741 protein-coding genes, 6 tRNA genes, 15 pseudogenes and 3 riboswitches (2 of these 765 only partly in view) are annotated in these 922,746 nt (G+C 59.8%); of the genes and pseudogenes, 365 read left to right on the top strand and 397 right to left on the bottom strand.

The window, feature by feature from the left end; genetic code table 11:
- Nucleotides 1–900, bottom strand: partial view of an aldehyde dehydrogenase family protein gene (locus tag J2Y90_RS20880; protein WP_253502594.1) — the 5' portion only. 492 nt of this gene lie to the left of the window's left edge; 900 of the gene's 1,392 nt are visible here — the first part of the coding sequence; the start codon lies at nt 898–900; its stop codon lies off the left edge, out of view.
- Between the two features lie 103 nt (nt 901–1,003).
- On the opposite strand from J2Y90_RS20880, the gene ptrR reads away from it, so the two are divergent.
- Nucleotides 1,004–1,882 carry a putrescine utilization regulator PtrR gene (gene ptrR, locus J2Y90_RS20875; RefSeq protein ID WP_253505277.1) on the top strand — a complete coding sequence of 293 codons (879 nt, stop codon included), beginning with the start codon at nt 1,004–1,006 and terminating at the stop codon, nt 1,880–1,882.
- A 12-nt stretch (nt 1,883–1,894) separates the two neighbouring features.
- Here ptrR and J2Y90_RS20870 read toward each other — a convergent pair whose 3' ends face one another.
- On the bottom strand, nt 1,895–2,518 hold the full coding sequence (locus J2Y90_RS20870; RefSeq protein WP_253502591.1) for a glutathione S-transferase family protein: 624 nt from the start codon (nt 2,516–2,518) through the stop codon (nt 1,895–1,897).
- Between the two features lie 116 nt (nt 2,519–2,634).
- Complete coding sequence (locus tag J2Y90_RS20865; RefSeq protein ID WP_253502588.1) at nt 2,635–3,453, bottom strand: alpha/beta fold hydrolase; 819 nt, start codon at nt 3,451–3,453, stop codon at nt 2,635–2,637.
- 223 nt (nt 3,454–3,676) lie between these two features.
- Here J2Y90_RS20865 and J2Y90_RS20860 point away from each other — a divergent pair, with 223 nt between their 5' ends.
- The 6 genes from J2Y90_RS20860 to J2Y90_RS20835 all read left to right on the top strand — a co-directional run bounded on the left by J2Y90_RS20860 (nt 3,677) and on the right by J2Y90_RS20835 (nt 18,894).
- On the top strand, nt 3,677–5,383 hold the full coding sequence (locus tag J2Y90_RS20860) for a ShlB/FhaC/HecB family hemolysin secretion/activation protein (RefSeq protein ID WP_253502585.1): 1,707 nt from the start codon (nt 3,677–3,679) through the stop codon (nt 5,381–5,383).
- 26 nt (nt 5,384–5,409) lie between these two features.
- Nucleotides 5,410–16,479, top strand: coding sequence for a two-partner secretion domain-containing protein (locus J2Y90_RS20855; RefSeq protein WP_253502582.1), 11,070 nt, complete (start codon nt 5,410–5,412; stop codon nt 16,477–16,479).
- A gap of 10 nt (nt 16,480–16,489) precedes the next feature.
- Nucleotides 16,490–16,846, top strand: a complete 357-nt coding sequence (locus J2Y90_RS20850; protein WP_253502579.1) for a hypothetical protein — start codon at nt 16,490–16,492, stop codon at nt 16,844–16,846.
- Between the two features lie 320 nt (nt 16,847–17,166).
- Nucleotides 17,167–17,565 (top strand): hypothetical protein, encoded by a 399-nt coding sequence (locus J2Y90_RS20845; protein WP_253502576.1) that lies wholly within the window; start codon nt 17,167–17,169, stop codon nt 17,563–17,565.
- Between the two features lie 412 nt (nt 17,566–17,977).
- Nucleotides 17,978–18,550, top strand: a complete 573-nt coding sequence (locus tag J2Y90_RS20840; protein ID WP_367399442.1) for a glycosyltransferase family 2 protein — start codon at nt 17,978–17,980, stop codon at nt 18,548–18,550.
- A 29-nt stretch (nt 18,551–18,579) separates the two neighbouring features.
- Nucleotides 18,580–18,894: a hypothetical protein gene (locus J2Y90_RS20835; RefSeq protein WP_253502570.1), complete on the top strand. Its 315-nt coding sequence runs from the start codon at nt 18,580–18,582 to the stop codon at nt 18,892–18,894.
- An 86-nt stretch (nt 18,895–18,980) separates the two neighbouring features.
- On the opposite strand, the gene J2Y90_RS20830 is transcribed toward J2Y90_RS20835, so the two are convergent.
- Nucleotides 18,981–20,024, bottom strand: coding sequence for an LLM class flavin-dependent oxidoreductase (locus J2Y90_RS20830; RefSeq protein WP_073471146.1), 1,044 nt, complete (start codon nt 20,022–20,024; stop codon nt 18,981–18,983).
- A gap of 203 nt (nt 20,025–20,227) precedes the next feature.
- On the opposite strand from J2Y90_RS20830, the pseudogene J2Y90_RS26780 reads away from it, so the two are divergent.
- Nucleotides 20,228–21,268, top strand: a pseudogene (locus tag J2Y90_RS26780) (cache domain-containing protein); the annotation flags it as partial.
- 138 nt (nt 21,269–21,406) lie between these two features.
- The gene (locus tag J2Y90_RS26775) at nt 21,407–22,174 is read left to right on the top strand and encodes a methyl-accepting chemotaxis protein (protein ID WP_420220201.1); all 768 of its coding nucleotides are present in this window, start codon (nt 21,407–21,409) and stop codon (nt 22,172–22,174) included.
- A 138-nt stretch (nt 22,175–22,312) separates the two neighbouring features.
- Here the strand turns inward: J2Y90_RS26775 and J2Y90_RS20820 are convergent, their stop codons facing one another.
- A complete protein-coding gene (locus tag J2Y90_RS20820; RefSeq protein ID WP_016775037.1) occupies nt 22,313–22,798 on the bottom strand; it encodes a flavin reductase family protein in 486 nt (161 codons plus the stop codon).
- Nucleotides 22,799–23,120: 322 nt separating this feature from the next.
- Here J2Y90_RS20820 and J2Y90_RS20815 point away from each other — a divergent pair, with 322 nt between their 5' ends.
- The gene (locus J2Y90_RS20815) at nt 23,121–24,527 is read left to right on the top strand and encodes a purine-cytosine permease family protein (RefSeq protein ID WP_253502562.1); all 1,407 of its coding nucleotides are present in this window, start codon (nt 23,121–23,123) and stop codon (nt 24,525–24,527) included.
- Nucleotides 24,528–24,777: 250 nt separating this feature from the next.
- Nucleotides 24,778–25,878, top strand: coding sequence for a polyamine ABC transporter substrate-binding protein (locus J2Y90_RS20810; RefSeq protein WP_253502558.1), 1,101 nt, complete (start codon nt 24,778–24,780; stop codon nt 25,876–25,878).
- A gap of 124 nt (nt 25,879–26,002) precedes the next feature.
- Here J2Y90_RS20810 and J2Y90_RS20805 read toward each other — a convergent pair whose 3' ends face one another.
- The 3 genes from J2Y90_RS20805 to J2Y90_RS20795 form a co-directional block, all read right to left on the bottom strand.
- Nucleotides 26,003–26,977 carry a TerC family protein gene (locus J2Y90_RS20805; RefSeq protein WP_253502555.1) on the bottom strand — a complete coding sequence of 325 codons (975 nt, stop codon included), beginning with the start codon at nt 26,975–26,977 and terminating at the stop codon, nt 26,003–26,005.
- A 175-nt stretch (nt 26,978–27,152) separates the two neighbouring features.
- Nucleotides 27,153–27,626, bottom strand: coding sequence for a hypothetical protein (locus J2Y90_RS20800; protein ID WP_253502552.1), 474 nt, complete (start codon nt 27,624–27,626; stop codon nt 27,153–27,155).
- 163 nt (nt 27,627–27,789) lie between these two features.
- Complete coding sequence (locus J2Y90_RS20795) at nt 27,790–28,578, bottom strand: AraC family transcriptional regulator (RefSeq protein WP_253505274.1); 789 nt, start codon at nt 28,576–28,578, stop codon at nt 27,790–27,792.
- An 82-nt stretch (nt 28,579–28,660) separates the two neighbouring features.
- On the opposite strand from J2Y90_RS20795, the gene J2Y90_RS20790 reads away from it, so the two are divergent.
- Nucleotides 28,661–29,659, top strand: coding sequence for a bile acid:sodium symporter family protein (locus J2Y90_RS20790; protein ID WP_253502549.1), 999 nt, complete (start codon nt 28,661–28,663; stop codon nt 29,657–29,659).
- A gap of 7 nt (nt 29,660–29,666) precedes the next feature.
- Here the strand turns inward: J2Y90_RS20790 and J2Y90_RS20785 are convergent, their stop codons facing one another.
- Nucleotides 29,667–30,269: a LuxR C-terminal-related transcriptional regulator gene (locus tag J2Y90_RS20785; RefSeq protein WP_253502546.1), complete on the bottom strand. Its 603-nt coding sequence runs from the start codon at nt 30,267–30,269 to the stop codon at nt 29,667–29,669.
- Nucleotides 30,270–30,383: 114 nt separating this feature from the next.
- On the opposite strand from J2Y90_RS20785, the gene J2Y90_RS20780 reads away from it, so the two are divergent.
- Nucleotides 30,384–32,012, top strand: a complete 1,629-nt coding sequence (locus J2Y90_RS20780; RefSeq protein ID WP_253502543.1) for an ATP-binding response regulator — start codon at nt 30,384–30,386, stop codon at nt 32,010–32,012.
- Nucleotides 32,013–32,062: 50 nt separating this feature from the next.
- Here the strand turns inward: J2Y90_RS20780 and J2Y90_RS20775 are convergent, their stop codons facing one another.
- On the bottom strand, nt 32,063–33,235 hold the full coding sequence (locus tag J2Y90_RS20775; RefSeq protein ID WP_253502540.1) for a cystathionine gamma-synthase: 1,173 nt from the start codon (nt 33,233–33,235) through the stop codon (nt 32,063–32,065).
- The gene (locus J2Y90_RS20770) at nt 33,232–34,608 is read right to left on the bottom strand and encodes a pyridoxal-phosphate dependent enzyme (protein WP_252880379.1); all 1,377 of its coding nucleotides are present in this window, start codon (nt 34,606–34,608) and stop codon (nt 33,232–33,234) included. Before J2Y90_RS20770 ends, J2Y90_RS20775 begins: the two co-directional genes overlap by 4 nt.
- A 443-nt stretch (nt 34,609–35,051) precedes the next feature.
- On the opposite strand from J2Y90_RS20770, the gene metE reads away from it, so the two are divergent.
- Nucleotides 35,052–37,340: a 5-methyltetrahydropteroyltriglutamate--homocysteine S-methyltransferase gene (gene metE, locus J2Y90_RS20765; protein WP_253502537.1), complete on the top strand. Its 2,289-nt coding sequence runs from the start codon at nt 35,052–35,054 to the stop codon at nt 37,338–37,340.
- A 187-nt stretch (nt 37,341–37,527) separates the two neighbouring features.
- Nucleotides 37,528–38,079 (top strand): GNAT family N-acetyltransferase, encoded by a 552-nt coding sequence (locus J2Y90_RS20760; RefSeq protein WP_253502534.1) that lies wholly within the window; start codon nt 37,528–37,530, stop codon nt 38,077–38,079.
- Here J2Y90_RS20760 and J2Y90_RS20755 read toward each other — a convergent pair.
- From J2Y90_RS20755 to J2Y90_RS20745, 3 genes are read right to left on the bottom strand one after another with little or no spacing between them, the layout of a single operon-like run.
- Nucleotides 38,018–38,782 carry an ABC transporter ATP-binding protein gene (locus tag J2Y90_RS20755; protein WP_253502531.1) on the bottom strand — a complete coding sequence of 255 codons (765 nt, stop codon included), beginning with the start codon at nt 38,780–38,782 and terminating at the stop codon, nt 38,018–38,020. The two genes, J2Y90_RS20760 and J2Y90_RS20755, sit on opposite strands and share 62 nt — an antisense overlap.
- Nucleotides 38,779–39,795, bottom strand: coding sequence for a FecCD family ABC transporter permease (locus J2Y90_RS20750; RefSeq protein ID WP_253502528.1), 1,017 nt, complete (start codon nt 39,793–39,795; stop codon nt 38,779–38,781). The genes J2Y90_RS20755 and J2Y90_RS20750 overlap by 4 nt, the downstream gene beginning before the upstream one ends.
- The gene (locus J2Y90_RS20745; protein WP_253502526.1) at nt 39,792–40,805 is read right to left on the bottom strand and encodes an ABC transporter substrate-binding protein; all 1,014 of its coding nucleotides are present in this window, start codon (nt 40,803–40,805) and stop codon (nt 39,792–39,794) included. The genes J2Y90_RS20750 and J2Y90_RS20745 overlap by 4 nt, the downstream gene beginning before the upstream one ends.
- Nucleotides 40,806–40,946: 141 nt before the next feature.
- Nucleotides 40,947–41,140: riboswitch (cobalamin riboswitch) on the bottom strand.
- Between the two features lie 115 nt (nt 41,141–41,255).
- Between J2Y90_RS20745 and J2Y90_RS20740 the strand changes: the two genes are divergently transcribed.
- Complete coding sequence (locus J2Y90_RS20740; RefSeq protein WP_003225727.1) at nt 41,256–41,483, top strand: ParD-like family protein; 228 nt, start codon at nt 41,256–41,258, stop codon at nt 41,481–41,483.
- Entirely contained in the window at nt 41,480–42,271 is a 792-nt protein-coding gene (map, locus tag J2Y90_RS20735) for a type I methionyl aminopeptidase (RefSeq protein WP_253502523.1), read from the top strand. Before J2Y90_RS20740 ends, map begins: the two co-directional genes overlap by 4 nt.
- 201 nt (nt 42,272–42,472) lie before the next feature.
- On the opposite strand, the gene J2Y90_RS20730 is transcribed toward map, so the two are convergent.
- From J2Y90_RS20730 to ribBA, 5 genes are all read right to left on the bottom strand, one after another.
- The gene (locus J2Y90_RS20730) at nt 42,473–43,627 is read right to left on the bottom strand and encodes an ABC transporter ATP-binding protein (protein WP_253502520.1); all 1,155 of its coding nucleotides are present in this window, start codon (nt 43,625–43,627) and stop codon (nt 42,473–42,475) included.
- 17 nt (nt 43,628–43,644) lie between these two features.
- The gene (locus J2Y90_RS20725; RefSeq protein ID WP_007918021.1) at nt 43,645–44,454 is read right to left on the bottom strand and encodes an ABC transporter permease; all 810 of its coding nucleotides are present in this window, start codon (nt 44,452–44,454) and stop codon (nt 43,645–43,647) included.
- Between the two features lie 6 nt (nt 44,455–44,460).
- Entirely contained in the window at nt 44,461–45,369 is a 909-nt protein-coding gene (locus J2Y90_RS20720; RefSeq protein WP_253505270.1) for an ABC transporter permease, read from the bottom strand.
- Nucleotides 45,366–46,391, bottom strand: coding sequence for an ABC transporter substrate-binding protein (locus J2Y90_RS20715; RefSeq protein WP_016775018.1), 1,026 nt, complete (start codon nt 46,389–46,391; stop codon nt 45,366–45,368). Before J2Y90_RS20715 ends, J2Y90_RS20720 begins: the two co-directional genes overlap by 4 nt.
- A gap of 323 nt (nt 46,392–46,714) precedes the next feature.
- Complete coding sequence (ribBA, locus tag J2Y90_RS20710) at nt 46,715–47,824, bottom strand: bifunctional 3,4-dihydroxy-2-butanone-4-phosphate synthase/GTP cyclohydrolase II (RefSeq protein WP_253502517.1); 1,110 nt, start codon at nt 47,822–47,824, stop codon at nt 46,715–46,717.
- A gap of 68 nt (nt 47,825–47,892) precedes the next feature.
- On the opposite strand from ribBA, the gene J2Y90_RS20705 reads away from it, so the two are divergent.
- The gene (locus J2Y90_RS20705; protein ID WP_253502514.1) at nt 47,893–48,189 is read left to right on the top strand and encodes a DUF1330 domain-containing protein; all 297 of its coding nucleotides are present in this window, start codon (nt 47,893–47,895) and stop codon (nt 48,187–48,189) included.
- Between the two features lie 122 nt (nt 48,190–48,311).
- On the opposite strand, the gene J2Y90_RS20700 is transcribed toward J2Y90_RS20705, so the two are convergent.
- From J2Y90_RS20700 to J2Y90_RS20670, 7 genes are all read right to left on the bottom strand, one after another.
- Nucleotides 48,312–48,875 (bottom strand): NUDIX hydrolase, encoded by a 564-nt coding sequence (locus tag J2Y90_RS20700; protein ID WP_016775015.1) that lies wholly within the window; start codon nt 48,873–48,875, stop codon nt 48,312–48,314.
- A 1-nt stretch (nt 48,876) separates the two neighbouring features.
- Nucleotides 48,877–49,641 carry a GntR family transcriptional regulator gene (locus J2Y90_RS20695; RefSeq protein ID WP_042606770.1) on the bottom strand — a complete coding sequence of 255 codons (765 nt, stop codon included), beginning with the start codon at nt 49,639–49,641 and terminating at the stop codon, nt 48,877–48,879.
- 57 nt (nt 49,642–49,698) lie between these two features.
- Nucleotides 49,699–50,088 carry a carboxymuconolactone decarboxylase family protein gene (locus J2Y90_RS20690; RefSeq protein ID WP_039763896.1) on the bottom strand — a complete coding sequence of 130 codons (390 nt, stop codon included), beginning with the start codon at nt 50,086–50,088 and terminating at the stop codon, nt 49,699–49,701.
- Nucleotides 50,089–50,223: 135 nt separating this feature from the next.
- Complete coding sequence (locus J2Y90_RS20685) at nt 50,224–50,709, bottom strand: flavin reductase family protein (protein WP_253502512.1); 486 nt, start codon at nt 50,707–50,709, stop codon at nt 50,224–50,226.
- 12 nt (nt 50,710–50,721) lie between these two features.
- A complete protein-coding gene (locus J2Y90_RS20680; RefSeq protein ID WP_253502510.1) occupies nt 50,722–52,203 on the bottom strand; it encodes an aldehyde dehydrogenase in 1,482 nt (493 codons plus the stop codon).
- Nucleotides 52,200–53,033: an alpha/beta fold hydrolase gene (locus J2Y90_RS20675; protein WP_253502507.1), complete on the bottom strand. Its 834-nt coding sequence runs from the start codon at nt 53,031–53,033 to the stop codon at nt 52,200–52,202. Before J2Y90_RS20675 ends, J2Y90_RS20680 begins: the two co-directional genes overlap by 4 nt.
- 32 nt (nt 53,034–53,065) lie before the next feature.
- Nucleotides 53,066–53,656, bottom strand: coding sequence for an amino acid synthesis family protein (locus J2Y90_RS20670; RefSeq protein ID WP_007968626.1), 591 nt, complete (start codon nt 53,654–53,656; stop codon nt 53,066–53,068).
- 435 nt (nt 53,657–54,091) lie between these two features.
- Here J2Y90_RS20670 and J2Y90_RS20665 point away from each other — a divergent pair, with 435 nt between their 5' ends.
- Together J2Y90_RS20665 and J2Y90_RS20660 are read left to right on the top strand one after the other, a co-directional pair.
- On the top strand, nt 54,092–55,135 hold the full coding sequence (locus tag J2Y90_RS20665; protein ID WP_253502505.1) for a WD40/YVTN/BNR-like repeat-containing protein: 1,044 nt from the start codon (nt 54,092–54,094) through the stop codon (nt 55,133–55,135).
- Nucleotides 55,132–57,516: an efflux RND transporter permease subunit gene (locus J2Y90_RS20660; protein WP_137214977.1), complete on the top strand. Its 2,385-nt coding sequence runs from the start codon at nt 55,132–55,134 to the stop codon at nt 57,514–57,516. The genes J2Y90_RS20665 and J2Y90_RS20660 overlap by 4 nt, the downstream gene beginning before the upstream one ends.
- 322 nt (nt 57,517–57,838) lie before the next feature.
- On the opposite strand, the gene J2Y90_RS20655 is transcribed toward J2Y90_RS20660, so the two are convergent.
- Together J2Y90_RS20655 and J2Y90_RS20650 are read right to left on the bottom strand one after the other, a co-directional pair.
- Nucleotides 57,839–58,558 (bottom strand): FadR/GntR family transcriptional regulator, encoded by a 720-nt coding sequence (locus tag J2Y90_RS20655; protein WP_024013185.1) that lies wholly within the window; start codon nt 58,556–58,558, stop codon nt 57,839–57,841.
- Nucleotides 58,559–58,744: 186 nt separating this feature from the next.
- A complete protein-coding gene (locus tag J2Y90_RS20650; RefSeq protein ID WP_150635083.1) occupies nt 58,745–60,481 on the bottom strand; it encodes an IlvD/Edd family dehydratase in 1,737 nt (578 codons plus the stop codon).
- Between the two features lie 192 nt (nt 60,482–60,673).
- Here J2Y90_RS20650 and J2Y90_RS20645 point away from each other — a divergent pair, with 192 nt between their 5' ends.
- From J2Y90_RS20645 to J2Y90_RS20610, 8 genes are all read left to right on the top strand, one after another.
- Entirely contained in the window at nt 60,674–61,996 is a 1,323-nt protein-coding gene (locus J2Y90_RS20645; protein WP_065616194.1) for an MFS transporter, read from the top strand.
- A 144-nt stretch (nt 61,997–62,140) separates the two neighbouring features.
- Nucleotides 62,141–63,133 carry an AraD1 family protein gene (araD1, locus tag J2Y90_RS20640; protein WP_253502502.1) on the top strand — a complete coding sequence of 331 codons (993 nt, stop codon included), beginning with the start codon at nt 62,141–62,143 and terminating at the stop codon, nt 63,131–63,133.
- Nucleotides 63,134–63,142: 9 nt separating this feature from the next.
- Nucleotides 63,143–64,723: an aldehyde dehydrogenase (NADP(+)) gene (locus J2Y90_RS20635; RefSeq protein WP_253502500.1), complete on the top strand. Its 1,581-nt coding sequence runs from the start codon at nt 63,143–63,145 to the stop codon at nt 64,721–64,723.
- A gap of 162 nt (nt 64,724–64,885) precedes the next feature.
- Nucleotides 64,886–65,197, top strand: a complete 312-nt coding sequence (locus J2Y90_RS20630; RefSeq protein ID WP_253502497.1) for a DUF5629 family protein — start codon at nt 64,886–64,888, stop codon at nt 65,195–65,197.
- Entirely contained in the window at nt 65,184–66,359 is a 1,176-nt protein-coding gene (locus J2Y90_RS20625) for a lactonase family protein (RefSeq protein ID WP_253502494.1), read from the top strand. The genes J2Y90_RS20630 and J2Y90_RS20625 overlap by 14 nt, the downstream gene beginning before the upstream one ends.
- A 156-nt stretch (nt 66,360–66,515) precedes the next feature.
- Nucleotides 66,516–66,695 (top strand): hypothetical protein, encoded by a 180-nt coding sequence (locus tag J2Y90_RS20620; protein WP_016775003.1) that lies wholly within the window; start codon nt 66,516–66,518, stop codon nt 66,693–66,695.
- 251 nt (nt 66,696–66,946) lie between these two features.
- Entirely contained in the window at nt 66,947–67,159 is a 213-nt protein-coding gene (locus tag J2Y90_RS20615) for a hypothetical protein (RefSeq protein WP_253502491.1), read from the top strand.
- Nucleotides 67,156–67,413, top strand: coding sequence for a hypothetical protein (locus J2Y90_RS20610; RefSeq protein WP_039763921.1), 258 nt, complete (start codon nt 67,156–67,158; stop codon nt 67,411–67,413). The genes J2Y90_RS20615 and J2Y90_RS20610 overlap by 4 nt, the downstream gene beginning before the upstream one ends.
- 124 nt (nt 67,414–67,537) lie before the next feature.
- On the opposite strand, the gene J2Y90_RS20605 is transcribed toward J2Y90_RS20610, so the two are convergent.
- The 6 genes from J2Y90_RS20605 to J2Y90_RS26560 all read right to left on the bottom strand — a co-directional run bounded on the left by J2Y90_RS20605 (nt 67,538) and on the right by J2Y90_RS26560 (nt 79,148).
- Nucleotides 67,538–68,134, bottom strand: a complete 597-nt coding sequence (locus J2Y90_RS20605) for a glutathione S-transferase (protein ID WP_253502488.1) — start codon at nt 68,132–68,134, stop codon at nt 67,538–67,540.
- Nucleotides 68,131–71,772: an AAA family ATPase gene (locus tag J2Y90_RS20600; protein WP_253502485.1), complete on the bottom strand. Its 3,642-nt coding sequence runs from the start codon at nt 71,770–71,772 to the stop codon at nt 68,131–68,133. Before J2Y90_RS20600 ends, J2Y90_RS20605 begins: the two co-directional genes overlap by 4 nt.
- Entirely contained in the window at nt 71,769–73,013 is a 1,245-nt protein-coding gene (locus tag J2Y90_RS20595) for an exonuclease SbcCD subunit D C-terminal domain-containing protein (protein ID WP_253502482.1), read from the bottom strand. The genes J2Y90_RS20600 and J2Y90_RS20595 overlap by 4 nt, the downstream gene beginning before the upstream one ends.
- Nucleotides 73,014–73,090: 77 nt before the next feature.
- A complete protein-coding gene (locus J2Y90_RS20590) occupies nt 73,091–74,251 on the bottom strand; it encodes a hypothetical protein (protein WP_253502479.1) in 1,161 nt (386 codons plus the stop codon).
- Between the two features lie 195 nt (nt 74,252–74,446).
- On the bottom strand, nt 74,447–75,568 hold the full coding sequence (locus J2Y90_RS20585; RefSeq protein ID WP_253502476.1) for a hypothetical protein: 1,122 nt from the start codon (nt 75,566–75,568) through the stop codon (nt 74,447–74,449).
- A complete protein-coding gene (locus J2Y90_RS26560) occupies nt 75,558–79,148 on the bottom strand; it encodes a toxin VasX (RefSeq protein WP_301291675.1) in 3,591 nt (1,196 codons plus the stop codon). Before J2Y90_RS26560 ends, J2Y90_RS20585 begins: the two co-directional genes overlap by 11 nt.
- A gap of 722 nt (nt 79,149–79,870) precedes the next feature.
- Between J2Y90_RS26560 and J2Y90_RS20575 the strand changes: the two genes are divergently transcribed.
- Nucleotides 79,871–80,347 carry a hypothetical protein gene (locus J2Y90_RS20575; RefSeq protein ID WP_253502473.1) on the top strand — a complete coding sequence of 159 codons (477 nt, stop codon included), beginning with the start codon at nt 79,871–79,873 and terminating at the stop codon, nt 80,345–80,347.
- A 426-nt stretch (nt 80,348–80,773) separates the two neighbouring features.
- Entirely contained in the window at nt 80,774–80,998 is a 225-nt protein-coding gene (locus tag J2Y90_RS20570) for a hypothetical protein (RefSeq protein ID WP_253502470.1), read from the top strand.
- 551 nt (nt 80,999–81,549) lie between these two features.
- On the opposite strand, the gene J2Y90_RS20565 is transcribed toward J2Y90_RS20570, so the two are convergent.
- The 7 genes from J2Y90_RS20565 to J2Y90_RS20535 all read right to left on the bottom strand — a co-directional run bounded on the left by J2Y90_RS20565 (nt 81,550) and on the right by J2Y90_RS20535 (nt 89,064).
- The gene (locus J2Y90_RS20565; RefSeq protein ID WP_253502468.1) at nt 81,550–83,181 is read right to left on the bottom strand and encodes a BatD family protein; all 1,632 of its coding nucleotides are present in this window, start codon (nt 83,179–83,181) and stop codon (nt 81,550–81,552) included.
- Nucleotides 83,178–84,914 carry a tetratricopeptide repeat protein gene (locus J2Y90_RS20560; protein ID WP_253502465.1) on the bottom strand — a complete coding sequence of 579 codons (1,737 nt, stop codon included), beginning with the start codon at nt 84,912–84,914 and terminating at the stop codon, nt 83,178–83,180. The genes J2Y90_RS20565 and J2Y90_RS20560 overlap by 4 nt, the downstream gene beginning before the upstream one ends.
- Nucleotides 84,911–85,990, bottom strand: coding sequence for a vWA domain-containing protein (locus J2Y90_RS20555; protein WP_253502462.1), 1,080 nt, complete (start codon nt 85,988–85,990; stop codon nt 84,911–84,913). Before J2Y90_RS20555 ends, J2Y90_RS20560 begins: the two co-directional genes overlap by 4 nt.
- Nucleotides 85,983–86,480, bottom strand: a complete 498-nt coding sequence (locus J2Y90_RS20550) for a DUF4381 domain-containing protein (protein WP_253502459.1) — start codon at nt 86,478–86,480, stop codon at nt 85,983–85,985. The genes J2Y90_RS20555 and J2Y90_RS20550 overlap by 8 nt, the downstream gene beginning before the upstream one ends.
- Complete coding sequence (locus J2Y90_RS20545; RefSeq protein ID WP_016774988.1) at nt 86,477–87,421, bottom strand: DUF58 domain-containing protein; 945 nt, start codon at nt 87,419–87,421, stop codon at nt 86,477–86,479. The genes J2Y90_RS20550 and J2Y90_RS20545 overlap by 4 nt, the downstream gene beginning before the upstream one ends.
- A gap of 5 nt (nt 87,422–87,426) precedes the next feature.
- Nucleotides 87,427–88,386 (bottom strand): AAA family ATPase, encoded by a 960-nt coding sequence (locus J2Y90_RS20540; RefSeq protein ID WP_007913915.1) that lies wholly within the window; start codon nt 88,384–88,386, stop codon nt 87,427–87,429.
- 324 nt (nt 88,387–88,710) lie between these two features.
- On the bottom strand, nt 88,711–89,064 hold the full coding sequence (locus J2Y90_RS20535) for a hypothetical protein (protein ID WP_253502456.1): 354 nt from the start codon (nt 89,062–89,064) through the stop codon (nt 88,711–88,713).
- A 291-nt stretch (nt 89,065–89,355) separates the two neighbouring features.
- Between J2Y90_RS20535 and J2Y90_RS20530 the strand changes: the two genes are divergently transcribed.
- Both J2Y90_RS20530 and J2Y90_RS20525 read left to right on the top strand, forming a co-directional pair.
- Nucleotides 89,356–90,750, top strand: coding sequence for a hypothetical protein (locus J2Y90_RS20530; RefSeq protein WP_253502453.1), 1,395 nt, complete (start codon nt 89,356–89,358; stop codon nt 90,748–90,750).
- Nucleotides 90,751–91,229: 479 nt separating this feature from the next.
- The gene (locus J2Y90_RS20525; RefSeq protein WP_253502450.1) at nt 91,230–96,122 is read left to right on the top strand and encodes an NAD-glutamate dehydrogenase; all 4,893 of its coding nucleotides are present in this window, start codon (nt 91,230–91,232) and stop codon (nt 96,120–96,122) included.
- Nucleotides 96,123–96,202: 80 nt separating this feature from the next.
- Here J2Y90_RS20525 and J2Y90_RS20520 read toward each other — a convergent pair whose 3' ends face one another.
- Nucleotides 96,203–97,477: a hypothetical protein gene (locus J2Y90_RS20520; RefSeq protein WP_253502447.1), complete on the bottom strand. Its 1,275-nt coding sequence runs from the start codon at nt 97,475–97,477 to the stop codon at nt 96,203–96,205.
- A 261-nt stretch (nt 97,478–97,738) separates the two neighbouring features.
- Nucleotides 97,739–98,209, bottom strand: a complete 471-nt coding sequence (locus J2Y90_RS20515) for a hypothetical protein (protein WP_253502445.1) — start codon at nt 98,207–98,209, stop codon at nt 97,739–97,741.
- A 161-nt stretch (nt 98,210–98,370) separates the two neighbouring features.
- Between J2Y90_RS20515 and J2Y90_RS20510 the strand changes: the two genes are divergently transcribed.
- Together J2Y90_RS20510 and J2Y90_RS20505 are read left to right on the top strand one after the other, a co-directional pair.
- Complete coding sequence (locus tag J2Y90_RS20510; RefSeq protein WP_253502443.1) at nt 98,371–98,919, top strand: hypothetical protein; 549 nt, start codon at nt 98,371–98,373, stop codon at nt 98,917–98,919.
- The gene (locus J2Y90_RS20505) at nt 98,885–99,796 is read left to right on the top strand and encodes a hypothetical protein (protein ID WP_253502440.1); all 912 of its coding nucleotides are present in this window, start codon (nt 98,885–98,887) and stop codon (nt 99,794–99,796) included. The genes J2Y90_RS20510 and J2Y90_RS20505 overlap by 35 nt, the downstream gene beginning before the upstream one ends.
- A 120-nt stretch (nt 99,797–99,916) precedes the next feature.
- Here J2Y90_RS20505 and J2Y90_RS20500 read toward each other — a convergent pair whose 3' ends face one another.
- From J2Y90_RS20500 to J2Y90_RS20490, 3 genes are all read right to left on the bottom strand, one after another.
- On the bottom strand, nt 99,917–100,318 hold the full coding sequence (locus J2Y90_RS20500) for a cupin domain-containing protein (protein ID WP_253502438.1): 402 nt from the start codon (nt 100,316–100,318) through the stop codon (nt 99,917–99,919).
- A gap of 205 nt (nt 100,319–100,523) precedes the next feature.
- Nucleotides 100,524–100,817 (bottom strand): putative quinol monooxygenase, encoded by a 294-nt coding sequence (locus J2Y90_RS20495; RefSeq protein ID WP_042606795.1) that lies wholly within the window; start codon nt 100,815–100,817, stop codon nt 100,524–100,526.
- A 123-nt stretch (nt 100,818–100,940) separates the two neighbouring features.
- On the bottom strand, nt 100,941–102,374 hold the full coding sequence (locus J2Y90_RS20490; protein WP_253502435.1) for a PLP-dependent aminotransferase family protein: 1,434 nt from the start codon (nt 102,372–102,374) through the stop codon (nt 100,941–100,943).
- Between the two features lie 315 nt (nt 102,375–102,689).
- Between J2Y90_RS20490 and J2Y90_RS20485 the strand changes: the two genes are divergently transcribed.
- Nucleotides 102,690–103,130: a carboxymuconolactone decarboxylase family protein gene (locus J2Y90_RS20485; RefSeq protein ID WP_253502432.1), complete on the top strand. Its 441-nt coding sequence runs from the start codon at nt 102,690–102,692 to the stop codon at nt 103,128–103,130.
- 88 nt (nt 103,131–103,218) lie between these two features.
- Here the strand turns inward: J2Y90_RS20485 and J2Y90_RS20480 are convergent, their stop codons facing one another.
- Nucleotides 103,219–103,521, bottom strand: coding sequence for a hypothetical protein (locus J2Y90_RS20480; protein WP_429461857.1), 303 nt, complete (start codon nt 103,519–103,521; stop codon nt 103,219–103,221).
- A 150-nt stretch (nt 103,522–103,671) separates the two neighbouring features.
- On the opposite strand from J2Y90_RS20480, the gene J2Y90_RS20475 reads away from it, so the two are divergent.
- From J2Y90_RS20475 to J2Y90_RS20465, 3 genes are read left to right on the top strand one after another with little or no spacing between them, the layout of a single operon-like run.
- Complete coding sequence (locus tag J2Y90_RS20475; RefSeq protein WP_253505264.1) at nt 103,672–104,394, top strand: secretin and TonB N-terminal domain-containing protein; 723 nt, start codon at nt 103,672–103,674, stop codon at nt 104,392–104,394.
- Nucleotides 104,391–104,942, top strand: coding sequence for an RNA polymerase sigma factor (locus tag J2Y90_RS20470; RefSeq protein WP_095180176.1), 552 nt, complete (start codon nt 104,391–104,393; stop codon nt 104,940–104,942). The genes J2Y90_RS20475 and J2Y90_RS20470 overlap by 4 nt, the downstream gene beginning before the upstream one ends.
- Before the next feature lie 32 nt (nt 104,943–104,974).
- Nucleotides 104,975–105,913: a FecR family protein gene (locus J2Y90_RS20465; RefSeq protein WP_253502429.1), complete on the top strand. Its 939-nt coding sequence runs from the start codon at nt 104,975–104,977 to the stop codon at nt 105,911–105,913.
- A gap of 200 nt (nt 105,914–106,113) precedes the next feature.
- Here J2Y90_RS20465 and J2Y90_RS20460 read toward each other — a convergent pair whose 3' ends face one another.
- Nucleotides 106,114–106,794 carry a hypothetical protein gene (locus tag J2Y90_RS20460; RefSeq protein ID WP_253502426.1) on the bottom strand — a complete coding sequence of 227 codons (681 nt, stop codon included), beginning with the start codon at nt 106,792–106,794 and terminating at the stop codon, nt 106,114–106,116.
- Between the two features lie 93 nt (nt 106,795–106,887).
- Here J2Y90_RS20460 and J2Y90_RS20455 point away from each other — a divergent pair, with 93 nt between their 5' ends.
- Nucleotides 106,888–107,559, top strand: a complete 672-nt coding sequence (locus J2Y90_RS20455) for a Crp/Fnr family transcriptional regulator (protein WP_253502422.1) — start codon at nt 106,888–106,890, stop codon at nt 107,557–107,559.
- A 39-nt stretch (nt 107,560–107,598) separates the two neighbouring features.
- Here J2Y90_RS20455 and J2Y90_RS20450 read toward each other — a convergent pair whose 3' ends face one another.
- Together J2Y90_RS20450 and J2Y90_RS20445 are read right to left on the bottom strand one after the other, a co-directional pair.
- The gene (locus J2Y90_RS20450; RefSeq protein WP_253502420.1) at nt 107,599–108,207 is read right to left on the bottom strand and encodes a prepilin-type N-terminal cleavage/methylation domain-containing protein; all 609 of its coding nucleotides are present in this window, start codon (nt 108,205–108,207) and stop codon (nt 107,599–107,601) included.
- Nucleotides 108,204–108,650, bottom strand: a complete 447-nt coding sequence (locus tag J2Y90_RS20445) for a GspH/FimT family pseudopilin (protein ID WP_253502418.1) — start codon at nt 108,648–108,650, stop codon at nt 108,204–108,206. Before J2Y90_RS20445 ends, J2Y90_RS20450 begins: the two co-directional genes overlap by 4 nt.
- A 120-nt stretch (nt 108,651–108,770) precedes the next feature.
- On the opposite strand from J2Y90_RS20445, the gene J2Y90_RS20440 reads away from it, so the two are divergent.
- Nucleotides 108,771–109,199: a type II secretion system protein N gene (locus tag J2Y90_RS20440; protein WP_253502416.1), complete on the top strand. Its 429-nt coding sequence runs from the start codon at nt 108,771–108,773 to the stop codon at nt 109,197–109,199.
- 427 nt (nt 109,200–109,626) lie between these two features.
- On the top strand, nt 109,627–112,563 hold the full coding sequence (locus J2Y90_RS20435; protein ID WP_253502414.1) for a KAP family NTPase: 2,937 nt from the start codon (nt 109,627–109,629) through the stop codon (nt 112,561–112,563).
- A 240-nt stretch (nt 112,564–112,803) separates the two neighbouring features.
- On the opposite strand, the gene J2Y90_RS20430 is transcribed toward J2Y90_RS20435, so the two are convergent.
- Nucleotides 112,804–114,537 (bottom strand): DUF6119 family protein, encoded by a 1,734-nt coding sequence (locus J2Y90_RS20430; RefSeq protein ID WP_253502412.1) that lies wholly within the window; start codon nt 114,535–114,537, stop codon nt 112,804–112,806.
- A 678-nt stretch (nt 114,538–115,215) separates the two neighbouring features.
- Here J2Y90_RS20430 and J2Y90_RS20425 point away from each other — a divergent pair.
- The 3 genes from J2Y90_RS20425 (at nt 115,216) to J2Y90_RS20415 (ending at nt 122,026) form a co-directional block, all read left to right on the top strand.
- Nucleotides 115,216–115,575 carry a DUF6124 family protein gene (locus J2Y90_RS20425; RefSeq protein WP_253502410.1) on the top strand — a complete coding sequence of 120 codons (360 nt, stop codon included), beginning with the start codon at nt 115,216–115,218 and terminating at the stop codon, nt 115,573–115,575.
- A gap of 802 nt (nt 115,576–116,377) precedes the next feature.
- Nucleotides 116,378–121,159, top strand: a complete 4,782-nt coding sequence (locus tag J2Y90_RS20420) for a DUF3320 domain-containing protein (protein ID WP_253502408.1) — start codon at nt 116,378–116,380, stop codon at nt 121,157–121,159.
- Between the two features lie 507 nt (nt 121,160–121,666).
- Nucleotides 121,667–122,026, top strand: a complete 360-nt coding sequence (locus J2Y90_RS20415) for a DUF6124 family protein (RefSeq protein ID WP_016774969.1) — start codon at nt 121,667–121,669, stop codon at nt 122,024–122,026.
- A gap of 76 nt (nt 122,027–122,102) precedes the next feature.
- On the opposite strand, the gene J2Y90_RS20410 is transcribed toward J2Y90_RS20415, so the two are convergent.
- The 3 genes from J2Y90_RS20410 to gspI all read right to left on the bottom strand — a co-directional run bounded on the left by J2Y90_RS20410 (nt 122,103) and on the right by gspI (nt 123,551).
- A complete protein-coding gene (locus J2Y90_RS20410) occupies nt 122,103–122,342 on the bottom strand; it encodes a hypothetical protein (RefSeq protein WP_083352611.1) in 240 nt (79 codons plus the stop codon).
- Nucleotides 122,343–122,393: 51 nt separating this feature from the next.
- Nucleotides 122,394–122,780, bottom strand: coding sequence for a hypothetical protein (locus J2Y90_RS20405; protein WP_253502405.1), 387 nt, complete (start codon nt 122,778–122,780; stop codon nt 122,394–122,396).
- A 396-nt stretch (nt 122,781–123,176) separates the two neighbouring features.
- Nucleotides 123,177–123,551, bottom strand: coding sequence for a type II secretion system minor pseudopilin GspI (gspI, locus tag J2Y90_RS20400; protein ID WP_253502402.1), 375 nt, complete (start codon nt 123,549–123,551; stop codon nt 123,177–123,179).
- 149 nt (nt 123,552–123,700) lie between these two features.
- On the opposite strand from gspI, the gene gspG reads away from it, so the two are divergent.
- From gspG to J2Y90_RS20355, 9 genes are all read left to right on the top strand, one after another.
- Nucleotides 123,701–124,159: a type II secretion system major pseudopilin GspG gene (gspG, locus tag J2Y90_RS20395; protein WP_056789534.1), complete on the top strand. Its 459-nt coding sequence runs from the start codon at nt 123,701–123,703 to the stop codon at nt 124,157–124,159.
- Between the two features lie 47 nt (nt 124,160–124,206).
- Nucleotides 124,207–125,127 (top strand): type II secretion system minor pseudopilin GspK, encoded by a 921-nt coding sequence (gspK, locus tag J2Y90_RS20390; RefSeq protein ID WP_253502398.1) that lies wholly within the window; start codon nt 124,207–124,209, stop codon nt 125,125–125,127.
- Nucleotides 125,124–126,245, top strand: coding sequence for a type II secretion system protein GspL (gene gspL, locus J2Y90_RS20385; RefSeq protein WP_253502395.1), 1,122 nt, complete (start codon nt 125,124–125,126; stop codon nt 126,243–126,245). Before gspK ends, gspL begins: the two co-directional genes overlap by 4 nt.
- Entirely contained in the window at nt 126,238–126,786 is a 549-nt protein-coding gene (gene gspM / locus J2Y90_RS20380; RefSeq protein ID WP_253502392.1) for a type II secretion system protein GspM, read from the top strand. The genes gspL and gspM overlap by 8 nt, the downstream gene beginning before the upstream one ends.
- The gene (gspD, locus tag J2Y90_RS20375) at nt 126,783–129,149 is read left to right on the top strand and encodes a type II secretion system secretin GspD (protein WP_253502389.1); all 2,367 of its coding nucleotides are present in this window, start codon (nt 126,783–126,785) and stop codon (nt 129,147–129,149) included. Before gspM ends, gspD begins: the two co-directional genes overlap by 4 nt.
- Before the next feature lie 163 nt (nt 129,150–129,312).
- A complete protein-coding gene (gene gspE, locus J2Y90_RS20370; protein WP_253502386.1) occupies nt 129,313–130,719 on the top strand; it encodes a type II secretion system ATPase GspE in 1,407 nt (468 codons plus the stop codon).
- Nucleotides 130,719–131,930, top strand: coding sequence for a type II secretion system inner membrane protein GspF (gene gspF / locus J2Y90_RS20365; RefSeq protein WP_253502382.1), 1,212 nt, complete (start codon nt 130,719–130,721; stop codon nt 131,928–131,930). Before gspE ends, gspF begins: the two co-directional genes overlap by 1 nt.
- A 473-nt stretch (nt 131,931–132,403) precedes the next feature.
- Nucleotides 132,404–133,507: a substrate-binding domain-containing protein gene (locus J2Y90_RS20360; protein ID WP_253502379.1), complete on the top strand. Its 1,104-nt coding sequence runs from the start codon at nt 132,404–132,406 to the stop codon at nt 133,505–133,507.
- Nucleotides 133,508–133,698: 191 nt separating this feature from the next.
- Nucleotides 133,699–146,172, top strand: a complete 12,474-nt coding sequence (locus tag J2Y90_RS20355) for a filamentous haemagglutinin family protein (protein WP_253502376.1) — start codon at nt 133,699–133,701, stop codon at nt 146,170–146,172.
- A gap of 58 nt (nt 146,173–146,230) precedes the next feature.
- Here J2Y90_RS20355 and J2Y90_RS20350 read toward each other — a convergent pair whose 3' ends face one another.
- The 9 genes from J2Y90_RS20350 to J2Y90_RS20310 all read right to left on the bottom strand — a co-directional run bounded on the left by J2Y90_RS20350 (nt 146,231) and on the right by J2Y90_RS20310 (nt 152,897).
- Nucleotides 146,231–146,452, bottom strand: coding sequence for a type II toxin-antitoxin system RelE/ParE family toxin (locus tag J2Y90_RS20350; RefSeq protein WP_253505261.1), 222 nt, complete (start codon nt 146,450–146,452; stop codon nt 146,231–146,233).
- Nucleotides 146,453–146,489: 37 nt separating this feature from the next.
- Entirely contained in the window at nt 146,490–146,684 is a 195-nt protein-coding gene (relB, locus tag J2Y90_RS20345) for a type II toxin-antitoxin system RelB family antitoxin (protein ID WP_253502373.1), read from the bottom strand.
- 230 nt (nt 146,685–146,914) lie between these two features.
- Nucleotides 146,915–147,133, bottom strand: a complete 219-nt coding sequence (locus tag J2Y90_RS20340; RefSeq protein ID WP_042606898.1) for a hypothetical protein — start codon at nt 147,131–147,133, stop codon at nt 146,915–146,917.
- Between the two features lie 107 nt (nt 147,134–147,240).
- Nucleotides 147,241–148,920, bottom strand: coding sequence for an MFS transporter (locus J2Y90_RS20335; RefSeq protein ID WP_042606823.1), 1,680 nt, complete (start codon nt 148,918–148,920; stop codon nt 147,241–147,243).
- A gap of 178 nt (nt 148,921–149,098) precedes the next feature.
- Nucleotides 149,099–149,866, bottom strand: a complete 768-nt coding sequence (gene phnE, locus J2Y90_RS20330) for a phosphonate ABC transporter, permease protein PhnE (RefSeq protein ID WP_065616234.1) — start codon at nt 149,864–149,866, stop codon at nt 149,099–149,101.
- Nucleotides 149,863–150,690, bottom strand: coding sequence for a PhnE/PtxC family ABC transporter permease (locus J2Y90_RS20325; RefSeq protein ID WP_042606825.1), 828 nt, complete (start codon nt 150,688–150,690; stop codon nt 149,863–149,865). The genes phnE and J2Y90_RS20325 overlap by 4 nt, the downstream gene beginning before the upstream one ends.
- Nucleotides 150,684–151,481 carry a phosphonate ABC transporter ATP-binding protein gene (locus tag J2Y90_RS20320; RefSeq protein ID WP_253502370.1) on the bottom strand — a complete coding sequence of 266 codons (798 nt, stop codon included), beginning with the start codon at nt 151,479–151,481 and terminating at the stop codon, nt 150,684–150,686. The genes J2Y90_RS20325 and J2Y90_RS20320 overlap by 7 nt, the downstream gene beginning before the upstream one ends.
- Complete coding sequence (locus J2Y90_RS20315; RefSeq protein ID WP_253502367.1) at nt 151,478–152,341, bottom strand: putative selenate ABC transporter substrate-binding protein; 864 nt, start codon at nt 152,339–152,341, stop codon at nt 151,478–151,480. Before J2Y90_RS20315 ends, J2Y90_RS20320 begins: the two co-directional genes overlap by 4 nt.
- Before the next feature lie 157 nt (nt 152,342–152,498).
- A complete protein-coding gene (locus tag J2Y90_RS20310) occupies nt 152,499–152,897 on the bottom strand; it encodes a RidA family protein (protein ID WP_253502364.1) in 399 nt (132 codons plus the stop codon).
- Between the two features lie 113 nt (nt 152,898–153,010).
- Between J2Y90_RS20310 and J2Y90_RS20305 the strand changes: the two genes are divergently transcribed.
- On the top strand, nt 153,011–153,940 hold the full coding sequence (locus tag J2Y90_RS20305; RefSeq protein WP_253502360.1) for a LysR family transcriptional regulator: 930 nt from the start codon (nt 153,011–153,013) through the stop codon (nt 153,938–153,940).
- A gap of 49 nt (nt 153,941–153,989) precedes the next feature.
- Nucleotides 153,990–155,015, top strand: a complete 1,026-nt coding sequence (locus J2Y90_RS20300) for a GlxA family transcriptional regulator (protein ID WP_253502358.1) — start codon at nt 153,990–153,992, stop codon at nt 155,013–155,015.
- A 251-nt stretch (nt 155,016–155,266) separates the two neighbouring features.
- Here J2Y90_RS20300 and J2Y90_RS20295 read toward each other — a convergent pair whose 3' ends face one another.
- On the bottom strand, nt 155,267–156,301 hold the full coding sequence (locus J2Y90_RS20295) for an alpha/beta fold hydrolase (protein WP_253502355.1): 1,035 nt from the start codon (nt 156,299–156,301) through the stop codon (nt 155,267–155,269).
- A 307-nt stretch (nt 156,302–156,608) separates the two neighbouring features.
- Here J2Y90_RS20295 and J2Y90_RS20290 point away from each other — a divergent pair.
- Nucleotides 156,609–156,683, top strand: a tRNA-Gln gene (locus J2Y90_RS20290).
- Between the two features lie 113 nt (nt 156,684–156,796).
- On the opposite strand, the gene J2Y90_RS20285 is transcribed toward J2Y90_RS20290, so the two are convergent.
- The 3 genes from J2Y90_RS20285 to gstA all read right to left on the bottom strand — a co-directional run bounded on the left by J2Y90_RS20285 (nt 156,797) and on the right by gstA (nt 160,191).
- Nucleotides 156,797–158,785 (bottom strand): peptidase U32 family protein, encoded by a 1,989-nt coding sequence (locus J2Y90_RS20285; protein ID WP_253502352.1) that lies wholly within the window; start codon nt 158,783–158,785, stop codon nt 156,797–156,799.
- Between the two features lie 341 nt (nt 158,786–159,126).
- Entirely contained in the window at nt 159,127–159,507 is a 381-nt protein-coding gene (locus J2Y90_RS20280) for a RidA family protein (RefSeq protein ID WP_253502349.1), read from the bottom strand.
- A gap of 72 nt (nt 159,508–159,579) precedes the next feature.
- Nucleotides 159,580–160,191, bottom strand: coding sequence for a glutathione transferase GstA (gene gstA, locus J2Y90_RS20275; protein ID WP_253502346.1), 612 nt, complete (start codon nt 160,189–160,191; stop codon nt 159,580–159,582).
- Between the two features lie 110 nt (nt 160,192–160,301).
- Between gstA and J2Y90_RS20270 the strand changes: the two genes are divergently transcribed.
- The gene (locus J2Y90_RS20270) at nt 160,302–161,195 is read left to right on the top strand and encodes a transcriptional regulator GcvA (RefSeq protein WP_253502343.1); all 894 of its coding nucleotides are present in this window, start codon (nt 160,302–160,304) and stop codon (nt 161,193–161,195) included.
- A 123-nt stretch (nt 161,196–161,318) separates the two neighbouring features.
- Nucleotides 161,319–161,732, top strand: a complete 414-nt coding sequence (locus J2Y90_RS20265) for a cupin domain-containing protein (RefSeq protein WP_253502341.1) — start codon at nt 161,319–161,321, stop codon at nt 161,730–161,732.
- 12 nt (nt 161,733–161,744) lie between these two features.
- On the opposite strand, the gene J2Y90_RS20260 is transcribed toward J2Y90_RS20265, so the two are convergent.
- From J2Y90_RS20260 to J2Y90_RS20240, 5 genes are all read right to left on the bottom strand, one after another.
- Nucleotides 161,745–161,996, bottom strand: coding sequence for a hypothetical protein (locus tag J2Y90_RS20260; RefSeq protein WP_253502338.1), 252 nt, complete (start codon nt 161,994–161,996; stop codon nt 161,745–161,747).
- Nucleotides 161,993–162,250, bottom strand: a complete 258-nt coding sequence (locus J2Y90_RS20255; RefSeq protein WP_042606839.1) for a DUF6555 family protein — start codon at nt 162,248–162,250, stop codon at nt 161,993–161,995. Before J2Y90_RS20255 ends, J2Y90_RS20260 begins: the two co-directional genes overlap by 4 nt.
- Nucleotides 162,251–162,456: 206 nt before the next feature.
- Nucleotides 162,457–163,008 (bottom strand): ATP-dependent Clp protease proteolytic subunit, encoded by a 552-nt coding sequence (locus J2Y90_RS20250; RefSeq protein ID WP_253502335.1) that lies wholly within the window; start codon nt 163,006–163,008, stop codon nt 162,457–162,459.
- Nucleotides 163,009–163,105: 97 nt separating this feature from the next.
- Nucleotides 163,106–163,390 (bottom strand): general stress protein, encoded by a 285-nt coding sequence (locus tag J2Y90_RS20245; protein ID WP_253502332.1) that lies wholly within the window; start codon nt 163,388–163,390, stop codon nt 163,106–163,108.
- A 468-nt stretch (nt 163,391–163,858) separates the two neighbouring features.
- Complete coding sequence (locus tag J2Y90_RS20240) at nt 163,859–164,035, bottom strand: general stress protein (RefSeq protein ID WP_016774938.1); 177 nt, start codon at nt 164,033–164,035, stop codon at nt 163,859–163,861.
- Nucleotides 164,036–164,349: 314 nt separating this feature from the next.
- Between J2Y90_RS20240 and J2Y90_RS20235 the strand changes: the two genes are divergently transcribed.
- Nucleotides 164,350–164,517, top strand: a complete 168-nt coding sequence (locus J2Y90_RS20235; protein ID WP_253502329.1) for a general stress protein — start codon at nt 164,350–164,352, stop codon at nt 164,515–164,517.
- 64 nt (nt 164,518–164,581) lie between these two features.
- On the opposite strand, the gene J2Y90_RS20230 is transcribed toward J2Y90_RS20235, so the two are convergent.
- From J2Y90_RS20230 to J2Y90_RS20205, 6 genes are all read right to left on the bottom strand, one after another.
- A complete protein-coding gene (locus tag J2Y90_RS20230) occupies nt 164,582–164,812 on the bottom strand; it encodes a hypothetical protein (protein ID WP_253502326.1) in 231 nt (76 codons plus the stop codon).
- A gap of 236 nt (nt 164,813–165,048) precedes the next feature.
- Nucleotides 165,049–166,086, bottom strand: coding sequence for a DNA topoisomerase IB (locus J2Y90_RS20225; RefSeq protein ID WP_253502323.1), 1,038 nt, complete (start codon nt 166,084–166,086; stop codon nt 165,049–165,051).
- A gap of 72 nt (nt 166,087–166,158) precedes the next feature.
- Entirely contained in the window at nt 166,159–167,238 is a 1,080-nt protein-coding gene (gene modC, locus J2Y90_RS20220; protein ID WP_253502321.1) for a molybdenum ABC transporter ATP-binding protein, read from the bottom strand.
- Between the two features lie 3 nt (nt 167,239–167,241).
- On the bottom strand, nt 167,242–167,922 hold the full coding sequence (gene modB, locus J2Y90_RS20215) for a molybdate ABC transporter permease subunit (RefSeq protein ID WP_253502318.1): 681 nt from the start codon (nt 167,920–167,922) through the stop codon (nt 167,242–167,244).
- On the bottom strand, nt 167,923–168,690 hold the full coding sequence (gene modA, locus J2Y90_RS20210) for a molybdate ABC transporter substrate-binding protein (protein ID WP_253502315.1): 768 nt from the start codon (nt 168,688–168,690) through the stop codon (nt 167,923–167,925).
- Nucleotides 168,691–168,824: 134 nt separating this feature from the next.
- Nucleotides 168,825–169,889, bottom strand: coding sequence for an NAD(P)H-dependent flavin oxidoreductase (locus tag J2Y90_RS20205; RefSeq protein WP_253502312.1), 1,065 nt, complete (start codon nt 169,887–169,889; stop codon nt 168,825–168,827).
- 206 nt (nt 169,890–170,095) lie between these two features.
- On the opposite strand from J2Y90_RS20205, the pseudogene acuI reads away from it, so the two are divergent.
- Nucleotides 170,096–171,078 (top strand): annotated as a pseudogene (acuI, locus tag J2Y90_RS20200) (acrylyl-CoA reductase (NADPH)).
- Here acuI and ada read toward each other — a convergent pair.
- The 4 genes from ada to J2Y90_RS20180 form a co-directional block, all read right to left on the bottom strand.
- Nucleotides 171,068–172,129: a bifunctional DNA-binding transcriptional regulator/O6-methylguanine-DNA methyltransferase Ada gene (ada, locus tag J2Y90_RS20195; RefSeq protein WP_253502309.1), complete on the bottom strand. Its 1,062-nt coding sequence runs from the start codon at nt 172,127–172,129 to the stop codon at nt 171,068–171,070. The pseudogene acuI and the gene ada overlap by 11 nt on opposite strands.
- An 80-nt stretch (nt 172,130–172,209) precedes the next feature.
- Nucleotides 172,210–172,881 carry a DNA oxidative demethylase AlkB gene (gene alkB, locus J2Y90_RS20190; protein ID WP_253502306.1) on the bottom strand — a complete coding sequence of 224 codons (672 nt, stop codon included), beginning with the start codon at nt 172,879–172,881 and terminating at the stop codon, nt 172,210–172,212.
- An 8-nt stretch (nt 172,882–172,889) separates the two neighbouring features.
- Nucleotides 172,890–173,054 (bottom strand): hypothetical protein, encoded by a 165-nt coding sequence (locus tag J2Y90_RS20185; protein ID WP_253502301.1) that lies wholly within the window; start codon nt 173,052–173,054, stop codon nt 172,890–172,892.
- A 34-nt stretch (nt 173,055–173,088) separates the two neighbouring features.
- On the bottom strand, nt 173,089–173,391 hold the full coding sequence (locus J2Y90_RS20180) for a DUF1883 domain-containing protein (RefSeq protein WP_007912251.1): 303 nt from the start codon (nt 173,389–173,391) through the stop codon (nt 173,089–173,091).
- A gap of 211 nt (nt 173,392–173,602) precedes the next feature.
- Between J2Y90_RS20180 and J2Y90_RS20175 the strand changes: the two genes are divergently transcribed.
- A complete protein-coding gene (locus tag J2Y90_RS20175) occupies nt 173,603–173,959 on the top strand; it encodes a hypothetical protein (RefSeq protein WP_253502297.1) in 357 nt (118 codons plus the stop codon).
- Nucleotides 173,960–174,031: 72 nt separating this feature from the next.
- Nucleotides 174,032–174,262 carry a hypothetical protein gene (locus J2Y90_RS20170; protein WP_039762740.1) on the top strand — a complete coding sequence of 77 codons (231 nt, stop codon included), beginning with the start codon at nt 174,032–174,034 and terminating at the stop codon, nt 174,260–174,262.
- 3 nt (nt 174,263–174,265) lie between these two features.
- Here the strand turns inward: J2Y90_RS20170 and J2Y90_RS20165 are convergent, their stop codons facing one another.
- Together J2Y90_RS20165 and J2Y90_RS20160 are read right to left on the bottom strand one after the other, a co-directional pair.
- Nucleotides 174,266–174,553 carry a hypothetical protein gene (locus J2Y90_RS20165; RefSeq protein ID WP_042606852.1) on the bottom strand — a complete coding sequence of 96 codons (288 nt, stop codon included), beginning with the start codon at nt 174,551–174,553 and terminating at the stop codon, nt 174,266–174,268.
- A gap of 140 nt (nt 174,554–174,693) precedes the next feature.
- Complete coding sequence (locus J2Y90_RS20160) at nt 174,694–174,879, bottom strand: hypothetical protein (RefSeq protein WP_016774922.1); 186 nt, start codon at nt 174,877–174,879, stop codon at nt 174,694–174,696.
- Between the two features lie 258 nt (nt 174,880–175,137).
- On the opposite strand from J2Y90_RS20160, the gene galU reads away from it, so the two are divergent.
- Nucleotides 175,138–175,977 (top strand): UTP--glucose-1-phosphate uridylyltransferase GalU, encoded by an 840-nt coding sequence (gene galU, locus J2Y90_RS20155; RefSeq protein WP_024013124.1) that lies wholly within the window; start codon nt 175,138–175,140, stop codon nt 175,975–175,977.
- 129 nt (nt 175,978–176,106) lie between these two features.
- Entirely contained in the window at nt 176,107–177,465 is a 1,359-nt protein-coding gene (gene gorA, locus J2Y90_RS20150) for a glutathione-disulfide reductase (protein ID WP_253502294.1), read from the top strand.
- Here gorA and J2Y90_RS20145 read toward each other — a convergent pair.
- Nucleotides 177,462–178,478: a DNA-binding protein gene (locus J2Y90_RS20145; RefSeq protein ID WP_253502291.1), complete on the bottom strand. Its 1,017-nt coding sequence runs from the start codon at nt 178,476–178,478 to the stop codon at nt 177,462–177,464. The two genes, gorA and J2Y90_RS20145, sit on opposite strands and share 4 nt — an antisense overlap.
- Before the next feature lie 177 nt (nt 178,479–178,655).
- On the opposite strand from J2Y90_RS20145, the gene J2Y90_RS20140 reads away from it, so the two are divergent.
- The 3 genes from J2Y90_RS20140 (at nt 178,656) to ahpF (ending at nt 181,982) form a co-directional block, all read left to right on the top strand.
- Nucleotides 178,656–179,594, top strand: a complete 939-nt coding sequence (locus J2Y90_RS20140; protein ID WP_253502288.1) for a site-specific integrase — start codon at nt 178,656–178,658, stop codon at nt 179,592–179,594.
- Between the two features lie 137 nt (nt 179,595–179,731).
- Nucleotides 179,732–180,295 (top strand): alkyl hydroperoxide reductase subunit C, encoded by a 564-nt coding sequence (gene ahpC, locus J2Y90_RS20135; protein WP_016774916.1) that lies wholly within the window; start codon nt 179,732–179,734, stop codon nt 180,293–180,295.
- 124 nt (nt 180,296–180,419) lie between these two features.
- On the top strand, nt 180,420–181,982 hold the full coding sequence (gene ahpF, locus J2Y90_RS20130; protein WP_253502285.1) for an alkyl hydroperoxide reductase subunit F: 1,563 nt from the start codon (nt 180,420–180,422) through the stop codon (nt 181,980–181,982).
- Nucleotides 181,983–182,156: 174 nt separating this feature from the next.
- Here ahpF and gloA read toward each other — a convergent pair whose 3' ends face one another.
- Nucleotides 182,157–182,678 (bottom strand): lactoylglutathione lyase, encoded by a 522-nt coding sequence (gloA, locus tag J2Y90_RS20125; protein ID WP_039762746.1) that lies wholly within the window; start codon nt 182,676–182,678, stop codon nt 182,157–182,159.
- A 137-nt stretch (nt 182,679–182,815) separates the two neighbouring features.
- On the opposite strand from gloA, the gene J2Y90_RS20120 reads away from it, so the two are divergent.
- Nucleotides 182,816–183,334 carry a DUF4946 domain-containing protein gene (locus tag J2Y90_RS20120; RefSeq protein WP_253502282.1) on the top strand — a complete coding sequence of 173 codons (519 nt, stop codon included), beginning with the start codon at nt 182,816–182,818 and terminating at the stop codon, nt 183,332–183,334.
- A 216-nt stretch (nt 183,335–183,550) separates the two neighbouring features.
- Here J2Y90_RS20120 and J2Y90_RS20115 read toward each other — a convergent pair whose 3' ends face one another.
- The gene (locus J2Y90_RS20115; protein ID WP_253502279.1) at nt 183,551–183,916 is read right to left on the bottom strand and encodes a histone-like nucleoid-structuring protein, MvaT/MvaU family; all 366 of its coding nucleotides are present in this window, start codon (nt 183,914–183,916) and stop codon (nt 183,551–183,553) included.
- Between the two features lie 227 nt (nt 183,917–184,143).
- Nucleotides 184,144–185,679 carry an EAL domain-containing protein gene (locus J2Y90_RS20110; RefSeq protein WP_253502277.1) on the bottom strand — a complete coding sequence of 512 codons (1,536 nt, stop codon included), beginning with the start codon at nt 185,677–185,679 and terminating at the stop codon, nt 184,144–184,146.
- A 351-nt stretch (nt 185,680–186,030) separates the two neighbouring features.
- Here J2Y90_RS20110 and hppD point away from each other — a divergent pair, with 351 nt between their 5' ends.
- A complete protein-coding gene (gene hppD, locus J2Y90_RS20105; protein WP_016774910.1) occupies nt 186,031–187,107 on the top strand; it encodes a 4-hydroxyphenylpyruvate dioxygenase in 1,077 nt (358 codons plus the stop codon).
- A gap of 145 nt (nt 187,108–187,252) precedes the next feature.
- On the opposite strand, the gene rarD is transcribed toward hppD, so the two are convergent.
- From rarD to J2Y90_RS20090, 3 genes and pseudogenes are all read right to left on the bottom strand, one after another.
- Complete coding sequence (rarD, locus tag J2Y90_RS20100) at nt 187,253–188,134, bottom strand: EamA family transporter RarD (RefSeq protein ID WP_253502274.1); 882 nt, start codon at nt 188,132–188,134, stop codon at nt 187,253–187,255.
- A 257-nt stretch (nt 188,135–188,391) separates the two neighbouring features.
- Nucleotides 188,392–189,405 (bottom strand): annotated as a pseudogene (locus J2Y90_RS20095) (aldo/keto reductase).
- 179 nt (nt 189,406–189,584) lie between these two features.
- Nucleotides 189,585–190,895 (bottom strand): MFS transporter, encoded by a 1,311-nt coding sequence (locus J2Y90_RS20090; RefSeq protein WP_253502271.1) that lies wholly within the window; start codon nt 190,893–190,895, stop codon nt 189,585–189,587.
- 171 nt (nt 190,896–191,066) lie between these two features.
- Here J2Y90_RS20090 and J2Y90_RS20085 point away from each other — a divergent pair, with 171 nt between their 5' ends.
- The 4 genes from J2Y90_RS20085 to J2Y90_RS20070 all read left to right on the top strand — a co-directional run bounded on the left by J2Y90_RS20085 (nt 191,067) and on the right by J2Y90_RS20070 (nt 196,701).
- Nucleotides 191,067–192,185 (top strand): sugar diacid recognition domain-containing protein, encoded by a 1,119-nt coding sequence (locus J2Y90_RS20085; RefSeq protein WP_253502268.1) that lies wholly within the window; start codon nt 191,067–191,069, stop codon nt 192,183–192,185.
- Between the two features lie 217 nt (nt 192,186–192,402).
- A complete protein-coding gene (locus J2Y90_RS20080; RefSeq protein WP_253502265.1) occupies nt 192,403–193,542 on the top strand; it encodes a glycerate kinase in 1,140 nt (379 codons plus the stop codon).
- 304 nt (nt 193,543–193,846) lie between these two features.
- A complete protein-coding gene (locus J2Y90_RS20075) occupies nt 193,847–195,472 on the top strand; it encodes a methyl-accepting chemotaxis protein (RefSeq protein WP_253502262.1) in 1,626 nt (541 codons plus the stop codon).
- A 41-nt stretch (nt 195,473–195,513) separates the two neighbouring features.
- Nucleotides 195,514–196,701 (top strand): pyridoxal phosphate-dependent aminotransferase, encoded by a 1,188-nt coding sequence (locus tag J2Y90_RS20070; RefSeq protein WP_253502259.1) that lies wholly within the window; start codon nt 195,514–195,516, stop codon nt 196,699–196,701.
- 112 nt (nt 196,702–196,813) lie between these two features.
- Here J2Y90_RS20070 and J2Y90_RS20065 read toward each other — a convergent pair whose 3' ends face one another.
- The 8 genes from J2Y90_RS20065 to J2Y90_RS20030 form a co-directional block, all read right to left on the bottom strand.
- Nucleotides 196,814–197,779 carry a 2-hydroxyacid dehydrogenase gene (locus tag J2Y90_RS20065; protein ID WP_253502256.1) on the bottom strand — a complete coding sequence of 322 codons (966 nt, stop codon included), beginning with the start codon at nt 197,777–197,779 and terminating at the stop codon, nt 196,814–196,816.
- A 14-nt stretch (nt 197,780–197,793) separates the two neighbouring features.
- Entirely contained in the window at nt 197,794–199,092 is a 1,299-nt protein-coding gene (locus tag J2Y90_RS20060) for an MFS transporter (protein WP_253502254.1), read from the bottom strand.
- A gap of 57 nt (nt 199,093–199,149) precedes the next feature.
- Nucleotides 199,150–200,169, bottom strand: a complete 1,020-nt coding sequence (locus J2Y90_RS20055) for a sugar kinase (RefSeq protein ID WP_253502252.1) — start codon at nt 200,167–200,169, stop codon at nt 199,150–199,152.
- The gene (locus J2Y90_RS20050; protein ID WP_253502249.1) at nt 200,162–200,944 is read right to left on the bottom strand and encodes a sugar phosphate isomerase/epimerase family protein; all 783 of its coding nucleotides are present in this window, start codon (nt 200,942–200,944) and stop codon (nt 200,162–200,164) included. Before J2Y90_RS20050 ends, J2Y90_RS20055 begins: the two co-directional genes overlap by 8 nt.
- A gap of 149 nt (nt 200,945–201,093) precedes the next feature.
- Complete coding sequence (locus J2Y90_RS20045) at nt 201,094–202,122, bottom strand: LacI family DNA-binding transcriptional regulator (RefSeq protein WP_367399441.1); 1,029 nt, start codon at nt 202,120–202,122, stop codon at nt 201,094–201,096.
- A gap of 140 nt (nt 202,123–202,262) precedes the next feature.
- Entirely contained in the window at nt 202,263–202,904 is a 642-nt protein-coding gene (locus tag J2Y90_RS20040; RefSeq protein ID WP_253502246.1) for a DUF1345 domain-containing protein, read from the bottom strand.
- 140 nt (nt 202,905–203,044) lie between these two features.
- On the bottom strand, nt 203,045–206,143 hold the full coding sequence (locus J2Y90_RS20035; RefSeq protein ID WP_253502243.1) for an efflux RND transporter permease subunit: 3,099 nt from the start codon (nt 206,141–206,143) through the stop codon (nt 203,045–203,047).
- A 15-nt stretch (nt 206,144–206,158) separates the two neighbouring features.
- Nucleotides 206,159–207,316 carry an efflux RND transporter periplasmic adaptor subunit gene (locus tag J2Y90_RS20030; RefSeq protein WP_253502240.1) on the bottom strand — a complete coding sequence of 386 codons (1,158 nt, stop codon included), beginning with the start codon at nt 207,314–207,316 and terminating at the stop codon, nt 206,159–206,161.
- Nucleotides 207,317–207,581: 265 nt separating this feature from the next.
- Here J2Y90_RS20030 and J2Y90_RS20025 point away from each other — a divergent pair, with 265 nt between their 5' ends.
- Nucleotides 207,582–208,283: a response regulator transcription factor gene (locus J2Y90_RS20025; protein ID WP_253502238.1), complete on the top strand. Its 702-nt coding sequence runs from the start codon at nt 207,582–207,584 to the stop codon at nt 208,281–208,283.
- Between the two features lie 4 nt (nt 208,284–208,287).
- Nucleotides 208,288–209,589, top strand: coding sequence for an ATP-binding protein (locus J2Y90_RS20020; protein ID WP_253502235.1), 1,302 nt, complete (start codon nt 208,288–208,290; stop codon nt 209,587–209,589).
- A gap of 128 nt (nt 209,590–209,717) precedes the next feature.
- Here J2Y90_RS20020 and pncA read toward each other — a convergent pair whose 3' ends face one another.
- From pncA to J2Y90_RS20005, 3 genes and pseudogenes are all read right to left on the bottom strand, one after another.
- A complete protein-coding gene (pncA, locus tag J2Y90_RS20015) occupies nt 209,718–210,344 on the bottom strand; it encodes a bifunctional nicotinamidase/pyrazinamidase (RefSeq protein ID WP_253502231.1) in 627 nt (208 codons plus the stop codon).
- A gap of 40 nt (nt 210,345–210,384) precedes the next feature.
- A pseudogene (locus tag J2Y90_RS20010) lies at nt 210,385–210,600 on the bottom strand (transcriptional regulator); the annotation flags it as partial.
- Nucleotides 210,519–210,997: pseudogene (locus J2Y90_RS20005) on the bottom strand (tetratricopeptide repeat protein). The pseudogenes J2Y90_RS20005 and J2Y90_RS20010, both read right to left, overlap by 82 nt.
- A 158-nt stretch (nt 210,998–211,155) precedes the next feature.
- Here J2Y90_RS20005 and J2Y90_RS20000 point away from each other — a divergent pair.
- The gene (locus J2Y90_RS20000) at nt 211,156–211,929 is read left to right on the top strand and encodes a class I SAM-dependent methyltransferase (RefSeq protein WP_253502229.1); all 774 of its coding nucleotides are present in this window, start codon (nt 211,156–211,158) and stop codon (nt 211,927–211,929) included.
- A gap of 52 nt (nt 211,930–211,981) precedes the next feature.
- On the opposite strand, the gene J2Y90_RS19995 is transcribed toward J2Y90_RS20000, so the two are convergent.
- Nucleotides 211,982–212,383: a hypothetical protein gene (locus tag J2Y90_RS19995; RefSeq protein WP_253502226.1), complete on the bottom strand. Its 402-nt coding sequence runs from the start codon at nt 212,381–212,383 to the stop codon at nt 211,982–211,984.
- A 272-nt stretch (nt 212,384–212,655) separates the two neighbouring features.
- Complete coding sequence (locus J2Y90_RS19990; protein ID WP_253502222.1) at nt 212,656–212,994, bottom strand: DUF2834 domain-containing protein; 339 nt, start codon at nt 212,992–212,994, stop codon at nt 212,656–212,658.
- A 250-nt stretch (nt 212,995–213,244) separates the two neighbouring features.
- Here J2Y90_RS19990 and ilvA point away from each other — a divergent pair.
- Nucleotides 213,245–214,234, top strand: a pseudogene (gene ilvA, locus J2Y90_RS19985) (threonine ammonia-lyase, biosynthetic); the annotation flags it as partial.
- 30 nt (nt 214,235–214,264) lie between these two features.
- Here the strand turns inward: ilvA and J2Y90_RS19980 are convergent.
- Together J2Y90_RS19980 and eco are read right to left on the bottom strand one after the other, a co-directional pair.
- Nucleotides 214,265–214,570 carry an NIPSNAP family protein gene (locus J2Y90_RS19980; RefSeq protein ID WP_253502219.1) on the bottom strand — a complete coding sequence of 102 codons (306 nt, stop codon included), beginning with the start codon at nt 214,568–214,570 and terminating at the stop codon, nt 214,265–214,267.
- A gap of 14 nt (nt 214,571–214,584) precedes the next feature.
- Nucleotides 214,585–215,070, bottom strand: coding sequence for a serine protease inhibitor ecotin (eco, locus tag J2Y90_RS19975; protein WP_253502216.1), 486 nt, complete (start codon nt 215,068–215,070; stop codon nt 214,585–214,587).
- 368 nt (nt 215,071–215,438) lie between these two features.
- Between eco and J2Y90_RS19970 the strand changes: the two genes are divergently transcribed.
- Nucleotides 215,439–215,708, top strand: a complete 270-nt coding sequence (locus tag J2Y90_RS19970) for a DUF1652 domain-containing protein (protein ID WP_253502213.1) — start codon at nt 215,439–215,441, stop codon at nt 215,706–215,708.
- Here J2Y90_RS19970 and J2Y90_RS19965 read toward each other — a convergent pair.
- From J2Y90_RS19965 to J2Y90_RS19850, 25 genes and pseudogenes are all read right to left on the bottom strand, one after another.
- Nucleotides 215,705–216,103, bottom strand: coding sequence for a hypothetical protein (locus J2Y90_RS19965; RefSeq protein ID WP_253502210.1), 399 nt, complete (start codon nt 216,101–216,103; stop codon nt 215,705–215,707). The genes J2Y90_RS19970 and J2Y90_RS19965 overlap by 4 nt on opposite strands.
- A gap of 90 nt (nt 216,104–216,193) precedes the next feature.
- Nucleotides 216,194–216,459 (bottom strand): annotated as a pseudogene (locus J2Y90_RS19960) (DUF2790 domain-containing protein).
- Between the two features lie 271 nt (nt 216,460–216,730).
- A complete protein-coding gene (locus J2Y90_RS19955) occupies nt 216,731–217,867 on the bottom strand; it encodes a tetratricopeptide repeat protein (RefSeq protein WP_253502207.1) in 1,137 nt (378 codons plus the stop codon).
- A gap of 6 nt (nt 217,868–217,873) precedes the next feature.
- On the bottom strand, nt 217,874–218,848 hold the full coding sequence (locus tag J2Y90_RS19950) for a tetratricopeptide repeat protein (RefSeq protein WP_253502204.1): 975 nt from the start codon (nt 218,846–218,848) through the stop codon (nt 217,874–217,876).
- A gap of 4 nt (nt 218,849–218,852) precedes the next feature.
- Nucleotides 218,853–222,161: a hypothetical protein gene (locus J2Y90_RS19945; RefSeq protein ID WP_253502201.1), complete on the bottom strand. Its 3,309-nt coding sequence runs from the start codon at nt 222,159–222,161 to the stop codon at nt 218,853–218,855.
- Nucleotides 222,162–222,194: 33 nt separating this feature from the next.
- Nucleotides 222,195–223,061, bottom strand: coding sequence for a DUF4123 domain-containing protein (locus J2Y90_RS19940; RefSeq protein ID WP_253502198.1), 867 nt, complete (start codon nt 223,059–223,061; stop codon nt 222,195–222,197).
- A pseudogene (locus J2Y90_RS19935) lies at nt 223,052–224,985 on the bottom strand (type VI secretion system tip protein VgrG); the annotation flags it as partial. The pseudogene J2Y90_RS19935 and the gene J2Y90_RS19940, both read right to left, overlap by 10 nt.
- 7 nt (nt 224,986–224,992) lie before the next feature.
- Nucleotides 224,993–225,264 (bottom strand): annotated as a pseudogene (locus tag J2Y90_RS26770) (IS66 family transposase); the annotation flags it as partial.
- Between the two features lie 91 nt (nt 225,265–225,355).
- A complete protein-coding gene (locus J2Y90_RS19930; protein WP_253502196.1) occupies nt 225,356–227,485 on the bottom strand; it encodes a lipase family protein in 2,130 nt (709 codons plus the stop codon).
- A gap of 11 nt (nt 227,486–227,496) precedes the next feature.
- Nucleotides 227,497–228,285 (bottom strand): hypothetical protein, encoded by a 789-nt coding sequence (locus tag J2Y90_RS19925; RefSeq protein WP_253502194.1) that lies wholly within the window; start codon nt 228,283–228,285, stop codon nt 227,497–227,499.
- A gap of 58 nt (nt 228,286–228,343) precedes the next feature.
- Nucleotides 228,344–229,195 (bottom strand): DUF4123 domain-containing protein, encoded by an 852-nt coding sequence (locus J2Y90_RS19920; protein WP_253502193.1) that lies wholly within the window; start codon nt 229,193–229,195, stop codon nt 228,344–228,346.
- A complete protein-coding gene (locus tag J2Y90_RS19915; protein ID WP_253502192.1) occupies nt 229,192–231,264 on the bottom strand; it encodes a type VI secretion system Vgr family protein in 2,073 nt (690 codons plus the stop codon). The genes J2Y90_RS19920 and J2Y90_RS19915 overlap by 4 nt, the downstream gene beginning before the upstream one ends.
- A 288-nt stretch (nt 231,265–231,552) precedes the next feature.
- The gene (locus tag J2Y90_RS19910) at nt 231,553–232,173 is read right to left on the bottom strand and encodes a hypothetical protein (RefSeq protein WP_253502191.1); all 621 of its coding nucleotides are present in this window, start codon (nt 232,171–232,173) and stop codon (nt 231,553–231,555) included.
- A gap of 44 nt (nt 232,174–232,217) precedes the next feature.
- Nucleotides 232,218–233,156, bottom strand: a complete 939-nt coding sequence (locus J2Y90_RS19905; RefSeq protein WP_253502190.1) for a carbohydrate kinase family protein — start codon at nt 233,154–233,156, stop codon at nt 232,218–232,220.
- 13 nt (nt 233,157–233,169) lie between these two features.
- The gene (gene xylB / locus J2Y90_RS19900) at nt 233,170–234,666 is read right to left on the bottom strand and encodes a xylulokinase (RefSeq protein WP_253502189.1); all 1,497 of its coding nucleotides are present in this window, start codon (nt 234,664–234,666) and stop codon (nt 233,170–233,172) included.
- Between the two features lie 123 nt (nt 234,667–234,789).
- Nucleotides 234,790–236,265, bottom strand: coding sequence for a mannitol dehydrogenase family protein (locus J2Y90_RS19895; RefSeq protein WP_253502188.1), 1,476 nt, complete (start codon nt 236,263–236,265; stop codon nt 234,790–234,792).
- Between the two features lie 15 nt (nt 236,266–236,280).
- Nucleotides 236,281–237,384, bottom strand: coding sequence for an ABC transporter ATP-binding protein (locus J2Y90_RS19890; protein WP_253502187.1), 1,104 nt, complete (start codon nt 237,382–237,384; stop codon nt 236,281–236,283).
- A 131-nt stretch (nt 237,385–237,515) separates the two neighbouring features.
- Entirely contained in the window at nt 237,516–238,346 is an 831-nt protein-coding gene (locus J2Y90_RS19885) for a carbohydrate ABC transporter permease (protein WP_016774872.1), read from the bottom strand.
- Between the two features lie 8 nt (nt 238,347–238,354).
- The gene (locus tag J2Y90_RS19880; RefSeq protein WP_253502186.1) at nt 238,355–239,281 is read right to left on the bottom strand and encodes a carbohydrate ABC transporter permease; all 927 of its coding nucleotides are present in this window, start codon (nt 239,279–239,281) and stop codon (nt 238,355–238,357) included.
- Between the two features lie 148 nt (nt 239,282–239,429).
- Nucleotides 239,430–240,740 (bottom strand): ABC transporter substrate-binding protein, encoded by a 1,311-nt coding sequence (locus tag J2Y90_RS19875; protein WP_253502184.1) that lies wholly within the window; start codon nt 240,738–240,740, stop codon nt 239,430–239,432.
- 341 nt (nt 240,741–241,081) lie between these two features.
- Nucleotides 241,082–241,987 carry an AraC family transcriptional regulator gene (locus J2Y90_RS19870; RefSeq protein WP_253502182.1) on the bottom strand — a complete coding sequence of 302 codons (906 nt, stop codon included), beginning with the start codon at nt 241,985–241,987 and terminating at the stop codon, nt 241,082–241,084.
- Nucleotides 241,988–242,069: 82 nt separating this feature from the next.
- Nucleotides 242,070–242,924, bottom strand: a complete 855-nt coding sequence (locus J2Y90_RS19865) for a phospholipase (protein WP_253502180.1) — start codon at nt 242,922–242,924, stop codon at nt 242,070–242,072.
- 135 nt (nt 242,925–243,059) lie between these two features.
- On the bottom strand, nt 243,060–244,355 hold the full coding sequence (locus J2Y90_RS19860; protein ID WP_253502178.1) for a glycosyltransferase: 1,296 nt from the start codon (nt 244,353–244,355) through the stop codon (nt 243,060–243,062).
- 102 nt (nt 244,356–244,457) lie between these two features.
- Nucleotides 244,458–248,294: a hypothetical protein gene (locus J2Y90_RS19855; protein ID WP_253502176.1), complete on the bottom strand. Its 3,837-nt coding sequence runs from the start codon at nt 248,292–248,294 to the stop codon at nt 244,458–244,460.
- 135 nt (nt 248,295–248,429) lie between these two features.
- Nucleotides 248,430–248,813: a response regulator gene (locus tag J2Y90_RS19850; RefSeq protein WP_253502174.1), complete on the bottom strand. Its 384-nt coding sequence runs from the start codon at nt 248,811–248,813 to the stop codon at nt 248,430–248,432.
- Between the two features lie 264 nt (nt 248,814–249,077).
- On the opposite strand from J2Y90_RS19850, the gene J2Y90_RS19845 reads away from it, so the two are divergent.
- The 5 genes from J2Y90_RS19845 to J2Y90_RS19825 are packed head-to-tail and all read left to right on the top strand — an operon-like array spanning nt 249,078 to nt 255,604.
- Nucleotides 249,078–252,551 carry a response regulator gene (locus J2Y90_RS19845; protein ID WP_253502171.1) on the top strand — a complete coding sequence of 1,158 codons (3,474 nt, stop codon included), beginning with the start codon at nt 249,078–249,080 and terminating at the stop codon, nt 252,549–252,551.
- Entirely contained in the window at nt 252,551–253,384 is an 834-nt protein-coding gene (locus tag J2Y90_RS19840) for a CheR family methyltransferase (RefSeq protein WP_253502168.1), read from the top strand. Before J2Y90_RS19845 ends, J2Y90_RS19840 begins: the two co-directional genes overlap by 1 nt.
- Entirely contained in the window at nt 253,381–253,974 is a 594-nt protein-coding gene (locus J2Y90_RS19835) for a chemotaxis protein CheB (protein WP_253502165.1), read from the top strand. The genes J2Y90_RS19840 and J2Y90_RS19835 overlap by 4 nt, the downstream gene beginning before the upstream one ends.
- Entirely contained in the window at nt 253,968–255,182 is a 1,215-nt protein-coding gene (locus J2Y90_RS19830; protein ID WP_253502163.1) for a hybrid sensor histidine kinase/response regulator, read from the top strand. Before J2Y90_RS19835 ends, J2Y90_RS19830 begins: the two co-directional genes overlap by 7 nt.
- Nucleotides 255,183–255,226: 44 nt before the next feature.
- Entirely contained in the window at nt 255,227–255,604 is a 378-nt protein-coding gene (locus J2Y90_RS19825) for a response regulator (RefSeq protein ID WP_253502161.1), read from the top strand.
- 73 nt (nt 255,605–255,677) lie between these two features.
- Here the strand turns inward: J2Y90_RS19825 and J2Y90_RS19820 are convergent, their stop codons facing one another.
- The 3 genes from J2Y90_RS19820 to J2Y90_RS19810 all read right to left on the bottom strand — a co-directional run bounded on the left by J2Y90_RS19820 (nt 255,678) and on the right by J2Y90_RS19810 (nt 260,035).
- Nucleotides 255,678–257,348 carry an ATP-binding protein gene (locus J2Y90_RS19820; RefSeq protein WP_253502159.1) on the bottom strand — a complete coding sequence of 557 codons (1,671 nt, stop codon included), beginning with the start codon at nt 257,346–257,348 and terminating at the stop codon, nt 255,678–255,680.
- Entirely contained in the window at nt 257,345–258,847 is a 1,503-nt protein-coding gene (locus J2Y90_RS19815) for an ATPase domain-containing protein (RefSeq protein WP_253502157.1), read from the bottom strand. Before J2Y90_RS19815 ends, J2Y90_RS19820 begins: the two co-directional genes overlap by 4 nt.
- A 132-nt stretch (nt 258,848–258,979) precedes the next feature.
- Nucleotides 258,980–260,035 carry a tetratricopeptide repeat protein gene (locus J2Y90_RS19810; RefSeq protein ID WP_253502155.1) on the bottom strand — a complete coding sequence of 352 codons (1,056 nt, stop codon included), beginning with the start codon at nt 260,033–260,035 and terminating at the stop codon, nt 258,980–258,982.
- 170 nt (nt 260,036–260,205) lie between these two features.
- On the opposite strand from J2Y90_RS19810, the gene J2Y90_RS19805 reads away from it, so the two are divergent.
- The 3 genes from J2Y90_RS19805 to J2Y90_RS19795 are packed head-to-tail and all read left to right on the top strand — an operon-like array spanning nt 260,206 to nt 263,480.
- Nucleotides 260,206–262,341, top strand: coding sequence for an FUSC family protein (locus tag J2Y90_RS19805; RefSeq protein WP_253502153.1), 2,136 nt, complete (start codon nt 260,206–260,208; stop codon nt 262,339–262,341).
- Nucleotides 262,331–262,531: a DUF1656 domain-containing protein gene (locus J2Y90_RS19800; protein ID WP_016774855.1), complete on the top strand. Its 201-nt coding sequence runs from the start codon at nt 262,331–262,333 to the stop codon at nt 262,529–262,531. Before J2Y90_RS19805 ends, J2Y90_RS19800 begins: the two co-directional genes overlap by 11 nt.
- A gap of 25 nt (nt 262,532–262,556) precedes the next feature.
- Complete coding sequence (locus J2Y90_RS19795) at nt 262,557–263,480, top strand: biotin/lipoyl-binding protein (protein WP_429462329.1); 924 nt, start codon at nt 262,557–262,559, stop codon at nt 263,478–263,480.
- Between the two features lie 224 nt (nt 263,481–263,704).
- Here the strand turns inward: J2Y90_RS19795 and J2Y90_RS19790 are convergent, their stop codons facing one another.
- From J2Y90_RS19790 to J2Y90_RS19770, 5 genes are all read right to left on the bottom strand, one after another.
- Nucleotides 263,705–265,126, bottom strand: a complete 1,422-nt coding sequence (locus J2Y90_RS19790; RefSeq protein ID WP_253502148.1) for an efflux transporter outer membrane subunit — start codon at nt 265,124–265,126, stop codon at nt 263,705–263,707.
- Entirely contained in the window at nt 265,123–268,314 is a 3,192-nt protein-coding gene (locus J2Y90_RS19785) for an efflux RND transporter permease subunit (protein ID WP_253502146.1), read from the bottom strand. The genes J2Y90_RS19790 and J2Y90_RS19785 overlap by 4 nt, the downstream gene beginning before the upstream one ends.
- A gap of 15 nt (nt 268,315–268,329) precedes the next feature.
- A complete protein-coding gene (gene mexE, locus J2Y90_RS19780; protein ID WP_253502143.1) occupies nt 268,330–269,583 on the bottom strand; it encodes a multidrug efflux RND transporter periplasmic adaptor subunit MexE in 1,254 nt (417 codons plus the stop codon).
- A 274-nt stretch (nt 269,584–269,857) separates the two neighbouring features.
- On the bottom strand, nt 269,858–270,310 hold the full coding sequence (locus J2Y90_RS19775; RefSeq protein WP_253502140.1) for a DUF805 domain-containing protein: 453 nt from the start codon (nt 270,308–270,310) through the stop codon (nt 269,858–269,860).
- Between the two features lie 15 nt (nt 270,311–270,325).
- Nucleotides 270,326–270,673, bottom strand: coding sequence for a DUF4190 domain-containing protein (locus J2Y90_RS19770; RefSeq protein ID WP_253502137.1), 348 nt, complete (start codon nt 270,671–270,673; stop codon nt 270,326–270,328).
- A gap of 237 nt (nt 270,674–270,910) precedes the next feature.
- Between J2Y90_RS19770 and gcvA the strand changes: the two genes are divergently transcribed.
- The 3 genes from gcvA to J2Y90_RS19755 all read left to right on the top strand — a co-directional run bounded on the left by gcvA (nt 270,911) and on the right by J2Y90_RS19755 (nt 273,510).
- Entirely contained in the window at nt 270,911–271,816 is a 906-nt protein-coding gene (gene gcvA, locus J2Y90_RS19765) for a transcriptional regulator GcvA (RefSeq protein WP_253502135.1), read from the top strand.
- Nucleotides 271,817–271,891: 75 nt separating this feature from the next.
- Nucleotides 271,892–272,719 (top strand): DMT family transporter, encoded by an 828-nt coding sequence (locus J2Y90_RS19760; RefSeq protein ID WP_253502132.1) that lies wholly within the window; start codon nt 271,892–271,894, stop codon nt 272,717–272,719.
- 29 nt (nt 272,720–272,748) lie between these two features.
- Complete coding sequence (locus tag J2Y90_RS19755; protein ID WP_253502129.1) at nt 272,749–273,510, top strand: SDR family oxidoreductase; 762 nt, start codon at nt 272,749–272,751, stop codon at nt 273,508–273,510.
- Between the two features lie 6 nt (nt 273,511–273,516).
- Here J2Y90_RS19755 and J2Y90_RS19750 read toward each other — a convergent pair whose 3' ends face one another.
- Complete coding sequence (locus J2Y90_RS19750; protein ID WP_225926638.1) at nt 273,517–274,431, bottom strand: LysR family transcriptional regulator; 915 nt, start codon at nt 274,429–274,431, stop codon at nt 273,517–273,519.
- Between the two features lie 270 nt (nt 274,432–274,701).
- Between J2Y90_RS19750 and J2Y90_RS19745 the strand changes: the two genes are divergently transcribed.
- The 4 genes from J2Y90_RS19745 to pgm all read left to right on the top strand — a co-directional run bounded on the left by J2Y90_RS19745 (nt 274,702) and on the right by pgm (nt 280,945).
- Entirely contained in the window at nt 274,702–275,724 is a 1,023-nt protein-coding gene (locus J2Y90_RS19745; protein ID WP_064362651.1) for a zinc-dependent alcohol dehydrogenase family protein, read from the top strand.
- Nucleotides 275,725–276,273: 549 nt separating this feature from the next.
- Nucleotides 276,274–277,740, top strand: a complete 1,467-nt coding sequence (locus tag J2Y90_RS19740) for a hypothetical protein (RefSeq protein WP_253502126.1) — start codon at nt 276,274–276,276, stop codon at nt 277,738–277,740.
- A 49-nt stretch (nt 277,741–277,789) separates the two neighbouring features.
- Nucleotides 277,790–279,190 carry a PLP-dependent aminotransferase family protein gene (locus tag J2Y90_RS19735; protein WP_253502124.1) on the top strand — a complete coding sequence of 467 codons (1,401 nt, stop codon included), beginning with the start codon at nt 277,790–277,792 and terminating at the stop codon, nt 279,188–279,190.
- Nucleotides 279,191–279,298: 108 nt separating this feature from the next.
- Nucleotides 279,299–280,945, top strand: coding sequence for a phosphoglucomutase (alpha-D-glucose-1,6-bisphosphate-dependent) (gene pgm / locus J2Y90_RS19730; protein WP_253502121.1), 1,647 nt, complete (start codon nt 279,299–279,301; stop codon nt 280,943–280,945).
- A 54-nt stretch (nt 280,946–280,999) separates the two neighbouring features.
- Here pgm and J2Y90_RS19725 read toward each other — a convergent pair whose 3' ends face one another.
- Nucleotides 281,000–281,695 (bottom strand): pirin family protein, encoded by a 696-nt coding sequence (locus tag J2Y90_RS19725; RefSeq protein ID WP_042610056.1) that lies wholly within the window; start codon nt 281,693–281,695, stop codon nt 281,000–281,002.
- A gap of 258 nt (nt 281,696–281,953) precedes the next feature.
- Between J2Y90_RS19725 and J2Y90_RS19720 the strand changes: the two genes are divergently transcribed.
- Nucleotides 281,954–284,428: a UvrD-helicase domain-containing protein gene (locus tag J2Y90_RS19720; RefSeq protein WP_253502118.1), complete on the top strand. Its 2,475-nt coding sequence runs from the start codon at nt 281,954–281,956 to the stop codon at nt 284,426–284,428.
- Between the two features lie 49 nt (nt 284,429–284,477).
- On the opposite strand, the gene J2Y90_RS19715 is transcribed toward J2Y90_RS19720, so the two are convergent.
- A complete protein-coding gene (locus tag J2Y90_RS19715; protein WP_041480416.1) occupies nt 284,478–284,750 on the bottom strand; it encodes a DUF1652 domain-containing protein in 273 nt (90 codons plus the stop codon).
- A 265-nt stretch (nt 284,751–285,015) separates the two neighbouring features.
- Here J2Y90_RS19715 and J2Y90_RS19710 point away from each other — a divergent pair, with 265 nt between their 5' ends.
- From J2Y90_RS19710 to J2Y90_RS19650, 13 genes are all read left to right on the top strand, one after another.
- On the top strand, nt 285,016–285,828 hold the full coding sequence (locus tag J2Y90_RS19710) for an AraC family transcriptional regulator (RefSeq protein ID WP_253502115.1): 813 nt from the start codon (nt 285,016–285,018) through the stop codon (nt 285,826–285,828).
- Nucleotides 285,829–285,880: 52 nt separating this feature from the next.
- Nucleotides 285,881–287,287: an NAD(P)/FAD-dependent oxidoreductase gene (locus J2Y90_RS19705; protein WP_253502112.1), complete on the top strand. Its 1,407-nt coding sequence runs from the start codon at nt 285,881–285,883 to the stop codon at nt 287,285–287,287.
- Between the two features lie 31 nt (nt 287,288–287,318).
- On the top strand, nt 287,319–287,663 hold the full coding sequence (locus tag J2Y90_RS19700) for a cupin domain-containing protein (RefSeq protein ID WP_042610052.1): 345 nt from the start codon (nt 287,319–287,321) through the stop codon (nt 287,661–287,663).
- Between the two features lie 55 nt (nt 287,664–287,718).
- The gene (locus J2Y90_RS19695; RefSeq protein WP_253502109.1) at nt 287,719–288,804 is read left to right on the top strand and encodes a polyamine ABC transporter substrate-binding protein; all 1,086 of its coding nucleotides are present in this window, start codon (nt 287,719–287,721) and stop codon (nt 288,802–288,804) included.
- Nucleotides 288,805–289,260: 456 nt separating this feature from the next.
- On the top strand, nt 289,261–290,706 hold the full coding sequence (locus J2Y90_RS19690; protein ID WP_253502106.1) for a serralysin family metalloprotease: 1,446 nt from the start codon (nt 289,261–289,263) through the stop codon (nt 290,704–290,706).
- Nucleotides 290,707–290,797: 91 nt separating this feature from the next.
- Complete coding sequence (locus tag J2Y90_RS19685) at nt 290,798–291,226, top strand: AprI/Inh family metalloprotease inhibitor (RefSeq protein ID WP_253502103.1); 429 nt, start codon at nt 290,798–290,800, stop codon at nt 291,224–291,226.
- Nucleotides 291,227–291,429: 203 nt separating this feature from the next.
- A complete protein-coding gene (locus tag J2Y90_RS19680; protein WP_253502100.1) occupies nt 291,430–293,205 on the top strand; it encodes a type I secretion system permease/ATPase in 1,776 nt (591 codons plus the stop codon).
- Nucleotides 293,202–294,551, top strand: a complete 1,350-nt coding sequence (locus J2Y90_RS19675) for an HlyD family type I secretion periplasmic adaptor subunit (RefSeq protein WP_253502097.1) — start codon at nt 293,202–293,204, stop codon at nt 294,549–294,551. Before J2Y90_RS19680 ends, J2Y90_RS19675 begins: the two co-directional genes overlap by 4 nt.
- 2 nt (nt 294,552–294,553) lie before the next feature.
- Nucleotides 294,554–295,924, top strand: a complete 1,371-nt coding sequence (locus J2Y90_RS19670; RefSeq protein WP_253502094.1) for a TolC family outer membrane protein — start codon at nt 294,554–294,556, stop codon at nt 295,922–295,924.
- A gap of 422 nt (nt 295,925–296,346) precedes the next feature.
- Nucleotides 296,347–299,298 carry an autotransporter serine peptidase EprS gene (eprS, locus tag J2Y90_RS19665; protein WP_253502091.1) on the top strand — a complete coding sequence of 984 codons (2,952 nt, stop codon included), beginning with the start codon at nt 296,347–296,349 and terminating at the stop codon, nt 299,296–299,298.
- A gap of 196 nt (nt 299,299–299,494) precedes the next feature.
- Nucleotides 299,495–302,572 carry an autotransporter serine protease gene (locus J2Y90_RS19660; RefSeq protein ID WP_253502088.1) on the top strand — a complete coding sequence of 1,026 codons (3,078 nt, stop codon included), beginning with the start codon at nt 299,495–299,497 and terminating at the stop codon, nt 302,570–302,572.
- A 58-nt stretch (nt 302,573–302,630) separates the two neighbouring features.
- A complete protein-coding gene (locus tag J2Y90_RS19655; RefSeq protein WP_253502085.1) occupies nt 302,631–304,316 on the top strand; it encodes a polyurethane esterase in 1,686 nt (561 codons plus the stop codon).
- 232 nt (nt 304,317–304,548) lie between these two features.
- Complete coding sequence (locus J2Y90_RS19650) at nt 304,549–306,402, top strand: polyurethane esterase (RefSeq protein ID WP_253505256.1); 1,854 nt, start codon at nt 304,549–304,551, stop codon at nt 306,400–306,402.
- Nucleotides 306,403–306,631: 229 nt separating this feature from the next.
- Here the strand turns inward: J2Y90_RS19650 and J2Y90_RS19645 are convergent, their stop codons facing one another.
- A complete protein-coding gene (locus J2Y90_RS19645) occupies nt 306,632–306,856 on the bottom strand; it encodes a YgdI/YgdR family lipoprotein (protein WP_042610041.1) in 225 nt (74 codons plus the stop codon).
- A 195-nt stretch (nt 306,857–307,051) separates the two neighbouring features.
- On the opposite strand from J2Y90_RS19645, the gene J2Y90_RS19640 reads away from it, so the two are divergent.
- The 4 genes from J2Y90_RS19640 (at nt 307,052) to J2Y90_RS19625 (ending at nt 313,555) form a co-directional block, all read left to right on the top strand.
- Nucleotides 307,052–308,704 (top strand): VRR-NUC domain-containing protein, encoded by a 1,653-nt coding sequence (locus J2Y90_RS19640; protein WP_253502082.1) that lies wholly within the window; start codon nt 307,052–307,054, stop codon nt 308,702–308,704.
- A complete protein-coding gene (locus tag J2Y90_RS19635) occupies nt 308,701–311,031 on the top strand; it encodes an ATP-dependent DNA helicase (RefSeq protein ID WP_253502079.1) in 2,331 nt (776 codons plus the stop codon). The genes J2Y90_RS19640 and J2Y90_RS19635 overlap by 4 nt, the downstream gene beginning before the upstream one ends.
- On the top strand, nt 311,024–312,943 hold the full coding sequence (locus tag J2Y90_RS19630; protein WP_253502076.1) for a hybrid sensor histidine kinase/response regulator: 1,920 nt from the start codon (nt 311,024–311,026) through the stop codon (nt 312,941–312,943). The genes J2Y90_RS19635 and J2Y90_RS19630 overlap by 8 nt, the downstream gene beginning before the upstream one ends.
- 78 nt (nt 312,944–313,021) lie before the next feature.
- A complete protein-coding gene (locus J2Y90_RS19625; RefSeq protein WP_253502073.1) occupies nt 313,022–313,555 on the top strand; it encodes a hypothetical protein in 534 nt (177 codons plus the stop codon).
- Nucleotides 313,556–313,781: 226 nt separating this feature from the next.
- Here the strand turns inward: J2Y90_RS19625 and J2Y90_RS19620 are convergent, their stop codons facing one another.
- The 5 genes from J2Y90_RS19620 to J2Y90_RS19600 form a co-directional block, all read right to left on the bottom strand.
- Entirely contained in the window at nt 313,782–314,075 is a 294-nt protein-coding gene (locus J2Y90_RS19620) for a hypothetical protein (protein WP_253502069.1), read from the bottom strand.
- 184 nt (nt 314,076–314,259) lie between these two features.
- Entirely contained in the window at nt 314,260–315,603 is a 1,344-nt protein-coding gene (locus J2Y90_RS19615; RefSeq protein WP_253502066.1) for a cation:proton antiporter, read from the bottom strand.
- A gap of 42 nt (nt 315,604–315,645) precedes the next feature.
- Complete coding sequence (locus tag J2Y90_RS19610; protein WP_253502064.1) at nt 315,646–316,257, bottom strand: Yip1 family protein; 612 nt, start codon at nt 316,255–316,257, stop codon at nt 315,646–315,648.
- Nucleotides 316,258–316,344: 87 nt separating this feature from the next.
- Nucleotides 316,345–317,202 (bottom strand): glucose 1-dehydrogenase, encoded by an 858-nt coding sequence (locus J2Y90_RS19605; protein ID WP_253502061.1) that lies wholly within the window; start codon nt 317,200–317,202, stop codon nt 316,345–316,347.
- Between the two features lie 208 nt (nt 317,203–317,410).
- On the bottom strand, nt 317,411–318,565 hold the full coding sequence (locus J2Y90_RS19600; protein WP_253502058.1) for a MalY/PatB family protein: 1,155 nt from the start codon (nt 318,563–318,565) through the stop codon (nt 317,411–317,413).
- Nucleotides 318,566–318,853: 288 nt separating this feature from the next.
- Here J2Y90_RS19600 and fdnG point away from each other — a divergent pair, with 288 nt between their 5' ends.
- The 7 genes from fdnG to J2Y90_RS19565 all read left to right on the top strand — a co-directional run bounded on the left by fdnG (nt 318,854) and on the right by J2Y90_RS19565 (nt 328,484).
- On the top strand, nt 318,854–321,919 hold the full coding sequence (fdnG, locus tag J2Y90_RS19595) for a formate dehydrogenase-N subunit alpha (RefSeq protein WP_253502055.1): 3,066 nt from the start codon (nt 318,854–318,856) through the stop codon (nt 321,917–321,919).
- Nucleotides 321,920–322,855 carry a formate dehydrogenase subunit beta gene (gene fdxH, locus J2Y90_RS19590; RefSeq protein WP_253502052.1) on the top strand — a complete coding sequence of 312 codons (936 nt, stop codon included), beginning with the start codon at nt 321,920–321,922 and terminating at the stop codon, nt 322,853–322,855.
- Entirely contained in the window at nt 322,852–323,517 is a 666-nt protein-coding gene (locus J2Y90_RS19585) for a formate dehydrogenase subunit gamma (RefSeq protein ID WP_253502049.1), read from the top strand. Before fdxH ends, J2Y90_RS19585 begins: the two co-directional genes overlap by 4 nt.
- A 3-nt stretch (nt 323,518–323,520) precedes the next feature.
- Nucleotides 323,521–324,447, top strand: a complete 927-nt coding sequence (fdhE, locus tag J2Y90_RS19580) for a formate dehydrogenase accessory protein FdhE (protein ID WP_253502045.1) — start codon at nt 323,521–323,523, stop codon at nt 324,445–324,447.
- Nucleotides 324,448–325,056: 609 nt separating this feature from the next.
- A complete protein-coding gene (selA, locus tag J2Y90_RS19575) occupies nt 325,057–326,469 on the top strand; it encodes an L-seryl-tRNA(Sec) selenium transferase (RefSeq protein ID WP_253502042.1) in 1,413 nt (470 codons plus the stop codon).
- Complete coding sequence (gene selB, locus J2Y90_RS19570) at nt 326,466–328,382, top strand: selenocysteine-specific translation elongation factor (protein ID WP_253505254.1); 1,917 nt, start codon at nt 326,466–326,468, stop codon at nt 328,380–328,382. The genes selA and selB overlap by 4 nt, the downstream gene beginning before the upstream one ends.
- Nucleotides 328,383–328,388: 6 nt before the next feature.
- Nucleotides 328,389–328,484 (top strand) — tRNA-Sec (locus J2Y90_RS19565).
- 130 nt (nt 328,485–328,614) lie between these two features.
- Here the strand turns inward: J2Y90_RS19565 and J2Y90_RS19560 are convergent.
- Nucleotides 328,615–332,520, bottom strand: a complete 3,906-nt coding sequence (locus J2Y90_RS19560; protein ID WP_253502039.1) for a hypothetical protein — start codon at nt 332,518–332,520, stop codon at nt 328,615–328,617.
- Nucleotides 332,521–332,766: 246 nt separating this feature from the next.
- Nucleotides 332,767–333,126 (bottom strand): DUF6124 family protein, encoded by a 360-nt coding sequence (locus J2Y90_RS19555; protein WP_253502036.1) that lies wholly within the window; start codon nt 333,124–333,126, stop codon nt 332,767–332,769.
- A gap of 627 nt (nt 333,127–333,753) precedes the next feature.
- Between J2Y90_RS19555 and J2Y90_RS26555 the strand changes: the two genes are divergently transcribed.
- Nucleotides 333,754–333,879, top strand: coding sequence for a hypothetical protein (locus tag J2Y90_RS26555; RefSeq protein WP_301291672.1), 126 nt, complete (start codon nt 333,754–333,756; stop codon nt 333,877–333,879).
- 219 nt (nt 333,880–334,098) lie between these two features.
- Here the strand turns inward: J2Y90_RS26555 and J2Y90_RS19550 are convergent, their stop codons facing one another.
- From J2Y90_RS19550 to J2Y90_RS19540, 3 genes are all read right to left on the bottom strand, one after another.
- Nucleotides 334,099–334,569 carry a hypothetical protein gene (locus J2Y90_RS19550; protein WP_253502033.1) on the bottom strand — a complete coding sequence of 157 codons (471 nt, stop codon included), beginning with the start codon at nt 334,567–334,569 and terminating at the stop codon, nt 334,099–334,101.
- Between the two features lie 490 nt (nt 334,570–335,059).
- On the bottom strand, nt 335,060–338,260 hold the full coding sequence (locus tag J2Y90_RS19545; RefSeq protein WP_253502030.1) for an RCC1 domain-containing protein: 3,201 nt from the start codon (nt 338,258–338,260) through the stop codon (nt 335,060–335,062).
- A 362-nt stretch (nt 338,261–338,622) separates the two neighbouring features.
- Nucleotides 338,623–338,982, bottom strand: coding sequence for a DUF6124 family protein (locus J2Y90_RS19540; protein ID WP_136492206.1), 360 nt, complete (start codon nt 338,980–338,982; stop codon nt 338,623–338,625).
- 551 nt (nt 338,983–339,533) lie between these two features.
- Here J2Y90_RS19540 and J2Y90_RS19535 point away from each other — a divergent pair.
- Nucleotides 339,534–340,202, top strand: a complete 669-nt coding sequence (locus tag J2Y90_RS19535; protein ID WP_253502027.1) for a hypothetical protein — start codon at nt 339,534–339,536, stop codon at nt 340,200–340,202.
- 104 nt (nt 340,203–340,306) lie between these two features.
- On the opposite strand, the gene J2Y90_RS19530 is transcribed toward J2Y90_RS19535, so the two are convergent.
- The 10 genes from J2Y90_RS19530 to J2Y90_RS19485 form a co-directional block, all read right to left on the bottom strand.
- Nucleotides 340,307–340,816 carry a hypothetical protein gene (locus J2Y90_RS19530; protein ID WP_253502025.1) on the bottom strand — a complete coding sequence of 170 codons (510 nt, stop codon included), beginning with the start codon at nt 340,814–340,816 and terminating at the stop codon, nt 340,307–340,309.
- Nucleotides 340,817–340,824: 8 nt separating this feature from the next.
- Nucleotides 340,825–341,340 carry a hypothetical protein gene (locus J2Y90_RS19525; protein WP_253502022.1) on the bottom strand — a complete coding sequence of 172 codons (516 nt, stop codon included), beginning with the start codon at nt 341,338–341,340 and terminating at the stop codon, nt 340,825–340,827.
- Entirely contained in the window at nt 341,337–341,990 is a 654-nt protein-coding gene (locus tag J2Y90_RS19520) for a hypothetical protein (RefSeq protein ID WP_253502019.1), read from the bottom strand. The genes J2Y90_RS19525 and J2Y90_RS19520 overlap by 4 nt, the downstream gene beginning before the upstream one ends.
- A 297-nt stretch (nt 341,991–342,287) precedes the next feature.
- The gene (locus J2Y90_RS19515; protein ID WP_253502017.1) at nt 342,288–343,583 is read right to left on the bottom strand and encodes an OprD family porin; all 1,296 of its coding nucleotides are present in this window, start codon (nt 343,581–343,583) and stop codon (nt 342,288–342,290) included.
- A gap of 215 nt (nt 343,584–343,798) precedes the next feature.
- Nucleotides 343,799–345,502 (bottom strand): amidase, encoded by a 1,704-nt coding sequence (locus tag J2Y90_RS19510; protein ID WP_253502014.1) that lies wholly within the window; start codon nt 345,500–345,502, stop codon nt 343,799–343,801.
- Nucleotides 345,503–345,667: 165 nt separating this feature from the next.
- Nucleotides 345,668–347,173 carry a glycine betaine/L-proline transporter ProP gene (gene proP / locus J2Y90_RS19505; protein WP_042610020.1) on the bottom strand — a complete coding sequence of 502 codons (1,506 nt, stop codon included), beginning with the start codon at nt 347,171–347,173 and terminating at the stop codon, nt 345,668–345,670.
- A gap of 314 nt (nt 347,174–347,487) precedes the next feature.
- Entirely contained in the window at nt 347,488–348,786 is a 1,299-nt protein-coding gene (locus tag J2Y90_RS19500) for a carbohydrate porin (protein ID WP_253502011.1), read from the bottom strand.
- 96 nt (nt 348,787–348,882) lie between these two features.
- A complete protein-coding gene (locus tag J2Y90_RS19495) occupies nt 348,883–351,288 on the bottom strand; it encodes a glucose/quinate/shikimate family membrane-bound PQQ-dependent dehydrogenase (RefSeq protein WP_141681077.1) in 2,406 nt (801 codons plus the stop codon).
- A gap of 452 nt (nt 351,289–351,740) precedes the next feature.
- Nucleotides 351,741–352,757: an NADP-dependent oxidoreductase gene (locus J2Y90_RS19490; RefSeq protein WP_253502008.1), complete on the bottom strand. Its 1,017-nt coding sequence runs from the start codon at nt 352,755–352,757 to the stop codon at nt 351,741–351,743.
- 55 nt (nt 352,758–352,812) lie between these two features.
- Entirely contained in the window at nt 352,813–353,601 is a 789-nt protein-coding gene (locus tag J2Y90_RS19485) for an SDR family NAD(P)-dependent oxidoreductase (RefSeq protein WP_253502005.1), read from the bottom strand.
- 138 nt (nt 353,602–353,739) lie between these two features.
- Here J2Y90_RS19485 and J2Y90_RS19480 point away from each other — a divergent pair, with 138 nt between their 5' ends.
- Nucleotides 353,740–354,333, top strand: a complete 594-nt coding sequence (locus J2Y90_RS19480; RefSeq protein ID WP_253502002.1) for a TetR/AcrR family transcriptional regulator — start codon at nt 353,740–353,742, stop codon at nt 354,331–354,333.
- Between the two features lie 11 nt (nt 354,334–354,344).
- Here J2Y90_RS19480 and J2Y90_RS19475 read toward each other — a convergent pair whose 3' ends face one another.
- Nucleotides 354,345–354,740, bottom strand: a complete 396-nt coding sequence (locus J2Y90_RS19475) for a response regulator transcription factor (protein ID WP_253501999.1) — start codon at nt 354,738–354,740, stop codon at nt 354,345–354,347.
- Nucleotides 354,737–355,726: a response regulator gene (locus J2Y90_RS19470; protein WP_253501996.1), complete on the bottom strand. Its 990-nt coding sequence runs from the start codon at nt 355,724–355,726 to the stop codon at nt 354,737–354,739. The genes J2Y90_RS19475 and J2Y90_RS19470 overlap by 4 nt, the downstream gene beginning before the upstream one ends.
- Before the next feature lie 352 nt (nt 355,727–356,078).
- On the opposite strand from J2Y90_RS19470, the gene J2Y90_RS19465 reads away from it, so the two are divergent.
- Nucleotides 356,079–361,238: a trifunctional serine/threonine-protein kinase/ATP-binding protein/sensor histidine kinase gene (locus tag J2Y90_RS19465; protein WP_429462334.1), complete on the top strand. Its 5,160-nt coding sequence runs from the start codon at nt 356,079–356,081 to the stop codon at nt 361,236–361,238.
- Nucleotides 361,239–361,522: 284 nt separating this feature from the next.
- Here the strand turns inward: J2Y90_RS19465 and J2Y90_RS19460 are convergent, their stop codons facing one another.
- From J2Y90_RS19460 to J2Y90_RS19440, 5 genes are all read right to left on the bottom strand, one after another.
- Nucleotides 361,523–361,999: a helix-turn-helix domain-containing protein gene (locus J2Y90_RS19460; protein WP_253501990.1), complete on the bottom strand. Its 477-nt coding sequence runs from the start codon at nt 361,997–361,999 to the stop codon at nt 361,523–361,525.
- A gap of 88 nt (nt 362,000–362,087) precedes the next feature.
- Entirely contained in the window at nt 362,088–363,200 is a 1,113-nt protein-coding gene (locus J2Y90_RS19455; protein WP_253501987.1) for an alkene reductase, read from the bottom strand.
- Nucleotides 363,201–363,371: 171 nt separating this feature from the next.
- A complete protein-coding gene (locus J2Y90_RS19450) occupies nt 363,372–365,606 on the bottom strand; it encodes a xanthine dehydrogenase family protein molybdopterin-binding subunit (protein ID WP_253501984.1) in 2,235 nt (744 codons plus the stop codon).
- The gene (locus J2Y90_RS19445; RefSeq protein ID WP_116658886.1) at nt 365,603–366,076 is read right to left on the bottom strand and encodes a (2Fe-2S)-binding protein; all 474 of its coding nucleotides are present in this window, start codon (nt 366,074–366,076) and stop codon (nt 365,603–365,605) included. The genes J2Y90_RS19450 and J2Y90_RS19445 overlap by 4 nt, the downstream gene beginning before the upstream one ends.
- A complete protein-coding gene (locus tag J2Y90_RS19440; protein WP_367399440.1) occupies nt 366,073–367,548 on the bottom strand; it encodes a c-type cytochrome in 1,476 nt (491 codons plus the stop codon). The genes J2Y90_RS19445 and J2Y90_RS19440 overlap by 4 nt, the downstream gene beginning before the upstream one ends.
- Nucleotides 367,549–367,635: 87 nt before the next feature.
- On the opposite strand from J2Y90_RS19440, the gene J2Y90_RS19435 reads away from it, so the two are divergent.
- From J2Y90_RS19435 to J2Y90_RS19425, 3 genes are all read left to right on the top strand, one after another.
- On the top strand, nt 367,636–368,838 hold the full coding sequence (locus J2Y90_RS19435) for an MFS transporter (RefSeq protein ID WP_253501981.1): 1,203 nt from the start codon (nt 367,636–367,638) through the stop codon (nt 368,836–368,838).
- 523 nt (nt 368,839–369,361) lie between these two features.
- Nucleotides 369,362–370,276 (top strand): LysR family transcriptional regulator, encoded by a 915-nt coding sequence (locus J2Y90_RS19430; protein ID WP_253505248.1) that lies wholly within the window; start codon nt 369,362–369,364, stop codon nt 370,274–370,276.
- Between the two features lie 130 nt (nt 370,277–370,406).
- On the top strand, nt 370,407–371,900 hold the full coding sequence (locus tag J2Y90_RS19425; RefSeq protein WP_253501978.1) for a sensor domain-containing diguanylate cyclase: 1,494 nt from the start codon (nt 370,407–370,409) through the stop codon (nt 371,898–371,900).
- A 123-nt stretch (nt 371,901–372,023) separates the two neighbouring features.
- On the opposite strand, the gene J2Y90_RS19420 is transcribed toward J2Y90_RS19425, so the two are convergent.
- Together J2Y90_RS19420 and J2Y90_RS19415 are read right to left on the bottom strand one after the other, a co-directional pair.
- Nucleotides 372,024–373,145, bottom strand: a complete 1,122-nt coding sequence (locus J2Y90_RS19420; protein WP_253501975.1) for an alkene reductase — start codon at nt 373,143–373,145, stop codon at nt 372,024–372,026.
- Between the two features lie 102 nt (nt 373,146–373,247).
- Nucleotides 373,248–373,925: a type 1 glutamine amidotransferase domain-containing protein gene (locus J2Y90_RS19415; RefSeq protein WP_253501972.1), complete on the bottom strand. Its 678-nt coding sequence runs from the start codon at nt 373,923–373,925 to the stop codon at nt 373,248–373,250.
- 212 nt (nt 373,926–374,137) lie between these two features.
- Between J2Y90_RS19415 and J2Y90_RS19410 the strand changes: the two genes are divergently transcribed.
- Nucleotides 374,138–374,722, top strand: a complete 585-nt coding sequence (locus J2Y90_RS19410) for a TetR/AcrR family transcriptional regulator (RefSeq protein WP_253501969.1) — start codon at nt 374,138–374,140, stop codon at nt 374,720–374,722.
- 1,281 nt (nt 374,723–376,003) lie between these two features.
- Here the strand turns inward: J2Y90_RS19410 and J2Y90_RS19405 are convergent.
- Nucleotides 376,004–376,336 (bottom strand): hypothetical protein, encoded by a 333-nt coding sequence (locus tag J2Y90_RS19405; RefSeq protein ID WP_253501966.1) that lies wholly within the window; start codon nt 376,334–376,336, stop codon nt 376,004–376,006.
- A 26-nt stretch (nt 376,337–376,362) separates the two neighbouring features.
- Entirely contained in the window at nt 376,363–378,573 is a 2,211-nt protein-coding gene (paoC, locus tag J2Y90_RS19400) for an aldehyde oxidoreductase molybdenum-binding subunit PaoC (RefSeq protein ID WP_253501963.1), read from the bottom strand.
- 266 nt (nt 378,574–378,839) lie between these two features.
- Between paoC and J2Y90_RS19395 the strand changes: the two genes are divergently transcribed.
- A complete protein-coding gene (locus tag J2Y90_RS19395; RefSeq protein WP_253501960.1) occupies nt 378,840–380,966 on the top strand; it encodes a TonB-dependent siderophore receptor in 2,127 nt (708 codons plus the stop codon).
- A gap of 235 nt (nt 380,967–381,201) precedes the next feature.
- Nucleotides 381,202–382,608, top strand: a complete 1,407-nt coding sequence (gene gabP / locus J2Y90_RS19390) for a GABA permease (RefSeq protein ID WP_065617368.1) — start codon at nt 381,202–381,204, stop codon at nt 382,606–382,608.
- Here gabP and J2Y90_RS19385 read toward each other — a convergent pair.
- Nucleotides 382,605–382,820 (bottom strand): hypothetical protein, encoded by a 216-nt coding sequence (locus tag J2Y90_RS19385; protein ID WP_253501957.1) that lies wholly within the window; start codon nt 382,818–382,820, stop codon nt 382,605–382,607. The two genes, gabP and J2Y90_RS19385, sit on opposite strands and share 4 nt — an antisense overlap.
- Before the next feature lie 18 nt (nt 382,821–382,838).
- Nucleotides 382,839–384,890, bottom strand: a complete 2,052-nt coding sequence (locus J2Y90_RS19380; RefSeq protein ID WP_253501954.1) for a 2Fe-2S iron-sulfur cluster-binding protein — start codon at nt 384,888–384,890, stop codon at nt 382,839–382,841.
- Between the two features lie 285 nt (nt 384,891–385,175).
- Here J2Y90_RS19380 and J2Y90_RS19375 point away from each other — a divergent pair, with 285 nt between their 5' ends.
- Together J2Y90_RS19375 and J2Y90_RS19355 are read left to right on the top strand one after the other, a co-directional pair.
- Nucleotides 385,176–385,805: a glutathione S-transferase family protein gene (locus tag J2Y90_RS19375; protein ID WP_301291671.1), complete on the top strand. Its 630-nt coding sequence runs from the start codon at nt 385,176–385,178 to the stop codon at nt 385,803–385,805.
- A 405-nt stretch (nt 385,806–386,210) separates the two neighbouring features.
- Complete coding sequence (locus J2Y90_RS19355) at nt 386,211–387,131, top strand: LysR family transcriptional regulator (RefSeq protein WP_253501951.1); 921 nt, start codon at nt 386,211–386,213, stop codon at nt 387,129–387,131.
- Nucleotides 387,132–387,146: 15 nt separating this feature from the next.
- Here J2Y90_RS19355 and J2Y90_RS19350 read toward each other — a convergent pair whose 3' ends face one another.
- Nucleotides 387,147–387,923: an alpha/beta fold hydrolase gene (locus J2Y90_RS19350; protein WP_253501948.1), complete on the bottom strand. Its 777-nt coding sequence runs from the start codon at nt 387,921–387,923 to the stop codon at nt 387,147–387,149.
- A gap of 154 nt (nt 387,924–388,077) precedes the next feature.
- A complete protein-coding gene (locus tag J2Y90_RS19345; RefSeq protein ID WP_253501945.1) occupies nt 388,078–389,319 on the bottom strand; it encodes an MFS transporter in 1,242 nt (413 codons plus the stop codon).
- Between the two features lie 353 nt (nt 389,320–389,672).
- On the opposite strand from J2Y90_RS19345, the gene J2Y90_RS19340 reads away from it, so the two are divergent.
- Complete coding sequence (locus J2Y90_RS19340; protein WP_253501942.1) at nt 389,673–390,974, top strand: Nramp family divalent metal transporter; 1,302 nt, start codon at nt 389,673–389,675, stop codon at nt 390,972–390,974.
- 42 nt (nt 390,975–391,016) lie between these two features.
- Here J2Y90_RS19340 and J2Y90_RS19335 read toward each other — a convergent pair whose 3' ends face one another.
- From J2Y90_RS19335 to folE, 3 genes are all read right to left on the bottom strand, one after another.
- Nucleotides 391,017–391,820 (bottom strand): DUF1206 domain-containing protein, encoded by an 804-nt coding sequence (locus J2Y90_RS19335; RefSeq protein WP_253501939.1) that lies wholly within the window; start codon nt 391,818–391,820, stop codon nt 391,017–391,019.
- 121 nt (nt 391,821–391,941) lie between these two features.
- Nucleotides 391,942–392,484 (bottom strand): DUF3833 domain-containing protein, encoded by a 543-nt coding sequence (locus J2Y90_RS19330; RefSeq protein ID WP_253501938.1) that lies wholly within the window; start codon nt 392,482–392,484, stop codon nt 391,942–391,944.
- Nucleotides 392,485–392,529: 45 nt separating this feature from the next.
- The gene (gene folE, locus J2Y90_RS19325; protein WP_253501935.1) at nt 392,530–393,087 is read right to left on the bottom strand and encodes a GTP cyclohydrolase I FolE; all 558 of its coding nucleotides are present in this window, start codon (nt 393,085–393,087) and stop codon (nt 392,530–392,532) included.
- Nucleotides 393,088–393,939: 852 nt separating this feature from the next.
- Between folE and J2Y90_RS19315 the strand changes: the two genes are divergently transcribed.
- From J2Y90_RS19315 to J2Y90_RS19295, 5 genes are all read left to right on the top strand, one after another.
- Nucleotides 393,940–394,245 (top strand): hypothetical protein, encoded by a 306-nt coding sequence (locus J2Y90_RS19315; protein WP_095125361.1) that lies wholly within the window; start codon nt 393,940–393,942, stop codon nt 394,243–394,245.
- A gap of 11 nt (nt 394,246–394,256) precedes the next feature.
- Nucleotides 394,257–394,727 (top strand): DUF6998 domain-containing protein, encoded by a 471-nt coding sequence (locus tag J2Y90_RS19310; RefSeq protein WP_095125360.1) that lies wholly within the window; start codon nt 394,257–394,259, stop codon nt 394,725–394,727.
- 9 nt (nt 394,728–394,736) lie between these two features.
- On the top strand, nt 394,737–394,964 hold the full coding sequence (locus J2Y90_RS19305; protein WP_253501932.1) for a hypothetical protein: 228 nt from the start codon (nt 394,737–394,739) through the stop codon (nt 394,962–394,964).
- A 13-nt stretch (nt 394,965–394,977) separates the two neighbouring features.
- A complete protein-coding gene (locus tag J2Y90_RS19300; RefSeq protein ID WP_095125358.1) occupies nt 394,978–395,577 on the top strand; it encodes a hypothetical protein in 600 nt (199 codons plus the stop codon).
- Between the two features lie 328 nt (nt 395,578–395,905).
- On the top strand, nt 395,906–396,376 hold the full coding sequence (locus J2Y90_RS19295; protein ID WP_242205411.1) for a hypothetical protein: 471 nt from the start codon (nt 395,906–395,908) through the stop codon (nt 396,374–396,376).
- Nucleotides 396,377–397,066: 690 nt separating this feature from the next.
- Here the strand turns inward: J2Y90_RS19295 and J2Y90_RS19290 are convergent.
- From J2Y90_RS19290 to J2Y90_RS19275, 4 genes are all read right to left on the bottom strand, one after another.
- Entirely contained in the window at nt 397,067–397,498 is a 432-nt protein-coding gene (locus J2Y90_RS19290; protein WP_253501929.1) for a bleomycin resistance protein, read from the bottom strand.
- Between the two features lie 183 nt (nt 397,499–397,681).
- A complete protein-coding gene (locus J2Y90_RS19285; RefSeq protein ID WP_253501927.1) occupies nt 397,682–398,608 on the bottom strand; it encodes a DMT family transporter in 927 nt (308 codons plus the stop codon).
- Between the two features lie 178 nt (nt 398,609–398,786).
- Nucleotides 398,787–400,067, bottom strand: a complete 1,281-nt coding sequence (umuC, locus tag J2Y90_RS19280) for a translesion error-prone DNA polymerase V subunit UmuC (RefSeq protein ID WP_253501924.1) — start codon at nt 400,065–400,067, stop codon at nt 398,787–398,789.
- Nucleotides 400,054–400,485 carry a LexA family protein gene (locus J2Y90_RS19275; RefSeq protein ID WP_064362391.1) on the bottom strand — a complete coding sequence of 144 codons (432 nt, stop codon included), beginning with the start codon at nt 400,483–400,485 and terminating at the stop codon, nt 400,054–400,056. Before J2Y90_RS19275 ends, umuC begins: the two co-directional genes overlap by 14 nt.
- 98 nt (nt 400,486–400,583) lie before the next feature.
- Here J2Y90_RS19275 and J2Y90_RS19270 point away from each other — a divergent pair, with 98 nt between their 5' ends.
- The 3 genes from J2Y90_RS19270 to J2Y90_RS19260 all read left to right on the top strand — a co-directional run bounded on the left by J2Y90_RS19270 (nt 400,584) and on the right by J2Y90_RS19260 (nt 402,343).
- Nucleotides 400,584–401,294 (top strand): SOS response-associated peptidase, encoded by a 711-nt coding sequence (locus J2Y90_RS19270; protein WP_253501920.1) that lies wholly within the window; start codon nt 400,584–400,586, stop codon nt 401,292–401,294.
- 220 nt (nt 401,295–401,514) lie between these two features.
- Nucleotides 401,515–401,910: a DUF1330 domain-containing protein gene (locus J2Y90_RS19265; RefSeq protein ID WP_253501917.1), complete on the top strand. Its 396-nt coding sequence runs from the start codon at nt 401,515–401,517 to the stop codon at nt 401,908–401,910.
- 67 nt (nt 401,911–401,977) lie between these two features.
- Complete coding sequence (locus J2Y90_RS19260; RefSeq protein ID WP_253501914.1) at nt 401,978–402,343, top strand: histone-like nucleoid-structuring protein, MvaT/MvaU family; 366 nt, start codon at nt 401,978–401,980, stop codon at nt 402,341–402,343.
- A 13-nt stretch (nt 402,344–402,356) separates the two neighbouring features.
- On the opposite strand, the gene J2Y90_RS19255 is transcribed toward J2Y90_RS19260, so the two are convergent.
- The 9 genes from J2Y90_RS19255 to J2Y90_RS19215 all read right to left on the bottom strand — a co-directional run bounded on the left by J2Y90_RS19255 (nt 402,357) and on the right by J2Y90_RS19215 (nt 409,172).
- Nucleotides 402,357–402,986: an isochorismatase family cysteine hydrolase gene (locus tag J2Y90_RS19255; RefSeq protein WP_253501911.1), complete on the bottom strand. Its 630-nt coding sequence runs from the start codon at nt 402,984–402,986 to the stop codon at nt 402,357–402,359.
- 75 nt (nt 402,987–403,061) lie between these two features.
- Nucleotides 403,062–403,718 (bottom strand): DsbA family oxidoreductase, encoded by a 657-nt coding sequence (locus J2Y90_RS19250; protein ID WP_253501908.1) that lies wholly within the window; start codon nt 403,716–403,718, stop codon nt 403,062–403,064.
- Nucleotides 403,715–403,930: a tautomerase family protein gene (locus J2Y90_RS19245; RefSeq protein WP_016774741.1), complete on the bottom strand. Its 216-nt coding sequence runs from the start codon at nt 403,928–403,930 to the stop codon at nt 403,715–403,717. Before J2Y90_RS19245 ends, J2Y90_RS19250 begins: the two co-directional genes overlap by 4 nt.
- Before the next feature lie 197 nt (nt 403,931–404,127).
- Complete coding sequence (locus J2Y90_RS19240) at nt 404,128–404,595, bottom strand: HvfA family oxazolone/thioamide-modified RiPP metallophore (protein ID WP_253501905.1); 468 nt, start codon at nt 404,593–404,595, stop codon at nt 404,128–404,130.
- A gap of 291 nt (nt 404,596–404,886) precedes the next feature.
- Nucleotides 404,887–405,672, bottom strand: coding sequence for an HvfC family RiPP maturation protein (locus J2Y90_RS19235; protein ID WP_253501901.1), 786 nt, complete (start codon nt 405,670–405,672; stop codon nt 404,887–404,889).
- The gene (locus tag J2Y90_RS19230) at nt 405,665–406,546 is read right to left on the bottom strand and encodes an HvfB family MNIO-type RiPP peptide maturase (RefSeq protein WP_253501897.1); all 882 of its coding nucleotides are present in this window, start codon (nt 406,544–406,546) and stop codon (nt 405,665–405,667) included. Before J2Y90_RS19230 ends, J2Y90_RS19235 begins: the two co-directional genes overlap by 8 nt.
- Before the next feature lie 113 nt (nt 406,547–406,659).
- Nucleotides 406,660–407,079: an organic hydroperoxide resistance protein gene (locus J2Y90_RS19225; protein WP_253501894.1), complete on the bottom strand. Its 420-nt coding sequence runs from the start codon at nt 407,077–407,079 to the stop codon at nt 406,660–406,662.
- 61 nt (nt 407,080–407,140) lie between these two features.
- Entirely contained in the window at nt 407,141–407,656 is a 516-nt protein-coding gene (locus J2Y90_RS19220; RefSeq protein WP_253501890.1) for an HvfX family Cu-binding RiPP maturation protein, read from the bottom strand.
- A gap of 454 nt (nt 407,657–408,110) precedes the next feature.
- A complete protein-coding gene (locus J2Y90_RS19215) occupies nt 408,111–409,172 on the bottom strand; it encodes an SDR family oxidoreductase (RefSeq protein ID WP_253501887.1) in 1,062 nt (353 codons plus the stop codon).
- A 101-nt stretch (nt 409,173–409,273) separates the two neighbouring features.
- Between J2Y90_RS19215 and J2Y90_RS19210 the strand changes: the two genes are divergently transcribed.
- Nucleotides 409,274–409,918 carry a dTMP kinase gene (locus J2Y90_RS19210; RefSeq protein WP_253501884.1) on the top strand — a complete coding sequence of 215 codons (645 nt, stop codon included), beginning with the start codon at nt 409,274–409,276 and terminating at the stop codon, nt 409,916–409,918.
- A gap of 142 nt (nt 409,919–410,060) precedes the next feature.
- On the opposite strand, the gene J2Y90_RS19205 is transcribed toward J2Y90_RS19210, so the two are convergent.
- A complete protein-coding gene (locus tag J2Y90_RS19205; protein ID WP_253501881.1) occupies nt 410,061–410,528 on the bottom strand; it encodes a metallophosphoesterase family protein in 468 nt (155 codons plus the stop codon).
- Between the two features lie 1,033 nt (nt 410,529–411,561).
- On the opposite strand from J2Y90_RS19205, the gene J2Y90_RS19200 reads away from it, so the two are divergent.
- Genes J2Y90_RS19200 through J2Y90_RS19175 form a run of 6 tightly spaced genes read left to right on the top strand, consistent with a single transcriptional unit; the run spans nt 411,562 to nt 435,538 of the window.
- Entirely contained in the window at nt 411,562–420,570 is a 9,009-nt protein-coding gene (locus J2Y90_RS19200) for a non-ribosomal peptide synthetase (protein WP_253501879.1), read from the top strand.
- The gene (locus tag J2Y90_RS19195) at nt 420,567–424,679 is read left to right on the top strand and encodes an amino acid adenylation domain-containing protein (RefSeq protein ID WP_253501875.1); all 4,113 of its coding nucleotides are present in this window, start codon (nt 420,567–420,569) and stop codon (nt 424,677–424,679) included. Before J2Y90_RS19200 ends, J2Y90_RS19195 begins: the two co-directional genes overlap by 4 nt.
- Entirely contained in the window at nt 424,679–433,774 is a 9,096-nt protein-coding gene (locus tag J2Y90_RS19190) for a non-ribosomal peptide synthetase (protein ID WP_253501872.1), read from the top strand. The genes J2Y90_RS19195 and J2Y90_RS19190 overlap by 1 nt, the downstream gene beginning before the upstream one ends.
- Nucleotides 433,771–434,454, top strand: a complete 684-nt coding sequence (locus J2Y90_RS19185; protein ID WP_253501869.1) for a hypothetical protein — start codon at nt 433,771–433,773, stop codon at nt 434,452–434,454. Before J2Y90_RS19190 ends, J2Y90_RS19185 begins: the two co-directional genes overlap by 4 nt.
- Nucleotides 434,447–434,653, top strand: a complete 207-nt coding sequence (locus J2Y90_RS19180; RefSeq protein WP_039762895.1) for an MbtH family protein — start codon at nt 434,447–434,449, stop codon at nt 434,651–434,653. The genes J2Y90_RS19185 and J2Y90_RS19180 overlap by 8 nt, the downstream gene beginning before the upstream one ends.
- Nucleotides 434,654–434,668: 15 nt before the next feature.
- The gene (locus tag J2Y90_RS19175; protein WP_253501865.1) at nt 434,669–435,538 is read left to right on the top strand and encodes a TauD/TfdA dioxygenase family protein; all 870 of its coding nucleotides are present in this window, start codon (nt 434,669–434,671) and stop codon (nt 435,536–435,538) included.
- A 43-nt stretch (nt 435,539–435,581) separates the two neighbouring features.
- On the opposite strand, the gene J2Y90_RS19170 is transcribed toward J2Y90_RS19175, so the two are convergent.
- From J2Y90_RS19170 to J2Y90_RS19155, 4 genes are all read right to left on the bottom strand, one after another.
- Nucleotides 435,582–436,271: a hypothetical protein gene (locus J2Y90_RS19170; protein WP_253501862.1), complete on the bottom strand. Its 690-nt coding sequence runs from the start codon at nt 436,269–436,271 to the stop codon at nt 435,582–435,584.
- Complete coding sequence (locus J2Y90_RS19165) at nt 436,240–437,280, bottom strand: GSCFA domain-containing protein (RefSeq protein ID WP_253501859.1); 1,041 nt, start codon at nt 437,278–437,280, stop codon at nt 436,240–436,242. Before J2Y90_RS19165 ends, J2Y90_RS19170 begins: the two co-directional genes overlap by 32 nt.
- A gap of 36 nt (nt 437,281–437,316) precedes the next feature.
- Nucleotides 437,317–437,832, bottom strand: coding sequence for a GNAT family N-acetyltransferase (locus J2Y90_RS19160; protein ID WP_253501856.1), 516 nt, complete (start codon nt 437,830–437,832; stop codon nt 437,317–437,319).
- A 127-nt stretch (nt 437,833–437,959) separates the two neighbouring features.
- Nucleotides 437,960–438,211, bottom strand: coding sequence for a hypothetical protein (locus J2Y90_RS19155; protein ID WP_253501853.1), 252 nt, complete (start codon nt 438,209–438,211; stop codon nt 437,960–437,962).
- A 543-nt stretch (nt 438,212–438,754) separates the two neighbouring features.
- Here J2Y90_RS19155 and J2Y90_RS19150 point away from each other — a divergent pair.
- Both J2Y90_RS19150 and J2Y90_RS26765 read left to right on the top strand, forming a co-directional pair.
- Nucleotides 438,755–439,048 (top strand): annotated as a pseudogene (locus J2Y90_RS19150) (methylated-DNA--[protein]-cysteine S-methyltransferase); the annotation flags it as partial.
- 135 nt (nt 439,049–439,183) lie between these two features.
- Nucleotides 439,184–439,336, top strand: a pseudogene (locus J2Y90_RS26765) (IS21 family transposase); the annotation flags it as partial.
- Between the two features lie 205 nt (nt 439,337–439,541).
- Here the strand turns inward: J2Y90_RS26765 and J2Y90_RS19145 are convergent.
- Nucleotides 439,542–440,414 (bottom strand): transcriptional regulator, encoded by an 873-nt coding sequence (locus J2Y90_RS19145; protein ID WP_012724236.1) that lies wholly within the window; start codon nt 440,412–440,414, stop codon nt 439,542–439,544.
- Between the two features lie 178 nt (nt 440,415–440,592).
- On the opposite strand from J2Y90_RS19145, the gene J2Y90_RS19140 reads away from it, so the two are divergent.
- From J2Y90_RS19140 to J2Y90_RS19115, 6 genes are all read left to right on the top strand, one after another.
- On the top strand, nt 440,593–444,318 hold the full coding sequence (locus J2Y90_RS19140) for an ATP-binding protein (protein ID WP_253501850.1): 3,726 nt from the start codon (nt 440,593–440,595) through the stop codon (nt 444,316–444,318).
- On the top strand, nt 444,315–444,977 hold the full coding sequence (locus J2Y90_RS19135) for a hypothetical protein (RefSeq protein WP_133079552.1): 663 nt from the start codon (nt 444,315–444,317) through the stop codon (nt 444,975–444,977). Before J2Y90_RS19140 ends, J2Y90_RS19135 begins: the two co-directional genes overlap by 4 nt.
- Nucleotides 444,974–446,215 carry a hypothetical protein gene (locus tag J2Y90_RS19130; protein WP_253501847.1) on the top strand — a complete coding sequence of 414 codons (1,242 nt, stop codon included), beginning with the start codon at nt 444,974–444,976 and terminating at the stop codon, nt 446,213–446,215. Before J2Y90_RS19135 ends, J2Y90_RS19130 begins: the two co-directional genes overlap by 4 nt.
- Entirely contained in the window at nt 446,212–447,081 is an 870-nt protein-coding gene (locus J2Y90_RS19125) for a DUF7281 domain-containing protein (protein ID WP_253501843.1), read from the top strand. Before J2Y90_RS19130 ends, J2Y90_RS19125 begins: the two co-directional genes overlap by 4 nt.
- A gap of 387 nt (nt 447,082–447,468) precedes the next feature.
- Nucleotides 447,469–448,506, top strand: a complete 1,038-nt coding sequence (locus J2Y90_RS19120; protein WP_253501839.1) for an SMEK domain-containing protein — start codon at nt 447,469–447,471, stop codon at nt 448,504–448,506.
- 195 nt (nt 448,507–448,701) lie between these two features.
- A complete protein-coding gene (locus tag J2Y90_RS19115) occupies nt 448,702–449,628 on the top strand; it encodes a hypothetical protein (protein WP_253501836.1) in 927 nt (308 codons plus the stop codon).
- 384 nt (nt 449,629–450,012) lie between these two features.
- Here J2Y90_RS19115 and J2Y90_RS19110 read toward each other — a convergent pair.
- The 5 genes and pseudogenes from J2Y90_RS19110 to J2Y90_RS19090 all read right to left on the bottom strand — a co-directional run bounded on the left by J2Y90_RS19110 (nt 450,013) and on the right by J2Y90_RS19090 (nt 455,522).
- Nucleotides 450,013–450,512, bottom strand: a pseudogene (locus J2Y90_RS19110) (cupin domain-containing protein).
- A 105-nt stretch (nt 450,513–450,617) separates the two neighbouring features.
- Nucleotides 450,618–453,020 carry a TonB-dependent receptor gene (locus J2Y90_RS19105; RefSeq protein WP_253501833.1) on the bottom strand — a complete coding sequence of 801 codons (2,403 nt, stop codon included), beginning with the start codon at nt 453,018–453,020 and terminating at the stop codon, nt 450,618–450,620.
- A 67-nt stretch (nt 453,021–453,087) separates the two neighbouring features.
- Complete coding sequence (locus J2Y90_RS19100; protein ID WP_253501830.1) at nt 453,088–454,038, bottom strand: DUF4880 domain-containing protein; 951 nt, start codon at nt 454,036–454,038, stop codon at nt 453,088–453,090.
- A complete protein-coding gene (locus tag J2Y90_RS19095) occupies nt 454,035–454,544 on the bottom strand; it encodes a sigma-70 family RNA polymerase sigma factor (protein WP_253501827.1) in 510 nt (169 codons plus the stop codon). The genes J2Y90_RS19100 and J2Y90_RS19095 overlap by 4 nt, the downstream gene beginning before the upstream one ends.
- Nucleotides 454,545–454,625: 81 nt before the next feature.
- Nucleotides 454,626–455,522 (bottom strand): helix-turn-helix domain-containing protein, encoded by an 897-nt coding sequence (locus J2Y90_RS19090; protein WP_253501824.1) that lies wholly within the window; start codon nt 455,520–455,522, stop codon nt 454,626–454,628.
- A 162-nt stretch (nt 455,523–455,684) separates the two neighbouring features.
- Between J2Y90_RS19090 and J2Y90_RS19085 the strand changes: the two genes are divergently transcribed.
- From J2Y90_RS19085 to J2Y90_RS19065, 5 genes are all read left to right on the top strand, one after another.
- Complete coding sequence (locus tag J2Y90_RS19085) at nt 455,685–457,043, top strand: glutamine synthetase family protein (RefSeq protein WP_253501821.1); 1,359 nt, start codon at nt 455,685–455,687, stop codon at nt 457,041–457,043.
- Between the two features lie 159 nt (nt 457,044–457,202).
- Nucleotides 457,203–458,291 carry a polyamine ABC transporter substrate-binding protein gene (locus tag J2Y90_RS19080; RefSeq protein WP_253501818.1) on the top strand — a complete coding sequence of 363 codons (1,089 nt, stop codon included), beginning with the start codon at nt 457,203–457,205 and terminating at the stop codon, nt 458,289–458,291.
- Nucleotides 458,288–459,589 carry an NAD(P)/FAD-dependent oxidoreductase gene (locus J2Y90_RS19075; RefSeq protein WP_253501816.1) on the top strand — a complete coding sequence of 434 codons (1,302 nt, stop codon included), beginning with the start codon at nt 458,288–458,290 and terminating at the stop codon, nt 459,587–459,589. Before J2Y90_RS19080 ends, J2Y90_RS19075 begins: the two co-directional genes overlap by 4 nt.
- A gap of 125 nt (nt 459,590–459,714) precedes the next feature.
- Nucleotides 459,715–461,370, top strand: a complete 1,656-nt coding sequence (locus J2Y90_RS19070) for an intermembrane transport protein PqiB (RefSeq protein ID WP_253501814.1) — start codon at nt 459,715–459,717, stop codon at nt 461,368–461,370.
- A gap of 17 nt (nt 461,371–461,387) precedes the next feature.
- Nucleotides 461,388–461,936, top strand: a complete 549-nt coding sequence (locus tag J2Y90_RS19065; protein WP_253501811.1) for a PqiC family protein — start codon at nt 461,388–461,390, stop codon at nt 461,934–461,936.
- 6 nt (nt 461,937–461,942) lie between these two features.
- Here the strand turns inward: J2Y90_RS19065 and J2Y90_RS19060 are convergent, their stop codons facing one another.
- Nucleotides 461,943–462,881 (bottom strand): site-specific integrase, encoded by a 939-nt coding sequence (locus tag J2Y90_RS19060; protein WP_367399439.1) that lies wholly within the window; start codon nt 462,879–462,881, stop codon nt 461,943–461,945.
- A gap of 243 nt (nt 462,882–463,124) precedes the next feature.
- Here J2Y90_RS19060 and J2Y90_RS19055 point away from each other — a divergent pair, with 243 nt between their 5' ends.
- The 5 genes from J2Y90_RS19055 to J2Y90_RS19035 all read left to right on the top strand — a co-directional run bounded on the left by J2Y90_RS19055 (nt 463,125) and on the right by J2Y90_RS19035 (nt 469,125).
- A complete protein-coding gene (locus J2Y90_RS19055) occupies nt 463,125–464,504 on the top strand; it encodes a UDP-glucose dehydrogenase family protein (protein ID WP_253501809.1) in 1,380 nt (459 codons plus the stop codon).
- Between the two features lie 229 nt (nt 464,505–464,733).
- The gene (locus J2Y90_RS19050) at nt 464,734–465,879 is read left to right on the top strand and encodes an MFS transporter (RefSeq protein WP_301291831.1); all 1,146 of its coding nucleotides are present in this window, start codon (nt 464,734–464,736) and stop codon (nt 465,877–465,879) included.
- Between the two features lie 156 nt (nt 465,880–466,035).
- Nucleotides 466,036–466,722, top strand: coding sequence for an HPP family protein (locus J2Y90_RS19045; RefSeq protein WP_253501804.1), 687 nt, complete (start codon nt 466,036–466,038; stop codon nt 466,720–466,722).
- Between the two features lie 141 nt (nt 466,723–466,863).
- Complete coding sequence (locus J2Y90_RS19040) at nt 466,864–467,970, top strand: enoyl-CoA hydratase/isomerase family protein (RefSeq protein ID WP_253501801.1); 1,107 nt, start codon at nt 466,864–466,866, stop codon at nt 467,968–467,970.
- A 3-nt stretch (nt 467,971–467,973) separates the two neighbouring features.
- Nucleotides 467,974–469,125 (top strand): acyl-CoA dehydrogenase family protein, encoded by a 1,152-nt coding sequence (locus tag J2Y90_RS19035; RefSeq protein ID WP_253501797.1) that lies wholly within the window; start codon nt 467,974–467,976, stop codon nt 469,123–469,125.
- A gap of 177 nt (nt 469,126–469,302) precedes the next feature.
- Here J2Y90_RS19035 and J2Y90_RS19030 read toward each other — a convergent pair whose 3' ends face one another.
- The 7 genes from J2Y90_RS19030 to J2Y90_RS19000 all read right to left on the bottom strand — a co-directional run bounded on the left by J2Y90_RS19030 (nt 469,303) and on the right by J2Y90_RS19000 (nt 477,350).
- On the bottom strand, nt 469,303–470,178 hold the full coding sequence (locus tag J2Y90_RS19030) for an NAD(P)-dependent oxidoreductase (RefSeq protein WP_253501794.1): 876 nt from the start codon (nt 470,176–470,178) through the stop codon (nt 469,303–469,305).
- A gap of 154 nt (nt 470,179–470,332) precedes the next feature.
- The gene (locus J2Y90_RS19025; protein ID WP_253501791.1) at nt 470,333–471,106 is read right to left on the bottom strand and encodes an enoyl-CoA hydratase; all 774 of its coding nucleotides are present in this window, start codon (nt 471,104–471,106) and stop codon (nt 470,333–470,335) included.
- 15 nt (nt 471,107–471,121) lie between these two features.
- Nucleotides 471,122–472,249 (bottom strand): acyl-CoA dehydrogenase, encoded by a 1,128-nt coding sequence (locus J2Y90_RS19020; RefSeq protein WP_253501788.1) that lies wholly within the window; start codon nt 472,247–472,249, stop codon nt 471,122–471,124.
- A 142-nt stretch (nt 472,250–472,391) separates the two neighbouring features.
- Nucleotides 472,392–473,585 (bottom strand): acetyl-CoA C-acyltransferase, encoded by a 1,194-nt coding sequence (locus tag J2Y90_RS19015; RefSeq protein ID WP_253501785.1) that lies wholly within the window; start codon nt 473,583–473,585, stop codon nt 472,392–472,394.
- Nucleotides 473,586–473,598: 13 nt separating this feature from the next.
- Nucleotides 473,599–474,360: an SDR family NAD(P)-dependent oxidoreductase gene (locus J2Y90_RS19010; protein ID WP_253501781.1), complete on the bottom strand. Its 762-nt coding sequence runs from the start codon at nt 474,358–474,360 to the stop codon at nt 473,599–473,601.
- Nucleotides 474,361–474,378: 18 nt separating this feature from the next.
- Nucleotides 474,379–476,043, bottom strand: a complete 1,665-nt coding sequence (locus tag J2Y90_RS19005) for an AMP-binding protein (RefSeq protein WP_253501778.1) — start codon at nt 476,041–476,043, stop codon at nt 474,379–474,381.
- Between the two features lie 290 nt (nt 476,044–476,333).
- Nucleotides 476,334–477,350 (bottom strand): AraC family transcriptional regulator, encoded by a 1,017-nt coding sequence (locus tag J2Y90_RS19000; RefSeq protein WP_253505242.1) that lies wholly within the window; start codon nt 477,348–477,350, stop codon nt 476,334–476,336.
- Nucleotides 477,351–477,640: 290 nt separating this feature from the next.
- Between J2Y90_RS19000 and efeU the strand changes: the two genes are divergently transcribed.
- From efeU to efeO (J2Y90_RS18980), 4 genes are read left to right on the top strand one after another with little or no spacing between them, the layout of a single operon-like run.
- A complete protein-coding gene (efeU, locus tag J2Y90_RS18995) occupies nt 477,641–478,480 on the top strand; it encodes an iron uptake transporter permease EfeU (RefSeq protein WP_253501774.1) in 840 nt (279 codons plus the stop codon).
- Between the two features lie 8 nt (nt 478,481–478,488).
- Nucleotides 478,489–479,673, top strand: a complete 1,185-nt coding sequence (gene efeO, locus J2Y90_RS18990; protein ID WP_253501771.1) for an iron uptake system protein EfeO — start codon at nt 478,489–478,491, stop codon at nt 479,671–479,673.
- A 15-nt stretch (nt 479,674–479,688) separates the two neighbouring features.
- Nucleotides 479,689–480,987, top strand: a complete 1,299-nt coding sequence (gene efeB, locus J2Y90_RS18985; protein WP_253501769.1) for an iron uptake transporter deferrochelatase/peroxidase subunit — start codon at nt 479,689–479,691, stop codon at nt 480,985–480,987.
- A 26-nt stretch (nt 480,988–481,013) separates the two neighbouring features.
- Nucleotides 481,014–481,838: an iron uptake system protein EfeO gene (gene efeO / locus J2Y90_RS18980; RefSeq protein ID WP_083352772.1), complete on the top strand. Its 825-nt coding sequence runs from the start codon at nt 481,014–481,016 to the stop codon at nt 481,836–481,838.
- Nucleotides 481,839–481,959: 121 nt separating this feature from the next.
- On the opposite strand, the gene pssA is transcribed toward efeO (J2Y90_RS18980), so the two are convergent.
- Nucleotides 481,960–483,303: a CDP-diacylglycerol--serine O-phosphatidyltransferase gene (gene pssA / locus J2Y90_RS18975; RefSeq protein WP_253501767.1), complete on the bottom strand. Its 1,344-nt coding sequence runs from the start codon at nt 483,301–483,303 to the stop codon at nt 481,960–481,962.
- Between the two features lie 180 nt (nt 483,304–483,483).
- Between pssA and J2Y90_RS18970 the strand changes: the two genes are divergently transcribed.
- The 3 genes from J2Y90_RS18970 (at nt 483,484) to J2Y90_RS18960 (ending at nt 485,626) form a co-directional block, all read left to right on the top strand.
- Complete coding sequence (locus J2Y90_RS18970) at nt 483,484–484,047, top strand: TetR/AcrR family transcriptional regulator (protein WP_253501765.1); 564 nt, start codon at nt 483,484–483,486, stop codon at nt 484,045–484,047.
- Between the two features lie 54 nt (nt 484,048–484,101).
- A complete protein-coding gene (locus J2Y90_RS18965) occupies nt 484,102–484,581 on the top strand; it encodes a DUF1348 family protein (RefSeq protein WP_253501763.1) in 480 nt (159 codons plus the stop codon).
- Between the two features lie 265 nt (nt 484,582–484,846).
- Complete coding sequence (locus J2Y90_RS18960) at nt 484,847–485,626, top strand: TSUP family transporter (protein ID WP_101160301.1); 780 nt, start codon at nt 484,847–484,849, stop codon at nt 485,624–485,626.
- Here the strand turns inward: J2Y90_RS18960 and nudC are convergent.
- From nudC to J2Y90_RS18940, 4 genes are all read right to left on the bottom strand, one after another.
- A complete protein-coding gene (nudC, locus tag J2Y90_RS18955; RefSeq protein ID WP_253501761.1) occupies nt 485,594–486,424 on the bottom strand; it encodes an NAD(+) diphosphatase in 831 nt (276 codons plus the stop codon). The two genes, J2Y90_RS18960 and nudC, sit on opposite strands and share 33 nt — an antisense overlap.
- 7 nt (nt 486,425–486,431) lie before the next feature.
- Entirely contained in the window at nt 486,432–487,244 is an 813-nt protein-coding gene (locus tag J2Y90_RS18950) for a crotonase/enoyl-CoA hydratase family protein (protein ID WP_253501759.1), read from the bottom strand.
- Between the two features lie 185 nt (nt 487,245–487,429).
- Nucleotides 487,430–488,584 (bottom strand): PQQ-dependent sugar dehydrogenase, encoded by a 1,155-nt coding sequence (locus tag J2Y90_RS18945; RefSeq protein WP_253501757.1) that lies wholly within the window; start codon nt 488,582–488,584, stop codon nt 487,430–487,432.
- Between the two features lie 52 nt (nt 488,585–488,636).
- Nucleotides 488,637–488,957 carry a hypothetical protein gene (locus J2Y90_RS18940; protein WP_042609927.1) on the bottom strand — a complete coding sequence of 107 codons (321 nt, stop codon included), beginning with the start codon at nt 488,955–488,957 and terminating at the stop codon, nt 488,637–488,639.
- Nucleotides 488,958–489,147: 190 nt separating this feature from the next.
- Here J2Y90_RS18940 and J2Y90_RS18935 point away from each other — a divergent pair, with 190 nt between their 5' ends.
- Nucleotides 489,148–490,014, top strand: coding sequence for a Ku protein (locus tag J2Y90_RS18935; protein ID WP_253501754.1), 867 nt, complete (start codon nt 489,148–489,150; stop codon nt 490,012–490,014).
- A 153-nt stretch (nt 490,015–490,167) separates the two neighbouring features.
- On the opposite strand, the gene lpxO is transcribed toward J2Y90_RS18935, so the two are convergent.
- Nucleotides 490,168–491,067 (bottom strand): lipid A hydroxylase LpxO, encoded by a 900-nt coding sequence (gene lpxO, locus J2Y90_RS18930; protein ID WP_253501751.1) that lies wholly within the window; start codon nt 491,065–491,067, stop codon nt 490,168–490,170.
- Nucleotides 491,068–491,378: 311 nt separating this feature from the next.
- On the opposite strand from lpxO, the gene J2Y90_RS18925 reads away from it, so the two are divergent.
- On the top strand, nt 491,379–491,813 hold the full coding sequence (locus J2Y90_RS18925) for a short chain dehydrogenase (RefSeq protein WP_253501742.1): 435 nt from the start codon (nt 491,379–491,381) through the stop codon (nt 491,811–491,813).
- Between the two features lie 33 nt (nt 491,814–491,846).
- Here J2Y90_RS18925 and J2Y90_RS18920 read toward each other — a convergent pair whose 3' ends face one another.
- The 4 genes from J2Y90_RS18920 to J2Y90_RS18905 form a co-directional block, all read right to left on the bottom strand.
- Nucleotides 491,847–492,791 carry a methyltransferase gene (locus J2Y90_RS18920; RefSeq protein ID WP_253501738.1) on the bottom strand — a complete coding sequence of 315 codons (945 nt, stop codon included), beginning with the start codon at nt 492,789–492,791 and terminating at the stop codon, nt 491,847–491,849.
- Nucleotides 492,792–492,805: 14 nt separating this feature from the next.
- Nucleotides 492,806–494,173 (bottom strand): iron-containing redox enzyme family protein, encoded by a 1,368-nt coding sequence (locus tag J2Y90_RS18915; RefSeq protein ID WP_253501735.1) that lies wholly within the window; start codon nt 494,171–494,173, stop codon nt 492,806–492,808.
- Between the two features lie 110 nt (nt 494,174–494,283).
- Nucleotides 494,284–495,213, bottom strand: a complete 930-nt coding sequence (locus tag J2Y90_RS18910) for a ZIP family metal transporter (RefSeq protein ID WP_253501732.1) — start codon at nt 495,211–495,213, stop codon at nt 494,284–494,286.
- Between the two features lie 15 nt (nt 495,214–495,228).
- Nucleotides 495,229–496,455, bottom strand: a complete 1,227-nt coding sequence (locus tag J2Y90_RS18905; protein WP_253501730.1) for a zinc-dependent alcohol dehydrogenase — start codon at nt 496,453–496,455, stop codon at nt 495,229–495,231.
- A 375-nt stretch (nt 496,456–496,830) separates the two neighbouring features.
- Here J2Y90_RS18905 and J2Y90_RS18900 point away from each other — a divergent pair, with 375 nt between their 5' ends.
- Together J2Y90_RS18900 and J2Y90_RS18895 are read left to right on the top strand one after the other, a co-directional pair.
- Nucleotides 496,831–498,417 carry an ABC-F family ATPase gene (locus J2Y90_RS18900; protein WP_016774693.1) on the top strand — a complete coding sequence of 529 codons (1,587 nt, stop codon included), beginning with the start codon at nt 496,831–496,833 and terminating at the stop codon, nt 498,415–498,417.
- Between the two features lie 321 nt (nt 498,418–498,738).
- Nucleotides 498,739–499,926, top strand: coding sequence for an MFS transporter (locus J2Y90_RS18895; RefSeq protein ID WP_253501727.1), 1,188 nt, complete (start codon nt 498,739–498,741; stop codon nt 499,924–499,926).
- Between the two features lie 138 nt (nt 499,927–500,064).
- Here J2Y90_RS18895 and J2Y90_RS18890 read toward each other — a convergent pair whose 3' ends face one another.
- Together J2Y90_RS18890 and J2Y90_RS18885 are read right to left on the bottom strand one after the other, a co-directional pair.
- Nucleotides 500,065–501,102 carry an alpha/beta hydrolase family protein gene (locus J2Y90_RS18890; protein ID WP_253501724.1) on the bottom strand — a complete coding sequence of 346 codons (1,038 nt, stop codon included), beginning with the start codon at nt 501,100–501,102 and terminating at the stop codon, nt 500,065–500,067.
- Between the two features lie 167 nt (nt 501,103–501,269).
- Complete coding sequence (locus J2Y90_RS18885) at nt 501,270–501,881, bottom strand: FMN-dependent NADH-azoreductase (RefSeq protein WP_016774691.1); 612 nt, start codon at nt 501,879–501,881, stop codon at nt 501,270–501,272.
- A 126-nt stretch (nt 501,882–502,007) separates the two neighbouring features.
- Here J2Y90_RS18885 and J2Y90_RS18880 point away from each other — a divergent pair, with 126 nt between their 5' ends.
- Entirely contained in the window at nt 502,008–502,916 is a 909-nt protein-coding gene (locus J2Y90_RS18880; protein WP_253501721.1) for a LysR substrate-binding domain-containing protein, read from the top strand.
- Entirely contained in the window at nt 502,913–503,272 is a 360-nt protein-coding gene (locus J2Y90_RS18875; protein ID WP_253501718.1) for an MmcQ/YjbR family DNA-binding protein, read from the top strand. Before J2Y90_RS18880 ends, J2Y90_RS18875 begins: the two co-directional genes overlap by 4 nt.
- Nucleotides 503,273–503,415: 143 nt before the next feature.
- Here the strand turns inward: J2Y90_RS18875 and J2Y90_RS18870 are convergent, their stop codons facing one another.
- The 3 genes from J2Y90_RS18870 to J2Y90_RS18860 all read right to left on the bottom strand — a co-directional run bounded on the left by J2Y90_RS18870 (nt 503,416) and on the right by J2Y90_RS18860 (nt 505,044).
- On the bottom strand, nt 503,416–503,844 hold the full coding sequence (locus tag J2Y90_RS18870) for a DUF1294 domain-containing protein (RefSeq protein WP_253501715.1): 429 nt from the start codon (nt 503,842–503,844) through the stop codon (nt 503,416–503,418).
- Nucleotides 503,841–504,671, bottom strand: coding sequence for an undecaprenyl-diphosphate phosphatase (locus J2Y90_RS18865; protein WP_253501712.1), 831 nt, complete (start codon nt 504,669–504,671; stop codon nt 503,841–503,843). Before J2Y90_RS18865 ends, J2Y90_RS18870 begins: the two co-directional genes overlap by 4 nt.
- 61 nt (nt 504,672–504,732) lie before the next feature.
- A complete protein-coding gene (locus tag J2Y90_RS18860; RefSeq protein ID WP_253505360.1) occupies nt 504,733–505,044 on the bottom strand; it encodes a hypothetical protein in 312 nt (103 codons plus the stop codon).
- Between J2Y90_RS18860 and J2Y90_RS18855 the strand changes: the two genes are divergently transcribed.
- The 9 genes from J2Y90_RS18855 (at nt 504,977) to J2Y90_RS18815 (ending at nt 513,270) form a co-directional block, all read left to right on the top strand.
- Nucleotides 504,977–506,611 carry a methyl-accepting chemotaxis protein gene (locus J2Y90_RS18855; RefSeq protein WP_253501709.1) on the top strand — a complete coding sequence of 545 codons (1,635 nt, stop codon included), beginning with the start codon at nt 504,977–504,979 and terminating at the stop codon, nt 506,609–506,611. The two genes, J2Y90_RS18860 and J2Y90_RS18855, sit on opposite strands and share 68 nt — an antisense overlap.
- A 259-nt stretch (nt 506,612–506,870) precedes the next feature.
- The gene (pnuC, locus tag J2Y90_RS18850) at nt 506,871–507,434 is read left to right on the top strand and encodes a nicotinamide riboside transporter PnuC (protein WP_253501706.1); all 564 of its coding nucleotides are present in this window, start codon (nt 506,871–506,873) and stop codon (nt 507,432–507,434) included.
- Nucleotides 507,431–507,955, top strand: coding sequence for an AAA family ATPase (locus J2Y90_RS18845; RefSeq protein WP_253501703.1), 525 nt, complete (start codon nt 507,431–507,433; stop codon nt 507,953–507,955). The genes pnuC and J2Y90_RS18845 overlap by 4 nt, the downstream gene beginning before the upstream one ends.
- A gap of 334 nt (nt 507,956–508,289) precedes the next feature.
- Nucleotides 508,290–508,739 (top strand): hypothetical protein, encoded by a 450-nt coding sequence (locus tag J2Y90_RS18840; RefSeq protein ID WP_253501700.1) that lies wholly within the window; start codon nt 508,290–508,292, stop codon nt 508,737–508,739.
- 1 nt (nt 508,740) lies between these two features.
- Entirely contained in the window at nt 508,741–509,313 is a 573-nt protein-coding gene (locus J2Y90_RS18835) for an adhesin (protein ID WP_253501697.1), read from the top strand.
- Nucleotides 509,314–509,382: 69 nt separating this feature from the next.
- Nucleotides 509,383–510,372: a heme utilization protein gene (locus tag J2Y90_RS18830; RefSeq protein ID WP_253501694.1), complete on the top strand. Its 990-nt coding sequence runs from the start codon at nt 509,383–509,385 to the stop codon at nt 510,370–510,372.
- A gap of 65 nt (nt 510,373–510,437) precedes the next feature.
- On the top strand, nt 510,438–511,118 hold the full coding sequence (locus tag J2Y90_RS18825) for a C39 family peptidase (RefSeq protein ID WP_253501691.1): 681 nt from the start codon (nt 510,438–510,440) through the stop codon (nt 511,116–511,118).
- A gap of 43 nt (nt 511,119–511,161) precedes the next feature.
- On the top strand, nt 511,162–511,908 hold the full coding sequence (locus J2Y90_RS18820; protein ID WP_065617306.1) for a hypothetical protein: 747 nt from the start codon (nt 511,162–511,164) through the stop codon (nt 511,906–511,908).
- A 45-nt stretch (nt 511,909–511,953) separates the two neighbouring features.
- Nucleotides 511,954–513,270, top strand: a complete 1,317-nt coding sequence (locus J2Y90_RS18815) for a hypothetical protein (RefSeq protein ID WP_253501688.1) — start codon at nt 511,954–511,956, stop codon at nt 513,268–513,270.
- Between the two features lie 99 nt (nt 513,271–513,369).
- On the opposite strand, the gene J2Y90_RS18810 is transcribed toward J2Y90_RS18815, so the two are convergent.
- A complete protein-coding gene (locus tag J2Y90_RS18810) occupies nt 513,370–514,695 on the bottom strand; it encodes a sigma-54 dependent transcriptional regulator (protein ID WP_253501685.1) in 1,326 nt (441 codons plus the stop codon).
- Nucleotides 514,696–515,224: 529 nt separating this feature from the next.
- On the opposite strand from J2Y90_RS18810, the gene J2Y90_RS18805 reads away from it, so the two are divergent.
- From J2Y90_RS18805 to nhaB, 4 genes are all read left to right on the top strand, one after another.
- Nucleotides 515,225–515,491, top strand: a complete 267-nt coding sequence (locus J2Y90_RS18805; protein WP_016774677.1) for a hypothetical protein — start codon at nt 515,225–515,227, stop codon at nt 515,489–515,491.
- A 257-nt stretch (nt 515,492–515,748) separates the two neighbouring features.
- Nucleotides 515,749–517,038 (top strand): hypothetical protein, encoded by a 1,290-nt coding sequence (locus J2Y90_RS18800; protein ID WP_253501682.1) that lies wholly within the window; start codon nt 515,749–515,751, stop codon nt 517,036–517,038.
- A 141-nt stretch (nt 517,039–517,179) separates the two neighbouring features.
- Nucleotides 517,180–518,106, top strand: a complete 927-nt coding sequence (locus J2Y90_RS18795) for a hypothetical protein (RefSeq protein WP_253501678.1) — start codon at nt 517,180–517,182, stop codon at nt 518,104–518,106.
- A gap of 158 nt (nt 518,107–518,264) precedes the next feature.
- Nucleotides 518,265–519,767 (top strand): sodium/proton antiporter NhaB, encoded by a 1,503-nt coding sequence (nhaB, locus tag J2Y90_RS18790; RefSeq protein WP_253501675.1) that lies wholly within the window; start codon nt 518,265–518,267, stop codon nt 519,765–519,767.
- A gap of 130 nt (nt 519,768–519,897) precedes the next feature.
- Here the strand turns inward: nhaB and J2Y90_RS18785 are convergent, their stop codons facing one another.
- Genes J2Y90_RS18785 through gnd form a run of 3 tightly spaced genes read right to left on the bottom strand, consistent with a single transcriptional unit; the run spans nt 519,898 to nt 523,216 of the window.
- The gene (locus J2Y90_RS18785; protein WP_253501672.1) at nt 519,898–520,719 is read right to left on the bottom strand and encodes an HAD family hydrolase; all 822 of its coding nucleotides are present in this window, start codon (nt 520,717–520,719) and stop codon (nt 519,898–519,900) included.
- Nucleotides 520,716–522,239 (bottom strand): glucose-6-phosphate dehydrogenase, encoded by a 1,524-nt coding sequence (gene zwf / locus J2Y90_RS18780; RefSeq protein ID WP_253501669.1) that lies wholly within the window; start codon nt 522,237–522,239, stop codon nt 520,716–520,718. The genes J2Y90_RS18785 and zwf overlap by 4 nt, the downstream gene beginning before the upstream one ends.
- Nucleotides 522,236–523,216, bottom strand: a complete 981-nt coding sequence (gnd, locus tag J2Y90_RS18775) for a phosphogluconate dehydrogenase (NAD(+)-dependent, decarboxylating) (protein ID WP_253501666.1) — start codon at nt 523,214–523,216, stop codon at nt 522,236–522,238. The genes zwf and gnd overlap by 4 nt, the downstream gene beginning before the upstream one ends.
- Before the next feature lie 275 nt (nt 523,217–523,491).
- Between gnd and J2Y90_RS18770 the strand changes: the two genes are divergently transcribed.
- From J2Y90_RS18770 to J2Y90_RS18760, 3 genes are all read left to right on the top strand, one after another.
- Complete coding sequence (locus J2Y90_RS18770) at nt 523,492–523,674, top strand: DUF6026 family protein (RefSeq protein WP_016774671.1); 183 nt, start codon at nt 523,492–523,494, stop codon at nt 523,672–523,674.
- 210 nt (nt 523,675–523,884) lie between these two features.
- Nucleotides 523,885–525,627, top strand: a complete 1,743-nt coding sequence (locus tag J2Y90_RS18765; RefSeq protein ID WP_253501663.1) for a phosphoethanolamine transferase CptA — start codon at nt 523,885–523,887, stop codon at nt 525,625–525,627.
- Between the two features lie 194 nt (nt 525,628–525,821).
- Nucleotides 525,822–526,031: a hypothetical protein gene (locus J2Y90_RS18760; protein ID WP_253501660.1), complete on the top strand. Its 210-nt coding sequence runs from the start codon at nt 525,822–525,824 to the stop codon at nt 526,029–526,031.
- Between the two features lie 387 nt (nt 526,032–526,418).
- Here J2Y90_RS18760 and J2Y90_RS18755 read toward each other — a convergent pair whose 3' ends face one another.
- Both J2Y90_RS18755 and zapE read right to left on the bottom strand, forming a co-directional pair.
- The gene (locus J2Y90_RS18755) at nt 526,419–527,000 is read right to left on the bottom strand and encodes a DinB family protein (protein WP_253501657.1); all 582 of its coding nucleotides are present in this window, start codon (nt 526,998–527,000) and stop codon (nt 526,419–526,421) included.
- Between the two features lie 18 nt (nt 527,001–527,018).
- Nucleotides 527,019–528,137: a cell division protein ZapE gene (gene zapE / locus J2Y90_RS18750; protein WP_253501654.1), complete on the bottom strand. Its 1,119-nt coding sequence runs from the start codon at nt 528,135–528,137 to the stop codon at nt 527,019–527,021.
- A gap of 287 nt (nt 528,138–528,424) precedes the next feature.
- On the opposite strand from zapE, the gene J2Y90_RS18745 reads away from it, so the two are divergent.
- Both J2Y90_RS18745 and J2Y90_RS18740 read left to right on the top strand, forming a co-directional pair.
- Complete coding sequence (locus J2Y90_RS18745; protein WP_253501651.1) at nt 528,425–529,891, top strand: nucleobase:cation symporter-2 family protein; 1,467 nt, start codon at nt 528,425–528,427, stop codon at nt 529,889–529,891.
- A 66-nt stretch (nt 529,892–529,957) separates the two neighbouring features.
- Nucleotides 529,958–530,431: an LEA type 2 family protein gene (locus J2Y90_RS18740; protein WP_253505239.1), complete on the top strand. Its 474-nt coding sequence runs from the start codon at nt 529,958–529,960 to the stop codon at nt 530,429–530,431.
- A gap of 147 nt (nt 530,432–530,578) precedes the next feature.
- On the opposite strand, the gene J2Y90_RS18735 is transcribed toward J2Y90_RS18740, so the two are convergent.
- Nucleotides 530,579–531,502 (bottom strand): carbon-nitrogen hydrolase family protein, encoded by a 924-nt coding sequence (locus J2Y90_RS18735; RefSeq protein ID WP_253501648.1) that lies wholly within the window; start codon nt 531,500–531,502, stop codon nt 530,579–530,581.
- A gap of 84 nt (nt 531,503–531,586) precedes the next feature.
- On the opposite strand from J2Y90_RS18735, the gene J2Y90_RS18730 reads away from it, so the two are divergent.
- Nucleotides 531,587–532,501 (top strand): LysR substrate-binding domain-containing protein, encoded by a 915-nt coding sequence (locus J2Y90_RS18730; RefSeq protein ID WP_253501644.1) that lies wholly within the window; start codon nt 531,587–531,589, stop codon nt 532,499–532,501.
- A gap of 6 nt (nt 532,502–532,507) precedes the next feature.
- Here the strand turns inward: J2Y90_RS18730 and J2Y90_RS18725 are convergent, their stop codons facing one another.
- A complete protein-coding gene (locus J2Y90_RS18725; RefSeq protein WP_003224595.1) occupies nt 532,508–532,762 on the bottom strand; it encodes a hypothetical protein in 255 nt (84 codons plus the stop codon).
- A gap of 154 nt (nt 532,763–532,916) precedes the next feature.
- On the opposite strand from J2Y90_RS18725, the gene J2Y90_RS18720 reads away from it, so the two are divergent.
- Nucleotides 532,917–533,234: a DUF883 family protein gene (locus tag J2Y90_RS18720; RefSeq protein WP_253501641.1), complete on the top strand. Its 318-nt coding sequence runs from the start codon at nt 532,917–532,919 to the stop codon at nt 533,232–533,234.
- A gap of 61 nt (nt 533,235–533,295) precedes the next feature.
- Here the strand turns inward: J2Y90_RS18720 and J2Y90_RS18715 are convergent, their stop codons facing one another.
- Complete coding sequence (locus tag J2Y90_RS18715; RefSeq protein ID WP_253501638.1) at nt 533,296–534,324, bottom strand: Ldh family oxidoreductase; 1,029 nt, start codon at nt 534,322–534,324, stop codon at nt 533,296–533,298.
- A gap of 231 nt (nt 534,325–534,555) precedes the next feature.
- Here J2Y90_RS18715 and J2Y90_RS18710 point away from each other — a divergent pair, with 231 nt between their 5' ends.
- Complete coding sequence (locus tag J2Y90_RS18710) at nt 534,556–539,391, top strand: dermonecrotic toxin domain-containing protein (protein WP_253501635.1); 4,836 nt, start codon at nt 534,556–534,558, stop codon at nt 539,389–539,391.
- A 73-nt stretch (nt 539,392–539,464) separates the two neighbouring features.
- Here the strand turns inward: J2Y90_RS18710 and J2Y90_RS18705 are convergent, their stop codons facing one another.
- The gene (locus tag J2Y90_RS18705; RefSeq protein ID WP_253501633.1) at nt 539,465–539,734 is read right to left on the bottom strand and encodes a PepSY domain-containing protein; all 270 of its coding nucleotides are present in this window, start codon (nt 539,732–539,734) and stop codon (nt 539,465–539,467) included.
- Between the two features lie 152 nt (nt 539,735–539,886).
- Between J2Y90_RS18705 and J2Y90_RS18700 the strand changes: the two genes are divergently transcribed.
- Nucleotides 539,887–540,888 (top strand): FecR family protein, encoded by a 1,002-nt coding sequence (locus tag J2Y90_RS18700; RefSeq protein ID WP_253501631.1) that lies wholly within the window; start codon nt 539,887–539,889, stop codon nt 540,886–540,888.
- Nucleotides 540,889–540,941: 53 nt separating this feature from the next.
- Here the strand turns inward: J2Y90_RS18700 and pvdQ are convergent, their stop codons facing one another.
- Nucleotides 540,942–543,287: a bifunctional acylase PvdQ gene (gene pvdQ, locus J2Y90_RS18695; protein WP_253501629.1), complete on the bottom strand. Its 2,346-nt coding sequence runs from the start codon at nt 543,285–543,287 to the stop codon at nt 540,942–540,944.
- A 243-nt stretch (nt 543,288–543,530) separates the two neighbouring features.
- Here pvdQ and J2Y90_RS18690 point away from each other — a divergent pair, with 243 nt between their 5' ends.
- Entirely contained in the window at nt 543,531–543,908 is a 378-nt protein-coding gene (locus J2Y90_RS18690) for a fe2+ zn2+ uptake regulation protein (RefSeq protein WP_253501627.1), read from the top strand.
- Between the two features lie 18 nt (nt 543,909–543,926).
- Here the strand turns inward: J2Y90_RS18690 and J2Y90_RS18685 are convergent, their stop codons facing one another.
- Nucleotides 543,927–544,115 (bottom strand): hypothetical protein, encoded by a 189-nt coding sequence (locus J2Y90_RS18685; RefSeq protein WP_016770563.1) that lies wholly within the window; start codon nt 544,113–544,115, stop codon nt 543,927–543,929.
- Nucleotides 544,116–544,480: 365 nt separating this feature from the next.
- Between J2Y90_RS18685 and J2Y90_RS18680 the strand changes: the two genes are divergently transcribed.
- The 5 genes from J2Y90_RS18680 to J2Y90_RS18660 are packed head-to-tail and all read left to right on the top strand — an operon-like array spanning nt 544,481 to nt 551,531.
- Complete coding sequence (locus tag J2Y90_RS18680; protein ID WP_253501625.1) at nt 544,481–545,728, top strand: MFS transporter; 1,248 nt, start codon at nt 544,481–544,483, stop codon at nt 545,726–545,728.
- 9 nt (nt 545,729–545,737) lie between these two features.
- On the top strand, nt 545,738–546,868 hold the full coding sequence (locus J2Y90_RS18675) for an acyl-protein synthase (protein ID WP_253501623.1): 1,131 nt from the start codon (nt 545,738–545,740) through the stop codon (nt 546,866–546,868).
- 1 nt (nt 546,869) lies between these two features.
- Nucleotides 546,870–549,272, top strand: coding sequence for an aldehyde dehydrogenase family protein (locus J2Y90_RS18670; RefSeq protein WP_253501621.1), 2,403 nt, complete (start codon nt 546,870–546,872; stop codon nt 549,270–549,272).
- Nucleotides 549,273–549,316: 44 nt separating this feature from the next.
- On the top strand, nt 549,317–550,627 hold the full coding sequence (locus J2Y90_RS18665) for a phenylacetate--CoA ligase family protein (protein WP_429462060.1): 1,311 nt from the start codon (nt 549,317–549,319) through the stop codon (nt 550,625–550,627).
- Nucleotides 550,596–551,531, top strand: a complete 936-nt coding sequence (locus J2Y90_RS18660; protein WP_253501618.1) for a GNAT family N-acetyltransferase — start codon at nt 550,596–550,598, stop codon at nt 551,529–551,531. The genes J2Y90_RS18665 and J2Y90_RS18660 overlap by 32 nt, the downstream gene beginning before the upstream one ends.
- A gap of 46 nt (nt 551,532–551,577) precedes the next feature.
- On the opposite strand, the gene J2Y90_RS18655 is transcribed toward J2Y90_RS18660, so the two are convergent.
- The gene (locus tag J2Y90_RS18655; protein ID WP_253501615.1) at nt 551,578–552,105 is read right to left on the bottom strand and encodes a hypothetical protein; all 528 of its coding nucleotides are present in this window, start codon (nt 552,103–552,105) and stop codon (nt 551,578–551,580) included.
- A gap of 364 nt (nt 552,106–552,469) precedes the next feature.
- On the opposite strand from J2Y90_RS18655, the pseudogene J2Y90_RS26760 reads away from it, so the two are divergent.
- From J2Y90_RS26760 to J2Y90_RS18565, 19 genes and pseudogenes are all read left to right on the top strand, one after another.
- Nucleotides 552,470–553,600: pseudogene (locus tag J2Y90_RS26760) on the top strand (HAMP domain-containing protein); the annotation flags it as partial.
- Nucleotides 553,601–553,933: 333 nt separating this feature from the next.
- Nucleotides 553,934–554,461 (top strand): annotated as a pseudogene (locus J2Y90_RS26755) (methyl-accepting chemotaxis protein); the annotation flags it as partial.
- Between the two features lie 212 nt (nt 554,462–554,673).
- Nucleotides 554,674–555,120: a DUF411 domain-containing protein gene (locus J2Y90_RS18645; protein WP_253501609.1), complete on the top strand. Its 447-nt coding sequence runs from the start codon at nt 554,674–554,676 to the stop codon at nt 555,118–555,120.
- Nucleotides 555,120–555,554 carry a YqaA family protein gene (locus J2Y90_RS18640; protein ID WP_253501605.1) on the top strand — a complete coding sequence of 145 codons (435 nt, stop codon included), beginning with the start codon at nt 555,120–555,122 and terminating at the stop codon, nt 555,552–555,554. The genes J2Y90_RS18645 and J2Y90_RS18640 overlap by 1 nt, the downstream gene beginning before the upstream one ends.
- An 86-nt stretch (nt 555,555–555,640) precedes the next feature.
- Nucleotides 555,641–556,687: an alpha/beta fold hydrolase gene (locus tag J2Y90_RS18635; RefSeq protein ID WP_253501602.1), complete on the top strand. Its 1,047-nt coding sequence runs from the start codon at nt 555,641–555,643 to the stop codon at nt 556,685–556,687.
- A gap of 12 nt (nt 556,688–556,699) precedes the next feature.
- The gene (locus J2Y90_RS18630; protein WP_253501599.1) at nt 556,700–557,653 is read left to right on the top strand and encodes a D-2-hydroxyacid dehydrogenase family protein; all 954 of its coding nucleotides are present in this window, start codon (nt 556,700–556,702) and stop codon (nt 557,651–557,653) included.
- Between the two features lie 590 nt (nt 557,654–558,243).
- Complete coding sequence (gene glgA, locus J2Y90_RS18625; protein WP_253501596.1) at nt 558,244–559,830, top strand: glycogen synthase GlgA; 1,587 nt, start codon at nt 558,244–558,246, stop codon at nt 559,828–559,830.
- A 17-nt stretch (nt 559,831–559,847) separates the two neighbouring features.
- A complete protein-coding gene (gene treZ / locus J2Y90_RS18620; protein WP_253501594.1) occupies nt 559,848–561,653 on the top strand; it encodes a malto-oligosyltrehalose trehalohydrolase in 1,806 nt (601 codons plus the stop codon).
- Complete coding sequence (gene malQ, locus J2Y90_RS18615) at nt 561,650–563,728, top strand: 4-alpha-glucanotransferase (protein WP_253501591.1); 2,079 nt, start codon at nt 561,650–561,652, stop codon at nt 563,726–563,728. The genes treZ and malQ overlap by 4 nt, the downstream gene beginning before the upstream one ends.
- Entirely contained in the window at nt 563,725–566,499 is a 2,775-nt protein-coding gene (locus J2Y90_RS18610) for a malto-oligosyltrehalose synthase (RefSeq protein ID WP_253501588.1), read from the top strand. The genes malQ and J2Y90_RS18610 overlap by 4 nt, the downstream gene beginning before the upstream one ends.
- Nucleotides 566,500–566,520: 21 nt before the next feature.
- Nucleotides 566,521–566,868 (top strand): DUF2934 domain-containing protein, encoded by a 348-nt coding sequence (locus J2Y90_RS18605; protein WP_253501586.1) that lies wholly within the window; start codon nt 566,521–566,523, stop codon nt 566,866–566,868.
- Nucleotides 566,869–567,115: 247 nt separating this feature from the next.
- Nucleotides 567,116–569,275, top strand: coding sequence for a glycogen debranching protein GlgX (gene glgX, locus J2Y90_RS18600; RefSeq protein WP_253501584.1), 2,160 nt, complete (start codon nt 567,116–567,118; stop codon nt 569,273–569,275).
- 1 nt (nt 569,276) lies between these two features.
- Nucleotides 569,277–570,275 (top strand): acyl-CoA dehydrogenase, encoded by a 999-nt coding sequence (locus J2Y90_RS18595; RefSeq protein WP_253501582.1) that lies wholly within the window; start codon nt 569,277–569,279, stop codon nt 570,273–570,275.
- Nucleotides 570,272–571,030: a PIG-L deacetylase family protein gene (locus J2Y90_RS18590; protein ID WP_253501580.1), complete on the top strand. Its 759-nt coding sequence runs from the start codon at nt 570,272–570,274 to the stop codon at nt 571,028–571,030. The genes J2Y90_RS18595 and J2Y90_RS18590 overlap by 4 nt, the downstream gene beginning before the upstream one ends.
- Entirely contained in the window at nt 571,027–571,626 is a 600-nt protein-coding gene (locus J2Y90_RS18585; protein ID WP_253501578.1) for an SAM-dependent methyltransferase, read from the top strand. Before J2Y90_RS18590 ends, J2Y90_RS18585 begins: the two co-directional genes overlap by 4 nt.
- Nucleotides 571,623–572,282 (top strand): glycosyltransferase, encoded by a 660-nt coding sequence (locus J2Y90_RS18580; protein ID WP_253501576.1) that lies wholly within the window; start codon nt 571,623–571,625, stop codon nt 572,280–572,282. Before J2Y90_RS18585 ends, J2Y90_RS18580 begins: the two co-directional genes overlap by 4 nt.
- Nucleotides 572,283–572,460: 178 nt before the next feature.
- Nucleotides 572,461–573,219: a PIG-L deacetylase family protein gene (locus tag J2Y90_RS18575; RefSeq protein ID WP_253501574.1), complete on the top strand. Its 759-nt coding sequence runs from the start codon at nt 572,461–572,463 to the stop codon at nt 573,217–573,219.
- Nucleotides 573,220–573,407: 188 nt separating this feature from the next.
- A complete protein-coding gene (locus tag J2Y90_RS18570; protein ID WP_253501572.1) occupies nt 573,408–574,190 on the top strand; it encodes an endonuclease/exonuclease/phosphatase family protein in 783 nt (260 codons plus the stop codon).
- 379 nt (nt 574,191–574,569) lie between these two features.
- Nucleotides 574,570–575,619 (top strand): autotransporter outer membrane beta-barrel domain-containing protein, encoded by a 1,050-nt coding sequence (locus J2Y90_RS18565; RefSeq protein WP_253501569.1) that lies wholly within the window; start codon nt 574,570–574,572, stop codon nt 575,617–575,619.
- A gap of 116 nt (nt 575,620–575,735) precedes the next feature.
- Here the strand turns inward: J2Y90_RS18565 and glgB are convergent, their stop codons facing one another.
- The 3 genes from glgB to J2Y90_RS18550 form a co-directional block, all read right to left on the bottom strand.
- Entirely contained in the window at nt 575,736–577,967 is a 2,232-nt protein-coding gene (gene glgB / locus J2Y90_RS18560; RefSeq protein WP_253501567.1) for a 1,4-alpha-glucan branching protein GlgB, read from the bottom strand.
- 2 nt (nt 577,968–577,969) lie between these two features.
- A complete protein-coding gene (treS, locus tag J2Y90_RS18555) occupies nt 577,970–581,311 on the bottom strand; it encodes a maltose alpha-D-glucosyltransferase (RefSeq protein ID WP_253501564.1) in 3,342 nt (1,113 codons plus the stop codon).
- Between the two features lie 146 nt (nt 581,312–581,457).
- Nucleotides 581,458–583,455 carry an alpha-1,4-glucan--maltose-1-phosphate maltosyltransferase gene (locus tag J2Y90_RS18550; RefSeq protein WP_253501561.1) on the bottom strand — a complete coding sequence of 666 codons (1,998 nt, stop codon included), beginning with the start codon at nt 583,453–583,455 and terminating at the stop codon, nt 581,458–581,460.
- 217 nt (nt 583,456–583,672) lie between these two features.
- Here J2Y90_RS18550 and J2Y90_RS18545 point away from each other — a divergent pair, with 217 nt between their 5' ends.
- The gene (locus J2Y90_RS18545; RefSeq protein ID WP_253501558.1) at nt 583,673–583,828 is read left to right on the top strand and encodes a hypothetical protein; all 156 of its coding nucleotides are present in this window, start codon (nt 583,673–583,675) and stop codon (nt 583,826–583,828) included.
- Between the two features lie 121 nt (nt 583,829–583,949).
- Here J2Y90_RS18545 and J2Y90_RS18540 read toward each other — a convergent pair whose 3' ends face one another.
- Nucleotides 583,950–584,462: an MgtC/SapB family protein gene (locus tag J2Y90_RS18540; protein WP_253501555.1), complete on the bottom strand. Its 513-nt coding sequence runs from the start codon at nt 584,460–584,462 to the stop codon at nt 583,950–583,952.
- 122 nt (nt 584,463–584,584) lie between these two features.
- Here J2Y90_RS18540 and J2Y90_RS18535 point away from each other — a divergent pair, with 122 nt between their 5' ends.
- The 4 genes from J2Y90_RS18535 to J2Y90_RS18520 all read left to right on the top strand — a co-directional run bounded on the left by J2Y90_RS18535 (nt 584,585) and on the right by J2Y90_RS18520 (nt 588,679).
- Nucleotides 584,585–584,833, top strand: a complete 249-nt coding sequence (locus tag J2Y90_RS18535) for a DUF3203 family protein (RefSeq protein WP_253501552.1) — start codon at nt 584,585–584,587, stop codon at nt 584,831–584,833.
- 195 nt (nt 584,834–585,028) lie between these two features.
- Entirely contained in the window at nt 585,029–586,459 is a 1,431-nt protein-coding gene (gene ccoG / locus J2Y90_RS18530; RefSeq protein WP_253501549.1) for a cytochrome c oxidase accessory protein CcoG, read from the top strand.
- 238 nt (nt 586,460–586,697) lie between these two features.
- On the top strand, nt 586,698–588,107 hold the full coding sequence (mapR, locus tag J2Y90_RS18525) for a GntR family transcriptional regulator MpaR (protein WP_253501546.1): 1,410 nt from the start codon (nt 586,698–586,700) through the stop codon (nt 588,105–588,107).
- Between the two features lie 122 nt (nt 588,108–588,229).
- Nucleotides 588,230–588,679, top strand: a complete 450-nt coding sequence (locus J2Y90_RS18520; RefSeq protein WP_253501543.1) for a hypothetical protein — start codon at nt 588,230–588,232, stop codon at nt 588,677–588,679.
- An 86-nt stretch (nt 588,680–588,765) separates the two neighbouring features.
- Here J2Y90_RS18520 and J2Y90_RS18515 read toward each other — a convergent pair whose 3' ends face one another.
- From J2Y90_RS18515 to J2Y90_RS18470, 10 genes are all read right to left on the bottom strand, one after another.
- Entirely contained in the window at nt 588,766–589,512 is a 747-nt protein-coding gene (locus J2Y90_RS18515; RefSeq protein ID WP_130912948.1) for an SDR family oxidoreductase, read from the bottom strand.
- A gap of 119 nt (nt 589,513–589,631) precedes the next feature.
- A complete protein-coding gene (locus tag J2Y90_RS18510; protein WP_253501540.1) occupies nt 589,632–591,713 on the bottom strand; it encodes a putative bifunctional diguanylate cyclase/phosphodiesterase in 2,082 nt (693 codons plus the stop codon).
- A gap of 424 nt (nt 591,714–592,137) precedes the next feature.
- Nucleotides 592,138–593,607 (bottom strand): efflux transporter outer membrane subunit, encoded by a 1,470-nt coding sequence (locus tag J2Y90_RS18505; protein ID WP_253501536.1) that lies wholly within the window; start codon nt 593,605–593,607, stop codon nt 592,138–592,140.
- Entirely contained in the window at nt 593,604–596,711 is a 3,108-nt protein-coding gene (locus J2Y90_RS18500) for an efflux RND transporter permease subunit (RefSeq protein WP_253501533.1), read from the bottom strand. Before J2Y90_RS18500 ends, J2Y90_RS18505 begins: the two co-directional genes overlap by 4 nt.
- A 139-nt stretch (nt 596,712–596,850) precedes the next feature.
- Complete coding sequence (locus J2Y90_RS18495) at nt 596,851–599,952, bottom strand: MdtB/MuxB family multidrug efflux RND transporter permease subunit (RefSeq protein WP_253501531.1); 3,102 nt, start codon at nt 599,950–599,952, stop codon at nt 596,851–596,853.
- Entirely contained in the window at nt 599,949–601,253 is a 1,305-nt protein-coding gene (locus tag J2Y90_RS18490) for an MdtA/MuxA family multidrug efflux RND transporter periplasmic adaptor subunit (RefSeq protein ID WP_253501528.1), read from the bottom strand. The genes J2Y90_RS18495 and J2Y90_RS18490 overlap by 4 nt, the downstream gene beginning before the upstream one ends.
- A gap of 174 nt (nt 601,254–601,427) precedes the next feature.
- Nucleotides 601,428–601,928 (bottom strand): thiol peroxidase, encoded by a 501-nt coding sequence (gene tpx, locus J2Y90_RS18485; protein ID WP_253501524.1) that lies wholly within the window; start codon nt 601,926–601,928, stop codon nt 601,428–601,430.
- Nucleotides 601,929–602,383: 455 nt separating this feature from the next.
- On the bottom strand, nt 602,384–603,061 hold the full coding sequence (locus tag J2Y90_RS18480; protein WP_253501521.1) for a DUF3313 domain-containing protein: 678 nt from the start codon (nt 603,059–603,061) through the stop codon (nt 602,384–602,386).
- A gap of 129 nt (nt 603,062–603,190) precedes the next feature.
- A complete protein-coding gene (locus J2Y90_RS18475; protein ID WP_253501518.1) occupies nt 603,191–604,165 on the bottom strand; it encodes a hypothetical protein in 975 nt (324 codons plus the stop codon).
- 247 nt (nt 604,166–604,412) lie between these two features.
- The gene (locus J2Y90_RS18470; RefSeq protein ID WP_253501513.1) at nt 604,413–604,904 is read right to left on the bottom strand and encodes a hypothetical protein; all 492 of its coding nucleotides are present in this window, start codon (nt 604,902–604,904) and stop codon (nt 604,413–604,415) included.
- Nucleotides 604,905–605,101: 197 nt separating this feature from the next.
- Between J2Y90_RS18470 and J2Y90_RS18465 the strand changes: the two genes are divergently transcribed.
- Entirely contained in the window at nt 605,102–605,794 is a 693-nt protein-coding gene (locus J2Y90_RS18465; protein WP_253501510.1) for an aspartate/glutamate racemase family protein, read from the top strand.
- A 1-nt stretch (nt 605,795) separates the two neighbouring features.
- Here the strand turns inward: J2Y90_RS18465 and J2Y90_RS18460 are convergent, their stop codons facing one another.
- Nucleotides 605,796–606,314, bottom strand: coding sequence for a GNAT family N-acetyltransferase (locus J2Y90_RS18460; RefSeq protein WP_253501507.1), 519 nt, complete (start codon nt 606,312–606,314; stop codon nt 605,796–605,798).
- A 481-nt stretch (nt 606,315–606,795) separates the two neighbouring features.
- On the opposite strand from J2Y90_RS18460, the gene J2Y90_RS18455 reads away from it, so the two are divergent.
- The 3 genes from J2Y90_RS18455 to J2Y90_RS18445 all read left to right on the top strand — a co-directional run bounded on the left by J2Y90_RS18455 (nt 606,796) and on the right by J2Y90_RS18445 (nt 611,593).
- Complete coding sequence (locus J2Y90_RS18455) at nt 606,796–607,155, top strand: DUF6124 family protein (RefSeq protein ID WP_253501504.1); 360 nt, start codon at nt 606,796–606,798, stop codon at nt 607,153–607,155.
- 247 nt (nt 607,156–607,402) lie between these two features.
- Nucleotides 607,403–610,756: a hypothetical protein gene (locus J2Y90_RS18450; RefSeq protein WP_253501501.1), complete on the top strand. Its 3,354-nt coding sequence runs from the start codon at nt 607,403–607,405 to the stop codon at nt 610,754–610,756.
- Between the two features lie 477 nt (nt 610,757–611,233).
- Nucleotides 611,234–611,593, top strand: a complete 360-nt coding sequence (locus tag J2Y90_RS18445) for a DUF6124 family protein (RefSeq protein WP_253500427.1) — start codon at nt 611,234–611,236, stop codon at nt 611,591–611,593.
- A 215-nt stretch (nt 611,594–611,808) separates the two neighbouring features.
- On the opposite strand, the gene J2Y90_RS18440 is transcribed toward J2Y90_RS18445, so the two are convergent.
- From J2Y90_RS18440 to J2Y90_RS26750, 10 genes are all read right to left on the bottom strand, one after another.
- Entirely contained in the window at nt 611,809–612,789 is a 981-nt protein-coding gene (locus J2Y90_RS18440; protein ID WP_253501498.1) for a LysR family transcriptional regulator, read from the bottom strand.
- Between the two features lie 145 nt (nt 612,790–612,934).
- Nucleotides 612,935–613,876: a peptidylprolyl isomerase gene (locus tag J2Y90_RS18435; protein WP_253501495.1), complete on the bottom strand. Its 942-nt coding sequence runs from the start codon at nt 613,874–613,876 to the stop codon at nt 612,935–612,937.
- Nucleotides 613,873–614,343, bottom strand: coding sequence for a YbjN domain-containing protein (locus J2Y90_RS18430; protein ID WP_253501492.1), 471 nt, complete (start codon nt 614,341–614,343; stop codon nt 613,873–613,875). The genes J2Y90_RS18435 and J2Y90_RS18430 overlap by 4 nt, the downstream gene beginning before the upstream one ends.
- A gap of 17 nt (nt 614,344–614,360) precedes the next feature.
- Entirely contained in the window at nt 614,361–614,990 is a 630-nt protein-coding gene (locus J2Y90_RS18425) for a DNA repair protein (protein WP_253501489.1), read from the bottom strand.
- Nucleotides 614,991–615,007: 17 nt separating this feature from the next.
- A complete protein-coding gene (locus J2Y90_RS18420) occupies nt 615,008–616,705 on the bottom strand; it encodes a putative porin (RefSeq protein WP_253501486.1) in 1,698 nt (565 codons plus the stop codon).
- Nucleotides 616,706–616,742: 37 nt separating this feature from the next.
- Nucleotides 616,743–617,447, bottom strand: a complete 705-nt coding sequence (locus tag J2Y90_RS18415) for an energy transducer TonB family protein (RefSeq protein ID WP_110646559.1) — start codon at nt 617,445–617,447, stop codon at nt 616,743–616,745.
- 3 nt (nt 617,448–617,450) lie between these two features.
- Nucleotides 617,451–617,876, bottom strand: a complete 426-nt coding sequence (locus J2Y90_RS18410; RefSeq protein ID WP_003201710.1) for an ExbD/TolR family protein — start codon at nt 617,874–617,876, stop codon at nt 617,451–617,453.
- Nucleotides 617,877–617,887: 11 nt separating this feature from the next.
- On the bottom strand, nt 617,888–619,687 hold the full coding sequence (locus tag J2Y90_RS18405) for a DUF2341 domain-containing protein (protein ID WP_253501483.1): 1,800 nt from the start codon (nt 619,685–619,687) through the stop codon (nt 617,888–617,890).
- A 12-nt stretch (nt 619,688–619,699) separates the two neighbouring features.
- Nucleotides 619,700–621,298, bottom strand: coding sequence for a ShlB/FhaC/HecB family hemolysin secretion/activation protein (locus tag J2Y90_RS18400; RefSeq protein ID WP_253501480.1), 1,599 nt, complete (start codon nt 621,296–621,298; stop codon nt 619,700–619,702).
- Nucleotides 621,299–621,352: 54 nt separating this feature from the next.
- Entirely contained in the window at nt 621,353–621,964 is a 612-nt protein-coding gene (locus J2Y90_RS26750; RefSeq protein WP_080902524.1) for a transposase, read from the bottom strand.
- 506 nt (nt 621,965–622,470) lie between these two features.
- Between J2Y90_RS26750 and J2Y90_RS18390 the strand changes: the two genes are divergently transcribed.
- Nucleotides 622,471–624,096, top strand: a complete 1,626-nt coding sequence (locus J2Y90_RS18390) for an NADP-dependent glyceraldehyde-3-phosphate dehydrogenase (RefSeq protein ID WP_253501478.1) — start codon at nt 622,471–622,473, stop codon at nt 624,094–624,096.
- 46 nt (nt 624,097–624,142) lie between these two features.
- Complete coding sequence (locus J2Y90_RS18385) at nt 624,143–625,183, top strand: FUSC family protein (RefSeq protein WP_253505233.1); 1,041 nt, start codon at nt 624,143–624,145, stop codon at nt 625,181–625,183.
- Nucleotides 625,184–625,186: 3 nt separating this feature from the next.
- Here J2Y90_RS18385 and J2Y90_RS18380 read toward each other — a convergent pair whose 3' ends face one another.
- Complete coding sequence (locus J2Y90_RS18380) at nt 625,187–626,080, bottom strand: DMT family transporter (RefSeq protein ID WP_253501475.1); 894 nt, start codon at nt 626,078–626,080, stop codon at nt 625,187–625,189.
- Between the two features lie 147 nt (nt 626,081–626,227).
- Between J2Y90_RS18380 and J2Y90_RS18375 the strand changes: the two genes are divergently transcribed.
- A complete protein-coding gene (locus J2Y90_RS18375; protein ID WP_007955121.1) occupies nt 626,228–626,665 on the top strand; it encodes an Lrp/AsnC family transcriptional regulator in 438 nt (145 codons plus the stop codon).
- A gap of 58 nt (nt 626,666–626,723) precedes the next feature.
- Complete coding sequence (locus tag J2Y90_RS18370) at nt 626,724–627,053, top strand: YceK/YidQ family lipoprotein (RefSeq protein WP_253501472.1); 330 nt, start codon at nt 626,724–626,726, stop codon at nt 627,051–627,053.
- Nucleotides 627,054–627,118: 65 nt separating this feature from the next.
- On the opposite strand, the gene J2Y90_RS18365 is transcribed toward J2Y90_RS18370, so the two are convergent.
- Entirely contained in the window at nt 627,119–627,790 is a 672-nt protein-coding gene (locus tag J2Y90_RS18365; RefSeq protein ID WP_042609827.1) for a Bax inhibitor-1/YccA family protein, read from the bottom strand.
- A 123-nt stretch (nt 627,791–627,913) separates the two neighbouring features.
- On the opposite strand from J2Y90_RS18365, the gene J2Y90_RS18360 reads away from it, so the two are divergent.
- Nucleotides 627,914–628,001, top strand: a tRNA-Ser gene (locus J2Y90_RS18360).
- A gap of 150 nt (nt 628,002–628,151) precedes the next feature.
- On the opposite strand, the gene J2Y90_RS18355 is transcribed toward J2Y90_RS18360, so the two are convergent.
- The 6 genes from J2Y90_RS18355 to pstS all read right to left on the bottom strand — a co-directional run bounded on the left by J2Y90_RS18355 (nt 628,152) and on the right by pstS (nt 633,404).
- On the bottom strand, nt 628,152–628,793 hold the full coding sequence (locus J2Y90_RS18355) for a hypothetical protein (RefSeq protein WP_253501469.1): 642 nt from the start codon (nt 628,791–628,793) through the stop codon (nt 628,152–628,154).
- Nucleotides 628,793–629,491 carry a hypothetical protein gene (locus J2Y90_RS18350; protein ID WP_253501466.1) on the bottom strand — a complete coding sequence of 233 codons (699 nt, stop codon included), beginning with the start codon at nt 629,489–629,491 and terminating at the stop codon, nt 628,793–628,795. The genes J2Y90_RS18355 and J2Y90_RS18350 overlap by 1 nt, the downstream gene beginning before the upstream one ends.
- A gap of 93 nt (nt 629,492–629,584) precedes the next feature.
- Nucleotides 629,585–630,346 (bottom strand): phosphate ABC transporter ATP-binding protein PstB, encoded by a 762-nt coding sequence (gene pstB, locus J2Y90_RS18345; RefSeq protein WP_016774591.1) that lies wholly within the window; start codon nt 630,344–630,346, stop codon nt 629,585–629,587.
- Nucleotides 630,347–630,421: 75 nt separating this feature from the next.
- Nucleotides 630,422–631,333 carry a phosphate ABC transporter permease PstA gene (gene pstA / locus J2Y90_RS18340; RefSeq protein ID WP_065617250.1) on the bottom strand — a complete coding sequence of 304 codons (912 nt, stop codon included), beginning with the start codon at nt 631,331–631,333 and terminating at the stop codon, nt 630,422–630,424.
- Nucleotides 631,333–632,298, bottom strand: coding sequence for a phosphate ABC transporter permease subunit PstC (gene pstC, locus J2Y90_RS18335; RefSeq protein WP_253501463.1), 966 nt, complete (start codon nt 632,296–632,298; stop codon nt 631,333–631,335). The genes pstA and pstC overlap by 1 nt, the downstream gene beginning before the upstream one ends.
- Before the next feature lie 74 nt (nt 632,299–632,372).
- Nucleotides 632,373–633,404 carry a phosphate ABC transporter substrate-binding protein PstS gene (pstS, locus tag J2Y90_RS18330; protein WP_064361713.1) on the bottom strand — a complete coding sequence of 344 codons (1,032 nt, stop codon included), beginning with the start codon at nt 633,402–633,404 and terminating at the stop codon, nt 632,373–632,375.
- A 178-nt stretch (nt 633,405–633,582) separates the two neighbouring features.
- Between pstS and ppk2 the strand changes: the two genes are divergently transcribed.
- The 5 genes from ppk2 to J2Y90_RS18305 all read left to right on the top strand — a co-directional run bounded on the left by ppk2 (nt 633,583) and on the right by J2Y90_RS18305 (nt 638,103).
- The gene (gene ppk2 / locus J2Y90_RS18325) at nt 633,583–634,500 is read left to right on the top strand and encodes a polyphosphate kinase 2 (RefSeq protein ID WP_253501461.1); all 918 of its coding nucleotides are present in this window, start codon (nt 633,583–633,585) and stop codon (nt 634,498–634,500) included.
- A gap of 249 nt (nt 634,501–634,749) precedes the next feature.
- Entirely contained in the window at nt 634,750–636,189 is a 1,440-nt protein-coding gene (locus tag J2Y90_RS18320) for an ATPase domain-containing protein (protein WP_253501458.1), read from the top strand.
- Between the two features lie 23 nt (nt 636,190–636,212).
- Entirely contained in the window at nt 636,213–636,575 is a 363-nt protein-coding gene (locus J2Y90_RS18315) for a response regulator (RefSeq protein WP_253501455.1), read from the top strand.
- A 132-nt stretch (nt 636,576–636,707) separates the two neighbouring features.
- Nucleotides 636,708–637,919 carry an MFS transporter gene (locus J2Y90_RS18310; protein WP_253501453.1) on the top strand — a complete coding sequence of 404 codons (1,212 nt, stop codon included), beginning with the start codon at nt 636,708–636,710 and terminating at the stop codon, nt 637,917–637,919.
- Nucleotides 637,894–638,103 (top strand): hypothetical protein, encoded by a 210-nt coding sequence (locus tag J2Y90_RS18305; RefSeq protein WP_227974429.1) that lies wholly within the window; start codon nt 637,894–637,896, stop codon nt 638,101–638,103. The genes J2Y90_RS18310 and J2Y90_RS18305 overlap by 26 nt, the downstream gene beginning before the upstream one ends.
- 1 nt (nt 638,104) lies before the next feature.
- Here J2Y90_RS18305 and J2Y90_RS18300 read toward each other — a convergent pair whose 3' ends face one another.
- Nucleotides 638,105–639,079 carry an NAD-dependent epimerase gene (locus J2Y90_RS18300; protein WP_253501450.1) on the bottom strand — a complete coding sequence of 325 codons (975 nt, stop codon included), beginning with the start codon at nt 639,077–639,079 and terminating at the stop codon, nt 638,105–638,107.
- A gap of 684 nt (nt 639,080–639,763) precedes the next feature.
- Between J2Y90_RS18300 and rfaH the strand changes: the two genes are divergently transcribed.
- The 14 genes from rfaH to J2Y90_RS18230 all read left to right on the top strand — a co-directional run bounded on the left by rfaH (nt 639,764) and on the right by J2Y90_RS18230 (nt 656,376).
- Nucleotides 639,764–640,282: a transcription/translation regulatory transformer protein RfaH gene (rfaH, locus tag J2Y90_RS18295; protein ID WP_056785643.1), complete on the top strand. Its 519-nt coding sequence runs from the start codon at nt 639,764–639,766 to the stop codon at nt 640,280–640,282.
- Between the two features lie 51 nt (nt 640,283–640,333).
- A complete protein-coding gene (locus J2Y90_RS18290; RefSeq protein WP_253501446.1) occupies nt 640,334–641,494 on the top strand; it encodes an outer membrane beta-barrel protein in 1,161 nt (386 codons plus the stop codon).
- A 12-nt stretch (nt 641,495–641,506) separates the two neighbouring features.
- A complete protein-coding gene (locus J2Y90_RS18285) occupies nt 641,507–642,040 on the top strand; it encodes a polysaccharide biosynthesis/export family protein (RefSeq protein WP_253501444.1) in 534 nt (177 codons plus the stop codon).
- A gap of 2 nt (nt 642,041–642,042) precedes the next feature.
- Nucleotides 642,043–644,352 (top strand): GumC family protein, encoded by a 2,310-nt coding sequence (locus J2Y90_RS18280; RefSeq protein ID WP_253501441.1) that lies wholly within the window; start codon nt 642,043–642,045, stop codon nt 644,350–644,352.
- 66 nt (nt 644,353–644,418) lie between these two features.
- A complete protein-coding gene (locus tag J2Y90_RS18275; protein ID WP_253501437.1) occupies nt 644,419–645,810 on the top strand; it encodes an undecaprenyl-phosphate glucose phosphotransferase in 1,392 nt (463 codons plus the stop codon).
- Nucleotides 645,811–645,856: 46 nt separating this feature from the next.
- The gene (locus J2Y90_RS18270; RefSeq protein WP_253501434.1) at nt 645,857–647,215 is read left to right on the top strand and encodes a UDP-glucose dehydrogenase family protein; all 1,359 of its coding nucleotides are present in this window, start codon (nt 645,857–645,859) and stop codon (nt 647,213–647,215) included.
- The gene (locus J2Y90_RS18265; RefSeq protein WP_253501431.1) at nt 647,212–647,919 is read left to right on the top strand and encodes a WecB/TagA/CpsF family glycosyltransferase; all 708 of its coding nucleotides are present in this window, start codon (nt 647,212–647,214) and stop codon (nt 647,917–647,919) included. Before J2Y90_RS18270 ends, J2Y90_RS18265 begins: the two co-directional genes overlap by 4 nt.
- 11 nt (nt 647,920–647,930) lie before the next feature.
- A complete protein-coding gene (locus tag J2Y90_RS18260; RefSeq protein WP_253501428.1) occupies nt 647,931–649,010 on the top strand; it encodes a glycosyltransferase in 1,080 nt (359 codons plus the stop codon).
- Entirely contained in the window at nt 649,007–650,113 is a 1,107-nt protein-coding gene (locus J2Y90_RS18255) for a glycosyltransferase (RefSeq protein WP_253501425.1), read from the top strand. The genes J2Y90_RS18260 and J2Y90_RS18255 overlap by 4 nt, the downstream gene beginning before the upstream one ends.
- A gap of 1 nt (nt 650,114) precedes the next feature.
- Nucleotides 650,115–651,422, top strand: coding sequence for an O-antigen ligase family protein (locus J2Y90_RS18250; protein ID WP_253501422.1), 1,308 nt, complete (start codon nt 650,115–650,117; stop codon nt 651,420–651,422).
- A complete protein-coding gene (locus J2Y90_RS18245) occupies nt 651,416–652,345 on the top strand; it encodes a glycosyltransferase family 2 protein (RefSeq protein WP_253501419.1) in 930 nt (309 codons plus the stop codon). Before J2Y90_RS18250 ends, J2Y90_RS18245 begins: the two co-directional genes overlap by 7 nt.
- Before the next feature lie 16 nt (nt 652,346–652,361).
- On the top strand, nt 652,362–653,780 hold the full coding sequence (locus tag J2Y90_RS18240; protein ID WP_253501416.1) for an oligosaccharide flippase family protein: 1,419 nt from the start codon (nt 652,362–652,364) through the stop codon (nt 653,778–653,780).
- Between the two features lie 31 nt (nt 653,781–653,811).
- A complete protein-coding gene (gene galE / locus J2Y90_RS18235) occupies nt 653,812–654,867 on the top strand; it encodes a UDP-glucose 4-epimerase GalE (protein WP_253501413.1) in 1,056 nt (351 codons plus the stop codon).
- A 30-nt stretch (nt 654,868–654,897) separates the two neighbouring features.
- Nucleotides 654,898–656,376 carry a family 16 glycosylhydrolase gene (locus J2Y90_RS18230; protein ID WP_253501410.1) on the top strand — a complete coding sequence of 493 codons (1,479 nt, stop codon included), beginning with the start codon at nt 654,898–654,900 and terminating at the stop codon, nt 656,374–656,376.
- A gap of 8 nt (nt 656,377–656,384) precedes the next feature.
- Here J2Y90_RS18230 and J2Y90_RS18225 read toward each other — a convergent pair whose 3' ends face one another.
- Genes J2Y90_RS18225 through J2Y90_RS18210 form a run of 4 tightly spaced genes read right to left on the bottom strand, consistent with a single transcriptional unit; the run spans nt 656,385 to nt 661,667 of the window.
- Nucleotides 656,385–658,145, bottom strand: a complete 1,761-nt coding sequence (locus tag J2Y90_RS18225) for an ABC transporter ATP-binding protein (RefSeq protein WP_253501407.1) — start codon at nt 658,143–658,145, stop codon at nt 656,385–656,387.
- Nucleotides 658,142–659,341: a beta-glucosidase gene (locus J2Y90_RS18220; RefSeq protein WP_253501404.1), complete on the bottom strand. Its 1,200-nt coding sequence runs from the start codon at nt 659,339–659,341 to the stop codon at nt 658,142–658,144. The genes J2Y90_RS18225 and J2Y90_RS18220 overlap by 4 nt, the downstream gene beginning before the upstream one ends.
- Nucleotides 659,338–660,510 carry a UDP-galactopyranose mutase gene (glf, locus tag J2Y90_RS18215; protein WP_253501401.1) on the bottom strand — a complete coding sequence of 391 codons (1,173 nt, stop codon included), beginning with the start codon at nt 660,508–660,510 and terminating at the stop codon, nt 659,338–659,340. The genes J2Y90_RS18220 and glf overlap by 4 nt, the downstream gene beginning before the upstream one ends.
- Nucleotides 660,498–661,667: a glycosyltransferase family 1 protein gene (locus tag J2Y90_RS18210; protein WP_253501398.1), complete on the bottom strand. Its 1,170-nt coding sequence runs from the start codon at nt 661,665–661,667 to the stop codon at nt 660,498–660,500. Before J2Y90_RS18210 ends, glf begins: the two co-directional genes overlap by 13 nt.
- 318 nt (nt 661,668–661,985) lie before the next feature.
- Here J2Y90_RS18210 and galE (J2Y90_RS18205) point away from each other — a divergent pair, with 318 nt between their 5' ends.
- Entirely contained in the window at nt 661,986–663,011 is a 1,026-nt protein-coding gene (gene galE, locus J2Y90_RS18205) for a UDP-glucose 4-epimerase GalE (RefSeq protein WP_253501395.1), read from the top strand.
- Between the two features lie 13 nt (nt 663,012–663,024).
- Here galE (J2Y90_RS18205) and J2Y90_RS18200 read toward each other — a convergent pair whose 3' ends face one another.
- Nucleotides 663,025–663,339, bottom strand: coding sequence for a hypothetical protein (locus tag J2Y90_RS18200; protein ID WP_253501391.1), 315 nt, complete (start codon nt 663,337–663,339; stop codon nt 663,025–663,027).
- Between the two features lie 317 nt (nt 663,340–663,656).
- Between J2Y90_RS18200 and cyoA the strand changes: the two genes are divergently transcribed.
- Genes cyoA through J2Y90_RS18160 form a run of 8 tightly spaced genes read left to right on the top strand, consistent with a single transcriptional unit; the run spans nt 663,657 to nt 670,635 of the window.
- Nucleotides 663,657–664,586, top strand: coding sequence for a ubiquinol oxidase subunit II (cyoA, locus tag J2Y90_RS18195; protein ID WP_253501388.1), 930 nt, complete (start codon nt 663,657–663,659; stop codon nt 664,584–664,586).
- 3 nt (nt 664,587–664,589) lie between these two features.
- Nucleotides 664,590–666,563, top strand: a complete 1,974-nt coding sequence (gene cyoB, locus J2Y90_RS18190) for a cytochrome o ubiquinol oxidase subunit I (RefSeq protein ID WP_253501385.1) — start codon at nt 664,590–664,592, stop codon at nt 666,561–666,563.
- A gap of 2 nt (nt 666,564–666,565) precedes the next feature.
- Nucleotides 666,566–667,180 carry a cytochrome o ubiquinol oxidase subunit III gene (locus J2Y90_RS18185; RefSeq protein WP_253501382.1) on the top strand — a complete coding sequence of 205 codons (615 nt, stop codon included), beginning with the start codon at nt 666,566–666,568 and terminating at the stop codon, nt 667,178–667,180.
- Between the two features lies 1 nt (nt 667,181).
- On the top strand, nt 667,182–667,520 hold the full coding sequence (gene cyoD, locus J2Y90_RS18180; protein WP_016774550.1) for a cytochrome o ubiquinol oxidase subunit IV: 339 nt from the start codon (nt 667,182–667,184) through the stop codon (nt 667,518–667,520).
- Complete coding sequence (gene cyoE, locus J2Y90_RS18175; protein WP_253501379.1) at nt 667,478–668,452, top strand: heme o synthase; 975 nt, start codon at nt 667,478–667,480, stop codon at nt 668,450–668,452. Before cyoD ends, cyoE begins: the two co-directional genes overlap by 43 nt.
- Nucleotides 668,453–668,485: 33 nt before the next feature.
- The gene (locus tag J2Y90_RS18170) at nt 668,486–668,746 is read left to right on the top strand and encodes a metallothionein (RefSeq protein WP_253501376.1); all 261 of its coding nucleotides are present in this window, start codon (nt 668,486–668,488) and stop codon (nt 668,744–668,746) included.
- Entirely contained in the window at nt 668,743–669,918 is a 1,176-nt protein-coding gene (locus tag J2Y90_RS18165; RefSeq protein WP_253501373.1) for an MFS transporter, read from the top strand. Before J2Y90_RS18170 ends, J2Y90_RS18165 begins: the two co-directional genes overlap by 4 nt.
- A gap of 42 nt (nt 669,919–669,960) precedes the next feature.
- Entirely contained in the window at nt 669,961–670,635 is a 675-nt protein-coding gene (locus J2Y90_RS18160) for a polysaccharide lyase family 7 protein (RefSeq protein ID WP_253501370.1), read from the top strand.
- Nucleotides 670,636–670,701: 66 nt separating this feature from the next.
- Here the strand turns inward: J2Y90_RS18160 and J2Y90_RS18155 are convergent, their stop codons facing one another.
- The 7 genes from J2Y90_RS18155 to J2Y90_RS18125 form a co-directional block, all read right to left on the bottom strand.
- Nucleotides 670,702–672,192, bottom strand: coding sequence for an aldehyde dehydrogenase (locus J2Y90_RS18155; protein WP_253501367.1), 1,491 nt, complete (start codon nt 672,190–672,192; stop codon nt 670,702–670,704).
- Between the two features lies 1 nt (nt 672,193).
- The gene (locus J2Y90_RS18150; protein WP_253501364.1) at nt 672,194–673,096 is read right to left on the bottom strand and encodes a dihydrodipicolinate synthase family protein; all 903 of its coding nucleotides are present in this window, start codon (nt 673,094–673,096) and stop codon (nt 672,194–672,196) included.
- Nucleotides 673,097–673,144: 48 nt separating this feature from the next.
- Nucleotides 673,145–674,461, bottom strand: a complete 1,317-nt coding sequence (locus J2Y90_RS18145) for an NAD(P)/FAD-dependent oxidoreductase (RefSeq protein WP_042610388.1) — start codon at nt 674,459–674,461, stop codon at nt 673,145–673,147.
- A gap of 125 nt (nt 674,462–674,586) precedes the next feature.
- Entirely contained in the window at nt 674,587–675,648 is a 1,062-nt protein-coding gene (locus J2Y90_RS18140) for a GlxA family transcriptional regulator (protein ID WP_253501361.1), read from the bottom strand.
- Nucleotides 675,649–675,733: 85 nt separating this feature from the next.
- Nucleotides 675,734–676,744 carry a glycine betaine/L-proline ABC transporter substrate-binding protein ProX gene (proX, locus tag J2Y90_RS18135; RefSeq protein WP_253501358.1) on the bottom strand — a complete coding sequence of 337 codons (1,011 nt, stop codon included), beginning with the start codon at nt 676,742–676,744 and terminating at the stop codon, nt 675,734–675,736.
- A gap of 42 nt (nt 676,745–676,786) precedes the next feature.
- Complete coding sequence (proW, locus tag J2Y90_RS18130; protein WP_253501355.1) at nt 676,787–677,740, bottom strand: glycine betaine/L-proline ABC transporter permease ProW; 954 nt, start codon at nt 677,738–677,740, stop codon at nt 676,787–676,789.
- Nucleotides 677,741–677,791: 51 nt separating this feature from the next.
- Nucleotides 677,792–678,826, bottom strand: coding sequence for a quaternary amine ABC transporter ATP-binding protein (locus tag J2Y90_RS18125; RefSeq protein ID WP_253501352.1), 1,035 nt, complete (start codon nt 678,824–678,826; stop codon nt 677,792–677,794).
- A 369-nt stretch (nt 678,827–679,195) separates the two neighbouring features.
- On the opposite strand from J2Y90_RS18125, the gene J2Y90_RS18120 reads away from it, so the two are divergent.
- From J2Y90_RS18120 to J2Y90_RS18110, 3 genes are all read left to right on the top strand, one after another.
- A complete protein-coding gene (locus tag J2Y90_RS18120) occupies nt 679,196–680,155 on the top strand; it encodes a LysR family transcriptional regulator (protein ID WP_042610383.1) in 960 nt (319 codons plus the stop codon).
- Nucleotides 680,156–680,295: 140 nt separating this feature from the next.
- Nucleotides 680,296–681,642 (top strand): MmgE/PrpD family protein, encoded by a 1,347-nt coding sequence (locus tag J2Y90_RS18115; RefSeq protein ID WP_253501349.1) that lies wholly within the window; start codon nt 680,296–680,298, stop codon nt 681,640–681,642.
- Nucleotides 681,643–681,804: 162 nt separating this feature from the next.
- On the top strand, nt 681,805–683,040 hold the full coding sequence (locus tag J2Y90_RS18110) for an aromatic ring-hydroxylating oxygenase subunit alpha (RefSeq protein WP_253501346.1): 1,236 nt from the start codon (nt 681,805–681,807) through the stop codon (nt 683,038–683,040).
- A gap of 53 nt (nt 683,041–683,093) precedes the next feature.
- On the opposite strand, the gene yddG is transcribed toward J2Y90_RS18110, so the two are convergent.
- Complete coding sequence (gene yddG, locus J2Y90_RS18105; RefSeq protein ID WP_253501343.1) at nt 683,094–684,029, bottom strand: aromatic amino acid DMT transporter YddG; 936 nt, start codon at nt 684,027–684,029, stop codon at nt 683,094–683,096.
- A gap of 320 nt (nt 684,030–684,349) precedes the next feature.
- Between yddG and J2Y90_RS18100 the strand changes: the two genes are divergently transcribed.
- Entirely contained in the window at nt 684,350–685,693 is a 1,344-nt protein-coding gene (locus J2Y90_RS18100; protein WP_367399451.1) for an MFS transporter, read from the top strand.
- Here the strand turns inward: J2Y90_RS18100 and J2Y90_RS26545 are convergent, their stop codons facing one another.
- Nucleotides 685,694–685,822, bottom strand: a complete 129-nt coding sequence (locus J2Y90_RS26545; protein WP_301291667.1) for a hypothetical protein — start codon at nt 685,820–685,822, stop codon at nt 685,694–685,696.
- A gap of 160 nt (nt 685,823–685,982) precedes the next feature.
- A tRNA-Leu gene (locus J2Y90_RS18095) sits at nt 685,983–686,069 on the bottom strand.
- A gap of 504 nt (nt 686,070–686,573) precedes the next feature.
- Here J2Y90_RS18095 and J2Y90_RS18090 point away from each other — a divergent pair.
- Nucleotides 686,574–687,107 carry a GAF domain-containing protein gene (locus J2Y90_RS18090; RefSeq protein ID WP_429462341.1) on the top strand — a complete coding sequence of 178 codons (534 nt, stop codon included), beginning with the start codon at nt 686,574–686,576 and terminating at the stop codon, nt 687,105–687,107.
- Between the two features lie 85 nt (nt 687,108–687,192).
- Here J2Y90_RS18090 and J2Y90_RS18085 read toward each other — a convergent pair.
- The 6 genes from J2Y90_RS18085 to J2Y90_RS18060 all read right to left on the bottom strand — a co-directional run bounded on the left by J2Y90_RS18085 (nt 687,193) and on the right by J2Y90_RS18060 (nt 691,080).
- A tRNA-Cys gene (locus J2Y90_RS18085) sits at nt 687,193–687,266 on the bottom strand.
- Between the two features lie 46 nt (nt 687,267–687,312).
- Nucleotides 687,313–687,388, bottom strand: a tRNA-Gly gene (locus J2Y90_RS18080).
- A 60-nt stretch (nt 687,389–687,448) separates the two neighbouring features.
- Entirely contained in the window at nt 687,449–688,009 is a 561-nt protein-coding gene (pgsA, locus tag J2Y90_RS18075) for a CDP-diacylglycerol--glycerol-3-phosphate 3-phosphatidyltransferase (RefSeq protein ID WP_253505230.1), read from the bottom strand.
- Between the two features lie 32 nt (nt 688,010–688,041).
- Entirely contained in the window at nt 688,042–689,865 is a 1,824-nt protein-coding gene (gene uvrC / locus J2Y90_RS18070; RefSeq protein WP_253501335.1) for an excinuclease ABC subunit UvrC, read from the bottom strand.
- A gap of 2 nt (nt 689,866–689,867) precedes the next feature.
- Entirely contained in the window at nt 689,868–690,509 is a 642-nt protein-coding gene (gene gacA / locus J2Y90_RS18065; protein ID WP_024012761.1) for a response regulator transcription factor GacA, read from the bottom strand.
- 127 nt (nt 690,510–690,636) lie between these two features.
- Nucleotides 690,637–691,080 carry a GNAT family N-acetyltransferase gene (locus tag J2Y90_RS18060; RefSeq protein ID WP_253501332.1) on the bottom strand — a complete coding sequence of 148 codons (444 nt, stop codon included), beginning with the start codon at nt 691,078–691,080 and terminating at the stop codon, nt 690,637–690,639.
- Between the two features lie 609 nt (nt 691,081–691,689).
- On the opposite strand from J2Y90_RS18060, the gene J2Y90_RS18055 reads away from it, so the two are divergent.
- The gene (locus J2Y90_RS18055) at nt 691,690–692,763 is read left to right on the top strand and encodes a 3-deoxy-7-phosphoheptulonate synthase (RefSeq protein ID WP_253501329.1); all 1,074 of its coding nucleotides are present in this window, start codon (nt 691,690–691,692) and stop codon (nt 692,761–692,763) included.
- Nucleotides 692,764–692,817: 54 nt separating this feature from the next.
- Here J2Y90_RS18055 and J2Y90_RS18050 read toward each other — a convergent pair whose 3' ends face one another.
- Nucleotides 692,818–693,897 carry a hypothetical protein gene (locus J2Y90_RS18050; protein WP_253501326.1) on the bottom strand — a complete coding sequence of 360 codons (1,080 nt, stop codon included), beginning with the start codon at nt 693,895–693,897 and terminating at the stop codon, nt 692,818–692,820.
- Nucleotides 693,898–694,230: 333 nt separating this feature from the next.
- Between J2Y90_RS18050 and J2Y90_RS18045 the strand changes: the two genes are divergently transcribed.
- The 10 genes from J2Y90_RS18045 (at nt 694,231) to J2Y90_RS18000 (ending at nt 707,230) form a co-directional block, all read left to right on the top strand.
- Nucleotides 694,231–695,100 (top strand): esterase/lipase family protein, encoded by an 870-nt coding sequence (locus tag J2Y90_RS18045; protein ID WP_253505227.1) that lies wholly within the window; start codon nt 694,231–694,233, stop codon nt 695,098–695,100.
- Between the two features lie 93 nt (nt 695,101–695,193).
- Nucleotides 695,194–695,475, top strand: coding sequence for a peptidylprolyl isomerase (locus J2Y90_RS18040; protein ID WP_007912303.1), 282 nt, complete (start codon nt 695,194–695,196; stop codon nt 695,473–695,475).
- Between the two features lie 131 nt (nt 695,476–695,606).
- Nucleotides 695,607–697,475, top strand: coding sequence for an extracellular solute-binding protein (locus J2Y90_RS18035; RefSeq protein WP_253501323.1), 1,869 nt, complete (start codon nt 695,607–695,609; stop codon nt 697,473–697,475).
- Nucleotides 697,475–698,536, top strand: a complete 1,062-nt coding sequence (locus J2Y90_RS18030) for a microcin C ABC transporter permease YejB (RefSeq protein ID WP_056785267.1) — start codon at nt 697,475–697,477, stop codon at nt 698,534–698,536. Before J2Y90_RS18035 ends, J2Y90_RS18030 begins: the two co-directional genes overlap by 1 nt.
- The gene (locus J2Y90_RS18025) at nt 698,536–699,558 is read left to right on the top strand and encodes an ABC transporter permease (RefSeq protein WP_253501320.1); all 1,023 of its coding nucleotides are present in this window, start codon (nt 698,536–698,538) and stop codon (nt 699,556–699,558) included. Before J2Y90_RS18030 ends, J2Y90_RS18025 begins: the two co-directional genes overlap by 1 nt.
- A 9-nt stretch (nt 699,559–699,567) precedes the next feature.
- Nucleotides 699,568–701,142 carry an ABC transporter ATP-binding protein gene (locus J2Y90_RS18020; RefSeq protein ID WP_253501317.1) on the top strand — a complete coding sequence of 525 codons (1,575 nt, stop codon included), beginning with the start codon at nt 699,568–699,570 and terminating at the stop codon, nt 701,140–701,142.
- Between the two features lie 133 nt (nt 701,143–701,275).
- Nucleotides 701,276–702,682 (top strand): sigma-54 interaction domain-containing protein, encoded by a 1,407-nt coding sequence (locus tag J2Y90_RS18015; RefSeq protein WP_253501315.1) that lies wholly within the window; start codon nt 701,276–701,278, stop codon nt 702,680–702,682.
- Nucleotides 702,683–702,965: 283 nt separating this feature from the next.
- Nucleotides 702,966–704,357: a GntP family permease gene (locus J2Y90_RS18010; protein WP_065617212.1), complete on the top strand. Its 1,392-nt coding sequence runs from the start codon at nt 702,966–702,968 to the stop codon at nt 704,355–704,357.
- A 7-nt stretch (nt 704,358–704,364) separates the two neighbouring features.
- Entirely contained in the window at nt 704,365–705,138 is a 774-nt protein-coding gene (gene hbdH / locus J2Y90_RS18005; RefSeq protein ID WP_253501312.1) for a 3-hydroxybutyrate dehydrogenase, read from the top strand.
- Between the two features lie 136 nt (nt 705,139–705,274).
- A complete protein-coding gene (locus J2Y90_RS18000; RefSeq protein WP_253501309.1) occupies nt 705,275–707,230 on the top strand; it encodes an acetoacetate--CoA ligase in 1,956 nt (651 codons plus the stop codon).
- 50 nt (nt 707,231–707,280) lie between these two features.
- Here the strand turns inward: J2Y90_RS18000 and J2Y90_RS17995 are convergent, their stop codons facing one another.
- Nucleotides 707,281–710,964: a hypothetical protein gene (locus tag J2Y90_RS17995; RefSeq protein ID WP_253501306.1), complete on the bottom strand. Its 3,684-nt coding sequence runs from the start codon at nt 710,962–710,964 to the stop codon at nt 707,281–707,283.
- A gap of 146 nt (nt 710,965–711,110) precedes the next feature.
- Nucleotides 711,111–712,217 carry a PilT/PilU family type 4a pilus ATPase gene (locus tag J2Y90_RS17990; RefSeq protein ID WP_253501304.1) on the bottom strand — a complete coding sequence of 369 codons (1,107 nt, stop codon included), beginning with the start codon at nt 712,215–712,217 and terminating at the stop codon, nt 711,111–711,113.
- Between the two features lie 109 nt (nt 712,218–712,326).
- On the opposite strand from J2Y90_RS17990, the gene J2Y90_RS17985 reads away from it, so the two are divergent.
- Both J2Y90_RS17985 and J2Y90_RS17980 read left to right on the top strand, forming a co-directional pair.
- Nucleotides 712,327–714,864: a PAS domain-containing hybrid sensor histidine kinase/response regulator gene (locus J2Y90_RS17985; RefSeq protein WP_253501302.1), complete on the top strand. Its 2,538-nt coding sequence runs from the start codon at nt 712,327–712,329 to the stop codon at nt 714,862–714,864.
- Between the two features lie 52 nt (nt 714,865–714,916).
- Entirely contained in the window at nt 714,917–715,192 is a 276-nt protein-coding gene (locus tag J2Y90_RS17980) for a peptidylprolyl isomerase (protein ID WP_007912322.1), read from the top strand.
- A 114-nt stretch (nt 715,193–715,306) separates the two neighbouring features.
- On the opposite strand, the gene J2Y90_RS17975 is transcribed toward J2Y90_RS17980, so the two are convergent.
- The 10 genes from J2Y90_RS17975 to J2Y90_RS17930 all read right to left on the bottom strand — a co-directional run bounded on the left by J2Y90_RS17975 (nt 715,307) and on the right by J2Y90_RS17930 (nt 722,852).
- Nucleotides 715,307–716,230: a sugar kinase gene (locus J2Y90_RS17975; RefSeq protein ID WP_253501299.1), complete on the bottom strand. Its 924-nt coding sequence runs from the start codon at nt 716,228–716,230 to the stop codon at nt 715,307–715,309.
- 134 nt (nt 716,231–716,364) lie between these two features.
- Complete coding sequence (locus J2Y90_RS17970) at nt 716,365–717,579, bottom strand: amino acid deaminase (RefSeq protein WP_253501297.1); 1,215 nt, start codon at nt 717,577–717,579, stop codon at nt 716,365–716,367.
- 39 nt (nt 717,580–717,618) lie between these two features.
- Nucleotides 717,619–718,383, bottom strand: a complete 765-nt coding sequence (locus J2Y90_RS17965; RefSeq protein ID WP_253505224.1) for an IclR family transcriptional regulator — start codon at nt 718,381–718,383, stop codon at nt 717,619–717,621.
- Between the two features lie 225 nt (nt 718,384–718,608).
- Complete coding sequence (locus J2Y90_RS17960; RefSeq protein WP_016774497.1) at nt 718,609–718,998, bottom strand: RidA family protein; 390 nt, start codon at nt 718,996–718,998, stop codon at nt 718,609–718,611.
- A 31-nt stretch (nt 718,999–719,029) separates the two neighbouring features.
- Nucleotides 719,030–719,821, bottom strand: a complete 792-nt coding sequence (locus J2Y90_RS17955; RefSeq protein ID WP_253501295.1) for an amino acid ABC transporter ATP-binding protein — start codon at nt 719,819–719,821, stop codon at nt 719,030–719,032.
- On the bottom strand, nt 719,818–720,480 hold the full coding sequence (locus J2Y90_RS17950; RefSeq protein WP_253501293.1) for an amino acid ABC transporter permease: 663 nt from the start codon (nt 720,478–720,480) through the stop codon (nt 719,818–719,820). The genes J2Y90_RS17955 and J2Y90_RS17950 overlap by 4 nt, the downstream gene beginning before the upstream one ends.
- A gap of 9 nt (nt 720,481–720,489) precedes the next feature.
- Nucleotides 720,490–721,152, bottom strand: a complete 663-nt coding sequence (locus J2Y90_RS17945; protein WP_253501290.1) for an amino acid ABC transporter permease — start codon at nt 721,150–721,152, stop codon at nt 720,490–720,492.
- A gap of 51 nt (nt 721,153–721,203) precedes the next feature.
- The gene (locus J2Y90_RS17940) at nt 721,204–722,052 is read right to left on the bottom strand and encodes a transporter substrate-binding domain-containing protein (RefSeq protein WP_253501287.1); all 849 of its coding nucleotides are present in this window, start codon (nt 722,050–722,052) and stop codon (nt 721,204–721,206) included.
- A gap of 280 nt (nt 722,053–722,332) precedes the next feature.
- Complete coding sequence (locus J2Y90_RS17935) at nt 722,333–722,614, bottom strand: type II toxin-antitoxin system RelE family toxin (RefSeq protein ID WP_253501283.1); 282 nt, start codon at nt 722,612–722,614, stop codon at nt 722,333–722,335.
- Nucleotides 722,604–722,852, bottom strand: a complete 249-nt coding sequence (locus tag J2Y90_RS17930; RefSeq protein ID WP_039758605.1) for a type II toxin-antitoxin system Phd/YefM family antitoxin — start codon at nt 722,850–722,852, stop codon at nt 722,604–722,606. The genes J2Y90_RS17935 and J2Y90_RS17930 overlap by 11 nt, the downstream gene beginning before the upstream one ends.
- Before the next feature lie 248 nt (nt 722,853–723,100).
- On the opposite strand from J2Y90_RS17930, the gene J2Y90_RS17925 reads away from it, so the two are divergent.
- On the top strand, nt 723,101–723,532 hold the full coding sequence (locus J2Y90_RS17925) for a thioredoxin family protein (RefSeq protein ID WP_253501280.1): 432 nt from the start codon (nt 723,101–723,103) through the stop codon (nt 723,530–723,532).
- Nucleotides 723,533–723,669: 137 nt separating this feature from the next.
- Here J2Y90_RS17925 and J2Y90_RS17920 read toward each other — a convergent pair whose 3' ends face one another.
- The 5 genes from J2Y90_RS17920 to cobW form a co-directional block, all read right to left on the bottom strand.
- Nucleotides 723,670–725,229 (bottom strand): TerC family protein, encoded by a 1,560-nt coding sequence (locus J2Y90_RS17920; RefSeq protein WP_253501277.1) that lies wholly within the window; start codon nt 725,227–725,229, stop codon nt 723,670–723,672.
- Nucleotides 725,230–725,623: 394 nt separating this feature from the next.
- On the bottom strand, nt 725,624–726,373 hold the full coding sequence (locus tag J2Y90_RS17915) for a vWA domain-containing protein (protein WP_253501274.1): 750 nt from the start codon (nt 726,371–726,373) through the stop codon (nt 725,624–725,626).
- On the bottom strand, nt 726,289–727,299 hold the full coding sequence (locus tag J2Y90_RS17910; protein WP_253501271.1) for an ATP-binding protein: 1,011 nt from the start codon (nt 727,297–727,299) through the stop codon (nt 726,289–726,291). Before J2Y90_RS17910 ends, J2Y90_RS17915 begins: the two co-directional genes overlap by 85 nt.
- A 219-nt stretch (nt 727,300–727,518) precedes the next feature.
- Entirely contained in the window at nt 727,519–731,367 is a 3,849-nt protein-coding gene (cobN, locus tag J2Y90_RS17905) for a cobaltochelatase subunit CobN (protein WP_253501268.1), read from the bottom strand.
- A gap of 3 nt (nt 731,368–731,370) precedes the next feature.
- Complete coding sequence (cobW, locus tag J2Y90_RS17900) at nt 731,371–732,435, bottom strand: cobalamin biosynthesis protein CobW (protein WP_253501265.1); 1,065 nt, start codon at nt 732,433–732,435, stop codon at nt 731,371–731,373.
- Between the two features lie 99 nt (nt 732,436–732,534).
- Nucleotides 732,535–732,746: riboswitch (cobalamin riboswitch) on the bottom strand.
- Between the two features lie 805 nt (nt 732,747–733,551).
- A riboswitch (cobalamin riboswitch) is annotated at nt 733,552–733,771 on the top strand.
- Nucleotides 733,772–733,894: 123 nt separating this feature from the next.
- Here cobW and J2Y90_RS17895 point away from each other — a divergent pair.
- The 4 genes from J2Y90_RS17895 (at nt 733,895) to cobM (ending at nt 736,040) form a co-directional block, all read left to right on the top strand.
- Nucleotides 733,895–734,092, top strand: a complete 198-nt coding sequence (locus J2Y90_RS17895) for a CbtB domain-containing protein (RefSeq protein WP_253501262.1) — start codon at nt 733,895–733,897, stop codon at nt 734,090–734,092.
- 11 nt (nt 734,093–734,103) lie between these two features.
- The gene (locus J2Y90_RS17890; protein WP_253501259.1) at nt 734,104–734,805 is read left to right on the top strand and encodes a CbtA family protein; all 702 of its coding nucleotides are present in this window, start codon (nt 734,104–734,106) and stop codon (nt 734,803–734,805) included.
- Entirely contained in the window at nt 734,802–735,215 is a 414-nt protein-coding gene (locus J2Y90_RS17885) for a cobalamin biosynthesis protein (protein ID WP_253501256.1), read from the top strand. The genes J2Y90_RS17890 and J2Y90_RS17885 overlap by 4 nt, the downstream gene beginning before the upstream one ends.
- A 78-nt stretch (nt 735,216–735,293) precedes the next feature.
- A complete protein-coding gene (cobM, locus tag J2Y90_RS17880) occupies nt 735,294–736,040 on the top strand; it encodes a precorrin-4 C(11)-methyltransferase (protein WP_253501253.1) in 747 nt (248 codons plus the stop codon).
- A 117-nt stretch (nt 736,041–736,157) separates the two neighbouring features.
- On the opposite strand, the gene nfuA is transcribed toward cobM, so the two are convergent.
- The gene (gene nfuA / locus J2Y90_RS17875; RefSeq protein ID WP_003225494.1) at nt 736,158–736,742 is read right to left on the bottom strand and encodes a Fe-S biogenesis protein NfuA; all 585 of its coding nucleotides are present in this window, start codon (nt 736,740–736,742) and stop codon (nt 736,158–736,160) included.
- Nucleotides 736,743–736,846: 104 nt separating this feature from the next.
- The gene (locus J2Y90_RS17870; protein WP_253501250.1) at nt 736,847–739,141 is read right to left on the bottom strand and encodes a fatty acid cis/trans isomerase; all 2,295 of its coding nucleotides are present in this window, start codon (nt 739,139–739,141) and stop codon (nt 736,847–736,849) included.
- Nucleotides 739,142–739,296: 155 nt separating this feature from the next.
- On the opposite strand from J2Y90_RS17870, the gene metH reads away from it, so the two are divergent.
- Nucleotides 739,297–743,007, top strand: a complete 3,711-nt coding sequence (gene metH, locus J2Y90_RS17865) for a methionine synthase (protein WP_253501247.1) — start codon at nt 739,297–739,299, stop codon at nt 743,005–743,007.
- A 52-nt stretch (nt 743,008–743,059) separates the two neighbouring features.
- On the opposite strand, the gene J2Y90_RS17860 is transcribed toward metH, so the two are convergent.
- Entirely contained in the window at nt 743,060–750,319 is a 7,260-nt protein-coding gene (locus J2Y90_RS17860; RefSeq protein WP_253501244.1) for an NEL-type E3 ubiquitin ligase domain-containing protein, read from the bottom strand.
- Nucleotides 750,320–750,467: 148 nt separating this feature from the next.
- Here J2Y90_RS17860 and J2Y90_RS17855 point away from each other — a divergent pair, with 148 nt between their 5' ends.
- The 3 genes from J2Y90_RS17855 to J2Y90_RS17845 all read left to right on the top strand — a co-directional run bounded on the left by J2Y90_RS17855 (nt 750,468) and on the right by J2Y90_RS17845 (nt 753,376).
- Nucleotides 750,468–750,686 carry a DUF2970 domain-containing protein gene (locus J2Y90_RS17855; protein ID WP_253501241.1) on the top strand — a complete coding sequence of 73 codons (219 nt, stop codon included), beginning with the start codon at nt 750,468–750,470 and terminating at the stop codon, nt 750,684–750,686.
- Nucleotides 750,687–751,239: 553 nt separating this feature from the next.
- Nucleotides 751,240–752,898 (top strand): nitrite/sulfite reductase, encoded by a 1,659-nt coding sequence (locus J2Y90_RS17850; protein ID WP_253501236.1) that lies wholly within the window; start codon nt 751,240–751,242, stop codon nt 752,896–752,898.
- On the top strand, nt 752,882–753,376 hold the full coding sequence (locus tag J2Y90_RS17845) for a DUF934 domain-containing protein (protein WP_253501233.1): 495 nt from the start codon (nt 752,882–752,884) through the stop codon (nt 753,374–753,376). The genes J2Y90_RS17850 and J2Y90_RS17845 overlap by 17 nt, the downstream gene beginning before the upstream one ends.
- 66 nt (nt 753,377–753,442) lie before the next feature.
- On the opposite strand, the gene sohB is transcribed toward J2Y90_RS17845, so the two are convergent.
- Entirely contained in the window at nt 753,443–754,474 is a 1,032-nt protein-coding gene (gene sohB, locus J2Y90_RS17840; protein WP_253501230.1) for a protease SohB, read from the bottom strand.
- 204 nt (nt 754,475–754,678) lie between these two features.
- On the opposite strand from sohB, the gene J2Y90_RS17835 reads away from it, so the two are divergent.
- Together J2Y90_RS17835 and J2Y90_RS17830 are read left to right on the top strand one after the other, a co-directional pair.
- Nucleotides 754,679–755,389: a histidine phosphatase family protein gene (locus J2Y90_RS17835; protein ID WP_253501227.1), complete on the top strand. Its 711-nt coding sequence runs from the start codon at nt 754,679–754,681 to the stop codon at nt 755,387–755,389.
- A 63-nt stretch (nt 755,390–755,452) separates the two neighbouring features.
- Nucleotides 755,453–755,770, top strand: coding sequence for an SCP2 sterol-binding domain-containing protein (locus J2Y90_RS17830; RefSeq protein WP_253501224.1), 318 nt, complete (start codon nt 755,453–755,455; stop codon nt 755,768–755,770).
- Nucleotides 755,771–755,848: 78 nt separating this feature from the next.
- Here the strand turns inward: J2Y90_RS17830 and J2Y90_RS17825 are convergent, their stop codons facing one another.
- The 5 genes from J2Y90_RS17825 to J2Y90_RS17805 form a co-directional block, all read right to left on the bottom strand.
- The gene (locus J2Y90_RS17825) at nt 755,849–756,436 is read right to left on the bottom strand and encodes a hypothetical protein (RefSeq protein ID WP_253501222.1); all 588 of its coding nucleotides are present in this window, start codon (nt 756,434–756,436) and stop codon (nt 755,849–755,851) included.
- A 14-nt stretch (nt 756,437–756,450) separates the two neighbouring features.
- Entirely contained in the window at nt 756,451–757,488 is a 1,038-nt protein-coding gene (locus J2Y90_RS17820) for a hypothetical protein (protein WP_253501220.1), read from the bottom strand.
- Between the two features lie 12 nt (nt 757,489–757,500).
- Nucleotides 757,501–758,028 carry a PAAR domain-containing protein gene (locus tag J2Y90_RS17815; protein ID WP_253501218.1) on the bottom strand — a complete coding sequence of 176 codons (528 nt, stop codon included), beginning with the start codon at nt 758,026–758,028 and terminating at the stop codon, nt 757,501–757,503.
- A 182-nt stretch (nt 758,029–758,210) separates the two neighbouring features.
- Entirely contained in the window at nt 758,211–758,705 is a 495-nt protein-coding gene (locus J2Y90_RS17810) for an RES family NAD+ phosphorylase (RefSeq protein WP_253501216.1), read from the bottom strand.
- Nucleotides 758,702–759,178: an MbcA/ParS/Xre antitoxin family protein gene (locus J2Y90_RS17805; RefSeq protein ID WP_253501214.1), complete on the bottom strand. Its 477-nt coding sequence runs from the start codon at nt 759,176–759,178 to the stop codon at nt 758,702–758,704. Before J2Y90_RS17805 ends, J2Y90_RS17810 begins: the two co-directional genes overlap by 4 nt.
- Before the next feature lie 408 nt (nt 759,179–759,586).
- On the opposite strand from J2Y90_RS17805, the gene J2Y90_RS17800 reads away from it, so the two are divergent.
- The 4 genes from J2Y90_RS17800 (at nt 759,587) to J2Y90_RS17785 (ending at nt 764,678) form a co-directional block, all read left to right on the top strand.
- Nucleotides 759,587–761,314 carry a hydrogenase maturation protein gene (locus tag J2Y90_RS17800; protein WP_253501212.1) on the top strand — a complete coding sequence of 576 codons (1,728 nt, stop codon included), beginning with the start codon at nt 759,587–759,589 and terminating at the stop codon, nt 761,312–761,314.
- Between the two features lie 169 nt (nt 761,315–761,483).
- On the top strand, nt 761,484–762,347 hold the full coding sequence (locus tag J2Y90_RS17795) for a LysR family transcriptional regulator (RefSeq protein ID WP_253501210.1): 864 nt from the start codon (nt 761,484–761,486) through the stop codon (nt 762,345–762,347).
- A 112-nt stretch (nt 762,348–762,459) separates the two neighbouring features.
- Entirely contained in the window at nt 762,460–763,605 is a 1,146-nt protein-coding gene (locus J2Y90_RS17790; RefSeq protein ID WP_253501209.1) for a sterol desaturase/SRPBCC family protein, read from the top strand.
- On the top strand, nt 763,602–764,678 hold the full coding sequence (locus J2Y90_RS17785) for an SMP-30/gluconolactonase/LRE family protein (protein WP_253501206.1): 1,077 nt from the start codon (nt 763,602–763,604) through the stop codon (nt 764,676–764,678). Before J2Y90_RS17790 ends, J2Y90_RS17785 begins: the two co-directional genes overlap by 4 nt.
- A gap of 109 nt (nt 764,679–764,787) precedes the next feature.
- Here the strand turns inward: J2Y90_RS17785 and J2Y90_RS17780 are convergent, their stop codons facing one another.
- Nucleotides 764,788–764,952, bottom strand: coding sequence for a hypothetical protein (locus tag J2Y90_RS17780; RefSeq protein WP_253501204.1), 165 nt, complete (start codon nt 764,950–764,952; stop codon nt 764,788–764,790).
- A 99-nt stretch (nt 764,953–765,051) separates the two neighbouring features.
- On the bottom strand, nt 765,052–765,306 hold the full coding sequence (locus tag J2Y90_RS17775; RefSeq protein ID WP_041478686.1) for a DUF465 domain-containing protein: 255 nt from the start codon (nt 765,304–765,306) through the stop codon (nt 765,052–765,054).
- A gap of 204 nt (nt 765,307–765,510) precedes the next feature.
- On the opposite strand from J2Y90_RS17775, the gene J2Y90_RS17770 reads away from it, so the two are divergent.
- A complete protein-coding gene (locus J2Y90_RS17770; RefSeq protein WP_253501202.1) occupies nt 765,511–766,032 on the top strand; it encodes a DUF4142 domain-containing protein in 522 nt (173 codons plus the stop codon).
- Nucleotides 766,033–766,090: 58 nt separating this feature from the next.
- Here the strand turns inward: J2Y90_RS17770 and J2Y90_RS17765 are convergent, their stop codons facing one another.
- Nucleotides 766,091–766,354 carry a hypothetical protein gene (locus tag J2Y90_RS17765; protein WP_253505221.1) on the bottom strand — a complete coding sequence of 88 codons (264 nt, stop codon included), beginning with the start codon at nt 766,352–766,354 and terminating at the stop codon, nt 766,091–766,093.
- Between the two features lie 259 nt (nt 766,355–766,613).
- Between J2Y90_RS17765 and J2Y90_RS17760 the strand changes: the two genes are divergently transcribed.
- The 6 genes from J2Y90_RS17760 to J2Y90_RS17735 are packed head-to-tail and all read left to right on the top strand — an operon-like array spanning nt 766,614 to nt 772,044.
- A complete protein-coding gene (locus J2Y90_RS17760) occupies nt 766,614–767,465 on the top strand; it encodes an STAS domain-containing protein (RefSeq protein ID WP_253501200.1) in 852 nt (283 codons plus the stop codon).
- A gap of 4 nt (nt 767,466–767,469) precedes the next feature.
- Nucleotides 767,470–767,832: an STAS domain-containing protein gene (locus tag J2Y90_RS17755; protein WP_090283199.1), complete on the top strand. Its 363-nt coding sequence runs from the start codon at nt 767,470–767,472 to the stop codon at nt 767,830–767,832.
- Entirely contained in the window at nt 767,829–768,233 is a 405-nt protein-coding gene (locus J2Y90_RS17750) for an anti-sigma regulatory factor (protein ID WP_016774465.1), read from the top strand. Before J2Y90_RS17755 ends, J2Y90_RS17750 begins: the two co-directional genes overlap by 4 nt.
- A complete protein-coding gene (locus J2Y90_RS17745; RefSeq protein ID WP_253505218.1) occupies nt 768,230–769,243 on the top strand; it encodes an ATP-binding protein in 1,014 nt (337 codons plus the stop codon). The genes J2Y90_RS17750 and J2Y90_RS17745 overlap by 4 nt, the downstream gene beginning before the upstream one ends.
- A complete protein-coding gene (locus J2Y90_RS17740) occupies nt 769,236–770,111 on the top strand; it encodes a sensor histidine kinase (protein WP_253501198.1) in 876 nt (291 codons plus the stop codon). Before J2Y90_RS17745 ends, J2Y90_RS17740 begins: the two co-directional genes overlap by 8 nt.
- A complete protein-coding gene (locus J2Y90_RS17735) occupies nt 770,101–772,044 on the top strand; it encodes a response regulator (protein WP_253501196.1) in 1,944 nt (647 codons plus the stop codon). Before J2Y90_RS17740 ends, J2Y90_RS17735 begins: the two co-directional genes overlap by 11 nt.
- Nucleotides 772,045–772,609: 565 nt before the next feature.
- Here J2Y90_RS17735 and J2Y90_RS17730 read toward each other — a convergent pair.
- From J2Y90_RS17730 to J2Y90_RS17620, 22 genes are all read right to left on the bottom strand, one after another.
- Nucleotides 772,610–775,243 (bottom strand): excinuclease ABC subunit UvrA, encoded by a 2,634-nt coding sequence (locus tag J2Y90_RS17730; RefSeq protein WP_253501194.1) that lies wholly within the window; start codon nt 775,241–775,243, stop codon nt 772,610–772,612.
- 39 nt (nt 775,244–775,282) lie between these two features.
- Nucleotides 775,283–777,394 carry an ATP-binding protein gene (locus J2Y90_RS17725; protein WP_253501192.1) on the bottom strand — a complete coding sequence of 704 codons (2,112 nt, stop codon included), beginning with the start codon at nt 777,392–777,394 and terminating at the stop codon, nt 775,283–775,285.
- Between the two features lie 132 nt (nt 777,395–777,526).
- Nucleotides 777,527–778,216 (bottom strand): GntR family transcriptional regulator, encoded by a 690-nt coding sequence (locus J2Y90_RS17720; protein WP_253501189.1) that lies wholly within the window; start codon nt 778,214–778,216, stop codon nt 777,527–777,529.
- Nucleotides 778,217–778,588: 372 nt separating this feature from the next.
- Entirely contained in the window at nt 778,589–779,248 is a 660-nt protein-coding gene (locus J2Y90_RS17710) for a DUF799 domain-containing protein (protein ID WP_253501186.1), read from the bottom strand.
- Nucleotides 779,245–779,613, bottom strand: a complete 369-nt coding sequence (locus tag J2Y90_RS17705) for a DUF4810 domain-containing protein (protein ID WP_253501183.1) — start codon at nt 779,611–779,613, stop codon at nt 779,245–779,247. Before J2Y90_RS17705 ends, J2Y90_RS17710 begins: the two co-directional genes overlap by 4 nt.
- A 29-nt stretch (nt 779,614–779,642) precedes the next feature.
- Nucleotides 779,643–780,317 carry a CsgG/HfaB family protein gene (locus J2Y90_RS17700; RefSeq protein WP_253505215.1) on the bottom strand — a complete coding sequence of 225 codons (675 nt, stop codon included), beginning with the start codon at nt 780,315–780,317 and terminating at the stop codon, nt 779,643–779,645.
- A 274-nt stretch (nt 780,318–780,591) separates the two neighbouring features.
- Complete coding sequence (locus tag J2Y90_RS17695; RefSeq protein ID WP_253501180.1) at nt 780,592–783,669, bottom strand: error-prone DNA polymerase; 3,078 nt, start codon at nt 783,667–783,669, stop codon at nt 780,592–780,594.
- Complete coding sequence (locus tag J2Y90_RS17690) at nt 783,666–785,081, bottom strand: Y-family DNA polymerase (protein ID WP_253501177.1); 1,416 nt, start codon at nt 785,079–785,081, stop codon at nt 783,666–783,668. The genes J2Y90_RS17695 and J2Y90_RS17690 overlap by 4 nt, the downstream gene beginning before the upstream one ends.
- Before the next feature lie 5 nt (nt 785,082–785,086).
- Complete coding sequence (gene imuA / locus J2Y90_RS17685; RefSeq protein ID WP_253501174.1) at nt 785,087–785,704, bottom strand: translesion DNA synthesis-associated protein ImuA; 618 nt, start codon at nt 785,702–785,704, stop codon at nt 785,087–785,089.
- Entirely contained in the window at nt 785,704–786,321 is a 618-nt protein-coding gene (gene lexA, locus J2Y90_RS17680) for a transcriptional repressor LexA (RefSeq protein ID WP_253501171.1), read from the bottom strand. Before lexA ends, imuA begins: the two co-directional genes overlap by 1 nt.
- 116 nt (nt 786,322–786,437) lie before the next feature.
- Nucleotides 786,438–786,767 carry a DUF971 domain-containing protein gene (locus J2Y90_RS17675; protein ID WP_253501168.1) on the bottom strand — a complete coding sequence of 110 codons (330 nt, stop codon included), beginning with the start codon at nt 786,765–786,767 and terminating at the stop codon, nt 786,438–786,440.
- Nucleotides 786,764–787,726, bottom strand: coding sequence for a HEAT repeat domain-containing protein (locus J2Y90_RS17670; RefSeq protein WP_253501165.1), 963 nt, complete (start codon nt 787,724–787,726; stop codon nt 786,764–786,766). Before J2Y90_RS17670 ends, J2Y90_RS17675 begins: the two co-directional genes overlap by 4 nt.
- Nucleotides 787,723–788,571, bottom strand: coding sequence for an ABC transporter ATP-binding protein (locus J2Y90_RS17665; RefSeq protein WP_253501162.1), 849 nt, complete (start codon nt 788,569–788,571; stop codon nt 787,723–787,725). Before J2Y90_RS17665 ends, J2Y90_RS17670 begins: the two co-directional genes overlap by 4 nt.
- Nucleotides 788,571–789,380 (bottom strand): ABC transporter permease, encoded by an 810-nt coding sequence (locus J2Y90_RS17660; RefSeq protein WP_253501159.1) that lies wholly within the window; start codon nt 789,378–789,380, stop codon nt 788,571–788,573. Before J2Y90_RS17660 ends, J2Y90_RS17665 begins: the two co-directional genes overlap by 1 nt.
- Before the next feature lie 217 nt (nt 789,381–789,597).
- Nucleotides 789,598–791,022, bottom strand: a complete 1,425-nt coding sequence (locus J2Y90_RS17655) for an ABC transporter substrate-binding protein (RefSeq protein ID WP_253501156.1) — start codon at nt 791,020–791,022, stop codon at nt 789,598–789,600.
- 207 nt (nt 791,023–791,229) lie between these two features.
- On the bottom strand, nt 791,230–791,475 hold the full coding sequence (locus J2Y90_RS17650; protein ID WP_007959413.1) for a 4Fe-4S dicluster domain-containing protein: 246 nt from the start codon (nt 791,473–791,475) through the stop codon (nt 791,230–791,232).
- A gap of 27 nt (nt 791,476–791,502) precedes the next feature.
- Complete coding sequence (locus J2Y90_RS17645; RefSeq protein WP_253501153.1) at nt 791,503–793,233, bottom strand: fumarate reductase/succinate dehydrogenase flavoprotein subunit; 1,731 nt, start codon at nt 793,231–793,233, stop codon at nt 791,503–791,505.
- A complete protein-coding gene (locus J2Y90_RS17640; protein ID WP_253501150.1) occupies nt 793,230–793,982 on the bottom strand; it encodes a GntR family transcriptional regulator in 753 nt (250 codons plus the stop codon). Before J2Y90_RS17640 ends, J2Y90_RS17645 begins: the two co-directional genes overlap by 4 nt.
- 186 nt (nt 793,983–794,168) lie before the next feature.
- Complete coding sequence (locus J2Y90_RS17635) at nt 794,169–795,134, bottom strand: Gfo/Idh/MocA family protein (protein WP_253501147.1); 966 nt, start codon at nt 795,132–795,134, stop codon at nt 794,169–794,171.
- 9 nt (nt 795,135–795,143) lie between these two features.
- The gene (locus tag J2Y90_RS17630; RefSeq protein ID WP_253501144.1) at nt 795,144–796,037 is read right to left on the bottom strand and encodes a Dyp-type peroxidase; all 894 of its coding nucleotides are present in this window, start codon (nt 796,035–796,037) and stop codon (nt 795,144–795,146) included.
- A 75-nt stretch (nt 796,038–796,112) separates the two neighbouring features.
- Nucleotides 796,113–796,850 carry a DUF72 domain-containing protein gene (locus J2Y90_RS17625; RefSeq protein ID WP_253501141.1) on the bottom strand — a complete coding sequence of 246 codons (738 nt, stop codon included), beginning with the start codon at nt 796,848–796,850 and terminating at the stop codon, nt 796,113–796,115.
- A gap of 10 nt (nt 796,851–796,860) precedes the next feature.
- A complete protein-coding gene (locus tag J2Y90_RS17620) occupies nt 796,861–798,648 on the bottom strand; it encodes a thiamine pyrophosphate-requiring protein (protein WP_253501137.1) in 1,788 nt (595 codons plus the stop codon).
- Nucleotides 798,649–798,828: 180 nt separating this feature from the next.
- Between J2Y90_RS17620 and J2Y90_RS17615 the strand changes: the two genes are divergently transcribed.
- From J2Y90_RS17615 to J2Y90_RS17595, 4 genes are all read left to right on the top strand, one after another.
- Nucleotides 798,829–799,329 carry a cupin domain-containing protein gene (locus tag J2Y90_RS17615; protein WP_253501132.1) on the top strand — a complete coding sequence of 167 codons (501 nt, stop codon included), beginning with the start codon at nt 798,829–798,831 and terminating at the stop codon, nt 799,327–799,329.
- 194 nt (nt 799,330–799,523) lie between these two features.
- Entirely contained in the window at nt 799,524–800,363 is an 840-nt protein-coding gene (yghU, locus tag J2Y90_RS17610; RefSeq protein WP_253501129.1) for a glutathione-dependent disulfide-bond oxidoreductase, read from the top strand.
- Between the two features lie 266 nt (nt 800,364–800,629).
- On the top strand, nt 800,630–802,798 hold the full coding sequence (locus tag J2Y90_RS17600) for a TonB-dependent siderophore receptor (protein WP_253501123.1): 2,169 nt from the start codon (nt 800,630–800,632) through the stop codon (nt 802,796–802,798).
- A gap of 125 nt (nt 802,799–802,923) precedes the next feature.
- A complete protein-coding gene (locus J2Y90_RS17595; RefSeq protein ID WP_253501118.1) occupies nt 802,924–804,117 on the top strand; it encodes a GAF domain-containing sensor histidine kinase in 1,194 nt (397 codons plus the stop codon).
- An 8-nt stretch (nt 804,118–804,125) separates the two neighbouring features.
- On the opposite strand, the gene J2Y90_RS17590 is transcribed toward J2Y90_RS17595, so the two are convergent.
- Nucleotides 804,126–805,058, bottom strand: coding sequence for a helix-turn-helix transcriptional regulator (locus J2Y90_RS17590; protein ID WP_253501114.1), 933 nt, complete (start codon nt 805,056–805,058; stop codon nt 804,126–804,128).
- A gap of 540 nt (nt 805,059–805,598) precedes the next feature.
- Between J2Y90_RS17590 and J2Y90_RS17585 the strand changes: the two genes are divergently transcribed.
- The 4 genes from J2Y90_RS17585 to J2Y90_RS17570 all read left to right on the top strand — a co-directional run bounded on the left by J2Y90_RS17585 (nt 805,599) and on the right by J2Y90_RS17570 (nt 809,520).
- The gene (locus J2Y90_RS17585) at nt 805,599–806,948 is read left to right on the top strand and encodes an MFS transporter (protein WP_253501111.1); all 1,350 of its coding nucleotides are present in this window, start codon (nt 805,599–805,601) and stop codon (nt 806,946–806,948) included.
- A 99-nt stretch (nt 806,949–807,047) separates the two neighbouring features.
- Nucleotides 807,048–807,740: a fumarylacetoacetate hydrolase family protein gene (locus tag J2Y90_RS17580; protein ID WP_042610294.1), complete on the top strand. Its 693-nt coding sequence runs from the start codon at nt 807,048–807,050 to the stop codon at nt 807,738–807,740.
- Between the two features lie 33 nt (nt 807,741–807,773).
- The gene (locus J2Y90_RS17575; protein ID WP_253501108.1) at nt 807,774–808,532 is read left to right on the top strand and encodes an SDR family oxidoreductase; all 759 of its coding nucleotides are present in this window, start codon (nt 807,774–807,776) and stop codon (nt 808,530–808,532) included.
- Nucleotides 808,533–808,563: 31 nt separating this feature from the next.
- Entirely contained in the window at nt 808,564–809,520 is a 957-nt protein-coding gene (locus J2Y90_RS17570; RefSeq protein ID WP_253501105.1) for a 2-hydroxyacid dehydrogenase, read from the top strand.
- A gap of 2,100 nt (nt 809,521–811,620) precedes the next feature.
- Here J2Y90_RS17570 and J2Y90_RS17565 read toward each other — a convergent pair.
- Nucleotides 811,621–811,962 carry a hypothetical protein gene (locus tag J2Y90_RS17565; RefSeq protein WP_253501102.1) on the bottom strand — a complete coding sequence of 114 codons (342 nt, stop codon included), beginning with the start codon at nt 811,960–811,962 and terminating at the stop codon, nt 811,621–811,623.
- A gap of 85 nt (nt 811,963–812,047) precedes the next feature.
- Nucleotides 812,048–812,689, bottom strand: coding sequence for a class II glutamine amidotransferase (locus J2Y90_RS17560; protein ID WP_253501099.1), 642 nt, complete (start codon nt 812,687–812,689; stop codon nt 812,048–812,050).
- A gap of 165 nt (nt 812,690–812,854) precedes the next feature.
- Between J2Y90_RS17560 and J2Y90_RS17555 the strand changes: the two genes are divergently transcribed.
- The 3 genes from J2Y90_RS17555 (at nt 812,855) to J2Y90_RS17545 (ending at nt 814,884) form a co-directional block, all read left to right on the top strand.
- Nucleotides 812,855–813,103 carry a hypothetical protein gene (locus J2Y90_RS17555; protein ID WP_253501096.1) on the top strand — a complete coding sequence of 83 codons (249 nt, stop codon included), beginning with the start codon at nt 812,855–812,857 and terminating at the stop codon, nt 813,101–813,103.
- A gap of 105 nt (nt 813,104–813,208) precedes the next feature.
- Nucleotides 813,209–814,366, top strand: a complete 1,158-nt coding sequence (locus J2Y90_RS17550; protein ID WP_253501093.1) for a GGDEF domain-containing protein — start codon at nt 813,209–813,211, stop codon at nt 814,364–814,366.
- A gap of 8 nt (nt 814,367–814,374) precedes the next feature.
- On the top strand, nt 814,375–814,884 hold the full coding sequence (locus J2Y90_RS17545; protein ID WP_253501090.1) for a PaaI family thioesterase: 510 nt from the start codon (nt 814,375–814,377) through the stop codon (nt 814,882–814,884).
- Between the two features lie 293 nt (nt 814,885–815,177).
- Here J2Y90_RS17545 and J2Y90_RS17540 read toward each other — a convergent pair whose 3' ends face one another.
- On the bottom strand, nt 815,178–817,382 hold the full coding sequence (locus J2Y90_RS17540) for an OsmC domain/YcaO domain-containing protein (protein ID WP_253501087.1): 2,205 nt from the start codon (nt 817,380–817,382) through the stop codon (nt 815,178–815,180).
- Between the two features lie 220 nt (nt 817,383–817,602).
- On the opposite strand from J2Y90_RS17540, the gene J2Y90_RS17535 reads away from it, so the two are divergent.
- Nucleotides 817,603–820,212, top strand: coding sequence for a bifunctional diguanylate cyclase/phosphodiesterase (locus tag J2Y90_RS17535; protein WP_253501084.1), 2,610 nt, complete (start codon nt 817,603–817,605; stop codon nt 820,210–820,212).
- Nucleotides 820,213–820,215: 3 nt separating this feature from the next.
- Here the strand turns inward: J2Y90_RS17535 and cydB are convergent, their stop codons facing one another.
- The 12 genes from cydB to J2Y90_RS17475 all read right to left on the bottom strand — a co-directional run bounded on the left by cydB (nt 820,216) and on the right by J2Y90_RS17475 (nt 832,667).
- Nucleotides 820,216–821,217, bottom strand: a complete 1,002-nt coding sequence (gene cydB / locus J2Y90_RS17530) for a cytochrome d ubiquinol oxidase subunit II (RefSeq protein WP_253501081.1) — start codon at nt 821,215–821,217, stop codon at nt 820,216–820,218.
- A 12-nt stretch (nt 821,218–821,229) separates the two neighbouring features.
- A complete protein-coding gene (locus tag J2Y90_RS17525) occupies nt 821,230–822,603 on the bottom strand; it encodes a cytochrome ubiquinol oxidase subunit I (RefSeq protein ID WP_253501078.1) in 1,374 nt (457 codons plus the stop codon).
- 8 nt (nt 822,604–822,611) lie between these two features.
- Nucleotides 822,612–823,001 (bottom strand): VOC family protein, encoded by a 390-nt coding sequence (locus tag J2Y90_RS17520; protein WP_253501075.1) that lies wholly within the window; start codon nt 822,999–823,001, stop codon nt 822,612–822,614.
- Nucleotides 823,002–823,024: 23 nt separating this feature from the next.
- Nucleotides 823,025–823,240: a hypothetical protein gene (locus J2Y90_RS17515; RefSeq protein ID WP_253501072.1), complete on the bottom strand. Its 216-nt coding sequence runs from the start codon at nt 823,238–823,240 to the stop codon at nt 823,025–823,027.
- Nucleotides 823,241–823,365: 125 nt separating this feature from the next.
- Nucleotides 823,366–824,889, bottom strand: a complete 1,524-nt coding sequence (locus J2Y90_RS17510) for an FAD/NAD(P)-binding protein (RefSeq protein WP_253501069.1) — start codon at nt 824,887–824,889, stop codon at nt 823,366–823,368.
- Between the two features lie 51 nt (nt 824,890–824,940).
- A complete protein-coding gene (locus J2Y90_RS17505) occupies nt 824,941–826,128 on the bottom strand; it encodes an aminotransferase class I/II-fold pyridoxal phosphate-dependent enzyme (protein WP_253501066.1) in 1,188 nt (395 codons plus the stop codon).
- Between the two features lie 17 nt (nt 826,129–826,145).
- Nucleotides 826,146–827,024, bottom strand: a complete 879-nt coding sequence (locus J2Y90_RS17500) for an acetaldehyde dehydrogenase (acetylating) (RefSeq protein ID WP_253501063.1) — start codon at nt 827,022–827,024, stop codon at nt 826,146–826,148.
- Nucleotides 827,025–827,038: 14 nt separating this feature from the next.
- On the bottom strand, nt 827,039–828,046 hold the full coding sequence (gene dmpG / locus J2Y90_RS17495) for a 4-hydroxy-2-oxovalerate aldolase (RefSeq protein ID WP_253501060.1): 1,008 nt from the start codon (nt 828,044–828,046) through the stop codon (nt 827,039–827,041).
- Nucleotides 828,047–828,084: 38 nt separating this feature from the next.
- Nucleotides 828,085–829,143 (bottom strand): AbrB family transcriptional regulator, encoded by a 1,059-nt coding sequence (locus tag J2Y90_RS17490; RefSeq protein WP_253501056.1) that lies wholly within the window; start codon nt 829,141–829,143, stop codon nt 828,085–828,087.
- A gap of 86 nt (nt 829,144–829,229) precedes the next feature.
- Nucleotides 829,230–830,465 carry an ATP-grasp domain-containing protein gene (locus J2Y90_RS17485; protein WP_253501053.1) on the bottom strand — a complete coding sequence of 412 codons (1,236 nt, stop codon included), beginning with the start codon at nt 830,463–830,465 and terminating at the stop codon, nt 829,230–829,232.
- Nucleotides 830,466–830,577: 112 nt separating this feature from the next.
- On the bottom strand, nt 830,578–831,441 hold the full coding sequence (locus J2Y90_RS17480) for a hypothetical protein (RefSeq protein ID WP_253505212.1): 864 nt from the start codon (nt 831,439–831,441) through the stop codon (nt 830,578–830,580).
- A gap of 2 nt (nt 831,442–831,443) precedes the next feature.
- Entirely contained in the window at nt 831,444–832,667 is a 1,224-nt protein-coding gene (locus J2Y90_RS17475; RefSeq protein ID WP_253501050.1) for an MFS transporter, read from the bottom strand.
- 95 nt (nt 832,668–832,762) lie between these two features.
- On the opposite strand from J2Y90_RS17475, the gene J2Y90_RS17470 reads away from it, so the two are divergent.
- The gene (locus J2Y90_RS17470; RefSeq protein ID WP_253505209.1) at nt 832,763–833,662 is read left to right on the top strand and encodes a LysR family transcriptional regulator; all 900 of its coding nucleotides are present in this window, start codon (nt 832,763–832,765) and stop codon (nt 833,660–833,662) included.
- A 44-nt stretch (nt 833,663–833,706) separates the two neighbouring features.
- On the opposite strand, the gene J2Y90_RS17465 is transcribed toward J2Y90_RS17470, so the two are convergent.
- Nucleotides 833,707–833,910, bottom strand: coding sequence for a hypothetical protein (locus J2Y90_RS17465; RefSeq protein WP_253501045.1), 204 nt, complete (start codon nt 833,908–833,910; stop codon nt 833,707–833,709).
- Nucleotides 833,911–833,942: 32 nt separating this feature from the next.
- Between J2Y90_RS17465 and J2Y90_RS17460 the strand changes: the two genes are divergently transcribed.
- The 5 genes from J2Y90_RS17460 (at nt 833,943) to msrA (ending at nt 838,553) form a co-directional block, all read left to right on the top strand.
- Nucleotides 833,943–836,069: a TonB-dependent receptor family protein gene (locus tag J2Y90_RS17460; RefSeq protein ID WP_253501043.1), complete on the top strand. Its 2,127-nt coding sequence runs from the start codon at nt 833,943–833,945 to the stop codon at nt 836,067–836,069.
- Between the two features lie 85 nt (nt 836,070–836,154).
- The gene (locus J2Y90_RS17455; RefSeq protein ID WP_253501041.1) at nt 836,155–836,514 is read left to right on the top strand and encodes a hypothetical protein; all 360 of its coding nucleotides are present in this window, start codon (nt 836,155–836,157) and stop codon (nt 836,512–836,514) included.
- Nucleotides 836,515–836,615: 101 nt separating this feature from the next.
- Complete coding sequence (locus J2Y90_RS17450) at nt 836,616–837,077, top strand: NUDIX hydrolase (RefSeq protein ID WP_253501039.1); 462 nt, start codon at nt 836,616–836,618, stop codon at nt 837,075–837,077.
- Nucleotides 837,078–837,111: 34 nt separating this feature from the next.
- Entirely contained in the window at nt 837,112–837,897 is a 786-nt protein-coding gene (gene sseB, locus J2Y90_RS17445) for an enhanced serine sensitivity protein SseB (protein ID WP_253501037.1), read from the top strand.
- Nucleotides 837,898–838,043: 146 nt separating this feature from the next.
- Entirely contained in the window at nt 838,044–838,553 is a 510-nt protein-coding gene (gene msrA / locus J2Y90_RS17440) for a peptide-methionine (S)-S-oxide reductase MsrA (protein ID WP_253501035.1), read from the top strand.
- Nucleotides 838,554–838,605: 52 nt separating this feature from the next.
- Here msrA and J2Y90_RS17435 read toward each other — a convergent pair whose 3' ends face one another.
- Nucleotides 838,606–839,847: an MFS transporter gene (locus tag J2Y90_RS17435; protein ID WP_253501034.1), complete on the bottom strand. Its 1,242-nt coding sequence runs from the start codon at nt 839,845–839,847 to the stop codon at nt 838,606–838,608.
- A 63-nt stretch (nt 839,848–839,910) separates the two neighbouring features.
- Here J2Y90_RS17435 and J2Y90_RS17430 point away from each other — a divergent pair, with 63 nt between their 5' ends.
- Nucleotides 839,911–840,921, top strand: a complete 1,011-nt coding sequence (locus J2Y90_RS17430; protein WP_253501033.1) for an AraC family transcriptional regulator — start codon at nt 839,911–839,913, stop codon at nt 840,919–840,921.
- Nucleotides 840,922–840,948: 27 nt separating this feature from the next.
- Here J2Y90_RS17430 and J2Y90_RS17425 read toward each other — a convergent pair whose 3' ends face one another.
- From J2Y90_RS17425 to J2Y90_RS17415, 3 genes are all read right to left on the bottom strand, one after another.
- Nucleotides 840,949–841,581: a carboxymuconolactone decarboxylase family protein gene (locus J2Y90_RS17425; protein ID WP_253501032.1), complete on the bottom strand. Its 633-nt coding sequence runs from the start codon at nt 841,579–841,581 to the stop codon at nt 840,949–840,951.
- 141 nt (nt 841,582–841,722) lie between these two features.
- A complete protein-coding gene (locus J2Y90_RS17420; RefSeq protein ID WP_253501031.1) occupies nt 841,723–842,121 on the bottom strand; it encodes a cyclophilin-like fold protein in 399 nt (132 codons plus the stop codon).
- Nucleotides 842,122–842,183: 62 nt separating this feature from the next.
- Nucleotides 842,184–843,212, bottom strand: a complete 1,029-nt coding sequence (locus J2Y90_RS17415; RefSeq protein WP_253501030.1) for an alpha/beta hydrolase — start codon at nt 843,210–843,212, stop codon at nt 842,184–842,186.
- 133 nt (nt 843,213–843,345) lie between these two features.
- On the opposite strand from J2Y90_RS17415, the gene J2Y90_RS17410 reads away from it, so the two are divergent.
- Entirely contained in the window at nt 843,346–844,254 is a 909-nt protein-coding gene (locus tag J2Y90_RS17410; protein WP_253501029.1) for a LysR family transcriptional regulator, read from the top strand.
- Nucleotides 844,255–844,590: 336 nt separating this feature from the next.
- On the opposite strand, the gene J2Y90_RS17405 is transcribed toward J2Y90_RS17410, so the two are convergent.
- The 3 genes from J2Y90_RS17405 to J2Y90_RS17395 form a co-directional block, all read right to left on the bottom strand.
- Nucleotides 844,591–844,875, bottom strand: a complete 285-nt coding sequence (locus J2Y90_RS17405) for a hypothetical protein (protein ID WP_253501028.1) — start codon at nt 844,873–844,875, stop codon at nt 844,591–844,593.
- A 60-nt stretch (nt 844,876–844,935) separates the two neighbouring features.
- Nucleotides 844,936–845,160, bottom strand: a complete 225-nt coding sequence (locus J2Y90_RS17400) for a DUF2188 domain-containing protein (protein WP_253501027.1) — start codon at nt 845,158–845,160, stop codon at nt 844,936–844,938.
- Nucleotides 845,161–845,244: 84 nt separating this feature from the next.
- A complete protein-coding gene (locus J2Y90_RS17395; RefSeq protein ID WP_253501026.1) occupies nt 845,245–846,162 on the bottom strand; it encodes a LysR substrate-binding domain-containing protein in 918 nt (305 codons plus the stop codon).
- Between the two features lie 194 nt (nt 846,163–846,356).
- Here J2Y90_RS17395 and J2Y90_RS17390 point away from each other — a divergent pair, with 194 nt between their 5' ends.
- The 9 genes from J2Y90_RS17390 to J2Y90_RS17350 all read left to right on the top strand — a co-directional run bounded on the left by J2Y90_RS17390 (nt 846,357) and on the right by J2Y90_RS17350 (nt 868,373).
- Nucleotides 846,357–847,106: an SDR family NAD(P)-dependent oxidoreductase gene (locus tag J2Y90_RS17390; RefSeq protein WP_123418420.1), complete on the top strand. Its 750-nt coding sequence runs from the start codon at nt 846,357–846,359 to the stop codon at nt 847,104–847,106.
- 100 nt (nt 847,107–847,206) lie between these two features.
- On the top strand, nt 847,207–848,505 hold the full coding sequence (locus J2Y90_RS17385) for an MFS transporter (RefSeq protein ID WP_253501025.1): 1,299 nt from the start codon (nt 847,207–847,209) through the stop codon (nt 848,503–848,505).
- Nucleotides 848,506–848,522: 17 nt separating this feature from the next.
- The gene (locus J2Y90_RS17380; RefSeq protein WP_253501024.1) at nt 848,523–849,371 is read left to right on the top strand and encodes a transketolase; all 849 of its coding nucleotides are present in this window, start codon (nt 848,523–848,525) and stop codon (nt 849,369–849,371) included.
- Nucleotides 849,368–850,390, top strand: coding sequence for a transketolase family protein (locus tag J2Y90_RS17375; RefSeq protein WP_253501023.1), 1,023 nt, complete (start codon nt 849,368–849,370; stop codon nt 850,388–850,390). The genes J2Y90_RS17380 and J2Y90_RS17375 overlap by 4 nt, the downstream gene beginning before the upstream one ends.
- 61 nt (nt 850,391–850,451) lie before the next feature.
- Complete coding sequence (locus J2Y90_RS17370) at nt 850,452–851,396, top strand: alpha/beta hydrolase (RefSeq protein WP_253501022.1); 945 nt, start codon at nt 850,452–850,454, stop codon at nt 851,394–851,396.
- A gap of 422 nt (nt 851,397–851,818) precedes the next feature.
- Complete coding sequence (locus J2Y90_RS17365; RefSeq protein WP_253501021.1) at nt 851,819–863,539, top strand: BapA/Bap/LapF family large adhesin; 11,721 nt, start codon at nt 851,819–851,821, stop codon at nt 863,537–863,539.
- A gap of 45 nt (nt 863,540–863,584) precedes the next feature.
- Entirely contained in the window at nt 863,585–865,021 is a 1,437-nt protein-coding gene (locus tag J2Y90_RS17360) for a TolC family outer membrane protein (RefSeq protein ID WP_253501020.1), read from the top strand.
- On the top strand, nt 865,018–867,180 hold the full coding sequence (locus J2Y90_RS17355; RefSeq protein WP_253501019.1) for a type I secretion system permease/ATPase: 2,163 nt from the start codon (nt 865,018–865,020) through the stop codon (nt 867,178–867,180). The genes J2Y90_RS17360 and J2Y90_RS17355 overlap by 4 nt, the downstream gene beginning before the upstream one ends.
- Nucleotides 867,181–867,185: 5 nt before the next feature.
- Nucleotides 867,186–868,373, top strand: coding sequence for an HlyD family type I secretion periplasmic adaptor subunit (locus J2Y90_RS17350; protein ID WP_376779059.1), 1,188 nt, complete (start codon nt 867,186–867,188; stop codon nt 868,371–868,373).
- Here the strand turns inward: J2Y90_RS17350 and J2Y90_RS17345 are convergent, their stop codons facing one another.
- Nucleotides 868,374–868,970, bottom strand: a complete 597-nt coding sequence (locus J2Y90_RS17345; protein ID WP_253501018.1) for a serine protease — start codon at nt 868,968–868,970, stop codon at nt 868,374–868,376. It abuts the gene before it with no gap.
- 219 nt (nt 868,971–869,189) lie between these two features.
- On the bottom strand, nt 869,190–869,942 hold the full coding sequence (locus tag J2Y90_RS17340; protein ID WP_253501017.1) for an SDR family NAD(P)-dependent oxidoreductase: 753 nt from the start codon (nt 869,940–869,942) through the stop codon (nt 869,190–869,192).
- 120 nt (nt 869,943–870,062) lie between these two features.
- Here J2Y90_RS17340 and J2Y90_RS17335 point away from each other — a divergent pair, with 120 nt between their 5' ends.
- Together J2Y90_RS17335 and J2Y90_RS17330 are read left to right on the top strand one after the other, a co-directional pair.
- Nucleotides 870,063–871,004, top strand: coding sequence for a LysR family transcriptional regulator (locus tag J2Y90_RS17335; protein WP_253501016.1), 942 nt, complete (start codon nt 870,063–870,065; stop codon nt 871,002–871,004).
- Nucleotides 871,005–871,107: 103 nt separating this feature from the next.
- The gene (locus J2Y90_RS17330; RefSeq protein WP_253501015.1) at nt 871,108–872,124 is read left to right on the top strand and encodes an NAD(P)-dependent oxidoreductase; all 1,017 of its coding nucleotides are present in this window, start codon (nt 871,108–871,110) and stop codon (nt 872,122–872,124) included.
- Nucleotides 872,125–872,291: 167 nt separating this feature from the next.
- On the opposite strand, the gene J2Y90_RS17325 is transcribed toward J2Y90_RS17330, so the two are convergent.
- Together J2Y90_RS17325 and J2Y90_RS17320 are read right to left on the bottom strand one after the other, a co-directional pair.
- Nucleotides 872,292–872,561 carry a hypothetical protein gene (locus tag J2Y90_RS17325; RefSeq protein WP_253501014.1) on the bottom strand — a complete coding sequence of 90 codons (270 nt, stop codon included), beginning with the start codon at nt 872,559–872,561 and terminating at the stop codon, nt 872,292–872,294.
- Between the two features lie 82 nt (nt 872,562–872,643).
- Nucleotides 872,644–873,411 (bottom strand): alpha/beta fold hydrolase, encoded by a 768-nt coding sequence (locus J2Y90_RS17320; protein WP_253501013.1) that lies wholly within the window; start codon nt 873,409–873,411, stop codon nt 872,644–872,646.
- A 113-nt stretch (nt 873,412–873,524) separates the two neighbouring features.
- Between J2Y90_RS17320 and J2Y90_RS17315 the strand changes: the two genes are divergently transcribed.
- Entirely contained in the window at nt 873,525–874,430 is a 906-nt protein-coding gene (locus tag J2Y90_RS17315; protein ID WP_253501012.1) for a LysR family transcriptional regulator, read from the top strand.
- Nucleotides 874,431–874,574: 144 nt separating this feature from the next.
- A complete protein-coding gene (locus tag J2Y90_RS17310; protein WP_253501011.1) occupies nt 874,575–875,132 on the top strand; it encodes a flavin reductase family protein in 558 nt (185 codons plus the stop codon).
- Nucleotides 875,133–875,177: 45 nt separating this feature from the next.
- Here J2Y90_RS17310 and J2Y90_RS17305 read toward each other — a convergent pair whose 3' ends face one another.
- Complete coding sequence (locus J2Y90_RS17305; protein ID WP_301291665.1) at nt 875,178–875,480, bottom strand: Atu4866 domain-containing protein; 303 nt, start codon at nt 875,478–875,480, stop codon at nt 875,178–875,180.
- Between the two features lie 217 nt (nt 875,481–875,697).
- Nucleotides 875,698–876,531 (bottom strand): oxidoreductase, encoded by an 834-nt coding sequence (locus J2Y90_RS17300; protein WP_253501010.1) that lies wholly within the window; start codon nt 876,529–876,531, stop codon nt 875,698–875,700.
- 295 nt (nt 876,532–876,826) lie between these two features.
- On the opposite strand from J2Y90_RS17300, the gene J2Y90_RS17295 reads away from it, so the two are divergent.
- Both J2Y90_RS17295 and J2Y90_RS17290 read left to right on the top strand, forming a co-directional pair.
- On the top strand, nt 876,827–877,258 hold the full coding sequence (locus tag J2Y90_RS17295; protein ID WP_253501009.1) for a DoxX family protein: 432 nt from the start codon (nt 876,827–876,829) through the stop codon (nt 877,256–877,258).
- A gap of 60 nt (nt 877,259–877,318) precedes the next feature.
- Nucleotides 877,319–878,254 carry an NADP-dependent oxidoreductase gene (locus J2Y90_RS17290; RefSeq protein ID WP_253501008.1) on the top strand — a complete coding sequence of 312 codons (936 nt, stop codon included), beginning with the start codon at nt 877,319–877,321 and terminating at the stop codon, nt 878,252–878,254.
- Here J2Y90_RS17290 and J2Y90_RS17285 read toward each other — a convergent pair.
- The 8 genes from J2Y90_RS17285 to J2Y90_RS17250 all read right to left on the bottom strand — a co-directional run bounded on the left by J2Y90_RS17285 (nt 878,232) and on the right by J2Y90_RS17250 (nt 887,789).
- Nucleotides 878,232–881,291 (bottom strand): efflux RND transporter permease subunit, encoded by a 3,060-nt coding sequence (locus tag J2Y90_RS17285; protein ID WP_253501007.1) that lies wholly within the window; start codon nt 881,289–881,291, stop codon nt 878,232–878,234. The genes J2Y90_RS17290 and J2Y90_RS17285 overlap by 23 nt on opposite strands.
- Entirely contained in the window at nt 881,288–882,397 is a 1,110-nt protein-coding gene (locus J2Y90_RS17280) for an efflux RND transporter periplasmic adaptor subunit (protein ID WP_253501006.1), read from the bottom strand. Before J2Y90_RS17280 ends, J2Y90_RS17285 begins: the two co-directional genes overlap by 4 nt.
- 98 nt (nt 882,398–882,495) lie before the next feature.
- Entirely contained in the window at nt 882,496–883,767 is a 1,272-nt protein-coding gene (locus tag J2Y90_RS17275; protein WP_253501005.1) for an OmpP1/FadL family transporter, read from the bottom strand.
- Between the two features lie 170 nt (nt 883,768–883,937).
- Nucleotides 883,938–884,564 (bottom strand): TetR/AcrR family transcriptional regulator, encoded by a 627-nt coding sequence (locus tag J2Y90_RS17270; protein WP_253501004.1) that lies wholly within the window; start codon nt 884,562–884,564, stop codon nt 883,938–883,940.
- Nucleotides 884,565–884,694: 130 nt separating this feature from the next.
- Nucleotides 884,695–885,234 carry a DUF488 domain-containing protein gene (locus tag J2Y90_RS17265; protein ID WP_253501003.1) on the bottom strand — a complete coding sequence of 180 codons (540 nt, stop codon included), beginning with the start codon at nt 885,232–885,234 and terminating at the stop codon, nt 884,695–884,697.
- The gene (locus J2Y90_RS17260) at nt 885,231–886,556 is read right to left on the bottom strand and encodes an APC family permease (RefSeq protein ID WP_253501002.1); all 1,326 of its coding nucleotides are present in this window, start codon (nt 886,554–886,556) and stop codon (nt 885,231–885,233) included. The genes J2Y90_RS17265 and J2Y90_RS17260 overlap by 4 nt, the downstream gene beginning before the upstream one ends.
- 70 nt (nt 886,557–886,626) lie before the next feature.
- Nucleotides 886,627–887,157, bottom strand: coding sequence for a G/U mismatch-specific DNA glycosylase (gene mug / locus J2Y90_RS17255; protein ID WP_253501001.1), 531 nt, complete (start codon nt 887,155–887,157; stop codon nt 886,627–886,629).
- Between the two features lie 8 nt (nt 887,158–887,165).
- Complete coding sequence (locus tag J2Y90_RS17250; protein ID WP_073474961.1) at nt 887,166–887,789, bottom strand: TetR/AcrR family transcriptional regulator; 624 nt, start codon at nt 887,787–887,789, stop codon at nt 887,166–887,168.
- Nucleotides 887,790–888,043: 254 nt separating this feature from the next.
- On the opposite strand from J2Y90_RS17250, the gene J2Y90_RS17245 reads away from it, so the two are divergent.
- The 5 genes from J2Y90_RS17245 to J2Y90_RS17225 all read left to right on the top strand — a co-directional run bounded on the left by J2Y90_RS17245 (nt 888,044) and on the right by J2Y90_RS17225 (nt 894,126).
- Nucleotides 888,044–889,180, top strand: a complete 1,137-nt coding sequence (locus tag J2Y90_RS17245) for an HlyD family secretion protein (protein WP_253501000.1) — start codon at nt 888,044–888,046, stop codon at nt 889,178–889,180.
- Complete coding sequence (locus J2Y90_RS17240; protein WP_253500999.1) at nt 889,180–890,658, top strand: DHA2 family efflux MFS transporter permease subunit; 1,479 nt, start codon at nt 889,180–889,182, stop codon at nt 890,656–890,658. The genes J2Y90_RS17245 and J2Y90_RS17240 overlap by 1 nt, the downstream gene beginning before the upstream one ends.
- A 19-nt stretch (nt 890,659–890,677) precedes the next feature.
- The gene (locus tag J2Y90_RS17235) at nt 890,678–892,144 is read left to right on the top strand and encodes an efflux transporter outer membrane subunit (protein ID WP_253500998.1); all 1,467 of its coding nucleotides are present in this window, start codon (nt 890,678–890,680) and stop codon (nt 892,142–892,144) included.
- 22 nt (nt 892,145–892,166) lie between these two features.
- A complete protein-coding gene (locus J2Y90_RS17230) occupies nt 892,167–893,117 on the top strand; it encodes an aldo/keto reductase (protein WP_253500997.1) in 951 nt (316 codons plus the stop codon).
- A gap of 73 nt (nt 893,118–893,190) precedes the next feature.
- On the top strand, nt 893,191–894,126 hold the full coding sequence (locus J2Y90_RS17225) for a LysR family transcriptional regulator (RefSeq protein WP_253500996.1): 936 nt from the start codon (nt 893,191–893,193) through the stop codon (nt 894,124–894,126).
- Between the two features lie 42 nt (nt 894,127–894,168).
- Here the strand turns inward: J2Y90_RS17225 and J2Y90_RS17220 are convergent, their stop codons facing one another.
- Nucleotides 894,169–894,426, bottom strand: coding sequence for a DUF2790 domain-containing protein (locus tag J2Y90_RS17220; RefSeq protein ID WP_073474974.1), 258 nt, complete (start codon nt 894,424–894,426; stop codon nt 894,169–894,171).
- A 552-nt stretch (nt 894,427–894,978) separates the two neighbouring features.
- Between J2Y90_RS17220 and J2Y90_RS17215 the strand changes: the two genes are divergently transcribed.
- On the top strand, nt 894,979–895,341 hold the full coding sequence (locus tag J2Y90_RS17215; protein ID WP_253500995.1) for a DUF6124 family protein: 363 nt from the start codon (nt 894,979–894,981) through the stop codon (nt 895,339–895,341).
- Between the two features lie 78 nt (nt 895,342–895,419).
- Here the strand turns inward: J2Y90_RS17215 and J2Y90_RS17210 are convergent, their stop codons facing one another.
- Nucleotides 895,420–896,319 carry an AraC family transcriptional regulator gene (locus tag J2Y90_RS17210; RefSeq protein WP_253500994.1) on the bottom strand — a complete coding sequence of 300 codons (900 nt, stop codon included), beginning with the start codon at nt 896,317–896,319 and terminating at the stop codon, nt 895,420–895,422.
- 268 nt (nt 896,320–896,587) lie between these two features.
- Between J2Y90_RS17210 and J2Y90_RS17205 the strand changes: the two genes are divergently transcribed.
- A complete protein-coding gene (locus tag J2Y90_RS17205; RefSeq protein ID WP_253500993.1) occupies nt 896,588–897,100 on the top strand; it encodes a nuclear transport factor 2 family protein in 513 nt (170 codons plus the stop codon).
- An 858-nt stretch (nt 897,101–897,958) separates the two neighbouring features.
- Nucleotides 897,959–898,966 (top strand): LysR family transcriptional regulator, encoded by a 1,008-nt coding sequence (locus J2Y90_RS17200; protein ID WP_429462212.1) that lies wholly within the window; start codon nt 897,959–897,961, stop codon nt 898,964–898,966.
- On the opposite strand, the gene J2Y90_RS17195 is transcribed toward J2Y90_RS17200, so the two are convergent.
- Nucleotides 898,963–899,424 (bottom strand): RidA family protein, encoded by a 462-nt coding sequence (locus tag J2Y90_RS17195; RefSeq protein WP_083352987.1) that lies wholly within the window; start codon nt 899,422–899,424, stop codon nt 898,963–898,965. The genes J2Y90_RS17200 and J2Y90_RS17195 overlap by 4 nt on opposite strands.
- A 215-nt stretch (nt 899,425–899,639) precedes the next feature.
- On the opposite strand from J2Y90_RS17195, the gene J2Y90_RS17190 reads away from it, so the two are divergent.
- The 3 genes and pseudogenes from J2Y90_RS17190 (at nt 899,640) to J2Y90_RS17180 (ending at nt 901,141) form a co-directional block, all read left to right on the top strand.
- Nucleotides 899,640–900,032: an AraC family transcriptional regulator gene (locus J2Y90_RS17190; protein WP_253500992.1), complete on the top strand. Its 393-nt coding sequence runs from the start codon at nt 899,640–899,642 to the stop codon at nt 900,030–900,032.
- Nucleotides 900,033–900,083: 51 nt separating this feature from the next.
- A pseudogene (locus tag J2Y90_RS17185) lies at nt 900,084–900,188 on the top strand (DUF4113 domain-containing protein); the annotation flags it as partial.
- A gap of 56 nt (nt 900,189–900,244) precedes the next feature.
- Nucleotides 900,245–901,141: a serine hydrolase domain-containing protein gene (locus J2Y90_RS17180; protein ID WP_253500991.1), complete on the top strand. Its 897-nt coding sequence runs from the start codon at nt 900,245–900,247 to the stop codon at nt 901,139–901,141.
- On the opposite strand, the gene J2Y90_RS17175 is transcribed toward J2Y90_RS17180, so the two are convergent.
- Nucleotides 901,115–902,047, bottom strand: coding sequence for a LysR family transcriptional regulator (locus J2Y90_RS17175; RefSeq protein ID WP_253500990.1), 933 nt, complete (start codon nt 902,045–902,047; stop codon nt 901,115–901,117). The genes J2Y90_RS17180 and J2Y90_RS17175 overlap by 27 nt on opposite strands.
- Nucleotides 902,048–902,193: 146 nt before the next feature.
- On the opposite strand from J2Y90_RS17175, the gene J2Y90_RS17170 reads away from it, so the two are divergent.
- From J2Y90_RS17170 to J2Y90_RS17150, 5 genes are all read left to right on the top strand, one after another.
- Nucleotides 902,194–903,240: an oxidoreductase gene (locus J2Y90_RS17170; protein WP_253500989.1), complete on the top strand. Its 1,047-nt coding sequence runs from the start codon at nt 902,194–902,196 to the stop codon at nt 903,238–903,240.
- 58 nt (nt 903,241–903,298) lie between these two features.
- Nucleotides 903,299–904,609, top strand: coding sequence for an NTP/NDP exchange transporter (locus tag J2Y90_RS17165; protein ID WP_253500988.1), 1,311 nt, complete (start codon nt 903,299–903,301; stop codon nt 904,607–904,609).
- Nucleotides 904,610–904,693: 84 nt separating this feature from the next.
- Nucleotides 904,694–905,233: an AAA family ATPase gene (locus J2Y90_RS17160; protein ID WP_253500987.1), complete on the top strand. Its 540-nt coding sequence runs from the start codon at nt 904,694–904,696 to the stop codon at nt 905,231–905,233.
- Between the two features lie 95 nt (nt 905,234–905,328).
- Nucleotides 905,329–906,450: an SMP-30/gluconolactonase/LRE family protein gene (locus tag J2Y90_RS17155; RefSeq protein WP_253500986.1), complete on the top strand. Its 1,122-nt coding sequence runs from the start codon at nt 905,329–905,331 to the stop codon at nt 906,448–906,450.
- Nucleotides 906,451–906,679: 229 nt separating this feature from the next.
- Nucleotides 906,680–907,582 (top strand): bestrophin family protein, encoded by a 903-nt coding sequence (locus J2Y90_RS17150; RefSeq protein WP_065617128.1) that lies wholly within the window; start codon nt 906,680–906,682, stop codon nt 907,580–907,582.
- 43 nt (nt 907,583–907,625) lie between these two features.
- Here J2Y90_RS17150 and J2Y90_RS17145 read toward each other — a convergent pair whose 3' ends face one another.
- Nucleotides 907,626–907,925 (bottom strand): hypothetical protein, encoded by a 300-nt coding sequence (locus J2Y90_RS17145; protein WP_253500985.1) that lies wholly within the window; start codon nt 907,923–907,925, stop codon nt 907,626–907,628.
- A 112-nt stretch (nt 907,926–908,037) separates the two neighbouring features.
- On the opposite strand from J2Y90_RS17145, the gene J2Y90_RS17140 reads away from it, so the two are divergent.
- Nucleotides 908,038–908,649 (top strand): transferase, encoded by a 612-nt coding sequence (locus J2Y90_RS17140; RefSeq protein WP_253500984.1) that lies wholly within the window; start codon nt 908,038–908,040, stop codon nt 908,647–908,649.
- Between the two features lie 190 nt (nt 908,650–908,839).
- Here J2Y90_RS17140 and J2Y90_RS17135 read toward each other — a convergent pair whose 3' ends face one another.
- The 4 genes from J2Y90_RS17135 to J2Y90_RS17120 form a co-directional block, all read right to left on the bottom strand.
- Complete coding sequence (locus J2Y90_RS17135) at nt 908,840–909,589, bottom strand: methyltransferase domain-containing protein (RefSeq protein WP_253500983.1); 750 nt, start codon at nt 909,587–909,589, stop codon at nt 908,840–908,842.
- Nucleotides 909,590–909,945: 356 nt separating this feature from the next.
- On the bottom strand, nt 909,946–912,336 hold the full coding sequence (locus J2Y90_RS17130; protein ID WP_253500982.1) for a TonB-dependent siderophore receptor: 2,391 nt from the start codon (nt 912,334–912,336) through the stop codon (nt 909,946–909,948).
- Nucleotides 912,337–912,454: 118 nt separating this feature from the next.
- Nucleotides 912,455–913,435: a FecR domain-containing protein gene (locus J2Y90_RS17125; RefSeq protein ID WP_253500981.1), complete on the bottom strand. Its 981-nt coding sequence runs from the start codon at nt 913,433–913,435 to the stop codon at nt 912,455–912,457.
- On the bottom strand, nt 913,422–913,937 hold the full coding sequence (locus J2Y90_RS17120) for a sigma-70 family RNA polymerase sigma factor (RefSeq protein WP_253500980.1): 516 nt from the start codon (nt 913,935–913,937) through the stop codon (nt 913,422–913,424). The genes J2Y90_RS17125 and J2Y90_RS17120 overlap by 14 nt, the downstream gene beginning before the upstream one ends.
- A 179-nt stretch (nt 913,938–914,116) precedes the next feature.
- Between J2Y90_RS17120 and J2Y90_RS17115 the strand changes: the two genes are divergently transcribed.
- Nucleotides 914,117–915,100, top strand: a complete 984-nt coding sequence (locus J2Y90_RS17115; RefSeq protein WP_253500979.1) for a helix-turn-helix transcriptional regulator — start codon at nt 914,117–914,119, stop codon at nt 915,098–915,100.
- A 92-nt stretch (nt 915,101–915,192) separates the two neighbouring features.
- Nucleotides 915,193–916,320, top strand: coding sequence for a mechanosensitive ion channel family protein (locus J2Y90_RS17110; RefSeq protein ID WP_253500978.1), 1,128 nt, complete (start codon nt 915,193–915,195; stop codon nt 916,318–916,320).
- Between the two features lie 36 nt (nt 916,321–916,356).
- Here J2Y90_RS17110 and J2Y90_RS17105 read toward each other — a convergent pair whose 3' ends face one another.
- Nucleotides 916,357–918,276, bottom strand: a complete 1,920-nt coding sequence (locus tag J2Y90_RS17105; RefSeq protein ID WP_253500977.1) for a tyrosine-protein phosphatase — start codon at nt 918,274–918,276, stop codon at nt 916,357–916,359.
- Nucleotides 918,277–918,621: 345 nt separating this feature from the next.
- Here J2Y90_RS17105 and J2Y90_RS17100 point away from each other — a divergent pair, with 345 nt between their 5' ends.
- The 4 genes from J2Y90_RS17100 (at nt 918,622) to J2Y90_RS17085 (ending at nt 921,833) form a co-directional block, all read left to right on the top strand.
- Nucleotides 918,622–920,160 carry a class I SAM-dependent methyltransferase gene (locus J2Y90_RS17100; RefSeq protein ID WP_253500976.1) on the top strand — a complete coding sequence of 513 codons (1,539 nt, stop codon included), beginning with the start codon at nt 918,622–918,624 and terminating at the stop codon, nt 920,158–920,160.
- 282 nt (nt 920,161–920,442) lie between these two features.
- The gene (locus tag J2Y90_RS17095; protein ID WP_253500975.1) at nt 920,443–921,324 is read left to right on the top strand and encodes a manganese catalase family protein; all 882 of its coding nucleotides are present in this window, start codon (nt 920,443–920,445) and stop codon (nt 921,322–921,324) included.
- A 53-nt stretch (nt 921,325–921,377) separates the two neighbouring features.
- On the top strand, nt 921,378–921,680 hold the full coding sequence (locus J2Y90_RS17090) for a hypothetical protein (protein WP_253500974.1): 303 nt from the start codon (nt 921,378–921,380) through the stop codon (nt 921,678–921,680).
- A gap of 12 nt (nt 921,681–921,692) precedes the next feature.
- Nucleotides 921,693–921,833: a hypothetical protein gene (locus tag J2Y90_RS17085; protein WP_253500973.1), complete on the top strand. Its 141-nt coding sequence runs from the start codon at nt 921,693–921,695 to the stop codon at nt 921,831–921,833.
- A gap of 39 nt (nt 921,834–921,872) precedes the next feature.
- On the opposite strand, the gene J2Y90_RS17080 is transcribed toward J2Y90_RS17085, so the two are convergent.
- Complete coding sequence (locus tag J2Y90_RS17080) at nt 921,873–922,304, bottom strand: DNA methylase (protein WP_253505201.1); 432 nt, start codon at nt 922,302–922,304, stop codon at nt 921,873–921,875.
- Nucleotides 922,305–922,464: 160 nt separating this feature from the next.
- On the opposite strand from J2Y90_RS17080, the gene J2Y90_RS17075 reads away from it, so the two are divergent.
- On the top strand, nt 922,465–922,746 hold the 5' portion of the coding sequence (locus J2Y90_RS17075) for a sensor domain-containing diguanylate cyclase (protein WP_253500972.1). It continues 1,290 nt past the right edge of the window; only the first 282 of its 1,572 coding nucleotides appear in the window; its start codon is at nt 922,465–922,467; its stop codon lies beyond the right edge, outside the window.

The raw sequence follows: 922,746 nt of genomic DNA, 5'->3' as shown, positions 1-922,746 counted from the left end.
ATCACCCATTTTCAACTGGCGTGTAGCTTCGACGAACTTACGGGTAAATTCCTCGACCACACCTTGTTCGATGATCAGCCGCTTGGCAGCCGCGCAGACCTGCCCGGAGTTCTGATAGCGACCGACCACCGCCGCATGCACGGCTTCATCCAGATTGGCGTCATCAAGCACAATGAATGGATCGGAGCCGCCCAGCTCCAGCACACATTTCTTCAGCGCCGCACCGGCCTGAGCGCCGATGGCCATGCCGGCGCGGACGCTGCCGGTCAAGGTCACAGCGGCAATGCGCGGGTCGGCGATGGCGGTGGAAACGCCTTCCGGGGTGACATTGATAACTTCAAATACGCCCTCGGGGAAACCGGCGCGCACGAACGCATCGCGCAACAGATAAGCGCTGCCCATCACGTTCGGCGCATGCTTGAGCACGTAAGTGTTGCCGGCAAGCAGCGTTGGCACCGCGCCGCGCAGTACCTGCCAGATCGGGAAGTTCCACGGCATCACCGCCAGAATCGGCCCCAGCGGGCGGTATTCGATGCGTGCCTTGCCGCCTTCAATCAGCGTGGCTTCAGCGTCGAGCATCGCCGGGCCGTGTTCGGCGTACCACTCGCAGAGCTTGGCGCATTTCTCGATTTCGCCACGGGCCTGGGCAATCGGCTTGCCCATTTCCTGGGTGATCATGGTTGCCATCGCTTCTGAGGTTTCACGCAGCGCGCCGGCGAGGGCGGTCAAAAGGCGCGAACGATCCTGCAGCGGCTTGCGCTTCCACTTGCCGGAAGCGAATGCAGCGCGAGTCAGTGCCGCATCGAGGGCAGCGGCGGATTCAAATGCGTAGTGACCGATCCGCTCGCCAGTGGCGGGGTTGATCGAGATGGCGTGGGTCTGGCTGGAGATCTGGCTCATGACGTTGTCCTGTAGGTTCGTCGGATGAGCCTAGAGTAGGGTGGTGTTAGTTTTCTGGAAACTGAATAATAAAGATCGTTTCTTTCACGATTGGAGAATGACCGTGGATCTGGTGCAACTGGAAATCTTCAAGGCCGTGGCCGAACACGGCAGCATCAGCGCCGCCGCCACGCACATTCATCGCGTGCCGTCGAACCTGACCACGCGAATCAAACAGCTGGAGCAGGATCTCGGCGTCGATCTGTTCATCCGCGAGAAAAGCCGTCTGCGCCTGTCACCGGCCGGGTGGAGTTTTCTCGAGTACACGCGGCGCATTCTCGATCTGGTGCAGGAAGCCCGCGCTACGGTGGCAGGTGAGGAACCCCAGGGCGCGTTCCCTTTGGGTTCGCTGGAAAGTACCGCGGCAGTGCGCATTCCGGAACTGCTGGCGGCGTACAACCAGCAGCATCCGAAGGTCGACCTCGACCTCTCGACCGGCCCATCGGGGACGATGATCGACGGCGTGCTGGCCGGGCGTCTCGCCGCTGCATTTGTCGACGGCCCGGTACTGCATCCGGCCCTGGAAGGCGTGCCGGCGTTTGAGGAGGAAATGGTCATCATCGCGCCGCTCAACCATTCACCGGTCGAGCGTGCGGCAGACGTGAATGGCGAAAATATCTATGCTTTTCGTTCCAACTGTTCCTACCGTCACCATTTTGAAAAATGGTTCAGCACTGACGCCGCCGTGCCCGGCAAGATTTTCGAAATGGAGTCCTACCACGGCATGCTCGCCTGCGTCAGCGCCGGTGCCGGCCTGGCGCTGATGCCGCGCAAAATGCTGCAGAGCATGCCCGGCAGCGCGACAGTCAGCGTCTGGCCGCTGACCGCAGATTTTCGCTATCTGACCACATGGCTGGTCTGGCGCCGGGGCACCGTGTCGCGCAGTCTGAGCATGTTCGTGCGTTTGCTTGAAGAGCGTGGCGTGGTGCGTGAGCAAGCCTGATCGAGCGTGTCTTTATGGCGTGCCGTTGCGCCCGTACAAACGATAACCGTCGCGCTGATTCAAGCGATCGTAGTAGGCGCGCACCGCAGCCAGGTCCCCGTGATCGAGCGGCGTCTCGAACCAGCGATTGACCGACAGCCCGATCGGAATGTCCGCTAGGGAAAACTGCTCGCCGCTGACGTAAGCGCCGGTCTTCTGCAGTTGGCGATCGAGGATTTGCATGTTCCGCGTCCAGTCTCGGCAGCCAGCAGCCAAGGCGTCGGGGTCTTGATAATCCGGCGACTTGCGCACCAGCGCCATCAGCGGGTATGACCACGAGCGATTCAACTCCGAAGCCTGCCAGTCGATCCATTGATCAACCCGCGCTCGGGCGATCGGCTCAGCCGGATACAAATGAGCGCCGCCGTAACGTGTCGCCAGATAACGGATGATCGTGTTGGATTCCCACAGCGTGAAATCGCCATCCTGAATCACCGGCACCATGGCGCAGGGGTTGAGCGCGAGAAACTCCGGTGTGTTCGGCGACTTGAAACCCGACCCCCAGTCTTCGCGCTCGAACGGGATGTCCAGTTCGGCACAGGTCCACAGCACTTTGCGCACATTGATCGATGAGGCTTTGCCGAGAATTCGCAGCATGGGATTTCCTTCTCCTGATGTCGGATGCAGAAAAATACCATAGCGCAAAACACAAGGCCCGCATTGCGCGGGCCTTGGTGGATCAGCATTTACCGGCCGCTTGTGCCAAGCGGAAATCAGCGGTTGAGGAACGCCAGCAGATCCTCATTCAACGCCTGCGCATGGGTCACGGCAAACCCGTGCGGCGCACCTGCGTAGACCTTCAACTCAGCGCCCTTGATTTGCGCGGCGGCCTGCTTGCCGGTGGTTTCGAATGGCACGATCTGGTCGCCGTCGCCATGGATCACCAGTGTCGGCACGTCGATCTTGGCCATGTCCGGGCGGAAGTCGGTTTCCGAGAACGCGGTTACGCAGTCGACGGTGCCTTTGAGCGATGCCAGCAGCGCGATGTTCAGGGTTTGCGTGAGCACGCCGTCAGAGACTTTCTGGCCTTGATTGATGCCGTAAAACGGCGTGTTGAAGTCAGCGATGAACTGCGCGCGATCCTTCAGCAGGCCGGCCTTGATGCCATCGAATACCGACTTGTCGACGCCGTCGGCGAAGTCGGCTTTCTTGCCGAACAGCGGCGTAATCGCGCCGAGCAATACCAGGCCGGCAACGCGCTCGCTGCCGTGGCGGGCGATGTAGCGGCTGACGTCGCCGCCACCCATGGAAAAGCCGACCAGGGTCACGTCGCGCAGGTCCAGATGATTGATCAAGCCGGCGATGTCATCGGCGAAGGTGTCGTAGTCGTAGCCAGTCCACGGCTGATCCGAGCGACCGAAACCACGCCGGTCGAACGCGATAGTGCGGTAGCCGCGGCTGCTCAGGTACTCCATCTGGTATTCCCACATGTCGGCATCCAGCGGCCAGCCGTGGCTGAACAGCACGGGCTTGCCGCTGCCCCAGTCCTTGTAATAGATCTCGGTGCCGTCTTGGGTCTTGAAGGTGCTCATGCAAACTCCTTGTGATGGTGTGTGGCAAGAATAGATGCCGAATGGGCAACGTCCACTATCCGCGCAAAGCGCGCCGGCCACTTGTACGCAGGTGCTGGTTTCACACGTATGAAAGCGCGACGAACCCCGATGAACGGTGCAAACATAAGTTTGACGTCAAAATGATGGCCATCTAATATCGCGCCACTATTTTGATGTCACTTTTTCTGTCGAGGGATCGAAGATGTTTCCACCCGCCTTCACGGCGCGGTTGTGTCTGGCTCTGCTCTGCCTTTCTCCGCTTGAATCTGCCTGGGCTGCGCCCACCCCCGGTGAAACCGACCTGATCCGTGAACGTCAGAACCGTTTGCTCGAAGAGCAACAGCGGCGTCTCGAAGAACTCAAGGACCTGCCCGGCAAAGACGCCAGACCAGCGCAACCGACTACCCCCGCCGATAGTCGCTGTTTCACCATCAAGGACATCGAGCTCAAGGGCGCCGACAGCCTGTCGGAGCGCGAAAAGGCGGGTTTGCTCGAACCCTATATCGGCGAATGCCTCGGCGTGCCGCAGCTCAACGAGCTGCTTAAAGTCATTACCGACCTTTACATCGAAAAAGGTCTGGTCACCAGCCGCGCATACTTGCCACAGCAGGATCTGTCCGCCGGGCACCTGAAAGTGCTGGTGGTCGAAGGCAGACTCGAAGGCATGAAAGGCGCGGTAAACAGCCGGCTCTCGGATCGCGAACTGGCCATGGCCTTTCCCGGCAAAAGCGGTGAACTGGTCAACCTGCGCGAGATCGAGCAAATGGTCGATCAGCTCAATCGCCTGCCGTCCAATCAGGCCAAAATGGAGCTGGCGCCGGGGCAGAATGTCGGCGGCAGTGAAGTGCGGGTCACCAACACGCCGCAGAAGCCATGGTGCGCCGGCCTGTCCCGCAGCAACGATGGCCAGCGCAGCACCGGCGAGCAGCAGTGGGGCACGTCATTCGACTGGGACAGCCCGCTGGGTCTGGCTGACCAATTGAGCCTGCGTGGCGGTCACGATGCGATGACCGATCACCAGCACACTTCCAACAACGCCATGCTCAATTACGGCCTGCCGTGGGGCTGGTGGACGTTCAGTTACACCTACAGCCAGAGCGAATACCGTTCGCAGATCGCCGCCAACGGCTACAACTTCAAGCAGACTGGCGACAGCGAAAACCATCAGTTGCGCGCCGAGCGCGTGATCCATCGCGACTCGGTGAGCAAGACTTCCCTCAGTGCCGGGCTGTCGTACCTGCGCAGCAACAACTTCATCGAAGACAGCAAGCTCAAACTGAGCAGCAATCGCATCAGCGAAGCGCAGTTCGGTTTCAACCATGGCCGTCGTGTCGGCAGCGCGTTCGTCAACTTCGATGCTGGCGTGCAGGAGGGCATCGGTGCTTTCGATGCGCAGGGCAGTCACGATCCCGGCCCTGGTGAACCGGACGCACGCTACCGCAAATACAGCGCAACCCTGAGCTATTTGCAGCCGTTCAAATTGCTCGGCGAATCCTTCAGCTTCAGCAGCCTGATGACCGGCCAGCGCAGCGAAGATGTGCTGTTCAGCCCGCAGCGCACCAGCCTCGGCGGCTCGGCATCGATCCGTGGCTACAAGGATCAATCCCTGTCCGGCGACAGCGGTGGCTACTGGCGCAACGACCTGCGCTGGAGTCGTCCGGTAACGGCCGAATGGCTGCAACCGGTGTTCGCTGAATACGGTACCAGCCTCGGTTATGACCAGGGCGTGATTCGTGGCGATCGCTACAACGGCGATCAGCACGGGCGCATGTCGAGCAACTCGCTGGAGCTGTTCGCCCGCGGCCAGCACGTGGCCGCCAGCGTGACTTTCGCGCATTCCCTGGAACGACCGGACGCGCTGACCGAGCGCGAAGCGCCGATCTATTTCCGCCTCGACTTTTTCATCTGATAACGACTTTTTAGAGAACCGCCCACATGGACGTTCGTGACCACACCTCGCTCGCAGATCAGCCCCGCGCGGCCGTAGAAAAACAGGATACTTTTCTGGGCATGCCCAAGCGCGGCCTGGCCTTCCTGCTGGCGAACGTCATGTTCTGGCAACCGATGTGGGCGCAGGCCGATGGCATCGTCGTTGCCAACCCCAATACCTCGCTGGACCGCGCCGGCAACGGTGTGCCGATCATCAACATCGCCACGCCCAATGGCAGTGGTCTGTCGCATAACCAGTTCCATGATTACAACGTCGGTGCGCAGGGCGTCATCCTCAACAACGGCGCGGCGCAAACGTCGAACACACAACTGGGCGGGCACGTCATCGGCAACCCGAACCTGAAAAACAGCGGTCCGGCCCAGGCGATTCTCAACGAAGTCATCAGCGGCAACCCGAGCCAGTTGCGCGGTTACACCGAAGTGGCCGGGCAGTCGGCGCGGGTGATTGTCGCCAACCCGTATGGCATCACTTGCAACGGATGCGGTTTCATCAACTCGCCGCGCGTCACACTGACCACTGGCAAACCGGTGATCGAAAACGGCCGGCTGGATCGCTTTCAGGTCGATCAGGGTTCGGTGGCCATCGAAGGCGCGGGCATCAACGCGACCAACGTCGATCGCTTCGAAATCATCACCCGCAGCGCGAAAATCAATGCGCAGATTCAGGCACAGAACCTGACCATCGTCGCCGGTCGCAACGACGTCAATGCCGACAGCCTGAATGCCACGGCCCGCGCCGATGACGGCAGCGCCAAACCGCAACTGGCAATCGACTCCTCGGCGCTCGGTGGCATGTACGCCGGGGCGATCAGACTCGTCGGCACCGAGGCCGGCGTCGGGGTGAAGCTCGACGGCAAACTGATCGCCAGTGGCGGCGATATTCAGCTCGATGCCAATGGCCAATTGAGTCTGGCCGACACCTCGGCCACCGGCGCGGTCAACGTCAAAGCCGCCAGCCTCGACGCGCAAGGACCGGTCTACGCAGGCACCGCGCTCACCGTGCAGGCCCAAGGCAACCTGACCAACCGCCAGACCCTCGCCGCCCGTAACAGCATCAACCTCAGCGCTGGCGGGCAGTTGACCAACGCCGGCGCCATCGAAGCCGGCGTGAATGCTGACGGCAGCCGTAATGTCAGCGGCGATCTGAGCCTGAGTGTGCAGACCCTCAATAACAGCGGTAAAAGCCTGACTGCCAGCCGCAATCTGACAGTCAACGCTGTGCACACCCTGAACAATCAGAACGGCACGCTCAACGCGCAGAACATCGCCATCATCGGCGGCATGCTCGATAACCGCAGCGGGCAAATTCTCGGTGACCTGGGGCTCAATATCGATCTGAGCGGGGCGCTGGACAACCGTGACGGCGTAATGGGTTCGGCACGCACAGTGTTTCTGAAGGCGGCCAGTCTGGACAACCGCGAGGCTGGCGCGCTGGTCAGCGACGGCAACCTGACGGGGCGCATCAGCAGCACGCTCGACAACCGCAACAAGGGCGACATTTCGGCCAAAGGCGCCATCGATCTGCAGGCCGGCACATTGCTCAACGGCGACGGCAAAGTCATCGGCAAGAGTACGCTGGCCGTGCGCGGCGACGTGGTTGACAACCGGGGCGGGGTGATCCAGGCCGACCAGCAACTGAACTTGAATATCGCGCAACTGAATAACCGCGACAAGGGCGTGGTCAGCGGCAAGGCTGGCCTGACCTACGTCGGCACCCGGCTGGATAACAGCGGCGGCCTGGTCAGTGCAGTCGGCCCGGTGAACCTTACGGCCGCCGAGATTCAAAACGCAGCGGGACGGATTTCCAGCCAGGGCGATCTGTTGGCGACCATCGGCCTGCTGCAACAGCAGGGCGGCGCGCTGGTTGCACAAGGCAATCTCAACCTTAGCGGCAAAACCCTCGATAACCGCAACGGCGGTCTGGTCGGCACTACTAAAGCGCTGACACTGACGGTCGATGACATCGACAACCGCAGCGGCGAAATCTCCAGCAGCCTGTTGATGAACGTCAAAGGCCTGCGTCTGGACAACAGCGACGGCGGCAAGATTCTTTCCGGCAGCGATCTGGGGTTGAGCGTCGCCAGATTGATCAACCAGAACAAAGGTTTGATCTCCGCCGTCAAGGGCGCGGCGACCCTCAACGGTACAACGCTGGACAACAGCGGCGGTACGCTCAATAGCCTCAATGGCCTGGTGATTACGCTGGACGATGCGCTGATCAATGCCGGGGTCATCAGCACGGAAGGCGTGCTGACCGTCAATGCCGCGCGCATCGACAATGGCAAAGGCAGCCTCGGCAGTGCCGGCAATCTTCAACTGACCAGTACCGGCGCGTTGCTCAATCAGGGCGGTTCGATCAGCACTGACTCGGCGCTGACCCTCACCAGCGCCAGCCTGGATAACAGTCACAAGGGCGTGATCTTCGGCCAGGGCGTTAGCCGCGTCGAGACCGGCGCGTTCGACAACAGCGATGGCGGCAAACTCACCAGCGGTGCGGCGCTGACGCTCAAGGCCGGACAGGTCAACAACGCCGCTGGCCGCATCGCCAGCCAGCAGGCGCTGGACGTTTCGCTCAGCGGGCTCGATCAGCAGGGCGGTGAACTGTTCAGCAAGTCCGACCTGACTCTCGATCTGAACCATGGCCAGTTGAACAACCAGAACGGCCTGATCAACGCGCCGGGCACGCTGCTGTTGAAAAACCTCAATGGGGTCAACAACCAAAGTGGCGAGATTTCCAGCCAGCAAGCCTTTGCGCTTGCCGCGCACAGCCTCGATAACAGCAACGGCAAACTGCTCAGCCAGCAGGGCCTGACGCTGCGCATCGCCGCAGCATTGAACAACCTCAAAGGCGTCATCTCCGGCGCCTCGCTCGACAGCCACAGCGCCAGCCTCGACAACCATGAAGGCTTGATCAGCAGTCGCGGCGAGTTGTTGCTGACTGCCGACAAGACCCTGAATAACCAGCTCGGCACGGTCATCGCAGACGGCCAACTGACCGTCACCGCTGATGAACTGGTCAACCGCGCAGGCAATATCGCCGGCAAGGCCGATGCCAGCGTGCAAGCCAAAACCGTTAACAATCAGAAGGGGCAGTTGATCGCCACCGGCGTGCTCAAACTGCAGGCCGATCAACTGGATAATCAGCAGAACGGTTTGCTCGGCTCGAGCAAGGACATGACCCTGACCGTCGCCGATCTGGACAACCGTGGCGGCGAAATCAGCAGCAACGGTGATTTACTGGTCACTGGCAAAAAACTCGACAACAGCGACGGCGGCAAGATCTTCACCGGAAAAGGCCTGACGCTCACCGTCGACGAGGTGCTCAACCGCAGCAAAGGCCTGATCGATGCGGGCGCACAGTTCACTCTGCAGGGGCGCTCGCTGGCCAACAACGGCGGACAGTTGCTCAGCCAGCAAGGCATGTCGCTGAACCTCACTGGCGCCGTTGACAACACCTCGGGCAAGGTCAGCAGCGAAGGCACACTGACGGTCGACACCGCGAAACTCACCAACGTTGGCGGGAGCCTGTCCAGCGCGGCGGATCTCAAGCTGGACAGCGACGGCAGCGTCGATAACCAGGCTGGCCAGATCGTCACCGATGGCGCGCTGCTGCTGGCCAGCGCCAGCCTCGACAACCGCCAACAGGGCACGCTCAGCGGTAAAGGCGCGGTCACCGTGACCACCGGCGCCTTCGATAACAGCAACGGTCGACTCAGCAGCGCCGACACCCTGAACCTCACCGCCGGCCACGTCACCAACGGCGGCGACGGCAGTATTGGCAGTCAAAACGCACTGACGGCTTCGGTCAGTGGCTTCGATCAGCAGGGCGGCAAGCTGTTCAGCAACACGCAACTGAGCCTGGACTTGAATCATGGCCAGTTGAACAACATCGGCGGTTTGATCAACGCTCCGGGCGCGCTGCTGCTCAAGCAGCTCAACGGCGTCAACAACCAGGGCGGGACGATTTCCAGCGCCGAGACGTTCACCTTCACTGCGCAAAATCTGGATAACAGCAACGGCAAGCTGTTGAGCAATCAGGGCCTGACCCTGCGCATCGCGGCAGCACTGGATAACGTCAAAGGCATGATCGGCGCAGCCGCCATCGACGCCCACGCGGCAAGCCTGAACAACGGCGGCGGCAACCTGGTCAGCCGTGGCGACCTCGATCTGACCGTGGACGGTTTGCTGCGCAACGATGCCAAGGGCTTGATCAGCGCGGCGCAGTCTCTGGAGATCAGCAGTGGCGAGTTGAATAACCGCGACAGTGGTTTGATCAACAGCCAGGGCAACCTGACCCTGACCGCCACCGGGCTGGATTCCAGCGACGGCGGCGAAGTCTCCGCCAGCGGTGACATGGATCTGAAACTGACGTCCCTGACCCAGCGTGGCGGTCGCCTGCTGGGCGACAAAGCGATCACTCTCGACCTGGCCAATGGTGATTTCGACAACCAGCGTGGCTTGTTGACTGCCCAGGGACCGTTGACGCTCAAACGCCTGCGTGACGTGAACAACCAGAGCGGTGAGATCTCCAGCAACCTCGGTTTCGATCTCATCGTCCGAGCGCTCAACAACACGTCCGGCAAGATCATCAGTGGCGAAAAACTGCTGTTGCGTGGCACCGGGCTGATCAACCAGAAAGGCCTGATCTCCGGCTGGCAGGGCCTCACGGTCAATGCTGACAGCCTCGACAACCGCAACAGCGGCACGCTCTCCAGCAAGTTCGCCGATGTCTCGGTCGACCTCAAGGACGCGTTGCTCAACAGCGACAGCGGCGCGGTGGTCGCCCAAGGCGAGCTGACCGTCAAGGCAGGCAGCGTCGACAACAGCAACAAGGGCAACCTCAGCAGTGGCGCAGGGCAGACCCTGACGCTGGGCGGTGCGCTCAATAACGATCAAGGCCTGATTTTCAGTGGTGCGGCACTGGATGTCGTCAGCACGGCGTTCACCAATGCCGGCGGCTCAGTCAATGCCGAACAGGCTTTCACCGCAACCGCCTCGCGTCTGGACAACAGTGGCGGACAGATCGCCAGCAACGACGCAATCACTCTCGGCCTGAGCGGCGAGCTGAACAACAACGCCGGCAAGCTGGCGAGCAGCGGCGCGATGTTGCTCAAGGGCGTGACCGACCTGCGCAACCAGAACGGCCAGGTCGCCAGCCAGAAAACCCTCGAGGTGCGAACCGGTTCGCTGGACAACAGCAACAAGGGCACGGTCGCGGCCAACGATCAGTTGCAGATCAGCGCAACGGGCGTCGTCAACAACAGCGCCGACGGTCTGATCTACAGCCAGAAGGCCGGCGTCCAACTGACCGCTGCCAGCCTGGGCAACGGCAAAGGTTCGATCCAGAGCGAAGGCGCGTTGAGCCTTGAAGTCAGCGGCGATTTCGACAACCAGAGCGGCAAGGTCATCGCGCAAAACGGCAATGTCTTGGTCAACGCAGCGAACATCGACAACCGTGGCGGCATTCTTTCCAGCATCAAAGGCGCACTGGAAGCACGCACGGTCGGCGTGCTGCGCAACGGTTTTGACCTGAACAACAATCGTCAGGGCGGCATCATCCAGGCGCAGGCTCTGACCCTGTCCGCACTGGCTGGGCTGAACAACAACGGCGGGCGCATTTCCGCGCAGTCGGGGGATAGCAGCATTACCACCACCGCGCTGGATAACAGCAGTGGTGTGCTGTATTCGAAAGGTGTGCTGGGCGTCACCGGCTCCGACCTGGAAAACGCAGGCGGCCAGATTGCGGCCAACCGCATTGATTTCGGCCTGACCGGTGCGTTGCGCAACGGCACGGGTGTTATCGAAAGCGATACTCAACTGAGCGTAAAAGCCGCCAGCGTCGACAACCAGAATGGTCGTCTGCGGTCGCTGGGCAATACCGGCAAGACCCTGTTCCAGATCGGCGGTTTGCTCGACAACCGCAACGGCGTGCTGGAAACCGCCAACGTCGACATGACCCTCGCGCTCGGCGGCTTTCTCAATGGCGGCGGGCAACTCAACCACGTCGGACGCGGCAAGTTCGACATCTCCACCGCCAATGTCATTGGCGCCGGTGGCAGCATCGTCACCGGTGGATTGCTGGAACTCAATGCTGATACCTGGAGCAACTCCAACGTCATTCAGGCCGGTCGTCTGCACGTCAACGTGCGCGAGTTCAGTCAGACGGCGAGCGGCAAATTGTTGGCTTCGGATTCGTTGCAGATCCGCGGTAACAACTGGACCAACGATGGCTTGATCGCCAGTGACGGTCTGATCGACATGCGCTTGACCGGCAACTATGGCGGCAACGGGCGCCTGACCAGCCTGCGCGACACCTATCTGTCCGCGGCTTCGATGAACCTCGGCGCAGCCGGCAGTTTTGCCGCAGGTGCGACGTCGACCATCAAGATTGACGGGCAGCTCGTCAATGCCGGACGCATCACCTCCGGCGAAGACCTGACCGTCAATGCTGGCAGCCTCGCCAACCACGGCACCCTCGGTGCGGCGCAGAATCTGGTCATCAAGGCGCCAGTCTTGCTGAACGACCGCGGATTGATTTTCACCGGCAAGGACATGACGCTCGGCGTCGGCACGCTGACCAACCAGAGCGGCGATTTCTACGGTCTTGGCAATGTGGTGATCGCCGGTTATAGCGACGGCACACGCGCGGCGGGGGTGTACAACATTTCCGGCTCGATGGAGAGCGGCGGTGGGTTCACGCTGGATGCCGATGTGTTCGAGAACCGTACCGAAGGGCCAACGGCGTCAGCTGAACGCAAGTTGATTTCAGGGCTGATCGCTTCCAGTTGCGGTGACTGCGTGGGCGGTACGTTCAATAACTTCCTTGCGACTCGCGAGACGTACCAGTTCATCGACACCGATAACAGCGCCTCTGCCGTTCTCAACGTCGGCAAGGACTTCGTCTTCCACGGCGGTACATTCCTCAACAGCAAAAGCACGATAGCGGCGGGTGGCGGCATCGACATCACCGCTGTCAGCCTGAAAAACATTGGCACCCAGAGCGGCACCGTCGAGGTTACACGTCAGTACAACTTCGAAATGGGCACCGGCACCACGGCGCAATTCATGGCCAACGTGATCATGCCGTACAACCAGCGCAACAACCCTGACTTCCCGTTCGTGTATTACGTGATCGCGCCGGAAGGTCTGATCCGCAAAGCGATCGCCAAAACCGTGGGCAACGGCATCGTCATCGTCGACGCCGAGACGGGTGAGAACGTCGGTAGCCGCAAATATGGCCGGGCCATGTCGGGTTACAGCGCCGGCTTCGAGACGTCAACGCCATCGTTGTACGACCCGAATAACCTGATGGCCATACCGACCGAACTGACCCAGTTCCAGAAAGGCGACCCGGTTGAAGTGAGCGTCAATGGTGCGGGTGCGCCCGGCACAACCACCGGGCGCAACGCGGTGATTCAGGCCGGCGGCAAGGTCTCGATCAACGCCACCAAGGGAATTGAAAACAGCGTTATTCAGCAGGACTACAGCGCCACCGGCGGCACCAACAAAGTCGCCGATACCAGCGTCGGAAACAGCAACACCACCGTGGTACGCATCAACAGTCAACTGCCACCGGACCTGGCTCAACAGCAAGTCAATCCGTTGAGCCTGCCTGGCTTTTCCCTGCCAACAGGCGAGAACGGTCTGTTCCGTCTGAGCGATCAGGGCAGCAGCGGCGGGGGGGCACCGGGCAACATCGGGCCGGCACCGACCTGGACGGTGGGCAGTGAAAAGGTCGATACCCAAGAGCACGCAGTCGCCGCCACCAGTGGCGGACCGCGAAATCTGTTCATCGATGCGCCGGCTGCCGTCTCCGACAGCACACGCATGGTCGACACTTTCGACCGCAAGCCCAGCGTAATGAAAGCAGCGGGGAGCCGCATCGATGCCAACGTTCCGGTTGATTCTGCCGGTCCGGGTCTGCACGACCGTGGCAACGACATGAAGGAGTCAATCGACACTCGTCCGGTCACCCGCGTCACTGGACTACCGGACACCAAAGCACCGTCCAATCCGCACAAATACCTGATCGAAACCAACCCGGCACTCACCGACATCAAGTCGTTCATGAGCTCCGATTACCTGCTCGACAAACTTGGCTTCGACCCCGACCAGAGCGCCAAGCGTCTCGGCGACGGCCTCTACGAACAACGCCTGATCCAGCAAGCGGTCACCGCTCGCACCGGCCAGGCTTTCCTCGATGGCCAGACCTCCAACGAGGGCATGTTCAAGTACCTGATGAACAACGCCATCGCCAGCAAAGACGCGCTCAACCTGTCGGTCGGCGTCGGCCTTACATCGCAGCAAGTCGCGGCGCTGACCCACGACATCGTCTGGCTCGAAGAGCATGAAGTGAATGGCGAGAAAGTGCTGGTGCCGGTGGTGTATCTGGCGCAAGCCAATGGCCGTCTCGGCCCGACTGGAGCGCTGATTGCCGGTAACGATGTGACGCTGATTGCGGGTGAAAACCTCGATAACGTCGGTACGTTGAAAGCGACGAATAACCTGTCCGCCACTGCCGGCAAAGACTTGGTCAACAGCGGCTCGATCGAGGCGGGCAATCGTCTGGATCTGCTGGCAACCAACAACATCATCAACAAGGCCGGCGGCATCATTGCCGGCAAGGACGTCAGCCTGACCACGCGCACGGGCGATGTGATCAACGAACGAACCATCACCTCGATGGACGACCAGTACGGCACCGTCACCCGGCATCAGGACTTTGCCGATAACGCAGCGCGGATCGAGGCGGCCAACGACCTGACCGTTAAAGCGGCCAACGACATCAACGTCATCGGCGGCGTCCTGAAAAGTCGTCAGGACATGTCGTTGAACGCAGGGCGTGATGTCAACGTGGCCTCCGTGCAGGTTAACGACAGCGCGTCGCTGGGCTGGAGAGGAGCTGTTAGCAGCGTCACGCAACTGGGCGCCGATATCGATGCCGGGCGTGATTTCAAGGCGGATGCCAAGCGTGACATCAGTGTGATTGCCAGTGAGATTGATGCCAAGCGTGATGTGTCGATAAAAGCCACTGACAACGTGGTCATCACCTCGGCGGCGGACGAGGATCATTCGCGCTCCAAAAACAAGAACATGACTCGTCAGGAGGATCATGTCACTCAAGTCATGTCAGGCATTACTGCTGGGGGCGACGTCAAGCTGGATGCGGGCAAAGACCTCAGTGTGATTTCCAGCCGCGTTACAGCGGGTGATGAAGCGTATCTGGTTGCGGGAGACCGCCTCGAACTACTGGCCGCGCAAGATACGGATTACTCGCTGTATGACATGAAGAAAAAAGGCAGCTTCGGCAAGCTGAAGATGCAGCACGACGAGGTGACCGACACCAAGTATGTGGGCTCCGAGATCAAGGCCGGTGGCAACCTGACGCTGTCGAGCAAGGGTGATCAGCTGTATCAAGTTGCCAAGCTGGAAAGTGGCAATAACATCACGCTGGACAGTGGTGGGGCGATTACTTTTCAGGGGGTCAAGGACCTCCATGACGAAAACCATACCAAGACCAACAACAGCGCTGGCTGGGTGTCCTCCAAAGGTCGCGGCAATACCGACGAGACCTTGCGCCAAACCCAGATGATCGCCAAGGGCAATATCGTTATCAAGGCAGTCGATGGCCTGAAAATCGATATCAAGGATGTGAATCAGCAATCCGTCAGCCAGACCATCGACGCCATGGTCAAGGCGGATCCGCAGTTGGCCTGGCTGAAAGATGCCGAAGCCCGAGGGGACGTGGATTGGCAGCGAGTGAAGGAGATTCACGAGTCTTTCAAATACGAAAACTCGGGACTGGGCCCGGCAGCACAAATCGCAATCGCCATCATGATGTCCTTCGTGATGGGACCGGCAGGGCTGGGCCTGGTCGGCGGTGGCTTCGGTGGGGCAGTCGCCACAAGTCTGGCAACCACGGGCGTTACCAGCACCATTAATAACAAGGGTGATCTCGGGGCCGCATTCAAGGAGACGTTCAGTGCCGGAAGCTTGAAAAATGCGGCTATCGCCGGGTTTACGGCGGGCATGCTCGACTATGCAGATACTAACTGGTTTGCGGCTGGTGGCAGTAAAACCGCAAATATCCTGACCAGCAGCAACATTACTGATGTCGCCATCCGCACGACGGGGCGCGCGATTATCTCCAGCGGTATTTCCACCACTATTGGTGGCGGTAGCTTTGGTGACAACTTCGGAGCGGCGTTGCTGGGTGAGGCGAGCAGTGTCGCCATGGCGACCGGGTTCAACTGGGTTGGCGACAAGACGATCAAGTTTCCGGATGGCAGCGTTGAAAAGGTCGTAGCACATGCGTTGATGGGTGGTTTGATCTCCCAAGTCATGGGTGGAGATTTTGCTACAGGCGCGGCCGCCGCAGGGCTGAACGAAGCGGCAATAAATGCGCTTGTTTTCATGGCTGGTGACAATCAAGAGCTTCAAAAATCGCTCTCTCAACTTACCGGGTTGATTGGCGCTGCGGCTGTGAGCGGGGATCTCACCTTAGGTTCGGAAATTGCGAAATACGCGACGGAATACAACACACAGAATCATTCCCATATAGATCAGATGCAGGGTCACAATTCTGTACAGGAGGTGGATGAGGAGTTAAGGCACACACTCAGGGAGCATATTCCACTCCAGGAGCAGGAAGCGCTGGGGGATGTAACTATTCCGATTGATCCGGGTATCAGCCCGGTAATCGCAGGCTCTATACTCGGCCTCAAGGTTCCTCCTGGTGGACCAAAGGTGCCTCCAAAGCTTGAAGCATTCACCAATCCCCCCCAAAGCCCGGTAATTCCTTTAACGTGGACAAGTAAGCCAGGAAAAACGTCAGGGAGTACTATTTATTTTCCGCCGGGTACGGATCCATCAGCACCGGGAAGTACGTATATCCGATTAATGCCTGCTGGCTCCACTCCTGTTCCAGGGTTGGAAAATGGTTATTGGATCTCGGTGAAAAATGGGCAACCGATTAACCCGGCGACAGGCGGAACCGGCACGAGAGGACATACACATGTGCCTTTGGCACCTGATACCTTTCCGCCAAAAAGATGAGGTGGTAATAATGATTGAACAGAAAGATTTGGCTGAGCTTAAATCAGCAATTCTTACAGGCGTGGTTGTCGGAATAGGATCGTTTGTTCTGATTTTTGATAATAGTGTGTCAGTGCTGATTCAGTGCCCCTTCGCCTGCGGTGATGAGGGGGCGTTGAAATATGGGCACGGCGAACATCTTCATAGTGCTGTCGTCCTTTTTGAACTATTGAATCGTCGTGTGAAAGAGGCTGGTTTAGAAAAAGGAGAAAAGTTGGTAGTAACGTTTGATGATCGTAAGTTGCTTGAGATAATTCCTGAGGAAAATGGTCTTGAATCTTATGTTCTCACAACTCGGTATGGAATTTGTCCCGTTTCAATCAGTTAGGAGGGCTTGAGGATAAAATGAGGGTAAATGGGGACAGACCACGTTTAGATAGTATTCCGAAAACGTGGTCTGTCCCCGGATTACCCTGTTGGTAAGCCGAGTACAAATATGGGGGGGGCTCCTCATGAGCAGCTAGGCGCTACCATAGGTGCTAATCCAGCGACTTTGGTGGGCGGGATGTTTAAGCGAGGTCCAATCGGAGAGATTCTAACCAATGAGCATAGTGGGCATTATTGGAAAAACTGGACTCCAGAGGTTCGTTTTAATTTTGAGGAATCAATGAAGCAGTATGGAATCAATGTGAAGCATAATCCGGGGATTTGAAGTATGAGTACCTCGTCAGGAAAAAAATTCTAGGTGGCGATTTCTTCATTTGTCAGGATGAATTTGGAGGTTGGCGACTTGATGGAGCCTCGCCTTCCTTTAATTTGGTGGAAGACTCAGAATTTAAACGCGTGATTTCTTTACTTGAACTTCCTTTTAGTGAAGTAAAGTTGGAATTGGGGTCCGACTTTCCTTATTTTGCACTGATAGGCGTGGGGTTGAAGCACGAGTCTGATTGTTGGATTGATCTCGCCCTGAATTGGGTGAGTCAATTAAACTCTAAAGAGGCTCTTGAGTTTTTCGAAGAGTTGAAGTTCATGTCCGCGGACAAAAAAATTTCTCAAAGAAACAGAGGCTTGGCTAAGAAAGAAATTAAAAGGTTGCGGGGACTCTAGTTCAATGGAAATGGGGACAGACCCTGAGGGATCCCCACAAATCTACTCTAGGCTCTGCGCTTGATGATGCATCTCATCACGCAGAGCTTTTGCCAGACTTTCCCGGTAATGCTGTTCCCCGTAGATGACGATTAAGTCATGGCTGCAATACAGCCGGCCTCATGCTTTGACGCCCCAACCGTTGGCCATTTATCATGCGAAAGCATAACGGCATCACTGTGTCGTGAATCATTCGAGTACGTGCCTTCCTGCGGCCGCGCACGTCAACCCTGCGCCACCAATCCCGTATCGGCATACGCCGTCATCTCAGGTGCTCAACAACGTGTCTGTCCCGAAAATTTCTGTCGTCATCCCCACGTACAACGTTGAGTCCTACATCGCTGAAACCCTCGATTCGCTGCTCAATTAACCTGTGCCGTTGCATGAAATCATCTTGATCAACGACGGCTCGACCGATGGCACGCTGGCGGTGATTGAAGCTGGTTTTGGCCATCGCCGGGAAGTCAAAGTGGTCACCCAGGTCAATCAGGGCGTTGGCGCTGCCCGGCGCAATGGTTTGGCGCTGGCGAGCGGCGAGTATGTGTTTTTTTGCGACCCTGACGATGTGGTCAGCCCGGCGTTGTTTTCGACGCGGGTGGAGCAGGTGCAGTCCAACGCGGCGCTTGAGCTGTTTTATTTTTCCAAGCGTTCCTACACCGAAGTGGACGGCGAGAAGCAACTGTTGCGACGTAACACCGCTGCCAGCCGCAATGGCTGGTTCGAGGCGGGGCGCGACTCGCTGCAGGATCTGATTTTGTCCGGCAAGTATCACGCGGCGACGTGGCAATACATTTTCAAGCGTTCGGTGTGCGAGCGTTTTGTGGTCCGGCTGGACGGTCGGGCGCATGAAGATCATGTGTTCAGCATGAATATTTACCTGCACAGCCAGGCCACTTTTGCCACGGCAGCGGACTATTACTTTCAACGGCCAGGAGTGGTTCGCTGACGCAGAGCCATAAGGATGTCGAGTACGTGATGGGCAGTTATGCCGCGTATCGCGACACTCTGGCAGCGTTGAAAAGGCACATTGCTGCGTTCAGTGCCGGGCGCGAAGTCGCGCTGAATTTCATGGAGCGCAATGTCGACGCACTGATCACCAAGTGCATCAAGTATGGTGTGCCGTTGCCACAGCAGATTACCTCGACGACGCGGCAAGACAGCGGTGATTGCGGGGTGCTGTTGCACACTCGCTGGACGCTGTGGTTTCCGCGCATCGTTCACGGGGTGCGCAAGTTGCGTTTCAATCTCAAGCAGTCGCGCCGGAGTCGAAAAGCCGCCGTTCAGGGGTAACCTTCACTCGCCGACAAGCGCAAAAAAAGGGGCGAATTCATAACGATGAATTCGCCCCTTTTTCTTTCGCTTCCACTACACGTTTTTCAGCGAAACGCCGGCACCACATGCTTGATAAACAACTCCAGCGACTTCTTCTTCTCTTCATGCGGCAGGCTGTTGTCACACCAGAAGCTGAACTCATCCACGCCCAGTTCCTGGTAGTACTTGATCCGCGGAATGATCTCTTCCGGCGTGCCGATCATCGCGGTCTTGTGCAGGCTTTCCAGTTCAAACTCCGGACGCCCGGCGAACTTCTCTTCCGGACTCGGCGCTAGGAAGCCATTGACTGGCGTTTGCTTGTTGCCGAACCAGGCATCGAAGGTGCGGTAGAAACGCGAGATGGCTTTTGCGCCGACTTTCCAGCCGTCCGGGTTATCCGCGGTGTGCACGTGGGTATGGCGCAGCACCATCAATTGCGGACGCGGCACGTCAGGGTTGTTGTCCAGCGCGGTCTGGAATTTGTTTTTCAGGTCGAGGACTTCTTCGTCGCCTTTCATCAGTGGCGTGACCATGACGTTGCAGCCGTTGGCCACGGCGAAGTTGTGCGAGTCGGGGTCGCGGGCGGCGATCCACATGGGTGGGTTCGGCTTCTGGATTGGTTTCGGCACGCTGGTGGAGGTGGGGAATTTCCAGATGTCGCCGTCGTGGGCGTAGTCGCCTTGCCACAGGGCGCGGACCACCGGGACCATTTCGCGTAGGGCCTGACCGCCGCTGGAGGCGGGCATGCCGCCGGCCATTCGGTCAAATTCAACTTGATAGGCGCCGCGCGCTAGACCGACTTCCATGCGGCCGTTGCTGATCACGTCGAGCAGGGCGCATTCACCGGCGACGCGTAGCGGGTGCCAGAACGGCGCGATGATGGTGCCGGCGCCAAGGTGGATGGTCGTGGTTTTCGCTGCGAGGTAGGCCAGCAGCGGCATCGGGCTTGGGGAGATGGTGTATTCCATGGCGTGGTGTTCGCCGATCCACACGGTGCTGAAACCGCCGGCCTCGGCCATGAGGGTCAGTTCGGTCAGGTCTTCGAACAGTTGGCGGTGGCTGACGCTTTCGTCCCAGCGTTCCATGTGTACGAACAGGGAAAATTTCATGACGCTACCTCGAGTCTTTTGTAATTGGCCGGTCGTGTGCGGGCCTGTCGAACTGACGTGAACGCTGTGCGCTCGCGAGTCTTCTCACCATTCAAGCACGCCTGCGAGGACGGCTGTTCGGTTGATTGAATATTGGTATACCATAATACGGAATATCCGCAAAATATTTCTGACCGACACTTCGAACAAGGAAGGCGCAAGCGATGAACATAAAACAAAAACTGACTTTGGCATTTGCGGTAATCGCCAGCCTGCCGGTGTTACTGGTGGCAGCACTGATCATCGTCAACGTGCGCGAGGGCGCGCGCGACACCTTTACCGACAGCACCGGGCGCGAAGTGCGTCAGGTGGAAAACGCCATGCAGCTGTTTTTCGAGGGCATCAGCCAGAACGTCGCTTACCTGGCCGAGCACCCGCAGTTGCAAAGCATCGACACCAGCCTCAAACGCTACCTGAGCAGCGACGCCGCGCAAGTGCCGATGGGGCCGCAGGATCAACAGCTTTTCAAACTGTTCGATGGCCTTGCCAAAGCGCATCCGGCCTATACCTATCTGTCCGTCGGCACCGAGCAGGGCGGTTATCTGTTCTGGCCGGGCGATGCGCAACTGGCGAACTACGATCCGCGCACCCGCCCCTGGTACAAAACGGCGATGGCAAATCCCGGCAAGACCCTGCGCACCGAGGCCTATTACTGGGCGGCGGATGACGTGGTACTGGTGAGCACCGTGCGCAGTTTCAACAACCAGTTGGGCAGCAATGCCGGCGTGGTCAACATCGACGTGTCGCTCAAGCAATTGACCGATCTGGTCAAGCAGATCCGCCTCGGTGAGAGCGGTTATCTGATGTTGATGGAAGCCAACAACACCGTGCTGGTCGACCCGAGCGATCCGGCGCACAACTTCAAGAAACTCAGCGATCTCGGCGACGGCTATCAGCAACTGGCCGACGCGGGCAAAGGCCTGGTCCAGGTGCAATTGGCCGGCGAGGATTACATGGCCCTGGTCTGGCCGTCGCAGGCGTTAGGCTGGCGGTTTGTCGGGCTGGTGAAGGCCAGTGAAGTGATGGCGGGGGCGACTCGTTTGACCTGGCTGATCGGCGCTATCGCAGTGGTCTGCGCGTTGCTGTTTGCGATGGCCGGCGCGTGGTTCGCCGGGTTGATGGTCAAGCCGATTCGCGGTGTCGCCAGTGGTCTCGAAGGCATCGCTCAAGGCGAGGGCGATCTGACTGCGCGACTGGAAGTGCGTGGCCAGGACGAAACCGCGCAACTGGCGGGCTGGTTCAACCAGTTTCTTGAAGCGATTCGTACGCTGATCCAGCGCATCGGCCAAGCGGCCGGGCAGATTCACAGCAGCTCCGGCAGCGCCACCGAAGTCTCGGCGGAAATGGCCGACGTGGCTGCACGTCAGCGTGAGGCGGTGGACATGGTGTCGACCGCATTTCACGAAATGGTCGCCACTTCCAACGAGGTCGCGCGCTCGTGCAGTCAGGCCGCCGATTCGGCAGACAACGGTCAGCGCCAGGCACACACCGGGCAGCAACAGATCGACGCGGCGGTGAGCAACGTCGGGCGTTTGAGTCAGGAGATCGGCCACAGTGCCGAGTCGATGCAGCAACTGGAACAGGACAGCAACGATATCCAGTCGATCCTCGGCACCATCCGCTCGATTGCCGAGCAGACCAACCTGCTCGCGCTCAACGCCGCCATCGAAGCCGCGCGTGCCGGTGAACAGGGCAGGGGCTTTGCCGTGGTCGCCGATGAAGTTCGGGCGCTGGCCAAACGCACGTCGGACTCGACCGGTGAGATTGACGCACTGCTGGGCAATCTGGCGCGGCGCACTCATCAGATGGGCAAGCAGATGCACGCCAGCCTTGAGGTGTCGCAGGAAACCGTGGTGTCGATCAACGAGGCGCGGGCGAGTTTTGAATTGATTCGCGAGTCGGTCGACGTGATTCGCGACATGAACACGCAGATCGCCACAGCGGCGGAGGAACAGCATCAAGTGGCGGAGGACATCAATCGGCACATCAGCCAGATTCATGGCGATGCGCAGTTGGTGGCGAGCCTTGCGGACTCGACTCGCCAGGATGCGCAGAACCTGACGGCGTTATCGCAGACGTTGAATCAGTTGGTGAGCCGGTTTCGGACCTGACACGGTCGCCCAGGCAACACCAAAACCTGTGGGAGCGAGCCTGCTCGCGAAGGCGTCGGGTCAGTCAAAAATGTAACACTGACCCATTCCATTCGCGAGCAGGCTCGCTCCCACATGGCTTTCGGCGGATTTGAAAAATCACGCCACAACCGGCAACGCGCCCATCTTGCCATGGCAATACACCAGTGGCCCCGCCACCTGCTCGGGGACGATCAGGTTCTTCACCGCGCCGACCATGATCGCGTGGTCGCCACCTTCATATTCACGCCACAACTCGCATTCGATCACCGCCGTGGCATTGGCGAGGATCGGGTTGCCCAGTTCGCTCAGTGTCCACTCGATGCCCTGCGCCTTGTCCTTGCCTTTGCGGGCAAAGGCATAGGCTTCGCTTTGCTGCACGCTGGACAGCAGGTGAATCGCAAAGCGTTTGTTCTTGATCAGCACGGGATAGGAATCGGAGCTGTAGTTGGGGCAAAACAGCACCAGCGCCGGGTCCATCGACAGCGAGCTGAACGCGCTGGCGGTCAGGCCGACGATCTGGCCGTCGTCGTCCAGGGTGGTGATGACGGTGACGCCGGACGGGAACGAGCCCATGACTTGTTTGTAAATGGCAGCATCGATCATTGGGTGGTCCTCGGGTGTGTGACGCGGTTTTTATGATTTGTAGGTCTGATGGTATACCGTAATACATATCTTGCAAGGGCTTTTCTGATGAAACGATAAACGTACGGCTTTCGTCGGAAACTCAGTGTTTACGGGGCTTTCAGCTAGCGAGACGGGGGTGGGATCAGCGAGGATAGCGGATCAGAGAGCGACAGATTCAGCAGATCAGGCTTGTGCAAAGCTTGGAATACCATAATATGGTCTGCATCTGAGGGGCGACCCAAGAGTCCTCCCGGTTTGGCTTCATACAAAGATAAAAACAGACAAACTCGAGTTCACGCATATGTCCCAGATGTCCCGGCAAGATCCGTTGATCGAGAATCATACGGTCGATTACGTCCCACTCGCGGAACGCCACGGGAAGGCCCGCGACCTGTTCACTCTGTGGTTCAGCACCAACATCGCGCCACTGCCTATTGTCACCGGCGCCATGGTGGTTCAGGTGTTCCATCTCAATCTGTTGTGGGGGCTGCTGGCGATTGCGTTGGGGCATATGATCGGCGGCGTGGTGATTGCGCTGGCCTCGGCCCAGGGCCCGCGCATGGGCATTCCGCAAATGGTCCAGAGTCGCGGCCAGTTCGGCCGATATGGCGCGCTGCTGATCGTGTTCTTCGCGGCGCTCATCTACATCGGTTTCTTCATTTCCAACATTGTGCTGGCCGGCAAATCCATTGTCGGCATCGCGCCGTCGGTGCCGGCACCGCTGAGCATTCTGATCGGCGCGCTGGCGGCCACCGCGATCGGTGTGATCGGCTACAACTTCATCCACACCCTCAACCGCATCGGCACCTGGGTGATGGGCGGAGCGTTGCTCGCCGGGTTCATCTACATCTTCGCTCATGACTTGCCGGCGGACTTCCTGACGCGCGGCAGTTTCAACCTCTCGGGCTGGCTGGCGACGGTGTCGCTGGGGATCATCTGGCAGATCAGCTTTTCACCCTACGTGTCCGACTACTCGCGTTATCTGCCAGCGGATATCGGCATTGCCAAACCGTTCTGGGCGACTTATCTGGGCGCGACGCTGGGCACGATTCTGTCGTTCAGCTTTGGCGCGGTTGCGGTGCTGGCGACGCCGGAAGGCACTGAGGCGATGGCGGCGGTCAAGCAGTCCACCGGCTGGCTGGGGCCGATTCTGATGGTGCTGTTTCTGCTCAATATCATCAGCCACAACGCGCTGAATCTGTATGGCGCGGTGTTGTCGATCATCACCTCGATCCAGACCTTCGCCAGCCAGTGGACGCCGAGCATCAAGGTGCGCGTGGTGTTGTCGAGCGTGATCCTGGCCGGGTGCTGCGTGGTCGCCCTCGGTGCTTCGGCGGATTTCATTTCCGAATTCATCGGCCTGATTCTGGCGTTGTTGCTGGTGCTGGTGCCGTGGGCGTCGATCAACCTGATCGACTTCTATCTGATCAAGCGCGGCGACTACGACATCACCTCGATCTTCCGCGCCGACGGCGGGATCTATGGGCGTTTCAACCTGCACGCGATCATTGCCTACTTCATCGGCATCATCGTGCAACTGCCCTTTGCCAACACCTCGCTGTACGTCGGGCCGTACGCCAATCTGGTGGAAGGTGCGGATCTGTCATGGCTGGTTGGCCTGGTGGTCACCGTGCCGCTGTATTACTGCCTGGCGACTCGCGGGCAGGCGCAGCAGAACAGGGCGGCCAGACTCGGCTATACCGACTGACTGCAATCGCAATCCAGCAATGCCCGGCCCAGAGCCGGGCATTTTTGTTTGCGCATTTCAGCGGTCACGGACATTGGCCATATCGATCCCCTTTTGGCCCGCCGGCTACTGTCATCCGGCTGCGCTGTCAGCAAGAATCAAAGCCATAACAAACACGCTCTACCCTTTTTGCCCTCGGCTATCGTTACAGCCACTGCCGTGTAAAGAACATAAAAACCATCGATCTCACGTCGCATTCGGGGAAACAACCATGGTCACGATCCAACGCATTCTGGGCGCCACTGTATGTGGGCTGACGCTGCTGGCCAGCGCCGTCCAGGCCGAGCAGCGCCAACTGCGGGTGTACAACTGGGCGGATTACGTCCTGCCGTCAGTGCCCAAGGATTTCGCTGAGCAAAGCAAGATCAAAGTGACCTGGGACACCTTCGACACCAATGAATCGCTGGAAGCCAAACTGCTGACAGGCAACTCCGGTTACGACCTGGTGGTGCCCTCCAACCAGTTCCTCGACACCCAGATCAAGGCCGGCGTGTTCCAGAAACTCGACAAGTCGAAACTGCCGAACTGGCAGCACCAGGATCCGGCGTTGCTCAAGTTGCTCGACGCCAACGACCCCGGCAACCAATACGGCGTGCCGTACATGTACGGCACGGTTTTGATCGGTTTCAACCCGGCCAAGGTCAAGGCTGCCCTGGGCGACAATGCGCCGGTGGACAGCTGGGATCTGGTGTTCAAGCCCGAGAACATGGAAAAACTCAAGGCCTGCGGCGTAGCGATGCTCGATTCGCCGTCGGAGATCCTGCCGCTGGCCCTGCATTATCTCGGCCTGGATCCGAACAGCCAGAACCCGGCGGACTACGAAAAGGCCAAGGCCTTGATGCTGAAAATCCGTCCCTACGTGACCTACTTCCACTCGGCCAAGTACATGACCGACATCGCCAATGGCGACATCTGTGTGGCGATCGGTTACTCCGGCAGTTTTTATCAGTTCGGTAATCGCGCCAAAGAAGCGGGAAATGGCGTGGTGGTCGACTGGCGTTTGCCAAAGGAGGGCGCACCGATCTGGTTCGATACGTTCGCCATTCCGAAGAGCGCGAAGAACGTTGCCGAGGCTCACGAATTCCTCAACCACTTGCTCGATCCGAAAGTGATCGCACCGATCAGCGATTTCCTCGGCTATCCGAACGCCAACAAGGACTCGATGCCGCTGGTCAACAAAGACATTACCGACAACCCCAACCTGACGCCGACCAGCGAAGCGTTGAAAACCCTGTATGTGGTCCAGCCGTTGCCGCAGAAAATGGAGCGGGTGCGCACGCGGGTGTGGACCAGTATCAAATCCGATAAATAACACCACCGCACTTCAAATGTGGGAGCGAGCCTGCTCGCGAAAGCGGTGGGTCATTCAACTCAAATGTTGACTGATCCGGCGTATTCGCGAGCAGGCTCGCTCCCACAGGTGGGGTTGTGTTGTGTCATTCGGTGCGGCGTTCAGCTTCGCGGGAAGTCACCAGGCTCAACAGCACCGACCCGAGAATCACCGACCCGACTATTGCCAGCGACCATTCCACCGGCATGTGGAACCATGGCATCAGCACCATCTTGCCGCCGATGAACACCAGCACGACCGCCAACCCATACTTGAGCAAATGAAAGCGGTCAGCCATGTCCGCCAGCAGGAAGTACAACGCGCGCAGACCCATGATCGCGAAGATGTTCGAGGTGAACACAATGAACGGGTCGGTGGTGACGGCGAAGATCGCCGGGATGCTGTCGACCGCGAACATCAAGTCGCTGGCCTCGATCAGCACCAGCACCAGAAACATCGGTGTTGCCCAGCGCACGCCATTCTGCAGGATGAAAAACTTCTCGCCGTGAAAGCCACTGGTGATGCGCATATGCCCGCGAACCCAGCGCAGCATCGGATTCTTTTCCAGATCCGGTTGATGATCAGCGAACACCAGCATCTTGATCCCGGTGATGATCAGGAACACACCGAACGCGTACAGCAGCCATTCGAACTGCGACACCAGCCACACGCCGGCGAAGATCATCACCGCGCGCATCACGATCGCGCCGAGCACGCCGTACAGCAGCACGCGCCGTTGCAATTCCGGTGGCACCGCGAAGTAGCTGAAGATCATCACGAAGACGAACATGTTGTCGATCGACAGGGACTGCTCGATCAGATAGCCGGTGAGAAATTCCAGGGTTTTCTGCCGAGCGATTTCGCTACCGAATTCGCCATGCAGATACCACCAGAGCAGACCGGCAAAGCTCAGCGCCAACAGGCACCAGGCAACCACCCAGGCCATTGCTTCCCGCACCGACACCCGGTGCGCCTTGCGCCCGCCGAAGACAAACAAGTCCAGGGCCAGCATGGCCAGAACGAAGACGATGAAGGCTCCCCACATCCAGGGTTCGCCGATATTGATGTTCGTGGCAGGCATGGCACGCTCTCCTGTCTTTTATTTGCTCAGGGTCAGACAGGGCCATGCTAGCGATTGATTTGTGGCAAAGAAAAATCGTTTATTTCTGCGTAACAGTTCGTTAAAAGCGAAGCATCCGAACGCCTAGCGGCGGCGTCACGTGCTGGCGCTGAGGTACCTGCACAACATGCCTTGCTCATAGAGGCCCTGTTGCCAGCAGGAACAGTTTTCCGCTTTCCACTCTGTAAATTTGTTTCTTGTATAGAAATTCATAGTCGAATGTCGCCTCGATTGACTGGCGAGTTTTATCTTGTTCAATGGTGACGGTGCCATTCCTGCCAGAGTAACCAATGTCTCCTGCGATTACAGTGCACCTCACTCCGCCATCGCCCGATTCGACAACATCATATATGCCGTTTTTAACGTCGCGAGGCATGACAATGGAAAGCTGATAAAAATCATTGGCAGAATCATGGGTCCCGAGGACGCTGATGCTATTTTCAGTCAGAGAGGCATAAACGTATTTGTTAGGCTTGAATTCTTCGATCAGAGGGAATCTGGGTAAGAAAACGACTTTGTAATACTCTGCTTTCGTGAATTCTTTACTGTGACGGGAAAGAGGCTTTTTAGCTCTGTCAAGTCCAAGTTCAGCGAGTTCGATCTCAGTCATTGATAGCTCCTTAGTCTTCAGTGTGTGGAGCGGAATAACGGCAAGCGCTCCGTTCAAACGCTAGGCTTTATGGATTGCGCTGACAACTGTCAGACTTGTCAGTTGTGGCGTTTCTGGAGTTGTGCTATTCGCTCCCTTGCCGAACTGTCACATCAATTAATTCTCAACGAAAAAACTCCCCCGGCGTCTCACCAAACTGCTGCCGAAACGCCGCGATAAACGCCGAGGTCGAGTCGTATCCACAGGCCAGCGCGACGTCGGTCACACGCTCACCTTTTTCCAAGGGCGTCAGCGCCCCGAGCAGGCGCAGGCGTTGGCGCCAGGCGCGGAAGGTCAGGCCGGTGTCGCGCAGAAACAGCCGCGTCAGAGTCTTTTCGGTGACGCCGAATTTTTTGCTCCAGTGGCTCAGGGTGGTCTGCTGTTCCGGGTGTTGCTCCAGGCTCTGGTAGATCTGCTTCAGGCGCGCGTCTTGCGGCAGCGGCAGCATCAGGTCGATGGTCGGCGCGTCCGCGAGTTGGTCGAGGATGACCTGGGCCAGGCGTCCGTCAGGGCCGCTCTCGTCATATTCCACCGGGACCAGACTGAAAGCGCGGATCAACTCCCTGAGCAGATCGCTGACGCCGAGTACATGGCAATGTTCGGCCGCCCAACCGGTGACGCGGCTCTCGATGTAGAGGCTGCGCATTTCAGTGTGTGGCGCGCTGAACACCCGGTGTGGCACGCCGGCCGGAATCCACACCGCACGCTCCGGCGGCGCGACGAAACGCCCGGCGCTGGTCTGCACTTCGAGCACGCCTTGAATCGCGTAGGACAACTGCACCCACGGATGGCTATGACGGCGGGTGAGGGCGCGATTGGGCAGTGATTCGGTACGTCCATACACAGGACGCGGCAGGCTGGGCAACCCGGGAACACTGCGGCGAACGCTCTTGGCATGTCCTTTAGGCGGCATCTTGTGGCTCTTCGGCGTTAGTCGGTAATGGTCAGTCACGTTAGAGTCGTCGGTACGCACTGGCAACCCCCGGATGAACCTCATGACGCGCCCACGTTTTCTGCCCGATAACTTCACCCTGACTTTGATCGCTGTTGTCGTGCTGGCGAGCTTTCTGCCCGCCAGCGGCCAGGTCGCTGTCGGCTTCGGCTGGCTGACCAACATCGCCATCGCCCTGCTGTTTTTCCTGCACGGCGCCAAGCTGTCGCGCGAATCGATCATCGCCGGCGCCGGCCACTGGCGTCTGCATCTGCTGGTGTTCAGCCTGACGTTTGTGCTGTTCCCGATTCTCGGCCTGGCGCTGAAGCCGTTGCTGTCACCGCTGATCGGCGATCAGCTGTACATGGGCATGCTCTACCTCTGCGCATTGCCAGCCACGGTGCAGTCGGCCATCGCGTTCACTTCGCTGGCGCGGGGCAATATTCCGGCGGCCATCTGCAGCGCGGCGGCGTCCAGCCTCTTCGGGATTTTTCTCACGCCACTGCTGGTGACGTTGCTGCTCAACGTCCACGGCGACGGCGGTTCGACGCTCGATGCGATCGTGAAAATCAGCGTGCAGTTGCTGCTGCCATTTATCGCCGGGCAGATCGCCCGCCGCTGGATCGGCGCGTGGGTCGGGCGCAACAAGAACTGGCTGAAATTCGTTGATCAGGGTTCGATTCTGCTGGTGGTTTACGGCGCATTCAGCGAAGCGGTCAACGAAGGCATCTGGCAGCAGATTCCGCTGTTCGAATTGCTCGGGCTGGTGGCGGTCTGCTGCATTCTGCTGGCGCTGGTGCTGGTGGCCTCGACCCTGTTGGGCAAGGCATTCGGTTTCAACCAGGAAGACCGCATCACCATTCTGTTCTGCGGCTCGAAAAAGAGCCTGGCCACCGGTGTGCCGATGGCGCAGGTACTGTTTGCAGGTAGCACCATCGGCGTGCTGATTTTGCCGCTGATGCTGTTCCACCAGATTCAACTGATGGTCTGCGCGGTGTTGGCGCAACGATATGCGAAGCGGCCGGAGTCGGTGCCTGATCTGATGGCGCAGGTCGACCCGTAAAAACCCTTCACAGCCCCGAGTACTTGACCGCCGCTGCGGCCCGCGTCGGCACGTCCAGCGTGCGCAACAACGAGGACACATGGATGCGCACCGTGAACGGCGAAATGTCCAGTTCACGGGCGATTTCCTTGTTGGTCTTGCCTTGCGCGATCAACCGCAGCACGTCCTGTTGACGCGGTGTCAGCGTCGTCGCGGTTTCCAGCGGCAGCAGGCCGGAAGGCGCCGATTTCACCAGTACCTCACCCTCGCGGATCGCCAGAATCGCCTGACCGATTTCATCCGGTGCAATGTTCTTGCCGATAAAACCGTCAATGCCCGCCGCCATGACTTCACTGATCAGCGCTTGATCGTCGACCATCGACACCACGATCAGCGTGGTGCGCGGCAACTGTCGGCGCAAGTCGGCGAGCTGGCTTATGCAGGTCAGCCCGGGAAAACGCAGATCGAGCATCAAAGTATCGGGTTCGGTGCCCACTGCCAGCAGCGCGAGCACGGCGTCGAAGTCGCCGGCCTCTTCGACAATTGCGTCGGGCAGCAGACGCAGGACCGTGCGCAACATCGCCTCGCGAAACAGTGGGTGATCGTCGGCTATGATGATCCGGCATGTCATGACGTGACCCTCCCTGGGTCAGGCGTGATTCAAGGCCTGCACCTTAGCATCGGACGCGAAGGTTGCCTGTAGGCTGCTTCCGAAACTGACGATCGCTGCACAAGGACGTTTACCATGAAGTTTGAGAAAAACACCGAACTCGACCAGGCCAACCTACGCATCATCATCGCCTCCATCGCGGTGGTTTACATGCTGGTGCTGGGTTTTCTGCCGGGCCATCGCTTCGATACCTACCTGCCGGTCATCACTTACATTGTCCTGTTTCTGCTCGCCTCGATCGTGTTCCGCCAGGCCATCGCGCGCTGGCCGGGGCATTATCCGGCGCGACGGATTTTCGCCATGGTTCACGATTACACCGGCACCTGTTTTGGTCTGGTGATTGGCGGCGAGGCGGCGCTGCCTCTGTACGCGGTGATGGTCTGGGTCAATCTCGGCAACGGCATGCGCTACGGCTCGCGTTATCTGGCGATTGCCACCGGCCTTGCATTGCTGGCGCTGCTGGTGGTCTATCGCCTGACGCCCTATTGGCAGGCGCAACCGTTCATGGTGTTGATGCTGTTGATCACCAGCACGGTGATCCCGTTTTATGCGCACTTGCTGCTGGAGCGCACGCGCAAGGCGTCGGAAGAGGCGGTGGCGGCTAACCTGGAAAAGTCGCGGTTTCTGGCGCAGGCCAGTCACGATCTGCGCCAGCCGATCCATTCCATCGGCTTGTTTACTGCGTGCCTGCGTGAATCGTCCCTGGGCGATGACGAGCGACGGCTGGTGGATAATATCGACCGCTCACTGCTCAACGTCTCGCAGTTGTTTCGTTCGATTCTCGATCTTTACACCCTTGATAACGGCCGGGTCGAGGCGAAATGGCAAACGCTGAACCTCGGTGAGTGGCTCGCGGACATCGTCCGCCAACATCAGGAAGCGGCGCGTTGGGCGGGTGTCGAACTGCGGCTGCGACCTTGCAACTACTGGGTCAGAACCGACCCGGCGCTACTGGCGACCATGGTGCAGAACGTGCTTTCCAATTGCTTCAAATACGGCGCGCAGCGGCCAGTGTTGATCGGCGTGCGTAAACGCGGGGCAGGGCTGGCCATTGTTGTTTATGACTGCGGCAATGGTATTGCCCAAGAGCACCTGCTCAAGGTTTTCGAGGAGTTTTATCGGGTGCGGCAAGTGCGGGACAAAGACGTTGAAGGCGTAGGGCTGGGCCTGTCGATCATCAAGCGTCTCGGTGAACTGATCGATGTGCAAGTTGCTCTGCGTTCACAGTTGGGGCGCGGCACTGCTGTGACCCTTGCGGGTGTGCCGATCGTGGCGGCGCCGCAGTCACTGGTCGTTCGCGGTGAAGCGCGGCAGGTCGGATTGTTGACAGGGCTGAAGGTGTGCCTGGTGGAGGATGACCGCAATGTGCTGCTGGCGACTTCGGCTTTGCTCGAGCGCTGGGGCTGTGTGGTGCAGGCCGAGTGGTCGGCTGAGAACCTGGTAACTGACTGCGACATCATCGTCGCCGACTATGACCTCGGTACTCACGCCACGGGTATCGAATGCATCGACGATGTGCGAAAACAACGCGGCTGGGCCGTGCCGGCGATGATCATCACCGGGCATGACGTCGAAAAAATTCAGGCCGCCTTGCACGATCGGCAGATTGCCATTCTGTCGAAACCTGTTCGCCCGGCCGAGTTGCGCGCGACATTACGCGCCCTGCGTGATCGACAAGGCGAAGCGGTCGAAAACGCCATGTAAATCCCGAGCCACGAGGCCCACTCCGGGTGGGCTTCATGGTTCTCGGCGGTTTATATTTTTGCCAGTGCCTGGGCCAGGTCGGCACGCAGGTCTTCGACGTCTTCAACCCCGACCGACAACCGCACCAGCCCATCGCCAATCCCCAGCTTCGCGCGGGTTTCCGGTGGAATCGTCGCATGCGTCATGATCGCCGGATGTTCGATCAGGCTTTCCACACCGCCCAGACTTTCCGCCAACGCAAAGATCTTCACGTTCTCCAGAAAACGCCGTGCGCCGGCCAGGTCGCTGTTCAGGTCGACGGAAATCATTCCGCCGAAACCGCGCATCTGCCGCTTGGCCAGTTCATGCTGCGGATGCGACGTCAGGCCCGGATAGTAGACGCGCTTGACCTGCGGTTGCTGCTCGAGCCACTGCGCCAGATCCAGGGCGTTGCTGCAATGGCGCTCCATGCGCAGCGCCAGGGTTTTCACCCCGCGCAAGGTCAGGAACGCATCGAACGGCCCGGAAATCGCGCCGACGGCGTTCTGCAGAAAACCGAGTTTTTCCGCCAGTTCGGCGTTCTGCCCGACCACGGCGATGCCACCAATCACGTCGGAGTGGCCGTTGAGGTATTTGGTGGTCGAGTGCAGGACGATGTCGAAACCCAACTCCAGCGGCCGCTGGATGTACGGGCTGGCAAAGGTGTTGTCGGCGACGCAGATGATCCCGCGAGCGCGGCAGATGCGCGCGATTGCGGCCAGGTCCGACAGGCTCAGCAGCGGGTTGGTCGGGGTTTCGACCATGACCATGCGTGTGTCGTCCTGCAGCGAGGCTTCGAACGCCGACAGGTCGGCCAGGTCGACGAAGCTGAAGCGATGCCCGGCGCTGCGCTGGCGAACCTTGTCGAACAGGCGGAACGTACCACCGTAAAGATCATTGCCGGAAACGATGTGCGAGCCGGCATCGAGCAATTCCAGCACCGTGGAAATCGCCGCCAGCCCTGAGGCGAAGGCGAATGCGCGGGTGCCGCCTTCGAGGTCGGCGACACAGCGTTCCAGGGCGAAGCGCGTCGGGTTGTGCGAGCGGCCGTAGTCGAAACCCTTGTGCACGCCGGGGCTGTCTTGCAGGTAGGTGGAGTTAGCGTAGATCGGCGGCATCAGCGCGCCGGTGGTCGGGTCCGGCTCCTGCCCGGCGTGGATCACCCGGGTGGCGAAGCCTTGGGATTTATCGTCGTGCTGACTCATGCAAGGGATCTCCGTAATTGGTTGAGCATGTCGGTGCGGGTGATCAGGCCATGGAAGCCGGACGCGTCAGCGATGATCGCAACGAGGCCACGGCTGAGCACCGCTTCCAGCTCGGCCAGGCTCGCAGCCGGGGCAAGGGTTTGCAGTTTGTCGGTCATCACGCTGGACACCGACTGGCTGAAGCGGGCGGCGTCTTCGTGCACGCCGAGCAGGATGTCGGACTCATCGATCACGCCCACCAGTTGCTTGCCTTCGACCAGCACCGGCAGTTGCGAAACATCCGCCAGACGCATGCGCTGGAACGCAGTGAGCAGGGTGTCGTCAGGGCCGACGCTGATCACCCGTCCGTCCTCGAAACGCCGGGCGATCAAGTCGCGCAAGTCGCCGTACCCCTTGCGTTGCAACAGGCCCTGATCGGTCATCCACTGGTCGTTGTAGACCTTCGACAGGTACCGCGTGCCGGTGTCGCAGACAAAGCTGACCACGCGTTTCGGCTCGGTCTGTTCGCGGCAATAACGCAGCGCGGCAGCGAACAGGGTGCCGGTCGATGAACCCCCGAGAATGCCTTCGGCCTTGAGCAACTGGCGGGCGTGATCGAAGCTTTCTTCGTCGCTGATCGAGTAGGCGTGGCGCACGCTGGACAGGTCGGTGATCGACGGAATGAAATCTTCGCCGATGCCTTCGACCGCCCACGAACCGGGCGTCGGCAGGCTGCCGTCGCGGCTGTATTGGGCCATCACCGAACCGACCGGATCCGCCAAAACCATTTCCAGATTCGGCTGCACACGTTTGAAGAAACGACTCAACCCGGTCAGCGTGCCGGCCGAACCGACGCCGACGACGATGGCGTCCAGATCATGTTCTGTCTGCGCCCAGATCTCCGGCGCGGTGCTGCATTCATGGGCCAGCGGGTTGGCGGGATTATTGAACTGATCGGCGAAAAACGCCCCGGGAATGTCCTTGGCCAAACGCGCGGCGACGTCCTGGTAATACTCGGGATGGCCCTTGCCGACGTCGGAGCGGGTGATGTGCACTTCGGCGCCCATGGCCTTCAAGTGCAGGACTTTCTCGGTGGACATCTTGTCCGGCACCACCAGCACCACGCGATAGCCTTTGGCACGGCCGACCAGCGCCAGACCGAGACCGGTGTTGCCGGCCGTGGCCTCGACAATCGTGCCGCCCGGTTGCAGGCGGCCGTCACGTTCAGCGGCGTCGATCATCGCCAGACCGATACGGTCCTTGATCGAGCCGCCGGGATTCTGCGATTCGAGTTTGAGAAACAGCGTGCACGGTCCGGTATCAAAACGGGTGACCTGAACCAGCGGAGTATTGCCTATCAGCCCAAGCACGGCAGGGCGTGATTCCTTCGACATTTCTTCACCTCTTTATGGTGTTGATCGCGTTCCGATCGCGGGGAAAAGACTCGCGTGCAACTTAGGCGCAGACATCTTCCCTCGCAACCTTTAATCCTTGAGAAATCCAGCCATTTGGATCTAACGATAGAACGAATTTGCCAAGCTGCCGGAACAGTTCAAACGTGTTTACAGCGAGGCGTCATCGAGTATTCAAAGGGCGTCTTCGCCGCGACAAAAGCTTGATCTGGGCGTGGCAGTTATGATCGTTCCCATGCTCTGCGTGGGAATGCCGCCGGGGACGCTCTGCGTCCCGCAGCCCGAATATCGCAGCCTTCGGCGGCGCCTACACGCGGAATTTTGCATGAGTAGAACTTGTGATGATCTAGAATAAATTGAGTTTGTTTCATCAAGCCTCGTTCCCGACAATGGCCGCCATCGAATAAGCACCTGGAGTTGTTCTCATGGCACTGGCCCATTCCCTTGGATTTCCGCGCATTGGTCGCGACCGCGAACTGAAGAAAGCGCAAGAGGCATTCTGGAAAGGAGAACTGAACGAGGCGGGCCTGCGTGAGGTCGGGCGTGAGCTGCGCAAGGCCCATTGGGATCTGCAGAAAAACGCCGGCATAGACTTGCTGCCGGTCGGCGATTTCGCCTGGTACGACCAGGTGCTGACCCACTCGCTGATGTTCGGCGTGATCCCCGAGCGCTTCCGCCCGCACGACGGCAAAGCCACGCTGCAGACCCTGTTCAGCATGGCCCGGGGTGTCAGCACCGCTTGCTGCGGCGGCGCTCACGCTCAGGAGATGACCAAGTGGTTCGACACCAACTATCACTACCTCGTGCCGGAATTCAGCGCTGATCAACAGTTCCAGCTGGGTTGGGAGCAGTTGTTTGAAGAAACCGAAGAAGCCCGCGCGCTGGGGCACAACGTCAAACCGGTGATCATTGGCCCGTTGACCTATCTGTGGCTGGGCAAAACCAAAGGCGCCGATTTCGACAAGCTCGATTTGCTCGATCGCCTGCTGCCGCTGTACGGGCAGATCTTTGCGCGGCTGGCGGCACTGGGCGTGGAGTGGGTGCAGATCGATGAGCCGATCCTGGTGCTCGATCTGCCGCAGGAATGGAAGAATGCCTTCGAGCGCGCCTACAACCAGATACAGCGCGATCCGCTGAAAAAACTGCTCGCCACGTACTTCGGTGGCCTGGAAGAAAACCTCGGCCTGGCAGCGAACCTGCCGGTCGATGGCCTGCACATCGATCTGGTGCGCGCGCCGGATCAGTACCCGACCATTCTGGATCGCCTGCCGGCCTACAAAGTGCTGTCCCTCGGTGTGGTCAACGGTCGTAACGTCTGGCGCTGCGATCTGCAGAACGCGCTGGCGACGCTGCGGCATGCCCATGAGCGTCTGGGTGATCGTCTTTGGATCGCGCCGTCCTGCTCGTTGCTGCACAGCCCGGTGGACCTGAGTCGTGAAGACCAACTCGATGCCGAACTGAAAAGCTGGCTGGCGTTTGCCGTGCAGAAGTGCGAAGAGGTCGCCGTGCTCGCCCAGGCGGTCAGCGAGCCGGAAGCGCCGCAGGTGCTGCGCGCGTTGGCGCAGAGCCGTGGGGTGCAGACAAGTCGCGCCGCCTCGCCGCGCATTCACAAACCGGCGGTGCAAGCACGGGTAGCGGCGATCACGGCCAACGATGCGCAACGTCAATCGCCGTTTGCCCAGCGCATTGCCAAACAGCGGCGCAAGCTCGATCTGCCGCTGTTCCCGACCACCACCATTGGTTCGTTTCCGCAAACGGCGGCGATTCGTCTGGCGCGTCAGGCCTACAAGCAGGGCAAACTCAGCGCGGCGGATTACACCGACGCCATGCACAGCGAAATCCGCCACGCGGTGGAAATTCAGGAGCGCCTCGGGCTGGATGTGCTGGTGCATGGTGAGGCTGAGCGCAACGACATGGTCGAGTACTTCGCCGAACAACTCGATGGCTACGCTTTTACCCGCTTCGGCTGGGTGCAGAGCTACGGTTCGCGTTGCGTGAAGCCGGCGGTGATTTTCGGCGACCTGAGCCGCCCGCAAGCAATGACGGTCGAGTGGATCCGCTACGCCCAAAGCCTGACCGACAAGGTCATGAAAGGCATGCTGACCGGCCCGGTGACCATGCTCATGTGGTCGTTCACTCGCGAAGACGTCAGCCGTGAGGTCCAGGCACGACAACTGGCGCTGGCGATCCGTGATGAAGTCAATGATCTGGAAGCCGCCGGAATCAACATCGTGCAGATCGACGAAGCGGCGTTCCGTGAGGGCTTGCCGTTGCGCCGGGCGCAGTGGCAGGCATATCTGCACTGGGCGAGCGAAGCGTTCCGCCTGTGCGCCTCCGGCGTGCGCGACGAGACGCAGATCCATACGCACATGTGCTACAGCGAGTTCAACGACGTGATCGAGTCGATCGCGGCGATGGACGCCGATGTCATCACCATCGAAACCTCTCGGTCGGACATGGAACTGCTCGAGGCATTTGAAGCATTCGCCTACCCCAACGACATCGGCCCGGGCGTCTACGACATACACTCGCCACGCATTCCCGATGTGGCGGAGATGGTCGGGCTGCTGCGCAAAGCTGCCCGGCGCATTCCGGCTGAGCGTCTATGGGTCAATCCGGACTGCGGCCTGAAAACCCGTGCCTGGCCGGAAACCGAAGCGGCGTTGGTGCACATGGTCACAGCCGCGCGGCAGCTGCGCAAAGAGTGGGCATAGTAGCCACCGCAGTCCCCCTGTAGGAGTGAGCCTGCTCGCGATAGCGGAGTGTCATTCAACACATAAGCGACTGACCCACCGCTATCGCGAGCAGGCTCACTCCTACAGGGGGGGTGTGATTCCGGATGGCACGGCAGGCTTGCAATTGTTACCGTGACCCACCACAACTCAGGTACCTCCCGCACCCATGGACCCGCAGCCAGTCATTCAAGCCGCTTCTGAAGCCGACATCCCGGCCATCCTCGATTTCACTCTCAAGGCTCGCGCCGAGCTGTTTCCCAAACTCAGCGCCTCCGGCACGCCTGACGATCTGGCGCGTTTCGCCGAGGTGTATCTGCGCGGCGCAGGCTGCTTTCTGATCGCTCGTCATGCAGGGCAGATCGTCGCCTCGATCGGTTATTTGACCTACGACCGACGCTTTCCGGAACTCGCCTATCCCACCCTGAAAGTGGTGGAAGTCGTGCGCCTGTTCGTCCTGCCTTCGCAGCGCCGATCAGGACTCGCTGGTGCGCTGTATCGGGCGTTGAAGGAACACGCGCTAGCCAACGGCGTGGAGCTGATCTACCTGCACACCCATCCGTTTCTGCCGGGCGCCATCGAGTTCTGGCAGCGCCAGGGTTTTGCCATTGTTCAGGTCGACAAGGACCCGGTCTGGCAGACCACGCACATGCAATCGTTCATGAGTGAAACCGCAATATCTGCGCACCATCGAACGGATCCGTCAGATAGTGCGCCCTGACTCCGAAAGTCGTTTGTAAGCGCTCCGGCGTCAGCACTTGCAGCGGCTCGCCCAATGCCACCAGCCGCCCGCGTTCCAGCACCGCCAGGCGATCGCACTTGAGTGCCTGATTGAGGTCGTGCAGGGCGATCAGCGTAGTCACCGGCAGTGCGCGCACCACTTGCAGAATGCTCAACTGATGCTGGATGTCGAGGTGGTTGGCCGGCTCGTCGAGCAGCAGAATCTGCGGCCGCTGCGCCAAGGCGCGGGCGATGTGCACGCGCTGGCGTTCACCGCCGGAGAGGCTGCGCCAGAGGCGGTTGCGCAGGTGCACGGCGTCGACGTCGACCAGCGCTTGCTCGACGATGGCGTCATCGGCCGGCGACCACGGTTGCAGCGCCGACAACCACGGCGTGCGCCCCAGCGCCACGGCGTCGAACACGCGGATGCCATCGTCGGTATCGGCCTGCTGTTCAACCACGGCGAGCGTTTGCGCGATGCTGCGCCGGGACAATTTGCAAAGCGCTTGGCCGTCGAGCTGCACTTGGCCTGTGCTCGGTTCACGCAGGCCGGCGAGCAGTTTCAGCAAAGTGGATTTGCCGGAGCCGTTCGGGCCAACGATACCGAGGGTTTCGCCGCGCTGCACATCGAGACTGACATCATTGAGCAACTCGGCACCACGCACCTTGAAGCCCACACCAGCACAACTCAAAACCGGGTTCATCGCGCCGATCTCCGACCCACCAGAATCAGCGCGAACACCGGTGCGCCGACCAGCGCGGTGATCACGCCGACCGGAATCACCTGACCCTTGATCAGAGTGCGCGACAGGACATCGGCGGCAATCAGAAACACCGCACCGCCCAGCGCACTGGCCGGCAGCAGGCGCGCATGAGCTGTGCCGAGCAACAACCGCGCGGCGTGGGGAATCACCAGGCCGACAAAACCGATCGAGCCGACGATCGACACCATCACCGCCGTGACCAGCGCGGCGCAGCCAATCAACAGAATCTGCACACGGCGTACCGGAATGCCGAGAGAGGCCGCCGAATCCGCGCCAAAGGTGAACGCATCCAGCGCCCGGCGATGCCACAGGCACACCACCAGACCCAGCAGCGCTACCGGCACCGCCAGCCACACCGACGGCCAGCGCACACCACCGAGATTGCCCAACAGCCAGAACATGATGCCGCGCGCCTGTTCCGAGCTGGCCGAGCGGGTGATCAGAAAAGCGGTGAGGGCGTTGAACAACTGCGAGCCGGCAATCCCGGCAAGAATGATCTGCCCGGTGCCACTGGCCGAGCCGCTGACCCGCGCCAACAGAATCACCAGTACGAATGCAGTCACCGCACCGGCAAAGGCACCGGCCGACAGCGAGATCGCTCCGGCGCCGACGCCGAGCAGGGCGACCATCACCGCGCCGGTCGAGGCGCCAGCGGAAATCCCCAGCAGATACGGATCGGCCAACGGATTGCGCAGCAGCGACTGCAGGATTACGCCACAGGTCGCCAGACCGGCACCGCAGGCTGCCGCGACCAGCGCGCGGGTCAGGCGATAATTCCAGACGATGCCTTCGTCGATCGGGTCGAGCACATAACCGGCGCCCCACAGCTTGTTCGCCAGTACCTGCAACACTACGCTCGGCTCGATCGAGGTCTCGCCAATGGCCACACCGCCGATCAGCGCGGCCGACAGCGTCAACAGAACCAGCAGGGCACGGATCAGGCGTCTGCTCATTGCGACAGGTCGTAGCCGTTGATGGCGCTGGCCAATTGTGCGAGGCCATCGAAGGTGCGCAGGCTGGCCTGCATGGCCATGGCGTCGAGGATGATGATGCGGTTGTGCTTGACCGCGTCCATGTTGCGCGTCACCGGATCACTGCGCAGGAACGCGAGTTTCTTCTGATAATCGTCCGCCGGGAAACGCCGGCGATCCATGCGCGCGATGACCAGAAACGTCGGGTTGGCCTTGGCGATGGTTTCCCAACCAACGGTCGGCCATTCTTCATCCGACTCGACGACGTTGCGCACCCCGAGGGTACTGAGCATGAAATCGGGAACACCTTTGTGCCCGGCCACGAACGGCTCGATGTCCATCTCGGCGCTGGAGAACCACACCAGGGCGCTGACGTCTTTGCGCTGCTGGTTTTTCGCGGTGGCAATCGATTGCGCGAGGCTGGCCTTGAGCTGCTCATTGAGCTGTTCGCCACGCGCCTGCACGTCGAAAATCGCCGCCAGTTGGCTTACGCCTTTGTAGATGCTGTCGATGCGAAACGGCGCCAGGCGCGTGCCGTCCGCACCGACGAGGTTATCCTTGGCTTCGCAATCGGAGGGCAGCAGGTAGGTCGGAACCTTCAGTTCATGGAACTGCTCGCGGGTGCCGACCGCGCCTTGCGGGCCGACCATCCATTCCAGCTCGACGGCAACCAGCTCCGGGCGTTTGCCGATCACCGCTTCGAAACTCGGTTCGTTATCGGCGAGGCGCTCGATCGTATTGTTTTGCGCTTTGTATGTGCCCAGCACGTCGTTGAACCACAGCGAAGTGCCGACGACCTTATTGCCCAGACCCAAGGCGTAGAGCATCTCGGTGCCGGCCTGGCCGATAGTTACCGTGCGAGTGGGTGCGTGTTGAAAGGTCAGGCTGCTGCCGCAGTTTTCCACGGTGAGCGGATACGCGGTCGGCGCCGCTTGCGCGAGGGCGCAAAGGCTCAGACCGGTGAGCAGGGTGGCAACGCGGGGCAGCAGCATGGGGCAGTCTCCAGAGGGAACCGTACGGGAGCGGGCGGGTACGGTTTGGAAACACACCTCGGGCGCGGTCGTGGAAATTGCGCAAGGCCGGCACGGGGAAAATGCGCACGGCACGATGTCCTTCCCGGACACCCCGCCGGTTAGTCAGTCACTGTGCCGGCAGGTCTCCTGACTGATGCGTCATCGCCATGCTCCGGCCTTCCCGGGGTTCACCCAGTGGCAGTCGAGGAGCAGGCTCGGCACCTACAGTTGCGGGGGCAGTTCCGATTGATGCTGTGCAAGCATTTCGGATTCCCTGTTAATTCCGTGTGGAAACCGGCGCGGGCATGTTAGTCGATCAGGCCGGTGAAGGGGAGCCGAATCTGCCGTGTTTTCATGCCGGAGCGTTTGCAATCTTGGGCAATGTTTGGCTAGTATACGAACCATATACATATCGTATTGGATTCATATATGGGCATCGTAAAGATTTCAGAGGACATGCACGAGAATCTGCGCATCTCCAGCAATGCACTGAGTCGCTCGATCAACGCGCAGGCCGAGCACTGGATGCGCATCGGCATGCTCGCCGAGCTGCACCCCAACCTCGACCACAGCGCCATTTGCCGCCTGCTGATCCGCGCCGAACAGAACGGCGGACTGGATCTGCATCAACTGACCCAGGAAGCCGTCAGCGCATGAGAAACCAGATCAGGATCAACACCCCGGCCGACATCGAAAAATCCCGCACCGCCGGCAAACTGGCTGCCGAAGTGCTGGCAATGCTGGTGCCGCATGTGAAGGCCGGCGTGACCACCGATGAGCTCGACCGGTTGTGCAACGACTACATCGTCAACGTGCAGAAAGCCGTGCCGGCCAACGTCGGTTATCACGGCTTCCCGAAAACCGTCTGTGCATCGGTCAACGATGTGGTGTGTCACGGGATTCCGTCGGGCACGCCGTTGAAGGACGGCGATATCGTCAACCTCGACATCGCCGTGATCAAGGACGGCTGGTTCGGTGATACCAGCCGCATGTACGTGGTGGGTGAGGCGACCGCCGAAGCGCAGCACCTGATCAAGACCACCTACGAGGCCATGTGCGCAGGCATTCGCGCAGTCAAACCGGGCGCGACGCTGGGCGATATCGGCCATGCGATCCAGCGCCTGGCGGAGGCGGAGGGCTTCAGCGTGGTCCGCGAGTATTGCGGTCACGGCATCGGCAAGGTCTATCACGATGAGCCGCAGATCCTGCATTACGGCTTTCCCGGTCAGGGTCTGAAACTCAAGGCCGGGATGATCTTCACCGTGGAACCGATGCTCAATGCCGGCAAGCGCCATGTGAAGAACATGCCGGACGGCTGGACCGTGCTGACCAAGGACGGCTCGTTATCGGCGCAGTGGGAACATATGGTCGCGGTGACGGAGACCGGATTCGAAGTGCTGACGGCGTGGCCGGATGAGATTGACGGCTACGGCGCTATTGTCTGAGACCGCGTCGGCTGGTTCCCTCACCCTAGCCCTCTCCCAGAGGGAGAGGGGACTGACCGAGGTGTTCTTGCGAGATACGCCGAGGTGCGATACCGAGTCGAACTCACATTTTGAACAGCATGAAGATCGGCTCCCTTTCCCCCTCGCCCCCCTGGGGGAGAGGGCTGGGGTGAGGGGGTAGATCCAACTGACTCAGCGCAATCAGTGGGCCCCTGCGGCCTTGTTCAAATCGCTCTCAGCCCACTCGGTATAAACACAGGCATCCGCCGTCGCCCAGCGAACCCGCACCGGGTCGCCAGCCTTGAGCGGCATGCCCGCTGCCGACAGGGCTTTCACCGTCATCGACGTCCCGCCCGCCGTCACCACGCTGCACGTCTGGCTCTCACCGAGAAACAGCACCTCCACAACGTTCGCCGAAACCTCATTCCAACCCGCCGCCAGCGGCTCATCCAGCGCTTGCTGCGTGCTCAGCGCCAAGGCCTTTTCCGGCCGCACCATCAGCAGCACATCCTGATCAGTGTGCAAGCCCGCCGTCAGCCGAATCGACAATGATTGCCCCTCGAAACTCGCTGCCGCATTACCTTGGGCCTTGAGCTTGAGGAAGTTCGAATTGCCCAGAAACGACGCGACAAACGCATTCGGCGGGTTCTGATAGAGGTCATAACCACTGCCCAGACCGACGATCTTGCCGTGGCTGAAAATCGCGATGCGCTGCGACAGACGCATGGCTTCTTCCTGGTCGTGGGTCACGTAAACGATGGTGATGCCCAGGCGCCGGTGCAATTGGCGCAATTCATCCTGCAAGTCCTCGCGCAGCTTCTTGTCCAGCGCGCCCAGCGGTTCATCCATCAGCAGGATGCGCGGCTCGTACACCAGCGCCCGGGCGATGGCGACACGTTGCTGCTGACCACCAGACAGTTGCGAAGGGCGGCGATGGGCGAACTGTTCGAGCTGCACCAGTTTCAACATTGCATCGACGCGTTTTTCGCGCTCGGCCGCAGCGAGTTTGCGAATCGCCAACGGGAAGGCGATGTTGTCGCGCACCGACAGATGCGGGAACAGCGAATAGCGCTGGAAGACCATGCCGATGTCGCGCTTGTGCGGGGGCACGTTGACCAGCGACTGGCCATTGACGAGGATCTCGCCGCTGCTCGGTGTTTCAAAGCCGGCGAGCATCGACAGCGTCGTACTCTTGCCCGAGCCGCTGGAGCCGAGGAAGGTGAGGAATTCACCGTCCTTGATGTCCAGCGAGATATTGTCGACGGCCGCAAAATCGCCGTAGTGCTTGTTCAGGTTGCGCAGGCTGACCAGGGGTTTGTCGTTCTGCTGGGATGCGTCTTTGATCACGGCACTCATGTCGTACTCCTGGGCGCTCAGGCGCTGATTTCGTTGCGCCGGCGCAGGGCGGCGGCGATCACCATGACCAATACCGACAGGCCGATCAGCAGCGTCGAAGCGACGGCAATCACCGGGGTCAGGTCCTGGCGCAGGGTGGTCCACATTTTCACGGGAAGGGTTTGCAGGGTCGGGCTGGCCATCATCACGCTGAGCACCACTTCGTCCCACGAAACCAGAAAGGCGAAGAGGGCGCCGGCGACCATGCCCGGACGGATCGCCGGAAACGTCACCTTGAACACCGCTTGCAAGCGCGAGGCACCGCAGATCACCGCGGCGTCTTCAATCGACTGATCGAACAGCTTCAGCGAGTTGATGATCGAGATGATGGTGAACGGCAGCGCAACGATCACATGGCTGACGACGAAAGCGAACATGGTCCCGGTGTAGCCGAGCTTGAGAAACAGCGCGTACACCGCCACAGCAATGATCACCAGTGGCACGATCATCGGCAGGGTGAACAGGCCGTAGAGCATCTCGCGGCCGGGGAAGCGTCCGCGCACCAGCGCAAACGCCGTCGGCAAACCCAGGGCCACGGCACAAATGGTGGTCAGCACGGCAACCTTGAGGCTGGCGGCAGCGGCGTTCATCCAGTCGGGGTTGGAGAAGAACTGGCCGTACCATTTCAGTGTCCAGCCCGGCGGCGGGAACACCAGCCACTGCGAGGAACCGAACGACAGCAGCACGATGAACACGATCGGCAAAAGCAGGAACAGACCGATCAGCCCGGTGGTGGCGTAGAGGCCGAAGCGCATCCGGCGGCTCATCGCATTGGGAGTCAGGAGCATGTCGGCTTACCTCGCGTTACTGGCGCCAACCGGAGATTCCGGCTGAAGCTTCAGGTAGAAGTAGAACAGCACCAGGGTGATTGCGATCAGCAACGCAGCGCCGGCACTGGCCAGGCCCCAGTTGAGGAAAGACTGCACCTGCTGAATGATGAACTCCGGCAGCATCATGTTCTGCGCCCCGCCTAGCAGCGCCGGGGTGACGTAGTAACCGAGCGACATCACGAACACCATCAAACCGCCGGACGCCAGACCCGGCCGGCACAGCGGCAGGAACACCCGGAAGAAGTTGGTCCACGGACTGGCGCCGCAGATAGAGCCGGCCTGCAGGATCATCGGGTCGATGGCCTGCATGGTCGCCTGCAGCGGCAGCACGATGAACGGGATCATGATGTAGCTCATGCCGATCACCACGCCGGTCAGGTTATGCACCATTTCCAGCGGTTGATCGATGATGCCCATGGCCATCAGCGCCTTGTTGATCACCCCCGAGGCTTGCAACAGCACCAGCCACGAATAGGTACGGGCGAGCAGGCTGGTCCACATCGACAGCAGCACGATGTTGAGGATCCAGCGCCCCCAGCCGCGCGGCACCAGGGTGATCGCCCAGGCCAGCGGAAAACCCAAGAGCAGGCTGAACAGCGTCACCAGTCCGGCCACCGAAAAGGTGTTGAGCAGCACCCGCGCATAGGCCGAGTTGGCGAACAGTTGTTCGTAGTTGCCAAGCCCCGGCACCGGTTCCAGCACGCCGCGCAGCAGCAAACCGATCAGCGGCGCCAAGAAGAACAGGCCGAGGAACAACAGCGCCGGGACGAGGTTGCCGGCGCCGCGCCAGCGTTGCTTGAAGGCCGAGCCGGAAGCGCCAGCAGCGCTCCCGGTGGCAGTGGAGGGACGGGGCGCAGTGGCCGCGATTTTCATTTGACCAGCCATTCGTTCCACCGTGTCGCGATAGCCGGACCGTTCTTGGCCCAGTAAGCGAAATCAAGGGTGATCTGATCCTTGGCGTAAGCCGTCGGCAGGTTGGGCGCCAGCGTCGAATCCAGACGCTCCACACTGTCGAGGTTGACCGGGGCGTAGGCGGTCAGGTTGGAGAAATCGGCCTGGCCCTTGGCGCTGCTGGCGTTGGCGAGGAACTTCATCGCCGCGTCCTTGTTCTTCGAGCCTTTGGGGATGACCAGAATGTCGGCCATGACCAGGTTCTGCTTCCAGCTCACACCGACCGGTGCGCCGTCTTCCTGCAAAGCGTGGACGCGACCGTTCCAGAACTGGCCCATGCTTGCTTCGCCGGACGCCAGCAGCTGCTGCGACTGCGCGCCACCGCCCCACCAGACGATGTCTTTCTTGATGGTGTCGAGTTTCTTGAAGGCGCGATCCAGGTCCAGCGGGTAGAGCTTGTCAGCCGCAACGCCGTCGGCCAGTAGCGCCAGTTCGAGCACGCCGGGGCTTGGCCATTTGTACAGGGCGCGTTTGCCGGGGTAGGTCTTGGTGTCGAACAGCGCGCTCCAGTCCTGCGGCTTGTTGGCGCCGAGCTTGCCTTCGTTGTAGCCGAGGACAAAGGAGAAGAAGAACGAACCGACGCCGTGATCGCTGACGAAGCGCGGGTCGATCCTGTCGCGCTGGATGACTTTGAAATCGAGGGGTTCGAGCAGGCCTTCGGCAGCGGCGCGCAGGGCGAAATCGGCTTCGACATCGACCACGTCCCACTGCACGTTGCCGCTTTCGACCATGGCCTTGAGTTTGCCGTAGTCGGTCGGCCCGTCCTGAACGACGGTGATGCCGCTGGCCTTGCTGAACGGATCGGCCCAGGCCTGTTTCTGCGCATCCTGGGTGCTACCGCCCCAACTGACAAAATTCACGCTTTCGGCAGCCATTGCAGCCTGGCCGGTAACGCTGAGCAGTCCCGCGAAAAAGATCGCGGTTGCAGCTTTGTTCAACACCATGTTCACGCCCTCATTGTTGTGTTTTTGAGCGGGCCTTGCGTTGTTGCCCGCCTGTCGGGAGCAGTAGCCGGACGGTTTTTCAGGTCGTTCGGTCTATGGAATATCATATTATGGTATTCCAAACTTTGTGCAAGCACTTTGCCTTACCGGTTATCTGGCAGCTGTCCTTTTTTGTGGTTCGAAGAAATGGATCTGAAATGCGAACCCCTTGTAGGAGTGAGCCTGCTCGCGAAAGCGGTGTGTCAGTCAACATCATTGCTGAATGTCACACCGCTATCGCGAGCAGGCTCACTCCTACAATTTAGATTCGTGTTCGACGTGGGTTATTCGGTGTACGGAATGCTCTCAACCACCTCAAGATCATACCCGGTCAACCCTGCATACTTCAGCGGTGGGCCAAGGTGCCGCAGCTTGCCAACCCCCAGATTCTGCAGAATCTGCGCCCCGGTCCCGACTTCGGAATAGATCCGCGACTGCGAACGGCTGAACTGCCTCGGCGGCTGTGTCAGTTGCGGTACGCGCTCCAGCAGCGCCTGCGACGATTCATGGTTGGCCAGCACCACCACAACCCCATGACCTTCCGCCGCGACCCGTTGCAGCGCCGCCCACAGCGTCCAGTTCGTCGGTCCGCTGTACTCGGCTCCGACCAGATCGCGCAGCGGATCGATCACGTGCACGCGCACCAGCGTTGGCTCTTCACGGCGCAGATCGCCCATGACCATCGCCATGTGCACGCCGCCTTCGATGCGGTCTTCGAAGGTGATCAAACGGAACGTGCCATGCACCGTCGGCAGTTCACGTTCGCCGATGCGTTCGATGGTGTGCTCGGTGCTCAGGCGGTAGTGGATCAGGTCGGCGATGGTGCCGATCCTGATCCCGTGTTTGCGTGCGAACTGCTCCAGATCCGGGCGGCGCGCCATGGTGCCGTCGTCGTTCATCACTTCGACGATCACCGAGGCCGGGGTGAAACCGGCCAGCCGCGCCAGATCGCAGCCGGCCTCGGTGTGCCCGGCGCGGGTCAGCACGCCACCTTCCTTGGCGCGCAACGGGAAGATGTGACCGGGCTGCACCAGATCTTCGGCGCGGGCATTCGGCGCGACGGCGGCGGCAACGGTGCAGGCACGATCCGCCGCAGAGATGCCGGTGGTCACGCCAACCGCCGCTTCGATCGACACGGTAAACGCAGTGCTGAACACGCTGCCGTTGGCGGGTACCATTTGCTCCAGGTCCAAACGCTGGCAATGTTCGTCGGTGAGGGTCAGGCAGATCAGCCCGCGCGCTTCGCGGGCCATGAAGCTGATCGCCTCCGGCGTGCAGCGATCGGCAGCCAGCAGCAGGTCGCCTTCATTTTCGCGGTCTTCGTCATCGACCAGCAGGACCATTTTGCCAAGGCGATAATCTTCGATGATTTCTTCGATGCTGTTGAAGGCCATGCTGGACTCTCAGGGTTCTTTGGAAATATATTGGTATACCATAATACAAAATCAACAAAGAGGTCACTATGAAGGCGTACTGGATTGCACACGTGGATATAGCCGATGCCGAGCACTACAGCCAATACACCCAGCGCACCCCGCAGGCGATAGCCGCATTCGGCGGCAAGTTTGTCGCCAGAGGCGGGCGCAGCGAAGCGCTGGAAGGGCGGCAGACGCCGCAGCGCACCGTGATTATCGAGTTCGAGAGCTATGAAACAGCCGTGGCGTGCTACCGCTCGGCGGCGTATCAGGAGGCGAAAAGTTACCGCGAGGAATGGGCGAGGGCGGAGATCATCATCGTTGAAGGCATTGCCCCGATCTGAGCCACACCACCAAACCCCTGTAGGAGTGAGCCTGCTCGCGATAGCGGTGTGTCAGTCAGCAGTTCTCTAGCTGATACACCGCTATCGCGAGCAGGCTCACTCCTACAGAAAGCGAAGCGTTGTCAGCGCATGAAGTGGATCTTGCCGCTGTCATCATTACCCATGTAAATCCCGTAAACCCCGGCCTGGCGCTCTTCGATATAGCGCTCGAGAATCTGCCGGATCGCCGGGTAATAAATCTGCTCCCACGGAATCTCTTCGGGGGCGAAGAACTTGTAATCCATGGTCTCCGGCCCGTACTGTCCGGTGATCTCCAAAGCGATGGCGCGGAAGATGATGTACACCTCGCTGATCTTCGGCACGCTGAAGATCGAATACGGCGAGACGATTTCCGCGCGCACGCCGCTTTCTTCCCAGACTTCACGCAGCGCCGCCTGCTCGGTGGTCTCAAAGCTTTCCATGAAACCGGCGGGCAAGGTCCAGGTGCCCGGGCGCGGAGGGATCGCCCGTTGGCACAAGAGGTATTTGCCGTCCTGCTCGATGATGCAGCCGGCAATGATCTTCGGATTGACGTAGTGAATATAGCCGCAGCCGCGGCACATCAGGCGCTCGTGCGTATCGCCCGGCGGCGTCTGCTGACCGAGGTCAGGGCCACCGCATTTCGGGCAAAAGCTCGGGCTGAACATGTCATTGACCTATGCGCGGTTCTTTCAGCGCGATCGGCAGGGTGATCGCCGGGGTGCCCTTGACGGCGACGCCGGTTTCTTCCTGTTTGCGCTTGAGGTAATCGAGGGCCACGGCAGCCGCCGCGCGGACGTGATCGACACAGGCCTGATGCGCCGCCAGCGGGTCGCCGCTCTTGATCGCCTCGACCATTTTTTCCATCTCGTGATTACTCGCGCCGCGGCGGTTTTCCTGGGACACCGAGGTCGCGCGCAGGTAGCTGATGCGCGCCTGCAACTGGCGCAACTGGGTGGCAGCGACATGGTTGCCCGAGCCTTCCAGCAGCACGTCGTAGAAGCCCTGCACCGAGTCGATCACCTGTTGCAACTCGCCGTCCTTCAATGCCTTGCGGTTGTCATCGAGGGCTTTTTCCAGCGCCTTGATGTCCTTGGCTTTGGCACGCAGGGTGAACAACTGCACGATCAGACCTTCGAGCACGCAACGCAATTCGTAGATATCGACGGCATCGGCGAGGGTGATGATGGCCACGCGCGGGCCTTTGGCGTCGGCGAATTCCACCAGGCCTTCGGATTCAAGGTGACGCAGGGCTTCGCGCACCGAAGTGCGGCTGACACCGAGGCGATCACAGAGGTCGCGTTCGACCAGGCGATCACCTGGCATGAGCTGGAAATTCATGATCGCGCTCCGCAGTTTGTCCAGCACGATTTCGCGCAGGGTAACGGGGTTGCGATTGACCTTGAAGCTGTCGTCGAGTGGCTGGCGTTTCATGGGGTCCGCTCTTGAGCTTGGCTGTCCATGCCAGACGGGCATCAAAACAGCCGAGGGTTAACTGGAGGCCTCGGCGTCGGCTTCGGCAAAGGCTTCACGGGCCAGCCGGAAACTGTCCACGGCCGCCGGAACGCCGCAATAAATGCCGACCTGAAGCAGAATTTCGCGTATTTGCTCACGACTCAGGCCGTTACGCAAGGCGCCACGCACATGCAGCTTGAGTTCGTGCGGGCGGTTGAGCGCCGAGATCATCGCCAGGTTGATCATGCTGCGCTCCTTGAGCGACAGACCCTCACGCCCCCAGACATGGCCCCAGCAGTATTCGGTGACCATTTCCTGCAGCGGACGGGTGAAGTCGTCGGCGTTGTCTATCGAACGCTGGACATAGGCTTCGCCGAGCACCTGCGTGCGGATCTGCAGGCCTTTTTCGTACTTTTCGTTACTCATTATTCCTCCAGTCACCACAGATCCCTCGTGTAGGAGCTGCCGAAGGCTGCGATCTTTTGATCTTGCTTTTAAACATCAAAGTCAAAAGATCGCAGCCTGCGGCAGCTCCTACACAGGGGGATTTGTGTGAATCCTTCAGGTCAGGGTGGGCAACGCACCCAACTTGCCCTTGTGGTAAATCATCGGTGTCACCGGTTGCTCGGGCAGGATCAGGTTCTTCACCGCGCCGACGATGATTGCGTGATCACCACCGTCGTATTCCCGCCACAACTCGCACTCGATGATCGCCGTGGCCTTGGCCAGGATCGGGTTGCCCAGTTCGCTCAGGTGCCACTCGATGCCCTTGGCCTTTTCCTTGCCCTTGCCGGCGAACGCGTAGGCTTCGGCGGTCTGCTCGGCGGAGAGCAAGTGGATGGCGAATTTCTTGCTGTCGCGCAGCACCGGGTAGGTGTCGGACGCATAGTTGGGGCAGAACAGCACCAGCGCCGGGTCGATCGACAGCGCGCTGAACGCGCTGGCAGTAATGCCGACGATGCCGCCCTCCGGGTCAAGGGTGGTGACCACCGTGACGCCGGACGGAAACGAGCTCATGACGTCTTTGTAAATGCCGGGTTCGATCATTTCGCAGGACTCCTAGCGCATCACAAACGGATCAGGCATTGGCGCCTGGGAGAGGTTGATCCACACCGTTTTCAGTTCGGTGTAGGCCAGCACCGAGTCGATGCCGCTTTCGCGTCCATAGCCACTGTTCTTGAAGCCGCCGATCGGCGCCATCGCCGACACTGCGCGGTAGGTGTTGACCCAGATGATCCCTGAGCGCACGTCGCGCGCCAGTCGGTGGGCGCGGCCCAGGTCACGGGTCCAGATGCCGGCTGCGAGGCCGAACTGCGAGTCGTTGGCGATCGCCAGTGCTTCGGCTTCGTCTTTGAAACGAATCACCGACGCCACCGGGCCGAACACTTCTTCCTGCATGATCTTCATCGAATTACGGTCGCATTCGAACAGCGTCGGCTCGTAGAACCAGCCTTCGCCGAGATCCGCCGGGCGCTTGCCACCAGTGCGCAAACGCGCGCCTTCGGCGACGGCATCGGCGACCAGACCTTCGACCACCGCCAGTTGCTGCGCGGTGGCCATCGGGCCCATCTCGCTATGGTCTTCCTGGGGGTTGCCGATGCGAATGCGCTGGGCGCGCTCGACCAGACGATTGACGAACTCGTCGTAGATTTCGTCCTGCACCAGCAAGCGCGAACCGGACACGCAACTCTGCCCGGATGCCGCGTAGATCCCGGCAATCGCGCCGTTGATCGCACTCTCCAGATCGGCGTCGGCAAAAATGATATTCGGCGACTTGCCGCCCAGTTCCAGCGACAGCTTGGCGAAGTTCTCGGCGCTGCTGCGCACCACATGCCGTGCCGTGGCCGCGCCGCCAGTGAAGGCAATCTTGCGGATCAGCGGATGGCGGGTGAGGGCGGCGCCGGTGCTCGGGCCGTAACCGGTGACGACGTTGACCACGCCCGGCGGAATCCCGGCTTCGAGGGCAAGACGCGCCAGCTCGAGAATGGTCGCCGAAGCATGCTCGGACGGCTTGATCACGATGGTGTTGCCGGCGGCGAGGGCCGGGGCCAGTTTGATCGCGGTCAGGTACAGCGGGCTGTTCCATGGAATGATCGCGGCGACCACACCCATGGCTTCGTGCACGGTGTAGGCAAACAGGTCAGGCTTGTCCAGCGGCAGGGTGCCGCCCTCGAGCTTGTCGGCCAGGCCTGCGGTGTAGTGGAAAAACTCCGGCAGGTAGCTGACCTGGCCACGGGTTTCGCGGATCAGCTTGCCGTTGTCGCGGCTTTCCAGCTGCGCCAGATGTTCCTTGTTTTCCGCGATCAGGTCACCGAGGCGACGCAGCAACTTGCCCCGCGCAGTGGCGGTGAGGCCGCGCCACGCCGGGCTGTCGAAGGCGGTCTGCGCCGCTTGCACGGCGCGTTCGACATCCGCTTCATCGGCGTCGGGCAGTTCCGCCCAGGCCTGCGCGGAGGCCGGGTTGAGGCTTTCGAAGGTCTTGCCGGAGAGGGCGTCGACCCAGTCTCCGCCGATGCACATCTGGAAGCGTGCGAGTGTCATGCAACGATCCCCTTTATATGGTTTTGTCGGGAGTGTGCGAATTGGAGAAATTCCAGCAGCATCTGGTTGACCAGACGCGGCGACTCTACCGGCATCATATGCCGTTGCTCGGGCAGCACGGCAACCTTCGCGCCGGGGATGCGCCGGGCCAGTTGCTCGGCCATTTCCGGCGTCGAGCCGGGGTCGAGTTCGCCGGTAGCGATCAGCGTCGGCGCCTGAATGCTGCTCAGGTCGTCGGCGCGGTACATGTCCTGGGTGGCGAACAATTCGTAGGTGGTCAGGTAACCCTGCGGATCGTTGTTGGCCAACGTCTGACGCAACGCAGCGATCTGCGCTGGGTTGGCTGCCTGATATTCACGGCTGAACCAGCGTGACAGCGCGGCTTCGGCATTGGCGTCCGGGCCATGCTCGGCGGCCTGCGCCGTGCGGGCGATAACGCCGGCACGCTGTTCTTTGCTGCGGTTGAACACGCTGTTCAACACCACCAGACTTTGCAGACGCTCCGGGTAGTGCAGGGCAAAGGCCCGCGCGACCAGGCCGCCCATGGAGAAACCGATCACCGCGGCCTGGGGCAGATTCAGATGATCGAGCAGCTCAAGCAACTGATCGGCATAACCGAGCAGGTCGGTGCCACTGGCCGGGCGCGGGCTGGCGCCGTGGCCGAGCATGTCGTAGGCGATCACCTGATACTGGCTGGCGAGGCCGACAATCTGCCCGCCCCACATTTCTTTGTTCAGGCCCACGCCGTGGATCAAGACCACGGGCTGGCCTTGGCCGGTCGCCAGGTAACTGGTGCCAGCCGGGGTGAGTTCAGCGGTGAGCCGAATCATGGAGCGCTCCTGCAATGCCTTTCTTGTTGTGATTACTGGGCTTTTTCGGCGGCCAGTTCTTCCAGATCGATGTAGCGGTTGCCGATGCGCGGGTGCAGGCGGCCACCGTCGGCGCAACCCAGCACCACGACGATTTCGTCGGCACGCGGCGCGTCTTCGATCTGCATTTCCAGAGTGATGTAGTGCGAACGCAAACCTTCGTCGTCCTTGTGCATCATCGGGATCTGAATCGAAGTGCCCGGACCGCCGCGCTTGTTGGTGAAGCTCAGGTAGCTCTTGGCTTTCACCGCTTCGCGATAGTGGTTGCCGAAGCGCAGGGTGTGGATCACCGCCGAAGCGTGCTCGATCTCGCCGTCAGCGCCGACCACTGCCGCTTTGCCGTAAGCCTCGATCTTCTCGGCGCCGCCGATGATGCCGACCAGACGCTCGACCATCATGGCGCCGAGGTCGGAGCAGTTGGCGCGGATCTGCGGCTTGAGGTCTTCGACAAAACCGTTGCCCACCCACGGGTTCTTCATAACCACGGCGAGGCCGACCATGGTCACCGGCTTGTCAGTCGCCTTGCCGCCTTCGATGAAGGTTTCTTCGACATAGCTGACGATCTTGCGAATTTCGAAACTCATGAGCTGCTCCGTTGGGGATTGAGAGTGTCTGTGCGTCTGATGGTATACCATAATACCGATCCTGCAAGTCCCCCTGACGGAATTTGCCGCATCACCCCGGCGAATGGTCATGTATTCGCTTTCCGCCACACCTCGACTTCTTTGTAGGAGCTGCGGCACGCTGCGATCTTTTGATCTTTCAATACAAAATCAAAAGATCGCAGCCTCGTTTCACTCGACAGCTCCTACAAGGGGAAATCAGCGGCAATGCGGTTAACAAAAGATAACGTGGCGCCGATTGTCAGACATTTGCAAAGCCCGATAGGATGAGCCAGCTTCCGAAGGGGCTCTGGATTGCGGGTTTCAGGAGGATGCTTCTGAACTGCCAGTAGTCGAGCACCCTTGCGGCGCCCTTGAAGGCCCGATGGCCCAACAATAATAAATAGGGGAAGGTCTATGAGTCGTTGCCGCCCGCCGGCGTTACGCAACACCGCGTTGCTGGCCACAGCACTCTCACTGCTGGGCTTTGCCACGTTATCGGCACCGGTATTTGCCGCCGAAGCCCTGGCTGACGTGGTCTATGCCACCGAATCGGCCAAGGCCGCGAAAAGCCTGATTCTCGATGTCGTCCACGCCGGCGCGCGCCTGGTCGCAGTTGGTGATCGCGGCCACATCGTCTATTCCGACGACCAGGGCAAAACCTGGACCCAGGCCAAGGTGCCGACTCGCCAGTTGCTTACCGCCGTGTATTTCGTCGACGACAAAAACGGTTGGGCGGTCGGCCACGACGCACAGATCCTCGCCAGCACAGACGGCGGTCTGACCTGGACCAAGCAATTCGAAGACCTCGCCCGCGAATCGCCGCTGCTCGACGTCTGGTTCAAGGACGCCAGCAGCGGCTTCGCCGTGGGCGCCTACGGCACGCTGCTGGAAACCATCGACGGCGGCAAACACTGGGAAGACGTCAGCGATCGCCTCGACAACGAAGACCAGTTCCACCTCAACGCCATTGCCGCCGTGAAAGACGCCGGGCTGTTCATCGTCGGCGAGTCCGGCAGCATGTTCCGCTCCGCCGATGACGGCCAGACCTGGGAAAAACTCGAAGGCCCGTACGAAGGCTCGCTGTTCGGCGTGATCGGCACGGCGCAGCCGCAGACCCTGCTGGCTTACGGCTTGCGCGGCAATCTCTACCGTTCCACCGATTTCGGCAGTAACTGGGAACAAGTCGAACTGAAAGCCGCCCGCGGTACGCTGGAGTTCGGACTGTCCGGCGGCACGCTGCTGGAGGACGGCTCGATCGTCATCGTCGGCAACGGCGGTTCGGTGATCAGCAGCAGTGACAATGGCGAAACCTTCAGCGTGTTCAACCGCCCGGATCGCATTTCGCTGTCGTCGGTCACCGCCGCCGGCAACGGCAACCTGATTCTGACCGGGCAGGGTGGTTTGCATGTCACCCTGCCAAACGGTGCCGAGACCAATAACAAGAAGGCGGGGCTATGACTTCCTTGATCACTCCTCAGCAGGAAAAGGCGACGGTTCTCGAGCGCCTGATCTTCAACAACCGCCCGGCCGTGATTCTGATCTGCCTGGTGGTGAGCATTTTTCTGTTCTGGCAGGCCACGCTGATCCGGCCGTCGACCAGTTTCGAAAAAATGATCCCGCTGCAGCATCCCTTCATCGAAAAGATGATGGAACACCGCAACGATCTGGCGAACCTCGGCAACACGGTGCGCATTTCGGTGGAAGCCACCGACGGCGACATCTTCTCCAAGGAATACATGGAGACCCTGCGCCAGATCAACGACGAAGTGTTCTACATTTCCGGCGTCGATCGTTCCGGCCTCAAATCGCTGTGGAGCCCGAGCGTACGCTGGACCGAAGTGACCGAAGAGGGTTTCGCTGGCGGTGAGGTGATTCCGCAGAGCTATAACGGCTCCCAGGACAGCCTCGACCTGCTGCGCAACAACGTGCTCAAGTCCGGTCAGGTCGGGCGTCTGGTGGCCAACGATTTCAAGTCGAGCATCGTCGACATCCCGCTGCTGGAGGCGTACCCGGACCCACAGGATCAGGGCAAGCTGCTGGCGCTGGACTATCGCCAGTTCTCCCATGAGCTCGAAGACAAGATCCGCAACAAGTTCGAAGCGCAAAACCCCAACATCAAGATCCATATCGTCGGTTTCGCCAAGAAGGTCGGCGACCTGATCGACGGTCTGGTGATGGTGGTGCTGTTCTTCGGTGTCGCCTTCGTCATCACCCTGATTCTGCTGCTGTGGTTCACCAACTGCCTGCGCAGCACCATCGCCGTGTTGAGTACGACGCTGGTGGCGGTGGTCTGGCAACTAGGGTTGATGCACTTCTTCGGCTTCGGACTCGATCCGTATTCGATGCTGGTGCCGTTCCTGATTTTCGCCATTGGCATTTCCCACGGCGTGCAGAAAATCAACGGTATCGCCCTGCAATCCAGCGAGGCCGATAACGCCCTGACCGCTGCACGACGCACCTTCCGGCAGCTGTTCCTGCCGGGGATGATCGCGATTCTGGCCGATGCGGTGGGCTTCATCACCCTGCTGATCATCGACATCGGCGTGATCCGTGAACTGGCCATTGGCGCGTCCATCGGCGTTGCGGTGATCGTGTTCACCAACCTGATCCTGCTGCCGGTGGCGATTTCCTATGTCGGCATCAGCAAGCGTGCGATTGCCAAGAGCAAGAAGGACGCCAACCGCGAGCACCCGTTCTGGCGCCTGCTGTCGAACTTCGCCAGCCCGAAAGTTGCGCCGATCTCGGTGGCGCTGGCGCTGATCGCCTTCGGTGGCGGCCTCTGGTACAGCCAGAACCTGAAAATCGGCGACCTCGACCAGGGCGCGCCGGAACTGCGTCCGGACTCGCGCTACAACAAGGACAACAACTTCATCATCAGCAACTATTCGACCAGCTCCGACGTGCTGGTGGTGATGGTCAAGACCAAGGCCGAAGGCTGCTCGCGCTACGAAGCCATGGCGCCGATCGATCAGCTGATGTGGAAGATGCAGAACACCGAGGGCGTGCAGTCGGCGATCTCGCTGGTGACCGTGTCCAAGCAGATGATCAAGGGCATGAACGAGGGCAACCTGAAATGGGAAACCCTGTCGCGCAACCCCGATGTGCTGAACAACTCGATCGCCCGCGCCGACGGCCTGTACAACAACAGTTGCTCGCTGGCACCGGTGCTGGTGTTCCTCAACGACCACAAGGCCGAAACCCTCGACCGTGCGGTGAGTGCGGTGCAGGAATTCGCCAAGGAAAACAACAAGGACGGCCTGGAATTCATCCTCGCCGCCGGTAACGCCGGGATCGAAGCGGCCACCAACGAAGTGATCAAACAGGCTGAGCTGACCATCCTCATTCTGGTGTACATCTGCGTGGCGGTGATGTGCATGATCACCTTCCGTTCATGGGCGGCAACCCTGTGCATCGTCCTGCCGCTGGTGCTCACCTCGGTGCTCGGCAACGCGCTGATGGCGTTCATGGGCATCGGCGTGAAAGTCGCAACCTTGCCGGTGGTGGCGCTGGGTGTGGGGATTGGCGTGGACTACGGCATCTACATCTACAGCCGCCTGGAAAGTTTCCTGCGTGCGGGGCTGCCGTTGCAGGAAGCCTATTACCAGACCCTGAAATCCACCGGTAAGGCGGTGCTGTTCACCGGTTTGTGCCTGGCGATCGGCGTGTGCACGTGGATCTTCTCGGCGATCAAGTTCCAGGCCGACATGGGCCTGATGCTGACCTTCATGCTGCTGTGGAACATGTTCGGCGCGCTGTGGCTGCTGCCGGCGTTGGCCAAGTTCCTGATCAAGCCGGAGAAACTGGCGGGGCAGAAGGGCAATTCGTTGTTTGCCCATTGATCTGAAAGGCTGAAATGACAAAGCCGCAACCTTGAGGGTTGCGGCTTTTTTGTGGACAAAGATCAAGGTCAAGATCAAGAGCCCCTCACCCTAGCCCTCTCCCGGAGGGAGAGGGGACTGACCGTGGTGTCTTTCACCATACACCGACCTGGGAGAAACCAAGTCGATTATGGATTCAAAGCAAAGCGTTCGACCTGGGAGATACCGAGTCGATTATGGATTCAAAGCAAATCGTTCAAGTCGGTGTAGATCTCGAATATCCCCCAATCGGTCCCCTCTACCTCTGGGAGAGGGCTAGGGTGAGGGCAAGCGGTCTCAAGCGTTAAGACAGTTCAGCACCCAGCACCACACTCAATGCACTGCGTGCATCATCCAGCTGCACCAGCGTCGCATGCCGGGCACCCAAGGCATCACGATTCTCGATGGCAGTCAGAATCGCCTTGTGCCTCGGCAACGCCAATTCATGCAGATTCGGCCGCTGATTCGAATGCTTCAACGCCTCGGCAATCGCCACCGCCAACATGTTGCACAGGTTCGCCAACAGGTCATTGTGCGTCGCATCGGCAATCCGGCTATGGAAATCCAGGTCCGGCTGCAACAGCGCTTCCGGGGTCGGTGCGGCTTCCATGCGTTGGTAGGCTTCGTTGATCGCGGCGATGTCGGCATCCGTCGCATGCTGGGCGGCGAGGGCGGCGGCGGCCGGTTCGATGATGCTGCGCACGCTGGTCAGCACGTTGAAGAATTCATTCTGCGGGCTGCTCTGCATCAGCCAGTGCAGCACGTCCGGATCGAGCATGTGCCATTCGCGGCGGGCCTTCACCACCGTGCCGACGCGAGGCTTGGAATACACCAGCCCCTTGGCCACCAGCACCCGCGTGGCTTCGCGCAACACCGGCCGACTGACCGCATACTCCTCGCAAAGCAGGGCTTCGGCGGGCAGTTTGTCGTCGGGCAAAAAGCGTCCGGAGACGATCTGCATGCCCAGTTCCTGGACGATGCGCGAGTGCATGCTTTTACGGTCGGAAGGTTTGCGGTAATCCATGGGGAGTGGCGCGATCCTGAGCGATGGAGATGCCGCGCATCATAGCAGGCACCGGACAATCTTGAGGCAGACACAAAACCAAATGTGGGAGCGAGCCTGCTCGCGAAGGCGGTATATCAGTCAAATAGATGTCGACTGACACTCCCTCTTCGCGAGCAGGCTCGCTCCCACAGGGGAATTGCGCTGTTAGTGAGAGTGGCGCGGGACTTCAGCGCCGCGGCAGCCGACGAGGAAGTCAAAGTCGCAACCCTGATCCGCCTGCAGCACGTGGTCGATGTACAGCTGACGATAACCACCCACCAGCAATTGTTGAGGCGCTTGCAGATCCGCCATGCGCGCCGCCAGTTCAGCGTCGGGAATGTCCAGATGCAGACGGCCGCTGGCGCAATCGAGCTCGATCCAGTCGCCTTCCTGCACCGCCGCCAAAGGCCCGCCAGCTGCGGCTTCCGGGGCGACGTGCAGAACCACCGTGCCATACGCCGTGCCGCTCATGCGTGCATCAGAAATCCGCACCATGTCGGTCACGCCTTGCGCCAACAGTTTGGCCGGCAAGCCCATGTTGCCGACTTCGGCCATGCCCGGATAACCCTTCGGCCCGCAGTTCTTCATCACCAGAATCGAATCCTTATCGACGTCCAGCTCCGGATCGTTGATCCGCGCCTTGTACATGTCGAAGTTCTCGAACACCACGGCGCGGCCGCGATGCTGCATCAGTTCAGCGCTAGCGGCGGACGGCTTGAGCACCGCACCCAACGGTGCCAGATTGCCGCGCAACACACAGATGCCACCGTCAGCGCGAATCGGATTGTCGAGGGTGCGGATCACTTGGTCTTCGCCATAGATCGGCGCGTCCTTGGTGTTCTCGCCGATGGATTTGCCGTTGACCGTCAAGGCATTCGGATTGGGGATCAGATTGGCTTCGCCGAGGCGACGCAGCACCGCTGGCAAGCCACCGGCGTAGTAGAACTCTTCCATCAGGAAACGCCCGGACGGTTGCAGGTCGACGATGGTTGGCATGCCGCGACCGATGCGGGTCCAGTCATCCAGATCCAGCTCGACGCCGATGCGCCCGGCGATGGCTTTCAAGTGAATCACGGCGTTGGTCGAACCACCGATGGCGGCGTTGACGCGAATGGCGTTCTCGAAGGCTTCCTTGGTGAGGATCTTCGACAGTTTCAAATCTTCGCGAACCATCTCTACCGCACGCATGCCGGACATGTGCGCCAGCACGTAACGCCGTGCATCTACTGCGGGGATCGCGGCGTTGTGCGGCAGCGAAGTGCCCAGTGCTTCAGCCATGCAGGCCATGGTCGACGCGGTGCCCATGGTGTTGCAGGTGCCCGCCGAACGCGACATGCCGCCCTCGGCCGCGAGGAAGTCATCGATGGTGATGGTGCCGGCCTTGACCTGTTCGCTGAGCTGCCACACGACAGTGCCGGAACCGATGTCCTTGCCCTTGTGCTTGCCGTTAAGCATCGGCCCGCCGGTGACGACGATGGCCGGCACGTCGCAACTGGCCGCGCCCATCAACAGCGCCGGGGTGGTTTTGTCGCAACCGGTGAGCAGCACGACGCCGTCGATCGGGTTGCCGCGAATCGCTTCTTCAACGTCCATGCTCGCCAGGTTGCGGGTAAGCATGGCGGTGGGGCGCAGGTTCGATTCGCCGTTGGAGAACACCGGGAATTCCACCGGAAAACCACCGGCCTCGATCACCCCGCGTTTGACGTGCTCCGCGATCTGGCGGAAGTGCGCGTTGCACGGAGTCAGTTCCGACCAGGTGTTGCAGATGCCGATGATCGGCTTGCCATGGAACTGATGGTCGGCGATGCCCTGATTCTTCATCCAGCTGCGGTACATGAAGCCGTTCTTGTCGGCCGTGCCAAACCATTGGGCGGAGCGCAGGGTGGGTTTCTTATCAGACATGATCGATTCTCTTATTGTAAGACTATTGTTTGCGAGCTGACGCTTAATCTAAGCGCAAAATCCGCGCTTTGGAAGTGTTGTTGGGTAATTAGTATTACTATATAGTCGTTTTCGACGGAGGGATGGCCCTGGTTGTTTTGGCGAGAGGCGTCCCCCGAGGTTCTATAAAAACAACAATCGGAGACCGATCTCATGAGCCAGGAATTGCGGCTTGTCCGGCGCATCACACTGAAACTGATTCCCTTCCTGATCCTGCTGTACCTGATCGCCTATGTGGATCGCTCCGCCGTCGGCTTCGCCAAGCTGCACATGGGCGCCGACATCGGCATCGGCGACGCCGCCTATGGCCTCGGTGCCGGGCTGTTTTTCATCGGCTACTTTCTTCTCGAAATCCCCAGCAACCTGATGCTCGAACGCTTCGGCGCACGGCGCTGGTTCGCGCGGATCATGATTACCTGGGGCGCGATCACCATCGGCATGGCCTTTGTGCAAGGACCGCACAGCTTCTACGTGATGCGCTTTCTGCTCGGCGCGGCCGAAGCGGGCTTCTTCCCCGGTGTGCTGTACTACATCACCCAATGGTTCCCGGTGCGCCATCGCGGCAAGATCCTCGGCCTGTTCATCCTGTCGCAACCGATCGCGATGATGATCACCGGTCCCGTGTCCGGTGGCTTGCTGGGCATGGATGGCATCCTCGGTCTGCACGGCTGGCAGTGGCTGTTCATCGTCATCGGCACCCCGGCCATCCTGCTGACCTGGCCGGTGCTGCGCTGGCTGCCGGACGGTCCGCAGCAAGTGAAATGGATGGATCAGGCGGAAAAAGACTGGCTGACCGGCGAACTGAAAAAGGATCTGCAGGAGTACGGCCAGACCCGTCACGGCAATCCGCTGCACGCGCTGAAAGACAAACGCGTGTTGCTGCTGGCGCTGTTCTATCTGCCAGTGACCCTGAGCATTTATGGCCTCGGCCTGTGGCTGCCGACGCTGATCAAACAGTTCGGCGGCAGCGACCTGGTCACCGGTTTCGTTTCTTCGGTGCCGTACATTTTCGGGATCATTGGCCTGCTGATCATTCCGCGCAGCTCCGACCGCTTGAATGATCGCTACGGCCACCTGGCGGTGCTCTATGTACTCGGTGCGCTGGGCCTGTTCCTCAGTGCCTGGCTGTCGATGCCGGTGGCGCAACTGGCGGCGCTGTGTCTCGTGGCGTTTGCGCTGTTCTCGTGCACAGCCGTTTTCTGGACTCTGCCCGGGCGCTTCTTCGCCGGTGCCAGCGCAGCGGCGGGGATTGCCTTGATCAACTCGGTCGGCAACCTCGGTGGTTACATCGGGCCGTTCGTGATCGGCGCGTTGAAGGAATACACCGGCAATCTGGCTTCGGGGTTGTACTTCCTCTCGGGCGTGATGGTGTTCGGGCTGATTCTGACCGGCATCGTTTATCGCGTGCTGGAACGCAAGCATGTGCTGCCCGTCGAGCAATTCGCAGCAAGCGCCCGTGGCGCGACCCGAACCTGACTGGCTGGCACCTTCCCCTGTAGGAGTGAGCCTGCTCGCGATGGCGTTGTATCAGCGAAAAAATTTGCCAACTGACACACCGCTATCGCGAGCAGGCTCACTCCTACAAGGGATCGGCAGTGTTTTTGAGAAAAGGAGAAGAACATGCATCTGGTTCAATTCGAATTACCCAACGGCGAGCGCCGGGTCGGCGTGGTCGACAACGGTCAGCTCCGCGAAGTCGAGGACGCCCGCAGTGTCCGTGATCTGGCCCTGGCCGCGATCGAGGCCGGCGGCTCCCTTGAGCAGCAAGTGCAGACCCTCGGCCTCGGCGCCAGTCACGACTACGCGCAGTTGCTCAAAGACCTGCGCATCCTGCCGCCACTGGATCACCCGGACCCGGCGCACATGCTGGTCAGCGGAACCGGGCTGACCCACTTGGGCAGCGCTTCGGCCCGCGACAAGATGCACCAGCAGGCCGGTGATGAAGCGGCGATGACCGACACCATGCGCATCTTCAAATGGGGCGTGGAGGGCGGTAAACCTGCGGCGGGGCAGGCCGGTGTGCAACCGGAGTGGTTCTACAAGGGCGACGGCAGCATTGTCGTGCGTCCGGGGCAGGCGTTCCCGCTGCCGCCGTTCGCCGAAGACGCTGGCGAAGAGCCGGAGATGGCCGGCCTGTACGTCATCGGCAACGACGGCAAGCCGTATCGCCTCGGTTTTGCGGTCGGTAACGAGTTCTCCGACCACGTCATGGAACGCAAGAATTACCTCTACCTCGCGCACTCGAAATTGCGCAGTTGCAGTTATGGCCCGGAACTTCGTACCGGTGAATTGCCTCAACACCTTGCCGGCACCAGCCGAATCCTGCGTGACGGCGAAGTGCTCTGGCAGAACGAGTTCCTCAGCGGCGAGGCCAATATGTGCCACAGCCTGGCGAACCTCGAATACCACCACTTCAAATACAGTCAGTTCCTGCGTCCGGGCGACGTGCACATTCACTTTTTCGGCACTGCGACCCTGTCGTTTGCCGACGGCATCCGCACCCAGCCGGGCGACACGTTCGAGATCAGCCAGGCCGACTTCGGCGCTCCGCTGGTCAACGGTATCGCACCGGTCAAAGCAGCTTTTGAACCGGACAGCATCGGCACCCTTTAAGGAGATCCCATGACTCAGATTCTCGGTCACAACTACATCGGCGGTCAGCGCAGCGCCGCCGGCAGCGTCAAACTGCACTCGGTCGACGCCAGCACTGGCGAGGCCCTGCCGCACGATTTCATTCAGGCCACGGCGGACGAAGTCGACGCCGCCGCCAAAGCCGCCGCTGCGGCTTACCCGACCTATCGCAGCCTCAGCGCCGAACGTCGCGCGCAATTCCTCGACGCGGTCGCCGATGAACTCGATGCGCTTGGCGACGATTTCGTTGCCGTAGTCTGCCGCGAAACCGCGCTGCCAGCCGGGCGCATTCAGGGCGAGCGCGGTCGCACCAGCGGCCAGATGCGCCTGTTCGCCAAAGTCCTGCGTCGCGGTGATTTCTACGGCGCACGGATCGATCTGGCACTGCCGGATCGTCAGCCGCTGCCACGTCCGGATCTGCGTCAGTACCGCATCGGCCTCGGCCCGGTCGCGGTGTTTGGTGCGAGCAACTTCCCGCTGGCGTTCTCCACTGCCGGTGGCGATACCGCAGCAGCGCTGGCCGCCGGTTGCCCGGTAGTGTTCAAGGCCCACAGCGGCCATATGGCCACCGCTGAACTGGTCGCCGATGCGATCGTTCGCGCGGCGGAAAAAACCGGCATGCCCGCCGGCGTGTTCAACATGATCTACGGGGGCGGCGTCGGCGAATGGCTGGTCAAGCATCCGGCGATTCAGGCGGTTGGTTTCACTGGCTCGCTGAAGGGCGGTCGCGCCCTGTGCGACATGGCTGCCGCACGTCCGCAACCGATCCCGGTGTTTGCCGAAATGTCGAGCATCAACCCGGTGATCGTCCTGCCGCAAGCGCTTGCCACGCGTTCGGAAACCGTCGCGCGTGACCTCACCGCTTCGGTGGTGCAGGGCTGTGGTCAGTTCTGTACCAACCCGGGTCTGGTGATCGGTATCCGCTCGCCGCAGTTCAGCGCGTTTGTCCAACAGGTCGCTGCTGCAATCGGTGATCAACCGGCGCAAACCATGCTCAATGCCGGCACCCTCGGCAGCTATGGCAAAGGTCTGGAAAAGCTCCTGGCGCATAGCGGCATTGAGCATCTGGCCGGTAATCCGCAGCAGGGCAATCAGGCGCAGCCGCAGTTGTTCAAGGCTGATGTCAGCCTGTTGATCAACGGTGACGAAGTGCTGCAGGAAGAAGTGTTCGGCCCGACCACGGTGATCGTCGAAGTGGCCGATCAGGCGCAACTGAGCGCGGCGCTGCATGGCCTGCACGGTCAATTGACCGCGACGATCATTGGTGAGCCGTCTGATTTCGAGCAATTCGCCGAGCTGACGCCGCTGCTGGAACAGAAAGTCGGGCGCATCCTGCTCAACGGTTATCCGACCGGTGTCGAAGTGTGCGATTCGATGGTGCATGGCGGCCCGTACCCGGCGACGTCCGATGCGCGCGGCACTTCGGTGGGCACGCTGGCGATCGATCGCTTCCTGCGCCCGGTGTGCTTCCAGAACTACCCGGACAGCTTGCTGCCCGAACCGCTGAAAAACGCCAACCCGCTGCGGATTCAGCGTTTGGTGGATGGCAAGCCATCGCGTGACGCGATCTAGGCAGCACCGCAATCCCCTGTGTAGGAGCTGCCGAAGGCTGCGATCTTTTGATTTTGCTTTTGAAAACAAGATCAAAAGATCGCAGCCTGCGGCAGCTCCTACACAAGGGGCAGGGCGCCATAAGCTATCATTGGCCCTTTCCCCCTAGAAAGACTGTTTGCCATGACTGCCCAAACCCTTCTCAACGCCCTCGAACACTGCGGTATGGTCGAAATCGATGGCCTGCACGCCTTCGAATTCGCCCTCGACGAGGACGATAACCTGCACATCGAATGCATTGATGGCCGTGAAGCCAAGCATTGGGAATTCACCCCGGCGCAGGTCGCGGCCGCGACGTTCGATGAGACGCTGCAGAGCTGGCTGATCATCGGTTACGCCAGCGACACCAAGACCACGGGCGAGCATCGGCTGGTGTGTCTCGGCGACGTAGTCAGCAGCAGCGACGATGAGGAAGACAATAATGAAAATGCGTAACTTCTGGCCTTTGCTGATGGCCGGCAGCGTCGGCGCGATGGGACTCTCCAGCGCCAGCGCCGAGACCTTGCAGTTGCTGGTCGGCTCTTACACCGCCGGCTCCAGTCAGGGCATCTATCGCATGCAGTTCGACAGCGCCACCGGCCAGATCGACGCCAAGCCGCTGCAAGTGGTCAAGACTGAAAACCCATCGTGGCTGACGCTCTCGAAAGACCAGAAACGCCTGTTCGTGGTCAATGAAAACGGCCCGGGCCAGACTGACCCGGTCGGTCGCGTCAGCAGCTACGCCATTGACCCGAAAACCCATGCGCTGAGCCTGATCAATCAGGTGCAGAGCCTGGGCAATGAGCCGACCCATTCCAGCCTCAGCGCTGATGCCAAGCATCTGTTCGTCAGCAATTATTCGGTAATGGAAGATCCGGGCGGCACCCTGGCGGTATTGCCGGTCGATGCCGATGGTCAGCTGAAACCGGTGGTGCAGATGAGCGGGCACCCGGCTAGTCGGGTCAATCCTGAGCGCCAGGCTTCCAACCACGTGCACTCGACGGTGTCCTCACCGGACGGTCGCTACGTGTTCTCCAACGACTTGGGCGCGGACAAGGTTTTCATCTATCAGTACGATCCGAAGGCCAACCCGCACCTGCCGCTGACTCCGGCGAAAACCGCTTCGGTAGCCTTGCCGGCCGGCAGTGGCCCGCGTCATCTGCTGTTCAGCGCCGATGGCAAACACGCCTGGCTGACCATGGAGATGAGCGCGCAGGTTGCGGTGTTCGACTACAACGACGGCGTGCTGACCCAGACGCAATTGGTCGATCTGGCGGCGGGCCAGGCAACCTCGGACAGGGCCGGCGCGGCGCTGCATGCTTCAGCTGATGGCAAGTTTCTCTACGTGAGCAACCGTGGCACGGCCAATCAGCTCGTAGTGTTCGGCATTGATCCGGCGACCGGTCAGCTCAAAGAGCTGCAAAAACGCTCGGTCGAGGGTGATCACCCGCGCGAGTTTGCCCTCGATCCGAGCGGTAAATTCGTCTTGATTGCCAACCAGAAGAGCAACCAGATTGTCGTTGTCGAACGCGATGCCAAGACCGGTCTGCTGGGCAAAACCGTGCAAAAACTGCCGATCGACGCGCCAAGCGATCTGAAATTTCTAGTGCGACAATAAGCCACAGGCCCCGGTCTGCGGGGCCTGCATCGTTGTATTAATTGCACTGATAACGGCTAATGCTACAAAAGATTTCAAGGAGGCAACCCTCGAGCGTTACGTTTGTTTCACAGCCCGACCGGGCAAACCAAGCAAACGAACACGAGGGTTATCGCCATGAACTTCAATCTCTTCTCCGTTATTGCCGCCTCCGCCATTTCTGCCACCGTGGTATTGCCAGCCGGTGCCAACGTCGAAATCGCCAGCAAAAAATCCCACACCCAGAGCTACACCCAGAAATACCTGCAACAAAGCGCCAACTTCTACGCCGCGCTGGATCACAAAACCCAAGCCTGAGCGCATCGACACAACTCCCTTGTAGGAGCTGCCGAAGGCTGCGATCTCTTGATCTTCAACGTCAAAAGATCGCAGCCTTCGGCAGCTCCTACGCGCGTGCGCGTTCTCCACTCATAGGTTTCTTCAAGCGGGCAAATAGAGCGGCTAAATAATCAACGAAGCTGATGTTCACCATTGCAAACCCTGAGTGGTTACCCCGGCTTTTTTGATTGATTCTGTGGCAATCGAAACCTTTGTCCACGGAGAACACCATGGCCAGCGCAATCCTCACTTCCGCCAAACGCGGCGCCTATCTGGCCATCGGTCTTTACCTGGCCGTGGTGCTGTTCGTCAGCATCGGCGCGCAGATGGAACACAGCTTCGAAGCCCCGATCGACGTCGCCCACCCTGGCATCCAGTTCGAACTGCGCTCGCAAAGCGCGATGGTCGACAGGGCCGAACTCGCAGGGGGCGGCGGCGCATGAAAGGCTACAGACTCTGGGTCATCGCCAGCCTCGCGCTGATGACCAACGGCGCCTCACTGTTGGGATTTGGCCAAGGCTCGGTGGGCGGCTTGGCCCGGGCCATAGAGGCCAACCACAACATCGCCCACAACATTGAACGCGCCAACACGCTGGGGCTGATGGCCGGCAATCCACCGGTCAAGGTCGCGGTGGATTTTCTCGGACCGTTTGAAGTGGATTGCATGGCACTGGGCATGTGCAACGCCTTGGCCTGACGAAGATCGTTCCCACGCTCTGCGTGGGAATGCCTCAAGGGACGCTCCGCGTTCCAATGGGACGCAGAGCGTCCCCGGCTGCATTCCCACGCGGAGCGTGGGAACGATCAAGAGGGAGAGAGGGTTACTTCTTCATGATCGAGGTGAACAGCTCGGATTCGAGCAAGCGCTGCAACCAGGCCTGCAAGCGAACATAAGGCGTCTGCGCGAACCACTCGCGATCAACGTGTGCGAACTGGCGAATGAAAGGCAGCAGGGCGATGTCGGCGAGACTGATCCGGTCGCCCAGCAGATAGTCGTGGTCCGCGAGCGTCAGATCCAGATAGTGGGCGATCATCTCGCACTGCATGCGATAGACCTCCATCGGTTGCTCTGGATAACGCTCAGCGTATTTGTAGTGGTTCAACGAAGTCTTGAATCGTTGATCGTTCGTCTCGATCAGCATGTCCATGATGACGTCAGCTCCCGGATCATCCTTGAACAACCAATCATCCGGATCATTCTGCGCCAACGCCCAGCGCATGATCTGCAGACTCTCATCAATAACCACGCCATCGGCGTCCAGCACCGGCACTGTGCCCTTGGGCGAGAGCGCCAGCATTTCGGCCGGTTTGTCCTTGAAGCTGACCTCGACAATCTCCACCGGCACACCCGCATAACGCAGCGCCATTCGCGCACGCATGGCGTAAGGGCAGCGGCGGAACGAATACAGCGTGTTCATTTCACCTCCAGCGTACTCAAACCATTGCCCTGACGCCGCACCTGAATCTGCACGGGGATCCGTTCGTGCATTTCCTGCACATGAGAAATCACTGCAACCTTGCGCCCCTGCGCCTGCAATCCATCCAGTGCATCCATGGCCAGTTGCAAGGATTCCGGATCAAGGCTGCCGAAGCCTTCGTCGATAAACAGCGATTCGATTTTCAGCGTGCTCGACGCCATCGAGGCCAGACCCAGTGCAAGGGCGAGTGACACGAGGAACGTCTCGCCGCCCGACAACGAATGCACCGAGCGCAGTTCGTCGCCCATTTCCGTGTCCATCACCAGCAGGCCAAGCATGCTGCCGCCGCGTTTCAGGCGGTAGCGTTTGACCAGTTGGCGCAGTTGCGCGTTGGCGTGATGCACCAGCAGGTCGAGGTTGTAGGCCTGGGCGATCTTGCGGAAGGTGTCGCCGGTGGCCGAACCGATCAAGGCACTGAGCCGCGCCCAGCGTTGATACTCGGCGTAGGCCTCGGCGATCTGTTGGGCCAGTGCCTGATTGGCGTTTTGTCGGCGCTGGTCTTCAACCTGTTCGGCGCGCAATTCGGCGCATTGCTGCTCACTGACGGCGAACTGGTTTTGCAGCTCGGCGAGAGCACTGTCGAGCTGTTCGGCGTCAAGATTTCCGTCCTGCCGGGCCTGATGATCGAGCAGACGCTGATCACGTTCCTGCAACAAGACCTGGGCCTGTTCGATGGCTTTTTCGTTGTGCTGAAGCGTCTGGCGCAGTTCGGCGACTTGTGCGTCGTCGAAGCGCAGCAAGTCTTCGAGGCCGCCGTCATCCAGCTCCGGATGGCTGGCGCGCCAATCAGCGATCTTCTCGGTCAGCGCTTTGTCTTCAATTTCCAGTGCCTGCAAGCGTTCTTGCTGGGCCTTGAGTTCTGCAGCGATTTGCACCAACTGCGTGCGCACGCTTTGCAACTCTTCAGCGGTGCTGGTCTCGGCGCTGCGCGCCTGTTCCACCGCGTGTTCCAGCTGCTGCTGCCAATGCTCGGCGCTGCTGTGTTTGCCGAGCAGTTGGGCGAGTTTTTCCTGACAGCGTTGCTGCTGCTCGGTCAGCGCCGTGAATTGCTGGTCAGCACTTTGTAGCTGCTGAGCCCGCAGCTGCTGGCGATCCTGTTCTTTCTCCAACGTCTGCTGGCGTTGCTGCTGCTCGCCCAGTTCTTCCTTTTGCTGTTCTAGCTGTGCCAGACGCTCGGCAATCTGCCGGTCCAGCTGCAGGAACGTCGCGGCCGGCTCAACGCGCAGTTTTTCGAGCGTGTCAGCGGGTAGCAGCGGGCCGAACGCGTTGAGTTCTTCTTCAAGGCGCTGACGATCACTGTTGAGTTCATGCTGCTGATGGCTCAGCTGTTGCGCCGCTTGCTGATGCGCGACCTCCGCCTGACGCAATTGCTGCGACAGGCGCGCGGCGTCCTGCTGCAAGGTAAGCAGCGCACTCTGACGTTGTTCGTCCTGAGTGATGCTCTGGTTCAATTGCTCGGTCTGGCGGCTGAGCCAGGCGTCGCGTTTGTCGGCGTCCTGATTGAGCAGTTGCGCGGCCAGCGGATGCGCCTCCAGGCTCGGGGCCAGGGCTTGTTGCTGCGCAGCCAATTGTTCCTGTTGCTGCAGCAATTCTTTCTGTTGCGCGATCACGCCACCGACTTCGCCGCGCAGCTCAATCAGTTTTTCCTTGAGCTGATCGACCACTTGCTGGGCATTGGCCTGTTCGCTTTCATCGTGACGGCCAAGGCTTTGCAACAGCGCTTCGGGCTGATGATACGGATGCTCATTGCTGCCGCAGACCGGGCAGGGCTGATCGTCCTGCAACTGCGCGCGCAACTCTTCGACACTGGCACTGCGCGCCAGCCGCTGACGTTCAAGCAGTTCGCGAGTGACATTGAGAGTCTGCTCGGCGACGGTCAGTTCGGCCTTGGTTTTCACGCCGTCCTGGGTCAGGCGCTCGCGTTGCTGCTGCGCCTCGAGTTGACGTTGTTGCAACTCGGCGCTGCGCTTGTCGAGATCCTGTTGCGAGGCCCACAGGCGCGACAGGTCTTCGATCGCGCGCAGCTGTTTGCGGTTGTCCTGCAGCAAGGTACCGAGCAGGCCGATCTGTTCGGCCACCGCATCCGGCTCAGCACCGGCCTCCTTGAACAGCACTTCCAGTTGCTGTTTGTGCGAGGCCAGTTCCTCAGCACTGCGCGTAGCGTTTTGTTCCAAAGACGCCAGTTCAGTCTGACCCTTGTTCAAGCGGTTACCGATCAGCATCAGCTGTTGCAGACGATCGCGGTAGGCGCTCCAGGCATCGCTCAACGGCGCCAGATGCGCGCTCTGCTCAAGCTCGGTGGCGATGCGTTGCAAACGCTCGGCGACCTCGGCCTGTTTTTCCTGCAAGGCCTGAATCGCGCTCTGGCCATCCTTGAACGCTTGCTCGGCGGTTTGTCGGGCTTCGGCGCTGCTGGCAGTGTCCTTGATCAGACGGGCGAGGGTGCTTTGCTCTTCGAATGCCTGACGCAGCAACGGCGCGTTTTCGCTCTGGCGCTGTTGCGCTTCGCTGAGGGCGACTTTGGCAGCGTCGAGGTGCTGTTCCAGTTGCGTCTGGCGTTCGCCCAACGCGGCGTGTTGTTGGGTGTGCGCGGCAATCTGCGTTGCCAGTGGCGTTAGTAGCGCATCGAGCTCGGCCTTGCGCGCGAACTGATGGCGTTGCGGGCCAAGCTGTTCCAGACGCGTCAGTTTTACCCGCTCGCCGGCCAGTGCCTGCCATTGCTGTTGCGCGGTTTGCAGTTGTTCGCTGGCGGCTTTTTGCGCGTCCTGCAACTGACGCAAATCCTTCAGCCAACCGTGTTGTTGCTCAAGCTGTTTGAGCTGCGCCTGTTGCGCCTTCATCTGTTGCTGCGCGGTGTTGAAACGCTCGTCGAGTTCGGCGCGGGCTTCCGGCGCCAAAGGCGTCACTCCGGTAGCCTGATCCTGCAGCAGCTTGTGCGCTTCGCGGGCCTCTTTGGTCTTGTCGAAGGCGCGGCGGCCGAGGCGGGTGTACAGCGCGGTGTCGGTGAGTTTTTCCAGCAGTTCACTGCGGTCGTTGTCGTCAGCCTTGAGGAAGGCGCTGAACTCGCTCTGCGCCAGCAGCACAGCGCGGGTGAACTGTTCGAAGTTCAGGCCCAGCGCGGCTTCCAGCTGGGTTTTGTATTCACCTTTCTGGCTGGCGAGCAATTGATCCTGGTCGATGTCGCGCAGGCTCTGCCGACTGGCCTGCAACTTGCCGCCAGCCTTCTCGCGAGCGCGGTTGGCTTCCCAACGTGCGCGATAGCGGCGGCCATCGACGCCGACAAAATCCACTTCGGCATAGCCTTCGCCGGTGCCACGACGCAGCAGCGTACGCGGGTCGCCGGTGGCGATTTCACCGTCAGCATCCGGGACTTTGGCATCGCGGCCGGTGTTGTTCAGGCGTGGCACAGCGCCGAACAGTGCCAGGCACAAAGCGTCGAGCAGGGTGCTTTTGCCGGCGCCAGTCGGGCCGGTGATTGCGAACAGACCGGCGCTTGCCAGCGGCTCAGCAGTGAAATCGATCTCGAACGGCCCGGCCAGCGAGGCGAGATTCTTCAAGCGAATGGCGAGAATCTTCATGGCTGCTCGCCCTCCAGTTGCACGTCCTGCAGCAACTCGGCGAAGTCCTTGAGCGTCTGCTCATCGACCTCGCTGCCGTAGTTGTCGAGCCAGGCGCGGCTGAACAATTCCTGCGGGGTGAGTTGGTCGAGTTCGATCAGCGTGCTGCCGTCATCGCTGCCATCGGCGCCACGATTGCCGGCGTATTCAGCGGCGATGCGCACCAGACGCACGGCTTTGCCTTGCAGCGCAGTTTCCACCTGATGGCGCAGATCCGGCTGCGGCTCGTCAAGACGCACGCGCACTTCCAGCCAGGGCTGGCGTTGGGTTTCGGCGAGCAGATCGACGTTCGGCAGGTCAGCCAGTTGCAGCAGAATCTCGGCCAGGGGCGCCGGGCCGATGCGCTGCAGATTGACCGAGCGCGGGATCAGTTTCCGCTCGACGCTGACCAGGGTTTCACCGTCCAGGACCACATCGAGAATCTGATGCTGATAACCGATTTCGGAGAACGACAGCGGAATCGGCGAGCCGCTGTAGCGGATGCGCTCCTCGCCGTTGACCTTCTGCGGCTTGTGCAAATGGCCGAGGGCGACGTAACTGATGCTTTCGCCGAACAGGCTGGCGGGCAGCGCTTCGGCATTGCCGATGATCAGGCTGCGCTCGGAATCCTCCGACACCGAGCCCCCGGCCATGTGCGCGTGGCTGATCGCGATCAACGCCTGCCCGGGCTGACGCTTGGCATTCGCCGCCGCGATCAGCCATTCATGCACCTGACCGATGCCGCGCAAATAGTTGTCGCCCAGATGCGCGCCAGTGACTTCCGCAGGGCGCAAAAACGGCAGCGCCAGACACCATGCGGCGATTTCACCGGTTTTATCCGGCAACGGCAGCAGCAGCCGCTCGGCATCTAGCTGCCCGTCATCCAGCCACAGCACCCGACCCAACGCGTGAGTACGCAAACGCCGCATCAACGGCGCCGGCAACTCGATCCGCGAGCCGGAATCATGGTTACCGGCGATCATCACAATGGTCAGCAACGGCTGCTGTTCGTGAGCGCTGACGATGAAATCGTAGAGGCGTTCCTGAGCTTTGACCGGCGGATTGACCGTATCGAAGATGTCCCCGGCAATCAGCAGCACATCCGGCTGCGCCAGTTGCAACTGACGCAGCAGCCATTCGAGAAAACACGCGTGCTCGAAATCGCGCTCCTGGCCGTGCAGGTTTTGCCCAAGGTGCCAGTCGGAGGTGTGGAACAGACGCAAGGTGGACTCCGCATTTTGATCAAGAGGGTGGCCGCGAGGAACAAAGGGCGGCGAGAGGAGGGGAGTTTACTGGCAAATCACGCCCCTTGCCTTGTCGCGTGTCTGCTTGCACCGGTAGCGGCGAATATTTCGGTAATCGGCCGATGCGGGTAGCGCTTGTGCATCTGCCGCACCAACTCGCTCAACCGCAACAACTCTTCGCTCGGCTTGGCCCATTGCTCTTTCGGCAATGGCTCGGACCATTTGCGCATGATCTCCGGCAGCGCCTGCTTGCCGATTCTTTCGAGTCGACGAATTTCCCATTCGAGCAGACGGTTGGGAATCGTCCATAAGGTCATGACGTGATACAGGTACCAGAAGAATCCTGACAACCGCGAGCGGCGGCCTTCATGGATCTCCTGATGCATCCGCGCGCGGGCATTGCGGAAAGTATGCAGGCCTTCGTGGGGCGGGTCGTCCGGGCCTTGCAGGTCTTGCAGGTCCTGAATCGATTTGAGGTCGTTGACTTCGTACTCCATGTAACCGCGAATCGCCTCCCAGTGACTGATCGCGAGCTCCAGACCGGCGCATTGGAATTCCTGGCTTATGAGGGTTTCACCTTGGTAGAAACCGATGCCCATACCGTATTGTCGATGGATCCCGAACTGGGTGGCGCCCTTGGCTTCGATGATCCACGCGCTGAGCGACTCCCACGGGACAAAAACCGGCTCGGTGGCGCCTTCGGGCATGAAGCAGACTTCGCGGCGTTGGCGGTTGAAGCGGGTTGGGATGAGGGAGAGGCGTTTTTTGTGGACGTGGTGCCAGACGCCCAAGCCGATACCCAAGGCCATAAAACCCGTTAATAACGCCAATTTGTAAAGGGCAAGAAAAACACCCTCAATAATTTCCTTAATAAACTCCCAGCTATCTCCAAACATGAGCCCAATAAAGCCTCCCACCAGTGGATATAGAAACGCGATCATGAATGTGCCACTGAACGGCCCTCCTAAAGTCATCTGCCACATAAATACCTGCGGGTTTCCCAACCCGAAGTCCATGTAAACACTGTTTAGTACCCCTATATGAGGGCCGTAGGGTGGCGTTTGTGTTGGTAATGGCAAGGGCGCGAGATAGGTGATTTTTCCACTCGGAAACGGCTCTACATCGCCCGCTTTTCTTATCACCTCACATTGCGCATCAACAACAGGCTCATTGTGATTATTCAGCATGGTCAGCCCATCCGAGATAGTGAGTTTCAACCAGCAGAACCATCGGGTTTTCCTTGACCGGGCCGGGAGCAACAACTGAGAAATGGCCGCCACCCCGAGGGTCTCCCACCTCGGCCAAGATCAACCGCAACATCCGCATCCAACGCGGTCCCCTGTGGGAGCGAGCCTGCTCGCGAAGGCGCTCAAACAGGCAAAAAACTTCCCGCCCTCTGGCCACAAAACTGCTCAACATCCGCCCTCAGCTCGCCTGCAAACCTCAGCGAAAATCTGCGTAATCGGCCGATGCGGCTGGCGCTTGTGCATCCGCCGCACCTGTTCGCTCAGCCGCAACAACTCTTCGCTGGGCTTGGCCCATTGCTCTTTCGGCAATGGCTCGGACCATTCGCGCATGACTTCCGGCAGCGCCTGTTTGCCGATTCTTTCCAGACGGCGCACTTCCCATTCGACCAGACGGTTGGGAATCGTCCATAAAGTCATGACGTGATACAGGTACCAAAAGAACCCCGAAAGCCGCGAGCGCCGGCCTTCACGGATCTCCTGATGCATCCGCGCGCGGGCGTTACGAAAAGTGTGCAGGCCTTCGTGGGGCGGGTCGTCCGGGCCTTGCAGATCCTGCAAATCCTGAATCGATTTGAGGTCGTTGACTTCGTACTCCATGTAGCCGCGAATCGCTTCCCAGTGGCTGATCGCAAGCTCCAGGCCGGCGCATTGGAATTCGAGGCTGGTGAGAGTTTCGCCGTGATGAAAACCGATGCCCATGCCGTATTGGCGGTGGATGCCAAACTGGGTGGCGCCTTTGGCTTCGATGATCCAGGCGGACAGCGATTCCCATGGGACGAAGACTGGTTCGGTGGCGCCTTCGGGCATGAAGCAGACTTCGCGGCGTTGGCGGTTGAAGCGGGTTGGGATGAGGGAGAGGCGCTTTTTGTGGACGTGGTGCCAGACGCCCAGGCCAATAAGAAGGATCGAGGGGCCACAGATTAATTGGTTCTTGTAAGCCTCTTCGAATACACCAATCATTGATTCCCAAATGGCCCCGTTTCCATAGCCAAAAATAATACCTAGCAAGCCGGTAAATAAAGGAAATAAAACAATGATCATAAAGGCGCCTGCGGTTGGCGCGCCGAGAATTACCTGCCACGAAAATACCTCTGGCAGTCCAAACCCAAAGTCCATGTATGCTTCGTTTAACTCCCCAATGTGAGGCCCATAAGGCGGCATTGCTGTAGGTAATGGCAACGGTGCGAGATAGGTAATCCTTCCGCTTGGGAACGGCTCTACATCGCCCGGTCTTCTAATCACCTCACATTGCGCATCAACAAGAGGCTCATTGTGATTATTCAGCATGGTCAGCCCATTCGAGATATTGAATTTCTACAAGTAGAACCGGAGGGTTCTCCTTGACCGAACCGGGAACTACTACAGCAAAATGGCCGGTATCCCGAGGGTCAATATGAATCACGCGGGTTCTTGACTCCGCCCCACCTTTGCCATTGACGGTCTGGATACATATGGCAAGTTCTAGCGTTTCCTTTGCAGGCGTATAGTCAGAATCGGGACGGATGGGGTACTGAAGACAAAGCACCAAACCATCTGGCGATGACTTCACGATTCGCAGACTGCTCGATATCTCCTCACTGATGACTTCCTTGCGCACTTGCGGCATACCGCGACCATGCAGCGGTGCAACAAGTCGATGGGCACCGATTCCCAAGCGTTGACTCGGCTTACCGTTTAACGGCGGTAGAAGATCATTTAGCGCCAGCCTCGGCAGAACCAAATGAATATCACTGGGTTTGGCGCCAAATAATAATGTCTTCAGCCAAGTGTCACTGGGATCAGGTCCTGATTGGGCGTAGGGAGCGTGTATCAAAAACGCCAGATAATTTTGATAGTCATCCAGGGAGTGGTCACCGCGCATCTCTTCATCACGGCTCCAGGGCGTGATTTTCAACCACTTATCGTGTGCAGAGAGGTTGTAACGATTGAACAGCCACGTTCCGACGAACTCCAGCACGGTGAACAACGCACCGGCCAAATTGAAGCGAAAAAACACTAAAGAAAGACGTGTACCAGCGGCAGCCCAAGCTGCCGTGCGTGCCGAGCCATTCGGCGCAGTGAACACTTTAAAGGAAGCGTAAGCAGTATTACCCGCGCCATAACCGTTTATCGCAACCATTCCGGCGGCGCCCAAAGCCGCCATCGTAGCCGCTGTCTGCTCAGATTGCGTGCCACTACGAATCGCATCCTGCCGCCTTCGATTTTGTTTGCCCAAGCTAGTAACTGAAGTACTGAAACCCAGGACATATGTAAACGCCCCCAACCCCACATGCAATTTCCCCACCTGCACACGAACATGTTGCAACGCTTCAAGCTGCAAACTGGCAATAAGGCTGGATCTTCTAGCCCTTAACGCTGTATCAGCAAGCCCCTGCGCAGCGGTAAAACCCGCTGCGCCTGTCGCGGCAAGAGCCGCAAAAAAATCCGCCCGTTTCTTCCTGTCCCTCGTCTGCTTCATCACCTCCCGATAAGCCCCCACCAAATTCACCACCTGCACCAACACCACCAACAACCCCATCCCCTCTGTCCGCACCAGACTCGCCTTCGAAACTCCCGCCACTCCCGCGCGAATGTTCTCCAACAACCCACGCAATTCCCCCTGCTGCGCCGGCGGAAACACCACCGTCAATCCCGCTTTCGCCGGTGTGGCGCCATACAGCCTTGCCGAACGATCCGGCAGTTCGTCGATCGGGCTTAGCGCTGCCGCGAGGCGGCCTTCGAACAGCGCCAATTGCGTGCGCACGCGGACGATTTCCTGCTGCAATTCCACCGCCCGGGCGGTTTTGTGGCCCTGGCGGTTTTTGTTGTGGGTGAGCTGGTTGCGTTCGCGGTTGAGGGTTTTCAGGTAGTCGCGTTCGCGCAGCACTTCCTTGATCGTGGCTTGCAGCGCCGCTTGTTCCGCCGGGGTGGACACGGTGAAGGTCACGCCGCTGGTTCGCGCGGCGTCAAAGAAGCGCAGGCGCAGGGCTTTGGGCAGGCGCTGGAACAGTTGATCGAGGTCGGGGATTTTTTCGCCAGCGAGGTCAAAGCCTTCCAGCGCCCGGCTAAGGCCCAGGTTCAGCGCCGGGCTGTAGGTGTCTTGCACGGCATCGGCGAGGACGCGGCTGTGTGCGGGCAGATCGTCGAGGGCCGGCAGCTGCGGCTGCTCGATGCTCTGCAATTTGGCCAGCCAGTCCGGCAGGTTGTTGAACATCGCCATGCCGGCGTTGAACAGCGTTGAATATTGCCCGGCGTGCTCGGTCTGCAGGCGCAGCGGCAAGGTGTAAAACAACGGGCGGGTCAGTTGCGGATGTTGCTCGAGGTAACCGAGCATTTGTTCGTTGGCCGTGTCGCTGCGACCGATGTCCTTCAGGCAGGCGTATTCGCTGGCGAAGGCCTGATCGATCTGCGCCGGCAGTTGCCCGTCGAAATACCACGCCGAGCGATGGAAACGCCCGGCGCACAGCAGTTGCGCGCGATCGGCGGTGATGCGTTCGAGCAGGCGATTCCAGCGTCCGAGGTTGTCGCGATGAGTGTTCAGCACTTCGTCCATGGCCGGACGGTCGATCAGATCGTTGATGCCGCGTTTGCCGCTGAGCAACGGGCCGTCGAGCACGTCCTTCATGCGTCGGCTCTGGTCCTTGCCCAGATCGACCAGTGTGCTCAGGTGACGCTCGACGAAGTCGGCCGGGGCGACTTCAACAAAATATTCACGGGTGTAAAAGCGTCGGTCCGCCTCGGCGGTGACGCGAGCGTGCGCGGTGAAGTCCGGGGCGACGCCGTCGAAACGGTTCAGCGCCAGTGACTCGTCCAATGCCTTTTCGCGCTGTTGTTGCAGTTCAGGTCGAGCCTGAGTATCGGTCGGGACAACCTCACCACCCTTGTTCAGATAGTCGAGCAGCGCCTGCCGGGTGTTTTCCCGATCCGGCTCGGGCAATTGCTCCAGTTCAGCGAACAATGCCTGGGCGCGCGGATCGTCGCTGGCCTTGGCCAGGGTGTCGAAATCCTGAGCGCCGAGCTGGCTCAGCGACTCGATGTAACTGGCCAGCAGATAGTCGCGTTCGTTGTTGCCGGTGTTGCTCCACTGCTCGATCCAGCCGACCACCAGGTCCTGATAACCGGCCAGGTCGCGCATTACCCCAAGGTCGTCGTTGATCAACAGAAACAGCGTGTCGTCCTGATAAGGTCCGCGCACCCGACCAAGAAATTCGCCGATATGCGCCTCGCGAAAACGTCGCGGGTTTTCCCACAGATAGGGTTCACGCTCGTGCTCCGGCGCGTCGCTGACCTGCACCGTCGGCATCCGCGTGGCGTCCGCCTCGGCCAGCGGTTTCGCTGTGCAGGCCACTTCCGCCAGCCACTGTTTGGCCTGGGCCACGGTGAGCAGATGCTCGCCGCCGATCAGACAATGCACGGGGCCAAGATCGACCGCCTGCATGAAGTGCTCGCGCTCTTCCGCGCTGTCCAGCACCTGTCGGCATTTCGCCGCGCTCAACTGCACGTCGGCGAAGGTCACGAAGAGGGTGCTTTTGCGCGAAAAGATCAACGCCGGACGTTCTTCGATGGCGCTGCGCTGATCCTCGCTGACGCTTTTGCCACGATGCAGCAATGCGCTGATGACGCCGTCCAGCACGCGATATTCATAGAGCTCGCCGCTGAGGCTGTCGACAATGTACAGCCAGCCATCGCGCAGGCGGCGGATGCCCATGGGTCGCGTGGTCAGGGTGTACGGCAGCGTGAGTTCGGTGCTGGGGTCGAGGGGTTTTTCCACCAGGCCGTAAGCGAGGGGCAGCAGTTGCACGTGGGTGTTGCGCAAGGGGCAGGCGGCTGGCGCACCAATGGGCGCTTTCGAGGCGGCTAACGCATCGAGGTTGGCGGGGTGCATCATTGAGCACATTTCCCTGTGTCTGTTTGTGACAGAGAAATGTGCGTGTATCTGGAAAACGACAGCAGTCAGATCTTTCTGTGTTTTGCGTAGGAATCGAACACTCGGGATGAAACCTACGAGGGATCGTCTGAAATCTTACAGAGGTTACTTCGGATGAATTGTGAGTAGCTCGGAATGCGTATCCGCGGTCGCCAACCGACGCAGGGCAAACAGAGCCTTTAACAGGCGCATTACCCGAGGATACGAGCTGTACCGCTCATCGAAACCGATTGTTCAACCCATCCATTGATTGACGCCAAAATAGTGGCCACCTAATATCATGCCGGCTGATGCGCCATTGTAGAGACGCCAGCGACTCCTTGCGCTCATCCGCGCCGCTGTCCGGCCGAGCATGGCACCTGATCAGATCGATTATTGCCCGTTACAGGATTTTCTACATGGACGTTCGTCGTACGTATTCCTCGCGCACCAGTCTCCTGCCCCTGTGGCCGAACTCATCAGTTCATTGGCATGCCCAAGCGCGGACAGACGTTCCTGCTGGCAAACATCATGGTCTTGCAGCCACGATGAGCGCAGTCCGATGGCATCGTCGTTGCCAATCCCAGTATCTCGCTGGATCGTGCGGGTGATGGAGCAGAACCAGGGACAAACCAAGTTCTGATAAACAGAGGTCTGTCCCCCGAGGTCCCCACCGGCGGAAAATCGTGTCTGGAGCCCATGCAATGCATCTGATCACCTCTTTACCCTTCGTCATCGACACTGAACCCTATGACGCGTGGAAGCAGCAATGGGCAAATCAGGAAGGCCTGGATATTCATTTGTATATCAACGACCAATGCCACCCGGAACAGATATTGATGTTTTCCACGTTGCTCTTCCCGACGTTCATCGTGTCTGAGGGAGGCGTTTTCCTGGAGCGAAATTTTTCACACGAGGCGTTCGCGCGCTGCGTGAACCTGGTCGCTGGCGACATGGCGGAGGTTGAGCGGCTTATGAATTATGTGAAGATTTATGATGTTTTTGGCCAATACGGAAATGGTGTATCGCCCAGAATATTTCTTCAGCTGTGCGAGATGATCGGGTTTGCCTGGCGAATGGTGTTGAAGGAGAAATTCCCGGACACATTATTCACTGTCGAGGTGTCGAACTCGGATGAGAATTACGGCCCGGTGGTTACGTTTTATCAGGTGAAACAATGATTGATCCCATTCCCAACGCTCGCTGATAAAAGATTTTTTTGTCTTGATGTGCCCACCTCAAGACCGTGGGCGAGCTTTTACATTTCTTGAGGCCCACCAATTCAATGCCTAAATTTTCCTGTGTCTGCGGTCAGATAATCAATTTGTCTCATGGTACGTCCGAGTCCGAGTTTTCAATGGTTGCCGAGCGAAAGATAGATGAGCTGGGTGCAGCCTTGGCAAGTCGTTGGTTGTCTGAGGAAGAGTTCTATCAACAGATAGGTGAGGGTGCTACTACAGTTTATCGCTGCAATAAATGCGATCGGCTACATATTGATCAAGGTGGCGGAAACTTTTTTTCCTATACCAAGGAAGTATGATAGAGCGCGCCCATATGCTTTCGGGGAAAGAGTGAAAACTGGGTTTTTCGCCAGCAAGAGGTTTTGAATGGACTTTTTAATTGCGGAGTACGGAGTGGTCGGTCCTTTGAATGGAAAGTTGTCCAGAGGTCAAGTGCGCGACATTCTTGGAGCCGGTTTTGAAGTGTTCTGGAAAACAACTAACTCCTTGAATACGACCGATGCTTATATGCAGCTCGACCTTCATGTCTACTACGACGAGCGAGATATGGTTAAAGGGGTGGAGTTTTTCGAAAGAAGCACGGTGTCCTAGAGCGGGCACAAGCTGGTAGGCGAAACATCCACGGACGTATTGGCTTTGTTTCGTCGCCACGGTATTGACCCCGTCATTGACAATGACGGATTTGAAGTCGGTGAGTTGGGTATGGGGTTTTACGTTGACGATGACGACGACTTGATCACCACTTTATATATCAATCTGCGTCGTGAAAACTCATTCAATGGCGTCGTGCCCTTGCAGGAGGCATAGATGATCATCTGCCCAAGATGTCAGCAGGATTACATTGTCTGTGCCACTGTCAAGGCTACCCGGAAAAAGTTATTCATGTGCCCGGAGTGTGACGCCACCTGGTTTTCGGTTGAGGAGATCGGCGTTGCGCTCTTTTTTTGCTGAAAGATAAAGCCGGTGATTTTGATGGTGACAGGCGAACTATGGAAATCCTTCGTGCTCTCCTATCGCGAAGGCGAACAAGTGAAAACCAAATTCGAGTATTGATTCCGGACTTTCAGATCAAAAGATCGCAGCCTTCGGCAGCTCCTGCACATAATCCGTAGGAGCTGCCGAAGGCTGCGATCTTTTGCTTTCTACTTCGGATAAAGCGGCGGCAACCCACTCTCACTCACCGGATCCTGCACTCGTTCCGCCGCTGGAATAGTACGAATCGCGCGCCACAAATCCTCACCCTGCCAATGCTGCCCGGTCTCGCTGTACAGCGCGCCGTTCAACCCGTCCAACGCATCCGACAAAGGGACGAATCTCGCGGCCATGTCCGCCAGTGTCTCCGGTTGTTGCCGCGCCCAGGCGTCCAGTGCCTGGCGGGTGGCGTGCGGGTCGTTGGCCTGGCTGGCGCGTTTGATGTCGTCGAGCAGGGTGCGCGGGCTCGGGCCGGTCTGGGCGGCGCGGTGGATTGCCGGTTGCCACCGGGCGCGCCACCAGAGGCCGAAGCCGGTGAGGGTGGTGCAGGCGAGGATCAGGGTGCTGAGTTTCCACCACCACAGGGTGTCGTTGTCGGCCGTGCTGGGTTGCAGGGTGCCGGCCGGGGTGTCGATTTGCAGGCTCGGGTTGTTCGCAATTTGCAGAGTGCGTGCGGGCAGGCTGCTGTGTTCGAGGTGGTCTTCGAAGGTGTTCCACCAGACCACGTCGACAGTGGGCAGGTCGATCGCGCCGCTGCGGCTCGGCACCAGGGCTTCGCGTTCTTCGCGGCTGCCGATGATGCCGCGGTCGCTGCTCTGGTTGCTCAGCACCGGTTGATCGGGGTAGCGGCGCAGGCCGTTGACGTCGGTGGCGGGCAGGGCGGGCAGCTGCGAGCTGGCGAGGCCTTCGACTTTCAAAGTCAGGCTGCGGGTCAGGGAATCGCCGACCTGGGTGTGGTCCGGTTCCGGGCTCCAGCTTTCGCTGAGGCTGAGGCTGCGTGCCGGCAGCCACGGTGCGTCGACCGGGTAGGTCAGGGGTTTCGGTTTGACCGTCAACGGAATCGACGCCGAGCTGACGCGCATCAATTTGCCGGGCTTCGGCCCCGAGGCGTCTGGCGATGGGGCGGTATCGACCAGCGTGGCGCTGAAGGTCTGCGGGGCGATCGTCAGCAGGCCGCTGTGTTGCGGGTAGATCGCGTAGCGCATCTCGATCACGCCGTGGCGCAAGCCATTGATGTCTTTTTCGTAGGTGCGGGTGTCGCCAAGTTGTTCGATGCGCGCATCGGCGATTTGCAGCGGGCTCAGGCTGCTGTCGTCGTAGAGCGAAACCGAGTGGTAGATGCGCAAGGTCAGGATGGCCTGGGCCTGGACGTAGACGCTGGTCTGATCGAGGCTGGCTTCGATGAACACCGGATCGAGGCTGTTGTTGTCTTCGCGGTTGTCGCTGGCGATGACCTGCACGGTGATCGGCTGGCTCTGCGCTTCGCCCAGTTGCAGCGACGGAATCACGACGCTGCCGTTCTGTTTCGGCAGCAGGGTGATGATCCAGCGCGTGGTCGCACGGGTGTCGCCGTTGAGCGTGTTGAGCTGGTTGACCTGACGCGTGCCGCGCACTTCGAACAGCGCTTCCAGCCCCGACAGGTCAGGCTTGCCGAACTGGGTGACGTCATCAGTTTCGAGGGTGAGCTCCACCGTCTCGCCGGAGTTCAGGCGACTGCGATCCACGCTGGCGGTCAGCACGGCCGCTTGAGCGGTAGTCGTGCAGATCAGCAGGGGCAGCAAGAGAGCGGTGAAGCGGGTCATCGATTGTTTTCCTGATCCTGATGTTGTTGCTGTTCGTACCAGAATTTGCGCCTGAGCAGCTCGCCCGGGTCGTCCGGGATCTTGCCCAGCCACTGCTCGAGCGCCTGACGCTGCTCGCCTTCGAGATTGTTCTCGCTCGGGCGCAGGGTCGGCACCGTGTCGGTTTCCTCTTCCTCGTTGCTGCCGGGTATTTCGTTGGGGCCTGGCAGCGGCGGGGCGGTCGGCGGCGGTTCGCTGGCCGACTCGGCCGGTTGCGCCTCGCTCTGGGTTTCGCTGCTCACCGCCGGAGGGGGCGCGGTAGTGGGCGAGGGCTCATCGCCGGGCAGACTTTGTTCGTTTGGCTGACTGTCTGGTTCGGTCGGCGGCGGGGCGTTTTTCTGCTTCAGCAGGTTTTCCACCAGCGCCTTGTTGGTCTGCGCCGGACGCAGATCCGGTTGCAATTCCAGCGCCTGTTCATAGGCATCGATCGCCGCTTCCAGCTCACCGCTTTTTGCCAGGGCGTTGCCACGATTGTAGTGGGCGCGGGCGTCGCTGCCCTCGGCGAAGCGCTGAGCGGCGCCACTGTAGTCGCCGGCCTCGTACAACGCCACCCCTTGCCACTGATGATCGTCAAAATGCTGCGCGGCCTCGGCCGGGCGTTTCTGCTTGAGCAGATGCAAACCCTGCTGGTCGGGGCGCAGCCACAAGTCTTCGAAGTCGAAAGCGTAGCTCGGTTGCGGCAGGCACCACAGCAGCGGCAGGCAGAACAGCCAGCCGCGACGCCCGGCACAAGCGGCGAGCAACAGCAGCGGCAACAGCAGCCAATAGCCCTGATCCGCCCAAGTATCCAGACGCACGGTCTGGCCATCGTCACGCAGGCTGCGCGGGCCGCTGAGCAGACCGAGAGTGCCGAGATCAGCCTCGTCGAGACGCGCCGGGTGATATTCGCCGCCGACGCTGTTGAGGAATGTCGCCAGACCAGGACTGTCGAGTTGCGGCACGCGGATCGCGCCTTGCTCGTCCTTGAGGAAACTGCCGTCCTCCTGGGCAATCGGCGCACCTTCGGCGGTGCCGATACCGAGCATGAGTAGCTGCGTCGACTCGCCATTCAGCGCACGGCGAATACCGCGCCGTTCCTCTTCGTTGAGCGACGAACCGATCAACAGAATCCGTCCCTCACCCAGCGCACCTTGCTTGAGCAAGGCGAGTGCCTTGCTCACCGCCAGATCGGCGCGGTGACCGCTTTGCGGCATCAGCGACGGTTTGAGTGCATCGAGCAGATTGCGACTGGTCGCCAGATCATCCGACAGCGGCACCAGCGTGTGCGCGCTGCCGGCATAAACGACGATGGCGGTCTGCGCATCGCTGCGCGCCTGCAACAGGTCGAACAGCTTGCGCCGCGCCTGTTCCAGGCGTGTCGGTGGCGAGTCGGTGGCGAGCATTTCCGGGGTCAGTTCCAGCACCACCACCAATGGATCGGCGGGTTTCTGGCTGGTCTGTTCGACGCGCTCCCAGCTCGGCCCGAGCAGCGCCAGAATGGTTAGCAGCCAGGCCACACCAAGGGCAATCCACGGCAATTTGCTCTGGCGTCCGCTGCCACCACTGAGCAGCGCAGCATGGAATGCTGGCGGCAGAATCATCTGCCAGCGACCGGCGCGTTTCTGCCGGTGCCAGAGTTGCCAGAGCAGCCAGCCGAGCAGCGGCAACAGCAACAGCCACCAAGGGCGGAACCAGTGCGGCCAGAGCGCGATCATCGGCGCCTCCGCAGACGCAAACGTTGCAGGCGCTCACGCCAGTCCGGCAACGGACTTTGCAGATACAGTTGCCTGGTAAACAGGCGTTGCAGCGGATTGTCCGGCCACAGTTCGCGGGCTACCAGCAACAGGCTCAACCACAGCGCCAAGGCCAGAGGCCAGTGATACAAGGCTTGCGCCGGGCGTGCCTGAGTCGGTTGCTGAGTCACCGGCTCGAGCTGATCGAGGGTGTCCTTGATCGCTTGCAGCTCCAAGCCGTCGTGAGCGCGGAAGTACTGGCCGCCGGTGACTTCGGCGATGGCCTTGAGCGCCGGTTCATCCAGGTCAAGGCTCGGATTGACCCCGAGCAACCCGGTCGAACCGCTGTCTTCGGGATTGGCGCCGATGCCGATCGGATAGATTCTGACGCCTTCGCTGGCCGCCAATTTCGCGGCGGTCAGCGGATTGATTTCGCCGCCATTGTTGGCGCCGTCGGTGACCAGGATCAGCACGCGACTTTGCGCCGGCCGCAGGCGCAGGCGTTTCAAGGCCAGGCCTATGGCATCGCCAATCGCGGTGTTCTTGCCGGCGATACCGATCCGCGCCTCGTCGAGCCACACCCGCACGGTGCGTCGATCAAAGGTCAGCGGCGCTTGCAGATACGCCTGACTGCCGAACAGGATCAAGCCGACGCGGTCGCCATCGCGGCTTTCAAGGAAATCGCCAAGCAAGTGCTGCACCAGCGACAGGCGACTGACTTCTTCGTCCTGCCATTGCATGTCGGGGAAATCCATCGAGCCGGAGACGTCGACCGCTACCAAAAGATCGCGACCGCTGGCGGCAATCGGCAGCGGTTCGCCGAGCCATTGCGGGCGCGCGGCGGCGATCAGCAGAATCAGCCACAACAGGATGAACGGCGCCTGCTGCCGCCAGGCCGGCAAGTTGGCGCGGGCGCGGCGGCGGGCGAGGCCTTCGAGGTCGGCGAGGAAACTGACTTTGAGTGCCGGCTCGCCGCTGTCGGCCACTGGCAGGACAAGACGCATCAACCACGGCAGTGGCAACAGCACGAAAATCCACGGCCAGGCGAACTCAAACATGTTTGCGGATCCACGTGTCGACTGCCTGGGTCAGGCCGGCGATGGCTTTGTCGTCGAGTTTGCATTCCGGTTTGTACGCGCCCTCGACCAGCACCATCCAGCGCGTCAGGCCGGCGGCAGGGCAGCGGTTATCGAGGAAGGCCAGCCATTTGCGCCCGTTGAGGGTGTGGCTCTGGCTGTACGGATAGTGGTTGCGGCACAGGCGTTTGAGCAGGCCGTTGAGTTGTTGCAGCCAGGCGCCGGCCGGCGCGCCGTCGTAGGGCTTGGGCATTTGCGCCAATTCGGCGAGGGCGGCGACGCGCACCGGATCCAGCGGTTGCTCGGCGCGCACCACCGGGCGTTTCTTCATCGGAATGAAACGGCGCAGCTTCCATACGGCGAAACCCAGCAGCGGCAACAGCAGAAGCAGCAGCCACCAGCCCGGCGCCGGCGGCCAGAAGGCAATCGGCGGCGGTGAGATCAGCGGTTGCAACTGCTCGAGGCCGTTCATCGACCTTTCCCCGGACGCTGCGGATTCAAGAACTCGCGCATCTGCTCGACCATTTCACTCTGGGTGCTCAACGGCATCAGCAACACTCGCAGCTTTTGCGCGAGCAATTCCCAGCGAGCAATACGCGCTTCGGCCTGGGCGCGGTAGGTCTGGCGCAGGTCGAAGTTCAGCGTGTCGATTTCCAGCTGCGCGCCACGTTCGGCGAACCTCAGCAGGCCGGCGGCGGGCAGGGCGTGATCGAGTGGGTCGGACAGCGGCAACATCAGCAGATCGCAATGCCGCGCCAGCAGGCTCAGTTGCTGCTCGGCGCTGTCGGACAACGCGCGTTCATCGCAAATGACGATGGCCAGACTGCCCGGCCGCAGCACTTCCCGCGCGCGGCGCAGGGCCACGCCGAAGGCATCGCGATCCGGCTCGCGCTCGCTGTGCAGCGACTGATTTACCTTGACCAGACGGTTGAGCAATTGCAGCAGGCTCTGCTTGCTGCGACGCGGCTTGATTTCGTAGTGCTCGTTGTCGCCGAACACCAGCCCGCCGACGCGGTCGTTGTGCCCCAGCGCGGCCCAGCCAATCAACGCCGCGACCTGCGCCGCCAGCACTGACTTGAACATCAGTCCCGAGCCGAAAAACAGCCGCGTGCTTTGCTCGACCATGATGAAAATCGGCCGCTCGCGCTCCTCATGGAACAGCTTGGTGTGCGGCTCCTGCGTGCGCGCGGTGACGCGCCAGTCGATGGTGCGCACATCGTCGCCGGCCTGATACACCCGCACCTGATCGAAGTCGACGCCACGGCCGCGGAATTTCGAGTGATGCAAGCCGATCAGCGGGCTGCGCTGACTCGGCGTGGAAAACAGTTGCACCTCGCGCACGCGGTGACGCATCTCGATCAGCTCGGCGAGGCTGATGCGGATACCGGGTTCGGAGGGCAGGGCGGCGTTCATGGGGGTCAAGCGACGGCGACGACGTCGAGAATCCGCTGCACCACGCGATCCTGATCGATGCCAGCGGCTTCGGCCTCGAACGACAGAATGATGCGGTGGCGCAACACGTCGAACAGCACGGCCTGAATGTCTTCCGGGCTGACGAAATCGCGACCGGCCAGCCAGGCGTGGGCGCGGGCGCAGCGGTCAAGGGCGATCGAACCGCGCGGACTGGCGCCATAGGCGATCCATTCGGCCATTTCCGGGTCAAACTTGGCCGGATTGCGCGTGGCCATGACCAGTTGCACCAGGTATTCCTCCACGGCGTCGGCCATGTACAAACCGAGGATTTCCTTGCGCGCGGCGAAGATCGCCTGCTGGCTGACCCGGCGTTCTGGCTTGGTCTCGCCGTTCAGCGCCTCGCCACGGGCTTGCTGCAGAATGCGGCGCTCGACGGCGGCGTCGGGGAAGCCGATCTTGACGTGCATGAGGAAACGGTCGAGCTGGGCCTCCGGCAACGGATAGGTGCCTTCCTGTTCGATCGGGTTCTGCGTGGCCATCACCAGAAACAGCGGCGACAGTTCATACGTGCTGCGGCCGACACTGACCTGACGCTCGGCCATCGCTTCGAGCAAGGCTGATTGCACCTTGGCCGGCGCACGGTTGATTTCATCGGCCAGCACCAGGTTGTGGAAGATCGGCCCTTGCTGGAACACGAAACTGCCGGTTTCCGGGCGATAGATCTCGGTGCCGGTGATGTCGGCAGGCAGCAGGTCGGGGGTGAACTGAATTCGATGGAACTGGGCTTCGATGCCCTCGGCGAGTTCTTTGATCGCTTTGGTCTTGGCCAGACCGGGTGCGCCCTCGACCAGCATATGGCCGTCGGCGAGCAGGGCGATGAGCAAGCGCTCGATGAGTTTTTCCTGGCCGAGAATCTGCGTTGAAAGAAAGGTTCGCAGCGCCAGCAGCGCTTCACGATGTTCCATCGGTGACTGTTCCTGGAAAGGGAGTGGCCGGGGCGTTCGGATAACGCCGGGGCTGGGGGCGTTACTTTAATCCATCGCAGGGGGCGGCGACTAACGGCATTTTGTAGAAAAGCGCAAAAGATCGCCGCCTTCGGCAGCTCCAGGATTGGAATGCAATCACCTGTAGGAGCTGCCGAAGGCTGCGATCTTTTGATCTTCCGTCAGCAGAAAATTCATCGGGCGGCAGTTCTGGCCCTATCGCGAGCAGGCTCACTCCTACAAGGGATCGTCGTACACCGTACTGTGGGAGCGAGCCTGCTCGCGATAGGGCCAGCCCGGACACCATCAAATCTGACTGATAAAGGTCCCGGTCCCATCGAGAATATTCTTCAACGTCTCGACAACCTCATCCATATCCACCATATCCGGGTTGAACGCGATCTCCAGCACATCATCGCCATTCAACGCATCGGCATCCGCCGCGGCGATCTCGATTTTCAGCAGACTCGAAGTCAGCGTGACTTTTACCCCGTCAAGCGTCGAAGGCTCGCCATCCAGAGTGATCTCCAGCTCATCCTCATCCGGATAACGGCTCATCAGGAACATCTCGCCCTTGTCGCTGTGGCAGCAGAGCATGGCCATGTTGTCTTCTTCGTCGTCGCACGGGTTGACGATCAGTAGGGCGGTGGTCATTTGCATGGGGAAAATCCTGGGCAGTGGCGGCGGTGAATCTGTTCGAAGGCGCGATTTTGCCAGTCTCTGCTCATTCGCGCTGCCTGCATCGGCAAAAGTGGCAAAGCAGGACATTTCCGTCGCCCACTTCGGAGTAGCGAGAAGGGGAAATCCGACGTCAGCGTAAGGCAATTACCGGATGCGCAAAATCCGGCCGTAATTGCGATTTTTCGCTTGTGATAGCCACGTTTTTATCGGTAGTTTCGCCGCTCTTGCGCAATGGAGTGCGTTACCCAAACCCCAAAAAGGACCTTTGCCATGACCCAATACTTCGAGCGCGCCGAAGAAATCCGCCACTTGTCCGATGAACAGGTCGAGCACCTCTACCAGCGCTATCTCGAAGGCGAAAAAACTGCCGCGCTGATGGCGGAATTTCAGATCCCTGGAACAGTGCGCAGCCTGCTCAAGGTTCTGCCACCGTTCGTCAGTGCCGAGCTCAGCTGTCCCTACTGCAAACTGCCGATGTGGGTACGCCGACACGCCAGAGGTACTCCGCTTTCGCTGCGCAGTACCTTCAAATGCGTGCGCTGTGAGCACCAGCAAAGCCTTCCCGGCGCCAGTACCCGCCACACGACTTGCAACTGCACAGAATGTTTCAAGGTGCGCCAGCAGCAGCTTGCCGCCCGGGCCGCGCGTGATCGCCTGGAATTGGAGGCTCGATATGGCGCGCGATGCCCCGCAGTCCCCTACGCCAATCTGGGGTTCGTGCAGAAGTTGACGTTGCTCGCCTTGCTGGATGATGGTTACGGCGCAACCGTTGAATGGATTGCGCCATTGAATGCGCCATCCAGAGAAGAACTGCTCGCCCTGACGTTCGAGGCCCGTGAAGAGTTGCTCAAAAGCCTGCACGAAGCCGGGGTGCTGGCAGTTTCCACTGACTCCGACATCAACGCCTTCGATCGCAGTGAGGGCTGCAATATCCGCGAGTACAGCGCGGTGCGATGGCTGCCCAGCGTCACGCTCGACGGCGTGGCGCGCAGTACCCGCGAGAATTTGTACCGGGTGCTTTATCAGGAGTTGTCGGGCAGCGTAAAAGCTGCCTGGAAGAGCGAAATCTATTCGCTGGTCTTCAGTCTTGCCCGCGAAGCGTCCATTCAATACATCCGTGTGCTGGCCGCTGAAGTGGATTTTGCCTTCACGGCCGAAGCCCGCGCCGAGGAGGTGGTCGGGCAGTTGCTGCAGGACTTTTCGGTCAGCCAGCTCTATTACTTCGCCCGGCTGGCAGTGAGAAACGCCGCGCATTTCTATGCCACCGGCAATTCCAAAGGGCGCAGTCACGCCTCCAACACCATTCCACGCAACATGCTGGGCACGGCGCAGGACGCGCTGGCGCGCAACTGGCGCAAGAATGCCCATCGCGATGCGCGGGTGCCGCAAACGGCCTTGCAGCGGTTGCTTTACGACGTCGTGCTCAAGGACAGTGGCGCCGGATTTTCGAAATCGCCGGGCATGTACTGGCGTGACGAACTGGTCCCGCAATTCTTTTCCGCCGTGGCGTTCGATAGCGACTTGCTCAGCCACCTGCGCCTGTTCTGCCGCGAATGCGATTCAAGCAACATCGACGCCAGCATGGACAAGCAGATCCTGCAAACGGTGTGCTACGACTGCGCCACGGTGAGCAAATTCAGAGCCTTCGAAGAGTTGCCGGACTGATCCGCGTCAACCGCTGGCGCTGAACCGGATGCCACGCTCAGGGTCGATAAAAAGGCTTTGGGCGTTTTCGTTTCCGGATATGTAACGCTCTTGGCGACCGTCCTGGCACGAAAGTCCCGTGAAACCGGGGTGTCGAGCCTGCGTTCCGGCTCACGCCTGCTAGTGTTGAAGCAGGCGAAACCCTGCATTTACGTGCCAATGACCGAATATGTCGCAGCACCGCAAGCAGACACATTGTCGCACCCATTAAGCTTCGCAACGGATGAGCACCCGTAAAGGCATTGCTGGCGGCGCTGGCAGTCGCTTTTGCAGATGCTCATTCATGGAAGGTGAATGTGACCTGAGTGTCCCGTCCAGCTTCACCCACCTGTCTCCCTGTTTCCTCTGCCCGAGAATCAGGAACAGGGCGACACCGGCCCCGAAAGGGGTGTTGCACGCGACGCTTTCCATCAATAACAAGCTTAAGCGGAGTACCACAGATGGCGTTCTTCACCGCAGCCAGCAAAGCCGACTTCCAGCACCAACTGCAAGCGGCACTGGCGCAGCACATCAGTGAACAGGCACTGCCACAAGTGGCGCTGTTCGCTGAACAATTCTTCGGCATCATTTCCCTGGACGAGCTGACTCAACGTCGGCTCTCCGACCTCGCTGGCTGTACTCTCTCTGCGTGGCGCCTGCTTGAGCGCTTCGATCACGCGCAACCGCAAGTGCGTGTCTACAACCCCGATTACGAACGTCACGGCTGGCAGTCGACCCACACCGCGGTCGAAGTGCTGCACCACGACCTGCCATTTCTGGTCGACTCGGTGCGTACCGAGCTGAACCGTCGCGGCTACAGCATTCACACCCTGCAGACCACCGTGCTCAGCGTGCGTCGTGGCAGCAAGGGCGAACTGCTGGAAATCCTGCCAAAAGGCAGCACCGGCGAAGGCGTGCTGCACGAATCGCTGATGTACCTGGAAATCGACCGCTGCGCCAACGCGGCCGAGCTGAATGTGCTGAGCAAAGAGCTTGAGCAAGTGCTCGGTGAAGTGCGCGTCGCGGTCGCCGATTTCGAACCGATGAAAGCCAAGGTGCAGGAAATCCTCACCAAGCTCGACACCAGCGCTTTCGCCGTCGATGCCGACGAAAAGAACGAAATCAAAAGCTTCCTGGAATGGCTGGTGGGCAACCACTTCACCTTCCTCGGCTACGAAGAGTTCGTGGTCACCGATCAGGCCGATGGCGGCCACATCGAGTACGACCGGAGCTCGTTCCTCGGCCTGACCAAACTGCTGCGCACCGGCCTGACCTACGAAGACCTGCGCATCGAAGACTACGCCGTGGCCTACCTGCGCGAACCGACCCTGCTGTCGTTCGCCAAGGCCGCGCACCCGAGCCGTGTGCACCGTCCGGCTTATCCGGACTACGTGTCGATCCGTGAAATCGATGCCGACGGCAAAGTCATCAAGGAACACCGCTTCATGGGCCTCTACACCTCGTCGGTGTATGGCGAGAGCGTGCGGGTCATCCCGTTCATCCGTCGCAAGGTCGAAGAAATCGAGCGCCGCTCCGGCTTCCAGTCCAAGGCTCACCTGGGCAAGGAACTGGCGCAGGTCCTCGAAGTGCTGCCGCGTGACGACCTGTTCCAGACCCCGGTCGACGAACTGTTCACCACCGTCATGTCGATCGTGCAGATCCAGGAACGCAACAAGATCCGCGTATTCCTGCGCAAAGACCCGTACGGTCGCTTCTGCTACTGCCTGGCCTACGTGCCGCGCGACATCTATTCCACCGAAGTCCGCCAGAAGATCCAGCAAGTGCTGATGGAGCGCCTCAAGGCTTCCGACTGCGAGTTCTGGACCTTCTTCTCGGAATCGGTGCTGGCCCGCGTGCAGCTGATTCTGCGTGTCGATCCGAAGAACCGCCTCGACATCGACCCGGTACTGCTGGAAAAAGAAGTGGTTCAGGCCTGCCGCAGCTGGCAGGACGACTACGCCGCACTGACTGTCGAAAGCTTCGGCGAAGCCCACGGCACCAACGTGCTGGCCGACTTCCCGAAAGGCTTCCCGGCCGGCTACCGCGAGCGTTTCGCTGCGCATTCGGCCGTGGTCGACATGCAGCACTTGCTGAGCCTCAACGAAAAAAACCCGTTGGTGATGAGCTTCTATCAGCCGCTCGGTCAGGTCTCCGGCCAGCGCGAGCTGCATTGCAAGCTGTATCACGCCGACACGCCGCTGGCGCTGTCCGACGTCCTGCCGATTCTGGAAAACCTTGGTCTGCGCGTACTGGGTGAGTTCCCGTATCGCCTGCGCCACACCAACGGCCGCGAGTTCTGGATTCACGATTTCGCCTTCACCGCCGCTGAAGGTCTGGACCTCGACATCCAGCAACTCAACGACACCCTGCAGGACGCGTTCGTCCATATCGTGCGTGGCGATGCCGAGAACGATGCGTTCAACCGTCTGGTGCTGACCGCCGGTCTGCCGTGGCGCGACGTGGCGCTGCTGCGTGCCTACGCCCGTTACCTGAAGCAGATTCGTCTGGGCTTCGATCTGGGTTACATCGCCAGCACGTTGAACAACCACACCGACATCGCTCGCGAGCTGACCCGGTTGTTCAAGACCCGTTTCTACCTGGCGCGCAAGCTCAGCGAAGACGATCTGGAAGACAAGCAACAGCGTCTGGAACAAGCGATTCTGACCGCACTGGACGACGTTCAGGTGCTCAACGAAGACCGCATCCTGCGTCGTTATCTGGACCTGATCAAAGCCACGCTGCGTACCAACTTCTACCAGACTGACGCCAACGGCCAGAACAAGTCGTACTTCAGCTTCAAGTTCAACCCGCATGCGATTCCTGAACTGCCGAAGCCAGTGCCGAAGTTTGAAATCTTCGTCTACTCGCCACGCGTCGAAGGCGTGCACCTGCGCTTCGGCAACGTCGCTCGTGGTGGCCTGCGCTGGTCCGACCGTGAAGAAGACTTCCGCACCGAAGTGCTCGGCCTGGTAAAAGCCCAGCAAGTGAAGAACTCGGTCATCGTGCCGGTGGGCGCGAAGGGCGGCTTCCTGCCGCGTCGTCTGCCACTGGGCGGCAGCCGTGACGAGATCGCGGCCGAGGGCATCGCCTGCTACCGCATCTTCATTTCCGGTCTGTTGGACATCACCGACAACCTGAAGGACGGCGCACTGGTGCCGCCGGTCAATGTCGTGCGTCATGACGACGATGACCCGTACCTGGTGGTCGCGGCGGACAAGGGCACTGCGACCTTCTCCGACATCGCCAACGGCATCGCCATCGACTACGGCTTCTGGCTGGGTGACGCGTTTGCGTCCGGTGGTTCGGCCGGTTACGACCACAAGAAAATGGGCATCACCGCCAAGGGCGCGTGGGTCGGCGTACAGCGCCACTTCCGCGAGCGCGGCATCAATGTGCAGGAAGACAGCATCACCGTGGTGGGCGTCGGCGACATGGCCGGCGACGTGTTCGGTAACGGCCTGTTGATGTCCGACAAGCTGCAACTGGTTGCTGCGTTCAACCACATGCACATCTTCATCGACCCGAACCCGAACCCGGCGACCAGCTTCGTCGAGCGTCAGCGTCTGTTCGACCTGCCGCGTTCGGCCTGGACCGACTACGACACCAGCATCATGTCCGAAGGTGGCGGTATCTTCTCGCGCAGCGCGAAGAGCATCGCGATCTCGCCGCAGATGAAAGAACGCTTCGACATCAAGGCCGACAAGCTGACCCCGACCGAACTGCTCAACGCCTTGCTCAAGGCGCCGGTGGATCTGTTGTGGAACGGCGGTATCGGCACGTACGTCAAGGCCAGCACCGAAAGCCACGCCGATGTCGGCGACAAGGCCAACGATGCACTGCGCGTGAACGGCAACGAGCTGCGCTGCAAAGTGGTGGGCGAGGGCGGTAACCTCGGCATGACCCAACTGGGTCGTGTGGAATTCGGTCTCAATGGCGGCGGTTCCAACACCGACTTCATCGACAACGCCGGTGGCGTGGACTGCTCCGACCACGAAGTGAACATCAAGATCCTGCTGAACGAAGTGGTTCAGGCCGGTGACATGACCGACAAGCAACGCAACCAGTTGCTGGCGAGCATGACCGACGAAGTCGGCAATCTGGTGCTGGGCAATAACTACAAGCAGACTCAGGCCCTGTCCCTGGCGGCGCGCCGTGCTTATGCGCGCATCGCTGAGTACAAGCGTCTGATGAGCGATCTCGAGGGCCGTGGCAAGCTAGACCGCGCCATCGAGTTCCTGCCGACCGAAGAGCAACTGACCGAGCGCGTCGCTGAGGGCCACGGCCTGACCCGTCCTGAGCTGTCGGTGCTGATTTCCTACAGCAAGATCGACCTCAAGGAACAGCTGCTCGGTTCGCTGGTGCCGGACGACGATTACCTGACCCGCGACATGGAAACGGCGTTCCCGCCGACCCTGGTCAGCAAGTTCTCCGAAGCCATGCGTCGTCACCGTCTGAAGCGCGAGATCGTCAGCACCCAGATCGCCAACGATCTGGTCAACCACATGGGCATCACCTTCGTGCAACGACTCAAAGAGTCGACCGGCATGAGCCCGGCGAACGTGGCGGGCGCTTACGTGATCGTGCGCGACATCTTCCATCTCCCGCACTGGTTCCGTCAGATCGAAGCGCTGGACTATCAGGTTTCCGCTGACGTGCAGCTGGAGCTGATGGACGAGCTGATGCGTCTGGGTCGCCGCGCCACGCGCTGGTTCCTGCGTGCCCGCCGCAACGAGCAGAACGCTGCCCGTGACGTCGCGCATTTCGGTCCGCACCTGAAAGAACTGGGGCTGAAGCTCGACGAACTGCTCAGCGGCGAAATCCGCGAGAACTGGCAGTCGCGCTATCAGGCTTACGTCGCAGCCGGTGTGCCGGAATTGCTGGCGCGTATGGTTGCGGGCACTTCGCACCTGTACACGCTGCTGCCGATCATCGAAGCGGCCGATGTCACCGGGCAGAACCCGGCCGAGGTGGCCAAGGCCTACTTCGCCGTCGGCTCTGCGCTGGACATCACCTGGTACCTGCAACAGATCAGCGCACTGCCGGTGGAAAACAACTGGCAGGCCCTGGCCCGTGAAGCGTTCCGTGATGACGTCGACTGGCAGCAACGGGCGATCACCATCTCCGTCCTGCAACAGGGCGACGGTTCCCAAGACGTGGAAGCACGTCTGGCACTGTGGATGGCCCAGCACGAAAGCATGATCGAGCGCTGGCGCGCCATGCTGGTGGAAATCCGTGCTGCAAGCGGCACGGACTACGCCATGTATGCAGTGGCCAACCGTGAACTGCTTGATCTGGCGTTGAGTGGGCAGGTTATTGTGCCTGCCGCTGCGACTGCGGAACTTGAGCTTGCTTGAGTAGCGGTTGAATGAAAAAGCCCCTGCATCGTGAGATGCGGGGGCTTTTTTCTGCCTGAAGCAAGCGGCTAATACCTCAATCAATTCAAGATGCGGGCGATGTACGGTCTGAAGCCTTTAGACGTGTGAAAGTCTCCGGCGACAACAATGCGGCCATCACCCTGAAGCGCGATGGCTGCCACTCTATCAATGCTTGTTCCTACTTTGATACGCATGATGCCGTTTTCTTCGCCGAAACGTTCATCCGGTGTTCCATCGGGTCGGTAGCGTCCTACCAAGCCGTCAGCCTCTTCACCGCCCAAACTATTACCCGCTACCAAAATGTTTCCGTTGGAGTCAGTAGTCGTGTCCATCCATTCTGAACCGAAGGGGCTTTCATCAATTACTGTGATTTTCGGTTTACCTTCGTTGAAAGTCGGGTTGTAGCTACCATCAGGACTCAGGTTCTGGATTAAACCTGCCTGCGGACTGGCGGTTGTCGAACCTATTCCCGTGATATTCCCATTCTGTAGGGCTATCGACAAAATTTGAGTCGGCTGGCTGATGTCCGTACTCAGAGAAAATCCTGAATCACCGAACGTCCTGTCAGGGGTTCCGTCAGGTGTAATACGGGCGGTCAATGCGACGGAGCGCCCATCCACGTAAGCCGTTCCCGCAAGAATGATTGCGCCATCTGATTGGATCAGGTGTGCGTTGATAGTCGTCGAATACTCAGGGTGTCGAACCAAGAGGTATCCATGACCTTTGTTAAAACCTGTATCAAGAGCGCCATCTGATTGATGTTTGCTCAAAACGCCCACTGACTCGGCGAAATTGTAATGATGTTTGCTGACCATCCAGAAGCTGCCGTCTTGCATGACAGTAGAGCTGACGCTGCTGGAGAGGTTTCCTTCATTTTTCACGGTATTGGGGATGCCAGGAGGTGGCCCATCCAGAGGCAATCGAATGACTGTCGTGCCTCCGGAGCCAAAAGTCGTGTCCAGTCTTCCGTCCGGGTGAAAGCGAGCGGCCGCAGGCAGGCGTGGGCTGTACTCAGCTTCTTCGAAGAAGCCGGTCAGCAGAATCCGTCCATCCGGCAACACCGAGGTATGGCCCGCTGTCGAGAGAAATCCACGTTCGAACACTCCCGTGACCACGCCATTTTTGCCAAAGCCGGGGTATAGGGAGCCGTCGGTATTCAGGCAGATGATGGCGTAATTCCAGCCAGATCTGCCGGTAACCAGGAACCTGTCATCAGGCGTAATGGTGAGTCCGGAAATGAATCCGTTCGAGTCGTCGGAGTAGGCAGGTTTCGCAATTCCTTGATCGCCAAAAGTCGGATCGAGGCTCCCGGGTTTACGAATGGACGCAGACATGTTGAAACTCCTTTAGTTGGAAGGCTCCCCACCGCCAACTACAGAATCACTGAGTCCTACTACTGAAACGATGGTTGTAGAGTAGTGATCGTACTCAAGGTGCCCGTCAACTGTTATAACTGACAGTTGACGGAGGTAGCAAAATCAGATCGGCTTTTTCAATTTGTCGTGCGATTCCAGTAACTTCGAGTGCTGAGACATCACTCAATGGTCTGGTCAATAAATTGCTGAGCGACTGGTCAAGGTACTACCTCGCTCTTACTAGGGGCGAGGTAGTACATATTCGCGAGCTTTCAAATCGAATTCACCCGTCAGGAGGATACCTGGCTTCGACGGAAGTTTTTCGTTCTGTATTTCGAATTTGTAATCTCCTTGAATGAGATAATGTTGGTCTTTAAGTTCATAATGGAATCCCACTCTGCCGTCTATCGGCACATATCTGGTCTGCACGAATCTGCCGTCCGCATAATTTTCTATAATTATGACGATGGCTACCTTTAGATCTGCAGGTCCATATTCGTTGTACTCCGCCGGGTTGGGTGGCATTAAGAATTGGACATTTGTTTCTATATTATTAACTCTTTTAGATCCGCCAACCGCAAAATAAGTGAAAAGGCTCTCAATAAATTGTTCGGTTAGAGCGAGATCCTCATCGCCTAATTTGGCGGTAAAAATCCCGGTGGCGTTTCTTCTGGATTGTTTATTGTTGTCTTCCTCTAATGCGTTATTCATGTTGTATCGCCCTTATTAAGTTATTTATTAGCTGCATGGCTGCTAAGAATGATAAACAGAGTGACGAGATGTAGCGCATAACAGCAACTGGTTCAACTGCCAGGTATTACAGTTGACTGGTTGGCTCTATTGTGGTTTTCGGAGAGGCAAGACCGTTCGTCGTGACTGTCATTTCTGTCAGTGGTCGAGTCATTTGGAACTCGTCTATGGTCGCGCAGCAGTACCTGGTTATTCATGTATTTGTACATAAACCGCCCTGCGCTATCTATGGAGAGATCCCGATGCATACTCATCAGCTCGCAACTGACCCGCTTGACCCGAACTTTGGCGACCGGGGTTCGACTCTCGTGCCGTTCCACGCAGGCGGAGGACCCATCGGAGTTTCGTCCGTTGCACTGGCTGAAGACGGTAGATCATTCTTCGGTTGTACTTCCTTTCTCTCGTCCAGCAGCGAGTTCGGATGTTTTTGTCTTGATGCTGACGGGCATCTGATAAAAACGTTTGGCAAAGACGGGTATCTCTCAGGGCAATTTAACGATAGCCATGGGCGAGACCATTCAGTCACCTCCAGTATCCTGCTGCAATCTATCGACAACGCACTTCATGTCGTGTTGATGGGAATATATTACGTGCCGGATGTTTCTTCCCCGAAACTGGCCCTGGCACGTTTCAACGATGACGGTATGCCGGACACTTCTTTTCGGCAATAGCGGCACTATTGTTCATAATTTGCCCTCGCGTTCTGATAATGCCGACGCGGGCAATGCTTCAGCGAAATTTTCCAGTCAATCCACTGGTGATAGTTCACCGGCTCAGGCGATTGTATTGCCGGATAATAGAATCCTGCTCGTTTACTCGTACGCGGGTGTTGATCATATTGTGCGTCTGGAGAGTAATGGGGCACTGGACCTGACTTTTAACGGTGTCGGATATGTCGCACTCACGGAACCTGACGCAGGCGTAGAGTTGGTCAGTATCCTGCAAACCACGGACGGTAACTATTTGTGCGCCGGACATGTCAGGGATTCGGCTAATGTGTACAGCGCAATTTTCGTAAAGGTGGATCAGGCAGGGCATTACGAAAGTTCTTTTGGAACTAATGGCAGGGTGGATATCCGTGAACCAAATGGCGCAAGCTTTTTCATATCCCATCTTGCCCGGCAAGGTAATAACCGTATTCTCGCCATTGGGGAAAGTTCTACGCTTACGGCGCGTTATGGCCTGCTGATCAGTCTTGAGCCGGACGGAAAATTCAATATTCAGTTCAATTCCGCACAACCGCTGCAAACCCAGGTGGATGGCCATTCAACCAATTGGAGTTCAGGCACTATCCGAACTGATGGAAAACTCGTGATTGCCGGTACAGCGGACTCTCCAGGCACAACAGACCGCAATGTGGTGTTCGCCCGCTTCCAGGCAAACGGAGCGCTGGATCAAACATTCGGTCGCAACGGTTTTCTGCGAATTGTGGACAGCCAAGCTGCCGACGCACTGGCGGTTTTTGATCTTGACAAGGCATTGTTCAATAGCCGTTCAAGCTATCAAACTGGCAGGGAGAACAAAATCTGGCGGTGTCTTCTCGGTTAACGAAAAAGCCCCGATGCCGTAAGAGGCCGGGGCTTTTTTCTGTCCAAGGGCTTTGTGGTGTCTATACGGCCTCATCGCGAGCAGGCTCACTCCTACAATGGCAGCGCAGTGAATCAGCCATCAGTTCTCCAACGGAATCAACACCTGCTCATCCGGCGCCAGCACCATGAACACCAGCAACTTCGCCGGTTTGCTCTGGCTGGCATTTTTCGACACCAGATGCTCGGATCCGGCCGGTTCGTACCAGAACTGGCCCTTCTTGTATGTGATTGCCTGCTCGCCTTTGACTTGGGAAATCACTTCACCGTCGAGCACGTAGGCCATCGCAGTGCCTTCGTGTTTATGGGCGATCGAGGATTGCCCGGGTTTGTAGTCGACTTCGATCATCATGGCTTTCTTGCCGGGAGCGTTTTTCAGCAGTTGTTCTTGCAGAACGGTGATTTTCTCGGACGGGTCGTGGGCCATCGCCGAAGCGGACAGGGTGAAGGCGAGGGCAGCGGCGAAGAAGGGCAGAGCTTTCATGGCGGGTTACCTGTGAGGGTTGAGGTGTGATCACAGTAGGCCGCAATGAGGCCGGTTCAAACGGCCAATATTCGCGAAGATCAGGTGACCAATCTTTGTCAAAAGCAAAGATCGCAGCCTTCGGCAGCTCCTACAGGGGAACGCATTCCAGAGTAGGAGCTGCCGAAGGCTCGGGCCGCGATCGGACGATCTTTTGATCTTGCTTTTAAACGATAGGAAAGCTGTTGAAATCGACGCTATTGGCCAGGCGGCTATCGATCAGGTCGATAAATCCCTGCGCCTCGGGCCGGTTGAAATGCGCCTGCATCGCCGCTTCCGACTGCCAGCGCGCACTGACCGTCCAGCGGTGGCTGTCCTCGGGGCAGCGGTCGACCAGATAGGAATCGCAGCCCGGGGTTTCGCGCAGGGTGTCGACGATCTTCTGCAGTTGCTTGCCGAGCTCTTCCGAGCGGCCCGCAGCAGCCTTTACCTGAACCGTGTTGATCACTTCGCTGGACATTGCTCACACTCCTGAATCAGGCCGGACGAATCCTGCTCATTGAGGGATAACGCCTGTGCAGAATAGGCCTGCCGCCCTGGATCTCCAATAACCAATCGGCAGTAAAAGCCTTATACCAACGGCTCATGACAGCTGTTCGAGGATGTCGCGCAGGCGATCCAGAGCGATGTCGATGTCGAGGGTTTCGATAGCGCCGAAACCGAAGAACAGGCCCTCCTTCGCCGGCTGCTGATAGTAGAAACCACTGATCGCATACAGGCCGACCTCGACCTTTTTTGCCAGCTCGATGACCAGCGGCAAATCGATCGGCACCTTGCACAACACCGCCATGTGAAACCCGGCACTGGCCGGTACGGCTTGCAGCCATGGCGCGAGATCGGTTGCCATGCGCTCGAGAATCCGTTCGCGCCGTTGCGCATAGATCGTGTGGCAGCGGCGGATGTGCTTGAGCAGGCAACCCTCAGCGATGAACTTGGCCAGCGCCCATTGCGGCAGGGTCGAGGCATGCAGATCGGTCAGCTGTTTGGCGCGGATTACCGCCTCGATGATCGCCGGTGGCAGGATCGCGTAGCCGAGGCGCAACTCCGGCAGCAGGGTCTTCGAGAACGTGCCGACGTAAGCGACGATGCCGCGCTGATCGAGGTTGAACAGCGAGTCCGTTGGCCGGCCCTCATAACGGAATTCGCTGTCGTAATCGTCCTCGATGATGATCGCGCCCAGCTCATGGGCCCGGGCGAGCAGGGCTTCGCGGCGCGCCTGACTCATCGCCATGCCCAGCGGGAACTGGTGCGACGGCGTCACGTAAATCAGCCGCGTGCCATCGGGAATCTGCTCGACCTGAATACCCTCGGCATCCACCGGCACGCCGACCACCTCAGCCCCATGAGTGCCGAACAGCAAGCGCGCGGGCGGGTAACCGGGGTCTTCCATCGCCACCAGACTGCCGGGGCGGATCAGCACGCGGGTGATCAGGTCCAGCGCCTGTTGCGCGCCGTTGCACACGATAATGTCTTCGTCCTGACAGTTGATGCCACGGGAAAAGGCGATGTGCCGGGCGATCGCATTGCGCAGCGCCGGCAAACCTTCGGCGACGCTATAGAAACCTTTCGACTGCGCCATCTGCCGCATCGCATGGGCGACGCAGCGGCGCCAGTCGTCCTGCGGGAACTGGCCCTTGCTGGTGGCGCCGCCGATGAAGTCGTAGCGCAGCGAACCTTCCAGCGTCGGGTGGCGCAGGAACACCGGCAGATTGCGCCAGCTCTCGATCACCTCGGCACTGGCCAGCTCGGTGTGGCTCTGCTTGCGCTGCACCTGCGCCGGGCGGGCGTTGACATAGGTGCCTTTGCCGATGACTCCGGTGAGGAAGGTTTCGTAAGTCAGCTGCGCATAAGTGTCGGAAATGGTCTTGCGCGAAATGCCCAATTGCTCGGCGAGCAAGCGGCTCGGCGGCAACTGCGTACCCGCCGCCAGTCGCCCGGATTCAATCGCCGCGCGCAACTGCTGATACAACTGACCGGCGAGGTCCTTGCGGCCGTTGATCACGACATGAAGTTCCATACCGACGAGGCTCCCGGGTGTTGAGTGAGGTGTCGGTCAGATTAGCGTTGTTGGGCTTTTGGCAGTAGTTGCGTGGAGTAAAAACCGCAAATTGGTGCAAATTCCTTGTAGGAGTGAGCCTGCTCGCGATCGCGGTTGATCAGCCGCCATCAATGTTGAATGACACACCGCTATCGCGAGCAGGCTCACTCCTACAGGGAAATGTGCGCATCAGGTATCCAGTGGTGTACCCACAATTCGTGGAATTGGGGCTGTAACACAGCCCGCGCAGCCCGTACCGTGAACTCATCATTCTGCCTGCCGAGAGCCCGCGCCATGTCCCTGCGTCTGGATTACTACAACGCTTCGCCCAAGGCGATGAAAGCGATGATTGCCATGGAGGCGCTGACCAGCAATCTGAGTATCGAAGCGCCGCTGCTGCAATTGATCCGGATCCGCGCCTCGCAACTCAACGGCTGCGCGTTCTGCACCGACATGCACTCGGTGGACGCGCGGCGAGCAGGGGAGAGCGATCGGCGCCTGTATGCGATCGCCGTATGGCGCGACAGCAACTTCTTCAACCCTCGCGAACGAGCGGCGCTGGCCTGGGCCGAGGCGGTGACGCTGTTGGCCGAAAGCCATGTGCCGGATGACGTCTACCAGCAAGCGCGCGAGCAATTCGAGGAAGGTGAACTGGTGGACCTGACCGTAGCGGTGAGCACCATCAACAGCTGGAACCGCTTGGCTGTCAGCTTCCGTCAGACTCCGAGTGACTGAAGATCAAAAGATCGCAGCCTTCGGCGGCTCCTACATGGAAACGCGCATCTGATCGTTCCCACGCAGAGCGTGGGAACGATCAACCTGCCTAATTGGGCGGCCGCTGCGGTTTCACCGAGGTGCCAAACGTGTTGCCCATCCGCGTACTAGTGGCCGCCGGTGTCGCCAATCCGACCTGATTCGGCGCGCGCTTGTGCACCGGCACATTCAGGGCCTCCATGTTCTTCTGCGCCGCCGCCGCGCCGTCCGGATTGTTGCCCATCTGCTGGCTCAGGCAATCGTAATTCGGCGCCTTGTAACCGCCGACCGTGACCTCGACACAACCCAGCGGCTCCTCCGCCTGCGCTGCACCCACCGTCATCAGCAAGATCCACATCCACCGCGTTCTCATGTCCGCCTCCTGGCCCGCCCGATTGGGCTGCTCTGGGGTTTGAGTCTAGTGCAAGCGCGGGGCAAAACCCGTGATGGTTTTTTTGCACCGCCCGTCATACCAGAGTCATAAATGCCCCGCAGGATAGCGATTTTCAGGGGTGCGCCAGTCGTGCAGCGAGGCAGTTCGCGGATCAGTCTTCAGCGCTCGGCGACGCTTGTGCGCCGCGCGGGTCTGGGGTGGCTGCTCGGTCTGCTGACCTGCGCGGCCAATGCTGACCCGGCAGCGGCGGATATGCAACTGACCTTGCACATCCCGGCGCAGGAACTGGCCCGGGCGCTGGATCAGTACAGCCGCGCCACGGGCGTTGCCGTGTTGGTCGACAGCCAGTTGAGCCGGGGCCGACGCTCCCTCGCCGTGGATGGCGAATACACAGCCGCCGATGCCTTGCGTCATCTGCTCGGCGGCACCGGCCTGATGGCGCGCTACGCCCGGGCCGACGCGTTCACCCTGCAAGCGGCGCAGGTGGAAGATCTGCCAGCGCCGACGGACAAACCCACGCCGGCCACTGTCGCAGTCAACCGCAGTTACGCGACGGCGGTGCAAGCAGCGATCGAGCGCAAGCTGTGTCGTTCTCCGCTGACCCGGCCGGGCAGTTATCGCGCGGTGTTGCAGGTGTGGGTCGGGCGCGACGGCGTGGTGCAGCACAACCGGTTGGTGACTTCGACCGGCGATGTACGGCGCGATAACGCGCTGGTGGAAAGTTTTCGCAACCTCACAATCGATCGGCCGACGCCCAGCGCCTTGCGCCAGCCGGTCACGTTGCTGTTGTTACCGGAGTCGTCAGGGAAACGCATGGAATGCACGAGATGGGAAGGAGTTTCCGGGGGATGAAAGACGCCGGACAAAGCGTGATGGGCCAGCTGTTCCTCAGCTCCTACGAGGATTTTCGCGTGCGCCTGCGCCGCCGCCTCGGCTCCGAGGACCTGGCCAACGACGTGCTGCACGAAACCTGGCTGCGGGTCGATCGCATGGAAACCCCGCCGAACCTGCTCAAGCCCAACGCCTACCTGTATCGCATGGCCCTGAACATCGCCGCCGACCGCCGCCAGGCCGACGCGCGTCTGCTCACCGGCACCGAAGTCGAAGAACTGCTGCAACTGAGCGACGAAGCCCTCGATCCGGCGCGGGTCGTCGGCGGGCAAAAAGAGATGCAGGCCTTGCTCAGCGCCTTGTACGAACTGCCCGCACGGCGTCGGCGCATCTTCATCGCCGCGCGGCTGGAAGAGGCACCGCACCTGGAAATCTCCCAGCGTTTCGGCATTTCCACGCGCATGGTCGAGAAGGAAATCAAAGCCGCGCTGGGCTTCTGCGCAGCGAAACTGGAAAGAAAAGTGTTTCAGCGGTTCGGTCGCGGGGCCGGAAAACCGTCTAGCGAATAGTGACCCGATTAATCCGTTGAGAATTTGCGCGTTTGAACATCTTTCGACTGAAACCCGCCGAACCCTCGGCCACCGAGTCCCTGCACAGCGAAGCCCGCGACTGGCTGATCCTGCTGACCTCGGGCCGCGCCACCGTCGCCGACGCCCGCGCCCTGCGCGAATGGTGCGCGCAGAGCGGCGAACACGCGCGGGCGTTCGAAGAAACCAAACTGCTATGGCATCACCTGCAACCGGCCGCCGAAGCGCTGCAGGGCCGACGCGGCTTCGGTCGACGGGCATTTCTCGGCGGCGCGATTGCCGCATCCGCCGCATTCCTGCTGGTGCGCGGCACCATTCCCGGCGGCTTCGAAGGGCTGGGCGCCGACTACATCACCGAAGTCGGCCAGCAACGGCGGGTCGAACCCGCGCAAGGCGTCAGCCTCGAGCTGAACACCCAGACCCGCATCAACCAGCGCAGCGTCGAAAACGGCGTGCAGGGCTTTGAACTGGTCAGCGGCGAAGTGGAAGTGCAAACGGCACGCCTGCCGCTGGCCATGCAGGCCGGAGCAGGGTGGTTGCGCGCCAGCCAGGCCCGCTTCAACTTGCGCAACACCGACCAGCAAGTCTGCGTGACCTGTCTCGACGGCGCGGTCGACGTCGCCATCGACGGCCGCAACCTGCGCCTCGAAGCGGGCCAGCAAGTCACCTATGACGCGCGGCAAGTCGGCAACGTGCAAACCGTCGACACCGCCGCCGTGATGAACTGGCGCCAACAAGTGCTGGTGTTCAACGGCGCGACCCTCAGCCAGATGATCGACGAAATCAACCGCTACCGCCCCGGCATGCTCCTGCTGCTCAACCGCGAACTCGGCCAACGCCGCGTCCAGGCCCGCTTCAACCTCGACCAACTCGCCGGCGTCGCATTGCTGATCCGCGATGCCTACGGCGTCAAATGCACCGAACTCCCCGGCGGCGTGGTCGTCCTCAGCTAACCAAAGCCCAGCGCAATCCAAATGTAGGAGCCGCCGAAGGCCGCGATCTTTTGATCTTGCTTTTGCTTTCTGTGGGAGCGAGCCCGCTCGCGAAAGCGGTTTTCCGGCCACCAAATCCCCAACTGCCTACACCCAATCCCATTGTAGGAGTGAGCCTGCTCGCGATGACGGCCTCACAGTCCACCAATCCCCAACCGACCTCACCCTCGCTTGATACTCACTCCCTCACTTCTATCCAAAAGCCACGACAACAGCAGCCCCGGGATCAGAAAGCCCAACGAAACCAAAACCCCATGAAGCACGTGCGCCAAAGGTTCATCGAGTGTGGCAACCAACTTCATGGGTGAAGCCACTGGCGATAGCTGCAAGAACAAAACCACCAGTACCACACAAGGCCAGATCAAGTTCACACCGCGGCGCGCGCTGAGCCGCCATGCATAAACCGCCAGCGCGGCTGAGAACACACCTTCGAGCACCCAGGAGACAGTCCCCAGCTTGCCCCAAAGCCCATAACCGTAATGCTCGACCGAGTGCGGATACAGTGCCAAATCGCTGTTGTGCATCGGCCAGTCGGCGATGAAGTGAGAGAAGGCGGCCAACGCTGCCACGATGGCTACCGGTCGATGCTTGATGAACAGCAGTCCCCAAATCGCAGACCAGAACACTGCAGCCAGCAACGAGTGATCCCAGTCGATAAAGGTCAGATCAAAAAACAGGTACGGCCCGCTGTTCAAATTTGCGGTGACGGTGTTGAAGCCAAGAATGATGAAAATCCCATCGAGCAGATCCAGAAAACCGACGCCCATCATGATGGGTAGCGCGGGGATCCTGGGATAGCGGGCCTTGATTGCCAGGCCGATGGCGAAGTGACCGACGTACATTGTGCGTTCCTGCTCCAGACAGGCCTGTCGTCTACAGGCCAGAGGCGTCTGATACTATCCGAGCCTTCGAACCAAGATTGTCGGGTTTTGGCAATGTCCGAATTGTCTGCTGATGCGATACCTCCATCATTTTCCCTCCCCCGAGAAATAGACGCGATTTTGCTCGAGGCCTCGCGGATCAGGACATTGGTAAAGTCAGAGGCACTGTTCCCTCAAGGCTCTAAACCCCTGGGCATGTTTCGTGTGATTCAAGGCACCTTGCGAGTCGATAGCCTGGGCGCCAGTGGACACCAAGTGCTGCTTACTCAATTGGTCGCTGGAGACTGGTTCGGCGAAGTACCACTTCTCGATGGCTTACCAAGAAAGTATGACGTTGCAGCCGTCTCGCAAGCGCGTATTGCAGTGCTACCTGCCAGCGCATTCTGGCAAATCATCGAGCGCCGACCCGATGTCCTGCTAGCCATTACCCGGCTGGTCTGTGGCCGATATCGAATGGCGCTCGATTGGGCCGGGAACACGATCCGCAATCCTCTGCCTGTCAGGTTGGCCCGCCGACTCGTTTCCTTGATCAAAGGCCCAGGTATCGAAGAAGCGCCATGCCTGAAGGTCAACCAGGAACATATCGCCCAACAACTGGGCGTGTCTCGCCAGAGCGTCAACCGTCAGCTGAAAATCTGGGAGGCCGAAGGCCTGTTGGCTGTTCGATACGGCGCCGTCACCCTTCTCGATGTGCAAAAACTCAGAGAGGCAGCACGGGAGAGTTAACCTGCCATAAGCGCCAAACGTGCTGAGGAAGGGGGCTGCTCAGTTGAGTGGACCGATCACTTGTCGGTATTTTTCCGGCCCTTGTGACGTCTGACGGGTCAGGCTGATTTCCAGTCCGGCCGGATCTTCCTGACGATTGCCGCTCAGTTGCCGCCAGCCTTTATCCACCTCCCAAACCCGCACTTGCACATCACTCACCTCATTCAACACCGCCACCCCATTCCCAGGCGCCGGCAACGGATAGCGACTGCGCGCGTCAGCCACCGCCCGATACAACGTATTCCCCTTGACCCACCAGCGCACCCGCTGCAACGCTCCCGGCTGATCCGCCGCGCCACGAATAATGTCCAGCCGAAACCCCTTGCTGTCGCTACTGCGCACCGTCACCGCCGCCGGCGCAGTCGGCGCCTCATCCTCAGCCCCGACCTTGCGCGGCTCGCTCAACTCCACCCCCGCGCGCATGTCCACATCGCGCTGCAACTGATTCAACACCCGCAACAACCCATCGCTCTGCTCACTGCTCGCCTGCAAATGACTGTCCGCCCGCGTCACACTGTCCAATCCGCGCCAGGCAATCAGACTCACCACCGCCATCAGCAGGATCGCGACCATCACCTCAATCAGAGTGAACCCTTGCTGAGTCTTCATTGAATACTGATCCGCCCACTGCCATCGCGCAGCACACTCAGCCGATTGGCCCCGTCAGACAAAATCAGCCGCAACGGCGGATTGATCCACTCGGCATTCAGCACCACCGTCTGTCGGGGCTCCACACGCACCTCGACCTTCGGGCTCTGCCACGCACGCGGGCGCAACTGCGCATCCTCCTTGAACGACTCAAACCCCACGCCATCATCCCCACGCCGACCAAAGCGAAACCCCTTGGCATCCGCCACCCACACAATCGGCCGCCCATCCGCGCGAGCCTCGGCCTGCGCCACCTGCAACAACTGCGCAACCCGCTCGGCATCCTTGCGCAACAACTGCAACGGATCGGGCCTGATACTCAGGCTGATCGCCGCACTGGCAATCCCGATGATCACCAGCACCACCATCAACTCGATCAACGTAAAACCCTGTTGCCTGTTCATCGCGCGCGCGCTCCTTTGCGTCCTGCGCCATCGTGCACGGCCAACATGTAAGGCGTGTGAAATAAAACGGAGAGAATTGCCGCGTAGGCTGGCAACAGGGACAACAAGGAGCGACAACCCATGAAATTCACCGCACGGATTACCCCGGCGCAAACCATCCAGGCCCTGGCACTGCTCGCCGCCCTGGTGGGCGTCGCGACATGGTCGTCGCTGCTGCTGACCTCGGCGGAATCGCACACCCCCGCAGCCACCCCGCAAGTGCTTGCGGCGAGGAGTGATAGCCCGGCGTTGCAGTGGTTTTCCAATGAGACTTCGCCGGTGGATATCAAGGTGAGTGGGGTGATCGCGGGCGGGAGCGGGACGGTGGCGATATTGAGTTTGAATGATGGCGCGCCGAGGAGTTTTTTGGTGGGGGAGAAGGTTGGGGTTGGGGTGAAGTTGGTGGGGGTTGAGGGGGATGGGGTGGTGATTGAGCGGGGTGGGGAGAGGGTTAGGTTGGGGGTTGAGAGGTTGGGGGGGGTGGTTTTGCCGAGGTTGGTGAGGCCGTGATCTGCAGGTTGAAGCTGGTTGTTTTTTCACTTTGATCGGATGTCAGGTCAAAGTGCTTCTGCAAGAGAGAACGAACAAGCAAGGGGTGTTTGTGGTTGTCTTCGGTCAAAACCTGCCCTTCACATACCGCCAGTTTTCGGTATGTGGCAGAGACTCAAATATCAACTAGTCTTTTCGTAAACGAATCGTACTAGCAACCTCCTAGATATCTCTTGCGTAGGGGGTATTTTGTTATATATGTTTAGGGCTGGATTTGTTGTTTGTGGGTGATGTTATTTATCATTTTTTAAGCTTCAGTCTGTTGGTGGGGGAGTGTGCACATGGGTTGTTGATGTTGATGTTGATGAGGGAGAGTATTGAAAATATCAGTTCTGTTAGTTTTTTTGAGTTAAGAAATAGACTGTTAATCGCGCAATAGGGGGGGCAAATGGCAAATGTAAAGCCAAAGATGAAAATGCCTGAGTTTCTTGTCTTCTTCAGAGCGCTCGTTTTAGGGTTTGTTGCTGCAGAAGTATGGAGAGTTGCATCCTGTCTTGGAGAAAACTTTGCTCCGCTGTTGTGGGATGTAGGCCTTGTTGTGCAATTACATATTCTTTTAATCGTGCTGGTGCTTTGTTTTTCATACGCTTTAACACGGGGGGCATTTATCGAGAGTGCAAAAATGGTTCGTAGCTTTCGAGTCGATTTATTAATAGCAGTCGGTGTCGGCATCTGGGTCAACGAGCTCATATCCCCGTTGCTATTAAAGTTTCATATGATATTAAGCGCTGTGGATCCATATTGGACACCAGCGTTGCTTGTTCTACTCTGTACGGTGCTGATTTCGCCCTTGATACAACAGTACTGGCCTAGAACTAAGAAAACGATTCCGCAACTTTATTTTATTGCGGATGAAGAAATATTTGACAAAAGCGAGGACGTGCTTTTAAGCGAAACCCAGGCTAAGTCGTTCGCTGAAACGGTGCTCGCAAGTGGTGCCCACGCCGGACTTGTTTTCGGAGTCGATGGACCATGGGGAGTCGGTAAGACAAGCTTTATAAACCTGGCAGAGCGACATTGGGAAAATGCTGTTGACAAGGCAATTGTTGTTCGTTTTGAACCTCTTCGTTACGCCTCAGAGCCAGATCTTGCAGAACGCTTGATAAGGGATTTATCAGCTGCAATCCAGCGTGAGGTATTCGCCCCCGAATTTCGGCCCGCCGCTTCCCGATACTCGCGACTAATAAAAGGAAAAGCAGATATTTCTTTTCTCGGTTTTAAGTTGTCGCTGGAACCGTCTCAGGAAACCGTAGATGAGCTCCTGGATGATGTTGATGAGGTTCTCAGGCGTATTGATCGTCGGGTGATAATTGTCATTGATGACCTTGATCGTCTAGACACTAAAACGATAAATTCGGTTCTTTTTGCAACGCGACGTACCTTCAAGCTATCGCAGGCGACTTATGTGCTTTGTTACGATACGGAGATACTTGCCGGCAATCATGAAGAGGATTCAAGAGCCCGCGAGTTTCTAGAGAAATTCGTAACGGTGAAGATCAGTTTATTTGTCGATAGTTCCGGAATTCGGGACTTCTTACTAAGGGACTGGCAGCGTGAGACTAAGCAACTGGGTTCGATCCCTTCTGATACGATGGTGAAGTTAGGGGCAATTCTCATTGAGCTGGCAAGCATTCTTAATGGCGATCATGCTGCTAGTTATCTCCCTCTTGTTGGAAATCTTCGGAAAATAAAACGTTTCGTGAATGCCATGTTACTCATGCAGCTCGAACGCAGTGATTTGGCTCGGACAGACTTTAATAAGCGTGACCTTATTAATCTTATATTGCTACATTTGAGTTACCCTGGGTTGTTCAGGCGTATTTACGCTGGGGAAACGGAGGGGCGGGCCGGATTTTTCTCGCTTCGTCGTATCTATGCGCAGCCTGACTACAGTAACTCAGCTGAGTTTTCAAAAGAGCTGGATGGACAACCAGAACCAGCTAAATTTTTATTAAAACAACTTTTTGATGTGGAGACACTTAATCTCCCCGCCCGTGGAGAGGTAGAAGAGTCGGTGTTAGCGACGCGTGCTTGCTTCAATCAGGAATCTTTCAGAAATCTAGAGAACTACCTGAAGCTCATCGTGAGATTCGCCACGCCAGAGCCGCAGAAGACATATGTTCTGTATCATAATGCGGTTGAGCAGGTTCGCAAGGGAACGGCGATAGATTCGGTTCTAATGTCCCAGCACTTTCGGCTAGAACATGGGCAATACTCACATGATCAGTTCTGGCGAATATTTGTAAATAAAGCTTATGACATCGCCCCGGCTGTCGCAGAGGATGCATTTAATACTCTTGTCAGCTACTTGCCTAAATACTCTACAGTGGGATACAAAGATATAGGTTTGCGGCAAAGATCTGTTTACTCTTTAATTAGGCTTTTAGACCGGGCGGGGTGGGGGCAGACAGTTGGAAAGAGGACAGATAATTCCCCGGAAAATATCGTTGAAATTGCATGGAGAATTTTTGGTGAGCAAACTTATGTGTGCAATGGCTTGTTAAAGCAACTTGTTGGCGGCAGTCGTGGGGTTTTAGGATGGAATGACTTGATGTTGTTCAGGCTTCAGTGCTGCGCTGATCGACAGGGACAGGTATATAATCTTCACGCAGCTCTAATAACAAATCAGGATCCAGGTGCGCCTACAAACGGTTCGGTTGAGAAACTTGCACTAATGGGCATGAGAAAGCTCTCTCAAGAAGTTTTTGCTCTATTTAAAACCAACTACATTGATGCAAAAGAAAATTTTTTCGCAGCAGTCGACAATACTCGCTTTGAAGATTTCCTCGGTGAAGCTCAATCAATTAGTGATGCGGCTAGTTCCTCAGGTGAAGATTCACTCAGTAGAAGGGTATTGTCGGCGCGTTGCGATTTGAAGTCGTTTGTAATCTACCAACTTATTAATTCAGCGCTTCCTCACGGTAGGGGGGTAGGGTGCGGTTATTACGATATGGTTGGCAAAAAGGATACCGCGGGCATTGCGAGCTTGATGAATAAATACGTATTTGAATTTTGCTTCAATCCGGATGTTCACGAAGATAACATTTTCCATTTTATCGATCACTGCTTAGCTAATTTGAGTAATTCCTTCTTCACTGGTTCGGATGAAGCGGGATATGTTGCTACGCAAGAAGGACTCTTAGCTGGGTTTGATCCGAAATCAATGCGCCAATACTGGCTTCAGTATCGAGACCTTATCCGTAAAAAAATTGAAGAGGTCGAAAGTCGATTTGTGTTCACATCTACCTACACTGCGTCCTATAGAGAAGACTTGGATGGAGTTTTTTCTGTGTTGGACGAGTTCGCCGAAAAACCTGTCGTCTAAGATGTGGTAGATAGCTCAGCCCAATATTTAATGCACTAGCGTTGACTTGTCTGAAGAGGATCTTTAAGTGCTCGATAATGCATCTGTTTCCTGAGAAGTGAATCAGTTTCGTTGGTTTCACATATTATTCGTCACATCAGTCGGTGGCTGGCATGGATCCACTTAGGTGATCTTCGATTGATGAAATCCTAATAAAATCTGGCATTGATTTATTTTCTTATTCGATCAGTCTGCGATGATTCATAAGTGGGAAATATCTCTGATATAATTCTTCTTAATGGTGGGGATGAATCGTATTATTACATCCTGAAATTTGCATGCGTTTCGCAAATGTTCGTGCATCAATTTTAATTCATACTGAGCCATCAATGGTATGTCAGTTTTAATTGGCGTCGGTACGCGCTGATCGCATAGCAGCCATAGGCACACAATGTAGTCTTTACCATGGATGTCCGCAATATTGGATTTTATGTACTCTAGGTATTCTAGTTTTCGTGTGCTAACAGACAAACTTGTGTGGCGCCTGATTTCGTCGAGAAAAATTTGGTCATTAATGAATGCATGGCAGTAGAATTGAGCTTGTGAGAACAAATAGTTTGTTGATGAGGAGTTTTTGTATGGTTTGCAATGAATGATTCTCATCTTATTATCGTCCGTGAGATCTAAAATGTCACAAAATTCTTTGTCTTTGCGACCGGATCCGATCTGAAGCTTCGCTTGGTCAAACAAAACGCACGAAGGGCGGATCTCACATATTTTTTTATTAAAAATGCTCTCTCTGTTTTGCATTTTTATATCGTCACTGATATCGATATGTCTATATATCTCTTCGCAGGCCTCTTCGTGCAGTGTGGCTTTAGTGAAGTTTGTGATCTCGGTGTAAAAGTCGTTGTCTACTTCCAACCATCTCCCGTCGCTTAATACAAAGTATTTATCTCCCAAAGCTTGTTCAAAAGATATGCAGTTGTAAATCGGCCATTTCTTGTAGCCTAGCACTTGGTTTTCTTCATGGGAATACGCATAAATATGTTTTGATTTCAATGATGTGGATGTTATTTTTTCAGCCTTCATGTGGTCGAATAGTTGGCAGATGTCTAGGTATGCATAAGTCCTATCGCCGGACCGTTTGTTATTTGAATATGAGAATCCGTAATCCGGATCAATTAGTACTTCGGGAATCCCTAGACTAATACTGCTTGTGTTTTTTGATCGAAGGTGAGTGAGCAGGTGCTCATCTAGTGTTGTGCTTTCTGACTCCGTTGCTTCGTCAAAATGCTTGTAGTTTGGGAAAAGCTTGGTGTAATCCTTGCTTGCATAGGCAACTAAAAAATCTTCGCAATAGCCAATCAATAGCTGCCAATTCAGCTTATCTTGTCCAATGATTTTTATTGTTAAGTTATTGCGACCTTGTAGAGTTATATTTCTGTGGTCTTTCATGTGAGCCGATATATACCTAAGGTCCTCCGCTTCGCTAAGGCCGAAAGCGAAAGAGTCAATCGGCTTGTTTACTTGTCTGTCGATGTGTGTAGGGGTAATTGCGTGGCTCTCGCTTTTTGTCTGACGTATTTCTTCGTTGCCGCACATGTTCATAGCTGTTTTTATTCCAAAATCCGGCTCGAAAGCACTTCGATCTAGATAGCTTGCGGCACTGCGGCCAAAGGTCGCAGCAAACACCCTTTCGTTGACGGTTAAAAATAAAATTCCATTTGGGTTTTTGGTTTTCGAGCTGAAGAGAGGTGCTGCTACCGATGGAAGTTTTTCATTGATGAAGTTCAACCAGGGCGGATTTGATTTTGCGCTCGTTGTCTCAAAATAAATGAAGTGACAATCTGTTTCATTGACCGAAAACATGAATTCTCGCGCAGATGAGTTTTTTAAAACATCTTTTTTTTTGTCGAGTATAGAGTCGACTTTTCTTTCTTCTCTTGAGAGAAAAAATGATATTTGGGCGATTTCAACTCCTTGGTCGGCCATGGTTATCCCCTGATTAGACGCGGATTATTCAATAGCTAAGCAGCATTAGTGGTTATGTCAATAAACAACCCTTAGCGTTTTGGGTAGGCAGGAAATTTTCCGGGTGATCGGACTGACTCCTAACCCCAAGGTACGTTTCTGGCGGGCACCAATAGCTGGAAATGACCGAAATCAGGAGGGACGTCACCAATGACTATCGTACGATGGCGACCAGATTTGCTAAATCTGTTGTTTTAAATCAATGGTTAGGAGGAAGGGTGCATATTTTAAGCGCGTGACTAGAGCACGTATTTCGCTAAGGTTCGAGACGGATGACGTTTCGTTAAACATCCTTGTTTAGAAAGACATCTCCGGTCACGCTCCCAGGGTACATGTCCTTGCGCCTTTGCCTACAGCTAAGCCAGAATCCGCCGGCTTGTGGGCTTTGTACCTGGTCTATATCGTCTATGGGTCGCTGGCAATCCAGCGACCGGGTTTAGCGACCCGACCAGGTATAAGTTCAACGACGCTCCAGTTGTCGCAGATGTTTGCGATGACGCTATGGTGGCTGTGCGTGGGAGACCTTCGGGTCTGCCGGGTCTTATACCTCTCGGTTCGCTAACCCGCGCACAGCTGCCACCCTTACTTGTTTAGCGACAGGTTTTGGTGGTTCCACCAGGTATAAAATGGAGCTTCACCATGATCAAACCAACACCCAACCCGCCCGAAACCGATCCCACATCTCCCTACGAATCCCTCGATTCCAACAAACTCCACGAAGCCGCTGACCGCGCGCTCGATCATTACCTGTCGCCCAACAATCTCCTGCCTCCGCCGCGTAAGGCGCGTGGGATGTATGCGGTGACGGCGGATACCAAGAATGAAGAATTGCTGGCTGATGCGAGTGAAACCCTTGCTTCGGCGAAGACGATTGCTCAGGACATTTCCAGTCTGTTGTCGGCGCCGCAACGGCGGGCGTTGTTGGGGGTCGCTCAACTGATCATGCTGGGGGAGCTGGCGGTGAATCGGGTGATGGATAATCTCGAAATGCCGGGCTAATGCGGGTCACGACATCCGAACGGTTTGCGGGGGGAGAGCCCCTTGGCAATTTTGCGGGGACTGATTATTTTGCTCGGAAATAAATCAGTTCCCTTGATCGCGTTTTTTCATCTGCAATAAGCGGTCGTTCTCGGCTTCGATCCGTCCAAAATAACTATTGATTCGAGGCTCTAAATCAGCACTAGTATTCAGCCCTAAGCTGAACCGGTGGGGCTGCGCTTGCCCACTATGTTGGGGGAGCCAGCAGCCCGTTTCGAGTGGGTTAGACTCATTTAGCGTGCTGGCGGCAAGGATTTCTAAATAAATGGAATTGGCCGAACGGCGTAAGATCTCCGCCCCCTTTAACGATCTACTTCGCAAACTCCTCCTTCTCCTTCTAGCCGTTACGCTTGGTCGCTGAATCAAGTCTACTTACCTGCCCCGCAGAACGACTCCCTCATCACTCGTCCCTCTACGAATTAAGTGATCGGGTGATCTCGAAGCATCTGCACCAAGCTAAAGGCGATGACTGGGGATCACTTATTTCTTTACCAATATTCATGCTGCGGATATGTTGCTGGCAAAAGGATATTAAGTATTCGACTTCCAAGGAAAGGCGCTCAAGAGTGATTACTCGACCGGCTCACCCGCCTGCATTCCTTTCCCTGATCCTTGTCAGCTTAGCAAGCTAAGCTCAGCAATCTTTATATCCGATGAGTTGTCCCCGCTTAGGTCATATTTCGGCCGCTTTTCACTGGGTTTCTCCCAAGCGGTGGACACGATCGAAGCCGTCGATTTGTAAATTCAGATAGCAGGGTTCCTTATGAGTGCAGTGATCGGCCAGAAGCTACAGAGCAGTCGCAAAGAGCTTCTGGATATCGGGCTTCGCAACAACATGCTCAATTTCCGCAAGACCGCCAAGACCCTTATGGTGGTCGACGAGCGGTCCGAAGAGGTTTTCAAGATCCTTTATCGCCAGGACAAAGCCATGACTTTTGCGCCGATGGCTCGCAAAGCGCTGGCGGAGTTGGTGAAGACCTCCAAGTCGGTCGAGGAGGGGGAGGATGCTAGCGATAGCCCCGGCGATGAAGAGTTGTTGTATGAGCTCGATAGCCTGGACTGGGATACCGCTGCTGGCGACGCAGGCGAGATTGAAACTGGCAAGCCTCGACGTCACCTCGATACGCGCTTGCAGACCACCATCGAAGATGATCGGCTTTTCCTCCAGTTACTGAAAATCCATACCGAGGCCAAAGGCTTTATCGAAGAGCAGGGCGTCAATACGCTGTTCCTGTCCCTTGGTTTCCTGCATTGGTACGAGGCTGACAGCTCTGAGAACCTGCGGAAGGCGCCTCTGATCTTGCTACCCGTCAGCCTCGAACGCAGTGGGGCCAAAGATGCGTTCAAACTGAGGTACTCCGGTGACGAGCTGATGCCGAACTTATCTCTGGTCGCCAAGCTCAAGACCGACTTTGGGCTAGATCTGAGTTCTTGTGCGGTCGACGAGGAAACCTTCGATACGGACGACGAAAGTCTGGAACGTTTTTTTAGCGATGTTGCTGCTGTAGTCAGTAAACAATCGCGATGGAAGGTTGCCAGCAACGAGATTGCACTGGGCTTTTTCTCGTTCGGCAAGTTCCTGATGTTCAAAGATCTCGATCCGAAAAGCTGGCCAGAAGACAAACAACCCGATGCCAACCCGGTAATGAAGCGCTTGCTGGGCGCGGGATTCGGCGATCTGCGCGCGGCCTATCCCGAGGACTTGAATATCGACTCGGTGATCAGTCCGGGTGAAGTCCGTTTCGTGAAGGACGCCGATAGCAGCCAGACCGAAGCGATCCTGGAAGTACGCGAAGGCTCCAACCTAGTGATCCAGGGGCCACCCGGTACCGGCAAGTCCCAGACAATTACCAACATCATCGCCGAGCTGATTGGTCAGAAGAAAAAGGTACTGTTCGTGGCCGAGAAGATGGCGGCCTTGGAGGTGGTGAAGCGCCGCCTGGATGAGAGCCATCTCGGCGACGCGGTACTTGAGCTGCATTCCCACAAATCCACCAAACAGTCTGTACTCAAGGAGTTGGGGCGAACCCTTAGCCAAGGGCGGCCAATGACCAAAGGCGTAGAAGGAGATCTCGCAAGTCTGAAAGAGCTGCAGGATTCCCTTAATAAATATTGCGAAGCCGTCAGCGCTTCGGCCGGGGCGAGTGGCTTGCCCTTTCTCGATGCGCTTGGTCGTTACCTAAAGTTGAAGCGAGTTTATCCGGGGCTTCCTTTGATCCCGTTTGGGCCAATGTCCGGCTGGACCTTCATCCAACAGCGAAAGCTGCGAGAGTTGGTCGAAGAACTAGTGCTACATCTCAACGTAATGGGGCGACCGGATCGCAGCCCGTTCTGGGGCAGCCAGCGGACTTTTTTCTCTCCGATCGAACAAAGCAATGCCAATGATGCTTTGCAGTTGGCGATCTCTCACCTCCATGCCTTGCAATCCGCGACTAGCGCGCTGTCCGAGCGATTGATGCTAACCGAGCCGGCTACTTTGGCAGACGTTGATGTTATCTGCCGAGCCGCGCGCCGGGCGGCGGAAGCTCCGCGACTTGAGGGCATCAAAATTTCCACGGGGGAGTGGCAGTCGCGTCGCGATTCCATTCATGAATTGCTCGAGTCGGGCGAGAAGATGTCTGCCTGTCGCGATCAGTTCGACAAACAGTTGATCGATGCGGCTTGGGAACAAGATCTTCTGGAGGTCCGCCAGAGCCTGCAAGCTTACGGTGAGAAATGGTGGAGAGTTTTTTCGGGGCGCTTCCGAGCGTCGCGTACCCGATTACAGGGACTTGTCCGCGAGGTATTGCCGAAAAGCAACGCAGGCATGCTGGAGCTGGTTGATGCGGTCTTGACCTATCAACAAAACAAGAAGATTTACGACCAGCACGAAGGCTTGGGTGGTGCGCTTTTTGGCGCCCAGTGGCAACGCCAGAAGACCGATTGGCTTGTGCTTGAGCGCTTAAGTGCTTGGGTGATTCAGCTGCATGACGACTTGGGGCAGGGACAGATTCCTCAGGGCATCATTGCCTTCTTGGCCGGTCACGCCGATGCCACGGGATTGGGCGATGCAGTAGCTGATGTAGAGCAGCATGTCAGCGGGCTGGACAAAGCGATTCGTGATTCGCTGGAAGTTACTGGCCTGCAGGAGGAGAACGCTAAAGCTGATGTGAGAAAACTCTCTCTGGCTACACTGGAGGCGCGTCTGCAGGAATGGCAGAGCAACCTCACCGCGCTCTATCAAATGTCGCGATTCAACGTGCTCGCGGGCCAGATGCTCACTGCCAATCTGGGCGAGCTGCTTAGCATCGCCATCAAGAGCGACCAGCACGAAAACCTCACCGCTATTCTGGATCTCTCTTGGTACGCAGGCCTGGTCCAATCGGTTTACGCCCATAATCCGGCGCTCCAGCAGTTCGACAGAATCAAGCACGAGCACCAGATCGCGCGTTTCAAGTCGCTTGATCTTGCCTCCCTCAATCACGCTCAGACCTCCCTCGCTAAGCAGGCGTGGGAGGAAATGCCCAATATCAACCAGCCCGGCGAGATGGCTGTGCTGCGAGGAGAGCTTAACAAGAAGCGCCGCCATATGCCCATTCGGCAGATGATCGAGAAAGCGGGGCGAGCGATCCAGCAAATTAAACCGGTGTTCATGATGAGCCCCATGTCGATCGCCAACTTCCTCCCACCGGGCAAAGTCGAGTTCGACGTGGTGGTATTCGACGAAGCCTCCCAAGTGAAAGCAGTCGACGCATTTGGTGCAATCATGCGCGGCAAGCAAGTCGTGGTTGTGGGGGACACCCGCCAGATGCCACCTACCGACTTCTTCAGTCGAGAGGTCGAGATGGAAGACGAGGAGGGCGCCACTGCCGACGTTGAAAGTATCCTGAGCATGTTCAAGGCCGCCGGTAGCCAGGAGCGCTATTTACGCTGGCACTATAGGAGCCGACACGAGTCGTTGATCGCGGTCTCTAATGTCGAGTTTTACGACAGCAAATTGGTGGTTTTCCCATCGGCGGGACAACATCCTGACGCAACGGGCATCAGCTTTGACTACCTGCCCGATGCAATCTATGACCGGGGTCGTACCCGCACGAACAAGGGGGAAGCCAAGGCTGTCGCGAACGCGGTTATGGAACACGCGATTCGCACGCCCGATTTATCGCTGGGAGTAGCTGCCTTCAGCGTTGCGCAGCGTGATCTGATTCAGGTGGAAATCGAATTATTGCGTCGTCAAACCCCGGAAGCGGAAGCGTTCTTTACCGCCCAAGGAAGTGAGCCATTTTTCGTCAAAAACCTCGAGAACATACAGGGCGATGAGCGTGACAAGATATTTATCAGCATCGGCTACGGGCGTAACGAGTCCGGCCGCATTGCTAAGGAATTTGGTCCGGTAAACCGCGAAGGCGGCCATCGCCGTCTCAACGTTCTGATCACCCGGGCCAAATTGGCTATGCGCGTATTCAGCAACTTCAAGGCCGAAGAGCTTGAACTCGACTCCAACGCGCCGCAAGGCGTCAGGGCGCTGAAGAATTTCCTGAAATATGCTGAGACGGGCGAACTCGAAGTCGCATGCGAGACCGGTAAAGCAGCGGACTCACCATTCGAGCTGGAAGTGATCGAGGCGCTGCGAGACCGAGACTATGTGGTGGAGCCTCAAGTAGGAACCGCAGGTTACTTCATCGATATTGCCGTTAAGGATCCCGAGTATCCGGGGCGGTATGTCCTGGCGATCGAATGTGATGGAGCCGCTTATCACAGCTCACGATCAGCGCGTGATCGTGATCGCCTGCGCCAAGGTGTGCTGGAGGGGCTGGGCTGGAATTTTCACAGGATTTGGAGCACGGATTGGTTTCGCAATCCTCAGCAGGAAATCATACGTGTCGTCGCAGCGATCGAAGCGGCTCGTGCCAAAATCGCTGAGGGGCGGCAAGCGCTTCCCCAAGTGGTGCCAGAACCGAAGCATGAGATCTTCCGGGACGTCCCGGCCGTTGAAACTATGCCAAGCGCAACTAGGCAATACGTGAAAGCTCGACTCGCACCCGTAGCCTCGTTGAATGAACTACATCAGGAAAAGCCAGAGCACTTGATGCAGATGATTTGTACTGTGGTCGAGGTCGAATCTCCGGTGCACACCACTGAAGTCACCCGCCGACTCATGGATGCATTCGGTGTGACAAGGGCAGGCTCGAGGATCACCAGCGCGGTCGAACAGGCTATTCGACTTGGCGTGCAGCACCGATTATTCCATGGGCGAGGCGGCTTCATATATTCAATTGAAAACACGTCTATTCCTATCCGTAGCCGGGCTCATTTTGAATCTTCGGAACGTAAGGTGGAGTGGGTCGCCCCGGAAGAACTTGATCAGGCACTAGTAGATACGGTCACCCTTGGATTCTCGATGAGTCGGGAAGAAGCAATTTCGGGAGCGCTGGCGCTTCTAGGCTTTGGACGGGCAACCACGAAGATAACTGGGATGATTGACCAAAGGATTATTTTTCTGGTCAGCACCGGGCGTTTGAAGTTGGTAGGTGGGATGGTGACTCTTGATTCGCCCTTGCTTTAGTAGTCGCCATTCAAGCTTCAAATGGACCATCCAGGCGAATCGAAGGCTCGCCGCTTTTAACCGAGAGCGGCCTTCGTCATCACGCATAAATGGCAGCTGAAGAGATCAGGGATGGAATGTCTTTATTCGGAAGACGTGGCGCAACGATGTCTAGATAAACCCGATGTTTAAAAAGACATCTCCAGTCACGCTCTCAGGCTACATATCCTTGCGCCTTTGCCTACAGCTACGCCAGAATCCGCCGGCTTGTGGGCTTTGTACCTGGTCTATATCGTCTATGGGCCGCTGGCAATCCAGCGACCGGGTTTAGCGACTCGACCAGGTATAAGTTCAACGACGCTCCAGTTTGTCGCGTTTGCGATGACGCTATGGTGGCTGTGCGTGGGAGACCTTCGGGTCTGCCGGGTCTTATACCTCTCGGTTCGCTAACCCGCGCACAGCTGCCACCCTTACTTGTTTAGCGACAGGTTTTGGTGGTTCCACCAGGTATAAAAATGGAGCTTCACCATGATCAAACCAACACCCAACCCACCCGAAACCGATCCCACGTCTCCCTACGAATCCCTCGATTCCAACAAGCTCCACGAAGCCGCTGACCGCGCGCTCGATCATTACCTATCACCAAACAATCTCCTGCCTCCGCCGCGCAAGGCGCGTGGGATGTATGCGGTGACGGCGGATACCAAGAATGAAGAACTGCTGGCTGATGCGAGTGAAACGCTGGCTTCGGCGAAGACGATTGCTCAGGACATTTCCAGTCTGTTGCCGGCGCCGCAGCGGCGGGCGTTGTTGGGGGTTGCTCAACTGATCATGTTGGGGGAGCTGGCGGTGAATCGGGTGATGGATAATTTGGAGGTGGCGGGGTGAGGTAAATGACCGGGGGCGCCAGATAGGTGATTTGTCGTCAGAGCTGGCGCCTTCGCGATCCTATCTCGTGGCCCCGTTACTCATCCCATCCGTGCTCTGCGTAGGACATCTGATCATGCTCCGGAAAGTCTGTCCGGTATTCACCCCACTCCATGAAGGAATAGTATTTGGTCATCGCCTCGAAGTAACTGTCAGCTTCGACTGTCCAGATCAGCTGGGAGTTTGGTGAAAGTAGACTGCGCGCGTCATCACCGTGAATTCCGGCCAGGCAGAAAGTCTGGCAACCATCAGGTTCCAACCAAAGTTCATGTTTCATACTCATAGCTCGTTTTCCCCTGCCTTTATGGCGCACGCGCGGGCACCGATCTCAAGGTCGATGCAGCCCTTTCGCATCCCGCCAGTACAAGGTTTGTTCGAATTGAAAGCTAATTAGAAAGAAGGCGGGACATGACTGCGATATTGATTCAGCGATTTTATCCAAATCCTCCATAGGCGAGTGTCCCTCAGCGTCAGCCCCTTTTATTCTGATGGTGCAACGCAAAGCGACAGGAAACTCGATACCCTTTTTATTCTCAGCGTAGATCGTAGAGTCATCTGTTACGTCGCCGCCGCTCACCCTAAGTCCCGAGGCAAATATGGCGAACAAGCCATCACCCGCTACATCTATTTCTAGAGCTCCTGCATTCTCAAGGGCGCTTTTCAGCGCTGAGATTGTGAGCGCGCTATCGGCTTCCAAGTGCAGATCAAGACTCATGAATCCCTTTTCTCCCTGAACAGTTGCATCAGACTTTGAGCAATTTTGCGAGTGTATATGGTCAATGGCTTGAAGGTCTGCTTATGGCTCAGTAACTGTCGGGGAGAAGGGGAGCTGCTATCAGGCAGGGTTGCAGACTTTGGTAGTCGACTGACCTACGCCAGTGCAGCTTCGTCGATCGCAGCCATCGATTCCCTGCGCTTCGCATGATTTTGAAGCCGGATTGGAGACCGTCATGGTCGCTGAGATTTGTAGAACCTGGCTGGTAAGGCTGGCGGAGGCACATGTGACCATTTCGGTGCCTGATACTGCGCCTTCGCGAGCAGGCTCGCTCCCACAGGGGATTTTTGTTGGTTGCGGGAGGGAAGATCAAAAGATCGCAGCCTTCGGCAGCTCCTACTGGGGGTGGGTTAGCAGGGTTTCTAGTTTTGCGAGTGGCGGCGCATCCTGGTTGCGATCAAATACTTGGATTCCAATCCTGAGCAGCCGTCCATTTTCTGCGGTAGCGATCACCTGTTCACAGCGCAACAACAATCTTCCTTGATCACATTCAACAGCCTTCATCCCATTCGGCAACCGGCCTTCCAGGCGTAGTTCAGCCATCCGGCTCTGCGCGGCAATCAGCGCGATCGATCTATCCCGCAACACCCCATTACTCTGCGTCATCAACCCCGCGACGCGCACGGCGGCGGACATGGCGACGGCGATGATCGCCAGTGCCACCAGCACTTCAATCAGGGTGAATCCTTTCTCTCGCGTTCGCGCGCGCATACATGGCCCAAAAACCAAAACCCAGCCCTCGACGCTAACCCCCGTCCTTGACGGCTTGACGACTAAAACACCCGAGGATTTTCAACATCCCTGACATATCTTCTTGCAACACTGCGCGTCGAAATCAGGTCAAGCCAGGGAATGTCGAGATGGATATCGCACCTTTGAAAACGCTCAGTCAGTCGCCGCGCATGCCGCGTGGGCAGCAGGGTTTTACCTTGATCGAGATCATGGTGGTGGTGGTGATTCTGGGGATTCTGGCGGCGATGGTGGTGCCCAAGGTGCTCGACCGGCCGGATCAGGCGCGGGCGACGGCGGCGAAGCAGGATATCGGTGGGTTGATGCAGGCGTTGAAGTTGTATCGACTCGATCACGGCACGTATCCGAGCATGAATCAGGGGCTGAAGGTGCTGGTCGAGCGGCCGGCGGATGCGAAGAACAGCAACTGGCGTTCGTATCTGGAGCGTTTGCCGAATGACCCGTGGGGCCGGCCTTATCAGTACCTCAACCCGGGCGCGAATGGTGAGGTCGATATCTTTTCCCTCGGCGCCGATGGCCAGCCTGACGGCGATGGCGTGAATGCCGATATCGGTTCTTGGCAGTTGTAAGGCCGGCCGTGAACACAGGTTCGCTCAACGGGGCGAAGCAACGGGGCATGGCGATTATCAGCGCGTTGTTGATTGCGGCGGTGGTGGCGGTGATTGCGGCGGGGATGTTGACGCGCCAGAGCGTGGCGACCCGTGCACTGGAGGCCGATCAGCAGCGGGTGCAGGGGCGTTGGGTGACGCAGGGTGGTCTGGAGATCAGCCGGCAGTTGCTCTGGGATGCGCGGCTGCGTGATCCGTTGACCCGGCGTGACCAGCCTTGGGCGCAGCCGTTGCTGGCTGCGGGTTTTGCCGGGCGGCTGGAGGACGAGCAGGGCAAGTTCAACCTGCGCAATCTGGTCGCCAATGAGCGCATCGATGAGGCGCAGGTGCAGGCGTTTGAGCGTTTGTGCGAGCTGATTGGTGTGAGCGCCGTTGTCGGGCAGCGCATTCGTCAGCGGGTGATTGCCGGGTATCCGCATCTGCTGAATGCGCAGATTGGCGCGACGGGCAAAGCCGGTTTCGACAGTGGCCGCGCGACTTCGCCCGATGCCGATCACAAACCGCCACAGCCGAAGGTGCCGATGCTGCGCACGCTGGATGATTTGCGCAGCGTCGAAGGCGTGACGGATGCGCTGATCGGCCAACTGGCGCCGTACGTGACGGTGATTCCGGCGACGACGTGGATCAACGGCAACACCGCCACGGCGCAGGTGCTGGCGGCGTATGTGCCGGGGCTTTCGCTGGAGCGGGCGACGGCGTTGATTGCCGAGCGTGACGCCGGGCGCTGGTTTATCAATCGCGGCGATTTTGTGAACCGCTTGCGCATGCCGCAGTTGGAAGTGAGCAGCGTCAAGGTCGGCATCACCAGTGACTGGTTTCGTTTGCGCGGTGAAGCGCGGCGTGATCAGCGCCGGGTCAGCCTCGACGCGTTGCTGCATCGCAGTGAGGATCGGCTGCCGCAGGTGATCTGGTCGCGGGTGGGCGCATGAGCCAGTTGCGCGTCGCGTTGCCGCCATTGGCGGAGCTGGAGTTGCACAGCGAATTGAGCTGCGCCTGGCTGGATCGTCAGGGGCAGGTCATCCGTGAGGAGCGGCTCACTTTGAGTCAGTTGGGGCAACGGCCGAAACAGCCGCCATTGCTGTGTTTTCTGCATCCGGCCGACAGCCTGCTCGCCAGCATTGATCTGCCGCCGCTGCCCGCGAACAAAACGGCAGCCGCTGTGCAGTGCGCGGCGCAGGCGTTGATGCTCGGCGACAGCAGCCAGATGCATATCGCTCACAGCCCTCGCGATGCGAGCGGGCAGGTGCAGATTGCCTGGGTTTCGCGGCAGCATTTGCAGGGTCTGGTGGCGGTGCTCAAGCAGGCGGGGTTGAGCCTGCGCGGTTTGTATCCGGCGCCGTACAGCTTGCCGGTGCTGCCGGGGGTTGTCGCTTGTGTGGCGGACGGTCATCTGCTCCGGCGCGAGAGTTTGAACAGTGCGCAGGTCGAGCCGTTGCTCGGTGACGAAGTTGACGAGGCGTCGTTCGAAGCCGGATCAGCACAGCGCTGGATCGGTCCCTTGCCCGGTTGGGGTTTGCACGGCGGTCTGCAGCAAAGCGGCGGCGAGCAACGTGGCTGGGGTCGTGCGGTCGGCTGTGTGGCTTTGGCGGTGGCAGTCTGGGTGGTCGGGCTGAATCTGTACGCCGCCCGCGAAGCGCGGCAGGGGCAGCAGTTGAAGGCGCAGATGAGTCAGCGGGTGAAGCAGGCGTTTCCCGAATTACCGGTGATTCTCAACCCGCTGCAACAGGCGCGTCAGCAGCTGGAGCAGCGGCAAAAAGGCGTGGTCGATGATCCGGCGCAGAACTTCAATCGGCTGGTGTTGCAGGCCGGTACAGGCATGCCGTTTATGGCCGGCAGTGTCGAGCGCCTGACCTATCGCGACGGCGTCTTGCAACTGGCGCTGCTCAGCGACGCAAACCGTGGCGGCAACGACAAGGACTGGCAAAGCACGTTGGCCCAGGCCGGCATCAGCGTCACTGCCGATGACCAAGGCTGGACGCTGCGGCCGAGCGATGAATCCAGCGCCAACACCAACGAAGACGATGACAGCGGAGCAGACGATGAGTAGGGCGACGCTGGCGATTTACCGTGCGCGCTGGCAGCGCTTCAGCAGCCAGTTGCAGGCGCGTTGGCAGCCATTGGCGCTGCGCGAAAAACGCATGGTCGGCGGCATGGCGCTGGTGCTTGTCGGTCTGTTGATCTGGCTGACGCTGGTCCAGCCGCCATTGGCCAGGATCACTTTTTGGCAGAGCGAAACGCCCAAGTTGCGCGCACAAACCGAGGCGCTGGAAGTGCTGTTGCGCAGCGTCAACGTGCGGCCGCAGGGGCAAAGCGTTGGCCAGTCGCTGGAGCAAAGTCTGCAAGCGGCGGGGCTGGCCGGGCATTACCAATTACAAGCAGCAGACGGCGGGGCGTGGCAGTTGAATGTCGACGCCGCGCCGGCCGATGCGCTGCTCGACTGGCTGCTCAGCCAGCCGTCACAACTTTCTCTGCAGGTGGTCGAGGCGCAGTTGCAACGCGCAAACGAAACCTCGACCGATGTCACCGCCGGCACATTGTCAGGCACCGTTCGCATGGATCAGGCGCAGGGCGCTAAGGAAGCTTCATGAAGGAGTCACGCTGCAAACCGGCACGTCTGGCGCTGCCGTTGTTGCTGATGGCATTGAGCGCGTGCAACAGCACCACGGCGCCGCAGAATCAGCCGCCGCTGTTGGTCGACAGTGAACTCGGCAGGCCGCTGGCCAACACCCAGCGCAGCGGCGATGCGGTGGCTGATCGCGAGCGCGCGCAGGCCCAGGCGCGGCCGGTGCCGAAGCAATTGCACAACATCAGTCAGCGCGGGCGCAGTAGCGGTGGCGCGCCGAGCAACGCGGTGGCGCGCAATCCGTTGGGCGAGCAACCGGTGACGCTGAATTTTGTCGAGGCGGATATTCAGGCGGTGGTACGGGCGCTGTCGCGTGCTACCGGGCAGCAGTTTCTCGTTGATCCTCGGGTCAAGGGCAATCTGACCCTGGTCTCGGAAGGTCAGGTGCCGGCGCGGCAGGCTTACGACATGCTGCTCGCGGCGTTGCGCATGCAAGGCTTCAGTGTGGTCGATGTCGGCGGCGTTGCGCAGGTGGTTCCCGAGGCCGACGCCAAACTGCTCGGCGGGCCGATCTACAGCGCCGACAAACCGGCCGGCAACGGCATGCTCACGCGCACGTTTCGCCTGCAATACGAAAACGCGGTAAACCTGATCCCGGTGCTGCGCCCGATCGTTTCGCCGAACAATCCGATCAATGCCTATCCGGGCAACAACACCGTGGTAATCACTGATTACGCCGAGAACCTAACCCGCGTTGCGCAGCTGATCGAGAGCATCGACACGCCGAGCGCGATCGACACCGATGTGGTGCAGATCCAGAACGGCATCGCCGCCGACATCGCACCGATGGTGGCCGACTTGCTCGACGCGCCGGGCAATGATCCGACGCAGAAAATCGCCGTGATCGGCGACCCGCGCTCGAACACCATCATCATCCGCGCCGGCAGCCCCGAGCGCACCGAGCTGGCGCGCAACCTGATCTACAAACTCGACAACGCGCAGAGCAATCCGAGCAATCTGCATGTGGTGTATCTGCGCAACGCCCAGGCAGCGAAACTGGCGCAGGCGTTGCGCGGTTTGCTCACCGGCGAGAGTGACAGCGGCAGCAGCGACGCGGCGCGTTCGGTGCTCAGCGCCATGGGCAGCAGCACTGGCGGCAATGCCGGGCAAAACGGCCAGAGCAGTACGCCGAGCACCGGCACTTCAACGACGACTGGCAGCGGCGGAACTGGCGGCAGCTATGCGCAGGGCAGTGGCGGCAGCAGCAGTAGTGGTGGTACGCAGAGCAGCGAACAGAACGTTGCCTTCAGCGCCGGCGGGGTGACGATTCAGGCGGATGCCACCACCAACACGCTACTGATTTCCGCGCCAGAGCCGCTATATCGCAACTTGCGTGAGGTTATCGATCTGCTCGACCAGCGCCGTGCGCAAGTGGTGATCGAAAGCCTGATCGTCGAGGTTGGCGAGGACGATGCCAGTGAATTCGGTGTGCAATGGCAGACCGGTAACCTCGGCGGCAAAGGCGTGATCGGTGGCGCCAATTTGGGAGGCGCGGGGCTCAACACCGGTGCCAAGAACAGCATCGACGTACTGCCGCAGGGTTTGAACCTCGGCTACGTCAACGGCACGGTCGACATCCCGGGCATCGGCAAGATTCTCGACCTGAAAGTGCTGGCGCGGGCGCTGAAGAGCAAGGGCGGTACCAACGTGCTGTCGACGCCGAACCTGCTGACCCTGGACAACGAAGCAGCGAGCATCTTTGTCGGCCAGACCATTCCGTTTGTCAGCGGCAGCTACGTCACTGGCGGCGGGGGCACCAGCAACAACCCGTTCCAGACCGTGACCCGCGAAGAGGTCGGCCTCAAGCTCAACGTGCGCCCGCAGATTTCCGAGGGCGGCACGGTCAAGCTGGATATCTATCAGGAAGTCAGCAGCATCGATGAGCGCGCGTCCAACAGCGTGACCTCGGCGGGCATCGTCACCAACAAACGGGCGATCGACACCAGCATTCTGCTCGACGACGGGCAGATCATGGTCCTCGGTGGTTTGCTCCAGGACGGTTACAGCCAGAGCAATGATGCGGTGCCGTGGCTGTCGACGATCCCGGGACTCGGCGCGCTGTTTCGCAACGAACGCCGGGCGATCACCAAGACCAACCTGATGGTGTTCCTGCGCCCGTACATCATCCGCGACAGCGAAGCGGGGCGCAGCATCACCCTCAACCGCTACGACTTCATGCGCCGCGCCCAGGGCGGCTTGCAACCGGAACGCAGCTGGGCGATGCCGGACATGCAGGCGCCGCAATTGCCAGCGGCGGCGCAAGGTGTGCCGGCGGTTTTACCCACGTCAGGCCCGCGCGCAACGATCAAAGCGGTGCCCATTCAATGACTCTGACGACACCTCTTGATTTGGAAAACGGACCTGTAGGAGCTGCCGAAGGCTGCGATCTTTTGCTTTTGCTTTTTTCGATGCCGCTGCAGATCAAGATCAAGATCAAGATCAAGATCAAAAGATCGCAGCCTTCGGCAGCTCCTACACGGAGGTGCTTGTCGTGAGTCGGTTGCCGTATGCCTGGGCCAAGGCGCAGCGGATTCTGCTGCGCGACGATGTGCTGACGGTGTGCCCATCGACACCGGGCTGGTCGATCAGTGAGGCGCGGCGTCAGTTCGGTGCGACCACGATACAGCGCGTGCGCGACGATGAACTGGATGGATTGCTCGCCAGCGCTTACGCCGACACCGGCAGTGCGGCGGCGGTGGTCGGCGCGGCGGAAAACGAAGTCGATCTCGATCGGCTGATGCAGGACATGCCGGAAATCACCGACCTGCTCGACACCCAGGACGGCGCGCCGGTGATTCGCATGATCAACGCCTTGCTCACCCAAGCCGCGCGCGACGAGGCCAGCGACATTCATATCGAGCCGTTCGAAACCCATTCAGTGGTGCGCTACCGCGTCGACGGCACCCTGCGTGATGTGGTCTCGCCGCGCAAGGCGTTGCACGGTGCGCTGGTGTCGCGGATCAAGATCATGGCCCAGCTCGACATCGCCGAAAAACGCCTGCCCCAGGACGGTCGCATCGCGTTGCGCGTAGCGGGGCGGCCGATCGATATTCGTGTGTCGACGGTGCCGACCGGCCATGGCGAACGCGTGGTGATGCGCCTGCTCGACAAACAGGCCGGGCGCTTGCATCTGGAAACCCTCGGCATGGATGCGCAGGTGCTGGCCAAACTCGACCACCTGATCCGCCAGCCCCACGGCATCGTCCTCGTCACGGGGCCGACCGGCAGCGGCAAAACCACCAGCCTGTACGCGGCGCTGGCGCGGCTGGATGCGAGCACCAGTAACATCCTCACCGTGGAAGATCCGGTCGAATACGACCTGCCGGGGATCAGCCAGATTCAGGTCAACGCCAAGATCGACATGACCTTTGCCCTGGCGCTGCGGGCGATTCTGCGCCAGGACCCGGACATCATCATGATCGGCGAGATCCGCGATCTCGAGACCGCGCAAATCGCGGTGCAGGCTTCGCTCACCGGGCACTTGGTGCTGGCGACGCTGCACACCAACGACGCGGTGTCGGCGGTCAACCGCTTGGTCGACATGGGCGTCGAACCGTTTCTGCTGGCCTCGTCGATGCTCGGCGTGCTTGCGCAACGCTTGGTGCGCCGCCTGTGCAATCAGTGCAAACAGGAAGACCCAGCCACGCCCGGCACCTGGCGCCCGGTCGGTTGCGCGGCGTGCAATCACACCGGTTACAGCGGCCGCACCGGGATCCACGAATTGTTTTGCATCGACGACGACATCCGCACGCTGATTCACCAAGGGGCAGGGGAGCAGGCCTTGCGCGCGGCGGCATCGAAAGCGGGGATGTTTAGCCTGCGCGAGGACGGTGAACGCTGGATTCGCAGCGGTGCCACCGCGCCGGAAGAAATCCTTCGTGTGACACGGGACGCCTGATGAATCGCTATCGCTTTGAAGCGGCGGATGCCAGCGGAAAAATCGAGTCCGGGCACTTGGAGGCGGACAGCCAGAGCGCGGCGTTCAGTGCCTTGCGCGGACGCGGTTTGACGGCATTGTCGGTGCACGAAGAAAGCAACGTTGCCCGACACGGTGGCGGCGGATTGTTCAGCGCCAAACTCTCCGACAACGACCTCGCTTGGGCCACGCGGCAACTGGCGAGCCTGCTCGGCGCCAGTCTGCCGCTCGAAGCAGCGCTGAGCGCGACGGTCGAGCAGGCCGAGAAAAAACACATCGCCCACACCCTCAGCGCCGTGCGCGCCGATGTGCGCAGCGGCATGCGTCTGGCGGAATCGCTGGCGTCGCGGCCACGGGATTTTCCCGAAATTTACCGCGCGCTGATTGCCGCTGGCGAAGAGTCCGGCGATCTGGCCCAGGTGATGGAGCGACTGGCTGACTACATCGAGGAACGCAACAACCTGCGCGGCAAGATTCTTACCGCGTTCATCTATCCGGGTGTGGTCGGGCTGGTGTCGATCGGCATTGTGATTTTCCTGCTCAGCTACGTGGTGCCGCAGGTGGTCAGCGCGTTTTCTCAGGCGCGGCAGGATTTGCCGGGGCTGACGCTGGCGATGCTCACCGCCAGTGATTTCATCCGGGCGTGGGGTTGGTTGTGCGCAGCGGTCATCGCCGGGGCGTTCTGGAGTTGGCGTTTGTATTTGCGCAATCCGGCAGCGCGCCTGAGTTGGCATCACCGGGTGCTGAAGTTGCCGCTGTTCGGGCGTTTCATTCTCGGGCTGAACACCGCGCGATTCGCATCCACTCTGGCGATCCTCGGCGGCGCCGGCGTGCCGTTGTTGCGCGCACTGGAAGCGGCGCGGCAGACGCTGTCCAACGACCGCTTGAGCCTGAGTGTCAGCGAGGCCACGGCTAAAGTGCGCGAAGGCGTCAACCTCGCCGCCGCGTTGCGGGTGGAGAATGTTTTCCCGCCGGTGCTGATTCACCTGATCGCCAGCGGCGAGAAAACCGGCTCGCTGCCGCCGATGCTCGAGCGCGCGGCGCAGACGTTGTCGCGGGATATCGAACGGCGGGCGATGGGCATGACCGCGTTGCTCGAGCCGCTGATGATTGTGGTGATGGGCGGGGTGGTACTGGTGATTGTGATGGCGGTGTTGTTGCCGATTATTGAGATCAATCAGTTGGTCCAGTAGCGGTGTGTCTGAAGTACTGATGCTGTTTGGGCCGGCCCCTTCGCGAGCAAGCTCGCTCCCACAGTGTTCGGTGTTGTGAAGTAAATTGCATTAACAACATCAATCCCTGTGGGAGCGAGCTTGCTCGCGAAGAGGCCAGAGAGGGCAACAAACAATCCAATTTTTTTCCAGGACTTCAGCATCACCCGAGCCTCAAAAGAACCATCCTCGGGTTCTCCATTCTGTCATCTGCAACGACCCGTCACCGGCTCCAGCCCGATTCAGCGAAAACCCCGCTCCAGAGCGCCCGCCGATCACCGCAAACACCCGAGAAACCCGCGCAAAAATCCCCCCGCAGCTCCCGAGGTTTTTTCCTTTATCTGTCACCGGAAACTGCGAATTTCTCCCTGCGGCTCCACTGCGGTGGACCCTCCCGGTGTCATGCAAGCCTTCCGAAACCTGTGTTCCAAACCAAGTTGAAAAGGAGATTCTTCATGTTCAAGCGCACTCTGATCGCCGCCTCACTGACCGTCGCCGCTCTGGCTTCCGCTCAAGCCATGGCCGTTACCGGTGGTGGTGCTTCCCTGCCTGCCGCTCTGTACAAAGGTTCTGCCAACAGCATCCTGCCTGCCAACTTCAGCTACGCCGTGACCGGCAGCGGCATCGGCAAAAGTGCTTTCCTGACCAACAACGCTGCCCAGTTCAGCACCACCGGTACTGTTCATTTCGCCGCTAGCGACTCGATCCTCAGCGCTGCGGAACTCAGCACCTACAACACCAACTTCGGTGCTTCGTACGGTCCGTTGATCCAGCTGCCATCGGTGGCCACTTCGGTAGCCATCCCGTACAAAAAAGCCGGCAACACCACCCTCAACCTCACCAGCGCCCAGTTGTGCGACGCGTTGTCTGGCACCAAGACTACCTGGGGCGCGTTGTTGGGTACCGCCGACACCACCGCCATCCGCGTGGTTTATCGCAGCACTTCGAGCGGCACCACCGAAATCCTCAGCCGTCACCTGAACGCGATCTGCCCGACCAAATTCGCGGTCAACACCACCTTCACCAACGCCCGTCTGCCAGCCGGTTCCGCGCTGCCGTCGAACTGGGTAGGTGTGGCCAACACCGCTGATGTCGCCACCGCAGTCAATGCGGTTGACGGCTCGATCGGTTACGTCGGTCCGGATGGTGTCAACGCTGCGAGCAACGCTGTCGTTGCCCGCATCAACGGCGTTCAGCCAACCAGCGCCAACGTCAACACGGCACTGGCATCGGCCCAGCTGCCAACCAACCCGGCCAATCCTGCGCAGTGGTCGCCAGTGGTCGCCAACCCGTCCAGCGGTTACGCCATGGCGGCTTACACCAACTTCATCTTCGGCCAGTGCTACAAGGACGCAGCCGTGGCCGCTGATGTCAAAGCGTTCCTGACCCAGCACTACAGCACTCCGGGCAACGCCGTGGCCACTGCCGCTCACGGTTTCATTCCGGTTCCGACCAACTGGAAAACCGCTGTAACCGCCAACTTCATCACCAACTCCACCGGCAACAACCTGAACATCAACAACGCCAGCGTCTGCAACGCCGTGGGTCGTCCTTTGTAAGTCCTGCTAAACGCGCAATGAAATGGCAGCAGCCTTCGGGCTGCTGCCATTTTTTTTCGCCGATCTACTCCTCAATCATGAAGTTTGTGTGACATCCGTTCGGTCGCGCCTGCTGCCAACTGCCTATGTCGTGACAGCAGGGTTTTGCCGGCCTGCAGCTTTGTGTGGCAATCAAAAAGGATCTCGTAGTGATGCTCGCTCGCCCGTCCCGTCGCAGTACCCGTGCCCGGATTCTCAAGCGTGAGGCCGCCGACCCGGCCTTGTGGCTGCTCAAGCCGCTGGCGCACGCGGTGGCGTTGTGTCTGGTGGCGGGCAGTGCGCAGGCGCAAACGGCGTTCAGTTCCAGCTGGTTTGCCGCCAAGGGCGCTGCGCAACAAGCGACAGCCGCTCGACCGAGTATGGGAGGGCTGCCGGGTATGACGCCGCCGCTGGCGCAGCAGCAAAAAGCCAATCAGCAATTGCAGCGTTCATTGCAGACGCTCAACAACACCGTGGCGGCGATTGCCGCGCAACAGGCGGCTCAGGCGGCCGGGCGTGCAGTGGCGTTGGGCAGTGTGCAAAACGTGCCGGACGGGCTGGGCGAGGGTGGCTTGAAGGTCGACAACAGCCTCACCCAGGGTTGGCTGAACGCCAAGGGGCCGCAGCAGACTCAGGCTGACGGCAAGACCACGGTGCAAATCGAGCAGACCGCCGACAAGGCAATTCTCAACTGGGAAACCTTTAACGTCGGCCGCAACACCACGGTCGAATTCGCTCAGCAGTCCAACTGGGCGGTCCTCAACCGGGTCAATGATCCGAACGCGCGCGCCAGTCAGATCCAGGGACAGATCAAGGGCGACGGCACGGTGATGCTGATCAACCGCAACGGCATCGTGTTCAGTGGCAGCAGCCAGGTCAACGTGCGCAATCTGGTGGCCGCCGCGGCCAACATCACCGATATCCAGTTCCGCGACCGGGGCCTGTATTTCGACAGCAACGCCACCCAGCCGACCTTCACTGACGCGGCCGGCAAGGTGCTGGTGGAACGTGGCGCGAGGATCCAGACCCATTCACCGAAAGCGTCGACGGACGCGGGTGGTTACGCCTTGCTGTTGGGCAACGAGGTGCAGAACGATGGCAACATCAGCACCCCCAAAGGCCAGACGCTACTCGGTGCAGGCGAGCGCTTTTACATCCGCAAGGGCTCAGGTACCGATGGCAACGCCGCGTCCACGACCTTCGGCAACGAAGTGACACCGGGCTTCAAGGCCGGCGCCGTGGCCGGCAAGGTCAGCAACAATGGCTTGATTCAGGCCGCCACTGGCGACATCACCCTGACCGGCCATGAAGTACTGCAAAACGGTGTATTGCTGGCGAGCACCTCGGTGGCCACGCGCGGCACTGTGCACTTGCTCAACCCGGCGAGCGACAGCGCCGGCAGCGTCACGCTCGCTCAGGGCAGCGTTACCGCGATCATGCTCGACAGCAGCGACCTCACCGCGCTCGACAGTCAGCGTGACGCATCGCTACAGGCGGTCAGTGCCAACAACCGTATCCGTGGTGATCAGTCGCGCATCGACATCGGCAGTGGCGGCAGCGTCGAATTTCAGAACGGTTCGATCACCCTCGCCACCGGTGGCCAGGTCGCGGTAGCGGCGGGGCGTCGCAGCCTGGTGCGCGATGGCGCGTTGATTGATGTGGCCGGCGCTGTCGGGGTGAAAGTGGCGATGGAAGCCAACAACATCAAGATCAACGTGCAGGGCAACGAGCAACGCGATGCACCGGTCAATCGCGAAGGCGGCGCACTCAACAGTAACGATATCTGGGTTGATGTCCGCGAACTGGTGTACGTGCCGGCCGGCACCAACGGCTACGCCACCGACCGTTGGTACACCGCCGGCGGTCTGCTCGAAGTCGGTGGTTATCTGGGCACTCAGGGCCACACCATCGGCGAATGGATGGCCCAGGGCGGCAGCGTGAATTTTTCCGGTAACGACGTGGTTACCGAGAAAGGTTCGCTGATCAATTTGTCGGGTGGCACCCTTGACGTGCAGAGCGGCGAGATTCGTCAGAGCTGGTTGCGAGGGGCCGACGGACGTTTGTACGAAGTCTCGCGGGCGCCGGGGGATCTGCTCTATACCGGGTTGTATAAAGGTTATGAAGACAGCAGCGAGCGTTGGGGCCAGACGCAGTTTTACCATAACCCGCTGATTGCACCGACGTCGCGCCAGGAGTCGGGCTACACCGTCGGCCGCGACGCTGGTCAATTGGTGATAGGCACCCGCAACGCGATGGTCGATGGGCAGATTCTCGGCGACGTGTACCAGGGCGACCGCCAGACCCAGGCCCCTCGCGCGGTGCTTGATGGCTATGAGCAGAGTCAGACCGCGCGGGCTCGCCGGGCCCAGTTGATCGTCGGGCAATACGATCCGGCCTGGTCGGCGACTGCTGGTGGCCTGCAATACCAGCTCGATGCGCTATTGAATCAAGTGCAGATCGGCGCAAACCCTGCGGCGGCGCTCACAACGCCCGGCTTGGCGGATGCCGTGGCCCAGGAACGGGTCGGTAAACTGTTTCTCGACAGCGATCTGCTCAACGGCTTTCACCTCGGCGCGTTGAAGGTCGCCGCCGCGAAATCCATTGTCATCGATCAGGCACTCACCGTTGATTCTGGTGGCGACATCACCTTGTTCGGGCCGCAAGTGCAGGTCAATGCGAACCTGACGGCGCGCGGCGGCAGCCTGAATCTGGGTGATGTCTTGACGGGTAACCCCGGATTGACGACGCCAGCCGGGGCGCCTGTCGGGGTCACGGTGGCCAGGGATGTGCAACTCGATGCGCGCGGTCTGTGGAGCAATCTGGGCACCGACCCGGACGACGTCAACAGTCTGGCCTATCTCAATGGCGGTGTGGTGTCGTTGCGCAGTACCGGCAAGGTCAGCCTGGGCAGCGGCAGTCTGCTTGACGTATCGTCCGGCGCGGCGCTGTTGGCCAATGGCAAGACGCGCGGTGGCAAGGGTGGCGACGTGACCGTTGAGTCGACGCCGCTGACTGGCGCGACGCCGTCACAGGTGATCCTTGATGGTGGCGTGCGTGGCTACGGTGTGACCGGGGGCGGCAGCCTGACGATTCAGTCCGGCAAGGTTGTGATCGGTGGATCCGGCGGGGCACTCGCCGACAACACGCTGCATCTGGCCCCGAGTCTGTTCAGCACAGGTTTTGCCAGTTACAGCGTCACCGGCCTGAACGGTCTGGAAGTCGCTGAAGGCGCTCAGGTCGATGTGGTGATGCCGGTTTATCGGTTCGGCGATGCAGCGCCGCACCAACCCAGCGGCGTCGATCCGCGCACAGCGCTCGAATTGTGGACCCCCGCACTGTTTCAGGAGAACCCCGCCAAAGGCATTCTGACTCAGCGTGGCGGCGCCAGTCTGACGCTCCAGGCCGGTTCCAGTGATCTCGCGCTGCTTGACCCGGCGAACAGTCCGCTGTCGATCGGCCACGGTGCACGTATCAGCGTCGACCCGGGGCAGCGCATCAATCTGCGCGGTGCCGGACAGATTACGGTCAACGGGCAATTGAACGCCTGGGGCGGCACCCTCGATATTCGTCAGCAACAGTTCGGCTCGCTGGACGTGGCGACCCGGCTGCAGAACGCCGACCCGCAGGCCCATAACCGTTCGATCTGGATCGGCGAAGACGCGGTGCTGGATGTTGCCGGTCGCGCTTATACCGCCGTGGATGCGTTGGGTCGGGTGTATGGCCAGGTCGGCAAGGGCGGCAGCATTATTCTCGGTGGCGAAATCGATTCGAAGAAACTCACCGCGACATCAGCCGACGCGTACGTGATCGTGCGCGACGGTGCGCGACTGGACGCCTCCGGCACGCACGCAGTCCTGGACATCGCCGGGCTGGGAATGACCGACGTCGCCAGCGATGGCGGGCGCATTGCCTTGAGTTCATACAACGGCGTGTTTCTCGACGGCCAGTTGAAGGCTGCTGCGGGCGGCATCGGAGCCTCGGGCGGGCGTCTGGAGATTGTCCAGGACGCGCCGCTCTACCAGATGAATCTGGCGAATAACGAAGTGCGTGCGCCGCGTGAAATGATCATCAGCCAAGGCTCGGATGGCTCGCTGCTGCCGGCGAATCTGCAGGCCGGCGAAGGCGCGACGCAGTTGCGTTACGGTCAGACTCGCTTGAGCGCGGAGCGTTTGATGTCGGGTGGTTTCGATCACCTGAGCCTGTTGAGTAACGGCTTGCTCACCTTCGCCGGCGACGTCGATCTGCGCATGAATCAAAGCTTGAATCTGTACACCGGCTCGATCTCGCTGGCACAGGCTGCCAGCGATACGGCGCGGGTCAATCTCGCCGCGCCGAACATGCGCTTGTCGGGGCTGGGTTTTTACTTGTCGTCGGATATCAGCATGCGTCCACGGGTGCTGGCCACCCCGACCACACAGGTATCGAACGCTCGATTTACCGCCACCGCTGATTTGCTCGATCTGAGCAACACCTTGTCGTTCGGCGCCGAAGGCACGATTGCGCAGCTCGGTGCGCCGGCCCTTGCCGTTGTCCGTCGAGGTTTCGATCAGGTCACTCTCGACAGTCGTGGCGACATGCGGTTTCTCGCACCGAACGACAACGAACGCAGCTCGCGCTTGTGGACAGCCGGCGACCTCAACTTGCGCGCGGCGCAGATTTATCCCGCCACCGGGGTGTCGGCCGATGTCCGTGTCGGTTATCAGGGCCCGATCCCGATCGCGGAGGATGCCCGCACATTGCGCATCAGCGGCCATGGCGAAGCGCCGCGGGCCTTGCCGTATTCCGCGTTTGGCAGCCTGTTGCTGGTGGCCGGGAATATCGAGCAGGGCGGCGTCATTCGCGCCCCGTTGGGGTTGATCCAGTTGGGAGAGAGCTCACTGGGTAAAACCCGCGAGCTGCACCTCTTGCCAGGCAGTGTCACCTCGGTCAGCGGCGCGGGTCTGGTCATGCCCTACGGCGGCACCACCGATGGCATCGACTATCGCTACAACGGCAAATCCGTGGCGTTGCACGGGATCGCCGGAGCGCTGGACGGCGTGATCCTCACCGGGCAGTACGTCGATGTACAAAGCGAGGCGGTGATTGATTTGTCGGGCGGCGGTGATCTGCGCGGCGCAGGTTTCGTTTCCGGGCGCGGCGGTTCCACCGACGCCCGCTTCAATCCGCTGGTGCGCAACGCTGCCGATGGCACGTTCAGCTTTCCGGGGCTTGGCAGTAACCCGGTGTACGCCATCGTCCCGGGCAACCAAAGTACTTTTGCTCCGGCGCTTGCCGAGGCGGGTGCGAGCGATCCGCGTCTTGGCCAGCAAATCACCATCGGCGCCGGTGTACCTGGCCTGGCCGCCGGAACCTACACCTTGCTGCCTTCAACTTTTGCCTTGCTGCCCGGCGCGTTCCGGGTCGAGGTCAATGGCCAGGCAACTCCGGGCATGACCACCGGTGCGCTGAAAATGCGCAATGGTTCCTGGTCCAGTGCCGGTGTGATGTCGATTGCCAACAGCGCTTTACGCGACAGTCTGCCGAGCCAGGTGATCCTGACTTCGGCCGATGTTCTGCGCCGCTATTCGCAGTACAACGAAACCAGCTTCACCCAGTTTGTCCAGAGCGATGCAGCCCGGCGGGGTGTGCCACGGGCTTTGGCGCCGATGGATGCGAAGTCGCTGATATTCAAACTGACTGCCGACGATCAATACGACATCGGCATGAATTTCCACGGCAATGCCATGTTTGCTCCCGGTGCAGGCGGCGTTGCCGGCACGGCTGCGGTGTCGGCCACGCAGCTGGAAGTGCTCGGTCCGGGACAGTCGCACACGCCAGGCTTTGGCGGCGTTTCGGTGTACGCCGACAGCCTCAATCGTCTCGGTGCCGGTCGCCTGAGCCTCGGCGCGACGCCGACAGTTGAGTACGGCACGGCGGGTAACTTCATACGGTTTGACGGTAATGCGTCCGACATCGCTTTGCGTAATGGCGCGGTGTTGTCTGCGCCCGAGGTGCTGCTACGCACAACCACCACCAGCGGCGGCATTACCGTCGAAGCGGGGGCGGGGATCAACACTCTCGGTCTTGGCAAAGCACCTTACGATTCGAACGACGGTTTCATTTATCAACCGGGCGCCGCCAGCCTGCTGGTCGTGTCCAACGGCTGGACCAATGTCCTCGCGCCGACGGCCGGGAACAGTATTGAAGGGGCCGGCAGTATCCGCATCGGCACTTGCGCAGTGCAGCCGTGCAGCCAGCCGTCGCTGCTGTATTCCAATGGCAGTATCAGCGCCGCCACCGATAACCGCTTCGAACTCAACGAGGCCGTTCGTTTCGGAACCCGTCACCTCGCGCTGGCGGTCGGTGCGGTCAACGCCGGCAGCTCGGATGCGTTCGCGAAAGCGGGCCGGGTGCCCAGTGGTCTGACCCTGAACCAGAACGTGCTGGATCGTCTGCTGCGCGGCGACACGCAATTCGGTGCGCCTGCTCTGGAAACGCTGAGCCTGACCGCGCGTGACGCGTTCAATTTCTACGGTAACGTCAGCCTCGATACGCTCGATCCACAGACCGGGGTCAGTCGCTTGCAGAATCTGGTCCTTGCCACCCCCGCCATTTACGGCATGGGCCAGGCCAGCGATGTGGCCACCCTTCGCACAGCCAACCTGATCTGGAACGGCGCGACTCAGGCGCCGGGTGCGGTGGCCAGCAACGGTGCGGGAACCGGGAGCGGCACGCTGGATATCCAGGCGCGACGTATCGAACTCGGCTACGGCCCGAACCCGCAGCCCAACGGCCTGGATCAGAACAATCGTCTGGCGCTGGGCTTTGCCAACGTCAATCTGACTGCCAGCGAGCGCATCACGGCCAATCACAAGGGTAGCCTCGCGGTGTACCAGACGCAGGGGGCTTACGATCCGCTGACCGGTTATGCCTACAGCGGCGGCAACCTCAGTCTGGTCACGCCGTTGCTTACGGGGGAGGCGGCCTCGGTCAACCTGCTCAAGGCCGGCGATAACCTGACTGTGCGGGGCGTGGCCAACGCAGCGGTGGCTGACGCTCTGGGAGCCGAGTTGACTCTGCAAGGGCGCAATGTGCTGCTCGACGGTCGCATTGCGCTGGCCAGCGGCAAGCTGGTGGTCAGGTCCGAGAACGATCTGACCCTGACCGGTGCTGCGCAACTGGACATGGCCGGACGCGCGCTGCCGTTCAACGACGTCACAAAGTACAGCTGGGGCGGCGACGTTGCGCTGTACAGCGATCGCGGCAATATCCGCCAGGCCAGCGGGTCGCGTATCGACCTCTCGGCGCAGAACAATCAGGCTGGTCATCTCAGTGCCGTCGCACTGGCAGCGGACGCGGGAACGGTCGATCTGCTGGGTGAGATCCTTGGCGCCAGCAGTGGTTATTACGATGCCGGTGGCACGCTCGTGCCGTACAAGGCCGGCGGCGTGGACATCCGTGCGCAGCATTTGGGCGCCGATCTGAACGAAGCGTTTACCGCGCTGAACCAGCGTCTGAATCGCGGTCAGGTGTTCGGCAGCCGCAGCTTCCAGCTCAAGCAGGGCGATCTGCTGATTGGCGACGGGCTCAAGGCCGGTGAGGTCAGCGTCTCGGTGGACAACGGCAGTCTGCGCGTGAACGGCCTGATCGACGCCAGTGGCGAACGGGTCGGCAGCATTCGTCTTTCCGCCAATAACGGTCTGACCCTGACCGGCAATGCCGTGCTCGACGCCCACGGTCGGGTGCTGCGCGTCGACAGCTACGGCAAGATCATTGATGCCCCCAACCGCGCCATGGTCGAACTCGATTCCGGGGATGGCCTGCTAACGCTGGCCGCTGACGCACGAATCGATTTGCGCCATGGCACCGACGCTCCGTTGGGCAGCGCGGCCGGTCAGAACGATGGTTTGCCGCGCGGAACGCTGGAGCTTAATGCACCGCGTATCGGCGCAGGTGACATTGCCATCGATGCCAGTGGCGTGCTGAATATTCAAGGCGCGCGTTCCATCGGCCTGAATGCCATGCGGCGCTATACCGATGCTGCCGACGGCACCGATGCGGCAGTCAGCGGACGCCCGTATCAGCTGATCGATCAGGCTTATCTGGACCGTATCCATGCCGACAGCACTGCGTTCATCGATGCTGCGCTGGGCAACAGCCAATTGCTTGAGGGCAAACTCGCCGGGCTGAACAATGCCACCTACACCGATGCTTTCCATGTGCGCCCTGGCGTAGAGATCGCCAGCAACACCGCCGATGGCGATCTGGTGGTGCAGGGCGATCTGGATTTGTCCGGTTACCGCTATGCCAGCCTCAATCCACACACGCCAAAAACCTCCGTTTATGGCTCGGGAGAATCCGGCAGTCTGCTCATTCGCGCGGGTGGCAATCTCGATATCTACGGCAGCATCAACGACGGCTTCGCACCGCCACCGGAAACCGCTGACGACGCCGGGTGGAAACTGGTGCCGGGTATCCAGCCCTTCGGTGGCGACTTGATCGTTCCCGGCGCTGGGGTGACGCTGGCAGCAGGCACTTTGTTTCCGGTCGGCACGACTCTCAATTACGACTTGCCGATACAGGGCGCGACGCTGGCCAGCGGCACGCTGCTGCCAACCCAGGGCATCCTCGCCGGACCTTACACCATGACGGCCGGCACGGTGTTGGCGGGGGCGGTGCATGACGCCGCTGGCAACCTGCTATACGCCGCCGGCACCGTGCTCAATGACAACGTGACCCTGCCGGCCGGCAGCCGTCTGGGGGCCGGAACCCGGTTGGACGCCGCCACAGACATGCAGGCGATGCTGTGGCCCAAGGGCGTGCCGTTGCCGGGCACGTTTGCCGATAACCAGATCGTCGGGGTGAAATTAAGCGCCGAATTGGCGTTGTTGCGCGGCTCGCTGATTCCGTCGATGACCAACGTTGTGCTGGCTGACGGCACGGCCTACATCGATTTGCGTCCGTTGAACGGCACGCAACAGGGACGCAACTGGGCCCTGGCGAGCATGCTGCCGTCGGGCAGCACATCGTGGTCAATGCGCGTGGTCGCCGGGGCAGACCTCGACGCTGCCGACACTCGTATCGTCAAACCGCTGACCAGCGAAGGTCATTTGCGTCTGGCGGATACGCATTACGGCATGCTCGTCACCACGAAAGTTCTCGACACCACCTGGGCGGTGGACAACCCGTTGGGGTTCCCGGCCGGGGAGGTGGTCAAGGAAGATGAAATGTTCTGGTGCGATTACATTCCTGGTGTCTGTGTCGCGCCCGCCAAGTTCCTCTGGGCGGATGGCAACATGTTGGGCATGCCGACCGGCACCCCGGTTTCCGAGGGTGATTTGTTCTGGTGCGATATCGACCCCAATTCGTGCCTGCCCAATGTCGGCGGCACCACGGTGTCGACGCATACGCAGATGTTCAGCGTGCTGCGCACCGGCACTGGTGATCTGGACGTATTGGCGGCGGGCAACCTGAGCATGGAATCGCCTTACGGCGTCTACACCGCCGGTACACAGTCCAGTGATATCGACGAGCGTTTCAACCAGAAACGCGGGCGCCTGTCAGACGACGGTTCGGTGCTCGGCAGCGCTGGCAGCGTCAACGAGAAATGGGTCGATGGCGGCAGTGACAGTCTGTACCAGGCGTGGTATCCGCAGTTGGGCGGCAACCTCGTGATCGGCGCCGGTGGCTCGGTTTCCGGGGATGTCCTGGGACGGCGTAGCGTCGGTACGCAGGTGGACACGCGCGAACAGGTTCCGAGTGTCGCTGTGGGCAACTGGCTGTGGCGTCAAGGCACGGGGAACGATGAAATACCGACCTCCTGGTGGATCAATTTCGGCAGCTACGCGAGTCAACCGTTGACGGATCCAGGCCGCAGTACGGCGCCATATCTGGTGGGCTTCACCGGATTCGGCACGCTGGGCGGCGGTAACATCAGCCTGCATGCCGGCGCAGACGGCGGCATGCTCGAGCCGGTCGGTGATGGCCGCATCAATCTGTACCCGCGTGGTCAAGGCCTGATCGTGGCCGTGGGCAGCACCGGCCGGGTGGGCCGCGACGGCAGCCTGCAATTGACCGGGGGCGGTGATATCGATTTACGCCTGGGAGGTTCGCTCAATCCATCGCTGCAAGCTCGTGCGCGGGAATCCGGAACGGAGATGCCGCGCCACGATTTGCAAGGTGCCGTCATCAACCTGCGCGGCGCCGCGCAAATCAGCGCCAGCGCCGTGGGGGGCGTGAATCTGCACTACGGCGCGTTTGCGCAGGATCAGGATTCACGCGAAGTCCGCGCCTTCGACCCCTTCAAGTCGACGTTGAGCAGTGCCAGCGGCGGTCTGGTGCTGATTCCGGGCGATTCGGCGATGCGTTTGAGCACACGTGGCGACCTCGTATTGGGGGGCGCGGCAGACCCGGGACGTGTGCGCTTGCAGAACTCCACGGCTTTTACCGATGCCAGCGGAGTGGCCCATGCGGGAGGCGGCTTGAGCAGTTTCTCGCTGTGGACCGATCACACTGCGATCGACCTGTTTGCGGCGGGGGGTAACCTCACGCCGAGTACACAAGTCGCCGAAGTCGAGAATCTGTTGTCCTCCACTTACAACACATCGCCCACCGATGGTCGCTTTGTTTACCCATCTGTGCTGCGGGCCGTGGCGGCCCAAGGCTCGATTTACGCGGGGGCCTCGGCCGCTTATGGCACCGGCAATCTGCCGCCGGCGGTGGGCTACTCCTTGTTGTTGGCGCCGTCTTCGGCAGGACAGCTGGAACTGCTGGCCGGGGATTCCATTTACGCCGGCGGATATGCGATCACTCAGTCGGGTGCAAGCCCTGCGGCGATTTCCTCAGCGTTTGCGCCGTCCTTCAATGGGTTTGCCAGCGACATCGCCAGCAAGCCGGTCATGACCAATAACAGTGTCGATGGCGTGGCGGCGCAACGCAATTCGCGTTACCCGTTGTTCGCTTTTGGTGCCAATAGCTATTCCGGTTTGAGTAGCGTGCGAGGCCCAGCGCGGTTTTATGCGTTGTCCGGCGATCTGGTCGGAGTCCGCAGTGGCGAAACCCTGACATTCATGCAGGCTGGCGTACCGCAGCGTACCTGGTACGAAGCGGCCGGCCCGGTGTGGATGCTTGCCGGTCGGGACATCGTCGCTTCCGGCACCAATCTGGGCCAGCCCACCGTCGCACCGAATGAGGTGAGCTACAGCAACGAAGAAATTCAGTCCACGGGTAACCTGTTCATGCACAACCGGCCAAACGATGTATCGCGGGTTTCGGCTGGGCGCGACATTCTGTACAGCAGCTTCGACATTGCCGGCCCGGGTGTTCTGGACGTCAGCGCCGGGCGTCACCTGCTGATGGAAGACCGCAGCAGCATCACCAGTATCGGGCCTGTGGTGGCGGGGGATCATCGTCCAGGGGCGAGTATCGTGATGCAGGCGGGCGTGGGCGCGCAGGGGCCGGATTACTCGCGCTTCATTGCCCGTTACCTGAACCCGCAGAACGTGGCCGACTCGACGCTGGCTCTCAGCGCGCAACCGGGCAAAGTGATCAAGACCTACGTCGATGAATTGCAGAACTGGCTGACCCTCGGTTACGGCTTCAGTGGCAACCAGGAACAGGCGCAAGCCTTCTACGCTACGCTGTCGAGCGCCGAGCAAGCGATCTTCGCCCGCCAGGTGTATTTCGCCGAACTGCGCGCCGGCGGCCTGGAATATACAGATGCCGATGGCCCGCGTACCGGCAGTTACCTGCGCGGTCGCAATGCCATTGCAGCGCTGTTCCCGACCACCGATGTCGCCGGCAATCCGATTCGCTACGACGGCGATATAACGATGTACGGCGGCGCCGGGGTCAAGACATTGTTTGGCGGCGACATTCAGATGCTCACGCCTGGTGGCGCTCAGGTGTTCGGCATCGAAGGCGCGGCGCCGCCGTCCACGGCGGGGATCATCACCCAAGGCTCAGGCGACATTCAGTTGTACTCGCAGGGCAGCATTTTGCTCGGCCAGAGCCGGATCATGACCACCTTCGGCGGCTCGATTCTCGGCTGGTCCGCCGAGGGCGATATCAACGCCGGTCGCGGCTCGAAAACCACCGTGGTCTACACACCGCCGAAGCGTGTGTACGACACCTGGGGCAACGTCACGCTGTCGCCGTCGGTACCGAGTACCGGGGCCGGTATCGCCACGCTCAACCCGATCGCCGAAGTGGCACCGGGCAACATCGACCTGATCGCGCCACTGGGCACCATCGATGCCGGCGAGGCGGGGATTCGCGTGTCGGGCAACGTCAACATCGCCGCGCTGACGGTGGTCAACGCCGCAAACATTTCCGTGCAGGGCAAGGCGACCGGCGTGCCCGTGGTGTCGGCGGTCAACACCGGCGCAATCACCTCGGCCAGTTCAGCGGCTTCATCCGCCACCCAAGCGGCGGAAGATGTCGCTCGTCAGCAACAGGCAGCGGCGCGGCAGAACCAGGCCTCGGTGTTCACCGTGCAGGTGCTCAGCTTCGGCAACGAGCAACTGGCACCGTCGCGTGATGGTGCCAATCGCGCCCCGGCGACGGGTTATAACCCGGACAGCCCGGTGCAGGTGCTCGGTGCCGGGGCGCTGGATGAACAGGCGAAACAGCAGCTGACCGAGGAGGAGCGTGGTCAGTTGACGTTGTAAAAGGACTCTCGTGCAGTACGTTTGGGCGGCCGGTTGGCCGCCTTTTTTTTATGAGTGGTTATGGATATTTTTTACGGGCGTGCAACACGGTCAGAATTTTGATGTGGTCTGTCACCCGATAGACCAGTAAATAATTCGAGTTAATGACCATTTCGCGAGTGCCCGGTATTCGGCCGGAGCGGAAACCATGCGGTATCCCGGAAAGCCTTCGCGCTGCCGCGCTGAGTTTTTGGTGCAGTGCAACTGAAGCGACAGTGTTGCGTTGTTCAACGTATTCGATGATGTCAGCCAGATCTCCAAGAGCCGGTTTACTCCAGCTAACCGGCAGCGCGTCGATTCTTGCGTCTCTCTTCCAGCATCTGACCTAGCAGCACCATTGCCTCATCGTGGGGGATAGGCGGGCGTGGATCATCAAGTGCGGCTTGTACCTTGGCGCGATACCAAAGGTCATAGCTCGCAGCCTCTTCTTCAGTTTCGAAGTCTGAAACGATAAGTGAAAGTTCAGCGCTCATAATGACCTCCATGATCAATGTGAAGCAGTCTAAGGGGATGTGGGCTCGTTGTCGTCACTGGCGGGACGAGGGACTCATCATCTCCAAACAGACGATGCAAATCTGTCAGACGCTTCGCTTGTGATGCACGTGAAGTCGATCAGGGGTGTAGTTCGATTCTGTAGGAAATCAGCTTTTGGTCATCGGACTGAGAGCCGCCGCTCAAAGCAGCGGCCACAGCCACGCCGCACTCAGTTGCCGTCCGCGACCTTGCGCTCGATCTCATCGACTTTGCGCTGCAGCTCTTCCGCTTCCTGCTCTTTGACCCGAGTGGAAGAGGGCGTGATGACCTTGTCCACGCCTTCGGTTTTGCCGTCGCGGTCCTGCAGGTCCCGCTCGACCACGTTCACCGGTTTGCCGCTGGCATCGGTGGGCGGGGCGTTGGGGGTTTTGTCGTCGTTGGGGTTCATGGCGCTGGCCTCCTGTTGGTGTACACATTGGAGACAGCGCGGCGACAGACGTTCGAAATTTTTCAGCGCCAAGGCCCTCTCCCGCAGGAGAGGGCCCAGCGGCGATTTCAGTCCTTGAGAATGTCGCGGTCCTTGGTTTCCGGGAGGAAGAAGGTGCCGAGTATCGCCGTCGCCACTGCAATGACGATCGGGTACCACAGCCCGTAGTAGATATCGCCGGTGGCCGCGACCATGGCGAAGGCCACGGTCGGCAGGAAGCCACCGAACCAGCCGTTGCCGATGTGATAGGGCAGAGACATCGAGGTGTAGCGGATGCGCGTCGGGAACAGTTCGACCAGCCACGCGGCGATCGGGCCATACACCATGGTCACGTAGATCACCAGCACGGTCAGCAGGAGCAGCATCATCGGGTAGTTGATTTTCGCCGGGTCGGCTTTTTCCGGGTAACCGGCGTCTTTCAGCGCCGCGGCGAGGTTGGCGGTGAAGGCGTCGTTGCGGGTCTTGAAGTCGGCGGCGGGGAGGGCGCTGCCTTCGAAGCTCTCGACGACGCGGTCACCGATGCGCACCTGCGCGACGGTGTTCGGTTCGGCGGCGACGTTCTCGTACGGGATCGCGCGTTTCGCCAGCAGGGTTTTCGCCAGGTCGCAGGAACTGGTGAATTTGGCCTTGCCGACCGGATCGAACTGGAACGAACACTGATCAGGGTTGGCGATGACTTTGACCGGATTTTTTTCCTGGGCGACGAACACGTCCGGGTTGCCGTACTGGGTCAGCGCATGAAAGATCGGAAAGTACGTCAGTGCCGCCAGTAGGCATCCGGCCATGATGATCGGCTTGCGCCCGATGCGATCGGACAGGCTGCCGAAGATCACGAAGAACGGTGTGCCGATCAACAGCGAACCGGCGATCAGCAGGTTGGCGGTCTGCGCGTCGATCTTCAGGGTTTGCAACAGGAAGAACAGCGCATAGAACTGCCCGGTGTACCAGACCACCGCTTGCCCGGCGGTACCGCCAAGCAGCGACATGATCACCACTTTGAGGTTGTCCCAACGCGCAAAGGATTCGGTCAGCGGCGCCTTCGAGGCCTTGCCTTCGTCCTTCATTTTCTGGAACACCGGTGACTCGCTCAGTTGCAGGCGGATGTACACCGACACGGCCAGCAGAATGATCGACAGCAGAAACGGAATCCGCCAGCCCCACGCCTCGAACGCTTCGGTGCCCAGCGCCGTGCGGCAGGCGAGAATCACCAGCAGCGACATGAACAGACCGAGGGTGGCGGTGGTTTGAATCCACGACGTGAAAAAGCCGCGCCGGTTGCGTGGTGCATGCTCGGCCACGTAGGTCGCGGCCCCGCCGTATTCCCCGCCCAGCGCCAGACCTTGCAGCAGACGCAGGGTGATCAGGATGACCGGTGCGGCAACGCCGATGGTCGCATAGCCGGGCAGCAGACCGACGATTGCCGTCGACACCCCCATGATCACGATGGTGATCAGGAATGTGTGCTTGCGCCCGATCATGTCGCCGAGTCGCCCGAAGACGATGGCGCCGAACGGCCGCACTGCGAACCCGGCGGCGAACGCCAGCAGGGCAAAGATGAATGCAGTGGTTTCGTTGACACCGGCGAAGAAGTGCTTGGCGATGATCGCCGCCAGTGAGCCGTAGAGGTAAAAGTCGTACCACTCGAAAACCGTGCCCAGCGAGGAAGCGAAGATGACCTTGCGCTCCTCCCTGGTGATGCCGCCGCTGCGGGGCGGTGTGCCGGTGGATGCTGTGTCGATTGTGGCCATGGGTGTTCTCCGTCGTGCTTATTGTTGTAGGCCGGAGTCCCCCGTTACTGCCTGTCGCACTCTGGCCCGTTGGCATCTGCCGCCGTTGCTCTAGCGTGAAGCTTGCACAGTCTGACCGCCTCGCAGGGCTGCAAGGTTTCCTGAAGCATAATCAGCTTTTGGCGAATATCCACTGGGCCTACGCTTTGACCCAACGCTGTCGGCTCCAGGCACTCAGCCAGTCGACCAGAAACACCAGCAACAGCATCGCCAGAATCACCGTGCTGGCCTGCGCTTCCTGGAACAGGCTCAGGCTGACATACAGCATCTGGCCCAGGCCGCCAGCGCCGACAAAACCCAGCACGCTGGCCATGCGGATGTTGTTTTCCCAGCGATACAGGCAGTAGGCGAGCAGTTGCGGGGCGAGGTTCGGCAAGGTGCCGTAGCAGAACGCCAGAATCGGATTGCCGCCCTGCAAGCGAATCGCCTCGGCGGGTTGTGGCGGAGTGTTTTCCAAGGCTTCGGCGAACAGCCGACCGAGCACGCCGGTGGTGTGCAAGGCGAGGGCGAGGGTGCCGGCGTTCGGCCCGAGGCCGGCGGCAAGCACCATCAGCGCCGCCCAGACCAGCTCCGGAATCGCCCGCAAGCCGTTGAGCAGCAGACGCGCCGCACTTTGCAGCGGCCAGCCGAAACGCCCTGCAGCGGGCAGCGCGAGGACGATGCCGAACAATGCCGCGAGCAAGGTGCCCAGCGCGGACATGGCCAGGGTTTCCAGTGAGCCGTGGGCGATGGCTTTCAGGTAGCCGGCGCTTAAGTCAGGGCTGAGAAAGCGCTGCACATAACTCCCCATTTGCTTGAGGCTGTTGGCGCTGCCCAGTTCGGCGAGGTCCAATTCCAGATAGGCGAAAGATGCGACTACCGAGAGCGCGATGGCGACGATCAGCAGCAGGTTGATCAGACGCCTCATGTCAGCCTCCAGCGCAGCAAGCGGCTGAGCTGATCGGCGCACAGCACCAGCAGCAGAAACGTCAGCAACATGCTGGCGACTTCACCGCCGGCAAACATGCGAATCGACAGGTCGATCTGCTGTCCCAATCCACCGGCACCGACAAAGCCCATCACCACTGACGCACGGATCGCGCACTCCCAGCGATACACCGTGTACGAGAGCAATTCGGCGGCGACATTCGGCAGCGTGCCGTAGGCAAACGCCGCCAAACGACCGCTGCCGGCCTGCAACAACGCGTGCGCCGGGCGCTGGTCGGTGGATTCGAAAATCTCGGCGTAAACCTTGCCGAGCATACCGCTGTAGGTGATGGCGATGGCCAGCACGCCCGCCGCCGGGCCAAGGCCGACGGCACGGACGAACAACAGCGCCCAGACGATTTCCGGCACGCTGCGCAGAAAAATCAGCAAGCCGCGAACCGGCCAGCGCAACAAACGCCCCGGCAGGCTCGGCACGCCACCTCGTGACGCCGCCGAGAGTGACAGCGCGCGGCTGGCGATCAGGCTCGCCGGCACCGCCAGCAGCAGGGCCAAGGCCATGCCGGCCGTGGCAATCGCCAGGGTTTGCAGGGTCGCTTTGAAAAGTAATTGCAGGAACGCTTGATCGTGCGCCGGTGGCCAGAATGCCGAAACGAAACGGCCCATTTCGTTCTGGCTATCGGCCTGAAACAGCACGCCCAGGTCCAGCTCACTGAGCTGAATGCCCGGCCACAACAGGGCCAGCGCCAGCAGCGTCAGCAACAATCGCGGCCACGCCGCCGGATCCCGTGAGTCAGCTTTCAGCATCGCGGAATCTGCACAATCAAAGGCGCGACCATCGGGGCCGGCGATTGCAATTGTTCATTGGCGTACAGCGCATCGAGCTTGTCGCGGCTGACCTCATCAGAACGGCAATCGAACAGAATCTGCCCGTCGCGCAAACCGATGATCCGCGGAAAGTGCGCCAGCGCCAGATCCACCGCGTGCAGGCTCGCCACCAGCGTGACGTTGTGCTCACGGGCGTGGCGCGAGAGGATCGACAACGTATGACCGGCGAGCACCGGGTCCATCGCCGAGACCGGTTCGTCGGCGAGCAAGATTTCCGGCGCCTGATACAGCACCCGCGCAATGCCGACGCGCTGCAATTGCCCGCCGGACAATTGCTGGCAGTGGGCGAACAGTTTGTCGCCCAGATCCAGCCGTGCCAACGCCGCGCGGGCGCCTGCCACATCCAGCGGATGCAGCAGATTCAACAGACTTTTGCCCAGACTCCACTGGCCAAGTTTGCCGGCCAGCACCGCCGTGATCACCCGCTGACGTGGCGGAATCGGCGGCGCCTGATGCACCAGGCCGATGCGCGCACGCAGGCGCTGACGCTGGCGCGCCGACAAGTGCCAGGCGCGTTCGCCGAGCACTTGGATGTCGCCACTGCTGGGCTTGAGCGCGGTTGCGAGCAGGTTGAGCAGGCTCGATTTGCCTGCGCCGGACGGGCCGATGATCGCGACCTGTTCGCCGGCATCGATCTGCACGTCGATGTTGCGAAGGGCATCGACGCCATTGGCGTGGCGCAGGCTGCCCTGGGTGAGGCGTAGGGTCATTTCAGCAGTTCGGCGGCGCGGGCGGCTTCCTCGATGCCCTTGTAGTTCTCGGGCTTGGTCTCGATGAAACGACTGGCGGCCTGCAGATCAAGAATCTTCTTCTGCTCTGGATTGGCCGGGTCGAGGTCGAGGAAGGCTTTCTTGATCTTCGCGGCCAGCTTCGGATCAAGGGTGCCGCGCACGGTCCAGTTGTAATCGAAGTAGGTCGGCGTGGTGGCGAAGACCTTGACCTTGGTGGTGTCAACCTTGCCGGCGTCGACCAGTTTCTGCCAGACGCTGGCGTTCAACACACCGGCATCGACCTTGCCGGCCTGCACCCAGGCAACGGTGGCGTCATGGGCGCCGGAGTAGGCGACGCGGCTGAAATAGGCCTCAGGTTTGATGCCGTCGTTCTTCAGCATGAAGTAACGCGGCATCAGGCTGCCCGAGGTGGACGACACCGAACCGAAGGCGAAGGTCTTGCCCTTGAGGTCGGCGAGGCTCTTCACGTTCGGGTCGGCGGTGATGAATTTGCTGGTGAACTGCGCATCCTGTTCGCGCTGCACCAGTGGGATCACAGGGGTGGTGGCGTCAGTCTTCAAACGTGCCTGCACAAAAGTGAAACCGCCGAGCCAGGCCATGTCGAGGCGATCGGTGGCCAGGGCTTCAACCACCGCCGGGTAGTCGGCGACGGGAACAAACTGCACCTTCATGCCCAACTGCTGCTCAAGATAGGCGCCCAGCGGTTCGAACTTGCGCAGCAGCTCGGTCGGCGCTTCGTCGGGAATCGCGCTGACGCGCAGGACATCAGCGGCTTGCGTCATCAGGGCAGAAAAGGACAGGGCCAGGCCGGCGGTGAGGGCGAGGGTACGCTTGAACATAGAATTCTCCGTTTCGTAAGCGTCAACATTCGAAGGGCTGCCACTACAGAGCGGCGCGCCACGTCAGGGTAGACGAAACGGCGAGGTTATACGCATTCGCGAGGAGATTGGCCAGCCTCCGTGCCGGCGCGTTGTGTCTGTTTGTGTGCTGTACGGGTCAAGCCGCTTCGGGCAGTCTGGCGATCACCTTGATCTCAAAATCGAAACCCGCCAGCCAGGTCACGCCGACCGCCGTCACCGTCGGAAACGGCGCTTCGCCCCAGAACTCCGGCACCACGCTCCAGATCGTTTCGAACGTCGAGTGCGGGTCGACCATGAACACGGTGACATCCACTGCGTCGTCGAAGCTGCAACCGGCCGCAGCGAGGATTGCGTTGAGGTTGTTGAACGCCGTGCGGACCTGATCGCGCAGATCCGCCTCGGGCGAACCGTCCTCGCGGCTGCCGACCTGGCCGGAGACAAAGAGAAAGCCGTTGGAACGGATCGCCGGCGAATAACGGTGGCGCTCATACAGGGCGTGGCGGGCGGGTGGAAAAACTACATCGCGCTTGGACATGGGGCTGACTCCATCAGTGGTTGATGGAGTGACTTTAGGTATTTGCAGCTGCCGGATAAACGCGCAAGCTTGGCGTTCACTGTTTGTGAATCCCAAACAATCGAGGGGCGTGGATGGACCGGTTCGATGCGATGCAGGCCTTTGCCCGGGTGGTCGAGGCGGGCAGTTTCACCAAGGCTGCCGAAACCTTGCACATGAGCAAGACCACGGTGACGCAACTGGTGCAGCAACTGGAGGCGCGGCTGCGGGTCAAGCTGCTCAACCGCACCACGCGCAAGGTCAACGTTACCGCCGACGGTGCGGCGTATTACGAGCGGGTGGTCAAGCTGCTCGCCGACATGGACGACGCCGAAACCAGCCTGCCCGGCGCCGCTGCACGGCCACGCGGACGTTTGCGCATCGACGTGCCCAGCCCGTTCGCACGGCTGATTCTGGTTCCGGCGCTGCCGGAGTTTCACGCGCGCTACCCGGACATCCAGATCGACATGGGCGTCAGCGACCGCATCGTCGACATCATTGATGAAAACGTCGACTGCGTGGTTCGCGGTGGTGAGTTGCTCGACCAATCATTGATGGCGCGCAAGATCGCCGATCTGCCATTGGGCGTGTTTGCCGCACCGGCTTATCTGGCCCGCGAAGGTACGCCCGACCATCCGCGCGAACTGGAAGACTCCCATCATCGGGTGGTCGCCTTTCTTTGGGCTCGCACTGGTAAACCTCTTCCGTACACGTTGCACAATGGCGCCGAACGCCTGCAGATCAAGGGCCGGCATGCGCTTGCGGTGGATGATGGCAATGCCTATCTGGCGGCGGGCCTGGCCGGCATGGGTGTGCTGTGGCTGCCGACGTATATGTCTGATGCGCATGTGGCGCGTGGCGAGTTGGTGCAGTTGTTTGCAGGCTGGGAGCTTGAGTCGATGCCGCTTTATCTGGCCTATCCGCCGAGTCGGCATGTGAGTCTCAAGTTGCGGGTTTTTATTGATTGGGTGGTGGGGTTGATGGCTACGCCGGCGCCAGTCGTGACGCGCCAGTCACGGCCATGATTGACTCTTGCGCAGAACCAGCCAACTATCGCTCGCATAACAACGACCGATGGACCCGACCTTGATTGAACGACGTCAATTCAGCGGTGGCATGAAGGGCAAGAACCTTCGCTATCTGAATGAGCAGAACACCGATAACACCGGCGTGACCCGCACCGGTTTCCTGTTGCTTGAACACTTTTCGCTGCCGGCCTTTACCCAGGCGCTGGACACGGTAGTCACCACCAACCTGTTGCGCCCGGGACTGTTCTCGTCGCGCACTTTCGGCCTGGGCGATGGCGAGGTGATCAGCGATCTGGGACTGGTCATCCGCCCCGATGCGCGCCTGGGTTCTGCTGCGCTTAACGAGCTTGACCTGCTGGTGATATGCGGTGGCTACCGCACCGAACTGCGCGCTAGCGATGAGTTCATCGGTTTGCTCAAGGCCGCGGCGGAGCGGGGCGTGAGCCTGGCCGGATTGTGGAACGGTTCGTGGTTTCTCGGCCGCGCCGGTTTGCTCGATGGCTACCGCTGCTCAATCCACCCGGAACATCGCCCGGCGCTCACCGAAATCGCCAAGAGCACTCACGTCAGCAGCGAACCCTATGTGATCGACCGCGACCGGCTCACCGCGTCGAGCCCATCAGGCGCGTTTCATATGGCGCTGGACTGGATCAAGGGCTTGCACGGCAAGGCGTTGGTCGAAGGCATTGAGGACATCCTCGCCTTCGAGGAGTCGCGCTATCGGCGGATCAAACCGGATGAGAACATCTGCGTCAGCGCGCCGTTGCGTGAAGTGATCAAGCTGATGGACGCCAATCTCGAAGAACCGCTGGAGCTGGAACAGCTGGCCGTATACGCCGGCCGCTCACGGCGTCAGCTCGAGCGCTTGTTCAAGGAGCAGCTGGGCACCACGCCGCAGCGCTATTACCTGGAACTGCGCATCACCGAAGCACGGCGCCTGCTGCAGCACACCGAGCTTTCGCAGGTGGAAGTGCTGGTGGCTTGTGGTTTTGTCTCACCGAGCCATTTCAGCAAGTGCTACAGCTCGTATTTCGGGTATCGGCCTTCGAAGGAAAAACGGCTGGTCAAATAGATCATTGATCAATCTGAGGTCATTTCGGATTTCAGGCCGGTGTAACCCTCGAAAGCCCTCACCCCAGCCCTCTCCCAGAGGGAGAGGGAGCCGACCGAGGTGTCTTGCGCTGTACATCGACCTGAAAGATGGAGGTCGATTATGGATTCAATACAGCACTTTCAGGTCGGCGTAAATCTTCAGCATCCCCCAATCAGTTCCCTCTCCCTCCGGGAGAGGGCTAGGGTGAGGGGCTTCTGAGGGCGGGTCTGTCAGAGACGGTCAGCATCGATCACAGCCTGCGCAAACGCCGCCGGGCTTTCCTGCGGCAAGTTATGCCCGACCCCGCCCTCGATCAACCGGAACTGATATTTCCCGGTAAAGCGTTTGGCGTAATCCTCCGGCGCCGGGTGCGGAGCGCCATTGGCATCGCCTTCCAGCGTAATGGTCGGCACGCTGATGGACGGCGCGGTGGCAAGCTTCTGCTCCAGCGCTGCGTATTTCGCCTCGCCCTGCACCAGACCCAGACGCCAGCGGTAGTTGAACACGGTGATCTCGACGTGATCCGGGTTCTGCAGCGCCTTGGCGCTGCGGTCGAAGGTGGCGTCGTCGAATTTCCATTGCGGTGAAGCCAGTTGCCAGATCAGTTTCGCGAAATCGTGGGTGTTCTTTTCATAGCCGGCGCGGCCGCGCTCGGTGGCGAAATAGAACTGGTACCACCACTGCAATTCGGCTTTCGGCGGCAGCGGGTTCTGCCCGGCGGCCTGATTGCCGATCAGATAGCCGCTGACCGCCACCAGGGCCTTGACGCGCTCTGGCCACAGCGCTGCGACGATGTCCGCCGAACGCGCGCCCCAGTCATAACCGCCCAGCACCGCTTGCTTGATTTTCAGCGCGTCCATGAAGTCGATCACATCGCTGGCCAGCGCTGCCGGCTGGCCGTTGCGCGGGGTATCCTGGGACAGGAACTGCGTGTCGCCATAACCGCGCGCATAGGGCATCAGCACGCGGTAACCCTGGGCAGCCAGCAGCGGTGCGACCTCGTCATAGCTGTGAATGTCGTAGGGCCAGCCGTGCAGCAGGATCACCACCGGGCCATCGGCAGGGCCGGTTTCGGCGTAGGCCACATCGAGTACGCCAGCCTTGATGTGCTTCAGCGCGCCGAAAGGCGAGGGCGCTGAATAGCTGACGGCGACGGGTTCTGTGGTTTGCGCCTGAGCGCTGCCGACCGCGCCGAGCAGCGATAGCGCCAGAACCGACAAGCCGAGCGCGTGGGTGATTTTAGAAGTGTGCAGAGCCTGTTTCATGCTGACGTCTCCTTTGCGAGCCTGTGGCCAAGGGGCTGGATGAACCCTTGAAACCTTGGGTGCATTGAAGCGTGGCGAGGTATCCACTCTGTGTCGCAAGAGAGCGTTTTTGCATTGGGTTGTGTAGCAGCGGGGCGCGTACACAATGTGATACACGGCGGCCGAACCCAACGTTTTCGCGGGAAAATAATAAGTGGCTGTTTTAAAACAAAAAATATTTCATCCCGGGCTTCCCAAATGAAATGAATGTTGATAAATTGCGCCCCGTTCTCACAGCGATCCTCACGGAGCCGCTGATCAGAGCTACAGGGGCGTCGCCAAGCGGTAAGGCAGCAGGTTTTGATCCTGCCATGCGTTGGTTCGAATCCAGCCGCCCCTGCCATCTACGAAAAAACGCCAACTTCTTGCGAAGTTGGCGTTTTTTTATGCCTGCGATTTGGCCAGGGGTAGCGAAGTCGATGTGCGCGGCGCCGAAGCACCGCGCACATCAATCACTCAGTGCGGCGCGCGCGGAATGGTTTTCATCAGGTCTTCAGGGCTGATGTGACCGACCACGCTGCCCGGCTGCGGCAGGTTGAGGATGTGGCCTTTCATCTTGCCGATGATGTGCATCTCGCACGGCTTGCAATCGAACTTCAGCGTCAGCACTTCATCGCCGTGGATCAACTGCATCGGCGCGACCTTGGTGCGCACGCCGGTCACGCCTTTGGCCTGTTTCGGGCACAGGTTGAAGGAGAAGCGCAGGCAATGCTTGGTGATCATCACCGGCACTTCGCCCGGTTCTTCGTGGGCTTCGTACGCCGCGTCGATCAGCTTGACGCCGTGACGATGGTAGAAGTCGCGCGCCTTCTGGTTGTAGACGTTGGCGAGGAAGGTCAGGTGCGAATCCGGGTACACCGGTGGCGGCGTGGTTTCGGCCTTGCGGCTGCCACGCGGATGCGCGGCGACGCGGGCCGCCGTCAGCGCTTCGATCACTTCACGACGCAGGGATTTGAGCTGCGAGTTGGGAATGAAGAACGCTTGCGGCGCATCCAGCTTGATGTCGGTGGCGTGATACTGCGTGGTGCCGAGCTGGCCGAGCAGGTCGCGCAATTGCTCCAGCGCTTGCTCAGGCTTGTTGGCGACACCAAACGGCCCGTTGAGGGTGACGCTGGCGCTGATGCCTTCTTCGCTGGTCGCGGTCACTTCCAGCTGTTCTTCGCGCAGACGGGCGAACCAGCTCAGGGCCACGCGACGTTCCGAAGAGGTCTTCTGCAGCGCCTGCTGCCAGTTGTGATCGAGGTTGCGATTCAGCGGATGGCTTGGACGCAGCTTGAACAGGCCTTCGGGCATTTCGTTCGGCTCGACGCGATAGCGGTAGCGCTTCTCGCCATCTTCTTCGAACTCGCCTTTGGCCTCGGCGATATTGGCGCGGAAACCGACCACTTCGCGTTTGACCAGCACGTTCAGGCCGTCACCGTTTGAGAGCGGCTCATGGGTGATGACCTGCATGTCACGCTTGCCGACTTTTTCTACCGTACCGACCGGCAGGCCGGTGAAGGTCGGCGAATCGAAGGCGCCGATGTCGATCTTGCGATCAGTGACGAAATAATCGGTGCTGCCACGGTGGAAGGTTTTTTCCGGATCGGGCAGGAAGAAATGCACGGTGCGGCCGCTGGAAGCGCGGGCCAGGTCCGGGCGGTCTTCGAGCACGTCGTCGAGGCGCTGGCGGTAATAGGCAGTGATGTTCTTCACATAGCCCATGTCTTTGTAACGACCTTCGATCTTGAACGAACGCACGCCGGCCTCGACCAGCGCGCGGATGTTGGCGCTCTGGTTGTTGTCTTTCATCGACAGCAAGTGCTTTTCGTAAGCGATCACGCCACCCTTTTCATCTTTCAGGGTGTACGGCAAGCGGCACGCCTGGGAGCAGTCGCCACGGTTGGCGCTGCGGCCGGTCTGCGCGTGGGAAATGTTGCACTGGCCGGAGAAGGCCACGCACAGCGCACCGTGAATGAAGAACTCGATGGCCGCGTCGGTTTCATCGGCGATGGCGCGGATTTCTTTCAGGTTCAGCTCGCGGGCCAGCACCAGTTGCGAGAAACCGGCCTGATCGAGGAACTTCGCCCGCTCCAGCGTGCGGATATCGGTCTGGGTCGAGGCGTGCAGCTCGATCGGCGGCATGTCCAGCTCCATCACACCCAGATCCTGGACGATCAGCGCATCGACACCGGCGTCGTACAACTGATGGATCAGCTTGCGCGCCGGCTCCAGTTCGTTGTCGTGCAGGATGGTGTTGATGGTGGTGAAGATGCGCGCGTGGTAACGACGTGCGAATTCCACCAGTTCGGCGATTTCGCTGACTTCGTTGCAGGCATTGTGGCGCGCGCCGAAGCTCGGGCCGCCGATGTACACGGCGTCGGCGCCATGCAGGATGGCCTCGCGGGCAATGGCGACATCGCGGGCAGGGCTGAGCAATTCCAGGTGATGCTTGGGCAAGGACATAGTTTTTTTAGTCAGGCGGTCACGGGCAAGGCGCGCATTCTACCCGTGAAACGCGCGTCGGGCACGTGTGTGCTGCCCGATGGTGGCTGGCGATCGGGTCAGTTCGGTTGGCTATTGTGTTGAATGTTCCGGCCCCTTCGCGGGTGAGCCCGCTCCCACAGGGTTTCGCGGTGTAATCGGAATCGCGGCTACACACAAAACATTGTAGGAGTGAGCCTGCTCGCGATTGCGCCGGGTCAGTCAAAGCATCTTTGCCTGACACACCGCTATCGCGAGCAGGCTCACTCCTACAGGGGGTTGTGTCATTCCAGAATAATTGAAATGACGCTGTGCAATTTCAATCAGCCCTTGGCCGCCATCGCCGTCACTTCCACACGCATCCCTTCAACCGCCAGCGAGGCCACGCCCACCGCTGCCCGCACTGGCCACGGCTTGGCAAAAAAGCGTTGATAGACTTCGTTGAATGCCGCGCGATCAGCCATGTCCGTCAGGTAAATGGTCAGGTGCAGCACGCGGTCCATCGAACTGCCGGCACGTTCCAGCGCGACTTTCAGCGCTTGCAGGGTGCATTCGCTTTGCTCGGTGATGCCGCCCAGTTCCAGGCTGCCATCGGCGCGGGTAGGAATCTGCGTCGAGACCATGATCCCGCCGAAGGTGGCGACGTCGGAAGAAATCGAGTCGGTGTCGGGATCAGGCGTGAAGGTGATGTCTTGATTGGCCATTGGCATCTCTTGTTCGAGTGAATGAAGGTCGCGCCAGTTTACAGATTCCCTCCGGCGATGGCCCGCGCGCGTTCAGACTGGCTGCGTCGCCGCTTCCGCCGCGATAGCCGCAAGCACACTGGGTCGCGCACCGATGCGTTTCAAGTAGCTGGCCAGCGCTGGCCATTCGGCGATAGCGATGTCGAATGTCGGCAACCAGGTCAGCACCGTGAACAGGTAGGCATCGGCAACGCCAAAGCTACCCATCAGATAGTTCCGATCCGCCAGAATGCGCTCGAGGTAATCCAGCCGCTTGCACAGTTTCTGCCGAAAAATCGCTTTGACCGCTTGCGGGATCTCCGCGCTGAACAATGGGGCGCTGGCGCCGTGAATCTCCGAGCTGATGAAATTCAGATGCTCCTGCAGTCGTATGCGCTCCCACGTACCGACTGCGGGCGCCAAGGTGTTCCCCGGGACTTGGTCGGCGAGAAATTGCAGGATCGCCGGGCCTTCGGTCAGCACTTCGCCGTTATCCAGTTGCAGCGCGGCCACGTAGCCTTTCGGATTGATCTCGAGAAAGTCACGGCCGTCAGCCGTGCGCTTGGTCTGGTTGTTCACGCGGATCAACTCGAACGGCAAGCCGAGTTCGCGCAGGACGATGTGTGGGGAAAGCGAGCAGGTCATCGGTGCAAAGTACAGTTTCATGGCGTGTCCCTTATAAGTGAAGGCGCCACGATCCCCTGCGGGCAAAACTTCCGCAAAGGTCATTTGCAATGCTAGCGTATGACAAATTCTCATGCGCCAATCCATACCTTATGACTTGCAAACTTCCTTCCCTCAACGGCCTGCGCGCGTTCGAAGCGGCCGCGCGGCATATGAGCTTTACCATGGCCGCCACTGAGTTGAACGTCACGCAGACAGCAATCAGTCACCAAATCAGGCGCCTCGAAGCCGAGCTGGGTGTCGCATTGTTTCTGAGACTTAAGGATGGCTTGGCGCTCAGCGAAGAAGGCCACGCCTACCTGCCGGGTGTGCGTTCTGCGTTTCAAGCGTTGCGCCATTCGACGCAACAATTATTCGAGTCGCGCGGGTCCAGCGTATTGACCATCAGCACGCTGGTCTCGGTTGCGTCGAAATGGCTATTGCCGCGCCTTCCGGCATTTCAGCAGGCGTTTCCGGACATCGATGTGCACATCAGCGCCGCTACCGATCTGGTGGATTTTCGCCGAGGAGGCATCGACGCGGCGATTCGCTACGGGCGGGGCGACTGGAAAGGCCTGCGCGCGGACTTTCTCATGGCCGATGAGGTATTTCCCGTGTGCAGTCCAGCAGTGGCGACGACATTGCACACGCCGCAAGATCTGGCCAGTCACACCCTCGTGCAAGTCAGTGGCGTCACCGCTAAAGACTGGCAGGCCTGGCTCAGCGCCGCCGGCCAGCCTGCGCAGTTGGCCGACGGCGCGAAGCTGACCTTCGATCTGGCGATGATGGCGGTGCAGGCGGCAATTGACGGGCAGGGCGTGTGTATCGGGCGTTCGACTTACGTAAACGACGATCTGCGTGCGGGGCGATTGGTCGCACCGTTCGACCTGCGCCTGCAGGATGATCTCGGCTTCTATCTGGTTACACCCCATGAAACCGCTGACTCGACAAAGATCAACGCGTTCAGACGGTGGCTTGTGGATGTGGCTCGCGACACGTTTGTATAAGCGTGTATCAACCGTGAGCGGATACACACGGCAACACCAAACCGGGCTTTCGAGACACATCTGCCTTACATGCCGAGCCCAAAGTAGCCCTCACACCAACACTACGTTTGAGAGGGCACCACCATGTACCGTCCACTGTTTCTGGCTTCTGCCGTTGTCTTTGCTTCCCTGACCGGCTTCGCTCATGCGGCCGATGCGCCGGCGACGAACTGGCAGAAAGGCTTGAGCCGCACCGATCTGGTCCGTCAGGACCTCGGCGCTGACAACCGTGAAGTGATTCAGGCGCGCATCGACTTTGACGCTGGCGTCAGTGCGCCTCGGCATGCGCACCCTGGCGTCGAGGTCGCCTACGTCATCAGTGGCACGTTTGAATATCAGCTCGAAGGGCAGGCGCCGGTGACGCTCAAGGCGGGCGACTCCCTGTTTATCCCGGCGGGTGTAGCGCACGTGGCGAAAAACATCGGCAACGAGAAAGGCGTCGAACTGGCCACCTACGTCGTCCCGAAAGGCGAGCCCCTGCTGATCCTCAAGCCATGATGCACGAGTCCGCTAGTTCGAGCGGGGCTTGCTCATCGCGCGCTTGATGCGCATCCAGTCCTGATAGGCCGCCGTTCGTTTCGCGTCGGCCAGAGCCTTGGCTTCACTGAAACGGGCCCAGGCCTCAGGGCTGTCGGTGTCATGCTCGATGATTCTGTAGGCCGCTTCTTCCAGCAGGTCCGCCTCGCGGAACATCGCGGCGTTTTCCGCCATCTCGTCGTCCCAGGAGCGGCCGAAACCGAATTTCAATGTGTGTTCTGTCATTTCACGTGATCCTCCTCCCAGACCAGAGGCACTGATTCTCGCCATTGCACCTCGGTCACGCCAAAGCGTTCCGCCATCGGTTTGGAAAAACGTTTCAACGGAGGCCGACCGGGGCGGGGAATGGGCGCGATTCCCGCGTCGCAACTTGCCCACTGCCACGCTTCGGCATTGTTCATGTTTTTTGTGCGAATGACGAATGACCTGGGCTTTCCATGTAACAGGTAATCGATCACGTACAAATCCGCTCCGCTCATACATTTCCTCCGGCTGTTAAGAAGAGGGATGTCTGGCGAAATGAATAATTCAGAGAAATTGACGCGGGCGGGATGACCGGCTGATTACGCAGCTCGAAGGCTGTACGCCTCGCTGAGGCTGTACAAGTTCGGCCGGCATTTCGATCGTTTTGCAGGGTATTCAGACAGGAACGCGCCCGCTACGACGCGTTATTCAGTGGGACCTTTCAGGAGTAAATGCACGAGCAGACAAAGTCCGCATGAACCTCGGTTTCTTCTACTGCCGTGATCAAACCCGAATGCAAGGCTTCTTCAGGATTGATGATGCGCGGAGCTGCGGTCAGATATTTCTCCGTCTCCAACGCGTTTTTCCCGTGACTCGTACGTTCGGCGACGATCTGCGCGTAGAGGTGCAAGTCGTAATCCAGGCTCATGGCGTATTCCGACATGCGCGAGTGATCGACTGAACCTTGCAGGTGCCAATGGAATGGGTGAAAGAGAAACTTGCTGTGAGTACAGGCGGTGCGGCGCTGGCCGGCCAGAAAAACTATGTTGCCCATCGATTCGACGGTCCCCAGATTGTGGGTATGCACTGGAATCGGCAGGGCCAGCAGGAAGTTGTACATGGTGAAGCCGTAGCTGCACTCACCGCCCATTGTGGCGATGTTGAGGATGAGTCTCGGTGCATCTTCCTTTACGGCGAGCGAGGCTTTATCGATCAATTGGCCGCAGGTCGAGGCGTTGATCGGCCCGGTAAAGTTAATGACGTGAACAGGCATGGCGATTCCCTCGGCTGGTCAGGACTCCTAAGCAATAGCTGTAATTTCGGTTGAGTGAAAGTGGGCAGGGGAGCCGAGCTCCCCTGCACCCGGCGCATCAACTGTTGCGCCCGCCACCATGGCTGTTTTGACCACCTTTCTGTCCGGCTTCAGAGGCCTTTTCCCGATCATTGGCAAAATTGCCGCCACTGCCCTGGCCGCCCTTGCTGCCGGCTTCGGACGCTCTGTCCCGATCGTTCGCAAAGTTGCCGCCACTGTTCTGGCCGCCTTTACTGCCGATTTCCTGATAGAACTCTTTGTCGTGCGAAGCCGAAGTGGCTTCACCACCTTTTTTACCTGCTTCGTTGACTGACATGCTGCCTTGTTGTTTATCCTGTGCCATTTCAAACTTCCTCATTTCTCTGTACAGGCACTTGCGAATCAAGGATGCACACACTGCGTGCCGTCATTATCCGCCAAGTACTCATATAGTTTATTGATGTCGTTTGCTTTGCTTGGTCTGGCTTGTCTTATAACTACAAGTTTGGCCGTTGTGCTAAGAAGAGCGCTCATAAGTTGGCGTTGCATCAGGTGTCCGGGAGTTTTCAGAGTTTACTGTCAATTCCCGGCGTTCATAACATTCCTGCTGAACGCTTTCCCTGTGCCTCGGACTGATCTGCTGTCGTTCAACACAAGGTGACACCGGTGGGATATCCGACCTCGTCACGTGCGAACTGCGCGCTGCTTCGGGATACACTTCCGCTCCCTTGTTTCGTTGCACTTCGCTTCGTGCGAAATCGCTTGCCATACCCATGATTGCGCTCCATCAGCTGATTTCAAAGGGCAGCGAGGCTGCCCTTGTACCGCTTACTCAGGATTTGCGACCGCCGCCGTGGCTGTTCTGTCCGCCTTTGCGGCCAGCCTCGGATGCCTTTTCACGATCATTGGCGAAGTTGCCGCCGGACGACTGACCGCCTTTCTTGCCGGCTTCAGATGCCTTTTCACGATCGTTTGCGAAGTTACCTGGATTTTTATTTCCTGTGGTCATGATAGCTCTCCGATATCAATTAACGTTTCGCTAGTTATGTCCGTTGTCGCACCGGACATCTACTCCGATTACGAGCCGGCGAAAAATGTTTTGAAAATTTTTACTCAGCCCGATGAACGGTAAGATAGTGATGAAACTTATACAACTTGTTGGTTTCTCGCCGCTTCGTATAACTTTCTAAAGTATTGAAGAGGTCCGGGTTTATTACCGTTTTGCTTCGTTTGTTCAACCGTTTGTCGGCGGGAAGTTGAAGCGTAATTCGCACGATCTAGAGTCTTTGAAGTGTATGTCACATCTATGTCGAGGATATGAACATGACCAATCATCACAAGGATCAACCGTTCGCTGAAGATCCACAAAAAATCAAGGAGGCCGGCAAGAAAGGCGGAGCTTCAGTCAACGTGAAAGTCGATCGGGCGGAGAAAGCGCGCGTCGGTGGGCAACACAGCCATGGCGGTGCGCGCACGGGCAAGGGTGACTGAGGCGCTGGAAACCAACAATCGCCGTCCTCTCTGTGCCAATGCAGAGAGGACTTCTACGCTGACTCTATCTGAACCGTGGCAGCGGCCGATCCAGCGGCTTGAGCGTCGACAGCGTCTGGCGGATCAGCGGCGCATCCTTTTCGATGTCGTGCAGCCGATCGCGGATGCGCAGTGCCGTCGGATGCCCGCCTTGATGATCAACCCAGTCGGCGATCTCTTTGCAGGCGGCTGCGAGGCGCGCCTGGCGGGCGTCGAGCAGGGTGAGGAGAGTGGTGATGGACTCTTTTTCTGACATGGAACACCTCCGTTCGCTGAAACGGCTGAGTTGCAACAAAAAGTGCGCGTGGCGCGAACCTTCAGATCAACTATAGAAGACCTGTGCGATCGTGCAAAAAATACCCAGATCAGCTCGTCGGCGAAATCCTTTTCAGGAGTGAGCCTGCTCGCGATGGCGGTGTGTCAGTCGACATCTTCATCAACTGACAGACCGCTATCGCGAGCAGGCTCACTCCTACAGGGGGTACGTGCGAATCAGGACGCCTCGGTCACTTCGCACATGCTTTCGAGAAACATCGCAAGTGCAACTTCCTCGGCGCGCAGGCCTTTGCGCACTCGCGGGCGCGGCAGTTCAGCGAGGGCGCCGAGCATGAAATGTTCGACCACGGCGGGGTGGATGTAGCACTTGCGGCACACCGCCGGTGTGTTGCCCAGCTGCTTGGCGACGTTCTTCACCGCTTCGACCACATGGCGCTTGGCTTCGGTTTCCGACTCATGCTGCAACTCGCGCAGCACCGACAAGGCCAGGGCGCTGCCCGCCCAGGTGCGGTAATCCTTGGCGGTGAACGCAGCGCCAGTGAGCTTTTGCAGATAGGCGTTGACGTCGGAAGAGGTGACGGTATGCCGTTCGCCGTGTTCATCGAGGTACTGAAAAAGGTTCTGCCCGGGAATTTCCAGACAGCGCTTGATGATTCGCGCCAAGCGGCGATCCTTGACCGTGATCTGATGTTCGATGCCGCTCTTGCCACGGAACTGGAACAGGATCGCGCTGCCGTTGACCTCGACGTGACGGCTGCGCAGTGTGGTCAGGCCATAAGAGCGATTGTCCCGCGCATATTGGGTATTGCCGACGCGGATCAGCGTGGCGTCGAGCAAGGTAATGACCGTGGCCATGACCTTGTCACGGCTGAAGCCCGGCGCATCGAGCAGCGCCTCAAGCTGGCGCCGCAGTTTTGGCAGGGCCTGGCCGAAGTCGCGCAGGCGCGAGTATTTGTCCGCATCACGCACTTCACGCCAGCGCGCGTGATAACGGTACTGTTTGCGGCCGCGCGCATCGCGCCCGGTGGCTTGCAAATGGCCGCACGGGTCGGCGCAGATCCACACATCGGTGTAAGCCGGCGGCACTGCGAGGGCATTGATGCGTTTGATTTCCTCCGGGTCGGTGATGCGCTGCCCGGACGGTTCGAAATAGACGAACTTGCCGCGCAGTTTCTTCCGGGTGATACCAGGCTGAGTGTCATCGACGTAATGCAGATCGGCGGGCAGGGCATCTGTCAGCACGGTATCGGGCATGGCGGCTTCCTTCGGTCATACGGCAGTCTGTAACTGGATTGACCGCAGGCGCCGGCCGTCGTGCCGAATGATTTACGCGAGCACCGCCACCGCCTTGATCTGCGCCCAGAGCCGCTGGCCCGGATGCACGTTCAGTTGATCCTTGGAAAACCGCGTGATCCGCGCCAGCAGCGGCGTGCCACCAGCGTCCAGGCGGATCAGCACGTGCGCACTGTTGTCAGCCGCCTGTTCGCTGACCACCGTAACCGGCAGACGATTGAGAATGCTGCTGGCGGCATCGTTGTTCAGCGCCAGACTGATGTCGCGCGCGTGTACTTTGCAGCGCAAGGCCTGACCCACGGCCATCGGCGCATGGGTGACGCGAATGTTCATTTCAGTGGCCGGCAGTTGCAGACTGAGCAATTGATAGGTGGCGTCGTAGGCGCTGACCTGGCCTTCGATGATGACCCCGGCGTCATCACCCATTGCCAGGGGCAGATCCAGACGCGCGAGGGTCTCGCCGATCGGGCCGCTGGCGAGGGCTTTGCCATCGCGGAGCAAGACCAGATGATCAGCCAGACGCGCGACTTCATCCTGCGCATGGCTGACGTACAGCAGCGGAACATCCAGTTCGTCGTGCAGACGTTGCAGGTACGGCAGGATTTCGCTTTTGCGCCGGCTGTCGAGAGCCGCCAGTGGTTCGTCCATCAGCAGCAGTTTCGGACTGGTCAGCAGAGCACGGGCGATGCCGACGCGCTGCCGCTCGCCACCGGACAGATGTTGCGGATGACGCTCAAGCAAGTGGCCGATGCCGAGCAGTTCGGTGGCCTGGTTCATGTCGACCCGGCGTTGTGACCTGGCGATGCGTTTGAGGCCAAACTGCAGATTGGCCATTACCGACAGGTGCGGAAACAGGCTGGCCTCCTGAAACACGTAGCCGAGCGCGCGTTTATGCGGCGACACGAAGATGCCGTTGGCGCTGTCCTGCCAGACCTCGTCATTGATCTGCACGAAACCTTGTTCCGCGCGCTCCAGCCCGGCGATGCAGCGCAGGCAGGTGGTTTTGCCGGAGCCGGAATCGCCAAACAGCGCGGTGACGCCACGGCCCGGCACCTGCAGATCGACATCCAGTTCGAACCCCGGATAAGCGCGTTTCAGACGTACATCAATCATCGATCAGCTCCAGTCTGCGCGGGTCTTGCGGCTGGAATACAGCGCCAGCAACACCAGAAACGAGAACACCAGCATCGCCCCGGACAGCCAGTGCGCCTGGGCATATTCCAGCGCCTCAACGTGGTCGTAGATCTGCACCGAGACCACGCGGGTCTTGTCGGGAATGTTGCCGCCGATCATCAGTACCACACCGAATTCACCGACGGTGTGAGCGAATCCAAGGATCGCGGCAGTGATGAAGCCGGGGCGCGCCAGCGGCAGGATCACGCTGAAGAAAGTGTCCCAGGGATTGGCGCGCAACGTCGCAGCGACTTCCAGCGGTCGGGTGCCGATCGCCGAAAAGGCATTCTGCAACGGTTGCACCACGAACGGCAGGGAGTAGATCACCGAGCCGATCACTAGTCCGGTGAAGCTGAACGTCAACGTGCCCAAGCCGAGCCACTGGGTGAACTGACCTAGAAACCCGTGCGGCCCCAGTGCCAGCAACAGATAAAAGCCGATCACCGTCGGCGGCAACACCAGCGGCAGGGCGACGATGGCGCCAATCGGGCCGCGCATCCACGACGATGTGCGCGACAGCCATAAGGCGATCGGCGTGCCTATTACCAGCAGGATCACGGTCGTCAGCGACGCCAGTTTCAGGGTCAGCCAGATGGCGGCGAAGTCGGCACTGGTCAGCGACATTTACAGTTGATACCCGAAAGATTTGATCACTGCCGCGGCTTTCGGGCTTTGGAGGTAATCAACCAGAGCCTTGGCGGCGGCGCTGTTCTTGCCTTTGTTCAGGATCACCGCGTCCTGTTTGATCGGATCATGCAGCTCCGCCGGGACAATCCACGCCGAACCACTGCTGACTTTGCCGTCCTTGTAGATTTGCGACAGCGCGACAAAGCCCAGTTCGGCGTTGCCGGTGGAAACGAATTGGTAAGCCTGGGTGATGTTCTGGCCTTCGACGATTTTTGCTTTGGTAGCGTCGGTCAGTTTGAGTTTCTCCAGCACCTGAGTGGCAGCGAGGCCGTACGGCGCGGCTTTCGGATTGGCGATCGAAAGGTGTTGGTATTGGTTGTTTTTCAGTACCTCGCCTTGCGCATCCACATAGCCTTCTTTCGCTGACCACAGCGCCAGCGTCCCGACGGCGTAGGTGAAGCGCGAGCCTTTGACGGTTTCGCCTTCCTGCTCAAGTTTTGCCGGAGTGCTGTCGTCAGCAGCGAGGAACACTTCAAAGGGCGCGCCGTTCTTGATCTGAGTATAAAACTGGCCGGTTGCACCATAGGCGGCGACCAGTTTGTGGCCGGTGTCTTTTTCGAAGTCGGCAGCGATGGCCTGGATGGGCGCGGTGAAATTGGCGGCGACCGCCACTTGCACTTCGTCAGCCTGCGCGGCGCCAATGCTGAAATATGCAAGGAATGAGACGAGGCAGGCAGGGGCGAAGCGTGTGGCAGCCAAGGTCATGCAAGAACTCCGTGATCGGCGGGTTGGTGCTCTGGTGGTGATAACGCCGACACACGGGCGCAATCGCTGTATACGGAAATATATAGCGATACGCCGCCAGGTGGCGAGGGAATAAATCCGCTCGCCGCATTAATTCAGTGACGGCTGAGTTTCGCCAATGCGCCCTCGGCCAGTTGCCGGGTCAGTTCAGCGCTGCCGATATCCTTGCCCAGCGTCAACGCCTGACCAGCCCAGAGATTGGCAAAGTCGGCGTCATCCTTGGCCCGCAGTGGCATCAGTGCACCGCCGGCCAATGGAAAAGCCGGCGCCTGCGCTGATATCGGGCCAAGTTCGCGCATCGCCCGATTGACAATGCCCCGTGCCGGACGGCCGGTGAAAATATTGGTGATGGCGGTCTGGCTTTCCTTGGCGGTGCGCAGGGCCTTGTGGTGCGAGGCGCTGACTTTCGCTTCAGGAGTAAACAGGTACGCCGTGCCGACTTGCACCGCCGAGGCGCCGAGCATCAACGCCGCTGCAACACCCCGGGCATCGCTGATCGCGCCAGCCGCAATCACCGGCACTTTCACCGCGTCAACCACCTGCGGCACCAGCGCGAAAGTGCCGACCTGCGTGCTCAAATCATCGCTGAGAAACATCCCGCGATGCCCGCCTGCCTCATAACCCATAGCGATGATCGCGTCGCAGCCGTGCTGCTCCAGCCAGATCGCTTCTTCGACCGTGGTGGCGGACGAAAGAATTTTCGCCCCGGTGGCCTTGACCCGATCGAGCAGGTTTTTCTCCGGCAGACCGAAATGAAAACTCACCACCTCGGGCCGGAATTCTTCGAGCACTGCACATGCGGCTTCGTCGAATGGAGCGCGGTTGGAGACCGGAGTCGGCGCGTCGAAATCGGCGCCCAGTTCGCGGTAGTAAGGTTCCAGCAGATTTTTCCAGTCACGGGCTCGCTGCTCATCAGGCGCCGGCGGCTGATGGCAGAAGAAATTGACGTTGAACGGCTTGCTGGTCTGCTGGCGAATCGTCTTCAGCTCCTCGCGCAATTGCTCGATGCTCAGCATCGCCGCCGGCATTGAACCGAGGCCGCCGGCATTGCATACGGCAATCACCATCGAAGAGTTGGTCGCGCCGGCCATCGGGCCCTGGATGATCGGCAGTTCGATACCGAGAAGATCAAGGATGCGGGTGTCTGGCCACTGGCTCATATAGCAATTCTCCGAACGATGAAACGGGCAGGGACGGCAATCGGTTTTAGCAGCAAAACCGGCTGCGGGGCCAGTCTGAAATTCTGAACATCACGTGCAGTTTTTCAGCGGCGGTGCGGGTGGCTCAGCGAAAGTCGAGTGTGGCAATGTGTTGCGATGTGCTATTTCAAGGCATGCTTTTTACAAATCATCTTCGAGAGGCCGTCATGTTCAACGCCATTCTGATCGACAAAGACGACAACGGTTATCGCGCCGACCTGCAGCAAATCGATGAGCAACAATTGCCCGAAGGCAACGTCAGCGTGAACGTGTCGTACAGCACCCTGAATTTCAAGGATGGGCTGGCGATCACCGGCAGCAGTCCGGTGGTGCGCAAGTTTCCCATGGTGCCGGGGATCGATCTGGCGGGAACGGTCGAGTCCAGTTCGCACGCGGATTTCAAGGCGGGCGATCGAGTGCTGCTCAACGGTTGGGGCGTCGGTGAAAGCCACTGGGGCGGACTGGCGCAAAAGGCCCGGCTCAACGGTGACTGGCTGATTCCACTGCCCGAAGCTTTCACCCCCTCGCAAGCCATGGCCATCGGCACCGCAGGCTACACGGCGATGCTGTGCATTCTAGCGCTGGAGCGGCATGGCGTGACGCCGGATCACGGCGAAGTGCTGGTCACTGGCGCCAATGGCGGAGTCGGCAGCTTTGCCATCGCCTTGCTCAGCAAGTTGGGATACCGGGTGGTGGCCTCTACGGGGCGGGTGTCCGAGCATGAATATCTGCAGCAACTGGGTGCTGCCGAAATCATCGATCGAGCCACCTTGTCCGAACCGGGCAAGCCGTTGGCTAAAGAGCGGTGGGCGGCGGTGGTCGATTCGGTCGGTAGTCACACGCTGGCGAATGCTTGCGCCAGCACACGCTCGGAAGGTGTGGTCGCGGCGTGCGGACTGGCCCAGGGCATGGATTTTCCGGCCTCGGTAGCGCCTTTCATTTTGCGCGGTGTGACGCTGGCCGGGATCAACAGCGTGACCCAGCCTAAAGCACGGCGTATCGAGGCCTGGGACCGACTGGCCAGGATCTGGATTTCTCCTTGCTAAAGCTGATCAGCAACGAAATCAGTTTGAGCGAAGCCCTCGAGGCTGCGCCCAAACTGCTTGCCGGGCAACTGCGGGGCAGGGTGGTGGTCGACGTCAATCGTTGAGTTCGCGCTCAAGCAACTGGCGCTTGCGCTCGACGCCCCAGCGGTAGCCGGAAAGATTGCCGTCACTGCGCACCACGCGGTGGCAGGGGATGGCCACCGCCAGGCGATTGGCCCCGCAAGCCTGGGCCACGGCGCGCATCGAAGTCGGCGCGCCAATGCGTTGCGCGATCTCTGCGTAACTGGCGGTGCTGCCTGCGGGGATCTCGCGCAGCGCCTGCCAGACGCGCTCCTGAAACGCGGTGCCGCGTATATCCAGCGGCAGGTTCAAGCCTGTCGCCGGTGCTTCGACAAATCCGACGACGCCGGCGATCAACTGTTCAAATTCGTGGTCGGCGCCGATCAGGTTGGCGTTGCGAAACCGGTCCTGAAGGTCGCAGGCCAGTTGATGCGGATCGTCACCGAGCAGAATCGCGCAGATCCCGCGTTCGCTTTGTGCCACCAGAATCGCCCCGAGCGAACATTGGCCGACGGCGAAGCGAATGTCGTTGTTCTGCCCGGCGGCGCGGTAGTCGGTGGGCTTCATCCCCAGCAGGTGATCGGCTGATTCGTAGAAACGGCTGTTGGAATTGAAGCCAGCGTCATACAGCGCATCGGTCACCGAGCCGCCGTCCGCCAACCGCGCACGCACCTTGCGCGAACGATGCGCCATGGCGTAGCCATTGGGCGTCAAGCCTGTCACGGCTTTGAATACCCGGTGGAAATGAAAAGGGCTGAGGCCAGCGCTGGTTGCGAGGCTGTTGAGCGTCGGCAAGGTCTCCGACGCCTCTATCTGACGACAAGCCGCAGCAATGATTGCTGCGCGCTGCACATCATTCTGATCCTTGCTGGCGCGTTTACTTGGCCGATATCCGGCGGCTTCAGCCAGTTCGGCGGTTTCGAAAAACTCGACGTTCTGTCGTTTTGGGAGACGTGCAAGGCTGCTCGGCCGGCAATAGACGCCGGTGGTCTTCACCGCGTAAACAAATTGCCCGTCAGCACTCGGATCGCGCGCGACCACGGCGGCCCAGCGTGGATCGTCTTCAATGCTGATCTTGTTTGAAAGTGTGTCCATGAGAGGGAATCCGTTGACCTGTTTGATTCAGGTTAACCAGCATCGTAACTCGCAACACTCCGCGCCTTGCGGTCAAACTTTTACTGATCCCCGGCGACGCGGAAGGTGATGTTGATGCGTCGTTCGCCCAGGCGTGGGTGATAGCCGGGTTTGATCGGCAGCACGCCGTGATAGCGCAGTCGATCCACGCCGCCCCAGACCACCATGTCGCCATGCAGCAGCGGGATGCGCTGGCTCTTGTCGCTGCGCTCGAAGCCACCGAACAGAAACATCGCCGGCAGACCCAGCGACAACGAAACGATTGGCGCGGCATAACCTTTTTCGTCTTTGTCCTGATGCAGCGACATCTTGGCGCCGGGGACGTATTGGTTGATCAGGCAGGAGTCGGCTTGAAAATCCGTAAACCCGGCGCGTTCCGCCGCCTCGTGCGCCAGATCGGCAAACACCGCTGGCATCGATGGCCACGGCAAACCGCTGAGTGGATCGACGCTGGAATAGCGGTAACCGCTGCGATCGGTGATCCAGCCCAACTGGCCGCAACTGCTGGTGCCGACCGACATGCTGAATCCGCCCGGCGTGACCATGTGGCGTAGAGGGGCGACAGCAAGAATGGCCTCGAGCGCCGTCAGCAGTTGCTCGACCCGCGGCAAGGCGAATCCGCGCAGCACCCACGATTGTTCGCCGATCTGCTCGGTGCGGGGTTGCTGCACGGGTTCGTTGTCGGCGAACAGGTCAAACGTGGTCGGTTGCATGGTGTTGGTTACAGCGCTTTGCTGACCTTGATGTCACTGAGCTCTTCGTCAGCGTGCATTTTTTTCAGCGCCGCTTTTGCTTCCTCGTCAGTGCCGTTTTCCAGCTCGGCGAACTCGAAACGCTGCTCGCCGTCCAGTTTGTACTTAATCACGTATTTGGTTGTTTGCGCCACGGTGGTGGTTTCCTTTCAGAATAGGCTGCGCGTCTCAGCTCAGTTTGGTGCTGGAGCGACGGATGATCTTGATCGAATGGGTCAGGGTCGGCTTGCGCGTCACGCTGATTGCGCGGCGGTTGACGGTGTCGATGGTGATGTTCCAGAAGCCGGTGCTCGGTGCGGTGATACGCGCCGGGAAGGTGTCGAACGCGCCGCCGTGATAGGTATGACGGCCGCCGTTTTTAAAGCTGCGGAAGTTGGCGTCGTTCATCAAACGGATGTTGCACATCTGCGAGCATTGAATGACGACGATGTCGTCTTCGTTGAGGTGCTCGCGCTGGTGAATGAATTTCATGGGCGCCTCCAGAAGGGCTTTTTCTACTAAATCAAAACGATAGCTTGTCGATGGGCGCAGTTTATCAGCCCGCACGGGTTATTATCTGGCCGTCGGGCGTTGCTTTGACAAATTTTGAACAGAACTTCGCCATGGCAGGCGGGTTAAATGCACAAGGCCCCGGAGAAAAGCGGCGTTTGTGCTGTCGGACGGTCTTTAACGGAGGATTCATATGAAGTGGGGTGTGGTGTGTGTGCCGTTGATTCTGGCGATGGCCGGTTGTGCAAATGTTTCCGAAATCAATGAAACGCTGCCAACCATGAGCGTGATCTCCGGCAAAAAGCCCCAGGAGTACGCGCAGTGCCTGACCGACAAGCTCGCTGATAGCCGTGGTGCGTTGCAGGTCCAGGCGCAGAAAGACGGGGTTCGGGTGATCGTCCCGGGCAAACTTTCTTCAGGCCCGGCGGCGGTATTTGATATCGAAGATCGCGCTGGCGGCAGCAGCATCAAACTGCATGAGCGCATGTCCAATGTGCCGGTCCGCCCTCATGATGTGCAGAAAGCCGCGAACGCCTGTATTTCCGGCTGATAGACTACCGAACATCAGCACCCGATGCCGTCACAGTCCTGCTGTGACGGCATCGTCATATTTGGAGTTGCGATGAAGCGAGAGCACGTGCGCGAGCGCCACGCAGAGGGCCTTATCTCTGCTACCCATGTCATCCAGAATCCGGCGAATCCTGGTGAATGGATCGTGTTTTTCAAGAAGAGTGCAGGGCGCAGTTACTTTTTGGTGGACGACAATGATGAAGTCGAGTCCTTCAGTCGGCTCGACGATCTGATCGAGGTCGTCCGTGGCCTCGGGATCAAATTCGCCGAAATCCACATGTAGCGGCTATTTGCACACGACCACGACGTTGCGGGTCTTGTAATTGCCGACGTCGACGCCGAGGGTTTTATCATCTTCCTTTGGCGCCGGTGTGCCGTCTGTGCCGACGATGCGATAGCCGGTGCCTGCGCAAGAAGCGTCGGCCTTCTCGTAGCACATGGCCCAGGAGTTGGCTTCGCCGGAACAATCGATGCTCAGGCCCTGTTCGCCATTGTTCAGATAGGTCGGCTGCGAGGTGGCACAGCCGCTCAGTACCAATGCCGCGAAGAGCGGCTGCAGTTTGTTCAGGTTCATGGTTGCGTGGTCTTCAAGTGGGGGACTGGAGGCTCTGACAGCGCCGCGATGAAAAGGTTATAGCGATTGGCCACTTGTTTGCCAACAAGCCACAAAAAAGCCCTGCGTGCTGGCAGGGCCTGGGACGTGCGGCAACGGGATCAGTCCTGATCTTTGCCACGACGCTTGGATGATGCAGGCGTATCGGTGAACACCGAGGCCACGTCCGTCGCCATCTGCTCACTGTCGAAAGGGCCGGCGATGTGTTCGCCGTTGGTGGTGGTCAGCGTCCACTTGCCGTCTTTCTTGTCGATCACATACCCGTTGATGATTTTTACCGCGGCCATCTAGTCTGTCTCATTCGCTGGTTCAAAGGCGCCATGATAGCGGCAAATGCTCGCATTGGGGGCTGATAAGCGTATGGTGACGACGATGCTCACGATCCTGGGCTACGCTGAATTCGCCGCTGAAAAAACCGCAAGGAACTATCCGCGCGAATATTTCTCTATGTTGGCATCGGTTAGCCAGCGCGGGGCATTGTAAGGCGCACGCCGCCTGATTAGACTGCCTCGAAACTCGTACACACAGCCTTTTCAAGGACTTATATGATCAAGAAATGCTTGTTTCCAGCAGCCGGTTACGGCACTCGCTTCCTCCCAGCGACCAAAGCCATGCCTAAAGAAATGCTGCCGGTGGTAAACAAGCCACTGATCCAGTACGGCGTTGAAGAAGCACTGGACGCGGGCCTGACTGAAATCTCCATCGTTACCGGTCGTGGCAAGCGTGCTCTGGAAGACCACTTCGACATCAGCTACGAGCTGGAGAACCAGATCAAGGGCACCGACAAGGAAAAATACCTGGTCGGGATCCGCAAACTGTTGGACGAGTGCTCGTTCTCCTACACCCGTCAGACCGAAATGAAAGGTCTGGGCCACGCGATCCTCACTGGCCGCCCGCTGATCGGTGACGAACCGTTCGCCGTGGTCCTGGCGGACGACCTGTGCGTCAACATCGATGGCGACGGCGTCCTGACCCAGATGGTCAAGCTGTACAAGCAGTTCCGCTGCTCGATCGTCGCCATCCAGGAAGTCGATCCGCAGGAAACCAACAAGTACGGTGTGATTGCTGGCGAAATGATCCGCGACGACATCTACCGCGTGCACAGCATGGTCGAGAAGCCAAAGCCGGAAGACGCGCCGTCGAACCTGGCGATCATCGGTCGTTACATCCTGACCCCGGATATCTTCGACCTGATCGAACAGACCGAGCCAGGCAAGGGCGGTGAAATCCAGATCACCGACGCCCTGATGAAGCAGGCCCAGAACGGCTGCGTCATGGCCTATAAATTCAAGGGCAAGCGTTTCGACTGCGGTGGTGCTGAAGGCTACATCGACGCGACCAACTTCTGCTTCGAAAACTTCTACAAGACTGGCAAGGCTTACTAATAGCATTTGCCCCGTCTGCAAGATAAAGCCACCTTCGGGTGGCTTTTTCATTTTCCGCCCTTATATGGACAGCAGTGCTTGCCCAATGGATGTCTGCGGGTATGCTGATGGCCTGCCGAGGAGATAGAAATGGCCTACGATTTTGACCTTTATGTGATTGGTGCCGGTTCCGGCGGTGTGCGGGCTGCGCGGTTTGCTGCCGGCTTTGGGGCGAGAGTGGCGGTGGCCGAGAGCCGTTATCTGGGTGGCACGTGCGTCAACGTCGGTTGCGTGCCGAAAAAGCTGTTGGTCTACGGCGCGCACTTTGCGGAGGACTTTGAACAGGCGTCCGGTTTCGGCTGGAGTCTGGGCGAAGCCAACTTCGACTGGGCCACGCTGATCGCCAACAAGGATCGCGAGATCAATCGTCTCAACGGTATTTATCGCAATCTGCTGGTCAACAGCGGCGTGACGCTACACGAGGCGCACGCGAAAATTGTCGGGCCGCACGAGGTTGAGGTGGATGGCAAGCGCTTCACGGCGAAAAACATCCTGATCGCCACTGGCGGCTGGCCGCAGATCCCTCAGATCCCGGGCCATGAACACGCGATCGGTTCGAACGAAGCGTTTTTCCTGAAGGAATTGCCCAAGCGTGTGCTGGTGGTCGGCGGCGGTTATATCGCCGTCGAGTTCGCCGGGATTTTCCATGGTCTTGGCGCCAATACCACGCTGCTGTATCGCGGCGATCTGTTCCTGCGCGGTTTCGACGGCTCGGTGCGCAAGCATCTGCAGGAAGAGCTGACCAAGCGCGGCCTGGATCTGCAATTCAATGCCGACATCGCACGCATCGACAAGCAGGCCGATGGCAGCGTGAAGGCCACACTCAAGGATGGTCGCATACTCGAAGCCGATTGCGTGTTCTACGCCACGGGCCGACGTCCGATGCTGGACAATCTGGGTCTGGAAAACACCGATGTGCAGCTCGACGACAAGGGCTTCATCAAGGTCGACGACGAGTATCAAACCACCGAGCCGTCGATTCTGGCGCTGGGCGATGTCATCGGTCGTGTGCAATTGACCCCGGTCGCACTCGCTGAAGGCATGGCCGTGGCTCGACGCTTGTTCAAGCCAGAGCAATATCGCCCGGTGGATTACAAGATGATCCCGACCGCCGTGTTCAGTCTGCCGAATATCGGCACGGTTGGTTTAAGCGAAGAAGAAGCGCGCGAATGCGGCCATGAGGTGGTGATTTTCGAGAGTCGCTTCCGCCCGATGAAGCTGACCCTGACAGGCTGTCAGGAGAAAACCCTGATGAAACTGGTGGTCGACGCCAGGACTGACAAGGTGCTTGGCTGCCATATGGTCGGCCCGGACGCTGGCGAGATCGTGCAGGGCCTGGCGATTGCCTTGAAGGCTGGCGCCACCAAGCGCGACTTCGACGACACGATCGGGGTGCACCCGACGGCCGCCGAAGAGTTCGTCACCATGCGCACGCCAGTCAGCGCTTAAGCATCCTTCGCTTTGGCCGAGTCTGGCGCTGCCGCAACGGCAGCCGCCAGACGCTGGCTGTCTTCCAGGCTTGCCTGAGCCTTGAGCAATTCCTTTTCCAGGGACTGATTTAGCTGCGTCTGCTCGTCGACGCTCTGCTTGAGCGCCTGGCTTTCCAGTGTCGCCACGCGCAGACGTTCCTGGAGCAGGGTGCGCTCGCTGTCCATTCGTGTGGCCTGTTCGAGCAATTGATCCTGACGCTGATTACTCTGCTTGAGCTGGTCCTGCAGCAGGTTCAGCTCGCGCTGGGTGCCACGGTTCTCGGTGAGCAGGCGTTCGTTGTCGCGGTGCAGCTGAGTAATCTCATCCTGACGCACCAGCGCGCTCTGCTGAGCCTGGCGCAGTTCTGCCTGGATCTGCTGGATTTGCCCTTCATGGCGGGCCTGTTCCTGCTCGCGCTGTTCCTTGGTGGCATTGCGGTAATGCTCCAGCGCATCGCGGGCGTGCAGGTGCTTTTCTTCCAGCGAGCGGATCTGTTCGTCCTTGTCCTGCAAGCGCAATTCAAAGTCGGCCAATGCCTGATTCAGACCAGCGTTGCGCGTCTGTTCGGTTTGCAGCATCGAGCGGGTGTTGCTTAGCGCTTCGGATTCGCGTTGCAGCGCGGCACCCTGAATATCGTGGTCGTGTTCGAGCTTTTCCAGCGCCTGGCGAGCCTGTTTCAGCTCGGCTTCCAGTGCTTCGCGCTGCTCTTCGAACTGCTCGCGGGCTTGCTCGATGGGTTCCTGCGCCTGTTCTTTCAGGCGCTGAGCAAGGCGCGAGACGAGGGCGGTCAGCTCATCATCGATCGGTTCCGCCGACGCTTCGGTCGGCTGCGCGCCGTCATCCAATTCTTTCAGATAGCGATGGATCGTGGTTTTCGAGCCGGTGTTGCCCATTTCGATGCGTACTGCATCGATGCTCGGGTGTTCGCCGCGAGCCAGAATCGCAGTGCGCGCGATTTGCACCAGCGCTTTGGTAATGCCGCCACGGGCCATGTGAACTCCTACGGTTACGTACTGTGGTACATGCCACTAAAGTACGCAGTGTACCATGCTGAACTTTTAGGTAAATCCTTAAAATAAAACAGACGGGATATACTGGTATTACCCAGTGTCAGGCGGCAAAATGCGCATCTGCATGCCTGATCCAGTACGCCAGCGAGAAAACTGCCCATGAGTGACATTGATCGCTATCTGCAAGCCGCCACCCGTGACAACACCCGCCGCAGCTATCGCATGGCCATCGAGCATTTCGAGGTGTCTTGGGGCGGTTTCCTGCCGGCCACCGCCGACAGCGTTGCGCGTTATCTGGTGGAGCACGCCGGGGTGTTGTCGATTAATACGCTGAAACTGCGTCTGTCGGCGCTGGCGCAGTGGCACAGCAGTCAGGGTTTTGCCGACCCGACCAAGGCGCCAGTGGTGCGCAAGGTGTTCAAGGGGATTCGCGCCTTGCATCCGGCGCAGGAAAAACAGGCCGAGCCGTTGCAACTGCAGGATCTGCAGCGAGTGATCGATTGGCTGGAGCACGAGGCGCAGACCGCCCGGCAGGAACAGGACCGCCCGACGTTGCTCAAGGCCTATCGTGATCGCGCGCTGATTCTGTTGGGATTCTGGCGGGGCTTTCGCAGCGATGAGTTGTGCCGCTTGCAGATCGAGCATGTGCAGGCGAGTGCTGGCAAGGGAATCACTTTGTATCTGCCGCGCAGCAAGGGTGATCGGGAAAATCTCGGGCAGACCTATCAGGCGCCAGCGCTGTTGAAACTGTGCCCGGTGCAGGCTTACATCGACTGGATTACGGAAGCCGCGCTGGTACGCGGCGCGGTTTTCCGCAGCATTGATCGCTGGGGCAATCTGAGCGAAGAGGGCTTGCACGCCAACAGCATCATTCCTCTGCTGCGCCAGGCCTTGCAGCGCGCCGGGATTGCCGCCGCCGGTTATACCAGTCACTCGTTGCGGCGCGGCTTTGCAACCTGGGCGCATCAAAGCGGTTGGGATCTGAAATCGCTGATGAGTTACGTCGGCTGGAAGGACATGAAATCCGCCATGCGCTATGTTGAGGTCAGCCCATTCCAGGGAATGGCTCGGATTATGGATAAGCCGGATCAACCGTAGAGATCGTTTTCTTCTATTAATACAGTCAGCTAATAGCGAAAACAAATCAGCAGTATCAGGTTTGCCAATGAGCCTTCCGTCGAGTGAGTGGGTAGGATTCACCCATCAACTTCATAACCCCTGACGGAGAGTCATCGATGCCTATCATCAACAGCCAAGTAAAACCGTTCAAAGCTACCGCGTTCAAAAACGGCGACTTCGTTCAAGTCTCGGATGCTGACTTGAAAGGCAAGTGGTCCGTAGTGTTCTTCTACCCAGCCGACTTCACCTTCGTTTGCCCAACCGAGCTGGAAGACCTGGCCGACAACTACGCTGAATTCAAGAAGCTGGGCGTGGAAATCTACAGCGTTTCGACCGACACCCACTTTGCTCACGCTGCCTGGCACAACACTTCGCCAGCCATCGGCAAAATCGAATACACCATGATCGGCGACCCGACCCACGTTATCTCCCGCAACTTCGACGTGCTGATCGAAGAAGCTGGTCTGGCTGACCGTGGCACCTTCGTGATCAACCCTGAAGGCCAGATCAAAATCGTTGAACTGAACGATGGCGGCGTTGGCCGTGACGCTTCCGAGCTGCTGCGCAAGATCAAGGCTGCTCAGTACGTCGCTGCACACCCAGGCGAAGTTTGCCCGGCCAAGTGGAAAGAAGGCGAGGCCACTCTGGCTCCGTCCCTGGACCTGGTCGGCAAGATCTGAGTCTGTGACATGCAACGCAGGGCGGCACGCCGCACCTTCATAAGTTAGCTGCACCGCCCAATAAAAATGCCCGGGCGAGATTCGCTCGGGCTTTTTTTCGCCTCAAATAAAGGAAATCGCCCGTATGTTGGACGCCAATCTTAAAGCCCAGTTGAAATCGTACCTGGAACGGGTCACCCAACCGATCGAGATCGTTGCATCCCTCGACGACGGTGCGAAATCCCGTGAAATGCTCGACCTGCTCAAAGACGTTGCCAGTCTTTCGAGCCAGATTACCCTGATCGACAGCGGTGACGATGCCCGCAAACCATCGTTTTCGATCAATCGCCCCGGAGCCGACATCAGCCTGCATTTTGCCGGCATCCCGATGGGCCACGAATTCACCTCTCTGGTGCTGGCCCTGCTGCAAGTCGGCGGCCACCCATCGAAGGCGAGCGTTGAAGTGATCGAGCAGATTCGCTCGCTCAAAGGCGAGTTCAGCTTCGAGACTTACTTCTCGCTGTCCTGCCAGAACTGCCCGGACGTCGTCCAGGCGTTGAACCTGATGGCCGTGCTCAACCCGAACATCCGCCACGTCGCCATCGACGGCGCGTTGTTCCAGGACGAAGTCAACGATCGCAAGATCATGGCCGTGCCGAGCATCTACCTGAACGGCGAAAACTTCGGCCAGGGCCGCATGGGCCTGGAAGAAATCCTCGCCAAACTCGACACCGGTGCCATCGTGCGTCAGGCCGAGAAGATCAGCGCCAAAGAAGCTTTTGACGTGCTGGTCGTCGGCGGTGGCCCGGCCGGTGCGTCGGCAGCGATTTATGCTGCACGTAAAGGTATTCGCACCGGTGTCGTCGCTGAGCGCTTCGGCGGTCAGGTGCTGGACACCATGGCCATCGAGAACTTCATTTCCGTACAGGAAACCGAAGGTCCGAAACTGGCCACGGCGCTGGAAGAACACGTCAAGCAATACGACGTCGACATCATGAACCTGCAACGCGCCGACAAGCTGATCCCGGGCAAGAATGGCGAGCTGCACGAAGTCCGCTTCGCCAGCGGTGCAACCCTGAAAGCCAAGAGTGTGATTCTCGCGACCGGCGCACGCTGGCGCGAAATGAACGTCCCGGGTGAGCAGGAATACCGCAACAAAGGCGTGGCGTACTGCCCGCACTGCGACGGCCCGCTATTCAAGGGCAAGCGTGTGGCGGTGATCGGCGGCGGTAACTCCGGCGTTGAAGCAGCCATCGATCTGGCCGGTATCGTCTCGCACGTCACGCTGCTGGAGTTTGATGTACAGCTGCGTGCTGACGCCGTGCTGCAACGCAAACTGCACAGCCTGCCGAACGTCACCGTGATCACCAGTGCGCAAACCACTGAAGTCACCGGTAACGGCGAGAAGGTCAACGGCCTGCGCTACAAGGATCGCACCACTGATGAACTGCGCACGGTCGAGCTGGAAGGCATCTTCGTGCAGATCGGGTTGCTGCCGAACACCGATTGGCTGAAGGGCACCATCGAGCTGTCGCCGCGTGGCGAGATCATTGTCGATAACCGGGGCGAGACTTCGATCCCGGGGATCTTTGCAGCGGGTGATGTGACGACTGTGCCGTACAAGCAGATCGTGATTGCGGTAGGCGAGGGCGCCAAGGCTTCGCTGAGTGCGTTCGATCACTTGATCCGGACTTCGGCACCGGCGTAATTGCCAGGCCGGAAACGAAAAAACCCATGAGCGATCATGGGTTTTTTTAGGCCTGACACAAATCCATCTGTAGGAGTGAGCCTGCTCGCGATGGCAATAGCGCATTCAATATCTCATTGACTGACAAACCGCTATCGCGAGCAGGCTCACTCCTACAGGTTTTTGTGGTGTCTGTTAAAGCGGCGCAGGCTGAATGATTTCGACCCAGTAGCCATCCGGATCCTTGATGAAGGCCAGGCTCTTCATGCGGCCATCGGTCAAGCGCTTCTGGAAATCGCAACCCAGCTCTTCAAAACGTGCACATGCCGCGACGATATCCGGCACTGAAATGCAGATGTGGCCGAAACCGCGCGGATCGGTGTTGCCGTTGTGATAGGCGAAGTCGGCATCGTTTTCGGTGCCATGGTTGTGGGTCAGTTCGAGAATGCCCGGGATCGATTTCATCCACTCGGTGCGCGCAGCCGCGTCGGCCGGGATCTGCGCTTTATCGACCAGCGCGAGAAAGTACAGGCTGAACTCGGCTTCCGGGAAATCACGCTTCTCCACCAGCGAAAAACCCAGCACGCGGGTGTAGAAGTCCAGCGACTTGGTGATGTCCTTGACGCGCAGCATGGTGTGGTTGAACACGAAGTTGCGGGTTGCGCTGTCTGGCGTGGCAGTCACGCCGGGAAAAGTGTTCAGTTCGTTGAGGCTCATGGGCCCTCCAATAACAATGGGCAAGTGTATGGGCGCAATGATACGCATGCCGGCCGGCATCGCCAAATGCAAGGCGGGCTTGCCCTGCTCGAGGGCGGGGCTCAGACTTTGCCTTCTATCTACGAGTGCGTCCGGCAATGATCCGACTGTTGAAATCCGTGTTTGTTTTTTTGGCTTTGTCGTTGGGCATGGTTTTTCCTGCAATTGCCGAACCGAGCATCACCTGGCCGGCTGGCTGGAAGGTTGAAGCATTGCCCGGCAGCGCGCCGCCAGTCTCGCGGCAAAGGGCGGTAAAGCTCGACGCCGATGGCAATCAGGTGATGGTGATGGAGTTGACCATGACTCAAGTGGAAGCGGGGCATCAGGTCAATCTGCAAGGCGTGCTGCTGGAGATGCGCAAATCCATTCAGAAGGATTTTTTCCGCAGTGGCTATCAGAGCGTCTGCAACCGGATTCACCCGGCAGCACTCGGTTCGTTGAGCGGCTTGGAAACGACCTGCACGGTGACTGAAAACGGCCGACACGTATTATCACAAACATTGGTAGCCGCCGTGGAAACAGACAAGGCATATGTACTTTCATATGCCGGTCAGGCCGAGGTTTATAAGGCGAGTGCAGACGACATAGAGGCGGCACGCAACAGCCTGAAATTATAAACGTCCGTACTAACTAGCAGTGCTGTGAATGCCGAAAAGGATTAAGCACAAAGTTTGATCCCGCTTCTCGTAGCAACATTGCGCAGCAAAATGTTTAGCTTGCTGATTCAGTAACGTTACACAAATTTCCAACTTGTTCGATGAAAATCATCTCATTTGTTAGATATTGTCAATAAAAAAGCCCTGCATCGAGCAGGGCTTTTTGTTGGCGTCAGATCAACCGCGCAACCAGGAATCAACGGTGGCTGCACCGTACTGTTCTTTCCAGGCCTTGAGGCCGCGATGATTGCCGCCCTTGGTTTCGATCAGCTCGCCAGTGTGCGGATTCTGGTAAACCTTGACCACGCGAGCGCGGCGGGTCTTCGGCGCTGTGGACAGCTGCAGGCCCGATTTTGCCGGGTTCGGATCGAGGATGGCGATGATGTCTTTCAGGCCTTTGCCATAGGTTTTCATCAGTCCCTGGAGCTTTTCTTCGAATTCGATTTCTTTCTTGAGCCCGGCATCGTTCTTCAGCGATTCCAGCTGTTTGAGCTGTTCCTGAAGGGCCTTTTCAGCTGCGCGAAATTCAGCGAGTCTGGACAATATCTTTACTCCAATAGTGTGTTTGGCTGATACCAACCGCAAACAAAGCTATAAGCCAAGAGCCTGGAAGCGACTCGGTGATAATTGGCTCACCCGCCAGTCTGGCTCAGGTTGAAAAAATTGTAGTAGTTAATGCGACAAGAGTAAATCCTGATGTTGTCGTCATGTAACAACAATGACTTTTTGTATCAATTTGGTGCGGCTGTTCGGCGGACCATGTCGGCGACTTAATGATGAGTTAATGCGTCGAGGAAATCAGTGCCAGGCATTGGTCTACCGTACAAATAGCCCTGCAAAAAATTAACGTTATGCTCGGTCAGGTAATCAGCCTGGGCCTGAGTTTCGACACCTTCGGCAACAATGCCCAAGTCCAGTTTGGCCGACAGCTCGATAATGGTGTCGAGAATATGCCTTGATAACGCGTCTACACCGATCATGGCCACGAAGCTCTGATCGATCTTCAGAAAGTCGACATTGAAGGTGCGCAGATAGCCAAGACTTGAATGTCCGGTACCAAAGTCGTCGATTGCGATTTTTACGCCCAGTGCATGCAGCTGCTCGAAGAGCTGCAGGGTGATGTCATTCGGCTCGACCAGCTGGCGCTCCGTCAGTTCCAGCACCAGTTCGACGCTGCCAGGCGCAAACGCCGCCAGGAGGTCACGACAATCCTCGACCAGCTCCAGATCCTGGCAGTGGCTGGCGGTGATATTGAGGCTGATATGAAAAGGTTTGGCGAAGGCTGCGGAGTGCGGCCCCAGCAGGACCGCAGTCTGTTGCATCAGGGCGCGGGTCATCGGCACGATCAAGCCCGAGTGCTCGGCAAACGGAATAAACAGATCCGGGCGTACCAAGCCCTCTTTCGGATGATTCCAGCGCATCAGCACTTCGGCACCTGACCATTGCTTGCTGTCACCATGAACCACGGGCTGGAAGTAAGGAATGAACTCCCCGGCTTCCAGCGCGCGGAGCATTTCGTGGCTCGGCGAGGTCGATCGCTGTTGGACGAAGTGGCCAATGGCTCCGGAGACTGCACCGAAGAAAATCAACAGACTGAACAGCGGTGGATACTCAGCCGCCATGTAACGCCAGATTTCGCCCTCGGCGAAACCTGCCGACACTTTGAAACCGTAACGCTCGGATTCCAGCATGCTCTGCGCTACCGGCAGGGCGGGCAGGGATCCCTGATGCACTTTGCCGTCTGCGGACAGCCAATTCTCGCCCACTTGCAACATCAGTAGCGTCTGGCGGCCGATCAGACGCAGGATATTGCTCAGGTGATAACCATCAAGGGTGGTCAGCGCGCCGCCGCGACCGTCGCTGAGGCGATAAATCAACAATGCCGTATTGGGCGTGACCGGGTTGCCGTTCATCAGCCACAGTTTGCCTTCATGGTAGTCGCCGGCATTGACGGCTTCGTTGAACTGGCCGAATAGCGAACTACAGTAGAGATTGTTATCCCAGACCAGATTGGTCGAGCGTACGAAAGGCCGGCGGGTCACCTGCTCACGCAGGGCCAGTTTCACCTCTTCGCAATTTTTCCCGGCAAGCGGCAACAGAATCCGGGCGGCTTCTGCCGTGTTATCGAGCATCAAGTCGAACTGTCGCAACGCTTGCTCGGCAGTTTCTCCGGCGCTTTGCTGCAAAGTGCGTTCTGCCTGCATGTAGAGAATCACACTGCCAAGCACGATTGGCAGCAGGCCGCTTAGCAAAGTCAGAACGTTGCGGGTGCTGCGTTTGCGGCGGGGTCTGCGGGTCAGCGGCATAAGCACATCCTGTGGCTTCGAAGTCGGGCCCGGTAAACAATCGAGCCAGAGGGGAGAATAGATGGCAGATGGCTCTTGTACAGTAGGCAAAAAAGCGGATTCTAAAGGGAGGGCAGACAAGCCAGGTTACGCTGTGTAGAATCGGGTTACGCATACAATAATAATCGTCTTCTGGCAGCAGAAGCCTCGCCCGCAAGAGCCTTGGGTCGACAATGAAGATATTCGGGTTCCAACTGATCTACGGAGACTTCCTCGCTCGCAGCGTGCGCGGCATCTCCTGTGCGCCTCCCACTCCATCACTTTCCTGACAAATAACCCTGGTTAATTGATAAGAAATGATGAGGCGTCACCATGGCAGATTTATACGAAAACCCAATGGGCCTGATGGGCTTTGAGTTCATCGAGTTCGCAGCGCCGACTCCCGGCACGCTGGAGCCGATCTTCGAGATCATGGGCTTCACCAAAGTCGCGACCCACCGCTCCAAGAACGTGCACCTGTACCGTCAGGGCGCGATCAACCTGATCCTCAACAACGAACCCAACAGCGTCGCCTCGTACTTCGCCGCCGAACACGGCCCGTCCGTTTGCGGCATGGCGTTCCGCGTCAAGGATTCGCAGAAAGCCTACAGCCGTGCACTGGAACTCGGCGCTCAGCCGATCCACATCGAAACCGGTCCGATGGAGCTCAATCTGCCAGCGATCAAAGGCATCGGCGGCGCGCCGCTGTACCTGATCGACCGTTTCGGCGAAGGCAGCTCGATCTACGACATCGACTTCGTGTTCATCGAAGGCGTTGATCGCAACCCGGTCGGTGCCGGCCTGAAGATCATCGACCACCTGACTCACAACGTTTATCGCGGTCGCATGGCCTACTGGGCGAACTTCTACGAGAAGCTGTTCAACTTCCGTGAAATCCGTTACTTCGACATCAAAGGCGAGTACACCGGTCTGACTTCGAAAGCCATGACCGCACCGGATGGCATGATCCGCATCCCGTTGAACGAAGAGTCGTCCAAAGGCGCGGGCCAGATCGAAGAGTTCCTGATGCAGTTCAACGGCGAGGGCATCCAGCACGTTGCATTCCTCACCGACGACCTGATCAAGACCTGGGATCAGTTGAAGAAAATCGGCATGCGCTTCATGACCGCGCCGCCGGACACTTACTACGAAATGCTTGAAGGTCGCCTGCCGAACCACGGCGAGCCGGTCGATCAGCTGCAATCGCGCGGCATCCTGCTTGATGGCGCGTCGGAGCAGGGCGATAAGCGCCTGCTGCTGCAAATCTTCTCGGAAACCCTGATGGGCCCAGTGTTTTTCGAATTCATCCAGCGCAAGGGCGACGATGGTTTCGGCGAAGGCAACTTCAAGGCGTTGTTCGAATCGATCGAGCGTGACCAGGTGCGTCGTGGTGTGCTGACCACCGAGTAATTTGCACCTGAAATGAAAAATCCCAGCCTGCAGAGATGCAGGGCCGGGATTTTTTTCAGAATCAAAAGATCGCAGCCTTCGGCAGCTCCTACAGGAAAAACGCATTCCAAATGTAGGAGCTGCCGAAGGCTGCGATCTTTTGCTTTCAGGAGCGGCGTTGGCGCGTCAAATGCTTGAAGCCCTCGAAAACCAGCACCACCACCGCCAGCCAGATCGGTATATAGGTCAGCCATTCTCCGGACTTGATGCTTTCCCCGAGCAACAATGCCACTGCAAGCAACAACACCGGTTCCACATAACTCAACAACCCAAACAGACTGAACGGCAGCAAGCGGCTGGCGATGATGTACACCACCAGCGCCGAAGCACTGATCAGGCCGAGCAGCGGAATCAGCCACATCAACGCCGGGTATTGATCGAACACTGCCAGCCCTTGTTCACCGCCCTGCACAAACCAGTAGGCGACCGGCAGCATCAGGGTCATGTCGACCCACAGCCCACCGAGGTTGTCGGTTTTCAGGTATTTGCGCAGCACGAAATACAGCGGATAGCCGACCACGACCACCAGCGTCGCCCAGGAAAATCCGCCAACCTGATACAACTCGTTCAACACGCCAAGGCTGGCGAAAAACACGGCGATTTTCTGCAGGTAAGACAGGCTCTCGCCATAGGCAATCCGCCCGGTCAGCACCATCGCCAGGGGCAACAGGAAATAGCCCAGCGATACATCCAGGCTGTAGCCATTGAGCGGTGCCCACATGAACAGCCACAGCTGCACGCCGAGCAGGGCGGAGGAAATCAGCAGCCCGGCGATCAGCTTCGGTCTGGCCGCCATCAACCGGATCAGCTCCAGTACCCGCCGCCATTCCCCGGACACCAGCATGAACAAGGTCATGCACGGAACGGTCAGGAGCATCCGCCAGCCGAAGATTTCCACACCGCTCAGAGGCGTCAGCAGCGACGTGTAGTAATACATGACGGCAAACAGCACCGAGGCTGAAACCGATAAAGCGATACCTTTAGACAAACTGTCCTCGCGGCGTGATGGTTGAACAGGGCGCGCAGGATACGTGGTTTTTGTGCTGAATATTGAGCGGATGCTCATTATTTCCCACATTCAGGAGCTAAGAGCAAAACCTGTGGGAGCGAGCCTGCTCGCGAAGGGGCCAGCAGCTTCAGTATAAATGTCGCGTCCGTTGCCGCTTCGCAAGCAGGCTCGCTCCCACATTTGATTGTATAAAACCCGCACTCTGCTTACGCCACTCATCCCCCGTTTGTGCCGTTTTAGGCCTGACGCGGTTTACGCCCCGACACAAAATGGCTCACATCGTTGAAACCCGGTGTCGAAGCATGCCCCGGCGTCACCAGCGAATCGATAAACGCCTCGTCCTCGGCCGTGATTTTCACCGCCTGCGCCAGCGTATAGGCGTCCCACTGTTGCTCGGTTCGCGGCCCGACAATCGCTGACGTCACCGCGCTGTTGTTCAACACCCAGGCAATCGCAAACTCGACCATGCCAACGCCACGCTGTTCGGTGTATTGCTGAATCTGCTGGGCAATGCGCAGCGACTCCACACGCCATTCCGTTTCGAGAATGCGCTTGTCCTGCCGTCCGGCGCGGCTGTTGGCGTCTGGCGTCACATCGGGTGCGTACTTGCCGCTGAGCACGCCACGGGCCAGCGGGCTGTAAGGCACCACACCAAGACCATAGGTTTGCGCGGCGGTGATCTGCTCGGTCTCGGCCTAGCGGTTGACGATGTTATATAGCGGCTGGCTGATCACCGGGCGATCAACGCCGAGTTTGTCAGCGATTCGGATCACCTCGGCGATCCGCCAGCCGCGATAGTTCGACAGGCCCCAATAGCGAATCTTGCCCTGGCGAATCAGATCGCCAATCGCCGACACGCTGACTTCCAAGGGCGTGTTGTGGTCTTCGCGGTGCAGGTAATAGATGTCGACGTAATCCGTGTCCAGGCGCGTAAGGCTGGCTTCGAGTCCGTTGAAAATGTGTTTACGGCTCAGACCGCTGCGGTTCGGCACACCGTCCACCGGGCCAAAACCGACCTTGGTAGCGAGCACCCATTCATGCCGATGACGGGCGATCGCTTCACCGACGATTTCTTCGGAACGGCCATTGGTGTAAACGTCGGCCGTGTCGATGAAATTGATGCCCTGATCCCAGGCCTTGTCGATAATCCGCAGCGAGTCCTCTGCGCTGGTCTGCTCGCCGAACATCATCGTGCCGAGAGTGAGCGTGGAGACCTGCAAGCCCGAGTGGCCCAGTGTGCGATAGCTCATGCCGAAATCCTTTTGTCGGTGGGAAGGGTTTAATCAAATACCAGAAGCGTCAGAGCCCGCAAAGTGAATTGTTGCGTTGGTTAAACGCAAAAAGATCGCAGCCTTCGGCAGTTCCTACAGGTAACGCATTCCAGAGTAGGAGCTGCCGAAGGCTGCGATCTTTTGATCTGCGCCTCTGATTAAGCCCGCAACGCCCGCGTCATCCGCAACGCCAACAGACTCCCGCCGACAATCACCGCCGCCAGCACATACAGTGCCGCATCGGTCGAGCCAGTGCTGTCCTTGACCCAACCCACCAGGTACGGGCTCAAGAACCCCGCCATCTGCCCCATCGAGTTGATCAACGCCAGACCGCCAGCCGCCGCGCCCGCGCTCAGCATCGCCGTCGGCACCGGCCAGAACATCGGCAGGCCGGTCAGTGCGCCCATGGTTGCGATCGTCAGACCAAGAATCGCAATCGCCGGATTCGCCGCAAAATTCACTGCGATCACCAGACCGACAGCACCCATCAGCATCGGCACCACCAAGTGCCAGCGGCGCTCTTTGCGCAAGTCCGCCGAGCGGCCGACGACCAGCATGAACACCGCTGCGAGCAGATAGGGAATCGCACTCAGCCAGCCGATCACCAGGTTATCGCTGAAGCCGAGGTTCTTGATGATCGACGGCAGCCAGAAGTTGATCGCGTACACGCCGCTCTGGATGCAGAAATAGATCAGGCCGAAGGCCCAGATCGCCGGGTTCTTGAACACCGCGAGCAGCGAGTCGGTCGCGGTTTTCGGTTTGTTGGCGAGGTCTTCGGCATGGTCGGCTTCGAGCACCGAACGTTCGTGGGCGTTCAGCCATTTGGCATTGGCGAAGCTGTCGCTCAACAGGAAATACGCCAGCGCACCGAGGATCACGGTCGGAATACCTTGCAGCAGGAACATCCACTGCCAGCCGGCAAGACCACCCTGGCCGGCGGCGAAGTGGTTGAGGATCCAGCCGGAAAACGGGCTGCCGAGCAAACCGGACACCGGGATTGCCGACATGAACAACGCCATGATCCGACCACGACGGAAGGTCGGGAACCACTGCGAGAGATACAGCACGACGCCCGGGAAGAAACCGGCTTCAGCCGCACCGGTGAAAAAGCGCAGGGTGTAGAACTCCGTCGGGGTGGTGACGAACAGCAGGCAGGTCGACAGCGTGCCCCAGGTGATCATCATCAAGGCAATCCAGCGCCGGGGGCCGAAGCGGGTCAGTGCCAGGTTGCTCGGCACGCCGCACAGCACGTAGCCGATGAAGAAAATCCCGGCGCCGAGGCCGTATACGGTTTCGCTGAATTTCAGTGCATCGAGCATCTGCAACTTGGCGAAGCCAACGTTGACCCGGTCGAGGTAGTTGAACAGGTAGCAGATGAAAATGAAGGGAATCAAACGCAGGGTGATGCGTTTGTAGACGGCGTTTTTACCGTCATCGATGGTCTGGGTAGCTGCGGCGCTCTGCGACATAGCGGCTCTCTCTTTATTATGATTTTTTGCGATGCAAAGGGTAACGTTGATCGCCCTGAGAGTCTCGGCCACCTTTGGCCGGATTGTCTTTGTGCCTGAGCACAGGGTTTGCCGCCAGACCCTGTGCGGCTGAACAACCGTTCGTGCCCGAACTGAAGGATTGCCGCCACCATGTTCGAACTCGATCACGACCTTGCCCAGGACATCGTCGACCGGGCCATGGCCATTTTGCCGTACAACGTCAATGTCATGGACAGTCAGGGCCTGATCCTCGGCAGCGGCGAACCGGAGCGCATCAACACCCGACATGAAGGCGCGCAACTGGTGCTGGCCAACGGACGTGTGGTTGAAATCGATGCGCAGACGGCGGTACACCTAAAAGGCGTGCAGCCGGGGATCAATCTGCCGCTGCTGCTCGATCAGCGTTTGATTGGCGTGCTTGGCCTCACTGGCGAGCCGGAGCAATTGCGCACCTACGCCGAACTGGTGCGCATGACCGCCGAAATGCTTGTCGGCCAGCGCAATCAGCAGGCCGAACAACAATGGCGGCGGCAGCGCTGCGATGATCTTCTGGCGTTGCTGTTGAGCGAGGCGGGGGACTCCCCGCGTCTGGTCGACGAGGCGCAGCAGCTTGGGCTCAAGCCGCAATTGACGCGGGTGCCGTGCCTGTTTGAACTGGGGCTTGAGCACGGACCGGGGCAAACCGTAGAAGCTTTGAGTGCATGGCTGACCTCGCGTTATCCCGACAGTTGGTGTGTGAGTTCGGCAAAGTCTTCGCTGCTCTGGTGTCGCCCGGCGAGCCACAACGTCGAGCATGATCGGCTGCTGGAAAAACTCGATGGCCTCGGCTGGAAAATTCTGCGCATCGCTATCGGCGGGCAGGCGGAGGGGCTGGCCGGGTTGCGTCGCTGCTATCGACGGGTCGGCGATTTGCTCGCTTATGGTCGTGACGTCCTGCCACACTCACGGCTGCTGACGCTCAATCGCTATCGCTTGCCGGTCATGTTGTGGCGCCATCGCAACGACGATGCGCTGGACGAACTGCTCAAGCCACTGCGCGAGGTCATCGCCAAGGACAGCAACGGCCAGTTGCTGGCGACCCTGCGCAGTTGGTGCGAGCACGACGGTCAGAGTCAGGCCTGCGCCGAGGCGTTGGGCATTCATCGCAACAGCCTGCGTTATCGGATGGAGCGGATTGCCGAGTTGAGCGGGGTTGATCCGTTGAAGCTGGACGGGATGCTGGCGTTGTATCTGGGGGTGCAGCTGTTGCCGCAGACGGATCCGGATTAATTGGGCGTCTTCAAAGACGCCATCGCGAGCAGGCTCACTCCTACATTTGGAATGCATTCCCCTGTAGGAGTGAGCCTGCTCGCGATGGCGGCGGTACATTCACCGCAGAGCCTTTTGTGGAAATGAACAATAAACGCCGACGCCACTTGTGCACCCGACCGGCGTCAACGCCCATGGCGACTGGCAGCATGAACGCCAATGCAACCGGAGAATTCCCATGAAGATCGTCATCGCCCCCGATTCGTTCAAGGACAGCCTGAGTGCCCAGGGCGTTGCCGAAGCCATCGCCCTCGGACTGGCCCAGGTCTGGCCGCAGGCGACGCTGATCAAGTGCCCGATGGCCGATGGCGGCGAAGGCACGGTCGAATCGATTCTCGCGGCCTGTGAAGGCGAGTTGCGCCGCACCCGCGTGCGCGGTCCGTTAGGCGCGCCGGTGGATGCGGCGTGGGGCTGGCTGCCGCACAACCACACCGCGATCATCGAAATGGCCGAGGCTAGCGGTCTGCAACTGGTGCCGCCGGGTCAGCGCGATGCCTGCATCAGTAGCACGTTTGGCACCGGTGAGTTGATTCGTGCAGCGCTGGATGCCGGCGCGCAACGGGTGATTCTGGCGATCGGCGGCAGCGCGACCAACGACGGCGGTGCCGGGGCGATGCAAGCGTTGGGGGTGAAATTGCTGGATGCGCAAAATCAATCGTTGGTGCGCGGCGGCCTGGCCTTGGCGCAACTGTCGCGACTCGATCTGAGTGGGCTTGATCCACGTCTGGCCGATGTGCGTTTCGACATCGCCGCCGATGTCAACAATCCGCTGTGCGGCGCTCATGGCGCCTCAGCGATTTTCGGCCCGCAGAAGGGCGCGTCGCCAGCGCAGGTTGAGCAACTCGATCAGGCGCTGGGGCACTTCGCCGAACTCTGTGCGCGGGCGTTGGGCAAGGACGTGCGCGATGAGCCGGGCAGCGGCGCGGCGGGTGGCCTGGGGTTTGCCGCCAAGGCTTTTCTCGGCGCGCAGTTTCAGGCGGGCGTCGAGGTGGTGGCGGAACTGGTCGGGCTTGCTGAGGCGGTCAACGGTGCGGATCTGGTGATCACCGGCGAAGGCCGTTTCGATGCGCAAACCTTGCGCGGCAAAACGCCGTTCGGTGTCGCGCGGATTGCCAAACAGCATGCCGTGCCGGTGATTGTGATTGCCGGAACCTTGGGCGAGGGCTATCAGGAACTCTATCAACACGGCATCGACGCCGCGTTCGCCGTTACCAGCGGACCGATGACCCTGGAACAGGCTTGCGCCGAAGCCCCACGGCTGCTGCGTGAACGCGCCACCGATATCGCTCGGGTCTGGCAACTGGCCGCCAAACGCTGATCGGCTTGCCTATGTAGGAGCTGTCGAGTGCAACGAGGCTGCGATCCTTTGACTTTTAAAAGCAGGATCAAAAGATCGCAGCCTCGTTGCACTCGACAGCCCCTACCAAAGGCAGCGGAGCTGGGTTGATTGTTGTAACGTTCCGAAAAATATTTACTGCAGACCCAAAACCTTCCTCAAGCCTGGCCGATACAACGGTCAGGCGCGCACAAAACCATAACCCAGTGACGCCGGACTGCCGCCCGCCAAGGGCCAGTACTCACGGCATGGACGCTCGTAGTTTCTTTCTTTCGAGAGTCCGACCATGTCCCTGCGTAATCTGAATATCGCGCCCCGTGCTTTCCTCGGTTTTGCCTTTATCGCCTTGCTGGTGATTGTCCTCGGCGTGTTCGCCGTCAGCCGTATGACGGTCATTCGTCAGGCGTCGATCGACATGGACACCAACCAATTGCCTAGCGTGACTCACCTCAGCGTGGTCACGGAAAACGTCCTGCGTATGCGCATCCTCTCATTCCGTGTGCTGGTCAATCGCGAACCGGCCAGCCTGCAAGAGGCAGAAACCCGCATCGCTGTGCTGGTCGACAAGGTGCGCAAAGCCCAGACCAGTTACGCCGCGCTGCCGGCAGGCCCAGAGGAGCAAGCGGTCTTCCAGACATTTTCGACCACCCTCGATAATTACCTGCAAGCGCAGAATCAGATGATTGAGCTATCGCGCAAAGGCGATCTGGAAGCGATGCGTGCGTTGATCAACACGCGCATCAAGGAAGGCACCGATCAAATGGGCGAGCAGCTCAACAAGCTGATCGGCATGAATACGGCCGGGGCCAGAGCGGCGGCCACCAAGGCTGGTGAAAACTATGACAGCGCCATCACCGGGATCATCATCGTCGCCGTGATCGCAGCGCTGGCCACCGTATTGCTCGCCTGGTTGCTGACCCGCAGCATCGTCACGCCGCTCAACCGTGCGGTCTTCGCTGCGCAAACCATTGCCGGTGGCGATCTGAGCAAAGCCATCGAAGTCGACGGCAAGGATGAACCGGCGCGCTTGCTCGAAGCCTTGGCCGCGATGCAGACCAACCTGCGTAAAACCATCGAGCAGATCGCCGGTTCTGCCACGCAACTGGGCGCCGCTGCCGAAGAACTCAGCGCCGTCACTGAAGAAGCGTCGCGCGGACTGCAACAGCAGAACAACGAAATCGAACAGGCCGCCACCGCCGTCAACGAGATGACTGCAGCAGTGGAAGAAGTGGCGCGCAACGCCGTGTCGACTTCCGAGGCCTCCAACCAGTCGACCCACGCCGCCCGCGAAGGCCGTGATCAAGTGGTGAAAACCGTCGACGCGATCCAGACCATGACCCACGACGTGCTGAACACCGCACAGATGATCGAAGGCCTCGCCGCGCAGGGCCGTGACATCGGCAAGGTGCTGGACGTGATTCGTGCCATCGCCGAGCAGACCAACCTCTTGGCGCTCAACGCTGCCATCGAAGCCGCGCGTGCCGGCGAGGCTGGCCGTGGTTTTGCTGTGGTCGCTGACGAGGTACGCGCGTTGGCCCATCGCACCGCGCAGTCGACTCAGGAAATCGAAAAAATGGTCGCCGGCATCCAGAACGGCACGGGTGAAGCGGTCTCGTCGATGCAGCAAAGCAATCAGCGTACCCAGTCCACCCTGGAAATGGCCCGCGCGGCCGGTGTGGCGCTGGAGCAGATCACCCAGTCGATCCATCAGATCAACGAACGCAATCTGGTGATTGCCAGCGCCTCGGAAGAGCAGGCCCAAGTCTCGCGCGAAGTCGATCGTAACCTGGTGAACATCCGTGATCTGGCCACACAATCGGCCGCCGGGGCCAACCAGACCAGCGCCGCGACCCATGAACTGTCGCGTCTCGCAGTGGATTTGAACGCCATGGTGGCGCGTTTCGTGATTTGAGATACGGTGAAGGCTGGAAACCGCGCTAACAGGAGACGTAGATGCGCTATTCAGCCTTGACCCAACGAATCGCCGGGGAGGGTGCCGCTGCCTGGCAGATTCACGACCGAGCGCTGGAACTGCGCGACGAGGGCGTCGATGTTTTGCTGTTGAGCGTCGGCGATCCGGATTTCGATACGCCGTTGCCGATCGTCCATGGCGCTATCGACAGCCTGCTGGCCGGTGATACGCATTATGCCGATGTGCGTGGTCGGTTCGAATTGCGCAAGCTGATTGCCGAGCGTCATCGCCAGCGCAGTGGTCAGCGGGTTGATCCTGACCAAGTGATTGTCCTGCCCGGCGCGCAATGCGCGGTGTATTCGGTGGCGCAATGTCTGCTCGATCCGGGTGATGAAGTGATCGTCGCTGAGCCGATGTACGTCACCTACGAAGGCGTGTTCGGCGCCTGCGGAGCCACGGTGATCGCGGTGCCGGTTCGCCCGGAAAACGGTTTCCGTGTCGATCCGGCCGATGTCGCCGCGCGCATCACCCCAAAAACCCGCGCGATGCTGCTCAACAGCCCGAACAATCCCAGCGGCGCCAGTTTGCACTTGCTGATCTGGCAGCAGCTCGCAGCGCTGTGCATTCATCACGATTTGTGGCTGATCAGCGATGAGGTGTACAGCGAGCTGTTATATGAAGGCGAGCACATCAGCCCGGCGAGCCTGCCGGGCATGGCCGAGCGCACCGCGACGATCAACAGTCTGTCGAAATCCCATGCGATGACCGGTTGGCGCATCGGCTGGATGATCGGCCCGAAACCCTTGGCCGAACATCTGGTGAACCTGTCACTGAGCATGCTTTTCGGTCTGCCGGATTTCGTGCAGAAAGCCGCGCAAGTGGCGCTGCAAAGCGATCTGCCGGAAGTTACGCAAATGCGCGAGGAATACCGGTTGCGGCGCGATCTGGTGTGCGAGCGGTTGCAGGGTTGCCCCGGTTTGCAGCCGATTCGCCCGGATGGCGGCATGTTCGTGATGGTCGACGTGCGCCAGACTGGGCTCGGCGCTCAGGCGTTTGCCGAGCGATTGCTGGAAGGTTACGGAGTGTCAGTGTTGGCCGGTGAAGCGTTCGGGCCGAGCGCGGCGGGGCACATTCGAATTGGGCTGGTGGTGGATCGGGTCAAACTGGCGGATGCCTGCGCGCGGATTGCGTTGTGTGCGGTGCAGCTTCTGCAGGCGCGCAGTGCCTGATGGATTTGCGTAGTCTGTAAAGGCCTCTTCGCGAGCGGGCTCGCTCCCACAGAGAAATGCATTTCAAATGTGGGAGCGAGCCTGCTCGCGAAAGCGGTATTACCGCCAACGATTAATTCGGATTCACCAGATTCGCCGGCCGCTGCCCACCCAGCGCCGCCAACAGATTCTCCACCGCACACCGCGCCATGGCCTCACGGGTTTCATGCGTCGCCGAGCCCATGTGCGGCGTCGCCACCACATTGCTCAGCTGCAACAACGCCGAGTCATGATTCAACGGCTCGCGCTCGAACACATCCAGCCCTGCCGCGCGAATGCGCTTGTTGCGCAACGCTTCGATCATTGCCGCCTCATCAACCACTTTGCCCCGTGAGATATTGATGAAGATGCTCTCCGGGCGCATCAACGCAAACTGCTCGGCGCCGATCAAGCGTTCGGTCTGCGCCGTCAGCGGCAAGGTCAGGCAAATGAAATCGGCCTGCTTGAGCAACTCTTCGAGGCTTCGATACTGCGCATCAAAACGCGCCTCCACCGCCGGCTTGCGCGACTGGCTGTGATAGATCACCGGCATGCCGAAACCGAAATGCCCGCGCTGGGCCAATGCCTCGCCGATGCGGCCCATACCGATGATGCCCAGCGTCTTGCCATGTACATCGGTGCCGAAATGCGCCGGGCCGATGTTGCGGCTCCACTGCCCGCCACGGACCATGTTCGCCAGTTCGACCACCCGCCGGGCAGCGGCGAGGATCAGGGCGAAACCGGTGTCGGCGGTGGTCTCGGTGAGCACATCCGGCGTGTTGGTCAACAGGATCTTGCGCCGGCTCAGGTAATCGATGTCGTAGTTGTCGACGCCCACCGAAACGCTGGCGATGGCCTCCAATTGCGGCGCCAGATCGAGCAGGGCGGCATCGAGTTTCAGGCTGGCGCCGAGCAAACCGTGGGCACGGGGCAGGGCGTCACGCAGCTGCATGAGGCCATCGGCGTCGAGGCTCTCGATCAGCGTTACGTCGAATTGCTCTTGCAGGCGCGCCATCAGCGCGGGCGAAAGTTTCTTGTACAGCACGACCTGTTTTTTCATGGCAAAAAGTCCTTTCAGGAATGCGCCGGCACACGCGGTGTGGCGGCGGCTTTGGCGACGACGCGATCACTGGCGCCGGGCTTGAGAAAAATCGTCAGCACCACTGACAGCAATAGCGCGCCGCTCATCAATAGATACGAGGCGCCGGGCGAACCGGTAGAGCTGTTCAGATAACCGACCAGATATGAACCGCCGAACGAGCCGAGCGCGCCCATGCTGTTGATCAGCGCCATGGCGCCGCCCGCGACGTTGGCCGGCAGGATTTCCGGAACGATGGCGAAGAACGGACCGTACGGCGCATACATGCAGGCGCCGGCAATCACCAGCAGCGTGTACGACCACCAGAAATGTTCGGCGCCCAAGGCATACGAGCCATAAAACGCGATCGAAGCGATCAGCAGCGGCGGCCAGACGAAGCGTTTGCGCTTCTGCAACTTGTCCGAGCCCCACGACACCGCGAGCATGCCGATCACCGCCGCCAGATATGGCAGCGCCGACAGCCAGCCAGCCTCGATCATGTCCATCTGCGCGCCGGCCTTGAGGATCGACGGCAGCCACAACACGAAACCGTAGACGCCGATGCTCCAGCAAAAAAACTGCAGCGCCAAGATGATCACCTTCGGCGAACGGAATGCCTCGGCATAGTTCTTCACCGCTTTGATCCCGACCTGTTCAGCGGCGAGGGCGCTTTCCAGATCCTGCTTTTCCTGGTCATTGAGCCACTTGGCCTGGGCCGGACGATCGTCGGCCAGACGCCACCAGATAAACGCCCAAAGCACCGCCGGCAGCCCCTCGATAATGAACATCCAGCGCCAGCTGAAATGCTGCACCAGATAACCCGAGACCACCGACATCCACAGCATGGTCACCGGGTTGCCGAGAATCAGAAAGGTGTTGGCCCGCGAGCGTTCGGCACGGGTAAACCAATGGCAGAGGTAGACCAGCATCGCCGGCATCACCGCCGCTTCGACCACGCCGAGCATGAAGCGAATAACGATCAGCCAGTAGGCGTTGGAGACCACGCCGGTCAGCGTGGCGAGGCCGCCCCAGAGAATCAGGCTGACGAAAATCAGCTTCTTCACACTGTGCTTTTGCGCGTAGATCGCGCCCGGTACCTGGAAGAAAAAGTAACCGAGAAAGAACAGCGCACCGAGCAGCGAAGACAGGCCTGGGGTGATCATCAGGTCTTCGGCCATGCCCGATGCAGCGGCAAAGCCGTAGTTGGCTCGATCGAGATAGGCCAGGCTGTAAGTGATGAACACAATCGGCATGATGTACCACCAGCGGCGGGTGGCGAAGGTTGCGGTTTTCATCGGTGTGACTCCTGAGCTTGTTGTTTTTGTCGCAGCAGGTTCAAAAATTTGCGTTGCCTAGGCAGGCCTCTTCGCGAGCAGGCTCGCTCCCACATTTGATACGCGTTCCCCTGTGGGAGCGAGCCTGCTCGCGAAGGCGATCTCGAATTCAGCTCTCAACTCCAGAAGGGTTGGAAGGCCCTCCATATCCCCGCGACTCTGCACCGCGCGACTGCCAATCCAGTTCGCCCGCTGCACCGCTTCGGCAAAGCTCTGATGCTCGAGCAGGGCACTGATCATCCCCACCGCAAAGCCATCTCCGGCGCCAACCGTATCGACGACATTGGCCACCGGCACGCCAGCGACGAAACCCTGATCCAGCTGCGTGCGGTAGTAAGCTCCTTCAGGCCCGAGCTTGATCGCCACCGCTTCCGCACCTTGATCAATATAAAACGCAGCGATGTCCGCCGGGTCGTCAAAGCCGGTGAGCAAACGACCTTCGCTCAAACCCGGCAGCACCCAGTGTGCAAGGGCGGCGAGGCGGTTGATCTCGCGGATCATCTCGCCCTCGCTGGCCCACAGGCTCGGCCGCAGATTGGGGTCGAAGGACACGCTGCGCCCGGCGTTGCGCATGCGGGTCATCAGTTCGAAGGACATTTCCCGTGCCGAGCCGGATAGCGCCGGTGGGATACCGGTGGCATGCAGATGGCGGGCGTTAAGCAGGTTGTCAGTGATGGAGCGCGGCGACAGGTGACTGGCCGCGGAGCCACGGCGGAAGTATTCGACTTGCGGGTCGCTGCCATCGTCATTGCGCGATTTGAACTGAAACCCGGTCGGATGGGTTTTATCGACTTCAACGTGGCTGCAATCCAGACCTTCCTTGATCAACGTCTCGACCACAAAGCGCCCGAGTGAATCATTACCGACCCGGCTCAGCCAGGCGACGTTGAAACCCAGCCGCGACAAGCCGATCGCTACGTTACTGTCGGCCCCGGCAATACGTTTATGAAACTGCTCGACCTTCGCCAGATCACCGGTCTGTTCGGCAACCAGCATCGCCATGGTTTCACCGAAAGAAAGAATATCGATCTCAGACATGAGCTGGCTCCAGGCGCGATTGACCAAGGCGGGCGAGGGCGGCGACGTGTTCGCGGGTCAGTTGCACCAGGTCATCGCCTTGCAACGGGTATTCGGCGGCGCGCATAACGCCTTGGTCCATGTGCCGCAGCAGTTGTTCCCACAGATGCAGGTCGCTGATGGCTGGTGGTACGGCGACCAGTTTGCCGTCGGCGCGGCGAGCCACGGCTTTGCAATGCACATAACCGACATGACGGCCGAGCGCACGTGCAGCGCTGGCGGCAGACTGGTCTTGCCAATGCCAGTTGCCGATATCGAAAGTCATCTTGATCGGCAGGTTGTGCTGCTCGACGGCGGCGAAGAAACGCTGAAACGGCTCGATGCGACCGCCATGCAGGGTCTGGTCGTTTTCCACCAGCAACTGCACCGGGCTGGGCTTGAGTAGCTCGGCCAGTGCCTGCAAGTCAGAGTTGTCAGTGAAATAGCCGAGCGACACTTTCAGCCACTTCGAACCGAACACCTGGGCCTGTTGCAGCGCGGTAATCAATTCGGGATTGGGCTGCGCTTGCCCTGCGAGCCAAAGTTCGGTGGGTGAGGAATAAATGCTTTGCAGGCCCTGCGCCTGGGTAGCCTGAGCCAGTTGCGCCGGGTCTTCACGGGTCAGCAGCTCTTCGCGCCACTCGATGCGATTGGCCCCGGCCGCCGCGAGAATATCGATGAAGGAATCCTGGCCACGCTGGCGCACAAGCTCGGCGCCGTAGCTGGACAGACTGATGGAAACGGCTGGTTTATTCATTGTTTTGACCTCTGAAACCGGTTTCATTTTTATTCAAAAAAATATCAGGTGTTTCTGCGTTGTTCCCTCGGGCGCTATCGCGAGCAGGCTCACTCCTACAGGGGACGCATTCCAAATGTAGGAGTGAGCCTGCTCGCGATAGCGTCAGATCAGACACCGCCAACCTCACGGGTCGACCCACGCTCAATAAGCACCGGCGCAAAATCCACAATTCGCGCCACCTCATCATCACCGTGCAAGCGCTTGAGCAAACAGTCGAACGCCCGCGCGCCTATCTCTTGTGTCGGCTGAGCCAGCGCGGTAATCCCGCTGCCCACCAACAGATACCAATCCAGATCATCCAGCGCAATCAGCCCGACATCCTCGAACAACCGAACATCCAATACTCGCAATGCCGATGTGGCCGCCAACGCCGCCACACCATTGGCGCAAAAGAGCGCTTTCGGGCCCTTGCCGGATGTGTTTAAAAATGTTTGAAGTTGCGCGTTCAGAGCGTCGCCGGTTTCCAGCACCGCACCGGCCAATCCCGAGCGCTGAGCAATCTGCGCCTTGAAACTGCTGACCCGCTCGATCCGCGAACTGGTGCCGTCAAACGGTTCCGTGACCATCACCAGATCCCGATAACCGCGCAGCTCCAGATGCGCGAGCGCCATCTCTATCGCCAGCGGGTTGTTCAAGCCGACCATGTCGCTGTCGAGCCCATCGACCTTGCGATCGACCAGCACCAGTGGCATCTCGCGGCGCAGCTCATGCAATTCGTCACGGTGATGGCCCAGCGTGTTCACGATCAGCCCTTCGATGTTGTACGAGCGCAACAGCGCCAGATGCTGGCGCTCCTGCTCGTCATCGCGGTCGGTGTTGCACACCACCAGGCTGTAGCCGTGCGCACGGCAGGCGGTTTCCACCCCGTGCATCACGGCAATTGAATAAGGGTTACGGATATCGGCGACAAGCATGCCGATCAGGCGCGTACGCCCGCGTTTCAGGCCACGGGCCATTTGGTTGGGGCGGTAGCCCAGTTCGCTGATGGCTTGTTCGATGCGCAAGGCAATGGCGTCAGACAGCAGGGTGCGGTCATCACCGATGAAACGCGACACGCTGGCCTTGGACACGCCTGCGCGTTCGGCAACATCAAGCATGGTGACGCGGCTGCGCTGGGCGGCGGAAAAGTCGTTCACGGTCTGAAACCTTGTTATTGGATTTATAGGCCCAAGGCGGAAATCACCCTGAAACCGGTTTCAGGAAACACCAGAAACAAATCGGCCGTCAAGTGAATGGTTGTGAGGTTGCCCGTCGATACCGACAGGCGGACGATTGCCTACCCGAATAAGCCGGCGGCAATATTGATCGAAAAACCCAGAATCGCAGTGTTGAACACAAAACCAATCAGCGACTGCGCCAAAACGATTTTGCGCACGCCCCGAGTCGCTACGCCCACATCCGAAGTTTGCACAGCGACGCCGACGGTGAACGAGAAGTACAGAAAATCCCAATAATTGGGGGTGGTCAGTCCTTCGGCGAAACGCAGCGCCGGCTCCTTGCCATCCCAGGTGTAAAACAATCTTGCGTAGTGCACGCAGAAAATCACCCCGATCAGCAGCCATGAGCCAATGACCGTGAATGCTGTGAAAGCGTAATGCATCAGTTTGTGGGTGCTATCCAGATCCTTGCTGCCGGCCAGTTCGAAGGTGATGGTGGCCAGGCTCGCCAGCGCGGCAATGCACACCACGAACAGCACCAGGCTGGCATTTTCATCTTCGACTTCAGCGATGCGTTGGACGTCCGTTGCTTTGGCGCGCACGGTCAGCCAGAACATCAGGACCAGATAAGTCCAGACACCGACGTTCCAGCCGATGAGGATTTTGCTGACGATCGAATCGGCGGGGACCAGCACGCCGGTGGCGAGTCCGAGCAGAGCGGCGGCGGAGAGGCGAGGGTGGGTGCGGGCGAGGAAGCGCATGGAGACTCACGTCGGTGAACTGTCCCTGCACCATAGCGCACGCAACCCTGCTTTTGTAGGAGCTGTCGCAGGCTGCGATCTTTTGATCTTCTAAAAGCAAAGTCAAAAGATCGCAGCCTTCGGCAGCTCCTACAATTGCATCAGTGTTGTTTGGAGAATCGTTTTACGAGCTTCATGACGACGACAAAGAAGACGGGCACGAAGATCACCGCCAGCGTTGCCGTAATCATCCCGCCAATCACGCCAGTGCCAATTGCCTGTTGGCTTGCCGAACTGGCACCCGTGGCAATCGCCAACGGCACCACGCCAAGAATGAACGCCAGCGAAGTCATCACGATCGGTCGCAGCCGCAAACGTGCAGCCTGCAACGTCGCATCGATCAGGTCATGACCTTCGTCATACAGGCTCTTGGCGAACTCGATGATCAGGATCGCGTTCTTCGCCGACAGGCCGATGATGGTAATCAGGCCAACCTTGAAGAACACGTCGTTAGGCATCCCGCGCAACGTGACCGCCAGCACCGCGCCCAGCACCCCCAGCGGCACCACCAAGAGCACCGAAGTCGGGATCGACCAGCTTTCGTACAGCGCTGCCAGACACAGGAACACCACCAACAGCGACAAACCAAGCAGAATCGGCGCTTGATTGCCTGACAGGCGTTCTTGCAACGACAAACCGGTCCACTCCTGGCCAAGGCCTTTCGGCCCCAGTGCTACCAGTCGCTCGATTTCCGCCATGGCCTCACCGGTGCTGTGCCCAGCTGACGGTTCGCCGGAAATCGCAATCGCCGGATAGCCGTTGTAGCGGGTGAGCTGCGCCGGGCCCTGAATCCAGTTGGCCTGAACGAATGCCGACAGCGGCACCATGTCCCCGGCGGTATTGCGCACGTGCATCTTCAGCAAGTCATCCACCTGACTGCGCTGATCACCTTCGGCTTGCACCACCACCCGCTGCATGCGCCCCTGATTGGGGAAATCATTGATGTAGCTGGAACCGACCGCAGTGGACAGCACGCTGCCGATGTCGGCAAACGATATGCCCAAGGCATTCGCCTGTTTGCGATCAACGACCAACTGCACTTGCGGCGCTTCGGCCAGTGCGCTTTCACGCACGTTCATCAATATCGGGCTTTTCTCGGCGGCGGCGAGCAATTCGCTGCGCGCCTGCATCAACGTCGCGTGGCCCAGGCCGCCGCGGTCCTGCAAGCGGAACTCGAAGCCGCTGGATGTGCCGAGGCCATCCACCGGCGGCGGCAGCACCGAGAACGCCATGGCGTCCTTGATCTGACTCAGTGCAGCGTTGGCGCGCTCGGCAATGGAGCTGGCGGCATCGTCACCGCCACGTTCCGACCAATCCTTGAGCGTTGAAAACGCCAGCGCCGCGTTCTGCCCGCTACCGGAAAAACTGAAGCCCAGAATGATCACGCTGTCACTGATCCCCGGCTCGCCAGCGTTATGCGCTTCAAGCTGCTCGGCTACTTGCACCGTGCGGGTCTTGGTCGCGCCGGGCGGCAATTGAATATCGGTGATGGTGTAGCCCTGATCTTCGGTGGGTAGAAAAGAGGAGGGCAGTCGCGCGAAGCAGAGGCCCAGTCCGACCAGCAGCACGACGTAGATCAGCAGGTAACGCCCGCTACGTTTCAGCGCATAGCCGACCCAGCCCTGATAACGATCGGTCAGGCGCTCGAAGCGGCGGTTGAACCAGCCAAAAAATCCGGACTTCTCGTGATGCTCACCCTTGGCAATCGGCTTGAGCAGTGTCGCGCACAGTGCCGGGGTTAACGTCAGGGCGAGGAACGCCGAGAACAGAATCGATGTTGCCATCGACAGCGAGAACTGCTTGTAGATCACCCCGACAGAACCTTGCATGAACGCCATCGGAATAAACACCGCGACCAACACCAGAGTGATGCCGATGATCGCCCCGGTGATCTGCGTCATCGCTTTGCGCGTGGCGTCCTTGGGCGATAAGCCCTCGCTGGCCATGATCCGTTCGACGTTTTCCACCACGACGATGGCGTCGTCCACCAGAATGCCGATGGCCAGCACCATGCCAAACATGGTCAGCACGTTGATGGAAAAACCCAGCGCGAGCATGGTCGCGAAAGTGCCCATCAGTGCCACCGGCACGACCAGTGTCGGGATCAGCGTGTAGCGCACGTTCTGCAGGAACAGGAACATCACCGCAAACACCAGCAGCATGGCCTCGCCAAGGGTGTAGATCACTTTGGTGATCGAGACTTTGACGAACGGCGACGTGTCGTACGGAATCTTGTATTCGACGCCTGCCGGGAAGTAGCGCGCCAGTTCGTCCATCTTCGCCCGGACCAGGGTCGCGGTACTCAGCGCGTTGGCGCCCGGCGACAGTTGTACGCCGACAGCGGTGGACGGCTTGCCATTCAGCCGTGTGCCGAACTGGTATTCCTGACTGCCAATCTCAACCCGCGCGACATCACCGATGCGTACGGTGGAGCCGTCGCGATTGGCTTTGAGCACGATGTCGGCAAATTCCTGCGGCGTCGACAACTGGCCTTTGACGAGAATCGTCGCGGTGATTTCCTGGGTCGAAGGTGACGGCAGATCGCCGATGCTGCCGGCCGAAACCTGGGCGTTCTGCGCAACGATGGCGGCGTTGACGTCGGCCGGCGTCAGATTGAAAGCGATGAGTTTCTGCGGATCGATCCAGATGCGCATCGCCCGTTCGGCACCGTACAACTGCGCTTTGCCGACACCCTCCAGACGCTTGATTTCGTTCATCACGTTGCGCGCCAGATAATCGCTGAGCGCGACCTCATCGAGCTTGCCGTCGCTGGAGGTCAGAGTAATCAGCAACAGGAAACCGGAAGAAACCTTCTCCACCTGCAAACCCTGCTGATTGACCGCTTGCGGCAGGCGCGACTCGACCACCTTGAGGCGGTTTTGCACATCGACCTGCGCCAGTTCCGGGTTGGTGCCCGGCTGGAAAGTCGCCTTGATCGTCGCGCTGCCCAGGCTGCTCTGCGATTCGAAATAGAGCAAGTGATCGGCACCGTTGAGCTCTTCCTCGATCAGGCTGACCACGCTTTCATCGACGGTTTGCGCCGAGGCACCAGGGTAGACGGCGTAGATCTCGATCTGCGGCGGTGCAACGTCGGGGTATTGCGCCACCGGCAACTGCGGAATGGCCAGCGCACCGGCCAACAGAATGAACAGGGCGACCACCCAGGCGAACACCGGGCGGTCGATAAAGAACTGCGGCATATAAGAGCGTCCTGCTTACTGACCAGCGGTCTGGGCAAGTGGAAGTGGGGTTTCGTCGATCTGCACCTTTTCCCCGGGACGGGCATGTTGCAGGCCTTCGATGACAACACGGTCGCCGGGCTTCAGGCCGCCGGTGACGATCCAGCGATTGTTCTGCACCGCACCCAGTTGCACCGGTTGCTGTGCCACGCGCATCTGTTCATCGACGGTCAGCACCTGGGCAATGCCGGCACTGTCACGCTGCACCGCGCGTTGCGGCACGGTGATGCCGTTCTGGATGGTCGCCTGTTCAAGGCGTACGCGGATGAAGCTGCCCGGCAGCAGGTCGAGATCGGGGTTGGGGAATTCGCTGCGCAGGATGATCTGACCAGTGCCCGGGTCAACGGTTATATCGCTGAACAGCAGCTTACCGGGTAACGGATACAGGCTGCCGTCATCCTGAATCAGCGTGGCCTTGACCTGATCCTGACCGACTTCCTGCAACTGCCCGGAACGAAATGCGCGACGCAGTTCGTTGAGCTCGCGGGTCGACTGGGTCAGGTCCGCATGAATCGGGTTGAGTTGCTGAATCAACGCCAGCGGCGTGGTCTCGTTCTGCCCGACCAGTGCACCTTCGGTGACCAGCGCGCGGCCGATGCGGCCGGAAATCGGCGCGGTGACGGTAGCATAACCGAGGTTCAGTTTCGCCCGTTCAAGCGCTGCCTTGCTGGCGGCGACATCGGCCGCCGTCTGCCGGGCAGCGGCGCGGGCGTTGTCGTAGTCCTGACCGCTGATGGCCTTGTCTTCGATCAACTGTGCGTAGCGTTGTTCTTGCAGTCTGGCCTGAAAGGCATTGGCCTCGGCTTTGCGCAGCGCGGCTTCGGCACTGTCCAGATCGGCCTTGAACGGTGCCGGGTCGATGCGGAACAGCACATCGCCTTTTTTCACGTCGCTACCTTCGCGATAGGTGCGCTGCAACACCACGCCGGCCACGCGCGCACGCACTTCGGCAATCCGTGGCGCGGCGATGCGGCCGCTCAATTCGCTGCTGATCGATAGTGGCTGGGTTTTGATGGTCTCGATGCGTACCGTGGCTGGTGGCGCTTGCACTTCGGCATTCGAGGACGAATCACAAGCGCTCAGCGTCAGCGCCAATGCGATCAGGCCGAGCGCGGCCAGCAGTTTTCCAGACATGTACAACCCCCAATATTGAAGGCCGCATCCTACGGCCAGACGGGGAGGTTAGCGGTGAAGCTTTGTAGTTGCTGTGTGAAATTGTGTAAGGGTTTTGCTCAGTGGCGGGTGAGGGCGTATATCCTGCAGGCCTTGAAATTTATTGCGACAGTTCGATCGCTTTCGCGAGCAGGCTCGCTCCCACAGAGGATTACATTCCATCTGTAGGAGTGAGCCTGCTCGCGATCAGGCCCGAACTGTCGCCACAGCATTTTCTGGAACACCCATGCCCAACATCCTCCTGGTCGAAGACGACACCGCCCTCGCCGAACTGATCTCCAGCTACCTGGAGCGCAACGGTTATACCGTCAGCGTCATTGGCCGTGGCGACCATGTGCGCGAGCGGGCGCGGATCAGTCCGCCGGATCTGGTGATCCTCGACCTCATGCTCCCGGGCCTCGACGGCCTGCAGGTTTGCCGCCTGCTGCGCGCTGATTCGGCGACACTGCCGATCCTCATGCTCACGGCCCGCGACGACAGTCATGATCAGGTGCTGGGCCTGGAAATGGGCGCTGACGATTACGTCACCAAGCCTTGCGAGCCACGGGTGCTGCTGGCGCGGGTGCGCACGTTGCTGCGACGCAGCAGCCTCGGCGAACCGCTGACGGTCAATGACCGCATTGTCATGGGCAATCTGTGCATTGATCTGTCCGAACGCACCGTGACCTGGCGCGACCAAGCGGTTGAACTGTCAAGCGGCGAATACAATTTGCTGGTGGTGCTGGCGCGGCACGCCGGCGAAGTGCTGAGTCGCGATCAGATTCTGCAGCGACTGCGCGGTATCGAATTCAACGGCACCGACCGCTCGGTGGACGTGGCGATTTCCAAGCTGCGGCGCAAGTTCGATGATCACGCCGGCGAAGCGCGCAAGATCAAGACCGTGTGGGGCAAGGGCTATCTGTTCAGCCGCTCCGAATGGGAATGCTGAGCTGATGTTTCGCATCCTGTTTCGCCTGTATCTGGTGACGATCGTCTCCTATAGTGCGGCGATCTATCTGGTGCCGGACCTGGTAGTCATGGCTTTCCGCGATCGCTTCGTCACCTACAACCTGGACTTTTCCCGAGGTCTGCAATCGCTGATCACCAAGCAGTTTCATGCTGCGCCGCAAGAGCAGTGGCCGGCGATTGCGGCGGCGATGGACAAGGAATTCCAGCCGCTGCACATCGTCCTCACGCCGATCAACGACCCGGTGTTCACGCCCATTGAGCAGGAACGTCTGCACCGTGGCGAAAACGTTGTGCGCATCGGCGACTGGGGCTGGCGAACGCTGGCGGTGACTCCGCTGAATGCGGAAATGGCTGTGCGCATGGTCGTGCCGCCCGATCCGGTCGACGTTGATCTGCTGTACTGGAGCATCAACGTCCTGATCGGTGCCATGTTGCTCGGCTGCCTGCTGCTTTGGCTACGTCCGCACTGGCGCGATCTGGAACGCCTGAAAGGTACCGCCGAACGCTTCGGTAAAGGCCACTTGAGCGAGCGAACCAGAATCGCACCCAGTTCCAACATCGGCAGCCTTGCCAATGTCTTCGACACCATGGCTGGCGATATTGAAAACCTGCTCAACCAGCAACGCGATCTGCTCAACGCCGTGTCCCACGAACTGCGCACGCCGCTGACGCGTCTGGATTTCGGCCTGGCGCTGGCGTTGTCCGAAGACTTGCCAGCCGCCAGTCGCGAGCGCTTGCAGAGCCTGGTCGCACACATCCGTGAACTGGATGAACTGGTACTGGAGCTGCTCTCCTACAGCCGCTTGCAGAATCCGGCGCAATCGCCCGAGTGCATTGAGGTGTCGCTGGACGAGTTCATCGACAGCATTCTCGGCAGTGTCGATGAGGAGCTGGAATCGCCGGACATCGTGATCGATGTTCTGCTGCACGGTCAGCTCGAACGCTTCGCACTGGACCCGCGCTTGACCGCGCGGGCTATTCAGAATCTGTTGCGCAACGCCATGCGCTATTGCGAAAAACGCATTCAGATTGGTGTGCAGGTCAGCGCTGGCGGGTGTGAGATCTGGGTCGACGATGATGGCATTGGCATTCCCGACGACGAGCGTGAGCGGATTTTCGAACCGTTTTACCGACTTGACCGGAGTCGCGATCGTGCGACGGGTGGGTTCGGACTCGGTCTGGCGATCAGCCGCCGCGCCCTCGAGGCGCAGGGCGGCACATTGACGGTTGAGAGTTCGCCGTTGGGTGGGGCGCGATTCAGACTGTGGTTGCCCACTGACACCTGAGGCTCGTGACGTTGAAAATATGCTTGTGGGAGCGAGCTTGCTCGCGAAGGCGGTCTGTCAGCCAAGTTTGCGTTGACTGACCCAACGCTTTCGCGAGCAGGCTCGCTCCCACAGATGGCTGTGGTTGTTCAAACCAGTTTTGTGGATTGAATCAACCCGACCCCGGCACTTTGCATCCGCTCGATCGCTGCCGCCTCTGATCCATTCAGATCGATGGCCCGACAGGCGTCCAGTACCACGTAAGCATTGAACCCCGCTGCCCGAGCATCCAGCGCCGAAAACATCACGCAGAAATCCAGTGCCAGCCCCACCATGTAGACGGTATCGATCCCGCGCTCTTTCAGGTAGCCGGTCAGGCCCGTGGTGCTGCGGCGATCGGCTTCCAGAAAGGCCGAATAGCTGTCGATATCAGGATTGCAGCCCTTGCGAATAATCAGTTGGGCATGAGGCAAGTCGAGTTCTCGGCGCAAATCCGCCCCCGCTGTCGATTGCACACAGTGATCGGGCCAGAGTGTCTGCTCGCCATAAGGCAGATGGATGACATCGTAGGGCTGGTGACCTGGATGACTCGACGCGAATGAAGCATGACCAGCAGGGTGCCAATCCTGTGTAATGACGACCTGCGTGAACTGGCGGGCGAGCTGGTTGATCAGCGGCACAATCAGGTCACCTTCCGGTACCGCTAATTGGCCGCCGGGGGTGAAGTCGTTTTGAACGTCGATTACCAGTAAGGCAGAGCGGGATGTATCAGACATCGTGGAGTCCTTGGAAATTCTCTCACTTGGGATAGTGCAGGGTCACACACCGCGCCGGTGGCACGTGTTTCCCATCCAGATAAACAATCTGCGCAATCGGCACGCCGTCGTACTCAAGCATTTGTGCACGTTTGAATTCCGCGCCCGGCAACTTCAATGTGACTGGAGAAAGATTCAGGCCGAGGAACAAGCGGTCGACCAACACGCCACCGGCCAACCGCGCAGCAGCAGCAGCGCCACCGATAAACCGGCGGCGTCGCCAAAGTATTCGCGCACTTGCGCGTACTGCGGATCGAGCCTCGCCGATTGCAGACAATAACCGACGCCCTCGTCGGTGCGCCCCAGTTTGCGTGTGGCGTAACCGCGCTAGTCAAGGGCTAGGCGGTGGTCGGTTGCCTGGGCGTATCGAGCTGCGCCAGAGCTTCTTCACAGCGACCAACCCTGGCGAGGCGCCAGACGTAGTCGGTACGGTCAGCGTCCGGCAACAGGCTGCTTGTTTGCATTACGCACTTTTGCGTTTTGCTGTCCCAAACCTGGCCTTTCGGGCATTCGGGTTTTTGCACCTCTTGTTCATTATTGGCCAAGGCCAAATGGCTGGCCATCGCCGCGACCAGCAGCAACGGGGCGGCGAACATAACGGAACGAATAGTCATGGACAAGGCTCCACAGGGGTTATGTTTCACTTTGAACACCACAGGGTGAAACTTTATTCATTGCTTTATCAGTGACTGTTCAAGTTCAGCGTAAATTCAAGCGCTATGCTCGGGAGCGTCTGCCGTTGATCCGATGTTTTGCCTAAAGGAGCATTGTCATGAACGATCAGGTCCATCACTCAGCCGCTGCCGGCTACAAAAGCGCTGCCGACACCTACGTCAAAGGGCGGCCGGACTATCCGCCGCAAGTCAGTCAATGGTTGACCGCGACGCTGGGTCTGGATGGGCATAAAACCGTGCTCGATCTGGGCGCCGGCACCGGCAAGTTCACCGGGCGGCTTGTGGCGACCGGCGCCCAGGTGATTGCCGTGGAACCGGTGGCGCAGATGTTGGAGAAGCTCTCTGACGCATGGCCGCAAGTCTTGGCGGTGAGTGGCACGGCGACTGATCTGCCGCTGCCGGATGCTTCTGTGGATGTGGTGATTTGCGCGCAAGCGTTTCACTGGTTCGCCAGCACCGAAGCGCTGACGGAAATCGCCCGGGTAATTAAGCCCGGTGGCCAGTTGGGGTTGATCTGGAACCTGCGCGACACCCGTGTCAGTTGGGTGCGGAAACTGGACGCCATCGTCAACGCGCTCGAAGGTGACACGCCGCGCTATTACACCGGCGCCTGGCGCGCAGCGTTTCCGCACCCGGCATTTGCGCCATTGCAGGTTGAGCGTTTTCACCATGACCATACCGGATCGCCGGAAGACGTGATCTTCAACCGCGTGCGCTCGACCAGTTTCATCGCCGCGCTGCCGGATGCGCAGCGAGCGCAGGTCGATGGGCAGATTCGTGCGTTGATTGCCGCAGAGCCTGAGCTGCTCGGCAGGGATGTGGTGACGGTGCCGTATGAAACGGCGGCGTTTGTTGCGGTGAGGCGGGGCTGAGGCAGCGGGGCCGCGAGAACGCCGGGCTGACCATTCAAAAGCTTACCCCCGCTCATGGTCGCTGCCGAGGTAAGGCCTGGTTTTTCATGTTGAACTTGCCATCTTTGATAGTGACTGTCTTCCCGTTTTTATCATTTAGCGCTGTAAAGAACACTGTGCCCTCAACTTGTCCGCCTTCCGATGACGGCACGATAGTCAGCGTTATTTCTCCTGATGTTGAATAGTACGACTGCGCATCACCGAGAGTGCCGACCGCATAGCTCCCTCGATAGTCGCCGTCCCTGGTCAGCGGATAGGTGCCTGCCGTTACCCCCACAGGGAAATAGACACTCAGATAGGCGTGTCGCCGCGGAAGCGGTTCGTCGAATTCCTGATCACCAATAGCTTGCCAAAAGGGGACAGGCACCGGGCGAGAGCTGATCGCAAGATTCACTAACGTCGTATAAAACAACAAGCGTCACCACCTTCCGTCTCGGCAGAAAACTCTCCTGTAGATGTGGACGCTGAATCACTCATCGCTCATGCTCCTGACGCAGGACGTTAATGGGGGCAAGCTCCCGGTGAAGGCTCAAGTTACCGCATCAGGGTTGGTGGCATAACTGTCAGACTTTACAGTTGACAGCCGCGATATTCAGGTTCTGGAGACCTCGTCTTTTATCCTGACAATTCCCCTGTGGAAGCGGGCTTGCCCGCGAAGGCAATCCGGCCGACGCGGAATAATCCGGATCAAACCACCCGAGCCAGATCCACCGCCTTCTTGTTGCGCTCACGAATCCCGCGTACCACTAGATACAACAATGGCCCAACCGAGACAAAAACCGCCGTCAGCAACAAATAAGGCAGCACAGACCAGACCGACTGCCCGCGAGCCTGGGCGTCCTTGACCATCCATACCCCGGCCAGTGTCGCCAACAGGTACAAATCGATCACTACCTGCGCAGTGTCCGGCCGTGACATCAGGCTGATGCCGAAGTCGATCAGGGATTGTTCAGCCTGGAGCATTACCGAAATGGTGTAACCGCTGAACGCGAGCAAAGCGGTGAGGGGCAGGGCGATGGACATCATGCTTTCCTTCCTTGGTGTGATGAGCAGAATCGCCAGCCTACCGGTGCGGCGCGCAAATGACCATTGACTTGCCATCTGCCGGCAGGCTAATTTCCAGCCCATGACTTTCACCGTATCGCGCTGCCAGCCAAGCATTATTACCGCCATTCCTTATTTGGCGGGCTAGCTCACGACTGCAGCACCCAACCCGCCCTAGAGGCGGGTTTTTACTTTCTGTCTCCGGGGTTCTGATAAATGTCAGGAGACGATCATGCCGCACAGCCCCGACCAACAAGCCCTGCTCGAGCACTACGTGAAAAAGATCCTGGCCGCGCCGGTGTACGACATTGCGGTGCGCACGCCGTTGCAGCTTGCGCCAGCGTTGTCGGAAGTATTGGGCAACCGGATCCTGCTCAAGCGCGAAGATCTGCAACCAACGTTCTCTTTCAAGATCCGTGGTGCTTACAACAAACTTGTGCAACTGAGCGATGAGCAGAGAGCACGGGGGGTGATTACGGCATCGGCGGGTAATCACGCGCAGGGTGTAGCGCTGGCGGCACGGGAATTGGGCATTGCCGCGACGATCGTCATGCCTTCCACCACCCCTGAGCTCAAGGTGCTCGGCGTGCGCAGTCGCGGTGCCGACGCATTGCTGCACGGTGATAGTTTCCCCTTTGCTTTGGCACATGCGCTTCAATTGGCCGAGCAGACCGGATGCACGTTCGTTTCACCCTTCGATGATCCTGACGTGATCGCCGGCCAAGGCACCGTGGCCATGGAAATCCTGCGCCAGCATCAAGGCACGCTGGACGCGATCTTTATCCCGGTCGGTGGCGGAGGTTTGATCGCCGGTATCGCGGCCTACGTCAAATACTTGCGCCCGGAAGTGCGGATCATCGGCGTCGAATCGGAACATTCAGCGTGCCTGCAAGCGGCTATGAGCGCGGACGAGCGGGTGGTTCTACCGAGCGTCGGCACCTTCGCCGATGGCGTGGCGGTGGCGCAGATCGGTGCATATGGCTTCGAGGTTTGCCGCTTCTGCGTAGATGAAGTGATCACGGTCAGCAATGACGAACTCTGCGCCGCGATCAAGAACATTTATGACGATACGCGTTCGATTACTGAACCGTCAGGGGCGCTGGCTGTTGCGGGGATCAAGCAGTACGTAGCGCGCAATGGCGTCAGTGGCCAGACCTTTGTTGCCATTGATTCAGGGGCCAACATCAACTTTGACAGTCTGCGTCATGTCGTCGAGCGCGCCGCTGCTTGCGGCGTGCCGGCGTGATGGCGATCAGGGCAGCAACGGGCGCAGAAACGTGCGCTCGTAACTGACAATGAATTTTTTCTCTACCAGGTCGGCCACCAGTGCGGTGCTTTCCGGGTCGGTCATTGCAATATGTCGATAGCTCTCGTAATCGGCCAGCGACGGGAAACTGAACAGGCAATAAGCAATGTTGCTCGCGCCCTCCGAGGGGAGGAAGTAGCCGTGATGGGTGCCGCCCAAGCGCTCAACGATGTCGAGCCACGCTTTGGCATAGCCTTCGAAAGCGGGTAACTGGTAAGGATCGATCACATATCTGACGTGGCAAGTAATCAAGGGCTGGGCTCCGGTCATTCCTGCAGGGCGGTGCCGACTTTGTCCGACGCCGACCAGATGCGATAGCGCACTTCGACGTCCGAAGGCGCGTACACCACGACTGGCAGCTTGCTGTTGTAGCGCAACATGAAGCCATCACCGACGACCGGAACGAAAGCGCGCTTTTTCTTGCTGCCAGGCGGGCAGGCCATCATCGTGCTCATCGGGCCGATGACCTTTTCCAGGCGATAGAACGGATAGCCCCAGCCTTGCAGATTCTTTTCATCGAGCACACCACCCAGACGCTGGCGGTTGCAATCCACTTCCAGCGTTTTGCCGGCGAGGATTTCAACCTGGAAATTCTCTTCGTGCTCTTGCTTGGGCAGATGAATGACCTGGCGGGTGAACCCGGCTTCGGCTTTGGGATACGGCGCGACATCTTCGAGCTTGGCGGCGTTGGCGAGGGTGGACAGGCTGGCGATACACAGCCCAGTGATCGCGCAAATGCGTAAGGAATTCATGGAGGCCTCCGTGCGGGTTGAACTGGAATGGTAGACATTCTTGCCGTCATGGTCTTCGAAAGCAAACCCACCCGGGATTGCATATTGCAGGGGATGGGTGGTCGATTCATGCATTTTGCAAATAGCAAAATGCTGGCGACGTTTCCAAGTGCTTGATTCTGCGGGAGTCGAAACTAGCCGACCAAAGGCACGTTTTATGCGTTATGTAAGTGCGGCGCACCGGATCTGGGCGCCTACACTCCAATGGGCATTTCGCAGTACCACCACTTGCCGCACCAGGGAAACAGCGGGGGCACACCCGTGAAGGCGCAGCAAAGGGTCAGCGTGAATACTTGATTGGCAATCGCACAGAAAGGAGAGGGTTCGCCATGTTTTTATCTGCCTTGGAATTACGCAATATCATTGAAAGCAGCTTCCTGCCGAAACGCTGCCAGTGCACGCTGTCACCAGACTTGTCGATGTCCGTCAAAGTATTTGGCGATCATCGAACCGATCAGGCCGAGCTCTACGTCAGCGGCATCGATGCCAGCCGCCTGAACAGCTGCCGTGAAATCAACAACCTGGTCGCGGGCCTGCGTTCCGATCTCGCGCTTCAAACCACGACACATCAAACCAGCGCTCGTTCTCGAGCCGTTTAACCCACCGTTTCACCCAGTTCGACCGTCACGCGCCGGGCCTGCACAAAACCAAGGCCCAGCGCGAACTCGACCAGCACCGCGAGCAAAATCCCGGGGCCGGCGTGGCCGTTGAGCCATTCGCCAAAACCCAACGCCGCCAAACCGAAACAGCCGACGATGAAACCATTGCTCAGTGCACTGCGTGCCGCTGACGGCGGAGCATTGCGCAGCAAATAAAACATCACCCCCAACGCCGCAAACAGCACCGCGCTGCGCCTTGCGACTACGCCAGTGCCTTCCGAATAGCCAATGCTCCAGATCGCCAGCAACACCTCCGGAAAAAATCCCCAGACCAGCGCCAGCAGAAAACACAGGATTGAAGTGAAGCTCGACAACGTGCAGAACGACAACTGCATGGCCAATCCTTGCGGCAGTAGGGAAGGCTCCGAGCATACCCGCCGAAACCACCGCACGCCTATGGCCAAGCGGAAAATCAGAATCGTCTGTCAGTTCTGCTGACTGCACGCGTCAGATAATTTCCTGTAACTGATTTGTGCGGGCTTGCCGGTGCTGTCGATGTATTCCATGTCGGCGGTGATGATTTTGCATTTCAGGGTCGGCGGCTCGGTTAGCGAAAGTACCTCTGCTACGTGGAGCGGTATGTCGTATCGGTAGGGCACTGGATCGGATTTGGCTGATGATTGGCCTGGGCCATCCCGACGAATGAGCTGCAGGCGAGGGTGGCGGTGAGCAGGAAGGGACGAATGTTCATGAGGGGACTCCAGCGTTGCTGATAGGCGCCCGGCGTGAAGCCGGGCGAGCCTGTAGCACTGGGTGTCAGCGGGGAGAGCTGAGGGTGTGCGGTGCTGTGAAGTCTATGACTGCGGCGTTAAGGCTGAGTTGCCCGAGGTAAATGTAGGCTGAGTTATTCACTGTTGCTTTTACCTTATCTTGGGCACTTTGTCGTTTGCGATTTGAATTATTAGGGGGCAAGCTTTGGCATACTCAAGAGAAGATCAATAATAAGGTTGTGGTGTAAATTCTCAGTACCCTAACTTATCTGGAAAAAACGAGAGTGGCGGGTGGGTGGTCTTCCACGTTTTTGCAAGTTCTTTTGCTTTTTCTAATTGCTCTTTTGACAGGTTTTTTGCCACTCCCGGCAATACGTCGTTAACATTATTTATTACGTTTCCACCACCATCAAGCTCTAGTAGATTCGACAATAGCGCGTATGACTTCACTGGGTCTGATTCGAATCCGTATTTTGGTTCAGCTTCGCCAATATATGATGCATAACCAAAAACCGCAGATACATAGCCTGAGGCTGCAGCTTTTTCATTCCATTTTCTAAATGATGACAAATCGGCTTTTTCAATTCTAGAAGCGGCGAAACCCATCATAGCTGGAGGATAACCATTTTCTGCAGCGGCTTTCATCCATTTTTCGATTTCATCTGACCTGCTGGAGGGTAGTAAGAATATCCCTCCCCCCTCTTTATACTTCGTCGCTAAACGGAATTGCGCCAACGCAAAACCTTTTTCTGCAGATTTTTCCAGCCATTCATCGTTTCCTGTTATCTCCCATAGTAGGTACATCGACTCAGCATCACCATGAGATGCCTGATCAGTAGCAAGCTTTTTGGCGTTGTTCATCCAATCTTCAGGAGATTGCTCAGAGGGAGAACAATTCTTCATAGTTACGCACAGGTCTTGATCTGCTCCGCCGAGTCGAATCATAGAGTAAATATTGCCTTTTTTTGCTGACTCCTCGTAAGCCCTTTGCGCTTCTTGAGTCATGTATCTGTTGTTTTTTCTTATTGATTCTCCTAGATAGTAAAGTGCTTCATCATCACCGCCTTCGGCTGCTATTTGTAATGGTTCAATTGCGGAGATGGCTTTGTGTTGAGTGTATAGTTCAATGCCCTTGATTTTTGCCTGAGATTGTTCGTTCGTAAGCGCCAATGACTGGGGCGACGCTAACGTTAATAAAATAAGCGTAGTGGTAATCACTTTTGGTAGTGTAAGTGCTAAGTTGTTTCTCGATTGCAGTTGTTTAGCTGGTATATCGGTCTTTGCAAAACTTTTGAAAACGATACGGCAGAGCGCGAACGACAAGGCTGTCGATTGTTCTAATTCGGGAAGATTAGCCTCGTACCGGTTATTTCTTGCATTCTGCTTCATTACTAATTAAAAACCTAATTTCCTTGGAAAGAAAGAAAGGGGCGGGTGGGTGGCCTTCCACTCAATTGCATATTTTTCCGCTTCCTCAATCTGGTTCGATGTCATTTTTGCAGCAATTTTAGGAAGCTTCCCTTCCACATAGACTTGAACGTTTCCACCGCCATCCAATTCTTTAAGCAAAGAGACCAGTGCGTAGCCCTTGATCAAATCGACGGGGTAGCCAACTTTGTCGGGCGTGTGGGAAAGATATGCACCATAGGTTGCGACGGCATTTTGATAACCGGTTTTCGCCGCTTCTTCCCACCAATGCCGAACACCTGCCAGATCATTTCGCTGGGAAAGAATTGAAATATATTCGATCATTGCAGGAGGGTAACCTCCTTCCGAAGCAGCCTTTAGCAACTCCTCCTCGGCACTCTTTCTTTTCCAAGGTAGCAAAAATGTGCCTTCCCCCTCGGCGTAACGATTAGCGAGCAACCACTGTGACGGCGCATATCCAGCCGCTGCTGATTTCTGCAACCAATCCAACTCTGCAGTCGCGTTGTAAAGCACAGCCATCGCTTCGCCGTCGCCACCCAAAGCGCGAGGCGTAGCAGTTTTTATCAATAAATCTCGCCAGTCACTTGGTTTTTTACTACTAGCAGGACATTGGTTGACAACCGAGCACAGGTCTCCCGATACGGTGGCGAGTTTAAACATCGCATAATAATCACCCTGTGATGCTGATGCCTCGTACCATTTTTGCGCTTCGACAGTCATTCCTTGTTTTTTTTGACGAAGCTCGTCAGCTAAATAGAATTGTGCTTCCGCATCGCCCGCTTCGGCTGCTATGCGAAGTTCCAGTTCTGCTGGTTTGTATTGATTAAAAAGCATTATCCCACGAGTTTTTGCGGCCTGCTGAGTTGGTGTAAGCTCGGCAAGTACATTGTTTGATAAAAGGGTTGCAATTGCGGTTGCTATATATATAAGTGTGCGCGACATTTTTTTATCCCTTGATGTATTTAGCTGGAGAGACATATTTTGCTTTTCCGCCAGGAACAAAAGTTTGTCCGTAGTATCGGGTTCTGTGACAAAAGCCATCTAGGTTCGCGCCTAAAAGGTTCACGTGCGCTTTATACCGGGCACGCATTTCGTCGTTCGCATCGTCGTGCAGTCGCAGAATTGCTTCTGACATGAAATTGTCCATATGCAGCCGATTCTCGCAATATAGCTGTTCTGCTTCGTCTGCGGCTTTGGTTCCGAACCGATTCATGCTCATGCATGCTTCTTCAAATTGTGCTTGGGCAAGGGTTATTGTTCCTTGCTTTTCCGCTTGGCGGACAATCAATCCTAGTATGCGCTCAACAGCCTGCTGCTGAAGCAGTTGACACTGGTCCTTTGTATAAGACTTTTCTGTGGCTTTAGAGCTTGCACTAGGCGCTCCATATTCCGAAATCTTGAATTTCTCCGGCGCAGAAATCAATGTCATCAACATTGGGCCAAGCGCACCTGGAGTCGCTGCCAAGATCCATTGGTCTAACTCAACTTGATTATGATAATTCATAATCGTATGAGCGATAATTGCTCCTCTGCCGCCCCCAGTTAACGCCTCATATAACGACATCACCATATCAACGCCTTGCATGTAAGTCATCGCGACTTCCATCCCGGCAGCGCCAAGAAAGTTTAGTTTGTCGATGTAATCAGCGGCTTCGTCCGTCACAAAAATTAGCGATTTATCCTGATTTTTATGCATTTCCCGTCGCAGCAAGTTAATCAAGTCAGTAACACCGTCATAGCCTACTTCAAATTGAAATTCGCCGCCGACGCCAGCGCCGACGATGACGGAAGCCTTGAATCGCATGATGAAGCGGCCTTCATGCAAGGAGATCCCAATGTCTGCCGCAGTACCCAGCCCGTACGCGGCAGTAAAGCCCGCTGTGAGTCTGGCCAGGCTCGACCATTGGCTAGCTTTCGTGCTGTTGACGGTATTCGCCATGCCGGGCGAAGGGGCAGTGCGCAACGCAGCGATGTCTTTCGGCGGAGCCCAGTTCAAGGCGCCTGTAAGCAGAATTCCAGCCTGTACTCCGGCAAAGAGGTTGAACTGGGCTTTAGCCCCATCTTCAATCCGTACTTTCGCGGCGTCGCCCGTCAGAACAGGTTCGCTTCTAGTTGTAGCTGCTACGGCATTGGTGGTCTCCGGACGTTTTGCATCGGTGATTTCCGGAAGATTGAGGCCGCCTTGTACGTTTGCACGCCCCAACTGCACGCTGGAGGAGAGGAGGAGGGTAGCGCCTGTGTAGCCCCACGCTCTAGCGCCCAAATGGATCGAAAACCTGCCGAGATTCAGGTTTTTACGATTTTTCTCGTAATCCAGGTACGGGATCAGGATGTCTTTTGCTTGATCTTTACCCGGCAGATCCATCTTCATCAACTCAACTTCGCCGCGTGCCAAGTCAATCCCAAGGCTGGCTTCGGCTTTGGCGGAGGCCTTGAAGTTATCGGTTACGCTGAAGCTCGGACCAGTGACCTTTGTTCCAGTGTGGATGGAGGACTGTGGTGGCGTGAGGCAACGAACTAATTGTGCTTGAGGACTGTTATCGAACAGACGCAACGAACTTCGAACTTCTTCTTTGAACAGCAGCTGCCGAAGGCGAAGCCCCCAGTCTTTGCGGGCGCCAGTGTCCTCGAGAGTGTCCACCTTGAGCTTTTTCGACTTGAGATAGGAATAAAAGGCTTCTACATCGAACCAGCCTTTTTCATCGAACCAGTTGCTTTCCTGATCCTTGATGGCCATCGCGCCTTCGAGGCGTAGCCATTCATGGAAAGGGTTATCGTCTGTGTCAGATTGCGCTTTTCCATTGCTGTTGCCGGGAAGTTTCTGCAGGTCTTTGCTTGCAGTAGCACCGAGCGCGCTTACGTCTTTTTTCAAGGCTTTTTCAATGCCTTCCAGATTAAGCAGACTCAAATGCTTGACCGGACTGTTGGGGCTATTGAAAAGCGCTACTTCGCGCAACGGAAAGCCGGCCTTGACCAGGCGCTCTTCCGGTTTCGGCTGAAACTGCTCAGGCTCCCACAACAGATGGCGAAGTGGCAGGGCTGCGGCTACAGCGGCTTCTGCATCATCGCGAAGCTTCATGCGATCTTGTTGAATGCGTTGCCACTCGGCTCGTTCCGCCTCCACGATGCCCGCTGGTGCCGCTACGTTTTGGCCGCTGGCGTCAATCCAGGCTTTGTATTTGGTGCGGATTTGTTCAGCCAGTTTGACCTGCCGCTGTTCCATCTCGATATATGACTTGAATTTCTCGATACCTGCGCTGATTTCGCCTGTGTCAGGAATGAGGGCAAACTCAGGAAGTGCCAGGCCATAGTCAGCGACTTTCAAAATCGAATCGATATAGGCAGAAAAGTCTTTTTCGATTTTTTTGCGTTCGTTAGCCACATCGTTCAAATAACCGCACATCCGGGCCTTGCCATCAATCACACAGTTTGTGGCGTCCAGATACGCCTTCTTGTTCTTCTTGAAATCTTCTTCTTTAAGAGTAGTCAGCTTGCCGCTGGTTGTGAGCGCTGCACGGGCTTTCAGATAGGTCTGAACACGAGTTCTAGCCTCAAGAGCACCGGGCGAAAACAGGTTGCCGCTTTCATAGGTGTAGCCAGCTATCCTGGCTTGCTCGATTGCTACAGCCTTCAGCTTCTTCCACTCGTTGTAGAGTCGTTGCAGCTTTTGCCCCTCGGAGTTGGCCTCAAGCAGGCTAGCCTGTTGCTGACCGGCCAGTGCCCGGTTCCGTGCGTACTCACTCTGATCCGGCAACTTGTCCAGCGCAGCTGAATTTCGGGCTTCACGGCTCACTGCTTTCAAGCGCATGGCCATGGTTGGCTGCGCAATATCCGGCTCCTGAGCTTCGATTTCCAGCATTCGACTTTTCTGTTCACCTTGCAGGAAGTTAGACAACTTGGGTTCGAGAAAATACTCAAGCAACCCTGCGGTGTTCATCCCCTTCAAACGTTCCTCAGGAGACTTGCTTGCGCTGATATGTTGCTCAAGTTCATTCATTGCCTCTTTGATCGAGCTCGCAGCGCGTTCAGGCAGCAGATAGAACATTCTTTCCTTGGTGGCGTAGATCACCTCGCCATAACTTGTCGAGCAAGCCGTTTCCACTTTGTCGAACGCGTTGGGGCAACTGGCAGGCATTACAGGCTGAGGATCAAGCTCCAAGGCAGGTTTCGTTTCAACCTGTACCGCCGGGGAGGAGGCACCTGCCGCAGAGCTGTCGCTATCTGTCTTTGTCGCTTCTGAGATTTCAGTATCCATTTCGCTTCCATTCATTCTTAACGGACGGGTTCATCAAGCAACGCTGGTGGTGAGTTGCTGCAGCTGCTGTACTTTGATGAACGACTCTTCCCTGGATTGCAGGATGGCCATTGCCTGTGGCTGTGTTTCCAGCAGCGGGCCGTTGGTGATTGGCCCCAGTTTCAGCAAGTGACGGCCTTCGTAAATATTGTGGGCGACCAGCACATTGAGGTTTGCCACAAGGTTGGGCAGATGCTCATCGCTCGGCTCGCCGTAATCTGCGTGATGTTCATCTGCCCAATAAACCCAACCCAAATGCTCTTGAACCTTTGCCGCTGGTGGCGGCAGGCTGAACACCGAAGTATCGCCCAGCCATTCGACTTCCGAGACGGCGCGCCAACTGAGCCATGGACCTTTATTGCGCCCAAAATGAACCGGCGCTGGGGTGTATACGTGCTGCCAGGGGCCGAATAGCTGATGGGAGTTGTCGCCAGCGGTATAGGCCAGCGCGGCCCACAGGCTTGGCTTGTGGTAGCTCAGCAGGCTCTGTCCGCCTGAACCATCATTGGCGCGCAGGAGCCAGCGCGCGTGGGCCAGCGCTTTGTCAGGATCAGCTGTGGTAAGGGCAATGCCGGAGAAGTTTTCCTCGCACAGTTTTGCTGCCTCGGCCGCGAGGCGACTGCCCCACGGTGCGGTCACCCAGAGCGGCCCATCCGCGGCAATCTCAGCGAAGGCGGTTTTGAGGAACAGGCTCTGTGCATCTACCACGGGTTCACCGACACGATAAAGACGGCTCATCGCGTCAGGCTGTCGAACCGGGTCAATAATGAAACACAGCGTCAATTCAGAACTGTCTTTCGGTAGATCAACGAACCCATGGCGTGGGGCCTCAAGAAGGGCGCTGAGCGCTTTTACATGCATGTGCAATCCTTACGGCTGCAGGCGCCGTTGCTTTGCTTGCCGCACAACGGCGTTATCCCGGACTCGTTCAGACGTTTAGGCAGCGGGGCAGGGACTGTCCCCGCCTTATCCGCATCCACAACCTTCATCGGCCCCGGCAACAACGGCGCCGCCGGCGTGCCCACCCCAGGCGAGCCGCCAGTGTTGACCTTCACCTCAGCACCGCTGATGGTCACTCCACCCGCATCAACCTTCACAAAACTCCCGCCAGCCTTGGCGGTCAGTTCCATGGCGCCTTCGACCACGACTCTCTGGCCGGCGTAGTAATGGATTTCGTTTCCGGCCTCAACAAACTGCCCAGTCCCCACCTTCACATGCTGCGTCACACCGACCGTCAGGTGATCATCCGCGCGCATCTCACTGATGCGATCCAGATGGGTAATCCGGTGTTCTTCAACCTTGAATTCGCTCAACACATTAGCTTCAACGGTGTCATGCCGTTCGTTGCCGACGCGGATTTTCTGGTCGTGTTCGATGTTTTCGTCCCAGTCGCGCTGGGCGTGGATGTAGATCTGTTCGGCGCCTTTTTGTCTTCGATGCGGAATTCGTTGTAGCCCTTGCCGCCCGGGGAGCTGAGGGTTTTGAAGGTGCTGCGGGTCTTGTTGGCCGGCAGGTCGTAGGGGACGACGTTTTCCTTGTGGTACAGGCAGCCGGTGACGAGGGGCTGGTCGGGGTCGCCTTCGAGGAAGGTGACGAGCACTTCCATGCCGATGCGCGGGATGGCGATGCCGCCGTAGGCTGCGCCGGCCCAGCCGCTGGCGACGCGCATCCAGCAGGTGGTTTTGTCGTCGGACTGGCCGTCGCGGTCCCAGTGGAATTGGACTTTGATGCGGCCGTATTGGTCGCAGTGGATTTCTTCACCGGCAGGGCCGGTGACGACGGCGGTCTGGCTGCCGAGGACTTTCGGTTTCGGGTGTTCGAGGGCAGGGCGGTAGTGGGCGTCCCACGGGGTGGCGAGGAAGCTGTTGCGGTAGCCCTGGTGGAAATCGCTTTTGTTGTCGGTGACGTCGCTGGTGACGTTTTCGCCGAGCACCTGCGGTTGTTTGCCTTCGTGGAAGACTTCCAGCAGCAGCCACAGGTCGTTCCACTCGGCGCGCGGGTGTTCGGCGAGGGTGAGGAAATGGCCGCTGGTGAGGGTCGGTTCGTCACCTTTGCCTTCGGCGAGTTTGTAGTCGCTGCGATGGCGTTCGAGGGCGCGGGTCGAGAGGAACTTGCCGCGCTCGCGCGTGGTGAAGCGGCCGGGGTAATCGTAGTCTTCCAGATCCGGGGCGAATTCGGATTTGACCGCGCCTTCCGGCAGCAACTTGGGTTTTTCGAAATCGTAGTCGCGGCGGCTGACGCGGGTGGTGCGGGTTTCCAGGCGCAGGTTGAAGCGCTTGATCACCGGCTTCTCGGCGGCCATGCCGGAGTCCTGCTGGTAGCTGACCGGTTTCAGTTTGCGGAATACGGTCTGGTCGTCGCCGAACACCAGTTTGTGGCCGCTGCTGCTGTGCTGGAAGTGGAAGTGAATGCCTTCCTCTTCGCACAGACGCTGGATGAAATGCAGGTCGGACTCGTCGTATTGCACGCAATACTCACGTTCCGGGTACTCGGCGCCAAGCTGGAAGCTATAGGCGTCGGAGAGAATGCCGCGATCTTCCAGCACCTGGGCGATGATTTTCGGCACCGTCAGTTGTTGAAAGATCTGCTGATCATGGTTGTGCTGCAGATAGGCCAGTTGTGGCATCAGGCTGATGCTGTAGCGGGTCAGGGTCTTGCCGGAGTCCCCCTGCTCGATGCGATAGACCTGGCCGTGAATCTTGCCTTCGCCGGTGGCGCCGAAGGTCAGGCAGGCGCGCTTGTGCAGCAGCTCTTCGAGCTTCAGGTCGGGGCGAGCGCTGACCAGTCGTTGACTATGACATCTCTGGCGAGCAGTTATACGGTAACAACACTTCATAGCCGCTGACCTTGGCAGTCCCGACCAAGCTGTAGATCTGTGCACTGGAGGTGGCGCCTTTGGGAGTATCACTGAACAGCGAAGCCTTGTGCCCGAGTAAAAACGCCTTGATTCCACGCTCCGTCGAACTGTCGTCGATCGGTAAAACCCGCCTCAACTAGCGCTCCATACGACTCTGTTGCTGGCCAGATAATTAACGGCCTTGCCAAGCGCACTTTGCGGTGTCATCACATCAATCACTGACGTGACAACACCGATAGCGAATGCGTGGGCCGTCGTAGCCAGACAGCTTTACTTTAGATTGATGTTCATGCAGAAGTCATGCAGTTCTTAGCTCAGCGCTACCCGCTTGGGGAATCATTGCGAGCTGGACCTCGACATTGTTCTCTTTCTTCGCTAGCCAACGCTCAACGCTGAGGTTATGTTCTGGCCCTTGAGTTGCAGAGCCATAAATATCTTCAGGCGTGAGTTTCTGGAAGCTGAGGGTGTGCAGTCGTTGTCTTGACGTATCGATGCGCCCCATCTCGGCTCGTAGCGAGTTGATTTGTTGCAGAACGGTTCGGCGATCAGGCTGGAAGGAGTGACTAAGTTCGGCCTCCTTGGCCTTCAATCGTTCCTGCATTTCCTGCAGTTGATAGTAAATCTGATCGTATTCAGTCTTGGTCACCACCGTACGACCGGCTTCCTGGGTTTGCTGCCAGCGGCGAAGTGTCGCCCATGCATTGGGAATGTAGGATGGAACCATGTAGTGGTCAGACATCTGGAACAATTGCTGGATAAACATGGCGCGATCGGGTAAATCGCCGAACTTCTTCACCGCCCGTGTACATGCGGCCTCTTCGATGGACTCGCATCCTGGGTTCCAGAGCACCGCGGATTGTTCGCGTCCCTTGAAATGCACCGGCATAAAGTGCCGCAATTCACCTTGGTGCTCATAAGGCGCGCCACCGATTCGCGTCAGACCCAGAGCAAAAATCAGGGCACCCAAAGGCGCAGTGATGAAGCTGATTACTGCACCAGGTATCCAAACACTTTTTCTGGTGTTCATCCAAGGTGCGGGAACGCTTGGGATCGGGTCGTTATCGTTGACCATGCGGTGATGCGCGAGGGCTCCTGCGCCCTGTACGAAGTCGGCATCGCCTGCTCTTGGCGAGCCGTAGGTGTAAAGCAAAACGTCATAACCATTTGCGTGTCGTCTTAGGGACTCGGCAAGCAATGTGGCGATTGCGCCGCCCAAACTGTGTCCGCAAATAATTATCTTTTGCCCAACGTGGAACTGGCCAAGATAAATTTCGACAAATTTGCTCAAGGCATCGTAGGCATCGTAAAAGCCTTGGTGAGATTTACCTACGCCCGCCGCAAAAGCGACTTGCTCAGCATCGGTATCACGCAAAAAATCGACGAGCTCCAATGTGCCCCGAATGGCAATCAGAATGAATTCGTCATGATGAGTTATGAAAGCTTGAGTGTTCGTTCCATTTTTTTCTTTACTGTCGTCAAAAAAATGCAGCTTTGCGGGGTGTTCTTGTTTTTCCTTTAGATCAGGTTTGTTCTGCTCATATAGTGTTGGGTCAAAAGGCAGGATCTCAAATCGCTTCGAATACGGTACGTCTTCGTATAATGGATAGTACGCTTTCGCTTGCTCTGCGTTTACTTTCCAAGGCTCCTTGTAGCAAGCCATCCCCTCAGAAAACATGTTTCCGACACTGGGGTCAAGAGGAAAGCTAACTGTATCTTTCGGATTTTCATCCGGTGACTGGCCGAAGTTGCAATAGCTTAAAGCAGCAAATAGAGAAAGTTGGTAAAGATTTAAAGCGCTAAATTTGTTATCTTTCGAAAGCATTGGTCGGAAGGCACGTAATGGTCTTACTTCCAGCACGGTGTGCTTGTTCGGTAATAATGCAATTCCGCGCAGCTCCGGCTCTTCCGGGCCAAATCCTAAATCCCCCATGATTTTAAGTAAGCTGAAATTTGGTGGGTATTTTCTAGTTGAATAGGGTGGCAAGTGGGCGGACTTTTTTACAAGGTCTTTAACTTCGACATGGAAAAACTGCTGAGCTCTTTCTTTTGCTGGATTCTTTTCGACGCGCTGTCCATCCTTGCGCACAAAACGGGTTTTCTCGGCCCTCACTTGAAGTTCGGTAATTGGAAGAGGGTAGCTTCCTCGCTGTAAAAGAGCGTTGTAGAGGTTTTCTGAGCCCTTGTAAGGGCTGTCAACCATGAGTACAACAGGCCCTTGGTAGTGGTTCATTACCTTGGCCGAGCCGTTTGCATCCAATACGCCAATATATTGCTGATGCGCGCTATCTTGTAAGATGTAGGCAAGGTCTGCATACGGCTTGCCGTCGCCATTTTCATCTACTAGCTGAAAGCTGATCCAGTCGCCACGCAATGGACATGCTTCAGACTTTCCGCTTAACAGTGGATCGCAAGGTTTTTGTGACGCCATAAAAAATATCCCTATTCAGTACAGTTTGGATACACAGTGCACTCGCGACCGTCTGGCATTTTAAAAGACTTAAAATCTTTCGTGTTGCCGCGACAGAAACCGTATTGGTCATCTATGTTTTCTCCCATGCAACGTTTCCAGCCTTTGGGTGATTTCACCCAGGTATCCCCCATGTAGGGACGTTCTTCTTTGGATAGGGAGAATCTAACGGTCAGCGTTTTTCCTGCCAGTTGAGCCCGTTGTAAAGAGCTAGTGGTAGATTGGTTTTTCTGTGGTTCATTTATTGCTTTGCACTTCAATATCTTTGTTATATAACGATTCGAGCCGATAGTTCGAAATAACCATTCACACTCTCTTTCCAATAAAGTAGATGGCGGCAGATTTGGGTCGCTAGCAGCTCCATCCTCGAATGCGATGCTTGTGTGATCTCGGCCCAAGTTAAGTCTCGCAGGACCATACTTTGCATCAATTTCGTAGTCAAACCTTTCTAGAACTAACGGGCAACCGTCTTCGACGCTTGTCAGCGGGATCGTAAATTTCGCTGTCTGAGCGTGTTCATTTAATTTAGTTTTGAATAGTTTTAGGCCAGGATGGTTTTTGCCATCTTTCGGCGGTAATTTGCACTTCTCTCCGGTGCGAGGGGTATAGACGGCCTCACCCTTCACTTCAAACCCCGGCGGGAGCTCTGTTACCAAAGTGAAATTGTCCTGCTGAGCAGCTGAACAACCTGTGATTCCAATCGCACCTAGCCCAACCATCAAACTGCGAACAAATCCATTGAAAACATTGCGGTGACGCATTTGATTTTCCTCAGTCTAGGTGTGGCCATTTCGAGCGTGTGATGCCCAGTGCCTAAATTCAACTCAGTGCGGAGTCTTCGCTTTGCTTAGCGAAAAAACGTTCACATCGCGCAAAATGCTTTTCCGATGTTTCCCCCGGCAATGGCTGCCAAGCCAGATCTTCAGCACATTTAGGCTGAAGGCGCAGAGTCAACATGAACTCCCGCTGTTCGGGCGTATTCCATTGCCAGACTTCGAGCAGGTCGATCTGTTGTTCCAACCATTCCAGAATGCTGCGGGTTTCCGAGAGCTTCGCGGCGGCTTCCGCGTGTTGGACCAGCAACCAGCGTTTTAAGTTGGCACTCAAGATTTCGCGGGTGCGTTCCGGTGGGGCGGGAATTTGCAACCACGGCGCCGGATTCGGTACCGGATACATTCCCGGTTTCCCGTTATCTGCGCTTTTCCACTGATACTCATCCCAATACAGCACGCTGCTGGTTGGGCCAAGCAATAGCGGCCATTCGGTTTCTTTAAGATTGGCCAGGCAACGGGCCATAACGCGGTTATCCTGGAAACGAAACAGCGAGCGCTCGCCGTCTTCATCAATGACCATCCGGGCAATCCAGTGCTGGGTCTGGCTGTCTAGATCAGCCGTGTCCATGCTGCCGATCCAGCCCCAGTTGCGCTGTGGGTCATCGAGCAGTTTGCGAAAGGCATCGTTGCCCGGGTTGTGCAGTTCGGTCAGCCACGGACTGATAGCGGCGAATTTTGAGAACTCGGTGCGTCGGTACAATTGCACTGAGCGCTGCATGACCCCAGCGCTATACAGCGGTGTCACCGGGCTTGGTTCCGCGAGGCTGTCGAGTACGAGGATCAGCACTCGGTTGAGACGGAATTGTTCGCTCATCCAGTTATTAAGCACGTCACTCATGCTGTAGCTCCCAGATCACATGCGCCTTCTCGGCAGGCCTCACAGATCGGGCAACGAATGTCACCTGCTTTACGAGCAGCTTTGGCCAAGGCCATTTGCGCAGCTGCCGGAACGAGCAGGGCACCTGCCTTGTCTTTCGCAGCGGCCCATGGAATGACGGGTTCGAGAATCCCGATCCCGCTCCCCACCCCCGGCGCACCACCGGTATTAACCTTCACCTCAGCCCCACTAATCGTCACACCACCCGCATCAACTTTCACAAAACTCCCGCCAGCTTTAGCCGTGAGCTCCATGCCACCCTCAATCACTACCTTCTCACCAGCGTGATAGTGAATCTCCGTCCCGGCCTCCACAAACTGCCCAGTCCCAACCTTCACATGCTGCGTCACACCCACCGTCAGGTGATCATCCGCGCGCATCTCACTGATGCGGTCCAGATGGGTGATCCGGTGTTCTTCGACCTTGAACTCGCTCAACACATTGGCTTCAACGGTGTCGTGGCGTTCGTTGCCGACGCGGATTTTCTGGTCGTGTTCGATGTTTTCGTCCCAGTCGCGCTGGGCGTGGATGTAGATCTGTTCGGCGCCTTTTTTGTCTTCGATGCGGAATTCGTTGTAGCCCTTGCCGCCCGGGGAGCTGAGGGTTTTGAAGGTGCTGCGGGTCTTGTTGGCGGGCAGGTCGTAGGGGACGACGTTTTCCTTGTGGTACAGGCAGCCGGTGACGAGGGGCTGGTCGGGGTCGCCTTCGAGGAAGGTGACGAGCACTTCCATGCCGATGCGCGGGATGGCGATGCCGCCGTACGCTGCGCCGGCCCAGCCGCTGGCGACGCGCATCCAGCAGGTGGTTTTGTCGTCGGACTGGCCGTCGCGGTCCCAGTGGAATTGCACTTTGATGCGGCCGTACTGATCGCAGTGGATTTCTTCACCGGGCGGACCGGTGACGACGGCGGTCTGGCTGCCGAGGACTTTCGGTTTCGGGTGTTCGAGGGCAGGGCGGTAGTGGGCGTCCCACGGGGTGGCAAGGAAGCTGTTGCGGTAGCCCTGGTGGAAATCGCTTTTGTTGTCGGTGACGTCGCTGGTGACGTTTTCGCCGAGCACCTGCGGCTGTTTGCCTTCGTGGAAGACTTCCAGCAGCAGCCACAGGTCGTTCCACTCGGCGCGCGGGTGTTCGGCGAGGGTGAGGAAATGGCCGCTGGTGAGGGTCGGTTCGTCACCTTTGCCTTCGGCGAGTTTGTAGTCGCTGCGATGGCGCTCCAGGGCGCGGGTCGAGAGGAACTTGCCGCGCTCGCGAGTCGTGAAGCGGCCGGGGTAATCGTAGTCTTCCAGATCCGGGGCGAATTCGGATTTGACCGCGCCTTCCGGGAGCAACTTGGGTTTTTCGAAATCGTAGTCGCGGCGGCTGACGCGGGTGGTGCGGGTTTCCAGGCGCAGGTTGAAGCGCTTGATCACCGGCTTCTCGGCGGCCATGCCCGAGTCCTGCTGGTAGCTGACCGGTTTCAGTTTGCGGAATACAGTCTGGTCGTCGCCGAACACCAGTTTGTGGCCGCTGCTGCTGTGCTGGAAGTGGAAGTGAATGCCTTCCTCTTCGCACAGACGCTGGATGAAATGCAGGTCGGACTCGTCGTATTGCACGCAATACTCACGTTCCGGGTACTCGGCGCCGAGCTGGAAGCTGTAGGCGTCAGAGAGAATGCCGCGATCTTCCAGCACCTGGGCGATGATTTTCGGCACCGTCAGTTGCTGGAAGATCTGCTGATCATGGTTGTGCTGCAGATAGGCCAATTGTGGTATCAGGCTGATGCTGTAGCGGGTCAGGGTCTTGCCGGAGTCGCCCTGCTCGATGCGATAGACCTGGCCGTGAATCTTGCCTTCGCCGGTGGCGCCGAAGGTCAGACAAGCACGCTTGTGCAGCAGCTCTTCGAGCTTCAGATCGGGGCGGGCGCTGACCAGTTCGAGGTCGAAACGGAACGGTTCGTTGAGGGCTTCGCGACCGGTGAAACTGAGGACTTGCAGGTCGGCGTTGGCGTCTTCGATCGAGAGGGTGATGTGGGTTGCATTGGCGTCCAGCATGCCTTGAATTCCGTCCGTTGAATAAGCAGGTGATGGATGTTGCAGGATTAGACGGCCTCATTCAAGGCGCAAATGGCGTAGGTGTCGGGCGTCCGTGCCATAGGGAAAACCCTTAGGAGGGCGGTTTTGGCCAGTAAAACCGGGCAGTGAATGGATTTTTAGTGTCTGATCGGGCGCTATCGCGAGCAGGCTCACTCCTACACTGGATGGGTGGCGGGCATGATTACCGCGTCCACCGAAGATCTTTTGTAGGAGTGAGCCTGCTCGCGATGAGGCCTTCGGATCACCCTACAACCAATGCCAGAACCGGCTCCAGAACCCGCGATTGAGGTCTTCCTTGCAGCCGGCATACTGCTGCGCATACATATCCGACCGGTTTTGCACCTTGCGTGCGGTCGGCAGTAGCCAGGCTTTGCTCGCGTAGGTCTTGTTGCGGAAGCCGCCCCAGCCTTCGTTGTAGTTCAGGTACTGATTATAGGCGTCGTATTTGTACACGCCGTTGATCGAGGTGGTCTTGTCCATGTACCAGCCGACGAAGTCGATCGCGTCGTCGAAGTCTTCGCGATCGGCCCAGTTGCGGCCGGTGCTTTTCTGGTAGTCGGCCCAGACCTCGTCCTTGGCTTGCGCGTAGCCGGAAGCGGTGGAGACGCGGCCCCACGGAATCACCCAGAGCAGGTATTTGCGCGGCGTCTTGGCGTCGTAGCGATAGCCCGATTCCTGATACATGATCGCGAACGGCACCTGGATCGGCACGCCCCAACGTTTCTGGGTCACTTGCGCGGCGTCGTACCAGTCGCTTTTCTCGCGGAAGATTGCGCAGATGTCTTCCGGCGAGCGGGGCGGCGAGGTGCCGCAACCGCTCAGCAGAGTGGCCAGGGTCAGGAGGGCGAAGATGTGCCTGTGATTCAAAAGCTGATTTCCGTCGTGCGCAAAAAGGCCGACAGTCTACGCGCTCAGCTCAATTGATGACGATAGGGCAGATCCGGGCCGGTTTTGCTGCAGGTCAGCGCGGCGGCTTGCACGGCGAATCCGAGCATGGCGTCAATTTGCGCGCGACTGAGCTGCTGCACGCCTGCGACCGAATCCAGCGAGTGCTCGGTCAACCAGGTAATCAGCGCCGCCTGAAAGGTATCGCCAGCGCCGACCGTATCGGCGATTTGCACAGGTTTGGCCGGCACCGACCATGAGCCGTGGGCGCGACTGAACACCGTCGCGCCATCGCCACCGCGAGTCAGAAAGACGATCTGGCAGCGATGTTCGAGCCAGCCTTCAATCACCTGCTGCGGATCCTGCTCGGGATAAAGCAGGCTCAGGTCTTCGTCGCTGACTTTGATCAGATCGGCCAGCCGCACCAGCGTGGCGATGCGCTCGCGCCATAGCTCGATGTTCGGCTCGGGGTTGAGGCGCACGTTGGGATCGAGGCTGATCAGGCGTTTGCCGCTTTCGCGCTGAACCAGCTTAAGCAAGGTGTCGCCAATCGGCTGCACCACCAGCGAAAACGAGCCGATGTGCAGGCCACGAACCTCGTCGCCGAGCGCGGGTAGGTGCGCCTCGCTCAGTTGCCGATCGGCACAGCCTTCGCCGCGAAAGCTGTAATGCGGCGAGCCATTGGCGCCCACGGCAACCATCGCCAGGGTGGTCGGCGCGGCGAAATCCACCAGATAATCCGGGCGCACGCCTTCGTCCTGCAGCACTTGCTGCAAGCGGCGGCCGAGGTAGTCGGTGGACAGGCCGCCGAACAACGCCGAGTCCACGCCCAAACGGCGCAAACCCACGGCGACGTTAAACGGCGAGCCGCCGGCAATCGCTTTGAAATTGACTTTCGAGGCCAGACCGCTGGCATCGTTTTCGCTGAAGAAATCAAACAGGGCTTCGCCACACACCAGGTACATAGTTGTTTGCTCGTTATAGGGTTGCGACATGCTGTTGATAGCGTTCGTAGGCCTGCTGGAACGCCGCGACATTGGCGGCGATCGGCAGGGTTTCACTGTGCGCGTCAAGTTTCACGCAGCGTTCGCACAGAGCGGCCAGGGAGACATCGGCACCGTTCAAACGCAACGCGCACCACGCTGCTTGAATCGCTGCGCCCAGTGCGGCGGCTTCGCTTTGTTCGGTGCAGATCACCGGGGCGTTCATGATGTCGGCGACGATCTGCCGCCACACTGCGCTCTTCGAGCCGCCGCCGATCAGGCAGATGCGCAGGCTTTGTAAACCATTCTGACGGAGCAAATCCAGCCCGTAGCGCAAACCGAAGGTGGTGCCTTCGACGGCGGCGCGGCACAGATTGGCCTGGGTCAGATTGTCCATGGTCAGCCCGTGCAGGCTGCCGGCCGCGTGGGGCAGGGCGGGGACGCGTTCGCCGTTGAGAAACGGCAGCATGCTCACGCCTTCGGCGCCGATCGGCGACTGCGCGACCAGTTCGTTGAAGGTCGGCAGATCAAGCTTGAACAGCTCGCGAATCGCGCCGGTGGCGTTGGTCAGGTTCATGGTGCAGATCAGCGGCAGCCAGCCACCGCTGGACGAGCAGAACGTGGCCACCGAGGCATCGACGCTGACCTTCGGCGCGTCCGAAAAGGCGTAGACCGTGCCGGACGATCCGAGGCTCATGGTGATCGCGCCGGGCTGGATATTGCCTGTACCGATGGCGCCCATCATGTTGTCGCCACCGCCGCTGGAGACCACGGCGTTGGGGTTGATGCCGAGTTGTTCGGCAATCGCCGGCAGGAGGGTGCCGACTGCGGCGTGAGCGTCGATCAGCTCTGGCAGCGCGGTTTGCAAACGTCCGCTGGCGTCGATGTCGCGCAGGATCTGCAAATCCCACTGCCGCGTGCGCACGTTGAAATAACCGGTGCCGGACGCGTCGCCGTATTCGCTGCAGGCGCGGCCGGTGAGCCAGTAGTTGAGGTAGTCGTGGGGCAACAGAATGCGCGCGATACGTGAGAAGACATCCGGATGCTGCTCTTTGGTCCAGAGCAGTTTCGATACCGTGTAGCCCGGCGCAATGACCACGCCGAGGCGTTCCAGCGAACCTTCCTCGCCGCCCAGTTGCGCGAGCAAACGGTCGTTTTCAGGTGTGGTTTCGGTGTCGCACCAGAGTTTGGCCGGACGCAGCACTGCGCCTCGCTCATCGAGCAGCACCAGGCCGTGTTGCTGGCCGGAGACGCCGACGCCGAGAATCGCCTGACCGTCGACATTGGCCGCTTGCAAGGCCTGGCGGGTGGCGCTGACGAACGCGTCGAGCCACTGCTGGACGTCTTGTTCGCGGCGGCCATTGGCGCCGCTGATCATCGTATGCGGCGCCGCGCCCAGACCGAGCACCTGACCGCTGTCGGCATCGAGGATGATCGCTTTGGTGCCTTGGGTGCCGCAGTCGATACCCAGGAAGAGCTTTGTTGTTGTCATGAACACTCCACGGCTGCTCGTTCCCATGCTCTGCGTGGGAACGCCTCAATGGACGCTCTGCGTCCGCTTTTGATGGGACGCGGAGCGTCCCGGGCTGCATTCCCACGCAGAGCGTGGGAACGATCAGGTCGCGAGAACTCGTTCCAGAGTCCGCGAAACCCCAACCTCGCGCAAACTCTGGCAGCACCACTCGAACGCCGCAACAAACTCTGCCGACTTCGGTATCGCCGTGCCGAAAATCTCTTCCACGCCCAGCAGCCGTTCGGTGATCAGCTCATCGTCCGCCACCAGTCCCTGAACGAAAGCCGCCCGCGGATCCGGAATCGAATACGTATCGCCATTCTCGTCCACGCCCTTCAAATACAACGCCCACGCCGCCACGACCAGTGCTGCGCGTTTGGTCTCTTTGCCATCGGCAATCAACCGATTGATCGTCGGCACGGTGAACTTGGGAAACTTCGACGAGCCATCCGAACACACCCGCTCAAGCTGATCGGCGATCGCCTGATTGGAAAACCGCGCCACCAGCGTGTCCTTGTATTCGCTCAGGTCAATGCCCGGCACCGGCGCCAATTGCGGCGTGACATCCAGATCCATATAAGCGCGCATGTAACGCACGAACAGCGGGTCGTTCATGGTTTCGTGGACGAAGCGATAACCCTTGAGAAAGCCCAGATAGGTGAGCGCCAAGTGGCTGCCGTTGAGCAGTTTGATTTTCATTTCTTCGTACGGGGAGACATCGTCGGTGAACTGCACGCCGACCTTTTCCCAAGCCGGGCGGCCGCTGACGAATTTGTCTTCCAGCACCCACTGCACAAACGGCTCGCAGACCACCGGCCAGGCATCGTCGACGCCGTGTTTGTCGGCCAGTTGCAGGCGATGCGCGGTGCTGGTCATCGGCGTGATGCGGTCGACCATGGCGTTGGGGAAACTGACGTTCTGCTCGATCCACTCGCGCAGTTGCGGATCACGCAGCGCAGCGAAGGCCAGCAGCGCCTTGCGAGCGACCGCGCCATTGTGCGGCAGGTTATCGCAGGACATCAGGGTGAATGCCGGAACGCCCGCCGCTCGGCGTTTGGCCAACGCGGCGCAGAGGAAACCGAACACGGTGCCCGGCGCTTCGGGATAGGCCAGGTCGTGTTGAATCTGCGGCAGATGCGCCATGAACTCGCCGTTGCTGTCGTCGATGCAGTAACCGCCCTCGGTGATGGTCAGCGAGACGATGCGGATCTGCGGTTCGGCGAGTTTGTCGATCAGTGCCTGTGCGCCTTCTTCGGCGAGCAGCATGTCGCGGATCGCGCCGATGACGCGCACTTCGGTGTCGTCGCTGTCGCCCAGTTCGAACAGGGTGAACAGGTAATCCTGCTCGCGCAGGTCATCGCGAGCGCGGCGATCTTCCGGGCGCAGGCCGACGCCACAGATCGCCCAGTCCAACGCTTCGCCAGTGTTCATCAAGGCATCGGTGTAATAGGCCTGATGCGCGCGGTGGAAGCCACCGACGCCGATGTGGGCGATGCCCTGGCGTGTGTCGCCGAGGTCGTAGCCCGGCAGTTGCACTTCGGCGGCGAGGCGATTGAGGTTCTGTTGGTTGAGTTTCATCGGATAGTCTCGAAATCAGGCGGCAGCGCGCAGTGGGCGGGTAAGCGCCACACCTTCGGCGTCGAACAGATGGCAGTGAGTCGGGTCCAGGCGCAGGCTCAATTGCTCGCCGTAACGGCTGGCCAGATCGCCGCGCACGCGCATGGTCAGGGCTTCACCGACGCTTGTGGTGACATGGCAGAAGGTGTCGCTGCCAAGGCGTTCGCTGACGTCGGCAGTGACTTGCAACGTGCAGTCGCCGGGTTGCGCCAGCTCCAGGTGTTCGGGGCGAATGCCCAACGTGACTGCGCTGCCGACACTGAGGTTGGCGGCGTTGAACGGCAGGGTGATGCGCGTGCCGGCGTCCAGCGCAACTTCGCAACTGGCGCCGTCGATGCGGGCAATCTTGCCGTTGAGGAAACCCATTTTCGGCGTGCCGAGGAAGCCTGCGACAAACAGGTTGGCCGGGTTGTGATACAGGTCCAGCGGCGAGCCGACCTGCTCGATCCTGCCGCCATTGAGCACCACGACTTTGTCGGCCATGGTCATCGCTTCGACCTGATCGTGGGTCACGTAGATCATCGTCGCTTGCAGGTCTTTGTGCAGGCGTAGCAGTTCCAGACGCATCTGCACGCGCAACGCGGCGTCGAGGTTGGACAGCGGCTCATCGAAGAGAAAAATCTTCGGGTTGCGCACGATGGCGCGGCCGATCGCCACGCGCTGACGCTGGCCGCCGGATAGCTGTTTCGGTTTGCGCTCGAGCATTGGCCCGAGTTCGAGAATGCGCGCCGCTTCGCCAACCTTGCGCTCGACCTCGGCTTTCGGCACGCCGGCCAGATCGAGGGCGAACGACATGTTCTTCTTCACGGTCATGTGCGGATACAGCGCATAGGTCTGGAACACCATCGCCAGATCACGCTTGGCCGGGCTGACTTCGGTGATGTCACGGCCATCCAGTTCGATGGTGCCGTCGCTGACTTCTTCCAGGCCCGCGATCAGGCGCAACAGAGTGGATTTGCCGCAGCCCGACGGGCCGACGAAGACCACGAATTCCTTGTCGTTCACTTCCAGGTCGATGCCCTTGATGATGGAAAAGCCTTCGAAGCCTTTTTGCAGATTCTTGATTTTCAGGTTGGCCATGAGATGGGCCTCCGCATTGTTGTTTTTCAAGATCAAAAGATCGCAGCCTTCGGCAGCTCCTACAGGAGATTCATGCCGATTCGACATTCCCTGTAGGAGCTGCCGAAGGCTGCGATCTTTTGCTTTTCAATTCATTTCACGGCACCGAACGAGAGGCCGCGTACCAGTTGCTTCTGGCTGATCCAGCCAAAGATCAGAATCGGCGCACAGGCCAGGGTCGATACGGCCGACAACTTGGCCCAGAACAGCCCTTCGGGACTTGAATACGAGGCGATCAGCGCGGTCAGCGGTGCGGCATTCGATGAGGTCAGGTTCAGCGACCAGAACGCCTCGTTCCAGCACAGGATCAGCGACAGCAGCACGGTCGAGGCGAGGCCGCCCTTGGCGATCGGCAGCAGCACGCGGACCATTTCCTGCCACAGCGTCGCGCCATCGAGGCGGGCGGCTTCGAGGATGTCTTTGGGGATGTCCTTGAAGTAGGTGTAAACCATCCAGACCACGATCGGCAGGTTGATCAGCGTGTAGATCACGATCAGCGCGATGCGCGTGTCGAGCAGGCCGAAACTCTTGGCCAGCAGGTAGATCGGCATCAGCACGCCCACCGGCGGCAGCATCTTGGTCGAGAGCATCCACAGCAGCGTGCCTTTGGTGCGTTGGGTTTCGTAGAACGCCATCGAGTAGGCCGCCGGCACTGCGATCAACAGGCACAGGGCGGTAGCGCTGAAGGAGATCACCACCGAATTCCAGGCAAAACTGAAATAGTCGCTGCGCTCGTTGATGTGCAGGTAGTTCTCCAGCGTCGGTGTGAAGATGAACTGCGGCGGCGTGGCGAAAGCGTCGATTTCGCTCTTGAAACTGGTCATCACCATCCAGAAGATCGGGAAGAAAATCACGATCGCGATGGCCCAGGCCAGCGTACCGAGCAGCAGGCTTTGCAGGCGGCGGGATTGTTGGAGCGTCATGGCAGGCCTCACGCTTTGTCAGTCAGGTTTTTGCCGATCATCCGCACCAGAATGATCGCGGCGATGTTGGCGATGACCACGGCAATCAAACCGCCCGCCGAAGCCATGCCGACGTCGAACTGCACCAGCGCCTGGTTGTAGATCAGGTAGGCGAGGTTGGTCGAGGCGTAGCCGGGGCCGCCATTGGTGGTGGTGAAGATTTCAGCGAACACCGAGAGCAGGAAGATGGTTTCGATCATCACCACCACGGCCATCGGCCGCGCGAGGTGCGGCAGGGTCAAGTGCCAGAAAATCGCGATCGGGCCGGCACCGTCCAGGCGTGCAGCTTCTTTCTGTTCCTGATCCAGCGATTGCATCGCGGTCATCAGAATCAGGATCGCGAAGGGCAGCCATTGCCACGAGACAATGATGATGATCGACAGCAGCGGGTAGTGCGCCAGCCAGTCCACCGGTTGCGCACCGAACAGCTTCCAGATGTAGGCGAGAATTCCCGAGACCGGGTGGAAGATCAGGTTTTTCCAGATCAGCGCACCGACGGTGGGCATGATGAAGAACGGCGAGATCAGCATGACCCGCACCAGGCCGCGCCCAAGGAATTCGCTGGCCTCCAGCAACGCGCTGATCAATACGCCGAAGACCACGCTGATCAGCAGCACACTGCCAACGAGCAACAAGGTATTGGTCGCACCGGGCATGAAACCCGAATCAGTGAGGAAATAGGTGAAGTTCTCAAGCCCGACGAATTCGTTTTCGCCGGGATAGAGCAGGTTGTAGCGGATCATCGAAAAATAAATGGTCATGCCCAGCGGCACGATCATCCACAGCAGCAACAGCCCCACCGAGGGGCTGACTAGAAACCAGCCGGGATTGCGCACGCGCAGCTTGCGCTGCGGTGGCGACAGGTCGATGTGGGCTTTGGCAGTTGAAGTATTCATGGCAGTAACCGATTCGACAGGCGAATGAAGATCCCCTGTAGGAGTGAGCCTGCTCGCGATGGCGGTTTTCCATCCAGCCAAGCGGTGACGGACACACCGCAATCGCGAGCAGGCTCACTCCTACAAAAGCAAGAGCGAGCGGTGCAAACTACTTGGGATAACCCGCGCGCTTCATCTCACGTTCCGTGGTCTGCTGCGCCGCTGCCAGCGCCTGATCCACCGTGGTCTGGCCGATCAGCGCGGCCGAGAACAGCTTGCCGACCTGGGTGCCCACGGCCTGGAATTCAGGAATGGTCACCAATTGAATGCCAATGTACGGCACCGGTTTGAGCGTCGGTTTACTCGGGTCGGCGGCCTTCAGCGATTCCAGCGTCACCTTGGCAAACGGCGCGGCGCTCATGTACGCGTCGCTGTAGGTCGAAGCGCGGGTGCCCGGTGGCACGTTGGCGATGCCATCGGTCTTGGCAACCAGTTCACCGTACTCTTTGGACGTGGCCCAGGCGCTGAAGGTTTTCGCCGCATCTTTGGCCTTGGAACTGGTTGGAATCGCCAGCGCCCACGAATACAGCCACGCCGAGCCTTTATCAGTGACCTGATGCGGGGCGAAGGTGAAGCCGACGTGATCGGCGACCTTGCTCTGAGTCTTGTCGGTGACGAACGAGCCGGCGACGCTGGCATCGACCCAGATCGCGCATTTGCCACTGTTGAACAGGGCCAGGTTCTCGTTGAAGCCGTTGCTCGACGCGCCCGGCGGCCCGGATTTCTTCATGGTGTTGACATAGAAATTCAGCGCGTTTTTCCATTCCGGTCTGCTGAATTCCGGTTGCCACTGCTCATCGAACCAGCGCGCGCCGTAAGCGTTGGCGACCGTGGTGACCAGCGCCATGTTCTCGCCCCAACCGGCCTTGCCGCGCAGGCAGATGCCGTACTGTTCTTTGTCTTTGTGGGTGAGTTTTTCCGCGAAACCGGCGATCTCTTCCCAGGTCGGCCGCTCCGGCATGGTCAGCCCGGCTTCCTTGAACAGGTCGGTACGGTAATAGGTGATCGAACTCTCTGCATAAAACGGCAGCGCGTACAGCGAACCCCTCACCGACAGACCTTCGCGCACCGATGGGAACACATCGTCGAGGGCATAATTGGCCGGCAGGTCTTTCATTGGCTCCAGCCAACCCTTGCCGCCCCAGAGTGCCGCTTCGTACATGCCGATGGTCAACACGTCGAACTGGCCGCCCTGTGTGGCGATGTCGGTGGTCAGGCGCTGACGCAGGACGTTTTCTTCCAGCACCACCCAATTGAGCTTGATGTCCGGATGCTCGCTCTCGAAGGTTTTCGAGAGTTTCTGCATGCGAATCATGTCGCTGTTGTTGACGGTGGCGATGGTCAGGGTCTGGGCGCCAAGGCTGACGCTGCTGAGGGTCATGCAGGTGAGAGCGAGCAGAGCTTTTGCAGTGGGTTGCATCGTGCACTCCTTTTCTGGCACCCGTCGGGGCAGAAGGACAGTTATTGTTTTTGTGTCTTCCGAATGCAGGAAGAAGCTGCGCTGATTACAGCCTTCCACGGCGGGGCTGACAAATCATCCCTAGCACTTGTGTTGATACTTTTTTGCACTGGGGTTTGGGCGGGGGAACGCAGGGAAGGGGTTCTGGGCGAGGAGCCGTTAGCGAATGCGTACAGATTTCTGATGCCAACACAGCCCTCTGTAGGAGTGAGCCTGCTCGCGATAGCGGTTTTTCATTTTGCAAATCTGGTGGCTGACACACCGCTATCGCGAGCAGGCTCATTCCTACAGGGAATTGCGTATCAGCCGAGATTTTGTTCAGTCAGGCGCTGCACCGCGAGCCGCCGATAGTGCGACGGCGTCATGCCCTTGAGCTGCTGAAAGCGCCGATTGAAATTGGAAATATTGTTGAAGCCGGATTCGAAACACACCTCGGTTACCGGTTTATCGCCATCGGCCAGCAACTCACAGGATTTGCTGATGCGCAGACGATTGACGAACTCGATGAAGTTGCGCCCGGTGGCCTGTTTGAACACCCGACTGAAATAGGTCGGCGTCATTCCCAGATGCTCTGCCACTTCCTCCAGCGAAATGTCGCGAGCGTAGTGGGCGAAGATGTAATCGACAGCGCGGTTGGTGCGATCGATATTGTGCTCGTCGGCCAGCTGTGGAGTGGTGGCGCCGGACAACAATTGGAAATCATCGCTGGCGGCCAGTAACTCCATCAGAATGAAAAAGTGCCCCAGGCGCGTGATGCCCTTGCTGTCGGCGATGCGCTGCATCAGCGTCATCGCCTGACGGATTGTACGTTTGCAGCGGAACTCGATGCCGTACTGCGCGCGCTCAAGCAGTGGCGCCAGGGATTTGAGTTCAGCGAAAACCTGGTGCCCGCTCTCGAACAATTCGTCGGTGAAGTTGACCAGCATGTCGCGTTTTTCGACCACTTCATCTTCGGCCACCTGGCTGATCCAGTTGTGCGGCAGGTTCGGCCCGGTCAGAAACAGGGTTTCCGGATAGAAGTTGCCAATGTAGTCGCCGATGAATACTTTGCCGGAACTGGCCACGATCAGGTGCAGTTCGTATTCCTTATGGAAATGCCAACGTACCAGCGGGCAGGGGAAGCCGTGCTGCCGGTAGATGATGGATAACCCGTTATGGTCATCCATCAATTCGTATGAAGGGTCGGTCACGCGGGCGGCTCGGGTCATGACTGGGCGCTTTTCCTGTTCGCTGCACAAGATCATGCCCCGTTTGCCGTGTTCTGCGCCAGCACACCAGCACACCTTTGGATCAAGCAGAGCGCTGGCGCGCCTTGTTCAAATTGGCCGTGTGGCAAAAATCAACAATTCGCGATTCTTCAATGAAATCCACATTAATGATGTTGCACCGCTGCGCCCAATCACTTGTATTTGGGTCGAACCACTTATCAAGTTCGGTGTGAATATCTTTAGGTCCTATCAATGCGGTGTAACTGGTTGCAGACAATGACCATAGTCCCCACTTGGACGGTGGATTTTCCATTACCTCTCCGATGAATTGGCCCAACTCCGTAGTGTCGATGAAGGTTTGGCCACTCCATTTGTGCACGACCCGGTCAATGAACACGTTGCCGTCAAGAGCTCTGGACTCTGCCGCAACCAGTATCCTCTGTTTCGGGCTGATATTTTTCAATTGCGCCAGAGTCATGTACCGGTTCTGGCGGGGAATAATGCGCTCACCCAGGAAGTGAATGATCATTTGGTTGAAATAGGCAAAATCGAAGTCCGTCCCGTCGAGCGAGTGAAAGTCGAGCACAATGAACTCATCAGGATTTTTACGGAGGAAGTCATTCACGTCCGTCACCAGATGGCCAAGTGTTCGAGAATTACGAGAGCCGCCATGGTGCACTCGGAACTTGCCCAGCCCCTCCGCCTCTGGCTCGTAAATGAAGCGAATGTCCAGCGCTCTGGCGCCATGGTGGAGCTGGTGATAAAACGAATCGTGTTGGCATGCGATCCAATGACGCGGCGCGCCGAATAGAGGATAAGAGGCTTTCCAGTCGCTCCCGGCATTATGCGTGCCCGGCAGGGACAGTTCCATCAGAGACAAAACGTCGATGCCTGGCGTCGCGGTCATCCATTGAGATGTACTAAATTGAGTGTTCATGAAAGTAACCTGCGTTAATTAAGTTGGTGTACGCCAATATATATATTGGCGCTGCAGGTTGTTTATAGAGTGAAGTTTTCGGGTTGCCAATATCAAGAGTAATGCAAGTTGTTAGTGGTCGTTATAGCGGGGTTGTTATTTGGTGCGGTTTTTCTCTTCAATCCACTGTGCCATGTATTGTGTGCTTTTTAGTGTGTGATGGCGCAACATGCTGCCGGTAAAGTTATTTCTTCTAAGTTGTGGCAATTGTTGTCGACAAGCGTTGATTCGCTCGATGAGAGCGGCAGCGTGATCAGCACGCTTATAGCGCTGCCCGAGCAATTCGCAACCCAAGTATTGTGCTTGTTGCCACCGCGCCTGATCGTTGTACAGGTCGACCGCATGCGAGGCGAAATCATGAGCGCTATTGACCACCGCCCCCGGCCACGGATGGTCGCCCTGCATCCCTTCGGCGCCGACAGGCGTTGTCACGCTGGGCGTGCCGGACAGCATGGCGTCGACCAGTTTTCCTTTGATGCCGGCACCGAAACGCAGAGGGGCGAGACAGACGCGAGCCGCTGACATCACCTGCAGCGCGTCTTCAGCCCGGTTCATGATATGAAAGCCTTGCGCTGCGTTATGCAATGCCGTGGCTTTGGGTGGGGTGTAAGCGCCATAGAGGTGTAATTGAGCCGTTGGCAGTTGCGCCCTGATCAACGGCCATATCGTTGTTTTCAGCCATAACACAGCGTCCCAGTTGGGCGCATGACGGAAGTTGCCAATGCTGAGAAAGTGCGCCCGCTCGGCGTAGCCGGGCGGCGCGGCGGTTGGCTGATCAACCATCAGCGGGCACCAGTGCAGTAAAGCATCCGGCAGGCCGAACTGCTCGACCAGCAAATCGATTTCCTCGTCGGAGATGATCAGGTTGAGATCGCAGCGGTAGAGCGCCGCGATTTCCCGTTTGGCCAGGTCGGTGTCTGCCATTCTCTCGAATTCATCGCGCAAGGCCGACGTGGGGAACAGATCACTGAAATCGTTCTGATCTTCATTGACCTTAAGGCGGTCCTTGAGCCGTTGATGACGGGCATGGCGCAGGCTCTGCAGATCGGAGGTTTCCAGCATGCGCAGTGCGTTTGGGCAGTGTTTTTCCACACGCCAGCCAAACTGCTCTTCCATCATGAACTGGTCAAACAGCACGATATCCGGCGCCAGTGCGCGGATGAAGGTGTCAAAACTGCTGTTGTTGAGTTCAATCGGGACCTGGCGAATGCCCAGCGCGCTGAGATCAGCCATGTGTTCGCCCGGGCTCGCCGGGCTGCTGAAGGTGATGTCCCAGCCTTGCGTCAGGAACGCGTCGAGGATCTGCATGACATGCCCGCTCGCCGCCGAGGAGCGCGGCTCGGGCCAGACGTAACCGATGACCAGGACTTTGGTGGCTGGAGACTGAGTCATGAACGGCGATCCTGAGCAGTGAGCGGGCACAAAAAAAGGGCGCAATTAAACCACAGTGATGGTTGTCTGCGCCCCTCTCGTCAACAGTGCAGCCTCAAACCTTCATCCAAAAGCCGGTTTAGCCAGATTGAGCAGAAGCGGGCCTGCAAGAAACTCACCGGCAGCGGTGTTCTTGATCGAGTTGTCGATAACCGAAAGGTTGAATTTAAAAGTGTTGGGACTGGTCTGGTATTGATCTACCAGAGAGACCGCCAGTGCATAGGAGTCGGCGTTTAACAGTGCCGGGTGTTCTTGCACTATTTTTTGATGGCTCGCAAATGTTGACTCAAACTCCTCGAAATATTTCGGGATGGCTTGTTGGTAGTGTGGATTTGCCAGATTCTTGGGATGTGCCTTGCGTGGATTTCTGGCGAACTCCAGCAATCCGACAGCGTTGTATTCCGCCGGAGCGGCTTGTTTGAATGTTTCACCGTAGTAGAAGTCAAGTGTGTCGGGTGCACCATGGGATATTTCATGTACGATAACATCGCCCATCCGCGCATCGTCATACTTTACTACCTCGTAGTATTCATCCAGGTTGTCAGGGTACATAACCAGGAAAGTTCTGTTGTTGACGTCCAGTTTTGTATTTGATCGCACAGCTGTTTGCCAGCGTTTATAGGCTTCAGGCTGTAAAGCGGCGAGGGCATCGGTACCCGGTGGCCGAAAGATCATGTTATCCAGTGTGACCGAGTCGAGATCTTTGCGCATGCTCCGCAAATTTTTGGTGATGTGCTCGATCGCCTCATTCGAATTGCTACCGAATACATGTTTGATGACGGATCTGACGTCGTCGTTCTGAGCCTCCGAGATGAGCTGGATGGTGTTGTCGATTTTTCTTTTGGCGTGCGGAATCGCTTTTTTCAGATATCCCCGGGTATAACTGAACGGCTTTGCTCGCTTGAGAGGATTGCGAAAAAAGTTGACCAGTTTCAGGTTTTTCAACCGGGGTCCCCACGGTTCACCCAACCGATTCACCGCGTACCACTCATCAGTGCGGCGTATGCCCCATACCTGGAACAGGTCGGTGGCGTTTTGCGCATATTGCCGGGAGCCCAAGCGGATGGGGTCTGTATCGATCGCCGCGGAGAGTACGTGGTAGGACGGTTTTGCAGTCCATTTGCGGGCACCGTGAAGGGCGCCTTCAAGTGCAGCCACACCGCTGTGCCAGCCTTTACGCGCAAATTTCGCACCTTTGATCAGCACATCGGTTGCCCCATCCAGGGGGTTGAACAGGCTGCTGACCAGTCCAATGCCTGTCGAAGCGATTTTGCCGGCCTTCGTGGCAGCACTCATGCTCGAGGCAACCAGGCTGGCAACTTTCGCAATCGCACCGACCACTAACAGAACGGTCATTGCCGCTTCCAGGGTGCACGCCGCACCTCCCTGTATTTGTCGTTCTACATCATCGGAAGTCAGATCTTCGATGCAGGATTTGAACGGCACGACAACGTTGAGGAAGGTGTCCAGATCCTGGTCCCGTTTGATCCGCAGGGCTTCAAGCCGGGTCTGGCCCCAGCACTCTTTGACCAACTCATCGTAAGTCGCTACAGGCCGGTGCTTGAGTACGAAGTCCACCAGGCGATCGAACTCCGTCGAGTAGAAACTTTGATAATACCCATTGACCTGCGCCGGCGGGGCAGCGGACAACTCACCGATTTTGTCGATTACACCCGCGCTGACATTGGAGAGGCCGGGCGTTACACCATGGGTGTAGCATTCGATATCGGTAGGTAATTGATGTACTGGAGCAGGCGCAGAGTAGTTCACCCCAGCCGGACGAACCACGGTCTCGGATAGCTTGTTATGCTGGATAAGCGCTGCCAGTTCAGTGTTTTCACGACAGACGCCCTGCAAAGTGAATAACTCGTAACACGAACCCCGGCCTTCAAACTCGCAATAGATCACCACTCCGTAGCGGCCCTTGGCTTGGTCTATTTCTTTGTGACTTTCGGTGGGTTTGCGCCCATTCGTCTTGACGATCGAGTCAATTACCGAGGCGATGGGATTCGCGGGCAAGTTCGTGATCGTCTGGAGTTTCGCGACCGAAGGTCTCACGGTGAACATCGTCACCTTGCCTTTGAGCAAACGAGAGCGGTCAGGCAGTGGCAGGAAAGAGAAGGCCTGTTTCAGATGCGTATGCATGGCCTGCATGTGCACGACATAGGCCTGATTGAATTGACGATGAAATTCAGCGTCTGGAGAAACCAGCTTACGCAGCAGGCCGGGAAAGGCTTGATAAATACTTTCTCCTTTTTTCAGGTCCCAGTCGCCGGTCGCAAGATCGTTGGACATGTGCAGTTCAACGGGTGATAGACGCAGCGAACCATAAGCATCCTCCAGCGGAGTATTGCGTACTTGTCGCAGTACGTCTTTTTCAAGATAAGTGCAACCCTTCGCCACCTGCTTGAGAATCTCCAGTGCAACGCTTTTGCGCGTCGGCAATGGGCGCGTCAACGTTTCAGCGTTGGCGGCAAGGGTTCTGGCATGCTGCACATAGGCTTGCGTGGCGACTTTCAGTGCCTCAGGGACTGACTTCTCGACATCTGCAGGCGAGACGATTTTATTCAGCACTGCCCAATCGATTACAGGATCTACTGCTGCCAGCGCGTCGAGTTTCTTGCGCGATTCAGTTGCCGGTTGCAGTGTCGAAAGTTGTTGCAGTTGCACATAAGTCATCGAGCGGGTCGAACCTGGCGCGATGATTTCATGCACCGTCACAACTCTGCAGTGTTCGACGCACTGCGGCGTGCCCAGTAACAGCGTGGCAGGCAGATCTTTGACCAGAAACTCTGGCGCGGGCTCTGCCAGTAACAGATGAGCGGCCAGTGCGACATTGCGTTGGCTCACACGATGATGTGCGATGAGGTGACTTTCGAACCTGGTTTGAATCTCTGCGAAGGATTTTTCCAGATGCTCGGCCGCATATAAATCGAAGCCGGCCACGTGATTGCGTGGCTCGTGGTCACCGACTTGCGGATGAAGATCGAGCAACAGGGAGGTCAGGATTATCTGTTTGCGTGCCGTTGCCGACAGGGACTGATCCGGCTGCGCACCATACCATCCCAGATCTCGAACGAAAGCGTCCGCCCAATGAGCGGCGATCGGGCTGGAGACCAGTTGGTCAATGACGCTCTCGGCTTCGGAGCGTTTGAACGGTACTGACCCTTCGCCCTTGATACGTTCCGACAAATGTTCCAGTAAGGACTGACCTTTCAGGTAGCTGACAATCAGTTTGCGAAGCTCACCGCGTTGAGCGGCGGACAGCGTGGCTGTGTTGCCTTCGCCGGCCTTGATCATTTCCCGGTAGTTACCAAACACCGGACCCGGATCGGGCGTGGCAGCCATGAATGCCACCAGGCGGGAAGTTTCTGCGGCGTTGCGCGGAATCAAATAGCCATGGAATTTCAGCCATTGCGCTAAATCAATCTGATCGGTGTTGGAAATCTTGCCACCGGTCAACTCGGCCATTTCAATCAGTGTCTGCAGGTCTTCTTTCAAATCCGGCGCAAGAACGAAAGCGTTTGCCAGGCCAATGCTGTTGTTCCAGCTTACTGCATTCATTTCCCCTTCAGCCGTTACCTCGAAGACAGAGCGTTCGGACAATTGTAATGCGCCCAGCATCTTTCTGAAGGAGGCCTGTTCGGACATCTTTTGCAGTAGTTGCATGCCTGGGAGCAGGGCATCTTCCAAGGACGATCCCGGCTCCAGAGAAAGTTTCGCACCGACCAAAGTAATGGTTTGCGAAGGGGCGTAATCCTTTGCGAGCTGTCTGAGTTTATAAATGGCTTCTTCTCGCTCGCGATTATCACTCGGGGTGTGATCGTGCTGGAGGCCGAGGGCATATGGGAGTTTGGATAAGTTGCGTTGGGTCGAAGAGTTTGAGCGTTCGATGTTCATGTGTTCACTTGCTGTTGGTTTGTAAGTTAGGCTTATCCTCTTTTCTAAATGGGCGGTGATCAACAGGGTATGTGTGAGTGAGTTTTTCAATTGCTCGAAAGTTATTATTTTTGTATCGAGGCTGGAAGAGGGTCTTTAACTTTTTATGGGTGATGGATTGTTAGCAATTATGGCTTTTACTTTGTCGCGAAGTTGATCGATAGAAAATGGCTTGCCGATGACATGCATGTCGGCGGGCACGTCAATATTCTCGGCATAACCGCTGGCAAAAAGGATGGGTAAAGAAGGGCGTAGCTCACGGGCCCGATTAGCGAGTTCGCGACCATCCATGCCAGGCAGGCCGTGGTCGGTCATCATCAAATCGATCGGCTGATCAGGGGCTGCGAGAATCTCAAGGGCCTTGTCGCCGTCTTCAGCCTCCAACACAGCGTATTCCAGCTCCTCCAGCACATCCACAATAAGCATGCGCACGATGGCGTCATCTTCTACGACAAGGATAGTGGAGGCATTGGCAGACATGGCGGGACTCTCAAAAAATGAAATCGGGGGGATACCGGACGATAGAAATTACCGGACTCTTGCATGAGTAAGTGGCGCACAGCCACAAGTTCCCGGCCTGACACAAAAAAGAACAGGCCGATGCGGTGCGCAAGGATAACCGTTGGCGTCGTCCGATGCGCAGGCGTGCGTAGGAAAATGCCATCATTTGTGTGAGAAAAATGGATCCATGCCGGGGTTTTGGGGCAAACTCTCGGGTTTTCAACAGTTCGACAAGGCTGCCCCATGTCCTCTCCGTCCTCGGTTGATGAACAACGGTTTCGTAAACTCCTGAGTCGCAACGTCAGTCTGCCGCTGGGCGTCGGCGTGCTCAGCGCCGTGTTCTTCGTCTCGCTGATCACTTATTTGCTGTCGGTCATCCAATGGGTCGAGCACACCGACCGGGTGATCAATAACGCCAATGAGGCGGTGAAACTCACCGTCGACCTGGAAACCGGCATGCGCGGTTATCTGCTCAGCGGTGACGAGCATTTTCTCGACCCGTATGAAACCGCCAAGCCGCGCATCGCTGTGGCATTGAATACATTGCTGGAGCTGACCGCCGACAACCCGGTGCAGACCGATCGCCTGCGTCGTTTGCAGGCGTTGCAGGTGGAGTGGGCCAACTACGCGCAGTCGATGATCGATCTGCAGCGCAGCAGCGGCGATTATCGCGGCGCGGTCAAGGCCGGGCGGGGCAAGCGCCTGACCGATGAAATCCGCAAGCAGTTCGAAGACGTCATCGAGACCGAGCAAGTGCTGCGCGCCACGCGCAACGAAGACGTACGCCGCACCACGATCTGGAGCATCACGCTGTACCTGATCTTCATCGTTGGTATCAGCGGTTTGCTGGCGTATATCGGTCGGCGTGATCTGCTCAATCTGTCAACCAATTACAGCGCCAATCTGGCCGCGCAACAGGCCAGCGCCGAGCGTCTGGAGAAGCAGGCCTGGCTGCGCAACGGTCAGACACAACTGGCCGAGCAGGTTCTGGGGCAACTGACGCTGAACCTGCTGGGGCGCAACATTCTGCAGTTCTGCGCGCAATACCTGGGCACTGCCGTCGCTGCGCTTTATGTGCGCGAGGAACATGGTGGTCTCAAGCGCGTGGCGACTTATGGCTTTTCACGCGAGCAGGAAGAGCTGAATCAGACGATTTACAGCGGCGAAGGCATCGTCGGCCAAGTCGCAGAGCAGGCGCGGCTGATTCGTCTCGATTCGGTTCCGGCCGATTACTTCAAAGTCAGCTCCGGTCTCGGCGCAGGCCTGCCGCACAGTGTGCTGGTGGTACCGACCAGTGATGATGACCGGGTCAATGGCGTGATTGAACTGGGTTTCCTGCGGCCCCTGTCCGAGCGCGACATCGAGTTGTTGGAGTTGATCGCCGGCAACATTGGCACGTCCATCGAAGCGGCGCGTTATCGCCAGCGTTTGCAGGAAGTGCTCGCCGAAACCCAGCAGCTCAACGAAGAACTGCAAGTGCAGCAGGAAGAGCTGAAAACCGCCAACGAAGAGCTGGAGGAGCAGTCGCGGATTCTCAAGGAATCTCAGGCGCATCTGGAAACCCAGCAGGTGGAGCTGGAGCAGACCAATGAGCAGCTGGCCGAACAGCGCGATGCGATGGACAGGAAAAATACCGAGCTGAATCAGGCGCAGATTCAGCTCGAAGAGCGCGCAGAGGAATTGCAGCGCTCGAGCAAGTACAAGTCCGAGTTCCTTGCCAACATGTCACATGAACTGCGCACGCCGCTGAACAGTTCACTGATTCTGGCCAAACTGCTGGCGGAAAACCCGCAGCAGAATCTGTCGACGGAACAGGTCAAATTCGCCGAGTCGATCTACTCGGCGGGTAACGATCTGTTGAATCTCATCAACGATATTCTCGACATTTCCAAGGTCGAAGCCGGCAAGCTCGAAGTGATCGCGGAAAACACCCGCGTCGAGCGGCTGGTCGACGGGTTGCGTTCAATGTTCGAACCGCTGGCGGCGGACAAGCATCTGGCGTTCAGCGTTGAGGTGCAGCCGGACGCCCCCGGCGTGCTCTTCACCGATCGCCAGCGTCTTGAGCAGGTCATCAAAAACCTGCTTTCCAACGCGATCAAGTTTACCGAGCACGGCGCCGTCAGCCTGACCATCACCGCGCAGCCGGACGATCACATCGCCTTCATCGTCAAGGATTCCGGGATCGGCATCGCCGCCGACCAGCAGGAAAGTATTTTCGAGGCGTTTCGCCAGGCGGATGGCACCACCAACCGCAAATACGGCGGCACCGGCCTTGGCCTGTCGATCTCGCGAGATCTGGCGACGCTGTTGGGCGGATCGATCAGTGTCGACAGCGTACCGGGGCAGGGCAGTACGTTCACGTTGGTGTTGCCGCGCCAGTATCACGAGTTCGGTGATACGCCTGCTGCGCCACTGACCTTTCACCCGGCACCTTCCGCGCCTGCGCCAGTCGCCGTTGCGGCACCGGTGGCATCAGCGATTCCGGCGGTCATCCCGCGCTTTGCCGATGACCGCGATAAAGCGCCATTCGCTACTCGCTGCATTCTGGTAGTGGAGGACGAGCCGAACTTCGCCCGCATCCTGTATGACCTGGCCCATGAGTTGGGTTACATGTGTCTGGTTGCCCACGGCGCCGACGAAGGTTATGACCTTGCCCGTGAGTTCCTGCCGGACGCGATCCTGCTCGACATGCGCCTGCCGGATCACTCCGGTCTGACCGTGCTGCAACGCCTCAAAGAGCGTGCCGAAACCCGGCACATCCCGGTGCACGTGATTTCCGTCGAGGACCGTGTCGAAGCGGCCATGCACATGGGCGCCATCGGCTACGCAGTGAAACCGACCACCCGCGAAGAGCTCAAGGACGTGTTCGCCCGTCTGGAAGCCAAGCTGACACAAAAGGTCAAACGCGTGCTGCTGGTCGAGGACGACGATCTGCAACGCGAAAGCATCGCGCGGCTGATCGGCGACGAGGACATCGAAATCACCGCCGTTGGTCTGGCGCAGGACGCACTGGAACTGTTGCGTACAACGATCTACGACTGCATGGTCATCGACCTCAAGCTGCCAGACATGCTCGGCAACGATCTGCTCAAGCGCATGTCCACCGAGGACATCTGCTCGTTCCCGCCGGTCATCGTCTATACCGGCCGCAACCTGACCCGCGACGAAGAGGCCGAGCTGCGCAAGTATTCGCGCTCGATCATCATCAAGGGCGCGCGCTCGCCGGAGCGACTGCTGGACGAGGTCACACTCTTTCTGCACAAAGTCGAATCGCAGCTGTCCCATGAACGGCAGAAGATGCTCAAGACCGCGCGCAGCCGCGACAAGGTCTTCGAGGGTCGCAAAGTGCTGCTGGTGGACGACGATGTACGCAATATCTTCGCCCTGACCAGCGCGCTGGAACACAAAGGCGCAGTCGTGGTGATCGGCCGTAATGGCCGCGAAGCGATTGAGAAACTGCACGAAGTGGAAGACATCGATCTGGTGCTGATGGACGTGATGATGCCGGAAATGGATGGCTTCGAAGCCACCATGGAAATCCGCAAGGATCCGCGCTGGCGCAAGCTGCCGATCATCGCGGTGACGGCCAAGGCCATGAAGGACGATCAGGAGCGCTGCCTGCAGGCCGGCGCCAACGATTACCTGGCCAAGCCCATCGACCTGGATCGTCTGTTCTCGCTGATACGTGTGTGGTTACCGAAAATGGAACGCATCTAGTGGAACGCAGCAGTCCGGCCGAACGTAACAGCGAAATCGAATTACGCTTGTTGATCGAGGCGATTTACCTGAAATACAGCTATGACTTTCGCGACTACTCCGGCGCTTCGATCAAGCGTCGGGTGCAGCACGCGCTGAGTCAGTTCGAATGCGCGACCATCTCGGCCCTGCAGGAAAAGGTCCTGCACGACCCGACGGCGTTCATGCAACTGCTGCAACTGCTGACGATCCCGGTCAGCGAGATGTTCCGCGATCCGTCGCACTTTCTGGCGATCCGCAACGAAGTGGTGCCGCTGCTGCGCACCTATCCGTCGCTGAAAATCTGGATTGCCGGGTGCAGCACGGGCGAGGAGGTCTACTCGATGGCGATTCTGCTGCGTGAAGAAGGCCTGCTCGACCGCACGATCATCTATGCCACCGACATCAATCCGCGCTCGCTGGAGAAGGCCAAGCAAGGGATTTTTTCCATGGAAAACGTCCGTGCCTACACCGCCAACTACCAGCAGGCCGGAGGACAGCGATCGTTTGCCGATTACTACACCGCAGCCTATGGCTACGCTATTTTCGACAAGAGCCTGTGCGAGAACGTGACGTTCGCCGACCACAGCCTGGCCACCGACAGCGTGTTCTCCGAGACCCAGTTGATCTCCTGCCGCAACGTGCTGATCTATTTCAACAAGAAGCTTCAGGACCGGGCGTTCGGGCTGTTCCATGAATCCCTTTCCCATCGCGGCTTTCTGGTGCTGGGCAGCAAGGAAACCCTGGATTTTTCCAACTACTCGAGCCAGTTCGAGCCGTTGGTCAAACAAGAACGGATCTACCGCAAATCATGAACGACACTCCGAGCCTGCCTCGCATCGAGGCTGTCGTGATCGGCGCCTCTGCAGGCGGCGTCGAGGCGTTGCTGACCCTGCTCGGGCCGTTGCGCAAAGGCTATGTGTTGCCGATCATCATCGTCCTGCATTTGCCCGAAGAGCGCCGCAGTCATCTGGCCGAAGTGTTTTCCCGGCGTCTGGCGATGTCGGTAAGAGAGGCCGAAGACAAACAGGATATCGAAGCCGGCACAGTGTATTTCGCTACGCCCGGTTATCACTTGTCGGTAGAAGCGGATCGCAGCCTGTCGCTGAGTCTCGAGGACCGCGTGCATCATTCGCGGCCGTCAATCGATTACCTCTTTGAGTCCGCCGCCGACGTTTACGGCCCGACGCTCGCTGCCGTGCTGCTGACTGGCGCCAATCACGATGGCGCGCGCGGGCTGGCTTACGTCAAGCGTTGCGGCGGCCTGACCATTGTTCAAGATCCCGAGGATGCACAAGTCGCCACCATGCCCCAGGCTGCACTGAACGTTCTGCAGCCGGATCATGTCCTACCCATTCACGGCATCGGCCGTCTGCTAGTCGAGCTGGAACGAATCGCATGCTGAGTAATATCCAAGCCAAACTGTTGATCGTCGACGATCTGCCAGAAAACCTGCTGGCGCTGGAAGCGCTGATCAAGCGCGAGGATCGCACGGTCTACAAGGCTTTGTCGGCGGACGAAGCACTGTCGCTGCTGCTGCAACACGAATTCGCCATGGCCATTCTCGATGTGCAGATGCCCGGCATGAACGGTTTTGAGCTGGCCGAGTTGATGCGCGGCACCGAAAAGACCAAGAACATCCCGATCATCTTCGTCAGCGCCGCCGGCCGTGAGTTGAACTACGCGTTCAAAGGCTACGAAAGCGGTGCGGTGGATTTCCTGCACAAGCCGCTGGATATCCACGCGGTGAAGAGCAAGGTCAACGTTTTCGTCGATCTGTATCGCCAGAGCAAAGCCATGAAGCAGCAGGTCGAGGCGCTGGAGCAGGCCCGCCGCGAGCAGGAAGCGCTGCTGCAGCAACTGCAAAGCACCCAGCTTGAGCTCGAGCAAGCGGTGCGCATGCGCGATGACTTCATGTCCATCGTTGCCCACGAAGTGCGCACACCGCTCAATGGCCTGATTCTTGAAACCCAGTTGCGCAAGATGCACCTGGCCCGGGACAACGCTTCGGCGTTCACCCTCGACAAGATGCAGGCGATGGTCGATCGCGATGAGCGACAGATCAAAAGCCTGATTCGTCTGATCGAGGACATGCTCGACGTGTCGCGGATCCGCACCGGCAAACTCTCGATCCGCCCGAGTCGTTTCGATCTGGTGCAACTGGTGAGCAATCTGCTGCACAACTTTGCCCCGCAAATGGAAGCGGCGGAAACCAGTGTTTCCTTTGAGGCGGCCGCGCCGGTCGAAGGTTGCTGGGACGAGTTCCGCATCGAGCAAGTGGTGTCCAATCTGCTGACCAACGCCTTGCGTTACGGTGGTCGCAGCCCGATCCAGGTGCGCGTCTATCGCGAAGGGGACGAGGCTCGCGTCGAGGTCCAGGACCATGGCATCGGCATCAGCGCCGAGAACCAGAAGCGTATTTTTCAGCAGTTCGAACGGGTGTCCGCCAAGACGGTGGTGGCCGGGCTCGGGCTGGGTCTGTTCATTTCCGAGCAGATCGTCGCCGCCCATGGCGGCTCCATCGTCGTCGAGAGTGAAATCAACGAGGGCGCCCTGTTTCGCGTTTGTCTGCCGATCCAGGAAAACGGCATATCCGACGCAACCTCTGAGTGACCACACGGTCGTATCAGCAGCTATTGACCGAACAAAGGCTTCCCATGAGCGTAGATGCGCAAGATGTAGTACTCGTCGTCGAAGACGAACCGGTTATCTTGATGGTCCTGACGGATTACCTGTCAGGGCAGGGCTATCGCGTGTTGCAAGCGGAAAATGGCGAGCAGGCTTTCGAGATCCTCGCCAGCAAACCTCACCTGGACATGCTGATTACCGACTTCCGCCTGCCGGGCGGGATTTCAGGCGTGCAGATTGCCGAGCCGGCGGTGAAATTGCGACCGGACCTCAAAGTGATTTTCATCAGCGGCTACCCGCAGGAAATCCGTGAGACCGGCAGCCCGATCACCAACAAGGCACCGATCCTCGAAAAACCTTTCGATCTGGATGTGTTGCAGGAACAGATTCAGAAATTGCTGGCCTGATATGTTGGAGCTGCCGAAGGCTGCGATCTTTTGATTTTGCTTTTTATAGATCAAGGTCAAAAGATCTACAGGTTCAACTGTTGATCATCTCCCGCACCTTGGCAGTGAGCAGATCAAAAGTGAACGGCTTGGTGATCATCTGCATCCCCGAGTCGAGGAAGCCACCGCGCACCGCCGCGTGCTCGGCATAACCGGTGATGAACAGCACCTTCAGACCTGGCCGGTATTGCCGACCGACTTCCGCCAGTTGCCGACCGTTCATCCCCGGCAGGCCAACGTCGCTGATCAGCAGATCGATGCGTTGCGTCGAGTTGAGAATCGGCATGGCGCCGTCGGCATCACCGGCCTCGACGAACGCGTAACCCAACTCGCTGAGCACGGCGCTGACCAACACACGCACTGCCGGATCGTCTTCGACGATGAGTACGGTCTCGCCATCCATCGCATACGGAGCCTGCTGCGAGTCCGAGACGGGAATTTCCACTTCCTCACCACGGAAACGCGGCAGGTAGAGTTTTACCGTGGTGCCTTGATCGACTTCACTGTCGATCGACACATGCCCACGTGACTGTTTACTGAAGCCGTAAATCATCGACAGGCCCAGTCCGGTGCCCTGACCGATGGGCTTGGTGGTGAAGAACGGATCGAACGCACGGCTGACCACACTCTGCGGCATGCCGCTGCCGTTGTCGGTGACGCTGAGCATCACGTAATCGCCCGGCTCCAGGTTGCTGTAGGCCTCGGTGAAATCGCGGTGCAGCACTTGATTGCTGGTTTCCACGACCAACTTGCCGCCATCGGGCATGGCATCGCGGGCGTTGATCACCAGGTTGAGCAGGGCGCTCTCCAGTTGATTCGGATCGGCTTCGGCCACCCAGAGGTTGTCGTCCAGGCGCATCTCCAGATGAATGCTTTCATTGAGGCTGCGTTGCAGCAACTCGCCCATCGACAGCACCAGCGTATTCATTTGCACGGCTTTCGGGTCGAGTGACTGACGGCGCGAAAATGCCAGCAAACGATGGGTCAAGCCGGCGGCGCGGTTGGCGGAGGTCACGCCGAGATCGATCAGGCTGTCGAGATCTTCAGTGCGGCCTCTGGCCAAACGTCGGCGCAGCAGTTCGAGGCTGCCGATGATCCCGGTGAGCATATTGTTGAAGTCGTGAGCGATGCCGCCGGTGAGCTGGCCGACGGCTTCCATTTTCTGCGATTGACGCAGGGCTTCTTCGTTGTGGCGAAGTTGCGTTGTCCGCTCTTCGACCTGTTGCTCAAGTGTCTCGAGAGTCGATTGCAAACGCCGTTCGCTGTCACTCAGGTCGATCAGGCGATCGCGGGCTTCGTATTGTCGTCGCCGCCCACGCAGGGCGGCAGAGACCAGACTGACCAATGTCGCGGGATGGAAAGGGCGCTCGAGAAAAGTCACGTTGCCTAACAGTGTACTGAGGCGCGACGGCGGCCCTTGTTCTTCGCCGCCGTGATGAGTCAGCAGGACAATTGGCATGTCCGACCAGGCGGGCTGGTGGTCAAGATAGGCGATAAGCGCTTCCAGTTCCGGTCCGCGCAACGCCTCAGCAGCAATCAGCAGCAGCCCGGCACCGACCTCCAGCTCGGTGCACAGAGCGCCGAGATTTGGCGCCACCATGCCGCCATAACCGGCTTCGTTGAGAATCATCAGCGCGACCTGACTGTCGCGACCCATGGGCGCCAGAATCAGCACCCGTTCAGCCAACGGCGTGTTCACCGTCACAAGCTTTCATCCTCGAGCAATGGATTGCTCGCTCCCATATAAGTCGGCACGCCACGCAACACGCCCTGGAACGATTCCAGCGGTTGGCCGATGGTTATGCCGCGCGAGGAGATCCGATATTCACGAATGGTCGATTCGTGATTGCCGGTGCGTTTCTTGATAATCGAAATTGCCCGACGGACCTTGCCCAGGGCTTCGAAGTAACGCAACAGAATCACCGTGTCGGCCAGGTAAGTGATATCGACCGGCGCCTGCATGTCACCGACCAGACCGTGCTGGGCAACAGTCATGAAGGTCGCCGCGCCTTTACGGTTGAGGTACAGCAGCAGCTCGTGCATGTGCAGCACCAGCGCGTTTTCTTCCGGCATCGCCGCTTGATAGCCGTTGATACTGTCGATGACGACGGTCTTGATGTCGCGCTCATCAACGCAACGGCGCACGCGGTGGGACAACTCGCCGGGAGACAGCTCAGCGGCGTCGACCTGCTCGATCAGCAGATTGCCCGTCGCCTGCAAAGCTTTCAGATCGATACCGATGTGGCGCATACGCTCGAACAGCAAACCCAGCTCTTCATCGAAAATGAACAGCGCGGCTTTCTCGCCCCGGGCCACCGCAGCGGCGGCGAAGATCATCGAAATCAACGATTTGCCGGTACCGGCCGGGCCGAGAATAAGCGTGCTGGAGCCGGTCTCGATACCGCCGCCGAGCAGGGCGTCCATTTGCGCGATACCGCTGGACAACTGCAATCGTGCATAGTCGCCGCGATGTTCGGCCGCTACCAAACGTGGGAACACGTGGACGCCGTCACCCATGATGGTGAAATCGTGGAAACCGCCCCGGTATTTCTGTCCGCGATACTTGACCACCCGAACGCGACGCCGCTCGGCACCGTAGCTCGGTGTCAGCTCTTCAAGGCGGATCACGCCGTGGGCGACACTGTGCACCGTTTTGTCGAGGGACTCGGTGGTCAGGTCATCAAGCAGCAGGACGGTGGCGTCGTAGCGCACGAAATAGTGCTTGATCGCCAGAATCTGCCGACGGTAACGCAGCGAGCTTTGCGCCAGCAGACGGATTTCCGAGAGGCTGTCGAGCACTACGCGGGTCGGTTTGAAGCGTTCGACCACTTCGAAAATCTGCTTGGTCGCCTCACCCAGCTCAAGGTCCGAGGAATACAACAGGCTTTGCTGATGCTCGGCATTAAGCAGGCTTTCCGGCGGCGTCAGTTCGAAGATCTGGATGTTCTCGTTCAGCTCCCAGCCGTGGGAGAGTGCACCTTGACGCAGTTCTTTCTCGGTTTCCGAGAGAGTGATGTACAGGCAGCGTTCCCCGGCCAGCGCACCGGCGCGGAGGAAATGCAGTGCCACCGTGGTTTTGCCGGTTCCGGGTTCACCCTCAAGCAAAAACACATGGCCGCGAGACAGGCCACCGGCGAGGATGTCATCCAGACCTGCGATGCCAACGGCAGCTTTCGCACTGATCAACTCGTTTGATGTAGTCAAAAAATGCCCTCTTATGACTAGGGTAACCGGCGGCTGGCTTAAGTGAGCCGCCTGAATGACTTGACCTCAGGGCGTGTTCACGGTTCCGCTTTATCTTTCGAAAGCCGGCGAGTTTCACCTGCTGTACTTTGATTAAAGACCTTGTTGCAGGGCCGGATCATCCGGATTCAGTTGTTCGAGTTGCGCCAGCAGAATCTGCACATTCTGCAACTGGCCGGTTTCCTTCCAATAGTTGATCAGTAATACCCGCGCCTTGCGGTCGGCCGGGTGGCGCTGGACGATTTCCTGCAGCTGTTTCTGCGCCGCTTCCAGTTCTTCTGCGCTGTGCAGGGTGGTCGCGAGGTCGTAGCGATAATCCTTGTTGTCAGGTTCCAGCTCGACGGCTTTGGACAGGCCGAGCAGGGCATACTCGCGCTGGCCGTGGTGCAACAGCCACAGGCCGAGGGCATGTTGCAGATAGGCCGAATCAGGCTGCGCCTTGAGTTGGCGGGCGAGCAACTGGCGAGCGGCATCGCTCTGGCCCTGGCGGTCGAGCACATCGATTTGCATCACCAGCGCCGGCAAGTTGCCGGGCTCCATACGCAAGGTATTATCCAGCGCTTGCCGCGCCTGTTTGTATTCAGCGTTGTGAATATAGAGGCGCGCCAGTTGAGCGTAGTTGGCGGCGCTTTCCGGCTGGCTTTCGAGGGTCTGCTGCCAGCCATCGATGGCCTGCTGCAGCGGCGCGAAATACAGGCCCAGCTCGTCAGGCGTCAGGCCGAGCAAGGCATTGATCGCGGCGAAACGGACAGCTTGCTCCTCATCTTCCAGCAACGGTCCGAGCAACAGGCTGCGCTGTCCGCCGGGCACCAGACCGACGATGCTTTTGATCGCCGCGACGCGCACTTGCGGCGCATCGTGATGCAGGTCGATGTCAGCCAGTTTAAGCGCTTGGGGGCTTGGGTAATTGGGCAGCTCGCCATGCAGCCAGACGCGGCGCTTGACCGATATGTCCGGACGGCCCAATTGCTGGTACAACTGGCGCGCCGCTCCGGGTTCACCGGTGCGCGCGGCGTTCAGCGCTTCGCTGTAGCCGTGTTTGATAGCATCGGGGATGGTCGGTGTGCTGCTGCGCAAAGACAGCCAGACGACGCCGAGGATCAGTACGAGGCCAAGGCCGATCAGCAGGTTGCGGCGGGACTGAGTCATGCGGGTTTCCGAAAGCTTCGAACTTGAGCAGAGCGGCAAGCTTCGGTCAGCTTGGCGCGTGAGTCAAACCCTTGCCAGCGAATCGTCCTACGACACGTGTCGACTGTGAAATCCGTCAGGCTTTTGTGGCAGTGTCTACGCTTGCAGAAGTCGTTTTAAAGAGTGTGCCCATGTCTGCGCTGTTCACCTATTTCAAGGCTTTGATCCATCCCGGTCAGGCTGTTTTGCTGTTTGCCCTGCGGACCATCGCCGCTGGGCTGTTGACCCTTTATCTGGCGTTCATCTTCGATCTCGAACAGCCTAAATGGTCGATCATGGCCGTGGTGATTGTCAGCCAGCCGTTGGCGGGGATGGCGCTGGCGCGCAGTTTTGGCCAGGTCATCGGTACCACCGTGGGTGCGGCGGTGGCAGTGCTGATCATGGCGATCTTTCCTCAGGCGCCGCTGCCGTTCATTACTACATTGGCTTTGTGGCTGGCGCTGTGCACCGCCGGTGGCACATTGTTGCGTTACACCAGCTCTCAGGCGTTCGTGCTCAGTGGTTACACCGCTGTGGTCGTGGCGTTGCTGGCGATTCCGGATCAGGACGGCACCTTTTTGCTCGCCGTCACCCGAGTCACCGAAACCCTGCTGGCGGTGGCCTGCGTCTGCGTGGTCAGTTTGCTGACGGCCCGGCCTGAAGCCGTCGCCAAGGGTTATTTCGCCAAGGTCGATCAAGTGATCAAACTGGCCGCCAGCCACGCCGCCGAAGTGCTTCGCACGGAAGAAAGCGAAGCGGATTTCCAGCGGCGGCAAATGCAACTGCTCGGCGAGATCAGCGCGCTGGAAGGGTTGCGGCGCCATTTGTATTTCGATGCGCCACGTTTGCGCAGTGCCGACAACCTGGTGTTGCTGCTCGGCAATCAACTGATGCTGCTGACATCGCGCCTGACCGCGCTGCGTCATCAACGTGAATTGCTCATGGAACGCTGGGAGGGCGATCTGCCGCTGGAGGTGCAGCAGCTGCGGGCCGAGGAACTGGTATTGCTGGAGCAGTTGGCGCAACAGGGGCGCGCGCTGTCTGGAGCGGATCGGCAGCGCTTTGTCACTTTGCAGCAACAGTTCGAAGCCTTGGCCTACAAGGCCGAGCAACAGACCGAGAACATGAGCGCGACCCTGCGCTCACTGGCCTGGGCGTTGCGTTGGGAGCAGGCGCGACTGCTGCAGCAACTGGATCAGATTCTCGAGCTGAGCGACGCCATCCAGGAAGGGCGCCCGGCCAGTTGTCTGTATCGCGGGCAGAGCAGTCCGTTGCATCTGGATTTCACTTTGGCCTCGATGAATGCGATTCGCGCCTTTACCGCGCTGCTGGTCTCCGGCTTGATCTGGATCGAGACGGCATGGGATGGCGCCCGCGGCGGGATGATTCTGGTGGGGATTCTCTGCTCGCTGATGGCGACCTTCCCGCGTCCGTTGATGGCCGCGCAAAGCTATGCCCGTGGCTTGGGCCTGGCGCTGGTGGTGTCGGCGTTCTATCAATTCATGCTGGTGCCGGCGATCAGTGATTTCGAGTTATTGGCCTTGCTGCTCGCGCCGTTGCTGTATGCCATTGCGGTGGGAATTTCCAGTCCGGCCACCGCCGGGATCGGCATGGGTCTTGGCCTGTCGAGTTTTCTCATGCTCGGACCGCAAAATACCGGCACTGGGCAGAACACAGCGATTCAATGGTTCGAATTTGCCGGCGCTTATGTCAGTGCAGCGATGCTGGCGTTGATCGTCTATGCGCTGATCTTTCCCTTCCGCCCGGACTTGCGCATTCGCCGTTTGTACGGCGAAGCGCGGGAGCAGGTGTACCAACTGAGCAAAATGCCGGCAAACGATGAACAACAATTCGCCTTCGAGAGTCGGATGACCGATCGCCTGACCAGCATGCTCGGCCTGCTGCCAGCGGCGAACGATCTTGCCATGCAGCGCCTGTATGAAATCAGCCTGGCTTGCGTGGCTTTAGGCGTCGCTATGCACCAGCTGCGGCAGCAGGCGCAGAACAACGCGCTACTCACCGATGCATTCAGCCAGCGCCTGGCGTCGGCGTTACGCAAAACCGGTCGGTTGGTTGCCGGACGCGATGAGGTGCAACTTGCCGCACTGCTTGCCACGCTGCACCAACTCGGAGATGAGCTGGACGAGCTGCACGCCGCCAGTCACGAACATCTATGGTCGGTGTTCCGTATGCGCGTGGCGCTGCTGATTGTCGTTTCGTTTCTCGAGCGCCACGGCGCGCATCTGCAACCTCAAGTTCTGCAAGGAGAACCGCAACTTGCCCATTGATTTCGAGATTGGCGGCGTCTATCTGCCGCCCATTGCTCAGGCGCTATTGCTGGCAATCCCGATTTTCATGTTGCTGGACTGGTGCCTGCGACGCCTGGGTGTGCTCCGCCTGGTCTGGCATGAAGCGCTGTTCGAAGGCGCTCTTTACGCCTGTGTCTGTGCCACGCTGATTCTATTGATGGGAGCCTGATGTCTTGAAAGCACTAGTAGCACGAATGATGACCGTGGCAGTGGTGATCCTGGCGATCGTCCTCGGCTGGTTCGCCTGGGAGTATTACACCCGCGCGCCCTGGACGCGGGACGCCCGGGTAAGGGCGGATGTGGTGACGCTGTCGGCGGATGTTTCGGGGCGTATCGTCAAACTGGCGGTTCAGGACAACCAGCATGTCGACAAGGGCCAATTGCTGTTGGAGATCGATCCGGCGCGCTATCAATTGGCAGTCGAACATGCCCGGCGTTCGGTGGAAGTGTCCAAGGCGTCGCTGGGGCAATCGCAGGCGGCAATTGTTGCCAGTGAAGCGTTGCTCAAACAGCGCCAGAGCGAGGAGCGCCGGCGCCGCACGCTGAAGCAGGGCTTTGCCATCTCCGGTGAGGAATGGGAGAAGGCCAGTACCGACGTGGCGGTTGCCCAGGCGGATCTGTTGCGCAATCAGGCCAACCTCGGGCTGGCCGAAGCCAACGTGCAGTTGGCGATTGCCGCGCTGACCCAGGCTGAGCTGGACTTGCAGCGTACCCGTGTCGAGTCGCCAGTCAGCGGTTACGTGACCAACCTGCTGACCCGTCAAGGCGATTACGCGCAGGCGGGTGGGGCATTGCTGGCATTGGTTGACAGCAATTCGTTCTACGTCAGCGGTTACTTCGAAGAAACCAAACTGCCGCGAATCGAAGAGGGCGACCGGGTGCGCGTTCAGTTGATGAGCGGTGAGAGTTTCGGCGGCACGGTCGAAAGCATCGCCTTCGCGATTGCCGACCGCGAAAACGCGCCGGGCAGCCGACTGCTGGCAAACATCAATCCAAGTTACACCTGGGTCAAACTGGCGCAGCGGGTGCCGGTTCGCATCGGCATTGATGGTGATTTTGCCGGCAAGAATCGCTTGCGCGCGGGCACCACAGCCACCGTCACCGTCCTGGAACCCTGATCCCCCTGTAGGAGCTGTCGAGTGCAACGAGGCTGCGATCTTTTGATCTTGGGACGCAGAGCGTCCCCGGCTACATTCCCATCAAGAATCGCAGCCTCGTTGCACTCGACAGCTCCTACACGGGATTGGTGATTCAGTGGCATAAAAAAACCCCGCGACCGAATGATACGCGGGGCAAAAAAATTGGTTGGTTGCGGCCAACCAAAGGAGCTCTTTAACAACCTTTACTTGCTGGCGACCGTCTCCGGTTGCCAGCCACCGCCGAGGGCCTTGTAAATGGCGACGATGCCGCGATACAGATCGACTTCGGCCTGGGCCTGCGTGTCCTCGGCGTTCAGGCGTTCACGCTGGGCGTCGAGCAGGACGAGGAAGTCGGTGGTGCCTTCGCGGTAGCGGATTTCTGCCAGATCGGCAGCCTTGCGGCTCGATTCACTCTGACGGATCAGCGAGATCAGGCGTTGCTGACGTTTGCCGTAATCACTGAAAGCATTTTCCGATTCTTCCAAAGCCAGCAGCACTTGCTGCTCGTAGTTGGCCAGTGCGCCTTCGGCATCGGCGTCGGCGCCACGCAAACGGGCGCGGACGCTGCCGAGGTCAAACGCAGCCCAGGTGATGCTCGGGCCGAGTGCCCAGGCATTGGCCGCCGAGGAACCGATCTGCGAGCCACGCCCGGCCGTCCAGCCGAGAAAGCCGCTAAGGCTGACACGCGGAAACAGGTCGGCCTTCGCCACGCCGATTCGCGCAGTGGCCGAAGCCAGTTGCCGCTCCGCGCTAAGGATGTCGGGACGACGTTGCAGCAGTTCGCCCGGATCACCGATCGGCAGCGCCTTGGCGATGGCCGGCAGGTCTTTCGGGCTGAGGTCGACGGTCAGTTTGTCCGGGCGCTCACCAAGCAGGGTGGCGATACGGTTCTTCTGCCGCACCTGTTCCGCCTGCAACTGCGGCACGCTGGCTTCGACGTTGGCCAGACGCGCATCGGCGCGCTCGACATCGAGCTGATCACCGACACCGGCGTCACGCAGGCTGATGGTGATCTTGCGCGACTCCTCCTGGTTGTTGAGGTTGGCCACGGCGATTTTTTCCCGCAGTTGGGCGCCGCGCAGTTGACCGTAGGCGTCGACCAGTTCGGCAATCATGGTGACTTGCAGCTGATACAGATCGGCTTCGGCAGCCTGCTGGTCGGCGTCGCTGGCTTCCAGATTGCGCTGGATGCGCCCGAACAGATCGAGCTCCCAGGCCATGTCCAGACCCAGGTCATAGCGTTCGCTATTGACCCGGTCGGTGGTCTGGCCGGGAATCTGGCCTTTGCCCAGGTCACTGCTGGCGCGGCTGGTGATGGTCGGCATCGCATCGTTGCTGGCATCGTCGCGGATCGCCCGGGCGGCTTTCCAACGGGCGAACGCCACGCGCAGTTCACGGTTGCCTTGCAGCGACTGGCTCACCAACTGGTTGAGGGTCGGATCGTCGAATTGCTGCCACCAGATGCCTTCGAATTTCGAACGGTCGAAGTTCTTTTGCCCGGCGGCGCCGTCGGTGGCGGTCGTGATGTTGGCCGCCTCCGTAGCTGGGGTCTTGTAGTCGGGGCCGACGGCGCAGGCGCTGAGGGCCAGCACCAGCAGACTCGGCAGGAAGACTTTCAGACTCATTGTTGCGCCTCCAGTGGCTTTTGAAGAGTGTGTGCCTTGGCCGCTTTGCGCTGCTCACTGCGTTCAACGAAGTTACGGATCAGCACGTAGAACACTGGCGTCAGCAACAGACCGAAGAAGGTCACCCCGAGCATCCCGGAGAACACCGCCACACCCATGGCGTGACGCATCTCGGCACCGGCACCGCTGGAGAACACCAGTGGCACCACGCCCATGATGAACGCGAAGGAGGTCATCAGGATCGGCCGCAAACGCAGGCGGCAGGCTTCCAGTACCGCAGCGAGCGGGTCGAGGCCTTCTTCCTGTTTGTCCTTGGCGAACTCGACGATCAGAATCGCGTTCTTGCAGGCAAGTCCCACCAGTACGATCAAGCCAATCTGGGTGAAGATGTTGTTGTCACCGCCGGAGATGATCACGCCGGTGATGGCCGACAGCAGGGTCATCGGTACGATCAGGATTACCGCCAGTGGCAGGCTCCAGCTTTCGTATTGCGCGGCGAGTACCAGGAACGCCAGCAGTACGCAGAGCGGGAATACGAACAGCGCGGTATTGCCGGACAGAATCTGCTGGTACGTCAGGTCGGTCCATTCGTAGGTCATGCCGTTCGGAAGTTCTTCCTTGAGCAGTTTCTCGATGGCTTTTTCCGCCTGGCCCGAGCTGTAGCCGGGGGCTGCGGCACCGTTGATTTCCGCGGTGATGAAGCCGTTGTAGTGCATCACGCGATCCGGGCCGGAGGTGTCGCTGACCTTGATGAAGGTCGCCAGCGGGATCATTTCGCCTTTGTTGTTGCGTACTTTCAGCTGACCGATCTGATCGGATTCAAGGCGGAACTGTTGTTCGGCCTGAACGTTGACCTGATAGGTACGCCCGAAGCGGTTGAAGTCGTTGGCATACAGCGAACCCAGATAGATTTGCAGGGTATCGAAGATGTCGCTGACAGCCACGCCGTGGGTCTTGGCTTTTTCCCGGTCGATGGCGGCATCGACCTGCGGCACGTTCACCGTGTAGCTGGTGAACAGACCGGCCAGTTCCGGCACGTTGTGGCTCTTGTTGATGATGTTCATGGTTTCTTTGTACAGCTCGTCGTAGCCCAGGTTGCCCCGGTCTTCGATCTGCAGGCGGAAACCACCAATGGTGCCCAGGCCCTGTACCGGCGGTGGCGGGAAGATCGCCATGTACGCTTCCTGAATGTTCGCGTACTGGCCGTTCAAGGCACCGGCAATCGCGCCGGCGGACATGCTCGGGTCTTTACGTTCGTCGAACGGTTTCAGGGTGACGAAGACGATGCCGGCGTTCGGACTGTTGGTGAAGCCGTTGATCGACAGGCCCGGGAACGCTACGGCGCTTTCCACACCTGGCTGTTTCAGCGCGAGGTCGGACATGCGCTTGATCACGTCTTCGGTGCGATCCAGGCTCGCGGCGTCCGGCAATTGCGCGAAAGCCACCAGATATTGCTTGTCCTGGCCCGGTACGAAACCGGTCGGCGTGCTGGAGAAACCGAAGAAAGTCAGCACCATCAGGCCTGCATACAGGAGCAGGGCGATGCCGCTGCCACGGATGACCCGGCGCACAGTGCCGACGTAGCCATGGCTGGCGCGGTCGAAGAAGCGGTTGAACGGACGGAACAGCCAGCCACCGAAGATCTTGTCGAGCACTTTCGAAAAGCGGTCTTTTGGTGCGTCGTGGCTTTTCAGCAACACAGCGGCCAGCGCTGGCGACAGGGTCAGCGAGTTGAACGCCGAGATCACGGTCGAGATGGCGATGGTCAGTGCGAACTGTTTATAGAACTGCCCGGTGAGGCCGGAAATGAACGCCGCAGGAACAAACACCGCACACAGCACCAGCGCCGTGGCAATGATCGGGCCGGTCACTTCACGCATGGCGCGCTTGGTAGCTTCGACGGGCGTAAGTCCGAGTTCGATGTTCCGTTCGACGTTCTCCACCACCACGATGGCGTCGTCGACCACGATACCGATGGCCAGTACCAGGCCAAACAGCGACAGGGCGTTGAGCGAGAAACCGAACAGGTGCATCACCGCAAACGTACCGATCAACGATACCGGCACCGCCACCAACGGAATGATCGAGGCGCGCCAGGTTTGCAGGAACAGAATCACCACCAGCACCACGAGGATCAGCGCTTCGAACAGGGTGTGAACCACTGCTTCGATCGAACCGCGGACGAAGATCGTCGGGTCATAAACGATGCTGTAGTCCATGCCCTGCGGGAAGCCTTTCTTCAGCTCTTCCATCTTGCCGCGCACTTCGTTGGAAATGTCGATGGCGTTGGAACCGGGGCGCTGGAAGATCGGAATCGCTACGGCTGGCTGGTTGTTCAGCAGCGAGCGCAAGGCGTACTGGCTGGAACCAAGTTCAATGCGCGCGATGTCTTTGAGGCGAGTGATTTCACCATCGTCGCCGGAACGAATGACGATGTTCTCGAACTCTTCCTCGGAGACCAGGCGGCCCTGAGTGTTGACCGACAGCTGGAAGCTTTGCGCGGTCGGCGCAGGGGGCGCGCCCAGTTGACCGGCGGCGACCTGACGGTTTTGCTCGCGAATGGCGGTCACCACATCGGTCGCGGTCAGATTGCGCGACGCGGTCTTGTTCGGGTCGAGCCAGACCCGCAGCGAGTAGTCACCCATACCGAACAGCTGCACGTCACCGACGCCACCGAGGCGAGCGAGCTCGTCCTTGATGTTGAGGATCGCGTAGTTGGACAGATAGAGCATGTCGTAGCGCTTGTCCGGTGAGGTTAAGTGCACAACCATGGTCAGGTCGGGCGAAGCCTTGTCGACGGTGATACCGATGCGCGTCACTTCCTCGGGAAGCTTCGGTTCGGTTCGGGTCACCCGGTTCTGCACCTGCACCTGCGCGTTGTCCAGGTCAGTGCCCAGGGCGAAGGTGATGGTCAGGGTGATCTTGCCGTCAGCGGTCGATTGCGAGGACATGTACAGCATGTTCTCGACGCCGGTGATCGCCTGCTCCAGCGGAGCGGCCACGGTTTCACCGATGACCTTGGGGTTGGCGCCCGGGAAGTTGGCGCGCACGACCACGGTCGGCGGCACGACTTCCGGGTATTCGCTGATCGGCAACTGGAACAGCGAGATCGCACCGGCGATCAGGATCAACAGCGACAGCACCGCTGCGAAGATCGGCCGGGAAATGAAGAATTGGGAAAAATTCATCGGAGTTGTCGTCCCTTAACCGCGTGGGGTCGTAGCAGCCAGCTTCGCAGCCGAACCCGATGCGCCCTTGACAGGGGCAACTTTGGGCAGGTTGCTGGCTTCCAGCGCTTGACGTTGTTGAGCAAGGGCGGCGAGGGTCTGCTCGCTGGCCATCGGAATCACTTCAGGGGTAACCGGTGAACCGGGACGAACCCGCTGCAGGCCCTTGACGATGATCGTGTCGTCCTTGTTCAGACCGTTGCGAACGATGCGCAGGCCTTCGATCTTCGGACCGAGTTCGACGGCGCGGTAGGCGGTCTTGTTGTCGCCATCCATCACCAGCACGAACTTCTTGCCCAGGTCAGTGCCCACGGCTTCGTCGTTGATCAACATGGCGTTGTAGGTGCCGCTGCCGACCAGTTTCAGTCGTGCATACAGGCCCGGGGTGTAGGTGCCGTCGGCGTTGTCGAACACAGCGCGACCACGGATGGTGCCGGTTTTCGGATTGACCTGGTTGTCGACGAAATTCATCTGGCCGAGGTGCGGGTTGCCGTCTTCATTAGACAGGCCCATATACACCGGCGTAGTTGCGCCGCGCTGGCCGTTGCGGGCCAGTTGGGTGTATTTGAGGAACACGCGTTCGTCGGCGTCGAAATAGGCGTAGACCTTGTCGGTGGAGACGACGCTGGTCAGCGCGGTGGTGTCGGCGGTCACCAGGTTGCCGGCGGTGATCTCGGCGCGACTGACGCGGCCACTGATCGGAGCGGTAACACGGGTGAAACTCAGGTTCAGCTTGGCCAGGTCCAGTTGTGCCTGCAGAGCACCGACGGCGGCGCGGGCCTCTTGGGCAGCGCTGGTGCGCGAGTCGGCCAGTTCAGCGGAAATGGCATTGCTGGTGCGCAAACGTTCGCCGCGAGCCGCTTCATTTTCACTGCGGGTTGCGGTGGCGCGGGCCTGGGCGACCAGGGCTTCGAGGCGGCGGACCTCGGCCTGGAACGGGCGCGGGTCGATCTGGAACAGCAGGTCACCTTTCTTGACCAGCGCGCCCTCGGTGAAGGCGACCTGATCGATCTGGCCCGAAACCCGTGGCCGGATTTCAACGGTTTCCGGTGCTTCGAGGCGCCCGGTGAATTCGTCCCACTCATTGACCGGTTGTTCCAGCACCTTGGCCACGCTGACTTTGGCCGCTGGCGGGGCGCCGGCAGTCTCCGGAGTTTTGCCGCAGGCGCTCATCACCAGTACGGCCAGCATGGCCAACGGGAAGCGCAAATGTTTGAGTGACTGTTCCATGGATGCAATCCGCCAAAGTATTGAAGATGGGCGGATGATGCTCGGCGGGGGGGTGATGGCACGAATCGAATGAAGCGAAGGTAACTATCATTCGGAATGATATAAGAGCCAAAGCAGCCCTCTAGCATGCACCTTTCGTTAGGTGGCTATCAATTGGTCCATCAGCAAAAGTTTGTTGCGAGAGCCGCAACGATCCAGCGCAGTTGTAATTATTTGAGTCAGAAATGAAGAAACGGCCATGAAGGCCGTTTCGATCAGCGTGTTGCCGTTGTTGTCAGTTGACGCCTTTGCGATTGGCACCGAAACGATTCGGCCCAGGCTGGCTGTCCTGCGCCAGAAAAACGATATTGACGATCGGCAGCAGCAACCACCAGCCGCTGCGATCGGTGTCATGCATACGGCGCACGCCGACGGCAATGCTCGGGATCAGCAACGCGAGATTGTAAAGGCCTTGGAGAACACCGCCGGTGTTGGCGAAGCCGTCAATGAAACCCACGACGAACGCGACGCCCATGTTGATCAGGAAGAACAGCCAGTATTCACGACGCGTGGCGCGACCGTTGAACACAGCGTAATTCTTCAACGCCTCAAGGTAAGGGTTGCCAGTCGTGATGGCAGGACCGCTTGGGTAGGCCTGCGGAGCTGCCTGAGGCGCGCCGCACTGGGGGCACGCCAGCGCCAGTGTACTTATTTCCTTGGCGCAACCGCGGCAGAAAACCATGCTCATATTTTTTCCCTAAAATTATTGGATCGCTAGACAGGAAAGAACCAGCGCGGTTAAGCCTGACAATATGATGCCGGCGATCGCGAGGTTTCTTCCGGGGTGTTTTTCGTTGACGCAGATGATGCCGCAAGCCAGACCTGCGACGCTGAACAGTCCGACGCCGAGGATCGTTTCGAAGTCCCAATCGGAATCATCAAACAGAGTGAGAGCGCAGATAATTCCGAAGATCAGCGAAACGATGGCCAGCCAGGGAATCCTGGCTTGCGAAGATGGCACAAAGGCCTGTTGGCTCGCCCCGCATTGGGGGCAGGTGAGCGCCGTTTCATGGAGCTCCTTGGCGCAAGCACGACAATAGACCATTGCCATCGTTTTCCTTAACTGAGTGCGAATGCCCGACCCTCCATCGGCGGGGCGGCAGTAATCTAATCTCAATCACAGGATTTGTCACGGCTCTTTGCCATCATTGCGTTGAGCTGGATGCCGGAGCAGTACGCGAACAGTGCGGATCCGTTTAAACGGAAGAAGGCAATCCAATGGGTTTCGCACTAACATGACGTCTTACTCATACCTTGATGTTCCTGCCCACCGTCGGACCCTTAATCCATGAGAGATCTGCCGCCGACCGCAACCTTGCGTGCCTTCGAAGTATCCACCCGGCACCCGACTTTCACCGCTGCCGCAGAGGAATTGCATGTGACCCAGAGCGCGGTCAGCCATCAACTCCGGCACCTGGAAGATCTTTGGGGCTTGCAGTTGTTTGAACGCGGCAAGTCGTTACGACTTACGCCGGCGGGCGCTACGCTGGCACCGATTGTGCGTGAATTCTTTATGAGTCTGGAGGCGACGCTGGCTGATCTGCGTGAGCAAAAGGGCAGGGTCAGGCTGAGCGTCAGCACCACCTATTCCTTTGCATTGAAATGGCTGCTGCCACGCTTGCCGAGCCTGTCACGCCAGCACCCGGAGCTGCTGGTGTCGCTGGACACCACGGACAACATTATCCATTTCGCCAGGGACGAAGCCGATGTCGCGATCCGCTTGGGCAAGGGCAATTATCCCGGTCTGTATTCGGAGTTCCTGTTCGGCGAGCAGGTCTTTCCGGTGGCCAGTCCCGAACTGCTGCAGCGCGTCGGGATGCCGAGCAGCCCCGCCGAATTGTTACAGTTGCCATTGCTGGCTCGCGACGGCGCTGAACTGGCGCCGAAATGGGAAGTGTGGTTCCAGGCCGTTGGGCTGGCGTTTACGCCGCTGCGCGAAGGCGTCAGGTTTGGCGATACCAACATGACGGTCGAGGCGGCCTTGCTCGGCCAAGGGGTGGCGCTGGTACGCAGCGGGCATGTCGAGAAGGAAATCGGCGATGGCCGTCTGGTGCGGCTGTTCGATGTACCGTTCCAGTCACCGCTTGCCTACTACTTCGTTTGCCCCAAGGGTATTGAGGCGCAGCCCCACATCGTCAGCTTTCGTGAATGGTTGCTGAGCGAGGCGCTTAAAGTGCGCAGCGGACATGCTTAAGGTATGAGCAATCGCTCATGGTGCGATGAGGATACTTCTCTGTAATCCTATCGCTCGGGCTGCCTAAAATCGCCAATGTCTACTCATCTGGTTCTCCTTGTCCTGTTCGCCGCGCTGCTGCACGCCAGCTGGAACGCGCTGCTGCGTGGCGGCGCCGATCGGTTGTGGTCGATGACAGTGATGTGCGTTGCCATCGCCCTGGTCTGCGCAATCGCCGCCATGTTCATGGCGCCGCCCGCAACGCAGAGCTGGGGTTATGCGCTGCTGTCGGCGCTGCTGCATGTCGGCTATAACCTGTTTCTGGTGCGTAGCTATCGGGTCGGCGATCTTGGGCAGATTTATCCGATTTCGCGCGGCTCATCGCCCGCGCTGATCGCTCTGGGCGCCGCGCTGTTTGCCGGCGAAGCCCTCACCGCCGGCGAGCTGCTCGGGATCGGGCTGGTGTCTGGCGGGATTATTTCCCTGGCTTTCCGGGGGCGCAGCCTGTCCGTGCCAAGCCTTCCTTATGCGCTGGGAACGGGCTGCTTCATCGCAGCCTACAGCGTCGTCGATGGCATTGGCGCCAGGCTTTCCGGCGCGCCGCTCGCTTACACGGTGTGGATGAGTGCGCTTTGGGGTGTGTTGATGCCAGCGGTTTATATCGGCCTGCGCGACGCCCGCAGTCTGTTTTCCGTTCGGCCCGGAATGCTGGCCGCTGTAGTCGGCGGACTGGTTTCTTTGCTCGCTTACGCAATCGTTATCTACGCAATGAATGAAGCGCCACTGGGTGCGGTCTCGGCACTGCGTGAAACCAGCGTGCTGTTCGCGGCGCTGCTCGGCTATCTGTTCCTCGGGGAAAAACTCACCGTTCGCCGGATGCTGGCGTGCGTGGTGATCGCCAGCGGCGCCATCATCATCGGCTGATACAGCTCAACCTCTCAGGAGAACGGCTCATGGACAACGTTTCGTCAGCACCGCTGATTCTGATTACCGGTGGCAGTCGCGGAGTGGGCGCTGCCACCGCCAGGCTCGCCGCAGCACAAGGCTACGATGTCGCCATCAGCTACGTTGCCAATGAATCCGCCGCGCTGGCGGTAGCGGCCGATGTCGAAGCTGTCGGACGCAAGGCGCTGGCGATACGCGCCGACAGCGCCGACCCCGAGCAGATTGCTGAACTGTTCTCAGCCATCGATCGTACGTTCGGGCGTATCGATGTGCTGGTCAACAATGCTGGTGTGCTGGCGAAACAGTCACGTCTGGAAGACCTCGGCTTCGAGCGCATGCAGCGCATCTTCGCAGTCAATTCCCTGGGGCCGATACTGTGTGCCCAGCAGGCAGTGAAGCGCATGTCGCTGCGCCACGGCGGTACGGGCGGTGTGGTGATCAATGTTTCGTCTGCCTCGGCGCGTTTGGGCAGTCCGAATGAATACGTCGACTACGCCGCATCCAAAGGCGCGCTGGAAACGTTCACCATCGGCTTTGCAAAGGAAGTGGCGCGGGAAGGAATTCGGGTCAACTGCATTCGCCCGGGGCACATTTATACCGACATGCACGCCAGCGGCGGCGAGCCGGGACGGGTTGATCGCGTGAAGGACTCGATCCCGATGGGAAGGGGCGGGCAGCCGGAAGAGGTGGCGCGGGCCATCTTGTGGCTGGCCAGCGCGGAGGCCTCGTTTGTCACCGGGACTTTTCTGGATGTGACTGGTGGCAAGTAGGTCCTGCTACAGGCTATCCGGGTCGCCAAAAAACATCTGAATCCGCGACCGTAACCACCGCTCTCCCGGGTCGTTATCCTGCGACCCACGCCAGGCCATATGCAGTTCAAACGTACGCGTCGGCAGCGGTGGATCCTCGGCGCGCAGACCACCGGCCGCTGTCAGTGCGTCCGCCGTGTAATCCGGTACGGTCGCGACGATATCGGTGCCCGCCAGCAGCGTCCCCAATCCGTTGAACTGCGGCACCGCCAGCACCACGTGCCGTTTGCGCCCGAGTTTTTCCAGTTCTTCGTCGACAAAGCCGCTCAAGTCACCAGCAAACGACACCAGCGCGTGCGGTCGCGCGCAGTAGTCGTCCAGGCTCAACGGCCCCGGCACGGTGTCAGCACGCAGCAGCTTCGGTGCGCTGCGGCGCAGGACCTTACGCTTGGCATTGGCCGGCAGATCGGTGGTGTAGCTGACGCCGATCGAAATCTCGCCGGAGGCCAGCAGGCCCGGCATCAATATGTAATTGACCCGCCGCACCACGAGGACGATGCCCGGTGCTTCGGCGCGCAAGCGTTTGAGCAGCATCGGCAGCAGGGCGAATTCGACGTCGTCCGACAAACCAATGCGAAATACCGACGTGCTGGTTGCCGGATCGAAATCGGCGGCACGACTGACGGCGGTCGAGATCGAATCGAGGGCAGGCGAGAGCAGGGCGAAGATTTCCACCGCGCGCGCGGACGGTTCCATGCTGCGGCCGGTGCGGACAAACAGTGGATCGTCAAACAGGCTGCGCAGGCGCGACAACGCCGCACTGATGGCCGGTTGGCCGAGGAAAAGCTTTTCCGCGGCCCGAGTCACACTGCGTTCGTGCATCAATGTTTCGAACACGATCAGCAGGTTCAGGTCGACACGACGCAGGTCATTACGATTCATCTGGAGTCCTGGCAGAGTCATCAAACTTGACGAGGGCGACCATATGAGAACAATGGCCGGCATGAATCTTACGGGGAAAGGCTGGTACTCTGCACCGGAAAATTAAGCTTTACTGCGACGGAGGCAGGCCTTTTTTCATGGATTTTGCCAATGCCGCCGGTGATGCGGAATCAATGACAGGCATGTCGACTATTAATAGCCACTGATGGTCTTGGGTCAAAAGCCCAGATAGAGTTCATGGCATTAGAGGTTACTTTGACGAGGTTTGCGATGTCCCGCACGATCCGTTTTCACAAGTTTGGTCCGGCCGAGGTGCTCAAATGCGAAGAGCATGCGGCTGCTCAGCCAGGTCCTGGCGAAGTGCAGGTGCGTGTCGAGGCGATCGGCATCAGTTGGTACGACACCCTGTGGCGTCAGAATCTGGCGTCGTCGCAGGCACGTCTGCCATCGGGCCTGGGTCATGAAATGGCTGGCGTGGTCACTGCGGTGGGCGCCGATGTCGATGACCTGTCCGTCGGCGACAAAGTGGCCAGTTTCCCGGCGGAAAGCCCGAACGACTATCCGGTGTACGGCGAGTCCATCGTCCTGCCGCGTACGGCGCTGACCCGTTACCCGGATGTGCTCAGCCCGATCGAAGCCAGCGTGCATTACACGCCGCTGCTGATTGCCTACTTTGCCTATGCCGATCTGGCGCGGGTCAAGCCCGGGCAATTTGCCCTGGTAACCGATGCCAGTCACTGCGCCGGTCCGTCGTTTGTTCAATTGGGCAAAGCATTAGGTGTGCGAGTGATCGCGGCGACCAAATCGGCCGAGGAACGTGAGTATCTGTTGTCTCTGGGGGCTGAGAAAGTCATCGTCACCGAAGAGGAAGATCTGTTGATGCGCATCAACAAGATCACCGACAACCGCGGCGTCGATGTGGTTTTCGACGGCCTCGGCGGCCCGCAGATGTCATTGCTCGGCGATGTGCTGGCGCCACGCGGCAGTCTGGTGCTGTATGGTCTGCAGGGTGGCAATCAGACCCCGTTTCCGGCTTGTGCGGCGTTCCAGAAGAACATCCAGTTCTTTGTCCACTGCATCGGCAATTTCACCGGCAAGCCCGAGCTGGGAATCGTCCAGGACCACGTCGCTCTGCAGCGTGCGTTGCGTGATATCAACCAGTTGACCGCTGACCGCGTGCTGCTGCCGCTCAAGACCCGTGTATTTCCGTTCAACGAGTTTGTCGAAGCGCACCGCTACATGGACGAATGCCCATGCCGCGAGCGGGTGGCACTGCAAGTCGAGCCGGCGTAAACCCGGTCATCAGAGTCCGTGGCCCCACGGACTCTTTTTGTTTATATCCTGCGGCGCCAACAAACCTTCCTTGATAGCGCAGCAGTGGCCATTTCAGCAACTGAACTGGTTTTTTCCCTCTATCTGTATCTTCTAATCACACTATAAGCCCTGATAATTGAATGATTATTTTCATCTCAAGGAATGAGCTATGGCTGTGCATTCAATTTGTCCTGGGCTATATCAAACAGCTGGTTCTGCCGGCTTCGTCAATTTCTGTTTAATTGCTGTAGGGCAATTCGGAAGTTGCTTCTCTTTTTCCTGTAATGAATTGTCGTGGGACGCTGTGGGAAGTTTCCTCAGATTATTTTCTACTGAGGAAATCTCAATGAATACGGGCGGTTGAGCGCTCGGCTCGGCCTGTGGAGAGCTTTTTTCAGGTCAAGTGTTTCAAATAACTACAACTTTGTAAGTGTTAGCATTTCAGCGTCTATTACTTATTGATCCAATTGTCACGCGCTCAGTGTCCTGATTGCGTGGCATGAAACTTTTGATACCGGGTAAATACCGATGAGCACGATCCATGATCAGGCAATGAACTATGTCTATCAGCAAGTATTGCAGCGTTTGCTGAGTTTCTTTTCCCGAGCCGAGCGCACGGCTTTGCAGCTGTTGATCCAGCGCTTGGTGGTGGCTGCCGGCGGCATGGAAAACATAGGTCATTTCAAGGTGCTGGTCCCTCAGTCCGGCTTGCGTGACAGCTGCTACACACTGGCCCTGCTCAGGGCCGCGCAGTTGACCATTGCCGGCCGCGCCCCGGCGACGTTCCAGTTGCGGGTAGCCACGCTGCGCTGGAATGGCGACAGCCCTGTCGTCCTGCAGAACCTGCATCGCAGCTACAGCGCACTGTTTCTTTACGACGATCCGCGGGTCGAAGTGCTGATGGTGGATAACCGCGAGGTGATGCCATTCGACCATCGCACGCCTGTCAGCGATGAGGGGCGTGAGGCCAGCCGGGTCAATCTGCTTCTTGTCGGACACTGTCGCACATGGCTCGAGACGCCTGAATTATGGGACGACGCCTATCTGGCCACGGCCGAGTACTACAGCCAGATCGCCCGCTGGAACAATGGTGTCGATGCCATGATCAGCGCGGAAACCAAGGGCAGTCAGCGGCATTTCCTCGAAGGTCTGAACCGTGCGATGCAAAGAGTGGCGATAGCCGGCCCCGGGGTTGTACACGCCGGATTCGAAGCGCTCTTTCCGCTGCTTGACGGGCTCGGTGACGATTTCTATCGCGAGCTGCGCCCCGATGATGAGCGGACGGCCTGGCGCCCGGAGGGCGAATTCGAAGCCTGTCGGCGCACCAGTTTTATCGACATCAACGACATGATGGTCGGCAAACCCGAGGATCGCTGGCCGCTGCTTGGCGAATTTCTCGGTCATGTGAGTGACGATCTGGCGTTGTATCAAGGCGAAGCGGTTTTTGCCGATCCTCTGATCTCGGCGCACATAAGGGGTTTGTACGCACGGTTCATCGAGGGTCGCGCCTATGAGGCGGGTATAGACGATTACGTGCAGCACACACTTGCCGACATGCGCCGAAAACAGGTTGCGGAGCCAATCTGCGCGCATTTGCTGTCCAGCTACGAGAATGTCGGCGGGCCAGAGCAACTGCGGATAATGGCAGAGGATTATCTTCTGGACGGTTTCGGTCTGAACGAAACGCAATTGGCGTGCCTTTTGTTCGCACCGTTCATCGACAGTGGCAAAGGCCTCGAACGCTTCCTGCGCAACTGTCACCCCGGCATGCTGGTCGCGATGCCTGACCTGCACCGCGCCATGCAGGGATTGCACGCGCCGGAGCAGGTGTTGAAATGGATAACGGAAGTCAGCGGTCTGCCAGTCAGGCTGGTGATCCGTCTCTATGCAATGGGACCTGTCCAGATTTGTGCCCCCGCAGAATACGCCTCTGAGCATGCAGGTTCGGGTGAGGCAGATGCGGCCTCGCAGTTCGAGCGATCGACGGAAGGCTGATTGTGAGCGAAAGCCTGGATTGTGAACCAATGTCTACGGAAATGAGGGTGTGAAGGGCGCGCGGGACAATGACTTTGTTTACCAGGCAGTTTATCGGTATCTGACCACGCTGATTGACGATGCGGGCGGCAGCGCAGCAGTACGCATGCCCTCGTTACGACAACTGTCCGAACGACTGAACGTATCCATTTCAACGGTGCAATACGCGTATTCACTGCTGGAAAAAGAAGGTCGGGTCTATTCCAAAGCCAAGTCAGGGTATTACGCGCAAGCGCTTTTCAGCATGGACGCCCCCGGCAGCGGCAGTGATCTGCTCGAAACCGTTTACGTCAACGCGAGACGTCCCGGAATGTGTGTATTGAGCGCCGACGAACCGGCTTCACTACAACCGTTGGACAGTCCGTTGTTGACGTTGGAGCGCGAACTTTTGCGGCAATACCCCCGCCAGCTTCAAACGCTGGTGCAGCCGTGTGGTGAGCTGGAATTACGGGTTGCCCTGGCTGCCCGGTACACCTGTTCGACGGCGAATTACTGGCATGCTGATGACGTCTATATCGGTGCTGATCTGCGCGGGGTGCTGGAAATCCTGATTTCGGTTCTTGAGTTGCGTCAGGCCGCCGTCGTTGTCGAGTCGCCCTGTGACTGGGTGATATTGCGCCTGCTCGAATCGTCCGGTGTGCGTGTGATCGAATGGCCGTTGCTGGCTGAGGGCGCGCTCAACCTTTCAGCACTGCAGTCACTGCTCGAAAACGAGCCGGTACGCTTGATCCTGCTGTCTTCGGTGTTGAGCATGCCTCAGGGGAGCAGTTTGACCCAGGATCAACAGCAGGCAATCGCGAAGATGCTCGATCGATACGGTGTCTGGGTATTGGAAAACGACTGTTACAGTGAGTTTGATGAGCGCGCTGATTCACAACGTCTGCGTAACTGGCTCGACCCTGATCGTCTGCTGGTGTTTTCCACCTTCGAGAAATTCATCGGCGCAGAGGCGCCATATGGCTTTGTTCTGTCGCGACATTGGCGGCAGGAATTGCAGCGCCATTTCCTGTTACGCGCGTTTCGCTTGTCGCCAATCCGCCAGAAAGCGATCGCCAGACTGCTCAGCGGTGGGCGGCTTGACCAGCATCTATCCTTGCTGCGGCGAATGCTCAATGAGCGCCGTACCCAGTTAATCCAGGTATTGCGCGAGCGTTTGGGCGATGCGCTGCAGATTGTCGAGCCGCAGAGCGGGGCGACGGTCTGGGTGCGTTCGATACGGCCGGTCGACATGGCGAATGTGTTCCATCGGCTGCTCAAGCAACAAATTATCGTGGCGCCGGGTGAGTTGTTCAGTCTGCAAGGCCTGCATGCGGACCATCTGCGCTTAAGCGCGCTGAACCATGGTGAGCGAGATTTGACATGTGTTATCGGGCTTCTCGGTGATGCCTTGCGTTTATCCCCGGGCCGATAATGTTAAAAAACATCGGGCGTGGTTCGGATACATCCCGTCGCACAGTGGTCAAACTGCCAGTAAACTGCGCAGCATTTCCTGAACCACTCCGATTTCAGAGGTTTTTGCATGACACTCAGTCCTTTTGCGGGCAAACCGGCACCGGCAGAACTGTTGGTCGACATCCCGCGACTGGTTACGGCCTATTACACCGGCCAGCCTGATGCATCGATTTCTACTCAGCGAGTGGCGTTCGGCACCTCCGGCCACCGCGGCAGTTCGTTTGATTTGAGTTTCAACGAATGGCACGTTCTGGCCATCAGCCAGGCGATCTGCCTGTACCGCGAAGCCCAGGGCATCACCGGCCCGCTGTTTGTCGGCATCGACACCCATGCACTGTCGACCCCGGCCGGCGCCAGCGCACTGGAAGTGCTCGCCGCCAACGGTGTCACGGTGATGATCGCCGAAGGCGACGAGTACACGCCGACGCCGGCAATTTCCCATGCCATTCTCTGCTACAACCGTGGCCGTACCTCCGGTCTGGCTGACGGCGTCGTTATCACCCCGTCGCACAACCCGCCACAAAGCGGTGGCTACAAATACAATCCAACCAACGGTGGTCCGGCCGATACTCACATCACCAAGTGGATCGAAGCCAAGGCCAACGAACTGCTGGCGAACAAACTGGCCGGGGTCAAGCGCATCAGCTACGAGCAAGCGCTCAAGGCCAGCACGACTCATCGTCACGATTACCTCAACACCTATGTCGCCGACCTGATCAACGTCATCGACTTCGATGCCATCCGCGACGCCAAGCTGCGTCTGGGTGTCGATCCGCTGGGCGGAGCAGGGGTGCGCTACTGGTCGGCCATCGCCGAACACTACCGTCTCGACCTGGAAGTGGTGAATAAACAGGTCGATTCGACTTTCCGTTTCATGACCGTCGACTGGGATGGCCAGATCCGCATGGATCCATCGTCCAGCCACGCCATGCAGGGCCTGATCGGGCTGAAAGAACGTTTCGACGTGGCGTTTGCCTGTGACCCTGATCACGACCGCCACGGCATCGTCACGCCATCCGGTGGTTTGCTCGCACCGAACAATTATCTGGCGGTGTCAATCGATTACCTGTTCCAGAACCGTCCGCAATGGCGCGCCGATGCGGCCGTGGGCAAAACCGTGGTCAGCAGTGGCCTCATTGACCGCGTGGCCAAGCGCCTGGGTCGTCGCCTGTACGAAGTGCCAGTGGGCTTCAAGTGGTTTGCAGACGGCCTGTTCGACGGGTCGTTGGGTTTTGGCGGTGAAGAGAGCGCCGGCGCCTCGTTCCTGCGTAAGGATGGCGGCGTTTGGAGCACCGACAAGGACGGTCTGATTCCCGCCTTGCTCGCCGCCGAAATGACCGCGCGCACCGGGCGCGATCCAAGCCAGGCCTACCGCGCGTTGACCGATGAGCTGGGCGAACCGTTCTCGGTGCGCGTCGACGCCAAGGCCAATCCTGAGCAGAAGGCACTGCTGAGCAAGCTGTCGCCGGAGCAGGTCACCTCGACCGAGCTGGCGGGAGAGAAGATTCAGAGCATTCTCAGCCATGCGCCGGGCAACGATCAGGCGATTGGCGGCCTGAAAGTCATGACCGACAACGGCTGGTTCGCAGCACGTCCGTCCGGCACCGAAGACATCTACAAGATCTACGCCGAAAGCTTTATCGGCGACGACCACCTCAAGCAATTGGTGGCCGAAGCGCAAACTTTGGTGGATGGCGCTATTTCCAGCAAATGATGCGCATATGAAAAAGGGCAACCGGATTGGTTGCCCTTTTTTATTGCCTGCAGATCAAGCCAGGTCGACCAGTACAATCTCGCTGTCTTCAATCGCGGTGACCGTCAGCACTTGCTCGTGAGCCACTGCCACACCGTCACGCGCCTGAGCACGCAAACCGTTGACCTCGATCACGCCGGTGGCTGGCACCAGATAGGCGCGACGTCCCTCGTCCAAACGGTATTCAGCGGTTTCACCGGCCTTGATGTTCGCTGCAACCAGACGTGCATTGGCGCGAATGCGCAGACTCTCATCGTCGCCGGCCTTACCGCTGGCCAGTGTGACAAAACCTTCGCGCTCACCTTTGGGAAACGGCTTGGCTCCCCAGGATGGCGGTGCACCGGTCTCGGTCGGCAGAATCCAGATCTGGAAGATTTTGGTTTCCTTGTCTTCCAGGTTGTATTCGCTATGGGCGATGCCGGTACCGGCGCTCATCACTTGTACGTCGCCGGCTTCGGTACGGCCCTTGTTGCCCAGGTTGTCCTGGTGAGTGATCGCGCCTTCACGCACGTAGGTGATGATTTCCATGTCGCGGTGCGGATGCTGCGGGAAACCGGTGCCTGCGGCGATGATGTCATCGTTCCATACACGCAGATTGCCCCAGCTCATCCGCTGCGGGTCATAGTACTCGGCAAAGGAAAAGTGGTGATGCGCGTCCAGCCAGCCATGATGGGCGCCGCCCAGCGAGCTGAAGGGTCTGAGTTCAAGCATGATCGTCTCCTTGATTAGGTTCGTCAGGGGGCGGGCCCCGTGGTTGATGATGACGATCATCTATCAGGCAATCATCGATAAAAAGCGCAAAAACTGCCGCATCATGATCAGGTTATTAGATGGGATTGCGCCTCGAAATCATTTCATCCAACTTTCAATTCGTCGCCTAAACCGATGACCTGTAAGCATTTCGCTAGAACTGCGCGGCAAATCCAGACACCATAGCCGCCACAGCCTCACACCCTGGAGTCCGTCAGCGTGGCGCAACACATCCCCGATCTTCCTCCTGAACTTCGACCACTGGCCGAGATGCCTTGGTTCAAGCGCCTCGCCGCGCGTTTCTTCGGTCACGGCCTGACAAAATTACGTGCCCAGCACCGCGCTTCCTGGCTGCACGGTCAGGCTGACGGCTTTCGCAGCGGGCACACCGCTGGCGTCGAATACGGCTTCAGGGAAGGCAAGCTCGAGGGGTTGGAAGAAGGCCGTCAGGTCCTGTTGATTCGCGACAGTCGCAACACCGAGCATCGCCCGCCCAGCATCGATAACAACCTGTTCGATGACTGGCGCTTGCCGCTTACGGCTGAGCTGAAAAAACGCATCAAGACGGATGTCGCTCGTTTGCTCCCGGCGCACGCCCAGCCCAGCGCCGCGCAATGGAAAATGATCTTCAGCGATACGCCGTCAACTTCGGTGGTGGCCGGGGCCGGTGCAGGTAAATCGACCACCTTGGTGCTGCGCATTCTCTTGCTCAGCCACTATTTGGGTTTCGAGCTGGACTCGATGACGGTGGTGACCTTCACCCGTGAGTCGCGCAAGGACTTCATCAACAAACTCATCGAAATCTTTACGCTGTGGGGCCAGCCGCTGAATCTCAAGCAGGCCCGCGAACTGGTGCGAACGTTCCACTCGCGCATTCTGCCGATGATCCGTAGCCTGCCGGGTTTCGAGCGTTTGCAGGCCTTCGAAAATCTCAGCGATCGCCCGCAAAGCGGCGCAGAGGAGATCGACAGCAACCCGTTTGACCTGCGCATCAATGACGCGCAGCGACAGCAACTCAATGCCTGTTATCACCGCTTGTTCAATGAAGACGAGCGTTTCCGCCAGTTGATCCAGCCGCTGTCCCGCGCCGGACTGCAATTGAAGGAGCTGGAACGCGATCACCCCGATGTGCAGAAGCGCATGGCGGTCACCGAGCTTGCGGCCAAGCGCGATGAAGAACTGTGCGATGTCATTGAGGATCTATGGTTTCGCGCGGGTGCGTGGCCCATCAAGGGGATCGAACCCAGTCGGCAAAAGTTCGAGATCAACGGCTCGACGTTCCACTGTCACGGCTATATCCCGAGCCTCGATGCCTGGGTGGTGCTCGGCTTTGACTCCAGGGAAAACGCCCAGCTATGTCGGCCAAACGCCAAACTGAGTGTCCGTGCGGAATGGGCGGTCAAGCGCACCCTGTTTCAAGCTTTCTGCCGTAAGCCATTGATATGGCTGGATAGTTACGAAGCTTCGAAGCGTGTTCTGGCGACCTTGGCTGGCGATGCCAGCGCCGGTCCCGGCTTCGACTACAAGGTCAAAGGCGAGTTGGCATCGGCGCCATTGCTCGATTGTTTCGTCGGCGCGGCAGGTTTTATCGAAAACCTCGGCCTTGATGTACCGGACGTGGTCAGTCGCATGAGCTTTGCCAAGGACGACCCCGACCGGTTTTTCTTCGAGGCCCTGAGCCTGTTCTGGCGCGCGTTCGAAGATCACCTGCTGGACCAGAAACCGCCCGTGATGACCTACAACCGCATGTTCGCCCTGTTCAGCGAGCACTCACCGGAAAACCTCAAGTTGCTCAGCGATGAGCTGCTGCGACCGATGTCGCACTTGATGATCGACGAGTTTCAGGACGTTTCACCGCAGATCGTTTCGTGGATACGCGCCAGCCTCAACGAAATCCGCAGCCGTGGCCCGGCCATGCACGTCGGGCGCGGTGCGCAGCGTTCGTCGCTGTTGTGCGTCGGCGATGACTGGCAGTCCATTTACGGCTGGCGGGGCAGTTCGCCGAGCTACTTCATGGAGTTCAACAAGGAGTTTCCTTCGCCGAGCACCACGCGGGTGATGCTCAGTGACAACTACCGCAGTCATCAACACATCATCGATGCCGCCGAGCACATTGTCCGCGCAGCGCCGGCCATCCCAGGCAAGAAGGCCAGGGCCAGTGGTGAGCCCAAACCATTGCAGCCGGTCAACGTGCTCGAGCGGAATGACGAGGCGCTGGGTCAAAGACTGGCCGAACATTACCGCCGGGGCGATTCGATCTTGATGCTCTATCGAAAAAGCAGCGATAAGTTATTGATAGAGCAGCATATTCAGCCTGTAGTTAATGTTGATTCGAGCTTGCCTTACGAAGCGCGACGGCTGAAACAACTGACCTATCACAGTGCCAAGGGCTTGCAGGCTGATGCAGTGTTCCTGCTCGGCGATTGCCAGCACTTGACCAGTTCGCCCTACAAGAATCAGGTCTACCGCATGGCCGGACTGGGCAAAACCGGCGACAGCGAGCCGTACGACAGTGCGCAAAAAGATGAAATCCTGCGTCTGGCCTACGTGGGCATAACCAGGGCGGTCAGCCATTGCTACTGGTACGTCGAACCGCAAGAACCCCAAGCTGTGAACATGCCGAGAGCCTCGGATCGCGTCGCCAAGGGCAGGCCATTCTTTGTCGATCATCGAAGCGAAAAGGCCAGCGCCTGATCAATAAAAAGCCCGCATCGCTGCGGGCTTTTTGATTTAAATCAGCTGGTTATGCGTAATTCTTGAGAGATTCCGGAGGAGTGAAAGCTTCCAGCTCATCCTCTATGGCTTCGATGATGCGCTCGACATCCGCCGCGTTCATCACTGTCGCACACGGAATGCCAGCGATGGCGATCATGGTTTCGCCGCTTGCGCGATCGAACAGCCGGGCGATCAGGCTGCCGGGCGCATCCATCGTCGCCTCGAATCCCATGGGATGAAAATGCCAGCGCATCAGCTGGCAGGCGTTGGGAAAGGTGACTTTGCTGAATCCTTTGTTCATGGTGTTGCCCGCCTGCTTCATCGAGCGCTTCCTTTTGCTCATGTTAGGTGGGAAGAGCCGTCATTGGCTCAACCGGTGCTTGAGCTTTAAAAGTAGCATCCGTGTGTGAAAAAACTGTGAGTTTTTTCAGTCCGTTTAGCGATTGATTCGCATTTTTTGATGTAAGTCACTGGCTCGTCGATTATCGCCAAAACGCCACCATGGATTTTTCATTGAAGCGGCAGAGGAACTTAGGCAAGCTCGGTTCTTTTTCGCCGAGCCGCTTATGCACGCCGATGACGACGGCCCAGAACAGACCCAGGCCACGGCTGCCACGGTCATGCGCTATCACCTGAGCTGGAAACACCGGGATCTGGACAGCGTCATGGCGCTTTATCACGCCGATATCCAGTACAACGATTTCTTTCAGAATCGCGTGCTTGCTCTGGACGAGTTGCGCGAATACGTGCGCGTGAGCATGCCGCGAGAATCCGACGAACTGCTCGAACATTGCGACCGCATTCGAGTGGATGGCAACACCGCGTTCATTCAGTACGAGGTGACCTTGCGTGGCGGCGATGGTTTGGTGTCGTTCCGTTCCAGCGAAGCGATCACGGTCAGGGACGGTTTGATCTGGCGCGTCAACGAGTACGCCTCGCTGGTGCGTACCCAAACCGACGGCAGCTCAGCGCCGAGCCGTCCTGCGGTCAGTCGTCTCGGTCTGTCACCGCGGCAACTGAGTTTCATGGCTGAAGACTTGCAGCAGTATTTCGAAAAGCAGCAACCCTACCTGGATCCTGAGCTTGACCTGCAGCGGGTGGCGAAGGAGTGCGGGTACAGCCGCAACCAGATTTCCTATCTGCTCAACCAAGTGCTGGGGCAGAGCTTCTATCGCTACGTCAATCAGGCGCGCCTGCAACATCTGATGCGCGCACTGGACCGCGCCACGCCACCGTTGCGCGTCGACGAGTTGGCCTATGCCGCTGGCTTCAACTCGTTGTCGGCATTCTATAAATGCTTCCGCGAACACACCGGCCAGTCACCCAAGGCCTACGCCAGGCAAATTTCTCTGCGGGCACGCGCGCAAGACAGCCACTGAAGGCAACCACTAGGATCGACGCCATCGAAGGTTTTCAGTGGCGGAGTCTGGCATGTCGGCGTGGCGCACGATCAGTTTGTGGATGGATCAGCTTGAAGAGCCGCTGCTGGCCCGGCCTGCGCTGGAGCGGGATCTGGACGTCGACGTGGCAATCATCGGCGCCGGTTACACCGGACTATGGACGGCGTACTACCTGAAGAAACACGCGCCTGGCCTGGATATCGCCATCATCGAGGCGCAAACCGCCGGATTCGGTGCGTCCGGCCGTAATGGCGGCTGGCTGATGGGCAACCTGCTCGGCGAGGACCGCTTGCTGGCAGGATTGTCGCTAGAACAACGCCGGGCTTCATACGATCTGCTGCACAGCATCCCTGATGAGGTAGAAATCGTCCTCGAACGCGAAGGCATCGACTGCGATTACCGCAAGGGCGGGGTGCTTTACTGTGCTGCGCGCTATCCAGAACAGGAGACGGTTCTGCGCGATTACCTGAGCAAGCTGCACGCTCAAGGCCTGACAGACGACGATTACCGCTGGCTCAGCCCCGAGCAACTGGCCCAGCAGATTCGCGTGGCAAAACCCTATGGCGGCATTTTCGCGCCACACGTTGCGACCATTCACCCGGCGAAACTGGTGCGAGGTCTGGCGCGGACCGTGCAGAACATGGGGGTGAAAATCTACGAAAACAGTCCGGTGACCCACTGGCAGTCCGGCAGTTTGCGCACCGCCAGGGCCAGCGTGCGCGGCCGCTGGATCGTCCCGGCCGTGGAAGGTTATTCGGTGACGTTGCCGCCGCTGGGCCGCTATCAGTTGCCGGTGCAAAGCCTGATCGTCGCCACCGAACCGCTGTCCGCTGCGACCTGGGATGAAATCGGCCTCAATCGCGGGCAGGCCTTCAGTGAATTCAGCCGGCAGGTCACTTACGGCCAGCGCAGTGCCGACAACCGCCTGATTTTCGGCGCCCGTGGCGGTTATCAATTCGCCGGCAAGCTGCGCCACGACTTCAACCTGACCGGCGACGAAGTCGAGTTGCGCCGCTATCTGCTCGGCGAACTGTTTCCGCAACTGAAAAACGTACAGATCACCCATGCCTGGGGCGGCAACCTCGGCATGTCGCGGCATTTCAAGCCGCACATGCTTTGCGACCGTGCCAATGGCATCGCGCTGTCCGGCGGTTACGGCGGTGAGGGCGTCGGCGCCAGCAACCTTGGCGGACGCACCCTGGCCGATCTGATTCTGGAGCGCGACAGCGAACTGACCCGGCAACCGTGGGTACTGCCCGATGGCGGCATGCATGCGCTGCGCGCCTGGGAACCGGAGCCGTGCCGCTGGCTGGGCTACAACGCGATCATCAAAAGTTTCGTGCATGAAGACCAGACCTTGGCCAACCCGGCCACGGCACCCTGGCGGCGCAAGCTGGCCAGCCGGGTCGCCAGTTTCATGGAAGGTTTCATGCACTAAACGCCGTTTCCCTCAATAAACAGGTCACGCCATGAGCATCACCCAATTCAAGAACACCGCCACGCTGGCGCTAGAAGAATCCAGCCCGGTCGCCGTGCCCCTCGGCGAGCCCGTTGCAATCGCCTCGACCACCAGTGTCGAGCGCGACGACGGCGTTGAAACCGGCGTCTGGGAATGCACCCCGGGGCGCTGGCGGCGGCAGATCACCGCGCAGGAGTTCTGCCATTTCATCTCCGGGCGTTGCACCTTCACCCCCGACGGTGGCGGCGAAACCCTGCATATACAAGGCGGCGACGCACTGATGTTGCCAGCCAACACGCTCGGGATCTGGGATATCCAGGAAACCGTGCGCAAGAGCTACGTGCTGATTTTCTGATTGTTTGATCGTTTGATTGCCTGCCAACAAAAAAAGCCCATACAGGAATCGCCCCATGATCCAGAAAACCCTCGCATTGGCGCCGTTGCTGCTGGCCGCTTCCGTCAGTCACGCGGCCGAGACGGTCAAGGTCTACAACTGGTCCGACTACATCGCCCCGGACACCACAAAGAACTTCCAGAAAGACACGGGCATCGGCGTTACCTATGACGTCTACGACAGCAACGAAACCCTCGACGGCAAGTTGATGACCGGCAAATCCGGTTACGACGTGGTTTTTCCGTCAAACCACTTCATGGCGCGGCAAATTCAGGGTGGGGCGCTGAAGAAACTCGACAAGAGTCAGTTGCCGAACTGGAAGAACCTCAATCCAGCGCTGCTCAAGGCTTTGCAGACCAACGACCCGAACAACGAGCACGGCTTTCCATACCTGTGGGGCAGCACCGGCATCGGCTACAACATCGCCAAGGTCAAAGCGGTGCTGGGCGACAATGCGCCGGTGGATTCCTGGGACCTGATTTTCAAGCCCGAGTACATGGAAAAATTGCAGAAGTGCGGTGTGGCGATCCTCGACAACGGCCCGGAATTGCTCCCGGCGGCGCTCAACTACCTCGGGCTGCCGCACCACAGCAAGAACCCCGAGGACTACAAGAAAGCCGAAGCGCTACTGATGAAAGTCCGGCCCTACGTCAGCTACTTCCATTCCTCGAAGTACACCAGTGACCTGGCCAACGGTGATATTTGCGTAGCGGTAGGGTTTTCCGGGGACATCCTGCAAGCCGAGAACCGCGCCAGGGAAGCGAAAAACGGCGTCGAGATCGGTTATGCGATTCCCAAGGAAGGCGCGGCGATCTGGTTCGACATGGTCGCCATGCCCGCCGACGCCCCGGACGAGAAGGCCGGCTACGCCTTCATGAACTACCTCCTGCGCCCCGACGTCATGGCCGGGATTACCAACTACGTGCATTACGCCAATGGCAACGAACAGGCGGACGGCCTGATCGATCCGGCGATCAAGAACGACACCAAGGTGTACCCGAGCCCGGAAATGATGGGCAAGCTGTTCGCGTTGGAGGCGATGCCGTTGAATATCGACCGGATTCGTACGCGGGTATGGAACAAAATCCGCACTGGTAGCTGAGCCGCCGTCCCCTGTAGGAGCTGACGAGTGCAACGAGGCTGCGATCTCTTGATCTTGATCTTCAAAAGGTCAAAGTCAAAAGATCGCAGCCTCGTTGCACTCGTCAGCTCCTACAGTCCGAATAACGTCATAGAGTTGATATCAAAGCACTGGCACCGTTGGCTGAAAGTGTGACTTGCCCAACAAATCAAAACTTACCGATATTTAATATTTAAATAGAAAATCGTCAGACAATTCCCTCCATATCTCCAACTAAAAACAATCTGTCTTCCCCGCACGCTTTGTTTACGGCAGTTTCCTGTTATCGAGAGATTGGATCGCAAAAAAACCCTTTACGACAGATTTCAAATTGTGTCAGGTTCGTTACGCCTTCATTGGGCGAGTGATAGGACGATCTCGCCAAAGATCGTCCTGTCGGACAAAAACTGTTCCATTGCTAAACAAGGAAGTGTGTTTATGTCGAAAGTTAAAACCAATGCTGTTGATTCCGCCGGACAGGCTTTCCAACTGGCTGCCTTCAGCTCGGCGTATAACCAGATCAATAGCTTCAGCCATCAGTACGATCGTGGCGGCAACCTCACGGTCAATGGCAAACCCTCGTACACCGTCGATCAGGCGGCTACACAATTGCTGCGTGATGGCGCTGCTTACCAGGACAAGGACGGCAGCGGCAAGATCGAACTCACCTATACGTTCCTGACATCGGCATCGAACAGCACGATGAACAAGCACGGGATCAGCGGGTTCAGTCAGTTCAGCGCGCAACAGCAGGCTCAGGCCAAGCTCGCCATGCAGTCCTGGGCCGATGTGGCCAATGTCACCTTCACCGAGAGAGCCTCGGGCGGCGACGGCCACATGACCTTCGGTAACTACAGCGGTGGCCAGGACGGCGCGGCGGCGTTCGCCTACCTGCCGGGGACCGGCGCCGGTTATGACGGTACGTCCTGGTACTTGATCAACAGCGGTTACACGCAGAACAAGAACCCGGACCTGAACAACTACGGTCGTCAGACCCTGACCCACGAAATCGGCCACACTCTGGGCCTTGCGCATCCGGGCGACTACAACGCCGGCAATGGCAACCCGACCTACAACGACGCGACCTACGGCCAGGACACCCGTGGCTACAGCGTCATGAGTTACTGGAGCGAGAGCAACACCAACCAGAACTTCAGCAAGGGCGGCGTCGAAGCCTATTCGTCCGGCCCGCTGATGGATGACATCGCTGCGATCCAGAAGCTCTACGGCGCCAATACCAGCACCCGCACCGGTGACACCACCTACGGCTTCAATTCCAACGCCGGCCGCGATTTCCTCAGCGCTTCGTCGTCGAGTGACAAAGTGGTGTTCTCGGTGTGGGACGCCGGCGGCAAGGACACCCTGGATTTCTCTGGCTTCACTCAGAACCAGAAGATCAACCTCAATGACGCTTCGTTCTCCGACGTAGGCGGCCTGGTCGGCAATGTCTCGATTGCCAAGGGCGCGATCATCGAGAACGCCATCGGCGGTTCGGGCAGTGATCTGCTGATCGGTAACAGCGTGGCCAACGAGCTGAAGGGCGGTGCCGGTAACGACATCCTCTACGGCGCTGGCGGTGCCGACAAGCTGTGGGGCGGTTCTGGTTCGGACACTTTCGTGTTCGCTGCCAGCTCGGATTCCAAGCCGGGTGCGATCGATCAGATTCTCGATTTTGTCAGCGGTCTGGACAAAATCGACCTGACCGGCATCACCAACGGCGCGGGCCTGCACTTCGTCAACAGCTTCACCGGCTCCGCTGGCGATGCGGTGTTGACCTCGTCGGGCGGTAACAGTCTGTTGTCGGTGGATTTCTCCGGGCATGGCGTGGCGGACTTCATCGTCAGCACCGTTGGCCAGGCAGCGACCAGCGACATCGTGGCGTGATGTGAAGGGAAAGCGGCGCCCCAAGCGTCGCTTTCTTTACTTGCATCGGTAGGCGCTGTAGGCAACGCTAAGGGCTGGAGCGAATTTTCCCATGATCAACAGAGCTTTTACCTACAAGGCATCGGCGTGGCTTTCAGTGGCGCTCGTTACGATTTCAGGAGCAACAGCGATGGCAAGCAGCCTCAGACTCGAAGAACCCTCCGTGTTTGCCGGAAAGTGGCAGGCAACACTGTCGGCAACGGGTGATGAACGACAAGCGCAAAAGCTGCAGGACAAGCCCTCGAATACTTGTAGCGTCGAATTGCTCGCCAACAAGACCGTTGGCCAGGGAGCAGACTGTCTTGGCGCCTGGCTCGAGCAGGCTCCGATCGGCTGGTTTCCCGATCCTGATGGGTTGTCGATCACCGGCAAGGAAGGCTCAAGAATCCAGTTTTTCAGCCGACAACGTGATGGGCTGTATCTGGCAACTTTGAAGTCCGGACTGATTGTCACGCTGGAACGTACGGCGTCCGATAACTGATCGGCCTTTTACAAACCCATATGGGTATAGCGATTCGTCACACGGTTATAAGCAAGGTCAATAAAAGCAACTGCACCGCATTAATCGGCGTTAGTTGTTATGAAAGTGTAAGTGGTCGCCACTCAAGTGTATTAGTGGATGGCTCGCTTAATTAATTGAAGTGTCGCCTCGCAGGGGCGATGAATACTGTTCAGGAAGAATCAATGAAGATGGCGAAGGCCCCAGCCACCGCTCCGTTAATCAAGGCACTGGGTGACTACAAGAGCATCTTGATCAGCGTCGGTTGTTTCACCGCGCTGATCAACGTGCTGATGCTGGTGCCGTCCATCTATATGCTGCAAGTCTATGACCGAGTGTTGTCATCGCAGAACGAGACCACGCTGGCGATGCTGTCGCTGATGGTCGTTGGTTTCTTCGTCTTTATCGGCCTGCTGGAAGTGATCCGCAGCTTTATTGTTATCCGCATCGGCAGCCAGTTGGAGCGCCGCTTCAACCTGCGCGTCTATCAGGCGGCGTTCGAGCGCAACCTGTTCAAGGGCGAAGGCAATGCCGGGCAGTCACTGGGCGACCTGACCCACATACGCCAATTTGTCACCGGCCCGGCGCTGTTCGCTTTCTTCGATGCGCCGTGGTTCCCGGTCTATCTGTTTGTGATCTACCTGTTCAACGTCTGGCTCGGTGTATTGGCCACGGCGGGTGCGTTGCTGTTGATCGCACTGGCCTGCCTCAACGAATACATGACCAAGAAGCCGCTGGGCGAGGCCGCTGGTTTCTCCCAGCAGTCCAGCCAGTTGGCCACCAGCCACTTGCATAACGCCGAAACCATTCAGGCCATGGGCATGCTCGGTTCGCTGCGCAAACGCTGGTTTGGCGTGCACTCGCGGTTTCTCGGCTTGCAGAATCAGGCCAGCGACACCGGCGCTGTGATCAGTTCGTTGAGCAAGACTCTGCGTCTATGCCTGCAATCCTTGGTGCTCGGCCTGGGCGCGTTGCTGGTGATCAAAGGCGACATGACTGCCGGCATGATGATCGCCGGTTCGATCCTGATGGGCCGGGTATTGAGCCCGATCGATCAGTTGATCGCCGTATGGAAGCAGTGGAGCGGGGCGAAGCTGGCTTACCGGCGTCTGGATGCGCTGTTGCAGGCCTTTCCGCCAAGCGACGAGTCCATGGCACTCCCAGCGCCGAAAGGCCAGATCACCTTCGAGCAAGTCAGCGCCGGCCCACCCGGGCAGCGCACCGCGACATTGCACATGGTCAATTTCAACCTCGGTGCCGGGGAAGTACTCGGTGTGCTCGGCGCGTCCGGTTCCGGCAAATCGACGCTGGCCCGGGTGCTGGTCGGCGTGTGGCCGGTGCTGGGCGGTACGGTGCGTCTGGATGGCGCGGATATTCATCGTTGGAACCGCGATCAGCTCGGCCCTTACATCGGTTATCTGCCGCAAGACATCGAGCTGTTCAGCGGCTCCATCGCCGAAAACATTGCGCGATTCAGCGAAGCCGATCCGCAAAAAGTCGTCACCGCTGCGCAACAAGCCGGCGTGCACGAGATGATCCTGCGCCTGCCGCAGGGCTACGACACGCAACTGGGCGAGGACGGCAGCGGCTTGTCCGGTGGCCAGAAGCAACGCGTGGCACTGGCCCGTGCGCTGTACGGCACGCCAAGTCTGGTGGTGCTCGACGAGCCCAATTCCAACCTCGACACCGTTGGCGAAGCCGCACTGGCCAGCGCTATTGCGCAACTCAAGGCCCAGGGCACCACTGTGATTCTGGTTACGCACCGCTCTTCGGTACTGGCTCAGGCTGACAAGCTGTTAGTGCTCAACGACGGTCGTTTGCAGGCGTTCGGCCCAAGTCAGGATGTGCTCAAGGCACTGTCCGGCCAGCAGGAACAGCAACGAGAAAAAGCTGCACAAGCACCGGGCGGGCTCAGCATGAGCCGGCAGTATCAGCCCACGACAAGGAATTCGGGTGTATGAGCAGCGCCAGCATGAACACTGAAAACGAAGCGAACATGGAACACGCCTACATCACCGAGCGCCCGGAACGCGATGCGAAATTCTTCGCGCGCATGGGCTGGATCCTGGCCATCGTCGGCGCTGGCAGTTTCTTTACCTGGGCGGCACTGGCGCCGCTCGATCAGGGCATTCCGGTGCAGGGCACGGTGGTGGTCTCGGGCAAACGCAAGGCTGTGCAGTCGATGAGCAGCGGCGTGGTCAGCCGGATTCTGGTGCGCGAAGGCGAAATCGTGAAGCAGGGCCAGCCGCTGTTCCGCCTCGACCAGACGCAGGTGGCGGCCGACGTGCAATCGCTGCAGGCGCAGTACCGCATGGCCTGGGCCAGCCTTGCGCGCTGGCAGGCCGAGCGCGACAACCTCAAACAAGTGACCTTTCCGCCTGAGCTGAGCAATGACCCGGACCCGCGTCTGGCGTTGGTGCTGGAAGGCCAGCGGCAACTGTTCAGCAGCCGCCGCGAAGCGTTCTCACGTGAGCAGGCGGCACTGCGCGCCAATATCGAAGGCGCCACTGCGCAACTGGCCGGGATGCGCCGCGCGCGCAGCGACCTCAATGCCCAGGCCAGCTCTTTGCAGCAACAACTGAGCAACCTGCAACCGCTGGCCGACAACGGCTACATTCCGCGCAACCGCTTGATGGACTACCAGCGGCAACTGTCGCAAGTGCAGCAACAGCTGGCGGAAAACACCGGCGAAAGCGGGCGCGTCGAGCAGGGCATTCTTGAGTCGCGCCTGAAATTGCAACAGCACGGTGAGGAATACCAGAAGGAAGTCCGCACGCAACTGGCCGACGCGCAGTTGAAAAGCGTGACCCTGTCCGAGCAATTGACCTCCGCCGGTTTTGACCTGCAACACAGCGAAATCCTGGCGACTGCCGATGGCGTAGCGGTCAATCTCGGCGTGCACACTGAAGGCGCCGTGGTGCGTCAGGGCGAAACCCTGCTGGAGATCGTTCCGCAAGGCACCACACTGGAAGTGGAAGGGCATTTGCCGATCAACCTGATCGACAAGGTCGGCACGCATCTGCCGGTGGACATTCTGTTTACCGCCTTCAATCAGAGCAAAACTCCGCGTGTGCCCGGCGAGGTCAGCCTGATCTCCGCCGACCAGATGGTCGATGAGAAAACCGGCGTGCCGTATTACGTGTTGCGCAGCAGCGTTAGCGATCAGGCGATGGAAAAACTCAACGGCCTGGTGATCAAACCCGGCATGCCAGCGGAAATGTTCGTGCGCACCGGTGAGCGTTCACTCCTCAACTACCTGTTCAAACCGCTGCTCGATCGCGCCGGTTCCGCGTTGACCGAGGAATAAGGATGTTCGGCTGTATGAATAAGCTTTCCATGCTGGGCGCCGCAATGATGCTGCTGGCCAGTCACTCGGCAGTTGCGGCCATGGGGCCGTTCGAGATTTACGAACAGGCGTTGCGCAATGATCCGGTATTCCTCGGTGCGATCAAGGAACGCGACGCCGGCCTGGAAAACCGTGCCATCGGTCGCGCCGGGCTGCTGCCGCGGATCGGCTACACCTATAACAAGGGGCGCAACTCTTCCAAGGCTACGTCCCTTGATGATCGTGCGCGCAACCGCACCGACGAGCGTAATTACAGCAGTTACGGTTCGGCACTGACGGTGCAGCAACCGCTGCTCGATTACGAGGCTTACGCGGCGTATCGCAAGGGTGTTGCGCAGTCGCTGTTCGCCGACGAAGCCTTTCGCGGCAAGAGTCAGGAGCTGCTGGTGCGAGTGCTGGATAACTACACCAAAGCCTTGTTTGCCCAGGATCAGATCGACATCGCCCAGGCGAAGAAGAAGGCCTACGAGCAACAGTTCCAGCAGAACGAGCACATGTTCAAGCAAGGCGAGGGCACGCGCACCGATATTCTCGAAGCCGAGTCGCGTTATGAATTGGCGACTGCCGAGGAGATCGAAGCGCGCAACGAGCAGGATGCTGCCTTGCGCGAACTGGGGGCGCTGGTGGGCGTGCCAGCGGTGGACATCGGCGACCTGGCTCCGCTCGGTCAGCAGTTTCAGACCTTCACGCTGCAACCGGCCAACTTCGACACTTGGCATGAACTGGCGATCAGCAACAACCCGAATCTGGCTTCGCAACGCCAGGCTGTCGAGGTGGCGCGCTATGAAGTCGAGCGCAACCGCGCCGGGCATCTGCCGAAAGTCAGCGCCTACGCCTCGATGCGCGACAACGAATCGGAGAGCGGCAATACCTATAACCAGCGCTACGAAACCAACACCATCGGCCTGGAAGTCAGCGTGCCGCTGTACGCTGGTGGCGGGGTATCGGCTTCAACCCGTCAAGCCAGCCGCACCATGGAACAGGCCGAATACGAACTGGATGGCAAGACCCGCGAGACCTTGATCGAACTGCGCCGACAGTTCAGCGCCTGCCTCTCGGGCGTGAACAAATTGCGTGCGTATCAGAAGGCGCTGAAGTCGGCGGAAGCGCTGGTGGTGTCGACCAGACAAAGCATTCTGGGTGGCGAACGGACCAATCTCGATGCGTTGAACGCCGAGCAGCAACTGTTCACCACCCGCCGGGATCTGGCCCAGGCGCGTTATGACTACCTGATGGCCTGGACCAAATTGCATTACTACGCCGGGACTTTGAACGAGCAGGATCTGGCGCGGGTGGACGAGGCTTTTGTGGTTGCGCAACAGCCCTCACCCTAACCCTCTCCCAGAGGGAGAGGGGACCGACCGAGTCGCCTGCGATAGCTGCATCGACCTGAGCGACCGAGGCGGACTCAGGTTTAGAGATCAACACAAATCGGCTCCCTCTCCTCGAGGAGAAGGCTGGGGTGAGGGGACCGGCCGAGTCGCCTGCGATAGCTGGATCGACCTGAGCGACCGAGGCGGACTCAGGTTTAGAGATCAACACAAATCGGCTCCCTCTCCTCGAGGAGAGGGCTGGGGTGAGGGGACCGGCCGAGTCGCCTGCGATAGCTGCATCGACCTGAGCGACCGAGTCGGACTCAGGTTTAGAGATCAACACAAATCGGCTCCCTCTCCCTGGGGAGAGGGCTGGGGTGAGGGGGAACAGGCGACACCGCAGTCAGCCTTGTACAAAACAACAAAAAACGAGAGTGATGAACATGGACGTACGCATCAAGCCGATCTCGGTCGGCTCCCTGTTGCTTGTGATTTCTGCAAACCAGGTTCAGGCGCAATACCTGGAGCCCGGCCAGCCCGGCGATCCGGCCAGTTGGCGCAGCGCCGAGTTCCTGCGTGACTGGGGCCTTGAACGCATGCAGGCCGATCAAGCCTACGCTGCCGGCATCACCGGCAACGGCGTGAAAATCGGCGCGCTCGATTCCGGTTTCGATGCCGCCCACCCGGAACTCTCCGCCGATCGTTATCACCCGGTACCCGCCAGCGGCAGCTACGTCGACGGCTCAGCGTTCAACGTCGACGGCACCCTCAACCCGAACAACGATTCCCACGGCACCCACGTGGTCGGCACCATGGGCGCCGCCCGTGATGGCAGCGGTATGCACGGGGTTGCTTACAACGCGCAAATCTACGTCGGCAACACCAACAAGAACGACAGCTTCCTCTTCGGCCCCGGCCCTGATCCGCGTTATTTCAAAGCGGTCTACGACAGTCTCGCCGATGCCGGGGTACGGGCGATCAATAACAGTTGGGGCAGTCAGCCGCCGGATGTCAGCTATCGCACCCTGGCGGATCTGCACGCCGCCTACGCGCAACACTGGAACAAGAGCACCTGGCTCGACGCCGCAGCCGATGTCTCCCGGCGCGGCGTGATCAATGTCTTCAGCGCCGGCAACAGCGGTTACCCGAACGCCAGCGTACGTTCAGCGCTGCCGTATTTTCAGCCGGATCTGGAAGGCCACTGGCTGGCGGTGTCCGGGCTCGATCAGAGCAATCAGCAGAAATACAACCAGTGCGGCATCGCCAAATACTGGTGCATCACCACCCCGGGAGCGAAGATCGACAGCACCATTCCCGGTGGCGGTTACGCGATCAAGTCCGGTACATCGATGGCGGCACCGCACGCGACCGGTGCGTTGGCACTGGTGATGGAACGCTATCCGTACATGAGCAACCAGCAGGCGCTCGAAGTGCTGCTGACCACCGCCACTCAGCTCGACGGCTCGGTCACCGATGCACCGACCACGCGGGTCGGCTGGGGCGTCGCCAACCTCAACCGGGCGATGCGCGGGCCGGGCCAATTGCTCGGCGCGTTCGATGCCAATCTGGGGACAGGGCAGCGCGATGTCTGGAGCAATGACATCTCCGACAAGGCGCTGATTCAGCGTCAGGGCGAAGACCTCGCCGAGCACAGCGCCTGGCAGAAAACCCTGCAGGACAAAGGCTGGCAGAACGGGCTCCCCACGGGCGCCAGTCAGCAGGACCAGAGCGATTACGCCGTCGGCATGCTCCGTGATGCAGCAGCGGCGAGCCGGGTGTATCAGGGTAGCCTGATCAAGTCCGGCGCCGGCCAGTTGCTGCTCAGCGGCGCAAACACCTACCGTGGCCCGACCACCGTAAACGGCGGGCTGCTCACCGTTAATGGTTCGCTGACCTCAGCAGTCACCGTCAACGACAGCGGCACCCTCGGCGGCTCCGGACGCATCGCCGCGTTGACCGCCAACAGCGGCGGCCGGGTCGCACCGGGCAACTCCATCGGCACCTTGAACGTCGCTGGTGATGTGACACTCGCCCCGGGCTCGACTTACGCCGTTGAGCTATCGCCCACCAGCAGCGACCGTATCGTCGCCGGCGGCACGGCAATCGTCAGCGGCGCCAGTGTCAGCCTTTCGCTGGAAAACAGCCCGACCTTGCTCAGCAGCGCCGAAGCGCAAAGCCTGCTCGGCCGCCAGTACAACATCCTGCAAGCGGCCGGCGGCGTGCAGGGGCAGTTCGCTGCGGTAGTGCCGAACTACCTGTTCATCGGCGGCGCCCTCGATTACGCCGCAAGCGGCATTCAGTTGAACATCGAACGTAACGCGACCAGCTTCGCCAGCGTCGGGCAAACGCCCAACCAGCGTTCGGTGGCAGCGGCCGTCGAAGCTTTGGGCGCCGGTAGTTCCGTCTACGAAAGTGTGTTGCGTGCACCCACTCAAGCCTCGGCGCAGCAAGCCTTTCAACAGCTGAGCGGCGAGATTTATCCGGCGCTCGGTACGATGCTGATCAACGACAGCCGCCAGTTGCGTGATGCGGTCGGCGAGCGGCTGCACGATGAATCCACGACGCGCAGCAACGGCTGGATCAAAGCGCTCGGGGCCTGGGGCAGCACCGATTCGGGCCACGACACCGCTGGCTACAACACCTCGATCGGCGGCCTGCTGGCCGGTGTCGACGGCGCGCTCGACGAGCAGACCCGAATCGGTGTGGTCACCGGTTACAGCGACAGTTCGCTGAGCATGGGCTCGGGCACACATTCTTCGGCGAAAGTCGACAGCTATCACCTCGGCGCGTATGCCGGCCACGACCTCGGCGCGTGGCGCTTGAGCACCGGCGCGGCGTACAGCTGGCATCGCGGCGATGTGAAGCGCGATCTGCAATACGACGAAGTCAGCGCCAAGCAGAAAGCCAAGCTTGATGCGACCACCACACAGGTCTTCGGCGAGGCGGCGTATCGGTTGCAGTTACAAGCGCTGGCGCTGGAACCGTTCGCCAACCTGACCTACCTGCATCTGGACACCGAAGGTTTCACCGAGAAGGGCGATGCTGCTGCGTTGAAAAGCGCTGGGGATCAGCGCGACGTGGTGTTGAGCACTCTGGGCATGCGGGCGAGCAAAACCTTCAATCTTTCCAGTCAGCAAGCGCTGGACCTCAGCGCTCGTCTCGGCTGGCAGCACAGCCTCAGCGATATCGAATCGGAGCAGCATTTGCGCTTTGCCAATGGCGGCACGCCTTACGCGGTGGAGAGCTCGGCGCTCGTGCGCGATGCGGCGCTGGTCGGTGTGCAGGCCAGTCTGGCGCTGAGCAAGGACGTGCGGGTCAACCTTGACTACAACGGCCAACTGGCCAGCCGCGAGAAGCTGCATGGCGTTGGGCTGAGCCTGAACTGGCAGTTCTGACCGGGCGCAAATCGCCTGTCTGCCGCCACGCTCCCGCTGCCCCACACTGAGCGTTCCCACGCTCTGCGTGGGGACGCCTCTCAGGACGCTCCGCGTTCCAATGGGACGCAGAGCGTCCCGGGCTGCATTCCCACGCAGAGCGTGGGAACGATCAAGGCAACAGGATTTTTCGCAACATCACTAAGGAAGGTCGTGGATGGATAACAACAATACCCCCGCGCAATCGGCTGGCCGCTTTGCCCTGAAAACCCTGACAGTCGCCATGCTCTGTGCCAGCGCGATGGCGCAGGCAGCGCCGTACGTGGAAAACGGCCGCAACGGCGATCCCTCAAGTTGGCGCAGCAGTGAATTCAAGGCTGACTGGGGCCTGAGCGCGATCGGCGCGGATTACGCTTACGCCGCCGGTTACACGGGCAAGGGCGTGAAACTCGGAATTTTTGATCAGCCGGTGTACGCCGCGCATCCAGAGTTTTCCGGCAGCAACAAGGTCATCACCCTGGTCACCAGCGGCATTCGCGAATACACCGACCCGTACATCCCGGTCAAAGCTGGCGATGCGTTCCGCTATGACGGTTCGCCCTCGGTGGGCTCCGACGGCAAACTCGGCGCCCACGGCACCCACGTCGGGGGCATCGCCGCAGGCAGTCGAGATGGTGGGCCGATGCACGGCGTGGCCTTCGGTGCACAGATCATCAGCGCCGATAACGGTGACCCGGGACCGGAAGACGGCATCGTGCGCGGTAACGACGGCGCGGTGTACAAGGCTGGTTGGGATGCACTGATCGCCAGTGGTGCGCGGATCATCAACAACAGCTGGGGCATCGGCATTACCGATCGCTTCGACCTTGGTGGTCGTAATCCGGCGTATCCGCACTTCACCGTCAACGACGCGCAGTTGCAGTTCAACGAGATCCGCACACTGCTTGGCACCAGGCCCGGCGGTGCCTACGACGGCGCGATTGCCGCCGCGCGCAGTGGCATCGTGACGATCTTCGCCGCCGGCAACGACTACAACCTGAACAATCCGGACGCCATTGCCGGGCTCGGCTACTTTGTCCCGGAGATCGCGCCGAACTGGATCACCGTCGCCGCGTTGCAGCAGAACCCGGACCTGGCCAGCGCCAACCCGTACATCATGAGTACGTTCTCTTCGCGCTGCGGCTACACCGCGAGTTTCTGCGTCTCGGCACCGGGCACGAAGATCTTCAGCTCGATCATCGAAGGCACCAACGCCGACAACTTGACCACCGGCTACAAAAATTACAACGGCACCTCGATGGCCGCGCCACATGTGGCCGGTTCCATCGCGGTGCTGATGGAGCGCTTCCCGTACATGACCGGTGACCAGGTCGCGACGGTCTTGCGCACCACTGCCACCGACCTCGGCGCGCCGGGCATCGACGCCTTGTACGGCTGGGGCATGATCAACCTGCGCAAAGCCATCGACGGCCCGGCGATGTTCGTGACCGAGCAGGACATTCCCGAGGAATTCCGCGTGCAGGGCGCTTACGGCTCCGGCCAGTTCGTCGCCGATCTGCCGGGCATCGGCGCGATCATCGATCAGGGCAAACCCACCGAGCGGGTATGCACCGACATCACGTGCGGCCTCGACACTTGGCGCAACGACATCGGCGGTCACGGCGGCCTGACCAAGCAAGGTATCGGCACCCTGGTGCTGACCGGCAACAGCACTTACAGCGGCCCGACCCTGGTCAATCAGGGCCGACTGGCAATCAACGGTTCGCTGCAATCGGCGGTCACCGTCAACAATGGCGGCATCCTCGGCGGCAATGGCCGCATCGGCGCGCTGGCGGTGAACAGCGGCGGTACGGTGGCGCCGGGCAATTCCATCGGCACCCTGAACGTCGCCGGTGACGTGACGTTCGCGCCCGGTTCGACCTACGCCGTAGAGCTGTCGCCAACCAGCAGCGATCAAATCGTTGCCACTGGCAAAGCGGTCGTCGAAGGCGCCACGGTGAGCTTGTCACTGGAAAACAGCCCGACCTTGCTCAGCACCGGCGAAGTGCAAAGCCTGCTCGGCACCCGTTACAACATTCTGCAAGCAGCGGGTGGCATTGAGGGGCGCTTCGGTCAGGTCTTGCCGAATTACGCCTTCCTCGGCGGCACCCTCGATTACTCGGCGGGCGGTATTCAGCTGGCGGTCGGGCGTAATGAGGCATCGTTTGCCAGCGTCGGCCTGACGCCCAACCAGCGCGCCGTCGGTGCCGCTGCCGAGCGTCTGGGCGCGGGCAATGCGCTGTTCGAAACCTTGCTGCTGTCGCCAAACGCGGCGTCGGCGCAGCAGGCTTTTCAACAGTTGTCGGGTGAAATTCACCCGGCCATTGGCACGCTGCTGATCAACGACAGCCGCTACCTGCGCGAAGCGGTGGGCGAACGTCTGCGCGAGCGTGATCTGTTCAATGCCGATGCGCCGACGGACGAGCGCAGCAACGTCTGGGTCAAGGTCCTCGGCTCGTGGGGCGAAAGCGACGGCGGGCATGAAAACGCCGATTCCAACAGCTCCATCGGTGGGCTGCTGGCCGGTGTCGACGGTCTTGTTGCTGAAGATACCCGTCTCGGTTTCGTTACCGGTTACAGCGACAGTTCGTTGAGCATGGGCAGCGGCACGCATTCTTCAGCGTCGGTCGACAGCTACCATTTGGGTGCGTATCTGGGTCATGAAATCGACGCGTTGCGCCTGACCGTCGGCGGCGCCTACAGCTGGCATCGTATCGACGTGAAGCGTGATCTGCAGTTCGGCGACGTCAGCGGCAAACAGAAAACCAAGCGTGACGCGACCACGGCGCAACTGTTCACCGAGGCCGCGTACGACCTGGGCCTGCAACCGATGAACCTTGAGCCATTCGCCAATCTGTCCTACGTGCACCTCAACACCGACAGCTTCACCGAGAATGGTGATGCCGCCGCGCTCAAAGGTGGCGAAGACAACCGCGACGTGGTGCTGTCGACCCTCGGCGTGCGTGCCAAGCGCAGCTTTGTCCTGTCGGACCAGCATCAACTGGAGCTCGGCGCGAGCCTCGGCTGGCAGCACAACCTGAGCAGCGTCGATGCCGACAGCCACTTGGCCTTCGCCAACGGCAACAGCGCGTTCACCGTGCAGAGCGTGTCGATGGATCGTGACGCTGCCGTGGTCGGCGTGCGCGCCGGGCTGGCGCTTAATCGCGACGTGCGGGTCAACCTCGATTACAACGGCCTGATCGGCTCCAACGAGAAGGATCACGGCGTCGGTCTGACCCTCGACTGGCAGTTCTGAGGCGTAACCGGCAGCGCTTGGCGGGCTGCCGGTTTTTCAAGAAAAGGGAGCGCTGCACATGGGACTGTTCGATTACAAAAATGCCGACGGCAAAGCGCTGTACAGCGATGCCATCGCGCTGACGCTGTATGCCTACACGCCGACCGGAGAACCGCTGCCGGCCACGGCGTGGGCGCCGGTCACCGCGACGGCGCTGGGCTATCAGGGCAAAGTCGGCGCGCAGGGTACATTTTTCGGTGAGCAGGACGGCTTCACCAGCGCCGAAGCCGAAGTGCTCGGCAAATACGACGCGGCGGGCAAACTGATCGGCCTCGGCATTGCCTTTCGTGGTACTGGCGGGCTGGGTTACAGCGACACCTTTGGTGATTTGAAAAACAATCTGCTGGCGGCAGTCGGGCCCTCGGATTACGCGAGCCACTACGCAAAAAACGCTTTCGACAATCTGCTCAAGGCTGTTGCCGCTTTCGCGATCGCCAACGGCATTGCCGCGAGGGATGTGCTGATCAGCGGCCACAGCCTCGGTGGGCTTGGGGTCAACAGCGTCGCCGAGTTGAGTGCGGACCACTGGGACGGCTTCTACAAAGACGCCAATTACATTGCGTTCGCCTCGCCGACCCAGAGCACCGGCAACCAAGTGCTCAATATCGGTTTCGAAAACGATCCGGTGTTCCGCGTGCTCGATGGCACCACGTTCAGCACGGCGTCCATGGGCAAGCACGACAAGCCGCACGAATCGACCACCGATAACCTCGTCAACTTCACCGACAACTACGCCTCCACGGCGCAGAATCTGGTGCCGTTCAGCATCGTCAACCCGCTGAACTGGTCGGCCCACAGTTCGTTGGGCTATGCCGATGGCTTGAATCGAGTGATCGATTCGGCGTTCTACAACCTGACCGAGCGAGACTCGACGATCATCGTCGCCAATCTCGAAGAAGCGTCGCGGGGCAAGACCTGGGTCGAGGATCTGGGCCGCAGCGGCGAGCCGCACACCGGCAGCACTTTCATCATTGGCACGCAGAGCGGCGACTGGCTCAAGGGCGGGGCGGGCAACGATTTCCTTGAGGGGCTGGGCGGCGATGACCGTTTCCGCGATGACGGCGGGTACAACGTGATTTTGGGCGGGCAGGGCCACAACACTTTCGAGCTGCAGAAACCGTTGCAGAACTTCAGCTTCGCCAACGATGGTGACGGCACGCTGTACGTGCGCGATGCCTATGGCGGCATCAGCCTGACCCGCGACATCGGCGCGCTGGTCAGCAAGGAGGCCGGTTCGTGGTGGGGCAGCAAGGAGCTCACTTGGGGCGTCACCGCCAAGGGCTTGAGCAACGGCAGCGAACTGACGCGGTACAACCATTCGCTCAGCGGTGATGGCTACGGCAATGCGCTGCATGCCACCGCGGACGGCGACTGGCTGTTCGGCCTCGGTGGCGATGACCAACTGATCAGCGACAAGGCGCAGGTGACATTTGTTGGCGGCGCCGGCAACGACGTGATGACGGCGGTGGGTGGCAACAACACGTTCCTGTTCAGCGGCGCGTTCGGTTTTGATGCGATCAATGGTTATCAGGGCAGCGACAAATTGCTGTTCATGGGCGTCGAGGGCGCGGGGCAGGGCTATGACTACAAGCAGCATGCCGCGCAGTCCGGCGCCGATACTGTGCTGAAGATTGGCGATTTTGCCGTGACGCTGATTGGCGTGGGCGTGGCTAATCTGACGGACTCAAGTTTCGTCTTCGCCTGATTCCGAAGGTGCAGGCGATCTCAGTGTGGGAGCGAGCCTGCTCGCGAAAGCGGTGGTTCAGGCGATTGTGATGTTGAATGTGCTGCCGCTTTCGCGAGCAGGCTCGCTCCCACAGGTCCGGTGTACGCATGACATTTGAGGGACCATTAAACGACACATGAAATGCTCCGGAGCCTTGCGCTCTGGCTGTGAGCTATCTCTGACAATTCCAACAACAAGAGAGGCAATGGCAATGGGTGTATACGACTACAAGAACTTCGGTACGGCCGATTCCAAGGCGCTGTTCAGCGATGCCATGGCGATCACGCTGTATTCCTATCACAACCTCGATAACGGTTTCGCCGCCGGTTACCAGCACAATGGCTTTGGCCTCGGCTTGCCGGCGACGCTGGTCACCGCACTGATTGGCGGCACCGATTCGCAAGGGGTGATCCCCGGCATTCCATGGAATCCCGACTCGGAAAAGCTCGCCCTTGAGGCCGTGCAGAAAGCCGGCTGGACGCCAATCACTGCCGCGCAATTGGGCTACGACGGCAAGACCGATGCACGTGGGACATTCTTCGGCGAAAAGCCCGGCTATACCAGTGCGCAAGTGGAAATCCTCGGCAAGTACGACGCCCAGGGTCACCTGACCGAATTGGGCATCGCCTTTCGCGGCACCAGCGGCCCACGCGAGATCCTCATCGGCGATTCGATTGGCGACGTGATCAGCGATCTGCTCGCAGCGTTCGGCCCGGCCGATTACGCGAAAAACTACGTCGGTGAAGCCTTCGGCAATCTGCTCAACGATGTTGTCGCATTCGCCCAGGCCAATGGCCTTAGCGGCAAGGAAGTGCTGGTCAGCGGCCACAGCCTCGGCGGTCTGGCAGTTAACAGCATGGCTGACTTGAGCGGCGGCAAATGGGGCGGGTTCTTCGCCGATTCCAACTACATCGCCTACGCTTCGCCGACCCAGAGCAGTACCGACAAGGTGCTCAATATCGGCTATGAAAACGACCCGGTGTTTCGCGCCCTCGACGGTTCGACTTTCAGCAGCGCTTCGGTGGGTGTGCACGACACGCCGCACGTCTCGACCACCGACAACATCGTCAGCTTCAATGACCACTACGCCTCGAGCGCGTGGAACGTGCTGCCGTATTCGATTTTGAACATTCCGACGTGGATCTCGCACCTGCCCACGGGTTACGGCGATGGCATGACCCGCATGCTGGAATCGCAGTTCTATGATCTGACCAGTCGTGACTCGACGATCATTGTCGCCAACCTGTCCGACCCGGCCCGGGCCAATACCTGGGTGCAGGATCTGAACCGCAACGCCGAAACCCACAAGGGCAGCACATTCATCATCGGCAGTGACGGCAACGACCTGATTCAGGGCGGCAGCGGCAACGATTATCTGGAAGGCCGCGCCGGCAACGACAGCTTCCGCGACAGCGGCGGCTACAACATCATTCTCGGCGGGCAGGGCAGCAACACGCTCGACTTGCAGCAGACGGTGAAGAACTTTGATTTCGCCAATGACGGCGCCGGCAACCTGTACATCCGCGATGCCAACGGTGGAATCAGCATCACCCGGGACATCGGCAGCATTGTCAGCAAAGAACCGGGTTTTCTCTGGGGCGTGTTCAAGGACGACGTGGAGCACAGTGTCACCGCCACGGGGTTGAAAGTCGGCAGCAACCTCACCGCTTATGAATCGAGCGTAAAAGGCTCGGCCGGCGCTGACACGCTAAAGGCGCACGCTGGCGGCGACTGGCTGTTCGGGCTGGAGGGCAATGATCATTTGCTCGGCGGCGCGGGTAATGACGTGTTTGTCGGTGGCGCTGGCATTGATATGCTGGAATCGGGCGGCGGGGCGGATACGTTTCTGTTCCACGGCGCGTTCGGCCAGGATCGGGTGCTTGGCTATACGGCCAATGACAAACTGGTGTTTCTCGGCGTGCAGGGTGTATTGCCGGGGGATGATTTGCGCGCGCATGCCTCAGCGGTCGGGCAGGACACTGTGCTGACTTTTGGCGGGGATTCGGTGACGTTGGTGGGCGTGGCGCTGGGGAGTTTGAGTGCCGATGGGGTTGTTATCGCCTGATGTTGGTGCGGGGCCTTCGCCGGCCCCTTCGCGAGCAGGCTCGCTCCCACACTGGATCTGCGTCGTTCACAAATCTTTACCAGGAGCTGCCGAAGGCTGCGATGTGATCGTTCCCACGCTCCGCGTGGGAATGCAGCCCGGGACGCTCTGCGTCCCCCTCGAGAGCCGAACGCGGAGCGTCCGTGGAGGCATTCCTTTGCTGCGCATGGGAACGATCATTCAGGCCAAGTCAGTCTTCCTTGCGAACGGTCGCTACTTCATCAGCGCGAACCTTGACCTTGGCGCCGGAAATGTCCTCGAATTCATAGAAGCCATCTTCGGTCTTGGTCTTCGGCATGTCCTCGGTCAGGTATTGGGTGCCATTCTGCAGCGTCACCACGGTCTGGGTCGAACAGCCGCCCAGCGCCAACAGGGCTGCGACCGCTACAGGAATGCCCAGCATCTTGATTTTCATACCCACTTCTGACTCCTTGCTTGAATGTGATTGCGGGCATTGTCGGCCCTCTAACGCGGTTGGTGCCAGCATCGGCGGAAAAGTTCGATCTCGGCGCGAAAAAATGCCATTGATCTTTTTCCGTTTGCGCCGGACAGGGCTGAGCTGTTATCTGTACGCATAACCAGTGTTCGCTTGCCGTGGCTTTGAATTCCCGTGACCTCCAACCCTCTCGACGATCCGTTCTATTACCTCAACAACTTCCGGCAAGTGCTTGATTGGCTTGGGCTTCGTTATGCCGATGTGATGAGCGCACGCGAACACGGCTTCATCCGCGAGTTCAACACGCTGCCGCCAGCCTCGCAGGGATTGCTGGTGCGCATGGTCATGCGCAAGGGCATTCATTTTCGCGCGAGCAAACTCAATTATGTGGAGATCGGCGATATCGCCGAGGCCGCGCAACCGTTGCTCGATCACGGCTGGCTCGACGATTCCGCTGCGCTGACGCTGGCAGAACTGTTCGATGTCTTGCTCAAGGCCGAGATCCTGCAAGCCTTTGGCGCCTTCATCGAGCAACCGAAAGGCCGCAAGGACGAATGGCTGCCGCTGCTGGCTGAACAGTTCGCCGAGGCGCAAACCCTGCGCGCCTGGGCGCCGCAACTGCCTGACCGGCTGTTCAGCCTGACCCTGATGGATTTGTGCGATCGCCTGCGGCTGATGTTTTTCGGCAATCTGTATCAGGACTGGTCGGAATTCGTGCTCGCCGACCTTGGCATCTTCACCTATGAAAAAGTCGAGTTCTGCGCTGATTCCCGAGGCCTGCGCAGTCGCGAAGACGTCGACGCCTGCCTGTTCCTGCATCAGTGCCAACTGCGTTTCGAGGCGGGTGAGCCGCTGGAGGAGATCGTCGAACAGATCAACGCCGTGCAGTTCGACAACCCGTGGCTGCGCCGCCGGCAAGCCAAGGCGTTGTTCCAGATCGGCCAGTATGGCGAGCGCATCGGCGACTTTGCGCTGGCCCTGAGTGTTTACCGCGAGTGCGCTTATCCGGGCGCACGGCTGCGCATGATCCGCGTGCTCGAACGCTGCGGCGAATATGCGCTGGCGCTGGAGCTCGGCACGCTGGCCGAACAGGCGCCGCAAAGTGCCGCCGAGCAGCAGGGCTTGCAACGCATCGTCCCGCGTCTGCGGCGCAAACTTGGTGGTCCGCCGCTCAAGCGAGCCAAGGCCAGAGCTGTCGAGCGCCTGGACTTGCACTTGCCACGCGTCGATCCGACGCGGTCGGTGGAATTCCATGTGCAAGCGCACTTGCACGCCGATGACGGCCCGGTGCATTACGTCGAGAACAGCCTGATCAACTCACTGTTCGGCCTGTTGTGCTGGCCGGCGATTTTCGCGCCGGTGCCGGGCGCGTTCTTTCACCCGTTCCAGCGCGGCCCGGTCGATCTGCTCAGCGAGGATTTCCTCGAGCGTCGCGCCGAACTGTTTCAGGCGTGTCTGGACGAGCTCGACGACGGCCGCTACGCCGAGACGATCCGCCAGCGCTTCGTCGACAAATGGGGGATCCAGTCGCCGTTCGTGTTCTGGGGCGCGCTCAATGAAGCATTGCTTGAACAGGCGCTGGCCTGCCTTCCCGCTGACCACCTCAAGCACTGGTTCAAGCGCCTGCTGCTCGACATCAAGGCCAACCGCGCCGGCATGCCGGACCTGATCCAGTTCTGGCCGCAGCACAAGACCTACCGGATGATCGAAGTCAAAGGCCCCGGCGACCGCTTGCAGGACAATCAACTACGCTGGCTGGAGTTCTGCCACGAGCACCAGATGCCGGTGGCCGTGTGTTACGTGCAATGGGCGGAGCAGAGCGCTTGAGTTACAGCGTCGCCGTCCGCGCACTGTGCGAATTCACCGCCAAGACCGGCGACCTCGACCTGCGTTTCACTCCGTCACCGACTGCGCTGGAAGGCATCGTCGGCCATCGCACCGTGGCTTCGCGGCGCAGCGAGCAGTACCAGAGCGAAGTAGCGCTGCAAGGCGACTTCGGCGAATTGCGGGTCAAGGGCAGGGCGGACGGCTTCGACCCGGCGCAAAATTGCCTGGAAGAGGTCAAGACCTATCGCGGCGACCTCAGCAAGCAGCCGGCCAATCATCGCCAGTTGCACTGGGCGCAAGCAAAGATCTACGGTTGGTTGATGTGCCAGAAACTGCAACTGGAGCAGATCAATCTGGCGCTGGTGTATTTCGACATCGTCAGCGAAAAGGAAACCTGCCTGGTCGAATCCCACAGCGCCGAGTCACTCCAGACGTTTTTCGCGCAGCAGTGCGGCTTGTTCCTGCAATGGGCCGAGCAGGAAATGGCCCACCGCGAAGCGCGCAATCTGGCCGCGCAGCAACTGGCGTTCCCCCACGCGGATTTTCGTCCGGGCCAACGGCATCTGGCCGAGTCGGTGTTCAAAGCCGTCAGCACCGGGCGCTGCCTGATGGCCCAGGCGCCGACGGGCATTGGCAAAACCCTCGGCACGCTGTTTCCGATGCTCAAGGCGCTGGCGCCGCAGCAACTGGACAAGGTGTTCTTTCTCACCGCCAAGACCCCGGGGCGCAAGCTGGCGCTGGATGCCAGTCAGGTGTTGTTCAGGCAAACGCCGGACTTGCCGCTGCGGGTGATGGAAATGGTCGCCCGCGACAAGGCCTGCGAACACCCGGACAAGGCCTGTCATGGCGAATCCTGTCCGTTGGCCCAAGGCTTTTATGATCGCTTGCCCGCTGCCCGCGAAGCCGCCAGCCAGATCAACCTGCTGGATCAGGTGGCAATGCGGGAAGTCGCCGCGCAGCACAGCGTTTGCCCGTATTACCTGAGTCAGGAAATGGCCCGTTGGGCGGATGTGGTGGTTGCCGACTACAACTATTACTTCGACTTCAGTGCGCTGCTGTTCGGTCTGGCCCAGCTCAATCAGTGGAAAGTCGCGGTGCTGGCCGACGAGGCGCATAACCTGGTCGAACGCGGCCGGCAGATGTACAGCGCCAGTCTCGACCAGTTCACCCTCGGCACTGTGCGCAAAACCGCGCCGGCAGCGTTGAAAAATTCCCTGCAACGGGTCAACCGCGAATGGAACGCGCTGCATGCGCCGCAATTGGCGGCTTATCAGGCCTATGACAAAGCCCCGGACAAACTCCTGCAAGCCATTTCCCTGTGCTGCGCGGCCATTGGCGATTACCTCAACGAGCATCCGCAAGGCCTCGACAGCGGTTTGCAGAACTTCTATTTCGATCTGCTGCAATTTGCCCGGGTCGCCGAGCTGTACGACGAGCATTACCTGTTCGATATCAGCAAACGCGACCTCGACCGCAAACGTCCGCTGTCGCAACTGTGCCTGCGCAACGTGGTGCCGGCAGCGTTCATCGGCCCGCGCCTGACCGCAGCGCGCAGCAGCGTGCTGTTCTCGGCCACGCTGAGCCCGCGCAACTATTACGCCGACCTCCTTGGCACGCCCGCTGACACGGTGTGCATCGACGTCGAATCGCCGTTCAGCGCCGAGCAGTTGCAGGTGCACATCGTCAGTCAGATCTCCACCCGCTTCAACCATCGCCAGGCCTCGCTGGAGCCGATAGTCGAGCTGATCGCGCGCCAGTTCAGCGAGCGCCCAGGCAACTACCTGGCGTTTTTCAGCAGTTTCGATTACCTGCAACAAGTCGCGACGTTATTGGCCGAGCGCCATCCGCACATCACCCAGTGGTTGCAATCGCGAGGCATGGCCGAGGGCGCGCGGCAGGCGTTTCTCGACCAGTTCAGCGCCGACAGCCAGGGCGTCGGGTTTGCGGTGCTGGGCGGGGCGTTTGGCGAGGGCATCGATCTGCCCGGTGCGCGGCTGATCGGCGCGTTCATCGCCACGCTGGGGCTGGCGCAGCTCAACCCGGTCAACGAGCAGATGAAGCGGCGCATGGCCGCCATTTTTGGCGCCGGCTACGACTACACCTATTTGTACCCGGGCATGCAAAAAGTCGTACAAGCCGCCGGGCGGGTGATCCGCACCCGCGAGGATCGCGGCACGGTCATGCTCATCGACGACCGCTTTGCCGAAAGCCGCATCAAGCAGCTGCTGCCGCGCTGGTGGGCAATCAAAAGCGAACCGGCACTTTTCAAATCGACGGATTCACGCATACTTCAGCCCATGACAGTGGCTGGTGAGTGTGATGAGTGAGAACAACAGAACCGCAGCGATCGACGACAGCCGCTTCCGGCTGCTGATCGACGCGGTTGTCGACTATGCGATCTACATGATCGACCCCGACGGTACCATCACCAGTTGGAACTCCGGCGCCAAGCGTTTCAAGGGTTACGAAGAAGCGGAAATCATCGGCGAGCACTTTTCACGCTTCTACACCCCTGAAGACCGCGCCAATGGCATGCCGCAACGGGCGCTGGACACAGCGATCCGTGAAGGCCGCTTCGAAGGCGAAGGCTGGCGCGTGCGCAAGGACGGCACGCATTTCTGGTCGCATGTAGTGATCGACCCGATCATCGATCCCAGCGGCAAGCTGCTCGGTTTCGCCAAGATCACCCGCGACCTCACCGACCGCAAAATGGCCGAGGAAACTCTCAAGCAAAGCGAACAGCAGTTTCGCCTGCTGGTACAGGGCGTCACCGACTACGCGATCTACATGCTCAGCCCCGAAGGTTGCGTGAGCAACTGGAACCAGGGCGCGCAGCGGATCAAGGGGTATCTGCCGGAAGAAATCATCGGCCAGCATTTTTCGATTTTCTACACCCCCGAAGACCGTGAACTGGGCGAGCCACAGCGTTCGCTGGAGATTGCCACCCGCGAAGGCCGTTTCGAGAACCGCAGCTGGCGGATGCGCAAGGACGGCACGCGCTTTCTTGCCCACGTAGTGGTCGATGCGATACGCGGCGACACGGGCGCGCTGCTCGGCTTTGCCAAGATCACCCGCGATGTAACCGAGGCACACGAGGCGCAACTGGCGCTGGAGAAAACCCGTGAAGCGTTGTTCCAGGCGCAGAAGATGCAGGCGATCGGACAACTCAGTGGCGGCATCGCCCATGACTTCAACAACCTGCTGACAGTCATTCTCGGCAATCTCGAAATTGTGCAAAAGCGCATTGGCGACGCGCCGAAAATCGCTCGACTGCTGGAGAACGCCACTCAAGGCGCCTTGCGCGGAGTCTCGCTGACGCAACGCATGCTGGCCTTCGCCCGCCGCCAGGAACTGAAAACCGAATCGGTGGATATCGCGCAATTGGTGCAAGGCATTACCGGGCTGCTGCGCAGCTCGCTGGGGCCGGGGATTCGCATCGAAACGCGCTTTCCCGAAGATCTGCAGCCGGTGCTGGCCGACAGCAATCAACTGGAACTGGCTATCCTCAACCTCGCCACCAACGCGCGAGATGCCATGCCTGAGGGCGGCAAGGTGATCATTCAGGCACAGGCCGAAGTGGTGCTGGAACATAGTCATTCGACTTTGGCGGCGGGCCGTTATGTCTGCCTGAGCCTGATCGACACCGGCGAAGGCATGGATGAGGCGACGCTGGCCTGCGCCCGCGACCCGTTTTTCACCACTAAAGGTCTGGGCAAAGGCACCGGGCTGGGCTTGTCGATGGTGCACGGCTTCATCGAGCAGCTGGGCGGGCGCTTTATTCTCAAGAGCGAGAAGGGCCATGGCACGGCGGCCGAGTTGTGGATTCCGGTAGCCCTGGAGCGTGCGGTCAGCCGACCGGCGTATACCAATGCGGCGCCGATGGCAGTGCCGAGACTCAGTGTGTTGGTGGTCGATGATGATTCGCTGGTACTGACCAGCACCAGTCTGTTGCTCGAGGACCTCGGCCACCGCGTGATCGGCGCGACATCCGGGGCCCAGGCGCTGGCATTGTTCGATCAGGGCGAAGTGATCGATCTGCTGATCACCGACATGGCCATGCCGCAGATGAGCGGCGCGCAACTGGCCCATGCCGTGCGCATGCTCAAGCCGGATCTGCCGATCATTCTCGCCACCGGTTACGCCGAGCGGCTGGAAGGCTTCGCCGCGGAACTGCCGCGCTTGCCGAAACCGTTCACCCAGTTGAATCTGGTGCAGATCATTGCCCAGTCGATGAAGTGACGCGCTGGTCGATCCGGCTGAACTACTCCTGACGCTTGCCTTTCAAAAGGTCTTGTTCACTTTTGGAGGGCACGTCTCTTGCCTCGCATATTGACCCAGCCAAGCGCTGCTGAAGAAGCCTTGGCCGAACACGACGCCAAGATGTTTGGCTCACCCAAGGAACGGCTGGATTTCTACCGCCGGGAAATCCAGTACGAAACCAGCATCCTCGCCAACCGCACCGACGCCTATCTGGCGGCGCAGTCGTTTCTGGTGATCGCCTTCGCCTCGTGCATGGCCAACCTCAATCCGGAGTGGGGCAAGATGTTCACCCTCGTCGTGCCGCCGTTCCTGGCGATGCTCGGGGTGCTCAGTTCACTGAACGCCTGGCCCGGAATTCGTGCGGCGTACGACATCATCGATCACTGGCATTTCAAGCAGAGCCAGTTGCTGCACAGCGAGCCGCTGATGGGCGCGGCCTACGACGAATCGCCGCTGTTCAGTGAGATGGAATCGAGCCACAAGGGCTATCGCAAGTCGCTGCTGTTCTCGGTGCGCACGCCTTGGATATTTGCGACGTTCTGGGTGATGTTGGGGGTGTATGCGGTGTTTATTCAGGTGACCAATCCTTGAGGTGGGTTGGTCGGGGGTAGGTGCGGGATTTTGTGGTGTTAGTCAGATTTACCCCCTCACCCCAGCCCTCTCCCCCAAGGGGGCGAGGGGGAAAGGGAGCAGATCTCGGTTGTATTCAAAGCCTGAGTTCGGCGCGGTATTTCAGGTCGGTGTGATACGCAAGAACACCCCGGTCAGTCCCCTCTCCCTCCGGGAGAGGGCTAGGGTGAGGGGCTTTTGACTTTTATTACGCAGTTTCAAGCTCACGCCGCGTACTGACAGCATGCTGCACAGCAGTCGGAATCGGCGGGAAATCCTCATTCAGTACACACAAGTGATCAATCGCATCTTCAAATTTCGCATCGGCTTTCTTGCGCAGTGCCCGGTATTGCTCAAAGCGTTCAAAGTCGGTCGGAGTCTGCTCCAGCAGCGCATTTGCCGCTCGGTTCAGTTCGTGGGCTTCTTCGAACAGTTGACGATTGCGTTCCAGAGCCAGAGCTCTGCAAGCCTTGATTTGCGCAGGAGTCGAGCATTCGTTCATGACTGTAACCTTAATCTTGTCGGGGTTCCGTTGACCAGGCTGTTCACCGCAGGGGAACCGAACCTGCCGGGCCGCGCTGGATGATTGGCGCGGTTAAAGTTGTGACCCTTGGGGCGCGCTCGACGATCCATTTTTTTGCAGAAAAATCTTCGATGATTTCCGGCAAAACGCAGGGCTGGAAGAATCAGCTTTTTCGTTGCTTCAAGCTTTCATACCGCGCCAGCATCGGCTGCGTACTGATGCCATGCAGCAAAATGCTCAGGGCCACCACCGACAGGGTGATGTCGGTGCAGACCTTGGCCACGTCAGAATCCAGGCCATGGTTCAGGGCGAAGAACAGATAAAACAGGCTGCCGATCCCACGTATGCCGAACCAGCCGATCAACAAACGCTGCGGCCCGCTGAGCAGCTTGCCCCACGGCATCAGCGCCACACTCAACGGACGGATCACGCAGAACAGCGCGGCGCCGATCCACAGCGCACGCCAGTCCCAGTGCGCAATCAGCACGACGCCAAGCAAGGTCACCAGGAATACTTCCATCGCCCGCTCGACCAGACCGCCGAAGGCGAGCATGTCGCCCATCATGATCCCCGCCGCGACCTGGCTGTCTTCCAGCTGTTCGGTGTCGCCATGCACGGCGTTCTCCGGTTCGACGTTCTGATGGCCGACCACCGGTTGTACCAGATGCTCGGCAGGCACTTGGGTGATGCCGGTAGATTTCACTTCTTCCTGACGCAGGCCGAGGCCGGCGGCAAACACTGCAAGGAAGCCGTAGCCGCCAATGGCGTCGGCGACCACGTATGACAGCGCGATCAGCGCGAGGGTCAGGTAATCGTTGGGGCCGAGGGTGCTGTCCTCGTTGTGAATACGCAGCGACAGGGCGATGCGGCCGATGCCGCGGCCCATCCAGTAACCGGTGAGCAAACCCGCCGGCACCGCCCACAACAGACTGCGAATCACCCAGTGCTGCCACTCGCCGGCGCTGCCGTCACCGTGCAGCAACAGCAGCCCGAGAATCACGAAAGGGAAGGCCACGCCATCGTTGAGACCCGCCTCACCGGAGAGACCGAAGCGCACGCTGTCGACGTCCTGCGCATCGTTGACCTGCACCAGCGCGGCGAGCACCGGGTCGGTCGGCGCCAGCATCGCGCCGATCAGCAGCGAAGGCCCCCACGCCAATTGCAGGCCCCAGTGCAGCAACAGACATACACCGATGATGGTCAGGATCATCACCGGCCCCGCCAGGCCGAACGCAATGCGCCAGGTTTTGTTGGTCAGTGGCAAACGCAGCTTCAGCCCGCAGACGAACAAGGAAAAGAGCACCGCGACTTCCGTCAGGTGCTCCATCCACAACGACGATTCTTCCAGCGACAGTTTCAGCAGGTCGAGACCGCTGGGGCCGATCGCGATGCCCAGCAGCAGGCACACCGCTGAAGTGGTGACCGGCATCCAGCGCAACCACGACGACGTCAGGGCCAGCATCAGCAGCACGGCGCCGAGCACCGCAACCCATACGCCGAAACTCATGACGGCTCACTGCAATAAACTTTCAAGGACAGGCGCACCGGGTCAGCTCACGGTCGTGCGCAGGTACTCGGGGATGAGCACGTTGAACCACAGCAGAATCATCGACACCAGCATGGTCACCAGCACCAGCAGGCCGACGCCCCACACGCACGCCGAATACAACAGGCCCTGTTCCTTGCGCTCATGCATAAAGGTTGGCAGGCCGACAAACAGCAGGAACGTCGAATAGATCGACGCCGCGCCGAGTACCAGAATCGCCAGCCAGCGGCTCGGATACAGCCCGGCAATCCCGGCGATGAAAAACGGCGTCACCGTGTAGGCGGCAAAACCGATGCATTGATTCAGCGTCGGCCGCGCATCGAATGAACGCGACATCCAGCGAATGAAGCCGCCGATGATCGCCACGCCGGCCACAATCGTCACGTAGAGCAACACGCTCAATTGCAGCGCGCTGGCCGTGCTCAGGCGCACGTTTTCACCGACGGCGAGGCTCCAGCCGACATAGGTGGTGCCGATGAACAGGCACACGGCGGGGATCAACGCGAGTAAAAGCAGATGGGCGAGGTAGTGGCGCGGATTGGTTTCTTCTTCGCGGCGGATATCGGTCCAGGCGAAGTTGGGTTGGGTGAAGAGTCTGACGAGGGGGGCGGACATGACAACCTCCTGTTCCTGATGGCCCGTAGGCGCTTACAGGTATGGAGGGATGTCATGCCGCTCGGGTTCAGTTTTTCTGCTGCACGGTTACAGCATCGGTTTGCCGCCGGTGACGCCGTAGCGCTGACCGGTGATGTAGCTGGCTTCGTCGGAGGCCAGCAGCACGTAAATCGGTGCGACTTCCACCGGTTGGCCCGGACGGCCGAGCGGGGTGCTGCCGCCGAAGTTCTGCACTTCTTCGTCAGGCATGGTCGAGACGATCAGCGGCGTCCAGATCGGGCCAGGCGCAACGCTGTTGACGCGAATTTCCTTCGGCCCGAGCATCTGCGCCAGGCCACCGGTGAAGTTGGCGATCGCGCCTTTGGTGGTGGCGTAGGCCAGCAGGGTCGGCTTGGGCATGTCCGAGTTGACCGAGCTGGTGTTGATGATCGATGAACCGGGGCGCATGTGTTTGAGCGCCGCCTGGCAGATCCTGAACATGGCCGTGATGTTCACATCGAAGGTCATCACCCATTCGTCATCTGGAATTTCTTCGAAGTTCTCGTGGGTCATCTGGAACGCGGCGTTGTTGACCAGTATGTCGATGCGACCGAAGCGCTCGACGGTCTTGTCGACCAGCGCCTGGCACTGGGCTTTCTCGGCAATATCGCCCGGCAGCAAGATGCACTGACGCCCGGCCTGTTCGACCCAGCGTGCGGTTTCTTTGGCGTCTTCGTGTTCATTCAGATAAGCCACGGCGACATCGGCGCCCTCACGGGCGAAGGCGATCGCCACCGCGCGACCAATGCCGCTGTCGGCGCCGGTGATCAGCGCAATTTTGCCGGCGAGTCGGCCGGACCCGACGTAACTTTGCTCACCGCAGTCTGGATACGGTTCCATCTTGCGTTGCGAGCCGGGGACCGGTTGGGCTTGTTTCGGGAAGGGTGGTTTTGGATAGTCAGTCATCGCAGGGTCTCCTGATTTCAAGGCCAGTGTTCCGGGTTGACCCGGCGGGTTTGCCTTGAGTTCGATCGGATTTGCGATGGATTTCTGCTGAACACCGGTCCCACTGTAGGAGTGAGCCTGCTCGCGATAGCGGTCTGGCAGCCAGGAATATGTGACTGACAGACCGCTATCGCGAGCAGGCTCACTCCTACAGGGGATCTGTTTGAAGTCAGAGATTGCGGTTGATCAAAGCCCGCTCCATCCGCGCAATCCCTTCTTCAAGCAACGCTCGCGGGCAGCCGAAGTTCAGGCGCACGAATTGCTGATGCTGATCACCAAAATCCAGCCCGGCACTCAGCCCGACTTTGCCCTGTTCGAGGAAGAACCGCTGCGGGTCGGGCAGGTCCAGCGCCGTGCAATCGAGCCACGCCAGATAGGTGCCCTGTGGCACATTGATGCTCACGCCCGGCAGGCGCGTGCGCACGGCGTCCACCAGCCAGTCGCGGTTGCCCTGCAGATAGGTTTTCAATTCGGCGAGCCACGGCCCGGCTTCGCTGTAGGCGACGCGGGTGGCTTCCATGCCCAGCGGGTTGACGCTGTCGACCATGCCGCAGCGCGCGTGGTTGACGCGTTCGCGCAGGGCGGCGTCCTGAATGATCATGAACGAGGTTTTGAGGCCGGCGATGTTGTAGGCCTTGCTCGCCGACATCAGGGTGATCGTGCGTTTGGAAATCTCCGGGCTCAGCGAGGCGGTGGGAATGTGCACGCGGCCGTCGAAGCACAGCTCGGCGTGGATTTCGTCGGAGATGATCCACGCGTCCTGCGCTGCGCAGATGTCTGCGATGGCCTGCAATTCCTCGCGGTCGAAGACCTTGCCGATCGGGTTGTGCGGGTTGCTCAACAGCAGGGCACCGCCGCCGATCAGCGATTCACGTAGTACGTCCAGCGGCGTGGCGTAAGTGCCATCGGCCTGGGCGTTGAATTCCAGCTCGATTTTGTTCAGACCCCAATGCCCCGGCGCATGGCGCAGCGGCGGGTAGTTCGGCACTTGCACGACGACATTCTGTTGCGCCTGCACCAAGGCCTTGAGCGCCATGTTGAAGCCGGATTCCACGCCCGGCAGGAAGATCAGCTCCTGCGGCTTGACCCGCCATGCGTACTTGTTCCACAGGTCTGTGACGATGGCTTCACGCAGGTTGTCTTGGGCGACGCTGTAACCGAGCAGCGGGTGCAGCAGGCGCTGTTGCAAGGCTTCGATGATGACCGGCGGCGCGGCAAAATCCATGTCAGCAACCCACATCGGCAACACATCGGCCGGGTAGCGGCTCCACTTGGTGCTGCCGGTGTGGTGGCGGTCGAACAGCTGGTCAAAATCGAAAGTCATGCGCGGTCTCGTCAAGGCGGGATTGGTCCTGGTGGACATTCTATGCGCAACTCGGTCCCTGTAGGAGTGAGCCTGCTCGCGATAGCGGTGGGTCAGTCAGCAAATATGTCTCTGACATACCGCTATCGCGAGCAGGCTCACTCCTACAGAAACACCCGACGGTCGGTTTTCACACAATCGGCAAGGTCTTTGTCTACAGTCAAAAGGTCAGCGCCGTCGCGCTGCAACCGTGATTGTCCAGATAAAGCCCGGCGCAAGTACCGGGTTCCACCTGATCAGGAGTGCACGATGGATCTCAGCCGTCGTCAGTTCTTCAAGGTCGCCGGTATCGGCCTTGCAGGCTCAAGCCTGGGCGCGTTGGGCATGGCCCCGACGGCGGCCTTCGCCGAGCAGGTGCGCCACTTCAAGCTCGCCCACACCCGTGAAACCCGCAACACCTGCCCGTATTGCTCGGTCGGTTGCGGCTTGATCATGTACAGCCAGGGCGATGCCGGCAAGAACGTGGCGCAAAACATCATTCACATCGAAGGCGACGCCGACCACCCGGTCAATCGCGGCACCCTGTGCCCGAAAGGCGCGGGCCTGCTCGATTTCATTCACAGCCCCGGCCGCTTGCAGTACCCGCAGGTGCGCAAGCCCGGCAGCAATGAATGGACGCGCATCGACTGGGACGAAGCCCTCGATCGCATCGCCGACCTGATGAAGGCCGACCGCGACGCCAACTTCATCGAGAAAAATGACAACGGGCAAACGGTGAATCGCTGGCTGACCACCGGGTTCCTCGCGGCGTCGGCGGCCTCCAATGAAGCGGGCTACATCACCCAGAAGGTGATTCGCAGCCTCGGCCTGCTGGGGTTCGATAACCAGGCGCGTGTCTGACACGGCCCGACGGTGGCAAGTCTTGCCCCGACGTACGGCCGTGGTGCCATGACCAACACCTGGACCGATATCGCCAACGCGAATCTGATCCTGGTGATGGGCGGCAACGCAGCAGAAGCGCATCCGTGCGGCTTCAAATGGGTGACCGAGGCCAAAGCGCATAACGCCGCGCGGTTGATCGTGGTTGATCCGCGTTTTACCCGGACCGCTTCGGTGGCCGACTATTACGCGCCGATTCGCACCGGTACCGACATCGCCTTCATGGGTGGGCTGATCAATTACCTGCTGACCGAGGACAAGATCCAGCACGAATACGTGCGCAATTACACCGACGTGTCGTTCATCGTCAAAGCCGGCTATGGCTTCGAAGACGGCCTGTTCAGCGGTTATGACGCGGAAAAACGCAGCTATACCGACAAGTCCGGCTGGGGCTACGAGTTCGCCGAGGACGGTTTCGTCCGGGTTGACCCGACCCTGCAAGACCCGCGCTGCGTCTATCAGCTGATGAAGCAGCATTACAGCCGCTACAACATCGACCTGGCCAGCCAGATCTGCGGCATGCCGGTCGACGCCATGCAGAAAATCTGGGAAGAGATCGCCACTTGCTCGACACCGGGCAAGACCATGACGATTCTCTACGCCCTCGGCTGGACCCAGCACTCGATCGGCGCGCAGATCATCCGCAGCGCGGCGATGGTGCAACTGTTGCTGGGCAACGTCGGCATGCCCGGTGGTGGGGTCAACGCCTTGCGCGGGCATTCGAACATCCAGGGTCTGACTGACCTCGGCCTGCTGTCCAACGCCTTGCCCGGCTATCTCACACTGGCCAGCGACAGCGAGCAGGACTACGGCCAGTTCATCTTCAAACGCACGCAGGTGCCGCTGAGACCGGGGCAGCTCTCGTACTGGCAGAACTACAGCAAATTCCACGTCAGCCTGATGAAATCCTGGTACGGCGCCAACGCCACCGCCGAAAACAACTGGCTGTTCGACCATTTGCCAAAGCTCGACATCCCCAATTACGACGTGCTGAAAATGTTCGACCTGATGAGCCAGGGCAAGGTCAACGGCTACTTCTGCCAGGGCTTCAATCCGATCGCTGCCTTACCGGACAAGAACCGCGTAATGGGCGCATTGGCCAAGCTCAAGTGGCTGGTGGTGATGGACCCGCTGGCCACGGAGACTTCGGAGTTCTGGCAAAACGTCGGACCGTACAACGATGTCAAAACCGAGGAAATCCAGACCGAAGTGATTCGCCTGCCAACTACCTGTTTTGCCGAAGAGGACGGCTCGCTGGTCAACAGCAGCCGCTGGCTGCAATGGCACTGGAAAGGCGCGGATGGCCCCGGCGAAGCGCAGACCGACATCCGCATCATGAGCGAACTGTTCCTGCGCCTGCGCCAGCGTTATCAGACCGAGGGCGGCAAGTTTCCCGATCCGCTGCTCAAGCTGTCGTGGCCGTACAAGATCCCCGACGAGCCTTCGCCGGAGGAACTGGCGCGGGAAATCAACGGCACCGCGGTCAGCGATTTCACCGATGCCAGCGGCGTCACTGTCAAGGCCGGGGCGCAACTGGCAGGTTTCGGTTTGCTCAAGGACGACGGCAGCACCGCGTCCGGTTGCTGGATCTTCGCCGGCAGCTGGACCGAGGCCGGTAACCAGATGGCCCGGCGCGACAACGCCGATCCGTTCGGCATGCACCAGCATCAGGGCTGGGCGTGGGCATGGCCGGCCAATCGGCGGATTCTCTACAACCGCGCCTCATCGGACCCGGCGGGCAAACCGTGGGACCCGAAAAAGCGTCTGGTGTGGTGGAACGGCAAGACCTGGACCGGCACCGACGTGCCGGACTACAAGGCCGACGTGCCGCCGGAAGCCGGGATGAATCCGTTCATCATGAACCCCGAAGGCGTGGCGCGGTTCTTCGCCGTCGACAAGATGAACGAAGGGCCATTCCCCGAGCACTACGAGCCGTTCGAAACGCCGATCGGCATCAATCCGCTGCACCCGCAGAACAAGAAGGCCACCAGCAACCCGGCGGCGCGGATCTTCGATTCGGTCTGGGAAACCCTCGGTGAGGCCAAGGACTACCCGTACGCCGGCACCAGCTACCGGCTCACCGAGCATTTCCATTTCTGGAGCAAGCACTGCAAGTTGAACGCGATTGCCCAGCCCGAGCAGTTCGTGGAAATCGGCGAAGTGCTGGCGAACGAGAAGGGCATCGCTGCCGGTGATCGCGTGCGGGTCAGCTGCAAGCGCGGCTTTATCGAAGCGGTCGCGGTGGTGACCAAACGCATCCGGCCGCTGCAGGTCAACGGCCAGGTCGTGCATCAGATCGGCATCCCGCTGCATTGGGGGTTCACCGGGCTGACGCGCCACGGTTACCTGACCAACACACTGGTGCCGTTCCTCGGCGATGGCAACACTCAGACCCCGGAATCCAAGTCATTCCTGGTCAACGTGGAGAAACTGTAAATGGCCAGCCAAGACATCATTGCCCGCTCGGCCACCACTACCGTGCCGCCGTCGGTGAGGACTCAGCAGGGCGTGGCCAAGCTGATCGACACCACCAAATGCATCGGCTGCAAGGCTTGCCAGGTCGCCTGCTCGGAATGGAACGAGCTGCGCGACGAGGTCGGTCACAACCACGGCACCTATGACAATCCGCAGGACCTGACGGCGGACTCATGGACGCTGATGCGCTTCACCGAGCACGAAACCGACGCCGGCAACCTCGAATGGCTGATCCGCAAGGACGGCTGCATGCACTGCGCCGAGCCCGGTTGTCTGGCCGCGTGTCCGAGCCCCGGCGCGATCATTCAGCATGCCAACGGCATCGTCGATTTCGATCAGGACCACTGCATCGGTTGCGGCTATTGCATCACCGGTTGCCCGTTCAACATCCCGCGCATTTCGCAAAAGGATCACAAGGCCTACAAATGCACGCTGTGTTCCGATCGGGTGGCGGTGGGGCTGGAGCCGGCCTGCGTGAAAACCTGCCCGACCGGCGCCATCGTTTTCGGCACCAAGGAAGACATGAAGGAGCACGCCGCCGAACGCATCGTCGACCTGAAAAGCCGTGGTTTTGAAAACGCCGGTCTGTACGACCCCGCCGGCGTCGGCGGCACCCACGTGATGTACGTGCTGCATCACGCCGACACGCCGAAAATCTACGCCGGGCTGCCGGATCACCCGGCGATCAGTCCGCTGGTGGATTTGTGGAAAGGCATCAGCAAACCCCTCGGCCTGCTGGCGATGGGTGCGGCGGTGCTGGCCGGGTTCTCCCATTACGTGCGCATCGGCCCGAATCGTGTCGAGGAGGATGAACTTCCACCAGCGCCCGACACCTCGGTGCACGTGGTCGATCCGGCGGTGCACACCTTCGATCCACGCGGGGAGGAGCGGCCATGAGCAACAAGACGATCCTGCGTTACAGCGCCAACCAGCGCAGCAATCACTGGCTGGTGGCGATCCTGTTCTTCATGGCCGGGCTGTCCGGGCTGGCGCTGTTTCATCCGTCGTTATTCTGGCTGAGCCACCTGTTCGGCGGCGGCACCTGGACGCGCATCCTGCACCCGTACATGGGCATCGCCATGTTCGTGCTGTTTCTCGGCCTGGTGTTCAGCTTCTGGCGCACCAACTTCTTTATCGCCAATGACCGGCAATGGTTGCGGCGGATCAATCGGGTGATGGTCAACGACGAAGAAAGCGTGCCGCCGGTGGGCAAATACAACGCCGGGCAGAAGCTGCTGTTCTGGACTTTACTGCTGTGCATGCTCGCGTTGCTGTTCACCGGGCTGGTGATCTGGCGCGCATGGTTCAGCGCGTATTTCGGCATCACCACGATCCGTTGGGCGATGCTGCTGCATGCGCTGGCCGGGTTCGTGCTGGTGCTGAGCATCATCGTGCACATCTACGCCGGCTTGTGGATCAAGGGTTCGGTCGACGCCATGTTGCATGGCTGGGTCAGCCGGCCGTGGGCGAGAAAACACCATGAACTGTGGTACCGCGAGGTGACCCGCGACGAACAGCCTCGGGACGTGCCCGAGCGACCGCTGACGAAAAAGGGCTGACTTTTGCCAAGCATTCTTGAACCTGGGGAAATCGAGGCGGCGGCCAGTTCGCCGCCATTTCTGTACCTGCCACCGCGTAACCTGTTTGCCCTGCGCGCCGAGCGCCTGGAGCGTCTGGCCGAGGGCAATGGGTTGGCGGATTATCTGCGGCTGATGGCCGGGTTGTGCCGGGCGCAGCAGCAGGTCTTCGACGATCCGCCGCTCACCGCGCCGTTTGATGCGCAGCGTTTCGAAGCCTGTCAGCAACACGGTCTGCCACCATTCGCGGCAGACACCTTGGTGCGCGAAGATGCCTGGCAGCCGTGGCTCGATGCCTTGCTGCAGCGCTATGCGCCAGCGGATCAGCCAGCGGTGATCGACGCGCTGGACACTCTGCGCGCCGCCAGTCCCGGCCAGTTGCGCGCGTGGGCGGTGGCGTTGGTCAGCGGTCAGTATTCGCTGGTGCCGGCGGCGCTGGTGCCGTTTCTCGGCGCGGCGCTGCAAACCGCGTGGAGCCACTGGCTGCTCAGCGTGCCGAATCTGCAACTCAAACCCGGCGACAGCCTCAGCCAATGCCCGGCCTGCGGTTCTCCGGCCATGGCCGGGGTGATTCGTCATCGCGGCAAGCACAACGGTTTGCGTTATCTGGTGTGCTCGCTGTGCGCCTGCGAATGGCATGTGGTGCGGGTCAAGTGCGTGTATTGCGAACAGAGCAAGGGCCTTGAGTACCTGAGCCAGGAAGACGACCGGCACAGCGCCGAGCAGGCGCCACTGCGCGCTGAAGTCTGCCCGAGCTGCAACAGCTACCTGAAATTGCTCTACCTGGAGAACGACGCCGAGGCCGAGGCATTGTCAGCGGATCTCGGCAGTTTGCTGCTGGACATGCGTCTGGCCCAGGACGGCTATCAGCGTCTGGCACCCAATCTCCTGTTGGCGCCGGGAGACGAATGACGAGAGCAAAACTGTGGGATTCCAAGCCAGCTCCCACAGATGTTGTGCCAGACCACAAAGCCCGGTCAGCCCCAAATCCCCTGTAGGAGTGAGCCTGCTCGCGATTGCGGTGGGCAGTCACGAAGGAGTTGGCTGAAAAGACGCCATCGCGAGCAGGCTCACTCCTACACTGTTTTGTGGTGACCACCAATCTTCATTCCACCCCGAATCCCTGTGGGAGCGAGCCTGCTCGCGAAGGCGGCGTTTCAGTCACATCATCTCCCACAGATGTTGTGCCGGACCACAAAGCCCGGTCAGCCCCAAATCCCCTGTAGGAGTGAGCCTGCTCGCGATTGCGGTGGGTCAGTCACAAAGAAGTCGGCTGACAAGACGTCATCGCGAGCAGGCTCACTCCTACACTGTTTTGTGGTGACCACCAAGCTTCATTCCACCCCGAATCCCTGTAGGAGCGAGCCTGCTCGCGAAGACGGCGGGTCAGCCATATCCACATTAGCTGACACACCGCGTTCGCGAACAAGCTCGCTCCCACAGTGCGTCTACACTTCTGAAACCCTTGTGGGAGGGAGCTTGTTCCGCGAGGGGCTGTCTCAGTCGAATCAGGAGTGGCTGATGTCTTCCAGCGTTGCCCTGCGGTTGCCGTCCATTGACGGGTTGTTGCGTCACCCGGCGTGCGCGCCGTTGGCCGAGCGTTACGGCCGGGATTCGTTGCTGACTGGCCTGCGTCAGTTGCTCGATGAGCTAAGGCCTGACGTGTTGAGCGGGCAATTGTCCGCCGTTGAAATCGCCGCCGAAGTGCTCGCCGGCCGCGTCGGCGAACGCTTGGCGCAACAGCAGCGCAGTCAGGTTCGCCGGGTGTTCAATCTCACCGGCACGGTGCTGCACACCAATCTCGGGCGCGCCTTGCTGCCCGACGCAGCCATCGAAGCGGTGCAGATGGCCGCACGCTATCCGCTCAATCTCGAATTCGATCTGGCCAGCGGCAAGCGCGGTGATCGCGATGACCTGGTCGAGGGCCTGATCCGTGAACTGACCGGCGCCGAAGCCGTGACCGTGGTCAACAACAATGCCGCCGCCGTGCTGCTCACCCTCAACAGCCTCGGCGCGCGCAAGGAAGGCATCATCTCGCGCGGTGAACTGATCGAGATCGGCGGCGCCTTCCGCATCCCCGACATCATGGCCCGCGCCGGCGTGCGCCTGCATGAAGTCGGCACCACCAACCGCACCCACGCCCGTGACTACGAAGCGGCCATTTGCCCGCGCAGCGGTTTGATCATGCGCGTGCACGCCAGCAATTACAGCATCGAAGGTTTCACTGCACGGGTGCCAACCGCAGAGCTGGCCGAGCTGGCGCACGCCCATGGCTTGCCGTTGCTGGAGGATCTGGGCAGCGGCAGCCTGCTCGATTTGACCCGCTGGGGCTTGCCGGCGGAACCAACGGTGCGGCAGGCGTTGCTGGATGGTGCTGACATCGTCACCTTCAGCGGCGACAAATTACTCGGCGGGCCACAGGCCGGGTTGATTGTCGGGCGCAAAGAGCTGATCGCGAAGATCAAGAAGAATCCATTGAAGCGCGCGCTGCGGGTCGACAAGCTGACCTTGGCGGCGCTGGAAGCGGTGCTCGGGTTGTATCGCGATCCTGATCGCCTCGCTGAACGTCTGCCGAGTCTGCGGCTGTTGACCCGTCCGCAAGCCGACATCTTCGCTCAGGCTTTACGCTTGCAGCCCTTGCTGGCTGAAATCCTGGGGTCGGTCTGGCAGGTCAATGCGATCGAGGCCTTGGGCATGATCGGCAGCGGCAGCCAACCGGTGGCGCGCTTGCCGAGCGCGGCGCTGTGTTGTCGCCCGCAGGTGTCCAAGCGCTGGCGCGGGCGTTATCTGCTCAATCTCGAAGCGGCGTTGCGCGGTTTGCCGATCCCGGTGCTCGGGCGTATCGACGACGATGCGCTGTGGCTGGATCTGCGTCAGCTTGACGATGAGCCAGCATGGCTGGCGCAGTTACCGCAATTGCAGGTCGACCGGTGATCGTCGGCACGGCGGGGCACATCGACCACGGCAAGACCTCGCTGTTGCAGGCGCTGACAGGGCAAAACGGCGACCGCCGCCCGCAGGAGCGCGAACGCGGGATGACCATCGATCTTGGCTATCTGTATGCCGAACTGGAACCGGGCGCCGGGCTGACCGGGTTTATCGACGTGCCCGGTCACGAGAAATTCACCCACAACATGCTTGCCGGCGCGCAGGGCATCGATCTGGTGTTACTGGTGGTCGCGGCCGACGACGGCGTGATGCCGCAGACCCGCGAACATCTGGCGATCGTCGAGCTGCTCGGCATTCCCCGCGCGCTGGTGGCGATCACCAAATGCGACCGCGCCGGAGCGGGCAGGGTGGAAGAGGTGCAGCGCCAGGTACTCGATCTGCTCGCGCCCGGGCCGTTTGCCGACGCGCCGATGTTCACCGTGTCGAGTGTGAGTGGGCAGGGTGTCGACGAACTGCGGGCGGCGTTGTTGCAAGCGCAAAAAGAAGTGCAGGCGCGCAGTGGCGAGGGCGGCTTTCGCTTGGCGATTGATCGTGCATTCAGCGTGGCTGGGGCGGGGATTGTGGTCACGGGCACCGCGCTGTCGGGCACGGTAGCGGTGGGCGACAAACTGGTTCTGGCGCCTGCGGGCAAATCGGTACGCATCCGTGGACTGCACGCGCAAAACCAGGCCGCTGAACGGGCCTTCGCTGGCCAACGCGTGGCGCTGAACCTCAGCGGCGAGCGTCTGGAACTGGCGCAGATCCACCGTGGCCAATGGCTGCTGGCGGACTGGCTGCACGCCCCGACCCAGCGCATCGACATTGACTTTCAGCTGTTGCCCGGCGAGCGCACCTTCGAACACTTTCACCCGGTGCACCTGCACCTCGGCACCCAAGACGTGATCGCCCGCGTCGCCTTGTTGCAAGGCCCACGCCTGAGCCCCGGCGAGCGCATGTTCGCGCAACTGCTGATCAACGCGCCGGTGCACGGGGTGAAGGGCGATCGGCTGATCCTGCGCGACGCCAGCGCCCAGCGCACCCTCGGGGGCGGCGTCGTCCTCGATCCGTTCGCCCCGACCCGCCAGCGCCGCAGCCCGGAACGCCTCGCGCAACTGCAAACCCTGGCCCTCAGCGTCAGCCTCGAACAGGCCCTGCCAGCACTGCTCAACCACAGCCCCGGCGGCCTCGACCCACAACGCCTCGAACGTCAGTTCAATCGCCCGCGCGCGCAGTGGTCGCTGGCAGAGAACATCCGCCTGATCGACACCCGCCAAGGCCCGCTGCTGTTCAACGTGCAGCGCTGGGGGCAGTTGAAATTCACCTTGCTCGAGCAACTGGCCCGATTCCACGAACAGGAACCCGACCAGATGGGGCCTGACCGCGATCGCCTGCGACGCTTCAGCGCGCTGGCACTGGAACGCTCGACCTTCATCAGCCTGCTCGACGAACTGCTCCACGCCGGCTCGATCCTCGCCAGCGGTCCCTGGCTGCACCTACCCGATCATCAAGTGCGCCTGAATGCCGACGACGAAATCCTCTGGCAGCAATTACAGCCGTTATACGAACAGGCCGGTTTCGACCCACCCTGGGTGCGCGACGCAGCAAAAATGCTCGGCGAAGAAGACGCCAGCGTGCGCCTGCTGCTGCGCAAACTGGCACGGCTGGGCCTGATGCACCAGGTGGTGCGCGACCTGTTCATCAGCGACATCGCCCTGCGGCAAATGGCGGCGCTGCTGCTGAAAATCGCCGAAGAAAATCCAGCGATTGAGGTGACAACCTTCCGTGATGCGCTAGGCTTGGGACGCAAACGCTGTATTCAGTATCTGGAATATTTCGACCGACTCGGCCTGACCCGCCGCCTCGGCGAATCCCGCCAGATCCGCCGCGACAACGCGCTGGCTCACGCCGACGCGCAATGAGTTCAAGGAAGGCAATCGCGCCCGGTGGCGCGGCCGGGCTTCAAACCCGGTTGGGGACGGCATCCGTTCCCGGGCAGGTTCGACTCCGGCTGCCTTCCGCCATCACTCAAAAATCAAAAGATCGCAACCTCTCGGCAGCTCCTGTTCCGATCCCTGTAGGAGCTGCCATAGGCTGCGATCTTTTGATTGTGAATGCCAGAGAAACGTAGTCTGGCCCGGTTTAGTTGCTTCGTTACACGTCGTTTGTGCAGAATATCCAGTTAATCAGGATACTTGAGAAGTGTAGGTTTTTTGCAGGGAAAAGCCTTATTTCCACGCTGTCGAATGATAATCCGCCCAGCAGTTTAATAGTAATCTCTCGCCACAAACCTGCATCGCCATTGATATTGTATTGATGAACAAGCTCTGTGCCATTGAAAAAGTCAATGCGTACCAGTACTCCTGTTATAACTGGCGGGCCTTGATTTAATCTTGGTGACCAGCACAGGCAATGAAATTTGAGAAGTTTGAAGGTTCTTCCTTTAAACCCGATCACCATTTTTACCTCACCAACATTTGGAGAGGAGTTCAATAAGTCTCTCGCCCACATGTTTGATGTTCCGCTAATATTCACTCTTGTAACATTGATTTTTTCAAAATGGCGTGTTTCACCATCTCTATATTCTGTATTGGGGCCGAAGTTATCAACATAAAGATCTTTAGGAACAACTTTCAGGGTGCGTATGTTTGAATGAACTGTGCCGCTGTGATATCGAGATTGAGCATACAAACGCCGTGCGCCCAGCGGCACGATGATCGGGTGCTCCCAGCTACCCGCCGCATCGGCGGTCGCCGTTCCTTTGAATTCCGCACTCGGCTCACTGCCCTCGAAAATATCCACTTGCTGGCCTATGCTGGCGGTGCCTTGAAGTTTGAGCGTGGTACTTTCGGTCGTGTAGTTGTCAGGAATGTCTGCGCCTGTATCGTCCAGCACTTTGTCGAGCGTTGGAACAATGACTGCAGTGACGGTCAACGTCCTGACCGCCGACACCGGCTCCGTGCCGTACAACGCCTTGGCCTTGAAGTTGTGCACTGTCAGGCTCAGGTCTTTCACTTCCAGTTCCCACTTGCCAGTGGAGCCACTCACCTGCGCTCTGCCTTTCGAAGTCGCCTCATCAAAAATCTCGACATACAAGCGTGACGTCGCGGTGCCGGTAAGCTTGATGTTGGGGTCGAGGGTAACGGTGTTATTGGGTATTTCCGCTCCTTTGGAGTCCTGCACCGAGGTAATGACAGGTGTCAGTACACTCGAATACGTGAAGGTTCTGCCGACTGATTCCTGGCCGGTGCCGTAATCCGCTTTGGCCTTGAATGTGCGAGTTCCAATGGCGGCCAGCGTGGCGGTATATTTCCAGGTGCCGGTGCCGTCGACCGGATGTTTGCCCTTTGACGCGGCGCCTTCGAATATCTCGACCTGCTGATTGCGCGCGGCGGAACCGGTCAAGGTCACGACGGGATCGACCGTACCACCGCTGTGCACAATTTCTGCGCCTTTGGAGTCCTTCACCGAGGTGATGGCGGGTTTCACATCCTCGACGGCTTTGACGGTATAGACGCGATCCGGGAACACCACAGCATTTTCTTCATTAATACTGCCGTCAAAGGTGACTTTGAACGCAATGGTCAGTGTCGATTTATCTTTAAGGCCACGCAGCTCGCTGACGGGCGTTGAAGGGTACGGCCCAACGATTACGCCATTACCGTATAGGGTTTGTCCGGCATAGGTCGTTTTTCTGTATTCAGAGTTATCGTCGTTGGTACCAAAGTAGCGCAACCAGAGTTTCTGATTTGCTGCGATCAACAGCCATGTTGGCACGCGAGTAAAAGCATTATTGGCCAGGATGGTCACATCCAGCTCGTTATCGGGAGCGCCATCAATGGTTGCTTTGGGTAGCCGTGAGTCCCCGTTCTGAATGGGCAGCACCGCCAACAGTCGAGGCCTGGAATCCTTCGGCTCGGTCGTGCCACGGGTCACCGTGTAGCTCACCGTCACCGGTTTACCCAAGTTGAAGGCGATCACCTTTTTATCAAGAGCAATCTCCTGCTGGCCCAACGCAGTCACCGGCCATGGATCGGTGGTGTGCGAGCCTTCAGTCGGGGTTCCCGGTGCGCCATTCCAGGTGACGATGATCTTGTCATCCAACAGCATGCCGTCGTAATCGATCACAGCGGTCAGGGTGTTCTGAGCGGCAAACGGGTCGAGGCTGGTGTCGTTCGGTGCTTCCTTGATCTTCGGCTCTTTCAGATCCAGCGCCACCCCAACACTGAACGTCAGCGAATTGGAGTAACTCGTCCCGCCCGCCGCGCGTTTGATCTCGTACCTGGCCTCGACCGTTCCGCCTTCATTGCCCTTGATCACTGCGGCCGGGATCGGGAACGGTACTCGCTGGCCGGCGGTGAATTCGTTCAGCTTGATCGAGTTGGGGTATTCGCCGGTGATCGAGCCGATCCAGAACATGAACACTTCGTCACCGCTGACCGTTTCCGTGTACACCACGGTCAGGGTGGTGCCGGCGGTGTCGGCTGGCAGGACGCCGTTCACCACGCCGGCCACTTCCGGTTCGGGCAGTTCCAGGCGGGGTTCGCCGATTTGCAGGATTTCAGTGTGGATCGACTCGCGAATGGCCCGGGTGGCCTCGTACGGGTTGAGCGTGGCGAGCACCGCTTCGGCGATCAATTGCTGATAGTAGAACTCCGCCGTGCCGCCGTTGACCGGGGCCAGGTGTTTGCCGTCGATGTTGTACAGCAGCGGTTTCGCGTCGACGACGTCGTTACGGGTGATAAGGCGCGTCGGCAGGTCAGGCAGGTAGGGCTTGAGGTCGGACCTGGTGCCGAGCATGAATATCTTGAGGACCTGGCCTTGGGCAAAGGATTTGTCGAAGGGGATCTCGAGGCGAATCTGAGGCAGTGCGGGGTCCAGCGCTCCGGAGTCCTCGTCCAGCATGATCGGTGCGGCCAGTCGCTGGACTTCGCCGATGGCGCGGATGAACTGGCTTTTGGAGTGCAGATGGGGAGGGCTGTCGGCTTTTTTCACGCTGCAGGACAAGGAGAATGTTTTCGTTGCCAGCTGCATCAGCGCTGCGTTGGGCAGTTCGAGTTCGACCACACTCGGCAGGTTGTCCAGCGGTTTGCTTTCCACGTTGAAGTCAATCGGTGCGCCCTCGGTCGGCGTGCCTTTGACCCGCACAATGATGATGTCGCCCAGTTCGAATTCCGACTTCGAGGTGGGGACTTGTGCCGTCCCCGGCTTGCCCGCGAGGGCGTCCAGATCCAGCTCATTGTTTTTGGCTTCCTTGAGCATCGGGGCGTCCAGCCGGGTCGCATCGACGGCCACCACCACACGCTGTTCGGGGCTCCAGTCTTCGGAGCGATTGAGCACCTTGTCATACACCTCGAACGCCACGGCCACACCGGGAAAATCCGCATCACCGGCCTCGCGGATGATCGCTTCGGTAATGGTCACGATGATCGGCGCCTTGCCTTCAGCCTGTTCCTGAGTCAGCGGCTCACTGAGTACAAAGATCCCGCCCCAGCTGATGCGACCGACGTCGCCCGCCGCCGCGTACGGGTAGGGCGCTGTGCCATCGGTCTTGCCCAGGGTGATCGGCACGCCAGCGGCGACGTTGTCCTTGTGGATGCCGCCGTCAACGATGTCCTCGGGAATTGTCATGATCAGCTTGGAATGCCCGATTTCACCATTGTCATCGTGCCCGCCCGGGCGCGTGAGCTTGACCAGCACCTGCATCACTTCGGAGGCTTGATCCGCGCCGCCCAGCGGCTTGACCACATAGGACACCGCGAACGAGCCATCGACCATGTGCCGGGAAGGCACGAACATGCGCAGTTGGCTGCCGACCTCGGTCTTGTCGACGGTTTCCACCCAGACGTTCTGCCCGGTGCCCCAAAAGATCGTCAACTTGTCGCCAACCGCCATGTTCCCCCACGGCCCCGCCTGGCACAGCAAGCCATTAAGCGGAAAGTTGCCCAGCGCGGCCGCGATGTTGATACCCCAGATATCGGGATCCTTCGACACCGGTTCTTTGCTGCGCCCGGGGATGTCAAGTTCCTTGAGCAGCAGGGGGCTGTTGGGGTTGGGCATGGCGCTGACTCTGGGGGAAAGGGACAGCCTGAGTTAACGCGCGTTGAAGGGATTGCGCACCTGTCAGAGTTGACAGGTGCGCAGGGGTATCCGACGAGCGGTCGCCTTCACAAGCGGGCTCGCTTGCGCAGGCCAGCGGTGTCAATAAGCAGCTTTGTGATCGACACCGATTCCTGTGGGAGCGGGCTTGCCCGCGAAGGCTTCAGCCGCTCCAGCACATCAGTCATGACGTGTCACAGAGGCCCGCTACTGCGGCATCTCCAGATTATCCAGCACCCGATTCACCGCCAATTCTCCAAGCATGATCAGTTGCGCGATCCCCATCAGCGTCCGACGCTGCGACGGTTTCACCAGTCCGGCGAATTCCTGGGCGATGGTTTTGGCCGAGGCGAGGGTTTCGCAGGCGTTGGCCAGCAGGTCTTCATTTTTGGTGTCGGCGGTGACGGCGTACATCGCGCGGGGGCTATAGGGCGGTGGCGTGGATCCGGGTGGACAGAGATAGTGGTCGAGGGCGCGGTCGGCGGCTTCGTGGAGTTTTTTTGAGTCGAGGGATTCGTAGGGGGAGGTGGGGTCGGTTTCGGGCGGGTTGGGTGTTGGTTTGATCATGGTGAGACTCCGTGGTTGATTTAGCCGCCACGGCTCATCGCTAAACAAGTAAAGGTGGCGGCTGTACGCAGGTTAGCGATCCGGGTCACAGAAACCCCGGGTAGACCCTAAGGTCTCCCACGCACAGCCACCATGACATCAAGTGCAGATCGAAAACTGCATTGAGGCTCGGCATTGGTGCGTCTGTAAGGTGTCGGATCGCTAAACCCGATCGCTGATTCGTCAGCGACCGCACCACAATAGAACCCGCCCCCAAGGCGCACAAGCCGGCGGATTCTGGCTTGGCTGTAGGTATTGGCGCAAGGATTTGTAGCCTTGATACCGTGTCTGCAGGTGTCTTTTAAACTCGTCGTTTAAAAGCAAAAGATCGCAGCCACCTCGCCATGGTATTACATGGATCAATGGGCGACCGGTCCTGATCTGGGAGTGCGCTTTGGCAAGCCGACGTTTGAAAGGATCGGTCGCACGTTTCGCATCACAGCCTGCAAGGACCTTCGCTCGCTGCAAGATGATCACCTGATTCAGCTCGATGAGTTGCCGGTCATCCAGTTCCATTAGGCACTCAATCTGTTGGAAGGTCATCTGGCAGGTCCCGAAATCCGTGCGCCAGAAAGCAAGGTTGTATTCATGTATATGAATGAGGGTTTCGTCGAGGTCGAGGGAGAGCAATTGCTGCGGGGGACGCAGTACCTCAGCGGCGAACAACTCAAGTTTGGCGAAATTTTGCCCAAGCAGATTCTGGTCGCGAAGTAGCCAGCGTTTACAGCAAAAGATCGCAGCCTTCGGTAGCCCCTAAAGTTGAAATACGAAACTGTAGAAGCTGCGGAAGGCTGTGATCTCTTGATTTTTCTACCCACGAGAGTAAGGAGCGAAGCAATCCCGCAACCACCGAAAGTCTCTGGGATAGCCCCAGTGCCCTGCGTGCGAGCCTGCTCCTGAAGGGGGCAACACTGACCCCCAATCGACTATTTTTCAAACCACCTTCGGTGAATTCTGCATGTCAAATTTTTTCATTTTTGCTGCGAGTTCACTCTCAGGTACAAGCCTGATTCGGATGTTGTCAAGGTCGGCAATATTAGTTGCACTGAAAGACAAAGTGTTTTTGCTGGCGGTGTCTTTCGGTTTGAACAGTCCCTCAAATTCATGCCATTGTTCCCATGTGATCGGGAGCTTCTGGCGCATCAGTTGTTCATCACCTAAGCTTAAAGTCATTTCGGAATCATCAAGGCGGTTGTTGTTGTAACTGAAGTTGAATTCATATAGTTTTCCGGATTCTAACGTAATTGTTTTAGTGATCGTTCCAGTAGCCGTTTTAGGGTAATGAAGATAATACTGGTTGTCTCCAGTTGTAATCAATTCCCCACCGTCGATGGGCGACCAACCGTTCCAGTACGCTTTTGTAAAATCGGTGAAGTCATCCAGGTTGGTAAAGTTGGTAGTCATTTTATTCTCCTCGGTATCGATAGATTAGAACGTTGGTAAGTACTGGCAGCCAAATTTTTAAAGGCTGGTGATGTTGCTCTTGAGTATTGCAATCATTAATTTTCAAATGAAGTCTTCGTCTTGGAAGAAATCAATCAAGTACATCAATCGAATAATTACTAAGTCGACAACACCTTGACGGAGTTATTAGAACAGGTAACGGGAAAGTGCACACCTGTCAGAGTTGACAGGTATCAGGCGAAACCCGATGAGTGGTAGTTTGTCGCTTGGATGAAAAAATTTGCTGTCGAGACGCCAAAACTCGCTGTCCCGATTGAACGGGACAGTGGTTCCGTTTTTCTTGAAGCGATGTGGAGTATGTGAACCCGCCTTCGCGAGCAGACCCGCTCCGGGCGGCGATCCAATCGACTGAACGCCAGCTTTCACTTCAAAGTCCTTGGCAACCAGCGGGGTCCCTGCAAGAACACCACTGGTTGAACTGAGCGGGCGCTTAATGAGGGGGTGTCGTGGTGCCAGCATTCGTTTCCAGCACACGCCTTGCTTTGAGCGCCAACCCTCTTGAGGCGGGCATCGCCAAATAAGTGACCTGCCCCGTTAAGCGATGCTGAACTGCGCTGCTGTCACCGCCAATACGGGGATAACCCCAGGTGACCACTCGACCGTCGGCAGTTAGCGCGGTGAAGCTCTGAGCACTGCTATAAAGGGCATGCACCTCGGTGAGTTGATCAGCGACGAGAGAGATCTTCTCTACCATATCTGGATTCCCCCAAGTGACCACCGTGCCATTTTTACGCAGGGCTGCGAATGCTGTCAGGCAGCCGCACACCTGAACAATGTCGTCCAGTTGTGCGATCTCCCCCGGCAATAGTCCCCCGGATTCAGTATTCCCCCAAGCCACAACCCGACCGTTGCTTCGAAGTCCAGCAAATGCGCCAAATGTCGCGGCGATGTCAATGATATCCGTCATTTTTCCAATCACTGGTCCAATAGTGTCCGCATTGCTGTTTCCCCAGCCCACGATCTGACCGGTCTTGCGTCTTGCGATAAAAGCTCTGTCAAATGACCTCAATTCGATGAGGTCGGTCATTGCTGCGATATCGTCAGGCACGACTCCGGCTAAAGAACCACCCCACGCCACGACCTGGCCGGTGTGTCGAAGTCCGGCAAAGGCGTCATAGTTACCCCACAATTCTTTTATATCGGTGAGTCTGCCTATTTCGTCAGGCATTGCTTGGCGACCCCACGCTACGAACTGCCCATTGGACCGTTGTGCTGCAAAGGCGTAACCAGCGGCCACCACGCGAACAAGATCGGTCAGCGCACTGATGGGCGCAGGTACTGCCGTATCTCCCCAAGAGAAAACCCGTCCGGTATTCTTCAGTCCAGCAAATGCCGAGTGGCTGCCAGCCAATTGTGTAAAACCTGTTGGGTCCACGTGACCCATGTCCCCGCCCAGCGGCCCCTCGCCCCACGCATGCACCTCGCCGTTAGCTCGGCGCACTGCATACGCTTTTTGTGTGCTGCAAACTTGAACAATGTCTTTGAGCAATCGAATGTTCGGCGGAATGTCGGCGCCATTCTCTTCTACTCCCCAACCTACAAGTTCTCCCTCATCGCGATGAGCGACTACAGCTGTGTTATTGCCGAAGATATTCAGTGGATTGAGCGTCAGTCGGTCATCTGCGGTACGTACTTGCAAGGGCTGCAGTGGGAAGTCGTCGCGCCAGGAAGTAGCCGTTGTCCAGTGACTGTCTGACGGATATTTCCACTCGGCAGCCACGGGTTGGCCGGTTTCGGCATTGAATGTGCTCAAGAGCCGGCTAGCACCCCTTGGAATGACTAATGTATGTTGAAAGCGTGCCCCGAAAATGCTCAGTACGCCTCTGCCGATCACGTTGCGAACGTCATAAACGCTCGGGTTCGACGGTCCGTCCATGCCGCCCGCCTGACGGGCGATTTTGTAGCTGAGCGAGATTTCTCCACCGTTTTCATCATTGATACGCGCGTGGGAGATATTGATTGAGGTCAGCTCCTTGCCAACATCGACCGGCGAAACGGTGTATTGATGGCGTGTGGCGGTTTTGCCTTCTACGGTGACGGTAATGTGATCATCTTCCTGCAGCAGCGCGGCAGCCGGGATGACCACAGTTGCACCGTTTGGAATCGTGTTGGGATTGAGCTGATCCTTCTGCGCACCTGTAGCTTCGAGGAACGTGGCGACTGGCAGGGTCACGCTCACCTGCATCATGAACGGCAATGACTCGCGCACGCTCGATAGTGCCGTTTCGCTGTCGGTGACGACGTAGTAAACCTTTACGCTCAGGCCTTTGAACCACAGGATCACTTCGTTGCGCACGCTTCGCCGGATGGGCTGGTTTTCCGCGACATCACCCGCCAGTTGCGGATCATCGTAATAAACGGTGCCACCGCCGGGGGCTTGCGCGACCCAGATCAGATTCACCAGGTCGTTGGCTTTAAGACCCGGATACCACGGGATATTCGCCGTGGCCAACGGTGTGTCGGATGGCAACGTCCCGTCAGGCGCCTCGTCGACGGTTGGTGCGGCCAACTGGCTGATGTCGCCGACCACGGTGATGCTGGCATTTTTCGACGGGCGGTCCTGCTCCCCGCTACGGCGGCGTATGTAGCTGATCGAGGCGCTCCCCTTGGCGATGGCTTTGACGGCCGCGTTGGGGATGGGGAAGTCGAGGTTAAAATCTACGAATTCGACGGTCTGCTCCAGCGGTCCGACGATGATTTGCGGGCCTTGCGCCGGGATGCCGACCCAAGTCATCGCTATCTCGTCACCCACATTGAAATGTTCCTTCGGGGTGTATGCGCGGACGATCACATCGTCATCCCCGAGCTGAGCGAGATCGATGCGCTCGGTCGGCAGACCATTGACCAATACCTTTGGCTCGCTCAACCGGTTACCGCCCAGGTCCACCAACACATAGCGCTGCGCCGACCACGGTGCGCGTTCATCCGGATAGTTGCCGCAGCGGTCGATGACCTGAAAAGCCACCGCCACACGTGGGCCATCGCCCGCGGCTTCGATGATTTTGCGACTAAACACAACAGTGATCGGATGGGCAGCCGGATTCTCTGCCTGTTCCGGCGTAACGACGTGCACCACTTGCTGGCTGCCCCAGCGCGCGAGGATGCGATCGTAGCGGGTGAGGTTGCGGTAGGGCACGACGGACATCGTCACTCCATCGTCCGGCAGTTGTTCATCGACCTCATCATGGGAGAGGGTGAACTTGAGATCAGAGTGGCCGTCATCGCCGGGAATGTCATCGTATTCGCCGGGCCGCGTGAGCTTGACCAGCAAGGTCAGCACGGGTATCGAATCTTCCGGAACCTGGTTTTTTTGCGAAATCCGGTAGAACACCGGCGTGGCATCCCCCTCGAGCACGTGGGCCTTGGGCAGGGTGAAGGAGACGTCCTTGTTGAGCTCGGAATCCAGCTCGATGATTTTGCTCCAGAGTGCCACATCGGGATTGCCCCAGAACACCTCGACCTTATCGCCGACGCCCATCCTCCCCCAGGCGGGGACAATGCCTTGCAGATCGCCTTCCACGGCCCGGATGGGGATGCCGCCGTAGTAATGCTCTGCAGGGTCGAGGGTGACCAGCGCAGGGAAGTAGGGAGGTCGCAGGGCTTGAGGGCTGTTGAGCTTTTCATTAGGCATGAGGCTTACTCCGGTCCGTGGTTGGGCGAAGGAGTCAGTTAAAGCGGAATTAAAAGACTACGCACCTGTCAAGTCTGACAGGTGCGTAGTGGTATCCGACGAGCGGCCACTTGTTGCTCCGTATCAGGAACGGTTTTCCTGACGCAACGTCGATATTCACCGTCCCGATTAACGAGGTGGCGGATTTTCTTTTGTTGAGGCGATGTGCAGGCTTTGAAGATGCCTACGCAAGCAGGCTCTACAGGTTCGGGGGGGGGGGGCAACGCAGTCTTGTGATCGACGCCGATTCCCGTGGGAGCGGGCGTGCCCGCGAAGTCGGCGAGGGCGACATCGCCTCACTCAAAGCCTGTCACAGAGGCCCGCTACTGCGGCATCTCCAGATTATCCAGCACCCGATTCACCGCCAATTCTCCGAGCATGATCAGTTGCGCGATGCCCATCAGCGTCCGACGCTGCGACGGTTTGACCAGTCCGGCAAATTCCTGAGCGATGGTTTTGGCGGAGGCGAGGGTTTCGCAGGCGTTGGCCAGCAGGTCTTCGTTTTTGGTGTCGGCGGTGACGGCGTACATCGCGCGGGGGCTATACGGCGGTGGGGTGGAGCCGGGTGGGCAGAGGTAATGGTCGAGGGCGCGGTCGGCGGCTTGGTGAAGTTTTTTTGAGTCGAGGGATTCGTAGGGGGAGGTGGGGTCGGTTTCGGGTGGGTTGGGTGTTGGTTTGATCATGGTGAAGCTCCTTGAGAGATGGAGCCGTCAGCCTTCGCTGCTAAACGAAGAGGGTGACGGCTTTACGCGGGTTAGCAGACCAGGCTCAAGGATCCCGGCGCACCGAAGTGCCCCACGCAAAGCCGCCATAACGTAATGGCAGTACTCGCGTGCCTTGAAATTTGCCGAGCTGCTAAACCCGATCACTGAACATTCAGCGACCGCACCACAATAGAACCCGACCCCACGGCGCACAAGCCGGCGGATTCTGGCTTGGCTGTAGGCAATGACGCAAGGATTTGTAGCCTGTCAGGCGTGTCTGGAAGTGTCTTTTAAACATGAAAGTTTAAAGCGTAAAGATCGAGCAAGGTCCGGGTACCGGCGTGTGCCGATGCTGAGTGATGCACGCAAAAGGTTTCGATACGGTTGACCGAAAACGCAATACGGGGGCCGGTACCGGTTTGCCGTCTGTCCGAAAATCCGTTCAACCTGTCAACTCTGACAGTAGACGCTGCGCTCGCGCTGAGGTGCCATGGGCATGGGAACAGTCCCTTAGCGCAGAGAGAACGATCATGGCGGAGCCTATCTATAGGAAGCTTGAAGGAATGACACTGGAATTTGTTTCAGGTCGACTGGAGGAGAACCCGAAGGAGCGGAGCATTCGTTACACGGCGAGCTTCGACCTGGGTATGGACTTCACTCACTTTGTGCAAATGGCCAATGTTTATATTCCGGATTATCTCCACAATCCGGTCAACGCCATCAGACCCGAGCTGGACGGCCTGGCTTATCACTACTCCTATAACTACCTGTTTGATACGGCAGGGAATATTCGCGACAACCAAGCCTTGTTCGAGTTGTTCACACCGTCAAGGTATTACGCGGATCAATGGGGGACCGGTCCTGATCTGGAAGTGCGCTTTGGCAAGCCGACGTTTGAAAGGATCGGCCGCGCGTTACGTATCACCGCGCGCAAGGATTTTCGATCGCTGGAAGGTAATCACCTGATTCAGCTTGGCGAGTTGCCGGTCATCCAGTTCCATTGGGCGCTCAATCTGTTGGAAGGTCACATGGCGGGTCCCGGTGTGCGTGCGCCAGTGAGCAAGGTTGTTCTCATGTATATGGATGAAGACTACGTCGAGGTAGAAGGAGAACAGTTGCTGCGGGGTACGCAGTACCTCAACGGCGAACAACTCACGTTTGGCGAAATTTCGCCCAAGCAGATTCTGATCGCGAAGTGACCGGGGTTTGAACAAAGGATCGCAGCCTCAGGCAACTTCTACAGCTGAAATACGAACCTGTAGGCGCTGCCGAAGGCTGCGATCTTTGATCGTGCTCCCAAACCTCACGGCTTATAAGGAATCACCTTGTCCCGGTCCATTTCCACCAGCAACTGATCGAGCATCTGCCGCTTGTTCTCGACTCCGGGAATCGGCACGTACCACGCCATCACGCTCCAGCCTTCGCGCGAGTAGTTGTAGGTCTTGAGCAGTTGACCATCCTTGAACACCGAGCCGCGCAGGTTGTCCTGGTAGTGGTAGGGCATCGGGAAGGTGAACAGGGTGAAGACGTTGACCAGCGCCAGCCAGTTGACCTTGCCGTCGCTGGGTTCGGTGATCAACAGGCTGTAGCCGTTGCGGGTGTAACCGCCGTCGAGCATCGAGAACGCGCCGGTCTTTTTCAGGACGCTGACGGTCTCGCGCTGATGCTGCTCGTCGATGCGCGTGTACGCCGGCCCCATGCCGAGCGTGACCGGCACATAGGCCTGATCGGCATGGTAGTCGAGCGGTTGCAACGTGTTGGCGCAGCCGCCCAGCATCAGCGAAACACAGAGCAGGGCGGCGACTTTCATCATGGCGAGGTTCATTGTGCGACTGCCGGGATCAGCCGGTCTTGCTGCACATCCTGCGCGAAGGCGCGGGCGATGCGGCTGAGGTTCTGTTCGCGCATTTCACCGCCCTGATCCAGCAGCCAGGTGTATTTTTGCGTGATGTTGCGATAGGTGTATTGCTTCAGGCGCTTGTCACCCTGGGACACGGTGAATTCGGTTTGCGTATCGAATTCGTTCGACAGCGGCAGCAGGAACAACGTCGCAGTGCTCAGCAGAATCACCGGAAACGGCGGCAAGTGACGCTCCACATTGAGTTTGACCTGCACGTTGTACTCGTCAGCTTTGCCGCTGCCGGTTTCGATGGTGCGGAACACGCCGGTCTGACGCAGGTGGTTGCGCAGACTGGAGCCGTTTTCCGGGTCATCGACCATAACGTGAATCGGCTGCAGATAAGCCTGACCGTCCGCAATCGTGCGCTCTGGCAAGGTGTTGGTAGCCGCGCAACCGGTCATCAGGGCGGCGGCGGTGAGGGCGATGATTTTTTTCATGGTTTGGCGTCCACGGCAACACCCGGAATGGGGCCGGTGAAGATGTAGGGCTGAGCGCTTTTCAGGTCGAGTTGCAGCGGTTGCAGCGTTGGCAATCCTGGGGCGAGACGTTGCGCAATCAGCGCATCACGGGCGTTCTGATCACTCCAGCGGAACGCGCAGAAACCAGCGGTCAGGCAGAACGAGCGGAACTCACCGATGTAATAGGCCTTGCCGGGTTCGAGGCGCATCGGCAGGTTGAACTTCTCGCGTGCCTCCGCCGAGGTGAAAACGGTGCCAAGCCCTGGTTGGTAGCGTGCGGAAAAGAACTGGAAATCATAGAACTCGTAATCGCCCGGCTTGAGCGGCAGCACGAACACGCTCGCTGCGCCGACACCGTCCTGAATATCCTGCGGCGTGGAATAGGCGCCGGCCATTTTCCAGACACCGGCGGCCCCGTACTCGGAACCGCGCTTGCGGAAAAAGATGCGCTGGTTGTCAGCGGCGGATTGCTTGAGTGATTGTGGCCCGATCGAGCCGACGAGGTAACTGACTGGCTCGCTGGCCTTGGGTTGCAAGGGTTCGCTGACCCAGGAAGCGCTTTCGGTAATGCAGCCGCTGAGCGCCGCGGCGAGCACGACGGCCGCGCCGAGTTTGAATAACTGGAACATGTACATCCCTGAATCCGGGTGTGTTGATTGACTAACGCAGGAAGGTCAATCAATGCCTTCCTGGCTTGGCTTTTTTGCGGGTGCGCAGGATAAGGGAGGTGATGGCATTTGGCTAGCGCTGATGGCCGTGCTGCAAGGATAGATTCGCCTACTGTCTGGATGGGAAACGCACCCCCTGTAGGAGTGAGCCTGCTCGCGATGGCGTCCTTCCGAAAAATTGGTGTTGACTGACACACCGCTATCGCGAGCAGGCTCACTCCTACAGGGGGCCGTATTTCAAAGGGACAAGTGTTTTTTTCAGAAACCAAGTGGGTACTGGATGACCACGTAGATGCGGTCAATATCATCACCGGCCTGCGCTTCGTTGGCGCGGTGGGTCACATGCGAAAGCTGTACCGACAGATCCTTCGCGGCGCCGGACTGGACGATGTATTTCAGGTCGATGTCGCGTTCCCAATGTTTGCCACCATCGCCTTGTTGCGGTTGATAGTCGCCGCTGTCGGCGTCGAACGGGTTGTAAGCTCCGCCTCTGGGGGCGTGGGTGCCGTCGATGTGGCTGCCGCTGACGTAGCGAGTCATGAAGTTCAGGCCGGGGATGCCGAACGCACCGAAGTCGAGGTCATAACGGGCTTGCCAGGAGCGTTCGTTGGCGCCGTTGAAGTCGGCGTATTTGATCGAGTTGGCGAGGTAGATCGAGTCGCCGCCAACGAAATCGAACGGCGTGTTGCCATTGATGCGCTGCCAGCCGAGCATCACCGCGTGCGGGCCGAAACTGTATTTGCCGGAGAGGCTGAACGCGGTGTTATCGATCTCGCCGGCCAATGCGCGGCCGGTGTCGCGGGTGTGGTAGAGGTTGGCGTCGAGCAGCACGCCGGACTGTTTGAAGTGCAGGTTGCCGTAGTACTGGTGCCAGGTGTCGCTTAGCTCGGAGGCGTAAAGTGCGCCGCCGATGGGGCTGCTGCCGAACAGGTCGGCGCCGATAAAACTGATCCCGCCGGCCTCGGTGTTGGCGCCATAGCCGTAGAAATCGCCTTTGCCCGATGAGCTGTCCTGATTCTTGAATGCAGTGAAGTGCCCGGCGACCAGATTGACGTTGTCGAACTCGGCGCTGTTGAGCAAAAAGCCTGTGGCGTATTCCGGTTGCAGGCGTTTGTCGGAGGTGTCGAAGACCGGGTTCTCTACGGTCATTTCACCGAAGGCTAGGGTGGTGCGCGAGACTTTCAATTTGAGCGCACCGCCGGCGCTGGAGTAGTCTTTTTCGCTGCGGCCATCGCTGTCGACCGGAAGCAGACCCGTGCCCGAATGCCCTTTGCCACCGTCAAGTTTCAGCCCGGCGAAGGCGTGGGCATCGATGCCGAAACCGACTGTGCCCTCGGTGAAACCGGATGAGAAGTTACCGATAAAGCCTTGTGCCCATTCCTGTTTGTAGTTTTTCCCGGAGGGTGTAGGAGAGCGGTAATCGTTACTCAGGTAGAAGTTGCGCAGCAGCACGTCGCTTTTGGCGTTGTCGAAAAACCCGCCGGCGTGGGCGGTGCCGGTCAGACCGCAGAGCATGGCAAACAGGGTTAAACGGAAAGGGGCGCGGTTGATCATGGTCAGGGCCGATGGCGATGTGGATGGCGCTGATGATCGGGGGATCGGGTGGGAAAGGATTGGGCCGGTGTGCTGAGTTGGCAGCCATCACACAAAACCCTTGTAGGCCTTCGCCTGCTCGCGATAGCGGTGTGTCAGTTGAACAAATCTTGCCTGACACACCGCTATCGCGAGCAGGCTCACTCCTACAGTTGATAGCGGTGGGTCAGCAAGGGTTACGCCAGCGGCGGTGTCCGCGGTGGAATCTGACGTTTGCTGCCGGTGGATTCAAATGCGGCGGCGAAGCGCAACAGATTCGAATCATCGTACGCGCGGCCAGCGAAAGTCAGGCCGACGGGCATGCCGATGTCGGCCATCACGCCCATGGGCACGGTGACGGTCGGTACGCCGAGGTGGCGGATCGCGAGATTGCCGTTGGCCACCCAGACGCCGTTGCTCCAGGCGATGTCGGCTGAGGTCGGGTTGACGTCGGCGTCCGCCGGGCCCACGTCAGCGACGGTCGGGAACAGCACCGCATCGAGGCCGAGCTTATCCATCCAGTCTTCGAGGTCGATGCGCCGGGTCTGCTCCAGACCGCGCAGGCCATCAGGCACGCTAGGGATTTCATTCCACGGCGTGATACCGCGTTCGGCCATGCGCACGTATTCGTCCATGCCGGCGGCCAGATCGCCTTCACGATTGGGCAGGGTGCCGGGGTCGTGGGGGAAGATTTTCGGACCGTCGACGTCGACCAGACGATTAAGCTTCGGGTCGCCATTGGCTTGCAGGAAGTCGTCGAACGCCCAAGCGGTCAGATCCCACAGTTCATGGTGAAGGAATTCTTTCGACACCAGACCACGGGTGAACACGGTTGGCGCGCCAGGGCGGTCGCCTTCGCAGTTGGAAACCAGCGGGAAATCGGTTTCGATGACTTCGGCGCCAGCGGCTTCGAGGGCTTGGCGTGCCTGCTTCCAGAGGTCGATCACCGAAGTGCGGGTGTTGATGCGCTGGCCGGTCGGGCCGCCAATGCCGGGGGCTTCGCTGGTGCCGGCGTCCGGGTCGGCGTTGATGTACATGCGCGGGATGGCAAAGCGTTTGCCGGTCAGGGCTTTGGCGTCAGCGGCCAGTTCACTGTACGCCGCCGGGCGCACTTCGCTGACGCGGGGGATTGGCACCCACGGTTGCAGGCGCCACAAGTCGCCACGGGTGTCCGGGTCTTCGGCGACGACCACGTCGAGCACTTCGAGCAGGTCGGCCATGGTCCGCGCGAACGGCACGACGACGTCCATGGTCGGGGTCAACGGCCAATTGCCGCGCACCGAAATCACCCCGCGTGACGGGGTATAGGCGCACAGCCCATTGTTCGACGCCGGGCCGCGACCGCTCGACCAGGTTTCCTCCGCCAGACCGAATGCAGCGAAACTCGCAGCGGTGGCGGTGCCGGCACCGTTGGACGAGCCGGAGGCGAAAGGGGCAGTGAGGTAAGCGGCGTTGTACGGACTTTCAGCGCGGCCATAAACGCCACGCTGCATGCCGCCATTGGCCATCGGCGGCATGTTGGTCTTGCCCAGGCAGATCGCCCCGGCGGCGCGCAGGCGCTCGATGGTGAAGGCGTCGCGATGGGCAACCAGATCGGCAAAGGCCGGGCTGCCGGAGGCGGCGGTCAGGCCTTTGACCAGATAGCTGTCTTTGGCGGTGTAGGGAATGCCGTCGAGCGGGCCGAGGGTTGCACCTTTGGCGCGGCGAGCATCGGAGGCGCGTGCTTCGTTCAAGGCTTCCGGATTGCGCACGACTACGGCGTTCAGGGCTGTCGGGGTGTTGGCGCCGTCGTAGGCATCGATGCGCGCCAGATAGGCCTGCACCAGTTCCACAGCAGTGGTCTGGCCGGATTCAAGGGCGGCGCGCAGTTGGGCAATGGAGACTTCGGTGACTTCGATCATCGGGTCACCTGTTGAGCGAGGATGTTCTTGGCAGGGGTATTCATAGCGGTTCTCGTTGCACGGCTTTAAGCGACAAGGTCAAGACTGGCGCCTATTTAACACCAAGCCGCGCTTCGAGTAATCGGCGGGGTGACGGCCCCGCCGATTTTTTCTGCATCCAGCGGATCACTCGTTGATGCGCGGATGCTGCTGAACCAGCACTTTGCGCTTGGCCTCCAGCTCGGCGATCTCGGCATCGATGTCTTCGATTTTCTGTTCGATGTTGTCGTGGTGCTCCTGCAGCAGCTCTTTGGCCTCTTCGAGGTCTGACGCCGCCGGGGCCGCGCCGCGCAGGGGTTTGTTGGCGGTTTCCTTCATGGTCACGCCGGTGATCAGGCCGACCACGGCGATCACCATCAGGTAATACGCGGGCATGTACAGATCGTTGGTGCTTTCCACCAGCCAGGCCACGGCAGTCGGGGTCAGACCGGCGATCAGCACCGAAACGTTGAAGGCACTGGCCAAAGCGCTGTAGCGGATATGGGTGGGGAACATCGCCGGCAAGGTCGAGGCCATGACGCCAATGAAGAAGTTCAGCAACACCGCGAGAATCAGCAAGCCGGAGAAGATCAGGCCGATGCTGCCGCTGTTGATCAGCATGAACGCCGGAATGGCAAAGATGAACAGGCCGATGCTGCCAACGACGATGAAGGGTTTGCGGCCGATCTTGTCGCTGACGAAGCCGATCAGCGGCTGCACGAAGAGCATGCCGACCATGATCGCGATGATGATCAGCACGCCGTGGTTTTCGCTGTAATGCAGGTTGTGCGTCAGGTAACTCGGCATGTAGGTGAGCAGCATGTAATAGGTGACGTTGGTCGCCGCGACCACGCCGATGCAGGTCATCAGGCTGCGCCAGTGCTTAGTCGCAACTTCCTTGAACGACACTTTCGGACCACCGGCGAGGCCTTCGCGGTCACCTTGTTCGAGCTTTTCCACGTGCTGCTGGAACGCCGGGGTTTCTTCCAGGGCGTGGCGCAGATACAGGCCGATCATGCCCAGCGGCAGGGCAAGGAAGAACGGAATCCGCCAGCCCCATTCTTCGAAGCGCTGTTCACCGAGAATCGTCGAAATCAGCACCACCACGCCGGCACCGAAGACGAAACCGGCAATCGAGCCGAAATCCAGCCAACTGCCGAGGAAACCGCGTTTGCGGTCCGGCGCGTATTCAGCGACGAAGATCGAGGCACCGGTGTACTCGCCACCCACGGAGAAGCCCTGGGCCATTTTTGCCAGCAACAGCAGGATCGGCGCCCAGATGCCGATCGAGGCATAGGACGGAATCAGGCCGATGGCAAAGGTGCTCAGGGACATGATGACGATGGTCGCGGCGAGGACTTTCTGCCGGCCATATTTGTCGCCGAGTGCACCGAAGAACAGCCCGCCCAGCGGACGAATCAGGAAAGGCACGGAGAAGGTCGCCAGCGCAGCGATCATCTGCACGCCGGGATCGGCGCCGGGGAAGAAGACCTTGCCGAGCACATAGGCGACAAAGCCGTAGACGCCAAAGTCGAACCATTCCATGGCGTTGCCCAGTGCGGCGGCGGTGATCGCCTTGCGCATCTTGGCGTCGTCGACAATGGTGATGTCTTTCAAACCGATCGGTTTGACGGTGTTCTTGCGTGATTTCATTGCGATGTTCCCGCTCGCTGATCCAGATTACCGCTGCGATGCCATCTCCATGATGGCGCCGGCTCTTCTGCCTCAGATACATGCGGACACGAAATAATTCACCGATGGCCGGAATTAATTTCGACAGGTGGGTGACTGGTCGGTGCTCTGAAGGAACTGGTTGAGCATTCAAAATAGTGGTTGCCTGAACCAATGCCATCGCGAGCAGGCTCACTCCTACAGGGGGTTTGTGTATTGCCGGGATTTGGCGTCCGCCGGGCAACCCTGTAGGAGTGAGCCTGCTCGCGATCGCGGTGGTGCATCCACCACAAGGCTTAAAGCGCAGCCTTCACCTGCAAGCCCACCACCAGCGCATTGTCGATGTCCTGCCCCGAGAACGCGCCCGGTTCGATGATGTATTGCAGGTTCGGGCGCAGGGTCAGCCATGGGGTGGCCTGGTAGCCGTAGCCCAACTCGATCAACTGCTCGGCGCTGTCCAGATTCGGGAACGCAGCACCATTGGCCATGGCGGCATCCTGTTGTACATCACGGCTGCGCGGGTTCGGCACGGCGCGGCCATAGCCCAGCGCCAAAGTGTCACGAGGGCGGCCTTCGAACGGTTTGTACAAAACCACGCCGGTGCCGTACCACTTGCTGAACGGCGAGGCTGCTTCGCTGGCCGCCGAATACTGACCGAACGCATGCAGGCTGCGCCCTTCGGAGGTCGGCGAACGCCATACCGCCTGATCGATCAGCAGATAATGCCCGCCACGGCCGGACACTTCGTCGTCGCTGCCGATGCGTTTGACGTCGGAGCTGTCGTAGTAATAGCCGACCTTGTACTCACCCGGCAGCTCGCCAGCGTGCTTGTACACCAGTTCGATCGGCACGACGGTGCCGGTGGTGTGTTTCGGCCCCAGATGCCAGGCGCGGCTGGAATTGCCGTTGCTCTCGGGATCGACGTTGAACGCCGCCACACGCAGTTGCCAGGACGGTGACAGGTCATATTTGACCCGCACGCCCAAGCGCGCGTTGGGGTAGTTGGTCCAGCCGGTGCCGCCGGACATGTTCAGCGGATGGCCGCAGAAACCGGCGTTCATGAAGTTGCACAGGATGCCGCTGTCGAGGCCGCCGAGGTCGTTGCCCATGGCCATGTAGCCGAGCTTCACGTTCAGCGCCGGGGTGAACAGGCTGCGCTCGTAACTCAGCTCGGTCAGGCGCGTGTACAGACCGCCGTAGTTTTCCTGAATCGGCAAGCGGTTGCCCACCAGATCTTCCGAAGCGCTGTTGCCGCGACGGTCGTTGATGGTCAGTTGCACCTTGCCGGCATTGTCGACTCCATAGAGTTTGCTCAGATCAAACTGCACGCCGAGCTTGATGTTCTGCGAGTAACGCGCCGAGCGGTGCAGGCCTCCGTCGGCGTTGTAAGCGGTTTCGCCGCTGTAATCGCCAGTGAACTTGATGCCGTCTGCATCCAGTTGATGACGCAAGCCGCCCCAGTCACCGGTCAGGGTGCTGCGGGTCAGCAGATCGGAATCGCTGGCAGCCAGCGCGGGTAGGGCAGTGGTGCAGCTCAGACCCAGCAACAGGCCAGTGGAAAGCTTGGTACGAGAAAAGCGAACAGCCGATGACATGTGAATCCTTCCTGCTGAAATCTTCAACGCATTAAAACGGCGACGCGGTGCTTTGGGCACCGCGCGCTGGGGGGAGGGTGGATGTACAGCAGCGAATTACGGCAGGGCGTAAGCCATCACGTAATCGCCACGATCAGTCGACTGGCGTGCGCCGCCAGCGGTGACAACGATGTACTGCTTGCCGGTTTTCGGCGAAACATACGTCATCGGGCCGCCCTGGCTGCCGACCGGCAGACGGGCTTTCCAGACTTCTTCACCGTTGCCGCTGTTGAAGGCGCGCAGGTAGAAGTCCTGGGTGCCGGCAATGAAGATCAGGCCGCCCTGGGTCGACAGGGTGCCGCCAAGAGTTGGCAGACCGATCTTGATCGGCAAGTGCATGCGGATGCCGAGGGGACCGGTGTCTTCAACAGTGCCGACCGGAACCTGCCACGCGACTTTCTGGGTCTTCATGTCGATCGCGGTCAGCGTGCCGAACGGCGGCGCCTGGCACGGAATACCGGCGACCGAAAGGAAGCGGTTCTTGTTCACTGCGTACGGTGTGCCTTTGAGCGGCACAGCGCCCATGCCGGTGTTCAGCGCTTCGCCACCGCCAGCGGCCTGGCCTTTGTTCTGCGACGGAATCATCTGAATCCACAGACCCAGGCGCATGTCGTTGACGAAGATGAAGCCGTGCACCGGGTCGGTGGAGATGCTGCCCCAGTTCATGCCACCCAGCGAACCCGGGAAGCTCAGCGATTTGTCGGTACCCGGCGCGGTGTACAGACCCTCGTAGCGCATGCTCTTGAAGTCGATGCGGCAGAGCAACTGGTCGTACGGCGTGGCGCCCCACATGTCCGACTCGGTCAGGTGCTGCGCACCGATCTGCGGCATGCCCACGGATTTCGGCTGGGTCGGCGAGTACGGCTCGTTAGGGATGTTCGCCGCTTTCACCGGTACTTCTTTGACTTCGGTCAGTGGCTTGCCAGTGGCGCGGTCAAGCACATAGATCTGCCCGGCCTTGGTGCCGATAACCAGCGCCGGAACGCTTTGGCCGTCCTTGTCGAAGTCGATCAGGCTCGGCTGCATCGGCAGGTCGAAGTCCCACAGATCGTTGTGCACGGTCTGGAACACCCAGCGTTCTTCGCCCGTGCTGGCATCCAGCGCGAGGATCGAGGCGCCGTACTTGTGATCCAGTTCGCTGCGCTCGACACCATAGATGTCGGTGGACGAGCTGCCCATCGGCAGGAACACCGTGTTGGTAGCCGCGTCGTAGGACATCGGCGCCCAGCTGTTTGGTGTGCTGCGCACGTAAGTGCTGCCGTCGGCCGGCGCGTTGCGGTCCTGCGGGTTGCCCGGGTCGAACGCCCAGCGCATGGCGCCGGTGATCACGTCAAAGCCGCGAATCACGCCGCCGGGCATGTCGCTTTGCACGTTGTCGGCGACGCGACCGCCAACCACCACGGTGGTGCCGGCCATCAATGGCGCGGACGACAACTGATAGTAGCTGTCTGGAACATCACCCAGACCGGCCTTCAGATCGACCTGGCCGTTGTTGCCGAAACCCTGGCAGAACTCGCCGGTGTCAGCGTCGACCGCGATCAGGCGGGCATCGATGGTGTTGGTCAGCAGACGGCGCTGGCAGTTGGCGGCCGGCGCCGGTTTGGCTTCGATGATCGAAGAATTGCTCGGCTGCGCGAGGGTGGCGGTGGCGTCGAAATAAGCCATGCCACGGCAGCGCTGCCAGACTTTCGATTGCGCGTTGATCGCGTTCTTCCACAGCTCTTTGCCGGTGTCGGCATCGAGGGCGATCAGGTTGTTGTGTGGAGTGCAGATGAACACCTTGTTGCCGACCTGCAGCGGGGTGAGCTGGTCTTCGGCGCCGTTGCCATCGCTCTCGGCGACGTCACCGGTGTGGTAAGTCCACGCGACTTTCAACTGGTCGACGTTGTTGCGGTTGATCTGATCGAGCGCGGCAAAGCGGCTGCCACCTTCGGTGTTGCCGTAGTGCGCCCAGTCTTTCTGCGCCTTGGCCGGCTCCACCGGGGTCAGGCCCGGGCCAGTGCCAGTGGCAGCAACCGTTGGATGGGCGACGAACATGTTGCCTGCAGCAACTGCCACACCGACGGCGAGCACAGCGGCGACGGCATACGCTCCGCGACCGGCAACTCGGCCATTGGCACGCGCCAGCAGCGGGTAGACCAGCGCGACGACCATACCGATCGCGCTGAACATGAACAGCCGCGAGAACACCGGCCAGAACACCAGCCCGGCGTCAGCCACCGCCCAGATCGCGGTCGCCACGAGAAACGCGGCGAACAGCCAGGCGCCAGCAGTTTTCTTCAGTGCGATCAGTACACCGGAAACGGTCATCGCCAGACCGCCGACCAGGAAGTACCAGGAACCGCCCAGGCTGACCAGCTTCACACCGCCGGCTGCGAGTGCCAGACCGAGCAGGGCGATGATCACGCCAAGGCCGACGAGAATGAACGTTGAAACGCCTGAGACGCGTTGACTGTGGTTCACATTGAAAGTCCCGTTTGAATGAAGCGCGGGATTATAGCGGTAACTAACCATTCAGTTAACCGCAGTTTTGCCATGAAAACGTGCACTTCTGGGAATCAAGCGTGGTGCAGGTTGACGAAAACGCAAGTCGAGAGGGGTTTCTCGAAGTTTCAGCAGGAGGGGCGGATTGAGCTTGGTATTGCAATGCACATGCTTGGACACCGCGCTGGATTCACCCCTCACCCCAGCCCTCTCCCCGAGGAGAGGGAGCTGATTTGTGGGCTTTTCAAGATCTGTGTTCGCCTTGATATCTCAGGTCGGTGTAACTCGCACATTCAACTCGTTCAGTTCCATCTCCCTCCGCGAGAGGGAGCTGATTTGTGGGCTTTTCAAGATCTGTGATCGCCTTGGTATCTCAGGTCGGTGTAACTCGCACATGCAACTCGGTCAGTTCCCTCTCCCCTGGGAGAGGGCTAGGGTGAGGGGCTTTCAGGATCGACCGCGATGGCAACCTTGCCCCTGGCCCGACCTTGTTCGACGTAGTGCAAGGCGTCAGCTATCTGATCGAACGCAAAGATACGGTCAATCACCGGTTTGATAACCCCAGCCTCGATCAGTGCGGTGATCTTCTGCAACTGAATGCCATCGGCGCGCATGAACAGAAATGAGTAGCGCACCCCACGCTTGCGCGCCTTGCGCCGAATACCGCTGCTGAGCACACGCATCACCAGTCCAAGCAGCCAGGACAACCCCTGCTCCCGGGCGAACTGCACAGTCGGCGGCCCGGACAGGGAAATCAGCTGCCCACCCGGTTTCAGCACCTTCAGCGATTTCTTCAGGACATCGCCGTTGAGGCTGTTAAGCACCACGTCGTAGTCATGCAGTTCAGTAGCGAAATCCTGCTGCCTGTAGTCGATCACCACATCAGCGCCCAGCGCTTTGACCCATTCGGCATTCGCCGTGCTAGTAGTCGTCGCGACGAAAGCGCCAATGTGTTTGGCCAGTTGAATGGCGACCGTGCCGACGCCACCGGAGCCGGCGTGGATCAACACTTTCTGACCCTTATGCAGCCTGGCGACTTCGACCAGTGCCTGCCACGCGGTCAACGCCACCAGCGGCATGCTCGCCGCCTCGGTCATGTCGAGATTGGCGGGTTTCAGCGCTAGCGCTTGTTCGTCGACGGCAATGCATTCGGCAAACGTGCCAATCCTGTTTTCAGGCGCACGGGCATAAACTTCATCGCCCGGCTTGAACCGCTTGACCGCCGCACCTGTGCTGAGTACCACACCGGCGACATCGTTGCCCAATATCAAAGGCATCTGATAGGGCAGGATCATCTTGAACTCGCCGCTGCGAATCTTCAGATCGAGCGGGTTGATGCTGCTGCCGTGCACCTCGATCAGCACGTCGTTTTCCCCGATCAGCGGTTCGGGGACGTCGCCAATCCGGCCGCTCTGCTTGCCGTAGCGTTCGATAAAGAATGCCTTCATTGCGGATGCTCTTGTCGGTAGGAACCCGCCGCAACGTCGGCGGGTCCGGTTGAAGTCAGGCTTGAGGCAGATAACGTGGCGCCACGGCCGACTGGCGAATCTGCCCCAACAGGCCCTGCCGCGCGGTTTGCAGGGCATCCCAGCGTTCGCCTTCATGCAACGGCGGGATGGTCACGACTTCGCGACGATCAAAACCGACCAGCGCAGCGTCAACCATATCGCCGACTTCCATGATGTCGGTCAGCGTGTTGATGTCGATACCGGCGCGGTCCCAGATTTCCGTACGGGTCGCGGCTGGCAGCACGGCTTGCACATACACACCTTTCGGCGACAGCTCCAGGCTCAGGCCTTGAGAGAGGAACAGCACGAACGCCTTGGTCGCGCCATACACCGACATGCCGAATTCCGGCGCCAGGCCCACCACCGAGCCGATGTTGATGATCGCGCCGTCGCCAGCCTTGGCCAGACGCGGGGCGATGGCACTGGCCAGACGCACCAGTGCGGTGGTGTTGAGCGCGACCAGTTGCGCCACGCTGTCGGTGCTCTGTTCGATGAAGGTGCCAGACTGCGCGGCGCCGGCGTTGTTGACGAGGATGCCGATGCGCGCGTCGTCACGCAGACGCGCTTCGACTGTTTGCAGATCGCTGAGTCGGGTCAGATCGGCTTGCAGCACTTCGACATTGACGTTGTGTTCGGCACGCAGATTGGCGGCGAGGGCGTCCAGGCGCGACTGGTCACGCGCGACCAGCAGCAGATCGTGCCCGCGTTGGGCGAAACGTGCGGCGTAGACCGCGCCGATACCGGTGGAGGCGCCAGTGATCAGAACAGTAGGGCGAGTAGTCATGGTGTTGGCTCTTTTCAGTAGAAGACTGATTTCGGGCTTTTAGGATGATGATCGAAATCTAAGCTGTCAACGGTTTTGATTATGGCCAACATCTATGTATCATCGGGCCATGATTTTTCAGCGCTGGAGGTATCCAACATGCGCGTATCCAAGGCTCAGGCTCAGGCCAATCGCGAGCACATTGTCGAAACGGCTTCAGTGATGTTCCGCGAACGCGGTTATGACGGGGTCGGCGTGGCTGACCTGATGGCGGCCGCCGGTTTCACCCACGGCGGTTTTTACAAGCACTTCGGCTCCAAGGCCGACCTGATGGCCGAAGCCTCGGCCAACAGCCTGGCGCAGTCGCTGGCCAGCGCCGAGGCGATGAGCGTGCAGGATTTCATCGATGTGTACGTTTCACGCGACCATCGCGACGGCCGTTCCACCGGTTGCACCATGGCGGCGCTGTGCGGCGATGCGGCGCGGCAGTCGGGAGATGTGAAGGCAGCTTTCGCCGAGGGCATCGAGCGCTTATTGCAGATCCTGGGCGAGAAATATCCGACCGCACCGCAAGATGAGGGCAGAAGCAAAATGATCGACCTGCTGGCCCGAGCGGTCGGCGCGATCATGCTGTCGCGGGCCTGCCCGGACGACTCGGCGCTGGCCGATGAGATTCTGGCGGTTTGTCACGCTGAAATGACCGCTTCGTTGCCGGGCATCGAAGAGGCGGAAAAAACCACGCAAGACAGCTGAATCGACCAGCGTCAGCGGCGCAGGGCCTTGTCGAGTGCCGCCAGCAACACCTCTTCCTCGAAGGGTTTGCACAGGCACTCAAACGCCTGGTAATGCCCGGTTTCGGCCAGCGCCGCCTCATCCCAATGGGCGGACATGCAGATCACCGGAAACTGTCGCGGCAGCGCGCGCATGACATCGATGCCGGACAGGCCGGGCATGCGCAGATCCAGCAGCAGGCAGGCTATCCCGGCAAAGTCGGCCTCGGCGAGAAACGCTTCACCGCTGGCATACACCTGCGCGCGATAACCGACCGAACGCAGCAGATTCGACAGGCTTTTGCGCACGGATGCGTCGTCATCAACGATGCAGACGATGGTAGGTCGGGTGCTCTCGGTCGCCGTCGGGCGTCCCGCCTGGCCGCTCACGACAGGCTCGATGGGCCAGGCGAAGGCGCAGCGCTGATCAGTCCGTAGAGTTCGACGAGGTTGACCAGCGAGCGGGTCTGCATCTTCGCCATGATGTGTTTGCGATGAACCTTGGCGGTCACTTCACTGGTGCCCAACTGGTTGGCGATCTGCTTGTTCGACAGACCGCCGACGATCAATGGCAGCACCTCACGCTCACGCGGCGTCAGTTGCGCCGCCAATTGCCGCACGTGCTGAACCCGTTGCCATTGATTGAACGCGATCGCCGCGTGTTGACGCGTGCTGCGCAGAATGCCGAGCAGTTCATCGTCATTGAAGGGCTTGGTCAGAAACTCCACCGCGCCGGCCTTCATGGCCTGCACCGACATCGGAATCGTGCCGTGGCCGGTCATGAAGATCACCGGCCACGGCAAGCCGCGCTCGTTCAGTGCCGCTTGCAACTGCAAACCCGTGGCTTCCGGCAGGCTGACGTCGAGCAGCAGGCACGCCGGGCCGCTGGCGATGTCGGCCTCGAGCAGTTCCTCAGCGGACTGGAAGATTCGGTGTTCGATGCCTTCGGCGCGCAACAACCGGCTCAACGCGGTACGCACGCAGGCCTCATCGTCAACAATGAACACCGGTACCGATTGCGCATCGACCGGCGGCGGCTGCGCGACGATCGGCGCCGAGGCAAGTGCATTGAACACTGGCAGTTTGGGTTCGCGGTCTTTCAATAATCGGTAACCTCGACGGGGAACCGTCTGGATGATTTCTTTTTCCCCGAGCAGTTTGCGCAGCGAGGAAATCTGCACCTGCAGATTGTTCTCTTCGACGACGATGTCCGGCCAGACCTGATTGATCAGTTCGTCCTTGCTGACGATGCGCCCGTCGGCCTGCATCAGCACTGAGAGTATTTCGAAGGCCCGCCCGCCCACGCGCAAGGGCCGGCCATCGAGAAAGGCTTCGCGCCGTTCCAGGGAAATCGTGGCTTGGCCGAGTCGGATCATGCAGGCCTCTGCGTTGCGGTAAGAAGGACAGGGCGCGGGCGCCGGGTTATCAGGCTCGTACGCTAGGGGACGGCCTGGCATAAAGCAATTATCCCGAGGGATAAGTCGCGCGCTTTTATAGCGTCAAAAACCACGGCGCAAGGCTCTGGACGGCCATCTTGGGGCCGCAGACGGACATCCGCGCGGCGGCTGGCCCTCTGACAAAAAAACGCTGCGTATACTTCGCCACCAGCCTGAATCCCATTTCCAGCGGTGAATGTGTATGCCCGGCCAGCCATCCTCATCTGCAATTTCCCGCGCGATCGATGCGCCGATGCTCGATGAAGCATGGCTGGAGAACTGCCGGTTCAGCCTGCTGCGTCGCGACCATGAACTGACCTGGTTCACCCTTGAAGACAGCCGCTCGGGCCAGACATGGTTCGCCGTGCGTGCGCCGATTCAGCGCCCGGCGCTGTGCCAGCGGCTGGAGCGCGACTTCCATTTGCAGCTGCCTTCGCAGTGGGCGATCAACCCGCTCGCGCTGCTTCGTTCGGCGGACGGCCCGGTGTTGGTCTATCCGCAATGGGGCTCGCCGCTGGCTGGATTGGTCGACGCCGCCGGCCTGCCGCTCGGGCGCGTGCTGAATATCGCCGTCGCCGCCGCCAATGCGCTGGCCCACTCTCGGCATCCGGAAACACCGCAAAACCCTGTGGGAGCGAGCCTGCTCGCGAAAGCGTCATTCCAGCCGACATCACCATTGACTGACCCACCGCTTTCGCGAGCAGGCTCGCTCCCACAGGGTTCTTTATTGCCTTGGCATCTGATGATCGGCGCAAACGACAGCGTCAGGCTGATGGGCCTTCACACCCAGGCGCAGGAAACCCCGGCGACCGAACTGCCGAGTCTGGAACACTGGCCCTATCTGGCGCCGGAACAGCTGCAGCGCGACGGCGCCGGGTTCGATGAACGCAGCGAGGTGTATGCGCTGTCGGCAATCATCTACGAGGCCCTGACCGGGCGCCCGCCGCTGACCGCCCGCGACGCCTCGCAATGGTTGCATGTGCACGCTGCCGTCGAGCCATTGTCGCCGGCGCAATACATCCCCGACCTGCCGCAAGGCATTTGCCATGTGCTGCTCAAAGGCCTGGCCAAGGAGCCGGAGGCGCGTTACCAGAGCATCGAATCGCTGGCCGCCGATCTGACCTGGTGCCTGCGCCAATGGCAGAAAAAGGGCCAGATCGAAGCGTTCCGCCTGGGTGCGTTCGATGCACGGGCGATGGCGACGCGTGGCGCTGTGCTGTTTGGCCGTGATGACGAACGCAAGCAACTGCTCGAACAGATCCAGCGCGTGCGCAGCGATGGCATCGCCCGCGTGCTGCTGGTCGCCGGCGCGCCGGGGGCGGGCAAGTCGACGCTGATTCAGCAAGTGCTGCGCACACAAGCACCCGGTTACTGGGCCAGCGGCAAGGTTGAACTGCTGCAAAACGACCGGCCCTTCGCGCCACTGGCGCAGATTTTCCGCTCATTGATCAGCCAGGTGTTGGCCAGGCCTGCGCTGGCCTTGCAGGCCCTCGGCGCGCAACTGAGCGAAACCCTCAAGGGTCGTGGCCGCTTGCTGGTGGACCTGGCGCCGGACGCCGAACTGCTGATCGGTGCCACCGCCGAATTACCGGACATGCCGGCCCGCCATGCCCTCGACCGGGTCAATCGGGCGCTGCTCGATGTGCTCGAAGTCTTTGCGCAACCGGGGCATCCGCTGCTGTTGTTCATCGATGACGTGCAGTGGGCGGACGACTCGACCCAAGCGTTTCTCAAAGCTTTCATCGCCCGGCCGCCGCGGCATTTGTTGCTGGTTCTGGCCTATCGCGAGGGCGAGTTGCCGCAGCATCCGGGCGGCTGGCGTGATGACTTGCGCACCGCCCGGACATTGCCAGTCAGCGATCTTGCATTAGGGCCGCTGTCGGCGCAGGCCGTCGCGCAATTGATGGCGGTAGAACTCGATGCTGACGTCGATAAGCTCGAAGCGCTGGCCCGTGTCGTGCATTTCAAGACCGCCGGCAATCCGTTGTTCGTCAGCCAGGTGGCACGGGCGCTAGTGGATGAGCGTCTGCTGCGTTTCGATGCAACGACGCGGCGCTGGGTGTGGAGTGAGGCCGAGGTGAATGGCTATCGCTACGCCGACAACGTTGCCGAATTGATGGTCCACCGCTTGCAGCGTCTGCCGGCCAGTGCCCGCGAGGTGTTGCGCACGGCGGGTTACGTCGGTGGGCGCTGTGACGAAGCGCTGTTGCAGCGACTGCTGGCGGACGATCCGGCGCAGTTGCTGCGTGATGTCGATTATCTGGTCAGTACCGGATTTCTCCTGCGCGAGCCGGGGCAACTGGTGTTTCCCCACGACCGCGTGCTCGAAGCGGCCGCTGGCCTGACGGCGCCGGCCGGGCGCGCCGCCGAACATGCGCGCATTGCCGCCGCCATGCTCGATCACTGTGGCGAGCAGCGGCAGGCGCGGGTCTTCGACATTGCCAGCCAAATTCAGCGCAGCGACATCAACGCGCTGCAACCACCTCGGCGCGCCGATTTCATCCAGCTATTGGTCGAAGCCGCCGAGCGTGCCCGCGCTAGCGCCGCGGTCGAGCAGGCCGTGGATTATCTGCGCAGCGCCGAGGTATTGCTCGGCGACAGCGGCTGGACGCAGCTCTACCCGCAAGCCTTCGCGGCGCGCTGGCTGGCGGCCGATTGCGCGATGTTGCTGGCGGATCTCCCCGGCGCGCAACAGCGCCTCGATGACTGCCTCAACCACGCCGAGTCCACACTGGACCGAGCGAAAACCTATCGCCTGCGCGCCAGTCTGCGCACCTTGCACTCCGATTATCACGGCGCGATCAGCGAAGCGCTGGCCGGTCTTGCCTTGCTCGATATCGACCTGCAGCGGCAACCATCGAAGGCGCAACTGGGCGAAGCCTTCGAGCGGGTTCGGCAATTGGTCGGCACACGACGGATCGCTGACCTGGCGGCGTTGCCCAAGGCCAACGAGCCGCGAATCGAAGTGGCGATGGAGCTGCTGAGCACGCTGATCGCTTCATTCTTCGTGCAGGACGATATCGCCTTTCTGCACCTGGCGAAGATGGTCGAACTGACTTTGCTGCATGGCACTACGCCGAGCAGCGGCTACGGTTTTGCCTGGTACGGCGTGATGATCGCCGACCGCTATGGCGAATATCTCGATGGTGTCGCTTTCGCCGAACTGGCGCTGGAACTCACTGATCTGCACGGCTATGAAGCGGGGCGCACCGGCACGCTGGTGGCGCTCGATCAGGTCAGCCCGTGGACCAAACCGATGGCCTACGCCCGGCAGAAGGCCTTCGCCGCGTTCGAATCCGGTCAGGCGGGCGGCGACCTCGGCATGTCTTGCTACGCCTGCAACCACATCGGCTCGGATTTGCTGTTCATGGGCGAGCCGCTGCAAAACGTGCTGAATGAGCTGGACGTCGGCCTGAGCTGGGTGCGGCAGTTTCACTACATCGACATCGAGCGCATTCTGCTGGCGCAACAGTCGTTTGCCAGCGACTTGCGCAGTGGGCCTGAGCTTCGTTCGATCGCAGAGCTTGATGCGGTGGAGCATGACCGCTTCGGCTCGCTGGATCGCGATCGCGTTTCACAGCCGACACTGTTCTGGAAAGGGTTGTACTCGGGTATGTCGGCGTTCTATTTCGGCGATGTGCGCTACGCGCTGCGGCGTTTCGAAGAGGCCGAGGCGTTGACCTGGTCGCTGCCGGCGCACATCGATCTGGCCCATTACTACCTGTTCTACAGCCTGACGCTGGCCAGCCCCGAGGCGCCGGGTTCCGTGGCGGAAAAACTGCAGAAACTGGAGCAGCAACGTCAGCGGTTCCTGCGATGGACTGAACTCAATCCTTCGACCTTCAGCAATAAACTGCTGCTGATCGAAGGCGCCATGGCCCGTGTGCGCGGGGAAGGCCTGGTCGCCATTCGCTGCTTTGACCAGGCGCAAATCGCCGCGGCCGCTGCCGGGTTTATCCATGAGCAAGCGCTGGCCCACGAGCAACTCGCCGAGGTTTGCCTGGCAAGCGGCTTGGTATCCGGCACGCATCATCACCTGCGCGTCGCCCGTGATTGTTATGTGCAGTGGGGCGCGCAGGCCAAGGCCGGCCAACTCGAAGCGCTACACCCGTTCCTGGCCCGCGAGCATTCGCTGGAAACCGTAGCGCCGGTGACGCGGGTGCGCCTTGATCTGGAGGTCGGCATCGAAGCGGCACGCGCGGTCTCGCAAGAAGTGCTGCTCGATCGGCTGGTGGAAACCTTGATGAATCACTTGATGATTCAGGCCGGCGCCGATCGGGGTGCGCTGTTGTTGGTCGCCGACGGTGAGTTGCAACTGGCCGCTGCCGCGCACGTCGAGGCGGGGAACGTGCGGGTCAGCCAGGACAATGAGCGCTCGCTTGAGCAGATCGCCCCGGTTTCAGTGCTCAATTCGACCATGCGCACGCGCACGCCGATGGTGCTCGACGATGCCCGCGCCGAGTGCCCGCAAGCCTGCAGCGCTGATCTGCAACAACGGCAGACGCGCTCGATGATGTGCCTGCCGTTGCTCAAGCAAGGTGCGCTGATTGGTCTGGTGTATCTGGAAAACAGCCTGGTGCCAAAGCTGTTCAGCGCCGAACGCCTGACCATGCTGGAAATCCTCGCCTCGCAGGCAGCGGTATCGCTGCAGACCGCGCGGTTGTACGCGCAACTGGTCGAAGACAACCGCCTGCGGGCGCAGATGGAGGCTGACTTGCGCAGCTCGCGGGCCGAACTGGCGCGTAACTCGCACCTTAAAATGATGGGCGAATTGTCGGCCTCGATCGCCCACGAAATCAGCCAGCCATTGCTGGGGATTTCATCGAACGCGTCGGCCAGCCTGCGCTGGCTCAAGCGCGACACACCGGATCTCGACGAAGCGATCCAGGGGCTGGAGGACATCCGCGCCGACAGCGCCCGAGCCACCGAGATTGTCCAGGCCTTGCGCGCCTTGGCCAAACAGGCGCCACTGCAACGGCTGCCGCTATCGATTGACGGCTTGATTGACGAGGTTGTGCAACTGACGGCCAGTGATTTGCACAATCGCAGGGTGAGCTTGCACACTCGACTCAGTGCTGCTGAGGCCGTATTGGCGGATCGCGTGCAGATCCAGCAGGTGATTTACAACCTGATCGTCAACGCGTTGGAGGCGATGGCTGGGCAGGGTGTTGTGGATGGGCGCCTGGTTATCGAGTCGACGGTAGCCGATGGGCAGGTCTGTGTGTCTGTTCAGGACAACGGTCCGGGGATTGCCGAGCATCAACGCGAGGAGATTTTCGATGCGTTCTTCACCACCAAGGGCAGCGGCATGGGCATGGGCCTGGCGATTTGCCGAACGGTGATCGGCGCCCATGGCGGGACGCTGCGCGTGGAGGACAGCGAAGAGGGGGCGCGGATCTGTTTCAGACTGCCGCTGGCGCCAGACGCCAGGATCAAAAGCCCCTCACCCTAACCCTCTCCCGGAGGGAGAGGGAACTGACCGAGGTGTTTGGTCGAGATACGCCGACGTGCGATACCGAGTTGATCTCTGGTTTCGAAAAGCCCACAAATCGGCTCCCCAGCCGAACACCAATGGTTAAGCGCGCCAAAATCGGCTCCCTCTCCCAGGGGAGAGGGCTGGGGTGAGGGGTGGAGTCACCGCGGTACCAACGTCGACCGCCAGCGCTCAACCACAAAAAAAAGCCGCGAAAATCGCGGCCAAAAGGGAGGAGTGAACAAAACTCTTTGGAATTCGACTCAAGGCCGCAGTTCCGTCAACCGCGTGCCCATCGTCGAGTTGAGCAGCCCATCGCTGAGCCGCCAGACATCCGCCTCAACCACCGCCACCCGCGCCCCGCACATCGCCTGTCGCCAGACCTTCGGCGGCATTCCCACCAGGCGTCCAAACGTGCGCGTGAAGTGCGAGTGATCGGAAAACCCACATTCGTAAACAATGTCGGTAATCGCCATTGAGGTCAGCAGCAACCCCTTGGCCTTGTCGATCTTCATCTTCAGCATCCATTCCTGCGGCGAGCAGCCAGTCACGATCTTGAACGCCCGGGAGAAATGGCTGCGCGACAGATTGCAATGCTCGGCAATTTCGCTGACGCGCAGGCTGCGGCTCAGGTCGCGCAGCATATAGGCCTTGGCGCGGCGTTCCTGCCAGCCGGACAGCGCGCCCAAGGGGCGCGCGAGGTGGCAGGGATGGTCTGACTTCACCGATTGCGGGTTCATGGCGGCTCTCCTGATCGATGGGCAAAGTCTGGCCGCCGGCGACATTTAAAGTCCTTAAACAAACCTTAAAAGTTATGAAGCGCAGACCTCAGGCGTGGAACGGGTAATCGACGTAACCGCGCTGATCGCCGCCGAAAAAACTGCTCGGATCCGGTGTATTCAGCTCAAGGCCATCGTGCAACCGACGTGGCAGGTCCGGGTTGGCCAGGAATGGCCGGCCAAAGGCAATGATGTCGGCGCGATTGGCGCTAAGCGCCTGTTCGGCGGTGTCGGCGTCGTAACCGCCGGCGAGGATCAGCACGCCGTTCCAGGTCTGGCGTAACTGGGCGATGATCGCGTCCCAGCGCGGGTCGAAGTTTTCGTCCTTGACCGTGCCGACCATGGCCGGCTCGACCAGGTGCAGATACGCCAGATTCCACTGATTGAGCGCTTCGACCAGATAACCGAAGGTCGCTTCGGGCGTGTCATCGCCCATGCCCATGAAGCGACCCATCGGCGTCAGGCGCACGCCGACGCGTTCGGCACCGACTTCGTCAGCGACGGCGGCGACCACTTCCAGCAGAAAGCGCGCACGGTTTTCCACGCTGCCGCCATAGGCGTCGTTGCGCTGATTGCTGTTGCTGTTGAGGAATTGATCGAGCAGATAACCGTTACCGGCATGGATCTCCACGCCGTCCATGCCAGCGTTCAACGCGTTGCGCGCGGCGCGGCGATAGTCTTCGACGATGGCGGCGATTTCCGCTGTTTCGAGGGCGCGCGGCACCGGCACATCACCCCATACGCCGTTGCCTTGTTCATCAACGATAAAGGTCTTGCCCGGCACTGGCAGGGCGCTCGGAGCCACCGGCAAACCGGCGTCAGGCTGGAAGCTCGGATGCGAGACCCGGCCGACATGCCACAGCTGCATGAAGATCAGGCCATGGGCCGCGTGCACCGCCGTGCTGACTTCACGCCAAGCCTGGACTTGAGCATCGGTGTAGATCCCCGGCGTCCACGCATAGCCCTGGCCCTGTTGGGAAATCTGCGTGGCCTCGGTGATGATCAGCGCGGCACTGGCACGTTGGCGGTAGTACTCGGCGTTCATCGCGGTCGGAACATCGCCCGGTTGACCCGCGCGAGAGCGCGTCAGGGGCGCCATCGCTACGCGGTGGGCAAGGGTGTAAGGGCCAAGGGCGATCGGTTGGAACAGGCGACGGGTCATGGGTAGCTCCGGATTTCGATGAGTAGGGTTCAAGCGCGGCAGCCAGGTGCCGCGTGCTGTGCAGCTAACTTAACCGGGGGTGGCGGGGCTGATAATCCGTGGCCGGCGCTAAGCAGTTTTGCGCGCAACGCAACGGCTCCCGCGCTCATCCATGACGAGCGCGGGCAAGGTTCAGGCGGGTGGGGTGGAGCGGGTCAGCGGCAGGTTCAGCCAGCGCCGGCCGGTGGCATTGCTGACCGCGTTGCCGAGGGCAGCAGCCATTGGCCCTTGGACGATTTCGGCAGCACCGAGGAAAGGTTCGCCCGGTTGATCGAGCAGGTGCACATCGACTTTTTTCGGCAATTGCGTAAAGCGCAGGATCGGATAACCGCTCCAGTCGTAGCTGCGAATGCCGCCGGCGTCGTAGGCGACTTTTTCGTAGAGCGTCCAGCTCGCCGACTGGACGATGCCGCCCTCGACCTGATTGCGCAGGCCATCTGGGCTGACGATCTGGCCGACGTCGACCGCCGTCACCACATGATCGATACGGATCTCGCCGGTCTGCGGATGCACCCGCAGTTTCACCGCGAGGGCGCAGTAACCCATGATGTTCTTGTAGCGGGCGAAGGCAAAACCGATACCACCGCCGGGCTCGCTGCTCTTGTGTGGCCAGCCGATTTCGTCACGCACGCGCTCGATCACGGCGCGCGCACGCGGATCGCTCAGATGGGCCAGGCGCAACGCCACTGGATCAAGCCCGCTCTGGATCGCCAATTCATCGATACTCGCCTCGATGGCGAAGATATTGATGTGCGCGCCGAGCGAACGCATGGCCGACGTGCGAAAGGGCATCGTCGTGACGAAGTTCATGTTGATCCGCGTCGCGCCCAGTTCGTAGAGCGGCACTGCGTTGCGATCGCCGTCACCTTCGGGCTGGGCGATCGGCACCGAGGGCGCCGAGGCGAAGGGTTTGGCCAGCAAGCGTGCCGGCAGCAGGCGACCGGCATTGACGATGCGTTCATTGTGCGGCGTGGTCCACAGTTCGTAATTCCAGTCCTGCAAACGGCCGTGACTGAGGCCGGCGTCGACCTCGGTGACCATCGCCGAACTGTACGGCTCCCAGAGATTTTCCTGCTCGCGCATCCATTGCACGCGCACCGGCGTGCCCGGCAGGCGCATGGCGATCAATGCGGCATCGGCGGCGGCATCATCGGCGCCGTTGTGGCCATAGCAGCCCGAGCCTTCGGTATGGATGCAGCGCACACGTTCCGGCGGTAGACGAAGCATTTCAGCGATGCCGGCGCGCAGCGGATAGACGCCCTGGGTGTGAGTCCAGACCGTGAGCAGGCCATCGTTGAACCAGGCCACCGCGCAGGACGGGCCGATCGAGCCGTGCATCAGATATTGCTTGGTCACCCGCGCCTTGAAGCGTGTCTCGCTCGCGCCGCCGGGATTGCCGTTATTGCTGATCGGGTAGCGCTTGGAGGGCAATTGCTTGAGCAAATCGTGAATCCCGGCGGCTTCGGGAATTGCCTCGCCGCCGCTCCACTTGGCACCCTCCATACCGGCGCGCATGGCCTTGATCGCTTGCCATTCATCACGGGCGACCACGGCCAGATAGTTGCCGTCGCGGATCACTTTGATCACGCCGCTGAGCGCTTCAATCGATGCCGTATCGAACGCCTGCAGCGTGCAGCCGGGGCGCGGCGGGCGAATCACTCGCGCGTGCAGCATGCCCGGCAGGCGCATGTCCTGCACGAACGCCGCGCCACCGCTGACCTTGGCCGGAATGTCCAGACGCGGCAGGTTGTGCCCGATCAGCTTGAAGTCGGCCGCCGCCATCGCCGGTGATTGCGCCTTGGCGTATTGGTGCACATCGACATGCCTGACCGCGTCGGCGTACGCCATGCGTTGCCCGCTCGGGCCTTCGATAATGCCGTCGCGAGTGCTCAGTTGCGCAGCGTCGACTTGCCAACTGCGCGCGGCGGCATCGACGAGCATTTCCCGCACCTGCGCGGCGGCGTTGTACAGCGCGGTGCCGCTGTCGAAAATGCTGTGGCTGCCGGCGGTGTAGCCTTCGTTGGGCGTCAGCGCGGTGTCGGCAGTGAGCAAATTGACGGCGCTGGCCGGCACCTGCAAACGCTCGGCAGCGATTTGCAGCAATGCGGTTTTCACCCCGGTGCCCAGTTCGACTTTGCCGGTGTACACGGTGATGCCATCGGCGCCGATGCGAATCCACGCGTCGAGGTAAGGGTTGGTGCGCAGACTGCCGGGCAGATCGGGGGCCAGCACCACGGTGCCGAGGGTGTCGACTTCGGTGTCGGCCAAGGCCCGTCGCGCCACTGGCATCAGGGTGAAAGCCATGAGCAACGCGCCGCCGCGCAGGAACGCCCGGCGGCTGGGGTTCAAGCCGTTTGCTTCGTTCATGTCAGGCTCCCGTCGTGTCCGGCCACCTGTTTGATCGCCTCGATGATGCGCAAGTGCGTGCCGCAGCGGCACAGATTGCCGGCCATGTGCTCGCGGATGGTTTGCTCGTCCGGATGCGGATCGCGTTCAAGCAACGACTGTGCGCGCATCAGCATGCCAGCGATGCAGTAACCGCATTGCGCCGCCTGCTTGTCGATGAACGCTGCTTGCAGCGGGCCGGGTTTTTCGGCGCTGCCGAGGCTTTCGACGGTGCGGATCTTTTTCCCTTCAAGGCCTGCGCAGGGCGTGAGACAGGCGAACACTGGTTTGTCGTCGACGATCACCGTGCACGCGCCGCACTGGCCGAGGCCGCAGCCATACTTGGCGCCGTTGAGGTTCAAGTGATTGCGCAACGCATAGAGCAGCGGCATGTCCGGTTCCAGCTCCAGCGCTTGGGCGGCTCCATTGACGGTAAGAGTGATCTGGCTCATTTCGTCTCCTGACGTAACGCTTCAATAGTGGAAGAAAGGTCGGCCCACGGCTGATCGGGTCTGGCTTGCTCGCGCAGATACGCGGCGAGTGCACCGAGCTGGGCGTTGTCGAGGCTGGCGGCGAACGGCGGCATCACCGGACCGGGGGCGCCGGGAATGGCGGGCACGCCTTCAAGCACGGTCTTGAGAAAATTGCGCGAACTGGCCGCTTGCAGGGCCGAGGTATTTTGCAGACCGGGGCGTCCGTCGATTTCGCGCATCGGCGCGGCGGTGGCGTGGCATCCGGCGCAGGCGCTGCTGAAGAGCAGGGCGCCGCTGCTGTGATCCGTTGGATTGCTTGGCTTTTGCGGCGTGGTTTCCTTGACTGCGGGCGGGTTTTGCAGGCTCAGCAGGTAGTCGGCAATTGCCTCGGCTTCACTGGCCGGCAAGCGCGCCAGACTCAGGCTGACCGGACGCATCGGGCCGGCGGGTGTGCCGTGGCCATCGACGACGTCGGCGCGCAGATAGCCGACCAATTGCTCGCGATTCCATGGATTGGCGCGTTGGCCGAGGCCGACCAGCGACGGGGCCTCCCAGCCATCGACGCTGCCGCCGTGCAGATAATCCGAGGTTTTTTCCGCGCCGATCAGGTTCAGCGGCGAATGGCAGCCGGCGCAGTGGCCCGGGCCGTCGACCAGGTAGCGTCCGCGATTCCATGCCGCGCTGTGTTCGGCCAGTGGAGTCAGTGGCTCGCCATGCAGAAACAGCAAATTCCAGAACGACACCAGCGGGCGGATGTTCATGGGGAAGTTCATCTGATTCTGCTTGGCGGGCGCGTTTACGGCGGGGCCGCTCATCAGGTAGGCGTAGGCGTCGGCGATGTCCGCTGCGCTCATGCGCCGGTAGTGCACATAGGGAAAGGCCGGATAGAGAAAGTGGCCGTCGCGGGCAATGCCTTCGCGCATCGCCCGTTCAAATGCCGGCAAAGACCACTCGCCGATGCCGGTCTGCGCATCCGGGGTGATGTTGGTGCTGTACAGCGTGCCGAACGGCGTCACCAGCGGCAGCCCGCCGGCCAGGTATTCGCCGCCGGGCCGGGTATGGCAGACCGCGCAGTCGCCGGCCTCGACCACCCGTGCGCCGCGTTGCAACTGCGCATTATCGAATGACGTTGGTCGTTTGATCGGTGCGATTGCCGGGCGCCACATCAGCGCGACGGCGACGACCAGGCCGATGACCGCGAGCACAGCCACGCTGATCCACAGGGTTCTGGATTTGAGCAAATGACTGTTCATGGTCGGCAGGAAAACGCGGCGGGCAGTGGCAGGACGAGTGAAGTGCGGGTCATGGAAACGCTCCTTGTAGCAGCCGGGGAAGGGCGCCGATGCGGAGGTCTGCGCCAGGGCCAAAGCGTAGTGAAGACGCTTGCGGCGGAGAATCACCGGCCTGCGCAACAGCGCGTTGCGCCAGAAGCAACGTTGCGCTCGACGCATCAGTGCGTTGTCCCTGGCACGGATTCTCGCCGCCGCCGGGTGACCGTAGCCTTGGCACCACTTTCCCGAACTCAACGAGGTGTCACCATGCTTACGGGCAACCCTGCCGTTGCGGCCCCGGCCGAACAGCCTGCTTCACTCTCCGGCCTGATGGTCGCGTTTCTGGCCTTCTGCTGCGGCGCGGTCGTCGCCAACCTGTATTACGCGCAGCCCATCGTCGAGCTGATCGCGCCGCAGATCGGCCTGTCCAGCGCCAATGCCAGCCTGATCGTCTCGCTGACCCAATTCGGTTACGCGCTGGGCCTGTTGCTGCTGGTGCCGCTGGCGGATTTGATGGAGAACCGCCGTCTGGTGGTCGGCTTCACTCTCGCTGCCAGCGTGACGCTGCTGTGCGCTGGCCTGACCCATTCGCCGTCGCTGTTTCTGCTCTTGTCCTTGCTGATCGGTCTGACCTCAGTCGCCGTGCAGATTCTTGTGCCGCTGGCCGCGCACCTGGCCCCGGAAGCCAGTCGTGGCCGCGTGGTCGGCAATATCATGAGCGGCTTGCTGCTGGGGATTTTGCTGTCGCGGCCACTGTCGAGCCTGTTGGTTGAAGTGTTCGGCTGGCGCGGGGTGTTTTACAGCGCGGCGGCACTGATGGCGGTGATCGCGTTGATTACCGCCGTGGCATTGCCGCGTCGGGTGCCGACGCACAAAGCCACTTACGTCGCGTTGATTGGTTCAGTGTTTGCCCTGGCTCGGCGCTTTCCGGTGTTGCGTCAGCGTTCGCTGTATCAAGGCTTGCTGTTTGCCAGTTTCAGCCTGTTCTGGACCCTTGCGCCGATTGAGCTGATGCGTCATCACGGTTTCAGCCAGGCACAGGTGGCAATCTTCGCGTTGGTTGGTGCAGTGGGTGCGATTGCCGCGCCGATTGCCGGACGCCTGGCCGATGCCGGGCACGGTCGTCGCGGTACCCTGGTGGCGTTGCTGCTGGCGCCGCTGTCGCTGTTGATCGCCGCGCTGCCGGGCAGTGGTTATGTGTGGCTGGTGGTGTGTGCGGTGCTGCTGGACTTTGCCGTACAACTGAACATGGTCCTCGGCCAGCGCGAGGTCTACGCCCTCGACCCGCACAGCCGCGCCCGTCTGAATGCGGTGTACATGACCAGCATTTTTGTCGGCGGCGCCCTCGGCTCACTGGTCGCCAGCCCGCTGTACGAACACTTCGGCTGGAACCTCTCGGCCGTCGCCGTGGCGGTGCTGCCGGCACTGGCGCTGGCGTTGTTCCTGGGGCGCACGGCTGAGCGGACCTGAATCAAAAGAACCCCACAAATCCCCCCTGTAGGAGTGAGCCTGCTCGCGATGGCGGAGTGTCAGTCAACCAATTCCTGGCTGACCCACCGCTTTCGCGAGCAGGCTCACTCCTACAAGGGAATTGTGTCGGTAACGGGATGAGTGATCAGAACGTGGACCCTGTGGGAGTGAGCTTGCTCACGAAAGCGGTGCGTCAGCCTGCCCATCAATAACCTGACCCGACGCCTTCGCGAGCAAGCTCGCTCCCACAGGGTTTTCAGTACACCGCCTGATCGCTGACCCGCCACCAAACCATTGTAGGTGAGCCTGCTCGCGATGGCCGAGTGTCAGTCAATACATATGGCACTGAGAGACCGCCATCGCGAGCAGGCTCACTCCTACAAGGGGCGGGGTGATTTCCGGATTTTTTCAGGAGCCGATGAACATGCGTTCTGCAGAAAGCACCCTCAAGCACGACGATACAAGACGTCCGGCGAGCGCTGATGCACAATCAGCGGCGTTCCCTCACCACCGGATCCCGCTTATGGACAAGTTGCTGGCCTTGAAGATGTTTGTTGAAACCGTGCGCTGCGGGGGCTATTCCTCGGCGGCGCGCAAGCTTGGGATTTCGACGTCTTCGGTGACACGGCAAGTGGCGGGGCTGGAAAACGAGTTGGGCGCCAGCCTGCTCAACCGAACCACACGCAATACCAGTGTGACTGTCGCCGGGCAGACCTATTTCGAGAAGGCCGTGGCCATTCTCGATGCCATCGACGAAGCCGATGCGGTGGTCGCCGATCGTGGCAGCGAGGCTCAGGGCCGGTTGCGCATCAGCGTGCCGGTGGAATTTGGCCGCCGACTGATCGCGCCGCACCTGAGCCGCTTGCTCGAGCGCCATCCGGGGCTTGAGATCAGCCTGTCGCTGAGCGATCAGGTCAGCGATTTGCTCAGCGAGCAGATCGACGTTTCAGTGCGGCTCGGCTCGACGGTGGTCAGCGAAGACATCGTCAGCAAACGCGTCGGGCACTTCCAGCGCTGGGTCGTCGCCAGCCCGGATTACCTGGCGCGCAGCGGCGTGCTGGAGCATCCGCGGGATCTGCTCGAGCACCAATGCCTGCGTTTCGATTACGGCGGCAGCCATCATCACTGGACCTTTCAGGGCGACGAAGAGCCGATCCAGCTCAACGTCCAGGGCCGCCTGCAAAGCAACAACGCCGACATCCTGCGTGAAGCCGCGATTGGCGGTGGCGGGGTGACGCTGCTGGCCGACTGGCTGGTGCGCGACGATGTCGCCGCCGGGCGCCTGACGCGCTTGCTTGAGCACTACGAGGTCAACCCCGGCAGCGCCAGCAGTTGCATCAACGCGCTGTACTTGCCCAATCACCGCGGATCGAGCCGGATCAACGTGTTCATCGATTTTCTCGTGGAAATTCTCAAACCCGCTGCACCCGCCCCCTAGCGCTGCACACTCTGTTGCTGCAGCCTCTGCACACTGCTTGTATGCTTGCGCCCCGGAACACGTGGCCGCCGTGAGTGCCGACGTTCGAATGATGGCTGGAATGGATCCCGGACTTCCTTAAGGTACAGACGTGAAGCGTGATACTCGCCTTGTAATGCTCCTGCTGCTGGTGATTGGCTGTTCCCTGACTTCGCTGACGATCTGGAAAGTATGGTCTTCGCGTGAACGCGCGCTGGCCGAGGTCGACGTGCATGGCCTGAACCTGACCCAGGCGCTCAACACCTACACCGAAGGCATCGTCCGGCAAAGCTCGCTGCTCTTGCTCGGGCTGGTCGAACGCCTCGAAACCGAGGGCAGCGGGCCGACGCAGATCCAGCGCATCAAGACCCTGATCGACCACCAGCAGCCGCTGATGCCACAGCTCAGCGGCATTACCGTCTATGACCGCCACGGTTACTGGCTGATGTCCTCCAACCGGCCGATTCCGGAGGGTGCCAACAGCAGCGACCGCGCCTATTTCATTCATCACCGTGACAGTCCGAGCCGCGAGCCGTTCATTGGCCCGCCGATTCAGAGCCGTTCAAATCACGAATGGGTGGTGACCATCAGCCGTCGCTTCAATGACGACGATGGTCAGTTCGCCGGGGTGGTGGCGGTGACCCTGGGAGTGGAAAACTTCCTGCGTGTATTTGGCAAACTCGACGTTGGCCAGGACGGCGCGATCGGTCTGTCGTACACCGATGGCACGCTGTTGGTGCGCTACCCGTTCCGCGAGCAGGACATGGGCCGCAATTTCTCGTCATCGCCAATCTACGCCAAATACCTCGTCGACCGCTCGGTTGGCACGGCGTCGTACACCTCCAGCCTCGACGGCGTCGAGCGGCTGTACGCGTTCCGCAAAAGCGAAAGTCTGCCGCTGATTACCACCGTTGCCCTGGGCAAGGACGAAGCGCTGGCGGCGTGGCGTATCGAAGCGGCGTTGTCGGCGGTGGTAGTGGTTGGGCTGCTGGGGCTGACCGGGTTGATTGGTTGGTTCCTGATCCTCGACATTCGCCGCCGCACCGAAGCTGAAGAAGCCTTGCGCGATGCCCAGCAGCAGTTGCTCGCATCCAATCGACAGCTGGAATTGCTGGCGCTGAAGGATGCGCTGACCGGCCTCGCCAACCGCCGCTGCTTCGATGAAACACTGGCGGTGGAAGCGCGGCGGGCGCAGCGTGACGGAACCTCGCTGGCCTTGCTGATGATCGATATCGATCACTTCAAATTGTTCAACGATACCTTGGGCCACGTCGCCGGCGATGCCTGCCTGCAAGCGGTCAGCAAGGTGCTCGAGAGCTGCGTGCGACGCCCCTCGGATCTGGTCGCGCGCTACGGTGGCGAGGAAATGGCGGTGATCATGCCGGCCACCGACGGCGCCGGTGCCACGGTGGTGGGGCAGCTGGTGCTCGAGCGGTTGCAGCAGGCGAACATCGCCCATCCGGCCAGCCCGTTCGGTCGGGTCACGGTGAGTATCGGTATGGCAGTGGGTGCGGGCGCGCAGCTGGATTCGCTGCCGGAGTTGATCGAGGCCGCCGATCAGGCGCTTTATCGCGCGAAAGCGGCGGGGCGCAACGGCATGGCCTGACACACCCGAAAACCTGTAGGAGTGAGCCTGCTCGCGATAGCGGTGGGTCAGCTTGCACATGTATTGGCTGACCCACCGCTATCCCGAGCAGGCTCACTCCTACAGGGGATTTGTGTTGGGTGCTTAGGCGGAGTAGGTCGGGTAATCGGTATAACCCGCGGCACCACCGCCATACACCGTGGCAGGATTCAATTGATTCAACGGCCAGCCATGGGCAATCCGCGCCGGCAGATCCGGGTTGGCCATGAATGGCCGGCCAAATGCGACGAGATCAGCCAGCCCTGACTCCAGCAATTGCGCGCCGGTTTCGGCGGTGTAGCGCCCGGCGTAAATGATCGCGCCGCTGAACGTATCGCGCACGGCCTGGCGAAAGGTCTGCGGCATCGCGGGCGCGTTGTCCCAGTCGGCTTCGGCGATCGACAGGTAGGCGATGCCCACGTCTTCGAGAATCTTGATTGCGGCGATGTAGGTGGTGTGCGGATCTTCCTCGACCAGACCCAGATAGGTCCGCGCTTCATCGGTGGTGCTGAACAGCGGCGCAAACCGCACACCGACCTTGTCCTTGCCGATACATTCCGCGACGCCAGCTACCACTTCGCGCAAAAAGCGCAAGCGATTGTCCAGCGAGCCACCGTACTGATCGGTGCGCAGATTGCTGTGGGCGGAGATGAACTGGTTGACCAGATAACCGTTGGCGCAGTGCAGTTCGATGCCGTCGAAACCCGCGTCCATCGCGTTGCGTGCGGCCTGGATATACAGCTGAATCAGTTCCTGCACTTCATCGGTGCTCAGCGCGCGAGGGGCGGACGGCGGCACCAGTTCACCGGCACCGGGCGCGGTTTCGATGAACACGCTGACGCGGTCCGTGGCGACAGCAGAGGCCGACACGGGCGCGTCGCCATTGGGCTGCAACGCCGTGTGGGATACGCGACCTACATGCCAGAGCTGGGCGAAGATCACGCCATCCACCGCATGCACCGCCTCGGTGACTTTGCGCCAACCGGCGATCTGCTCCGGCGTGTGGATGCCCGGCGTCCACGCATAACCCTGGCCGCGCGGTTCGATCTGCGTGCCTTCGGTAACCAGCAAACCGGCACCGGCGCGCTGTTGGTAATACTCGGCCATCAGCTCGTTGGCGACATTGCCCGGCTGCGTGCTGCGCTGGCGGGTGAGGGGTGGCAGGACGATGCGGTTTTTCAGGGTGTGTGCGCCCAATTTAGTGGGCGTGAAGAAAGCATTGTTCATGGGGTAAGCCTTGGAATCTGATTAGACCAGTCGACTAGTAACTGGGCAAAAAAACAACGCCACGCTGTACGCACGCGGCGTTGGTCGGGTTGGAACGAGGGTTCAGCCGAGCAGTTGCAACAGCTTTGCAGCAACCGCGGCGGAACTGGCCGGATTCTGGCCAGTGACCAAGTGCCCGTCAGTTACCACATGTACCTGCCAGTCGGCGACTTTCGAATAGCGCCCGCCAAGACGCTGGAATTCGTCTTCGATGAGGAACGGCACCACTTCAGTCAGGCCGACCGCCGCTTCTTCGGCGTTGGTGAAACCGGTGACGTCGCGATCCTTGACGATCGGCTGGCCATCAGCGCGCACGACATGCAGAAGCACGCCTGGTGCGTGGCAGACAAAACCGTGGGGCTTGTTGGCGCGGTCGAAGGCTTCGATCAGCGCAATCGAAGCTTTGTCTTCGGCCAGATCCCACAGTGGGCCGTGGCCGCCTGGGTAGAACACTGCGTCGAAATCTTCGGCCTTCACATCAGCCAGACGGCCAGTGCTGGCCAATGCTTTTTGCGCGGCCGGATCGGCGCGGAAGCGATCGGTCTCCGCAGTCTGCGCGCCGGGCTCGTCGCTTTTCGGATCGAGCGGCGGCTGCCCGCCGGCCGGGGAAACCAGCGTGACGTCGGCGCCGGCGTCCTTGAAGGCGTAGTAGGGCGCGGCGAACTCTTCCAGCCAGAAGCCGGTTTTCTTGCCGGTGTTGCCGAGTTGATCGTGGGAAGTCAGAACCATCAAGATTTTCATAGAGCACCCTTGGGTTGGTCTGGCATCGGCAGAAGGCGAGGGATTCGCTGATGTCGGTGCCGCATGAATTTGTCGTGTCGGGGCGCAGCATAGTTTCCAATTAGACCAGTCGTCTAGTAATTTTTTCAGAAAATGTTTTTGCCTGGTGGATATGGCAAACTCGCGGTCCTGAAAAGTATACGACTGGTCTATTGTCTGGAATTTTGCGCACCATGAAGCCGACCTTTGACGACACCCGCCAACACTTGCTCGACACCGGCCACCGCATGATGGCCGAGAAGGGCTTCACCAGCGTCGGCCTCAACGAGATCCTGCAGACCGCCGGCGTGCCCAAGGGCTCGTTCTATCACTACTTCAAATCCAAGGAGTTGTACGGCCAGGCGCTGCTCGAGGATTATTTCGTCGACTACCTCGCCGACATGGAACGACGCCTGACGTTGCCCGGGCTGACGGCCTTCGAGCGGCTGATGGATTACTGGCAGGGCTGGCAGAACCGCTGCACCCTGGAAGGCCATGGCGATGAATGCCTGGTGGTGAAACTCAGCGCCGAAGTCGCCGACCTCTCCGAATCGATGCGCCTGACCTTGCGCGACGGCGCCGAACGCATCGTCGCGCGCATCACCGAATGCATCGAACAGGGCCAGACCGACCAAAGCCTGCCCGAGGGCGATGCGAGGAAGTTGGCAGAGACGCTGTATCAGCTCTGGCTCGGCGCGAGCCTGCTGAACAAATTGCAGCGCACCGGGCAATCGCTGGAGACCTCAATGGCGATGACCCGGCAGTTGCTGCGAGTCTGAGCCTCACCGCAAGCTCACTCCTACACTGTTTTGTGCTGAACCATCGATCTGCATTCAATCCCCAATTCCTGTGGGAGCGAGCCTGCTCGCGAAGACGGCAGCACATTCAACATCTTCATTGCCTGACCCAATGCATTCGCGAGCAAGCTCGCTCCCACAGGTTTTCGCGGCGAATACAAAAAAACCGCCAACACACAAAACCCAATGTAGGAGTGAGCCTGCTCGCGATGGCGTCGTATCAGTCAATGAATCATTCAACTGACCCACCGCATTCGCGAGCAGGCTCACTCCTACACTGTTTTGTGCCGAACCATCGATCTTCATTCAATCCCCAATCCCCTGTGGGAGCGAGCTTGCTCGCGAAGAGGGCGGCACATTCAACATCTTCATCGCCTGACCCAATGCATTCGCGAGCAGGCTCGCTCCCACACAGTTGTGTGCCGAACCATCGATCTTCATTCAATCCCCAATCCCCTGTGGGAGCGAGCTTGCTCGCGAAGAGGGCGGCACATTCAACATCTTCATCGCCTGACCCAATGCATTCGCGAGCAGGCTCGCTCCCACACTGTTATGTGCCGAACCATAGATCTTCATTCAATCCCAATCCCTGTGGGAGCGAGCTTGCTCGCGAAGAGGGCGGCACATTCAAAATCTTCATCGCCTGACCCAATGCATTCGCGAGCAAGCTCGCTCCCACACTTTTCGCGGTATGTGCAAAACCCGGCAACACACAAAACCCAATGTAGGAGTGAGCCTGCTCGCGATGGCGTCGTATCAGTCAGCGAATCATTCAACTGACCCACCGCAATCGCGAGCAGGCTCACTCCTACACTGTTATGTGCCGAACCATCGATCTTCATCCAATCCCCAATCCCGGTGGGAGCGAGCTTGCTCGCGAAGAGGGCGGCACATTCAACATCTTCATTGCCTGACCCAATGCATTCGCGAGCAAGCTCGCTCCCACAGTTTTCGCGGTATGTGCAAAACCCGGCAACACACAAAACCCAATGTAGGAGTGAGCCTGCTCGCGATGGCGTCGTATCAGTCAGCGAATCATTCAACTGACCCACCGCAATCGCGAGCAGGCTCACTCCTACACTGTTATGTGCTGAACCATCGATCTGCATTCAATCCCCAATCCCGGTGGGAGCGAGCCTGCTCGCGAAGACGGCGGCACATTCAACATCTTCATTGCCTGACCCAATGCATTCGCGAGCAGGCTCGCTCCCACAGGAGACCTGCGTTGCTTGTTGAGTTGGGGATCCGCAGGCCATTCAAGACTCAGGCTGGACTGCTGCCTTCGTCAGGCAGTTGTTCATACCACTGCGCATACGGTGTATTGGTCACTTTGAAACGGTTGTAATCCGGGCTGCCGTCATCCCACCACACCGGGCCGCGCTCACCCAGGGCGACTTTCGCCTCGTTTACGCGCGCTCTGGCTGACTTCAACGCCTGTGCATCGTCCGCACGCTTCGCTTCTTTGACCGCACGCCGCGCCGCCATGAGATCTGCGACCAGCGCCTCGCGTTCTGTGTCTGGTAGCGATGGATTGCTGCAGCGCCAGAGCTGCTGCTTGACCACAAAATAGCGACCGTCGGGGGTGGTGGGGGGCATAGGCGATGGCCTCGGGTGATCCGCTCTCAGACCGGGTAAGACAACTCGCCGATGAGTTTATCCAGCGTAATCGGATAATCGCGCACCCGTACGCCGCAAGCGTTATAGATCGCGTTGGCGATAGCCGCCGCCGCGCCGCTGATACCCAGTTCGCCGACGCCTTTGGCTTTCAACGGGGTGGCATACGGGTCGACTTCATCGAGAAAAATCACCTCCTGGTGGGGAATGTCGGCGTGCACCGGCACCTCATAGCCGGCCAGATCGTGATTGACGAAAAAGCCCATACGATGATCCACCGCCAGCTCTTCCATCAATGCCGCGCCTGCGCCCATGGTCATGCCGCCGATGATCTGGCTGCGCGCGGTTTTCGGGTTGAGGATGCGCCCGGCGGCACACACGGCCAACTGCCGGCGCAGGCGAATTTCGCCGGTCGCTGCGTTGACCGCGACCTCGGCGAAATGCGCGCCGAAAGTCTGCTGGGCAAAACGCTGGGCCAGATCGCCGTATTCCATGCGGTCCTCGCCAGTCAACTCGCCCTTGGCGGCAGCTTGCGACAGGGCAACGTGCTGCGAGCCTGCGCGGATTTGCCCCTCCACAAACTCCGCTTGCTGAGGATCGATCCCGACGGCGCGAGCGGCGGCTTCGCGCAATTTCAGGCACGCGGCATACACGCCGGCAGTGGAGGAGGCCGCGCCCCACTGGCCGCCGGAGCCTGACGATTCCGGAAACCGCGAATCGCCCAAATGCACCACGACACGCTCCAGCGGTACGCCCATCATTTCCGCGGCGGTCTGGGCAATGATGGTGTAACTGCCGGTGCCGATGTCGGTCATGTCGGTTTCGACGGTGATGATGCCTTGGCGATCAAGGCGCACGCGCGCCGCCGATGCGGTGGTCGGTGCGCCGCGAATTGCCGAGGCCAGCCCGATGCCGATCAGCCAACCGCCCTCGCGTCGCTGACCGGGTTGAGGGCTGCGCTGACTCCAGCCAAAGCGCTCGGCGCCAGTGTTCAGACACTCCACGAGTTGCCGTTTGGAAAACGGCCGCGACGGTTGCTCCGGATCGACCTGCGTGTCGTTGAGGACGCGCAACTGCAGCGGATCCATCTGCAGCTTTTCGGCCAGTTCATCCATGGCGATTTCCAGCGCCATCATCCCCGGTGCCTCACCCGGCGCGCGCATCGCCGAACCCTCGGCGAGATCAAGCACGGCCAGGTTCAAACGAGTCATGCGATTGGCCCCGGCGTAAAGCAATCGGGTTGACGCGGTGGCCGCTTCGGCGCGCCCGCCGCGCAGATTGCCCGACCAGCTCTCGTGGCCGATCGCCGTGATCACGCCGTCACGATTGGCACCGATGCGTATGCGCTGAATCGTCGCTGGGCGGTGGGTCAGGTTGTTGAACATCAGCGGCCGCGGCAATGCGACCTTCACCGCGCGCCCGGCATGTCGGGCGGCCAGAGACGCCAGTACCGCGTCGCAGAGAATCGTGCCTTTACCGCCGAAACCGCCGCCGATATACGGCGAGATCAGGCGCACATCTTCCTTGGCGATGCCGAGGGTTTTCGCCAGATCGCGCACGCCCCAGTTGATCTGTTGAATCGATGTCCACAAGGTCAGCTGCTTGCCGTTCCAGCGGGCGATGGTCGCGTGTGGTTCCATCATCGCGTGTGCTTGATCGGGTGTGCTGTAGTGCTGATCGATCTGCAACGGCGCGGCGTTGAAGGCGCCTTCGAAGTCACCGACGCTGGTCTGCGGCGGCGGGCCGAAACCGGCCGGCGGCGCTGGGGGCGCTGAGTCTTTCGCCGCCGCCAGATTGAACGAACCCGGTTCGGCCACGTAGCGAATATCGAGCAGCCCAGCCGCAGCGCGTGCCTCCTCAAAGGTGTTCGCGACGACAATTGCCACGGCCTGATGATAGTGATCGACCTGCGGCCCGGCCAAGGCCCGGGCCACGTAAAACTCGCCCTTGGCCAACGGTCCGGCGTTCTCATAAGTGACGATGGCGATCACCCCGGACGCCTCGCTCGCTCGGTCCGAATCAATCGAGGCGATGCGGCCCTTGCCGATCCCGGCGCCAACGATATAGCCGTAAGCGGCATCGGGTGCCGCTGCGTGCTGTTCGTAGGCGTAAGTGGCGGTGCCGGTGGTTTTCAGCTTGCCGTCGATACGGTCGGCAGGTTGGCCGATCACCTTCAACTGGTCGATCGGATTGGTGTCGGCCGGGGTGTCGAATTTCATAGGCGGATTCCTTTCAGTCGGGCTGGCGGCGAACAGTTAGCGCCGCGCAGCCATCGGTTGACGTCGGATCTCAACGAGCCTAGGCCATTGACGCGCAACTGATAATGCGCGGTTTCAGGATGAAGTGATGAATCCTGCTCACCAATCCTGACCAGCATGACAAATAAGAATAAGTTTCAATTACCAATGCGCCGGTATACCATGCGCCGCGTTTTCAATGGCGGTTTTGCCCTTCGTTCTGGCCTATTCGTAAAGGTTTTCACCTCATGCGTCGAACTCTGCTTTCCATCTGTGTGCTGCAGGCGTTGTCTTCTTCCTCGTGGGCTGAGTCAGCCGAACCGACTTCATCAACGCTAGAGCTGGAAGCGACCGACGTGGTCGGCACAGCGGACTACGAAAGGGCAGACGGCCCGGTGCAAGGCTACCGCGCGACCCGTTCGGCCAGCGCCACTCGCACCGACACTTCGATTCATGAAACCCCGCAGTCCATCAGCGTGGTGACCAAGGATGCCGTCGAAGACCTCGGCGCGACGCGTTTGCAGGATGCGCTGGATTACGCCGGCGGCGTTGGGCGGGCGAACAATTTCGGTGGCCAGGGCCTGACCACGTTCACCGTGCGCGGCTTCACTACTGGCGAGTTCTACCGCAACGGTTTCCCGATCAACCGTGGCTACCCGAACATGCCCGATGCCAACACCATCGAGCGACTGGAAGTGCTGCGCGGTCCGGCGACCATGCTGTATGGCCGTGGCGATCCCGGCGGTACCTTCAACGTGGTGTCGAAACAGCCGTTGCCCGAGCGCACGGTCACCCTCGGTAGCCAGTTGAATGACCAGGGCATGAAGCGCGGCACCCTCGATGCTTCCGGGCCGCTCGATGAAGAAGGCCGCCTGGCCTATCGTTTGAATGTGGTGGGCGAGGGCGGCGACACCTTCCGCGATCATGTCGAGACCGAGCGCTACGGCATCACGCCAGTGCTGAGCTGGCAGGCGACCGACGCGACCAAGCTGATCTTCGAAGGCGACTTCATGCGTAACAACGCGCCGCTCGATCGTGGCGTGACGCGTTATCCCCGGCAGATCGGCACCGCCTCGCGCGATACCTTCTTCGGCGAGAAAGACGTCGGCAAACTGCACAATGACAACAACATGGCGCAGCTGCGTTTCGAGCACATGCTCAACGACGACTGGACTCTTGGCGGCGGCTTCCAGTGGCTCGACGGCTCGCTCAAGGGCGACGCGATCGAAGCCAACGGCATTGCCGCTGACGGCCGTACGCTGGGACGCAACTTCAACTACCGCAAGCTGGAATGGACCGACAAGGACACCCAGCTCAACCTCACCGGGCATTTCGACACCGGCGGTCTGCAGCACACCTTGCTCACCGGCATCGAGTACGAAGATTACGACTACAAGTCGATCATCCAGCGCTCCAGCGGCGCCGTCAGTGCCTACCCGATCGACATCTTCAATCCGGTCTACGGCCAGCCACGCCCGGCGCTGACCCGCACGCCGACCCACGACAAAGAAAACCTCAAGACCTACGCCGCGTTCGTGCAGGATCAGGTGGCACTGACCGACAAACTGAAAGTGCTGGCCGGCGCGCGTTTCGAGCGCTTCGAGCACGATTACGAAACCTACGTGCCGGGCGGCAAGAGCTGGCAGGCCAGCGACAACGCCGTCACTCCGCGCATCGGCGTCACCTACGACCTGAGCGAAACCCTGGCGGTCTACGCCAACACCGCGCGCTCGTTCAAGCCCAACACGGGTGCCAGTCGTGAGGGTGGCGGCTTCGCCCCGGAGAAGGGCAAGTCCTATGAGATGGGCGTGAAATGGGAAGCGCTGGATCAGCAGTTGAGCGTCGACGCAGCGATCTACCAGATTGAAAAACGCAACGTGTTGACCACCGACCCGGTGGATTCGACCTTCAGCGTTGCCGCCGGCGAAGTGCGCAGCCGTGGTTTCGACGTCAACGTTACCGGCAACCTCACCCCTGAGTGGCGAGTGGTCGGCGGTTACGCTTACGTCGACGCAGAGGTGACCAAGGACAACACGCTGCGCTCCGGCACCCGCCTGCTGAACATCCCGAAGAACAGCTTCAGCCTGCTCAACATGTACGAGTTCCAGGACGGCACGCTCAAAGGCCTTGGCCTCGGTACCGGCCTGAAATACGTCGACGAGCGCGCCGGGCAGACGGCCAACACCGCGTTTTCCATGGGCAGTTACACCGTGGTCGACCTGCTGAGCTTCTACAAGGTCAACGACAAGGTGCGGCTCAATCTCGATGTGAAAAACATCTTCGATCGCGACTACGAAGAAGGCGCCTTCGGCAACGTTTACGCCTACCCGGGCGCGCCGCGAACCGTGCAGGTGGGGATTTCCTACACGCTGTAAATCGTCGCACAGGTTGTCGACGACCCATGGTGGCCTGAGAGTGGCATGTCGAGATCAGGCATCGGCATGCCGCACTCAGGCTAGTTGTGCGGCGGTCGGGCCACGTAAGGTGAAGCATCGTTTCGTCGGCAAAGCGTCTGCGTCGCAGCTTTCGCCTGAGTCGGCTCAAGGAAATGATGATCGCCTGACGCACAGTCAGTGGCCCAAACGTCGATCATGAGAACAATAAGAACCCATGAACAGCCTGAACCCCAAGGACTCCAACGGTCAGTTGGCGCAAGGTTTCAAACCGCGTCACGTCACCATGCTTTCGATTGCCGGCATCATCGGCGCAGGACTTTTCGTTGGCTCAGGCCACGCCATCGCCGCCGCGGGTCCAGCGGTGCTGCTCGCTTATCTGTTCTCCGGTCTGCTGGTCGTGCTGGTGATGCGCATGCTCGGCGAAATGGCCGTGGCGCATCCCGACACCGGCTCGTTTTCCACCTACGCCGATCAGGCCATCGGTCGCTGGGCCGGGTTCACCATCGGCTGGCTCTACTGGTGGTTCTGGGTGCTGGTGATTCCGATCGAAGCGCTGGCCGCCGGGCATGTGCTCAACCAATGGTTTCCCCAGGTCGATGCCTGGCTGTTCGCCTTGCTGTCGATCGTGCTGCTGGTGATCACCAACCTGTTCAGCGTGTCGAAATACGGCGAGTTCGAATTCTGGTTCGCCATGGCCAAGGTCATCGCGATCATCGGTTTCATCGGCCTGGGCTTTGCGGTACTGATGGGCTGGATTCCCGAGCGCGAAGCCAGTGGCCTGAGCACGCTGATGGCCGAGCACGGCGGCTTCGCGCCGAACGGCATGTCGGCAGTGGTCGGCGCGTTCATCACCATCATGTTCAGTTTCATCGGCACCGAAGCGGTGACCATCGCCGCTGCGGAATCGAACAATCCGGCGCAAAACATCGCCAAGGCCACACGCTCGGTGATCTGGCGTATCGGCATTTTCTATCTGCTGTCGATCTTCGTGGTGATTTCCGTGGTGCCGTGGAATGACCCGCAACTGGCGTCGGTCGGTTCCTACCAGCGCGCGCTGGAGCTGATGAACATCCCCAACGCCAAATTCCTCGTCGACGTGGTCGTGCTGATTGCGGTCGCCAGTTGCATGAACTCGTCGATCTACATTTCCTCGCGCATGCTCTATTCCTTGGGTCGACGTGGCGATGCACCGCCAGCGTTGAAAGTGACCTCGGCCGCCGGCGTGCCACGTGCGGCGGTCATTGCCAGCACGGTGATCGGCGCAGGCGTTACCTTGCTCAGCTATTTCATGCCGGCCGGGTTGTTCCAGTTCCTGCTCGCCAGCTCCGGCGCGATTGCCTTGCTGGTGTATCTGGTGATCGCCATTTCGCAGTTGCGCATGCGCCGCCGGCTGGAACGGGAGAAGGTCGAAATGACCTTGCGCATGTGGCTGTTTCCGTGGCTCACCTGGCTGGTCATCGCCTTTATCTGCGCGGCTCTGGCGGTGATGATGATCACCCCTGAACATCGCATGGAAGTGAGCTCGACGATTGGCCTGGCGCTGCTGATCTCGTTCATCGGATTGGCCACCAGCCGCCAGCATCGGCCGGCGGGCAGAGTGGCGGCTGCGAGCAAAGCCTAAGCAAACAGCGCCTTGAGCCCACGGGAAAACCAGCCGTTCGGGCTCGAAGGCAGATGTTCACGTTGATTGAATGAGCCAGTCATCGCGCAGGTTTCACCCGCGAGCGAGCCCATCAATTGCGGCAGCAAGAAGCTGCGTTCGCACTCGCTGGCTGACAGCGCGGCATTGTCCTCAGGCCAAACGACAACGGTGGTTTCGGCAAACGGGTTCATGGCGCACCTCCTCATGATTCAAACGTCCAGCACCAGGGTGTCGCTGCCCTGCGCCGGGGCGGCGCAGCAGATCAGCACTTCGTCGTCCGCCAGGCGCATGGCCGGCGGGGTGAGGTAATGCACCTGGCCACTGCTCAGGCGGGTTTTGCAGGTACCGCATGAACCGCCGCGGCAGCTGAATTCTGGATTCAGACCACGCGCCTCGGCCAGTTCCAGCAGGGTGCCGCTGCCCGGTTCCCAGCGCGCTTCCTTGCCGGACGTGGCGAACAACACCTTGACCGGTTCTTCGGCGACCGGCACTTGCGGCGGCGCCGGGGTGCTGATTTCGACATCGCGGATCAGCGTCGACGGGCCGAAGGTTTCGGCGTGGATCCGATCGTCGGGAATGCGCATTTTGCGCAGGCCGTCGTACAGCGCCTGGGTGAAACTGCCCGGGCCGCACAGGTAGAAATCGTAGTCATCCAGCGGCAGCAGGCTTTTCAGCAAGGCGATGTCGATGCGCCCGGCATGGTCGTAACCCTGCGCTGTTGCTTCCAGCGGCGGCTGGCTGACCACCCGCAGCACTTTGACCTTGTCGCCGGCACGCGCAGCCAAAGCATCGATTTCTTCGCGAAAGGCCAGATCCTCGACGGTGCGACTGCTTTGCACCACCCAGGTCGGGCGCATGCGGCTGATGCGTTTGCCCTGATAGACCACCTCGCGCAGCATCGACAGCAACGGCGTCACCCCGACCCCAGCGGCGAGCAGCACCAGCGGGCGGCGTTCGGTGGCGTCGACGGTAAAGTCGCCTTGCGGCGCGCGGGCTTCGATCAAATCCAGTGCTTGAACCCGGTCGTGCAAGTGTGAAGAAACCGAGCCATCGCGTTTGACGCTAATGCGCAAGAACTCGTCCGACGGCGCGCTGGACACGCTGTAAGTGCGGATCGACGCGGCGTCCTGGCCGTCGAGCAAGACCTTGATCGGCAAGTGCTGGCCTGGTTCGAAGCGCGGCAGGCCGAAGCCGTCGTTGGCTTGCAGGTAAAAGGAGCGAATCTGCGGACTCTCATCGACCACCCGCGTGACGTGCAGCGCACGCCATTGATTGCGCAGCGCCTCGGCCTGCAAACGTTCACGGGTCTGCTCCCAGCTGCCGGTCATCTGCGAATTGGGCGAATCGCCTTCCGGCTGCTCGGCCCAACGCAACGGTAACGCGGCCTGACGGTAAACGATGCGCTGCGGCTTGAAACGCCACAGACGCTCGGCACCCTGAAACGCGGCGATCTGCGGATCGTCGAGCAGCACTTCGGCACTGCCGGTCATCTGCAACAGATCGCCGCTTTCAAAATCGATGAAGGTCAGTCCGGCACGCGGATTGAGCAGGATATTGCCGAGGGTGTTGAAGAACAGATTGCCGGAGAAATCCGGGATGGTCAGGGTGCCGTCCTCGTCCATACGCACGAAACCGGATTTGCCGCCGCGATGGGACACATCGACCTGACGCTCACCGTCGCGCACCACGTAAGTGGCGACGTAGAACGAATCGGCGGCGGTGATCATGTCGCGCACCAAGGGTTCGCTGACCGGCAAGTCGAGCGCGGTGTCGGTGGTTTCGTCGACGAAGGCGTAATGGCGCAGATTGATGTAGCGCGGGCAATTGCCGTAAGCCTGGGTCACGCCGATCTCGAGACTGTTGTCATCGCGGCGACTGATGTTGCCGTTCATGCGATTGCGCCGGCGGGTGTGCAGTTCGATGCCGAGCATGCCGATCGCATCGCCGGGCTGCAGACCCTGATTGGCCGGGTCGTTGGACTGGGCGTCGAGTTTGATTTTCAGGACCTGTGGTGACGGCGAATCCATGAACCCCGGTTGACCGGTGCGCAGCGTTGCCCATGGATCGCCCTGGCTGTCGACGGCGCCGAGCACGACGAAGGGCAGTTGCGCATAGAACTCGCGGTGCTGGTCCGGCATCCAGTCGCGGGCCAGTTGCCGCTGGCCAACGCCGACCATCATTTCCACCGCGCCGACGGCACGTTGCAGGGTCAACTCACCTTCATGCCAGGGCGAGGGCTGCGGTTTCGACGCTGTGTCCATTTCGATTCTCCTCGGGTGCAAACGGGCCGGTGAGCCGCTAGGGGCTGAAGCTCAAGTGGACTCATGTTCGCTCTCGGCCGGTTGCGAGAGAATGGCCAGAAACTGCAATCCACTGTTTCATTCGGTGAAATGATCCCTACGTGCGTCTAAGGACGAGGGGGATTATTTCACTGGCTGAAATGCTCGATTGTATTGAGTGAGGATTCCGCGATTTGCGGCAGGGGAGCAGGATGAGCCCCATCGACACGATCAGCGGGTCGACCTCGAATAATTCAGGAGCACGTCATGTCTCAGTCAGCCGTCAAACTATACCGCCATCCGTTGTCCGGCCATTCGCATCGCGTCGAGTTGATGCTGTCCCTGCTGGACGTTCCGACCGAACTGGTGTTCGTCGACCTGATGAAGGGCGCGCACAAAACGCCCGAATTTCTTGCCCTCAACCGTTTCGGCCAGGTTCCGGTGATTGACGACAACGGCACGGTGCTCGCTGATTCCAACGGCATTCTTGTGTATCTGGCCGGCAAATATGGCAACGGCCAATGGCTGCCGAGTGACCCTGTCGAGCAAGCCAAGGTGCAGCGCTGGTTATCGGTGGCTGCCGGGCAGATCAGCTCCGGCCCGGCCACGGCGCGCTTGATCACTGTGTTCGGTGCCGGTTACGACGCGGCTGATGCGATCAAACGTTCCCATGCTTTGTTGCAAGTGATGGAAGACGAACTGGCCAACAGCGCATTCCTCGCCGGTGACAAGGCAACCGTTGCCGATGTCGCCGCCTACACTTACGTCGCCCACGCACCGGAAGGCAATGTCTCGCTCGAGGATTACCCGAATGTGCAGGCCTGGCTGCAACGGGTTGAGGCACTGCCGAAATTCGTCGGCATGCAGCGCACAGCGGTGGGCCTGCAAACGGCTTAGGTTCAGCACACTCCATCAATCCTGTGGGAGCGAGCTTGCTCGCGAAGGCGGTGTGTCATTCAGCATTGATGTTGACTGGCCGGACGCATTCGCGAGCAAGCTCGCTCCCACAGGTTCAGCGCCGGCCGTGCCATTCCATGCACCGGAAGGCAATCGGATTTCCAAATGTGAGTGCGTGGCTGGCGCGGGTTGAGGCATTGTCGAAATTCGTCGGCATGCCGTGCACAGCGGTGGGCCTGCGGGGCGCTTGATTCATCTGCAAGCAAATTCTCCTGTGGGAGCGAGCTTGCTCGCGAAGGCGGTGTGTCATTCAGCATTGATATTGACTGGCCGGACGCATTCGCGAGCAAGCTCGCTCCCACAGGGGGGCACTGTGTTTTCGAGGTTTTTTACAGGTTCCCGCCTATGGATCGTTTTCAGGAAATGCGCATGTTCCTGGCCGTGGCCGAGGAGGGTGGCTTTGCGGCTGCGTCCCGGCGTTTGAACACCTCACCCCCCAGCGTCACCCGTGCGATTGCCGCGCTGGAACAACGCATCGGCACGCGCCTGTTGTCGCGGACCACGCGCAGCCTGCACCTGACCGAAGCCGGGCATCGTTATCTGGACGATTGCCGACGGATTCTTTGCGATATCGACGAAGCCGAAGAGGCGGCCGCCGGCAGTTATCGAGTGCCGTGCGGGCATTTGAGCGTGACCGCGTCGGTGTTGTTTGGCGAGTTGTTCATCGCGCCGCTGCTGGCGCAATACGTCGATGCGTTTCCTTCGGTGCATCTGAAGGCTTTGCTGGTTGATCGCGTGGTAAACATGGCCGAGGAGGGCATCGATGTCGCCGTGCGCATCGGTCATCTGCACGACAACAATCAACATGCGATCAAGGTCGGCGAGGTCCGCCAGGTCATCTGCGGCACGCCCGATTACTTCGCCCGCTATGGTCGGCCGCAACATCCGAATGAGTTGAGCCGCGCCAATATCGTCATGTCATCCGCCAGTCATTTGCTCAGCGATTGGCAATTCGCTCATGCCGATGGCCCGTTGAGTTTTCGCTTCGAACCGCGTCTGGTGGTCACCGCGAATCAGGCGGCGATCAACATCGCCAGTTCCGGCTGGGGCATTACCCGGGTGCTGTCTTATCAAGTCGCCAGCCAGGTTGCGGCCGGTGAACTGGAATTGGTGTTGCAGGCCTTTGAGCCGCCGGCGTTACCGGTGCAACTGGTCTATCTGAAACATCCGCGCGTACCGGCGAAGGTGCGCACGTTTGTCGATTTTCTCAGCGAACGCCTTCAGCATCACCCGGCGCTGAAAGCCGTGAACAGGGTTCACGGCTGACGCTTCAGGGTTCGATCACTTCGCCGTAGCAGCCGTTTCGATCAGGCTGGCGACGGCTTTCGGGTTGGACACCATCACCACGTGCGAGGCGCCTTTGACTACGACGGTCTGCTTGGAGTGCGCGCGCTCGGCCATGAACGCCAGGGCTTGCGCCGGGATGTTCTTGTCCTGGTCACCGTAGACGAAGTACGAAGGCACGGTTTTCCACGCTGGCTCGGTGGCGGCTTCGTTGAGCGCGGCGACGGTGACCGGGCGCTGGGTCGCGGCCATCAACTTCGCATCGGCCTGGGAAACGTCGGCAGCGAACTGATCGTGGAATTTGTCCTGCTGGATGTACAAATCCTTGCCGCCGTCGGCCAGGGCAACCGGGGCCGACAGGGTCGGGCCAAGGGTGCTGCCGGGGAAACGCCCGGACAACTCGGCAGCGGTTTCACCCTTTTCCGGCGCGAACGCGGCGACGTACACCAGCGCTTTGACATTGGCATTGCCATAAGCGGCTTCGCTGATCACCGGGCCACCGTAGGAGTGGCCGACCAGCACCACCGGGGTTTTCACGCTGGCCAGCACATCCGCTACTGATTGCGCATCACCCTTGACCGAGCGCAGCGGGTTGGCGGCGGCGATCACCGGGTAACCATCCTTCTCGAGAATCTTGACCACGCCGTTCCAGCTGCTCGAATCGGCGAAGGCACCGTGCACCAGCACCACGGTAGGTTTGACCGGCGCGGCGAACGCAGCGGTGGCGCCGAACATGGCGGCGGTGAGGGCGAGGGTTGCGAAGACTTTGTTCATGGTGATGTCCTGTCGATTGATTAGGGAGGAATGGAAGCGACAGGGGTATTTAGCGCGCTAAATGTGTCAGATATGTGTGTGCATGGCTGGACTTCGCATGCCTGTGTATCTGTGTCAGCAAAAGCTACATGCTGATACAAACGTCGCGGATTGCTCAGCTTTGGCCCATGACTGTAGCGGGCTCAAATTCCTCAGTCCGCTGCAGCGTTTCCGGAACGCCGATCAACAGCAGCAGAAACGCTGCACCTGCAATGGCGGCGAGGGTCAGGAATGCCGCGCTGTAACCGGCGGCCTCAACGACAAAACCGGCCAGCCCATTGCTCAGCGCCGCACCCAGACCAAACGCGGTGGTCAGTGCGCCGAGGCTGACATTGAAATGCCCGGAGCCGAGGGTGAGATCCTTGACCATCACCGGGAATAGCGCACCAAAAAGACCGGCGCCAACGCCGTCGAGCAACTGCACGGCGACCAGCCAGTAGGGATCATCCGAGAAGGTGTAGAGCAATCCGCGCAGCGGCAGGATCAGAAAACCCGCCAGCAACAACGGTTTGCGCCCCCAGACATCGGCTTTAGCACCGGCCAGTAGCGCCATCGGCACCATGACCAGTTGCGCAGCGACGATGCATGCCGACGTCAGCGGCGTTGCCATGTGCAAGTTGGCTTGCGCGAGTTTCTGGCTCACCAGCGGCAGCATCGCCGCGTTGGCCAGATGGAACAGCGCGCAGCACAGGGCAAACATCAGCAGCGGTCGATTGCTCAGCAGCACCTTGAACCCGGACGGCTGATGGCTTTGATCGCCAGGCTGCAGACCCCGCGCCACATCATGATCAATCGCCTCGGCCGAGACGAAGAGCACGGCAATCACGCTGGCCAGCGCCATGACCGCCATCAGATAAAACACCGCCACCGGACCGAACAGATAGGCAAACAAACCGGCCAACAACGCCGCACACGCGTTGCCGGCATGGTTGAAGGTCTCGTTGCGGCCAGTACGACGGGTAAATGCCCGGGGGCCGGTAATGCCCAGCGTGATCGCGGAAATCGCCGGGGCGAAAATCGACGCTGCCGCCGCGCTCAAGGCTTGGGTCAACGCCACCAGAGAGAATGAAGAAATGAACGGCAGGACCAGACAACTCGCGGTCACCAGCAGCGCGGCGATGATGATCAACGCACGTTTCGCGCGGCTGCTGTCAACCAGTGCTCCGGCGGGTGTTTGCGTGACCAGCGCGGCAATCCCCGCGAGGGTCATGACCACACCGATGCTGGCCGGGTCCCAGTGGTGTACGGCGAGCAAGTAAATGGCGAGGTACGGCCCGAGGCCGTCGCGAACATCGGCGAGGAAGAAATTCAGACTGTCCAGCGAGCGGTTGTTGCGGCGATCGAGATGATTGATCACGGGGCAGTCTCTTGAGTGTCAGGTCTGCGTGGCTGACTCGACCACGGCAATCCTAATGACCGAAGTGGTGAAAGATAAGTTGCAGAGAGCGAGGCCCGATCTGCGATCTTGTTGTGTGATCCGTCATCGTATGACTATTCAGCCGATATTTGAGATGTGTTGTTAACCGGAAACGTCATGCCCATAAACAACTGGGCCGACCTACTTGGTTGGCCCAAGAACAGACGGGGATAGAGCGACAACCAGTAAGCATTGAAACATTTCTACATACTCTCGCGTTGGCGTTGTTGTACGACATCCTACCTAATGTGCCGACCGCCCAAATTCTCACAAAAACAATAATGGAGACTCCTATGACGAGCATACCTTCACTCGATCATCAGGCCGCTGCGAAACCGCAAAACCTGTTCCTGCGAACGCTGAAACTGCTCGGCCCCGGCATTATCGCCGTGCTGTCGTGGCTTGGCGCGGGCGACCTGATCACGTCCTCGGTGGCCGGCGCGAATTACGGCTACGCCATGATGTGGGTGCTGGCGGTCTCGTTATTGCTGAGATACCTGATCGTCAACATCATTGCCCGTTTCCAGCTGTGCAATAACCAAGGCATGACCATCCTGCAGGGGTACGCCCAGCTCAACCCGGTGTTTGCCTGGTTCATGCTCGTTTATGCCCTGTTGATGGGGCACTTGATGAACGCCTACATGATCAAGGGGGCAGGGGAGTCGCTGGCGATGCTGTTCAAGATCGATCAGCCATTGCTGTGTTCGGTGGCGGTGGTGCTGGCGGTCTGGATGCTCGTCGGGCGCAACATCTACACGATGATCGAAGGCGTTATGAAGCTGCTGCTGGCGATCATGACCCTGGCGTTCATCGCCCTGGCGGTAATGTCCGGCCCGGATGTCACCGGCATCATCAAAGGCACCATCGGCTTCAGCATTCCGCCTGACGAAGGCGTGCATGGCGCGTTGCTGGTGGCGGTATCGGTGATCGGCGCGGTCGCCGGCTCGATCGCCAACTTCGTGCACCCCTATGTCATGCGCCAGAAAGGCTGGACCGGGCCGCAGCACAAGCGCATTCAGCGTAACGATCTGCTGTTTGCGGTATTCGTCGGGATCATCATCAACCTGGCGATCTGGATCGTCGGTGCGGAAATCCTCCGGCCCAACGGTATTGAGGTGAAAACCTTGGGCGATCTGGGCAAGGCACTGGAAATCTTCTTCGGCCCGATCGGCTGGTATGTATTCTTCATCGGTGTGTTCGCGACGCTGTTTGCCAGCATTTCAGGCAAGACCACAGCATTTCCGATGCTGATCACCGATGCCTTCCAGCACGTTCGTCCTGAGCGTCGCGAGAAGTACGGCAAAGAGTTCCATCACGACCCGATGCACAAGTGGTTCATGCTGTTCATTCTGGTCACGCCGCTGATCTGGTCAATGCCGGGCATGCCGGATTTCGTCACCCTGACCATTGGTGTCAGCGCCTTGAACATCATTGGTTTGCCGGTGATTTCCCTGGGCTTGCTGATCATGTCCAACCAGAAATCGCTGCTGGACAAGCAGTACCGCAACAACCTGTTCGAAAACATCGCGCTGCTGTTTGCCACTGGGCTGGCGCTGTGGGTGGCCTTTCAATTGGGCGTTGATCTGTTCACTTGATGAATAGCAGTCGAGGGGGCACGCGCCCCCTCGAATCGCCGCTTACAACGGCACATCCATTTCGATTCTGCGCCAGGCCGCTTCGGAGAAGCTGTACACCGAGAATGCGATCAGCCCCAACGCCATCAGCATCAACAGCACACCGCCTGCCGGCAGATTCTGCAAAGCATCCAGCGCTTCCTTCATGCCGGGCGGATTCGTTGCCTGGTAAACCGAACCGCTGACCGCCATCAACAGCGCAATCTCGATAAACACCACGCCTCGGGCAATCAAGCCAAAGCGCGACACCGGGCGTACGTAGCGCATCACCTCGTCATCCGCTTCGAAGTACTTCTCGAACGTGGCCTTCCAGCCTTTGATGATGTGGGCGATACCGACACCCAGCGGAATCAGCGCGATCAGGTAGATCAACAGGTTCGAGTGTTCGAACGACAGCAGCTGCGCGAGCAGATCCTTGGTCTTGCCATCGCCGGAACCGCCCGAACTCCTGAGGCCACTCACCAGCAGGCCCAAGGCAAAGAAGGCCAGCGCCGCGTTGACCAGACCGCCGGCCAGCAAGCCTGCACGAATGACCAGGCCTTTGAACTCGTTGCCATGGTGGTCGACGTCACGAATCGCTTGCAGCGCACGCCAAGCGGCGAAGGCCAACAGACCGGCGACCACTACACCGATCAGCACATAGCCAAACGGCTGGCTGAGCAATGCTTCGAGGCTTTTGTGGCTGTCTTTGGGTTTGGTTGAGTCGTGCGCGGCGAGCAGGGCGAAAATGCCGATGATCAGGTACAGAACACCGCGCGCGGCGTATCCGCCTCGGGCGAGCAGGACAAGGGTGTGTTGAGTGGACATGAGTTTGCTTCCAGGGAATCGATGTGAAGCAGACCCGTGGACGGGGCAGGGGTTCGATTAAGGTTGTGGGTCACGTCACCCTTGAGTGACGTGCGCCCTTATCGGCCGGCCATTCAACGGATCAAGGATTCGCTCCAGCACTCTGGCGACGGAAGAAAACTGTCACCTGGCCGACCTCAACACCCCACTTGGACATACTGGTGCGGTTGATCAACGTGTCTTCGTCGATCAGGTACATCCAATCGTCCATGCTTACCTCGTAGGTCGAATCGTCGACGGGCAGGTTCAGGCGATACCGCCAGTGGAAAGTATTTCCTGCAATCTGACCCTTCGCTACACCGACCACGTCGCCCGCGCGACCGCTCCAGCCGCCGTTCTCCTCGGGAGTGAGCGTCCAGATTCGGCGTTGATGGGTACCGTCGCTATACACAAAGCGCTCGTCGAGAATCAGGTTGTTGCCTTCGCGACGACTGACGAGGTCGACCTCGAAACGCTTGGTCACTTCGCCGTTGCGCTTCTGAAACATACCCCAGGCTTTGACGGGCTGGCTGAAAAAATGCTCCAGACTCAATGCAGGTTGCTGGTCTGCGTAACGAGCAACATCGACACTGCCGCAGCCTGCAATGCTGAGCGACAGTCCTAGCAGCAGCAGAAATCGGGTCATCTTCCTACTCCTTGAGCTTGTACAGTTAACGAGCGGCGTATAGGCCTAACGCCGTCCGATGAGCTGGAGAAATTCCTGCCGCGTCGTCGAACTATCACGGAAGGCGCCGAGCATGACAGAGGACGTCATGACCGAATTCTGCTTCGCGACACCGCGCATCATCATGCACATGTGCCTGGCCTCAATGACCACCGCCACCCTGGCGGCATCGGTAATCTGCTGGATTGCCTGAGCAATCTGCTGAGTAAGGTTTTCCTGAATCTGCAGACGCCGCGCGAACATGTCGACCACCCGCGCCACCTTTGATAGCCCCAACACCCGGCCAGTGGGGATGTACGCCACATGCGCCTTGCCGATAAACGGCAGCATGTGATGCTCGCACAGCGAATAAAGCTCGATGTCGCTGACGATCACCATCTCATCGCTTTGCGATTCGAACAGAGCACCGTTGGTAACGTCTTCCAGGCTCAACGCGTAGCCGTTGCACAGGTATTGCATGGCCTTGGCGGCCCGCTCGGGCGTGTCCAGCAGACCTTCGCGCTCAGGGTTCTCGCCGACGCCAACGAGGATCTCACGATAATGGCTGGCTAACTCTGGGCTCATTCGGGTTACTCGTGGCGAGTGCTGCGTGAGGGCTGATGTCGGTCGAAAAAGGTTGTACGTATACAAGGTATCTGTATAGGTTTTATTGAAGATAGGCTGAAAAAGATCAACTGACAACGAATCGGTGGTTTTTTTGTGGGGGCTTGAAATTTTCAGACAGGACAAGCTTAAGGCAAGGTTCAGTCAGTGGCTTGATACGGGCTGGCAGATGGCTGTTTTGGATCGATAACTCACGGGGGGGAATGGCAGCTATCGGCCAGAAGCGGCCAGTCGACTCGGTTCTGGTTTCGCCCGATAGTGAATGCTTGCAGCATGCGACTGCATACCCAAAAGCAATTCTGGCTTATTGCCAATACCGTATATCCCCATATGCTCCTCTCTCATTCTCCGCGAACACCACGGCGCTCGGGTCTGTAAGCTATTCAGGAGGCCCGTTGCAAACTCTCTCATGACCGTCGGCGATTCGTCATCAGTCCAGAGAGAGAGAGCCCTATGATTATACTCATCCGCCGCGCCGCATCCCTTCGTTCAGGGGAATTCAAACAATTGATCCGCGTTACATCTGTTGCTGGCCGTCTGCCAAAGCGCGACGTGATGCTCTTATGGCTCACACACTCTGGCGGCAAAGGTGCTGACTGCGACCGGCGACGTGGAGACGGTACAGACCATTCTTAGTCATGCCTGCCTCATCACAGCAAGTCGTATCTAACTGTCGACATCGAGGTGATCCGTCGTGCTTTCGAGTTTGCACTGGCATAGTGATATCGATAATTCTTACCGCTAGTCAGCATTGATAATGAAATGTCCGTATAGGGGTGAGACTTTTTCCCCCGAGAACTTGAGGAATCAACAATGGCTAGGCTCACACTGACCGATTTTGACGAATGGCTCGATGGCGCTGTGCAGACGGACGTAGAGGATGTGTACGCACTCCATGAAGCCGTTGACGGTGAAACAGAGTTCGCTCAATACAAAGCCGAGCGTGCACCAAATGGACAGCTCTTGGTCTCGTATGGCGACGATAGCCCTTGGTTGAGGCTGTCTACGGAGGAAGCTAAGCAAGGTTTTCTTCGTCGTCTTGGTGGCCGTTACGTTGGGGAAGGTTGTATGGACGTCGGTGCGTGGTATGTCATGCACATGGGATTAGCGTCCGATTAAAGGAAATTCGCATGGAGGACGCCGATGAGGTGTACCAGATCCTTCGAGACACCAAGGTTTTGGCTCGCCGTTATTACCAACTCACTCGCAAACCGCTGGGTGTGACTGGGGAAATCGCAGAGTACGAGGCAGCTCGGCACCTCAACGTCGAGTTGGAACTGGCTAGGCAAGCTGGGTACGACGCGACAGAAGTGAGAGATGGGCTGAAAGTCAGAATTCAAATCAAGGGGCGGTATTGCACCAGCCCACGAATGCGAAGCGGTCGAGTGGGATCAATCGATTTAAGGCAACCCTTCGATACAGTTTTACTGGTTCTTCTCGATGCGGATTACAACGCTTTCCAGATTTTTGAAGCGGATCGCTCTGCGGTTGAGGCGTTACTGACAAGGCCTGGATCAAAGGCTCGAAACGAACGAGGCTCAGTCGGTATCAATCAGTTCAAAGCGATCAGCAGACTGCGCTGGGCGCGGTCTGAAATATAGGAAATGGCCATGGACGATTTGCCCGACGATCCGTTGATGCCTATTTTACTGGAGGCCATGAAGCGATTGTGCACTTGGGACGGAAGTGGGCCTATCACGTGGGTGATTGGCGATACCTGGGTTGTGCACCATGCTATCGGCGAATGGACGATTGGACCCGATGAGCCTGCAACAAGCGAACAGGTACGCGAGCTTATGGTTCAGTCTGGCGGGGTATTTGAATTGCAAGACTATTAAGGGAAAGGATCTTATGAGTACAAGGATTGTCGAGGCCAATATCCATTACGATCTGACAAAATCGGTTGTTATTGATTTGCAGCGCACGTTGTGTGAACAAGCAATTGAGAAAGACAGGTACGTCACCACGCGCTCGCGTCAACAGACTGAAATCGCCTTTCTGGAAGGTAGTGATGAGCTTCGCGAGGAAGCGAAGGTCACTTTGATGCGCCAGAGATTGAAGCTGAGTGCAACCGTTCGGGCGATTCAGGTGACCGAGCAGACGATGACCATCGTAGCTGGAACACTTCTTCAGATTGCAAGGCAGGGGCTAGTTACGCGATATGGTCAAAAAATCGAATACTGTCCTATCGAGGGCCGGATAACCTCCGGGGCGAATACCCGAGAAATCATATGGTTTGGTCGTAATCAAGCCATGCACTTTGACGATAGTAAGCCTGGGAGTTGGACGTCTCTCTTCAAGACTTTAGATCAGCACCATCCAGGAAAATTTACCCCCGAACCTGTCTCGCGCTCGATGGCAATAATTGAACTGTTGGGGTGGATGAGTTTCGGACAATATGAGGCTGATATGGAAAATCTTGGTGTTTTTACACCACTAGAAAACGTCTAAATGATCGCGTCTATCGCCGATTGATCAAAATATTTGTCACCGCTCAATGTACTGACTAAGGTCAAAACATAAACGGCCATGCAAGTAGGAAATTCCGACAGCCCCACTGGGCTGCATAGGATAGCGCCCCGGAGTACCGATTGCCTGCGATGGCCATGCCGTGAGATGGAAATCAAACGTCATACTAGGTCGCTCTAACCAATGCACCTACGAGTCAAGGGAAAGGTTACTCAAGTACGCAGAAACCCTGCCGTCATACTTAGTCAGACGCTAATTTTCGCGTTTGCGAAAATCCCTAGTGACTAAATCCATAAATAACGGAAAACTCATGAAAGCAATGCTGTTCGCAATAGTGACCACCTTTGCAGCCAGCGCCTCGGCTGCTGACTCAATCTTCGTAAGCACTGAGCTGACTCGTAACGGTGTGGTTGTCGATAATTTTTCCGGCTCTACCACTGATGGACACACCCAACCACACAGCAATATCAGTCTCATCAAGTATAGAGATTCAGTCACCAAGGGTAAGACCAACATGGCGGACTTGGCATTGGGTACCAAGGCATTCATCACGCCGCACATCACCAGTGATGGTCGTATCAGTCTGAAATTCAATGTGGACTACATTGAGTTGGAGAAAATGGCAACGGTGAAGGCCGGGAACTTCACCATCGATCAGCCTAGGACCGGAGGCTTCAAGCATTCCGCTACGGACATACTCGCTAGCGGAGAGAAGCGCGAATACAAGGCTTTGGAGAACGGTGTCGAGTACATTTATACCGTATCAGCCACGAAGCAGTGATGATGCGCGAGGAAAGAGACGTTATTCGCATCCTAGGATCAAGCATGAAAACTGAATCAATGAATATTGAAAACTGCTACACCGCGGCCCGCGAAAAATTCTTCGCTGAACGAATGGCGCTTGGATCAACACAGCAAAGATCGCAACAGCCCTTGGTATCGATTGGGATGAGAACATGCAGCTAAACCGTATCGCTGGATAGGGAAAGTGGCCTGGTGCACCCCAGACCTCGCATCGCGGGGCTGGGTCGGTAAAAAAGCGCAATTTCGCGCGGATGAAACTGGGGAAGACATCAATGGGTTTTTGGAGTGGAGTTGTAAAATTCGTTGGTGCTGCTGTCGCTCTTAATGGGATAGCGAATCAGCAGCGATCATCGGGGATACAAAGCAATACCCCGTGCTACAAGGACTACTCGATTTCATGCAAGAAGTGCGAGAGTTTAGCAGGCCCCATCAAGGGCACGAAGCGGAACTATCGCTGTTCATGCGGTCACCAGTTTTCAGGCCCCAATCATCCATTTTGAGCCTTGCGTTGGTTAGGCAATCCATTTAAGCAGCTCCTTCCGTGTCATTACCTGATCGTAGTGAGATGCGATCCTACTCGCTAGTATGAATGACTGCTTCTGGCCGGTAGCGGTCGCCTGCCAACGTCCGCTTTTGGTCGGAAGCTGACGGTCGGCTTGGCTCCGTTTCAGATTGAGCAAGCCGGTCTCTCACCCAACCGCTCTACCAACCTTACGAGATAACCGTCGGGATCCTGGACGATGAATTCTCGCTGGCCTACTTCTACATTTTCAGCCCGATACCAAGTGTCTTTGCATTCTTGATAGAGTGGAAATCCAGTCTGAGCAAGTTTTTGGATGATGGGTGCGACAGCCTCAACATCAATTTGTAGGTTGATGCCTCTTCCAAACGGCTTAGTCAACGGCGCAGTCAGCCATTGACCCGCGTCCAAATCAACCTGCTCAAGCATCACTTGAGCACAATTCAAATCAAGGTATGCAAATCCATCTTCCGGGCGTTGATAAGCTATTTTGAACCCCAAGCAAGAAACCCAAAAAGCCAGACTGCTATCTAGGTTGGTGACCATTAACTCCGGAACCAGTTTGTTACGTTCGAACATGAGATGACTTCCATTTCAAAAGGCTAATTATTGCAGGCGAGCAGGTTCTGCACTTTTCGCTTCGATGCCACAACAGGATCGTGGCGAGCCTGATGGTCGGGTGGGAATTATCGAGTCGGGTTGAATGGCCGTTATTGGCCGACAGCTGCCGCTCACGAACGCCGTCTCTGGCCCAAGAAGCTCCTATTGATTACATTTTTGGGCGCGCAGAATCAGGAAGCCGGCAATGACAATCAAAACAATTCCAGCCCATGTAAAGGTGTCCGGCGTTTCTTGGAACAGTACATAACCCCAAAGGCAGGCGAAAACCAGGTACGCATAATCGAAAGTCCCGATAAGTGCTGGAAGCGCAATCTGGTAGGCCTTGGCGGTAGCCGTATTTATGAAAATCAGGGCGCAGGCGTAACAGAAGATAAAAAGCATTTCCTGCCAACCGGGCGTCTGCCAGGGAGAGAGTAGAAATGCAGCACCAGCAACTGTGGACTCACTGACTATCAGCGATGCGCCGCCTCCGATTACGGCGGCGAAAAGAAAAGCGATATTCAAGCCCAGCGCCAATACCAGTGGATGTTCATTGCGACAATGTCGACGTGTCACAACCATCGCGACCGCGTAGAAAACAGCCGCAATCACAGGTAGCAGAGTTGCAAGGACGAAAACATCTGATCCCGGGCGTAACACTGTGGCGACACCCGCGAAACCTATTCCTATCGCAACCCAACCCCACAGTGATAACGGCTCACCTCCGTAAAGGGTGGAGAAAAGCGCTATGAAAAGGGGAGTTGTGTAGATCGCCACGGCAGCCACTGATAACGGGATCAACGGTAACGCCGAGTAGTACGTTACCCACATTAACAACAGCAGAATGCTCCTGATTGCGACCCAAAACATCGACGCGGTTGAGTATCGACCCGATCTGACGTCCCTGGCGAGCCAGGCTACAAGGGTGGGCACCGACAGGCAGGAGACGATGAGGAACAACTGCCAGAGCGGAAGTCTGGCGCTGAAATATTTGACTGCTGCATCGGCCAGGGAAAGGAGAAAGACAGCAGCGCTTATTAGCACTATGCCCTTGGCAACACTATCGCCGCTTGCACTGTACTTGCTCACGAATCGCACTCCTGTTCCTTCAGTGAACTGAGAATTTAACAGACGGTGGCGAATTCTCAGGGCAAACAGCCGACACGCCAGACGGCGATTTTCATTCCTGACCGTTGTCCGCTTCTGGCCATAAACAGCCGTTCAAGGCTGCTCGTTTTTCAGGCGGCAGTGGCCCATCCCGCCGCCGCTACCTGGCGCTCACCGTCCACAACTGATCCAGCTTCGTCGTATAACTCTGGCTCATAAGCTCCCGACGCATCGCCCATCCAGGTGCTGTAGGCACGCTGGCTAAGCGCAGCACTCCCTTTCCCCAGCGGCCGTTGATTTCATCCAGCACACCCATCACCTTGTCTGCCATCGCCGGCTGGGATTGCGCGAACAGGTCATCGGTGAATTCGCCAGGCTGGCGCAGATCCATCAGCAGCACTTCCGCCTTGCTGTATTTGTAGCCGGGACGGAAGAGCCGATTGACCGCTTCGGTCGCAGCCTTCGTCATCAGCCGCACGTCGTTGGTCGGGTACGGTAACTCCACCAAGGCGCCATTGGCATATTTCGCTTCGTCAGGGTTGAACATGCCGGTGCGAATGCTCACGCGGATCTTCTTGCACAGCGAGTTTTGCGCTCGGAGCTTTTCCGCTGCGCGCTGGGTGTAGGTGGCGACGGCCTCTTTGATCGGCTCGATCTGCGTGAGCCGGTTGCCGAACATCCTGCTGCAGCAGATCTCCTGCTTGGGTGGATCAGCTTCACCCAGGTCCAGGCATGAGGTGCCGGCGAGCTCGCGAGCGGTTTTCTCGATCACCACGCTGAATTTCTGCCGAAGCATCCACGGGTCGGCTTTCGCCAGGTCCATCGCCGTCTTGATGCCCATTGTTTCCAGGTGCGCCTTCATGCGCCGGCCGACGCCCCAGACCTCGCCGACATCGGTATTGCGCAACGTCCAGTCCCGTTTGAACGGATCGCACAGATCCACCACGCCACCGGTGATGTCCAGCAGCCGTTTGGCTGTGTGGTTGGCGAGTTTGGCCAGCGTCTTCGTCCGTGCAATACCCACTCCGACTGGAATGCCGGCGCGCTTGAGAAGCGTGGAGCGCATGTGCCTGCCAAGCGCGGACAGATCTCCGGGCATGCCCGTCAAATCGGCGAATGCCTCATCGATGCTGTAGACCTCAAGTGCCGGCACCATCGATTCGATGATGGTCATGACACGCTCGCTCATGTCGCCGTACAGCGCGTAATTGCTGCTGAACGCTACAACACCATGCCGGCGTAGATGGTCTTTGATCTGGAAATACGGCTGGCCCATTTTCACGAAAGGCTTGGCGTCATAGCTACGCGCGATCACACAGCCATCGTTGTTGGACAGCACCACAATAGGTGTCTTTGCCAGGTCGGGCCTGAAGACGCGCTCGCAACTCGCGTAAAACGAGTTGCAGTCGATGAGTGCGAAGACCGGTTCACGCATGGTCATGATCACGGACGCTGTATTTCACGACACCCCAGATCACCAGCTCGTCGCCTTCCATGACATGCCTCGCCGGGTATTTTGGATTCTCCGACAAAAGCATCACGGCGTTCTCGCGCAAAAGCAGGCGCTTGCAAAACGGCTCCGAGTTCAACGCGGCGATGACGATATCGCCACTGACCGCCTCGATGCTCCGATCGACGATCACCATATCCCCGGAATAGATGCCCGCGCCTTGCATGCTGTCCCCATCGATCCTCACCAGATACACGTGCGGCGCCCGGATATCGAACAGCTCATCCAGGGAAATGTGCTTTTCGATGTGGTCAGCCGCAGGGGAGGGAAAGCCCGCCGGTACCCTGGCGGAATAAAGGGGCAGCTTCTTACCGCCAGTAGCGAGGGGGCCGAGAAGGATGATGCTCATGATGCAAGCCTTAGGAGGTTAACTGTACGTACATACAGTTAACGATTTGGTTCGCTTGCGGTCAATGTCATAGGCACCACAATTCGACGGGTGACAGCATGTGCGGACGCTACTCGATCTACGAATCGATGGATCACTACCTCAAGGAGCTTGCGCCAAAGCAGTTGGTGATCAATGGCTATGACCTCTGGCCCGTTGAGCGATACAACGTCGCACCGTCGACGCGGGTGGAAATCATTCGGCCCGTTCGGGAGGGCCTGAGCATTGACAAGGTCAAATGGGGATGGGCGCCATTCTGGGCGAAGGGAAAGCGTCCTGACCCGATCAACGCAAGAGTCGAGACCGTCATCACCGGCAGGTTTTTCAATCAGCTATGGCCAAACGGACGCGTACTCGCGCCGGCGAACGGCTGGTTCGAATGGGTCAAGGACGAAGAAGATCCGAAGAAAAAGCAGCCGTATTTCATCACCCTTAAAGAGCAGATTCCGATGTTCTTCGCGGGATTGGCCGAGGTGCACGAAGCCCTGGAACCGGACGAGCGGGATGGCTTCGTCATCATCACCGCGGCGAGTGATGAAGGCATGGTCGATATCCACGATCGCAAGCCCTTGGTCTTGGCGCCTGAGCATGCGCGTGAATGGATCGACCCCAATACCTCACCTGAACGCGCTCGCGAATTAGCCATGGAGCACTGCAGGCCGGCAACGGATTTCCATTGGTACAAGGTTGGCAAGGATGTGGGCAACGTGCGTAACCAAGGCCCGCAGCTCATTCAGCCGCTATCCTTGGCCTCGGATGTCGACGATTGATGCACCAGCGGTGGGAACAATCAACGTGGCTGGCTCAGCTGCAGCAACACGGGGCGATGAGCAGGGAAGCAGCCGAGCAGAGGCTCAACTCATGACCTTGATGGAATGGTTTGATGAGCGAGATTCAGCAAAAAACTTCCAAGGGGGCCGTAGAATCATCTGTCCTGGCCAATAACCGGCTGCGCGCTGGTCAAGTTGATTTTTCAATGGAGCAAAGTGAGTGAAAAATTTGAAGGTGATGGCGATTGCGCTGGCGGGACTGGCGTATTTTGCGGCGGGCAGTTGTCGAGTGATGGCATCGGACGCTGAGTCTGCCGCACCACCGGCCTACTATGTCGCCGAGTTTGAAGTTACCGATCCCGAGGGGATGAAGCCTTACAGTGCGCAGGTTGAATCAACCTTCAAACCCTATGGCGGACATTTCATCGTGCGAGGCGGAAAAACCATTTCGCTTGAAGGTGAAGCACCAAAGCGTCGCCGTGTGGTCATCGAGTTCGCGAGCGTCGAAAAAGCCCAGGCTTGGTACAACTCTGTGGAATACACCGAATTGCGAAAAATCCGCCAGCGTTCAGCCAAGACGGACGTCTACTTGATCGAGGGAGTACCAGCGCGGTAGTTCCGACTTTGTAAATTTAGGATATTGTTTAGTTGGAAGCCTCGATCAATAACAGAAGAGAAAATTCATGTCCAAACTCGCAGAATTCCGCCAGCTTGAAAAACACCTCGCCGAACAGCTTCAGGCTCTGGAAGCCCTCAAGGGTGACGCAGGTCTCAAAAGAGAAATCGAATTCGAAACCAAGCTGCGTGATTTGCTTGCAAAGTACGGCTACAGCTTGAAGGACGTGATGAATGTGCTCGATCCACAGGCAGGTCGCCGCGCTCCAGCTGTCGAGTCCAAAGCCGTTAGCCGCAAGCCTCGCCAGTTGAAAGTCTATAAGAACCCCCACTCCGGCGAAGTCGTAGAGACGAAGGGCGGCAATCACAAAACGCTCAAGGAGTGGAAGACAAAGCACGGCGCCGCGACCGTTGAGTCCTGGCTGAGCAAGTAAGGTTCATGGGCCATCACTCCTGCGGTGCCAGCGCAGCAATCAATTCGTGGGTGGTCACGATTGAATGAGCGAAAGTCGGCCCGTTCAAGTCGTGGGCGGGGTGCATCATTTCCGCACGGAAAGCGGCGGTCGCGTCACGCACCAGGGTGACGTGGTAGCCCAATTCCGACGCGTAGCGGGCGGTCGCTTCGATGCAGGTATTGGCGAGCAGGCCGACGATGATGACGTGGGTGATGCCTTTCTGCTTCAGGCGAAAATCGAGGTCGGTATTGGCAAAGCCGCTGGCGCCCCAATGTTCCTGCACGACGATGTCGCCGTCCTTCGGCGCGAAATCGGGATGCCATTCGCCGCCCCATTCACCGCGTGCGAAGTGGTGCATGTGCATGATTTTGCATTGGGTCGGCGTTGGATGGTCCCAGCCTTCGTAGTCGCTGTGTTCCCAGCGGTGGTGCGGCACGATGACCACCGGAATGTTCTGCGCTCGTACGGCGCGATCGAGGGCCCGCAGGTTGTCGAGTAGCCCGACCTGGTCGGCAATCGGCTTGATCAAGGGGAAGACCTTGCCGTTTTCCGAGAGGAAATCGTTGTACGGATCGACCAGCAGATAAGCGGTGCGGTTCAGCGGATAGAGGACGTTCGACATGACGATGTGCTCCACACAAGTTGAGTGAGCGGTGCCGTGGATTTGCCCGGGGCATCGTGTTGGTTAGTTGCTTTGTCAGGCTATAGCCGACTCTCGTGCAACCTGCCTGAGGATGTGTTCGTATTCCTTGACCGATAGCGATCCGGACACCAACTGACGACCGTTCAGCACCATGGCCGGGACCGAGTTAATCCCGCGTTCAAGGTAGAAACCTTCAAGTTCACGGACCTCGAGAGCGAACGCCTCGCTGGCCAGAATTTCGCGGGCGCGGGTGGTTGAAAGTCCTGCTTCACCGGCCAGGCGCACCAATGTTTCGTGATCGCTGGGGTTCTGGCCGTTGGTGAAATAAGCCTCGAGCAGGATTTTCTTCAGCGCGATCTGGCGGCCTTCCTGCACGGCCCAGAGCAGAAGGCGATGGGCAGCGAAGGTGTTGTAGAAATGGCTGCGCTTTTCCAGGTCGAACTGAAAGCCGATGGCTTTGCCACGCGCGATGATCATTTCATTGCGGGAGGCGACTTCTGCGGCGCTGCGACCGTATTTGCGCATCATGTGCTGGATGGCGTGCTCGCCCTCGGCCGGCATGTCCGGGTTCAGTTCGAAAGGCTTGAAGGTCAACTCCACAGCAACTTCGCCGGCAACATTTGCGATGGCTTGTTCCAGCGCTGTGGCGCCGAGTGCGCACCACGGGCATACAACATCCGACACAAAATCGATACTGACGGGAAAAGTCATTTTTTCGACTCCGTCAGTTGTTGGCGGTACTCAGTGGTGGTAATTCCGGCATAGCCCCAGTTATCGGTGTCGACTTCTTCAATGACGATATGCGTGAGGTGCGGATCCTTGTTGAGCACTGTTTGCATGGTTTTGGTTATCTCGGCGATAACTTGGGATTTCTGTTCCTTGGTGACGCCATCGCGGGTGATACGAACGCTGATGAAAGGCATGGGGAAAGTCTCCTGTTGGCGCCCCATCGACATGATGAGGTGAGCAGTAGGATGGACTTTAGAGTGTCGCTTTCGGTGGATAAATCAGGGACGGAGAACATCACTTATGACGCTGTGTAATTAATACCTCTTGCAGAAAGTAAATCGCCCTCCCGGGCGGCCACCGCAGGGGAGGGCGAATGTTACGGGAGCTGGAATCAGTTCTGCGCTTTGCTCATGTGGGTGAAAAGCTCGGTGGGTACTTTCTTGCCGTTGGAAAGGTATTGGTTGCTTCTGAACTTGTAGACCTCGCCTTCAGAAAGAAAACCATCGTGGTTGGTGTCCATCGCTTTGAATTCTTCACCGCCCTGAGGTGCCACAGCCAGGAGTTCCTTAAGAGAGACGCGACCATCATGGTCGGTATCTGTGCGAGCGAAAGAGTCGTCACCGCACTTGCCTTCACCACACTTACCTTCGGCAGTGGCGGACTTGTCGCTGGCTTGGCTGGCACCGCATTTGCCTTCACCGCACTTGCCTTCGCCGGCTTTATCGGCCGACGCCAGTTGATAGCCTTGGGGCAATGGCTCCACAGCAAACGCCGCAGACGATGCCAGGCTCATGCCGCCGGCTAAAGCAATAGCGGCCAGGCCAAGACTGCTTTTGTTCGAGAAAGATTTACGGTACATAGTGATTCTCCAGATGCATTGCGCGGCCAGGCCGCGGTTCACGCCACAGGGCGAATAAACCCAAAAGGAAGCTCCAGGTGAAGTGAAAAAAGCCTGGAAATCACAGGGGTTAGGCGCGTAAGCGTCTTCCACTTCCACAGGGCGACCTTATTCGGGTAAGGCTTATTTAGCCGGAGTCATGTATCCACGATGTATCAAGCTAGAGATGCATTTGTAAGCCAATCCCAAGACTTCGCGTGCAGGTACATAGAGATACAAAAGCTGACCTCGGCCTTTGATCACTCGTCAGGACTACAGCCTTGGAACCGGTGTCGCTGCTACGCCGACGACAGCTTGCTCATGAAGCTGGCGCAGAAGAACCAGTGCGTCAGCAACGAAGCTGGTCACATCTGGTGCGCCAGCCTCTGCAGCCAACGCATGCAATTGCGCTCGACCATCCATGTCAGGGAACTGCTCGATCCGCTGCAACAAACGGAACGCCAAAGGGCTGACCTGGGAGAACTGCACTTGGCCACTCGGCACACGGCTGATTAGCAGCAACGTCGGTAGTTCTGGAGGTTCAGAAGGCAGGTGGCCTGGCCCGAGACGATGTACGGCCCAGGTGTAAGCCAACGGCCAGACGAGCGGGGAAAGCCTGAGGGGACGGTCGAGTAACTGCGCCGCATCACTGGCCTCCAGCGGCGCAGCATCCAACTGTTGCAGCGCCATCTCCACCCACTCGTAATGGGCCAATTCAGGTAGAAACGGGTACCAGGGATGCTCAAAACCAGGCGCGTTCTCCAGGCTCGCTACGAAGTCTACAAACTCGCGCGCAATTTCTCCGAAACGTGGCGTTTGCGCGCGGTAGTCACGCAAAAAACGTCGGACCAGCGCACGCCAGCCAGCATCGCCCAACACGGCAACCAGTACCGGAAACGTCCCACCCAGCAAACTCAGCAGATTGTTGAACACAAGGTTTAGATAGACCTGCGCTCTTGCGGGATTCATCTGCGCAGGCGGCGCGTAACTGTCCGGGTCACGCAGGTAACGGGTCAGCGCGAGCTGCTGACTGTGCAAATTTGAAGTGGAGTCAGCCATCGACGGTCACCCGCACCAAAGCATCCGCGTCGCGCTGCAACCGCCTGATGGTATTCAACTCAACCACAAGTTCGTCGTAGGCCGGAAAGTTGAAATCGCGCTCCAGCAGCGTTGGTTTCACACCAAAGAGGTCATAAGCTTGCCCCAGTAATGACCAGACTACCGGTTTGACCGACGCACCATGGGTGTCGATTATCAGGTCATCGGCTTCGTCATGGTGCCCAGCCACGTGCATGGCGACTACGCGCTCTGGTTCCAGGCCGGCCAGGAAAACCGCTGGATCAAACTGATGGTTCACTGAGTTGACGTACACATTGTTAACGTCGAGCAACAGATCACAATCAGCCTCGCGAAGTAGTGCATTGGTGAACGTAAGTTCGTCCATATCCTGATGAGCAGCGGCGTAGTAAGAGACATTCTCTACGGCAAGACGGCGGCCGAGAATGTCCTGTGCCCGACGGATGCGCGCCGCCACGTGATGAACTGCCTCCTCAGTAAATGGCAACGGCAGCAGGTCGTATAGATGGCCATCGTCACTGCAGTAACTCAGGTGTTCGCTATAAAACGGCACGTTGAAGCGATCGAGAAACCCGCGTACCTGCTCAAGAAAAGACTCGTCCAGCGGCGCACTGCCACCTAGCGACAGTGACAGGCCATGGCATGACAGCGGGTAGCGTTCAGCGAGCGACTGCAGAGCCTCTCCATGCGCGCCGCCGATGCCGATCCAGTTCTCTGGAGCAACCTCCAGAAAATCGAAATCCCCGACTGGAGCGTTACGAAGCGTGTTGAGAAGTGCGCGGCGCAATCCGAGGCCAACGGTCGCTTCAAGTGGCTGTGGGGCTGAATGTTCTGGTGGGGAAATGTTCTGTTGCATGAGCTCAATACTCCGATTCGACGCTTGGAATCCCCGATCCACAGCACCTCCACAGTCACCTTTGGTAGCCGGGCGGGCGTGGATCGGGCGCTTGAAAACCGCCACGGTTCTGCTCAAACGAGGTTAATCACCACATTGAGGTTGTTCCGCGTCGCTTTGGAGTACGGGCATGTCTGGTGTGCGGTATCGACTAAGTCTTGAGCAACTTTTCGATCCAGCCCGGGAAGGTAGACGTTGAGGCGAGCCTGGAGGAAATACGCACCATCGGTGGTGCCTAAATCCACTTCGGCGTCGACGGCAAGATCAACCGGGAGAGTGACTTTCATCTTGCTCGCCGCGAGCCCCATTGCACCGATAAAACAAGCCGACCAACCGGCGGCGAACAGCTGCTCTGGGTTGGTACCGGCGCCCGAGGTACCAGGCGACGACAGTTTTATATCCAGTCGGCCGTCGTCACTCAGGGCGGTGCCATTTCGTCCACCCGAGGAGGTATGGACTTTGCCGGTGTACAGCACTTTATCAATATGGGTCATGGTGAAACTCCTGATTAAGTAGCGGGGTTTGAAGGCGATAACCTTAGTGACGCGATAACACTCAGCGTGCATTCAAACGCTGGATAGACCGATGGATAAATGCATCCAGGCTCAGCTTGCCGGCGCCTGTGAACACCAGTGGCAGAAGTGCTACGAGGTAGATCAAAGGAAGTTTGAAGTTGCCGTAGCCTTTGTTGCTGATGGAGTACCCCATAGCCAGTTCGCTCAACGTCGACCAGTCTGCTGGCCAGTGAACCGCGGCAGTTGCCACGACGGTGACCACGATGAGGATGAGTGCCGAGAGGCGTGTTCCCAGACCTACAAGCAAAGCAATGGAACAGAGCAGTTCTGCCCACATTGATAACTGCCAATTGAACGTAGCCGGCAGCTGATTAAAGGGAAAAGGAAAGGCACCTTGAATGCTTGGGAACCAGTTCTCACCGTTCCACTTTTCCCACCCGGCCTCAAAAAACTCCCAGGCCAGGAAAACGCGCAGGCTTAGAGGAGCGATCCAGTCTCCAGCACGATCGAGGTTAAGGTGCAGCCGATTCAAGACCGATGACGCGTTTGTTTGCATTGGTTTAATCCTCCGACTTGTCGTCAAGAAAGTGGAAGCCGTTCAGGTGCTCCCGATGAGGGGTTTCAGGCACATGAGCAACTGCGCTGGCCGTGAGCGCAGTTCATCGTGCTGGTGTATCTCGCTTGTGTCTTGAGGGGCGGGAAGATCAATGTTGTGTAACGTGTTTGCGTCCGTACACACTTGGATACAGAGCGATACCTGTCGAAGGCGCTATTCAGGCATCTGGCCTGTGGCACTGGGTTTTGGAGTTTGGATAAACGATCGGGCTGCGTTCTGCCGGTGATACGCGGGAGGATTTCCGGCAGGGCGCAGTCACTCCCATGCGCCGCGAAGGCTATGAAATACTGCAGAAATTAATGCACGTCGCAGATGAGGGAGGGGCGAGGGCGTGGAAATTACTGTTGAATGAGGGGGGGCACGCTAGGTGCCCACCTTATCTGTCTGGAACCGCCTAAGGTATCAAGCGCATCTCGCGCAGCTTGTCGAACACGTTAAAAAACGCCTGATCGCTCGCCTGGTAGGCAGTGAAGCCCATTAGCCGGCTTTTCGACATATCCGTGACCACTTCGATGGGTCGACCAAGGTCTGCATCGGTATGCCATGGGGAAATCAGGCGACCAATGTCGGATTCTTTCAAATCGTGTTCGGCGACTATTTGCGTCCAAACGGCTTGATCATCTGCCATCTGCTTTTCAAGGGGTGAGACTGAAGCGGGATAATCGGCAGCAGGCAGGTCGAAGTATTCGGCAATGCGGCCCCACATCCATTTCCATCGGAATACATCGCCATTGGTGACGTTGAACGCCTGGTTGGCCGCAGCTGGCGTGGTGGCCGCCCACAGTTGTTGTTTCGCCAATTGCCGCGCATCGGTCATGTCGGTGAGGCTGTCCCACTGCACCCTTGATCCGGGAAACACAAAGGGGCGATTGGTGTGTTTGCACACCGAGGCATAGACGGCGAGGGTGGTTGCCATGTTCATCGCATTGCCCACGGCCACCCCAGTGACGGTGTGCGGGCGATGGACGCTCCAGGTGAAGCCGTCCTGTTCGGCGGCGGCGAAGAGCTCGTCTTCTTGGGCGTAATAGAAATTCTCGACATCCAGACGACCCTGCTCTTCGCGGAACGGTGTCTGCGGAAGGGTGCCTTTACCATAGGCTTCGAACGGGCCGAGGTAGTGTTTAAGGCCGGTTACCAGTGCTACGTGTTTGACGCTTCTGGCTGGGCGAACGGCGGCGAGGACGTTGCGTACCATAGCGGCATTAACCCGAATGTTCTCGGCTTCTGTGGCTTGCCGTGACCATGTGGCAATGAATACGTGAGTGGGTTTCAAATCCCTCAGCGCCTGTTCCAGCGACGCCGGGTCCTGAAGGTCCGCGGCGATAGGGATCACGCCTTGCGCTTGCGAACGGCGCCTCGACAACGCGGCGACCTGCCATTCGTTGTCGATCAGTAATTGAGTGATGGCGCTGCCGACAATGCCGCTGGCGCCCACGACTAAAGCTGTCTGGGTCATAGGTTTCTCCTGGTTTCAGGTTTGGGAGTCCACCTGAGCAGCAGAGGTTCAACCTGAAATCCGTTAGAGTGTTCGCTACTCCCCGTTGAAGTCTGTGAACAATGACTCGTCCGCTGTTTGTTGCTCTGGATGGCCCCAAAGGCGTCGGCAAAACCTCGCTGTTGGAGGCCATTACTGAAGCGCTGAGGGCAGACAACCAGAAAGTCATCCGATTGTGCGAGAAAAAAAGCGACCCGTTCAGGGGCGAAACAATGCGCTTGGTAAATCAACTCGTCCGACATCCTGACCGGGATCTGGAGCTGGAAGTCTGCCGACGCCTGGCTGATAGCCGCAGCTGGATTTCCCGGCACGTGCTGACCAAACAACCTGCCGACAGCATCATCCTGATCGATCGCTGGTACCCGTCCGATGCCGCGTTTCGCCGGATAGTCCCGTTTGCAGAAATCCTGCAGCTCAATATTGAACGTAACGTCCAAGTGCCAGACCTGCATGTCGGGGTGGTGACAGCGGCGGAGATTTCGTGGGCGAGGGCAGGGGCACGACGGCGTGGCTTGAGCAGTACTGTACTTCGGGGGCTTGAGGAGCATGTCGCTTGTACTCAAACTTTTGAGCAAGCGGTTGCTGAGCAGGGTTGGTTTTTGTGCCGGAATGAGGGAACGATCGAGGAAGCGACGGGGCGGGTGGTAGGGGAGATTAATCGGCTGATTAGACGCCTCCATGTCGGAAGTGTCAGTCCGCCATGCTGAGCGGCGCGGGTCGGATCTAAACCCGCTGTCCTGTCACTTGATATCACGCTCGGCGGCGTTGAGGATCGGTTCGCCGCGAGATAGGTCGTGCCTGGTAGGAGGTGGCGCTTCCTGGTTCTGGATCGCGGTAACCGTAGCGATTTCAGGCGGGGGGATCCAGTAGGGAAATCAGGCGCGGCTCGATGCTGTCGGGTTGTATCTCGAGAATCGCCAGCGTGACCGGCAATTTGAAACGCCGAGGGCCGGCGCTACCAGGGTTCACGTATAGACGATCGCCGCGCCATTCGATGCGCGGTTTGTGGGAATGGCCGGTGATGATGAGCTTTATGTCTGGATCCAGATCGGCGGGGACGTCGGCGATGTCGTGGATAAGGAGGGTGTGCCAGCCGTTGAGAGTGCAGGTCAGAAGGTCGGGGAGGTCTTTGGCCCATGGGCTGCTGAGATCATTGTTGCCGCGCACAGCGTGGACGGGCGCAATTTCGGACAATTGGGCGAGGATGTCCGGGTTGCCGATGTCGCCGGCGTGGATGATCAGGTCACAGCCTTGGAGCGCGCCAATGGCTTCGGAGCGGAGGAGATTGTGAGTGTCGGATATCAGGGCGGTTTTCATGGGCCAATTCTCCGTGGACATTTCGGGTAGGAGTGACTGTTTTCCACCCAAAGCTGCCATTCGCAAAGCAGTGATTCAAGCGTTTTAGTTCGTCATTATGGCTATTGATTCGCTGAGCAGGCTTTCAGCCATTTGAGAACGAGCGGAGGCACGTGCCCTTCAAGAGCTAGAGCGGTCAGTGGGCCGTGCACAGGCAATTGTGACGAAATCTTCAGCCATGGGCGAATCCCAAGCAAAACCATCGTTCGACTGAGCGCGGCGACCGAAAAGATTTGCAGGTGGCCTGGCGTTCAATGGTGAGATTCAAGCCTGCCTTCACAACCGAGTGACTGTCAGTTATGGGTTGTTAGCGCTTGTTGGCGCCCGGCTACCGAAGTATGTCGCGTGGTGACTTTTTCGCTGGCCACTCAAGACTCTGCAGCGGTTTTCGATGCCCGTGGCCTGCACGAAACGGCAGTACGATGTACGAACATTTTTGACATCCCTGTCTCTTTGCCATCGTCACAATCATGTGGGAAACGGCTGATATTTATTTCGCAGAATTCCTACATTTTGTTTGCCTCACCAGCAAAAAACGTGGTTATTATCTGCCGGCGCTTCGGGTCACAAACCCGGCGCCAGAAGATTGCCGTGTGTCTACAGACCCGGCAGTCGCAGCCGATCGGGACCACCCTGGCGCTGTCATCCCCGCGCAGGTTGTTCCTCGTCGTTGACCCTCAAAATGGAAGGCGAGGTTTCAATTGGTCACGCGGTTTGCAATCGTCGATGTAGTGAATGGGGCGACGTCTGTCGCCAATGATTCGAGCCACTTTCCAGTTGCCTGCGCCGACCGCGCGGCGGCGTTTTTCTCCAGCCTGTCTCCCCCCGAATTTCTGCGTGTGCCCGCGTTCAACGCGAGTCTGCACGCGCGTGCCGTGCCATCCTCCTGAATTCGAATGACCGTGCCGGCATCTGATGCCGGGGCCTGACTGGCGGGGCATGTTCTGTCCCGGCCTGATCACAACAATAAAGTAGTCATGGACGGTAGTCTCCGATGCTCGATAACACTTCCTTGCGTGGGACGAATCCAACGCAGCCCGACGTTTGCTCCTTGAAACCGTTCGATGCAGACCTGTGCGTGCACGGTCTGTTTGAGGCGCAGGTGCTGCGCAACCCTGATGCCATCGCCGCACGCTGGCAGGAGGAGGCGCTCAGTTATCGTGAACTGAACACCCGCGCCAACCGGTTGGCCCATCACCTTCGCAAGCTCGGGGTCGGGCCGGACGTGCGAGTCGGACTGTGCCTGGAGCGTTCATTGGAAATGCTGGTCGGCGTACTCGCGGTGCTCAAGGCCGGCGGTGCCTATGTGCCGCTGGACCCGTCTTATCCGCAGGCGCGGCTGGCGCACATGCTGGCCGACAGCGCACCGCCGGTGGTGCTGACCCATGGACAGGCGCGCGTTGTTTTGCGGGCGGCGCTCGAACAGTCGGCGACCACCCCCACTCTGCTGGATCTGGCCGACGCCCGCGATTGGGCTGCGCTTGCGGCTGACAACCTTGATCCTCACGCGATCGGCCTGACACCCCGTCACCTGGCTTACGTGATCTACACCTCCGGCTCCACCGGCACCCCGAAAGGCGTGATGGTCGAGCATCGCGGGCTGGTCGCGGTGAGTGCTGACTGGGCGCAACTCTATGAGTTGGGCGAGCCGATCAACCACCTGCAAATGGCCGGTTTTTCCTTCGACGTGTTCAGCGCCGACCTGATCCGTGCGCTGGGTTTTGGCGGCACGCTGGTGCTGTGTCCACGGGACACCCTGATGGACCCGCCGGCCCTGTATCGCTTGATACGTGACGCGCGCATCGGCTTTGCCGACTTCGTGCCGGCGCTGCTCAATCCACTGTTGGCGTGGGTCGAAGAGACCGGCCACGACCTGTCGTTCCTGCGCACCGTGGTCTGCGGCTCCGACATCTGGACCGCCCACAGCGCCCGGCAATTACGCAGGCTGTGCGGTGAGCAGGTGCAGATCGTCCAGGCCTATGGCGTCACCGAGGCGAGCATCGACAGCACCTGTTTTGAATTCACCGAAGACAGCCAGATCGACGCGGTGTTGCCCGTCGGCCGGGCACTGCCCAATACCCGGATTTACCTGCTCGACGCTGACGGTACAGCGGTTGCCGAGGGGGGAGCCGGTGAACTGTACATCGGTGGCGTCGGCGTGGCGCGCGGTTATCTGAACCTGCCGCAACTGACCGCTGAGCGTTTCATCGACAGCCCGTTCGTGGCGGGCGAGCGTCTGTATCGCACCGGCGATCTGGCGCGTTACCGGGCCGATGGCCAATTGGAATTCCTCGGCCGCAACGATTTCCAGGCCAAATTGCGCGGGCTGCGTCTGGAACTGGGGGAAATCGAAACCCGGCTCGCTGACATTCCGGGCGTGCGGGAAAGCGTGGTGTTGCTGCGTCAGGACAGTCCCGGTGAACCGCGTCTGGTGGCCTACTACTGCGAAAAACCAGACTCAACGCTGAGCCCGCGCGCGCTGCGTGAACAGCTGCAAACCAGTCTGCCGGACTACATGGTGCCAACCGCCTTCGTGCGTCTCGATGCGTTGCCGCTGACCGCCAACGGCAAGGTCGATCGACCAAACCTGCCGGCGCCGGACATCGAGGCGTTCGAGCAGCAGGAGTATCAGGCACCACAAGGCCCGCTGGAAACAGCGCTCGCCGCAATCTGGGCCGACGTGCTCGGCGTCGAGCAGGTCGGGCGTCAGGATCAGTTCTTCGCCCTCGGCGGTCACTCGCTGCTGGTGATGCGCGTGCTGGCGCAGGTTCGTCATGCGCTGGGGCTGGAAGTGGCACCCTCGACGCTGTTTGCCGCGCCGGTTCTGGCTGAGTTCGCCGAACGGCTGCACGCCAGTCAGGCGGCGGCTCGTCCAGCCATCACAACCCTTGAACGCTCGGGCGCGCAAACGTTGTCGTCTGCTCAGCAGCGCCTGTGGTTTCTGGCGCAAATGGAGGGTGGCAACGCCGCCTATCACATGCCGTTGAACCTGCGTTTGCGCGGTTCGCTGGACGTGGCAGCACTCGAACGCAGCTTCAATCAACTGGTGGCGCGCCATGCGGCGCTACGCACGACGTTCATTGCCGTTGAAGGGGAAGGGCGGCAATTGGTTTCGCCGCCTGCGCACGGTATCCGGCTGACGGTGATTGACGTGCAGGGGAACGATGCGCAAAAACGCCTGAGCCGCTTGATCGACGAGGAGGGCGCCGTACCGTTCGATCTGAGCCGCGGCCCGCTGATGAGGGTCAGTCTGGTGCGGCTGGCGGCGGATGACCATGTGCTGTTGCTGACCCAGCACCACATCATCTCAGACGGCTGGTCGATGGGCGTGCTCACCCGCGAGCTCGGCCAACTGTACGCAGCGGCGTTGCAGGATCGCGACGATCCGCTGCCGCCATTGCCGGTGCAGTACGTGGATTACGCCGTGTGGCAAAAACAGTGGCTGTCCGGTGACGTTCTGGAGCAGCAAAGCCGCTACTGGCGTGAAACCCTCAGCGGCGCACCGGTGCTGCTGGAGCTGCCGACCGATCACAAGCGCCCGCCCGTGCAGGATTACCTCGGCGGCTTTGTTCCATTGGTCTTCGACGAAGCTTTGACCGCGCGATTGAAAGCCTTGGGCATGCAGCAAGGCACGACGCTGTTCATGACTCTGCTGGCCGGTTTTTCGCTTTTGTTGTCGCGCCTGTCGGGGCAAAGCGACGTGGTGATCGGCGTGCCGTCGGCCAACCGCCCGCAACAGGAACTGGAAGGGCTGATCGGTTTCTTCGTCAATACGTTGGCTCTGCGGATGACTCAATCGGGTACGCCGTCGGTGGCGCAATGGCTGCAACAGGCGCGGCGAGTGGCGCTGGGGGCTCAGGAGCATCAGGACCTGCCGTTCGAGCAAGTGGTGGAATTGCTCAACCCGCCGCGCAGTCTGGCCCACAGTCCGCTGTTCCAGGTGCTGTTTGCCTGGGAACAGGATCAGGATTCCGATCTGCTGCTGACCGGGCTTGAGGTGACCCCGGTCGAGAGCAGCCATCACGTGGCCAAGTTCGACCTGCAACTGGCCCTCAGTGAGCGTGACGGGCGGATCGTCGGCGGTCTGGAATATGCTTCGGGCCTGTTCGAGCGCGGCACCGTCGAGCAGTTCGGCGAGTACCTGCGTCGGGTACTGACGCAGATGCTCGAGAATAGCGAGCAGTCGCTGGCGGGGATCAAGCTGCTGAGCGCCGGGCAACACCAGCAGATCGTTCATGACTGGAACCGCACCGCCCGGGAAACTGCGTCGCTACCCGGTTGCGTGGCGCGTTTCGAAAGCCTCGCCCGGCAAACACCCGACGCCGTGGCGTTGCTCGCCGACCGTGAGCAACTGAGCTACGGCGAACTGAATCGCGCCGCCAACCGCCTCGCGCGTTACCTGATCGAACAAGGCGTCGGCCCCGAGCATCGCGTCGGTCTGTGCCTGGAGCGTTCGCCGCAAATGGTCATCGGCCTGCTGGCGATCCTCAAGGCCGGTGCGGCGTATGTGCCATTCGATCCGGCTTACCCGAGCGAACGTCTGGCGTTCATGTTCAGTGATGCAGCGCCTACCTTGTTGCTGACGCAATCGAGCCTGATGGCCGGGCTACCGGCTAACGAGGCGAAAATCTGCTGCCTGGACACTGACGCATTGCAATGGGCGCAACACCCGACGGATGACCCGCAGGTCACGGTGAGCCCGGAACACCTCGGCTACGTGCTTTACACCTCCGGCTCCACCGGACGACCCAAAGGCGTGGCCCACAGCCGTCGTGCGCTGGACAACCTGATCACCTGGCAACTCGATCAGGCCAGGGCACCGCACCGGGTGCTGCAATTCGCCTCGCTGAATTTCGACGTCTCGTTCCAGGAAATCTGCAGCACGCTGTGCCAGGGCGGCAGCCTGTTGCTGATGACCGAAGACAGTCGCAAGGACCTCGCCGCGCTACGCTCGACCCTGGTGGCCGAAGGTGTACAGCGGGCGTTCCTGCCGTTCGCCGTGTTGCAGCAACTCGCCGGCCTGACCGAGGCCGATGCACCGATGCCGGCCGGCGGCTGCGAGATCATCACCGCCGGTGAAGCCCTGCAAATCAATGACGAGCTGCGTGGCTTTGTCCGCGGGCTCGGCGGCGCGCAGTTGCACAATCAGTACGGGCCAACCGAAACCCATGTGGTCAGCCAGTTCAGCCTCGATTGCAACGAGGCCGAATCCTGGCCGGACGCGCCGCCCATTGGCCGCCCCATCGCCAATGCGCGGCTGTACGTGCTGGACGAATATCTGAATCCCGTGCCGATCGGCGTGGCAGGCGAGTTGTACATCGCTGGCGCTTGCCTGGCCCGTGGCTATCTGAACCGCCCGGACCTGACCGCCGAACGCTTCCTGCCGGACCCGTTCAGTGCCGAGCCGGGCGGGCGGATGTACCGCAGCGGCGACCTCGCGAAGTTCCAGGCCGACGGCAACGTGCAATACCTGGGACGCATCGACCAACAGGTGAAATTGCGCGGTTTCCGCATCGAGCTCGGCGAGATCGACAGCCTGTTGCATCAACAACCCGGCGTACAGGAAGCCGCCGTGTTGCTGCGTGAGGACGTGGCCGGGGACAAACGTCTGGTGGCCTATGTGGTCGGCACCGCGCCCCCTGAATGCCTGCGCGCCGAACTGCAACGCCAGTTGCCCGAACACATGATCCCGAGTGCCTGGGTTCGCCTGTCGCAATTGCCGCTGACCCGCAACGGTAAGCTCGACCGCCAGGCGCTGCCAGTGCCGGAACGCAGTGCCGGGGCGACTTACGAGGCGCCGCGCAATGACATTGAGCGTCAGATGGCCGGGATCTGGGCCGAAGTGCTCAAGTGCGAAAGGGTCGGCATCCACGACAACTTCTTCGACCTCGGCGGCCACTCGCTGCTGGCGACGCGGATGATCTACGCGATCAACCAGCGCATGGGCGCGCAACTGTCCCTGAGCAGCCTGTTCCAGACCCCGGTGTTGCTGGATCTGGCGGCGCAGGTGTCGCGTGAAGAGCAAAGCGTTGAACCGGCATTCATCCAGCTCGAGCCGGATCGCGGCAATCGACATGAACCGTTCCCTCTGACCGATATTCAGCAAGCCTACTGGTTCGGTCGCGAGGCCACGGTCAGTCTGGGCGGCGTCAGTGCCCACGGCTACGAAGAACTGCGCATTCCCGAATTCGACGCCGAGCGTTTCGAGCGTGCGCTGAACCGCATGATCCAGCGCCACGACATGCTGCGCGTGGTGTTCCTCAGCAACGGCACGCAACAGGTACTGGGGCAGGTGCCGACCTACCATATGCCGCGCAGCGACCTGCGCGGCTTGCCCGCTGATGTAGCGCAACGCACCCTTGAGGCGACCCGCGAACGCCAGTCCCACCAGGTGCTGGACGCCAGTCGCTGGCCGCTGTTCGAGTTCAGCCTGTCGTTGCTCGACGACGGCATCACCCATTTGCACATCAGCCTCGACGCGCTGATCGTCGACGCGGCGAGCACGCAGATTCTCGCCCGCGAACTGATGGCGTTCTACGTCGATCCGACGCTGGAACTGGCGGAACCGGGCCTGACTTTCCGCGACTATGTGCTGGCCGAACAACAGCTGCGCGATGGCCGCCGCTACGAGCAGGCGCTGGGCTACTGGCGTGAGCGGGTGACCACTCTGGCCCCGGCGCCGGACCTGCCGTTGGTGCGCCAGCCGGACAGCATCGCCAACCCGCACTTCACCCGCCGCGACCGCGACATGTCGGCGGCGCAGTGGACGCAGCTCAAAGCCGTGGCTAAACAGTTTGCCGTGACGCCGTCGGTGATGCTGCTGACCGCGTTCAGCGAAGTGCTGGCACTGTGGAGCCGCACGCCGCGTTTCACCCTGAGCCTGCCGCTATTCAACCGCATGCCGCTGCATCCCGATGTAGACGAAATCATCGGCGACTTCACCTCGCTGGTGCTACTGGAAGTCGGCATCGACGGTTCGCAGAGTTTCACCGACAAGGCGCGCGCGGTGCAGGCGCAACTGTGGCGCGATATCGACCATTCGGTGGTCAGCGGTGTGCGAGTACTGCGCGAATTGTCCCAGGCCCGGGGCGTGCAGCAGACGGCGATGCCGATCGTGTTCAACAGCACACTGTCGGAAGCGGCGCCGGAACTGGCCGAGTTCAATCTCGCCGACGCGTTGAATGCCAGGCACATGCACAGCATCACCCAGACCCCGCAGGTGTGGCTCGACCACACGTTGCTGGAGCTGGAAGGACGCCTGCTGTTTAACTGGGACAGCATCGACGAACTGTTCCCGCAAGGGATGATCGAGCAGATGTTCGACGCCTATAACACGCTGCTCGACAGCCTGTGCGAGCCGGCAGCCTGGGGCGCAAACACGCCGCAATTGTTGCCGCAGGCACGCTTGCCGGCACCGGTCGCCAACCAGCACACGCTGCCGTTGATGCACGACTTGTTCGAACGTCAGGCCCTCGCGACACCGGATGCACTGGCGGTAATCGGTGCGCGACAGCTGACGTACGCCCAGCTACGCAACGAGGCGCGGCAACTCGGCGCCCGTCTGCAAGCGCAAGGCGTGCTGCCGAACCGCTTGGTCGCGGTGGTGATGGAGCGCGGTTGGGAGCAAGTGGTCGCGACCCTGGCGATTCTGTATGCCGGCGGCGCTTATCTGCCCATCGAGCCGACTCAGCCGGCGGAACGGCTGCGGCATATTCTGGAGCGGGCCGAGGCGAGTCTGGCCCTGACCCAACCAGCGCTGCTCGACAAAATCGAATGGCCGGCGCAAGTCACGGCCATCGCGGTGACCGATGAAGTCTCAAACGATGTACTGCCACTGCAACCGGTGCAGGTGAACGAAAGCGACCTGGCTTACGTGATCTATACCTCGGGTTCCACCGGCCAGCCCAAAGGCGTGGTGATCGATCATCGCGGTGCGGTCAACACCTTGCTCGACATCAACCGACGCTTTGCCGTCGGCTCGAACGACCGCGTATTGGCGATCTCGTCGCTGAGCTTCGACCTGTCGGTCTATGACTTCTTCGGCACCCTCGCCGTGGGCGCAGCGGTGGTCATCCTCGAACCGCAACTGTCACTTGATCCGGCGCACTGGCTGGCGTTGATCGAACGTCACCAAGTCAGCGTGTGGAACTCGGTCCCGGCGCTGCTCGGCATGCTGATCGAGTACGTAGAGGGCGAGGGCGGCGCGTTGCCCGCCAGCCTGCGGGTAGCGATGCTGTCCGGTGACTGGATTCCATTGACTCTGCCCGAGCGGGCCTGGGCCTTGCAGCCGGATTTGCAGTTGATCAGCCTGGGCGGTGCCACCGAAGCGTCGATCTGGTCGATCTGCTACCCGGTGCAGCATGTCGACCCGGCGTGGCGCAGCATTCCCTACGGCAAGGCCCTCGATCATCAGCGCTTCTACGTGCTGGATGAAACGCTGCAGGTGCGCCCGACCTGGGTCGCGGGGCAGCTGTACATCGGCGGTATCGGTCTGGCGAAAGGTTACTGGCGCGATGACAAGCTCAGCGCCGGCAGTTTCTTTGATCATCCACTGACCGGCGAGCGCCTGTATCGCACCGGCGACCTGGGGCGCTTGCTGCCGGACGGCAACATCGAATTCCTCGGCCGCGAAGACAATCAGGTCAAGGTTCAGGGTTATCGCATCGAGCTGGGCGAAATCGAAGCCGCGCTCAATCGCCATCCCGGCGTGCAGAGCGCGGTGGTGCGGATTTTGGGCAGCGCGCTGGGCGAGAAGCGTCTGGCGGGTTATGTGCTCAAGGCCGATCCGGCGTTGCAGGCCAACGATTTCAGCGCGTACCTGAGCGACAAACTGCCGGCCTACATGATTCCGCCGTCGTTCACCTTTGTTGAAGTGTGGCCGTTGTCGTCCAACGGCAAAGTCGACAAGAAACGCCTGCCGGAACCGGAGCAGATCGAGGAGCAAGGGCCGGCGATCGAAGTCGATGGCCCGCAGGAGCAACGGCTGGTGGCTATCGTGCAGGACGTGCTCAAGCGCGATTCCATTGCCGCCAACGCCAATCTGCTGAACCTCGGCGCAACGTCGATCGATATCGTCAGGATCAGCAACGCCTTGTCCGGCGCCTTGCAGTTCCGCCCGCACGTGGCGCAACTGCTGGCCCAACCGACGTTGCTGCATCTGCTTGGCATGTACCGCCAGAACCGGGCGCGGCAGGATGTGCTCGGCAACGTGCAGCAGGCCTCGGATCCCGTACAGGACATCATCGAAGATCCCCAGCAGCGGGCGCAGTTCAAGGCCGAACAGCGCGGACGCCGCGACTTCGCGCAGACCCTGCCGGCGCTGGCGCTGGACCTGCCGCAAGACCCGGCATTCGCCCGACGTTTGAGCAATTACCGCTCGGTGCGTCAATACGATCGGCAACCGATCGCCACCCGGGCCTTCGCGCACGTACTGGCGGCGTTGGCCCAAGGGCAACTCGATGGCGAGGTGAAATACCAGTTCCCGTCGGCGGGCGGGCTGTACCCGATTCAGGCGTACCTCTACGTCAAGCCGGATCGCGTGCTCGGCGTGCCCGGCGGCGCGTATTACTACGATCCCCGCCAGCATCGTCTGCTGGCGCTCCAGAGCGGAGCGCTCGACCCGGACACCTATGACTATTTCGTCAACCGTCCGGTGTACCAGAACGCCGCGTTCTCGCTGTTCTTCATCGCCGACATGACGGCGATTCGTCCGTTGTACGGCGAGCGCAGCCGCGACTTCTGCCACATCGAAAGCGGCGCCATGGCCCAGTTGCTGAGCATGACCGCCGTCGAGCAGGGCCTGGGCCTGTGCGGCATCGGCTCGGTCGAAGAACAGCAACTGACCACGCTGTTCGACCTCGGGCCGAGCCATGAATTGATCTACTCGATGATCGGCGGCCTGCGCACGGCCGATGAACGACACCGCGCGCCAGTCGAGGCGTTTGCCATCGAGCCTGTGACCGCCAGCCTGGACGATGAAGACATGGAGGAATTCGAAGTATGAATGCCGATCAATTGCTGGCGTTGTTCGCTCGCCATGGCGTGGTGCTCGAGGTTGACGGTGACAGGCTGCGCTGCAAGGCGCCGCGCGGGTTTCTCACCGAACAACTGACCCAGGCGCTCAAGCGTCACAAACAGGAACTGATCGCCTTGCTCGGCGGGCAAGATGACGCGGTAATTCCCCGTCGTGCAAGTGCGCAAGGGGCCTGGCCATTGTCGTTTTCGCAACGGCAACTGTGGTTTCTTGATCAACTGGAACCCGGCAACCCGTTCTACAACGTGCCGACGGCGGTAACGCTGAAAGGGCAGTTGGACGTCGCGCAGCTGGAGCGGGCGCTCAACCAACTGGTGGCCCGCCACGAAGTCCTGCGCACGACGTTTTGCAGCGTGGACAGTGAACCGCGTCAGGTGGTGCATTCGTCGATGCCGCTGTCGTTGTCGGTGACGGATCTGCGCCAATTGCCTGCCGACGAGCGTGAGCAGCAAGTGCGAATCGCCGTCGAACAGGATGCCCGGGCGCCGTTCGATCTGGCCGCCGGCCCACTGCTGCGGGCGTCGTTACTGCACGTGGCCGATGATGAATACCTGTGGCTGTACAGCGTGCATCACATCATCGCCGATGGCTGGTCGATGGGTGTGATTCTGCATGAAGTCGCCACGCTGTACGGCGATTATCTGCGTGGCGAAACCTCGACTCTTGCGCCGTTGTCGGTGCAATACGCCGACTACGCGTGCTGGCAGCAACAGCGGGTGGGTGGTGCGGCGCTGGACGCGCAGCTCGATTACTGGCGGCGCACCCTGGACGACGCGCCGCTGTTATCGACCTTGCCCGCCGACCGGCCGCGACCGCTGGTGCAGCGCTTTGTCGGGGCCACGTTCAGTTCGTCCGTCGATGGCGGCACCTTGCGTGAACTCACCGCGCTGGCCCGGCAGACCCAGGGCACGCTGTTCAACGTGTTGCTGGGCGCATTGGCGGTGCTGCTGTGGCGCTACAGCGGTCAGCAGGATCTGTGCATCGGCACGCCGTTCGCCAATCGCAATCGCCCGGAAATCGAGCCGCTGATCGGTCATTTCGTCAATACGCTGGTGCTGCGTCAGCGCCTGAATCCGCAGCAGACCTTCGCTGAACTGCTACGTGAGGTGCGGGGACAGATGTTCGACGTCCACGCCCATCAGGATGTGCCGTTCGACCGCGTGGTCGAGGCCGTCAACCCGCCGCGCGATCCCGGTCACTCACCGTTGTTCCAGGTGATGCTGGTGCTGCAGAACACCCCGGGCAACGCGGTGCAGATGCCCGCTCTGGAACTGGCGCCGTACGGCACCAGCAGTGCCACGGCCAAGTTCGATCTGGCATTCGAATGGGTCGAGCGGGCAGGGCGGCTGGACTTGCTGGTGGAATACAACACCGACCTCTACGACGTTGCGACCATCGAACGCCTGAGCGGGCACTACCGCCACCTGCTCGAGCAGATCGCCGCCGACGCCAAGCAACCGATCAATGCCTTGCCGTTGATGAACGAGGCGCAGCGTCAGCAGATGCTGGTGGAGTTCAACCGCGCCGCGCCACTGACGCAAGCGGCGCCCTGCGTGCATCAACTGGTCGAATCGCAGGCGGCGAGCAACCCTCAGGCCTGCGCAGTTGTGTTCGAGGGTGAGTCGCTTGACTACGCCGGACTCAATGCCCGGGCCAACCGCCTGGCGCGGCACTTGCGCAACTTGGGCGTCGGCCCGGATGTGCGCGTGGCGGTGTGCATCGAGCGCTCGCTGGAGTTGCCGGTCGCGTTGCTGGCAGTGCTCAAGGCCGGCGGCGCCTACGTGCCGCTGGATCCGGATTATCCGCTGGGGCGCCTGAGCCATATGCTCGGTGACAGCACGCCGGCGGTGCTGCTGACCCTCGGCTCGGCGCACGCTATCCTGCGGCAAGCCGTGCAAGGCTCGACCTGGGAAGCGCCGATTCTCGACCTCGAAAAAGATGCCGCGAGCTGGGCGTCATTGCCGGCGGACAATCTTGATCCGCGCCATGTCGGTGTCACCCCTGACCACCTCGCCTACGTGATCTACACCTCGGGCACCACCGGTTTGCCCAAGGGTGCGATGGTCGCCCACCGTGGCCTGAGCAACCTGCTGCTGTGGTGTTTGCAGGTCTGCGGCGAAGCGGGGGCGATGCTGCACAAGATTCCGTTCGGTTTCGATGCCTCGGCGTGGGAGACGTTCTGGCCGCTGGCAACTGGCGGGCGGCTGGTGATCGCGCGGCCCGGCGGGCATTACGAACCAGCGTATCTGGCGCGCGAGGTGCGCGAACGGAAGGTCACGGCGCTGGTGTTCGTGCCGGCGATGCTACAGCTGTTTCTGGAGGTCGACGAGGTCAGCCAGTGTGCGTCACTGACTGACGTGTTCAGCGGCGGCGGTGAACTGCCACCGGCTCTGGCCCGGCGCTTTCAGGAGCGCCTGCCCCATGCGCGGCTGCACAACGTCTACGGCCCGACCGAAACCACAGTGATCAACAGCATCTGGACCCTGGAGCCTGGCGCCGAGGTGCCGGCCCGGCAGTTGCCGATCGGCCGGCCGATTTCCAATAACCGTTTTTACGTGCTTGATGACCGCGACCAGCCGGTGCCGGTGGGCGTGACCGGGCATCTGCACATTGGCGGCGTGGGCGTGGCCCGTGGCTATCTGGGACTGGAGCAGCTCAGTGCCGAGCGTTTTATCGACAATCCGTTTGTGACAGGCGATCGGCTCTATCGCAGCGGCGATCTGGCGCGTTATCGCGCGGACGGTCAACTGGAATTTCTCGGTCGCAACGACTTTCAGGTCAAGTTGCGCGGCGTGCGTCTGGAACTGGGCGAGATCGAGGCCCGGCTCGAAGCGTTTCCCGGCATTCGCAGCGCCGTGGTGCTGATGGTCGGCGAAGCAGCGCAGGATCAGCGGCTGGTGGCCTGTTGCGTGGTGGCCGAGACCGTGGACGAAGCAGCGGTGCACGCCCATCTGGCGACGACACTGCCCAGAGCGGTGATCCCCGGCAGCTACCTGTGGCTCGACGCGCTGCCACTGACCGCCAACGGCAAGGTCGACCGAACCGCGCTGACAGCGTTGGCGGATGAAGAGATGACCAACCGCCAGGTCAACCTGAGCAGCCCGCGCGATCACATCGAACTGGCTTTGTACCAGATCTGGAAAAGCCTGTTGCTGGCGCCGCAGATCGGCATTCGCGACAACTTTTTCAATGTCGGCGGCACCTCCATCGCCGCAATCAAAATGGCCCATGAAATCAGCCAGCAGTTCGCGGTCGAAGTGCCGGTGCGCGTGGTGCTCAGCTACCCGACCATCGAAACGCTGGGCGGCTGGCTGCGGGTCGGGGCCAACCCGGCGCTGGCCCAGAGCAACCTGATCGAATTCCGACGCGGCAGCGGCCAGCACAACGTGGTGTGCATTCACCCCGCAGGCGGCACGGCGTTCTGCTACCTATCGCTGGCCAAGGTGCTGCCGGATACAACCGGCGTCTACGGCGTGCAATCGCCGGGGCTGAATCCGGGGGAGAGCACCGAGCCGACGGTCGAAGCGATGGCCGAGGCCTACTTGCGCCAGATTGAGCCGCTGACACAGCAACCGCTGATCCTCACCGGATTGTCGTTCGGCGGCCTCGTAGCCTATGAAATGGCGCGACGGTTGACGGCGGCGGGGCATCGTCAGGTGACGGTGGTGCTGCTTGACACCCAGGGTAGCGACGACCCCGGTTTCCGCGAGCAGATCGGCACCGTGGACATGGTCGAATTTCGCGACAAACTGGTGCGCTTCAACGGCATGTACCCCGGCATCGAAGACGCCCAGGTCGAGCGCTATTTCAACATCTACAACCACAACCGGCTGGCCATGGCCGCTTATGAGTGCCCGCCGCGCGCCGGTCGTGTGGTGCTGATCCAGGCGCGGGAAGATTTCAGCCGCCATCAGTTGCATGAACTGCGCGGCTTCTGGCGTCGCCGCGCGGGCAGCGGCTATCTGGCGAAACTGGTCAGCGGCGGGCACTGGGACATGCTCGAAAGCGCGGAAATCCACCGGGTCTCGCAAATCATCCGTCGGGAGCTGCAACGCTTCGACGCGCAGGAGGCGAAATAATGAGTGCGTCCAATGACAGGCCGTTGCTCGCGCGTTTTGCCGAGCAAGTGGCGCGCAATCCGCAAGCCCCGGCGGTGATCGATCAGTCGGTCAGGCTGACTTACGCCCAACTGGCCAGCGCCAGCGAACGCATCGCCCGAGGGTTGCTGGCGCGCGGCGTCGAGCCCGGCCAGTCGCTGGCGCTGTGCATGCCGCGATGCTGGCAGTGGTTGGCGGCGATTATCGGCGCGTTGAAAGTTGGCGCGGTAGTGGTGCCGCTGGACCGGGCCAGCCCGCGCCAACGCCGGGAACTGATGCTGGCGGATGCGGCGTGTGTCGGCCTGATTACCCTGAATGAAGAATCGTTGTGGTCGCCTTCACTGTGGCAAACCAGCGTCGAGGCCTTGCTCGATCAGCCGGACGCTGCGCCGCAAACACTGGCCGAAGACTTCGCCGAGGTGATGTTCCTGTTCTACACCTCGGGCACCACCGGCACGCCGAAAGCGGTTGAGGTTGGCGAGCGCGGCTTGCTGCGGCTGGCGTCCACCGACGGCTATATCGAGATTCGCCCGACGGACCGGTTTGCCTGCCTGTCCAACCCGGCATTCGATGCGTGCAGTTTCGAACTGTGGGCGCCGCTGCTCAACGGCGGTTGCTGCGTCCTGATCGCTGACGAGGACGTGCTGGATGCGCGTCGACTGGCCGAGGTGCTGGAGCGCACGCAGGTCGACAACCTGTTCATGACGGTGTCACTGTTCAACACGATGATTGCCGAGTGGCCGTCGTGCTTTTCCAGCATGCGTCAGGTGCTGATCGGCGGTGAGCAGATCAGCGCTGCCGCCGTGCGCGGGTGGTATCGGGCCAATCCTGAGAGCCGCTGCCGGATCTTCAACGTCTACGGCCCCACCGAATGCACCACGTTTGCCCTTTGCTGGCCGATCAGCCGCGATTTTGCCGGTGACTCGGCGCCCATTGGCCGGCCGTTGCCGGATACTGGAGTGCAGGTGTTGGATGAGCAGCAACGCCCGGTGTCGCCAGGCGAGGTCGGCGAGCTGTATTTAAGTGGCAGTGGTGTCGCCCGTGGTTACCGCAACCGGCCCGAAGAAACCGCCCGCCAGTTTGTCCGTTTGCCCGACCTCGACGGTGGCGCGCAGGTGCATTACCGCACCGGCGATCTGGTGCGGCGCAATGCCGAAGGCCTGATCGAGTACCTGGGGCGGGTCGACCGGCAGGTGAAGATCCGGGGTTTCCGGATCGAGCCGGGGGAGGTGGAGCAACGGATCCTGGAGCATCCGGGTGTGGCACAGGTGTATGTCTGCACCCGGCGGCAGGCGGCGGAAGATCATCAGTTGCTGGCGTTCATCGTGCCTCGCCGGGCTCTGGACTATCACGCTTTCGAAAACCATCTGCGGGCACAACTGCCGCCTTACATGCGGCCTAATCAGCTGTTCCTGCTGGAGCGCCTGCCGCTGACGGCCAATGGCAAGATCGATCGTGATAGCTTGCTGGCCCAAGGTTTGAGTCCGTGGCACCCAGTCTTGACGGCTACGAATAACGAAAACGCATCACCGGCGCTGGATTGGTTGCTGAGTCAGGCCCGTTCGCTGCTCAGCCAACCCGCTCTGAGTGCGCAGGACGATTGGCTGGGCTGTGGCGGCGACTCGCTCAAGGCGATGCGCCTGCGTTCGGCGATCCGTGTCCGCTGGCAGCGCGAGATCGCGATCGATACGTTGCTCAACGAGCCTTTCTCGTCATTGGCCGTACAACTGAGCGGTGAAACGAACGGCGCGTCGATCTACCCACCCGCGCCTGCGATCAGTCGCGCAAAACGCCTGCCGGCCACCGCCGAACAGCGCCGCCTGTGGCTGTTGCAACAACGCTCGCCGACCTCGACCGCCTACAGCGTGCCGCTGATTCTGAATCTGGCGGCAGGTGTCGAAGTCGCGGCACTGGCCGAGGCTTTGGGGCGTCTGGTGCAGCGTCATCCGGGGTTGCGCACGGCATTCGTGGCGGGTGCCGATGGACTGGATCAGGTAATCGCCGAGCAGGGCTCGACCTGTCGCATCTTTGCGGTCGGGCATTTCACCGAGGACAACTGGCAGGCCTTCGCCGACCTGGTGTTCGCCGCGCCGTTCGACCTGACCACCCCGAAGCTGTTTCAGGCTTGGCTGTTGCCGTTCGCCGATGGCAGTTGCCGGCTGTTGCTGAACCTGCATCACATCATCGTCGATGGTTGGTCTGTGAACCTGCTGTTCGACGACCTGGCGCAGCTTTACAGCGATGTCCTGCAAGGCCGCGACAGCCTGCAACCCGCGGCCCGCTTGACGACGCTGGAGTTTGGCCATTGGCAGCGCCAGTGGAGCGTCGATCCGCATTATCGTGACCAGCGCCGCGCCCTCGCCGAGTTGCATCGCCGTCAGGAAGAACCGTCGCCTGCATTGATGCCAATGCGCGAAATCAGCCCGGACGCCCGGTTGCACCGGGAACCTTTGGGCACCCTGCGCAGCGCGGCCCTCGAACGCTTTTGCACCCAACAACGGCTGACCCGTTTCGAAGTGCTGTTCAGCGTCTTCGCCTGGAGCCTGTACGCCCTGACCGGGTGCGAACGGCCACGGATCGCCAGTCCGGTGTCCAACCGGCCACTGGCGGAGTTCGAAGACACGGTCGGCATGTTTGCCAACACCGTGCTGATCCCGACCGCCGTCGAGCAGGCATCAACCCTGGACGAACAGTTGCGCAAGCAGACCGCCACGGTGCGCGAGGTGCTGGCGTTGCAGGACGTGGCGCTGGCGGATCTGGTGGAAGACCTGCGGCTGTCGTCGAGCCCGTTACTGTTCGATTTCATGTTCGTGCTGGAGAACACCGATTACGCAGCGCTGGCCGATTCGAACCTGCACGCGACGCTGCAATTTAACGAGCACTTGCACGCCAAGTGCCCGCTGACGCTGTTGATGGTGGGCAGCGGGTCGCAACTGGAATGCTGGTGGGAATATCAGTGCAGCTACTTCGATGGCGAACAGATGCGCGCAGTGAATGCGCTGTTTCGCCGAGGCCTGGACCTGTTGCTGGAAACCCCGGCGGCCAACCTCAACGATTTGCTCGGTCCGTATCGACGTGGTTTACCTCCGGCCAGTGAGGGCACTCGGACTGCGCTGCCGTTCAACACACTGGCGGACGGGTTCGAGCATCAAGTGCATTGCACGCCGGATGCGGTTGCGCTGGTTCAAGCCCAGCGGTGCCTTACCTACAGCGAACTGAATGCGCTGGCCGATGCTCTGACGGCAAACCTGATCGAGTGCCATCCGTGGCCCGTCGGGAACGCGCCATTGCATGTCGTGCTGTTCCTCGATGCCTCGGTGGAACACATCGTCGCCTTGCTGGCCCTGGCCAAACTCAATCTGACGGCCGTGCCGCTGGATCCTGCCTATCCGGTGGCGATCCAGCGCCAGGTGCTGGAACAGGCGCAACCGCATTGCGTGCTGTTCAGCGATATGACGAAGTCAGCGCTGGATGACCTTAACGCCGGACGATTCGCCACCTATCGGGTCGATCCGAGCGCCAATGCCGCAACGTTCGAACGTCGACGCCACGCCGGCGAACGGCCGCTGTACACGCTGTTCACCTCCGGATCGACCGGCACGCCCAAAGGTGTGCAAGTGTCGGAGCGTACCCTGTGCAACCTGCTGCAATGGCAGCGCACCGAAGGGCAGTTGCCGGCGAAAGCGGTAACCCTGCAGTTCTCGATGCTGTCGTTCGATGTGTCGTTTCAGGAGATTTTCAGCACCCTGTGCGGCGGCGGGTGCTATCACCTGATCACGCCGCGCTGGCGTCAGGACGCCGAGGCGTTGCTGGAGTACATGGTCGAGGCGCGGATCGAGCGCCTGTTTCTACCGTACGTGGCCTTGCAGCATCTGGCGCAAACCGCCGTGGCGCGCGGCATTTACCCTTCGGCATTGCGCGAGGTGATCACGGCCGGCGAGCAACTGCTTTGCACCGATGCGCTGCGCAACTGGTTCGGCGGCATGCCGCACGCCTCGCTGTTCAACCATTACGGCCCGACCGAAACCCACGTGGTCAGCGCCTTGCGCCTGCCGTCCGTGGCGCGGAACTGGTCGTTGCGCGCGCCGATCGGCCATGCCGTTGGCAATGCGCGGCTGTTGCTGGTCGATGAGCATGACCGCCCGGTGCCCAACGGCTGCCGTGGCTACCTGCTGGTGGCCGGGCCAATGGTTGCCCGGTGCTACCTGGCTGATCCAGTGTTGAACGCTGCGCGGTTTGTCGAGCTGGCAGACGGCCGTTTGTACTACCGCACCGGCGATCTGGCGTGGGCCGATGCCGAGGGCTGCCTGCATTATCTGGGACGTGACGATCAGCAGATCAAACTCAGCGGCCATCGTTTGGAACTGGGTCAGATCGAGTCGGCGCTGATGCAGGTGCCGGAAGTGGTCAACGCGGTGGTGGCGGTGCAGGCCGATCCGCCACGGCTGATCGCCTGGCTGCAGCTCGAGGGCGAACCTGCGACATCCGGTGAGCTGGATCGTCAGGTCGCGCAACGGCTGCCGGCCCATGTGCGAATCGATGAATACCGGCGGATCGACCTCTGGCCACGTACGCCCAGCGGCAAGATCGACCGCAAGGCCTTGCCGAATGTTGGCGAGGCCCTGGAGCGGCGCAGCACGCCAACACCGGTTGTTCAATTGACCGCGCTGGAACGGCAACTCAGCGAGTTGTTCCAGGCCGTGATCGGACGGGACATCGAACCGGAGCAGACCTTCTTCGAGGCCGGCGCCACCAGCCTCGGCTTGATGCGTTTGCATGGCCGTTACGCCGAAGAGCTGCCGCACAAGGTGACAATGGCCGACCTGTTCGAATACGTCACGGTGCGACGTCTGGCGGCGCATCTGTCGACCGCGCCGGTGGACGTGGCCGAGCGTGTACCTCAGACCGATGCAGGCCATCAGCCGATGGCGATCATCGGCATGTCGGTCAATGTGGCCGGGGCGCAGAACCTGTCCGAGTTCTGGGCGACGGTGCTAGGCAATCGGCTGGGCATTGAGCACTTTGCCGCTGACGAGGGGCTGGTCGGCGCCCGCAGTCAACTGGCGGGCATGCTCGATTTCGATGCTGATTACTTCGGCATCAGCCGCCAGGAAGCGCGCCTGATGGACCCGCAACAGCGGCATCTGCTGATGGCGTGCGTTCAGGCCCTGCAACACGCGGCCATCGTCCCGTCGGCGAATGGCCCGCGCATCGGCCTGATCGCCAGTTGCGGCGAAACCACTTACTTCCAGCAAATGCTGCGTGAAACCGCAGACGACGATTTGCCCGATGGCTTCCAGCTGGCGCTGCATCACGACAAGGATTTTCTGGCGACCAAAGCCGCGTATCACCTGGACCTGAACGGCCCGGCCCTGAGCGTGCAGGCAGCGTGCGGCAGCTCGCTGATCGCCGTGCACCTGGCCAGTTCGATGCTGCGTCAGGGCGACAGCGACGTGATGCTCGCGGCCGGGGTGCTGATCGACCCGACGCTGACCGAGGGCTACCGGCACCGCTCGCAGCACATTTTCTCCGCCGACGGTTTGTGTCGCCCGTTCAGCGACGACGCCAGCGGCACCCTTGGCGCCAGCGGCTACGGCGTAGTGGTGCTCAAACCGCTGGCCAAGGCGCGGGCCGATGGCGACCGGATTTACGCGCTGGTCGAAGGATCGGCGTTGAACAACGATGGCCGGGCCAAGATGAGTTACACCGCGCCGTCGGTGGCCGGGCAGAGCGCGGTCATCCGCGATGCCTTGAGCCGTGCCGGGTTAACCGGCGCCGACATCGGCTACGTAGAGGCCCACGGCACCGGCACCTTGCTCGGCGATCCGATCGAGGTCGCGGCGTTAACCAAGGCGTTCGGCGATGCGCCGGCCGGCCAATGCGCGCTGGCCTCGGTGAAAAGCCAGATCGGTCATCTGGGTGCGGCGGCGGGCGTGGTCGGGCTGATTCGCGCCAGCCTCGCGGTGTTCCATGGCGTACTGCCGCCGAACCTGGGTTTTGGCCGGATCAACCCGCAGATCGATCTGGCGCATTCGCCGTTCTATGTGCCGACCACGTCCCGGCCATGGCCGCAAGGGCGGCGGCGACTGGCCGGTGTCAGCAGTTTCGGGATCGGCGGGACCAACGCGCATGTCATCGTTGGTGCTGCACCTACGGCGCAGGAAACTGTTGAGGAAACGTTGCCGCTGCTGATGATTTCAGCGCATGGCCGGGCGGAGTTGCTGCGCGATATCGCGGCGATTCGCGAATACCTGCAAGCGAACCCGGAACAGCACACTGCGTTGCTACGGCACTTGCAGTCAGGTCGCCGGCAGTTGCGCTGGCGCTTCGCGATAGTGTGCCGGCCGGGTGACGACATTCCATTGCAGCCGACAGCGATCAAGGAAATCACGGCCTCGGGCGCGCCGTTGATCGCCCGTGATCAATCGCCGCAGGAGCTGCTGGACGCCTGGTACGACGGCGCGAATATCCAGTGGCCACAACGCTCGGCACCGCCGCCCTGGGATTTGCCGCCGTCGTCGTTCGATCTTCAGCCGTATCGTTTCCAGCCACCTGTCGCTGTTCAACCTGATGCGCCAACCCTTGAGCGACAACCGCTGGCGGACTGGTTCCACCAGCGACAGTGGGTGCGCACCCGGCGCCTGAGCGCGACAGCGACGGCCGGATCCCGTGAGGTGCTGATTCTGTGCAGCCATGACGCGCCCGAATCGACACTGCTGGCGAGCCTGAACGCCGTGTATCGACGCGTGATTCAAGTGCGCACCGGCAACGGTTTCAAACGCCTGAGCACGGACCGTTTCGAGCTTGATCCGCTTGACGCTGAGGCCCTGAGCCGTTTGCTCGCTGAGGTCGCAGAACCTGCACTCGGCGAGCTCGACTGGCTGCATGCCTTGCCACTGGCGGTGTCTGGTGCAGTCAACGAGCAATCGCTGGATCTGGCGCAGTGGGCCTGTCTGGACACGGTCAGTGCGCTGATGCAGGCCTGGGGGCAAACACCGCGCACGACCCGTCTGCGGTTGTGGTTGATGTCGTGGCAGGCATGCCCGGTGGACGGCGAGGTTCAACGGCCCGAACTGGCAGCGCTGGCCGGCATCACTGAAGTGGTGCCGCAGGAATACCCGGTGCGTTGCCACTGGCTGGACTGGCCGTCGGCGCGCCTCGCAACGCACGCGGGCGAGTTGGCAGCGTTGTTTGTCGATCCGGTCTCATTGCCTCGGCGAATGGCGGTGCGCGATGGTTATCTCTGGCAGCCACGTTTAATGCCTCAGCCATTGACCGGCCCGGCAACGACATCAGGGCTTCTGCCGGAAGATGGTACGTTCCTGGTACTGGGCGGCAGCGGCGGTATCGGCCGGACCTTGTGCGAACACCTGCTGCAGGCACCTGCACGCCGGGTGGTGCTGCTCTCGCGTCAGGGGCAATTGCCGGCGTCTCTGGCGGCTTACGCTTTGCGGATCGACTGCATCAAAGCGGACATCGCCAACCTGCCGCGCTGGCCGCAGGTACTCGATCAACTGGCCGTTCGTTACGGTCGTCTGAGCGGGGTGATTCATGCGGCGGGCGTCGGTGCAGGCAGCCTGATACGTCACCGCGATGCTCGGCAAATGGCCGAGGTCATGGCCGCCAAGACCCGCGGCATGCTGGCCGTCGAGGCCTTGATCGAGCACCTAACGCCGGATTTTGTCTTGTACTGCTCGTCGATGTCAGCACTGTTTGGCGGCGCGGGGCATCTGGACTACGCAGCGGCCAGCGGGGTGCTCGACGGCTTCACCCACTATCGCCCGAACGCAACCGACGCTTGCCTGCGCCTGGAGATCAACTGGGACATCTGGCGCGACATCGGCATGGCCACCACCAGCAACAGCGCAGACACCGCGCACCTGGAGCATCTGACGGTTGGCCTGTCCGCCGAAGAGGGCTGTCGGGTGTTCGATCTGGCGATGGCGACGCAGTTGCCGCAGCTACTGATCTCCACCACCGGCATCGACACGGCGCGGCGGTTCTATCCGGTGCGCCATGGTGCCGTGGCCGCAGTGGTCGAGGCACCGAAGGGCGTGGATCTGTCGACGCGCCTGCGTGAGTGTTTGTGCAAGTGGCTCGGTGTGGCCGAGCTGGAGGACGACGATTCACTGTACGACCTGGGCGCGGATTCACTGACGCTGCTCGACCTGATCGACGAACTGCAAGCGGCCACTGGTGAGGTATTCCAGCTGTCGCAATTCAGCCACAAGGTCAGCCTGAGCGAAGTGCTCGGGCTGGTGTCGACCGCCACGGTTGAAGAGGCGCCCCTGGCTGCACCGCACGACTGGCACGACGCGGTGCGGATTGATCAATGGCATGCCGGTGCCGGCCGCGATTGGTTGTACCTGATCCACCCGGTGGGTGGCGATGTTCAGGCCTATCGGGAACTGGTGTCGGCATTGCCGGCGGAGTTGGGCGTGTGCGTGATCGCCGACCCGGCGCTGCGTCTGCCGCAGTTGCCGAACATCAGCGTGGACGAACGTGCACGCCGGTATCAGGCGGCGATCAAGGCCCACCTTCCGCACGGCAGCACTTGGCGCCTGGCAGGCTGGTCATTTGGTGCATGGGTGGCGCAGGCTCTGTGTCATCAGGCCCAGGCTGACGGATTCAGGCAACCGTTGTTATACCTGATCGACCCGCCCGCGCCGGATGCCGGTGCGGAACTGGCCAGCATCGACGAACAGACGATCGGGCAGGTGTTCCAACGCGAGTTCGCCCAGCGCTGGCCGGAGGTTGAAGGGCAGGGTATGGCCGAGGAACGTCAGGCGTATCTGCAACGGCTGACGGTGTGCTGTCGCAACAACATGACCAGCATGCTCGACTTCCAGCCGCCGGCGCTGGCGACCACAGCGGTGCGGCTGTTCATCGCCGGGCAGGCCAATCCTTACGGGCTGGGCAATGCCTGGAACCCGGACGACCTGCAACGCAATTGGCAGGCCTTGCTGCCGCAGTTGCGCAGCTGGCAAACCCTCGACACCGATCACTACGGCATCGTGGCGGGGCGCTGGGCGCGGTTGCTGGCCGAGGTGATCGGTACGGATGAGCCTGCGCCATGAGTGATCCGATCTCGATGCCGCGATGGTGGCTTGCCTTGACCAAGGTGTTGTGCGAAGCCGATTCGAACGCGGCCTTGCGCTTGAGGCAATTGCGGGGTCAGGTGCCGTTTCAGCTGTTTCATCTCTGGCAGGCCGACGTGGTCATGCCGATGCTCTGCGAAGCCTTGCCGGAACATCAGCAGGCGCTACTCGCGTTGCAAAGCCTGCATCAGCGGGCGGCGCTCGGCGTGATCGGGCGTCAGGGCGAGTGGCGGGCCACGCTCAAACCGGTGTTGCTGGCGCTGTACCGCAAGGCCTACGCCTACGACGCGGCGTACGCCAAGGCCCACGCCAGTGCGATGACCTACGGCCTCGCACCGGCCAACAGCGCCACGATTTCCGAGCACTTCGGCGATGCCGAGGCGTTCGCCGAGTATTACGCACAACTCAATACCGAGGCCGCTGCCACCGCGTTTGCCCAGGCTCATGCCAGCGCCAACGCCGAGGTGTCGGCCCGGGCCTTTGCGGACGACGATGCAGACATCTGCGCTCAGGTCTGCGGGGCGTCCGTGCGGGTTTACGTCGGGGCCTGCGCTTCGAGCGACGAACAGCGACATGCCGTATTCAACCATCTCGCCGCCGGGCTCGACCGGAGTCTGGCCACGCTGCAATCGCGTTCAACAGGAGAACGACATGAATGACGCACACCTGCAATTCGATGTGGTGATCAACGCCCAAGGTCAGTATTCCCTGTGGCCGGCGGGCAAGCCGATGGCCAGCGGCTGGAACGAGGCGGGGATGCGTGGCGAACGCCAGGTCTGCCTGGATTACATCAACGAACACTGGATCGACATGCGCCCGCGTTCGCTGCACGAGCAATCATCGGTGTCGTTCCAATAAAAAAGGTGAGGGAACATGGATCAGTTGGCACTCAAGGCAATCGAGCGCATCGCCGCCGAACGGCGCACGCCGTATCAGCACATCACGGTCGAGCGGATCACGCCGATCATAGGCGCCGAGATCGGCGGCGTCGATCTTTCGCAGCCGCTGAGCGACGAGCAGCTCACGGAAATCCGCCGGGCCTTTCTGGAGAACCACGTGGTGGTGTTCCGCGATCAGCACCTGACGGTGGACGAACACAAGGCGTTTGGCCGGCTGTTCGGTGAGCTGCGGGCCCTGCCGGTGGAAGACATCGACGGCGATGACCCGGAGCTGGTGGTGATCCGCGCCAATGCGCAATCGCGCTACGTGGCCGGCGAAACCTGGCACACCGACGGCACCGCCGATCTGGCGCCGTCCATGGGCTCGATGCTGTACGTCAAGGAAACCCCGGCCATCGGCACCGGCGGCGACACGCTGTTCGCCAACATGCACCTGGCGCTGGAAATGCTGTCGCCGACGATGCAGCAGTTTCTCGGCGGATTGACCGCGATCCATGACGGTGCGATTCCGTGGAAGGGCTATGAGGCGCCGGCCAATCTGCCGAAAACCGAACACCCGGTGGTGGTTCGCCACCCGGAAACCGGGCGCAAGTCGCTGTTCGTCAATTCCGGGTTCACCTCGCACATCGTCCAGTTGTCTGACGGTGAAAGTCAGGTACTGTTGAACATGCTGTTTGACCTGGTCGCCCGCGAACCGGTCGTCAGCTGTCGCGTGCGCTGGGCGCCGAACAGCCTGGTGTTCTGGGACAACCGCTGCACACAGCACCACGCGGTCTGGGATTATTTTCCGCACTCGCGGTATGGCGAGCGGGTGACGATTCTGGGGACCCAGCCCAAGGCTTGAGTCTGAAAAACCGGTGGGAGCGGGCGCCGTTCCCACCGCTCATTCACAGACCTTGTTTGAGCAGTTGCTCGACGATCAATTCGCCGAACGCCAGATTCCCGTGCAACGGGTCATCCACCTCGCAGTACGCCGGAAGCTGAAAGCCCAGCTCATCATTCGCCGCCGCGCGCACGTCAATCAGCTCGATGCCGAGTCCTTGCAGGCGCTCGATCAGCAGCGCCTGCGCGGCCATGAACACGCGTGGGTCGGACAGCTCCGGCACCCGCTGCGGCGGCAGCACGGCGAACACCTTGAGGTTCAGCGCCCGGGCCTGTTCATAGAACGCCAGCGCAGGCCGGGACAAGGTGTCGATGATGGACTCGAACAGCGGCCCGGTGAGAAAACCTTCGTCAAATTCGCCGTCCGGCGTCTGGTAGCAGGTCCAGTTCGGCGCGGTGGCGAGATAGTGCAGGCTCAAGCCGATGGTACTCACCAGCGGCACCCCGACCTTCGCCAGTTGCGGTACTTCGAATGGCTCAAGGGCCTGGCGATACAGGCGCTCCATCTCGACGTCCCGAAACACCACGTCATGACGGGTCAGGCTGAAAAAATCCACCGCGAAATCCCGGCCGGTGCCCAGCGGGCCGCCACTGAAAGGCAGCTCGCGGGCCTGCGCCGCCTTGCCGATGACCCCGGCATGGGAATCGCCCAGCAGCAGAAACCTAGGCGTAGTAATCGAGCACGGCGTCTTCACAGACAAGCTCCTCACTGGACACGCAGGTGGAGGCAACGCTGGTCGGCGCCTGCAGCGGTTGAACCGCATCGAGCCCGGCGAAAAACTGCCGCATGACAAATGCCACGCCTTCAGGCGTGACCTCCCGCTGGTTGGGTTGGTAAAACGCGCCCTTGAAAGGTGTGCCGGTGATGATTTCGTAGGAGGGGAAATAGTCGACGTCGTGCAGGTCTTCGCACAGCTGCCCGGCAACGGCGCGCAGGACTGATTTGGAATAGGTGGTGGCGCTCAACACATGCTCGCCCGTGGCGGTTGCCGTCAGGGGCACCGGTGACACGGTGAGCAGCAGACGCAGTTGCGGGTTGATCGAACGCATCAACTCAAGTGCCCTGACCATGTCGCCATAGGTGTCCATGAAGCCGAAGTTGCAGAAGCAGTGCAGCTGTGGATCGAAGGTGCCGCGCACGGTGCCGGGGCACACGGGATACACCAGACCGGTCTGGCGGTTCTGCCAGGCTTCGGTCAGGCCCAGGGTGAACACGAACACTTTGGCGCGGCGCAGGGCGGTGCGGATGGCATTGAGGGTGGCTTCGCGCGAGGCGAACAGTGCGTCCTCGCTGGCAAAGCCGTCGGGTTCCACGGCGGGCCGGAACGGGTCGAAGAAACGCCCGTCATGGGCCCAGGTTTCGTCGGGTGGCAGGCTCACGCCGAGCGCCCATTCCAGCCATTGGCACAGCATCGCCGGAGTGTACAGATTGCCGGTGCGAAACGAGAAAACCCCATAGTTATGGGCCTTCCAGTCGGTTTCGGGCAGCCCGGGCGGGGCCGGTTCGGCATCCAGCCAGTTCATGCCGCGTTCGCCCAGCGCCCGGCCGATGTGCTGGGCGAAACACGAGCCGGCGGTGACGATGGTGTCCTTGTTGCCGATCTCGAATTGTGGCGTCCACAGTCGATCGATGTTCAGCGCGGGCTTGTCAGCCACGGCGGTGCGCCAGAAAGCGCGGGGTGGCAGGCACTGATAAGGGTTCACGAGGAGGGCCTCCTTGGCGGTCGCTGATAAAACCGGTCAGCTGATTTGATAGCGGTAGATCAGGTCGTCAAACCACCGATCTCCAATCTGATAGGCCTGCGGCACGCGGCGCTCGAATACAAAACCGCATTTCTCCAAAACCTTGCAAGACGCGATATTACCGTCGGTCACGGTCGACTCCAACGAGTCCAGGCCGATGGCCGTGGCATAGTCGATGATCGCCTGCCGCGACTCGGTGCCAAAGCCTTTGCCCTGATGCTCGGGCAACAGCAGGCAACCCACCTCGGCATGCCCCGGCGACAGGATGCGGAATCCGGTCACACCCAGTTCCTGCCCGCTGGCCCTGTCGATCACCACCAGACACAACCAGTGATCCGACTGCGGCCCCCAGGCCGGAAGCCGATGCTCGAAGCCTTTGCGCACCTGGTCCTCGGCGATTTCACCGAACACATACTGCATGGTTTGCGGCTCGGAATGCAGCCTGAGGAACAGCGGCCAGTCGGATTCGACCATCGTGCGCAGGTCCAGGCGTTGCGTGGTGAGCTCAAGCATCCGCAGCTCCTTGCAAGGCGGAAAGGGAAGACAGTTTTTTACTGGGTGTGGCGCGAAAGATCAATGATGCAGCGGATTTGCGCTGATGCGCTGATGCGCTGGTGCGCCGTCAGCCTACAGCGCTAGTCTATTCCATGGACTTTTCACAAATCAGAGTGGTGGTTTCCTCGCTGTGGATGATGCGCAGGACCGAAAGCGATCCGAATTTCGCAGTTTCGACGACATCACCCACGACAGCTTGTGCCAGGGCATGCAGGTGCTCGGGTGTTGCCTCCAAGCGTTGCAGCACCTCCAAATTGATTGGAAGCGCAGGTCGTGCCTGGTCATCGAGCAAGCTTAAAGGTGGGAGCAGAGGATATGGCGGTTGCGGCTCAGCCATGTAAAACCCGTCCTGATCGGATTAGGGGGCGCTTGGTGTTGTTCGGGCGGCGCTAGTCTGGATTCAAGTTGTCAGCGTCCGTATTGGCGCCACCGCGGGTTAACGGGCGGTGACTACGGCGCGTGCGAGGATGAGCCTTGGCGTTTGCGAATCATCCTAGCAGGTTGAGGTGCCAAGCGGTCAGCCGTAGAAAGCTCGAAAGTTGCGAAGGAAGGGTATGCAAGGCCTTGATTTGCCTTGATTGTGATAATTCAAGGCAAATGCACCAATCGCGATATAAGTGGAGAGCCCCAAAGCCCCGTATTTCCTAGGCCAAACCGAGCCCTTTGATAAATTAGTGGAACCATTTATGGTTTTTCCGCTGAAGAAACAAAATAAATCGTGATTTTCCACCAATTATTTTCACCAGATTCGTGATTTTCCACTGATTGATTGAAGCGATTTTTGAACCAATATGTACGTAATTCACGCGAAGTTTTCAGCTGGACGAGATGGGGTAGAGCGGGTCACTGCCACGCCTTTCCATCAAGGCATTAGCGGTCGCCTTGGCTCACTTTTGACAGGCTTGTGTGGGCAGAGCTTCTAAAAATCGACTATGGAACCATTTCAACCTACGGTGCCATCGCTAGGGGCATCGGTAAGCCAGGTGCAAGCCAAGCAGTGGGCAATGCAAATAGACACAATCGCTTATCTATTGTCGTGCCCTGTCACCGTGTCATAGCGACAAATGGTGCACTCGCCGGATATGGCGGAGGACAGCCCAGGAAAGAATTTTTACTGCGTTTGGAGAAGACCGCTTTGCAAATGACTCAACAGAACGAATTCCTGTTGAATTAGTTGCTAAGCAGTGTTGCCGCTGACCGAAAACTGACCCAGTAGAGGCTGTTCTGCCGACTGAAAACTGACCCAGGTGTTCAACTACTTCTGCTCACTTTTTGAGCAGGAGAACACAGGGGGATCAGCATGGAAATGTTGGGGAAAATCCGGCGGATGTACTTCCGCGACAAGCTCTCGCTCCATCAGATAGCCAAGCGTACCGGGCTTTCTACAAACACCATCCGAAAACGGGTCAGAGCGCCCCAAGCCACTCAGCCAGCGTACCAACGGTGCGCAACCTTTCAAGAACGTCGTGATACTCAAATATCTGGAATCCATTCCGTAGGCCTCCGAGCTGATGAGGCCTATTGCCTTTTCCAACGGCAGCGATCCAGCTGATCCTCTGAGTAAGGGGCATCCGCTGTGGTGCAGCTGGTGATTGCTGTTGGATGTGATCAAGCCCTACCTGCGCGATATGCGTGATTTGTTTACACATTCACGGCGCTGCCCAGGTCTAGTAGAGCCACTGGCTGAGCTCGTCCAGGTTAGCCACGATGAGCTGCTGGGCGCTTGGTTTCATATGCATTTTGGCGGTATCGATCTGGTAGCGATTCAAGACGTACTGAACCAACGCGCCGCGGGTTTCTATCATCAACTGTCCGTTCTCCATTCCGTAATCGGCTTCGAGAATGGCCCGCTGCCCAGCCTTCAATCTCGAATCCGCTTCCAGGATCACTGTCGCCGGCGTCGTCCACCCAGGGTCGAGCTGACGTGAATGCTCTGTGAAATCATTCATCAGCTCCGGAGTACCCCGAAACCGGCTCAATACAAAATCACGGTACTCACCATTTTTCTCGCAGTATGCACGCACGTGCCAGCGCATGCCGGTATGGATAAGCGTATGCGGCGCAATGAGTCGGGTTTCCCCATCTGGCGTTTTGAAAGAAGCGTACTCACACTCAAGTCGTTGACCTTCTCGACAAGCCTTCAATAACGGCCTAAGCACTTCGGGGCGGATAGAGCGATCCTGCACGTCAAGGATGTCAATGTGCGCATACGCCAACGTCAGTCCTTCAATGTGCGGAGCCCGCTCGTGATTCTGGTTCAGCAGGTGCAGATATGCACTTGCACTTTCCTTCATGAACAGTGGTTTGAAATGCTTGGTGGGTACGTAACCTTTTAGGTGCTTGTCATACGATAGATTTCGGGGCGCATGCTCATCGATGTAGGTGTTGATGTCCTTCGACGCCTGCTGACGACTGATGCCAAAGCTCTGCATCAAGTGCCCCGTGGTCAGGCGACCTTCCCACCAGGCAACGGTCTCTATCAGTTTGTAACGCAATGCCAAATCCCAGCGTACAGCCTCAATCGCTTTCGCCCGTTTCATACCGTCACCATGTGCTCGAAAAGTTTACCTGTATGCGTAAACACCGTAGATGTGTCAGGTATATCTACATATCGTTGAGTGAGAGCGCAAGCACCGTCGAAGGAGTAGATGGACGCTGCGAAGGGATGCCGAGAAACCGTCGGCGGTATTGATACGAGGTTAGCCAGAGAGGCAGCTGATGTCGCAACTCATCAAAATTGTACTGATCGATTCACTATGTGCGGGCGCCAAAGCAGAGCTTGTCATGGAAGGTAACACCAGCGTCACGGGTGAAAACGGAATCGGAAAGTCGTCCTTCATAAAGCTCATCCCTGTGTTTTATGGCGCGTCTCCAGGGCGCTTGGTGAAGGCTGGAACCAACCGTGAGAGCTTTGCCAACTGGTATCTCCCACGTTCCTCGAGCTTCATCGTATTTGAATACGTGAACTTTGCTGGCGATGCTCGCTGCGCGATCATGCATCGTAGCGGGGAAGGGTATGCATATCGACTGGTATCAAGCGCTTGGAGCCCGGAACTTCTCTACCGCGACTATGATGCAGGCCTGTTGGTACTTCCAGGCGAACTACATGGCCACCTGACCCACCTTGGGATCGCCTGTTCCCCTGAGCTGCAACCGTACCACTACCGGCAGATCATTCAATTCAATAGCGGCACAGCCCATCTGGAGAAAATCACCGACGCTACCAAGCGCAAGCTGATCGTGAGTCTGCGGATGGGCTTCTCACTCGCACCAAAGCGCAAGGACTTCAACGGCATCGATTTTGTGACTCTGGCGCTTATCGAGAGCGGCGGCACCTTCGACACGATGAAGGCAACCATGGCCGAAATCCTTCAGCAGGACAACGCAGATCCAAGCCGCACTCTAATGATGCTCAACGCGCAGCCGTTCAGGAATGTCATTGATAACCGCGCGGGCTATCTCCTGATGGAGTCGCTGAAACCCGTGATATTTGAAATGAATCGCCACTGCCACGAGTTTCGCGCAGTCCTGCGGCAGTTGGGCGTGCACAAGCGCCGAGCACTCATGGTCGAAGAGAAACTCAAGGAACGACAAAACGGTCGAGTGGAAGCGCTGGCCCAGCTCAGTTCAGAAGATGAGCAGCTACAAAACCGTAACCGAGATCATATGAGTGGACTCAGCGGTCTAAAGGGCGAAGCTCAGACCCTGGTGACAGAGGCGGAGTCCTGGCAGCATCGGCTCAACGAAAAGCGGGATCGCTACCTGCAAAATGGTACACAGGCGCTCTCGGAGGAATTCGACCAGCTTGGGGAGATACGAGACCAGTTACACCTCAAGCAAGAACATCAGGTCAAATTGAACCGCCAAGGGGCTGACATCCGAAGCGTGTTTCTGGAACTCGAAGCGGCTGCGAAGCAGGCTGCTGCTGATGGAAAGAGTGCTGCGTTCTCCAAGTACCATGCGTCCTCACACGCGATCCAACAACGGCATCAGGAGTTGTCCGCTACTCAAGATAAATTGCTTGATGAGAGACGGGTCGCTCATGAGGACGAGCTCGCCGTGCACCAGCAAGAACAGCTCCAGGCAACTGGTACTCAGGCTCGCGAGCTTGCACGTGCTGAACAACTCAAGTCCCTCAGCGCGCTTCCTGATGCCCAGATCGCGCTGGATGCGTCCCAAAAGGGTATCAATGAGCAGATGCTGCTCATTGCCGAGTTTCAAAACGCGCTGAGTGTTGTGTCAGCCGAGGTAGAGAGCCTATCGCTGGAACGACAGACCCGCGCTGCGGAGTATAGCGGCTTGCAAGCCAGGCGAGACGCGCTGGTCGAGTCCAGAAATACCATCAAGCTGCAGATCAACGCCGGTGCCGAAACATTGCTTGGTTTCCTGCGACGGCATCACCCTACCTGGACAGATAATATCGCTCGACTTGTCCCGACAGAGACGTTGATGCGTACGGATTTGAATCCCGCGCTGCTAGATGCAGTTCAAGAGAGTCTCTACGGTGTTGAGATCAATCTCGACGTGCTCCCCCAGGCCACTGTTGCCAGTGTTCACGCTCTCGAAGCTGAGGTCGTTTTATTGACCACCCAGATTGGAGCGCTCGGCACTGATATGGAGGTGATAGAGCGACAGCAGCGAGGAGTAGAAGATCGCCTGCGCCAGACAGGTATCCGGGCGTCGGCAGCTCAAAAAGAACTGACCAATGCGAGTCTGGATCTGGAGACGCTAAAAGGGGATCACGCCGGTTTGGTTGATCGGGCTCGCGACGAGGTCGTGCAGGAACTCGAGATACAGGCGGCCCGCGTCTTGGAAGCAGCACATCGGCTTGAATTGATCGCCAGCCACTTAGACAGTTTGAAAAAACGGCACAGGCAGGAAATTAGTGACCTGCAAGGTGAAGCAGACAAGTCTCGACTGCAGTTGACTCAGGATCAGTCTCGGGCCGAGCTGGAACTGCAGACCGCAGAAGAACGGGTCGACGCCACCCTCGCGGCGGAACTGGAACGAGCTCTGGCAGATCTTGAAGCCCAGCTCAAATCAGCTGGAGTTGATGACACGGCGAGCAAGCGGCTTGGCTCCGAGATTGCTGAGCTGGAGAAAACGATCAAACGTTTAAGGGATCATGAATCGGAGATCGATGGCTATCGACTTTGGGTTAGAGAATCAGTACCAGCAGTTCCTGAACGTAAGGCGGCCTTGGCTCGCGCAATCGCAGAGTTTGAGCGGATCAGTCGCGCCATTGAACAATGGCAACTTGAGCTACGGGCTGCGCAAAAAACGATTTCCGAGCGTCGCAAGGCATTGGTCACCGAAGGACACGCCGATGACCAGGAGCTAGGTGCAGTATCACGGGTACTGCGCGATCTTGAACAGATTGACGCAGCCGCTGAGGCCCACTTGGGTTCTACGCTGAAGGCTGCAGACATCGAGGATGAGGTCGGCAAGCTCAAACGTCGCAAATCAGAACACCACCGCAAAGGCGCCGAGCTTTATCGCGACGTTCACCATCGTTTCGTCAGAGAACGGCTGGTGCATACGCCGCAGGGCGCGGCCATCGAACAGATCATCAATCACGCCTCAAACAGTGCAGATGTGCTTGAGCTGGCGTGGTTGGAAGCCGCTGCGAACCTCCAGGAATACATTGAGATATCTCACCCTGACCAGAAAACCAAGCTGATTATTCAGGCTAAAAACCTCTCAGACGAGCTCTGCGATAACCGCTCGAAGCTGCAGTACCTGCACCGAAGCATTTTGAAGTTAGGAAAGGACGCGACAGAGAAGGCGAGCGAGGTACTCGGCTCTTTCGCCCAGATCCGCCAGTTTGAGTTCAAAGTTTCATCACGCATCCATGAGATGTCGTTTTGGGACGACATGACGAACTACGAGCAGCAGTACAAGCGGTGGAGTGGGATGGGAGTTGATTATCTACCAACTGATGGCTTCATGGACGCCTTGCGCACCGTGGAACGCCAGATTGAAGGCGGTGCGTTCACGTCTCAGCTTTCCGATTGTTTCGATGTCTCCGTCACCTGCAACGACCAAGGCAGGGTGAAAGTCGCGACAAATAACGCGGAGCTGATCCACCTCAGCAGCACAGGGCTGACGAAGATCATCGTGGCCATGATCTACGTATCGCTGTTCGAGCTTTTGCGAAATGAGGCGGATTTTCAGATGTCGATCCCCATCGACGAAGCATTGGAGCTGTCACCAGAAAACTACGTTGCGCTGGTCAACTACTTCAATGATCGCGGGCTTTCCATGTTGGCATGCTTTCCTGGAGGCGCGCCGGAGCTGCTCCGGCAGTTTAATAATCGGTACAGCCTGGAGCGCCGGTCTGACACCGATTCGATTGTGGTCAAGGAGTACGGCATGGAGGAAAAGGACGAGCTTGATGACCTTAACGATGCACTGGGAAGCGATGATCGGAAGGATGCACAATGAGCCCACTGAGAGACGTACTGAGTAAGCTTCTTGCCGGGGGCTTCATTTGCCAATATGCCTATCCAGAGCTTCACCGCCAGCTACGAGAGGCTGATTTTGCGGCCAGCGTCGAGAGTGCGCTCGCGCCCCTGGGGCGAAAATTGGCAACACTCGGTGAGCCCGAGGCTCCCGATACGTTCTTTGCACGGTTTATTGACCTTTCTGAACCTGTAGATCGAGAAGCGGCAACGGCGCAACTGATCGAGCTACGCGACCAGATTCGGCCTTGCCTTGAATTCATCCGGCTAATCAATCGTGCGGGACGCAGTGAGACATGCCTGGCCCCGGGCGACGTCATTTCATTCGCCGACATGCTGGACTCAATCGAGAATCATCCCACCTACCGTACGCAGCTCTGGGATCTCAGCGGGTACGACTTTTTCAACAAATCCAAAAGCGGTAAGGACAACAACGACAGGCTCAAACTTGTCCTTCGCGCATTGGCTGACGCCGGGTACATCGTCAAGCGCAACAGCGAGTCGGCAAACTACATCGCCACAGGCAAGATGGGCTACGTTCATACGATCTTGGCGTGGATAGCCGAATACAACTCGCTCAGCCTCGACATCGGTGCCAGCGACCAATCGCATACTGAACATCAGGGAGGGCTCAATTTGTGAAGGAGCCAGACTGGATCGAGCTGGGTGATGCACTCACACGAAATGCACCTTTTCTCGAAGCATTAGCGATGGCAGACGAGGACGGAGTGGCGCTGCCTGAGCGACGGACAAAGGGGATTTCCTATCTGATGTCCAAAGGGCTCATCGAAGAAGATGATGAGCTCTACTACCTCAGTGGCTTGCTGCTGGACGTCGGCGCGCAAATTTCGCTTCAGGGCTTTGGTCGTGCTGCTCCTGACCTGAAAGAATCCCTCATAGCCATTGAGCAGCACTGCGAGGCATACCGTGACGCCAAAGCGGCCAACTCCTCCAATGAGGCCGAACAGCACCTGAAACGATTGACGTACAGCTGCCGTCAAGTCACGAACCACTTACGTAACGAGCAAGCGCAAACCCGAGCGTTCATCGAAGGGGGGTATGGGTTTTCTCCACGGCTGCGAGATCGGCTGCGAGATATCAATAATGCGATCAACAGGCTCAAACGGCTCCACGAAAACCTGGGTTTGTTCACTCATGTAGGCCTTTCAAGTATGGCCGGCAGTGATCGTTCACTACGGCGTGTCCTCCTGGATAACCTTCTCGGTGCTGTTTCACGAAACCGCCTCGCTCTGGACGAGATGATCGGACGCTTAGATCGGTTGAGTTTGGCGGTGCGTAAGCGCAATCACATGCGCCAGATAGCCCATGCCGTTGACCTGTTCCTTCAGGCGGGCAACCCGATTGATCTGGAACCGCTGTTTGACGGCAGAGACGCGGCTGTCTGGGTTCCGGCCGTGGAAATGACCTTGGCGGGTAGCGCGTACTGTGACGTCGAGGCAGGGGAGAGCCTGGAGCAGTTAGAACTGTTGATAGCCTCACTCCCTCCTCCGAAAGAGCGACGAATCGAACAGCCCGCGAAAGCTCGTGAGTCGAAGGCCGTGATTCCAGCCGAAGAGGCCCCCAAGGCTCTTGAGAAACCCTTCGCGCGTGATCATCTCATGCGCATGCTTGAGGCCCTGAACAAGACCAATCAAGCGCAGTCTGCAGTTGCCTATTGGAGTGCCCATGGCGACAGTGACATCTCGATGAGCATCTGGCTTTACGCGCTGGATGGATACGTTCGTCTGCAGTCGGCGGTAGCCAAGGTGCGACACAAACCGCTCAACTACCGGCTCAACCCGACTTATGCCCCATACCCGCGCATATCTGCCAACCGGCGTGTCATTGACCTGATTTTGGAAAGAGCTGAGCGGCGATGAGAATTTTTGACAACATCAGGGCCATCAAACCCGTGGTGATTGCAATCAGGCAGGACGCGTGCAAGGTGAAAATCAACGCTACCTGGTTGTCCCTGCACACAACCTACTGCATTGGCAAAAGGCTTGGGGCTACCTACCTGACGCTGACAAACGCTGAATTGCACACCGTGCGCATGATGCTAGAGAGGGAAACAGGCATAGACGCTCTGGTTGTTAGCATGAAAGAGCTAGAGGGTGACCGCTTGGCTCTGGCCAAAAAGTCACGTAATGAGAAGTTGGCTCAATTGAGGCCCGGGGATTTCGTTGTCATGGCCGCGTCGCTGTCCGGACAAATCCAGTTGGCAACTGGCGTGTACAGCCACCCGGCCGGAGGCACTCTGAACGTACCTGCAGAGGAGCTTCACGGCCTCGATACGGTGATTTTGGTAGAGAACCAAGCTGTGATGTTCGCGGTCAACGAGTACCACTGGCCAAGCAATGTCATGCACCTACCCATGCTCTTTCGTGGGAGTCCTCAAATCACACCGGCCGCAGTGACGAGAGCTCTTGCCGGCGTAAAAAACGTCATCTGTTTTCCCGATTTCGACCCTCAAGGTTGGATGAATACGCTGACTGCAAAAGCACAGGGTATTGTCGTGCCGTCGGCGAACACGATTGCCGAAATCGTCGCCTCCAATTGGGACAAGCCACAGGATTATGAAAACCAGGATGTTGCGCGTGAGTGGCTACAACGCGCGACCATACCTATGGTGCAAGACATGCTGTTGAAGAAACTGGCATTGTCGCAGGAGTCCATGGCAGGTATGGAGTTGGAATATCTACCACTTAACCCAACGGGTGCTAGCGACGACGTTAATTGTAATTAGTGCTCAGTCCTGGAGGGTGCCAGGGCGTGGAGCCCTGGCACCGTAGTCACACGTTCATACTTCCCGGGACGAAATGCTAGACGATGACAGAAGGGGCCCCTCTAGTCCGGCTCAAATCCCCTCAGTGGTAGGTATCTATCTGACATACCTTGCTGATAGCATCACCCGAGGCAGGAGCCGTATGCGGTAGTTCCGCGCGTACGGATCTGTGCGGGGGGCGGCAGGTAACTGCCGTCCCTACCGCGACCTCTTTGCCTATGCTACGACTCCAACACTTGAGATAATTGGATAAAGTGGCGCGCATCGACAAGACTCGCTACACGATAGAAACAGGGGGGCACCCGTCTGTATGTATCGCCGACTTATAAACCATATTCACGGTGAAACATGATCACGCGCGGACATTTAATTGGCGAGATAGTTGACGGGCTCGCAACTATTTCACAGCAGGTATCTACTCGGTGCCAGCTTGGACTTACCGATCTCAATCGCTATCTTGAGGATTTTTTTAAGGACTTCTTAAATGAGACTCTCTCATTGCTCTTGTGTAACCTTAATGACGATAGAAGCAATGAGCCAGGTCTAGACCTTGGCGATGAGGTCGCCTCAATTGCCTTTCAAGTTACATCAACAAAAACCTCTCAAAAGATCAATAAGACTCTCAAGGTGCTTTTTGAGAAAAAAACTGGTTTCACCGAAGTCATCGTACTGATAATCGGAAAGAAACAATCGACATACACTATTAATTCGGCGCATGCAAAAGCATTAAGTTTCACCGAGAAGAATATCTGGGATATAGACGACCTATGTAGGAAGACTATATCCCTTCCACTTGATCGTTTGCAGGCTCTCTATGACCTTGTCCGTCGCAACTTGACAAGGATTCGGATTGAGCTGGAGATCCCCGATGAAGATGGTAATTTTGCAACATCAATAGATTCGTATATTGAGAGAATCCCTAAGCCGCAGTTTTCGGATTTCAAGAAATACTATGCCTATCAACAGGGGGTTGAAGAGAATTTTGAGCACTCGCTGAGCGAAGTCAGGGAACACTTTAAAAGCTTCGCCCATAAGCTGGCCGAACTGCCGAGAATCACTGGAGAGTTCTATGCTTTTCTTCTGGAGCGCAGAGAAATGGACGACAAAAAGACCCCAAGCGGAAGCTTCTATCGTGCGTGCTTATGGTTAAACTACAACAAGCTTGTAAGAACCTGCAAATTCCCCGGCCTGAGGGAAGAGCTTATATTGCTTGACGAGCACGGCTTCGCAGATATTGAGGAGCAAGAGAGCAACCAAAGCCCATTCGTTAGAATTTTCGCTCCGATAAAAATTGACGGTTTTATATATGAGCTCGTCGATTACATTGAGGCCAAAGGCATAGGATACAAAAAGCCAATTGTCTCACTGGATTTCAGCGGATTTTGATAAGTTAATGCAAGTTACGTTTTACCGTCTCGTGCCTCACATTGCCGCAAGAGTATGCGTGTATCAGCTTCCGGCAGGATCCGTGGATCATAGTCAGCTTTCAGTCAGAAGAGAGCTCTCCTTCAACTTTGAAAATTCCTGCGTATTCTCTTGGAATACTGACGGGATATTAAATAAATGGAGCCCTGTATAAATATGAGCAATAATCGTGAGCCGTGGTTTTCCTTGCGAGATCTTCGCTATTATCGGCAGGGTGAGCATGCTATCGATAATGTTCATCTTCTTTTTCCATTGGGAACAGGCGAGTTTGATTACGCGCTGCCAACAGATAGTTCAAATACGGTGCTTAGGCTGGTTCATTATCTTTTCTCATCTCTTGATGAAAATGAAGAATTTGATAACGATAATTTTCAGGCGCTACTTCAAAATCTTAATGATCCTGACGGCTTGACTATGCAGGCGCTGGTTAAGGATGAATTTTTGGCGACAGATTTTTTGGTGTTTAGCTCCTTCAAGGCGCACAAGTCAATTGATGAGAGCATTGGGGGGCTTCCTGAGATTAACCTAGGGCTCCGCGCTTCTATGCTAATTCTCCAAAGGGTATTAAGTAGCTTTCAATCAATCTCAATTCTTATAAAGAACAGTATGTACTTTGATGTTAATTGCTTGCTTCGTTCGGTTCTTGAGCAGATAGGGCATGCCTATCAAATTAGGGGCGCAAAAGATAAAATAGAACTTGATAGATTTGAGCCGACCAAATCCATCACGCCGCTGAAGGAGATTATTCCCGATGCTGGCAGCCTCAATGGCATGCTAAGTGACTATATACACAATAATAAGAAGATATGGGGGGTGTATGTGGAGAGCGAACCTGCGCAAGAGAAGTCAGGCAACAAGACCTACGTAGTTGCCCGCTCGGGCAAAAGAACGAAGGACTGTATTCTAGTATTTACTCGCATCATAGAGGCTTATTTTTCGGTTTTGGCGGATATTTATCTTAATCACTGCCAGCAGATCGAAAGTGACTTTAGGGATGTGGCTGCAGACTGTTTTGATCATATCGCTAAGTTGAAGCGAGATATGGCGGGGCGGTATTATTCAGAACCTGAAGCTTCTGCGTGAAGCAATAAAGTTCTGAGGGGTGAGGGGTGACGGGTGACGGGTGACGGGTGAGGGTTTGTACGTTCCAGGCCGAAGAAATTTTCCACTTATTTCGTTAAAAAATCCGGCCGAATCGGGCGCCTGGTGTGCTTAAGGCCCCGGAATACAAGGAGTTGAGGGTTTTGGAGGGGGACAATCCACTCAAAACGCGATTGGTGCAGCAAATCCCGGTTTTCAGGTACAGGTGACAATTAAGGCCAGAGCCCAATCACATACATGATTTAACATAATATACATTACACGTAACAAGATATTGCGAGGTTAGCGTGGTTGCCCGAGAGATTTGAATTTGCGTTGTCGCTTCAAAACCAGCTTTTCCCACAAGCTGCGTTCTTCGCTAGGCTCTCATTCTTCGCCACGCGTCAGCTTTTGTATCAGCGCTCCATGCGGCGGAACCCGCGCGGTCAGTTCTGTGCGATCTCCGATTTCCATATCCGCGAATTCAACCCCGGTGATACAGCTACGTTGATCAAGCCAAAACCATTCGAGCCTTCCAGCAATCGTGATGCTTTCCAGATCCTGCCCGGTACGTGCATCTGAAATTGCTGGCCAGCTAAAACATCGCTGCCCATCACCAGCGTTTGCAGTGAGCGGTTGTACTCGATGGCGTCGCCCCGGTGGAAGTAATGCAAGATGTCGGACTGGTTGAAATGGAACTGGCCCACCGGCGAATCCTCAGTGAGCAAAAAGTAAATCGAGGTCAACAGATAGCACGGGCAGCCTGGCATTTGGAGCCAGTCTCGGTCGTCAGCCTGAAAGGCTCTGCGGTAATAACCGCCTTCAACATAAGGCTCAAGATTCAGCGCAGCAATCACATCATTTGCGTTCGGCTGACGTTGAATCATGGCCTTCTCCGGATATCTGACTAAATTCTCTGTTAGCTCAACTAAACGGTCATTTAGTGTAGTTAACGTATTATCGACGAAGATCGATGCAATTACCCTGCTCCATCAGAAATCTACGGTCGCCGACAGCAGATACGTTCTCGGCGTGGAGAGCGTCAATCCCGGCTCGCTGTCATCCGAAGCGCCCGCCGAACTCCAGTAGCGTTTATCCAGCACGTTTTCGACATTGGCACGCAACGTAATCGTCTTCTCGTCCAGCTTGAAAGCGTAGCGCGTGCCTATATCGAACCGCTCCCAAGAGTCGATTTCCTTGTCGTTCGACTGGTCCAGATACTGCGAACTCGAGTAAATGCCGCGACTGGTCAGTGTCAGCCCCTGCACGTTTGGCACGTCCCACTCCGCACCAAGGTTGACGTTGTATTTCGGTGTCGCCGGTGCGCGGTTGCCGTCGAATGTGCCGTTGGTGGTATGGGTCAATTCGCTATCGATGTACATCACTCCGCCGAGCAACCTGAAGCCTTTGAGCGGTTCGCCGAACACGCTGAGTTCTACGCCGTTGTTCTCACGCTTGCCGTTCGGGCCGAAGATTCGCGTGGCGGCGTTGGTTTCGTACGCAGGTTGTTTGATGCGGAACACCGCTGCCGTCAGCGCATAGGCGCCGGCGTCGTACTTGGCGCCGACTTCGACCTGACGGCTGATGAATGGTGGGAAGATTTCATCTTCGTTGATCGATGTCGATGGCGCGATCTTGCCTTGGCTGAGACCTTCCATGTAGTTGGCGTACAGCGAGAGTTTGTCTGTCGCCTTGAACAGGATCCCACCCGATGGCGAGACCTTTTCTTCATCGTAGGCTGTGTCGCCCTTGATGCCGTCGCTCCAGTCATCGACTTTGACCCGCTGCCAACGCGCACCCAGGGTCAGCATCAGGCGATCATCGAAGAAACCGAGGGTGTCGGACAACGCCACGCCGCTGAAGCGGTTCTCGGTGTAGACCTTGGCGTCATTGCGGGTCGGCGTGCCGGGTCTGGCGATTTCCACCGGATCGTAGAGGTTGCTGCGCCCGGCTGTATAACGGGCACCGCCGTTTTCGAAGTCCATATAAAAGTAGTTGGCCGCCAGATTCACTTCATGGCTGACCGGCCCGGTCTGGAACCAGTTACGAACGCCAGCGGTAGCCGTGCGGACATTTTCGTCGCGAGTGAAGTCTCGCGGCTGGACGCTGAAATCACCGGCGTCGTTAGTCACCGAAACCGCATGGCGCAAGAAGTCGTGATTGCTTTTGCGCGCGCCGACGCCGCCATACAGCATGACCGAATCACTGACGTCGAACTCCCCATTCACCGTACCGAAAGTGTCTTTGGTGCGCGCCTGGCTCCAGGGTTGCGCATAGTTGTCGCGCACATCCTTGGCGTTCGGCACCTTGGCATTGGCGGCGACTTGCACGCGTTCCTGCGGTGCGTCGGTGTCGCGTTCGGTGTGGCCGATATCGGTAGAAAGCCGCAAGCGTTCGCCACGGAAATCCAGTCCAATGACCGCCATGTCGCGATCGACACTCTGATGATCCCATTCCGTATCACCGGACTGTTTAACGCCGTTGAAGCGCAGCCCGAACTGATTGTCTTCGCCAAAGCGCCGCCCGACATCCACCGCGCCACCGACCTGATTGTTCGAGGCGTAATTGGCCGTCAGCGAGGTGATCGGCTTGTCGGTGGCGCGTTTCGGCACGACGTTGATCCCCCCTCCTACACTGCCCCGTGGCGAAATCCCGTTGATCAATTGGCTCGGGCCCTTGAGGATGTCGACGCGATCGGCCATTTCCATGTCGATGGTGTAAGTCGGCAACACACCGTAGAGGCCGTTGTAGGAAACGTCGCTGTTGAACAGGCTGAAACCACGGATGGTGAATTGCTCATAGCGGCCACCGGCCGGGTTGGTCGCGCGTACCGAAGGGTCGCTGCTGATGAGGTCGCCGAGCGTGCGCGCCTGCTGGTTCTTCACCGTTTCGCTGGTGTAGGTGGTCATGCTGAACGGGGTTTCCATGAAATCCCTGGAGCCCAGCAGCCCTTGCGAGCCACGCCGGGCAACCTGGCCGCCGGCGAACACATCGGCATTTGCCGAATCGCTCGCGCCAAGAATGGATGTCGGTGCGAGTTGCAAGGTGCTGCCTTGCGCCGCCGGCACCAGCGTATAAGCCTGATCACCGACCGGTTGCAGTTGCAGCCCCGAACCCAGCAACAGCCGACTGAACCCCTCCTCCACACCATATTCACCGGACAACCCATTGCTATTGCGGCCGCTGACCAGCGCCGGATCCACCGACAGATTGACCCCGGCCAGACCGGCGAACCGCGTCAGCGCCACACTCAGACTACCGGCCGGGACCTGATAACTGCGGCGGCTGCCGTCGTCGGCCCAGCTCGATTGGATCAACACGGGGCTGGCACTCAGGCTCAGCAAAAGGCTCAACTGCAACAACGGACGCAAGCGACCTGGGAATACTGCGGGCATTGGAAGAAGCTCTCGATTTTGTTCACTTGCCTGGAATGACCAGCGAGGCGAAAAAAAGGGACAGGCTTCAGCCAGTTTTTTCTGCACGCGGCACCAGCGACACCCAAAATCGCGTTCGCGTATGCACTTCGACGGGCAAACTTGCTGCCAGCAGTGACAGCACCTGGTCGGTGTCGTCGAGGCGGAAGCTGCCGGTGATACGCAGCGACTCCAGCGCCGGATCCCAGCGCAAGAGCCCCGAACGATATCGACTCAGCTCGCGGAGGAAATCACCCAAGGGCTGGTTTTGCGCCATCAGCACGCCGTCGCGCCAACCGGGCATCAATCCATCGAAAGCCGTCACCGCCCCGGCGCCTGAGGCTTGCAGGCTGACTTGTTGGCCCTGTTTCAATACAAACGCAGGGCCATGCAGCGGCTGCAACTGCACCGAGCCGCGCAGCACGCAGACCTGGCAGTCGCGTGCATTGAGGCGAACCGAGACGTCGCTGTGTCTGGCGATCATCCGCCCATAAGGCGCGTTGACGATAAAGGCTGAATCGCCCGCGTTGAGGGCCATTTCCCCACGAACCAGTGTCAACTGGCGTGCAGGCAAATCGACGTTCACCGCGCTGTCGGTGTTGAGTTGCAATGAAGAGTCCTGCGCCAACTGCACTGTGCGCCGCTCGCCGGTGCTGGTGTGCATGTCGGCGCGCCAGACCTCCAGCGGCAGTTCGCGGCCGATCAACCATGCCGCCGGCACCAGCGCCGCCACGCCCAAGGCACGCTTGAGAGCCGCGCGTCGCGCCGGATCCGGCCGATCCAGCGTGGCCATGGCCAGCGCCGGCGGCAAACCTGCAAAGCGCTGACGCAATTGTTGAATTTTCTGCCACGCGTTTTCGTGGCGACTGTCGCTGCTGCGCCAATGCTGCAACCGGGCGTGATCTTCATCGCTGGCTCCGCCGGATTCGAGCAATGCCAACCACTGCGCCGCGGCCCGCGCCACTTCCCGCGTTTCATCGCTGGGGGCAACGCGCGTCACAGTTCCACCAGCAAGCAATGCTCGTAAGCCTGGGCCATGTAACGTTTGACGGTGCGTTCAGAAACCTGCAAGCGCTCGGCAATCTCGCGGTAGCCAAGCCCCTCGAGCTGGCTCCACAAAAAAGCCCGACGCACCGCACGCGGCAATCCATCAAGCAGTTCATCCAGCGCCTGCAAGGTTTCCAGCAGCAACCAGCGCTGTTCCGGCGACGGTGCGCACGCTTCCGGTAATTGCGCCAGGGCGTCGAGGTAGGCTTTTTCCAGATGGCGTCGCGTGTAGAAATTGCTCAGCAGCCGTTTGCCGACGGTGAGCAGATACGCGCGCGGCTCGCGCAATTCGGCCAGTGGCGGCGCGTTGCACAAGACGCGCACAAAGGTGTCCTGACTGAGGTCCGCCGCATCCCACGCATTGCCGATGCGCCGACGCAGCCAGGTTTCCAGCCAGCCGCGATGTTCGCGGTACAACTGCTGCAGGCTCTGCTCCGCCGGTGACGTGGCTTCAATCATCTCAAGAGACCCTGCGCGAAGGTAGATTCAAATGAGACTGATTCTATTTAACTTCGCCAAGGACACAAAGCCTTTTTCTGCTCAGCGCTTGAGCGTCTCGCTCGGCAGCTCTTCGAACAGCGCGCGGTAACTGCTGGAAAACCGCCCCAGATGCCAGAACGACCAGCGCATCGCCACTTCGGCAACCGTGGTTTCGCTAGGCCTGCGCTTGAGCAATTCCCGGTGCGCGCTGTTCAGCCGCCTCAGGCGTAACCAGTGACTCGGGGTCATTCCGGTATAGGCCTTGAAAGCCTGTTGCAACTGGCGCAGCGGTACGCCGGCAACGTTGGAGAGTTCGAGCAGATTGACCGTGTCTTCCGGCGAATCAGCCGCCCACTCCCCTACTCGCTGCATGATCTTGCGTTCCTCGTTGCGCCGCTGCAATCCGCCACGATCGAGGCTGGTTTGAGCGTTGTCGAGGAGGAACAGACAGTCCTCGAGCAACTGTTGAGTCAGGCGATCTTTATCAAGAGGATCAATGCCTTGAGACAACTTGGTGAGAATCGAGCTTAACCAGCCGCTGAACAAAGCGTTCTTTCCGCCGTTAAGCGGCGCCATGAACAATCCTTCGAGCTTTGCCACTTGCAAACCGTGCTCGCGAACGAAATCCGGCCCAAAGACCACGGCGATTTCCCGGTAGTTCTCCGGCGTAATCCAGATGTTGCGGCTCTCTTCGTTGAGCAGATACAGCGCGTTATCGCTGCGATCGAAACAGAACGCCAGGGCACCGGATGGCGCACTGAAATTCTGCTCGACCCGAGTGTTCATCTGCTCTTCGTAGACCTCGACACCCTGTAGATCCAGATAGCGAATCTGCCCGGCGAAATGCCCCGGCGACATCTGTTGGTAATGCTGGACCCAGCCCGGTGTGGCGCGGATTTGTTCGGCCACATCGGCGGTATTGAACGCTTGTACCTGAGGCGGATTGCACGTTGTCATGAGGTGACCTTGCGCACTCTTTTGGTGCGCTTTGGTGCTGCTGAAAGTGGATAGATGGAATCGCAAGCCGCGCCCAAGATAGTCGTCAACGCGCCACAGGGGAAGGGGCGGAAGATGAAACCCGCCCTCCCCGGCGTCTACAAAACCAATAACGAGGTCTTTATGAACGCCCCCTTCGATCAGCTGTTCACCTGGCTGAAAGATCACAAGATTACCGAAGTCGAATGCGTGGTCAGCGACCTGACCGGCATCGCCCGCGGCAAGATTGCACCGACCAACAAGTTCCTGCATGAGCGCGGCATGCGCCTGCCGGAGAGCGTGCTGCTGCAAACGGTAACCGGGGATTTTGTCGACGACGATATCTACTACGACCTGCTCGACCCGGCCGACATCGACATGGTCTGCAAGCCGGTTTCTGATGCCGTGTATGTCATTCCGTGGGCCATCGAGCCAACCGCCATCGTCATCCACGACACCTTCGACAAGTTCGGTAACCCGATCGAACTGTCGCCGCGCAACGTGCTGAAGAAAGTCCTGCAGCTTTATACCGACAAGGGCTGGAAGCCGATTGTCGCGCCGGAAATGGAGTTCTACCTGACCCAGCGCTGCGAAGATCCGGACTTGCCGCTCAAGGCCCCGCTGGGCCGCTCGGGCCGCGCTGAAAGTGGCCGGCAATCGTTCTCGATCGATGCTGCCAACGAGTTCGATCCGCTGTTCGAAGACGTCTACGACTGGTGCGAGCTGCAAGGCCTGGACCTCGACACGCTGATCCATGAGGACGGCCCGGCGCAGATGGAAATCAACTTCCGCCATGGCGATGCGCTGGATCTGGCTGACCAGATCACCGTGTTCAAACGCACCCTGCGTGAAGCGGCGCTCAAGCACAACGTCACCGCCACGTTCATGGCCAAGCCGATCGGCGACGAACCCGGCAGCGCCATGCACCTGCACCAGAGCGTGGTCGAGACCGCCACCGGCAAGCCGATCTTTGCTGATGCCAAGGGCAACATGAGCGAGCTGTTCCGTCATCACATCGGTGGCCTGCAGAAGTACATCCCGAAAGTCCTGCCGATGTTCGCGCCGAACGTCAATTCGTTCCGCCGCTTCCTGCCGGACACCTCCGCGCCGGTCAACGTCGAGTGGGGTGAAGAGAATCGCACGGTGGGCCTGCGTGTGCCGACGTCGGGGCCGGAGTCGATGCGCGTGGAGAACCGCTTGCCCGGCGCCGACGCCAATCCTTATCTGGCGATTGCTGCAAGTTTGCTGTGCGGCTACATCGGCATGGTCGAAAAGATCGAGCCGAGCGCAGCGGTAGAAGGCCGGGCCTATGAACGACGCAACCTGCGCCTGCCGATCACCATCGAAGAAGCCCTGACGCAAATGGAAGAGTGCCCGAAAGTCGCCGAGTACCTGGGCAGCAAATTCGTCCGCGGATACGTCGCGGTGAAGCGCGCTGAGCATGAAAATTTCAAGCGCGTGATCAGCTCGTGGGAACGCGAGTTCCTGCTGCTGAGCGTCTGAGCCAAATCTGCACAAATCCTTGTGGGAGCGAGCTTGCTCGCGAAGACTTCAGCCCAGTCACCGTTGATGTCACCTGATGCACCGCATTCGCGAGCAAGCTCGCTCCCACAGAAGAATGTCCAGCGCCTGAGAATCCCAATAAATCCAAGAGGTGTCGATATGCGTCTATTGAAATCCGTACTCCCGGTCGCGCTGAGCGTGCTGTTCAGCGCCACAGCCCACGCCGCCCCCCAGGTCAGCGTCTACAACTGGACCGACTACATCGGCGAAACCACCCTCGCCGATTTCCAGAACAAGACCGGGATCAAGGTGATCTACGACGTCTTTGATTCCAACGAAACCCTCGAAGGCAAACTCCTCGCCGGGCGCACCGGCTATGACGTGGTAGTGCCGTCCAATCATTTTCTCGCTCGGCAGGTAAAGGCCGGCGCGTTCATGAAACTCGACCGCTCGCAGTTACCAAACTGGAACAATTTAGACCCGAAACTGCTTGAACTGCTTGAGAAAAATGATCCAGGCAATGAGCACTCGGTACCGTACCTGTGGGGCACTAACGGCATTGGTTACAACGTCGACAAGATCAAGCAAGTGCTGGGTATCGACCACATTGATTCCTGGGCCGTACTGTTCGAACCTGAGAATTTGAAGAAGCTGAGCCAGTGCGGCGTGTCGATGATGGATTCCGCCGACGAAGTGTTTCCGGCGATTCTCAATTACATGGGCATGGACCCGCGCAGCGAAAATTCCGAGGACTATAAGAAGGCTGAAGCCAAGCTGCTGAGCATCCGCCCGTACATCACCTATTTCCATTCTTCCAAATACGTCTCGGACCTGGCCAATGGCGACATCTGCGTAGCCTTCGGTTATTCCGGCGATGTGTTCCAGGCCGCCAACCGCGCCAAGGAAGCGAAGAACGGCGTCAATATCGCTTACGCCATTCCCAAGGAAGGCGCCAACCTGTGGTTCGATCTGCTGGCGATCCCCGCCGATGCGAGCAACGTCAAAGAGGCCCATGCCTTCATCAATTACCTGCTCGATCCGCAAGTGATCGCCAAGGTCAGCGCCACCGTCGGCTACGCCAACCCGAACCCGGCCGCGAAGCCGTTCATGGATCAGGAACTGGTCAACAACCCTGAGGTTTATCCGCCTCAGGCGGTGCTCGACAAACTCTACATTTCCTCGACGCCGCCCCAGGCGATCATGCGCCTGATGACCCGGTCGTGGAGCAAAGTGAAGTCGAACAAATGAATCAGTACAGCTCACAACACCCCTGTTCGTATTACGCCGCTTCCGCCCGGGCGACTACGCCCTACCCTGTGCTGGACGGCGATTTGCTTGCCGACGTCTGCGTCATCGGCGGTGGCTTCACGGGCGTCAACACGGCGATTGAACTGGCGCAGCGCGGCTTGTCGGTGGTGTTACTCGAAGCGCGGCGGATCGGCTGGGGCGCCAGCGGGCGCAATGGCGGTCAGCTGATTCGCGGCATCGGTCATGAAGTCGAGGGGTTCGCCCGCTACGTAGGCCAGGACGGTGTGCGTTATCTGCAGCGCGCCGGCATCGATTCGGTGGACTTGGTGCGCCAGCGCATCACTGCAAACGCTATCGACTGCGATCTGCGCTGGGGCTTTTGCGAACTGGCCAACACTGCTGCGCAATTCGCTGCGTTCAAGCAGGAACAGGCTAGCCTCGGCGAACTCGGCTACGCCCACGAGACCAGGCTGGTCGGCCCTGAGCAGATCCGTCAGCAAGTGGTCGACGCTGGTGTGTACGCCGGTGGATTGATCGATATGGGCTCGGGCCATTTGCATCCGCTGGATCTGGTGCAAGGCGAAGCACGTCTCGCCGCGTCGCTGGGTGTACGCATTTTCGAGCAGAGTCCGGTGCTGGAAATTCTCCATGGCCCGACCGTAGAGGTGCGCTGCGCCACGGGCTCAGTGCGCGCCGGCAGCCTGGTGCTGGGTTGCAACGCGCATCTGGATGAACTGGAACCGAAACTCAGTGGCAAAGTGTTGCCCGCCGGCAGTTACATCATCGCCACCGAGCCGTTGGACGAAGCGCGCGCCGCGCAGTTGATTCCGCAGAACCTGGCGCTGTGTGACCAGAAGGTCGGGCTGGATTATTACCGACTCTCGGCTGATCGACGTTTGCTGTTCGGCGGCGCTTGTCATTATTCCGGCCGCGACCCGGCGGATATCGCTGCCTATATGCGACCGAAAATGCTCAAGGTCTTTCCGCAACTGGCGGACGTCCGCATCGATTACCAATGGGGCGGCAAGATCGGCATCACCGCCAACCGCTTCCCCCAGGTTGGCCGGCTCAAACAGCATCCGAACGTGTTCTACGCGCAGGGCTACTCGGGTCATGGCCTCAACGTCACGCACTGGTGCGCGAAATTGTTGGGCGAAGCCATTCACGCCGGCCACAGCCAGGGCATGGACGTGTTCAGCGGCGTGCCGCACATGACTTTCCCCGGTGGCCCGGCCTTGCGCTCACCGCTGCTCGCGCTGGGCATGTTCTGGTATCGCTTGCGCGAAATGCTCGGTTAACAGGCGCTTACATATTCCTGAAGTTAAAACGACTGCGGATTTGCTCTATCGCAAGGCACTTCTATATTGATGAGGTGCTTTTGCGTTCCTGACGCTCAGTGCCCGAATAATCGAGGAGGACATGGATGAAGTCGTCAGCCAGCGACGAGCCGCGAGCACCCGGCCAGGCGCCGATCAAGACCCGCCGTTTCGGCATTTCGCTGGTATGGATCGTGCCGATCGTGGCGGTGCTGGTGGGCATTTCGCTGGTCATTCACAACATCCTCCAGGAAGGCCCGACGATCACCGTCACTTTCAAGACCGGCGATGGCCTGACCGCCAACAAGACCGAAGTCAGGTACCGCAACGTGGTCATCGGCCACGTCTCCGAGGTCGAACTGGCCGACGATCATAGAAACGTCAACGCCACGATCAAACTGGCCAAGCAGGCCGAAGCCTTCACCCGCGAGGATTCGCAATTCTGGGTGGTGCGCCCCCGCATCGGCGCCGGCGGTGTTTCGGGCATCGATACGCTGCTGTCGGGCGACTACATCGGCGCCGACATTGGCCAGGCCAACACTCGGGCAAAAACCTTCAAAGGACTGGAGAACCCACCGCCGATCACCTACGGCGAACCGGGCAAGCGCTTTACCCTGCACACCGCTGACCTCGGCTCGCTGGACATCGGCTCCCCGGTCTACTACCGCAAGATTCCGGTTGGCCAAGTGGTGTCCTACGCGCTGGACCCGGACGGCAAAGGCGTCAATATCGAAGTCTTCGTGCATTCACCCAACGATGCCTACGTCACCGAAAACACCCGGTTCTGGAACGCCAGCGGCATCGATATCAATGTCGGCGCCAACGGCTTTGCGGTGAAAACCGAGTCGCTGTCGACTCTGCTGGTCGGCGGCATCGCTTTCCGCGCCCCGGACTACAGCCCCAACGACACGCCGGCCGGCGAAGACAAGAATTTCGAACTGTTCGCCAACCAGACCGCCGCCCTCGCCCCGCCCGACGGCAAGGCGCAGTATCTGGCGCTGCGCTTTGATCAGGCGTTGCGCGGGCTCAAGGTCGATGCGCCAGTGGAGTTCCTTGGCATCGAAATCGGTCGGGTGGTGGCGGTCAACCTCGACTTCGACGAGGTCAAGCGCACCTTTCCGGTGAATGTCGGCATCGTCATCTATCCGCAGCGACTCGGCCGCGCCCACGCGAAAATTCTCAAGACCTACCATGGCGACGAAAACGACGAGGCCACCGGCGCGCGTCTGATCGCCACTTTCGTCGAAAATGGTCTGCGCGCCCAGGCCCGCAACGGCAACCTGCTCACCGGTCAGTTGTATATTTCCCTGGATTTCTACCCCAAAGCGCCGAAAGTCGCATTCGACCCTACCGCGCGGCCAGTCACCATTCCAACAGTCCCGGGCAGCCTCGAACAGTTGCAGGAAAAACTCGAAGCGATGGTCAACAAGATCAACGCGCTGCCGGTCGAGCGCATCGCCAGCAACCTCGACGGCAATCTGGTCGAGCTGCGCAAAAGCCTGAAGCAATTCAACGCCAAGACTCTGCCGGGCGTGCAGAGCACCCTCGCCGATGTCAGCAAGACCTTGCAGTCCGCCAATTCGACTTTGGCCGAGGACTCACCTCAACGCGAGCAGCTGACCGAGACCCTCGACGAGCTCGGGCGCATGTCACGTTCGTTGCGTGAGCTGTCGGATTACCTTGGCCGCCATCCTGAGTCGCTGATTCGCGGACGTCCTGACAACGCCGCGCCGCTGGACCTCAAAGGACCGCCACGCAATTGAGCACAGGAGCTGCATCCATGGCTTTACCGTTGAAGATCACCCTGCTCGCTGCGTTCGTCTTGCTGACCGCGTGCCGCAGCGACCCGATCAGCTTTCACACGCTGACCCCGGCGCAACCGGGCGTCAGTCGCAACGGCGCCGACATTGCCATCGAAAGCATCAGTGTGCCGCCGCAGGTCGATCGCGCGCAGATTGTCATCCGCCAAGGCAACAGCGGCGTCGCTATCCTGGATACCGATTGGTGGAGCGCCACCCTTGCCGATGAGTTACGCGGTGCGCTGGCCGATCAATTGAGCAGTGGCGTCGGCCAGCAACGAGCTTCCGTGCGCGTCGACGTGCAGCGCTTCGATTCGATTCCTGGTCAGTACGCCCTGATCGACGTGAAATGGCGAGTGCGTCCGCTCGGCGCGACGGATGCAGCGCTGCTGACCTGTCGTTCGGTCTTGCAGACGTCTTCAGGGCCGAGCATCGAAGAACTGGTGACCGCGCAACAGAACAACGTCAAACGCCTCGCTGGGCAAATCACTCAGGCGGCTACCGGCTCGCGCTGCCCGCCGCAAAACTGACTCGGCTTACAAATCGAAGCGATCCACCGCCCGCCGCCGCTCGTTGTCATCGCGCACGTCGTAGTTGGCGGTCGTCTGGATATTGCTGTGATGGGCGAGTTTCTGTGCGATCGACAGGTCGTGCTCCTCGATCACCCGGGTAATGAACGAGCGCCGGAAATCGTGGGGCATGATCTTCACCCCGACCTGCGTACCGCGTTGGCGAGCAATGTAGTAAATCGCGTGTTTGGTGATGCGCTCGCGGGTGATGTGGCTGCCCCGGCGAATGCGGTTGAACAGAAACGCATCGTCGCTCTCGCCTTCCTTGAGCTGTGAACGCCGCAGTTCCAGCCAGGCGTCGAGTTTGGCAAACGCCCAGGCCGGTGCGTATTTGATCAGCTGTTTGTTGCCCTTGCCGGTCACGGTCAGGCTGCGTTCGTGGAAGTCGACCTGACTCAGATCCAGATCCACCGATTCCGACTTGCGCATGCCGGTGCCGTACAGCAACGCAATCACCGCCGCATCACGCAGGCCCTGCGGGCGCGGGTCGGCAGCGCAGACTTCCATCAGTTCGTGTATCAACGTGCGCTTGAGATTGCGGCCCTGGGACAACCGTGTGCCGGCAATGCCTTTGACCGAACGCATCTTCAGCAGGTGATCCTGGCTGATCAGACTCATGCGCCAGGCTTCGTTCATCACCCCGCGCACGGCGTTCACGTATAGCGACGAAGTGTTCGGCGCGTAACCGTCGGCACGCAACGCGGCGACCAGCGCCACCACGTCTTCCGGTTGCAAACCGTGCCACGGGATTTCTTCGATATCGACGTCCTCGAAACCGAGGCGGTCGGCGGCGTCTTGCAGCACGTAACGCATGGTCAACTGGCTGGAAGGCGCCAGTCGTGCCAGGTAAACGGTCAGCGGATTGTGGCTGGACGGTGCGGGTTGGTTACTCGACAAATCACTCAAACGAAACGGCCTTGAAATAAAAAACGATTCAACAAAAACAATAAATGCATGAAATGAAACGCAAAAAACGGCATGACTCAATGACAGGGGTTGCCGCGAAAGGCCGACAACCTGCCGTTCGATGCCATAAAAGTCAATCGGGCATTCCCCGAACGGTCCATTTGCTGGCTCATCCACACGGTAGGCGAACTGAAACATCGCGCTCTTATCTTCAAAGCACGGAACTGCAGGCAGGAGTACGGCATGAAGATCACGGTGTTTGGCAGCGGTTATGTCGGCCTGGTGCAAGCGGCGGTGCTGGCCGAGGTGGGTCACGAGGTCGTTTGCATGGATGTCGACGCGCAGAAAATCGAGCAGCTTCGCGAGGGGCACGTCAGTATTTTCGAGCCGGGCCTGGCCAACCTGGTGCGTGAAGGGCTGGATTCCAATCGCCTGCAATTTACCACCGATGAACGACGCGCCGTGTTGCATGGGCGGGTGGCGTTTATCGCGGTGGGCACGCCATCACGCGAGGACGGTTCGGCGGACCTGCGCTATGTGCTGTCGGTCGGCGACGCGATTGCCCGGCATCGTGAGCAGCCGTTGATCGTGGTGGAGAAATCCACGGTGCCGGTGGGCACGGGCGATGCCTTGCGCAGTCACATCGAGAAGGCGCTGATCAAGGTCGGCCGCTTGCTGCAGTTCGATATCGTCTCCAACCCGGAATTTCTCAAGGAAGGCTCTGCCGTCGCCGATTGCCGGCGACCGGATCGCATCGTCATCGGCTGCGAAGGCGCTGAGGTGCGTGACGTGATGCGCGATCTGTACGCGCCGTTCAATCGCAACCATGACCGCATCCTGTTCATGGATCTGCGCAGCGCCGAGCTGACCAAATACGCCGCCAATTGCATGCTGGCGACCAAGATCAGCTTCATCAACCAGATCGCCGAACTCGCCGAGCATTTGGGCGCGGACATTGAAGCGGTGCGCCAGGGCATCGGGGCCGATACGCGGATCGGCTATCACTTCATTTATCCGGGTTGCGGGTACGGCGGATCGTGTTTTCCCAAGGACATGCGCGCGCTGATTCACAGTGCCGAGCAGGCGCACTGCTCCAGTGATCTGCTGCAAGCGGTCGAGGCGATCAACCAGCGCCAGAAGCACAAGCTGTTCGAGCGGATCAACGCGTTCTACCGCGGCGATTTGCGCGGCAGGACCTTTGCTTTGTGGGGCCTGGCGTTCAAGCCCAACACCGACGACATGCGTGACGCGCCGAGTCGGGTGCTGCTCGAAGATTTGTGGGCTGCCGGTGCCAGCGTGCGTGCGTTCGATCCGGAAGCCATGCTGGAAACCCAGAACCTTTATCCCAACGAGTCAAAACTGATGTTGATGGGTACGCCGGAATCAGTACTGGCCGGCGCCGATGCGTTGATCATCTGCACCGAATGGCAACAGTTCAAGGCCCCGGATTTCGAGCTGATCAAACAGCGTCTGCACAGCCCGGTGATTTTCGATGGCCGAAATCTGTACGACGCCGAACGCCTGGCGCGCAATGGCTTTCAGTACTTCCCGATGGGGCGCGGCGAATCGTGCAGGTTGCCGATCACATTGCAACAGTGGCCGGCGGCTTCGGATGTGGCTTGATCTGGCCCTGTGGGAGTCATTACAAATTGTGGGCTACACAGACCCTGTGGGAGCGAGCCTGCTCGCGAATACGGTATGTCAGCAACATCGGAGGTGACTGATCCTCCGCCTTCGCGAGCAGGCTCACTCCTACAAGGGGGCGATGGTGGATCAGCTTTTTCGCCCCAGGCTTTCCGAATAAGGACATTCCCCTTCCGTGAGCATTTACTCGCCCTTTATCCGCCGGTTGATGATCAGCTCGCTGACCGTGGTGATCAGTCGTGCCCTGGTCAGTCCGCTACTCACGCTGTTCCTCAGCAACAAGCTCGGGCTCAATCCGCAGGATGTCGGCCTGCTGCTGGGCATCGCCGTTTTCAGCGCCACATTGCTGTCGCTCTATGGCGGCTACATCATCGACAAGCTGGACAAGCGCCAGTTGTTGATCCTGAGCATGCTTTCCAGCGGTATCGGCCTGATCCTGCTGACCTTCGCGCAGAATCTGTATCTGGTCACCGTGGTGCTGATCATCAGCGAAACCGCGTCGGCGCTGTTTCTGATCGGCTCCAAGGCGATCCTCAGCGAACACTTGCCGGTGGGCCAGCGGGTCAAGGCATTTTCCCTCAACTACACGCTAACCAACATCGGCTACGCCGTCGGCCCGATGCTCGGCGTGGTCATTGCCGGGGTGCAGCCGTCCGCGCCTTTCATCGTTGCCGGGGCGATTGCCATTGGCAGTATCTTTCTGCTGCTCGGCGCGGCCAAAGATGCCCATCCTGTATCGGCCGGCAGCGCGCCGCAGAGTTTTCTCAACACCCTGGTGATCCTGAAAAACGACCGCACCATGGTGCTGTTCACCCTCGGCTGCCTGCTCAGCACATTGGTGCACGGGCGTTTTACCCTGTACCTGTCGCAATACCTGCTGGTCACCCATAACCAGCAACAAATGCTCGACACCATGGCCGCCCTGCTCGCCTGCAATGCAATCACGGTGATCCTGCTGCAATATCAGGTCGGTCGCTGGCTCAGCCGAGAACACCTGCGGCACTGGATTGCCGGGGGCACCGCGCTGTTCATCGTCGGATTGATCGGTTTCAGCCTGGCCGACAGCCTGCTCGGCTGGTGTGTGGCAATGTTCATCTTCACCTTGGGCGAGATGATCATTTACCCGGCCGACTTCCTGTTCGTCGACACCCTCGCGCCGGAGGCGCTGCGCGGCAGCTACTACGGCGCGCAGAACCTCGCCGCCCTTGGTGGCGGCGCGAGCCCGGTGATTTGCGGGTTTCTGCTGATGCACACGCCTGCGCCGAGCATGTTCTATGCTTTGAGCGGATTGGCAGCGCTGGGCGGTTATCTGTGCTTCGTCAGCGCACGCCGTACCGCTTCAATGCAAAAATAGTGCACTAAAACTGCATTTATATGAATTTGTCAGCATCGAGTTTGATCGGCAAACTACGCGCGTTCCTCCCCCAATGTTGGAACGCTTCGAGGGCTTTCCGGATATGCCGGACAAGTCCTTTTTTTTGCCCCGGATTTTGCAAAGGATCAGTTCTACATGCTCGCTCGCTGGTTGCCCGCCGCCATCAATACCCGTCCCACTGAATGGAGCCGTGCCGCGATCGGCATGAGCCTGGGCACGCTGTTCAGCGTGTGGATGTGTGCGCAGGTGTTCGGGCATGACGTCGCGTTTCATCTGATCGGCCCGCTCGGCGCTTCGGCGGTGTTGCTGTTCGCGGTGTCCTCCGGCGCCCTCGCCCAGCCGTGGTCGATTCTCGGCGGCTATTTGTGTGCCGGGGTCGTCGCCCTGCTGGTCGCCCACGTGCTCGGTCGAACACTGGGCAGCGCCTGCCTCGCCGCCGGCATGGCGGTAATCCTGATGTGCTGGCTGCGTTGCCTGCATCCACCGGCCGGCGCCCTGGCGTTGACGCTGGTGCTGGCTGACCCTGCGACCATCGCCATGGACTGGAAAGCCATGGAGCCGGTGATGCTCGGTGCCGTGTGCATGCTCGCCAGCGCCTTGGCCTACAACAACCTGACCCGCATCCGCTATCCGAAACGCCCCGCCGACCCGGCACCGCCAGTGGTCCCGGTCGACAGCCAGGCGATCACCGCCGAAGACCTGAAACGGGCGCTGGCCGACATGGAGGCTTTCATCGACGTCACCCCCGAAGACCTCGAACGCCTGATCCATGCCAGCGAACTGCACGCCAAACGCCGCAGCATCAGCGAAACCTTCAGATAACCGCGCAATTTCGAGGCATGTAAAAACGCAGATTCCCCCTGCACATATCCCCGTTGTACACGACAAATTTGCACTGTTACGATCCGCTAACGCCCGCGCGCGGGCTTTTCGAATAAAGACAATAAAAGCAGGGAGTTACTGATGACAGCTCAGGCTTCATCCCGGCGGACCCCGTCCATGGATGCCATGCAAAACGATGTGCTGGCCGAGGTGCGCAACCACATCGGCCACCTGACCCTCAACCGCCCTGCGGGCCTCAATGCAATCACCCTCGACATGGTGCGTCTGCTGCAACGGCAGCTCGATGCCTGGGCGTCTGACGCCGATGTTCAGGCCGTGGTATTGCGCGGCGCCGGTGAAAAGGCTTTCTGCGCCGGCGGTGATATCCGTTCGCTGTACGACAGCTACAAAAGCGGCGACACGCTGCACGAAGACTTCTTCGTCGAGGAATACGCCCTCGACCTGACGATTCATCACTACCGCAAACCGGTGCTGGCCTTGATGGACGGTTTTGTCCTCGGCGGCGGCATGGGTCTGGTGCAAGGCGCCGATCTGCGCGTGGTCACCGAGAAGAGCCGCCTGGCAATGCCGGAAGTGGCCATCGGTTATTTTCCTGACGTCGGCGGCAGTTACTTCCTGCCGCGCATTCCCGGTGAGCTGGGGATTTATCTGGGCGTCAGTGGCGTGCAGATTCGCGCTGCCGATGCGTTGTATTGCGGCCTCGCCGACTGGTATCTGGATAGCCGCAAACTGGCGCTGCTCGATGAGAAACTCGACCAGATGGAGTGGCAGGACACGCCACTCAAGTCGCTGCAGAACCTGCTGGCCAGGCACGCCGTGCAAACCCTGCCGGATGCGCCGCTCGAGGCTCTGCGCCCGGCCATTGATCACTTCTTTGCCTTGCCTGACGTGCCGAGCATGATCGAACAATTGCGCGCCGTCACCGTCGCCGACAGCCACGAATGGGCAATCACCACAGCGGAGCTGCTGGAAACCCGTTCGCCGCTGGCCATGGCCGTGACTCTGGAGATGCTCCGTCGTGGCAGGCACCTGAGTCTGGAGCACTGCTTTGCTCTGGAACTGCATCTGGATCGTCAGTGGTTTGCCCGTGGCGACCTGATCGAAGGCGTGCGCGCCCTGCTGATCGACAAGGACAAGTCACCGCGCTGGAACCCGCCGAGCGTGGCAGAGCTGGACGCTGCACACGTCGCGAGTTTCTTCCATGGTTTTGATGAGAGCGGGAGCTGAGCCATGCACGATCTCGAACTGACTGAAGAACAAGTGATGATCCGCGACATGGCCCGGGATTTTGCCCGCGGCGAAATCGCCCCCCACGCCCAGGCCTGGGAAAAGGCCGGCTGGATCGACGACGCCCTGGTGGCGAAGATGGGTGAGCTGGGCTTGCTCGGCATGGTCGTACCTGAGGAATGGGGCGGCACCTACGTCGATTACGTCGCCTATGCGCTGGCCGTTGAGGAAATCTCTGCCGGTGATGGCGCGACCGGCGCGTTCATGAGCATTCACAACTCCGTGGGCTGTGGCCCGGTGCTCAATTACGGCAGCGATGAACAGAAGCAAACCTGGCTGGCGGCGCTGGCCAGTGGGCAAACCATCGGTTGTTTCTGCCTGACCGAACCCCAGGCCGGCTCCGAAGCGCACAACCTGCGCACCCGCGCCGAGCTGCGCGACGGCCAATGGGTAATCAACGGCGCCAAGCAATTTGTCAGCAATGGCAAGCGGGCGAAACTGGCGATCGTCTTTGCAGTGACCGACCCGGATCTCGGCAAAAAAGGCCTTTCGGCGTTTCTGGTGCCGACCGATACGCCGGGTTTCATCGTTGATCGTACCGAACACAAAATGGGCATCCGTGCTTCCGATACCTGCGCGGTGACGCTGAACAACTGCAGCATCCCCGAGGCCAACCTGCTCGGCGAGCGCGGCAAAGGCCTGGCGATTGCCCTGTCCAACCTTGAAGGCGGACGCATTGGTATCGCGGCACAGGCATTGGGCATTGCCCGGGCGGCGTTTGAAGCGGCGCTGGCCTATTCGAAGGATCGCGTGCAATTCGACAAGCCGATCATCGAACACCAGAGCATCGCCAATCTGCTGGCCGACATGCACATGCAGATCAACGCCGCGCGGTTGCTGATCCTGCATGCGGCGCGGCTGCGCACGGCGGGTAAACCGTGTTTGTCCGAGGCCTCCCAGGCCAAGCTGTTCGCTTCGGAAATGGCCGAGAAGGTGTGTTCTTCGGCGATTCAGATTCATGGCGGGTACGGCTATCTGGAGGATTACCCGGTCGAGAAGTATTACCGCGATGCGCGGATTACCCAGATTTATGAAGGGTCGAGCGAGATACAGCGGATGGTGATTGCGCGGGATCTGAAGAACTACCAGTTGTAATGGTGTCGTCCCCCTTCCCCTCACCCCAGCCCTCTCCCCAGGGAGAGGGAGCAGACCGAGTCGGTTACGGATTCAGCGACAACCTCTCAGGTCGGCGTAATTCGCCAATATCGCGCGGTCAGTCCCCTCTCCCTCCGGGAGAGGGCTAGGGTGAGGGGCTTTTGAAGGTTTCACACATTATTCATGCCCCGAACGCCGAATCGCCCTCACCCCCAACGCCGCCAGATCACTTTCCCCCTCACCCAACGCCACCGCATCCAGCAAGTTGTCGCGCAACACACTGGCCACCGGCAACGGCACATGATTCGGCTCGCCGGCCTTCAGCGCCAGGCCAACATCCTTCAAACCCAGACGCAAGGTAAACCCAGCCCCCTCAGTCTCCCGCTCGGCAATCTTCGGCCCGTAGACCTTATAGGCCGGTGCCGCGAACAGCGTGTTGGTAATGAATTCGACAAAATCGCGATTGCCCACCCCATAACTCTGAGTCAACGCCATTGCTTCACCGGTGGCTTCAATGGCGCTGATCAGCATCATGTTGGTCGCGATCTTGAGGATGGCGGCGTTTATCGGATCTTCACCCATCGGCCAGGTTTTCTGCCCCATTACATCCAGCAGCGGCTGAACCCGGGCAAGCGCGCTGGCCGGGCCGCCGACGGCGATGTTGAGCTTGCCGGCCTCGGCGAGATCGTTGCGTCCGAAGACCGGGGCGGCAATCAGTTGGGCGCCGACGCTGTCATGCAGCGCTGCCAGTTCCTTGATGAACTCGACCGACAGCGTGGCCATGCTCAGGTGAATCAGCCCCGGTTTGCTTGAGGCCAAGGCACCGCTGTCGATCAGCACGGAGCGCGTCACCGCGTCGTCGGCGAGCATGCTGATCACCACGTCGGCATCGAAGGCTTCAGCAGGATCGCCAGCGACTGTTGCGCCCTGCCTGACCAGTTGTTCAATGGCAGGCTGGCTGCGGTTCCACACCCGCACTTCATGCCCGGCCTTGAGCAGATTGGCGGCCATGCCCTTGCCCATGGAACCCAGCCCGATAAATCCGATACGCATGTTGACCTCCGCTCTTGATGTGCAAGAAGGTCAACAGACTAGCGCTAGTGAGTGGGCCTTTAAAAGCTTCGCGAGCAGGCTCGCTCCCACAGGAGTCTCCATAGTCCAATGTGGGAGCGAGCCTGCTCGCGAATGCGTCAGCCGGAACGCTGCATCATTTACCCTGAAACACCGCCTCGCGCTTACCGACAAACGCCGCCATCCCTTCCTTCTGATCCTGCGTCGCAAACGCCGCATGGAACACCCGGCGCTCAAAACGCACGCCCTCCGTCAGGTTGACCTCGAACGCGCGGTTGACGCTTTCCTTGATCATCATCGCAATCGGCAGCGACTTGCCGGCGATCACTGTTGCGACTTTCAGCGCCTCATCAAGCAACTCGTCGCTCGGCACGATCCGCGCGACGATGCCGCAGCGCTCCGCTTCCACCGCGTCGATCATGCGCCCGCTCAGGCACATTTCCATGGCCTTGGCCTTGCCCACCGCGCGGGTCAGGCGCTGGGTGCCGCCCATGCCCGGCAGCACGCCAAGGTTGATCTCCGGCTGGCCGAATCTGGCATTGTCGCCAGCCAGAATGAAGTCGCACATCAGCGCCAGTTCACAGCCGCCGCCAAGGGCGAAACCGTTGACAGCGGCGATGATCGGCTTGCGGCGGTTGGCCACGCGATCGCTGTCGCTGAACAGATCGTCCATGTAGATCTGCGGATAGGTCAACTCGGCCATTTCCTTGATGTCGGCGCCGGCGGCAAAGGCTTTTTTCGAGCCGGTGAGGACGATGCAACCAATGTGTGCGTCGGCTTCCAGCGCATCGAGGGCGTGGTTCACTTCGCTGACCAGTTGCGCGTTCAGCGCGTTCAGCGCCTGCGGCCGGTTGAGGGTGATCAGGCCGACGCGGTCGCGGGTTTCCAGCAGAATCGTTTCGTAAGTCATGAATAAAATTCCTTGTCAGAGATTGCGCGAAATGACCATGCGCTGAATGTCGCTGGTGCCTTCGTAGATCTGGCAGACGCGCACGTCGCGGTAGATGCGTTCCAGCGGAAAGTCGTTGAGGTAACCGTAACCGCCAAGGGTTTGCAAGGCCATGGAGCAGACCTTTTCAGCCATTTCCGAGGCGAACAGCTTGGCCATCGACGCCTCGACCAGCGCCGGTTGGCCGCTGTCACGCAAGGCCGCGGCGTAATGCACCATTTGCCGGGCGACGGCAATTTGCGTGGCCATGTCCGCCAGGCGAAACGCCACGGCCTGATGCTCGATGATCGGCTTGCCGAAGGTGTCACGCTCGCGGGCATAGTCGCGGGCAGCTTCGAACGCAGCGCGGGCCATGCCGACGGCTTGCGAGGCGATACCGACGCGGCCGCCTTCGAGGTTGGCCAGGGCGATCTTGTAGCCCTCGCCCTCCTCGCCGAGGCGGTTGGCGACCGGCACTTGCACATCTTCGAAAAGGATCTGGCAGGTGTCGGAGGCGTGTTGGCCGAGCTTGTCTTCCACCCGCGCAACCTTGTAGCCCGGCGAGTCGGTCGGCACGATAAACGCGCTGATCCCGCGTTTGCCGGCGCTCGGGTCGGTCACGGCAAACACGATCACGACGCCGGCGTTCTGTCCGGAGGTGATGAACTGTTTGCAGCCGTTGAGTACGTAGTGATCGCCTTCCAGCCGCGCGCGGGTCTTCAGGCTGCTGGCGTCGGAACCGGCCTGCGGTTCGGTCAATGCAAAGGCACCGAGCATGGCGCCGCTGGCCAGCGGTTTGAGGAAACGCTCGCGCTGGTCGTCATTGCCGAACTTGAGAATCGGCACGCAGCCGACCGAGTTGTGCACGCTCATGATCGTCGAGCAGGCACCGTCGCCGGCGGCGATTTCTTCCAGGGCCATGGCGTAGGCCAGATAGCCGGTGTCACAACCGCCCCACTGCTCCGGCACGAGCATGCCGAAAAAGCCCAGTTCGGCCATCTCGGCGATGGCTTCCTTGGGGAAACGGTGCTCGCGATCCCACTCGGCAGCGAACGGCTTGAGCCGCTCCTCGGCAAACTGCCGGGCCATGTCGCGGATCTGATGTTGGTCTTCGTTGGGGATCATGGTGATTCCTTGAGTGTAGGAGCTGTCGAGTGCAACGAGGCTGCGATCTTTTGATCTTGATCTTGATCTTGAAATTGAAAAAACAAGATCAAGAGATCGCAGCCTCGTTGCACTCGTCGGCTCCTACAGGGATGTGGGTGGGTCAGTAAACGCATTCCACAGCCATGGCCGTGGCTTCGCCGCCGCCAATGCAGATCGCTGCAATGCCGCGCTTGAGCTGTTTCTGCCGCAGCGCCGCGAGCAACGTCACCAGAATCCTCGCTCCCGACGCACCGATCGGATGGCCCAGCGCGCAGGCGCCGCCGTGCACATTGAGCTTGTCGTGGGGAATCTCCAAGTGCGTCATTGCCGCCATGCCGACCACGGCAAACGCCTCGTTCACTTCAAACAGATCCACCTGATCCAGCGCCCAACCGGTCTTGTTCACCAGTTTCTTGATTGCGCCAATCGGTGCGGTGGGGAACAGGCCCGGGGTGTCAGCGAATGCAGCGTGGCCGTGAATCACCGCCAGCGGTTTGAGGCCCAGTTGCTGCGCGTGGGATTGGCGCATCAGCACCAGCGCAGCCGCGCCGTCGGAAATCGAGCTGGAGTTGGCTGCGGTGACCGTGCCGCCCTCGCGGAACGCCGGTTTCAGCGAGGCAACCTTGTCGAGTTTGGCTTTTGGCGGCTGCTCATCGTTGCTGATCACCACCTGCTCTTTGCCGACGGTCACCGTCAGCGGAACGATTTCGTCGGTGAAGCTGCCATCCTTGATCGCCTGTTGCGCGCGGGTAGTCGAGGCAATGGCGAAAGCGTCCTGCGCCTCGCGGCTGAAGCCGTTGGCCTCGGCGCAATCCTCGGCGAAGGTGCCCATCAGGCGGCCCTTGTCGTAGGCGTCTTCGAGGCCGTCGAGGAACATCGAATCGAGCACGCGGCCATGGCCCATGCGATAACCGGCGCGGGCACGATCGAGCAGGTATGGCGAGTTGGACATGCTTTCCATGCCGCCGGCAATCACCACGTCGGCACTGCCGGCAAGCAGCATGTCGTGAGCCATGATGGTGGTCTGCATGCCCGAGCCGCACATCTTGTTCACCGTGGTGCAGCGCGTCGATTTATCCAGCCCGGCGCCCAGCGCAGCCTGGCGTGCCGGCGCCTGGCCGAGGCCGGCCGGCAGTACGCAGCCGAACAGCACTTCATCGACCGAGTCGCTGGCGACGCCGGCGCGTTCGACCGCAGCCTTGATCGCCGCCGCGCCGAGCTGCGGTGCGGTGAGGCTTTTCAGTTCGCCCTGAAAACCGCCCATGGGGGTGCGGACGGCGCTGACGATAACAATCGGATCGTTGGACATAGTCATGACGGATTCCTCTTTACTTGGCGGCCATGCGCAAGGCGCCGTCGAGACGGATCACCTCGCCGTTGAGCATGCTGTTTTCAATGATGTGGCGCACCAGCGCGGCGTATTCGGCGGGCTTGCCCAGACGTGGCGGGAACGGCACGCCGGCGGCCAGCGATTCGCGCACCTCCGGGGTCATGCCGGCCATCATCGGCGTTTCGAAGATGCCCGGGGCGATGGTCATCACGCGGATGCCGAAGCGCGCCAGTTCGCGGGCGGCTGGCAGGGTCAGGCTGGCGATCGCGCCTTTCGACGCCGAGTAAGCGGCTTGGCCAATCTGACCGTCGAACGCTGCGACCGAGGCGGTGTTGATGATTACTCCACGCTCGCCGTCCGCATTGGCTTCGCTCTCGGCGATCGCCGCCGCAGCCAGGCGCAGCATGTTGAAACTGCCGATCAGGTTGACGTTGATCACTTGGGCAAAACTGCTGAGGGCGTGCGGGCCGTTCTTGCCGAGAATCTTCTCACCGCGAACGATGCCAGCGCAGTTGATCAGACCGTTGAGGCTGCCAAACGCGGCGACGGTCGCTTGCACAGCGGCTTCAGCGGCGGCTTCATTGCTGATGTCGGCAACCACGCTTTGCGCGCCGAGGCGCTGGGCCTGAGCGGCGACGGCTTCGGCGTTCATGTCGACCAGCATGACTTTCGCACCAGCACTCACCAGCAATTCTGCGCTGGCGGCACCGAGGCCGGAGGCGCCGCCGGTGACGATAAAAACCTTGTTCTCGATCTGCATGACGGTGTTTCCTTGGATTCAAGCTGAAACGTTGTGCGCCGCGGCCTCTTGAGCCTTGGCGATTTCCTGGTTGCGCAAGATAAAGCGCTGCAATTTGCCACTCGGGGTCTTGGGCAATTCGCTGACAAATTCGATTTCACGCGGGTACGAATGCGCGGCCAGACGCTTGCGCACGTGTTGCCGCAGTTCTTCGGCCAGCTCCGGCGCGGCGCGGTACTGCGCACTCAGCACGACAAAGGCTTTGACCAGTTCAGTGCGTTCCGGATCGGGTTTGCCGACGACCGCCGCTTCGACCACGGCCGGGTGTTCGATCAGCGCACTTTCCACATCGAACGGGCCGACGCGGTAGCCCGAGGTGGTGATCACGTCATCGCTGCGGCCGACGAAACTGATGCTGCCGTCGGGGTTCCACTCCACGGTGTCGCCGCTCAGGTAGTAGTTGCCGACGAAGGCCTTGGTCGGCGCGCCTTCGTAGCCGCCGAACCAGCACATCGGCGACTGCGGGCGGTCGATGGCGAGAATGCCCGGCTGACCGACGCCGAGTTCGTTGTACTGCTCATCGAGGACAACGATGCGATGGCCGGGCGAAGCGAAACCGGCAGCGCCGACATGCACCGGATGCTCGAGGCCATGGTGGTTGCACAGCACCATGCCAAGTTCGGTCTGGCCGTAGTGGTCGTGTATGACCACATCGAGGTTGTCGGCGAACCAGCGAATCACTTCCGGATTCAGCGGCTCACCGGCGCTGCTGACGATGCGCAGTCTGCCCTTGATCGATCTGGCGAACTCTTCGCCCCCGGCAATCAACAACCGATATGCGGTGGGCGAACCGGTGAGATTGGTAATGCCATATTTGTTGATCACCCGGCAGGTGCTTTCGAGGGTGAACGGGCCATCGTAGAAAGTGATCGGATGACCCAGCGCCAACGGCCCGGTCACACCGAAATAAATGCCATAGGCCCAGCCCGGATCGGCGACGTTCCAGAAAGCATCTTGGGGGCGCAGATCCACCGCATCGCGGGTGTAGCTTTGAAAGGCAACAACGGCTTTGAGCGGCACCGACAGCGCTTTCGCCGGACCCGTGGTGCCCGAGGTGAACATCAACAGGAACGGGTCTTCGCCGGTCAACAACAGCGGTTCGCAGACATTTGAATAGTTGCTCAGCTCGGCCCAGAAACTGAAATCACCACGAACGATGCCCTGCCCTTTGCCGCCGGCAACGGTGACGATGGTCGGGCATGCGCTGACTTCGCTTAGCTTGGGCCGGTTGACCGCATCGGTCACCACGACTTTTGCCCCCGAGCTGTTCAGGCGATGTTCGAGGGCTTTCGGCCCGAAGGCGGTGAATAGCGGCTGATACACCGCGCCGATGCGCCAGGTGGCGAGAACAGTGACCAATAATTCGACATTACGCGGCAGCAGCCCGGCGACCTTGTCACCCTTCTGCACGCCTTGGGCGAGGAGGAAATTGGCGAAACGCGCGGCTTTGTCTTGCAGATCAGTGAAGGTGTAAGTCGCACTTGAGCCGTCGCGACCTTCCCAGAACAACGCGATGCGACCAGGCAAGGCATGGCGGTCACAGCATTCGACGCAGGCGTTGAGTGCCGCCAGCGTGCCGCTGAGTGACGCGTCGACGGTGTGCTGATAGTTGAACTGTTCGGTGGCAGACAAGTAATCGCGCATTGCCAGAATCCCTCGGTGTTTTTATTAGGCTGGGAACCGTAAACAACACAGGGATAGTCGCGCCGCGAGGGGCTTGGGGCAATGGTCAAAGTTATCAAAGTAGCTGACTGGTTTGGCCAAGAGGTTGGGGCCGCATCCCTTGTAGGAGCTGACGAGTGCAACGAGGCTGCGATCTGTTGATCTTGATTTTCACCACCAGATCAAGATCAAAAGATCGCAGCCTTCGGCAGCTCCTACAGGGGAACGCATTTCCAAACCGTGGGAGCGAGCCTGCTCGCGAAGGCGTCGGATCAGACAACCTCATTCAGGATGAGCGTGCGGTAATGCCCCGGGTTCGACCCCGACCACTTGCGAAACGCCTTATAGAACGAGCTCACATCAGCAAAGCCCAGCCTCGCCGCAATCTCGACAAAACTGATCGAAGGCTCCGCCAGCCAAGTAATCGCCAGCTCCTTGCGCACGCTGTCCTTGAGCCCCTGCCAGGTCTGCCCTTCCTCGGCCAGACGCCGGCGGAATGTCGACGCGGACATGCACAGCTGCTGGGCCAGCGTTTCGGTTTCCGGCCAGTGCTCGGCGGGCAGTTGCCGAAGATCCTGCTTGATCCGGCTGGCGAGGCTGTCGGGATCACGGTACTTGACCAGAATGTTCGCCGGCGCCTGGGCGAGAAAGCGCTTGAGTTCTTCGGCGCTGCGCTTGATTGGCAGGTCGAGGCAGTCGGCGGAAAAAATCATTCGCGTGCGCGGCCGTTCGAAACGCAGGTTCTCCGAGAACATCACCCGATAGTCGTCGGTGAAATCCGGTTCGGCGCAGCGCAGTTCAATCGCCAGAATAGGAATCCGCCGCCCGGCCAGCCAGCACGCCACGCCGTGGACGATCATCCAGTAAGTGAAATAGGTGAAGGCACGGCGCGGTTCGGCGTCGTCTTCGAGCAGGACGATTTCGGCAAGGCTCTGCTGATGCACCAGTTGCGCCGGCAGTTTTTCCAGCATTAGCGAAAGGAAAGCCAGACCAGTGTCCAGCGCTGCCGCCAGCGTCGGTTGCGCCATGGCGCTGCGACACAGGAACGCGAGGCTGCCGGACTTGAGCCTGCGCGGGTCCATGCCGAAGAACTCATCATCGCCGCGCCGGGCCAAAAAACGCCAGAGCCTGGCGTATTGCGAGGCCGGCACCCTGCCCTCGTCGGCCGTTAAAAGCGCCGGATCGATGCCGACCTTGCTCAACGCCTCATCCGTGGCTGCGCCCGCAGCACAACTCTGCAGCAGCGCCTCGCGCACCAGTTGAATGGCAATGGTGTCTTTTTCCGCCATGGAGCGAGGTGAGCCTTGTTGTTTTTCGGTGATGGGCATCTTAACCCAGCCTCTCTGACCCAATACAAATCCCTTGTAGGAGTGAGCCTGCTCGCGATAGTGGTGTATCAGGCACATTTCCTTACTGACAGACCGCTATCGCGAGCAGGCTCACTCCTACAGGGGATCTCTGCGGGACGAAGATGGCGTTCGTTCAGCTAAGGTTCAGCTAAATGTCAATGAATGCCATTTGGGAATGAGTGTCATTATGTTACAACTTAGCCACCTATCTAAATCGTTGTGGCTGCCGAATGCTCGTTCCCTTTTTGATCATGTTGCGCGAAGGCATCGAGGCCGCGCTCATCGTCGGCATCATTGCCAGTTACTTGCGGCAGACCGGCCGCGGTCAATGGATGCCAGCTGTATGGATCGGCGTCTTCCTCGCTGCCGCCCTCGCCCTGCTGGTCGGCGGTGGCCTGGAATTGGTCAGTGCCGAGTTCCCGCAAAAGCAGCAGGAGCTGTTCGAGGGCATCGTCGGTCTGGTCGCGGTGGGCATTCTGAGTTCGATGGTGTTCTGGATGCGCAAGGTCGCGCGGTCGATCAAGCATTCGCTGCAAGCCTCACTGGATGAGGCGCTGGCGGCCTCCAGGCATCAGGTGATTGCGCTGATCGCCATGGTCTTTTTCGCTGTCGCTCGCGAAGGCCTGGAAACCGTGTTTTTCCTGCTTGCCGTGTTCCAGCAGAGCGAAGGTCCGGGCGCGCCGATCGGCGCCCTGCTCGGCCTGATTCTGGCAGTGATGGTCGGCTTCCTCATCTACAGCGGCAGCATGCGCCTGAATCTGTCGGCGTTCTTCAAGTGGACCGGTTTGTTCATCCTCGTGGTCGCCGCCGGCATCCTTGCCAACTCGGTGCAGGCGCTGCATGAAGCCGGGCTGTGGAATCACCTGCAGACCGTGCTCTTCGACTTCAGCGCGACGCTGCCGATGGACGGCCCGCTGGGCTCGGTGCTGGCCGGCATGTTCGGTTATCAGGATGCGCCGACCGTCAGCACCCTCGGCGCCTACCTGATCTATCTGCTGCTGGCGCTGGTGATGTTCTTCATGCCCGCGCCCCGCCAAGCGCCGTCAACGACTTCCGTTTCCAGCCAATAAGGGCATCCATGTCTGATATTCAAACCCCTCCGGCCTTGCGTTGGGCGCTGGCCGGCTCGGTTCTGCTGATGATCGCCGCCGGCGGGCTGTTCTGGTACGCCTCGAACATGGCCGCCACCAAGCGTCAGCACAACCACGACGAAATCGTCGTCAACATCCATCCGCACAGCTGCGAGCCGAATGCGCTGACCGTGCCGGCCGGCCGCGCCAGTTTCCGCATCGTCAACCGCTCCGAGCGCGCGGTCGAGTGGGAAATTCTCGACGGCGTGCTGGTGGTCGAAGAACGGGAAAACATCGCGCCAGGCCTGAGCCAGGTGATCAACGCCAACCTGCAACCGGGCGACTACGCGATCACCTGCGGCTTGCTCAGCAACCCGCGCGGCACTTTGCACGTGACGCCGACGGCCGCTTCCGATGCCGCCGCCAAGGCCAAGCCGTCGATGGTGGCTTTCGTCGGGCCGCTGTCGGAATTTCGCGTGTATCTGGCCGTTCAGGGCAGTGCCTTGATCAAAGCGGTGACGGCGCTGGATCAGGCGATCGCCAGCGGCGACCTGACTCAGGCGCAAGCGCTGTACCTGCCGGCGCGTGCTGCTTTTCAACGTCTGGCGCCGGCGGCGCAGCGTCTGGCCGAGCTGGATAATCACATCAACGCCCGCGCCGATTATTTCGAGAAGCGCGAGCAGGATCCGGCGTTTGTCGGTTTTCATCGCCTCGAATATGCCCTGTTCCAGCAGCGCAATCTTGCTGAGATCGCGCCGATCAGCCAGCGGCTGGTCGCCGACGTCACAATGCTCAAGCAGCAGTTGCTCGCGCAGTCGCTGCCGCCGGAGCAATTGGTGAGCATCGTCGTGCGCAACCTCAACAGCCTCGCCGAGGTGCGCGCTGGCAGCGGCGAAGAAGAACGCTACAGCCACAGCGATCTCAACGGTTTCGCCGCCAACGGGCAGACCGCACGCAAGGTCGTCGACCTGTTGCGACCGATGCTGAGCAAATCCGCTGCCGACCTGTTGCCGAAGATCGACCAGGCGCTGGGCGACTTCGACAGCCAGCTCAACACGTTCAAATCCGCCGACGGCTACGTCAGTTACGACGCCGTGACCGCCGCGCAACGCCAGCAGATCGCCGCCAAAGCCAAGGCCCTGGCCACGGCACTGGATGGCATCGACCCCGCCCTCGGCCTTTCCGGCCTGTAAGCAGAAGACCACCCGATGAACGATTCAGAACCTCTCAACCTGCACCGGCGCCGCGTGCTGATGGGCATGGGCGCCGCCGGTGTCGCCCTCGCCGGATCGGCCCTGAGCTGCCCGGCCATGGCCGCCACACCGGCACAAGTCACCGAAGCGCCGAGCAGCGACAAGACCGAAGACCGCCACGAGTTCCACGGCGTGCACCAGACCGGCATCGTCACCCCGCGCCCGGCCTCGGGCATGCTGGTGGCGTTCGATGTGCTGGCCAGCGATCGCGAAGACCTCGAGCGGCTGTTCCGCACTCTCAACGAACGCATCGCGTTTTTGATGAAGGGCGGCCCGGTGGCGCAGATCGATCCGAAACTGCCGCCGCCGGACTCCGGTATCCTCGGCCCGGTGGTCACCCCGGACAACCTGACCATCACTGTTTCCGTGGGGGACTCGCTGTTCGACGAACGCTTCGGTCTCGCGGCGGCAAAGCCCAAGCGTCTGCAACGCATGGTCGGCTTTCCCAACGATGCGCTGGACGCTGATTGCTGCCATGGCGACCTGAGCCTGCAGTTCTGCGCCAACACTGCTGATACCAACATTCATGCGCTGCGCGACATCGTCAAGAACCTGCCCGACCTGCTGCTGGTGCGCTGGAAGCAGGAAGGCAGCGTACCGCCGCAAGCGCCGGCCAAACCCGGTGCACCGGCACAGTCGGCGCGCAACTTTCTCGGCTTTCGCGACGGTTCGGCCAACCCCGATTCCAACGACGCCAATGCCATGCAGCGGATTGTCTGGGTGCAACCGGGCAGTGACGAGCCGGCCTGGGCTGCCCATGGCAGTTATCAAGCGGTACGCATCATCCGCAACTTCGTCGAGCGCTGGGATCGCACGCCCTTGCAGGAGCAGGAAAGCATTCTCGGCCGGGTCAAGAGCAGCGGCGCGCCCATCGGTGGCCACACTGAAAGTGAAGTACCGGATTACAGCAAAGATCCGGCCGGCAAGCTGACCAAGCTCGATGCGCACATTCGTCTGGCCAACCCGCGCACTGCCGCGACCCAGGCCAACCTGATCCTGCGCCGACCGTTCAACTATTCCAACGGCGTCAACAAGAACGGTCAGCTCGACATGGGCCTGCTGTTCATCTGCTACCAGGCCGATCTGGAACAAGGCTTTATCACCGTGCAGACCCGCCTCAACGGCGAACCGCTCGAGGAATACCTCAAACCGGTCGGCGGCGGTTATTTCTTCACCCTGCCCGGCGTAACCGGCGATGACGATTTCATCGGCCGCTCGTTACTGGCTGCCACCTCCCACAACAAAACCGCATGACACCCAACCGACACTGGAGCCGCCCCATGAAAAAGACGCCACTCGCGTTATTGCTGACCCTTGGTTTGCTCAACACCCCGCTGTCGGCGTTCGCCGCGACCGCGCCGCTGGATCTGGTGGGGCCGGTGTCGGATTACAAGATTTACGTTACCGAAAAGCTCGATGAACTGGCGAGCCACACCCAGCAGTTCACCGACGCGGTGAAGAAAGGCGACCTGGCCACCGCGCAGAAGCTCTACGCGCCGACGCGGGTTTATTACGAATCGATCGAACCGATTGCCGAGCTGTTCAGTGATCTCGATGCGTCCATCGACTCGCGCGTCGATGATCACGAGAAAGGTGTGAAGGCTGAAGATTTCACCGGTTTCCACCGGATCGAATATTCGCTGTTCGCGGAGAAATCCACCCAGGGTCTGGATGCACTGGCCGACGGTTTGAACAAAGACGTGCAGGATCTGCAAACCCGTGTCGCCGGCCTGACTTTCCCGCCGGAGAAAGTCGTCGGTGGCGCCGCCGCGCTGTTGGAAGAAGTCGCGGCGACGAAGATTTCCGGCGAGGAAGATCGCTACAGCCACACTGACCTGTACGACTTCCAGGGCAACATCGACGGCGCGAAGAAAATCGTCGATCTGTTCCGTTCGCAGGTCGAACAGCAGGACAAGGCATTTGTAGCGAAAGTCGACAAGAACTTTGCCACGGTCGACAAGATCCTCGCCAAGTACAAGACAGCGGATGGCGGCTTTGAAACCTATGACAAAGTGAAGGACAACGACCGCAAAGCGCTGGTCGGGCCGGTGAATACATTGGCGGAGGATTTGTCGATGATGCGCGGGAAGCTGGGTCTGAACTGAATCTTCAGCGCCTGTCAGGGCCCTATCGCGAGCAGGCTCACTCCTACAATTGGAATGCGTTCCCCTGTAGGAGTGAGCCTGCTCGCGATAGCGGTTTTCGCCACACTACACATACCAAACCCTAGAGAATCCGGTACAGCAACCGCTCAATCCTCACCCGACTCACCCGCTTGAGAAACTTCGCCACCCCTGCCGGGTAATCCGGCAGTGTCTCCAGGGTCTGGAAGCTGTCGATCCGCGTGGTATGGCGGAAGATGTTTTCCAGCTCTTTCGCCCGAGGCTCCAGCCACTCGCCTTTCGGATCCTCGATCAGCAGCGCATTTTCCAGGTCGAGGCGGAAGGCTCGCGGGTTGAGGTTGTTGCCGGTCAGCAAGGTGTAGCGCTGATCGATCCACATGCCTTTGAGGTGATAGGTGTTATCACCCTCGCGCCACAGATGCAGATTCAACTGGCCGCTGTCGATGCTGTGCTGATGGCGTTTGGCGAAGCGGCGCAGGCTGATCTCGTACAGATACGGCAGCGCGGCGATCACCTTGAACGGCTCGCTCGGTGGAATGTAGAAATCGTTGGCGGTCTTGTCACCGACCACGATATCGATCTTCACGCCACGAGCCAGCGCACGGTTGATCTCGCGGATCACGCCCAGTGGCAGATTGAAGTACGGCGTGCAGATGGTCAGCTGCTTTTGCGCGCTGGCGATCAGTTCGAGAATCGCCCGGTTCAGCGGGTTGTTCTTGCCGACGCCGAGCAATGGCGTGACCGACAGGCCTTCTCTACTGGTGCCGCCGGCGCTGGTGTCGTAGGTCGCGTATTTGAGGCGGCTGCGCAGGTCACCGATGTCGTTGCGCAGGCTGCGCGTGCTCGGCAGGTTCGGCAGGTCGAGGCGATGCACGGCTTTCGATTCGATCAGGCCGTGCTTGACCAAGTGATGCATCGAATCCGCCAACTGGCGACTGTGCAGCACGTGGTAACGGTCGAAGCGATATTTGTCGAGTTTGTGCAGGTAAACGTTGTTCAGGCTGGCGCCGCTGTAGACCACATTGTCGTCGATGACGAAGCCTTTGAGATGCAACACGCCGAACAGCTCGCGGGTCTGCACCGGCACGCCGTAGATCGGCACTTCGCTCTGATGCGCGCGGGTCATGTCCTGATACCAGGCAGCGTTACCCGGCTGCTTGCCCGCGCCGATCAGGCCGCGCTGGGCACGCAACCAGTCAACCACCACGGCGATTTCCAGCTCGGGACGCTTGAGTTTGGCGGCGTGCAGGGCATCGAGGATTTCCTGACCGGCTTCATCCTGCTGCAGATACAGCGCGACGATGTAAATGCGCTGGGTCGCAGCGGCGATTTGCTCGAGCAGGCAGCGTCGGAATTCGGCAGCACTGGACAGAATGCTCACCGCCTCGGCGGTCAGCGCGAAGCTGCGCAGTTTGGGCAGCAGAGAACGTTTGAAAAGCAACGGCATAAGGCTCGCAAGGTTCGATTCCGAAGAGTTTGAGAGCTTACACCATCGTCTGCGCCGGGTCTTCTCAGTGTCGGTTGAAATGCAGTCCCCTGTGGGAGCGAGCCTGCTCGCGAAAGCGATTTCACAGACGCAATACATATCCGCTTGACCAAGGAGAACATCCGTTCTACTGTTCGTCGCATGAACGAATCAATCAGCAATGACACACGCGACATCATTCTGGATGTCACCGAAAAGTTGATCTACAAAAGTGGCATCGCTGCCACCAGCATGGATCTTCTGGTGAAGACCGCCGGCGTCTCCAGAAAAAGCATCTACCGCTACTTTGCCGACAAGGACGCGCTGGTCGTCGCAGCCCTTCAGCGACGCGATGTTCGCTGGATGCACTGGTTCACAAATTCTGTCGATCAGGCCGAAACCCCGGCCGATCGTCTGCTCAACCTGTTTACAGTGCTCAAGGGCTGGTTCGACTCGGAAGGCTTTCGCGGCTGCGCCTTTATCAACACCAGCGGCGAAACCGGCGATCCACAGGATCCAGTGCGGCTGGTGGCCAAAGAACACAAACAGAAGCTGCTCGACTACGTGTGCGAGCTGTGTACCGAATATGGCGCCGAGGATCCGCAAGTGCTGGCCAGACAGTTGCTGATTCTGATTGAAGGCGCCATTACCGTAGCGCTTGTGATGGGTGATCACAGTGCCGCCGATAATGCGCAATGCATGGCGCGTAAGTTATTGGGCCTGTAACTCTAAACACGCCGGACCCGTTGTTATTTCATCAAATGAATCAGGAGATTGAATATGTCTGCTGCAGCCCAGGTACGTCCGCCATTGCCACCGTTCAATCGTGAATCGGCCATCGAAAAAGTGCGTCTCGCTGAAGATGGCTGGAACACCCGCGATCCGGAAAAGGTCTCGCTCGCCTACACCCTCGATACCAAATGGCGCAACCGCGCCGAGTTCGCCAACAGCCGCGAAGAGGCCAAGGCGTTCCTTACGCGCAAATGGGCGAAAGAACTGGATTATCGCTTGATCAAAGAACTGTGGGCCTACTCCGACACCCGTATCGCCGTGCGTTATGCCTATGAATGGCACGACGACTCGGGCAACTGGTTCCGCTCGTACGGCAATGAGAACTGGGAGTTCGATGACAACGGCCTGATGTTCCAGCGCTATGCGTGCATCAATGACATGCCGATCAAGGAAAGCGAACGCCAATTCCACTGGCCGCTGGGCCGCCGGCCGGATGACCATCCGGGGTTGTCTGACCTCGGTCTCTAATGTCAATGGGTTCCCATGTGGGAGCGAGCTTGCTCGCGAAGGCGCTTCTTCAGTCGATACAAATGTCACTGTGATACCGCTTTCGCGAGCAAGCTCGCTCCCACAAGTTGGCCGGCTCACCTCAGAATAATGTTAAGCATGGGACCTTGTGGGAGCGAGCCTGCTCGCGAATAGGCCCTACGGCTCGCCGCATCAGTTCGATACAGGTAACATAACCGCCCTCCCCGCAGCTCACGTTCTGCGCCTTGCCGAATAAGCCGACTCCATGCCTTTCGAACTCAGCGTTGACCTCACCACCCTGGCCATTCTGGCTGCCGTTGCCTTTCTTGCCGGTTTCATCGATGCCATTGCTGGTGGTGGCGGTCTGTTGACCACGCCGGCTTTGCTGACAGCGGGCCTGCCGCCGCACCTGGTGCTGGGCACCAACAAGCTGAGTTCGACCTTCGGTTCGGCGACCGCCAGTTTCACCTTCTACAAGCGCAAGCTGTTTCACCCGCGACAATGGACCCACGCGATCGTCGGCACTCTGGTCGGCGCGCTCACGGGGGCGGTGGTTGCGCATTACCTGCCCGCCGAGTGGCTGAACAAGATGCTGCCGGTGATTGTCTTCGCTTGCGGTGTGTATCTGCTGTTTGGCGGCACGCCGAAGGCGCCGCTGGACAGCGATGCGCCGATCAAAAAGAAATGGCAATCGACCCAAGGCTTCAGCCTCGGCTTCTACGATGGCGTTGCCGGACCCGGCACGGGCGCGTTCTGGACGGTGAGCAGTCTGCTGCTGTACCCGATCGATCTGGTCAAGGCCAGCGGCGTGGCGCGGAGCATGAACTTTGTCAGCAACATTGCGGCGCTGTCGGTGTTCATCTTCTCCGGTCAGGTCGACTGGATCATTGGTCTGTGCATGGGCCTGTCGGTGATGGTCGGGGCTTTCTTCGGCGCGCGTACCGCGATCAGCGGCGGCGCCAAGTTCATTCGTCCGGTGTTCATCACCGTGGTGCTTGGCCTGACCGTGCGCCTAGCCTGGCAGCACTGGTTCAGCGTGGCCTAAGCGCCGCGCTACGTAGACATCGATCAGGTACCGGGCAATCGAACGCGACGCCGGCAACGGCGGCAGTTCATGCACGTTGAACCACTGCGCGTCTTCGATCTCGTCTTCCTGACAGACAATCTCGCCACCGGCGTATTCGGCATGGAAGCCGAGCATCATCGAATGCGGGAACGGCCAGCACTGGCTGCCGACGTACTGGATGTTCTTCACCTCGATCTGCACTTCTTCGCGCACTTCGCGAATCAGGCAATCCTCGGCCGATTCCCCCGGCTCGGCGAAACCGGCCAGGGTGCTGTAAACCCCTGTGACGAAGCGCGGTGAGCGCGCCAGCAGGATCTCGTCGCCACGGGTGATCAACACGATCATGCTCGGTGAGATTCGCGGATAACTGCGCAGATCGCACGGCTGGCAATACATCGCGCGCTCGCGCGGCACCTGCGTCATCGGCTGGCCGCAGTTACCGCAGAAGCGATGCTCGCGTGCCCAGGTGCCGATCTGCGCGGCATAACCGAGCACCTTGTACAGCGTGTGATCACCCTCGAGCATGAACGCGCGCAGGCCTTTCCAGCCGCAACCGGGCACTTCGCTGACGCTGCGCAACTCGAGCAGATAGACCGGTTCGCCATCGAGATGACCAATGCCGTGCTCGGCAAGGACCGCAAGGTCCTGGCGCTTGAGCCATTCGCGCGGGAACAATGCGCCGTTGTCATCGAACAGAAAGCCTTCCGGGCTACGCGCTACGGCCCAGCCGCCGGGTTGATCGGTGTCGAGTACTGCAGTGGTCCAGCGAGAGATCATGGTTAACTCAATCCAGAAATTCGGGTTTCTGTTTGCTCATATGGGCGGCCATGGCCACGCGCAGATCGGTGGATTGCAGCATGGCGGCGTTCCAGGTGGCAACGTATTCGAGACCATCGTCGATGCGATGGTCGCGCATGTAGCTGATCATTTCCTTGGTGCCGGTCACGGCAATCGGCGACTTGGCAGCGATGTCACGGGCAATGTCGAATACGCCTTCGAGCAGCGTGTCCTTGTCGCCGTAGACGCGATTGACCAGGCCCATGGTGCGCGCTTCTTCGGCACCGAAGGTACGACCGGTGTAAGCCAGTTCGCGCAGCATGCCGTCTCCGATGATTCGCGGCAACCGTTGCAACGTGCCGACGTCGGCGGCCATGCCGATATCGATTTCCTTGATCGAGAACTGTGCGTCCTCGGCGGCGTAGCGCATGTCACACGCTGCGATCAGATCGATGGCCCCGCCCAGGCAATAGCCCTGAATGGCGGCAAGCACCGGTTTGCGGCAATTGTCGACGGCGTTGAACGAAGCCTGCAGGTTGAGGATCTTGCGCCGCAACAGGCGTGCATTGCGGCCCACATCCTTGCCCAGTTCATTGGCGACGCCGGCGAGCATCATCAGGTCGATGCCTGAGGAAAAATGTTTGCCATTACCGCTGAGAACCACCACGCGGACTTCGTCGGTGTCGTCGATCCATTGAAAGATCTCGACAATCTCACTCCAGAACGCAGCGTTCATCGCATTTATCTTTTCCGGCCGATTGATCTGCACGTGTGCGATGTTATCGGCCAGTTCGACGCTGAAGGCGGAGTATTGAGTCATGGCAGTGGTCCTTTACCGGGCTGGAAAATAAGGCCCGAACTATAACAAGGCAACGGGGTGGCGGTTCGGCCAAATGCGGGACTGCCTGGCGCACTGATTCTGTAGGAGCTGCCCAAGGCTGCGATCTTTTGGGACGCAGAGCGTCCCGGGCTGCATTCCCACGCAGAGCGTGGGAACGATCGACCTCAGATCGAGGGTTTCAACCCCAGCTTGTACAACGAGCCATTCTCGTCATCCGTCAGCACATACAAATAGCCGTCGGGTCCCTGGCGCACATCACGGATGCGTTGATTCAACTCACCCAGCAGACGCTCCTCATGCACGACCTTGTCGCCATCGAACTGCAGGCGAATCAGTTCCTGGGACACCAGCGCGCCGATGAATGCGTTGTGCTGCCATGGCTTGAAGCGATCGGCATCGTAGAACGCCATGCCAGTGACACCCGGTGACTTCTCCCAGACGTGATGCGGTGCCACAGTACCTTCGGCAGTTTTACCCTGCGCCTCCGGAATCGGCTGCATCGAGTAATTGATACCGTGGGTTGCCAACGGCCAGCCGTAGTTTTTACCGCGCTCGATGATGTTCACTTCATCGCCGCCACGGGGCCCGTGCTCGTTCTCCCATAACGTACCGGTCCACGGATTGAGCGCCGCGCCCTGCGGATTGCGCAGACCGTAGGACCAGATTTCAGGCCGGACACCGGATTGGCCAACGAAAGGGTTATCGTCCGGCACTTTGCCGTCGGGGTAGATGCGCACGACTTTACCTTGCAGCTTGTCGAGATCCTGCGCGGTCGGTCGGTCGTTGTTTTCACCCAGAGTGATAAACAGATAGCCATCACGATCGAAAACCAGCCGCGACCCAAAATGGTTGCTCACCGACAGTTTCGGTTCCTGCCGGAAGATTACATTGAAGTCCTTCAGCGTCTTCAAGTCCTCGGAAAGTCGTCCGCGCCCTACCGCTGTGCCAGCCTTGCCGCCCTCGCCACCGCCCTCTGCATACGACAGGTAGACCATGCGGTCCTGCTTGAAGTCCGGCGACAGCACTACATCGAGCAAACCGCCCTGCCCTTTGGCCCAGACTTGTGGCACGCCGCTGATCGGCTCCGACAATTTGCCGTCCTTGCTCACGACGCGCAGACGGCCCGGCCGTTCGGTCACCAGCATGCCCTTCTGATCGGGCAGAAACGCCAGCGCCCACGGATGTTCCAGGCCTTGGGCAATGGTGCTGACTTCAAGGATGCCCTGTTCGCTTTTCAGCTCTTTGGGCGCGGCGGCGAATGCCGGGGCGCTGATCAGCGCGGCGGCGCAGCAAGTGGCTAGAAGGGTTTTACGCAACATGCACGATTCCTTTTGTTCGATTGAAGGGCTGACAGAACTTTAGTCCTGCCGTTCAACGGTTGCTGCCGGTGCCCCGTGAGGGCGGGTTGGGAATGAAGGTCGGTGGATTGCTCGGCACCGAGCGAATCGGCTGACCGTTACCGATGCCGCGATTTTCCACGGTCGGCTGACGTGGCACGGGAACGGTGTTCGGCCCGCGAAGGGGCGGCGCGCTGGGCTGGGTGCCCTGCATGCTGTTGGGATTGGCCCGGCGGATCGGGCTGTTGTAGGGATTGTTGCTATTGCCGGTGGGGCTTTGCGCCAGCACGACGTCGGCATGAACCAGACCGCCACTGAGGGCCAGGACGGCGATGCCAATCAGAAACCGGTTCATGAGAAATGCCTCTCGATGTGCGTGGACTAGAGCCTTGGAGCCCACGCTACGCCGTGGGTTCGGATTTGTTAACCCTCGCCCCTTAAACAACATGTAACACGGGTTGACCGTGTCGCCGGAAGCCCCCGCAATCATTGGAAACTTTCTCGCCGCGCCACGGGTCACCTGATCATCACTCGGAGGACAGGTCATGGCTCGGGCAATCTGGAAAGGCGCAATCAGTTTTGGACTGGTACACATCCCCGTGGCGCTGGTTTCAGCGACGTCGTCCCAAGGCGTGGACTTCGACTGGCTCGACAGCCGCAGCATGGACCCGGTGGGCTACAAACGCATCAACAAGGTCACCGGCAAGGAAGTCACCAAAGAAAATATCGTCAAAGGCGTGGCTTACGAAAAAGGCCGCTACGTGGTGCTCAGCGAGGAAGAGATCCGTTCCGCGCACCCCGTTTCGACGCAGACCATCGACATCTTCTCGTTCGTCGACGCCGAACAGATTCCGCTGCAGAACATCGACACGCCCTACTACCTGGCGCCGGACAAACGCGGCGGCAAGGTGTACGCGTTGCTGCGCGAAACCTTGAGCAAAACCAACAAGGTCGCCCTCGCCCGCGTCGTCCTGCACACGCGCCAATACCTGGCGGCATTGATGCCGCTGGAGTCGGCGCTGGTTCTGGTGAAGCTGCGCTGGCCGCAGGAAGTACGCAGCCTCGATGAATTGGCGCTGGGCAGTGAAGTGACCAAGCCGCAACTGGCCAAGGGCGAGCTGGACATGGCTAAACGTCTGGTTGAAGACATGACCGCGGAGTGGACGCCGGAGGATTACAAGGACGAATTCGAAGACAAGATCATGGCCCTGGTTGAGAAGAAGGCCCACGAAGGCAAGATCGAGGATGTCGAGACCTCCACTGGCGAGGAAGAGCGCAAGACGGCCGATGTTATCGACCTGACCGAGCTGCTCAAACGCAGCCTCGGCGGCAAGGCACCGGCCAAGCCCAAGGCCAAATCGACCACTAAAGCGGCGCCGGCGAAGAAGACTCGGAAGGCGTCTGGGGAGTAAGTGTTGCATCAGGTAGAGATTTTTTGAATTCAAGGCCGCATTCGCGAGCAAGCTCGCTCCCACAGGGTTTGGAGTCGGATGCAATATTTGCATTCACATCAAATGTGGGAGCGAGCTTGCTCGCGAAGAGGCCGGTACTGACACCGCAAATCTTCAGATCAGAATAAAGATCGCCAACAACGCCGCAAAAATCGCCCACTTCTCCAGGTAATACCGCGTGCGGTTGCGCTTCTTCAGCTCTTTGCCGCGCAAGCGGATCTTGTAGATCCTGGTAAACAAACGGTTGATGCCACCGGTCTTGTCCCCAGCATCATTCGGCGCGCCTGCTGCCGACATCACCGTGCGACTGAACCAGCGATTGAACGCCGCCGCCCAGCGGTATTTCAGCGGCCGCTCGATATCGCAGAACAGGATGATCCGGTTCTGCTCAGTGGTGTTTTCCGCGTAATGAATAAACGTCTCGTCGAACATCACCGCTTCGCCATCGCGCCAGTGATAGTTCTCGCCATCGACGTTGATGTAGCAGCCAGGGTCGTTCGGCGTATCCAGGCCCAGGTGATAGCGATAGGAACCGGCGTAAGGGTCGCGATGGCGCACCAGCTTCGAGCCCGGCGGCAACTCGGCAAACATCGCCGCCTTGATCGAGCCGATGCTCTGCACCAGCTCGGTGGTGCGCGGGCACAGCTTCATAGCCGACGGATGACTGTCGCCGTACCACTTCAGATAAAAGCGCTTCCAGCCAGTCTTGAAGAAGGAGTTGAAGCCGACATCGTCATACTGGTTCGAACGCTTGATTTCGCCGGCACGCAGCAGGTTCTGGCCTTCCTCGCGAATCTCTTCCCAATGGGCCTGCAACGGGCTCAGATCGGGAAAATCCGCCGGGTTCAGATACGGCTTGTTCGGCATTTTCGAAAAGAGGTACAGGAAGCAGTTGATCGGCGCGAGAAACGTCGAGTGGTCACTCAATTGCCGCCCCAGCTTGTGGCGCACGCGTCCACGCAGGTGAACGTAAGCAATGGAGATGACATAAACAGCGGCAATGATGAGTTTCACGGAAAAGGGTCACACGTCAAAAGTGAACAAACTGCGCGCGTGGCGGCCTTGGGCCCAGCGTCTTATGCAGCGGTCTTGATGCACAGGGCGCGTCCTTGGCCCGCGCCGTTTCCGGGCGCTCGGTGAAAGGATGGCATTTTAGCCACACTTTGTAACCGATAGTGAACCCTCAACTGTGAAAAACTGTCTTGCACTACTTTTGTGTAATGCCTGCGCGATTGCCAAAGCAGGCGAAACGCCCGCTGCTCATTTCGATGGAACCACGCTTCACATGCGCTCCTCTATCGCTTACCAATAATGGAGGAACCCCCATGATCGCCCCAGAAACCGGTATGAAACCAGGTCAGCGCTATCGCATTGAAAGCGTCGAGCGCGCGCCGCAATTCTCTGGCTTTTTTCTCGATGGAAAGTATTACCTGGGACCTGAATTGCAGACCGCCGTCGGCTGGCTTGAAGGGCAGACTTTCTATTACGACCAGCTCGACCCGACCGGTGAGCCGGTGTATCCGGACAGGATTGCCGGCACGATTGAGGGGCTGACGTTGGTAATGGCGGACGGCTTACGCCTGGAAATCGAAGAAACGCCCTATCTGGCTGAAGCTGCTGCGCCGGTGCGCGCATCCCTCGCCGGGCGGGTCGAGCGAATTTCGCGGCAGCCAATTCGCCCTTCGCCACTGCTGGTAGCCGGGGCTGCGATGCTGGTTGGGGTTTGCCTGCTGACACTCTCGCGCATCAGAAATCGATAAGGCCACCGGCACGAGCAGTGGCCCAATCGTCGGTCACTGCTCGCGGGTTACCGTCAGCGCGACCACCGCGATTCGCTCGGCGCGCTCATATTCAGGCTTGAGCAATTCCTCGCTGAACACATCCGGATCGAGCTCGCGATAGGTCCAGCCGAAACGCTCGTTCTTGAGCAGCGGCGCAACCGCCTCGCGGAACGGATCCTTGCCGGCAACAATCGCGACGCCGGTATACACCAGCAACGTGCCGCCGACTTCCAGACGCGGCAACGCCTCGCGCACGATACGCACCGACAAGCCCTCGCCCAGTGCCCCGCCGCCGTGACGATAGGCGCGCTGTTGCTGGTCGTTCATGTATGGGGGGTTGGCGATGATCAGATCGAACTGCCCTTCGACGCTGGCGAGCAGATCGCTGTGATACACCGACACATTGCTGGCCCCGGCCAGCTCGGCGTTGACCGCACTCATGCGCAACGCCTGCGGGTTGATGTCCACGGCCCACACCTCGGCATCCGGCCGCGCCTTGGCGATAAGCACCGCCCCGGCGCCACTGCCGCAGCCGATATCCACCGCACGTCTTATCGGCGAGAAGCGTTGCTGCAACTGCGCTTCGATGGCCTGGGAGAAGCGGTAGGTATCCGGACCGAAGAACACTGCGTCGCTCGCCGTCGTCGGAAACGCAGAGTGAGCAAATAACCGGTCATTCAGCGTCGACCAGCGCACCTGGCTGCGCCATACGGCGCCATCGCGTTCGACTATGCCAGCCTGCTCCAGGCTGGCCAGTTCGTCTGCGCTGAATAGCTCGGCAGGAAACGGCATCGACCAACCGAATACGTCGCGCAGATCCTTCGCCAGCGGCGTGGCGAAGCGCTGCAGAAAACGTTCGTGGGTCAACGGCGTTGGTGTGATGAAGTGATAACTGCTGTCGAGCAGGCGCTTGCCCAACTCGAACAGCGCTCTGTCCGATGTTTCTTGTGCCGACATGAAAGCTCCTTGTTTCAACGCAAGCGGGCGCGCAGTTGCATGAAGCGACGCGTCGCGAAAAGTCCTGCCGGACGCCAGTGCCGCTGCGGTTGCAACCATGGCATCAAAATCTCCATTTGCTCGGCGGAAGGCTTGTCAGCCAGCGCGGCTTCGAGGTTGAGCAGATCGGCGTCATCGTCGAAGGTTTCCTCGACGGCGGCTTCGCGGCGCACGTAAGGCCGGGGCCGCGAAGCCGGGCAATCCTCAGTGATCCAGTCGCGCATGAGCTGTTTTTCATAGCCGTTGAACACCCCGAACATGGCCGCATCGCTGCCATCGATCAGGCGCCAGAAGCGACTCTCTTCAACCGCCTCACCGCGCTTGATCCAGCTCTTGCGCTCCAGTGCCGCGAGGAATTCACCCATTTGCCCCGGGGTGGCCAGCCATTGGTTGATGGTGCGGTTTTCGATGCGGCAGTAATCGGAATGCATGTGTCGGCCGAACACCGCTTTGCGCTCGAGCATGGCGATGACTTCATGCTGCAAATCAAATTCCTTGATCACCGCGGTGGTGCCCTTGCCGACATCGTTGAGGCGATAACCGATCGCCATGCGCCGGTAGAACTCGTCGCGCTCTTCGCCCAGCGGCATCAGCTCGAGCATCGATTGCACAGCCTTGCGCGCATGGCCAGTGCTGGCGTTGTCGATGGTCACATGCAGGCGGAAATAGTGCGGATCGATGCCCAGCTCTGCCAGCTCATAAGCACTGATCAACAAGTGCAGCGGCAGTTGTTCATAGCCGAGGTTGAAGCCGATGACTTCAGGGATGAATTGGCTGCCAAAGCGTCCCAACGCCAGCTGCACGGCGCCTTGTAGAAAATACTCGTCGGCCAGGCCGCTCAGATCGGAGCAGTCGTGCTCGGCGAGCAGTTTGCGGTAGATCACCACATGGTTCTGCCGTGGTACGCCCTCGCCCAGCTCTTCCAGATAGGTGTCGAGCAAATCGTCGAAACGCGGATCCTGCCACTGCGCCAGCAGCCCGGCCAGCCAGGCGCCATCGACCTCTTTGGTCGGTGCCACATGCAAGATGAAATACAAGGCGTGGGATTTGTTGCGGAAATAGCGGCGTGGCGCGCCCTGCTGACGTTGTTCGAGGTAATCCGCGTATTCGCCAGCGACTTTGGCGCAACGAGTTTCCGACCATTGCAGCAACTCTTCAGCGCTGCCCGGCAAATCGTCAGGCAGTGCGGCCGCCGTGCTCAATTGTCGACGCAGAAAGTCCAGCGCCGCGCGATCGGCCGTGGAGTCTTCTGCCAACAATCGGTCATAGAGCCGGCGCTCGGTATCCGCCGGCCTGGATGTTTTACCCGAAGACTTCCTGGTCGGGATTTCGATCAGCGACATGACTCATTCCCCTGCGTTATTGGCATTGCCTGTAAACGAAAGAGTGATTGGCGCTGAAAAAAATTCCTTTTTTGTGCGAAGCGATGCGCTCAGTGGCGCGCCTCGATTGACTAACCCAAAGCCGTATCGAGAAACATCATCACGCCGAACCCAAGCATCAAGCCAAGCGTGGCAGGGGTTTCATGGCCGTTGCGGTGAGTTTCCGGGATCACTTCGTGGGAGACCACGAAGATCATCGCGCCCGCCGCCAGGCCCATCGCGACGGGAAAACCCAAGGCGAAACTATTGGTGATGCCCAAACCGATGATCGCGCCCAACGGCTCCATCAATCCCGAAGCGGCGGCAATCAACGCTGCGCGCACTGCGGAAATGCCGGTCACCCGCAGCGCCAAAGCTACGGCCAGTCCTTCGGGAATGTCCTGAATGGCGATGGCGGTGGTCAGTGGCAGGCCGATTTTCATGTCGCCGGTGGCGAAGCTGACGCCGATCGCCATGCCTTCCGGGAGGTTGTGCAAAGTGATCGCGAGAACAAACAACCAGACTCGATTGAAGCGCTTCGCCTCGGGGCCGCGCCGCCCGCTCTTTTCATGTTCGTGTGGGACGAAGCGATCGAGGCCGACCATCAATGCAACGCCCAAAGCCATGCCGGCAACCACGACGGCTGCGGCGAGCATGGGACTGCTCACCGCCTCCTTCGCCGCCGCGATCCCCGGCAGGATCAGTGAAAAGGAACTGGCCGCCAACATCATCCCCGCCGCGAATCCCAGCATGGTGTCTTGGGTTCGCGAGGTAATTGCGCGCAACGCCAAGGCCAGCAATGCACCGACGGCCGTAGCGGCAAAACCCGACAGCCCACCAAGGCTGGCGAGGCGCAAGGTATCGCGGCCTGTGCTGACCAGACCGGTGTATCCGCTGATCAGCAGCAACACGGTGACACCGACCAGCGTCAGCCAGAAAATGCGTCCTCCCCAGCCTGTGCGCGACAGGTTCACGAACCATGCTCGCACGGGAGCTGCGAACGAAGATGACGGTAGCGCCATGTAAACTCCTCAGTTTCAAGTAGCCGGTACGAACGGCGTGGTTTCATCCAGCTGCGCCAAAGGAACATCGCTGCCACCCGGGGTCAGAATCACCTTGCGGCATTCTTCCTGCTTTTTATTGAAGATCTTGTAGCCCTCGGCCGCCTGTTCCAGCGACAGCCTGTGGGTGATGATCGCTTCGGGCTGCAACTTGCCGGTTTCGATGTAGCCGAGCAGCTCGGGCAGAAAGCGCTGTACGTGAGTCTGGCCCATTTTGAAGGTCAGGCCCTTGTCGAAGGCATCGCCGAACATGAAGCCATGAATGAAACCGGCATAAACGCCCGGAACACTGACCACACCGCCACGCCGTACGGCGGCGATGCACTGGCGCAAGGCCTTGCCGCTGCTGCCTTCGAGCTTGAGTGTAGCCATGACGGTTTCGGTGGTGCTGCCCTTGGCTTCAAGGCCCACGGCATCGACCACCGCATCCACGCCGCGATGACCCGCAGTCTGGCTGATGATGGTGTCGGCCGGGTCGTCGTCCTCATCGAAGTTGATCGGAATCACCCCGTAAGTGCGCTGGGCATAATCGAGGCGGTACTGGTGGTGATCGACCATGAAGATTTGCTCGGCACCGAGCATTCTGGCGCAGGCGGCGGTGAGCAGACCGACCGGCCCGGCGCCGTAAATGGCCAGACTCGAACCCTGTTGGACGCCGGCGTTGATCACGGCTTGCCAGGCAGTCGGCAGGATGTCAGACAGAAACAGCACTTTTTCATCGGACAGTGTGCCCGGCACCTTGAACGGGCCGGTATTGGCTTTCGGTACGCGCACCAGTTCCGCCTGGCCGCCGGGAATCCCGCCATACAGACGGCTGTAGCCGAACAGCGCGGCCGGTGGTGGAATCATTTTCTTGTTCAGCGCTGCGCCGGGGCCTTCATTGGTCGTCTCGCAGGCGGCGTAAAGCTCCTGCTGGCAGAAGAAGCAATCGCCACAGGCGATCACGAACGGAATTACTACACGGTCGCCGGGCTGCACCGCTGTGACGGCAGAGCCGGTTTCTTCGACGATACCCATGAACTCGTGGCCGAAGATATCGCCGTGTTCGACGGTGGGTATCTTGCCTCGGTACAGGTGCAGATCCGACCCGCAGATGGCGGTCGCGGTGACGCGCAGGATGATGTCGTCGGCGGCTTCAAGTTTCGGGTCCGGTACGGTTTCGACGCGCACATCATGAGCGCCGTGATAGGTCATTGCTCGCATGGCTTGGTCCTCACTCGATTGAACGAAAATGGCTGCTGCTCCACTTTCCGAAGTGAAAACGGCCGCGTGAGTTCATTCGGGTTTTCGAGATTTTGATCAGCGGATATTCCGCGTCCGCCTGGCGAGCCGACGCAGATGCCGGTTTGCCTGCCATATAACTGCCGTCTGAGTTATGCGACAATGCGCGCCAATGTCCAACAAGAACCCCGTACTCGTCGCTCAGCAGCTTGCCTTCAAAGGCCCCAGTTGCGGACGGCTTATGCGCGTTGGCTCAACTCAAGCACAGACTGGGGGGAGCTGGAAAAGCTCCAGATTGGTATTCAATTCGGTACCAGGCACCACAGACCAGCTCTAACCCATTGATAGGTAAGGTAATTGATCTCCACAGCTAACATCACGATGCAGTTTGGCGCCAAGCCGCTGTTCGAAAACGTTTCGGTCAAATTCGGCGCAGGCAATCGCTACGGCCTGATCGGTGCCAACGGTTGCGGCAAGTCGACCTTCATGAAAATCCTCGGCGGCGATCTCGATCCGTCCGGTGGTCAGGTCATGCTCGAGCCGAACGTGCGTCTGGGTAAGCTGCGCCAGGATCAGTTCGCCTACGAAGAATTCACCGTGATCGACACCGTGATCATGGGTCACGAAGAGCTGTGGAAGGTCAAGGCCGAGCGCGATCGCATCTACTCGCTGGCTGAAATGTCCGAAGAAGACGGCATGGCCGTCGCCGAGCTGGAAACCGAGTTCGCCGAGATGGACGGCTACACCGCCGAATCCCGTGCCGGCGAATTGCTGCTGGGTCTGGGCATTCCACTGGAACAGCATTTCGGCCCGATGAGCGAAGTTTCGCCAGGCTGGAAACTGCGCGTGTTGCTGGCGCAGGCACTGTTCTCCGATCCGGAAGTGCTGTTGCTCGACGAACCGACCAACCACCTGGACATCAACACCATTCGCTGGCTGGAAAACATCCTGACCCAGCGCAACAGCCTGATGATCATCATCTCCCACGACCGTCACTTCCTGAACAGCGTGTGCACGCACATGGCTGACCTGGATTACGGCGAGCTGCGTCTGTTCCCGGGCAACTACGACGAGTACATGACCGTGGCGACCCAGTCCCGCGAGCAACTGCTGTCGGACAACGCCAAGAAGAAAGCGCAGATTTCCGAACTGCAATCGTTCGTCAGCCGCTTCTCGGCCAACGCCTCGAAAGCCAAGCAGGCCACCTCGCGTGCCAAGGCGATCGACAAGATCCAGCTGGCCGAGGTCAAGCCTTCGAGCCGTGTCAGCCCGTTCATTCGTTTCGAGCAGAACAAGAAGCTGCACCGTCAGGCGGTCATGGTCGAGAAAATGGCCAAGGGTTTCGATGGCAAGCCACTGTTCAAGGACTTCAGCTTCCAGGTTGAAGCCGGCGAGCGCGTTGCGATCATCGGTCCGAACGGTATCGGCAAGACCACCCTGCTGCGCACCCTGGTCAACGAACTGACCCCGGACGCCGGTAGCGTGAAATGGACCGACGCCGCCGAGCTGGGCTACTACGCTCAAGATCACGCTCACGATTTCGAAGACGACGTCACCCTGTTCGACTGGATGGGTCAGTGGACCCAGGGCGAGCAGATGATTCGTGGCACCCTGGGCCGCATGCTGTTCTCCAACGACGAGATCCTCAAGTCGGTCAAGGTCATCTCCGGTGGTGAACAAGGTCGCATGCTGTTCGGCAAGCTGATCCTGCAAAAGCCGAACGTGCTGATCATGGACGAACCGACCAACCACCTGGACATGGAGTCGATCGAAGCGCTGAACCTGGCGCTGGAAAACTACCCGGGCACGCTGATCTTCGTCAGCCATGACCGTGAGTTCGTATCGTCCCTGGCCACGCGCATCATCGAGCTGAGCCCGAACGGCGTGACCGACTTCAGCGGCACCTATGACGACTACCTGCGTAGCCAAGGCGTAGTGTTTTAAAAGCAGCTGCGAGTTTCTAGCTACAAGCTGCAAGTAAAAGCCCTGTCCATGTGACAGGGCTTTTTGCATTTCAGGGTCAGGAAGTTGTTGTTGCGCCAATATTCGCGAGCAGGCTCCACATTGATCGTTCCCACGCTCCGCGTGTGAATGCAGCCCGGGACGCTCCGCGTCCCAACAGCGGACGCAGAGCGTCCATGGCGGCGTTACCACGCAGAGCGTGGGAACGATCATTTAGGCGAAGTAGTTAGCCTGCTTTCTTTTATCCCAGCCCCGCGCCATGATGTCGGCAACTCTCCCACCGCCGCCCGCGAACGAGTGCTCATGTCTGCGCAGCCACTGCCACCGCAAAGCTCCCTGGCGATCACCCTGCAGATCGTCTCCATCGTGTTCTATACCTTCATCGCCTTTCTCTGCATCGGGTTGCCGATCGCGGTGTTGCCCGGTTATGTCCACGAGCAACTGGGTTTCAGCGCGATCATCGCCGGCCTGGTGATCGGTTCGCAGTATTTGGCCACGCTGCTCAGCCGGCCAATGGCCGGGCGCATGTCGGACACGCTCGGCACCAAGCGGGCGATCATTTATGGGTTGTGGGGGATTGTCCTCAGTGGCGTGTTGACGCTGCTGTCGACTTTACTGCAGAGCTTTCCACTGACCAGTCTGTTGATTCTGATTGCCGGGCGCTTGCTGCTCGGTATCGCCCAAGGCTTGATCGGTGTCGGCACCATCAGTTGGTGCATGGGCCAGGTCGGTGTCGAGCACACGGCCAAATCCATCGGCTGGAACGGCATCGCTTCCTATGGTGCGATTGCCATTGGCGCTCCGCTGGGCGTGGTGATGGTCGCCGAATATGGTTTTGTCAGCCTGGGTATCGCGCTGTCGGCGTTGGCCGCGGGTGCGTTGTGGTTGATCCGCAACAAGCCTTCGGTGCCGGTGATTCGTGGTGAGCGCCTGTCGTTCTGGGCGGTGTTCGGCAAGATTGCGCCGTACGGCACCAGTCTCACTCTGGCCTCGATCGGCTACGGCACGTTGACCACCTTCATCACCCTTTACTACCTCAACCGCGGATGGACCGGCGCGGCCTATTGCCTGACCGTGTTTGGCGTGTGTTTCATTCTGTCGCGGCTGCTGTTTATCTCGGCGATCGCCCGGTTTGGCGGTTTTGCCTCGGCCATCGCCTGCATGACGGTTGAAACCGTCGGGCTGGTGATGTTATGGCTGGCGCCCTCCACCGCGTACGCGCTGATTGGCGCCGGGCTGGCGGGGTTTGGGCTGTCGCTGGTGTATCCAGCGCTGGGCGTTGAAGCGATCAAGCAAGTGCCAAGCTCCAGTCGCGGCTCAGGACTTGGGGCTTATGCGGTGTTCTTCGATCTGGCCTTGGCGATCGCTGGGCCGTTGATGGGCGCGGTGGCGTTGAATCTGGGGTATTCGTGGATTTTCTTTAGCGCGGCATTGTTGTCGGTGACCGGGTTGGGGCTCACGCTCCTTCTCAAGCGCCGGGCAACCTCCTGAAACCACCCATCCCTTTGTAGGAGCTGACGAGTGCAACGAGGCTGCGATCTGTTGATTGTGCTTCCACGATCAAGATCAAAAGATCGCAGCCTCGTTGCACTCGTCAGCTCCTACAGGGGATATGGGGTGGTCATCAGATTATTGATCCGCCGTCTGCATTCCCGCCCTGCTCGATTTGCCCAGCGCATGGGCGAAAAACCGGCCGGCCTCTGAAATCAGGTTGCGGTGAATATCCTCGCGATCCACCCCATCAGCATCGGTACACAACGCCGGCATGGCGCGGATCTGCTCTTCGGTGCATGGCGCCAGGAACACGAAGTGCCCTGCCCCGGCCAGCAGCTTGAAATCCGGCGCGGTGGGCAGTTTGCGCGCCAGGGCGGCGGCGTTTTTGTCGAAAGCGACCAGTTTGTCGCCGTCGCCGCTGTAGAGCAGCACCGGCACATGCACATCGGCGAGGGTATGGCGGCCGAATTTCAGGCTCAGCGGCGCCATCAGCAATAACGCATGTACCCGTGGATCGGCCACCGGCTGCAAATCATCGCGATCAACAATCAACTCGCCCTGAGTGTTGCAGGCGTCATGATCATCCGGGCGCTCTTGGCAATAGCGGCGCAGGCGATCGAGATCCGGTTGCGCCCCGGATAGAATCAACGCGGTCTCGCCACCCGCCGAATAACCGATGACTCCGACCTGATCAGCGTTGACGAACGGCGCCAGCATGCTGTCGCCGAGGGTCGCGGTGATGGCTTGGGAAATCTGGATCGGTCGCCCGTAAAGATTGCTCAGCGTGCCAAGGCGGCTGTGGTCGCGCCAGTTATCGCCGGGATGAATCACTGCCACCACGACAAAGCCTTTGCGCGCCAACGACGTTGCCAGATCATGCAAGGCCAGCGGCGTGCCGGTATTGCCGTGGGAGAGCATCAACATCGGAAAGCGGCCGATCGCAACTTTGGTGTCTTGCCCGGCCTCCACCGAATAACCCTCAAGCAAACTCATGTGCTCGCGGTCACTGGATGGGTAAAAAGCGATAGCGCGCATCGGTCGCAGATCGAGCGGGTCGAGGAAGGTCATCTCGTGATAACCGACGCTCCAGACAGGGTGGCGCCCCGGTGCAGCCTGCACTGAATTCAGGCCGCCCAGCAGGCAAATCAGCAACATTGCACAAAGAAGCCTCATGGATGCCCCACCCTGTTGGACCACATCATTGGATGTGCTGAAACTGCATAACCCGGGCCAGATTATGTAACAGCCAGAAACAAAAAACTCCGTATTCGGCCCTTGCGGAACCAGAATACAGAGTTTTTTTGGGATCACCTGAACATCAGCTGATCTTTACGCAAGCCTTACGCGGCGGCGAACAGTTGCTCGCTGATCTTCGCTTGCGCGGCGCTCATGGCGTTGTTGCGCACTTCTTCGCCGTAGGCCAGACCTTCAGCGCGGACGATTTCGATATCGGTGATGCCGAGGAAGCCCAATACCAGCTTCAGATATTCTTCGTGAGCGATGCCGCTGGCCTGACCGGCGTGGATGCCGCCGGAAGTCGATACGATCACCACTTTCTTGCCACCGCACAGGCCTTCCGGGCCGGCTTCGGTGTAGCGGAACGTCTGGCCGGCCACGGCAACGCGGTCGATCCAAGCTTTGAGCTGGGTCGGCACGGTGAAGTTGTACATCGGCGCGGCGATGACCACGGCATCGGCAGCGATGAATTCGGCCAGGGTCGAAGCGCTCAATTCGGCTTCGTGCTGTTGCGCTGCATCGCGCAGTTCGGCAGTGGTGCCGGCGGCAACCAGTGTGGTCGACGAGAAGTGGCTGATCGCGTCGGCGGCCAGGTCGCGGTAGGTGACTACGGCGCTCGGCTCGGCGGCTTGCCAGGCGTCGACGACCTGACGGCTCAACTGACGGGAAGCCGAGTTGTCGCCGAGAATGCTCGAATCTATGTGCAACAGTTTCATGTGGGTGCTCCTGGAAAGAATCGCCGGTGGCGACGGAATGGAGACAATCCTACGCAACAAACCAATAGCTGATTAGTCGCCGACAATGCGATAGTTCGTCCCATTGATAGAACAACCGGAAGACGCATGCAGGACCTCAACGATCTCTACTATTTCGCCAAAGTGGTCGAAGCCGGTGGATTTGCCGCCGCCGGGCGCCTGCTCGGCATTCCCAAGTCGCGGTTGTCACGACGCATTGCCGAACTGGAAGAACGTCTTGGCGCGCGTCTGCTGCAACGCACCACCCGTCAACTGAACCTCACTGCCGTCGGCGAACGCTATTTGCGCCACTGTCAGGCAATGTTGCTGGAAGCGGAAATGGCTGATGAAGCCGTGGCGAGCATGTCCAGCGAGCCGCGCGGGCGCTTGCGAGTGTCCTGCCCCACCGGGCTTGCCCATGAAATGCTGCCGACGGTGATCAGCGACTTTCTTGGCAAGTTTCCTCAGGTGCAGTTGGAAGTCGTACTGCTCAACCGCCGTGTCGATCTGGTCACCGAAGGCATCGATGTGGCGTTGCGCGTGCGCGATCACGGCGATGAAGATCCGTTGCTGGTTACCCGGCGCTTGCGTCAGGCGCAAGCAGTGGTGATCGCCAGCCCGGATTTCATGCAGGGCAAGACCATCAATCACCCGCAGGACCTGAAGAATCTGCCGGTGCTCGGCGCGCTGGAAGCCGATCGCATGGTGCATGTGCGTCTGCTTGATCAGCAGGGTAAAAGTGTCGATCTGAGCATGGAAGCGCGGTTGGGCATCGATGACTTTGTCGTGCGCAAAGCCTGCGTGCTGGCCGGTCAGGGCTTTACCGTGTTGCCGATGATGTTCTGCGAGACCGAATTGCGTAACGGCACGCTGGTTCAGGTGCTGCCGGAATGGTCGTTGCCTGGCGGCTGGTTGCAGGCGGTGTATCCGCACCGCCGCGGGGTGATGCCAGCGGTGCGCGCATGGATCGATCACTTGGTCGAATCGTTCAATGCCTGTGGGGATCGATTTCTATGAAACAAGGAAGAATGAGCGAAGCCGATGTAGCCGTATTTTGTCTGGCCCTGCCCGGCGCGCGGGAAGATTACAAATGGGGCGGCGTGCGGGTGTTCTCGATTGCCGGCAACAAGATGTTTGCCTTGCAGGGGTTACGCGGCGACTCGCTGGCGTTCAAGGTCGACAAGGATCTGTTTCTCGGCCATTGCGACCGCCCGGGTATCCATCCAGCGCCGTATCTGGCGCGGGCGCAGTGGATCATCATGCACCCGCCCTACCCGCTGGGCGCCGAGGAGTTGCAGGGGCTGTTGCGGCGTTCGCATCAATTGGTGGTGAGCAAGTTGCCTAAAAATACCCAAATCGGCCTGAAGCTGTAAACCGATCCCGTGTAGGAGCTGCCGGAGGCTGCCATCTTTCGGGACGCAGAGCGTCCCCGGCTGCATTCCCACGCAGAGCGTTGGAACGATCAAGATCAAAAGATCGCAGCCTTCGGCAGCTCCTACAGGGGGATGTGTGTTCTTTAGAACACGGTTAGCAGGTTCGATCCGAGGAAAATCTGGTCAATCCAGAACACCTGATGCAACAGCACAATCACCCAGAACAGGATCTGAAACGACACCTTGCGTGTCTTGTGCCGGAACACCTGCTGCGCAATCAATGCTCCCGGCCAGCCTCCCGCCAGTTCCACCGCATGCAGGATGTTTTCCGGGGTGCGCCAGGCATCGGCGCGGGCCTTGCGCTTGTCGGCCCAGTACAGAAAGAACGCCAGCACACTGACAATCCCGTATGCCGCCAACGGCACCCGCGAAATGCCAGTCAGCCACATCGACATGGAGCCGAACAACGGCAGCGCGCAGACGATCAGCAGCACCACAAGCTTCAATTTCACATGCTGAACGCGGCCGCCCGAAGGTCGTCCATCGGGGCGGCGCGTGCGGGAATCGTTCATGCCTTGGCCGCCGACCAGTCCACCCAGCCGAACTGCCAGGTCGCCAGAATGAACAGACCGAACGCGATCCGGTACCAGGCAAACGCTGCGTAGCTGTGGCTGCCGATGAACTTGAGCAAACCGCGTACGGCGATCATGGCGAAGATAAACGCCGTGACGAAACCAATCGCGAACACCGGGAAGTCTGCCGGCACGAACAGATCGCGGTATTTATAGCCTGAATACACCGCCGCACCGACCATGGTGGGCATGGCGAGGAAGAACGAAAATTCCGTGGCGGTCTTGCGTGACAGGCCGAACAGCAGCCCGCCAATGATCGTCGAGCCGGAGCGCGAGGTTCCGGGAATCATTGCCAGGCACTGTGCGAAGCCGATTTTCAGGGCATCGGTCCAGCGGATCTCGTCAACGGTTTCGGCATGCACTTCGTGCTGGCGCCGTTCGGCCCACAACATGATGATCCCGCCAATTACCAGCGCAGCGGCCACGGTAATCGGGTTGAACAGGTATTCGTGAATCAGGTCGGCAAAGATCACCCCGAGCACCACCGCTGGCAAAAACGCGATCAGCAGGTTGACGGTAAAACGCCGTGCGCTCGGCTGGGTTGGCAGGCCGATCACCACGTCGAGAATCTTGCGGCGAAACTCCCAGACTACCGCGAGGATCGCGCCGAGCTGGATGATAATGTTGAATGCCATGGCCCGTTCGCCGCCGAAGTTCAGCAAGTCGGCAACGATGATCTGGTGTCCGGTACTCGAAATGGGCAAAAACTCCGTCAGCCCTTCTACAACTCCTAGTATCAGTGCCTGCAAGGCAGTCCAAAGATCCATCAATCCCCCAGAGAGCGATGCACGCGGGCATGCCCCGATAGTATTTTTTCGTTCACTGCGTTCAGCGTAGCCGGTAAAAGCTGTAGCGATTGCGCGCGCACAGGATCCACACGAAACGGTAAAAATTCCGTGAAATTTCAAAACCGGATTCAGGTTTTCGCGCGCGGGGCCGAAATCCTAACAGACAAGCCTCAATAGCGCGCAGCGCGTTGGATGGCTTTGCCTGGCGCAGTCCCGAGCACTCAGCTGTGGCTGGATGCTGGCGATCGTTTATTACAAGAACAAGAATCCGGAGTGACAGCGTTATGAACAGCTTGCGCAGTGTGTCGATCAGCCGACGCTTGTGGCTCATCTTGATTGTGGCGGTGGTCATGTTGCTGACCTTGGGCGTGCTGATGCTCAAGCAGATTCACGACGACCTCTACCACGCCAAGGCGCAGAAAACCCAGCATGTGGTACAGACCGCCAGCGGCCTGCTCACGTATTACCAAGGTCTGGAGACCGCCGGCACCCTGACCAGGGACGCGGCGCAAAAGCAGGCGCTGACCGCGATCCGTGGTCTGCGCTATGACCAGAACGATTACTTCTGGATCAACGACCTCACGCCTGTGATGGTCATGCACCCGACCAATCCCAAGCTCGAAGGCCAGAACCTCTCGGCGATCCGTGACCCGGACGGCTTTGCGGTGTTCAACGAGATGGTCGCCATCGCCAAGGCCAAAGGCGCAGGCATGGTCAATTATCGCTGGCCGAAGCCGGGCGCGACTGATCCCGTTGCCAAGACTTCTTATGTGAAACTGTTTGAACCGTGGGGCTGGGTGATTGGTTCCGGCGTCTACGTAGACGATGTGCAGGCCGAATTCCAGGAACAGATGATCAAGGCTTCGGTAATCGGTCTGGCGATTGCGCTGATCATGGCGCTGCTGGTGATTCTGATCGCCCGCAGTATCGTCCGTCCGTTGCAGGAAACCGTGAACGCCATGGCCAACATTGCCAGTGGCGAAAGCGACCTGACCCGCAGCCTCGATACCCATGGCAAGGATGAGGTCACTGAACTGGCGCATCACTTCAATGCCTTCACCGCCAAGTTGCGCCGGGTGATTGGTGAGCTGCAGGTGTCGGCCAGCGCTCTGGGCCAGTCTTCCAGTGAACTGGGCAACGATGCCTCGCAGGCACAGCAGCGCAGTCAGCAGCAATCGCAGCAGATGGAATTGGTGGCTACGGCGATCAATGAAGTCACCTACGGCGTGCAGGACGTCGCGAAAAATGCCGAACACGCCGCCGCAGAAATGCGCGATGCCGAAGCGCAGGCGCAACAGGGGCAGATCAACATTGACGGCAGCCTGCAACAGATCGACAAGCTCTCCGGCACGATCGACCAGGCGGTCGAAGTGATTCGCACCCTGGCGGCGGAGAGCACGCAGATCGGCAGCGTGCTGGAAGTGATTCGCTCGATTGCCGAGCAGACCAACCTGTTGGCGCTCAACGCGGCAATCGAAGCGGCGCGCGCGGGCGAACAGGGTCGCGGGTTCGCCGTGGTGGCCGATGAGGTGCGCTTGCTGGCCCAGCGTACGCAGAAGTCGACGGCGGAGATTCAGTCGATGATCGAGCGCCTGCAGAATCATTCGGAGGCTGCGGTGAAGGTGATCGGTGACAGCAGCAAGGCGTCGCAACTGACCATTGAACAGGCGGGACTGGCCGGGGCGAGCCTCAATGCAATTGGCCAGGCGTTGCGCAATCTGAACGGACTGAATGCCTCGATCGCCAGCGCCACGTTGCAACAGGCGCATGTGGTTGAGGACATCAACCAGAACGTCACCCAGGCGGCCGGGCTTTCACATAGCACCGCGTTGGCCGCTGAACAATCCAGCGCAGCCAGTCTGCGACTTGGGCAGCTGAGCGAACAGCTCAATGGGTTGCTGCGCCAGTTCCGCGTCTGACCGATCACCGAGGTGAGGCCACCCCTCACCCCAGCCCTCTCCCCGAGGAGAGGGAGCCGACCGAGGTGTCTGGGGTCATACATCGACCTGAGCAATCGAGTCGATTATGGATTCAACGAAGATCGTTCAAACCGGCGCAGCTCAAAAGCATCCCCCAATCAGTCCCCTCTCCCTCCGGGAGAGGGCTAGGGTGAGGGGCTTTTGATCTTGCTAATGCAGTACAATCCGCCCCCTTCTTTCATTCCCACAAGGATCCGCCATGTCCGGGCTTGAACTGTTTGCCGCTGCCCTCGGTGTCATCGCCGTGTGGCTGACGGTCAAACAGAATCCCTGGTGCTGGCCGATCGGGCTGGTCATGGTGTTGCTCTACAGCTGGATCTTCTATGAAGTGAAGCTGTATTCGGACATGTTGCTGCAGGTGATCTACGCGGCGCTGCAAATCTATGGCTGGTGGCAATGGACCCGCGCCGGGACGATGCATGACGGTCGCGAAGTCACCCGCCTCGACACGAGGTCGATCGTACTCGGGCTCGCTGTCGGTGCGATTGGCAGCGTGTTGCTGGGCGCGGCGATGGCGCACTGGACCGATGCCGCCCAGCCGTGGCTCGACGCGGCGCTCACCGGCTTCAGTCTGGTCGCGCAACTATGGATGGCGCAAAAACGCCTGCAATGCTGGGCGCTGTGGTTTGTCCTCGATGTGATTTTTGTTGGCCTGTTCATCTATAAGGGCCTGTACCTGACTGCCGGTCTCTATGCGCTGTTTACCCTGCTCGCGGTGCAAGGCTGGCGGGAATGGCGCGCCGATCCGGCGTTGCGCACATGAAAGTGGTTGTTCTCACCGGCCCGGAATCCACCGGTAAGAGCTGGCTGGCGGCGGGGTTGGAGCAGCGTTTCGGTGGCGTGCGCGTTGACGAATATGTGCGCCGGTTCATCGAGGAAAATCCCCGCGACACTTGCTTGGCGGATATTCCTGATATCGCCCGAGGCCAGTTGCAATGGGAAGATCAGGCACGGGCGAAACAGCCCGCGCTGCTGATCCTCGACACCCATCTGCTGAGCAACATCCTCTGGAGTCAGACCCTGTTTGGCGACTGCCCGGTCTGGCTGGAAAAGGCATTGCTCGCGCGCCACTACGATCTGCACCTTTTGCTGTCGCCGCAACAGGTCGACTGGGCCGAAGACGGCCAGCGCTGCCAACCGGCTCTGGAAGATCGCATGACCTTTTTCGAAGCAACCCGCGCCTGGCTGATCCAGCATCAACAGCCGCTGCAAGTTATCGAAGGCAATTGGGCCGAGCGCCAGACGCAAGCCTTTGCGGCGGTCGAGCGTTTGCTGTCCAACTGAGCCCCTTACGCTGGGCATACAGGTCAAATCTGTCCGTTTTTGAAACACTCCTGACCGCGCAAAGCCCCCGTCCAAACGCTGTTCATCACTCCGTCACGTGACCTGTTACGCCGATGAAACACATCGGCGCAAACCCTTGTTCCAGAGCTATGTAACGCCAGTCGGCGTTCCTGCATCCCTTGATGTGTCTCAGCGGTGAAACAGTGCGCGCTGGAACCATTCCTTCAGAACCGCTAAACAATTGAAATAACAAGACAATCCAAATCCGGCACAGCTTTCGCTCTCTCCTTCACAACGCTGAACAACCCAGCCCACTGAAGAAGGAATTGCAGCCGTGGGGAATTTCAATAAAAGCCTGACCTGCCTCCTGCTGATCGGATCAGCCGTCAGCGCATTGATCAGCGTCAGCGTGCAGGCCGAAGGCAATGGCGTGATCGTCCTCAATCGCGACGTTCAACCCATCCCGATCGGCCGCAATGGCGGCAAAGACCCCTACCCGACCACGGTCAACGCCAACCCTTCGGCGCGGATCAACCAGACCCTCAGCAGCACTGAACTCAGCGACGGCGACTTCGCCAATGTCGCCAGCGGCTCGTCGATTCGCGGCAACATGACCGCGCCGAGTTCCAACCTGCCTGGCATGAACACCCTGACCAACCAGAACGGCCTGCCCGGTATGCGCACTGGCAGCGGCGGTGGCTCTGGCGCTTCGATTTCCAACACCGTCAACCGGGCGATGAGCACCGGGCTGGCGCCTCTGACTCGCATGGCCGGAGGCCAATGACATGAATCGCACCCTGCTGCTTCTCGCCCTGCTCGGCTGCACCAGCGCCATGGCCGATCCGGCTTCAGTCAACCAGGCGAATATCCAGAATTCCGGTGCCCAGTATCGCGGCAACTTCAACGTCAACCAGGCCGCCGGTGACCAGATGCAGCAAGCCAACACCAAAGCGATCGCCATCGGCACCGAGTCCCACGCCACCACCAGCGTCAGGCAGAACATCGACACGCCCGCCAGCCGCGCCATCGACGCCAGCGCGAACATCGGCGGCAACTCTTTCAGCAATGGCAACGGCATCCTCGGTGTGAACCAGGGCGCGGGTGCCAACAATCAAATGGCCAACGTCACGCGCGTCAGCATCAGTGCCGGCCCGCAGAGCGTTGACGACAGCGCCCTGTCGCAACAGAACGTGGCGTTTTTACCGAGCTCAGGAGCAACTGGTACCTCACCCGGCAGTCGCCAGGTCACGACAAGTGATCAGGCCTTCACCGGCAGCCGCGGGGTAATCCAGGTGAACCAGAGTGCCGGGGTGGGGAACCGCATGGCTAACACCCTGAGCATCCGGGTCGCTGACTGACCCAAACAAAGTGCAATTGGAAAAGTAACAACACTTAACCCAACTAATAAGCACGACGGAGAAACAACCATGAAACCTACAATGGCTCTCAAACCACTGGTTTTCGCACTCGCAGCAGTGATGGCAATGGCAGCACAGGCTGGCGGCCGTGGTGACAACAACGGTCATGGTAACGGGCACGGCAATGGTCACGGCCAGCCACAAGGTCCGAATCTTGAACAACTGCTGCAGATCACCGCAGGCGCCGGCGCCGCTGTACTCGACGCGCAAAACAGCGACGGCAACGTGGTGAAAAACCAGGGCACCCTGAACAACGCCAATGCCAGCGACTCGCTCAACGGCTCCAACGGCAACATGGGCGCCAACGTTGCGGCCGGCGACGGCAACCAGCAGGACAACGCTGCTGCACTGGCCACCGCTGACGAAAGCTTCATCTTCGGCAACGCTGTTGCAGCGTCGAGCGCGACTCAGGTGAACAACAACAACTACGTGAAAAACTCGTCCACTTTCAACAACGCCACGCTCAACAATGCCGGCAACAACGGTTCTGGCAACATCGGTATCAACGTGAGCTCGGGCAACTTCAACCAACAGAAAAACAACCTCGCCATCGCCGTTTCCGGCGGTCGCGTAGCCACCGCCGCTGCCTCTGCCAACCAGTCCTCGACTGGCCTGGTCGTGGAAAACAAAGGCGTGCAGGCGTACAAAACCGACACCCTTACCGGTACTTATGCAGCTGCTGGCACATTCAAAGCCAAAGGCACCGCGACCATCGAAGACGACAACCATGGCGGTTGGGGTAACCGTGGCGGGGGCCACGGCGGCAACGATGATCAGAAAGCCAAGTTCGAAGCCGTGGGCAGTTTTGGCCTCGCTGGCGTCACCACCCAACAAGTGTTGACCAAAGATGGCTGGAAAACCCCAGTCGTCAACAACGCCAACATGACCAACTCGATGAACAACTTCTCCGGCAACGGTGGAGCCAACGTCTCGGCTGGTGTGGGCAACCAACAAAGCAACTCGCTGTCCATCGCCGCAGGTTGCAAAGCCTGCATGTAATCGCGATCGAAACGAAAGCCCCGGCAACGGGGCTTTTTCCCAGGTTCCACAAGGCGTATTCGATCATGCGGACTCCTGCCCTCTTCGCTCTGCTTTGTCTATGCGGCCTGACTCAGGCAGCGCAGATGCCCGTCGCTGCCCTGCCGGGTGGCGTGCTGGTCTACAAGGACGTGCAAAGCATTCGCGAGCGCAAGTTTGCCGACATCGTCGAACAGAAAACCGATTTCAGCTGCGGCGCTGCTGCACTGGCAACGGTCCTGCGCCAGGCCTATTGGCTCGACGTCGATGAGGAGCACATCATCAAAGGCATGCTGGTCAACGCTGACCAGGACCTGGTGCGAACCCAGGGTTTCTCCATGCTCGACATGAAGCGCTACGTAGAAAGCATCGGCATGCGTGCCCGTGGCTACCGGATCCCGCCCGAGAAACTCGAAGCGGTGACCATTCCGGTGGTAGTCCTGATGGACATTCGCGGCTACAAGCATTTCGTCGTCCTGCAGCGTTCGGACAAGGATTGGGTCTACATCGGTGACCCGGTTCTCGGCCACAAGCGCTACAAGCACGACGACTTTGTCAAAGGTTGGAACGGTATTGTCTTTGCCATCGTCGGCCCCGGTTACGACAAGGCCAACGCCTTGCGCAGCCCTCCGGTGCCGCTGACGGCGAAGAACTCGCTGGACGGTTTCAACCCGGTCAAAGATGCGGAATTGATGGATTTCGGGTTCATTCAGAGCGACTTCTTTTAATCGCCGAGTTAGAGAATGGGACTGGACGTCCCGGGAGCAGCAGATGAAAAGCTCATACTGGCTGGCCGCCGCCTGCCTGGCAGCGAGTGCGTCAGGTTTAGCCCATGCCGGATTCAAACCCATCGAAATCAAGGACCAGGAGCTCGCCGAGCTGCGCGGTCGTTACGTCATGCCGGGGCGGATCATCAGCTTCGGCATTGTCATGAGCAGCACCTGGCGCAACGCCAGCGGCGACCTGATCGGGGCCGCCACCTCGATGCAGATCCAGGCCGCAACGGTCAAACCGGAATTCTACGTCTCGACCATCAAGGAGTCGGGCAACGGCAGCACTCCCACATTGGGCACCGGCACTGTCATCGGTGGCGCCGGCCTCAACAGCAGCCAGGGCGTGACGCAGAGCGTGCGCGCCGCCGGCGATGGCAACACCGCCAACAACAACGTCGCGATCAACGTCAGCGAAGCCAGTCAGGCGCCCGCTCTGGTGCCGTCGCAGGGCCAGGCCCTTGTTGCCGGGCAGACCATCAGCGGCAGCAACGGCGCCGGCAGTGTCGCGGTTTCGGCCAACGGCGGTGGCGTGCAAATGGCGATTCAGGCCAGCGGCAATCAGGGCACCGCGCTGCAACAGGTGGCCCAGGGCGGGCTGCTGCAGAACACCCGTTTGCTGGGTAGCGCCAACGTGGTCAACAACCTCACGCAACTCAACGTCGTACTGAACAATAACGGCAGAAGCGCCGGTGCACTGGATTGCAACCTGACCCAACTCGGGGCCCTACGCAATATCGGATATTGAACTACGCTGAGTCTCGATCATTGGGTTTAAAGGGACGGCTTATTCATGTATCGATCAGTATCACTGCGTGCCGCAGTGTGTTTGAGTACCCTTCTTCCGGCGGCAATGCTGCAAGCAGCACCCGACGCCGATGTAGAAGCCCTGAAACGGGAACTTCTGGAACTGAAACAACGATACGAACAACAACAACAAGCGCTGGCGGTACTTGAACAACGGGTCCGCCAGGTAGAAGAAACCCCCGCCGCCCCACCGCCAAAACGGCTGGCCAAATCGCCGTCCGACATGAAAGGCAATCGCGTCGCCGCCGGAGCCGCCACAGGCACCGGTGCGGCCGCCGCATCGGGAGGCGCCGCCGGGGGCAGCGGCGCTTCTTACGGTCAGTCGCTGGCTGATGATTCGCAACCAGCGCAGAGTGTTTCCAACCTGTATGACGAAGCCAGTGGTTTCTTTGGCGGCGGCAAGTTCAGCGTGGAAACCGGCCTGACCTATTCGCGCTACGACACCCGCCAGTTGATCCTCAACGGCTTCCTTGCGCTGGATTCGATCTTTCTCGGCAACATCAACCTCGACCGGATCAAGGCCGACACCTGGACTCTCGACCTTACGGGCCGCTACAACTTCGACAACCGCTGGCAGTTCGACCTGAACGTGCCGGTGGTGTATCGCGAGTCGACGTATCAGTCCGGCGGCGGCAACCAGGGCGCGGCAGGTGTCACCACCGAAGAAACCGTCACCAAGGATCCAACCATCGGCGACGTCAACTTCGGTATCGCCTACAAGTTCCTCGACGAGTCGGTCAACACCCCGGACGCCGTCGTCACCTTGCGCGTCAAGGCGCCGACCGGCAAAGACCCGTTCGGCATCAAACTGCGCCAGACCGACGCCAACTCCAACCTGTTCGTCCCCGACACCCTGCCCACCGGCAACGGCGTCTGGTCGATCACGCCGGGCATCTCGCTGGTCAAGACGTTTGACCCGGCGGTGCTGTTCGGCAGCCTCTCCTACACCCACAACCTCGAGGAATCGTTCGACGACATCAGCTCCACGGTCAACCAGAAAACCCCAGGCAAAGTGCGCATCGGCGACAGCTTCCAGATCGGTGCCGGTATCGCCTTCGCACTCAACGAGAAGATGAGTATGTCGTTCTCCGTTTCCGACCTGGTACAGCGCAAGAGCAAGCTGAAACAGGACGGCGGCGATTGGGAATCGGTGGTGTCGAGTGACGCCAACGCCGGTTATTTCAACGTCGGCATGACCATCGCGGCCACCGACAACCTGACCATCGTGCCGAACTTGTCGATCGGCATGACTGACGATGCGCCGGACTTCTCGTTCAGTCTGAAATTCCCGTATTACTTCTAAGGCAAAGCAAAAGATCGCGGCCTTCGGCAGCTCCTACATTCGGATTGCGTAATCCCTGTAGGAGCTGCCGAAGGCTGCGATCCTTTGATCTTCAGCCAGTTAACGAATCTGATGCTTATGCAACAACCGATAAAAAGTAGGCCGGGAAACTCCGAGGACTTTCGCGGCCACACTTAAATTATCACTGTGACGATTCAACACATCACACAACGCCTGCCGTTCCGCCCGGGTCTTGTAATCCTCCAGCGTGCCCATCGGCGTGGCAATCGAGTGCTGACTGATCAAGCCCAGATCCCGTGCTTCGATCTGCCGGCCCTCGGCCAGCACCAACCCGCGGCGTACCCGGTTGGCCAGTTCGCGTACGTTGCCGGGCCAGTCATGCTTGCCCATGGCGATCAGCGCATCCTCGCTGAAGCTTCTTGGCCGGCGTCCGGTTTCATGGCTATAGAAATGCGAGAAGTGATTGGCCAGCATCGACAAGTCGCCATGGCGTTCACGCAACGGTGCGGTGACCACTTGCAGAACGTTGAGGCGGTAATAAAGATCTTCACGGAAGCGCTTTTTCTCGATCGCCGCCTCGAGGTCAACGTGAGTCGCTGCCAGCACGCGAACATCCACGGGAATCGGTTGACTGCCACCGACGCGCTCGATGTGTTTTTCCTGGAGAAAGCGCAGCAGATTGGCCTGCAACTCCAGCGGCAGATCGCCGATTTCATCAAGGAATAACGTGCCGCCGTTGGCCGCTTCAATGCGTCCGACCTTGCGTTGGTGCGCGCCAGTGAACGCGCCTTTCTCGTGACCAAACAGTTCGGACTGAATCAGATGCTCGGGAATCGCCCCGCAGTTGATCGCTACAAACGGTTTGTTGTGGCGCTGGGATTGCCGGTGCAGGGTCCGCGCGACCAGTTCCTTACCGGTGCCACTCTCGCCGCGAATCAGCACAGGCGATTCGGTCGGTGCGAGTTTGCTCAGCAGTTTGCGCAGTTCGCGGATGGGCTTGCTGTCTCCAAGCAGTTCGTGTTCCGGCTGGTCGACATGAATTGTGCCCTGCCCGCGCAGTCGGGCCATGCCGAAGGCGCGCCCGAGGGTGACCTGTACGCGCGAGACGTCGAAGGGCAAGGTGTGGAAATCGAAAAACCATTCACAGACGAAATCGCCGACGTTCTGCAAGCGCAGAACTTCCTGATTGAGCACGGCGATCCACTCCGTACCGCTGCGGCTGATCAGCTCTTTGACGGCCTCGGGTCGCTCCAGATGGGAGGGCTGCAAACGCAGGAGGCCGACATCACAGGCGCGGTCGCCCGCATTTTCCAGATTACAACTGTCGACGTCCCAGCCCACGGCGCGCAACCCGGGCAACAGGCGATGGCAATCGTCGCAGGGATCGACCACCAGTAAACGTCTCGATGCAGGCGCTTCGCTCATGACTGTTCCTTGGCGCCAAACTTAATAAATGATTGTAAAAACAGTCATTTGGCAGACCCGGTTGTAACACTAGCAAGATTTTGACGGGTGCTTGTATCGATTGCTTATAGGGGGCTTATTAAAAGAGTTATAAGAAAGCTGGTTGTTAGTTAGCTATCGACTATTCGTAGTGTGTCAAACAGCAGCCCGCACCCTAACCCTCTCCCGGACGTAGAGGGGACTGACCGAGGCGTTTGCTCAAGTTATACCGACCTGAGATGCCGAGCCGAACTCAAGTACCGAAGTCTCCACAGGCCGGCTCCCTCTCCTCGGGGAGAGGGCTGGGGTGAGGGGTGAATTCGGCGCGGTGTTCGGACATGTGCAGGATTACCGAAACTAGCCGGGGTTATGTAAAGAACCTGAAATTTCTTTGTTTCAAGTGTGACCCGTCCCCCGGTTGCGTGCATCAGTACATACAAGTAACCCGCCGCACGGTAAGCCCAACCGACGGCACATCACTTGATTGGGCACTAATTAGAGAGAAGATCCCATGACTGCCCCGCTCCGTATCAACGAAGCTCTTTTGATTGCCAACCACGCGTTCAAGCCTTTCCAGTGCGTGGCCTGGGCGCCACAGGATGGTAATGGCGAGCTGAGCCTGACCGTCGTCGACCGCACCAATTCACACATCGGTCGCAAACAGATTCCGAGCAGCGCCTACTCTGACCCGGCGCAACTCGAACAACTACTGCAACAGGCGCGCGCCGAGCTGAGCGAAGACGGCCATAAGTTGCAATCGTGGTCGATGCCACACTGATAACCGAACAAGGGCGGATGACATAAAGTCATCCGCCCTTTTTTCTTACAGCAAAGCCGTTACTTCCCGAGTCAGGTCTTGCTTGAATGCTTGGCTCGCTTGCAACTGGTTCAACAAGACACTGTTCTGGCACAGTGCGACCGTCCTTCTGTTGATTCTCCCAGTTGTACTTCTCGCGATTCAGGGATTGAATGTTTCGCTCGTGCAGTCAGCCGCCCAACCACTGGGTATCGGTCTACTCGCAAGGAGACGCGTGCATGTCTACCCTGAACACTTTTGCGCTGCCCACTGCATGGAACAACCCCGGTTCGCTCGATTCGACATTCGCCATTGGCGGTATTGCGCAGGTGTATTTTGCCGGCAGTCTGTCCAGCCAGACACAGCATGTCGCGCTCGATGCGCAGGGCCGGATTCTGGTCGCTGCCAAGGTCGGTACGCCAAAAGGAAGTCGTTTTGGCCTGGCGCGGCTGCTGGCCGATGGTTCGGCTGATTTGTCGTTTGGCGCTCAGGGCAGCGTGATCGGAAGCTTCGTTGAGGGTTTCGAAGCCAGGGCGGGCAAGGTTCAGGTACTGTCCGACGGGAGGATTCTGCTGGCGGGCCTGCATTATGAAAATACTCATCGCACGCTGCCCGCCCTCGCCCTGTTCGATACCAACGGCCAGCGGGAGCGATCCTTCGGCGACAACGGCTTCCAGGTCGTGCGCCTGCCCGGCGAGCTGTCCATGGGCACCCGTGACAACTGGCTGCCGCCGGGCGTGCCGGGGGTTGAAGCCTGTGATTTTGCGGTGCAGGAAGACGGCCGCATTCTGCTGATCGCCAACCATCATTTCAGCCTCGCCGACCACGCCGGGATGCTGATTCGCCTGCAGCCCGATGGCCGCCTGGACGAGTCTTTCAACGGGCGCGGGTTCGTGATGGTCCGCCACCTGTTACTCAATACGTGGCTGAGCACCCTTCTGTTGAAGAAGGATGGCCGGATCGTGGTGGCAGGTTCCATCGACTTTCCTCAGGAAGGCCTGCTGGCGATTTATCTGCCCGATGGGCGTTTGGACGAGCGCTTCGCCGTAGACGGTTTCATGGCCTTTAAAACTCACGGGAAAAGCGCTCAGGTCAGTCAGATCATCGATTGCAACGACAGGCTTTATTGTTTTGGCAGCAGTCGCGATCCGATCCGCTGTCTCACGTTTGTTCTGCACGGGAACGGTCGACCGGACTTGCACTGTCACCATGGCCAGCCACAGGTGCTGGACATCGGTCCCAGCGGTTGCCAGTGGAATGCCGCCCGGTTGATGAGCGACGGCCGGATCATCGCTGTCGGGGCAACCATCGGCGGGGTCGAAGCAGACTTCATGGTTGCCCGGTATCGATGCGATGGCAGCCTCGACCCAGCGTTCGGCCAGGGCCACGGTTGGTTGCGCACGCGTCTGGGCCGAAGTCTCGATACGGCCAATTCGCTGGCCGTGCAAGCTGACGGCGACTTTGTGGTCGGTGGCTATTCGCTGGATGGCAACTACCGGGCATTGGTTGCGCGTTATCTGAATCGATAATCGGCATGCAAGCGGACCTTACCGTCCGTCGGTTACATAGCCCTACCTGTAATTTCTGACAGTAGACGCCTCGTTGAATCAGGGATCAGATGGAGGCACACGCAGATAGCTGCGTGCTTCACCTAAAAAAGGAATTTTGAAATGACTGATCAAGAGAAGTTGTCCGGGCGACTGACGCAAGTTGGCGCTTCAAGCAAGCGTGCAAGCGCGGTCGAACCGCGGATCCTCGAACTCAAACACCTGGATGGTAAGTACATTCCACCCGAGAGCGTCATTGAAGTTAGCGAGTTCTTTATCACAGCCGTGGGCACTGAGCGTAGCACGGCGGACCTTCTGGACGGCGGAATAACGATCGCCGCTGTAAAATTTGACGAGACTGGCCATGTTACAACACTCCTTTCCCACCAGTCTGTGGGTACCCGTGTCTACACCGTGCGAGATGAGTTTGGACAAGAGTCATCACCGTGGGTGATTACTATCGCACTGGGTCAGCTATTGATCGAATCTGTCAAAGGACCTGACGGCCAATTGATCGAAAACGGTTCAAGTACCGCACATACCGACCTGAGCTTTGTTGGCAACGGCCCGTCAAACCAAGTGGTGGAACTTGTAGATAACGGCATCGTGAGCCGGCTGGTCAACGTCGATCTAACAGGGCACTTCAGCGCCCGTATCCAAAATCTTAAGCCAGGCCCGCATAAATTCGTCGTTCGTGCGTTAAACGGCGAGGAGTCAGCCGCTTGGGATGTCGAGATCGAAAAACCGGCGTTGCTGAGCATTCAGTTCGGATTTGGTCAGGGCAATCATCAACCCATCGAAGATGGCGAAACCACGACGCAGACTGCAGTAGTTCTGGTGGGTACGGCCACGCCGCACGAGAGTGGACTGATCCTCAGCGATGCCCAGGAAGGGGTCGAGTTCATCGCGAATGAGTATGGAATTTTCAACGCCCTCGTTGAAAACCTTCTCCCTGGCTTGAGCTATACGTTCGTCTGCCGATCCTACTCGGACCGGCAGTCGGCCCCATGGACAATCAAGGTAGCCTCTTCGAAACTGCCGCCATTGTAATTCTGTATCACGGCGCTGGCGCCCGCCGAGTTAAAACTCGGCGGGTCAGTCTTGCCAATCGAATCTTTCAAACACCGTAATCGGGATCAACCACGAACACCTTGATCTTCCTTGAAACATCCGGCAACTTTCGCGCTTCTTAATAAAAGGAGCAGCCGATGTCCGGTTCAATCGCCCAGGCGTTCGCGCACAACTTCCTCGGGCAATCGCCACGCTGGTACAAGGCGACCATCGTCGGTTTTCTCATCCTCAATGCCGTGGTGCTGTTCACTATTGGCCCGGTCGCAGCCGGCTGGTTGCTGGTGATCGAATTCATCTTCACCCTGGCTATGGCACTCAAGTGCTATCCGTTGATGCCCGGCGGCTTGTTGTTGATTGAAGCGCTGCTGCTGAAGATGACCACCCCGCAAGCGCTCTATGACGAGTTGCTGCACAACTTCCCGGTCATCCTGCTGCTGATGTTCATGGTTGCCGGTATCTACTTCATGAAGGATCTGCTGCTGTTTCTGTTTTCGCGGCTGCTGTTGGAGGTGCGTTCGAAAGCCGTTTTGGCGCTGATGTTCTGCTTTTTGTCGGCGTTCCTCTCTGCGTTTCTCGATGCGTTGACAGTGACGGCGGTAATCATCAGTGCGGCAGTGGGTTTTTATTCGGTGTATCACCGGGTTGCATCGGGCAACGATCCGCGCGAGGACAGCGACTTCAGCGACGACCAGCAGTTGCCCGGGTTGCACCATGATGACCTGAATCAGTTTCGCGCTTTCCTGCGCAGCCTATTGATGCACGGCGCTGTCGGCACCGCGCTGGGCGGCGTCTGCACCTTGGTGGGCGAACCGCAGAACCTGCTGATCGGTCATGAGATGGGCTGGCACTTCGGCGAGTTTTTCCAGAAAGTCGCCCCGGTGTCGCTGCCGGTGCTGGTGGCGGGTCTGGTGACCTGCGTGCTGCTGGAGAAACTGCGCTGGTTCGGTTACGGCACACTCCTGCCGGATAACGTGCGTGCGGTGTTGGCCAACTATGCGGCTGAAGACAACGCCGAGCGTACGTCGCGGCAAACCGCTGCGCTGCTGGTGCAAGGCGCGGCGGCGCTGATTCTGATCGGCTGCCTGGCGTTTCACCTCGCCGAAGTCGGCCTGATCGGTTTGATGGTAATTGTGTTGATCACCGCCTTCAGCGGGATCACCGACGAGCACCGCCTGGGCAGTGCGTTCAAGGACGCCATGCCGTTTACCGCGCTGCTGGTGGTGTTTTTTGCCGTGGTGGCGGTGATTCATGATCAACAGCTGTTCGCGCCGTTGATTCAGTGGGTGTTGGCGTTGCCGGTCGATCAACAGCCGGGCATGTTGTTCATCGCCAATGGCCTGCTCTCGGCGATCAGCGACAACGTGTTTGTCGCGACCATTTACATCACCGAAGTGAAACAGGCGTTCCTCGCCGGGCACATGAGTCGGGAGCATTTCGAGACGTTGGCAATTGCGATCAATACCGGCACGAATCTGCCAAGTGTGGCAACGCCCAATGGACAGGCAGCGTTTTTGTTCCTGCTGACCTCGGCAATTGCGCCGCTGGTGCGTTTGTCGTACGGGCGCATGGTGTGGATGGCGCTGCCGTACACCGTGGTGATGGGGCTGCTGGGCTGGTATGCGGTGAGCTACTGGCTCTAACGACTAGCGATGTGTAGGAGCTGCCGGAGGCTGCGATCTTGATCGTTCCCACGCTCTGCGTGGGAATGAAGCCCGGGACGCTCCGCGTCCCAATCAAAAGATCGCAGCCTTCGGCAGCTCCTACTGGGTTTCAATGCGGGAGGATGTATTTCTCGATCGCCTGCGCTACGCCGTCTTCGGTATTGGATGCGGTGACGACATCAGCCTGGCGCTTCACCGCCTCTTCCGCCTGGCCCATGGCGATCGACAAGCCGGCGCATTTGAACATTGCCGGGTCGTTGCCGCCGTCGCCGATGACGGCGGTCTGTTCCAGCGGCACACCGAGGTATTCGGCGATCGTCGTCAGGGCGGTGCCTTTGTTGGCTTCCAGCGCGGTGACGTCGAGGTACACCGGCTGCGAACGCGACACTTGCGCCATGCCGTTAACCTTCGGCAACAGCTGTGCCTCCAGTTCGATCAACAAGTCAGTGTTGTTGCTGGTGGCGACGATCTTGTCGATCCGTTCCAGATAGGGCTCAAAGCTCTCGACCACCACCGGCGGATAGCCGAGGCCGCTCTGCTCTCGCGGGACCATCGGCCCGTGCGGGTCCTTGAGCAGCCAGTCACCGCCGCTGAACACCCAGATTTCCACGTCAGGTTGATCGGCAAACAGTGCCAGTGCGATCAGCGCCGTGGTTGCCGGCAAATAATGCGCGGCCAACAGCGTGCCGTCCGGCTTGACGATGGTGCCGCCATTGAATGCCGCTGTCGGCAGATCAACGCCGAGCGCCTCGATTTGCTGCAACATCGCTTTCGGCGGGCGTCCGCTGGCGAGGCTGAACAGCACGCCGGCCTCGCGCAGCGAACGAACCGCGTCGATGGTGCGTTGGTTCAGCGTGTGATCCGGCAGCAACAGCGTGCCATCCATGTCGCTGAGCAAAAAACGGATGGGTTGTTTCGCCAAGTCACTCATCCGAGGCCATGCCAGACGCGACCATCGCGAGTCAGGAGATCTTCGGCTGCTTGCGGACCATCTTCGCCGGCCGCATACAACTCGACGCTCGCATCCTGCTGCCAGGCATCGAGGAATGGCTGCACTGCTCTCCAGCCGTTCTCGATATTGTCGGCGCGCTGGAACAGAGTCTGGTCGCCCGTCAAACAGTCGTAGATCAAGGTTTCATAGCCGGTCGACGGCTGCATCTCGAAGAAGTCCTTGTAGGCAAAACCCAACTCGATGTTGGCCATGTTCAACGCCGGCCCCGGCCGCTTGGCCAGCAGGTCGAACCACATGCCTTCGTTCGGCTGGATCTGGATACGCAGGTAGGTCGGTTGCAATTCGTCGACTTCGGTGTCGCGGAACTGCGCATAAGGCGCCGGTTTGAAGCAGATGACGATCTCGGTATCGCGCACGCTCATGCGTTTGCCGGTGCGCAGATAGAAAGGCACGCCGACCCAACGCCAGTTGTCGATCATCACCTTCAGTGCCACATAGGTTTCAGTGGTGCTGTCGGGCGCGACGTTGGCTTCTTCCCGATAACCGTTCAACGGCTGGCCTTCGCGCTTTCCGGCGCTGTACTGACCACGCACCGAGTTGGCCCGCGCCTCTTCCGTCGACCAGGGCCGAATCGCCCCGACGACCTTGGCCTTCTCGCCACGCACCGCATCGGCGCCGAACGCCGCCGGCGGTTCCATGGCGACCATGGCCAGCAACTGGAACAGGTGATTGGGCACCATGTCGCGCAGTGCGCCGGTGTGTTCGTAAAAACTGCCACGGGTTTCGACGCCGACGGTTTCCGCCGCGGTGATCTGCACGTGGTCGATGTAATGGTTGTTCCAGAATGCTTCGAACAGGCTGTTGGAGAACCGGCTGACCAGAATGTTCTGCACGGTTTCCTTGCCCAGGTAATGGTCGATCCGGTAGATCTGCTTCTCGCTCATGACCTTGAGCAAGCAAGCGTTCAACGCCTCGGCCGTCTGCAGATCGGAGCCGAACGGCTTCTCGATCACCACCCGTCTGAACGCTTCGGGAGTTTCTTCAAGCAAACCGGCGCTGCCGAGGCGGCGCACCACTTCACTGAAGAAACGCGGCGCGGTGGCCAGGTAGAACACCGCGTTGCCGGTGCCGCTGTCGGCGATTTTCGCCGCCAGGGCTGAATAGGTGCTGTCGTCGAGGAAGTCGCCCTGGACGTAGCTGATACCTTTGGCGAGCTTGGCCCACAAGAGCGGATCAAGCATCTGATCGCCCTTGCCGACCTTCGCCGCCACTTCGGTACGAATGAAATCTTCGAGCTTGTGCGCGAAGGCTTCATCGGTAATGGCGTTGTGATCAACGCCGACGATCCGCAGATTCTCGTCGAGCAGGCCGTCGCGACTGAGGTTGTACAACGCCGGCATGAGCAAGCGCTTGACCAGGTCGCCGTGGGCACCGAACAGGAACAGCGTGGTCGGTGGTGCGGGTTCTGCCTTGGATTTTCTGCGGATCGTACGGGTCATTTTTTCGCGGTCTCCACGTGGCCGCCGAAGCCGAAGCGTTGTGCCGACAGGATCTTGTCACCAAAGGTGCCCTGTCCGCGCGAGCGGTAACGGGAGAACAGCGAGTTGGACAGCACCGGTACCGGCACCGCTTGCTCCATGGCCGCCTCGATGGTCCATTGACCTTCGCCGCTGTCGGCTACCGAGCCGGAGAAACCGTCGAGCTTCGGATCGCTGGCCAGTGCATCGGCAGTCAGGTCGAGCAGCCACGACGACACCACGCTGCCACGACGCCAGACTTCCGCGATGTCGGCCACGTTGAGGTCGAAACGCTGATCTTCCGGCAGACGTTCGCTGGATTTGGTCTTGAGAATGTCGAAGCCCTCGGCGAACGCGGCCATCATGCCGTACTCGATGCCGTTGTGAATCATCTTCACGAAGTGCCCGGCACCGGCTGGGCCGGCATGAATGTAACCGTGCTCGGCGCGATGGTCATCGGACTTGCGATCCTTGGTACGCGGGATGTCCCCCATCCCCGGCGCCAGTGCCGCGAACAGCGGATCCAGACGCTGCACGGTTTCGGCGTCGCCGCCGATCATCATGCAATAGCCGCGTTCCAGGCCCCAGACGCCGCCGGAGGTGCCGACGTCGATGTAGTGCAGACCCTTCTCGTTCAGCGTCTTGGCCCGGCGAATGTCATCCTTATAGTTGGTGTTGCCGCCGTCGATGATGGTATCGCCGGGTTCGAGCAGTTCGCTCAGGGTGTTGATGGTGTCTTCGGTCGGTGCGCCGGCCGGCAGCATGACCCAAACGGCACGTGGCTTGTCGAGGCCAGCGACCAGGCCCGGCAAATCGGCGACGCCCGTGGAGCCCTCGGCGACCAGGTTATCGATGAAAGCGGTATTGCGGTCATAAACAACGGTGGTGTGACCGTTGAGCATCAGACGTCGCGCAATATTGCCGCCCATGCGGCCCAGTCCAATAATCCCGAGTTGCATGTGCTGATGCTCCTTACTACAAATAAATATGTGTCATTGGTTATAGCCCAACGCGACTGTTGGAGGTTAGTCCAGAGCGTTGCGATGAAGTTTCCGGGCATTGTGCCCGATTCAGAGTGATAACGCCCCGAATCCTGCCGAAGACACACCGACCATGAAAAATAAAAAAGTTCCCTTCCAGGGCAAAAGAAATCAAAATTGGCGCCGATAGTAAGTCAAGCGCCTCGGAACGAGGAGTGACTTACAGTTGATGCACGCCATTTGCGAGGTGAGCAATGGGCACAGTACACACAGCAATGCCGCCACAAACCCTCTACGTTACGATCCGTCGCGATGAATTGCGCCAGTTGAAAGACGAGCGCGACCAGTTGAAGCACGAATTGGCGCAATTGCGCGCATTGACTCAAGGCTCGCAGCCGCAACCGCGTCCGGTTGTGCAGCGCGCGCCCCACGCCTGATCCCCCGCTGCTTCGGGAACGACCGTCGTCGTTCCCGACACGTTGCACCTCTGACCGCCTGATGCCACATAAAAGCGGCTTTTAACAAATCTTTCACATACCCTTGGGGATACTCCGCCCCATTCTGGCCGTACCTGCGCGTACGGCCTCTGTTCGTCGGTGTCATGGAAGCGTTCCGGCGTGGGTTTGATGATTGAGCTGGAGCGCTGAATGGCATTGTTCAAACGCAGCAAAACGACTGCGGCTGGTTTCGACTGGGCCGGATTTATCTGGCTGTTCGTTTTCTTCTGGTACTTCTCGGGTATCACCCAACTGCTGATCCAACTGACCGGCACATCCGGCTTTACCGGATTCCGTCAGGCGTTCGTGATGAGCGCATTGTGGCTGGCGCCGATGCTGTTGTTTCCCAGGCAGACCCGCGTACTCGCGGCGATTATCGGCGTAGTGCTGTGGGCCTGCTCGATGGCCAGCCTCGGTTACTTCTTCATTTATCAGCAGGAGTTTTCCCAGAGCGTCATCTTCATCATGTTCGAATCGAACGTGTCTGAGGCTGGCGAGTACATGACCCAGTACTTCGCCTGGTGGATGGTTCCGGCATTCCTTGCGCATACTGCGTTCGCATACTTCCTGTGGACGCGCCTGCGCCCGGTGTACATGCCGCGCGGCCGCGCATTGGTCGCTGCGACGGCAATTGTGGTTGCCGTGGTTGGCTACCCGCTGGTCAAGCAAACCCTGCGCATGGGAACCTTTGCCCAAGGCTTCGAGAAATTCGAAACCCGCATCGAGCCAGCAGTGCCATGGCAGATGGCCGTGGCCTATCACCGCTATCAGGAAACCCTCGCCGACATGCAGGGCATGCTCGACAGCGCGAGCAAGATCCCGCCGCTGAAAAACCTCAAGGACGCCTCGGCCGGCCAACCGGCGACCCTGGTGCTGGTCATCGGTGAATCGACCAACCGTCAGCGCATGAGCCTTTACGGTTATCCGCGCAACACCACACCGGAACTGGACAAGCTCAAGGATCAACTGGCGATCTTCGACAACGTCATCACTCCGCGCCCCTACACCATCGAGGCGTTGCAGCAAGTGCTGACTTTCGCCGATGAGCAGAATCCGGATCTGTACCTGTCCACGCCATCGCTGGTCAGCGTGATGAAACAGGCCGGCTACAAGACGTTCTGGATTACCAACCAACAGACCATGACCAAGCGCAACACCATGCTCACGACCTTCTCCGAACAGGCCGACGAGCAGGTGTACCTGAACAACAACCGCAACCAGAACGCCGCACAGTACGATGGCGACGTCATCGAACCGTTCAACAAGGCTCTGACTGATCCTGCTGAACGCAAACTGATCGTCGTGCACCTGCTCGGCACGCACATGAGTTACCAGTACCGCTATCCTCCGACGTTCGACAAGTTTCAGGATCGCCAGGGCGTACCGGCCGGCGTGCGCGATGACCAGTTGCCGACCTACAACAGCTACGACAATGCCGTGCTGTACAACGACTTCGTGGTTTCGAGCCTGATCAAGGACTACGCCAAATCCGACCCGAACGGCTTTTTGCTGTACCTGTCCGATCACGGCGAAGATGTCTTCGACTCGGCCGGCCACAGCACTTTGGGCCGTAACGAAAACAAACCGACCGCACCGATGTACACCATCCCGTTCATGGCCTGGGCCTCGCCAAAATGGAAGGAAAACCACGACTGGAACTTCGCCGGCGACCTCAGCCGCCCGTACAGCAGCTCGCAGTTTATCCATACCTGGGCGGATCTGGCGGGGTTGAGTTCGGATGAGCTGGACCGCAGCAAGAGTCTGGTCAGCGACAGCTTCGTACCGCGCAAGCTGTTGATTGGTGATCCGTACCAGACGGCGAAACGCGCGTTGATTGATTTCAGCTTGATGAAGCCCAAGCCACCGGCACCCGCAGAAGTGGCGCAGAAGTAAAACGACAAAGGGCCTGCAAGGGCCCTTTTTTGTGCCCGCCGGCCGTGATGCTTCTTCCTATCAACGACCCTGTAATACGCCGCAATATTTGCGATGAACGAGCGTTAACCCATTGTTAATGGCCGCGACGCAGACTCTCCCCCGAGATCTGCTTCACGGACGAACCGACTCCCACTTGTTCAGTAGGAGGCACCATGAAAACCACCACCATCATCCTCACCGCCCTGCTCGCCGTAGGCTCCACCAGCGTGTTCGCTGAGGGCGGCGCCGAGCGCATGCGTTATTACTACGACAACTTCCCGGTCGCGCACGCGCAGAGCGAGCAAAAGGCCGACGCCAATGCGAAAGAAATTCGTGTCCCTGCCGACCAGACGGCGCAGGTGACCGAGACTTATCGCGACTGAGCTTTATCGAGCAACCGATGGACCTTCCGTGGCTCCGCTCTGGCCCGGGAGATGACAGTTGAGGCGCCCTGCCTGGGGCGCCTTTTTTTATGGTCAGGCGGATATGTGTCCGGCTCGTGATCGGCAGTGAATTCGCCCCTCATCGGAACGCCGCCCGCCCAGCCCTCTCCCGAGGGAGAGGGAGCCGATCTTTTTGCTCTTCAAAACCTGAGTTCGGCTCGATATTTCAGATCGGCGTATCTGGATCGGTCACTGCGGTCAGTCCCCTCTCCCTCTGTGAGAGGGTTAGGGTGAGGGGCTTTTCAGGCTTGCAAAGCCTTTATCCAGAACCTGCACAGCGTTATTTGTAGGAGCTGACGAGTGCAACGAGGCTGCGATCTTTTGCAGTCAGTGGCCCCAGATGACTTCTTCAGTCCAGCCCAGTTCAGCGAAGTCTTCGGCGCGCAATGCCCTTTCGCCGACACAGAAGAACTCATCCAGCTGCGGTGGCTTGACCGTCGTGCCGCTGAGCATCGCATGCACCTGGCCGCGATGGTGGATCTGGTGTTCGAACAGATGCGAGAGCATGCGCAAGCGGCTGTCGTGTTGCGGTGTTTCGCGGGCGATGGTGACGATTCTCGGCAGATCGGCATCGCGCAGTTGTTCGCAATAGGCGATCAGACGACGGTCGACATGTGCCTGTTCTTCACGCAGCGCGGCGGCGTCGGTAAACGGCTCGTCCGCATTGAAGAACACATAGCAATCAGGGTGCGGCTCGTCACCGCGCAATTCCCGTTCGAGCGCGTCGACGTAGAACCAGTCGCAGGTGAGGATGTGATTAAGCGTGAGGCGGATGCTCGGGAAGAAGCTCACCCGTGGTGCGGTCAATTCGGCGGCATCGAGCTGGGTCCAGGCCTTGGCCAGGCGATGATTGGCCCAGGCATTCTGATAGGCCATGGTCAGCAGATGATGGGACAGCGGTTGGCTCATGTCGACGCCCTCCTCTTTTCAGGCTTCGGCGAAACGCTGCAATTGCATCTCCTGCAAACGACTGAGGGTGCGGCGGAACGGGAATTGCAGATAACCCTCGGTGTACAGCGCGTCCATTGACACGCTTGCCTCGACGTACAGCGGCACCTTGCGGTCGTAGCATTCGTCGACCAGCGCGATGAAGCGGCGCACGCCGTCGTCATGCACCGACAGCTGCGGCAGTTCGCGGTCGCCGGCGACCACGCGTTGCGCGCCATCTTCAGTGCCGCGCGCGATGCGTCCCTCACGTTTCTGTGCGCTCAGACTCGGCACTTCGCTCAACAGAATAGCCCGGTAGCGATCACACAGCGCGATAAAGTCCATGGCGGCGAAAGGTTGTTCGCACAGATCACGGTAACGGCACCACAGCACGGACTCACTGGCCTGCACCACGTTGAGCATTCGATGGCCCACGGCGACGGGTTCGTCACTTGGGCTCTCAGCCGAAACCTGCGATTTGAACACACCATCCAGCGCACTCGGTTTATCGGCGGTACGGACAAAATAGCGTTGTTCGATCGCCCCCGGATGCAGGCGATGATCCTCGGCGCCATTCACCGCGACCACCTGCATGTGCAACTTGATGGCCTTAATCGCCGGAGTAAAGCGGTCGCGATTGAAGCCGTCCGCGTACAGATCATCGGGCGGCAGGTTGGATGTGCAAACAATCACCACGCCTTCCTCGAACATGACCTGGAAAAGTCGCCCGAGGATGATCGCATCGCCGATGTCATTGACGAACAGCTCATCGAAGCACAACACGCGCACTTCGCCGGCCAGCTCCTTGGCCAGGGCGCGCAGTGGATCGGCGATGCCGCTCAGTTGGAAGGAGCGCTGATGCACCCAGCCCATGAAGTGATGAAAGTGCTGACGCCGCGCCGGCACCCGCAGGCTCTGATAGAACTGATCCATCAGCCACGTCTTGCCGCGCCCGACCGGCCCCCACAGGTACACGCCGCTGATCGAACGGCTACCGGCGTGCAAGGCTTCATGGCATTTTTGCAAGGCCCAGACCGCGTGTTCCTGGGCTTCATCCTGGATGAAGCCCTTGTGTTCAACGGCGTATTGCCAGGCACTGAGGGGAGAGTCGAAAGTCATGCGCGGGAGTATGCCACGGCGGATTTTCCATTGCTGAAGGAGGTACCTGAACGCAGATCATGTAGGAGTGAGCCTGCTCGCGATGGCGTCGTGTCAGTCGATGCAAATATTCACCGATACACCGCTATCGCGAGCAGGCTCACTCCTACAGGGGCAGCGGGCAAGCCTTGAGAGGCAGCAAAACCTGACCTTTCAGGCAGTTTTTGCTCGTTGCCCTCGCCGCCCTCTTGCGGCATCCTGCGCACCCATTTTCTGACCCGGCCTCGCCTCGCGGCGCGCACATCACCATGACCGCCTCTGAAAAAGCCTCGCGCAACAACGACCTGATTTACGGCCTCAACGACCGTCCGCACCTGACTGCCACCGTGTTCGCCGCGCTGCAACATGTGCTGGCAAGTTTCGTCGGCATCATCACCCCGACCCTGATCATGGGCGGCGCGCTGGGCCTGCAAAGTGAAATCCCTTACTTGATCAGCATGGCGCTGTTCGTCTCCGGCCTCGGCACGTTTGTCCAGGCCAAGCGCTTCGGCCCGGTGGGTTCGGGTCTGCTGTGCCTGCAAGGCACCAGTTTTTCCTTTATCAGTGTGATTCTCAGCGCCGGGTTCATGGTCAAGGCGCGCGGCGGTGGCACTGACGAAATCCTCTCGACGATCTTCGGCGTGTGTTTTTTCGCTGCCTTCATCGAAGTGGTGCTCAGCCAGTTCATCGGCAGACTGCGCATGCTGATCACCCCGGTGGTCACCGGCACCATCATTACGCTGATGGGCCTGTCGCTGATCAAAGTGGCGATGACCGACATCGCCGGCGGCTTCGGTGCGCCTGACCTGGGCGCAGCCAGTCACGTGTTTCTCGCGGCGCTGGTGATCGGCACCATTGTCGTGCTGAACCGCGTCGACGTGCCGTTCCTGCGGCTGGGCGCGATCGTCATCGGCCTGACCTTGGGTTATGTGGTGGCCTGGCTGATGGGCACGGTGGATTTTGCTTCGATCCCGGAAGTGCCGCTGATCAGCGTGCCGGTGCCTTTCAAGTACGGCTTCAACTTCGATTGGGTGGCGTTCGTGCCGGTGGCGGTGATCTTTCTGGTGTCGCCGCTGGAAGCGGCCGGTGACCTGACCGCGAACTCGATGATCTCACGGCAACCGGTCAAGGGCCCGCTGTACATCCGCCGGATCAAATCCGGCCTGCTCGCTGATGGTCTCAACTCGGCGATGGCGGCAGTGTTCAACAGCATGCCGATGGTGACCTTCGCGCAGAACAACGGCGTGATCCAGCTCACCGGCGTGGCCAGCCGCTACGTGGCGTTTTTCATCGCCGGCCTGCTGGTGTTGCTCGGTTTGTTCCCGATGATCGGCGCGGTGCTGCAACTGATGCCGAAACCGGTGCTGGGCGGCGCCGAGCTGGTGATGTTCGGTACCGTCGCCGTGGCCGGGATCAAGATCCTCGCCGAAGCCGGGCTGCATCGGCGCAACATGCTGATCGTGGCGATTTCCTTAGGGATGGGCCTGGGCATCGCGGCGGTGCCGGAAGTGTTGCGGGAATTGCCGCAAGCCTTGCGCAACATCTTCGAATCGCCCATCACTGTCGGTGCGTTGTGCGCGATCGTGCTGAATATCTTCTTGCCGGAGGAATTCATCGAGCTGGAGGAAGACGATTTCGACCCGGAAGCTTCGATTCTGCAGGTCATGGAAAACCCGGACGTCACCGCCAAAGGTGAACCTGGCCAAGCGGCGGCTGTCGCACAGTTGAACCGCTGACGTCGAGCCATGGCAAAAAAGGGCTGCACCGGCAACAGTTCAGCCCTTTTTCGTCGAGAGATTTTTATGCGCCGCGTTCACGCCGTCATCCTGTCGCTCCTGCTGCTGTCGCTCAGCGCCTGCGCGCTGTTTCCCCACCGCGACCCGGTGAACATCAACGTGGTCGGCCTCGAACCGCTGCCGAGCCAGGAACTGGAAGTGCGCTTCGCCATCAAGCTGCGCGTGCAAAACCCTAATGAAACGGCGATCGATTACAACGGCATCGCCCTCGATCTCGAGGTCAATGGTCATTCGCTGGCTTCCGGCGTGAGCGATCAAAGCGGCTCGATACCGCGTTTCTCTGAAGCCATTGTCACGGTGCCGGTCAGTGTTTCGGCGTTCTCGTTCCTGCGCCAGACCTTGGGCCTGAGCCAGACGCAAAGCCTCGATAACCTGCCCTACGTGCTTCGCGGCAAACTGGCGGGCGGGTTGTTTGGCACGATGCGCTTTAGCGACAGCGGCAAATTGAGTTTGCCCAAGGCGAGCGCGGCGACGTGGTAGTCAGCGGTTCCAATCGGGAGAACAACACACAACCCCTGTGGGAGCGAGCCTGCTCGCGAAGGCGGTCATTCAGGCGACTACGATGCTCATGTTGCCTACGTCTTCGCGAGCAGGCTCGCTCCCACAGGTTCTCTGCAAGTTTCAAGCTCAGGTGTTGAACCGCACCCCCGGCTTCGCCCGCTCGTCAACGGTCAACTCGAACACATCCGGCCGCGCATAATGGCCGACCACATCATAGTCATACCGTGCGCGGATCAATTGATCGGTATCGATTTCCGCCGTGAGCAGCCCCGTCTCGCCACGCAGCGGCCCGGCGAGTACATCGCCCATCGGCCCGACGATCACGCTGCCGCCAGCGATCAAGGGTCGGTCGCCCGGCCAGTTGGCGATCTCCACGCCCAACTCATTTGGCGAGGCCTGCACCTGACAAGCGCTGACCACAAAGCAGCGGCCTTCATGGGCGATGTGACGCATGCTGACTTGCCACATCTCGCGCTCATCCACGGTCGGCGCGCACCAGACTTCAACGCCTTTGGCGTACATCGCCGTGCGCAGCAGCGGCATCATGTTTTCCCAGCAGACCACGGCGCCAAGCTTGCCGACCTGGGTGTCGAACACCGGCAACGTCGAGCCATCACCCTTGCCCCAGATCAGTCGCTCGGTGCCGGTGGGCATCAGCTTGCGGTGCTTGCCGAGCAGCCCGGCCTGCGGATCGAAATACAGCACCGTGCAATACAACGTGCTGCCAGCGCGCTCGATGACGCCGATCACCAGATTGGCCCCGGTGCGCGCCGACAATCCGCAGAGCGCCTCGGTTTCGGCGCCGGGCACATCGATGGCGTTGGCAAAATAACGCGCGAAGGCCTCACGCCCTTCAGGCAAGCGATAGCCCAGCTGCGTGCCGAAGCCCTCGCCTTTCGGATAGCCGCCAAGCAAGGCTTCGGGCATCACCACAAGCGCTGCGCCGGATTCGATGATCGCGCTTTCCCAGCCGAGGATCTGATCGAGGGTTTCGTCTTTGCCACTGGGCAAGGCGCCGATCTGTAGTGCAGCAACAATGGATTTTGGCATCGTGTTTACTCCATCAGGTTCAGGTGTTGCCGATTCTCCAGCGCCACGCGATCATGAATAAAGCCCCAAACGCTGCTGAATGATATGAGCCAAATGAATATCGCAAACATCGATCTCAACTTGCTGAAAGTTTTCGAAGCACTGCACGAGGAATCCAGCGCCAGCCGCGCCGCCTTGCGCCTGGGCGTGACGCAATCGGCGGTCAGCGCGGCATTGCGGCGCCTGCGCGAGGTTTACGGCGACCAATTGTTTGTGCGCACCGGGCGTGGCCTGGCGCCGACCCTGCAAGCCAACCAGTTGAAACCGGTGATCAGCGATGCGTTGAACAAATGCCGGCAAAGTCTGGCCATGCTCGATCCGGCAGCCAATCAGTACGACGGGCGTTCGGTAGCGATTGGTCTATCAGATGATTTTGAAATTGCCTACGGTCGCCCCTTGATCGAGGAAATCGCTCGTCGCGCGCCGAAACTGCGGCTGATCTTTCGCCAGACCCACAGCCAGATCGTTGCTCGTGCGCTGATGGAGCGCAGCATCGATCTGGCGATCACCGCTGGCGGCTTCGCCGAGCGTTTGCTCAGTCGTCAGGTATTGGGTGAAGGGGGCTATGCGTGTCTGGTCGATCCGGCCAGTCTTGCGCCGGGCCAGCAGCAGATCGAGTTGCAAGAGTTTGTCGCCCGCGAGCACATTCTGGTGTCGTCGGGCGGCTTTATCGGCATCACCGACGAGGGATTGGCGGCCGTGGGATTGAGCCGCCGGGTCTGCGCGTCAACCACACATTTTGCCGCGCTACCCTTTCTGCTCAAGGGCAGTCAGGCGGTGGCGACCATTCCGGCCCACGCCGCCGCAAGTATTGCCGCGCTGGGCGGACTGGCGTTGCTGCCCTGCCCTTTGGCTTTGCCGCGCTATCCGGTCGAACTGGGCTGGCGCACCGGCACGCAGATCGATCCGGTGCTGGTCAAGGTGCGCGAGGCGATTGCCGCAACGTTCGGTCAGGCGTGACGCGGTTTACTTGTTCGCCGCCATCAGGCGGTTGACTTCGCTGCGCACCATGTTGGCGAATTCCGGCGGCGACATGCCGTCCAGCTCGGCGCGGACCCACTCGGCCCATTTGCCCTTGCGCTTGGAGCGCTCGCCAAACAGACGCGCGGCTTCGCCTTTGGCTTTACCCAGATTGTTCTGCCAGAGTTCGAACAGACGGGATTTCTCGTCTTCCAGCGCTGCGCGCTCTGCGAGGGATTTGTCGGCCAGATTGAAACTCATGGGGAATTATCCTGCTGCGTAAAATGGCGACATCTTACACGCTCGAGGGAAACCTTCGTTGCAGGTTTTCCCCTTCTACGCGAATCACGTGCAACTTTTCACCTGTCGCTACACTCCATTGGTCAGTGTCCATTCACCTGCAAGGAGTCACCCAATGGCCCGTAAAACCGCCTCGCAAGCTGCCGAAGAGCAAATCAAGGATCAAGCCTTCAGCGAGCTTCAGGCTCTGATCGAAGAATCGGACAAACTGCTCAAAAGCGGCGCTTCTCTGGTTGGCGAAGAAGCGGAAACGCTGCGCGCACAAATCGCTCTGAAACTGCAGCAGGCGCTGGATTCAGTGTCCAGCGTACGCGAACGCACCAAACCTGCGGTCGAAGCCACTGAAAATTACATCGGTGGTCACCCATGGCAGACCGTGGCGATCTCCTCCGGTTTCGGTCTGGTGGTGGGGCTGCTGCTCGGCCGTCGCTGAGTCCAGGCACCACAAAAAAGGCGAACCTCACGGTTCGCTTTTTTTATGCCTGCGCACAGCCTCAATCCCCTGCCAACTCCCGCAACTGCCTTAACGTCTGCTCATCCAGTTCGATTCCCTCCGCCATCGATCGGCTGCGCTGCAAATGCCGGCGATCCCCTGGCAAGCGCTTGAGCCCGACCCCGTGCATCTGCCGCACCAACTCCTCGCTGCGTTGGGCAAAACTCTGCCCCGCGGCCTTGCTCGGGTCGATCACAATCAACAGCTGCCCGGTCCAGGGCGTTTTTGCTCCGGGATGATTTGACCAGTCAAACTCGAACGAAAAATTGCCGCCGGTCAACGCCGCCGCGAGTAACTCAACCATCATCGACAGTGCCGAACCTTTATGGCCGCCAAATGGCAGCAACGCCCCGCCTTCGAGAATCGCTTTGGGATCCTGCGTCGCCTGGCCGAGGCTGTCGACGCCCATACCGGGCGGCAGCTTTTCGCCTTTGCGCGCCGCAATCTGCACGTCGCCATGGGCAATGGCACTGGTGGCCAGATCAAAAACGATCGGTGCGGCATTGGCCCGTGGCGCGGCGAAGGCAATCGGATTGGTGCCGAACAGCGGTCGATCCGCGCCATGGGGTACAACGCAGGTCATGCTGTTGACCACGCTTAGCGCGACCAGACCCTCGTCGGCAAACGGCTCGACATCCGGCCACAACGCAGCGAAATGGTGCGAATTGCGAATTGCCAATACGGCGATGCCGGCATGACGCGCCTTTTCCACCAGCAATGATCGGGCGGCAGCCAATGCGGGTTGGGCAAAACCATTGCCGGCGTCCACGCGGATAAACCCGGGCGCGACGTCTTCAACCTGGGGTACGGCATGGCCATTGACCCAACCGCTTTTAAGGGTCGAGACGTAGCCGGGCATGCGGAACACACCATGGCTGTGAGCACCGTCGCGTTCGGCGCTGGCACAGTTGGCCGCCAACACCCGCGCCACTTCGCTGGAAGTGCCATGGCGCAGAAAAATCGTTTCAAGCAATTGCGTGAGTGCTTCGAGGGATAACGAGGACAAGTCATGATCGTGTGGCGCAGACATCTGAAGCTCCAGAATGATTATTGGAGGGAACAACAGCGTACGGTCGATTAGCCCACCGATTAACCCCGCCGCAGCTGTCAGCTGTCAACCCTTGGATTGATCGGCGATGACCGGCCTGCGCGACTGCACAACTCAATCCGGCGCGTGCGGTAACCCTGTACCGCAAGTGCGCCGGCCTGCGGATCTATTGTTGGGCCTCTGCCCAATGGCGTCCTGTTCAGAGCTCCGATGATGTCCAGTTCGACTGCACCACTTCTATTTCCCGATTTTCTGAAATCCCCCGGCCCGCACACCCTTCTGGCGGCTGCCCACGGTTTCAACAGCAAAGACTTCGATTGGCTAGCGCATGTGCAACTGGCGACCCACGCCCTGCGTAGCGAGCAAACCCCGCCAATGCTCGCCGAACGCATTCTGCTCAATGCCGACAAACAGCTTGCCGTGCCTCTGGCCGGCTGTTTCGTTCTTGGCTGCGGAACGCAGGACAACGGCGTATTTCTGTACACCCCCTACGATGGGTTGAAGAAATACAGCGATGACGAAGCGCTAAAGGAGGTGTTGCAAACGCGCCTCGACAACGCCGACGAGCAAGACGTTTTGCTGGCCTTCCTCACGGCATCGGTGCGCAAAGAGCTGGTGGAAAAGCGCGGAATCACCATGACCCGTGAAACCATCGAAGGTGATGTGTTCGAGGACCAGCAGTCAGCGATCAGCGATGGTCAGGACGGGGGCGCACGCGACCTCCTGGATGAGCTCAAACGCCTGCCTTCACTCACAAGCCTGCTGGAAAAGATCCTGGACGAGCTGCTCGAACCTCATTTTGGCAATGTCCAACACTCGCTCACCCGGGTCAGTTTCTACGCTGCGACATCCTCCCAGGTCAGGCAACGGGTCGATTCGCTATCGCTGAACGAGGCGTTGCTGCTGCACTTTCGTCGTCAGGGCTGGCCGCACGGACAAAGCGTCGAATTTTCTCATCCAGGCCGTTCCCCGCATGAGAACGACCAGACAGCCTGGGCAGATGCGATCAAGTCTGCGTCGGGCAAACTGACCATGCTGTTGTTTCGTCAGCTTGAGGTGTATTGGAATGCCGCCTCATTCGAGGGCTCGCCAAGACGCACATTCTTCAGTCACGCGCTGCAGGATCAGGCGCGTGCCGATCTGCTGGTCAAGCGCGAAACGCAAATGCTCTCCGCCGCCGAGTTCGACGCTCTGCACACTCTGATCCGCGAGCCCAGCGTGGCTGTGCGGCGTCCCACCTTCGAAACGGTGTGCTTGAGCGAAGAGGCCACCTGTGTCGAGCTGGCGGGTTCGCTGATGATCAATCACGACAAGTCCTATCTCTACACCCCCACCCAGGGCCTGCAGGTACTCACCGACTATGCCGATCTCCAACAGACGCTACAGGCAAAACTCCTGGCTCCCGGATACGAAGACGAACTGTACGGGCTGATGAGTCTTGAGGAGCGTAATCGCTACGTGGGTTTCGCCAACGCACAGGTATCGGGGGAAAACATCAGCGGTGAGATCATGCCCACGCTATTGGAGGCGATCCTCACCAAACAACGACAGAACATCGAGTTCGTTCTGCTGCGCTTCTGCCAGAGCGAGCGCACTACCGACGTTAATGCACTCTTCGATAAGGCCCTGGATATTCGCTCGATGATTCATGAGCGCTTGCTCAAGCTCGACGTCAATGAGCGTTGGAGTACCCGACCGCTGTTTGCCAGCGCTCCGCCGTCTTCACTCGTGCAAGCCGACAAAGCTGCACATCTGGCGACCAGTCTCAAGCGAACCCTGGAAAATCTGATCAGCAACTTCAAACAGCAGCCGATCACGAGCAGCGCCGAACAGCGCAATTTTCTCGAGGGCATTCGCTGGAAACTGACGCAGGCATTCGAGGATGGAATACGCGGTGAGGCGTATGTACGAAGTCTCAGCGGATCATGGCTGGAGGCGGAACGAAAAATTGTCGATACCGTGTTCGATGCCAGGCACGCTTCGCGCAGCGACCGCCAGTCCCTCAATGGTTTTCGCCCGGATGCCTGGTCGCTCTCCCTCACCTGTGCCGGGCACAACGATGTGCTGCCGCTCGCTCACTGTGTGCTCCTGACCGAGCGCGGCGGCATGGACATCGAGCATTCCGGACGCGTCGTTCTGTGGACGCCGGCGCTCGGCCTGGAACGGTTCGACGATATGGCGGTGGCGCAAAAGCAATTGCAGCAGCGGCTCGACGACAACAATCAGAGCCATACCTTGCTGGAAAATCTGACCAATGCCCAACATCGGCTGGACCAGCAGTACACGCTGGGCAGCTTTCAACTGATCGAGGGCAATGCAGCCAGCGATCGCATGCAATCGGCTATCGAACACTTCCTTGCTGAAAGTGACGTGCTGCGCGTCTGTATCAAGGACGAAGGCACGCTCATGGACTTCCTCGAACACAAGAAAAACGCTGTCATCGATACCAACCTGCAACGTGCCGGCGATCTCGCGGGGACCCTTGCGCGTCACCTGGATTTTCCCGTCTGGTTACGCGTCGCGCCGGTGACGGAACAGCGCACGCACCTGGCACTGCTGGATGAACTTCGGCACGCGTTCATCGATGGCAAGGATTTCCTCGATGACGCCCCGGCCCTGGCTACTCATATCGAGCACAGGCTGAAAAAACTGCTCGATGCCAGATACCCAGGCAATGGGCTCAGACCACAGGACATCCAGATCACTCCCAACCTGACCCTGGCCGGCCCCGCCTGCGACCTGCTGGAGTTTGCCCTGCATCACTACAATGTCGTGCAGGGCAGCGGTTTCAAAGTAGCTTCGAAAACAGCCACGGCGTTACCGGAAAATTTCGACCAGATCGCCGTACGGCAACTGCTGCAATCGCTCGACGTCGCCACCACCTACACCGGAAAAGTGACCGAAGCGCTGTCAGCTGACAGCGCACCCGCGCGCACCAGCAAAGAACGGTTTTTTCGCCAGTTGCCCTGGCAATTGATGCAGCACGCCCACTCGATGAAATTGCAGCAACAACTCTCGGATACCGGTTACGACAACATTTGCCAGGTGCTCGATATGCCGGACGGGGTAGCGCGCGCCATGGTCGAGGGTGCCGATGCCATCGCCTGCCTGCTGTCGTTGATCAAGACTGCCGGCGCTAATGCCGTGGATGCGCTTGGACTCTATGTAATCGGGCCGCGTGCGGGGCAAACAGGACCGCGGGTGCTCTACGCGCCCTACTCCAGATACGTATTTCGCGAATTCGAAAATGAAGCGCAATTGATCGATGCAGTGAACATTCCAGGGCATTTTCAGGATTTGATCATCCGGCGTCTGCCTGAAGGGCAGCAGGCCGTATTCAGGAATCTGTGGAAAACCACGATAGGCAAACACAGTGAAATCACACTTCACTGCACAGCCATCAATGGCAATGTGCTCGAGCAGTTTCACAAGGATACTCTGCGCCTTCTGCCGCAAATGCTCCGTAGTCAGCCGCACATCAATGCCCAATCGGATTGGGAAGCGGCGAAGATTCTGTTCAGCCGCGGCGTCCCTCTGGTGCCTCACTTGTTGCCGGGGAAACTCGCCTCGCCGTTGTTCCTTTGGCAGAGCTACCAGGACTTCAAGGCCTCCGCCGAAGGCCTTCAGGACCACCACTGGGCCAACGCCCTGAAAAGCTTTATCTCGGGGGCGATCTCGCTGTGCAGTCTGGGACGTCTGTCCTGGGAAACCGAAGCAGAAAAGGCAACCTCCGAATTCGCCGCTCAGGCGCACTCACCTGCGGAAACCGACACGACGGTGGAAGCAGTACCGCGTTGGGCAAAAGTGTCGCCCCTTAGGCCCGCTCGAGTTGACTTGCAGTCCTTTGAAACCAGTACGGCACTGGAGAACCTCAAGCTTGAAAACAGCAAACTGGTCTATGGAGATACGTCGACAACACAGAAATATGCGGCGATTGCCGGCAAGGTTTACCCGGTAGTCAAGGCAGAAAAGGCCTGGTATCTGCGCAAACCGGATGGCAGCGAGGGACCGGCGCTGGAAGAGAAAAACGCCAGGCTTGTTCTCGCCCGACCCGACCATACCGTCCAGCGCTGCCGATCAGGACGCCGCAGGGATACGCAGGACGAGGTCGAGCTCAGCCGTTCCACATTGATGCACGTCCAGGCACAAGGCATGGCGGAGATCCACCGCCGCTATCCGGCCAGGGCCTTCGTCATTCAGCAGGCAGTCGCCCGGGCGCGAACCTACGCGCTCAATTGCCTGCATAACTTTGTCGTGAATCGCGACAATCCGGGTGGCACTCGCCTTGAGACGGTTCTCAGGGATTTTTTCGAAGTGCCGCAAGTGACCCCCTTCATGCTGCGCAAAATCGAACAGGTGATCATCCCGATCTGTCGCGAGCTGACTGATCCAAAGGACGATCTGCTCTATACCGATCGCTTCTTTGCCGGCCTGAACACGCGCTACCGCGACGACACTGTTGCCTTTGTCTTTAAACAGGACAAGCAAAGGATAGTCCACCTGACCGAACACTTTTTCAATCCTGACCTGGATGCCTACACGGCTCACTTGCCTGCCAGATTCAATGTTGATTCCCATGCGCGTGCTGTCGCCCTGATCCACGAGATCTCGCATTTGGTTTGCGACAGCGAGGATGTAGTCTGCGTGGAAGCGATGGCGCCTTACCCGCATCTGATCGATACAACCACGGCACAAGGGCAACTGCTCAAAGCCAATCTTGACGCCATGCGCAGGCCCCTGTCCCGATTCACAACGGCTTCGCGCCTGTTTACCGAGAAACGACCGAACGGAACATGGTTGGATCTGGATCGGTTGCCACTGCGCGCCATTGAGTACGAAAAAATTCTCAAGCTGACAAAAACCGGAAACATGGCCGACGCACGCAAAGCGTTTCGCAATCCGCTTGCGTCAGAGGCACGTATAGAAGTGCTGCTGCTCAACGCCGACTCCATTGCTTTACTCATCAGCGAGCTCGGCCGGGTTCTGGACCCGCTCCCGCAACCGATTCCCTTGCCGGCACCCGGGTCGACTCTGGCGTCATCCTCTTAAACACGGTTACAAAAAAATGCGCTGGCTCGATGCCAGCGCATTTTTACAGAACACTTCGTTTGTTACGGTGGCGTCAATCCTTCTGATCGCGCAACACGTTGCCCGATGCACCGTCGATACGGAATTCATAGACGCTGCCATCGGCCTTGCGGCCCTCACCTTCCCAGTAACCATCATTGTCGGCACCGATCTCGTAGACCTCGACATAACCGGCCTTGGTCTTCGCGGTCTCGATGGCTTTTTCGATGGTGATCCAGCCTGCGCCCGGCTTGTCCGCCAGGGCGGCGCCGGCACTGAGCAAACCGGCGGTGGCAATCAGGGCTGCGAATGTGTTTTTGATCATTTTTTCACTCCATTAATGGATAGTAGGCAGGAACGTCCTGTTTTTTGGGCGCCACCAGGAAAAATAAGTTCCACGTTGATGGGTAAATGCCATGACACAGGTTCTCGGCGATGTCCCGTCGAGGTTAGAATGGGCGAAATCAGGACGAGTCGATGACCCAAGACACTCTCTCGGAAGCCGAATACGATGCGATCACCGATGCCGCCGCGCATTGGTGCATGCGTCTGCACGCCGCTGACTGCACGGACGAGGAACGTCGCGCATTCCAGGACTGGCACGATGCGCATCCGCTGCATGCCTTTGAATACGAAGCGATGCAGGAAATCTGGGAAGTGGCTGGTGATCTGCCTCGAACCGGGCCAGATGCACTCGCCGCGCAAGGCAAGCCTTCGCGATCGTGGCGCAAGTTCGCGGTCATCGCCGCAGCCTGCGCCCTCGCCTTGCCGCTCGCCGCTTATAGCGGCTGGAGTCTGGGCTGGTTGCCCGACAGTTATCAGCATTACGCCGCCACCGACAGTGTGCGTCAGGTCACCTTGAGTGACGGCAGCCAGCTTGAACTCAACCTCAACACCGACCTGAGCTTCAGCAATTACCGGCATGAACGTCGTGTAACGCTGAACAAGGGCGAGGCGTTCTTCACGGTCAGCCATGACACGTCTCATCCGTTCGTGGTTCGCGCCGGCGAAGGCCGGATCCGGGTCACCGGCACCCGCTTCAACGTGTGGATGTATGCAGATCAGGTGCGCGTCAACCTGGTCGAGGGTTCGGTGCTGGTTACCAGCAATCGCGACTTGCCGGGCGAAGGCCTGCGCCTCGGGCCGTCGATGCAGGCGCGCTACCGGCATGGCGACTACGCACCGCAAATCAGCCAGACCTCCCCCGGCGACACGTCACTGGCCTGGCGCAGCGGCAGGCTGGTGCTGGACAACCTGGCACTTCACGACGCCTTGCCACTGATCAATCGCTACCTCGACAAACCGTTGATGCTGGCCGATACCAGCACCGGCGCGATCCGGGTCGGCGGTATCTACAACATCAAAGAACTGAACAACCTGGCGAACAGCCTGCCCAAAGTGCTGCCGGTCTACCTGACCCGCAACAAGGAAGGCAACCCTGTCATCAACTCGATGCCGCAACGCCCGTCTAAAAGCTAAAGGCCGCGTCCCTTGCAGGAGGCGGCCTTCGTTTGTCTCAGGTAGCTGCGGACTTACTGCGTTGCCACCTTCCCTGCCTGATCCTGCGTCTGCCGAATCGTCTGCACCTGATACTGCGGATCGGCCTGGATCTGCTGCTCGGTGAACGGCAGGACACTCCACTGCTTCTTCGAAAACGCTTCGGTCTGATCGCGCGAGTATTTCGAGGCCGGATCGCTGGAGAGTGAGAATGCCAGCAGCCCTTGGGCATGCGGCCCTTTTTCATCGAAGCTCACTACTTGCAGATAGCTGGTACCGCTGACCACCTCGAGTTTGCCGTCATCGCGGGGCACGCTTTGCATCGCGTTGTAGATGCCCAGCGTCCCTGGCCCACCGTGAATCGGTGTTTGCTGGCCGCCACCGCTGACCACCTGGATATCACCCCAGCGCATATCCGGTTTCAGCCCCTTCTTGCCGGTCGACTCGACCGACTCCAGCATCGCCTCGCGCAGCGCTTGCGCAACGTTCGGCCGCTCGACCGCCAGGCCGCGCGGAGTATGTTGCGCGTCTGCGGGGTTGAACGCGACACGCCAGATATCCGGGGACTCGAGCAGCGCCTGCATGATGTTCTGGAAGTGCACCAGACCAAGGCCGGAGTCCAGATTGGCGCGCCCATCCCAGGCTTTGAGGCTGGCACAGGCAGGTTGCAATACCGCCGTATCGCTGCCCAGGTCGGATCCGCAGAACTTCAGCAGATCAGGCATGACCTGCGTCGCCAGATACACCTGATCGTCCATCACCATTGCCTGCAGATCCTTGACCGCCAGCGGGCCTTTTTGGCTCAGCTCACCCAGACGATCAAGGGCGAACCGCGAGCGCAGGCCCAGTTGTTGTCCGTCCTGACTGATCAAAGGCGAATAGCCGGTGAGCGGTTGCGCCGGGTTGGCCAGCCAAGCGGAATCGTTGGAGTGCTGGACAAAGTCCTTGCGCAGCAGCTGCGGCAATTGGCTGGAAGCAAAAATGCCCTTTTGTACCGCTTGCGGATCGATATCCCAGGCACAGCCGCTGTTGGAGCCGTCCAGCACAATCATGCGCAGGCCGATGCGCGGGTCGCTGCATTTGGCCAGTTTATCGGCGCTGACGTTTGGCACCACTGACACGTTCATGTACAGCGTCTGGCCCTTGTCATCCACCGCCACGGTGTTGACCCAGGGAATGCCCTGAATCTTGTGCACTGCGTCTTGCAGATCCTTGAGATTGCCTGCCTGATTCATCGCATACCACTGCTTGAGTACCCGATCATTGTCGAGATTGGCATCGCGCAAGCTGTAGGCGTATTGCTTGTCCCAGTCGAGCTTGCCCGGCCACTGCACGATCGGCCCGAACTGCGAGCTATAGATATCGCGCGTCACCGCTACGAGCTGACCGTCAGCCTGCTTGATCTGCACGGTGACCGTCTGTTTGTTCAGCGGCACGGATTTGCCGTCGAGCAGGTAGCGGGTCGGATCCTTCGGGTCGAGTTGCAGGCGATACAACGTAAAGTGCTTCGACGAGTCGACGGTGTGAGTCCAGGCAAGATGCTGATTGAAGCCGATGTTGATCATCGGCAGGCCCGGCAACGCGGCCCCCATGACATCGAGCTTGCCGGGAATGGTCAGGTGCATCTGATAGAAACGCATGCCGCCGACCCAAGGGAAATGCGGGTTGGCCAGCAACATCCCACGGCCATTGAACGAGCGCTCGCTGCCCACCGCTACAGCGTTACTGCCGCGGTCCAGGGCGAAACGATGCTGACGTGCGTCGGCCAATTGAAAAGACTGAGCGTTGCGCGCGACCTGCGCCGTGTCTTGCGGCGGCATAGCGCCCGCCAAGGCTTCGGCAAACTGGCCCACGCCACCTTCAACCAGCAGGCGCCGCGTCAGCTTGACCAGATCCTCGGCGCTGATATCGCGCACCCATTCACCCTGACATTGCTGCGGCAATCCTTGCTGACGGCGCTCGGCCAGATAGCGGTTGTAGCCGGCGGCATAGCCTTCGACCAGATCGCGCACCTGGAGCGGTTGCGCCTGCCAGAAGGTGTTGACGGCCTCGGGGGTATTGAGCCAGGTAAAAAACACGTCGCTGACGCGGTTTTCCCGTTGCTCGATCGTGAACTGCTCCGGACCAAAGTAGCGGGAGCGTTGACCGTTGACCGTGACGATCTCGTTGGCCAGCAGACACAGGTTGTCCTGAGCGTAGGCGTAGCCGATGCCGAAACCGAGACCACGTTCGTTTTCGGCGCGAATGTGCGGCACGCCGAAACTGGTACGGCGAATGTCCGCGCTGGTCTGTACCGCCGGACTGAGTGCCTGAGCCGACAGGCTCAGTCCGAATAAGGTGCCGGCAAGTGCTAGCCCGGTGAGTTGCCTGGAAATAATCACGCTCGCTCCTGATCGAAAGATCGATTACCCATGCGTCCACGCGCATTGAGCCTGTCGAAGAAACGAATCCGGAGAAAAAAATTTAGCTCGCCACGCATCGAGACGAAGCCGTCATCACACGGCCAGGACGAATTAGCGACGAAATTTCTACATCTTTTCTTTCATGATTTGTCGTGCTGAAACGTCTTGTTTAGAGAGCGCAACAAAACCATTCCCGATCTGGCTCTGAAAAGGAGTAATCGCATGTACAACTCGCACCTACCAACGGACGGTAGCCAGACGCCACAGGGCGTTTCCAGGAGCTCGCACACGCGCAACTTCACCTCGCGCGGCGAACGTCCGGGTAATGAGCGTATCCGGGTTCTCCTGAAAAGTTTCGGTCTGCGCACCAGCCTTATACGTCTGAAAGTCATCGACGCGCTGCTGGTGGCGGCACAGAGCAATCGTCGTCTGGGCGTGCGTGGCGTCCATAGCCAGCTACTCGACCTGGATGTCCCGCTGTCCTTTCTCAGTGTCCGCGAAGTGCTCAAACGCTTGTGCGCCGAAGGCGTGATCACCTTCAACGCCGACAAGAGTTATAGCCTGCACCCACAGGCGGCAGCGGTCCTCAACAACGAATGAAGACCCTGGCTGTCGCAGTCAGGGTTTGACCTTGCGGCGCATCACGCCGTTGATCACGACTACGACGACTGCCACGCCGATGGCGACGTACTGGAAGGTTTTCTCAGTGATCATCCCGGCGTTTTGCAGCCAGGACAGGCCCAGCATGATCGCCAGTACGGACAGAGCGATCAGAATCGAATAAATCAAGCGTTGCTTCTGGGTCATTGCGGCTTTCCTGAAACGTTGGAATGTATCCGGTGTGTATCCGCCTGCACTCCATGCGCGGTCCGGATTACCGGGAACCGCCGCTGCAAACGGGGCCTCATGTTACAGCCGCCGGAGCATTTTGGCTGCATGGCAGCTCAATCATGAGGCGCGCCCTGCCCGCCTGATCCATTGCCAACAACGCCCGGGCTGTCGGGATAATGTCGTTCCCGCCGCAGTGAAGCCAGGTAAACATGTTTTGCGTTCAGCCAATCCTTTAAACATGTCGTAAGTTTTTGAAATTTGCTGACGCAGCAAACGACTAGGTCCTCCGCACGTCTGCGCCTAGGCTCTGCGAACTTTCCAACTGGTAAACAGGGACGTTCATGCAGAGAACACTTATAAACATCGGCCCCAGACAGGTAGCCGGTTTCTGTCTGGCGCTGACCGCTTTCGAACTGCTCACTTACATGGCCAGCGATGTGATCATGCCAGCGATGCTCGACGTCACAACCGAGCTCGAGGCGCACGTGCGGCATGTTCCCAATGCATTCAATCTTTACCTGTTGGGTGGCGTCTGCCTGCAGTGGTTACTCGGGCCTTTGTCCGACCGGTTCGGGCGCCGACCGCTGTTATTGATCGGCAGCGCGCTGTTCGGTGTGTCGTGCGCGGCGGCATTCCTGACTCAAAGTATTGAAGCCTTCAACCTGTTACGTCTGTTGCAAGGCATGGGCCTGGGTTTCGTCGTCGCGGTCAGCTATCCGGCGCTGCAGGAGGTGTTCTGCGAAGCCGACGCCGTACGGCTCATGGCCCTGCTCGGCAACGTAGCCTTGTTGTCGCCATTGCTCGGGCCGCTACTCGGCATTCTGCTGCTGGAATGGCTGAGCTGGCGACAGATCTTTCTGCTTCTCGGCTGCGCCGCCGCGCTGGTCTGGCTCGGCCTGTTGCTGTGGATGCCGGAAACGGTGGGCGTCGAGCGCCGCGACGGTCATCGCAACGCCAGAGTGGCCTTTTCCTGGCGCCTCGTTTCTCAGCGCTATGGCGCGCTATTGGCCAATCCGCGCTTCCTCTTTGCCAGTCTGGCGCTGGGCTTGATGAGCCTGCCGCTGATCGCGTGGATCGGACTCGCCCCATTGCTGCTGGTACGGGTTCTGGAAATGACGCCGCTGGAATATGGCTTGTGGCAGATACCGGTTTTTTCGGCAGTCATCGCTGGCAATCTGATTCTCGACCGATTGCTGCAGACGCATTCGCTTGAGCAATTGATTCAACTGGCGCTGTGGCCGTTCTGTCTGGGTCTTGTGCTGTTGGCGGCGTGCGCATTGCTCGGTGCGGGACTGGGTCCAGTGGTGGCCAGCCTGGCGTTGTACGCCGTCGGGCTGGGCATGAGCAACGCGGCGGTGTACCGCCTGGCGCTGTTTTCCAGTGATGACAGCAAAGGCCTGGTGTCGGCGCTGACCGGCATGATCTCGATTGCCGTCATGGGCCTCGGCGGGTCGCTGATTGCGACCATCGGTGGCGGTAGCCGCCTTGAATATTTCGCGCTCTGGGCCGCGTTCGGCGGGCTGATGTGCCTGCCCTTGATGTACCGGTTACTGCAAACCACCTCGCCGGATGTGGCCTCGCCTCAATAAGGAACATTGATGACTCACTTACCCTATGCCGACGCCCTTTGCGCGTTGACGCAACCCTATTGCGCAGATTCTGCCCCGGCCGATCTGTTTGATCGGGCGATGGCTGAGATCAGCCGCTTTCACTGCGAGCACTCCCCGGGTTACGCCGATTGGCTCGACGCCAATGGCCTCGCCCCGCAGGATCTCGACAGCCTGGATGACTGGTCGCGCCTGCCGCCAATATTCGCCAACTTCTTCAAACGACACCTGCTGCTCAGCAGCACCGGCACTGATGCTCTGGAACTGATTTCGTCGGGCACCAGCGGGCAGAAAAGTCGCATGCGCTACGACGAGCGCAGCCTGGCGCGCGCGCAATTCATGGTCGCGCAGATATTTCGCCACTACAGCTGGGACGCGCCGGACACGCCATGCAACTACCTGCTGCTCAGCTACGAACCCGAGGGTCGCATCACCCTTGGAACGTCATTCACCGACCAGTTTCTCTGTCAGTTCGCCCCGGTCAATCGCGTGGTGTACGCCTTGCGCAACACCGGTAGCGGCCATCAATTCGATGTATTCGGAGTGATCGCGGCATTGCAGGCCTTCGCTGAAGAGGGTTTGCCGGTGCGGATTTTCGGCTTTCCGGCATTTCTCTGGCAAACCCTGCAACGCATGCAGGACACCGGCGTACAAAATCTGCAGTTGCCGGCCGGTTCACTGGCGTTCTTTGGCGGCGGCTGGAAAACCCAGGCCGCACAGGAAATTCCCAAACAGCAGCTCTACGCCCACATTCACCGGCAACTGGGCATCGACCCCGCCCGCTGCCGCGACGGTTACGGCGCCGTCGAGCATGCAGTGCCTTACATCGAATGCGCTCGCCACCGCTTTCACGTACCGGTCTATTCGCGGGTATTGATCCGCGACCCGGCGGATTTTTCCCTGCTGCCCTATGGCCAGCAAGGCCTGCTCGGCTTCGTTTCACCTTATATCTCCTCCAGCCCCGCCCACGCCGTGGTGATGAGCGATCTGGCCACCCTGCACCCCGGCGCCAGTTGCGGCTGCGGATTGACCAGCGACTGGTTTGAACTGCACGGCCGCGCCGGGACCACGGCGGGTAGAAGCTGCGCAATGGCTGCCGCCGAATTACTGGGAAGTCACTGATATGTATTTGCTCAATGGACAACTGCACCAGACCTACAGCCTTGAGGCTGCGCTGCAGGATCTGCAACCGCAGCTCCCGCAACACCTGCCCACGACGCTCGATAGCGCCACAGTATTCAACGCAGCTGCGCGCTTTGCCGAGCGCCTGCGGGGGGCGCAAACGGATCTGCCACTCGACACTGCACAACGACAGGCCTTGATCGATTTCTGCCAGCCCGAAGCGTTGGCGTACAAGCGTCAGCGCGAACTCGGCAGCGACGCCGATTCGTTGCGGCGCATCGATTATCGCCACGCGCGTTTCGAAGCCTGGCGCCCGCTCGGACTGGTGGTGCACATCACCCCCGCCAATGCGCCCCTGCTGGCCTTCTGCGCGGTGGTCGAAAGCCTGCTTGCCGGCAACATCAACTGGTTGCGCCCCAGCCGTAGCGATCAAGGGCTGACGGCGCAATTGCTGTGCGCATTGGTCGAATGCGACGAGAGCGGACAACTGGGTGGTTACGTGGCGGTAATACCTGCCAGCACCGAACAGATCGGCTCATTGTGCAAACAGGCCAATGGTGTCGCCGCGTGGGGTGGCGAAGCGGCCCTGCAAGCCATTCGGCAGCAGCTCGCGCCGGGTTGTCGCTGGATCGACTGGGGCCATCGCATCAGCTTCGTCTATCTCACGCCCGAGGCCGCCACGCCCCAGGCGCTCGATGCCCTGGCCGATGAGGTCTGCCGGCTCGATCAACAAGCCTGTTCGAGCCCACAATGGCTGCTGGTGGATAGCGATGATCCGCAGGTATTGCGCACGGTGGGCGAGCGTCTGGCACAAGCGTTGGCGCGACGCACCGCGCAATGGCCCGCCCTGGTGCCGACGCTGCAGGAGGCGTCGCAAATCACCACGCAAATGCAGATGGCCCGTCTCGGCCAGAGTTTTGCCGGCCATACCGGGCATGTCTGGGACGGTTCGGGCTGGCGGGTGATCTGGACGCATGCCCGGCAACTCGCGCCATCACCGCTGTTTCGCAGCGTAATGCTGCATCCGGTGCCGCAGGCGCTGCTGACCGCCACGCTGCTGCCGTGGCGCAACGTATTGCAAAGCTGTGCGCTGGTCTGCGCGCAACCGCGCCTCGTCGAACTGACCTCCACGCTGATCAACGCCGGTGTAACGCGTATCGCACCGATCAGCGGCATTCACGACGGCTACGAGGGCGAGCCCCATGACGGCGTCTATGCACTGCAACGCTTGAGTCGTCGGGTATCGGTAAGTCTGGCGCCTGCGCAATTGGCGCATCGGGCCAGTCTGGATGGCGCGCCAGTGCCGGCAAAGCCATGCGGTCCGATCATGGACAAAGAGTCGTTCATCGCTCAACCCATCAATGACCGGACGCAATTGTATTTCCGTTCCGGAGGCAGCAGCGGTACGCCGGCCCTTGCCGGTTACAGCTATCACGACTTCCAGCGTCAGATGCGCGCAACGGCTGACGGGCTGTTCGCCGCCGGCCTTGATCCGGCGCAGGATCGGGTCATGAACCTGTTTTTCTGCGGCGGACTATACGGCGGCTTTCTCAGTTTCACCAAGGCGCTCGAACTGCTGACGGTGACGCATCTGCCCATGGCTGCCCCGGCAGATGACGACTACCGGGAAATCGCCCGGTTGATCATTGATCAACGGGTTAACGTTCTGGTGGGAATGCCCGCCACCCTGCACCGCCTGTTTCTCAACGAGCAGGAGCGTTTGCGCGCTTATGGAGGAGTCGAAAAGGTTTTATTCGGTGGCGAACACCCGAGCGAGCAGAACCGCGAATTGCTGCGCAGTTGCGGCGTGTCGACTATCCGTTCGGCCATTTATGGCAGCGTCGATGCCGGCCCGCTTGGCCATGCCTGCAAGGAGTCGGCGGATGGCGTGTTCCATCTGATGAGCGATATCCAGCAACTGGAAATTGTCGCGCTGGAAGAGGATGCAGCGGTTGTCGACGATCAAATCGGTCGGCTGGTGGTCACCTCGATTGCCCGCGAAGGTGGTCAGTGCGTGCAGCGCTATGAGATTGGCGACACGGGACGCTGGCTTCCCGGCACCTGCACGTGCGGGCTTGCCACCCCACGCTTCGAACTGTTGCAGCGCCACGGCAAATTGCTGCGAATCGGCACTGACTTTATCTCTCTGAGCGAACTGACGACGCGCCTGCAAGTGCCATTTCAGTTGTGCCTGGACCACACCGCCGAGGGTGTCGAGCGTATGCAGCTGCACAGTGAACTTGCAGCGGACGCGGTTAAAAAACGGCTCGCCGGTTATTCGACCCTGATGACCATCATCGAAACCGGATTGTTGGTTCTGCAGATCGAACAACGCTCGCCCGTGAACTTCATTCAAAACAAACACAGCGGCAAGACGCCGCTGGTCATTGATTCGCGCCGCTGACGTCCGGGCGCGAGTCGGATTATTCATATCAAGAAGAATGTACCGTGAAAAAAAACCAGCCCATCAACCAGTTGCTGAGCTTCGCCCGTCAGCATTCGCCTTACTACAAGCAATGCCTCGCCGATGTTCCCGAGGCGATAGACCAACTGCATGAACTGCCGCTGCTCGATCCTGCCAGCTTTTGGACTGGCAGCGAGGACCTCGATCACTGGCCGGTCCTGACTGGCCCGTTGGAGTCAGCCTTGGTCTTCAAGACCGGCGGATCAACCGGCAGCGGCAGACTTTCTGTCTATGACCGAGCTGAATGGCAGCGCACGGTCGAGGATTTCGGCCGCAGCGTCAGTAAGCAATTGAAGCCGGGCGATCGGATAGCCAACCTGTTCTTCGCCGGTGACCTGTATGCCAGCTTCCTGTTCATTCACGATGCACTGGCTCACGTGACAACGGGTATTACCGAGTTTCCGTTTACCGGTGAAGTCGACTCGCCGCTGCTGGCCGATGCCATCACCCAGCACCGGATCAATGTTCTGGCTGGCGTACCTGCGCAGTTATTGACTTTCGCCAGTTGGCTAAAGCAAAGCGACCGCACGTTGGCCGCGGTCGATACGGTGCTGTATGGCGGCGAAAGCCTGTTCGCCTCACAACGCCAGCTCCTTGAACAGGTAATGCCCAACGCTCGGATCGCCTCCATCGGCTACGCCAGCGTTGACGGCGGGTTCATCGGCGCCAGTCATCCTGACTGCGCCGAGGGAGAACATCGCACGCCTGACGGACACGTTCTGCTGGAAATAATCGACGAGCACACTGGAGCAACGATCGAGGCTTTTGATCAACCCGGCCTGTTGGTACTGACCAACCTCCATCGCCGCTTGATGCCGCTGATTCGCTATCCCGTGGGCGACCTGGCGTGCTGGCGGGAACCGGCGGGAGCTGCGCAACGCAAATTCGCCTTGAAGGGGCGCAGCGGTAACAGCCAGCGTGTGCGGGTCGGGATTGTGTCGCTGATGGCGGAAGAAATCAGCAAGAGCGTACGGCTGGTCACTGGCAGCGACGACTGGCAATTGTTGATTGAGCAGGTCGACTGCACGGATGTGTTGACGTTGAAATGCGTTGTGAACGAACGAGCGACTTGTGCCCACCAGACACTTGAGGCCCGATTGGTCGAGCTGTATCCGCAGATACGGCAATTGCAGGCTGCGCAATTACTGGAACTACGCATTCAGAGCTGCAGATTCGAGGATCTTGCGCGTCACCCTCGCGCAGGCAAACGCCTGCGGGTGGTCGATCTGCGTCGCTATGACCAACATGACAGGGAGGTGCCTGATGGAATCGTTGATTCTGCGCAATTACCGTGACACCGACGCCACTGCCGTCAGCGCACTCTTTCGCGACGTTTACGGCGATCATTACGTGCAAACCGACGTCTATCTGCCCTGTCTGATCAGCCAGAACCACGCGGACAAACGCTGGCATTCCCTGGTTGCGGTCGAGGGGGAACGCATTCGGGGCCACGCTACCTTGTACCGGCAAACGGAGAGCTCGCACGATGCCGAACTGGCTCTGAGCGCCGTGCATCCCGATACCCGCGGGCAAAACATCGCCACGCGCCTGGGCGAGCAACTGCTGACTCATGCACAGGCGTTGGGCTGTCGCAGCGTTTCGATCAAACAGGTCACCCATCACCCTTACACCCAACGCATGGCCATCCACCTGGGTTTCCATAACACCGGACTGCTGCCGGACTATGTCCGCTCACCTTTCGGATGCAAAAAGCCCGAGTCGATCGTCTTGGGCGTTCGCGCCATCGATGGTTATCAACGGCCCTTGCCCGAGCAGGTATGGCCAGCCAGTTGCCGGCCCTTCATGGAGCGACTGACGACAGTCTTCGGCAGCGGGGCCAGCGTGCCGCGCTGGCGCGGCGCCTCGGTTCAGGTTGAACAACATGGCCATCGCCATGAAATGTTGCTGGAAAAACTCGACCCTGAACTGCTCAACCAGTTGAGAACGCTACCCGGGCATTGGCTGATTTCGATCCGTCTGCAGTTGTCCCGACACCTCGCCGTGGATCTGCACAGCCTGAACGCCATCGGTTTTGCCTTCACTGGTCTTGCGCCCGCGCAGGACAATCGGGGTGGATGGCTGGCGTTGTTTCATCGCGGCTACAGCGCGCGCAAATTGGCGTTGCATTGCCCGCACATCCGCAGCTTGCATGATCAGATCCAACGGCAAATCGCAGGGCGGGATTTGACGCCAGTGTGATCGGGACAGTGGCAGCCAGCATGGACCCGTTCGATGACGAGCGGGTTCAGGCCTTGGCCTTGATGCCCTTGTCGGATGGAACAGCTGCGTTGCCTTCGCCATAGGTCTTGAGATTCTGCAAGATGTAGATGGCTTTTTTAAACTCGGGAATCAGGCTCTTGCCGTAATAATTGCCATTGAGGCTATTGGTCTGGATGGCATCGAGCTGCGTGGCGAAATACTCCAGCGCGTTGAACTTGGCGTCCGGGTCTTTCTGCACGCCGAAACGGTCGAATTTGTCACCAGCATTGAGCAAGGTGATCGACGTGATCTCGGAAATCAGTCCGCGCCCGCGCAAGAACTCGCTGAGGTTGCCCAGTTGCTTGACGGAGACGTTGGCCGGGTCGAAGCCCTTGATTTGCTTGCGCAGCCCCTGTTTATCCATCTCGGCGACATTCAGCGCGTTCGGATCGTTACCGACCAGCGTCAGCATTTGCTGCACTTTGACGCTTTGCGCGACCTGTTTCTTCGCACCGGTGTCACGGACCATGACGCCAGCCTTGCTTTCCCAGGCGCCGGTATAACCGATAGTCATGCGAGGTTTCCTTGTGCGATGGGCATGAATTGTCCTTGTTCAGCGATTTGAATGGGCGCAAGTATCGGCCTCGTTCCTGCTTGCTCCAAGACTTTTATGAGCTGCTTTACAAATTCCGTACATTCTCGACAAAGGGCCGATGACCCCGCAAACGCTGCGCTAGAGCTGTCATGTCAATGTAACGAATGATGCTCGGGAGAATGGACCTGCCCGAATTTGTCGATCCGCAGACCAACCGGTCATCGCCATGCATCTGTTTCGGCACCCGCGGACCTAAAGCTTCCGCGCGGAACGACGATACGCTTTGATACCCGCCCGACTTATTCCTGCCCTCCGACAAAAACGCCGCTCAAGGATCAGTTCCATGCCCGCACTGCGCACTATCCAGGCTCGCTACACGCTGTTTCTGGTTCTGTTCATCCTGTTGTTGTCCGTGTTGACTGTAGTCGGCATCAGCCAATTGGTTGCGCCGACCCTGCGTGACACCGAAGAAAAGGTCGTGCTCAATCGCATCGCCGAGGTCGCCGTGCAGATTCAGGGCGAACTGAACAAGGTGCAGGCCCAGCAGCGCAGCATCACTCAGACCATCCCGTTGCTCGACAGCGCAGCCATCGACGTGGTGCTACCAGGGCTGGTGGATCAGTACGGCGAACTTAAAGTCTTCGGCGGCGGCATCTGGCCGTTACCGGGCCAGCGTGAAACCGGGCGCAACAAGTTCAGCACCTTCTGGCATCGTGATGCGTCAGGCCAGCTCAAGGTCAACACCTTCTGGAACAGCGACGCTGCACCGAATTATTACGACCAGAGCTGGCACAAGGGCGGCATGGCCACCCCGCGCGGCCAATGCGCGTGGGCCGCTGCCTATAAAGACGACGCCAGTGCGGAGCCGCGCACCAACTGCGCCATGGCCATCTACAAGAACGGCAGCGCCTGGGGCGTCTCGACCATCGACGTGACGCTGGGCTTCTTCAACGATCTGGTGGCGCGCAAGGAAAAAGACCTCAACGCCGAGATGCTCATCGTTGAGGCTGACGGCAAGATCATCAGCAACAGCTCACGCATCAGCGGTCCGATTGTGCTGAAGAACATCAGCGAACTGGCGGCCAGCTCCACTTTCATCAACCAGATCAAGTCCGGCCTGCAGAACCGCGATCAGGCGCAGCGCGTCGAGTTCGACAACAACGGCGAAGCCAGCACGTTCTTCATGCGCCCTATCGAGGGCACGCCGTGGTTCCTCGCCACCGCCCTGCCAACCAAGATGCTCACCGCCCAGCGTGATGACGTGCTCAACAGCCTGAGCCTGATCCAGATTCCGCTGGTGATCCTGCTGGTGCTGTTGCAGGTTTATGCGATTCGTAAGCTGGTGCAGCGCATGAAGGCGCTGAAAGCCAACATCGACTCGCTGTCCAGCGGCGACGCCGACCTGACCCGCCGCATCACCATTCGCGCCGAAGACGAACTGGGCGCCATCGGCCACTCGGTCAACACCTTCATCGCCTATTTGCAGAACATGATCGGCGAAGTCACCCAGGCCACCGGCGCCATGGCTTCGTGCCTCGACAATCTGCAACGCACTTCGGCGCACACCAGCCAGATCCTGCTGCGTCACGCCTCGGAAACCGACCAGACCGTCACCGCCATTACCGAAATGAGCTCGACCGCCGAAAGCGTCGCGCAGAATGCGGCCGAAACTGCCGCGTTCACTCAACGTGCCAACGAAAACGCCGATCGCTCGCGGGTGGTGGTCGGTGAGGCGACCAACAGCGTGGTCGCGCTGATCGACGAAGTGGCCAGCGCTACACACAAAGTTGAAAACATGCAGCAGGACGCCCAGCGCATCACCGAAATCCTCGGCGTGATCGGCGCGATTGCCGGGCAGACCAACCTGCTCGCCCTCAACGCGGCAATCGAGGCTGCACGTGCCGGGGAACAGGGTCGCGGCTTTGCGGTAGTGGCGGATGAAGTCCGTGCCCTCGCCGCCCGTACTCAGGCCAGCACTTCGGAAATCAACGAAATGTTGACCCGCCTGACCCAAGGCGTGAGTTCGTCGGTCAGCGCCATGGAAAACACCCAGGCCAGCTGCCAGTCTGCCGCCGACGCCACGGCTCGAGTCAACTCGGGGCTGGACGAAATGGCCGGTTCGGTCAGCCACATCAACAGCCTCAGCACCCAGATCGCCACCGCCGCCGAACAGCAAAGCGCAGTGACCGAAGAGATCAATCGCAGCATGGTGCAGATCCGCCACATGGTCGATGAACTGGTGCAGAGCGGCCAGGCGAGCGAGTTGAATACCCGGCAATTGCTGGAAGCCAATAGCCGCGTGAGCGCGATCATGGGACGGTTCAAGGTCAGTTAAGCCAACCGCATACCTGTAGGAGTGAGCCTGCTCGCGATGGCGGTTTATCGGTCAAGAATGTTGTCGACTGGAATACCGCTATCGCGAGCAGGCTCACTCCTACACTGGTTCGGGCGTCTTGTAGCAACTGGAAACACTCAGTTGATGCCAGGGCGGAAAAACCGGTCAAAATGCGTTCTTTTGACCGTCACCCGAGTCGAGAGCCCATTCCCATGCGAACCCAACTGCGTCTGCTCGCCCTGAGCACCCTGTTCCTCTCCTCCCTGGCGCAAGCCGCCGAACTGATCCCGATCGAAGTGCACCGCGATGCCAATTGCGGTTGCTGCAAAAAATGGATCAGCCATCTCGAAGCCAATGGCTTCAAAGTTGAAGACCACGTCGAAAGCGACATGAGCAGCTTTAAACAGCAGCACGGCGTACCACCGCGCCTCGCGTCCTGTCACACGGCGATCATCGATGGCAAATTCGTCGAGGGTCATGTGCCGGCGGATCAGGTGCTGGCTCTGAGCAAGCGCGACGATCTGCTTGGCGTGGCCGCACCGGGCATGCCGATGGGGTCGCCGGGCATGGAAATGGATGGCATGAGCGACGCGTATCAGGTCATCGGCCTGAAAAAGGACGGCGCTGACGTGGTGGTGGCGGACTACCCGGCCCGTTGATGGGCGCGGCTTACTTCGGCCTGTTCTTTGCTGCGTTTGGCGCGGCGACATTGTTGCCACTGCAATCCGAGGCGCTGCTGGTCGGGCTGATCGTCAGCGAGCGTTACTGGTTGTGGGGCCTGCTTGCGGTGGCAACACTGGGCAACGTGCTCGGCTCGCTGGTCAACTGGTGGCTGGGCCATGGCATCGAACGGTTTCAGGGTCGACGCTGGTTTCCGGTCAGTCCTGGGCACATGGCCAAGGCGCGCAAGCACTACGAGCGCTATGGGCACTGGTCGCTGCTGCTCAGCTGGCTGCCGGTAATCGGCGATCCGCTGACCCTGATTGCCGGCGTCATGCGTGAGCCCCTCGGGCGGTTCCTGCTGATCGTGACGCTGGCCAAAGGCGCGCGCTATGGCGTGCTGGCCTTGCTGACGCTGGGCTGGCTCGGTTGAACCAACATCCCGCGTGATTGCCTTTGTTTAACGTCGGCGTAATCCCGGCCTTTCAGAGTCAGCCAATTTTCAAGGAGTTTGTGCTTATGTCCGTCACGCTTTCCCGCTGGCTGCCCGGCCTCGTCCTCAGCGCTGCCCTGCCGTTAATGGCGCACGCAGCCACTGAAACCGCTCCCGCCGAAGGGCCGGCCTATGGCCCGGAACTGCAAGGTTTCCAATATCCCTACACGCTTAAACACTTCGCCTTCGAATCCCAGGGCCAGCAACTGCAAATGGGCTACATGGACATCGCCGCCAATGGCAAGGCCAACGGTCGCACCGTGGTACTGATGCACGGCAAGAATTTCTGCGCGGCAACCTGGGACAGTTCGATCAAGGCGCTGAGCGACGCGGGCTACCGAGTGATTGCGCCGGATCAGATCGGTTTCTGCACCTCAAGCAAGCCTGAGCACTATCAGTACAGCTTCCAGCAACTCGCCACCAACACCCAGCAGTTGCTGAAGGCGCTGGGCATTCAGAAAGCCACAGTGCTCGGCCACTCCACCGGCGGCATGCTCGCCACCCGTTATGCGCTGCTGTTCCCCGAGCAGGTCGATCAACTGGCGATGGTCAACCCGATCGGCCTGGAAGACTGGAAAGCCCTCGGCGTACCGTATCGCACCGTCGATCAGTGGTACCAGCGCGAGTTGAAGGTGACGGCCAAGGGCATTCGCGACTATGAGCGCACCACCTATTACGACGGCCGCTGGAAGCCCGAATTCGATCGCTGGGTCGACATGCTTGCCGGCCTGAGCAAAGGCCCGGGCAAGACCCAGGTCGCGTGGAACTCGGCGCTGATCTACGACATGATCTTCACCCAGCCGGTGTACTACGAGTTCAAGGACCTGAAGATGCCGACCCTGTTGCTGATCGGCACGTCCGATACCACCGCAATCGGCAAGGACCTCGCGCCGCCGGAAGTGAAAGCCAGAATCGGTCACTACGAGGTGCTCGGCAAACAGGTCTCCAAGCTGATTCCACAGTCGACGTTGATTGAATTCCCGGGCATGGGCCATGCGCCGCAAATGGAAGAACCGGAAAAATTCCATCAGGCGCTGCTCGGTTGGCTGGGCAAGACTCCTTCCGTTCCTTGATGAGGTAAGGCGATGACGGTGCAGATTGCAGTGATCGATGATTGGCAGGACGTGGCCCGCGACGTGGTCGACTGGTCGGTGCTCGATGGGATCGGTGAAGTAACCTTTGTGCACGATTACCCGGCGAACAACGCCACGCTCGCTGAGCGCCTCGGCAAGTACGAGGTGATCTGCGTGATGCGCGAACGCACGCGTTTCGACGCCGACCTGCTGGGGCGTTTGCCCAATCTGAAATTGCTGGTCACCGGCGGCATGCGCAATGCCGCGCTGGACATGCCTGCAGCAGCGGCGCTGGGCATCAAGGTCTGCGGCACCGACAGTTACAAACACGCCGCGCCGGAGTTGACCTGGGCGCTGATCATGGCGGCCACCCGTGGTCTGGTGAAGGAAGCCAATGCCCTGCGCGCCGGCCAGTGGCAGCAGGGACTGGGCGGTGATCTGCACGGCAAGACCCTGGGTATTCTCGGTTTGGGCAGCATCGGCCAGCGGGTCGCGCAATTCGGTCAGGTGTTCGGCATGCGGGTGATTGCCTGGAGCGAAAACCTCACGGCCGAACGCGCTGAACAGGCTGGCGTGACTTACGTCAGCAAGCAGCAATTATTCGAACAGGCTGACGTGCTGTCGGTGCATCTGGTGCTCAGCGAGCGCAGTCGCAATCTGGTCGATGCCCAGGCGCTGGACTGGATGAAACCGACCGCGCTGCTGGTCAACACCGCCCGCGGGCCGATCGTCGATGAAGCGGCGCTGATCAAGGCGTTGCAGAAACGGCGCATTGCCGGGGTGGCGCTGGATGTTTTCGAGCAGGAGCCTTTGCCGGCTCTGCACCCGTTTCGCACGCTGGACAATGTTCTCGCCACGCCGCATGTGGGTTATGTCAGTCGGCAGAACTATGAACAGTTTTTCCGGCAGATGATCGAGGATATTCAGGCTTGGGCGGCCGGGGAGCCGATGCGTCTATTGAATTGAGTCTTTAACTCGAGAGTTGTAGCGCATCAACCGGCCCCTTCGCGAGCAGGCTCGCTCCCACAGGGTGTCCGCGTTCCAATGTGGGAGCGAGCCTGCTCGCGAAGGGGTCATCTCAGATACCACTCTGAAATACGCTCGCACCACAACGGTGCAACATGCCCAACCCCTAGCACAAAACCGTGACTGCCCAGTCACCGTTTTAGCCCACTCCAGACGAAAAACATGCCCTTCGTCGGAGCATTCCCTCCGCTAAACCTTCACTTACATCCAGACACAACCGATTGTCGAACAATTTACCCATTTGCCCTTACCCGCTCTAGGATCTGGCCTAGACTGATTTTTCAGTGGTTAAACCACTCGGTCATACCGACGAAAAAAACTCGAAACTTTTGCTTCACGCCACAGGTCATCAGAACAACTGGGCGAAAGCGACTGGTGTAATCCTTGCAACGGCCTCACCACCCATTCTGCTTGCGCGTGTTGGGTCAGCATTTGCTCACCGATGCGTGGCGCCTTTGCGCCCGGCCACAGGACTTGGCCACGAAACAGCTTGTTTGAGACAAGAATCAGATCACACACGGGAGATACATATGATCAGTGCGGCATTGGATATTCAGGGAGAGCGTGCTCACCAGTCGCTTGGAGAATCGAGCACCATCAGTATTCCCGGCAGCCGACAGATCAACGTACCCGGCACCAAGACGCTTGCTCCGGTAGCAAGCCAGAATCCCAACAAGAAAAAAGTGTTGTTCGTGACCTCGGAAATCGCCGATCTGGTCAAGACCGGTGGTCTGGGTGACGTCTCCGCTGCCCTGCCCCGGGCCATGGCCCATCTGCATGATGTGCGCGTGCTGATCCCCGGTTATCCGCAAGTGATGCATAGCGAAAACCCGATTCACATCATCGGCGAGCTGGGTGGCCACGCCGCGCTGCCACCTTGCAAGATCGGGCGCATGGACATGCCCGATGGCCTGGTGATCTACGTGTTGATCTGCCCTGAACTCTATGAGCGTGAAGGTGGCCCATACGGCGCCAACAACGGCCGCGACTGGCCGGACAACCATATCCGCTTCGCCCGTCTCGGCCTGGCCGCTGCCGACATCGCCGCCAACCTTGCGCAGATCCACTGGCGCCCGGATCTGGTGCACGCCCACGACTGGCCGGCTGGCCTCGCACCCGCTTACATGCACTGGCGCGGGCAGCGCACACCGACCCTGTTCACCATTCACAACCTTGCCTACCAGGGCGTGACCAGCCTCGGTTCCTGCCCCGAACTGGGGATTCCCACCCACGCGCTGCAACAGGAAGGCATGGAGTTCTACGGCAAGATGTCGTTCCTCAAGGCCGGCATGGCCTATTCGAGCCACATCACTACCGTCAGCGCCACTTATGCGCAGGAAATCACCACCCCGGACTTCGGCTGTGGCCTCGACGGCTTCCTCGCAGCCAAGACTCAGCAAGGTCTGCTCAGCGGCATCCCGAACGGCATCGATGAAAGCTGGGATTCGGCGACTGATCCGCACCTGTTTGCACCGTTCGCCATCGGCGATTGGGAAGGCAAAGCGGTCAATGCCGCGCATGTCCGTGAGCTGTTTGGCTTGCATGATTCCACCGGCCCGCTGTTCGCTGTGGTCTCGCGACTGGTGTATCAGAAAGGTCTCGACCTCACCGAAGCAGTGTCCGAATTCATCGTGCAGAACGGTGGCCAGATCGCAATCATCGGTCGCGGCGAGCCGGAAGAAGAGCAAGCCATGCGTGAACTGGCCCTGCGTTTCCCTGGCCAGGTCGGTGTGCGCATCGGCTTCAACGAAACCGATGCCCGGCGCATGTTTGCCGGTAGCGACTTCCTGCTGATGCCATCGCGTTACGAGCCATGCGGGCTGAGCCAGATGTACGCCCAGCGTTTCGGCTCGTTGCCGGTCGCACGCAATACCGGCGGTCTGGCGGACACCATCGAAAACGGCGTCACCGGTTTCCTCTTCGATGAATCCACCGTTGATAGCTATAAAGAAGCCCTGAGCCGCGCGTTCAAGGTCTTCGCCTTCCCGGAACTGCTCAATGCCATGCGTTGCCGGGCCATGGCCGCACCGTTCAACTGGAGCAAAGCGGTTGAACCGTACGCCGAACTTTACGAACAACTGGTCGCCAAGGCGTTGGGTAAAGCCAGCCACAAATAACCAGGGAGTTGCAAAAAATGCCGTCAAGGACCCAAGAAACCTGGCCCCACGGCGCGATCATGCTGGATGCCGAGCACACGCAATTTGCGTTGTGGGCGCCTGACGCGTTCTACGTCAGTGTGGAACTGGAAGAAGATGGAAAATCGCTGCCGATGCTGCCCCAGGGCGACGGTTGGTTTGTGATCGAGGCCAACTGCCCGGCGGGCAGTCGCTACCGCTACTGCATAGATGGCGAACTGGAGGTGCCGGACCCGGCCTCCAGGGCGCAGGATGGTGACCTCGACCGCCACAGCGTGGTGGTCGACCCGCACGCCTATCAATGGCGGCATACGGCATGGAATGGTCGGCCGTGGAGCGAAGCGGTGATTTACGAGGTGCACGTCGGTGCGCTCGGTGGTTTTGCCGAAGTCGAACAGCATCTGGCGCGGCTGGTGGCGCTGGGCGTTACCGCGATCGAACTGATGCCGCTGGCGCAATTTCCCGGTGATCGCAACTGGGGCTACGACGGGGTGCTGCCCTATGCGCCCCAAGCCTCTTACGGCACACCCGAACAACTCAAACACCTGATCGACACCGCCCACGGTCTTGGCGTGGCGGTGATTCTCGACGTGGTCTACAACCACTTCGGTCCCGATGGCAACTACCTGCATCGTTACGCCAAGGGTTTTTTCCGCGAGGACAAGCACACGCCCTGGGGCGCAGCGATTGACTTCCGCCGTCCGGAAGTACGCGAGTTTTTTATTGAAAACGCACTGATGTGGCTGCTCGAATACCGTTTCGACGGCCTGCGCCTGGATGCGGTGCATGCGATTGAAGACCCGGATTTCCTCAGCGATCTGGCCCGGCGCATTCGCCAGCAGATCGACTCGACCCGCCACGTCTGGCTGACCGTCGAGAACGAACTGAACCAGTCGAGCCTGCTGGAAACCGACTACGACGCGCAATGGAACGATGACGGTCATAACGCCCTGCACGTGCTGCTGACCGGCGAAACCGACGCCTATTACGCCGACTATGCCGCGCAACCCACTGAGCAATTGGTGCGCTGCCTGAGTCAGGGCTTCGTGTTCCAGGGCCACATCACGCGTCATGGCGAACCCCGTGGAGAGCCGAGCGAACATCTGCCCTCCACTGCTTTCGTGCTGTTTTTGCAGAACCATGACCAGATCGGCAACCGCGCGTTTGGCGAGCGCCTGCATCAGCTCGCCGACCCACGCGCGGTGCAAGCGGCGACGGTGTTGCTGCTACTGTCGCCAATGATTCCGCTGATCTTCATGGGTGACGAATTTGCCGCCGAACAACCGTTCCTGTTTTTCACCAGCCACCACGGTGAACTGGCGGAACTGGTGCGTGAAGGCCGGCGCAACGAATTCGCCGCATTCAGTGCCTTTACCGATCCGCACAAGCGCGAGCAGATACCCGATCCGAATGCCGAAGAAACCTTCCGCGCTTCCCAGCCGCGACTGCTCGGCAGTGGCACGTCGTTACAGCAGCAGACTCAAGAGCTCTACCGGCAACTGCTGAAGTTGCGTCACCAGTACATCATTCCCCACCTCTCCGGAACCCAGGCACTGGGCGCGCAGATGCTCGGCTATGGCGCAGTCAGCGCACGCTGGCGACTGGGCGATGGCAGTGAGCTGCGAATTGACCTGAACCTCAGTGATACGCCAGTGGTCAACCCTGCACAGACCGATACCGAGTGGCTGTTTCAACAGCCAGCCGCCATCGAACTGTCGGACCCGAACCAACTGCCGGCGTACACCGCGCTCGTCAGCCTCACGGCCGCACCCCTTTTGCACCCCCTGGATGGAGAGCGCCTATGAGCGATGCGCAACTGGAAATACTCGCCAGCCGAGCCGGCCTCGCCGTCGACTGGATCGACGCCAACGGGCGTCAGCAAAAAGTCGCTCCTGCTGTGCTGCGTAATGTCCTGATCGGACTCGGCCACCCGGCCAGCACCGCGCAAGAAATCGATGCCAGCCTGCTGGAATTGCAAGAGGTCCAGCAGGACCGCCACTTGCCGCGCCTGTTGACCTGCGACGTGGGCGTTGCCCTGAATCTGAGTCGCTATTTCTCACCGGAGACGCCCTGCGAGATTCATCTTGAAGATGGCTCGCAGATGAACCTCAAGCTGGACAACGAAGCGATGCTGCCCGGTCTGATTCCGGTCGGTTACCAGCAAGTGCACATCGGCGATCAGTATTTCACCCTGGCCGTGGCGCCCGAGCGCTGCTTCAGCGTCGGCGATGCCGTCGATAGTCCTATCCCCCGCGCCTGGGGCTTGAGTGCGCAGTTATATGCGTTGCGCCGCCCCGGCGATGGTGGTTTCGGCGACACCCAGGCACTGGAAGAACTGGTGCGTGTGGCCGGCGAACGGGGTGCCGATGCCCTGGCGATCAGCCCGATGCACGCGATGTTCAGCGCCGACACCGGTCGCTACAGCCCTTATTCGCCCTCCAGCCGCCTGTTTCTCAACTCACTGTATGCCGCGCCGGGGAGCATTCTCGGCGAACGCGCCTTGCGGGACGCGATCGACGCCAGCGGGCTGGCCGCGCAGTTCGAGCAGCTGGAAAATCTCAAGCTGATCGACTGGCCCACCGCCGCCGAAGCCAAGCAGAAACTGTTGCAAGCCTTGTATGACGGTTTCGTCGCTGGCGAGCATCCGTTGCACGCCGACTTCGCCAGTTTTCGCCACGCCGGCGGCGAAGCGCTGGAAAACCACTGTCGCTTCGAAGCGATTCAGGAAATGCGCGCCGCCCGTGGCGAAAGTCTCGACTGGCGCGAATGGCCAGAGCACTGGCACGACCCGCGCGGCGCGGCGCTTGGCGCTTTTGCCGAGGAATATGCCGAGCGCATCGGTTATTTCGCCTTCTGCCAATGGCTGATCCATCGCTGCCTCGAGCGCGCACAAACTGCCGCGCGCAGTGCCGGCATGGGCATCGGTCTGATCGCCGACCTCGCCGTCGGTGCTGACGGTGCTGGAAGTCAGGCATGGAGCTTTCAGGATGAACTGCTCGCCTCGCTGACCGTGGGCGCGCCGCCGGATATCCTCAATCGCAGCGGCCAGGGCTGGGGCATTTCCGCGTTTTCGCCCGAAGGCCTGATCCGCAACGGTTTCCGCGCCTTCATCGACATGCTCCGCGCCAACTTCGCTCACGCCGGCGGTCTGCGCATCGACCATGTCATGGGTCTGCAACGTCTGTGGGTGATCCCCAACGGCGCTCATCCGGCCGACGGTGCCTATCTGTATTACCCGTTCGACGACATGCTGCGCCTGCTGACCCTTGAGTCGCATCGGCACCAGGCTATCGTGCTCGGCGAAGACCTCGGCACCGTGCCGGAAGGCTTGCGGGAGAAGCTCGCCGCGCGTTCGATTCTGGGCATGCGCGTGCTGTTGTTCGAACAGGACAACACTCGCTTCAAACCGATTCTCGACTGGCCGGATGACGCACTGGCCACCACCAGCACCCATGACCTGCCGACGCTCAACGGTTGGTGGCATGGCCGCGATATCGACTGGAACGCGCGCCTCGGCCTGGTCGATGCCAATGGCGAAATTGACTGGCGCCGCCATCGCGAGCGTGAACGCGAAGGCCTGCGCGATGCGCTGCGTCAGGATCCGCAGAATTTCCGCGAAGAGTCCCACGAAGCCGATCAAGTGGTCGATGCCAGCGTGCGTTTCCTCGGCCACACCCGCGCGCCGCTGGTACTGCTGCCGCTGGAGGATGCCTTGGGTATCGATGAACAGCCGAATCTGCCTGGCACCACCGATTCACATCCGAACTGGTCGCGACGTTTGCCTGGTCCCAGCGAAGCGTTGCTGGACGGCCCCGATGCCGCCCGCCGCCTGGAACTGCTGGCCTGCGCGCGCCTTCAAGCCTCTGAGCGTGACCAATGAATCAACAGTTTATCCAGCCACTGCGCGCCACCTTGCGCCTGCAATTTCATAAAGGTTTTACCCTCGAACAAGCGGTGCCACTGGTGCCGTACTTTGCCCGACTCGGCATCAGCCATATCTACGCCTCGCCCCTGCTTGCGGCGCGCGCCGGTTCCATGCACGGCTACGACGTGGTCGACCCGACCCAGGTCAACCCCGAACTGGGCGGCGAGCCGGCATTGCGCCGGTTGGTCAGCACCCTGCGCGAGCACAACATGGGGCTGATCCTCGACATTGTTTCCAACCACATGGCCGTGGGTGGCAACGACAACCCGTGGTGGCTCGACTTGCTGGAATGGGGACGCCTGAGCCCGTACGGCGAATTCTTCGACATCCAGTGGCACTCGCCGGATCCGTTGATGGAAGGCCAGTTGCTGTTGCCGTTCCTCGGCAGCGATTATGGCGTGGCGTTGCAGGAGGGTACGCTCAAGCTCAGATTCAACGCGCAGACCGGCAGTTTCCATGTCGAGCATTACGACCATCACTTCCCGATCTGCCCGAACAATTATGGCGAGTTGCTCAAGGCCGACGACACGCTCAAATCCCTGGCCGATCGCTTCAGTACGCTCAGTTACCAGACCGATGCTCACTCGCTGGCGATCCCGCTGAAGCAAGAGTTGCGCGAGCTGGCCAGCGATCCGCGTGTTCTGGCTACGATCGAAAGCAACCTCGTTCAATACGACTCCACCACCGAGGAAGGCTTCCAGAAGCTTCACGAGCTGCTGGAGCACCAAAGCTACCGCCTCGCCAGTTGGCGCACCGCAGCGGACGACATCAACTGGCGACGCTTTTTCGACATCAACGAGCTTGGCGGTCTGCGCGTCGAGCGTCCGGCCGTGTTCGAAGCCACCCATGGCAAAATCTTCCAATTGGTTGAAGAAGGTCTGGTCGACGGGTTGCGCATCGACCATATCGACGGCCTTGCCGACCCGCGTGGCTATTGCCGCAAATTGCGTCGGCGTCTTGATCATCTGGCACCGGGCAGGCATCTGCCCATCTACGTCGAGAAGATCCTCGGCGAGGGCGAAACCCTGCGCCGCGACTGGAGCGTTGACGGCACCACCGGTTACGAGTTCATGAATCAGCTGTCGTTGCTGCAACATGACCCTGACGGCGAACATGTACTCGGCGAACTCTGGCAGCGCCGCACCGAGCGCCCCGCCGCGTTCATTGAAGAAGCGCAACTGGCCCGTCAGCAGATCCTCAACGGTTCGCTGGCCAGCGATTTCGAAAGTGTCGCCCAGGCGCTGCATCAGGTCGCCCGTGATGACTTGATGACTCGCGATCTGACCCTCGGCGCAATTCGCCGCGTGCTGCACGCATTGATCGTGCACTTCCCGGTTTATCGCACCTACATCAGCGCTCTGGGCCGTTCCGAGCAGGACGAAGCGATTTTCCAGCACGCCATGGACGGTGCGCGGCAGACCCTCAGCGAGGCCGACTGGCCGGTGCTCGATTCGGTCGCCAGTTGGCTAGGCGGCACGCCGTGGCGACGCAAGCCACGCGGGCGTTCGCGCAAGATCCTCAAGCATGCCTGCGTGCGCTTCCAGCAGTTGACCTCGCCGGCAGCGGCCAAGGCCGTGGAAGACACCGCGCTGTATCGCTCGGCGGTGCTGCTGTCGCGCAATGATGTCGGTTACAACACCGAGCAATTCAGCGCGCCGGTCAGTGAGTTCCATGAGATCAATCAGCAGCGCATGGCGGAGTTCCCCGACAACCTGCTGGCCACGGCGACCCACGATCACAAACGCGGCGAAGACACCCGTGCCCGGCTCGCCGTGCTAAGCGAGCGCAGCCATTGGTACGCCGATCAGGTCGAACTGTGGCGCGCCCTCGCCCGTCCGGTACGTATCGAAGATGACGCGCCGTCCGCTGGCGACGAGCTGATCCTCTATCAGGCATTGCTTGGCAGTTGGCCGCTGGATTTGCGGGACGATGATAAAGCCGGCTTTGCCGAATACGCCAAACGCATCTGGCAATGGCAGCAGAAAGCGCTGCGCGAAGCCAAGTTGCAAAGCAGCTGGAGCGCGCCGAACGAAGCCTATGAAAACGCCGCGCAAGCCTTCACGGAAAAACTGCTGACCGGCGAAGAAGGCGAGTTGTTGCGTGCGGCGCTGAGCAAGACCGTCAACAGCCTCGCCGCTGCCGGCGCGCTCAACGGGCTGGCGCAAACCTTGCTGCGCATGACCGTGCCGGGGGTGCCGGATCTGTATCAGGGCAACGAATACTGGGATTTCAGTCTGGTTGACCCGGACAACCGCCGGCCGGTGGATTACGCCGCCCGCGAGCAATCCCTGCAGGCATCCGTGCCGAGTGCAGAACTGCTCAAGGACTGGCGTGACGGGCGCATCAAGCAAGCGCTGATCAGTGCGGTACTGAACCTGCGCAAGGAGCACAGCGGGCTGTTCCGCCGTGGCGATTACCAGCCACTGGAAGTGCTGGGCAGCCAAGCGAACAACGTATTGGCATTCGCGCGTGAGCACGAGGGTGTGCGCGCCATTGTGGTGGTGCCGGTGCGCTGCGCGACGTTGCTGGAAAACAGTGCCATCCCCCAGGTCGATGCGCTGCGGTGGGGCGATACGCGGGTGGTTTTACCGTCTGCCGCTCCGGATGCAAACCTGAAGGGACTTTTTGCCAGCAGTGTAGTCACACAAAACAGGGAGCTGAATGTCAGCGAAGCGCTGGGGGATGTCCCGGTCAATCTCTTTATCCAACACTTAACACAAGCATGAGTTCAGTTCAGGAGCATTGCGATGAGCACCGACGATAAACGCATTCGCGAATTCGCCTATCAGATCTGGGAGTCGGAAGGTAAGCCTGAAGGCCAGGAAGAACGTCACTGGGAGATGGCGCGCAAATTGGCCGAGGCAGAAGCCCTGGCACCGAAGAAGCCACCGAAGGCGGCTGGCAGCAAGGTGGCCGGCAAGACGCCTGCGGCGAAGAACACTGAGGCCAAAGCGCTCGACGGCAAAACGCCGGCCGCTGCCAAAGCCAAACCGGCTGCGAAAGCCAAGCCAGCGGCGGCGGCCAAGGTAGTGTCGCCTGGCGAAAAGGCTGCCGAGAAAAAGCCGCGAGTTGCGAAGAAGCCTCCGGCGAACTGACCTAGACCCGATTATTGAACTGAACAACTGAGTGGCGAGCTTGCTCGCCATAAGGGGTCTTTGCGCCCTGAAGAAAGCCCCTCCCCACTGCGGGAGAAAAATCTAATCCCCTGTGGGAGCGAGCTTGCTCGCGAATGCGGTGGGTCAGTTCGCGAAGATGTCGGATGTGCCGACGCTTTCGCGAGCAAGCTCGCTCCCACAAGGAAATCTCATTGCCTGAACTGACCCGTTTTTTGCAGGAGCAATCATGACCCGTCCAAAGAAAGCCGAACCCGTTGCGCACGCCGAGCCGTCGAGAATCCGTGAAGGCCTGCCCTTCCCGCTCGGTGCGACCTGGGATGGTCTGGGGGTGAACTTTGCTCTGTTTTCCGCCAACGCCACCAAGGTCGAGCTGTGCATTTTCGACGATGCCGGCGAAGTCGAACTCGAGCGCATCGAGCTGCCGGAATACACCGATGAGATCTACCACGGCTACCTGCCGGATGCGCATCCGGGGCTGATTTACGGCTACCGCGTTTATGGTCCTTATGACCCGGCCAACGGCCATCGCTTCAATCACAACAAACTGCTGATCGACCCGTACGCCAAACAACTGGTTGGCGAGCTGAAATGGTCGGAAGCGTTGTTCGGCTACACCATCGGCCACCCCGACGCCGACCTCAGTTTCGACGAACGCGACAGTGCGCCATTCGTGCCCAAGTGCAAGGTCATCGACCCGGCGCACACCTGGGGCAATGACCATCGCGTCAGCGTGCCGTGGGACAAGACCATCATTTATGAAACCCACGTGCGCGGCATCAGCATGCGTCACCCGTCGGTGCCGGAAAACCTGCGCGGCACCTTCGGCGGTCTTATGGTCGATGACGTGCTTGAGCACATCCGCAAGCTCGGCGTCTCCTCCGTCGAGCTGCTGCCGATCCATGCTTTCGTCAACGATCAGCACCTGCTGCAAAAAGGCATGACCAACTATTGGGGCTACAACAGCATCGCCTTCTTCGCCCCGGACCCGCGTTATCTGGCCAGTGGCAAGATCGCCGAGTTCAAGGAAATGGTCGCGCACCTGCACGATGCCAACCTCGAAGTGATTCTCGACGTGGTCTACAACCACACCGCCGAAGGCAACGAACAAGGCCCGACTCTGTCGATGCGCGGTATCGACAACGCCTCGTACTACCGCTTGATGCCGGACGACAAGCGCTACTACATCAACGATTCCGGCACCGGTAACACGCTGGACCTGAGCCACCCGTGCGTCCTGCAAATGGTCACTGACTCTCTGCGCTACTGGGCCAGTGAGATGCACGTCGATGGTTTCCGTTTCGACCTGGCAACCATTCTTGGCCGTTACCACGATGGCTTCGACGAGCGCCACAGTTTCCTCGTCGCCTGCCGCCAGGACCCCGTGCTGCGTCAGGTGAAGATGATCGCCGAGCCTTGGGACTGCGGCCCCGGCGGCTATCAGGTGGGCAACTTCCCGCCGGGCTGGGTCGAGTGGAACGACAAGTTCCGCGACACCGTGCGCGCCTTCTGGAAGGGTGACGACGCCCAGCTTGCTGATTTCGCCAGCCGCATGACGGCCTCGGGAGAGATGTTCAACCAGCGCGGGCGCCGGCCGTATTCGTCGGTGAACTTCATCACCGCCCACGACGGCTTCACCCTCAACGATCTGGTCTCGTACAACGACAAGCACAACGAAGCCAACGACGAAAACAATCAGGACGGCAGCAACAACAATCTGTCGTGGAACCACGGCGTCGAAGGCCCGACCGACGACCCGGAAATCAACGCGCTGCGTCATCGGCAGATGCGCAATTTCTTCGCCACTCTGCTGCTGGCCCAAGGCACACCGATGATCGTCGCTGGTGACGAATTCGCGCGCACTCAGGACGGCAACAACAACGCTTATTGCCAGGACAGCGAAATCGGTTGGGTCAACTGGGACCTGAGCGAGGACGGCAAGGCACTGCTGAAGTTCGTCAAGCGCCTGATCAAGCTGCGCCTGACTTATCCGATCCTGCGTCGCGGCCGCTTCCTGGTCGGCGAATACAACGAAGACATCGGTGTAAAAGACGTGACCTGGCTGGCCCCGGACGCCACGGAGATGACCACCGAGCACTGGCACGACGCGCACAACCGTTGCCTGGGCATGTTGCTCGATGGCCGTGCGCAGGAAACCGGGATTCGCCGCAAGGGTGGCGACGCGACCCTGCTGCTGGTGGTCAACGCGCACCACGACATCGTCAACTTCACTTTGCCGGAAGTGCCGGATGGGGGCTTCTGGACCTGCATGATCGACACCAATCAACCGTCGATCCGCGGCCAGGAACGCTTCGACTTCGGCCACGAGTATTCGGTGACCGGGCGCTCGTTGCTGTTGTTCGAACTGCAACGTGACGAAGAAGATTGATATGGACTTTCAACATTATCTGGCCCGCCGTCCGCCAGATTACGCCGACACCAATGCCCTCGGCCGTTGCCTGCGGGCGATGGTCGAGGCTGGCCTCGACCGCTTGCCGTTGCCCGGCAGCGGTCACACGCTGGAGCGTTTTCAGCGCCTCTCGGAAGTGGGCGGACACGATCTGGGGCTGTGCAAACTCTACGAGGGCCACACCGACGCGCTGGCGATTATCGAGCAACTGGGCGGTACGCCAACGCCCGGCAGCACGTGGGGAATGTGGGCTGCCGAACCGCCGCAGGCGCGGGTGAAAGTCACGCCATCCGGACATATGGTGACATTGAACGGGCGCAAGGCCTGGTGTTCCGGCGCCGCAGTGCTCAGTCATGCCCTGCTTACCGCGTGGGACGCTGATGATCAACAGCAACTGGTAGCGGTCGCGCTCGATCAACTTGGTGTGACCATCACCGATCAAGGCTGGCAAGCCGTGGGCATGGCGGCAACCGGCAGCGTTGAAGTGCTGTTCGACAATGCCGAAGCGCAGGCCATCGGCAATCCCGGTGATTACCTGCAACGGCCGGGTTTCTGGCAAGGCGGCATCGGCATCGCCGCTTGCTGGTATGGCGCATCGCGACGGATTGCCGAAGCGCTGCGCCAGCATTGCGCCCAACGTGACGAACCGCATGCCCTCGCCCACCTCGGCGCGACAGACACAGCGCTGCAAGCGGCCGCCGATGTGCTGCGCTTCAGTGCGCTGCAAATCGATGCGCAGCCCGAGGCCGACGCTGAACTGCTGGCCCGTCGCGCCCGCGCGGTGGTCGAACAGTCGGCCGAACAGGTCATGCGTGAGGTCGGTCGTGCGCTGGGTGCCGGGCCGTTTTGTCAGGATCGGCATTTTGCGCGGCTGAGTGCCGACTTGCCGGTGTTTCTGCGCCAGAGTCATGCCGAACGCGACCTTGCTGCGCTGGGCCAGCAAATTGTTGGTCAGTCCTGCGAGGTCTGGGCGTTATGAAGGACAACCCGATCGTCGGCCAAGGTACTTCGCTGCAGCAATGGCAGGGTTCGCGGCGTCTGGCCGAGCTGCCCGCTATCGACATTCTTGACCTGGTACCGTTGGGCTCGCGGGCGGTGATTGTCGCCCCGCACCCGGATGACGAAGTGCTCGGCTGCGGCGGCATCATGCAGTTGCTGGCGGCAGCCGGACGCCCGTTGCAGTTGATCTCGGTCACCGATGGCAGCGCCAGTCATCCCGGCTCGCAGCGCTGGCCAGTCGAGCGTCTCAGCGTGGTGCGTCCGCAGGAATCCGCTGAAGCGCTGCGGCGTCTCGGTTTGCCGATGCACAGTCTGAAATGGCTGCGCGGCGGTTTTACCGATACCCAGGTGGCGGCTCAGGAAACCGGGTTGAGCGATTTCATCGCCAGTTATCTGCATGCCAGTGACGTGGTGTTCACCACTTGGCGGGAAGATGGCCACAGCGATCACGAGGCCGTCGGCCGCGCCAGTGTCGAAGCGGCGCGCCGCGTCGGGGCTGCCTGTCATGAACTTCCGGTCTGGACCTGGCATTGGGCAACCCCGGAAGATGCCTCGGTGCCATGGGAACGGGCGCGCAAGATTCTCCTTTCACCCACGCACATTGCGCGTAAACGCCACGCGGCGCATGCGTTCGCCAGCCAGTTGGAAGGCGATCGCGACGTCGGGCTCGGGCCAGTGCTCGCGCCCTATGTGCTCGATCGTTTGTTGCAACCTTTTGAAGTGGTGTTCCTTTGAGCGTCGATGATCGCTATTTCGACGGGCTGTTTGCTGGCAATGACGACCCATGGGCGTTCCGTCAGCGCTGGTACGAGCAGCGCAAACGCGCGATTACCCTCGCTGCCCTGCCCCGCTCCCGCTACAGATCGGTTTTCGAGCCGGGTTGCGCCAATGGCGAACTGAGTGCGGAACTGGCACCGCGCTGCGACCGTTTGCTGTGTTGCGACACAGCGAGCGCAGCGGTGAAGCTTGCGCGCACTCGGTTGAGTATTTTCGAGCATGCCGAAGTCCGCCAGGGACGCCTTCCGAGTGACTGGCCGGAGGAGAAATTCGACCTGATTGTATTCAGCGAAATCGGCTACTACCTCGACGAGAAAGATCTGACAGAAGTCATCCGCCGAATCAGTGAATCGCTGACAGCCGACGGCCAATTGCTGGCCTGCCACTGGCGCCCGCCGATTAAAGACTGCCCGCTGAACGCGCGCCAGGTACACGATCAGATCCACGATCAATTGGCGTTGCCGCGTCTGGTGCTGCATCAGGAAGCGGACTTCATTCTCGAACTGTGGAGCCGGGAGCCACGCTCGGTGGCGGCCCTGGAGGGCTTGCGTTGATCGGTATTGTCATTCCCGCGCACAACGAAGAGGCGCTGCTCGATGACTGTCTGCGTGCAGCCCTGCGCGCCAGTCAACATGCGCAACTGGCCGCTGAGCCGGTGGAAATCCTGGTGGTTCTCGACAGCTGCAGCGACGCCTCGGCGCAAATCGTCAGCGCTTATCCGGTGCGGAGCCTGCAGATCGACGCGCGCAACGTTGGCGAAGCCCGTGCCGCCGGTGCGCGCCTGCTGCTTGAGCGCGGTGCACGCTGGATTGCCTGCACCGACGCCGACAGCCGCGTTGCCGATGACTGGCTGGCGGCGCAGCTCGGACTGGAAGCTGACGCAGTGTGCGGAACGGTCACCGTCGAGCATTGGCCCGAGTCGATCGATGAAGCAGCGCAGATTCGCTATCACCGCCATTACCAGGCCCACGACGGTCATCGGCATATTCATGGTGCCAATCTTGGCGTCAGTGCCGAGGCCTATCGTCTAGCCGGTGGTTTCAAACCCCTGACGTGCGACGAGGATGTGCATCTGGTGCGCGCTCTGGAGCGCAGCGGCGCCAATATCGTCTGGAGCCATCGCCCACAAGTGCATACCAGCGCACGACTCGACAGTCGGGCCAAGGGTGGTTTTGGCGACTATTTGCGAAACCTGGTACAGATGGAATAAAAAAATACGGTTCAGATTGATCTGTGACGCGACGAATCCCGTGTCTTGAGCAATACTCTGGCTCGCAGTCATCCAAGGGTTGGAAAACTGCAGGTTTGCTATTCATTAGCCTTCACGGGCCGTGATCAGCATTTGCTGTTTACGACTGAGGGCGAGACACAACAAGGACGTCGCACTCATGAAACCGTTAATCCTCAATGAACATGGCCTGCCCGCGCAAATCTGGAACAGCGCGGCGCAACTCGACAATATCCCCGTCATCAACACCCACAGTCTGGTGCCCGCCGGCGCCCGCGCCGTGATCATCGCGCCGCATCCGGGCGACGAAGTGGTCACCTGCGGCGGCTTGTTGCAATTGTTGTCCAGTCTCGGCCATCCACTCCAATTGCTTTCGATTACCGACGGCAGTGCCAGCCATCCAGGCTCGCGGCAATGGTCGGAAAAACGTTTGAGCGTGTTCCGTCCACAGGAAAGCGTCGAAGCCCTGCGCCGTCTCGGCTTGCCGATGCACAGCCTGAAGTGGGTACGCGGTGGTTTCACCGACAACGCGCTGAATGAGCAGCAAAATCAACTGACTGAATTCATCGGCCGGTACCTGCGACCGGGGGACGTGGTATTCAGCACTTGGCGCGAGGATGGCAACAGCGACCATGAAGCGGTCGGACGAGCCAGTTTCGATGCGGCGCTAAAGGCCGGGGCAACCTTCCATGACGTGCCGGTCTGGGCCTGGCACTGGCCCGAGCGCGATCACCAGCACATCCCATGGGAGCGAGCACGCAAGTTGCGTCTCGACACCTGGACCGTGGCGCGCAAAAGCCACGCCACTCACGCCTATGCCAGCCAGCTCAAGGGCGAACCAGCGATCGGCATCGCCCCACTGCTGCCTCCGGTGATCCTGGAAAGAATGCGCTTGCCGTATGAAATCGTGTTCGTCTAGACACCACATCCCTGTGGGAGCGAGCCTGCTCGCGAAAGCGGTGTGTCATGTGTCAGCTGTATTGAATGTGATGAAGTCTTCGCGAGCAGGCTCGCTCCCACATTGGCCAGCAGTGAATCATCGGAAGGAACTGCCACCCCCTCACGCCAGTCGCATGAACAGGCATGGCCCAATTCAGAGGAGTGAACGTGTCCAGCGATCCCAAGCGTCAAGCGGCCGACGCGCCAGTCATTCATCGCCTGCGGGTACTCACGGTCAACACCCACAAGGGCTTCACTGCGCTGAATCGGCGGTTCGTCCTCCCGGAGCTGCGCGAAGCGATGCGCAGTACCTCGGCCGATCTGGTGTTTCTGCAGGAAGTGGTGGGTGAACACGAACGCCATTCGAGTCGCTACAACGACTGGCCGCAGACTTCGCAATACGAATTTCTTGCCGACAGCATGTGGAGCGATTTTGCCTACGGGCGTAACGCCGTTTACCCCGACGGCCACCACGGCAATGCACTGCTGTCGAAATACCCGATCCGCGAATACCGCAACCTCGATGTGTCGATCACCGGCCCGGAACGGCGCGGGCTGTTGCATTGCATCCTCGATGTGCCAGGGCATGCCGAGGTGCATGCGATCTGTGTGCATTTGAGTCTGCTGGAAAGCCACCGGCAGTTGCAGTTGCAGCTGCTCTGCCAGTTGCTGGAGTCGCTACCTGACGACGCGCCGGTGATCATTGCCGGCGATTTCAATGACTGGCAGTTGCAGGGTAATGCCGCCCTCGCCCGGCGCGACTATTTGCACGAAGCTTTCGAGCGTCATCACGGGCGCCCGGCGAAAACCTATCCGGCGCGTTTTCCCTTGCTGCGGCTGGACCGGATTTATCTGCGCAATGCGAGCAGCCATGACCCCAGAATTCTTGGCAACAAACCGTGGACGCACCTTTCCGATCACCTTCCTTTAGCGGTTGAAGTGCACTTGTAGCCGCGTTTTTGACAGCAATTAAATGACAGGTCATCTGTCCGGTCGCGCACCGGCATGACCTTTCGTCGGTGGCGGAAATCTGTCAGCTGTGCAGGTCACAGGCGTTTTTCCATGCAAACAACCACTTAGTTATGTGCAGAAAAACAAACGCTTGCGAAGGCTGATTTAATCACGCCATTCATCGTGCATTTTCTTGACGCGCAGGCATCGCTCTTCTTATCTCTACCTTACTACCCCCGGAATCACTACTGGGACTGACCTTCCGGCACTCGCGAAATCGAGCAGCCGCGGTTCGTCCCGCTCTATTCGGTCGCCCCTCGTTCGGGGTAGGAGAGACGCCAAACTCGAGATGACGCATGCGCTTGCAAGGTAGACCTCCATGAAAACTTCACTGACCTCACACGAATTGAAAATCACCCTTTGCACAGTGTCCGGTTCGCTGTTGCTGTGCTCGTCCATGGAGGCACATGCGGGTTCTGCGGCGGATGAAACCACGTGGTATCGCGCCGATGTGCCGGTAATGACTTTGCCGGTTACCGTGGTAACGCCTGGGCCGTTGCCGTTGAGCCAGCAGAGTTCGCGCCTGATCACCGAGGATCTCGCGCCATCGGCCTGGGATGAGCTCTATGGCCGAAGCGCCCGACGCGCACAAACTGATGCGCTGTCCTCTGCTTATGCGATGCCCGGCGGCGAGTTCAAAGGCCCGGCCGTGGTCACATTGAAGAGCGGCAATGGCGCCACCCAGATCCTTGGCCTGATCGGCGGTGATAATCAGATTCAGATGAGTGCTGACGGTGCACTGACCCGCCGCGCCCTCGCCGCTCCGAACACTGACAGCCTCAATCTGCAAGGTCAGAGCCTTGGTGCCTATTACAGCCTGGTGGGCACGCAGGGCTGGCATGTTGACCTTTCGGCCAGTGGCGGTCGGGTCAGCGGTTTCAGTCGGACACCACAAGGCAATCGTCAGGCCACCGAAGGCAGCGCGATGACCTTTTCCGTCGAGGGCGGCTATCCGATCGGTCTGAGTGAGAACTGGGTGGTTGAACCGCAGGCGCAACTGATCAACCAGCGTATCAGTCTCGACGCGCCTTACGCTGGATCGAACACTTCTTCGACAGACTTGACCGCATGGAGCGGCCGCGTCGGGGCGCGGTTGAAAGGCAGTTACGACCTGAACGGTTTACCCGTCGAGCCTTACCTGCGCACCAACCTTTGGCACACGGTGTACACCGGCAGCACGGTAACGCTGGATCAGGTCGACAAGATCAGCAGCAGTCGCAAATCCTCAACCGTTGAATTGGGCTTGGGACTGGTGGCGCGAGTCACGCCGGCAGTGAGCCTGTACATGAGCGCCGATTACAGCAGCGACGTGGATGACAATGATCTGAACGGGATCATCGGCAGCCTCGGCGTGCGGATGCGTTGGTGATCCACTGAAGGCTGAAGAATCCTGTGGGAGCGAGCTTGCTCGCGAAAGCGGTGCCACCTTCAACATCATCGTTGATTGACATGGCGCCTTCGCGAGCAAGCTCGCTCCCACAGGTGCTAGCCCTGCGGCTTGAGGATCAACACCGCCAACGGTGGCAGATTAAGTTCCAGTGACAACGATTGACCATGGCTTGGCACCTCTTCAGTCAATGCCCCGCCACCATTGCCATAGTTGGAACCGGCATAAATGTCGGCGTCGCTGTTGAACAGCTCAGTCCAGCGTCCGGCAAACGGCACCCCGACGCGATACGACTGGCGCGGTACCGGGGTGAAGTTGGCGACTACCAACACTGGCGAGCCATCCTTGCTCCAGCGCAACCAAGCGTAAACGCTGTTGATCGCATCATCGCCAATCAACCACTGGAAGCCCTGCGGCGCATCGTCCTGGTCGTGCAGCGCCGGCTCTTCGCGATACAGCCGATTGAGATCGCCAACCAGTTTCTGCACGCCTTTGTGCTCGGAGTACTGCAGCAGGTACCAGTCCAGTTGCTGATCATGATTCCACTCGCGCCATTGGCCAAACTCGCATCCCATGAACAACAGTTTCTTGCCCGGATGAGTCCACATGAAGCTCAGATAGGCGCGCAGGTTGGCAAACTTCTGCCAGCGGTCACCGGGCATCTTGTCGATCAGCGAGTGCTTGCCGTGCACCACTTCGTCGTGGGAGATCGGCAAGATAAAGCGTTCAGACCAGGCGTAGACCAGACCGAAGCTCAACTCATTATGGTGATGGGCGCGGTACACCGGATCCTGCTGGATGTAGTGCAGCGAATCGTGCATCCAGCCCATGTTCCATTTGTAGGAGAAACCGAGGCCGCCCTGCTGGGTGCTTTGGCTGACGCCAGGCCATGCGGTGGACTCTTCGGCAATCACCAGCGCACCCGGAGCTTCCAGCTCAACCACATCATTCAAATGACGCAGGAAATCGATGGCTTCGAGGTTCTCGCGCCCGCCGTGGCGGTTCGGCACCCATTCGCCAGCCTTGCGCGAATAGTCGCGATACAGCATCGACGCCACCGCATCGACACGCAGACCATCGATATGGAAGTGCTTCAGCCAGTGCAGCGCCGAAGCGAGCATGTAGCCGTGCACTTCGGTGCGGCCGAGGTTGTAGATCAGCGTGTCCCAATCCTGATGGAAGCCTTCCAGCGGATTGCCGTATTCGTACAGCGCGGTGCCGTCGAACTGCGCCAGACCGTGGGTATCGGTGGGGAAATGCGCCGGCACCCAGTCGAGGATCACGCCGATGTCCGCCTGGTGGCAGGCATTGACGAACGCGGCGAACTGATCCGGCGTGCCATAACGTGCGCTCGGGGCGAATTGCGAGAGCAACTGATAACCCCAGGAACCGCCGAACGGGTGCTCCATGATCGGCATCAATTCGATGTGAGTGAACCCCAGCTCTTTGACGTAAGGAATCAGCCGCTCAGCCAGTTCCGGCCAAGTGTACTGACGCGCCACTTCACCTAGATCATCCAGCTCGCACTGCCAGGAGCCGGCGTGCAGCTCGTAGATGGACAGAGGCTTGGAGCGCTGCTGGCGGTCCTGGCGGGCATTCATCCAGTCGTGATCCTGCCAGTCGATCTGCAACGGCGAGGCGACTTTCGACGCGGTGTCCGGCGGCAGGCTGGTGGCCAGGGCCATCGGGTCGGCCTTGAGCGGCAGAATGCCGTGGGCACCGAGAATTTCGTATTTGTACAACTCCCCCGCTTGCAGTCGCGGGATGAACAACTCCCAAACCCCCGAAGGATGGCGCAGGCGCATCGGGTGACGGCGCCCGTCCCAGACGTTGAAATCGCCGACCACCGACACCCGGCGGGCATTCGGCGCCCACACGGCAAAACGCACACCGTCGACACCATCAACGGTCTTCAACTGCGCACCGAGGCAGGCGCTGAGGTCGCGGTGATTGCCTTCGGCGAACAGATACAAGTCCATCTCGCCGAGCAGCTGGCCAAAGCTGTACGGATCTTCGGCCACCTGCTCGCCACCGGCCCAGCGCGTGCGCAACAGGTACGGCCGCGCCTGATCGAAATGGCCAACGAACAGCCCCGGCGTTTCGGTCATCTGCAGCGGGCCAATTTCTTCACCGCTGTCCTTGTCCAGCACCGCGACACTCAGCGCGCCCGGCAGATAAGCCCGGATGAACTGCCCGCCGGCGCCATCGCCGTGCGGGCCGAGGATCGAAAACGGGTCCTGATGTTCAGCGCGTACCAGGGCGTCGATGTCGCGTGCCGAGGGTAACAATGCTTCCTTTACCACACCCTGTTCCTTGTTCGAGAAACTCATGACTACTCTCCACCAAGATCGGAAAAGGGTTTAAGCCCAGTCAATAATCCATACAAGCCGTGCAACGGCACGGGCAGCCACGTTGGGCGGTTTTCCGCTTCGTAGGCCACTTCATAAGCGGCTTTTTCCAGGCCGAACAACGCCAGCGCGGCGTCGGCGCCTTGAGGATCCTGCCAGGCATGCTCAAGACTAGCTGCCGCCTCGCGATATGCCTGGACAAATGCCTCGCGTGCCTCGCGCAGATAACGCTCGGCGACGCGTTTGCGCGCTGTTTCAGCTTCAGTGCTGTTATCAACGTTGTGCACGTTGATCGTCATCGCCGCTGCGTAATCGAACGAACGCAGTACACCGCTGACGTCCTTGTACGGGCTGTGCTTGCCGCGACGCTCGCTCAACGGCCGCGCCGGTTCGCCCTCGAAGTCGATCAGGTAGGCATCGCCCTTGATCACCAGTACCTGGCCCAGATGCAAGTCGCCGTGCACCCGAATGCGCAAACCGCCAGTGGCTTTCCTCGCCAGATCCTGCACATGGGCAAGAATGGTTTTCTTCTCGTCGAGCAGACGCTTGACCAGTTTCTGGTCCGCTGCGTTCAACTCGCCTTGATGTTGCTTGAGCAATTTCAAGGCATGTTCAACCTGCGCGGTGACGTCCTTGCTTGTCGCGGCCATGTCCTTGCTCGACGACACCTGCGGAGCGAAGTCGGCGTTGTCGGTTGGCGCAGCGAGCACCTGATGCATCTCGCCCAGACGCTGACCGAGCATGCCGGCGAAGTCCTTCAGCTCGCCCAAAGCGTTGTAATGCTGTTCCTGCTCGGACATGGCGTCGGCCAGTTCATCGCGCAGCGCCCGTTCGAGGTTGTTCTGCGTCCATTCCCACGCATCGCCCTGATTGCTCAGATAGCCTTGCGCAATCATCAGCAGATTGTCTTCGCCCTGTGCGTCACGGCGAATCACCGAACCGAGCAGTGGAGAGATATTGGCAAAACCGGCCTCGGTCAGGTAAGCGCTCATCTCCAGTTCCGGGTGTACGCCAGAAGCGACTTTGCGTATCAGCTTAAGCACCAGGCTGTTGCCGATCACCACGGAGCTATTCGATTGCTCGGCCGACAGGTAACGCACATCCGACTCGGCGCCAAGGCCAAGCGTTTCCAGGTGCGGCGTCTGTTCGAAGCGGATTTCGCCTTCGATCGACTCCAATACCGTGTTGTTCTGCATGCCTTGCAGCACGGCGCGGACAAAGGTTTCCAGACTGAACGCATCAGTGATCAAGCCGACCTGACGCACACGGCGTACACGCGACAGCGCCAATTGCTGCGGCAACGGCGGCCCGACGTGGTCTTCGGCAATGAAGCCGAACGGCAGTTGATAACGATTGGTCTGGCCGCCACTGGTGACTTCGATCTCGCTGAGCAGCACTGGATGCTGGGCGTCGCCGAAGCGCACGCCGTAAGCCAGGTTGACCTTCTCGATCGCCGCATCCTTGCCGGCGAACCAGCGACGGTTCTGCAACCAGCTCGGCAGGATGCTTTGCTCCAGCGTCGTGCGCGACGGCGCTTCGAGCAGTTCCTCCATGCGTTTTTTCAGCACCAGCGTGGTGAAGTCCGGCAGGCTTTGCGCCGGTTCGACGTGCCAGCTCGGCATCTGGTTTTCCGTCGCCAGGGCAAACCAATAGAAGCCGTACGGCGCCAGGGTCAGGAGGAAATTCAACTGACCGATCGGCGGGAACGCGTTACCGCCAAGCATTTCCACCGGCACCATGCCGACATAAGCCGACAGGTCCAGTTCGACCGCTTGCGCACTGCGCGAGACGTTGGCCACGCACAGGATGATCTCGTGCTTGCCATCGGCATCGGTGTATTCGCGGGTGTAGGCCAGGACGCGACGGTTGCTCGGCGAGAGCATTTTCAAGGTGCCCCGGCCGAACGCTTTCGATTGCTTGCGCACTGCCAGCAGACGCCGCGTCCAGTTCAACAGCGAATGCGGATCGCCGGACTGGGTTTCGACGTTGACCGACTGATAGCCATACTGCGGATCCATGATCGGCGGCAGCACCAGACTCGCCGGATCAGCGCGGGAGAAACCGCCGTTGCGGTCGATCGACCACTGCATCGGCGTGCGCACGCCGTCGCGGTCGCCGAGGTAGATGTTGTCACCCATACCGATTTCGTCGCCGTAATACAGGGTCGGCGTGCCGGGCATCGACAGCAGCAGGCTGTTGAGCAGCTCGATGCGGCGACGGTCGCGTTCCATCAACGGTGCGAGACGGCGGCGAATACCCAGGTTGATCCGCGCGCGACGGTCAGCCGCATAGTAATTCCACAGATAATCGCGCTCGCGATCGGTGACCATTTCCAGGGTCAGCTCATCGTGGTTGCGCAGGAAGATCGCCCATTGGCAGTTCGCCGGGATTTCCGGGGTCTGCCGTAGGATGTCGGTAATCGGGAAGCGATCTTCCTGAGCCAGCGCCATGTACATGCGCGGCATCAGCGGGAAGTGGAAGGCCATGTGGCATTCGTCGCCGTTAACGCCAGCGGCATCGGTGTCACCAAAGTACAGCTGAGTGTCTTCCGGCCACTGATTGGCCTCGGCCAGCAACATGCGGTCGGGATAATTGGCGTCGATCTCGGCACGGATCTGCTTGAGGACGTCGTGGGTCTCGGGCAGGTTTTCGTTGTTGGTGCCGTCGCGCTCGATCAGGTACGGGATCGCGTCAAGGCGCAGACCGTCGATGCCCATGTCCAGCCAGTAACGCATCACCGACAGCACGGCTTTCATCACTTGCGGGTTATCGAAGTTCAGATCCGGCTGATGCGAATAGAAGCGGTGCCAGAAGTACTGACCGGCGACCGGGTCCCAGGTCCAGTTGGATTTCTCGGTGTCGAGAAAGATGATCCGCGTGCCGTCGTATTTCTGATCGTCATCGGACCACACGTAGAAATCCCGCGCCGCCGAACCCGGCTTGGCCTTGCGCGCACGCTGGAACCACGGGTGCTGGTCGGAAGTGTGGTTGATGACCAGCTCGGTGATCACCCGCAGCCCGCGCTTGTGCGCTTCGGCGATGAAGCGCTTGGCGTCGGCCATGGTCCCGTAGTCGCTGTGCACGCCACGGTATTCGGCGATGTCGTAGCCGTCGTCGCGGCGTGGCGAGGGATAGAACGGCAGCAACCAGATGGTGTTGACGCCGAGATCGGCAATGTAATCGAGTTTGGCGATAAGCCCGGGAAAGTCGCCGATCCCGTCATTGTTGGAGTCGAAAAACGATTTGACGTGAACCTGATAGATCACCGCGTCCTTGTACCAGAGCGGGTCTTTGATGAAGGCGGCTGCCTTGGGTTTCTTCGCCATGTGGAACTCCTGTTGAATACTTTATGGGCGTCCCACGACGATCGTTCCCACGCTCTGCGTGGGAATGCCGCCATGGACGCTCTGCGTCCGCTTTGGGACGCGGAGCGTCCCGGGATGCATTCCCACGCAGAGCGTGGGAACGATCATTACGTAGCGCTGATGCGCCAAATCCCGAACGGCTGATACGCCGGGTCGATGCGCATGAACTGATATTTGCCGTGCCAGTCCCAGCGATGGCCGTTCATCAAATCCTCGCCATGGGTGGTGGCGTCGTCCGGCAGGCCCATTTCCCACAGCGGCAGTTCGAAATTCGCTTCCTGCACGTTATGAGGATCGAGGCTGACCGCGACCAGAATGAAATTGCTGCCATCGGCGCTGCGCTTGCCGAAGTACAGAATGTTGTCGTTCCACGCGTTGTAGATTTTCAGGCCCAGGTGCGTGTGCAGCGCCGGGTTCTGCCGGCGGATACGGTTGAGCTGGGCGATCTCGGCAATGATGTTGCCCGGGGCGGTGAAATCGCGGACGCGGATTTCATATTTCTCCGAATCCAGGTATTCCTCTTTACCCGGCACCGGCGCCGATTCGCACAGTTCAAACCCGGAATACATCCCCCACAGCCCAGAGCCCATGGTCGCCAGCGCGGCGCGGATAAGGAAACCGGGACGCCCTGACTCATGCAGGAACGCCGGGTTGATGTCCGGGGTATTGACGAAGAAATTCGGCCGGTAGCATTCGCGCCAAGGCGACTCGTTCAGTTCAGTGAAATATTCCGCCAGCTCGGCCTTGGTGTTGCGCCAGGTGAAGTAGGTATAGCTCTGCGAATACCCGACCCTGCCCAGCCGCGCCATCATCGCCGGCGTGGTGAAGGCCTCGGCGAGGAAGATCACTTCCGGGTACAAGGTGCGCACATCGGCGATCAACCATTGCCAGAACGGCAGCGGTTTGGTGTGCGGGTTGTCGACGCGGAAGATCTTCACGCCCTCCTTGACCCAGCCAACCACGATGTCGCGCAACTCGACCCACAGGCTCGGAATCGCATCCGGCGCGTAGAAGTCGACGTTGACAATGTCCTGATATTTCTTCGGCGGGTTCTCTGCGTATTTGATCGTGCCGTCTGGGCGCCAGTTGAACCAGCCCGGATGCTCCTTGAGCCACGGGTGATCCTGAGAACACTGGATCGCGAAGTCGAGGGCGATTTCCAGACCATGATCCGCAGCCGCGGCCACCAAGCGGCGGAAGTCGTCACGGGTGCCGAGTTGCGAGTGAATTGCCTCGTGGCCACCCTCCTCGCTGCCGATTGCGTACGGACTGCCGGGATCGTCGGGGCCAGCGGTCAGGGAATTGTTGCGACCCTTGCGGTGGGCGCGGCCGATCGGGTGAATCGGCGTGAAGTACAACACGTCGAAGCCCATGTCCTGGATCATCGGCAGACGGGAGTGCACGTCATTAAAGGTGCCGTGACGCTTGGGGTCGTCGGTGATCGAGCGCGGAAACAGTTCATACCAACTGGCGAACTCGGCGAGCTCGCGCTCGACGTCCATGGGGAACTCGGCGCTGACGCTCAAGTACGCGCGGTGATCGGCCTGGGCCATCAGCTCCGCACTGCGCGAGTGCAGAAACAATGCGACCTGCTCGGTTTCGAGCAGCCCGGACAATTCATGGTGCAGCGCGGCGAGCTGCTCGCTGAGCTGACCTTCGCTGCGTTCTGCAGCCTGTTGCACCATGGTCCGGCCTTCTTGCAACTCCAGGGAAACCGGCACCGCCGCGTTGTGCTTTTTCTCCAGTTCGTACTGGAAGCTGGCGAAGTGATCGATCCAGGCTTCTATGCAATACAGGTAGCGACCCTGCTCCTCAGGACGGAACTGGCCTCGCCAAGTGTTGTTGCCCTGATCGGACAGGACCTCGGTCTGCCAGGTTTCCTGGCCTTCTTCGCGCCAGCGGATGCGTACGGCGAGCTTGTCATGGCCGTCGGCAAATACTTTGCTGGTCACCACCACTTCGCGCCCGGCAATTGACTTGACGGCAAACTGGCCGCCGTCGAGGGTCGGCATGGTGTTTTCGATGACGATGCGTGGAAGCAGCAATGCCTGCGACAGCGGCATGTGCGGGTTGTAACTCAGCTCTGAAGGTCTTTCAGCAGTCATTGAGCATCTCTCCTTAACGCCCCAAGGACGCTCTTGTGCCAGAACAGTATTCGCGACAAAGCGCCGGCCCTGTCATGAACTCACTTAGGTTCCGAGCAACCGGCGCGGGGAAAAGTTCAGATGAAATTAACAAGACAAACACGCGGATCGAATTTGCCGTGGCTGGGTCAACTCACTTAAGCACGTCCCACGCCATGTGCCATATGGAGGTCAAAAGATGAACATCCCGATCCCGGCGGAAACGCCCGATCCGAACATCGACAAACCCACCCTGCCGGAGACCGAACCGCCACCGGTGCCCGAGCAAGAGCCACCCGGCACGCCACCGCCAAAGGAAGAACCGCCGAGCACCATGCCGCCGGTGATCGTCTGACATTTGCATGTCTGTCGGTCATCCCTGTAGGAGCTGCCGAAGGCTGCGATCTTTTTTTTGCCGCGCTGCAAATCAAAAGATCGCAGCCTTCGGCAGCTCCTACACGGGACCGAGTGAATAGCTAGAGGTGGTCGTTCTTGTCGACATCCTTTTCGAACACCCTGACCACGTACGGCATCACACTGAAGATCGCCAGTGCCAGCAGGGTACTCAGCACTGCCGTCGCTTCCTTGCCCAGCCCCACTGCCACGCCGATGGCCGCTGTCATCCATAACCCGGCGGCCGTGGTCAGGCCTTTGACATGGGATTCGTCGCCCTGCTGATTTTTCAGGATTGTGCCCGCTCCCAGAAAGCCGATCCCGGCGATCACACCCTGCAATACCCGGCTCATGGCATCGGATTCCGCGCCCGAGGTCTGCGGCACCAGTACAAACAGCGCAGCACCCAAGGCCACCAGCATGTGTGTGCGCACGCCGGCAGCCTTGCCTTTATGTTCGCGCTCGAAACCAAGAATCCCGCCGAGCATCGCCGCCATCAGCAAACGTACAGTGATTCGCGTCAGTTGCGAGGCGTCGCCGACGTCGGCGAATTCGGCCTGCAGAGTTGCCCACACTTCGTCCCACCAGTCTTCCATCGTGCTTCCCTTGTTGTTGGTTCGATAAGCGATGGACAACGGCGACCATTAATCGGTTGCGCAGAACGATCAGCACGCTGCGCTTCCTAACGTGCAGACCTCACTACAAAAGGACCGCCGCCATGCCCGTTCGAATCGATGAGTCCAACCCCGAGCAGAAAGTGTGTTTTTTCACTGTCGAGCATGGTGAGGAGAAACGCACCTGCGACACTCTGGAAGTCATGACCGATAGCGACAAAGCCATGTCGTACGTGGAAATCGATGGCAAGCGCACCTACATCACCGAAGCAGAAGCCGACGCCTTGACCGTAGCCGGGGCCAAGGACGGACGCAAACATCTGAAGGCCGATGACGGCGATTCGGTGGTTTGATTGATCTGACTCAACACGCGGTGCAAACGCCTGCGCCAGGCGTGTGCACCGCGCCCGGCCTGATGCTTCAAGTTGTCGCAGGCATTGCACCAACCCTCATCTGCTCCGCTTTTTATTGCCAGACCTGAGTCTGTTCTGCAAACAGATCGGAGCTCATAGTGCCTCGGCCTGATGGAGGCTGATGAGCGAACGACCATGAGCGAGCAAATCCCCGTCCGAACCGTAGAAGCATCGCCAACGATAAACAACGTACCCGCGCGCCCGACGAAGGTGACGGCCAGATCAAGCGACAATCAGATCCATACCCGCAGTTTCACCGGTCTGTTTCGCACCTTGCGCATGAGCGGCGCGGGGTTTCTGTTTGTATTGTTCTTCGGCACCGTGTGGCTGAATTGGGGCGGTCGCCAGGCAGTGTTGTGGGACTTGTCGGAAAGCAAATTCCACATTTTCGGTGCGACCTTCTGGCCGCAGGACTTCATTCTGCTCTCGGCCCTGCTGATCATCGCCGCGTTCGGTCTGTTCGCCATCACCGTGTTCGCCGGGCGGGTCTGGTGCGGTTACACCTGTCCGCAAAGTTCGTGGACGTGGATCTTCATGTGGTGCGAGAAGATCACCGAAGGCGAGCGCAACCAGCGGATCAAACTGCAAGCCGCGCCGTGGGGCCTGAACAAACTGGCCCGCCGCGCGGCCAAGCACACGCTGTGGCTGGCAATCAGCATAATGACCGGCCTGACCTTCGTCGGCTACTTCACCCCGATCCGGCCGCTTGCCGAAGAATTGCTCACTCTGCAAATCGGTGGCGTCAGCCTGTTCTGGGTGCTGTTTTTCGCTGCCGCCACCTACATCAACGCCGGTTGGCTGCGCGAGGCGGTGTGCATGCATATGTGCCCGTATGCGCGGTTCCAGAGTGTGATGTTCGACAAGGACACGCTGACCATCGCCTACGACGCCGCGCGGGGTGAAAACCGTGGCCCGCGCAAGCGTGACGTGCGTCCAGTCGAGGCTGGCCTGGGCGATTGTATTGACTGTCAGTTGTGCGTGCAGGTCTGCCCGACCGGCATCGACATCCGCGATGGTTTGCAAATGGAATGCATCGGCTGCGCAGCGTGCATCGATGCCTGCGATTCGATCATGGACAAAATGCATTACCCGCGCGGCCTGATCCGCTACAGTTCCGAGCGCGAACTGCAGGGCGGCAAGACCCATCTGCTGCGTCCGCGTCTGATTGGCTACACGGCGGTGTTCCTGGTGATGGTCGGCGCGTTGGTGCTGGCATTGATCGAGCGGCCGATGGTGTCGCTGGACGTGACCAAGGATCGCGGCTTGTTTCGCGAGAACGCTCAGGGGCAGATCGAGAATATTTATTCGCTGAAAGTGATCAACAAGACTCAGCAGCACCAGGATTACCGGTTGAGTCTGGTTGATGGCCAAGGGTTCGAGTTAAAGGGCAAGACGGCCCTCAGTCTGATGCCGGGAGAGATTGTCGATGTGCCGGTGTCGGTGGCCATGACTACCGAGCGGCCGGCGAGCAGTTCGCAAACGTTGAGTTTCAGGATTGAAGACATTGATGAACCGCAGGTTTACAGCTTGGCGAAGAGCCGGTTTGTCGCGCCGATGAATCGCTGAGGAGCTGGCATTGCTGCCCTCACCCCAGCCCTCTCCCGGAGGGAGAGGGAGCCGACCGAGGTGTCTGTCGCTATGCATCGACCTGAAAGACCGAGTCGATTATGGATTCGGCAAAGCACTGTCAGGTCGGCGTATTTCATCAGCATCCCCCAATCAGTCCCCTCTCCCTCTGGGAGAGGGCTAGGGTGAGGGCCCTTTCCCTGACACCCCACAAAATCAAGTCCATCAAGGCCCACCGATGAAACGCTACGAAAAATTCGCCGACGACATCGCTGAACTGATCCGCTCCGGCGTGCTCGGCCCTGGCCAGCGGGTGCCGTCAGTGCGTTACGCCAGCCAGACTTACGGCGTCAGCCCGTCCACGGTGTTCCAGGCCTATTACCTGCTCGAACGTCGCGGCCTGATCCGCGCTCGGCCGCGTTCCGGTTACTTCGTCAACGCTCATACGCCGAGCCCTTTCTCCGAGCCAGCGATCAGCAGTCAGGTCAACGAGTCCACCGAAGTCGACGTCAGCGAACTGGTGTTCTCGGTGCTTGATTCGATCAAGGATCCGAACACCGTGCCGTTCGGCTCGGCATTCCCCAGCCCGGCCCTCTTCCCCCTGCAACGCCTGTCGCGCTCGTTGGCCAGCGCCGCGCGGGAGATGGATCCGCGCATGGTGGTCACCGACATGTCGCCGGGGAACCCGCAACTGCGCCGACAGATCGCCCTGCGCTACATGGTCGGAGGGCTGATGTTGCCGATGGAAGAATTGCTCATCACCAACGGGGCGCTCGAAGCGCTGAACCTGTGCCTGCAAGCGGTGACCGAACCCGGCGATCTGGTGGCCATCGAAGCCCCGGCGTTCTACGCCAGCCTGCAGGTGCTCGAGCGGCTGAAGCTCAAAGCGGTGGAAATCCCCGTGCATCCGCGCGACGGCATCGACCTCGGCGTGCTCGCGCAAACCCTGGAACGCCATCCGATCAAGGCCTGCTGGTGCATGACCAGTTTCCAGAACCCGATGGGCGCGAGCATGCCCGAGGCAAAAAAACAGGAACTGGTCGAACTGCTGCGTGAGCATCAGGTGCCGTTGATCGAGGACGATGTCTACGCCGAACTCTATTACGGCCAGCAGGCGCCGAAACCGGCCAAGGCTTTCGACACCGAAGGACTGGTCATGCATTGCGGCTCGTTCTCCAAAAGCCTCGCCCCCGGCTATCGCATAGGCTGGGTCGCCGCTGGGCGTTTCGCACAGAAAATCGAACGGCTGAAGCTGATGACCTCGCTGTGCGCGTCGATGCCGGCGCAGGCTGCGATCGCCGACTATCTGCAACACGGCGGCTATGACCGACACCTGCGCAAGCTGCGTTATGCCTTGGAAGAACAGCAGAGCGCGATGCTCGCGGCGATCGCCCGTTACTTCCCGGCGCAGACCCGGGTCAGCCAACCGGCGGGCGGCTACTTTCTGTGGCTGGAATTGCCGGAGCAGATGGATTCGCTGAAGTTGTTTCAAATGGCCCTGGCACAAGGCATCAGCATCGCGCCGGGGCCGATTTTCTCGCCGACCCAGCGCTTCAGGAACTGTATTCGATTGAATTACGGCAGCCCGTGGACCGAGGAATCGGAAAAGGCCATGGAGACGTTGGGGCGGATTGTGCGGTCGTTTTGAACAGGAGTCGGACAAAAGGTAGTAAATAGCAGAAAAACCTGTAATTTCTGACAGTAGACGCCTGATGCCTTGTCTGACTGAATCTATAGCGTTAATTCTCTAAAACAGACAGGCGCAATCACATGAAGAACTCCAAGGCTGTTCACGACTTTACCGATTTCAGCAATGGCAATGCCAACGGCTGGCGTGACATGAATGGCGGGGGAAACATAGTTGGCGATCCCCCCTATTATTCAACGGTGTTTTCTGAGGCGGGTACGGGTGCAGGCCCGGTAGCGATCGCGACGATAGATAAGGTCTACCCAACTGCGTTCAATCAAACCAAGGTGGACGTAGAGTTCCGCATCCGCTTGCCGCTTGACTTTGAAGTCGAACGTTTTCGCCTTTACGCTGACCATCAGCTTGTAATCACGTTCGCGCTCCCTGCTTCTGATAACGAGTGGCATGTGGTGAAAGGTGAGTGGACGCCGCCGAGCAACACAGTAACCAGACTTACACTCTTGGTCGAAGGCCACAAGGAAGGAGTAGGCCTTCACGTTGATTTCGATAGCATTTTGATCCGGCAAGATTGATCGATTTGAGAACGTAGCGATCAACGCGAACATCATGCACGTTGATCGCTGCCATCCAGCCTATCGCTACAAGAAACCCCTCGACATCAGCGCCCACCCCCCAAATCAACAAACGTCCCGGTGGCATAAGAAGCCTTGTCCGACAGCAACCAGACAATCGCTTCCGCTACCTCATCCGGCCGCCCGCCCCGAGCCATGGGAATCGCCGACTCAAGCTTGCTGACCCGATCCGGATCGCCGCTCAGCGCATGAAAATCGGTGTAGATGTAACCCGGACGCACGGCATTGACGCGAATGCCCTCACCCGCGACTTCTTTCGACAGACCGATAGTGAAGGTGTCGAGCGCACCTTTGGAGGCGGCGTAATCCACGTACTCGTTCGGCGAACCGAGGCGTGCCGCAACCGAAGACACGTTGACGATGCTGCCGCCCTGCCCGCCGTGTTTCGGTGACATGCGCAGAATCGCGTGCTTGGCGCAGAGGATCGGCGCCAGCACGTTGGTTTTCATGATTTTGAGGATGCGGAATTCGGACATTTCATCGACTCGCGACTTCTGGCCCACGGTGCCGGCGTTGTTGACCAGCGCGGTGACCCGGCCCAGCTCGCTGTCGACGCGCTGGAACATTGCGATCACTTCGTCTTCGATACTGACATCGGCGCGAACAGCAATGGCCTGGGCGCCCAAGGCTCGAACCTGTTCGAGCACGCTGTGTGCGGCCTGTTCATCCGACTGATAGTTGATGCAGATCCGGTAGCCCTGTTCGGCTGCCAACAAAGCCGTGGCAGCGCCGATTCCGCGCCCGCCACCGGTGATGACAATGACTTTATCCATGCTGGCCTTCCCCTACGTGCACACGTAACAGTCGGGGGAAGAATAACTGCGATTGGCGGGTTTTGCATGTGGCGCCTATCCGGGCGCCTTCGCGAGCAAGCTCGCTCCCACACGGTCTCTCAGACCACCGCCAGCCGCTGCCCGCGCACGATGTCCTGCATGAAGCGCTCCGCCGGCATCGGGTGGCCGAGCAGATAGCCCTGCAGCGAGTCACAGCCCAGTTTGGTCAGGAAATCCTGTTGCGCGCCGGTCTCGACACCTTCGGCGACAATGCGCAGATCCAAGGCCTGCCCCAACGCAACAATCGCCGAGACGATTGCAGCATCATCGCTGTCATGCTCCAGATCGCGGACGAAACCGCGGTCGATCTTCAACTCATTGGCCGGCAGACGCTTGAGGTACATAAGGCTGGAATAACCGGTGCCGAAGTCGTCGATCGACAGGTCGACGCCCATGTCCGACAGCTCTTGCAGTACAGTCATGCTCGCGTCAGCGTCGCTCATGGCGGTGGTTTCAGTGATTTCCAGGGTCAGGCTGTTGGCCGGCAAATGGTGGGTCGCCAGCGCCTTGGCGACGCTTTGCACCAGCCCGGCATGGCAGAACTGCAACGCTGAGAGGTTCACCGCAATGCGCCAGTCGGTGTAGCCGAGCACGTACCACTCGCGCATCTGCCGGCAGGCTTCGTTGAGTACCCATTCGCCCATCGGGATGATCAGCCCGGTTTTCTCCGCCAGATCGATGAACTTGTCCGGCATCAACAGGCCGTGCAGCGGATGCGCCCAACGCAGCAGCGCCTCGGCACCGACCGGGCGACCGTTGGCGGCGTCGAACTTGGGTTGGTAATGCAGGCAGAACTGGTTGTGCTCAATGGCCGCGCGCAGGTCCTGCAACAGTTGCAGTTGTTTGCGCGCGTTGGTGTTCATCGACGCATCGAAGAAGCTGTAGCCGTTCTTGCCGCCGCCCTTGGCGTGATACATCGCCGCGTCGGCATTCATCAGCAGTTCCTGGGCGTTGTCACCGTTGCCTGGATACAGGGCAATGCCGACACTGGCGGAAATCTGCAGGTCGTGTTCGGCGACGCGAAAACTGCGGCCGATCAGGCCGACCTGGCGTGCGGCCAGACCCAGAGCATCATTGCGCTCGCTCAGCCGCACGAGCAGGACGAATTCATCGCCACCGATCCGCGCCAGGGTGTCCTGGCTGCGCAAATCTTCGCGCAGGCGCACGCCGACTTCGCGCAGCAACTGGTCGCCCATGTGATGGCCGAACGCGTCGTTGACCGGTTTGAAGCCGTCGAGGTCGATGAACATCAAGGCGAAGCAGCCGCCCTGTTCCTCGACCTTTCTGATCGCCTGATTGATCCGGTCATCGAGCAGCATGCGGTTCGGCAGTCCGGTGAGCGGATCGTGCAAGGCCAGTTGGGTGAGTTCACGGTTGGCGACGGTCAGCGAGTGCGCCAGATCAGCGGTGCGCGCTTCGAGGCGGGCGTCGAGAATCGAGGTCAGCAAGGCGATCGACAGCACCGCCAGGGTAGTGACTACCACCAGACTGTCGAGACCGTTGCCCTTCAAACCATCGAGCGTCGCGCCGCAGAAACTGCCATCGGGAAATTGTGCCGCGGCCATGCCGGTGTAATGCATGCCGACAATTGCCACACCCATGATCACCGCCGCGCCAGCGCGAATCAGTCGCACATAGGGCGACTGCTGGCGCAAACGAAAGGCAATCCACAACGCCGCTGCCGAAGCGCCGACGGCTATCAGCAAAGAGGCACTGAACAACGTCGGGTCGTAATCGATGCCCGGGGTCATGCGCAGCGCGGCCATGCCGGTGTAATGCATGGCGCTGATGCCCGCCCCCATGATCAAGGCGCCGAAAGCCAGTTGCGCCAGTGGCAGCTTCGGCTGGCTGACCAGCCATAAGGCAAAGCCGCAAGAGAGCACCGCGATCAGCAACGACAACGCGGTCAGGGCGAAGTCATAACCCAGGTCGATCGGCAATTTGAACGCGAGCATGCCGATGAAGTGCATCGACCAGACGCCAACCCCCATCGCCAGCGCCCCGCCCGCCGTCCAGAAATGCACGGCCCGTCCTTTCGCCGTGGCGATGCGCCCGGTCAGGTCAAGCGCCGTGTAGGAAGCCAGAATGGCGACGCACAACGAAATGAAAACCAGGGTGAAGGAGTAGCTGCCGATGAGCATGGACATTCTCGTAACGGGCCGAAACCGTACTGCTTCCATTCTCGGTTGGGCAAATGCGGCGATTGTACTGATTGCCCGGAAGAACGCACTGACAAAATAACCAAAATGCCATCAAGCCGATGAAACGCTTGTTCGATCGTCCTACAAGGCTCTGCGGTGGGCTTTAAACAGCGATCTCACGCCGGCCACAAATCCCTTGTGGGAGCGAGCTTGCTCGCGAAGGCGCCGGCACATTCAACATCTCACTGGACTGACCCACCGCTTTCGCGAGCAAGCTCGCTCCCACAATTTTCAGCGTCCAACCACCCTTCATCATTTGCACGCGTATCCCTGTGGGAGCGAGCCTGCTCGCGAAGGCGCCGGTACAGCCACCATCGTGGTTGCCTGACCCACCGCTTTCGTGAGCAAGCTCACTCCCACAGATTCAGCGGTTGTCGCTGACGTCGAGTTGGCCGTCCCAGCCGCCGCCCAGTGCGGCGATCAGTTGTACGCTGGCGATCAATCGGTTCTGCAGGATATTCAACACACTGCGTTCGTTGCTCAGCGCCGTCGCCTGCACCACCACCACGTCGATATAGGCGATCAGACCAGCCTTGTACTGGTTTTCGGTGAGGCGCAGGGAATCGCGGGCGGCATCCAGCGCTTCCTGGCGCACCGCCGCTTCGTCTTCATACACCTTGAGCTGGACCAGATAGTTTTCCACTTCGCGGAAGCCGTCGAGCACGGTCTGGCGGTAGCGGGCGACCGTTTCGTCATAGGCCGCTTCGCTGCGGTCGACTTCGGCGGAACGAATACCGCCGTCGAACAGCGGCAACGACAGCTGCGGGCCGACCGACCAGAAACGGTTGGGCAGACTGATCAGGTTTTTCGAGGTGCTGCTGCTGTAGCCGCCGCTCAGACTCAGGGTCAGGTCCGGGTAGTACGCAGCTTTGGCCACGCCGATATTGGCATTGGCGGCGATCACCGAACGCTCGGCCGCAGCGATATCCGGACGGCGTTCGAGCAGTTGCGAAGGCAAGCTCAGCGGCACTTGCGGCAGGTTCGGGATGCTCTGGCTTTCGGCGATGCTGAAGTTCGCCGGCGCCTGGCCGGTGAGCACGGCAATCGCATTTTCAAACTGCGCGCGCTGCCAGATCAGATCGACCAGATCGGCCTGGGTGCTTTTCAACTGGGTCTGCGCCTGCGCCACCGCATCGCGGCCGGAAACCCCGGCGCGGTACTGGTTCTGGGTCATTTTCAGCGAACGCTCATAAGCCGCAACGGTGGCTTCAAGCAAGCGCTTCTGCTGATCGATGACGCGCAGTTGCAGGTAGTTCTGCACCAACTCCGATTGCTGGCTCAGACGCATCGCCGCCAGATCGGCAAAACTTGCCTGAGCGTTGGCCTCATCGGCTTCCAGCCCGCGTCGCAGCTTGCCCCAGATATCCGCTTCCCAACTGACACCCAACTGCGCGTTATAGGTGTCGCGGATGCCGCTTGAAGAACTGCTCAGGCTCGAACTGCTGCTGCCGGTGCCCCGGCTGGAGCGGGTCTTGTCCAGACTCAGGTCGACACTCGGGTAAAACGCCCCTCGAGCACTGCGTACCAAGGCCTGCGCCTGACGGAACTGAGCTTCGGACTGGGCGACGGTCTGGTTGGCGCTGTTGAGTTTTTCGATCAGGCCGTTGAGCTGCTGATCGCCGTACAACTCCCACCAGGCGCCACGGGCCAGCGAGTCGCTGGGGTTGGCCTGACGCCAGCCTTCGGCTTCCTTGAACTGAGCGATCTCAGCGGTTTGCGGGCGCTGGTAATCCGGGCCAACGGCGCAGGCGCTGAGCAGCGCCACACACAGCGACAGGCTCAACAGGCGCGAGCCGCGCGCGGTGGCCAATTGGATAAGCGAACGGTCAGTCATAGCGGAGTTTCCAGAGCGGCATCAGTGCGCACGCCACGCCATTTGTTGAAACGATGGCGCAGCTTGTCGAGATAAAGGTAAACCACCGGGGTGGTGTAAAGGGTCAGGACCTGGCTGAACACCAGGCCGCCAATGATGGTCAGGCCCAGCGGCTGGCGCATTTCCGCCCCCTCGGCGCGGCCGAGCAGCAGCGGCAAGGCACCGAGGATCGCCGCCAGCGTGGTCATCAGGATCGGCCGCAGGCGTTGCAGGCAGGCGCTGCGAATCGACTCCAGCGGCGACAGCCCCTCTTGCCGCTCCAATTGCAGCGCAAGGTCGATCATCAGGATGGCGTTTTTCTTCACCACGCCGATCAGCAGGAATATCCCCAGCAGGGAAATCAGGCTGAACTCACCGCCCAGCGCGTAAATCGACAACAGCGCGCCGACGCCGGCCGAGGGCAAGGTCGAGAGAATGGTCAGCGGGTGAATGTAACTTTCATACAGCACACCGAGCACCAGATACACGGCGAGCAACGCACCGAGGATCATGAACGGCTGGCTCTTCTGCGTGGCGGCGAAAGCGTCCGCAGTGCCGGCCATTTTCGCAATGACATCTTCCGGCAGGCCGACCTTGGCGATCGCTCGCTCAATGGCAGCACTGCCCTGCTCCACGGTTACACCTTCGGCCATATCAAAGGAAATGCTCTCGGAAGCAAACTGGCCTTCGTGGCTGACCCGGTCGTTTTCCAGACTGTTTTCGTAATGGGCAAACGTCGACAGCGGCACCCGCGCGCCGTCAGCGGTAATCACCTCGACCTGCTTGAGCGTCACCGGATCCTGGGCGTATTTCGGATTCACCTCCATCACCACTTGGTACTGGTTGAGGCTGTCGTAGATCGTCGAAATCTGCCGCTGGCTGTAGGCGTTGTTGAGCACGGCGGTGACCATGTTCATGTCGACACCGAGGCGTTTGGCCTGGTCACGGTCGACAATCAGCGTCACCTGCTGCGCCCCGGCACCTTCGCGGGCATCGATGGCGGTCAGCTCGGGCAAGGCACGCAACGCGGTGACCACTTTCGGGAACCACTTGCGCAGCTCGGCGAGGTCGCCGCTTTGCAGGATGTAGGTGTATTGCGAACTGGTTTGCTCACGGCCGCCGCCGAATTGCAGGTCCTGGTCGGCCATCAGCATCAACTGCGCACCGGGCACCTTGGGCATTTCCTTACGCAGGCGTTCGATGACTTTCTGTGCCGACAACTGGCGTTCCTTGATCGGTTTCAGGCGCACGATCATGAACGCGTTGTTGGTTCCGTTGTTGCCGCCAATGAAGCCGGCCACGCTTTCGACCGCGTCGTCCTTGAGCAAGGCGCGGCGGAAGGTCTCCATCTTCGGCTGCATGACGTTGAACGACAGACCGTCGTCGCCCCGCACAAAACCGATCAACTGGCCGGTGTCCTGCTGCGGCAGAAAGGTTTTCGGCACCACGACATAGAGCGCAACGTTGACGCCGACGGTGAGCAGCAGGCTGAACAAAGTCAGACGGCGATGACGCAACACCCAGTCGAGGCTGGTGGCGTATTTGCCGACCATCCAGTCGTTGGTCTTCTGGCTCCAGCGTTGCAGGCGGTTTTCCTGACCCGGCGTGTGTGGCTTGAGCCAGCGCGCGCAGAGCATCGGCGTCAGTGTCAGCGAAACCACCAGCGACACCACGATTGCCGCCGCCAGGGTGATGGAAAACTCGCGGAACAGGCTTTCGACCAGCCCGCCCATGAACAGGATCGACAGGAACACCGCCACCAGCGAGACGTTCATCGACAACAAGGTAAACCCGACTTCCTTGGCGCCGAGGTACGCGGCCTGCATCGGCTTGACGCCTTCGTCGATATGCCGGGAAATGTTCTCCAACACCACGATGGCGTCATCCACCACCAGTCCGGTGGCGAGAATCAGCGCCATCAGCGACAGGTTGTTCAGCGAAAACCCGTACAGGTACATCACCGCAAAGGTACCGACCAGCGACACCGGCACCGCCAGGGTGGGGATCAGCGAGGCGCGGAAATTACCGAGAAACAGGTACACCACCAGCACCACCAGGGCGACGGCGATCAGCAAGGTCATCTCGGCTTCGTGCAGCGTGGCCTTGATCACCGGCGAGCGATCCATGGCCAGATTGAGTTTGACGCTGGCCGGCAGCACCGCTTGCAGTGCGGGCAACTGCGCCTTGATCTCGTTGACCGTCTCGATGATGTTGGCGCCGGCCTGACGGTTGATCACCAGCAATACCGCCGCGTCATCGTTGAAGAAACCGCTGTTATATCGGTCTTCGACGCCATCGCTGACCTTCGCCACGTCCTTGAGACGCAACGCGGCGCCGTCGGCGTAATGAATGATCAGCGACTCGTAATCCTTGGCTTTTTCCAGTTGATCGTTGGCCTGGATCTGCCACAAACGCTGGCCGTCTTCGACCGACCCCTTGGGCCGGCGCACGTTGGCGTCGGCGATGGTCTTGCGCACATCGTCGAGGGCCACGCCGTACTGGTTCAGCGCCTGCGGTTCGAGTTCGATGCGCACCGCCGGCAGCGAACTGCCGCCGATCTGCACTTCACCGACGCCCTGCACCTGCGAAAGGCTTTGCGAAAGAATGGTCGAGGCCAGGTCGTAGAGCTGGCCTTTTTCCAGCACATCCGAAGTCAGCGACAGCACCATGATCGGCGCCTGCGACGGATTGACCTTCTTATAGGTCGGCATGCTGCGCATCCCGCTCGGCAGCAGATTGCGCGAGGCGTTGATCGCCGCCTGCACTTCCCGCGCCGCGCCGTTGATGTCGCGGTCGAGGTCAAATTGCAGGATGACCCGCGTCGAACCCTGACTGGAGCGGCTGCTCATGGTGTTGACGCCGGCTATCGCACCGAACGAACGCTCCAGCGGCGTCGCCACCGTCGATGCCATCACCTCGGGACTGGCGCCCGGCAGACTGGCCTGAACGACGATCACCGGGAAATCCATCTGCGGCAACGGCGATACCGGCAACAGACCGAAGCTGACACCGCCCAGCAACATAATGGCCAGGGACAGCAGCATGGTTGCGACTGGGCGCTTGATGAAAGGGCCGGAGAGGTTCATTCGCTCCAGTCCCTACCGCTGAATCCTGTGGGAGCGAGCTTGCTCGCGAATGCGGTATTACATTTAACATTGAAAGTGACTGACCCACCGCTTTCGCGAGCAAGCTCGCTCCCACAAGGGATAAGTGCTGATTGCGAGGTCATACCGCGACCTCTTCACCATCAGCCTTGGTTTTGCCAAAGCGCCTTCCGAGGCGGTCGAAGTACAGGTAAATCACCGGCGTCGTGAACAGCGTCAACACCTGGCTGACCAACAAACCGCCAACCATCACCAGACCCAACGGCTGACGCAACTCAGCTCCGGAACCGGTGGCCAGCATCAATGGCACCGCGCCGAACAACGCCGCCAGCGTGGTCATCAGGATCGGCCGGAAGCGCAGCAGCGCCGCCTGATAGATCGCCTCTGCCGGGGCCATGCCTTGGGTGCGTTCGGCGTCGAGGGCGAAGTCGATCATCATGATCGCGTTCTTCTTGACGATACCGATCAGCAGGATGATGCCGATGATCGCGATCATCCCCAGATCGTTGCCACTGAGCAGCAACGCCAGCAAGGCACCCACCGCTGCCGACGGCAAGGTCGAGAGAATGGTGATCGGGTGGATGTAGCTCTCGTAGAGCACGCCAAGCACGATGTACATGGTCACCACCGCCGCCAGAATCAGCAGCAACGTGCTCGACAGCGAAGCCTGAAACGCCTGCGCCGCGCCCTGAAACTGGGTCTGCACGCCGACCGGCATGCCGATGTCCTGCTGCACTTGCTCGATGATGTCCACGGCATGTCCCAATGCCACGCCGGGCGCGAGGTTAAACGACATCATCACCGCCGGAAACTGGCCGATGTGGGTGATCGCCAATTGCGCCTGACGTTCTTCGACGTGGGCCAGACTTGACAGGCGCACCTGCGCGCCGTCAGTGGTCTTGACGTGAATCTGATCCAGCGCCTGCGGGCCGATCTTCTCCCCGGCCTGGGCTTGCAGCACCACGCGGTACTGGCTGGCCTGGGTGTAAATGGTCGAAATCTGCCGCTGGCCGAACGCGTCGTACAGCGCGTCGGTAATATTCGCTACCGACACGCCAAGGCGCGATGCGGCGTCGCGGTCGATCACCAGATAGACCTGCAAGCCTTTGTCCTGCAAATCACTGGCAACATCGGTCAACTCCGGGCGCTGGGCCAGGGCTTCGACAAGACGGCCACTCCACTGGCTGAGCAATTCGGAGTCCGGCGAGGACATGCTGAACTGGTACTGGGTGCGGCTGACCCGATCCTCGATGGTCAGGTCCTGCACCGGCTGCATGAACAGCCGAATGCCGACCAGTTTGTCCAGTTGTGGTTGCAGGCGTGCGATCACTTCGCTGGCCGTCAGATCGCGCTCGCCATGGGGCTTGAGGTTGATCAGCAAGCGGCCGCTGTTTAGCGTGGCGTTGTCGCCGTCAACACCAATGTAGGACGACAGGCTCTGCACCGCCGGATCTTCGAGAATGATCTTCGCCAGTTGCTGCTGTCGCTCGCCCATCGCCGCGAAGGAGATCGACTGTGGCGCTTCGGAAATGCCCTGAATCACCCCGGTGTCCTGCACCGGAAAGAAACCCTTCGGCACGATGACGTAAAGGAATACGGTCAACGCCAGTGTGCCGATCGCGACCAGCAAGGTCAGCGGCTGATGCTTGAGCACCCAACGCAGCATCCGCCCGTATTCGTTGATCATCCAGTCGATGAACGCACCGCTGGCACGATAGAACCGGCCCTGCTCGTGTTCTTGCGGTTCACGCTTGAGCAGGCGCGCGCACATCATCGGCGTCAGGGTCAGCGACACCACCAAGGAAATCAGGATCGCCACGGCCAGGGTGATAGCGAATTCACGGAACAAACGCCCGACCACGTCGGCCATGAACAGCAGCGGAATCAGTACGGCGATCAGCGACAGGGTCAGGGAAATCAGGGTGAAACCGATCTGCTTGGCGCCCTTGAGCGCGGCCTGCATCGGACTGTCGCCCTCCTCGATGAATCGCGAAATATTCTCGAGCATGACGATGGCGTCGTCGACCACAAAACCGGTGGCAATGGTCAGGGCCATCAGGGTCAGGTTGTTCACCGAGAATCCGGCGAGGTACATCACGCCGAAGGTGCCGATCAGCGACAGCGGCACGGCCACTGACGGAATGATCGTCGCACTGGCGCGGCGCAGAAACAGGAACGTGACCATGACCACCAGCGCGATGGCGATCAGCAGTTCGTGTTGCACATCGGTGACCGAGGCGCGGATGGTTTGCGTGCGATCCGTCAGTACAGTGACATCGAGGCCGGCCGGCAGGTTGTCGGTGATGCTCGGCAGCAAGGCCTTGATGCGGTCGACCACTTCGATGACGTTGGCGCCGGGCTGGCGCTGGATGTTCAGCAGTACCGCCTGATTCTGGTTGGCCCACGCGGCGAGCCGTTCGTTCTCGGCACCATCGACAATTTCGGCAACGTCCTTGAGCCGCAACGGCGCGCCGTTCTTGTAGGTGAGGATCAGGTTGGCGTAATCCTCGGGCGAGGTCAGTTGGTCGTTGGCATCGAGCATCGACACCCGGGTCGGGCCGTCGAAGTTGCCCTTCGGCTGGTTGACGTTGGAGGCGCCGATCAACGTGCGCACATCCGACAGGTTCAGACTGGCGGCGGCCAGTGCCTCGGGGTTGACTTTGATCCGCACCGCTTGGCGCTGGCCGCCGGCAATGCTGACCATGCCGACGCCACTGATCTGGGCGATTTTCTGCGCCATGCGCGTATCGACCAGATCATTAAGCTTGGGCAGCAGCATGGTTTTCGAGGTGATGGCCAGGGTCAGCACCGGAGTGTCCGCCGGGTTGACCTTGTTATACACCGGCGGCGCCGGCAGGTCGGTCGGCAGCAGGTTGGTCGCGGCGTTGATCGCGGCCTGCACCTGCTGTTCGGCGACGTCCATATTGATGTCGAGGCTGAACCGCAGGGTCAGCACCGAAGCGCCGCCGGAGCTGGTCGAAGCCATTTGCGTGAGGCCCGGCATCTGCCCGAATTGTCGTTCAAGCGGTGCGGTGACGGCGCTGGTCATCACGTCCGGACTGGCGCCCGGGTACAGGGTCATGACGCGGATGGTCGGGTAATCGACCTGCGGCAAGGCCGAAACCGGCAGCAAGCGATAAGCAATGAGGCCGGCCAGGACAATGGCCAGCATGCTCAGGGTGGTGGCTACCGGACGGAGGATGAACAGCCGCGAAATGTTCATGCGCCCTTCTTGGCCTTGTCAGCAGTGGTCGCATCCGGATTGGCGGCGGACTTGCCTTGCAAATGTTCGGTCGGCGAGGTCGGCACTTCGCTGCTGTCATTGACCACTTCGACTTCGCTGCCCTCCTTCAGGCGGTCGGTGCCTTCGAGCACCACGCGATCGCCAGCGGCGAGGCCTTCGGTGACCACGGTGTTGTCACCGTCGCTGGCGCCGATTTTCAGTTGGCGAATGGTGACCTTCTTGTCGCCATCCAGCGCGTAGACGAAGGTGCCGTTGGTGCCGAACTGAATCGCTGCCGACGGTGCCAGCACCACACCTTTGAGCGTGTCGGCGAGGAGGTGGACGTTGACGAACTGGTTGGGGAACAGCGACTGGTCGCGGTTATCGTAGCGAGCCTTGAACTTGAGGGTGCCGGTCGCAACGTCGATCTGGTTGTCGAGGCTTTGCAACACGCCTGTGGCCTGCAGCTTGGTGTCGCCACGATCCCAGGCTTCGGCGGGTAGCTTGGCGCCGCTGCGGTAACGGGCCAGCACGGTGTCGAGGCTGTTTTCCGGCAAGGTGAAGGCAACGCTGATCGGTTGCGTCTGGGTGATCACCGCGAGGAAGGTGGTGTCGTTGGCGGCGACGAGGTTGCCGACGTCGACCTGACGCAGACCGACGCGGCCGGCAATCGGCGCGCGGATCTTGGTGAATTCGAGATTGAGCTTGGCGTCGTTGACCGCTGCCTGATTGGTCTTGACCGTGCCCAGGTACTGGCCGACCAGCGCTTCGGCAGTGTCGAGGGTCTGTTTGGCGATGCTGTCTTCTTTATACAGACCGCGATAACGCTCGACATCGACCTGAGCGTTTTTCAACTGGGCCTGATTCTGCAGCAACGTGCCTTCGGCCTGGAGCAAAGCATTCTGGTAAGGACGCGGATCGATCTCGGCCAACAGGTCGCCCGCCTTGACCATCTGGCCTTCTTCGAAATGAATCTTCACCAGTTCGCCGCCCACGCGGCTGCGAACATTGATGGTATTGAGCGCGGTGACCGTGCCCAGCGCCTTGTAATACAGCGGAAAGTCGCCCTTCACCGCCGGCGCTACGCGCACCGGAATCGGCCCGGTACCGCCGCCAAAGCCTGGGCGTGCCATCCCCGAGCGCCCGGTATGCCCGGCAGTCGCCTTGTCGCCCCCCGCCTTGTCAGCAGAGCCGGCGGGCCAGAATTTCCAGCACAGGACGGCGATGACCAACAGGACAAGCAGGCTGATCAGCCAGCGACGGGACTTGCGGGGGGACGATTGCATGGAGTTATTGACCATTGGGCGCGTGGGCTTCTATTACGGGAGGCTGAACGATAAGCACTGGATGGATTTAAGCAAAGCAGCTTTACCGGCAATTTACCTTCCACTTACGTTTCAAGGTGTGAGGCAAAACCCTGATACACAAATGAAAACGGCCTGGACAGGGCCAGGCCGTTAACAATTGTAAAAGCCTTACTTGAGAACGGACAGTGCCGCTTCGTAGTCAGGCTCTTCGGCGATTTCCTTGACCAGTTCGCTGTGCAAGACATTGTCGTTTTCGTCCAGAACCACAACGGCGCGAGCGGTCAGGCCTTTCAGCGGGCCGTCAGCAATGGCCACACCGTAGTTTTCGATGAACTCGCGGCCGCGCAGGGTCGACAGGTTCTGTACATTTTCCAGACCTTCGGCGCCGCAGAAGCGTGCCTGGGCGAACGGCAGGTCAGCGGAAATGCACAGCACCACGGTGTTGCTGATGTCGTTGGCCTGGGCGTTGAACTTGCGCACAGAGGTGGCGCAGGTCGGAGTGTCGACGCTTGGGAAGATGTTCAGGACTTTGCGCTTGCCGGCGAAGTCTTGCAGGGTGACGTCGGACAGATTGCCGGCTACCAGGGAAAAGGCTGGCGCCTTGGAACCGGCTTGTGGCAACTGGCCGTTGACTTGAACCGGATTGCCTTTGAGGGTGACTTGGGCCATGACTTGAGTCCTTCTGTTTTGTGATTGGAAAGCATGCAAGAAGCGGAAGTTAACCACGAAATCGGCTGACGACCTATGCCCTGTTGGAAATTGTTGGGTGCTGGCCTGGCGGATTGTATACAACCCCTGTAGGAGTGAGCCTGCTCGCGATCGCGGTGCTTCAGACACCATGGGTTGACTGACACGACGCTATCGCGAGCAGGCTCACTCCTACAGAAAAGCGGATTTATATTTCGGCTGAGGATTTTGGCGAGCGACTGACGCCGGAGTTGCACGAGCAGGAAGATCGGATTCGCGAGCAAGCGAAAAAAAGCTGAAAGTGTTGGTGCCTGACAAGCCGCCTTCGCGAGCAGGCTCGCTCCCACAGTGCCCGGGGTCGTACCGGTAATGCCGACCCCGGCACCAATCCCTGTGGGAGTGAGCTTGCTCACGAAGAGGCCATCAGCCCTGACGCATCATTTGGCTTCCGATTTCAATTTCAAATACGACTGATGCAGATCGCTCGCCCAGCCATCGATCACCGCTTTCATGTCATCGGCCTTCATCACCTGGGAAGAGTTTTCCAGTGGTTTGCCGGTGCCCTTGCGCACCACCTGCGCGATGACATGATTGGTCGCGCCATCCATGAACACCGCTTCTGTGGCCAACGTGGTTTCCTGATCGCGAATACCGGTGGCAGTGCTCACCGCTGCGGCGACCAGTGCAATCGGGATCACTTCATAGACTTGCAGGCCTTCGGTCTTGCTGCTGACCGCGGTAATCGCCGGACGTACCACAATCACACCCGGCCCGGGCCCTGCGGCCAACGGCAGTGATTTGCCCAGCTCACGTTTGAGCGCCTGATCGTAATAACTGGTGATGCCATTGAGCGTCTGTTGCGGGATTTTTTCAGTCGCTTGCGGTTTCGGATAGAGCTGGCTCGGTTCAACGTAAACGCTGGTGAATTTATTGATGTCGAGTTTCGGGTCCATCCAGCGCATCACCTCGGCACCGGAAGGTGACTTGGCCTCCTTCAGCTGGCTGTAATCCTTGAGAAAGCCGGAATACTGGTCAGGCTCGACGGTTTTGCTGGAACAACCCACCACGCCGAGGGTGGCAATGCACAGCGTGCCCATCATGACGGCTAGCTTCATGCTGTAATTCCTTTGAGAAGGCCAAGACATTTTGCATCGGGGAAATACAGGTATAGCCAAAACCCCGGCAAATGCGATGGGCAATTACAAAGTTCACGTCTGACAGCGCCTGTGCCTCGCCAACCGGTATTACCAGGACGATGTCTCTCCACTACGCAACGCCATCTCCCGCCGGCTGTTGGCGCGCATCGCCTTGATCAGCGATACCGTCCCCACCAGCAGAATCGCCGCACCAAACAAGAAGTCGATGTTGTACAGCTGGAAATCCTCCACCGGCCCGATCAGCAATGTGCGCACCACCGCAATTCCCACCAGCGTCGCCAGAAAGTCGATCCCCGGCTCATCGCGGTAAAACACCAGCATCAGTGGCAGGCACAGCACCAGCAAAAGCAACAACACCACGACCTTGAACGAGCCCTTGCGCTCGACACTGAACGCGCACTCATGCGTCCCGTAAGGCTTGTAGTCCTCGTCGCGGATCATCGAGTTTTTCTCGTTGATGTAGTCGACGCGGTTGTACTTCTGGATCGGCGTGAAAGTGTTGGACATCTCCATCAGCGTGGTGATGTTCTTGAAACGCAGGTCGACGCGCTCGCTACCCTTGAGGTAATACAGCACCGGTTTGTAGCCGTAACGATAGGTGTCGAAGGGGAACGCGGCAGTCTGCGCGTGTACGCCGATCGGCCGTGGTTCGAGTTCAGCGAAGGCGCTTTTGTTGGTCGACGAGAGGTTGCGGCTCAGCGGCTGAACCTTGATTTGTTCGAGGAAGATCGGCGTCACACCGAACGACCATTGCAGCGGCTCCAGACGCAGGCGCAGTTCGTTTCGGCCCAGGTCGTAGCGGTTGAAGGTACGTTCGGAAACCACCAGCGAACCGCCGACCATGAACTCGCCGCGCAGGTTGTTGGTGACGCGCAAGGTCAGTTGGTCCTTGCCCAGCAACGCCGCTTCCGTCGTCGGTGGCGTGCCGCACCACGCGGTGCTTTCGCCGACACCGCCGAGCTGGCCGTTGCGGTTTTCCTTGAATACATAAAAGTAACTGGCCCACAGCGTCAGCAGCAAAAGCGACGCCGTAAGACCGAGGATTTTTTTGCCCGGACTCACTGATCAGACTCCCTTCTTTGGTTCCATCGTCCAGCCGAAAACCCGCTGGCGACGGCGACTCTACCAAAAGGCCATCAGTGACCCAAGGGGAAATGCCGGATTGGCACCGAACCTCAGGGTTTCCCCGGTATTCGCGTCAACCCGTGTAGGAGTGAGCCTGCTCGCGATAGCGGTCTGTCAGGTTCAAATGAGGTGACGGACAAACCGCTATCGCGAGCAGGCTCACTCCTACAAAGGCCGCGTGCAGTCAGGTGCGATCGCGAGGAATCAGGCTTTGCAATTGCTGGGCGAGGAAGTTGGCGTCGAAGGCAAAGGTATCCGGATCCTTCAACCCATTGGTCTTGCGCCACTGCCATGTGCCATCCGCCAGTCCGACCAGCGAAACACTGCCGTACCGCGCCGCCGTCAGCCCCATCACCGCCAGGGAAATCTGCCCACCGCTGCCCATCACATCCGGCACGAATTCCACCGGTTTGCCGGCAATCACGATGCTGAGCTTCTCCGTCTTGAACGTCGACGTCTCCACCGGCACGCTCGGCCCGAACGCGACATAAGCCTCTCGACTCACCTCCAGCAGACCCGGCGTCTTGACCGGGTCAAGCCATTGCGCGATCTCATCGAACAACGCGCCAATCCGTGTGGTCCACGCGGCCGATTGCGTAGTGAACAGTTGCTTCTTGTGCGCTTCGCTTTCGGCATAGTGGCGAAGCATTTCGCCCAGTTGCTCTACATCATTCATTGCTGTGTTCCTCGGAAAGGACCTGCGAAGGGTGATAGTGGCAGATCCCGGGCGCGGCGTACGTTTGGTTCTTGCAGATGCACAGTTGCGTGAAAGATCGGCGGTACAGTCAGCCGGTGCTGGCGTCGAGACTCGAACAGAAGGAAACTCCGGGCACACCCGAACGCTCGACACTGTCATTTGCTTGAGGAAGTCCAATGCGCACCATCGGCCTTATCGGCGGCATGAGCTGGGAATCCAGCGCCGAATACTATCGTCTGATCAACCAGCAGGTCCGCGATCGCCTGGGCCCGCTGCGCTCTGCGCAATTGTTGATGTACAGCGTCGACTTCGGCCCGGTCGAACAGGCCCAGCATGCCGGGCGCTGGGACGATGCCGCAGCGATTCTGGTCGATGCCGCGCGCAGGCTTGAAGCCGGTGGCGCCGAGTGCGTGGTGCTGTGTACCAACACCATGCACAAGGTCGCCGAGCAGATTCAGGCGGCGATCAGCATTCCGTTTCTGCACATTGCCGAACCGGCCGCACAGGCTGCGCTGGAAATCGATGCCCTCACTGTCGGGCTGCTCGGCACCGCGTTCACCATGGAACAGGACTTCCTCAAGCAACGTCTGATCGCCCAAGGCCTGACCGTGCTGGTGCCCGACGAAGCCGAACGCAAGGACGTACACCGGATCATCTACGACGAACTCTGCGTCGGGGTGATCAGCGAAGCGTCGCGGCAAACCTATCAGCGCGTGATCGAATCCCTCACCGCGCGCGGCGCTCAGGCGATCATCCTCGGCTGTACCGAAATCGGTTTGCTGATCAAACCCGAACACAGCGCCCTGCCCCTGCTCGACACCACCGAACTGCATGCACAGTCGGCGGTAGCTTTCGCGCTGGCCGACTGACTCAGGTTTTCGCTGAACTGCGCAGACGGGCCATGCTCAGGGTGTCGACCCACTGCCCGTCGCGCACCGCGTAATCGCGAAACAGGCCTTCGGTTTCGAAACCGAATTTGCGGTAGAGACCGATCGCCGCTTCGTTATCGGCGTACACCGTGAGCTCGACGCGGTGCAGGTTCATCCAGTTGTCGGCAATATCGAGCGCCGCTGCCAACAGTTTCGAACCCACACCCTTGCCCTGCCACGCCACCGCGACGGCCATGCCGAAACTGCCGGCGTGGGCGCGGCGCATCCGTGTATAGGCCTCCAGTCCAAGATGGCCGATCACCACACCCTGATGCAGCGCTACCAGTTTCAGTGCGCGTTCGTTTTCGGCCTGTAAACGCTGACGCCAGACCTCGGTGGACTGGAACGGCATCTGCAACACCTGCCGTGCGACGGCGGGGTCGTTGTAGAGCGCGGTGATGCCTTCCAGATGGGACTCGCTGGAGCGTTCGAGGTGGATGCTGGGAGTTGGGTCTGACATGGATCGGTCCGTGATCAAAGGGGCCCCTAACTCTAAACTGCTGATCTTTAATCTGGCGAGGTGAAAATGTGGGAGCGAGCTTGCTCGCGAAGGGGCCATCAAGTCCGACGCAGTTTTTAGATTTAAACGAAGGTGTTTAAAAGACACCTGCAGACACGGTACCAAGGCTACAAATCCTTGCGCCATTGCCTACAGCTAAGCCAGAATCCGCCGGCTTGTGCGCCTTGGGGGCGGGTTCTATTGTGGTGCGGTCGCTGACGAATCAGCGATCGGGTTTCGCAGCCCGGATCAATCAAGGCGCACAGCGCTCCAGTGCATTGCCATCAAGATTAATGGCAATGATGCTTCATGGCGGCTGTGCGCGGGATACCTTCGGGTATGCCGGGTTCCTTGATTCCCGGTCTGCGAACCTGCGTACAGCTGCCACCTCTTTTCGTTTCGCAGCGAAATGTGGCAGCTCCAGCAATCAAGGAGCTTCACCATGATCAAACCAACACCCAACCCACCCGAAACCGACCCCACCTCCCCCTACGAATCCCTCGACTCAAAAAAACTCCACGAAGCCGCCGACCGCGCCCTCGACCACTACCTCTGCCCACCCGGCTCCACGCCACCGCCCTACAGCCCCCGCGCGATGTACGCCGTCACCGCCGACACCAAAAACGAAGACCTGCTGGCCAACGCCTGCGAAACCCTCGCCTCGGCCAAAACCATCGCTCAGGAGTTCGCCGGACTGGTGAAGCCATCGCAACGGCGGACGCTGATGGGGATCGCGCAGTTGATCATGCTCGGAGAATTGGCCGTGAATCGGGTGCTGGATAATCTGGAGTTGCCGCACTAGCGGGCCTCTGTGACAGGCTTTGAGTGAGGCGCTCTCGCCACCGACGCCTTCGCGGGCAAGCACGCTCCCACAGGAATCGGTGTCGATCACAAAGCTGCATTGACACCGCCGGACCTGTGGGAGCGAGCCCGCTCGTGAAGGCGACCGCTCGTCGGATACCCGTGCGCACCTGTCAACTCTGACAGGTGCGCAATCCCTTCAACGCGCGTTAACTCACGCTGTCCCTTTCCCTCACAGAGTCAGCGCCATGCCCAGCCCCAACAGCCCCCTGCTCCTCAAGGAACTCGACATCCCCGGTCGCAGCAAAGAACCGGTGTCGGCGGTTCCCATTATCTGGGGCATCAACATCGCGACCGCGCTGGGCAGTTTTCCCCTTCACGGTCTGCTGTGCCAGGCGGGGCCGTGGGGGAACATGGCGGTTGGCGACAAGTTGACGATCTTCTGGGGCACCGGGGAGAACGCCTGGGTGGAAACCGTCGACAAGACCGAGGTCGGCAAGCAGCTGCGCATGTTCGTGCCCCCCCAGCACATGGTCAATGGCTCGTTCGCGGTGTCCTATGTGGTCAAGCCGCTGGGCGGCACGGATCAGCCGTCCGAAGTCATGCAAGTGCTGGTCAAGCTCACGCGTCCGGGCGGGCACGATGACAATGGTGAAATCGGGCATTCCAAGCTGATCATGACGATTCCCAAGGAGATCGTTGACGGCGGTATCGACAAGGACAACGTCGCCGCTGGCGTGCCGATCACCCTTGGCAAGACCGCTGGCACAGCGCCCTACCCGTACGCGGCGGCGGGCGATGTCTGTCGCATCAGTTGGGGCGGGATCTTCGTGTTCAGTGAGCCGCTGACTCAGGAACAGGCTGAAGGCAAGGTGCCGGTCATCGTGACCATTACCGAAGCCGTCATCCGCGAGGCCGGTGATGCGGATTCTCCCGGTGTGGCCGTGGCGTTCGAGGTGTATGACAAGGTGCTCAATCGCTCCGAAGACTGGAGCCCCGAACAGCGCATCGTGGTGGCCGTCGATGCGACCCGGCTGGACGCCCCGATACTCAAGGAAGCCAAAAACAATGAGCTGGATCTGGACGCCCTCGCGGGCAAGCCGGGGACGGCACAAGTCCCCACCTCGAAGTCGGAATTCGAGCTGGGCGACATCATCATTGTGCGGGTCAAAGGCACGCCGACCGAGGGCGCACCGATTGACTTCAACGTGGAAAGCAAACCGCTGGACAACCTGCCGAGTGTGGTCGAACTCGAACTGCCCAACGCAGCGCTGATGCAGCTGGCAACAAAAACATTCTCCTTGTCCTGCAGCGTGAAAAAAGCCGACAGCCCTCCCCATCGGCATTCCAAAAGCCAGTTCATCACCGCCATCGGCGAAGTCCAGCGACTGGCCGCGCCGATCATGCTGGACGAGGACTCCGGGGCGCTGGACCCCGCACTGCCTCAGATTCGCCTCGAGATCCCCTTCGACAAATCCTTTGCCCAAGGCCAAGTCCTCAAGATATTCATGCTCGGCACCAGGTCCAACCTCGGTCACTACCTGCCTGACCTGCCCTTACGTCCCATCACCCGTAACGACATCGTCGCGGCCCAACCGCTGCTGTACAACATCGACGGCAAACACCTGGCCCCGGTCAACGGCGGCACGGCGGAGTTCTACTACCAGCAATTGATCGCCGAGACGGTGCTCGCCACGCTCAACCCGTACGAGGCCACCCGGGCCATTCGCGAGTCGATCCACACTGAAATCCTGCAAATCGGCGAACCCCGCCTGGAACTGCCCGAACCGGAAGTGGCCGGCGTGGTGGACGGCGTCCTGCCCGCCGACACCGCCGGCACCACCCTGACCGTGGTGTACACGGAAACGGTCAGCGGTGACGAAGTGTTCATGTTCTGGATCGGCTCGATCACCGGCGAGTATCCCGATTCGATCAAGCTGAACGAATTCACCGCCGGTCAGCGAGTACCGTTCACGATCCCGGCCACGGTGATCAAGGGCAATGAAGGCGGAACGGTCGAGGCCAGGTACGAGATCAAACGCGCGGCAGACGGGACGAGTTATTCCAATTCGCTGACGTTCAGTGTTGGGGTGGCGCTGGAAAATCCTTTGCCACTGCCACAAATGCCGCAAGCCGCAGGCACCGGCGCAAGTGTGACGTTGGCACCACTCGATGCGCAAAACGGTGGCCGGGTCATCGTGGCCTACACCGGCATGAACGACACACACAGCATTCAACTGACCATGACCGGTACGCCCGGTGGCGGCTCTCCGGCCATCTCGCCCAAGCCAGGCGTGGCCAGCGGCAGTGTCGAGTTCCTGATTCCTGCCGAAGCGATTGCCGCCAACATCGGCAATGCGGCGAAGACCTTCACGCTCCAGTACGAAGTGACCCAGGGAACGAGCAAAGTCCCATCGCTACCGCTCACGGTAACGGTCACACCGCTGCCCGCTGCGGAGCTGGACAAGCTCAGCATCGTCCAGGCGGATGGCAATGAACTGGAACTGGCCAAGGTCACGGCGGGCGGCACAGTCCGCGCCGGGGTGTGGGCGTTCATGAAGGCCGGTCAGCCCGTCTGGCTGGTGCTCAAGGGCAAGAATGCTCAAGGGGGTGAGCACAATCATGTGCTATGGAATGTGCCAGGCGCCGCTGTCAACCAGACCTGGATCGACACCGGAAAATATGACCAGCCCATTCCCTACAGTTATCTGAAGGATCTGGGACACGGCACGGTGCTGGAATTGCATTACAAACTGGCCCTGACATTGAGTCAGGTCGAAGCGGATGCGATTGTCGGGCCGGTGAAGGCATATACGATCAAGGCTGTGGAGTATGTGCAACCAACACTTGATAATGTGCTGGACGATAAGGGCATCGAGATTCCAGAAGGGAGAACGACTGTAAGCACCACGTTAGTTCTCAAAGGAACGGCGAGCAAAGGTGAAAAAGTCGAGATTTATGACGGCAGCGGTACAAGTGCAGTGTTAAAGGGCATGGCCGATGTCGACGCCGTGACGGGAGAATGGGAATGCCTGATAACTGTGCCGTTTGGCGATCGCCAGTTGTATGCCAAAGCGCTTTATCCGGTGGAGTTGGTGGAATCGAATGTATGTAATCTGTTCGTAGCTGAGATAGCTGCAGGTTTCGAAAATTGGGAAGATGAGTCGCCCAGGATTTTTACCGTTGATATACCTGTTACGTTTAATAGCGGCTTGACATTTACTTTGTTGGGTGGCGGTATTTCAGAGAAACAGCACCTCTCACTGATACGTAATCCATCGGGTACAGGTGCAGGAATATCGACAATGTTTTTCACTGAGCACTCTAAAGGAAGATTTAGCTGGGCGGGCGCAGCTAAAAACATTGAGTTTAATATTATTTACCTTCACACATCACTCAATGAAATCACAATATATGACATCAATAATCGGCCAATCAAAACAGATAAACTTCCAGAAGAACACACAGGTATTGGCATCAATTACAAATTCACAGCTTCACCAGGCGATTACATCGCTTCTTTTGAGATCCAATCCTTTTTGGAGGAATTTCCAACACCAGACTGGGGCTTCTATATCGACGACATTAAATGGGATCAATAATTTAATGATTTGTGGACGGATTTATTTTAACCAGTATTGAAATGCTAAAGAACCTAAGCCTTCTGTAGCTCTAGGGATTACGTCTTCCCGTAGGAGCTGCCGAAGGCTGCGATCTTTTGCTTTTTAAACGAAGAGTTTAAAAGACACCTGCAGACACGGTATCAAGGCTACAAATCCTTGCGCCAATACCTACAGCCAAGCCAGAATCCGCCGGCTTGTGCGCCTTGGGGACGGGTTCTATTGTGGTGCGGTCGCTGACGAATCAGTGATCGGATTTGACCGTCCGCCCAACATCAAGGCGCATCAGCGCTCTGCACGTGTTCAGGCTTTGTCTGAAATCATGTCGCGGCGGCTGTGCGTGGGACACCTTCGGGTGTGCCGGAGTCCTTGATGTCCGGTCGGTCAACCCGCGTACGGCTGCCACCCTGTTTGTTTGACCGCGAACGGTGGCAGCTCCATTCATCAAGGAGCTTCACCATGATCAAACCCACACCCAACCCGCCCGAAACCGACCCCACCTCCCCCTACGAATCCCTCGACTCAAAAAAACTCCACGAAGCCGCCGACCGCGCCCTCGACCACTACCTCTGCCCACCCGGCTCCACGCCACCGCCCTACAGCCCCCGCGCGATGTACGCCGTCACCGCCGACACCAAAAACGAAGACCTGCTGGCCAACGCCTGCGAAACCCTCGCCTCGGCCAAAACCATCGCTCAGGAATTTGCCGGGCTGGTGAAACCGTCGCAACGGCGGACGCTGATGGGCATTGCGCAGCTGATCATGCTCGGGGAGTTGGCCGTGAATAGGGTGCTGGATAATCTGGAGTTGCCGCAGTAGCGGGCCTCTGTGACAGGCTTTGAGTGAGGCGCTGTCGCCGCCGACGCCTTCGCGGGCAAGCCCGCTCCCACAGGGGATTCGTGTCGCTCACGCAGCAGCGGTTCCACCGCCGAATTTGTGGGAGCGAGCTTGCTCGCGAAGGCGGTGGGTCAGTCACTGAAACGTCGACTGGTGGATTGCATTCGCGAGCAGGCTCACTCCTACAGGGGATCGGGTCAAGGCTGGAACCATTCGTGGCGTTCGTTGAAGGTTTGCTGGATGAGGTCGGTGAGGGCCTGGATTTCGGGGGAATTTTGCGAGTCGGTGTTGACGGCGAGCCAAGCATGGAGCTGCATCGCCTCGGCGAATAATCCGGGCAGTGCGATGAGGCCTCGGTCGAAGCGGCTCATGTATGCCGGCAGCAAGCCAATGCAGGCGCCACAGCGGATCATCTCTAACATCAATTCATAAGATTGCATCTGCACCACACCGGCCAACCGTTGTTCGAGCAATTCATTCCACGGCCGAAAACTCTCAACGCGCCGATCATGCTGCCACTGCACCAGCATGAAATCCGCCAGATCATCCGGCGCTTCCGGTCGCGCAGTCACCCGTGAATAGCGCTTGGCAATGTGCGGCTGATACTCGATCCGCGCGAGGCTTTGCGGTTCGCTGGTGGCGAAGGCTGGGCCAGGGTGTGGCGTTTCGCCTGGGGCGAGCCAGAGAACGATGTCGGCGCTGACCGCGCGCAGCGACAGCTCGCTGTCGAGGGCGATGATTTCCAGGCGCAGGCTGGCGTTGCGCCGCAGCAATGCGATGAGGTCGCGGCCGATGATGTCGTGGAGGATGGACTCGGCGATGGCGAGGCGAATCAGCGGTTGTTCGATGACCGGGAGTTTGCGTTCGTGGGCCAGAGTGATGAGTCGGGCCTGCAACTGTTGGCCTTCGCGGGTCAGGCTGAGGGCGCTGCCCTGAAAACTGAACAGGCTGTGTTGCAGTTGCTGTTCGAGTTGCGCGAGTTGTTTGCGCAGCAGAGTCGAGCGCACGTTGAGGCTGCGCGCGGCTTGCATGAAGCAGCCGCAGCGGGCGCTGACCAGGAAGTATTGGGCGACTTCGTTGTCGATGGTCGCCGCTTGGTTGAGCCAGGATTCGGGGCTGGATTGAGGCGAGTGGTAATCAGCGGCGCCCGGGCGTCCTGCGGGTTCGGTGAATGACATTGATGACTCCCTGTCGATCTATGTTGTTGTCGTGACGCAATTCTTTGTAGGAGCTGCGGCACGCTGCGATCTTTTGATCTTCAGAAGCAAGGTCAAAAGATCGCAGCCTCGTTGCACTCGACAGCTCCTACAGGATCGATGTGTGTCAGTTGCCTATTATCTTATTCAGTTCAGCACCATCGATGCTCAGGGTCGCGGTGTTGAGCATGCCGTCCAGATACGCCTGGGCGATCTGGTCCTGGCGTTGTGCACGCAGGGCCTGGGTCAATTGATCGCGCAGTTCATCTAGGGTCGCGGTGCGGGCCGGTTGTTGTTCGGTGAGTTTGATCACGTGGAAGCCGGCGGCGCTTTGCACAGGATCGGACACGGCGCCAACCTTGAGTCGGGCCACGGCGCCGCGTACTTCCGGCACCAGTTGCTGCAACGGTTGCAGCCCGCTATCACCGCCCCGCTCTGCCGTAACCCGATCCTGCGAATATTGCGTAGCCAATGCCGCAAATTCGCCCGGTGCAGACTGAGCTTTTTTGCTCAATTCCGTAGCCTGTTTGCGCACGGCGTCCAGAGCCTGCGGATCATTCACGCCAAGGAATATCTGGCTGACCCGGTACAGCGCCGGCGTCTGCCAATTGGCCTTTCCGGCGTCATACGCTTGCTGCAGCTCAGTCGCATTCGGATACTCCGCCGGCACCTGACTCACCGAACGCAAATAATCACGAAATACAATCTGCTCAGTGGCTGCACGGGTCTGCCGGGCAACCTCGGGGCGCTGCGCCCAACCCTGTGCATCAGCCTGTTCCAGCACGGCTTTCTCGGCCAGACGCGTTCGAATCCAGCGCTCCAGCGCCTCACGATTGCCACGCAACTGTTCACGGGTTTGCGCAGGGACGGCGGCCAGGAGCGCCTGCAATTCTTCAGGCGAAACCTGCTGATTGCCCAACCGCGCCACGGCTGGCCCGGCTGCAACCGCCGCCACCGGCGACGGCTGCTGGGCGGCGACTGGGTCACTCCCCGGCCGCAGCACCAGCGCTACGGCCACCACCAACAACGCCAGCGCTCCGGCGCCGATCATCATGGCAGGCTTTTTCACAGCGCGACTTCCTCTGCTTCGGCGACAGTGGCTTTTGCGGTTTGCGCACCCGCGGTCTGGCTGAAATCACGGAGGTAAACGATGAACTCCTGCAACAGCCGATCCCACAATTCGAGGTTGCCGCGCAGGTGCTCATTGCTCACACCCGCCGCCACGACCACGTCCATTTCCATGACCAGAAACTCGCCTTGCAACGACAGCCGCGCAAACCGCCGCGTCGCATTCCATTGCTCCGCTATGCCCTCGGGCAGATCACCCTGCACGCGCAGCGCACAGCTGAACGTGAAGTCGACGAAGCTGCCCTGCTCCAGCGCCGGGTTGCCGAAACGCACGGCATAACCGATGCCTTGGCTGGCGCTGAGCAACTGGACGATGCCGTTCTGTTCGCTCGGGTTGACGCGGTAACCGGCGGCTTGCAAAACCTCGGTCAGCGATTGCGGGGAAACGTGGGTGATCAATTGAGTCATGACTTTCTTCCTTGTTATCAGTGAGCGATCGCGGCTTGCGGTGCGTCGAATTGAGTCTTGTAGAGCTCGTCGCCGAAACCCTGCGCCAGTTCATCGAACTTGACCCGGGCACTGCCGGCGAAGGGCTGGCGAATCTTCATCACCTCGGCGACATCGATGTTTTCGTAGGCCGTGAGAATCTGTTTGGCGACGCCGTACATTTGCTGATTCTTGGCTGAACATTGCTGCACTTGTGTGTCACGTTCCGCCAGTTGCGCTTGCAGCTTCGCGCGTTCGGCTTCTTTGCCGCGGGCAAGAACCAGTAAATCGTCATAGGCCTTTTTGAACTTGCCGGTCTGCTCAGCGCTGGCCGCGACTTGCGCTTGGGCCTGGCTGTGCAGGCTTTGTTGCTGCCCGGCCAATTGCTCGGCGAGGCCTTTGGCTTTAGCCAGTTCGGCAGTCAATTGCTTGATTTGCGCCTGCGCAGCCTTGGCTTCGTTCTGCGCCGCCAGTTGCGCGGCACTGGCCTGGGCCTGCTGACTTTGCAGGGCCTGCAATTGCTGGGTGGTACTGCGCAATTGCGTGCGCAAGCGCTCTTCCATACCTTCTGCGCTCGCCCCGGTGGCGATCAGCAACCCGAGGCCCAGCGCCAGAAAACGCGTGTTCATAAAGCTCTCCCGGCGCCTTAGAAGCGCGTGTTGATCTCAAGCTGCAAGACGTCGATGTCGAACGGCGCGCCGTACACCGCTTCGGTGCTCATCCAGCGGCCGGTGGCGGAAACGTTCTTCGCCAGGCCGTAGTTGCCGCCCATGAAATAGCCCTTGGCGTTGGTGCCGCCGAGATGGAATGACGAGTCGTTGAAGCCGTCCGGCAAGGCATCCGGCTGGATGTACTTGTAACCGGCGAACAGGTTCCAGTCGCCCTTGCGCTTGAGGTCCAGCGCGTTGCCGAGGGTGAACTGCACCATCCACGCATTGGCGCCGCTTTCTATTTCGCCGTTGCTGTCGAGGTTGTTGACGATCTGCCCAGCGGAGCGCTTGCGCATGTCGCCTTCGTCGTAGCTGAGGTTGTGGATGTAATTACCCTGGCTGCGCAGTTTGAAGTCCTGCGGCAGATCGGCATCCCAGACCATATTGAGGTCGAGCAGATTGAATTCGGAGGCGAGACCGACGAATTGCGGCTGCGGCGTGGCGCTTGGGTTGAGCGGGTTCGGCGTGATGTCACGCAGCAGGAACACGCTGTTGCCCTTCTGCATGAACGCCGCGCGAGTACCGTCGCTGTCGCAGCCCGGCGCGCCGGCCCACGGTTCGCAAGGGCTGGAGCGCTGGCCCTGAATGTCGTCGAAGCGGTAATAGGCCAGCGCACCTTTGAGGCGGTTGTTGCTGTTGATCGCCCATTTCGCGCCGAATTGCGCGCCGTACAGCCACTTGTTGTCGCTCTCTTCCTTGTCGAAGCCGTTGCTGCTGGTCGTGTCGTTGGTGTAATCCACCGGGAACGCGCCGACGGTGCCGAACACGCCCCAATCACGATTGAGCTTGTGATCGAAAATCGCCGCCACACCGTCGAAATTCAGATCGTTGGAATAGAGCATGTCGGTGGACATGAACGGATTGGCGAAGCGCCCGCCAGTCAGCGTCAGTTCATCCATCGGCTTCCAGGTCAGGTAACCCTGATCGAGCCAGATGTCTTTCTTGGCGAAACCGCCGCCGAGGTTCTGCGTGGTCGATACCGGGTTGTTGTCCGAACCGGTGCCGATGCGAATGCCGGCGGTCCACTCCTCCGAGATCACCGCTTTCATGCCCAGACGTGCGCGCAGGCGAAAGAGGTTTTCGCGGTCTTCGCGGGTGTTGAGCAACGGCGGCAGGCTGGTGCTGCTATTCGGGTTTACGTCGTACGGGCCGTTGTTGTTGAGCTTGGCGAAGTCGACGATTTCGTTGCTGTTGTTGCCCGAGTAGTAACGCGACTCGTCGCGCAGACGAATGTCGCCGTCGAAGCTGATGCGCGAGGCCCAGTCCGGGAAGGTATTCGGCGATGCCCAGTTTTCCTGTTTGGCGGTGGCCATGACCTCGGCTTTGACCTGATCGCGGATCTGGTCACGCACCGCTGCCGGCACGTACTGCACGCGCACATCTCCCGGCGCGGCGACCGGTCCAGCCGCTACGGCAGTGGACGCGGCAGCCTGTTTCGCCTGCGCGGCTTCGTTCTGCGCCTGGGCGATCAGCGCGTCGGCCTTGTCCTGTTTCAGAATGCCCTGCTCGACCAGCAAGCGGATCAGATTGATCGTGGCGTTCTCCGACGGTGCGGGCGCTGCCACGGCCTGACCGACCAGGGTCGCAATGACCATGCCGACCGCCAGGGACAATCGATTCACATTGGAAATCATCTGCACACAACTCCTTTTGCCGAAGCTTGAAAATGGGTTAGCCCGGACGCCGCCCTTGCAGGGACAAGCGCACAGGTAAAGTGATAGAGGCCGGAGGCCGTTCGCTGAGGGCCGGTGCACCGCGTAAAGCGGCCAGCACCTGGGTATCGATTTGCGGGTTGCCGCTGGACTTGATCAGCTCGACACGGGTGATCTCGCCGACGCTGCTCAGCCAGACATCAGCCTGCAGCGAGAACGCGAGGTTGCGCAGGTCGGGGTTCTCGCGCAGCAAACGCTGAAAAGTGAACGCAAGAAACTGGCTGTAAGTGCCCGTGCCCAAGCGCCCGCCACCCGCGCCGGCCATGCCGCCGCCCTTGCCCGCGCCGATATTGAAAGCGTCGCTACCGGCCTGCGCGTCGCCGTCCATTTGCATCGGGTTGGCCAGATCGTCCGCCGGCGATGGCGGCGCCTCTTCCTCGGGCTTGACCTCTTCCGGCTCGGGGGTTGGCTCGGGCTCGACGACTTTTTCTTCCACCGGGGTTTCCGGCTCCGGCGGTTTCTCCGGCGGCGGTGGTGGCGGTGGCGGCAACGGAATGATCGTCGGCACCTTCGGCGCTTCGCGGCGCACGCCGGCCATGTCGTTGGCCCACTGCCAGAGGAACCACGCGGCGAGCGCGGCGACCAGCAATCCGGCGCCCCACTTCACATAGCGCAACGGCGACTTTTTCACGGGCGGCGGTTCGATCGGGAGTTGTGCGGTCATGACTCAGCCCTGACTCGGTTTGCCGGTAACGAGACCGACCTGGGACAGTTCGAGCCGGCGCAGCAGGTCGAGCACTTCGATGACTTTCTGGTACTGCACCGTCGCATCGCCACGCACAATCACCGGAAAATCCGGGCTCTGCGCTTTCTCGATGCGCAGGCGTTCTTCCAGCTCCGCCAACGTCACGGGATAGGCATCGAGAAACACCTGGCCGCCGTCGTTGACCGAGATCGCCTTGGTCTTGGCCTCCGACAGCGACACCGAAGCGCTGGCCTTGGGCAGGTTGATCTGAATGCCGGAGACCTGCGCGGTGGCGGTGAGGATGAACATCACCAGCACCACCATCAGCACGTCGACCAGCGGAGTGATGTTGATGCTGTCCACCGCAGCATCGTCATCATCGTCGTGGGAGGCATTTACGGACGCCATGACAGTGCTCCTCAGGCCGGTACGGAGTGGTTGACGTGATGGCCGCGCTGGTGCGACGCCTCACTGAACTGGCTCTCGCCGTGCATCTCCGCCAGACGGGTGATGAACTCGTCGACGAACACGCGCATGTCGGCGCTGACTTCCTTGTTGCGGGTGATCAGGCGGTTGTAGCCAAACAGCGCCGGGATCGCGACGAACAGACCCATGGCGGTGGCGAGCAACGCGGCGGCCATGCCCGGCGCGATGGCATTGATGTTGACGTCGCCGGCCATCGCCGTGCCGAGGAACACCACCATGATCCCCAATACCGTGCCGAGCAGGCCGATGTACGGGCCGCCGGCGATGGCGTTGGACAGGGTCGAGAGTTTCGAACTCAACTGCTGGTTTTCGCGGGTGCGCACGCCGTCCATCGAGCAGCGGATGGCTTCGATGGTCGCGGCAGAAACCGAAGAGGTATCCGCGCCCTGCTCGCGGCGAGTGCGGATCTCTTTGACCGCCACCAGATACAGGCGCCACAACGACGAGTGCTGCAGGCGCTGGGCCAGTTGCGCGTCGTCGGCGAACATTTCCAGACGCGTGCCGACCTTGGCGAATTGCACGCGGAAGTCTTCGTTGGCAGCAGTGACGCGGCTGAGGCTGCGGTTCTTGCGCAGCATGATGATCCACGACTGGAACATCATCAGCACCAGCACGGCAATGATCACCCAGGCGTCGATTGGCACGGCATTGAGCAGGAAGCCGAGACTGCCGAAACCGAACCCGGACTGTTCTTCATCGACGCCGTAAGCCACCAGTTTCGACTCGGCGCCTTGCGAGGTTGCGTCGGCCAGCAACAGCGCGGCCGGACGGGCGACTTTCGACAGGCGCAGTTCATCGATGGCGCCAGCGAACGGCTGGAACGCGCCTTCGTGCAGATCGGCGCCGATGGCCATGACCGAGTTGAACGCCGGCATCGCTTGAGCCAACACCGCGCTCTCGCGACCGTTGATGTACAGGGTGACTTTCGAACCTTCGGCGGTCAGTGCAACGTGTTGCCATTGCGCCGGTGTCAGCGCTTGGGTGGCAGCGGCGCGCTGGCCGTCGATCTCCACGAATGGCAGGCCTTGGTTGACGCCGACCAGCAGACTTTGCGTGCCCTCGCGACGGGCCAGAATCAGTTGCTCGCCACTGGCCTGATCCAGTCGCAGCCAGGCACTGAAGGTGAACGCGCTGCCAACGTTGTGTTGCAGCGACGGACTGGCCGGCAGCAACAAAGGCTGACCGCTGAACTGCAAGGCGCGCCCCACTACGCCGTCGATCGCTGTGCCGGTCGCGCTTTGCGCGGTGTTGCCGTACGCCGTGGTGTCTTTCGCCGGGGTGCCGGTGGCGCCGTCAAAGTGATACAGCGCGGTGTAACTCGGATCGAAGGTCAGTTGGCCGTTGCCGGTAGCCGGGGCTTTCTGATTGCCGTAGTACATCCAGATGTCCTGCCGCTGGCCACCCTCGACATTCGGCACATCGACCCAGATCAGCGCCATGCCCATCAGCGCGTCGAAACTTTCGATCTGGTGATTGAGCACAGTCTTGTCATCGGCGGCGACGAAGCGCAGATCCGAGCCGTCCTCTTTCACGCCGTCGAAGGTGAAGTTGCCGGTGTGCAGGCGCACCAGCAGCGCGGTGCGGCCAAGGGCCTGATTGATCGCCGCGCCTTGCGGGGTGGTGTCGACGGCGATCTGTTTACGGTAATGCCAGTCGTCCTGCCACCAGGCCTGGGCCGTGGCCGGGAGCACGAAGCCCAGGCAGATCAACAACGAAAGGAAAAGGCGTTGCATGGACGTGCTCCGTTAGAAAGTGGCTTGAAGGTTGAAGTGCAGGCGCGATTCCTGTTTCGAGGTGTTCGGCCCTTCGAGTAGCGGGTAGCCCCAGTCGAGGCTGCCGGACAGCCATTTACTGAGGCTGGCGCGGGTGCCGAGGCCGACGCTGGCCAGAGCGTAATTGGCGTCCTGATCCGGCAGTTCGTCGCGCAGGTACAACTGCGCGCCCTCGGCGAAGGCGTAGAAGCGCCAGTCCTGCATCCACGTGCCGGCGAATTTCGCCAGCGACGGCGTGCGCAATTCCTGGCTGAGCAGGTAGCCGTCATCGGCGGTGCGCTCGGCAGCGAGGTAGCCACGCACCGAGGTGGCGCCACCGGCGGAGAATTGTTCGTTGGAAACCAGTGGACCCGAGGCCAGTTGGAACGCCGCTTTGCTTGCGCTCTGCCAGTCGTTGTCGAAGGTCCAGGTGTAATTGGTGTCGCCCTTGAGCACGGCGAAACTCGGTTTGGCGCGGTAGCGTTTGTAGTCGAAATCATCGTCGTCGCTGCCGTAGCCGAATACGCTGCGGGTAGCGGCAACCAGACTCAGGCCGAGGCCGAGCTGGCTCTTTTCGCTGTAGCGATAGCCGTTGTAGGCGAAGGTGAATGGCGCGTATTTGAGCGGCACCTTGTCGCTTTCGCCGGACAGACTCAGACGCTCGTCGAAGTCCTTGAAGTCGATGCCGGCCGACAGCGAGTTCGACCAGTTGCCGCTCGAGGGCAGCGTATAAATCGCCGCGACACCGTAGGAATGCCCCTTGCCGAGGACGTTGCTGCCGCCGATGGTGGCGACGTTGCTGTCGGACTGGTAACCGGAGAACTGCACGCTCCAGCGCTCGTCCAGCGGCGCGGTGTAGGAGCCCGACCAGACCTTGGCGTTATCGGTTTCCTGGGGTGCGGTGAAGAACGTCAAGTTGACACTGTGGCCGAGCTGCCAGAGGTTGTTGTAGCCAAGGCTGGTGACCGTGCGCAGCTTTTCGGTATCGGCGCTGTAATCGTTATTGAGTCCGACGCTGGCCGTCCACGGGTTCTGGTCTTCGACCTGCAGATCGACGTCCATGGTGCCGGGCCGCTGACCTTCGCGCACCAGTGGCATGACCTGACGGCCCGGGGTCTTGTTGAGCTGCGCCAGTTCGCCCTGAACCTTGGCGAAGTCCGGCACCTCGCCTTCTTTCAGCGCCGGGACGTTGTCGCGAATGTCCAGCGGCGAATAGTGTTTGGCGCCGACCACGCGCACTCGGCCGACCTTGGTTTCGCTGACTTGCAGATAGACGATGCCATCGGCCACGGCCTGCTCGGGCAGCTCGACAAATACCGATTGATAGCCGCGTTCCTGATAGGCCTTCTGCAATGCATCGCGGGCGCCTTCGATGTCACTCAAGGCTTTTTGCGGGCCGAGAAACGGGTAGACCGCTTCTTCGATCGCCCGCGCATCGAGCACGGTGTTGCCGCGCACGAAGTATTCGTTAACGTCGACCAGACGCTGCGCGGCGGGCGTTTCTGTGCCCTCCTCGGCCAGCGCCGGCTGCGCGCCTGCCGTCACCAGCAGCCAGCCCCACAGCGCCAGCCGTGACGTGAAAATCCGTTCCACACTACCCCCTGAAATTCGCGATGACCTGTGGGCGTTAGCGCCCGGTGTGATGCGTCAATTGCTGATCGTTGTGGCGCACGCGTGCTTGCCCAGCCAGGTGTGCAACAGCGCGAAGTTCAGCGAGAACTCGGGCATTTGCAGCAAGGCACCGCAGAACACTTCGCCGATGATTTTCTGAATCAGCAGCACCGCGCGCGGCTCGTTGAGCAACGTGGCGATGTCGCGACTGAGGGCAGTGAAACTCCAGACTTTCTGGTTCAGGCCGAGACCGACGAACCAGCGGAACAGCAGGTTGTAGTTGAGCTGTTCATAGAGTTGCTGTTCGCTGGGCACCGAATACAGCAGTTGCAGGAGCAGGATGTGCATGACCGTTTGCGCGGGAATAAGCATGCCGGGCGCGGCGTTCAGGTCGCGCAGCAGATCCTGGTGAGCGTCGAGCAGATCGTCGATCTGCGGGCGCAACAACACCAGCGAATGGCCCGGCGGAATGTAGCTGGACACTTCTTTCAGAGCACCCTGCCAGTCCTCCTGCGAGACGATCCAGACCCACGGCGCGCCGTAGCGATACACCGAAACCGGCTTCTTGCGCGCGGCTTCGACGATCTTCGACAGGCGTTGATCGAGCTCCTGCATGCCCACTTTCGAATAGCGTTCCATAGTCCCCATTGCCTCACTCCCGGCGTCCCGCCTCGGCTTGCAAAGTGCGCCCCGAAAGGCCCCTCAAGCGCGTTACACAGGCATGACCGGACTGGCAAAGGGCTACCGAACTTTTGTCATAAAAGCTTCATTACCGAAGGCCATATCGGTTGCGCCGCCCCCCTGTAGGAGTGAGCCTGCTCGCGATGGCGTCAGGTCAGCCTCCCTCCTACAGGGAATTTGTGGTTGTCCGGCTCTCCTGGTTGTGTACATGAACCTGTGGGAGCGAGCTTGCTCGCGAAAGCGGTGCGTCAGAAATCAAGATATCGAATGTGCCGCCGTCTTCGCGAGCAAGCTCGCTCCCACAGGGGAAAATCGGCGTTCAAGCACGCGTCTTTGCGCTGCTGCTACCCTTCTGGTCCGAGCCTGCGCGTGACATTCGCGTGACATTCACGGGGTTAAATCAACGGGCATTCAGGCGTATAACCTGTAGAGACTTTTTGATCTGCATGCAGACATCAACACAGGGTAGTGACATGACCACAGCAAACATCCTTGGCAACCTGTTTCCTTCTGTCAGCGACATCCCTGAAAAATACCGCCTGGACGGTCAGGTGGAGCAGCGTGAATATCTGGTCGACGGCCAATTACGCCGCTGGGACGGCCCGCTCGCGCAGGTGCGCAGCCCGGTTTATCTGAAAGGCGAAAACGGTGAAGAACAGGTCATCCTCGGCAGCACGCCGCTGCTCGATGCCGAAACCGCCCTCACCGCTCTCGACGCCGCTGTCCGCGCCTACGACCGTGGCCAGGGCCTGTGGCCGACCATGCGCGTGGCCGAGCGTATTCAGCATGTCGAAGCGTTTCTCGGCCGCATGCGTGAGCAGCGCGAAGCCGTGGTCAAGCTACTGATGTGGGAGATCGGCAAAAACCTCAAGGACTCGGAAAAAGAGTTCGATCGCACCTGCGACTACATCGTCGACACCATCAACGCCCTGAAAGAACTCGACCGCCGCTCCAGCCGCTTCGAGCTGGAGCAGGACACCCTCGGCCAGATCCGCCGCGTACCGCTCGGCGTCGCCTTGTGCATGGGGCCTTACAACTATCCGCTGAACGAAACCTTCACCACGCTGATCCCGGCGCTGATCATGGGCAACACCGTGGTGTTCAAACCGGCCAAGCTCGGCGTGCTGCTGATTCGGCCGTTGCTCGAAGCCTTCCGCGACAGCTTCCCGAGCGGTGTGATCAACGTGATCTACGGCAGCGGCCGCGAGACCGTCAGCGCACTGATGGCCAGCGGCAAGATCGACATTTTCGCGTTCATCGGCACCAACAAGGCCGCCAGCGACCTGAAGAAGCTGCACCCGAAACAACACCGTTTGCGCGCGGCTCTCGGTCTGGATGCGAAGAACCCGGGCATCGTTTTGCCCGAAGTCGATCTCGACAATGCCGTCAGCGAAGCGGTCACCGGCTCGCTGTCGTTCAACGGCCAGCGCTGCACCGCACTGAAAATCCTCTTCGTGCATGAAGACGTGGTCGACAGTTTTATCGAGAAATTCAATGCCAGGCTGGCCACGCTGAAACCGGGCATGCCATGGGACAGCGGTGTTTCGCTGACGCCCCTGCCGGAGTCGGGCAAAGTCGATTATCTGCACGGTCTGGTCGCGGATGCGCAGAGCAAAGGCGCGCAAGTGGTCAACCCGAATGGCGGCGAATCCCATGCCTCGTTCTTCTACCCCGCAGTGCTCTATCCGGTGAACCCGCAGATGCGCGTCTATCAGGAAGAACAGTTCGGCCCGGTGGTGCCAATCGTGCCGTACCGTCATCTCGATACCGTGATCGACTACGTGCTGGAATCCGACTTCGGCCAACAGCTGAGCATCTTCGGCACCAACCCGGTGGCGGTCGGTCGTCTGGTCGACACCTTCGCCAACCAGGTCGGGCGGATCAACCTCAACGCCCAGTGCCAGCGCGGCCCGGACACCTATCCGTTCAACGGCCGCAAGAACTCCGCCGAAGGCACGCTGTCGGTACACGATGCGTTGCGGGTGTTTTCGATCCGTACCCTGGTGGCGACAAAATTCCAGGAAAGCAACAAGGGCCTGATCAGCGAGATCATTCGCGGGCGTGATTCGAGCTTCCTGACCACCGACTACATCTTCTGACGAGGGCCTTGCACTGAGTAGATTCAGCACCCACCGATGGCCACCGCTGTTGCGCCGGATTCTGCGCCCGCTGCTGGACCCGTATCGGCGCTACCGCCACGCTCGATTGATTCACTCCGTGCGGGTGGCGCTGGGGTTGTTGGCGACCATTGTGCTGACCACCGGCATCAACCTGCCCCATGGCGAATGGGCGTCGGTGACGATGCTGGTGGTGATCGGCGGACTGCAGCACCACGGCAATATCGGCAAAAAAGCCGCCGAGCGCGCCATCGGCACCTTGATCGGCGCGGGTGTCGGGCTGGCGTTGGTGGCGCAGCACGCCTGGTTGGGCATGCCGTGGCTGACTTACTTTTCCATGGCCGTGGTCTGTGGTTTTTTCTCTTATCACGCGATCGGCAAGGGCGGTTACACCGCCCTGCTCTCGGCCATCACCGTATTCATCGTCGCCGGACATGGCGATAACCCCATCACCGATGGCTTGTGGCGCGGCGTCGACATTCTGATCGGCATCGCCCTCGCCCTGGCGTTTTCCTTCGCCCTGCCGCTGTACGCGGTCTATTCGTGGCGCTACAACCTCGCCGATGCCTTGCGCGACTGCGCAACGGTGTACGGGCGCATCATCAACGGTGAAGCGATCAGCGCCGACGAACATGTGCGGCTGATGAGCAAGGTGGGTGCGGTGATGGTGCAACTGCGCTCGCTGATGCCGTCGGTGTCCAAGGAAGTGAAGATTTCCATGACCGAGCTCGACGCCATTCAGCGCAACCTGCGCATGTGCATCAGCACGCTGGAAATCCTCGGCAATATCCGTCCCAGCGTCAGCGACCCACAGGCTACGGCACATCTGCAAACGGCACTGAAGGCTGAACACCGGCAGATTCGCGTGCAACTGATCGGCATGGCCCGCGCGTTGAAAACCGGCGCATCGCAGCGGCTGGAGCGTCCGATGGAACTGCCGGCAGCGGACCTGGATGCGCCAGTCGCCAATACGCTGGATGGCTACCGGATGTTGACCCGGCAACTTGCCGCCAATATCAGCGAGATGCGTCAGCGCTTGGCGGCAACCGCGCCGCGCTGGAATATCTGAACGCTATTGCGCTGCCAGCCGCCGGGCTTTCAATCCCCAACCTTGCTGCATGCCGGCGGCGGCCAGCAGGATCGCGACTACACCCAGCCATTGCAGCAGTTCAAGGCGATGGCCAAAGGCGAACCAGTCAACAAAGATTGCCGCAATCGGATAGATGAAGGACAGCGCGCCGGTCAACGCTGTCGGCAATTTTTGAATCGCACCGTACAGCAAGACGTACATCACACCGGTATGCACAATACCCAGCGTCACCAGACTGGCCCAGGCATCGGCGCCTCGCGGCAACGCATCGAAGTGGGCAAATGGCGCGAGCAACAACACACCGGTGCAGACCTGAATCAGCGCGATCAGGTGCGGTGGCGTGCCGGTCAGACGTTTGATGATCAACGCGGCAATCGCATACAGAAACGCCGCGCCCAACGCCAAGGCAATTCCCAGCAGGTAATCGTTGCCGCTCTCGCCTTGGGTGCCGTGGGCGCTGACGATCGCCAGCATGCCCATAAACGAAATCGCTAGCCAGAACAGCTTCTGCAAGGTGATTTTTTCGCCGAGGAACAACGCCGCCAGACCGACCAGCATGAACGGCTGCACGTTATACACCGCCGTACCAATGGCAATCGAGGCGCGGGAATAGGACGCGAACAGCAACACCCAATTACCGACAATCGCCATGCCGCTCAGTATCGCCAGCAGAAACGTTGTGCGGGTCAGAATCCCTGGGCGCAGGAAGCCGAACGCGGCGCAGATCAACAGCAAGGTCCCGGCGCCGAACACGCAGCGCCAGAACACCACGTCCAGCACCGGTTGCCCGGACACCAGGACAAACCAGCCGATCGTCCCGGATATCAGCATGGCAGCGGTCATTTCCAGCGAGCCGCGACGAGTTGTGTTGTCCATATTTATCTCCTGAGACTGTGGCGAAAGCATGGCAAAAGTATGCCAATCGCAAGGCGGGCTGCTCCAGCGCATAAAGCAGGCTAAACTCGATGTTTGCCTTTTTTATCGCGGGCGTTTCGCTCCTTTCGCCTAATCGGGACTTTGCACATGACTGACGATATCGATCAGATTCTCATCGGCGCGCTGATGGAAGATTCGCGACGCTCGCTTAAAGCGCTGGCGCAGATCAGTGGCCTGTCTTCGCCGAGCGTGGCCGAGCGACTGCGGCGCCTGGAAGAACGTGGCGTGCTCAAGGGCTACACGGTAGAAATCGATCCGAAATGCTTCGGCTATCAGTTGCAGGCGATTGTTCGCGTACGGCCGCTGCCAGGGCAATTGCAGGAGGTTGAGCGGCAGATCATGTCGATTCCGGAGTTCACCGAGTGCGACAAGGTCACCGGGGAGGACTGCTTTATCGCCCGCTTGCACGTGCGCTCGATGGAGCAACTCGATACTTTGCTCGATCGGCTCAATACGCTGGCGGAAACCAACACGGCGATTGTCAAGAAAACCCCGGTCAAACGGCGCCTGCCGCCCATGGCCTAGGTGCCTTTTGCCCATGATCAGCGTAGATTGTGGGTTTTCGCAGCTATGGAATGGCAGTATGAAAATTCAGGCAATGACGCTGGCGGCCCTGCTGCTCAGCGGCTGTGGCACGATTCAAACGGTGGCGCGCAATGATCAGGCTGCCGTGGATGGGCTCAAGGAACAAAAGAGTTATTGCGGGGCGGTGCCGAGAATCTACAGCGGCCTCGCCTACGACTTCTGCACACTGAACGCACCGCTGGCCTCAGGCATCGATCCCGACGATCACCGCAACGCGGCAATTCCCGTGGTGCTGGTGGACGCTGTAGTGTCCGGCGCACTCGACACCTTGCTGCTGCCCTACACGATCTACCGTCAACAAGTAGATGGCAGCATCGTCATCAACTGAGCAGGCACTTTTCTCCAGACAATAAAAAACCCGCCGAAGCGGGTTTTTTATTGCAGCCTTGAAGATCAGTCGTCGCGGCTCATGATGCCGAACAGTTGCAGCAGGCTGACGAACAGGTTGTAGATCGATACATACAGGCTGATGGTCGCCATGATGTAGTTGCGCTCGCCGCCGTGGATGATCGCGCTGGTCTGGAACAGAATGCAGACCGACGAGAACAGTACGAAACCGGCGCTGATCGCCAGTTGCAGGCCGCTGATCTGGAAGAAGAAGCTGGCGACTACCGCACCCAGCAACACGAAGAAACCGGCGGTGATGAAACCGCTCAGGAAGCTCATGTCCTTGCGCGAGATCAGCACGTAGGCCGACAGGCCACCGAACACCAGTGCGGTCATGGCGAATGCCGAGCTGACCACTTCAGCGCCGCCCTGCATGCCCAGGTAACGGTTGAGGATCGGGCCGAGCAGGAACCCCATGAAACCGGTCAACGCAAACGCGGACACCAGGCCCCACGCGGAATCACGGAGTTTGTTGGTGAGGAAGAACAGCCCGTAGAAGCCGATCAGCACCACGAAAATGTTCGGGTAGCCGACACGCATCTGCTGGGCTACGAAGGCCATCACACCGCTGAATGCGAGGGTCAGAGCCAAGAGACCATAAGTGTTGCGCAGGACGCGGCTAACCTCTAGCTGCTCAGCCTGCACGCTGTTATTAACTGCGTAATCCTGTTCGCGCATGGCGACACTCCTGTTGGTTTGAAACGTTCAGTCGCAAAGATCATAACAGACGCTCTGTAACAAGCCATGCAGAGAGTTTGACAGTGTGTTTCATTCAGGTATTATGGCGCCCGCAACGCAAACGGAGGTGTGGCCGAGTGGTTTAAGGCAACGGTCTTGAAAACCGTCGACTGTAACAGGTCCATGAGTTCGAATCCCATCGCCTCCGCCATCTTAAGTACAACAAAGCCCTGATTATTCAGGGCTTTGTCGTTTCTGCGATACAGGTTTTGCGCAGCATCGTTTCCGCAGCTTTCGAGTCATTCGCAGCAGTGCCTCGTACCGGAGGCTCTGCTGTCCTGATAGCGGATGCTTTACCCGCTCAACCAAGCGGCTCGAAGAACGCGCCCGCACGGTGTTGCACCGGCTCTTTGGGCCTGCGCATTTGCTGCCAGGCGAGCTGCGCCTGGACCTTGGCCACCGAATCCAGCACTTTCTGCGCCCAGCGATCATCCTCGGGATGCACCACGACCACCCGGAAGCCATGATCCTTGCCTTCAATCTGCACGCCCTCCGAATCATCGACATGCAAGTCGATATCGAACGCTGGCGGATACTTGGAAGGCGCATTCGACATCCCGTGCGCCGTCAGGGCACGGTTGTGCAGCACGCTGTTGACCACGCCGTCGACGCGGATACCGTACAGCGCTAACCAACGTCGGATATAGGACGGCGTGCGCCCGGACGACGTGTAGACCCAGACACTGCAGTCCTGGCGGCGCAGCTCTCGGATCAGCGATCGCGTGCCCATGCGCAACGGCTCACCCAACCAGCGATGGATACAGTCCGGTAGTCGACTGTTCTCGACTGCGCAGTGGTGGAGCTGGCAAGCGAGCGTGTCATCGATATCGAACGAAATTCGTATGCGCTGACGCCTGAACAGCTGCGGCAGAGCGCAGCGGATGACCTGCCCTGCCCGGCTGACGAGGATTTTGCATCTGGCAAACGCCGGGGCCCAGCTCATCAATGGCCACCTTGAGAAAGCGGTAAAGGCTTGTCTTTGAGAAAGAACTTCATTGGATCGGGCGCCTGTTCTTCTAGAAATGCTGCATATTTTTTCTTGATCTTGGGCAATTCGTACAACGCCTTGACGCCATGCTTGGCGGAGTTGCGGATGACCGAGGACGGGTTGAAGTAGCCCTCGGCGTTTTCCAGCGTCAGCACGAACGGCGGCAGTCCTGCGCGCATGAGCAGGTAGCTGACAATGAGCGAGCCACTGCGGTTATTGCCTTCGATAAACAGCTGCGGCTTGCTGAGAATCCGTACGTAGACCCCCGCTGCACGCTTCCAGACCGATTCACTGCGGTACGCGCAATACCAGTTGTACAAGTCCTTGATGCCGCCCTCAACATTGTTGAAGAAGTGCGCCTCGGTGGCTGCCAGATGCTGGGCGTATTCGACCCGGCGCGCCGGATCCCGGCCACACAGCACCGTGGCATTGATCTCCAGCATCAGGTTTAGTTGCTGCAGATCGAACAGGTCGATGCCGCGGGCAACATATTCGTCAACCAACGCATAACCTTCAAGCACATTGTTCAGGACTTCGTCAGTGAACGGGTCTCGGGGCTCGGTGAAGTGCCGGCTGAGCTTGGCGAAACGGCTCTGCACGTCACGCAGTGCGCGTTCAATCGCAGGCAAATCAAGACGGTGCTTGGCAGGCATTGGTGCTCCTTGGAAACGCTTGGTAAATGTCCGCCGGTGCCCGCCAAATCCATTTGGCTTGTGCAGGTAGGCGGCTGTGACCGGTGTTGAGGCTTAGCTGAACTTGCCGCTGATGTAATCGCCGGTCATCTGCTCCCGCGGATTGTCGAAGATCTGCGCGGTCGGGCCCATCTCGACCAGATAGCCAGTGCGCGTGCCCTGGGAAATATCCACCGAGAAAAACGCCGTGGTGTCAGCGACACGGATGGCCTGCTGCATGTTGTGAGTGACCAGTGCGATGGTGTAGTCCTTCTTCAACTCGACCATCAATTCTTCGACCCGTCGGGTGGCGATCGGGTCGAGTGCCGAACAGGGCTCATCCAGCAGCAGGACTTCCGGCTCGGTGGCGATTGCCCGGGCGATACACAGGCGTTGCTGTTGGCCACCGGAGAGCGACAGGCCGCTGACCTTGAGCTTGTCCTTGACTTCATCCCACAGCGCGGCGCCTTGCAGCGCATGCTTGACGCGGTCGCCGATATCGCCCTTGTAGCGATTGAGGCGCAGACCAAACGCAACGTTGTCGAAGATGCTCATCGAAAACGGGTTTGGCTGTTGAAACACCATGCCGATGTAGCGGCGCACGACCACCGGATCGACACCCTTGCCGTACACGTCCTGCCCGAGAAAATGCACATGGCCCTCGAAGCGAAAGCCCTTTACCAGGTCGTTCATCCGGTTGAGGCTGCGCAGCACGGTGCTCTTGCCGCAGCCTGAAGGACCGATGAATCCGGTGATCTTGTTTTTCTCGATCGGCACGTGACTGTCACGTACCGCCATGAAGTTGCCGTAGAAAATCTTGTCCAGTTTGCAGTCCATGACTACAGGCGCCTGGGTGACAAACGGAGCGGCTATTTGCGCAGTGGATACGTTCAAAATCAGTTGCTCCCGTTCTTAATACTTGGGCTTGCCGAAAATACGGCTGATGATGTTCACGAACAGCACGATCATCACCAGCACCAACGAGGCCGCCCATGCGAGCTCGAGCTGGTTATCGAAAGGCATGCCGGAGAAGTTGTAGATCAGCACCGCCAGCGAGGCAGTCGGGTTCATGACATCGAGATTGCCCTGGTGGTAGATCCAGTAGTTGCTGAACAGCGCGGTAAACAACAGCGGTGCCGTCTCGCCTGCGGCACGCGCCACGGCGAGCATCACGCCAGTCAGGATCGCCGGCATGCCGGTCGGCAAGATGATTTTCCAGATGACCTGCGATCGGGTGCAGCCCATGCCATAAGCGGCATCTTTCATGATCTTGGGCACCATCCGCATCGATTCTTCCGCGGTCAGCACAACGATCGGCAGCATCAAAACCGCCAGTGCCACGCCACCCGCCGGTGCCGAATACGTGCCGGTCGTCATCACCACCAGGGCATAGGCAAACACCCCCGCCAGGATCGACGGCAGGCCCGTGAGCATTTTGGCGGCGAAACGTGCGGCGTTCCCCAGTTTGCTGTCCGGGCCCAGCTCAGCCAGGAAGATCGCCGCCATGATCCCGACCGGCACCGCGATCGCTGCCGCGATACCGACCATCACAAAGGTACCTGCCATCGCGTTGCCAAAACCGCCGCCCATCTCGAAGCCGGTCGGTGGCAGTTCGGTAAAGACTTCCAGGTTCAGGCGCGCGCCACCGCGGGTGATCAGCATGTAGAGCACGGAAATCAGCGGCACGCTGGCCAGCAGAGCACCTGCCCAGACCAGGGTGGTCAGGATCAGGCTGCGCAGCGCGCGGCCTTCGAACTTGCGTTGCAAGCTGGGCATCGCGCCCGTTGGCGCCGTCAGGTCTGTTGCTGCGGTCAGATCAGTCATCACTTGTGACCCCGTTGGGCGTACATCATGATCATCGAACCGAAAATGTTCACGATCAGCGTAATCAGCATCAGCACCAGCGCGGCGTACATCAACACCTCGATCTCGTTCGGTCCGGCTTCGGGGAAGTTCAGCGCCAGCAGAGCGGCAAGGGTGTTGGCCGGTGCAAACAGTGAGAGGGAAATGTTGTTGGCATTGCCGACCAGCATGGCCAGCGCCATCGTTTCACCCAGCGCGCGCCCCAGGCCGAGCACCAGAGAGCCGAATATGCCGGTGGCGGCCGAAGGCACCATCACTTTGAGAATCGCTTCCCAATGGGTAGTGCCCATGCCGTACGCGGCCTGCTTGGTTTTCATCGGCACAGCCGTCAGCGCGTCCTGCGAAACGGCGGCAATCGTCGGCAGAATCATGATGGCGAGCACCAGTGCTGCGGGCAGCAGGCCCGGACCGCTCAGGGACGTGCCGAAAAAGGGTATCCAGCCCAGTTCGCTGTTCAACCAGGTGGTCAGCGGCCGAATTGCCGGAATCACCACATAGATCCCCCACAGGCCATAGACCACGCTGGGAATGGCCGCGAGCAGTTCGACGATGGTACGAAACAGCGCAGCGAGCTTGGTCGGCAGGAAATCCTGAGTCAGGAAAATCGCCATGCTCACGCCAAAGAAACCGGCGATCAGCAAAGCGATGAAAGCGCTGTAAAGCGTGCCCCAGATGGCCGGCAGGATGCCGTATTTGCCTTGGTTGACGTCCCACACGCTGCCCAGCAGCACATCGAAGCCGTGCTTCTCCATACCGGGAAGTGCCTTGCGTCCGACTTCGAACACCAGCGCAAATACCAGCGCAAGAATCAGCACCACGCCGATTCGCGCCAGGGCGCGAAAGGTGCGATCCACCAGGAAATCCTTCGTCGAGGGTGGCTGGCAGGCAGAGTCGGGATTAACCGGTACGACAAAAGGTTTGTTCATGGGCTAAGTCCGGAACAAGGGGAAAACTCTCCCGGCGTGGCGCGGACGCGCACGCCGAGAGAGACCTCACGGCGTTACTGAATGTTGGCGGACGCTTTGCGAACCTGTTCGACGACCGATTGCGGCAACGGGATGTACCCCATCGAATCGGCGATCTTCTGCCCCTCGGTCAGGCTGTATTCGACCATTTCACGCATAGCCTTGGCCTTGGCCGGGTTGCCATTGTCCTTGCGGAAAATCATCCAGGTGTAAGACGTGATCGGATAGGACTTTGCACCGTCCGGATCAGGCAGCCAGGCCACCAGGTTTTCCGGCATTTTCACCGCCGCCAGGGCCTCGGCACCGCTTTCGGCGTTTGGCACTACGTAATTGCCAGCCTTGTTCTGCAACTGGGCAAAGTCGACCTTGGCGAGCTTGGCGAAGCCGTATTCGATGTAACCGATCGCGCCAGGGGTCTGGCGCACGGTAGCCGTTACGCCATCGTTTTTCGGCGATTTGATGAACTTGTCACTGGCCGGCCAGTTGACGGTGTTGCCCTCACCCAGCGCCTGCTTGAACTCGGCGTTGACGGTTGCCAGGTGCTTGGTGAATACCGCGGTCGTGCCACTGGAATCTGCACGCACGACAACCGTGATCGGCGTATCGGACAGTTTCAGGTCCGGGTTGGCAGCGACGATCTGCGGATCGTTCCAGCGCGTGATCTTGCCCAGGAAAATGTTGGAATACACCTCGCGTGGCAGCTTCAGCCCCTTGGGATTGCCCGGCAGGTTGTAGGCCAGCACGATTTCCCCGGCAGTCATCGGCAGCAACTGCACGCCTTCTGCGACCTTGGCGATATCTTCGTCTTTCATCGCCGAGTCACTGGCGGCGAAATCTACGGTTTTGTTCAAGAAGTCCTGTACGCCCGCGCCGCTGCCCTTGGATTGGTAATCCACAGTGACGCCATCGGATTTCTTGCTGAAATCCTTGAACCAGGTCAGGTAGATCGGTGCCGGGAAACTTGCTCCTGACCCCGTCAGGCGAACATTTTCTGCTGCAAAGGAGGCCGAGGTGGCACAAAGAGATACCGCAATGGCGAGCGCAGCAGACTTCATCGAACGTTTCATTAAATGACACCTAGTGATTACGGGCTCCCGAACTCTGCAGCAGTTTTGTGACGTTTTCATGAAAGCGACGTGGCAAACGGTACCCTCCTGCCCCCGCCGAAGCGGCGCACAGGGGATGTAATGGGTTCGTAACAAATTGTGCCTAACACTTTGCCATCCTCACCGCGCGAGCCCTGCCATGTTCCCTACAGACGACACGCTGATACAGCGCATCCACCGTGAGTTGCTTGATCACAGTGACGAAGAGCTGGAACTTGAATTATCCGAAGACGGCCATGACCTCAACGCATTGTTCGATGAACATGTGCAGCAGGGTTCCGAGAAGGATGCGCGAAGGACTTACTTCAGCGAACTGTTCCGCCTGCAAGGCGAACTGGTAAAGCTGCAGAGCTGGGTGGTCAAGACGGGCCACAAAGTCGTGATCCTGTTCGAAGGACGGGACGCCGCTGGTAAAGGCGGTGTCATCAAACGCATCACCCAACGCCTGAACCCAAGGGTCTGCAGGGTCGCCGCCCTGCCCGCTCCCAACGACCGCGAACGCACTCAGTGGTATTTCCAGCGCTACGTCTCGCACCTGCCGGCGGCGGGTGAAATCGTGTTGTTCGACCGTAGCTGGTACAACCGCGCGGGTGTGGAACAAGTCATGGGGTTTTGCAATGAATACCAGTACGAGGAATTCTTCCGTACCGTACCGGAATTCGAACGCATGCTCGCCCGCTCCGGCATCCAGTTGATCAAATACTGGTTTTCCATTTCCGACCAGGAACAGCATCTGCGCTTTCTCAGTCGCATCCATGATCCGCTCAAACAATGGAAACTCAGCCCCATGGATCTGGAGTCCCGCAGGCGTTGGGAGGCCTATACCAAGGCCAAGGAAATCATGCTTGAACGCACGCACATCGCCGAAGCACCGTGGTGGGTGGTACAAGCTGACGATAAAAAGAAAGCCCGGCTCAACTGCATCCATCATCTGCTCGGGCAGATGCCGTACGAAGAGGTGGAACTGCCGGCAATCGAACTGCCGCAACGCGTCAGGCAGGAGGACTATTCGCGCGTTCCCACACCACCGGAAATCATTGTGCCTCAGGTCTATTAGGCTCGGCCCGATCGAGCACGCGGAACGACAAAGCCCCGGTTATTCGGGGCTTTGTCGTTTCCGGGATGTGAAAATCGAATCTTCCCGTGCGGCGGGTGTCCCTACTCCCTGATCGCGAGCAATCGCTCGTCAGGCTCACGTTGCAAAAACGCTACTTTCCCTCAACCTTAATGGCCCTCAACTGGAAATGGCGTTAGCATTTAAACCATTCGGCTGAACAAGCCTGTTTATTCAGATCAGGGTCGCATTGTGGAAAAGCTAAAACGCCTTCAAAGCGGGATCGAAGGGCTCGACGCGCTGCTTCAGGGAGGCCTGGTTGCGGGTGCTTCGTACATCATTCAAGGGCGCCCGGGTTCCGGCAAGACCATCCTCGCCAATCAGCTAGGGTTTCATCATGCCCGTAACGGCGGTCGTGTTCTGGTCGCCACGTTGCTGGCCGAATCCCACGACCGGCTGTTTCAGTTTCTGTCGACCATGAGCTTCTTCGACGCCTCGCGTGTTGGCGCCGAAATACAGTTTGTCAGCGCATTCGACACGCTGGAAAACGAAGGCCTCGATGAGGTGGTGAAGCTGCTTCGCCGCGAAATTACCCGCCAGAAGGCGACCGTCATGGTCGTTGACGGCCTGCTCAATGCACGGTCCAAAGCCGATTCGCCGATCGACACGAAAAAATTCATCTCCGAACTGCAAGGCCATGCGGCGTTTGCCGGTTGCACCGTGCTGTTTCTCACCAGCTCGCGCCTGGATGACGGCAGCCCCGAGCACACCATGGTCGACGGCGTCATCGAAATGGGCGAAGAGCTGTTCGGTACCCGCTCGGTGCGCCGCATTCATTTGCGCAAGACCCGCGGCAGCGGCGCGTTGACCGGTGTTCACGAATGTGAAATCACCGATAACGGCCTGGTGATCTATCCGCGCCTCGAAACGCTGTACAAACGCCCGTCCGCCCCGGACAGTGCGGACATGACGCGCATCCCAAGCGGCATTGCCTCGCTGGACGACATCCTCGGCGGCGGCCTGCACAGCTCAAGCGTTACGCTGGTCATGGGTCCTTCCGGGATCGGCAAGACCACCCTGGGTCTGAAGTTCATCGCGCAGTCGACGCCCGAAGCGCCGGGCCTGCATTTCGGTTTCTATGAAAGCCCGCAGCGGCTGCGGCTCAAAGGCCGTTCGCTGGGCATCGATATTGAACAAATGGAACACAGCGGTGCGCTGAGCATTGCCTGGCAGCCCACCACTGAAGGCTTGCTGGACGGCCTCGGCGCACGCCTGTTGAGACTGGTCGATGAAAAAGGCATCAAGCGCCTGTTCATCGATAGCCTCAGCGGCATGACGCGGGTTTCAACCACACCGGAACGCATCACCGATTTTTTCAGTGCACTGATGAACGAGCTGCGATCCAGAGGCGTCACGGTGTTCGCCTCCTGGGAAATGCGCGATTTGTTCGGTTCCGAAATCAGCGCACCGACCTCTGACCTGTCCAGTATTGTCGACAACCTGATGCTCATGCGGTTCTTTGAAAATCACGCTGAACTTCACAGGACGCTTTCCATTCTCAAGATACGTGATAGCTCCTACAACCCGTCGCGGTTCGAGGTGGTTATCCGTGATCAAGATGTGTTCCTGGAAAAGGCTTTGAAAAATGAACCTTCAGTCGCAGCTGAGTCATTGCCTGGTTCAATTTCGTAAGTCTTCAAGCGGGTTGAAATAACATGACCACCATTCTGGTAGTCGACGACGAATATCTGATTGCTGACATTCTTGGCTTTGCGCTCGAGGATGAGGGCTTCATGACCGTGACCGCGAGCAACGGCAAGAAGGCTCTCGAGGTGCTGGAAAGAGAACGTCCAGCCCTGGTCATCACGGACTTCATGATGCCGGTCATGGACGGCCTCGAATTCGCCGAAGCCGTGCGTGCCCAGCCCGCCGTGAAGCACTTGCCGATCATTCTGATGAGTGGCGCACAGGCGCACATCGGCATGCAGCGCTCGGATCTGTTCGATGTGGTGCTGCCCAAGCCGTTCGATATTGCGGTGATTGTGGCTGAGGTGAAGAAGCTGTTGGCGACGGAGTAGTCCGTCGTTAAAGCAAGCCGCCTACAGCCTCCTCGCAGACTTTCCAGGTTATTCACGCCACTCGTTCTGGAAGAATTCGAAGTAGACTCGAATTCGGACTCAAGTGCTTGCGATCCGAACAAGGAGTTCACCGTGCGCAAGGATTACCTGGCTTTCTTCACCTCCCTTTTCCTCTCCCGACTCGCCGACCAGATTCTGTTGTTCATCGTGCCGCTGGTGGTTTTCCAGACCACCAACAGCGCGTCCTGGGCAGGGCTGGCGTTTTTCGTCGAATCGCTCCCACGTTTTCTCGCATTCCCGGTCTGCGGTGCTCTGTGCGACAAATTTTCGCCGATCAGAATCCTTCACCTCAGCCAGGTTTACCGAGCCGTGCTCTGTCTGCTGGCGGTAGCTTTGTATGCCTTGTTCGGCGGCATTGCCTGGGTGGTGGTCCTCTCGGCGGTGTGCGGGGTACTCACCACGCAGGGCATCATGGCCCGTGAGGTGCTGCTGCCATATGTCTTCAAGCACTACAGCTACACCAAGACGTTGTCTTATTCGCAAATCGCCGATCAGACCGGGCTGGTGCTCGGGCCGCTGGTCGCTGCTCTGCTACTGGAAATCTGGGCGTGGCACTGGGTAGTGCTGTGGGTCGCAGGGCTGTTTTTTCTGGCCGACCTGGGCATGCTGGTGTGGCAACGCGTCAGCCGGATCACGCTGGAAACCTTCGAACAGCATCAGGACATCTGGCTCCAACCAATACGCATTGCGTTTGGGCATATACGTGAACTGGCGGCTCTGAGAAAAATCATCATGCTGGCGGTCGGCGTCAATCTGATTGTCGGCGTCACACTGGCGACCTCCGCCGCCATGGTGTTGGGTCAATACAGTGCGGGGAAGGACGCTTACGCCGGGCTGCAAGCCGCCGGCGCGGTGACCACTATCGTCATCCTGTTTTTTCTCTCCCGGGTCGAGTTGCCGCAGAGGGTGCTTGGAGGCATTGCCTATACGATGATCGCCGTCGGCGCCCTGATCAGTGCCCTCAGTCCGCACCTCAGTGGCTATGTACTGGGATTTCTGTTGATCGTCGGCTTCGACAAGATGTTCAACATCTACATGCGCAGCATTCGCCAACGCGTGATTCCGCCCAAGGATTTCGGCAAGACCGTTGGCGTGATTACCTTGCTGAATAATCTGTCGCAGCCTCTGGCGGGTTTGCTGGTGGCGGTGTTTGCCACAGCGTTGGGCACACAAGGCGTTATCGTCATTCTGGCCGTGCTGACTATATTGCTCGGCGCCTTGGCGGTATGGTGGTTTGCCGATCGCCGAGGAACCCTGAATGCCGAAGAAACCACCAGCCAGTAACGACACCGCCAGCGCAGCCGACATCGAGCGGGCGATTCTGGCCTTGAACACAATGGCCGAGCGTCTGTGGGGCGACGGGCGTGAAGCCGAGGCCAAGGCGTTGCTCGATGCACTGGATGCGCTGAACCGCGCCCTCGACCGGATCCGCATCGGGGAAAGTCGCAGGGCCGTCACCCTGCACTGAATCAGAGCTGATAGAACTCGCGATACCACTGCACGAACGCCTGCACGCCCTGCTCGATCGGCACTTGCGGGCTGAAGTCGATGCAGCGTGCCAGCGCCGACACGTCGGCCCAGGTTTTCAGCACATCGCCCTCCTGCATCGGCAAATAGCGACGTTGCGCCTTGATGCCCAATGCCTGCTCCAGACATTCGACGAAGCTCATCAGCGCGACCGGACTACCCCGGCCGATATTGAACAGGCGGTTGGTGCCGCGCTCGTCGCTGAGCGCGGGCGGTTTGTCGAGCAAGCGGAAAATCGCTTCGACGATGTCGTCGATATAGGTGAAATCCCGCGCCATTTCGCCTTGGTTATAGAGGTCAATGGCGCGCCCTTGCAGCATCGCCTCGGTGAATTTGAACAGCGCCATGTCCGGTCGACCCCACGGGCCGTACACGGTGAAAAAGCGCAGGCCGGTAGCCTGTAATCCGTAGAGATGGCAGTAGCTGTGCGCGAGCAGTTCGTTGGCGCGTTTGGTCGCGGCGTACAACGACACCGGCTGATCGACCTGATCGTCTTCGCGAAACGGCATTCGGGCGTTGGCGCCATACACTGAACTGCTTGAGGCGTAGACCAAGTGCTCCGGCGGATGATGCCGGCAGGCTTCGAGGACGTTGAGAAACCCGACCAGATTCGATTGCGCGTAGGCGTCGGGATTGTCCAGCGAGTAGCGGACTCCGGCCTGCGCGGCGAGGTGAATGACCTGTTTGAATCGCCCCTGTTCGAACAGCGCAGTCAATGCCGCCTGGTCGACGATGTCCAACTGCTGGAAAGTGAAATTGGTCAGCGTTTGCAATCTGTGCAGCCGCGCCTGTTTGAGTTTGACGTCGTAGTAAGGATTCAGATTGTCGACGCCAACGACCGAAAACCCCTCGCGACTTGAACGCATGGCCGTGTGATAACCGATAAATCCTGCTGCGCCCGTTACCAGAACACTCATGATCGCCTCGGCACATCGATTTGCATTTAAGGGGTTACGCACCGCAGAACATCTACCTGCAAATACGCCAACTATTCATAGACGACCATAGTTAACGAGGCCAGCGGCATCCGACGCAAGGCAGTTAAACCGCGAACTTCTTACGAATCGAAAGATGTAAGATTGAAACTAATTTGCTATCACGCATGCCATCTAAGCTAGACGACTACAATAACTTCGAAAAGTTTAAAAAATCCGACGAATAGATTTCACCCTTTCAAACCAGTAACTTACAGAACATGGCCATCATCAGCGGATGAAAGGCAGTCTTTTTGACTGTTATTAATTGACAGCTTGCGAAGACTGGCCGATAACTAATCACTGCCCGAAGCGCCGGCGCCCCTGTGCACTTTACGCCTCTCGGGTTAGTTATGTAATTGGATCCTGAAGGTCGCAACTGCGAACCGTGCGGTAGCTTTGCCTAAACAAAAGCCGCCGGTTTGTTATAGCCAAGACGGCCATGGATATAACAACAACTCACCTAACTTGATTCATTTTTGAAACACTTCTTCTGCCAATAAACATTGATGCATCTGGCTCGGCACTTTGCCTTGATCAGCCTACTACCTACTAGCAAGCATGACGGCTCGTCCCACGTTATCGGCCGCCTTGCTTAAACGATCGCTATGTATGGAGTACTCCAGCATGCTAACGGTTTGCCGCAACGGTTCTAACTGGTATTTATTGCAGTGCAAGCCCCGCCAGGATGAACGGGCACAACTCAATCTGCAGCAACAGAACTATTCGACCTTTCGGCCGCAGCTGATGAGCGAGCGCAGTATTCGTGGCAAACGCCAACGAACCCTGGAATCGCTGTTCCCCGGCTACGTGTTCATTCAGTTGAGCCGTGACGATAATTGGGCGCCGATTCGCTCGACCCGCGGTGTCAGCCGCATCGTTGAATTCAACCATGTGCCGGCCCGGGTCGATGAAGACGTGATCGCACAATTGCGTGAACGCAGCCAGGAGTCGATCGGTTTTCCCGCCGAACCGACGCTCAAGCCTGGCGAACCGTTGCAGATCGTCCAAGGCCCACTGTCCCCGCTCGAAGGTGTGTTCCTGTCCATGCAGGGCGATGAGCGGGTGATGATCCTGCTCAATTTCCTCAACCGCCAACAGCACGTCAGCGTCCCGCTGAGCTACCTCGAACGCCAGCGACAATAGTCCGGATCCGCTTCGCCCTGACACCGACCCCCTCTATCAGGAGCGTGATCCATGGCTCTGAAGCCTCGCTGTTCCCTGGTTTTAGTCGTCGCCTGCTGCGCCCCCGAAGCCGCCTGGAGCGTTGAGCCGCAAGCGATCAATGTCTACGGCTTCGATTTCACCCCGACCTTCGCCTTGTCGGAAAGCTACGACGACAACTTCCGCGAAGTCGAACACGACGTCGAGTCAACCATGGTCACCCGCCTGGCGCCGGCCTTCGAGCTCAAGGCCGAGGATCGCAACAGCGCTACGCGGGTGATCTGGGAACCGACCCGCTACATCTATCACAGTGCCTCGGACGCTTCGAACACCGCCCAGCGTCTGCGCGCTGACAGCATCATGGAGTTCACCGACCGGCATCGGCTGAAACTCGAAGCCGAGGCACGCAAATACGAGCGCACCACCTCGACCGCCGTCGACGGCATCAACGACAAGATCGAGAGCAAGCGCGTCGGCGGCGTCTACACCTTCGGTGCGCGCAGTGCGCTGAACCAGATCGACCTCGGCGCCAGCTACGCGCAACTGCGCTATGACAACGCCGACGGCATCAACGATGACAAGGAGCGCAACACCAGCAACCTCACCACCACCTGGTATCACCGCCTCGGCAGCAAGACCCGTGGCCTGCTCGAATACGACCACACCCGCTTCGACTACCTGCAATCGAACAGCCCGCGCAGCAGTCGCTCCGATGCGGTGCTGGCCGGGGCCGAGTGGGATATGACGGCGAAAACCACCGGCAAATTGCGTGTCGGCTACGAGCGCAAGAACTTCGACCAGAGCGGTTCCGACGATCTGAGCAACCCGACCTGGCAAGTGGATCTGGCGTGGAAGCCGCGCACCTACTCGACCTTCACCTTTCTCGCCCGCCAGGCCATGGCCGAGGGCGATGACGGTTCCGACGCGGTGAAGGCCACCTTCACTCAGGTCGGCTGGCGCCACGGCTGGACCGAGCGCATCACCAGCGTTGCCGAAGTCGGCATGGGCCATTACGTCTACGAAGGCCAGGACCGTAGCGACGATCTGCAGGATTACAAACTCGGCGTGATTTACGAAATGCGCCGCTGGCTGGACGTCGAAGTCGCCTATCGCCACCGCGACAACGACTCCAATGCCGACAACGAAAGCTTCACCCGCAATGTTTTCCAGATCACTTTCGACGTCAGTCTGTAGGAGGGTTGGGCCATGCACACGCGCCTGATTTTACTGTTGTTGCTGCTCTGGACAGTGCCCACGGTCGAGGCGGCGGACACCGACACCAATTACCGCCTGGCCGCCGGCGATGTCTTGCGCATCACTGTGTTCGGCGAGCCGGAACTGAGCTTCAAGAAGATCCGCCTCAATGACGCCGGCACCTTCTCCTACCCGTTTCTCGGCGAAATCGTCGCCAAGGGCCTGACGCCCAATCAGGTCGAACAGAAGATCGTCGACGGCCTCAAGCAAGGCTATCTGGTCGATCCGAAAGTCAGCCTCAGCCAGATCGAATACCGCCCGTTCTACATCAATGGCGAAGTGCAGAAGCCCGGCAGCTACCCCTTCCAGCCCGGACTCACCCTGGAAAAAGCCATCGCCCTGGGTGGCGGCCTGACCGAACGCGCCTCCATGAAACGCGTGACGATTCTGCGCGGCAGCGGCGGCCCGCCGGTCACTGAAAACATCTCGCGCACCACCGTCATCGCCCCCGGCGACACCATTTCCATTGCACAAGGCTTTTTCTGATCATGGACAACAGCCCAAGCACTTACCTCGAACGTCCGCTTCAGAGCCACTCGCAAACGCAAGCGGCCGATGAGTCGGACACCCTTGATCTGCTCCACCTATGGCGGGTGGTCTGGTCGGCGAAGTGGAACATCGCCTGGCTGGTGCTGCTCAGTTGCGCGCTGGCCGTGGCGGTGTTGTCGTTCATCACGCCGCAGTACGTCGGCAGTGCGACGTTGCTGATCAAGGACAAGACGCCGCCCGTCATGAGTTTTCAGCAAGCCGCCGAATCAGGTGGCGCCACCACCACCGATTATTTGCAGACCCAGCAAGCCCTGCTGCAATCGCGGGAGCTGGCCGAGCGCGCCGTGCGTAAACTCGGCCTCACCACGAATCCGATCACCGATCCACGCCAGCAGGCGCAGAGCTGGTTTACCCCGCGCCAATGGCTGGCAGAGCTCAATCGTGACCAATGGCTGCCATGGCTGGATCTGCTGCCGCCGCCCAAGCCACCAGCAACTGAAGAGCAGGTGTTCAACGACGTCACGCAAAACCTGATGCTGCACACCAGCGTCAAGTTTGTCGGCAAGAGTCAGTTGCTGGAGATCGACGTCGAACTGCCCGACCCGGCCCTCGCCGCGGCGGTGGCCAATGCCCTCGCCCAAGGCTTCATCGACAGCCAGCAGGACACCAGCCTCAAGTCCTCGCAAAACAACACCAGCTGGATGAACACCCGCCTGGTCGAGTTGCGCGACAACCTGCGCGTGGCCGAAAACAAGCTGCAGGGGTATCGCGAAGAACAGGGTCTGGTCGATGTCGACGGTGTCGCGACGATCAGTGCCAACGAACTGCAAATGACCGGCAATCGCATGATCGATGCACGCCGCGATCGCGCCGAAGCGGAGAGCCAGTTCCGTCAGGCGCAATCCTTGAGCAATGGCGACATCAGTCGCTTGTCGAGTGTGCCGGCGGTGCTGAGCAACCCGCTGATTCAGCAGTTCCAGGCTGACCTGGCCAAGGCCCAGGCCAAAGTCGAGGAGTTGTCGGGCCGCTACGGGCCCAAACACCCGGCGCTGATATCCGCCCGTTCCGAACAACGTACGGCGGCCAACAGCCTGCGGCTGCAGGTACAGCAAGTGGTCGCCGGCATCGAACGCCAGTATCAACTGGCGGTGGCCAGCGAAGACGCGTTGCGCAAATCCTTCAACAGCAACAAGGCGCAGATTCAGGACATTTCGCGCAAGGAATTCCAGTTGCGCGAATTCCAGCGTGAAGTCGACAGCACCCGGGCGCTGTACGAAACCTTCGTCACCCGCCTCAAGGAAACCGCCGCCACCTCGGACATGGATTCGGCCAAGGCGCGCATCGTCGACCCGGCGATCGCCCCGCTGGAAGCGAGCAAACCGCGCAAGAACCTCATCCTCGCTATTGTCGCGCTGGTCGCTGCGGTGGTCGGCGTCGCCCTCGCCTTCCTCTTCGACACGCTGAGCAACACCTTCAAGACCGACGACACCGTCGAAAGCCTGCTCAATGTGCCGCTGCTCAGCGTGGTGCCGCTGGTGATGAAAAAGAGCCGTCGGCAGTTGGCGCGGCTGTTCGAAGACAACGATCACCCGCGCTTCTGCGAAACCATCCGCAACCTGCGCACCTGGCTGATGCTGCAAAACAACGAGCGCCCGGCGCAGGTGGTGCTGGTCACATCCTCGGTGTCTGGCGAAGGCAAGAGCACCATTGCCAACAATCTCGCTTCGTCGCTGGCGCCGCTGGAACGGGTGCTGCTGATCGATGCCGACATGCGGCAGCCGACGCTGTCGCTGAACTTCGATTTCCCGCCAGAGAGCCCCGGCCTCGCCAACCTGATGGCCGGCACCGCGCGGCTGGAAGACTGCATTCGCAGCGTCGGCAATCTCGACATGCTTCCGGCCGGCTGCCTGGCGCCGTCTATGCTGGATCCGTTCGACGCACCACGACTGAAAGCCTCGAGCAGTTCGAGCAACGCCGTGGCCCCCGCGCAGGATCTGCTCAGTTCGCCACGCCTCGGCCGGTTGTTGCAGATTCTCAAGTCGCGCTACCGGCACATCATCATCGATTCGCCGCCGGCGGAAATCGTCAGTGACGCGCTGTTGCTGGCCCAGCATTCCGACGCGGTGATCTACGTGGTCAAGGCGCAGAGCACGCCGGTCGGCCAGGTGCGCAAAAGCATTGCCGTGTTGCAGCAGAGCCAGGCGCCGGTATTCGGCGTGGTGCTCAACCAAGTCGATCTGCGCAAGGCGCGCAAGTACGGCCATGGCCATTCCCGTTCCTTCTACGACTACGACTTCGCCCCGCGCTGATCCTCCGGGCCGTGCCGCCCGGCAGCAGCCATCCCTTCCCTGTTCGATGAATCGGAGATCGTGCCGATGACCTCGCAATATTCCGCGCAAATGGCACAGCGTCGCGGCCTCACTTTCTGGGGGCAATGGTTGTGCGCAATGACCCTGGTCAACCTGTTGCTGATCGTGCTGGTGCAGTTGCGCATCGGCGCATTGCCCAGTGAATACCGGCTGCTGATCATTCTCACCGTGCTCGGCTCGATGCCGGTCTACAGCCTCGTCCAGGTCTATCACAAACGTCATGGCCTGCTGGTCGGGCTCGGACGCTTGCTCGCTGGCTGGCTGATTTTGCTCGCGCTGCTGATGAGCATCGCCTTCGTCACCCAGACCAGCGCGTTGTTTTCCCGGCAGGTGGTGATTGTCTGGGCGGTGGTGGGTTTCCTCGCTCAAGCGGCGACGTTTCTGCCGCTGCATCTGTTCGTGCGCATGTACACCAAGATGATCTGCAACGAACGCCGCGCGGTGATCATCGGTACCTGCCCGACCGCCCATGAGCTGGCGCGCAAACTCCTCGACCCGGATCGCGCGCTGCTGCTCGGGTTTGTCGCGGCAAAAGCCGATAGCGGCCCGGCGCCGAGCATTCTGCCGCTGCTGGGCGAGGTTGAGGACATTCGCGAAATCATCACCCGCTTGCAGGCGCGGCGCGTATACATCGTGCTGCCGATGGCCGAGGCGGCGACCATCGAAGCGTTGTACATCAACCTGCTCGACATGAATGTCGATGTGGTGTGGATTCCGGATCTGGGCAGCATGGTCTTGCTCAATCATTCGATCTCCGAGATCGAGCGGATGCCGGCGATCTATCTCAACGAAAGCCTGCTCACCTCGCACCCCGGCAGCCTGTTCTGCAAGGACCTGTTCGAACGCAGCGTCGCGGCGATGGCACTGATGCTGCTCAGCCCGCTGCTGCTCGGCGTGGCCATTGCGGTCAAGCTGACGTCGCCGGGGCCCGTGCTGTTCAAGCAGAACCGCCATGGCTGCGACGGCGAAGTGATCCGCGTGTGGAAGTTTCGCTCGATGCGCGTGCACGACGATCAGCAAGTGCGTCAGGCCACCCGCGACGATGACCGCGTCACGCCGCTGGGACGCTTTCTGCGGCGCAGCTCCATCGACGAACTGCCGCAACTGTTCAACGTGCTGTTCGGGCACATGGCGCTGGTCGGGCCGCGCCCGCACGCAGTCACCCACAACATCTATTACACCGGCAAGGTGCGCGCCTACATGGCGCGGCATCGGCTCAAGCCTGGCATCACCGGCCTGGCGCAGATCACCGGGCACCGCGGCGAAACCGAGACCGTGGAGAAGATGCAGCGCCGGGTCGCCCAGGACCTCAATTACATCAATCAATGGTCGCTGTGGCTGGACATCAAGATCCTCCTGAAGACGCCCTTCACCCTGTTCTCGAAAAACATCTACTGACTGCGGCCAGCGCTCTGGCCCACCCCACCGCGCATGAGGTTTTCCCATGAATGTGAGTGTATTCGGTATCGGTTATGTCGGACTGGTCCAGGGCGCCGCGCTGGCCGAGGTCGGCCACAACGTGCTGTGTGTGGATGTCGACGCGGCCAAGGTGCAGGCCTTGAACGACGGCAGCCTGCCCATTTACGAACCGGGGCTGAAAAGTCTGGTGCGGGAAAACCATCACAGCGGTCGCCTGCAATTCGGCAATGATCTGGCCGCTGCGGTAAAGCACGGCGACGTGTTGTTGATCGCCGTTGGCACCCCACCGGACGAGGACGGTTCAGCGGATCTCAAACATGTGCTGAGCGTCGCCCGTACCATCGGCGAGCACCTGCGCGGCGAGCAGATCATCGTCGACAAATCCACGGTGCCGGTGGGTACGGCGGATCGGGTGCGCGAGTGCATCAACGCCATCCTCGCCGAAAGCGGCCGCGCTGCGCTGACCTTCGACGTGGTATCCAACCCGGAATTCCTCAAGGAAGGCTGCGCGGTCGACGACTGCATGCGCCCGGACCGAATCATCATCGGCACCGACAGCCCCCGCGCCGAAGCGGTGATGCGCGAGCTGTACGAGCCGTTCAATCGCAACCGCGAAAAAATCATCGTCATGGACGTGCGCAGCGCCGAGCTGACCAAGTACGCCGCCAATTGCATGCTGGCGACCAAGATCAGCTTCATGAACGAAATGGCCGGGCTCGCGGAAAAGCTCGGCGCCGATATCGAAATGGTCCGCCATGGCATCGGCTCGGATCCGCGCATCGGCTACCAGTTCATCTATCCCGGCATCGGTTACGGCGGTTCGTGTTTTCCCAAGGATGTGCGTGCGCTGATCCATGCCGCCCACGGCGTCGACATCGATGCGCGCCTGCTTCGCGCGGTGGAGTCGCGCAACAACGAGCAGAAAAGCACGCTGTTCCACAAGATCGCCGATCATTTCAACGGTGCGCTGGAAGGCAAAACCTTTGCGCTGTGGGGTCTGAGCTTCAAGCCCAACACCGACGACATGCGCGAAGCCCCCAGCCGCGTGTTGATGGAGGCGTTGTGGCGTGCCGGCGCCAGCGTGCAGGCGTTCGACCCGAAAGCCATGGAACAGGCCCAACAGCTTTATGGCCCGCGCGACGACCTGACCCTGGCCGGGACCAAAGAGGCGGCGCTGAAAAATGCCGACGCGCTGGTGATCGTCACCGAGTGGCAATCGTTTCGCGCGCCGGACTTCGAGCTGCTCGCGCGCCAGCTGAAAAACCCGCTGATCTTCGATGGCCGCAACCTGTTCGATCCGCAACGCCTCAGCGCGCGCGGCTTCACCTACATCAGCGTCGGCCGGCCGACCTGCGCCGCCGAAGCACAGGATCTCGCGTCATGATCCGCCTGGAATTGCTGAATCGTTATTCGCCGGCGCTGCTGGAATCGAACCGGGCGTTCTCCTTCCTCAACTTCGCCTCGATCGGCAGTTTCATCCGCCAGCCGCCGCCGTCGCTGGCGTATTTCTGCGACGGCATGCTGATGTCCGGGTTCATGTCGCGCATCACCGGGCGCGCGGTGGAGCGGGTCAGTTTCGATTTCACCTCGATTGCCGATCCGGTGTTGCGCGAGTCCGAGCAGCGCGGCAAACGTGTCTATGTGGTGGGCGCGCGGCAGGCGGAGCTTGATCGTTTCGTCGAAAAACTCGGCACGCAGTACCCGCGCCTGCAGCTGGTTGGCGCGCACAACGGTTACTTCGACGCCGAGCAAGGCGCGGCGCTGCAGGCTGACATCCGCCGGCAGCGGACCAATCTGCTGCTGGTCGGCCTTGGCGCCGGGCTGCAGGAGCGCTTTGTCCTCGATGCGCTGCGCGGTGGCTTCAGCGGCGTGGCGTTCACCTGCGGCGGTTTCATTCGTCAGGAGGCCAATGCCAGCGAGCGTTACTACCCCGACGCCATCAACCGCCTGCACCTGCGCGCTTTCTACCGCATGTACCGCGAGCCGCACACGATCAAGCGTTACCTGCTCGACTACCCGAGCAATGCCCTGCGCCTGACCGAACTGATTCTGCGCCAGCAAGTGGCGATCAATGTCACCGCCCCATGAGGATTGTGCCGATGCATATTCTGTTCACGCTCAAGGATTACCAGACTGGCGGCGGCGTCGAGTGCGTGCAGCAACGCCTCGCCGAGCAGTTCCTGGCGGACGGCCGGCGGGTGAGTTTTTTCGTCATGAACGGCGACTCGCCCAACGTCGACGGCGCGCCAAGCCTTGCCGGTGGCGGCGGCGGCCTCGTTGGCTGGCTGAAATCGATCGTGCTGCTGCGCCGCTTGATTCTTCGCGAAGGCGTGACGCATCTGATCGGCGCCAAGGAGCAGGCCAATCTCTGCACCTGGTTCGCCACCTTGGGCAGTCCGTGCCAAGTCATCTACACCCGCCACGCCGCACTGGATTGCGCAGAGCAGAACACCGGGCGCGCCAGTCTGCGCCTGTTGTACGCGCTGTATCTGTGCGGCAGCGGCAAGGTGGTCGCGGTGTCCCACGGTTTGCGCCAGTCGCTTGCCGGGTTGATGCCCTGGGGCCAGCCGCGCATCCGTTATTGCCCGAACGCGGTGATCAGCGAGCAACTGTTGCATGCGGCACAAGCACCGTTGCCCGGTGGTGTGCCCCATCATTACTGGCTGGGGATCGGCCGACTGGTGGAAACCAAGGGCTTCGATCTGTTGCTCGAAGCCTATGCGCTGGCAGCGCAACAGCGCACGCTGCCCTATCTGGTGATTGCCGGCGACGGCCCGTTGCGCGCGGAGCTCGAAGCGCAGGCGCAACGACTGGGCATCGAACGTCTGGTGCATTTCACCGGGCATCTGCGCAATCCCTATCCGCTGATTCGCCATGCGCAGGTGTTGGTGCTCAGCTCATTGCACGAAGGTTTGCCGACGGTGCTGGTCGAGGCGCTGGCGCTGGGCACGGCGGTGATTTCCAGCGATTGCGGCAGCGGGCCGCGGGAGTTGCTCGACGACGGACGCCTCGGGCGCTTGGTCAAGGTCAACGATGTACCGGCCCTCGCCGAGGCGCTGCTCGACAGTCTGGCCAGCCGCGAACCCGCGACGCCGGCCCGACGCTCGGTCAGGGAAGCGATCCAGCCCTATACCAGCCAGTACGCCGCTCAGGCTTATTACCAGGTGTGGAACCGATGAAAAAACTGCTGATCATCCTCCAGGACCTCGGCGCCGGTGGCGCTGAAAAAATGATGGTGCGCCTCGCCGGTGCGTTGGTTGAAGCCGGCAACGAAGTCACGTTGCTGATGCTCACCGGTGCCGGCATCAATCAACCGGCGCTCGACCCACGGGTCAGGCAAGTGCTGCTCGACAGTCCGCGCAGCGCAGCGGCGGTGCCGGCGCTGACGCGTTTTTTGCGCAGCAATCAATACGACGCGCAACTGGCCGCCCTCACCCACGTCAACGTCGTGGCAATTGCCGCCGCTGCGCTGTCCGGGACTTTGGCGCGGCTGCATGTCAGCGAGCGCAATGCCTTCTCGCGGGACAAGCACGTCAACCCGGCGCTTTCGGTGAAGCTCGCCTACTGGCTGGCGCCGTGGCTGTATCGGCTGATTCCCAACCCGGTGATCTGCGTGTCGCAAGGCGTTGCCGAGGATCTGGTCGACACCACCATCGCCCGTCCGCGCGACGTGACCACTGCCGACAACCCGGTGCTCGACAACGATTTTCGCGACAAACCCGCCGCCGCCCCCAGCCATCCCTGGTTGAAGGACAAAACCACCCCGGTGATCGTCGCCGTGGGTCGGCTGGCGCAGCAGAAAGGTTTTGACACCCTGATCGACGCCTTCGCCCGTCTGCCGCAAGGCGATGCGCGGCTGATCATCTTCGGCGAAGGCGCATTGCGCAGCGAATTGCTGGCGCAAGCGGCAGCGCTCGGCGTCGCAAAGCGTTGCGATCTACCGGGTTACGCCAGTGATCCGATCGCCGAAATCGCCCGGGCTGACTGTTTCGTCTTGTCGTCGCGTTTCGAAGGCAGCCCCAACGCCCTGGTCGAAGCCTTGTCGACCGGTACGCCGGTCGTGGCGACACGCTGCCCGTATGGCCCGCAGGAAATTCTCGCCGATGGCGCCGTCGCGCCCTTGGTCGAGGTTGACGATCCCGCCGCACTCGCCGCCGCGATCAGCGCACAAATGGCCGCGCCACGAACCCTGCATCGCCAGCGGCGCATCGATGCTGCCGCGCGCTTTGTCAGCGCTCGCGCGGTGCAGACCTACCTCAAGGCGTTACTCGGGAGGCGCTGAGATGAACCGCCTGCAAGTGCGTTATTCGACGCTGGCCGACGCCTTCACCTTGTTTGGCGTGCTGTTCTATACGCAAGTGATCGGCTTCTTTCTGCGCCTGGGCAATGTCAGCACGCTGGACGATGCGCAGCAGGACCTGGAAGGCAATCTGGCCAATCAGGTCTGTGGCTTGCTGACCTTGCTGGTGCCGCTGTTCTTTTTCATCCGTCACAAGGTTTTTCTCAGCAAGAGCTTCTACCGGCAGAACCTGTTTTTGCTGTTGTTTCTCGGCTGCGTGGCGGCGTCGATCAGTTGGTCGAGCGAGCCGATGCTCAGCTTCAAGCGTTTCGTCGCGCTGCTCAGCGTAGTGTTCTTCGCCGGTTTCATTGCCTGGCGCTACAGCATCGAGCGGATCGCTTTTCTGTTCGGTTGCGTGATCGGTGCGGCGGCGCTGGTCGGCTTGATCTTCGCCGTGATTCGCCCGGACATCGCCTTCATTTCCGGTGGCATCCGTGACGGTGCCTTTCGCGGCGTGTTCGCGGAAAAGAACGCCGGCGCACGCCTGAACGCCATCGCGATCCTGTTGCTGCTGCCGATGATCCGCCAACGCAACCCGCTGGCAATCCTCTACGGGCTGTTCGCGCTGATCGCCATTGGCCTGGCGCAGTCGGCCACGGCGATTGCGCTGATCGTCGCCGGCACCGCCAGTTACGCCTACTTCATCACCCTGATCCGCTTGCGCATCAACCGCTCACTGCTGGCCTTCACCGCCGCGACGCTGGTGTTCTTCCTCTTGTGTGGGGTGCTTTACGCCAACTACGCCATGCTGCTGGAACTGGTCGGCCGCGACCCGTCACTCACTGACCGCACGTTGATCTGGGAGCTGTTGCAGCCGCTGATCGATGCGCAATTTCTCAAGGGCTACGGCTTCGGCGCGTTCTGGGCCAGCGCCGATGCCGATGCGTTCATTACCCGCTGGGGCTACATCGGCAATGCCCACAGTGGCTACGTCGAAACCCTGCTCAACGGCGGCCTGATTCAGCTGATTGCCCTGCTGCTGATGTTTGCCCAGACGCTGAGCAAGCGTTATCGGGCGATCACGGCGGATCAGTCGGCGCGCTATCAGGCGTGTGCGCTGGTGATCATCGGCCTGTTTGTGGTCACCAATTACGTCGCCTATGTGATCCCCAACTATCGCTCGGGCGAGTTCCTGATTTTCTGCGTGCTCAGCCTGACCTTCCGCCACCACCTCGTCGCCCGTACGCAGCCGCTGCCAGTCCCCAGCGCTCGGCCGATGCGTACCACTTTCAGGGAGCAACGCCCATGCTGAATGATCCCTCGGCCGTCACCGTGTGCGTGGTGATTCCGCTGTACAACGCCGCCGCCAGCATCCAACGCACGCTGGATTCGGTGAGTGCACAAACCCGGCTGCCGGACAAAGTCATCGTCGTCGATGACGGTTCCAGCGATGCCGGGCCAGAGATCGTCAAGCAGTACGCCGCGCCTTTTCCCATCGTGCTGTTGCAGCAGCCCAACCAAGGCCCGGCCAGTGCGCGCAATCGCGGCGTGTTCAGTGCCGAGGAAACCTTCATCGCCTTCCTCGATGCCGATGACCGCTGGCATCCCGAGAAACTGCAAAAACAACTGACCCTGCACGCCGAACTGAGCCACCAGGGGCGCAAGGTCGGTCTGATCGATTGTTTTCAGATGAGCGAATTCAGTGACGGCAAACGCCAGTTGGAGGACCGCTGCAAACACGGCGACCACTTTGCCGATTTCATGCGCGAAAACATCATCAACGGCACCTCCGGCGTACTCGCCCTGCGCGAAATCATCGTCGCCATTGGCGGCTTCGATCAGAGCCTGCGCTTCGCCGAGGATCGTCTGCTGTGGACGCGCATCGCGGAAATCAGCGAGATCCACAGCGTGCCGCAGATCCTGCACTGGCGCGCCGTCAACGCCGCCAACATCACCGCGCAACCGCACAAGTATTACCCGCACAAGCTGCGTTTCATTCAGCTGTACCTGGCGCGCTACGGCACCCGGCTGAACAAGCAGCAGCGGATCTATTTCGTCCTCGCCAATCACGCGGAGTTTCTCAATGCGTTTTCCCGGCGCGGCGATCACCCACGGGTCATCGAGGTGTTCCGGCAGATGCTCGGACATTCGTGGCAGACGCTGTTTTTCTCCCAGGGCAAACCGACCCTGCGCTACCTCTACGCCTGCTTGAAAAGCCTGGGCAACAGCCGCTGAATTCAGGGATCGCGCCATGGCCAACCGTCGCCTGATGACCCTCGTATGGATTTTCACCGAGAAGTTCGGCCTGATTTTCCTGTCGATGATTACCTTTGTCGTCTACGCGCATTTGCTGACGCCGACCGAGCTGGGCATCGGCACGCTGATCATCGCCGTGGTCGAAGTGGTGGGCATTCTGTTCTCGTCGATGCTCGAAGACCCGCTGGTGCGCCTGCAGCGGATGGAAGACAAACACATCAGCAGCGTGTTCTGGTTTGCGGTGCTGGTCAGTCTGTTGTCGATTGCGGTGATCTCGTTGGCGGTCGTGCTGTATACGCCGTCCACCGCGCTGCGCTGGATGACCGCCGTGGCCTCGGTGAAAATCCTCTTCACCCTGATGGCCCGGGTGTATGTGGCACAGATGCGCCGCAGCGGCAATTTCAAGCTGCTGGCCTCGCGCACCTTGCTCGGCAAAGTGGCTGGCGGGGTTGGCGGCGTGGCTGTTGCGCTGCTGGGTTTCGGTCCGTGGGCGGTGGTCGCGCAGGCGCTGATCATGGACGGCATTTCCACGCTGGTGCTGATGCGCAGCGAGCGTCGGCGCATTCCCTTGCTGATCGACCGCCAGGTACTGGGCGAACTGCTGCGCGCCGGCCTCCCGGTCTGCGTCAACGTCATGAGTTCGCAAACCCTGCAACGCGGCGTCAACCTGATTCTCGGCCTGACTGCCGGGGCGCACGCGGTGGGCATGTTCAACCTGGCGATGCGCATCATCGACCTGCCGCGCTCGGCGATCTACAACGGCTTGATGAGCTACGCCCTGCCGGTGTTCGCCCGGCGCAGTGCCGAACCGGCGCGGCTCATCGGCGTCATCGGCGATTCCACGGCAATCAGCGGCTTCGTGCTGACCCCGCTGTTTTTCGGCATCGCCCTGACCGCCGAAGACATCATCCAGCTGATCTTCGGCGCGAAATGGGCCGACGCGATTCCGTTGCTGCAAGTGCTCGCCTGCACGGCGGCGCTGGGCAATCTGGCGCTGTATGCGACCACTGCGCTGGTAGCGGTCAATCGCACACATCTGACACTGAAGGCCGAAGTCGCCACCACCCTGCTCGCGCTGGCGCTGGTGTATCTGCTCGGGGCGAGCTACGGCGGCATGGCGGCGGCGCTGGCATTGCTGCTGCGCATGCTGCTGATCACGCCATTGCAGGTGCGCGGCCTGCACGCCGCCATCGGTTACGACTGGCGCAGCTTCTTCCAGTCCAGTTACCGCAGCCTGCTTGCCTCTGTCGTGATGGTCGTGGTGGTGATGTGGCTGTCGCGGCAGACCGGCCTGTCCGGTTATGCGCACCTGGCGGGCGACATCGCCATCGGCACGCTGACCTACGCCTTGGCCTACAGCCTGCTGCACCCGCGCTGGCCGCAAGAATTCAAGTTGGTGTTCACCGCCCGCTGAGCCGGATTTCCTCGCAATGGAGCACGTCGTCATGCGCAAAACCACGTTGATCACGGGCGGTGCCGGCTACATCGGTTCGCACACGGCATTGCAGTTGATCGAGTCCGGACGCTCGGTTCTGATCCTCGACAACCTGTGCAATAGCAGCCGCGAGGCCATCGCACGGCTCGAGCTGTTGAGTCATTCGCACATCGATTTCATCGAAGGCGATATCCGCGACGCGGCGTTGCTGGAGGAGATTTTCAGCACTTACGCGATCGACGCGGTGCTGCATTTCGCCGGTCTCAAAGCGGTCGCGCAAAGCATGCGTCGACCGATGGATTACTACGCCAACAACGTGGTCGGCACGCTGAACCTGTGTCAGGCGATGGCCCGCGCCCACGTGTTCAATCTGGTGTTCAGTTCATCGGCGACGGTGTACGGCGAGCCGGCCCGCATGCCGATCGTCGAAGATCACGGCACCGGCAAACCGGCCAATCCTTACGGGCGCTCGAAGCTGGTGATCGAAGAGTTGCTCAGCGACCTCGCCCTCGCCGATTCACGCTGGAACATCGCCGTGCTGCGTTACTTCAATCCGATCGGCGCGCACGACAGCGGGCTGATCGGCGAGGCGCCCAACGGTCGGCCGAACAATCTGCTGCCGTGCCTGACCGAGGTTGCCAGCGGCCAGCGCGCGGCGTTGACTGTTTATGGCAACGATTATCCGACCGTCGACGGCACCTGTATTCGCGATTACATCCATGTGCTGGATCTGGCCGCTGGTCATCTCAAAGCGCTGGAGGTTTTGCAGGGCGACGAGCATGGCCTGCACGTTTGGAATCTTGGCACCGGCACCGGCTACAGCGTGTTGCAAATCATCAGCGCCTTCGAAGACGTCACCGGTCTGCGCATCCCCTACCGCTTCGCCCCGCGTCGCGCCGGTGATGTCGCTGAATGCCGCGCCGATGCGAGCAAGGCCGGGCGCGAGCTGGGCTGGCGCGCGCAACGCGAGCTGACGCAAATGCTCATCGACAGTTGGCGCTGGCAGACCAGCAACCCATGGGGCTACCGCCCGCAACCCGCGCCGTTGCTGGCGGTGGGCACTTGAACCGGGGCAAATTCACGTTAGGGACGACTCATGAACAGATCACGATATTTACTGTTTGTCTGGCTGCTGCTAAGCGCTGGCGTCAGCGCCAATATTCCAGGACCAGTGACTGAAGGACTGGTGTTGTGGCTCGACGGCAATGATCCGGCCTCGATGACACTGGAGGGGCAAAACCAGGTCGTGCGCTGGCTGGACAAGTCCGGCAAGGGCAATGAAGTCACCGTCGACAATCGCGCGGCGACGACTTTGCCGACGCGGGTCGACAACGCGCTCAACGGCCATGGCGTGGTGCGTTTCAGCGGCACGGCGGCGTTCATGGGCCAGGCGATTCGCACCACCAAGGGCCCGGTGACAGTGTTCGTCGTCTCGCGGCGCCTGCCCGAGCAGGCCGGCGGCAAAGCCTGGCAGCGACTGTTCAGCTCCCGCCCGCAACTGGCGGACAACGACAACGTCGCGCCGAATTTCGGCATCAGCGTGCAGCAGACCAGCGCCTACGATCCGGCGCTGGCGCTGCTGGAAACCAGTGACGTGCCGATCGGTCCGTTCGCGGTGGCGCGCAACGTGGTGGGTACCTCGGAAATCCTCCGCGGCGACATCGCCGAAGTGCTGGTGTATGACCGTCAATTCAGCAACCAGGACGAACGCCGTAGTGTGTTCGACTACCTGGCGCAAAAATGGGCGGTCGTGGTTCCGCAGCAGGCCGATGCGTGGACCCGGGTTGGCCCGTTAGGCCCGACCCCGGCGCACGTTACGCCAGATCTGCCGTTGTCGGATCAGGCCAACGCCGGCGGCTGGAAGCTCGATACGCGGCTGTCCGACGAATTCAACGGCAGCACCCTCGATGCCCAGCGCTGGCACGTCAACAACGCCACCGGCACCGATTCCCTCGGGCGCAAACCGGCGCTGTTTTTGCCGGAGAACGCCAAGGTCGGCAGCGGCAATCTGAACATCACTTTCCGCAAGCAGACCCTCCCGGAAAAATATGTCGCCATGGGCTACAAGGACTACAGCTCGGCCATGGTGCGCACCAACGAACGCGGAATGTACGGCTATTACGAAGCCCGGGCGAAACCGATGAATTCCGCCGGTTCCAGTGCGTTCTGGCTGGCGTGGACCGGGCTGCCGGACAACGCCACGGAAATCGACATTTTCGAGATCGGCGGCAAAACCCGCAACGAGGCGTTCGACTATCGGTACAACATGAACGCCCATGTCTGGGCCAGACCGCAGAATGATCAACACCTGAGTTCCGGCAGCACATGGATTGCACCGTGGCGGCTGGCCAATACCTTTCATGTCTACGGCTTTGACTGGCAACCCGAGACGTTGCGCTGGTATGTCGACGGCGTGCTGGTGCGAGAGGCGAAGAACACCTATTGGCACTTCCCCATGCAAATCGTCTTCGACAGTGAAGCGATGTGGGACTGGTTCGGCGTGGTCGACGATGCTGACCTGCCGTCGGTATTTCGCATCGATTACGTCAGGGTCTGGACCCGCTCAGCGCAATAGGCCCGCGTTCAACGGTTGTGCACCATCGCCTGCATCTGCCACAGCGTGCGGAACCGTCCCTGACTCTCGCGCAACTCCTGCGGCGTGCCGTCCTGGACGATCTCGCCGTCCTCGAGCACCAGCACCCGGTCGAAGTTGGCGATGGTCGAGAGCCGGTGGGCCACCGCAAGGACTGTCCTGCCACGCATCAGGTTGCTCAATGCACGCTGGATGATCGCTTCGGAATCGGAATCCAGTGCCGAGGTCGCCTCATCCAGAATCAGGATCGGAGCGTCTTTTAAAAACGCCCGCGCCAGACCCAGACGCTGGCGCTGGCCACCGGACAAGGTCACCCCGCGCTCACCGACCGGGGTGTGATAACCCTGCGGCAGCGCTTGGACGAATTCGTCGCAAAACGCCTGGCGCGCGGCTTCGATGATCTGCTGCTCGGTGGCGTACGGCTGGCCATAGCCGATGTTTTCCAGAATGCTGCGATTGAACAGCGTCGGCTCTTGCGGCACCACGGCGATCTGTCGGCGCAAGCTGTCCTGACTGACCGAGCGGATGTCGCGGTCATCGATCAGGATCACCCCGCTGCGCACGTCATCCAGCCGTTGCAGCAAACCGAGCAAGGTCGATTTGCCCGAGCCCGAAGTGCCAGCAATGCCGACGCTTTGCCCGGCGGGAATATCCAGAAAAAAATGCTCGAAGACCTTGCGCCCGTCCGGGTACGCATAGCCGACGTCGAGCATCTTGATGTGCCCGCGCGTCGGTGCCAGTTCCTCCAAGGTGTCGCTGAGTTCGTGGGGCTGGGCGACGATGCCCAGCGTTTCGCTGATGACGCCCATCTGCTGGCTGGTTTCCACCAGGGCCAGCGCCAGTTCGCGCGAACCGTGCAGGATGCGAAAGGTCAACGCGCTGACCATCACCACATCGCCCGCCGTGATCTGCCCCGCTCGCCAGAGCACGATCGCCCAGCCGAGCATGCCCCCCGCCATCACGGTCAGGCAGATGTCGTGCAGCACCCGCGCCTTCTCCATGTACATCCAACTGCTGCGGTGCGAATCGGCCTCGATGCCGATCTCGCGCTCAAGCCGCAGGCGTTCACGTTGGCGGCCGGAGAAGGCCTTAATCGTCCAGACGTTAGAGACCAGATCGACAATCTCGCCACCGACCCGCGCCGACTGCGAAGCAAAAGCAATGTGCCGGCTGCGGCCGCGTACGCCGAACACGGTGATCAGCGCGGCGACCACGATCACGCAGCCGACCAGGGCCAGTGCCATCGCCCCGTGCACCGCCAACAGCAAAGCCACGGCGCCGATGAAATCCACGCACGGCGGCACGATGCGCCAGGTCAGCCCGCCATAGACCTTGTCGGCAGCGGCGCCGATCGCCGAGACGCGATTAGCCAGCGAACCGGAGAAGTGCCGCTTGAAATAGCGCATCGGGTGGCCGGTCAGGTGATGAAACAGGTCCACGCGCAAATCGGCGCAACTGCCGACGATGGTGTGGCAGCCGACCCAGCCGCCGAGGCGCCACAGCAGGTTTTCCATCACGATCAACGCCATGAACAGGCCAAACGCGTGCCACACCTGATCCGCCGCCGACCCGGCGGCCATGGCATCGACCAGCAGTTTCATGCCGTACTGCACCACCACCGCACAGCACGCCGCGCCCATCACCAGTGCGACCATAGCGACGAAGTGCGCCGGGCGAATTCTGATGTAGCGCCATAAGAAGGCAGCGGCTGACGCCGGCAAGGGCTCATCGCGCATCTGCTGGAAGTTCATCTCCCCCGCCCCTCAATATGCCCGCCATTGACCCTGCGCAAACAGGCAGCAACCCGCTCGGGCACCTGCGCCAGCTCGACGTGCAGCGGGTGAAAGGCCGCGCGCTCGCCCTCGCCGTCGGGGTAGCCAAACACGCCGGTGGGGCAATACCGGCCGTTATCCCAGCCCGGATAATCGAGAAACGGATACCAGCAAATCCCCTGCACCGGCACACCACGTTCGAGCGCCAGCAGCGTCTGCTCAAGGATGTAAGCCAGCCACGGCAGGCGTTCTTCATCTTCCGCGCCGGTTTCGGCGATCAGTATTGGCCGCTGATAACGCTGGTGCAGTTCCTTGAGCATGCCTGACAACGGACGAAAATCGCGCTCGCCGCGAAGGATCCGCCGGCCGTGGTAATACCACTGGTTATGCGCATAGAAATTGGCGCCGATGATATCCAGGTAATGCTCCTGCCCGCCCAGGCCGGGCCATTCACGGCCAGTGAGCAGATCCCACGCCTGAAATTGCGACAGCCGATAGGCTTCGGCCGCTTCGATATCGTCGCTGCGCCTGGAGCCGGCGATCACATGGATCAACGGATCGCACTGGACGAACCGAGCATTGGGCGCCTGTTGGCGAATCGCTTCGATCGCAGCGATGCTCGCCCGCACCAGTTGATGCTTGAGTTCCTGCGCGCGCCCGCGGGCGGTCGGGTTGAAGTACGCGACTTCGCCCCCCGCCCAACTCCAGAACGACATCTCGTTGATCGGCGAGTAGAACGGCACGCTGACGCCCTCGTCCATCATCACCTTCGCTGCAGCGGCGGCGAAACGGGCGAAGCGCTCGACGAATGCCGGGCGCCAGAAATCCAGGTCATCCGGATAACCGTAATGGCACAGATCCCAAACCACCTGCACCTGCTGCGCTTGCGCCGCTTTGAGCATCGGCACGAAGCTGCTCCAGTCGTAGCGGCCAGGGCTGCGTTCGATCAGGTGCCAGCGCAGGCCGTCGCGGGCACAACGAATGTTCAACCCGCTCAGTCGCTGGTAATCCTTGTCCACCCAGCGCGCGTGTCCGGTGTCGGCCAGCAGGTCCAGGCGCCGACCATCCTGGCGGCGCTGACTGGAGCATTCGAAACCGGCCATGACGAAGCTGCTGAAGATCGAAGGAGCGCCCGCGCCAGGCTCGGGTTCGTCGCCTTTCGGCTGCGCGGTCATGAAGCATCGATCTCGGTTGCAGCAGTAGTGGGTGCGTTCGCCGCTTGAATATCCCGATACAGAGCCAGCGCCTGCCCCACCACCTGATCCATGTTGTAGTACTTGTAGGTGCCCAGCCGCCCAAGGAACGTGACGTTCGGCGTCTGCTCGGCGAGTGCGCGATAGCGTTTGTACAGTTCGGCATTTTCCGCCCGGGGCACCGGGTAATACGGGTCGCCGTCGTCACATGGATATTCGTAAGTAATGCTGGTGCACGGGTGCGTCTGGCCGGTCAGGTGCTTGTATTCGGTGATGCGCGTGTACGGCACGTCCGGGTGCGGATAATTCACCACCGCTACCGGTTGATAGTGCTCCTGCTCGAGGGTTTGGTGCTCGAAGCGCAAGGACCGGTACGGCAAGCGGCCCAACTGGAAATCGAAGTATTCGTCGATCGGACCGCAGTAGATCAGATGCGCGTACTTCACCTCGTCGCGCACAGCCTTGAAATCCGTACTGAGCAACAGATCGATGTTGGGGTGATCGAGCATGCGTTCGAACATTTGCGTGTAACCGGCCGTGGGCATGATCTGGAAGGTGTCGGCGAAATAGCGGTCGTCTTCGCTGGTCCGCGTCGGAATGCGCGAGGTCACCGATTTATCCAGCTGCGAGGGATCCAGCCCCCATTGCTTGCGCGTGTAGCCGCGGAAGAATTTCTCGTAGAGTTCACGGCCGATCTGATTGACCACCACGTCTTCAGAGGTGCGAATCGACGCCACCGGTTCGGCGCGTTCGGCAAGGAACACCTCGGCGTCCTCGGAGGACATCGACAATCCATATAGCGTGTTCAGGGTGGTCAGATTGATCGGAATCGGCACCAGCTGGCCATCGACCTGGGCGAGGACTCGATGCTCGTAAGGTCGCCATTCAGTGAAGCGCGACAGGTAGTCGACAATGCGCTGGGCGTTGGTGTGAAAGATGTGCGGGCCATAACGATGCACCAGCACCCCGGCGGCGTCGTGGTGATCGTAGGCATTGCCAGCGATGTGCGGGCGCCGGTCGATCAGCAGGACTCGGCGCCCAAGGCCTTCGGCCAGACGCTCGGCGATGACACTGCCGGCAAACCCGGCGCCGACGATCAGGTAGTCGTAGGACTGGCAGGACTTTGCCGCCTCGAGGCTTATCGTAGGCATTCGATCTGCTCCTGCATGAAGCCACTGGTGTTATCCCACGACATGCCGGCGATGGCGGCATCGGCGCACTGCAGAAATTCCGGCGTGCGTTTGAGTGGCAAAGCTTTTTCGATCGCCTCGACAAAAGCCTCGGCAGTGTCGGCAATGAACACCGCACCACTCTGGCCGTAGCCGCTGACCACGTCGTGAATCGGCGTCGAGACCACCGGGCAGCCACCGGCCAGATATTCCGGGGTTTTGGTCGGGCTGATGTAGCGCGTGGACGCATTGAGGGCGAACGGCATCAGCGCCACGTCCCAGCCAGCGAGGTAGTCCGGCAGCTCGGCGTATTGCTTGCCACCCAGATAATGAATGTTCGGCCGTTGCGGCAGCGTCTGCGGATCAATCTTCACCACCGGCCCGATCAGCACGATCTGCCAGTCAGGGCGCATCGTCGCCACGCGCTCGATCAGTTCGATATCGAAGCGTTCGTCGATCACACCGAAGAAGCCCAGACGCGGCCGCGCTATCGCGGCCTGATCCGGCGGTTTCGGCAATGCCTGCCGCGCCGCCGCAAAATGGGCGATGTCGACGCTGCTCGGCACCGGATAGGCATTGCCGTGCTGGCGCTGCTTGACCTCCCACAGGCTGTAGCCACCGGTGAACACCACGTCGGCGCGGGCCAGCAGTTGCCGTTCCATGTCGAGCAATTGCGCGGGCGCGCCCATGAAGGCGGACAGTTCATCCATGCAGTCATAGACGGTGACCCGCGCGTCGAGGTGCTCGGTAAACAGCAAGCTCATCGGCGTGAGGTACCACAGCAGCAGATCGCCCTGAACGTGGCCGGCGAGGTGCTCATCGAGCAATTGCCTCTGCGCCTGTTCAATTGCCTCGCCGCCCATGCCGATCGGCAACTGTGGCACCGCGACTTCTATCCCCGCCGCCGGATTCGAGAGTTCCAGTCTGGGCGTGGCGTCTTCTATAAATACCGGCTCTTCGAAAAACACCACGTCGTAGTGTTTCGCCAGTCTCGACATCACGTGCTGCGGCCGCTGATAGACAAAGCCCCAACGCAAATGCGAGAGGCACACCAGCGTGGGCCGCACCTGGAGGGATGTTTCGAGAGCATTCTGCGCACTCGCCAGTGCGAGCGCCTCGGGTTGTTCTGCAAGGTTCATGGCCAATTCCTCATCAAGGAAAACAAGTCGACACAGTGCCGAGCCACCGGGCCGTCTCACTTGTCGGCACTGCAAGTGCAGGGCATTTCTCGATGAGGCCGTAAGGCTCTTGAAAGTTGGAATAGCGGCGTTCACACGTCGTTCAGCCCAACCTTGAGCGCAGCCGATGAACTGCACATACCGGCCGGCAAACGAAGTTGAACTCGCCGGACAATCCATCCCCTACCGTTCAGGAAAACATGGTTTTGCCGCCGCGCAGGCGCCTCGAAACCATGCACAAAGCCATCGGCCGATGGCAGCACTTGTGAGGGCGGGCGCATGATCTTGATTACCGGTGGTGCGGGATACATTGGTGCGCACGTCGCACTGCAATGGCTGGGCAACGGCGAGGACATATTGATCCTCGACAACTTGTGCAACAGTCAGCGCGCAGCGATCGAGCGCATCAGTGCCCTGGCCGGAAAACGGCCGGAGTTCATTCAGGGCGATGTGCGCAATCGACGACTGCTCGATAACCTTTTCCGCGATTACCCCATCGATGCCGTGGTGCATTGCGCCGGGTTGAAAGCCGTCGGTGAAAGCGTGCGTGAACCCCTGCGCTATTTCGACACCAATGTCGGCGGCAGCCTGACCTTGTGCCAGGCCATGGCTCAGGCCGGGGTGTTCCACCTGTTGTTCAGTTCATCGGCCACTGTTTACGGCGACTGCGCCACCCTGCCGATCAACGAAAACTGCGCCACCGGCCAGCCGACCAATCCCTACGGCATGTCGAAACTGATGTCGGAAAACATCATGAAGAGTGTCGCCAGCTCCGATCCGCGCTGGTCGATCGGCCTGCTGCGCTATTTCAATCCGATCGGTGCGCATCCTTCCGGCCTGCTCGGCGAGGCGCCCACCAGCACGCCAAACAACTTGCTGCCCTACTTGCTGGAAGTCGCCAGTGGGCAGCGGGCGCAGCTGTCAGTGTTCGGCAACGATTACCCGACTCCGGACGGCACCGGCATTCGCGATTATCTGCACGTGGTCGACCTCGCGCTCGGGCATGTGTGCGCACTCGATGCCCTGCGCGATCGCCATGGCATGAGCATCTGGAACCTCGGTACCGGGCGCGGCTATTCGGTGCTTGAGGTGGTCAGCGCTTTCGAACAGGTCACTGGTATCAAGATTCCGTTGCGCATTGAAGCGCGGCGTCCGGGCGACATCGCACGCTGCTGGGCGGACCCGCAAAAAGCCCTCGAAGAATTGGGCTGGCAGGCGAGCCGTTCACTGCCGTGCATGCTCGCCGATGCCTGGCGCTGGCAATGCAATCAGCGCGGGCTGGTTGACGTGCGCCAGGCCAATTGAACGTTGCGCACGGTCATTCATTGTCGTGGCCGTGCGCGTCCGCACACGTCAATCGTCCCGACTCGCCGCCGGCGATTCGTTCTGCCTGATCGATACCGCGCTTGAGCGCGTCTTCGACTTCCCACTCGACGCCGGGCAATTTCCTGATGCGCTCGTATGCACATTCGCCGGTCGCGGTGTAGACACTGATGAACATTTCCACGTCGCCGTCATCAGCCTCGCGCGCCCTGACTTCGATGTGGCAACCGTTTTCGACTTCTTCCGTGTGGCATTTTTCTGGTTTCTGCGTTGCCTTCCATTTGTTGTAGATCTCACCGCGTATGAACATGTCGTACTCCTGGACTCAACTTGCTCTTTTCAAAAACCCACCCTCCCGCGCAAAGATCAGCGGTTTGCCGAGAGGCATTTTCAGCATAGCTCGCTGATCTGCGCGCGCCGTTTCGCTAGTTCAACCGTTCGTCAGCTTGCGAAATATTCTGTAAAACCATCGCCCGAATGCTCATTCAAAAAGTTCGAGGCCCAGGCGAGCACAAGTACAACTCGTTATTCAGCCGAAGGTGATAAGCCGGTACAGAAACAGTGATTTCTGTCCTTGACCAAGTGTTGCCCGAACAAACAGGGATCGATATACGAACAGGGGGATGTATGAAGCGAATCATCAGCCATTGCCTGGTCTGGCTCGCTGGCAGCGTTGTGCTCGCCGGTTGCAATCTGGTGGTGTTCAACCCCAAGGGTGACGTCGCCCGTGATGAGCGCGACCTGATCATCCTCGCCACCGGCCTGATGCTCCTGGTGGTCATCCCGGTCATCGTCATGACCTTCCTCTTCGCTTACCGCTACCGCGCCACCAACAAGAAAGCACGCTATTCGCCGCGCTGGGCCAGTTCGCACAAGATCGAGGCCGTGGTCTGGGGCGTGCCGTTCCTGATCATCTGCGTGCTGGGCTGGGTAACCTGGGAAACCACCCACGCCCTGGACCCGTATCGACCGCTGGATTCGGATGTGCCCCCCCTCAATGTGCAAGTGGTGGCGACGGACTGGAAATGGCTGTTCATCTATCCCGACCTCGGCATCGCCTCGGTCAATGAACTGGCGATCCCGGTGAACACGCCGGTGAGCTTTACCGTCACCTCCGACGCGGCGATGACTTCGTTCTTTATTCCAGCCCTCGGTGGGCAGATATATGCCATGGCCGGCATGCAGACCAAGTTGCATTTGATCGCCAATGAGATCGGCCAGTATCGCGGCATCGCCGCCAACTATAACGGCCACGGTTTTTCCGACATGCACTTCAGCACCCTGGCCCTGAATGGCGCGGACTACGAAGCCTGGGTCAACAAAGTCAAATCTGCACCGCGCCAACTTGATCAGTCCAGTTACGCAGAGTTGGCCAAGCCCTCTGTCGCGCACAAGATCACTTATTACTCGGCAGTGCAGGAGCGACTGTTTCTCGACATCGTCGACAAGTACGAAGGCATGAACAAGGCACCGCGCAAGAAGGAAACGCAGGTGCAACGCAACGACGACGATGCGCGCGTCAATCAACAACCGAGTCTGCTGGCCGAGGAGCGTTGAATCATGTTCGGGAAACTTTCATGGGACGCGGTGCCCTTCGACGAACCCATCGTCATGTACACCCTGGCCGTCGTCGGCCTGATGGGTTTTGCCCTGGTCGGCACCATCACCTGGAAACGCAAATGGGGTTACATCTGGCGCGAGTGGTTCACCTCGGTCGATCACAAGAAAATCGGCTGCATGTACATCATCGTCGCGCTGGTGATGCTGCTGCGCGGCTTCTCCGATGCGATCATGATGCGTACCCAACAGGCGATGGCATCCAGTGGCGGGCCGGGCTATCTGCCGCCGGAACATTACGACCAGATCTTTACCGCTCACGGCGTGATCATGATTTTCTTCATGGCCATGCCGTTCGTGGTCGGCCTGATGAACATCGTCGTGCCGCTGCAGATCGGCGCACGGGATGTGGCTTATCCGTTTCTCAATGCGCTGAGCTTCTGGCTGTTCGTCGTGGGTGCGGCGCTGGTGAATATCTCCCTCGGCGTCGGTGAATTCGCCCGCACCGGTTGGGTCGCCTACCCGCCCCTGTCCGAACTCGGCTACAGCCCCGGCGTCGGGGTGGATTACTACATCTGGTCATTACAGATATCCGGCATAGGGACGTTATTAACGGGGGTCAACTTCTTCGTGACCATCCTTAAGATGCGTACCGAGGGCATGACCCTGTTCAAGATGCCGGTGTTCACCTGGAACGCACTGTGCACCTCGATCCTCATTCTTGCTGCGTTCCCGATTCTGACCGCGACCTTGCTGATGCTGACCCTCGATCGTTATCTGGGCATGCATTTCTTCACCAACGAGGCCGGCGGCAACCCGATGATGTACGTCAACCTGATCTGGGCCTGGGGCCATCCGGAGGTGTACATCCTGATCCTGCCGGCGTTCGGGATCTTCTCGGAAATCGCCGCGACCTTCAGCAGCAAGCGGCTGTTCGGCTACGTCTCGCTGGTGTGGGCGACGATCGCGATCACCATCCTCTCGTTCATCGTCTGGCTGCACCACTTCTTCACCATGGGCGCCGGGGCCAACGTCAATGCGTTCTTCGGCATCATGACGATGATCATTGCGGTGCCGACCGGGGTGAAAATCTTCACCTGGCTTTTCACCATGTATCGCGGCCGCGTGCGCTTTGAAACGCCAATGCTGTGGACGCTGGGCTTTATCGTCACGTTCAGTATCGGCGGCATGACCGGCGTGTTACTGGCGGTGCCCGGGGCCGACTTTCTGCTGCACAACAGTTTGTTCCTGATCGCCCACTTCCATAATGTGATCATCGGTGGCGCGGTGTTCGGCTACATGGCCGGGCTGACCTACTGGTTCCCGAAAGCCTTCGGCTTCCGCCTCAACGACCGCCTCGGGCGCATCTCGTTCTGGTGCTGGCTGGTGGGTTTCTACTTCGCGTTCATGCCGTCCTACGTGCTCGGTTTCATGGGCATGACTCGCCGCCTCAACCATTTCGACAACCCGGCGTGGCAGCCGTGGCTGCTGCTGGAGCTGGTCGGCGTCGGCATCATTCTCTGCGGTGTGGCGACGCAGCTGATGCAGCTCTACGTGAGCATCCGCAACCGCGCCAAATACCGCGACCTTACCGGCGACCCTTGGGATGGCCGCACGCTGGAATGGGCCACGGCCTCGCCGCCGCCGTTCTACAACTTCGCCGAGCAACCGAAAGTCAACGATCTCGACGCCTACTGGGGCATGAAGGAGCGTGGCGTCAGCACCCTCAGCCACACCGACTATCGCGCCATTCACATGCCGCGCAATACGTCCGCTGGCCTGGTGATCAGTGTCTTCGCGCTGATCTGCAGCTTCGCCCTGGTCTGGCATATCTGGTGGCTGGCGATCTTCGGTCTGGTCGCCTCGGTGGTGGCGATGGTGGTGCGCAGCTACGACGAAGACATCGACTATTTCGTCCCGGCGCAGGAAGTTGCGCGGATTGAAAAAGCGCGTCTCAAAGATCTGGCGGAGGCTTGAACATGTCCAACATCGTTCTGGATAAAGACATCGCGCACAGCCATGAACATGGCCACGAAGACGCGGGCTCGATGCGCATTTTCGGTTTCTGGATCTACCTGATGACCGACTGCATCCTGTTCGCCACGCTGTTCGCCGGCTATGCCGTATTGCGCGACAGCGTGGCTGGCGGGCCTTCGACCGTCGACATTTTCGAACTGCCCTACGTCCTCGCCGAAACCGCGTTGCTGCTGCTCAGCAGTATCACTTATGGCTACGCGATGCTGGCGATGAACCGCAATGACAAAGCCCATGTGCTGCGCTGGCTCGGCGTAACCTTCGTCCTGGGTTGCGGCTTCATCGCCATGGAGATCAATGAATTCCATCATCTGATCGAAGAAGGCTACGGGCCGGATCGCAGCGGTTTTCTCACCGCGTTCTTCACCCTGGTCGGCACCCACGGCGCCCACGTGCTCAGCGGTCTGGTGTGGATGGCGGTGTTGATGGCGCAGATCAGCGGCCGAGGCCTGACCAACACCAACACCACGCGACTGAGTTGCCTGAGCCTGTTCTGGCACTTCCTCGACGTGGTGTGGATTTGTGTGTTTACCGTGGTTTATCTGCTGGGGGTGGTGTGACATGTATAACCAGAGCCCGATTCATAGCAGTGCCGGCACCAGCCATGGCACCAGTCGTTCGTACATGGTCGGTTTCATCATTTCGGTGATCCTGACGGTGATTCCCTTTGGCCTGGTCATGTACCCGACCCTGCCACGCAGCGTCACCGCCTGGGTGGTGGTCGCACTCGGTGTGGTGCAGGTGTTTGCCCACCTCAAATACTTCCTGCACCTGGATACCGCCAAGGAGCAGCGCTGGAACCTCAGGGCGCTGATCTTTTCGGTGGTGATCATTCTTCTGCTGGTCGGGCTTTCGTTATGGATCATGGACAGCATCCACCACAACATGCTGGCGCACTGAAGCACTGGCGGCTGTCGCTGAATGTGGGGCTGGAACTGACCAAGCCCGGCATCATCGTCGGCAACCTGGCTTCGGTGTTCGGTGGCTATCTGCTTGCTGCGGGCGGGCGTCCGGTTTCCCTGGCGCACCTGTTGGCCGCCCTGCTCGGCACCGCACTGGTCATCGCTTGCGGTTGCGTGATCAACAACTGCGTCGACCGCGATATCGACCGGCGCATGGTGCGCACCTGTCACCGGGCGCTGGCCGTTCGCGCCGTGTCGTTGCCCAGTGCATTCTGCTACGCGATGGCTCTCGGCGTGCTCGGCTTCGCTTCGTTGTGGGCCGGCACCACGCCATTGGCTTGCGCGATGGCGGCAGTCGGTCTGATCGTTTATGCAGGCATTTATACCTGCCTGATGAAACGCCGTTCGCATTGGGGCACCTTGGTCGGCAGCCTGTCCGGGGCCATGCCGCCGGTGGTCGGGTATTGCGCGGTGACCGCCAGTTTTGACGCCACGGCGCTGATGCTGATCGTGGTGTTCTGCTGCTGGCAGATGCCCCACTCCCACGCCATCACCGTCATGCGCCACGAAGACTTCCGTGCCGCCGGGCTGCCAACCTTGTCGCTCAGCCAGGCCCGGCGCGAGATCAACCTCTACATGGTCGCGTTCCTGCTCAGCGCAGCGATTCTGGGCTGGGTTGCCGACGTCAATGTTTCCTATCCGCTGGTAGTGCTCGGACTGGGTGGGTATTGGTTTTATCTGGCCTTGCGTTCTGTGCCAGAGGCTAACGCGAAGCCGTGGGCGCGGCGCTTGTTCAGCGTATCGATCGTGCTGATTCTGGCGCTGAATCTTTCCTTGTCGCTGAACGCGGTATTGCCAGCGCTCTACCGCTCATCGGGCGTTGCCGAAAACCATCAAACGCAGGCGCATGACGGGTATCAGAATCGGTAACGACTTGGTTAACAGACAACCTGGAGGTCGCTCATGGCTAATGATCCTTCCACCACCGATTGCGCATGCCCGGGCTGTACCTGCAAGTGCAGCGCCGATGCTGCATGCGAGCGCGACGGCAAACACTATTGCAGCCAGGCTTGCGCGGACCTGCACCCGAAGGGCCAACCCTGCCCCTCCTCTGCCTGCCCTTGCGAGCAGAACCTGGGAGTCGATGAGCGCAATGTCAGTGATTCGAAACTGGATCAGGCGGTCGAGGAAACCTTCCCAGCCAGTGATCCGATTTCACCGTGAGTCTCAATCGACGCAGCCTCAATCTGGTCGCGGCAGCGTTCGCCCTGACGGCTTTGTCCTATGGCCTGGCGCGCTTCGCTTACGGACTGCTGTTGCCACAGATCCGTGAGGATCTGGCGCTCAGCGTGTCCGCTGCCGGCTGGATCGGTGGCAGCGCTTTTGCCGCTTACTGTGTGGGCATCGTTGCGACGTTTGTCTGCAACGGCAAGGTCAGTCCGCGCGGGTTGACGGTGATGGCCGGCGCGGCGGCAACGCTGGGGATGGGCCTGGTGGTTATCGCTTCGTCGGGATTGGCGTTGGGCTGCGGCGTGGCGCTGGCGGGATTGAGCACGGGTCTGACCTCGCCACCACTGGCGAGCGCAGTGGCGGCGCGTCTGGATGATGCGGATCGTCCGCGAGCGAATGGCTTTATCAATGCCGGGACGGCGGTCGGTATCGTTTTTTCCGGCCTGGCCGCGATCGGGGCCGCGGGGCAATGGCGCGAGCTGTATGCGCTGTTTGCCTTGATCGGCATCGGCGTCACGCTCTGGCTGTGGTTTGCCGTACCGCGCCGGGTTCAGCATGAGACCACGCAGAGTTTTTCTCTGCTCATGCTGCGTCGGCCCGGGGTGCTGCCGTTGTGCGCCAGCGCGTTCCTGATGGGCCTGGCGAGCACAGCGGTCTGGACATTCAGTGCCGATATCCTGCGCAGCCAGGCCGGTTTCAGCGATCAGTCGATTGCATGGGCCTGGATCGTGTTGGGCGCGGCGGGGATCAGTGGCTGCATGACCGGCGTGCTCACGGGCCGCTTTGGCGTGGCACGCATGCAGCATCTGGCGCTGGCCGGCATTGTCCTCGGCACGTTGGGCCTCGCTGCCGCTTCTGTTTCAGCCGGGTCGGGCCTTGCAGCGATGTGCCTGTTTGGCGCGGCGTATATCGTTTCGTCAGGTGTTTATCTGCTGCAAGGCATCAACCTGTTGCCGGATCGCCCGGACCTGGGACTGGGCGTACCGTTTCTGCTGTTGGCACTCGGTCAGACCGCCGGCACGCCGATTTTCGGCGCGGTGCTGGAGGCTGCTGGCGTGACCGTTGCCTTGTGTGTTTTTGCGGCGGCCGCGTGCGTCGCCATGCTGCTGAGCCCGAGAGGTGGTGAAAGTCCGCGCCAGCAAATGTGCGGATCAGGAATGGCCTGAGGCTTGGAGCGCCAATGATTTTTATCGTCAGGAGTAGAAACCATGGCCGTAAATATCAGCAATCTCACCCTCTCCACCCCGGTTCCCGTCTCGGCAACCAACCCCGTGGCACTGGAGCTCAACGGCGCCGAGGCCATTGCGCAATTCCCCAGTATCGTCACGGTGCTGCCGGACGGCTCGCTGCAACTGTCCGCGCCGACCAAAGGCGCCTCAAGCAAAAGCACCCACCGCACCCGCTGCGAATGGAAGGAATCGTTCTATTGGTCGCTCGCCAGTGCGGCTGACCACCTCAACTATCAGGAAATGCCCGTGACCAAGGTCAACTCTGCGCAGAAAGTCGTTATCTCGCAGATGCATGTGAAAAACGACGACAGCCCGGCCATCAAGGTGTTCTGGCAAAAAGGCAACATCACTATGGGCTTCCGCCAGAGCTTCAACCAGCCGACCCCGGTCAACACCACGGTTCTCAAAGGCGTGCCGCTGGGCGCGAAGTTCAAGCTGACCCTTCGCGCCAACGCTGCCGGCGTGGCCCGAGTTACCGTCGACTACAACGGCGTTGTCGGCACCTCGGGTGATTTGCAGCTCGACTCGACCTGGAACTCGCAGGTGTTCAATTTCCACGGCGGGGTCTACAACCAGATCGACTACACCGACGCCACGTCGCCCGAGGATGGCTCGATCTGCATCATCAGTGATCTGTTGATTTCGCATACCTAGGGGCGCAAACGCACAGGGGCCTGCGCAGCTTTCGCTGGCAGGCCCTCGTGTAACTCCAAACGCCAATTACGACGCGTCGATCCAGATGGTTTTCAGTTCAGTGTATTGATCGTGCGCCCAGATCGACTTGTCGCGGCCGCCGAACCCCGATTCCTTGTAACCGCCGAACGGTGTCGAGGCATCGCCCTCGCCGAAGCAGTTGACCGTGACGATCCCGGCGCGAATGCCGCGTGACAGCTTCAGCGCGTTGCGCAGGTTGCCGGTGTACGCCGAAGCGGCCAGGCCATAGGCAGTGTCGTTGGCCAGGGCGATGGCTTCGTCGACTGTCTGGAAGGTCGTGACGCTCAGCACCGGGCCGAAGATTTCCTCCTGGAACAGGCGACTGTCGCGGCTGACGCCATCGACGATGGTCGGCTCGACGAAGATATCGTTGCGAGTCTGGCCACCCACCAGCACGTTGAGGTTTTCATCTCTGGCAAGATCAAGATACGAGCGCACCTTGTCGAAATGCGCCTTGCTGATCATCGAACCCAAGCGGTTCTCCGGGTCAAGCGGATCGCCCATTTTCCAGTCGCCGAGATGCGCCTGAACGCGCTGCAAGAGTTCGTCCTTGACGTCGGCATGGACGATCAGTCGCGATGAGGCCGAGCAGTTTTCGCCCATGTTCCAGAACGCGCCATTGACCACATGCTGGGCGACGACGTCGATGTCTTCGACATCATTCATCACCACCGCCGGGTTCTTGCCGCCGCACTCCAGCACGATGCGCTTGAGGTTGGATTCGCTGGAGTATTTGAGAAACAGCCGGCCGGTATCGGTCGAACCGGTGAAGCTGACCATTGCCACGTCGGGGTGCCGACCCAATGGCTCGCCCGCCTCTTTACCACCGCCGGGCACGACGTTGAACACGCCGGCGGGAATCCCCGCCTGATGCGCCAGTTCGGCAACGCGCAAGGTGCTCAGGGTGGTTTCCTTGGCCGGTTTGACCACGATCGAACAGCCTGCGGCCAGCGACGGGCCGATTTTCCAGGCGAGCATCAGCAGCGGGAAATTCCACGGCAGCACCAGACCGACCACGCCGATCGGCTCACGCACGACCATGGTCACCGCGCCGGAACCGACCGGCGCCGTGGCGTCGTAGATCTTGTCGATCAGCTCGGCGTGCCAGCGCAAGGTATGGATGGTCTCCGGCACGTCGATGCTCTGGCACTCGCGGATCGGCTTGCCGCTGTCGAGACTCTCCAGCACCGCCAGTTCATGGGCGTTGTCCTCCAGCAACTGGACAAAGCGCAGCAACACCGACTTGCGCGCCGAGGGTGCGAGTGACTGCCAGCGGCCGTCATCAAACGCTGCTTTCGCTGCGGCGACGGCCTGATCGATATCTTCGGCATCACACGCGGCAATCTCGGTCAGTACCTGTTCGGTGGCCGGATTGCTCGTGGTGAAGGTCTTGCCGGATTTTGCCGGGGTAAAGCGACCATCGATAAAAGCCTGATGGCGAAACTCAAGCTGCGCCGCCAGTTCACGGTATTGCTCTTTACTCAGCAGGTCTGCCATTTCAAGCCTCCTCGACGATGCGCGCGACGTTCTTCTGCAGGGTTTCAATCACGCTTTTCAGTTGCTCTTTCTCGGCAGGCTCAAGCGCTTGCAGCGGCGCGCGAACACCGCCGGCACGCAGGCCGCTGAGTTCGCTGCCATGCTTGATCGACTGGACGAACTTGCCACTTTCGAGGACATCCATCAGCGGCAACATCGCCGACATGATGCGCCGGCCCTTGTCGAAGTTCTTCTGCAGTACGCAGGCTTCGTACAGCGCAATGTGTTCACGCGGGATGAAGTTGGAACCGGCGCATACCCAGCTGCGTGCGCCCCAGGCAAAGAACTCCAGCGCCTGATCATCCCAGCCGCAGGACAATTGGATATCGGGATGCGAGTGAGCCAGACGATGCAGGCGGCTGGTTTCGCCCGAGCTTTCCTTGATCGCGGCGATGTTCTTGCAGTCGGCAATGGCGGCGAAGAACTCGTCGCCCATCGCCACGCCCATCCGCGACGGATAGTTGTAAAGCATGATCGGCAGACCGGCGGCCTTGTCCACGGCGAGCACGTGGGCGGCGATCTCCTTCTGGGTCGGCAAGGCATAGGGCGGTGAGCCGACCAGGATCGCGTCTGCTTGCAATGCCTTGGCCTGCTCGGCGAAGTACACCGAATCCTCGGTACGGATGCCGCCGGTACCGACCACCAGTGGCAGGCGCCCGCGAATCACCTCTTTTGCGCGCCGGGCCACAGCGACCCGCTCTTCTGCGGTGTGCGCGTAATACTCGCCGGTCGACCCGCCGATCACGATGCCGTGCACCCCGGACTCGATCAGGTATTCGATCACCTCGGAGAACGCCGCATAGTCGATCTGGCCATCGGCGGACAACGGGGTAATGGCCGGGGTAAAGATTCCATCAAAGTTCATCGCGTTTTCTCCAGGGTTCAATGTTCAGGATTGCGGGTTTGAGGTCATTCAGCTTTCTCTGCCGGCGCGGTACTGCCCCCACTTGAGGTTCATGTTCACCCCGAGCGAGAGGAACGGTTCGGGCGGGTTGCTGTTGGGGCCGGGTGTCTGCAGGAGGAAATCGATCAGCCCGTCGCGCTGTCCGGCCAGCCAGTCGGCCAGCAACTTGCCGGTGACGGTGCCGCGGGTGACGCCGAGGCCGTTGCAGCCCAGCGCGCCATAGACGTTCGGCGCGAGCTCACCGAAGAAGCCGTTGTGATTGCGCGACATCGCCAGCGCGCCGCCCCAGGTGTAGTCGAACGTGACGTCGGGCAGCATCGGGAAACGCTGGTCGAACGAGGCCTTGTGCCGACGCACGAAACGCTCGTTGTATTTTCGGTTGCTGCGGCCATCCGGGTTGAAGGTGAAACTGTTGCGGATCAGCAGGCGGTTGTCCGGCGTGCGCCGCACCGTGGTGCCGAACGGGTCTGCCGGAATGGCGCCCCAGAACGGTTTGCCACCCAGGCGCGCCTGCTCTTCCTCGGTCAGCGGCCGGGTGATGCTGGCGTAGGTGTAGATCGGCAACATGCGGCCCTGCAGGAAACCAAACCGCATGCCGAACGAGTTGTTCGCCAGAATCAGTTTGTCGGCCGTGATGCTGCCATGGGCATGTCTGAGCACGGTCTTCGCGCCGTACTCCACTTCGAGAATCGGCGTGCGCTCATACAGCGTGACATTGGCCGGCAGATTGTCGGCCAGGCCTTTGACCAGCCCGGAGGGCTGCAGCAACACCGCGCCCGGCGTAAACAACGCCTTGCGATAGAAATGCGTACCGAGATGTTCCGGCAACTCATCGGCGTCGATCATCTGAAATGGCTGGTCGAGCTTTTCCAGACCGCGGCGATAAGCATCGAGCACGGCGATACCGCGATTCTCCACGGCTGCCTGATACTTGCCGCACGCCTTCATCTGGCAGTCGATGCGGTATTGATCGACCAGATCGCGGAGGATCGATTGGCCGGCCAGATTGAGTTTCAGACTGGTCCGGGCCAGTGCGATGTCACCGATGTAATCATCGGCGCCAATATCGTGCGGCAGATCAATGGCAAAACCGGCATTGCGTCCCGAGGGACCCAATCCCACTTCCTGGGCTTCGACCAGTACCACTTCGTCGTCAGGAAAATTCAACGCCAGTTGCCGCGCGCAGGCGAGTCCGGTGAAGCCGGCGCCGATGATCACCCACCGCGCCGAACGCTGCCCACGGTGCGCTGGCTCGGGGCTGCGCGGTTTGCTCAGATGAAACCAGCCACAACTGTCATCATCGGCGGGTAATGAACTGACTTTCATAGTGTTGAACCGTTAATCGTTGAAGTTGCAAAACGCACGCGGCACAAAGCGAACGCACGCAGTGGCGTTGATCCGGAACTTTCAAAAAACATTTCTGGCGCAAACAGCAGGTTCGCGCGGCTGATTCAGTAGTTGGCGGCTACGGCATAGCGCCCGTTGCTGGCGGGGTCACTGGCGTAGTAGTAATCCCTGAACGTCATCGGCGGTAAGCCGAACAGATCCTTGAAGCGCTTGTAGAAGTGCGGATAACTGACAAATCCGGTCGCCAGTGCCACATCGGTCATCGAGCGATCACTTTGCACAATCAGTTGCCGCGCCCGGGTCAGGCGCAACTCCAGGTAATAGCGATTGGGCGCGGCATTCAGATAGCGCGCGAACCGCCGCTCCAGTTGCCGGCGCGACACCCCGACGTGGCTGGCGATGGCATCGATTTCCATCGGCTCCTCGATGTTGTTTTCCATCAGGTCGATGGCGATGTTCAGCGGCTTGGGAATCGCTGCTGGCCGAACTCTGTCGGCAGGCACCGCAGGCTTGCTCTGGGCCGGCTGATGAACCCGTCTGATTTCATCCACCAGCGTCGCATCGTTGCGCGAACCCAATTCCTGCATGATCGCCAGGGTCATATCCAGAGCCGAGTGAGCGTTGGCGCAAGTGGCTCGGCGCTGAGCGAAGATGAACTCACGGCTGGACGCTTTCAACTGCGGGAAGTACTCGCCGATCAGACCGCAACTGTCGCTGTGACAGGCGAACTCCTCGGCGCCGAGCAACCCTGCATCAGCCAGATGGAACGCCGCATTCCAGCATCCGGCAACGATGCCCTTGCCGGCGCTTTTCTTCAGCACCCGGCGCAGCAGCGGATGCGCTGCCAGCCTGACGCGCTGACCGCCAATCACAAACAGCGCATCGTGGTTGAAGCCTTCTGCAACCAGTCGCTGCGACGACACCGGCACGCCGACATCGCTTTCGACCGGTCCGCCCTGAAGCGACCAGGTCGAGATCCTGTACTGCGTTTCGCCGCAAATCAGGTTGCCAGTGGCCAGCGCATCCATTGCCGTGGACAGCGTCGTCAGGGAGAAGTGGTCCAGCAATACAAAGGCCACTCGCACCACGCGCACTTGCCCGGACACCTGCGCGGATTGGCGAAAACTGATGTTTTGCTGCTTCAACGGACTCTGAAAGGTTTCCATCTTCGCTCACTCACTCGCCGTTCACAGACACCTGCGACCGCAACGTTGGCGACGGGCACAGCCGCCGCCAGTGCGCTCGAACCGATTACTTCGCCGCCGCGCGTGCGTCGCTCAACCAACCGTCATAAGCCTGCTGATTGGCCTTGATCCATTCCGCGGCGTGGCGCTTGATGTCGGCGAGGGATTTTTCACCCTTCTGCATGCGCAGGTTCTGCTCGCTTTCCGCGCTGGGAGGGATGCTGACCTCGGAGAGGAATTTGCGCGCCACCGGGTTCTTCTCGGCGAACTCCTTGTTCATCACGGCATTGATCGTGTCCACCGGGAAACCGAGGTTCTTGCCGTCGTGGAAGGTGTCTTTGCTTTCCTTGCCATCCGGCAGCGAGGTGAACGGCACTGGCAGCCAGACCACATCGCGCCCTTCCACCAGCACGCCGGCAATCCACTGCGGCACCCAAGTGAAGAACAACACCGGTTTACCCTGCTGATAGCGCGCGATGGTGTCGGCCATCAGAGCAAAGTACGAGCCGCGGTTATCCACCACGGTCGGACCGAGACCGTAGGCTTTCATGTGATGCTCAATCATGATTTCGCAGCCCCAGCCCGGGTTGCAGCCGGTCAGGTCGGCCTTGCCATCGCCGTTGCTGTCGAACAGTTTGGCGATCTCCGGTTTCTTCAGATCGGCGAGGTCCTTGATCTGGTAGGCGTCAGCGGTCTTCTTGTCGATCATGTAGCCCTGCAGCACACCTTTCATGACCTGCCCGACTTTTACCATCACATCGTCGCCGCCGGCCTTTTCATAAAACGCCTGGTGCAGGTTTTCCCATTCGTGCACGGTGAAATCCGCATCGCCGTAGGACAGCGCAAGGAACATCGCCGGATAATCGACTTCTTTCGGCGCTTTGACGTCGTAGCCCAATTCCTTGAGTCCGGCGAGCACCACCTCACCGCGAAAACGCTCTTCGGCGATGCTCGGGAAAATCGGCGTGATCGACACACCGGCGCCTGGTTTGTTGGTGTCTGCCGCGTGAACCGCTGAGCACAGCAATGTAGCGAACAGCGAAGCCATCAGGCTTTTCTTGAGAGTTGTCAATTTCATGTTTCACCACGCTTGAAAGTGTTGATGGGTGAGCAGGCAAACTCAATTGGTCACGGGACGTGCAACGGTCTTCTTTTTCTTCAGTTTCATCAGCAGCCCCAGCGGGCCGCTTTCATACCAGCGCTGACCGGTGGCCAGGTCACTGCTGCGTTCACCCATGGCCTGGGTCAATCGGTCGAGGAACACCGCCAGCAACACCAGCCCGGCGCCGCCGACACTGGCCAGGCCCATGTCGAGGCGACCGATGCCGCTCAACACCATCAAGCCGAGACCGCCCACCGAGATCATCGAGGCGACCACCACCATCGACAGCGACAACATCAGCGTCTGGTTGAGGCCGGCCATCATCGTTGGCGCCGCCAGCGGCAATTGCACCTTCAGCAGCATTTGCGTGGCCGTGCAGCCGAAGGCCCTCGCCGCTTCGACTTTGTCGGCGGGCACCTGGCGGATGCCAAGATTGGTCAGGCGCACCAGTGGCGCGACCGAGAAGATGATGGTGACGATCACCCCGGGGACGTTGCCGATGCCGAAGAGCATCACCACCGGCACCAGATAGACGAACGCCGGCAGCGTCTGCATGGCGTCGAGCACCGGGCGGATGATCATTTCCGTGCGATCACTGCGCGCGCAGAGAATGCCCAGCGGGATGCCGATGACCGCGCAGAACAACAGCGAGGTCAGCACAAGAGCCAGAGTGACCATGGCGTCATTCCACACGCCGATCAGGCCGAGGCCGGTGAGCGTGGCGACGCTGAAAAGAGCGATGCGTTTGCCGCCGATCTGCCAACTGATCAGCCCGGCAATGATGATGAACACCGTGGGCGGCACCGACAGCAGGCTCCACTGCACGCCGTCGAGAACCTGGTCGACCGGCCAGCGAATCGAGCGGAATACTTCGCGAAAGTTACCGACCAGGTATTTGAGCGCGGTTTCGACCCACGAACCGAAGGGAATATTGATGCTCTGGAAAGGATCCAGAATATTGAAATCTGACATGGTGCTACCTCGCCCGCAGAAACTGCTTTATCAATTCTGAGTGTTCGGAGTTCAGCTGTTACTCAGGCAGCTCAGTAAATGCCCTTGGGAAATAGAACCTCTATAAAGTCCAACTTCATCCACCACCGGCATCGGAGTTGCCGACGCGGCAACTATATGAAAGATGTCTCGCAATGAGGCTTCAGCCTTGATGGTTACTTGGCTGCCCGGCAAATAAACAACATTGGAATCCTGCTGGGCGATATCGCCAGCCTTCAATATTCGACTGGTGTCGAAACCATTGAAGAAGTCCCTCACATATTTATTCACCGGATTGCACAGCAGTTCACGCGGCGTGCCGATCTGCACCACGCGCCCGCCCTCCATGATCGCGATGCGATGGCCGATGCGCACCGCTTCTTCAATATCGTGGGAGATGAAAATGATCGTGCGATCCTGCTCGGCCTGCAGCTTGATCAACTCGCCCTGCATTTCGCTGCGGATCATCGGGTCGAGTGCAGAGAAGGCTTCGTCCATTAGCAGAATCGCCGGGTCGTTGGCCAAGGCGCGGGCCAGGCCGACGCGCTGCTGCATGCCGCCGGAGAGTTGATGGGGAAAGCTCAGTTCCTGGCCGGAAAGCCCGACCTGCTCGAGTGCGCCCATGGCCCGGCAGTAACGTTCTTTCTCGCTGACGCCGCTGATTTCCAGACCGAAACTGACGTTATCGATCACGCTCATGTGCGGCATCAGGGCGAACGACTGGAAGACCATGCCCATGTCCTTACGGCGGACTTGCAGCAGGTCCTTGTCGGCCAGACCGGTGATCTCCCTGCCATTGAGGAAGATCTTGCCGGAGGTCGGTTCGATCAAGCGGTTGAACAGGCGGACCATGGTCGATTTGCCGGAGCCGGACAATCCCATGATCACGAAGATTTCGCCTCGGCGAACGGAAAAGTTGGCGTCGAATACACCAATGGCCTGACCGGTCTTTTTGAATACTTCAGCTTTCGAGGCGCCCTCTTCAATCATCTTCATGGCCAGTGCTGGCTGGCTGCCGAAAACTTTGAAAACATTCTTGACGCAGATGATCTCGTCGGAACTTGTCATACCATGCCTCCTTCGTGTCGCACTTCGATCGCTGTAAACGACGAGCAATTGAGTGAAACCATGTTTGAACGGCAGCGGTAATCAATAAATGTCTTCACGACGGGTTTCCTTTTATTATTTTTGGGTGCCCAGGAAAGAGGGGATGTTGCAAATCTATTAGCATCACCGCGCTTAATCCAACTACATTTACAGGGACAATTCGATAACGTCGGGTTATCGGTTGCAGGGTCGGCCATGGCTGATCCTTCGGCTTCGCACCGTGAGCGACCGGGTCTATTCCCATAGCGACGCTGGCGTGGCCGTGAACGCAGCGTTCCGTTACCCTCCTCGCGCTTCGTTGGGGAGCTGTATCGTTAGGAGAGTGTACGAATGACCAAGCATGTCGACCCTGACACCATCCTGTTGAAAATGCCGTCCTTGCGGGCAGTGAAGGCATTTGTTGCGGCAGCCAAATACGAAAGTTTCACCCGAGCCGCCGAGGCGTTGTGCGTTTCGCAAGCAGCGATCAGCCGGCAGATCCGTGAGCTGGAAAGCTACCTGGGCGCGCAGCTGTTTACCCGGGTAGGTCGTGCAGTCGAACTGACCGCCGCCGGCGCGGTGTTCTTCGATGCCGCGCAATTGTCGTTCGTCAACATCGCCCAGGCCGCCGAACGTATCCGCAGCAGCCAGTCGAGCAAGAAGGTGCTTACGGTCTGCTGCTCGCCGGCCTTCTCCGCGCTGTGGCTGTCGAATCATCTGCAGGAATTCTTCGCCCAGTGCCCGGACATCGAACTCAACCTGATCACCACGCAGAACTTCCTGACCATGGAGCCAGGCGTGCAGCCGGACATCTTCATCACCAAGATTTCGCGGATCCGCGAAGGCTATAGAAGCTATCCGCTGTGCCACGACGTGATCTATCCGGTGTGCACGCCGCAGTACCTGGAGCAGCACCCGGAAATTTCCACCATCGAGGGCGTCCGCGATTCAGCGTTGCTGAACCTCAGCCCTTACGGCCGCTCGCAAGTCGCCGAACACGTCGACTGGGGCGTGTGGCTGGCGTTTCAGGCGATCGATATCGACGACCGCCCGACCAACAGTCCGCAGATCTTCAACGCCAACGACTACAACCTGCTGATCAGCATGGTCCTGACTCACCAAGGCATCGCGCTGGGCTGGAATCATCTGGTCACCTCGCTGGTGCAGCAGGGCCTGCTGGTGCGCCCGATCGAGCAACAGGTGCAGTTGCGCAACAGTTGGCACTACTTGAGCTGCCGCGAAAATTCCGACAATGAAGATGAATTGCGGCGCTTTCGCGAATGGATTCTGGCGAAGTTTCCCCGCCGTTGATCTGCGCGGTGCCAGCATCGGGCGTTTTGGTTATCAATAGCCCGACGAAAATGTCGCTGGAGCAGCTCCCTCGCCTGACCCATTGTTGAGCGGCGCCGACCAAGCACGGTCGCGCTCAACACACAGGAAGGGCTTGCTGCATGTCACTCTTCGAATTCTCTCGCGATTTTGATTTTCTCGACGCTCCGCAGAAAACCCGCGCCATCGTGCAAAACAGTCTGCTGGATATCATCGGTGTCATGGCCGGCGCGGCGAGCAATGACACCACTGTCGCCATGCGCCGGTTTGCCGAACGGCACTATCCGGCCGGGCTCTATAGCAGTCGCCTGATCTTTGCCGGGCAGCGCGTCAATGTGCTCGGCGCAGCCTGGGCCGGCGGCTTCAGCGCTGACAGCCTCGATGCCCATGAAGGCCATTTCAGATCCAAGGGCCATGCCGGGGCGACCGTGGTACCCGCCGTGCTTGCGCTCGCCGATGCGCTGTATCACCAGGGCCGATCCATCACTGGACATGAGCTGCTGAGCGCTCTGTGCATTGGTTACGAAACCGCGTTGCGCGCAGGTTCGGCATTGATGGCGACCTCGCCCACCTATCACGCTTCCGGTGGGTTTTCCGCGCTGGGGGTGGTCTGCGCCGGGGCGCGATTGTTGGATCTGGATGAGGCCACCTTTCGCCACGCCTTGGGCATTGCCGAATACTTCAGCGCGCGTTGCCCGATGATGCGCGTGGTGCAGGCGCCGACGATGCTGCGTGATGCCCATGGCGCGGGCGCATTCGCCGGTCTGAACGCGCTGTTCATGGCCATGGAAGGCATCACCGGGGCGCCGGCGGAAACAGTCGAAGACGTCAGCATTTCAGAGCATTGGCACGACCTCGGTGAACGCTGGGAAATCGACAGTCAGTACTTCAAACCTTGGCCGGTCTGCCGCTGGGCGCAGCCGGCGCTGACGGCGATGCTTGAGCTGCAACGACAACATCCGCTGCTCGCGGCCGATTCGATCGAAACCATTCGTGTGGAAACGTTTTATGAATCGATGTGCCTGCAGGGGCATTCGCCGAAGGACGCCGACCAAGCGCAATACGCCCTCGCATTTCCGCTGGCAGCGCTGATTGTCAGGGGCAAGGTCGGCCCTGAGGAAGTCACCGGTTCGGCGATTTCTGCGCCGGATATTCTCGCCCTCAGCGCCCGCATCGAAATCGTTGAAGCCGCCGATATCTCGGCGCGATTCCCAGAGGAAATCCTCTCGCGGCTGAGCATTACCTTGAAAAATGGCCAAGTGCTGGTGAGCCCGATCACCGCTGCGCGCGGCGATCCGCACACGCCTTTGAGCGTCGAAGAACTTGAGCAAAAGTTTGATCTGTTCGCTCAGGGCCTCGGCCATGAGCGCAGTACCGCTGTGAAAACGGCGATCAGGGACATTGCACAAGCGGACTGCGCCATCACCGCCCTGCAGCCTGTTTTTCAAGCGCTGCCGTCGTCACCGTGAGCCATCCATCGATAACCGCAAATCATTAATTGCCCGCAGCAAATGTCGGTTGTGGCGTTTGTCCTGCGCCCGATAGGCTGCGGCTTATCGTTCGCTGATTTAAAAAGTCACGGTTAAAGGTGACCGCTCAAGATTCAAGATCGAAGTCCTGGGAGGATAACAATGAACAACAAGCAAAGCGTTTATGACCTGATCGCACAACGCAAGCCATGGCATTCGCTGCCGGGCGCGCTCTACCGCAATGAGGACGTTTACCGTCAGGATCTTGAGCAGATCTGGCACAAGGACTGGATCTTCGCCGGCCACACCTTCGAAATCACCAAACCGGGGCAGTACTTCACCCTGCAGATTGGTGATTACCCGGTTGCCGTCGTTCGCGGCAAGGACGGTGAGGTTCGCGCTTTCCACAACGCCTGCCGGCACCGTGGCGCGAAAATTTGCGAGGCCGACCATGGCAAAGTGGCGAAGATGGTCTGCCCGTATCACAAGTGGACTTACGAGCTGGATGGCAACCTGTTGTTCGCTGGCAACATGGGTCAGGACTTCGACAAATCGCAATACAACCTGAAAAGCGTGCACTGCGAAATCGTCGACACCTACATTTATGTCTGCGTGGCCGCCAAGGCGCCGGACTTCGACGGTTTTCGCAAAGCCGTCAGCCCTTTCATCGCGCCGCACTACCTTGAGAACTGCAAAGTCGCGTTCGAGTCGAACATCGTCGAGAAAGGCAATTGGAAACTGGTTTTCGAAAACAATCGCGAGTGCTACCACTGCGACGGTTCTCATCCAGAGTTGTTGCATTCGTTTGTCGATAATCTTTCGGTGGGCGGCATCAGCGGTGAAGATGATCCCGAGCTGTCGGCGTATTGGGCCAAGTGCGAAAAGGCCGGATTGCCCAGCCGTCTGGTGATGGACATCAACGGCCAGTTCCGCATGACCCGCATCCCGCTTTCATCCGGCGCCGTCAGCTACACCATGGACGGCAAACCAGCGGTCAATAGTCGACTCGACAAAACCTCCGAAGCCGACATCGGCGCGCTGCTGTACTTCCACTACCCGTCGACCTGGAACCATTTCCTTGGCGACCATGCGCTGAGTTTCCGTGTGCTGCCGATCAGCGCTACCGAAACACTGGTCACCACCAAATGGCTGGTGCCCGACACGGCGGTGGAAGGCGTGGATTACGACATCGAGCGCCTGACCAAAGTGTGGATCGCCACCAACGATCAGGACCGCACGCTGGTCGAAGGGACCCAACGCGGGGTGACCTCGCCGTCCTACGAGCCGGGCCCGTATTCGGAAACCGCCGAGACCGGGGTCTGTCAGTTCGATGACTGGTATTGCGCGACGATGCTGGATCGGCTGAAAGGGCCGATTTCGTTGAAGTCGGTTGGTTGATTGCTGCTGCGGGTCGGCAACCGCGGCGAGTGTTCGTAAGCCTGTTGCCTCGGTCAGTGGTGCGGGTCGCCGCTGACCTGGGCCACTGTCGACCGGGAATCCGCGCGTTGCCGGGTCGCATGCCAACACATCAGCGACCCCGCCGTCACCAGCACGGCGCCCTGCCAGAACTGCAATTGCAGACTGACACCCAGCCACATTGCGGCGAACGCCGAGGACAGCACGGGTGCGCAGTAGGATGCGGTCGCAAGCAAGGTCAGGTTGCCCCGCAGGATGCCGACGTTCCACAGTGCGTAGCCACCGGCCATGGCCATTCCGGTGGCGAGTAGCTCAAGGGAATTTGCCCATGTGAACGCCGAGACCTGCTCATCACTCAAGTACCACTTCGCCCACAGCACAACGGACGTCAGCACGAAGAACAGCACCACCAGATTCTGCCCGCCGGCATAGCGACGCGTGACATTGCAATACAGGGCAAATGTAATCGCGCAAGCCAGTGCCAGGCTGTAGCTCAGTGGATTGGACTGGACATTCAGCACGATTCCCGGCAGGGATAAACCCTCACCGCTTACCACCCACAAAATCCCGAAAATCGCCAACGCCGAGCCTGGGATGATCAGCCACCGGGTCTTTTGTCCGTTCATGACAATCGCCAGCACCACGGTCAGACACGGCCAAAGATAATTCACCACACCCAATTCGATGGCTTGATGACGATCGCTGGCAAACCCCAAGGCCAACGACAGGCACACCTCATAGGCGACGAACAAGGCGCTGCCGAGCACGAGATAGAGCTTCGAAGTCGAGCGAATATGCGGGCGGCCAAGAAACGCCAGCAACAGGATGGCGCCCAATGAATAAATCATCGCAGCCCCTCCCAACGGGCCGAAATGCTCACTGACGCCCCTGATCAATCCGCCGGCGGTACTCCATAAAACAATGGCCACCAGACCACACGCCGTGGCGCCTCGCTCACCTCTGATCTGCATCCTGACTCCTGGCGCTGCATGGCAATTGGACCGCACAGGCTAACGAGCAAAACGCAACGCATAAAGCGACATTTGTACCGGGCTATTGATGAGCTGCGGTTATGCATGAGGTCTTGCCAGACCTGCGTCCTAACGTCGCAGCCTTCAGCTATTGGCAAATCCTGCGCAAGCCTTAGAATCCGCCGCGCTCTTGCAGTCGCGCGTTCCATCACAGACGCGAATCTGAAGGACGGGTCATATCTCATTGATGTATGTCCGACGCCACCGCCCTGCCCGATCGGCAGACATTTGCACAACACCTGTTCCAGCCTGGCAACCGCATGCGCAGAGGCGCACGTTGCGCTGTTCGATTTCTTGAGGTTTTTATGTCTCCGCGTTTGCTGGCCATGGCGCTGGCGCCCCTGCTCGGGCTGTTCATTATTGCTTTGGGCAATGGTTTTCTGTCTTCCCTGACCACCCTTCGCTTGGATGCCGCCGGTGCCTCGGCGACGATGATCGGGATTGTTTCATCGGCCTATTTCATTGGGCTGACGCTAGGCGCGGTGTTCAATGACCGGCTGATCCTGCGCATCGGCCACATTCGCGCCTACGGCAGCTTCGCCTCGCTGATCGCCGTGACGATCCTGATGCAAGGCTTGTTCTATGACACTTGGGGCTGGCTCGTCCTGCGCCTGATCAACGGCTGGGCCACGGTCGGTGTGTTTCTGGTGATCGAAAGCTGGCTGCTGCTGGCGGGTGACGAGAAGATTCGCGGACGCTTGCTCGCGCTGTACATGATCGTCCTCTATGGCGCCGGCGTTCTCGGACAGGCCACGCTGGGAACCATCACCGGCATGAGCGACAGCGCGCCGTTCATGGTCGCCGGCATGCTCGCTGCATTGTCGGTGCTGCCGATCGTGATCCTGCCACGGGTGTCGCCGCTGCTCGATCAGGTCGAGCCGCTCAAGCCCCGGCAACTGCTGGGCGTGACACCGACCGGGCTGGTTGGCTGTTTCGGCTCGGGGGTGACCATCGCCGCGATCTACACCTTGTTGCCGCTGTATCTGCAACGCAGCGGTCTGGATGTCGGTGAAGTCGGCAGCATGATGGCCTGGACGATTCTCGGCGCGATGCTGCTGCAGTACCCGGTCGGCCGCTGGTCCGACCGCACGGATCGCTTGCAAGTGCTGACCCTGCTGGCGGTAGCGTGCACCGCGTTATCGCTGGTGATTGTGCTCATGCCGCTGGCCTCGACCATGCTCGCGGCGATGCTGTTTCTGCTCGGTGGCGGCGTATTCGCGCTGTACCCGGTCGCCGTCAGCCACGCCGCCGACCGCGCCCCCGCCGAAGCACTGGTGCCGATGATTCAGGGTTTGCTGCTGATCAACTCGTTGGGCTCGGCCATCAGCCCGATGATGATCTCGCCGGTGATGAACTCATTCGGCGCCAACGGCCTGTTCTGGGTATTTGCAGTGGTCAACCTGTGCATGGTCAGTTTTTTCTTCTGGCGCCGCGGCAAACGCCCGGTGCCAGCCAATCCTGCGCCTTTTGCCGCGGCGGCGACTTTTTCACCGACGGGCGCGGAGTTGCGGGTTACCGAGGATTTGCGCGTGGCCGCTGAAGAGCATCCGGCCATGATGGATGCGATCAGCGGGGAATTGGTGACGCAGCGCGGCGACAGTTGATCAGCAACTGCCCGGCGGGATGCCGTCCTTATTGAAGTCCTTCAAGCGCTCGCGCTCTTCTTCAGTGGAATGCGCAGGGGTCGGTTGATCGGGTACTTCTTCCGGCACTTCAGGTTTTTCGTCAGTCATGGCTCAGCCCTCGTTGTCGATGCTATTTCGGCATCGGCGGAGGGCTGGTGGTTCCGGATTTCGAGCATCGTCCAGTCATCGACGTGGCAAAAGCAAAATCAGCAATGCGGAAACGAACAAAGGCCTGCGTAGCTTTCGCTAGCAGGCCTTTGTTGAAAGATGGTGCCCGAAGCCGGAATCGAACCGGCACGCCCTTACGAGCGGGGGATTTTAAGTCCCATGCGTCTACCAGTTTCGCCATTCGGGCGGTAGCGCGGTATTGCTTTGCTCAGCTTGGCAGTTGCGATCCTGACAGGATGGCTGCTTGAAAAGCCGAGCGGGGAATATATACATCACGTCCCGGTGAAGCAAGTTCGCAGTGGGCTATTTGAAGACTAAATCTTGCCGACCACCGAGAACCAGAAAACCTTTTAAATCATTGAGCTACGGAGCTTGCTTGAAGTAGAGCCGAAGTCGCAGAAAAAACGAGGTATCTAGCGCGAAAACCAAGCCAGGACTCAATAAGATCAGAAGGTTAGCTCTACGATCGCCGTACGGACCAGAGATTTTTTCTGCGCTGGCGATTATGAAGAAGCAACCCATAACTCGCCGAGGTGTCTACGCTAAACGTTGACGCCGGAATCAGCGATTGGTCGTAACCAGCCTGCCCCTTTTCACCACGACCCCGCCACAAACGCGCTGACTTCCACAACACGTCGCCAGAGCCCAGCTCAGGGATGTACCAGCAACCAGGAGATTTGACCCTATGCAAATGAGTGACACCGTTCTCAAAGCGTCTTTGAGCCACGAGGAGCGCTCGGCGATCGCCGAGATCGAAGCGACGACCAATATTCTTCAGCTCGTCACCCGTTTGACCGGCACACGCTTCGCTGGAATCGCAAAATTTACAGAAACCGAGTGGATCGTCTGCTCGGCGTACGACCCGATCGAACTCGGGATAAACGTTGGCGATACGCTGGATCTGGAAACCACGCTTTGCAGTGAATTCCGCAGAGATCCTCAAGCCCTCTTCCTTCCACAAATCAGCCAGGACGGCAGACTCTCGTCACGTCCTGTCGTGAAGCAATATTCCATCGAAAGTTATGCAGGGGCGCCGGTTTTCCTGCCGGATGGTCGACTGTGGGGCGCGCTATGTGCTCTGGATTCCAGGTCTGTTTTATTTGACAACCCCGATCTTGCCGAAACACTGACGCTTTTCGCTCGACTTATCGGCTGCATCTTTTTCTCGAATCTGACAGTGGAAGGTGCCAGCCATATCAAAACCGGATCGTGCCTGACTGATTAACCCTATCCGAACGCTGCGCAGCACCCCACTTTTTTGCAGGCAACAAAAAACCCCGTAGATCATTGATCTACGGGGTTTTCAATAGTGGAGGCCGAGGTCGGAATCGAACCGGCGTAGGTGGATTTGCAATCCACTGCATAACCATTTTGCTACTCGGCCTCAAAGTATTCGCTGTCAGTAGCACAACAACAAACACTGTACAAATTGGAGCGGGAAACGAGACTCGAACTCGCGACCCCGACCTTGGCAAGGTCGTGCTCTACCAACTGAGCTATTCCCGCTTGGTGTGGCGCATTCTATAGAATTAAGAAGCCCGGTCAACCCCTTGATTCAAAAAAGTTTTATTTCTTTTCCACATCGGTCTTCAGATGTGGCCAGGCGGCGCGAAGGTATTGAACCATCGACCACAGCGTAAGCCCTGCCGACACCATCAACAGTGCATAACCGAGCACGACCCAGAAGCTGAACGCTTTTGGATGGGCCAGCAGAATCACCAGCGCGAGCATTTGCGCAGCGGTTTTCCATTTGCCCAGATTCGAAACGGCCACCTGTGCCCGGGCGCCAAGTTCGGCCATCCATTCGCGCAGCGCCGAAATCACGATCTCACGACCGATGATGACCGCCGCCGGCAGCGTGAGCCAAAGATTGCCGTGTTCCTGCACCAGCAACACCAGGGCAACAGCGACCATCAGTTTATCGGCAACCGGATCGAGGAACGCACCGAACGGTGTGCTTTGCTCCAGTCGGCGCGCCAGGTAACCATCGAGCCAGTCAGTTGCGGCCGCAAAGGCAAAGACCGAGGCGGAGGCCATATAGCTCCATTGGTAAGGCAAATAGAACAGCAAAATGAAGATCGGGATGAGCAGGACGCGTAGAACGGTAATCAGATTAGGGATATTCATCGGCACAACTGGCTACGAGGTGAAGGGGCATTCTACTCACTATGCAGATTCGCATAAATCGACTCAGCGAGCTTTTTACTGATCCCCGGGGCTTTGGCGATCTCTTCGATGCTTGCACGAGACAGCTCCTGCAATCCACCAAAATGTTTCAACAGGTCACGGCGCCGGGTCGGCCCTACCCCTGCTACACCCTCCAGCGTTGAGGTACGGCGCGTCTTGCCGCGACGGGCGCGATGCCCCGTAATTGCGAAGCGGTGTGCCTCATCGCGGATCTGCTGAATCAAGTGCAAGGCGGGCGAATCGCCGCGCAAGGTGAACTCATGCGCCGCATCATTCAGATACAACGTTTCGAAACCGGCCTTGCGAGTGGCGCCCTTGGCCACGCCTAACAGAATCAGATCCGGTACGGCCAGTTCGTTGAGTACATCACGGGCCATCGACAGTTGGCCCTTGCCACCGTCGACCAACAGGATGTCGGGCAACTTGCCCTCGCCGTCCTTGAGCTTGCTGAACCGTCGGGTCAGCGCCTGGTGCATGGCCGCGTAATCGTCGCCGGCGGTGACGCCTTCGATGTTATAGCGACGGTAATCCGACTTGATCGCGCCTTCAGGCCCGAACACCACGCAGGAGGCAACTGTTGCTTCCCCGCTGGAGTGACTGATGTCATAGCATTCCAGGCGTTGCGGCGGCTCATCCAGGTTCAACACCTCAGCCAGCGCGTCGAATCGCGCTGCGGTGTGCTGCCGGTTGGCCAGGCGTGCGCCCAACGCTTGTTCGGCGTTGGTCACGGCCAGTTGCTGCCAGCGCGCCCGCGTCCCGCGCACCCTGTGGCTGATGGCCAACTCGCGGCCGCGCAACGTGTGAATACCCTCGATCAACGCCGGGAAGTCCTCGTGCACCACGTTTACGATCAGTTCGCTCGGCAAATCGCGTTCGGGACTGCTGATGTAATACTGACCGAGGAACGCTGCCATGACCTCGGAAACTTCTTCCTCGATCCCGACCTGCGGGAAAAAATTCTTGCTGCCCAGCACTCGACCGCCGCGCACGCTGATCAAGTGAACGCAGGCGCCGCCGGGGTTGACGAAGGCCGCGATGACATCGATATCACCGGTCCCGCCCTCCATGCTTTGCTGATCCTGCACGCGGCGCAGCAAGGCGATCTGGTCGCGCAATTCGGCCGCGCGCTCGAACTCGAGGTTGATCGCCGCTTCTTCCATCGCGGTGGAAAGTTCGTTGGTCAGCGCGTGGCTGCGGCCCTCAAGGAACATCACTGAGTGACGCACGTCTTCGGCGTAGATGTCCGGCTCGACAAGGCCCACGCAAGGCGCCTTGCAGCGCTTGATCTGATATTGCAGACATGGACGAGTCCGGTTCTTGTAATAACTGTCTTCGCACTGACGGACGAAGAAAGTCTTTTGCAGAATACTCAGGCTTTCGCGGATCGCGCCGGCACTCGGGTAAGGCCCGAAATATTTGCCTTTGGCCTTTTTCGCCCCGCGATGAATGCTCAGACGCGGGAACTGCCCATCCGACAAAAACACATAGGGGTAGGACTTATCGTCACGCAGCAGGATGTTGTAGGGCGGGCGCCACTCCTTGATCAGCGTCTGCTCCAGCAGCAGCGCTTCGGTTTCATTGGCGGTAATAGTGGTTTCGACCTGAGCGATACGCCCAACCAGTGCGGCGGTCTTTGGCGCCAGACCGGTCTTGCGAAAATAGCTCGCCAGGCGTTTCTTCAGGTTTTTTGCTTTGCCCACGTACAGCAAGCGCGCTTCGCTGTCGAACATGCGATAAACGCCCGGCCGACCACTGACGGTGGACAGGAAAGCACTGGAATCGAATGTCTCGGTCATGATCAGGCGCTGGCATCCACCATGCCATGCCTCACCGCGAGCAGTGTCAACTCGACGTCGCTGCTGATGGAAAGCTTCTCGAAAATACGATAGCGATAGGTGTTCACGGTTTTCGGCGACAGGCACAATTTGTCGGAAATGATCTGAACCTTCTGGCAACCGACGATCATCAAGGCGATCTGGATTTCACGCTCGGACAGCGCATCGAAAGGCGAGTCATTGGTCGGCTGGAAGGACTTGATTGCCAACTGCTGGGCGATCTGCGGACTGATATAGCGCTGCCCGGCAAATACCAGGCGAATGGCCTGGACCATTTCCGGCAAGCCTGCACCTTTGGTCAGGTAACCGGCGGCACCAGCCTGCAGCAGACGCGTCGGGAAAGGATCTTCCTCGCACACGGTGACAGCAACCACCTTGATGTCCGGGTGGCTGCGCAGCAATTTTCGTGTCGCTTCGAGGCCGCCGATGCCGGGCATCTTGACGTCCATGAGCACTACGTCAGGCTTCAACTCACGGGCCTTGATCAGTGATTCTTCACCTGACTCGGCCTGACCCACCACTTGCAGGCCATCGATATCGGCCAGCATCCGTGTAATGCCTGTACGAACGAGATCATGATCATCGACCACTAGCACCCTAATCAAGCAGACACCTCGCGATATGGTCTTATTGGGATGCCGGACACCTTAGCAAAAAGTGCCAGACAGACCTAGCGGAAAGCCGCATTTAAAAAGTTTCAATTCATCATTCAGGGCTTGCCGGCTGCGGGTTTCAGAGCACAGCCGTACTCACATCGAGCTGCATCCTCAGGAAACACTCATCCGTGCCCACGATGCGCAGTCCCTTGCGGGCATACAGTTTTTGCGCCGGGTTGTTAGCAAACACTGTCAGCCGCAGTGCCGGTCGTCTTGCCTCACGAGCCATTTCGATAACCTGATCAATGGCCCAGGAACCGGCGCCCTGCCCTTGCCGGGCCTGTTCGATCTGCAGTTCGCGTATGTACAGCGCCCGCGCGTCCTCGCTCAGACTGAAAAAGCCGATCAGCGTTTCATCCTCAAAGATCATCCAGTGCTCACGATACCGCCAGCCTGCCTCAAACGCCTCGTCCTGCCACAACAGGTCGTGGTCAATGTAATAGCGCAGCATGTTGCGACAGGTCAGGTGCCGTGCAAAAGCCAGATCATCATCGGTGGCATGCCGAATTCGGTAATTCATTCAGTTCTATCTCAAACCGCAAAAATGTACTTTAACCGGATCGTTTGCGACTGATAGCCGTTTTGCTCGGTGAGCAATAGCATTTTCTGATTGCTGACGCGTATCAGCGTCGAGTAAGCTCGGCGCATTCATCGGAGACAGCCCATGTTCAACGCCCCTTCTCAGTCTTGCATCGCCAGCGCCTCGCGCTCGATTGCGGCTGCCTGGGTGAATGATGCCTGCGCTCCAGATAACTTTTATTTTGGGTATTGGTTTAGCCACTGGCGCGCCTGATACCCAAACGGCGCCCATGATAACGGGTCGCCTACCAGAGATTTCTCAACCCCCGGTCGGCCTCCCGACCGGGGGTTTTGTTTTTTCCGGGCCTGACATTTTCCAGCACCACACCAGACACTTTGAGGACTACACCATGAACTACGCCACTTATTACCGTTACGACAGCTTTAGCGCCTGGCGATTTACCAGCCTCCGCTCGGGACAGCCTGCCGCCTCCGATCGGTCACCTACAGGTGGCAACCACACGCGCCTGGCCAGTACGGCCATTTGTCGAACACCCCAGTAGGGCCGAGTGCGCGGGAAATACCCGCCATACGCCCAGGAAGACCAAATATGAATTCCTCCGTTTCCGCCTTGCCGCTGTCCGTTCCCGATTCTGCCAATGAAGCGCTGACCCTGCGTCTGCCCAGCTCGTTGCAACTCAAACAGCAATTACCCCTCAGCCATTCCCTGCATCAGCAGGTAAGCGCCCATCGCCAGGCAGTGCGCGCCATCCTCAATGGTGAAGACCCGCGCCTGCTGGTCATCGTTGGCCCCTGCTCTATCCATGATCCGCAATCGGCAATCGAATACGCCAGCAAGCTCGCCCGACTCGCCCGGGACGTCAGCGGTGAAATGCTCCTGGTGATGCGCGCCTATGTTGAAAAACCACGCACGACGGTCGGCTGGAAAGGCCTGGCCTACGATCCGCACCTGGACGGCACCGATGACATGGCGACCGGCCTGACGCTTTCCCGCGAACTCATGCTGGAAATGATCCAGCTCGGACTGCCAGTGGCCACTGAACTGCTACAACCCATGGCTGCCAATTACTTCGATGACCTGCTCAGCTGGGTGGCCATTGGAGCCCGCACCACCGAATCGCAGATCCACCGCGAAATGGCCAGTGGCTTGAGCATGCCGGTGGGCTTCAAGAACGGCACCGACGGCGGCGCCGCCGTTGCTGTCGACGCCATGCGCTCGGCCGCCCATCCACATCGACACTTCGGCGTGGACAGCCAAGGTCATCCGGCGATTGTGCAGAGTGCCGGCAACGCAGACACCCACATCGTGCTGCGCGGTGGCCATCAAGGGCCAAACTGCGACGAAGCCAGCGTCGCCAAAATCAGCGCAGAGCTCAGCAGACTGAAGATCCCAAGCCGGATCATGGTCGATTGCAGCCATGCCAACAGCGGCAAGGATCCATTGCGCCAGCCAGCCGTGTTCAACGATGTGCTCGAGCAACGCTTGCACGGTAACCATTCGCTGATCGGCATGATGCTGGAGTCTCACCTGTTCGAAGGCTGCCAGCCGCTGAGTACTTCTCTGCGCTATGGCGTATCGATCACCGATGGGTGCCTCGGGTTCGGCGCCACCGAGCAATTGCTGACCGACGCTGCGCAGCGCCTCGCACAAGCCAGAGCCTGATATCAGATCGCCCTCCCGCTCCATTACAGAGCGCGGAGGGCTGACCGCCCCGGGCTATGCCACTACGCTGATCCGCCTGACGGCAGATTGCTGACTGACGTCGTCCAGACGTTCGATCGTGTAGGCAATTTCGACTGTCGTGCCGTGATGCTCACGCCAGAATCGGTGAGGAACCTTGAAACTCACCGGTTGCCCGGCCGTCTCCCGGGTGATTTCAAGATCATCCCGGTGACTGAAAAACTCGCCGTCACACTTGAGATAGACCAGCTCATTCTCCTTCACCTGCGCTTCTTCGATGAGAATGGAAACACCGTCAACCGAATCCTTCAGTGACAACACGTTTTCAACCGCCTCGACGACGTCCGGCGCAATCAGTTGCGCACGCACCGCAGGGCCGAGGAAGACCGACGCAGGCTCCGACGTTCGAGTCGTTCCACAAGGCTGTTCGACACGGTAGGCGACAACCACCTCGCCGCCACGGTGCGCCTCGATGTAGCTGCCCGGCACCCAGAACGACAGGCTTTGCGCGACGGCGTAAGCCTCCACCCTCAACGAGTCGGTAAAGATCTCGGGCGAAGTATCTCCGTGCCAGGACAACATCACTCGGTCGCCCGCCGACATTCTTGCGTAAGGCTGCAGAGTCACCAGGGTGCCCTCGGCCACTCGCGACGGCTCCAGCGCTCCGTTTACCGAGCCTTCTATCTGCGGCGCCAACAGTTGCGTACGAACATCGCCCACGGACAGTTGCAGGCGAGCAGATTCCACTGCCTCGGGTGCGGACGCAGTTCGAAGTGTCCAGTAAACCTCCAGCGAACCTCCATCCAGAGCAGCCACATGCATGCCCTTGATGACAAATATTACGTCTTTGCCCACCTGCGCCTGGCTGATGAATCGAACACTCTCGTATTGATAGGCAAAGCCTTCGATATCCAGCCCCTCCCAGTACAGCACCAGCTGATCACCACAGCTCATGTTGGCATAAGCAGAAATGCGAACGATGGCCCTGACCAGCGAAGGCTCGAGCACGCCGCCTTCAAGCCCGTCGATGGTCGGCGCGATCAGAGGTTCGATAGACACATCGGCAACCGCAGACGGACGCATCCGCCAGCAAAACTCGACTTCATGGCTATTCATTTCGTCTCCACTCCCTGGAAAACGTGCCGTCCCGAATGACGACACTGACACCTACATTGAGGACTTCTTTGAAAGTTCTGAATGTCAGCCGAATACACCGCGACGACGGCGTAACCGCTACTCGCAAAGTAGGCAACTGGGGCGTTCGCGCTGTTATGACGACAAACGACCCTATGAACTTCCGATTCGGATTTCACAGCTCTCCGAATTTTCGTACGCCTCTTAGTCCACTTTCAAACGCAACGTGAAGCCTCTTCGTACTTCTTCAACGAGATGAGTGTTTTAGAGTGGCCCGGTGATTTCCCGATGAACTTCTACGAAAAAGGTAAGAACATGCAACGGAATGCTACAACTCGTTATCCCATCCTGTTGGTCCACGGTCTGTTCGGGTTCGAGCGTATCGGTCATTTCGAGCTGTTCCATGACGTCAAATCCGCGCTGAAAGCGGCTGGCTGTCGATTGTTTGTTCCACACCTTTCGGCCACCCATGACAATGAAATGAGGGGTGAGCAATTGCTGTCGCAGATTGCCTGCGTGCTGCGAGGCACGGGCGCGAAGAAAGTCAACCTCATAGGACACAGTCAGGGTGCACTCGCAGCACGCTATGCAGCGGCGCTTGCACCAAACGTCGTCGCTTCAGTCACTTCTGTCAGTGGGCCGAACCATGGCTCGGAGCTCGCCGACTTCCTGCGCAAGGCACTCATCCCGGGCAAGCTGCCTGAAGCCGTTGCACAAAACGTGGCCACGCAATTTGCTGACTTGTTGTCGCTACTCAGCGGTAATGTGGCACTGCCGCAGAATGCATTGGCCGCGCTCAACGCACTGACCACGGTCGGCGTCGGTCAATTCAATGACAGGTTTCCGCAGGGACTGCCGCAAACCTGGGGTGGCCATGGCCCCGAGCAAGTCAATGGCGTGCGTTATTACTCGTGGAGCGGCGTTGTCCCGCAATCGACACTGCCAGCGCTGGATCCGGTCCAGGACATATGCCGGGGCCTGTCGCAATACTTCACCACCGAACCCCAGCAGAATGACGGTTTCGTCGGACGCTTCAGCACCCATCTCGGCCAAGTGATCCGCTCTGATTATCCAATGGATCATCTGGCCAGCTTGCGGCGAAGCGCGGGCGCCAACCCCTCTTCACCGGATCCGATCGAGCTGTACGTCGAGCATGCCCGGCGCTTGCGTGCAGCAGAGCTATGAATAGGGTCGGGACGCAGAATGGAACTTTGCCGAGAATTCGCCCACTGATTCCGGTAGGCTTCACCTTTTATCGAGACAGATTGGAGAATCACCATGGCTAAAGCCACTGCCCGCCACATCCTGGTTTCCAGCGAAGACAAGTGCAACGAACTCAAGGCTCAAATCGAAGGCGGCGCCGATTTTGCTGAAGTCGCCAAAGCCAACTCCACTTGCCCGTCCAGCCGTCAGGGTGGTGATCTGGGTTCGTTCGGTCCAGGCCAGATGGTCAAGGAATTCGACACCGTGGTGTTCAGCGCGCCGATCAATGTCGTGCAAGGCCCGGTAAAAACCCAGTTCGGCTATCACCTGCTGGAAGTCACCAGCCGTCAGGACTGATTCGTCGTCCGATTGCTGACAACGGCCCGCCTTCTGGTGGGCCGTTGTGTTTCAGTTACATATACGGCTGGCGAGTGACGCGCCGCTCGCGTACAACTTGCGCTTATCGATTTTGCGTTCCAAGGCTGACGATGCGACTGGTTTTTCCGACACTGATGCTCACCGCCCTCGCCCTGCTCACGGGTGCCGCCGGTGTGACCGCTGCCCCGCAACACGCACTGACCGTTTATGGCGAACCAGCCAAGTACCCCGCCGGTTTCAGCCATTTCGACTACACCAATCCGCAAGCGCCGAAGGGCGGCACGATGCGTCGATCGGCGATCGAGATCGGTCACTTCGACCATTTGCTGCCATATATAGACAAAGGCATCGGCGTAACGCAGATCGACGGGCTCCTTTATTCTCCACTGGCCCAGCGCTCGCTGGACGAGCCCTATACCGTGTACGGCCTTGTTGCGGAAAAAATGGAACGCTCGGCCGACGGTCTTTCGCTACGTTTCTTCATCAATCCCAAGGCGCGATTTGCCGATGGCAAGCCGATCACCGCCGAGGACGTTCGCTACACCTATAACTTGCTGATGACCCAGGGCAGCTTGCGTTATCGCACACAGTTCGCCGACGTCAAAGGCGTCGAGATCGAGGCGCCGCTGACCGTGCGCTTCGACTTCAAAAACGACGAAAACCGCACCTTGCCGCTGGATATCGCGACCCTCCCGGTGTTTCCCGAACACTGGTGGAAGAGCCGCGATTTCGCCGGCGGCGGTGGTTATGAACCGCCGCTGGGCAGCGGGCCCTACCGGGTTGGCAAGGTCGACTCCGGACGCAGCATCACCTTCGAACGCAATGGTGACTGGTGGGGCAAAGACCTGCCGGTCAGTCGTGGCCTGTATAACTTCGATCATTTCAGCATCGAGTACTTCGGCGACACCGACGTGGCCCGCCAGGTTCTGCGCGGCGGCGCTTATGACTACAACCGCGAGTTTTCCGCGACCGGCTACTCGATCGGCTACGACAGCCCTGCGCTGAGCGATGGTCGTTTGCAGAAAGCCCATCTGGCCACTGAGGCGCCGCAATCGGCCCAAGGCTTCGTGTTCAATCTGCAAAAGCCGATGTTCCAGGACCGTCGCGTGCGTAAGGCATTGGCAATGCTCTGGGATTTCGAATGGAGCAACCGGCAGATGATGCGCAACGTCTATATCCGCCAGCAGAGTTACTTCTCCAATACCGACCTCGCCGCAAGACAGTTGCCCGACGCTCAAGAGCTGAAGATCCTTGAGCCGCTGCGCGATCAAATTCCTGAAGAAGTATTCACCAAGGTCTTCGAAGCCCCGAAAACCGATGGCAGCGGACTCATCCGCGATAAACAGCTGCAGGCCCTTGAACTGCTCGAGCAGGCTGGCTGGAAACCGGATGGCGATCAACTGGTGAACGGTGCGGGCGAGCCGCTGAGCTTCACTTTTCTGGTCAGCCAGAACGGCATGGACCGGCTCTTGTTGCCGTACAAGCGCACTCTCAAACAGATCGGCATCGAGCTCAACATCCGCCGCATCGACTCTTCGCAGTATGTAAATCGCCTGATGAGCCGCGATTACGACATGATCGTCACCGGCTATCCCGTCACCACTTCGCCCGGCGGGGAATTGCTCAACTACTTTGGCTCGGTTGCGGCAAACGATCCGGGGGCGAACAATTACATGGTGCTGAAAAATCCGGCGGTCGATACTTTGATCAACGGCCTGATCCGCGCCTCGACCCAATCGGACATGCTGCATTACGCCCATGCGCTGGACCGGGTGCTGCAATGGAATTACTACTGGATTCCCAACTATTACCCGCCGGGCACCTCGACCGTCTGGTGGAACCGCTTCGGCATTCCCACGGTACAAGCGAGTAACGATGAAGCCATCGAGAGCTGGTGGGAAATCAGCCGAACGCCGCTGACCAATCAACAAATGACCGCTGAGAAAATCAGTCGCAGCAGACCCGGAGGGCCGCACTGATGTGGGGTTACATACTGCGGCGCCTGCTGCTGATCATTCCAACGCTGGTGATCATCCTGCTGGTCAATTTCGTCATCATTCAGGCCGCTCCCGGCGGACCGGTCGAACAAGCCATCGCCCACCTGCAAGGCATTGGCGGGGCCAGTGTCGGCGGCGGTGCCAGCGAGACATCGAGCAGTGCCTCGCGCGCCAGCCGCGGCCTCGATCCGCAGCTGATCAAGGACATCGAAAAACAGTACGGCTTCGACAAGCCTGCCCACGAACGCCTGTGGCTGATGCTGAAAAACTATGCGCAACTGGATTTCGGCAAGAGTTTCTTTCGCGGCGCAACGGTGACCGACCTGATTCTGGAAAAGATGCCGGTCACCATCTCACTGGGCTTGTGGGCGACGCTGATCACCTATCTGGTGTCGATCCCGCTGGGCATCCGCAAGGCTGTGCACCACGGCAGCCACTTCGACATCTGGAGCAGCACGGCGATCATCATCGGTTACGCCATGCCAGCCTTTCTGTTTGCGATGTTTCTGATCGTGGTATTTGCCGGCGGCACTTCGCTGAACTGGTTTCCGGTGCGTGGGCTGGTTTCGGACAACTTCGAATCGTTGTCGACACTCGGCAAGATCGCCGATTATTTCTGGCATCTGGTGTTGCCGGTCACCGCACTGGTAATCGGCGGATTCGCCACCCTGACGATCCTGACGAAAAACTCGTTCCTCAATGAAATCACCCGACAGTATGTGGTTACGGCTCGGGCCAAGGGCTTGAGCGAACGCCGCGTGCTCTATGGCCACGTATTTCGCAACGCCATGCTGTTGGTGGTTTCGGGAATTCCTCAGGCGTTCATCAGCGTGTTCTTCGCTGGCTCCCTGCTGATCGAAGTGATTTTCTCTCTCGATGGTCTCGGACGCATGAGTTACGAAGCGGCGGTATCGCGGGATTATCCAGTGGTGTTCGGCTCGCTGTTCATCTTCACCCTGTTCGGCCTGCTGATAAAACTGATCGGCGACCTCTGCTACACCCTGGTCGACCCACGCATCGACTTCGCCGCGAGGAACGCCTGATGTTCAAGCTCTCGCCTCTGGGTCGGCGCCGTTTCGAACGCTTCAAGAAAAATCGTCGGGGCTGGTGGTCGCTGTGGCTGTTCATTGGCCTGTTCATGCTGACGTTGGGTGGCGAGTTGATCGCCAACGACAAGCCGCTGGTGGTCAGTTATCAGGGCCAGTGGTACTTCCCGGTGCTCAAGCGACACACCGAACAGGAGTTCGGCGGGCAACTGCCCTTCCAGGCTGATTATCGCAGCGAATACGTGCAGAACCTGATTCGCAAGGACGGCGGCTGGTTGCTGTTCCCACCGATTCCGTTCAGCGACGACACACCCAACTATGAATTGAACAAACCCGCGCCGAGTCCGCCGACTTCGGTCAACTGGCTGGGGACCGACGATCAGGCGCGCGACGTGCTGGCGCGGGTCATCTTTGGCGCTCGGGTGTCGATTCTGTTTGCCCTGATGCTGACTTTCGTCAGTGCGCTGATCGGCATCGCTGCCGGCGCGTTGCAGGGTTATTACGGTGGTTGGGTCGATCTGCTCGGGCAGCGTGTACTGGAAGTCTGGTCGGGGCTGCCAGTGCTGTATCTGTTGATCATCCTTTCAGGTTTCGTCGAGCCGAATTTCTGGTGGCTGCTGGGGATCATGGCCCTGTTTTCCTGGTTGGCGCTGGTGGACGTGGTGCGCGCCGAGTTCCTGCGCGGGCGCAATCTGGAATACGTCAAGGCAGCGCGCGCCCTCGGCCTGACTGACCGCAAAGTAATCTTCCGACACATCCTGCCCAACGCGATGAACGCGACGCTGAGCTACCTGCCGTTCATTCTGACCGGGGCCATTTCGACGCTGACCGCGCTGGATTTCCTCGGCTTCGGCATGCCGGCCGGCAGCGCTTCGCTGGGCGAATTGATCGGTCAGGGCAAGCAGAACCTGCAAGCACCATGGCTCGGGTTGACCGCGTTCTTCACCCTGGCGCTGATCCTTTCATTATTGGTATTCATCGGCGAAGCGTTGCGTGACGCCTTCGACCCTCGATCCTGACGCGTGACCATGACTGAAAACCTGATTGAAATCCGCAACCTCAATGTCGCCTTCCATGGCCAGGCGGTAGTGCGTGACTTGTGCCTGGATATCCGCCCCGGTGAATGCCTGGCACTGGTCGGCGAATCCGGCTCGGGTAAATCGGTGACCGCCCATTCGATCCTGCAACTGCTGCCTGAGAGTGAGGCGCAAACCCGTGGCAGCATCCGCTACCGTGGGCAAGAACTGGTCGGCGCTGACCCGAAAGTCTTGCGTGAGCTGCGCGGCAATCGCATCGCGATGATCTTTCAGGAGCCGATGACTTCGCTCAATCCGCTACACACCATCGAAAAACAGATCGGCGAGACTCTGTTGCTGCACCGCGGTCTTGGCGGTAAACAAGCGCAGCAACGCATTCTGGAATTGCTCGGAATGGTCGGCATTCAGAAGCCGAAGGAGCGGCTGAAGGCTTATCCGCATCAGCTCTCTGGGGGGCAACGGCAACGGGTGATGATCGCCATGGCGCTGGCCTGCGAACCGGAGTTGTTGATCGCCGACGAGCCAACGACAGCACTGGACGTCACCGTGCAGCGCAAGATCCTTGTGTTGCTCAAATCCCTGCAACAACGCCTCGGCATGTCGCTGCTGCTGATCAGTCACGACCTCAATCTGGTGCGCAGCATCGCGCAACGCGTGTGTGTGATGAAGGCTGGAGAGATCGTCGAGCAGGCGCCCTGCGAAACCCTGTTCACCGAACCCAGACATCCCTACAGCTGCGTATTGCTAAACGCCGAACCTGAAGGCGAAGCCTTGCCTCGAGACGAGCGTGAGAATGTGCTGGAAGTGGCTGATCTGTGCGTCGACTTTCAGGTGGGCGGCGGACTGTTGCGACGCAAGCAATATGTGCGCGCGGTCGATGGCATCAGCTTGAATATTCAGCGCGGCAAGACCCTGGGCATTGTTGGCGAGTCCGGTTCAGGCAAGTCGACACTGGGCCAGGCTATTCTACGTTTGCTCGATTCCAAAGGCAGTATCCGCTTCCAGGGTGAAGCACTCGACAGCCTCGATCAAAAGCGATTGCGACCGTGGCGCAGGCAGATGCAGGTGGTGTTTCAGGACCCGTTCGGCAGCCTCAGCCCGCGCATGTCGGTGGCACAGATCATCAGCGAAGGTCTGGAAGTGCATTGCGAGTCGACAGCCAATGAGTGCGATGAGCAAGTGATCCGCGTGCTCAAGGAAGTCGGCCTCGACCCGGAAAGCCGCGATCGCTACCCGCATGAATTTTCCGGCGGCCAGCGTCAGCGCATAGCCATTGCCCGGGCGTTGGTGCTCAAGCCCGCGCTGATTCTGCTCGATGAACCGACCTCCGCGCTCGACCGCACAGTGCAGAAACAGGTGGTCGCCCTGCTCCGTGATCTGCAGGAAAAACACGGTTTGACCTACCTGTTCATCAGCCACGATCTGGCGGTGGTGCGCGCATTGGCGCATGACATGATCGTGATCAAGGACGGCAAAGTGGTCGAGCGTGGGGCCAGTCATGAGGTGTTCGACAACCCCCAGCACCCGTACACCAAAGAGCTGTTGGCGGCGGCGCATCCTGGGTAAGTATTTTTTCTGTTTATCCGCGGCGCGGCATTCGCGAGCAAGCTCGCTCCCACATTTGCAACGCCTTCCCTGTGGGAGCGAGCTTGCTCGCGAAATGGCCGTCACTGGCAACAAACAATCAGGACCAGCCTCCATGAACACCACCGAAAGCCTCAAGGACTACCAACGAGTCCGCACCCTGGCGATCCGTTCGCTGTTCGAGATCATCGAGCAATCCAGCGAAGGCACGGTGATTGTTGATCGCGATGCAAACATCGTCTGGATGAACGAACGCTACGCCCGGCGCTTCGGTCTCGAATCAGCCGCTGGCGCTATCGGCAAACCCTGTGAAAGCGTGATTCCCGGCAGTCTCCTGCGCGAAGTGGTACGCACCGGCCGGCCGATTCTGCTGGACATGCAGGACACGCCCAAGGAGCCGCTGGTGGTCATGCGCCTGCCGATCCACGATGATGCCGGCAGCGTAATCGGCGCCATTGGCTTCGCCCTGTTCGACGAATTGCGCACGCTGTCGCCGATGCTCAAGCGTTACCTGAGCATGCAGGAAGAACTGGCCTCGACCCGTTCGCTGCTGCGGGCGCGGCAGACCAAATACAACTTTGCCCATTTCATCGGCACCAGCGCCGCCAGCCTTGAAGTCAAACGCCGCGCGCGGCGCAGTGCCAGCGCTGATTCGCCCGTGTTGCTGCTGGGGGAAACCGGCACCGGCAAAGAATTACTCGCCCAAGCTATTCACAGCGCCTCGCCACGTGCGCACAAAGCCTTCGTCAGCATCAACAGCGCGGCAATTCCCGAGGCCCTGCTGGAAGCCGAGTTCTTCGGCACCGCGCCGGGTGCCTTTACGGGTGCCGATCGCAAGGGGCGCACTGGCAAACTGCAGATTGCGCAAGGCGGCACGCTATTTCTCGACGAAATCGGCGACATGCCGCTGCCGTTGCAAAGCAAGTTGCTGCGCGTATTGCAGGAAAAAGAGTTCGAACCGGTTGGCTCCAACGAGGTGATCCAGAGCGATGTACGGGTCATCGCAGCGACGTCGACGGATCTGCAGGCGGCGATCAAGCGCGGCGAATTCCGTGCAGATTTGTACTATCGCCTCAACGTACTGCCGATCCAGGTGCCGCCGCTGCGTGAACGTCTTGATGACCTCCCCGCGCTGAGCGAGGCGATTCTGGAAGAACTGCGCAGCCAGCATGAATTGCACCGCGATGCGCTGGCGCTGCTCGGCCAGCATGCCTGGCCCGGCAACATTCGCGAATTGCGCAATGTGCTGGAACGGGCGGCGTTGCTCAGTGATGACTTACTGCTGACCGAGCAGGATATTCGCGGGGCGATTGGGGCATTTACGCCGGTTGAGCGGACGGCCGGCCCGAGCATGCAAGCGCCTGTCGGCGAGACCTTTGCGCAGGCGCGGGCGCGGTTTGATCGGCAGTTGATCGAGTCGACCCTGGCGCAATGCTCGGGGAATGTGCCGGAAGCGGCGTTTCGGTTGGGGCTGGGGCGGTCGACGTTGTACAAAAAAATGGTGGCATTGGAAATCGCTTGAGTCTCTCTAAAGAGACAGCGATCTCTTTTTTTAGATAAATTCTTCAAGATCAAAAGATCGCAGCCTTCGGCAGCTCCTACAGGGTAAATACGACCTTCTGTGTAGGAGCTGCCGAAGGCTGCGATCTTTTCGGTCTCACAAACGAGACAACTTTTTCGGTACGATCTCCCTCTTTCATGAAATATCTATAGATATCAACATGTTAGATATTTGGCACAGTAATCGCTACAGCCTCTCCACACCCGTTCCACCCATAAAAACAACAATCCTGGAGAGACACACCATGAGTGTGATCATTGCCTTGGCAGCACTGACACTGCTGATGCTCGCCGCCTACCGCGGCTACAGCGTTATCCTCTTCGCCCCGATCGCCGCGCTCGGCGCGGTCCTGCTTACCGATCCGTCCGCCGTCGCGCCCGCGTTCACTGGGGTGTTCATGGACAAGATGGTCGGGTTCATCAAACTGTACTTTCCGGTGTTCCTGCTCGGCGCGGTATTCGGCAAGCTGATCGAACTGTCGGGTTTCTCGCGCTCGATTGTCGCCGCCGCGATTCGTTTGCTCGGCACTCGCCAGGCGATGCTGGTGATCGTGCTGGTCTGCGCCCTGCTCACTTACGGCGGCGTCTCGCTGTTCGTTGTAGTGTTTGCGGTCTATCCGTTCGCGGCGGAGATGTTCCGCCAGAGCAACATCCCCAAGCGCTTGATCCCGGCGACCATCGCCCTCGGCGCGTTCTCGTTCACCATGGACGCCCTGCCTGGCACGCCGCAGATCCAGAACATCATCCCCAGCACCTTCTTCAACACCACCGCATGGGCGGCGCCGTGGCTCGGTGTGATTGGTACGATTTTCGTGTTCTGTGCCGGCATGCTGTTTTTGCAGCGCCAGCGCAACAAGGCGCAGCGTGCCGGTGAAGGCTATGGCACCGAACTGCGCAATGAACCGGAAACCGCCGAAGATCTCCAGCTGCCTAACCCATGGATCGCGCTGTCACCGTTGCTGGCAGTGGGGATCATGAACCTGCTGTTCACCCAGTGGATTCCGCAGTGGTATGGCAAGACCCACAGCCTCGCGCTGCCGGGCATGGCCGCGCCAGTCACTACCGAGATCGCCAAGCTCACGGCGATCTGGGCGGTGCAGGCGGCGTTGCTGGTCGGCATTCTCATGGTGTTGGCGTTTGGCTTCCAGGCGATTCGCAGCAAACTCGCCGAAGGCAGCAAAAGCGCGGTCAGCGGTGCGTTGCTGGCAGCGATGAACACCGCTTCCGAATACGGCTTTGGTGCAGTGATCGCCTCGCTGCCCGGTTTTCTGGTGCTGGCCGACTGGCTCAAGCAGATCCCCAATCCATTGGTCAACGAAGCGATCACCGTGACGCTGCTCGCCGGCATCACCGGTTCGGCTTCGGGCGGCATGAGCATTGCGCTGGCGGCGATGTCCGAGCAGTTCATCAGCGCGGCGCACGCGGCGAACATTCCGCTGGAAGTGCTGCACCGCGTGGCCGCGATGGCCAGTGGCGGCATGGACACCCTGCCGCACAACGGCGCGGTGATCACGCTGTTGGCGGTGACCGGCCTGACCCACCGCGAAGCCTATAAAGACATTTTCTGTATTACGCTGATCAAGACCCTGGCGGTTTTCGTGGTGATCGGCACTTTCTACGCCACTGGCATTGTGTGAGGTATTCATGACCACTCTTTCCGGCAAGACAGCTCTGGTAACCGGCTCCACCAGCGGCATCGGCCTGGGCATCGCGCTGAGCCTGGCAAAGGCTGGCGCCAATCTGATTCTCAACGGCTTTGGCGACGCCTCCAACGTGATCGCCGAAGTCGCCCGGTTCGGCGGCAACGTCGGCCATCATCCCGCTGATGTCAGCGACCCGGCGCAGATTGCCGACATGGTCGCTTACGCCGAGCGTGAGTTTGGCGGCGTCGATATTCTGGTCAACAACGCCGGCATTCAGCACATAGCCGCAGTGGAAGAGTTCCCGGTGGAGCGCTGGGATTCGATCATCGCGATCAACCTGTCATCGGTGTTTCACAGCACCCGTTTGAGCCTGCCGGGCATGCGCCGGAAAAACTGGGGGCGGATCATCAATATCGCCTCGGTGCATGGCCAGGTTGGTTCCACCGGCAAGGCCGCGTATGTCGCCGCCAAGCATGGCGTGATCGGCCTGACCAAAGTGGTCGGTCTGGAAACCGCCACCAGCAACGTCACGTGCAACGCAATCTGTCCGGGTTGGGTGCTGACGCCACTGGTGCAGAAGCAGATTGATGATCGCGCGGCCAAGGGTGTCGACCCGCAGCAGGCGCAGCATGATCTGCTCGCCGAGAAACAGCCGTCGCTGGAGTTTGTCACGCCAGAACATCTGGGTGAGCTGGTGTTGTTTTTGTGCAGCGAGGCCGGCAGCCAGGTGCGGGGCGCGGCGTGGAATATTGATGGCGGATGGTTGGCCCAATAATCCTGCCCGCTCCTGTAGGAGTGAGCCTGCTCGCGATAGCGGTATATCAGCCGCATATAGGTTGAATGTAAGTACGCTATCGCGAGCAGGCTCACTCCTACAGGGGTATATGTAATCAGATAAGAAGAGGCAACCCATGTCCGACATCCTCTGGCAACCCGACGCCCAGCGCATAGCCCGTTCGCGTATGGACGCTTTCCGGCGCGAGGTCAATCAGCGGCATTCGCTGCAGCTCGATGGCTACCCTGCCCTGCACCAATGGAGCATCGAGCAGCGTCCGGCCTTCTGGCAGGCCATTGTCGATTTTTTCCATATCCGTTTTCACTTCCAGCCCGACGCCGTCTTGCGCGAAGGTACGGAAATGCCCAGTGCCGAATGGTTCCCCGGCGCAACGCTGAACTTCGCCGAACACCTGCTGCGCCGTCGCGACGATGCCGTGGCGGTGGTCGCCGTGGCGGAAAATGGCCAGCGCGAGCAATTGACCTGGGCCGACCTGGCCGAGCACGTCGCCGGATTCCAGGCCAGCCTGCGCGCAGCGGGTGTTGGTCAAGGCGATCGCGTGGCAGCCTGCATGCCCAATACATGGCAGACACTGGTGGCGATGCTGGCCACCACCAGCCTTGGTGCGATCTGGTCGTGCTCTTCACCAGACTTTGGTACCCACGGCGTGATCGATCGCTTCGGCCAGATCGAACCGAAACTGCTGCTCACCTGCGCGGGTTATCAATACGCCGGGAAAACGCTCGATCAGACCGCCAAGCTCAACGAAATCTTTGCGCAACTGCCGTCGCTACAGCAGTTGATCATCGTGCCGTATGCCCATTGGCAAGCCCGCATTGAGGATTATCAAACCCACGCTGAAGTCACGTTGTGGGACGACTTCTATCAACCCGGTGGCGAGCCGGACTTCACCCCGGTGCCGTTCAACCATCCGCTCTACGTGCTCTACTCCAGCGGCACCACCGGCGTGCCGAAGTGCATCGTCCACAGCACCGGCGGCGTGCTGCTGCAACACGTCAAGGAACACGGCTTGCACAGCGATCTCGGTCCCGGTGATCGCTTGTTCTACTACACGACCTGCGGCTGGATGATGTGGAACTGGCTGGTCTCGGCACTGGCCGTCGGCAGCGCGGTGGTGCTGTACGACGGCTCGCCGTTTCATCCGGGCCCAACGCGTTTGCTGGAACTGCTCGAAGACGAACGCATCAGCGTGTTCGGGACCAGCCCCAAATACCTCGCAACGCTGGAGAGCAGCGGCATCAAACCCCGCGAAAGCCATGACCTGAGCAGCCTCAAAACCCTGTTATGCACGGGCTCGGCGCTGTCGCCGCAGAGTTATGACTTCGTCTACCGCGACTTCAAAACCGACGTCTGCCTGGCCTCAATGTCCGGCGGCACCGACATCGTCTCGTGCTTCGTCAATGGCAATCCGCTGTCGGCTGTACGTCGCGGCGAGATCATGGGCAAGAGTCTGGGCATGGCGGTTGAAGTGTGGAATGACGCCGGCCAAGCGGTGATCGGCGAGAAAGGCGAACTGGTTTGCACCCGGCACTTCCCGGCGATGCCGATTGGGCTGTGGAATGACCCCGACGGTACAAAACTGCGCCAGTCCTACTTCAGCCTGTTTCCCGGTGTCTGGGCGCAAGGGGATTACGCCGAGCAATTGCTCGATGGCGCGATGATGATTCACGGGCGCTCGGATGCGGTGCTCAACCCCGGCGGCGTGCGCATCGGCACGGCGGAAATCTATCGTCAGGTCGACAAAATCCCGGAGGTGCGGGACAGCGTCGCCATCGGGCAGCAATGGCAGGATGATGTGCGGGTTGTGCTGTTCGTCAGATTGCGTGAGGGGCTGGACCTGGATGAGACACTGCAACAGCGAATCCGTCAGATGATCCGCGCCAATACCACCCCAAGGCATGTACCGGCGAAGATCATCGCGGTGACGGACATTCCGCGCACCATCAGCGGCAAGGTCGTGGAACTGGCCGTGCGCGATGTGGTGCATGGAAGGCCGGTGGAAAACACCGATGCGCTGGCCAATCCGGAAGCGCTGGAACAGTTTCGCAATCGGCGTGAGCTCAGCGACTGAGCGCCGCGAAGCAACACTGCCCCAGGCCAGTTTAGGGTATCGATAAAAAATCAATCACCGTTCAGTTCAATGAGAACTTCACTCTCTATCGTACGACCGGTGTGACTGGCGACCGCTGCCTTCAGGATGTCGATGTTCTTGAAGTACGCAGCGGCATCTGTTTCGATCTGACTCAGCAGAGCAATCAACAGCGCATAAGAGTCGGCATTCGACCGAGCTTCAGATGCACTGTAAAACCCTCCGCCCGTTTTGGGCAGGCGCCCCGCCGCAAGATTCAGCAAAGGTGCCACATCCAATACGGCAGTTCCGTTTTGCATACTGGCCTTGGCGACAACCAAATCAGTCTTGCCTGACCCTGCGCGGAACATCTCATGAAGGAGATCGTCAGCAACCTCACCATAATTAAACCCTGCTGCGTTGAAACGGCGATTGAGATTCTGATTATTGATGCTCAGATACTGGAAATTTTCCTTCTCGTGCAAGCCGGCTTTTTTCCATTCACTGTATTGGGTCTGGCTGACCTGAATGCTTTGATCATCGACCTTTGCACTGTCCAACACGAAATTGCTGACGGAAGTGTCGTAGACATTCAAGCGGACAGCCGTCAATACAGTTCCCAGCTCATCACGCCCTTTAATGGTGCTACCCAAAAACAAGCCAATGGCAAGATCGGTCTTGGGGTTGAGCTTTGGCAAACTGAGTAGCTTTACAGCCGCGTCGACCTTGTCCCGCACAATCGGCAGACTATTCTGAATGATATGCCGCGTATAACTCTCAGGACGCACACTGGGCACAGTGAAGACGTGCTGGAACTGGAAGTCCGCTAGTTTTTCCCCCCACGGAGTACCGCGAGTACTGATCGCATACCATTGATTGTTTCTGTTCAGCGCACATACGTTAACCACATCGGCGGCACTGGCACGCGGTCTCCATATGCCTTGGCCGGTTTGGGGCAGACTCGCTAACTGAAGAAAGTCCACGGATTGACGCCTGCCGGTCAAGCGATGCAGTTGGGATGTAGCCGTATCAAGCAGCTTGACGCCCTGCCTGCTTAATCCAAGTCCGCTTTTCCAAAGTGACTTGGCCGCGTGGTACCCCGCCGTCGGTAGACCATCTATAGGGTTTAACGTCGATACCGTCAGCTTCAATGAGTATTTCACGACGCTGGCGAGTTTCGCCGTCAGCGAAACTGTTCTTGCTGCAATCTTCAGAATTTTTGCCGGGGCGCCCAATACAGTAAAGAAAATCCCGATAGCATCCATCGTGCAAGCATAAATGCCATCCACCACTTTGTTGCGCTCACCGGAAGCAATATCTTCAATGCATCGTTTGAAAGGCACAACCAGATCAACTACAAATGTCACCCATTCGTCGGTCTTCTTGATAAGAGACTCTCTTGGCGTAAGCTCAGTAAACGCCAACGTGAGTTCACCGACACTACCGACAGGTCGATGGGTAACCACGAATTGCGCGATATTATTTATATGTTCGCTGACAAAAAACTGATAAAGGCTGTGTTTTTCATCTGGCGCAGCTGTCGGGGGCGCAAGCGTACCGAGTTTTTCTATGACCATGGTATCGGAAGCAACCGGGCGGGGACGTTTACCCTGCGTATAGCTTTGGAAGTCAGTGGGAACGTTATGGGTTTCAGGTAGAGGGAAAAAGGCGTCATTGCCGTTACCTTTAAAATCCACCCTGGCTGGCATCTTCATTTTTTGCGTTTTCAGAATCAGGTCACCCAGGGCGTCATTTCTTCGGCACTCGCCCAACAGGCTGAATAATTCATAACACAGCACTTTATTATCACCGTAGGTCGCGATCATTATCACCGCGAAGCGACCCCTTGCCTGATCTTTCTTCGCTTGCACCTCGACACGTTGCGGCCCTTTATTGCCTACGCCAATCAAGTTGTAATTGCTATTTGGATAGACAATTTCAGTGACTGGCGCCCGCACAGTAAAGAAAGTTATCCGGCTTTTGGCAAAAACATCACGATCCTGGCGGGGCATACCCGACAGGGCCAGTTTTATATTGGAAGCTATCGCCTTGTGCAGGCTCTGGTGATACTTTCGAACCTCAGCCTCAAAAACACTTTGATTATTCGCCAGACTCAGCAATTGAGGATATTGACTGAGAATGTGTGGTGTTTTATTCCAATCCCATGCGCCCGAAGTCAGTTCACCCTCGATGTGTAAATCCAGCATGGATACTCTTGTATTGGAAAACGTCTCTGGCCGAAGCAGCGGGTTCTCGAGGAAATCACATTCCGGCAAGGCCCCTTCCAAAGCCGTCAGCGCGAGCTTCTTCCGATTGGGTACAGGTGTGGAAAACGCCTTGACGCCGTTGACCATCGTTTCTACATGTATTTGATAAGCATCCAGCGCACGCTTGGCGGCATTGGCGACGGAAGTATTCAGATCACTCTGGGCGATCACCTCGTTTATCAACGCCCAATCAATGATGACGTCAACGGCAGCCAAGCCCTGCAGTTGGCCCAGTGCATTACTGACCGCCCCCATGTCAGCAAACAGCATCACGTCATCGTAATCCACGAAGCGTGAAGCTCCTCTCACGCACAGTTCAATCATGCCGACCGCTTGAGAAAAGGTTACCCATCCGATTGATCCAGCAGTAAGCCATGTCGGCACATTATTGATCAGCAGCCCCGGAGCCACCGCCGACAACAGCATATGTGAAGCTAAAGGCACCAATGCGCGGGAAACACTTTTTTTGCTGACAAGGTGCTGCTCAAAGCTCTGCCGAATACTGGCCAGGCTCTTATCAGCGGCAACAGCTGGATGATAAAGATCAAAGCCAGCGATCAGGTTGCGCTGTTTTTCGCCGCCAATACCTTGGTCAAGTTGAAGAAGAATCGCCGTGTAGATAATTTGCGCGTAGTCATGCGCGTCACACGTCTCACCAGCAGCAGCGCCCCACCACTGCAGTGCGTCAATGTATTTCTTCGCCAGATCGTAGGAAAACTCATGATGCACAAGTTCCTGCAGGACCTCATCGGCAGTTTCCCAATCAATACCGTCATGTAAAACAGGCTTGACGTTCTCAAACAACAGGCCCAGCAAACTTTTCCCCTCGGGAACCAACTGTCCGGTCACCCTACGAATTCCCCGACATTGAACCTCGGTCAATGCGGCTGAGCCACCATCATGACCGTTGATGTACTCCCAGTAATTGGCAATACGGTCGCTCCTGCGAAATTCCCATTGTAGAAAAGTCAGCAGACAATCCAGTTGCTCGACATCAGTCGGGACGAGCAATCCATGAAAACGCAGCCATTGTGCATAACTGGCTTCATCCGTTACCGAGCGGACAGCTCCACCCGTTTGCTCCGTGCCCTCCATGATTATTTTCAGAACCGCTTGTGCATCTGGATCAGACTGTATTTTCTGTCGAATGCTATCAGCGCCACTTCCGCTATCGATCCAGACGTCAAGTCCGGCGCTGGTGACGATTGCGTCCGCATTACGGTGGTAAGACTTGATCAGATCGGCCAGCATTTTGCTGAAAGTCTTGTGCACATAATAAAAAGACGAATCTTCCTGCAGGGTCAGAGTGATCGACTCCATATCGATCAACACTGCGCTTCGCCGTACTTTATACAAAGCGTAAAGCACCGAAGATATTTTTTTTCGCTCCACCTTATCAGCTTCAATGCATATTTTGTTCTCCTGCACAGCCATAACCGCACTACTGGCAAAACCATTTCTAATCTTCACGTCCTGTCCTTATTTAAATTTATTCACGCCACAATCGGCGCCTCAAACCTTAAACAGAACAAAACATCATTCAACTAGTTAGTTATTAAACAAAATTTCAAAATACATTTCGAACTGAGTAACAATGAGCCCAACATAAAGCACACTCACTCAATCAAGCCCCAATCACCTGAAGGATTATCTTTAACCCTATCGTCTGAATGCAGTTTTATTCGTAGCCTTAGATTATTCACAGAATCCGCATACTTAATTGCCTCATCCACACTGACAGCACCTTCTACAACCAGTCTATAAAGGGCGGAGTCAAATGTTTGCATGCCGGCACCCTCCGACTTCTCCATGACGCTTTTAAGTTCTCCCAGCTCGTTTCGCCGAATCAGGTCTCCCACTGTTGGCGTGCCTAGCAACACCTCGACAGCAGCCCTGCGCTGCCCGTCATTCGTGCGCACCAAGCGCTGTGAGATGAACGCTTTCAGATTATTGCCAAGGGTGTGCAACAACTGCGGTCGCCGCTCTTCCGGGAACATATTGAGGATTCGATCCAGCGCCTGATTGGCATTGGTAGCATGCAATGTCGACAACACCAGATGCCCGGTTTCGGCAAATGCCAACGCATGCTCCATGGTTTCCCGGTCACGGATTTCGCCGATCAACACGACATCCGGGGCCTGGCGCAAAGTATTCTTCAGAGCGGCATGAAAGCTGCGCGTGTCAACACCGACTTCGCGCTGATTAACGATTGAACGTTTGTGCCGGTGGATATATTCGATCGGGTCTTCGATGGTTACGATGTGCCCGGCACTGTGACGATTGCGGTGGTCGATCAGTGCTGCCAGCGAGGTCGATTTGCCGGAACTGGTCGCGCCGACAAAGAGAATCAGGCCACGTTTGAGCATCACGGTTTCCAGCAGCACCGGCGGCAGCTTCAGGTCTTCGAATCGAGGAATGTCGAGTTTGACGTTACGAATGACAATCGACACATCGTTACGCTGCTTGAAAATGTTGACCCGGAACCGGCCGACGCCCGTTCGGGAGATTGCCAGGTTCATTTCCAGATCCCGGTCGAACTCCCGGCGCTGCTCGGCGTCCATCAGGGAGGTGGCGATGGCCGCGGTTTCGCCGGGTTTGAATGGCTGATCGCTCAACGCCCTCAGCACCCCGTCAATGCGCGCGCTCGGCGCTGCGCCGGTGGAGAGGAACAGATCCGAGCCGTTTTTTTGCGACAATATTGACAACAGTGCATCGATTTCCATGGCTGAAAGCACCCGCGAAGCATTGGATGAGCAGATTTGGCCTACGCTTGGCGCGGCTCCTGCAACAATGATAGACCCCGTCTCACCGAACCACGCTCAGGATTGACGTATGAACGCTGTACCCACCCCCGATGACACCCAGGCCCTGATTGCCCGCACCGACTGGAGCCGCAGCCCGCTGGGCGCTGCCGGCACCTGGCCGCAGAGCCTGCGCACCGCAGTGGATATCGTGATTCATTCGCCGATGCCGATGCTGCTGTTATGGGGCCCTGAGCTGACGCAGATCTACAACAATGGTTTCGCCCTGCTCGCTGGCAGCAAGCATCCGGAGGCATTCGGACAGCCGACGCATAAGGTCTGGCCGGAAGTGCGGGGTTTTTCCGAACCGATTTACCAGGCGGTGCTGCAGGGGCAGGTCCGCAGCTTCAGCGAGCAGCGTTTCAGCGTACAACGTGACGGCAAGAAAACCGATTTCTGGCTGGATCTGACCTATAGCCCGATTCGCGATGAAACCGCACAGGTGGCGGGAATTCTGATTACCGCCATCGAAACCAACGAACGCCGACGCATTGCCCTGGAATTGCAACGCCGCTCCGAGGAAAGTCTCAAGGCCCAGCGCCAGTCCGAAGAGCGTCTGCAACTGGCCCTCGCCGCGACCGACGCAGTCGGCACCTGGGACTGGGACATCGGCGAAGACCGTTTTATCGCCGATGCGCATTTCGCCGAATTGCACGGTGTCGATCCCGCCAGGGCCGGCCAGTTACCGATCAGCGACTACCTGCACGGTGTGCACCCCGAAGACCGCGCCATGGTGGCGCGCGGGATCAAGCACTGCATCACCCACGGCACCGAATACGCCGAGGAATACCGTTTGTTGCAAGCCGATGGCCAGGTTCGCTGGGTTTTTGCCCGGGGTCGTTGCTACAAGGATCACCACGGACGCCCCATGCGTTTTCTCGGCGCCGCGCTGGATCTGACCGAGCGTAAACACACGGAACAGGCGTTACGGCAGAGCCAGACCGAATTGCAGTTGATCATCAACGCCATGCCGATTCTGATCAGCTATGTCGACGCCGAAGAACGGTTCCGCTTGAACAACGCGGCTTATCTCGACTGGTACGGCCTTACGCCGCAGGAGTTGTACGGGCGCACGATTCGTGAAGTCATTGGCGAAGAAGCGTACTTCCTGCGCGCACCGTATATCGCCGAGGCACTGGCCGGGCGTTCCTGTTCGTTCAGCCTGTACACGCCGCACCGCGACGGCAGCACCCGTCACGCTTTGATGAATTATCTGCCGCGTCATGGCGCGGATGGCGCAGTGAACGGCTTCTACATCTTCGTAATCGACGAAACCGAGCGCAAGAAAACCGAAGAAGCCCTGCGCAATCTCAACGAAACCCTGGAAGAACGCGTCAGCGCGCGCACCGAGCAACTGGCCCAGGCCAACCAGCGCTTGCAGAACGAGATGTTCGAACGCGAGCGCGCCGAAGACGCCCTGCGCCATGCGCAGAAAATGGAAGCGGTCGGCCAGCTCACCGGTGGCATCGCCCATGACTTCAACAACATGCTCACCGGCATCATCGGCAGTCTCGACCTTATGCAGCGCTACATCGCCAACGGTCGCGCCGAGGAAATCGGTCGTTTTGCCGAAGCGGCGGTGTCATCGGCCAATCGCGCGGCGGCGCTGACCCATCGCTTGCTGGCGTTCTCGCGGCGCCAGTCGCTGGATCGCAAACAACTGAACGTCAACGAACTGGTGCATTCGCTGGAAGATCTGATCCGTCGCACCAAGGGCGATCCGATCGACCTGCAACTGCGCCTGCCGGACGACCTGTGGCCGGTGAGTACCGACGTCAGTCAGCTGGAAAATGCCTTGCTCAATCTGGTGATCAACGCCCGCGATGCGATGCCGGAGGGCGGCGTATTGCTGATCCAGACTGCCAACGTTTACCTCGACAGCAGCGAGGTCACCATTCTCGAGCCGGTGAAGGCCGGGGAATATGTGATGCTCGCGGTCAGCGACAACGGCACCGGCATGACGCCGTCAATCCGCTCCAAGGCTTTCGATCCGTTCTTCACCACCAAACCCATCGGCCAGGGTACCGGGCTGGGGCTGTCGATGATTTACGGTTTCGCCCAGCAGTCCGGCGGCCACGTCAGCCTCGACAGCGTACCGGGACAAGGCACTTGCGTGCGCCTGTACTTGCCGCGCTTGCTTGAACCGACGCCGGAAACTTCATCTGTGGAGAAAGCCGAACCGATTGCTGCTTCATCTTCGGGCGAAACCGCCATCGTGGTCGAGGATGACCCGGCGGTGCGCATGCTGGTCCTCGATCTGCTCAAGGAACTGGGCTACAACACCTTCGAAGCGGAAAACGCCAAGACCGCCCTGCCCGTGCTCGAGTCCGTGCAACGCGTCGATCTGCTGGTCACAGACGTCGGGCTGCCCGGCATGAACGGTCGTCAGTTGGCAGAGATCGCCCGTCAGCACAGGCCTGGTTTGAAAGTGCTGTTCATGACCGGCTACGCGCAAATTGCTGCCGAACGTCAGGGTTTTCTCGAAGAAGGCATGGACATGGTTGCCAAGCCTTTCGTGCTGGAAGTGCTGGCAAGCAAGATCCGCAAGCTGATTAACCCGATCTCGTGACTTGAGGCATAATCGCGCGCCCAGCCGTCACCCCGTTATCAGGTACTGCACAATGAAAGCCCAAGCCCGCCACATTCTGGTGAAAACCGCCGAAGAGGCCGAACAACTCAAACAGCGCATCGCCAAGGGCGAAGCGTTCGATGTGCTGGCGAAGAAGTTCTCGACCTGCCCGTCCGGCAAGCGCGGCGGAGACCTGGGTGAGGTGCGGCCGGGGCAAATGGTCGGTGCAATTGATGCGGTAATTTTCAAGAAACCGCTGCGGACCGTGCACGGGCCGATCAAGAGCAAGTTTGGTTATCACCTGGTGCAGGTGTTTTACCGGGATTGATCGCTGACCCTGTAGGAGCTGACGAGTGCAACGAGGCTGCGATCTGTTGATCTTGCTTTTGCGGATCCAGATCAAAAGATCGCAGCCTTCGGCAGCTCCTACAGGAATTGCATTTCAATTTCGGGGGATCAGTGCTCCAGGCACCTGTATCACGCGACTCGCCAACTCATGCCCCGCCTGCGCCGCCTCTGCCGGACTGCCGCCGAGCAATCGTCTGGCCAGGTACGCCGCGCTGAACGAATCCCCCGCCGCCGTGGTGTCGACTACCTTGTCGACCTTGTGCGCCGGCACTTCAAACGCCTCTCCCTGACACCGAATCAGACACGCCTCGGCGCCGCGTTTGAGCACCACTTCCGGCGTGCCGAACTGCGCGTAAGCGGCAAATACTTCTTGCGCATCGGCAAAGCCGTACAGCGCCTGTTCGTCATCCACCGTCAACAACGCCAGATCGACATACGGCAACACACTGCGATACGCCGCGCGCGCTTCTTCGACCGAAGCCCACAGGCGTGGGCGGTAGTTGTTGTCGAAGACGATGCGCGCATCACGCTGCCGGGCTTCGCTCAACGTCTTGATCAGGCGGGCGCGGCCTTGCATGCCGAGTACGGCGAGGGTGATGCCGCTGAAATACAGCACGTCGTAATCCGGCAGTGCCGCGAGGATTGGCTCGGCCGCAGGGGTCGTAAAGCAATCGCGCACGGCCGCTTCGTTACGCCAGTACAGAAAGCGACGTTCGCCGTTTGCGTCGGTCTGGATGCAGTACAAACCGGGCAGTCGTCCGGGCAAGCGCTGCACAAGATCAAGGCCGATGCCTTCGCTGCGCCAGATCTTGCACATGGCGTCGCTGAAACTGTCATCGCCCAGCGCCGTGACGTAATCGACCTGCGCCTTGTCGGCCATCGCACGGGACAGGTACACCGCGGTATTGAGGGTATCGCCACCGAAGCTTTGCTGCAGACTGCCATCGGCGCGTTGCTGCAGTTCGATCATGCATTCGCCGATGAGGGCGATGCGCGGGGTGTTGCGGAGGATTTTCATCGGATGGGATCTCGGGTGGTTCGGTGGTGGCCGTTCTGGCGTCTTCGCGAGCAGGCTCGCTCCCACAATGGAACTCATTGCCCTTGTGGGAGCGAGCCTGCTCGCGAATCGCTGCCGCGCCTCGGTCTCAAGCCTTAGAAGCAAGTTTCCATGGTCTCGATGACCGCCAACTGCTCATCCACCAGCAGCCCCACCCGCCATTTGTCAAAGGTCAGGCACGGATGCGAAGTACCAAAGGAAATGATGTCGCCGACGCGCAATTCAACGCCCGGCGCCACGGTCATGAATGCATGCTGATCCATCACCGCCGTGACCTCGCATGCACCGACATCATCCCCCACCGCCGGCACCACGCCGGCCTTGTAGCGCAACAGCGGCACCGGCAAACCGGCGTCGAAGGCGACGTCGCGCTTGCCCAGGGCGATCACCGCAAAACCCGGCTCCGGCAACGACTGCACGTGAGCCCAGACTTCCAGCGCCGGGCGCAGGCCCTCGTGCAGATCGCTGCGACGCTCGAGCACGCAGCATTGCGCTTCTTTGTAAATGCCATGGTCATGAGCCACGTAACTGCCCGGGCGCAACACGCTGAGGAAACGGCCAGCGGCGTTCTGCGTTTCGAAGGATTCGGCAATCAGGTCGTACCACGCCGAACCCGACGCAGTGATGATCGGCTTAGCAATGGCGAACGCGCCGCTGTCTTGCAATTGCACCGCCAGACGCACAAGCGACGCGGCAAACTCGCGAATGCCGCTGACCGCGTGATCGCCGTGGATCACGCCCTCATAACCTTCGATACCGGTCAGGGCCAGTGCCGGTTGCGCATCGATGGCCTTGGCCAGCTCGATGACTTCCTGCTCGCTGCGGCACCCGCAGCGCCCGCCGACCACGCCGTATTCGATCATCACGTTGAGCCTGACCCCACGGGACGCGAAGTAAGCCCCGAGGTCGGCGACGTTGTCCGGGTGATCGACCATGCAATAGAAATCGAACGTCGGATCGGCGAGCAGATTGGCAATCAACGCCATGTTCGGCGTGCCGACCAGTTGATTGGCCATCAACACCCGGCGCACGCCGTGAGCGTAAGCGGCGCGGGTCTGGGTGGCGCTGGCGAGAGTGATACCCCAGGCGCCCGCGTCGAGCTGTCGTTTGAACAACGCTGGGGTCATGCTGGTTTTGCCGTGGGGCGCCAGTTCTGCGCCGCTGTCGCTGACAAATTTCTGCATCCAGCGAATGTTGTGTTCCAGCGCCTCGCGGTGCAGCACCAGCGCCGGCAGGCTGACGTCGCGGGTCAGTTGCGCGCCGATGGCGGCATCGCCCTTTTCCACAGCAGGATTGATGGCAGTCGTCATGGTCGAATTCCTCACAGTCGCGGCCGCAGGCAGCCGCGGTTATTCGTTGATACGCCGGGCGAGGCTGTTGGCGCTCTCGATCAACACCCGGCGATAGTCGTTGTAATTGTTCTTTGCATCGGCGCGCGGGGCGACGATGCACAGGGTACAAATCGCCACGCCCTGCGGATCTTTGACCGGCGCGGCGAAGCAATGGGTGAAGGTGTCGGCGACGCTGTCGAAGGAGAAGAAGCCATCGATGCCGGCCTGACGAATCTCTGCCAGAAAGCGTTCCAGTGGCAGGCGCTCGCCGTCGGGCAGGATGTAGTCGTCCTCGTCGATCAGGTCCATGATCTGCTGATCGCTCAAATGCGCGAGCAGCAGGCGCCCGGAGGCGGTCCACGGGATCGGCGCGTTCTCACCGATGTCGGAGGAGATGCGGAAATGCCGCTCACCCTCCTTCATCAACGCCACCGTGTATTTACGCCCGTTGAGCAGGCACATCTGTGCGGTTTCGCGGGTCTGGCTGACGATCTCCTGCAAGGCCTGATCGGCCTCGCGGCTGAGATCGAAATGACGCAGATGGGCCTGACCGAGGAAGTACAACTGGCGGCCCAGATAGACGTAGCCGTCCTTGCCCACCGGCTCCAGAATCCGCCGTTCCAGCAAGGAGGCGACCAGTTCGTAGACCGTGGATTTCGGACTGCCGATGCCGTTGGCGATGTCGTTGGGGCGCAGGGGCTGGCCGATTTCCTTGAGAAAATCGAGGATATCGAACGCCCGGTCCAGACCGCGTGCCCGGCGTTTGATGGTGTCTTCGGTCATTTCAGTGGTTTCCATTCAAAGTCGCCGGATGGTAACTGGCCCTTGGTTCCGTGTCAGTGACATTGCCGCCCTCACCCCCCGCCCTCTCCCAGAGGGAGAGGGAGCCTGACCGTATCGATGTAAATGTAAGCGTCATACGCAAAATCCGCATCGATACAGATCGGTCCCCTCTCCCTTGGGAGAGGGTTAGGGTGAGGGGCTGCGGCCTAAGCAACGCAGCGATTTTCAAGCCTTCTTCTTGTACGCGATGCAGTCAATCTCAACCTTGCAATCCACCATCATGCTCGCCTGCACACACGCCCGGGCCGGGGCGTGTTCGGGTTTGAAATACTCGGCGAAAACTTTGTTGAAGCTGCTGAAATCCCGTGGATCATCCAGCCACACACCGGCACGGACCACGTCCTCAAGGCCATAACCGGCCTCTTCGAGAATCGCGATCAGGTTCTTCATGGTCTGGTGGGTCTGCTCGACGATGCCGCCAACGATAATCTCGCCATCCACCGCCGGTACCTGGCCGGACACATGCAGCCAGCCATCCGCTTCAACAGCGCGGGCAAATGGACGAGGCTGGCCGCCGGCGGCGGTGCTGCCGGTGCCGTAACGCGTAATGCTCATGGGTGTTTCTCCTGATTGCTAAAGTGCAGATTCAAAACCGCGTGCTCTTGAGAAATTCAGCCAGACGCGGCGATTGCGGGCGTTCGAACAGTTCCTTGGGAGGCCCCTGCTCTTCGATCCGCCCCTGATTCATGAAAACGATCTTGTCCGAGACCTCGAAGGCAAAACGCATTTCATGGGTGACCAGCAACATGGTCATGCCGTCTTCGGCCAGGCCCTTGATCACGTTGAGCACTTCGCCGACCAGTTCCGGATCGAGTGCCGAGGTGACTTCGTCGAAGAGCATCAGGCTCGGGTTCATCGCAATCGCCCGGGCAATCGCCACGCGCTGTTGCTGACCACCGGACAACTGACCGGGAAAGTGATTGCGCCGCTCCAGCAGCCCGACGCGCTCCAGCCATTTTTCAGCGAGTACCACGGCTTCGTCCTTGGGCATTTTCTTCACCTTGAGCAGGCCCAACGTGACGTTCTGCAACGCGGTCAGGTGCGGAAACAGGTTGAACTGCTGGAAGGCCATGCCGGTCATCGCGCGATGGCGGGCAATCACTTTTTCAGGGTGCCGCACGCGTTTGCCGTTGACCTCGGCGTAGCCGATGGATTCGCCGTCGAGCAGGATCTGCCCGCCCTGGAATTCTTCGAGCATGTTCACGCACCGCAGCAACGTAGTTTTACCCGAACCGCTGGAACCGATCAGGGTGACGACGTTGCCGCGCTGCATGCTCAGGTCGACACCCTTGAGCACTTCCACCGCGCCGTACTGTTTGTGCAGGCCGCGAATGTCCAGCAGCGCCTGATCCTGTGAAGCAACTTGAGCTTGAGTCATGGCAGGGCCACCCGCTTTTCAATGTGCCGGCCGAGTAATTCGATGCCGTAGTTGATGACGAAGAACAGAAAACCGGCGAACAGGTAGAACTCCAGGGTCATGAAGTTCCGGGCGATGATCTGTTGCGTGCTGAGCAGCAGTTCGGCGACGCCGATCACCGAAAGCAAAGTCGAGGCTTTGACGATTTCGGTGGACGAGTTGACCCAGGTTGGCAGGATCTGCCGCAGCGCCTGAGGCAACAGGACGTAGCCGAGGGATTGGTAGAACGTCAGGCCGATGGCTTTGCCCGCCTCCATCTGCCCACACGGCAGGGCTTGCAGCGCGCCACGGACGATTTCGGCGACGTGCGAGCCGCAGAACAGCGTGAGGCCGAGGGCACCGGCCTGAAACGCGCTGATCTGCCAACCGAGCGCCGGCGCCATGTAAAAGCAGGCCAGCACCAGTACAAACACTGGCGTGCCGCGAATCAGATCGACGTAAACGCGGAACGGCGCGCGCATCCAGAATTTGCCGTAAGTCAGTACCAGACCGGCAACCACACCGAGCATGGTGCCCAGCACAATGGCCAGCGCCGAGACTTGCACACTGATCAGAAAGCCCTGCCACAACGGCTCGCGGGCGAGCCACAATTCATGCAACCAACTGGGAGATTGATACATCGCAGCCTCCTATCGGCGGATCGCCAGACGCTGCTCGAGATAACGCAGCAACATGGCAATGAGGTAACAGGCCGCGACATACAACGCCGTGGTCACCAGCCAGGTTTCGATCACCCGGTAGCTTTCGACGTTGATCTTGCGCGCGTAATAAGTCAGCTCCGGCACTGCAATCGCAGCGGCCAGCGAAGTGTCCTTGAACAGCGAAATGAAGTTGTTCGACAAGGCTGGCAAGACGTTGCGCAGCATCACGGGCACGGTGACGTAGGCCTTGACCTGCCACTCGCCAAGACCGATCGCCAGCCCGGCTTCGCGCTGCCCTTTGGGGATGCTCAGCAAGCCGCCACGGAACACTTCGGTCAGGTACGCACCGGCATACAACGAGAGCGTGATGATGAACGAGGGGATCTTGTCCAGACGAATCCCCAGGCTTGGCAGTGCAAAGTAGATCAACAGAATCAACACCAGGATCGGCGTGTTACGCACTACCGTAACGTACACCGAGGCCAGCACCCGCAAGGCGCGATGCTTCGACAGCAAGGCAAACGCCATCAGCAGGCCGATCACGCAGCCGATGGCGATCGACAACAGCGCCAACTGCAAGCCCAGCCCGAGCCCCGCCAGCAAGGTGTCGAAATCGCGCCACACGGCGGCAAAGTTCAACTGATAATTCATGGTCAGCAGTACCTTGAGCGGGGCGATGTGAGTCGCCCCACTCTCACGGGATCATTTGAATTCGACTGGGAAACCGATGGCTGGAGATGGCAGATCCACGCCGAACCATTGCTTGAAGGAAGCGGCGTAGGTCGGGAATTCAACACCGGTCATGGCTTCATGCAGCGCGGTGTTGACGAAGTTCAGCCAGTCCTGATCGCCACGTTTGACTGCGCAGGCGTAAGTCTGCGGACTCCAGGCATAGCTCGGGCTGCGGTAGCGGCCGGGGTTCTGCACCATCAGGTATTTGACCGACGACTGATCGGTGGCGGCGGCATCGGCGCGGCCGGAATTCACCGCCTGATACATCAGGTCAACACTGTCGTACTGATCGACCTTGGCCTTGGGCAATGCCTGATGCACCAATTCTTCGGCGTACACGTTCTGCAGCACCGCCACGGTGACGTCATCGCCCGCCGCCTGCAGGTCTTCGATTTCCTTGTACTTGCTGTTGTTCGGCAACAGCAGGCCGACGCCTTCGCGGTAGTACGGCAGAGTGAATGCCACTTGCTGGGCTCGGCTGGCGGTGACGGTGATGAACTGGCAGCTCATGTCGACCTTGTCGGTCAGCAGGTTGGGGATCCGCGCATCGGACGACTGCACCACGAACTCAACTTTGTTCGGGTCGTTGAACAAGCCCTTGGCCACCATCCTGGCAATGTCGATATCAAACCCCTGCAACTTGCCGTCCGCACCCTGAAAGTGCCACGGCGCGTTGGTGCTGCCGGTACCCACGATCAACTTGCCACGGGCCAGAACACTGTCGAGCTTGCTGTCGGCAGCCTGGGCCAGGCCGACGAGCGAAGAAGAAGCTGCAAGAACAAAAACACACGCTTTGAATAACGAAGGACGGCGATGCATGGCAAGCACTCCAGAATTGTGTTTATTCCGCTATACCGGAACACGGTTTGTTACTACGGAATAGACAGCAGAAAGTGTGCCACAGGAATCAGGAGAAATCTGTAGTTGCGTAGAATGCTTTGGTTATCAAGCAGATATGGACTTGCAGAGCAATTGCTTGGTCCGATCCAGCACTCAGGAGGTTTCTGGCGATCGTTGAAGAAGGGGTAAACCGTTCCCAAATTGGGTCAGATGGCGTCGTCATGGTGCGAATCAGGGTTACAGTTGAGCAAGACCGGTGTCAGCGTTTCAGAGCCTGCCTGTAAACATCACCACCCTGCCGTTTCCCGACCGCTATCACCGTAACGATCAGCACCTCATCCCTTACCCGATAGACCAACCGATATCCAGCGCTTCGAAGCTTGATTTTATAGGCGTTACTCAACCCTTTCAGGCGAGCCGCTGGAACATGCGGATTTGCCAGCCTCTCCAAAAGTTTGTTTTTGAACTGCTCCCTGAGGTCCGACCCGAGTTTCCCCCACTCTCTCCAGGCCTTAACAGAAAACTCCAGCTCATAGGTCATCAATGGATACCTTGATGGTCGGATCGTTTTCTCGCTCCTTACAGAGGGCGATCAGCTCCAGATCCTCAAGGCGCTCCATCATTGCCTCGTATTCTTTGGCGGGCACGCAATAAAAAGCCGGTTCGTTTCGATTAAGGATCGCCACTGACCGGCCTCCACCAGCAGCCACGGTACCCATAGGATTTTTTTTCAATTCGGAAATACTCGCTACGACATGAGAAAGAACGATGTGCGTCATGAACTGTGCTCCTTGAAGTGCTCTGGTTGGTGCTCAAAATAGCACTCCAAGTGACGCTCGGCTTGATGTATGGAGGCTATCACGCGCTTTCTTGTGAGGTTCCTGTATTGGTTGTCGGCGCTCTCTGGCGTTTTTGTGGGATTAATCCCGTGGTTAAGCAGCTCACCTGTAATTTCTGACAGTAGACCCCGACCCGCATGCTCCTTTAACGTCAGCAAACCTTCCGCTCGTTGAAAAAGGACCATTCGATGAACGCATCAAACACAACTTTTTCGCTGGCACCGGTTTACCGCAAGGCCCTGAAAACCTGGCGCCCGGTCATCCTGTATTTCGCAAATGATCACTGCCCCGCGTGCGAATGGGCGGGGCCGATTTTTCGGCGGATTGCCGAGCCATATAGATTGCGTGCCAACATCTACGTGCTCGACACCAGCCAGTCGCCCAGACACCCAAACGTGACCGCCACGCCGACGGTGCTCTTCTACAAGGGCGGCAGGCTGATAAAAAAACTCAAAGGTATTGGGACTGAAGAAACTCTGGCACGGGATTTCGCCGCGCATATCGGCAAGACCAAGGCGCCCGTTGCCGCGCGCAAACGAACGCATGATCTGGCTTGGTTGCGTCAGACGCTCCGTACTTTGCGCACCGTCCCACGTGCACGCCCAGGGAGGATGTTCTGAACGAGCTTCACCAGGGATGTGAAGTGCCTGCCAGATCGCATTCGCGAGCAAGCTCGCTCCCACATTTGAAACGCGTTCCAATGTGGGAGCGAGCTTGCTCGCGAAGAGGCCGGCACCGCCTGTAGAGAGCTCAAGTATTACGCGGCAGCACGCTCCAGCAGCACCCGCGTCACCCGCCGCTCTTCAACCGCTTTGACGGTCAGTTGCCAGCCTTCGTATTCCAGTTGATCGCCGGTCATCGGCAAGCGATCCAGAAGACTCATGACCAACCCCGCCATGGTCTGATAGTCCTCGGTGGGCTCAGCGCCGAAGCCGGTGCGCTGGCGCACTCGTGCCAAGGGCAACGCGCCGCTGACCAGAAACCCACCACGCTCTTCGATCACGTCCGGGCCTTCGATTTCGCTGGCATCGGGTAACTCGCCGGCGATCGACTCGAGGATGTCGGTCATGGTCAGCACACCAACGAAGTCACCAAACTCGTTGACCACGAAAGCAATGTGCGTCGAGGCCGCGCGCATTTGCTCCAGCGCATTGAGGATCGAATAACTGTCGAGCAGATTGAGGGTCTTGCGGACCAGATGCTCAAGGTTCGGCTCGTTGCCGGCCAGATACCCCTTGAGCAATTCCTTCTTGTGTACAAAGCCCAGCGGCTCGTCCACTGCGCCATCACGAATCAACGGCAAGCGCGAGTAGGACGAATGCATCAACTTCGTGCGAATGGTTTCGGCATCATCGGCCAGGTCGATCAGATCGACATCGGCGCGCACCGTCATGAGGTGGCGAATCGGCCGCTCGGCCAGTTGCAGCACGCCGCTGATCATCACCCGCTCACGGCGGTCGAACAGTTCGGCGATCGGCGCTTCACCGTTGTCGAGCAAATCGGAAATCTCCTCACCGACCTCCTCCACTGCGAGTTTGCGCCCGCCGAGCAAGCGCATTACCGCATGGGCGGTGCGCTCACGCAGCGGACGCAAGCCCTGCATCGAGCGTTTGCGGCGTGCCCGGGCGATCTGGTTGAACACTTCGATGAGGATCGAGAACCCGATCGCGGCGTACAGATAACCTTTCGGGATGTGGAAACCCAGACCTTCTGCAGTCAGGGCAAAACCGATCATCATCAGGAAGCCCAGACACAGCATGATCACGGTCGGGTGCGCGTTGACGAAACGGGTCAACGGCTTGCTGGCGACGATCATCAGGCCGATGGAAATGATCACGGCGATCATCATCACCGCCAGTTCATCGACCATGCCCACGGCGGTAATCACCGCATCGAGCGAGAACACCGCGTCGAGCACCACGATCTGCGCCACGATTGGCCAGAACAGCGCATAGGCGTTGTTGGTCGAACGCTCGCCGACGTGGCCTTCGAGGCGTTCATGCAACTCCATGGTGGCCTTGAACAGCAGGAACACACCACCGAACAGCATGATCAGGTCACGCCCGGAGAAGCTCTTGTCGAACACCTCGAACAACGGCTGCGTCAGCGTGACCAGCCAGGAAATACTCGCCAACAGGCCCAGACGCATGATCAGCGCCAGCGACAGACCGATGATGCGCGCGCGATCACGCTGATGCGGCGGCAGTTTGTCGGCCAGGATTGCGATGAACACCAGGTTGTCGATACCCAGCACCAGTTCCAGCACGATCAGAGTCAACAGGCCTAACCAGGCCGTGGGATCCGCTAACCATTCCATAAAACGTCTCGATCTCTATTCGGTGAATTCAGGCTGCCGGACACGGCAAAGTGCAACGCGCAAGCTCGAGAGCTGCGTTATCAACCATGGTCGGGAGTCGGAAGACGGGATGCTGCGAATGGATCAAGACCGCACGAAGGCGCGCTGGAGAATGCTGACTGGGAGGCTCCGAGAGGGTGTTCATGTAAATCCTGAATTGAAAATGGCCCTGGAGCGTACAGGCTTCGGGAACATTTCCTACAGAGGCAAATCATTTCAAAATCTGTACAGTCTGGACAGATGTGTTGATTGTGCGGGCCTCATCGCGAGCAGGCTCACTCCTCCTACAGGGGAACGCATTCCAAATGTAGGAGTGAGCCTGCTCGCGATGAAGCCCGACCAAACACAGAAAATATCAGAGGGAAATCAACTCATCGATATGCCGATATTGCGCTTGCAGCGCGCTCGCCAGTTCCATCGCCCGGCCCAGTCGAATCGGCCCGCGCTCGATGTCGATGAGCAATCCAGGACACGCGAGCACCGGCAATCCCGACAGTTCTTTCAAGCGACCGTCGGTCACGACCAGGCAGCGCTGCAACTCAGCCGGAAAGCGCTTGCGCCGCATCGTCAGCCATTGTTGCGCCTGCTCCAACGCAGCGAGCAACGGCGTGCCGCCACCGGCGCCCAGGCCGTCGAGCCAGACGCGCAGGCCGGTTGAGGCCTTCAAGCCTTGCACCTGCCACTCCGGCGCGATGCCACTGGCTGTCAGCAAGGCTAGCCGCGCGCGCTGGCGATAGGCGTCGTCGAACATCTGCGCGAGCAAGCCCTTGGCATCGCTCAAGGCCTGATGGCGCCGGGTCGAGGCCGACGCATCGACGATCACCAACCAGACCTCATGTGGTGAGCGGGTGCGCTGCTGAAACAGCAGATCAGCGCGACGTTGCGGACGACCGTTGAGCAACGTGCCGGGCCAGTTCACCGCACCGCCGCTCGCCGCCTGCCGTTGCCCTTGACGGCCATCATCGAGCTGTCCGGCGCGGGGTCTGGCATTCGCCCCCGCATCGGATCGGGGGCGAATGCCTAGGGCTTTTTTGCCAGTGGCGGCCAGCTTGGTACTTCGCGGCGGGCACCGGTAACTTGCGCGGTGGCCGGCATTTCGCCCCATTGGCCCTGCCCTTCCCCGGGTTGGCTCTCTGCACCTGACGGCGGTGGCGCAGGCGACTCAGCGTTGGCCGAAGGTTGTTCGCGACGGCGATGGCGCAAGGCAAATTCAGCCACGGCATCGATGTCCAGCTCGGCAATAGCATCCGCGCCACGCCACGCGGCATGCGCGCGGGCCGCGCGCAACCACACCAGATCGGCGCGCAAGCCATCGACGCCAGCGGCGAAACAACGCTCGGTAATAAGCGCCAGTGCCGTATCGTCCAAGGGGATTTTCACCAACAGGTTCCGGGCGGTTTCACAGCGCGACCGCAAGGCGTGTTGCTCGGTTTCCCACTGCGCGCAGAACGCCTGCGGATCGCTGTCAAAATCCAGCCGTCGGCGAATGATCTGCCCGCGCTCGGTCGGCGCGGTATGGCCGCTGAGGGCGACATTCAAGCCGAATCGATCAAGCAGTTGCGGGCGCAGCTCGCCCTCCTCCGGGTTCATGGTGCCGATCAGCACGAACTTCGCCGAGTGCCGGTGGGAAATGCCGTCGCGCTCGATCACATTGGTGCCGCTTGCGGCAACATCGAGCAGCAGGTCGACCAAATGATCGGGCAACAGATTGACCTCATCGACGTAGAGCACGCCACCGTCAGCCTTGGCCAATACTCCGGGGGAAAACTGCGCGCGACCGCCGCTGAGGGCGGCATCGAGGTCGAGGGTGCCGACCAGCCGCTCTTCAGTGGCGCCCAGTGGCAAGGTGACGAATTGGCCGCTGGCGAGCAGATCCGCCACGCCCCGGGCCAGTGTCGACTTGGCCATGCCGCGTGGCCCTTCGATGAGCACGCCACCGATTTTCGGGTCGATGGCGGTCAGGCACAGAGCGAGTTTCAGGTCATCGGCGCCGACCACGGCGGAGAGCGGGAAATGCGGGGTGTCGGTCATTTGGGTTTTCTCTTTCGTGGTCGTGGGTGCTTTTTAGATTGCGGTGTGTCAATTGTCGCCCTCACCCTAGCCCTCTCCCAGAGGGAGAGGGAACCGACCGTGGTGTTCTCTCGAGTTCTGTCGACCTGATGTATCGGGTCCATGCAAATTTCAACAGCGCTAAAGATCGGCTCCCTCTCCCTCCGGGAGAGGGCTGGGGTGAGGGTAGCTTTTCAGCGCCTACATATCTTCCTCGATATCCAACAGCAAATTCTCCAGCGCCTCTTTATAAGCCCCCGGCTCCTGCCACATCCCGCGCTGCTGCGCCTCGAGCATGCGTTCGGTCATGTCGCGCAGCGCATGGGGATTATGCTCACGAACAAAATCCCGCGTCGCCGGATCGAGCAAATAGGCATCCGCCAGCAACGCGTATTGATGATCATCGATCAACTGCGTCGTCGCATCGAAGGCGAACAGATTATCAACGGTCGCCGCCAGTTCGAACGCGCCTTTATAGCCGTGACGCTTGACCCCGTCGATCCACTTCGGATTCGCCGCCCGCGAGCGCACTACGCGGTTCAGCTCTTCCTTCAAGGTACGGATCTTCGGCAGATCGGGCTGGCTGTGATCGCCGTGATAACTGGCTGCTGCCTCGCCGCGCAGGCTTTCCACCGCCGCGAGCATGCCGCCCTGAAACTGGTAGTAATCGTTGGAGTCGAGCAGGTCATGCTCGCGGTTGTCCTGATTTTGCAGCACTGCCTGCACCTGGCTCAGGCGCTGGCTGAATTGCTCGCGGGCAGCCGTGCCTTCATCAGCGCCACCGTAAGCGTAGGCGCCCCAGTTCAGGTAAACCTCGGCGAGGTCTTCGCGGGTCCGCCACAGACGTCCGTCGATCGCGCCTTGCACACCAGCGCCGTAAGCACCCGGCTTGGCACCGAAGATTCGCCATCCGGCCTGACGCCGCGCGGTGTCCTCATCGACGCCCGCCTGCAACAGCGCTTCGCGCTCGGCACGCACTTTGGCGGCCAGTGGATTCAAGTCATCCGGTTCGTCCAGCGCGGCCACCGCTTGCACGGCGGCGTCGAACAGGCGGATGAGGTTGGCGAACGCATCACGGAAAAAGCCCGAAACCCGCAGCGTCACGTCGACCCTTGGGCGATCGAGCAGACTCAGCGGCAGGATCTCGAAATCATCCACGCGCTGGCTGCCCGTGGCCCAGACCGGACGCACGCCCATCAGCGCCATCGCCTGGGCAATGTCATCGCCGCCGGTGCGCATGGTCGCGGTGCCCCAGACGGACAGGCCGAGCTGGCGCAGGTGGTCGCCATGATCCTGCAGGTGTCGCTCGAGAATCAGCGTGGCCGACTGGAATCCGATGCGCCACGCGGTGGTGGTCGGCAGGTTGCGCACGTCGACCGAGTAGAAGTTGCGCCCGGTGGGCAGCACGTCGAGGCGGCCACGGCTGGGTGCACCGCTGGGGCCGGCCGGGACGAATCGACCGCCGAGGGCGTCGAGCAGACCGCGCATTTCCGCCGGCCCGCAAGCGTCGAGGCGTGGGGCGACGACTTCGCGCAGGGACTGGATGATTGCATTTACATCAGACCACCCCGATCCCTGTGGGAGCGAGCCTGCTCGCGATGGCGCCAGGTCAGGCAATTCGGTTTTGAATGACACACCGCTATCGCGAGCAGGCTCACTCCTACAGGGGGTTTGCAGTGTTTGGGAGATCAGGTGTACGGCAAATAGTTCGAGGCGTTCGCGGGTGTCGCCGGTGGTACGCCACAGTTCATCGCTGATCGTCTGCAACTCGCTCGGTCGCGGGCCGTTCCACGGATCGGCCAATGTGCAATCCAGCGGATCGAAGCCCAATTCAAACGCCATGGCCAGCGCCCGCAACAGGCTCGACTGCGCGCCCTTACCGTCGCCGCGCGGAATCCGCAACAGCGCCAGCAACGTGTCAATCCGCAAGCGCCCGCTGGGTGATTCGCCAAAGATGTGCAACCCATCGCGAATCTGCGACTCCTTCAGATCGCACAGATAAGTATCCAGACGCGGCAGCCAGATCGCCGCATCAGCGTCGCTGTCCAGCGCAGCATCCAACTGCAATTCGCGGTCGATTTGCGTGTCACGCACCAGTTGCAGAATGTCGCGCTGCAACTCGCGAGCACGGCGCGGATCGAGCAGTTGCGCCTCGTAATATTCGTCGGCGAGCAACTCGAGATTGCGCAGCGGACCATAGGTTTCCGCGCGAGTCAGTGGCGGCATCAAGTGGTCGATGATCACCGCTTGCGTGCGGCGTTTGGCCTGGGCGCCCTCGCCCGGATCGTTGACGATAAACGGATAGATATTCGGCAGCGGCCCGAGCAGCGCGTCCGGCCAGCAATTATCGGAAAGGCCGACGCCTTTGCCCGGCAGCCATTCGAGGTTGCCGTGCTTGCCGACATGGATTACGCCGTGAGCGCCGTAGGTTTCGCGCAACCAGAAATAGAACGCCAGATAGCCGTGCGGCGGCACCAGATCCGGGTCGTGATACACCGCGCTCGGATCGACCTGATAACCGCGTGCCGGCTGGATGCCGACGAAAGTCAGACCGAAGCGCAGCCCGGCGATCATCAGGCGACCGTCGCGGCACATCGGATCATTGTGTGGCGATCCCCAACGTTCAAGCACCGCAGCGCGATTCGCTTCCGGCAGCGCGTTGAACATCGCCAGGTAATCGTCCATCGCCAGGCTCTGCTGGCACGGGCGCAGGTCGAGACTGTCGAGGTCGTTGCTGACACCGCCGAGCAGTTGCTGGATCAGCTCGGTGCCGCTGTCGGGTAACTCGGCAGTGATCGGATAACCGTGGTCGCGCAATGCGCGCAGGATGTTCAGCGCCGCTGCCGGCGTATCGAGGCCAACACCGTTGCCGATGCGGCCGTCGCGAGTCGGGTAGTTGGCGAGGATCAGGGCGATGCGTTTTTCGCCATTCGGCACTCGCGCCAGATCGATCCAGCGCCGCGCCAGTTCGGCGACGAAATCCATGCGTCCGGGCTGGGCGCGGTAGCAGACCACATCGGACTGACTGCGCTCGCTGCGCCAGGCCAGATCCTTGAAGCTGATCGGCCGGCTGATGATACGTCCGTCGAGTTCCGGCAGAGCAATGTGCATCGCCAGATCCCGCGGCCCGAGGCCCTGTTCACTGTCGCGCCAACCGGGCTCGTTGTCCTGGGCGCAGATTGCCTGGATCACCGGAATGTTGCGGCGAAACGGGCGCAGATGCGGCGCTTCGGGGCTGGACTGGGCAAAACCAGTGGTGTTGAGAATCACCCCGGCCTCGACCTCATCCAGCCAGTCCTCGACCACCGACAGGCAGCCAGGTTCTTTCAGACTGGCCACGGCGATCGGCAGCGGATTGAGCCCGGCCGCCTGCAAACGCTGGCAGAACACATCGATGAACGCGGTGTTCGCCGCTTGCAAGTGCGAGCGATAAAACAACAGCGCCGCCACCGGTTGATCGGGCAGCCATTCGGCTTGCCAGTCACTCAGGGCGGCGCTGTTTTTCTGTGGGTGATAAATCGCCGTGCGCGGGAGGGTCTGCGGCTCGCTCCATGGGTAATCACGAGCGAACCATTGGTTGCCCAGGCAGCGGAAAAAATCCAGCGCATTGCCCATGCCGCCCTGACGCAGGAACTGCCAGAGTCGATCGCGTGCCTGGGCGCTGACCGTACTCAAGTCGCTGAGCTCGGGATCCGGACGGTCATCGCCGGGCACCAGAATCAGTTGCACGCCGCGTTCGGACAACTCGACCAGCCGCTCGACGCCATAGCGCCAATAGGCGATGCCGCCGTGCAGCGAGATCAGAATGACCTTGGCGTGGCGCAGCACTTCGTCCACGTACAGATCGACCGACGCGTGATTCTGCACCTGCATCGGGTTGGCCAGACGCAGGCTCGGATAATCCTCCGGCAATTGCTGCGCAGCTTCGGCGAGCAGCGCCAGGCTGGAATCGCCGCTGCACAGGATCACCAGCTCGGCGGGGGTTTGGCCAAGGTCGGCAATGTTGTCATCCGAGACGAATCCGCCGGGCTGGGTCCTGAGCAGGTGCATGGCTTAAACGCTGAGCGCAGCGCGCAATTGCGTTTCGAGCTGCACGGCATCGAGCTCCTGACCGATCAACACCAGACGCGTGACACGCGCTTCTTCGGCGCCCCATTGGCGGTCGAAATGCTTGTCGAAACGCGTGCCCACACCCTGGATCAACAGGCGCATCGGCTTGTTCGGAATCGCTGCAAAACCTTTCACACGGAGGATGCCGTGCTGCACCACCAATTGCGTCAGTGCGTCGAGCAGCAGGCTTTCGTCGGCTTGCGGCAGTTCGATGGAGATCGAATCGAAGGCATCGTGATCGTGGTCGTCGTCATCGCCGTCATGGTGGTGATCGTGATGGCTGTGGCGACCATCGATGTGTTCCTCGGAGCCGGCGCCCAGACCGATCAACACATCCAGCGGCAAACGACCGTTGCTGGCTTCGATGATTTTTACCGCTGGCGGCAGTTCTTCGGCGACTTCAGCGCGCACGCGAGCCAGATCTTCCGGGCTGGTCTGGTCGGCCTTGTTGAGGATAACCAGATCGGCGCTGGCCAGTTGATCGGCGAACAGCTCGTGCAGTGGCGATTCGTGATCAAGGTTCGGATCGAGTTTGCGCTGGGCATCGACCTGATCCGGGAACGCGGCGAACGTGCCAGCGGCGACGGCCGGACTGTCGACCACGGTAATCACCGAATCGACGGTGCAGGCACTGCGGATTTCCGGCCACTGGAAGGCTTGCACCAACGGCTTGGGCAGGGCCAGGCCGGAGGTTTCGATAAGGATGTGATCGAGGTCGCCGCGACGGGCGACCAGTTCGCGCATTACCGGAAAGAATTCTTCCTGCACCGTGCAGCACAGGCAGCCATTGGCCAACTCGTAGACGCGGCCGCTGGCTTCTTCTTCGGTGCAACCGATGGTGCATTGCTTGAGAATTTCACCGTCGATACCCAGCTCGCCAAACTCGTTGACGATCACCGCGATGCGCCGGCCCTGCGCGTTGTCGAGCATGTGTCGCAGCAGCGTGGTTTTGCCCGAACCGAGGAAACCGGTGACGATGGTGACGGGGAGTTTGGCCAGTGTTTTCATCGGTATGCCCTTTGGCAAGCGGCGGGCATACGGGACGAGAACCGGCAGCGCAGGTACGCGCCGGAAGCATTCGCCACCGGATCACCCCGCCCGGTTGTAGTGAGAATCTGTGACGAGGCAGGTCTCCTGGCTGACGGTGTTCAGGCGCGGGGCCTGGCATTCGTTGCGCCTTCCCGCTGGCTCATTGGCTGAGCTGGCAGTGGCGTGGCAACGAACCTCACCGTTCACAGTTGCGGGGGCAGCCGCGGCTTTGACCGCGTTCCCTTCTTAGCTTCGGCGCGTGCCGAAGAACCTCGAAAGCGCAAGGCTACGCATGGGTCTGTCGTGGGTCAATGGGTGTTGAGTCTTGGGATTGGAGGCATATCCATTGCTGCGGGTGCTGCCGCTGGCGGTTTCGCTCTTACAGCGAGTCACCTTTTCCAAACGCCGAAAAGGTGACCCAAAAGGCTTTGCCCCGGCGTACGGCCCGCTCGCTGGGGCTCGGGGTACCTTCGTTACGGGACCGATCCGGGCGCAGCGGCTCCGGTTTGCTTCGCTGCACCTCCTTCCGCTGTGTACGACTGCGTCGTACGGTCGCTGCGCTCCCACGCCCGGATCAATCCCGTAACGAAGCCTGCCGAAGGGGCAAAAGATCAAGAGCCAAAGCAAAGCAAAAGCAAAAGCCAGATCAACAGCCCCTCACCCTAGCCCTCTCCCGGAGGGAGAGGGCTGGGGTGAGGGGCGAATCCAATACAAAACTCAAGCCAAGCGCACGCTCTTCACCACTCAACACAATGAGCGCAAGCTCGAGTAGCTTTTGATCTTGATCTCAGAGCCCGTCGGCAGGCTGAGTGGAGGGATTGATCCGGGCGTGGGAGCGCAGCGACCGTACGACGCAGTCGTACACAGCGAGTGTAGGTGCAGCGAAGCAAACCGGAGCCGCTGCGCCAGGATCGATCCCGCAGCGAAGGAACCCCGAGCCCCAGCGAGCGGGCCGAACGTCAGGGCGAAGCCTTTTTGGGTACTTTTTCGGCGTCTGGAAAAAGTGCCTCGCCGTAAGGGCGAAACCGTAATCAGCAACACCCGCAGCAACGGATCTGCCCCCCAAAATTGACTAAAAACCCAAACCCATGTTCTCCTGCCCCCCTTGTTACGGGTGCCCTTCACAGGGTGAAACGGGAAACCGGTGAATCATGTGCTTTACTCAAAAGCCATGTCAGTCCGGTGCTGCCCCCGCAACGGTAAGCGAGCGAAGCGTCAAAGCCACTGTGCCCAGGCATGGGAAGGTGACGCTTGCAGGTCGGCGACAAGCCAACCCCTCGCGAGCCCGGAGACCGGCCCGCAACACCCAGCGCGCATAAGCGTAGCTGACCACAAACAAACCCGCGGTGGGCGGGCGCTGTTCGAAATCCCTGCGTGCGCGGCTCGCAGGGATTTTCATGCGCTCTATTCACCCGCTGACATTTCAGAGGGAAGCGCTATGTCGATCATCAGCAATACCGTCAGTCACACTGACCACATCTCCAGCACCACGACCTTGGGCCAACGCGTGACTGCCGCCCTCTTCGCCTCGATCCTTGGTGCCAGCCTGGTCTGGTTCGCCGGTTTCTCGCACATCGAGGCAGTGCACAATGCCGCCCACGATACCCGCCACAGCGCCGCCTTCCCGTGCCACTGAGGCCTGCCGACATGATCAAGCGTATTGCGCAAACCGCAGGCTTCGCCGGCCTGCTGGCTGCCCTGCTACTCACACTCTTGCAGAGTTTCTGGGTTTCACCGCTGATTCTTCAGGCCGAAACCTTTGAGAATTCCGCACCAGTCGCCGAAGTTCACGAACACACCGCCGGTACCGCCGCCCACAGCCATGACGCTGAAGCGTGGGAGCCGGAAGATGGCTGGCAGCGCGTAGTCTCGACCACCGGTGGCAATCTGGTGGTGGCGGTCGGCTTCGCCTTGATGCTCGCAGGCCTTTACACCCTGCGTGCCCCAACGAAAACCTCGCAAGGGCTGCTCTGGGGGCTGGCCGGTTACGCCACGTTCGTCCTCGCCCCGACGCTGGGCCTGCCGCCTGAATTGCCGGGCACGGCGGCCGCCGATCTGACATCGCGGCAGATCTGGTGGATTGGCACCGCTGCTTCAACCGCTGTCGGTCTGGCATTGATCGCCTTCAGCCGTCACTGGCTGATGAAGATCCTCGGTGCGGCGATTCTCGCCGTGCCCCATGTGATCGGTGCGCCACAACCACAGGTGCATGCCATGCTCGCGCCCGAAGCATTGGAAACTCAATTCAAAATCGCTTCGCAGTTGACCAATGTCGCGTTCTGGCTGGCCTTGGGCCTGATCAGTGCGTGGTTGTTCCGCCGCAAGAGCGCAGGGCACGATCAGGCATGACCGATGACCGCGCAGCGCCGACCTTCGTGGTCGGCTTCGGCTGCCAGCGCGGCTGCCCGGCCAGCACGCTGCGCGCGTTACTCGATCAGGCCCTGCAGGCGCATCGCCTCGAACTTCGAGCGGTCAAGGCATTGGCCACTATCGATCTGAAGCGCGACGAACCGGGCCTGCTGGAACTGGCCACACAGCTGAACCTGCCCTTGCGGTATTTCAGCAGTGCCGAACTGGCCGTCTACCAGTCGCGCCTCAGCCATCATTCGCAGATCGCTTTCGAACGCACCGGTTGTTATGGCGTCGCCGAAAGCGCCGCATTGGCCGTGGCCGAGCAACTGATTCAGGCGCCGGCAAAATTGCTGATCTCCCGGCAAAAATATGCCCAGGCCACTCTGGCGTTGGCCGGCGCTGCATAAAATCCCGATAATCCCCGCCAGCGATCATGAGCACGCTTCATCTGCAGTGCGGCTGCGCTTCTTACCAAGGATTCAACGATGACCGTCTACTTCATCGGCGCCGGCCCCGGCGACCCGGAACTGATCACTGTCAAAGGCCTGCGCCTGATCCGCACCTGCCCGGTGATTATCTACGCCGGTTCGCTGGTGCCGGCAGCAGTGCTGGAAGGCCACCAAGCTGAAACCGTGGTCAATAGCGCTGAACTGCATCTGGAACAGATCATCGATGTGATCAAGACAGCCCATGCCAAAGGCCAGAATGTCGCGCGCGTGCATTCCGGCGATCCGGGTCTGTACGGAGCGATTGGCGAGCAGATCCGCTATTTGCGTGAGCTGAGCATTCCTTTCGAGATAATCCCTGGCGTCACTGCCACAGCCGCATGCGCAGCGCTGCTCGGTGCTGAACTCACCCTGCCAGACATCTCGCAAAGTGTGATTCTGACCCGTTATGCCGACAAGACCCCGATGCCCGCAGGCGAAGAACTCGCCAGCCTCGCGCAGCATCGCGCGACGATGGCGATCCATCTGGGGGTCAATCATCTGGAAAAGATACTGGTTGAACTGCTGCCGCATTACGGCGCGGATTGCCCGATCGCGGTGATTCACCGGGCGACGTGGCCGGACCAGGATTGGGTGGTGGGGACGCTGGCGGACATTGCCGGGAAGGTCGAGGCCAAGGGCTTTCGGCGCACGGCGCTGATTCTGGTCGGGCGGGTGCTGGGCAGCGAGGTGTTCAGCGAGTCATCGCTGTATCGCGCCGGGCATGCGCATCTGTATCGACCGTGAGTGGAACGCGGAGCGTCCCGGGCTGCGTACCCACGCAGAGCGTGGGCACGATCAAAAATGTTGCCCATAAAAAACGGCGCTCACGGGGCGCCGTTTTTCATGTTCGCAGTGAACACCTTAGTAGTAGGCGTTTTCTTTCTGCGTGTGGTCGGTCACGTCGCGGACGCCTTTGAGCTCCGGGATACGCTCGAGCAAGGTGCGCTCGATGCCTTCCTTTAGCGTGACGTCCGCCTGGCCGCAGCCTTGGCAACCGCCGCCGAATTGCAGAACGGCGATGCCGTCTTCAACCACATCGATCAGGCTGACCTGGCCGCCGTGGCTGGCCAGCCCCGGGTTGATCTCGGTTTGCAGGTAGTAATTGATGCGCTCGTTGACCGGGCTGTCGGCATTGACCATCGGCACTTTGGCGTTGGGCGCCTTGATGGTCAACTGACCACCCATGCGATCGGTAGCGTAGTCGACAACGGCATCATCGAGAAACGCTTCGCTGAACGAATCGATGTACGCGGTGAAGCTCTTCAGCCCCAGCGCCGTATCTTCGGGTTTTTCTTCCCCCGGCTTGCAGTAGGCAATGCAGGTTTCGGCGTACTGGGTGCCAGGCTGGGTGATAAAGACGCGGATGCCGATGCCCGGGGTGTTCTGCTTGGAAAGCAGATCGGCCAGGTAATCATGGGCGGCGTCGGTAATAGTAATGGCGGTCATGGAAACTCCTCGCAGGCTTGGGCGCAGTTTACGCCAATCGGCGCGGCTGACAAAGTCCTAGTATTTTTGTCGGGAAAGAATCTCGGGCACACGCCTGCGAATACTCAAAGATTCTCGTACCGATTCATATCCAGCACGCCCTCTTCCTCCGGTTCGGTTTCGTGGATGTACTGACTCAGATCGTGGAAATACAACCAGAACTGCGGATGACTGCGGCGAATGCCCCAGCGTTCGACGATGTTCTCGAAGCGATTGGCGTCTTTGGCGTTTTCCATGGCATCGACAAACGCCGGAACCTGCTCGGCCGGCACATTGAACATGAAGTTCGGATAGCTGGTGAGTACGCCCGGATAGATGGTGAGGGTGTCGAGCCCCGGCTGATAACGATGCGATTCACCGAGCAAAAACGCCACGTTGCTATGGGCGCGGTTGCGCAGCACGCTGTAGACCTCGCGCTTGCCGCTGGCGGTTTCGACGCGCAGCAAGGTCGCTTCGGGCATTTGCTCGATGACTTTCAGCCCGGCTGCCGGACGCGAGGCCAGACGACTCAAGGCCTGCTCGGCGTTCTGCAACGCCGGATCGATGTTCGGCCGCGAGCAATAAGCGCCGTCACAGCGATTGATCGGATCCGGCCGCGCATTCAGATCGCCGTAGCGCGTCAACAACTGGAAGGCGAAATCACGTTTCGGATCTTTTTCCTCGAGTTTCAGCGCAGTCGGTTTATCGTCGTCGATCGCCTCGTAATCGAGCCACATCTTGAACTGGCCGCCGTCCTGGTACCAATCGTTGAGGTAATCCTCGCGTGAGTCGGCGGGCATCAGGCGCAGGAAGTTCTGCTCTGCGCCGTTGCGGATCAGGTCGAAATACAAACGGGTCTGCGCCTGATGGGAGACGTTGCCGAACACGTCGAAGTTGACCGCGAGCTGGTAATAGGTGCGCTCCAGCAGCGGATAGTCGAACAGCCACATCGTCTGTGGCACCTCACCGATCAAACCCTTGGTAACCGAGGCGCTGTCAAAGTGGCGGAAGATGCTCAGCAAGGCGTTGTCGTTGCCGGCCCACAGGGTCGACCAGCTCGGTGCCGGCAGATCGGCGTAGCTGTCGCGGCGCAGGGCTTCGTATTCGTTGCGCTTGTCGCGATAGTCGCGCCACAGGCTCAGCACGCTGCCGACATCGTCGTTCTGCCCGGGCATCGCCAGCAGCGGCGTGGCTTGGCCGCGGTAGTTCGGATCGGTGATATAGAGGTCATGTTCCGGCGCCTGGAACAGCGCCCAGAAGTTGTCGCGGATCACGTCGGTCGCGATCTGCCCGCGGCACACCGGCCCGCGAATGAAAGTACGGACGAAGTATTCGGCGTTATCGAGCATGAACTGATAGCGCGCTTGCGCCGGAATGGCCTCGAAAGTGGCAAATGGATTGGCGCGGCTCTGTGGCCCGTAGCCCGGCAGCGCGTTGACCTGCCAGTTACCGTTGTAGAACAGGCTTTTGATCCGGGCCATTTTCGCCGCGCTCAGCGGATAAGTGATGTGCGTCTTGTGCACGATCACTCCCTGCACCGGCCACAAGCGGTAATACACCTGCGTGCCCGGGTCGTCGTTGGGGCGGCGAGTGGCGATCAGATCGATCGGCTGCCCACTCGGCGTACGCGAACGCACCCACTGGAAATAATGCCCCGGCTCGCCGCCCTTGAAGTAGATGTGGGCCAGATACCAGTGTTCGAACAGCCAGCGCCCGACCAGACTTTGCCGCGCGCCGGGGGCGTTAAGCAGGTTTTCCCACTGCGCGATCTGCAGCGCCTCTTGCGCACTCGGTGCCAGGCTCTGCTCGTCAATCGGCGCGCCAGACGCCAGCCAGCGCTGCAGGGTCTGATATTGCTGATCGGTCAGGCCGGTAACGGCCAGCGGCATGCCCTCTTTCGGGTGCGCTCCGGCGTAAGCGTCAAATTCGCCAGGCATCGGACACAGGTTGCTGCGGTTGAGCCCCAGGACAATGTCTTCGGGAAGCTTGGCGTTCGGCGTCAGCGGTGTCTTGTGGCCCAGTTCGAGCATGCGCGCCATCAGCGCGGCCTGACTGCCCTGGGCGTCGAGCACCGAGTAGAAATCCTTCTGCTGCCACGCACGTTTGCCGAACGCGTCGTAAAACAAACGCGTAGTCGGCGCGGCCCGGGTGCGTTCGCCGTCATACACCGGCATCTTGCTCGCGCCACGGCCGGCGCCTTCGCCACTGCCCAGATTGAGCTGGCACGCCGAGTCGTAGCAGGCATGGCAGGCCACGCATTTCTCGGTGAAGATCGGTTGGATATCCCGGCTGTAGGAGATAGAAGAAGAAACAGCGGGATCTTGCGCCGCGACGCTCCCGCTCAGGACCAGCAACAATAAACTGATGACGCGGTACGGCATGCTGCTGATCCCGATGGTAAAAAAAGGCTGCGATTCTACCGTTATGACGCTCGTACCAACATGAGCGATATTCATGCAAAAGCGGCACATGCTCTAAAAGCGCACAGGTTTGCTATGATCCCGCTCCTTCGTAATGGTCTTTTCGAGTAGTCCACATGTCCGATCGCAGCGTCCGCCTTCAAGCTCTCAAGCAAGCCCTCAAAGAGCGCATCCTGATTCTCGACGGCGGGATGGGCACAATGATCCAGAGCTACAAGCTCGAAGAGCAGGATTATCGCGGCAAGCGCTTCGCGGACTGGCCGAGTGACGTCAAGGGCAACAACGACCTGCTGGTGATCACCCGTCCGGACGTGATCGGCGGTATCGAAAAAGCCTATCTGGACGCCGGCGCCGACATTCTCGAAACCAACACCTTCAACGCCACGCGCATTTCCATGGCCGATTACGGCATGGAAGAGCTGGCCTACGAGTTAAACGTAGAAGGCGCACGTCTGGCGCGCAAGATTGCCGACGCCAAGACCGCCGAAAACCCGGCCAAGCCGCGCTTCGTGGCCGGCGTGCTCGGCCCGACCAGCCGCACCTGCTCGCTGTCGCCCGACGTCAACAACCCCGGCTACCGCAACGTCACCTTCGATGAGTTGGTGGAAAACTACACCGAAGCCACCAAGGGCCTGATCGAGGGCGGCGCCGACCTGATCCTGATCGAAACCATTTTCGACACCCTCAACGCCAAAGCGGCGATCTTCGCCGTACAAGGTGTGTTCGAAGAACTGCACATCGAACTGCCGATCATGATTTCCGGCACGATCACCGACGCCTCCGGCCGTACCTTGTCCGGCCAGACCACCGAAGCGTTCTGGAACTCGGTGGCCCACGCCAAGCCGATTTCCGTGGGCCTCAACTGCGCCCTCGGCGCCAGCGAACTGCGTCCGTACCTGGAAGAGCTGTCGAACAAGGCCAGCACCCACGTGTCCGCGCACCCGAACGCCGGCCTGCCGAATGAATTCGGCGAGTACGACGAACTGCCGTCGCAAACCGCGAAAGTCATCGAAGAGTTCGCCCAGAGCGGCTTCCTCAACATCGTCGGCGGCTGCTGCGGCACCACCCCGGGGCACATCGAAGCCATCGCCAAAGCCGTGGCCGGTTATGCGCCGCGACAGATTCCGGACATCCCCAAGGCCTGCCGCCTTTCTGGTCTGGAGCCGTTCACCATCGATCGCAGCTCGCTGTTCGTCAACGTCGGCGAGCGCACCAACATCACCGGTTCGGCAAAATTCGCCCGCCTGATCCGTGAAGACAACTACACCGAAGCCCTCGAAGTCGCTTTGCAGCAGGTCGAGGCCGGCGCGCAGATCATCGACATCAACATGGACGAGGGCATGCTCGATTCGAAGAAGGCCATGGTCACCTTCCTCAATCTGATCGCCGGCGAACCGGACATCTCCCGCGTGCCGATCATGATCGACTCGTCGAAATGGGAAGTCATCGAAGCCGGCCTCAAGTGCATTCAGGGCAAGGGCATCGTCAACTCGATCAGCATGAAAGAAGGTGTCGAGCAGTTCATTCACCACGCCAAATTGTGCAAGCGCTACGGCGCTGCGGTGGTGGTGATGGCCTTCGACGAAGCCGGCCAGGCCGACACCGAAGCGCGCAAGAAAGAGATCTGCAAACGCTCCTACGACATTCTGGTCAATGAAGTCGGCTTCCCGCCGGAAGACATCATCTTCGACCCGAACATCTTCGCCGTCGCCACCGGTATCGAAGAGCACAACAATTATGCTGTCGACTTCATCAACGCCTGCGCCTACATCCGCGACGAGCTGCCGTATGCGCTGAGCTCCGGCGGTGTGTCCAACGTGTCGTTCTCGTTCCGTGGCAACAACCCGGTGCGTGAGGCAATTCACTCGGTGTTCCTGCTCTACGCAATCCGCGCCGGGCTGACCATGGGCATCGTCAACGCCGGTCAGCTGGAGATCTACGATCAGATCCCGGTCGAGCTGCGCGACGCTGTCGAAGACGTCATTCTCAACCGCACCCCGGACGGCACCGACGCCCTCCTCGCCATCGCCGACAAGTACAAGGGCGACGGCAGCGTCAAGGAAGCCGAGACCGAAGAGTGGCGCAACTGGGACGTCAACAAGCGTCTGGAACACGCGCTGGTCAAGGGCATCACCACGCATATCGTCGAAGACACCGAAGAATCCCGGCAGTCGTTCGCGCGGCCGATCGAAGTGATCGAAGGCCCGCTGATGTCCGGCATGAACATCGTCGGCGACCTGTTCGGCGCCGGCAAAATGTTCCTCCCGCAAGTGGTGAAATCCGCGCGGGTGATGAAGCAGGCCGTGGCGCACTTGATTCCGTTCATCGAACTGGAAAAAGGCGACAAGCCGGAAGCCAAGGGCAAGATCCTCATGGCCACGGTGAAAGGCGATGTGCACGACATCGGCAAGAACATCGTTGGCGTGGTGCTCGGCTGCAACGGCTATGACATCGTCGACCTCGGCGTGATGGTCCCGGCCGAGAAGATCCTGCAGGTGGCCAAAGAACAGAAATGCGACATCATCGGCCTCTCCGGCCTGATCACCCCGTCGCTGGACGAAATGGTTCACGTTGCCCGTGAAATGCAGCGTCAGGATTTTCACCTGCCGCTGATGATCGGTGGCGCGACCACCTCCAAAGCGCACACGGCGGTGAAGATCGAACCGAAGTACAGCAACGACGCGGTGGTCTACGTGACCGACGCCTCGCGCGCCGTGGGTGTTGCGACGCAGTTGCTGTCCAAGGAATTGAAAGCCGGTTTCGTCGAGAAGACCCGTCTGGAATACATCGACGTGCGCGAGCGCACTTCCAATCGCAGCGCCCGCACCGAACGCCTGAGCTACGCCGCCGCCATCGCCAAGAAGCCGCAATTCGACTGGAGTAACTACGAGCCAGTGAAACCGACGTTCACCGGCAGCAAGGTGCTCGACAACATCGATTTGAAGGTGCTGGCCGAATACATCGACTGGACGCCGTTTTTCATCTCCTGGGACCTAGCTGGCAAGTTCCCGCGCATCCTTGAAGACGAAGTGGTCGGTGAAGCCGCCACCGCGTTGTACAAAGATGCGCAGGAAATGCTCGCCAAGCTGATCGACGAAAAACTGATCAGCGCCCGTGCCGTGTTCGGTTTCTGGCCGGCAAATCAGGTCAACGAAGACGACATCGAGCTCTACGACGATGCCGGCAAGCCATTGGCCAAACTGCATCACCTGCGTCAACAGATCATCAAGACCGACGGCAAACCGAACTTCTGCCTCGCCGACTTCGTTGCGCCGAAGGACAGCGAAGTCACCGATTATGTCGGCGGCTTTATCACCACCGCTGGCATCGGCGCCGAAGAAGTGGCCAAGGCCTATCAGGACGCAGGCGACGACTACAACTCGATCATGGTCAAAGCTCTTGCCGACCGTTTGGCCGAGGCCTGCGCCGAATGGCTGCACCAGCAAGTGCGCAAAGAGCACTGGGGTTATGCCAAGGACGAAACCCTCGATAACGATGCGCTGATCAAAGAGCAATACCGTGGCATCCGTCCCGCTCCCGGCTACCCGGCCTGCCCGGATCACACCGAGAAAGCCGCGCTGTTCACCCTGCTCGACCCGGAAGCGGCCGAAATGCGCGCCGGCCGCAGCGGTGTATTCCTCACCGAGCACTACGCGATGTTCCCCGCCGCTGCAGTCAGTGGTTGGTACTTCGCCCATCCGCAGGCGCAGTACTTTGCCGTGGGCAAGATCGACAAGGATCAGGTGCAGAGCTACACCTCGCGCAAAGGCCAGGAGCTGAGCGTGACCGAGCGCTGGCTGGCGCCGAATCTGGGTTACGACAACTGAGATCCGCTGGGGCATGGACGGGTCGTGCGCCCATGCCCCACTCATCACTCGATCACGGTCGACGCGACGGCCCCGGCTGCGGCGAAGCAGGTCGCGGCGCCTGTCCGCCGAGGGTCGACAGCCGGTCCATCTCTGAGCGAGTCAACTCGATCATTTTCTCGTTACGCGCGGTAGCCCGCTCTATCTCCAACAGATTCATGGCGGTTTTGTATTGCTCGGTGAGCTGTGCATCGCTTTGCCAGTCTGGATGCGCGTCCTCGACCTTGCCATGCCGAATCGTCGCCTCTCGCTCGAGTTCCTCGAACACTTCGGGGTAGCGTTCGGCCAGATAGCGAGCCCAGTAGTCGCGCGCGATCAGATCCCGAAGGAAGTCATCGGACGCCTCCGCCGCGAGCACGGTGTTGCGCGCGTTGATCAACGCCTGCCCGCGAATCGGTGCTCCGTACAGCATGTGCTCCGGTTGCCCGGGCAACTCCAGTCCGTCTGGCCAGCCAGTGGTCATGCCGATCCGGTATTGCAGGCGAATCTCCGCTCGATCCTGGTGGCTGCCGGCAGCCTCCGCCAAGCGATCGATTTGTTCGAGGCGGAACATTTGCCGCGACAGGTCCAGCAACGCCCTGCCGCGCTGATCCACAGACTGGCGCGGAATTTCACGCAACGCATTGAATTCGTAAACCCGGGTTTCCATCTCACTGAAAGCGAGGATGCGGCCGTCGCCACAGGTCGTATGTGTTTGTGCGTCGACAAACAGCATCTGGCGCAATTCAGTATTCTGCGCAGCGGCCTCCATGATGCCCCACAGGCGGAAACTGAGGTGTGCACGGGAAAGCTTGAAATCGTTGGTGTCGCGCAACGTCCAGATCAAGTGGAAGTACGCTTCATGATTCTCCTCCCCGGCCAGTTGCCGCCAGAGCACGGCGCGCTCTGCGCGCAAATCGGCACGGGTATCGGCAAGCCACGGATCAAGCGCGTTCTGCGCCACGTACTGGGTGGGGTTTTCAATGTTCTCCAGATCCTCCACATCGGCATGAACGTCAACCTGTCCTGCTCCATCATCACCGTCGGAGTCCCAATCCGAATCCGAATCGGAGCCAGAGCCAGAGCCAGAGCCGGATTCACTCTCCGCTCGACGGCTGAGCGCCGAAATGCGCAGATTCAGTTCACTGTGCGAGATGCCCATGACATCGGCATCGCCGCGGGCAATGCTGTAATCGCGCATTTGCTCAAGACTGTAGAGAGACAGTGCCCTGTTCTCGTCCAGCAGCGTGCCGCGAACCAGGGTTTCACGGCTGGGCTCCAGCAGCCGGTCAGGGAAGGACTGAAGGCTATTGCCTCTGAGATCCAGCGTGTGCAGATGCTCCAGTTCCACAGCCCCGGAAGGAAAGTGGTAGAGACCGTTGTAAGCCAGACTCAGACTCTCGAGGCGGTTGAACCCGCTGACATCAAATTCCTCCAGCTGGTTATTGCTCAGATCCAGCCAGCGCAATCGATCCCCCCGCAACGCGTACAGGGTTTGCGGGTCAGAAAAGCGATTGCCATTGAGCTGCAGCCGCTCAAGCCGCGCCATGCGCGTCACAGCGTCCGGCAGCGCGACCAGCTCGTTGCCGTCGAGCAGCAGCGTGTCGAGGTCAGGAAACGCACTCAGAAAACCATTGGAGCCCTGTGCGGTGATCCGTGCACCGGTCAATGTCAGCCGCTCTACCCCGGGGAGTGTGGTAGGCAGATCCGGCAAGTCGCCCGTCTCCAGCCGCATGAAATCCAGTACTCGCCCGGAATCCGATCCGGAACCCAGCAAGTTGTCCTGCCAGCATCGATAGATGAGCGCTGCCGCGCTGCCGCGACTTTGTGCCGAGATCAGCATTCTGGGTGCCTGGATCTCGCGGATGTAGAGCCAGCCGTTCAGCTGGCGAACCAGCATCGCACCGGTCTGGTGCAGGTCATTGAGCCGCCCTTCTATCTGCACGTCGGTCAGGCCTTCGCTGCGCAAGCGCGAAAAATACTGCCTGGCCTGATACGGACTTATGAGCGAATCGAGGTCGCGTAACCGGCTTTCGAAGCCGGCTGCGCCTTCAGTTGTTGCTGATTGTCGGGGCAGCGGCAGCAAATTCGCGGCGACGTCCCAGCCCGTCTCGGCTGGGGGGAAAATATCCGGCACAGGCTCCTGCGCGAAGCGCCGCAAAACCCCGGCAGGCAAGCCTTTGGCAGTTTCAATCCGTAGCAATGCGGCGTCCAGGTCTGCCTTGCCGGCGGGACTGAAGTCGTTGCCGATCAGGTTGGCTCTCATCAATGCATCTTCGTGAGAGAGCACTGCCACCGGAAGGTCCGGCATCGCATTGTCGCGCAGGTCGATCCAGTTCAGTCCGGCAGTGCTTTCGGCCCCCGCTGGCCATGTCTTGAGCCGGGCAGCTCTCAGGTTCACGGCCTTGAGGTTTGTCAGCGCACTGAGGTCGAGCGTACCCAACCGATTATTGCTGAGATCAAGATATTCGATGCTCGTCAAACCATTGAGCTGACTCTGTACTGCTGGCGTTACGACGATGTCGTTGCCGGACAGATCCAGCCGGGTCAATCCAGGCAGGTCGGCTGACGATACCGGTAACTCAGTCAAACCGGCCTCGGTGATTTCCAGACTTGCGGCTTCGCTGAAGGCGCGTACGAAGCCACGGACCTGCGCGGCAGGCGCTGCCAACTCGCTCAGTCGCAAGGCCTTCACATGGGGAAACGAGCCGGCAGGCAGTTCCGGAAGTGTGGTGTACTTCGGATCGCCGTGCAGAGTCAGGAACGCATCACGCGGTGGCAGTTCAAACACCGTTGTTTCGACCGGCAAGTCGTAACGCAGGTACACGGCGTCGCTCCAGGCCTTGCGCAGGGCTTTCAGCACAATGGCATCAGGCATCGTGGTCCAGCGTTCCAGCAGCCTGACCGTTCGCAATCCAGAGGCCTGCGTGGGTTCATGGAACTGACGGAAAATGCCGGCATACTCGACACTCAGCGCCTGAACGGTATCTAGATCCAGGCTGAGCAGTTTCTCCGGAAGATCATCGAAATAGCTCCGCATACCTATCAGAAAGTCCATTTCGTCCTGAACGTAACTGCGCACGATCTGATTCAGATCCACCAGGTGACCCAGCGTCGCCTCCTGGGCTTTGACGTAGTCGCAGGCACGCTTGAAATCTTCATAAGCGATATTTCGCCAGTTCAGCGACAGCCCCGCCCACTGTTTTGCATGTCCTGTATAAAACGCCTCGGGAATGGACGCAATCGAGGTGCTCCGCAGGTCCAGACGTTCCAGTTGCGGCATTTCAAGCGTTTCCATTGGCCATTGCGTCAGGGAAAGCGCCCTGATGGTCAGTTTTTTCAGGTTCACCAGCGGCGACAGGACGTGCTCAGGAATCATCGTGTCGAAACCGAAGCTTTCTATTTCAAGCGCCTCGAGCCCAGTAAGCGTTCGCAAGCGCTGGGCAAAACCGAGAGGAAAAGACAGGGTATTGGAGGAATAACTCAGGCTTTTGAGCGATGCCATCGAGCTCACTGAGCGGGGCAGGTTTGTCAGCTCCTGTCCACGGTTCCTCAAGGCACTGTAGAGCTGGCTGCGCGAGCCAATCGCGAGTTTCTCCAGTCTCGGAAACCGGGCCAGAAACGTATCGGCATTGGCATCCGACAGGCCGTGTCCGTATATGGACAATTCACGTACGTGGCTGAAATCCGCAGCAAGCGGCGGCAATGGATCATTGCAGTCAATCTCGAGGCGGGCCCGCTCCGGCACTTCCGTGGCCAGCGGTGCGGAACGCCAACTCCTTTTCAACGCGCGCATGGTGTTTTTCCTCAGTTGCTGCGCCGTTTCCGGACCCGGTCGACCAAACACATCCCTGGCTGACGCCTCTTCAGGCCCTACCCAGGCTTTGAGCGTCGCCTTCAAGCGTTCCCATTCCTGTTGGCTGCGCAGTAACTGGCTGAAGATATCCCGCTCCGATTTGCCGGCCCGCAAATGTTGGAGGATGAAGCCGTTGGCGAGGGTATCGTTCAGATCCGGGTAGACATCGCGCACCTTCGCCGTCAGTTGCGGGTTGAACGCCTGGCCGCGTCCGCTGGCGTGGTAGCCGACCTGCGTGGCATTGATCCGCGCCGGTGGCTTGAACAACCCGGCCTGCGGTTCCAGCAGCGCGAGTACGTCGCCGCGATATCGGTTGGCCTGTTCGATGATAGTGTTCTGCAGATCGACGCTTTGACCGACATTCGGCAGGCCCAGGCTGCGGCGGGAACCGTCGGGTAAAGCGTGCATGATCGAGGCGTAGAAATTGTCTCCCTCTCTGGACAGACTGTTGAGCTCCTCGCCCCGGTCATTGAATGCCTGAAATTGCGGCCCCTTTTTGACCAGATACCGCTTATCAGCCGCAGACTCGTCACCGATGCTGTCGAGTAAAGCGCCTGTGGTACTGCCCTCGCGCACCTCCAGACGCAAAGTGTCCGACCAGCCTGGCAAACCTTTCAACACCCGCAATGCCAGCCGGCGACTGTCAGCCGACGCGATGTTGTCACGGCGCAACCCCGCAAAAGCTCGGGTCTGTCGTCCTTCACGCGCATACCAACGCGCCTCCTCCAGCATGCGCAAGGGTACGCGACGGGTCGAAGCAAGCTGATCCAGGTCGTCCGCCCGGGCATGGTCGAGAACCTCTTGCGCTGCCGCTTCGCTGAGTCCCGGACAGGCTCGCTGCAATAGACTGACCCGGGCATCGGCGGGCGACGTCCCTTGATACAGACTGTCGAACAGCGCTGACTGACGACTACGGGCGTACTCCGCGATCTGCTCGCCGAGCTGCTGCGCTCTGTCAGCAGGAGCTGGCGCACCTCTTCCGCGAAATAATTGAGGAAACTCGGACTGATCGAGCCCGGCCACAATGCGAGTGGTCAGTTCACCGTTCAGAATCTGCGAGCGGGTCAACCGGATCGGTGCCTTGGCTACGGTACCGCGCGGCATTCGTCCGGCACCGTACATAACCGATGCGCCGGACAACTGCGGCCCCTCGAACGCTTCCACCATTCGATCCCTGGGCCAGTACGGCATCTCGGTCATCAGCGGCAACGCGTACAGATACGCCTCGTCGATCGGCCGGGTTCCGCGCAGTTGCTCGATGACCTGCCCCACTTCCCTGTCGGCCTTGAACAGACGCATGGCGTCCGTCAGTTCCGGGGGCGGCACTGCAAGATCGACGTGCATTTTGCGCAACGCGTTGTCACTGACGCCGCTGACATCGGCAATCCTGATCAACTCCTCGTCGGTAAAGCCTTCGGTGACATGGCCCATGCGCCGCAACAGGGTCAGACGATCCCACTCCAGCGGGCGTTCCAGTGTATGCCGCCAGGCACCGCGGCCATTGCTTTCGAGAATCGGTTGATAGGCCGTTGCATCACTCGGGTGCCTGATCCGCCATTTGCCCAGCGCCTCATCGAAGAACTGCTCATAAACGCGGCCGTTCTGGCGGATAAAGGTCTTTCCATCGATCACGTGCTGCCCCGATTCGTTGGGGACGGCGCGGGTGTCCAGTGCAATTGTGGATTCGTAGGCGTCGAGTTCGGGTTTCCAAAGACGGGTTTCACCGTTGGGCAACAGCACAGGTTGCAACTTTTGGATCACCGGTTCCGGCCTGGCTGCCGATAATTTGCGCGCACCGGCGCCGACCCCGGCCATCACAGCAATTTGCGCCAGATTTTCGGCCACATCGACCAAATGATCCTTGGCCGCGCGGCGGTCGCCCTCTGCCCACTCGACTGCGCCCTCAAGCGTTTCGTAGAGCAACTGGCCAGCCATCACCACCATCATGACTTCGCCCAGCACTGGCACAAACATCGACACCATGTTCAGGCCAAGCAGGCCGATCTGCATCAGATGCGCGAGCTTGGCCTCACGAGCGCTGGCATCGACCTCGGCGGTCGGTACCGCATGGCTGCGGGCATCCGCCAGCACCTTGGCGTTGTTCTGTTTATAGAGGTATTCCCAAAGATCTTCGTTGGGAGCCCAGATGCCGTGCCCCTTGCGGGTGACTGTCGACGGCGCGATGTACGGATCAGCTGCCGGCTCCAGCTTCGCTGTCGGTGGCGGTGGCAGTTCGCTGATGTGGGTGAGCGCGAAACCGGAGCTCAACGTCTCAGCGATAGTGCGCCATGGCGAGCGCCAGAAATCACTGGGGGAATCCGCTGCCTTTTGGGTGAACTGGCTGAAATAGTAGGCGCGCTCCTTGTACGGGACGAACTGGCTGAAGAAGCGCTGGTATTCGGTCGGCTCGGCGCTCGTGGCCTGCGCGGCGGTGCGTGTGGTGAACAGACGCTTGAACTCGTTCTCCATTTGCGAGCCGCTGTAGCGTTTGAGGGGATGTTCGGGATCATGAGGGATATAGAGAATCACCTCATCGCTGTAGTGGTACTTCTCGCAGATCGAGAACGCCACGCAACCGGTCATTCTTTTTTTCATCAGGCCCATGTCGAGGAACCAGACCTGCTTGTCGCCGATCCACGGATGCATTTCGCCGTCGATGACCTGCAGGATCATCCTGTAGTCCGCAGGCTCGATGTCCTTTTTCAGCAGCGCCTGCTCGGCGGCGGCTCGCATCGCGGTTTTTTGACTGGCGATGAATTGTTCGCGCAGGGCCGCCTCTGTGACAGCATCGGCAGGGTGGAAAAAACCTTGCAGGTAAGTCTGATATTGCTCGCCGATATCAAGATTGCGGCACAGCGTCAGAAACTCGCTGACCGTCAGATTGACCGTCACCGCCTCGTAGGTGCCCGGCGTACTGCCCGCCAGCATGAAACCGGAAGTTTCATGGTAGGCCCCGGGTTGGCATTCGTACGCTTCAAAGTTGTGCAGAGCCGCATCGAGCATCGAGAGTTTGAGCAATTCGAACGAAGCCAACTCAACGCCGAAAATCCCCATTTTCAGAGGCCGCCTGAGGCACAGCAGGGTCTTGTCGACATCCACCTGCACCTGATACTGATCGTTCAGTGCCTTGACCAACAATGGCCGGGCAAAGGCTTCGATGTCCTGGAACGAGGCCATGGTCCTGTCCAGACGATTTTGCGCAATGACGCTGGCCTTGAAGCTGTCATCCAGTGCCTGGCGCTGGCTGGCCGATGCGTTCCGGTACCAGGCTGGCAGGACGGTGTGGCTGTCCTTGAGCGCCTGGCGTCGTTGCGCGGTCGCATCGGTCAGCCAGTGCGGAACGGTTTTTTCGAGAAAGTCGCCGTGCAGGCTGTGAGTGGCCGGCGGTTTTACCGGGACGGCCACTGCCGTTAATGAAGTCGCGGGATTGATAGTCATGTTCACTCCTTGTAATGGAGTGAAAAGCAGACCATCTCAGCGATCGTTACCTGCGGTACATATGTATGGCCCGCGCAGGATGGGTAACCGAGTGTGTGCCGCACACGTTGTCTATGCTGTACAGGTCTACTTGCGCGACGAGGGATTTATGGACGATCCAATCGACAACAAACCGCCGACCTTCTGGCAGATGCTGCACAGTGTCATGGCGGCGGCGTTCGGGGTGCAGAGCGGTAAGAATCGGGCCCGGGATTTCACCCATGGCAAGCCCAGCCATTTCGTTATTCTGGGCGTTTTGTTCACTGCGGTATTCGGATTGACGCTGTTTGCCATCGTCAAACTGGTGCTGCATCTGGCCGGGGTCTGATACCTGGCCCCTGGTGCAGCGCTGATACTGGCGATATGAGTTATCCGGGCCTTGGGAGAAAGGCCGCGCTTACAGCCGGCAAACCGCTGGCTATCGGCGCGTGTCCACGCTATCGGCGGGGTACCGAGAACAGGCCCGGAACAAGGTTCACTGATGACTGACCCAAAATACCGCAGTTCCCACCACAAGGATGATCAGGAACAGGATGGCCCACGCATCGACACTGCTGTCGCTTTTTCTGGCTTTGGTCGGGTTGCTCATTGCATCGCCTCTTGTCGGTTTTATCGGTGATTGCACAAAGACTCGATCACAGTTAAGACGATGATTGTCCGCACGACAAATGTGGATTAGATGACCGGCATTCGCGTTAGGCGATTTGGTTCTTTACATATACTCAAACATCACTTTTGCGCATAACTGCAAACGGGTATATTGCCCCGGCTCCGTGACGGAGTGCGCGGCCGTGCGCGCAGAACTGCAGAGGCAACATCGGACTCCAGCAAGCGAAAACGCAGCGTTTTCCGAGTAGCCCAAGCCTGAGAACAGGACTTATATGTACGTATACGACGAGTACGATCAGCGGATCATCGAGGACCGCGTCAAGCAGTTCCGTGATCAGACCCGACGCTATCTGGCAGGTGAGCTGAGCGAAGAAGAATTCCGCCCCCTGCGCCTGCAAAATGGCCTGTACATCCAGCGCTTTGCGCCGATGCTGCGCGTGGCGGTACCTTACGGCCAACTGACTTCGCGCCAGGTGCGCATGATGGCCAAAATCGCCCGCGACTACGACAAGGGCTACGCCCACATCAGTACGCGACAGAACGTGCAGTTCAACTGGCCGGCGGTGGAAGACATTCCGGATATCCTCGCTGAACTGGCAACCGTACAGATGCACGCGATCCAGACCAGCGGCAACTGCCTGCGCAACGTCACCACCGACCAGTTTGCCGGCGTCGCCGCCGATGAAGTGATCGATCCGCGGCCATGGTGCGAAATCGTCCGTCAGTGGACCACGTTCCACCCGGAATTCGCCTACCTGCCGCGCAAGTTCAAGATTGCCGTCAATGGCTCGACTTCTGACCGCGCTGCTATCGAAGTGCATGACATCGGTCTGGAGCCCGTCTATAACGCCGATGGCGACTTGGGCTTCCGCGTGCTGGTTGGCGGTGGCCTGGGTCGTACCCCGGTGGTCGGCGCGTTCATCAATGAATTCCTGCCGTGGCAAGACCTGTTGAGCTACCTCGACGCCATTCTGCGTGTGTACAACCGCTACGGCCGTCGTGACAACAAATACAAGGCGCGTATCAAGATCCTCGTCAAGGCGCTCACGCCTGAAGTGTTCGCGCAGAAAGTCGATGCGGAAATGGAGCACCTGCGCGGTGGCCAGACCACATTGACCGAAGCCGAATTGCATCGCGTCGCCAAGCACTTCGTCGATCCGGACTACAAGACCCTCGACAACCAGACCGCGCAACTGGCCGATCTGGACAAAGAACACCCGGGTTTCGCCCGCTGGCGCAGCCGCAATACCCTGGCGCACAAGAAGCCGGGCTATGTCGCTGTAACGCTGTCGTTGAAGCCGACCGGTGTTGCTCCGGGCGACATCACCGACAAGCAGCTCGACGCCGTCGCCGATCTGGCCGAGCGCTACAGCTTCGGTCAACTGCGCACCTCCCACGAACAGAACATCATTCTCGCCGATGTCGAGCAGAGCCAGTTGTTCACCCTGTGGGGCGAGTTGCGTGAAGGCGGTTTCGCCACACCGAACATCGGCCTGCTGACCGACATCATCTGCTGCCCCGGTGGTGACTTCTGCTCGCTGGCCAACGCCAAGTCGATCCCGATTGCCGAGTCGATCCAGCGCCGTTTCGACGATCTGGATTACCTGTTCGACATCGGCGAGCTGGACCTGAACATCTCCGGTTGCATGAATGCCTGCGGTCACCACCACGTCGGGCATATCGGCATCCTCGGTGTGGACAAGAAAGGCGAAGAGTTCTATCAGGTGTCCCTCGGCGGCAGTGCCAGCCGTGATGCGAGCCTGGGCAAGATCCTCGGCCCGTCCTTCGCTCAGGAAGCCATGCCGGATGTCATTTCGAAGCTGATTGACGTGTACGTCGAACAACGTACCGAAGACGAGCGCTTCATCGACACCTATCAGCGTATTGGCATCGACCTCTTCAAGGAACGCGTCTATGCAGCGAATCATTAAGAACAACGAAGTCGTCGACGAAACCTGGCACCTGCTGCCGAAGGATTTCAACATCGACGAAATCAGCAACTGCGACGACTTGATCGTGCCGCTGCAGCTGTGGCGCGAACACAGCCGCATGCTCAAGGCCCGCGATGGTGGCCTGGGTGTGTGGCTGGATGCCGACGAAGAAGCCGAAGAAATCGGTGACGACGTAGGTGACTTTCAGGTGATCGCGCTGAATTTCCCGGCGTTCACCGATGGCCGCAGTTACTCCAATGCCCGTCTGCTGCGTGACCGTTATGGTTTCAAAGGCGAGCTGCGCGCGATTGGCGATGTACTGCGGGACCAATTGTTCTACATGCATCGCTGCGGTTTCGACGCCTTCGCCATTCGCGCGGATAAAGATCCGTACGAAGCACTGGAAGGTCTCAAGGACTTCTCGGTGACCTACCAGGCCGCCAGTGACGAACCGCTGCCGCTGTTCCGTCGGCGCTAAGCCTGCGGGATCATTGCGCACACAAAAACGCCGGTCACGAGACCGGCGTTTTTTTATGCCTGGTGTTTACCAGAAGCGTTGTTGGGTCAGACGGCTCCACCAACTCAACAGCACGCGATCCACCGAACCGCTGGCTGCCATGCCGATGCGTTCCTGGAGGCTTTTGCGCTCGGCGTAATGCAGATGATAGACCTCTGCCTGTTTGGCCTTCTGCGCCAGGTATTCATCGCTGGTCTTGAGCTCATCCACCAGTTGGTTTTCCAGCGCAGCGATACCAAGCCACACCTCACCGGTAGCGACCTCGTCGATCGCCAGTTGCGGGCGATAACGGGCGACGAAGTTTTTGAACAATCGATGGGTGATGTCGAGGTCTTCCTGGAACTTCTCGCGGCCCTTTTCGGTGTTTTCGCCAAACACGGTCAGAGTGCGTTTGTATTCACCGGCGGTCAGCACTTCGAAATCGATGTCGTGCTTCTTCAGCAGGCGGTTGACGTTAGGCAACTGCGCAACCACGCCGATCGACCCGAGGATGGCAAACGGCGCGCTGATGATCTTGTCGCCGATGCACGCCATCATGTAACCGCCGCTGGCTGCGACCTTGTCGATGCACACGGTCAATGGCACGCCAGCATCGCGGATGCGCGCCAGCTGTGATGACGCCAGGCCGTAGCTGTGCACCATGCCGCCGCCACTTTCCAGACGCAGAACCACTTCGTCCTCCGGCTTGGCCAGGGTCAGCAGTGCGGTGATCTCATGGCGCAGGCTTTCAGTGGCGGAAGCCTTGATATCGCCGTCGAAGTCGAGCACGAACACCCGGGATTTGGTCTCAGACTTGTTCTTCTGCTTCTTCGCGCTTTTTTCGGTTTTCGCTTCGCCCTTGCGCAATGCCTTGAGCTGATCCTTGTCGAGCAGGGTCTGCTCAAGGCGTTCACGTAGCCCCTTGTAGAAATCGTTGAGCTTGCTGACCTGCAACTGCCCCGCCGATTTGCGTCGGCCTTTGCTGCGCAACGCGGCAAAACTGGCGAGCACCACCAGAATGGCAATCACGAGAGTGACAGTCTTGGCCAGAAAGCTGGCGTATTCGGTGAAAAAATCCACAGAGACTCCTCAAAGCAATGCGTGAACATGTAACACACGCGGAATGGCTCCAGCATACCCATGCGCCGGCTTGTCGGCCAGCCGTGAAACCTCTGGCAACACGCCTGTAACGGGCATTTCAAACAAGCGTATGTTTTTTCATTGACAGCTCTACGTCATCCTCATAACCTCGCCTGACCTTCAACGTACCGGGATGACGCGGACGTGGGCAGCATCTACTTGATACGACATGGCCAGGCCTCCTTTGGTGCAGACGATTATGACGTTCTGTCACCAACCGGCGTTCGTCAGGCAGAAATCCTCGGCCAGCACCTTGCCGATCTGGGCATCAACTTCGATCGTTGCCTTGCCGGTGAGCTGCGTCGTCAACAGCACACCGCCACCAGTGCACTGGAACAATTCAGTGCCAGAGGCCTGCCGGTTCCCGTTCTTGAAACCGATTCCGCCTTTAACGAATTCGATGCCGATGCGGTCATCCGCGCCCTGCTCCCGGCGATGCTGCCGGAAGAGCCTGAAGCTCTCGACATCCTGCGCAATGCCGCGCAGAACCGCGGTGAATTCCAGCGCATCTTTGCCCTGATCGTCGAGCGCTGGCTCGCCGGTACTTATGACACGCCCGGGTTGGAAAGCTGGCTGGGTTTCGTCGAGCGGGTTCAGGCCGGTCTGCACCGCATCCTCGATCTGGCGGAGAAGAACCAGAAAATCGCCGTGTTCACCTCCGGCGGCACCATCACCGCCCTGCTCCACCTGATTACGCAAATGCCTGCCAGACAGGCCTTTGAACTGAATTGGCAAATCGTCAACACCTCGCTCAACCAGCTGAAGTTTCGCGGTCGCGAGGTGGCCCTGGCTTCCTTCAACAGTCACGCACACCTGCAACTGCTGAAGGCCCCGGAACTCATCACTTTTCGCTGAGTCCGGCTTACTGTGACCCTGGCTGTAACCACCCAGCTCCCATGACCAAGAAAGGATCGAACCATGACCTCCGTAGCTGATGCCGTAAAAGCAATGCAAGCCAAGTTCAACCCAGCCGCCGCTGCCGGTCTGGACCTGGTCTTCGGTTTCAACATCACCGACGAAGACAAGCAATACGCACTGATCGTCAAAGACGGCACCTGCGACATCCAGGAAGGCGAAAACCCGAACGCCAACTGCACGCTGGTGCTGGACAGCGAAACCCTGAAAGGTATCGTCAGCGGCGAGACCGACGGCATGCAGGCGTTCATGGGCGGCAAGCTGCGCGTTGAAGGTGACATGATGCTGTCGATGAAACTGTCCGAGCTGTTCCCTTCGTAAGAAGCTGCTGGTTCAGACAAATCCCGCCCTCGTGGCGGGATTTGTCGTTTCAAGCACTGGGGGTCATTGCAATGTGGATTAGCGCTTGGCTGCAGCCGTTCCATCAAGCTCTTTTCTGACCTGCAGGTATGCCGCCTCTTCCTCACTTTTTTCGATCAGATTCGAAGCCATCGAGCGGGGCAAGAGTTTCTTTTCTGTCACGTCCCAATCGATCGTGACGACAACAGTCTTGTTTCCAAAGGTGATGAAAAGCCAATACGAATCGACCGGCCTGTCAGGCTCGGCAAATGAACTGTAGCCATACCGTATCTGGCGATGCAGGTCCGGCGTATTCAGAACAAGGTCCTCAATGTCCAACTTTGGAAACTGTCGCCCTATCGCGAATAACGCTTCGGTCAAGAGAACATCATCATCAATATGTTGCAAACCTTCAGGCTTATTGCGCAGCATGGTCACTGGGCTCTCCTCAGGAGGAGTGCCCATGAGACGCGGGCGGTACATACCTGAACTGAACCACCGGCTGGCGTCGAAACGGTTTTCTTCCGCACTCCACGGGCCGTAATACATCATTATTTTGGCTGGCATCTGGGCTTCCTTGGCGTAAATAAATAGTCCTGCAAAGCTGATGGCAATCAACAAGACACATAAGACGTGACGTTTACCCATAAACTTCAGGACCGTCATAGCGGCTTATAGGCAAGCAGGTGTTTGGGTACGCCGTCCGGCGTATCACCTGATCGAACGTCACGATGTGCGCCTAAGGCATCCAGCGGAAATCCAATCTTCCGTTCATACAGTGCTCGGCTGTCATCGTGCGCCAGCAAATTGCGCTCTTCTTCAGAGACTGTTGGCGTTGGCGCCTGCGGCGCCTGTTCATCAGGTAGTTGCGCTGTTGGGTCTTTGAGTGTCTTGCGATGTTCGATCAGCTTTCGTTCATAAGCGATTTTTCGACTCAAATAATTCCGCATCGCTCGCCCATCAGCGGCGTCTCTTTCACGAATGCCCGGCACAGATCCCCGTTCTGCGGCAGTACCATAAGTTGTGTCGTAGTTGCTGCGCCTTGGAAATGCCCACACGGTGGTCCGGGTCGCATTAGCAAGAATCTGCGCCAGGCTGCGCTCGTAATGAGGATCTTCTGTTTCATTGACCTTGAAGTCGGCATCGATACCCAAACCTGTGCGACAAGCGTAGGAATGAATTTTTGCACCATAGGCAAACGCTTCGGGCTTGAACATATTCGCCTGCGCATCACGCAGGCGGTAGCTATCGTTTTTATCCAGTTCGTAGCCCAGCTCAATACTGCCCACCACTCCATGTGAAAAGAAGTCGAGCTGTTTGATCTCGCGTCCGCGGCGCTGCCGGGCTGCGATGAAATCCACGAGACCGGATATGGAGTCCATCTCTCGGTACTGAGCTCCGTGCTGATTCTCGACAACATCCTTCAAAGCTGCCAGCAGGTTCCCCGGATAGTCATTTTTGAAAATCAGAAACACACGCTGGACCGTGAAGTTCGGGGTACCGGTTGGATATTTTGTGAGTTGGCGAATACCCTGATTGATAAAGCGCATCTTGTTGCCTTTCTGGCCACGAACCTTTTCATAAAGGGACATGTAAGACGCACCCACAACCGTTACGTAATCCTGTGCCAGCGTACCTTTAACTTGTGTCGTTTTATGCTGATCGCTTGTTCGAGCTTGTTTCTTTCTCGGTGCTGCCACCTCGCACCTCCCTTAGTAATCTATGCCGAGCGCGTCGAGATGGGCGGCAGCTTCCTTACCCCACTGCACAACTATCGAAGTCGGGTCGGCCGTAAATACTCGCGCGGCGTTACCGTGACTATCGGTATGGCCTACGAGACGCTGGCCGTCACCGGTTTCGATGCAATAGAGCATGTCGGGGATAGCGTCGCCGGTGGTCTCATCAACCAGTTGGAAGCGCTCGCTGTGTTTAGGAACAGTGATAATTGGGGAGAAAGGTGCGGAGCCGACCTGGGTGCCAACAAAAACGTCGCCTGAGCCTGTGATTATCATGCCACCGTGGGCCGTAGCACTGCCCAAGAAGGCAATTGGCTTGCCATTGATCAAAATATTACTGATGCCTTCGGTGACAATATCACCGCAAGCTGTGGTGTCTCCCACACGCAAAACGGGCATTCCGTTGATGTTTACGTCACCGGAACCACTGTTGGTGGGGTTAGTGCCATGGCCGGTAACCGGGCATACATTAAGATCACTGAGTCGAGCGGCAGGCTTTGCCATCGTGTACTTCCTTGTATAAGCGTGGGCGCGAAATGTACCGGATCTAAACATTGGTTTAAAGCCTCATTCCAAACCTACAGTGCGAGCCGCCGCGAATGTAGCTGGCAGCGGCTCATCTGCTCCGAAGCCCTTCCGGAACCTGACAAGCGTGGTCTTGGATCCGCAGGACCTGGCCGATACGATCAAACCTCCTGCAACAACCGCGTATCCAGCCCAAACCGCTCTTGCGAGACCATTCGGAACTGACCTTCCGCCAGATCGCAGCTCACCAGTAAATTCCACGAGTGTCGGGTCGCCACCGAAGGCACCAGAATAAACGGGTGTTCAGCCAACAGTGCGTCGGCAAACTTTCGCTGGTTGGGCGACGTTTTGATCGGGGTCAGCCAATGCGGATTGGGGACATCTTCCGGCTGCACGATCCTGACGCTGGCGTCGTGGGTGATTTCAAAACAGGTCAACACGTAGGGTTCCTGATCAAGCGCATCGAAACTGCCATGGGCCGCCACCTCCAGAATCGCTGTAGATGGGTCGACCGACGCATAAACGACTCGCCGCCCGGGAGTATTCCAGCGCCCGCCGTCCCGTTTCGACCCCAGCCCGCTATTCCAGGTTTCGCTGTACACCTCGCGATCCAGCCGCCAGGCGTACCAGCGATCATCCCAGGGCAAGGGGTTCATTGATAAACCCCGTATTTGATCTGGTTCAGGTACTCCTCCACCATCCTGAACCCCAACGCATGTCCAACCAGATCGAGCGGCACATAACCGTAGAAGTAAGTAGCGCGTTGCTTCAACCATGATTCGGCCTGGGCCTGGCGCCCGAACACTTCAATGGCCAGCTCCAGCGCCGCGGCATATTGATAAGCGATGATGCTCTGCGGCGTGTCCAGGCGCACCGGCATGTTTTCCTTGAGCAGACGTCGCACGGTTCTCACAGATTTGCCGGTGATACGTTTGACCATCTCTCCCTGCTGATACAGCTCGGAGGATGCAATCATGTTGACCACATCGGGCAGCTCAAACCCTTCGCTCGTGCAACGCAGGATGAGCATCGGGTCGTCGCCGCTATCCTGCCCGCGCAACAGCAACTCCAGAGGCTTGCCCTCGAGCTTCTTCAAACCCGTGAGCCGGGGCGCTTTGGCAGTCGGCATGGCGACGTCCTCCGAGGGGCATCTGGCGCGGTCGTCGCGCCAGTAGTGGCGAGGGGAGTAAGCAGGTGTAGGGCTTTCAATCAGTGGGATTCGCATAGTCCATCCTTTGTCCGGGTCCAGAGCGATCTGTGCGCTCGATGACTTCAATGTCACGACTGATGCTATAGACCCAGCGTCCGACGACCAACCTGAAAAAGTCGTCAGAAATATCCACGCAACTGATCGAACCACGCCTGTTTCCGTAGGACTTAAACGGAATTTCAGCGCCTGAATTGACGCCTTGCCTGACACAACCTTGACCTCGGTCAGCTGTATACGTGCAAGCACTGCGTACTCTCCCCGCTCCATCGACAGCCAAGGAAGGCTCACCGGGAGCCTGCGGCCGATCTCACTCAAGGAAGAATCCCCATGCAATCGCTCAAGATCATTCTGCTGGCGTCAGCGTTCAACGGCCTGACGCAACGGGCCTCACTGGAACTGCGTCAGGCCGGGCACTCGCCCAGCGTGGTGCTGTTTACTGACGCAGCTGCGGTATGTGAACAGATCGAGCACAGCGGCGCCGATCTGGTGATCTGCCCGTTTCTCAAGGACCGAGTGCCACAGGGGCTGTGGAGCGATTCCCGGCGTCCGGTGGTGATCATTCATCCCGGCATCGTTGGCGACCGCGGCGCGAGTGCGCTGGACTGGGCGATCACTAACGAACTCACGGCCTGGGGTGTCACCGCACTGCAAGCGGTCGAAGAAATGGACGCCGGCCCAGTGTGGGCCACCTGCGAATTCAATCTGCCCGCGGGCTTGCGCAAATCCGAGCTGTATAACGGCCGGGTCAGCGATGCGGCGATGGTGTGTATCCGTGAAGTGGTGGAAAAATTCGTCGAAGGGTTCAAGCCGGTCGAGCTGGACTATGCCGCTCCCAGCGTGCGCGGCCGTCTGCAACCAAACATGAAGCAGGCTGATCGCAGCTTCAGCTGGCACGATTGCGCGCGCTTCATCAAGCGCTGCATCGACGCGGCGGACGGCCAGCCGGGCGTGCTGGCGAGCCTGGCTGGCGGTCAGTATTACCTGTATGACGCGCACCTCGATTCGCGCAGCGGCAGGCCCGGCGAGATTCTCGCGGTGCACGACGACGCCGTGCTTGTTGCAACGGGTGATCAAAGCCTGTGGATCGGTTCGTTGCGGCGCAAACCTCACGCCTGCGAAGAAACCTTCAAACAACCGGCACGGCACGTGTTGGCCCGGCACTTGGCCGACGTGCCGGTACTGGACTGGTCGATTGCTACACAGCCGTTCAGCGACGAAGCCTACCAACCGATTCGTTACCGCGAATCGGGGCATGTCGGAGAACTGACGTTCGAGTTCTATAACGGCGCGATGAGCACCGAGCAATGCCAGCGCCTGGTCGAGGCACTGCGCTGGGCCAAGGCCAGGGATACGCAAGTGCTGTCGATCAGAGGCGGCCGGGGCAGTTTTTCCAACGGCGTGCACCTGAATGTGATTCAGGCTGCGCAAGATCCGGGGGCTGAAGCCTGGGCCAATATTCAGGCGATTGACGATGTTTGCGCCGAACTGCTCAGCGCCCGGCAATTGGTGGTCAGTGGCGTAACCGGCAACGCCGGCGCGGGCGGTGTAATGCTGGCGCTGGCGGCGGATATTGTTTTTGCCCGTGCCGATATCGTGCTCAATCCGCACTACAAGAGCATGGGCTTATACGGTTCCGAATACTGGACCTACAGCTTGCCGCGCGCCGTCGGCCCGGCGATGGCCGAGCAACTGACTCAAGCCTGCTTGCCGGTGAGCGCGATTGAGGCCTGGCAGCTGGGCATGATTCAGGAGATTGGGCCGCGTTGCCCGGATGAGTTTTCCCTGTGGCTCTTGCAGCGAGCCAATAGCGTCTTGAGCGATCCGACCTATGCGGCAGTGCGTGAACGCAAGTCGCGGATCGATCAGGCGTTGATCCGTAGATGCCGGAAGGCTGAGCTGGAGCAAATGCAGGAGGACATGCTGCATGACCGCAATCGGTTTGCCGAAAAATGCAGCCATTTCGTTTACAAGCGCAGGGTGTGTGGTACGCCGACGCGCCTTGTAAAGGATTGGGCGCGAGTGGGCTTGCTTGAGCGCACCGAGTTTGCCAGTTGATCTTATGGCGTCGGCTTTCCCCTCACCCTGGCCCTCTCCCCAAGGAGAGGGAACTGACCGTGGTGTCTGACGCCATGCATCGAATAGGGAAATCCAGTCGATCCTGGAGAGGGCGTGATGGGCTTTTGACTTACAATGCGCCCCACCTCCAAATACCGGCCCTGCCCCCATGGACATCGACCTCGCCCGCACCTTCCTCGAAATCGTCCGTCACGGCAGCCTTGCCGCCGCCGCGCAAAAGCTGTTCGTCACGCAGACGGCAATCACCGCGCGGGTGCAGAAACTCGAGAGCCAGTTGGGCAGCACGCTGTTTGTGCGCAATCGCGCCGGGGCGAAACTGACGGCCAATGGCGAAGCGTTCGTGATCTACGCCAATCAACTGGTGCAGACCTGGGAAGCCGCGCGCCGCGACTTGCCGCTGCCCGAGGGTTATCACAACGTTCTGCACATCGGTGGCGAAGTCAGTCTGTGCAATCCCTTGATGCTCAGTTGGGCGGCGCAACTGCGTGAGAAAATTCCCGGACACGCACTGCGCATGGAGATTCGCGATGGCGAAAATCTGCTGCGCCAGCTCGAACTCGGAGTGCTCGATGCGGCGCTGGTTTATCAACCTGAATACTGGCCGGGATTGCAGGTCGAGCAGGTGCTGGAGGAAAAACTGATTCTGGTGCGCGCTCCTGAGCGTCCCGACCCTTACGTCTACATCGATTGGGGCCCGGACTTCCGTCGCCAGCACGACGCCGCCCTGCCGGAAAAAGCCAAAGCCGCGCTGAGCTTCAACCTGGGCCCGCTGGCCCTGCAATACATTCTCGAAAACGGCGGCAGCGGCTATTTCCGCACCCGCGTCGTGCGTACGTATCTGGAAACCGGCGCGCTGGAAGCCGTCACCAAAGCCCCGGAATTCGGCTATCCGACCTATCTGGTGTATTCGCGTGATCGCGACTCGACAGTGCTGCAACAGGCCTTCGATCTGTTGCGCGAAGTGATCCGCACCGATGACGACTGGTCGCAACGCTGGAACCCGTTGAGCTGATACCACTGCTTCAGTCCAGAGCATGGCGCTTGTGGCCTCAAGGTTCGCCCTGCACAAGTCAGCGGATCGGCTAATCTGCCGGGTATAACAACAATACCCGCAGGTAAAAGCGTTGAGGCAAACCACCGAAGCATTTCGCAGCCGCTACCGCGCGGCCATTCATCCTTTGTACAACCCGTGGCTGCATGGCGCGTTTGTGTTGCTGTTCGGCATTCTTGCGGTCGCCGGATTCTGGAGCACGGTGCATGCGGTAAATAGGCTGGAATGGTTGACAGTGCCGCTCACTCTGCTGCTGTTCAACTTCGCCGTGTACATGGTTCATCGCCATCTGGGGCATCACAAAAAATCTTTCGCGAAGATGTTCTACGCCCGGCATGCGGGCGATCATCACAGCTTTTTCACCCCCGGCCACATGACCTATGACAGCGCCCGGGACTGGCGGGTGATTCTGTTTCCAGCCTGGCTGATCGTCATTCATACGCTGCTGATCACCCTGCCCCTGTGGTGGCTGCTCGCGCAGGTCAACGGCAATGTCGCCGGACTGTTTGCCGGGTGCATGGTGCTCGGTTATCTGCTCTACGAAGTGTTCCATGCCTGCGAACATCTGCCGCCGCAAAATCCGTTGACCCGTTTGCCATGGATTCGCCAGATGCGCCGTCTGCATGAATTGCATCATCGCCGCGAGCGCATGCAGGAACGCAACTTCAACATCGTACTGCCCTTGATGGACTACCTGTTCGGTACGCTGTATTGCGAGCCGGAATCCGCCCCTTTGAGTTATTCGAGAATGCCCATGACGCGCATGCAGCACGAGATCGATATCGCCGGCGAACCTGTCGCCGTGCTGGCCTATGCCGCCAGCGTGACTCACTGGCCGGACTGGCATCCCTCCTCATTGAAGATTGACGGTCCGCAAGGTCCACTGCATGCCGGTGCGCACTTCGAAGAGGACATTCATGCCGGCGGACGTGCCGGGCATTTGCGCTGGGAAGTGATGGAATATCTGCCGGGACGGCGCTGGTGCGCAGGCGCGCAAAGTGGTCAGGGCTTGTCGCTGCGACTGACTTACGAATGCTCGGCGGAGGCTGGCGGTACGCGCTTCGTACGCACGCTGGAATATCGCTTTGACGGCTTGCTCATGCGCCTCGCCAATCGCCTGTTGCTCAAGCGGCGCATCGAACGCGAGTCTGCGGCGTCCATGCTCGCCCTGCGCGCCACGGCCGCGCAGTTCATCGGCGCGGCGAGGGCCAGCGCGTGAGATTACGTCATCTGCCGGGCCTGCTGATCGTCCTCGTCATCGCCTTCCTGCTTTTGCTGCCAACCAAAGTCGAACCGCTGGCCTGGACACCGCCACCGGCACCCTCGCTTAAAGAAGGTATCTACGCGGACAACAAGCGCCTCAAAGGTGTGGCGAAGGTCGGGCCGAGCGACATCGAAGGCCCCGAAGCCTTGTTGCTGGAGGACGACTTCCTCATCACCGGATTACATGACGGCAGGCTGATTCGCAGCAGCCTCGACGGCACGCAGCGCAAGGTGCTGGCCGACACCGGTGGCCGCCCCTTGGGCCTGGCCCGTCATCCGAACGGCATGCTGGTGATTGCCGATGCGGTCAAGGGTTTGCTGTCGCTGGATGCACAGGGACAAATGATCCCCTTGACCACCGAGGCCAACGGTGTGCCATTTGGATTCACTGATGATGTGGCGGTCGACAAGTCAGGCCACTACGCCTACTTCAGCGATGCCTCCAGTCGCTGGGGCTACGGCCAGGACGGCGAGGCAATCATCGAACACGGCGCCGACGGGCGTTTGCTGCGCTACGACTTCCAGACGGGCAAGACCAGCGTGCTGCTCGACAAGCTGCAATTTGCCAACGGCGTCACTCTTGGCCCGGACGAGGCCTATGTGCTGGTCAACGAGACCGGCGCTTATCGCATCAGCCGCTACTGGCTTAGCGGGCCGAAGGCCGGCACCAATGATGTGTTCATCGACAACTTGCCGGGGCTGCCGGACAACCTCTCGTTCAATGGCAGCAACCGTTTCTGGGTAGCGCTGTATGCGCCGCGCAATGCCTTGCTCGACGGCACGGCTGAACATCCGTTTTTGCGCAAGATGATCGTCCGGGCGTTAACGGTCTTGCCCAAGCCTGTGGAGAAGCGTGGGTTTGTCCTCGGTCTGGATCTGGACGGCAAGGTGATCGCCAATCTGCAGGATGCGAGCGATGGCAATTACTCGCCGATCACTACCGTGCGCGAGTACGGGCAGTGGTTGTATTTCGGTTCGTTGAAGGCCAGGCATATGGGCAGGATGGGGTTGGATTCGGCGCTGAAATAAGCCTTCCGGATTTGCGGGGAATGGACTGACGCCTTCGCGAGCAGGCTCGCTCCTACAGGGGGGACGCGTTTCAAATTGTAGGAGTGAGCCTGCTCGCGATAGCGGTCTGTCAGTTGCTGGATCTATCGAACTTGTCCGGATCTTCGTCTTCCGGAAGCTCCTCGACCGGTTCTTCAGGATGCGCAGTGGTATGCGCCGGGCTGTTCGGTTCAGGACCGGTGGGAATCGGGTCGAAGCCGCCCTGCTCTTCACTGGGGAATCTGGGGTCGTTCATGTGGCACCTCGCAACGAGTCGATGGTTTGCAGACTCTGCACATTGGAGGTGCCGTTGGCCGTCGCCGTTCCCTTCATAGGGCGACCACGGGTCGGAGGATTACTGTCCCGTCAGCGGCTGCCCTGCCAGTTGGGCGACGATCTGTTCCTTGACGATCACACGCTTCTCTTTGAGCTTTTTCAGCTCGTCGTCAGTGGGGGCGTCTGACTGGGCGTTCTCGGCCTCGACTACCGCTTTATCGACATCGAAATACTTGTTGAGCAGCGAATCCAGCTTCGGATCCTCGGAGCGTTTTTGCTCGATCTCTTCCTTCTTGCAGCCCAGGTCCTGATACAGATCGTGTGAAACCGGCATGAAACACCTCCATCAGTTTGATCGACAACCAGCGCGACCGATGCGCTGACTCATTATCAGCATGGCCTTGCGCAATGGCATCTGTCGACTCCCTGTCAGACCAGCGGTTGCCGTTCGTCGCCCTGTCGTAAATGCGATAAAACCTTTGGCGCCTGCGCTCGCTCCATTGCATAACGCTCACAAAAACCTGCGTGGAGATACCCAATGGACGGATTCAACCTGCGTCATCTCGCTCTGGCTGTTGCACTGTCTGCCGGCATGGGCAGCGCCTTTGCCGCGACTGACAATGATTTTGTCGATAACGCCGCTGCTGGTGGCATCGCAGAAATCGAAACCAGTCGCACGGCTCTGGAAAAAAGCCAGTCCGCCGACATCAAAGCCTTTGCCAACCAGATGATCACCGATCACAGCAAGGCCAACGACGAGCTGGCGGCGATTGCCAAAGCCAACGACATCGAAGTCCCGGACACCACCACTCTGGTCAAGCAGGCCAAGGAAAAGATTCTCGAGATGCGCGATGAATCTTTCGATGCGGCCTACGCCAACAATCAGGTCAAGGCGCACGAAGAAACCATCGAGCTGTTCAAGAAACAGGCGAACACCGTGACCGACGACAAAACCAAAGGCGCTACTGAACTGAAAGCCTTCGCGCAGAAAATGTTGCCAGCGCTGGAAAAACATCTGGCCCACGCCAAAGAGCTGCAAGCCAAACACCCGAGCAAATAAACGCCCAGGCAATAAAAAAGGCCGCATCCATCGATGCGGCCTTTTTGCGTTAGAGCGATCAACCGCCATCGGTGTCGATATCGGCGTCGGTGCTTTCGCCCGGTGCGGGACGGTCCGGGTCAGGCTTGAAGCCGGGGCTGAAGTCGTTGCTGTTGTCATTGTGATGCTGCTTCTGATCGACCTCGGCAGCAGCGCTGTCCGCCTGTCCTGTTTCGGCCGGTGCAGGCCTGGTTTGCCCCGGTGTTTGCGGGTCGATCGCGGGATCGTTGCGGTTAATCGACTCAGAGGACTGATTTTGCTGTTGCGGCGCTTGCTCGTTCATATCCACCTCACTCATAGTCCTGCCTCTTTTTTCCAGCACGACTGGAAAATGTCGGGCATGCAGATTCGAAGCCTGACGCCGTTGATTCGTTCAAAAGATCGTTGCCTGCCGCCACGCCGACTAGAGTTACCGGGGCGTTCGACGCGCAGGCAGAAAAATACACCGCTGGATGAACAACTATTTCAAGCGGCAAATGTCAGTCAATTCGCGCCGGTCATTTCGCCGAGCCGGCCCCCTTATGTAACGGAGCGATACGCACATGGCAGCACTGCAGAACAGCACAGTCGAAGCAATCAAGAACAACCAGACGCAGCTGTTGAGCGAATGGACCAAACGCCTCGAAGCCAGCGGCGCCACGCGCAATCTCAAAGAACACGACCTTGCTCAGCAGACCCGTGATCTGCTGACCCTGCTGCTGGCTGGCCTGGAAAACGGCAACGGCAGCAAGATCACCGCCACAGGCTGGGAAGAAATTCGCCAATTCCTTGAAAAACTCTCCCAGAGCCGTGCCCTGCTCGGCCAGGATTCGCAGCAAACCGCCAATTTCATTTTCGCGCTCAAAGGCCCGATCTTCGCGGTGCTGCAGAATCATTATCAAGACCAACCGGCGTTGCTTGCGGAACAACTGCTGGAAATGTCCGAACTGCTCGACACTGTCGGCATGCACACCATCGGCACCTTCCAGAAATCCCGCGAAGCAGTGATCAAGCGTCAGCAGGAAGAACTGCTGGAGCTGTCGACCCCGGTGGTCAAGCTGTGGGACGGCGTCCTCGCCTTGCCCATGATCGGCACCCTCGATTCGCAGCGCACCCAAGTGGTCATGGAATCGCTGCTGCAGCGTATCGTCGACACCGGTTCGGAAATCGCCATTATCGACATCACTGGCGTGCCGACCGTCGACACGCTGGTCGCCCAGCACCTGCTGAAAACCGTGACCGCGATTCGCCTGATGGGCGCCGATTGCATCATCAGCGGCGTGCGTCCGCAAATTGCCCAGACCATCGTCCACCTCGGTCTGGATCTGCAAGGCGTGGTGACCAAGGCCAACCTGGCCGACGCCTTGAAACTGGCCCTGACACGCCTGGGCATCAGCCTCGGCAAAGCGGTCTGAGCCGATGGAACGTATTCCGATTCTTCAAATGGGCGATTTGCTGCTGGTGACCATTCAGGTCGACATGCATGACCAGCTCGCCCTGACCCTGCAGGACGATCTGTCCGAGCGCATCAGCCGCACCTCCGCGCGGGGTGTTCTGATCGACATCTCCGCGCTGGACATGGTCGATTCGTTTATCGGACGCATGATCGGCACGATTTCCGGGCTATCGAAAATCATGGACGCGGAAACCGTGCTGGTCGGCATGCAACCGGCGGTGGCGATCACGCTGGTTGAATTGGGCATGACCTTGCCCGGCGTCAGCACCGCACTGAACGTCGAACGCGGGATGAAACTGCTGCAGGATCGAGTACGCCTGCAATGACCGTGCGCAGCAGCGGTACTCAACCCATTCTCATTGAACAGGACGTGGTACTGGCCCGCCAGACCACGCGCAAGCTCGCCACCGAATGCGGCATGCGCCTGATCGACCTGACCAAACTGGTGACCGCCGTCAGCGAGCTGGCGCGCAACACCATGGTCTATGGCGGCGGTGGCGACATGGACTGGCAGATCCTCGAGGAGAACGGCCGTGTCGGTTTGCGTATCACTTTCCGCGACGAAGGCCCGGGTATCCCCGACATCAAACTGGCGATGACCGACGGCTGGACCTCCGGCAGCGGTCTTGGCCTGGGCCTCACCGGCGCGAAACGTCTGGTCAATGAATTCGAACTCGACACTGAGCCCGGTAAAGGCACGCGCATTACGATCACACGATGGACATGAATATCACCGGGTCGTTGACCCAAGTCTTGCCGATCGAAGACAGCAGTCAGATCGGTCACGCCCGGCGCACTGCGCAAAAACTCGCCGAGCAGCATGGCTTCGACGAAAACGATGCCGGGCGCGTGGCGCTGGTCGCGACGGAACTGGCCAGCAACGTGATCAAGCATGCCCAGCGCGGTGAATTTCACCTGCGTGTGCTGCCAAGACCGGGTAACACGTTCGGCATCGAGATGCAGACCGTGGATCGCGCGCAGGGCTTCGATCTGGATGCGTGTCTGGCGGATGGCTTTTCCACCGGCGGTACGCAGGGCATCGGGCTCGGCGCGGTGTCGCGTCAGACTGATGCGTTTGATGTTTACGCCGACCACCGTGGCGCCGTGCTGCTGGCGCGGATTTTTCCACGCGGCGATCGGCAGGCCGATATCCATTTTGGGGTCAGCCAGCATTCGTTGCACGCCGATCCGGCCTGTGGCGATGTCTGGCATTTGTCGTATGAAGGGTCGCGGATCAGCGCGCTGATCGTTGATGGCCTCGGTCATGGCGAAGATGCCGAGCGCGCCGGCCTGGCCGGTGCGCAGGCATTTGCCCGGGCACCGTTTGCCGATCCTGTGGTATTGATGGAAGACCTGCATCAGCAAATGCTCGGCACTCGCGGCGGCGCCGTGGCTTTTGCCCAGTTTGACAGCCAGCGCGACTGCCTGACGTTCGCCGGTGTCGGTAATATCGGTGCCAGTCTGCTCGAGCCCGGCAAATCGCGCGGCCTGGCTTCGCATCCCGGTATCGTCGGCGGTCAGTACCGTAAAGCCAAACCCTTTGACTATGCTCACGTGAACGGACATTTATTGATCATGTACAGCGACGGCTTACAGTCCCGTTGGAACCTTAAAGACTACCCCGGTCTGGTGCATCGCCACCCCGCCGTGATAGCCAGCGTCCTGCACCGTGACTTCTGTCGCGGGCGCGATGACGTGACGGTACTGGTTGTTGCCCTGGAGGCCATCCATGGCTGAACCGACCACCTTGAGCCATGCCGAACAGGCCGCACTCATCGCCCAGTTGCAGCGCGAAACCATTGCCCTGCGCGAAGAACTCGATGAAACCAACCAGGGCGTGCTGGCGCTGTACGCCGAGCTCGACAACCAGGCCGAAGAACTGCGACAGGCGTCGGATCTGAAAAGCCGCTTCCTGTCGTACATGAGCCATGAATTCCGTACGCCGCTGGGTTCGATTCTGAGCATCAACAGTTTGCTCGCCGACGAACTCGACGGCCCGCTCAGTCTGGAACAACACAAGCAGGTGGCGTTCGTCAGCACTGCGGCTCGCGAGCTCAGCGACATGGTCGATGACCTGCTCGATCTGGCGAAGATCGAAGCCGGGCGCATCAGCATTTCACCGGCCTGGTTCGACATGTTCGATCTGTTCTCGGCCCTGCGCGGGATGTTCCGCCCGATCGTCGATGCTTCGGCAGTCGACCTGATCTTCGAAGAACCGCGTGGTCTGCCCCGCCTGTACACCGACGACAAGAAACTCGGGCAGATCCTGCGCAACTTCATTTCCAACTCGCTGAAGTTCACCACCCGGGGTGAAGTGCGGGTGTCGGCGCACATGGCCGGCGAAAACAAGGTCCGCTTTGCCGTCAGCGACACCGGCATCGGCATTGCGCCAGAACTGCATGACACACTGTTCGAAGACTTCTCCCAGGTTGATTCGCCACTGCAGAAACGCCTGCGTGGCACTGGTCTGGGTCTGTCGCTGTGCAAGCGTTTCGCCGCGTTGCTGGGCGGTGAAGTCGGGGTTGAGAGTACGCCAGGCGTCGGCTCGACGTTCTTTGTCATCATCCCGCTGGCAATCGCTCTGGAGAACGTCGATGAATCGTGACATCCGCCTGTTGATTGTCGATGACAACGTCGCCACCCGTTACGCCTTGCGCCGGCGCCTGGAGCGCCATGGGTACACGGTGCTCGAAGCCGGCACCGGCAGCGAGGGCCTGGCCCTGATCGAGAGCGAAGCACTCGATGCGTTGATCCTCGACGTCAACCTGCCGGACATGAGCGGTTTCGATATCGTCCGCCTGCTGCGCGCCGATCCGCGCACCGCACTGCTGCCGGTGATCCATGTCTCGGCAGCGTCGATTCAGACCGGCGACATCATTACCGGCCTCAACGCTGGCGCCGATGCCTATCTGATTCATCCGGTCGACCCCGACGTATTGCTGGCAACGTTGCGCACCTTGCTGCGAGTGCGCGACACGGAAAATGCCCTGCGCGAAAGCGAGGCGCGGTTTCGCGAGATATTCGCCAACGTTTCGGCGCCGATCGCGGTGCTCGATGCGAGTCTCAAAGTGCATGAATGCAACCACGCCTTCGCCCAGTTGATTGTCGATAACCGCGACCCGCAGGCCCTGCGTGAATGCTTCGCCGAAGATCAATGCTCGGTCCTCGACGAACTGCGTCTGCGTCTGGTGGACGGCGAACGCTGGAAAGGCACGCTGAACATGAGCGTGCAGGGTGAAGTTCGTGAGACGCAATGGCAGATTTCGCCGTACCGCACGCCAGAGCTGAGCCTGGTGTTCGTCGAAGATGTCACCGAACACCGCCACCGCGAGCGCTCGCATCTGGCCCGGCTGGATGACACCACTACGCAACTGGCCAAGGAAGTTGCCGAACGCGTGCACGCCGAAGCGCAATTGCTGCAAGTACAGAAAATGGATGCACTGGGCAAGCTCACCGGCGGTATTGCCCACGACTTCAACAATCTCCTGACCGGGATCATCACCAGTCTGGAACTGATCCAGAAACGTGTGGCCGATGAGCGTCTGGACAAGGTGCAGTTCTACACCGAAGCGGCGCTGAACTCAGCGATGAGCGCGGCCTCGCTGACCCATCGTCTGCTCGCATTCGCCCGTCAGCAGCCGCTTGATACGCGGCCGGTGGACATCAACGAGCATGTCCGCTCGCTGGAAGAATTGCTGGTGCGCACCATCGGTGAGCGCATCACCCTCAAGCTGGAACTGACCAACAAACCGGCGATTGCGCTGGTGGATCCGGTGCAGCTGGAAAGCGCGGTGCTCAACCTGGTGATCAACGCCCGCGATGCCCTGCCCTCCGGCGGCAATATCTGGGTCAACACCTACGCTGCCTATTCCCATGGCGACCCGAATCTGGCCGATGGCGCTTACGTGGCGCTGTCGGTACGCGACGACGGCACCGGCATTGAACACAACGTGATCGACAAGGTGTTTGAACCGTTTTTCACCACCAAACCGTTGGGCCAGGGCACCGGGCTCGGTTTGTCGACAATCTACGGCTTCGCCCGTCAGTCGGGCGGTGACGCACACATCCGCAGCGTTGCCCGGCGCGGCACTGAAGTGACCATCATGCTGCCCGGCACCAACGACCCGACCGGCGCCGACGCGCCTGTGCCCGTGCCTGACGCCAAAGGCAGTGGCGAGCATGTGCTGATCGTCGAAGACATGGCCACGGTGCGCTTGTTCGTCACCGAAGTGCTTGAAGATGCCGGCTATCGCTGCACACAGGCAGCGGATATCGAAACGGCACTGGAGCGTTTGCAGAACGATTCATCTATCAACCTGCTACTGACCGACGTCGGTCTGCCGCGCATGAGCGGTCGCGAACTGGCCGATGTCGCTCGCGGCTGGCACGAAGGGCTGCCGATCCTGTTCATGACCGGCTACGCCGAAACCGCGATCAACCGCCAGGTCTTCCTCGGCAGCGGCATGGAGATGCTGGTCAAACCGTTTCAGATCAGCGAACTGCTCGACAAGGTCCGCCGCACAATCGATGGCGCCTGAATTAACGCACATCCCCCTGTAGGAGCGAGCCTGCTCGCGATAGCGCCCGGTCATGACATTCCGCTATCGCGAGCAGGCTCACTCCTACAAGGGATCCGGGGTGTGACCACCTTTCTGGGTAGACTTTGCAAAACTGTGGGAGTGAGCCTGCTCGCGATAGCGTCCGGTCAGTGAACTCATCTGTTACTGACACTCCGCTATCGCGAGCAAGCTCATTCCTACAAGGGATCCGGGGTGTGACCACCTTTCTGGGTACACCTTGCAAAACTGTGGGAGTGAGCCTGCTCGCGATAGCGCCCGGTCAGTGAACTCATCTGTTACTGACATTCCGCTATCGCGAGCAGGCTCACTCCTACAAGGGATCCGGGGTGTGACCACCTTTCTTGGCTGACCCATCAACACTGTGGGAGCGAGCTCGCTCGCGAAGGCGCCCGTCCAGTCAGTTCATCTGCCGACTGACACTCTGCTTTCGCGAGCAGGCTCGCTCCCACACGGGATTTGCAGTGATTCTGCTGATTTTGTGGGAGCTGGCTTGCCAGCGATGGCGCCATCCGGGGCGACGCCGTCACCGGGTCAAAGCACGGGCCAGAAACGGCGCGGTCTTGCTCTTCTTGTTCGCTGCGACTTTCTGCGGTGTGCCGGCGGCCACAATCCTGCCGCCCTGATCACCGGCGCCGGGGCCGATGTCGATCACCCAGTCGCTCAGCGCAACCACACGCATTTCGTGCTCCACCACGATGACCGTGTGCCCCGCCGTCACCAGCGTATCGAACTGCTCCAGCAACCGATCGACATCCCTCGGATGCAATCCCGTAGTCGGTTCATCCAGCACATACAAGGTCGCGCCACGCTGACTGCGCTGCAACTCGGTCGCCAGTTTGATCCGCTGCGCCTCGCCGCCGGATAACTCCGTAGCCGGCTGCCCGAGGCGCAGATAACCCAAGCCGATATCCCGCAAGACCTCCAGCGATCGACGAATCCCCGCCTGTTCGGCAAACACTGACACCGCTTCGTCGACGGTCAATTGCAGCACCTGGGCGATGCTCAAGCCTTGCCAGAGAATCGCCAGTGTCTGGGGGTTGTACCGCGCGCCATGACAGGTCGGGCACGGCGCATACACGCTGGGCATGAACAGCAACTCAACGCTGACAAAACCCTCACCTTCACAGGTGGCGCAACGGCCCTTGGCGACGTTGAAGGAAAACTGCCCGGCGTCGTAGCCCGCTGCTTGCGCCTCGGGCGTCGCGGCGAACAGTTTGCGCACGTTGTCGAACAGCCCGGTATAGGTCGCCAGATTCGAACGCGGTGTGCGGCCGATGGGTTTCTGATCAACCTGCACCAGCCGCTTGATCGACTCCAGCCCGGCGGTGATCTGGCCAGTGCTGGGGGTTGGCGTGTCATCTTCCAGGCTCGGTTCTTCTGACTCGGCCTCGGCCACCGGACGCCCCAACTGCGCGCCAACCAGTTCCAGCAGCGCCTGACTGACCAGACTCGACTTGCCGGAGCCCGACACCCCGGTCACCGAGGTAAAACAGCCCAAGGGGAATTCGGCGCTGAGATTATTCAGGTTGTTGCGCGTGACGCCGGCCAGCTTCAACCACCCGTTCGGCTTGCGCGCGGCGCGCTCAGGGCGCTGGTTTTCGGCGAAGAGATAAGCGCGGGTCTGCGAATCTGCAATATCAGCAAGTCCCGCAGGCGGACCGCTGTACAACACCCGCCCACCCTTCTCGCCCGCTGCCGGACCGACATCGATCAGCCAGTCGGCGCGGCGCATGGTTTCGACATCATGCTCAACCACGAACAGCGTATTGCCGTCGGCCTTCAACCGCTGCAACGCCTCGAACAGCGCCTCGCCATCCGCCGGATGCAGACCGGCAGACGGCTCATCCAGTACGTAGATGACCCCGAACAGCTGCGAACCCAATTGCGTGGCCAGGCGCAAACGCTGCAACTCGCCAGACGACAAGGTCGGCGTACTGCGCTCCAGCGCCAGATAACCCAGGCCGAGATCGGTAAGCGTACTGACGCGCTCCAGCAGATCTTCAGCGATGCGTTGCGCCGCCAGACGTTTTTCCAGCGACAGGTTCGGCGTGTGGCGCACGTCCGGTGCGCTGGCATGGCCGCTGGCACCATGGGCAACCCGCTGCTGACGGGCTTCGCGGGTTTGCGCATGACTGAGGGTGTCGCCGCTCTCCTCGGCCTGTTCAAGATAACTGGTTGCCGCCACCGGCCTCAGCACTTCGGCCACTTGCAGCAATGACATTTGCGAAAGCTCGCCAATGTCATAGCCGGCAAAGGTCACCGACAACGCCTCGCGCTTGAGCCGCTTGCCCTCGCACAGCGGGCAGGGACTGCCGCGCATGAACTGCGAAACGCGCTTCTTCATCAGCGCACTTTGCGAATGAGTGAAGGTGTGCAGGATGTAGCGCCGGGCGCCGGTGAAGGTGCCTTGATAACTCGGTTCCATCTTGCGCTTGAGGGCGACGCGGGTTTCTTCCGGGGTCAATCCGGCGTACACCGGCACCGTTGGCGTTTCTTCGGTAAAGAGGATCCAGTCGCGCTGTTTTTTCGGCAGTTTCTTCCAGGGAATATCGACGTCGATGCCCATCGTCACAAGGATGTCGCGCAGGTTCTGCCCTTGCCACGCCAGCGGCCAGGACGCCACGGCACGCTGGCGGATGGTCAGGTTCGGGTCAGGCACCATCAGCGCTTCGGTCACTTCGTAGACGCGGCCTAGTCCGTGACACTCCGGGCAGGCGCCCTGCGGCGTGTTCGGTGAAAAGTCTTCGGCATACAGCATCGGCTGCCCGGGCGGATAACTGCCGGCGCGCGAGTAGAGCATGCGGATCAGGCTCGACAGCGTCGTCACGCTGCCCACCGAGGAACGCGCGCTCGGCGTGCCCCGCTGTTGTTGCAGGGCGACGGCGGGCGGCAAACCTTCGATGGAATCGACATCCGGCACGCCAACCTGATCGATCAGCCGCCGTGCATACGGCGCGACCGATTCGAAATAGCGCCGCTGGGCCTCGGCATACAGCGTGGAAAATGCCAGTGAGGATTTGCCCGAACCCGAGACGCCGGTGAACACCACCAGCGCATCGCGCGGAATGTCGACATCAACGTTCTTCAGGTTGTGTTCGCGGGCGCCGCGCACGCGAACCATGCCGGCGGGTGCTTTGGAATTGCGCTTGGAAGTCATCGGCTTGCCTTTATTGAAAAACCGTTGCGGCGCTCGGCCTCAGGTGCCGAGCACCTCGCAAATCATCTGCAGCAACGCTTGCGGACTGTAGGGTTTGCCAAGCAAATGCGTGTCGGGACTGAGCTGGTGGTCGCGAGAAATGATGTCGCGGGTGTGGCCGGAGGTGAACAGCACCGGCACCGGTGGCGTCTGCACTTTGGCCCACGCGGCAAGATCCGAACTCTTGATCAGGCCGGGCATGACCACATCGGTGAAGATCAGGTCGATCTCGATGCCTTCCAGCAACATCTGCATGGCAACATCGCCGTTGCCGGCCGTCATTACCCGATAACCTTCTTCACGCAACAACTCCACCGCCGAAGCGCGCACTGCGTCGTTGTCTTCCACGACAAGAATGGTTTCGTGGCCGCCGCCCTTGCGCTCGCCGACACTGACCGATTCTTCGCGGACCGGGCGCAGACTGCGCGGGAAATACAGCTGCACTCGCGTGCCTTCGCCTAGCTTGCTGTCGATCTCGACGTGGCCGCCGCTCTGTTTGACAAAGCCGAAGACCATACTCAAACCGAGGCCGGTACCCTGTCCGTCGGCCTTGGTGGTGAAGAACGGCTCGAAGACCTGCTCGAGCATCTGCGGAGCGATGCCCACCCCGGTATCGCTGACCGCAACGCGGACATACTCACCGGCAACGATGCCTTTGCCAGCACAGAATTCACTGTCCAGGCGCACATTGGCAGCGTTGAGACCAATAACGCCCTCGCCTCTCATCGCATCGCGAGCGTTGATCGCCAGATTGAGAATGGCGTTTTCCAATTGATTGCGGTCGACGTTGATGTGCCAGGGCTGCGGCGGCAGTTGCACGTCGATCTGAATGGTTTCGCCCAAGGCCCGTTGCAGCAATTCGCCGACACCTTCGAAAATCTGCTGCGGATTGCACACTGCCGGTGACAGCGGTTGCCGACGGGCAAAGGCCAGCAGTTGCGAAGACAATTTGGCACCGCGTTCCACGGCCGCCAGCGAAGCGCTGACCCGACGTTGCACGTTGGCATTGTTCGGCTCATGCCGCGCGAGCAGATGCAGATTGCCGGCAATCACTTGCAGCAAGTTATTGAAGTCATGGGCGACACCACCGGTCAGGCCACCGATGGCTTCGAGCTTCTGCGATTGCCGCAACTGCTCTTCAGCTGCCAGCCGCGCATCCACTTCGGCGGCCACGCGATGTTCAAGGTTACGGGTGAATTTGAGCAGTGATTCTTCGGCATTCTTGCGTTCATGAATGTCGATCAGTACACCGGGAAAACGAAACGGCTTGCCCTGTTCATCAAACTCGCAAGCACCACTGGCCAGCACCCACAAATATTGGCCGTCGGCACGCTGTACGCGGTATTCGGCGTTGTACGGTTCGCCGGTGCGCATGGCGTGGGTGACCCGCTCCTGAACCCATGGCAGATCATCGGGATGAATGCGCGACTCGGCGATGTCTTGTTGCAGATCGCTCAGGTCCTGATCCGCCGGGTAGGAAAAGGTACGAGCGAAACGCTCATCGGCGGAGAACCGATTGTTTTTTATATCCCAGACAAATGAGCCAAGCAGCGCTCCGGCATTGAGAGCCAGACGCACGCGTTCGTTGTCGGCGCGGTAGGCATTCTCCGCTGCTTGGCGCAAGCGTTCGGAATGCACCAGCTCGGTGGTCTCGACGACCATCGCCATGACGCCGCCGGGCACCCCTTCATCGTTGGCCACCGGGCTGTAATACAAATCCATCCAGACGTCTTCCGGCACGCCGTCGCGCAACAACACCAACTCCTTGTTGCGGTAGGACAAAGTGCCGCCGGCCAGGCAGGTGTCAACGACGTGACGGTTGAAGTCGGCGACTTCCGGCCAGCCCAGCTCTACCGGGGCGCCGAGCAGGTAAGGATGGCGCCCGCCAGCGAATTCGGAATAGGCGTCGTTGTAGATCATGTAACCGGCGTTGCCCCACAGCATGACCATCGGCAACGGCGAAGCCAGCATCAGTTGCACGGTGCTGCACAGGCTGGCCGGCCAGTCGGCAAGCGGACCCAGTTCGGTATGGCTCCAGTCGAACGCACGAATGCGTTCGGCCATTTCGCCTTTCCAGCCATCACAGCCGTGGCTTTCGGATAAAAACTGCATCGCCTGACTCAGTGTCCTTTTGCGGTTTTCCGATCAATCGCACGCTTGAGCGACGCGACGCCCGTGTGTTTCGAGCGCCTGAGAGCGCATTGGTTTCATTAGAGGTATAGCCGATTTCCAACGCGCACCGATTCAGATGCCAATCAAGTGTTTGAGCGGGTGGTAACCGGTTTTCATTTTCGCAGCGACGTCGAGAATCGCCTTCTCGATGCCGTTGAGGTGCGTGCAGGTCAGCTCGATGGCGGCGCTCTGATTACCCGCCTCGATGAACTCGAGCAAACGCAGGTGTTCATCATCGCGGCAGGCCTGGTGACTGTCGTCGTCCAGCGCGGCGGCGTACAACGAGGCGCGGGAGATCAGCTTCTGGAACCAGTCGAGCAGCACCGGATTGTTCAGGCTGCGCGCCAGTTTGATGTGGAACTCGCCGAGCAGATGGATCAAGCGTTCGTGATCGCCGGCGGCATGGGCGGCATCTTCCAGCAACAAGTGTTCGCGCAGACTTTGCAGCGCAACGGTGTCCTTGCGCCGGCACAGTTCGGTAACGATACCGATCTCGATCAGTCGCCGGGTTTCGAACAGCGAACGGATCTCTTCGTCACTGGGCAGCGACACCGATGCACCTTTGTTGGGCTCGGTGGTCACCAGGCCATCGGCCTCCAATTGCTTGAGCGCAGCGCGCACTGACGTGCGACTGACATTGAACAGCTCGGCCAACGAAGCTTCACCCAGCTTCATGCCGGGACGTAACGAACGCTTGCTGATCGCCGCGTACACCCCTTGGTAGACGCGGTCGACCGTGGTTTCCAGTTTCTTTTCGGGCATTCGAACACTCCTTCAGCATCGGGCAGCCAGCTCTTGGCAATGGCTGGCCATGGAAAAAGAGTGGCAGACGCAGATTAATCCGGGCATGTCCAAATTGCATTTATATATTGCATACCGGCGGGTGATGGCGCTGAGCATCGGTCAGTTGCGGGAGGTCGTTTTGGCGAGGTGTTGGATTACCTGCCGACCCACTCGTTGCGAGCGTGGGCAGTAGCGAGCGGATTTGGCTTTGCGCCAGATAAACCGACAGACAACCCATTCCCTTGTGGGAGCGAGCTTGCTCGCGAAAGCGTTCTGTCAGTCAACATCACCGTTGAATGACACACCGCTTTCGCGAGCAGGCTCGCTCCCACAGGGATTTATGGTGTTTTCTCAGTCGGTGCCGTACTTCGGCGAACGCGGGCCGTACAGCAGGCCCGCCGGATGCCCGGCCGAGAGCAGACGATTGCTCGCCACACCGGCAATCGGGTAGCCGGCATCGGTGGCGCTGTTGATGACTTGCTTCACCGCCGCCGTGATCAGCATGCCGATCAGACCGCCACCGCCGTTGTTGCCGCCCTCTTCGCTCGACGCCCGCGCGGTACCGGTCCACAACGCGGTACCGGTTTTAAGGTCGACCAGTTTCGCCGTCGCGGTCACCGCAGTTTCGCTGCTGATCACCATGTAACGCGTGCCGTATTCGGTCACGGTGATGTACAGCGCGGCGTCCGCACCGAAGATTTCCTTCAGTTTGCCTGGCGGGGCCTGATGGATGTCGTCCGGGGTTGTCAGGCCGTTCTGGCGGAAGGTTTCGTCCACCAGGGTGATTGGCAGCACGTAGTAACCGGCTTCGGCCAGCGGGAACGTCACTTGCGACAGCAGACTGTAGGACGCCTTCACATCCGGCGAGGTGTTCAGCGGTGGCAGCACCAGAATGGTCTTCGGTCGCGCCTGCTTATAGGCCGAGTAATCCACAGTCTTGGGGGCGACACAGCCAGCCAGTACGGTCAGGGCCAGACCGGCGGTGAGCAGCTTCAAGGTACGCGCGATCATTTCGCGACTCCGGTCTTGGCGTTCTTGAGCAGGAAGTCCATGTATGTGCCGGACTCGGGGAACAAGGTTTTCTCGGTCTTGAACTGCTGCACCATCTGATCGTCCTTGCCCATGCTCAGATAGAGCAAGCCAAGGTGCGCGTGGTAACCCGGCGGTACGGACTTGCCGGTGGAACGGATTTTCTGCAGGTCACGCTCCAGCGCTTCGGCCTGGGCTTCTTTCGGCTCTTCGCCTTTGAAGTATTCGTACACCTGAGGCTCGTAGCCTTCCCACTGGTAAAGGGTTTGCGGGCCGGCACAACCGGCCAGCAAAGCGCTGGCGGCCAGGGTCAGCGCCATCAACGAGCGCGACAAAGTCAGATTCATGGGTTGTAGCTCCTTGCAATGGGCGTCGATCAGTTGCCCGGTTTCCAGGCACCGGCGTTCATGCCATCGACCAGACGATTGATCGCCTCGCGCATGGCCAGATCCAGTACTTTGCCGTTGAGGGTCGAATCGTAGGCAGCGGTGCCGCCAAAGCCGATGATTTCGCGGTTGGACAAGGCGTATTCGCCGGCGCCCTGAGTCGAATACACCACTTCCGAAGTGCTGATGTTGACGATGTTCAGGTTGACCTTGGCGTAGGCGACCTGGGTCTTGCCACGGCCGAGAATGCCAAACAACTGGTGATCGCCGGTCTCTTTGCGGCCGAATTCGGTGACGTCACCGGTGACCACATAATCAGCACCTTTCAGACGCTGGGCCTGGCCCTTGATCGCGGCTTCCTGCTGGATCTCGCCCATGTTGTCGCGATCCAGCACGCTGAAACGGTTGGTCTGCTGCAAGTGGGTGATGAGGATGGTCTTGGCCTGGCCGCCGAGACGATCGACGCCATCGGAGAAGATCCCGCGCATGTAGCTGGAGCGGTTGTCGAACTTGCCCACGGCCATTGGCACACGAACGCCGGTCCAGACCTGAGTGGCGCTTTCAACCTTGGCCACCGGCAGCGCGCGGGAGCTTTCGGTGGCGCAACCGGCCAGTGTCGTGACAAGGGTACCAAGCACGGCAATCGCAACGCCTGAGACCAGCATTCGGGAGATCATTCTCACTGAGTATTCCTTTTGAAAAACGGGGGTGTCCCGGCACGGCAAGGCGCTCGGGAGCTGAAAAGGGGCGGCATTATGACAAAGTGCCATCATTCGCGACAGGCTTTTTTGACGCCAATTAACTGGCTGGATTGAACCTGCGCAAAACCTTGTAGGAGTGAGCCTGCTCGCGATAGCGGTGTGCGTTTATATTGATGCTGTCTGACACACCGCAATCGCGAGCAGGCTCACTCCTACAGAGGTTTGGCTGAGGAAGGAATCAGTGAAAATCCCGGCTCTGCACGTGAATGCCGTTGAGCAGCGGGCTCAGGTCGCTCATGCGTCCGGCGATCAGATGGCGTACCTCGCCTTCGCGCTCCCAGCGGCCGTCGACCTTGAGCAATTGCGAGCCGACCAGCACTTGTCGCTGGCGCTCGGCCAGATCACGCCAGACCACCACGTTGACGTTGCCGAACTCATCTTCCAGGGTCACGAACGTCACGCCGCTGGCCGTGCCGGGGCGTTGCCGTCCGGTGACCAGCCCGGCCACGCTCACCGGCCGACCATGTTCAATATCCAGCAATTCCCGCGAACTGCGGCAACGCCGCGCCTGCAATTCGCCACGCAACAACGCCAGCGGGTGCGGCCCCAATGTGGTGCCCACCGTCGCGTAATCGGCATGCACATCTTCGCCGACGCTGGGTTTTGGCAGGACGATTTTGACTTCTTCTTCATTGGGCAGGCCGGCGAACAGGCCAAGTTGTTTCTGCACCCCCGCCACTTCCCAGCGCGCACGATGGCGGTGCCCGGCCAGACCGCGCAAGGCGCCGGAGTCCGCTAATAACGCCTGCGCACGGCTGTCCAGGGACGCCCGCTCGCCCAGATCAGCGACATCGGCAAACGTTCCGTGGCGGCGCGCAACTTCGATGCGTCGGGCGTCTTCTTCGCGAAAGCCTTTGATCATGCGCAGGCCCATGCGAATCGCCGGTTGTCCGGCACTCAGCGGTTCGAGGCTGCAATCCCAATCGCTGGCCCGCACGTCCACCGGGCGGATCTGCAGTTGGTGCCGGCGTGCGTCCTGCAGAATCTGGTCGGGACTGTAGAACCCCATCGGCCAACTGTTGATCAGCGCACAGGCGAACGCCGCCGGCTCGTGACATTTCAGCCAGCAACTGGCGTAGGTCAGCAAAGCGAAACTGGCGGCGTGGGATTCGGGAAAGCCGTAACTGCCGAATCCCTTGATCTGCTCGAAAATCTGAGCAGCAAACTCTTCGGTATAGCCATTCTTCTTCATCCCGGCGGCGAGACGTTCCTTGTGCGGTTCCAGTCCGCCATGGCGTTTCCATGCGGCCATGGAACGGCGCAACTGATCAGCCTCGCCGGGGCTGTAGTCGGCGGCGACGATAGCGATCTGCATGACTTGCTCCTGGAACAGCGGCACGCCCAGGGTTCTTTTCAGCACGACTTCGAGCGCCGGTGACGGGTAGGTTTCCGCCTCTTCGTTATTACGCCGGCGCAGATACGGATGCACCATGCCGCCCTGAATCGGCCCCGGCCGGACGATCGCCACTTCGATCACCAGATCGTAGAACGTCTGCGGTTTCAGGCGCGGCAGCATCGACATCTGCGCGCGCGACTCGATCTGAAACACGCCGACGGTATCGGCGCGGCTGATCATTGCGTAGGTTGGTTTGTCTTCGGGCGGGATCGTCGCGAGCGTCAAATCCAGCTCGCGATGCCGGCGCAACAGGTCGAAGCAGCGGCGAATTGCACTGAGCATGCCCAAGGCGAGGATATCCACCTTGAGCAGGCCGACCGCATCGAGGTCGTCCTTGTCCCATTGAATGATCGTACGGTCGACCATCGCCGCGTTTTCGACCGGCACCAGGGTGTCCAGCGGCTGCTCGGAAATCACGAAACCGCCAGGGTGCTGCGACAGGTGCCGGGGGAAGCCGATCAGTTGCCCGGTCAGGCTCAACACCCGGCGCAGCACCGGACTGTCCGGGTCGAAACCACCCTCCCGCAAGCGCTCCAGCGGCGGCGTTTCATCACTCCAGCGGCCGCAGCAATCGGCCAGCGCATTGATCTGATCCGGCGGCAGGCCGAGGGCCTTGGCCACATCGCGCACGGCACCGGTGGCGTGATAGGTGCTGACCACCGCCGTCAGCGCCGCACGCCGCCGGCCGTAACGGTTGAACACGTATTGCAGGACTTCTTCGCGGCGCTCGTGCTCGAAATCGACATCAATGTCCGGCGGCTCGTTGCGTTCCTTGGACATGAAGCGCTCGAACAGCAGCGTGGTGCGATCCGGATCGATCTCGGTGATGCCCAGGGCAAAACAGACCGCCGAATTGGCGGCCGAACCGCGGCCCTGACAGAGGATTTTCTGCGTGCGGGCGAAGCGCACCACGTCGTGCACGGTGAGGAAGTAGCTTTCGTAACCGAGTTCGGCGATCAGCTTCAGTTCTTTATTGATCTGTCTGAGCACTTTGAAGGGCGCGCCTTTTTCCCAGCGCCAGGCGATGCCTTGCTTGGTCAGGTGCCGCAACCAGGAACTGGCGCTGTGGCCCTCGGGCACCAGCTCTTTCGGATATTGATAGCGCAGTTCGCTCAGATCGAAGGTGCAGCGTCGGGCCAGTTTGACCGTTTCCTCAAGCAAGGTCGGCGGGTACAGTTCGCGCAACTCATCGAGGCAGCGCAAATGCCGCTCGCCATTGGGGTGCAGGCGCAGACCCGCTTCAGCCACGGGGACGTGATGACGGATCGCGGTCATGGTGTCCTGCAAGGCACGGCGGCCTCGGGCGTGCATGTGCACATCGCCGCTGGCCAGCGCTGGAATCTGCAGCTCAGCCGCCAGAGCCAACAATGCCGTCAACCGCTGCTGATCGTTCTGCCCGCGATGCAGCTGAACCGCCAGCCACAGACGTTCGCCGAAGGTCTGTTTCAGCCAGCGCCCCTCTTCGCGATCATCCACTGAATCCGGCACCCATAGCACCAGCAAACCCGGCAGCGCTTCGGCGAAGTCTTCGCGCAGCACCTGATACTGGCCTTTTTGCGTACGCCGCCGAGCCTGAGTGATCAAGCCGCACAGGGCCTGATAGCCGGCAAGGTTTTCCACCAGCAGCACCAGTTTCAGGCCGTTGTCGATGCGAATTTCGCTGCCGATGATCAGCGGCAACTCCACAGACTTCGCCGCTTGCCAGGCACGAACGATCCCCGCCAGGGTGCATTCATCGGTGATCGCCAGCGCCTGATAACCGTGCTTTTTCGCCCGCTGAAACAGCTCAAGGGCGCTGGAAGCCCCACGCTGGAAGCTGAAGTTCGACAGGCAATGCAGTTCGGCATATCTCGCGTTCATGCGAACCAGCCCTGCAGCCACAACGGACCGCCCTCACCTACTGCGCGCCAGGCCCAGCCCTGCTGACCGGCGCGGTTCTGGATCAGGTAGTAATCACGCCGTACGTCGCCACCGTCCCACCAACCGGATTCGATACGCTCCGGTCCCATGAGAATCCGCGCCGAACCTTCCGCCACGCTTTGTGCTTCGTTGAGCAGCCAGCCCGGTCGCTGGACACTGGGCAACCCCATACAAGGCTGTTTGTCGACCCCACTCTGCCATGCACATTCTGGGCGGTGATCGGCCTGAAAACGTAACCCCTGCACCGCGTCATCGCCCAGCCGTGCGCGCAGGCGTTCGCGCAATTGTTCCCAGGGCAAGGTCTGCTGCGGGCGGTCGTCGAACAGTTCCTGATACTGCGGAACAAAACTCGGCAGGTCTTCGGCGCGCAAGCGAAAACCACGCACCGGCGCCTCGACCTGTACTTGCTCAAGGCGCCCACGGGCCAATTCAAAAAGCATCGCCGCATCACGCTCGGCACTGAGCAGGCCGACCTTGATCACCGTGTCCGCCAGCCCGGCGTGTTCCAGATGCAGATCGAAGCGCTGCACACCGCTGTCGCGCCCGCAGAGGAACGCCGACAAATCGCCGGTCAGGCGTCGTAACGGGAACAGCAAGGCCTGATGGGATTGCACGTCGAAATTCAGTTCGATGCGGATATCGAAGCGGTCTGGCGGCAGATAGAACGCCAGCGCCAGAGGGCGTGCGCCGAACAGCGTGTCGAGGTGTTTGAGCATCTGCGCCTCGAAGCGCCGGGCCAGTGCCTGGCGTGGCAGGCTTTGCACCTGACTGAGATTGCGCAGGCCCATGCGCGACAACGCCGTAGCGACATTGGGTTCCAGGCCGACACGGTCGACCGGCAATTGCCCGAGGTGATGCTGCAAGGCTTCGCCGTCCGGCACCACCAGGCCATCGTAGGCGTTGGCCAGCACCCGCGCCGCCACCGGGTTCGGCGCGGCGACGATGCGGTGGCGAAAACCCAGGTCTTGCAATTCCTGGCGCAGGCGAGCTTCGAATTGCGGCCAGGTACCGAACAGACCGAGGCTTGATTCGATCTCGAACACCACGGTGCGCGGATAATGCACGCTGACCTGGGCACTGAACCGATAGGCCCACGCCGCCAGAAACTGCTGCCAGTGCTCGACCTCTGCCACCTCGTAATCGGCGGTGGCAAAGCCTTTGCTCATGGCTTGCGCAGCGGTCATCGACATGCCCGGACGCAGACCGAGTTTGCGCGCCGCCGGATTCACCGCTTGCAGCACCCGGCGCTGGGCCGGGCCGCTGAGCAGCACCAGCGGCTCTTCAGGGTCGGGCCGCTGACGCAGCACGGCGTCGAGGGCCAATTGCGGAAACAGAATACATACCCAGCGCATGACGATCAGTGCCCCATGGCAAAGGCAATCGGCGCCGCACCCGACAGCCCGCCACGGCACTTGAGCACGCGTAGCTGCGCCGGTCTGGCATCGATGGCAATCCGTAACGCTGCCGGTGACGGGTTGACCGCTTCGCTCAACGGGCGCCAGGCAAAGGCCAGGGTCTGGCCGGTTTCCGCCGCTACCTGCAAACGCCGCAACGCACGGTCATCGGCCTTGTTCGGCCAGCACAGCACTGCGCCGCAACTGCCCGAGCGCAAGCACTGCTCCGCCGCCCATAAGGCATCGCGTTCGCAGGCCTGAATCACTGACAACTGGCGCAGATCGACCCCGGCATTGGCCCAGGCCTGCGGATACGGCACAAATGGCGGTGCCACCAGCACGATGCGTTCGCCCGCCGCCGACAACCGTGCCAAGGTCGGCCAGACCAGTTGCAGTTCACCGACACCGGGGCCGGCCAAGAGGATTTCGCTCAGCGCCGCTTCCGGCCAGCCGCCGCTGGGCAGGGCCGCGTCCAGTGCCGCGAGCCCGGTCGGCTGCGGGCTCGCCGCCGGTGGCGCAGGCCGGCCGCGCCAGACCTGGCCACCATTGAACAGCGTATCCAACGCAACGACGGCGCCCATCAGCCTTGCCTCACCAGACCACAGAACACGCCTTCGATGGCCAGATCCTGATCATCACGCACGACAATCGGCTGATACGCCGGGTTACGCGGCAGCAGGCGCACTTCTGCACCGACCCGCTCGAAGCGCTTGATGGTCACCTCACCGTCCAGGCGCGCAACGACGATCTGGCCGTTGAGCGCCTCGGGATTGCGCCGCACCCCGACCAGATCGCCATCAAGGATGCCGTCTTCGATCATCGAGTCGCCCTGCACCCGCAGCATGTAATCCGGGGTGCGGGAAAACAGCGCCGGGTCGAGCAGCAGGCGGTTATGGATGTCGGCATCGGCGCCGATCGGCGCACCGGCGGCCACGCGACCGAGCACAGGGATCTCAAGCAGCTCCGGACGCGGTGGTTGCCCCACCAGGCGAATGCCCCGGGCCTGATGCGGGTTGACCTCGATGAAACCGGCTTCGGTGAGCGCCAGCACATGCTTGCGCGCCACGCTGCGCGAGGCAAAACCAAACGCCTCGCTGATTTCAGCGAGGCTTGGGGGCTGACCGTGCTCGGCGATGCGATCGCGGATAAAAGTCAGGATGGCGGTACGGCGGGGAGTCAGGTTTGTCATGGAGTACATTTGTACTCCTGTAGGAATTTCCTGACAAGAACCGCCAGTCGGCGTAGGAGCTGCCGAAGGCTGCGATCTTTTGATCTTGCTTTTAAAAGTCAAAGTCAAAAGATCGCAGCCTCGTTTCACTCGTCAGCTCCTACAGAATCCTCATGTCTCTGTAAAAATGGGAGAGGCGAAGAATCAAGCTGTGCCAGATACTCCCACGGGTAAATCCCGCGTTGATGCCCATCGCTGAACACCAGTTGCACGCCATACCCCTGCGGGTGGAGTTCGAGCAGGCGTACGCGATCATCAACCAGCGGCGTGACGCCGCGCAGGCGAAACGCGCGGCATTGCGAGCACGGGCATTGCCGACGCAGATCGGCATGCTTGAGCAGCGATTCGCGCCCGTCCGGCCAACTCAGGCGTAGCGTGCGCGCACTCTGCGAGTTGCCCACCGACAGCGGGTTCATTGCAACTGACTCAAGGCAATGCGCACGGCTTTGCGCACTTCCGGGTCGCCGTCGTCCTGCGCTGCCTGCAACGCGGCCACGGCGCCACGATCGTTCAATTCACCAAGGGCCAGCGCAGCTTCCTTGCGCAGGTTGCTGATGCGGTGGCCGAGGGTGTCGATCAGCGCATCCAGCGCCGGGACGAAGCGCAGGCGGCCGAGGCTGCGGGTGGCGCGCAGGCGCACTTGCCAGTAATCATCGCTCAGCGCTTCGACCAAAGCCGGGCCGGCGTCAATGTGGCCGACCTTGCCCAGCGTGGTCGCAGCTTCTTCGCGCACTTGCCAGGCATGGTCGTGCAAGGCCTGGCGCAGCGCCGGCAGCACTTCGGCGCCGCTGGCCAGACCGAGCGCACCGGTGGCGGCGCGGCGCACTTCGGTGTCCGGGTCGTCGCTGGCCAGTCGCGCCAGGGCTGGCAGCGCGTCGAGCTGTTTGAGCCAGCCGAGCACGCCCACCGCTTCGCGACGGACATTGGCATCGGCATCACCCAACGCTGCGAGGGCAGCCGGCGCGGCCTCGGCGAAGCGCAATTCGCGTAACGCCCGAAATGCAGCGATACGCACACTGACCTCGGCATGGGCGCTCCACGGCAGAATCACTCGCCCCGCCGCTGCAGTCTTGAGCAGGCTCAGACTCTGCGCGGCCGACGACTGTACGGCGGACGACGGATCCGTCAGCGCTTCGCACAAGGCTTGCACGACCGCTTCGTCTTCCCACGCTTCAAGCAATCGCGCAGCTTCTGCCCGAACATCCTCGGCGGGGTCCTGTCGTAGTCGATCGACCAGCCAGAGCAAGCCATCCGGTTCTTCGAGATCGGCCAGATCAATCAGGGCAATGCGCCGCACGCCGGCGTCTTCGGCCGTCAGGCGCGGTTGCAGGGCGAGGATGTCTTCGTTGTCGGTCACAGCAAAAATAGAGGTCATAGGGCAAATCGCGGCAAAGGGTTTTCAGGAGGCAGGCCGAGCGGATTGAGGCGCGGCAGCGGTCGGTCGTTGTCGTGGCGCAGCAGGTCGAGGCAGTGGCGTTTGAGGCGGGCGAACTCGGGGCTGGTCACCAGTTCACTGGTGCGCGGGCGTGGAAATTCCAGACGCAAGTCTTCGATAATCCGCCCCGGTCGCGCGCTCATCACCAGCAAGCGATCGGCAAGAAACAGCGCCTCGTCGATGTCGTGGGTAACGAAGACCACGGTGGTGCGGATGCGCGTCCAGATGTCCAGCAGCAATTCCTGCATGTTCAGACGGGTCAGCGCATCCAGCGCACCGAACGGCTCGTCCATCAGCAACAGACGCGGGCGATTGACCAGTACCCGGGCGATCTCGACCCGTTGTTGCATGCCTCCGGAGAGCTGATCGGGCCAGCGCTCGGCAAAGCCTTCGAGCCCAACCAGCTTGAGAATGTCGTCAGCGGCGCGATGCCGCTCAGCCTTGCCGACGCCGCGCATCTTCAGGCCGAAGGCGACGTTGTCGCGCACCGTGCGCCACGGAAACAGCGTGTGATGCTGGAACACCATGCCGCGCTGCGGTGACGGGCCGGCCACTTCGCTGCCGTCGACTTTCAGGCTGCCGGTACTGGCGTTCAAGTGGCCGGCCAGGGCGCCGAGCAAGGTCGACTTGCCGCAACCGGACGGGCCGAGAATGCACACGAACTGGCCGGGTTCGATGTGGCAGTCGAGGCCCTGCACCGCCTCGAAGGCTTCGCGGCCCTGGCCGAGGACGATGGACAACTGGCGGATGTCGATCCGCCCTTCCGGGGTTTGCATGACGCTCATCAGGCTTTGCCTCGCGGTCGATGCCAGGGCGTGAACAAGCCGCCCAGGCGTTTGATCAGCCAACTGCTGCCCATGCCCAGCACGCCGATCAGGAGCATGCCGACAACAATGTCGGCGTAGTTCTGAATGGTGTAAGACTCCCAGGTGTAATAACCGATACCAAACTGCCCGGAGATCATTTCCGCCGTTACCAGACAGAACCACGAAGTGCCCATGCCGATCGCCAGGCCAGTGATGATGCTCGGCGCAGCGCCCGGCAGAATCACCTCCAGCAGAATCGCCCGGCGCCCGGCCCCGAGGCTTTTCGCCGAGGCGATGAGGCGCGGATCGACGCCTTCGACGCCGTGCACGGTGTTGAGCAGGATCGGGAACAGCGCGCCGGTGAAAGTGATGAAGACCATCGACAACTCCGAGGACGGAAACATCAGGATCGCCAGCGGAATCCAGGCCACGGCGGGGATCGGGCGGAGGACTTCCAGTGGCGGCAGCAGGATGTCTTCGGCCCATTTCGAACGGCCGATGGCCAGACCCAGAGCGATGCCGATCAGCAATGCGGCGAGGTAGCCGGCAAAGACGCGACCGAGACTGCTGCTCAAGTGCTGCCAGAGTTTGCCGGAGTCGCCCAGTCCCAGTGCGGCTTCGATCACCGCCAGTGGCGTCGGCACGTTGGCGAAGGTCACCAGGCCGAGGTTCCAGTGATGACTGGCGGCGAGTTGCCAGAAGAGCAGGCAGAGCAGCAGTGAGGCAGCTCTTGATGTCCAGCGCAACGGTGAGGCAGCTCTTGATGTCCAGCGCAACGGTGTTTTCATGGAGCGGGTTTCCAGTTCGTTTTCTGTGTGATGGCTGAGATCTACCCCCTCACCCCAGCCCTCTCCCCCAAAGGGGGCGAGGGGTAAAGGGAGCCGACCTGCGTGCTTTTCAAAACCTGAGTTCGACTCGATATTTCACGTCGGCGTATCTCCCACAAACAACCCGGTCAGTCCCCTCTCCCTCCGGGAGAGGGTTAGGGTGAGGGGCTTTTGATCTTCAGCGCGCGGCAACGGCTTGCGCAGTGTCATCGCTGAAATCGAACACCTTGCCACCCTGCGCCGCAGCGTATTGCTGGGCCTGGCCCTTGAGCAGAAATGCGCTGAGGCGGCCCTTGGCATCACTGGCAAACCAGGCCTGTTCAGCGAGCAACTTGATCCCGCTGTCACTGGCCTGCGCATACACCGCACGAATGTTCTTGCCCTCCTGCTTCAACGCCGCCAGGGCGGTGAACGCCGATTCAGCCGAGCCGTAACGACGGACTTTTTCCTCACCGCGCACCCAGATCTCCGCGACATGACTGACGTCGGTGATAGCCTTGCCCGTCGCCGCATCCACACCCGGCAACGGCGTCTGCGCGTAGTCGGCCAGTTGCGCGGTGTAATCGAGGTTCGATGCCTTGAAAGCGGCGCGGATGTACTGGTCGTCGATGAAGGTATGCAGATCAAGCCCGCGATCGGCTTTCTTCAGCAGCTTCAGCGTGTCGATGGCGGTGCCGACGGCCTGACGATATTCAGGTTTCCAGCTCAGGTCGCGGGTCTGCACACCGAGCGGGCCGTGGAACAGGTAGTTGACCTCGGCATCGACCCCGGTGACTTTGGCGATCAACTCGCTGTACTTCTCCGGCTCGGCGGCGAGCAGTTGGTTGGCTTCGATGCTGGCGCGCAGGTAGGCGACGACGATCTCCGGATACTTCTTCGCATAGGCCTGGTCCACCAGCGCGCCATGGAAGGTCGGCGCGTTGGCCTGGGCGCCGTCGTAGATCTTGCGGGCGAAACCACGGCTCGGGAACAGTTCGGCGAACGGCACGAAATCGGCGTGGGCATCGATCTTCCCGGCTTGCAGCGCGGAGCCGGCGACTTCCGGTGGCTGGGCGATGATGTTGACATCCTTGAGCGGATCCCAACCCTGCTCTGCCACGGCGCGCAGCAACATGCCGTGGGCCGTCGAGGCGAATGGCACGGAAATGGTCTTGCCCTTGAGTTCACTCAGGCTCTGCACGGCCGAGGCGCTCGGCACGACGATGCCGTTGCCGCTGCCCTTGATGCTGCCCGACAGCACGCTGATGAACAGGCTGTGCTTGCCCGCCGTTTCGAACGCCACACCATTGAACGCACCGGGGAAATCAGCCATGGCGCCGAAGTCGAGTTTGCCGGCGACCATCTCGTTGGTCAGCGGCGCGCCACTGGTGAAATTCTTCCATTGCACGTCGTACTTCGCGTCTTTGTAGGCGCCGTCGTGGGGCAGGTATTTTTCGAGCAGACCGAGTTCCCGGATCAATAGCCCGCCGGCGGCGCAGTTGATGGTGGTGTCCTGGGTGCCGATGGCGATGCGGATGGTTTCGGCCGAGGCCGACAAGGTGAACGAAGCCAGTACCAGACCGGCAAGTGCTGCACGCAACATGAGTGTTTCCCCTCGAATCATTGGTTTGGAGTTCGTCTCCGCCGCGATCAGGGCGCGGTGGGAAACGAGGGGTGTTTTGCAATTCAGCGTCCGGGGTTCACCGGATGGCTTGGCTTGTCACAAATCCAATGTAGGAGTGAGCCTGCTCGCGATAGCGGTGTGTCAGTCAACACATCTACCTCTGACCCACCGCTATCGCGAGCAGGCTCACTCCTACAGGGGTTGTGTTCAACGCAGGAGATAAGGGATTTCGACTTTGACGGCCCCCGTCGGGCAATCCTTCTCGCACGGCATGCAGTACCAGCATTCATCGAACGCCATGTAGGCCTTTTGCGTGGCCGGGTTGATCGCCAGCAGGTCCATCGGGCAGACGTCGACACACACGGTGCAGCCTTTTTCGGCGATGCATTTGTCCTCGTCCACGGTGACCGGGGCGTTGGAGCGGAAGAAGATTTCCTGAGCTTGATAAGCCATGGTTCGGACTCTCTGAAAAATGATGTCTCAAGCGGCGAAAGCGCCCACCCGCAGGCGGTCGTAAGCCTGCATTTCCTCGGCATCGAGCGGGATGATGTAAGGCTCGACAGCTTTCTTGAAACTGGTCATGCGCCCGTCCTCGCCCTTCTTCAGATGGCAATGGCAGAACCACTCGGCATCGTTGCGTTGCGGATGGTCGACGCGATAGTGGTACAGGCCCCAGCGACTTTCGGCGCGGAACAACGAGGCGCGGGCGGCCATTTCGGCGCAGTCGCGGATCACGCTGGTTTCCATCGCGCGCATCAGTTCGTGAGCGTTGTTGGCCTTCATCTGTTCGAGATCGCGCTCGATATCGCTGAAACGTTGCAGACCAATCTGCATCTTCCTGGTCACTTTCGGCGGTTGCAGGTAGTCGTTGACGAAGCGCCGCAGCTTGTACTCGACCTGCGCCGGCGGCAGGCCTTCTGCGCGATGAAGCGGTGCGTAAACCCGGGCTTTTTCCTTCTCGATCTGCTCGGCGTCCAGTGCGGAAAACTCGCGGCCGGCGACAAAATCTGCGGCGTTGTGGCCGGCGAACCAGCCATAAGTGAACGCGCCAAGCATGTAGTTGTGCGGCACCGCAGCCATGTCGCCGGCCGAGTACAGACCCTTGACCGAGGTCTCGGCACGCTCGTTGACCCACACGCCGGACGCCGAGTGGCCGCTGCAAAAACCGATTTCCGAAATATGCATTTCGACCATCTGCGTGCGGTAGTCAGTGCCGCGATTGGCGTGGAACTGGCCACGACTCGGGCGCTCGTTGCTGTGCAGGATTTCCTCGATGTTCTGGATGGTTTCCTCGGCCAGGTGATTGAGTTTGAGGAACACCGGGCCGTTGCCGCTCTCCAGTTCCTGGTGGAATTCCCACATCATCTGCCCGCTCCAGTAGTCGCACTCGATGAAGCGTTCGCCCTTGTTGTTGGCGGTATAGCCACCCAGCGGGCCGGTGACGTAGGCGCAGGCCGGGCCGTTGTAATCCTTGATCAGCGGGTTGATCTGGAAGCACTCGAGATTGGCCAGTTCGGCGCCGGCGTGATAAGCCATCGCGTAGCCGTCCCCCGCATTGGTCGGGTTTTCGTAAGTGCCCATCAGGTAGCCCGACGACGGCAGACCGAGGCGTCCGGCCGCTCCGCAGGCAAGAATCACTGCTTTGGCCTTGATGACATGGAAGTCGGCGGTGCGGCAGTCGAAACCCATCACACCGTTGACCGCGCCCTCCTCGTCAGTCAGCAAACGCGTGCAGACCAAGCGATTGGTGATGCTCACCCGTGCGCGTTTCAACTGCCGATACAGAACTTTCTTGATGTCGTGCCCTTCCGGCATCGGCAACACATAGGCGCCCATGTGGTGGACCTTCTTCACCGCGTAGTCGCCGGTTTCGTCCTTCTCGAACTTCACCCCCCAACGGTCGAGCTGCTCGATGGTTTCGAAACTGTGCGTGGCGTAGGCATATACCGCCGCCTGATTGACGATGCCGTCATTGGCGATGGTGATTTCCTTGGTGTACTGCTCCGGCGTCGAATGCCCCGGGATGATCGCGTTGTTCAGCCCATCCATGCCCATGCTGATCGCGCCGCTGCGTTTGACGTTGGCCTTGTCCACCAGCAACACGCGCAGATCGCGGTTCTTCTCTTTGGCCTTGATCGCCGCCATCGGCCCGGCTGTACCACCGCCAATCACGACGATGTCGTATTCCTGTTCTAGAACGTTGCGGGTCATGCCTGCTCCCCTTTCTGCCGGTCGATCCGCAGGCGGTACTGGAACGCATCGCCACGGTAATAAAGGTGTTCGAAGTCCAGTGGCTGGCCTTGAGCATTGTGAGTCAGGCGCTCGATGCGCATGATCGGCGAGCCGGCTTCGACGTTGAGTGCCTGGGTCAGGTCGCTGTCGGCCAGCACCGCGTCGATGGCCAGATCGGCGTGACCGAGGGCGATGCCGCAATCGTTTTCGAGAATCAGAAAGATGTCGCGAGTGACCAGATCGGCCTTCTCCAGCCGCTCGCCAACGGCTTTGGGCAGGTAGGTGATTTCCTGCGAGATCGGCTCGCGGTTGATCAGCCGTATGCGTTTGATCTGCGCGACGATCTCGCCTTCAGCCACCTGCAGACGCTCGGCGACGCGCTTGTCAGCCGCGATGAATTTGAAGCTGCGCAGGCGGTTGATCACTTCATAGCCGCGCCCGGTCATCGACTCGGCGAGACCTTGCAGGCTGCTGACGTTTTGAAAGGTTTTCGGCTTGGCGACGAAGGTGCCCTTGCCATGGATCTTGAAGATCAGCCCTTCCTTTTGCAGATCACCCAGCGCCTGGCGCACGGTGATGCGACTGACTTTGAACAGCGCGCCAAGCTCGCTTTCGGAAGGCATCTGACTGTCTTGCGGATATTCGCCATCGAGAATCCGCGCACGGAGTACGTCGCGCAGTTGGGTGTGCAGCGGGACGCTGCCAAGGGAGAGAACGTTATCGGTCATCACGGGATCACTTGTTATAACGAGTTATGACGTGATCTTAGAGTTGTTATGACAAGGTTGAGAAATATTGTTTGAGCATAACCTTAGATTCGCCCTTGAAAAGCAAAAGATCGCAGCCTTCGGCAGCTCCTACAGTTGGAAATGCGATTCCCCTGTGGAGCTGCCGAAGGCTGCGATCTTTTGACTTTAGCGTTTAAGAATCTGATCCATGACCCAGTCGGTCTTGACGGCTTGCTCGGCGACTGCGGGGTATATCGAGTCGCCGCGGATATGCGCGTTCATTCCCAGTACGTGGTGCCACTGAATATGCTCGGGATGGGCAATTTCCAGGCTGATGTGTTCATCGGCCCGCAACTGCACGGGATGGTCATCAAACACGGAAAAACCGATCCGCCCGGCGCTGCCGATAATCTCGACATGATCCTCACGCCGGTCCGCGACAAAGTTCCAGCAGCCCATGCCCAGCGCCCCGGAGGCGAATCGCCAACTGGCACTTACCGCATCTTCCGCCGCGTACAAACCCGCCTGATGCGCGGTGAAACCGGCGACTTCGACGATGTCACCGAGCAGATACTGAAACAGATCGAAGCCATGACTCGCCAGGTCGGCGAAGTAACCGCCGCCGGCCAGCACCGGATCGGTACGCCAGTTCGCGCCGCCCTCAAGGTCCATCGCCGTCGGCGCTTTGGTCAGTGTCCAGCTCAAATGCCGAACTTGACCGATGCGCCCCTCCTCCAGCCATTGGCGAACTTGCGCAAAGCGTGGCAGCGAGCGGCGGTAGTAAGAGACGAACAGGTGCAGGCCGGCAGCGGCAAACGCTTGCTGCATCTCGCGGCTTTGCCCGGCATTAAGTGCCATGGGTTTTTCCACGCAGCAATGCTTGCCGGCGGCGGCGACTTTCAGGCTGTAGGCGTAGTGGCTGTCGGGCGGTGTGGCGATGTACACCGCGTCCACGTCAGGATCGTTGATCAGCGCATCGACATCGGTGTAGACGCGATTGATACCGTGACGTACAGCGTAATCGGTTACGGCTTCGAGGCGCCGGCCCATCACCGCCACCAGCGCCGAACCGGGAGCCTTGTAGAAGGCCGGCCCACTCTTGCGTTCTGTTACATCACCGCAACCGATCATGCCCCAACGTACTACGTTCATTGCCTGTCCTCAGCCGATGCGCAAGGCGCGCAGATCAAGGTGACCCTCCTTGAGCGGCGGGCACCAGTAATAGCCTCCGGTGATCGGCCGGCTGATGCGATACAAGCCATCGGCAATACCGTCTTCCAGTCCGCTCATGCGTCGCAGTTGCGCTTCGAACGCATCCAGGGAAAAACCGAAGGCAAGGAACATCAACCCGGCGCGATCACCTTCAATCCACGGCATCGAACGGCGCACGACAAACGCCTCGGGCGCAAAGCTTTCCTGGGCAGTGCGTTTGACGTGAGCAGAAACCGGTGCGTCGTCGATTTCTTCGTTATCACTCAAGCGACGGCCCATGATGTCGTCCTTCTCGCTGGCGGACAACCGGTGAAAACCTTTGAGGTCGTGCTGCCACTGCTGGATCGCGGCGAAACTGCTACCGACCATTCCGTCAGCGCCAGCGCCCGAGCCCAGCAGCGCCGCGGCCACAGCAGCGTCATCGTGCGGGTTTTCCGTGCCGTCTTCGTAACCGGTGAGGTCGTGGCCATTCTTGTGACGAAAAGTTTCCTGCATCTGCACCAGACGCAAGGCCGGGGCCAGCGCGGCTTCGAAGGCATTGCAACGGTTGAGCAGTTCACCACGGTCGTCACCGTGCAACCAGACCCACAACGCGTGCTGGGTCGACGGGTTCTCGACGCCGACGCCGGTCAGAGCCGGGAAGCTGCGCAGGCCGTCGATTTCTACATTCAGCGCCTTGGTCAGAGACTCACCAAAGCCAACCACCGCCGACTTGCCATCCACCAGCATCAGCAGCTTGTCGATCGCTTGCGGCAAGGCTTCAATCGACGCCAGGGCGAAAAACAGATGACGTGCTTGCGCAGGAACAGGGGTGGCGAGAATGCCCGGCTGGTAGTAACTCATGTGAACTCCTTGAAAAAGTGCGCGGAGTTTACCTGTAGCCGGATGGTTTGTGTGGGTTGCGCAAGCGTCGTTGTTTCAGCGTTTACTGCCTTCGATCAACGCCCTCAAAACCAGCGCATTCGCAGTCGCAGCGCCGCTGGCGGTATTGTCGAAGATGCACCAGATGTCTTTGCCCTCGCCGCTCGCGCTCTGCAGGTTCTGCGCAAGACGTTGCAGATAAGCCTCGTCATAGGCGCTGTGGTAAATCCGCGGCGAGCCGTGCAGGCGCCAGTATTGCAGGCCTTGCCAGCCGCCCGGCGCAGTGTCGGTGCTGATCCGCGACGGATCGACCACCGCCTTAGCAATCTGCAAGTCCACTAACATTGCCTCGGCGCCAGTCCACGATTCGTGTCGCGGCTCCAGTACCACGCTACCCCGGAAACGCTCGCGCAGGGTTCGAAAAAACACCTCGGCAACCGGCTCATCGAACGCAAGCTTGGGCGGCAGTTGTACCAGCAGGCATCCCAAGCGGTCGCCCAGACCTTCGCACTGTCCGAAAAACTCATCGAGCGCGGCCGCGCTGTCCGCGAGCCGCTGTTCATGGGTGATGAGCTTGGGCACCTTCACGGCAAAGCGAAAGTCTGGCGCAACCGAATCGGCCCAGCGCTCGTAGGTCTGTCGCCGATGCGGGCGATAGAACGAGCTGTTGATTTCCACACAGTTCAAGCGCGCCGCGTAGCGTTGCAGGTGCGTGCCCTCGGCGGGGAATGCCGGCCAGTGCTCGCGCCCGAGACTCCAGCCGGCGCAACCGATGAATATCGAGGGCTCGTTCAAGCGCACACCGTCATTTCTTGCCCGGCAGCACAGCGCCGAGCACCTGCTTGGCGGTCTGCACGATCACCCCGGCTTCGTCCGGATCGCCCTTGAGCAACGTCGTGGCGAATTTCTTCGCTTGCTCAAGCTTGATGTGCGGTGGCAGTGGCGGCACGTTGGGGTCGGTCTTGAACTCGATCAGCACCGGCACTTCCGAGGCGAGCGCCTGCTCCCATGCCGCCGCTACGTCTTCTTCGCGATCAACGAAAATGCCCTTGAGGCCTATGGAAATCGCGAACAGGTGATACGGCACATCCGGGATGCTCTGCGACGCCTCGAACTTCGGATCGCCCTCCATCACCCGCTGCTCCCAAGTCACCTGATTAAGGTCTTCGTTGTTGAACACCGCGCAGATCCATTTCGGGCTCTGCCATTGCCGCCAGTATTTGGCGACGGTGATCAGTTCGGCCATGTTGTTCATCTGCATTGCGCCGTCACCGACCAGCGCAATGACAGGGCGCTCCGGATAGGCGAATTTGGCTGCGATTGCATACGGCACCGCAGCGCCCATCGAAGCCAGGCCACCGGACAATGAGCATTTCATGCCACGACGGATTTTCAGGTCGCGGGCGAACCAGTTGGCGCAGGAGCCGGAATCACTGGTGATGATTGCCTGCTCGGGCAAGCGCGGTGACAGCTCGTAGGCGACCCGTTGCGGGTTGACCGGATCGGCTTTGGCCATGGCGCGTCTTTCCAGGGTTTTCTCCCAACTGCCGCGCCAGCCTTCGACCTTCTTGCGCCATTTGTTCGAGGTTTTCTGTTCCAGCAGCGGCAGCAACGCGGCGAGGGTTTCCGCTGAGTCACCGACCAGATTGACCTCCATCGGATAACGCAGGCTGAGCATGTCCGGCTGCAGATCAATCTGCACGCCGCGCGCCTGACCTTCCTTGGGCAGAAATTCGGAATACGGGAATCCTGAGCCAATCATCAATAAGGTGTCGCACTCGCTCATCAGCTTGTAGCTGGGCTCCGTGCCGAGCAGGCCGATGCTCCCGGTGACCCATTGCAGATCGTCGGGCAACACCGCTTTGCCCAACAGCGCCTTAGCGACACCCGCGCCGAGTTTTTCCGCCACGGCGATCACTTGATCGGTCGCCTCCAGCGCGCCGGCACCGACCAGAATCGCAACTTTCTCGCCACTGTTGAGCACTTCGGCGGCGCGTTGCAGATCGCTTTCATAAGGCACGACTTTGGGCTTGCTGTAACCAACGCCGGAGTGCGCGGTGCCATGGGCGCGCGCCGGTTGTTCGTAAGGCACATCCTGCAAATCATTGGGCAGAATCAGCGCGGTGACGCGGCGCTCGCCGACGGCGGTACGCACTGCGCGATCAAGCAGATGACGCACTTGCGAAGGCGCCGAAGCCTGCTGCACGAAAGCCCCGGCGACATCCTTGAACATCGACACCAGATCCAGCTCCTGCTGGTAGTGACTGCCTAGCGCTGTACGTGCTTGCTGACCGACGATGGCCAGCACCGGCATGTGGTCCATGCGCGCATCGTAGAGCCCGGTGATCAGGTGCGAAGCGCCGGGACCGGAGGTGGCGATACACACGCCCAGCTCGCCGGTGAACTTGGCATGCGCCGAGGCCATGAACGCAGCCATTTCTTCGTGCCGTGCCTGAACGAATTCGATCTTGCCTTTGGCCCGGCTCATGGCGCCGAACACGCCGTTGATGCCATCGCCCGGATAGCCAAAAATTCGCGTCACGCCCCATTCGCTGAGCCGTTCCACCAGAAAATCACCTACTGTCATCGTCATCTTGACCCTCGCCATTTGCTGCTGCATGGACATGTAAGGGTCTGGACAGCCCGCTTCGCGGTGAAGTTTCGCTGGATTGTCCGGGCATGGACTTTGGCCCCGTGTTTACGCAGCAATGTTTTTTTGAGGCGTGCGCCCTGCCCTGTGGTCGATTGAGAAATGATCGAAGGAGGATTGGCCATGACTGAAGTACAGACCCTGTTGCTCCAGCGTAATGACTGGGTGCCGAACAATCCGCGTCTGCCGGTGCTGATCTATCGCAGCGCGGTGGCCATCGAGGGCAATGATCCGGCGGCACGCTTCGAGCACACCTTCGGCACCAACGGCTGGCCAGCGCAGTGGCGCTACGGCATTTACGACTATCACCACTACCACACCGAAGGCCATGAAGTGCTTGGCGTGGCGGCGGGTCAGGCGCGGCTGATGTTGGGCGGGCCTGATGGGCAGGAGGTCGAAGTCAGTGCCGGGGATGTGTTGCTGCTGCCGGCCGGGACCGGCCACTGCAATCTGGGATCGAGTGAGGATTTTCTGGTGGTGGGCGCGTATCCGCCGGGGCAGCAGGCGGATATCTGCCGGGAGGCGCCGAGTGATGAGCAGTTGGCGCGGATCGAGGGGCTGGCGTTTCCCGAGAGTGATCCGGTGCAGGGAACCGGTGGTGCTGTCGGTCGGTATTGGATTTGATGGTTCACCACCTAACCCTGTAGGAGTGAGCCTGCTCGCGATAGCGGTGTATCAGTCACTACTTCTCTAGCTGATACACCGCTATCGCGAGCAGGCTCACTCATACAGGGGATTTGGGTTGAGGGCTGGCATGCGCGGGAAATTTTCCCTACGGTGTCTACCTGTTCTCTCCCAGCATCGACGAGGTCCGTTTCATGAGCAACGCGTCTTACGTTCCGCCCAAGGTCTGGAAACACGAAGCCCCTTCCGGCGGCCACTTCGCCAGCATCAACCGCCCGATCGCCGGTCCGACCCATGACAAAGAACTGCCGGTCGGCAAGCATCCGTTGCAATTGTATTCGCTGGCCACGCCCAACGGCGTCAAGGTCACCATCATGCTCGAAGAATTGCTCGCGCTCGGGCACGCCGAGGCGGAATATGATGCGTGGCTGATCCGCATTGGCGAGGGCGATCAGTTCTCCAGCGGCTTTGTCGAAGTCAACCCGAACTCGAAAATCCCGGCGCTGCTGGACCGCAGCGTCGAGCCGCCGATCCGGGTGTTCGAGTCTGGCTCGATCCTGCTGTATCTGGCGGAAAAGTTCGGCGCCTTCCTGCCGAAAGACCCGGCCGGTCGCACCGAAACCGTCAACTGGCTGTTCTGGCAAATGGGCTCGGCGCCGTACCTGGGCGGTGGCTTCGGGCATTTCTACGCGTATGCGCCGGAGAAGCTCGAATACCCGATCAACCGCTTCACCATGGAAGCCAAACGGCAGCTGGATGTGCTCAACCGCCGTCTCGCCGACAACGCCTATCTGGCCGGCGACGACTACACCATCGCTGACATCGCCGTATGGCCCTGGTACGGGCAACTGGTGCGCAACAATGTTTACTCGGCGGCGGAATTTCTCGCGGCGCATGAATACACCCATGTGCAGCGCTGGGCGGAAGACATCGCCAAGCGCCCGGCGGTCGTGCGTGGACAACGGGTGAACCGCACCTGGGGCGAGGAAGACAGTCAGGTGCCGGAGCGGCATGGGGCGCAGGATCTGGATTGATTCCAGACACCGCATAACCCTGTGGGAGCGAGCTTGCTCGCGAAAGCTGAGTATCAGACAACACATCTGTTGAATGACACACCGCCTTCGCGAGCAGGCTCGCTCCCACTTTTGTTTGAAAAGCCACCAGATTCAATTGTGAAAAAATCATTAACTAACTGACTCGTACGGGTTTATTCCCCCGGAAACTTCCTACATACTAATGCGAATAATTCTTACATGCACTCGCATCAGTGTCGTTTGGGCAATCCTGGGGAAGCAGATAGATGTCGTTTCACACCATTCACCGCCGTTCGAACCTTTCACCTAACCTCCTCGCAATTGCCATCGGCATGGCCACCATCGCACCTGCCTTCGCCGAAGAAACCGCCTCCACCGCGCCAGCCAATGGCCCGCTGGAGCTGCAAGCGACCGAAATCGGCGCTACGCAGATGAGCAGCACCACCGAAGACACGCAGTCCTACACCACCGGCCCGATGCAGACCGCGACCAAGCTGTCGCTGACCATGCGCGAAACGCCGCAGGCGGTGACGGTGATCACTCGCCAGCGCATGGACGACCAGAACATGACCAGCGTCAACGACGTGGTGCGTGGCACGCCGGGGCTGTTCCTCAGCGAGGCCAGCGGCCCGGGTCGGCAGACTTACAAGGCGCGCGGTTTCGACATCGACAACATCATGTACGACGGCCTGCCCAGCTCGTATTCGCCGTTCACCCTCGCGGTCCAGCCGAACCTGGCGATGTTCGACCGGGTGGAAATCGTCCGTGGTGCGACCGGCCTCGTCACCGGTGCCGGCAACCCGTCGGCGGCGATCAACATGGTGCGCAAACGTCCGACCGCCGACCAGCGCGTGACCCTCACTGGCGCCGCGGGCAGCTGGGATGACTACCGTGGCGAAGTCGATGCCTCCAGCCCGCTGAACGAAAGCGGCACGCTGCGTGGCCGTGTGGTGACGTCGTATCAGGGCGCCGACAGCTTCCGCGACAAGGAAGAAAACGATCACGGTCTATTCTACGCTATCGGTGAAGCCGACCTGAGCGACAGCACCACCGCGACGCTCGGCTTCTCCCGGCAGAACGACCAGACCAACTATTTCTGGGGCGGCCTGCCGATCGGCGAAGACGGCCACCACCTCGACTTGCCCCGCTCCACCTATCCGGGCACCGATTGGGAAAACCGCAAGCTGCAGGTCGACACCGTGTTCGGTGAAGTCGAACACCGGTTCGACAACGACTGGAAACTGCACCTCGGCGGTTCGACTTCAACGCTCGAGGGCGAATTCTCCGGCACATACCTGTCGCGCTACGACGACCCGCTGGAAACCACCGCCTACCAATCGCACCACACCGACAAGCAACGCGCGTTCGACGGTTTTGCCAGCGGCCCGTTCGAAGCATTCGGCCGCACCCATGAACTGGTAGTCGGCGCCAGCAATCGTGTGTACGACGCCACCACCAAGGAATATTCGCCCTACGACACAGGCTTGCCGATTGGCGCGCCAAAGCCTGACTTCGTGCGCAGCGGCAAGTCGCGCAACGTCACCACCCAGGACGCGGTTTACCTGACCACCCGCTTGAGCCTGGCCGATCCGCTGACGCTGATCCTCGGCAGTCGTCTGGACTGGTATGACTACGACGATCGCACTGCCGACGGCGACTTCAAGGTCACGCGCAACCTGACCCGATACGCCGGCCTGATCTACAAACTTGATGACCATCACTCGGTTTACGCCAGCTACACCGATATCTTCACCCCGCAAACCCAGAAAGACCTCGGCGGCAAAGTGCTTGAACCGATCGTCGGTGAAAACTACGAAGTCGGCATCAAGGGCGAATATTTCGACGGCGCCCTGAACGGCAGCGTGGCGGTGTTCCAGATGGACCAGACCAACCGCGCCACCCAGGCGGCGACCCAGCTCGGCTGCCCGGAACTGACCTGCTACGAAACCTCCGGCAAGGTCCGCGCTCAGGGCGTGGACATGGAACTGCAAGGTGCGCTGACCGAGCAATGGCAAGTCGGCGCCGGCTACACCTACACCCGCGCCCACTACATCAAGGACGAAAACCCGGCGAACAATAATCAGAAGTTCGACACCGACATGCCCGAGCACCTGTTCAAGGTCTCCACTGTGTACCGCTTCAAAGGTCCACTGGAAAAACTTCGTGTGGGCGGTAACGTCTACTGGCAGAGCCGCATGTACAACGACATCGCCCTGGCCAGTGGCAGCAGCTATCGCCTGCAACAGGGCGGCTACGCGGTCACCGACCTGATGGCCGGTTACGAGGTCAACAAGCACCTCGACCTGCAGGTCAACGCCAACAACATCTTCGATCGCAAGTACTACTCGTCCATCGGTACTGACGTGACCTGGGGCTCGACCGACAACTACGGCACGCCGCGCAGCTACATGATGACGGCCAAGTACAAGTTCTGAGTCGCCAGGCTCAGCGCGCCGCACAATGGGCGCCGGGAGTTTTCCCGGCCCCTTTTTTGCACGTTCATTAGGCATGGCCGGCAATAACCGATAGTCTCTGGCGACACTTTCGCGAGGCGCCGGCCATGCCCCAGACAGATTTTTCCTCCGACCTCGAAGCCATCGGCAGCATTGACGCCGTGCCGGTGATCCTGAGCATGGTCAAGCACATGACCGGCATGCGCTTCGCCGCCGTAGCGCGGGTCACCGAGAGCAAGTGGATCGCTTGCGCCGTGGATGACTCGATAGACTTCGGCCTGTTGCCCGGCGGCGAACTGGTACTGGAATCGACGATTTGTCATGAGATCCGTCAGCACCATCAGCCGGTGATCTTCGGCCACGCCAGTCAGCACCCGCTGTTCTCCACGCATCACACGCCGAAAACCTACGGGCTGGAAAGCTACATCTCGATTCCGATCATCAAGGCCGATGGTGAATTCTTCGGCACGCTGTGCGCCATCGATTCGGTGCCGGCAAATCTCGACGAACCGGCCATCGAAAAGACCCTTACCCTCTTCGCCCAACTGATCGCCATGAGCCTGGATACCCAAGGTCATCTGCAGGCAACCAGAACAGCGCTGGCCGATGCCAACGAAATGGGCCGTCTGCGCGAGCAATTCATTGCGGTGCTGGGGCACGATTTGCGCACGCCGCTGAGCGCCATTCGCATGAGTGCCGACCTGCTCGAAAGCAAGGCCGAGGACAAGCGCTCGCGCACGCTGCTGTCGGCGATCCGCACCAGCTCGGTACGCATGGGCGTGTTGATCGAAAACATCCTCGACTTCGCCCGCGGCCGACTCGGCAGCGGAATTCCGGTGCAGCGCAAACTGGTGGACGACTTGCAGCAAACGCTGCGCCAGACCCTGGACGAGATCCAGGTGGCGTACCCGCAGGCGCAGTTCATTGATTCGCTTGAAGTGCCGACCGGGGTCTATTGCGACCCGCTGCGCATCAGCCAGCTGTTGTCGAACCTGCTGGGCAACGCCGTGACCCATGGCTCGACGGAACAGCCGATTGTGCTCAAGGCGTTTGCCGAGGGCGACGAGATGGTCATTTCGCTGACTAACCAAGGCGCGCCGATTCCACCTGCGCTGATGCCGCTGCTGTTCGAACCGTTCTCGCGTTCCGAAGCGGGTCAGCGCAATGAAGGTCTGGGATTGGGCCTGTACATTGCCGGGCAAATTGCCAATGCGCACAACGGCACGCTGAGCGTGACCTCTGACAGCGAAGCAGGCACCTGTTTCGTGGCGCGCTTCCCTGCGCGCTTCAAGTGGGTCTGAGCGCGGGTCTAAGTGTTCAATGGTGTCTGCGGCGTGTCCGGGTTGAGCTGACGCCGACGAAACTGCCCCGGCGGCTGGCCATGAATCTGGCGAAAACGTCGGGAGAAATAGGCCTCATCTGCAAACCCGCACAACCGCGCCACCTCGCCCACCGAGCGCGTGCTGTTGAGCAGAAAGTTGCGTGCGGCGTGCATGCGCCGCTCCAGCACCAGCTCGGTGAACGTCTTGCCGATCTCCTTGCGCAGCCAGTGCGTCAGGTAGGTCGGTGACAGATAGGTCGCGGCGGCAACCTTGATCAGATTGAGATCAGGATCGGCGATGTTCTTGCGCAAGTACTCGAACATGCGGCTCAAGGCGTCGCGACGACTGTTCTCGGCGGCATTCTCTTCCGCCAGACGCTTGAGCGGTTCGGCATAGAGAAAACACACGCTGCCAATCATCTGCAGCAACAGCCCCTTGAGCATTTCCCGTGTGCCGAACTGACGGTTCTCATCGAGCGCGCGCATCTGTTCGATCAAGCCACAGACCTGAGCAAACTCCTCATCGCCCAGAATGAAGTCCAGATGCTCCTGAAAGCGGAACGGCGACAGCTCCGGCGCCAGCAGGATCGACACCTCTTCCAGATCCATCGGGTCGCATTGCAGATGTGGCAAGAGGAATGTCTGGGAAAAATTGATGACGATGAAATTGCTGTCCTCGGGATGCGGAATCACATGCACGCGATGGGGCAGGATGAACGCCAGGGTGTTGCGCGGGAACGGCCGCTGCACGCTGCCGATGTGCTGCACGGTGTCGCCACCGAGGTTGATCTGGATCTGAAAATACTCATGCCGGTGAGGCGCGGTTTCGGCACGCCGACCCTTTTTGTCGCGAATGTAGAAGTCGGTCAATTCGCTGCGCTGCTGCATGACGTAGGTCGGAATACGGCTGGGTGAAGACATGGGCGGGAGGTCCTCCGGGCGGTGAGGTGGCGCCTGTCATCTTGCAGGGTTGAGCGGTGGGCGGCAATGAGTCATACGATGACATTGGATTTTTTGAAAGAAGTCTCGTGATGCGCATGTCCAAAAACCGCCTTGCCATAGAAATAGAGATAACCGTTATTTATCAGGTAGTTAAGATGGCTACATGATGTTTATTATCACGACAGATCGTATTTATCTTTTTGGACAGGTTCGCCCAATTCACTTTTTTGAAGAAAAAACGTTCTAACCCGCCGGTTGATTTAGAACCGTTGTACGACCACTGTGATGACAACGCAGCTAAACCTCTTTCAAAAACAATCAAAGGTGCGCACGTCATGATCCTGCTATTCCCCCCTCGCCGCCCCGCCCGACCTCCCCTTGAAGTCAATCGCAGAAAGACGTTCCTGAACGTCTGAAACCCGCGCTGCAACCCGCTCGATTGCCTTGCCCCACACCTACGGGCAACGGCATCGGCTGCTCGAAAAATCTCGACTCTTCTAACAATAACGAGGTCACCGCATGTCCAACTCCCATTCTTCCAGTGCCACGGTGCCGCCGGTGATTGCCGGTGCACGCGATGCCGTTTCGGCGCAGCGTCTGCCCACCCGGCGGCGCTGGTTCATGCTTTCGCTGCTGCTGATCGCGACGATCATCAATTACATCGACCGGGTGAACATTTCGATTGCCGCGCCGTTCCTGGCCAAGGATCTGGGCCTGGACAAGATCGAGATGGGCCTGATCTTCTCCGCGTTCGCCTGGACCTATGCACTGGCGCTGGTGCCGGCGGGGTTTATCGCTGATCGGTTTGGCTCGCGCTTCACCTATGGCGTTTCGCTGATCAGCTGGTCGACCGTCACCGTTTGCCAAGGCTTCGCCACCGGTTTCGCTTCGTTGTTCGGCCTGCGCCTGGCGGTCGGCGCCATGGAAGCTCCGGCCTTTCCGGCCAATAGCCGCGCGGTGACGGTGTGGTTCCCGGCGCGGGAACGCGGCTTGGCCAGCAGCATTTACGTGTGCGGCCAGTACCTCGGCACGGCGCTGTTCACCGGCGCGCTGCTGTGGCTGGCGACCACCTTCGACTGGCGCCACGTGTTCTACAGCACCGGCGCACTCGGCATTGTTTTCGGTGTGCTGTGGCTGTACCTGTATCGCGATCCGCTGAACTGCAAAAAAGTCAGTCAGGAAGAATTGAAGTACATCGAAACCGGCGGCGGGCTGGTCAAGAGCAGCCAGGAACGCACCCGTTTCAACTGGCGGCAGATCGCCGAGCTGTTCAGCTATCGGCAGATCTGGGCGATCTGCATCGGCAAATTCGCCAGCACCTCGGCGCTGTACTTCTTCCTCACCTGGTTCCCGACCTACCTGATCGAAGAACGCAAACTGACCATGATCAAGGCCGGGATCTTCGCCGTGCTGCCCTTCGTCGGTGCGACGGTGGGGATCCTGCTGGCCGGCATCGTTTCCGACCTGCTGATCCGTCGCGGCTACTCGATGTCGTTTGCGCGCAAGTTGCCGCTGGTGGTCGGTTCGATGCTGGGCATGTCGATCGTGCTGGTGAATTTCACTGACTCCAACCTGATCTGCATCGCCGTGCTGACCATCGCTTTCTTCGCCCAAGGCATCGCGTCCTCGTCATGGGCGGCGGTCTCGGAAGTGGCACCGAAAGAGCTGATCGGCCTCACTGGCGGGATCACCAGCCTGGCGGCGAACATCGGTGGCATCGTCACGCCGATCGTGATCGGCGCCATCGTCCACGCCACCGGGACCTTCGCCTATGCCTTCTGGTTCATTGGCGGCGTGGCGCTGATCGGCACCCTCTCCTATTCGTTGCTGCTCGGGCGCCTTTATCGCATCGAACTGAAGGTGCGCTGAGCGGAAAAAACCGGATTTGTCCAAACGCAGGCGGCTTTCGTCCAACTTCACCGACGCGAGCCGCCGTACGCTGCCCTTTCAAACAGGATGACCCGCAGGATGAACATGACTGAATACGTCTTTACCCCGGATCTGCCCGTAACCCTGCCGGTGCTCGGCAGCGAGCAGCGCTTCCCCGTCGGCCGGGTGTTCTGTGTCGGCCGCAACTACCCATGGCCGGACACTCAAGGCCAGTCGCGCCAGCCACCGGTGTTCTTCATGAAACCGGCGAGCTGCGTGGTCGATGCCGTCGGCGACGTCGCCTTTCCTTCGGTGTGCGAGGACTTCGTCCATGAAATCGAACTGGTCGTGGCTATCGGCGAAGGTGGCGCCAATATTCCCGAGGATCAGGCGCTCGCCTACGTCTGGGGCTACGCCGCCGGCCTCGACCTGACCCGCCGCGATGTGCAGCGCGCGGCCAAGAGCAACGGCTTGCCGTGGGAAGGCGCCAAGGTGTTCGACGGCGCCGCGCCGATGACCGCCGTCGTCCCGGTGAGCCGCTCCGGCCATCCCGAGGGCGAGTTGTGGCTGAACGTCAACGGCGAAGAACGCCAGCGTGACAACCTCGACAGCCAGATCTGGTCGGTCAGCGAAGTGATCGCCCGCATCTCGCAATCCGTGGCCCTGCGCGCCGGCGACCTGATCATGACCGGCAGCCCCGCCGGCGTTGACAGCCTGCAACCGGGCGACGTGATCAGCGCTGGCATCGACGGCATCGGTCAATTGCAAATGCGCGTCGGCCCACGGCCCTGATCCGTCGGATTCTAAGTAAAGGAGAACAACAATATGACCACCCCTTTGAAAGTCGCGCTGGTCACCGGCGCCGGCAGTGGCATCGGCCGCGCTGTGGCGCTGGGCCTGATGGCTGACGGTTTCACCCTGGTGCTCGCCGGTCGCCGGCCCGAGCCCTTGCAAGCGCTGGTCGAGCTGGCGCAGAGCCAAGGTCATCAAGCACTCGCGGTACCCACTGACGTGCGTGATCCGGCCAGTGTCGACGTGCTGTTTGCGACAATTGCCGAGGTTTACGGCCGCCTCGATGTGGTCTTCAACAACGCCGGGGTCAATGCCCCCGCCGTGCCGCTGGATGAACTGACGTTCGAGCAATGGCGCAACGTGATCGACACCAACCTCAACGGCGTCTTCCTCTCCGCCCGTGGCGCGTTCGGACTGATGCGCAAACAGCAGCCACAGGGCGGACGGATCATCAACAACGGTTCGATTTCCGCGCACACACCGCGCCCGTTCAGCAGCGCCTACACCGCGAGCAAACACGCCGTGCTCGGCCTGACCAAATCCTTGGCACTGGACGGCCGCGAATTCAACATCGCCTGCAGCCAGATCGACATCGGCAATGCGCTCACGGAAATGTCGGTGCGCATGACCAAAGGTGTACGCCAGGCCAACGGCAGCATCGCCGTCGAACCCATGGTCGACGTCAAACACGTAGCCGACGCGGTGCGCTACATCGCTGGCCTGCCGCTGTCGGCCAACGTCCTGAACATGACCGTCATGGCCAGCGCCATGCCGTTTGCCGGCCGCGGTTGAGCCGGCCTTTTTATTGTGTAACGAGGTAGCCATGAAGCCAGAAATCCTGCAACTGAGCCCGATCCTGATCCCGCAAATCAACGCGCGTCTGGAAGAACTCTTCACCGTACGCCGCTACTTCCAGCAGACGGACAAGCCCGCTTATATAAAGGAACACGGCGCCAACATCCGCGGCGTGATCACCGGCGGCCACACCGGCATCAGCCAGGCGCTGATGGCGCAACTGCCGAAACTGGAAGTGGTCGCGGTCAATGGCGTCGGCACCGACGCCGTTGACCTCGCCTACGCCCGCGACCGCGGCATCCGCGTCACCGCCACCATCGGCGCCCTCACCGAAGACGTCGCCGACCTCGCCATCGGCCTGCTCATCTCGGTCTGCCGCGGCCTGTGCACCAGCGACCGCTACGTACGCTCCGGCCAATGGCCGCAAAGCCCAACCCCCCTCGCCCCGCTGCCCCTGGCCCGACAAGTCTCCGGGATGCGCATCGGCATCGTCGGCATGGGCCGCGTCGGCCGCGCCATCGCCACCCGCGCCGCCGCCTTCGGCTGCCCGATCAGCTACACCGATCTGCACCCGATGAGCGACGTCCCCCACACCTTCGTCGCCGACCTCAAACAACTGGCCCGCGACAGCGACGCCCTGATCCTCGCCGCTGCGGCGGACAAGGGCGAAGCGATTATCGATGCGCAAGTGCTGCAGGCATTGGGCAAGGATGGCTATCTGGTCAATGTGGCGCGGGGCAAACTGGTGAACGAAGTGGATCTGGTGGCCGCGTTGTCTGCGGGGGATATAGCTGGCGCCGCGCTGGATGTTTTCGTTGATGAACCCAATGTGCCGGAAGCATTGTTTGGCAACGAACAGGTGGTGCTGCAACCGCATCGGGCCAGCGCCACATTGCAGACCCGCACACGGATGGGGGAAATGGTAGTGGCGAGCTTGCTTGATAGCTTCGCCGGGAACGTGCCGGTGGGGTGTGTGACTGGGTAAAGGCGCAAACGGAGCGCTACCGCCTTCGCGAGCAAGCTCGCTCCCACAGGTTTGGCGGCGTGAACGGGGTCCGACCAACACCCAAATACCAATGTAGGAGTTAGCCTGCTCGCGATGGCGGCGGGTCAGGCAGCGATGAGTTGTCTGATACACCGCTATCGCGAGCAGGCTCACTCCTACAGTTTTGACCGAGTGCATTCAGTAACAACCAGGTCGGCTGTCAGGCCGCCTTCGCGAGCAGGCTCGCTCCCACAGGTTTGGCGGCGTGAACGGGGTCCGACCAACACCCAAATACCAATGTAGGAGTGAGCCTGCTCGCGATGGCGTCGGGTCAGTCAGCGATGGGTTGTCTGGTATGGCGCTATCGCGAGCAGGCTCGCTCCTACAATTTTGACCGAGTGCATACAGTAACAACCAGGTCGGCTGTCAGGCCGCCTTCGCGAGCAGGCTCGCTCCCACAGGTTTTGTGGTGTGATCAGGAATTGGCCAACACCCAACGTCCAATGTAGGAGTGAGCCTGCTCGCGATGGCGTCGGGTCAGTCAGCGATGAGTTGTCTGGTATGGCGCTATCGCGAGCAGGCTCACTCCTACAGTTTTGATCGAGTGAATTCGGTGAAAACCAGGTCGGCTGTCAGGCCGCCTTCGCGAGCAGGCTCGCTCCCACAGGTTTTGTGGTGTGATCAGGAATCCGCCAACACCCAACGTCCAATGTAGGAGTGAGCCTGCTCGCGATGGCGTCGGGTCAGTCAGCGATGGGTTGTCTGGTATGGCGTTATCGCGAGCAGGCTCGCTCCTACAGTTTTGACAGAGTGCATTCAGTAACAACCAGGTCGGCTGTCAGGCCGCCTTCGCGAGCTGGCTCGCTCCCACAGGTTTGGCGGCGTGAACGGGGTCCGACCAACACCCAAATACCAATGTAGGAGTGAGCCTGCTCGCGATGGCGTCGGGTCAGTCAGCGATGGGTTGTCTGGTATGGCGCTATCGCGAGCAGGCTCACTCCTACAGTTTTGACCGAGTGCATTCAGTAACATTCAGGTCGGCTGTCAGGCCGCCTTCGCGAGCAGGCTCGCTCCCACAGGTTTCGTGGTGTGATCAGGAATTGGCCAACACCCAACGTCCAATGTAGGAGTGAGCCTGCTCGCGATGGCGTCGGGTCAGTCAGCGATGGGTTGTCTGGTATGGCGCTATCGCGAGCAGGCTCACTCCTACAGTTTTGATCGGGTGCATTCAGTAACAACCAGGTCGGCTGTCAGGCCGCCTTCGCGAGCAGGCTCGCTCCCACAGGTTTGGCGGCGTGAACGGGGTCCGACCAACACCCAACGTCCAATGTAGGAGTGAGCCTGCTCGCGATGGCGGCGGGTCAGTCAGCGGTTGTCTGGTATGGCGCTATCGCGAGCAGGCTCGCTCCTACAGTTTTGATCGAGTGAATTCGGTAAAAACCAGGTCGGCTGTCAGGCCGCCTTCGGAGCACGCTTGCTCTCACAGAAAAGCAAAAGCAAAGGCCAGATCAAAAGATCGCAGCCTTCGGCAGCTCCTACAGTTGGATCGCGCTCCACTCAAAAACAGGTAGGCTGTCAGGCCGCCTTCGCGAGCAGGCTCGCTCCCACAGAAAAGCGAAATCAAACCAGGCAGGCCGCCCCGCCACCCAATACGATGAGCGTTAGCTCGAGTTCCGCTTTTGATCCTGGAGCCCGTCGGCAGGCTGAGCGCAGGGATTGATCCGGGCGTGGGAGCGCAGCGACCGTACGACGCAGTCGTACACAGCGGAAGGAGGTGCAGCGAAGCAAGCCGGAGCCGCTGCGCCAGGATCGATCCCGCAGCGAAGGAACCCCGAGCCTAAGCGAGCGGGCCGAACGTCAGGGCACAGACCTTTGGTTACTTTGGGGCGTTTGCCAAAGTGACCCGCTGTAAGAGCGGAACCGCCACCCGCAACACCCAAAAAAACGGATATACACCCAAAACCCGAAGAGCATGGTCGGCCCAAAGGCCGCCAAGCCAAAAAAAAAAGCCCCACAACCGGAAAACCAGTGTGGGGCGAAAAAATTGGTTGGTTGCGGCCAACCAAAGGAGCTCTGTAAAAAACCACCCAAGCGCTCAGATCAAATGCAATCCTGAGCCGCCCGCTCAAAACTCGAAGGCAACAAATTCGACGCCAGCAAATGCCGCTCATAAATGAACACCTTGCCACCCTTCCCCGCCTTGTACGCCTCCAGCACGTTATCCGCCGACACCTTGCTCGGCACCACAATCCGATAACTGCGCTGACTCTGCGAAACCGTCGGATTCAACGCACTGCCCTGCAACTTCGGCACCACACACTCAGCGTACTGCGCAGGCGTCTTGCTGGTCTGCAACGTCAGGGTCGGATCGTTCGGCGCCGAAGCACAACCAGCGAGCAACAAGGAAGCCAAAGCCATGACAGGCACGAATAAAGGACGCATCGGGGTAATCCTGAAAATAAAGGTTCGGTTCAACCGGCAGCGGCTCGACTTCACGGCATCGCCGCTGCCATTAAATTTTTGAGAATCAGCTCGACGCCACCAGCGCCTTGAGCGACACATCGAATTGCTTCAGCGCGTTGAGTTGCAGGTCACGCTGCTGATTGATCTGTGCGGCGATTTGCGGCGCCGCCTGGTTGTGCACCCAGACCGAAGGCAGCTCTCGCTCGATCGCCCCTTCCGCCTTGCCGATGTACTGCAGATCGGCGTCGTAGAACCGTGCTGAGAAGCGCGCCTCGACCAGACTGTTGCGCTGGGTCAGCAAGCGATTGAAGGTGTCGAGCTTGACCACCACGTCCGGATGGGCCTGAACCAGCTCATCCAGATTGTCGTAAACAGTCACCGAGACGAACTGCTGCTGCAGCGAACTCACCAGCCAGTCGAGGGCCAGTTCCGGGTCGGAGCTGCCGACAAAGGCATCACGGATTCGCGAGTCGAGTGCGTCTTTCGCGCCGTTCAGCGCCATGTCGTGGTAACGCTCCAGGTATTGCAGGTTCTGCAAGGTGTTTTCACTCAACAACACACCTACGGTCTGCGTGTGCTGCAACGCCGAGGCGCTGGCGGTGATGGGTTGCAGGTGACACGACCGGGCGTCGTCTGCATAAGCCGGTGCGGTCACCAACCCGCCCATCAGCAGGGCGATCATTGCCAGTCGAGTCAGAATGTTCATCGCGCAATTTCCTTGAGCTGCGTCTTCGATGGAGGCGATTTTCCGCCGATCGCTGGCAAAGCAGAACTTGCGTTTCTTGATGGTCACTATTACTTCCAGCAATAGTTGCGTGCCGAGCTGACTGATGCACACTGGAGCTACCAAAAAAATGATGAGGGTCTTGCCTTGAGAACGTTTGATCTGATCCGAGACGCCGTGCTACCCGAATATCGCGAGCGCGTGGCGGAATACCTGGTCCAGTACGAAACCGTGCTGCTGGACAAAAGCACCGACGATGCGCAATTGATCCGCGACACCGCCCAGCAACTGCGCGGTTACCTGCGCGGGCTCAACACCACGCGGGTGCTGGGCATGGCCTATTGGGAAGAGCTCGATCGCCGCGTTGTCGACACCTGGCTGACCGCGCAAGCGTGAATGCTGGAGCGCCAGTGGTCTGCCCGGCAACGCGCCCCCTGCGAAAAACCTGACCAAACGCTTACAATCGCAGGCCTATTGCCATACAGACAGGCCTGCCCGGAAATGCCGCTCGACCCGCCAACGATGCTGACCATCACGATCGCCCTCGCAGCCGCTGCCGCGCTGTACCTGGCGGTCGAGTGGCGCAGCATCCGTGAGCCTTCGCTACTGTTCTGGAGCGCCGGTTTCGCCACCATCACCATCGGTTCCACCCTCGCGCTGCTGCGCAGCAGCGGTTTTCTGCTGCTGGGCATCTGGTTCGCCAACGGCCTGCTGTTGACCGCGCATTTCTTTTTCCTGCTCGGCGTGGCTCGCTTCACCCAGGCCCGACTGTCGCCGGCGTGGTACCTGATTTTCGCCACGTGGCTGATCATGCTGTTCTTGCCGGACGGGCCGCTGTGGTCCAAAGCCATGCTGGTGGCCAACTCGCTGCTGGTGGCGATTCCCACACTCAAGGCCAGTTCGCTGCTGCGTCCGCATGGCAAATCATTGAGCGTCGGCGCGGTGCAACTGCGTTATGTGCTGCTCGGCCACGGCATCTTTTATGTGGCCAAGGCCCTGACCGTAGTTATCCCCGGCACGCTGATCGATCTGGCTGCGTTTCGCGGCGAGATCATTCAGATCTCGCTGGTCGAGGGGGCGATGGCGATCATGTTGATCGCTCTGTCGATGACTGGCACTGAGCGCTATCGCCGGGAAAAGCAGATCGCCCGCCTCGCCGAGCGCGATCCGCTCACGGCCCTCTACAACCGCCGTGCCCTGGAAAAGCGTACGCCTCGCCTGCTGGCCGGCGTGTCCGCGCAAAAACCAGGGGCGCTGCTGTTGATCGATATCGACAACTTTAAACTGGTCAACGACCAGTACGGGCATATTGCCGGTGATCGCTTGCTGATTGCTCTGAGCGAGATGATCCGCGCCCAGCTGCCGCCCCATGCGTTGACGGCGCGGCTGGGTGGCGATGAGTTTCTGATGCTGCTCAACAACGCCTCAGCCGAAGCTATCCTTGAACTGGGCAACGCATTGCGCGAACAGTTTCTGGCCCTCGCGTCGCACACCTATCCCACGTCCTCTGCGGTGACTTTGAGCATCGGCGCCACCCTGTTCGACAAACCGCCGGCCAGTCTGGCGGCGCTGATCGAGCTTGGCGATGCCGCGCTCTACGAGTCCAAACGCGGCGGCCGCAACCGCTTGCGCCTGTCCGGCCTCGCCACTCCAGGATGAAACCCGCCATGTCCAGCCACGACACCCCGCTGCAAGACCTCGCCGCCCCCGAAGGCGTTTGTTACGGCTGCGGCGGCCGCAACCCGCACGGCCTGCACGTGAAAAGTTGTTGGGACGAAGACGGCCGCCATGTGATCGCCGAACACTTGCCCGAAGATCAATACTGCGGTTGGCCGGATCTGGTTTACGGCGGACTGATCGCCATGCTGGTCGACTGTCACTCGAACTGGACCGCCATGGCCTGGCACTACCGTGCGGAAAACCGTGAAGCCGGCAGCCTGCCGCGCATCGACTGCGTCACGGGCAACCTCGGGATCAAGTTCATCAAGCCCACACCGATGGGCGTACCGCTGCTCTTGCGCGCGCGGGTTGAAGGTGACGTTGGGCGCAAGACCCGGGTGATTTGCGAGGTGTATGCGGGGGAAGTGCTGACGGCGGTGGGCGATTCGGTGTTTGTGCGGGTGGATACAGGGCAGTTGGCGGATGCGGCGCATGGCCGCAAAAGCCCCTCATCCTAGCCCTCTCCCGGAGGGAGAGGGGACTGACCGCGGAGTTTGGTCGAAATACGCCGACCTGGAAAACCGAGTCGAACTCAAATCTTGAGAAGCCCGAATATCGGCCCCCTCTCCCTCGGGAGAGGGCTGGGGTGAGGGGCTGCGGTTCAAGCCGACTTGATAGACCGAGTCGAACTCAAATCTTGAAAAGCCCGAATATCGGCTCCCTCTCCCTCGGGAGAGGGCTGGGGTGAGGGGCTGCGGTTTATGCCACGCAGCCTCATCCAAGCCGAAAGTGAAACATCAAAGCCAGCCCTTCAAAGCCCCAAAGCCGCCACATTCGCCCGCGCCGCATGCAGCTTTTTATAGCTCTCGATCAAGCGCAAATGCCGATCCAGCCCTTCCAGCTTCATGCTCGTCGGCGTCAAACCGTAGAACCGCACGCTGCCATTCACCGATCCAATCGCCGCATCCATGCGCTCGTCACCGAACATCCGGCGGAAATTGGCTTCGTAATCCTCCAGCTCCAGATCTTCATCCAGCTCCATCTCCAGCACCACATTCACAGCCTGATAAAACAAGCCGCGCTCAACGGTGTTGTCGTTGTATTGCAGGAACGCCTCCACCAGGTCCTTGGCCTCGTCAAACTTTTGCAGCGCGAGGTAGATCAGCAAGCGCAGCTCCAGGATCGTCAGCTTGCCCCACGGCGTGTTGTCGTCGAACTCGATGCCGATCAGCGTGGTGATATCGGTGTAGTCGTCCTGCTCGCTGCGTTCCAGGCCCTGGACCAGATTGCGCAGGCCGACCTTGCTGAGGTTGTGCAAATTGAGGATGTCGGCGCGGAATTGCAGGGCTTTGTTGGTGTTGTCCCAGATCAGGTCCTCGATCGGGTAGATCTCCGAATAATCCGGCACGAGGATGCGGCAGGCCTTGGCGCCGATATGCTCGTAGACCGCCATGTAGACTTCTTTGCCCATGTCTTCGAGGATGCCGAACAGGGTCGCGGCTTCTTCGGCGTTGGAGTTTTCGCCCTGGCCGGAGAAGTCCCACTCGACGAATTCGAAGTCTGGCCTGGCGCTGAAGAAGCGCCACGACACCACACCGCTGGAATCGATGAAGTGCTCGACGAAGTTGTTCGGCTCAGTGACCGCCTGGCCGGAGAATGTGGGCTGCGGCAAGTCATTGAGACCTTCAAAACTGCGGCCCTGCAGCAGTTCGGTCAAGCTGCGTTCCAACGCGACTTCCAGGCTCGGGTGCGCGCCGAACGAGGCGAAGACGCCGCCGGTGCGCGGGTTCATCAGGGTCACGCACATCACCGGGAATTCCCCGCCCAGCGAGGCATCCTTGACCAGCACCGGGAAGCCCTGCTCTTCCAGGCCTTTGATGCCGGCGAGGATGCTCGGGTATTTCTCCAGCACCTCCTGCGGCACATCCGGCAGGGCCATCTCGCCTTCCAGAATCTCGCGTTTGACCGCCCGCTCGAAAATCTCGGACAGGCACTGCACCTGCGCTTCGGCCAGGGTGTTGCCGGCGCTCATGCCATTGCTCAGGTAGAGGTTTTCGATCAGGTTGGACGGGAAGTACACCACTTCACCGTCCGACTGGCGCACGAACGGCAGCGAGCAGATGCCACGCTGGGTGTTGCCGGAGTTGGTGTCGTACAGGTGCGAGCCGCGCAACTCACCGTCGCGGTTGTAAATGCCGAGGGTGTACTCGTCGAGGATCTCGCTCGGCAGCTCGTCTTTCGGGCCGGGCTTGAACCATTTCTCGTCCGGGTAATGGACGAATTCGGCATTGGCGATGTCTTCGCCCCAGAACTGGTCGTTGTAGAAGAAGTTGCAGTTCAGGCGCTCGATGAACTCGCCCAGCGCCGAAGCCAGTGCGCCTTCCTTGGTCGCGCCTTTACCGTTGGTAAAGCACATGGGCGAATGCGCATCGCGGATATGCAGCGACCAGACGTTGGGCACAATGTTGCGCCACGATGCGATTTCGATCTTCATGCCGAGGTCGGCAAGGATCTTCGACATGTTGGCGATGGTCTGTTCCAGCGGCAGGTCCTTGCCGGCAATGTAGGTGCCCGCCTGGGAATCGGACTGCGGCATCAACAAGGCCTGGGCATCGGCGTCGAGGTTGTCGACTTCTTCGATGATGAATTCGGGGCCGGTCTGCACCACTTTCTTTACCGTGCAGCGGTCGATGGAACGCAGGATGCCCTGGCGATCCTTGTCAGAGATGTCAGCGGGCAATTCCACCTGAATCTTGAAGATCTGGTTGTAGCGGTTTTCCGGGTCGACGATGTTGTTCTGCGACAGGCGAATGTTCTCTGTCGGGATATTGCGCGTGTCGCAGTACAGCTTGACGAAGTAAGCCGCGCACAAGGCCGACGACGCCAGGAAGTAGTCGAACGGCCCCGGTGCCGAGCCATCGCCTTTGTAGCGGATGGGTTGATCGGCGATTACCGTGAAGTCGTCGAACTTGGCTTCAAGTCGAAGGTTGTCGAGAAAGTTGACCTTGATTTCCATGCGGGATTACCAGAATACGGCTAAACGAATGGCGGCCATTATCCGGTTTTTGTGCGGGAAGTCTCGCCCTTTCGGGATCCGCCGCTGGCCGGCCATGCTGGAAATCCCGTGGGATTCGCTACACTTTGAACAAATCAGGCGATGTCATAGAACAACAATCTGAACATTGTGCCCGCGCCATTGTTCTAGATTCACAAGACACCGGATCAAGGACGAGCACATGGCCGTTACTCTTGCTGCGCAGCCAATCCCCACCCCGCAACGCGCCGTAACCCGACGCCTGGCGATCGCGGTTGGGGCGTTGTTCGTTGCTGGCGTCATTGCCGCAATCAGCACATTGCTTGGCATCGCCAATACCCTCGATGCCAAAGACCTGGAACAGAACCAGTTCTATTCCGTGCGGGCGGTGGAAAACCGCATCACCGCCTCGAAAAATTACATCACCAGCTACGCCTACTGGACCCGCGCCTTTGAGGCCTTGAGCGGGCCGGTCGACACCGAATGGGCGTACACCGAACAGAACATGGGCAAGACCCTGTTCACCACCGATGGCTATGACGGCGTGTTCGTCCTTGATCGCAAGCGCACCAAATACGCGGTGATTCGTGGGCAGATGGTCGAGACCGACGTGTCCACGGTGCTGCAAGCCCCCGCCCCGGCGCTGGTCGAGCAAGTGCTGGGGCAGCCTGACCTGACCAAGCCGGTCAGCAGCTATTCGCTGTTCGAAGGCTGGCCGGCGTTGATTACCGCTGCCGCGATCATTCCCAACGACGAACGCCCGCTGGATGAACTGAGAAACACCTCGGTGCTGGTGTTCGTCGACAAGCTGACCCCGACCAAACTGCGCAAGATCGGCAGCGGTTATGGCCTGACCAATCTGACGCTTGCCCCGGACGAAACGATTGAAACCGGTCAGCCGCGCGTGCCCCTCGACAGCACTGGCTACAGCCTGGTCGCCGACCTGCAGCGACCCGGCCAGCAATTGTTGTGGTCGCTGGTGCCGCCGCTCGGCGCGACGTTTCTGGTGCTGATGCTGCTGACCGCCTATTTCTTCCGCCATGCCTTGCGCTCATCGCAATACGTCGACAACAGCATTCATGCCATGCAGGCGTCGAATCAGGCACTGGAGACGGCCAACCATGCGCTCGAAGCCAGTGAGGAACGTTTTCGCGCGGTGGCCGAGGCGGCGTCTGACTGGATCTGGGAAGTCGATGGTCAGCTCGCTCTGACCTATCTGTCGGCGCGTTTCAGCGAAGTCACCGGCTACCCGCAAGCCTTCTGGCTGGGGCAAGACATTGGTGAGTTGCTGACCTGCGATACCACCCCGCTGGAGCTGTGGCTGCGCAAACTCAGCGAGGAGAACAGTGCCGGCGATTTACGCTGCACCTACCGCGATCACTCCGGACAACCGCGCCACTGCCGGCTTTCCGCCCGGCCGATCTTCGACAAGGACAAGGTCGTTGGCTATCGCGGTACCGCCAGCGACATCACCGACGAGGTCGCCGCCCATGCGCAAATCCAGCACCTGTCGATGCACGACGCCCTGACCGGTCTGCCCAACCGCAACAAACTGGCGCGTTATCTGGACGAAGTCCTGCTCCTCAAGGAGCATGCACCGCCGCTGTCGCTGCTGATGATCGACCTCGACAATTTCAAACCGATCAACGACTCCCTGGGCCACCCGGCCGGCGATGCCGTATTGCAGGAAGTTGCCGTGCGCCTGCGCGATTGCACGCGAGAGAATGACATCGTCGCGCGCCTGGGCGGTGATGAGTTTGTCGTGGTGCTCAACGGCATGGACAGTCATCACGAGATCGACAAATTCTGCACGCGCCTGATCGGCAGCCTGCATCAGCCCATTCTTTACGAACAACATCCGTTGCACATCGGCGCAAGTATCGGTATCGCCCTCAGCCGTCGTCACGGTTTTGTCGCCAGTGACCTGATCCGCTATGCCGACATCGCGCTGTATCAAGCCAAGTCCGACGGCAAGAACACCTGGTGCTATTTCGAAGCGCACATGAGCGACCAGATCCAGACGCGCCGGCAAATGGAAGATGACCTGCGCCATGCGCTCAAGCACAACGAGTTCGTGCTGCACTATCAACCGCGCTACAAGGTCGATGGCAAGCAGATCGTTTCGGTCGAAGCGCTGGTGCGCTGGCAGCATCCGACGCAGGGGCTGCTGGGGCCGGACGTGTTCATTCCGTTGGCCGAGCAGACCGACCTGATCGTGCCGCTGGGCCGCTGGGTCTTGCGCGAAGCCTGCGAAACCGCGCTGGGCTGGCCGCAAGACATCCTGCTGTCGGTCAACCTCTCCCCCGCGCAGTTTGCCCTGAGCGATGTCGTCGAGGATGTTCGCGAAGTGCTGGTCGAAACGCGTTTCCCGGCCAGTCGCCTGGAACTGGAGATCACCGAGAACGTGATGCTCAACGACACGGACGGCGCGCTGACCACCATGAACCAGCTCAAGGAACTCGGCGTACGCCTGAACATGGATGACTTCGGTACCGGTTACTCGTCGCTCGGTTATCTGCGTGCCTACCCGTTCGACGGGATCAAGATCGACAAGCGCTTTATCGCCTCGATCAGTAGCGGCAGCAACGACCGTGCCGTGGTCCAGGCGATCATCGGTCTGGGTAAAGCCATGGGTCTGACGGTGACTGCCGAAGGTGTGGAAACCGAAGAGCAACTGGCGATTCTCGGCAAGGATCAATGCAACGAGGTGCAGGGCTACTTCATGAGCCGGCCGATCGACAAGGCAGCTTTTGCTGATTTGCTGCGCACTTCAAGGCTGTCGCCCGTGAGCAAAAAAGGTCGGGTGACCTGAGCCTCAGCCGTCGTTGGCAACGCGGACCTTGCCGCTGAACACGCGGAAACCGAAGGTGTTGTAGACCAGGGTGATCGGAATGAGCACGGCGAAACCGACCAGCATGAAAACCTGGCTGTTCGGGCTGGAGGCGGCGTCGCTCAAGGTCAGGTCCGGCGGAATGATGAAGGGATACAGCGCGACCAGCATCACTGCGAAGGCCAGCACGAAGATGCCGAGTGCGGCGAACAGCGGCAGGAAATCAAAGCGGCTGCGAAAACCTCTGATGAAAATCATCCCTGAAACGCTGACTAATAACCCGGCCGGCAACCAGAGGCGAGCGTCGGTGAGGCGCCGGACATATTGCGGCTGCAATGTTGCTGTCCAGGCGATCAACACCAGCAATAACGCCACGACGATCAGCGCCAACACGCGGGCCTGCCGTGCCGAGCACTGTTTCAGCTCATCCATCGTGCGCCAGTACAGCCAGCACGTTCCCAGCCAGACGTAACCCAGCACCAGCACCAGACCGCAAAACACCGGGAACGGATGCAGCCAGTCGCGGCCATCGCCACTGTACTGACCGCCCTGATGGGCAACACCCTGCACGAGTGTGCCGAGCACCATGCCCTGCACGAAACCGGTCAGCAGTGATGCCAGCGCCAACACGCTGTCGACGATTCTTTTGCGCTGTTCGTTCGCTGCGTAGTCGCGAAACTCCAACGCCATGGCCCGCGCGATCAATGCGAGGAACATCACGATAAAAGGCACGTAGAGCGCTGGCAGCAAGATCGCGTACGCCAGCGGAAACAAGGCCAGCAACCCACCGCCGCCGAGCACCAGCCAGGTTTCATTGGCGTCCCAGATCGGCAGAATCGTTACTGCCATGGCCCGCCGCTGCTGGCTGCAGCGCGTGAGACCCATAAGCATGCCGACGCCCAGATCGGTGCCGTCGAGCAATACGTAGTTCATGACCGAGAATGCCAGCGCAGCGGCACACAGCAGAGTCAGCCAGTCCGTGTCCATGTGTGCGCCTCCTCAGTGCCCGGTTTCTTCGGCAAGCGTCGGCTGCGGCCCCGGTTGATCCTGCTGGGGCGGCTCGCGCAACAGGCGCAGCAACACCCATAGGCCGATGCCGAAGACCAGCAGATAAAACAGCAGAATCATCCACGTCGATCCGACGACTTGCGCTCTGGAGACTGATGACAGACTGTCTGCCGTGCGCATCAGCCCATAAATCGTGAACGGCTGCCGCCCCACTTCAGTAACGACCCAGCCACTGAGCATCGCCAAAAAACCGGCCGGCGCCAGGGCTACACAAGCGTTCAGCCAGCCGCGCGCCGTGTACAGGCGATTGCGCCGACGCAGAATCAGGCTGACCAGACCCTGACCGAGCATCAACAGCCCCAGCCCGACCATCAGCCGAAACGCGAAAAATACCGGCGCCACGGGGGGAATGTCCTCGACCGGGAATTCATCAAGCGCGGCGATGGTGCTGGTCAAGTCGTGATGCAGATACAAGGAACCGATGCGTGGAATTGCCACTTCCCAATGATTGCGCCGCTCGTCCATATCCGGCCAGGCGAGCAGCCGAAGTGGCTCGCCTGCGCCCTGCTCCGGGCGTGTCCAAGAGCCTTCGATGGCCGCCACTTTCTGTGGCTGAGCGTGGAGACTGTGCCGACCGTGCAGATCACCGACGACAAGCTGCACCGGCATCAGCACCGCAACCACCCACAGCGCCATGGAGAATTGCAGCCGAGCGCGCGGATTTTCTGACGCTTTGCGCAACTGCCAGGCGCTGATGCCGGCAACCAGCGTTGCACTGCCGATGAATACGGCGAGCAGCATGTGGGCCAGGCGATAGGGAAACGAGGGATTGAAGATGATCGCCCACCAATCCTCGGCGAGGAAACGGCCGTCGGCGCCAATCGCATAGCCGGCGGGTGTCTGCATCCAGGAGTTGGCGGAAAGAATCCAGAACGCGCTGATCAACGAGCCCACCGCGACCGCGCAGGTGGCGAAGAAATGCAAGCGCGGGCCGACCTTCTTCAGGCCGAACAGCATGATGCCGAGGAATCCGGCCTCGATGAAAAACGCCGCCATCACCTCATAGAACATCAGCGGGCCGAGGATATCGCCGGCCTGGACTGACAGCCGTGACCAATTGAGGCCGAACTGATACTCCAGAATCAGTCCCGAGGCTGTGCCTACCGCGACGTTGAGGGCAAACACCTTCAGCCAGTAGCGATAGACATCCAGATAAACCTGGCGCCCGGTTTTCAACCATAACGCTTCCAGCACCATGAGGAAATTCGCCAGACCGATGCTGAACGCCGCCAGCACGATGTGGAAGCTGATCGTGATTGCGAACTGGGCGCGGGCCGCCATCAGGGCCGAATCAATGGACTCCATGCAGGCATTCAGCCGCTGTAAAACACCGCAAGCTTATTGCCCTCGGGGTCGCGCAAATAGGCCACGTAAAAGTCTGGCGTGTAGGCCTCGCGGGTGCCTGGCGGGCCTTCGTCGGTACCGCCATTGTCCAGCCCGGCCCTGTGCACCTCATCGACCTTGTGCCGCGAATCGGCGCGAAACGCCGGCATCATGCCGTTGCCCGGCGTTGCTGATTCGCCATTGAAGGGTTTGGAAATGTGTACGCTGCCGGGACCGTTGGATTTGTCCATGCAATCAGGCAGGTAAAAGCAGTAATGCTCTTCGCGATCATGCCGGTAGCCGAGGGGCGACAGGATCGCCTTGTAAAAGGCTGCCGAACGCTCCACGTCATTGGCACCGATAAACAGATAACTGAGCATGTGACGTCCTCCAATGGTCGTGGTCAGCCTTGCGGCTGCTCCTCGCTGGCGGTGAATACGTTACCGGCTTTGCGCACCAGCTCACGCCATTCGGCGCTGGTGATCAGGCCTTGCTCTTCCATTTCATCGGCGGCCTTGAGCAGTTCGTCATATTGCTGATCCAGGTCCAGATCGGCCTCGTTTTGCTCCGCCAGTTTGCGCCAGGCCGCCAGTGATGCCTTTTTTTGTTGATCGAACATACGGGTATCTCCTGAGGGACATACCCGATAGAAAAATCAGTGCGACAGAGGTTCAGGACAGTCGACGGATGGACGCATCGTAAGCGGATTCACCGGCACTGTGCCCGGCTCTCTGGCTTCAAGGCCTAGACGTGCTCTTCAACACGCTCGGTGCGCCGGGCAAATTCCGCCCATTGCACTGCATCCGCGCAGCAAAAGGCATGACGCCCATTGATTTCCAGCGCCGAGGTGAAGAAAAACTGCCCGACCGTGAGCTCGCCCACGGCATAAATCTGCCGGGCGCCACCGAGACGGCCGATCAGTCGGTAGTTGTCCGGATCGACGCAAATCCCGCCCATCGGATGGGGCATCGCCGCACCGCTGCCGATGAGTGACGTCAGCAGGGGTGAATCGAGCCTGTGCGCATCCCGGGCAAAGCCCGTGGCGTGGATGATCCGGTCATAGGCATACGCCCGGTCCGCGCCCCGCAGGATCAGCTCCTGCGACTCAAGCGGTTCGGACAGCGTGAACGCGCCGCTGACGAATTCGAGCTGGCCGCTGCGCAGGTACGTCAGGATCTTGCGCGCGTTTTCCGTCGGGATGGAGACCCGATACGCCATGAAAAAGCTGAAATACTCGCTCATGAAGCGGGCCTGCGCAGCGTTATCCAGCGCCTGCCACAGATGCTCGACAAAACCGTTGGTAGCGTAGAGAACTGCCTGCCACAGCCGTGGCGCCTGCGAAACCTGAAGCTCGTGCTCGATGAAACTGACGATATCCGTCGGCGGTGCGGGCAAGGGAATCACAGCGTTGCTCGACGCCGGGTCATGGGCCGCCAGCTCCTTGCGAAACAGCGCGACCAGATCACTGATCTGCAATGGCCCGTGTAGCGCAACCAGGGTGCGCACGCCTTCGCGGGTCAGGTGCTTGAGCTCGACGCGCTCCTGAGTGCCTCGCACAACGGGAAAATAGCCACTGCGCGAATGCATGCGAATGGGGCCGAGGTGGCCGCCTTCAATCAGCGCGATCACCGTGTCGATGGCGCTCAGGCGTGCGCCAATCACCGCGACGCGCTCGTCGGCGGCAATGGTTTCGAGCAACCGCGATACAGGATAAGGGCTGGTCAGTACGCGCTCGTCCTGGTGCGCCGGATCGATTTTACTGCCCAGCGGGCCGCAGAGCAGGAATACCTTTTGCGCGGGGATACTCACACCACAACGCGTGCGCACGGTTTCGCTACCGTCAATCAGGTCGATGGCGCACACCTCGGCATTGATCAGCACGATCTGGCAGCCCAGCGAGGCACCACGCAAAACGATTTTGCGTATCTGGTCTTTCAGGTACAGGCCAAACAACGCGCGTGGCGCAAAGCTGTCGGCCAGTGGCTCGAATCGGGCAAATGCCGGGCGCCAAGCGGCGGGATGTTCCTGCAGCCATTGCTGGAAATGCCCCGGCAGATGCGGATACGGCGAGATGTACGCGGTTTTGGTATTGAGAATATTGCTCGCCAGATCCGCCTCGTAAGCGGCGCCATGGCCGAACGCTTCGCGTTTTTCGAACAGATACACCGTGCCTGCTGGCGCGCTGCCCTCGGCCACGCGATCGAGATGACGCTGCAGGAAGGCGATAGCCGTCGCGCCGCAGCCGACGATTGCAAAAGCATGCTTCATCAAGATATTTCCTTTATCTGGAACCGCGTCCTTACCTTGCAGCCAAGCGCTTCAAGCGATGGCTGTCAGGCATTGTTTAAGGCGCAACGCCCCGGTTCTTACCTGCTCGGCCTCGCCGGAGTACGACAGGCGCACATGCCCCGGCGCACCAAAGAAACTGCCGGGAATCAGCGCCACGCCGTACTCCTCAAGCAACAGCGCACAGAACGTTTCGTCATCGCTGATCAGCGTGCCGCGCAGCGACTTGCCCAGCGCCTGCCGAATGTCCATGAACAGATAGAACGCTCCCGCCGGCACGCAAAAGCTCAGGTGTGGCGTGCCCTGCAATACCGCAAGCAGGGTCTGACGTTGCTGCGCCAGCCGCTCTTTTGCCGCATGGGAAAAAGCCTGATCGCCGTTGAATGCCGCAGCAGCAGCGGCCGCCGGAATCGGTGGCAGGTTGGAAATCGAATTCGAGTTGAGGGTGGTCACGGCCGCCGCAACGCGCTCATCAGCCGCCATCAACCCGACGCGCCAGCCGGGCATGCCATACATCTTCGAAACGCTGTCGATCTTGATGATCCGGTCCCTCAAGTCCGGAGCGACCGACAGCAGGCTCGGGCACGTCGGCATGTCATAGACGAAGCGCTGATAAACATCGTCGGAGATGATCCAGACATCTTTCTGGCGCAGCACCTGTGCCAGCGCCCCCAACTCCTCTGCCGTATACACCGCGCCGGTCGGGTTGCCCGGTGAGTTGAGCAATACCACGCGCACTGACTCCGACAACGAGTTTTCAAGAGCTTGCGCGGTCATCTTGAAGCCGGTCTGCGCGGTGCAGGGCACATCGACCACACCCGCGCCGACCAGCTCGGCAATGTCGAAATAGGTCGGCCAGCAAGGGCTGGCGACGAGGATCTGGTCGCCGGGACAAATGATCGCGCGCAGCACGCTGAACAACAGATGCTTGGCACCGAGGCCGGCCACCAGATTCTGCTCACGGTAGAAGTTGAAACCCTGCCGATGCAGATAGCCCATGTACGCGGCGAGCAATGCCGCGTCGCCCTGGCTGGAGCCGTAACCGCCGCTGTGTTCGCCGGCGGCTTTGACCGCTGCTCCGACGATATGCGCCGCCGGCAGAAAGCCCGGCACGCCGACGCCCAGATCGATGACCGGCCGGGACATCTCGCGGACTTTTTGCACCACGCCGAGGATCGGGCAAAACCGTGCGAATTCCAGATCTGGCGAAAGACCAGGCATGGACAGATCTCCTTGGGTCAGGCGGCGCATTCGGCGACACGGCCACGGGCCATGAGCACGGCCATGTGCGTGGCGGTCGCGGTAATGATGTCGAGGTTGCCGGCACTTGGGTCGAGGAAGTCCCCTGCCCCTTCGACCCGCACCATGGTGAACAGGCGCCCTTCGCTGTAATGCAGGTCAACGATCACTTCGTAACCCGGCACTGCCGATTGCACCTGGGCCACGGCGCGTTCGATTTCACGGCGGGTGGCGGGCAGATCGACCTGCTCGATCAATGCCGACACCGCGGTCTGCATGTAGACGTTGGGCTTGGCCGGGTTGATGTTGAGAATCGCTTTGACGTCAGCACACCCGGTGAAATGACTCAGAGCGTTTTCCGTGGTGGTGATGTAGTTGCTCAGATTGCGCCGCGTGGCAGGCCCGGCACTTTGCGCGCTGATCGAGGACACCACCTCGATATAGCGCACCCCGGGATTGGCCCGGGCAATCGCGGCGGCGAGCGGAATCGAAGCCTGACCGCCGCAGGTGATCATGTTGATGTTGTTGGCATCGGCCAGCGCTACGCCATTGAGTGACGGCACGCAGAGTACGCCCAACGACGCCGGGGTCAGATTGATGATCGCTTTGCCGGCTTCGATCAGGCGCGGTGCATGGGCTTCATGATCGGCCGCCGAGGTGGCATCGAACACCACATCGAACTCGTTGATGCGGGCAAACAGTCCGTCGATGCCGTCAGCCGTGGTCGCCACGCCGCGTTCGCGGGCGAAGGCCAGGCCTGATGAAGTCAACGAGCGACCGGCCACTAGCGTGCAGTCGAGTTCAGGATGGGCGAGCACCTTGCACAGAATGTCGCAGCCGATATTGCCGCTGCCAATGATGGCGGTTTTCAACGTCATTTCCAGCTCCAGAATCAAGCGACAACAGGTTGAGACAAACGACTGGCCACCGAGATGATCAGGTCTTCCTGACCTGCCACGGCGTTGCAGCGGGCCAGCTCTTGATAAATCTTCCGGGGTTCGACATGAAACTCGGCGGCGGCCCGTGCCACGTGCTTTTCAAAGCCACTGCAGACACCGTAGAGGCCACTGATGAGGTTGGCAGTCTTGACCACGGTCGGCGTTTTCACCGGAGTGAACTCCGCCAGACTGTCCACCGCCCGGCACAGGTCGAAGACATTTACGCCCGTGTCGAACTGATAGCGTTCAAGCACTGCGCAGAGGACTTCCAGCTGAGTGTTGCCGGCACCGGCGCCGAAGCCGCGCATGCAGCCGTCAATGATGGTCGCGCCGGCCTGCGCTGCCGCCAGCGAGTTGGCAACGGCCAGTCCCAGATTGTTGTGGCCATGAAAGCCCACGGGAATGTCGAGTTCGCGCACCAGCAGAGCGATTTTCTCGCGGGTGCTGTCCGGGTCGAAATGACCGGCCGAGTCCATCAGCACCAGCGCGTTGGCGCCGTAGCGTTGCTGCTTCAGGGCCTCTTCGAGCAAGGTCGACGCACTGGCCATGTGGCTCATCATCAACACGCCGTGAACGAACGCGCCTTTGCTGCGCGCATGCTCGATATAACTCTCGGTGACACTGGCTTCGGTGCAGTGCGAGGCGATGCGCAACACCTCGACACCGATGCTCAGCGCCGTGTCGATGTCGCTCAAGCGCGAGAACCCCGGAATCATGTGTACGCCCAGTCGGGTGTGGGTGAGGTTGGCTCGCGCGGTTTCCAGCATCTGCACGTCGCTGTAGCGTGCCAGCCCCAACTGCAGCGAGGATGCGCCGAGACCATTGCCGTGGCCGACTTCGACCACGTTCAGGCCACAGCCGTCGACTGCGCGGCAGTAGGCGGCGATGTCGTCCAGGCTCAACGAATGGGAGACCGCGTGATTTCCGTCGCGCAGCGTTGGGTCGTGAATGGCAATACTCATCGAGGTCAAATCCTTGGGTATTCGAAGGGTGGCAGCGATTACGGTTCGGTCTGGGGTTGCGGCTGAGGCAACGGCGCGGGCTGTTCCTGGAACAGGCGCTTGGGCAGAAACACCGGTGAAATGTGGATGATCGACATCCGCACCACGTGGTTGAGCATCACGAACGCCGGGTCGAGCTTGAGCAGCAACGCGGCCGCGGTCATCACTTCGACGCCGCCCGGCACCCATGACATGAACAGCGTCAGAAACGGTTTGCCGGTCAGTTTGCTCATCACGAACGCCACCAGCAGCGTGGTGCAGAACGTCAGCGCAGTGACCACCAGGCCGGCGCGGATATAACGCACGACGTCTCTGAAAGTGATGTCCTTGAGGCGAATACCGATCAGCCCGCCCAGCAGGATCAACGCGACTATCGCGAACGGATCGGGCACATGCAGATTGGCTTCGGGGAAACCGACATTGACGGCGGCGGTGCACAGCAACCCGGTCAGCATGTACGGCGCCGGTACGTCGAAACGTTCCAGCAGATACCCGGCGAGCACCGCGGCAATGGCCGGCGCGATTACGCCGAGATAGTTGTCCAGCGTACCCAGCGTCGGTGCCACGCTGTCGGAGTGCCCACCGGCGATGATCGTGACCACCGCCAGCAGCGCGAGCAGCCGCACGATGTGTACGAAGGCGATGCGCCCTGATGCGGGCCCCTGCTCGCCCGACACCGTCATCACGGCCGCCATCGCGCCGGGAATTGAGCCCAGCAGACTTTCGATGTGGCCCCATTTTTCCATGCGCCGCAGCCAGTTGTAGCCGACGAATATCTGCGTGGTCATGCAGATGAGCAGACCAACCAGAATGCTGAAGTCGGTGAGCTCGCGCATCATCGAGGCGGTGACGATGGAGCCGACACTGATGCCCAGCAGCAATTGCACGGTGGCCACGAAGGGATACGGCATGCGCATGGGCACTCCCAGCTTGCTCAGCGCAGTCACCGCGCAGATCGCGCCGATCAGGTCGCCGAGCGGAAACCCGGTCAGGTAACCGAGCCAGGCCCCGAGGGCTGCCACCGGAATCGGAATGAGGCTTTCAACCAGCTTGTTCATGGGCTATCCACTTTTCTGAAGGCGTGAGCATCCCGTTCAGTGACGGAAGTCAGCTCGATTGATGTCGTCAGGACATGAGTAAGGCGCTAGGCCGCGGTCTCGATGGCCGCCCAGTCGCAACTGTCGTGGAACCAGCGCTCGACCGTGTGCAACATGTCGCGCAACTCGGCCTCGTTCTGCCCCGCCACGATGGCATTGAGAATTTCCGAGTTGGTGAATTTCATATTGCTGTAGGAGGTCATTTTTTCCGCCGAGATGCGGTACTCCAGAACGCCTTCGAGCGGGCATTCCCGGGCAACGTCGCGCAGCAGACCGACACGCGGTGGAATGCTGATATGCCCGACCATGCGCAGCGGCTCGGTCATCGGTTCAGGCCGGTAAGCCGGATCGTGGAGCGCGCGCAGGAAGCCCATGCGCGGATCGATGCCCCAGGCGTGGGTGATTTCCTGATTGAAAAATACCCCGCCCAGGCGCGAGGCGATTTCGCAGAGAACGATCTCGTCGTTCTCGTCAACGAACAGCTCGAGGTGAAACAGCATTGTCGGATCGGAAGGGAGAACCCGTTCAACCAGTGCCCGTGCGTATTCGACCAGACGATCGCGCATCGGGTTGTGTGCGTCGAGCATGTGCAAGTCATGGGATTTGCCGCCGAGAAAATCCAGCGCCGAGGTCATCACGCGCACCGGCGACACCAGAATCGGCCGCCCCTCGATGTACAGGCCATTGACGATGTAATGGCTGCCGCGCACATATTTTTCGATCATCAGGTTGTGGAACGTGGTCGACGTCTGGCCGAGCAGCCAGTCGCGCATTTGCGTCATGTCACGCAGCACTTCAACACCGTTTGAGCCACGTCCGTCGCGCGGTTTGATCACTACCGGAAACCCGTGCAGATCGCTGAACCGTACCGCCTCGGTGGCGTTGCTGATGGTCGCCATTTCGGCGATGGCAAAGCCGCATTCGCGAGTGCGCTGTTTCATCAGAAACTTGTCCCGGTAGAACATGGCGCGCTCTTCGGCACCGACGCTGATCCCGAGGCGGTCGTTGATGCGCGCCACGCGCAGCACGTCGATTTCCGCCAGCGCCACACACAGCGGTGCATGGAGTTCGCGGGCGATTTCATAGACGTCGACCTCGACCAGCGCGTTGTCATTGAAGTTGTCGAACAGCTGATAGCGCACTGCGTCACCCAGATGCGCCGCAATCTCTTGCGCGCGAGAGGCACAGCTCAACAGGACGCCTTCACGACCAAGCGCAGCCGACCAGTCTGCGGCACGGTGCTGGAGAATAATTTTCGGCGGGCAAAACACGATGAGCTGCATACGGGCTTCCTTGCGATCTTTCCAGGGTTCGTGCAACACCTTTCCCGCTAGAGCGGGCCAAGTGCGAAACGTGGTTATCTTGAATACAAGCGGCGATTCGGGCCAATACCAATTATGTTGTTATTGATACCTGTTCAACGCTGTTTGCTGCCTTATCAAGGATTTTCTCGCATTCACGCATCACTTCAGCCTTGCGTTGAAGGTACTCGACGAAGATCTCCTGCGCAGCTGACTGCACAACGGCGACGCCCATTGCCTCGACGAACGCCTCGACAGCGGCGACCGCGTGGGCAAAGTGATTACTCTCGGTGCCGCCCGTATGCACGGTGACCCAGGCGACCGTCGACCTTACTTTCGCGGCCGGCACGCCCATGTCACGCTCAAACCACTGCGTGAACAGAGGGTGGATGAATTCCACTTCGCCATGGGTATAAACCTCATGCACCAGCGTCGTCAGCAAGCCTTGCAACAGGTCGAGGTCACGCAGGCGCCGGGCGTCGGTCCAGTCCTTGAAGGATTGTGCCGAGGGCAGGCAGTTCTCTTTCAACAGCCATTGGTCATCACCGCAAATCGGCGTGGCCATGTTGTAGAACAGCTCGGAGTGCAGCGTGTTGCCCAACGCGCCGAGGTCTTCGTCGGTGATGCGTTGCAGACTGCCGCAGACCCGGTAGAGACGATCCGCTGCATCGCTGTGTTGTTCCGAGCGCGCCAGCAATGTGATGCGACTGGCGAGGCCGGACACACTGGCGGCCGAATTGTTGGTTTTCGACCAACTGCCGAAGAACGTTCGCAACGGCGCAGCACGATGATGACGCGAAGTCAGGGATTGAAACGAGCGCTCGATGTCATGCAGCGCGGCTTCCTGACTGCGAAACGCCTCTACCAACGCTTGCTTGAGAACACCGGCGGGCATGTCGTCGAGCACGGGTTCTATCACGGACAATAACGGGCTTTGCAGCGTCAGCAGGTTACTCACGGTCATCTGACATTTTCCTTGTTGGATGTTGATTCAAGAGCTTTGAGCGCGGGAGCGCCGGCCATCACCGGCAGTACGGGAATTTTCCAGCCGCGACGAATCACCAGCAGCGGCAGTATCTGGAACACCATGATCAGGGCGATGCAAGCCGGCCAGCCACCCAGTTCCCACAGCGCGCCCGGCACGAACGCACCGAAACTGCCGCCCAGGTAGTAACTGGTCAGATACAGGCCCACGGCCCCGGCCTTGTCCAAGCGGGCATGGGCGGTGACGAATGCGTTGGCGGCGGCTTGGGCGAGAAATACGCCGGTGGAGCTGAGCGCGAGGCCGGCGATGATCAGCCACAGTGAGGAGGTCAGCGTCAGCAGCGAGCCGGTAATCCCCAGGCAGGCTGCGGCCGTGATCAGTTCACTACGCGGTCGGGCCTTGCCCAGGCGTCCGGCAATCGGCACCACCACCAGCGCCAGCAGAAACACCGAGTAAATCGCTCCGAGCGCACCGGTGCTCAACGAAAACGGGGCACGGCTCAGGTGCAGACCGACATAGGTAAACGTCGCAATCTGTGCAAACAGCACGCAAAAACCCACGACGTAGGTGGCCAGCAATGGTTTGCTGAAACGTTCGGCGCGCATCCCTTGGCGCCCGGCCGGGGTTTGCAGACCAGGACTGGGGTTGTGCGGCAGGAACCAGGCGATCGTCAGCCCCAGGAGCAGGCTCAGCCCGGCAAGCACGGCCAGGGCAAGACGCCAGTCGGCAAACTCGGTGACCCATCCGGTGAGGAACCGCCCGCAGAATCCGCCAAGCACGGTGCCGGCAACGTAGACGCTGGTCACTTCGGTCACCGCGCCGTCTCTCCAGCGCACGCCGATGTAGGCGATGCTGGTGGCGAACACCACGGGTATCAGCAGGCCCTGGACCGCCCGCCAAAGCAGGAACTCACCGAAGCTGCCTGCCCAGGCCGCCAGCAGCGCTGGCAGCGCCAACAGGATCGCCGCCAGCGCGATGACCCGATGCTGCTCGGCCCGCGCTGTAAGCCGGCCGACAAATAATGCAGCGATGGCCACGGCCAGCGTGGTGACGGTAATGCTCCAGCTGGCTTGTCGGGCGGACACGTCGAACGCCGCGGCCAGCTGGTTAAGCAGCCCTTGCGTTGCATAAAGGTTGATAAAAGCCGCGCATCCCGCCAGAAACAGGGCGACCCGAGGACAAAACAGGCGAAGACTCATAAGAAATGTTCGTAATATTTTCAAACACTTTTATAAGATGGGCAGTCTGAAGGATCCAATACCGATTTCCGACCGATTGATACCCAGGGATGAACATGATCGATCTGCGCCGTCTGCGTTATTTTCTCGTCGTCAGTGACGAATTGCATTTCGGCCGCGCCGCGGTGCGTCTGCATATCGCCCAGCCGCCGCTGACCCGGCAGATTTCGGCGCTGGAAACGGAACTGGGCTTTCGTCTGTTCGACCGCAGCACGCGCAATGTCACGCTGACGTCCGAGGGGCGACACTTTCTGCCCTATGCGCGGGCCGTGCTGGAACAAGTCGACCTCACGGCAGCCATAACCAGCAAACTGGCGGCTGGCTCGGCCGGGCAACTGGCGGTGGGTTATGCCAGCTCGATCGCGCTCTCGGATCTTTTCAGCCAGACCATCCAGACGTTCTGCTCGTCGTATCCCGATGTGCAATTGACCGTGGAAGAAGGCGCCTCCAGTACGCAATGTGCACAAATCGTCGAAGGACGCCTGGACATCGGCATGAGCCGCATGTACCCGGCCGATGCGAACCCGGACATTCAGGTCATCTGCCTGGACAACGAGCCGTTGATGGCCGCCGTTCCCAGTGACAGCGCCCTCGCCGATCAGAGCCATGTAACCCTGACCGAGCTGAGCGCATATCCGCTGATTGCTTTCCCGAGCGACTACGGCTCGGCCCTGAACGACATCATCGCTGCGCTGTACCGTCGCAACGACCTGACTCCGCGCCCGGGGCCGAGTGGCAAACAGATCACCTCGATCATTGCTCTGGTCGCCGCCGGCCGGGGCATCGCAGTTGTACCGCAATGCACCCAGGCCCTGGTCAAGCGTGGCGTGACCTATCGACCGCTGGCTGAACCCAGCGCCACGGCGCCGTTACTGGTGCTGACGCGCAAACGCGAACGAAGCCCGCTGGTGAAGGCGTTTGTCGAGGTGATCGAGCAGACCTTGCGGGGCAAGTGAACGATCACTGCGCCAGAAAGAGCGGGATGTCTGCGCATGTATCGTCAGAATTTTCCGCGACGCGCTTGTATGGGCATCCGGCTCTCGGCAACTCGACTTTGTCGCGCTTCAACAGCCCGCTGAAATTGTTTATTGAACCGAAAGGCCGGATCCGCGAAGTTAGTCCGCGCCCGGTCGTTTGCCATCGCCGGACAAAAAGCCAAATCGCCATGTGTTTCCTCCGTTTCTTTTGACGTCGCACTGTTCATTGCCCGATTCCCTGTTTGCTGGAGTTTTTTCGATGCCGTCGCCCAAATCATTGCCCACTGCCCTGCTCGGTCTGGCCATCGCCTGCCCGGCGATGGCTGCGACCCAGGGTCTGGAACTGGGGCAAGTGCTGATTTCGGCGGATGAGCGCAGTGGCACGGATGCAGCGGTCGAAGACGCCCGGGAACGCCTCGAACAGGTGCCCGGCGCTACCAACGTGGTCGACATGCGCCAGCCGTTGCAGGGCCGCGTTGCCAGCAATCAGGATGTGCTGGCCTATCAGCCGGGTGTGTATGCGCAGTCGGCGGGCAACGAAGGCGTGAAGATTTCCATCCGCGGATCGGGGATCAACCGCGCCCCCGGCGCCCATGCATCGGGGCTGTACACGATGCTCGACGGCCTGCCGCTGACCGGCCCCGGCGGCACACCCTATGAATTGCTCGAGCCACTGTGGGTCGACCATGTCGAAGTGCTGCGCGGCGCCAACGGCTTTGATCGCGGCTCGCTGGCGCTGGGCGGCGCTATCGATTACGTCAGCCACACCGGTTACACCGCGCCGAAACTGCAAGTGCGCTATGCCACCGGAAGTCATGGCTATCAGCAGCGCCAGATCAGCTCCGGGCAAGTGCTTGGTGATTTCGATTACTACGTATCGCTGACCGGTGCCGAGGCTGACGGCTATCAGGATCACACCGCCAGCGACAGCAAAGGCCTGATCGCCAACTTCGGTTATCGCTTCAACCCGAACCTGGAAACACGCTTCTATTTTCGCTACCGCGAGACCGACAATGACCTCGCCGGCCGGGTAACCAAGCACTCCATCGAACACAGCCCACGGGCAGCCAACCCGGCGTATGTGGCGCGCGACGACAGCCGCAAGCAACCGGGCAGCACCTTCATTGGCAACAAGACCACGTTCTACCTCGACGACGATTCGAGCATTCAGACCGGTCTCGTCTACCACGACTACCCCATGGACCTGCGCGAAGGCCCGAACCGCCTGAAAGTGGCCTATACCGACGTCAGCGGCACCTTCGACTACAAACGCCGCGACACCCTGTTCGGCATGGAAAGCCGCAGCACTGTCGGCCTGCGCGTGACCAAGCATCTGCCCAACGACGGCGCCAGTGAATTCGTGCGCGTTCCGACTGGCAACACCGCCAGCTACGCTCCGGGTACGCGCATGCGCAACTTCACCTATCAGGGCTCCGACACCGTGCTGCATGTCGGTAACGACCTGGAAATTGCCGACGACCTCTGGCTTACCACCGGCCTCGCCGCCATCTACACCCGCCGCGAAAGCGCCGTGACCTACCCGCAAGGCGGCGGCAAAACCAGTCTCAACGACTGGGACTACGCACCGCGTATCGGCCTGCGCTACCAGATCGCCCCGGACGTGCAAGTGTTCGGCAACCTCAGCCGCTCCGTCGAAGCACCGCACCCGTGGTCGTTGATCTACAGCTCCAACGTACGCTTCCCTGCGGGCAACGGTGCCGCCACCGGCACCCAGCGCGACCCGATAAAACTGCAAAACCAGACCGCGACCACCCTGGAACTTGGCGGCCGTGGCGACAGCGCCTTCGGTGAATGGAGTCTGGCCTGGTACTACGCGCAAGTTCGTCACGAACTGCTCTCGGTGCTACCGGATGCCAACGCCGTCACGCCCTACGAACTCAATGCCAGCCCGACAGTGCACCAAGGCATCGAGGCCAGCCTCAACAGCAAACTCTGGACCGCCGCCGACGGGCGCCAGTTGAGCTTGCGCCAGGCCTACACCTTCAGCGATTTCCACTACCGTGACGATGAACGCTTCGGCGACAACCGCCTGCCCGGTTTGCCGATGCACTACTATCAGGGCGAACCGCGTTACGACTGGCCGCAAGGCTTCTTCGCCGCCGTGAATACACAACTGGTGTCCAAAGTGGCCGTGGACTACGCCAATAGCTATTACGCCGACCCGTATGCCTTGTTCGGCGCCACGCTGGGCTACAACGCGCCCAAAGGCGACTGGCAAGGCTGGGTGGACATGCGCAACCTCACCGGCAAACGTTATGCGGCCACGGTCACGCCGGGCTATGACGACAAAGGGCTGGATGCCGCGCGGTCGACGCCGGGCGAAGGAATGGGGGTGTACGTCGGGGTTTCGTGGAGTTTGTTGTGAGGTCTGTTGGCTGGAGGCGGACAACTCCGCGCAATCTGCACTACGCTGGCTAGCGATATGTAACAGCTTGCGGAAGGTTTGCTCAATGACAGTCTGCTGCCCTGATTGTGGATTCATCACCAATCATCTTCCGCCCACGCATAAATGCCCAGAGTGCGGAGGGTTTTCTCACGATTGGTTGATTTACGACTGGGAAGACTTTGCTGCAATCAAACGTCGGCACATCAAGTACAACGTTGCGATTCTTGGGGCGCTCCTGATCAATGTGCTTCTGGCTCTTGCGCTTCAATCCAGCAATGTTTTCCAGTGGTTTCTGACGCTATTGGTAATACCGGCAGTAATCAGCTGGCTTCGTTGTCGCATGCAATTACGGGCGAGGTCGGCGTATAAAGGCCATGAAGCTGGGGCTGTTTTTCCATGGTTCAGCGGGTTTGGTGGTTTTTAAAGGTTGTGCAATGGCGGTCGCTCGCCGGCCCGTTATAATGTTGCGAGCAAAACGAATCCGCAACGCAACGAGCAACAGCGAGCCCTCCAAGGAAGATGCAGATGCGGGAACGCAAGGCAGCACGATTACTGGTCATAAGCCCATCGCGAGAAGTTCTTCTCTTCAAATTTATCCATGAAAACGGCGCTTTGGCCGGCACAAATTATTGGGCAACCCCAGGCGGCGGTGTGGAGGACGGCGAAACTTTTCATGACGCTGCAATCCGCGAACTGCGTGAGGAAACCGGCATAAAGGTCAGCGCCGTTGAGGGACCTGTAGCACGCCGGGATTTTTCCATGCTATTACCCAGCGGCGAGACGGTACTCGCAGTCGAACAGTATTTCCTCGTGCACGCGCCAAGCGAACGGCTTTCCAGAGCCGGCTGGACCCTGCAAGAAACCGAGGTCATGACCGACCATCGGTGGTGGTCCGCTGAATCGCTACGTGGCACCGACGAACAGATGTGGCCCGAGGGGCTGGATGAAATGCTGGAGAATGCAGGCATCTTCGAACCGGTCAGGTAAACATCGCTCTCCATTGAAATAACGGACTTACCTCATGGATATCACGCAAGAAAACCCTCTGGAAACATCACTCCGACTGGCCGGCGACGAGCCCGCGCATCGTCCTGAGTTCTATCGCACCCTGCTGGATTCGACCGTCTACATCCTCGGCACCGCCGGTGCTGCTCAAGGCCATGTCAATCTCGAAGCTGGCAGCAACATCAGCATCGCCCATTGGCAGAAGCCCGATGGCACGCCGGTCATTCCGTTCTTCTCCTCGCTGCCAACACTGCAAAAATCCATCGACAGCGAGCAGAGCTATGTAGAGATACCCGCCCGATCACTGTTCGAAATCACCTTGGGTGCTTTGCTCTTCCTCAATCCCAAGTCGCCCTACGGCAAAGAGTTCGTCCCGGATGAAGTGCAACATTTGCTCTCGGGCGGAATCGGCCGCCCCGCCACGCAGCGCACCGTTGAAAAAGAAACCAACGTATTGCTCGGACAGCCTTCGGACTACCCATCGACGATGGTTAATTCGCTCTCGCAACTGCTGGCCAAACATCCAAACGTGAAGCGCGCATTTCTGGCACTGATGCACGACGCCTCGCTCGATGAAAAACCGCATTTGATCGTCGGCATCGAAGCCGATGGCGATATCGAGCAGGTCATGCGCGAAGCCGGCAATGTTGCTGGGGACACAGCCCCCGATGGCGGGCCGGTAGATTTTTGCCGCGTGCTGGTCGGAGAAGCCGGGCTGAGTGATTACTTCCTCAAGGAGACCAAACCGTTCTACGAACGCAAGTCACCGAGCAAGCTGCGTTCTTTTTTTGGCTTTGGTTGAATACGTTCTGACGAGATCGCAGTCGTCTGCATGTCGATTGATCAGAGGGCCAGTGGTCGATTCTGATGAGCGCGCCCTTGGATTCTTTCAACCCGCCCTCATAACAGTGGGTATCCCCCCATCGTCTCCGAGAGGAAGGACACACCATGACCACTCAAACCGAAACTGCCATTCTCGCCGGCGGCTGCTTCTGGGGCATGCAGGATCTGTTGCGCCGCTACCCGGGCGTGCTCAAGACCCGTGTCGGTTACACCGGCGGCGATGTGCCGAATGCGACCTATCGCAACCACGGCAGCCATGCCGAAGCCATCGAGATCGAGTTTGATCCGGCGGTGATCAGCTACCGGCAGATCCTCGAGTTCTTCTTCCAGATCCACGACCCGAGCACGCCCAACCGCCAGGGCAACGACCTTGGCCCGAGCTACCGGTCGGCGATCTACTACCTCAGCGAGGAGCAGCGCGCCGTTGCTGAAGACACCGCCGCTGACGTCGACGCTTCGAAGCTATGGCCCGGCAAGGTAGTGACCGAAATCGAACCGGCCGGGCCGTTCTGGGAAGCGGAACCCGAGCATCAGGATTACCTGGAGCGGATTCCGAATGGCTACACCTGCCACTTCATCCGGCCGAACTGGAAACTGCCGAAGCGCGCTGGATGACAGCGGTGTTGACGGGGCTTCAACGCCCCGCCACCGCCGCACCCTGATCAAATCACAAATGCATCGGTGCCGCCGCCGAGCCTGGCTCCGGCACATCGACATTGACCTTCAGTGCAATCAGCAATGCGGCCAGTAACATCAGAATGCCGGCCGCGACAAACACCCCATTGATGCCACTGAAACTGAACACCGCGCCGCCGGCAGCAGCGCCTGCGGCAATCGCCGATTGCACCGATGCGACGACCATGCCGCCTGCGCTTTCGGCCTGATCGGGTACCGAGCGCGCCACCCAATTCGACCATGCGACGGGCACACCACCGAAAGCCATGCCCCAGAGCGCCAGGAGCAACGCCTGCCCGGTGAGAGAAGCCGGCAACCCGACCAGTGCCAGAGCGGCGACGCCTACCAGCACCGGCATCAGCACCAGGGTCCCGCGTGGACTGCGCTGCAACAGCCAGCCGGCGAACAGCGTGCCGGCAAAATTCGCCACACCGAAACCGAGGAGCATCAGTGCCAGAGTTTGCGTTGCGACGCCGGTGGTGCTTTCCAGAAATGGCCGGATGTAGGTGAACAACGCAAAGTGACCGGTGTGCACCAATACGCAGCCGAACATGCCAATGGCAATGCCCGGTCGCAGCAAAACCTCAAGCACCGTACGCAGGCGTGACGGGCGATGCGGCGCCAGACTCGGTAACGTGAACATTTGAAAAACCAGGGTGACCACACCAACCGCCGCCGCTGCGAAAAACGCGCTGCGCCAGCCAAATTGCCCGCCGAGAAAACTGCCCAGCGGCACCGCCACCACGGTGCCTACGGCGATCCCGCTGAAGATGATCGACAGCGCGCGCGGCAGCAGCGCCGCCGGCACCAGGCGCATCGCCACGGCCGCCGCCATGCTCCAGAAACCGCCCAAGGCGATGCCCAAGAGGATTCGCATCACCAGCAACACCGTGAGGCTGGACGAGAACGCGACCAGCAGATTCGAGGCAATCATCAGTGCCGAAAAACCGAGCAACACCAGCCGCCGATCAAGGCTACGCGTCAGCCCCGGCACCAGCAATCCGGCAAACAGCGCCACCACCGCCGTCACCGTCACGGCTTGCCCGGCCAACGCTTCGCTGACGCCGAGATCCAGCGCCATCGGCGTCAGCAGGCTGGCCGGCAGATATTCTGCCGTGAGTAATCCGAACACCCCCATCGCCAGCGAAAACACCGCCATCCACGCCGGCGTCGTCGGCACCTCATCAGTGCACGCGCCCCCACCGGCCTGCCCGTCACATACACAATCATTCATCGCAAGACTTCCTCGGACATTGTCGAGACGCCAGTCTATGGATGGCAAACCGGATGATCTATGATGCACAGTCTTGAACTTTTGACCGAAACCCCGAACATGAGCACCACCGACTCCTTCTCGCTGTCCTCCGATCTCATCACTGAGTTGCTGCGCAGCATGCGTCTGCGTGGCGTGCAATATCGGCGAATCCACGCCGCTGGGCCCTATGGCCTCGGTTTCAGCGACAAATCCGGCCATGCGTATTTCCACTTCGTCGCCGCTGGATCTGCGGTGTTGCGGCTGGAGGACGGCAGCGTGTACGAATTATCGGCGGGTAATGCGGTATTTATTGCCCATGGCGCCGCGCACCAATTGCTGTCCCATACAGGCGCCGAGGTGCAAGACATTGACAGCGCCGTCGCGGCTCCAATCGGCGACACAGTGTGCGCGGTGCAAGTCGGGCATAGCGCCGATCCCGGCGACAGCGCCCTGCTCTTCAGTGGCTGCATGGAGTTCGAACTCGGCAGCCTGCAAGGCCTCGGCCGGCTGATGCCGGGACTGATGCTGATTGACGCAGGCGGCCAGCGCTACCCGGGACTGATGCCGATCCTCGCGACCATGGAACGCGAAGTCAGCGCCGCGCGCATCGGCTACGCCGGCATTCTCGCTCGCCTTGCCGACGTCGTGGCGGCGATGATCGTTCGCGGCTGGGTCGAATGCGCCTGCGGCAATGCCTCTGGCCTCGTCGCCGCCCTGCGCGATCCACGTCTGGCGAAGGCCTTGCTGGCCTTGCACCAGCAACCGGGCCGCGACTGGAGCGTCGCCGAACTGGCAATGCTCTGCAACACCTCACGCTCAGTCTTCGCCGAACGCTTCCAGACCACCCTCGGCACCCCGCCGTTGCGCTACGCCACCGAACTGCGGATGCGTCTGGCCAGTCAGTGGCTGACGCTGGAACGACTGCCGATCGAAGAAGTGGCGCAACGCTTGGGCTACACCTCCCAGGCGGCGTTCAGTCGCGCGTTCAAGCGCATCACGGGAAACTCGCCGGGAGCGAGTCGGCGCCAGCGCGCAATCCAAGAATCGCACTAAAAGGGCAGCGATGAACCCGAGCTGCCCTCATCGCTGGATTTTGTCCAGCCCCGCGCTCACCCGCTCCGCAGCCTGCAAATCCCCACGCGCCTGCAACTCCTGCGCCACCTGGCGCAACTGCTCAACCGTCAGTCCCACATTCAGGCTGATCTTCAAATGCGACTCCAGTTGCGACTCCACCCCGGCCATCGCAGCAAGCGCACCAACTGTCGCCAACTCCCGATCCGTCCATGCCAGGTTGTCGCGGGCGAAGATGTCGCCGAACAAGTGCACCTTCAAAAACTGATCGATCGCCGGGGCGAATTCGAATAGCGGGCCGGACACTGGCGCGCCGACCAGACGGGTCTGATTGTCGGTGCCGAGTTCGGTCAGCGCATACCCCGAAGGCACCGGGCCGGGCTCGCGTCCTGGCACGTCTTCGATGCCCCGCGCGGCGCGTTCTTCCACGACTTTCATCAGCAATGACAGCGCGTTGAGGCTGCGCGGAAACCCGGCATAGGCGTACAGCTGCACCAGCACTTCCTTGGTTTCGCTGATGCTCAGCCCGGCGTCGAGGCCGCGATTGAGCGCGTCGTGCAAACGCGGCATGTCGCCGCTGGCGGTATTCGCGGCAATCGGGGCGATGGCCAATTGCTTAGGGGTCAAAGGCTGTTCTTTCATGATCGGTTTCTCCGGTGATCGGGAAGGATTGGCGCAGAGAGGGTTCACGCAGGCTGCACTGGCGAGGACCGCGCAACCGAGGGCGACGATGCGAAGAAGGCGCTGATGATGCAGCGATTTCTGGTTCATCGATGACTCTCCTCACTCATCCAGGGTGAACGTTACCCGCACGTCGCCGCGCCCCAAGGCGTGGGCCAGGTCTTGCGGCCGGTCGATGCGACCAAGGCGCGAATAGCGGTAAGACGAATCGAAGGTTTGGTAGAAGACCACCAACGTATCGTCGCCATACAAAAGGAAATCGCCGTTGTGGATCGTGCCCGGCCGGTAGGGCTGGGTGGGCAGTGGCGGCTGCACGGTGGCGTATTTTTCGTTGCTGTGCAGGTCGGTCATGTCCAGGCTCAGGGGCAATCGCGTGAGCAGTTCCCGTGTGCTCGGGTTGTCATCCAGAGCAATGGCAAAGCGGTGTTCTCCGACAGTCATCCACATCGTGGTGTCCTGCGCAGCGGTAGTGGCAGACAGAGCAAAGGGCACCCATGTCATCAGCACAACTCCCTTCCAGGTTTGAGCGAAGATTTTCATGACTCTGCTCCGTCGCCTGGGAGTTACTTCAGGTTGTTTTTGAAGAACTGCGTCAACTTGGCGAAGGGAATCAGCTCGACCCGGTCATACAGATCGACATGGCCGGCGTTCGGCACGATCACCAGTTCTTTCGGCTGCCCGGCGAGACGGAATGCCTCTTCGCTGAATTCTCGGGAGTGCGCTTCGGCACCGGCGATAAACAACATCGGGCGCGGCGAAATGCTCTCGATATCGACAAACGGATAGAAGTTCATGAACTTGGTGTTGCTGCTCAGCGTTGGCCGCGTGGTCTGTTGCGGCGTCGAGCTGGCCGGGGTGAATTCGCCGCGCGGGGTCCGGTAGAAGTCGAAGAATTCGCGCTGGATCGGGTGCGTATCGGCCTTCAGTTCCAGCACCGTGCCGCTGGTGTATTCGACCTTGCCGCCGGTGAACTCGGCGTAACGCTGTTCGGCCGCTTGCGCAATGATCTGCTTGCGCTGCTCCAGGGTTTGCGAGTGCTTGAGGCCGTCACGGTTGGCTGCGCCCATGTCGTACATGCTGACCGTGGCGATGGCTTTCATCCGTGGATCGATTTTCGCAGCGCTGATGACGAAACTGCCGCTGCCGCAGATGCCCAGCACGCCGATGCGCTCGCGGTCGATGAATGGCCGTGTGCCGAGGTAATCGACGGCGGCGCTGAAGTCTTCGGCATACATGTCCGGCAAGACGGTATTGCGCGGCGCGCCCTCGCTTTCGCCCCAGAAGGACAGGTCCAGCGACAGGGTGACGAAGCCCTGCTCCGCCAGTTTCTGCGCGTATAGATTGGAGCTCTGCTCCTTTACCGCGCCCATCGGATGGCCGACGATAATCGCTGCGCTGCGCGCTGCAGGATCCAGCCCTTTGGGCATGAACAGGTTGCCGACGACGGTGAGTTGATATTGGTTTTTGAAGCTGACCTTCTGCACGGTCACCTTATCGCTTTTGAAGAAATTATCGGCACCGTGGGACATGTCAGCTCCGAATGCAGTGAATGAACTCAGGAGAAACCCGAGCAGTACGAACAGTCGTTTCATGGGGGCGTCCTTGATCGAGAAACCAGGCGAGGCCGGGATGGAGATATTGTTGCGCAGGCTCGAGGCTTTGATTAGCTAATGAGTGCTTAATGCGGTTATAAACGCTGCTAATCAATCAAGCCGAGCGCGCACCATGGCCAAACCCAACTTCAACGATCTGCTCGCCTTCGTCACCGTAGCCCGCTCCGGCAGTTTCACCCGCGCGGCGGTGCAACTGGGCGTGACGCAATCGGCGGTGAGCCAGGTAGTCTCAGCCCTCGAGGCGCGTCTGAAAATTCGCCTGCTGACCCGCACGACGCGCAGCGTGTCGCTGACGGCGGCCGGCGAACGCTTGCTGCACACCGTCGGCCATCGTTTCGATGAAATCGAAGCCGAGCTCGACGCTCTGACCGAGTTGCGCGACAAGCCCGCCGGCACGGTACGTATCACTTGCGGCGACAACATCATCAAGACCACGCTGCTGCCCAAGCTGACGCCGCTACTGCTGCAATATCCGGATATCAAAGTCGAATTCGATATCAACTATGGTTTCCGCGACATCGTCGCCGACCGCTTCGATGCCGGCGTGCGCTTCAGCGACACCGTCGCCCAGGACATGATCGCCGTGCCGATCGGCCCGCCACTGCGCATGGCCGTGGTCGCTTCGCCCAGCTATTTCGCCCGGCACCCTGCCCCACAACACCCGCGGGATCTGGCCGCGCACCGCTGCATCGACATCCGTTTTCCGACTTACGACGGTGTCGACGCGTGGGAATTCGAGCGTCAGGGCAAGAAGCTGAAAGTGCGCGTTGACGGTCAACTGGTGTTCAACTCCACCGTGCACATTGCCGACGCGGCTGTGAACGGGTTAGGGATTGCCTACCTGCCTGAAGACGAGTTCGGTGCACATCTGGCTGAAGGCCGTTTGGTCAGGGTGCTGGAGGACTGGTGCGAACCGTTCGGGGGCTTCCACCTCTACTACCCCAGCCGCCGCCAACCGTCGCCGGCGTTCTCACTGGTGGTGGATGCGTTGCGCGTGGTGACAAACCCAGCCCCCTTGTAGGAGTGAGCCTGCTCGCGATAGCAGTCTGTCAGTTGATGCAACGTTGACTGACACTCCGCCTTCGCGAGCAAGCTCGCTCCCAAAGGGGATTTGTGAATGGATCAAGTTCGCGGATCTGCTGTAAAACCCTGTGGGAGTGAGCCTGCTCGCGATAGCAGTCTGTCAGTTAATGCAAAGTTGACTGACACTCCGCCATCGCGAGCAGGCTCACTCCTACATTGGGTTCGTGGTGGGTCAGCAATCAGGCGAATGTATGAAAAACCCTGTGGGAGCGAGCTTGCTCGCGAAGGCGTCAGATCAGGCAAATCATCTCTGAATGGCAACCCCGCGATACCCTCACAACTTCGGCACATCGCCGGTAGCCTCGGCAATCATCGCCAAGGTTTCCTTCATGCTGGCGATATCTTCATGCAGCTTTTGAAACACCAGATCCAGCGACTCAGGGGCGTCCACGGTCTGATGGCCACGAAGCGACTCGACGCTACCGCTCTCCACGTGCTGGAGAATGTCCACGCTTTCTCGCAGTGCCAACAGCTGATCAAGGATCTCGGCAATCTGCGCCTGGCTCCGGGCGCTCATCGCTTCCCCGGCTGCCAGATCAGTGAACCCCAACCCAGACATGCGATGACCATAAATCAGCCCCTTCTGAAGAAATCATGAATACAGAAAAGAACAGGCGGCTCAGCCTTTGGTTTTGCGCGGATCGGCAGCGCGCGGAAAGGTGCGTTCTTCCTGGATCGTGCCGTCCTCTTTATGGATTTTCAGCGAGGCGGTTTTGTCTTGCAGGAATTCGCTGGCGATCTGAGTGATCTCGGCTTTGGTCGAAGCTGTTTTGGACGCACGCTGCGCGCCCTCTTTGACCAGTTCCCAGCGCTGCTGGTTTTTGTTGATGTGGTAGTTATCCATTCCTTCACCTCTGATTGAATGATCAAGACCGGTAATGGATTGACCCTGGCCGCTGCAGAGAGTTTGAAAGAATTGCGCCCGGCCTCAATAAGCGAACTCGTGACCCAATTCGCTTTCCATCCACGCCAGAAAACGCCGGACACGTGGGAAGCTGGAATGCGCCTTGGGAAACACCAAGTGGTGCGCCGCCACCGCAGCACTCAGTGATTCAGGCGCCACTTCAACCAACGTGCCCGCGGCCAGATACTTCTGCGCCAGCAATGTGCTTTCCAGTGCGAAACCCAAGCCATGACTCGCCGCTTCCAGCGACATGTATGAACGATCGAAGCTCAGCGCGTAAGGCCGTTCCGGACGCGCCAGGCCATGCTGGGCAAACCATTGCGGCCATTTGAGCAGAGTGGCTTCCGAGAGAATCAGATCACACTCGAGCAGATCCGCCGCGCCGCGCACCGGTCGTTGCGCGAGCAGTTTCGGTGAGGTCAGCGCCGCGAATGTCTCGTTCCTGACCGTACGCACTTCATAGCTTGGCCAGTTCGGCAGGCCATGGCGGATATCCACGTCGATCTTGTCGCGACTGAAGTGCAACGATTCATAGGAACACGACAGATTGATCTGAATGTCCGGATGACTGGCGCGAAACGCTTCCAGGCGCGGCATCAGCCAGAGCAGGCCGAAGCTTGGCGACGAATGCAGACGCAGGCAATCGAGGCTGACGTCGCTGGCCGCGCGCTCAGTGGCAACGGCGAGGCTGTGCAGAATGCCGGAGACTTCCTTGAGGTACTGCTCGCCGACCGGCGTCAGCGAGACACCCCGAGCGGCGCGGACAAATAATTGCCGACCAATCATCCCCTCCAGTTTCGCCAGTTGATGGCTGACGGCCGATGGCGTCAGGTCCAGCACTTCCGCCGCCCTGGCGACATTACCGAAGCGCGCGGTTTGCTCGAAGGCCTGAATTGCTTTCAGCGGTGGCAGGATGATGGGTGCCTCAGTGTCAGAGCGCATGGTGACTCCGTTGTGATTTCTTGTGATGTACGGACCGGTTTCATTCAAACATCTGCAAGCTGACCTGACGAGTGCTGAATTTTTTTCAGCATTGAGTGACTTTCGCGTTATTGCTCACCCACCCCACGGAGGACAAGCTGAGTCATCGGTTTTTCACAGACCGACCCAATAAAAACAATTCGAGGGAATCCTCCATGCTTCTTCAAGACAAAGTCGCAATCATTACCGGTGCTGCCTCCGCCCGTGGCATTGGCCGCGCCACCGCGACCACGTTTGCGCAACACGGCGCTCGCGTGGTGATTCTCGATCTGGATGCAGCCGCAGCACGTGACGCCGCCGCATCACTGGGCGAAGGTCATCTGGGCCTCGCGGCCAACGTGGCCGACGAAGCGCAGGTTCAGCAAGCCGTCGCCGCCATCATCGAGCACTTCGGGCGCATCGATATTCTCGTCAACAACGCCGGCATCACCCAACCGCTGAAGACCCTTGATATCCGCCCCTCGGACTATGACAAGGTGCTGGACGTCAGCCTGCGCGGCACTTTGCTGATGTCGCAGGCGGTGATTCCGCTGATGCGGCAACAGTCTTGCGGCAGTATCGTCTGCATGTCGTCGGTGTCTGCCCAGCGCGGCGGCGGCATCTTCGGCGGCCCGCATTACAGCGCCGCCAAGGCCGGGGTGCTGGGTCTGGGCAAGGCCATGGCACGAGAACTGGGGCCGGACAACATCCGGGTCAACTCCATCGCGCCGGGTCTGATTCACACCGACATCACCGGCGGCCTGATGCAGGACGAGCGCCGTCACGCCATCATCGACGGCATCCCGCTCGGGCGCCTGGGTCAAGCGCAGGACGTCGCCAACGCCGCGCTGTTTCTGGCCAGCGACCTGTCCGCTTATCTGACCGGCATCACCCTCGATGTGAACGGCGGCATGCTGATTCACTGAGTAACTCTGGGCGGGCCCGCGTGGCCCGTGCGGTTCTGGATCGATGACGCAGCCGGGCCTGATGGCCTGGCGGTCAATAAAAACAAGAGATCAGACCATCATGACTACCCTGTCGCTCGAAGCGGTTTCGACCGTGCGTTCTTCTGCCTATCGCAAAACGGCCTGGCGCCTGATGCCGTTCCTGATGCTGTGCTACCTGTGCGCCTATCTGGACCGGGTCAACGTCGGTTTCGCCAAACTGCAAATGATGAACGATCTGGCCCTCAGCGAGACCGTCTACGGACTCGGCGCCGGCGTGTTCTTCATCGGCTATTTCCTCTGCGAAGTGCCCAGCAACATCATCCTGCACAAGGTCGGCGCGCGGGTGTGGATCGCGCGGATCATGATCACCTGGGGCATCGTCTCGGCGCTGTTCGCCTTCGTCGAAACCGCGTGGCAGTTCTATGCTCTGCGCTTTCTGCTGGGGATTGCCGAAGCCGGCCTGGCGCCGGGCCTGTTGCTCTACCTGACGTACTGGTTTCCGTCCTATCGGCGGGCGCGCATGACGGTGTTGTGGTTCATCGCCATTCCGCTGTCAGGCATGGTCGGTGGCCCGCTCTCGGGCTGGATCATGAACCACTTTGCCGGCGTGCACGGCTGGGCCGGTTGGCAATGGATGTTCGTCCTCGAGGCGGTGCCGACCGTCATCGTCGGCCTGCTGGTGCTGAGCTATCTGAAGGACGGCGTGCATCAGGCGACCTGGCTCAATGACGAAGAGAAAGCCCTGATCACTCGCGAGCTGGCCGAAGACGACCAGCAAAAAGTCACCCATGCCTCGGTCGGCGAGTTCATTCGCGACCGCCGTTTGTGGTTGTTGGCGGCCATCTACTTCTGCGTCGTGATGGGCCAGTACGCGATCACGTTCTGGCTGCCGACTCTGGTGCGCAACGCGGGTGTTTCCGATCCGCTGCACATTGGCTTTCTGACCAGCCTGCCCTATCTGTGCGCCATCGTCGCCATGCTGCTGGTCGGGCGCAGTGGTGACAAGCATCGCGAGCGCCGCTGGCACCTGATCGTGCCGATGATCGCCGGCGCGATCGGTCTGAGCCTGGCAGCAATGATGGGCGGCAATTCGACCTTGTCGATCCTCAGCCTGTGCCTGGCCGCCTCGGGCATTTTGTCCGCCACCTCGTTGTTCTGGATGCTGCCGACCACGCTGCTCGGCGGGGTGTCTGCCGCTGCCGGCATCGCGGCGGTCAACAGCTTCGCCAACCTCGCCGGGTTCTGCTCGCCTTATCTGATCGGCTGGATCACCACCCTGACCGGCTCCAGTGCCATCGGCATGTACCTGATTACCGGCGTGCTGTTCCTCGGCGCCAGTCTGGTCCTGCGCATTCCCGCCGCTTTGGTCAATCGTTGAGTTAACGGAGTTTCATCATGACGACTAATCTTTCACTCGCTGTATCGCCGAGCCTGACGGAGCGCGCGCACAACATTCGCCGCCACGCGCTGCGCATGGGCCAGGTTCAGGGTCAGGGCTACGTGGGCCAGGCCCTCGGCGCGGCTGACCTGCTGGCAGTCTCCTACTTTCATGCGATGAACCATCGCCCGGCAGACCCTGAATGGGAGCAGCGCGATCGCTTCTATCTCTCCATCGGCCACTACGCGATTGCCTTGTACGCTGCGCTGATCGAAGCCGAGATCATCCCTCTCGACGAGCTGGAAACCTACGGCTCGGATGACAGCCGCCTGCCGATGTCGGGCATGGCCGCCTACACGCCGGGCATGGAAATCACCGGTGGCTCGCTGGGTCAGGGTCTGGGCATCGCGGTCGGTGCCTGCCTCGGCCTCAAGCGCAAAGGTTCGACCTCGTTCGTCTACAACCTGCTGTCCGATGGCGAACTCAATGAAGGCTCGACCTGGGAGGCGGTGATGTCGGCTTCGCACTGGAAGCTCGACAACCTGATCGCCATCGTCGACGTGAACAACCAGCAAGCCGACGGTTACTCCAGCGAGATTCTCTCGTTCGAACCGATCGTTGATCGCTGGCAAGCCTTTGGCTGGTTCACCCAGCGCGTCGATGGCAATGACCTCGACGCACTGGTCGCTGCTTTCGATGCCGCGCGCCAGCATCCGGGCACGCAACCGCGGGTGATCATCTGCGACACGAAAATGGGCAAAGGCGTGCCGTTTCTGGAGAACCGGGAAAAGAATCACTTCATTCGCGTCGAAGAACACGAATGGGACCAGGCACTGAGCAACCTTGCAGAAGGAAAAGACCAATGAGCAACGCCGCCAACACTTCGACTTCTACTGGCGAGCCGGTGAAAAAGCGCCTGACCACCTCGGCGATGATCGCCTCGATTGCCTCCGAGGGTCAGGCGACCCGCTCGGCACCGTTCGGCCACGCGCTCGCGGCTTTGGCAGAGCAGCGCGCGGACATCGTCGGGCTCTCCGCTGACCTGTCCAAATACACCGATCTGCACATCTTTGCCAAGGCGCACCCGGAGCGTTTCTATCAAATGGGCATGGCCGAGCAGTTGCTGATGAGCGCTGCGGCCGGGATGGCGCGCGAAGGTTTCGTGCCGTTCGCCACCACCTACGCGGTGTTCGCTTCGCGCCGCGCTTATGACTTCATCTGCATGGCCATTGCCGAAGAAAATCTCAACGTCAAAATCGTCTGTGGCCTGCCTGGCCTCACCACCGGTTACGGGCCCAGCCACCAGGCTACCGATGATCTGGCAATCTTCCGCGCCATGCCCAATCTGATGATTGTCGACCCTTGCGATGCGCTGGAAATCGAACAGGCCGTGCCGGCCATCGCCGCTCACCAGGGCCCGGTCTATATGCGTTTGCTGCGCGGCAACGTGCCGTTGGTGCTGGACGAGTACGGCTACCAATTCGAGATCGGCAAGGCCAAGACCCTGCGCACGGGTAACGATGTGCTGATTATCTCTACCGGGCTGATGACCATGCGTTCACTGGAAGCGGCCAAGCAATTGCAGGCCGACGGCATTGATGTCGCCGTGCTGCACGTGCCGACCATCAAGCCGCTGGATGAGCAAACCATTCTCGCCGAAGCGCGCAAATCCGGGCGTCTGGTGGTCACCGCGGAAAACAGCTCGATCATCGGCGGCTTGGGCGAGGCGGTTGCCGGGTTGTTGTTGCGCAACGGCGTGACGCCTACCTTCAGACAGATCGCGTTGCCCGATGCCTTCCTCGACGCCGGCGCCCTGCCGACGCTGCATGATCGCTACGGCATTTCGACCCCGGCCGTCTGCGCGCAGATCAAGGCCTGGCTGTAACCCCTCCGCAAGAGGCGCTTCGTTTCGAGGCGCCCGCTCATCCGAAAACAAGAGGCAGAACATGAAAGCGCATGAACTGCTGGATCCCGACTTCAACAGCTTTTTAAACCCCGGCGCAGAAGCCTGGACGTTGGAGACGCTGCCCGCGATCAGGGAACGTGTTCACGCGACATTCAAATCCGGAGAACAAGCGCGCGGTGAAAGCCTATGGACAAAGGCCCACGACGGCGAGGATTTGCGCCTGTGTCTTTACCGGCCCGCAGGCGCGACGCAGGGTGTTCACTTTCCGGTGATCCTGTACCTCCACGGTGGAGGTTTCGTCCTGGGCTGCCCGGAAATGGCCGATGACTATCTGGCCGTTCTCGCCGAAGAACTTCAGGCAATCATCGTCGCCGTCGATTATCGCCTTGCCCCGGAATACCCCTTCCCTGTTCCTCTCGAGGATTGCTACACCGCGCTGGGCTGGGTTTTCGCCCAACAGCGAACGCTGAATATCGACGCCAACAAAGTGATCGTCATGGGTCACAGTGCGGGCGCCGGTCTGGCAGCAGCGTTGGCGATTCTGGCGCGGGATCGCGGCGAATATTCCATCGCCCGCCAGGTGCTGGTTTATCCGATGCTCGATTGCCGCTCGGGCAGCGCCGCCGCGCCTCAGCAAAACAATACGACAGGAATTATTGGCTGGCCGGCGCAAGCCAACCAGTTCTGCTGGCAGTGCCTGCGCGGCAACCATGCGCTGGACGCCCCGCGAATCGGCTGGTTTTCCCCGGCCCTGCAAGACGATCTGAGGCATTTGCCGAGCACGTTTCTGGCGGTCGGCGCGCTGGATCTGTTTCTTGAAGAGGACGTTGCGTTTGCCATGCGTCTGTCGCGCGCCGGGGTTGCCGTCGAGCTGCACGTCTACCCTGGGGCGCCACACATGTTTGACCAGTGCCCCGGGGATGTTACCGATCAGTCGATGCTGGATGTTCTTCGATCACTTCGGCGATCGATAGCTAGCGCATGAAGGTCCGTGGAGGCACAAAAACCGCCGCAACGAAAAAAACGCAATTTCTTATACAAAGTCTGTCGCCCTTCCTGCGCTTATTGATTAATACCTTCGCAGATGGATGACTACGCGATGCATCGCTGAATCTCGGCACTGCGATATTGATTAGCTATTACTCGTCACACATCAGTCACCCGCGATTCCTCCTGCCTGCTCCGCAAATTTTACAAAGACACATTTTGTTGCATCCAAATGTCGCTTGGATCCAACGTCCCGACGGACGGTAACAAGCAAAATACCTCTGTATTTCAGTTGCATACATGTTGGAAAAAAGTCAATCAGGGCATTCGTCGGAAATCAGGCAGCCACATTTCAAACTCCCTATCTATGGTTTTAAAACCAACCGTGGACGTCCGCCCAGCCAATTACAGGGAGTAGTAATGGACAACATCGTCATTGCCGACAAAGCCAATTCTCAGCTCACTGCCCAGAACTGGGGCAATGTTCAGCTTAACCAGCCGTCAGTTGTACAAATGCCGGTCCGTCCCGACCAACTGGCGTCGACCAGTCGCAGCGGTCAGGATTTGATTGTCAATCTGAAGTCTGGCGAGCAAATCAAAATCTCCAATTTCTTTGTCACCAGCCCTGACGGCGTGCCTAATGACATTGTGTTTCAGGGTGACGACGCGACCCTGTGGCAGGCCCGTTACAGCGCCGAGCCGTTCAATGGCTTTACCTTTGAGGAAATCAATTCGCTGGATGAGCTGGTCGCCGGCGTTGGTGTCGTCGACGGTGCGACCCCCGCCTGGGCGATTGCCGGGCTTGGTCTGTTGGGCGCGGGGGGCGCGGCGGCCGCTACGGGCGGCGGCGGGGGCGGAGGTGGTGGTGGCGGGAGCGGCGTCGATGCGACCCCACCCGCGCCGGCGACCGGGCTGACCTTGTCGGCCGACGGCAGGTTTCTCAGTGGTTTTGGCGAAGCTGGCAGTCTCGTCCAGGTGCGCGACGCGGCCGGTAATCTTTTGGGCTCCGCAACCGTAGGCGCTGACGGCAGCTTCCAGGTCGAGCTGGGCACGCCGCAGAACAATGGCCAGCCGCTCGATGTCACACTCACCGACCCTACGGGCAACGTGTCCACACCCGGTACAGTCACCGCGCCGGATACCACCGCGCCGACGGCCCCGGGCAACCTCAGCGTGAGCGCCGACGGCACGCAACTCGGCGGCACCGGTGAAGTGGGTGCAACCATTCAGGTACGCGGCGCCGACGGCACCCTGCTCGGCAGCGCCGTCGTAGCGGCGGACGGCACTTTCAGCGTCGTGCTCAGCCCCGCGCAAACCGGCGGTCAGCCGCTGACAGTGAATGCCACCGATGCGGCAGGCAACACGTCCACCGGCGCAACGGTCAGCGCACCTGAAATCATCGAACCGCAGACGCCAGCCAATCTCGGGCTGAGCAGCGACGGCAGCCAACTGACCGGCACCGCCCGGGCCGGGACCACGATCGAAGTGCGCGCGGCTGACGGCGAATTGCTCGGACGTGCGACGGTGGGTGCTGATGGCACTTTCCTGCTCACGCTGATCCGTGCGCAGTTGAACGGTGAAGTCATCAGTATCGTGGCGGTCAATAACGCCGGTGCGCAATCGCCGACCGTGACCTTCAATGCACCGGACATCACCGGCCCCGGCGCTGCGACGGATCTGGCCATCAGCAGCGATGGTCTTTCGGTCACCGGTCGGGGCGAGCCCGGCAGCACCGTCCGCGTCACCGATGCTCAAGGTACGGTGCTCGGCACGGCTCTGGTCGCGGCCAATGGCACGTTCACCGTGCAACTCAGCGCCGCGCAAATCGATGGACAAGCCTTGAGCGTGCAGCTCACCGATGCGGCCGCCAACCCTTCGCCGGCGGTGACCATCATCGCTGTCGATCTGGACGGTCTGACTCAGCCCAGCGACATCGTTTTGAGCGTGGATGGCCGGCAGATGAAAGGACGCGGCCAGGTCGGTTCAACGATCACGGTGCGCGATGCCAACGGCAACCTGCTCGGCTCGGCAGTGGTGGCGGCGGATGGCACGTTCACTGTGCAACTGAGCAGCCCGCAGAACAATGGCGAAACGTTGCAGATCAGTGCCAGCGACGCGGCTGGCAACACCTCCGCCCCACTGACCTATGTAACGCCTGACACCCAAGGCCCGGCGGCGGTGTCCAACCTGACACTCGATGGCCAGGGGCAGACGCTGACCGGCAAGGGCGAAGTCGGCGCCTCGGTCACCGTGCGCGATGCAGCGGGCAATATCATCGGCACCGGCACGGTCGGTGCCGATGGCAATTTCACCGTCAACCTCTCGACCGCGCAGACCGATGCGCAACAGCTGCAAGTGATTCAGACCGACGCTGACGGCAACCCTTCGGCGCCGGTCAACGTCACCGCACCCGATTTGACGGTCCCGGTCGCGGTGTCGGATGTGTCGATCTCGGCCAACGGTGCCGTCGTCAGCGGTGCGGGTCAGGCCGGCGCCACCGTTACCGTCACTGACGCAGCTGGCGTGGTACTGGGAACGGCGGTGGTCGGCAGCAACGGTCGCTTCGAAGTCACGCTGTCCTCGCCACAAACCAATGGCCAGAACCTCAGCGTCGTGCAGAGCGATGGCTCGCCCTCGGGCTCCCCGGCGGTGCCGGTTGAAGCGCCGGATATCCAGGCGCCCGCTGCCCCTTCCAATCTGGCGCTGAATGCCGGCGGCACTGAACTGAGCGGCACAGGCGAGCCCGGTGCCACAGTGTCGGTCAAGGATTCGGCCGGCAATATCCTGGGCACGGCGGTCGTCGACGGCACCGGTGTATTTACGGTGACGCTGAACAGCCCGCAGATCGAAGGCCAACAACTGCAGGTAAGCCAATCGGATGGCGTGAACGTCTCCCCCAACACGCCGCTGACGGCGGCGGATACCACCGCGCCGCTGGCGCCTGACAATCTCGTGCTCGCCAGCAACGGCGTGACATTGACCGGTACCGGCCAAGCCGGCAGTACGGTCACGGTCAGCGCCCCGGACGGCACGGTGCTCGGCACCGCCGTCGTTGCCGGTGACGGCAGTTTCACCGTCAACCTCAGCCCGGCTCAGCTCGACGGCCAGGTGCTGAGCGTGACCCAGACCGATGCAAGCAACCTGCCCTCGCCGGTCACTCCGGTCACCGCACCCGACATCACCGCGCCGCCAGCGCCAACCGGTTTGATCATCGATCCGGCAGGCACCACCGTCACTGGCACTACGCAGCCGAATAACACCGTGCAGGTGCTGGATGCCGACGGCAATGTCATCGGTACCGCGACCGCTGACGGCACGGGCGCATTCACGGTCAATCTGGATACCGCCCAGACCAATGGCGAAGCCTTGCAGGTCGTGGTGTCGGACGGCACGAACAGTTCGCTGCCAGGCAGCGTCAGCGCACCGGACAGCACGCCGCCAGCGGCAGTGAGTGATCTGGCGATCAACCCTGCCGGCACACAGGTGTCCGGTCTCGCAGAGCCCGGCACCACCGTCACCGTGAGCATCGCCGGCGGTGGCGTTTTGGGCACCGCGACGGCAGGTGCCGATGGCCGCTTCGTCGTCACGCTGAATCCAGCGGCAGGCACTGGCAGCGACCTCGAAGTGATCAGCACTGACGGCGGTGGCAACGACTCGCCGGCGGTGCCGCTGGCAGGTCCCGATGGTACTCAAGTAGCCACACCAAGCGATCTGGCGTTGAGCGCCGATGGTTTCACCCTGACCGGTGCGGGTACACCGGGCAGCACCGTGACCGTGACCAACAGCAATGGCGATGTCCTGGGCACCGGGCTGATCAACAGCTTCGGCCGCTTCACCCTGTTGCTCACTGCCAAGCAGATCAACGCACAAGTGCTGCAAGTCACCGCCACCAGTCCCGACGGTGATGTGTCGGTGCCTGGCACCGTCACCGCTGCCGATGGCACACCGCCGGACGCGGTGACCAATCTGGTGCTGAATGCCAGCGGCACGGCGCTGACCGGTCGCGGCGAGGCCGGTGCAACGGTCACCGTCACCGACCCCGCAGGCACCGTCCTCGGTACTGCACTGGTCGCCAGCAACGGCACCTTCAGCCTGACGCTGACCCCGGCGCAGCTCAATGGCCAGGCCCTCACCGTGATCCAGAGCGACGCTGCCGGCAACCCGTCGCAGCCCGCCAGCATCATCGCCACGGATCTGCAACCGCCCGCCGCCGCGACCGGTGTCAGCATCAATGACGTCGGCACCGTGATCAAAGGCCAGGGCGAAGCCGGCAGCACCGTGACCGTACGCGATGCCGCCGGCAATGTATTGGCCACCGGTGTGGTCGATCAGAGCGGCAACTTCCAGGTCACCTTGCCCAATGCGCAGAACACTGGGCAAACGTTGCAGGTCACGCTCACCGACGCGAACGGCAATAGCTCGACTTCGACCGGCGTGATCACCGTTGACGCCACACCGCCGGCTGCCGTGCAGAACCCACTGATCAGCGCCGATGGCAGCACCCTCAGCGGCACGGGTGAGCCTGGCGCAACGGTGAATGTCACTAACGCCAGCGGCACCGTGCTGGGCAGCGCTGTGGTTGGCGCGGATGGCTCGTTCAGCGTGACCCTGGCGCCAGCGCCGACCAATGGCGAGGCGCTGGCGATCAGCCAGACCGACACTGCCGGCAACGTTTCGCCGTCGATCAGCGTCAATGCGCCGGACATCAGCCCACCGGCGGCGCTCACCCAGGTCGCAGTGAATGCCGATGGCGTCACCGTCACCGGCCATGGCGAACCCGGCGCCACCGTGTCTGTACGCAGCGCTGACGGTACCTTGCTCGGCACCGCGCAGGTCGGCAGCAGCGGCGCCTTCACCGTCACGCTCAACGCGCCACAGCTCAATGCCCAGGTGCTGACCGTCACTCAGGAAGATCCGCCGGGCAACGTCTCGACGGCGGTCGAAGTCATCTCGGTCGATTTGACGGCACCGGCCACTCCAAGCGCTTTGATCCTGAACGCGGCAGGCGTGCAACTGGCCGGCAATGCCGAAGCCGGCAGCACCGTGACCGTGCGCGACAGCCAGGGCAATATCCTCGGCACCGCCACGGCGGCCGCGAATGGCACCTTCCAGATCACCCTCAACAGTCCGCAGGTCAACGGCCAGGCATTGAACGTGACGGCGACCGACGCGGCAGGCAATCCGTCGGCCCCGGCAGCCGTCAATGCCGCCGATACCACCGCCCCGTCAGCGGCCGCCAGTCTGGCGGTCAGCGCCAACGGTGCGACCCTGACCGGTACCGGTGAAGTCGGTGCCAGTGTGGAAGTTCGTAGCGCCGGTGGCACTTTGTTGGGTACCGCCACCGTTGGCAGCAACGGCAACTTCAGCGTCACCTTGTCGCCGGCAGCGGTGGCCGGATCAAGCCTTTCCGTTGTGCAGATCGATGCGGCCGGCAATACCGGGCCGGCGGCACCAGTGACCGCGCCGGGCAATCTGGCGGAGAGCGCACCGACCAATCTGGCCCTCAGCGCCGACGGTTTGACCCTGACTGGGTCGGCTACCGCTGGCAGCACCGTGAGTGTTCGCAATGCGTCGGGCGTGTTGCTCGGCAGCGCGCTGGTGGCGGCCAATGGCACCTTCAGCGTCACCCTCAATGCTGCGCAACTCAACGGCGAGCAACTGTCTGCCGTGGCGACATCGAGTACCGGTATCAACTCCTCCCCTACTGATTACACCGCCGCTGACATCGCGGCGCCAACGCCACTCAGCGAACTGAGCCTGACACCCAATGGCACTACGTTGACCGGTCGCGGTGAAGCCGGCGCCACGGTGACCGTGCTCGGCACCGGCGGGGTTGTTCTCGGTAGCGCGGTAGTGGCGGCCAACGGCACTTTCAGCGTCACCCTCAGTCCGGCACAGACCTCGGGCCAGACCCTGAGCCTGAATCAGGCCGACGCCGCCGGCAACGAATCCAACAGCGTCAACCTGATCGCTCCGGATCTGATTGCCCCCAATGCGCCGGCGGCGCTGGCGGTCAGCAACGACGGCACCGTGCTGTCCGGGACCGGTGAAGCCGGCACCACCGTCAACGTGTACAACGCCGCCGGTACGCTGATCGGCACCGGCACCGTGAGCATCGATGGCACCTTTGCCATCACCCTGACCGCGCCACAAGCCAACGGCCAGGCGCTGACCGTGTCGCTGACAGATGCGGCAGGCAACACCTCGGCCGCCACGCCGTTCACCTCGGTCGACAGCACACCGCCAGCGGCCGTTTCGCAGCTGAGCATTGGTGGCGACGGCGCAAGCCTGACCGGGCGCGGCGAACCCGGCGCGCAGGTCCGGGTCATCGACAGTGACGGCAATGTGCTCGGCACCGCCGTCGTCAGCCCGACCGGTACGTTCACGCTGACCTTGACCCCGGCACTGACCAACGCCGAAGTGATCACCGTGGTCCAGGCCGACGCGGCCGGCAACGACTCGCCTGCAGTGAACCTGACCACACCGGACTTCACTCCACCCGATCCGCTGGCCAACGTCGACATCAACGCCTCGGGCGCGCTGGTCATCGGCACTGGCGAACCAGGCGCGACTGTGACCGTGCGCGATGCCAACGGCACCTTGCTCGGCACCAGCGTCGTGCTCGGCGACGGCACGTTCAGCGTCACCCTCAATCCGCCACAGATCAACCAACAGATTCTCAGCGTGCAGCAGGCCGATCCACCCGGCAACGTCAGCGCTCCGGTGTCGGTAACCGCACCGGATCTGACCCCGCCAGCGACGCCGGCCGATCTGCAACTGAATGCCGGTGGCGACTCGCTCACCGGTACCGGCGAAGTCGGCGCCACTGTGCGGGTGACGTCGGCAGACGGCACCGAACTGGGCACCGGCACCGTGGGCAGCGATGGACGCTTCCAGATCAGCGTGACCCCGGCGCAAACCAATGGCCAGGCGCTATTCGTGGTGTTGGCGGACGCAGTCGGCAATGCCTCGCCCGCCGGCACGCTGACCGCACCTGACAGCACCCCTCCCGCGGCGTTGACCGATGTCGAAATCGACGCCAGCGGCAGCCTGATCACCGGCTCCGGTGTAGCCGGTTCGCAGGTGATCGTCACCAATGCCGTTGGTACCATCGTTGGCACCGGCACGGTCGCCGTCGATGGCAGCTTCAGCGTGACCCTGGACCAACCGCTGCTCAATGGCGAAGCCTTGTCGGTGATCCAGCGCGATGCGGCGGGCAATCCCTCGCCGATCGTCCCCGTCACTGCACCGGACGTCACCGTGCCGGCCGCGCCCACCGGCCTGGTGCTCACTACCGACGGCGTGACGCTGACCGGCACTGGTGAGGCCGGCGCTACCGTGCGCGTGCTAAGCGCGACTGGCACCGTGCTGGGCTCGGCAACCGTGGCCGCCAATGGCTCGTTCAGTGTGACCCTCAACCCGCCGCAGGTGAACGGTGAACTGCTGAGCGTCAATCAGACCGATCTGGCGTCGAACACTTCGCCATCAGCGCCTGTACAGGCAGGCGACACCACCGATCCCCTGGAAGTCGCCGACCTCAACGTCAGTCCGGACGGCTTGACCGTAACCGGTACCGGCGAGCCTGGGGCAACCGTCACCGTGCGCGACGGCGCCGTGGTGCTCGGCACCGCGACGGTGGCCGCAGACGGCAGTTTCAGTGTCACCCTGTCCGCCGCGCAGATCGACGGCCGCACACTTTCCGTGGTGCAGGCCGACGCGCAAAACAACCTGTCCGAGCCGGTATTGGTCGACTCGCCGGACAGCACCGCACCGATTGCGCCGACGGTCACCTCGCTGACCGGCGCCGGCACCTTGCTCGCCGGGACCGCCGAAGCCGGCAGCACCGTGACGGTGTTGTCTGCCAGCGGCACCGTGCTCGGCACAGCAGTGGCGCTGGCCAACGGCACCTACACAATTACCCTGAATCCGGCCCAGGCCAACGGTCAGCTGCTGTCTGTGATCGCAACGGATGAGGCGCAAAACGCATCGCCGGTTCTGCTCTACCCGGCGGCTGATACCACCCCTCCGGATGCCGTCACCGGTCTGATCATCAGCGGCGATCTGAGCCAGCTCGCCGGTCGTGGCGAAGCCGGCGCGAGCGTCGAAGTGACCGACGCGCTCGGTAATGTGGTCGGCACTGGCACAGTGGCGGCCAACGGTACCTTCCTGATCGATCTGGCCCCGGGCATCACCGCCGGCCAGGTGCTGACGGTGAATCAGACCGACGTCGCCACCAACGTATCCGCAGACGCCAGCCTGACTGTTCCGGCAGTTCCGGCACCGGATGCGCCGGACAATCTTGTGCTGACTGCCGACGGCGTGACGCTGACCGGTACGGCGGCGATCGGCACCACCATCAATGTTTATGGGTCTGACAACAGCCTGATCGGCACTGGCGTCACCGGCGCGGATGGCACGTTCAGCGTAGTGCTGACGCCTGCACAAACCAACGGCCAGAGCCTGGAAGTCACCGCCAACACCGCATTGGGCGGCGCGTCGCTGCCGACTGAAATCACCGCAGGCGACACCTCAGCGCCAGCGCCACTCAGCGATCTGGCGGTCAACGCCAGCGGCACACTGGTCACCGGTCGCGGCGAAGTCGGCGCAACTGTGACCATCACCGGCGCTGGCGGCGTGGTGCTGGGCAATGCGACGGTGGGCGCCAACGGCACCTTCAGCGCACAGCTCAATGCGCCGCAGGTCAACGGTCAGGTGCTCAATGCGACTCAGACCGATGCGTCCAGCAACACTTCGCCCGGCCTTAACGTAACTGCGCCAGACATCACGCCTCCGGCGGCTCCGACAGCGCTGGTGCTCAGCGGCGCCGGTCTGGTGCTCGGCGGACTCGGTGAAGCCGGCGCCACCGTCACCGTGCGCGGTGCTGGCGGCGCGGTGTTGGGGACCGCGACGGTAGCGGGCAATGGCTCGTTCTCGGTGACCTTGTCCTCTGCACAACTCAATGGCCAACAACTGAGCGTCACGCAGAGCGATGCGGCGGGCAACATTTCGCCGATTACCAATCTCAGCGTCGCCGATACCACCGCGCCGGCACCGCTGAGCAATGTCACCCTGAACGGTACCGGCCTGGCCGTCAGCGGCACCGGTGAAGCCGGCGCCACGGTCAGCGTGACCAACGCGGCCGGCACCGTGCTCGGCACGGCTGTGGTCAATGCTGGCGGCACCTTCACCGTGCAATTGTCCAGCGCGCAACTGAACGGCCAACAGCTCAACGTCCAACAGGCAGACCCGGCGGGCAACCTGTCGCCGGTGTTCAACCTCACGGCAGCGGATGTGCAGGCCCCGGTCGCGGCCAGCGGTCTGACGCTCGCTGCGAATGGCCTGACCTTGAGCGGTACGGGTGAGGCCGGTGCAACGGTCAACGTGTATGGCCCGGGTGGCGCGCTGCTCGGTACCACCACCGTGGGCAGCGGCGGCACGTTCAGCTTCAACCTGAACACCGCGCAACTGGACGGGCAGTTGTTGACCGTGCGTCTGGTCGACCCGGCTGGCAATCTCTCCCCCAACGCCAGCGTGACAGCACCGGACGTCACCGCCCCCGGCGCGCCAACCGGCGTCAGCGTCAACGGCAGCGGCACCTTGCTTACCGGCGTTGGAGTGCCCGGTTCGACCATCAGCGTGCGTGGCGTCGGCGGTGTGGTACTCGGCACCGCGACCGTCGCCGCCAATGGCAGCTTCTCCGTGGTGCTGGCCTCGGCGCAGATCAACAGCCAGGTGCTCAGCGTCACCCAGGCCGATCCGAGTGGCAACGTATCGGTCGCAGCGACCGCTACGGCGCCAGACCTGACGCCGCCCGCTGCGGCCGGGGCGCTGCTGGTCGGCGCTGATGGTCTGACCGTTACGGGTACTGGTGAAGCCGGCGCAACGGTGACCATCAAGTCGGCCACCGGCACCGTTCTGGGTACCGGCACGGTCAACAACCTCGGTGTGTTCACCGTTGCCCTGAACAATGCACAGATCAACGGTGAAAAACTCACCATCACCCTCAGCGACGCACGTGGCAACGTCTCGGTGGCCGCCAACGTCACCGCGCCGGATGTCGACGTCAATGCACCAGTGGTCGCCAGCGACAATCTCGCCGTCGGCACCGTCACCCTGGCCCCGGCCACTGCGACGCAGACGTTCAATGACTCGTTCACCACGCTGCTGGCCGGGTTCTCGAAAACCTTTACCTTCACCGTTGCTGGCGGGACGCGTCTTGATCCAACCCTGACGCTGACCACCAGCAGTCTGATTTCGCTGATCGATGGCGTGGTCTACACACTGCAAGTGAAGGATGCCAGCGGCAACTGGGTCACCCTGGATGTCAACGGCAGCAGTGGCTTGCTCGACCTGATTGCCCTGGCCGGCCAGGGTGTACGGGTCGACATCGGTAACCTGCTGTCAGGCGATTATCGACTGACGGTGTCGAGCACCGGCATCGGCGTGCTGACCACGGTCAATACGCAGCTGCAACTGGACGTCAGCAGCCTGACCCAGTTCAACGGTATCGCCGGCCCGGCGGTGACCGGCAACGTCATCACCAACGTCGGCGTCGATGGCACGGTCGATCAGACCGGTCCGGACAACGGCGCGCAATTGCAGATCTTCAAGAACGGCGCCTGGGTCAGCGCCGGTGCCGGCACCACCGTGCAAGGGCTGTACGGAACCCTGACCATCGACGCCAACGGCAACTACAGCTACAAACCGAACGGCAGTGTTGGCAGCGTCGGCAAAGTCGACGTGTTCAACTATCAACTGGTGCACCCGAACGGCTTGAGCGACACCGCCAATCTGTACGTGCGCATCGACAGCCCGCAAGCCACCGAAGTGTGGAATGACGCCAGCCTCGGCAGCCCGGCACTGGTGGTGGATGCAACGCCGGACCTCGCCTCGACCGACGTTACTCTGGTCAACCGCGAAGTCACCACCAACTCCGCGCTCGGCACGTTCAATGTGCTGCTGGGCGGCGGCAGCGGTAACTACAACACCGTGGTCGCGGCCGATACCGTCAGTGACCTGACCGTGGTGGTCAACTCGAGCAACCTGTTGGCGCTGCTCGGTTCGATGACTGTGGGCCTGTACAAACTCAACACGGCGACCAACCAGTATGTGCTGGTGAAAAGCTACGGCGGCAACGCCCTGCTCAACCTCGGCGGTGGCAACTACGGGATCAAGTTCGACGACCAGACCGCCGGCAGCTATCAGGTACGGGTAGCGGTGGGCGGCCTTGGCCTGCTGACCAGCGTCAACACCAGCCTGATCAACGTGGCGACCTACAACAACCAGTTCGTGGTCGGCAGCTACACGCCGGTGTCAGGCAATCTGCTCACCGACACTGCAGGCGGCGGCGCCGATGTGTTGGGCTCGGTGTACACCTTGCTCAGCGTGCTGGTCGCTGGCAGCTACGTGGCGCCGGGTTACAACGGCGTCTCGCTGGTCGGCAACTACGGCACCCTGCTGGTGCAGGCCAACGGCAACTACACCTACACGCTCAAGGCCGGGCTGACCGATGCGGTGATCGGCCAGGAAGACACCTTCACCTATCAACTCACCCACCCCAACGGCACGGTCGACACCGCGACGCTGACCATCGACCTGAACAAGGCCGGCGCTTTCGCCAGCACCGCGTTCTCGGCGCTGGCCAGCGATGACCTCGGTCTCGCCCACGCCACAGGCAGTGAGCTGATCCAGGGCACCGAGGGCAACGACACCCTCGACGGCTCGCACGGTGGCGCTGTCACCCTGCGAGGTGGAGGTGGCGACGACACGCTGATCATCGCCGACCAGCAGTTCGCTTCAGTCGATGGCGGCAGCGGCACCGACACCCTCCTCTGGGCCGGTGGCGACGTGTCGATCAACCTCGGCGATCTGCAGAGCAAGATCCACAACGTGGAAATCCTCGACCTCAACCATTCCAGTGCGGTGGCGCTGACGCTGAATCTCAGCGACCTGGTGGCGATCACGTCCTCGGACAACAACACCCTGCTGATCAAGGGTGACGACAAGGACAGCGTGCACATGACTGATGGCTGGGTCGCGGATGGCACGCAGCAGGCCGACGGCATCGACTATGTTCAATACACGGCGCAGGAGGATCCGAGCCACCACTTGTGGGTGCAGAACGGCATTCAAGTGGTTTGAAACAACGCATCAGCAACGTCCGTCTCTCAACAGTAAGGGAAGTCTGTGGAGTCAGTTTTTCGCCAGAAATGGCCGGTGGTCCTGTTGACCATCGGCCTCTACCCCGCTCTCACCGTCGGCGTTCGCGCCAACGACAATTTCGACAGCGGCTTGCGCAGCATCAGCCCGTCGCAACTGCAACAACCGGCAGGCAATGACAGTCGTCAGCGCCCTGCCCCTGCTTCCAAAGCCTCCGCCGATGCCGACGCGTTGGGGCTGGAACAAGCGGTCAGGCTGGCCGTGGACTGGCACCCACGGATCGGTGAGGCCATCGGCACCCTGTTCCAGCAAGGCGAAGGGGTCAACGTCGCCGAATCCGGCTATTACCCGCAGGTCACCGGCGGCATCAAGGGTGGCTATACCAGCGGTTACGGCAGCGATGCCGGCAGCCAGTCGGTGAACATTTCCCTCAAGCAGATGCTGTATGACTTCGGCAAGGTTTCCAGTTCGGTCGACGCCGCCCGCGCTCGGGTGGCGCGCAGTCAGGCCGGGATTCTGCTGGCGATCGACGACATTGCCCGCGACACCGCCAAGGCCTACATCGAAGTGCAGCGCTATCAGCGTCTGCTCGAAGTTGCGCGCGAGCAGATTCAGGGCATCGGCGGCATCGTTGACCTGGCCAAGCAACGCAGCGACATGGGCGCCAGCACCCGCTCCGACATGGTCCAGGCGCAGTCCCGGGCCGAAGGCGCGACGGCTACTTTGCAGGAATTCAAGGCGCAATACGCACGCTGGCAAGCGACCCTGACCAGCCTGCTCGGACGGCGCACGCCGCCAGCGGTTAGCGACGCTGCTGCGCCGACGCTGAGTCAGGCCTGTGACGCCTCGCAAATCTCCGACACCCTGCCCGCCGTCCTCCAGGCCGCTGCGCAACGCACGCAGGCCCAGGCCGAACTGGCGCAAGCCAAAGCCGAAGCCTACCCGACCCTGTCGCTGCAACCGTCGGTAAACCAATACCTGGACGACCACTACGACGATCAGAACTCGCGGGCCGATCGCACTCAGGTCGGGATTTTTCTCAACCTCGAAGTGCCGATCTACCAGGGCGGCGCCATTAGCGCCCGCAGTCGCGCCGCCGGCCATGCGCTGACCGCAGCGGATTCGGCCGAAGACTTCGCCCGCCTGCAAGCGCGTCAGGGTCTGGCTGAGGCCCAGGCGCAGACCTCTGGCCTGAACCGGCGGCTGCGCTCGCTGGAATCTCGCCAGACCAGCATCACCGAAGCGCGCATGTTGTATGGCCGCCAATACCTGGAACTGGGCACCCGGCCGCTGCTGGACTTGCTCAACGCCGAGCAGGAAATCCATCAGTCGCGCTTTGATCTGGTCAACACCCAGGCTGATCTGCAACGTCTGCAGATCGACTGCTTCTACAACAGCGGTGCGATTCGCCGGGTCTTCGGCATCGACCACAGCGCCATCCAGAATGTCGAGATCCTGCCATGACCGATGCCAGCATCACCCTTGCTGAACCCGCCGCTGCCGAGGTTCGCGAAGATTACTCGCCGTGGCTGGAAGCGGTGCTCAAGGTCGCCCGCCACTATCGCCTCGACGTCTCGCCGGAAAGCGTGCGCCTGGCTTCGGTGCACAGCGAAGGCCGCGTCGAAGAAGTGGTTCGGCACATGGCGCGTCAGGCCGGTTTGAGCGTGAAGTTCGCGGTGTTCGATAACAAGAGCCTGAGCCGCTGGCGCACGCCGCTGGTGGTGCAACTGCGCGATGGTCAGGTCGGCGTGCTTGAAAGCATTGGCGAGACCGGCGAGCTGGGCATCTGCTTCAGCGGCGACCAGGGTTTGCAGAGCCGCATGGACGCCGCCGCTCTCGCCGAGCAGGCCCTGCGCACGGTGATTTTGCGCCCGACGCAACCGGTGGCGGACGTGCGCACCAACGACTACATCAAGCCGTACGACGAACACTGGTTCCGCCGCATCGTTCTCACCGACCTGCGCCCCTACAGCCAAGTGATGATCGCCTCGCTGGTCGCGAATCTGCTGGGGATGGCCGGGGTGCTGTTTTCCATGCAGGTGTACGACCGGGTGATTCCGGCCGAATCGCTGCCGACCCTGTACGTGCTGTTCGGTGGGGTGATGCTGGCGCTGCTGTTCGATTTCGTCATGCGCATTCTGCGTCTGCGCATCACCGATGTGCTGGGCAAGCGCGCCGATCTGCGCGTCTCCGATCTGGTCTTTGGCCATGCCTTGCGCCTGCGCAATTCCGCGCGGCCGAAATCCACAGGCTCGTTCATCTCGCAACTGCGCGAGCTGGAACAGATTCGCGATCTGATCACCTCCAGCACCGCCACGGCGCTGGCGGACATGCCGTTTTTCCTGCTGTTCCTGCTGGTGTTTTATTTGATCGGCGGGCCGCTGGTGTTGATTCCACTGGTGGCGCTGGTGTTCATGTTGCTGCCCGGAATCATCGCGCAACCACGTCTGGCCCGCCTCGCCAATGCGTCGATGCGCGAAGCCGCGCTGCGCAACGCCATGCTGGTGGAAAGCATTCAAGGCCTCGACGACATCAAGGCACTACAGGCCGAGCAACGTTTCCAGCAACAGTGGAACCAATACAACGCGGCCTCGGCGGACAGCAGCCTGCGTTTGCGCACCCTGACCAACAGCCTGGTGGCCTGGACGCAGAATGTGCAGGGCGGCGTGTTTGCGGTGGTCATCGTGTTCGGCGCACCGATGGTGATTGCCGGCGACCTGACCACCGGCAGTCTGGTCGCGGCGTCGATCCTGTCGTCGCGGATGATGGGGCCGATGGCGCAGCTGACTCACGTACTCACGCGATGGCAGCAGGCCAAGGTCGCGCTCGAAGGCCTGAACCGGATCATGCAAATGCCGGTGGATCATCCCGAAGGCAGCCAGCGCGTGCACTTGCCGGCGATTCGCGGCGACTACCGCCTGCGTCAGGCCAGTTTTCGCTACAGCGAAGAATCGTCCCCGGCGCTCAACAGCATCGACCTGAGCATTCGCCCCGGCGAGCGCATCGCCCTGCTCGGCCGCAACGGCGCCGGCAAGTCGACGTTGCTGCAGGCACTGGGCGGCGCAATGGATCTGAGCAGCGGCGAAACCACCCTGGACGGCATCGCCCTGGCGCATCTCGACCCGGCTGACCTGCGCCGCGACGTGGGCTTGTTGTCGCAACAGGCGCGGCTGTTTCACGGCACCCTGCGCGACAACATCACCCTTGGTGCCGGTCAGGCCAGCGATCAGGAAATCATCGCCGCGCTGACCGTCACGGGTGCGCTGGATTTCGTCCGGCAGTTGCCCAAAGGCATGGATCACCTGGTACTTGAAGGCGGGCTGGGTTTGTCTGGCGGCCAGCGTCAGAGCTTGCTGCTGTCGCGCTTGTTGATCCGTCAGCCACAAGTGCTGTTGCTCGACGAACCGACGGCGGCGCTGGATGACGTCACCGAGCGCCTGCTGCTGGAAAAACTCGCGACCTGGACTCAAGGCCGAACGCTGGTGGTTGCCACGCACCGGGTCAGTGTGTTGCAACTGGTCGAGCGGATCATCGTCCTCGACAACGGCCGCATCGTCATCGACGACCATCGCGACGCGGCGCTCGCGCGGTTGCGCACGCCGGGCAAAGGAGTCGCAGTATGAAAGCAATGATGACTGACGTACCCGACCCGATGTCCTATCTCGACGGCCGCGATGAGCGTGCCCTTGCCGGTGGCGCAAAGGTGATCTGGGGCTGCGCGCTGATGCTCGCCTGCTTCGTCGCGTGGGCGGCGTGGTTTGAGATAGTCGAGGTGTCGACCGGCACCGGCAAAGTGGTGCCGAGCTCGCGCGAGCAAGTAATTCAGTCGATGGAGGGCGGCATCCTCGAGCAGCTCAACGTTACTGAAGGCGCTTTGGTCGAGCGCGGCCAGATTCTCGCCCAACTGGACCCGGTGAAGAACCAGTCCAATGTCGGCGAAAGCGCGGCCAAGTACCGCGCGGCGCTGGCGAGCGTCAACCGCTTGCAGGCCGAGGTCAGCGAAAAACCGCTGGCCTTTGACGCCTCGCTGCAGGAGTTTCCCGATCTGATCCGCGCCGAAACCGAGCTCTACCAGACCCGTCGCAAAGGTCTGGCGGAAACCCTCGACGGTATCCAGAGCTCGCTGAAACTGGTGCGTAGCGAACTGGCGATCACCGAAAACCTGGCGAAGATCGGCGCCTCGAGTCGGGTCGAAGTGCTGCGCCTGACCCGTCAGCGCTCGGAGCTGGAATTGAAGGCCACCGAAGCCCGCTCCGATTACATGGTTCGCGCCCGCGAAGACCTGGCCAAAGCCAACGCCGAAGCGCAGATGCTCGAAGCGGTGATTCGCGGCCGCACCGATTCACTCTCGCGTCTGACCCTGCGCTCGCCCGTGCGCGGTATCGTCAAGGACATCGAAGTCAGCACGATTGGCGGGGTGATCGCGCCCAACGGCCAGGTCATGCAGATCGTGCCGCTGGATGAGCAACTGCTGATCGAGACGCGCATCTCGCCGCGCGATATCGCCTTCATTCATCCGGGCCAGGCGGCGAAAGTCAAAATCACCGCCTACGACTATTCAATCTACGGCAGCCTCGACGGCGAAGTGGTGACGATCTCGCCGGACACGATTCAGGACGAAGCCAAGCCGGAGATTTTTTACTACCGCGTGTTCATCCGCACCTCCTCGGATGAACTGCGCAACAAGGCCGGCAAACGCTTCGCCATCGTGCCCGGAATGATCGCCACGGTGGACATTCGTACCGGCGAAAAAACCGTGCTGGACTACCTGATCAAACCGCTCAACCGCGCCCGCGAAGCGTTGCGCGAACGTTGATCAGCGGCTGGCCAGTTTGGTCGCCGGCGGCGCGGTCGGGGTAATACTCGCCTGATAGCGCGCCCACTCGCGATTGATCTCCGCGTACGGCAGGAAAATGCTTACGCGCGGTTGATCAAGCAGGTCCGGGCGCTTGAGGCGGCTGACGTCATCGCGGGTCAAAAACGCCACGTTGATGCCGACCACCTTGCCATCGGCAGAAAACACCGGCCCGCCGGACATGCCCTTGGCCAGTGCGCCGTTGTGGGTGCCGTAAAGCACGTTGCCCTCTTTGACGTCGAGGCGAACCATCGCCGGCAAAGCCTGACCGGTGCCCTTGACCGACATGTACAGCGAATTGAATCCCACCGAGGTCAGCTCTTCGCCCGGCTTGTAGCCGCGCCATCCCGGCACGCTATTGGCCTTGTGGCGGAAGAACTGGACGTCGGCCTGCCCCTGGAAAACCGTGCCCGACAAGTAAGGAATGTGCTTCACCGTCACGGCGTAATCTTCATTCCATTGCACAGCCGAACCCATCAGCAGATAAGGCAAAGGCGCGCCGGAGTGGACGACAAAGGCTTGGTCTAAAACAGGATCCTGAACAAAAGCGACTGGCATTCCATTGCACCCGCTGAGCAGCATCGACGCTGCAACAAGTGACTTGAGGGGGCGCATTTTCGGTACATCTTGAAGTGAGGGAAGGTGCTGCAATATGTCATTGCGCCATCACTTCAGCAATAGTCTGAGCCTACCGCTTGTCGGCGAGCGATATAGTCAGTCAATGATTGGATCCAAGTAGCGAGGCTGGGACGATGATTGCCATCGTCCCCTTGCGCGTCAGATTTGTGCCTGACCACCGTCGACAAACAGCTCGATACCGTTGACGAAGCTAGCGTCGTCCGAGGCGAGGAACACCGCGGCAGCGGCGATTTCTGCCGGCTCGCCGACACGCCCCATCGGTATTTGCGACGCCATGTAATCGAGCAGACCTTGCTGTTGTTCGGCGTCCGGACCGGCCAGCTCCACCAGACCCGGAGTCTTGGTAGCGCCCGGGCTGAGCGTGTTGATGCGCACGTTGCGGTCTTTCAGATCCAGAATCCAGCTGCGCACGAACGCCCTCACCGCAGCCTTAGACGCGGAATACACGCTGAACGCCGCCGTGCCGGAACTACCCGCCGTGGAACCTGTGAGAATCACCGAAGCACCTTTGGCCAACAGCGGCAAGGCTTTCTGCACGGTAAACAGCACGCCCTTGACGTTGCGATCGAAGGTGTCGTCGTAGTGCGCCTCAGTGATCTCGCCCAGCGGCAGCATCGAGCCGCCGCCGGCGTTGGCGAAAAGCACGTCGAGATGGCCCTTCTCGGCAGCAATTTGCTGATACAGCGCATCGAGCTGTTCGAGGTTCGTCGAGTCAACCTGGACGCCTTTGGCGTTGCCGACCATTGCGACGGCGGCGTCGAGTTCGGCCTGGCGACGGCCAGTGATGTAAACGTAAGCGCCTTCCTCAGCGAAGCGCTTGGCCGTGGCCAGGCCAATGCCGGAGGTGCCGCCGGTAACGAGAGCGATTTTGCCTTGAAGTTTGCCAGCCATGAGTCTTCTCCAGAACGTGAGTACAGCCAATCGGGGTTTGGTTTCGAGCTGGGAAAAGCTTATCGACGCTACCGACCTTTCAAAATAGAATTGTCTGAAACTCATCGTTGCAGAATTGAAATGAGCAAACTGCCTGATTTTGAAGGTCTGGCGATGTTCGCCAAAGTTGCGGAGGAAGGTTCGTTCGCCTCCGCCGCGCGGGTCATGGGCGTCTCGGTACCCACGGTGTCGCGTGCGGTGGCGCGGCTCGAAGAACGCTTGGGCGGTCGCCTGTTCAACCGCACCTCGCGGCAATTGGCGCTGACTGAATTCGGTTCGAGCATGGCAGCCAAAGCCGGGGACATTTACCGGCAGGCCGAGGAAGTCGAGAGTGAAGCCCAAGACCTTTCGGTGCAGCCGCGTGGACAAGTCCGCCTCGCCGTGCCCATGTCATTCGGTTTGCGCTGGGTCGCGCCGTTGTTGCCTGAGCTGCTGCGCCGCTATCCGGAGCTGTTCGTCGACCTGCATTTGCATGACGCCTCGGTCGACCTGATCGCCGAGGGTTTCGACGCCGCGCTGCGCATCGCCGCCCTGCCCGACTCATCGCTGGTCGCGCGTCGGCTATGCGCCGTGAGTCAGTTGCTGGTGGCGTCTCCCGGCTACCTGGAAGCTCACGGACGCCCCATGCACCCGCGTGATCTGGCGACGCGTTCGTGCCTGAGTTACGCATACCGCGCGCGCACGCAAGTCTGGCGCTTCACCCATCACAGCGGCGTCGAGGAAGATGTCGTGCCGAAAGGCCCGTTGCGCGTGACCAATTCCGATGCGCTGCTGCCGGTGTTGCTCGAGGGATTGGCGATTGCCGAATTGCCGGAATTCATCGCCAGCGAATACCTGGCCGATGGGCGGCTGGAAGTGTTGCTGCCGGAGTGGCACATGACTCGCGGCGGGCTGTATTTCGTGACGCCGTCTGCACGCAGTCGTCCAGCGAAGATCCGCGCGCTGTCCGACTTCTTTGCCGAGCATCTGTCGGAGCCAGTGTGGCGCTGTGATCAGGCGCACGCTGCGCATTTGCTCAAATGAACGTTCGTCGGTACGCCGGACGACCGCACGGGCAATCCGGAAAGTGCGTGCTAGGGTGTCTAGCCAAAGCACGTTTCAATCCAGGAAAAAATGAGGAGGATCCATGCCACTTCATCCCATTCTGTTCATGGGCGGTTCCGGCGCCATCGGCCACCAGACGGCCCGCGCCTTGCGCGCGGCGCACCCCGACGTACCCTTGCTGATTGGCGGACGCGACCTCGCCAAGGCTGAGCAAACCGCCGAGCAAATCGGCAATGCCCAAGGTGTGGTCATCGACGCTCGCGCAGACGATCTGGGACTGGGCGATCGCCCGGTCAGCGCCATCGCCCTGTTCTACATGGACCACGCCCTCGCCGGACTGAGGTTTGCGCAAAGGCGCAAGGTGCCGCACTTGAGCATTTCTTCCGGCGTCTTCGAAATCGCTCCGCAAATCGCCAGTTTCATGCACACGCCCGACGCGGCGCCCATTGTCCTTGGCTACGAATGGATGGTCGGTGCGACCACGGTCGCGACGCTGCACCTCGCCAAGGCGTTCGCCCGCGTGCACGACATCCGCATCCACGCACTGGTCGACGAACAGGATGGCGGCGGCCCGACCGTGGCGGTCGATTTCGAACACCTGAACAAAATGCTGCCCGCCGCACTGACCCGCCGCGACGGCGAATTCATCTGGCGCGAAGGCGATGACGCCAAGGTCAGCTTTCGCGCGGTGGATGGAACCGTTCTGGAAGGCGCCGGTTTCTCCTCCATCGACGTCACAGGCCTGGCCGCCGCCACCGACGCCCCGAACGTCGAGTTCAACCTCGCCAGCGGCGTCAGCTCGACCCGGCGTCAGGGCCTGCCGATGTCGACAGAGATATTGATCGAAATAGAAGGCACGGATCACAAGGGAGCTGCGTTGCGCACACGGCACGCCGTGGTTCACCGCGCAGGTGCGGCGGCATTGACCGGGCTGAGTGTGGCCATGCTGCTGGAGCGACTGATCGGGCTGGACGGCCAGCCGCCTGTGAGCCCGGGGCTGTATTTTCCGTATCAGCTACTGGAGGCGCAGGCGTTTCTGCCGCGATTGGAAAAGGACGGTGGTGAATTGATTGAGCTGGACGGAGAAGTGACTGGATAAAAAATCGTAGCGACCAGGCTGGTCGCTACTCAAACACACAGACGACAGGGTCGCAGGTGAGCATCAGTTTTACTTCCTTCCCCTGTTTGCACAGGGTCAGAGCTTGCGACCAACCTGAGCGTAGCCCTGCCTTAAGCTCAAGGCAGGTCGTAGAGCCCTGGCAAATGTCACTTCTTCTTTTTCGCTGGCTTGTCGGCCTTCTCTGATTTTTTCGCCTTCTCCGGTTTGCTGTCAGCTTTCTTGGCGGAATCCTTGGGTTTGGCGTCTTTTTTCTTTTCTTTCTTGTCAGAGGACTTCTCTTTCTTGTCGGAGGACTTCGATAGGGTCGAAGCCGCATCCGATTTCTTCGCTGATGACGACTTTTTGTCTTTCAATTCTTTACTGGCTTTCGAAGTCTCATCTTTGCTCTTCTTGTCATCTTTAGCCACGTTAACCACCTCTCGGAGTGTGCTGACATTAGCGCATTGCCTGCGGAATTGCCCCCAGGCTCAGTATTAGGCGAGCCTGATGGAATGCCGTTCAATTTTTCTCAAGAAGGAAATCGCGCATCAGCTCGGCAGTTCGCCGTGCGCTGGTCACCACAAAAAAATGCCCTTCACCCTTCAGCACGCGCAGTTCGGCTTGTGCAATCGAGCGTCGCAGGATCTGCCCGTTGTACGGCTGTACCAACGTGTCACGGTCGCCGATGAGGATGAGCGTGCGCGCGCGCAAACGGGATAGCCGCAGCAGACTTGTCCAACCTGCCAGAGCGGTTAGCTGGTGGTAATAAGTCCGCGGGTCAACGCTAAGCATGCCCCTGGCAACACCGAAGCGCAGCAGCGCATGGATAGAATTGCCCGAAGCACCTCCCTTCGGCCGTTTGCCACCGCCTCTGCCCCTGAAAAAATCCAGAATGTCGGCGGGTTTCATCAATAACGCCGGGCCCGCTGAGGTCGCCGCCAGAATAAGCCGCCGCACCTTGCCAGGGTGACGAAGAGCAAACTCTTGCGCCAATGCCCCACCCCAACTAACGCCGAAGACATCAATCCGGTCGATTCCCAATTGCTCGAGCATCTCTCCGATCAAATCGGCATGGCTCGGCAAACGCATCGGCCAGCGCGGCATTTGCGACTTACCCACTCCGGGCACGTCCAGCGCAATCGTTGTGTAGTCAGCCAGTTCGTCGCGCAGGGCGTCGAATGTTCTGATCAAGCCACCCAAACCGTTAAGCAGGAGTAACGGTGGGCCTTGGCCGGAGATTGAGACATTCACCTGCAAATCCTTGACGGTGAGCTTTCGAATCGGCATGAGTTACCTTTTCCCTTGGCACTTGGATCGCAGTGTAGACGGCCCAATCTTGCGTATATGCTGCTTTCTGCAAAGCCAGGATAGATATCTCCTAAACGTTCGAGACAGTAGAAATGATCTCCGATCCCGGAACACCAACGCTTGATCAACTCAAAGTATTCCTGACGGTTGTAGAAGTGGGGAGTTTTGCCGCTGCGGCCAGGAAACTGCATCGCGCTACATCAGTTGTGAGCTACTCCATTTCCAACCTGGAGATGCAGCTTGGGGTTTCACTGTTTGACCGCAAGACAACGCGAAAACCACAACTGACGGACGCAGGTCGAACCGTCCTTGCCGAAGCACGCACTATTACCAACGGCGTAAATGGACTGCGCGCAAAAGTCTCCGGTTTGCTGCATGGACTTGAGGCAGAAGTTCACCTTGCGCTCGATGTGATGCTCCCTGCCGAGCGAGTAGTCGATGCGTTAAGGACCTTCAGGGAAGAATTTCCTACAGTCACTCTGCACTTGCACATGGAAGCCTTGGGGGCAGTGACCCAACTAGTGATGGAGAAGAAAGCTGGAGTCGGCATCAGCGGTCCGCTGGACATTGGCCTGGACGGCATCGAGCGCATCGGCGTCGGCAGTGTTCAGTTGATACCGGTCGCAGCGCCTGCACACCCGCTGGCAACCGAGTGTTCCAAATCGCCTGGCGCTGCCAGAGAGTTTGTTCAATTGGTGCTATCGGATCGCTCAACACTTACGGGTGACAAGGACTTTGCCGTCGTCAGCACTCGCACTTGGCGACTGGCGGATCTGGGCGCCAAACACATGCTTCTCAAAGAGGGCATCGGATGGGGGAATATGCCGGTGCCCATGGTTCAGTCTGACCTGGACGAAGGACGCCTGGTCGAACTCGATATGCCGGACTGTAAAGGCGGCACCTACACCTTCGACGCGATTTATCGAACCGACTCGCCCCCCGGTCCGGCTGGGCAGTGGCTGATCAAGCGGTTCGGCGCACAGCCTTTTGCGACTTGAAAGTGGCAATTCAGAGAGAAAAGAACAAAAACCCGACAGCCTGAGCAAGGCTGCCGGAGAGGTGCACGTCGAAAAGCAGGAAAGTTGAATCGTCGAAAGCGACTGACAACAACTGTTTATCCTCTTTTGAATCACGGAGGCGCCATGACCGCATTTCGAAAATCCGACTTCCCTCTGAGCGAGGTTCGCCAGCACCTGGAAACCGGCCCAATCGTGCTGGTGAGCTCCGCGTGGCAAGGTGAAACCAACATAATGACCATGGGCTGGCACATGATGATGCAGTTTTCCCCCGCCCTGTTTGGCTGCTACATCTGGAGTGCAAACCACAGCTACGAGTTGATCCGCAACAGCGAGCAGTGCGTAATCAACGTGCCCACCGTCGAGTTGGTCGATCAGGTTGTTGCCGTGGGCAACAGCAGCGGTGGCGCCATCGACAAGTTTGCCCAATTTGCTCTCACAGCCGCCCCCGCAGAACGGGTAACTGCCCCGTTGATCAAAGAGTGCTACGCCAATTTCGAGTGCAAGCTGTTCGACTCGAATCTTATCGGCGAGTACGGTCTGTTCGTGTGGGAAGTGGTCAAGGCGCATGTGGCCACGTCGGTGAAAAATCCCAAAACCCTGCATTACCGCGGGCAGGGGAAATTTATAGTGGCGGGCGAAACCCTGGATTTCCGCGATCAATTCCGCCCGCAGAATCTGTAATAAAACACCAATAAAAAAGCCGGAATTTTCATTCCGGCTTATGCGTCAGCGCTCGGGATATAACACCATGCCAGCGTGATAAAGCACGTTGTGTCTAAACTCTCCATCTGCGGTAAAGCCAGTGTCGTCCACATACTCAATGTGGTCGCCTTCCAGCCAGTAACGCCCTTGATAGGCGCTTTTTTGCCGACCGCGCGCCTCGTCATATCGCCCCCCTTGCAGCAACTCATGACGAATATGACCGTCGGCTGTCACCCACATGCCAACGTACTTGCTCTGATCGCCAGATGGCTGCGCAGTGGCGTTTTCTTGCGCATCAGGGGTTACACGAATTTCGATATCGGACATTTTAGAACTCCTGTTTTCAGATCAGAGTTTCCTGCCGTTCAGCAGGACTTGAAGCAAGAGTAAGAAGTCGCGGCGCGGTACCGTTATGCAATTCCTGCGCAGGTTTTGCCCAATGCTCCCGGCGCTCGCAAAAACGTCGAGGCGAAGGACTAAGCGAACTAGGCCAATGGCTGCAGGCAATAGACAGCGTCCATGCCATCTGTGCGGGCTTAGCGCGTCAGGCCGTTGGGAAGTCCGCGCCACGGGCGGTAGATTCCCATGCGCTGAACTCGCGACCCATGGCGGTAAGCTTTGCCTGCGCGGCCTCATAGGCTTCATTGCCCAACAGCAGGCGCGCCGGCGGCGCTGCGCAGGTAACCGCGGCGTAGATCGCCGCTGCCGCCCTGGCTGGGTCGCCGGCCTGATTGCCAACAGATTGCTGGTAGGCGCGCATCGCGGCGCCGGCGGTTGCCTGGTAATCCTCGGCCACCGTTTGCGCGGCGCCCGAAGACCCCGCCCATTGGGTTCTGAAGGCGCTGGGCTGAACGGTCATCACGCCGATACCGAGTGGCGAAACTTCGGCGCGCAGACTTTCCGACAGGCCCTCCACGGCGAACTTCGTCGCGCAGTAATGGCCGACCGCTTCGAACCCGACCAGACCGCCTATTGATGTGAGGTTGACGATCATGCCGGTGCGCCGCTTGCGCATGCCTGGCAGTACCGCGCGAATCATATGGGCCGTGCCGAAGTAGTTGACCTCGAACATCCGCCGAACAGCCTCATCGTCGCTGTCCTCTACCGATGAGAAATGGCCAATGCCGGCATTATTGATCAGCACGTCCACGCGCCCGAAGCGACGCTCGGCGGCTTCCACGACCTGCATCGCCTGCGCCGGATCAGTCACGTCCAGAGGCAAAATCAGAGCCTCGCCGAGGGCGGCCAGATCCTCGATCTGCTGTGTTTTGCGCGCCGTGACCACCACACGCTCACCCTCATTCAGCAGCGCTGTGGCGATGTGGCGACCGAACCCGGTGGAACAGCCTGTAACCAACCAAACCTTAGTCTCGTTCATTGCAGTACTCCTCTTTATAGCGGCGGTTCAGGATTACGCTGAACCGCGTTCGAGACCAACGTACCGAATCAGCCCCGCCGCTGTTATTCGATTAGTCCGCGAGATTTGCCTGATCCTGCTCAGCAACACATGGCCCGGACCACAGATGAACGTTCACTTCGATTTCCGCTGCTTTTCTATTTTTTCGAACCTGATCATCGAAACATGCCGGCTATTGCGCAAAGCTGCGCGGTGACATCATTTGCTCCACAACGGCGCTTCATGGTGAAGCGCTGACATCAGCGGAATCCACGTCATGTCCCACGCAGCCACAATTTCCAGCATTACTGCTTCAACGTCTTCCAACCTCAACAGCACCGTTTCATTGATCGGGCGCATTTTTCTGAGCGCGATCTTCATTCTTTCGGGCCTGTCGAAAATCGCAGCACCGGCCATGATGATTGGCTACATCGGCTCCGTTGGGTTGCCTTTTCCTGCACTGGCGTTGGGGGTGGCGATTGCTGTCGAGATTCTCGGCGGCGCAGCGTTGATCGCCGGTTATCGCACACGAACCACCGCAGCGGTGCTGGCGATTTTCAGCATCCTGACCGCGATGATTTTCCATAACGCTCTGGCGGACCAGAATCAGTTCATCCATTTCTTCAAGAATATCGCCATGGCCGGTGGGCTCTTGCAGATCGTTTCTTTCGGCGCAGGGCGTTTCAGCCTCGACGCACGTCGCCACTAATCGAATCGCCGGCACGTCCAATTGTTCCGACGCGCCATGACCATCAAAACGGAGAGATTCATGAAAGCTGTCCAAGTAGCGCAGTACGGCCAGGCAGAAGCGCTGGTGCTCAAAGAAGTTCCGGATCTGAAACCCAATGACGATCAGGTGTTAATCGATGTTGCCGGCAGTGGGATCAATCCGATCGATTGGAAAATTCTCTCCGGTGCCATGCAGCAATTCATTCCGCTGCCACTGCCCTACACGCCTGGTGTGGAAGTCTCAGGCACCGTCGCCGCGGTGGGCAGGAACGTCAGAGACTTTGCCGTTGGCGACAAGGTGTTCGGGTTTATCGGGATTACCGGCGGGTATGCGACCCAGGCGCTTTCAACACCAGATCGTCTGGCCCACACACCGACAACGCTGTCGTTGCAAAAGGCCGGCGGCGTGCCGGCGGCAGCACTTACCGCTTGGCAAGCGCTGCATGAACACGCCGCGATCCAGCCAGGCCAGAAAGTCCTTATTCACGGCGGCGCAGGTGGCGTGGGCAGCTTCGCAATCCAGCTCGCCCACCTTGCCGGCGCTTATGTGATCGCGACCAGCTCTGCGAAAAACCACGACTATCTGCGTTCGCTTGGCGCTGATGAGGTGATTGATTACACCTCGGCAAAATTCGAAGACAGCGTTACTGATGTCGATGCGGTGATTGATCTGGTTGGCGGCGAAACTCAGAACCGTTCATGGAGTGTCATCAAGCGCGGGGGCGTTCTGGTTTCCCCGGTCAGCGCACCCTCTGCACAGAAGGCCAGTGAGCACGGCGTGAGTGGCAAAAACTTCGCCACCCGTTCCGATGGCAGCCAATTGGCCGAGATCGCCGCGCTCTTCACATCGGGCCAGCTCAGCCTTGAGGCTCAGGTAGTACCGCTGAAAGAAGTTGTCGCCGCGGTAAAACAAAGCTGGGCCGGGCACACTCGTGGAAAAATCGTGCTCGATGTCAGCGCTCAGCCCGAATCCTGAACCAGATCGCATACATCGCCGGCAAGAACACCAACGTGATGATCGTGCCAACAAACGTGCCGCCAATCAGTGTGTAGGCCAGCGTGCCCCAGAACACCGAGTGGGTCAGCGGAATGAACGCAAGAATCGCTGCCAGCGCGGTCAACAACACCGGCCGCGCCCGTTGCACGGTCGCTTCGACCACGGCATGGAACGGCGCCAGCCCTTCCTGTTCGTTGTGATGAATCTGCCCGATCAGGATCAGCGTGTTGCGCATCAGGATTCCCGATAGCGCGATCAACCCGACCAGCGCGTTGATGCCGAACGGCTGATTGAAGATCAGCAGCGTCGGCACCACGCCGATCAAGCCTAACGGCGAGGTGAGGAAGACCATGATCATCGCCGAGATCGAACGCACCTGGACAATGATGATCAGCAGCGTCATGGCAATCATGATCGGCAACAACGGCAAGATCGCCTTGCCGGCCTTGCCGGATTCTTCGATGGCGCCCGCCTGTTCAATCCGGTAACCGGAAGGCAGGTTTTCGATGATCGGCTGCAACTGCTGGACAATCGCGCCTGACACATCCGGTGGCTGCAAACCTTCGGCGATGTCGCCACGCACGGTGATGGTCGGCGTACGATCACGGCGGCGCAGGATCGGGTCTTCCATGCGCACTTCGACCTGACCAATCTGCGACAGCGGGATGCGCTGCCCCGCCGCACCGACCAGGGTGAAGCCTTCGATCTGCGAGGGATCCAAGCGAATATTGCCCGCCGCACGACCGACGACCTGCACTGAGCGGATGTCTTCGCGAACCGCCGTGATCGGCACGCCGCTGAGCAGGAATTGCAACTGCTGGGCCACCGCGCTGGACGTCAGCCCCACCGCCTGCAAGCGATCCTGATTCAGGTTGAAATGCAACGTCGGCGTCAGCGGTCCCCAGTCAGTGTTGACGGTTCTCATCATCGGGCTGTCCTGCATGACGCTGCGCACCTGCTCGGCGATGTCGCGCAGCTTCGCCGGATCAGGCCCCATCACCCGGTAGGCCACCGGGAATGGCGAGTACGGGCCGAACACGATTTGCGTCGCCCGAACTCGGGCCTCTGGGGCCAGACCTTCGGCCACCGCTTCGCGCAAGCGCAATTTGAGGGTTTCGCGGGCTTCCTGGCTGTCGGTCAGCACTACGATCTTGGCGAACGATGGATCCGGCAACTCCGGCGCCATCGCCAGGAAAAACCGTGGCGCGCCCTGGCCGATATAGGCCGTGACGATTTGCGCCTCATCCTGCTTCTGCAGCCAGGCCTCGACCTTGGTCGCCGCGGCACTGGTCTGCTCGATGGACGTGCCGTAGGGCATCTGCACTTCGATCATCACTTCGGGGCGGTCAGAGGTCGGAAAAAACTGTTTCTTCACCAGCCCCATGCCGGGAATCGCAACGACAAACAGCGCAACGACCATGCCCGCCACCAGCCATTTACGCGTAATCACCCACGTCAGAATCCGCCGGAAGCGGTTGTAGCGCGGCGTGTCATAAATTGCCGCGTGCCCGCCTTCGACTGTCTTGATGTCCGGCAGCAGCTTCACGCCCAGGTACGGCGTGAAAGCCACGGCGACGACCCACGAAGCAATGAGCGCGATGCCGACAATCCAGAACATGTTGCTGGTGTATTCGCCTGCCGTTGATTGCGCGAACCCGTTGGGCAAAAAGCCAATCGCCGTCACCAGCGTACCGGCCAGCATTGGCGCTGCCGTATGACTCCAGGCATAAGCGGAGGCCTTGATGCGGTCGTAGCCCTCCTCCATCTTCACCACCATCATTTCAATGGCGATGATCGCGTCATCGACCAGCAAGCCGAGCGCAAGAATCAGCGAACCGAGGGTGATCCGGTCAAAGTTCTTGCCGGTGGCCGCCATCACCACAAACACGATCGCCAGGGTCAACGGCACCGCCGCCGCAACCACGACGCCGACACGCCAGCCCATGCTGAGAAAACACACGAGCATGACCACCAGCAGCGCGACAAAGAACTTGACCATGAACTCGCCGACGGCCGAGTCGATATTCACCGCCTGATCGGTGACTTTGGAGAGGGACATGCCCAACGGCATTTCTTCGTTGATCCTGACGGTTTCGGCATCCAGCGCCTTGCCCAGATCGAGACCGTTCCAGCCCTCGCGCATGATCACGCCGAGCAATAACGCCTCCTCGCCATTGTTGCGTACCAGAAAGGTTGCCGGGTCCTCGTAGCCACGCTCGACGGTGGCCACGTCAGACAGCGTGAGTGTCCGCCCCTGCGCCACCACCGGCGTGTCACGGATTTTCTGCAACGTGTCGAACGCGCCATCGACGCGCAGAAAAACCTCCGGCCCTTTGGTTTCGACCGATCCGGCGGGCGTCAGCACGTTCTGATTGTTCAGCGCGGCGAAGATGTCCTGCGGCGACAAACCCAGCGTCGCCAACCGATCATGGGAAAACGAAACGAATATCCGCTCGGCCTGCTCGCCGATGATGTTGACCTTTTTCACCCCCGGCACATGCAACAGGCGCTGGCGTAATGTCTCCGCGTCGCGCACCAGCAAGCGCTGCGGCTCGCCCTTGGCTTTCAAGGCGAACAGCGCGAAGGTCACGTCGGAAAACTCGTCGTTGACCATCGGCCCGATGACACCCGCCGGCAGCTTGATCGCTTCATCGTTGAGCTTTTTCCGTGCCTGATAAAATTCTTCCTGCACCTGCCCCGGCGGTGTGCTGTCGAGCAACGACACCACGGTAAATGCAAGCCCCGGGCGCGTGTAGGTTTCCGCGCGGTCGTACCACTTCAATTCCTGCAAACGCTTTTCCAGGAGTTCGGCGACCTGGTCCTGCATCTCCTGCGCGGTCGCCCCCGGCCACGCGGTAATCACCGTTAGCTGCTTGACCGTGAACGGCGGATCTTCCGCCCGGCCCAACTTGAAGAACGACAGGACGCCGGCAACGGCAATCAGAAAGATCAGAAACACCGTGATCGCCCGTTGGCGAACGGCGATGGCGGAAAGGTTGAACCGGCCCTCGCTCATGGACGACTCCCGGCAATCTGGCCATCGTCGCGGGCAAGCAATCGGACTTCTTCGCCATCGCGCAGCAGATGCGCACCCAGCGCGACAATCGGCTCACCGACGTTGAGCTCGCCAGCGATGCGCGCCGAATCGTCACTCAATCCGAGCACCTCGACCGGGCGCCAGGAGACTTTCGCCGGTGTGCCTGCGATCACCCAAACGCCGGGGCCTTTGCCGGGGTTGTAGATCGCGGCCATGGGCACCTTCAGCGCCTGTTTTGGCGCAGAACTTTGCGGGATTTCGATGGTGACCGTCGAGCCGATCGGCGCATCGGCCAGTTTGCCTTCAAGCACATAGCGCGCTTCAAAGGTGCGAGTGGTGCGGTCGGCGGAGTCGGAAAGCAGACGCAGTTTGGCACTGACGGCAGCGGAGGTATCGCCATACAGTTTTGCCTGGGCGGTTGAGCCTGCTGCGGGGCGCAAGGTTTCGGGTAGATGAACGATGGCTTCACGCTGACCGGCACGCGCCAGTCGCACCACCGGTTCGCCGGGGCTGACGACTTGCCCCGGTTCCACAAGGGTTTCCACCACCACGCCATCAGCGTCCGCCACCAGCACCGCGTAACCGGAAGCGTTGCGCGCAACGTCCGCCTGCGCGACAGCGGCATTGAGTTGCGCCCTGGCGGTGTCGGCGGCGGCTTTGAACTGATCGTAGGCCGATGCCGAAATGGCGCCGGCGGCGACGAGTCGGCGATTGCGCGCTTCGTCACCGGCTGTCTGTGTGGCTCGGGCGCGAGCGGCGCTCACCGCTTCTTGCTGCGCTCGCGCCTGCAGGCCGAGGTCGATCGGGTCAAGACGCATCAGTGGCTGGCCGCGCTTGACCGTCTGGCCGGTATCAACCAGACGCTCAAGCACCTTGCCCGAGACGCGAAAGCCCAGATCGCCCTGCACTCGCGCCGCCACGACACCGGTGAATGATCGGGAGCCGTCCTCTGCAAGTTGCACCGCAGCCGACCTCACCAAGGGCGCCAGGGTGCGCGGGTCTTTTGCGCTGGAAGAATCACCACACGCCGTCAGGGCCAAGGGCAACAAACATACCGCGAGGGGGAAAGGTCGGAGCCGGCGCATGGAATACCTTCACTGAAATAGGATGATCATCATATTCTCAGTCTTGTGACCAATATCGTCAACAGTCACAACGTTTCCGGCCCGATTTCAGCGCTGAATCAAAAGCGATAGCTGACGGAAGTGCCGAGGCCGCTTGCGCTGTTCTTGTATTTGGCGCTGTAGGAACCTTTGCTTGTCGAGGTGTCGTTGATCTCGACGCTCTCTTCCCAGAGATAGGAATAGGCGACGTCGATGGTGACGTTCTCTGCTGGAGTCCAACCGGCACCGAGGCTGAACACCTGGCGATCGCCCGTGGGAATACGCGGGCCGCGATTGGTGTTGTTCGCGGGCGATTGATCAACCGAGAACCCGGCACGCAGCACCCACTGGTTGTTCAACCGGTACGCCGCGCCGATGGCGTGTGCCCAGGTGTCATGCCAGTTCTGTTCTTCGCTGATCGTGCCCAACTGGCCGCTGAGCAGTGGCGGCAATCCGCTGTTCTCGATGACCAGCTCTTTGAAGCGACTCCAGCGCGTCCAGGTGCTGCCGGCATACAGCGTCCAGTCGTTGTTCAGTTGATGGGTGACCGAGAAGTCCACCGACTCCGGGGTGTCGACGTCCAGCGACGCGTCATAGCTGCGACCGCTGACGCCGAGCACATTGAAGATGCCATCGCTGAGTTTGCTTTTCGCGTCCAAGTGATAACTGACCTTGGAGTGATAGGTCAGGCCCAGACGGGTCTGCTCGGTGGCCTGCACCATGACCCCGGCGTTAAAGCCCAGCGCAGTATCGTCGCCCGCGCTTTTGACTTTGCCGTCGTTGCGCCCGGGACTCAGCGGATTGGCGACCATCCCCGACAGCTCGCCGCTGATGCGGTTGATGGTCGGGCCGAAGCCGATCGACACCTTGTCGTTGAAGGCATAGCTGATGGTCGGCTGGAACGTCAGCGTGGTGACTTCGCTTTTGTTGGCGTAGTAGCGCCCGGCGAAACCACTGCCGTAGTCGGTGATCAGGCCAAATGGCACGTAGAACCCGACACCGAACGCCCAATGCTCGTCGATCGGCTTGACGTAGTAACCCATTGGCACCGTGGTGGTTGGCACCATGTCACCGTCTTCCTTGCCGCCAAACGTGCTGCGGGTCTGGCTGATATCGGACTTCGCAAACAGCGTCGCCTGGCCGACGCTGGCCTGCTCACGCTTGAGCCGCGCCATGCCCGCCGGGTTGCCGAAAACGGTGCTGGCGTCTTCCGCCGAGGAAGAGCGACCGGCAAAACCCGACCCCATGCCGCTGACGCTTTGCTCATTGAGCGCAAAACCGCCCGCCAGAACGTTCGACGACGCAAGAACGACAGCCAGCCCCACCGGGTGCTTGAGCATTGTTTTTTTCATTGTGTGGACTCTATGGGTGTCTCGGAAATGGAATGACTAAACTGCGGTGGCCATGTTATCCGAGTGACCATATCAGTCAACCGTCACTTTCAGAGCAGCAGAAATGTTGTTGCGTCAGGAACAGGATTGGTTTTGGGGCGACTGATCCGACTCCTCGGATCAGCAGAGCGTCAAGGCATCAAGCTGCGCAAGATGAGGTTCGAAGTCAGCGTGGGCGCCACTTCAATGAAATCCAGGTTGTGTTGCAGCATCAGCGGATTGACGAAGGGCCGCAGGGCCAAGTGGATCGATTCGACGGTTTCATCCAGCGGCGTCTTGCGCTCGAACTCACCGGCCTCTCGCCCTTCACGGACAATGTCGGTGATAAAGCGCTTGATCTGCGCATCGTAACGCTGCGCACTCGGCCAGTTTTCGCCGGCGGCAAAGGCTGCGATGTCGTAAAGCTTGCGATCGTTGAAGAACAGGTTCACGCCCGTAGCAATCACTGTTTTCACCAAGCGGCGGAAGCGCTCGGTCGGCGTCAGGTCAGCTTCATTGATCGCCTGCTCGACCGCCGCCACGATCTGCCCCAGACAGTTCGCGCAGATGGCTTCGCCTATCGCCTGCTTGGAATCGAAGAATTTATAGATGTACGCCTTGGAAAAACCGATGGCCTTGGCCAGATCGGACACCGTGGTTTTGGCATAGCCGTACTGGCTGAAATGCTCGTTGGCCGCCGCGACAATCTGATCACGAATGTCGTGATCGACGGGACCACGCGGGCCGGGGAAGGATGGGGAAACTGAAGTCTGATTCATGTCGGCAGCTTACTCACCCGCCCGCCGACTGACAACGTGTGAGACATTTCAATACCACTATCCACCCACCGTGGGAGCGAGCCTGCTCGCGAAGACGCCCGCCCAATCGACGAAGAACCTCAGCCCCACCCTACCCCTCCAAACGCCTCGGATAGCAAAGCTTAGTCCCTGTTCGCTCGGCCGAAGGATTGAGTATTGCCTCCGTGGACTTGCCTATGCCCATGATGTGCAAGACCTCCACGCCTCGGCTCAGCAGGTAATCGGCAACTATCCGACGATGGCAGCGCCACCAGACAGCCTCCGAGCACATGATCGCGCAGCGTCTGCTGTCGCTGAGCCGCAACAGCTGATTGAGTCCCTCTTCAAACTCTTCCGAAAAGGCGTAGTCCGCATAGTTGTGGAAGCTGCGGTTGTCCCAGAATGCGTTGACCTCATCCGGCACGTTTTTCGATTTCTTGCGCAAGCCGCCGAGGCTGGCGATCTGGTAATGCTGGATGTCAGATTCGGCGAGCAGGTCTGGCAACACATCGAGGTTGTACTGCGGATTGGTCCGCGAGCGTGGCACGGTGCGGATGTCCACCACGGCGTTAACGTCGAAACTTTTCAGCATCTGGATGAAGACGTCGATTGGCCGGGTGGAATGGCCAATGGTGAAAATGACTGTGCTCATTGGCTGGGCTTGCTGATCGCGGAAAACTTCATGCGAGAGCAGCCGTGCAGCAACATCCCGACAATGAGCAACGCCCCCGCGCGCAACCACGTTTCCCAGCCTTGCTGACTGAGCAGCACCAGACACGAGACGATCGCAAGCACCGGGACAAAGGTCGGCACGCGGAAGTGATCTTCCTCAATCCTGTCGCGACGAAGGACGAGCACCGCCACATTGGTACTCAGAAACACGAACAACAACAGCAATACGACGGTCTCTGCCAGCGTTGCCAAAGTACCAGTGAGCGTCAGCGCAATCGCTACCAGGGTGGTTGCAACAATGGCAGCCCACGGGGTTTTTCGTTCAGGCAGCACCGCACCCAAAGCGCCCGGCAACAGCCCAAGGTTGGCCATGCCATAGGTCAATCGACTGGCCATGATCATGGTTAACAGCGCACCGTTGGCGACAGCGATCAGCGCAATGAAGGAGAAGAGTGTCGGTGGAATTTGGAGGGTCGATGCGCGGACAACTTCGAGCAAAGGCGCCGACGTGGCGACCAACTTCTCGGTAGGCAACACCGAAGAAGCTGCCACACCCACCGCCATGTAAACCACACCAGCGGTGAGCAAAGCGGCGAACAAGGCGCGCGGGTAGACCTTACGCACGTCCTTGATTTCCTCCGCCAGATTCGCCGAGGTTTCGAAGCCTACGAAAGAATAGAAGGCCAACAATGCCGCCCCCAGCACCGCCAGCATCGGACTGACGCCGGGCTTGAACGTGAGCGTCCGCCCCAGATCCGCCTCGCCTGTGCGGAAATACCAGACCGCAGCCACGATCACCAGAATCAACCCGGACAGTTCAATCACGGTCATCACCAGGTTTGCCCCAAGCGACTCCTTGATCCCCCGCGCATTGAGCAGGCCGATAGCCAGAAGAAAGACCAAGGCTGCAATCTGCGGCGATACGTCGACAAAGGCGTTGAGGTAATCACCGGCAAACGCCAGCGACAAACCCGCAGCGCTGGTGACCGCAGCCGCCAGCATGCAAAAACCGACCAGGAAGGAAATGAGCGGTGATTTGAACGCCTTTTCCGCGAACACCGAAGCCGCGCCGGCGTGGGGATATTTGGTCACCAGCTCTGCGTAGGAACCCGCCGTCAACATGGCGAAGAACAGCGCAATCAGCAGCGGCACCCAAATCGCGCCGCCCACCTCCCCTGCAATCGTTCCGGCGAGTGCATAAACGCCCGCCCCCAGAACATCGCCAAGAATGAACAGAAACAGCATAGGGAAAGTGATTGCCCGGCGCAGAGCAGGTTTATGAGTGGGAGCCGTCACGGTCATTCCTTGGTTCAGGTGTGGAGGAGTTGGTGGTTGTCACCTCAAACAATGGAAATGGCGCCGAAAGCAAAGTTCAAAATCTGTGATGGGATGAACCGGTACCGACGGCCGCTTGGTACAACGGCCGATACGCAGCAACCAGTTGCTCCAGGCTGAATGCCAGGTTACGACCACTGGGGTTGGGCAATACCCATACGGCCGCGCCGGCTAACGTTTCGGTCTGCAGCCCCCATGCAATGGTTCTTTGCCCGGAAATTGCCGCATAGGCGGCCTTGCCGAGAAACGCCAGATGATGCGGTCGGCAGCGCGCTATCCGCTGTTCGAAATCACCGGCAGCAGCGGCAAACTCTCGCACCGATACCTGATCGGCCCGCGCAGTCGGGCGTGTCACCACAGTGGTCAGCCCGTACCGATAATCGAGAACTGATCGGTCGTTTTCCGGGCGCATTTCTTCAGACGTAAACCCGGCCAGATGCAACGTGCGCCAGAAACGGTTACTGCGCCCAGCAAAGTGGTGCCCCTGCTCCGCCGCGAGCAGCCCTGGATTGATTCCGCAAAACACCACTGACAAATCCTGCGCGAGAACGTCTTCAAGGCTTCTCATGAATACGCTCAGGCACAGATCACGCTGACAGCGTTACGCATGATTGCAGCCAGCTCTTCGCGGGGTTTACCCGCTCGTGCGCGGATCGAAATGCTGTGCAGCAACGAAGAGACAATGACCGCCAATGCGGCCGGATCGCTGTCTGGTTTGAGCTCCCCGGCTTCGATTGCGGATCGCAGGCGTGCTTCCAGATCGGCGTCCAACTGGCTGAGCCTGGTCGACAGTACCGCACGGATTTGCGGATCTTCTACGGCTTCGGTTGTGGCTGTACCAATGGCGAAACAGCCTCGGGGTTGGCCATCGCCGGAAAAATAGATTGCCAGCTGGCCTTCGTAAAACCCGGTCAGCGCCTGCTCGAGCGACAGGGTGTCGTCGGTCAGCGCTGCCTGCATGGCGGCATGTGCGGTGTCCCAGTACTGATCCAGGGCTTTGATGTACAGCGCATGTTTATCGCCGAATGCGGCGTACAGACTGGGGCGGTTCATGCCCGCCGCGGTAGCGATGCTGTCGAGTGAAGCACCCGAATAACCGGTGTTCCAGAACACGCCAAGGGCCTGCTGCAACGCCGTTTGCGGATCATAGGCGCGAGGTCGGCCACGCCCTTTGGTCTCTGCGGTTTTATTTTGTGCCATAGTGTACAAATTCCTTGCAAGACGGAGAAGTCGCTCATATTCTTACACCATCGCACAAAATTAAGGAATCACAAATTCCTTGATCAACGGCGTCGTCCAAACGCAGCTCGAATTGGGTGTGGCAACGACGAAACAGCGGTCTGGAGCAATCCTCCCGAGACGAACCTTTAGCAATAGACCTCGTTGCCTCGGCGGGCAGTTGCCCTGATCGAAGTGATGTCCCGTTGGCGCTTCACACCTTGAAAGAGCAGATCATGACCAAGCCAATTGATCTCACCGCAGAACAAGCCAGCGCCCAGCCGATCCGGGACCTGGCCGCCCCACCCGCGAAAACGCCATTCAGACAAAGGCTGCGCCCATGGCTGATGGCCGGCCTGCCGGCGCTGTTTGCCGTGATCGGTTACGCGCAATACCGAGCCAATGAGCCTTTCGTGTCGACCGACAATGCCTATGCCCGCGTGGCCAAGGCGTCGATCAACGCACGGGTTTCCGGGCAAGTGATCGAGATTGCCGTCGACGACAATCAACCCGTGCGCAAGGGCCAGCTGCTGTTTCGCATCGACCCGCAGCCCTTGCAGATCGCGGTTGATCGTGCCGAAGCGCAACTGGCCAATGCTCGCCTGCGCATCAATGGCCTCAAGGCCAGCTATCGCCAACAGCAGGCGGAACTGCAATCGGCACGGGCATCGGCGGAATACGACCAGAAAGAGTTCGCTCGCAAGAAAGCGCTGATCGCTACCGAATTCGTCTCCCGCGCTGCCTACGAGCGCGCCGAAACCGATGTGAAAATCGCGCGTCAACGCGTTGCCTCGTTTGAGGAACAGATTGCGAGCACCGTCATTGCTCTTAACGGCGATCCGGACATCGTCATCGACCGCCATCCAACTGTCCGCGAAGCCCAGGCTCAGCTCGATGAGGCGCAGTTGCACCTTGCCTACGCGACGGTCAGCGCTCCGGCGGACGGCGTTGTGGCCAAGGTCGACGAGCTGCGGGTCGGCAATTACCTCAACAATGGCAGCGCCGCATTCGCTCTGATCTCCAGCCATGAAACCTGGGTAGAAGCGAATTTCCGCGAAACCCAGGTCACGCACATGCGCCCCGGTCAGACAGCGACGATCACGCTCGACACTTATCCGGACCGTCGCTTCAAAGCGCATGTCATCAGTATGAGCCCGGGCGCCGGTGCGGACTTCGCTCTGCTGCCACCTGAAAACGCCACCGGCAACTGGGTGAAAGTCGTTCAGCGCGTGCCGGTACGGCTCGAACTCGACGAGGCCGACCCGTCCCTGCCACTGTTTTCCGGTACCAGCGCGACCGTACAGGTCGACACGGGTCACCGCACGCCTTGGTGGTATCCATTCAAATCGTTGCTCGGCGCAGGTAACTCGTGATGAACGCTCTCGCGCACCACCAGGCTGCCGATCTGCGCGCGCTTCGTTTCGTCGCTCTGCTGACGACGTATCTGCAATCGATGAATCTGCCGCTGCCCAATGCCGCCCTGCGCTTGATCCAGGGAAGCCTTTCGATGACTGACGATCAGGCTGGATGGATCTTCACCGCGTATCTGGCCGCCAGCGCGATCACTTTGCCGATTGCCCAGTGGCTGGCCGCTTCCTTTGGCCTGAAACGGGTTTATCACAGTGCGCTGATGTTGTTTGCTCTCGGATTGTGGCTTGGCACGTTGGCCAGCACGCCGTTGGAATTCATTGCTGCGCGCATCCTGCAAGGTCTGGCCAGTGGCGTGCTGGCGCCGCTGTCCATGGCCATTGCCCTGCAAACCCTGGCTGAGCCAAAGCGCCCGGCGTTCGGGGCCAAGTGGACAGCGCTGGTGCTGTTCGGCATCGTCAGCGGGCCGAGTATCGGCGGCTGGATCTGCGAACACTTCGATTGGCGCCCGATGTTCTACCTCAGCCTGCCGCTGCTCGCATTCGTCTTCCTCGTGTCGGCATTGCTGCTCGCCGAAAAAAAAGCCGAACAGCGTCCGCCATTCGACTTTTTCGGCTTCGGCACTTTCACGCTTGGCATGATCGCTCTGCAGATGCTCCTCGACCGTGGCGAACGCCTGGACTGGTTCGACTCGCCGGAAATCTGGACCGAAGCGCTGGCCGGCGCGCTCGGACTGTACCTGTTCATCGTGCATCGGCTGACCGCCAAGGTGCATTTCATCAGCAAGACGCTGCTCGCTGACCGCAACTTTGTGCTGTCGACGGTGATGTTCTTCGCCCTGGGTTTTGTCTTGTTGTCGACCATGGCACTGACCTCACCAATGCTCGACGAGATCATGGGTTATGCGCCGGATATCACCGGTTTCCTGACCATCCCGCGTGGCATCGGTCTGGTTGGAGCATTTTTGTTGATGGGACGCGCACCGAGCTGGATCGACATCCGCGTGATGATCGCGGCGGGTATCGCTCTGGTGGTCTACGCCAACTGGTCGATGCTCGGCTATTCGCCGTTGATGGATTGGACGCCCGTGGCATGGACCGGCTTCATTCAGGGTGTCGGCCTGGGCGTGCTGATGCCGGCGCTGAGCAAGGTCGCGTTCAGTACCCTCGAGCCGGCACTGCGCCCGGAAGCCGCCGGGCTTTTCAACCTGATGCGGGTCTATGGCAGCACTCTGGGTGTGGCGGTGGTGCAAATCTTTTTTTTCAACAACACCCAGGCGATGCATGTCGCTCTGGTCAGCCAGTTGACGCCCTATGGCGCGATGCTGCCGTCCTCGTCAGCCGCGCTGGAACGCTTGAATCATCTGGTCACGCATCAGGCGGCGTTCGTCGCGGTAATGGGCCAGTTCAAGATTCTGATGCTGGCAATGCTTGTGGTGAGTCCGCTGGTGTTGTTGTTACGCAAACCGGCAGTGATCAACTGATCTTCGTGGAGACTGCAAAATGAAAACGTTCATGCGCTTCACTCGTTCTGCAACGCCCAGCGCCTTGAGTGCCATGGCCATGCTCGTGGTGCTCTGCGCTTGCACCGTCGGCCCTGATTTTCAGCGTCCTGTTGCCGGCTCGTCAGAGCACTACGACAAGCAAGCCGAGCAGTCGCCCGGCGAGCCACGCTTCGACATGGGCCAGCGCATCCATGGCGATTGGTGGACAGCCCTGCGCTCAGCGAAACTCGATCAGCTGATGCGCCGCGCCATCGATGGCAACCTCGAACTCGCCGCCGCCGATGCCACCCTGCGCCAGGCCGCCGCCTCCGTCGCGGCAGCGGAAGGTGCGCTGTATCCGCAGGTAGATTTCGCTGCTGCGGGGGGGAGGCAACGCACTCACAATGGGCCCGAACCGAGCGTCGCCAATGTCTACGCCATCGGTCCAAGGGTCGCGTTCGATCTGGACGCTTTCGGTGGCATCAAACGCGAAGTCGAGGGCCAACAGGCCATAGCCGATCTGCATCAACACCGCTACGAAGCAGCCTACCTGACGTTGACCGGCGAAGTGGCGCGGCAGGCGTTACTGCTCGCCTCGGCGAACGCGCAGATCGAGGCCGTGCAAACCCTGCTGGCCAATGACAGAAAAAATCTGGATCTGGTGCAGCGCGCCCAACAGAGCGGAGCGACCACACGTATCGATGTATCGCTGGCTGAAACCCGTCTGGCCCTCGATCAGACTTTACTGCCCTCGCTCGCTCAGCAGCGGGACGCGGCCCGGCACGCGTTATCGGTTCTGGCGGGCAAAGGCCCGGCTGACTGGATCGCTCCCGACTTCAGCCTTGACGATTTTGTCTTGCCGAACCATTTGCCGGTCAGCCTGCCCTCGGAAATGGCCCGCAACCGTCCGGACATCCTCCAGGCCGAAGCCGAACTGCACATTGCCAGTGCAGCCGTGGGTGTGGCGACAGCCAACCTTTATCCGCGCATCGAATTGTCAGCCTCGCTAGCACAAGCTGCCTCAGGTAATGGCGGAGCCGCGCTGTGGGGATTTGCGGCCGGACTGACCGCACCTATCTTCAATGGCGGCACACTGAATGCCGAGCGTCAGGCAGCCGTCGATGGCTACAACGCCTCGCTCGCACGTTATCAGCAGACAGTCATTCAGTCGTTCGCTCAGGTCGCCGACAGCTTGCAGGCGGTCCATCACGGCGCCGAACAGGATCTTGCCCAAGAGGACGCATTACGCGCCGCCGGCAGCAGTTTTCAGCTTAACCAACAGGCGTATGCCCAAGGCGCAAACAGCGTTCTGCAAGTACTGGAAGCCGAACGCGCCTATGAGCAGGCTTTGCTCGGCCAGATCCGTGCAAGAACCGCTAGATACCTCGATACCGTGCAACTGTTCGTGGCGCTGGGCGGTAATTCCGTCGGCGTCCAGACGCAAAAACTGGCCGCACGTGCGGATGCCGCGCAAACACCGCTGTAACAACTGAAACCGGAGAACAACCATGACCTACGAAGCCTTTCACGATGCGCTTCGCGACACACGCTGGCCGCTGAACAACGGTGCGGGCGCTATGCCGGCCGTTGGCTTCGGTACGTTATTCCGCGATCTGAGCACTACCACCGAAGCGGTCAAATGCGCGCTGCAGGTAGGGTTTCGCCACTTCGATTGCGCCGAGCGTTATCGCAATGAAGCGCAGATTGGCGTGGCGTTTCAGCAGGTTTTCACTGCTGGCGAAATCCGCCGCGAGGATGTGTTCATCACCACCAAGCTGTGGAACACCAATCACCGTCCGGACCGGGTCAAACCTGCCTTTGAGGCGAGCTGTCAACGCCTGCAAACCGACTACATCGATTGCTATCTGATCCACACGCCATTCGCTTTCCAGCCTGGCGATGAACAAGACCCGCGCGACGCGTTCGGCCACGTCATTTACGATGGTGAAATAACCTTGCTCGATACCTGGCGTGCCATGGAGCAACTGGTGGACGAAGGCCGCTGCAAATCCATCGGCCTGTCGGACATCACCCTGCAGGCGTTGAAAGACATTGTCGCGGCGGCACGGATCAAACCCGCCGTGGTTCAGATCGAGTCGCACCCCTACCTGCCGGAATGGGACATGCTCGAATTCTGCCAACAGCACGGCATCATTCTCTTGGCGTTCGCGCCGCTGGGCCATGGCATGCAGCCGAACGTGCTTGAAGATGCCGTTCTGACCGGCATCGCCCGGCACGTGCAGAAAACCCCGGCGCAAGTGGCGCTGGCATGGGCGGTGCAGCGAGGCACGGCATTTCTGACCACCTCGGCGACGCCGGGTCATATTCAGGAAAATTTCGATATCGCGACGTTGCCGCAGCGAGCGATGCGTGAGATCAAGGACGACATCACCACGCGTATCCGCTTCAATTCTGTAGTGGAAACCGGTGTGCCAGGTTTCATTGCGCGTAAACCCTGACCGGCACAACCTGAGAGGCGGCCTTGTCTCGAGGACGCTTTGCTGATTTGGCCAATGAAATCGAGGAGAAACGATGGATGTTTTCCAAAGCATGCGGTTCTTCGTCGCCGTTGCTCAAAGCGGCAGCTTCACGGCGGCCGCCGACCTGCTCGACACAACGACGACCAACGTCTCCAAAGCCGTTTCCGCCCTTGAAGCCCGCCTGCGCACCCGTTTGATCAATCGCACCACCCGCCGTCTCGCGCTGACGGAAGCGGGCATGCGTTACTTGCAACGCTGCGAACGCATTCTCGACGATGTCCGTGAGGCAGACGAAGAAGCCGGTATCGCGCAAACCCTGCCCGTGGGTCGTCTGAAAATCCATGCAATGTCCGCCATCGGCAACCACTACGTCATCGAAGCGATCGCCCGCTATCGCGAGATTCATCCCACGGTAATGTTCGACCTGACCCTGACCAACCGTGTGCCGGATCTGCTCGAAGAAGGTTATGACATGTCGATTGTGCTGGGCCGCGAACTGCCTGATTCAGGCTTCGTCGCCCAGCGCCTGGGCATCACTTACAGCATCCTCTGCGCCTCGCCGGTCTACATTGCGAAACGCGGCATGCCCACCTCACCCAGCCATCTGGGCGAACATGAGTGCCTGCGTATCGTCAACACCGTGATGCCGGTAGAGAACTGGACGTTCGAAGGCCCGAGCGGCGCGCAGACCATCACCATTGCAACGTCGCCGTTGCATCTCAACACAGCGGACGGGATGACCATCGCTATCAGAAAAGGCATGGGAGTCGGCATTCAGCCGATCGCCTCGGCCGTGGATGGCCTGCGTGAAGGAAGTCTGGTGCGGGTGCTGCCGGAGTACCGGCTGGAGGAGTTGAACCTGTACGCGATTTATCCATCGCGCAAGTTCGTTGATGCGAAGACTAAAACCTGGGTGGATTTTCTCAAGCAATCGATACCGGAATTACTGGCATCCGATGAAAAAGTGGCAACAACTGGAAACGTCTGAACTGAGCAGAAATGGAGTGTCGACCCTCCATTCGCACTTGCATCAACTGGAGCAACCAGTGCCCATTACTTGATATTGCAAAACATGCCGGTCGCCATGCGAATCTTCATAGACCATCTGTACCGGTACCGGCGCGCATTCATTCGCCGGTTCAGTGATCGAAATCACATGTTCTATATCCAGCCTGGTCGAGTAGTCATAGGTTTCGACCGGCAGATTTTGGGGAGTTGCAGTATCGGCGTAAGCCTGAGCCGCGAGACTGCCCAGCAGCAACGCCATTGCCATTTTCATCGTTTTCATGAAGGTCACCGTCTCGTTGAGTGAACCGCGTCAGCGCAAGTGCTGGCGGCTTGAGGACGATGCTAGGGAATGACGGTCGCGGGAAAAATCGTTGGGAGGGACAAACACTCTTGCCAGAAAAGGTATGAATGTTCGTTCAAAGTTGATTTCGTAATGGGTAACGTTTTATCCCCTGTTCCTGTACGCCAGGCCACGAGATAAACACCCTGTTTAAACAGCAGCCACAAACGCCTCCAACAAGCTACAACGCCTTGCGCCATTGCCTACGACTACGCCAGAATCCGCCGGCTTGTGCGCCTCGGGCCGTGGTTCTATCGTTGGCCGGTCACTGAAAACAGTGATCGGGTTTGGTAGCCCGTGTATTCGAGGTGCGCAATATCATCATTTGGCGAAAGTCTTCGCCTGACTTTTTATGGTGGTCATGCGCAGGGCGCTTTCGAGCGCGCCGGTTTTGCCTCGTGTCCCGGTCTACCAACCTGTGCATGGCCGCCACCCATCGTTTGGTAGCGAGCGGGTGATGGCTCCTTTTCAAGCGGCACGAGGAGACACATCATGTTCAAAGTCACACCGAATCCCCCGAACACCGACCCAAGCTCCCCCTACGAATCCCTCAACTCAAAAAAACTCCACGAAGCCGCCGACCGCGCCCTCGACCACTACCTCAAACCCACCGACACCATAAAAACCGCGCCTTACCAAACCAGCAGCATGTTCCTCGCCAACCCGAAAACCGCGACGGAGGAATTGCTGGTCAACGCCAGCGAATCGCTGGGCTCGGCCTCGGTGATGTTAAGTGATGTGATCGGGATGGTTGAGGGCTCTGCGCGCAAGACACTGCAAGGTATTGCGCAGGTAGTGATGCTCGGCGAGCTGGCGGTTAATCAAGCGTTGGATAACGTCGTGCCGGTGGAGTAAGCGAAAACGCCCTGTGATGGCTATGGACCACGTCCCCGGACGCCAACCGCTTTAGCCAGCAGGGCAACCGTCGCCCGGTCATCCGCTCGACACCTCGACCGCCCTGCGCAGCCGCCAAGCGTCCTTCGCCGGCGGCATACCGAACAGGCGGGCGTAGTCCCGACTGAACTGCGAGGGACTTTCGTAACCGACTGCATATCCCGCCTCCGCGGCGTCGACCGCTTCGGTGACCATCAGCCGCCGTGCTTCCTGTAGCCGCAACTGGTTACGAAATTCCAGCGGGCTCATTGAGGTAATCGCTTTGAAATGCGCATGAAACGAGGAACGGCTCATCCCGGCGATACAGACGAGGTCGTCTATCCGACACGCTTCGTTGTAGTGGCTGCGCAGCCAGCCAATGGCCTTGGCGATCTGGTTCAAGCGGCTGTCTGCCTGCGCCATCTGCCTGATGATGCTGTTGCCGTTCTCGGTGAGAAGGCGATAAAGCATCTCGCGAATGACCAGCGGAGCGAGCGCTTCGATATCCCGTGGTCTGTCGAGCAGCCCGGCTAACCGAACCGCTGCATCCAGCAGTTCTGGAGTCGTATCGTGGAGCACGATGCCTGCGCAAGGCACCTTGTCGCTCTCTTCAGGCAGAGGATGGCGCAGCGCAAGTTCACTCAACACAGTGGTATCGAGATCCAGCGCCAGGCACAGATAAGGAAGAGCCTCACTCGCCTCGATGACCGAGCCCATCACCGGAAGGTCTACCGATGCAATCAGGTACTTGGCCGGATCGTAAACATAAGCGGTAGTACCCAGCATCGCCTGTTTTCGTCCCTGAGCCACAAGGCAAAGCGTCGGCTCGTACACCACCGGCATAGGCATCGTGGGCGTCGCCGAACGAATCAGGCTGACACCCGGAATCGCGGTGCTGTGGATGCCGTCATTCCGGGCGTGACGACCAACGATATCGACAAGCTTGGAAAGGGAATTCAAACGCAACTCCATAACGAGGGCATGCGGCGGTTAAACAACTGGTATCGGATAATCAAGCAAGAAATCAGGACGATCCTGCAACAGCCCTCCTCCGCTCGTACGCCACACTTCAGATGAAGCCCGGAGGTTAGTGTCCAGCGCCGACGACTCTTTGCCAAAGCCCCATATAGAACAACGGCGTCGGGGAACGCAACTAGCGGCTTACAGATAACAACAACGGCCCATCGAACTCGGCGGGGCTCATCGGACAGATTAAGGAACACAGGAAATGACGATTATTCAACGCCTCGCTACAGCGGTAGCACTAGTCCTCTCCACTTTCATTGCAGGGCTGGCGCCCGCCGTGGCCAGCGAACCGGCTACGGAACGCAATCGTCAATTCATCGCGCAAGCGTTCAACCAGTGGGCTCAGGGCGGCAGGACGTTCTTCACAGATGTGCTGTCTCCCGATGTGATCTGGACAATCAAGGGCACGAGTCCCGCGGCGGGTACTTATCGAGGCCGAGATGACTTCCTGAAACGGGCAGTCCAACCTTTCGCAAAACGGCTTGCCTCGCCCGTACGCCCGACGGTGGTGGATATCTGGGCTGAAGGTAATGACGTCGTTGTGCACTGGGACGGCACCGCCACCGCAGCCGACGGCGCGCCTTATCGCAACAGCTACGTATGGATCATGCGCATGCGAAACTTGCAGGCAGTCGAGGTCGTAGCCTTTCTCGACTTGGTGCCTTACGACGACGTTATCAGGCGAATTCCGCTTAAAACGGGCGATGTTGAATAGATAAGCCCGCGATGATCGACTGGAGGAGCTGCTCGCGAAACGCTGCAAGATATTACGTAGGTGGGCATGCCAGCGAATGTCTGCTTTCGGCCAAAAGCGGTCATCCTCCACCGTTAGGTGTCGACCCATTGCGGCCATTCACAGGAGCCACCAGAATCGGAGGACTGTTGGTGGTGAGGTGACGCATAGTGAGGATTGACGTATCAGAAGAAGCCGACTGGAAGCTTTTCGAGGACGTGGCCCGGGTTATTGAGCAAGGGCTGGGAGGTTGCTGGAAAGAGAGGCTCGATGGCCTGGACCAGCGCTATTGGGATCTGTTGGTGGGTGAACACACGCTTACCCTACACCTTGAACACTATTTAGGCATTTCAGTGGTCATTCCCGATAGCGCAGATGACATCGCTCGAAGAGTATGTGCGTTGCTTAAGCAGCCTCCTTGCGGGTAAGCCCGCTCTAACAAAGATCCCAACTGATTTAGAAGGCAGCTGTTAGTCGATTTCTGCCTGTAGCTACCGTCAGCTCCTGGCCGAAAGCGGCCAGCAGCAAGAATCCGACCTGACCACTAAAGAAAGCTGAAACTACAGCTCCAAACCGGAGCCCCGAATCCCCATTTCTCGGCAAATCTCGCTATCAGGCGCGCCCAAGTCCGCAGACGCTCCCTCCCGCGAGCGCACCGGCACCCAGCCTGCATTGCTCCCGCCGAGGCGGATCGGCAGGCCCCAACCAGGGCAACATCCGATCTTCGCTACCCCATCGACTGACACCCTTTTCAACCAGAATGCTGGGCAAAGTCTGCTTGTGCACGCGATTCTTGGTTCACCTCAAGCCATTTCGTATGATGAGCAACCTAAGTTTGGGATGCTTGGCGTGAAATCATCATCAAAAAAAGCTTCAACCACTCCGCCCGTACCAACCGGCGTCACCCAGAATTTAAGCGAGGCTGTAAATCAACTTTCTTGGGACGATTTGCGAATCATTAAAACGCTAAGTGAATGCGGCAATAGAGCCACGACTGCAAAGAGGTTGGGGATCAATGTATCCACCGTATCGCGTCGTGTGGCTCAAGTGGAAAAGACACTTGGGGTCGCCCTATTTGACCACCGTCGCTCGGGGTACATGCTGACGCCCGAGGGCATTGAGTTAAGGGCCCTCGCCGAACGCGTCGAGCTTGATATCGTGAGCGTCACGCGTCGAGTTTCTCGGGCAGGTCAAGGGCTACTTGGAAAACTTAGGATCACTACTAGCGACTCCCTGCTGCTGTATTTCCTCACGCCGATCATCGCCGACTTCAAGGCGCTTAATGAAGGGATTGCCATCGAGGTTCTGGTTGGCAACGAGACGTTAAGTCTCGCTCGCGATGAATCTGATGTAGCGGTGAGAGCGACCACAAATCCTGCCGAAAGTCTCGTCGGGCGCAAGCTCGCTTCGATTGCATGGGCGCCTTATGGCAGCATAAAACAAGCGACTACTATCCCGTTCGCAGAAGGCCAACCGTGGGTGTCCTATTCCGCAGGATTATGTGGATTGAAAGCTAAGAGCTACGTCGAGGACAGAGTCAGCGCCGACTGTATTTCTTATCGCACCGACTCAGTCGCGGCGGCGAGCGTCGCCATTGCGGCAGGCCTTGGTTATGGGTTTCTGCCGTGCATGCTGGGAGACATTACGCCTGGGTTAACACGCGTCGGGCCAGTTGTGCGCGAACTACAGGATGAGCTCTGGCTGCTTACGCATCAGGACATTAGAAAGTCATGGAGAGTAAAGGCGTTCATGACTTTTTGTGCAGCAGCCGTAGCGCATCAAAAGCCTTTGATCGAAGGGCAGCTGGATCTCCCGGTTGCGCAGCGCGAAACCGGGAGCGTCTCTTAGTGGGCGCTAGATCCGATGACAGCCTTGCAGACAATTTCAATCAGCTGTGAACGTTGAGCCAACCTGGATACACCGATGATATTGCTCGCGCACTGGGGCCGCTCAGTGCGATATGCGGCTTTGCGCACATCACCTACCACGGCGAAGGCCGCGTCCATATCCAATACGTATAGCGTTTCTTCGACGACATCATTAAGGGTTGCTCCATAGAGCGCGAGCAACTTGGCGATGTTGTCGTAAGAGGCGCGCATCTGCTCTCCTATCGACGAGAAATCGCTGGGCTTGCCCTCGCTATTCAAAGGCGCGGGAGCAACCAGGTTGCCCTCCTCATCGTGGTTGAACTGACCCGAGATATAGATCTCGTTTCCAACTTTTCTGGCTTGGGGATAGCCGTAGCCCTCCTCCCATGAGACTCCCCAGTAAGCGGTGTTTTTGCCGTGCGGTTGTGAAGCAGCCATTGCTTTCTCCTTGCAGATGACGAATCGAATGATGTCGATTCGAGTTGTCGGGAGGCAAAGGCTAGCATCGGAAACACTATTGAAAATGCGCAATTTTGCGCCTCCAGCAGCGCAAAATTGCGCCCCCATCACGACACGCATTCCGTTAAATTTTTTCCATCGACTGACCGCTGGATTGAGCTTATCAACCGGCTACTGGGAAAAAAGGAATCAGGATGAAAAAGGAAACATGCGCGTCCTCACTTAAGGATGTGACTAAACAGACCGGGCAATTGAAACCTTGGCAGATTCAACGCGCGGAGCAGCTGATGCTCGACAACCTGGACGCAGATATTTCAGTGGCAGCTATCGCACAGGCCTGTGCGCTATCGCGCAGCCATTTCACCCGTCAGTTCAAAAAGAGCACTCTCGTCTCACCCAAAGAATGGATGCGAGCGCAGCGGATTTTGCGGGGCAAGCAGTTGCTTCAGACGTCTAGATTGTTGCTTGCGGACATTGCACTGGAGTGTGGTTTCTTTGATCAATCTCACTTCTGTCGAATATTCGTGCAAACCGAAGGTGTGACTCCCAGAGCTTGGAAACAGAACAATCAATCGCCTGTGCTGTGATTTGATGAGCCGCATAACGGGGCCAAGTCGTGCCTTCAGGTTTGAACCTAGGAGGCGGCGCGTGTGAACGGCGCCTTGGTGGAATTGCCGTACCCGACCAACGACGTGAGGCTGACGAAGGCTGCGACCGAAGCGGTCAATCGCCGTTTCCGACCTCGTCCACACAAGCTATCGTGTCGAACCCTCGCTTCGTCAAAACCCCAGGAAAGCCAATGCTGAGCGCAATTGTATTGAATGGCCAGGCTCCCGACCTCGACCATTCAGACCCCATAGCCCCATGGTGGAGCTTTACCAAAACAGTGTTGGCAGCGACCGCCCTTTCATTGGTACGTGACGGTCTGATCGAACTGGACGAGCCAGTTCTCAACCAACCCTTTACGCTGCGTCAGTTGCTGCGGCATGAGGCAGGTCTCGCCGATTATGGCGAGCTGGCTGAATATCACGCCGCCGTCGCTGGCAATGAGGACGCATGGCCGGTGATTGAAATGATGCAACGTCTTGAGGGTGCGCGACTTCGATACAGCCCCGGCACCGGATGGCGTTACTCGAATGTTGGTTACCTTTTCGTCGTGAGACTTATTGAACAGCTCACTGAGCTGACGCTTGAAGAGGCCATCCGCCGACGCGTCTTGACCCCATTAGGCCTTTCAAGCGTTCGCGTCGCTAACACGCGGGCCGATTTGAAGGAATGCCAAGGTGGAAATACCTTGAACTACGACCCCGCATGGGTTTATCACGGCTTGCTGATTGGCCCCCTCTCGCAAGCAGCGCTATTGCTGGATCGACTCCTCGCCGGCCAACTCCTTCCCTCGACGTTGCTCCAGGCAATGCAGACAGCAAAACCCTTGGGCGGGCCGATTCCAGGACGTCCATGGATCGCTCCGGGGTACGGCCTCGGTTTGATGCAGGGTTCGATTGAGGGCGGATTGATCCTGAGCGGACACACGGGTTGCGGACCCGGCAGTGTCATTGCCGTTTACCGAGTCTGCGATGGCAACGCGTCAGCCTGTTGCGCGGGTTTCGAGATGGGAGCCAATGAAGGTGCCGTTGAAGCCCACGTCGTCCAACGATTGATGCAGGCCTTACGACACGGCGCTGACAACGCCTGAGTTCTCTGCAATCCGCCGTTCAGCCCGCAAAAAATCCACAAACGCCCTCAGCGGCGAAGGCATGTGCCGGCGTCCGTGGTAGTAAAGAAACGGGCCGTCGAAGGTCTGCCACCAGTCATCGAGAATCGGCACCAGTCGACCATCGGAGAGCGGCTCGCGCAGAAAGTCCTCGAAGGTGTAGACGATGCCCAGTCCGTTGATGGCTGAACGAATTGTCAAATCGTGGGACGACGTCAGCAGTTGCCCTTGAGGCGGGATACGCACAATGCGGCCGTCTCGATGGAATTCGAACACGCCCACTTTGCCACTCTCGAAGCGATGGCCAAGCAGGTCATGGCCCGGCAGTTCTTCGGGGTGAGTGGGCGTACCGCGTTCAGCCAGATAGCCCGGGGCGGCGGCTGCAACGAAGCGTTGGCGACGCGGGCCGATGGGCACGGCGATCATGTCCTTGGCCAGGCTCTCTTCATAGCGCACGCCGGCGTCATACCCGCCAGCGTTGACGTCGACAAAGGTGTTGTCCATCACGACTTCGACGCTGACCCCTGGATAAAGGCGCAAAAAACGCGCCAGCAGGTCGGGCAACAGAAAACGTGCCACCGGCACTGGCACATTGAGTTTGAGCGTGCCGACCGGGCGCTGAGCGTCATCGTCGAGATCGTTGAAAGCGGCGTCGATTTCTTGCAGGGCCGGGCGCAGGCGCTCGAGCAATCGCTCGCCGGCTGCCGTTGGCGTGACGCTGCGGGTGGTTCGATTGAGCAGGCGCACGCCCAGGTCGCCTTCCAGCCGACGTATGCAATCGCTCAGCGACGAGGCGGACAACCCTCGCTTCTGCGCCGCAGCACGAAATCCCCCTGCTTCGACCACCGCAGCAAATATCGACACATCGGTAAGGTTTGGTTTACGCATGAATGCTTCCTCCGCAGGCGCCTGACTGTACGTCATACCGTACGGGCCATCCACCAATGCCCGGCTTATCCTCGCGCATTCGTACACCGATACTGCTCACTCGCCCCGCCAACCGGGAATCTATGACGCGAATGAGAACTCCCCCGATGATTCATTCACCCGCTACGCCGAGCAATACCGCGACCCAACGTATCCTCAAGGCCGCCCGAACGCTGTTCGCCATTTCCGCGCTGACCGGCACACTGGCTGCGGAGGCCACTCCCCGAATGGAGCCGAAGCCGGATTGGTCCACCCAGGACATGCCCAGCCAGAAAGGCCGCATCGTGCTGGTCACTGGGGGAACCAGCGGCATGGGCTATGAAGACGCGCTGGCCCTGACGCGAGCCGGTGCCGAGGTGATCATCGCCGCACGCAACGCCGAGCGCGGGCGCGAGGCGATCGCAAAAATCAAACAAGCCGTGCCCGAGGCGCAAGTGCAATTCGAAACCCTGGATCTTGCCAATCTGCAATCGGTGCGCGACCTCGCCAACCGTTTGCAAGGGCGCCTGCCAAGGCTCGACGTGCTGATTAACAATGCTGCGATCATGTCGCCGCCTGTTCGAGGCGTTTCCGCCGACGGCTACGAGATGCAGCTGGCGACCAATTATCTGGGGCATTTCGCCTTGACCGGCCTGCTGATGCCCCTGCTACGCAAAAGCGACGATGGTCGGGTGGTCAGCCTGTCGAGCATCGCCGCAGGGCGCGCAACCCTTAATTTTGATGACCTGCAGGCTGAGCGCAATTACGACCCTTTCGCCAGCTACAGCCAATCGAAACTGGCGGTTCTAAAGTGGAGTATTGAGCTGCAGCAGCGCAGCGACGCCGCCGGTTGGGGGATACGCAGCATCGCCGCGCACCCCGGCGTTGCCGTGACCGAGCTGATCGCCCGCGGGCCTGGCCTGGACAGCAAATTCGGTAAACAATGGGCGGTAGAGCGGGACTTGTATCATTCCGCAGCGCAGGGCGCGCTGCCCACCTTATATGCGGCGACGGCGCTGGAGGCTGTTGGCGGTGCCTACTATGGGCCCACCGGAGATAACGAGAAGCGCGGACCGCTGGGCTTCGCCAAGATGCCACCGGCCGCTGCCGATCGCTCCAATTCGGACAGACTGTGGCAACTCTCCGAGCGACTGACCGGCGTCACTTACCGCTGACTGCGCCGGCACGGCCAAGCCCTGTGCCATTGCCCCGCCACTCCTACAGGAGCGCAACATGGATATGTCCCTTCTCGCCCACCGCGCGGGCGCCATCATCAATGCCGAGGCTGACGAGCTACGCCCTGCGCTCAACGGTTTTCTGCTCTTCGTTTGCCTGTTCGCCGGCTATTTCATGCTCCGCCCGATCCGCGAATCGATGGGCATCACTGCCGGCGTCGAGAACTTGCAGTGGCTGTTCACCGCGACCTTCCTGGTCATGCTGGCGGCCGTTCCGCTGTTTGCCTGGCTCAGCGCACGCGTGCCGCGCCTGCATTTCGTGGACTGGGTGTACGGATTTTTCTGCGCCAACCTGTTGTTGTTCGCCGTCTTGTTCCTGGGCGAGGAAAGCCCGTGGCTGGCGCGCGTGTTTTACGTCTGGATATCGGTCTACAACCTGTTTGTCGTATCGGTCGCCTGGAGCCTGATGGCCGACGTGTTCGACAGTGCCCAGGCCAAACGCCTGTTCGCTTTCATCGCGGCGGGCGCCAGCGTCGGCGGTCTGAGTGGTCCTGCGCTGAGCGCCTTGCTGATCGGGCCGCTGGGCGAGTCCGGCCTGATGCTGCTGGCCGCTGTTTTGCTGGGCGCTGCCATGTTGTTCAAGCGCAGGCTGATGCACTGGCGTGAACGGGGTGGCGCAGGACGCCCCGATGCCGCGCCGAGCGAAAGCCCCCGCAGGCCGTTGCCGGGCAATCCGTTCAGCGGTATGACGGCCGTTTTGAAATCACCCTATCTGCTCGGCATTTGCGGCTTTGTGGTGCTGTTGGCGACAGTCTCCACCTTCCTTTACTTCGAGCAGGCACGTGTCGTCGCCGAACACTTCCCGGACCGCGAGGCGCAGGTGCGGGTGTTCGGCATCATCGACTTTGTCGTGCAGGGGGGCGCCCTGCTCTGCCAGCTGTTCATCACTGGACGCCTTGCCCAAAAGCTTGGCGTCGGCGTGCTGTTGGCCATGGTGCCGCTGGTCATGTGTGCGGGGTTTATCGGTCTGATCTTCGCCCCAAGCTTCGGCCTGATCGCCGCGCTGATGATCGTCCGCCGCATCGGTGAGTACGCCTTCGTGCGCCCCGGCCGGGAGATGCTGTTTGCCCCGCTCGATGCCGAAAGCAAATACAAGGCGAAGAACGTTATCGACACCGTGGTCTACCGCGCCGGCGACGCCATCAGTGCCTGGGCGAAAAGCGCGCTGGACGCCCTCAGCCAAGGTGCAGGCATGGCAGCGCTGGTCGGCGCGTTGTGTGCACTGCTGTGGGGTCTGCTGGGATGGCGGCTCGGCGACCGGGCGGACCGCCGAGCCAGTGCGTCGGCAGCGCGGCAAACCCCCGCCTAGCGTTGAAGAGTCATTGACGGAGACCGGCATTGCCGTAGAATCGCCCGCCCAAAAAATCAGCTTGCAGAGCGAGAAGGAGCTTCGATGCAACGGGTGATGATTGTTGGTCAACCAGGGTCTGGCAAAAGTACCTTGGCGCGCAAGCTTGGTGAGCGTACGGGTTTGCCGGTCGTTCATATCGATACCATCCATTGGCAGCCAGGCTGGGTCGAACGAAGCCCGGATGAGAAGACGCGTCTTTGCCTGGAGGTCGAGGCGCGTGATCGCTGGATATTCGAAGGTGGCCATTCGACCACGTGGGAAAACCGCGTGGCCCGTGCTGATCTTTTGATCTGGATCGATCGCTCGGCGACGCTTCGATTCCTGCGCGTCCTGCGCAGAACCCTGCTCCACCGCGGTCAGTCTCGGCCTGACTTGCCGGAGAACTGCCCCGAACTGCTGGGGAACCTGCCGGAGTTTCTCCGGTTCATGTGGCGGACGAGAAATACAGCACGAGCAAAAATGCGGCAACTCCTATCAACGGCGCCATCCGCTTGCCGCGTGGTTCATCTGCGATCGAATCGGGATACCAGGATTTTCCTCGCGAGCATCGGAAATTCGACTGGCCACGCTTTGCAAGATTGACCGACAGTTGACTGCCCCATTATCACTTGTACGATGTCCTACCACGATGTATTACTACGTCTCCCCAACAAAAATAAAACCACGGAGATCGCTACATGGACTCATCCCCGTCCGACTTGCCTGAAAGCGTTGACCTGCCCACGGGTAACACCCGCCGCAGCTTCCTGAAAAAATCCCTCGCTGTTTCCGCGACACTCGCCACTGTCGGCAGCGCCGCACTGACCCGGCTCTCCTATGCCGCCGAACCCTTGAGTCAGCGCTACCCTGACCCACTGGTTCACATCCTCGACGACAGCTTCCTCGAACTACGTGTTTTCAACGCCAGTGTCGAAAAGCTCGCCACCGGCATGCGCTGGGCCGAAGGCCCGGTGTGGGTCGGCGATGGCCGCTATTTGCTGGTCAGCGACATTCCCAATAACCGCATCATGCGCTGGGATGAAATCACCGACACCTTCACGGTGTACCGCGAGCACTCGAACTTCTCCAACGGCCTGTGTCGGGATCGCCAAGGGCGGCTGATCGTTTGCGAAGGCTCGACCACCACCAGCGAAGGCCGACGCATCACGCGCACCGAATACAACGGCACGATCACCGTGTTGGCCGACAGCTTCGACGGCAAGCCCTTCAACTCGCCCAACGACATTGTCTGCAAAAGTGACGGATCGATCTGGTTCACCGACCCGCCATTCCAGACCAGCAATAACTACGAAGGGCACAAAGTCACCCCGACGCTACCCCACGCCGTGTACCGCATCGACGGCGAGAGCAAGAAAGTCACGCGGGTAATCGACGACCTCAACGGGCCCAACGGCCTGTGTTTTTCTCCCGATGAAAAAACCCTGTACGTCGTCGAAGGTCGCGCCAAACCCAATCGCCTGATCTGGGCGATTGCCGTGCAGGATGACGGCACACTGGGCGAACGCCGCAAGCACATCGAGGGCCTGGACTATGCCGCAATCGACGGCATCAAATGCGACGAAGCGGGCAACCTGTGGTGCGGCTGGGGCGGCAACGGTGATCCCCGGGCCGACCTGGAAAAACTCGACGGCGTGCGCGTTTTCAATCCGCAGGGCAAGGCCATCGGGCACATTTCACTGCCAGAACGCTGCCCGAACCTGTGCTTCGGGGGGCGCGAAGGGAATCGACTGTTCATGGCCAGCAGTCACTCGATCTACTCACTGTTTGTGAACACGCGTGGGACAACATTTGCGTTGTAAAACCGCCGTTCGTCTCGCTTTGGTTTCGTGAGCAATCGGAGCGATATCCTGCCGCGCATCCGAGGATGCGCGGCATCAACATCAGCTTTGGGCGGTTGAACAGGCGGCCTGTGCTCTTGATCCTGTCGACCGCCAACGATGTCATCCTGTCTGCGCATAGCGAACCTTTCTCCCCGAGCATCGTCCGAGCTTAAGCGTTTAAGCAAACTGCTCGCCACGAGGTTTCCGTTTGAAAGCTGCCATCGTCAAAAAATACCGTCTGATCATCAAGACCCTGGGCTACGTGGGCTGGTCTTTGTTCTGGCTGTTGCTCTGGGACATTGCCGTCACCGTGGACTTCATGCTGTTTCTCAACGCCAAGCTGAATCTGCCGCTGATGCCGCTGACCTTGCTCGGTTCGGCGTTGATCGTGTTGATCAGTTTTCGCAACAGCAGCGCTTACAACCGCTGGTGGGAAGCGCGGACGTTGTGGGGATCGATGATCAACAATTCCCGCAGCTTCGCCCGGCAGGTCCTGACGCTGCTGGACGACGCGGGTGGCGAGGTGAATCCGGTCAAATCGACGCTGTTGCGCCGCCACGTCGCTTATGTCAACTGCCTCGCCGCGCATCTGCAAGGTCAGCCGTGTCCAGACGAAGTGCGGGCATTCATCCCCGCCGAAGAATTCGCCCGCAGTGGCACGACCAATAACTTTGCCAACGATATCCTTACCGGCTCGGCGACTCTGCTCGCCAAGGAATACAAGGCCGGGCATCTGGACAGTATTCGCCTGGCGCGACTTGAGTCGACGCTGGTCGACCTGTCCAACAGCCAGGGCGGCATGGAGCGGATCGCGAACACGCCGCTGCCCTACCCTTACGTGTATTTTCCGCGGCTGTTCATTTCGCTGTTCTGCCTGATCGTACCGGTGGGACTGGTCGAATCTTTGGGCTGGTTCACGCCGCTGGCGTCGACCGTGGTCGGGTTCATGCTGCTGGCCATCGAACGCATCGGCACCGATCTGCAGAGCCCGTTCCGCCACAGCGAACATCAGATTCAGATGGAAGCGCTGTGCGAAACCATTGAAAAGAACTTGCAGTCGATGCAGCGTGATTCGTTGGGGGATGTGCGCAGGCTTGAAGAGCCCGCTTGAGGCGCTGCTTTAGCAGCAGCGCTTTTTATCAGGTGCAGAGCGACTATTGATAAGTGTCCGCATCCTCTGCGGGATAAAACTCCCCCTGCTTGCCCAGTTCTTCCAGTCGTTCACGCGCGATCACTTCAACGCGAGCCACTGCGACCTGATCGTCAGGGTCAACCAACTGCAAGCACAGGCGTTGGACATTCTGATCATGGGTACCCTCGCTGAGCATTTCGTGGGTGAAGACCTGTTCAGCACGCCAAAGGCATAACTGGGTATGAGTTCCGCCGAGCCATATCTCGTTGATTGATCCCAGATCAGTGGTAGCCAGTTGATCCACGGTAATTGTCTTGTCCATTGCGCCGTACCTTGAAAATGCTTGTGTACAGGTACGACTTGCAGGCATAGCGAGTCGTTCAAGTCGTCGACCGTCCACCCACGCCCCAGTCTCACTTATTCGGAAGATTCCTATGAAATCGCCAAAAATCGAAGATTACATCGCTCAATGGCCAGTACTGGGCGTGGACTCCGCTGCGCCCTGGGCGGTGGTTCAGAATTGCGAGAGCCGGATTCTGGAATTGCTTGAAACGCTCGGCGCCGGCTACCGGCGTCAAGGCAATTGCGCCGTTCATGAAACCGCCATCGTTGAGCAAGGCGCTGTTCTGAAAGGCGCAATCATCATCGGCGAAGGCTGTTTTGTAGCAGCGGGCGCTTATCTGCGTGGCGGTGTATACCTCGGCAAAAACTGCATCGTTGGCCCCAGCTGTGAGCTGAAAACCACGTTCATGCTCGATGGCAGCAAACTTGCCCACTTCAACTTCGTCGGCGACTCAGTGATTGGCGAAGCGGTGAATATTGAAGCCGGCGCGATCATCGCCAACTACCGCAACGAACTGGACGGGGCCGATATCAAGATCCGCCACGAAGATCAGGTGATCGACACAGGCGTCAGCAAATTCGGAGCGCTGGTGGGAGACGGCTGCAAGATTGGCGCAAATGCCGTGATCGCTCCTGGAGCTTTGTTGCGGCCCCACACACGTGTTCCTCGTCTGGGATTGATTGATCAGTTTGCTTACGAGTAACACCAGATAGTGGCGAGCGTCAGTTTTCGACCAGAAGCAAAGGTGCTTACTTTTGCCGTGTAAATTGTCTTGGCAGCATTCTCAAAAACTCGCCTTCGACATTCGCTTCGGATTGATGACTGACCTTCGCCACAGACAGCCAAAGGCGCACATTCCCACCGCATGCCCGCTATATCCGCCTATCGATACGTCAAATCTTCCGAGCCCAACTCCCAAACATCACATCCCCAACATAGACGCCTGAAGAGCCTGAACGCTCCTGATCCAGACGCGCCTGCAACGTTTCAATTTCGACCTCTTCTGCACTGGCCACCCCTAACGCAATGATTCGCGGCAAGCATGCCCGAACAATGGCGCCAAGGCTGTAGGGCGCATCAGGCGTTTGTACCAGGCACTCGGCGCGTACGCTTTCGACGGTCAAGCCTGCCTGGGTGAAAATGCCGTGCAGGTTAAAACCGATGTGCAAATCCGCTCCTTCGCGAGCGAGCATTTGCTGTAACCAGCGTTGCGCTCTTTCATGCAAAGGGAAAGGTTCGACGCTGGCAGGCGCCAGCGTCGTATCGTGTTCCTGGAAGACCATGATTCCGCCGGCACGCAGACACTTGGACAGTGCTCGGATCGTCGCCACCGCATCCTTCTGATACATCAGAACGCGCCTGCCGACGATGGCGTCAAAAGTGCCGACAGAGTCTGGCAATTCCTGGAGGTCGGCCTTGAGAAATGTCAGTGAAGGATGCGCATGTCCTGCGGTGCGCTGGCGAGCAATGGCAATGGCAGCGGCGTCGTGATCGACTCCGATGACCTCCCCGTCTTCCACTAGATCACACAGCAGCAAACAAACATCACCCGAACCGCAGCCAACGTCGAGGATGCGCATCCCTTTGCCGACGCCCGCGTCGATCAGCAAGCGTGTGGTGAAGTCGAGTCGGTTGAGCGGCATTATCAAATTCCCTGAGTTTTCCGAAAAATCATGGCAGGCACGTCAGTCATCTGGCCCCCAACAGCGCTTCATCCTTCGCCACTGCACGTTGATAGGCGTCGCGGCTGATCAACTTCTCGGCATAGGCGAGAAACGCAGCTCTGGGCGGCAAGGTTTGCAAGCCTAACCCCCAGCCGATGTGGGAGCCAACATAAACGTCTGCAGCGGTGAAGCGTTCGCCGGCAATAAACGGAGTGGCGTCGTTTCAGCGACTCACCCATGACGCTGGCAGAAAGTGCGCTTCTGTCCGAAGCAAAGCCAGATGCCTGCAGTAAAGCGGGCACCGTTTCCTGTATGGGAAAGGCCTCCCCGCCTGCTTACCAGTTGTAACTCACTTTGGCGGTAATCTCGCGACCCGGGTTGTAGAAGTTCGCTGTGCCGGAGCCGACCACGTGCTGCTCATCCAGCAGGTTGCTGACGTTCACTGCGAGGTCGGTGCCCTTGGCGATCTTGTAGTTGAAAGCGGCGTCGAACAGCGTGGTGCCGTCGCTTTTGCCGGAGTTCGCTGCATCGAAGTAATACGAGCCGACGTAGCGTGCACCCAGGCCCACGCTGACATCAGTGGCGGGCACATCGTAGTAACTCCAGAGCGAAGCGGAATGCTTGGGCGCCGTGGAGAACTCGTTACCCTTGAGGGAGCTACCGTCGTACAACGAACCGCGCAGTACCTCTGACTCCATATAGGAATAGCCACCGATCAGGCTGAGGTTTTGCGTCACCTGCGCCTTGGCCTCCAGGTCGAGGCCACGCGCCCGCGATTCGCCCACCGTCTGCTGCTCGATGATGCCGCTCGGTAGTACCACGGCGATGGTGACGTTTTCCTGAGTCAGGTCATACACGGCTGCGGAGAACAGTGCGTCCATCCCCATCGGCGCATACTTCACGCCCACCTCGTACTGCCTGCCTGTCTGCGGTGTCACGCCAACCTGCGGCGGCGATACCGATTCCACCATGCTCACGTAGGTGGAGACTTCATCGTTGACAATATAGGTCAACGCACCTCGGTAAGAAGTCTCGGAGAAGGTGTCTTTCTCGGTGGATTGCAAGCCTTTGCTGGTCAGGTCCATCGAGTCGTTGCGCACACCCCCGGTGACGATAAACCGCTCGTAGAACGACAGGTTCTGCTGCAGGAATACGGCCTTGGTAGTCGCGTCTCGCTTGTTGACGGCGTACGGCGTGATCGAGCGTGAAACGCCGGTAAACACGGGATTGGCGATGTCGATCGGCGTCGTCAGGGCGTAGACCGAGCTTTCCTTGGTGGTCGAATCGAGGTACTCCACGCCCACCAGGCTGCTGCTGTCGATGTTTTCGAAACGGGCATCGTATTGCAGCATCAGATTGCCGTTGAACTGGTCGGCGTCAGTGTCCGTGCCAAACAGGTATCGATCGACAGTAGTACCGACACGGGCGGCGCTGTCGCTGAGGTACACGTAGCCAAAATCATCGGTCAGCTTGCTGTAACGCAGATTGCTGCGCAGTACGAAGCCGTTGTCGAAGTCATGGGTGACGTTACCGCTGAGGCTGGTGCGCTCGACATCGTGGAAGTTGTAGCTGGGCTCACCGTAAAACTTGCTGCGGTCGTATTCCTTGTCGAGCGGATAGCCGCCACTGTTGGGCGAGCTTTCGGTTTTCAGGTAGTCGAGGATCACCGTGGCCGACGTGTAATCGGTCGGGGCCCAGGTGAGACCACCCATAAACAACTGGTTGTCATCCTGTGAGTGATCGTACTCGCGATCGCTGTTTTGCCCTTTGGCCGTGAAGCGGCCAGCCAGGGTTTTGTCGTCGTTCAGCGCATCACCGACATCGATACCTGTCTCGACATGGTCGAACGAACCGTAAGTGACATAGCCTTGGCCAAACTTCTCGAAGCGCGGTTGTTTGGTCACGAAGTTCACCGAACCGCCCGGGTCCGCGGGGCCAAATAGCGTGGAGTTGGCGCCACGCAGAATCTCGATGCGCTCATAGGCGAATGGATCTTCGCGCACGCCGCGCATCGAACTCAGGGTCAAGCCGTCACGGTAGGTGGTGGCCTGGAAGCCGCGGATCTGGAAATAGTCGTTGCGGTCATCCGTCCCATAGAAATCACTGACCACGCCGGGTGTGTACTGCAGCGCCTCTTCCGTGGTGCTGACGCTGCGCTGTTGCATTTCCTTGTTGGTCACCACCGATACCGATGCCGGCGTATTGAGAATGCTGGTGGCCACCTTGCCGCCAACCCAGAGCTCCTTGGCCACCACCGAGTTGGTGTCGTCGTCGGCACTGACCCTGACCTTGGCATTGATGATGAGGGGTGCGAGGCGATAATCCTCGACATCTGTTGCATCGAGTTCCAGCGGGCCGGCGGTCTTCGCTTGAGGGACCAGCAGATAAGCATTCGGGCCTTGCTGTTCGATCTGCAATTCGCTCCCCTGCAGCAACGATGACAGCGCTGTCGAAGTCTCGAGCGTGCCACTCACGCCAGCAGTGTTGCGGTTCGCAACACTCGGCGCGTCGAAGGAAAGACTGATCCCGGCCTCTCGCGCAAAGCGGTCGAGCGCCGGCGCCAGCGGGCCGGCTGCGATGTTCCACTGCCTGACCTGATTGCTGTGGTCAGCGCTCGAGGTTTGCGCCAGCGATGGCAATGCGTAGCTGCTCACGATCAAACCCAAAATCGCAGCGTGCATGGCACGATTCAATGGATGGCGCTGTGAAACCGGGGACGAACTCATTTTCTCGCTCCAAGAAAGGACATCGGCAGACTGGCCTGTATTCCGGCCTTCCTTAGAGGTCGAACGAGAATGAGAAACCACCTCATTATTTTTCACGTCACGCAACATCCTGATGGACTCAGGTCGCAGCGGTCAGGGTCACCCAATAACGGGTTCGGTAATCAACGTGCAAGCGCAGTGATTGCGCGATCAATGCCAGGACCTGATCGTTGTCAGCGAGCTGGAAGGTGCCGGAAACGCGACGATCAGCGACCTCTTCGGCGCAGCGCAATACCCCGGGACGATAGCGCGACAACTCCGCGATGAAGTCACCAAGGCGCATATGGTTCGCACTGATCACCCCGTCACCCCAAGCCCATAGATCAAGGCCGTTGTCCCTGAACGTTCGGGCGCCATTCGAGGTGAACAACAGAGGATTGCCCGGCTGGGCGCTGCCACTCGCAGAGGTTTGACCGGAGCCGGGGAAAACCGTGACTGATCCCTGCTGAGCCGCGACCAGCGTGCCATCGTCACGCTCGCGTACCAGAAAACGCGAACCATGGGCGCGCATGATGCCGTCTCGGGATTGCACCCAGAACGGTCGCGCTTGAGGCGAGTGTTGATCCGCGCCGACATTCACGATGATTTCACCTCGGCGCAGGATGATCAGGCGTCGCTGGGCGTCGAAATCGCTGTCGACGGCGCTATCGCTATTGAGCTGGACAAGGCTGCCATCATCGAGCTGGAAGCGTCGTCGTTCGCCGGTGCCGCTACGCTGTTGCGCAAGCATCGCGGGTACGGGCGTGTAGTCCCGGCCGAGCCAGGCTGCCGCGCCGACAGTCGCCAATATGCCCAGGAGCTTCAGGCTTTCCCGCCGGCGCATTCCATGGTTGCTGCCTTCAAGCGTTTGTCGGGCCAGTTGAGTGGGTACGCCTGCGAATTCATCTCCAAGCGTTTCCACACGCTGCCACGCCAAAACATGCTCGGGACGTTGCTGGAGCCAGTGCTCAAAAGTGCGCTGTGTCTGTTCATCGGCTTGATTGAAGCGCAGGCGCACCAGCCATTGGATCGCCTGCTCGACAATGGCCGGATCCAGCGCCTGCGGCTCACGACTCGACATAACGCAAGCGATAACAGTGTTGCAGGGCCGTGGCCAGGTCGCGTTCCACCGTCGCGCGGGAAACACCGAGTTTTTCGGCTATTTGTGCGCAGGTCAGACCGTCGAGCCGGGCAAATAAAAACGCCTGACGAACTCTTGGTTTGAGCATGTCGAGCATGCGGTCTATGCGCTCGAGCGCATCAAGAATCATCAGCCGGCTCTCTTCCGAGGGAACCTCGTGTTGAGGCAGCAACGTGATGCTTTCCAGATAGGCACGTTCGAGTTCGCGACGACGATACTGATCAATCATCAGTCCGCGGGCAATGCTGCTCAAATAGGCGCGTGGTTCGCGCAAGGGGCTGGACTGACGGGCCTTGAGCACTCGTACAAAGGTGTCCTGCGCCAGATCTGCGGCGTTATCGCGACATCCAATGCGCCGAATCAGCCAGCCCTGTAACCACGAGTAGTGGGTGCGATAGAGCAGCCCTGGATCTGCGGTACCTAGTGTTTCGTCGCTACGCATCGGCATCCCGGGACATACATGATTGATAATGAATCGCATTCTACTCATGCGACAGGTCTCAGGTAAATACGTGGCTTCGCCGAACGCAAATCATGCTCTCGGTCTTGTCACTCAACCGTCACGCCTGCCCCCTAGGCTCTACCGATCTCTACCGTTGACTCAAGAGCCCGCATTCCAACATGCCGCCAATCGCCACCGCATCCACAACCCGGCAAACAATCATCCTGCGCTCCGACAATCTCACCTCCTCCGACTTCGGCGCGCTTTTCTCCAGGCTCTTCGGCAATCGCTACGCCGACACCCCACCACCGCCGTCCAACATCATCATCGGCGGGGTCTACGGGCGGCACGACGGGGTGAGTTTTCGACGCATGCATTACCACGGCGATTTCAGCGTCACCCTCCCCGATCCGCAGAACGAAATCACCTTCGTCATCCCCACCGCCGGCAAGATCGTTTTCAACCACGGCACCGAATCCATCGGCATGTCGCACGTTGGTCTGGCGATCGACAAGGCGGATATCCGTTCGATGCGGTTTGTCGATGATCACGCGCATCACGGCATTTCGATCAATCGTCAGCAGCTCACCGAGCGTTTGTCGGCGTTGCTGGAGAACCCGATCGTGCACAAGATCGTGTTTGAGCCGAGCGTGGATCTGAATACGCCCGCATTTCATGGCCTCAAGGCATTGATTGATCTGGCGACGGGCAATGAATTCGATGCGCTGATCAACAGCGGCACGCTGATGCCGTCGCGTTTGCGCGAGATGTTGATCGATGCGGTGCTGGAGGCGTGGCCGCACAATTTCACCGAGGCGCTGCGCCGGCCCGCGCCGTGTGTGGCGCCGCGGCATGTGAAGTTGGCAATGGAGTTTATCCAGGCGCATCCGCAGCAGTTGGCCAGTGGCGTGGATCTGGCGCGGTTGAGTCACGTCAGTCAGCGCGCGTTGCAGGAAGGTTTTCGGCGTTTTGTCGGGATGTCGATTGTGGCGTATCAGCGTCAGGTGCGTTTGCAGCGTGCTTATGAGGCCTTGGCGCGGGGGCATGCGGGGTCGGTGACAGAAGTGGCGCTACGTTTTGGCTTCAGCAATGTCGGGCGCTTTTGTCAGTATTTCCAGAGCGCTTACGGCGTCAGCCCGGCGGAGTTGAAAGCCAGGCGTTGACCATTCGCTCCGGTGACATCTGCATTTGATTGAACAGCAGGAATCTCAGGGCGACTAACCCCAGACAGGCCACTTGCGAAAAGGGGGTTTCAATGACCGAGGATTTCATCGGCTTTTTCACGACGCACACAATTCTGGGAATTTCACTGGCGAACTGGGTCCTGGCGTTCCTCGCCGCGACGCTCAGTTATCTGCTGACCACCACGGCGATCCGTTTCGTTTTCCGCAAGGTGCAGGCGCGGGCCAGCGCCGGCAATGGGCATCTGACGTACATGGCCAGCGAAGTGCTGGCGGCGACCAGCACCACGTTGCTGCTGTTGGCCTCGATCCTGGTCGGCATCGGGTTGCTGGATTTGCCCGAGCGCTGGCTCGGGCGCGTGAGCAGTTTGTGGTTTGTCGTCGCAGCGTTGCAGGTTGGCCTATGGACCAACCGCGCGCTGGCACTGGGGCTGCATCGCTATTTCTCGCGGCACAACGCGACCGGCACCTTTCAAGCGAGTGCCTTGGCGACCCTGAGCCTGTGGGGCGTCAAGGTGTTGCTGTGGGCAGTGATTCTGTTGGCAATGCTGTCGAACCTTGGCGTCAACATCACTGCGTTTGTCGCCAGCCTTGGTGTCGGCGGTATCGCCGTGGCGCTGGCGGTGCAGAACATTCTTGGCGACGTGTTCGCCTCGCTGTCGATTGCCGTCGACAAGCCGTTTGAGGTGGGCGATTTCATCGTCGTCGGCACGCTGGCCGGTACGGTCGAGCACGTCGGCCTGAAGACTACGCGCATCCGTAGTCTCGGCGGCGAGCAGATTGTCATGGCCAACGCCGACATGATCGGCAGCACCATCCAGAACTACAAGCGCTTGCAGGAGCGTCGGGTGGTGTTCGAGTTTCGCCTGACTTACGAGTGCACCACCGAACAGATTCGCCAGATCACTCAACGGGTAGAAAGCATTATTAAAAACGAAAAACAGGCGCGCTTCGACCGCTGCCATTTCCGCAGTTTTGGTGAAAGCGCGCTGGAATTCGAGACGGTGTACATCGTTCTGGACGCCAGCTACAACGTCTACATGGACGTGCAGCAACGGATCAATCTGGCGATCATGGAAGCGGTGGCCGAGCTGGATGCGACGTTCGCCTTCCCGGCGCGCACCGTGCATGTCGCCTCGCTGCCCGAGCCCACCGCGCCGCCGGCACGCACGCAGCAGTCATCGCGTGCGCAGCATGCTTGAACTGAAGAGCCCGGCAATCTGCCGGGCTCTCTTCATTCAAAACGCGTAACTGGCCTTGAGCCCGCCATTGAAACCGTGGCTATCACCGCCACCGTTGGCGCCAATCTCAGCGCCCACACTCAGGGCGCCGAGGTTGGCCATCAAATTAACGCCGCCGCTGAACTGATCGCGGTTATCGAACGCCGCGCGCTGCTCGATATCCAGCCCCAGCAGGTGGCCTTCGCTGTCGACGTGCTGATCGCCGAGCGCACGCTCGTACCCCACGCGTACGCCTGGCACCAGCTGCCACGCACCCACCGCCACCGGAGCGAATGACACATCGAGATTGGCCACCGCGCTGCGGCGGGTCTGCTCGATGCCGTCGACGTCGAGCGCCAGCTCACTGCCCTTCTCTTTGAAACCTTGCAAGTCGAGATGACTGACGCGAAAGCCCAGGCTCGGTTCAAGAATCACGCCGCTGAGCGGCAGGCGATAACCCAGCGCAAGTGTCGCGCCGGTGAGATTACCGTGGCTATCGCCCTTCGCCGCGCCGAGGCCACCACCTAGCTCGCGTTTGCTGTCGTAGTCGACGTAACCGGCGCTGACGTTGGCGTCGACAAACACGCCACGCTCAAGGCTGGTCAAGCCGTAACGCGCACCGAGATTGAGGAAGGTGAAATCAGTATCGGCCTCGCCACCCGCCCCGCCGACGCTGCCCTTGCTGTAACCGAAACCGCCGCGAGCGCTGAGTTGTTCGCTAAAGCGCTGAGTGATGCCGAGCATCAGGCCCTGGCTGTGTTCGTTGCTGCTGTCGGCATGGGCCGAGCCGTCGGTGCCGAGGTAGCTGGCGAGCGCGGTGCTCCAGAGGCGGTATTGGCCCACCTTCAAACCGCTGCCGCTGGCGAACGCTGCGGTGGCTTGTTCGATCATCGCGTTCTGCCGCAAGAGATAGCTGGCCGCATCCGCATGCACCTGACCGCCGACTTGCGTTTCGACACCGCCCAAGGTGCCGGCGTCGATCGCCGATTGCAGGTAATAGTTGTAGGCGCTGTAGGTGCCGGACAGCTCGCTGTTCTGCAACTGCCGCAGCAACTCGGCACCAGCGGCGGCATTGCCGATCATCCCGGCCTGCCCCGGCAAGCTGTTGTACTCGACCAGTTTGCCGCGCAGCACATAGATGGTTTCCTGCGACAGACCGAGGCCCTGCTTGAGGTAGTTGTCCATGCTGCCGTACTCGGCGGCGACCTGATCGAGGCCGGCCTGCAAGTAGCTGGCCTGCACGCCGAGCAGCGGCTCGTACACGGCGGCCATGCTCGGCGGCAAGGCTTTCAGAGTCGCGGCGACACGGGCCGCGGTGTAGTCGTTGGTCGCCAGATAGTTGGCCATGATCGTCGCCTCATCGACACCAGCGATGCTCTGCAATACAGCGGCAGTCCAGCCGGTGCGATCCTTGCCAGCGGTGCAGTGGAACAACTGCGCGGCGTCGACACTCGCCAGCTCATTGAACAACTGGCCGAACTGCCCACGCATCCCGGCATCGCTGACGAACGCACGGTTGGTCTGTTCCATCATCGCCACGGCTTCCGCGGCGCTGTGGAACGAGATGTGGGTGATGTCCGCACCGGAGGCGGTGCTGCCGATGATGTCGATATTGCGATAAGCCGCCCCCGTGATCATCGTGTCCGGCGTAGCGGCAATTTCGCTGGGGGTGCGCAAGTCGTAGATGGCTTTGATGCCCAGACCATTGAGCGTCGCCAGATCCGCCGCCGACGGCGTCAATGCGTTGGAGCGGTAGAACACACCGCTGCGCATGGTCCCGTCGTGGGTCGTGGAATAGGCGGTAGTGATGCCGGCAATGTCGCGGAAATTATCGATGCCGGACAAGCGCGGCGTGTCCAGCGCGACTGGCTCGGCCGCATTGGCAGCGGCGATGGACAGGCTCAGAACGGACAACGAACACAGAAGACGTTGGAACACAGTGCAGCCTCATGAGATCAGCGTTGGGCTGGTCACTATGGGCAGGCCAGTGGGAGGGAATATGACAGTTTCGGGCGGCCACGAAATGCCTGCGCGAATGGGCCGTGGGGTGCGTGATTTGTCCAAAAATCCCGAAATTGTTGACGACCTGTGGGAGCGAGCCTGCTCGCGAAAGCGGCCTATCAGGCAACTCGATTGAAATCCCAAAAAAGCGTTCGCGAGCAGGCTCGCTCCCACAGGGGTATTACAGTGGACGTGGGAAAGTATCCGGTTTTTGTACTTGTCGCGCGCAGCGACAACCCCTTATAAGACTGCCATCACTTCCGAGAACAAGAGACCGCCCCCATGAGCAACGCCTGGAACGAAGGTTATTTCACCGACGAAGGCTACACCTACAGCTACAGCCGGGAGATCAATCCGGTATTCCTGCGTTACTGCCTGTTGCTGCGCGGTTTCGCCACGCTGGACAGTACCGACGGCGTTCACTGCGAATTGGGCTTTGGCCAAGGCGTGTCGATCAACATCCACGCAACGGCCAACCCGGGCTCGTTTGTCGGCACGGATTTCCACCCGGGCATGGCCGCGCATGCCATCGACCTTGCCGCTGCCGCCAACAACGGCGCCCGTCTGTATGACGACAGCTTCGAACAACTGCTGACGCGCTCCGATCTGCCGCAGTTCGACAGCATCAGCCTGCACGGCATCTGGACCTGGGTCAGCCGCGACAACCAGAAACTGATCGTCGAATTCGCCCGCCGCCACCTCAAGCCCGGCGGCATGCTCTACGTCAGCTACAACTGCTTCCCCGGCTGGTCGCCGTCGGCGCCGCTGCGCAACCTGTTCAGCCTGCACGATCGTTTTGCCAATGCCTCGTCGCGCTCCGATCAACGCATCGACGCCGCGCTCCAATTCTCCGAAGCACTGCTCGCAGCCAATCCGAAATACGCCGCTGCGGCGCCGAGTCTCGGCGCGCGGCTGCAGAGCATCAAGGGCCAGGATCGTCATTACGTCGCCCATGAATATTTCAATCGCGACTGGAACTGCATGTACTTCGCCGACGTGGTCGATGCGCTGGCCCCGGCCAAACTCGACTACGCCACCACGGCAGTGCCGCTGGACTCGGTCGACCCGCTCAACCTGAGCGCCGAAGGCATGGACTTTCTGGAAACCATCGAACACCCGGTCATGCGCGAGCAAGCGCGGGACTACTTCGTCAACCAGCACTTCCGCCGCGACCTGTACTTGCGCGGCGCGACCCGCCTGTCTGCTGCCGAACGCCGCGCGCGAATGCTTCACTCCCGTTTCGTGCTGCTGCAACCCTGGGAAACCGTCGCGGGCTCGGTCACCGGTCCTGCCGGCGAAGCGACCCTGCAACCGGAAATCTACGGCCCAGTGCTCGATGCACTGGCGGCGCAGAACTATGCCGCGAAATCCATGCGCCAGTTGCTGTCCGAGGCTGCGCTGGCTTACGACGACCTCGAACAAGCCCTCGCCGTGCTGATCGGCATGGGCGCCGTGGCCCCGTGCCAGAGCGAGACCGCCGAGTCGCAGGTCAGCGGACGCTGCGCCGCACTCAACTTGCAGCTGTGCAAACGCTCGCTGTACGGCGCCAACATCCAGACCCTGGCCAGCCCGGTCACGGGGGGTGGCGTCACGGTCAGCCGCTTCCAGCAGTTGTTCCTGATTTCGATAAAACAAGGCAAACAGCAACCAGCCGAGTGGGCGCAACTGGCGTGGGGGGTGATCAGCGAACAAGGTGAAGTGCTGGTCGACAATGGCCAGCCATTGCTCACCGCCGAGGCCAATATCGCCGCACTGACCGCACAGGCTCAGGTGTTTGCCGAGCAAACGCTGCCTGTACTGAGGGCATTGAAAATCGCCTGATTGCAAACCAACCAATGTGGGAGCGAGCCTGCTCGCGAAAGCGCTGGATCAGCCACCAGCTCCGGTGACCGACGTACCGCGTTCGCGAGCAGGCTCGCTCCCACAATGGTCGTAGAACAGGATCGCGCCAACCGTCCTGTTTGCGGAACTTTCCGCCTTCTGCCGTCCGTCCAGCCACCCCGCAATAAACGAAATTTCCGCTCCACCCACTCCTCACAACTATGCATGCGCTCACACCCACAAGGGGTGACTGCGCGATAGCCTGGTCTGAGGAAAATTTGAATGTTCATACATAACAAGCGACTTCAGTACACCGTTCGTGTGGCCGAGCCCAATCCGGGGCTGGCCAATCTGCTTTTGGAGCAATTCGGGGGCGCCAATGGCGAGCTGGCCGCGGCAGCGCGCTACTTCACTCAAGCTTTGGCCGAGGAAGATCCGGGGCGCAAAGATCTGCTGCTGGACATTGCCACCGAGGAATTGAGCCACCTGGAGGTGGTCGGCTCGATCATCGTGATGCTCAACAGAGGTGCGAAGGGGCAACTCGCCGAGGGCGTTCAGGAAGAAGGTGAGCTGTATCGCGCGCTGAATGGCGCCGGCAACGACTCACACATCACCAGCCTGCTCTACGGCGCAGGCGCACCGCTGGTCAATTCGGCCGGCGTGCCGTGGACAGCGGCGTATGTAGATTCGATCACCGAGCCTACCGCCGACTTCCGTTCGAATATTGCTGCCGAAGCGCGGGCGAAAATCCTCTACGAACGCCTGATCAACATCACCGATGATCCGGGTGTTAAAGAGGCGCTTGGCTTTTTGATGACGCGGGAAATCGCCCATCAACAGTCGTTCGAAAAAGCCCTGCACTCGATCCAGCCAAACTTCCCGCAGGGCAAACTGCCGGGCATGCCGGAGTTCACCAACAAGTACTTCAACATGTCTGGCGAACCCAATGTGCGTGGGCCGTGGAACGAGGGCGGTGCGTGGGAGTACGTGGAAAACCCAGAGCCGGCGGTCGACGGCGGCGATGGTCTGGCGAGCGTCACCCTTCCTGCTGAAGACGAACAAGTGCTGGAAGCGATGAAGACCCGCACAGCCTCTGACCCACTCAGCGAACCGGTGACCGGTGCTGACCTGGGTTCCGGTTATGTGCAAGGCAGAGATGTCTGAACCCAGTCCCGGCGGCCCCGTCCCGGGGTCGCCACTTGCTCAAGGAGAACCACATGAAAAGCAGCAAAGTTCTGGCACTGACCTCTGAACATTTTCAACGCTTGATGGAGCAGGCCTCCGCGGGTTTCGAACTGGACTGCCGACAGGCCTGTCGCGGGCTCAAAGTCAGCATGGCGGTGAATGTTTTCGGTCTGGGCACCCTGCTCCCGAATAATTTCGCCGACGAGACCACCGTCCAGCCATCGGACGAGCAGCCACTACTCGACGACGCCCTACCCATGATGCCCATGGTTGCCAGACGCGCATCGGCCGAGCGAAGCCGCTCAATGGACATGGCTGAACGGTTTCATCGCTAACAGGAGCGCGATATGAGAACGCATAGAAATCCGAGCTTCCCCTCAAGCCTGACCATCGCCCCTGGAATCCAGTTTCTGCTGGGCTGTGCAATATTCGCCGGCGGAACGCTGATCATGATGAGCGAACTGGCGGCAAGGTTTGTTGCGATGTGAGCGGTGCGTAGCTGCCTTGTGCAGCGGCAGACCGCAAGCTCAAAACAGCACCGCAGCCGCTTCCCTCATGAAGATCTCGACCGTCTTCGGCCCTATCCCCTCGAACTCGGACAGGCGCTTCTCCAGCGCCTTACGATCCGCGCTCGCTGCCACGACGTTACTGACCTTGCCGGCATACTCGCTGTTGAGCTTGTTCGCCAACGCGAGTAAACGCGCCGCGGTGCTCTCGTCGTAACGCACATAACGCGCCTGCCCCAGCATCGACACCAGTTGCCGGTGCGTACACTGTGCGAGTTTTTGCGGCGTGTCTTTCTGATGCTGCTCTACTATGACTTGATACGCCTTGGCGGCGATGGCGCCCTGGATCCTTTTGCCCATCAGAAAACTGGCAAGCAGCCATTTGAACAGGCCAGGTTCGCTGGCGGTGTGCAGATCGATGTTCAAGTCACCGGCCGTGATGATTTCACTCACAAGTCTCACCTTAAAGCGCGCTTCAGTTACAGATGTTGACCCGGCACCGCTTTGAACGATCCAATGGCCGCCGCTTGGCCAAGGCAATAAATTGAATCCCCAGTGGAAACGGATGGTCATCTTTCAAGAGATGAGAGATGACAAGCATAAGGACCTTCAGATGCTCGGTCGTAAACTGCCCGACAGCAAAGGGCATGACGCCGCAGAAACCGCTCCCATCAAAGCTGCCAGCGAGATAGCCGCTTTCCGCCTGACCGTGATCTTCATGCTGACGGTGATTCTGGCGTTTCTGGGAGTGGAAGGATGGCGCACGTGGCGTGACTACCACTCCGCGTTTTCGTCCGCGCGGGATTCGGTCACCAACCTCGCTCGGGCAACGGCGCAGCACGCCGAGGACGCCATTCGCCAGGTAGACGTGTTGACCGCCGCGCTGGGCGAGCGC

The sequence above is a fragment of the Pseudomonas koreensis genome (assembly GCF_024169245.1).
Taxonomy (GTDB): Bacteria; Pseudomonadota; Gammaproteobacteria; order Pseudomonadales; family Pseudomonadaceae; genus Aquipseudomonas; species Aquipseudomonas koreensis_F.
Note: the sequence above shows the minus strand (reverse complement) of the source record. Positions and strands in the feature narration are given on the sequence as shown.

Excerpts from the sequence above, each read along its gene's own strand:
- J2Y90_RS20870 (WP_253502591.1), bottom strand. The coding sequence starts at position 2,518 with ATGCTGCGAATTCTCGGCAAAGCCTCATCGATCAATGTGCGCAAAGTG.
- J2Y90_RS20865 (WP_253502588.1), bottom strand. The coding sequence starts at position 3,453 with ATGAGCACCTTCAAGACCCAAGACGGCACCGAGATCTATTACAAGGAC.
- J2Y90_RS20860 (WP_253502585.1), top strand. The coding sequence starts at position 3,677 with ATGTTTCCACCCGCCTTCACGGCGCGGTTGTGTCTGGCTCTGCTCTGC.
- J2Y90_RS20855 (WP_253502582.1), top strand. The coding sequence starts at position 5,410 with ATGGACGTTCGTGACCACACCTCGCTCGCAGATCAGCCCCGCGCGGCC.
- J2Y90_RS20850 (WP_253502579.1), top strand. The coding sequence starts at position 16,490 with ATGATTGAACAGAAAGATTTGGCTGAGCTTAAATCAGCAATTCTTACA.
- J2Y90_RS20835 (WP_253502570.1), top strand. The coding sequence starts at position 18,580 with ATGGGCAGTTATGCCGCGTATCGCGACACTCTGGCAGCGTTGAAAAGG.
- J2Y90_RS20830 (WP_073471146.1), bottom strand. The coding sequence starts at position 20,024 with ATGAAATTTTCCCTGTTCGTACACATGGAACGCTGGGACGAAAGCGTC.
- J2Y90_RS26775 (WP_420220201.1), top strand. The coding sequence starts at position 21,407 with ATGGCCGACGTGGCTGCACGTCAGCGTGAGGCGGTGGACATGGTGTCG.
- J2Y90_RS20820 (WP_016775037.1), bottom strand. The coding sequence starts at position 22,798 with ATGATCGATGCTGCCATTTACAAACAAGTCATGGGCTCGTTCCCGTCC.
- J2Y90_RS20815 (WP_253502562.1), top strand. The coding sequence starts at position 23,121 with ATGTCCCAGATGTCCCGGCAAGATCCGTTGATCGAGAATCATACGGTC.
- J2Y90_RS20810 (WP_253502558.1), top strand. The coding sequence starts at position 24,778 with ATGGTCACGATCCAACGCATTCTGGGCGCCACTGTATGTGGGCTGACG.
- J2Y90_RS20805 (WP_253502555.1), bottom strand. The coding sequence starts at position 26,977 with ATGCCTGCCACGAACATCAATATCGGCGAACCCTGGATGTGGGGAGCC.
- J2Y90_RS20800 (WP_253502552.1), bottom strand. The coding sequence starts at position 27,626 with ATGACTGAGATCGAACTCGCTGAACTTGGACTTGACAGAGCTAAAAAG.
- J2Y90_RS20795 (WP_253505274.1), bottom strand. The coding sequence starts at position 28,578 with ATGCCGCCTAAAGGACATGCCAAGAGCGTTCGCCGCAGTGTTCCCGGG.
- J2Y90_RS20790 (WP_253502549.1), top strand. The coding sequence starts at position 28,661 with ATGACGCGCCCACGTTTTCTGCCCGATAACTTCACCCTGACTTTGATC.
- J2Y90_RS20785 (WP_253502546.1), bottom strand. The coding sequence starts at position 30,269 with ATGACATGCCGGATCATCATAGCCGACGATCACCCACTGTTTCGCGAG.
- J2Y90_RS20780 (WP_253502543.1), top strand. The coding sequence starts at position 30,384 with ATGAAGTTTGAGAAAAACACCGAACTCGACCAGGCCAACCTACGCATC.
- J2Y90_RS20775 (WP_253502540.1), bottom strand. The coding sequence starts at position 33,235 with ATGAGTCAGCACGACGATAAATCCCAAGGCTTCGCCACCCGGGTGATC.
- J2Y90_RS20770 (WP_252880379.1), bottom strand. The coding sequence starts at position 34,608 with ATGTCGAAGGAATCACGCCCTGCCGTGCTTGGGCTGATAGGCAATACT.
- metE (WP_253502537.1), top strand. The coding sequence starts at position 35,052 with ATGGCACTGGCCCATTCCCTTGGATTTCCGCGCATTGGTCGCGACCGC.
- J2Y90_RS20760 (WP_253502534.1), top strand. The coding sequence starts at position 37,528 with ATGGACCCGCAGCCAGTCATTCAAGCCGCTTCTGAAGCCGACATCCCG.
- J2Y90_RS20755 (WP_253502531.1), bottom strand. The coding sequence starts at position 38,782 with ATGAACCCGGTTTTGAGTTGTGCTGGTGTGGGCTTCAAGGTGCGTGGT.
- J2Y90_RS20750 (WP_253502528.1), bottom strand. The coding sequence starts at position 39,795 with ATGAGCAGACGCCTGATCCGTGCCCTGCTGGTTCTGTTGACGCTGTCG.
- J2Y90_RS20745 (WP_253502526.1), bottom strand. The coding sequence starts at position 40,805 with ATGCTGCTGCCCCGCGTTGCCACCCTGCTCACCGGTCTGAGCCTTTGC.
- J2Y90_RS20740 (WP_003225727.1), top strand. The coding sequence starts at position 41,256 with ATGGGCATCGTAAAGATTTCAGAGGACATGCACGAGAATCTGCGCATC.
- map (WP_253502523.1), top strand. The coding sequence starts at position 41,480 with ATGAGAAACCAGATCAGGATCAACACCCCGGCCGACATCGAAAAATCC.
- J2Y90_RS20730 (WP_253502520.1), bottom strand. The coding sequence starts at position 43,627 with ATGAGTGCCGTGATCAAAGACGCATCCCAGCAGAACGACAAACCCCTG.
- J2Y90_RS20725 (WP_007918021.1), bottom strand. The coding sequence starts at position 44,454 with ATGCTCCTGACTCCCAATGCGATGAGCCGCCGGATGCGCTTCGGCCTC.
- J2Y90_RS20720 (WP_253505270.1), bottom strand. The coding sequence starts at position 45,369 with ATGAAAATCGCGGCCACTGCGCCCCGTCCCTCCACTGCCACCGGGAGC.
- J2Y90_RS20715 (WP_016775018.1), bottom strand. The coding sequence starts at position 46,391 with ATGGTGTTGAACAAAGCTGCAACCGCGATCTTTTTCGCGGGACTGCTC.
- ribBA (WP_253502517.1), bottom strand. The coding sequence starts at position 47,824 with ATGGCCTTCAACAGCATCGAAGAAATCATCGAAGATTATCGCCTTGGC.
- J2Y90_RS20705 (WP_253502514.1), top strand. The coding sequence starts at position 47,893 with ATGAAGGCGTACTGGATTGCACACGTGGATATAGCCGATGCCGAGCAC.
- J2Y90_RS20700 (WP_016775015.1), bottom strand. The coding sequence starts at position 48,875 with ATGTTCAGCCCGAGCTTTTGCCCGAAATGCGGTGGCCCTGACCTCGGT.
- J2Y90_RS20695 (WP_042606770.1), bottom strand. The coding sequence starts at position 49,641 with ATGAAACGCCAGCCACTCGACGACAGCTTCAAGGTCAATCGCAACCCC.
- J2Y90_RS20690 (WP_039763896.1), bottom strand. The coding sequence starts at position 50,088 with ATGAGTAACGAAAAGTACGAAAAAGGCCTGCAGATCCGCACGCAGGTG.
- J2Y90_RS20685 (WP_253502512.1), bottom strand. The coding sequence starts at position 50,709 with ATGATCGAACCCGGCATTTACAAAGACGTCATGAGCTCGTTTCCGTCC.
- J2Y90_RS20680 (WP_253502510.1), bottom strand. The coding sequence starts at position 52,203 with ATGACACTCGCACGCTTCCAGATGTGCATCGGCGGAGACTGGGTCGAC.
- J2Y90_RS20675 (WP_253502507.1), bottom strand. The coding sequence starts at position 53,033 with ATGATTCGGCTCACCGCTGAACTCACCCCGGCTGGCACCAGTTACCTG.
- J2Y90_RS20670 (WP_007968626.1), bottom strand. The coding sequence starts at position 53,656 with ATGAGTTTCGAAATTCGCAAGATCGTCAGCTATGTCGAAGAAACCTTC.
- J2Y90_RS20665 (WP_253502505.1), top strand. The coding sequence starts at position 54,092 with ATGAGTCGTTGCCGCCCGCCGGCGTTACGCAACACCGCGTTGCTGGCC.
- J2Y90_RS20660 (WP_137214977.1), top strand. The coding sequence starts at position 55,132 with ATGACTTCCTTGATCACTCCTCAGCAGGAAAAGGCGACGGTTCTCGAG.
- J2Y90_RS20655 (WP_024013185.1), bottom strand. The coding sequence starts at position 58,558 with ATGGATTACCGCAAACCTTCCGACCGTAAAAGCATGCACTCGCGCATC.
- J2Y90_RS20650 (WP_150635083.1), bottom strand. The coding sequence starts at position 60,481 with ATGTCTGATAAGAAACCCACCCTGCGCTCCGCCCAATGGTTTGGCACG.
- J2Y90_RS20645 (WP_065616194.1), top strand. The coding sequence starts at position 60,674 with ATGAGCCAGGAATTGCGGCTTGTCCGGCGCATCACACTGAAACTGATT.
- araD1 (WP_253502502.1), top strand. The coding sequence starts at position 62,141 with ATGCATCTGGTTCAATTCGAATTACCCAACGGCGAGCGCCGGGTCGGC.
- J2Y90_RS20635 (WP_253502500.1), top strand. The coding sequence starts at position 63,143 with ATGACTCAGATTCTCGGTCACAACTACATCGGCGGTCAGCGCAGCGCC.
- J2Y90_RS20630 (WP_253502497.1), top strand. The coding sequence starts at position 64,886 with ATGACTGCCCAAACCCTTCTCAACGCCCTCGAACACTGCGGTATGGTC.
- J2Y90_RS20625 (WP_253502494.1), top strand. The coding sequence starts at position 65,184 with ATGAAAATGCGTAACTTCTGGCCTTTGCTGATGGCCGGCAGCGTCGGC.
- J2Y90_RS20620 (WP_016775003.1), top strand. The coding sequence starts at position 66,516 with ATGAACTTCAATCTCTTCTCCGTTATTGCCGCCTCCGCCATTTCTGCC.
- J2Y90_RS20615 (WP_253502491.1), top strand. The coding sequence starts at position 66,947 with ATGGCCAGCGCAATCCTCACTTCCGCCAAACGCGGCGCCTATCTGGCC.
- J2Y90_RS20610 (WP_039763921.1), top strand. The coding sequence starts at position 67,156 with ATGAAAGGCTACAGACTCTGGGTCATCGCCAGCCTCGCGCTGATGACC.
- J2Y90_RS20605 (WP_253502488.1), bottom strand. The coding sequence starts at position 68,134 with ATGAACACGCTGTATTCGTTCCGCCGCTGCCCTTACGCCATGCGTGCG.
- J2Y90_RS20600 (WP_253502485.1), bottom strand. The coding sequence starts at position 71,772 with ATGAAGATTCTCGCCATTCGCTTGAAGAATCTCGCCTCGCTGGCCGGG.
- J2Y90_RS20585 (WP_253502476.1), bottom strand. The coding sequence starts at position 75,568 with ATGCTGAATAATCACAATGAGCCTCTTGTTGATGCGCAATGTGAGGTG.
- J2Y90_RS26560 (WP_301291675.1), bottom strand. The coding sequence starts at position 79,148 with ATGATGCACCCCGCCAACCTCGATGCGTTAGCCGCCTCGAAAGCGCCC.
- J2Y90_RS20575 (WP_253502473.1), top strand. The coding sequence starts at position 79,871 with ATGCATCTGATCACCTCTTTACCCTTCGTCATCGACACTGAACCCTAT.
- J2Y90_RS20570 (WP_253502470.1), top strand. The coding sequence starts at position 80,774 with ATGGACTTTTTAATTGCGGAGTACGGAGTGGTCGGTCCTTTGAATGGA.
- J2Y90_RS20565 (WP_253502468.1), bottom strand. The coding sequence starts at position 83,181 with ATGACCCGCTTCACCGCTCTCTTGCTGCCCCTGCTGATCTGCACGACT.
- J2Y90_RS20560 (WP_253502465.1), bottom strand. The coding sequence starts at position 84,914 with ATGATCGCGCTCTGGCCGCACTGGTTCCGCCCTTGGTGGCTGTTGCTG.
- J2Y90_RS20555 (WP_253502462.1), bottom strand. The coding sequence starts at position 85,990 with ATGTTTGAGTTCGCCTGGCCGTGGATTTTCGTGCTGTTGCCACTGCCG.
- J2Y90_RS20550 (WP_253502459.1), bottom strand. The coding sequence starts at position 86,480 with ATGAACGGCCTCGAGCAGTTGCAACCGCTGATCTCACCGCCGCCGATT.
- J2Y90_RS20545 (WP_016774988.1), bottom strand. The coding sequence starts at position 87,421 with ATGAACGCCGCCCTGCCCTCCGAACCCGGTATCCGCATCAGCCTCGCC.
- J2Y90_RS20540 (WP_007913915.1), bottom strand. The coding sequence starts at position 88,386 with ATGGAACATCGTGAAGCGCTGCTGGCGCTGCGAACCTTTCTTTCAACG.
- J2Y90_RS20535 (WP_253502456.1), bottom strand. The coding sequence starts at position 89,064 with ATGCAAATGACCACCGCCCTACTGATCGTCAACCCGTGCGACGACGAA.
- J2Y90_RS20530 (WP_253502453.1), top strand. The coding sequence starts at position 89,356 with ATGACCCAATACTTCGAGCGCGCCGAAGAAATCCGCCACTTGTCCGAT.
- J2Y90_RS20525 (WP_253502450.1), top strand. The coding sequence starts at position 91,230 with ATGGCGTTCTTCACCGCAGCCAGCAAAGCCGACTTCCAGCACCAACTG.
- J2Y90_RS20520 (WP_253502447.1), bottom strand. The coding sequence starts at position 97,477 with ATGTCTGCGTCCATTCGTAAACCCGGGAGCCTCGATCCGACTTTTGGC.
- J2Y90_RS20515 (WP_253502445.1), bottom strand. The coding sequence starts at position 98,209 with ATGAATAACGCATTAGAGGAAGACAACAATAAACAATCCAGAAGAAAC.
- J2Y90_RS20505 (WP_253502440.1), top strand. The coding sequence starts at position 98,885 with ATGACGGTATGCCGGACACTTCTTTTCGGCAATAGCGGCACTATTGTT.
- J2Y90_RS20500 (WP_253502438.1), bottom strand. The coding sequence starts at position 100,318 with ATGAAAGCTCTGCCCTTCTTCGCCGCTGCCCTCGCCTTCACCCTGTCC.
- J2Y90_RS20495 (WP_042606795.1), bottom strand. The coding sequence starts at position 100,817 with ATGTCCAGCGAAGTGATCAACACGGTTCAGGTAAAGGCTGCTGCGGGC.
- J2Y90_RS20490 (WP_253502435.1), bottom strand. The coding sequence starts at position 102,374 with ATGGAACTTCATGTCGTGATCAACGGCCGCAAGGACCTCGCCGGTCAG.
- J2Y90_RS20485 (WP_253502432.1), top strand. The coding sequence starts at position 102,690 with ATGTCCCTGCGTCTGGATTACTACAACGCTTCGCCCAAGGCGATGAAA.
- J2Y90_RS20480 (WP_429461857.1), bottom strand. The coding sequence starts at position 103,521 with ATGAGAACGCGGTGGATGTGGATCTTGCTGATGACGGTGGGTGCAGCG.
- J2Y90_RS20470 (WP_095180176.1), top strand. The coding sequence starts at position 104,391 with ATGAAAGACGCCGGACAAAGCGTGATGGGCCAGCTGTTCCTCAGCTCC.
- J2Y90_RS20460 (WP_253502426.1), bottom strand. The coding sequence starts at position 106,794 with ATGTACGTCGGTCACTTCGCCATCGGCCTGGCAATCAAGGCCCGCTAT.
- J2Y90_RS20455 (WP_253502422.1), top strand. The coding sequence starts at position 106,888 with ATGTCCGAATTGTCTGCTGATGCGATACCTCCATCATTTTCCCTCCCC.
- J2Y90_RS20450 (WP_253502420.1), bottom strand. The coding sequence starts at position 108,207 with ATGAAGACTCAGCAAGGGTTCACTCTGATTGAGGTGATGGTCGCGATC.
- J2Y90_RS20445 (WP_253502418.1), bottom strand. The coding sequence starts at position 108,650 with ATGAACAGGCAACAGGGTTTTACGTTGATCGAGTTGATGGTGGTGCTG.
- J2Y90_RS20440 (WP_253502416.1), top strand. The coding sequence starts at position 108,771 with ATGAAATTCACCGCACGGATTACCCCGGCGCAAACCATCCAGGCCCTG.
- J2Y90_RS20435 (WP_253502414.1), top strand. The coding sequence starts at position 109,627 with ATGGCAAATGTAAAGCCAAAGATGAAAATGCCTGAGTTTCTTGTCTTC.
- J2Y90_RS20430 (WP_253502412.1), bottom strand. The coding sequence starts at position 114,537 with ATGGCCGACCAAGGAGTTGAAATCGCCCAAATATCATTTTTTCTCTCA.
- J2Y90_RS20425 (WP_253502410.1), top strand. The coding sequence starts at position 115,216 with ATGATCAAACCAACACCCAACCCGCCCGAAACCGATCCCACATCTCCC.
- J2Y90_RS20420 (WP_253502408.1), top strand. The coding sequence starts at position 116,378 with ATGAGTGCAGTGATCGGCCAGAAGCTACAGAGCAGTCGCAAAGAGCTT.
- J2Y90_RS20415 (WP_016774969.1), top strand. The coding sequence starts at position 121,667 with ATGATCAAACCAACACCCAACCCACCCGAAACCGATCCCACGTCTCCC.
- J2Y90_RS20410 (WP_083352611.1), bottom strand. The coding sequence starts at position 122,342 with ATGAAACATGAACTTTGGTTGGAACCTGATGGTTGCCAGACTTTCTGC.
- J2Y90_RS20405 (WP_253502405.1), bottom strand. The coding sequence starts at position 122,780 with ATGAGTCTTGATCTGCACTTGGAAGCCGATAGCGCGCTCACAATCTCA.
- gspI (WP_253502402.1), bottom strand. The coding sequence starts at position 123,551 with ATGCGCGCGCGAACGCGAGAGAAAGGATTCACCCTGATTGAAGTGCTG.
- gspG (WP_056789534.1), top strand. The coding sequence starts at position 123,701 with ATGGATATCGCACCTTTGAAAACGCTCAGTCAGTCGCCGCGCATGCCG.
- gspK (WP_253502398.1), top strand. The coding sequence starts at position 124,207 with ATGGCGATTATCAGCGCGTTGTTGATTGCGGCGGTGGTGGCGGTGATT.
- gspL (WP_253502395.1), top strand. The coding sequence starts at position 125,124 with ATGAGCCAGTTGCGCGTCGCGTTGCCGCCATTGGCGGAGCTGGAGTTG.
- gspM (WP_253502392.1), top strand. The coding sequence starts at position 126,238 with ATGAGTAGGGCGACGCTGGCGATTTACCGTGCGCGCTGGCAGCGCTTC.
- gspD (WP_253502389.1), top strand. The coding sequence starts at position 126,783 with ATGAAGGAGTCACGCTGCAAACCGGCACGTCTGGCGCTGCCGTTGTTG.
- gspF (WP_253502382.1), top strand. The coding sequence starts at position 130,719 with ATGAATCGCTATCGCTTTGAAGCGGCGGATGCCAGCGGAAAAATCGAG.
- J2Y90_RS20360 (WP_253502379.1), top strand. The coding sequence starts at position 132,404 with ATGTTCAAGCGCACTCTGATCGCCGCCTCACTGACCGTCGCCGCTCTG.
- J2Y90_RS20355 (WP_253502376.1), top strand. The coding sequence starts at position 133,699 with ATGCTCGCTCGCCCGTCCCGTCGCAGTACCCGTGCCCGGATTCTCAAG.
- relB (WP_253502373.1), bottom strand. The coding sequence starts at position 146,684 with ATGAGCGCTGAACTTTCACTTATCGTTTCAGACTTCGAAACTGAAGAA.
- J2Y90_RS20340 (WP_042606898.1), bottom strand. The coding sequence starts at position 147,133 with ATGAACCCCAACGACGACAAAACCCCCAACGCCCCGCCCACCGATGCC.
- J2Y90_RS20335 (WP_042606823.1), bottom strand. The coding sequence starts at position 148,920 with ATGGCCACAATCGACACAGCATCCACCGGCACACCGCCCCGCAGCGGC.
- phnE (WP_065616234.1), bottom strand. The coding sequence starts at position 149,866 with ATGAGGCGTCTGATCAACCTGCTGCTGATCGTCGCCATCGCGCTCTCG.
- J2Y90_RS20325 (WP_042606825.1), bottom strand. The coding sequence starts at position 150,690 with ATGCTGAAAGCTGACTCACGGGATCCGGCGGCGTGGCCGCGATTGTTG.
- J2Y90_RS20320 (WP_253502370.1), bottom strand. The coding sequence starts at position 151,481 with ATGACCCTACGCCTCACCCAGGGCAGCCTGCGCCACGCCAATGGCGTC.
- J2Y90_RS20315 (WP_253502367.1), bottom strand. The coding sequence starts at position 152,341 with ATGTTCAAGCGTACCCTCGCCCTCACCGCCGGCCTGGCCCTGTCCTTT.
- J2Y90_RS20310 (WP_253502364.1), bottom strand. The coding sequence starts at position 152,897 with ATGTCCAAGCGCGATGTAGTTTTTCCACCCGCCCGCCACGCCCTGTAT.
- J2Y90_RS20305 (WP_253502360.1), top strand. The coding sequence starts at position 153,011 with ATGGACCGGTTCGATGCGATGCAGGCCTTTGCCCGGGTGGTCGAGGCG.
- J2Y90_RS20300 (WP_253502358.1), top strand. The coding sequence starts at position 153,990 with ATGGACCCGACCTTGATTGAACGACGTCAATTCAGCGGTGGCATGAAG.
- J2Y90_RS20295 (WP_253502355.1), bottom strand. The coding sequence starts at position 156,301 with ATGAAACAGGCTCTGCACACTTCTAAAATCACCCACGCGCTCGGCTTG.
- J2Y90_RS20285 (WP_253502352.1), bottom strand. The coding sequence starts at position 158,785 with ATGTCCTTGCCCAAGCATCACCTGGAATTGCTCAGCCCTGCCCGCGAT.
- J2Y90_RS20280 (WP_253502349.1), bottom strand. The coding sequence starts at position 159,507 with ATGGCCAATCAAGACATCACCTTCACGCCTGATCCCGACACCGACTCG.
- gstA (WP_253502346.1), bottom strand. The coding sequence starts at position 160,191 with ATGAAACTGTACTTTGCACCGATGACCTGCTCGCTTTCCCCACACATC.
- J2Y90_RS20270 (WP_253502343.1), top strand. The coding sequence starts at position 160,302 with ATGACTTGCAAACTTCCTTCCCTCAACGGCCTGCGCGCGTTCGAAGCG.
- J2Y90_RS20265 (WP_253502341.1), top strand. The coding sequence starts at position 161,319 with ATGTACCGTCCACTGTTTCTGGCTTCTGCCGTTGTCTTTGCTTCCCTG.
- J2Y90_RS20260 (WP_253502338.1), bottom strand. The coding sequence starts at position 161,996 with ATGACAGAACACACATTGAAATTCGGTTTCGGCCGCTCCTGGGACGAC.
- J2Y90_RS20255 (WP_042606839.1), bottom strand. The coding sequence starts at position 162,250 with ATGAGCGGAGCGGATTTGTACGTGATCGATTACCTGTTACATGGAAAG.
- J2Y90_RS20250 (WP_253502335.1), bottom strand. The coding sequence starts at position 163,008 with ATGCCTGTTCACGTCATTAACTTTACCGGGCCGATCAACGCCTCGACC.
- J2Y90_RS20245 (WP_253502332.1), bottom strand. The coding sequence starts at position 163,390 with ATGGCACAGGATAAACAACAAGGCAGCATGTCAGTCAACGAAGCAGGT.
- J2Y90_RS20240 (WP_016774938.1), bottom strand. The coding sequence starts at position 164,035 with ATGACCACAGGAAATAAAAATCCAGGTAACTTCGCAAACGATCGTGAA.
- J2Y90_RS20235 (WP_253502329.1), top strand. The coding sequence starts at position 164,350 with ATGACCAATCATCACAAGGATCAACCGTTCGCTGAAGATCCACAAAAA.
- J2Y90_RS20230 (WP_253502326.1), bottom strand. The coding sequence starts at position 164,812 with ATGTCAGAAAAAGAGTCCATCACCACTCTCCTCACCCTGCTCGACGCC.
- J2Y90_RS20225 (WP_253502323.1), bottom strand. The coding sequence starts at position 166,086 with ATGCCCGATACCGTGCTGACAGATGCCCTGCCCGCCGATCTGCATTAC.
- modC (WP_253502321.1), bottom strand. The coding sequence starts at position 167,238 with ATGATTGATGTACGTCTGAAACGCGCTTATCCGGGGTTCGAACTGGAT.
- modB (WP_253502318.1), bottom strand. The coding sequence starts at position 167,922 with ATGTCGCTGACCAGTGCCGACTTCGCCGCCATCTGGCTGACCCTGAAA.
- modA (WP_253502315.1), bottom strand. The coding sequence starts at position 168,690 with ATGACCTTGGCTGCCACACGCTTCGCCCCTGCCTGCCTCGTCTCATTC.
- J2Y90_RS20205 (WP_253502312.1), bottom strand. The coding sequence starts at position 169,889 with ATGAGCCAGTGGCCAGACACCCGCATCCTTGATCTTCTCGGTATCGAA.
- ada (WP_253502309.1), bottom strand. The coding sequence starts at position 172,129 with ATGGACACACTTTCAAACAAGATCAGCATTGAAGACGATCCACGCTGG.
- alkB (WP_253502306.1), bottom strand. The coding sequence starts at position 172,881 with ATGCAACCGACCACGTTTGACCTGTTCGCCGACAACGAACCCGTGCAG.
- J2Y90_RS20180 (WP_007912251.1), bottom strand. The coding sequence starts at position 173,391 with ATGAAATTCATTCACCAGCGCGAGCACCTCAACGAAGACGACATCGTC.
- J2Y90_RS20175 (WP_253502297.1), top strand. The coding sequence starts at position 173,603 with ATGAAGTGGGGTGTGGTGTGTGTGCCGTTGATTCTGGCGATGGCCGGT.
- J2Y90_RS20170 (WP_039762740.1), top strand. The coding sequence starts at position 174,032 with ATGAAGCGAGAGCACGTGCGCGAGCGCCACGCAGAGGGCCTTATCTCT.
- J2Y90_RS20165 (WP_042606852.1), bottom strand. The coding sequence starts at position 174,553 with ATGAACCTGAACAAACTGCAGCCGCTCTTCGCGGCATTGGTACTGAGC.
- J2Y90_RS20160 (WP_016774922.1), bottom strand. The coding sequence starts at position 174,879 with ATGGCCGCGGTAAAAATCATCAACGGGTATGTGATCGACAAGAAAGAC.
- galU (WP_024013124.1), top strand. The coding sequence starts at position 175,138 with ATGATCAAGAAATGCTTGTTTCCAGCAGCCGGTTACGGCACTCGCTTC.
- gorA (WP_253502294.1), top strand. The coding sequence starts at position 176,107 with ATGGCCTACGATTTTGACCTTTATGTGATTGGTGCCGGTTCCGGCGGT.
- J2Y90_RS20145 (WP_253502291.1), bottom strand. The coding sequence starts at position 178,478 with ATGGCCCGTGGCGGCATTACCAAAGCGCTGGTGCAAATCGCGCGCACT.
- J2Y90_RS20140 (WP_253502288.1), top strand. The coding sequence starts at position 178,656 with ATGAGTGACATTGATCGCTATCTGCAAGCCGCCACCCGTGACAACACC.
- ahpC (WP_016774916.1), top strand. The coding sequence starts at position 179,732 with ATGCCTATCATCAACAGCCAAGTAAAACCGTTCAAAGCTACCGCGTTC.
- ahpF (WP_253502285.1), top strand. The coding sequence starts at position 180,420 with ATGTTGGACGCCAATCTTAAAGCCCAGTTGAAATCGTACCTGGAACGG.
- gloA (WP_039762746.1), bottom strand. The coding sequence starts at position 182,678 with ATGAGCCTCAACGAACTGAACACTTTTCCCGGCGTGACTGCCACGCCA.
- J2Y90_RS20120 (WP_253502282.1), top strand. The coding sequence starts at position 182,816 with ATGATCCGACTGTTGAAATCCGTGTTTGTTTTTTTGGCTTTGTCGTTG.
- J2Y90_RS20110 (WP_253502277.1), bottom strand. The coding sequence starts at position 185,679 with ATGCCGCTGACCCGCAGACCCCGCCGCAAACGCAGCACCCGCAACGTT.
- hppD (WP_016774910.1), top strand. The coding sequence starts at position 186,031 with ATGGCAGATTTATACGAAAACCCAATGGGCCTGATGGGCTTTGAGTTC.
- J2Y90_RS20090 (WP_253502271.1), bottom strand. The coding sequence starts at position 190,895 with ATGTCGCAGAGCGCCGCAGCTACCCAGACCATCGATGACGGTAAAAAC.
- J2Y90_RS20085 (WP_253502268.1), top strand. The coding sequence starts at position 191,067 with ATGTTCGAACTCGATCACGACCTTGCCCAGGACATCGTCGACCGGGCC.
- J2Y90_RS20080 (WP_253502265.1), top strand. The coding sequence starts at position 192,403 with ATGAAGATCGTCATCGCCCCCGATTCGTTCAAGGACAGCCTGAGTGCC.
- J2Y90_RS20075 (WP_253502262.1), top strand. The coding sequence starts at position 193,847 with ATGTCCCTGCGTAATCTGAATATCGCGCCCCGTGCTTTCCTCGGTTTT.
- J2Y90_RS20070 (WP_253502259.1), top strand. The coding sequence starts at position 195,514 with ATGCGCTATTCAGCCTTGACCCAACGAATCGCCGGGGAGGGTGCCGCT.
- J2Y90_RS20065 (WP_253502256.1), bottom strand. The coding sequence starts at position 197,779 with ATGAAAAAACAGGTCGTGCTGTACAAGAAACTTTCGCCCGCGCTGATG.
- J2Y90_RS20060 (WP_253502254.1), bottom strand. The coding sequence starts at position 199,092 with ATGAAAACCGCAACCTTCGCCACCCGCCGCTGGTGGTACATCATGCCG.
- J2Y90_RS20055 (WP_253502252.1), bottom strand. The coding sequence starts at position 200,169 with ATGTCTGAGATCGATATTCTTTCTTTCGGTGAAACCATGGCGATGCTG.
- J2Y90_RS20050 (WP_253502249.1), bottom strand. The coding sequence starts at position 200,944 with ATGAATAAACCAGCCGTTTCCATCAGTCTGTCCAGCTACGGCGCCGAG.
- J2Y90_RS20040 (WP_253502246.1), bottom strand. The coding sequence starts at position 202,904 with ATGCGCTTCCTCGCCCGCACCCACCCTCGCCTCTCCGCCGCCGCTCTG.
- J2Y90_RS20035 (WP_253502243.1), bottom strand. The coding sequence starts at position 206,143 with ATGCCGCAGTTCTTTATCGACCGCCCGGTGTTCGCCTGGGTGGTCGCC.
- J2Y90_RS20030 (WP_253502240.1), bottom strand. The coding sequence starts at position 207,316 with ATGTCTGGAAAACTGCTGGCCGCGCTCGGCCTGATCGCATTGGCGCTG.
- J2Y90_RS20025 (WP_253502238.1), top strand. The coding sequence starts at position 207,582 with ATGCCCAACATCCTCCTGGTCGAAGACGACACCGCCCTCGCCGAACTG.
- J2Y90_RS20020 (WP_253502235.1), top strand. The coding sequence starts at position 208,288 with ATGTTTCGCATCCTGTTTCGCCTGTATCTGGTGACGATCGTCTCCTAT.
- pncA (WP_253502231.1), bottom strand. The coding sequence starts at position 210,344 with ATGTCTGATACATCCCGCTCTGCCTTACTGGTAATCGACGTTCAAAAC.
- J2Y90_RS20000 (WP_253502229.1), top strand. The coding sequence starts at position 211,156 with ATGAACGATCAGGTCCATCACTCAGCCGCTGCCGGCTACAAAAGCGCT.
- J2Y90_RS19990 (WP_253502222.1), bottom strand. The coding sequence starts at position 212,994 with ATGATGTCCATCGCCCTGCCCCTCACCGCTTTGCTCGCGTTCAGCGGT.
- eco (WP_253502216.1), bottom strand. The coding sequence starts at position 215,070 with ATGAATTCCTTACGCATTTGCGCGATCACTGGGCTGTGTATCGCCAGC.
- J2Y90_RS19970 (WP_253502213.1), top strand. The coding sequence starts at position 215,439 with ATGTTTTTATCTGCCTTGGAATTACGCAATATCATTGAAAGCAGCTTC.
- J2Y90_RS19965 (WP_253502210.1), bottom strand. The coding sequence starts at position 216,103 with ATGCAGTTGTCGTTCTGCACGTTGTCGAGCTTCACTTCAATCCTGTGT.
- J2Y90_RS19955 (WP_253502207.1), bottom strand. The coding sequence starts at position 217,867 with ATGAAGCAGAATGCAAGAAATAACCGGTACGAGGCTAATCTTCCCGAA.
- J2Y90_RS19950 (WP_253502204.1), bottom strand. The coding sequence starts at position 218,848 with ATGTCGCGCACACTTATATATATAGCAACCGCAATTGCAACCCTTTTA.
- J2Y90_RS19945 (WP_253502201.1), bottom strand. The coding sequence starts at position 222,161 with ATGGATACTGAAATCTCAGAAGCGACAAAGACAGATAGCGACAGCTCT.
- J2Y90_RS19940 (WP_253502198.1), bottom strand. The coding sequence starts at position 223,061 with ATGCATGTAAAAGCGCTCAGCGCCCTTCTTGAGGCCCCACGCCATGGG.
- J2Y90_RS19930 (WP_253502196.1), bottom strand. The coding sequence starts at position 227,485 with ATGGCGTCACAAAAACCTTGCGATCCACTGTTAAGCGGAAAGTCTGAA.
- J2Y90_RS19925 (WP_253502194.1), bottom strand. The coding sequence starts at position 228,285 with ATGCGTCACCGCAATGTTTTCAATGGATTTGTTCGCAGTTTGATGGTT.
- J2Y90_RS19920 (WP_253502193.1), bottom strand. The coding sequence starts at position 229,195 with ATGAGTGACGTGCTTAATAACTGGATGAGCGAACAATTCCGTCTCAAC.
- J2Y90_RS19915 (WP_253502192.1), bottom strand. The coding sequence starts at position 231,264 with ATGCTGGACGCCAATGCAACCCACATCACCCTCTCGATCGAAGACGCC.
- J2Y90_RS19905 (WP_253502190.1), bottom strand. The coding sequence starts at position 233,156 with ATGTACCTGGTGTGTGGCGAAGCCCTGTTTGATTTCTTCAGCGAAAAC.
- xylB (WP_253502189.1), bottom strand. The coding sequence starts at position 234,666 with ATGACAACAACAAAGCTCTTCCTGGGTATCGACTGCGGCACCCAAGGC.
- J2Y90_RS19895 (WP_253502188.1), bottom strand. The coding sequence starts at position 236,265 with ATGAAACTCAACCAACAGAACCTCAATCGCCTCGCCGCCGAAGTGCAA.
- J2Y90_RS19890 (WP_253502187.1), bottom strand. The coding sequence starts at position 237,384 with ATGGCCAACCTGAAAATCAAGAATCTGCAAAAAGGCTTCGAAGGCTTT.
- J2Y90_RS19885 (WP_016774872.1), bottom strand. The coding sequence starts at position 238,346 with ATGACGCTCCAACAATCCCGCCGCCTGCAAAGCCTGCTGCTCGGTACG.
- J2Y90_RS19880 (WP_253502186.1), bottom strand. The coding sequence starts at position 239,281 with ATGAATACTTCAACTGCCAAAGCCCACATCGACCTGTCGCCACCGCAG.
- J2Y90_RS19875 (WP_253502184.1), bottom strand. The coding sequence starts at position 240,740 with ATGCAACCCACTGCAAAAGCTCTGCTCGCTCTCACCTGCATGACCCTC.
- J2Y90_RS19870 (WP_253502182.1), bottom strand. The coding sequence starts at position 241,987 with ATGACCCGAGCCGCCCGCGTGACCGACCCTTCATACGAATTGATGGAT.
- J2Y90_RS19865 (WP_253502180.1), bottom strand. The coding sequence starts at position 242,924 with ATGAACACTCAATTTAGTACATCTCAATGGATGACCGCGACGCCAGGC.
- J2Y90_RS19860 (WP_253502178.1), bottom strand. The coding sequence starts at position 244,355 with ATGACTCAGTCTCCAGCCACCAAAGTCCTGGTCATCGGTTACGTCTGG.
- J2Y90_RS19855 (WP_253502176.1), bottom strand. The coding sequence starts at position 248,294 with ATGAACATCGAACGCTCAAACTCTTCGACCCAACGCAACTTATCCAAA.
- J2Y90_RS19850 (WP_253502174.1), bottom strand. The coding sequence starts at position 248,813 with ATGTCTGCCAATGCCTCCACTATCCTTGTCGTAGAAGATGACGCCATC.
- J2Y90_RS19845 (WP_253502171.1), top strand. The coding sequence starts at position 249,078 with ATGTCCTCTCCGTCCTCGGTTGATGAACAACGGTTTCGTAAACTCCTG.
- J2Y90_RS19835 (WP_253502165.1), top strand. The coding sequence starts at position 253,381 with ATGAACGACACTCCGAGCCTGCCTCGCATCGAGGCTGTCGTGATCGGC.
- J2Y90_RS19830 (WP_253502163.1), top strand. The coding sequence starts at position 253,968 with ATGCTGAGTAATATCCAAGCCAAACTGTTGATCGTCGACGATCTGCCA.
- J2Y90_RS19825 (WP_253502161.1), top strand. The coding sequence starts at position 255,227 with ATGAGCGTAGATGCGCAAGATGTAGTACTCGTCGTCGAAGACGAACCG.
- J2Y90_RS19810 (WP_253502155.1), bottom strand. The coding sequence starts at position 260,035 with ATGACTCAGTCCCGCCGCAACCTGCTGATCGGCCTTGGCCTCGTACTG.
- J2Y90_RS19805 (WP_253502153.1), top strand. The coding sequence starts at position 260,206 with ATGTCTGCGCTGTTCACCTATTTCAAGGCTTTGATCCATCCCGGTCAG.
- J2Y90_RS19795 (WP_429462329.1), top strand. The coding sequence starts at position 262,557 with ATGATGACCGTGGCAGTGGTGATCCTGGCGATCGTCCTCGGCTGGTTC.
- J2Y90_RS19790 (WP_253502148.1), bottom strand. The coding sequence starts at position 265,126 with ATGAGTCTGAAAGTCTTCCTGCCGAGTCTGCTGGTGCTGGCCCTCAGC.
- J2Y90_RS19785 (WP_253502146.1), bottom strand. The coding sequence starts at position 268,314 with ATGAATTTTTCCCAATTCTTCATTTCCCGGCCGATCTTCGCAGCGGTG.
- mexE (WP_253502143.1), bottom strand. The coding sequence starts at position 269,583 with ATGGAACAGTCACTCAAACATTTGCGCTTCCCGTTGGCCATGCTGGCC.
- J2Y90_RS19775 (WP_253502140.1), bottom strand. The coding sequence starts at position 270,310 with ATGAGCATGGTTTTCTGCCGCGGTTGCGCCAAGGAAATAAGTACACTG.
- J2Y90_RS19770 (WP_253502137.1), bottom strand. The coding sequence starts at position 270,673 with ATGGCAATGGTCTATTGTCGTGCTTGCGCCAAGGAGCTCCATGAAACG.
- gcvA (WP_253502135.1), top strand. The coding sequence starts at position 270,911 with ATGAGAGATCTGCCGCCGACCGCAACCTTGCGTGCCTTCGAAGTATCC.
- J2Y90_RS19760 (WP_253502132.1), top strand. The coding sequence starts at position 271,892 with ATGTCTACTCATCTGGTTCTCCTTGTCCTGTTCGCCGCGCTGCTGCAC.
- J2Y90_RS19755 (WP_253502129.1), top strand. The coding sequence starts at position 272,749 with ATGGACAACGTTTCGTCAGCACCGCTGATTCTGATTACCGGTGGCAGT.
- J2Y90_RS19750 (WP_225926638.1), bottom strand. The coding sequence starts at position 274,431 with ATGAATCGTAATGACCTGCGTCGTGTCGACCTGAACCTGCTGATCGTG.
- J2Y90_RS19745 (WP_064362651.1), top strand. The coding sequence starts at position 274,702 with ATGTCCCGCACGATCCGTTTTCACAAGTTTGGTCCGGCCGAGGTGCTC.
- J2Y90_RS19740 (WP_253502126.1), top strand. The coding sequence starts at position 276,274 with ATGAGCACGATCCATGATCAGGCAATGAACTATGTCTATCAGCAAGTA.
- pgm (WP_253502121.1), top strand. The coding sequence starts at position 279,299 with ATGACACTCAGTCCTTTTGCGGGCAAACCGGCACCGGCAGAACTGTTG.
- J2Y90_RS19725 (WP_042610056.1), bottom strand. The coding sequence starts at position 281,695 with ATGCTTGAACTCAGACCCTTCAGCTCGCTGGGCGGCGCCCATCATGGC.
- J2Y90_RS19715 (WP_041480416.1), bottom strand. The coding sequence starts at position 284,750 with ATGAACAAAGGATTCAGCAAAGTCACCTTTCCCAACGCCTGCCAGCTG.
- J2Y90_RS19710 (WP_253502115.1), top strand. The coding sequence starts at position 285,016 with ATGCACGCCGATGACGACGGCCCAGAACAGACCCAGGCCACGGCTGCC.
- J2Y90_RS19705 (WP_253502112.1), top strand. The coding sequence starts at position 285,881 with ATGTCGGCGTGGCGCACGATCAGTTTGTGGATGGATCAGCTTGAAGAG.
- J2Y90_RS19700 (WP_042610052.1), top strand. The coding sequence starts at position 287,319 with ATGAGCATCACCCAATTCAAGAACACCGCCACGCTGGCGCTAGAAGAA.
- J2Y90_RS19695 (WP_253502109.1), top strand. The coding sequence starts at position 287,719 with ATGATCCAGAAAACCCTCGCATTGGCGCCGTTGCTGCTGGCCGCTTCC.
- J2Y90_RS19690 (WP_253502106.1), top strand. The coding sequence starts at position 289,261 with ATGTCGAAAGTTAAAACCAATGCTGTTGATTCCGCCGGACAGGCTTTC.
- J2Y90_RS19685 (WP_253502103.1), top strand. The coding sequence starts at position 290,798 with ATGATCAACAGAGCTTTTACCTACAAGGCATCGGCGTGGCTTTCAGTG.
- J2Y90_RS19680 (WP_253502100.1), top strand. The coding sequence starts at position 291,430 with ATGAAGATGGCGAAGGCCCCAGCCACCGCTCCGTTAATCAAGGCACTG.
- J2Y90_RS19675 (WP_253502097.1), top strand. The coding sequence starts at position 293,202 with ATGAGCAGCGCCAGCATGAACACTGAAAACGAAGCGAACATGGAACAC.
- J2Y90_RS19670 (WP_253502094.1), top strand. The coding sequence starts at position 294,554 with ATGTTCGGCTGTATGAATAAGCTTTCCATGCTGGGCGCCGCAATGATG.
- eprS (WP_253502091.1), top strand. The coding sequence starts at position 296,347 with ATGGACGTACGCATCAAGCCGATCTCGGTCGGCTCCCTGTTGCTTGTG.
- J2Y90_RS19660 (WP_253502088.1), top strand. The coding sequence starts at position 299,495 with ATGGATAACAACAATACCCCCGCGCAATCGGCTGGCCGCTTTGCCCTG.
- J2Y90_RS19655 (WP_253502085.1), top strand. The coding sequence starts at position 302,631 with ATGGGACTGTTCGATTACAAAAATGCCGACGGCAAAGCGCTGTACAGC.
- J2Y90_RS19650 (WP_253505256.1), top strand. The coding sequence starts at position 304,549 with ATGGGTGTATACGACTACAAGAACTTCGGTACGGCCGATTCCAAGGCG.
- J2Y90_RS19645 (WP_042610041.1), bottom strand. The coding sequence starts at position 306,856 with ATGAAAATCAAGATGCTGGGCATTCCTGTAGCGGTCGCAGCCCTGTTG.
- J2Y90_RS19630 (WP_253502076.1), top strand. The coding sequence starts at position 311,024 with ATGAGTGAGAACAACAGAACCGCAGCGATCGACGACAGCCGCTTCCGG.
- J2Y90_RS19620 (WP_253502069.1), bottom strand. The coding sequence starts at position 314,075 with ATGAACGAATGCTCGACTCCTGCGCAAATCAAGGCTTGCAGAGCTCTG.
- J2Y90_RS19615 (WP_253502066.1), bottom strand. The coding sequence starts at position 315,603 with ATGAGTTTCGGCGTATGGGTTGCGGTGCTCGGCGCCGTGCTGCTGATG.
- J2Y90_RS19610 (WP_253502064.1), bottom strand. The coding sequence starts at position 316,257 with ATGTCCGCCCCCCTCGTCAGACTCTTCACCCAACCCAACTTCGCCTGG.
- J2Y90_RS19605 (WP_253502061.1), bottom strand. The coding sequence starts at position 317,202 with ATGACTGACTATCCAAAACCACCCTTCCCGAAACAAGCCCAACCGGTC.
- J2Y90_RS19600 (WP_253502058.1), bottom strand. The coding sequence starts at position 318,565 with ATGACTTTCGATTTTGACCAGCTGTTCGACCGCCACCACACCGGCAGC.
- fdxH (WP_253502052.1), top strand. The coding sequence starts at position 321,920 with ATGGCCAGCCAAGACATCATTGCCCGCTCGGCCACCACTACCGTGCCG.
- J2Y90_RS19585 (WP_253502049.1), top strand. The coding sequence starts at position 322,852 with ATGAGCAACAAGACGATCCTGCGTTACAGCGCCAACCAGCGCAGCAAT.
- selA (WP_253502042.1), top strand. The coding sequence starts at position 325,057 with ATGTCTTCCAGCGTTGCCCTGCGGTTGCCGTCCATTGACGGGTTGTTG.
- J2Y90_RS19560 (WP_253502039.1), bottom strand. The coding sequence starts at position 332,520 with ATGCCCAACCCCAACAGCCCCCTGCTGCTCAAGGAACTTGACATCCCC.
- J2Y90_RS19555 (WP_253502036.1), bottom strand. The coding sequence starts at position 333,126 with ATGATCAAACCAACACCCAACCCGCCCGAAACCGACCCCACCTCCCCC.
- J2Y90_RS26555 (WP_301291672.1), top strand. The coding sequence starts at position 333,754 with ATGTATATGAATGAGGGTTTCGTCGAGGTCGAGGGAGAGCAATTGCTG.
- J2Y90_RS19550 (WP_253502033.1), bottom strand. The coding sequence starts at position 334,569 with ATGACTACCAACTTTACCAACCTGGATGACTTCACCGATTTTACAAAA.
- J2Y90_RS19545 (WP_253502030.1), bottom strand. The coding sequence starts at position 338,260 with ATGCCTAATGAAAAGCTCAACAGCCCTCAAGCCCTGCGACCTCCCTAC.
- J2Y90_RS19540 (WP_136492206.1), bottom strand. The coding sequence starts at position 338,982 with ATGATCAAACCAACACCCAACCCACCCGAAACCGACCCCACCTCCCCC.
- J2Y90_RS19535 (WP_253502027.1), top strand. The coding sequence starts at position 339,534 with ATGGCGGAGCCTATCTATAGGAAGCTTGAAGGAATGACACTGGAATTT.
- J2Y90_RS19530 (WP_253502025.1), bottom strand. The coding sequence starts at position 340,816 with ATGATGAAAGTCGCCGCCCTGCTCTGTGTTTCGCTGATGCTGGGCGGC.
- J2Y90_RS19525 (WP_253502022.1), bottom strand. The coding sequence starts at position 341,340 with ATGAAAAAAATCATCGCCCTCACCGCCGCCGCCCTGATGACCGGTTGC.
- J2Y90_RS19520 (WP_253502019.1), bottom strand. The coding sequence starts at position 341,990 with ATGTTCCAGTTATTCAAACTCGGCGCGGCCGTCGTGCTCGCCGCGGCG.
- J2Y90_RS19515 (WP_253502017.1), bottom strand. The coding sequence starts at position 343,583 with ATGATCAACCGCGCCCCTTTCCGTTTAACCCTGTTTGCCATGCTCTGC.
- J2Y90_RS19510 (WP_253502014.1), bottom strand. The coding sequence starts at position 345,502 with ATGATCGAAGTCACCGAAGTCTCCATTGCCCAACTGCGCGCCGCCCTT.
- proP (WP_042610020.1), bottom strand. The coding sequence starts at position 347,173 with ATGAAATCACGCAAGAACACCGTCAAACCGATCGGTTTGAAAGACATC.
- J2Y90_RS19500 (WP_253502011.1), bottom strand. The coding sequence starts at position 348,786 with ATGTCATCGGCTGTTCGCTTTTCTCGTACCAAGCTTTCCACTGGCCTG.
- J2Y90_RS19490 (WP_253502008.1), bottom strand. The coding sequence starts at position 352,757 with ATGAAGGCATTCTTTATCGAACGCTACGGCAAGCAGAGCGGCCGGATT.
- J2Y90_RS19485 (WP_253502005.1), bottom strand. The coding sequence starts at position 353,601 with ATGACTACTCGCCCTACTGTTCTGATCACTGGCGCCTCCACCGGTATC.
- J2Y90_RS19480 (WP_253502002.1), top strand. The coding sequence starts at position 353,740 with ATGCGCGTATCCAAGGCTCAGGCTCAGGCCAATCGCGAGCACATTGTC.
- J2Y90_RS19470 (WP_253501996.1), bottom strand. The coding sequence starts at position 355,726 with ATGATCCGACTCGGCCAAGCCACGATTTCCCTGGAACGGCGCGAAGCC.
- J2Y90_RS19460 (WP_253501990.1), bottom strand. The coding sequence starts at position 361,999 with ATGAACCCGCAATCGGTGAAGTCAGACCATCCCTGCCACCTCGCGCGC.
- J2Y90_RS19455 (WP_253501987.1), bottom strand. The coding sequence starts at position 363,200 with ATGACCCGTCGCCTGTTCCAACCGATCGCCCTTGGCCCTTACACCCTT.
- J2Y90_RS19450 (WP_253501984.1), bottom strand. The coding sequence starts at position 365,606 with ATGAACGAAGCAAACGGCTTGAACCCCAGCCGCCGGGCGTTCCTGCGC.
- J2Y90_RS19445 (WP_116658886.1), bottom strand. The coding sequence starts at position 366,076 with ATGAGCCAGATCACTCTTACCGTCAATGGAGCCGCCCAAGCGCTGGAG.
- J2Y90_RS19440 (WP_367399440.1), bottom strand. The coding sequence starts at position 367,548 with ATGCGTCGAGCGCAACGTTGCTTCTGGCGCAACGCGCTGTTGCGCAGG.
- J2Y90_RS19435 (WP_253501981.1), top strand. The coding sequence starts at position 367,636 with ATGCTTACGGGCAACCCTGCCGTTGCGGCCCCGGCCGAACAGCCTGCT.
- J2Y90_RS19430 (WP_253505248.1), top strand. The coding sequence starts at position 369,362 with ATGGACAAGTTGCTGGCCTTGAAGATGTTTGTTGAAACCGTGCGCTGC.
- J2Y90_RS19420 (WP_253501975.1), bottom strand. The coding sequence starts at position 373,145 with ATGAACAATGCTTTCTTCACGCCCACTAAATTGGGCGCACACACCCTG.
- J2Y90_RS19415 (WP_253501972.1), bottom strand. The coding sequence starts at position 373,925 with ATGAAAATCTTGATGGTTCTGACTTCCCACGATCAACTCGGCAACACC.
- J2Y90_RS19410 (WP_253501969.1), top strand. The coding sequence starts at position 374,138 with ATGAAGCCGACCTTTGACGACACCCGCCAACACTTGCTCGACACCGGC.
- J2Y90_RS19405 (WP_253501966.1), bottom strand. The coding sequence starts at position 376,336 with ATGCCCCCCACCACCCCCGACGGTCGCTATTTTGTGGTCAAGCAGCAG.
- paoC (WP_253501963.1), bottom strand. The coding sequence starts at position 378,573 with ATGAAATTCGACACCCCGGCCGACACCAATCCGATCGACCAGTTGAAG.
- J2Y90_RS19395 (WP_253501960.1), top strand. The coding sequence starts at position 378,840 with ATGCGTCGAACTCTGCTTTCCATCTGTGTGCTGCAGGCGTTGTCTTCT.
- gabP (WP_065617368.1), top strand. The coding sequence starts at position 381,202 with ATGAACAGCCTGAACCCCAAGGACTCCAACGGTCAGTTGGCGCAAGGT.
- J2Y90_RS19385 (WP_253501957.1), bottom strand. The coding sequence starts at position 382,820 with ATGAACCCGTTTGCCGAAACCACCGTTGTCGTTTGGCCTGAGGACAAT.
- J2Y90_RS19380 (WP_253501954.1), bottom strand. The coding sequence starts at position 384,890 with ATGGACACAGCGTCGAAACCGCAGCCCTCGCCCTGGCATGAAGGTGAG.
- J2Y90_RS19375 (WP_301291671.1), top strand. The coding sequence starts at position 385,176 with ATGTCTCAGTCAGCCGTCAAACTATACCGCCATCCGTTGTCCGGCCAT.
- J2Y90_RS19355 (WP_253501951.1), top strand. The coding sequence starts at position 386,211 with ATGGATCGTTTTCAGGAAATGCGCATGTTCCTGGCCGTGGCCGAGGAG.
- J2Y90_RS19350 (WP_253501948.1), bottom strand. The coding sequence starts at position 387,923 with ATGAACAAAGTCTTCGCAACCCTCGCCCTCACCGCCGCCATGTTCGGC.
- J2Y90_RS19340 (WP_253501942.1), top strand. The coding sequence starts at position 389,673 with ATGACGAGCATACCTTCACTCGATCATCAGGCCGCTGCGAAACCGCAA.
- J2Y90_RS19335 (WP_253501939.1), bottom strand. The coding sequence starts at position 391,820 with ATGTCCACTCAACACACCCTTGTCCTGCTCGCCCGAGGCGGATACGCC.
- J2Y90_RS19330 (WP_253501938.1), bottom strand. The coding sequence starts at position 392,484 with ATGACCCGATTTCTGCTGCTGCTAGGACTGTCGCTCAGCATTGCAGGC.
- folE (WP_253501935.1), bottom strand. The coding sequence starts at position 393,087 with ATGAGCCCAGAGTTAGCCAGCCATTATCGTGAGATCCTCGTTGGCGTC.
- J2Y90_RS19315 (WP_095125361.1), top strand. The coding sequence starts at position 393,940 with ATGGCTAGGCTCACACTGACCGATTTTGACGAATGGCTCGATGGCGCT.
- J2Y90_RS19310 (WP_095125360.1), top strand. The coding sequence starts at position 394,257 with ATGGAGGACGCCGATGAGGTGTACCAGATCCTTCGAGACACCAAGGTT.
- J2Y90_RS19305 (WP_253501932.1), top strand. The coding sequence starts at position 394,737 with ATGGACGATTTGCCCGACGATCCGTTGATGCCTATTTTACTGGAGGCC.
- J2Y90_RS19300 (WP_095125358.1), top strand. The coding sequence starts at position 394,978 with ATGAGTACAAGGATTGTCGAGGCCAATATCCATTACGATCTGACAAAA.
- J2Y90_RS19295 (WP_242205411.1), top strand. The coding sequence starts at position 395,906 with ATGAAAGCAATGCTGTTCGCAATAGTGACCACCTTTGCAGCCAGCGCC.
- J2Y90_RS19290 (WP_253501929.1), bottom strand. The coding sequence starts at position 397,498 with ATGTTCGAACGTAACAAACTGGTTCCGGAGTTAATGGTCACCAACCTA.
- umuC (WP_253501924.1), bottom strand. The coding sequence starts at position 400,067 with ATGACCATGCGTGAACCGGTCTTCGCACTCATCGACTGCAACTCGTTT.
- J2Y90_RS19275 (WP_064362391.1), bottom strand. The coding sequence starts at position 400,485 with ATGAGCATCATCCTTCTCGGCCCCCTCGCTACTGGCGGTAAGAAGCTG.
- J2Y90_RS19270 (WP_253501920.1), top strand. The coding sequence starts at position 400,584 with ATGTGCGGACGCTACTCGATCTACGAATCGATGGATCACTACCTCAAG.
- J2Y90_RS19260 (WP_253501914.1), top strand. The coding sequence starts at position 401,978 with ATGTCCAAACTCGCAGAATTCCGCCAGCTTGAAAAACACCTCGCCGAA.
- J2Y90_RS19255 (WP_253501911.1), bottom strand. The coding sequence starts at position 402,986 with ATGTCGAACGTCCTCTATCCGCTGAACCGCACCGCTTATCTGCTGGTC.
- J2Y90_RS19250 (WP_253501908.1), bottom strand. The coding sequence starts at position 403,718 with ATGACTTTTCCCGTCAGTATCGATTTTGTGTCGGATGTTGTATGCCCG.
- J2Y90_RS19245 (WP_016774741.1), bottom strand. The coding sequence starts at position 403,930 with ATGCCTTTCATCAGCGTTCGTATCACCCGCGATGGCGTCACCAAGGAA.
- J2Y90_RS19240 (WP_253501905.1), bottom strand. The coding sequence starts at position 404,595 with ATGTACCGTAAATCTTTCTCGAACAAAAGCAGTCTTGGCCTGGCCGCT.
- J2Y90_RS19235 (WP_253501901.1), bottom strand. The coding sequence starts at position 405,672 with ATGGCTGACTCCACTTCAAATTTGCACAGTCAGCAGCTCGCGCTGACC.
- J2Y90_RS19230 (WP_253501897.1), bottom strand. The coding sequence starts at position 406,546 with ATGCAACAGAACATTTCCCCACCAGAACATTCAGCCCCACAGCCACTT.
- J2Y90_RS19225 (WP_253501894.1), bottom strand. The coding sequence starts at position 407,079 with ATGACCCATATTGATAAAGTGCTGTACACCGGCAAAGTCCATACCTCC.
- J2Y90_RS19220 (WP_253501890.1), bottom strand. The coding sequence starts at position 407,656 with ATGCAAACAAACGCGTCATCGGTCTTGAATCGGCTGCACCTTAACCTC.
- J2Y90_RS19215 (WP_253501887.1), bottom strand. The coding sequence starts at position 409,172 with ATGACCCAGACAGCTTTAGTCGTGGGCGCCAGCGGCATTGTCGGCAGC.
- J2Y90_RS19210 (WP_253501884.1), top strand. The coding sequence starts at position 409,274 with ATGACTCGTCCGCTGTTTGTTGCTCTGGATGGCCCCAAAGGCGTCGGC.
- J2Y90_RS19205 (WP_253501881.1), bottom strand. The coding sequence starts at position 410,528 with ATGAAAACCGCCCTGATATCCGACACTCACAATCTCCTCCGCTCCGAA.
- J2Y90_RS19200 (WP_253501879.1), top strand. The coding sequence starts at position 411,562 with ATGCTCGATAACACTTCCTTGCGTGGGACGAATCCAACGCAGCCCGAC.
- J2Y90_RS19195 (WP_253501875.1), top strand. The coding sequence starts at position 420,567 with ATGAATGCCGATCAATTGCTGGCGTTGTTCGCTCGCCATGGCGTGGTG.
- J2Y90_RS19190 (WP_253501872.1), top strand. The coding sequence starts at position 424,679 with ATGAGTGCGTCCAATGACAGGCCGTTGCTCGCGCGTTTTGCCGAGCAA.
- J2Y90_RS19185 (WP_253501869.1), top strand. The coding sequence starts at position 433,771 with ATGAGTGATCCGATCTCGATGCCGCGATGGTGGCTTGCCTTGACCAAG.
- J2Y90_RS19180 (WP_039762895.1), top strand. The coding sequence starts at position 434,447 with ATGAATGACGCACACCTGCAATTCGATGTGGTGATCAACGCCCAAGGT.
- J2Y90_RS19175 (WP_253501865.1), top strand. The coding sequence starts at position 434,669 with ATGGATCAGTTGGCACTCAAGGCAATCGAGCGCATCGCCGCCGAACGG.
- J2Y90_RS19160 (WP_253501856.1), bottom strand. The coding sequence starts at position 437,832 with ATGCTTGAGCTCACCACGCAACGCCTGGACCTGCGCACGATGGTCGAA.
- J2Y90_RS19155 (WP_253501853.1), bottom strand. The coding sequence starts at position 438,211 with ATGGCTGAGCCGCAACCGCCATATCCTCTGCTCCCACCTTTAAGCTTG.
- J2Y90_RS19145 (WP_012724236.1), bottom strand. The coding sequence starts at position 440,414 with ATGAAACGGGCGAAAGCGATTGAGGCTGTACGCTGGGATTTGGCATTG.
- J2Y90_RS19140 (WP_253501850.1), top strand. The coding sequence starts at position 440,593 with ATGTCGCAACTCATCAAAATTGTACTGATCGATTCACTATGTGCGGGC.
- J2Y90_RS19135 (WP_133079552.1), top strand. The coding sequence starts at position 444,315 with ATGAGCCCACTGAGAGACGTACTGAGTAAGCTTCTTGCCGGGGGCTTC.
- J2Y90_RS19125 (WP_253501843.1), top strand. The coding sequence starts at position 446,212 with ATGAGAATTTTTGACAACATCAGGGCCATCAAACCCGTGGTGATTGCA.
- J2Y90_RS19120 (WP_253501839.1), top strand. The coding sequence starts at position 447,469 with ATGATCACGCGCGGACATTTAATTGGCGAGATAGTTGACGGGCTCGCA.
- J2Y90_RS19115 (WP_253501836.1), top strand. The coding sequence starts at position 448,702 with ATGAGCAATAATCGTGAGCCGTGGTTTTCCTTGCGAGATCTTCGCTAT.
- J2Y90_RS19105 (WP_253501833.1), bottom strand. The coding sequence starts at position 453,020 with ATGCCCGCAGTATTCCCAGGTCGCTTGCGTCCGTTGTTGCAGTTGAGC.
- J2Y90_RS19095 (WP_253501827.1), bottom strand. The coding sequence starts at position 454,544 with ATGATTGAAGCCACGTCACCGGCGGAGCAGAGCCTGCAGCAGTTGTAC.
- J2Y90_RS19090 (WP_253501824.1), bottom strand. The coding sequence starts at position 455,522 with ATGACAACGTGCAATCCGCCTCAGGTACAAGCGTTCAATACCGCCGAT.
- J2Y90_RS19085 (WP_253501821.1), top strand. The coding sequence starts at position 455,685 with ATGAACGCCCCCTTCGATCAGCTGTTCACCTGGCTGAAAGATCACAAG.
- J2Y90_RS19080 (WP_253501818.1), top strand. The coding sequence starts at position 457,203 with ATGCGTCTATTGAAATCCGTACTCCCGGTCGCGCTGAGCGTGCTGTTC.
- J2Y90_RS19075 (WP_253501816.1), top strand. The coding sequence starts at position 458,288 with ATGAATCAGTACAGCTCACAACACCCCTGTTCGTATTACGCCGCTTCC.
- J2Y90_RS19070 (WP_253501814.1), top strand. The coding sequence starts at position 459,715 with ATGAAGTCGTCAGCCAGCGACGAGCCGCGAGCACCCGGCCAGGCGCCG.
- J2Y90_RS19065 (WP_253501811.1), top strand. The coding sequence starts at position 461,388 with ATGGCTTTACCGTTGAAGATCACCCTGCTCGCTGCGTTCGTCTTGCTG.
- J2Y90_RS19055 (WP_253501809.1), top strand. The coding sequence starts at position 463,125 with ATGAAGATCACGGTGTTTGGCAGCGGTTATGTCGGCCTGGTGCAAGCG.
- J2Y90_RS19050 (WP_301291831.1), top strand. The coding sequence starts at position 464,734 with ATGATCAGCTCGCTGACCGTGGTGATCAGTCGTGCCCTGGTCAGTCCG.
- J2Y90_RS19045 (WP_253501804.1), top strand. The coding sequence starts at position 466,036 with ATGCTCGCTCGCTGGTTGCCCGCCGCCATCAATACCCGTCCCACTGAA.
- J2Y90_RS19040 (WP_253501801.1), top strand. The coding sequence starts at position 466,864 with ATGACAGCTCAGGCTTCATCCCGGCGGACCCCGTCCATGGATGCCATG.
- J2Y90_RS19035 (WP_253501797.1), top strand. The coding sequence starts at position 467,974 with ATGCACGATCTCGAACTGACTGAAGAACAAGTGATGATCCGCGACATG.
- J2Y90_RS19030 (WP_253501794.1), bottom strand. The coding sequence starts at position 470,178 with ATGCGTATCGGATTTATCGGGCTGGGTTCCATGGGCAAGGGCATGGCC.
- J2Y90_RS19025 (WP_253501791.1), bottom strand. The coding sequence starts at position 471,106 with ATGACTTACGAAACGATTCTGCTGGAAACCCGCGACCGCGTCGGCCTG.
- J2Y90_RS19020 (WP_253501788.1), bottom strand. The coding sequence starts at position 472,249 with ATGATCCCCAACGAAGACCAACATCAGATCCGCGACATGGCCCGGCAG.
- J2Y90_RS19015 (WP_253501785.1), bottom strand. The coding sequence starts at position 473,585 with ATGACTATGTCCAACGATCCGATTGTTATCGTCAGCGCCGTCCGCACC.
- J2Y90_RS19010 (WP_253501781.1), bottom strand. The coding sequence starts at position 474,360 with ATGCAGATCGAGAACAAGGTTTTTATCGTCACCGGCGGCGCCTCCGGC.
- J2Y90_RS19005 (WP_253501778.1), bottom strand. The coding sequence starts at position 476,043 with ATGCGCGATTACTTGTCTGCCACCGAACAGTTCAACTATCAGCACACC.
- J2Y90_RS19000 (WP_253505242.1), bottom strand. The coding sequence starts at position 477,350 with ATGGCGGAAAAAGACACCATTGCCATTCAACTGGTGCGCGAGGCGCTG.
- efeU (WP_253501774.1), top strand. The coding sequence starts at position 477,641 with ATGCTCGTTCCCTTTTTGATCATGTTGCGCGAAGGCATCGAGGCCGCG.
- efeO (WP_253501771.1), top strand. The coding sequence starts at position 478,489 with ATGTCTGATATTCAAACCCCTCCGGCCTTGCGTTGGGCGCTGGCCGGC.
- efeB (WP_253501769.1), top strand. The coding sequence starts at position 479,689 with ATGAACGATTCAGAACCTCTCAACCTGCACCGGCGCCGCGTGCTGATG.
- efeO (WP_083352772.1), top strand. The coding sequence starts at position 481,014 with ATGAAAAAGACGCCACTCGCGTTATTGCTGACCCTTGGTTTGCTCAAC.
- pssA (WP_253501767.1), bottom strand. The coding sequence starts at position 483,303 with ATGCCGTTGCTTTTCAAACGTTCTCTGCTGCCCAAACTGCGCAGCTTC.
- J2Y90_RS18970 (WP_253501765.1), top strand. The coding sequence starts at position 483,484 with ATGAACGAATCAATCAGCAATGACACACGCGACATCATTCTGGATGTC.
- J2Y90_RS18965 (WP_253501763.1), top strand. The coding sequence starts at position 484,102 with ATGTCTGCTGCAGCCCAGGTACGTCCGCCATTGCCACCGTTCAATCGT.
- J2Y90_RS18960 (WP_101160301.1), top strand. The coding sequence starts at position 484,847 with ATGCCTTTCGAACTCAGCGTTGACCTCACCACCCTGGCCATTCTGGCT.
- nudC (WP_253501761.1), bottom strand. The coding sequence starts at position 486,424 with ATGATCTCTCGCTGGACCACTGCAGTACTCGACACCGATCAACCCGGC.
- J2Y90_RS18950 (WP_253501759.1), bottom strand. The coding sequence starts at position 487,244 with ATGACTCAATACTCCGCCTTCAGCGTCGAACTGGCCGATAACATCGCA.
- J2Y90_RS18945 (WP_253501757.1), bottom strand. The coding sequence starts at position 488,584 with ATGTTGCGTAAAACCCTTCTAGCCACTTGCTGCGCCGCCGCGCTGATC.
- J2Y90_RS18940 (WP_042609927.1), bottom strand. The coding sequence starts at position 488,957 with ATGAACCGGTTTCTGATTGGCATCGCCGTCCTGGCCCTCAGTGGCGGT.
- J2Y90_RS18935 (WP_253501754.1), top strand. The coding sequence starts at position 489,148 with ATGGCTCGGGCAATCTGGAAAGGCGCAATCAGTTTTGGACTGGTACAC.
- J2Y90_RS18925 (WP_253501742.1), top strand. The coding sequence starts at position 491,379 with ATGATCGCCCCAGAAACCGGTATGAAACCAGGTCAGCGCTATCGCATT.
- J2Y90_RS18920 (WP_253501738.1), bottom strand. The coding sequence starts at position 492,791 with ATGTCGGCACAAGAAACATCGGACAGAGCGCTGTTCGAGTTGGGCAAG.
- J2Y90_RS18915 (WP_253501735.1), bottom strand. The coding sequence starts at position 494,173 with ATGTCGCTGATCGAAATCCCGACCAGGAAGTCTTCGGGTAAAACATCC.
- J2Y90_RS18910 (WP_253501732.1), bottom strand. The coding sequence starts at position 495,213 with ATGGCGCTACCGTCATCTTCGTTCGCAGCTCCCGTGCGAGCATGGTTC.
- J2Y90_RS18905 (WP_253501730.1), bottom strand. The coding sequence starts at position 496,455 with ATGCGAGCAATGACCTATCACGGCGCTCATGATGTGCGCGTCGAAACC.
- J2Y90_RS18895 (WP_253501727.1), top strand. The coding sequence starts at position 498,739 with ATGTCTGCGCAGCCACTGCCACCGCAAAGCTCCCTGGCGATCACCCTG.
- J2Y90_RS18890 (WP_253501724.1), bottom strand. The coding sequence starts at position 501,102 with ATGAGGCTTCTTTGTGCAATGTTGCTGATTTGCCTGCTGGGCGGCCTG.
- J2Y90_RS18885 (WP_016774691.1), bottom strand. The coding sequence starts at position 501,881 with ATGAAACTGTTGCACATAGATTCGAGCATTCTCGGCGACAACTCGGCT.
- J2Y90_RS18880 (WP_253501721.1), top strand. The coding sequence starts at position 502,008 with ATGCAGGACCTCAACGATCTCTACTATTTCGCCAAAGTGGTCGAAGCC.
- J2Y90_RS18875 (WP_253501718.1), top strand. The coding sequence starts at position 502,913 with ATGAAACAAGGAAGAATGAGCGAAGCCGATGTAGCCGTATTTTGTCTG.
- J2Y90_RS18870 (WP_253501715.1), bottom strand. The coding sequence starts at position 503,844 with ATGAACGATTCCCGCACGCGCCGCCCCGATGGACGACCTTCGGGCGGC.
- J2Y90_RS18865 (WP_253501712.1), bottom strand. The coding sequence starts at position 504,671 with ATGGATCTTTGGACTGCCTTGCAGGCACTGATACTAGGAGTTGTAGAA.
- J2Y90_RS18855 (WP_253501709.1), top strand. The coding sequence starts at position 504,977 with ATGAACAGCTTGCGCAGTGTGTCGATCAGCCGACGCTTGTGGCTCATC.
- J2Y90_RS18860 (WP_253505360.1), bottom strand. The coding sequence starts at position 505,044 with ATGACCACCGCCACAATCAAGATGAGCCACAAGCGTCGGCTGATCGAC.
- pnuC (WP_253501706.1), top strand. The coding sequence starts at position 506,871 with ATGTCCGGGCTTGAACTGTTTGCCGCTGCCCTCGGTGTCATCGCCGTG.
- J2Y90_RS18845 (WP_253501703.1), top strand. The coding sequence starts at position 507,431 with ATGAAAGTGGTTGTTCTCACCGGCCCGGAATCCACCGGTAAGAGCTGG.
- J2Y90_RS18835 (WP_253501697.1), top strand. The coding sequence starts at position 508,741 with ATGAATCGCACCCTGCTGCTTCTCGCCCTGCTCGGCTGCACCAGCGCC.
- J2Y90_RS18830 (WP_253501694.1), top strand. The coding sequence starts at position 509,383 with ATGAAACCTACAATGGCTCTCAAACCACTGGTTTTCGCACTCGCAGCA.
- J2Y90_RS18825 (WP_253501691.1), top strand. The coding sequence starts at position 510,438 with ATGCGGACTCCTGCCCTCTTCGCTCTGCTTTGTCTATGCGGCCTGACT.
- J2Y90_RS18820 (WP_065617306.1), top strand. The coding sequence starts at position 511,162 with ATGAAAAGCTCATACTGGCTGGCCGCCGCCTGCCTGGCAGCGAGTGCG.
- J2Y90_RS18815 (WP_253501688.1), top strand. The coding sequence starts at position 511,954 with ATGTATCGATCAGTATCACTGCGTGCCGCAGTGTGTTTGAGTACCCTT.
- J2Y90_RS18810 (WP_253501685.1), bottom strand. The coding sequence starts at position 514,695 with ATGAGCGAAGCGCCTGCATCGAGACGTTTACTGGTGGTCGATCCCTGC.
- J2Y90_RS18805 (WP_016774677.1), top strand. The coding sequence starts at position 515,225 with ATGACTGCCCCGCTCCGTATCAACGAAGCTCTTTTGATTGCCAACCAC.
- J2Y90_RS18800 (WP_253501682.1), top strand. The coding sequence starts at position 515,749 with ATGTCTACCCTGAACACTTTTGCGCTGCCCACTGCATGGAACAACCCC.
- J2Y90_RS18795 (WP_253501678.1), top strand. The coding sequence starts at position 517,180 with ATGACTGATCAAGAGAAGTTGTCCGGGCGACTGACGCAAGTTGGCGCT.
- nhaB (WP_253501675.1), top strand. The coding sequence starts at position 518,265 with ATGTCCGGTTCAATCGCCCAGGCGTTCGCGCACAACTTCCTCGGGCAA.
- J2Y90_RS18785 (WP_253501672.1), bottom strand. The coding sequence starts at position 520,719 with ATGAGTGACTTGGCGAAACAACCCATCCGTTTTTTGCTCAGCGACATG.
- zwf (WP_253501669.1), bottom strand. The coding sequence starts at position 522,239 with ATGACCCGTACGATCCGCAGAAAATCCAAGGCAGAACCCGCACCACCG.
- gnd (WP_253501666.1), bottom strand. The coding sequence starts at position 523,216 with ATGCAACTCGGGATTATTGGACTGGGCCGCATGGGCGGCAATATTGCG.
- J2Y90_RS18770 (WP_016774671.1), top strand. The coding sequence starts at position 523,492 with ATGGGCACAGTACACACAGCAATGCCGCCACAAACCCTCTACGTTACG.
- J2Y90_RS18765 (WP_253501663.1), top strand. The coding sequence starts at position 523,885 with ATGGCATTGTTCAAACGCAGCAAAACGACTGCGGCTGGTTTCGACTGG.
- J2Y90_RS18760 (WP_253501660.1), top strand. The coding sequence starts at position 525,822 with ATGAAAACCACCACCATCATCCTCACCGCCCTGCTCGCCGTAGGCTCC.
- J2Y90_RS18755 (WP_253501657.1), bottom strand. The coding sequence starts at position 527,000 with ATGAGCCAACCGCTGTCCCATCATCTGCTGACCATGGCCTATCAGAAT.
- zapE (WP_253501654.1), bottom strand. The coding sequence starts at position 528,137 with ATGACTTTCGACTCTCCCCTCAGTGCCTGGCAATACGCCGTTGAACAC.
- J2Y90_RS18745 (WP_253501651.1), top strand. The coding sequence starts at position 528,425 with ATGACCGCCTCTGAAAAAGCCTCGCGCAACAACGACCTGATTTACGGC.
- J2Y90_RS18740 (WP_253505239.1), top strand. The coding sequence starts at position 529,958 with ATGCGCCGCGTTCACGCCGTCATCCTGTCGCTCCTGCTGCTGTCGCTC.
- J2Y90_RS18735 (WP_253501648.1), bottom strand. The coding sequence starts at position 531,502 with ATGCCAAAATCCATTGTTGCTGCACTACAGATCGGCGCCTTGCCCAGT.
- J2Y90_RS18730 (WP_253501644.1), top strand. The coding sequence starts at position 531,587 with ATGAGCCAAATGAATATCGCAAACATCGATCTCAACTTGCTGAAAGTT.
- J2Y90_RS18725 (WP_003224595.1), bottom strand. The coding sequence starts at position 532,762 with ATGAGTTTCAATCTGGCCGACAAATCCCTCGCAGAGCGCGCAGCGCTG.
- J2Y90_RS18720 (WP_253501641.1), top strand. The coding sequence starts at position 532,917 with ATGGCCCGTAAAACCGCCTCGCAAGCTGCCGAAGAGCAAATCAAGGAT.
- J2Y90_RS18715 (WP_253501638.1), bottom strand. The coding sequence starts at position 534,324 with ATGTCTGCGCCACACGATCATGACTTGTCCTCGTTATCCCTCGAAGCA.
- J2Y90_RS18710 (WP_253501635.1), top strand. The coding sequence starts at position 534,556 with ATGTCCAGTTCGACTGCACCACTTCTATTTCCCGATTTTCTGAAATCC.
- J2Y90_RS18705 (WP_253501633.1), bottom strand. The coding sequence starts at position 539,734 with ATGATCAAAAACACATTCGCAGCCCTGATTGCCACCGCCGGTTTGCTC.
- J2Y90_RS18700 (WP_253501631.1), top strand. The coding sequence starts at position 539,887 with ATGACCCAAGACACTCTCTCGGAAGCCGAATACGATGCGATCACCGAT.
- J2Y90_RS18690 (WP_253501627.1), top strand. The coding sequence starts at position 543,531 with ATGTACAACTCGCACCTACCAACGGACGGTAGCCAGACGCCACAGGGC.
- J2Y90_RS18685 (WP_016770563.1), bottom strand. The coding sequence starts at position 544,115 with ATGACCCAGAAGCAACGCTTGATTTATTCGATTCTGATCGCTCTGTCC.
- J2Y90_RS18680 (WP_253501625.1), top strand. The coding sequence starts at position 544,481 with ATGCAGAGAACACTTATAAACATCGGCCCCAGACAGGTAGCCGGTTTC.
- J2Y90_RS18675 (WP_253501623.1), top strand. The coding sequence starts at position 545,738 with ATGACTCACTTACCCTATGCCGACGCCCTTTGCGCGTTGACGCAACCC.
- J2Y90_RS18670 (WP_253501621.1), top strand. The coding sequence starts at position 546,870 with ATGTATTTGCTCAATGGACAACTGCACCAGACCTACAGCCTTGAGGCT.
- J2Y90_RS18660 (WP_253501618.1), top strand. The coding sequence starts at position 550,596 with ATGGAATCGTTGATTCTGCGCAATTACCGTGACACCGACGCCACTGCC.
- J2Y90_RS18655 (WP_253501615.1), bottom strand. The coding sequence starts at position 552,105 with ATGACTATCGGTTATACCGGCGCCTGGGAAAGCAAGGCTGGCGTCATG.
- J2Y90_RS18645 (WP_253501609.1), top strand. The coding sequence starts at position 554,674 with ATGCGAACCCAACTGCGTCTGCTCGCCCTGAGCACCCTGTTCCTCTCC.
- J2Y90_RS18640 (WP_253501605.1), top strand. The coding sequence starts at position 555,120 with ATGGGCGCGGCTTACTTCGGCCTGTTCTTTGCTGCGTTTGGCGCGGCG.
- J2Y90_RS18635 (WP_253501602.1), top strand. The coding sequence starts at position 555,641 with ATGTCCGTCACGCTTTCCCGCTGGCTGCCCGGCCTCGTCCTCAGCGCT.
- J2Y90_RS18630 (WP_253501599.1), top strand. The coding sequence starts at position 556,700 with ATGACGGTGCAGATTGCAGTGATCGATGATTGGCAGGACGTGGCCCGC.
- glgA (WP_253501596.1), top strand. The coding sequence starts at position 558,244 with ATGATCAGTGCGGCATTGGATATTCAGGGAGAGCGTGCTCACCAGTCG.
- treZ (WP_253501594.1), top strand. The coding sequence starts at position 559,848 with ATGCCGTCAAGGACCCAAGAAACCTGGCCCCACGGCGCGATCATGCTG.
- malQ (WP_253501591.1), top strand. The coding sequence starts at position 561,650 with ATGAGCGATGCGCAACTGGAAATACTCGCCAGCCGAGCCGGCCTCGCC.
- J2Y90_RS18610 (WP_253501588.1), top strand. The coding sequence starts at position 563,725 with ATGAATCAACAGTTTATCCAGCCACTGCGCGCCACCTTGCGCCTGCAA.
- J2Y90_RS18605 (WP_253501586.1), top strand. The coding sequence starts at position 566,521 with ATGAGCACCGACGATAAACGCATTCGCGAATTCGCCTATCAGATCTGG.
- glgX (WP_253501584.1), top strand. The coding sequence starts at position 567,116 with ATGACCCGTCCAAAGAAAGCCGAACCCGTTGCGCACGCCGAGCCGTCG.
- J2Y90_RS18595 (WP_253501582.1), top strand. The coding sequence starts at position 569,277 with ATGGACTTTCAACATTATCTGGCCCGCCGTCCGCCAGATTACGCCGAC.
- J2Y90_RS18590 (WP_253501580.1), top strand. The coding sequence starts at position 570,272 with ATGAAGGACAACCCGATCGTCGGCCAAGGTACTTCGCTGCAGCAATGG.
- J2Y90_RS18575 (WP_253501574.1), top strand. The coding sequence starts at position 572,461 with ATGAAACCGTTAATCCTCAATGAACATGGCCTGCCCGCGCAAATCTGG.
- J2Y90_RS18565 (WP_253501569.1), top strand. The coding sequence starts at position 574,570 with ATGAAAACTTCACTGACCTCACACGAATTGAAAATCACCCTTTGCACA.
- glgB (WP_253501567.1), bottom strand. The coding sequence starts at position 577,967 with ATGAGTTTCTCGAACAAGGAACAGGGTGTGGTAAAGGAAGCATTGTTA.
- treS (WP_253501564.1), bottom strand. The coding sequence starts at position 581,311 with ATGGCGAAGAAACCCAAGGCAGCCGCCTTCATCAAAGACCCGCTCTGG.
- J2Y90_RS18550 (WP_253501561.1), bottom strand. The coding sequence starts at position 583,455 with ATGACTGCTGAAAGACCTTCAGAGCTGAGTTACAACCCGCACATGCCG.
- J2Y90_RS18545 (WP_253501558.1), top strand. The coding sequence starts at position 583,673 with ATGAACATCCCGATCCCGGCGGAAACGCCCGATCCGAACATCGACAAA.
- J2Y90_RS18540 (WP_253501555.1), bottom strand. The coding sequence starts at position 584,462 with ATGGAAGACTGGTGGGACGAAGTGTGGGCAACTCTGCAGGCCGAATTC.
- J2Y90_RS18535 (WP_253501552.1), top strand. The coding sequence starts at position 584,585 with ATGCCCGTTCGAATCGATGAGTCCAACCCCGAGCAGAAAGTGTGTTTT.
- ccoG (WP_253501549.1), top strand. The coding sequence starts at position 585,029 with ATGAGCGAGCAAATCCCCGTCCGAACCGTAGAAGCATCGCCAACGATA.
- mapR (WP_253501546.1), top strand. The coding sequence starts at position 586,698 with ATGAAACGCTACGAAAAATTCGCCGACGACATCGCTGAACTGATCCGC.
- J2Y90_RS18520 (WP_253501543.1), top strand. The coding sequence starts at position 588,230 with ATGAAGAACTCCAAGGCTGTTCACGACTTTACCGATTTCAGCAATGGC.
- J2Y90_RS18515 (WP_130912948.1), bottom strand. The coding sequence starts at position 589,512 with ATGGATAAAGTCATTGTCATCACCGGTGGCGGGCGCGGAATCGGCGCT.
- J2Y90_RS18510 (WP_253501540.1), bottom strand. The coding sequence starts at position 591,713 with ATGCTCATCGGCAGCTACTCCTTCACCCTGGTTTTCATTTCGTTGTGC.
- J2Y90_RS18505 (WP_253501536.1), bottom strand. The coding sequence starts at position 593,607 with ATGACTGACCGTTCGCTTATCCAATTGGCCACCGCGCGCGGCTCGCGC.
- J2Y90_RS18500 (WP_253501533.1), bottom strand. The coding sequence starts at position 596,711 with ATGAACCTCTCCGGCCCTTTCATCAAGCGCCCAGTCGCAACCATGCTG.
- J2Y90_RS18495 (WP_253501531.1), bottom strand. The coding sequence starts at position 599,952 with ATGAACATTTCGCGGCTGTTCATCCTCCGTCCGGTAGCCACCACCCTG.
- J2Y90_RS18490 (WP_253501528.1), bottom strand. The coding sequence starts at position 601,253 with ATGGTCAATAACTCCATGCAATCGTCCCCCCGCAAGTCCCGTCGCTGG.
- tpx (WP_253501524.1), bottom strand. The coding sequence starts at position 601,928 with ATGGCCCAAGTCACCCTCAAAGGCAATCCGGTTCAAGTCAACGGCCAG.
- J2Y90_RS18480 (WP_253501521.1), bottom strand. The coding sequence starts at position 603,061 with ATGAAGCTAGCCGTCATGATGGGCACGCTGTGCATTGCCACCCTCGGC.
- J2Y90_RS18470 (WP_253501513.1), bottom strand. The coding sequence starts at position 604,904 with ATGAATGATGTAGAGCAACTGGGCGAAATGCTTCGCCACTATGCCGAA.
- J2Y90_RS18465 (WP_253501510.1), top strand. The coding sequence starts at position 605,102 with ATGCGCACCATCGGCCTTATCGGCGGCATGAGCTGGGAATCCAGCGCC.
- J2Y90_RS18460 (WP_253501507.1), bottom strand. The coding sequence starts at position 606,314 with ATGTCAGACCCAACTCCCAGCATCCACCTCGAACGCTCCAGCGAGTCC.
- J2Y90_RS18455 (WP_253501504.1), top strand. The coding sequence starts at position 606,796 with ATGATCAAACCAACACCCAACCCACCCGAAACCGACCCCACCTCCCCC.
- J2Y90_RS18450 (WP_253501501.1), top strand. The coding sequence starts at position 607,403 with ATGCCCAGCCCCAACAGCCCCCTGCTCCTCAAGGAACTCGACATCCCC.
- J2Y90_RS18445 (WP_253500427.1), top strand. The coding sequence starts at position 611,234 with ATGATCAAACCCACACCCAACCCGCCCGAAACCGACCCCACCTCCCCC.
- J2Y90_RS18440 (WP_253501498.1), bottom strand. The coding sequence starts at position 612,789 with ATGTCATTCACCGAACCCGCAGGACGCCCGGGCGCCGCTGATTACCAC.
- J2Y90_RS18430 (WP_253501492.1), bottom strand. The coding sequence starts at position 614,343 with ATGACTCAATTGATCACCCACGTTTCCCCGCAATCGCTGACCGAGGTT.
- J2Y90_RS18425 (WP_253501489.1), bottom strand. The coding sequence starts at position 614,990 with ATGAACACGCGTTTTCTGGCGCTGGGCCTCGGGTTGCTGATCGCCACC.
- J2Y90_RS18420 (WP_253501486.1), bottom strand. The coding sequence starts at position 616,705 with ATGATTTCCAATGTGAATCGATTGTCCCTGGCGGTCGGCATGGTCATT.
- J2Y90_RS18415 (WP_110646559.1), bottom strand. The coding sequence starts at position 617,447 with ATGACCGCACAACTCCCGATCGAACCGCCGCCCGTGAAAAAGTCGCCG.
- J2Y90_RS18410 (WP_003201710.1), bottom strand. The coding sequence starts at position 617,876 with ATGGCGTCCGTAAATGCCTCCCACGACGATGATGACGATGCTGCGGTG.
- J2Y90_RS18405 (WP_253501483.1), bottom strand. The coding sequence starts at position 619,687 with ATGCAACGCCTTTTCCTTTCGTTGTTGATCTGCCTGGGCTTCGTGCTC.
- J2Y90_RS26750 (WP_080902524.1), bottom strand. The coding sequence starts at position 621,964 with ATGGGGACTATGGAACGCTATTCGAAAGTGGGCATGCAGGAGCTCGAT.
- J2Y90_RS18390 (WP_253501478.1), top strand. The coding sequence starts at position 622,471 with ATGACCACAGCAAACATCCTTGGCAACCTGTTTCCTTCTGTCAGCGAC.
- J2Y90_RS18380 (WP_253501475.1), bottom strand. The coding sequence starts at position 626,080 with ATGGACAACACAACTCGTCGCGGCTCGCTGGAAATGACCGCTGCCATG.
- J2Y90_RS18375 (WP_007955121.1), top strand. The coding sequence starts at position 626,228 with ATGACTGACGATATCGATCAGATTCTCATCGGCGCGCTGATGGAAGAT.
- J2Y90_RS18370 (WP_253501472.1), top strand. The coding sequence starts at position 626,724 with ATGAAAATTCAGGCAATGACGCTGGCGGCCCTGCTGCTCAGCGGCTGT.
- J2Y90_RS18365 (WP_042609827.1), bottom strand. The coding sequence starts at position 627,790 with ATGCGCGAACAGGATTACGCAGTTAATAACAGCGTGCAGGCTGAGCAG.
- J2Y90_RS18355 (WP_253501469.1), bottom strand. The coding sequence starts at position 628,793 with ATGAGCTGGGCCCCGGCGTTTGCCAGATGCAAAATCCTCGTCAGCCGG.
- J2Y90_RS18350 (WP_253501466.1), bottom strand. The coding sequence starts at position 629,491 with ATGCCTGCCAAGCACCGTCTTGATTTGCCTGCGATTGAACGCGCACTG.
- pstB (WP_016774591.1), bottom strand. The coding sequence starts at position 630,346 with ATGGACTGCAAACTGGACAAGATTTTCTACGGCAACTTCATGGCGGTA.
- pstA (WP_065617250.1), bottom strand. The coding sequence starts at position 631,333 with ATGACTGATCTGACCGCAGCAACAGACCTGACGGCGCCAACGGGCGCG.
- pstC (WP_253501463.1), bottom strand. The coding sequence starts at position 632,298 with ATGAACAAACCTTTTGTCGTACCGGTTAATCCCGACTCTGCCTGCCAG.
- pstS (WP_064361713.1), bottom strand. The coding sequence starts at position 633,404 with ATGAAACGTTCGATGAAGTCTGCTGCGCTCGCCATTGCGGTATCTCTT.
- ppk2 (WP_253501461.1), top strand. The coding sequence starts at position 633,583 with ATGTTCCCTACAGACGACACGCTGATACAGCGCATCCACCGTGAGTTG.
- J2Y90_RS18315 (WP_253501455.1), top strand. The coding sequence starts at position 636,213 with ATGACCACCATTCTGGTAGTCGACGACGAATATCTGATTGCTGACATT.
- J2Y90_RS18305 (WP_227974429.1), top strand. The coding sequence starts at position 637,894 with ATGCCGAAGAAACCACCAGCCAGTAACGACACCGCCAGCGCAGCCGAC.
- J2Y90_RS18300 (WP_253501450.1), bottom strand. The coding sequence starts at position 639,079 with ATGAGTGTTCTGGTAACGGGCGCAGCAGGATTTATCGGTTATCACACG.
- rfaH (WP_056785643.1), top strand. The coding sequence starts at position 639,764 with ATGCTAACGGTTTGCCGCAACGGTTCTAACTGGTATTTATTGCAGTGC.
- J2Y90_RS18290 (WP_253501446.1), top strand. The coding sequence starts at position 640,334 with ATGGCTCTGAAGCCTCGCTGTTCCCTGGTTTTAGTCGTCGCCTGCTGC.
- J2Y90_RS18285 (WP_253501444.1), top strand. The coding sequence starts at position 641,507 with ATGCACACGCGCCTGATTTTACTGTTGTTGCTGCTCTGGACAGTGCCC.
- J2Y90_RS18280 (WP_253501441.1), top strand. The coding sequence starts at position 642,043 with ATGGACAACAGCCCAAGCACTTACCTCGAACGTCCGCTTCAGAGCCAC.
- J2Y90_RS18275 (WP_253501437.1), top strand. The coding sequence starts at position 644,419 with ATGACCTCGCAATATTCCGCGCAAATGGCACAGCGTCGCGGCCTCACT.
- J2Y90_RS18270 (WP_253501434.1), top strand. The coding sequence starts at position 645,857 with ATGAATGTGAGTGTATTCGGTATCGGTTATGTCGGACTGGTCCAGGGC.
- J2Y90_RS18265 (WP_253501431.1), top strand. The coding sequence starts at position 647,212 with ATGATCCGCCTGGAATTGCTGAATCGTTATTCGCCGGCGCTGCTGGAA.
- J2Y90_RS18260 (WP_253501428.1), top strand. The coding sequence starts at position 647,931 with ATGCATATTCTGTTCACGCTCAAGGATTACCAGACTGGCGGCGGCGTC.
- J2Y90_RS18255 (WP_253501425.1), top strand. The coding sequence starts at position 649,007 with ATGAAAAAACTGCTGATCATCCTCCAGGACCTCGGCGCCGGTGGCGCT.
- J2Y90_RS18250 (WP_253501422.1), top strand. The coding sequence starts at position 650,115 with ATGAACCGCCTGCAAGTGCGTTATTCGACGCTGGCCGACGCCTTCACC.
- J2Y90_RS18245 (WP_253501419.1), top strand. The coding sequence starts at position 651,416 with ATGCTGAATGATCCCTCGGCCGTCACCGTGTGCGTGGTGATTCCGCTG.
- J2Y90_RS18240 (WP_253501416.1), top strand. The coding sequence starts at position 652,362 with ATGGCCAACCGTCGCCTGATGACCCTCGTATGGATTTTCACCGAGAAG.
- galE (WP_253501413.1), top strand. The coding sequence starts at position 653,812 with ATGCGCAAAACCACGTTGATCACGGGCGGTGCCGGCTACATCGGTTCG.
- J2Y90_RS18230 (WP_253501410.1), top strand. The coding sequence starts at position 654,898 with ATGAACAGATCACGATATTTACTGTTTGTCTGGCTGCTGCTAAGCGCT.
- J2Y90_RS18225 (WP_253501407.1), bottom strand. The coding sequence starts at position 658,145 with ATGAACTTCCAGCAGATGCGCGATGAGCCCTTGCCGGCGTCAGCCGCT.
- J2Y90_RS18220 (WP_253501404.1), bottom strand. The coding sequence starts at position 659,341 with ATGACCGCGCAGCCGAAAGGCGACGAACCCGAGCCTGGCGCGGGCGCT.
- glf (WP_253501401.1), bottom strand. The coding sequence starts at position 660,510 with ATGCCTACGATAAGCCTCGAGGCGGCAAAGTCCTGCCAGTCCTACGAC.
- J2Y90_RS18210 (WP_253501398.1), bottom strand. The coding sequence starts at position 661,667 with ATGAACCTTGCAGAACAACCCGAGGCGCTCGCACTGGCGAGTGCGCAG.
- galE (WP_253501395.1), top strand. The coding sequence starts at position 661,986 with ATGATCTTGATTACCGGTGGTGCGGGATACATTGGTGCGCACGTCGCA.
- J2Y90_RS18200 (WP_253501391.1), bottom strand. The coding sequence starts at position 663,339 with ATGTTCATACGCGGTGAGATCTACAACAAATGGAAGGCAACGCAGAAA.
- cyoA (WP_253501388.1), top strand. The coding sequence starts at position 663,657 with ATGAAGCGAATCATCAGCCATTGCCTGGTCTGGCTCGCTGGCAGCGTT.
- cyoB (WP_253501385.1), top strand. The coding sequence starts at position 664,590 with ATGTTCGGGAAACTTTCATGGGACGCGGTGCCCTTCGACGAACCCATC.
- J2Y90_RS18185 (WP_253501382.1), top strand. The coding sequence starts at position 666,566 with ATGTCCAACATCGTTCTGGATAAAGACATCGCGCACAGCCATGAACAT.
- cyoD (WP_016774550.1), top strand. The coding sequence starts at position 667,182 with ATGTATAACCAGAGCCCGATTCATAGCAGTGCCGGCACCAGCCATGGC.
- cyoE (WP_253501379.1), top strand. The coding sequence starts at position 667,478 with ATGGATCATGGACAGCATCCACCACAACATGCTGGCGCACTGAAGCAC.
- J2Y90_RS18170 (WP_253501376.1), top strand. The coding sequence starts at position 668,486 with ATGGCTAATGATCCTTCCACCACCGATTGCGCATGCCCGGGCTGTACC.
- J2Y90_RS18160 (WP_253501370.1), top strand. The coding sequence starts at position 669,961 with ATGGCCGTAAATATCAGCAATCTCACCCTCTCCACCCCGGTTCCCGTC.
- J2Y90_RS18155 (WP_253501367.1), bottom strand. The coding sequence starts at position 672,192 with ATGGCAGACCTGCTGAGTAAAGAGCAATACCGTGAACTGGCGGCGCAG.
- J2Y90_RS18150 (WP_253501364.1), bottom strand. The coding sequence starts at position 673,096 with ATGAACTTTGATGGAATCTTTACCCCGGCCATTACCCCGTTGTCCGCC.
- J2Y90_RS18145 (WP_042610388.1), bottom strand. The coding sequence starts at position 674,461 with ATGAAAGTCAGTTCATTACCCGCCGATGATGACAGTTGTGGCTGGTTT.
- J2Y90_RS18140 (WP_253501361.1), bottom strand. The coding sequence starts at position 675,648 with ATGGAAACCTTTCAGAGTCCGTTGAAGCAGCAAAACATCAGTTTTCGC.
- proX (WP_253501358.1), bottom strand. The coding sequence starts at position 676,744 with ATGAAATTGACAACTCTCAAGAAAAGCCTGATGGCTTCGCTGTTCGCT.
- proW (WP_253501355.1), bottom strand. The coding sequence starts at position 677,740 with ATGTCAGATTTCAATATTCTGGATCCTTTCCAGAGCATCAATATTCCC.
- J2Y90_RS18125 (WP_253501352.1), bottom strand. The coding sequence starts at position 678,826 with ATGACAAGTTCCGACGAGATCATCTGCGTCAAGAATGTTTTCAAAGTT.
- J2Y90_RS18120 (WP_042610383.1), top strand. The coding sequence starts at position 679,196 with ATGACCAAGCATGTCGACCCTGACACCATCCTGTTGAAAATGCCGTCC.
- J2Y90_RS18115 (WP_253501349.1), top strand. The coding sequence starts at position 680,296 with ATGTCACTCTTCGAATTCTCTCGCGATTTTGATTTTCTCGACGCTCCG.
- J2Y90_RS18110 (WP_253501346.1), top strand. The coding sequence starts at position 681,805 with ATGAACAACAAGCAAAGCGTTTATGACCTGATCGCACAACGCAAGCCA.
- yddG (WP_253501343.1), bottom strand. The coding sequence starts at position 684,029 with ATGCAGATCAGAGGTGAGCGAGGCGCCACGGCGTGTGGTCTGGTGGCC.
- J2Y90_RS18100 (WP_367399451.1), top strand. The coding sequence starts at position 684,350 with ATGCGCAGAGGCGCACGTTGCGCTGTTCGATTTCTTGAGGTTTTTATG.
- J2Y90_RS26545 (WP_301291667.1), bottom strand. The coding sequence starts at position 685,822 with ATGACTGACGAAAAACCTGAAGTGCCGGAAGAAGTACCCGATCAACCG.
- J2Y90_RS18090 (WP_429462341.1), top strand. The coding sequence starts at position 686,574 with ATGAGTGACACCGTTCTCAAAGCGTCTTTGAGCCACGAGGAGCGCTCG.
- pgsA (WP_253505230.1), bottom strand. The coding sequence starts at position 688,009 with ATGAATATCCCTAATCTGATTACCGTTCTACGCGTCCTGCTCATCCCG.
- uvrC (WP_253501335.1), bottom strand. The coding sequence starts at position 689,865 with ATGACCGAGACATTCGATTCCAGTGCTTTCCTGTCCACCGTCAGTGGT.
- J2Y90_RS18060 (WP_253501332.1), bottom strand. The coding sequence starts at position 691,080 with ATGAATTACCGAATTCGGCATGCCACCGATGATGATCTGGCTTTTGCA.
- J2Y90_RS18055 (WP_253501329.1), top strand. The coding sequence starts at position 691,690 with ATGAATTCCTCCGTTTCCGCCTTGCCGCTGTCCGTTCCCGATTCTGCC.
- J2Y90_RS18050 (WP_253501326.1), bottom strand. The coding sequence starts at position 693,897 with ATGAATAGCCATGAAGTCGAGTTTTGCTGGCGGATGCGTCCGTCTGCG.
- J2Y90_RS18045 (WP_253505227.1), top strand. The coding sequence starts at position 694,231 with ATGCAACGGAATGCTACAACTCGTTATCCCATCCTGTTGGTCCACGGT.
- J2Y90_RS18040 (WP_007912303.1), top strand. The coding sequence starts at position 695,194 with ATGGCTAAAGCCACTGCCCGCCACATCCTGGTTTCCAGCGAAGACAAG.
- J2Y90_RS18035 (WP_253501323.1), top strand. The coding sequence starts at position 695,607 with ATGCGACTGGTTTTTCCGACACTGATGCTCACCGCCCTCGCCCTGCTC.
- J2Y90_RS18030 (WP_056785267.1), top strand. The coding sequence starts at position 697,475 with ATGTGGGGTTACATACTGCGGCGCCTGCTGCTGATCATTCCAACGCTG.
- J2Y90_RS18025 (WP_253501320.1), top strand. The coding sequence starts at position 698,536 with ATGTTCAAGCTCTCGCCTCTGGGTCGGCGCCGTTTCGAACGCTTCAAG.
- J2Y90_RS18020 (WP_253501317.1), top strand. The coding sequence starts at position 699,568 with ATGACTGAAAACCTGATTGAAATCCGCAACCTCAATGTCGCCTTCCAT.
- J2Y90_RS18015 (WP_253501315.1), top strand. The coding sequence starts at position 701,276 with ATGAACACCACCGAAAGCCTCAAGGACTACCAACGAGTCCGCACCCTG.
- J2Y90_RS18010 (WP_065617212.1), top strand. The coding sequence starts at position 702,966 with ATGAGTGTGATCATTGCCTTGGCAGCACTGACACTGCTGATGCTCGCC.
- hbdH (WP_253501312.1), top strand. The coding sequence starts at position 704,365 with ATGACCACTCTTTCCGGCAAGACAGCTCTGGTAACCGGCTCCACCAGC.
- J2Y90_RS18000 (WP_253501309.1), top strand. The coding sequence starts at position 705,275 with ATGTCCGACATCCTCTGGCAACCCGACGCCCAGCGCATAGCCCGTTCG.
- J2Y90_RS17990 (WP_253501304.1), bottom strand. The coding sequence starts at position 712,217 with ATGGAAATCGATGCACTGTTGTCAATATTGTCGCAAAAAAACGGCTCG.
- J2Y90_RS17985 (WP_253501302.1), top strand. The coding sequence starts at position 712,327 with ATGAACGCTGTACCCACCCCCGATGACACCCAGGCCCTGATTGCCCGC.
- J2Y90_RS17980 (WP_007912322.1), top strand. The coding sequence starts at position 714,917 with ATGAAAGCCCAAGCCCGCCACATTCTGGTGAAAACCGCCGAAGAGGCC.
- J2Y90_RS17975 (WP_253501299.1), bottom strand. The coding sequence starts at position 716,230 with ATGAAAATCCTCCGCAACACCCCGCGCATCGCCCTCATCGGCGAATGC.
- J2Y90_RS17970 (WP_253501297.1), bottom strand. The coding sequence starts at position 717,579 with ATGACGACTGCCATCAATCCTGCTGTGGAAAAGGGCGATGCCGCCATC.
- J2Y90_RS17965 (WP_253505224.1), bottom strand. The coding sequence starts at position 718,383 with ATGACCGAAGACACCATCAAACGCCGGGCACGCGGTCTGGACCGGGCG.
- J2Y90_RS17960 (WP_016774497.1), bottom strand. The coding sequence starts at position 718,998 with ATGAGCATTACGCGTTACGGCACCGGCAGCACCGCCGCCGGCGGCCAG.
- J2Y90_RS17955 (WP_253501295.1), bottom strand. The coding sequence starts at position 719,821 with ATGACTCAAGCTCAAGTTGCTTCACAGGATCAGGCGCTGCTGGACATT.
- J2Y90_RS17950 (WP_253501293.1), bottom strand. The coding sequence starts at position 720,480 with ATGTATCAATCTCCCAGTTGGTTGCATGAATTGTGGCTCGCCCGCGAG.
- J2Y90_RS17945 (WP_253501290.1), bottom strand. The coding sequence starts at position 721,152 with ATGAATTATCAGTTGAACTTTGCCGCCGTGTGGCGCGATTTCGACACC.
- J2Y90_RS17940 (WP_253501287.1), bottom strand. The coding sequence starts at position 722,052 with ATGCATCGCCGTCCTTCGTTATTCAAAGCGTGTGTTTTTGTTCTTGCA.
- J2Y90_RS17935 (WP_253501283.1), bottom strand. The coding sequence starts at position 722,614 with ATGACCTATGAGCTGGAGTTTTCTGTTAAGGCCTGGAGAGAGTGGGGG.
- J2Y90_RS17930 (WP_039758605.1), bottom strand. The coding sequence starts at position 722,852 with ATGACGCACATCGTTCTTTCTCATGTCGTAGCGAGTATTTCCGAATTG.
- J2Y90_RS17925 (WP_253501280.1), top strand. The coding sequence starts at position 723,101 with ATGAACGCATCAAACACAACTTTTTCGCTGGCACCGGTTTACCGCAAG.
- J2Y90_RS17920 (WP_253501277.1), bottom strand. The coding sequence starts at position 725,229 with ATGGAATGGTTAGCGGATCCCACGGCCTGGTTAGGCCTGTTGACTCTG.
- J2Y90_RS17915 (WP_253501274.1), bottom strand. The coding sequence starts at position 726,373 with ATGGGGCGAAATGCCGGCCACCGCGCAAGTTACCGGTGCCCGCCGCGA.
- J2Y90_RS17910 (WP_253501271.1), bottom strand. The coding sequence starts at position 727,299 with ATGACCGACACCCCGCATTTCCCGCTCTCCGCCGTGGTCGGCGCCGAT.
- cobN (WP_253501268.1), bottom strand. The coding sequence starts at position 731,367 with ATGCACCTGCTCAGGACCCAGCCCGGCGGATTCGTCTCGGATGACAAC.
- cobW (WP_253501265.1), bottom strand. The coding sequence starts at position 732,435 with ATGAAAACACTGGCCAAACTCCCCGTCACCATCGTCACCGGTTTCCTC.
- J2Y90_RS17895 (WP_253501262.1), top strand. The coding sequence starts at position 733,895 with ATGTCGATCATCAGCAATACCGTCAGTCACACTGACCACATCTCCAGC.
- J2Y90_RS17890 (WP_253501259.1), top strand. The coding sequence starts at position 734,104 with ATGATCAAGCGTATTGCGCAAACCGCAGGCTTCGCCGGCCTGCTGGCT.
- J2Y90_RS17885 (WP_253501256.1), top strand. The coding sequence starts at position 734,802 with ATGACCGATGACCGCGCAGCGCCGACCTTCGTGGTCGGCTTCGGCTGC.
- cobM (WP_253501253.1), top strand. The coding sequence starts at position 735,294 with ATGACCGTCTACTTCATCGGCGCCGGCCCCGGCGACCCGGAACTGATC.
- nfuA (WP_003225494.1), bottom strand. The coding sequence starts at position 736,742 with ATGACCGCCATTACTATTACCGACGCCGCCCATGATTACCTGGCCGAT.
- J2Y90_RS17870 (WP_253501250.1), bottom strand. The coding sequence starts at position 739,141 with ATGCCGTACCGCGTCATCAGTTTATTGTTGCTGGTCCTGAGCGGGAGC.
- metH (WP_253501247.1), top strand. The coding sequence starts at position 739,297 with ATGTCCGATCGCAGCGTCCGCCTTCAAGCTCTCAAGCAAGCCCTCAAA.
- J2Y90_RS17860 (WP_253501244.1), bottom strand. The coding sequence starts at position 750,319 with ATGACTATCAATCCCGCGACTTCATTAACGGCAGTGGCCGTCCCGGTA.
- J2Y90_RS17855 (WP_253501241.1), top strand. The coding sequence starts at position 750,468 with ATGGACGATCCAATCGACAACAAACCGCCGACCTTCTGGCAGATGCTG.
- J2Y90_RS17850 (WP_253501236.1), top strand. The coding sequence starts at position 751,240 with ATGTACGTATACGACGAGTACGATCAGCGGATCATCGAGGACCGCGTC.
- J2Y90_RS17845 (WP_253501233.1), top strand. The coding sequence starts at position 752,882 with ATGCAGCGAATCATTAAGAACAACGAAGTCGTCGACGAAACCTGGCAC.
- J2Y90_RS17830 (WP_253501224.1), top strand. The coding sequence starts at position 755,453 with ATGACCTCCGTAGCTGATGCCGTAAAAGCAATGCAAGCCAAGTTCAAC.
- J2Y90_RS17825 (WP_253501222.1), bottom strand. The coding sequence starts at position 756,436 with ATGGGTAAACGTCACGTCTTATGTGTCTTGTTGATTGCCATCAGCTTT.
- J2Y90_RS17815 (WP_253501218.1), bottom strand. The coding sequence starts at position 758,028 with ATGGCAAAGCCTGCCGCTCGACTCAGTGATCTTAATGTATGCCCGGTT.
- J2Y90_RS17810 (WP_253501216.1), bottom strand. The coding sequence starts at position 758,705 with ATGAACCCCTTGCCCTGGGATGATCGCTGGTACGCCTGGCGGCTGGAT.
- J2Y90_RS17805 (WP_253501214.1), bottom strand. The coding sequence starts at position 759,178 with ATGCCGACTGCCAAAGCGCCCCGGCTCACGGGTTTGAAGAAGCTCGAG.
- J2Y90_RS17800 (WP_253501212.1), top strand. The coding sequence starts at position 759,587 with ATGCAATCGCTCAAGATCATTCTGCTGGCGTCAGCGTTCAACGGCCTG.
- J2Y90_RS17795 (WP_253501210.1), top strand. The coding sequence starts at position 761,484 with ATGGACATCGACCTCGCCCGCACCTTCCTCGAAATCGTCCGTCACGGC.
- J2Y90_RS17780 (WP_253501204.1), bottom strand. The coding sequence starts at position 764,952 with ATGAACGACCCCAGATTCCCCAGTGAAGAGCAGGGCGGCTTCGACCCG.
- J2Y90_RS17775 (WP_041478686.1), bottom strand. The coding sequence starts at position 765,306 with ATGCCGGTTTCACACGATCTGTATCAGGACCTGGGCTGCAAGAAGGAA.
- J2Y90_RS17770 (WP_253501202.1), top strand. The coding sequence starts at position 765,511 with ATGGACGGATTCAACCTGCGTCATCTCGCTCTGGCTGTTGCACTGTCT.
- J2Y90_RS17765 (WP_253505221.1), bottom strand. The coding sequence starts at position 766,354 with ATGAACGAGCAAGCGCCGCAACAGCAAAATCAGTCCTCTGAGTCGATT.
- J2Y90_RS17760 (WP_253501200.1), top strand. The coding sequence starts at position 766,614 with ATGGCAGCACTGCAGAACAGCACAGTCGAAGCAATCAAGAACAACCAG.
- J2Y90_RS17755 (WP_090283199.1), top strand. The coding sequence starts at position 767,470 with ATGGAACGTATTCCGATTCTTCAAATGGGCGATTTGCTGCTGGTGACC.
- J2Y90_RS17750 (WP_016774465.1), top strand. The coding sequence starts at position 767,829 with ATGACCGTGCGCAGCAGCGGTACTCAACCCATTCTCATTGAACAGGAC.
- J2Y90_RS17745 (WP_253505218.1), top strand. The coding sequence starts at position 768,230 with ATGAATATCACCGGGTCGTTGACCCAAGTCTTGCCGATCGAAGACAGC.
- J2Y90_RS17740 (WP_253501198.1), top strand. The coding sequence starts at position 769,236 with ATGGCTGAACCGACCACCTTGAGCCATGCCGAACAGGCCGCACTCATC.
- J2Y90_RS17735 (WP_253501196.1), top strand. The coding sequence starts at position 770,101 with ATGAATCGTGACATCCGCCTGTTGATTGTCGATGACAACGTCGCCACC.
- J2Y90_RS17730 (WP_253501194.1), bottom strand. The coding sequence starts at position 775,243 with ATGACTTCCAAGCGCAATTCCAAAGCACCCGCCGGCATGGTTCGCGTG.
- J2Y90_RS17725 (WP_253501192.1), bottom strand. The coding sequence starts at position 777,394 with ATGCAGTTTTTATCCGAAAGCCACGGCTGTGATGGCTGGAAAGGCGAA.
- J2Y90_RS17720 (WP_253501189.1), bottom strand. The coding sequence starts at position 778,216 with ATGCCCGAAAAGAAACTGGAAACCACGGTCGACCGCGTCTACCAAGGG.
- J2Y90_RS17710 (WP_253501186.1), bottom strand. The coding sequence starts at position 779,248 with ATGATCGCGCGTACCTTGAAGCTGCTCACCGCCGGTCTGGCCCTGACC.
- J2Y90_RS17705 (WP_253501183.1), bottom strand. The coding sequence starts at position 779,613 with ATGAATCTGACTTTGTCGCGCTCGTTGATGGCGCTGACCCTGGCCGCC.
- J2Y90_RS17700 (WP_253505215.1), bottom strand. The coding sequence starts at position 780,317 with ATGCTGGTCTCAGGCGTTGCGATTGCCGTGCTTGGTACCCTTGTCACG.
- J2Y90_RS17695 (WP_253501180.1), bottom strand. The coding sequence starts at position 783,669 with ATGAACGCGAGATATGCCGAACTGCATTGCCTGTCGAACTTCAGCTTC.
- J2Y90_RS17690 (WP_253501177.1), bottom strand. The coding sequence starts at position 785,081 with ATGCGCTGGGTATGTATTCTGTTTCCGCAATTGGCCCTCGACGCCGTG.
- imuA (WP_253501174.1), bottom strand. The coding sequence starts at position 785,704 with ATGGGCGCCGTCGTTGCGTTGGATACGCTGTTCAATGGTGGCCAGGTC.
- lexA (WP_253501171.1), bottom strand. The coding sequence starts at position 786,321 with ATGTACTCCATGACAAACCTGACTCCCCGCCGTACCGCCATCCTGACT.
- J2Y90_RS17675 (WP_253501168.1), bottom strand. The coding sequence starts at position 786,767 with ATGAACCCGCTGTCGGTGGGCAACTCGCAGAGTGCGCGCACGCTACGC.
- J2Y90_RS17670 (WP_253501165.1), bottom strand. The coding sequence starts at position 787,726 with ATGACCTCTATTTTTGCTGTGACCGACAACGAAGACATCCTCGCCCTG.
- J2Y90_RS17665 (WP_253501162.1), bottom strand. The coding sequence starts at position 788,571 with ATGAGCGTCATGCAAACCCCGGAAGGGCGGATCGACATCCGCCAGTTG.
- J2Y90_RS17660 (WP_253501159.1), bottom strand. The coding sequence starts at position 789,380 with ATGAAAACACCGTTGCGCTGGACATCAAGAGCTGCCTCACCGTTGCGC.
- J2Y90_RS17655 (WP_253501156.1), bottom strand. The coding sequence starts at position 791,022 with ATGATTCGAGGGGAAACACTCATGTTGCGTGCAGCACTTGCCGGTCTG.
- J2Y90_RS17650 (WP_007959413.1), bottom strand. The coding sequence starts at position 791,475 with ATGGCTTATCAAGCTCAGGAAATCTTCTTCCGCTCCAACGCCCCGGTC.
- J2Y90_RS17645 (WP_253501153.1), bottom strand. The coding sequence starts at position 793,233 with ATGACCCGCAACGTTCTAGAACAGGAATACGACATCGTCGTGATTGGC.
- J2Y90_RS17640 (WP_253501150.1), bottom strand. The coding sequence starts at position 793,982 with ATGACCGATAACGTTCTCTCCCTTGGCAGCGTCCCGCTGCACACCCAA.
- J2Y90_RS17635 (WP_253501147.1), bottom strand. The coding sequence starts at position 795,134 with ATGAACGTAGTACGTTGGGGCATGATCGGTTGCGGTGATGTAACAGAA.
- J2Y90_RS17630 (WP_253501144.1), bottom strand. The coding sequence starts at position 796,037 with ATGAGTTACTACCAGCCGGGCATTCTCGCCACCCCTGTTCCTGCGCAA.
- J2Y90_RS17620 (WP_253501137.1), bottom strand. The coding sequence starts at position 798,648 with ATGACGATGACAGTAGGTGATTTTCTGGTGGAACGGCTCAGCGAATGG.
- J2Y90_RS17615 (WP_253501132.1), top strand. The coding sequence starts at position 798,829 with ATGACTGAAGTACAGACCCTGTTGCTCCAGCGTAATGACTGGGTGCCG.
- yghU (WP_253501129.1), top strand. The coding sequence starts at position 799,524 with ATGAGCAACGCGTCTTACGTTCCGCCCAAGGTCTGGAAACACGAAGCC.
- J2Y90_RS17600 (WP_253501123.1), top strand. The coding sequence starts at position 800,630 with ATGTCGTTTCACACCATTCACCGCCGTTCGAACCTTTCACCTAACCTC.
- J2Y90_RS17595 (WP_253501118.1), top strand. The coding sequence starts at position 802,924 with ATGCCCCAGACAGATTTTTCCTCCGACCTCGAAGCCATCGGCAGCATT.
- J2Y90_RS17590 (WP_253501114.1), bottom strand. The coding sequence starts at position 805,058 with ATGTCTTCACCCAGCCGTATTCCGACCTACGTCATGCAGCAGCGCAGC.
- J2Y90_RS17585 (WP_253501111.1), top strand. The coding sequence starts at position 805,599 with ATGTCCAACTCCCATTCTTCCAGTGCCACGGTGCCGCCGGTGATTGCC.
- J2Y90_RS17580 (WP_042610294.1), top strand. The coding sequence starts at position 807,048 with ATGAACATGACTGAATACGTCTTTACCCCGGATCTGCCCGTAACCCTG.
- J2Y90_RS17575 (WP_253501108.1), top strand. The coding sequence starts at position 807,774 with ATGACCACCCCTTTGAAAGTCGCGCTGGTCACCGGCGCCGGCAGTGGC.
- J2Y90_RS17570 (WP_253501105.1), top strand. The coding sequence starts at position 808,564 with ATGAAGCCAGAAATCCTGCAACTGAGCCCGATCCTGATCCCGCAAATC.
- J2Y90_RS17565 (WP_253501102.1), bottom strand. The coding sequence starts at position 811,962 with ATGCGTCCTTTATTCGTGCCTGTCATGGCTTTGGCTTCCTTGTTGCTC.
- J2Y90_RS17560 (WP_253501099.1), bottom strand. The coding sequence starts at position 812,689 with ATGAACATTCTGACTCGACTGGCAATGATCGCCCTGCTGATGGGCGGG.
- J2Y90_RS17550 (WP_253501093.1), top strand. The coding sequence starts at position 813,209 with ATGCCGCTCGACCCGCCAACGATGCTGACCATCACGATCGCCCTCGCA.
- J2Y90_RS17545 (WP_253501090.1), top strand. The coding sequence starts at position 814,375 with ATGTCCAGCCACGACACCCCGCTGCAAGACCTCGCCGCCCCCGAAGGC.
- J2Y90_RS17540 (WP_253501087.1), bottom strand. The coding sequence starts at position 817,382 with ATGGAAATCAAGGTCAACTTTCTCGACAACCTTCGACTTGAAGCCAAG.
- J2Y90_RS17535 (WP_253501084.1), top strand. The coding sequence starts at position 817,603 with ATGGCCGTTACTCTTGCTGCGCAGCCAATCCCCACCCCGCAACGCGCC.
- cydB (WP_253501081.1), bottom strand. The coding sequence starts at position 821,217 with ATGGACACGGACTGGCTGACTCTGCTGTGTGCCGCTGCGCTGGCATTC.
- J2Y90_RS17525 (WP_253501078.1), bottom strand. The coding sequence starts at position 822,603 with ATGGAGTCCATTGATTCGGCCCTGATGGCGGCCCGCGCCCAGTTCGCA.
- J2Y90_RS17520 (WP_253501075.1), bottom strand. The coding sequence starts at position 823,001 with ATGCTCAGTTATCTGTTTATCGGTGCCAATGACGTGGAGCGTTCGGCA.
- J2Y90_RS17515 (WP_253501072.1), bottom strand. The coding sequence starts at position 823,240 with ATGTTCGATCAACAAAAAAAGGCATCACTGGCGGCCTGGCGCAAACTG.
- J2Y90_RS17510 (WP_253501069.1), bottom strand. The coding sequence starts at position 824,889 with ATGAAGCATGCTTTTGCAATCGTCGGCTGCGGCGCGACGGCTATCGCC.
- J2Y90_RS17505 (WP_253501066.1), bottom strand. The coding sequence starts at position 826,128 with ATGCCTGGTCTTTCGCCAGATCTGGAATTCGCACGGTTTTGCCCGATC.
- J2Y90_RS17500 (WP_253501063.1), bottom strand. The coding sequence starts at position 827,024 with ATGACGTTGAAAACCGCCATCATTGGCAGCGGCAATATCGGCTGCGAC.
- dmpG (WP_253501060.1), bottom strand. The coding sequence starts at position 828,046 with ATGAGTATTGCCATTCACGACCCAACGCTGCGCGACGGAAATCACGCG.
- J2Y90_RS17490 (WP_253501056.1), bottom strand. The coding sequence starts at position 829,143 with ATGAACAAGCTGGTTGAAAGCCTCATTCCGATTCCGGTGGCAGCCCTC.
- J2Y90_RS17485 (WP_253501053.1), bottom strand. The coding sequence starts at position 830,465 with ATGCAGCTCATCGTGTTTTGCCCGCCGAAAATTATTCTCCAGCACCGT.
- J2Y90_RS17475 (WP_253501050.1), bottom strand. The coding sequence starts at position 832,667 with ATGAGTCTTCGCCTGTTTTGTCCTCGGGTCGCCCTGTTTCTGGCGGGA.
- J2Y90_RS17470 (WP_253505209.1), top strand. The coding sequence starts at position 832,763 with ATGATCGATCTGCGCCGTCTGCGTTATTTTCTCGTCGTCAGTGACGAA.
- J2Y90_RS17465 (WP_253501045.1), bottom strand. The coding sequence starts at position 833,910 with ATGAACAGTGCGACGTCAAAAGAAACGGAGGAAACACATGGCGATTTG.
- J2Y90_RS17460 (WP_253501043.1), top strand. The coding sequence starts at position 833,943 with ATGCCGTCGCCCAAATCATTGCCCACTGCCCTGCTCGGTCTGGCCATC.
- J2Y90_RS17455 (WP_253501041.1), top strand. The coding sequence starts at position 836,155 with ATGACAGTCTGCTGCCCTGATTGTGGATTCATCACCAATCATCTTCCG.
- J2Y90_RS17450 (WP_253501039.1), top strand. The coding sequence starts at position 836,616 with ATGCGGGAACGCAAGGCAGCACGATTACTGGTCATAAGCCCATCGCGA.
- sseB (WP_253501037.1), top strand. The coding sequence starts at position 837,112 with ATGGATATCACGCAAGAAAACCCTCTGGAAACATCACTCCGACTGGCC.
- msrA (WP_253501035.1), top strand. The coding sequence starts at position 838,044 with ATGACCACTCAAACCGAAACTGCCATTCTCGCCGGCGGCTGCTTCTGG.
- J2Y90_RS17435 (WP_253501034.1), bottom strand. The coding sequence starts at position 839,847 with ATGAATGATTGTGTATGTGACGGGCAGGCCGGTGGGGGCGCGTGCACT.
- J2Y90_RS17430 (WP_253501033.1), top strand. The coding sequence starts at position 839,911 with ATGCACAGTCTTGAACTTTTGACCGAAACCCCGAACATGAGCACCACC.
- J2Y90_RS17425 (WP_253501032.1), bottom strand. The coding sequence starts at position 841,581 with ATGAAAGAACAGCCTTTGACCCCTAAGCAATTGGCCATCGCCCCGATT.
- J2Y90_RS17420 (WP_253501031.1), bottom strand. The coding sequence starts at position 842,121 with ATGACATGGGTGCCCTTTGCTCTGTCTGCCACTACCGCTGCGCAGGAC.
- J2Y90_RS17415 (WP_253501030.1), bottom strand. The coding sequence starts at position 843,212 with ATGAAACGACTGTTCGTACTGCTCGGGTTTCTCCTGAGTTCATTCACT.
- J2Y90_RS17410 (WP_253501029.1), top strand. The coding sequence starts at position 843,346 with ATGGCCAAACCCAACTTCAACGATCTGCTCGCCTTCGTCACCGTAGCC.
- J2Y90_RS17405 (WP_253501028.1), bottom strand. The coding sequence starts at position 844,875 with ATGTCTGGGTTGGGGTTCACTGATCTGGCAGCCGGGGAAGCGATGAGC.
- J2Y90_RS17400 (WP_253501027.1), bottom strand. The coding sequence starts at position 845,160 with ATGGATAACTACCACATCAACAAAAACCAGCAGCGCTGGGAACTGGTC.
- J2Y90_RS17395 (WP_253501026.1), bottom strand. The coding sequence starts at position 846,162 with ATGCGCTCTGACACTGAGGCACCCATCATCCTGCCACCGCTGAAAGCA.
- J2Y90_RS17390 (WP_123418420.1), top strand. The coding sequence starts at position 846,357 with ATGCTTCTTCAAGACAAAGTCGCAATCATTACCGGTGCTGCCTCCGCC.
- J2Y90_RS17385 (WP_253501025.1), top strand. The coding sequence starts at position 847,207 with ATGACTACCCTGTCGCTCGAAGCGGTTTCGACCGTGCGTTCTTCTGCC.
- J2Y90_RS17380 (WP_253501024.1), top strand. The coding sequence starts at position 848,523 with ATGACGACTAATCTTTCACTCGCTGTATCGCCGAGCCTGACGGAGCGC.
- J2Y90_RS17375 (WP_253501023.1), top strand. The coding sequence starts at position 849,368 with ATGAGCAACGCCGCCAACACTTCGACTTCTACTGGCGAGCCGGTGAAA.
- J2Y90_RS17370 (WP_253501022.1), top strand. The coding sequence starts at position 850,452 with ATGAAAGCGCATGAACTGCTGGATCCCGACTTCAACAGCTTTTTAAAC.
- J2Y90_RS17365 (WP_253501021.1), top strand. The coding sequence starts at position 851,819 with ATGGACAACATCGTCATTGCCGACAAAGCCAATTCTCAGCTCACTGCC.
- J2Y90_RS17355 (WP_253501019.1), top strand. The coding sequence starts at position 865,018 with ATGACCGATGCCAGCATCACCCTTGCTGAACCCGCCGCTGCCGAGGTT.
- J2Y90_RS17350 (WP_376779059.1), top strand. The coding sequence starts at position 867,186 with ATGATGACTGACGTACCCGACCCGATGTCCTATCTCGACGGCCGCGAT.
- J2Y90_RS17345 (WP_253501018.1), bottom strand. The coding sequence starts at position 868,970 with ATGCCAGTCGCTTTTGTTCAGGATCCTGTTTTAGACCAAGCCTTTGTC.
- J2Y90_RS17340 (WP_253501017.1), bottom strand. The coding sequence starts at position 869,942 with ATGGCTGGCAAACTTCAAGGCAAAATCGCTCTCGTTACCGGCGGCACC.
- J2Y90_RS17335 (WP_253501016.1), top strand. The coding sequence starts at position 870,063 with ATGAGCAAACTGCCTGATTTTGAAGGTCTGGCGATGTTCGCCAAAGTT.
- J2Y90_RS17330 (WP_253501015.1), top strand. The coding sequence starts at position 871,108 with ATGCCACTTCATCCCATTCTGTTCATGGGCGGTTCCGGCGCCATCGGC.
- J2Y90_RS17320 (WP_253501013.1), bottom strand. The coding sequence starts at position 873,411 with ATGCCGATTCGAAAGCTCACCGTCAAGGATTTGCAGGTGAATGTCTCA.
- J2Y90_RS17315 (WP_253501012.1), top strand. The coding sequence starts at position 873,525 with ATGATCTCCGATCCCGGAACACCAACGCTTGATCAACTCAAAGTATTC.
- J2Y90_RS17310 (WP_253501011.1), top strand. The coding sequence starts at position 874,575 with ATGACCGCATTTCGAAAATCCGACTTCCCTCTGAGCGAGGTTCGCCAG.
- J2Y90_RS17305 (WP_301291665.1), bottom strand. The coding sequence starts at position 875,480 with ATGTCCGATATCGAAATTCGTGTAACCCCTGATGCGCAAGAAAACGCC.
- J2Y90_RS17300 (WP_253501010.1), bottom strand. The coding sequence starts at position 876,531 with ATGAACGAGACTAAGGTTTGGTTGGTTACAGGCTGTTCCACCGGGTTC.
- J2Y90_RS17295 (WP_253501009.1), top strand. The coding sequence starts at position 876,827 with ATGTCCCACGCAGCCACAATTTCCAGCATTACTGCTTCAACGTCTTCC.
- J2Y90_RS17290 (WP_253501008.1), top strand. The coding sequence starts at position 877,319 with ATGAAAGCTGTCCAAGTAGCGCAGTACGGCCAGGCAGAAGCGCTGGTG.
- J2Y90_RS17285 (WP_253501007.1), bottom strand. The coding sequence starts at position 881,291 with ATGAGCGAGGGCCGGTTCAACCTTTCCGCCATCGCCGTTCGCCAACGG.
- J2Y90_RS17280 (WP_253501006.1), bottom strand. The coding sequence starts at position 882,397 with ATGCGCCGGCTCCGACCTTTCCCCCTCGCGGTATGTTTGTTGCCCTTG.
- J2Y90_RS17275 (WP_253501005.1), bottom strand. The coding sequence starts at position 883,767 with ATGAAAAAAACAATGCTCAAGCACCCGGTGGGGCTGGCTGTCGTTCTT.
- J2Y90_RS17270 (WP_253501004.1), bottom strand. The coding sequence starts at position 884,564 with ATGAATCAGACTTCAGTTTCCCCATCCTTCCCCGGCCCGCGTGGTCCC.
- J2Y90_RS17265 (WP_253501003.1), bottom strand. The coding sequence starts at position 885,234 with ATGAGCACAGTCATTTTCACCATTGGCCATTCCACCCGGCCAATCGAC.
- J2Y90_RS17260 (WP_253501002.1), bottom strand. The coding sequence starts at position 886,556 with ATGACCGTGACGGCTCCCACTCATAAACCTGCTCTGCGCCGGGCAATC.
- mug (WP_253501001.1), bottom strand. The coding sequence starts at position 887,157 with ATGAGAAGCCTTGAAGACGTTCTCGCGCAGGATTTGTCAGTGGTGTTT.
- J2Y90_RS17250 (WP_073474961.1), bottom strand. The coding sequence starts at position 887,789 with ATGGCACAAAATAAAACCGCAGAGACCAAAGGGCGTGGCCGACCTCGC.
- J2Y90_RS17245 (WP_253501000.1), top strand. The coding sequence starts at position 888,044 with ATGACCAAGCCAATTGATCTCACCGCAGAACAAGCCAGCGCCCAGCCG.
- J2Y90_RS17240 (WP_253500999.1), top strand. The coding sequence starts at position 889,180 with ATGAACGCTCTCGCGCACCACCAGGCTGCCGATCTGCGCGCGCTTCGT.
- J2Y90_RS17235 (WP_253500998.1), top strand. The coding sequence starts at position 890,678 with ATGAAAACGTTCATGCGCTTCACTCGTTCTGCAACGCCCAGCGCCTTG.
- J2Y90_RS17230 (WP_253500997.1), top strand. The coding sequence starts at position 892,167 with ATGACCTACGAAGCCTTTCACGATGCGCTTCGCGACACACGCTGGCCG.
- J2Y90_RS17225 (WP_253500996.1), top strand. The coding sequence starts at position 893,191 with ATGGATGTTTTCCAAAGCATGCGGTTCTTCGTCGCCGTTGCTCAAAGC.
- J2Y90_RS17220 (WP_073474974.1), bottom strand. The coding sequence starts at position 894,426 with ATGAAAACGATGAAAATGGCAATGGCGTTGCTGCTGGGCAGTCTCGCG.
- J2Y90_RS17215 (WP_253500995.1), top strand. The coding sequence starts at position 894,979 with ATGTTCAAAGTCACACCGAATCCCCCGAACACCGACCCAAGCTCCCCC.
- J2Y90_RS17205 (WP_253500993.1), top strand. The coding sequence starts at position 896,588 with ATGACGATTATTCAACGCCTCGCTACAGCGGTAGCACTAGTCCTCTCC.
- J2Y90_RS17200 (WP_429462212.1), top strand. The coding sequence starts at position 897,959 with ATGCTTGGCGTGAAATCATCATCAAAAAAAGCTTCAACCACTCCGCCC.
- J2Y90_RS17195 (WP_083352987.1), bottom strand. The coding sequence starts at position 899,424 with ATGGCTGCTTCACAACCGCACGGCAAAAACACCGCTTACTGGGGAGTC.
- J2Y90_RS17190 (WP_253500992.1), top strand. The coding sequence starts at position 899,640 with ATGAAAAAGGAAACATGCGCGTCCTCACTTAAGGATGTGACTAAACAG.
- J2Y90_RS17180 (WP_253500991.1), top strand. The coding sequence starts at position 900,245 with ATGCTGAGCGCAATTGTATTGAATGGCCAGGCTCCCGACCTCGACCAT.
- J2Y90_RS17175 (WP_253500990.1), bottom strand. The coding sequence starts at position 902,047 with ATGCGTAAACCAAACCTTACCGATGTGTCGATATTTGCTGCGGTGGTC.
- J2Y90_RS17170 (WP_253500989.1), top strand. The coding sequence starts at position 902,194 with ATGATTCATTCACCCGCTACGCCGAGCAATACCGCGACCCAACGTATC.
- J2Y90_RS17165 (WP_253500988.1), top strand. The coding sequence starts at position 903,299 with ATGGATATGTCCCTTCTCGCCCACCGCGCGGGCGCCATCATCAATGCC.
- J2Y90_RS17160 (WP_253500987.1), top strand. The coding sequence starts at position 904,694 with ATGCAACGGGTGATGATTGTTGGTCAACCAGGGTCTGGCAAAAGTACC.
- J2Y90_RS17155 (WP_253500986.1), top strand. The coding sequence starts at position 905,329 with ATGGACTCATCCCCGTCCGACTTGCCTGAAAGCGTTGACCTGCCCACG.
- J2Y90_RS17145 (WP_253500985.1), bottom strand. The coding sequence starts at position 907,925 with ATGGACAAGACAATTACCGTGGATCAACTGGCTACCACTGATCTGGGA.
- J2Y90_RS17140 (WP_253500984.1), top strand. The coding sequence starts at position 908,038 with ATGAAATCGCCAAAAATCGAAGATTACATCGCTCAATGGCCAGTACTG.
- J2Y90_RS17135 (WP_253500983.1), bottom strand. The coding sequence starts at position 909,589 with ATGCCGCTCAACCGACTCGACTTCACCACACGCTTGCTGATCGACGCG.
- J2Y90_RS17130 (WP_253500982.1), bottom strand. The coding sequence starts at position 912,336 with ATGAGTTCGTCCCCGGTTTCACAGCGCCATCCATTGAATCGTGCCATG.
- J2Y90_RS17125 (WP_253500981.1), bottom strand. The coding sequence starts at position 913,435 with ATGTCGAGTCGTGAGCCGCAGGCGCTGGATCCGGCCATTGTCGAGCAG.
- J2Y90_RS17120 (WP_253500980.1), bottom strand. The coding sequence starts at position 913,937 with ATGCGTAGCGACGAAACACTAGGTACCGCAGATCCAGGGCTGCTCTAT.
- J2Y90_RS17115 (WP_253500979.1), top strand. The coding sequence starts at position 914,117 with ATGCCGCCAATCGCCACCGCATCCACAACCCGGCAAACAATCATCCTG.
- J2Y90_RS17110 (WP_253500978.1), top strand. The coding sequence starts at position 915,193 with ATGACCGAGGATTTCATCGGCTTTTTCACGACGCACACAATTCTGGGA.
- J2Y90_RS17100 (WP_253500976.1), top strand. The coding sequence starts at position 918,622 with ATGAGCAACGCCTGGAACGAAGGTTATTTCACCGACGAAGGCTACACC.
- J2Y90_RS17095 (WP_253500975.1), top strand. The coding sequence starts at position 920,443 with ATGTTCATACATAACAAGCGACTTCAGTACACCGTTCGTGTGGCCGAG.
- J2Y90_RS17090 (WP_253500974.1), top strand. The coding sequence starts at position 921,378 with ATGAAAAGCAGCAAAGTTCTGGCACTGACCTCTGAACATTTTCAACGC.
- J2Y90_RS17085 (WP_253500973.1), top strand. The coding sequence starts at position 921,693 with ATGAGAACGCATAGAAATCCGAGCTTCCCCTCAAGCCTGACCATCGCC.